Genomic DNA, 922,746 nt, shown 5'->3' with positions numbered 1-922,746 from the left:
CCGCCGATGATCCGCGCGCCACGGTCAGCTAGCCGTCTGGCCATCTCGCCAAAATACTCGGGCGTCGCCGTATAAGTGTATTTCCCGTCCACATAATCAGGAATCCCTGCGTTGGGGAATACGGACAGCGGCACGCCGAGACTGCCCTTGACCGTATCGAGCGCCCGCAGGATGCCTACAGGGCCGCTGCGGCAGTTAAGCCCCACGACGTCGGCTCCCGCCGCCTCCAGACGCGAGAACGCCTCCAGCAGCGTCACACCGTCCTTGGTCCGGCCGACATCCTCCACCGAGAGCTGGCAGATCACCGGGATATCGCCTGCTTCGCGCGCCAGCGTCAACACCAGGAGCAGCTCTTCCAGATCAAAGAACGTCTCCATCATCAAGCCGTCCACGCCCGCCTCCAGCAGCACATCGATCTGCGAGCGGAAAGCCGTGCTCAGCTCCGAAGTACGGATCGTCTTGCGCTGTCCGCTGCGGATCGAACCAATCGAACCGACCACATACGCATCATCGCCGACAGCCTCGCGCGCGAGCTGGACGCCCGTCCGGTTCAGCCGTTCGACTTCTCCCTCCAGCCCGTACTTGGACAGCTTCTCGTAATTGGCCGAGAAGGTGTTAGTTTCGATCAGCCGGGCACCGGCTTCATAATAAGCGCGATGCACATTCCGGATGACCTCCGGACGCAGCGTGTTGAATTCCTCAAACGAGACGCCGACGGGAAAGCCCAGCTGGTACAGATACGTTCCCATCGCCCCGTCGCCCGTAATGAGCCCCTTCTTCAGGGCTGCCCGCAAGTCAGACTTCATCAGCTTCTCCCCCCTGTTCCTATAAAAATAAAAGTTCGAAAAGTTCGCTTTTCAATACCGAGCTCGCAATCAAAAGCGGACAATCAAATCGAAAAGCAGTGCTTGGTCAGCAGCTGCTTTTCGGCTCGGCTATTCGACTGTCAGCCCTGCACGGTACCGCTGTACACTTCAGCAGCCGGGCCGCTCATATACACGTGATTATCCGCTTCGTTCCACTCGATGAGCAGATCGCCGCCCTTGAGCGAGACCGTGGCAGTACGGTCGGTCGAGCCGTTCAGTACGGAGGCGACGACCGTAGCGCAGGCGCCTGTACCGCAGGCCAGCGTCGGGCCTGCCCCCCGCTCCCAGACCCTCATGTCGGCATGGGCAGGCGAGTTCACAGTGACGAATTCAACGTTGATCTTGCGCGGGAAGAGCGGATGCGTCTCCAGCTTGGGCCCCCACTTGTGCAGATCAAAGCTCTTGGCGTCGTCGACGTAGATGACGCAATGCGGATTGCCCATCGAGACGGCGGTGAACTGGAATGTCGTACCGTCTACCTCGATCGGGTGATTGACGACCGTATCGGCATCGATCGTGGTCGGCACCTGCAGGCCTGCCAGTACCGGCTCGCCCATGTCCACCCGGACGCTGGCCGCTCGGCCGTCCTCGATCTGCAGCTGCACCTGCTGTACTCCCGCCCCCAGTGTCTCTATCGTAATCTGATCCTTGTCAGACAGACCTTTATCGTATACATACTTGGCCACGCAGCGGATCGCATTGCCGCACTGCTCGGCTTCCGAACCGTCAGAATTTATGATGCGCATCCGGAAATCCGCCTTCTCCGAAGGCAGAATATAGACGAGTCCGTCGGCTCCGATACCGAAGTAACGATTGCACAGACGGACTGCCAGCTCCGGCGCGTTCTCCGGCAGTGTCTGCTCCCCGGCCACGACGATGAAGTCATTGCCCAGGCCATGCATTTTCGTAAAATTCATCCTTGATTGCACTCCTTCAGGTCCAAAACTTGGACAGCGATGCGATATCGCCTGCCCAAGACAATTTTCTTTTTCCTATTAGCATAATACAAACCCAAAGGAAACGCCATGCCTATTTTGCCGGATCACCGGGCTGCCGGCCTGGTGCCGCCGAAGGAAGGACGGCTCTGACGCTTCTTCCCCTGCGAACCCAGAACACTGCCGATCCCCATCAGGAATGTCGGGATGCCGGCGGCCACGAAAACGAGACACCAGTGCCTAAAATCTAGAGGGACTGTCTTAAAGATCGGCTGCAGCGCTTCGATGTAGAGGACGCCGAGCATCAGCAGCAGCGAAGACAGCACGGCAAGCACCAGATAGCGGTTCTGCAGCGGATTGCGGTGGAAGATCGAGCGCGAGCTGCGGCAGTCAAAGACATGGATGAGCTGAGCCATGACCAGCGTTGCAAAGGCAACTGTCTGCGCTTCAACGAGATTGCCCGGATTTTGGCGCAGTGTGATCCAGAAAGCCCCAAGCGTACATAAGCCGATCAGGAGACCGCGGCTGACGATCTTCCAGCCGAGCCGCCGGGCAAAGATGTTCTCCTTGGCCGGGCGGGGCTTCTGCTTCATCAGATCCTTCTCTGCCTGATCGACGCCAAGCGCCATGGCCGGCAACCCATCGGTCACCAGATTGACCCAGAGGATCTGGATCGGCACCAGCGGCAGCGGCAGTCCGGCCATCATCGCCAGGAACATCGTCATGATCTCGCCGACGTTCGAGGCAAGCAGATAACGGATGAATTTGCGGATATTCTCATAGATGCCCCGCCCTTCCTCGATCGCCGACACAATCGTAGCGAAGTTGTCGTCGCTGAGCACGAGCGCCGACGCTTCCTTGGATACATCCGTGCCAGTAATGCCCATGGCGATCCCGATGTCGGAGGCCTTGATGGCCGGCGCGTCGTTGACCCCGTCGCCGGTCATCGCGACGACATGGCCTTGCCGCTGCAATGACTTGACGATCCGCAGCTTGTGCTCGGGCGATACTCTTGCATAGACGTAGATATTGTCAACCTCGCGGTCCAGCTGTTCATCTGTCATCGCCGCCAGCTGACGGCCGCCCACGGCGACACCGCCGCGCGGCATGATGCCAAGCTGGGCTGCGATCGCCTCGGCCGTCATCTGATGATCGCCGGTGATCATCACTGTCTTGATGCCGGCCTGCCGGCATGTCGCGATCGCTTCGCGCACCTCGCGGCGCGGCGGGTCGATCATCCCGCTCAGCCCGACAAAGATGAGCTGCTGCTCTGCCTCCTGCTCGCTCTCGCAGCCATCCTTGCTGCGGATATCCCGGTATGCCATGCCCAGCACCCGCAGCGCAGAGGCCGCCATCTGCTCGGCAGCAGCCGCGATCTTCTGCCGCAATGTCTGCGTCAGCGGGATTACGTTGCCGTCCCACAGCACATAAGAGCATTGCTCCAGGAGCATATCGGAGGCGCCTTTGACACACAACAACCGGCCGCCCTGATGCGTGACGAGAACGGACATCCTTTTGCGTTCCGAGTCGAAGGGGAACTCCTTCTCCCGCTTGTATACCCCCTCCAGCGCCTTGGCGGAGAGGCCTAGCTTCGCCGCAAGCACCGCCAGCGCTCCCTCGGTCGGATCGCCTTTGATCAGCCACTCGCCTTCCTCCGTCTCTGCTCCCTTGGCACGTCTGCCTTCCTCTGCAGGCTCTTTCTTATACAATACCGAGTTGTTGCAAAGGGCAGCCACCTGCAGCAGCCGACGCAGGCCCTGGTCATGCTTCAGATCAATATGGACACCTTGCTCCGTGATCTCGCCTGCCGGTTCGTAGCCTTCGCCGCTCACATCGAGCTGACGGCCGCTGAGCCACAGCCGGGTAACGGTCATCTTATTCTGCGTCAGTGTACCCGTCTTGTCGGAACAGATGACAGACGCGCAGCCCAGCGTCTCTACCGAAGGCAGCTTGCGCACGATCGCTTTGCGCTTGATCATCCGCTGTACGCCCAGTGCCAGGGCGATCGTCACGATCGCCGGCAGCCCTTCGGGGATGGCCGCTACGGCCAGGCTGACCCCCGCCAGGAACATGCCGTACGACGGCTGGCCATGCAGGATGCCGGCCACGACCACCATGACGGTCAAGCCGACAGCGACGGCGATCAGGATCTTGCCGAGCTGCTCCAGACGATGCTGCAGCGGCGTCTCCACCGCTTCGGTCTGCTGGATCAGATCGGCGATCGTTCCCATCTCCGTCTGCATCCCTGTCCGGACGACGATCCCTTTGGCCGTACCGCGCGTCACCATCGTTCCCATGAAGCCCAGATTGCGCTGATCGCCGAGCGGCAGCTCTGACTCGCGGATCGGCAGCGACGTCTTGCCGACCGGCACTGATTCGCCAGTCAGCGCGGACTCTTCAACATAGAAGCTGTTGGTCTGGAGCAGCCTGATATCCGCTGGCACCCGATCCCCCGGCTCCAGCAGCACGAGATCACCGGGGACCAGTTCGCTGGCAGCGACAGACGTCACCTCGCCGCCCCTGACGACGCTTGCGCTCGGCGCAGACAGCGCCTTAAGCGCCCGCAACGAGCGCTCGGCACGAAATTCCTGGACGAAGCCCAATATACCGTTGATGACGATGATGGCGATGATCGTCACCGCATCCAGATATTCTCCCAGCAATGCAGATACCAGCGTGGCGCCTACGAGCACCAACACCATAAAATCCTTGAATTGGTTAAGCAGCAGCGTAAGCGGCGAGATCCGCTTGCCCTCGGACAGCTCGTTGCGCCCATAGCGCTCCAGTCGCTCCGCCGCCTCCTCCGAAGCCAGGCCGCGGATGGGGTCGCAGCCAACATTCCGGGCGATCTCCTCTGCATCCATCTGATGCCACTTTTTCTGATCCATGCTCCTTAGTCTCCCTCCCGCTTCGTCCGGCCGGTCCGCGAACGCTTCCTCAGCGCGTCTTCGGACAGCCCTTCTTGGCCTAATGTATTCGGACAAACCGTAATTTATCACCGGCAGGGCTTAAGTTTTTGGGTCAACTATGGCATGATAGAAGCATTGCAATTTTTAATTGTCCAAGAAGGAGAATCGTAAATATGGCATTAGACGGCATCGTCACGCGCGCCATTGCGGCAGAGCTGCAGGGCTGTATCGGCGCCCGCATTCATAAAATACACCAGCCCTCCGCTCGCGACCTGGTGCTGCAGATCAGAGGGAACGGAGCCCAGGGCAAGCTGCTGCTGTCCGCAAATCCTACCTATCCACGGGTACACTGGACTCAGCATACCTATACCAATCCCAAAGAAGCACCGATGTTCTGCATGCTCCTGCGCAAATATTGCGAGGGCGGCATCATCGAGCAGGTGAAACAGATCGGCAATGAGCGGATCCTCCATCTGACGATCCGGCGTCGGGACGAGCTCGGCGACATGATGCTCCGGACGCTGGTGATCGAGCTGATGGGGCGGCACAGCAATATCATGCTGATCGATCAGGACAACGGCCTCATCCATGACGGCATCCATCATGTGACGCCGGCGATCAGCAGCCACCGCATCGTTATGCCGGGTGCGGCCTATGTCCCGCCGCCTGACCAGCGCAAGGCCAATCCACTGCTGGTAACGTCGGCTGAAGCGATGCTCTCCCACCTTGAGGCAGCACCCGCCGATGGTCCGCTGCACCAGCGTCTCGTTGATGCCTTCAGCGGTATCAGTCCCTTGCTCGCCCGGGAGCTCGTCTACCGGAGCGGTCTTGCCGGAGATGCGGACAACGAGTTGCTGTCCACCACCTTGTGGCCGGTGTTTGACAGGATGATGGAAGACTTCCGCGATCATCGCTACGCGCCGGCTATCTTCGAAGACAGCCGAGGCCGCGCTGTCTTTGCGGTCACGGCGCTCTCGCATCTGGGCCGGGAAACTGCCGCTTACGATAAGGTGAGTGCGTGTCTGGAAGCTTACTACGGGGATAAAGCGCAGCGGGATACGGTCAAGCAGCGGGTCTCGGATCTGCTGCGATTCCTGAGCAATGAGAAAGCCAAAAATATCAAGAAGCTGGAAAAGCTCGCGGAAACGATCGAGGAAGCCAGGGATGCGGACAAGTACCGGGTGCTGGGTGAACTGATTACCACTTACATGCATCAGATCAATAAAGGCGATGAAGCGGCAGAGGTAGTCAACTACTACGACGAAGCCGGCGGCATGGTGCGGATCGCGCTCGATCCGCAGCTGACCCCTTCCGAGAACGCCCAGCGGTACTTCAGACGATACAACAAAGCAAAAAACAGCCTCAGTATGGCTGCAAGCCAAATGGAATCGGCACGGGAGGAGATCCGCTATCTGGAGTCGCTGCTGCAGCAGCTGGACAGCGCATCGCTGGCTGATATCGAGGAGATCCGCGAGGAGCTGGTGGAGCAGCATTACTTGCGGGACCGCAGCAAACGGACGAACAAAAAGAAAAAGCCGGCCCGCCCGTCTCTGCTCTCCTATACGTCTTCTGAAGGAATCAGTATCCTGGTCGGCAAAAACAATACGCAGAACGAGTATCTTACCAACCGGCTCGCCGCTTCCTCCGATACTTGGCTGCATACCAAGGACATCCCTGGCTCCCACGTCGTGATCCGCGGCGGCAGCTTTGGCGAAGCCACCCTCGAAGAGGCGGCGATGCTTGCCGCCCATTACAGCCAGGCGCGGGGCTCCAGCCAGGTGCCTGTCGATTATACGCTGATCCGGCATGTGCGCAAGCCCAGCGGCGCCAAGCCGGGATTCGTCATCTATGATCATCAAAAAACGCTGTTCGTCACTCCGGACGAACAGCGTATCCAAGCTCTTCCCGTTGCTACGTTGACCTGACCTGCCGCCCCCAGGCGGAATCGCCCAGCCCGCCTGGCTTCAACGCCAGGCGGGCTGGAGCATGTCATGCACCTTCCGCATCGCCTGTTTACCGTCTCCATGGATGAGATGCACTGCCTGAGTACCCGGATGCAAACCAGAAGCGTGCACGCCTGCGCCGCCGATGAAAACCAGCGTACCCGGCGATACGGCAGCAATCCTCCGGTCCAGCTCAAGCAGGAATGCTGCAGCCTGTCCCAACCGCCGCTCGGAAGAAAAGCTGAAGGTGAACGCCGCCGGATGCAGATCGTCCAGACAATCAAAGATTCCTTTCTCAGCAGGAGAGGCTCCTAGGTAGACCACTCTGTAGCCGAGCTGTCTGGCAAAAAAGCCAATAAACAATATGCCCAGCTCATGCCTCTCCCCGGGTCCGCAAGCCGTCACGAGCAGCGGATGCTCCGGCTGCGGACGAAACAGGCTGCACAAGGTCAAAATGTGATCTCTGATGAAGTGACTGCCGAAATGCTCCTGATATTCCGATATGGCGCGGCTTTGCCAGCGCTCTCCGAGTTCAACAAGAACCGGTTCGAGGATATTCATCAGCACATGCTCGGCCGGGTACGCCTGAATGTATCGGTCATAAACTGCCCGAGCCCGCTCCGTATCGATCTGCTCGATCGCCTCGATCAACTGCCGAATCGGCTCTTCCCATAGGTCCGGTGGGCCGTCATACGCCGGCACGCACCCGAGCTTAGGGCCTGTCGACCCTGCCGTATAATCGTGTGCCTGCTGCGATCTCTCCCGGCCATGCTCCATCACGGCCATGCCGATCGGTACCCCCTGGTCCACTTGCTGCTTCAACTGGCGCAGGGTATCGATGTCCTGCCGGCTGTAGGCCCTGTAACCATTAGGCATCCGCTGGGGCGTCACGGCCTGATACCGCTCCTCCCATTTGCGGATGAGCTGGGTCGACAGCTCTGTCTGCGCAGCCACCTCCTTTATCGTATATACTCGCTCCTTCATAGTTCCTGCCTCCTCGCTCGCTGGAGCTGGGCTACGGTTTCCAGGCCCGCCGTGCAGCATCCGAGCTCGCCGTGAAAGACGCTGCCTTGCCGCTCGCCGTGAAAATCCGAGCCTCCCGTTGCGATCAAACCGTATTCCTCGGCCAATGTCCGATATTGCGCTTCCTGTTCCGGGCTGTGATCGGGATGACTGACCTCAATGCCGTCCAGACCGGCCTCGACCAATGGCCGGATCAGCCGGTCTTCACGATATAACCCGGGGTGGGCAAGACTGCTGATCCCCCCGGCCTCTTTGATCCATTCGACCGCTGTGAACGGCGTCACTTTGGGGACCGCGACATAGGCTGCGGCCCCGTCGGCCAGATAGCGATCGAAGGCTTCCCTCATCGACGCTACGACCCCTTTCTCCAGCAGCACCGCGGCAATGTGAGGACGGCCCACCGTCTCATCCAGACCTGACTTGCCCGCTGCAGCCAGCACCTCCGCCATCGTGATCTGCACCCCAAGCTCTGCCAGCTTCGCCACGATCCGTTCATTACGCTGCATGCGCCCCGCGCGCAAGCCCCGGAGCCGCTCCTGCCAGCGCTCCTCCTGCCAATCGGGAGCGTATCCGAGCACATGAATATCTTTGCCATCCCAGCTTGTACTGATCTCTACCCCTGGAATGACCAGGATACCGGAGCGCTTGCCCTCCTGAAGGGCCTCGCGGACGCCAGCCATCGTATCATGGTCCGTGATGGCAATGGCGGCAAGCCCCGCGCGCTGAGCCCGTCTGACGACAGAGGCGGGGGAGAGCAGACCGTCCGAAGCGTTTGTGTGCACATGCAGGTCTGCCCGCGTCATAGCCATTGCTGAAGATCCCGCTCACGCAAGAAGGCTAGAAACGTTACCGCCGAGATCGGGAGGAGCGCCGACTTCAGGTAGATGGAATAAAACTGGCGTTTAAACTGCACATCCACGATAGGGACGATGCGAATCAGGCCTAGCGACACCTCATGCTTGACCGAGGAACTGGACAGAAATGAGACGCCAAGACCGGCCTCAACGGCTGATTTCACTGCACCGGTACTTCCCAGCTCCATGACGATCTTGAGTGTTCCGGGATCAATCTCGCGCCGCCTCAGTTCGTCCTCCATGACGAGCCGGGTGCCGGAGCCTTGCTCCCGGAGCACCACAGGGTACTGCATCACGTCCTGGATCGACACCTCCGAAGCCGACGCCAACGGATGCGACGCCGCGACAACCAGCTTTAATTCGTCACTCAGCACCGCTTCCATATGCATATCCGGATGATTGATCGGCGCCTCGATCAGCCCGAAGTTTAACTGATGGCCCAGGATCTCTTCCATAATCTGCGCCGTATTCATAACCTTCAAGCTGATCCCGATATGCGGATATTCGCGACCAAATGGGCCGAGCAGCCGAGGCAGAATATACTCTCCGATCGTCAGCGAGGAGCCCAGCTGGAGTCTGCCTTTCAATTGCTTGGTAAATCTGGACATCGAGGCATCAGTCTCGCGGATCAGTTCGATGCTCCGCCGGGCATACGGCATCAGCGCGCTGCCCGCTTCTGTGAGCTCGATCCGTTTGGTCGAGCGATGCAGCAGCTTCGTGCCGAAATAATCCTCGAGCGATTGCACCTGCATCGTCACCGCCGGCTGGGTCATATGAAGCGCCTGAGCGGCTGCCGAGAAGCTGCCCCGCTCGGCGACTGTATAAAAAATATGGAGCTGGTGAAAATTGAGAGCCATTGCGGTTCATCCTTTCTGTTCTTGCTCATTATATCAAAGGTTAGACAAAGCCGCGACGCGCAATCAAAGGTTATCCAGAATGGCCAAACCCTATCCACGCAACAAAAAACACGCCTCCGACAAAAGGCGTGCCTGCATCATGACAGATGAATCCTCGGATTACTTACGTTTGCGGCTGTTCTTAATGAGGGTCATGCGTCTGGAATGGCGCAGCCATGAATAGTAAGACTTAAGGTCACGCAGTTCTATCGTCTCCGACATTCGACCCAGAAAGGTCACAACAATCATTTTGTGGAGCGGGTTGCCGACCAGATCCGTCTCACGCTCCAGCTTGGCGAACTCGGCGACGAACACGAGATCATCGTCGATCAAGTAGACATCCTCTTCATTGCGGTAATAGGATTCAACCCTTCCCTGCTTGAGGCTCTCCCATATAAACCCTGCAATATCCTCGAAGCCGGTTTTTTCACTTTCTACCCTGTCCGCCCAACGGATCTTCGCGTGATTCGTGATGACGACATCCGCCACTTTTTTATCACCGAGCACGACATGAAATGATTCATATGTATTCCATCTTTCGGTTGTTTTGTCTTTCATCTCGAATCCACTCCCCCTTGTGAAACAGGCTGTAAAAGCGGGTATATATACCTATTCATTCTACCACGAATACCGCATAATTCCAACGGATCGTGGCATTAGCGGAGAAATATCCAGGAAACAAGGCCTAGCAAATCGAGTCAAATCGAGTCAAATCGAGTAAAAACGTGTTTTGTCTTCCATATTGGAATTATATTCAGTCTTCAGCTCATTGCGATAAGAGCGTTCGATCTTTTTGACGAATGGGAGGCGCTGAATGTTGCGAATCGTATCCTCCGCCCGGGCTGCATCCATATAGAGCACCACGTAGTGCAGCTTGCGGGACATGTAATAAACCGATCCGTATTTGTCCAGCGTTCTCGCCGCCTTCAGATCGCTGACCCAGACGATATATCCCGTCCGTTCCGAGAACATAGATCTTCCCTCCTCCGGTAATGATGGACCGGCGCATTGCGGCGCCGGCCCTTGGCGCTTAGCCGCAGCCGCCGCTGCCGCAGGAGCAGGATCCGCCGCTGCCGCAGCCGCCGCTGCCCCCGCGCTCGTTGCCGGGCACCTTGATCGTGTCTGACACCGATTCCGCGATCAGCTTTGACATCTCGTACAGGAGATCGTCGACCTCTTGCTCCGCAGCTTTGAAGCGTTGAACGCTCGGCAATTCGTCCAGTCTCGCTTCGATCGCCTTGACCTTATCACGAGCCTCGTGATAGTCGGGGTGGAAGCGTCCAAACCGCTCGCACTCGGCGAACAGCTCCTTGGCTTTGCGGAATTGGATGACGAGCTCCTGAGCCTGCTCATCCTCCGCAACCGCGGTTTTCCAGTATAGATAGTCGGCCACCGGGGCCGAAGCATTGATCATATCTCCCAATTCATAGGCCTGCAGCAGCAATGCGCCCATGTCGAGTGAAGTCCCGCGATCCGTCTCAAGACCGATTGCTGCAGACTTCTGCTGTTCTACTGTGAGCATCCATCCACTCCTCCTCCTCGTAGCACCGATGCTACATCTCTATCATACCACGAAATGCTACAAAAAGTAGAGCGCTTTATTGTCATACCAGCGAAGGCAGCAGAAGCTGCATCTCCTCCCACATTTCCGGTCCCAGACGTACTCGCTCTACCTGACCCTCTTGCTCTTGACGCAAGCGCCCATATACGGTCCAGCCGTCCTCGCCATCCTGTACAAGCTCCGGAATCAGGACGTCAAGCCGGTGTTCCCGGCCGATCTGCACCGGCAGTCCCCGCTGCAGGGCCGCCTCGACAATCTCTCTGGCTGTCGAAGGATGATAGCGGCGCATCTGGTTCTTCCAGGTTGTCGGCAGTCGGGGGAGATCAGGCAAGATGCTTTCTATGGTGGGATTGCCGCAAGGCTGCAACAGCGGCCTGGAGCCAGGCGGCTCGCTCCGACTGACCACAGGCAACGCTCCGTCTCGGGGACCGGCAGTTACATGCACATCCGCCGTGGCACGCTTGCCGGATGAGCTCGCGGCCGCATCCCATTCCCTGAGCAGCGATGCATAAGCGGGCTCCAGCGGTTGATCAGCAGCGGCCTCCAACGCCTCGATCAAGCTCTCGGCCGTCCAGCCCTGTCTGCGACTCCGCTCTATGGAAGCAGCCGATATCCGGTACACAGTGACCACATCATGACTGACCCGCTCCGCCGTCAACTCCAGCACCCACCGGGCGCGAAGCGATGCCTCTCTGGTTGCGATCAGATCTCCGTTGGGCAGGATGCGCAGCGGCTCACTTGCTGCAATATCTCCATACTCCGGAGCGGCCTGGACGAGTATCCGGTAGACCGGCTTGCCATCGGCCAGACTGCCCAGCTCCACCCAACCCAGCGCGCTCATACGTCCGAGCAGTTCCCGGCAGCTCGCTTCTGCCGCCAGCAGGGTTACCCGCCCGGCACGCGACACCCAGTCCGACAGCGCCTCGGCAGCGTACCACACGCCGCTCGCTTGCCCAGCTACGGCTGCGGCTGGATGTGCCAGCCTCTCCGAACCGAGCGCACACTCTTCAAGCAGCATCCGGACCAACCCGCTCTCGCACTGCTGCGGGCCCTGATCCAGCCAGTCCAGCCAGGCTGCACGGTCAAAGGCATAGCCGCTGTCGCAGGCAGTCAGCCAGCCGTATGCGATACACAAGTCAAGCACCCAGGAGATCGTCGGCGGATAACTGGCCGGCTGCGGGTCCCGGAGCAAAGGCAGTCCCTCCACCGCGTCCCGGGGAAGCTGCAGCTGCCGCTCCATGCGCTGAAGCGTGCGCTTGGGCAGCACGCCGCTGCGCGTGAAGGACAGGCCGCTGTCCGTCAGAGCTGCGACTGCATGGACAAGCTCGCTGCTCAGCAGGCCGGAGAGCCGTCTGGAGGGAGCTCTTGTCACTGCAAGCTGCGCCGGTATCGGATCCGGCTCCAGAGGCCACAGCTCGCGTACCCACAGAGGGAAGGTCGTCTCCGGCAGCAGATAGGCTTGCTCTCCCCAGCCCGCCTGCCGGGCCCAGACGATCCCGCAGCTGTGCAGCGTGCCCAATCCGAGGCGCAGCTCTGTTCCGGACCAAGAGCAATCGGACGCTTCGCGGAGCAGCTGCTCAGCTGTAAAGTGCTCCGCTCGGAATCGGCTGACGATCAGCGACAGTACATCCTGAGCTACCCGGGGCAGGGCCTGGCACGCTGCCGCTACTGCCTCCGGCGACCGCTGCGCCTCCAGCCATCCGAGCTCGCGCCCCGTCGCCCACGCCCATACCGGGTGCTCGCTCAGACGCTGTAGAGTTGCTGGCGTGGTCTCCCCGGCGATCTCAGCCAGCTTCATGAGCCGGTCCCTTTGCGGAAGCCTAAGCCGGTATGCGGGCGGTTCTGCTCCTGCTCGTCCAGGAGTGCCTGCGGCCGGGGCCACCGGACCAACTGATAGCGATAGCCTTGTTCTACCATGAATAGCTGGCGACGCAAGGCAAATTCGGTCTCTCTCGTCTCATCGGTAACGATACTGTAGAACCACGCCCGGTTATCGCCGGTCTTCGGTCTCAGAATACGTCCGATCCGCTGGGCTTCCTCTTGCCGCGAGCCGAAGCTGCCGGAGATCTGGATCGCTACTGCGGCATCGGGCAGATCAACGGCGAAGTTGGCGACCTTGGATACAATCAACGTCTTCACATGGCCGCTTTTGAAGGCCGCGTACAGCCGCTCTCGCTCCTCGTGCGGCGTCTGCCCCGTAATCAGCGGCGCCTTCACCAGGCCGGACGCCGTCTTTAATTGGTCGAGATACTGGCCGATCACCAGCTTGGGCGTCTCACCGTGGCGCCGGAGCAGCTCGGCCAGCACCGGCAGCTTGCCCGGATTCTCGCTCGCGATCCGCAATCTTGCCCGCGCTCCCGCCTGCGCGTATCGCACCTCCTGCGAGGCGCAGAGGGGGACGCGCACTTCATGACAGGCCAGCTCCGCCAGGTCTCCGCGAGCTTCGAGCGTTTTCCAGGGCAACTCATAGCGTTTGGGCCCGATCAACGAGAAGACATCCTCGGCACAGCCGTCTTCACGGACCAGTGTTGCCGTCAGCCCGAGCCGCCGCGTCGCCTGCAGTCCTGCAGTCATCCGGAAGACCGGCGCAGGCAGCAGATGCACCTCGTCATAGATAATAAGACCCCAGTCGCGCTCCCTGAACAGACGCATGTGGGGATAGTCGGCCTGGCCGGCCGACCGGTGCGTCAGCATCTGATAGGTGGCTACCGTAACCGGCCGTACCTGGCGCTGCCGACCGGCGTAGGCGCCAATGTCGGCCTCGCCCAACGTCGTCTTGTCCAGCAGCTCGCGACGCCACTGGCTGACCGAAGTAGTATTGGAGGTCAGGATCAGAGCGGCGCAGCCGAGCTCGGCCAGCGCAGCGATACCGACGATGGTCTTGCCGGCTCCGCATGGCAGGACCATCACGCCGCTGCCCTCCCGTCCAAAGAGTCGGGCTGCATGCTCCTGATAGTCCCGCAGCGCAAAGGGAGAGCCGGTGCGCGACTGCTCCCTCAATCCGATCTGGAGCGCTTCTCCTTCATGATATCCAGCTTCGTCAAGCACCGGATAGCCGATCCGCATCAGCTCTTGCTTAAGATTCCCACGCTGTGCCGCATCGACCAGCCATCGTCCCCCTGCCGCTTCATGAGAGTCCAGCATGTCACGCAAGGGGGCGCTGTCAAAAGCCGCGAGCAGTGTGTCGTCCGCTTTTCCTTGAAGCAGCAACTGATCGCCTTGCCTAACAAGCTGCAGAGTGCCGTACCTGTCTATCCACCTCTGCATATCCGCTTCTACGGTTGCCGGCAGCTCGTATCTGCTGAAGGCGGCGAGCCATTCCATAAGCTGCGGCCCGCTCGCCCCGGCGGATAGCGCATTCCATACAGATAGCGGCGAGATGCGGTACGTATGAAGATCGCCCGGACGCTTGATGAGCTCGGCAAATCCGGCCAGCACCTCCGCCGCTTGCTCCGACCCGGGCATCCGGTTGTCCAGCAGGATCGTACCGTCCGACTGAATGATTAGCGGTCCTTGCATTTGCAGTTCCATATACGGTTCCTCCTGACTTGTGAGGAGCAGATCCCGCCCTGTCAGGCGCCCTCCTGCCTCCCTGTTATAAGTCAGTATGAAAAAAAAACGGCCTGTTTATGCCGTTTTTTGGAGAGTTTATCGTCTATTTTTGCAAATGATGTCCCTTATCCAAGCTGCGGGCGCCTTTCCGCCGCATAGTCTTCGGCCATCGCAGTCATCAAGCGGGCAGAGATCAGCATCGACCGCTCGTCCAGATCGAACATGGGGTGATGGTGGGCATAGCGTGCCCCTAACTCCTCGTTGCCCGCACCTACGAACATGAAGCAGCCCGGTTTGTGATGCAGATAATACGAGAAATCCTCGGCCGCCATGACCATGGATGCCTGCAGGGTCGCATCGCTGCCCAGCACCTCCGCTCCGACCCGGAAAAATCTCCGCACCTCTTCGGCATCATTGACGACGGGCGGATATCCCATCCGATAATCCAATCGACTTCCCGCGCCGTACAAGCCGCAGATCCGCTCCACCATCTGCTCGATCCGCTCTCGGATATCCTCGCGTGTATGGGAGTCGAAGGTACGCACGGTTCCTTTGAGCAGCGCATGGCCGGCGATGACATTGTTCGCGCTGCCCGCCTGGAAGGTGCCGATCGTTACAACCGCCGGTTGAAGCGGATTGACCTGCCGGCTGACGATCGTCTGCAGCGCCGTCACAAGCGCGCTGCCGACGACGATCGCGTCGATCGTGTCATGCGGCAAGCCGCCATGCCCGCCCTTGCCGATGATCTCGATCGTGAATTCGTCCGCTGCCGCCATCAGCGCCCCTTCCCTGGATGCGACTTGGCCGTAAGCGAGCGGTGTCCACAGATGTACGCCATACACAGCGTCGACATCCTCGAGGGCACCATGCTCGATGAGCGGCAGCGCACCGCCCGGCGAGATCTCCTCCGACGCCTGGAACAGCAGTCGCCGGCGACCTGCCAGCGAGTCTCGATGCCGCATATAGTAGCTGGCGATGCCCAGCATCGTCGCCGTATGCGCGTCGTGGCCGCATGCATGCATCACGCCGGGCACCTGAGAGGCATAGTCTACCTGCTTCTGATCCTGGATCGCCAGCGCGTCGATATCCGCCCGCAGCGCAACCGTAGGACCATCCCCGGACCCGTCGATCGTGGCGATCAGCCCGTGACCTCCCAGATCTGTCTGGACGTCGCACCCGAGATCGCGCAGGATTGCAGCGATATAGGCAGCCGTCTCTTTCTCCCGATAGGATACCTCAGGATGCCGGTGCAGATGTCTCCGCCATTCGACCATCTGGGGATAGAGCAATTGCAGCGCTTCTTCCCTTTGTTTAGTTGCGCTCATGGGTATACCTCCTCCTCGGAATAACAAGCCGATTGCGCAGCATTATACGGGCCAGGCTCAGCTCCGTCATTCGTCTCATGTCATCTATTCTACCAGAAAAAACAAATCAAGCGAAAGTAGCCGCCGGCATATTCCGTATCCTGATGTTCGTAAAACGTTCACGATTTGCGCTCGGCGCACTTGCGGTGCATGCTTGCACTGGCAAAAGAAACATACTATCATGAATAGAGAATATGGCTAGGCACTTGAAGGAGGATATCCATGATTATTGAGAATACAGGCTTGAATGGCATGACTAGCGAATTATCGCATTTGGACGACTCGGCCGAGCGTCTCGGCTTCGTGCGGTGGCAGTGGGAGTACTACCGCGCCACTTATGATCTGAAGCTTGAGGATCGCGCCGGCAAGGCCGAATACTTCCTGCGCATTAATACCCGCGCCGTCGAAGGCAAATTGGAATCGCCCTATGCTGTATTGGCCGTGGAGTCTATCTATATCGGACGGGCCACATTCCCGCACGGTGTGGAATACGAGTCTCCGGTGCCGCAGCCGATTCTCAATACGGCCACACAACGACTCCAAGATTTAAAGAAGTTACTTTCTTAAGTGAGAGTAACGCTTTGACCGGATCCTTATGAATAAACTGCAGACCGGTCCAAAGGGCAGACCGGACTTTCTGCTACTCGCCATGACATTCGTGCTTGTCGGCTTTGGACTGGTGATGGTGTTCAGTGCCAGCTCCAATATCGCTGTCATCGACAAACGCTACAATTTTGATGCGTTGTACTTCACGAAACGTCAGATTGTATGGGTCGGGCTGGGCACGTTCCTGATGCTGGTATTGATGAACTTTCGTTACCAGTTTTTCAAGAAAGGCTTCATCCTGTATTTCATTCCTGTGATCATCCTGCTTGCGCTGGTGCCGTTCATCGGCGATCTGCGCAACGGTGCTCGCAGTTGGCTTGGCGTCGGTTCGATGGGAATTCAGCCGACAGAGTTTGCCAAGCTCGCTCTCATCCTTTACTTAGGCCGCCTGATTACCAAAAAAGGCGAGAAATTCCGCGAGTTCAAACGCGGTCTGCTTCCAGTCATGATTGTGGTTGGTATTATGTGCGGGCTGATCATGCTGCAGCCCGACATGGGAGCCGCTATTATCCTTGCCGCGTGTGCAGCGGCGATCATTATCGCCGGCGGGTCCAATCTGAAGCAGGTGTTTTTATCCGGGGCTGTCGTAGCTGGCGTAGTTGCTCTTATTGTGAGCATCGCCTATGCCGCCGACCCGGGCTCCTGGCAATACCGGATCGACCGTTTCGTGTCGTTCCTGGATCCCTTCCATGATCCGCAGGGCGCAAGCTGGCAGCTCGTCAATTCCCTCTATGCGCTGGGACACGGCGGCATTGCCGGAGTAGGGCTGGGCAATGGCGTACAGAAGCTGCATTATCTGCCGCTTGCCTACAATGACTTTATCTTTGCCGTCATCGGCGAGGAGTTCGGGTTTCTCGGCAGCACCCTGTTCTTGCTGTTCTTCCTGTTCTTCCTGTGGCGCGGCCTGCTCGTGTCGCTGCGCTGTCCGGATGTATACGGCACCGTGGTCGGCGTCGGCATCGTCAGTCTGTTCGCGATCCAGGCAGTGATTAATATTGGCGGCGTTATCGGCGCCATGCCGGTCACCGGCGTGACCCTGCCTTTTATTAGCTACGGAGGCTCCTCCATGCTGGTCTCGCTCGCTTCGATGGGGATCCTGCTCAGTATCTCTAGGGAAGCGAACCGTCCGGCTCAGACCAAGTCCAATACTTCCCGCTTCGCGGGCCGGCCGCTCCAGCAATCGTCTTCATTCCGAAACAACCGCTCATCATCCTAGAGCAAACAGCAATGCCCGGGAAGCGATCAGCCTTCCCGGGCATTGTCTTATTTCTGCTTATTCAACGCGGCGACTGGGCCTGCCTTTACTTGAGCCGCTGGATATCCTCCAGTTCCTCTTCCCTGAAGGCCACACCTTCCACTTTTACATTAATCTCCACTACGCTGAGCCCTGTCATATTGCTCACCGCCTCGTGTACATTGAGCTGCAGCTGACGGCACACTTCCTGGATCGGAATCCCGTACTGTACGATGACCCGAAGATCCACAGCTGCCTCCAACTGTCCTACTTCGACCGAAATGCCCTTTTGTACGTTTTTGCCGCTCAGTCTCTTGGCCAATCCCTCGGAGATCCCGCCCGACATCGCTGCTATTCCTGGCGTCTCGAGTGCTGCGAGTCCGGCGATCGTCGCGACTACATCATCGGAGATACGAATAATACCGGTTTGAAGGTCTTCGGTCATTGGGTTCACTCCTCTGTTCATTCCATCTATAGCTATATTGTACTGGAACGCTGTACAGGAAAGCAAGCTGAGTACTGTTACAGACTGGTTAAAATTTACACATGTAACCCCTGCATTCCCTGTCACGGCATGCAGCGGCATAAGCAAAAAAAAGCAGCCTCAGGATAGAGACTACTCATTGACATTCATTGCCTCGTACAGTTGTGCCAGATTGCGCTCAAGCTTGCTTAATATCTGCTTTCCTGTGGATTCAGGGACTAATCCGGCACGCACTGCGAAGTCTACTTCCCGAGAGAAACCATACATCTGCGTATCGAGGACCTCCTCGTACAGCGGACATTTGCGGGTGGTCAGATTCTCCATCTGCACCTCGATCAGCTTCTCAATCTTGTTCGCATCTTCCTGCAGAAGATGAAGCGCCTTGTGATGCAAATGCTCCATAACATCCGATGAAGACATGGTACTCCCCCTTGTGCGCGTCGTTCGCCGTCTTCTATACCTTTTATATTAGACGAAATCGCCGCAATACACAAGGACAAAACATCAAAAGCGCCCACTGTATGCTAGCGGGCGCTTTCGGTCCATATCCATAAATGCGACTAATCTTCTAAAACTGCAATGTTGAGGTTGTGCTTGGCAAATACTTCGGCCATCGCTGCCTTGGCTTCATCGGCGTCCGGGCCATGAACATGCAGTTCATAAGAATGGCCACTAACCAGAGTCGTGAATAATCCGAGGATACTCTTCACGTCGATGTATTTGTTTTCGGCTTGGAGCACAATTGAAGACCGGAAACGATTAGCGGTTTGTGAGATGTCTACGATTGCTGCGTTGTTAGACATGAAAATCCCTCCAAATATCAGTCTGGTAAACCTTACATCCATCATACTTGCAATTCCATTAACCAGCAAGAGTCATTTTGCAATCTTCTTTAGAGGTTTATTCAATTTTGATCAACTTTAAAAATTTCAGTTCAAAAAATTCGGAGTTCAGCACCGAGAAGATTGGAGGCAGGAGAAACTGAGGAGCGGAGCGTAGTTAAGGCTACGTGAGCACCGGAAGTTTATCATGCATTCAAGATTCGATGTCGAATCCACTTCTCTGAAATACTTCGTAATGGGCAGCGAATTTTTTGAACAACCTCTATTAAGTTATTTCAAATTTTCGGGGTTAAGGCCTTCTAGCTCCGGCAGCACGAAACGGCCATCCTTGCGGATCAGCACATCGTCAAAATAAACCTCGCCGCCTCCATACTCCGGCCGCTGGATCTGCACCAGATCCCAGTGCACGGACGAGCGGTTGCCGTTGTCCGTCTCTTCATAGGCTTGCCCCGGGGTGAAATGCAGACTGCCGGCGATCTTCTCGTCGAACAGCGTATCCTTCATCGGATGAAGAATATAAGGATTGAAGCCCAGGCTGAACTCGCCGATATACCTCGCACCTTCGTCGCTGCTGAGCAGATCATTGATCCGTTTGGAATCATTGCAGGTTGCCTCCACGATCCGTCCCTGCTCGAAGGTGAAGCTTACCTCCTCGTAAGTAAAACCTCCGTATACGCTAGGCGTATTGTACGCGATCTTCCCCTGGACGGAATCCCTCACCGGAGCAGTAAACACCTCGCCATCGGGGATATTGCGATGCCCGGAACACTTCTTGGCGCCGATGCCCCGGATCGAAAACGACAGATCGGTTCCCGGCGCCACGATCCGCACCCGATCGGTGGCCGCCATCAAATCGCGGAGCGGATCCATGGCAGCATCCATCCGGGCATAGTCGAGATTGCACACATCAAAATAAAAATCTTCAAACGCCTCCGTGCTCTTCCCTGCCAACTGAGCCATAGAATCGTTAGGATAGCGCAGGACGACCCATTTGGTATGCTTGACCCGCTGTTCGAGGTGGACCGGGTGCCGATACACCTGGTCATAGAGCTTCATCTTCTCCGGCGGCACATCGGCCAGCTCATTGACGTTGGCGCCGGACCGGATCGCTATGTAACCCTGCATCTTCTTCATCCGCGCAAGATCCAGCTCAGCCCATAGCTCGATCTGCTCCCTGTCGGCATGCATCAGCTGCGTTCTCAGCACCGCACGGTCGCTCGTCTCGACGAATGGCCTGCCACCGCGGGCGACGACTTGTTCGATGAGACATTTCAGCAGCTCATGCTCAGGCCCTGTCATTTCGATCAGCACATTGTCGCCAGGCTGCACCTCGATAGAATAGCATGCCAGATTCTCCGCCAGCTTCATCAATCTTGGATCTCTCACGCACAGATGCCTCCTTGCTCATATGCTTGCGCTTACATCGTATCATGTTTGGAGGGGATTTGCACCTCCTCCCGGCACAAGTTTCTTGGCGGCCAGCCCTAAGCCAGCCTCCAGGCCGCTGGGCAGCGACTGGAAGGCTGGATACTGCCTCATCTGGAAGTGCAAGGCTCAGCCCAGGCGTATGCAATTGCGGCCGTTGTGCTTGGCCTCATACAGCGCCATATCCGCCCGGTAGAACAACGACTCGACGCTGATCTTGTCATCCTCCCACGTCCATTCGGACACTCCGCAAGAGATCGTTACCTTCGGATGCGTCTCGGCTGCCACCTGCAACAGGATACGCTCCGCAATCCGGTAAGCCTGGGCGGTATTGACTCTGGGCAGGTATACAGCCAGCTCCTCACCGCCCCAGCGGGCCGCGATATCGCTGTCGCGGATGCACGCGCGGATAATCTCACTGACCTGTTTGAGAATCTTATCTCCCACCTGATGGCCGTATGTATCGTTCACCTGCTTGAAGTGATCGATATCGACGACGATCAGCGATCCGCAGCGGTCTTTGCGCTGGCGCTGCTGGATTTGTTCATTGAGATAGTGCCGCACCCGAAGTCCAGTCAGATTATCGGTAATCACCATATGGCGGACTTCGGCATGCAGCGAAGCATTGGTGATGGCCAATCCGATGTGGCTTGAGAGCACCTGCAACAGTTTGTAGTTGTCATAGGAGAAATAATTGGAATTGCCGTGAGCCACCAGAATAACCCCTACAACCTCCGTCCCGACAACGATCGGCGCGGCGATCAGCGACCGCGAACCGGTCAGTTCCATCAACCGCGACGCCACCGGATGCTCGTCATGGTAGTCGGAGATGATCAGCGGTTCTTTGGTCTCGTATACAACGCTGCTAAACCCGTAATCGCCTGGAAAACGCTCGCCTCCAAGCTCCTGATGATTGCAGGACATGACGACGAATTGACCGCTGTCCTTGCTCTTCTGCAGCAGACAGCAGTAATCGGCATGGAAAATCTCGAGCAATTCCGTAGTGGCGAACTGGAAAATCTCCTTGGGGCGAAGCGACTGGTTCAACCGTTTGGTCAGTTCGTTGATCAGCTGCAGCTCGTGTATCAACACATTGGACTGCTCGTACAACTTGGCATTCTCAAAGGCCGTACCTGCCGTGTCCGCCAGCATCGTCAGTCCCGAGAGCTCCCCAAACTCCGAATGAGCCTGTACGGAGGTCAGCAGCAGCACCCCGTATACCGCCTGCTTGCCCCGGATCGGCACAGCCATGCAGGAGCCCGCTCCGTCTTTGGATTCAGTGACTGGACGCCCTTCCATGAAAGCCCTGGCACAGAGGTCATCCGAACCGTGCCTGAACAGCAGCGGCTTGACCCTGGTGTCCACATGCACATAATCCTGCGAGAGATACAGATCTACCTGGTAATGAGAGTAAAGCGTCTCTACCGTCTGCATGATCTCGTGAAGGACGGATGTGACATCGATCTGGTCATGCAGCCTCTTGGTAGCAGAAAAAAGCGCCTCCCTGCTGTGCATCTCCCTCTCAAGCTTCTCGTGATATGTCATAAGATCCGCTATAAAAAACCGCTCACAGCGCTGATAGAAACAAGCCCTATAATGCAAGACAGCCGACTGCAGCGTATCTGGTGAAGGCGCGCTGGAACCCTGCTTATAGGCAAAGCCGATCATGGCCAGCCGCTCCGCTCCCGTCTTGTCGAATACGGATATGACAGTGATCTGACATGACCCGCTGATAAGGGCAGGTATATATACTTCTCCTGCATCGGCACCTGCGAACGGTCCTCGAAGCACCTCCGCTACTGCAGACAACAGCAATCCCAGCACCGCCTCGTCTTCCTCGCTTGCCTCGAGGCCGGTGTGGCCGCAGGCAGCGAGCTGCCGTCCTTCGTGATCAAGCAGGACTATCAGTGCTCCCTGGTGATAAGACATAGAAGACGAATCCGCCTTCCATGTGTCGAAGCTGTCGATTAGAAGTGGTGCCAAGTAAGGCACATCGGCTGCAGAGATATGATGACCTGCCAGCCAATGCTCCAGCTCTTCCTTCCTGCCGCGCTGACTGCCGGACTGAACGATCGCATCCGCCGGGCGGACCTTGTTGATCATAACGCTGCACCTCCGTCCTGCATCTTATCGGCTTCTTCGCAGTATGTTGTCTGCCCTTGTATTGCCTGTCTCCTTGGTGCGAATAACCGTCCGCAATAATCTCCTTTCATCATACTCGATTTCCATGAATATTGCACTAGTTTACAAACCAAAAACAAGGACTTTTGATTCATTTTTAGTAAAAAAGCGTGAAGCAGGACCAATCGATCGGCTGGCAGTCGCCGTTTGTGTTTTCCTATGCTTGACAAAAGCCTGTGGAATGGATAAAATTTATTGATGAATATAGGGATTACGGTTTTGTGTCACCCTCAGGGATGTCTTCCGCTGGCAAGCCAGCGGCTGAAAAGCTTGCCAGGACGAAGCTTGATTGCAGCGTCACAGGGAGCGTCCGGCGAAACAATAGACCCATTTTCAAAATCCCATTTGAAGAAGGAGCTACTACCGCATGTCACGTTATACTGGACCTAAATTCAAACTGAGCCGTCGTCTCGGCATCGCTCTCGGCGGCAACAGCAAAGAACTGAAACGCCCGTTCCCTCCCGGACAGCATGGCCCCGGCCAACGCAAAAAGCTGAGCGGATATGGCATTCAGCTGCAAGAGAAGCAAAAACTCCGTCATATGTACGGTTTGAACGAGAAGCAATTCCGCAATCTGTTTGACAAAGCAAACAAACTCAAAGGTATCGCCGGTGAGAACTTCATGTTCCTCCTGGAGAGCCGTTTGGACAACCTGGTATACCGCCTTGGCCTGTCCAATACGCGTGCTGGCGCGCGTCAACTGGTTGCTCACGGTCATGTGACTGTTAACGGCAAGAAGGTTGATATCCCGTCCTACACCGTATCCGTTGGCGACGTAATCGGTTTGCGCGAGCGCAGCCGCAGCCTGAAAGCGATCAAAGAAGCGATGGAAGGCCGTCATCATCTGCCGAACTATGTGGAGTTCAACGATACGGCCATGGAAGGCAAGTACATCCGCTTGCCAGAACGCGCTGAGCTGTCGCAAGAGATTGACGAGAAGCAAATCGTCGAATTCTACAGCCGCTAATTGCAGCTGTCGGATTCATCGGACCGAGAACGGATCTCTCCCGTTCCCGGTCTTTTTTTATACTTAATAGCGTATATGTTTCCGGCCCCCCAAAGTACCTGAGTACGCTTCGAAGCCAAACCGCACTTTGCGGGGTTATTTATACCAACGGCCGGCCCCTTGCGGCGGCCGGCCGTTTATTGAAGGCTCAGGAACAGCTTTACAGCTTAAGCGCCTTCGCCGTTCTCATGTGGCTCCGAAGTTTCTGCTTCCTTTGCTTCCGCCGCTCTTCGCTCTGCAGCCAGACTCTTGCGAGAATTGCCAGCCGCAGTGCCGTTGTCGGCAGCCGGGATCGCTTTGGAGGTGAAGCCTTTGATCAGCTCCTCCACATCGATGCCGGAGACATTCTTCAGCATCTCTGGCGCGGTGGCCATGAGGGAGGTGACATAGTTGCTCACTCTCGCCGCTCCTTCGCCATTGCCAGTATCGACAACGGTCAGCTTGTCGATACCCTTGATCGGCTCGGCCACCTTGCCGGCCAGTTCAGGCAGCATCTTGACGATGATATCGAGGATCGCCGCTTCGCCGAATTTCTCGAACGCTTCGGCCAGCTTCTCCTTGGCCTCTGCTTCCGCCAGACCGCGGGCCCGGATGACCTCTGCGTCTGCCGTACCTTTGGCGCGCTCGGCATCCGCCAGCGCCAGACCTTCGAGACGTTTCTGCTCTGCGCTCGCCTTCGCTTCGGTCTCGATCCGGTACTGCACCGCATCAGCCTCACGCATCCGTCTGGCCTTATCAGCCTCTGCCGCTTGCTCTACGGAATACCGGTCAGCATCCGCCTTCTTCTTCACCTCTGCATCATATTGCTTCTCGCGACGCAGGATTTCCTTGGCCTCCAGGTCGATCTCCCGCTCCTTGCGGACGAGTTCTACCTTCATCATCTCTTCGACGACGCTCTGCTTAGCGCGGGCTTCCTGGATGGCATAAGCCTGGTCCGCTCCCGCTTTGGCGGTATCCTGTTCTTGTTTAAAGGAAGCGACCTTAAGTTCCTTGTCCTTCGTTGCCTCCGCGATATGCGTATCGCGCAGCAGTTCGGCCTTTTGCCCTTCTTCTTCGGCTCTGGCCTTTTGAATCCGCGAATCGCGGATCGCCTCAGCCTCGGCAATATCGGCATCCCGCTTGACGATCGCGATCCGCGGCTTGCCGAGCGCATCTAGATAACCGTGCTTGTCGCGCAGGTCTTTGATCGTGAAGGAGACGATCTGCAGTCCCATCTTCTTCAGATCCTTCGCAGCATTCCCCTGCACCTCTTGGGCAAAGCGGTCGCGGTTGCGGTATACTTCTTCGACCGTCATCGTACCGAGGATTGCCCGCAGATGACCTTCGAGCACTTCCTGCGCTTCACTCTTGAGCTCTTCTGTAGGCTTGCCCATGAATTGCTCGGCTGCTGTAGCGACGTCCTCGGTGGAGCCGCCTACTTTGATGATGGCCACGCCGTCCGCCATGACGGGGACGCCTTGCTCCGTGTAGACCTCGGGTGTCGATACATCCAGCTTATGCGAGAGCAGCGACAGGAACTCGGCCTTCTGAAAGACCGGCAGGATGAATGCGCCGCCGCCGCGGACGATCTTGATCCTGCGCCCGCTCTCGTCCACCAGTGTGTGCTTGGAACCAAGGAACGAGCCGGTGACGACCATCGCCTCATCTGGACTTACGGTTTTGAAGCGGGCCCAAAAAGCCAGACCCAATACTACGATAACCCCAACAACGATTGCGGGGATAACCAAATACTCCTCCATCTCATTTCTCCTCTCTACTTTGCCTCTTCCATCTGCTTCCGACACAACATGAGTCTACAAATCTAGCCTTGATACATAGAGCGTATGATCGCGAACCTCGACGACGACGACTTTGCTGCCCGCAGGAATGGGCTCGCCGTCATGACTGGCGGCGATCTGGTTGGTCACGCCGGCCGAACCCACACGCAGCAGCACTTCTCCATAGCCGCTAGCGGGGATCGGCACGAGCACCTCGGCGATCTTGCCGGAGAGCTCCTGAAACGAGAAACCGCTCGAATTCTCACTGTTCTGCATAGGCTTCACATACAGAAAATAAACGCTGATCCCGATGACGACCGACGACAACAGAGCGATTAACACAACCGCCCAGGCGCCGATCGCCGTATAACGGGTGAGCAGCAGCCCCGCGCCCCCAAAAGCCGTAATGCCGCCGACCAGCGTCATTGGCTGAAGCCAGGACATGCTCTCCATCGACAGGAAATCCAGCATGCCGTCGAGCGCTTCGCTGAGCACATCGCCGAAAATGACGCTGACCACAGCGTAAAGGATGCCGCCAACCAAGCAAGCGATGAATAATCCTTCCAACTCCCTCCCTCCTCTCAAGTAGGTCCATATCCTGTCAAGCTTACATGACTACATACGACGAAATTGTGAACGACGTTTCACTTTTCTTGGATGTGCGGGAACCGTCCTTGCCGCCGGCCCTCGCCATTCCGACATGCGATTTATCCATACGGCTCCACTTGTTGCATCATACGTCTATTTGTCAGGATCTGCAAGTCTCGGCACCGGCTGACAAGACGGCTCCGGCAAGGACGGAGCTTCCCTTGGCAGCAATTTGCTCTGCACAATCACATCTGGACGATGATGTCAATAGCACTCTGGTCACTCCCCCGACAAAACCGTTTCTTTAGATCCAATTTTTACTTATTTGGCTGCGGATTATGCTCACTTTTGGCGATTTGTGCTATAATAAGACTGTTATTCTGGAGGAGGAGTACATAGCTATGACTAAGGAGCAGAAGGGTGCGCCGCCCCGGACGAGCGGCTGGCGTACATTCGGGCTGGTAACGTTTATTACCGTCAAATGGCTTGTCATCTTCGGTCTGATCTTCGGCCTGTTCGTCGGCGGCGCCGTAACGGGGTATGTTGCCTCGCTGGTTGCCGATGAGCCGGTGCGTCCGCTATCGGAGATCGAGGAGAAAATAAATGAAAACGACATCACCGGCTTCGTCTATTTTAATGATGACAGCATGCCGGTCGGTCAGCTGCGCTCAGAGGAAGACCGCCGACTGGTCACTATGGAGGAAATCCCATCTGTCGTCATCGAAGCGGTGCTGGCGATCGAGGACAATAACTTCAATGAGCATTACGGCGTAGATATTAACGGTCTCGGTCGCGCAGTTAAACAGAAGCTTCTTAACGAAGACACGCAGACGGGCGGAAGCACGCTGACCCAGCAGCTGGCTAGACGCGTCTTTCTCAGCCTGGATGTAACGGACAGCCGCAAGATGAAAGAAATTTTCCTTTCCTTGCGCATGGAGCGTTATCTGACCAAAACGGAGATTCTGACCGCATATTTGAACAAAGTGCCTTTCGGCAAAGGCTCCAGCGGCTATAATCTGTTCGGCATCAAAGCTGCTGCCAAAGGCGTCTTTGATATCGTCGATCTGAGCAAGCTCAATACAGCTCAAGCCGCCTATCTCGCTGGCCTCCCGCAGCGTCCGACCGCCTATTCGGCCTACAACAGTCGCGGCGAATTCAACGAGCAAGGCTTTGGATACGCAATGGAGCGGCAGCAGCTCGTGCTACGCCGCATGCTCGAAACCGGACGGATCACGCAGGAGGAGCACGATGAAGCCGCAGCGTTCGATATCCGCGCGTCGCTGGCTCCGCCCAACAAGAAAGCCTATTCGACTTATCCTTACCTCATGCTCGAAGCGGAGCGTCAAGCGGCCGAGATCCTGCTGCTGCAGGATGACCCGACGCTGACCAAGGCGGATCTGCGCAAGTCGGAACATGCCGCGCGCGTGGAGGAATACCGTCAGAAGCTGCTGCGCGGCGGCTATCATATCTATACCACCATCGACAAGCGAATCTACAACATGATGCGCGAGATCGGCAATGACCCGGCCAACTTTACGCCAGATGACGAACGGGGCGTCGAGCAGATCGCCGCGATGATGATCGATCACAAGACCGGTGCGATCGTCAGCATGCTGGAGGGAAGAGACTTTTATCTGGAGCAGATGAATCATGCCACCCAGATGACCCGTCAGCCCGGCTCGACGATGAAGCCGATCGCTGCTTATCTGCCGGCGCTCGATAGCGGCAAGATTCAGCCCGGAGGCATCATTGATGATGCTCCGATGGTGCTGGCGGACGGCCAGAAAGGCTTCCATATCCCGATGAATTCTAATCGTCGTTTCCATGGCTTGGTAACGGCGCGGGAAGCGCTCGACCGCTCGCTCAATCTGCCGGCGCTCAAGCTGTTCCTCGAAGAAGTAACGATTTCCGAAGCATGGGATTTCGCGCGCAAGCTGGGGATAACTACCCTCCAGCCGATCGACGAGATCGCGCAAACCGGTGTGCTCGGCGGTCTCAGCATCGGTGTTTCCGTAGAGGAGATGACCAACGCTTATGGCACGATTGCCAACCAAGGATTGTTCAACGATGCATACATGATTCGGAAGATTACGGATGCCAGCGGCAACCTGGTCTACCGACATGAGGTGAAGCCCGAGCGGGTATTCTCCGAACAGACGGCATTTCTGATGACGGATATGCTGCGCACGACGATCTCAAACGGCCGCGGTACCGGGCATGACATCACCTCGCGTTTCCGTAACTACGGCTCCATCCCGGTCGCCGGCAAGACGGGGTCGACCCAGGATTACGGCGATGTCTGGTTCGTCGGGTACACCCCCGATCTGACGCTGGGCGTCTGGTCAGGCTACGAGAGCTCGGCTCACAAGCTGGTCGGCGAGAGCCGAAAGCGTGCGCGCCACATCTGGACCGAGATCATGAATCAGGTTACCGAGGCCAGGCCGGAGTTGTTCCCGACGACCGAGTTCGCCCAGCCGGATGGCGTCGTCAAAGCAACGGTATCCAGTGTCAGCGGTAAAGTGCCGAGCTCCCTGACCCGCCAGTTCGGCAAACTGGTCACCGACTGGTTCAATGAGCAATACCTGCCCAAGGAAAACGAAGATGCTCTGGTGAAGATGGCGTTTATCACCTACAACGGGATCAACTATATCGCCCATGATACGACGCCTTCGGATTTCATCTTCGAGGACATCGTCATTCGCCGCAAGAAGCCGATTGGCGAGCTGATGAAGGAAATTGAAGAGGCCCAGAGCAAGCTGCCGGCCAGCAGCCGGCGACCAATGAGCGTCTATATGCCTCCGGATGCCGACATGGATGCGCCGTCGCAGCTGGATCCGCGGGTCGATGACGGCAAAGCGCCTTCGCCGCCTTCCAGCGTCAGAGCCAATGCCAACGGCTCCGGCAACGTGACGATTACGTTCCACCCGAGTCCGGAGAAAGACGTCGTCGGCTACAGACTGTACCGCAAAATCGGCCAGGGTTCGTTCCAGAAGACAGGCAGCTCGCTGCTGGCTGGAGGATCCAACAGCTTCTCCAGCAGCGTCTCGTTTACCGATACGTATCAGTTCTATGTCACAGCCGTCGATGTGGCCGGCAAGGAATCGGCTCCAAGCCTGATTGCCGGCACCAGCGGCAACATCATCCCGCCGTCCTCCCCGGGAGGCAGCAGCGCTCCAGATAATGCCGGCGGCAATGGCTCCGATCAGCAGCCGCGTCCACCGGAGACGAATCCGGGGCAGCCTGCCGATTCGGAGCCCCAGACGCCTCCAGGCGAATCGGAGCAAGCCCAGGGAACACCAGGAACACCTTCAGGGCTCCGGGTCGAAGCGACTGACATCGGTATTCTCTTAACCTGGGGAGCCAGCCCGGCTGGTCAGCAGGTCCAGCTCTACAACGTCTACTTCAGCGAGTCGGGATCCGGCAGTTATACGAAGATCGGCGCAGCTGCCGACCCAAGATTCGAGTATATCTCACCGATTCGCTCAGGTTGGTTCCGCGTAGCTGCCGTCAATGACAAAGGCGAATCCGAACTCTCCGGCGCCGTCGAATTGAAGTAGTCCAACCGATCCCCCCACCAAAGAGAAAGCCCGGCCTTTGCTGTTGAACCGCAAAGGCCGGGCTTTTCGTATATATCGGATGACTACCCGTTTAATCTTCGATCGTCGACAGATCACCGGTCGGCAGGTTGAGCTCCCATGCCTTCAGCACACGGCGCATGATCTTGCCGCTCCGGGTCTTCGGCAGCTTGTCGCGGAATTCAATCTCGCGCGGTGCAGCATGCGCGGAGAGCCCTTCTTTGACAAATTTGTAGATCTGCTGCTTGAGCTCCTCCGAAGGTTCATACCCTTCCCGCAGGGCAACGAAGGCTTTGATAATCTCCCCGCGCATCGGATCCGGCTTGCCGATCACCCCGGCTTCGGCAATCGCCGGATGCTCGACCAGCTTGCTCTCGACCTCGAACGGACCGACCCGCTCGCCAGCCGTATTGATAACATCGTCGATACGTCCCTGGAACCAGAAGTATCCTTCCTCGTCTTGATATGCCGAATCGCCCGACACGTACCAGCCGGACAACCGGAAGTACTCTTCGTATTTGGGCTGATTGTTCCAGATCTTGCGCATCATCGAGGGCCATGGCGTGCGAATGGCCAGATTGCCCATCCGATTCGGCGGCAGCTCCCGTCCGCTGTCATCGATGATCGCTGCCGTCACGCCGGGAACCGGTTTGCCCATCGAGCCCGGCTTGATATCCATGGACGGATAGTTGCAGATAAGCTGTCCGCCCGTCTCCGTCATCCACCAGGTATCATGGATGCGCTGACCGTATACTTTCATGCCCCACCGGACTACTTCAGGATTGAGCGGCTCGCCTACACTGAGCACATGGCGGAGGGATGACAGATTGAACTGGCGTACCAGGTCGTCGCCCGCCCCCATCAGCATCCGGAAGGCCGTCGGCGCGCTGTACCACACCGTGACACCGTATTTCTGAATCGTCCCGTACCAGTCCTCCGGAGAGAAGCGGCCGCCGCGGACGACATTGGTCGCACCGAGCAGCCACGGTGCGAAGATGCCATAAGACGTCCCGGTTACCCAACCCGGATCTGCAGTACACCAATAGACATCATCTTCCTTCAGATCGAGCACATAGCTGCCCGTCATCCGGTGCTGCAGCATCGCATTCTGCACATGAAAGACGCCTTTGGGCTTGCCGGTAGAACCGGAAGTATAATGGATGATCAAGCCATCCTCCCGGTCCAGCCATTCGATCTCGGCAGTTGACGAAGCACGGGCCATCTCCGCGCCGTAATCCACAATCCCCTCCCCTGCAGGCACATCATCGCCGACGACGATCGTGTGGGCCAGCGCAGGAAGCTCATCGCGCGCCACTCGGCCGATCAAGGCCGGTGTGGTGACGATCGCCACAGCTTCACTGTCCTGCAGCCTGTCCTTGACCGCTGTCTCCATAAACGCTTCAAACAGGGGGCCGACGACGGCGCCGACTTTGAGGATGCCGAGCAGGCAGAAGTACAATTCGGGTGTCCGAGGCATGAAGATAAAGACGCGTTCCCCTTTGCCGATCCCCAGCCCGCGGAGCACATTGGCAAACTTGTCGGACTGCTCCTTCAGCTGGGCAAATGTATATTGTTCCTCGCGTGTCTTGTCGCTGTAATAGAGGGCTACCTTGTCCCCGCGTCCTTCTGTCACATGACGATCCACCGCCTCGTAAGCCATGTTCACCTTACCGGTCTCTGACCAGGAAAATTGACGCTCCAGCGTTTCCAGGCTAAAATTGGCTCTGGCCTCTTCATAGCCGCCCATATTGGTATTCGTTGCCGTTGCTTTAATACGCTCCTGCTGCTCATTTTGTTCCATTGTCCAATCCTCCTCATGATACGCTATCCATGTGTTAGAATACGCTTACAAATGATGATCTAAATCAAAAAAATTCAAAAAATCGTCATTTGTTATTATAGCACATTTTATATCCGTCGCCCATGGGCTTTTCAACACTCCTCTTTTTTGTTATAAGTGTAACTAGAACATGTTCGATCTATCTATCCTACAGCCTCTATTAGAGCCGAAAGGTGGAATGGCAATGGAGCACCGCAAACACCTACACCGCCACACCTTCATGAACGGAGACGAGGAACTGGTCGTAGAAGGCCCGGTCGAGCCGGAGCGTCTATCGGCCTGGGAGATGCACCCCGATCTCGACGCCTTCCGCAGACCGCGTGACCAGCACGAGGCGCTGGTAGAAATCGCGGGCTTGCCCGAGGGCAGGATCATCGTCGCCCGCAGCGGCAGCCTGATCGTCGGTTATGTCACTTTTCACTACCCTGACGAGATGGAACGCTGGTACGAGGCCGAGATGGCTGACCTCGTCGAGCTGGGCGCCATTGAAGTAGCCAACAGCTACCGTGCGCTTGGACTGGGCAAGCGGTTGATCCAAACCGCCTTCGAAGGCAGCCAGTTGGAAAATATGATCGTCTATACGACCGAATATTATTGGCACTGGGATCTCGAGAGCAGCGGGTTGAACGTCTGGGATTACCGCAAGATGATGGAGCAGTTGATGAAGTGTGTCGATATGGTCTGGTTTGCCACGGATGATCCGGAGATCTGCGCGCATCCGGCCAACTGCCTGATGGTTCGAATCGGCAAGGAAGTCCCGCAAGCTTCGGTAGAAGCCTTTGACCGTGTCCGTTTTCGGCAGCGGTTTATGTACTGAGCCTGCATTCAACTATTCAGCCACGGCCAATGTGCGGCCGATTACTTACAAGGAGGACGCCAAGCGATGAAGATGGCCAACGAGCTGTTCGTGCACCACGCGGACGCCCTGCGTTACCGATTCAACGACCAACACCCTTTTAATCCGATGCGGCTGACGCTCACCATCGATTTGTTGAGAGCGTCTTCAGCGCTGGAATCACGCCACATCATCGTCCCCCCGCCTGCCGATGAGTCGCTGTTGGCGTTGCTGCACCGCTCGGACTATATCGAGGCTGTACGCCAGCTTAGCGCTGAAAGTCCGGTGCCGCGCTGGTACAGTCAGGCTCAGCAGTACGGGCTGCAGACCGAGGACACGCCCTGTTTCCCGGGCATGCATGAAGCTGCGGCCACGATAGCCGGCGGCTCTGTCCACGCAGCCGGAGCCATCATGTCCGGCAGCACGCGACATGCCTTCCATATGGCTGGCGGATTGCACCACGCCTTTCCTGATCGCAGCGCCGGATTCTGCGTGTACAATGATGCGGCGATTGCTATCGCCTGGCTGCGCAGACAATATGATGCCAGGGTGCTCTATATCGATACCGATGTTCACCACGGAGACGGTGTGCAGTGGGCTTTTTACGATGATCCCGCTGTATGTACCTATTCGATTCATGAGACAGGCAAATTTTTGTTCCCTGGCACAGGCTACGTCCATGAGCGGGGTGCTGAACAAGGGTTCGGAGCTTGCTTTAATGTGCCCGTAGAGCCTTATACGGAAGATGACTCTTGGCTGGAGTGCTTCCAGGAGAGCATCGAGCGTGTCGCTGCGGCGTTCCGCCCGGACATCATCATCAGCCAGCACGGCTGCGACGCCCATGCGCTGGATCCGCTGTCGCATATCCACTGCAGTATGCGCATCTATCAGGAGATGCCGGCGACGATCCACCGTCTGGCTCATGAGCATGCCGGGGGCAGATGGCTGGCCGTTGGCGGCGGCGGCTACGATATCTGGCGGGTCGTACCGAGGGCCTGGGCGCTTGTCTGGCTGGAGATGTCAGATCATCCGCTTAAGGATAAGATCGCCGAGCAGGGAAGCGCAGCCCTGCTGCCGGAGCGGTGGCGGGCCCAGTGGCAGCCGCAGAGCCCTGATCCGCTGCCGGAGACATGGCTCGATGATACGACGAGCTGGGCGCCGATGCCCCGGCGGGCGATCATCGCCGAGCAGAATCGGGCGATCAAAAATATCGCCATCCAAGACCTATAAGAAATCCTCACAAAAAGGAAATCCCCTTCGCCGGCGGCGAAGGGGATTCTCATTCTAACAAGTGATGAAAAGGCTGTTACACCCGGGCAATCATCTCTTCGATCATCCGATACGAGTTCTCCGCGGCCTTGACAGTAAACTCCGGAAAATTGACATGCGCGGAGCCGTCGGCCTTGTCCGAGATCGAGCGGATGACGACATACGGGATCCCGTTCATCGCACACACCTGTGCCAGTGCCGCCCCTTCCATCTCTGTACAAACACCGTGCATCTCTTCGTGCAGCTGCCTGACTGTCTCGCGGCTGGCGATGAACTGATCTCCCGAGAGCACTCTGCCCTTGCGGTAGCGACCCGGGAACAGCTGCTCTGCAGCCTGCACTGCGATCTCGACAAGTCTGGCATCAGCAGGGAAATCGGACAGCTGCTGAAATGGAATCACGCCGCGCTCAAAGCCGAGGGGGCTGACATCCATATCATGCTGCGCGCTGCTTGTCGAAATGACGATATCGCCGATCTCCAGCTGCGGATCCAGCGCCCCCGCAACTCCGGTAAACCATATGCAATCGACACCCTGATCGATCAATACTTGAGTACAGACAGCGGCATTCACCTTTCCTACACCCGATTTGCCGTAGACGACCGGCTTCCCGCGCAGCAGGCCTTCATGCAGCACGATGCCTGCCTTCTCGATCACCCGTTCGTTAACCGCCTGTTTGTGGAGCAATTCGATTTCCTCGTTCATCGCCCCGATAATTCCGATCTTCACAGCCATTCAACCTCCATAATGATTCTAGTGTGTGGTACGTACCCGGGCCCATGTGCTGAGAATTTGAAAAAGCTCCCGAAGGAGCTTGGACAAGCAAAAACGACTTCGTCGTCCTTCTAGGACGTGCGGAGAGCTTTGTCGGAGAAATACAAGCCAAGTAGTTAGGTGAAACATATACTTTCTTGTATTTCAAGGTGAAACGGCTGCGCCTAAAAGTTTTGCAAGCAAAACTAGCTTCGTAAGCACACGGCGTCGCTAGTTTCATTCCGGAGAAATATAAGTCAAGTAGATGAAAAAATCATATACTATCTTATATTTCAAAACAATGACACGGTTCTACACTTGGGCAACCGACTGCCGCGAGATCAGTTCATGCTGCAGAATGACACGCGGATCCTCGACCGATTCCTTCTTCATAAGCTTTGTCAAAAGACGCATCGATACTGCGCCAATGTCATACATGGGTTGAGCCACTGTTGTCAGCTGCGGACGGACCATAGATGCCATCCGGCTGTTGTCGACGCTGATGACGGAGATATCCTGCGGTACCTTGAGTCCGTAATCCTGAATGCAGTGGATTGCGCCAATCGCCATCTCATCGGTGGCGGCAAAAACCGCTGTCGGTCTCGTCTCCATATCCAGGAAGTACTTCATCGCCTCAATCCCCGACTCATACCGGTAATTGCCTACACGGACAAGCGCTTCGTCGTAAGCAAGACCAGCCTGCTCCAGTGCGCGCTTATAGCCCTGGAAACGTGCATAACCGTTGGCCGGATCCTGCAGCGTACCGCTGATCATAGCAATATTCTTGTGTCCCTGGGCAATCAATGCATTGACGGCGTCGAAGGCTGCCGTCTCGTGATCGATATCGACCGATGGAATGGTCGCCTGTTCGTCTGTCGTTGCGCACAGTACGATCGGCACGTTGGAGGATTTGAAGGCAATGATATGCTCCTCCGTTACGGCGCCGCCCATAAAGAGCAAGCCGTCAACCTGCTTCTCCAGCAGCGTGTTGATGACGCGGATTTCTTTTTCCTTCTTCTTGTCCGCGTTGCAGAGGATGATGTTGTAATGGTACATGTTGGCGATATCCTCGATTCCCCTGGCTACCTCCGCGAAGATCGCATTGGAGATATCGGGGATGACCACGCCAACCGTCGTCGTCTTCTTGCTCGCCAGTCCGCGAGCAACCGCATTGGGCCGATAACCCAGCCGCTCGATCGCTTCGAACACTTTCTTGCGGGTTTGGGGCTTGACGTTCGGATTGTTGTTCACCACACGGGAGACCGTCGCCATCGACACGCCCGCTTCCCTTGCTACATCATAAATGGTTACAGTCACGTTCCTTCTCTCCATTTAGTTCATATTTTTGGTTCATAGCCTGGTAATTAGGAAGAAATGAGTGCCATGCTGACCGGACCTCTATTGAAATAATGATACGACAAAAAATTACTTTACGCAATGTCGCCTGCCGCAGCTCTTCCGAACCATGACATTTTGGCTGTCTTACTAAGTATGAAAATCTATCAAGCTTATGTAGACATCTTCCGCCGGCTAAGTTGAGAAAGTCGTTTTTCCAGCTCGGTCATCCATTCCCGGTTGCCAAGTTTTTGTGCGAGCAGCAACAGATCCAACAATTTGTTGATGCGCTCTGTTATAAGCTCCTCCATCTCCTGTCTGCCCGGCCGTTTCTGCCTGGTGTACAGTTCCATTATCAAATCTGCCCATTCATTCCATTCGTTAAACAGGAATGTCTGCTGCTGCGGCTCTGCTCCGAGCTGGCCGATCAATCCTGTCAGATCAGGCTTTACCTCCGGGAATACCTCGCTGCGGCTGCACGCCTCACATGAGTAGACCGGCACATTGTCGATCTCCACCTTGCCCGAATAAATGACCGTCCGCAGTTTCATGGACATCGTCTCGCCACAAGGACAGCTTTTTTCCACACCGGCCCACCCCTTCTATCGATAATCAGTCTGAATACATTATTCGACCCGGTTCGCCTTATTTCCTGCTAGCGATTGGTTGTAATTTTCTGTTATTTGTCTGCGCTATTTGTCAATCGCTGCCACCGGCGACGGATAAACGGGATACTCAAGGTCAACATGGCGAGCAGCGCGCCGATCCCGTCATTGCGGACATCCTTGGCATCGGGCGTGCGTCCGTCGACAAACGATTGATGATACTCGTCGGTTATGCCATATAGGATGCAGAGCAGCACAACGAGCGCCTTGATACGCCAATTGTCCGCGTGTCTGCCAAAACCGTAGGCCAGCAGCAGTGCCAGTATAAAATAAGCTGCAAAATGTCCCCAGTCGAAGCTCTGCATCCACGGCAAAAGCTTCTGAAACCAGGGCATCATGCCGCCCAATTGATCGCCCGTACGCGAGGACAGCCCAAAAATAACGCCCATCCACAGCAGCGCTGGAAGCCAGCGGAACCAGGAGCGGGGCGAGCGAGTGGTTTGCTTCATCTGATCTCCTTCGTTACAATAAATATAGATGATGTTCAAAAAGTCGCTTTTGATCACGAGGTGCTAAAAACCGATCTTTTTGAACTTCGCTTAATTCATTTTTGATTAAACATCCCTACTAGGAGGTCTATCAATGTCTTTAACCGGAAAATCAGTTATCTGTCTGCTCGACGATGAATTCGAAGATCTGGAATTGTGGTATCCCGTCTATCGCGTCCGTGAAGAAGGCGCCACCGTCTTGTTCGCCGGACCGGAGAAAGGCAAGAAGCATATCGGCAAATACGGCGTCCCCGCCGTCGCTGACTTGTCCTTTGAGGAAGTAAGCAGCAAGGACCATGACGGCATCCTGGTGCCGGGCGGCTGGGCGCCGGACAAGCTCAGACGCTATCCCAAGGTCCTCGAGCTGATCCGGGAGATGGATGCGGACCGCAAGCCGATCGGGCAGATCTGCCACGCCGGCTGGGTGCTGATCTCGGCGCGGATCCTGGAGGGACGCCAAGTCACCTCGACGCCAGGCATTCGGGATGATATGGAAAACGCCGGCGCCACTTGGCTGGACGAAGCTGTCGTCACCGACGGCAACCTTATCTCCTCACGCCGTCCGCCCGATCTGCCGCCGTATGCCAAAGCCTTCGTAGAGGCGCTCCGGCAGCGTTAAGAGCTCCGGGGCTTGCAGACGGACACCGGGGCCTCCTCCGGGGCGCCGATAGACCTGCTAAAGCGCTCCAGCTGTTCTCGGATCTCGCTGCTGGTCCGACAGGCCAGCAGCTCCTCAAGAAAGATGCGGCTCTCTGACTGTCTGGTACAGAGCAGCCGCTCTTTGACGTGCAGGATGCTATGCGCGCTCATGCTGAGCTCATCCACATCGAGGCCGAGCCAGATCGGCAGCGCCAGCGTATCGCCTGCCATTTCTCCGCACACACCGACCGGGATGCCCCGGCGCTTGGCGGCATCCACTGTCATCTTGAGCATCCGCAGGACTGCCGGATGATAAGGTTCATACATGTGCGCGATCTGATCATTCATACGGTCTACCGCTAGCACGAATTGGACCAGATCATTAGTCCCTATACTGAAGAAATCCACCTCATCCGCCAGCAGATCAGCGATCGCTGCCGCCGCCGGCACTTCGATCATCACGCCCACTTCCAGCTCCGGGTTGAACGGCAGCCCTTCGCTCTCCAGTTCACACTTGGCTTCTTCCAGCACGGCCTTGGCGGCACGCACCTCTTCGACCGACGAGATGAGCGGATACATCATCTTGACGTGTCCGAAACGGCTCGCCCGCAGGATAGCCCGGACCTGGGTCTTGAACAGATCCTTGCGATCCAGGCAGATCCTGATGGCCCGGTAGCCGAGGAACGGGTCCTCCTCCGATATGTTGAAGTAATCGAGCTGCTTGTCGCCGCCGATATCGAGAGTACGGATGATAACGGTGTCTTCGCCCAGCTTCTCCGCCACGCTCCGGTATACTTGGTATTGCTCTTCTTCTCCGGGAAAGCTCAGCCGATCCATATAGAGGAACTCCGTTCGGAACAGTCCGACGCCAAGTGCGCCGACCGGCAGCGCGACCTCAAGCTCCTTGAGCGAGCTAATATTGGCCGCCAGCTCCATCACTTTGCCGTCAGGCGTCATCGAACGGACACCGGCGATCTGCTTAAGCTTGTTTTTGGCTTCATGCTGTTCTTCCTGGGCTCTGGCGAACTGCTCGATGATCTGATCTTCCGGATCCAGGATGACCTGTCCGGTCTGTCCGTCGATCACCATCATCTCTCCTGTCTGAATGGGGTCCGTCAGTTTGTTCTCCAGTCCCACGACGAGCGGGATCCCGAGCGCCCGCGCCATGATGGCCGAATGTGAAGTCGTGCTGCCGGCCAGCGTGACGATGCCCAGGACATGTTTGGGGTTGAGATGAGCCAGCTGGGAAGGCGACAGTTCCTTGGCGACCAGGATAAAGGGCTGTGTATCGGTAGGCAGTTTGATCTCCGGAGCGCCGAGCAGATGTTTAAGAAGCCGGTTGCCGACATCCTTGATATCCAACGCCCGTTCCTTCATATACTCATCATCAAGCAGATCGAACATCGTTACGAAGTGGTCTATCGCTTCCTTGACCGCGACCTCCGCAGCCTTGTACTGACGCTGAATGATGCCCTGCACTTCATTCATGAAGACCGGATCGTCGAGAATCGCAATATGCGCATCGAAAATGTGGGATTCCTCGGTACCGACGACCTCTCTAAGCTCGCCTTTCATCTGCTCGATCTCGTCCTTGGATGTTTTGATGCCCTCATAGAGTCGATCGAATTCCTTGGCCAGGTCCGCGACGTCAATTTTCTGTTCCGGCAGATCCCACTCCCAGCCTGGCAGTACGAACGACTTGCCGATGGCGATGCCTCTTGATGCTCCTATGCCTTGAATAATGGTCAATCTCCCCCACCCTTTCTCTCTTTGAGCACAACGGACATGACGGATGCCTGCCCCTTCTTGACGCCTTTGAAAGGAGCGTAGCTCCAGGATCTTACGATATCTGAATTGGTTATGACCATAGGTGTCGCTAGCGATTTGCAGCCTTTGCGCACCTTTTGCAGATCAAAGCGGATCAGCAGTTGTCCGGCCTTCACCGCATCTCCTTCATGGACGACGGATTCGAAGCCGTTGCCGCCCAGCTGGGAAGTATCAATCCCGATATGCAGCAGCACCTCCAGCCCTTCGTCTGTCCGGAGCCCCACCGCATGCATCGTCGGATAGATGTGGATCACCGTACCGTCGACTGGCGACACCAGCTCGCCCCGGTCGGGCATAAATGCGACCCCTTTGCCCACCAGCTCATCGGCGAATATCTGGTCGGGCACCTCGCTCAACGGGATCATCTTGCCCTGCATCGGCGATGAGAAAGAGACTTGCGTCAGATCGCGCCGCAGTGTCTTCATCATTTCTTCGCGGATCAGCTCCGAGTAAGTGCCAAAGACGACCTGGACATTGCCGCCGCCCAAGCGGATGACGCCTGCCGCCCCCAGACTGCGAAGCGCATTGATATCCAGCAGTCTGTCATTCGTCAGCTTGAGACGCAAGCGTGTTATACAGGCTTCCATCTGGAGGATATTGTCCTTGCCGCCGATCGCTTGCAGGATTAGTGGTGCCCGGTATGGGATGTCTCCTGCCCACTCATCAAGCTGCGAACCCTCTTCGCGGCCCGGAGTCGGGATCCGGAACCGCCAGATCGCCCAGCGAAACATAATATAATAGAGTAAACCGAAGACAACCCCGATCGGCAGGAGCAGCCAGCCTCGCGTCGACAGATGCATGTTAATGATATACTCGATGGCTCCTCCCGAGAACGAGAAGCCGTGCAGGATACCAAGCTCATAGGTCAGCCACATCACCACACCTGAGAGGATCGCATGAACCACGAACAAATAAGGCGCCACGAACAAAAACGCGAATTCGATGGGCTCTGTGACGCCCGTCAGAAATGAAGCCAGAGCTGCCGACATGAAGGTCTTGCGGACCTTGGGCTTCAGATCCTCCCTCGCCTCCTGGATAATCGCAAAAGCGATCGCCGGCAGCGCGAACATCATCGTCGGGTACAGACCGGCCATGAAGGCGCCGGCCGTCGGATCGCCGGCAAAGAATCGAACGAGATCGCCGTAGACCATTGTGCCGCTGTCTGTCTCATACCCGCCTACCTGGAACCAGAACACATGGCTGACGAGGTAATGCAGGCCAAAAACGGTCAGGATCCGGTGGACGAATCCAAACAGGAACACACCGAAGCCGCCGGCAGAAGAGACAATCTCGCCAAGTCTGTACATGCCTTCCTGTATATAAGGTGCAATCTGAATCATCAGGATCGAAAAGATGACCGATAGCGCACTGACAAACAAAGGGACGAAACGCGGTCCGCCAAAAAACTGGATCGACTCCGGCAGCCTGAACTCCTTGAACAGGTCAAAGGAATAACCGGATACGATACCGACCAGCACGCCGATCAGGATCGTCGGCTGGATGTTGAGCTCGCTCATCGACCCGGTAATGCCTGTATATATAAACATCCCTGCCAGCGCCGCCATCCCCGCAGCTCCGGCATTGTTGGTAAGACCAAGGGCCACGCCGACGGCAAACAAATAGGGCAAGAATAAAAACAGCATATCGCCTGCCATTCCCAAATGCGAGCTCATCCCGGAAAGTCCGATGGCTTCCCAAGGCAGCTGGCCGAGAAATAGAAAAATGGCTGCGGCAGGCAGTACAATCATCGGCAGCATCAATGCACGTCCGAGCTGCTGCAGATTGCCCATAACATTCAATTAAGCGCCCCCTCTCTATCTTTTCTTCTCTACTCTTATCGATGGTAAGCGTTCCCGGCCATTTTGTCAAAAAGAAAACGACGGACCCGGAAGGGCCCGTCGCAGGTTGATACCATCTGCCTAGAAGCGGTTATTCATTCCTTGCTGGTATTGCCCGTGGGAACCAGCTTGATAGCCCAAGTGAGAAATGACCGGGCCTTGGTTTTGTTGGGCATGACTTGCTTGATAAACCGGGTTTTGCGGTGTATGCGCCTGAGCCTGTTGGAAGCCTTGATGCGATTGGAAAGCCTGATTGGACTGGAAGCCTGCATGCTGCTGGCCGCTGCCTGCAACTTGAGCATGCTGCAGTACAGGACTTTGTGACTCGGCGCCTGCCTGGAAGCCTGCATGGGAGATTACCGGCTGATGCTGTTGTTGTTGATAGCTGTTGCTTTGGAATTGCGCAGGCTGGTAATGCGCTTGTTGGGACTGCGGCTGGTAATGCGAGCCTTGACCATATTGGTGTTGGCCAGCTTGCAGGCCAACATGCGATAACACCGGTTGTTGGGACTGGGCTTGGCTCGACAAGCCCAGATGCGAGATGACAGGCTGGCTCTGGTGCTGCGATCCGGCAAAGCCGCTGTTCATGTTCGATTGGAACGATTGCGGCTGGAAGCTTTGCTGGTGTTGGTTGTTAGCTTGATATCCCAGATGGCTGGTTACCGGACCAGCGTTTTGGGTTGGAATATTGCCTTGGTAATGCGATTGTACGAAACCAGCCGGCTGGTACTGGTTCGCTTGTTGGTTGTTCGATTGGAAGTTTTGAAAGCCTTGTTGGTTAGACATTCCGTTCATGTCTGGTCCTCCTGTAAAGAAACGGTAGTCTTTACGAGCCGCACGAGGGGCTCGAAAAGCCTCTCTTAGTGTGGGAGAACGAGACGGATTTTATCCAATGTCCGGACTGGATTTTCCTTGCGGCAGCAGCAGGGAGTCCTCCACCTTGATACAGCGGTCCATAACGACCTGGAGCCCGCCACTTGCCGCGATGCCCGCCGCCTCCTCGCTGTAGACCCCGAGCTGGAGCCAAAGCGCGCGGGCGCCGATCTTCACTGCCTCCTCGGCAATCGGCGCACAGTGCTCGCTGCGGCGGAACACATTGACGATATCTACAGGTACCGGCACTTCCTCTAGGCTAGCGTAGCAGGTCTCTCCGAGGATGGGCCCTGCGGCTGCGGGATTGACAGGGATGATCCGGTAGCCCTTCTGCTGCATCGCCTGGGAGACCATGTAGGATGTCCGTTCCGGTTTGTCCGACAAGCCGACTACCGCGATCGTGCCAGCTTGCTGGAGCATGGTTTTGATGTCCTCACGAGAAGGATGGGTATAGCCCATAGTTCAATCTCCTTTGTCTGGGGATTAGTCCACCCACTCGACGCGCGCGCCGAGCGCCTTGAGATGATCGAAGTAGATCGGGTACGACTTGGCGACATGATGAGCGTCCTTGATGCGGATCGGCTTCTCTGCGCGCAGACCGACTACGGTCAGCGCCATAATCACCCGGTGATCATAGTGGGCATCGATCTCGACGCCGCCTTCCACACCCTCCGGACGGCCGTGCACGATGATCTCGCTGCGGCGTTCCTCTACGTTGGCGCCGGCCTTGCGGAGCTCTGCCAGATAATCAGTGATGCGGTCGCACTCCTTGTAGCGCAGATTCTCGACATTATAGAAGCGGGAGGTGCCCTCGGCGAACACCGCGGCAGCCACCATGGCCAGCACGGCATCGGTCGCCATATCGCCATCGAACTCGACGGCTTTCAACTGGCCGTTGCCCAGTACATGGACCGTGCCGTTCTGATGCGACAGCGGCACCTCCATCATCCGCAGCACATCGACGATCGCCCGCTCCCCCTGCTTGCTGTGCTCTTCGAGCCGATGCAGCGTTACATCCGAACGGGTGACGGCTGCTGCAGCAAGAACGGCGGCAGACCCAGGATAATCGCCCTGAACCACATATTCCTTGGCCTGATAACGCTGGTTGCCCTTTACTTTATAGTACATCAGATCGTCGCTCGCTTCGATCTCGATGCCTGCCTGCTCCAACACTTCCAGTGTCTGGCCGATAACTACCTTGGACTTCAGATCGTGCAGCACCTCGATCTCGCTGTCTTGCGCCAGCAGAGGCGTCAGGAACAGCAGCGCGCTGAGGAACTGGGAGCTGACATTGCCGGAGACGGTAATCTTGCCGCCGTGCAGCTGCCCGCCGCGGATCCGGATCGGCAGCTTGCCGGACTGATGCTCGATCTGAACGCCTAGCTGCTGCAGCGAATCGATGAGATCGTCATGCGGGCGCTTGCCCAGGGAGTCGGGATAGCGGTTGATGAAGGTTACGTCCTCCGCAAGGCTGGCAATCGCCATCAGGAATCGAAGAACGGCACCCGCGTTGCCTACATCCAGCTGTACAACCGGCACGGGCTTCGACCCGAATCCGGTAATCACGATCTTCTCATCGTCCTCTTCTACCGTCGCCCCGAGATCGCGGATGCAACGGCGCATCGCGTCGCTATCCTCACTATGAGCGGGATAATAGATCGTGCTGGTGCCCTCGGCCAGAGCAGCCACCAGAAGATATCGCGTCGTATAATTTTTGGAAGATAATGCCTGCAATTCGCCTTGCAGTTTTGGCGTCGGTGTGACGATTACGTCTGTCATGTTCAATTGTTCCCCTCTTTATTGATTTCCACCCGGTTCTCTCGCCGCTGACTTGGCAGCTGTCAGCTGCTGCCAGGCGTCGATAATCCGCTCGGCAACATCAGCTACACCAAGCCGCGAGGTATCGAGCTTCAGATCGGCAAAATCGTAGGCGTGCTTGCGCCGCTCCAGCAGCTCATTCACACGCTGGCGAACATCGCCCTGCAGCAGCGGCCGCGCACTGTCGGACTGCACACGGGCTATAATCCGCTCCGCGTCGGCGGTGAGCGCCACGACCCAGCCGTTGTTCAGCATGAGACTGCGGTTCTCCTCTTTCAACACAGCGCCTCCGCCCGTGGCGATAACCTGGCGGGTATCCCGGTTCATAATATCGGCGAGCACATCGGTCTCGATCGTGCGGAATGCTTCTTCGCCCTGCCGAGCGAACAGCTCGGAGATCGTACAATCCTCGCGGCGTTCGATCGCTTCGTCAAGATCGACGCGTGTGCAGCCCAACCGTTCAGCGAGCAGACGGCTGACTGATGATTTGCCTGTACCCATAAAGCCCACGAGGACGATGGAACGATACTCTCTGGTCAATAGCAACACCCTCTTGTTCTGCCTTGTGCCGCCGCGCCTCGGGGCGCAGCGGCAGTCATCCCCAATCATACCACAGCGCCGAAAGGACAGACAATGATGAGAGAATCTTGTATATTTGGCCAACTTCTCTCGTATGGATAACTATAAATAATAGCAACTCTAAGTACAGGAGTGATCCCATGACTTACGAATCCGCCGGCATGGCCGACGCTAACGAGCAGCGGCTGGCTGAGCTGCTCCACCCAGCCAATCTCCTCTGCCGCTCCGATGTAGTCTGGCTGTTGGCTTGGATCAAAAAAAAAGCAGCCGAGCTGGACGCAAGCACGCTTGATTCCAGCCAGCCACCATTATTAAGTGCATTCCATTGCTTTGCGGAAGCGGCGATGCTGATCCTCGGCGGCAAGCCAAGCTGCCAGCAGGAGCTCAGCCGTCTTCGCGAGCTGCTCGCCGAGGCGGTGCAGGGCATGCAGCGCATGAGCAAGCAGCAGGAGACGCGCCATAGGCTGCAGTCTACTCCATCCAGTTGAAGTGGAACGAGCCTTCTTTGTCCAGACGCTTGAATGTATGCGCGCCGAAGTAGTCGCGCTGCGCCTGCAGCAGGTTGGCCGGGAGACGCTCGGTACGGTAGCTGTCATAGTATGCCAATGCGCTCGCAAATGCCGGTACCGGAATGCCGGAAGCAATCGCCGTCGACACCACTTCACGCCAAGCGTCCTGGTAGGACTCGACGATTTCTTTGAAGTACGTGTCCAGCAGCAGGTTGCGGAGCTCAGGATCGCGGTCATAAGCGTCCTTGATATTCTGCAGGAACCCGGCGCGGATGATGCAGCCGCCGCGGAAGATCATGGCGATATCGCCGTAGCGCAGATTCCAGCCGTACTCGTCGGAGGCCGCTCTCATCTGGGCGAAGCCTTGCGCATAGGAACAGATCTTGCTCGCGTACAGCGCTTTGCGCACCGCTTCGATGAAGGCTTGCTTGTCGCCGGTGAACGGCTTCTGCGACGGGCCCTGCAGCAGCTTGCTGGCTGCTACGCGCTCTTCCTTCATGGCGGAGAGGAAGCGGGAGAAGACGGACTCGGTGATGATCGACAACGGAACGCCCAGATCCAGCGAGCTCTGGCTTGTCCATTTGCCGGTACCCTTCTGGCCGGCCGAGTCCAGGATCACATCGACCATCGGCTGTTTCGTCTCAGGGTCATACTTGGAGAAGATATCGGCAGTGATCTCGATCAGATAGCTGTCGAGCTCACCTTTGTTCCACTCGGTGAAAATCTCATGCAGCTCTGACGTCTCTACGCCCAGTACCGACTTGAGCAAGTGGTAAGCTTCGCAGATCAGCTGCATGTCTCCGTACTCGATGCCGTTGTGAACCATCTTCACGTAATGGCCGGCACCGTCCGGTCCGATATAAGTACAGCAAGGATCGCCGTTAACTTTGGCAGAGATGGCCGTAAGGATCGGCTCCACGAGCTTGTATGCCGACTCTTGGCCGCCCGGCATGATCGATGGGCCTTTGAGAGCACCCTCTTCGCCGCCGGATACGCCTGTGCCGATGAAGCGGAAGCCTTTGGCCTCGAGCTCCTGGCTGCGGCGCTGGGTATCCGGGAAGTAGGCGTTGCCGCCATCGATGATGATGTCGCCCTCATCGAGCAGCGGGACCAGTTGATCGATTGTCGCGTCTGTACCTTTGCCCGCTTGAACCATGATCAGAATTTTGCGCGGGGTTTCGAGCGATTGCACGAACTCTTCGATCGTGAAGGTGCCGACCAGGTTTTTGCCTTGCGCTTCCTTGAGCAGGTCATCCGTCTTCTCTCTGGAGCGGTTGAAGACGGAGACGGTGAAGCCTCTGCTCTCGATGTTAAGCGCTAGATTTTTCCCCATTACAGCCATACCGATAACGCCAATTTGCTGTTTAGACATTGGTTTGGTTCCATCCCTTTTCTATATAGTATAGTGAATCCCCAGACACTCCGGCAGCCCGACCAGCTGCTGCGGGCAGCCCGTGATTCGACAGGCGCGGGCGGCGTGCCCATGAGACGCGCCGAAGCCCCGATGCCTCGTGAAACGACACACAGTACTTTTATTCTACTCTTTTTGCGGCCGGATGCAAACCGTTTATGTTGAAATTGCTGCGCACTGCCCGTTCTACTAACCCTTCTTCCCGAAAAATCCGCCGCTGCCCATTAAAATGGCCCCACAAAAAAGGATGCTTCCCCGGACTTGCGGGAGCACCCTTAGTTCTTGCTAAGCATACATGCGACACCCTTTCCTTTCCTTGCCGTTGACTTCAAAGTTCCAGCTGCAGCATCTCGGTACGCAGCACGGCGAGCTTCTCCTTGCAGGCTGCGGCCTCTTCCTCCCGGCCTTCGGCCAGTGCTTCATGCAGACACATCAGCTCGTAATCGAGTTCAAAGCGCAGAACCGGCACCCGCTGCTCGGCCCGCTTGGACTGAAAAGCCTGGATCATTTCTTCGGTCGTGACGAACGGCTTGCGCTGATAAATAATTTTGTGCTCCATCCCCGACACCTCCACCAGTCTTATAATCTCGCCGAACATAATATTCTCAATGACGATCTGACGGTCTCTGATTCGTTTGACAACGGCATGACCCCGTGAATCGTTAATCAGCTTCTCGATCAGCATGGACAGCTTTTCATCCTTAATCGTGTAATCCCCGACAATTTTGAAGCGGTTGCGGACCCTTTGAAATCTGAGCTTGACGAGCTTGCGCCCGGTACGGATCGAGATGAGGAGGATGCTCTCCGTCTCGCTCCAATAGAGAGAGTAGCCTTCCTGGATCAGGTCCCGAATCAGATGCTGGATCTGCCGCCGGTCAAAGCGGAGCTCCAGGTTGCAGTATTCGACTTCATAGCTTTTATTCACGGCCATCCCTCCCCAAAACGGATAATTGTTTAAATGTTCTGAAAATTTGTTCCTAATCCTATCTTATACTTCATCATATGTTCTGGCAACTTGGTTTATTGACTAATTTTCAAGATTGTCTGTCCGTGAAGCCAAGCTGCTATCCCCCAGACGCGGACAGGCGCCCGAAGGTTGCACCCGCGCTTGTGCATCTGTACAATAAATTGTATTCTTACAGCCCGCTTTCCGGAAACGGCATACTTCAGGAGGATTGATCGTGACTACTGCTGCCCAATCAACTTTTCAAGGCTTTGCTCCCGAGGATTTCGACGTATTCGCCATACCGGGTCTGGAGCCCCGCATGGAGGCGCTGATCGAACGGATCCGTCCCAAGCTCCATCAGCTCGGCGACGATCTGGCACCGGTACTGTCTGTGCTGTGCGGCGAGGCGATGTATCCTCATGTGGCCAAGCATGCCCGCCGCACCGTCCACCCGCCCAATGACACTTGGGTCGCCTACGCCCGCAACAAACGGGGCTATAAGGCACATCCGCATTTTCAGATCGGCCTGTTCGAATCGCATCTGTTCATCCAGTTTGCCCTGATCTACGAAGCTACAGGCAAAACGGAATTCGCCGGCCGGGCGCTCAAGCAGACAAGCAAGCTCCGCAAGCAGATCCCCGAGGGTTTTACCTGGTCGGGTGATCATACCCAGCCTGAAGGCACGCTGCACCGCGACCTTAGCGCCAAGGAGCTGAAGGCGCTGCTGGAGCGGCTCAAAACAGTCAAGTCGGCCGAGGTGCTGTGCGGGCTCGTGCTCGACCGCAAGGATCCGCTGCTGCAGGACGGTCCCGGCTTGATCGCTGCGGCCGAGCAGACCTTTGAGACCCTGTTGCCGCTTTACCGGCTGGCACCCTAACAGGGACAGGGCTAACCCCATTCAGCCAGGTGAAACGGCTTCGCAAGCACACGGCGCAGCGCGCTTCATTCCGGAGAAATATAAGCCGAGTAGATGTGTGAAAACATATACGCTAATATTTGCAAAAAGGCTCTTCCCCTGCCGCAGCCTTGCGGGGGAAGAGCCTTTTGCTGGTACGAAGTATGGAACTCGTATGTTTTCGGGGCCCCCGCAAAGTCTCTGATTATGCTTCGAAGGCAAGACATCGCTATGCGGGGAATTACCTGGAGACGGCTTCGCCGCTGCTGCGCTCGCGGTCCAAGACGACGAACCGGACAAGGAACAGCAGCGCAGCCAGGGACAGCAGACCGCCCACCACATAAGGCAGCTGCAGATCGATTCCGAAGAGCAGTGCGCCCCCGAGCGGTCCGATGATCCGGCCCAGGCTGTCCATCGACGAGCTGAGACCGGAAGCCACCCCTTGACCTACCGTGGTCCGCTGCGTGATCAGCGAGGTCACGCATGGGCGGATCAGCGCGTTGCCGATGCCGAAGACTGCCAGATACAACGTGGCCGTCCCTAGCGAATGCGAGGTGAGCAGGAGCAGAAACCCGATGGCGGAGAAGAGCAGGCCTGCCGCAATGAACTTCGGCTCGTCGCCCTTCTTGATGTACCTCCGCACGACGCCGCCCTGTACCAGTGCGCCTACAAGCCCGCAGACAAAAAACATCATGCCTACCTGCCCTGGAGTAACATCGAAGCGCTCCATCCCGAACAGCTGCAAGGTCGCTTCCAGTCCGGCCAGCGACAGCGCAACGAACAGCGCCAGCAGATACAGGTACCGCAGCGAACCCTGAAACGCCGTCCACCGCGACGGCCGCTTCTCGGACGTCTGCCGGCGCTGCTCCGGCGCCAGCGACTCCTTCAGCCTTGCCCAGGCGAGGAAGAAGGTGATCATCGCCAGCAGCGAGGCTGCGTAGAAGGGCATCTCCAGCGACACTTTGCTGAGCAAGCCGCCCACACCCGGACCAATAGTGAAGCCTAGACCGATCGACATGCCCACCAGCCCCATCCCTCTGGTCCGCTCTTCAGGCGGGGTGACATCGGCCACATAAGCGACGATCACAGATGTCACCGCGCCAGAGAACAAACCGCCCAGGATGCGGGATATGTACATCATCACCAGACTGTGGGCGCCCAGGCCGAAGATCAGGAAGCTGGCGGCGAAGCCCAGGATGCCGATCAGGATGATCGGCCGTCTGCCGATCCGATCTGAGAGCGCGCCCCACAGCGGGGACATAATAAACGAGACCGCAGAGTAGATCGACAAGAGCAGCCCCGTGTGCAGCGCCAGGGCCTCCGAATCGACCCGCTTGATCAGCTCCGGCATGACCGGAATAATAATCCCGAAGCCGATAAACGTCGTCAGCAGAGTCAGCATGACGACGGCTAATGGTTTGTTCATGATTGACGTCCCTCCATTCGATTATCGTACCATAACTGTCAAAGGCAAGCATATGGACAAATGAAGAACAAATAAGAGGCACTGCCGGCCGAACAATACTTGCATTCCCCGCCGTATTTGCTATACTCTTCCTTGTTTGTACCACTACCACGAAAGGTGGGTGATGCCGCGATGGATCACAATCGCACCCCGCTGTTCAGCGCGCTGCGCACGCACGCGCAGCACAATCCTGTCCAATTCCACATACCCGGCCACAAAAAAGGGGCCGGCAGCGATCCCGAGTTCCGCGAGTTTATCGGGGACAATGCGCTATCGATCGACCTGATCAACATCGCCCCGCTGGATGACCTGCACCAGCCGACCGGAGTGATCGAAGAAGCGCAACGGCTCGCTGCCGATGCCTTTGGCTCTGACTATACGTATTTTTCCGTCCAGGGAACCAGCGGCGCGATCATGACGATGATCCTGACCGTGTGCGCGCCCGGCGACAAGATCATCGTCCCGCGCAACGTTCACAAATCGATTATGTCCGCCATTATCTTCGCCGGCGCACGGCCGGTGTTCATCTCGCCTGCCCGCGACGCGAAGCTTGGTATCGACCACGGCATCACGACGCGCTCGGTACGCCGGGCTCTGGAGCGTCATCCCGATGCCAAGGCGGTAGTCGTCATCAACCCTACCTACTTTGGCGTCTGTGCCAATCTGAAGGAAATCGTCGAAGTCGTACACAGCTATGACATCCCTGTTCTTGTCGATGAGGCGCACGGCGTGCTGATTCACTTCCACGACGAGCTGCCGATGTCAGCCATGCAGGCAGGCGCCGATATGGCGGCTACCAGCGTGCATAAGCTGGGCGGCTCGATGACGCAGAGCTCGATCCTCAATGTCCGCAAAGGCCGGATCAACCCGCAGCGTGTCCAGACGATCATCAGTATGCTGACGACGACCTCGACCTCGTATTTGCTGCTCGGCTCGCTGGATACCTCGCGCCGCCATCTGGCACTCAACGGCCGCGCGCTGGCGAGCGAGGCGATCCGGCTGGCCTCCTATGCGCGGGAAGAGATCAACCGGATCCCAGGTCTTTACTGTGTCGGCGAAGAGATCCTGGGCGACGAGGCCACCTACGATTACGATCCGACCAAGCTGACGATCCACGTCCGCCTTCTCGGCGTTACGGGCTACGAGATTGAGAACTGGCTGCGGGATCATTACAATATCGAGATCGAGCTGAGCGATATGTACAATATCTTGTGCCTCGTCACCCCTGGAGACAGCGCCGAGCCGATCGAGACGCTTCTGACCGCGCTGCGGGATCTGTCGGAGCAGACCTATCAGAAGCGCCCTGCACATCCGCTGATTGTCAAGATTCCCGAGATCCCTCAGCTCTCGCTGACGCCGCGCGACGCGTTCTATGCCGAGACGGAAGTGATCCCGTTCAAAGCATCTGCAGGACGCATTATTGCCGAATTCATCTATGTCTATCCGCCAGGCATCCCCATCCTGCTCCCCGGCGAGGTCATCTCGCAGGAGAACATCGACTATATCGTCGAGCATGTCGAGGTAGGGCTGCCGGTCAAAGGGCCGGAAGACCGCAGTATCGAGTTCGTCAAAGTTATCGTGGAAGAAACTGCGATTTTCTGAGGAATCCTCACAAAGCGGAGCCTGGCTTCGAAGCGTTGCTCCGATACTAACGTCAAAAACAGGCAGCCCGGATCGGGCTGCCTGTACTCGTTCGTGCGCGGTTTGTTATTAGGCTTCGCTCTCGGCACGGGCGATCTCTTCATAGATCTTGGTGACCCGCTCCCACTCTGCGTCATCTTCAATGCCGACCAGGAAGGCTTCCTCGCCTTCTTCCTCGATGCGGAAGATGATTCCGTCGGCTTCCGGATCGTTGCGATCGAGCAGCACCGCATACACCTGCGACTCGGACTCGAACGTGAATACCATGACCATCTCCCGTTCTACGCCCTCTTCATCGGTAACGACAAATACATGCTCCTCGTGATCGTGGTCATGGTTGCAATCCGGTCCATGCACGTGTTCGCTCATTGTAAACCCTCATTTCCATTCGGTATTCTTATTACCCACGTATCGTATCATGTTCCACATGACGGGTCAAACAACGAAAGGCTTACCTTTCGCTGGTGTCGCAAGCCTGCAAAAGCCGTTATTGCGAGACGATGGATTTCTCCGACACAACCGCCCATTCACCAGTTCCGGTCGGCTTCATATAGAAGCGGACCGTGTATTTGCCGGCGGAATCGAAATGATAACGGATCTCCTTGGTCGGCAGCCAGAAGTCCTCCCGCTGACTCGTCACCGACTCTTCGTGGATCAAGGTTTCCCGGCCGCCCGGATCGCTGATCGTGACCTTTACAGCGCTGATATCCACCTTTAGACTATCGACTTGCGCATGCACATTAAAGGTAGGGCGACTATCTCTCTTCACATTGCCGAAGATCGTCTTGTCTTGAAATAAGAACATATGTACATTGGGTTTATATACCGACACTCGCTTCGCACTCTCATTCCATTCGATCAGGGATTGCAGTGTCGTGGCAAGCTGACGAAGCGGCAAATAGGTCTTGCCGTCTCTTAGCAACCCGGCCTCATCCACCTCGGAGCCGTTGACAACGACCCGGACACGTTGACTGGCCGAATCGGCGAACAGCATCGTCCCGCCCCACAGGGAAAGTATGAGCAGCAGCACCACGATCTTTCTGAACTTCATTATTATGTACCTCCATCCGTTTGTTCAGGATGTAAAGTTATACTCCCCTCCACCTGCAAAGTTGCGGCGGCCAGGCCAAAAATTCGCTCCGCCGCCGCATTTGTCGACCCCTGTTGAATTCTGCGCTTCCCTGGGAAATGATCCGTCCGTCATTTCCTAAACTTTGACCCTCGTCAGAATACAAGGAACGCCCTTGCCGAGCGCGCCCGGCTGCTCCATCTGCGCTAGGTAGCGTGTCCCCCGGGCGCATGGAGTCGGACAGACCGCGCATGTATCGGATAAGACCAGCTTCATCCGGTACTGGCTGCGATCGCTTGCAGGCCATTTCTTTCCTTTTGCAGCTTTTCCTTTGCTCACAGGCAGCAGCTCCCTCATCGCAGGCTAATAAGATGTTCCCGATAGTGTATGAGGACTGGGACTCTGCTGCTACAGCCCGACGGAAGCTGCCGTATAATTATGTATTGGACCTCTTTCATTTTCAGGTTAGAAATGTTAAATTTTAAAAAACGGTTGATATCAGGGGGAACGACGGCTTGGACATTCAAATGATCGGTACAGGAAGCGCCTTTAGCAAACGATACTTCAACACCAACGCCCTTGTATATGCCGACGGCTTCACACTGCTGATCGATTGCGGGGTAACTGCCCCGACTGCGCTCCACCAATTGGGCAAGCCGTTGTCCGAGATCGATGCGATCCTCATCACCCACATCCACGCCGATCATGTCGGCGGCCTGGAGGAGTTCGCATTCCGGATGAAGTTCCAATATGAACGCATGCCGGTGCTCTACATTGCAGATACGCTGGTCGAGCCGATCTGGGAGCATACGCTAAGGGGAGGCATGGTGCAGGAGGAATGGCGGCGGTTGGAGGACTTCTTCGAGGTCAGGCCTTTGGAGGCTGGCGTCCCCGTACAGCTGGCTCCTGAGCTGCGGGTGGAGACGCTGCAGACCCCCCACATTCCAGGCAAACATAGCTACTCGCTGTACCTCAATGATCATTTTTTCTACAGCGCCGATATGCAGTTTAATCCAGAACTGCTGGAGGCGCTCATCCGGGAGAGAGGCTGTGATGTGATCTTCCATGATTGTCAGCTGCAGTCTCCGGGTATTGTGCATGCTTCGCTGGAAGAGCTGCTGACGCTGCCCGAAGCGGTACAGGAGCGCATCTGGCTCGTCCACTATGCCGATGAACGTGATGAGTATATCGGTCGGACGGGGAAAATGCAGTTCCTGGAGCAGCACCGCGTCTACAGTATGCAGGAGCTGCTCCGCCAGTCGCCGTCATAGGACGCTTACGGCTTCTGGAGCGCGCGACGCGTCGGACATCGCCGGGCATCGCAACGCCCCAATAGGACCACCCGGGAAAGGTGGTCCTTGCTGTATGGCGGCTAGCCTTGTATTCGGTGTCGCGCTTAGAACAGCGGCAGCTGATCCAGGTTATTGGACGGATCGCCGTCTGCGTCGCCGCGGATGTACGTTTCGCCGTCCCGGCCTTTAAAGGCGTTGACGCCGGCCAACTGGCCTGCCTGTACAGCCTGCAAGGCCTCTTCATAGGACAACACGCGTCCGGACGCGGTTTTGAAAGCGGTCAGGTCGCCGTCGCCGTTTTTTTGCACGGCTACGATCTGCTCGCGCTGTTCGCCAGCGTTGCTATAGTTGTTCTCCATGTGGATCCCTCGCTTTCGCAGCTTTTGGCATGGATGCCGGAAGCTAAGGCATCCCGCCATGCGTTAGTATGCCCATCCTCTGCCCGCCTATGCTTGATTGAACCGGCGTTTTATTTCATGCCATTAATCTTCTTCCAGCAGCCGCTTCCCGTCATACAACCTCTCAGGCACGACCTGCGGCCGCAGCTCGCTCGGTCCGTAGACATCTCTGAGCACGCTGTCCGCGTGCGGACTCGGATAGACTTCCTCCATCACCGAAGCAGGCTCAGCTCTCTCCTCTATGCATGATTCAGGCCACCAGACCAGGATTGTCGCTGCCAGCAGCCCCTTTACCAGACGCATCCTGCTCCCTCCTTCCCTAAACTACTTGAACATCTCCAGTATGGGCTATCGGAAGCGGGAGCAAACCTGAAACAAACACGAACAGCTGGTGAAAAGGAGCACACCGCTCCTGAAATCCGTGGCTACGACGCAGCATTTGCTGATCGCTACCAAGACAGAGACACGAAGTATGGGCGCTTAGAATAAGCTGTTCCATGGGTAGAAACACATATCCGTCTAGTAAAGGACTGATACTATTGTCGCGTCAATCGAATGCGACGACCAGCGCGGAGGACATCGCTATCGTCAGCGCAGTGCTGCTGGTCGTTGGCGGCTTGGTCGGGTTGATCGCACTTGCCCCTTCGGGCGCATCGACTGCGCCGGTGCAGCAAGCAGTGGCTGTTGCCAGCAAGCGGCGACGAGCAAAAAATAATTAAGGTGGTTAATTCTCGCCAGTATGACTACCTTCGGAGCACCGTATCTAGGCTACGAGGCAGGGCGCTTCGCCCGCCATGGCTGCACGGGCTGGCCGGGGACAATGATCTATGGGAGCAGGAGGAAGGTTGAGGGAGCTTATTTGCAGCAAAGTCATGCTGGAAGAAGTGTTGGCGGACTGACGTTCCGCTATATGCTGTTTTTGCTCGTGATGCGTCATTTCCAGCGTAATAGCGTACCCTCTGTCCGTCAGTCCAGCAAAATACACGCCAAACCTTGAAATAGAGGTTCCTGTGTCCTCTCTCAGGGCTGGCGACAAATGTCGGTGTTCGCTAGTCATGCACATTCCCTTGGCTGCCAAAAGAATCGGCCCCAATCCATCCCCAAACGGCTTCTTCAAGGTGCGCAACAGCTATCTGAAAAACAAGAAAAGCCTTGCTGCGCAAGGCTTCTCGGCTATGATCTGTAGTGGGCTCGAACCACTGACCCCCACCCTGTCAAGATGGTGCTCTCCCAGCTGAGCTAACAGATCGTATTGGGGACAAGTAATAATATATCAACTTTCGCAGGTTGCGTCAACCGTTTTTTTATTTTTTTTGTGAAAAACCGTTACGGTCGAGCCCTCACGGCCGCCTGGCGCAAAATCTCCCGCAGCACTGCTGCGGGAGACAGCTCTATAAGCAGGGATCTGTGGGATCCTGGCGGGGGTCATCCTAGAAGATGCAAGCGCGAGCGATAATAACAAGCAGGATGAACAGTACCAGGATCGCGCCTGTGGAAGTGAATGCTCCACCTACGCCGCAACCGCCATAGCCGCCTACGCCGCCTACGCCGCCGACACAACCGCCACTGCCGTATCCGCCTACTACATTCATGGGTGATTTCCTCCTTTAATTTGAGGTACACCATAACATATGACCAAAACGGATTTTGGGGTGGGTGTTTGGCCCCCGCCATGCGCCTAATTTAGGTGTCCAGGCTCTCCGCTTCCACCCCCTGCACATCCTGCATCGGGAACCACTCCCCGTCCACCATGAACCGCTGCCTGGGCGCATCGAGCCGCTCGACGACGCCGATCACCTCGGTTCGCTCATACGGGTGGAACATCGCGATCCGCAGGATCCGTTTCTCTTCCAGCGAGCTGTGCAGCAGCCGCCCGGCCTCCTCCAGCTCCTGCTCATCCAGCTCCCGGCGCTCCCGGCGCTGCAGCTCCTGGCGTTTGCGGATATTGGATTCCTTGTGCTCCGGCAGCATCATCCGGCTGGACTCCCAGAGACCGTTGCCCTCCAGTTTCTTCCTCATTTGTAGTGTCCTCCAATCTTGGCCGCGCGATCCACTGCCTGGCCCGATCCGGCCAGCGACACGGCCCGCAGGATCACCGAGTCGCCATAACGCGCCTTAAGCCGGTCGGTCGTCCGCTCCAGCGCTATCGAGCGCTCCCGGCTGGGGTCCTCGAACAGACTGATCTGATACGCGCTGTCATCGGCCAGCCCTGTCAGGCTGACGCCGACCCGGCGGACCGGCCGGCCGTCCCAGTGCTTCTTCAACAGCTGCATGGCGGCATGGTAGACCTGATTGGTGACATTGGTCGGATCGGACATCTTGCTCTGCCTGCTGAAGCCGGTCATGTTCTCATAATCAGCCCCCAGGCAGCTCACGGAAACCACATGCCCCATATATCCCATCTCCCGGCAGCGCCGGCACACGAGCTCTGTCAGCTCCAGGACGATCACCTTGATCTCCTCGAGCCGCGCATAATCCCGAGGCAGGGTCATCATATGGCCGACCGATTTGGGCGCCGCCTCATGCGTCCCCGGCGTGACGGGACTGCTGTCCTCGCCGTTAGCGATCCGCCAGTACAGCTCGGCGCTGATATCCGAGTTCTTGCCGAAGCGCCGCCGCATCATCCCTTTGAGCCGCTCCAGCGGCGTCCGCGCCAGATCGCCGATCGTCGGCAGGCCCATGGCGTGGAAATGAGCGGTCATCCGGCTCCCTGCCATAAACAGATGTTGAATCGGCAGCTTCCATAACGTCTGTGGCAGCTCGTCCGGCAGGAGGGTATAGATGCCGCTGTCGTTCTTCTTGGCGTAGTTGTCGCAGGCCATCTTGGCCAGCACCTTGGTCTCGCTGATCCCGAACCGGGTGTAGATGCCGGTCTCCATCAGCAGCCGCTGCTGGATGAGGACAGCCAGCTCCTGCGGCGAGCCGTACAAATGCAGAGAGCCCGTCACATCGAGGAACTGCTCGTCGATGGAGTAAGGCTCCACCAGATCCGTGAAGCCCTGGAAGATGTCGGTGATCCTCTGGGAGATGTCGATATACCGCTGCATCCGCGGCTTGATGACGACTAGCCCGGGACACTTGGCCAGCGCCTCGCCGAGCCGTTCGGCGGTCCTGACGCCATGCTGCTTGGCAATCGGACAAGCGGCCAGGATGACGCCGGAGCGCCGGGCAGGATCGCCGGCGACGACCACCGGCTGGTGCTCGTACTCCGGATAGGAGGCCTTCTCCACGCTGGCATAGAAGGATTGGCAGTCGGCCAGGAAGATCACGCGCTTATCCCGCATGGCCCGCACCCGTCTGCCCGCAGCTGTCCCCGGCGCGGACAGCCAGGATATTGCCCCGCAGGAATACACGCGGCGCCCGTGCTGTAAAGCAATAGGCCCGCACCCGCTCTCCCTGCACTCCACACACCTGGATACGGCGCTTTGAGATCACTCCCTTGCGATCCAGATAGATGATGGTCATCTCGCGCCCGACGGTATAATTGATCGGCATGGCAATCCCTCCATTGAAAGAACATTTGTTCTTATTATATACCGAACATATATTCTTATTCCACAGGATTTATTTTCCGAAGACGCTAAAATATCCCCGCACCACAAAACGACCGGGCGCGAGAGGCCCGGTCGTGAGGCAAGGCGTGACTATTTGCGGCGGCTGCTCCGGCTACCGCGGCTATTGCGGCTGCCGCGCCCCGAACACCAGACATCTTTAACCGAGCAAGTCGTGTAGTGCTGCGGAACCGGCACTACATGATGCTGATTGATAACTTCCACAGGGTGGATGATGGGCTGGGCCTGAGGATGAAAGACGTTATTGTAGAGATGCGTAGGCTCTGTCACAATTGGCGACAGCTGACCGCCCATAGGAGACATCTGGCTGCCCATAGGAGACATCTGAGTACTTGCCGGTGACACTTGATTGTATCCGTAGGAATGGTTGCAAGACATGTGTCGTTCACACCTTTCGTCTAAGAGGATTTGGATTTCTACCCCATTATATGACCATCCTCGCCATCCGACTGTACAGGCGTCCCGCGTATAACCGCCCGTTCTTGCAGAGGTTCCGCTTCTCGCCGATCTGACGCTATGGTACACTACAGGTATCCAACATGCAGACTGAGGTGCCTATATTATGAAGCAAAACCCCCTTCTCTACTCCGTTTTCGGCTTGATGGTCCTAATCTTCGGCATTGTCGACTACCGCTTCCTGAACAAAACGCTCGGCGTCATCCTGATGCTGCTCGGGTTAGGCCTGGGCATCTACGGGCTCATAAATTACAGGAAGCTCAAAAAATCCTGATGTCCAAACCGCTCCCCCGTCCCGAACATAGGATAGACTACCTATCATCGGATGAGGTGAGCGCTATGCCCAATTATCGCATCATCGTCGATCTCTCCGAGCGGCAGCTCTATCTGCTCGACGGCAACACCGTGGTCCGCGGATTCCCAGTCGCCATCGGCAAGATGCTGACGAAGACCCCGACCGGAGAGTTCAAGATCGTCAACAAGCAGCCCGACCCGGGCGGCCCGTTCGGCGCATACTGGATGGGGCTATCCAAGCCCCACTACGGCATCCACGGCACCAACGATCCGGCTTCGATCGGAAGAGCCGTCTCCCATGGATGCATCCGGATGTACAACGAAGACGTCGTGGAGCTGGCCGCCATCGTCCCGCTTGAGACGCGGGTGACGATCCGCCCCTGAGCCCGCCCCTAGCGGGCTCTTTTTGCTTCGAAGCACGCTCCCGCCCTTGGCGGCTCGGAAACGCGGGGGAGCCAAACAAATTCAGATCGGCTGCAACCTTTCACTGCGGCGCGGCGTCTAGGGGATAGACAAAGAGAGAGAGAATGTCCACTATTCTAGCACCGAGGTGATGAATGATGAAAAAGAAACCTTTACTCCTGCTGCTGATGTCCGTGATGCTCGTCTTCGCCCTGGGGCAGTCGGTTCTGGCCTTCTCGGATACCGCGAGCGATCCGAATGCCGCCAAGATTGAAGAATTGAAGCAGCGCGGCATCATCAGCGGCGAGAACGGCAAGTTTATCCCCAAAGGCAAACTGACCCATGCAGCGGCCGTGTCCCTGCTCGTCAAAGGCTTTGACCTGAACCTGGACGGCATCAACTTCGTCAAGGAACCGAAAGCAAGCGACTACTTTACCAATGTAAACGACAATGCCTGGTACGCTGACGCCTTCATCATCGCAGGCGCGCTGAATCTGGGACTCCCGCGCGATCTGCAGCCCAATGGCGAGATCACGCGCGAGCAATACGCACATGCTCTCATGGAGGCTGTCTACACTACCGGGGATTATGCATTTATCGAAATCTACATCGGAATGGCCGACGAAGCCGACGTGGATCCAGCCTATATGGGCGGCGTACAACGCGTGCTGATCAGCAAGTTTGCAGAGCTGGACGCCAACCAGAACTTCCACCCGAAAGCCGCCATTACCCGCAGCGATGCGGCGAGCTGGCTGCTGAAAGCCATCAAGTTTGTCGAGTCCACTCCTCCTATCGAGCCCCTGCCGGAAGAGCCATACACATCGCCGCTGAGCGAGCTGAAGTTCGAGACCGAAGCGGTGAATGAAGACATCCAGAAAGTGACAGTCACGGCGACTGTCCCTCACCCTGGTTACGGCCTCCGCATCGTCTCAATCACCTTCCTGGAGGACCAGGCGGAGGTGCTCGTTGCGCCGACTTATCCGGACCCGGATATGATGTATCCGCAAGTCATCACTGACGTAAGTGCAACCACTTATGTGAGCAGCGATTACAAGGTCGTGCTTGTCGAAGAGCTGGCAAGCATCGGCGGCGGGTCCGACAGCGTGGTCGCATCTCCGCCATCGGCACCGGCTGCACAATAATTACGATTTTCTTTACCCGCGATCTCTTGCAGATCGCTTTTTTTTCGTATACGCTTGAAACTAGGCGAGGTTTTCTACGTATAACAATCTTACAATCCGAAAACCCAAGATCATCAAGCGACTGCTAGCGCCAGCAGCGGCTGGGTGACTATCAAGAAGGAGGCTGCAAGACGATGTCTATTTTCAAACGACTGCGCGACCTGACACTGTCCAACGTCTATGCCCTGATCGAGAAAGCAGAGGATCCGATTAAAATGACGGATCAGTACATCCGGGACATGCAAGCGGATCTGGAGGATGCGGAGAAGGCGGTCGCAGCCCAGATCGCCCTGGAGAAGCGCTTCAAGCAGCAGTACGAGGAGCAGCAAGCCCTCGTCCAGCGTCGTACAGAGCAGGCCCATATGGCCGCCAAGGCGCAAAATGTCGACCTCGCCCGCCGGGCGCTGGAAGAAAAAAATGCCGCCGAACAGAAGATGAACGAGTTCAAGGCGAGCTACGACCAGAACAAAGCCGCGGCCGACAACCTGCGCGGCAAACTCGACGAGATGCGCAAGCAGCTCACCGAGATGAAGAACAAGCGCGAGACGCTGGTTGCGCGGTATAATGCCGCCAAGGCGCAAAAAGAAATCAATCGCGCCATGTCCGGCTTCGGAAGCGATACGGCTAGCGCCGGTCTGAAGCGGATGGAGGAGCGGATGCTGCAGATGGAAGCGCAAGCCGAAGCGAGCAACGAGATGCTGGGCAGCAAAGGCCCGTCGCTGGACGACGAATTTGCCGCACTTGGCAAGGATCAAGCCGTCGAGGACGAGTTGGCCGCACTGCTCAAGCAATACGACAAATCGGATTCGCAAGGCTAAAAAGAAAAGCAACGACCAACCGCCTGTGCAGGCCGGGAGCATCCGGCAAGCACAGGCGGTTTGCTGTCTGAAGCCGTCCTAGTCGGCTTGTCCGGGGCAGGAGCTGCCCGGTAGATCAGGACTCCTCTCCGGCTGCCGACTCCCGGTCCGCGGCTGTGCTCGGGTCCGCAGCAGCCGGCTCGGCCGGGATGCACCAGTTGATCGGCTCCCGGCCGATCGACCGCAGGAACGCATTGGTCCGGGAGAACGGCCGGCTGCCGAAGAAGCCCCGATGCGCGGCAAACGGACTCGGATGCGCCGTCGCGATCACATGATGACGGCTCCGGTCGATAAATGAGGCCTTGTCCTGCGCATGCTTGCCCCACAGGATGAACACGACCGGCTCCTCGCGCTCGTTGAGGGCGCCGATGACGCGGTCGGTGAAACGCTCCCAGCCGATACCTTTGTGGGAATGGGCTGCCCCGCCCTGCACCGTCAGCACCGTGTTGAGCAGCAGGACGCCCTGCTTGGCCCAGGCGACCAGCGAGCCGTGCGGCGGGACCTTGCAGCCCTCATCGTCCGCCAGCTCCTTGTAGATGTTCTGCAGGGACGGCGGCGTGCGCACACCGGGCTGTACGGAGAAGCTGAGCCCGTGCGCCTGCCCCGGACCATGATACGGATCCTGGCCGAGGATTACGACCCGGGTGCCGGCATAGGACGTAAAATGCAGCGCATTGAAAATATCGTGCATCGGCGGGTACACCGTCTGCTCCCGGTATTGAGCAGCCAGATAGGTGCGCATCTCCTTGTAATAGGGCTGCTCCAGCTCCGGCTCCAGCAGCTCGGCCCAGTCATTGCGGAAGATCGTTGACATCACTTACGCTCCTTACTATTAAATAGAGTTACAAACGAACCGTCGGCGGGCCATGCGAACTTTTTGAACAACCTCTATTATAAAATAAGCGTTAAGCGGGAACAATAAGTGATGCGCTTATATTGACAACATACCCGTAAAAAAGTTATGCTTACAAAGCACTTGCAAATCTATTCGTATAGGTGGGACACTATGTCTACAAAACTGGTGATTAAGGATATCGTACCTTCTGACCGCAACGAGGAAACCGGGCTGTATCAATATATCGCAACGCTGTCCAATCAAGCCAAATGCCGGTTGTTTTTCAGCAAGAACCCCGATTGGAAGCTGATCGGCGTCAACCGCCTGCTGAACATCCCATGCCCGATCTGCCGCAAGGATTATTACTGCAACTGCATGAGCAATCACGCCGGAGAGCTGGAGCGGCAAGTGCTCGAGAACAATATGATCTAGTCCAGCCGCAGCACGGAGCCTATGGGGCTTCTTTTTTTTGCCCGAATATCTGCCAGGGAACACCTCCAGCTCGCCGAGCGTACTCGGCAGGCCTCTTGCAGCAGCGGGTCAGCGCGCAAGTCTCCGCTCATCCCTCTTCCCCTTGGAACAACTCGCCCCGGCAGTGCCTCGCGATGCCCGAGTAATCCGCATCATCTCCCGACAGCGTATACTGTCGGCCGATACACCTTCGCAGACGAGATAACAAAATGACAAGATAAACCTTACATATGGCTATTTAGTAGTTGATATTTTTCTTGTAATATCAGTATTTGAGGTGATATGCCATGTCAAAAAAACCTAACATTTTACTAATTACAAGCGATCAGCAGCATTGGAACACGCTCGGCGCTTTCATGCCGGAGCTCTCGACACCAAACCTGGACCGGCTGGTGCGGGAAGGTACAACCTTCGACCGGGCCTACTGCCCCAACCCAACCTGTACACCGAGCCGGGCTTCGATCATTACGGGGATGTACCCGAGCCAACATGGCGCGTGGACGCTGGGCACCAAGCTCCTGGAAGACCGCCATACGGTAGGGGAAGACTTCGCTGCCGCCGGATACCGGACAGCTCTGGTGGGCAAGGCGCATTTCCAGCCGCTAAGATCGACGGAAGCCTACCCCTCGATGGAAGCCTATCCGCTGCTGCAGGATCTGGACTACTGGCGGCAATTCCATGGACCCTTCTATGGCTTCGACCATGTCGAGCTGGCTCGCAATCATACCAATGAAGCCCATGTCGGCCAGCACTATGCGGTGTGGCTGGAGGAGCAGGGCTGCAGCGACTGGCGGCGTTATTTCCTGCCGCCTACAGGCACGATGGATCCGGCCCAGACCTACTCGTGGCCGATCCCGGAGAAATATCATTACAATTCGTGGATAGCCGAGCGTACGGGCTCCCTGTTGGAACAATACAAAGAAGCAGATGACCCCTTCTTCCTGTGGGCCAGCTTCTTCGACCCGCATCCGGAATATCTGGTGCCGGAGCCGTGGGCCTCCATGTATGACGACAAACCGCTGACCATCCCGTCCGTGACGGCCGGAGAGCATGACTGCAATCCGCCCCACTTCGGCCTGACGCAAGAAGACGAACCGGACTTCTCACATCTGGCCGAGACCGGCTATGGCATTCACGGCTACCGGTCCCATCACTACTACGAGTATGGGGAGAAGAAACGGCTGACCGATGAGGACCGCAAGAAGCTGGTATCCGTCTATTACGGCATGATCACCATGATGGACAAATACATCGGCCGGATCCTGGACAAGCTGGATGCGCTGGGGTTGACCGAGGATACGCTAGTCGTCTTCACGACCGATCACGGCCATTTCTTCGGACAACACGGGCTCCAGGCCAAGGGCGGCTTTCATTATGAAGACCTGATCCGGCTGCCGTTCGTCGCCCGCTATCCAGGCCGGATCCCTGCTGGGAAGCGTACGCAAGCCATCCAGTCGCTGGTCGATCTCGCGCCGACCTTCCTGTCCTTCTGCGATCTGCCGATCCCGCATGCGATGACAGGCGTCAACCAGCGGGACGTCTGGCTGGGACGCCGCGAGGCAGCGCGGGATCATGCGATCTGCGAGTTCCGGCATGAGCCGACGACGATCCATCAGAAGACGTATGTCGATGCACGGTACAAGATCACCGTGTATTACAACCAGGTCTACGGCGAACTGTTCGATCTGGAAGCGGATCCGGGAGAACTCCGCAACCTGTGGGATGACCCGGGCAGCCAGCCGCTTAAGGCGGAACTGCTGCTCAAGTATGCGTGGGCCGAGCTGGGCAAGGAACCGATGCCGATGCCGCGCATCCATCACGCTTAGGAGCCTCGCCCAGCTGGCTGCGGGTTCGTCAGTGAGGTCACCTGCAACGTCCCTTTCTGCCGCTAGGCCGGCGACTTCCTATGCGCTAACCAACCGGACAGCCGAGAAGAGCGGCAGGAGCAGCACGCCGATTCGCCCCACATTCTCTGCCATTGAAAAAAACTTGCGAGGAACGGGCGCCATCTCTCCCGCCTTAATCGGCGGTGCCAGGATGCGCAGCAGGTTGGGCATCAGGATCAGACAAGGAATCCACAGGTTCACAAGGTTAACCCTAGGGTCATGTCTTCCCTCAGTAACTGCCCGCAATATCGGCCAGCACCTCTTCCCCATATTGCAATGCCGCTGCAGTCAGCTCCCCTTCGCTGAGCTGCAGCGCGTCGCACACAGCAAATAGGGGCAGCCAACGCGCGCCGACCAGGTTGGCCGTCGCTTCGAAGGGTCGCAGCATCTCCTCCAGCGTATACTTGTTGTACCCTTCCCCGCCGTAAGAAGCCGCCGGGCTGCCCGCAGTTACCGCTACCCGCCATTCCTGTCCATGCAGCCGATCCCCGCCCGGTCCGTAAGCCCAGCCGAAGGTCAGCACTTCATCCAGCCAATGCTTGAGCAACGGCGGCGCACTATACCACCAGAGCGGGAACTGAAACACTACACGTTTGTGCTGCAGCAGCAGCTCCTGCTCCCTCTTCACATCGATGTTGCCCTCCGGGTAACAGGCATATAGATCATGAACCGTTACCCCTTTAGCAGTCAGCATGAGTTCCGTCAGACGCCGATTCACCCGGGAGCCGCCCTGAAGTCCGGGGTGTACCACAATGATCAAAGTATGCATGTTCGTTTCTCCTCCTGCCTCATCACCAAGCACAGCTGCTCTGCGTGACGTAAGATACTTCGAACTATAACCCATCCCCCTTCTGTTCCCTATGACAAAAATCACGCCTCCTTAAGCCAAACGCCGCTTCCCTTGCTCTTGGTAAAAAAAATTTGTTTTTGTGATAACTTTCACAACCTTGAACAGAGAAATGCGATATGGTTGATATGTGAACAAATTCACAAAAGAAAACGGAGGGTTCAGCAATGAAAAAAATGTGGAACAGCATGCTTATTCTATCCTTGATGATCGCCTTGATGTCCGGCTGCGGCGGCAACAACGCGGGCAATGGTCCCGAGAACACGCCGCCGGCCGATCCCGCCCCGCCCGCTACAACCGCTCCAGATGCAGAAGGCGAACTGGCTGACGGCCTCTACTATGCGGAAGGCGAGTACGCTGAGAAGTCCGGCTGGAAAGAAGTCGTCGCGCTTGAAGTGCAAGATGGCAATATCACCAGCGTCCACTGGAACGGTCTGCACCGCGATGGCGGCCTCGATAAGCGTACCGCTTCGGCCAGCGGGGCTTACGGTATGGTGGCCCATGGCGGCGCTGCCGCCGAGTGGCATGAGCAAGCGGCCAAAGCCGAGCAGTTCGTCATCCAGCAGCAAAATGCCCAAAGCCTGCAGCCGGGCGAGGATGGCAAAACCGATGCCGTCTCCGGCGTATCGATCGGTGTCGGCGAGTTCTCCGCCCTGATTGATCAGGCGCTGGCAGCGGGGCCCGTCGAGCCCGGTCCTTATAAAGACGGCACCTACCTTGCGGAAGCGGCAGAATTTGATGCCAAATCCGGCTGGAAGGAAAGTGTCACGCTCACTGTCATTGGCGGCAAGATCGCTGCGGTCAGATGGAACGGCACCCACAGGGATGGCGGCACCGACAAAGTGACCCGCTCCAAGGATGGCGAGTACGGGATGGTTGCGAAGGGCGGCGCCCAGGCCGAATGGCATGAGCAAGCACACATCGCCGAGCAATATTTGCTGGAGCAGCAGGATCCGGCCGCGATCGTCTACCGCGCAGAGGACGGCAAGACGGATGCGATATCCGGCGTCTCCATCCATGTCGACGGCTTCGTCCAGTTGGCAGATGAAGCGCTGGCCGGGGCGAGGTAACGCGGCACGACTGCATCTGTGATTACTACTACACCCTTAAGGGGGCATACCCAATGAAACGAATCATCGTCCTGGGCGGCGGCTATGGGGGCGTGTTAACCGCCAAAAAGCTGGCGAATCGGCTGCGTAAGCGCCGCGACATCTCTATTACCCTGATCGACCGCAAACCGTTCCACACGCTGCTCACCGAGCTGCATGAGGTCGCGGCGGGCAGGGTCGAAGAGGACTCCATCAAGATTGATCTGAAGAAGATTCTCCGGCTTCCGCAACGTAGAGGTCGTACTCGACCATATCGGTGACATCGATTTTGAACAGCAAACGCTGCAGGGCCGGCAGCAAACGTACGTTTACGACTATCTGGTGATCGGCACGGGGAGCAAGCCCACCTTCTTCGGCATCCCCGGCGCCGAGCAGCATGCGCTGACGCTATGGTCATATGAAGATGCGATCCGGCTGAAGGAGCATACGCAGCACATGTTCCGCAGCGCTATCAAGGAGCAGGATCCTCAGATCCGCAAGGAAATGCTGACGTTCGTCGTGGTCGGCGGCGGCTTCACCGGCGTCGAGATGATCGGCGAGCTGGCTGAATATACACAGGAGCTGTGCAAGGCATTTCATGTCGATCCCGCCGAGGTCTCGCTCCATGTCGCAGATATGATGGATCGCATCCTTCCCATCCTGCCGCAGCCGCTCATCGCCAAGTCGGAGAAGCGGCTGCGCAAGATGGGCGTCCAGATCTCCACCGGCGCCAAGATTACTGAGGTCAAGGCGAACGGCGTTACGGTCGGAGGGAACGATATCCTCTCCCGCACCGTGATCTGGACTGCAGGTGTCGAAGGCGCAGATCTGGTCGGCGAGCTTGATATCGAGCAGAAGGGCCGCCGGCGGATCCTGACCAACGACAAACTGCAGGTACCTGCCCATGAGAATGTGTATGTGGTGGGTGACAACATCTTCTATATCCCGGAAGGCGCAGAGCATCCTGTACCGCAGATGGTCGAGAACGCCGAGCTTGCGGCACCGGTCATCGCTCATAACATCGCGTCAGAGTTTTTGAAGACACCGAAAAAGTCATATCAGCCTACGTTTCACGGCACGATGGTCTGTATCGGCAGCCGTTACGGGGTTGCCAATGTGGGGATCCCCGGCATGATGTTCAAGCTGAGCGGCCTGCCCGCTATGGCCGTCAAGCATCTCATCAACCTCGTCTATCTGTTCCAGGTGTGCGGATTCAATAAGGTGTATCACTATATCCTGCACGAATTCGTCCACGTCCGTAACAATCGCAGTTTCCTGGGCGGACACTTCGCCAAACGATCGCCGAACTTCTGGCTGGTGCCGCTGCGGCTCCTCGCCGGTGGCATGTGGTTCCTCCAAGGCTGGGATAAGATCATCAAGATCTTCAAGGACCCGGGCCATGTGTTCCTCATCCCTGCTCAAGCGGCTGACGGCACCTCAGGAGCAACAGCCACAGCAGATGCGGTATCCGCAGCATCCGCCCATACCGAGACGGCCTTGTCCGCCCTGCCGGTTCCGGACTTCGTCCAGTCAATCGTCGATTGGTCAATGGGGCTGATGTTCTTCCATGCCGACGGCAGCTACAATGCATTGGCCTATATCTTCCAGGCCTCGATGGTGCTGGCCGAGCTCATCGTCGGTCTCCTGCTGATCGCCGGATTGTTCAGCGCGCCGGCTGCCGCCGCCTCTGTCGCGATGGGCGCGATGATATGGATCTCCGGGATGGCTCCGTACGATATGCTCTGGTACATGGCAGCGGGCATCGCCCTGATCGGCGGCTCGGGCAGCACCTTTGGACTCGATTATTACGTCTATCCTTGGCTCAAAAAAATATGGCGCCGTATCCCGTTGGTCCGGCGTTGGTATACCTACACCGACTAATCTATGCCGCACGGGCGCATAGCGAAGGAGTGTGAGAACAATGACAACGAAGCTGATCCATGACGCCCTCCGGCTGCTGCGCGACCAGTTGGATCCCGGAGTCGAGATGATCTTCACGCCGGACGCGGTGGAGATCGAAGATATTGCGACGCTGCTCCAGACTCATACGTTGGACTATAACCGTAAAGTTACGATATTGGCCTGCTGCATCCTGATCCGGCTGGCTGTCTTGAAGCATCTGCAACTGACTCTGGAGGACAATGCTCTGCTGACGCGGAGTATCCTTGACGGCGATTACTTGAGTGGGCTGCTATACCGCCTTGCCTCCAAACGCAGAGAATGGCGGCTGCTGCTCAATGGCTCACCCCGCTGCAGAAACGGATGCAGCTCGCGCTGCTGCGGGGCCGGCCAGCCGATGCGCTGTTCGCCGAACACCGGAGACACATCGCCGATTATCTGAATCAATCGTGTGCTTAGGCTGAAACAATTCATCCTTTTGGATACGACTTTAAGGAGGAGGACACGCGTCATGAAGCTTCATCAACAGCTGGGCATCAATCTGGAGGTCATCGACGAGACGCTGCGGGAGGTCGTCCTCTCTGACCGCGACCTCTCCCCCTCATCTCCTGTTCGCAAGGGAATCCTGCAGCTGATCCATGCCGGAGGCAAACGGCTGCGGCCGCTCATGGTGATCGTGGGCAGCCGGTTCGGCAGGCTGGAGCGGCGGCGGCCCGTGCTGAAGATAGCTGCCATGGTAGAATATCTGCATATGGCTTCGCTGATCCATGACGATATCATCGATCAAGCCGCACTTCGCCGCGGCGTGCCGACGCTGCATACGCTGACGGATATCCCGACTGCCGTCGTGACCGGCAATTATATGATGGCCCGTGTGTTGGAGTGGGCTGCGGAAGGGGCGCCGGACCGGGAGCCCGACGAACAGGAACGGCGCCAATCGCTGCTGCTCGCCAGCGTCTCGGAGCTGTGCGTCGGAGAATATCATCAGTTGGACAACCGTTTTAACTACGATCTGTCACTGGAGCGGTACCTGGACAAAACAAGACGCAAGACCGCCCTCCTCATGGCGCTCTGCCTGCGTGCTGGCGCTGAAGCGACAGGCGCGGACACCGGAACAGCCGAGCGCCTCTACCAGTTCGGCGAGGCACTCGGCATGGCGTTTCAGATTCGCGACGACGTGCTGGACTTCACGCAGCAGGAGTTGATTGCAGGCAAACCAGTCGGCGCCGATCTTCGCAATGGCAATGTTACGCTACCCGTACTCTACGCACTCGAAGATCCCGAACTTGCGAAGATGATCCGTGTACTCGGTCTGGACAGCGATGCCCCTGCCTTCGACGAGGTTATCCATCGTATCGCTGCCAGCCCGGCCATCGCGCGCGCCCGCAAGCTTGCCGATACGTATGCGGAGGCAGCCCTCGCGCTGATCCGGCAATTGGAACCCCACCCCGCAGCTCCGCAGCTGCGCATCCTCGCGCAGTACTTTCTCCGCTGACCAGTCTTGATAAAGTCATCTTCTTCACGCTCCTATTGCACAAAGGTATTCTCCACACGTTCGGATTTTAAGAAATACGGGATGAAGATGGCACAGGTCAGCCCTTCCCTGATGACCGTCCTGATTGCTTTGCCGTCTTGCGGTTCCAGAAACGCCGGGATCTGATAGATGATGATCGCATCAATAATACTGATCAGCAGAAGAAGACTATAGAACATAATCATCAGCCGCGGCACGATCCGTTTCTTTCGGTAAAAACAAACGAGAATAAAAATCGTAAACGCCATAAACAAAACGTTTTTGACCGCTTCAAAAATCAGGACCGGTCCGAATAGCGGATAATACAGCTCGGAATCCGGCGAAGTGAGGACGGGCCAGATCTCGGGACTAAAGCCAGACAGGGTGCTTAAGAAAAACTGTGCAGCTAACGAAAATAGGGCGCCGTACAAACCGATCTGCACCAAAATGAGCCAGCCGCCAAGTCCTTGCACGCCTAGCACACGATAAGAAATGGGATGTTCTCGTTCCAATAAGATTGCACGTCCTTTGCATGGTATGTACATCATAAAACAAATGAAAGTCAGAATATTATACTCAATATGCTGCACAGTCTAACCGATATAACCCCCTCCATGCACAGACTTCCAGGACTGGGTCAGAATGTCCATGCCGCTAACGTGGGCAAGACTCCAGACCCAGTCCTATCATGCCATGATATTCCAGATAAAGTAAGACGGCATCATCAAAAATTGTCGCAATCCTCAGACCTTGGTTCCGTACCGGATCAGCCGCCGAGAAGCGCGGCTGCAATCATCGTCAGGCCGATCAGCTGATAGACCTGGATCGTCCCGGCATTGGCCGCCAGGAAACGCGGCAGATCCTCCAGATGTCTAACCGCTGCCCGCACGGACCGCCAGGCCAGCGGGATCGTCGCGAGTGCCAGCAGCCAGTACAGATTGCCGGTTGTCCAGGCCAGCACGATCAGACTAAGATATGCGCATATGAACAAGCTGCCATAGACGATCAGACCGGGACGCTTGCCCAGACGCACCAGCCAGTTGCGCTTGCCGCCGCGAAGGTCGGCTTCATAATCCGGGTATTGGTTGATCCACAGGATCGCCATGACCAGGAAAGCGATCGGGATGCCGATCGCGGCGATCTGCCCGTCCAGTTGACCCGTCATCATGAGGTACATGCCGGAGATGAGCAGCGGACCGAATGCCAAGCCGACAGCACATTCGCCCAGACCGTTGTAGTTGAGCTTGAACGGCGGCAGACTGTAGGCGACGGCCAGCACGCCCCCGATCATGCCGATCCAGAAGACGTGCGGTTCGCGAAACCAGGCGATCAGCACCCCGACGGCAAATGCCGCGCCCAGCGTCGTCAAAGCGATCAGCGCCGTCTCGCCCAGCGACAGCCGGCCGTCGACGATCGTCTTCTTGCCGCCGCTAAACGGCGTGCGCTTGTCTGCGGCGACATAGCGGTCCACGCCGGTATAGTAGTCGATAAACTCATTGATCGCATTTTTGCCGATCTCGATCAGATAGATGCCCAGCAGTGCAAAGACGAACCAGCCGATATGGAAGATGCCCGTCTTGGCATAGGCAAGCGCCGTAGCAATTAACAGCGGTACGGTTGAAGCGATCCATATCTTGGGGTCGGCAAGCTGCCAGAATCCCCGCCAGCGTCTTCTCCATGTGCTCTCCACTGTCCTCATCTCCTTCATATTCATCCATTGTGCAGCAGATCTTACAGCATCGCGGCGGCCGTAACCGGCAGGGCAAACAGGACGAGAAACCAGCTATCAGCGGCCTGCCAGCCCAGTGAACGGTAAACGGTCCGGGCCATATCCAGCCGATAGCCGCGAGATTCCATCGCATCGGCAAGCGCCATCGCCCGACGGAAGGCGCCGGTGCTCACCGGGATCAGCAGCGCTGCCAGCAGTCGGGCCCGGCTGGCTAGCGGCTGGCGACGCAAGTCCAGCCCTCTCGATACTTGCGCCTTCCAGAGCCGCTCGGCCTCCTCGAACAAGGTGGGGACGAACCTCAGGGCGATGCCGAGCATCAGCGTCAGCCGGGGGATCGGGACCCCCAACAAGCTTAGCGGCGTGAGCACGCTGCTGAGTCCCTGCGCCAATCGGTCCGGCTGCGTCGTAAAGGTGAGCATGGCTGCATATATGATAAACAGGATCATCCGGCTCGCCGCGACGACGCCGCGCTCCAGGCCGCCGGTATAGAAAGCGAATGTCCCTAACTGCAGATAGCGGCTGCCCCCGTCCTCGACTAGCAAGTGGAAGAAAAAAATAAAGATCAGCAGAAACATTAACGGCTTTACCGCCCGTAAACGATCGGAACGGGATGCCCGTCATCCCGATCAAGAGGGCGGTGAACAAGGCTAGCACACCCGCTGCGGCGTACGTGTCCACGAGAAATACAGCTGCCATAAACAAAGGCAGAGAAACGATCTTAGCCCGGGGGTCCAGCTGATGCAGCCGTGAGTCCCCTGCAACGTATCGCCCGATCATCAGCCGTCGTCTCATCGGACTCCCCTCCTCTCCATCGCTTCCTGGATTGCCCCCGCCAGCACCGCAGGATCGGGGCGGAGCCCTTGGTCTACAAGTTCCAGCAGTTCGCTGAGCTGCCTGCCGATGCGAGCCGCCGCCGGGACGGTGACACCCGCAGCCTCCAGCACATCCGGGCGGCGCAGCAGTTCGTTACCGTCGCCTTGGAACAGCAGTCTCCCTGCCTGGAGGACGATATAATCCTGAGCATAGGGGGCCACATCTTCGATGCGGTGCGTAGCCACGATGACCGTCTTGCCCTCCTCCCGGCACATACGCGCAAGGCACGACATCAGGTCCGCGCGCCCGGCAGCATCAAGCGAGGCTGTCGGTTCATCCAGTGCGACGATGTCCGGCTCCGAAGCGAGTACGGAAGCGATCGCAGCCCGGCGCCGCTCTCCCGAACTCAGCTGAGCGGGCGATCTGGACAAGAATGCCTCCTCGAGCCCCACCCACTGGGCCGCCCGCCGGGCAGCTGCTGCAGCTTCCTCTTCACTGGCTCCGAAGTTCACTGGGCCAAAGCACAGATCCTGCTCCACCGTTTCTTCAAAGAGCTGCTGCTCCGGATATTGAAAGATAAGACCGACCCGCTTCCGCACATCGGCCAGCACCCGACGCTTGCAGGCTGCCTCGATCCGCAGAGAGTCGATCTGTACGCTCCCCCGAGCCGGCAGCAGCAGTCCGTTCATATGCTGCAGCAGAGTAGATTTGCCCGAGCCGGGAGCGCCTAAAACGGCCAACATTGTGCCTTTTTTCACATGAAAGTCCACATCTACAAGGCCAGGTCCATCCGGGTAGCTGTAGGATACCTGGTCGAATATAATGCCCATATCGCATGCACCGCTTCCTGTTCTGTAGTCCATTCGCCGATGTCCAAGCCACGCTGCTTAAGCTCGTTGCACAGCGCAACGACAAAGGGAATCTCAATCCGATGACTGCGGAGCAGCTCCTCATCACGCAGCAGCTCATCCGGCCGGCCGTCTGCAGCGATCTGACCGTCCTGCATCATGATCATCCGGTCGGCAGCCGCCATCTCTTCGATATCATGGGTAACCGAGATCATCGTGTACTGTCCAGTGGCCCGCAGCTGCGTCAGCCAGTCCAGCAGCTCGCGACGCGAAGCGGCATCCAGCATAGACATCGCTTCGTCCAGGATCAGAATATCCGGCTCCATGGCCAGCACTGCGGCGAGCGCCGCGCGCTGTTTTTGACCGCCTGAGAGCGTGCCGGGATGACGATCCAGCAGAGACGCGATACCGAGCTGCGCCGCCACCCTACTGATCCGCTCCTGCATCTCCTCCTGCGGCAGACAGCGATTCTCGAGTCCGAAGGCGAGATCGTCCGCCACCGTCAAGCCGACAAACTGGTCGTCCGGGCTCGCGAACACGACCCCTACCTGCTTCCGCACCTCCCATAGCGTCTCCGCTCGCAAAAGGCACCCTCCGACCGTAATCGTCCCCTGCTCCGCTGCCAGCAACCCGTTGATCAGCCGGACAAGCGTCGATTTGCCCGAGCCGTTGCCTCCTGTCACGCAGAGCCATTGTCCTTTTGGTACGGCCAAGGACATGCCGTTGATTACCGGCGCTTCATCAGGCCTTCTGCGGCAGACCACATCTTCGATGCGGATCGCGAGATCCTGCCGATCATCTTCCCTCATCCTCGCCGCCCCCTCTTAGAAGATGTCGCGGATGGGTCGGTACCATCCATTTCTTAACCATGAACCGCACAGATAGCTAGATGCCAGTCCGACGACGATTCCCGTAGCTATGCCTGTGACGAGCAGGAACGGCAGATACGCATAGATCTTGGTCGTCCCGAGCACCCATGCCGCGGCGGTCAACTGGCCGAGGTTATGGCAGATGCCGCCGGCCACGCTGATCGCAGTCAGACTGAAGCTCCCTCTCCCGAGTCTCAGCATCGTGAACATCACCACAAAGCTGAAGAGCGCCCCCAGTATGCTAAATAGAAAAGTCGAAAAACTGCCGAGTATGAATGCGGTAAGCAGAGTCTTGACCACGATCAGCATCAGCGTATCCTTGCCGTCAAAGAAGACCAGACCGACCACCACGACAATGTTGCCCAAGCCCAGCTTGGCGCCGGGTATCGCCACGGCAAACGGGATCAGCGATTCGATGATACCCAGGACGACGGCCAATGAAGCAAGAATGGCAATCAGCGTGAGCTTCCGCAGTCCTTGCGGATCACTTAACGACGGCATCGACCCCGCCTCCCCCGTCCAAGCTGTCCACCATCTCGACAAATACGCGATTGGGGAGACAGACGATCGTCTCCCTCTGATTGTGGATCCGCTTCATCGCCAGACACAGTTTGTCAGGGCAGTCGGCTTCGATCATTTTGACGCCTGCGCTTGAAACCTCCAGGACGTTATGTCCGCGCGCCGTGGGGATCTCGATGAACTGCACGGCACCGGTGACCTCCATTGTCGCGAACAGCTTGCCGTCGACTTCGATCCGGACGGCGGCTGCTTCCGCCACTTCGCCGCCGAACAGTTGGAAGCTCATCCATACGCCTACTATTAGCAGGACGGCCAATAACCACTTGTCTCCCTGTTTGCGCATGCTGCATTCCCCCACACCTTTTGATGCTTTTATTATCCGTCATTGTGCTTCCCGTCACTATGAGATACATCACAGGAGCCGACCTGCGCATCTGATACGATAAATAAAAGCCCCTGGACGGAGGAAACGCGATGATGAAAAAACAGCTTCGAAAAATACTGGTCTTTATCTTCTTGATGTCACTCTTTACTGCCGCATGCTCGCAAGGAAGCCCCCCGAAGTCGGATGGCGGACCTGCCGCGAGAAACTACTTCCTATTCAGTACGATCATTACGGTTCGTGTGTACGACGAGGGCATGACGGATAAACATTTCGATCGCATCCGCGAGCTGCTGGAAATTGTTGATCAGCAGATGAACCGTCAGCTCGCCGGCAGCGAGATCGACCAGGTCAATGCACAGGCCGGCGGTGGAGCCGTAGAAGTGTCGGAGGATACCTATGCGGTGGTAGAACAGGCGTTGCGATTCGCCCGATTGTCCGATGGCGCATTTGATCCGACAGTCGGACCGCTGGTCGATCTGTGGGCCATCGGCAATGGCGGCGCGTCAGTGCCGCCGCCCGATCAGATCGAAGCGGCGCTGGCTCTAGTGGGCCATGAACGGGTGGAGCTAGAGAGGGAGAAGAAGACGATTCGGCTGAACAAACGCGGGATGGGACTCGATCTGGGCGCGATCGCGAAGGGATATGCCGCCGATCTGATCGCGGAGTATCTCACGACAGAAGGCTTCGAGAGCGCCCTGATCGATCTGGGTGGCAATATCTTGGCTTTCGGTGCAAAGCCGGGGGGCGAGTCCTGGTCGATCGGCATCCAGGATCCTGCCGAGCAGCGCGGCGACCATCTGGGTACGCTACAGGCCATCGACAAAACCATCGTCACCTCCGGGGTCTATGAGCGCTTTTTTAAGACGGGGGGCCAAGTCTATCATCATATCCTAGACCCGGTGGGCGGATACCCTTTTCAGAACGACCTGCTGAGCGTCACGATCGTCTCCGATGTGTCCATGGTTGCCGATGCCCTCTCTACAACCGTGTTTGGGCTGGGACTGGACCGGGGAATGGCTTTTGTCGAGCAGTGGGAGGATGCTGAAGCCATCTTCGTGACCACAGATCACGAGGTGTATGTGACGGCCGGCCTGCAAGGGCGGTTCCAGCTCAGTCACAGCGGCTACCGGATGCCAGCTGGCGAATCTTGAATCGCAGGGCATCAACTGCAGGCTGTCCAGCTGAGGCTTACTTTTTGGCTTCGTACGTTATCATCTGGTTGGGATCCTGCGGCGGGGAGCCGGACTGATAGTTACCTATGATGGTCACATCCCTGAACCCCGCGTCCTGCAGCAGCAGTCTGAACTCCTCTACGCCATACCAACATAGCGGCAGCCGCTGCAGCTCGGATTGCATCAGGCGCCCCTCCCGCCATTTCTCATACTTCAGCAGAGAGATGACACGCTGCCTGATCAGGTCGACTTCTACACGTTTCTCCTCCAGGGTGATGAGTTCCTGAGCATCGTTCTCCCACACCCTTGTCTTCGTCGTATGCTGTGAAAAATCCGTTTGCAAAAACGTATCCAATACGAGGATGCCGTCATTACACAGATGCTTGTGATAGCAAGCCAAGGCCTGTACAAGATGCTCTCGAGTTTCAATCAGTTGAATAGAGCCGCCCGGGATGATGATGGCATCATAGCAAGCATCCAAGTCAAAACTACTCATATCCCCTTCATGCAGTACAGGCGAGATTCCTGCTTCCCGACATTTGTTCCTGCAGGAGGCCAGCATCGCTGGCGAGTTATCGATCCCCTCTGCCTGGATGCCCGCTTGCAGTAGAGGAATCAGTACCCTCCCCGATCCGCAGCCTACTTCAAGCACACGCCCTGCCGTATCTTTTAGCCGACCGGCATAATACGTTACATCGCTGTACGCTATACCGACTGGCTTGCTCAGTTCATAAACCTCTGTACATAGCTCACCGTAAATGTTGGTCATCTCGTATCTCTCCCGTCATAGTAAATGCACCGAAACCGTTCCACCCCGGGGTATTTCTCGCCAAGGCTTTTTATCTGAAAGCCGATATGGCGATAGAATTGGACGGCGTCCCGGTCGGTCTCCGCTTCGATCGTTGGAATCCGGTACAATCGCATGTAGTTGTCGAGCATCTGCTTGCCGATTCCGAGCCTACGGTAGTGCCGGAGCACGGCAATATGCTTCAGCACCGCTTCCTCGCCGGATAACCGTTCGACGCCAAGAAAGCCGACCACTTTTTGCTGGAGGAATGCGATGAGGATGATGCGCCGGGACTTCTACCACTTCAAGCATACTCATGGATACGGCTCCTTTGTCCTTAATGCTCGTATTGTATCATACCTCTGGTCAACCTCGACGATATTTTCCAATATTCGGATCAACACGATTGACAACAAGCGGGAGGCTGTCTATAATAAAAATACAACATATGAGCAATTGTTCATATATTAAACAAGAAAGTTAAAGGAGCATGATGACGATGGCAGGACATCAGCATTCGCATGATCATGGACATGGTCACGGACACCAGCACGTACACACCAACAACAAAAAAACACTCTTGCTTTCCTTTCTGATCATCACCATCTATATGATTGTCGAAGCTGTAGGAGGGTTAGTGACGAATAGCCTCGCCCTGCTCTCCGACGCAGGTCATATGCTGTCCGATTCGATTGCGCTGGGGATTGCACTGCTGGCCTTTACCCTGGGACAGAAAGCCGTCAGTTCGACCAAAACCTACGGATACCGGCGCTTTGAGATTCTGGCGGCCGCGCTGAATGGACTTACATTGATCGGGATCGCGCTATATATATTCTATGAAGCGATGATGCGGTTGTCCCATCCACCCGAGATCGCTACGACCGGAATGCTCATCATCAGCTCGATCGGCCTGCTGGTCAACATCCTGGTCGCCTGGATCATGATGCGGGGCGGCGACACCGAGCATAATCTAAATATGCGCGGCGCCTATCTGCATGTGATTAGCGATATGCTGGGATCTGTGGGCGCGGTAGCGGCAGCGCTCCTGATGATCTTCTTCGGCTGGGGCTGGGCTGATATCGCAGCCAGCGTCATCGTGGCCGCGCTCGTCCTGCGAAGCGGCTATCTGGTGACCCGCTCCTCCCTGCATGTACTGATGGAGGGTACCCCGCACAACATTGATCTGGGCCAGACTGTACAGACGATCCGGGAGATGGAGGGCGTGCAAGACGTGCACGATGTGCATCTCTGGTCGATCACGAGCAGCTTGCATGCACTGACGGCCCACATCGTCGTCGATGGCGGGAACACAGTAGCTGAGACAGAATCGCTGCTGAGCGAGATCGAGCATCGGTTGGCACACCTGGACATCCAGCATGTCACCCTGCAAGTCGAATCTGCGCAGCACAAGCATGCAAAATCGGTCCTGTGCTCACTCCGGGGCGCCATGCCACATGGGCATGCTGCACATAGTCATTAACAAGGAGAAAAGGCTGGCGCCGTGTGCCTACTTCGAACAAACCAACCAGAGCAGCCTCGGGCCGCTCTGGTTGGTTTTTTTCTCAACGTTGTGCCTTCCATGCGTCATAGAACTCGGCAATCGTGGCATATCGACCGGCGCGGTCGGATTGCACCGCATGCAGAGCCACGTCATAGAGCTCCGCCCCCGCTTCCCACTTCTCAATGGAACGGTCACGCTCCCCGCCTAACAACCCGAAAGCCATCGCGCCCATGTTATACACATTAGTGCGACTGTCGATGACGGGTCCCAGTTCGTATTCCTCCGGCGACATGAACCGGGACGAGCCCCAGAGTCGCCCCATTGTGTTATAAAAGGGCTTGCCCGCATACAAGTCGATATCGCAGATCATCGTCTCATGCGTCGAAAAGTTATACAGGATGCTGCCGTCGTAAAAATCAATCGCCACGTATCCTTTATCTTCAACATGTTGATGAAACTGAAGGATGCGCTCCAAAGCTTCGATGCGCCGGGCAACCGGCAGCTTCTTGAACCGATAGAAAGGCGACCGCGGGTCATCATACTTGGCAGGTGGCGGAAAGGACCAATGCGGGTGGAGACACTCGCCTTCAAACCAGTCAAAGACGGCAGCATAACTTGACGTGCCGACCGGGAAGTGATCCACCAGCTTGATTAACCCGGGATGCCGCAGCTCCTCGTATACCGGGATGGCATGTCGCAATCGGGTAACTGCATCCATCGTCTCGCCCTCATAGGCCTGTGTCCGCAAGCCTGCTGCTTTTACAAAAAGACGCTGACCCTGCTTTTCGACGCCAAAGCTTATATTGCCTGAGTCCTGTTGATCAAATACGGCAAAAACTGTCCCCATGCCTTGAAGCCAGCTGAAATCATGGGGTTCTCTGAGCTTGAAATGAACTTGATCGAGACGATACGTATGCAGGGGGTCTGTCATTCTTACCTCCAATCCACCCGGTACGGCTTTTTCTGCTGTCAATGAAGCGATAGCGTCACGAAATCATCCTTTTTGACCTGCTACAGCTTTATTGCCCTGGCGTGCCGACTTGTGATAGGTTTCCGTAAAAAGAATCTTACCTTCATCGTCATAAGCGAGCAGCTCGAAGGATGTCCCATCCGATTCATCTACATAGGCATAATAGAGAGCAAAAGTATCGTTCACCGGCACAAGCTCAGCCTGCTGCTCGTCGCCGCTGCCCGAATCCTTCACGACGACGCTGGAGATCTCAGCATTGAAAACCGAACCGAAGAGAACAGGAAACGGCTGTATGAACGGGTCCTCATCTACCGCGGGAATGTATTGATACGAGATCGGCGGATCGTTGTCATTGTCTCCGTACAGCGAGATATGGGTTCCGCCATGACTGCCGCCGAATCCCCACTTCCACTTGCCGCTCCAGGTTTTGCTGACATATTCGGCCGCCACCGTCGGTGAGCCGCCTGCCATATCCCGGAGGTAATAGACGAAACTTCCGTGTTTGAAACGGTCTTCATAAACGACATGTTCGACCGCTCCCGGCTTCCGGATGACTTCGATCGCTTCAATCGCTGTGTCGCTTCCCGGATTTGTCCATGGGCTGGCATACAGGAATACGATCACAACTACGACTGCGCCTAGGATGAACCAGATCCGTTTTCTCTTCACGATTAGCCTCCTCTTCGCGCGTTATGACTAGAGATCCTAGCTGGATGAAACCTTATGATAACACGGAATCTTTTCCCACAGAAGAGAAAATATGACGTTCCTCAAGCTGGTAATTCAGCAATAGAGAAGAATTCATCCTCACCGGGTTGTGTTAGACTACAGTTAATTCACTTGAGGAGGTCATATGATGACTCATGTTCACACGTCGCAGCGGGCCGTTGTCCCCCATCTCTGGTTTGATAAAGAAGCGCTAGAGGCGGCTGCGTTTTACTGCGCCACTTTTCCAGAATCGAAGGTAACAACGACTGCTACCCTTAATGATACCCCTTCCGGCGACAACGATCTGGTCTCTTTCAGCTTGTGGGGCGTGCCGTTTATGGCGATCTCTGCGGGTCCATACTTCAAGATCAACCCTTCGATCTCGTTTATCGTGAACTTCGATCCGTCACGCGAGGAGAATGCTGGCGCACTGCTCGAAGAAGCGTGGTCCAGACTGATCGAGGACGGGACAATCCTGATGCCGCTCGGCGAGTATCCCTTCAGCCAACAATACGGCTGGGTGCAGGACAAATACGGCGTCAGCTGGCAGCTGATGCTAACCGATCCCGATGGCGAGCCCCGTCCTACAATTGTGCCGAATCTGATGTTCACCGGTGAAAACGCAGGCAAAGCGGAGGAAGCGCGTGCGTTCTATCTCTCCTTCTTCCGCAACAGCAGGCCGGGGACGCTGCATCCTTACGGCCCTGGTCAAGATCCTAATCCGCAAGGTACGGTCATGTTTAGCGACTTCATGCTGGAGTCCACTTGGCTCTCTGCTATGGATAGTGCGCTATCTCATGATTTTGCGTTCAATGAGGCGGTGTCGCTGTTAATCCGATGCGAGACCCAGGAGGAGATCGATCACTATTGGGAGCACCTGTCTGCCGTTCCCGAAGCTGAGCAGTGCGGCTGGCTCAAGGACCGGTACGGGATATCCTGGCAAGTGTCAGCTGCTTCACTGGAGAATTATATGGCGACCGGCACGCCGGAACAGCGAGCACGCGTCACAGAAGCATTTATGAAAATGAAGAAGTTCAATCTCGCGGAGCTGGATCGGGCGTTCCACGGTTCCTGAGGTCTCCCGCAAGGTTCAAGCTGGAGTATGAATGCTCTTTTCTATGACATTCGATTTAGCACAAGTCCCTCATATGTTACACCCGTTTATTGATGATATGTTTGTCATCATTTTTCTCAGCCTTGAGTTCTTTACGGAGCATCCGCACTTCATCGATCAGAACGTCCAGTCTCCTGGACATCCGGGAGCCGTCGATTGCTGTGCGGATGACGGCGATAAGGACCACTAAGCTGATAATCCAAATGGCGATGCCTATAAGTTCCATTATTCATTCAACTCCACGTCATAGTCATATGATTTCGGGAAAATCTGGGGTAATTCCTTGACGGAGTTGATCCAGTAACACCTTGTCAATCGATATCCCCAACTGCTTATATGCCAGTAATACAGCGCCTGCGACCGGTGAGCATGATGGTTGAACGAACCGGTACCTTTTGTTAACGCCTGCACTCCCACCGGCTTGTAAGGTTCCGTTGGAAATAATCGCCGTTAACGACGCTGCCAATGAATTCTTTAAACTTACGTCAGCACCCTGTATACATGTTCAAACAACAGGTCATAGTATGCATGGGTATTCGGCGTTAAATCGCTCAATCCCATCCATCTCCGGTCTTGCTTGGCCGTTCCGGAAGCTTCTTCAGCGAAGATCCCATCGACTAAGACCTGTTCAACCTCCCCTGTCAGGAGGTTCTTGAAATCATCGACCCCGATGGTGTACAGCCCCGAGATCTCCTCGCGTTGAAACGAATAGGCCTCGATCGGCCGATCTGATGCATGGATGAAGACGTGATTGAACTCCCTATCGATCAGGCCTTCAGAAATGACATCTTCCTGGGGCACTACACCACAATAATGCAGCTCCTCAAAGGTAACAGAGATCCCCAGTTCTTCCTCTAGTTCCCGGACGCCGTCGCGGACGGTCTCTCCCGTGAGCAGATGACCCGCCGCAGAGACATCCATCAGCCCGGGATAGGTTTCTTTGTCCGGATGCCGTAACTGAAGCAGGATGCTGCGCTCCGAAGGATGAACCACCCAGCAGTGAAAGGTCTGGTGCCAGAGTCCTTTGGCGTGAGTTTGCGCCCTACTCTCGGAACCTACCCGCACCATGCTGGAATCGTAGATATCCAAACGTTCTTGTTGGCCCATACTTCATCCCCCGTTAATGTTGTCGTTTTGGCTAGTACTTCTCAAAAAAAGATACTAAACACACCTGCGCCTACAAGAATGACGGCGAAAACCACTACAAAAGCGACGCCGAAATCCACTATGAAGGAGCCCCTCCGCACAGTCTGATGGTTTCGCTCCTGCAACTCATACTCGATTCTAGTCAGCCGTTCATTAATTTCTCTTATCTCCTGTTTCATCTCCATTCTCTTCACGCTCCTTACCTGAGATAAACCTATCCCTGTCTTGGATTATTGGCTCTGTGTGACAGAATTTGTGTTGTTTGTGTCCTGACGATAGGACTCTCGTCTGTATTCTCTGTCCCGGGTGGTAGAACCTCCGTGTCTGACGGATATAGTGCCCCTGCGCGCGTACTATTCTTAATTGCCCTATACTTGTCTTTAGAGCCAGAGCGAGTTCGCGATAATCGGTGAAGCCTCACGCGCTCATCACCTCACACCACATGACGGGCTGACCCAGCGCAAGGTCACCTATTTTCAAAGAAGTCCATCTTTATGCTTTCGACTTTGCTATCCCAATCGTACAGCGATCCCTCTCCACAATCTCAGTTAGTGCTTTGTCCTTGAGCTTATCATGAATATAAGCGACTAAAAAATCGAATTCATCGTCAGAAAGCTCATGAAGAATAGACCTTCCTGTCCTCGCTCTTATATCTTGAAAAAGACTCTCAGCGTCAAGTTTCAATGAATGCGCGCAACTCTTATCGGCTTCGCGAGGGGTATAAGTATTTTGGTTATTGTGATCATGAAAGTGGATTGACGACTGGGCGCACCTCCTTCATTGTACTAGCTTCCCCATCTTGCAGGTTCCGTCTTATCGATTAGAGCTTCGAGGCTTCTTTGATCCGTTATTTTTATGACCTTAGCTTTATAGTTATCCATCTTCCTTTCTACCTCTTGCCGATTCCTCTCAAAATCATTTGTCCATTTAAACATCAACGCAAGCATTTTTAGATCCGATTGATAGTTAGACTTTTCTATCTTTAGCTGCTGTTTAAGATATCGCGTAACCATTCTTAATCTCCGCACCCACAAAGGCGGGTCCAAAAAAATGATCGTATCCGCCATATCATACAAATCTTGATACGAGGTTCGATCGGTTCCTTCAAAGATCCAAGTGTCTTGTCTTTTATTAATTTCACGGATGACCTGCATCTGTTCCTCCGGTGATCGTTTAACCCTTTCATTGCCCGACTCATGATGGACAATTCCATCCAGTTCAAACCACGGAATGTTGAAGTGAAGGGATAGACGTTTGGCAAGTGTGGTTTTACCACTGGCTACGATGCCAACGATGAATATTTTCCTCATTGGCGCGACCGGGAGGCCAGCCATTTTACAACTAGGAATGTCCCTAAGCTTACACTCATCAGCCCGCCCCCAACGGATTGGATAATTTCGGCTCGCGCGGCCTCTTTTTGGTATTGGATGATCAGTTCTGCAGTAGGATCTTGATAAGGAATCCCAGGATGTTTAAAAAAGCCCACGAGAAAGACGACAGCCCCTGCCAGCATAACAAATAAAAGCAATCTTTCGAACCTGTTCCTCGCTCTCATATTTCACCCGATCTTTCGATGAAGGATTGTGAACCTTGTACTTTCAATGTGATACTGGGGAACATCAACCATTGTGCAATATGTCTGCTCAATAGTTATGCCTCCTCTCGTCATCCTTCACAAAGCAAAGTCAGTAATTCCTATCCTTGAGATCCTTGTCTTCAAACCAAATCTGAATGTTTTCGATCTGACCGTCGCCGCGCAATGCTATTGTAAATTCTCCGCTGCTGTATGTATCCTCTGAGTAATCAGTGATTACAAATCCATGCGACTTTAACTTTTCATAGCCAGACTCTGTACTATCGCCTACTCGAATTGTGAAGATGGAATAGGCAGCATTTGAAAATTCAAGTGACCCTACTGTACCGAATAAATCATTATCCGGATCACCTGGAAAACTCACTCGGATTCCTTTTTCTAAGTACTCTCTTCCATGACCGCCAAACCCATGAATATACTCGCCTTCACCCCAACGTTGGATGACCTCCTCTTCAAGCATCGAAAATTGAATATCTTCAACCTCTAGATTGTCATTTAGCAACACTAAACTTATCGTGTTTTGTTGAGACGTATTGTCTTTAAAATGCATAACTAAGAGTATGAATAACAAGGAGAGTATGATTGCACCTAATAAGAGAGCCACGGGAGACTTTTTTATCGTCATGCCCATCATCCTTTGTTGGAGTAAGACATCTCTAGTATTTTTCTCTTCGTCCCTTTTCTCTTATTATTAGCCCTACAAGATTTCCTGCCGTTAAAAACAGAGTGATTAACGAGATCGTCATTAAACCGCTCAAGCTTGCATTTGCTTTATCATTCATTAGCACATAAGAAGCTAGACAAGTTGAAATCAAGAAAGCCGCTCCGAATAACGTCGTCACTATTATTCTTGAGTTCTTACGACTGAACAATTTTTATCACACCTTGGTTAAGAATAAGACATCCCCCCGTAAGATCAAACTTCATATTTATCCTTCAGGTTCATTTGGTTTCCACCCAATGTCCTGACTCCATCTATTTGCTTTTTTCATAATATTCCATATGAATTCAGTTTTTCCTTCTACATAATGTTCTCGTTGTTCCCTGAATTGTTCTGCCAGATTGTCTTACATGAATATGGGTTCTTCGCATCCCGGCTGTTTCTCTAAAATATCGCTTGGATAAATCAGGATTGTCTTTGCGGAATTGATAACCGATGGATGAAAGGCCGGAATCAATAGCATCCATATCATCCAAGTCCATAACAGATAGCTGGATATCAATAATCGGTTTCGCAGCTAATCCATTAATGGCTCCCTAATGCGCGAGGATATTAACTAATTTCCCGAAAGGATCCCGCACGTAAAATCGCCTAACACCCCAAGGTTCATCCACGATCCCATATTCGATTTGAAAACCGGCGGCTTTCATTCTTTCATACGCAAGATCCACATCATCTACTTCAATCGACAGATCAGGTGTCGGCGTATCCGAGCCTCCCTGTGAGGCAAAACTAATCTGTACGTTCATGTCTTGGTCAGATCCATAAGTCACAATCCACTCATGATCCATCAATACATCAAGGCCTAATACATCCTGGTAAAAGGTTTTCGCTGCAGCTACGTTTTTTGTGTGAACGTTAGTCACGATCCGTTTTACAATCATGTTAATCCTCCCCGATGTGATCCTTCAGCGATTTTCTTTAATTGCCGATTTCGGTCCTCTAGGAAACGTCTCATATATTCCTTCAACATCACTCGCTCTACGATCCATCCAAGCGCTCCAAGCGGCGCCTCAAAAGTCAACGTATCCCTTATTAGCGTTTGAGCTCCCCGCTCTTCGAACTCATGGATGTGCCTTAAACTCTTGAAGGCGCCTCGAATCATTTGATCCACAAATGTATAAGGCCTTTCATATTCCACTATTTTTGAAGTTAGTTTCTGCTTGATGCAAAAATGTGTCGCCTGGAACGTAACGAATTCCCCCAGACCGATTCTCCCTGAAGTTACACCTTCGATTGCTTGTTCATTGGTGTGTTTCCAAACCGTTTTCGTATGTACGCCAATATCACGGGCAAGATCAAAACATACTTCAATTGGTGCATCAACGAGGATTTCTGTTTGAACAACGACCAATCGATCCCTCCTATACTGTCTTTTCTTCAATTCCTCTAGATCAGTTCCGAATCAAACGATTGAAATAGGTTGACCATCGTCTCTGGATCCCGTCGTTCCTCCCGGTGGATGGCCTCGATTAATGAATGGATTCTTGCAGTCATCATGATTAGATATCTCGCCTGGATTGGCTTTGGGTTCCAATACGTGTGGGGCATGCCTCTCGGAACGATTACCGCCTGGCCCGCGCCGGCTTCTATTACTTCATCTCCGATCTGGAATCCGAGTGAACCTTCCAATACGTACCAGGCCTCGTCATCCTGATGATGTTTGTGAAGGGGTGCAATATGTTCAGGGAAGTCGCCTTCTGATGTTCCTGGAGCTGTCCATTCTGCAATGATGAGATTGGAATTCAAGGGGCTCAACGGCTGACCATGTTTAAGAGTAGAGAGATATGGAGATTCTGACATCACGACGCACTCCTTTGCAATTAATCCCCATTTACACACCTGACTTAGGGATTTGATACAATACATATTTGCCTGTCCACATCTGGCTTGTAACGATTCTCTGAGTATGTTCCTTGTGCATGAATACATAGCCTGATCCCATTTGCTCAACAAATGTCCATTGTTCTTCCGACATGCGCTGTTTCATGACTTGACTGCCATCGCGACCAGGCTTATTCATGACTGCCTCCATTAGTAAATATATAACCCTGCCCTACCCACTTCTCGGTACGGACATCCATCAGCTTGTATTGTCCTGCAGTATACGTATCAATCACACGTTGCCAAAAGCGTTTGGAAGGTTCATTGTCCCCGTGTTGCCTGACCTCCCACCAGCCTTTAAACTTATCAAAGATTTGCGTGGCTGCTTCACGCCCGATTCCCTTACTCCTGTATTTCCGCATAATAAAGAACTCCGCAATCGATTTACCTTCTCTGTCATCCAGTAAGTAGCTATGAGAATTGACCAGCACAAAACCCGCATACTTGTTCTCCACCATGATGAAAAAGGGGTAGCGGCCTTCATCGGTCCAATAATGATCGAGGTAGGTATAACCGAAAAAACCGTTCGCATTGACATCTTCGTCGTTGTATTCACTGAAATCATATTCATACAACTCTAGCAGTTGTCTTAGAATTGATTTTTGCTCTTCTTTCACTTCCAAGAGATTAACACGTATTCGATTCTCTTTCATTGGGTCCTCCAGAGTCCACTTTAATTTTTTTGAAAGGTTGTTTGCCCGGATCAATCCTTTTTCAGCTTTATCCCCCGGTATACTCCCGTTCTTAGTTCTTGAGCATATTCATCAAGTAATGGCATACCTGCTTCTGCCGCTTGGTCGATCGAGCTTTGTATCGAGTAAGGCACTCTGACAAATTGAATACCTAATGGCGATTGTTTAAGATCACCGTAGTTGCCCTCAAGGATCACATAGGAGGCTTGGGTTATTTCGAGCGGGTTGCCGACACTTCCAACATTGAAAAGGATCTTCCCCTCAAAATGTTGGATATAAGCATTATGAATATCCCCGTAACCGACTACATCGGCTATAAAAACGCTTTCGCATTCATCTGAGCCTTGGAACAAAGACAAAAGCGTCTCTCGGTTAGCTCCAGGATGAATGCGCTCATACAAACTTCTTGGAGAAGCATGGAACAGCCTGATCCTTCTGCCGCTCATGACCAACTCAATCGAGAAAGGTAATGAAGCCAGGTAGGCTAACCGCTCAGGCCCCAATTTTTGTTGATGCCATAGCAGGGCTTCATCCTCTGTGGGGCTCGAGATGAATTCATCCCAATTGCCTCTGACCACCTTCTCGCAGGATTCAGCAATGAGATCCACTACAAGATGCCCACTTGGGCCTTTACCAATGAGATCACCCAAGCAATATATACTTTCAATTTGTCTGTCGGCTATGTCAGCTAGAACAGCCTCTAATGCTGGCAGATTCCCGTGAATATCTGAGATCAACGCGATTTTTTTCATCGTTAGGCCTCCAAATGTGCAGCATTGCTTTGAGTTAACTCACGCTCAAAGTTCCATTCCTGTCTCAATGATGAATGGCGGCATAACCAGTGTTCTTCTAACCGTTTACAGATTTGATTGAAATTATGGCTCCACCATTCTCCATTCTCGAGATGTACGATCAAAATCCCTTCGTACGCTCAATATGATTTAAGAGTGCTTGAACTTCATTTCTACTCTTTAGAAGAATGACTTGTTTTTTATTTTTGACTTGTTCAAGTTTTGTTATCGTATTTGTTCTACTTCGCTTTCTATAATTCCAAACCCATTTCAAGAAAGGCCAATCTATTTTTTCAGGACATGCCTCGTTCATATCGGGTCTGGTTTTCTTATGGTACATGATCCTACGTTTGAGTATGCGATATAGACAAAGCCATGTCGGCAGGTCCAAATAAATGATCACATCGGCATGCTTAATCCGAAGATCCATCGTTCGTGAATAATTTCCGTCCATAATCCATCTTTGTTCAAATGTGAAATGCTCAACCATTTGATCCCATTCTTCATTGGGCGTTGGCACCCAGTCCGCTTTCCAATAATACCGATCCAGATGAATGACTGGTAAATCTAGTATACGACTCAACCTTTGAGCCAGAGTAGATTTTCCAGAGCCACCTGAACCTAAAATAAGGATACGGCTCATTTGTTGTCTCCTCTTCTTAGGTCTTATCTTAATGCTACGTACATATCGATCTCATTATCTGAACTCTCTGGTTTGTATCGCTCATCCCAGATTTCGAAATCATATCCTTTCGGGACATGTCCATGTTCGCTCATCCATTGACCATATAGATAATCATAAGAACGTCCCAACTCTGATTCGAGACCTTTATGTGTAAAGGTCACGTATTTACTTTCTGGCACTTGATGATTCACCATTCCTGATGGAACGACATCAACGCCTTTGACCTCATAACAGAATATCTGGGTAAAGCGGTCGATTCTTGGATTAAACCCTGGTCTCATGGGGTACATTTGGATCAGAATCACATTCTCATTCTTTTTAAAGAGAATCTCGTCTTTTCTTGATATGAATGAATCATATGTCTGCTTCCCAAGCCCAGCATCTAATTCATCCAGGTTTGCTTCAATCCGAATGCCTATAACTGAAAACTCTGGTAATTTTACTTCTTTGGCTTCCATAATTATCACTCTCCTATTGTTTTGGCTTTTTGTATTCTTATATTCTAGTGTAATTAAAGCATGCGCCGGCTTCTTTTTGTGACTACCCGTTCTTATTCTCATGTTCTTGAATATCTCCATTAAGAGAGCCAACAATTACTCTTCTCGTCATATTCACGAATAGCCCGTTATCCACGACACCTGGAATCAGATTAAGCTTGTTATGTAATTCTTCTGGATTTTCAATTTCATGAAAAAGGCAGTCAACAATGTAGTTACCGTTGTCTGTTACGAATATCTTATTTTTAATCATTCTCAGCTTGGGTTCACACTTTAACAATTGAAGCTTTCTTATGGTTAGGTCATACCCGAATGTAACAATTTCAATGGGTAAAGGAAATGCTCCTAAGCGGTTTACTAACTTACTCTTATCCACTACAATGATGAGTTGTTTACTGGCTGCGGCGACGATCTTTTCTCGTAATAATGCTCCCCCGCCACCCTTAATCAAATTGAAGTTGGGATCCACCTCGTCCGCACCATCGATCGTGATATCGATTTCATTGATTTCTGAGAATGGAATGAATGGAATCCCTAGTGTCTTTGCAAGATCCTCGGATTGAACGGAAGTGGCAATTGCTTTGATGCGAAGTCCTTCTTGAACTCTAGACCCTAGTTTCTGAATGGCCCAATAAGCGGTTGAGCCAGTCCCCAAACCTACAATCATTCCATCATGTATGTAATTAACTGCCTGCTCGGCAGCTATTCGCTTTGCATCCATTGTGACCACCTGCCTATATTAGTATAATCAATTGCCCCGTATCATCCCGAAACAGAGTGAAGCTTCCGAACAAACTTGCATTCTCCGGAATTTCAGTCGCTCTTTAAGATTAAGTGACCAACCGGAGTGGCCGCGATACGGTTAGGCAGGGCTGGGTTGTCCGCAGAATCAACTACTTTAGAAATTGCTACTTGCGGACCGAAGGACGTCAGCCCCGAAGAGTGAATGCAGTGATATAAGATGTCAGCGCCATCTTCGAAATACTTGCATGTTTATTCAATTGTTCTCCTTTTGATTATCAATGCTTTACCTCATTTAATGGATTCAGATAATTTTCCGCATTGCGCATTAGGTAATCCACCTTACTTTTTTTGCCCATTCTTCAATCTCTTTTACTCTTTCGAGATAATTCTTTGCAGGTTGGTTTCCTTCTATTCGAGCTCGTTCACGCATGATTTCAGTTTGTTCTTCGATCGGAAGCAATCCAATCTTCTCTCTTAATTGATTTACCCTTTTAAAGTTTTCGATAGGGTATGGGGACAATAAATCATTCTCGTCCCAATCGAATTGTGTTCCATATATTTGGGGCTTTCTTTCAAATACACGTATCCTATCTTCAAAATATGCTAATTCCTTAAGGTCAACTTGATCTTTATATTGCGGACTTTTCAGTAGAGCTAAAATCTTTTTCATAAAAGGTGGATTACTGATAGAATGCATAACAATAGTCCATGCGGCTGTGGCAGACTCTTTACCTACTTTGCTTTTTGTCGGAAAACCAAATTCATTGATAATTTGTTCAAGTTTTTTTGAGTTAATAACATGTATTTGCTCCATTTCAGGATGATAACCGATAAAGAGAGAGCCTCTTTCTATTAATTCATCTCTTTTTTGAAAGTCATCCTTCAACATTTCTTGCAATATTAATTGAATTTGTTTTACGTCCATCAGTCATCCCCTGATTTTTCGTTTTTTGCGCTGATTTCTTATAACGTTCAGGCATTCACGAACCCTCACCGACTTAAGTGACCGAAGGGACCGGCCGCGATGCGGTTAGTCGGTGCAGGGTTGTCCGCCTGATTCACTTCCACGAACATCCTCGGGCGGACCAAGGGACGCGACAGCGGCCCGCAGCGTGAATGCGGTGTTAACTGATGTCATTGCCCTCTTCGAGTTACATCCACATGTATCCGTATTCATTCTTATCAATAGTTCTTAATTGTTTTTCAAGGTCTTCTATCGGTTTTATATATTCCACAAAATTCCATTTATCTTTACTGTCTTTCCAATACACTTCCCATTTACTCTCTACATACCTAAACTGTGCAATGGTCAACTCTCAATCTAGCATCAAACGCCACGATGATCACTCCATTGTGTTTTGTTTTTCTTGTTTTAATTAGTCCTTGTTGCAATGATTCCAGTTAACTCATATATCTACAAATGTCGGGAATCTCTTATCTGTGGTGATGTTTGCGTATGTAGTTTTGGGAACACCTATGTTCAGAGACAGCCACTCCCCTTTCGATGCCAGCTCCGATACCACATACCTAGAACTTCATCCATTATACCAAATTTATCTAAAACAGATAATAAGATTTACTGCGGATTCCAACACCATGTTTTTGCTTTTGCACTATTTCTCCTTCGAAGATCGCTTTCACTTTCACAAACACTGGGAAAGCCGCATTCGCATTATTGTTTTCTTTTTTCAATTTCGCCAATGGTATCCCCATTCGTGATTTTATATAGCTTGCTCTTCGGCTCATACACCATTTGAGCAGTCCACAATCCATGGTGTCCGGATACGATGTAACTTACAATGCATGCAATAAAAAAATACTCCACACCTTTTCCATCGAATAGCTCCATCGACAGCAGGAAGGCTGCTACAGGAGTATTGGCACCGCCGCAAAAAACAGCGATCAAACCTAGAGCTGCGAGGAACGCCAACGGCAGACCCATGATAGTATGCAAGGCGTTACCCAATGTTGCGCCCATAAAAAATAATGGGATGGCTTCGCCACCTACAAAACCGGATCCAATCGTGACTGCAGTGAATATTAGCTTAGCAACAAAAGCAAATGGAGGTACGTCTTCTTTAAATGATTGTTCAATCATAGATAAACCTCGACCATTATAATCCTGGGAGCCGGCTAACAAGGTCAATGCTATGATGATGAGCCCGCCGACAAAAGCACGTTTCATATGGTTTTTCTTGAACAGCCTCTCTGTGATCGTTTGAATCCCGTGTCTCAACTGACAATAAGAAACACTTAATAATCCGAAAATAACGGATACGGCTGCTATTTTCACGAAGGTAAGCATCGAATGAGGAGGTAAGGCTTGAATAATAAAGTGCTCATGCTTGACACCCCACCCCCCTTCGGTCACATAATGACCGACGAAGCTGGCTACAAGACACGGAACGATCGCTTCAAACTTCAACTTCCCCAAGGCCGCCATCTCCATCCCAAACACAACGCCTGTTATAGGGGTTCCAAAGGCTGCGCCAAATCCGGCGCTGATTCCGCTCATCACTATAATTTTCGCATCACCCTTTTTTAACCTAAACCACTGAATTACAGTTTCCGCAACACTTCCTCCCATTTGAATCGCTGCGCCTTCTCTTCCAGTTGAACCGCCTAGTAAAACGGTTAAGAACGTGCCCAAATATACAATGGGCCCCATTCTTCGGAGAACCTGCTTTTTGCCATGCACGGCTTCGATTACCAGATTATTCATCTCGGCAGCGTCATGCAAAGTGTTGTTTATCATGCTTGTTCCAAATTTCATATACATATAGCCCAGGGCAATACCGCCCAGAGGAAGCAGTCCGATCAACCATCCATTACCTTCTCTAATCTTCCCCAGATAATCATTTGTTTCCAACAGGAGTGCAGTCGCTGAACCTACGGCAGCCCCGATTATTCCCCCCAAGAGTATCCATTGCATTAGAACCTTAATCACATGCTTGTATTTCCTCAGCTTTTCCATCTGCCAGATCCTCATTTCAGTCGATTCGGGGGTTCTGCGATATGTTGGTTATTTTGGACTTCCGTAAAAAGCTGACCAGACCCTGCAGATTGGGTTTCGGATATGGGAATGGACAGATGGGGAATACTCGCTTGCAAGATCGCACTCAGTCTGTCAATGTCCTCTTTGGTCGCATACTGTTTTTCCGGCTTTAACAAGTACCCCAATTGTCCATTTGTTTCTATGGTAGCCCATTGCAGATCACTTATCTTTTGAATGCCTTGTTGTCGGAGACGCACTTCAAGCATATCCACAGATAACCGTAAGTTTCTTAAATTTTTCTCGTTGATTGTTCCATTTTCGATCACCATTATTGACTTTCCGTACAGAAACGTCTCGAGGGCATCGGATTTCAAAACACTATACTCAATCCCTATAAGTGTGATGACCATTAATAACGTGATTAACATCGTAATCCAAATGTTACGGTCACCGACGGGTTGAATAATTAATGAACCTACCGCAACCATCATGATCGTCTGGGCAACCGTGAGCTGTGATATTGACTTTCTTCCGGCAAATCGCAAGATCAGTACACCACCCACGACAATCACAACCGCTTTCCAAATGAAATGAAAATCCAACCCACCCCACCCCTTTTTTCGTTGGATCAAGGCTATTTTCTGTCATATTTCTTTTATTATTCGTCTGGATAAAAAATAAAAAGCTCCAGTCGCTGTGGACGGAGCTTAACTTAGCTGGACTAATATATTACGTTTTTCATCAGAATCAGCAGTGTCAAAAGGACGATAATCCCCGCTGCGCCAACTGATGGAATTCAACTTGAGGCTTGGATACCCAGTTGTAGATTTGAATCGGCATGACCGTTAACGGATCCAGCAGATGGTCTGGGAGAAAGGCAACAAATGTCAGAGCGTCGATCATAATCAAAGGTGCAGTCTCACCGATCGCTCTGGATAAAGTCAGGATAACGCCGGTCAAAACTGAAAGCGAGAAAAAGTCCCCAGTTATTTTCTTTGATATAAATTTTGAATTTACCGCCCTTAATTAAAGAATGTTTCGCCTGGAATCTGAATTGAAATTAAGTGACCGAAGGGAACGGCCGCGACGCAGTTAGGCTATGCAGGGTTGTCCGCCTGATTCAGCTTCCTCGAAAACCATCGGGCCGACCAAGGAGCGACAGCCCCTCAGCGTGAATGCGGTGTTATGTGAAGTTCTATCTCTTATAGGCGAAACCCTCTAATCTCTTGATTACGAGAGTGGCATTTTTGTTATGAAGTAGAATCCTTCTTATTATCTTGTACGTAATATTGCTTCAGTATCTTCTCTTTGATTTCTATTATCATAGTTTCTGAGGGGTATATTTGTTTGTCAGGAAAATCACTCATTCTTGTTCCCAATTGATATGCGTAAAATTCAGGAGATCGTTTAATAAATTCAATGAGTATTTGATCTGTCATAGGGTTAACCGAATTTTGAATATGCATTACATACTTATCAAATATTTGCAAAAGAGCAATTCCATGTTTCTTTGCGTATTCCGTTGCGCCACTTTGAAAACCTGATGTAGAGATTAATATCCCTTTATGTGCACCTAAACTTCGGACTTTGTCAGCTAAAACCACAATCTTCTCACGTTCCAATGGTCTTGTATAACGCTTGCACTCAACTATTACTTTAAAGTCCACAGATAATGCCACAAACTCAGCGACTATATCAATCTGGTATTCTCCATCATTGGTTCGAACCTTTTGGTTATGAAGTATTTTGAAGTCTTTAAGTGCTTCAGCTTCAGCATACGCATTTAATATTTCTACACAATACTTTTCAAATTCCAAAGCAGAAATACTTGCGACAAACTCACGATATGGGGTGATAATTTCCACCTCACGTTTTGCAGTAACAAACTTTTATGTTTATATAACAGGCTGCCCTCAAAAGAAAGCCTACAGTCACGGATCGTTCTTCCGATCGCTGTTGTCCCCAGATTTCTTTGATTTTTACCCTTTTTAGGGGTGAAATCCGGGGACTCACACGCTTTCTGCAAGAAAGCGACTTCGTAAGCATAAGCTGCGCTTCTCCAGATTCGATTCTGTGCCTCTCCGGCCATTTTTCAACAGCCTGCGATTAGCACTTGATAGAATTTCACATAACGTTTCCGTGTTCACGACGTCCCACCACCTTAAGGCTGCGTAGCAGCCGGCCGCGATGCGGTTAGGTGGTGCGGATGTGTCCCGGCAATCGCTTCACCGACTTATCTTCTGGGACCGAGGCGGCTTGTCCGCCGATGCGTGAACACATTGTTAGAAGATGCCACCATGAGATACTCCCAAAAAATATTTAGACTCTTATCCTCCGTACTTTCCTTGATCTATTGCTTTGATATATGAATCATCTTCGTTTCGTATAGCTATATATTCAGATAATTCTACGCCCTTAATTGAGTATAGCTTTGTTCCAGGGGGATACCTATTCGAAAAACCATTGTCATAGATTCCTTCAGTATCTGAGAATTGTTTTATCTCACCTAGCTCTTTACCAATCTGGTCTTGATCGATTTTTTCGTCAGTTATTTCATAAATGTCATCATTCCAAATGACAAAACTATATGCCCAATCGGCACTAGAATTAGTTCCCGTGCTTATTTTGGGGTTTCCACAACCAGAAATCGAGATTATCGAAAGTAAACATAAGAGAATCGTAAGTTTCTTCAATTTCATCATCTTCTTTCAGATGGTTTAGCAGCTTTGGCGGTTTCGGATAACGTTCAGGCATTCACGAACCCTCACTGGCTTAGATAGCTCCTACCTTAGCCGGTGCAGGGTTGTCCGCCTGACTCACTTCTTCGAAAACCCTCTGGCGGACCAAGGGGCGACAGCCCCGCAGCGTGAATGTGGTGTTATAGGATGTCGGGACTTCTTCGAGTTTACTCTCAAAATACTCTCTTCTTTATGGGTATATATAAATCAACCTTTGCCTTCCCTTCTGGATCTTCGAATGGATTATTCATGCAAAACTCCAGACAATGTTTGTCGTCAGGATCATAATCGCTATTTGGCAACCATTGTCCATAAACAATCTGGTATGCGATTGCGAATTTATCAATTGTGTCATAAAACTGATATAATGCATAGAGACCACCAGTTAAGGTTTTATACTTAATATCTTGATCATTTTCTTTAATGAAATCATCCTTAATTGTTATGCAAGCATCATACCTACATGAATACTCGTCTGTAACACTTGTGTCATCATGAGAAATCCCAATATATATGTGTTGCAAAGGGAATAGATGGTTTTTAGCTGCCCACTCACCCAACTTCCCCCATGCTTTATGGGTTTCAAGATAACTTCCAATGTGCCTTACATAAGCAACCTCGTAATCTGGCAACTCTTTAATTGTAATATTCATTTCCCATATCCTCCTCAGAAAGTGATTTTTATTCCCACTTTCAGAATAACGATAAGGTTGTTCTGGTTCTTCGCAATTGTTGCTATTATCTAATGAAATATTGCTTAATTCATCATGATTTCTTCTAACATCACTAGGAGTATTATTGTAAAGCTTTTTAAAAGCTTGGTTAAAATTAGATACAGAATCAAATCCACATAATATAGATATTTCCAGAACGGTCTTATCCGTATTTACTAAATATTCTACCGACTTGACCAATCTTCTATTATTTAAAAAAGCATATGGAGTCATCCCAACAACCGAAGAAAAAACTCTAGAAAAGTGATACTTAGAAAAGTGTGAAATTTCAGCAAGCTCTTCAAGGCTTATCTTCTTTGATATATTCTCTTCAATGTATTTAGTTACAGCATTCATTCGTTCAGAGTAATGATTCATATGTTTTTTGTCCTTTCGCCGACTTCTTATAACGTTTTGTGTTCACGAGCCCGAAAGGCTTAAGCTACCGATCAATCAGCGCAGCGATTGATTCTGGCCGGGTGGCTCCGCCACTTAGCCTTGCAGGGTTGTCCAGTTGAATCTGCTTCCTCGCTTCTTACCTCCTGTTGGACCGAGGAGCAACAGCGACGATGCGTGAACATGATGTTTGGTGATGTTAATGCCATCTTTGAATTAGCCCGTAATAAAAGCTTCTGGATATATTAATTCTCCCTTGGTCGATCTCAATACTCCTTCATATATCTCACATACCATAAACACATCATCTGGTACTTCGAATTGCCGGAGCTCGAATTCAAATTGCCTTGCTGGTTTAAAACCGAATTTAAGATAATATTCAGGATGACCAATCAATAAAACAACACCATACCCAAGCCCCTTACATCGATATAAACCTTCTTGAATCAACTTGCTTCCTATTCCTTTCCTCTGTAACCCCGGTTCGACTGCTACCGGAGCCAGAACAATCACTTCATGATTCTTCTCATCATCAATTACATTAGCCTTACTGAATAAAATATGACCTGCGATCTTACCATCCAATTCTGCAACAATAGACAATTCAGGCACAAAAAACTCTGATGATCTGATACGTTCAATTAATCTGGATTCATCATCTCTTCCACCGAAAGCCTTGTAGTTCAGAGTATACACGTCTTGATAATCTTTAGTTTCTTCTGTTCTTAAGATCATATTGGTTCTCCGATCGACAGATTTTTATAGCACTTGCATTAATTTCACCTAACGTTCTTGCATTCACGAACCCTCACCGACTTAAGTGACCGAAGGGAACGGCCGCGATGCGGTTAGGTGGTGCGGGTGTGTCCGCTGAGATACTTCCTTGCTTGAATATGCTTCGATCAGAAAATGCATCCTCGAGTAAGCTACGTTATGAATTCTCTTCTAATTCGGGGCGGACCAAGAGACGGACGGAGTCCGGCTCGCCGCCTGAATGCGGTGTTAGGCGAAGTTTCTTCCTCTTCGATTCCACTCACGAGCATTATTCATTATTTCCTGTATTACTTTAGACTTCTCGTCTGAATACTTCAATAGAGTATCAATTCCCTTATTAATTGTTAATTGTTTAACTTTTGAATAATGACTTGCCTCATCAGGATGACTTCTCAAGTAATCTCGAAATAACAAATTATCATTCCAGAGCTGAGAGCCCCAAATAGTTATTTGCAAGTTAATATCTTTATTATTCCGTTTTCGATAGTATAATCGACCTGGGACACCAGCTTCTCCGAATCCCTCATAGCCTAATTTTACAAGATACCTCTCTTGAAATTCATCAATTTTTAAAGCCTTTAGCCCAACCATAATATCGATTATTGGTTTAGTGACCATGCCTCTAATTGATGTACTTCCAATATGTTCAATTTCTATCGCATTATCTAAGAATGCATAGGACAACTGTAGTTTAGCTTCATTAAATATATCTATCCAATCCTCGCGGTAGGAACTTAAGTGAACACTTTCATCTAACTTCATAGAAATCACTTCCAATATTGAATTTAAGAAATTTCGCCTAACGTTCCTCGCATCTACGACGCGCCCCGGCATTAGATAGCTCTAATCTTAGGGCGGGGCGTGTGTTGTCTGAGTATACTTCTATGTGTATAACCGCTGACAACCAAGGGGCGAATGCCCCGAAGCGTAGATGCAATGTTAGCAGATGTTACCGACCTCTTCGAGATACTTTAAGGAATATTCTTCTAATCCATCACATTGAAATTCAAATCTTTATTACTTTCATCATTATTGTCATTTTCTTGTTCCTCATTTTTCATCTTTTCAATTATTTTAGCTAAGATCATCTCTGCAAAATTAAATAACTCTAATAGTTGCTTTTTATTCCTTACATACCCTGTGTCGTGTGAAAAATCATTTGCCAGATCTATCATATCTTGTTGCAAATATATGCTCATCAAGGAGTCATTTTTAAGATTCTTCTTTAATTTACCTAATACATTATTTCCATAGTGATCTTCCGGTAAGGAGTAACTATAATAAATACTATAATATTTTATTAATGACTCTAAAATAGTTCTAATTGTATTTCCTCGCGCTCTAATTTCATCATTATCGTTTTCATTAATCCGATTTATTTTTAACTTCACCTTTTGAAGTCTACTATTAACGTGGTCCATGGTTGCATACATTAGAATAATTTTTGAAAATCCAGCACCACGGGCTTTTTCTTTAGGTTGTAATAAAAAACTATAGAACGGCAAATTGTGCAAAATACATTCGTGAATAGTATCATTCTTCAAATACCTTATTGTTGTATAGAGCTCATCCAAATTTTCTTTAACATTTACCATTTTCTCATTTAAATGACTGATCTCTAAGTACTTCTTTACTTCTTTAACCTTTGCAACTGTCGGCATTACCAGAATGTATAAATGCCCTTTTAAATTAATGAATTTAATTTCTTGAATATTACAAAGTGAGAAAATATAATGTGCACTAAATATTTCAAAGGTCATGTCCTCAAAACCACGAGGTGGCGGGTTCTTTACGAAATCTCTCCATACTAAATGAATAAAATCATCTCTATATTCTATTGCACAAAGGTTGTCATAATTATAGTAAGAAAAATGATCAATAATGAACAGTCCATCAGTATTATCAAATAAATCTTTTAAGAATTTAAAACTCTCGTCATTTCCATAAAGCACATCAGGTCTGTTGTACTTGTTCCAAATATCTAAAAATGCCTTTTCACTCATTTCATATTTTTTACTATTGTACATAAATAAATCTCCTCAAAATGTTGATTAATATCGGTAATTTCTGCTAACGTTTTGGATTCACGAATCTGAGAGGCATAAGTAGCTTGGACGATTAGCGAAGCGATCGTCACGCCGGGTCGCCAGACTTAGCCTCGCAGGGTTGTCCGGCTGACTCCGCTTCCTCGCTTCTTCACTCCTGCCGGACCAAGGGCGAATGCCCGCCGCGTGAATGTTGTGTTATCTGATGCCTGGGCCTTCCTTGATCAACCCACAAACTCATCTCTTATTATTGAATACATTTTTAAATCCTGATAATCATTCTTTGCCCATATATGTTTTCTTAAGATGCCTTCTAGTTTCATCCCAGTTTTCTCCATCACTCTTGCAGATCCAATGTTATTCTTGATGCATCGAGCCTCTATTCTAACTAATTCAAGCTTTTTAAAACCAAATTCAATGATCTTATGTATGACTTCTGTCATAATGCCTTGATTCCAATATTCTTTAGATAATACATATCCCAATTCAGCTCGTCGATTCTTGTTATCCCATGACACAAAACTGCAACTGCCGATTATCTTACTGGTTTCTTTCAGTTCAATTCCCCATGGACCAACTTTCTGTGTCTCATAGCGCTGATGTACAAAATCAATAAATGCTTTGGTATCCTCTATACTTTGGTGCACATCCCATACGGTATATTCGGAAACCTCAGGATTAGTACAGTAACTAGCAATGTCTTCAAGATCTGAATATGTAATTGGTCTTAATATGGTTCTGCTAGAATTCAGTACTGGAAATGGTTCAAATCGCTCTTCGATCTTCATTGCATCAACCTCCTTAGCTTAATCAGATTTTGCCTAGGTTTCAGATAACGTTTTGTGTTCACGAGCCCGAAAGGCTTAAGTAGCCTGGACGATTAGCGAAGCAATCGCCACGCCGGGTCGCCAGACTTAGCCTCGCAGGGTTGTCCGCCTGACTCACTTCTTCGAAAACCCTCTGGCGGACCCAGGGGCGACAGCCCCGCAGCGTGAATGCGGTGTTAGGTGAAGTTGCAATCTTCTTCGATTAATCTGAAGGATTTAATCCTTGTTCATCGTTATTGTACTCCCAACATATTAACGATGTACTGTCCCTTACGTCACTCAAATAGGTTAAGATCTGCTCAATATTCTGTTCTAATGGGTTATCATTCATTAATATATTATATAGATTCGAATAGTCTTGGAAATACCGGTCTTCTGTATCAAAAATCCCATCGGTTGTTAATACAATTCGGTTTCTACCCTGTCTTAATTGTCTTCTGCCAATTGTATAACAAGGAACCGGCAAATCAAACGTGTTAGATTGACCGATCCATTCATAAAATTGTCTCTGATTTAGTCCATATTGTTTGAAATATGCCAATTCTGAATGAAACAAGAAGGCCATACAATCACCAATAGAAAACCACCATAAGAACGGTCCCCGTTGAAAACATAATATACATAAGGTTTCTCCCTCGATACCCCTACATCTTTCCTTAAACATCTCATCAGAAAAAAGAGAAATAAAGTAAGAGTCTAGCTTCGAAAAAACATCATCTGAAATACACAATGAGACAAGCTTCTCTTTATTATCTCTGATTAAAGAAGTGATGAGCTCTGCGCTGTGTGAACTCTTGTGAGAGTCCAATAATGCTGTAAATGTCCAGGATCGATGTTCATCTTGCAAAACAAACAGTGCATCCTCATTCTTGGTTGCTCCATGTGTTGTGCTGCCACCAAAACAACCAATATGTAAATTATCATTTAATGTTTTCACCAGTATCTGATCGAGATAAGGTTCATTACTTCCTATCCATTCATACTCCACTGAGTCACCCCCATTAAAAAAGGTTTATTGCAATTTCACCTAACGTTCCCCGCATTCACGAACTCCCGAAGGGAGTTGTCGCAGCAACTACTTCCTCGAACCCACGTCTGCGACCGAGGGCGCCAGCCCGATGCTTGAATGCAGTGTTAGGTGAAGTCATTGTCTTCTTTGAGCTGCTCAAACTTCTTTAAATAATCTTTCTTTGTCATGAAACGGCGTGGAACAGATTCTTTTTCTAATGCCATGTTCCAAATAATCGTTATTTCTTCCAATGTAATCAGATCACATTCAATCATTCTATCAGAGTATCTGGTTATTATTCCCGCTAGTAATGCATAGCACATTGCAACTGGTTGAGGTAACTTTAACACCTCAGAGCTGCGCTCATCCTCGTAGACTAGAAACTCTTGCTTTCTTAATAAATACGAGTACGCTAGGGATCTATAAGATCTATGGTTTAACTTCGATAGATCAGAGTATATATCTCGATACGCTTTTGAAATAACTTCCCCTACAGTACTTGCCACGTAATTTCGAAACACTCTATTTGGAATTACCTCGTTGTCATACCACTTTTTTAAGTTTTTTTGTTTTTCCTCGTCGGAGCTAGAAAAGTATGTTGCTAAGTCCATTGTCTCAACAACATCTCTGAATAATCTGCATGCCAATCTATGTTGTTTAGAGTTTATTAGTTTGAGACAGTCTTTTATTGTTTCTGCACCATCTACAAACAGCATCCAAATGGCTTTCTCAGTGGATCTGTCATCTCTTGTGTACTGGCCGTTACTCCTCATTAAAAAAGTAAACAACTCATTGATTAATCTTTCTGCTTCTCTTGAAAATTGGTCCTGGGCTTCGTATTCATAAGGATTTTCATATGCTTCTTGAGGAGAACGACCCCATACGAAACTGGTCATCTGATTCATCCTTTACAATGATTTCACCTAACGTCTTGTGTTCACGACGCCCGACGAAGTCGGGTGTGTCCGGCTGATTCCACTTCTCCGATTTATCAACTGCCGGACCGAGGAGCGAAGGCGACGATGCTTGAACATGGTGTTATCAGATGTTGGGGCCTTCTTCGAGTTACATACAAAATCCTTTATTCGTTTATAGTACTTGTTTTTCTAATTGATGATCTTCGATTAATTCTATATTTTTCTTAGTTTTTACATACGCTTTTATTTCATTCTTAATGTTTGGAAATAGTATAATTGCATCTAACTCATCTATCGGAATCCACTTTATAGCGGATTGATGCGGGTCTGGTCTGTTAGGTAACTTTGGAATTGAATTCACTTCTAATTTACATTCAAATATAAGATGCAATCCATGCGGATCATGACTACTATATTCTCCTGATTGTTTATGTGGTGCCATTTCATATGTTAAAGCAAGTGATCCTACAGTAACTTTGGCATTGGTTTCTTCTAGAACTTCTCTGGCAACTCCTTCTTTAATCGTTTCCCCTGGTTCTAATCCTCCGCCAGGAAGGTTGTAGTGAACTCCATTATCATTATATTCAACGAGCAACACACAATCTTTCTCTATAATTAATCCTGTACATCTAACTCTAACGTGTGGCAAAAGTATTCCTTCTTTCATTTGTTTTTTATATCTTTTCACTTTATAGACCTTGCCCCAATTTCTGATAACGTTCGTGCATTCACGAACCCTCACTGCCTTAAGTGACCGAAGGGAACGGCCGCGACGCGGTTAGGCAGTGCAGGGTTGTCCGCCTGATTCACTTCCTCGAAAAACTTCGGGCGGACCAAGGGACGAAAGTCCCGCAGTGTGAATGTTGTGTTATACGACGGTCTCTCTTCTTTGAAATCTCCCTCAGATGTCTTTGATTATCTTGTACTTATATGCTTTACGTTACTTACTGAACTAGAATCTAACTGTAATAATAATTGCAACAATCCATCTGGCACTAATTTGATTTCTTCATTTCCTATAAAGTCCTCGACAGGTTTCCAAATAGCTTTATACCTTTCAGTTCCTTCTTTCCCCTCGATCTCATTCTTATCGTAAAACGTTCTATCCAATAATTCAGCTTCGTATATAAAATCTACTTCGTGACCAAGCTGATTAAGATAGGTAAATAGATTTTCTATAACAAATAGCAGCCGTGGCTCTGTTATTTCAGCATTAATTTCTTCCTTTACCTCTCTAATTACGGCTAATTTGCTACTTTCGCCGTATTCCACAGTCCCCCCTATAGGTCTGTAGAATGTTTTATTTACAGCACTATCATAAGTCTCTTCAACTAATATTAAATCGTTTTTTCTAATTAGACATAGGGATACCGTTCGTATTTTCATTTTTCATCCTCCCTACATCATCGAATTTGCTCACAAATACATGTTTAAGAGACTGTCGTATAACGTTTTGGATTCACGAATCTGAGAGGCATAAGTAGCTTGGACGATTAGCGAAGCGATCGTCACGCCGGGTCGCCAGACTTAGCCTCGCAGGGTTGTCCGGCTGACTCCGCTTCCTCGCTTCTTCACTCCTGCCGGACCAAGGGCGAATGCCCGCCGCGTGAATGTTGTGTTATCTGATGCCTGGGCCTTCCTTGATCAACCCACAAACTCATCTCTTATTATTGAATACATTTTTAAATCCTGATAATCATTCTTTGCCCATATATGTTTTCTTAAGATGCCTTCTAGTTTCATCCCAGTTTTCTCCATCACTCTTGCAGATCCAATGTTATTCTTGATGCATCGAGCCTCTATTCTAACTAATTCAAGCTTTTTAAAACCAAATTCAATGATCTTATGTATGACTTCTGTCATAATGCCTTGATTCCAATATTCTTTAGATAATACATATCCCAATTCAGCTCGTCGATTCTTGTTATCCCATGACACAAAACTGCAACTGCCGATTATCTTACTGGTTTCTTTCAGTTCAATTCCCCATGGACCAACTTTCTGTGTCTCATAGCGCTGATGTACAAAATCAATAAATGCTTTGGTATCCTCTATACTTTGGTGCACATCCCATACGGTATATTCGGAAACCTCAGGATTAGTACAGTAACTAGCAATGTCTTCAAGATCTGAATATGTAATTGGTCTTAATATGGTTCTGCTAGAATTCAGTACTGGAAATGGTTCAAATCGCTCTTCGATCTTCATTGCATCAACCTCCTTAGCTTAATCAGATTTTGCCTAGGTTTCAGATAACTCCCATATTTATGTACGGCCGAAATGTCTCTAGTTAGGTGGTATTTGCGTAGTTGTTCATGAATCCTTCTAAAAACGACTGGTTTGCGTTGTTCTGTCACTCTCCATCAAGTATCCCATCTAACGGGCTCCGAATCCTGCGGACATCCTTAATGCTAACATGAGTATAACGCTCCGTTGTTTTGCTGCTCTGATGGCCCAACAGCTCCTGGATGTAGCGAAGATCTGTGCCGTTTTCTAGCAGGTGCGTGGCAAACGAATGCCGAAGCGAATGTACACTGACCCGCTTCTCAATTCCAGCTTGGATGCGACATTGCTCGAATACCTTTTGAACACTTCGTTCTGTAAGATGCCGCCGCTGATCCTGGCCTGGGAACAACCACTCCCCTTTGGGCCATGCTTCCATGTATTCCCGGACGACACGGCTCGCTGCCGCTGACAGCACACTGATTCGATCCTTGCGGCCTTTCCCTTGACGAATGCGAATCGTACGGCGTTCAAAATCGATGTCGATCAAGCGCAGTCGGACCACCTCACTTACTCGTAACCCTGCTGAATATAACAAATATAGCAGCGATTGATGCTTAAGATTGGTTGCGGTCTTCAATAACGCCATTACCTCACGCGCAGAAAGCACATTGGGAAGCTTATGCTCCTTTTTGGGCCGAACAAAGGCAGTATTCTCACCCTCTCTTTTCACATGCCTCATATAAAACTTCAAAGCACTGATTGCCTGATTCACGAACGCATGCGATCGTCCCCTCTCCAATAAATGCAAAGAATACGCTTGTACATCTGGCTTGTACCTCTCTTGTGTTGAGGCGTTTCGGCGTTCATTGCAAAAAACATGATATCGCCGGACATGGCCAAGATAAGCTCGAATCGTCTTCGCACTGTATCCGCGGAGTGTTAATTGCCTCGACAGCTGATGCAGTAATTCTCCGACATCAGTTTCTGCACAGTAGGACTCATCACTACTTGTAGTGTTGATGCTTCTTTTCAGTGATCGTTCGAGCATCTCATGTAGATAAGGACTCTCTGCAAGTAGTACTGGATCAACATGAATCGCATCTGCCCTCATCTGAAGAAGATCCCACAGGTTACCCAGACTGCTGATCGTATAAGGGATCGCCCACAACCGCTGGTCCGGCAGCCATTTGCGTTTCGGAATTGATTTGATAGCTTCGATGTCCTCAGCCTTGAACTGGTTTAGACGGATGGTGACAAAATGCTCATTTTGCTTTTGAATCCATACCTCCAAAGTACACCCCTCCATTATACCAAATTTATCTAAATAAAATAATAAAAAAGAGACTCTCCACCTGCTTCCAGCAGGCTTTGAATCTCCGATGCTTTCGGATTAGCAAAAACCTCCTTCGTCATTCCTGGAATCTCAGGCTGGACAAAGGAGGTCAGTATTGAACCATTATGTATAGAAGATGCCAATTAGTGCAAACCTCTGTGATAGATATGGTGCCGAGGACGGGGGTCGAACCCGTACGATGGTCACCCATCGCAGGATTTTAAGTCCTGTGCGTCTGCCAATTCCGCCACCCCGGCATGGTGCGTAAAGGTTCACAGCATGGTGGGCCCTGAGGGACTCGAACCCCCGACCAATCGGTTATGAGCCGACCGCTCTAACCAACTGAGCTAAGGGCCCTAGTATAGGGGATTCCATCATGCAAGCAAGGTTGGTTGCGGGGGCAGGATTTGAACCTGCGGCCTTCGGGTTATGAGCCCGACGAGCTACCGAGCTGCTCCACCCCGCGATGTTACCCATTTGGTGACCATTTACGAATGGCGACAAGATATAATATACTATAGCCTGCAAGAGAAAGTCAACCATTTTTTGACGATTCCTGACCTTGAATATGACCTGGTGAATCTTTTCCCGGATCACGGTAGATAACGCACGCCATATCGGCCCCGGCGCGACCGAAAGATCTCAACCTCGCGGGGACTCTCATAGCCGTAGATCCACCAGTCATTCTCCATCCGCTGCACCAGACAGCTCGCCTGAAATTTGGTCTCATACAATCGTACCCAGTAGATCCACCTCACCGGTCATCCCTCCAGCAAATGTTAGTTCTAGCCTGCCCATTCTTCACAAAAAACTTCCATCTTGGGCATACTTGACTTAACGGCTGCAAACACAGCCCAGACTTAAGGAGGCCACGCTGCATCATGTACATTGGATTGGTCATCTTCCCCTCGCGCACCGTACAGGACTTCGCCAATAGCTGGCGCAAACGGCTGGACCCCCGCTATAGTGCGATCCAGCCGCATCTGACGCTTCGCTCGGGCCTGGAAGTCGATGAAGAAGCTTTGGCTGCAATCACCACCCATCTGGAACAGGAGACAGCCGTCCAGCCAGCCTTTACGATCCGGTACAATCGCGCTTCGACTTTCTACCCGGTCAGTCAAGTGATCTACCTTGCACTGGAGGATCCAAGACCCGTCATCGCCCTATATGGCGCGTTATGCACCGGCCCGCTGGCTGAGCCTTCGCAGCCCTATGTCTATACACCTCACGTAACTCTCGGGCAAGAGCTGTCCCCTGATGAGCTGCACGATGTGCACGCCAGCATCCGGCAGGAAGCCATCGATTTCACGGACCGCGTAGACCGGATTCACCTGCTCTACCAGACTGCCAACGGCTCCTGGACTGCCTACCAGTCCTTTCTGCTGCGCGGATAGTACCAGCCCCGACCTTAAGGCCAAGCCGTCGTTTCAACCGCCCGCCTGCACACAGAAAACCCGCTATTCCCTGCAGGGAAACAGCGGGTTTCTTCACATTTCGAGTTGCCGCATGCGCAAATCTTAACCTGCCGGCAGCGCTTGCGCCTCTCCACCTTCTGTACTGCCGTCCGCACTTCCTTCCGTACCGCCAATCGACGCATCGGGATTGGCTTTCATCTGCTGCAGCAGCGCGTCGCCTTGGGTTTCCCACTCGGCGAGCGCCTCCTGCACCGATTTCTTGCCTTCGACGACCTCTTGGAACAACGGCTGGCCCAGCGACTGGACTTCATAGATGTTCGGGTACTTGCGGTACGCCAGCTCCATCTCGAGCGACATCGGCTGCGAAGGCTCCATGGAGTAGAACGCGGCCAGGTTGTAATCCATGCCGTCGCGCGGCTTCAGGAACTGCTGGCGCGAGACCATCTCGTTGACACTGCGGGATCTGAGCTTGGCCCAGGCTTCGCTGTTAACGAACTTGATGTATTCCCATGCATCGTCCGGATTCTGGGCTTTAGCATTGATACCCATCAAAGCGCTCAGGTGAATGTTGCTGCCTACGCCAGGCTTCTCCGGATGCTCCGGTACTGTGACGACATCCCAATCGATCATCTCGAAGCCGTCTACATTGCCTTCACTCTGTTGCGCTCGCTTCAATTCATTGAGATAGTAGTAATCACCGATCATCATCGCCACTTTGCCGCTGACGAATGGATCATGTTCGAAGGGATTGTACGGGCGGTCCCCCATCATGCCCATGCCGCTTTGCATCTCCATCATATTCGGAACGATCTTGTCGATGTGCAGCCCGCTGATCGTCCCCCAGGCGTTGGCCCACTGATCGGAGTTGACGAGCATCTTCTCGACCTTCTCGTCGAAGATCCGCAGCTGCAGCGGTTCCACATAGGTCTGCAGATCCCAGAAGCCGTCGCCGCTCCAGCGGTTCATCATAAAACCGTATTTGCGGTCCTCGCCTTCACCGCTCGTCACCAGGCGCGCTTTGTTGATCACATCCGGCCATTGCATGCCGTCTGTAGGAGGCTCGACTCCGGCATCGCTGAACATTTTTTTGTTGTAATAGAGGGCGGAAGAGATAAAGGTCGGCGTCAAAGCGTAGATACTGCCGTCTCCTGCCGTCTTGATTCCGTTGATCACCGTCGGCACATAATCTTCGACACTGAATCCGTCTTCCTGCATAAGCGGGTCAAGCTGCTTGAGCGAGTTGTCCTGCACGAGACGGCGAAGCATATTGAACTCCGTGACGACGACGTCGACAGGGTTGTCGCCGTTCAGCATCTTCTGCATTTCTTCGTACGGATCAGGCTGCTCGTTCTGTTGATCCGGCGTCATAAAACGCATATTGTTGTAATCGATTGCCGGTACAATCTGAATTTCGATATTGGTATTGTTGAATTCGAACATATCCGTATACTGCTGGCGGAACCACGGTTCATTTTCTTCTCCGCCGTAGAGCACGCCGATCCGCAGTACGCGATTCTCCGCCCCCGTGCCGCCGCCATCCCCTGTACAAGCCGCCAGCAGCGGCACCATCAAGGCCACTGACAGGCCAGTGAACATCCATTTGCGCCATGGTTGTTGTCCCATATTTCTTTACCCCTCCAATGATTTTGGTGCTCGAATAATGATTTTCTCTCCATCAAACTCCATAGACGCTTTATCATTGATGTTCAGTTGAGTTAGATAATCCTTGGGGATCTGGAGTCTGCCGACGCGATCGACGACGACGTACTCCTCATGTACGCCCTGCAGGCCCAGCTTGCCCCAGCCCTGGCTCTCCGACGCTTGGTCGAGATTGGGATTGCGTTTGATAAACTCCGTGCTCGTCAGACCGTCGCGGATCGCGACGACCCGGTCTACCTTGCCGGCCAGCGACAGATCGTGGGTGACGATGACGACCGTTACCCCGATCTCGCGGTTCATCCGGCGGAAAATATCCATGATCAGATCGGAGGTCCGGCTATCGACGGACCCCGTCGGTTCATCGGCCAGCAGCAGCTGCGGCCGGTTCGACAGCGAGATGGCGATCGCCACCCGCTGCTGTTCGCCGCCGGAGAGCTGATGCAGCTTGTTGTACATCCGCTCCTTCAGCCCCACCCACTCGAGCAGCTGCTTGGCATAGGCGCGGTCGAGCTTGCCGGAGAGCATCATCGGCATCTCGACATTCTCGAGCGCAGTCAGGTACGGCAGCAGATTGCGGGCATTATTCTGCCAGATGAAGCCAACAGTGTCGCGCTTGTAATGCACCAGCTGATCGTCGGTAATCTTGAGCAGATCCCACTCGCCGACCTTGACCGTGCCTGCCGACGGGCGGTCAAGACCGCCCAGCGTGTTCAACAGTGTCGACTTGCCGCTTCCACTGTTGCCGATGATCGCCATCAGCTCTCCCCTGCGGACGGTCAGGTTGAGCCCCTGGAGGGCTACGACCTCCAGCTCATCCGTCTTGTAGATTTTGACAAGACCCTCGCAGTGGATCATCGCCGATTGTTCGGTTGTCGTCTCTCTCATCGTTCTTCTCCCATCTTCACAGCCTGATGTACGCGCAATCTGCGGATCTGCAGGAACAGCATCGCTGCACCCAGCAGCATCATGAACCCGACTACGACATACAATGACAGTGTATCATTGTTGTCAAAGACGACACGGAACGGCGGCACCGACTCGGCGACATTGCCGGTCGTCTGCAGGAACGGCAGGAACAGCATGCTCGTCACCTTGCCGATCACGATCCCGAGGCCGATCGACAGCCCGGCTGTGAAGAACTGCTCCAGCAGCATCATCCCGGTCAGCTGTTTGCGCGAGAGGCCCATCGCCCGCAGGATGCCGAACTGCACGACACGCCCCGAAAGGTTGAAGAACCAGAACAGGATATAGCCTGCCAACGACACCAGGATCGAGACCAGGAAGCCGAGCGAGAGGATGCCGAATACACCGCCTCGTGTCGGATGCTTGGACTGGGCTGCCAGTTCGATCCTCACATCCTCGACCGACGCCAGCTCCACGCCCTGCTCCTGCAGGGAGAGGATGATCGGTGTCGTCAGCGCGCCGTCTTGCATCTTGAGCCAGACCTCGTAAGGGATCATCGGTACTTGGTCATAGATATAATCGATATTGGCAATCACGAACGGCGATTCGTCCGGGTACTGGCTGGGCCAGTAGGGCAGGATGCCGACGACGACAAATTCGATCATCCCATCGGGCAGACCGGCTGATATCCGGTCGCCTTCCTTGAGCTGATATTTGCTGGCCACGCTGCTCGGGATGATCGCCGCACTCTCGTCGTAGATGCCCAGTGCATTGAGATAATGGAACGGATGCACAGGGAACAGGTCGTTGCGGAACCAGGCCACCTTGGCGAAATCATCGTTGTTGATGCCCATCAGCGTGCCTTGACCAATCGAGCGTCCGGAGACGACAATGTTGGCTTTGGCCTGCAGCACCCGCGCTGCCGCCTCCACGCCATCCAGCTGACGGAAGATCTCGAAAGGCGGTTCATTATAAATAATCTTGGTCGGCATCGGCTGCGAACCGCCGCCTCCAGGCCCTCCCGGATTGCCGCCCCCGCCGCCGGGATTGCCACCTCCTCCACCGCCGCCGCCGGGGTTACCGCCGGAGCCGCCTCCACCTCCACCGCCGGATGACGGTGGCGGCAGCTCGGCCTCGCCTTCCCACACGGTCTGTACGACAACATCGGTGCCATATTTGTACAACGTCCGTTCCGTCGAATTGAGATCGATCGTCCGCGCCGCAGAAGCGTTGTAGACGCCCAGACCCAGTGTCAGGATCAGCAGGATCATCAGCGGATAGTAGGACTTCGACGAACGCGACAGCTGCGTCAGCGTCAGATAGAGCGGCACCGGCAGGAACCGGCGGCCGAGCAAGCCGAACAGCTTCAGCAGCCACGGGAACAGACGCAGGAAGAACAGTCCCAGCGCGAAGATCGAGATCGCCGGGACGAAGAACAGGAACGGCTGCACATTGAGCTGGTCTGTCGTCAGTCCGGTCTGGAATGTAATCATCTGCCGCTCCTGGAACAGGTACCAGCCGTAGCCGGCGACACCGAGCAGCAGCACATCCAGATACCAGCGCTGCCAGACCGGACCGCGGTCCGAGCGGGCCAGCTGCTGCTTGTAGCCGACGATCGAAGCCCTTGCATAGATGATCGCCGGGATAACCGTGGCCAGGATGGCGAGCAGGACGGCTGCCGAGCCGGCAATGATCGCTTCAGTCGAGAAGCCTACCGGGATCGACCTGCGGTCCACGAATTCGAGGAACCCGTTGGCCGAGCCGATGCTCTTGGCCATGAACCAGCCGATCACCGGCCCAGCCGCCAGTGCAATCGCCCCCAGCAGTAGACTCTCGACCAAGTAGATGCCGACGATCTGCCGCGTCCCGGCCCCCCTGCTCCGCAGCACGGCTATGTCGCTGCGCTGCTTGTCGAGCGCCTGTCTGGCATTCATCGCGATGAAGTAGAACACCATAGCAATCATCGGCGCCGCGAGCGTGAAGAGCATCGTCTGCAGCTGCAGACTCTGCTGCTTGAACTGCTCCAGCGTAGAAGCAAAGGAGATCTCCACCCGGGTGTTCTCCAGCTTCTGATAGAGCTCGATATTGAGCCGCTCCAACGTCCGGCTGAGCGGAGCCAGCTGACTCGTCTGGATATCCCGCAGATCAAAGGCGTAATACCAGTTGCCGGTATGCAGCGGGATGCCATGCTCCTGCATCAGGCGTTCCTTGAAGGCAGCTTCGCTGATGTGCAAGGCGCCCATCAGTCCCTCTAAGCCTTGATACCAATAGGGATCCGTCTCGTCAAGCGGCTGATAGGCACCGACGATCTTCACCTTCAACCTCAGGTTCAGCCCGCCGTATACGGGGTATTCGAATACATCGCCGATATGCATGTCGCCTCGATAGAGGGCTTCCTCCATCACCATGGCCTCGATCTCGTCGCCGGAGCCGGCAGCATCGACATACCAGCGGCCCTGCATCAGCTCCGCCTTCTCCTGCAGACCCGACATCGTCAGCAACGACATCTGCCGGACCCGGCTGGCGTCGACCTTGGTCGGGTCCTCTGGGACGATCTCGGAGCTGCGGAGCGACAAGGTCTGGACAAAGGTAGGATATTCGAAGCCGATCAACTCCGGTACCTCTTCGTGTATGTAGGTAGTCAGATCGGTGAGCCGCTCCGAATCCGTCTGCACGCCGCCGGATGCCTGATAGCGCATCAGCAGCGAGCCGGCCGGCAGACCGGTACTGTTGTCTTGCAGCGTCTGGGCGACGACCCGCTTGAGGGCGCCGTCCGCGTACATCGGGATGCTGGTGGCGAAGGCCACCGCAATGATCAGACCGATCAACGTGCTGGCGGTCAGCCAGCGGTTGTTCCACATCTTGCGGAACAAAAAGCGGAACATCGGGATTCCCATCGATTATCGACCTACGACTTTCTGTCCCGGCGTCAAGCCTTCGAGGATCTCGACTTGTGTCGAGGTCTGCTGACCGACACCCACATCGACCTCGCGCCTGCCCTGCTCGTCAACCACTTGCACATAGGTCCGCGAGCCGAGCGTCCGCAGCGCGGCGATCGGGATGACGACAGCATTCTCCTTGCGCTGCGTGACGATCCTGGCGGACAGCGGCGTGCCGCGGTTCAGATCGGCCGGCATGCCCTCAAGCGCGATGATAACATAGTTCTCCGGCACGTCCGGCTTGTTCTCGCCGCCATCCGGCGGGTTGCCGCCTCCGCCGCCCGCACCTTCTTCGGCAGTCGCCACCGGCAGCTGCTTGATCTTACCGGAGAACTGTCCGGCGTTGTTGATATCGACGGTCACCGGCATGCCTTCCGCGACCTTCGGCAGGTCTGTTTTGCTGAGGTTTACCGTTACGACCAGGTTGGCCGTATCGGCGATGATGCAGATCGGCTCGTACGCCTTCACCAGGTCTCCCTTCTTGGCCGTCAAGGAGACGACCGTACCACCGAGCGGCGCGGTCAGCTCAGCCTTGCCGATCTCCTCTTGCAGATCCGCCAGCTCCTGACGGGCTTCTTCAAAAGCGATCGAAGCCTGCTCGAACTCTACCGGCTCCATCTCGTCCCGTTTGCGCAGCGTCTCCTTCATCTGGATCTCGTGCGTGCGAAAAGCCAACTGCTTCTTCCGGAGATCCTTGACCATATCGTCGACGTCGAGCTCGCCGATCACCTGTCCGGCAGCCACCTTGTCGCCGACCTTGATATGGAGCTCCTTGAGCCGCTTCCCGTCCTGCGTAAAGTACACTCTCTCCTCGCGTGTCGACATCAGCTTGCCGATGCCCTGCACCGTCGTCTCCAGCGTGGTCGTCGTCACTTCATATTCCGGCTTCTTGGAGATCTGCGGCGGCGTAATCGTCGGCAGCTCCTCCTCCAGCTCTTCATCGGGCAGCAGCGCGCAGCCGCTGCTCATGATGAGCGACGCACTTATGACGAGGGCCAGCGCGGGTTTGTACCATTTGCTGCGATAGCGCTTTTGTGTATCCAGGTCGTCCTTCTCCCTTTATGTAAGATAAGTTCAAACAAATCGTCCGTCGACCATCTCGTAGACATGATCGGCTACTTCCAGGATCGTCGGATCATGCGTCGTCATGCAGATCGTCACCTTCTCGGACTGGATAATGTGCTGGAACACAGCCATGATCTGCGCCGACATCTGCGAATCCAACTCGGCTGTCGGCTCATCCGCCAGCAGCAGCTTGGGCCGATGCGCGATCGACTTGGCGATCGCCACCCGCTGCTGCTCCCCGCCCGAAAGCTCGAACGGACGGTGATGCATCCGCTTGCCGAGTCCTACCATATCCAGCACTTCTGTCACCCGCTGCTTCCACTGGCCTCGCGGCACACGCGCCATCCGCAGTGAGAGCTCGACATTCTCATACGCCGAGAGCATCGGCATGAGCGCGTAAGCCTGGAAGATAAATCCCATATCCCGCCTGCGCACAGCCGTCCGCTTATTGTCGCTCAGACGGTGAAACGGCTGCTCGTCAAACCAGATCTCCCCTTTGGTCGGCTGGTCCAAGCCGCCGATCAGGTTCAGCAGCGTCGTCTTGCCAGAGCCGGAACGGCCGCGCAGCATGACAAGCTTCCTTCGTTCGAGCTTCGCATCGATGCCTTTGAGCACATGCAGCGGTCCCCCGGCCACCTGGAATACCCGCTCCACACCAGTGACGCTCAGCAGCGGCCCGGCTGGTACAGCCTCCTGCTCTGAAACAGTATCCGGGATAACAATATGTTCCTCCCCTGCCAGCTCTGGAGTTCCTTGTTCAGCCGTTTCCACAGGCGCGGTTTCATCAATTTCCGCCGCCTTTGCCGCTTCGGCAGAGGGGCTCTTTTTTCGCAGCCACGCCATCGCTTGTTATGCTCCTCCTCCCTGTAACCATGCACTACAAGGTTTTATTATATTGTATAGACGATAACCAAAGATTAAAAGTTACATATTTTTCTCATTTTTAAATCCTTAATTTTTCTTAAAGGTTCTCAAACATCTCACTTAATGCATTTCCAATCCTAGAAACCGTATCCATCCGTCCCATAACATAAAAACAACCCCACCGGACCTCCTTCCTGCTGGAAGCGTCTGATGGGGTTGCAACGTCTTATTTGCCGAAGCCTTGCGGATCCTCGCGCCACGATTGCAGCACGGCCACATCCTCGCTGCGGATCGCGCCGATCTCGCTCGCCGCTTCGACCAATCGGGAGTAGCTGGACAAGGTCTGCAGCGGGATGCCTTCCGCCGCGAAGGCTTCTTGCGCCTGCGGGAATTCGTAGGTGAAGATCGCCAGCGTCGCCAGCACCTCGCCGCCCGCTTCGCGCACGGCAAGCCCCGCTTTGAGCGAGCTGCCGCCGGTGGAGATCAGATCCTCGATGACGACGACCTTACGGCCTTCAGGAAGCTTGCCCTCGATCAGGTTCTGCTTGCCATGGCCCTTGGCTTTGTCGCGCACATAGATCATCGGCAGCTGCAGCTTCTCCGCTACCCATGCTGCATGGGGGATGCCCGCTGTCGCAGTTCCTGCGATGACCTCGGCATCCGGATACTGCGTGCGGATGATCGAGGCGAAGCCTTCGGTGATGCTCTCGCGGATCTCCGGGTACGACATCGTCAGCCGGTTGTCGCAGTAGATCGGTGCTTTCAGACCGGATGCCCATGTGAAGGGATCGTTCGGACGGAGGACGACAGCATCGATCTGCAGCAGTTGCTTGGCAATATGTGTGGATATTTGTTCAGTGGACAATGTCATGCTTGTACCAGCTCCTCTAGGATAGATTCGAGCGCCGCGCGGGGGTTGCTTGCAGCGGTGATCGGTCGTCCGATCACCATGTAATCCGTGCCCTGAGCCAGCGCCTGTCCAGGCGTCATGATCCGCGACTGGTCGCCCAGTGCCGCACCGGCAGGCCGGATGCCAGGGGTGACGGTCAGAAATGACGCGCCGCAGGCTTCCTTGACCGCAGTAACCTCCTGCGGCGAAGCAACGACGCCGTCCAAGCCGCAGTCAGCAGCCTGCGAAGCGTAGCGCAGCACCGCTGCTTCTACTGATCCGGCGATGCCAATCTCGTCATTAAGTACAGTCTGGCTCGTGCTGGTCAACTGGGTGACGGCGATGACGAGCGGCCGGCTGCCTGAGCTGCTCGCAGCAGCAGCCCCCTCGAGCGCGGCTTCCATCATGGCTGCCCCGCCGGCAGCATGGATGTTGAACAGATCGACGCCGAGCCGGGTGACGCTGGCGGCGCCGCCCTTGACGGTATTCGGGATATCATGCATCTTCACATCCAGGAAAACGGAATAGCCCTGCTCCTTCAATCGGGCAACAAATGCAGGTCCCGCAGCGTAAAACAGCTCCATGCCTACTTTCATATAACAGGGAATGCCCGCCAGCTCCTGCAGCAGCCGCTCGGCGCCTGCAGCATCAGGATAATCCAGCGCCACCATGATCCGTCCGGCAGCTTCATCTCTAGTCAACGGCATGTATGCCCACGCTCCTCACATCGCATTGGATAATTACTTGACGGCATGCAAGTACGGCCATCCGCCGCACGTCCGCCCCGGGAGGTCCGGGGCGGACAGCGCAGGGCTGGCCGCTACGTTCATGATTATTTCAGTACCGGCATCGGACGCGACGAGAAGTTGATCGTCTGCATCATGTTGAGCAGCGCCCGTACGGTATCCAGCGACGTCATACAGACGACGCCGTTCTCTACCGCCTCGCGGCGGATCCGGAAGCCGTCGCGCTCCGGTGTCTTGCCTTTGGTCAGCGTGTTGACCACGAAGTGCGCCTGGCCGCCGCGCAGCAGATCCAGGATGTTCGGCGATCCCTCGCTCAGCTTGTTCACACGCGTCACACGCATGCCAGCCTCTTCGAGAGCCTTGGCTGTACCGCCAGTGGCGATCAGGTTGTAGCCGAGTTCGTAGAAGCCGCGCAGGATCTCGATCGCTTCCGCTTTGTCCTTGTCCGATACCGTAGCGATGATGCCGCCCGATTGCGGCACACTCATACCAGCGCCGATGAGCCCTTTGTAGAGCGCCTTGGCATACTGCACGTCGCGTCCCATGACCTCGCCCGTCGATTTCATCTCCGGCGTCAGTGTCGGATCGACGCGGCGCAGCTTGGCGAAGGAGAATACCGGAACCTTGACGGAGACGTACTCGTCTTCCGGCCACAGGCCTTCTGTATAGCCTTGCTCGGCCAGCTTCGCGCCAAGGATCAGCTTGGTCGCCAGATTGGCCATCGGGATGTTGGTCACTTTGCTTAGGAATGGTACGGTCCGTGAAGAGCGCGGGTTAACCTCGATCACATAGACCTTCTCACCCGAGATAACGAACTGGATATTGACCAGACCCAGCACCTTGAACTCCTTGGCGATCTTGATCGTGATGTCGACGATCTGCTGCTTGATATCTTCCGAGAGCGACTGCGGCGGATAGACCGCGATGGAGTCGCCGGAGTGGACGCCAGCACGCTCGACATGCTCCATGATGCCCGGGATCAGCACCTGCTCGCCGTCGCAGATAGCATCGACTTCCGCTTCCTTGCCCAGCATATAGCGGTCGATCAAGACCGGATGCTCCGGATTGATCTTCACCGCCTGCTCCATGTACGTCAGGAGCTCCTGGTCGGAGTAGACGATCTCCATCGCCCGGCCGCCCAGGACATAAGACGGACGTACCAGGACAGGATAGCCCAGGCCGCTCGCCGTGTTGACCGCCTCATCAACGGAAGTGACGGTTTTGCCTTCCGGCTGTGCGATGTCTAGCCCCCGGAGCAGCGCTTCGAACTTTTTGCGGTCTTCGGCCGAATCGATCGACTCCAGGCTGGAGCCGAGGATCCGTACGCCTGCCTTGCTCAGCGGCGCCGCCAGGTTGATCGCTGTCTGGCCGCCGAACTGGACGATGACGCCGATCGGCTTCTCTTGCTCGATGACGTTCATGACATCCTCGAAGAACAGCGGCTCAAAGTAGAGGCGGTCCGACGTGTTGAAGTCCGTCGATACGGTCTCCGGGTTGTTGTTGATGATGACCGCTTCATAGCCGGCATCCTGGATTGCCCATACCGCATGGACGGTGGAGTAGTCGAACTCGATGCCCTGGCCGATCCGGATCGGTCCGGAGCCGAGGACGAGCACTTTCTCCTTGTCGGTATGCGTCACTTCATTCTCTGTCTCGTATGTCGAGTAATAGTATGGCGTCGACGCTTCGAACTCGGCTGCGCACGTATCGACCATCTTGTACACCGGCTTCAGCCCTTGTGCCAGACGATGTGCTCTGACGTCGGCTTCGCGTGTCAATTCGCTGCCCGGCTGGCCTTCCTGGCGCAGCTCGGCGATCGCACGATCCGTGAAGCCCATACGCTTGGCCTCATAGAGCAGCTCATCGGTTAACGATTGTTTGCGGAGTCGGTCTTCGAACTTCACGATCGCCTCCAGCTTGTCGAGGAACCACCAGTCGATGCTCGTCAGATCCTGAATCTCTTGCAGCGTGTACCCTCTGCGGAACGCTTCGGTTACCAGGAACATGCGCTCGTCATCCGGCTTTTGCAGACGGGTGCGGAGGATCGCATCATCGAGCTGCTCTGCGTCTTTAAGATAGATGCGGTGAACGCCGATCTCCAGCGAGCGGACCGCCTTCTGCATCGATTCTTCGAAGGTACGGCCGATCGCCATGACCTCGCCTGTCGCTTTCATCTGCGTGCCCAGCTTGCGGTTTGCCGAGATGAACTTGTCGAACGGCCAGCGCGGGATCTTCGAGACGATGTAATCCAGCGTCGGCTCGAAGCAGGCATACGTCTGACCGGTTACCGGATTGACGAGCTCGTCGAGCGTATAGCCGATCGCGATCTTCGCCGCCATCTTGGCGATCGGATAGCCGGTTGCCTTGGACGCAAGCGCCGAGGAACGGCTGACCCGTGGGTTGACCTCGATAACATAATATTGATAGCTTTGCGGATCCAGCGCGAACTGGACGTTGCAGCCGCCCTCGATGTTCAGGGCGCGGATGATCTTCAGCGATGCCGAGCGCAGCATCTGATACTCGCGGTCGGACAGCGTCTGGCTCGGAGCGACGACGATACTGTCGCCGGTGTGGACGCCTACCGGGTCGAAGTTCTCCATGTTGCAGACGACGATACAGTTATCGTTGGCATCGCGCATCACCTCGTACTCGACTTCCTTCATGCCGGCGATGCTCTTCTCGATCAGACATTGGTTGATCGGGCTGTAGCGGATCCCCGAAGCTACCGTCTCCAGCAGCTCTTCCTCGTTGGCGCAGATGCCGCCGCCGGTGCCGCCCAGCGTGTAAGCCGGCCGAACGATGATCGGATAGCCGATCTCATTGGCGAAGTCTACGGCTTCCTGGACCGTCGTGACGATCGTGCTGTCCGGTACCGGCTGCTCCAGCTCGCGCATCAGGTCGCGGAACAGGTCGCGGTCTTCCGCCTTCTCGATCGCGGTCAGCTGCGTACCGAGCAGCTTGACATTCTCCCGCTCCAGCACGCCAGCGCGGGCCAGCTCGACGGCCATATTCAGGCCGGTCTGTCCGCCCAGTGTGGGCAGCAGGCCGTCCGGACGCTCCTGACGGATGATCTGCGAGACGAACTCCAGCGTAATCGGCTCGATGTAAACTTTGTCAGCCATGTTGGTGTCGGTCATGATGGTAGCAGGATTGCTGTTGATCAGTACAACTTCCATACCTTCTTCTTTGAGGGCTTGGCAAGCTTGGGTGCCGGCATAGTCAAACTCGGCCGCTTGTCCGATAACGATGGGTCCGGAGCCGATGACAAGGATTTTTTTGAGTTCTTTATTTTTGGGCATACTGCAATTCTCCTTTCGACGCTTCGGACAGCTGCGCTTGGCGCGGCGGCTGCGGGTGGTTCTGCTTATGACGGCGGATCATCGCCAGGAACTCATCGAAGAGATAGCTCGAGTCAAATGGACCCGGGGCTGCCTCCGGATGGTATTGGACCGAGAACGCCGGATGGGTGTTATGCTTCAGACCTTCGATGGTCCGGTCATTGTTGTTGATATGCGTAACGCTCAGATTGGTGCCTTCGATCGAATCGTCCAGTACCGTGTAGCCATGGTTCTGGGAGGTGATGTAGCAGCGGTCCGTCTCCAGGTCCTTGACCGGATGGTTGCCGCCGCGATGACCGAATTTCAGCTTCGTCGTGTCGGCGCCGCAGGCGAGTGCGAACAACTGATGCCCCAGGCAGATGCCGAAGATCGGATATTCGCCGATCAGCTGTCTTACGGTTTCCACCGATTGCGGTACATCTTTGGGGTCCCCAGGACCGTTGGAGAGCTGGATGCCGTCCGGATTGAGCTTGCGGATCTGGTCAGCCGTCGTATCATGCGGCACGACCACGACATCGCAGCCGCGTTTGGTCAGCTCGCGCAGGATGCCGCTCTTGGCGCCATAGTCGATCAGGACGATGCGCTCCGCCTGACCCGGACTGGAGAAGACGTGTTTGGTCGAGGTACGCTTGACCTGGTCTCGCATCAGCGGCGACGCGCCGAGGCGCTCCATCAGCTCTTCGACACGCTCTGCGCCTGTCGTCAGGATGCCTTTCATCGTACCGTGATGACGCAGCTTGCGCGTCAGCATCCGGGTATCGATGTCGCTGATGCCGGGGATGCCGTACTCTTTGAGCAGGGTGCCCAGCGAATACTCGGCACGCCAGTTGCTCGGCACTTCTTCGTGACGGCGGACGACGAACCCGTGGATATAGGGAGAGATCGACTCAAAGTCATCGCGGGTGATGCCGTAGTTGCCGATCAGCGGGTAAGTCATCGTCACGATCTGTCCGCAATAGGATGGATCGGAGAGCACCTCCTGATAGCCTGTAATGCCTGTGTTGAATACTACCTCACCCGTCTGCTGGCTTTCGGCGCCAAATGAACGTCCGGTGAACAACGTTCCGTCTTCCAGTAACAATCTCGCTTGCATCCGTATCACTCCTCAGTCCTTGTTGGCTCATTCATATCGTGTGTGGTGAAAATAATCTGCGCGGGACGGATCGTTCTTCCGATCGCTGTTGTCCCCAGATTTTCTGATCTTATCAACCCTTGCAGCGGTGAAAATCCGGGGACAAAGGCGAGCGCTTCGCTTCTACATAACGATTCCGCCCTCTCCGATCTCATCGCCAACTCGTTAGTTCATACGTATAGAAATCTATTAATTATTGTTCCGACCAGGCAACTTTTCCATCCACGATGGTCTTGACGGGCCAGCCCTTGAGCTTCCAGCCGCCGAACGGCGTGTTGCGGCCCTTGGAGAGGAAGGTCTCCTCGATGACATCCTGCTCGTTGTCCAGATCGACGATCGTGATGTCCGCCGGAGCGCCTGCGGCAAGCTCGCCGCTCTCCAGGCCGAACACGCGGGCCGGATCCTCGGTCATGCGCTGGAGCAGGAAGCCCAGCGTCCACTTGCCGGTCAGGACGAACTTGGTGTAGAGCAGCGGGAAGGCCGTCTCGAAACCGACGATGCCAAACGGCGCCAGCTCCAGCGCGCGCGCTTTCTCTTCTGTGCTGTGCGGCGCGTGGTCGGTGACGATCATGTCGATCGTGCCGTCTTCCAGACCTTCGATTACGGCTTGAACGTCTCTTGGCGTCCGCAGCGGCGGATTCATCTTCCAGTTGGCGTCCATGCCCGGGATGTCCTCGTCCGAGAGCACCAGATGATGCGGACAGACCTCAGCGGTGACGCGGATGCCGATCGACTTGGCCAGGCGGATCAGCCGCACCGACTGCTCTGTGCTGACGTGACACACGTGGTAGTGGACACCCGTCGCCTCCGAGAGCAGGATGTCACGGCCGACATGGATCGCTTCCGATTCGTTCGGGATGCCTTTGAGACCATGCTTCTCGGCGAACTTCCCTTCCGTGAAGGAAGCTCCTTTGACGAGTGAGTCATCCTCGCAGTGCGCGATGATGGGCATGTTCAGCGACACGGCCAGATTCATCGCGTCCTTCATCATCTGGGCATTCTGGACGCCGACGCCGTCATCCGTGAAGCCGATCGCGCCTGCTTCCTTAAGGGCGGCGAAGTCGGTCAGCTCGCGGCCGAGCTCGTTTTTGGTAATAGCTGCGTAAGGCAGTACTTTGACCACACCCTGAGCAGTCGCTTTATCCAAGATGTAGCGAACCGTCTCCGGCGTATCCGTCACCGGCCGCGTGTTCGGCATACAGGCGATTGTCGTAAATCCGCCCTTGGCAGCCGAACGGGTGCCGCTTGCGATATCCTCTTTGTATTCGAAGCCAGGGTCGCGCAGATGCACATGCATATCGATAAAACCGGCCGACACGAGCTTGCCTGCTGCGTCGATGACCTCGTCACCCGCCGTTTCCGGGCTGACGCTCTCTGCGTCGAACAGACCGGCGATGCGCTCATTCTCGATTCTCACATGCTTGGTCTCGAGCTCGCCCGTCTCCTTGTTCCACACCTTACCGTTCAGTATCCATAATGCCATTGTCCATCGTCTCCCTTCGATATAGAAAGCCGGCCCGCCTGTCCTCCGGCTGTTAAGTTCTGTTCGCCTCCTAGCTGAGCGCCCGCTCGATCACGGCCATCCGCACCGGCACGCCGTGGCTCATCTGGGTAAAGATCCGCGACTGCGGGTGCTCGACCAGCTCATCGTCGATCTCGACATTGCGATTGACCGGCGCCGGGTGCATGATGATCGCGTGGGAAGCGATCCGGCCCGCCCGCTCGGACGTCAGCCCGTAGTGACGGCGGTAATCCTCCGCCGAGCGGATCATGCCGCCCTCGTGACGCTCCAGCTGCACGCGCAGCATCATGACCACATCGGCTCGCAGTGCTTCGTCCATTGTGACATAAGGCGCATCCAGATCTGCTGCCTGCATATTGGGCGGGGCGCAGAAGACGACCCGCGCGCCCAGCGTCCGGAGCGCCCACAGGTTGGAGCGGGCAACGCGGCTGTGCAGGATATCACCGATGATCGCTACGCTCAGCCCCTCCAGCCGTCCAAACTGCTTGCGCATCGTATACAGATCGAGCAGCGCCTGGGTCGGATGCTCATTGTTGCCGTCACCGGCATTGATGAGCGGTACCTTGATCCGGCTCGCAAGCTCAGCCAGTACGCCGATCGGCTTGAGCCTGATCACGCCGGCATCGATGCCCATCGACTCCAGCGTCCGCACCGTGTCGTAGATCGATTCGCCTTTCTCGACGCTTGAAGCGGCGGCAGTGAAGTTCAGCACCTCCGCGCCGAGCCGTTTCTCCGCGACTTCAAAGGAGAAGCGGGTCCGGGTGCTGTTCTCAAAAAACATATTGGCGACAAATCGCCCCGGTATGACCGGCTGCACCTTCTCCGGCTGGTTCTCCCAGTAGGCCGCACGGTCCAGGATCGACAGGATCTCATCCTTGTCCAGCTCCTTCAGGCCCAGCAAGCTCCTCTGTCTCAGCTGCGTCACACTCATGCTTGCTGCCCCCTCTGTTGGATGATCGTCACTTTGTCTTCCCCGTCGATCTCGCTCAAGTACACCTCGATCTTCTCCAGCTTGGAGGTCGGGACGTTCTTGCCGACATAGTCGGCGCGGATCGGCAGCTCCCGGTGTCCGCGGTCCGCCAGCACGGCCAGCTGGATGAGCTGAGGCCGGCCATGATCCATCAGGGCGTCCATCGCTGCCCGGATCGTGCGTCCCGTGTAGAGAACGTCATCGAAGAGGATGACCCGCTTGTCCTGGATGCCCAGCGACTGGCCGTCCCGGTCTACACAGGCAGCCGTCCCTCCGCCGCCCTCGTTGCTCCCGCTGCGGTCGTCCCGGTAGCTCGTAATATCCAGCTCGCCGGCGACGACCTGCTTGCCCTCGATCTCCAGGATGCGCTCAGCTATGCGGCGCGCGAGGTAGATGCCGCGTGTACGGATGCCGACGAGCACACAGTTGTCGATGCCTTTGTTCTTCTCCAGGATCTCATGGGCGATCCGGGTCAGAGCCCGTCTGATGGCTGTCTCGTCCATGATGTCATGGCGTTCTTCACTCACCGTTATCCGCTCCTTCCAGACAAATATCCCCACAAAGTGGAGCCCTTTCTTCGAAGCGTAATCAGGTACTTTGCGGGGGCCCCGGGAACATATAAATCTATAAGTACAAAAAACTCCTTGCGCGGGGCGCAAGGAGCATGCATGCAGTCAAAAGCTGCCGATGAACACATGGCGACGGGCCAGGCCGCTCGCGCAGGTCTGGTCCGACATCAGTAGGATCGACACCTCTCAATAATCACGCTACCTTGACAGCCTCACAGGACTGAACTTAAAGGTACTTCATTTCATTAAGAAGCATTATCCCATGTTCGACAAAAGAAGTCAATAGTTTTGCTGGGCTAATCTACAGGCTCAGCTTGCGGATCCGCTCGACCGCTTTTTCGGTGTTCTCGCGGCTGCCGAAAGCCGTCAGGCGGAAGTAGCCTTGACCGCTCTGACCGAAGCCGACGCCCGGCGTACCGACGATGTTCGCCTCGGAGAGAAGCTTGTCGAAGAATGCCCAGGAGTCCAGACCGCTCGGTGTCTTCAGCCAGATGTATGGCGCATTGATGCCGCCGTACACTTCGAGGCCCAGCGACTTCAGTCCATCGCGGATGATCGCTGCATTGGTCATATAGTAGTCCACCAGCTCGGCGATCTGGGCTTGACCCTCAGGTGTATAGATCGCTGCCGCGCCTCGCTGCGTCACATAGGACACGCCGTTGAACTTGGTCGTATGACGACGGTTCCAGAGGTCGCCTACGAGCACTTCATTGCCGCTGGCGTCCTTTGCTTTCAGATCGCGGGGCACGACGGTGTAGGCGCAGCGTACGCCGGTGAAGCCTGCGGTCTTGGAGAAGCTGCGGAACTCGATTGCCACTTCCTTGGCACCTTCGATCTCGTAGATGCTGTGCGGGACATCTTCCTCCCGGATGAACGCTTCATAGGCCGAGTCGTACAGGATGATGCTGTTGCTGGCTTTGGCGTAATCTACCCAGGCCCGCAGTTCGTCCTTCGTCAGCGTCGTACCGGTAGGATTGTTCGGGTAGCAGAGATAGATCAGATCGACCTTCGACTGCGGCAGGCTCGGCTTAAAGTTATTTTCCGCATTAGATGGCAGATAAACGATATTCTCGTATTGATTTTTGTCTTTATTGAACGAGCCGGAACGGCCCGCCATGACGTTGGTATCCACATATACAGGGTATACTGGATCCTGCACCGCCACGATGCTCTCCTGGCTGAAGATCTCCTGGATGTTGCCTACGTCGCACTTGGAACCGTCGCTGACGAATACTTCGTTCGACTGGATCTCGATGCCGCGGGACTTGTAGTCCCCCTCGATGATAGCATTTACGAGGAAGTCGTAGCCCTGTTCAGGACCGTAGCCGCGGAAAGAACCGGGGGAAGCCAGCTCGTCCACTGCTGCATGCATCGCCTTGGTGATGGCATCCGGCAGGCCGCGGGTGACGTCGCCGATCCCCAGACTGATGATCTCGGCATTCGGGTTGTCTTGGATGAACTTGGTGCGGCGCTTGGCGATCTCGGAGAACAGATAGCTGCCCTGCAGCTCCAGGAAATTCTGATTGATCTGTGCCATTGTATATGAACACCTTCCTATTCGATAAATTGGAAACCCGCGCTCAGCGGTTTCCTAACTTATTCAGCATAGCTTAGTTCACCTCATCGACTTAATGCAGGAAGTGGCGAAATGTTTGCACTTTTTGCAGCGCCATCCCCCAATCCCGAGCTGCTGTCAGTCTGCTATCAGCGTTGCCGCAGCCCTTCCAGCTCGCGCTGAAAATCAGCCGGCAGCGGTGCTTCGAACTCCAGATATTCGCCGCTGCGCGGATGGACGAATCCCAGCACGGCAGCATGCAGTGCTTGACCCGGCAGGGCGATCGTCTTGTTGCGTCCATATACGGGATCACCGGCCAGCGGATAGCCGATATACTTCATGTGGACACGGATCTGATGCGTACGACCCGTCTCCAGCTTCAACTCTACAACGGTATAATCTCCGAGCCGCTCCAGGACGGCGAAGTGCGTGATCGCATGCTTGCCGCCCCGGTCCGTCACCTTGAACAGCTTGCGGTCCTGCGGATCGCGTCCGATCGGCGCATCGATCGTGCCGTGGTCATGCGGCAGATTGCCATGCACCAAAGCGATGTACTTGCGGGTAACCGTATGAGCCTTGAGCTGTTCAGCCAGGCCATGATGCGCCAGATCGTTCTTTGCAGCCATCAGCAGTCCCGTCGTATCTTTGTCGATCCGGTGCACGATGCCGGGGCGCAGCTCGCCCCCTACACCAGCCAGATCTTTACAATGGTACATCAGCGCATTGACGAGCGTACCGTCAGGATGTCCGGCGGCCGGATGCACGACCATGCCGCGCGGTTTATTGATGACGATCAGATCGCCGTCCTCATACACGACCTCTAGGGGGATGTCCTGCGGCTCAATCTCAGTAGTCTCCGTAGGCGGTGGCGTCACGGCGACGCGGTCTTCCTCGGCCACCTTGTAGTTGGGCTTTACTGTTCGGCCGCTCACCAGCACGCAGCCGCTGCGGATCCACTCTTGCACTTGTGTCCGGGAGACCGACTCCTCCTCCAGCGCTTCGGTCAGCAGCTTGTCCAGCCGCTCCCCAGCGCTATCGGCATCGATGATCAATTCCCATGTTTCTTCTTCATTATCATTAGGCAAGTTAGACTGGTTGTTTGAATTCTGGGTCATTGTTCTCTCCGTCCTGCTTTGGCTTGTCCTCATTTTTGATGTCCAGGATCGTGTCGAGCAGGATCAGGCCCACGCCGATGACGATCCCCATATCCGCTACATTGAAGATCGGGAAGGTATATGTGCCGAAGTTGAATTGCAGGAAGTCTACGACCTCCCCTTTCGTCGCGCGGTCCAGGAAATTGCCGAACGCCCCGCCAAGTACAAGTCCCAGCGCCGCCAGCAGCCGGACCTTGCCGGTGTTGCGGTTCATGTAGATATAGCCGATGATGCCGATCACTACCAAGGAGGTGACGATTATAAAGAAGGTCGTCTGTTCCTGCAAGATGCCGAAGGCAGCGCCCCGGTTGCGGTGTGAGGTGATAATAAAAAAGTTGCCGAGCACACCGATTCTTTCGCCAATCTCCATCTGCGTTTCGATTACCTTCTTGGTAATGAAGTCCAGGATGAAAACGGCAATCGCAATCCAATAATAATAATACCTCACTGTTTTATCCCCCCGGGTACATAACTATAATCATCCCAAATATTGTAGCATACGGCTGACCCCGGTTGCCAGCACACCTCCCAAAAATCGAGAACGGCATCCTAGCCTTGTCCCGATTAAAACAAGCCCCCTCCGCAAATGCTAAGCATGCAGCAGCTTACATTCACTATCCATCCGGAAGGCGGCTGAATATGACTCCATTATCTCAAGAACAATTGTCAGCTTTAATGGCGGATCTATCTCAAGAACAACAGCGTCTGCAGAAGCAGCTGGACGAGAACAATGAATACGGTCTGGCCTCCTCCCTGCGCGATGCGACGGGCGAGCTGTCGACCTTCGACAACCACCCCGGCGACCTGGGCACCGAGATGTTCGAGCGGGGCAAAGATCTGGCGCTTTGGGAGCTGGTAGAGCTGGAGCTCGCCCGCACGGAGGAAGCACTGCGAGCCATCCAGGACGGCCGTTACGGCCGCTGTCTTACCTGTGGCGTTGATATCCCTATCGAGCGTCTTCAGGCGCTGCCCGCAACCCTATACTGTGCCGAACATTCACCGCAGCAGCAGGTGTCCGACCGCCGGCCGGTAGAGGAGTCATTCCTGCAGCCGCCATTTGGCCGCACCAGTCTCGATGAACAGGATGCTACCGGCTTTGACGGGGAAGACAGCTGGCAAATGGTGGAGCAATGGGGCAACGCCGATTCCCCTGCCATGGCTGAGCAAGATGTGGACAATTACGAGCAGGGGATGACCGAGGCCGATGAAGCGGACGGCTACACCGAGTCGTTCGAAGGCTTCCTGGCCACCGATATCACCGGTGCGCAGCGCGTGTTCGTCCGCAATCAGGCGTACAGGGATTACGTCAGCAGCGGCGAAGGCGATCGTACGCTCTCATGGGACGAGGAAGTGGAGGATGCAGAGGATGGCGGGTATCAGTAAGACTTTCCCTCCAGCTGATTCTGGACGATCTTGACGATATCCGCGATATAATCGCCGATGATCGGCAGGTTCAACGCCCCGAGCAGCTTCAGCAGGTATAATATCGTGGCGGCAAAAAAGGTGAAACCGATGGCGATCCCGATGCCTCTGGCGCCTCCTGCGACCAGATTGCGCCAGATGAGCGAAGCCGGTCGGTTGAGCAGCTGCACATAATCTGCGATCATGGAGCGCTCCATGTCGACCGTCACCTTTTGCAGCCTGGATTCGAGCGCATCAAGCGCATCCCGAAGCTGCTTCCAATCTCTCGTCTCCTCTTGGTTAGACATCCTGCTTGCCCCTCCTTTCGAAGCAAAAACGAGCTCTTCCCAAAAGGTGAGAGCTCGTTTTTCGTACCGGTCTCTTAGTACCAGTATATCCTCTTTATTGAAGGGAAATTCCAATCGTTTTTTCGCCCAGCTCGACACGCTCCATCCCATCGGCTTCGCCATAGGCTACCGCTGTCAGCAGCACATTTTCCTGCAGGACATGCTCGAACGCCTGAAGCGCCGCTTGCAGCTCATCATCCACGGACAATGTCAGCGCCACGCGCTTCTCGATCGGCAGGTCCTGCTTCTTGCGGGTATCTTGCACCGCCCGGATCACCTCGCGGACCCAGCCTTCCTGGATCAGCTCCGGCGTGATCTCGGTATGCAGCGCAACTGTCAGCTGGTTACCCGATGCGGCGGCAAAGCCGGATTTGGCCTGCTTCTCGATCAGCAGCTCTTCCTTGTCGATGACTAGCTGCTCTCCGTTCTCGCTCTCGTATGTCAGACTGCCGCTCTGCACCGCCTCGCGTGTCTGATCGGCCGACAAACCTTTCAGATAAGCCTGGATCGGCCCGACCTGCTTGCCGTACTTGCGTCCGGCCAGCTTGAGGTTCAGCTTGAGCGTGAAATCGACGAAGCCGCTGTCGCCCTGCTCGACCTCGATTGCCTTGACGTTGATCTCATCCTTGATGATCTCTTCATACGCCGTCAGGTCAAACGGACCGTCGAGCGAGACGATCAGCTTGGAGAGCGGCTGTCGCGTTTTGATGCCCGTCTCGTTGCGGACATTGCGCGCCAGCTCGACGATACTGCGGGCCGTCTCCATATCGCGCTCCAGTTCGCTGTCGATCAGCGACTCGTCGGCGGCCGGATAATCCGTCAGATGCACGCTGCCTTTGCCGCCAAGATTGCGATATACTTCTTCGGCCAGGAGCGGCGCGTATGGTGCGATCAATCCGGCAAGCGTCAGCAGTACCTCACGCAATGTTTGGTAGGCCTGAACCTTGTCGTCCGTCAGCCCGCTGCCCCAGAAGCGATCACGCGAGCGGCGGATATACCAGTTGCTAAGCTCGTCGACGAAGATCTCGATCTGCTTGGCCGGATTCAGGAAATCGTTGGCCTCCAGCCCCTTGCTCACCTGCTGGATGAGCGTATGAAGACGGGAGACGATCCAGCGGTCCAGCTTGTTCTCTGCCTTCTGAGGCGCATGCGCCTCCGGCGAGAAGCCATCAATGGAAGCATAAAGCGCGAAGAAGGCATGCGTATTGACGATCGTATCGATGACCTTGGACTTCGCTTCGGCGACGATGCCCTTGGAGAACCGCTTACTGTTCCAAGGCGCGCTGTCCGCCAGCAGCGCCCAGCGGAAGGCATCGGTGCCGTACGCCTCGATGATCTCCCATGGATCGATGACATTGCCTTTGGACTTGGACATCTTCTGTCCGTTCTCATCCAGGATATGTCCTGTAGAGATAACCGCCTTGTAAGGCGCCTTGCCGTTGTAGAGCGTCGAGACGGCCAGCAGACTGTAGAACCAGCCGCGCGTCTGGTCGATGCCTTCGCAGATGATATCCGCAGGATATTGCTGGGCAAACCGTTCCTCGTTTTCGAACGGATGATGCTGTTGGGCAAATGGCATCGAACCGCTGTCGAACCAGACGTCGATCACCTCAGAGGTCCGCGTCATCCGGCCGCCGTCGCAATGCGGACAATGCAAGTGAACTTCATCGACATAAGGCTTGTGCAGCTCGATGTCTGCAGGCACCTCGCCCACTGCCTTCGCACGCATGTCCTCGATGCTGCCCGGCGCATACTCGCTATGACAGCTGTCGCACACCCAGACGTTGAGCGGCGTGCCCCAGTAGCGATTGCGGCTGATGTTCCAGTCGACCAGATCCTCCAGGAACTTGCCGAAGCGGCCTTCCCGGATATGGCCCGGATACCAGTCGACCCCGTTGTTGTTAGCGATCAGCTGATCTTTGACGGCTGTCGTCTTGATGAACCAGCTCTCGGTCGCATAGTAGAGAAGCGGCGACTTGCAGCGCCAGCAGAACGGATAACTGTGCTCGTAACGCTCCTTGCTGAACAGCAGGCCGCGTTCGCTGAGCATCTTGACGATGTCTACATCGCAGTCCTTGACGAACCGGCCAGCCAGATCGGTGACGGCATCGACATAACGACCCGTGCTATCAACGACGCTGAGCATGCTCAGGCCTTGCTGTCTGACCGCCTTGTAATCATCCTCGCCGTGCGCAGGAGCCAAATGGACGATCCCTGTACCGCTGCTATCGGTGACGAAGTCCGCCGCAATGACGATATGCCCTTTGTCTACCTCCACGTAAGCCAATGGCGGCTCATAAGCGAGACCCGCAAGCTCTGAGCCTTTCAGTGTGCCTGCAATTTCGTAATCGCCTTTGACGACACTCTCCACCAGGTTCTCGGCAACGATGACGATCTCGCCATCGACACGCACCCGGCTGTAGGTCAGCTCCGGATTAACGGCCAGCGCTACGTTGGCCGGAAGCGTCCAAGGCGTCGTCGTCCAGGCAAGGATCGCTTCCTCGCGGTCCTTGAGCCGGAATTTGACCGTCGCGCTCAGATCCTTCACATCCTCGTAGCCTTGCGCCACTTCATGGGAGCTCAGCGTCGTCTGGCAGCACGGGCAGTACGGGCTGACCCGATGGCCGCGATACAGCAGCCCTTTCTCGTGGATCGTCGAGAGGATGTGCCATACGCTCTCGATATAACGATTGTCGAGGGTGATGTACGGATTTCCATGTCCGTCCAATACGCGATTCCCTCGGTCAGCTCGCGCCATTGCTTCTCGTATTCGAACACGCTCGCTTTACACTTCTTAACGAACGCTTCGATCCCATAATTCTCGATCTCCTGTTTGCCGGAGATGCCTAGCTGCTTCTCGACACCCAGCTCCACCGGCAGGCCATGCGTATCCCAGCCCGCCTTGCGGACGACCCGGTAGCCGGCCATCGTCTTGTAGCGGCAGATGAAATCCTTGATGACCCTCCCCAGCACATGGCCGATATGCGGTGCGCCGTTGGCGGTCGGCGGGCCCTCGTAGAATACGAAGTTCGGCTTGCCCTCGCGGTTTTCTACCGACTGTTTGAACGTCTCCTCCGTCTTCCATTGCTCCAGTACCCTCAGCTCACGGTCGCGGGCACGTTCCTTGACATCTACACGCTGCATTGCTCGTCATTCCTTTCTCATTTTCTCTTCTATAAAACAACAAAAAAACCTCTCCCTAAGGGACGAGGCTTGCTCGCGTTACCACCCTATTTCCGGACCACGCCCCAAAGAGGCGAGCCGGCGCTCTAGCCGCGGACGATCATCCGCGCTCCATGGTAACGGTGGACACCCGGCAACACCTACTCTTTTAAAGAGGAAGTTCAAAATGACCGCTTTTGATCACGATGCCACCTCAGAGAAGTCGACTCGACGTCGAATCTTGAATGCAATTCAAACTTCCGGTGCTCACGTAGGTTACCCTACGCTCCGCTCCTCATTTCGAATTGCCTCCAACCTTCTCGGTGCTGAAAAGCGATCATTTTGAACCTTCATTGGAATAAAGCTCAAAACACCCACTCTCAGTTAGCGGTGAACCTACACTCTAATGGCTTCGGCGCTGCTTCTCGGAGAGGATCTTCGGCTGCAGTCTGAACATCGGCTCCCAGCGACCACCGACTCTCTGGCGTTCATCCTTGCAACGTACTCGTTCTCGTCATCGAATTTAGTCTAGCTTAATTGTTAATCCTATTTATAACGTTTTCCACGGCATTTGTCAACGTTCGACCGCGGCTCCCTCCGGCTGCGGCGCTTCCAGGGCATCCCAGTCGTCTTTACTCAGCATCTCAAGCTGAGCTTCCACAAGCATACGGAACCGCGAGCGGTAGATAGAGGCCTGCTTTTTGAGCTCTTCGACCTCCAGGGAGACTTTACGCGATTTGGCAAGCGACTCATTGATGATGCGGTCCGCGTTTTTCTCTGCTTCCTTGATGATCAGTTGGGCTTCCTTCTTGGAGTTGCCCTTGACCTCATCTGCTGCCTCCTGGGCGACGATGATCGTCTTGCTGAGCGTCTCCTCGATGTTGGCGAAGTGATTGAGCTTCTCCTGCACGGTCAGCAGTTGATTCTGCAGCTCCTTGTTCTCGCGGATCAGCGCTTCATAATCCTTAATCACCTGATCCAGGAACTCATTGACCTCATCCTCGTCGTATCCGCGCAGTCTGCGTCCAAACTCCTTGTTATGTATGTCCAATGGCGTTAGCGGCATTGGCGCACCTCCTCATCGAAATGACGATCCCTCAACGTAATTCAATCAACCAATTCGACAATAAGGCGCAAAATCCTTCAAGTCGTCAAATAAATTTGCCCGCTCTCACACGGATCCGGCCTTTCTTGGTCATGCCTTCCACCTCAAGCAGCTTGAAACGGCCCAGTCCCTGGATCGAGACAACGTCGCCTTCCTTGAGAAGTCGGGACGGGTCCTCCGTCACCTTCCAGTTGACCCGGCATCTGCCGGCACGGATCGGTTCGACGATGCGGGCCCGGCTGAACCGGTGGACATCGCTGGCGATCCCGTCCAGCCGCATCGAAGCGACAGAGAGACTGATCTCCTCCAGTTCCGCGACAGCTGGCTTGAATGCCTCAAGCGGCAGCACCTCGGTCAGGACGGACGCTCTATGCACCTGCCGCAGATGGACGTTCAGATAAGCCGCAATCTCATCCGTGACCAGACAGTGACAGCTGTGTTCGTGGGCATGGATGTCGCCGATCCGGTCGCGCTTGATGCCCAAGCCCAGGATCGCGCCCATGTAGTCGCCGTGATCCAACTCCAGCGGGCTGCGGTCGCTCGCTTCGATAGCGAGGACCGAGATCCCCATCGGCTCAGCTTCCAGCGGACGGTAATCCGGTGCAATTATGGCTCGCTGCCGCTCTGCGCCATCGTAACCGCCGTCCAGGCGCAGATGCACATCGGGGTGGCGGTGGGCCAGCGTCGTCAGGATGAACACCTGACGCGGATCCAGAAAATCCGTCCGTTTCAGTTCATGCCAGTCGCCCGCGCGGTTCACCCATTCGGAAGCACGGTCGATAAAAGGACGCTCATCCGGGTGGAAATGTTCGTATACATCATTGTTCATTCGTGTCGCTCCCGTGCTCTTCTAGAAGAAGAAGCTAATGACCGCTACGAGTCCGGCAGCGACAAACTGCAGAGCGAACACGGCGAGGATCGGGGACAGATCGAGTACGCCGCCGATCGGCGGGATGATCCGCCGGAATACCGACAGATAAGGCTCGACGAACTTGCCCAGCAGCTCCCCCACGAAGCTCTCCCGCAGATTGGGAAGCCAGGACATCAGGACGTAGCCGATAATCATAAACGTGTAAATGGTTCGAAGCGTGTTGATAAAATCAGCTATTGCATGTTCATTCAACTCAAGGTCACCTCATTTTATTGTAATCAACATCCTCCGCCATCATTTCCGTGATGGTGCCTTGAATTTCAACTGAATCCGGCGTACACAGGAAAATATTGGGCCCTAACTTCGAAATGTTACCGTTCAAAGCGTATACCGTACCGCTCAAAAAGTCAACGACACGGACCGCCTGCTCCTTCCGCACCCGCTGCAGATTGACGATGACGGGACGGCGCGAGCGCAAATGATCGGCGATCTCCTGCGCTTCATCGTACGTTCTCGGCTCGATCAGGACGACGCGAGTGTTTTTCTGGGAGTGAATGCTGACGACGTTATTGCTCTTGGCTTGCTGCTGTCTGCGGTTCTCGAAAGCGTTATGATCCTGTTCGGATTCATCCTCTGCAGTCGTAGTGATCTTCTCCCGTTCGATGACCTCTTCTTCTTCTTGCAGGCCGAGAAAATTCATGAATTTGTTCATTACGCCCATTACGCTTCCTCCTCTTTGCCCACCAGAACGGTTCCCAGCCGCAGCCAGGTCGCCCCCTCCTCGATGGCAATCTCAAAATCGTTGGACATGCCCATGGACAGATGGTGCACTTCTTCAGGCAGTACTGCTGCCACGTTGAGCTCGTCGCGGAGCTCGCGCAGCCGCCGGAAGACCGGACGGGTCTGCTCCGGCTCGGCTTCGTAAGGAGCCATCGTCATCAAGCCGGCGACCCGCAGATGCGGCAGCTCTGCCAGTGAAGCTGCAAACGGTCGCAGCTCTTCAGGCTGCAGCCCATGTTTGGTGTCCTCGCCAGACACATTGACCTGGATCATACACGGCACACGGATGCCGAGCTGTTCCGCTTTGCGGCTGATCTCTTTGGCCAGGGAAGGCCTGTCCAACGAGTGGATCCAGGTGAAGCGGCCGACCACTTCCTTAACCTTGTTGGTCTGGAGCGAGCCTATAAAGTGCCACGTCGGCGCTGCTTGCTCTCCGTTCTCCTCCACGGCATGCCATTTTGCTTGGGCATCCTGCCAGCGGTTCTCACCGAGATGCTGCAGCCCGTGGCGGATGGCCTCAAGCGTGGTTGCGGTCGATACGTATTTGGTAACGGCAATGACCTGTATCTGCTCTCTGCTGCGGCCGCTGCGGATACATGCTTGCTGTATGCGTTGTTCGACTTCTTCTATTCGTTGCTTCATTGTTGTCAAGCCGTGATCACCTCATCTCATGCCGATCCAGCTGGCCATGCGGCCCGTCTTGCCTCCCTCCATACGATGGGAGAAGAACAGATCGGTCCGACAGCCGGTACATCTGGTACTTAATTCGATATTCATCGGCAATATTCCTGCTTTTATCATAATCTGTCGGTTAATTTCTTTCAAGTTGAGGCGTGCTTTGCCCTTACTGGAAGGCGTAACCATGACGCTCCTATCGGACCCCGGCTGCTTCGTCAGTTCTTCGATGAGCGGCATAGCGCGGGAGATCACCGGCTCATCCACCTCATAACAGCAGCTGCCGATCGACGGTCCGATTGCCGCACGCACGTCCTCCGGCTTGCTGCCGTACTTCTCTGACATCTCCCTGACAGTTGCCGAGGCGATCTCCAGGACAGTTCCTTTCCATCCCGCATGCGCCAGAGCGATCACCTCGCGTCGCGGGTCATGGAAATATAGTGGCACACAATCGGCGTACAAGGAGGTTAGCAGTACTCCTTTCTCGGCAGTCACCACCGCATCGCAGTCTGCCAGCGCGTCTTCCCGGCTCGAACGGCCGCGCCCCCGTTCGGCTGCGCTGACATGATGAACGGCATTGCCGTGGACTTGCTCGCTGCTAGTCCAAGACTCGGCGGCCCATCCGATCGCTTCGGTGACGAGTTCCCGATTGCGCACGACAAGTGTCGGTTCATCTCCGACATGCAAGCCGACATTGAGCGACTGCCAGTGCTGACCGCTGACTCCGCCATGGCGCCCGGTGAAGCCTGCCGTCAAGCCCGGATGGTTATCCATCCAGGCAGTCAACAGATATAGTGAAGGGCGCTCCGCATGCGCCCGGCTTTCGAATGGTTCCATCTCCCATCACCTCTATACCAGTGTACCATAGGAGCAGTCCGGCTTTCGAGCCGCTCTCCCTGCAGTCATTCGCTTCGGGCGGACTTCAGCCGCCAACAGCCGATCTAATGATGCTCTCCCTCTTCACTCTCATACCGGTACGTTTTACTGTCGTCCAGCCGCACCAGTACGACGTCCGCGCCGATCTTGACGATGTTGCGCCACGGGATGACGACGTCTGCCCCGCCGCCTACCATGCCAAAGAAGCGCGTATACGCCGGCACTACAATGGAATCGATTCGTCCCTGGCGCAGATCCAGCTCCAGATCGCTCACATGACCGAGCCGCTTGCCATCGACGATATTGATGACGTCCTTCGATTGAAAATCGGATATTTTCAAGGCATTCACCGCCTATTCCAGACTCGTCCCGCCGCCTGCGCCACGCGAGCAAGCCCAAGGACTCCTGATATCAGTATATGTTCCCTCATCCTGTCTCGATGACACCAACCGTTTGTTGCGCTGCCTCACTGTTTCAATCGTTCACGCGCCGCATCACTAAGCTCATAGAAGTGATAGCTTTGTTTATTTGCTCCGACTGGTGTGATGAGGCCTTTTGCAATGAGCTTCGCTATGTACCTTTGATGTGCCCCGCGGCTCTTTTTAACACATTGCATCACGTCCTTCATCCGGAAGGGACGATTCAGTTCTCTGACATAACGAAGCAAAGCCTTTTCTGTCAGAGACAATTCGGCAAATGGCTCGGTTGTCGAAGCGCCTAATCGGCCAAGCAATTCGAAGATGGATTTGCTGCAAGCTTCAGCCTTTTTATCCAGCTCGTCATAGCTAAACGGCACGTAGATGTACCTGTGCATCGCCATACTCCTAATCCTCAGTCGCTCAAATGTAAACCGATCCCTCGTTATCAACTCAGCATGAACTACAAACCCATCGCACTCAAACACAATACCGAGCGGTTCATAAAACACATCAAGATAGATTCTCACGCCATTGAAGTCAATGAGTTCATATTCCAAATGGAAACCATCAAATGATTTAAAAATATTCCATATCAATTTCAAAAGCTTCTTTTCTCCTTCACCGATCTTTTCCAATCGTTCCAGCCGATTTCCCCTCGCACCTCTCATTTGCTTCTGCAAAAATTGCTCGTACGCCTCTTCAAAGCTTACCATTTCCTAACCCTCCCGATTATCCAGCACGCAAAAAAAGCCGCAAGTTTCCGAAGAAACGAGCGGTGTGTGCTTCACGCGCATTTAAGATATGTGCTTACGTACATTTTATCAAACCAAAAACGGCACGACAACCCAACTTTGAACAAACTCGGGCTTGCAAGACTCACAGTCTATCTCTAAGCATCATTTCAGAGCTTGCACTGACCACTCCCCGTCGCCGCCCCGCCTCTAAGCACCATTTTGGAGCTTGCACAACCCGTGCCCCGCCGCCGCTCCACCTCTAAGCATCATTTCGGAGCTTGCACGACTCACCATCTATCTCTAAGCACCATTTCGGGGCTTGCACAACCCGTAGCCCGCCGCCGCACCGCCTCTAAGCATCATTTCGGGGCCTGCACGACTCACCGTCTATCTCTAAGCATCATTTTGGAGCTTGTACTGACCGCGCCCCATCGCCGCTCCACTTCTAAGCACCATTTCGGGGCTTGCACGACTCACCATCCACCTCTAAGCACCATTTCGGGGCCTGCACGACTCACCGTCTTCACCGCCACACATTAAAGGACGGCGCTCGCGCGCCGTCCCTTTGCTGCCGCCAGGCAGCCTTATATCTTATGTCTTATGTCTTCACATGCTTCTGCATCTGTTGGATCGCCGACTTCTCCAGCCGCGACACCTGGGCTTGCGAGATGCCGATCTCGTCCGCAACCTCCATCTGGGTTTTGCCCTCAAAGAAGCGCATCGACAGGATCATTTTCTCACGGTCGCCCAGCTTGTGCATCGCTTCCCGCAGCGCGATCTCCTCGATCCAGGTGACATCCTTGTTGCGGTCATCGCTGATCTGATCCATGACGAAGATCGGGTCGCCGCCATCCTGATAGATCGGCTCGAAGAGGGAGACCGGGTCCTGGATCGCATCAAGCGCGAAGACGATATCCTCCTTCGGCACATTGAGCGCTTCGGATATTTCAAAGATCGTCGGTTCGCGGGAATTCTGATTCGTCAGACTGTCTCTTACCTGCAGCGCCTTGTAGGCGATGTCGCGCAAGCTCCGCGAGACGCGGATCGGATTATTATCTCTAAGATACCGTCGGATCTCTCCGATTATCATCGGTACGGCGTAAGTGGAGAACTTGACGTTCTGGCCCAGGTCAAAATTATCGATCGCCTTCATCAGACCGATGCAGCCGACCTGGAACAGGTCATCGACGAACTCGCCGCGGTTGTTAAACCGTTGAATCACGCTGAGCACTAACCTCAGGTTGCCGTTCACCAGCTTCTCCCTGGCGGACAACTCCCCCCGGGTCTGCAGTTCCGTGAACAGCTCTCTCATCTGGGCGTTGGTGAGGACGGGCAGTTTGGCAGTATCCACTCCACAGATTTCAACTTTGTTTCGGGTCAACGTGATTACCTCCCAAGGTGAAACGGCTTCGCCTAAAAGTTTTGCAAAGCAAAACTAGCTTCGTAAGCACCGGCGTAGTAAGTTTCATTCCTGAGAAATATAAGCCAGGTAGATCAGGTAACATTTACTGCTTATATTTCAAGGAGAAACATTACTGTACATTATCCCCTTGGCCACCCGAATTATTCCTTGTCTGCCAACGTTGCATTCCGCTCCAAAATCGGATAAAATGCTTGGTTCACACCATCTTGTTGAACTCTTTGCGGAGCCGTTTGATGATCCGTTTCTCAAGCCGGGAGATGTAGGATTGCGAGATGCCCAGAAGATCTGCAACATCCTTTTGAGTCTTCTCCTCGCCGTCCGTAAGACCAAAGCGGAGCTCCATAATGATGCGCTCGCGCTCCGTCAGCTTCTCCAGCGCCTTGTGCAGCAGCTTGCGGTCGACCTGCTCCTCAATGTTGCGGTAGATCGTATCGTTCTCGGTTCCGAGCACATCGGAGAGCAGCAGCTCGTTGCCGTCCCAATCGATATTGAGCGGTTCGTCGAAGCTCACTTCCGAGCGTGTCTTGTTGTTGCGGCGCAGGTACATGAGGATCTCATTCTCGATACATCTGGAGGCGTAAGTAGCCAGCTTGATTTTTTTCTCGGGATCGAAGGTGTTGACCGCCTTGATCAGCCCGATCGCGCCGATCGAGACCAGATCCTCGATATGGATGCCTGTGTTCTCGAACTTGCGGGCAATGTAAACGACCAGCCGCAGGTTGCGTTCGATCAGCATCGCCCGGATTGCCGCATCCCCGCTCGTCAGCTTGCCCAGCAGATACTCTTCTTCTTCCCTCGTTAGCGGCGGCGGCAGCGCCTCGCTGCCCCCGATATAATAGATCTCATTGCTTTTTAACCCGAATAAAAACAGCACACGGTAATAATATAACTGCAGGACCAATCTCCACTTCACAACCATGACTGCAATCCTCCCTGTCGTCAACCGTCATTGAGACGACGATTCCTTAGATTCTGAAATGAGCGATGGGTGAATAATTGCTTGATACACATCGTCTGCCGACAGTTTACCTCCATCGAGACCGATCAGCACCCTGTGCGTTTCTATGATCCGTCCCTCCTGCTCGATCTGCACGCGATCCGGTTTGAGTGCCAGCATGAACTGGGTGCCGCGGTTAATCCCGCGGTAGGGAACGAGCCGCAGTCGGTCTTGCCAGGCGCAGGTTTCTTCACCAATACCGGATACCAGCTTGTCGACCTCTGATTCACGGATACGCTCCAGCCACGACGGGGGCAGCTCCTCACGCCACAACCCCGCCTCCATGACCATGACCGGGATACGAGTCAGCGGGTCGTAAAGATGGTTGCCTGTATCGACGAGCCCCATGCAGCGGCATTCCACCTCCTCGATGTACACCGTTACTGCCGCCACATGAGAGCGGACCTGCTCCCGCTGCCGTCGCGAAGCCAGTACGCTCCGGTAGATCAACAGCCCCGCTGCCAGCAACACGAGCAGCAGCCCCAGACCGATATTGAGCTCGGCTCCAAGCCCCCCCGAACGGGTGAACCACAGTCCGTTCCACAGCTCGCTGGAGCTCTGGAGCAGATAATAACCGCCGAGTACGGCGCCTGCTGCAGCAAAATTGACACCATAGAACGCCGCCACATGCCTAGCAAAGGACTGGAGTCCCCCGAAGCCGAATGCCGTCCAGAGCATCAGCAGCGACAACACAATCTTGATTGCGAACGTGTACATAAACGACACCTGCGGTAACAACATCATCGCCGCATAGCAGGCGCCGATCGCCGAAGCGGCGATCAGGCGGAGCATACGCAGCCGCACGCCCCTCACCCAAGCCGTCACATAGAGCAGGCTGCCGTCGATTACAAAATTCATCAGAAATACCAGATCAATATATACAATCAGAACAGCTCAACCTCCTGCCTTGACGCGAATCGGACAACCCGGTGCGCTGAGACAGCGATGCACCACCGGCGGTACCTCCGGCGGAAACGGTTGAGACTAGTATAGTAAAATACTATTTCAATGTCTGTCTAAACATGCCGTCATGACCGATCTTTTTTTGTCGAGTGCGGCGGAGCTTGACGAATCCCCCCAATCGACAGGGCCGTCCTCCCCAAGCGAGGCCAGCCCGCCCCATGCCTTTGTACAACGACAAAAAAGCTGTGTTCTCCGGCAGCAAGCTCCGAAGAAACACAGCTATAGGTCTAGATGATGGTTATGACGATTAACGGTCATTGCGGGGACGGTTGCGCAGGAATGCCGGGATATCCAGCTGATCGCTGCTCGTCTGGCCGCCGAATGGCTTGGGACTGGACGCCGGCTGACGCTGCTCGCCGCTTGTATCTGCTGCCGGCTGGCCAGGCGCCCGCCGCATCGGATCCGGTCCTTTGTGCTCAAAGCCGGTCGCGATGACGGTAACCTTGATCTCATCCTTGAGCTCCTCGTCGATGATCGCACCGAAGATCATATTAACCTCCGGATCCGACGCGGCGATGACGATCTCGGCCGCTTCGTTGACCTCGTACAACGACAGATTGGAGCCGCCGGTGATGTTCATGATCACCCCTCTGGCGCCGTCGATGGACGTCTCCAGCAGCGGACTCATGATCGCTTTGCGCGCCGCTTCTGCCGCGCGATTCTCGCCGGTCGCGACACCGATACCCATCAGCGCCGAACCACGTTCGGTCATGATCGTCTTGACGTCCGCGAAGTCGAGATTGATCAGGCCCGGTACGGCGATCAGGTCAGAGATGCCTTGGACAGCTTGTCGCAGTACATTGTCAGCTTCCCGGAACGCTTCGAGCATCGGCGTCTTCTTGTCGACAATCTCCAGCAGTCGATCGTTAGGGATGACGATCAGCGTATCGACCTTGTCCTTCAGGGCCTCGATACCCAGCTCAGCTTGTCCTGAGCGCTTGCGGCCCTCGAAGGTGAACGGACGGGTCACGACACCGACCGTCAATGCGCCGCATTCACGGGCGATCTCGGCGATGACCGGAGCCGCCCCTGTACCTGTTCCACCGCCCATGCCGGCAGTCACGAAGACCATGTCGGCACCTTTTAGCGTATTAGCAACGAGATCCCGTGATTCTTCAGCCGCTTTCTTGCCCACTTCCGGATTGGCGCCTGCGCCAAGACCGCGCGTCAGCTTATCGCCGATCTGCAGCTTATGCTCGGATTTGGCCAGATGCAGCGCCTGCGCATCTGTATTGACAGTTATAAATTCGACGCCTTTGACGCCGTTGTCGATCATGCGGTTTACTGCATTGCTGCCCCCGCCGCCTACGCCGATCACTTTGATCTGCGCCAGCTGCTCCATATCAAAATCGAACTCCAACATTCTGTTTCCCCCGATCAAATAAATTCACTAAACATATTTTTAATCCGCTCAAACAATCCAGGCTTCGCAGGCTCTGCGGGAGCCGACTTGCGGTTGCCCGTTTTCTTTGGAGCGTTGGCCGGGCGATTGCGCATATATTTGGATACGTATTGGATCATGCCGACACCGCTGGTAAATGCCGGATCGCGAACGCCGATGTAATCCGGCACCGCGATGCGGACTGAAGACTCCAGTTCGCTCTGAGCCAGCGGCAGAACCCCTGCCATAGACACAGAACCACCAGTCAATACGTACCCGCCTACCTTGTCACCAAAACCTAGACGGCGCACCTCCTGCCGCACCAGGTGGAAAATCTCCTGCATCCGCGGTTCGATGATGTTAGCCAGGTCAACCTGGGTGAATTCCTTTTCTACGTTGCTGCCCATCCGCATGACCTTGAAACGCTGGTCGTCCGCGGCGCTGTCGATCAGCGAACAGCCGTATTTGAGCTTGATCTTCTCAGCCTGCTCTGTCTGCGTACGCAAGCCATAGGAGATATCATTGGTAACGTACTCGCCCCCGATCGGCAGCGTGGATGTGGCTACCAGACTACCCTGTTCGAAAATCGCCAGCGTGCAGGAGCCTGCTCCTACATCGATGAGTACGGTACCCATCATCTTCTCGTCCTTGGTCAGAGCCATCTGGCCCGATGCCAGAGACATCAGGATGACGCCGGAAATATGCAGTTCCGCCTTCTCTACGCACCGCATCAGGTTATGTATCGCCGTCTTGGCCCCGGTGATGACGGTGGCCTCCACTTCGAGGCGGACACCAATCATGCCGCGCGGATCCGAGATTCCGTCCAAGCCATCCACTAGAAATTGCTTCGGCACGAGTCCGATAATCTCCCGTTCCGGCGGCAAGGCAACTACCTTGGCCGCCTGCAACACGCGTTCGATATCGTCTTCGCCAATCTCGCGGTCTTCATTGGAGACGGCGACGACACCATGATTGGTCTGTAGTCCGATGTGATTGCCCTGGATCCCGACATAGACGTCGGTAATCTGGATTCCCACCATCCGTTCTGCATGATCCACCGCATTGCGGATCGATTGAACGGTCTGATCGATATCAACGATTGCCCCTTTCCGAATGCCTTCCGAGTCGGCAGATCCAACACCAATAATATTAATGGCTCCATTAGTAATCTCGCCAATAATAGCACGTACCTTGGATGTACCGATGTCCAAACTAACAATGATGTCGCTGCTGCTCAACCTGCGGCACCTCCGTTTCGCATGAAATTTGATTGCTGTTTTCAACACACTGAATCTACTTATTCAACGCGCTTTATATTATCCCTCTTTTTTCAACAATATTTTTACCCAGGAACATTATGCCATCATATCGGGCAAAACCCGCGGCAGATAAGGCTTTCGCTCTCCTTCCTCTGCGGGGAGAGCCTGCAAACTCCATAAATAAAATTCTACCACTCTTTATAGGGATTGAGTAGTCTAATTTTCATTAGAATCTTCACTTTCTGATGTCTCAGGAACATAGGGTGTATACGTATCCGCCAGCAGCAGAGTCAGCTTCCCCGGCTCCTGCGTCTCGACGACGGCATGAAGCGTGGACAGCTTCTCACGCAACAGCGAAATCGCTGTGACGACCTCGAATTGGGTCCTCGTGTAGATCTTGATCCGATCAGGATAAGATTTGGACGGGTAAGGAATAATCTCCGACAGATCCGAGAGCTGCTCCGGCGGAATCTCACCCAGCAGTCGACTTAGCTCAGCCTTGTGCGGGTCGTCCGCATCCCACATGGACAATACAGGCTTGTCCACCACATGATCTCTCCCCTGCACCTCAACCTGGGCTCCGCCCGCCAGAATCGCTGTCATCTCCCCGCGCGGCGAGATCTCGAAGGCGACGGTCGGATACTCCTGGACATGGATGCTCACCTTGCCGGGAAAAGACTTGGCCATCACCGCATCTTGAACCGGTTCAAGGCCCGCTTTGATCCGCTCGGCTACCTGGACTGTGTCTAGTCCGAAGAATGCCTCGCCTACTCCCAGGCCTGCTGCCTCCAGAATCTCTTCATTCGAGACGAAATAATTGCCTGATATGGTGATGGATGAAATTTTGCTAATCGAAGAATTAAAGAATAGGACGGTTAATAAAATAAGAAATAACAGGAAGAGAACGGCAATCAGCTTGCGGTTGCTGCGGCGTCTCGTCTTGGGCTCGCGCAGAATCGGCATCGGATCGGACACCAGTCTCTCCCCCTTTCGCTTCAGTATTCCTGCCTGGGGCAGCGCAGCGGCTGAAGTAGGCTGCAGCCGCTGCGCTGCCCCGGGTCGCGGTAAGTCTGCCGGATAGGAGGCTTGGCCGCTCCTTCGTCAAAAAACACCCGGTTCCCCAAAGCTATTGCGGAGGAAACCGGTTCGTTCTTTACATGCCTTGCAGACGGATGCTCGTTCAACCGGAAACCGTCTGCGAGCCGCTGACCGAGGAGAAACGCGTGATCCGGGCACCCAGGCGGGAAAACATCGATTCGATGCGGTCATAGCCGCGGTCGATATGATGGATCTGCTCGACGATCGTCTTGCCCTGGGCGGCCAACCCTGCAATCACCAGAGCTGCGCCCGCCCGCAGATCGGTTGCTTCCACAGCTGCGCCATACAGTCGAGGTACCCCGCGGATGAAGGCGCTGTTCATATCCACCCGGATATCGGCACCCATCCGCGCCAGTTCGTCGACATGGCGGAAACGGCCTTCGAAGATCGTCTCCTTCATCACACTCACACCGTCCGCGAGTGCCAAGAGCACCATTACCTGCGACTGCAGATCCGTCGGGAATGCAGGGTATGGAGAGGTAACGATCCGCTCGATCGCCCGCGGCCTTCCCCGGCCATTGACTTTAATTATATCACCATCGGCATTCACTTCAACACCGGCCCGTCTCAGGACATGGATCAACGATGTCAGGTGCGAAGGAATTGTGTTGTGAAGCACGACCTGGCCGCCAGTGACTGCCGCAGCTACCATGACGGTTCCGGTAACGATACGATCCGGTATGACCTTGTAACGGCCGGAGACGAGCGACTGTACCCCTTCGACCGTGATCGTATCCGTGCCGGCCCCGCTCACTTTGGCCCCCAGATGATTGAGAAACTGCTGCAGATCCTGAATTTCCGGCTCCCTCGCGGCATTAGTGATCTTCGTTTCACCTCTTGCGAGCACAGCGGCCATCATCAGATTCTCGGTCGCTCCCACGCTGGGGAAGTCCAGATGAATCTCAGCGCCTACAAGACCTTCCGTGCGACAGACGATCCTGCTGCCCTGCTCCTCGATCTCTGCACCGAGCATCTGCAGGCCGCGCAAGTGCAGATCGATCTTGCGTTCTCCAATCGCACAGCCTCCCGGCTGATAGATCTCGACTCTTCCGAATCGGGCCAGCAGCGGTCCCATCAGAAATATCGACGATCGCATTTGCCGCATCAGCAACTCCGGTACGTGGGCAGAATGAGCCGATGCCGTATCCAGCGCGACCGTGTGACCGTTGTGTTCCGCACGGCAGCCCAGCTCCCGCAGAATCTCCAGCATCACCTCGATGTCGAGCAGCCGCGGGACATGATCAAGCGTGACTGTACCCTTGACCAGCATACTGGCTGCCAGGATCGGCAATGCGGCATTTTTTGCGCCTTGGATAACAATGGATCCTGAGAGTGGTTTCCCGCCTTCAATCACCAATTTGTCCAATCTATCACCTCCGATTTACCGCTCACCCACCACCAGTACTTCCGGCACCAGTTCAATTCCGTAACGTTCCTTGATGATGCGTTGCGTTTGCCCCATGAGGGTGAGTACATCCTCTGCGGTCGCTTGCCCGGTATTGACGATAAAATTGGCATGCTGTCCCGATATCTCGGCACCGCCCGAACGCAGGCCTTTGAGACCCGCTTCCTCGATCAGACGGGCGGCATGATCTCCAGGAGGATTGCGGAACACACTGCCGCAAGTAGCCATCTTCAGCGGCTGCGTCCGCAGCCTGCGATCCTTGTAGGACGCCATGGCGGCTGCGATCTCCTTGCGGTCGCCCGCTTCGAGTTCGAAGGTAGCGCTCACTACGATACCCTGCTGCTCCTGCAGGATCGAGTGCCGGTAAGAGAAGCCCATCTCCTCTTTGCCGTATCGGACCAATTCTCCTGTCTTCAGGATAACGTCCGCCGATTGCAATATGCGTGACACATCCGAGCCATGAGCTCCGGCATTCATATAGACCGCACCGCCTACCGTACCTGGAATGCCCCCTGCAAATTCCAAGCCGGTGAGCCCCGCCTTCCCTGCCAACACGGACAGTTTGATGAAGGAATGCGCTGCGCCTGCATGGACCAGATTGCCGTCAAACCGGGCGTAATCCAGTCCAGATCCGGGCTTTAGCACAACTCCTCGTATCCCGCGGTCGCTGACAAGCATATTGGAGCCTCGACCAAGCGCCGTCCAGGATACGTCATGCTTATGAAGCAGCCGGATGATGGCCGTAAGCGCTTCTGCGCTGGATGGAAGAATCAACAGATCGGCAGGGCCGCCGATTTTCCAGGTCGTGTGACCTGCCAGCGGCTCATTGCGTTTGATTTCCCCCCAGTCGTTATCTTGGATGCTCTGGATGATCTGCTGCATAAGCTGTACCTCCTTCTTGCTGTTGTGTGTGGGATAGAGATAATTCCTGCGGGGCGGTCATCTGGAGCCTGAGCTCCGGATGCACAACCGGTCCGCTATATATATTCGTGTTTAAAAAGTCGGTTTTCAGTATCGACTGCGTCCAAGATTCGATGCCGAATCCTCTTCCTGGAACACTTCGTAATCAAAAGCGAACTTTTTAAACTACCTTATAAAGCGGCCACGATTATACCCTATCCTATGCCTAGCGCCCGACTAGTGTGACAATCGCCCATGCTGCTTACGGACGACCGGTCAGCCTCGTTAATTCCGCTGCAATCGAGGCAGCCGCTTCCGGCATGCCCAGCCCCAGCGCCGCACGTCCCATGGCCGTCAGACGCCCCTCATCCGAAGTGATGGCGCGGATCTTCGCAAGCAGGTCGGGACCGTTCAGCTCACGTTCCAGGATCATCTCCGCCGCTCCGACATCTACCAGACTGCGTGCATTCGCCTCTTGGTGATTCGCCGTCACGTTTGGTGAAGGTACGAGGATCGATGGCACCCCGAGTGCGGTGATCTCGGCCAGAAAGGAGGCGCCCGAACGACTGATGACGAGCGAAGTATCGGCGAGCACCTCTGCCATATTATGAAGATAAGGCCGGATATGCAGGTTGTCCGGAATGCCGCCCTGGCGTGCTTCGAGCCGCTGCATCGTCTGTTCATAGTAGACGTCGCCGGTCGCGAAGACCAGTTGGATATCATGAAGCGCGCCCAGCCCGTCAGCCATCTCGACGAGCGCTTCATTGAACACTTTGGCTCCACGGCTGCCGCCCACGTACAGGACGAGTCTGCTGCCTGGCTTCAAGCCCAGCGACGCGAGCCCGCGGCCGCGCTCCGCCTGCAGCACGGCTGAGGCGCATGGGTTGCCGGTATAGACGACCCTGGCGCCGCCGCCAAAGCGCTCCCTGGATGCTTCGAAGCTGACGGCCACAGTCGAGGCATAGCGGCTGAGGAATTTGTTGGTAAGCCCGGGATCGACATTTTGTTCATGAATCAGTGTCGGGATACCAAGCGAAGCCGCAGCATAGACGACAGGACCGCATACATAGCCGCCGGTGCCGACGACTGCATCGGGCTTGAAGCTGCGGAGCAGCTGCTTGGAGCGGCTGACGCCGCGGAAGAACCGGAGTACGGTCTTGACATTGTCCAGCGACAGCTTGCGCTTGAAGCCGGTAATGTCGATCGCCTCGAACGTTATCCCCGCCTCCGGCACGATCCGGCTCTCCAGCCCGCGCTCGGTGCCGATGTAGAGGAGCTCGCTGTCTGGTGCGGACTGCTGCACCTGTCTGCCGATCGCCAGCGCCGGATAGATGTGGCCGCCCGTGCCGCCGCCGGTTAATACAATACGCATGTTATGGATCACCTCGAGTATCGGGATATATTAAGCAATATGCCCAGCGCCGTCAGCAGGAGAGTAAGCGACGAGCCGCCGTAGCTGACCAGCGGCAGCGTAATGCCTGTGACCGGCATCATGCCGATGACAACGCCGATGTTGATCAGCACCTGCACGCCGACGATTCCGGTAATGCCGGTAGCCAGCAGACTCCCGAAAGCATCGGGAGCTGTGATCGCCGTCCGGATACCGCGCCACACGACGATCAGGAACAGGAGGATGATCGCGGTTCCGCCGATAAAGCCCAGTTCCTCGGCGATGATCGAGAAGATAAAATCGGTCTGCGGCTCGGGCAAATAATTGTACTTTTGCCGGCTCATGCCCAGCCCGAGTCCGACCAGCCCGCCGGGTCCGATCGCATAGAGCGACTGGATGATCTGATAGCCCGAATCAAGCGGATCACTCCACGGATCAAGGAACGAGGTGATCCGCTCCAGACGATACGGCGCCGCCAGGATCAGTCCGACCAGTCCCAGCAAGCCGGCCAGCGCCAGCGAGCCGAGATGCGACAGCCGGGCCCCGGCGGCGAAGATCATCAGCATCGATGCGCCCATCATGACTGTGCCCGTTCCCAGGTCCGGCTGCAGCATGATGAGGCCGAAGGCCCCGCCAAGCATGCCGAGCGGCGGGAGCAAGCCCTTGGTAAAGGACGTAATCTTGTGCTGACGGTCGGAGAGAAACTTGGCCAGGAAGATCACCATCGCCAGCTTCATAAACTCGGACGGCTGGATGCCGAACGAGCTGATGCCCAGCCAGCTGCGGGCGCCGCCGCGGACGACCCCGATCCCCGGGATGAGCACCAGCACCAGCAACCCGAAGCAGAGGATCAGACCCGGCTTGGAGAACTTCTTCCAGACGTTGTAGTCCGTATTCATCGTCACGAACATGGCTCCCAGCCCTAGCACGGCAAACAGCAGCTGGCGCTTCACATAATAGAAGGCATCGCCGAACTCGTTGAAGCTGAGGACGGCGCTGGCGCTGTAGACCATCACAAGACCAATAGAGAGGATCAGGACGATCGCGGCAATCATCCACAGATCGGGAGCGGAACGGGCTTTTGTCATCACGCACAACACCCTTTGCATGTAGAAGTAGGGACAGGCCCTCTTCTTACAAGGTATGCGCCGAATCTTTAAACATGCGCCCCCGGTGCTCGTAGGATGGGAACATATCCCAGCTCGCGCATGCCGGCGACAACAAGACGATGTCGCCGGCCTCTGCGGCTGAGGAAGCGAGCCTGACGGCGGTGCGGAGCGTAGCTTCGGCATCCTCTTCAGGTTCGACTGTTTGGACGTTTGCTAAACCTGCCAGGGCAGCCACAGCCGCCAGCTTGTCGCGAGTCTCCCCGAGCGCGATCAGCGCCTTCACCCGGTCGCGGAACAGCGGCAGCAGCTCCATATAATCGGAGCCGCGGTCCAGCCCTCCGGCGACCAGCACGATCCCCCCTTGCAGCGAACGGACGGACATCGTCGTCGCCGTCGGGTTAGTCGCTTTGGAGTCATTGTAATAGCGTACCCCCTCATGGGTGCGAACGTATTCGAGCCGGTGCTCGACGCCGCGGAACTCGCGCAGCGGTGCCGCCAGCCGCTCTGGCGCCGCGCCCGCAGCAAGCGCCGCTGCAGCAGCTGCCATCGCATTGGCTGCGTTATGCCGTCCCGGGATGCCCAGCTCGGCGACGCTTGCGAGTAGATGCTCGCGCCCTTGCGGATCGCGCCATATGATCACGCGATCAGGTTCCGGGGGCTTCGTCCCGCCATCCGCAGGATAGGCTGGCCGGACGAATACCCCCTGCTTCAGCTCCTGCGTCAGCGAGAACGGCAGCACCTCGGCGGGCGTCTCTTCAGCCCAAGCGCGGCAGAGCGGATCGTCCCAGTTGAGCACGGCGACATCCTCTGCGGTCTGGTTCGCGAACAGCTTCCGCTTGGAGGCGATATAATCCTCCATCGTGCCATGATAGTCAAGGTGGGTCTCCGCCAGATTGAGCATCATCGCCACTTTCGGTTTAAAAGCGCTTGTCCCCTTCAGTTGAAAGCTGCTGAGCTCCGCTACGATCCAATCGTCTTTGGCGGCTTCGACAGCGGCCTCGCAAAGCGGCCGCCCGATATTGCCGGCGACGAGCGGACGCAGTCCGGCAGCTGTCAGCATCTCGCCTACCCAGGTCGTTGTCGTCGTCTTCCCGTTGGAGCCGGTGATGCCGATCATCGGCGCCGCCGACAGATGCCAAGCTACTTCTACCTCGGTCACGACCTCTACTCCCAACTCGGCCGCACGCTGCAACGGCTGGATATGGTAGGGGATGCCGGGATTTTTGACGACGAGCGCCGTTTCGCTGCTGATCAGATCCTCGGGATGATGCCCGCAGATGACCGGGATGCCCAATGCTTCCAGTTCGGCAGCTTCAGGAGACTCTTCGCGGCTCTTGCGGTCATTGACCGTGACGCATGCCCCCAGACCGTGGAATATTCTCGCGACACTTACGCCGCTCCTGGCCAGTCCCAGCACGACAATCGGTCGCTGGGCATAAGCTGACGGATGGTTCATGATGCATACACTCCTCTTTCGTTTATCGGCATGACGGCTCTTACAAGCCTCTGTGCAGCAGCAGGCCGACCGCCGCCAATACCAGCCCCACGAACCAGAATGTCGTCACAACACGCCACTCCGACCAGCCGGACAGCTCAAAATGATGATGAATCGGACTCATCTTGAAGACCCGCTTGCCGCGGAGCTTGAAGGAGCCGACCTGGATAATGACGGACAGCATCTCGATGACGAATACGCCGCCGATGACGATCAGCAGCAGCTCGGACTTCGTCAGGATCGCTACGGCGGCGAGACCGCCGCCGATCCCGAGCGAGCCGGTATCACCCATGAACACTCTAGCCGGATGCTTGTTGAAGACGAGAAAACCAAGCACTGCTCCGATCATTGCAGCCGAGAAGATCGCACTCTCCTGCTCGAAGAGCTGCATGGCGATCAATGCGTAGGCGCCAAATGCCAGCGCGCTCGTGCCTGCGAGCAGCCCGTCTACTCCGTCGGTGAAGTTCACCGAGTTGCTCGTACCGAACATGATGACGACGACGAGCGCATAATAGAACCAGCCGAGGTCCAGCTCCCAAGACGTGCCCGGAACGACCAGCGCCGTGCTGTGGTCCATCATGAAGAGCAGCACGCAGACGACGATCGAGAACAGCAGCTGGCCGAACAGCTTCTGACGGGCGGTCAAGCCGAGCGAGCGCTTGAGCGCGATCTTGATATAGTCGTCCAGGAAGCCGACCAGCCCAAAACCGAGCGAGGCGGTCAGCAGCACCCAGAAGGCAAGGGATTTATCCGAGAATTTCAAAAATGAGATCAACAGGGCCAGCATTATAATGATGCCGCCCATCGTGGGCGTGCCTTTTTTCTTCAGATGGCTTTGCGGCCCGTCGGTGCGGATCTCCTGTCCGAATTTCAATCGACGAAGCAGCGGAATGAACAAAGGCCCGATGATAACTGCAAGTAGAAATGATGCGCCAATCGCTAGCAAGATGGCCTTCATGTCCATTAGCTCACCCCCTTCATCGATGTTGTATCGCCTGTACGATTTGTTCCATCCGCGTGCCGCGGGAGCCCTTGACGAGCACCAGATCCTCCGGGGACAACTGCGAACGCAGCCATGCGCCAAGCGCCTGCTTGTCGTCAAAGGCCCGCACCGCCTGCGGCTCGGCAGCAAACGCGGCGGCTGCGCCGTCGGCGATGCAGGCGCCGAGCGTTCCGAACGTCAGGACACGGTCGGCCTTGGCCGGCGTGATGTAGCGTCCCACCTCACGGTGCATCTCTTCTTCCTGGTCCCCCAGCTCCAACATATCGCCCAGGACCAGCCATTTGCAGCGATAACCCTGCAGCTGCTCCACAAGATCGATTGCAGCCCGCATTGCAGTCGGACTGGCATTGTATGCGTCGTTGAGCACCGTGGCACCGTTATAGGCTTCAATCTTCTCGATGCGCATCGCGCTCAGCTGCATGCCGGCGAGTCCGGCAGCGATCCGGTCGATTGCAGCGCCCAGTTGCAGCGCCGCAGCGACGGCCGCAGCCGCGTTCATCATATTGTGCACTCCTGCGGCAGGCACCGTCAGCTCGGGTGTGGTCTCGGAGTCGTAGCTGATGCGAAGGGACGACGAGGCGGCATCCATCCGCTGCGGCTGCACAATATAGTCGTTGCCGGGCTGCTGTCCGAAACGCAGCACGCGGATGCCTTCCGGCAAGCTCACGGCATCCTCTGCCAGCAGCGGCTCGTCGCCGTTGAGGATCAGCGTCCCGCCAGACTTCAGGCCGTCCGCGATCTCCAGCTTCGCCTTGGCGATGCCCTGTCGCGAGCCGAGCTGCTGCATATGGGCATCGCCGATATTGGTGATGATCGCCAGATCCGGATGTGCGATCTCCGACAGCAGCCGGATCTCGCCAAAGCCGCTCATCCCCATCTCCAGCACCGCCGCTTCGGTGGATGCATCCATCTCCAGCACCGTCAGCGGCAGTCCGATGTGATTGTTGAGGTTGCCGGAGGTCTTGTGGACACGAAAAACGGTGGCGAGCGCGGCTGCCACCATATCCTTGGTCGTCGTCTTGCCGTTGCTGCCCGTGATGCCGACGATGCGTACCGGCAGTTCGCGGCGATAGCCCGCAGCGAGCCGTTGCAAAGCGGCGAGCGTGTCCTCGACCAGGATCACCGGCCAGCCTGCCAGCTCGGCCGGCAGCTGCCGGTCTTGCTGCCATAAGGCGGCCGCCGCGCCCCGCTTGCGGGCAGCTGCTGCGTAGGCATGGCCATCGTAACGCTCTCCCTTCAGCGGGACGAACAGCTGTCCGGGCCCGATCGTGCGCGTATCCGTGCTCACGCCCGCACAGCGGATTTCTGCAGCCGCCTGATCGGCGCTCGACAGGCGGCCGCCGCACAAAGCCGCCAGCTCGGCAATAGATTTATGTATCACGGTTCCAGACTCCTTATCATTTGTTCTGCGATTTGGCGGTCATCGAAGGCCAGCGTCTCGGAGCCGACGATCTGATAGGTTTCATGACCTTTCCCCGCAATCAATACTACATCGTCAGGGCTTGCCATTTCAACCGCTTTTTTGATGGCCTCCCGGCGGTCGACCTCAAGTCCGTAACGCTCCCTGGCCACGCCCGCTTCGATCAGCCCGGCTTCGATGTCGAGCAGGATCTGCTCGGGATCCTCGCTGCGGGGATTATCCGAGGTCACCATCACGTAGTCGGCGTGCGAAGCGGCGATCCGGCCCATCACCGGCCGCTTCGTCCGGTCCCGGTCGCCCCCGCAGCCGAACACGCAGATGACCCGGCCCGCTGCGATCTCCCTGATAGCCGCGAGCACATTCTCGAGACCGTCCGGCGTATGGGCATAGTCGACGATTACGGCATAAGGCTGCCCCGCGTCTACTGCCTCCACTCGGCCCGGCACGCCCGGGATCCGCTCCAGACTCGCGGCGATACTGCTGAGCTCCAGTCCTTCAGCAAGTCCCGCAGCCACGGCAGCCAGCGCGTTGTAGACGTTGAACTTGCCGACCAGACGCATCTGCACGGTGCAGGAGCCCCGGAAGGTCGTTAGCCGGAAGGTCGTGCCGCGGGCGGAGATGGAGATCTCGGTGGCCCGCACATCCGCTTCGGCATCGATGCCGTAGGAGATGATCTCCGTAGCGGCAGCTTTGGCCAATGACGCGCCATAGGCATCGTCGATATTGACGATGCTGTAGCTCCGCTCGGCGCGGTCCTCATGATAAGTGTTGCCCAGACGGGAGAACAGCAGTCCCTTGGCCGCAGCGTACTTGTCCATCGTCTCATGATAATCGAGATGATCCTGGGTCAGATTCGTAAAGATGGCGCTGCGGTACCGGCAGCCTTTGACACGGCCTTGTTCCAGAGCATGGGAGGATACCTCCATCACGCAATATTCGACGCCCGCCGCTACCATCTCCGCCAGCGCCTGCTGCAGATCTAGCGACTCGGGCGTCGTCCCCGACATCGGAATTGAGCGTCCCGCATACCTCATCTCGATCGTGCCGATCACGCCGGCCGCATGGCCGGCGTCCGCAAGCACGCGCTCGATCAGATAGGTTGTCGTTGTTTTGCCGTTGGTGCCCGTGACGCCGATCATCCGCAGCCGCTGGCTCGGGTAACCATAGTAATGACTCCCCATGACAGCCATCGCAAGCCGGCTGTCCTTGACGACGAGCTGCGGGAGGTCGACGGCTAGCGGACGCTCGACGACCAGCGCTGCCGCTCCCCGCTCCGCAGCTTGCGCCGCATAGTCATGTCCGTCTACCGTATGGCCGGGCAGACAAATGAACAGATCGCCCGGCTCGACCTTGCGCGAGTCGATCCGGATGCCGCTGACTGTAACCTCCCCACCTCTGCCATGCCGCCGCGAGGTCAGTAACAGAGACGCCAATTCATCCAATCGCATGCCCTTCATTCCTCTCTATTGGTCATTGTTTATTCATTTCCAACTGCTTAATGTTCATCCTGCTCATCCTTGCCCAGGTAGACGCGGATTGTCGAGCCGCGGTCGACGCGGCTGCCCGCTTCCGGCGCCTGCCGGATCACCACATTGCCGGTACCGGCAGTCGCCAGATTGAAGTTCATATTCAGATCCTCATACAGCTCCGAGACGGTCTTGCCCACCAGATTCGGCACCTGGACGATCGGCGTCTCATTGTATTTATACTCTTTGCCGATCTGATCCTTGCGCGGCTCCACGCCGAGATGGACGAGCGAATCCGCCATGATGTTGCGCACGATTGGGGCTGCCACGACACCCCCGAACTGGATGCCTTGAGGATTATCCACCGCTACGTACACGACAATCTGGGGATCGTCTGCAGGGGCGAATCCGATGAACGATACGATGTGCTCATTGGGCGAATACCGTCCATTGATAACCTTCTGGGCTGTCCCGGTCTTGCCCCCGACGCGATAGCCGTCGATGAAGGCATTGCCGCCGGTGCCTTTGGCGACGACGCTCTCGAGCGCTTCCCTCACCTGCCTGGACGTATCCTCCGAGATGACCCGTCTTACCTGCTCCGGCTCGAATTCCTCGACAGTCATCCCCGATACCGGATCGATCCACGCCTTGGCGACATGGGGCTTGTAGAGGATGCCCCCATTGATCGCCGCCGACACGGCGGTAATCTGCTGGATCGGCGTCACCGACACACCCTGGCCAAACGCCGTCGTCGCCAGCTCCACAGGGCCGACGCGATCCAGCTTGAACAGGATGCCGTTTTCCTCGCCGCCCATGTCGATGCCCGTCTTCGTCCCGAAGCCGAAATCCTTGATATACTCGAAGAGCTTTTCCTTGCCCAGCCGCTGTCCCAGCGTGACGAACCCGGGATTGCACGAATTCTCGACAACCTCAAGGAAGGTCTGGGAGCCGTGGCCGCCTCGCTTCCAGCAGCGCAGCCTGGCGCCGCCGACCTCGATCGAGCCGGGATCGAAGAAATGCTCCTTGTGCAGATCAACCTTCTTTTCTTCCAAAGCGGCAGAGAGCGTGATGATCTTGAAGGTCGAGCCGGGCTCATAGGTCATCCAGATCGGCAGGTTCCGATTATATATTTCGCTCGGGACCTCCCGGTATTTGTCCGGTTGATAGGTCGGATGACTCGCCATGCCCAAGATCTCGCCGGTCGACGGATCCATCGCGATGGCGATGATGCTGTCGGGCTGGTGCTGCAGCATCGCCTGCTGCAGCTCCCGCTCCATGATCGTCTGGATCTGCTGGTCCAGCGTCAGCTGCAGGTTCAGCCCGTCGCGCGGCTGGTTGAACGTATCCGAGGAACCGGGCATCAGGCGCCCAGCGGCATCCGAGAGGAACGAGATGCTGCCGCCGATGCCGCTGAGCCGCTGATCATGCGTCAGCTCCACACCCGTCAGCCCCTGGTTGTCGATGCCCGTGAAGCCCAGCACATGGGCCGCCAGCGTTCCGAAAGGGTAGTAACGCTTATTGTCCTCTGCGACGACAATGCCCGGCAGCGACAGGCCGCGGATCTCCTGGGCCTTCTCCGGCGTGATCTTGCGGCCGCCCGGCTGCAGCTTGACGATCAGCTCACGCTTGGTGATCAGCTTCTCGATCTGCTCTGCGCTCATGTCCATATGCAAGGCCAACTGCTGCGCCGTATGCCCGGCATCCTTGATCTGGGCCGGAATCGCCATCACCGTGGGCGAGCTAACATTGTAGGCCAGCTGGACACCGTTGCGGTCCAGTATCTCTCCCCGCTTGGCGGCAAACGGAATGTTGCGCCGCCACGAATCCTCGGCCCTCTCCGCCAGCTCGCCGCCCTGCACGAGCTGTACGTAAGCCAGCCGCACACTGAGCGCCGCGAAGCCGGTGAAGGCGAGTATCAGCACTACGAACAGTCTTCGTCTTACCGTGACATTCGATATCTTCATACGTATCCCCCCGAGTCGGCAAAGCGGGCTGTAGCTCTTGCAAGAGACAGCCTTCTTGTTCCAGCCTATTCGATGGGGGACAGCGATAGAACAAGCTACTCACGCTCGTTCGCTGATGCATCGTCCGTCTCGTCGTTCGCACCGCTCTCTTCGTGCTCAGGATCGGAAGCTTCCGCGTCTGCTTCCGACTCGTCGGTATCCGCAGGATCGCCCGGTTGGCCTTCCTCGTCTTCCGTTCCCTCTCCAGGCTCTCCCGGCGGCTGCAGCACCAGCTTGATGACCTCCTCGCCTTCCAGCTTCGCTTTCATCTGCGCCGTGACATAACCTTCGCCTTCGGCGATGCATCTCATATCGAGCAGCGAACAGATCTCCAGCGCGTCACGGAGGGACAGCTCCCGCATATTGGGAACATTCAGCGCGCTTCTCTCCTCCGTGAACAGATAGACACGCTGCGTGGACGGCACCGATGATCCCGCTTTGGGGATCTGCTTGACGACCTTCGTCCCGCTGCCCAGCAGCTCATAGCCCAATCCACGGGCCTTGAGCTCGCTCTGCGCCTGTGCGACCTGCAGCTCCTCCAGATCCGGCACATCGACGATGCGGGTCTGCAGTCCGTTGATCTCCTTCACCTGCGCATCGGCGATGGCAGGCGGGATGCCCATATACAGCAAGCTCTTCTCGACAATCTGTCGGAAGATCGGCGCGGCTACTGTGCCGCCTCCGGCATTCATAAGCTTCGGCTCGTCGACGACCACATAGACGACGATCTGCGGATCCTCTACCGGCGCATAGCCGATGAAAGAGACTACATGTTTGTCGCTCGAATAACCCGATTGCCCCGCCCCTGCAGACTTTTGTGCGGTTCCGGTCTTGCCGGCGATCCGATAGCCTTCGATATAAGCATTGTGGCCCGTGCCTTGCTCCGCATCGGATACGACTTGCTCGAGGTACTCACTCACCTGCCGCGACGTTTCTTCGGAGATGACCTGCCGCACCTGCTTGGGCTCCACCACCGTGACGGCTCCGGTCATCGGATCCTCGATCCGCTTGACCAGATGCGGCTGCATCAGCCTGCCGCCGTTGGCGACGGCGGCTACGGCAGTGATCTGCTGGATCGGTGTTACCTGCAGTTTGCCTTGGCCAAAGGTGGCGGTCGCCACTTCTGTAGCGTAGTAGAAATCCGCCGACCCTCTTTGCTCGCCCGGAAGATCGATCCCGGTCGGCTGGCTGAACCCGAAGTTGTTGATGTAAGTTCTCAGCTTCTCCGCGCCAAGCCCTTCCGCCCCCATTTTCACGAAGGCGACATTACTGGAGCGCTTGAGTCCTTCCAGATAGGAGATCTGACCCCACCCTCTGCCGCCGTTGTGGTCACGTATCCGGGATTTACCAACCATGATACTGCCAGACATAAACGTATCGTTGGGGTTGAATTGTCCTTCTTCCACCGCTGCGGCCAGAGTGACGATCTTGAACGTCGAGCCGGGCTCGAACAATTGTCTTACGCTGTGGTTGTAGAAATGCCCCTGATCGCGGGTATCTCCGTAACTATTGGGATCGTAATTGGGATAGCTGGCGAGGCCGAGGATTTCCATTGTATTCGGATCGGCGGCAATCGCTGTGATGCTTTTCGGATTATATTCCTGGCTGGCCGCTTTGATTGCTTCCTCAATATAACCCTGGATTTCGGTATCGATGGTCAGCGTCAGATTGCTGCCGTCATGGGCCGGCGTATACTCGACATTGCCTTCGGTGAGCTGGATCCAGTTGCCGTCTTTCTCGTACTTGAGCGAGCCCTGCTCACCCCGCAGCAGCTCATCATAATACTGCTCCAGTCCGTAAACCGCCTTGCCTTCGTTTTTCTCGATATACCCCATTAGATGCGAAGCCATCGTCTGATGCGGATAGTACCGTTTCTGGTCGTCCATCAGGTAGATGCCGACATCATTCTGCCCCAGTTCCTCGCGCAGCTCGTTGCGGAACGCCATCACCTGGTCGGCCAGATCCTTATCGATCTTCCAGCCGCCGTTGCGGATCTCCCGGTTGACCAGGAAGTCGCCATTGTCCCGTTTCGCCGTGACGTCATTCATCAGTTTGTCGCGCTCGGTGCCCAGCAGCTCGTGCAGCCGGTCGACTACCCGCTCTTCCAGCCCCAGTTTGTCGATGATGCCGGGATTGACGGACACCGTATAGGCTGCAGCATCCATAGCCAGGATGTTGCCGTTGCGGTCGGTGATCGTACCGCGCACCGGCTGCAGCACCTTCGACGTCGACCAGATATTTTTGGCCATAGTCAGATATTGATCACCATGGACGACCTGTACGAAGTAGACTCGGACCACCAGGACAACAAAAAGGAGGGTTATGAGCCCTCCGACCAGTAATGCGCGAAGTTTTATCCGTCTCGTCATGGTCTAAAACCCCCTAATCCCTTAAAGCCATTTGGTTCGTGGTCTCTCCTAGCTGCAACGAGATCCGCTGATCCGACCGGACCATCCCGGCGTCCAGTGCCTTCTGACGAATAATCTCCGGATTGCCCAGCTGCTCGACTTTGCGCTGCATCTCCTTGATCTCGACATTGAGCGTCTCGTATTGGGCAGTCAGTTGTTGCACCTGCATATTCGTTTGATAGATTTCCGCGTAACGATAGATAATGACACCCGCTACCATAACACAAACCAGAATCGTTAACAAATAGAGGAGTTTTTCCTGAACTGGCAACGATTTGCGGCGGACGACCACGTGTCTGGTTTCTTTGTAGGAATGCTGCTGCTCTTCCTCGGGGCGCTTCTTCGGCTGAAGCGCCAGATTGCCATGCATATAGGCCATGTATGCTTCTCCCTCCGCTTTTGTCTATAATTTCTCCAATTTCTCCGCGATGCGCAGCTTGGCTGAGCGGGAACGCGGATTGTACTCCAGCTCTTGCTCTCCGGGAACGATCGGTTTGCGGTTGACCAGCTTGAGGACCCCTTTGGTGCCGCAGACACACATCGGAAAATCCGGCGGGCAGGTGCACTGCCTGAGATATTGTGCAAATGCCTGCTTGCAGATCCGGTCCTCCAAAGAATGGAAGGTAATGACAGAAGCGCGTCCCCCGGGCGCCAGGCATCTGACCGCCTGATGCAGCGCCTGTTCCTCGGCTCCCAGCTCATCGTTGACTGCGATCCGGAGTGCCTGGAAGGTCCGCTTGGCCGGATGAGGACCGCTGCGTCTGGCTGCCGCAGGGATGCCCTGCTTGATCAGCTCGACGAGTTGACCGGTTGTCTCTACCGGCTGCTCCGCCCTGGCTTTGCCGATCTGACGGGCGATCTGGCGGGCGAACCGCTCTTCGCCATAGGTGCTCAGGATGCGCGCGAGCTCTCGTTCATCCCACGTATTGACGATCTCGTGGGCAGTCAATTCCCCCTGTTGATCCATCCGCATATCCAGCGGGGCATCATGATTGTAACTGAAACCGCGCTCCGCTTCGTCGAGCTGCGGACTCGACACCCCCAGATCGAACAGGATGCCATTGACTTGGGGTACGCCGTCCAGATGCGGAACAGCCTGTTCCCGGAGGACGTCCTCCAGATACCTGAAATTGCTGCGAACTAATCTAACTTGCTTTATGTAAGGTGCCAGTCGATCTCGTGCATTGTCCAGGGCCCAATCGTCCTGGTCCAGCGCGATCAGCAGGCCCTTCGGGCCGAGACGCGATGCGATGAGCTCGCTGTGTCCTGCGCCGCCCAGCGTGCAGTCCACATAGATGCCGTCCGGCCTCATATTCAAGCCGTCCACCGCTTCTTCCTTCAGTACGGTAATGTGATCAAACACGCGTTATCCTCCTGGGTTCGATGCTATGCTACTCGTGATGGGATCAAAAATTGAAATCAAGGTCCACCAGCTTCTCGGCAATCTCGTTAAACGTTTCCTCGGACTGCTGGAAGTACCCCTCCCAGATCGCCTTGCTCCAGATCTCGACCCGGTTGGTGACGCCCAGCACGATACATTCTTTGTCGAGCTTGGCATAATCTCGCAGATTGGCGGGTACATTTACTCTTCCCTGCTTGTCCAGCTCGCATTCGGTCGCGCCGGAGAAGAAAAACCGGGTGAAGGCGCGTGCGTCTGATTTCATGAGGGGCAAACTTTTCAGCTTTTGCTCGAGAATCTTCCATTCACTATCAGGGTAGACGAATAGACAGTTATCCAAACCGCGGGTAACCACAAACTGGGGTCCGAGCTCCTCCCGGAACTTGGCGGGGATGATGATCCGGCCTTTATCGTCGATGCTGTGCTGATGCTCTCCCATAAACATAACGGCCTTCCCACCTCTCTACCCTTTTACACCACTTTCCCCCACTTTGCACCACCGCTTTTGAAACTATTCGCCACGCAGGCGCAAACTCCTTCTTCGCTGTCCTGCAAAATGTCGAATTCTTCGGCGGATGAATGATTTCTAATCCCAATCCACAGATAGCCCTCGAAACGAGGGCCTACGGTCACGGATCGAACTTCCGATCGCTGTTGTCCCCAGATTTCTTGATTTTTTAACCGCTTTAGCGGAAGAAATCCGGGGACAGCGTATGCTTTCGAAGCTAGCTTTTCTGCGAAAAGCTTTCAGGCGAACGCTTCGCTTCTCCAGCTTCGATTCCGTGCCTCTTCGGCCATTTCGAGGGCATAGTGAATTGGGCTTATCTAAATTTTTGTTAAAAAAAGAAGCATCTCTCCTCATAAAAGGAGAAATGCTTCAAATGTAATGGATCTTAATGTTCAGTCCAGCTGTCCAGATACGAGCGCTGCTCTTCGCTGAGCTGATCGATGCCAGTGCCGAGAGATTCGAGCTTGTAGCGGGCAACCTGTTCATCCAGCTCGTAAGGAACGTTGAGTACCTTGCTGCCGATGGCTTGATATTGCTCGTTGACATATTTGAGAGACATCGCCTGCAGGGCAAAGGTCATATCCATAATCTCGGCGGGATGACCGTCGCCAGCCGCCAGATTGACCAGCCGGCCTTCCGCAAGCAGGTAGATGCTGCGGCCGTCCTTCAGCTGGTATTCTTCAATGTTGCGGCGCACGGTACGCTTGCCGTTGCTGAGCGCTTCGAGCTCCGGTTTGTTGACCTCGACATCGAAATGGCCGGCGTTGGAGAGGATCGCCCCGTCCTTCATGACCTCGTAATGCTCGCCGCGGATAACGTCGCGGTTGCCGGTTACGGTGACGAAGAAATCGCCCTGCCTGGCTGCCTCCAGCATCGGCATGACGGCAAAGCCATCCATATAAGCCTCGACGGCCTTGATCGCGTCGATCTCCGTGACGATGACGTTGGCTCCCAGTCCCTTGGCCCGCATCGCCACGCCCTTGCCGCACCATCCGTAGCCGACGACGACGACCGTCTTGCCGGCTACGACCAGGTTCGTCGTCCGGTTGATGCCGTCCCATACCGACTGCCCGGTGCCGTAACGGTTATCGAACAAATATTTGCAGAAGGCATCGTTGACCGCCACGACCGGAAACTTCAACTCGCCTTCCTTCTCCATCGCTTTCAGCCGCAGAATCCCCGTCGTCGTTTCTTCGGCGCCGCCGCGGACGCCGGCCAGCAGATCCGGGCGCTCGGAGTGCAGGATCGTCACCAGGTCCCCGCCATCGTCGATGATCAGATCGGGCCCGGTTTCCAGCGCTTTGACCATCAGCTCCTTGTATTCCACCGGATCGGGGTTGTACTTGGCGAATACCGTGATGCCATCCTCTACCAGAGCTGCGCACACATCGTCCTGGGTAGATAAAGGATTGCTGCCGGTGATCGCTACCTCCGCACCGCCGGCTTTGATGACTTTGGCCAGATATGCCGTTTTGGCTTCGAGATGCAGCGAGATCGCGACTTTCAGCCCTTTGAATGGCTGCTCGCGTTCGAATTGCTCACGGATGCGGTTCAGCACAGGCATATGCGCCTGCACCCAGTCAATTTTCAAATGGCCCTCGGGTGCGAGCGACAAATCGCGCACGATACTTTTTTCCTTGACACTCATCGTATAGATTCCTCCAATTTATCATTAAGGTTGACAGAAGATTAGAGATAGACAATCCGGTGCCTGCCGCGAGGATCAAAAGGCACGGCAAGCAGCTGCCGCAGCCAGTCCCCGCCGTAACGGTTCCAGAACATAGTAAAATTAAGCACCCGCTCCTGCGGAACCCCTCCGGGGTACAGCATCAGCCGGATCCGCTGCAGTTGGCGCAGCGAGACGTCGTGGCGCCGCTGCAGCTCCTTGTGCACCTGCTTGCGCATATAATCCACCTGCTGCAGGAGGATCTCACGGTTTTTGGCTGCAAGAGCCGACAACCCCGGCATTTGTCCGGCTACTGCAGCGAGCAGCGGGTCGTAGTGCTGCATCATCTGCTGCTGCACCTCCTGGAATCGAGCTTCAAGACCTGTATCATCCTGACTGGCCAGCCAGGAGTCACGGCGCTCTTCGAAGCGGAGCATCACGTCATCCAGGGTCATGTCATACTTGTGCATATGTTTGGCCGTCGCCTCATCGATGATCGTAAAGGACAAGCGTGGGATGATCATCGGCATCTCCATGCCCAGCAGTCGAAAGGCGCGTCCTGTAATGCCCCAATAGGCGATCTCCCCTGGGCCCAGCACGGCAGCCAATACAGGCAGAACATAGTCCTGCATTAGGGGCCGAGTGAGGACATTATTGCTGAACCGCTCCGGTTCGCTCATCGCAGCAGCAGCGGCTTCGGCGTGTGTAAGCCGGACCAGCCCGCGCCGGTCGGCGAAGCCCTCGTCGGTCCGGTACAGCTTGGTCCGCTCGCCGCCCCCGCTATAACGGTCGTCGCTTCTATAGTAGAAGAGATTGGCGCTGCTCTCCTCTACCTCCGCTTGCAGGCCGTACCCCCAGGCTGTGACGTCTGCAGCCGCTGCCCGATAGGCGTCCTCAAGCTGCCCGCTGCCCTTCAGCAACCGCAACAGCATCGGCGACTCCAGCCGGCGCAGCTCAGGATCGTCGGCATCGAGCAGGATCAGGCCTTCATCCGCGAACAGCCAGCTCAGAATACCAGCAAGCTGCTCCGAGAGTGTGGAGCTTCTATCCATCAATTGACGAAGCTGTCCTACCAGCGCCGGCTTATGGAGCGTATCCTGCAGCAGTGCAGCCAGCTCGTCCAGCGCTTGTTCCCAGACGGAGGGGACCAGTCGGGTCTGGCTTACCGAGGTGCGCGAACCCGGCGGGCGGGCGATGGCAAGCTTGCGAAGCTTGCCTTGCTCCGGCAGATAAGTATGGCACGCTTCCTCCCAGTCATGATCCTCCCCGGCAATCCAGAAGACAGGAACGACCGGACGGCCCAGACGTCCTCTGGCCTCCCGAGCAGCGCTGATGATCGTAACCGCTTTGTGAATGATCATAAGGGGACCGCCCCACAGACCTGCCTGCTGGCCACCTACGACTGCAAGCGCCCCGCCCCCCAGCTCGCGAATCGCTTCCATCGTCTGCGCGGAGGCGCTGTGCCGGCGATTGTAAGCAGCCAGCACCTCGGCAATCCGGGTACTGTCGGCGCGAGCGTCAGCCTGAGCGTCCAGCAGCGCGGCACGGCGATCCCAGTCCTCCGCTTCTTCTGGATGAAAAGGGAACAGCCCCCTGGTCCGCTCATCTGTACGCTGCACGTACGCATCGGTCAAGGTCGAACCGGGCGGTTTCTCGTGTACTTGCGTCTTCATGGCACTCCCCAAACCTCCAGTACATTGGCACTTCTAGGTTTGATTGTACACAACCTGATTCACCTCGTCAAAACAAAAACAGCCTTTCTCCATAAAAGAAAAGCTGTTCTCTGGTGAGTGTCCGATCAGCCCGCCAAGAGGAAGGTCTGACCGATTCCCAGCACCATAAGTACGATATATAACATCGACATCACAAAAAATCCTATGCGCCAAACGGCTCTCGCAATGCGTCTGACATCAATGCGGCCTTTGGTCCGGTATTGCAGATTGCCGAGCAGCCCGGCTCCGATCAGCAGCAGCAGCAGGATGCCAAAGAATCCAAAATTGCTGCCAAACAGCCGGTTGAACAAAACCGTGACGCAGCCGATCAGCAGCAGGGTCGTAATGTCCATAGCCAAGCGGAAGGCTTTCTTCCGGTCGCCGAAATAAGCGCTGTATCCCAGATAAATAAGCACAAAGGGCACAACGGGTATAACAGCTAGAAAAGCGTATACTTGCTTGGCGCTCTCCCACAACAACTGCACGCGGCTTCGACCCCTCTCTCACCTGTCTGAAACTGGCGGCGCGATCCGCGCCGTGATCTCTTCATTGTGCGGTGCTGTCAACCCCAGCCGTCTTGCCAGTGCAGCTACCCCGCCATTGATCCAGTCAATCTCGGTCTGGCGGCCGCTTCGGACGTCCCGAAGCATAGAGGATTCATTGTCTGCCGTCAGTCGGCATAAGGCCAGCACCTGCTCCCACTCATCTCCTCTGAGCTCCATCCCGGCGGCATGCAGGATAGCGGCCGTCTCGTCGTAGAGCAGCTTCATATGAGCCAGACGGTCAGGCGCCTCGGGAAGCTCGCCGTTCTTGACGCCATAGAGCGCTGTCAAAGGATTGATAACGCTGTTAAGCAGCAATTTCCGATACATGCGGTCCTTCATTTGTTTCGACAAAAACACGGCAATTCCTGCCTTTTTCATGGTGGAGACCAACATTTTTTGTCTTTCTGTCTCGTTGAGATTGCTATCCGCCGCTTCCAGCCACAGCTCCCCTGCTCCCGTATGCTTCACTGCGTTTAGGCCGGTGCGGAGTGCACCGTCGGTCGTAACCGCAGCTCGGAAGGTTAGTTGAGGCAGCGCGCCGCGGAGCAGCTCCAAATGACCGATCCCGTTCTGCAGGCAATATACCGGCGTCCCTGGCAGGACAGCCCGCTCCAGGCAATCCAGTAACTGACCGGTCAGCTGATATTGCTTGACGGTCAGCAGCACCGCCTCGGCCGCGAAGAAGCGCAGACGATCTCCAATTATGTGCTCTGCTGCTTCCGCCTCGACTTCCACCCGTCGGATCGTGCCCTGGGCAGCCAGCTCGATCCCCGCCTCACGCAATATTGCTGCCTGGCTGGCCGTCCTCGTGCATACGTATGCCTGGCTGCCGCCGATCGCCAGCTTCGCGCCATACAGCAGTCCGATCGCCCCGCCGCCGATGATTAGGCATCTCATCTCCTCAACTCCTACCTTGTTCTGCATCTATCTTACCAGACCGGCGTATGATCGTTAAGTTCCCACAACAACTCAAACAACCGCCAGAAGGGCGCGGATGTCTCCATAGGCGCCGCTATCAGCGGTTGTGAGTGCTTATCTTCCTGCTATTCAATGCGTTCCAGATTTCCGTTGGCATCCATTTTGAAGCGCGGTTTTAGTTCTTCCTCCTCGCTGAGGGTTGCCAGCTTGCGGGCCCGATCCATAATCTGAATCAACGTTTTGTAATCGTCGTTGACTGCCCGATAATCGGTCTGAGCATTGTTTACTTCACGGGAGAGCTTCTCGTTTTTGACTCTGAGCTCGAAGATTTCCTCGTCTTTTTCTTTCAGTTCCTTTTCCAGGCTTTTGACATGCCGGTTCAGTTCCTGGTAATGTCCCTTCCAGCTTCTTAGGAAACGGATGATCGCTTCGACCGATAATTCCTCGGCCGCCGAAGCCTTCCCGCTCTCTTCTCCGGTGTCGGCGGATACGACAGCTGACACCTGCGGTACGCTCGCGAAGCTTTGCTTTCTCAGATAATTCCGTTTTTGCCGCTGCTGCTTGGCTAACTGGATGCCTTCCTCATGACGTTTGCGGACGCAGCTGTTCCAACGGAATCCGCAAGCCGCCGAAGTCCGGCCGATCCGCTCGCCGACTTCCTCGAAAGCGGCCAATTGGGTACTGCCCTCCCGAATGTGACGCAGGGTTACCTCAGCCAGCATCAAATCGTCATCCGCACTCCACGCATCTTGTCTTACTGCTGTCATGCTTGCCAAAACCTCCTAACATAAAGGGCGCTCATTTATCTTTATGCCCTTGGTAGAGTTCATAGAATCTATCGGATACTAAAATGTATGTCCAATTTCACAAGCACTCATACATGGAAGGTCCGGAAACTGCACATGCTAACTTTGAAAGGGCTGCTGCTGGCCGCCATCCGTGACAACACAGTCGCTCGAAAGTTTGTCATTTCGTCACCGATTGCAGGTTTACAGTGCGGGAAGCCCGCGGTATAATGTTGAATAGTATTGGGATGCGACTGACGGAAGGGGGATGGAAGTATGGCACGTATGTTTCGGGTACTTGGCTTCTGGACGCTCGTTATCGGGCTTATGGCATATGCTGGTCATATGTATGAAATGGCTCTTTTGTTCTTTGCCCAGACCGCAGTGTTCGTCCTGTTGGGATATTTGAACTTCTCCGAGAGAACATACATATTGATGTTCTGGGGATACATGATCGTTTCCTTTTTGGGTTTCACTTACTGGTCCGTTTTCGAGATGGGCTTGCCTTTCTAATACGAACAGTAGAGAGAACAGAACGATCAGTGAACAAACAGCCGGACAAGCGTCCGGCTGTTTTTCTATCTGGCTCATGATCAAACGCGAATCGCATATACATATTATGATACAAGCCCGTTTCAAACCGCCCGGCTCCGGCTAATGGTTGATGCCAGACTACATAGCCAGCCTGTACATAAGGAGGAAAAGCCCTCAGTGACCTTTAAATTAAAACCTGTCCTATGGGCGGCCGTCGGCATCCTGCTGCTGGGGCTGATCCCTTCTCCGGCCTCTTTTGCCCAGCCTTCGGAGGAAGAAACCCGTCAGCTGCTCGAGAAAAGCCTCTCGGTTATCGAGATCGACAAAGAAATCGCCCGCGTGGCCGGTCAGCGGGAGCTGCTGCAGGGGCAGATCGATACCATGAATCTTGATCTTGGCTACAAAGAAGCCGAGGTCGCAGAGCAGCGCGAAGCAGCTGGCGAAGTGCTGCGGTCCTATTATACCGGGGAGAAACAATCCCTGCTGATGTCGCTCTTCTCGTTCAAGAGCATCAAAGACCTGTTCGCCGTATTGGACTATTACGATTATATCATCGCCCGCGACAAGCACACGCTGGATACGCTGCTGCTCCAGCAGTCCGAACTGACAGGCGGGCGGGAGCGGCTGCAGACGGAGCAGACGCAGCTGGAGGAGATTGACCGCCAGCTGCAGCTGCAGCGGACACGGCTCGTAGCGCTGCAACAGGAGATCGACAGCCAGCTGAGCAGACGCAGCGACAGCGACCGGATCAAGCTCATGATGGAGGAGATCGCCACCTACTGGCAAAGTGTCGGTTTGTATGAGGTGAAGCAATATTTTGGCGCACTGGCCTCAGCGATGAGCGAGCTGCCCGGCTGGCTGCAGGACAACAATCAATATATGTCTTTGCGAGGATTGGAGTATACGATCGAGCTGCCGGAGGAAGCGCTCAACACGTTTTTGCGTGAGCACAATGAGCTTTTTCATAATTTTTCATTTCGTTTTAAGGAGGGTCAGGTGATCGTAGAGGGTAAGCGCGAAGGCATGGAAGTCGCCATCAGCGGTCACTACACGCTCGAGCAGGAGCCCCGCAACGCCATCATGTTCCATGTAGATACGCTGGTATTTAATGGCTTGACCTTGCCCGATACGACCTCGCAAGCGTTGGAGGAGGAATTCGACCTGGGCTTCTATCCGCAGATGATCGTATCATTGGTAGAAGCCAAATCCGTCTCGGTGAATGACGGTTATCTCACAGTCAAACTGGGACTGTCGCTCTGAGATCGGTCAGTCGAAGTTCAGCAGGCGCTTCTCCCAGCTCTCGCGATATTCATCCCCTGTGTAGGCTCCGCCCGCCCAGGCAAGCGAGAGCGCCTCATAGCCCGAGAGATGGCTCTGCAGATGCGGGTCCGGTGGCCACAACGGTTGACCGGCCAGCGCCTCGTAGAGCCACTCAGGAAGCTTGACCGTCGAGTCTGCATGAACAATGCTGTAGAGCGAGCTTCTTGCAGGCAGGCTGCCTTGGCGCTGCCACGCTTCCCGCTGAGCCTCAGGCGAAGCGACAGCTGCGATCCAGGCGTGGGCCAGCTCTTTGTCCCGCGCTGTATCGGCGACGACGTAGCTGCGTCCACCCGGCATCAGCAGGCGGTCGCCATCCATCGCCAGCAGCAGTTGCTCTCCCGATCCTTGCTGCGCAGCTTCAAGATAGACGGTCCACGGCATAACGGACGATAGCAGCTCCCCTTGGATCAGCTCAGTTGCCAGCGGCCCGGCTTCAGAGGTAGGGGACAGCCGGATTCGGTTATCCGCCATAGCGAGGCTCAGAAACTGCCATACCTCTTCTGGAAGGATCAGCTGTTCTTGGAGATTGTCGGCTGCTGCACCCGCTTGCAGAGCTGCCAGCCAAGAGATCCACGCCAACCCCGCATTATCTGCCGCTACCCACGCGAGCGGATCGCTTCCTTGCCTCTCGTATTGTCTGAGCTCGTCCGTCAGCAAGACTAACTCCGCCCAGTCCGCAGGAGGCTCCAGCCGTCCGGCTTCCTCGAGCAAAGCCCTGCTCCATACCGTGATATACGGATTGCCGTCCAGCGGCATGCCCCAGATGTATCCGTTCCATTTTACTTGCTGCAGCAGCGGTGCCAGATGATCCGCCAGGGATTCAGCCGTGAACAGATCGTCGAGCGGATCGAGATACCCGCGGGCTGCGAACTCCTGCACCCAGCCGCTCTCCAGCAAGATGATGTCCGTCAGCTCTCTCATAGCGGCCTCACTTCTGAGCTGCTCGTAGCTATCTATGTATGGCAGATTGCGAATCTGAACTTCCGTTCCCGGATGCTGGGCAGCAAACCGATCGCTCAATACCTGCAAGGCCTTCACCTCTTCCTCAGTCATGGAAACGGTTACATCGAGCTGTCTATAACTCGGCTCTTCCTCCTGACTGGGGTGAGGCGCCCATAACCATTCTTTGCCTTCAGCATCTTGGCTCAGCGAACCCGGCAGCATGATCAGTGGCATGAGCAGCACAACCAGCAGCACCAGACCGAGCAACAGCATTGTATATCTTCGGCGGGACATCGAGAGACTCCCTTCACATGTTTTGCTTTATGGCGGTTTGACTCTATAATTAACTATCTTATCAAGAAAGCGCGCTTTTGTCTTCAACTTAAAGGCTGGAATTGATCGTCCGGAGCATCTTGACGACGCTCCGGCTTATTTCATCGTTCGTTCCACCTAGAGCAAGTCGGTCGCCAACTGCGCCAGCTTTGAACGCTCGCCTTTCTCCAATGTGATATGCCCGCTTAGTCCCTCCTGCTTGAACCGTTCCATAATATACGTCAGGCCATTGCTGACCGCGTCGAGATACGGGTGATCGATCTGCTCCGGATCCCCCATGAGGATGATCTTGCTCCCCTCTCCAACGCGCGAGACGATCGTCTTGACCTCATGCTTGGAGAGGTTCTGGGCTTCGTCGATAATGATGAATTGCCCGGGAATCGAGCGGCCTCTAATGTAAGTGAGCGCCTCGACCTGGATGCTCCCAAGCCCCATGAGGATCTTATCGATATCTCCGGCTTTTTTGGTGTCGAACAGGAATTCCAGATTGTCATAGATCGGCTGCATCCACGGTCTCAGCTTTTCGTCCTTTTCACCCGGCAGATACCCGATATCCTTGCCCATCGGCACCACGGGTCTTGCGATCAACAGCTTTTTATATTTGTGCTCGTCTTCGACTTTGAGGAGACCTGCAGCCAGCGCGAGCAGCGTCTTGCCTGTGCCGGCCTTGCCGCTGAGCGTGACGAGCGGGATGTCGTCGCTGAGGAGCAGCTCCAGCGCCATCCGCTGCTGGGCGTTGCGTGCCGTGATGCCCCAGACGGGATCATTGCTCAGGAATAACGGCTCCAGCCTGGCGCCATCCTGCGACACTTTGAGCAGTGCGGATTTGGAGGTGCCCATCTCATCCCGGAGGATGACAAATTCATTGGGATGCAGCCTTGTCTTGAGCGGCAAGCTCTTCACCTGCAGAAACCGGTAAGTATAGAACTCATCGATGACAGCCGGATGGACATAGATTGTCAGATTGCCGCTATAGATATCCGATGCTTCAACCGTCTGATCGGACAGATAGTCCTGGGCTTCCAGACCGAGGACGTCCGCTTTGATCCGCACCAGCACATCCTTGCTTACGATAACGACTTGCTTCGGCGTCTCCTTCTCCTTCTCCTCGAGCGCATAATTCAGCGCTACCGCCAGGATCCGGTTATCATTGGACATCTCGCCGCCGAACATCTCTTGCACCCGCGCAAAGCTCCGATGATTCAACTCGACTTTCAGCAAGCCCCCCCTCTCCAACAGGATACCTTCGTGAAGATGTCCTTGCTCCCGCAAGCTGTCCAAGAGCCGGGAGACCAGCCTGGCGTTGCGCCCGAGCTCGTCGGCAAGCCGCTTCTTGGAGTCGATCTCTTCGAGCACGACTGCCGGGATGACCACTTCATTTTCTTCAAATGCATAGATCGCTTGGGGATCATGCAGAAGCACGTTGGTATCGAGGACAAATATTTTTTTCATTGTGTTACCCTCCTGGCGTAGGTAGTTGAGCGGGCGGCTAGCGCCATATCCCATTAACGTACATAGCTTCCATACGTTGCGGACAGACTAGGCATGGGAATAGACAACACATGCTTTGCAGAAAGGTTGAGTGCGAGATGAGACAGTTGCTCCTGTTATTGCCCATCCTGATCCTGATCTTGGCCGCGGGATGCGGCACGGCAAATCAAAATGAAACATCACCCTCTCCTGAGAATAATCAGCAGCCCCATGTACAGCAGAGTATGCCCGAATCGGACGGGTCCTATCAGCCTGTGAGTCTTACCCAGCATCTGGAATCGCTGGCTGCCCATGTCCCCGGCGTCCAGTCGGCGCATTGCGTCGTCCTCGGCAATACAGCGATTGTCGGCATCAATGTCGACAGTACACTCGAGCGCTCCCGCGTCGGCACAGTCAAATATTCGGTCGCCGAGGCGTTGCGCAAGGATCCCGATGGCGCGAATGCGATCGTGACGGCCGATATGGATCTGACAGAGCGGCTGCGCGAAATGGGCGAAGATATCCGCGCCGGCAGACCTGTCGAGGGCTTCATAGAGGAGCTGGCCGACATCGTCGGTCGGATCATCCCGCAGCTCCCGATGGATGTCATCCCGCGAGACGACATGGAGGAGACAGATTCCGGCATGAATCCCGAGGAACCTGCACAACCGGGGGCACGCTAAGGTCAGCCGCAACTGCCCCCAAGATCAGCAAAAGCCTAGTGGCAGGGCCACTAGGCTTTTCTCATCGCATCAAACACTTGTCCGTCGAGCTTGTCGGCGGCACGCTTATCGTAAGTCTTCTCGCACTCCGGACCGGCAGACAGCCTCGAACCGGCATACATAGCGTCGCGCACCGATACGACCTCGATGTCGAAGCATGCCACTTCAAAAGGGACGCCTTCGAGCAGATCCGCCACGGGAACGACACGTCCATGCACGGCATATACCGATCCTGCCGCAAACACGGACACACATACCTCAGGATGCGCAGCCAGGTTGGCCGACAGCTTGGACTTGGCGTCGATCGCAAAGCGAAGCTTGTGCCTGTCGATGGCATAGATCCATGAGATCGCGCTGGAAGTCGGGGTACCCAGCTCGGCATCTGTCGTATGAAGCAGAACGAAGGATTGCTGCTGCAATTGTGCGAATAGTTCATCGTTCAAGCCTATGATCGTTTTGGACATCCGTTGGCCTCCCCGCTCTGTCCATGGTAACTTGCGGTAATGGATTTATTATAGCATAAGCCCGTTTGATCTCCAACCGTCATTCCGCCAATTTTGCCTTGAGCGCGGCGCTCACGGATTCCAGAGAAGCCTGGTCCACATGCACGTACGGGGATCGCCATGTTCCCTCTAAGGCGAGGGATTCAATCCCGCTGCCGCTCATCCTAAAATAGGTTGTGCCGAGGTTCTCGATCTCTTTCCAGTGCATATCGGACTTGATATTATCTCCCACCGCTTCGATCACGCTTCCCAGCTTGGTGACGCCGCTGAAAGAGATAAGACGATCCGCGATCGCTCCGATCACCTGGGTCTGGCGCGCATTGCGTTCTACGTCATTGGATTGCTTGGTGCCCCGGTTGGACTGCCGATACCTGACATAGTCAAGCGCCTCCTTGCCGTCCAGGCGCTGCATGCCTGCCTTCAGATCGATATTCGTACCATCCGCATTATCGACATAGCGCATATCCATATCGACGTCGACGTCGATACCGCCCAGCGCATTGACGACATCGGTGAAGCCGTCGAAGTTGGCAACGACCGTGTAGTCGATCGGCACGTCAAAGTAGCGGCTGAACAACAGCTTCGTCTCGCGCCGTGCTTCAGCACGAGCCTCATCGGCATCCATGCCTTTTTCGCTGCGGGCCTGATTGTAGAAGATGGCATAGTAAGCATTGGCTTTGTGGCTCCTGTATCCATCCAGCTCAATCTTCGTATCACGAGGGATCGAGACGATCGTGGATGTCTTGCTGTTCGGGTTGAGCGCGACGACTTTGATGACGTCGGTATTGAGCCCGCCCCCCTGCGCTCTGGCATCCAGACCGAGCAGCAGGATCGTCGTCGACTTGACCGAGACGGATTCCTCGGGAGCGACCTCGGTGACGGTCTCGTCTCCGATGGCCTGCAGCGCGCCCTTGGTCTGGACGACCAGCCAGGTCAGATAACCGGCCGCAGCCAGCATCAGGACCAGCAGCGCCACCATGATCCGGATGCCCCAGCGGGCCTTCTTCTTGGGCGGCTTGGCCGGGGTCCGGCGCCTGCGCGGCGCCAGACCGGCTGATCTCTGGTCTCTAGTATAGGTACTCATGGTCTCACCTGTTATCCGTTGGATTCGGGGTCGGTTTCGTCTGTCCGGAGGCGGCCGAGCCGTCCTCCGTGTCTGAGCGCCCTTTCCACTTGTCGTAGAATTGACGGGCGCGCAGCAGCATCATCATCAGTACCGCTACACCCATGCATTGGATAATCGGCAGCTTGTCGATCTGCAGCACCAACAGGACGAGCGCACCGAAGGCCATTAACAGATGGACTAGGATTTCCTTGATGATCGGCATACGTTTCTGCACGCGAAACACCTTGTTGAATATATAAATCGTACATCCCAATATTAGCAGATAAGAGACGAGCGGATGGGTGCTTAGCCACTCCTGCATCGTGATTTCCTCCTTGCCTAGACGCCGGATTGCGACATTTTGCGATGTTTCTCCGCACGCTCACGCTCGTTTTTATTAAGGAGCTTCTTCCGCAGGCGGATCGATTTGGGCGTGACTTCGCAATATTCGTCGTCATTGAGATACTCGAGCGCTTGCTCCAGCGAGAACAATCTCGGCGTTTTCATCTTGACCGTATCGTCCTTCGTTGCGGAACGGACGTTGGTCAGCTGCTTTTCCTTGCACAAGTTGACAATGATGTCATTGTCCCGGTTGTGCTCGCCGACGATCATGCCCTCATATACCTCGGTGCCGGATTCGAGGAAGAGAATGCCGCGGTCTTCGACGGACAGCATGCCGTAGAAGGTGGTCGTGCCATTCTCACTGGCGACCAGCACGCCCTGACGACGGCCGCCTACACCGGTGCCCGCCAGCGGGCCATAACTGTCGAAGGCATGATTCATGATGCCGTAGCCTCTCGTCAGCGTCAGGAAATACGTCCGGTAGCCAATCAGGCCGCGTGCAGGAATGATAAACTCTAGGCGAACCTGGCCGGAACCGTTGTTGACCATATTGACCATCTCCGCTTTGCGGGCGCCCAGGCTTTCCATAACAGAGCCTGTGCTGTCTTCGGGCACATCGATCAACAGTCTTTCGTACGGCTCCATCCGGACACCGTCGATCTCCCGTGTGATGACTTCCGGCTTGGATACTTGCAATTCGAAGCCTTCGCGGCGCATATTCTCGATCAGGATGCCCAGATGCAGCTCGCCGCGACCCGCCACGATGAACGCATCGGGACTGTCCGTCTCATGTACGCGCAGCGCTACGTCCGTCTCGATCTCCTTCATCAGACGCTCCCGCAGCTTGCGGGAGGTGATCCACTTGCCCTCGCGGCCGGCAAACGGGCTGTTGTTGACCAGGAAGGTCATCTGCAGCGTCGGTTCATCGATCGTGAGTACCGGCAGCGCCTCCGGATTGGATGGATCGGCGATCGTCTCGCCGATATTGATATCCTTGATCCCGGCGATGGCGACGATATCGCCGGCGCCGGCCTCGGGAACCTCGATCCGCTTGAGCCCCTGGAAGCCGAAAAGCTTCTCGATGCGGGCTTGCTTGAGACCGCCCTCGCGGTTGATGACGGTGACGACTTGACCTTGCTTGATCACTCCGCGGTTGACGCGGCCGACGGCAATACGGCCAAGATATTCGTTATAATCCATCAGGGTAACGAGGAACTGCAGCGGCTCCTCGACATTTTCCTTAGGCGACGGGATATGCTCGACGATCATATCATAGAGCGCCTGCATGTTCTCATCCTGCTTGTCCGGATCATTGCTGGAAGTACCCATCAGCGCCGAAGCGTAGACGACGGGAAAATCCAGCTGCTCATCGTTGGCTCCGAGCTCGATGAACAGATCCAGTACCTCGTCTACCACTTCGGAAGGCCGGGCATTCGGACGATCGATCTTGTTCAGGACGACGATCGGCGTCAGATTCTGCTCGAGCGCTTTGCGCAAGACAAATTTGGTCTGCGGCATGCAGCCTTCGAAGGCGTCTACGACGAGCAGTACGCCGTCGACCATCTTATAATCCGCTCGACCTCGCCGCCAAAGTCGGCATGACCGGGCGTGTCAACGATGTTGATCAGATATTCCTTGTAGTTGATGGCCGTGTTCTTGGCCAGAATCGTAATTCCGCGCTCGCGCTCCAAATCGTTGGAATCCATCGCCCGCTCCTGGACCTGCTCATGTTCCCGGAAGGTTCCGGATTGTTGGAGCAGCTTATCCACCAGGGTGGTCTTGCCGTGGTCTACGTGGGCAATGATCGCGATATTGCGCAGATGTTCTCTTGAATGCATGTTGTTTTGATCCCTTCTGATTCTAAAATTTGGTGCGTTTGCCGAGCAGCTGCCGTCCGAAGACCAGCCATGCGCCTCCGAGGATCAGAAGAGCAGCCAGAAGATAAATCCCCCAGCTCCACAGCATAATCGCGGTAAAGCAGCAGGCGGCGACGATGGCCAGCACGAGAGCGGCAATCATCGGACCGCGCGGGCGCGGCACTTCAAACAGGTGATATTCGTACAGGCCGACTGCAATGCCAACAATAAAAAACGGCCAAATATACTGCAGATACTCCCAGCCGAACAGCGTGCAGTACAGGAAGACGAGCGAATAAACCGTCATGATGCCACCCGGTATGAGGATGGCTGCCGGCAGTATCCGTCCGAAATACAAGACGTGCAGCAGTATGCCGGGAATGAGCAGAAACAGCGGCCAGAAAATGGTCCCGATAAAACTGAATATACCAAGTTTTCCAAGCAAAATAATAACGCCGGCAATCAGCATCAGCACGCCGACGGTATATTGATTTTTGGACATCCGGTTTCCCCCGTTTCTTGCACCGCCAACCGTATCCCATGACGAAAGACGACACGCTTTTACCTTTAGTGTAATTGAAGTGAAAGGAAAAAACCAGTGCGAACGCAAAATAGCCATAAAATATCCCTACAATGCGCGGAACACTAGGCGACTCTATAAACGGCGCCATACCAGCGCAAGTGAGATGACGAACGGGATCGCAATGAGCGGGATCGCCTGCATGGCTGTCTCCGATCCATGGAACAGCAATCTGTCCAGACCGGGATCGTGTACCAGCATCTTGCCCGCCGCATAACCCAGCAGACCCGCGCCAAGATAGATCAGGGAAGGCAGTCTGCGGAGCGCTCGCGTGAGCAACTGGCTACCCCAGATGATGATCGGGATGCTGAGTCCGATGCCCAGCAGGATGAGCAGGATCTGACCATCGGCAATCGCCGCGATTGCCAGCACATTATCGAGACTCATCACGAAGTCTGCGGCGACGATCGTCCAGACGGCTGCGGCCAGCGTCGTCGAGACGCGGCCTTTACGTTCTCTCTCGTGTCCCTCGTCCCCTGCCCCCAGCAGCAGCTGCACGGCTATGATGAACAGCAGGACGGCGCCGGCTGCCTGCAGATACGGGATATGCAGCAGACTGATCGCTACTATAGTAAGGATACAGCGCAGACCTATCGCGCAGGCCGTGCCCCACAGGACGGCGCGTCTGCGTTCCAGCGGCGGCAGATGCTGGCTCGCCATGGCGATCACCAGGGCATTGTCACCGCTTAGCAGCAGATTGATAAACATAATTTGCAAGAAGATCATCAGGCTCTCCATTGGACTCGTCCCCCTCACCTATTATGTATGAAGGTGTGAGGGACGATATGCAGGGTCTTCTCAGAACCAGTCTTCTTCGGCCGGATCAGCGAGCGCTGCCGCCTGATCCGGCTCCAGCACCATACATTCCGTTGCGGCTACGGCCTCTCCCAGCATATGCTCGTAACCGTCTACGAAACTCTCGACCTTCTCCACCACACGCAGATTGGGGTTGGTGCTCGGCGACTTCGGAACAAACAGCGTACAGCAGTCTTCATAAGGCAGGATGGAGATCGGATAAGTACCGATCTGCTCTGCCTTCTCTACAATCTCCTGTTTATCCATCATCACCAGCGGACGCAACAAAGGCAGGCTGGCTGCACGGCCGATGACATTCATACTGCCCAATGTCTGACTGGCCACCTGACCGAGACTATCGCCAGTGACGATCGCCAGCGCTCCCTGCTGTTCCGCCAGACGCTCGGTAATTCTCAGCATCGCCCGGCGCATCAGGGTGATGACCAGCGGGTCCTGCCGCATCCCAGCGAATGCGGTCTGAAGCTCGGTGAACGGCACCAGATGTAGCTTCAGACGTCCGCCCGCGAACCGGGACAATCGGCCAGTGAGCGCGATGACCTTGTCCCGGGCTTGCTCGCTCGTAAAAGGATAGCTATAAAAATGTACCGCTTCGAGTTCCAGACCGCGCCGCATCGCATGCCAGCCCGCCACCGGCGAGTCGATCCCGCCCGAGAGCAGCAGCATAGCCTTGCCATTAGTGCCATATGGAAAGCCGCCTGCTGTCCGTATGATTTCGCTATAGATTAAAGCACATTCCTGCTGCACTTCCACACGCAGCTCGATATCGGGATTGTGGACATCCACCTTGAGCTGCGGATTATGACCCAGCACATGGCCGCCGATCAGATGATTCATCTCTTGCGAAGGATGCGGGAACCCCTTCCAAGCCCGCCTTACAGCAGCCTTGAATGTACGTTCCTTGTCATCATAACCCCGGATGATCTCCAGCGAAGCTTCTTGGATTTGTGCAAGCTCAGGCGGCACTGCGCGTGCCGGACTGATGGAGACAATGCCAAAGATGTCACGGACCCGCTCGATCACCGCAGCATGCGGCTGCCCGTGCAAATGAACATAGATCCTGCCATAGGCGCGCTGGATCTCAAGCTCGGGATATGACGCAAGGGCATTTCGGACATGCTCTGTCATGCGTTTCTCGAAGCGGTTCCGGTTTTTGCCCTTGATCGTATACTCACCGAACCGCAAGATCAATCTATCGTAGCCGGCCATCATCCTCTTCCTTTCTCAAGTCGCTGCAGACGCGAGACCGCGCCTGCCAGACATTTCGCAAGCTTGTCGATATCCGTCTCCTTATGCTCGTCGCCGAGACTGATTCGAAGACCGCTCTCGGCAGCCGAGCGTTCCATTCCCATCGCCTGCAGCACCCGGCTTGGCTGCCCGGACTTCGAGGAACAGGCAGACTGGGTAGAGATGAAGATCCCCTCCTCCTCGAGCATGTGGACGAGCACCTCCGGCTTCAGGCCGGGACAGCAGAGATGTATAATATGAGGGGCAGCCTCGACTTCGGTCAAGAAGACGCCAGCTGTACCCGCAAGCCGCATCCGGAGCCGCTCACCGAGCGCCTTCATGCGCTCGAACCGCTGCGGCTGGCTCTCGACCGCCAATCGAACGGCCTTCGTCGATGCGACGATACCGGGAACATTGGAAGTCCCTGCCCGGCTGCCTCCTTCCTGACCGCCTCCATAGAGGAGCGGCTGCAGCTGCACGCCTCCTCTGACATATAGCATTCCCGTTCCTTTGGGTCCACCGAGCTTGTGTGCGGATATACTGAGCAGATCGATCCGCCAAGGCCGCAGCATGACGGGCAGCTTGCCTACACTCTGAACGGCGTCGACATGGAAGAGTATGCGGGGATGGGCTGCCAGTACAGCAGCTGATTCCGGGATGGGCTGGATCGCACCTGTCTCGTTATTGACATGCATCATACTGACCAGCGTCGTATCCTCCCGGATCGCACGGGCGAGCTGCTGGGGATCTATGCGGCCTTGGCGGTCGACTGACAGCCAGGTCACCTCGAAGCCTTCCCTCTCCAGTTGACGAAACGTCTCATACACGCTGGCATGCTCAGTTGTGTTCGTGATCAGATGCTTGCCCTGGCGCTGCTTTGCTCTCGCAGCGCCGAAGATGGCCAGATTATTACTCTCCGTGCCGCCTGATGTAAAGATCCACTCGGAGGGACTTACGCCGAACACGGCACCCAGCACTTCGCGAGACCGGGTGAGCAGGCGATCCGCTTCAACACCTGCGCGGTGAAGCGATGCCGGATTGGCAAAATGCCTGGTCATCACCTCCATCATCGTACGCACGACGTCCTCGCGGGGCGGTGCCGACGCGCTGTGATCAAAGTAAAGCATACCGCCACCTCTTCTCTCATAGTAAAAGGACCACTGATCTGCGCCCCGTCCAGTGACTTGCCGGGGGCGTAGTCGTGATCCTTGAATTCATCTGCGTCAACTGCGTGCGCTTGTGCCGTCAGTTGAACATACGCAATGCCTCAGCTACTTTGCCCACATATCGCTGTGTCTCATGCGGCAAGGTCTGCTGCTTCGCCTGCAAATCCGAATCGGTACGGATCCCCAACCTGTCGACACGTCCGGGTCCCGCATTGTAAGCCGCCAACGCAACCTGCAGATGGCCGTCGTACTTACCCAGCAGATAAGCCAGGTAGCGGGTGCCGCCATCGATGTTCTGCCTTGGATCCAAGGAATCTGTGACGCCCAAACCGCGTGCCGTTCCATCCATCAGCTGCATCAGTCCCTTGGCCCCTGCGGAAGAAACGGCATCGGGACGGAAACCGGACTCCGTCTGGATGACCGCCTTGACCAAGGAAGGATCCACACCGTACTTGGCCGCCGCTTCGCTTATCAACGATTCATAAGGCGTGTCGCCCGCCGGATGCGGGGCGGACGGTGACTCCGAGATCGTCAATGCTTCTGCAAGGCCCGGATGGACCGGGAGCAGACCCGGCAGACTGCCAGTATAGCTGTCCGGCGGTGCAGCCAGGTACCCGTCCAGGGTGGCCGGACGGTATGACGAAGGAGCGCCGGCCGCCGCTTCGCTGTTCATCAGTTGTTCGAGCATCGTATCAAACAGCGAATCGACAGGGTCTGAGCCTTGCCCATCCAGACCAACCGGCTGCGACCATTGCAGCTGCAGGATCGTCTTCATCGTACGCGGATCGATTTCCATAGCCATTGTCTCTTGCCTCCAAACAGGTTCACTTCATCTGCTCTCATTGTACACGTTTTGTCCTCCGCGGGCTAGTCCCAATTCCAGCAACTCCCTGCCCGATATCGCACCACAAGCTGCGACGATCCCTCAGACGGGCAGAGCAAAGGCTGCTTGGGCTCAACAGCGCCCAAGCAGCCTTCGTCATCATGATAAAGTGTAATAATACAGAGGAAGCAAAGCAAGATAAGCAGCCAACGCAACGAGTCCGATAACGATGGCCCAAGTACCCAGTGTCTTGCTGCCCTGCCGGTACGCAAACCAGCCTAGCAGCGCAGAGGTAGCTCCCATCAATACTGGCCACATAAACCACGACGCAATGGCAAACACCAGAGCAATCCAACCGATGACGCGGCCGGCTGCAGCATCTGCTCGCTCGGTCTCGTCATGGCTCGCTCGTACAGGCACGTTCGCGCCAAGCTCGGCGGAAACTTCGGTTTCCTGCTGCTCTTGCAAAGCTTTGGGGCGCTGCCGCTTTTTGGGCAGCACATCCTTGGCCCAGCCGTCTTTATCCTGAGATCGTCTCATGCTGCTCACTCCTTTGGCTTGAAGGTATGGCAGCAAGTGACGGACGCATCCTCGGCCTGATCTTTATGACGGGCACCCAGCTCGCCGTGGGCGAACTCAGTGTCCAGACGCTGGTGGGCATGCTTGTCGATGTCGATCATGATTTGGTCAGCATGGCAGTTGTTGCCCTGCGCCCAGAACGTACAATTGGACACACTGCACTTTACGCCTTCTGGCATAATAATCACCCCCACTAACAAGTTGCCCGATCAGTGGGGGTGTTATGCTGATAAATAGTGGCTGTAAAAGGTTAGAGCGCCGCTGTCATCATACTATTTCTGACGCTGCATCCGGACATGCGTCATATAATCGGTTTCGTAATAGCCAAGGTCGTCGCGGAGCTCTTCGAAAATCTTGGAATGGGTCAGGACGATATCGCGAGCAGGCTCCACCGGCTTGAACAGGAAACGAATCGCGTCGCGCCCCGTGTACGCGTAGCGGCCATCTTCGGAGTAGCCTTCATTTTTCGGATAAAAGTACGCGTTGACGCATTGATGATAGACCTCGTACAGCGTCCGCTCCGCGGCATCCGTATCGAAGTTGGGACGTCTCAGAAGCGCGCCCAGCTTCTCGTAGGCCACTTCGGAGAAAACGAGCAGATGGCGGAGATCCGACAACAACCCTTTATAGAAAGCTGTTTGGTCCTCACTGTCCAACTCGCTTAGCTGAGGCACAGCATATTGGTTTAAGAATTGTTCCAGCTGGCTGATGGCCAATTTCAATTTTTCGTGTGTGGATTCGCTTAATTGTTTTACGTTTGAGGCTGGCATTAGTTGATTGTCCCCTTTCATCTTTCCACCATGAAACCTATTTTTCATCCAACAACATGGTACCACAAATTGCTGGGAAGTGGTACTGCCTATTGCGGAGGGGTGGCGTATATTTTGTGCCCGGCTTTCCTACCCTAAGTTATAATTACTACACTCTGATGGAGGTTGTTTACGATGCACCGTCGCCGCCCGTATGGTTGGCTTGCTGTATTGCCGGTAATTGCTCTGCTTCTGTTGGCCTTGCCCCTCTTGACCCGCTCCACCTCGCCAGCAGACCCGGACGCTTCTGCCGCCCAGGAGGAAGCTCGGCTCAAGCAATACACGGTCATGCGGGACGTCCAAGCGACCGAGCGCCTGTCCAAGCTGGACTGCATCCGCGAGCTGCAAACCATGCTGTCCGATTCGCCGGATCCCGAAAGCCGCAAGCCATTATTGTCGAAGCTCATGGACAGCCATCCGCACATCGCCAGACTGGAGTGGATGAGTCAAGGAGAAGAAGCCGTGTCGGCAGACAAGCTGGACGATAAGACAGTCCGGCAGTTAACCGGACCCATGGAGCGTGCCCGCGCCAGACTGGCTGCGGGAGACATGTACGACTCTGGCAATCTCCACCGCGACGGGGCCGACTATACCGTGCTGGCTGTGCCTCGGGCAGGGCAAGAAGGCGAAGGCGTAATCGCAGTAATGAACCATCGCATCCTCGGCGATGTAGAGCGTCATCAGCGCCGCAATCTGCGGCTGGTCCCTTATCCAGCTGAAGGAAGGTATCGGACCGAATCCGTCATCCCCAATACGACACAGGATGTGACTGTCACAGACGGCGAAGATAATGGAAATGCAAGTCATTTCCACGTCAATGAAGCGGTCGTGCGGTTCCGTCAGGAGCCGGATGCTGTCAGCATGAACCGGATCAGAAGCGAGATTGGCGCCACAGCTGTCCGCAAGCTGGGCTATACCTATGTGTTCCGCTCTTCCGCGATGAGCACAGAGCAATTAATGAATTATTTTGAACGACAGTGGAACCCGGCTTACGTAGAGCCGCATTATTTATATATAACCAATATGCGCTCCCTTGAAGAACTGGAGCAAGGGAAGCATCAGGCGATGGAAGACGAGCTGCAGCCGATCATTCCCAATGATGCGCTCTACTCCCAGTATCAGTGGAACCTCTCCAGCATTGCTGCCGAGACCGGCTGGAACGTCTCCAAGGGCGGGGAAGATGTCGTCGTGGCCGTGCTCGATACCGGTGTCCAATCAGATCATCCCGACCTGCTGGGACAGCTTGCCGAAGGGTACAATGTTATCAACGGCAGCAGCGCCGCCGAGGATGATGTCGGCCATGGTACGCATGTCGCCGGCATCATCGCCGCTGCGGTCAATAATAATGAGGGTGTTGCCGGCGTCTCCTGGTATAACAAGATCATGCCGGTCAAAGTGCTGGACAGCTCCGGAGAAGGCACGACCTATTCTGTTGCCGAGGGGATCATCTGGGCTACGGATCACGGCGCCAAGGTCATCAACATGAGCTTGGGCAACTACGCTTCCGCCCAATTCCTGCATGACGCCATCCGTTACGCCTATGACCGCGACGTTGTCCTGATCGCAGCCAGCGGCAACGACAATACCTCGCGGCCAGGATACCCGGCAGCCTATCCGGAAGTGTTTGCCGTAGGAGCGACCGACAGCCAACAGGCCCGAGCGCCCTTCTCCAATTATGGCGATTACATCGATGTCGCAGCTCCTGGCGATGGCATCGCCAGCACTTATCCCGGCAACCAGTACGCCGCGCTCTCCGGCACCTCGATGGCCAGTCCCCATGTCGCCGGTCTGGCAGGCCTTATCCGGACTCTGAATCCGCTTCTTACCAACGAGGAAGTGATGGACATCATGCGCAGCACCGCTATCGATCTGGGAAGGCCGGGCAAGGATGACGAGTTCGGCTTCGGTCAAATCGATGCCATTCATGCGCTGCAGGCAGCCAGCGGCAGCTCCTACGAGCCACTGCGAAGCGACAACTCGATTCGTACGCTTGATGATCTGTTTCATGCGATAACACGCTTTCTTCGTTTGAAATAACAACAGAAAGAAGCCCCCGTCGCACGTTCACGGGGGCTCTTATTACTGGCCGGCTTCGAGCACGATCAGCGCATGACGACATAAATTGGATACTCGTATCGTAAGGATCTCATCCTGCCTGGATACGATCAGAGGATGCAAGGTGGGCGAATAAACTTGTTGCCCCGCATCCTGGATCCGAATCGTGATCGGAGCCAGCACCGGCCATTCTTCCGGGTAGATCGGAGCTTTCCCATGGATACCGAAATGCACGATGCTGTCAGGCAACTGCAATAGGTGCAAGGCTTGTCTTCCTTCCTGTTGCCAGAGCATCGTCAATACCGTGCTTGACGCATCTGCCGTGAATGGCGGCTGGTAGTGCGGCTCCAGCAAACCGCGAAGGACCTGACGGGCCCGCTTGCTTGGATAATCAGCATAACCAGCACCGATATTATGCGCAACATAGATGAGCATGCCTTGACCCATTTTTTTCTTGAATATGCTCTCACCTTGTATGAGCGGGTTTTGATTGCGAACCGGACCTTCCTTCGTCCATTTTTTGCTCGTATCCCCGGTTCTGTAGGTGGCGGTTGCCCATACTTCAGTCCCGGTCGTTCGCACCGCATGTGCAGCACCTGCCAGCAAAAAAGACTCGGACATGCTGTTAGCCCACCGTTCTGCAACCGGTTTTACAATCGGCTTGGCCGCATGCTCGTCTTTCCAAACGATCCCCGCCCACTCATCCAGCGCCCCCCGGGTTCGCATCTCGCCCAAGGCATTTTTGATGCCGCACTGACCGGTTATGACCAAGTTGCCGCCCTCTTCCGTATAATCCATCAAAGCGGCAACCGATTCATCCGAAAGGCACTGCACATCAGGCAGAACGATCATTGGCCAACGTTTCAACGAGGAAAGTGTTAACTGATTATCCAATACCGCTTCTGTGGGCCAGTGTAGACCATTAAACAGGTTATGAAGACCATGGGCCGCTCGCCATGCAGGCATTGCATCGGCTTGAAGGCCGTCAGCAGTTGGATGTCCATAATCTTTTGTCGCTCCAGAAACAACTAGCCCAATGCTGTTCACCTGTTTTCCCCCGATGAAATCCGCCACTGGCGCCATTGCACGAGACACCGCTTTCATCAGCGCCTTATTCTCTCCGAGTGTTCTGCCCTCTGCGCCAAGACTGGCATAACCGCCTGCCGAAGCGCTGGCCAGACTATGGAAGATTGCCGCTTCGGGTTCGGCATTCGGAGTGGCAATACCATGCTGACCGCTGGCATCGCGCATATAGTCCCACACCTCTGATGGATATTTAGGATTCAGGGACTGAAGCAGCTTATGCTGCAATACGAGTTGATAGGGCTTGGAACAAGATTCCGAGGCGATCATGCCCTCCATCGGCATTGCCCTGAGCGGCGACCCGCTCAAATATTCATGACCGAGCCGATTGAAATAATTGAAGACAATCAGGGCATCGGCCTTATGGTCCTTAACGTACTGGCTTAATGAGCGCCAATAAGCGGTAAAATCTTCATATCGCCATTCCATGAACCGCCGAAAAGAAACATCGTTGAACTGAATGGTGTCCGGGATCGGCTGCCCCGTGTCCAGTTCGTATTTGGCTTGACAGAATGTACAGCGGCATGCCATTCGCTCGCCGGGTGCGCTATGCATATAACAGCCATCAAACCAGATCCCGTCAAAACCGAGTTCTTGAACGACCTCTACGCAATATTTCTTTAGCAGATCACCGTAAGGTGAATTATGGCATACATAATGATTATCGCGGATCGTATTCTCCTTTAGGTGCTGATCAAAATATTGATATCGCCACTCCGGGTGCTTCTCTGTAAGCAAAGGAGCCGTATTCAGATACTCCCAGCTGAATATAGAGAAGCCGCGCCGGTGCGCCTCGTCTGTCAGCCATAGGAACAACTCTTTGTCCGCTTCCGCATGATAGGGAAGATGATTGCTTTGAAACATCGGATAAGAACCTTTTGCAGCTGCGCTGTACCACCAAGCTGTCACTCCGCAAGCTTCGAGAGTATCCATGGCTTCGCATAATTCTGCTTTGCTGTGAAGTGTATTGAACGGCCTCCATTCCACGCGTACTGGAGCAACTGCGTAACCATTGGCTTGTGTCTGAAGTTCCTTCATCTGGGACGTCCCTCCTGTGAGCAGCATTTTCATGAAGACGAGTAAGCGTTAACCATCTGCTTGTGCACATCAAGTATAGTCAGATTCCCGGCTCGCGCAAAGATACAGAATATGCAATCTCGCCTGATCACAAATAATGACTGACTCACAAATTATGCATGTCCTCCAGCTGCTTCAAAAAAATAAACTGCCTGGCAACCTGAGAACGATTGCCAAGCAGTTTATTGATGCTGCTAATACAGCGGGAAGTTAAGTAATATCGTGACGGAAAGTCTGCCGTAAGCCGGGTTCTGTGCTTCTGGTGGTCCGAACGGGAACGACCCTCCCACTAATGAAGCGACAATCATCTATCTAGACAAACCATTGCTGATTCGTTCAAGCGACCAACCCGAATGCACTCCGGTGCCAGAGCTGCGTTGCCGCTGCATTCTCTTCGGTCTTGCTCCAGATGGGGTTTACCAGCCGCTATGTCACCATAGCCGCTCGTGGTCTCTTACACCACGGTTCCACCCTTGCCTGTGCATAGCCTTGCGGCCAGCCATCGGCGGTCCGTTTCTGTGGCACTATCCTTCGGCTCGCGCCGACTGGACGTTATCCAGCATCCTGCCCTATGGAGCCCGGACTTTCCTCTCGCAGCATGAAGCTGCCAGCGATTGTCTGTCAGACTTTCCGGTGCATCTAACATTATACTAGGAATTCTCCTAAACCTCAACAAACAACTTAAACCAAATTCACTGCTGCCATGCTGCACTATAGAAATTTAAAAATCTCTGTATCGATCGCGGAGGCGACGACTTCGGTTTTGTACTTCTGATCCTGAAGACGGGCTGACAGCCACTCGGCTACGCGCGGCTTCATGAGCTTCTCGATATTGTGTCCGGGATCGATGATGAACAGGCCTTCGGCGAGCGCGTCCTGGGCGGTATGATAATCGATATCCCCGGTGACCAGTACGTCTGCTCCCTTGAATAACGCATGACGCACATACCGTCCGCCGGAGCCGCCCAGCACGGCGACCTTGCTGACGTCCGCGGAGAGATCGCCGACCACGCGGACGGCAGGCACTTCGAATGCCTGCTTGACCTGCTCTGCCAGGTCCGCTAGCGTAAGGACAGCCGGCAGCCGGCCTACCCTGCCCAGTCCAAGAGAAGGGCCCTTCTGATCCAGATGATACAGATCATATGCCACTTCTTCGTAGGGGTGACTCTTGATCATCGCCTGTACGACCCGTCGTTTGTACTGGGAGGTTACGACTGTCTCGATTTTGACCTCGCGCACCCGCTCCAGCTTGCCCTGCTGACCGATATGCGGATGTGTTCCTGAACCAGGCAGGAACGTTCCTGTTCCTTCCGTATTGAAGCTGCAGCAGCTGTAGGCCCCGATCGCGCCGCCCCCGGCCCGCCAGATCGCTTCCCGCACTTGATCCTGATGGTCTTCGGGAACAAATACGACCAGCTTGTACAACTCCTCCGTATAGACATCCTCCAGACAATCCCGGCCTTCGAGCTGAAGCAGCTCAGCCATCCATTCGTTGATGCCAGGAGCAGCCACATCGAGATTGGTATGGGAGATATATACCGCAATATCATGCTTGATAAGCTTCTCGTACAGCCGTCCAGCCGGCGTCGTGAAATCAAGCTTGGCCAGCGGCCGGAAAATAATCGCATGATGCGCAATGATCAGATCGGCTCCGGCAGCTATCGCCTCTTCCACCACTTCATCATTCACATCCAGGGCGATCAGCACCTTGCGGATTTCCTTCTGGAGTGTTCCGAGCTGCAGTCCGATTTTATCGCCTTCCACCGCATATCGCTTCGGGGCAAGCTGCTCCATCAGGCCAATGACGGTTTGTCCATGGGCATACATGACAGCACCTCCCTGATTTCATCCATCTCATGCTCTAGCGCCGATCGCTTCTGCTTCGAAGCTGCCAGCTCCGAGACTGCCAGCTGGCTGGCGATCCACTCCATCTTCTTCAGTTCGCTCTGCCACTTTTTGTGCCAGACGGGAGAAGCCTGCAGCGCCAGCAGAGGTCCCATCTGCAGCAACCGCTCCTCCGACACCCGGCAGCCTGTGAGTACATGGAATCGTTCTACGTCATAAACGCTTTCTGCCCGGACAGATGCAGATACCGCAACTGCACTCAAGATTTCATAGATTTTGCCGTCTTCCTCGAGTATATGTTCGGCCACGAGCTCCCAGCCATGCTGCCGCAGCCACCGGCGCACCGTGTCCTCGCCGATATTGGGCTGCAGGACAAGCTGCTTCACTCCCGCCAGCTTGCCTCGCTCCCGGCCGGCTTCAAGGATGTCCCGGATGAGCGAGCCCCCCATGCCGGCGATCGTCACGGCATCGACCTCCCCAGGGGCAACGACCTCAAGGCCGTTGCCTCTGCGAACAAGAATCTTGTCCTGCAGTCCGTTATCTCGGACGCCTCTAGCCGCAGCCGCGAACGGACCTTCCGTCACTTCACCCGCCACCGCCGAGGCAGCTATGCCCTGCTGCACCAGATATACAGGCAGCAGCGCATGGTCCGAGCCGATATCTGCGACCCGCTGGCCGGGGATTAGCTGCTCCGCAATACATTGCAGTCTTCTGGAAATTTTAATCATTTATGCTACCCACGCAATCCATTTTTTTCGTAATGTAAACAGCAATATTCCGGCTATCGCCAGCTTGGCTAGCAGTTGAAGCTGCAGCCATGCCGGTTCATCGATCAGTACCGCATGATAGATCTCCGGCATAAACCATAACAGGAGCGCTCCGACAAAGAAAATCGATGACGCCCGCTTGCTTAACCGCTGGACGAGCCAGCTGCCCCAAGCGAATAAAAACGCCACCGGCACCCAGTATAATTGGATGTCATACCACGCAGGCTGATCCGTAAGCCGGTGCAGCAAGAGGGCGTAAACCATCATAGCTGCAGCCCATCCGCACAGATGCAGCAGCGGAATCGAAGCCAGCAGCCCATACGCAATCCAGAAGACCGCACACAAGCCCAGAAAAGCTCCCAGCCAGCCCCAGGATCCTTCAGCGTGTCTCTCCAGCAGGTAAAGCCCGCCTCCCAGCATGGCTAGCATCCCCGATGCGATCCATGCCATTCCGACCGATTCTTTTTGAGCGTGCCGTTTACGCTGGCCTACTGCGATCAGGACCGCTGTCGCAGCGACCAGAACAACGATTTGCAAAATCAAAGGGAAATCGTTAAAATAAAGGACAATCATACAGATCAAGGAAATTAAACCGACGCCATAAAACCATTGGCTTCCCCGGGAACGCCGGACCAGCGCCGCCGTCTTGCCCGCCAGACCGGAAGGCGTGCGTTCTGTAGCTTCATCAAGGTACAAATTCAGCAGAAAGTCGCAGTACTGATCCGGCAGCAGTTTGCTGCGCTGCCAGTGCTCGATCTCCCTGACGATCACGTTGCGGCGTTCCTGATCCATCTTTTCTTCTCCGTTCCCTTCCAGAGCCCTAAGTATTTTTAGAGGTTGTTTGAGCTTGCTTTTTTAAGAAAAAAGACCTTACTGCACCTGCAGGAAGGTCCGAATGCTTACTCGAGAAAATCCTTCAACCGTTTGCTGCGGCTCGGATGGCGGAGCTTCCGGAGCGCTTTGGCTTCGATCTGCCGGATTCTTTCACGGGTGACGCCGAATACTTTGCCGACTTCCTCCAATGTGCGGGTGCGTCCGTCGTCAAGACCAAAGCGCAGTCGCAATACATTTTCTTCACGTTCGGTCAAGGTATCAAGCACATCCTCCAACTGCTCTTTGAGCAGCTCGTAGGCTGCCGCGTCCGCAGGGGCCAGAGCTTCCTGATCCTCGATGAAATCCCCAAGATGTGAGTCGTCCTCTTCGCCGATCGGCGTCTCAAGCGATACCGGCTCCTGAGCGATCTTCATAATCTCTCTGACCTTGTCCGTGCTCAGATCCATCTCTGCAGCGATCTCCTCCGGCGTGGGTTCGCGCCCGAGCTCTTGTAGGAGCTGCCTGGATACCCGGATCAGCTTGTTGATCGTCTCCACCATGTGCACCGGGATCCTGATCGTCCGGGCCTGATCCGCGATCGCGCGGGTAATCGCCTGACGAATCCACCAGGTTGCATAGGTACTGAATTTGAAGCCTTTATCATGGTCGAATTTCTCGACCGCTTTGATCAAGCCCATATTACCTTCCTGGATAAGGTCCAGGAACAGCATGCCTCGGCCGACATATCGCTTGGCTATACTGACGACGAGACGGAGATTGGCTTCCGCCAGACGGCGTTTCGCTTCTTCGTCCCCCTTCTCAATCCGCTTCGCGAGCTCGACTTCGTCATCGGCGGAGAGCAGGGGAACGCGGCCGATTTCTTTTAGATACATGCGTACCGGGTCATTGATCTTAATGCCGGGAGGAAGCGCCAGATCGTCATCGAAGCTGAAATCATCATGCTCACGCTCATGATCCTCGCGGGCGCCGAGCGGCAGCTCTTCCTCTCGCTCATTGGTGACTTCGATCCCCATATCGTCGAGCTGCTCGAAAAACTCGTCGATCTGCTCCGGATCCTGTTCAAAAGGGGCCAGCTTCTCCATAATCTCTTTGTATGACAAAGCCGATCTCTTTTTGCCCTGTTCGATCAGCTGATCCTTGACCAGCTCCAGCTTCTGTTCTGTTTCTAGTTCAGTATGTTGATCATTCGCCATATTCCGACTCCCTCCTCCCTAGAAACGTTCATCCTAATCCATCCTTTAGCTGTCTTTCTAGGGCATTAATCTCAATCAAGATTTGTGCTGCCTGAACAGGATCGCCGGCTCGCTCGGCGCGCACCCATTCTTCCTTGCGCTGATGTAACTCTCTGTGTCTAATCTCTTTTTGTATCGCATGAATATATGCTTCCATCAGATCCGGTCCAAACGGTGAATAATCGTCGGTCATCAGGATGGAGCTGGCAATGCGCTCCAGCCGGTCATCCTGCAGTGTACTCATGAATCGGCTGATATCCGGATCGTTGCCCTGCCCATAGTAAGCATATAAGTAAGCAGCCAGCGCTGCATGATCCTCTACAATGAAAGTATCTCCCAGCCGGTCATAGACCATCCCGGCCACTTCCGCATCGTGCATCATCGTGTACAGCAGGTGCCGCTCCGCCTTTTGATAAGCGGGGAGTACGGTGCGCGTACGGGATGAGCGCGGTTTTTCATTCATACCATTATTCCACGGAATTTCGTTATTATCCCCGTTGTTCCTGTTTTTTTGGCGCTGCAGCTGGATTTGATTGCATTGATGTTTCAGCGTTTCGAGCGAAAATCCGAATTCGGTGGCGAGCTCCTTCAGATAAAACTCCTTCTCCACGGCCGATTCCAGTTCGGCGATCAGATTCACTGCAGCCATGACATAATTTTTGCGGCCCTCTTCTTCTAGCAGTATATGGTTTTTCCGCAAATATAGTAGTCTAAATTTCATCGTCGATACGGTGTGGGACATCACATCCCGGATGAAAGTCTCCGGCCCTTTAGTGGTGATATAATCATCCGGATCGAGCCCCTGGGGAAGCACCGCCACGCTGGCATTCACCCTTGCCTTGGCGAACATCGGGATCGTCTTGAGCGCCGCCGCCTGACCTGCCCCGTCCCCGTCGTAGCAGATGACGATTTCGGAGGCATTCCGGCGGATCAGCTCGACATGCTCGTCCGTCAGCGCCGTCCCCATCGTCGCGACGCCATTGTGGACGCCGGCGCTCCAGGCTTTGATCACATCCATATAGCCTTCGAACAACACCATCCGTCCGGACTTGCGGATCTCGGGCCTGGCCGCATGGAAGTGGTACAGGCTCCTCCCTTTATTGAAGAGCAGGGTCTCCGGGGAGTTGAGATACTTGGGCTGGGCATCGCCGTTGCTGCGACCTGCGAACGCAATGACTTTGCCCCGCTTGTCCCATAGCGGGAACATGATCCGATCCCGAAACCGATCGACGAAGCCGCTGCCGTCCTGCTTGGCGGATAGCAGCCCGCCTTTTTCCATCAGTGCAAGATCATACTCACGTTTGGTCAAGAAGTTCAGCAGCGTGTCCCAGCGCGCGGGCGCATATCCGAGCATAAACTGGTCGATCAGCTTGTCCGTCAGTCCCCGCTCCCGCAGATAGGCCATCGCGGGCTGTCCGAACTCCGTATTCTTCAGGAGATGATGGTAGAACCTTGCCGCGAAGTCATGCGCGACCAGCAGCTTTTCCCGTTCCTGCTGCTGCTCGGTCGGCTGGGCTGGGATTTGCGACCAGCTGATCGGCATGCCTGCTTCCTCTGCCATCGCCGTGACCGCTTCCGGAAAAGAGTAGCCCTCCATCTCCGCTACGAACTTGATGACATCGCCGCCCTGGCCACAGCCGTAACAATAGAAAATCTGCTTCTCGGGAGTAACGGTGAAGGACGGCGTTTTCTCGGAATGAAAGGGGCAGAGACCGGTCATATATTTGCCCTTCTTGGACAGATGAACATACTTTCCTACTGTTTCCACAATGTCGTGCTGCTTAAGGATCTCTTCGATGACTGCTTCTGGAATCTTACCGTAAGACATGCTTGATCACCTTCATCCTTGGAACACGTAGATAACTATTCGCTATGGCTCGTTGATCTCCTGCCGCTTTTGCAAAACTTTTGTCAGCTTTTGTTGAAAACGAATCCGATCCTCGTTCGACATCGCTCGCGGTCCCTTCGATCTGCCGCCGCCTCTTCTGATCTTGGCCGTCTCGTGCCTGCGCTCCATCAGGAAGTCAATCGTTGCGTCATCATACCGCTGCCCACGATTCGACAGCACCGTCGCTCCCTTGGCCAGTGATATCGTCGCCAGCCCAAAGTCCTGGGTGATCACGATATCGCCCCGCCGGATGTGGTTGGCGATATACAGATCGACGGACTGACTGCTCCGGTCCACCTGCACGACGTCAACTCCTTCTTCGGCTTGCAGTCTGTGATCGTAGGAAGCAACCAGCAGCACGGGTACGGAGAACCTCCGCGCCGTCTGGGCAATCTCCGCTTTGACCGGACAGGCGTCGGCATCGACAACAATGGTCGGCCCCTCATGTTCGATAGTGCATCACCGCATCCTCGTAAACTTCCGTATTATAATATACGCTGCCTGAACTTAAAATCCTGCCTGATTCCTAAGCGAAATGAGGATTTCACTTTTTTTCGTCGAAAAACCTCTCAATTCCGAACGTGCTCAAGGATAAGACTGGCCGTTTCTTCAACGGCGCGGTGGGATACGTCGATCACTTTACAGCCAATCTGCTTCATTATATCCTGGGCATACTGCAGTTCCCGCTCGATTCGTTCTTTGGTCGCATAGGATGCGCTGTCCGGCAGACCAAGCGCCTTCAGGCGCTCCTTGCGGATCACATTGAGATAATGCGTACCGATCGTCAGTCCGATCACTTTGTCGACAGGCAGTCCGAACAGCTCATCCGGCGGTTTGATCTCCGGTACCAACGGTACGTTGGCTACTTTGAATTTTTTGTGAGCCAGGTACATCGACAACGGCGTTTTGGATGTGCGTGACACCCCGATCAGGACGATGTCCGCCTTGAGTACGCCGCTCGTGTCCTTCGCATCGTCGTACTTGACGGCAAACTCCACCGCTTCAACCTTGCGGAAGTAGTCTTCGTCCAATACATGGTTTAAGCCGGGTTCATTGCGGGCGCTGCGCCCGATGCGCTGCTCCATGCTGGTGATCAGCGTACCCAGCAGATCGATGGCGATCACGCCATAGTCCTCGCACAAGCGGGCGATATATTCGCGCAAGTGCGGGATAACCAGCGTATACAGCACGATAGCCTGATTCTCTTTGGCCAGCTTGACCATCCGTTCGACGGCGGATTCATCCTGGATGAACGAAGCCCGGCGGATCTCCGAATGCACGGGATGGAACTGAGCGATAGCCGCTCTCACAACCAGTTCGCCGGTATCGCCTGCCGAGTCGGAGACGACATAGATGATGACATCGGGATTTTTGTGGAACAAGGTCAACGGGTCCAGAGTCACACATACCACCTCCTGACAGATTCTGTTGCGGAGTCAATCAGAGCGTACCGGCCTACCAGACGATCTTGTCGAAATTCGCGATCGGCCGGATGCCCGCCGCCATATCCGCAAGCTGGCCAAGACGATTCGCCCGGATCGCCGGATCCTCTGCCATGACCATCACCTTGTCAAAGTAGGCCGTGATCGGCTCGCGCAGCGCCGCCAAGCGGCTGATGGCCTCTGCGGCATCACCGGCAGCAAGCGCTGCGGCGACTTGCGGATGCGCATGCTGCCATCGCTCATACAGCTCGTTCTCGACAGCTTCGGAGAAGAGCGCCGGATCGACCGCTGCTTGTTCTGCTTTGGCGGCCAGATTCATGACGCGGTTGAGCGCATCGACGGCAAGCTTGAAGTTGTCCTTCTCTTCGCCGCTTGCAGCAGCGAACAGTGCGGAAGCGCGCTCTACGGTCATCCGGAGATTGTCGAAGCCCGAGGCCATGACAGCATCGATGATATCGTAGCGAATCCCATGCTCGCCCAGCAGATTCTTCACCCGCAGCGCGAAGAAATCGGCCAGCTCCGCCCGCACCTCCTCGCGGTTCCGCTTCAGTCCGCGTGCCTCATGCACATCCAGGGCGATATCGAACAGCTCGCCTAGCAGCAGCTCGAACCCGTGCGTGATCATAATCTGAACCACGCCTGCAGCCTGTCTGCGCAGGGCGTACGGGTCCTGCGAGCCCGTGGGGATGATGCCGATCGAGAAGCAGCCGACGATCGTATCGATCTTGTCCGCCAAGGCGACGATCGCCCCCGGTACCGAAGCCGGCGCCTGTTCCCCTGCGAAGCGAGGCTGGTAATGCTCGAATACCGCCCGGGACACGGCCTCGGACTCGCCGGCTTTGCGGGCATAATCTTCGCCCATGATGCCCTGCAGCTCAGGGAACTCATAGACCATCTGGGTCACGAGGTCAAACTTGGCGATCTGTGCAGCGCGATCGATAGCAGCCGCCTCTTCCCCGCTCAGCTTGAGCTTCTCATGCAGCCGACGGGCAACCTCGCGGATCCTGCCGACCTTCTCGGCCGTCGTACCAAGCTCCTCATGGTAGACGATCGACTCCAGCTTGGCAAGCGCCGATTCAATCGTCAGCTTCTGATCCTCTGCATAGAAGAACTTGGCATCGGACAACCGGGCACGCAATACTTTCTCATTGCCTTTGGCCACCTGCTCGATAGACGTCGCATCGCCGTTGCGGACCGTCACGAAGTACGGCAGCAGCTCGCCCTTAGTATCCAATACCGGGAAGTAGCGTTGATGCTCCCGCATCGACGTGATCAGCACATCCTTGGGAATCTCCAGAAACGACGGGTCAAAGCTGCCGTGCAGCGCGGTTGGATACTCCACCAGGAAGACGATCTCTTCGAGCAGATCTTCCTTGACGGCGATATCCCAGCCGTGTTCGGTTCCCATCGTCTCGAGCTGTTTCATGATGATCTCTTCGCGCTCACGAGCGTCTACGATCACGTGCTGCTCGCGCAGCCGATCAACATAGCTCTCTGCCGTATCGATGGTGACCGTACTTCCGAGGAAACGGTGGCCTTGCGACACATTTCCGCTCACGACACCTGCGATCTCCAGCGGGATGATCTCTGAGCCCTGCAGCGCAATGAGCCAGCGGATCGGCCGTACGAAACGGAGCTCCTGGGAGCCCCAGCGCATATTTTTGGGAAACGTCATAGCTACGATTTGCTGCCGCAGGCCCTCGGAGAGCACGGACGACGTTTCTTGGCCAAGGCTGCTTTTGTTGGCATAAACATACTCTACACCTTGCAGCTCTTTCATAAACAGCTGATCCGGTTCCACGCCCTGACTACGGGCAAACCCAAGCGCCGCTTTGCTCCAGTTGCCTTCACTATCCAGTGCGATCTTGCGCGAGGGTCCCTTCACTTCCTCATGGATATCCGATTGCTTCTCGGCCACGTCTTCGATGACCAGGGCAATACGCCGCGGCGTCGCGTAGGTATGGACCGCACCGTGACCGATCCGGGCTTCGGCCAGCCATTTGACAACCCGCTCCTGCAACTGATTCATCGCTCCGCGCACGAACCGCGCCGGCACTTCTTCCATGCCGATCTCCATCAGCACATGTCTACTCATGGGGTGTCGCCTCCTTCTTAAGCAGCGGGAAGCCGAGCTTCTCGCGTTCCTCCAGATACGTCGCCGCACACTGGCGCGCCAGATTGCGCACGCGGGTAATATAGCCGGTCCGCTCCGTCACGCTGATGGCGCCGCGGGCATCGAGCAGATTGAACGTATGGGAGCATTTGAGCACGTAGTCGTAAGCCGGGAATACGAGGCTCTCCGCCAACGCCCGTCTCGCTTCTTCCTCATACTTGGCGAACAACGAGAAGAGCATGGACGCATCAGCCAGTTCAAACGTATATTTGGAATGCTCGTACTCCGGCTGTTTGAAGACGTTGCCGTACGTTACTCCGTTCACCCACTCCAGCTCGAAAACATTCTCTTTGTCCTGAATATACGATGCCAGCCGCTCCATGCCATAGGTAATCTCGACAGCTACCGGAACGGCATCGATACCGCCCACCTGCTGGAAGTACGTAAACTGCGTGATCTCCATGCCGTCCAGCCATACCTCCCAGCCGAGTCCCCAGGCTCCGAGCGTCGGCGATTCCCAGTTATCCTCGACGAAACGGATATCGTGATGACGGGGATCGATGCCGAGCTGCCGCAGACTTTCCAGATACAACTCCTGGATGTCGTCCGGGGACGGCTTGAGGATGACCTGGAACTGATGGTGCTGATACAGCCGGTTTGGATTCTCGCCATAGCGGCCGTCCGCCGGACGCCGGGAAGGCTCGACATAGGCGACATTCCAAGGCTCCGGTCCGATCGATCGCAGGAAAGTCATGGGATTCATCGTCCCCGCTCCCTTTTCTACGTCGTACGGCTGCATAAGGAGACAATTTTGTTCTGCCCAGAACTGCTGCAGCGTGAGGATCATGTTTTGAACATTCATCCGTGCTCACTCCTGACTCATAGTAATCGCAGACATGGAGGCGGCTTAGACATGCCAAAAAATCCCGTCCCTACGTCTGTCACAGACGTAGGGACGGGAATTTACCCGCGGTTCCACCCTACTTGGCCCGCTCGCCGGCGGACCCGCTTTCATGTACTGCCTCGCACTCCGGAGTGCCCTTCACTGAACCGTTCCCCTCCGGGCTTGCACCGTCCCCGGCTCGCTGATAGAGGTCAGATTCAATTACTCTCTCCATCATCATCCGACAGGAATCGCCTTGGGAGATTCCCGATTATCATAATGATTTATCATATCAGGGTTGATGCCGCAAGTCAACTAGCTCGAGCTTGAAATAATGCTTCTTTGGCCGCTGCAGGGAGAGGGGGCTTGCGTTTATTTCTGGACCAATCTATTCGTCTCCGGCCTCATTCTGAAATAAAGGCTCCATTTGGTCGAGAAAATCCCTTGACTTGAGGTTCAGCGGCAAGTGGGCGTCCAGCATGCTGCGCATGCATGTCCGCAGCTCGGCTTTGGTCTCCGCGCTGACCTGGACGCTGCCCAGCCTGCGCAGATCCAGCTGCTTGAACATCCGCAGCAGCTTAAGCGCGCCATCTCCAGGCTTCAGAGCAAAGGTGTCCATGCTCCGGCATCTGTGACATAGAATACCGCCCAGGCGAGCGCTGAAGCTGAAGGTACCGTCCTCGCGGCCGCAATGGAGGCAGCAGTCCATCTGGGGAGCGTACCCGGCCAGCTGGATGATCTTCATCTCGAACAGGTGCAGCGTGATCTGCGGGTCCTTGCCTTCCTCAAGCGCGGAGAAGCAAGCCCGCAGCTGCTCGAATATGAATGCGCCTGCTTCTTCGTCCTGAAGTGCGCGGTCGCACAGCTCGGCCGCATAAGCGGCATAGGCGGACAGTTCCAACCGCTCACGGAGCTTATGGTGGGATTCGATGATCTCGCCATGATTCAGCGTACCTAGTCCGCTCTTCCTGAAGAAGACAAATTCACCATGGGTGAACGGCTGCGCCAGCGAGCCGTGACGACTTTTGAGCTTCTTGGCGCCTCGCACCATAATGCCCGCTTTGCCGTGGGTATTCGTCAAAATGGTAATGATCGCATTGCCTTCGCCATATGGCATGCTGCGGATGACAATGCCTTCCGTGCGGTACAGCATCTGTGTACTCTCCCTATCTCGCCGCTTTCGGGAGAGCGTGCGGACTTACTCGGCTGCCTTGGCCTCGTCCATACCATCGGTTCCGGCAGCTTCGTCTGCCGCTGCTCCCGGCTCCGCCTCAGACAGAGCAAGCGCGTCTGCTTCCTTGTATAGCATAAATGCGTCGACATCGCCAGTCTTCATAAAATAACCCCAGGAAAAATTGCGCATATCTCATTCTCATCCTCTCGCTGAAGGTCTTCGCTTCAGTAGTAGGATGCGATGTTGCCAAGGCGGTTATCCTGGTGAATCCTAGAAGTGCGGTGATAAGCTGCGTAAATCGGATCGTTCTTCCGATCGCTGTTGTTCCCAGAATTCTTGGCCTCTGACAGAGGTTGAATTCCGGGAACAAAGGCGAACGCTAAACGCTTTCCGCAGGAAAGCGACTTCGAAAGAATAATCTGGTGCTTCTGCAGAATCGATTCCGTCTACTTCGTTTATCACCGCGGGGGAAGTTTAAGCAAGTGCGTCGAGCGAGCACAGTCAAAGCTCGCTCTTCCGCTTTATTCATGGCGGTAACCGAAATCCTTGAGCATCCGGTCCTGGTTGCGCCAGTCTTTTTTGACCTTCACCCACAGCTCCAGGAAGATGCGCGAGCCGAGCAGCAGCTCGATGTCGGCCCGCGCCTGCTTGCCAACCTCCTTGAGAAGCGCCCCGCTTTTGCCGATGACGATCCCTTTCTGCGAGTCCCGCTCGACATAGATGACCGCCCCGATATAGACAACACCGTTGTCCTGGACGCGCATATCCTCGATCTCGACGGCGATCGAATGCGGGATCTCCTCGCGTGTCAGATGGAGGATTTTCTCGCGGATCAGCTCGGCGCAGACGAATTGTTCCGGATGATCCGTCACTTGGTCGGCAGGATAGTATTGCGGTCCTTCCGGCATGTAGGGCAGCAGTTGCTCGAGCAGCGTGTCCACATTGCTGCCCAGCAGAGCCGAGACCGGGACGATCTGGGCGAACTCATGGAGGTCTTTGTATTGTGTAATAATCCCCAGCAGTTGTTCCGGATGCACCTTATCGATCTTATTCAGCACCAGAACGACCGGTGTCGCGGTTTTTTTGAGCTTCTCGATAATAAAGCGGTCGCCGCCGCCGATTCCTTCGGATACATCGACGAGGAATAGCGCCGCATCGACTTCACTCAATGCATTGTCCGCTGCCTTGATCATATAGTTGCCCAGCTTGGATGTCGGCTTGTGGATGCCCGGCGTATCGAGAAACACGATCTGCGCCGAATCGGTCGTATAAACACCGTGAATTTTGTTGCGCGTCGTCTGCGGCTTGTCCGACATAATCGCGATCTTCTGGCCGATGATCTGATTGATCAGCGTGGACTTGCCGACATTGGGCCGGCCGATGATAGCCACGAAGCCGGAGCGGAATGCCTGCTTGGTTGAATCTTGATGCGTAGTCATCGCTGGCTACACGCCTCCCTTATCTTGGTTGTGTGTCGGCTGCGGAGGGGCCGGCTCTTCCCGGACGAGCACAAAGGCCCCGGGAAGCAGCTCGGCAACGGTGCTCCGCTGCCATTGTCCATGTATATTGCCCATCCATACCGGCATATCTGGCGGACATAGCTCGATCATCACCTGTCTGCATACGCCACAGGGGGCGATGGGCGAAGGCGTGTCGCCAACGACAGCGATGCCCCGGAAAGCTCCCGGCCGCGCCCCGTCGGCGATAGCCCGGAAGAGCGCCGTCCGCTCCGCGCAATTGGTAGGCCCGTAAGCCGCGTTCTCCACATTGCAGCCTGCGTGCACGCGCCCCTGGTCATCCAGCAGCGCCGCGCCGACTTGGAAGTTCGAGTACGGCGCATAAGCACGGTCTCTAGCTGACACCGCCGCCGCCTGCAGCTCGGCTGCCTCGCTGCTGTCCATCATGCCCACCTCCATCATTAAGTTATCATACATTCATCTCATACATGCACCTCCCGCCGCATGGATCACAGCAGCGCGAGCAGTGGCGGGCCGAGGACCAGCAGTCCGATCAGCGCCGCGCCGACGGCCGCAGCCAGTACCGCGCCTGCGGCGGCGTCCTTGGCGATGCGGGCGAGCGGATGCAGCTGCGGCATCGCCAGGTCGACGGTCTTCTCGATGGCGGTATTGATCAGCTCAGCTACGATGACCATCGTACAGGCGCCTACCAGCAGCGCCCACTGGGCCGGCTGCAACCGCAGGAAGGCAGCCAACAGCATCACTGCCGCCGCTGCCCCCAGATGAAATCGCATATGCCGCTCCGCGCGTACAGCATATGCGATGCCTTCACACGCCTGCCGCACACTTCTGGCAAAGTGCAGCATTACCTGCTCAGACCTGCCTTGGCCAGCACAGCTTCCTGCTTGGCCGTCATCTCCTGTTCACCGGCCTCGTCCTGGTGGTCGTAGCCGAGCAGATGGAGAAAGCCATGCACGAACAGAAAGCCCACTTCACGCTCCAGCGAATGGCCATACTCGAGACTTTGGGCCTTCGCTCGTTCAGCCGAGATGATAATGTCGCCCAGCATATCGGAGACGAGGGCCGCAGCGCCCTCCGCCTCCTCGTCAAAAACGATGCCGGCTTCCTCCTCGCCCTCCTCTTGCATTGCGAAGGAGAGCACATCGGTGGGGCGATCAATCTTCCGGAAGTCACGATTCAAGCGATGGATCTCGGCATCGTCGACAAAGGTGAGCGCCACCTCGCCGGAGCCAAGACCTTCGGCTTCGGCGGCCAGCTGCATCAGCTGCTCCAGCCGAGCGATCCATGCATCCGGGATGTCCACCTGCGCCTGCTCATTGCTCCAGTCCAGCTGCATACTCATTCGGCTCGCTCCTTTGGTTTGGTATCGTCAGGGTACTCGATCCGCGAATGGAAAATGCCAATCACCGTCTCCTTCAACGAATGGGCGATCATGTCCAGCTCCTTGAGCGTCAGGTCGCATTCGTTGAACTGATTGTCATCCATGCGGCTTTTAATAATTTTGGCGATCATCGTCTCGACCTGCTCCATCGTCGGGTTGCGGAGACTCCGCACGGCCGCCTCCACACAGTCGGCGATCCCGACGATCGCCGCTTCCTTGGATTGGGCTTTCGGTCCGGGATAGCGGAAGTCGTCCTCGGTGAAGTCAGGCTCCACGCCCTCCGCCTCGGCGATCTTCAGCGCCTTGTGATAGAAATATTTCAGGAAGGTCGTGCCGTGATGCTGCTCGGCGATATCGCGCAGCGGTTTCGGGATATTGTGACTCTTCTGCATGTCCACCCCGTCCCGCGCATGGGCGATGATGATCTCCTTGCTCAGCTTGGGATCCATCGAATCATGCGGATTCTCGATATTGCTCTGATTCTCGATAAAATAGCTCGGCCGCTTCGTCTTGCCGATATCGTGATAGAATGATCCGACCCGGCACAGCAAACCGTTGGCGCCGATAGCCTCGGCAGCCGCTTCCGACAGGTTGCCCACCATAACGCTGTGATGATAGGTCCCCGGTGTCTCCGTCAGCAGCTTGCGCAGCAACGGATGGTTCGGATTGGACAGCTCCACCAGCTTGAGCGCGGACAGGATGCCGAAGGTGACTTCGAAGAACGGCATCAGGCCGATCACGAGCACCGCTGTCAGCAGACCGCTGGCAAAAGCAAACCCGACCGAATACAGCAGCTGGGTATTGGATGGTACATCGCTGATCAACTGCAAGGACAGGACGGCCAATGAGCCAAACAGACTGACCATGATCCCTGCCTTCAGGATCGTCGACCGCTGACTCGCGCGATGGATCGAGAAGATCGCGGCGAAGGCGACGACTGTAAAGACAAAGCCGTAATGATAATCGAAGATCTGATCTTGCTTGACACTGAACAGGATGCTGCCGATCGCTGCGAAGAGAACGGAGCTGATAATAGCCAGATGCGTGTCGAGCAGCAGCATGATCAGCATCGTTCCCATGGCGACAGGCGCTACATAACCTACATAGGCAGCATTCTGAGTCTGGGTCATGGCGACGACCTGCATGATAGCCAGGTTAAGGAAAAAGATCAGCCACAGCATCAGGAGCTGCGCGTTATTGTATGTCGTCTTCTCGCCGTGGGCGGAGATCGTCGCCGAGCGCTCTACAAACTGGAAAATAATAACCAGGAACAAAGCGCTCATCAATAGCAGGCCCAGCTGCGGCCAGTAGGTTTTCTTGTTCTGCAGGAGGCCAAGCATCTGTAGACGGTCATACGATTCCTGGGTGATGCGCTCGCCCTGGCGGACGATAATATCCCCTTCCTCGATGACCACCTTGGCCGTATTCTCTTTGGCGGAACGTCTAGCCTCATCCGTCGCTTCCTTGTCGGCGAACTTGTTGGGCATCAGCGCGAACCGCGCCAGCTCCTGGACAATCTCACGCTCTGTCCGGCTGGTCAGCGAGCTCGCATTGACCAGCTCGGCCACCTTCGTCCGGGCCGTCTCCGCCTCGCGCATCTGCTCGTTCAACATCAGCTCCCGCACAATGTCCCGCGTCACTCTCTGCATCGCCCGGATCCGCTCGCTGCTCAGCTGCGGCAGCTTGTAGAAGGTCTCTTCTGGAATCGTATACTCCTGCTCCTTGACGATTAGCTGCATCTCTTCAAGCAGCGTCGGGTTATAGGTGTCCGAATTGCTCCTGCTGCGCACGAATCCGTCTACGAACTGGCCGTATTTCCGGGGGATCTCCGTCCGGTAGATGTCGATCTTGTTCTGCAGCGTGACCTGATCGTCGGCGTTGAGCTGGTCCATCCGCTGGAAGATCTCGTCCACCAGGTTCTCGCTGCCCAGCGCCACAATATTATACTGGGTCGGGACGCGCTCTGCCGCTTCCTCCTGCGCTTTGATCGTCGCCTTCTCATCGTCAATCTGACGCGGGGAGGCGATATTGCGGTCGCTTACATCATTGAGTTCGATATTATAAGTCTTGGGTACCAGATGCGGTGCCAGGCTAAAATAGAAAAGCAGCACAAACAGAAGCAGCAACAGCCAGCGAACTCCCCTGCTGTACCGCCAGCCCGCCAGCTTGGAGGATGAAGAGCCCGTCCGGTTGGTCGCCTGGTTTCGGTTCATACGGCTTGCATTCCTCTCTATCTTTGGTTTTCTGCATTTTCATTATAGGCCGTGATAATCTGTTGTACCAGCGAGTGCCGCACCACGTCCGATTCAGTAAATTGGATGAATCCGATTTCGTCGATCGCCTGCAGAATCTTCACCGCTTCAATCAGACCGGAATTTTTGCCCCGGGGCAAATCGATCTGCGTCACGTCGCCGGTGATCACCATCTTGGAGCCAAAGCCAAGCCGTGTCAGGAACATCTTCATCTGCTCGGGTGTCGTATTCTGCGCCTCATCGAGAATAATAAACGAATCCTCAAGCGTCCGTCCGCGCATGTACGCGAGGGGAGCTACTTCGATCAGTCCCCGTTCGAACGCCTTGGCCGACTGGTCCGGCCCCATTACATCATGCAGGGCATCGTAGAGCGGCCTTAAGTACGGATCGACTTTCTCCTGCAGGTCGCCGGGGAGGAAGCCCAGGCTCTCGCCGGCTTCTACTGCCGGACGGGTCAGGACGATCCGCTTGACGGCGCCTTCCTTGAGCGCAGCGATGGCCAGCACGACCGCTAGATACGTTTTGCCGGTACCCGCCGGCCCAATCCCGAATACGATATCTTTCTTGCGAATAGTAGAGACATAATAGCGTTGTCCGATCGTTTTGACGCGGATCGGCTTGCCGCGGTAAGTCGTAGTGATCTCGCCCTTGAACAGATCAAGAAGCTGATCGGCCTGCATCGTCCTGGACAGTTCAAGCGCATAAGCGATGTCCCGCTCGGTCGGGCTGTAGCCGCCTCTCACCAGCTCCAAGAGGACTGTGAACAGCTGCTCCAGCGACTCCGTCTCTTCGCGGGGCCCGGTGATTGCGATCTCGGCCTCCCTGGAGAGGATCTTCGATTCCACCTGCTGTTCGATCAGCTTGAGGAAGCGGTCTTGCGGGCCGAACAAAGCCTGCCCTTCAGCGGCATTGCCCAGCGGTATTTTTATGCTTGTCGTTTTGTCTGTCAAAAAGCCTCATTCTCCTTGCATTTGGACTAGTGGCATCTCTGTTGCAATCGATTGTTCGACTTCAAAAAGCACTTTCATATAAACTTTACCATTCTCCGTCTTTTCATGCAAAAGGTTTTCCGCACGAAACACGATATCCGGCCCTAATTTTGTCCATAATTCGGCTTTTGCCTGCAGCAGCCCTGCATGCCCTGCTTCCTCCGGCGTCAGCTCGCGGCTGAGCATACCAGATTCCCTTACTGTCTCCTTGATCCGGCCAAACGGCAGTTTGATGCCCCGCCAGCTGGCTTGCTGGCGCTGCTCGACCACTTCAAAACGCTCAAATGGAGGCTTTCCGAAGCCGCTAACCTGCAGCGAGCGCCCCCCGATCAACAGCTTCCATCTCGTCTTGCTCTCGCCGGTATATACCTTGCTCTGGCTGACGAGCGGCACCGTGATCTCGTAGCTATACCAGACCACTCCGCGCACCTCGCCTTTGGCCACAACCGTCCGTGTATTGGGCTCCGTCCCGATCGTCCCCGAGATCAGGATGTCTCCGCGCTTGACGCGCACATCCTTCTTGACGACAGGTCTGCCGGTCTCGGCGATGATCCGCGTGACGACAGCGTCTTCGGCAGCGACCAGGTGTCTGGGCGTATACAGAGAAGGAGGCACGGCCGTCCGGTTCTCAACGACCTCGATCGTGACCTTGGTGCCGCGCTTGTCGACACCGACCCATGCTGCCTCGGGCAGCCTCTGAGCAAGCCGCTTGGATAGCACGTCCACATCGAGCATGCGGAACGACCATTGATACAGATGGATGCCCTCGGCCTCGGCGGCACTGAGGATCTGCTCTTCCGTCAATGCTACGTTGCCCTTGACCTCCACATCCCAGATCATGCAGGAGAGCAGATAAAGGCCAGCCAGGAAGACGAACAGGCCGGCTGCAAAAAACTTGCGGCGCTCCAGCTTGCGCAGCCAGAATGGCAAACCTCTTCTCGCAATGACATGCACCCTGCAGCTTGTCCGCTTCAGAAGCGGCCGCAAGCGGAAAAAGTCACCCACCGTCAGCTCGCACTCCATCTCCCCTTCAGGCATATAACGGATCGACCAGAGCCGGATACCCGCCGCTCCCGCTTCATTGACCAGCGCGGACGGGGAGCCGCCGCGGATCCTTATCGTAACTATGCCTTGCAACGTTTGCAGCCATGTATCCCGCATTCTAAAGACGCCTCCTAACCGAACATTTGAATCGCTACAATACGGCCTTCTATGAATACTTCTTCCGTCCAGATTCCACGAATGACCAGATCTGCGCCGCTGACCTCCAGCTCTCCTTTGCTGAGCGCCAAACGCAGTCGATCCTGCGAGAAGTGCAGAACCCCGCGATGGTTTTCGATATAGAGCTGGCGATCGCCAATCATCGTCATACGGGGCAGGTCAAATACGACATCCTGGGGCAGATCAAGAAGATCGGCAGTTAACTTGCGGATTTTGCGGCTAAAGCGGCGCATAAGCAGCGTCTCCTCCTCCCGTACTTTACCAAACTATGCGGGCGGCAGCCGTTTTATGAGGAGTTATCTTCAATGCAAAAAAACCACTGCCCCTATAATCCATACAGGTGCAGTGCCTTTCATCCTACGTTGATTTTGAGAAATCCCCACTCAATGTAGTCGTGTATAGCTCTCTCATTTCGTCATCCGAGAGCGCCCTCTTGAAGATAGCCAGACCTCCCAGTTGTCCGCTAAAAAAATTTTTCATCATCCCGTTAGCGGAAACCGAAGCCACTGTGAAATCGGCTCCATCCGAATCCGCCTCGAAAAGACCTTGATCATAAGGATACGGATTGTAGGGTGGATTATAATCCAGTCTGCCATTGTAATACACCCGCGAGTATGCTCCATCATAAGTCATGGCCACCATGGTCCATTTGCCAAAGGGGACGCGTTCGGATCCGGTAGCATACGTCACGCAATACCGTTCACCTGGCGTAGGACCTCCAACAGCAGAGACATGGCCATGAATATTCCGCTCGCTTTCGTATCTGCCGGTGAGATTAAAGAACAGACAGTACTGGCGCTGCTTTCTTGTCTCGTCCCACATCCCGGCCAAGGCTTGGCATCTGCGGTCGCTATCCCACTTGACCCAGGCTACTACGGTAACTGCTGCCTGCCGCCCCTGTATATCCAGCTCCGGACAAAGATGACGCGGGATCGATAACCATTGACCTTCCTTGATGGCTGCGGAATACGGTCCGAAGACGCCGTCCTTGACTCGTTCGATCGGACCGTTTTGTTCTATTAATTCATAAGCAAAAGGTCCGTTAGCGCGTTTACTGACCGAGGGCGGCTCCTGAAAATCCCAAAAGCATAATAAATCAGTCATGGTATAAACAGTCAATATGATGTCCTCCTTCACCATCCTCACATTTATTGCACGGCTTCATGTTTATCATAGCTTGAGGCAATCATACTGTCATTAGACAACTTGAGGTCAGATTAGACTGTGGATGTACCGAGCGTCCAATAATCGCCTCCCGATTACCTCCGCGCTACGCCAAACAGGCACTGTTCCCGCATCATACGGGTACAGTGCCTGTTGTTAATACAGCCTCTAGCGGAAAGGACGCTTGGCGCGCGGCGGACCAAGGATCTCGGCCCACAGAACGGCGCTCGTCAGCTCATTGGCGCCGGGCAGCGTCTCACCAGGGCGAGCAGGGCCGGAAGCGACTGCCACGCCTGTGCGATCCCCGCTTGCATGATCTTCCTGGACCCGCTCCTCCTCCATCCGCCTGCGCTGCTCCTCGCGTGCTCTGCGCTGCTGTTCTGCACGCCGGCGCTCTTCTTTCTCTTGCTCACGCTGGCGTGCATCCTCCTCGATACGACGTGCAGTTTCCTCAGCAAGCGGTATCTCTTGCGCAACCGGAGTCTCGGAGTAAGAAGGCTGCTCCGGTTGAGGCGCTCGCTGTTCGGATTGCTGCCAGTCTGGCGTTGGTCTCTGTCCTGGCGGTACCCGCCGCTCCTCCCGGTTGCCTGAACCGAAGTCCGGCATCCGGTTGTTGCTTCCGCCTTGCTTTCTTTGATTGGATTTGCTGAACAGTGAGATCAGAAATCCGATGATGATGATGACGAAGAACAGGTTCTGCGTCAGAAACTCGATAATATTCATGCGTAACCTCCCTGAAGCAACGGCTGCGTCGCAATGCCGTCTTATTTATCTTTCTTGTCTTCAGGCGAACGGCCGATCGATCCGCGCATTTGCGTATCGGCTTCGATATTTTTCATATTCATATAATCCATGACACCGAGCTTGCCTTCGCGAAGCGCATCCGACATGGCCAGAGGCACCTGGGATTCGGACTCGACGACGCGCGCTCTCATCTCGACGACTCTGGCTTTCATCTCCTGCTCCAATGCTACCGCCATGGCGCGGCGTTCTTCCGCTTTCGCCTGGGCGATCTGCTTGTCGGCCTCAGCTTGCTCGGTCTGCAGGAAAGCGCCGATATTTTTGCCTACGCTGACATCCGCGATATCGATGGAGAGGATTTCGAATGCGGTGCCGGAGTCCAGGCCTTTGGAGAGGACCGTCCGGGAGATCAGATCCGGATTTTCCAGGACATCTTTGTGGGAAGCGGCTCCGCCATTCGTACTGACGATACCTTCGCCTACACGGGCAATAACGGTTTCTTCACCCGCACCGCCGACGAGACGGTCGATATTGGCACGTACAGTTACACGAGCCTTGACTCTAACCTCGATGCCGTCCTTCGCTACTGCAGATACAACAGGGGTTTCGATAACTTTCGGATTAACGCTCATCTGTACCGCGTTCAGGACATCACGGCCTGCCAGATCGATCGCAGCAGCACGGGCGAATTCCAGTGGAATATTGGCCCGCTGCGCGGCGATCAGCGCATTGACGACGCGGTCCACATTGCCGCCTGCCAGATAGTGACTTTCCAATTGATTAATGGTCAAGCCCAATCCCGCTTTATGCGCCTTAATCATCGGGTTGACGATTCGTCCCGGTACGACCCGCCGCAGCCGCATCGCGACCAGCGTAATGATGCCGATCCGCACGCCCGACGAAAGCGCCGCGATCCAGAGCATCACCGGGAAGAAGTTCAAAAATACGATAAGCAAGATGAAAGCGACGACCCCAACCACCAAGTACATGAGATTAAAATCTTCCATTCTGAGTATCCCCTCCAAAAAGTTGGTATGGCAACACTTGCCATCCTTCGTTGGTTCTTACACGATTTCTCTGACGATGACGCGTGTTCCTTCAACTTTAATCACTTTGATCGGCTTGTTGTTCGCAATAAACTGTCCGGATGTGACGACATCGATGCGCTCTTCACCAATCTGCACCGTCCCGGATGGACGAAGCGGTGTCAACGTGACGCCCTCCATGTCCAAGAGATCTTCTCTGGATACCGCAGGAATGTACCCCTCCTCTGTGGAGAGGGAGTCCCGGAGGATAAACTTGTTCCAGATCCCTTTCTTCTTGAAGATGACGGCAAAGATGATGACCAGCACCGTCGCTACTCCAAATGCAATCAGCAGCGAGTAAAAGGCATTCCCAGTATCGTAAGCTGCAGTAACCACCCCCGCTATTAGTGACCCGATCCCGAGAAAGCCCAGGATGCCGAAGCTCGGTATGAATAGCTCGAGGACGAGTAAGGCGATACCGACGACGAACAGCACGAAGGACTCCAGACCAGCAAAACCGGCGATATAATGGGCGAAGAAATAAAGACCGAAACTGGCGATTCCGATAATACCCGGTGCTCCGAAGCCGGGAACGATCACCTCGATCGCCACACCGGCCATGCCGACAATGAGCAGCAATGTGCGAATCAGCGGCGAAGTGAGCCAGCGGGCGAGATTCTCGGCAGTCGTCAGCTCCATCTCGACGACCATGCGCTCTTCCAGTCCCAGCCACTCCAGCGTCTCTTCCACGGAAGAGGCCAGATGCTCGGCATAGCCGACGGCCAGCGCTTCCTCGGAAGTCAGGGTCAGAATATTGCCTGGACCGACTGTAAGGTCAAGCTCTTCGATCGTCAGCGTCGCACTTGGATCAACCATTTTAACCGCGATCGCCGGATCGCGCCCGTTGGCTTCGGCGGCCGCCTTCATCTTGTTGGTCCAAAGCGACGTGATCTTCGGATTGTCCACCAGTTCGCCTGTAGCGCCGTCCACAACCGCGGCATCGCCGATCGAGCTGTTAGGCAGCATCACGATCTGGTCGGCGTTAAGGGCGATGTAGGCACCCGCCGAGATCGCGTTGCTCTCGACGAAGGCAACCGTCGGTACCGAGCTGTTCCGGATCAGATCCCCGATCTCGGCTGCGCTGTCGACACGGCCGCCGAATGTATTGATGACCAATATGATGCGCTCCGCTTCCGCCTCCTCAGCTTCCTGAAATGCCCGCTCCAGGAAGGACTGCAGCCCCGATTCGATCGTCTGTTTCACGGGGATGACATAAACGGCGGGTCCGCTTGCCGGCGGACGTTCATCAGCTGGCTCTGCCGCCTCCAGCAGCGGCAGCGCTATACCCGCCAGCAAGCCGAACATGAGTGCCAGAAGCGGCAGTCTGAGCAACCATCGCCTGAGTCCCTTTGTCACTAGATTCCCTCCTTTATGTCTGTTTCATTCAGTTGCTCCTAATACGTGCGAAAGGGATGCGCGTTTCACTTTTTCGACATGAAGACCGCGTATCCCTTTTAGGATAACAAATATATGGGGTTCTAAACCTTAAATCGCGTTACAGCGTTATCCAAATCCCGTACGACTTCATCCATCCGGGCGGCAGCTGAGGCGATCCCTTCGATCAACGCGAGTTGTTCTTCGGTCGCCGCCGCCACACTCTCCGTTCTGCCCAGATTCGTCTCAGCCGCAGTCGCCGATGCCCTTATGGAGCTGCTGACCTCCTCGGTGCTGGCCGACATCTGCTCGGTGATCGCCGAGTTCTCCTGCAGCTGGCCCGACATCTCGGCAACGGAGGCAAAGATCTCCTCGAAGTTGCCGTGAATGTCGCGCACTCTGGCTTCCCCCGCAGCCAGCTCCCGCAACGTATCCTGCATCTGCGCGACGGCAGCGGCAATCTCGCTGCTGGTGCCTGACACGAGCTGCTGGATACTGTCAGCCGATGCCAGCGACCCTTCTGCCAGCTTGCGAATCTCGGCAGCAACGACAGCAAAGCCCCGGCCCGCTTGGCCCGCTCGCGAAGCTTCGATAGCAGCATTCAGAGAAAGAATATTCGTCTGCTGGGCAAATGATGTGAGATTGTCGGCGATGCCGCCGATTTTCTCCGACCGGCCGGCCAATACTTCAATCGCGCCGGAGAGTCCTGCCATGGACGTATTAATCTTGCGCATCTGCAGCACCAGCTTCTCCAGTACTTCACGTCCTTGTCCTGCCTGCAGCGACGCCAGCGCTGAGCCTTCGGCCAGCCGCGCAGTGTTGCCGGCGATCCGCTCGATGCCGACCGCCATCTCCTCCATCGCTCTAGCCACTTCGAGCGAGGACTGCGTCTGCACCTCGGCGCTCTCGGCCACAGCCTGGATGTCCCGAGCTGTCTGCGCCGACGCTTCGGTCGATTCCCTGCTCGAAGCGCTCAGTAGCCGGGCCGACCGGCCGACCTCGCTCGCATTCGTGGAGATCCGGGTGATGAGTTCTTTTACCGAGGCTATCATCCGATCGAGCGACAATGCTGTCTCCCCCAGCTCGTCTCGCGAGTAGCGCTGCTCGGCAAGTGCTGTCAGATCGCCCTCCGCAACCCGACTGGTCTTGTACATCACCGCACGAATCGTCATCATGATGCGGCGGATCATGATGATGGCAGCAATGCTCATCAACACGACAAGGCCTGACAGTACAGCTATCATTAACCATTCTGTCAAGTTCAGACTCTTCTCGATCAGCGCCAGCTGTTCCCGTACGTGCGCGTCGATGTTCTCTTCTATCTCATCTACATTTGCCCGGCTCAGCGCAAACGAACTGTCTATCCTGTCGCTGATCATCCAACTGCCATCAGACAATTCCTGCTCCACAGCGGCAACCCAGGTATCGAAGTTGGTTACGAACAGATCCAGCAGATCTCCAAGCGGCCTGCCTGAGCTGCCATACTGGAGGCCGCGCAGTCCTTCATCTTCGATAATGGCGATCGCCTGCCCCATCCGCTCTTCCACCTGCAGCAGATTCTCTTCCAGCGCAGCCTGCTCCGATTGAAGCTGGTTGTTATTCAGCATGCCTGATTCGAGCCTCAGGTACGCCACATAAGCTTGATACAAATCGCGGTCAGCATTGAGCACCAGCGTCTGCACCTCGGTGCTGATTTTGGCGATCTGCTCTGTCATGACATGGTATAGCTGACGTTGCTGCGACAGCAGATAAGCGCTGGTGCCGATGTAGAAAAGCAGCGGCACGATGGCAAGCAGTGCCAGTTTGACCCGAATGGAACGTTTCACAGTTCATCCCTCGCTATTCTTTGGTGTAGGTTTTAAGATATGCGTGCGACGGACGGCCAGCGCTGTCACACTGATGTTATATATCGGCGGTTATGTACAAATGCATGATTATTTTTTGCGGGGAAGCAAAAACGTCTGTCGCCGCTATACTATCAAGGTCAAACGGCTTCGCCTAAAAAGTTTCGCAAAGCAAAACTAGCTTCGTAAGCACACGGCGTCGCAAATTTCATTCCGCAGAATGGTGCGACGCTGCAAGAGAAGACAATCACTTGCAGCGTCGCACCAATATAAGCTGATTATAGGTGAAACATATAAACTCTTATAATTCAAAAAACACTCCTCTTAAATGGAGGCCACTGAAAAAGTCCTTACTGAATCAAATAAGGTACTGCACCCGAAATAATTAAGGGAGCAGTACCTTTTTTGTTGTAAAATAAGGCTAACGCAAAAAGATGGTGTATCCGCCAACGAAGGCGTGGTCGCTGCGGGAAGAGGGGGCTTCCGATCGCTGTTGTCCCCAGATTTCTTGTTCATACCGCTTCAGCGGATGAAATCCGGGGACTCACACGCTTTCTGCAAGAAAGCGACTTCGTAAGCATAAGCTCCGCTTCTCCAGCCTCCCTCTTCCCTCCGCTCCTGTGCCGGTGGCTGCCCTTGCAAAAAATACATTTCTAATCGAGACCTCGAAAGGATGGAAGCCCATTGTTCCAGAACCAACCTTCGTTTTCATTCAGCCCGTACACGTCCTTGTATGACCTGATCGTTCCGAAAGACAACATGCTCCGCCAGTTGAACGAACAGGTGGATTTTTCGTTTGTGTACGAAGAGCTACGAGCGAACTACTGTCTGGACAATGGACGTCATGCCATTGACCCCGTGCGGATGTTTAAATATCTGCTCTTAAAAGCGATTTTTGACCTATCCGACGTGGACATTGTCGAGCGCTCACGCTACGACATGTCCTTTAAGTACTTCCTGCAGATGGCACCGGAGGAGCCGGTCATCGACCCGAGCTCGCTGACCAAGTTTCGCAAATTGCGGCTGAAAGATCTCAATCTGCTTGACATGCTGATCGGAAAATCGGTTGAACTTGCGATTCAAAAGGGCGTTCTGAAGAGCACGTCCATCATCGTCGATGCGACGCATACGAAGGCGCGGTACAACCACAAATCCCCGCGAGAGACCCTGCAAGATCGCTCCCGCAAATTGCGCAAAGCGATCTATGCCATCGACGAGTCACTCAAAGCAAAACTCCCAGCGAAGAATACCGTAGATACCTTGGAGGCTGAAATTGCGTACTGCCAGCAACTCATTGCAGTGACAGAGACCAAGCTGCCCATCGCTCATACGCCTAAGATTACGGAGCCTCTGAACGTGCTAAAAGAGTGCGTTGATGATGACGTAGAGCAGCTTCGTCTCTCGAGCGATCCGGATGCGCGAATCGGTCATAAGAGTGCCGACTCGTCGTTCTTTGGATTCAAAACCCATTACGCCATGAGCGAGGAACGGATCATTACCGCCGCGACCATAACGACGGGAGAGAAGAGTGATGGGAAACAACTGCAGCCACTCATTGAAAAAAGCATCGCGGCTGGTGTAACCGTAAAGACCGTGATTGGCGACACGGCGTATTCGGAGAAAGACAACCTGATCTATACCAAGAAGAATCATATGGAACTGGTCTCCCGGTTAAACCCGCAGATTACGCAAGGGGGACGCAAGAAAGAAGACGAGTTTGAGTTTAATAAAGATGCGGGCATGTATGTGTGCAAGGCAGGACACATGGCAATTCGCAAAGCGCGTCAAGGCAAGAAGGACACGGGCAAGAACCAAACCGACACCTACTACTTCGATGTAGAACAATGCAAGAGGTGTCCCTTGAAAGCGGGTTGTTACAAGGAGGGCGCCAAAAGCAAAACGTACTCCGTCACCATTAAATCCGGGGCGCACGCCGAACAAATGGCATTTCAGGAAAGTGAGGCTTTCAAAGAAAAAGCCAAAGAGCGCTACAAAATTGAAGCGAAGAACAGCGAGCTCAAGCACAGGCACGGGTATGATGTGGCCACATCCTCGGGTCTATCCGGCATGCATATGCAAGGAGCCATGGCTATATTCGTGGTGAATCTGAAACGAATCTTTACATTAGGAAGCTGAAAAGACCCCGAAAAAGGGGCACTGGACTCGCTTTTGTTGCGAGTCCAGTGCCCCTTTTTTGTTTAGTAAATTCATTTGAGACTTAAATTATGATAGTTCTTCAGTGGCCTCCTTAAATGAAAGTGCTTTTAGGCTAGTAGCAATTAAAAAGCACTCCCGCATGAGCAGGAGTGCTTTTGTAAGTAATCTATTGCAGAAATTGTTGAACCGTTTGATTTACTAGTTTACCGTCAGCGCGTCCTTTTACCTTCGGCATCAGGGCGCTCATGACTTTACCCATCTCGGCTTTGGAAGAAGCTCCGGTTTCCTGGATGGTCTGCTGTACGATCACTTTGATCTCTTCTTCAGTGAGCTGCTGGGGCAGGTAAGCACTAATAATCTCTATTTCTGCTGCGAGATTTGCAGTCAAATCCTCACGGCCGGCTTTTTGAAATTCTTGGAGGGAATCTTTACGCTGCTTGACCTCACGACTCAGAATATCAAGCACTTCTGCATCTTCTAGTGTACGCCGCTCGTCAATTTCAACATTCTTGATCGCCGAGCGAAGCATCCGGATAACAGAGAGTCTGAATTTCTCCTGACCTTTCATTGCCTGTTTCATATCGTCGCTTAATCGTTCGTTAAGGCTCATCGTGGAAGGATCCTCCTAAAACTTTCTTTTGCGCGCAGCCTCGGACTTTTTCTTACGCTTGACGCTTGGCTTTTCGTAATGTTTGCGTTTTTTGACCTCGGCCAAAACGCCGTCCTTCGCGATGGAACGCTTGAAGCGACGAAGTGCAGCATCGATAGTCTCATTTTTGCGAACTTTTGTTTCAGACACCAGTTTTCCCTCCCTCCAGAACAGACCGTCCAGAACGATAACACGGATTATCAAACTTCATTATACGGGAAAGGGAAAGGGAGTGTCAACTCGAAAACCGCCGGAATCGGCAGGAGATTACCCCGCCACCAACGGGCCGACCGGCTTGCCGCCCAGGAGATGGACATGCAGATGGTAGACCACCTGTCCGCCGTCTTTATTGACATTGTTAATCAACCGGTAGCCATTCTCGGCAATGCCCAGCTCAGCTGCAATCTGGCGCGCTGCCGCGAAGACGGCCGCGATCGTCTCGCCATCCTCCGCCGTCACGTCATTCATCGTCGGAATATGCTTCTTGGGAATGATCAGCACATGCACCGGGGCGGCTGGCTCAATATCATGAAAAGCCAGCACAAGGTCGTTCTCCAGTACTTTCCTGGAAGGGATCGTCCCTTCGATAATCTTGCAAAAGATACAATCGGACATAAGGAAGCCTCCTGCTCTGAATAGATTAATATTCGTATCCATCTACTATAACAGAAAGCCTCCTCCGCCGCACCGGTGCTACAACAGCCGTTTGCGGAGGCGTTCCAGCTCGGCATCATCCGGCTGTTTGCCGCCATAACGCACTTTGTTGTACCAACCTACCGTTTCGCCAACCAGCTCCGAATCGCTGCGTTTCACCTGACGTACCATCTCATCGCCTACTTCATCCGGCGTATGATGACGCTTGAACTCCAGCCCCTCCTTCATGGAAGAGAGCACGAGCGTCTCGTACAGGAACCGCAGCCGGGACCGGTTGTCCTTCATGTCTCCCCAGGACGGAGGCTTCTGCCGCCGGCTGGCAAAGGCTGCCCTTGCCCGGGCGCCCAGTCCTTTCAGGTCCAGCAGCTGCTCCTTCTCGTCTTCGTATCCCAGTTCGATCTCTGCCGCCGGCTCCCTCATCGCACCGCCGAACAAGCGGGACAGCAGCTGCTTCAAACCCGTCATCCGCCGCAGCAGTATATAGGCCAGAAAGCCAAGCCCCGCAATGACAACAATGGCGACGACGGTGGAAATGACGAACATATAGATGCGTTCCCAAAGCGAGGTGCCGGAGTTATCCGAAGGCGTAGGATCTCCGTCATCGCCGCCAGTGTTGCCGACATACTCATCCTCTACGGCGACATATTCGCGATCTCCGCCCGCGAACAATCCGAGCAATGCGTCGCGCAGTGTTTCCAGCAGACCTCCGATTTGGGTGGTCAAGCCAATAACCAGCACAATGCCCAGGAAGCCAGCCATGACCATACGGTTGTGCGAGAGGATGGACGAAGTCAGGTAGCCGCCCTTGCCGTCCTTGGTGCGTGCCTGGGATTGGAGAAACAACTGATTGTTGACCAGCAGTACGCTCGCCACGTTCAGGACGCCAGACGCGAAGAGCCAGCTGGTGTATGGCTGGTACTGGTCATAGATAACGAAAAACAGCGCCATGACGAAATAAAGCGGGAACGAAGCCCATAACGCTGCGATCGGCAGCACGTCCCCCCAGGGACGCTGATTGAAGCGAATACCCCGGTAACACGCCGCTCCGGCGAGCAAGGCTGCGGCCACGCCGCCCGCACGAATACCGTGTAATGCCAGCATGCCGCCTGCCGACAAAGCTGTCAGCGCCAGCCATTGAACAGCCGGCGACGTGCGGTGCAGCAGCGTATTGATCAGGGAGCCAATGCCGTAGTACACCCAGATGCTCAGGAGCAGTACAGGCAGCTCACCCAATGAGAAAAGCGAGTGACAAAGGACAAGAAGCAGCGGCATGGCCAACAGCATTTCCGATAGCCCCTGGAACAACGCTTGCAGCAGTCTACGCATGCGCTTGCTTCACCTCCTCTTTGTCTTTGGCCGGGTGGAGCGGAATCAGGCTGACCGAGTTGCCGGCGCGTTCGATTTTCTTCATCTTTTCAATAATCTTCCTGCCCGTATGGACGGAGAGTATGACGTAGTCCATCGTCCGGCGCTTGCTTGCAATATCTTCCTCCAGAAAGGCGTCGAATGGTACGGTACGCTCGATGGCCAGCCGGGCCATCGCGTCATAGATGCGCTCCAGCTGCAGGTTCCCGGCCCGCGGGAGCATCCGCAGCGAACGCTTCTCCGGCTCGCCGACTGTCCGTCCGTTGCAGCCGAAGCCCACCGCCATCCCGGAGCGGGCCGCTTGACGGGCGATCGCCGCCGCATAACGGATGCCTTGCTCGATCAGCTCGCGATTGCCGATTTCCTTCCACATCGTCTCGCTGTCTTCAAAATTAAGATAGATAAGCAGCTTCTGATCGGACGTATAGTCCTGCTGTCGGACCTGAAGTCTGCCGGTACGCGCCGTTGCCTTCCAATTCACACGGTGAAACGGGTCATGCGGCTGATAATCTCTTACGCCAGCCACTATGAACGGGTCCTCGACAATCCAGCGTTTGACCGTCGTCTCCCCTTGCCAGCTGTGCGATGGCAGCGGCACCTCCTTTATCGGCAAAGGCTTCGGATGCACCAGCAGCTGTACATCCATGCGGAGCGTCTCTGATTTTTTCCACCATCCCAATAGGTCTCCGAACGTTAGAGATGCAGAATTCAGCTCATACACTCCTCGTCTCACGGGGGTCACACTATGCTTGCGCGTAATTTTCATGAATGGCATCAGGCTGAAGAGGCTATTATGATTTTGCGTCAGACTTCCCGAGTTGACACTGACATCGGTATTGCCCTTGAATTGCAGTGCCGCGTCCAGCGTCGTCTCCAGCCGGATCCATGGCATGGGCAGCGGCTTATGATTGGCAATCACCTCGACCAGCTGCACCGTTTCGCCTTCCTTGCATTTATGCACATTGAACGAACGGCTGTATTGAAGCGAGCGGGAGCCGAAACGTTTGAACACTTGGGTCTGCAAGATGACGAGCACGAAGGATATGACAACCAGCCAGAGCAGATTCATGGCTTAGCCCCCCGCCGCTTCCTGAAGTCTGGCTTCCGTCGGAACGGGGATCTCGTTCAGGATCGAGGCGATGATTCCTTCCGCTGTATTGCTGTCCCGCTCAATCTCGTCGCGCAGCACCAGACGATGCGCCAGTACATGCGGTGACAGGGCTTTGATATCATCCGGCATTACGTAATCCCGGCCTCTCAAGGCCGCCCGGATCTGTATAGTTTTGAGAAGCGCCTGTCCGCCCCGCGGACTCACGCCCATCGCCACATCGGCATGCGAGCGCGTCCGTTCCAGCACCGCCACGAGGTATTCCATGACCGGAGCTGAGACGGCTACCTTGCGGCACAGATCCTGCCCGGCCACAATATCCTCCTTGGTGGCTACCTTGGTAATCTCGTTCAGCGGCTGCCGCTCTTTGAAACGGTCGAGAATCTCGATGAACTGCTGCGTATCGGGGTAGCCCATGCGGATCTTCATAATAAACCGGTCGAGCTGCGCCTCCGGGAGCGGGAAGGTTCCCTGATTCTCGATAGGATTCTGTGTAGCGATAACGAAGAACGGGCGTTCCAGTACAAAGGTATGACCGTCGATTGAGACCTGGCGCTCCTCCATACATTCAAGCAGGCTCGATTGCGAACGGGGTGTCGCCCGGTTGATCTCATCTGCCAGCAGAACGTTGGTGAAGATCGGCCCTTCCCGGAACTCGAATTCACTCGTCTTCTGATTGAAGTAATGAATCCCGCTCAAGTCGGAAGGCATGAGATCAGGTGTGAACTGCACCCGTTTGAACTGGCAGTCCAGCGACTTGGCCATTGTCTTTGCCAGCAGCGTCTTGCCTGTGCCAGGCACGTCCTCCAGCAGGATATGACCGGATGCCGTCATCGCAATAATGAACAGCTCCACGACATCGTTTTTACCGACTATTACTTTGCCTACATTCTCTTGAAGCTGCTGAGCCATTGTACGGAATCGTTCGAGATTCATTTGGGTTCCCTCCACGTAAGTTGGATTTTTCTGATAAATCAGCTTTCTTCTCCCGCTTGTCGAACCTGTCGATTGCTGCTTCCCTGCTCCAGCAGCGCTTCGAACTCCGCTGCCGGGAGCAGCGCTCCGCCGGTCAGCCATGAGATATGGATCGCGTCCTCCCCGCACAGCTCCGGCATCCTCAGCGGCCATAGCAGCGAGGCCGCAGCAGACGGCTCGACCCGCAAATGCTCGGTGCTGTACAAGTCCGCCAGGGCAGCGAGCATCTCCTCATCCCGGACCGTATAGATGCCGGCTGCCGACACCGCAGCCACAGGGGCTGCCAGCCTGGAAGCAACGGGGACGGCCAACCCGTCCGCAACCGTCGGATGAAAAAGACCGAGCTCAGCGAGATGGAGTCCGTCGTACCTGCCGGACATCAGGGCCGCCAGCATCGACGGCGCGTGCGTCGGTTCGGCAAACCAGCATGTCGCTCGGTCCCCCAACACCTGGCGGAGACCGTAGGCGATGCCGGCCGGACTGCCGCCGACGCCGCAGGGCAAGTAGACATGGATCGCCCGCTTGCCGGCGCCCCTCTCCGCCAACTGCTCAGCCAGCTCGTACGCAGCTGCCGCGTAGCCAAGGAATAATCGCTCGGAGTGCTCGTCATCGACGAAGTAGGCGCCTGCGCGCCCTTCGCAATGCCGCCGCCCCTGCTCAACTGCCGCAGCAAAATCTCCCTCATGCTCGATGACGAGCGCTCCGCGCTTGCGCAGCAGCTGCTTTTTCCAAGCCTTTGCTTCCCTCGACATGTGAATGACCGTATGAAAACCAAGCGCTGCACTCGTCATCCCGATACTGATGCCCAGATTGCCGGTCGAACCGACAACGATCTCATGACTTCCAAACAGGGACTGTGCCTGCGGCTCCGCCAGTCGTTCCAGTGAATCCCCCGGCGCCAGAACGCCATGCTGCAAAGCCAATTCCTCCGCGTGGGCCAGCACTTCATAGATGCCGCCACGCGCCTTGATGGAACCGACGCCGGTCAGCTCGTGATCGCACTTGACCAGCCATTCCCCCGCGATGCCCGTTCCGGTGCGCTCCTGTATCAACCGGTGATAGCCGCCGATGCTCTTCAACGGAGACCGGATCCGGCCATCCGGCGAATCGGCATAGATCCGCCGAATCAAAGGAGCGAACCGCTCCCAATCGCGAACCGCCTTCTCCAGCGCAGCACGACCGGGGCCTGCATCCGGATTGCGATGCCCGTTCCGGGGCTGGCGCCAGGCGACAGGCCGGGCCTGCAGCATCTCCAACCATACCGCCCGATCTTCAGCGTACATTCGGATCGCCTGCCTTGTCGTCGATCAAGATGTCGTCCCATTCCTTGACAGGCCTCGGTTCGGTTAGCATGCTGTAGGCGTGCGGCTGCCGCACTTTGCGCAGGTATTCCCTGAAGTCCTCGAACCGGCCGGGCAGCGCAGATGTGCGCGTAATAACGGGTCGCTGTAGATCAATCTCCACAACGGCCGTCTTGCCGCGTTCAGGTATCGTAGCAACGACTTGGCCCAGCGGATCCACGATGCCGGTAAACGTGGATTTGCTGATAGAGCTGGCGGCGATAAATACAGAGTTTTCAAATGCTCTTGCCCGAATCCCCGCCTCCCAGACGGCCGGCATCGTATCGCCGAAGTACGGGTATAGAATCAGCTCCGCCCCGTTGATGGCCAGCGCGCGTACGGATTCGGGAAAATACTGGTCGAAGCAGATCTGAATGCCGACCTTGCCAATATCCAGTTCAAATACCGGAAAATCGCGGCCGGCAGCCAAGCCTTTCTGCTGTTCGCTCCAGGTAAGATGAACCTTGCGGTAGCTGCCGATCCGCTCGCCGTTCCGGCCGAACACGATACAGGCGCTGTACAGACTGCCCTTCTCGTCCTGCTCGTAATCCCAGGGCACGACATAGGCTCGCCGGCGTTTGGCCAGCTCGCTGCACATGCGCATGAACCGACCGCTGTGCCGCTGGGCCAATTGCTGCGGCGTTGCCGTTTTGCGGGCCTCCTGATATTGGAAGACCTCGGTCATGGTCACAAGATCCGCTCCATCAGCGAGCGTCTCGTCCATCCAGGCAATCAGCCGGTCCTGTCGTTCCTCTACCGAGGCGCCTACCCCCTCCGAGGTTACCTGGATCAAGCCGATCTTGGCAGACATCGTCATCCCTCCCCTTGTTGGACTACGGTCAAGTCGGCGTTATACTCCGGCTCCCTCCTGCGCATGCAGGCGGCCACCACGACCGATTGCAGCACGTCGGCAACCTCTACTCCGACCGGCTCTCCTGACGCTATGCCGTCCAGGAAGGCCGCGATCTCGCGATAGAAGCCGTTGGTCTGATACGGTTCTGCCTCTCCCGGATAGTCGGTATTGGTGAAGCGGGCACTTACTTTCTTGCTTTCAAATGCGAGCAGCTCGCCTTCCTCATCCACACTGCCCGTGAGAGGCAGACGCAAATAATAAGAAACGTTGCGGAGATGAACCGAGGCGCGTTCTATCGTCGCTCCCGCTGTTGGAAGGATCATCAACTGGGCGGTCGTGCCGTTGCGCATGACAGCCAGCATCGACACATTGACTGCATGATCGCTGTCTTCAGGCAGTTCCGTATAATGGAACTGGATACGGTCGTAATCAGCCCCCGCCAGATACCGGATCGCATCGATGCAATGAATCGCAGTCGTCGTAAAATCGTAATGCCGCCGGTAGCGCACCATCTCCATGGCAATATGGCGGACGGGATGAATGACTGACTGCTCATCCAGCATCGACTTCAGCTGCATCATCAGCGGCATATATCTCCGGTTCATGGCCACTTTCGCAACCGTGCCACTGCGGGCAGCGGCATCCATGATCGCCAGTGTATCCTCTGGATGTACACCCGGCGGCTTTTCCATCAGCAGCGGATAACCGAGCTCCAGGATAGCGATGGCAAGGCGGCTGGTCGATGGAATCGAGACATGAAGACAAACCGCATCGGGCTGCTCTTCCTGTAGCATGGTCAGATAGTTGGTGTAATGAGCACCAAAGCCGAAGGCCGTCCGAAACGATGCAGCTTTGTCTTCATCCAGATCGCAGCATGCAGCCAAAGTCACGCCATCTCGTTCGGCAGCGTACTGCACATAGGCCGGACCGTGCATGAGTACGGAAAAGGCGCCGCAGCCAATGACGGCAATCTTGAACGACATCGAAACTCCCCCTTCTATTGCTTGCGATTCTCGTCCGTATCGTCCCCGCACACTTCCCATGACAATAGATCAAGGGATCGGGCTAATCCCAGCCGGTTATGGCCCCTTTTGGCAAACGTCTCGTTCTCCGCATTGCCGGCATAGAGAATGTAGTAATAGCCCGTCTGGGCACGCCAGTCATACAGGGCGGCTGCATTGGCGAGGTGACTGGTGTTCCAGGATTGTCCCGGAATCTCCAATCTTCGACCTTTCTTCCATTTCAGCCAATCCTCGGCCTGCTCGCCTCGCCCGCTCATGCTGTAGACGAAGATTTCATGCGGGCGATAGTCAGTCGTAACAAGCAGCCAGCCTTCCGACTGTCGCAGAAAGCAGAAATTTTCATGAATCCGGCCGTTGTCCTGACCGTCCGCCATGATCAGCTCCACCTGACCGTTTTCCATCGCGGTATACGGACCTTCGAGCCGAGCTGCAGTTGCCATGCGCGTGCGGTCGCGGTCCGTCCGCTCCTTCCAGAATACGATATAGCGGCCGGCCGAATACGCCATGGCCGCATCGATGGCCCGGTTGCCGCGGGTCAGCTCCGGGGCCAGGGGCAGATAACCCTCGCTCCAGCGCCTCAAGTCCTTTGACCGTTTGCAGAACAGCTGATTGGGACGGCCCTCCAGATCTCCCCAGGAGTTGAAGGAAAGGATGAATTCACCGTCGGCCTCCATGATCTCGGGCGAACACATGCCCAGCCACCCCTCCTCCGTTCCGTCGAAGTGCAGCAGCGGTTCTGAGTACGCCGTAAAGTCTGCCGTGCATACCTGTACCACATGACTGCGAATCATGCCACGGTCGGCATAGAAGGCCGAGAAAAACAGATGATAGGTACCTTCATAATAGGCACAGGCAAAATCTTTGATCGACCAGTCCGGATAACCCAATACCGGGTTGGTCAGCTTCTCGAAGGGAATTCTCCCCCTGTCCTGGTCAGCTTGCACTCCTTACACCCCCTTTCTTGCGATGATTCAGAATCCGCCGCCCATGCCATCCGGTTCTTCACCCGTATCCAGATACATAAGCGACAAAGCCAGATACCCTACACCATCGACGGCGTCATAGCGATCTTCTCCTGGATGCCCTCGGAACATGCCATGCGCGTACAGCTTCTCGACAGCCTCGGCTGCCACGCGCTCGGCCAGTTCTCGGCAGGACGGATCCTGCAGCACATCTGCGGCCCGTACCAGGAAATGAATGGCACGGCCATAATGCTCGGCATAGGCGCCTCTGCCGCCGCGTGCCGGCAGCGTTCGTGCAATGACGCCCGCCCACCGAGAAGCGCCTTCCCGAAACAACGATTTGCCGGTTAACTGGTACAGCGTCAATGCGCTCTCGGCAAGCGGCATCGGATAATCATGGGTAGGGAATAGCGGTTCCCACGGATCCGAGTAATAGTCCGGCTGGTATCGCGTCGTCTTCTCTCCGGCTACCGGCTCTCCGGTATCAATATGCAGTCTCCCGTAGTAGAGCCCCGTCGCGCGCTCATATCCCAGACGCAGATAAGCGGCAACCACCTGTTCCGCCATCTCGGCAAAGGCCTCTTCCCCGGTCGCGGCATGAGCCCTCAGCAACGAAGCAGCCCAATGACCGGCTTCCGTCGTACTGATCACCTTGTCCCACCGCGTGTGGGTCGGATTGTTCTCGATCAGGCCGGTTGACTTGCCGCGATGGGCATAACTGAAACGAGCCACCTGAAGCGCACCCTCCAGCAGCGCCCGATCTCCAGTCTTGCCGTAGAGCCAGCACATCGTCTCCGCCAGAATGCCGCCGGACTCCAGGAAGGCACAGCCAGCCTCCCCGTCGGCGTGACGATTGAATCCGCCGGTAGCCTGATCATAGATATGACGCTCAGCCATCTGCCGGATGCACCGCTCCACCGCCTCCGGAGAGCGCTGCCAGAATAGCTCCCAGGCCGGAGGAATCGGACGCGTCTCATGAAGCTCGCCTTGCTCGGAAGCCATATCTACCGGACGCGGCTCGCCGCCGAAGCGGACGGTTTGATCAAGATAAGCGTCATAATAATAATGATTGCCCCATAGGAACAAGCCATTGCTTGCCACGCAATTCGCGAGAAAATAATCGACGTATGCATCTGCAGCCTGGGCATATGACGGGTCCCCGGTTCGTGCAGAGAGCGCGTGGGCCGCAACGGCGAGCGGCTGATCCCAGTACAGCGTACTGCCCCGAGGCGCATCGATCTTGCGGTAGACGCGCTGGCCGATCTCGGCTGGCCGTGTATCATTGAGCGGATAAGCGCCGGTCCGGACATCCAGACTGGCCATCCACATCGGCGTAGACTTCTCGCCATAGCGGTCCAGTCCGAACTCAAGCTGTTTCTTGAAATGCGAAGTGAGCAATGCTGTATGATGAGAGGCAGACTCTGCCTTAATGGTCATTGTTGCACCTCCGTAGGGTTGGATAACAAACCGCTGGCGGCGCCCTTGGCACCGCAGCGCGTCTTGAGCCGAAGCAAGCGGGGCAGTGCCACCGCTTGCTTCGCTTGGCATATGAATGGCTTGTTAGTTGCTCAGGTAAATACGCTCATAATTTTCCTTGTAAACTTGCTCATAACGCTCAAATCCAGCCGTGTTCATAGCTTGCAGATATTCTTGCCAATGCGCGTCATTGCGGATGTCCCGGTCACCCATGATGAAGTATGTGATGTAGCGGTCGCGCGTATCGGTAATCATGGTCGTGCTGTCAGCCAGATCGCGCGTATCCGACTCGGACAGCGTGACGGAAGGATTCATGCGGACTGCGACATCCGGATCGTTGTGCATGTTCTGCGTGAGCTCCTCGATCCAGCCATTGCCTGCCAGTTCGCGCGGCTGATATTCCTGCATCGTCAGGTAGCCGAAGCCGTAATGTGACAGCGGGGTTCCGCTCACGCCGGCAAAGGTATCTTCGATGCCCTCCGTCGGAATGCGGTTGCCGTCTTCATCGATCGTATAGGTTTCGCCTTCAATGCCGTAGTTGTAGAAGTCAATGCCTTCAGGCGTAAACGACCAGTTAATATGGTCAAGCAGACGCTCGCGGACTTCATCCGACGCTTTGTCCGTAATGACCGGACCGTACAGCTGTACGCCTGCGGATGTTTGAATCAGCGGTCCCATACCTGCGCCTTCGTAGGCACGGATATAGTGCGGCGCATACGTCCACTCGGCGCCTTCTTCCAGCGTATTGAATTGCTGGTACCAGTTGTTGCCGAACTGGATGTAGGCGCTGCCGCTGCCGATATCCTGGCGCCATTGCTCGTCCGTCTGGGTCAGCCATTCGCGATCGATCAGGCCCTCGGTGTAGAACGTATTGATCATCGTCAGCATTTCTCTGAACTTGTCGCCTACCGGTCCATAGTTATATGCATCGTTGTCATCGGGATCGATGAACCATTCCAGGCTCGTGCGGTATGCATTCGTCAGACCGTACGTGACGCCTGTAATATCCCAGCGTCCCGGAATCGGTACAGCGTTGGGATCATTGGCCTTGATGGTGCGGAGTGCCTCCAGCAGCTCATCCATCGTTTCCGGGAATTCCAGTCCCATCTCGTCCCATGCCGACTTCTTATAGTTCCACATCAGGGAAACCGGCAGCTGGCCATCTACCTTGCGGTCGATGCGAGGGATATAGTAAACGCCGCCGTCAGGACTTTGAATCCGCCGCAGCACCTCTTCCCACTCTTCCTCCGTCCACAGATCCACGAAATTCTGCACCTTGCTCCAGTCGGAGCTATAATCGTAGAGATACCCTTCACGCGCCCAGTTGTGGACCAGCGGCGACGATCTTGTGGCATTGACACGGAAGAAGTACTCCGGATACTCATTTGTGGCGAATAACAGGTTGCCGCGTTCCTCGAAGGCATCTGCGGCGATTTCGATCCAATCGAAGGTCAGCCCCCAGCGCTCTTCCATATACGCTTCCCAAAGACTTGGTTTTTCGACGACGCCGCGGTTCGTGTTGTAGCCCATGCTGATATGGATCGTTTCCAGCGGCTGCTCTTCACCCGTTTCATTCGTTGCGTTGTTGTTCGACGGCTGTTCGGCTGCCGGCGGTTCATTATTCCCATTATTGCTGCAAGCCGTACCCAACATAGATGTGACAAGTAACACGGTCGTCCATTGAAGCCATTTCTTTTTCATGGAGAAGTCCCCCTCATCTCAATTCGTACGGTTAATCCCACATCCGAAATGCGCTAAAGCTTCTCTCTTAGTTTACGGCAATTCGTCCGATCATCGCATCCCTCCTTTAAAGCGTATCGCTCCGTCCTGCTGACTGCTCTTCCCACTACCCTTTCAGTGAACCGACGATGATTCCTTTAACGAAGTACTTCTGCAGATACGGATAGACAATCAGCATAGGGAATATGGAAACAAACAAGGTGGAGTATTTGATGTTCTCCGCCTGCATGTAGTGGGCCGCATTGGTCAAGTCCATCTCGCCCGCTTCCGCCATCTCTCGGGCCATCAGGCCCTGGATCACGATATCCCTAAGCACGTAGGTGAGCGGAAATTTGGCCGCGTCCTTCAAATAGATTAGGGCAGGCAAGTAGGAATTCCACTGCGAGACGAGATAGAACAAGGTGATCGTGGCGATGGCGGCCATCGAGAGCGGAATGACGATCCGGAACAGAACCGTAAAATCATTGGCCCCATCTACAAAGGCGGATTCCTCGACCTCCGCAGGAATCTGCTCGAAAAACGCCCGCAGGATAATCATGTTGAACACCGAGATCGCGCCTGGAAGAATCAGCGCCCAGATCGTATCATACATCCCCAGGCCGCGTACGACGAGGAAGGTCGGGATCAGCCCGCCGCCGAAGAACATCGTCACAATGACCATCTTCATGTAGAAGCCCCGGAACACCAGTCGTTTCTTGGACAAGGCATAGGCGATCATGATCGTCAAGAGCATATTGACCAGTGTTCCGAACACCGTATAGATAATTGAGTTGACAAATGCGCGCGGCACCGTCCCCGCCGCCCAAATGATCTTGTAGGAATCCAGCGTAAAACCTTTGGGAAAAATGCTGACTTCGCCCCGGGCGGAAATGATCGGATCGCTGAGCGACACGGCCAGGATGTGAAGGATCGGATAGCCGGTCACGATGATCAGAAACACCATAAGGAGCATGTTGAAGTATTCAAATAGCCGAGAACCTAAGGAATCGTCTTTTACCATGACTCTCACCTCCTACCATAGACTGGATTCGCTGTACCTGCGCGCCAAGGCGTTGGCGATCAGGATAAGAATGAGATTAACTACGCTGTTGACCAGCCCGATAGCCGATCCATATCCGTAATCCGCCCCTAGCAGGCCGACCCGGTAGACATAGGTGCCGATGACGTCGGCAACTACATAGGTTTGCGTATTATACATGAGCAGGATCTTCTCCATACTGACGGAGATCAGATTGCCGACATTAAGCAAGAGCAGGATAATGACGGCGTGGCTAATGCCCGGCAGCGTGATATGACGGATGTTCTGCCAGCGTGAAGCCCCATCCATCGCCGAAGCTTCGTACAAGCTCGGGTTGATGCCCGCGATGGCTGCCAGATAGATGATCGTCCCCCAGCCGACATTTTGCCAGATCGACGAGCCGATATAGATCGTTCGGAACCACTCCGGCTTTATCATGAAGTAAACCGGGTCGATGCCGAACGCGCCCAGGATCATATTGATGAGCCCGGAGTTGGGCGAGAGCAGCAGGACGACGAAGCCGACAACGGCTGCCGTGGACAGAAAATGCGGAATGTAGGTCACGGTCTGGACCACCCGTTTAAAGATGACGCTCCGCAGCTCGTTCAGCAAGAGTGCAAGCGTAATGGCAGCCAGAAACTCCCAGATCAAGCTGTACACACTGAGGAGCACCGTATTTTTGATCACTACCCAGGAATATGGATTATCGAAGAACCGGATAAAGTTTGTAAATCCGATCCAATCGCTGCCCCAGAACCCCAGCCGGAGCCGGTAATCCTTGAACGCTACCAGGACGCCGTACATGGGAATGTAATGAAAAATAATATAGTACAGCACGGGCAGTACCATCAGCAGCTGGAGATACTTTTGTTTTTTCAGCCTCGTCCACACCCCTTCCTTGCGGTAAGGGACGGGGGCGGGCGAAGGGGTGGGCATGTCGTTCGCCGGTGCCGCCGAGTTGTTGGCCATAATCGTCTGCTCCTTTTCTTGAGGATCTGCATTCAGCATAATGGAAGCGCTTCATGCACGCCAGAAACAGTATTTGTGAACGTTATCATAATTCGTTATGGATGAAAAAAGGTTGATATACCGCGATTTCTTATGCATGAAGTACAAAAAAAAGCGCCTGACACCCCGTGTCAGACGCCTTGCTCGCCGATCAGCCTTTCTTGACCAGCCATTGCACGTATTGCCCGGGAGCGACCCCGACATATTTTTTGAAATTGCGGTTGAAGGATACTGCGTTATTATATCCGACCAGCTCGGCGATCTGCTTGATTTTAAACGAATCGTCCTTGAGCAGTTCTTTGGCCTTCTCTATGCGTAGCTTGGAAATGTATTCGCTGTACATGAGACCAGTGTGCTGCTTGAAGATTTTGGACAAATAATGATAGGATATCTGAAATTCGTCCGCAATCATATTCAACGACAGTTCCTTCATATACATCTCGTCAATAAAAACAAGCACATCTTCCATCAAGGACCCGCCGTCGGATGACTGACTGTCAAGATGCGTCATGAGCTGCTCCAACTGGCGGCGCAGTTCTCCTTTAACCGGTTCAAGATTGCCGTGCTTCACTGTCTTCTTGAGCAGCTGGGCGCTGGTGACGAGAGGCAAGGCAAGCTGATTGCTTGTATATAGCTTGCGCAGCAGCGTGCACAGCTTCTCCACATTTTGCTGCAGGTAGATCAGCGGTGTCTGCTCGCCTGCCCCTTGGTCAAGCATTGTCTCAAAAACTTCCAGAGCGGACTGCTTATCGCTGCCAGCTTCCATGCACAGAAGCAGTTTTTTCTCCTGCTCGATATCATACAGATATCTGTCCGCCTGTTTCATATAACGCGTCATGGCCTCATCGTCTAGAAGTTCGAAGCCATCGCGGATGCATCGATAGTCCAAACGCTGTTGGGCCGTTGCGGCGGAATCTGCGATCTCCGTCAGCTCCGAGACGACATGACCGCAGGCGGCCGCAATCGGCTGATCGGCGAATAAGCTCCCCAGCAGCTCGAGGGTCTCCAGCTTGTTCAGATTGAGCAGCAGCATGTATCGGCGCGCTCCCTCCTCCAGCAAGAAATAATGCAGGAAGGAGGACTCGAGCGCAGCATGGATATCCTCTGCCTTCAGCTCGGCTTTACATTCGAGCAAGACCACCATGCTGTATTGGTGCGGCAAGTGGACATTGTACTTGGATGCCATCTCTTTGAGCGTTTCCGGATCCAGTTGACCCCGGGCCATCTTGCGGATAAAATCGTGCTGCAGCACTTTGGCCCCGGCCAAGAGCTCCAGCTCCATGTCTTTGTTGTCTCTTAGCATCGATTGGATCTTGCCATCGAGGAACGAGAACTCGTTGTCTGGCGCATGGCGCTTCTCCTCCATCTGGAAGATACCGGTCAGCTTACGGATCGGGGAATACAAGCTCCGGCTGGAGAATACGGCCAACAGCAGCCCGATGATAACCACGGACGCCGTAATCAGCAAGCTGATGAATTGAATCGTTTGAAACTTGCCGGTAATCGCAGCATAAGGCACGTAAGCGGTATAATGCCAATTTGTAAACTTGGACACGGTTTCGACCGTAATATAGCTCTGATCCTGAAGCGTAAGACGGTTCGCCCCTTCTCTCATCGCCAATTCGGATGGTATCGGCTGGTTATGCATCAGCGGAACCGGATTTCCCTTGCCCGAGAAGATGACGTTGTCCTCTGCATCCGTGATGATCGTGAATCCCTTCGTCGCCTCATGAAGCTTGTTCAGATCGCCGACGATCTTGCGGTTATCCAGCACGATGGAGATGAACATCGAATACGAATCACTGCGAAGCGGTACGGTGCTGGAGATCGCCGTACCCCCAAAGACGTTGCGGCCCGTTTGAAAATGGTGCATGGTATTTATACTGAAAAATTGCGGCTCTGCAATCCATGGATTCATCAGCCCCAACTGCATTTCTTCCAGAAAATAGTCTGGATCATAGCTCCCTGCGGTTGTGAGCACGATATTTTTCTTCATATCGTAGAAAAAAATCTCGCCAATATAATCGTATTTGGTCTTGAACATCCGCAGGTCCATCAGCACATGATGCATCTCGGCCGGCTCCACATATCCGCGCTGCAGCAGATCGAAGGTGCGATCGCTGATCACATAGGCCATAAAATCCGTGCGGATCGACTCAATTTTCGTATCAATGACATTTTGACTGTTTTGCAGCAGTACCTCGTTGGTCAACCGTACTTCCTTTTCCATCGCATATGTCGTCATATAATAGTGGATCGCAGACAGGAAGATGACAGGAAGGATCGTCAGAAAAAGAAGAATCACGAACAACTTAAGATAGTATTTTCTTTTCACTGTTGCACCCCCCAAGACCAGACTAGTCCAGTTCCTCCAAGCCAGACGGACAATCCGCCTTTCGTGCCAGCAGCAGCACCCAATCCTCGTTGTCCGGCGCGGCCGGCACCGGCCAGCTGCCAGTACCTTTCACGTCGAGGGCTTTGCCCGTCCCGGCTCTGGCATACTCGCCCTGCCTCGGATCATACCAGAAGGCATCGTACTCCTTAGCCCCAAGATGCAGCAAATGAAGATGGCTGTCCGCATTGCCGCGCGGGATATAGACCACATAGAGCCGGTTCACGATCGCTGCGCAATAAGGCGTCGTCAGGTCGGTGAGCGGCGGGTGGCTGTCATTGCGCAGAACCCAATTGCGCCGTGGGATCAGCTCCCACCAGGCGATGCTTTCAAAGAACGCCCGGTAGGGCTTGAAGTATTGAGAGCCAGGCAACGCGATGCCTCTCTGCCAGGACAAGGCGTCGAACGTGTCATACGGAATCGGGTAATCGGGGCGATCCGGATCATAGAACGGCCACACCCCCTCTGCGCCATACGTCTGCCCGCAGGAGCCGGACAGCGTGGCTACCCATGCCTGCCAACGCACATCGTAGGCGCCGCCGACCCGCTCCTCCCTGCCATGTCCTTCATACCAGCCTTCACTGTGAAGGACAGGTTTGGGCGGCAGCAGCGCATAATTCTCTTCTTGACGGTACGGGACCAGCCACAGCATACTTTCCTGATGTCCTGTCTGTGTCCAGTTGAAATCCAGCCATTCCTCCTGATGGAACTCCCCGGCTGACGATTGCAGATGAGCCTCGCGCGGCCAGGTCGACGGATGATCAAAACCATGCCGCGAGCTGGGATGGACCGTCACGGGATGGCGATAGGGATTCCGCTCCTGCACATGACGTCCCAATGCTTGCCACTGCTCCGTCGTCCAAGGGATTGGGTTGCGCTTGCCTGTTGGATAACTGTATTGATATTCGCCAGCCAGGCTCCATAGGAGATTATATGCACCGTAGCGGTTCATCAGCATGCGGGAGAAGCGCAGAGCGGAGCGTTGGCTGATCGCATCCTGCTTGCCGATCCAGGTGGAGTTGGCGGCGATGACAAAGCCTTCTTCCCACAATATCTGCATCTTCTTGTCAGCCTCCTGGAAGAAAGACGGGTTCATCTCGCTAAAATCATCTGTCTCCCGCGCATACGACGGAAACGGCAAGCCGCCGGCATTGCCGGCGGATGCATGAAAAAACTGGGTCTGGATCAGGTTAAACCCTTTGCGCTTGCGATCTTGCAGCCATTCATGGAAAGGTCCCTCCAGCCCACATGCCCCTCCCATCGCATTCCAATTGGTATCGCCGACCCAGAAAAACGGCGTGCCGTCAGCGAATTCGAAATGCCTGCCGCCATCAGCCACCCTGACGTGGCCACGCCAGTTGGCGTTGTCCCGTAAGGCTGCCGAATCGGGCGGCTCCGCCAGCCATTGCACATCGGCCGGAGCTTCTTGCACGACTCCCTCCTCTGCATGCAGCTGCCAGTGCCAAGCGCCTGCTGCGGGCAGCGTAAAGCGAATGAGCCAGCGGTTATCGCCATCCCAGTATGGAGCCATCCGCAAAGTCAGCTGACGCGATTCATGAACAAACGTAACGGTAAACGGCTCTTCCCACCAGCTATAAGTCTCTTGCGTAAAGAAAGCGATTTCATTAATAGCCCACTGTTTTACATGTTTGATCATGTTAACCCTCCCTGCCCAAGGCGGCTTGCGGAACCGCATGGGGTCCGTAGTTATGGATAAAATCGGAATAAAGATCCTCCGGCCATACCAAGTGATCGGAAATACTGCGCATATGCTCCTCCAGCTTGCTCAATAGAGATCGAATAAGAGCTTCCTGGGAACATTCAAATGCCAGATTGCAATGCTCCTGCGGGTCGGCCTCTGTATCATAAAGCTCCAGGTAGATCTCATCCTTGAAATGGTCCACGATCAGCTTATGCCGGTCAGCTACAATACAGCGTTGATAGTTGCCGCGCGAACCGTTGCCGTCATATTGAATAAAAACCTGCTCTCGCGGGTGCTGCGCCCCTTGCAGCGAAGGCATGAGCGAATGCCCCGGCAGTCCATCGGGCGGCACGACCCCTAATGCGTCGCATAGCGTGGGGAGAACATCAATCGCACTGACAAGCTGATGCACCTGGCGGGGCGCAATCCCCGCATCAGCGGGAAATTTAATATAAAGCGGAATGCGCGATGACTCTTCATACATGCACATCTTCTGCCAAAGCTTGTGCGAGCCCAGCATCTCGCCATGATCGCTCGTAAACACAATCAGGCTGTTATCGTACATCTGTTGGCGTTTCAGCTCGTCGATCAATTGGCCGACGCAATCGTCAAGAAGAGAGACCAGCCCCAGATATACGGGCCAGATGCGCGCCCAGTCCGCTCTCGTATAATGGCTCCCAAGCGCCCCCGTTACGTTATACAGCTGCAGCGGCGACTGGTTGGGCGACCACCGGCCCACATTCTCTGGCATCTGAACCTCGCGGAAGCGGGAATAGTAGGGCTCGGGGATGTGCAGCGGCGGATGCGGAGCCAGAAACATCGCGTTCAACAGCATGGGCTTGTCGGGGTCGCGGCTTCTCAGCGCCTCCAGTGAGGACCGGGTAATAAAGCTGTCATAAAAATGCGCCAAGCCTTCTTCGTAGCAACCAGTCGTCGGAATGGAATAGCGCTTGGCCTTGGTCACTGTGCCTCCCATCAGCTCCGGCGCAATGGCCTTGAACTCCGGGCCGCCCGGCTTGGGCCGCCCGAGCTGCTTCATATGCTCATTATACAATTTGTGAAACGGACGCCAGTGGGTCAATGCATCCGGTTGATTGTCCGGCTGATCGGCATGATAAAAATGCTGCTTGCCAGTATGCCAGCTGTCCCACTGCTGCTCCAGCAGGGAATAGAGATGCGGGATGCCGCTACGGACTTCTCCATGCGCCGCCTCGGACTTCTCCCATGGGTTAATCAGACAGCCGGTCTCGCCTGGATAACGTCCGCTGAAAAATGCGCCGCGTGCCGGCACGCAGATCGGGGATGCGCAATACGAGCGCTGAAAGTCCACGCTTTCCGAACGAAGGCTGTTAATATGGGGGGTATGTTCGCCGATGACATCCCAGCGCAGCTGATCTGCCATAATAATTATCACATGCGGCTGTTCTCTGTCTGCCGACTTGGTTGGATTGCTGATGATCAACGCCCCCTCGCGCAGTCACAATGTACGTAAAGAGATACAACATAGATCTATGGTAATGCCATTGTATAGCATACTCTTTAGAAGCGTCAATGTTCTGCGGATTGTTTTTGTTCGTACGAATTGCCGGATTTATATGGTTAAGAACGTCTTCGCGTATTGCAAATGGTCGCGTATGAGCTGCTTCATCTCCTCGGGCTGATTCGCCTTGGCCGCTGCCAGGATGTTGACGTGATCCCGGTAAGCTTGCTCTTTACGTTCGGGCAGCCGGCGAATCACCCGCAGCGCAAAACGGTAAAGATGGGATTGATTATTCTCCATAACGCTGATGATTTCTTTGTTGCCCGTCGCCTCGCATAGCAGCATATGGAATTCTGCATCCGATACGGTGAAGCGTTCGTTGTCTTGCTCCTTCATAAACCTGCGCTGGTCCGCCAGATTCAACTCCAGCTTTTCGCAGTAAAGCGGGCTCAGTCGACCAGCTACCTGCTCAGCTACGAAAAGCTCCAGCGCCAAGCGCAAATCGAACAAGTGCTTCACTTTTTCATAGGACAACTCCTTGACGAGTATGCCCTGCTTTGGCGAAACCTGCACGAACCCTTCCGCCTCCAGACGATCCAGCGCCGACTTGATCGGCGTCTTGCTCATCGCCAAATGATCGATGAGTTGTTTCTCCGATAGAAATTGACCTGCCTGAAAAGTCTCCTGCAAAATCCCCTGCTTGATTGAGCGATACGCCTTATCCTTCAAGAGCAGCGGCGCTTCCTCTCTGCCGCCCGGTTCTCTATGCTTTGCCAACCTGTGCACTCCTCTCGTTCCCGTCCAGCCTGCAGCCGAAGTGTAAGTATCCCCTATGTTATTCGACCTTGCAGCCGAAAATCCTGTTCAGCAGGCGAAAGGAGAGAGGGCCGCTATTCGTGCCCAAACGCGTAGGAGAAGCGGTACATTCCGGAGCCGACTGTGATCTGAGCCGCATCCAGGCGGTTGTGAGCTGCCACAATTCCATCCGCCAGCTCCAGAGGCAGTCCACTTTCAGAGACCCGTTCCTTTCTCGTACCATAGAGTGTGATTACAGCTGTCGTATTGGCCGGTATCGCACACTCCAGTTCGACGTTGTCCTCCAGCAGCACCCATGAGGACCGAATCTCGCCGTGCATGCTCCGGTAAACAGCACTTGCATGTGTGAAGCCGCCCCCCACGCGAGGCGCAATCCTGATTTGCCGGAATCCGGCACCTTCTGCTTCACTGCTGATCCCCGCCACCACGCCGTACAGCCAGTCAGCGATCGCTCCATAGGCATAATGATTGAAGGAATTCATATAGCGACTCCAAAAGGAACCATCGCTTCTGATCCCATCCCAGTGCTCCCATACCGTTGTCGCTCCGCGGCTCACCGCATACAGCCAAGATGGCGCTTCTTCGCGCAGTACCAGTTCGCAAGCCAGCTCATGCAGTCCGCCTTCGCTCAGCACATGGCAGATATAAGGCGTCCCGATAAAGCCGGTGCGCATCTCAGCTTTCCCCTGGCCATCCATCACCAGCGCCTGCAGATCCCTGAGCAGGCGAGGCCGGTGGCGGGCTTCGGCCAGATTCATATACAAGGTCAGTGCATGTGCGGTTTGCGTAGGTGCTGCGAGTCTGCCTGCCGGCGTAATGAATGTCCTCCTGAACTGGCGGACCACCTCTGCATGCAGCTCGGCATATCGAAGCTCATCCTCCTGCAAGTCCAGCAGACCGGCTGCACGGCCGAGCAATTCACACGAATAAGCGAAAAAAGCGGTGGCAATCAGATCGTCGGGCGTAGCCCCCTTGTAGCTGCCTTCCCTGGCATCCAGCGCAAGCCAGTCGCCATAGTGAAAGCCCGTGTTGTACAGTCCTGGAATCTCCCCTTGAACGTGAATGTATTCAACCCAGGCCTTCATACTTCCGTATTGTTCCGCGAGCAGACTCAGATCCCCATAGGCGACATACATCTGCCAGGGCACGATAACAGCTGCATCTCCCCAGCCGCCTGCCGAATGTTTCTCCAGCACGGAGGGAATGACCGAGGGCACGCCGCCGTCAGGCCGCTGATCGGCTGCCAGATCGCGCAGCCATTTGGAGAAGAATGGTGCCACATGCATCAGATAAGACGAGGCCCGGGCGAACACCTGGGCGTCGCCCGTCCAGCCCAGCCGTTCATCACGCTGCGGGCAGTCCATCGGAATATCAATGAAATTGCCGCGCTGGCTCCAGCGAATGTTCTGCACGAGCTGGTTTACACCTTTAGAGGAACAGGCAAAGCTGCCTGCAGACTCCAGATCAGAGTGCAGCACAACCGCCATGAATCGCTCCGGCCGCACCTCGCCGGGGTATGCTTCTATGCGCACGTAGCGGAAGCCTTGGAACGAGAGCAACGGCTGGTATGTCTCCTCCTCACCGCCGCTGCAAACATAAGTGATGCGCTGCTTGGCGCTGCGCAAATTGTCGACATACAGATTGCCTTCGCTGTCCAGCACCTCCCCGTGCACTAGCTCCACACGGTCGCCCGGATTGCCGCTAACCCGGAAGCGAACGCCTCCTGCCAGGTTTTGACCAAAATCGAGTACCGTTTCACCCGCCGGTGTGTGCAGGACCTTCTGTACCGGCAAGGATGCGGTCTCCCGGACCGGCATGCCCTCCTGCCCGATGATGGCATGCTTGCTGGCAGACAGCACCTTGACTCTGCCGCTGCCTGCAGGCTCAAGCGCCCTCGTAGCATCGTAATATTCGCCATCATAAAGGGAGGAGGCCACCAACGGACCCTGGAGTGCTTCCCACGTCTCGCCGCTCGACCAGATCTGCGCTTTTCCGTCTGTATAACGTACATGAAGCTGCAGCAGCATCGCTTTGCGGTCCCCGTAGACATTACGCTTGTATTTCCCCGTAAGCGCTCCTTTGTACCAGCCATCCGCCACGATGCACAGAACCGTCTGGACGTCTTCTGTCAGCAGCTCCGTGATATCGTAGGTCTGATATTGCAGGCGCTTGTCGTAGCTGGTCCAACCTGGTGAGAGCAGGCAATCCTCCAGCAATCGTCCGTTTACCTGCAGGCGGTAGATGCCCAGCGCCGTCGCATAAAGGCGGGCGCTGGCGACCATCCCGCCCGTGCGGATGCGGCCTCTCAGATAGTGAACGGAATCGGCAGGATCTTCTTCCGGGCAGGCGATCCACTGAGCATCCGCCCACCGCTCTGCCGACAACAGACCGGTCTCCCACCAGGACGGCTCGCTCCACCCCGTCTCTCCATGCGTCGTCTCCGCCCGCACCCGATACCAATACCTGACCGAGGGCTGCAGATCAGGACCGTCATAGGCGACCTGTATGGACTGGTCGCTGTCCACTGCTCCAGAATCCCACTGGATCTCCGCAAATTGAGCATCAAGCGCCGTCTGGAGTCGATAGCGCAGTTGTCGGACCAATCTGCCCTCTGCGTGCAATTGCCAGCCGAAGCGGGGACGCTGAACATCCAGTCCGAGCGGACGGTCACGGTATTCGCACCTCAACGCTGCAATCGTCGGCTTCATGCTTCGATAGCGCTCCGGGTCTTGCGGCTCTCCGGCGCCCGCACCTCCGCTTCATAAGCGATCAGGACCGCATCATGCGTCCAGGACGGCGCATCGACGACAAGCGTATCTGCCTCGGCCTGCCAGGAAGCTACCTCTTCGAAGCCGCGAACCGGATCGATCCAGCACAATCGCTTCGCCTTCAGCCGGAGCACGGCGCCCGAGCGCTCGGGAAAATAAGCCACCACTTGACGCCCTTCGCGATCAGCGGCTGCGACGGGTGCCGCTCCCTCTGACGAAACGGTGAGCTCATCGCTTGGCATGGGCTCGAGCCGCCACCAGGCCATCTCGTCAAGCAGTCGCTTCATCTCTGCGATATCATCGCTCCCGGGCAGACGCACGGCCTCGTCCCAGGCGGGCGAGTCGCCATATTTGGGTACGGCCGTACCCTCTCCCTGGCGGTGCCAATTCCATATCCCGTGAGCACCATAGGTGTAGCCGGCATTCGCCCCCCCAAGGATGCTGCTCCATGCAGTCTGACGGACCAGCCGCCGGTCGACGGTTCCCGGGTCCGGCCGCTTGCTAAAAAAACGAAACCCTTCATAGCAAGGCTCCCCGTTCAACACCGGCCGCGCAGGCTCCAGCTTCCTGTCGATCTCGGCATACCGCAAAGCAACAGCGGGGCTGCTGACCACATGACAGGACTGGAACATATGAAAGTCCAGCCAGGCCCGCTCATTCAGGTTGTCCGGCGTCGGCAAGCCGCCGTGGAGATGTGCTGTCATTAACCCATGTGGAGCATCCCGGCGAATCGCAACCGCGCAGGACTCGTAAATGTCGATTGAGCCGGCCTCTTCATAGTCGGAGTCACCGGTGACCAGCCAGCTCACGCCATAGGCTGCATAGCGTGCAGACAAGTAGCTGCCATAGCGTGCCGCAAGCTCTGTTGTAAATGCACAAGGTCGTTTGAGATGCGCTGAATTGCGATTGGCTCCCGGAACGGTACTGCACCATAAGGCGGTCAATGCAACGACGATCCCCCGCCGCACCGACTGAGCGATCATCTCATCGAGCATTTGGAAATAAGCAGGCTCCGGACGGGTCAAGTCCCATTGGCCGTCCGGCAGCAGTCTGAAGGGAAGTCGTGTATCCGCTTCCGTCGCATCCCATTGCGGCAGGGCATTCATCTGAACAACCGTATAATTCTGCCAGGAACGGTAATTGAGGTACGTGGTCCACTCCTCCATACTTGCTCGTGACGAAGCTGCCCACGCCGTATCTCCCAGCCAGAAAAAACGCGTCCCGTCCTGGTGGACGAACGATCTGCCACATCTCCCGGCGCGCAAAAAGCCGTGCCGGTAGAGAGGGTGTCCGCCCTCGTAGGGGCGGACATCTACAGTTCCTTCAACACCATGAAGTCCAGAATCCAAAGGTTCAGAGCTTGACGTCCGGTAATGCCATATGCCGTCAATCGTTGGCGCAAAGCGGACTCTCCACGTCGAACCTCCGTCCCAAAAAGCAGGCACCTCCGTGATGTTTCCATCAGGGGAAGTAAGTGTGCAAGTTACAGTTACATCCAGGTACGGGTTGCTGTACGCGCGCGCAGCGTGAAGCTCCGTCTCTGTTTTATGCCACGTCCATGTCTTAGTTGTCTTCATTTCTCTGATCCCTTCCTGCGACGAGGCGCTGCAGCTCTCCTGCATCCGTCAGAAACTGACCGGGGTCGTCCTCACGCACGAACTCCAGCATGGCATAGTGACTCCTCCCCGTCTGGGCAACCAGTTCAAAATAAGCCGCCCATTCTGCTGCGCCTTCTGCCAAAGGCAACCGGACGCCCGGCTCCCATTGGAAGACATGGAGGCTGGCAAGCCTCGGCAGGATATCCCGCAGGCCTGCAAGTCGCTCCTCCACACTCCAGGCGGTGGGAGGCTGCCAATTCATTCGAATCGCCGGATGCTCCAGTGCACTCATCAGACGCTGGACACTGATGCGGCTGTCAGTAAGGGTATTGGCATGATACTCCAGGTGAATCTCCATCCCTGCTTCCGCAGCCAGCTTCCCTGCCCGATGTAGATCATGGCGGACGGCTTCCCAATACGCTTCGTCAGCCTTGTCTGATCCCCGGTTTCCGGCCCACACCCGTATGGCAGGCGCCCCCAGCTCCGCCGCCGTATCCCGAACGGTCTCAAAGGCCAGCCCGGCATCCTCGCTAACTCCCGCGCGATAATAGGAGCCGTAAGAAGCAACGACCAGGCCAGCGTCCGCCGTGATCGCCGCTGCCTCCCGCGCAATCGCTTGGTCCCCGTGAGGTACATGGATGTCGCCGCCCCACTCAATGGCGTCCAATCCCGCCTGCGACGCGAGACGGACAATCTCATGGCATGCAAACTGTCGGAAGGTTACCGACAGTAATCCCGTTCTTATCATGACTACCCCTCCTGTTAATCAAGATGACGATGAGGCTATGCCAAGCGGGCAAACACCTCTTTGACAATCTCATACTTCGTGGCTTCACCGCGAAGAGCTGCATGGACATCCCTGGCGACAACATCAAGCAGCGAACGATGCCCCTGCCTTGTCGCGCCTGCGATATGGGGCGTCAACATGACATTGTCCAGCTGCCGCAGCTCATGACGGGGATCGAGCGGCTCCTGGTCAAACACATCAAGCGCGGCAAAAAAACGTCCGCTCTTCAGCTCCTCCGTAAGCGCCGGATAATCAATAACAGCTGCCCTTGCTGCGTTGATAAATACGGCGCCATCGGGAATCAGGCGAAGCAGCTGCTGACCGATCATGCCCCGGGTCGACGCAAGCTTAGGGGCATGGACCGAGATGACAGGACACTGCATGACTTCCTCCAGCGAAACGTTGACCGCATTCAACGCCGCTGCTTCTGATTCCGAGAGAAAAGGGTCGTATATCTTCAATTTTACGTCAAATGGCTGCAACATGCGAATCAGCCCTCTTGCTGTGGCGCCTGCTGAAACCAGCCCCACCGTCTGACCGGTCAGCTCCTGGCCGAGCAAGCCGGGGATGCCATAGCCTCCCTCATGCATGACGGCATTAAAGCGGTGGTAGTGTCGGAGTCCGATCATGATGGCTCCCAGACAATATTCCGATACGGCCAGCGCCAAGCGGGGGTTGGCGGAGAAGACGCGGATTCCCCGATCAAAGATAGACTCATCGAGCATATGCTTGACACTGCCGGCAGCGTGTGCAATCGCTTTCAAATTTGTCGCGCGATCTAGAAACGTTTGAGAAATGGTCGGTGAAGCCCAAGTCGTAAAAACGACCTCCGTTTCTTCTGCATACGCAAGCAATTCCGTCTCGGTCATTTCGCGTTCAAACGGATTCCATGTCGCTTCATAATGATCATTGATAAATTGCCGGCAGGCTTCGGAGCATACTTTGTTCTGCTGCCTCGGCGAGGGTAATACGAGTGCTTTGGGTTTCATCTGTTCAATCTCCTTTGGTTCCTTATTCCTTCCTGTTGCTGCACAGTAAGTATACTGAAATCAGACACGCTTGCCTATGTTCATAATTTGTGGTTGTTATCACAATTTACTTGAAATAAAACGCTTAGGCAGAAAAGCTGCCTCCTAGGGATCAAGTGTCCCAGGAGGCAGCAACCATGTTCACCCCCGACGACAACTGTACGTCAGGGCACGGATTGAATGGCTGTCGTCACCTTCAGGTTGTCAAACTCGGTAACATCATTCAGACTTCCCAGACCGATCCGGCCTGAATTCGCTGTTGCTTCATTACTGCCTATGAGCATATCGTCAAGATATACCTCCACTTGATCGGCTTGCCGCTGAATCTTAACCTGCTGCCATGTTCCGATAAGCGTCCCTACTGTCAGGCTTGCGGACTTGCTGATGGTCCCGCCTGTCACCTTGAAAATACCAGCGGCAGCCGCATCCTGATGCATGCTGACGTAGCTGTAATTGTCGGCATCAATATAATCAAAAATGACTGAATAATCACGAAACCCGTTGTTGGTGCCTGTGTTTCGCGCCTCTACTTCCAGAATAAAATCATTGGTAATTTGCACGTTATGAATGGACAGATTGCCGTTGCCCGTCGTTTGGGCACGGTCAGGAGCATCAAGAATATACACGCCGTTCTGAACGGACCAGCCGCCCATCAGTTCACTGAAATTGGCCGCATCTTGCGAGAAGTCTTCCTCTATCACATAGGCGGGCTCTTCGGGAGGCTCAGGGTCTCCGTCCCCTTCCCTGTCTTGCACGACGGCAAAATTATCAAACACGGTCACATCATTGACCGTCCCGAGACCGCTCTTGCCTCCCGCCGTAAAGGTCGAATCCGTGACACTTGCTGCAAGAACGCCGCTGACATACGCCTCCAGCTGGTGGCCGTCCCGCTTGACGGCAACGGAATACATCGTCGGCGGATGGACCGGGACAGGAATATCGGCCAGCTTCGTACGCGTGCCGTTCTCCACTTTGAAAATCGCCCCCGTATTGGCATCGACCTGCTGACCAAAGTTCGCGTAGTAGAAATTATTCAAATCCTGATACTCCAGAATAATCGAAAAATCGCGGAAGCCGTTCCAGCTGCCTGTGTTCGCGGCATCCATCGAAACTGTGTAATCGCCGGAGACGATCGTTTCATGGATGGCCAGATTGCCATTGGTCGGCAAATTGTTGGGACTGGTGACCCGGTATTGACCATCCGTAACCGACCAGGTGCCGCCGCGCACCGGCTCGAAGCCTCCTTCGTCCACACTGAAATCCTCGGTGATCAGAGTCGTGCGTGCCGTGTTGTTGATGATTACGGTCACGCCCGGCGACGTGACTGCGTTGCCTGCCGCATCCACCGCCCGGGCGGTCAGCGTATACTCACCGTTCGGATAGAGCGTCGTGTCCCAGCTCACCGAATACTCATCCATGCCGCCAGATGTTGTCTGAGGAGAGCCCAGGCCCAGACCGTTCAAGCGGAACTGTACGCTGGCCACGCCTCTGTCGTCCGTAGCGGTTACCGTCGTTTGTACGGTGCCGGAGACCTCATCTGTGCCATCAGGCTGCAGGTCAAATACCTCTGGAGCCGTTACATCAACCTGAATTCCGTCGCTGATCGGGAGCACTGTATAATTGTCAAAGCGAGCCTTGCTGTTGCTGCTGCCGATGCCCGTCTGGCCGCCTGCAAGCGAAGCGTCGCTGCCCTGCCCCAGATACGAGCCATTCAGATATACATCGATATACTCTCCGATGCGATCAATGCGCAACGTATAGGCCGCGCCTGGGATCATGGTCCCGGACAGCGCCTCGATCTGCTGCTCCGTGCCGTTCACCAGCTTGTAGATGCCGCTGTCGTTGCTGTCCTCGCTCAGACGGACGTACGCATAATTCGATGCGTCTTGATAATGAACACCTGCATCAGCTGCCGGCTGCCCGTCGTCTTGCTGAGCAATGTTGCATCTACCCTCAGAGAGAAGTCGTCTGTAAATGTTCGTTCATGCAGCGCCAGGCCGCCCGTATCGGACTGCAGAAGGTATTTGCCATTCTCCGCCTGCCAAGACCCGGCAGCCGTGAATGCACCTGCGCCGCTGTCGAAGGAGTCGCGTACCGGCAGGAAGCCCGGCTCATTGTGCACGATGACCCCCGCAGGCTCCGAGAGCGTGCGGTTGCCTGCCGCATCACGGACAGAAGCCGTGAGCGCATAATGGCCATCGGCATACCCGCTGCTGTCCCAAGTCAGCTCGTAAGGAGCCGAGGTCATCTCCGCACCGAGCTTCTTGCCGTCCAGCAGCAGTTGAACGCCCGTCACACCGACATTGTCAGTCGCTGTCGCAGTCAAGGTTGACGTGCCGGTCACTGGAGCTGTCGGCGCCGCGACCACGACCTCCGGAGCTGTCTGATCGCCACCGCGAGCAGCCTTGATGCGCTCGGCAATCTCAGGAGTAATGGCGGTTCGCGTCACCTGGTAATCGCCGGGATTGCCCTCAAAAAAGACGCATCCGCATTCCGGAGATACCGTTTGGTACTGAAGATAGTCGCCTGGCGAACGATCGGTCCGGTCGATCAGATACGTCCCCGGCACCAGATCCGTAACCAACACCTTTTGCGTCCCCTCGCCCGGCAAGGTGAAGCCCACTTCCGACATGGCTGCACCGCTGCGCGAGAAGAGCGCGGTGTTGCCTAGCAGCTGCGCGCCCGCCGCAGGGCCAGCCTCGATCAGCGCGGCCTCGGCCGGCACCGGCAAGCCCTCCTCGGATACGGTCATGGCATGGAGGAAGTGCTCATTTTTACCGCTTTCACTACCCGAAACCTCCAACCGGTATTTCATTTCTTCGAAGTCGGCATCATTGACAGTGCCCGGTGAGAATTCCGCCTGATTGGCGCCGTATCCGACTTTGTAGCCTTGTACAGCCTCCAGGCTGGCTGCCTGCGGCAGCAGCGTCCAGGACACCAGCTCACCGTTGTAGCCTTGCTCTGAACGAGGCGCGCCGGACTGGATGCGGTTGCCTGTAATGACAGGCTCATCTGCCGTATGAAGGATGAATTTCTTCAAGTAATCCTCGTCCGTTGCCCGGATGCGGTCGAAGACGAAGAAGGAGAGCGGATGATTCTTCTCCTGCGAAGGCATCGTCACCATAGAGCGCGTGACCTGCTCAGCCCGGTCGGGATTGCGGTTGTCATACGTATGCTGATATCCCTTGGTCAAATCACCGGAGATATAGGCATAATTGTAGCTGCCATCCACTTCATCTGTCCCTCTCGCAATCAAGTCTCCGGCATCGTAGCTGTTGCGCGGGTTGATCAGATCCTCTACACGCCCCGGCTGCCAGTCGCCGGATGAATACGGGAAGCGGATGCCGCCGTCATTGTGGGGATCGATGTACTCTGCTCCGTCGATCTGCTCGGGATTATAAATAATCAGTCCATTATGCGCGATCGTCGAACGGTAGAAATGACGCCAGTGCGCCGTCCCGTAATCGGCCGTGCTGCCGCGATACGAGCCGCTGTCTCCGGTCAAGCCGCCCTTGTAGTAGATCTGGAACGTGCCCATGTCCATGTGCTGATGGTTGCCGAACTGATATTTGCCGATGCGCATCTGCACGAGATAATCGTCGCTTTCAGGGTCGCCGATATCCCAGCTGCTGCGCGCCACCATCTCGGCGCCTACCGGCTCGGGGAAAAACGTCACCAGCGGCAGCCCGTCCAGACTCTCGCGCTCGCCCAGCTCGGACTGGCGCGTCAGCACATCCAGCACGGTTTCCAGTACCGGCTCCCTGACGCTGTAGTATTGCGCAGCATGGTAGAGCGCATCATCCTGATAATAATTGGCCATCTGCTGCAGCACGACGGATTTGAATTCCTCCAGCCCGTTCTGGGTTGACATGTCGCCGGAGCGGATCATCTCGCCGTCGGGCCGGAGATGGAAGATGTGCTGATACGCCAGGTCGCGGGTCGAACTGTCGAAGACATGCCCGCCATCCGTCAAGACGTTCATCATCATGCTGAACATCGCTGGGTGCGCGAACCGCGTCCCGAGGTACCCCGCCCCCTGATGGTGGAGGCCGGAGGACATCCAGAAGTTGTTGGCGCGCTGATGCTCATTGAAGAAGAAATCCAGCGCTCCGTTCCACATGGCAGGCTGCTCGTCGTATACAGCCAGTCCGATGACCAGCTGATGCCAATACCAGCCCTCCACATGGTGACTGGAGAGCGCCTTCGCGCTGGAGCTGATCGGGAAGCCGGGCGGTTTGTTCGGGAATTGCGCAAATTTGAGAAACTCGGTATAGAAGCTTTCCTTCTGCGCCGTTGACAGCAGATCATAACACCAGTCATATACGAGCGGAGCCCAGAAATAAATCGACATGGCCGAGCGCCCCTGACTCTCGCGATTGGAATCGTTGAGCCCGGTCAATGCAGTCAGCGTTTCTGAGATGGCCGCCGTCCCCAACGCCTCATCCTCCGTGATTAAATAGCGGAATGCTTTGGCAACGGGAGTATTGGCACTCAGGATCAAGTGCCATTCATCGTAGTATTCCGGATCATCGGCGATCCGGCTGCGCAGCTCTGGCAGCCGGTCTGCCGTAATGAAAAGGCGCGGGTGTTGACCTGCAAAATTAGGCACATCGGATGCATCCAACAGGTCAGCTAAAAACGGCTCGCCTGCAGGCATCTCCTCGGCCCCAGCTGCAGGCATCGCCTCTCCTGGCAGCAGTCCGACGCCCCCGCTCCAGAGCAGCGAAGCGATTATTCCAGAACAAATCCATGATCTCGTTCGTTTTCTCATCGGTTCGATTCCTCCCGGCTTGTGATGGTTGATCGCTTAGCTCTCAAGCTCTGTGACAATAAAGTTGTCGAACAGGGTCGCGTCATTAACACTGCCTATACCTGTCTTGCCGTCCAGAATAACAGTGCCGTCCGTGGCCGATCCGACCAGTTCGCCGCTGACGTATGCCCGCATCTGGCTGCCGTCACGAATCACATTGACCGTGTACATGGTCGGCGGATCGACCCGCCCGGTGAATGAGGTCAGTTTGGTCCGTGTGCCGCCCGAAACCTTGAAGAAGCCTCCGGCATTAGCATCGCTGGTCTGGCCGAAGCTGGCATAATAATAGTTGCCGGCGTCCTGGTAATCAAAGATGACTGCAAAATCGCGGAAGCCATTCCAGCTGCCGGTATTGCCGGCATCAACCGTCACCATGTACGCGCCCGAGACCGGCGTATCATGGATGGCCAGATTGCCAAGCGGCGTAAGATTAACCGCGCCGCTCAGCTGGTATCGCCCTTCCGTCACTGCCCAGGTGCCGCCACTGACGACGCTGAAGCCGCCCTCGTCCGTATTGAACCGCTCCTCTATCACGGTCTGGGCATCGGGATTATCGACCGTAACCGAGACCACCGAGGCATGCTTGCGGTTACCGGCCTGATCGGTCGCTACAGCGGAGAGATTATAGGTGCCGTTTGGATAGATCGTCGTATCCCAGTCTACGGCATACGTATCGGTCTCGGATGTCTTGGCATCTCCGAGATACAACCCGTTCAGCAAGAATTGGACATTGGCCACCTCGTCGTTGTCGATCGCTTCCGCCGTTACCTCGAGCTGGCCGCTCAACGTTGTGCTTGCAGCCGGTGAGAGTATTGTCACTTGAGGCGGCTGAACATCGACTTCCTGACCATCCATGATAGGCCGAACCGCTAGATTGCCGAAGCGGGCATCGTTGGAGGCGCTGACACCAATGCTTCCATCGGCTACGGAGCCGAGTTGCGCCTGCGCCACGAAGACACCATTGATATAGAGATCCGCGAATTGTCCATTGCGTCTGACCTCCAGCCGGTTGGTCGCGCCTGGTATCAAGCTGCGTTCCACCCCCGTCAGCTTGCTAAGCGTCCCTCCTGCATACTGGTAGAGGCCGCTCTCGGAGGCCGTCTCATGCAGCTCCAGGTAGCGGTAATTGTCCTCATCCATATAATCAAACACCAGCCGGACATGACCGCTGCTTCCCGGTCCTGTCCACAGCTGCGCATCCACGGACGCTTTCAGGTCTCCTGTGAACACGCGTGAGCTTCTTGCAATGGAGGGCGCCGTGCCCGCATGCTCCAGCACCAGTTTGCCATTGGCTTCCGCCCAATCCCCGGCACCCGTAAATGCAAGGTCGGCGCCGCTGTCGAAGGACGCATACCAGGGTAGGAAGCCTGCCTCATTGTGTACAGTCAGATGGATCGGCTCCGATAAGCGCACCAGCCCACCCTCATCTCTGGCCAGAGCGGTCAGACTATAATGACCATCGGAAGCTGCCGTCGTATCCCATGTATAAGAGTATGGCTCTGTTGTCTGTTCTGGTCCGAGCTTGCGGCCGTTCAGCATAAACTGGACACCTGCGATACCGGTTGCATCGACGGCGGCGGCCGTCAGCGTTACCGGGCCGCTGACGATAGCATCCGGTCCCGGCGCGCTCACACTTACCTCGGGAGCGAGCAGATTGCCTCCGAGCCGCTGCACCAGAGCGGCGGCCGATTCGGCAGTTGCACTCGTCCTGGTGACGCTGTAGGTTCCGGAATTGCCCTCGATATACAAGCATTTGCACACTTCGTCGACTTCACCGTACTGGAGATAGTCTCCCGCAGGTCGATCGGTTCGGTCGATGAAGTAAGCGCCGGGGACAAGATCGGTAACCAGAATACTTTGCTGGCCGTCACCTGTGATGGTAAAGCTGGCCGATGCCATCGGCGCGCCATCATCCGAGAAGATCACATTTTTGTTGAAGAGCTTGGCTCCTGTAGCCGCCCCTGCCTCGATCAGCTCTGCCTCGGCAGTCACCGGTATGCCCTCTTCACTTACCGTCAAGGCGTGCAGGAACCGGGTCTCGGCTCCAGCGGCTGCCTGCGATACCTCCAGACGATAGCCCATCTCCTCATAGAACGAGCCAACCGGCGTCCCGATCGGGTAATCTTTCTCATGGGCGCCGTAGCCGACCTTGTACCCTTCCACTACATCGAAGGTCGGCTGCTCCGGCAGGAGCGTCCATGAAGCCAGTTGCCCCTTGTATCCGTCAGCAGCACGCGCTGCAGATGACACCATCTTGTTCCCGCTGATGACGGGATTGGTCGCGGTATGAAGAATAAACTTTTTGAGATAGCTCTCGTCAGTTGCCAGTACGCGGTCGAATACGAAGAAGGCTAACGGATGATCCGCTTCCTCTGTCGGCATGGTTACCATCGAGCGTGTGACCAGATTCGCCCGGTCTGGATTGGCCGGGTCCGAAGAATGCTGGTATCCCTTCGTCAGATCCGCCGATAGATAGGCGTAGTTATATGTGCCATTCTGCTCGTCTGTGCCTCGGGCGATGAGATCGCCGCCGTTATATTCATTGCTCGGATCCGCGAAATCCTGCAGCTTGTTAGGCTCCCAGCTGCCCGAGGTCCGAGGAAAATGCGCGCCGCCGTCGTTCTGGGGATCCTGCCATGCATTGCCGTCTACCTGATCGGGGTTGTAGATGATCAGTCCATTGTTTGCGATCGTGGAACGATAATAATGACGCCAATGCGGTTGATTGAAATCGGTCTGGCTGCCGCGGTAAGCGCCGGATGGCCCTGTGAGGTTGCCCTTGTAATAAAGCTGGAATGTACCGAAATCCATATGCTGATGGCCGCCAATGACGGCATGGCCTCCCCGCATTTGCACGACATAATCGTCGCTTTCCTGCCCGCTGGTGTCCCAGCCGCTGCGGGCAATCATCTCGCTGCCGATCGGCTCCGGGAAAAACCGCACCAGGGGGACGCCTTCAAATGACAGGGCTTCCAGCGTCGCGGGCCGGACGATGATATCGAGCGCAGCCTCCATCACCTGATCGCGCGGGGCAAAATACGATTTGAGATTTTTGTAGACACCGTTCTCATACATGTTGCCGAGGATATCCAGCATCGTGTACTTGTACTCCTCGGACCCAGAAGTATCGGCCGCTACACTGCCGGTACGGATCTGCTGGCCATCCGGACGCAAATAATAGAGCAGTTGGTCGAGTGCCACTTCATGCGACGAATCAACGATACGCTCGCCGCCTGTCAGTTGATGCATCATCAAAATAAAATGGGTCGGGTAGGCATAGCGGGAAATGTACCAGCCCTGCTCGCTGATGCCGGAAGGGAACGTAAAGTTCAGTACGTGCTGATGCTCTTTCAGGAAAAAGTCAAGCGCGCCATTCCACATCGCCGGGTCCTCGTCATAGATGGCAAGCCCCATCCACAGCTGGTTATAGAACCATCCGGCGCTGTGGTGGCCGGTCAGCGTGTTCGCGTTCTGATTGATCGGAAAGCCTGGCGGCTTGTCCGGAAAGGTCGCAGCTCTTACGAAATGACTAATAAATTCATCCTTCTGAGCTGTCGTCAGCCTGTCGTAGCACCAGTCATATACCATGGGACCGTAAGTATAAGCGGTCATGTAAGAACGGCCGCGGTCTTCGACGTCCGCATCCGTGAATCCGCGATACACATCCAGCATGGCGGATATCGCCTGATCCCCCAGCTCGGGATCCTCCGTGATCAGATAACGGAAGGCGAGCGCTAGCGGACTGGAAGTCTGGCTCATAATAACTTGATATTGCGGATGATATTGTGGCTGATGGATCTTGGCCTTGAGCTCGCTCAGGCCGTCCGGCGTGATGAACAGCCGGGGGTGCATGCCTGAGAAATCTGCCAGGTCGGAGGGTGAAGTGATCGTTGCGGGCTCGAATGAGAAGCGGTCCAGCCACTGCCCCTCCGCTGTTGCGGAAGCCTCAGCCGCCTGCAGGGGCGGGCTTGGTAATAACTGTGCCGACCATCCCGGCGGGAACGCAAAAAGAGCTAGAGTCAGGACAAGTATTGCACTGATTCGGCGAGCAGATCCGAGCATGGGTTGTCCACCTTTCTCAATAAGGAATAAGTTGCGGTCAGTCGCTTTCAATCTGGTAGCGCTTACAAACAATTCAAAGCTATCCCCCTCTCTCAATTAGCATTTAGGATACAACATAGATCTATATAAAATTCAATTATGATCCTACATCGTTTTATTGGGGATGTAAAGAAAATCTTCACTGGTTGCGGACAAGCCTAAGGAGCACGAAAGCCCGCTCCGGCACTCCCGCCCCGGAGCTGGCTGCAGCTTTATTTCAGTAGAACGGCAGCAGTGACAGTCCCAGCAGTGCGGCGAGCGGGAATATCTGCCGGGCAAAAAATCTTCTCGGATAATAAGGGTACGGGTATAACGGCGGTCTGCCGAACGGCGTTCCCCAATACGGATACGGACCGAATGCCCGAGTATTCCATTCCGGCCCGCAAGGCACGGCCAAACAAACCACCTCATCGTCCACATATTCTACGAAGCCGTCCGTACACCAGCCCTCTTTCGTATTGGCCACGACATAGCGGTGCATATGATCGTGACACAATTTCTTCATCTGCTCCTTATCCATCTTCCCAACTCCTTTCTTCTATGCTTCATCTTATTCGGAGGTGGGCGAATGGCTACTGATGGCGACAAAAATTTCTGTTAAAGGTGGAAATTCAACCGCCGACTGCCGCCCGGCGGCTTGAGCTCGACCAGTCCCGAGCCGTACTCTCCGTATGCAAAGGGATTGTCGATCAGTGGATAGGCCCCTGTCTTGTAGGGAGCCTCGCCGATCTGCGAAGCGCCGTAAGCCAGCTTAAGCGGTCCCTGGGACGGCGAATCGTAGTGGTACACATCTCCCTCCCGCTGCAGACGGGCTCCGGTTATCGCTGCTGCGAACGCTTCAAAGCTGCCGGACTCGCTCCGGCTGCCGGCTTCCATGAGCCAAAGGTTTGTTTTATGCAGACACAACAGCTCCCGCTGACGGTAAGGACCATTGTCCGTCACGGTATAAGGGTTGCCGGAGAAGACACCGATGTAAGCTTCCCCGGACCTGCCGAACAGCCAGTCGCCCAGCCTGGTCACCTCATCGAGTTGATCCATGGGGAAATAACAGTGCGAATACCCGGGCTCCCCCTCCATCCGGTAATGAAAAGCCAGCACATTGCGGTAAGCGAAGGTATCAGGGATGATGCTCTGACCTCCCCAATAAGAAGGCCTGGTCATCTCCGACATGCTGTCAAAACTCGTCACGAATACAGGTACTCGGCCGTTCAGCAGCACTTGTCCGGCATGAACCTGGTGGCCGCGTTCCCCCGCTTTGGAGCCGGCCATGCCGGAGACCATGTACGAGGCCGTGCGGAAGGTTGCGCTGTCCACACCGCTCATTGATTCGCGCGGGAACAACCCCATGCTGGACCGCGTCTCCAGCGGTGCCTCGCTGGCTGCCACCGCCTCCCATCCCGGATGGGGACGGTAGGCGCTGCTGGCAAGCGCAACTGCACCGATCGACAGATACATTGCCAGCCGATCGGGCTGTCCAAACAACAACCAGTTGATGGCTTGTATCGATTCCAGTTCGGGATGCATGACCATCTCCTCATAGCTGCGTCCGTGCGTCGTAGCCAGGATCCCGCGATAGCTGTGCGAAGCCATGATGGCTACGGTCAATTCGAGCAGCATCCCTGCCATCAGCCGAGTCGGTCCGTTTGACTCGCCAAAGTCATACACATTCAGACAAGCCAGCAAGTCCTCCTCGTAATAAGTGTTTGAATGCCATTCCATATACCCGTACATGCCTTTTTCCTTGATCCAGCGTTCGGTTTTCCATTGTCCCTTCTGGGCCTGGAATAGGCCGTTCTGTCCGCTTGCGCGAAAAATGTCCAGCGGGTACAGCAAGCCGGCGAGATATTGAGCCGAATAAAACAGCATCTCGTGGTTTTCCGAACGCGTGAACATCATCGAGCGGCCCGGCTCGTCTTCGCCGTATTTGAAGTTCAGCACGCACTCCTTCATACGTGCCTTCAGCTCGGCGGGCAGCCGTTCGTCGTCCCCGTGTTTGAACAGCATCCGCAGCAAGCCGTGCATCACAAAGTCCGCGCAGTCGTATCTGTCATTCATGTACTGCAGATCCGTCTCGATTGCCCCGTAATCCACCTCTGCCCAACGATCCGATTCCATCTTCGCCAGCTCACGGTAGATGCCGCTGCCGTTATCTGCCATCATCCGGAGCATGGCCTGGCGACGCGCTTCATAATCTTCGTGCGCCTGCAAACCGCTCTGCCAGTCTAATCGCTGGAACGTCAGCTTCAACTCTCCGAGCTCGCGTCCCCCCTCGATCAGACTGTGCAGCACGACCGAATACTCCCCTGGTCCCGGAAGCTCTGATGCGCGCAGCCATTCTTTCTCGCCAGAGGCACCTGTGCGTTCAAATTGCAGCTCGGCTACTTGCTCCCCCGCCAGTCCCCGGCGGCTTCGGTACAGCCTAGCCTTGAGAGGCTGCGGCTCCGGCGGCGAGCCGTGCCACTGCAGCCGAATCCGCTCGCTGCCGCTAAGCAGCTGCCGCTCGAAGCCGAGCGTCTCCAGACCCAGCAGCAACGTGTCACGCTGCTTCCCGCTGACGAGCAGGTCCAGCTGCCCCTGTGTCCAAGCCGCATCTTCAGCCAGCACCAACGCAAAAGCGGTCGTACAATGCAAATGAACGTTCGCAAGCAGGAGGCTGATACGGTTCTCACCGAGATGGAGTCTTAAACGAAGGCGGTGAGTACCCGATACGCGCCCCAGTTGCGTGTGTTCGAAGCTCGATTCTTCATTCACCCACAAACGCACCGTTCCGCTCGCATACAACTCCACCTCATACGTTCCCGCCTGCTCGACTGCAATCGTAGTGAAAGCGTGCATGACCATCAGTCGGGCGTGCTTGCCAAACCTCGCCCAGATCATCCGCTCCTGCTGAGGTTCGGCCAGGCATCGCCTCCAGCGTTGGCTCTGTCCCCACAGCTGCCGTTCCTCTCCTTCTTCCGGACGAAGCGCAGCCGCTCCTTCAGCTGCCTCCTCGATTAACGACAGATACGGTTCTGTTGGGACGTGGTAGTTGTCGGTATAGCGCGATGAAACGTCCAGATCGAACGGACCGGCAACGAGCCAGTCACGGACCAGTTGCAAGCGTGTTTGCATAATCTGACTCCTCTCGATAGGTGAAATAAAGCGGAGAACAGGACAGCAGCTGAGCGCCGTCTGTCCTGGCCCGTCATCTTATTGAACTTCCTTCATAATCTCCTCGTAAGACACCATTTGCTCTTGAACCACCTTATAAATGTCTTTGGCGAGAAAAGCACTGTCTTTCTCGGCTGCGTACCATTCCCGGTACCAGTCTTCCACCTGCTGTCCGCCTGCCTTGCTCCAGGCATTTTCGGTTTCCTGAATGGCCTGCTCGATGCTGTAGCTTGCCCCGCTCACGACCGCTTTCAGCCAGATATCGTCCATGGTTTTTTCCGTATTCGATTCGATCGTATTGAGATCACGCGGCGGTGTGGGCATATGCTCGGAGTGTGTCAGGTCCACATACTCGCGATCAAAGTTGAAATACGTGTCGCGATAGAGATTGTAGAAGGACTGGAATTCTTCTTTCCGCGGATCGCTCTGGTATTTGATGATTGGCAGATCGCATTTGCTAAAAGTGAGGCCCGAGCTTTGCAGCATCCGCATATCGAGCGTCAGGTCGCTTACTTCCTTCTTCAGCTTCTCGGCATCTGTAATTTCGGGGCATCCGTTGACGATCGAATGATGCGTCCCTTCCAACCCGTTAAGAAGGAATCTATCTGTCTCCGGACTTGCCATGAAATCGATGTACTTGATGGCGGCATCCGGATTTTTGGCACTTGCGCTAATGACTGCAGTCATCTGGACCGGGTTGATCAGCGTAGGCGTAAACCCGCCGTAAGATGTTTCCGGATACGGGATGAAGGTGACATCGGCTTCCGGTACATTGGCTTTCAGAGGATCGATCAGACTTTGCAGAATGTTTACTGCATTGCCGTCCAGGAACGGGTAGATCCCGATCTTGCCGTTGATGAAATCCTGTTTCGCCCTGGCCCCGTTCTCGTCGGACGGAAAGTCGCGGTCGATCACGCCGTTGTCGTACATCTGTTTCAACAGTGTGTAAAAAGCCGCCCGACGTTCCGGCTTGCGTACGAGCTGGTCGCCCTCAAGCGCCCACAGAGCGCCGAACATTTGACGGGCCGTACCGAATGCTTGACCGCCGACCGTGAAGCCGTACGTATCCTTGGAGCCGTTGCCGTCGGGATCGTCATTGGCAAAGGCTGTCGCCACAGCGAGCAGATCGTCCATCGTTTGCGGTACGTCGAGGCTCAGTTTCTCCAGCCAGTCGTTGCGGATGAGCAAACCGCGGTTCGGATTTACCCAGTTGATCTTGCCGAACTCGTAGAGCTGTCCATCCGGCTTGGTGCCCGCTTTGCGCAGCCCGGGATTGTCTTCGAGCAATTGCTTGTAATAAATACTGTGTTCCTCGATCAGTTCATCAATCGGCATGAGTTGCTTTTGCTGGTACAGGGGATCCCGCACCTTGGGATTAAATTCAAACAGAATATCAGGCGCGCTTCCTGACGCATAGAGCACATTGATCTTTTCTTCGGGGCTTGCTCGTGGAATGGCAACGTATTTTACGTTGGCCGGGCCATGCTCATTGATCCATTTCGTCCAGCGGTTGTTCTCGATCGTTCCTTCATCCTGCGCGACCGAGCCACGATCGTAGATGGAAACCGAGATGTCTTTCTTAACTTCCGCCTGTTCAGAATTTGTCGGCTCCTCACCTTCCCGAGTTGATGGCGTATTGCCGCTGTTAGAGCAAGCTGTTGCGATTAAACTTGCAGTCAGCAGAGGCAACAACAGTTTGGACCAGCCAGATTTATTCATGCTTTAAAACCCCTTTCGCTTCTATATGAGATGTGTATCCATCAAGCCTAGCCCTTGACTGAGCCCAGCATGACCCCTTTGACAAAAAACTTCTGCAAAAACGGATAGACCAGCAGCATCGGCAATACCATGACGATGACGCCTGCAGCCTTCAGTGATTCCGGAACAACTTGAATCTGTTCGCCGGAAGCTACAATTTCCTGTAAGAGATTCTGACTGCGGATCATGTTCTGCACCAGCACCGTCAGATTGAACTTGGCCGTATCGTTGATATAGATTAAAACGCTCATGAACGCGTTCCATAAGCCTACGCCATAGAACAACGTCAAAGTGGCCAGCATGGGCTTGGAAAGCGGAAGATAGATGCGCAGCAGCAATCCGGTTTCGGAACAACCGTCGATGCGGGCGGCTTCGTCGACTTCCTCGGGAATATTCTCGAAGAAGGTTCGCATGACCAGCAGATTATATGTGCTGACGAGTCCGGGAAGCCATAATGCCCAGTACGTATCCAGCAGTCCGAGCGATTTCACGATCAGATAGGTGGGGATGAGTCCGCCCGAGAACAGCATCGTGAATACCATCACCAAGGTCAGAAACCTTCTGCCAAAAAAAATACGCCTAGATAACGGATACGCGGTTAATGTCGTCACTACCATACAGAGGATCACGCCGACCACCGTAATAATCACACTGTTCTGGAAAGCGCTTGCGATACGTGTCCGTTCAAATAAGGACTGATAGGCTTCCAGATTCCAGCCAACCGGAAATACGGAGACACGGCCGGACACGATTGCCTGCGTATCGCTCAGTGAAAGTGCTGCCGCATTGACCAGCGGGAAAAGACAGGTCAATCCCAGAAGCGACAAGAAGACAGCATTAATGGCGTGAAATATCTTTTCGCCGCGCGTTCGTTTCATTTGCCCGTTCCCCCTTCCGTACTACCAGAGTCCTCTGTCATATTTTCGCGCCAGCCAATTGGCAAATAACACCATGATCAGACCGACTAGCGATTCGAACAATCCCATGGCTGTTGTCAGGCTAAACTGCGCCCCCTGCAAGCCGATTCTGTATATGAAAGTACTGATGACCTCCGACACTTGAGAGACAATGGCGTTTTGCAATACATACACATGATCAAAACCGACCTCCATCAGTCTGCCCATCGCCAAAATGAACATCAGGATGATCGTCGAGCTGATCCCTGGCAGCGTTACGTGCCAGATCTGACGGAATTTGCTGGCTCCGTCCAAGCTTGCAGACTCGTATAGGCTGGGATCAATCGTTGTGAGCGCTGCCAGATAAATAATTGCGCTAAAGCCCATTTCCTTCCATATCCCGGAACCAACATAAATGCTGATCCATGACGGAGGATGGAATAGGAAAGGAAACGGCTCGCCAAACATGGAACGAAGCCAGTAATTGATCGTGCCTGTCTCGGTCGAGAACAACGTAACGACAAAACCGCCGATGATGACCCAGGAGAAAAAGTGAGGCAAGTAGACGATCGTCTGAATCGTCCGCTTGAACCACATCTGCCGGACCTCGTTGAGCAAGATAGCGAGCATGATCGGAAACGGAAACCCGACGAACACATTAAGAATGCTAAGTACAATGGTGTTGCGAATAACATTGAGCGTTTGCGGCTGGCTGAAGATGGTCTCAAAGTTTTTCATACCGACCCACGGACTGTTCCAGACCCCATCAAAGAAATTATAGTCTTTGAAAGCAATGATCAAGCCGCCCATTGGCGCATATTTGAATATCGCGTAGAAAAGCAGGCCAGGAATAAACATGATCATTAAAGGGATATTGGCTTTCAACCGTTTTCTGAATGCCGGTGACATCCGTCGTTTTGGCTCCTCCGGCACGCGGTCCACTTCCCCTGGAGCCACCGAAGTTTTCAATGGTCTCGCCTCCTTTGCTGCTTATATCTATATTGTACACACTCTCATCCGCAGCTCGCCTTCAACATATAAAGAAGAACCTTGGGATTTTACAGGACTTTGCTATCAAAGCAAAGCCGTCCTGCAAACGAGGACGGCCAGTTAGGCTTTATACATTTTCCGGTAATCGGACGGCGAGAGTCCAGTCCGCTGCTTGAAAACCGTTGCAAAATAATTGGCATCCGCATAGCCTACCGCGGGTGCGATCTCGGAGATCCGCGTATCGGTATTCGAGAGCAGTAGTCTGGCCTGGCCAATCCGGTAATTAGCAAGATGAGCGCTGAAGGTTTGACCCATTTCCTTTTTAAACAGATTGCCAAAGTAGTTGGGACTCAGGTTCACGGCACCGGCAACACCAGCCAGTGTGCATTCTTCCATATAATGCTCTTCTATATACAAAAGAGCCTCGTCCATCACATTATGGTTTCTTTCGGTTCGCCAGCTGCGATAGTGCGTTTCAAAGGCTTCGATCCGGCTCGTGATCCAATCCCCAACCTCCCGTAGGGAGGTGTGCATTTGCAGCTCGGCGATATGGGCACCGATATTTTCTATGTTCCTGCTCGTATGCAGGTGAGTCCTTGCGGTCTCATTCAGTGCGCCTGCCAGACAAAGCGCTTGTTTTTTTGTTTCGATAAGCGGTAACCGCGCCGTTAGCAGCTGGTCCTTACGGTGTCTCAGGTCTTCCTGCAGTTCGACATCCCGTCCCAGCAGCAGCAGCGAGGTCAGTTCGCTCATCAAGGCTCGCATCTGCTCCTGGTCGAGGCCGATATCCAAGGAATCAACAGGCCGGGTAACCGCAACCGGCGCAAGCCGCAGCCTGGAGTATGCACCCCTCATTACTTCATCCCAACCGCCAAGACAGCTGACCAGCAGTTCGATACCGAGCAGCCGGCTGATCGTTTCGGTGATCTCTCCCATCCACCGTTCGTTGTCATTCTCCTGTGTCAGGAAGATGCCATAGGTATTGAACTCCAGTTGGACACGTCGTTCACCCGCACTCCGTCTAGTCATCCACTCTCCCAGAATGTTGTCAACTGCAAATTGCAGCAGCTGATTATCCCCAGGGCCATACTTTTTGCTGCTCGGGTAGTAGCTTTGCACTTCCAGCACCCAGCATTCGAGATCCGGCATGCGCTCCATCAGTTGATTCATGTCTTCGTAGGGATAAGGCAGCTCGAGCAGCATTGAGCGCAGCCATTGGTTCTCCAGCTCTGTCATCGCCTCCCTCTGCCGGTTGTTCTCGGCGAAATCGGCAATAAACTGCTCATGCGCCGCTCCCAGAACACGACACATTTCCTTCTCCTTGCACGGCTTTAACAGGAACTCCTTGACGCCGTATCTCAAGGCTGTCTGGGCATAATCGAAGTCCCGATAACCCGTCAGGATGATGACCATAACTTCGCGCTGCGTCTCGTGCAGGCTGGCCGCCAGTTCGAGTCCGTCCATTAATGGCATTCGGATGTCGGTCAGTATCAGATCAGGCTGCAGTTGCTCGGTTAGTACCAGCGCCTCCTCGCCGTTGCCCGCTTCTCCCACGATCATCCAGCCCAGTTGATTGCTTTCAATCAATCTTCGCATACCTTTGCGGATAACAGACTCATCATCAACGAGCAGAAGCTTTCCTCTCATTTTAGCGACCCTCCTTGGGCAAGTTCAGTCTGATGGTCGTACCGTCGCCCGCGGCACTCTCAATCTCAAGTCCGTACGGGGCTCCGTACATCAGGCTAATCCGGCGGATGACGCTCCGCATGCCCAGGGGAAGGCGTCTGTGAACGGACCTGGCATCCGTCCGCGCCGGAGACTCGAGTCCGCTCCCCCCTGGCACCGTACCGTTTGCGTATCTGAGAACCTTAGCGATTTCCTGCTCGCTCATGCCTCTCCCATTGTCGGTTATCACAATCTGTACAGATGCAATCGCAATCTCTCCCGCCTCAGCGGGCAGTCGGACTTCGCGGGCCGCAATCGTCAACCGTTTGCCCCTTGGCTTATCCTTAAACCCGTGCATAAACACATTTTCCACCAGCGGCTGAAGCAGCAGTCGCGGCACCAAGATTTCCTTCACCTCTTCCTCCATCGACACAATGGTCTCCAGCTCGTGGCCAAAGCGTATGTTCTGGATCGCAAGATAGTTATCAATCTGTTCCATTTCTTCCCGCAGCGTCGTTTTCGTGTCCGCCGGCTCCAGCGCATAGCGCAGCATCTCCGACAGCGCCACCACAAGTCCTGCGGTTTCTTTGTCGTTCTGCAGATACAACCGCCAATAGATCGTGTCCAGCGTGTTATGCATGAAGTGCGGGTTAAGCTGTGCCTGTAAAGCTGTCAATTCCGCCTGGAGTGCAGTCAGTTCGGCTTCCCGCTCCTTCAGCTGCCGCTCATAGACCTCTTTGATCAGCCGGTTCAGCTGTTCAGCCATGGCATTAAAGCTCTGGCCAATATACGAAAGCTCATCATCCTTGGCGACGTTCAGTCTGACGTTGAATTGTCCCTCCCGCATCCGGCGCATGCCAAGCACCAGCCTGTGCAAAGGAAGCAGCATGCGTTTTCCTGTTATGGTCACAAGCAATCCCGTCAGCAGCAGCGTGACGAAGGCGACAATCGCCGTGAGACGCAAGCTGAAGGCACTCTGTTTATGGAGCTCGTCGAGCGATACGCGGCTGATCAGCGTGAAGTCGGCTTGCCCCGAACGGCTTTTGGCATAAAGGAACGTTCCCTCCTCATTTTGGAGCTGCTGCTGGGCCTGCAGCCTCCCGGGGTCGGGGGCTCGGCTGGCTATGCCAAGATCGGAGTAGATCAAGCTGTTCTGCTTGTCATACAAATACACATTGGCATTCTCATCGCTGATCAGCTCAATCAGATCCTCTGAGAATAGCGTCTCGTCGAATAGCATGACCAAAATGCCATACTGCTCCTGCGCCGTATTCTTCATATATCTGGCGGCCACAATCAGGTTGCGGTAACCGGAATATTCATGCACACTGGTCACCTCAGTTGGAAACCAAATCAGGTTGCCCAGCGTTCCATCCAGCCGGTGCTTGATCTCCTCGTACAGCTCGGGGTCCAGCCTGCTGTTGGCACCGCTAACTGCACTGAAAAAAAAACCGTTGTGGTTCGTATCGAAGAGAAAAAGGGAATACAGCTTGTTCTCGTCGTTTTTCACCTGAAACAACAGTTTGTTCAGTTCATCCTTGTCCGCCACACGGGTATAGGTTTCGCGCTGAGCGGCTTGGGACGAGCGAACCAGCACCTGCTCCACATAAGGATGAAAAATGATATAGTTGGAAATCCGGTAAATATCGCGAATTTGCAAATCCAGCCGTTTGGCCGCCTGTTCGTTGGCTTTGGAAAACTGAACACTGATTTCGTCATTTAGCACATGGACATGAATCCGATAGGTCACATAGGCGGAAATCGAGAATGTGATCAGAATGACCAACGACAGCTGTAGTATCAACCGATTGGAAAATGACCATTGCGGCGGCTTCATCGGCGCCTCTTCCCCTCCTAATAGAACAATTTCAGCATCAACCCCTGCGCGTCCAGCGCCAGCATCCCCTTCTCCATCAACTCCTGCGTTCTCAAGCGTACCGAACACGTGGATTCCTCAAAATGCCAGAGACTTCCCGGCAAAAGACGGCCGTTGAGCTCGCAGCTGGCCGGCTGACGTTCCAAGTGAAGGGTAATCGCATAGCTTCTGCTGGCTGGCATGTCCTCGTATTCCCCGATACGGGGGCCGATCCGCAAGCATCCCCCCTCTTGATCCTCGTTCCAGGCCAGTGCTGTAAGGGCTGAATGGCCTTGCTCATGCGCAAGCGTTATGCCATCATCCTCATACAGATAGCTTTCGTAAGTACCGCCGCTGAATGCCTCGATCTTCAGCTCCTCCACCGGCTTCTCGCCGGTAAAGGCCATCTCCGGCCATTGCGGCAATACGGCGCCTCCCCGCACAAACAACAGGCCGCCCCGGTCACCGGGTATTGCCTTGCTAACGTATTGGCCGCCTTCATGCCACTCTCCCGTCCAATAATCCATCCAACGTCCTGCCGGAAGATAGATCCGATCAGTGAATGCGGCGCATAACAGGGCATCGCCTAGCATATACTGCTGCAGCATATGATCCGCTTCCGGATGATCCGGCAGGACAAGCGGCATGGCCCGCAGCATGGGAAGCCCGCTCCTGGAAGCTGTGTATGCCGCAGTGTAGAGGTAGGGCAGCAGGCGATAGCGGAGCTTTGCATAGAATCTGAACATCGTCAAGAGTGGTTCGCCAAGCAGCCACGGATGGCGCCAGTAGGCCCAACTGTTCACCTGCGACCATGGCTGCAGGAAACCAAAGTGGATCCCCGCAGGAGTGAAGACCTCCATATCGCAGCTGGCATTGCTATGTCCGCTCAGCGAGTGGTTAAGAAGCGATACCAGCGGTTTGGGCCCGCCCCCGGTATCGCCTGCCCAAGTCGCAGCAAAGCGCTGGATGCCGGTGTAACCGCCAGAGCTGTAGATCATCGGCCGGCGGCCCGTGTAATGCTTAAAGCCGTTATGCATCTGCTTGCTCAGCAGCGTTGGATACAGATTATGGACCTCCTCGTCGCGCATCCGGCCGCCCCACAGCCGGTCCGGATGCTCGTTCACCTGTCTGGCCCCATCCATTTTGAATGCCGAAGCGCCTTGATCTACAAATTTCTTGAGATGCTCGAACCAGGCCTCGCCCGGTTTGGTCACGGTATCCAGATAGACAGGAGCATGTGCACGCTGATCCTGCTCATAATCATCGGGATGTTCGTCTGTACCCGCAGCCTGATTCGCCAACGTATGGCCATGTTGACTCGCCTGTCGTTCTTCCTCGTAGATCAAGTCATAATCGGAACAGAGCCAGAGGCTGAGCTTGAACCCCATTCGTTCCAAAGCGGCGGGAAAATTCTGCGGTCCCCTCGGGGCCCACGGCGGGATGTAGAACCGTTCGGGATGCCACTGTTTCTCAGTTGTATAGTCATAGTGTCTGGACATCCACCCAGGCTCGAGGCCGAGCATATCGCATGGAATGTCCTCTCGCCGGAACTGCATTGCATCCTGAAGCAATTCCCGCGCATCGGCCTGTTGATTGCACACAAAGGTCAAGCCATATGCCCAGATCGGCAATAACTGCGGCCTGCCTGCGAGCATGGTGTAGGACTCCAGCAGCTCGGGCAGACTGTCCCTGACGATAACATAGTAATCCAGCTCGCCTTCCCTGCCGAATACCTTCCACTGCTCCTCGTTATCGAGTCCTAGATCGAAGACATGGCGGTACGAAGTATTGAGATAGAAAGCCCAGCCGGACGAGCTCATCATATACGGGACAGGGGCGTAGCAGGACACGTTTTTCACCCACATCCTGGCCCGATGCCCCCGCTTCTCTATCCGGTCTCTCGTTTCGTCTCCCAGCCCATACAGCCGCTCGTCTCTCGTCAGCTTGAAGGCGGCTCTGAACCCGGGATCGACCGCCTTCCTTCCAGCGTCCACACCTTCCAGCACCATCTTGCCATCGGCCCGGCGCCACTTGATGGCCCCGCTCTCGCTGTCAATCGTCATGGAAGCGGCTGCCGTGCGCAGCGAGACCTCCCGTCCGTGCCGCTCTACCCGGCTATCCGGTGCTGCCAGACCTTGCCGGACAACCCCGTACCGGTCAAGCAACGAGCGAGGATCCGGTCGGTGGTCGCGCAAATAGCGGACTCGGAACACCGTATCTGTAACCGCTTCCGCAATGATAATGAAGCCATTGTTCATTGCCACCTTGCATGCATGATTCATCGGGGCATCTCCTCCTGACACCGCCTGCCGCTCATTGTGCAGAACAACAGGCGGTGATATACTCTTCTCTACCTATACTGCGAAGGGTGGTCTACCCGTGAAGCATATCGAGCGTGTCGTTCTTCCCCTTCACTTTGCGTTTGATTATTACAAAGGTTCAACCAAGCACAACTGGATGCATGTGCATAAAGGCATGGAATTTCTATTTATTCACAGCGGCAAGGGCACCATCTGGGTCAACGACCGCACCTATTCCATTCAAGCTCCATGTCTGGCCTTCTTCCAGCCCTACCAGCTCCATAAGGTCCAGTTGTCTCACAACTCAACAGAGCCCTATATCCGCACCGTGCTTAAAATCGAGCCTGAGGCCATGGAGACATGTGTAAGCCCTTTCCCCATTCTTGCAGACAAACTGGCCGCCCTGTGGAGACACAAGATTCCCGTACAATATATCCAGTTGCAGGAGGATCATCCTATTTGGGCCGAGCTGGCCGCCCTGGAGCAAACGCTCGCCGACCTGCACTGGGAGGAGCAATGGGAGCAGGTAGCCCTGTTCGGTCTTCAACTGATTCCTGTCGTACACGCCGGATTGAACGCGCATGAGCGGTCAACCGATCTTCAAAACCGGGAAGCTCTGCATGCCGAGCGCATTATGCAATGGCTGGAGCAGCACTACGCACAACCCTTCTCGCTCGAACGAATGGCGCAAAGCCTTCATCTGTCCGCCAATCACATCTCCCATCTGTTTCCCCGGTATGCGGGGATGACCGTCACGGACTACCTGACGGCCAAACGGCTGAGTGAAGCTTGCTTTCGTTTATCGGCCAAGCAGGACAGCATCCGTATGATTGGCGAGCAGTGTGGATTTTCCAGCGCCTCGTACTTCAGCCAGGTGTTCAAACGAAAGCTCGGCGTCACACCGCAGGCCTACCGGCAAGGTGCACGTCCCGAGCGTATGCCATTGACTTTATAGCCCGCTAACCAAGCCAGCCCGCTCGATCCAGCAAACGGTGCAGCAGGACTGCCACCTCAGCTCGCGTGGCGTGGTCGCGCGGTCCGAAGCTGCCATCTAGGCGACCGCGGACAAGCTCGTCACTGGAGGCGAGCAGCACAGCCTCTCTTGCCCACAGGGCGATGGCCCCGGCATCCGAGTATGGCAGCGCAGCCGGCTCTCCGGTGCCGTCAGACCAGCCCAGACCCGCATATTCCTTCATGCGGACGACCATCACCATCAGCTCTTCCCGGCTGATCGGCGCTTCCGGACGGAAGCTTCCATCCTCATACCCCTGAATCAAACCGATCCGGACAGCCATGTGAATCGCCGGGTCAAACCAACGGGGCTGGATCATATCGGTAAAGGAGAATTCCCCGTCCAGCTCCTGCAATCCAAGCGCCCGTATCAGCAAAACAGATGTTTCCGCTCGTGTAATCGGCCGGTTTGGTTCAAACGAAGAGGCATCGTAACCTTGGATTAGCAGCTTCGACGCCATTTGCTCAATTTCCTGCTTGCTCCAATGCCCCCTTAAATCCGCAAAGGTTTTGAGGTGCGAGACCACACGATAGGATGCGGAGCCGCGCGCGTGCATCGATACCTGCCACCCGCTCTCCGATTCCATAATGCGCGCCGGTACGTAACGGTAGCCGGCAGTGCCGTCAACCCTTGCCGCAGACAGCTGCCGAGGGGAATTGGGGACACTCACATGGAGCAGCCCATAGGCTCCGCTGAATTCACGAATAGACCAACGTTGATGATCCTTCTCCGCTTCCCATATCACTGTGTAGAGCGGGCCAAGAAAACGGACGCCGTCGGGCCCGGCTTTCTCTATCGATTCTTCTTCGACAATCGACAACCGCACCTCACCTGCGTTCAAGATATCGGCGGGCGGCTCCCCTTGCCATGCCATATCGTTGAATGCGGCAATCGGCAGCTCATACCGAAGACCCCCGGTTACCTGGACGATGAGGCTGCCTTGCTTCATCTTGTCTATCAGCAGTTGAATCACACCTGCGGGAAATGCCAGCTCGATACGCTCTCCACCCGCCGGGACCTCGAGGAACAGCTCCAAGCTCGCAGGCTCCTGCCCGGGGCGTTCCTCTAGCCAAGACCGCAGCCATTCAGGCTCAACCTTGGCACGCCATGCTCCATCTTCTTCTATCGGAGTGACGAGCCACAAGTCCTGCTCGTGGCCGGCATCTGGCTCAGGCTCCTCTTCCGGAAGTGGCGGCAGATATGGCAGTTGCGGCGGCTGTGGCGGAGTCGGAACCTCCGGAACTTCATTTTGCACACCGAGGTATACGACTTGGACATTATCCATATTGGCCGTGCCGTAATGATCCGCTCCCACCCGGTGATACAGCGAAGCGATGACGCCGGCCTTGTTGCGGAACGGTTGATCTGAGAGTACAAGGTCACCGTCCAAGTATACGCTGAAGTGGTTGGCAAGTGTGTCCCCTTCGATACGCAAGCGGTACCACTGATGCGGCTCGATCCGGGTAATCTCCGCCTTGTCCTGTCCGTTGAACAGCACCAGCATGTCTTCGTCGAAACTGATGCTTAGCGCATCCTGATTGCGCTCGTTGCGCAGGTATAGCGCCTGCTTCCAGCGCGTAGCCTCTTCGGTCATCACACTCGCTTCAACCGCAAACCTTCCAGCCACTGGGGGCAGATTCATCGTGTGCGTCGCCGTGACGGGCGAGCTGCTGGTTGTTGCGATGCGGGCATACTTGTTGGATTCATCGCCCTGGATCAGGATACGTCCTCCTGCAGATACCGTGGATGCGGAACCGGAAGGCGCTTCACCAATCGTCTGTTCTTCAAAATCCTCTTCGTAGATCACCTCACCCGGCTGGGTATTCACAGTAGTGATGTCTATAGCAGCCGAAGCCGATTTGCCCGATTCGTCCCTGGCCCTTACAGTAACGGTGTAGGTTCTGCCCGGCTGGAGTCCCTCGATTGCATAATGGGGATGAATCGTCGTGGCCACCAGAGCCGAATCCACGTAAATATCGTATTCATGAACGCCTACATCGTCATAAGGGATACTCCATTCCAGTTGCGCGGATACCTGCGTGATCAGGGTTGCATCCGGTTCCGGCGCTGACGGGGCTTCTTTATCAGCAGTTCTCAAATGGTCGTAGCCGGGCTTCAGCCCCGCGTTTGCCATAATCGCCCGCGCCTCCGGGGGCCAGTTGCCGCCAGTGATGACCTGATTATTCTCCAGTGTGATATTGGTTCCGACGTTTCGGATCTGGTCGGTGTCCATAAAGTTATTGCGGATGAGAAGGTTCTGCTGCTTAGCCGTCCAGATATCCATCCACTTGATGACGTTCTTGATGACGTTGTTCTCCGTAAGAAAGTTGGAGCTCCCTTCATCATGATAGATGCCGCCCTGAAGCTCCAGCACGCGGTTCACATAATTGCCCCGCACGAGAGAACCTGGCTGGTTGCCGAGCGTATAGATTGCACCGCCATCCTCCACGTCCCGCATGACGTCATGAACATAATTGTTTTCAATCCGGTTGTTCTTGGCCACGGTCGCTCCATTGCCCCAGCTCCAACCGATAGTAATGCCGCTGTAGCCGACATAGGAGATTTCGTTATGGACAATGCTAAGGTGTTCGGCAAAGGAAGCGAATATCCCCGCGGCCGAACGATACTCTACGCCAATCTTGCTGATATAGTTGTTCTCAATCGCCAGATGTCGCATGACATACCGGTAATCGGCTGCGTTGGCGGTACGGTTCGGTTCACCGAGCTGGATCGCGCCTCCCGCGATATCATAAAATCTGGAGTTGGTAATCCGGTTGTACTGGCCGCCGGCCGTCATATTGACGGCTGCCGCACCCAGGTTCTCATACCGGTTATTGTCCAGATGGATATGTCTTGCCAGCTGCGTATCGATCGCAGCTGCACTCAAATATTCTTCGCCAGTACTTTGGTTATGGCGAATGACGTTGGACTGGACGTCAGGATGTGCCAGTTCGGTGCCCGGCCGCAGCCAAGTCGTATGCTGAAAGGTCACGCCCTGGAAGCGGATGTGATGAGCCGGGTTGTCCAGACTTGCTCCCCGAATGGATACCAGCTCCTCCAGCACAGGGATCACCGTATCGGCCGTCGCCATGTCCTCGCCATCGCGCGGCATGTAGTAGATGTATCCGGTTGTCCGGTTCAAATACCACTCCCCCGGTTCATCAAGCAGCTCAAATGCATTTTCAATGTACCCGGGCTCCCTTGCATTGTGCTGGTCTCCACTGCTCTTAGTGCGCAGGTAACGCCACCCCGGCTGCTTCATGACGATGCGAAGATGATCCCCCGCTTCTTCAAGACGGTCAATTGTGGCGCGAGGGTTCGTCCAGGCCCGGTTATAGACGAACTCCACATCCTGGATATGCTCCCAATTCTGCATTTCATTATACGACGTCGTATGACCCGTCTCGTCATAAGTGAAGGCTGGCAACGTCATGCCTTCAGGCGTCCGGGCCCGGGTGGCCCGTCGTCCTTCGACGAACAACTGGCGCGTCTGGACATCTTCCCCTACATAGGCCCGGTACAAGTTGGAATCGACGTCCGCCAGTTCCCAGCCTGTCACCGTCCTGCCGCCATCGATGACCGGCGTGGCGCCGGGAGCAGCCTCGTAGATAACCGAATACCCGTTGGTACCCGAATCACGTTCATCCAGCTCCAAGGTTCGGTTAAGACGATACATGCCTCCCTCGAGCAAGACACGAATATGTCCCGTCATATTTTGATTGATCGTACGGACGCGGTCGCGAGCCCCTTCAAGCGTGGCTAAAGGCTGGTCCGGGGTACCCGCAGAGTGGTCAACACCGGTGAGAGGATTGACATGCACCACGGCTTGCACGACATCTTCTTCCGGTTCCCATGGTTCCTCTGGCGGCTCCGGCTCGACCGGCTCTTCCGGCTCGACCGGTTCCTCGGGCTCGACCGGAGTGATGTTCTCAGCAGCTGCCATAACTCTCAGTTCCGCCATGTCCAGATTCGTCGTGTTAAGCTTTTGCACCCGTATATACCGATAGGGCTCGGTGTCTGTCACTTCAAGTGTCCACAAAACCGGCTCAGGATCCGCCGTTTCCTTGGTACCCAGGATGACATGCTGATCAAACGTACGGTCATTGGAGGCCAAAATGGCAAAGTTGGATCGCCCGGTCGAAGTTGCGTATTGTCCCTGGCGGGGCAAAAATTCGATCCGCTGCGGCCGGACCTCTGCCTGCAGGTCCACTTGCCACCAGGAATGCGCACCCGCTGGCTCGTCTGTCTGCCTTCTTGCCCACGCACTGTCCTCGTTGCCGTCGTTTCCATGCTCCGGCCGGTTGCCGTCCCACCAGGTGGAAGCACTCGCAGGCTTGTTCACTGCGGCATTCACCAGCTCTTCTTCTGCTGCACCGGTATACGCTTGGCCAAGCGGACCAAACCAGGCTCCCGTTGTCAAAATGATCATTATTAGATATAGAGCGGCTGTCTTTGCACATTGCAGATTTCGCTTCATATTTTCACCTCTGGTATAGAATCATGCGGGAGGAGCAAGGCTCCTCCCGGACATCAAGGAAGGATCTGAAACTCCCGAACCGCCGGAATACCGCCCGGGTTGGAATTAACAACATACAGTCTTAATCGGCTCGTGGTCAGGTCAACCTCCTGTTCTTGCCAGGTATTGGTATGGGTAGCAATCGGACTGAAGGCGTCCACAAAAGCGCTGCCATTCCATACCTGCACATGCCATTGGGTAGCTTGATACGTACCATCGTTGTCTTCATTGAACCGAAATTTGCTTAGCCTTGTCTGGGCGCCGAGATCGAATTCAACCCAAGCAGGAGACGAGGAGCCGTAAGCTTCTCCGCTGGTCGTGCCATCCCACAGCAACGGGAGCTGGCTCCAGCCGCTGTTGCCGGAGTGGGTGGCTGAGCTTGCAAGATTAGCTCCGCCCAGCGCACGGAACTCCTTTACACCGATGAGACCGCCGGGAGCGGTATTGCGAACCAGCAGTCTCAGCTTGCTAGTCTGAATAAATACTGTCTTCTCCTGCAGATTGCCGGTGGCAGAAGGCTGGTAGAGGAAGCTGTCCACGAACGAGCTGCCGTCCCAATGTTGAACTTTCCAATCGCTTGTCTGATAGTCGCCGTGATTGTCCTCTTGAAAAACCAGCTTCGTAATCGTGCGGGGAGTGACAAAGTCGTATTCCACCCATGCTTCTGCGGCTGCCGCTGTCGCTTCGAAAGAGCTGACATTATCGTCCCACATGTAGTGAAGATTCGTCCAACCGCTGTCTGAGGAAAGCGCACTGCCGTTGGCAAGATTAAAACCGCTCTCGATATAGTCTATCTGAGGTCCTGCCCTGTCCTTGACGTCCTGGGATTGCGTGTTGTTGTTGAGCTTGACGTTGTTGCGGGCTCCGATCGTCACCTGTTCAAAAATCTGCTGCACCGTAGAGCCCAGATCATGGGTCACGTTATGATCCAAAGTAATAAATTCGCTATAATTGTCCAAATAAAAAGCTCCGATCGGATAATGCTGGGCATGGGAACTGCGGGAAATATGATGCACCCAGTTCTGCACGATCCGGGTACCTTCTTGCCGACCCAGCGTATAGATTCCGCCGCCATCATCGTGCAGCTGCATCACGCGATGCACATGATTGTGGCGGATAATATTGTCACCGGCCCCGATGTCATTGTGACTGCTGGACTGGTTGCCGATCTGCATGCCGGAGTATGGGCCGTAGCTGATCTCATTATGCTCGATCGTCACCTGACGGACAAACCCGGCCAGGATGCCGATGCCGTTCGTATAGGCCTGACCGAACCGCGTAATGGTATTGTTGCCGACAACAATGTTGCGTGTCTGTTCTGCATCAGTCGGCAATTTCCGGGCGTAACCGTCCAGTACGACACCGTTGGCTGCGATATCCTGGAACTGATTACCAACGATCTCGCTATGTTTTACACCCCGGAAGAAGACGATGCCGTTGCCTCCCAATTGCTCGAAGCGGCTGTTCTGCAGACGGATATGGTCGGCGTATTCGACACGGACTGCACCAGGGGGATAAGCCGATTTGGCATAGCCGTTAGTCGTCAGGATGGCCGGTTGCACAGCCTGTGTCAGCACGGCACCGCTGTTCGAAGGACCGTTCCAGCCCGCATGTCGGAACACCAACCCATCGAAGCTTAGATTGCGTACCGGCGATTCAGGAGTTCCTGCAAGATCGAACAATACTTCAGTACCTGTCGCGGTCACGGCGGCCTCTCCCATGTTCTCGCCGCTGCGCGGCTTGTAGTACAAGGTGTCGGTAGAAGTGTTGTGGTACCACTCCCCCGGCGCATCGAGCAGTTCGTATGCGTTTTCAAAATGATACGCGCTGCCCGCGTTATAAAAGCTTGGCTCCTTAAAGAAAGCGGTTGCATTTTCAGGACTGCGAAAGGTGAGATAGGCATAATCCGAATCGGCAACATAGCTTGCCACCCGCAGATTATTGTGATACCAATGAGGCTGCACGACCATCTCAACCTGCATTAGATTGTCCCAGTCGCCGATCTCCGACCGGTTGACGGTGTAGGTCCGGTTGGCCGTATCTGCTGCTACGACCGTATAATACGGTCCAAAGTCATTCGCATCCGTCCGGTTTGGCGTTCTTGCCCGGATTCCGCTTTGTCCCTCGACAACCAATTGTCTGAAACGCTGAGAAACGTTATTTTTGCGGTAGATATTTGCTGCGGTGTCATGTAGCTCCCATCCTCCTGTCAGATTCACGCCACCGGAGATCAAGGGCGTCTCATTTTGATAGCGCCGGTATATTACGCGATGCCCATTGGTTCCCGAGTCGGCAGAGGAAAATGTCAGCGGTGCAGAAAGCGTATAGGTGCCGCCTCGCAAGTAAACGATGATATCCCCAGACATGTTTGCATTCAACGACTGGACTTTGGTCTTCGCTCCAGCGAGCGAACAAGGCGCTGCCAATGTGCAGGTATTGCCGCTGCCGCTGGGCGAGGCATAGACGGACGCCTGAACTGCGGCTGCCGCAGGAGCGCCGGGGATGACTGAATCTGGCAGCATAAGCAGCATGGCCGTCATCACCAGGGTTGTCATTTTTCGTTTCACTTGTCGAATCATCCTTCCCGATAGGATTGATTTGCCTTCTATTGATGCATACAACTGTCTCCTCCTTTCCGTTGGTAGTACCATCCTATCAAGAATCTTTTTAGAGAAACTGTCCATTTGTTTAGATCATCTGGGCAATATTGCTCTTGTCGTTACTATGAGATCCATCTGGTCGATTAATATGGGCCACCGGGCGCATTAGGAAAGGGGCTGTCCCGCAATTCATCCAAGATAAATTGCGGGACAGCCCCTACTTGCCAACCTTTTTTATTGAAATGAAATCGCAGAACGAATAGCTTTCTTCCATCCGCTGTACAGCCGGGCCCGCTCCGTCTCATCCATCGCAGGTGTAAAAGCCCGATCCCGCTGCCAGATGGCCGAGAGCGCCGCCTTGTCAGGCCAGAAGCCCACGGCAAGACCGGCTAGATAAGCTGCTCCGAGCGCCGTCGTTTCCCCAATCATCGGACGTTCTACCTCGACGCCGAGAATATCGCTCTGAAATTGCATCAGGAAGTCATTGACGACTGCTCCGCCATCTACGCGCAGCGTCTTCAGTTCCAGCCCGGCGTCCTGAATCATCACATCCAGCACATCTCTGCTCTGGTACGCTAGCGATTCCACCGTCGCCCGGACAAAATGCTCCTTGGAGGTGCTCCGGGTCAAGCCGAATACCGCCCCGCGCACATCGCTCTCCCAGTAGGGGGTGCCCAGACCGACGAAAGCAGGGACGACGTAGACTCCGTCCGTGGTCGTTACCCGAGCTGTATACTGCTCGCAATCCGCTGAAGAACGCAGCATGCGCAAGCCGTCCCGGAGCCACTGAATGGCGGAACCGGCGACGAATACGCTGCCTTCGAGCGCATACTCAACCTTTCCCCCGATGCCCCAGGCGATCGTGGTCAGCAGCCCATGCTCGGAGCTGACCGCTTGCGTGCCCGTCTGCATGAGCATGAAGCATCCCGTCCCGTATGTGTTCTTGACCATTCCCTTCTCAAAACAGGTCTGACCAAACAACGCGGCTTGCTGGTCGCCCGCCATCCCCGCAATCGGCACCTGACGGCCAAAGAAGTGATGGGCTACGGTATGCCCATAAATCTCGGATGAGGAGCGCACCTCCGGCATCAGGGCAATTGGAATGTCCAACAAATCCAGCAGTTCGTCGTCCCAGTGCAGTTCATGGATATTGTAGACCAGCGTGCGGGACGCGTTGGAATAGTCTGTCGCATGTACCTGACCGCCTGTCAGTTTCCAAAGCAGCCAGGTGTCGATGGTCCCAAACAGCAGTTCTCCTTGCTCGGCCCGCTCCCGGGAGCCTTCCACATGGTCAAGGATCCACTTGATCTTGGTTCCGGAGAAGTAGGGGTCGATCAGCAGACCTGTCTTCTCTCTGATGAGGGCTTCACTGCCCGCTTGCTTAAGCTCTTCGCAGATGGACTGCGTTTGTCTGGACTGCCAGACAACTGCACGATGAATCGGATGTCCGGTATCCTTTTCCCAGATGACCGTCGTCTCCCTCTGATTGGTAATGCCGATCGCTTCGATCTGCTCGGGCGCGATCTCTGCCTTGGACAGCGCTCCAGCGATCACGCCAAGCACGGACACCCAGATTTCGCTCGCATCCTGCTCGACCCAGCCCGGCTCGGGATAGTACTGCGGGATCTCATGCTGCGCTGAACTGACGGTTCGGCCGTCCTTATCGAATATGATTGCCCGGGAGCTTGTCGTCCCTTGGTCGATGGCAAGTATATACTGTCCTGTCACTGCCTCTCCTCCTCGTGTTGCGCCGATTCGAATTGTCGCCATAACTCCGTTCTCGAGGTGGTTACTGCCACAGCTCCCGCATCGATGGCCTGCTGCACCTCTGCCGCTGTCCGGACGAGTCCGCCGGCGATTACAGGGATGCCTGTACGGTCCCTTACCTCCGAGATCATATGCGGGATGACGCCAGGCAGTACTTCGATATAGTCCGGTGACGTTTTCTCGAATAAAGCATAGCTTTTCTCCAGCGCATTGGTATCGAGCATGAACAGCCGCTGGATCGCCAGGATGCCGTTTTGCTTGGTCTTGGCGATCACGCCTGCTCTTGTCGAGATAATCCCCGCCGGCTTGACGACCTGGCATAGATATTCCGCCGCCTCTTCGTCGTTTTTGAGACCACCGATAAGATCCGCATGCAGCAGCGGCTTTTTGCCATGCGCTCTGGCGAGCTGAACGACGGGCTGCAGCTGTCCGATATGCGTATCCAATATGACAATGTAATCAAAGGGTCTGGTCAGCAGCTTCTCCAGATCTTTCATCCGCCGGGCGGCCGGCAGCATGATCTGCTTCTCGAGCGACATGGGGTTCCTCCTCGTCTGACGGCGACACAGCTGCTCGCAGCTCCCGCTCCAGCTCTGCCGCATACAACCGCCTTTGCACATCTGTATAACGCAACTCCGAAGCCATATAAGCCAATACCTGCGCTTTGTGTTCATGAACCCAGGCGATATCGAAGAACAGCGCACCGGTACGGCGGATGAAAAAATCAACCGGCTTCAGCGCCATCTCCTCTTCCATGCTGTAACGGAGCATCGCATATACGGATCCTGGCAATCCATGAGCCGGCTCCGGCTTCCATGTCTGCAAGCGGTCGTACACGGCCGTCACATTGGAGCCATATCGCCGTGCCAGCATCTCCGCTTCCGGCGGCGTCAGTCCCAGTCGCTCGCCCTCTGCCTTCATCCGCTGCACAAACGCCGGGAAAGCTGCCGAGCCGCCGACATCCCCACCCGAGAGCGGCAAGGTGCGGGTGACACATCCCTTCCAGGTGCGTCCGGCACCTGAAGAAAGCCGTCTGACGATCAGATCGGTGACCTGCTCCGCCATCTTGCGATAGCCGGTCAGCTTGCCTCCGGCAATCGTGATCATCCCCGAAGCCGAGGTGAAAATCTCGTCGCGGCGCGACACTTCTGAAGGCGACTTGCCTTCCTCATAGATGAGCGGCCGCAGTCCGGCCCAGCTCGACTCGACATCCCGCTCGGTCAGCCGGACGTCAGGAAACATGTCGTTGCACGCAGCGAGCAGATAGGAGCGATCTGCTGCGGTCATTCTAGGATGCTCCGTGTCGCCTTTATAATCCGTGTCTGTCGTGCCGACATACGTCTTGCCGTCCCGCGGGATGGCGAAGATCATCCGGTTGTCCTTGGTATCGAAGTAAATGGCCTGCCGCAGCGGGAACCGTTCGCCGTCGAATACCAGATGAACCCCTTTGGTAAGCCGAAGCGTCTTGCCCCGCTTGGAGTGATCCTTGGCCCGCAATTGATCCACCCAGGGGCCGGTCGCATTGACAACCTGACGGGCAGCGATCCGGTATTCCTTACCGTCTTCCATATCCTGGGCGATCACCCCGGCGAGCTTGCCATTCTCATAGAGCAGCCGGTCTGCCTTCGTATAGTTAACCGCAGCCGCTCCCGCCTCCACCGCTTTCTTGAGCACTTCCATCGTCAGCCGGGCATCGTCGGTCCGGTACTCGACATAGGTCCCCCCGCCCAACAAGCCGTCCTTCTTCAGCAGCGGCTCCTTAGCTGCTGTCGCTGCTGCGGGAATCATCTGGCGCCGTTCCTCCCGCTTTACGCCCGCCAGGTAATCATACAGTCGCAGGCCCAACGAGGTCGACAGCGTCCCGAACGTGCCGCCTCTATAGAACGGCAGCAGCATCCACTCGGGTGTTGTCACATGCGGGCCATTCTCATAGACGACAGCCCGTTCCTTGCCGACGTCCGCCACCATCTTGATCTGGAACTGCTTGAGATAGCGCAGTCCGCCGTGGACGAGCTTGGTCGAGCGGCTGGACGTACCGCTTGCGAAGTCCTGCATCTCGATCAATGCCGTCTTGAGTCCCCGGGTCTGGGCATCCAGGGCGATGCCGGCACCGGTAATCCCGCCTCCTATGATCAGGATATCATATCCTTCGCGTTCCATCTGCCCCAATCTATCTTTTCGATCCGCCGCCGAGAATAATGGATTCATTGCCCGAATCTCCCTTCCATTCAATGTAAAAAGAACCACAAACACCCAGACCGCGCAGAAGCGCAGATCGGGGGGTTCGTGGTTCTCCCGTTCTCCTACCCTTTATTAACTTGCTCTTATTGTATCACATTTTATCCAACCTTCAAGTCCATTCGACATTTTATCGGCCGGATCAGGCTTCGGGCTCCCCCTCGGCGGCAACTGCCGCCTCCGCTTCGTCGACGCCCTCGACGATAAGATTGTCCGGCTCATTCATGATGGACAGCATCGCATACGCCATATCGACCCACTCGGTTTCGACGAACATGAGCAGCGATTCCTGCTGGGTCGCGTTGGTGACGTCGAAGGTGCTAATCTCTTCCAGCAGCCGGACATACAGCTCCTCCATCAGGGTCAGATAGGCTCTCTCCGGCTCGGTCAGTTGTTCTCCGTGGTTGCCGATGCTGCGCAGCGACAGCTCGACCTGGGACAGGAAATGCAATGCACTGCGGTTCATTTCTACTCCCTCGCGGGGCTCTTGTTCCTGAGCGGCGGAGATGAAGGCATGCACACCCTTGGCGCTCCCCCCAAACGCGTAGCCGAGCGCCTGCTTGGCTGCGATCCGCTCTCCCGGTGCCGAGCTCTCCAGCAGCCTCCGGATGTTGTCCAGCACGGTCTCCGTATAGAGCTGCGCATCCCAGGCGGCCAGGATGATCCGCTCTCCCGCCAGGGTGCGCTCCCGCTGATTGCTGTGCAGCTTCTGGGAATAGAGATACATATTGAAGGTCATACTCGCCACCAGCAGGACGACGACCACGCCCGTGAACCAGGAGCGCTTGACCGGTTGTTCCTCATGCACGTTATCCGCCACCTTTATCCTCCTCATTCATGACTTGCAGCCGGACCGCTTGGGCGCCATCGAAGAAGAAGACATGGCACTCGGCTACCGGCTTGCCGACGATCGCGCCGACCGCCTCGGCGTACAGCTCCAGCTGGAAGCGGTGGCGTTCGGCGGCCGCATCCCACTGCTGCATGACGATCCGGTCGGTCTTGTAGTCTACCAGCACCAGCCCCTGCTCGTCCTCAAACAGACAGTCGATGACACCCTGGATGAGGACCGGCTCTGCAGCTGCGTGCGCTCCCGGCACTGCCTGCGGGTAGATCCGTCCCGCCGGCAGCGTGCAGCTGAAGGGCACTTCCCGGCGCACCCAGTCCGCCTGCAGCATGCGCTGGCCCAAGGGACTGCCGAAGTACGCCTGGACCGCATCCAGATCGACGGCAGCTGCCTGCTCTATCGTCAGCAGACGGCGCTCAAGCATCTCCTCGATCAGTCGGCTCAGACTCTCCGGTGTCACTTTGGCGCCGAGGGGGACATGCTGCATGACCAGATGACTGACCGTGCCGCGTTCGGCAGCGGACAGCGAGCGCTCCTCCATGAACCGGGGCCGCCGCAGCTTCAGGGTGCCTGGCGGCACGACGCCGGCCGGCAGCGGCCCGCTGCCAGCGGTCGCTTCACCGCCGCGCGCCTCCTCCAGTGTGATCGCCTGCTCGGCATGCCCCCACTCCGCTTGCAGCCGTTTCATCTCCGTCACGGACGTCTTGGCCGCCAGCATCGTCGCCGCGCTGTGCGGGTAGCGCCAGGACAGCCGCGCATCGATCGCTGCCGCCAGGCTGTCACTTTCCTCAGGCAGCACCGCCCCGGCAGCGATCGCAGCGATTCGTTCTTCACGGCGCCCCTCCGCCTCCGGGTCGGCCGCCTCCGCCGCGGCCGCCTCGGCGGCATACAGCTCCGCAGGCATCAGCGCGCAGGTCCAGCCGCTGCCGCCTTCGAGCGGCCGTGCGGGCAATGCCCCCACAAGCGGCAGCAGCCAGTCCGTGAAGCGGCGTGCCGCCGCCAGCGTGTAATCCGGGATCCGGTCCGGTGCAGCGCCGCTCTCCTGCCAGCGGCTGAGCTGCTTGCCGGCACCTGCCAGCGTTCCCACGAGAAACAGCTTCTCCTTGGGCCTTGTCATCGCTACATACAGGATGCGCATCTCCTCCGCAAGCAGCTCCATCCGCTGCTTGCGGCGGATAGCCAGCTGCGGCAGCGTCGGATAGCTCACCCGGAGTTCGCCGTCGACATGCCGCGGGCCAAAGCCGAGCTCCTTGTGCATCAGGAACGGCCGGTTCAGATCCTGCATATTGAACTGCTTGCCGAGCCCGGCCGTGAAGACGACGGGGAACTCCAGTCCTTTGCTGCGGTGGATCGACATGATCCGGACGACATCCTCCTGTTCGCCAAGCGCTCTGGCGGTACCCAGATCGCCGCCGCGCTCGCGCATCCGGTCGACGAATCGCAGGAACCGGAACAAGCCGCGAAACGATGTCTGCTCGTATTGTCTTGCCCGGTCGTGCAGTGCCCGCAGATTGGCCTGGCGCTGCAGGCCGCCCGGTAGACCGCCCACAAAATCGTAATAGCCTGTGCTGCGGTAGATCTGCCATACCAGCTCAGCCAGCGAGCCCTGTCTTGCTTCCTCCCGCCAAAGCGACAGCCGATCCAGGAACAGCGCCAGCTTACTGCGGATCTGCTCGGGCAGCTGCAGATTGGCCGCTCCCTGCAGCACTGCATCGTAATAAGGCCCTCGCTTCCCGGCGTATACACGGATCATCGCCAGCTCCTCCGCCGTAAGCCCGAAGATCGGCGAACGCAGCACTCCGGCAAGCGGGATATCCTGATACGGATTGTCGATGACGCGCAGGAGCGAGAGCATCACTTCGACCTCGGTGGCATCGAAATATCCGGTGTTCAGCTCTGCATATGCCGGGATCCCGTGGGCCTGCAGCTCCTCGATCAGGATCGGCGCCCACTGGCTGGTCGCGCGCAGCAGGATGACGATATCCCGCCAGGCAAGCGTCCGGCTCGTCTGTCGCTTGCCATCGTAGACGCGGAACGGAGCCTGGTCTTCGCCGCCTTCTCGCAACCGGTGGATCTGGGCAGCGATATAGCGCGCTTCGAGCTGTGCGGTCTGCACATCGGCGACGTCTTCCGGCGCTTCCGATACTCCCGGCTCGCCTTCGGAAGCTTCGTCATCGCCAGACGCATCTGCGCGGTCCAGCACCGTCAGTTCGACCCGGAACGGTCCGCCGCCCTCGCCAGCCGGCGGATACGATGCGCCGCTGACGAGCTCGGCGGCGCGGTCATAGTCCATCTCGGCGACCGTCTCTCTCATGATCGCCCGGAACACGTCATTGACGCCGTCCACGACCTGGACGCGGCTGCGGAAGTTGCGGGCCAGATCGATGCGCAGTCCATCCTCTCCAGCTCCGGACGCATAGGCTTTGTATTTGGCCAGGAACAGTCCCGGCTCGGCCAGGCGGAAACGGTAGATGCTCTGCTTGACATCGCCGACCATGAACCGGTTGCCCCGGCCTTCTCTGGCGATCAGCTCGACGATCGCCTCCTGCACCCGGTTTGTGTCCTGGTATTCGTCGAGCAGGATCTCGTCGAACTGCCGGCGATACTCCAGCGCCGCTGCTGAAGGCAGAGAGCCCTCCGGCGTCGAAGCCGGGGAACGCAGGATACGCAAACAGTAATGCTCCAGATCGCCGAAGTCGAGCAGTCCTTTGGCCCGCTTCGCCTGCTCATAGCGCCCGGCAAAGTCGATAACCAGCGACGCCAGCGCCATCATCTGCGGCGCCGCCCCCTGCAGCTCCTCCAGGAATTGACCGGGCTGGCGGCTGAACAGCTCCGATGCCAGCTCGCCGATCAGCTTTTTGGCGCCGTCGCGCAGCGATTTGACCCGCTCCTGGAGCGACTTGTCGATATCGTCGCCACGCAGCGCCTTCAGCTTGCCAAACGGGCTGACGGCAAACGCTTCATGCCAGGATGCCCATGGGGCCGTCTCCACGACCGCAGCCAGTCTGTCCACAGCTGCCAGTTCCTCCTGCAGCGTCTGCAGGTAGGCCGCCGGGCCGCCGGGCTCGCCGGCGCAGCGAACGGCGCTCGCCAGCATCTCGCGCGCCCCGGACAGAGCAAGCGCCGCTTCCTCGGCAATGGCCCCGACCCAATCGCTCCTGCCCAGCGTCTCCACGTCAGGAATCTTGAAGGCGGCAGCCGTCTCCCGCAGCCAATGGTCGGGCCAGGGGTGACTGCGGGAGAAGTCATATAACTCCTGCACAAGCCGGTATAGGGGCTCGTCCCCGCGCTCGCCGCCGTAGTCATCGGCCAGCCGAAGGAAGCCCAGATCGACATCGCTGGCTGCGTAACGCTGCTCGAACAACTCATCGAGGACATCGAGGCGCATCAGCTCGGCTTCTGTCTCGTTGGCGACCCGGAAGCCAGGGTCCAGCCCGATCATCGGGTAGTACCGGCGGATCACATCCAGGCAGAAGGAGTGGAGCGTCGTAATCGAGGCCCGGCCCATCATCGCCAGCTGCCTCCTCAGATGCTCCGACTGCGGCTGCTGGTGAAGAGCCCGCTCCAGCGCCAGCCGGATCCGCTCTTTCATCTCCGCCGCCGCCGCTTTGGTGAACGTCGCCACCAGCAGCCGATCGACATCGGTATCGGCCGATATTTTGCGGATGATCCGCTCGACCAGAACGGCCGTCTTGCCTGACCCGGCAGCGGCGGCCACGAGTATATCGCTTCCTCCTGCGACGACTGCATGCCACTGCTCGTCCGTCCAGGTGCTTCCCGGCGGCTTGAGAGGCAGCTCGCCGGCCGGCTGTTGTTGCGATGTTGTATTATCGCTCTCCTGATCCAACTTCTCCGCCTCCTTCCTCTCCAGTGCCCAGCTGCGGCTGCTCCTCTGCCGAGGCAGCGCGCTCGGCCAGCGTCAGCCAAAGCTCGTCCTTGCTCTGCTTGCGCAGCTTGACATAGTCGTTGCCGGCGAACAGCGGGTCGAACTGGCAGACCGGCTTGTAAGAGCAGAACGTGCACGGCGACTGCGAGCCTAACCGGTAAGGCGTGATCGCTACTTCGCCGCGCGTGATCCGCTCGCCGATCGTGCGGATCGTCGTGCGTACAGCATAGCGCAGCGTCTCCCACTGCTCGCCCGTGACGACAGAGGAGCTCCCATAGAACCCGCCGTCCTTCTTGACGGCGACGGGCAGCAGCTCCGAATGGCCGGTGCCCAGCTTGCCGTCCATCATCCGCACTGCCTGTTCGTCGGCCAGGAGCAGCCCCCTCAGCTTGAACCGCTTGAGGATCAGCTGTCTTGCTTCCTCGCCCTCCAGCCGATTAGACGCCAGCAGCATCGGATTATGCACATGGAAGTACAGCACGCCCGCAGCGATCGCTGGCTGTCCGAGCCAAGCCGGCGCATGCGTGAGCAGCACATCCAGATACGTCAGCATCTGCAGCGACAAGCCGTGCACGACTTCCTCCAGCCGCAGCGAGGTTGCGGAAGACTTGTAATCGATCACCCGCAGCAGCATGCCGTCCTCGGTCTGGGCAGCATCGACGCGGTCGATGCGCCCGATAATCTCCATGGTCTGCCCGCCCGGGAGCTTCACCTCCAGTGCCGGCAGCGTTCCTTCGCCGCCGAAGTCGAGCTCCAGCCCGACCGGCTGGAAGCTCGCCCGGCGGGCATGCTCGCCCAGCACCACTGCCGCCTGGGCGACGATCGCAGCCAGCTTGCGGGCGATGTACTGGAAGCGGCTGCTGCTGAGCAGAATTTCCGACTGCAGTCGTGGCGCCAGCTCCTCTACGGCCTTGACGGCCCGGCTGCGGATCTGCTCTTCCGTCTGCATGCCCCAGTCACCGGCCAGCTCGGCCGCCAGTCGGCTCAGTGCGGCATGGAACAATTGACCGATATCCGGCGCTTCCAGCCGGTAGTGCCGTCTCTCCTGCAAGCGCAGACCATGGATAGCAAAGTGCTGGAACGGACACGAGACGAAACGCTCCATCCGCGATACGCTCGCTCTGAGCCGGTCCCCGTACAGACGGCTTGCGGTCTCGGACGAGAGCGGCGGCTCTGCGTTGCTGTACTGCAGGGATGAGGCAGCGACAGTCAGCCTGTGCTGCCACTCCGGCCTTGCCGCATACCAGTTGTACACCTGCCACCAGAGCGTGCTTGTCGACTCGCCTTGCTGCCACTGCCGCAGCTGGGCGATCAACCGGGAGAGTGCCGGACCCGGCCGGACAACGTAAGCAAGCTGATCCTCGGCGGGAGCCTGCGGATCAGGCTCGCCAGCGATGATGCGCTCCTCCAAACCGGGAAACATCTGCTTCAAATGGCGGATGATCTCCGAGGGGAGCAGGCTCTTGCCTTCGGCGTCCGAAGCCGGATAGCTGATCCACAGATGCTCGGATGGCAGCGTCAGCGCATGGTAGATCAGGAAACGCTCATCCAGCAGCCGTCTGCGGACGCCTGGTGCCATGACCATCCCATCCTGTGCCAGCCGCTCTCGCTCTTCCTCCGTCAGGATGCCGTCCTCCTGGATCCGCATCGGCAGGACGCCGTCTACCGCCCCCAGCACATAACAGATTCCGATGCGTCCGGTCCTCGTCCGCTCCATACTGCCCACCAGCACCTGATCGAGGGAAGGCGGCACAGCCGCCAGCTTCAGATTGGATAGACCGGTTTCGAGCATGCCGGCGAACAGTTCCCGCGAGATGTGCTCGTCGCCAGCCATCTCTACCAGTTGGTCGAGCAGATCCATGATGCCTTCCCAGAGCTGCCTATGCTCACGGGCTCGCCGCAGCTCGCCTCGCTCGGCCGCCTCCCGGCTCCAGCGCTCCAGCCGCTCGGCAGCATCGGTATGGTCGAGCAGCCGGTACAGCGCCTCGCACATCTCCCGCACGTTGGCCGCCTGCTTCAGCCGCTGGCCGAATCTGCGCAGCGGCGCTACGACCAGCTCGCGGCAGTCCATCACTTCGTCGAAGGCGCGGCGATCCGCCGCTCTGGCCTCCTCCGGACTGCCGTCCAAGGAATCCTGGACCAGCGGACGCCAGCGCTTGCGGTCCAGCCAGCGGAGCCCGTCGATGCCGCTTGCGAGGATATAGTTCTCCAGCCGGTCCATCGCTTCGCGGGACACGCTGCCATCGCCTGGCAGCAGCATCTCGGTCTTGATGCAGCGGAATACGGCATCATAACGCCAGCCCTGCACGACCGTCTCCAGCGCCGAGCGGACAAACTCGACGAGCGGATGATGATGGGCGTCGCTCTTCTGATCCAGGAAGTAAGGAATATCATACGCACTGAACGTCTGCTCTATGTAGTCCGTATAACTCGCGCTGTCTCTCACCATCACGGCCATATCGCGCCATCTGCAGCTGCCGCTGCGCACCCGCTCGATCATATCGCGGGCCACTGCATCCACCTCGGCCCGCCGGTGCACTGCCTGATGGATCGAGATGCCGTCCTTTCCCGGCTCCGCAGTGCCGCTCCGGCGCGGCGGGATCATCGGGATGCGCGTCCCGAAGTGACGCTCCAGATGGGCCAGCTGCGGCTGCTCTGCAAACCGTAGCGGCGGCTCGCCACCCAGTACCAGATCCGGCTGCCGATACACGCCGAGCCGCTCGGCGAGCTCCTGCAGCTGGATATAGGTCTCAGCCGTCGGATGGAACAGATCCAGGTCATGCGGCCGCTCTCCGGGCCCGTATGGGCGGTCAAGCGTCACGGTCACCGTCACCTCGGCAGCTTCCTGCAGCAGGACGCCGAGCGCCTCCAGCTCGCGCGGCGTGAAGCCGTGGAAGCCGTCGACCCAGATCTTGGCGCCGCGCAGGATGGACGACTGGCTGCCGCCCAGCGCCAGCCAGCTCAGATAATCCTCTGCATCGATATACAGTCCGGCCAGCTCGCTCTCGAGCTGCCCGTAGATCAATTGGAGATCCTGCAGCTTGCGCTCCAGCAGCGGACTCGCGGCAGCGCCGGATCCCATATATTCGCCGATCGACGCGGGGCCGATCGCATATCGTTTCCATTCGGTCAGCAGCTCGCCCAGCCGCTCGATGAAGCCCTGCTGCTCGCCCGCGCCTTGGTACAGCTGCAGCTGCGGTCCGATCCGATGCAGGATCTTGTACAGCTGCATATGCTTGCCATCCTCGGTGATCGGCACGAGCGCGGTCCCGCCGGTCTCCTGCATGACTCGGAACGCCAGTCTGCGGAAGCTCAGCGCCTGGGCCCGGATCGTACCCGGCAAGCCATCCGTGCGGGCCAGCGCGTATTCGGTCTGGAACGTCGCCTGCTCAGGCACCAGCAGGATCAACGGCTCGCCCTCCGCCGACGTCCGCAGCTCATCCAGCAGCTCTTTCATACACAGCGTGGTCTTCCCTGCGCCGGAGCGTCCCAGCACCATTCGGAGCGTCATCAGCTCAGCTCTCCTCTACTCTAGAAAATCAATATTACTATTCTATCATACTCTGCAGCCGCTTTTCACCCTTGTGAACAAACATACGTTCCCGGCCCCGGCTGTTCAGTCGACATGACGAAAAAACGTCCCGCACCTCGTAAGGGAGCGGAACGCCTCTATCGTCACCGAGCTGGTCGAGAAGCAGGCTGACGGTTGTTGTGACTCTTGGTCTAAACTTGCTTAAGGCTGCGCACTTCAAACACGGCAAACTTGAGGTAGTGCCCCTCGCTCACCCCGAGCAGCTGGGGATGATCCTTGCCGGCCGCGCGCCATTCGATTAGACGCAGCAGCTTGCCCGCGTCCTTCGCCGCTTCCTGGATCGCTTGCAGGAACATCTCGGGGCGCATATGGTACGAGCAGCTGGCGGTTACGAGATACCCGCCTTCGTTGACGAGCTTCATCCCCTGCAGATTGATGTCCTTATATCCGCGCATCGCTCCCGCGACTGCTTGCTTGGACTTGGCAAATGCAGGCGGATCTAGGATGACGACATCCCATGTCCTGCCGGTCGTCCCGAGCGGCACAGACGTATCCGCCCCGCCGCGGGCGCGCTTGCGGCGTTCTTCCAAGCCCTTGACCTGCTCCCGCAAATAAGCGAATGCGTCTGCGACTTCGAACTCTACCCGGTCCTCGAAGCCATTACGCGCCACGTTGCGTCGGGCGGTCTCGATCGCATGCTCGGAGATGTCCAGGCAGGTAACCTTCTTGGCCCCATACTTGCAGGCATGCAAAGTAAAACTGCCGGTATGCGCAAAGCACTCCAGTACAGTAGCCCCGTCCCAATAAGGAAAAGTGACCAGCTTGCCGCTTTTGTTGACAGGCACGGTCACCTCTGCAGCCCCTTCAGGTGCCTGGAGCCAGTAATCTGCCGGCAGTGTGTCGGCAGCCCGACTCTCCAAGTGAATGCCGCTGCGGGCGCCCCAGCCTGTCATAAGCGGCGCGATCGCAGCCCGATTCTCCCGCTGATCATAGAAGTACCCCGTCTTCTGGCCCTTCTCGATATCCACTTCCAGGAGCAGACCATTCTCTTCGATTACGATTATGCCGGGGGACTCGCCATAGATGACACCGCTGCGAGGCTCCAGCCCTTCCAGTGATCTCACACTGACATCGCTCCGCTCATAGATCGCGGTCGGCGCGAACACCGTCAGGAGCGCTCGCGCCAGCACGTCCCGGCGCACTTCCATGCCCAGGCTGAGTATCTGCACGACGAGCACATCGCCGAACCGATCGACAGTCAAGCCGGGCAGATAGTCCGCTTCGCCGTAGACCAGCCGACAGTCGCGGGGGTGCGGCAAGAACCGCTCGCGATGCTGCAGACACCGCCGCAGACGCTCCTCAAAAAAGGCCTGATCCATCTCTACCGGCTCATAAGCGACGATCCGCACGGCAATCCGGGAGCCCGGGTTCCAGTACCCCGTAGCCAAATATTTGCCCTTATGATCGACGATATCGACGACATCACCCGGCTCTGCCGTTCCCTCCAGCCGGTCCACCTCGCTTGTGTATACCCATGGCTGACCCTGCTCAAGACGCGGCTTGCGGCTGCGCTGCAGGACGATTGATGCTCTCATGATACATGCCTCCTAGTGTTGCTGTTTGAATGGCCCGCAATGAACGTAAAGTTTATGGCTGAGCGCCTCGCAGTTCTTACGCCTGGCATGCTTGTCTGCGTCCAAGCATACAATGTATTTACATCGAAGGAGGTGCCGCTCATGCTGCAATCGATCCTGTTCCCTATGCTAGCCGGGTTCGCCGTCTTCCTGCTCGGTATGAAAGCCATGGAGATGGCGCTGCACCGGCTGGCTGGTCCGTATCTAGACAGCATCATCCGCCGAAGTACGGACACCCCGCTCCGGGGAGCGGCTGTGGGAACAGTCACGACGGCGTTCCTGCAGAGCAGCACGGCGGTTACTGTTATCACGATCGGCATGGTAGGCAGCGGCCTGCTCTCCTTCCGGCGCTCGCTCGGCATCATCCTCGGCACCAATGTCGGCACCTGCCTGACGACCGAGCTGATCGGACTGCAGATCCATCGTCTCGGATGGCCGCTTCTGATCGGTGCCGCTTTCTTGTGGTTTGCCACCGCCTTGCTGGACGAAGGCCGCGGAAGCCAGAGCGGCTCGCCGCCGGGGACGCTGACTCATACCTTCCGGTACACCGCAGTAGCAGCAGCCGGATTCGGACTGCTGCTGGTGGGGATGACGATGATGCAAAGCCTTGCTCCCGCAATCGAAGCAAGTCCTCTTTATAGCTGGCTCCTCGAGAGAGCAGGCGAAAGTCTGTGGTGGGGGTTGGCTGCTGGCGCCATCCTGACTGCACTGGTCCACAGCAGTGCCGCGGTGATCGCGATGATCATGGGCCTTGCGGCCACCGGTGCGATGCCGTTGGAGCTCGGCGTCGCCGTCGTCCTCGGCGCCAATGTCGGTACTTGCGCGACAGGGCTGCTGGCTGCCATCGGCAGCTCTTCGGCCGGCCGGGCCGTGGCGCTGGCCCATGTCGCGCTCAACATCGGCGGCGCCTTGCTGTTCGCCCCGTTCATCATGGAGCTGCAGTGGCTTGCTGCCCTGCTGTCCGATCAGCCCGCCGCTCAGATCGCTCATGCGCAGACCATCTTCAATGTCGCCAGCTCTCTGTTGGCGCTGCCGCTCTGCTATTTGCCGATCTGGCGGGATATCCGGCCCAAAGGCAATCCACCCGCTATCGCACCTTGAGGCCAAGCAAACGCAGCGCACCCGCCACGATCCGGTCATTATTGTCGTAACCCGACTGACGCTGGCGTCGCCACGCCTCTTCCGGTGTGAACCAATCGACACCGCGGATCTCTTCCACTTGGGCCTGCAGCGTACCTCCGACAGCTTCTACAAGGTAGTAATGGACTTCCTTATTGACCTTGCCTTTGACTTCATCACGGTACTGGTATTTAATCTGGTCGATCGGCTCGATAATCTTGCCTACGATGCCCGTCTCCTCCACAATTTCGCGCAAAGCGGTCTGCTCGATCGTCTCGCCAGCCTCCATCTTGCCTTTGGGGAGCGATATCTTGCCATACCGGTCCTGGATCAGCTGCACCTGCAGTCCAGTGTCTGTACGGCGGAATACGACGCCCCCCGCAGAGTATTCGACCATGGTATTCCCCTACTTTCCTAAGTACGCTGCCCATCACGAAGCAACTCCAAGAAGCGGATTCGACATCGAATCTTGAATGCAGTCCGATAAGAGTTTCCGAAGGAAACTAGCTTCGTAAGCTTCCTCTTAGGTGCTCACGTAGCGATGCTTCCGAAGTCGTTTTCTACGAAAACGTGGACGCTCCTCATTTCCTCCTGCCTCCAACCTTCTCGGTGCTGAACACCGAACTTTATTATTAGCTTTCAGCTCCGCGGGATGCTGCAGCTGTATTGACTAGATTTAGACAGCCGATGCCGCACGCAGCGAGGCTGGTGTTGGCGCTGCCGATGCGACCAGCTCGCCCCGGCATTCACCCTCGCCCGCCTCGGTCAAACGCACCTGGCAGACCTGGCCGATGAGTGATTCGCTGCCCTCGAACACGACTTGGATATAGTTGCCGGAGTAACCCATGATCAGACCCGCTGGATCCTCGGCTTTGTATGGCCGCTCGGGGATGACATCCAGCGTCTGGCCGACGAACTGCTGGGCATACGCCAGCTGCATCCGCTCGGAGAGCTCGATCAGCTGATGGACGCGTTCATGCTTGATCTCTTCATCCACCTGATCGTCCATGCGGGCCGCAGGCGTACCTGTCCGCTTGGAGTATGGGAACACGTGCATCTCGGCGAAGCCGATCTCCTCCATAAACCTGTAGCCCTCGCGGTACATCTCCTCCGTCTCGCCTGGGAAACCTACGATCACGTCTGTTGTAATTGCCACGCCCGGCATCGCTTCCTTCAGTCTGCGGATCTTCTCCGCAAATTCAGCGGTAGTGTACTTGCGGCGCATCCGCTTAAGTACGGCATCATGGCCCGCCTGAAGCGGAATATGCAGATGACGGCACATCTTCGCTGATCGGTTCAGCACCGCGATCACCCGTTCATCGATCTGGCTCGCCTCGATCGAGCTGATCCGGATGCGTTCCAGCCCGTCGATCCGATCCAGATCCTCCAGCAGATCGGCCAGCTTGTACTGCTCCAGATCATCGCCGTAGCCGCCGGTATGGATACCCGTCAGGACGATCTCCTTGTAGCCCGCCGAGACCAGCTGGCGCGCTTGCTCCAGCACACTCTCCGGCGCTCGGCTGCGCGAGAGTCCACGGGACCACGGGATGATACAGAAGGTGCAGAAGTTGTTGCAGCCCTCTTGGATTTTAAGAAAAGCCCGCGTACGCTCGGCAAAGTCGGGAACGTCCAGCTCCTCGAACTCGCGGGTTTTCATAATATTGCGAACGGCATTTACCGGCTGGCGCTCCAGCTGGTACTGGCCGATGAAGGTCATCAGCTTCTCGCGGTCCTGCGTGCCGACGACCAGATCCACGCCAGGAATGGCGAGAATCTCGGCAGGCGAAGTCTGGGCGTAACAGCCTGTAACCGCGATGACCGCATCCGGATTGCGCCGTACGGCGCGGCGGATGATCTGGCGGCTCTTCTTGTCGCCTGTATTGGTCACCGTACAAGTGTTGATAATATATACATCTGCGGTAGTGTCAAAATCTACCTGCTCGTAGCCTTCCTGTTTGAACAACTGCCACATTGCCTCGGTGTCATAGAAGTTAACCTTGCAGCCGAGGGTATAGAACGCAACGGATGGCATCGTCTATATTCCTCCCATTTCTCCGGATTCGTACATCAGGCAGGTAAGTCCCACCAAAGCTGCCGTCTCCGTCCGTAATATCCGTCTGCCCAGACCAGCAATGCGGATGCCGCAAGCTTCCGCTTCCGCCACCTCGCGCTCCGAGAAGCCGCCCTCCGGGCCTACAATAAGCAGTACCTTGCGCATCTGCTGCGCATCTGTATCTAGGGCGATCAGCTCGCGCAGGCCGTGCGAAGGAGTCTCGCTCTGCTTCTCGTAGCAGAGCAGCGCCAGATCGTACCCGCCCGCCTCCGCCAGCAGAGCCGGCCAGGACATAACCGGCCGAACTGGCGGTATCTTGCTGCGGTGAGCTTGCTCAGCGGCCTCCTTGGCGATTCTCTGCCAGCGCTCGAGGCGCTTGCCTTCCTTCTTGTCATCATACTGCACGACAACCCGCTCCGACTGGAACGGGATAAAACCGGCGGCGCCGATCTCCGTCCCCTTCTGGATGACGGTCTCCATCTTATCGCCTTTGGGCAGCCCCTGGGCGATGACGATGTGCCAGAGCGGTTCGCTTGTCATCTCCCGCAGCTCGACGATCTCGGCGATCACCTCGCCGGGCGCCAGCTCCGCAATCTCAGCTACAGCTTCCCTCGACTCGCCATCGCTGACGATAAACTGATCGCCTGGCGTCATCCGCATCACTCTGACGATATGGTGGGCGTCATTGCCGCCGATGGTTACCCTATGGGCCGCAAAGCGTGCGGCATCTATAAAATAACGTTGCATAAGCATCCCTCGTTCCAGCATTCCAGACTCCAGCTCCAACAGAGCGGAGCTTGTCAACTACCTATTATAGCATGGTCCGCCCCGCTTGATCCAGCACTGTCCCGCTATGGATTAAGAAGTATGCACAAAACCCAGACTGCCATCAAAATAAAGCCTCAAGGTAACGGATCGTTCTTCCGATCGCTGTTGTTCCCAGCTTTCTTGATTTTGGCCCCCTATTAAGGGGGGATCCGGTCTTGTTAACTTGCGTTAAACAGGCTTGCGAGCCACGAATGCAATCCAGCTGTCCTCCCGGAACCGTTCCACCACTTCAAATCCTGCATCGCGCAGTCCCTGCGCGACCAGCTCTTCCTTGTTCTCGTAAATGCCGGAGGCGATATAAGTCCCTCCCGGCTTGAGCGCCGCGTAGACATCGTCCAGGAACAGCATGATGATCTCCGCCAGAATATTGGCGACGACTACATCGACAGGCACCTGCACCTGGAGCGTCTCTTCGCTCTGCTGCTCCCCTGCCTGCAGCACGCCGAGCAGGTCGCTCAGCTTGACCTGGATCACATCCTCCAGTCCGTTCAATCTCGTATTTTCGGTTGCACTGGAGACAGCGACCGGATCGAGATCAAGTGCCAGGACGCGGCTCGCGCCGAGCCGGCAGGCGCCGATCGCCAGGATGCCGGAGCCTGTGCCGACATCGATGACCTCTTCGCCCCCCTGGATAACAGTCTCCAGCGTTCGCAAGCATAGAGCTGTCGTCGGATGGGTGCCGGTGCCAAAGGCCATGCCGGGATCCAGCTCGATGATCCGTTCTCCCTCAGCCGGCTCGTATGCCTCCCAGGTCGGCTTGATCGTGAGCCGTTCACTCACCCGGAGCGGCTTGAAGTATTGCTTCCAGGCATTCGCCCAGTCCTCTTCATCGACGATCTTAGTCGTCATGACGAACTCCCCCGGCTCGATGCCGAACTCTCGCAGGCCCCGGATCGACGCTTCCACGCTGGAGAGAATCGGCTGCACTTCTCTTTCTTCCAGAAAATACCCCTTGATCACCGCCTGACCCTCGGGTATATCGTTGAGCGGATGCTCGTACCATTGACCCAGCGAAGTATCGCGGGGCTTGTTCAGGGTGCCGGATTCCTCGATTGATACGCCGTCGGCATCCAGCTCATGCAGGAAGTTCGTGATCATTTCAATTGCTTGCTCGGTCGTCGAGATCGTAATTTCATGCCATCTCATTCGGTTCAGCTCCCTATCATTCGTCTCTTCACAAAGGACCAGCTCGGCTCCATACCTACCTACATTTATAAACAAAACAGAGCTCTTCCGCAAGGTCTCGCGACCATTGGAAAAGCTCTGTGAAGGATGAGCGCGGCCCCGTTATTCTCCCCGGAAGGCCTTCTTCATCCGGTCAAAAATCGATTCATGATGCTCTTGCTCCGCGCCATTCGACTGCAAACTATCGCCGGCAAACTGCCGCAGCAGTTCCTTCTGCTCATCGGAAAGCCTGGTCGGCGTGACGACCGTCACTTTGACATGCTGGTCGCCTTGGCCGTAGCCGCGCAGCTTGGGCACGCCTTTGCCTTTGAGCCGGAAGTAGGTGCCGGTCTGGGTGCCCGCCGGAATCTTCAGCTTGACCTTCTCGGTCAGCGTCGGGATCTCGATCTCGTCGCCGAGTGCAGCCTGCACGAAGCTAAGCGGCACTTCGCAGTAGATGTCATCGCCGTCCCGCTCGAAGAAATCATGCGACTTGACACGCAGCACAATATAGAGATCTCCAGGCGGACCGCCTCGGGTACCCGACTCGCCCTCGCCGCTCATCCGGATCTGGGCGCCTTCGTCCACGCCGGCGGGAATCTTGACATGCAGCTTGCGCTGCTTCTTGACCTTGCCTGCGCCGCCGCAAGTGCTGCAGCGATCCTTGATCACCTTGCCGGTGCCGCTGCAGTTCGTACAAGCGCGGCGGTTGACGATCCGCCCGAACGGCGTATTCTGTGCCACTTCCTGCTGCCCTGTGCCGCGACAGATCGTACAGGTCTCCGGGCGCGTACCGGGCTTGGCGCCGGAACCGTCACAGGTATCGCAGTTCTCCGTACGCGGGATCGTAATATCCTTTTCGATGCCGAAGACCGCTTCTTTGAACTCGATGGTCATCGTATATTGCAGATCGTTGCCCCGCTGCGGGGCGTTGGGGTCGCGCCGGCCGCCGCCGCCGAAGAACATATCGAAGATATCGCCGAAGCCGCCATTAAAGTCGGCTCCACCGCCTCCGAACCCTTGATTTGGATCCACATGGCCATATTGGTCATAGGTAGCTCGCTTCTGATCATCGCTGAGGACGTCATAAGCTTCTTTGACTTCCTTGAATTTCTGCTCGGCATCACTGGCCTTGTTTACATCGGGGTGATACTGCCGGGCCAGCTTGCGGTATGATTTGCGGACATCGTCCGCTGTCGCATCCCTGCCTAAGCCAAGCACTTCATAATAGTCCCGTTTCTCCGCCACATGGTCACCTCCCGTTGATTCAATCCTTTAACAGCGTCCTGACACAAGCGAAGGTCAAAATCAGACCACGCCTGACTTTGACCTTGCGCTGCCACTTGACACTTGTCTGTATAAAATCTTTGCCAGCTTTATTTTTTGTCGTCGTTCACGACTTCGTAATCGGCATCGACGACATTGTCCCGTCCTTTGCCGCCTTCGCCTGGTTCCCCGCCTTCGCCGCCTTGAGCTTGCTGCTCCTGAGCCGCTTGCTCGTACAGCTTCATCGACAGCTGCTGTGCAACTTCTTGCAGCTCTTCGGTTGCTTTAGTGATCTCTTCGAGCTCCCCTTCGCCTTCAAGCGCCTTCTTGAGCTTGTCGATGGCTTCGTTCGCCTTGGCCACTTCGCCGGCATCGGCTTTGTCGCCCAGATCCTTGATCGTCTTCTCGACCGAGTAGATCAGTTGGTCAGCCGCATTGCGGGCTTCGACGAGGTCGCGGCGCTTTTTGTCTTCCTCCGCATTGAGCTCGGCGTCCTTCATCATCCGGTCGATCTCTTCATCGGTCAGGCCGCTGGATGAAGTGATGGTGATTTTTTGACTCTTGCCTGTACCCTTATCAAGTGCCGAGACGTTCACGATGCCGTTAGCATCAATATCAAAGGTGACCTCGATCTGCGGCACGCCGCGCGGTGCAACCGGGATGTCGCCGAGCATGAAACGGCCCAGCGTCTTGTTGTCCTTCGCCATCGAACGCTCACCCTGCAGGACGTGGATCTCAACGCTCGTCTGATTGTCCGCATAGGTCGAGTAAACTTGGGATTTGCTTGTAGGGATCGTCGTATTGCGATCGATCATCTTCGTGAATACGCCGCCTGCCGTCTCGATACCGAGGGAGAGCGGAGTAACGTCGAGCAGGACGACGTCCTTGACGTCTCCTGTCAGGACACCCGCCTGAACGGCAGCGCCCAGCGCGACCACTTCATCGGGGTTAACGCCTTTGTGCGGATCTTTGCCGATCAGCTTCTTGATCGCATCCTGCACAGCAGGGATCCGTGTCGAGCCGCCCACCAGGACAACTTTGTCAATCTGGCTGGTGGACAAACCGGAGTCGCTCAGCGCCTGACGTGTCGGAGCGAGCGTGCGCTCGACAAGATCCGCAGACAGCTCTTCGAACTTGGCGCGGGTGAGCGACAGCTCGAGATGCTGCGGCACCCCGTCTACCATCGTAATGAACGGCAGCGAGATCGAAGTCGTCATGACACCGGAGAGCTCTTTTTTGGCTTTCTCTGCCGCATCCTTAAGACGTTGGACAGCCGCTTTGTCCTTGGAGAGATCAGTGCCGTGCTCTTTTTTGAATTCGCTCACGAGATGATCGATGATCACTTGGTCAAAGTCGTCGCCGCCCAGCTTGTTGTCGCCGCTGGTTGCTTTAACTTCGAAGAAGCCGTCGCCGAGCTCGAGGATCGAGACGTCGAACGTACCGCCGCCGAGGTCATAGACGAGGATCGTCTGATCTTCGGATTTCTCCAGACCGTAAGCCAGAGCAGCAGCCGTAGGCTCATTGACGATACGAAGCACTTCAAGACCGGCGATTTTGCCCGCGTCTTTGGTTGCCTGGCGTTGGCTGTCATTGAAATATGCAGGTACGGTGATAACCGCTTGCGTTACCGTTTGGCCCAGGTAAGCTTCGGCATCCGATTTGAGCTTCTGCAGGATGATCGCAGAGATCTCCTGAGGCGAGAATTCCTTGCCGTCGATCGATTCTTTGTGGCTGGTACCCATGTAACGCTTGATGGAAGCGATCGTCCGGTCAGGGTTGGTGATGGCTTGACGCTTCGCAGGCTCGCCGACGATCCGTTCGCCGTCTTTCTTGAAGCCTACAACCGAAGGGGTCGTCCGGCTTCCTTCCGGGTTAGGAATAACGACGGCTTCGCCGCCTTCCATAACAGCTACGCAAGAGTTGGTGGTGCCCAAGTCGATACCGATTACTTTACTCATTTTGTATATTCCTCCTTATATAATTACAGAGAGATGAGTGTTCTCGCCAAGACGGCGAGCAAGCTCACCGCGATTACAGCTCTATTGAAGACAGCTCCTGACTAGCCGCTGACTTTGACCATTGCCGGACGGATCACTTTGTCCTTGAGCGTGTAGCCCTTCTGTACTTCTTCGACTACAGTGCCTTCCTCATGCTCCTCGGATTCCACCTGCATGATCGCCTGATGGTACTCCGGGTTGAACGGCTGTCCGACGGCATCCATCGGCTTAAGCCCTTCCTGCTCCAGCACTTGAGCGAGCTGGCGGAAGATCATATCGACGCCTTTGGCAAGCGATTCCTGGTCGCCGCCGCTCTGGGCAGCAGCGATCGCCCGTTCAAAGTTGTCGATGACGGGGATCAGCTCGGTGATCAGCTTGCTGGACGCATACTTGGCCAAGTCTTCCTTCTCCTTGACAGTACGTCTGCGGTAGTTGTCGAAGTCCGCTTGAGCCCGCAGCAACCGCTGTTGGCCATCATCGACGAGCTTCTCCAGCTCGGCAATCCGCTTATCCTGCTCTGAGGTCGGCTCCGCATCTGCACCCTCAGCTTGCCCTGATTCTTCTGCAGTCGCTTCGGCTTCCTCAGCCGGAACGTCCTTCTCATCCGCTTCGGCAGCGGCTTGTTGTTCGGGTTCCGTATGTTCCAGATCTTGTTGCGCTTCTTCGGTATGTGCATTGTTCGCCTTCACGAATGAATCACCTCCTTATCCATTTCAGGCCGAGCCTGACTTATCTCTTCTTACCCTGTCCTCCCTACTTGTACCAGCGGGATAGCGTCGACACCATGTCCTTTGACAATACGTCCAGCAGACTGATCACCTTGCCATACTCCATCCGGGTCGGACCCAGAATGCCGATCGTCCCGAGCGATTGGCCATCCAGCGAGTAGCTTGCTGTGATCAGGCTGCAGTTGCTGATCGCCTGATGGCCGTTCTCCTGGCCGATCTTCACCTGGATGCCGTCGGGAAGCGAGCTGACCAGCTTCATCAGCGTCGGGGTCTCATCGAACAGATCAAGCAGCGACTTCACCTTCTCGACGTCCCTGAACTCCGGCTGGGTCAGCATATTGGTCGTGCCGCTGACGTAGACGCGGTGATCGTCGTCATGGGAGAGGGACTCATCCAATACATCCAGCAGCTGCTCGCAGTGTGTAGCATACCTGCCCAGCTCTTCGCCGACCTCGGAGAACAGCCGGGATCTCAGCCGCGTCAGTGGCACGCCGGCAAGCTTGCTGTTAAGGATGCGGATAACCTTCTCCATCTCGGACATCTCCATTCCCGGCGGGATAGAGACAGTGCGATTCTCGACATGACCCGTATTGGTGACGACGATCGCGACCGCGGTGTCGTCGTTCAGCGGGATGAGCTGAAAATGCTTCAGCGAGTTGCTGAAGATCTCCGGCCCCAGCACAATCGAGGTGTAGTTGGTCAAATTGGAAAGAATCATCGCAGCGTGCTGGATGACCTGCTCCATAAGATTCATCTTGTCGGCCAGAAATATCCGGATCCGCTCAAGTTCTTGCTCATTTACCTCGCCGATCTTCACCAGATGATCAACATAATAGCGGTAACCTTTGGTGGAAGGCACGCGTCCGGCAGACGTATGCGGCTGCTCCAGGAAGCCAAGATCCTCCAGATCGGCCATCTCGTTGCGAATCGTTGCGGGAGAGAAGGCAACATCTCCACGCTTGGAAATGCTCCGCGAACCAACAGGCTCAGCTGAGCGGATGTAGTCATCTACTATCGCATTCAATATCATCCGTTGTCGTTCTGTCAACATCCTAACCCCTCCTGTCGCAATCGATTCTCATCGCTGCCGAAAACTACCATCCCGGTGGTCGTTAGCACTCCAATCCAGCGAGTGCTAATCCGTAATACAAAAATACCAAACCGACTTGTCGATTGTCAAGTCAGTTCAGTATTTTGAGTACGGCAATCTCATCACAGGCATGCTGCTTGGCGCAATTGACGCAATCCGTCCATACCTTCTCGGGAAAAATGTCTTTGCTCACGACATCATAGCCGTTCTTGAGGAAAAAATTCACTTCGTATGTGAGCGCCATAATCTTAGGCAGCTCCTGCTCCCGGGCCTCTCCTTCGAGATAGCTGACCAGCTTGCTGCCGATCCCCTGCCCTTTGTGTCCTTCGGAGATGCCAAGCGACCGGATCTCCACCAGCTCGGCTCCGAGCTGGCACAAAGAGCCGCAGCCCACGATCTCGCCACCCAGCTCCGCAACGACAAACGAGTCGATCTGACGGGCCAGCACCTCCCGCGAACGGGGCAGCATGATACCTTTTTCGGCGTATCCTTTGATCAGTTCATATAGCGAATCGACGTCACCGGACGTCGCTTTGCGGCACATCGTCGTCATGAAGCTCCCTCCATCATCCTGCGTTCCCGGCACCTTGGTCGAGATAGTTGTATTGGTAAGAATATGAATAAATATACAACATCAAGCATGAATACTCAACCCTTAATAGTTCGCTTTTCAGCACCGAGAAGGTTGAAGGCAGGAGGAACTGAGGAGCGGAGCGTAGTTAAGACTACGTGAGCACCGGAAGTTTCGACTGCATTCAAGATTCGATGTCGAATCCTCTTCTCTGAATCACTTCGTGATCAAAAGCGAATTAGTCTTCCGTGACGGAGATGAAGGCGCCGAATACTTCATTCCCCAGCAGCACGCCCTGCTCTGTCAGACGATATCGCGCTCCTCCGTCTGTCGTCTCCAGCAGTCCGTCATCGTGCAGCCGCATCAGAATATCGCCGAATTGCCCTTCGATGGAGCGGCCGGGAAACTGACGAGTAAAATCGGCGCTGCTTACGCCTTCCAGCAGCCGCAGCCCGACCATCATGAAGTCCTCCATCGCCTCAGCCTCCGACACCTTGCCGCTCTCCAGACGCGGAAGTCCCTTGCGGGTCGCATCTATATAAGGCTGCACGCCTTTGATATTGACATGCCGCAGCCTGCCCGCATAACCGTGTGCACCGGCCCCTAGACCATAATAAGGCTCGTTGCGCCAATAAATCGTATTGTGCCTGCTCTCGTAGCCAGGCCTGGCAAAGTTGCTAATCTCGTACTGTCTGCGTCCGGCTCGCTTCAGCTCCTCCATAATGTACAGATACATCTCCAGCTCCTCTTCCTCCTCCGGAAGCGGCAGCTCATTGCGCTCGTACATTCTGTGGAACAAAGTATTCTCCTCCACCTTGAGACCATATAGCGAATAATGCGGCAGATCGAGTAGCAGCGCACGAGCGACACTATCCTGCAGCGTGGCTACAGTCTGGCCGGGCAGGCCGAACATCAGGTCGATGGACAGGTTGTCGAACCCGGCCGCTCGGGCATTGTCGATACTGCGGTAGACATCATCCACATCGTGGATCCGGCCGATCCGCTCCAGCAACGCATTGTCAAAGGACTGGACGCCAAAGCTGATCCGGTTCACGCCGCCCTCGCGCATGGCATGCAGCTTGTCCGGATCCGTTGTGCCGGGATTGGCTTCCATGCTGAATTCGACTTGCTCGGAGAGCGGAAAATGACGTCGCACCGCTTCCAGGAAGGTCGTCATCTGCGCAGGGTTCAGTACTGTCGGCGTACCGCCGCCGACGAATACCGTATCGATCAGCTCAGGCTGCATTACGTTGCAAGTCTCGGCCATCTCCCGCTCCAGCGCTTCCAGATAATCATCGACCGGCTGTCCTTTGAGGACAAATGAGTTAAAATCGCAGTAATGACATTTGTTCGTGCAGAACGGGATATGAATATATACACCTCGCGGTGCCGTTAGTCTTCTCATGGGAACCTCCTTGCCTGCCGCACGAATGCGTGCAGGATTGCCGGTTAACGAGAAGCAAGGGAGAGCATCGCTCTCCCCCGCATTCCCGTTCCCCGGCATTGCTTTAGTCGTCGATTTTGAGGACGGCCATGAAGGCCTCCTGAGGCACTTCGACGCTGCCGACTTGCTTCATCCGCTTTTTGCCTTCCTTCTGCTTCTCGAGCAGCTTCCGCTTCCGGCTGATATCGCCGCCGTAACATTTGGCCAGGACGTTCTTGCGCATCGCTTTGACGGTCTCGCGGGCGATGACCTTCTGCCCGATCGAGGCCTGGATCGGCACCTCGAACATCTGGCGCGGGATCAGCTCTTTCATCTTCTCGCAGATGACGCGGCCGCGCGCGTAAGCCCGGTCGCGATGCACGATAACGGAGAGCGCGTCGACCTGTTCGCCGTTTAGCATGATGTCCATCTTGACGAGATTCGACCGTCGGTAGCCCGACAGCTCGTAGTCGAAGGAAGCATATCCTTTGGTACTGGACTTCAACTGGTCGAAGAAATCGTAGACGATCTCCGAGAGCGGGATATCGTATGTGATGGTCACCCGATTGGTGTCCAGATATTCCATATTGATAAATTCGCCGCGTTTGTTCTGGCACAGCTCCATGATTGCACCGACGAAGTCGTTGGGCACGATGATCCCAGCTTTGACATAAGGCTCTTCGACATATTCGATCTTGCCGACTTCCGGCAGGTTGGACGGATTGTCGATGTCGATCGATTCGCCGCTGGTGAGCGTGACCTTGTAAATAACGCTCGGCGCGGTCGTGATGAGCGGGATGTTGAACTCGCGCTCGATCCGCTCCTGGATAATCTCCATATGGAGCAGACCCAGGAAGCCGCAACGGAAGCCGAAACCGAGAGCCGTCGAGGACTCCGCTTCGTATCGCAGAGAAGCGTCGTTGAGCTCCAGTTTCTCGAGCGCTTCGCGCAGATCATTGTAGTCCTGCGTCTCGATCGGATACAAACCGCAGAACACCATCGGATTGATACGTCGGTAGCCGGGCAGCGGCTCAGGCGCCATCCGCTTGGCCTCCGTGATCGTATCGCCGACCCGGGTATCCTTGACATTCTTGATGCCTGCGATGACGAAGCCGACATCGCCGACGCTCAGCTCCTTGACCGAGGTCATGCGAGGCATGAAGGCGCCAACCTCCAGCACTTCAAACTCGGCACCAGTAGCCATGAAACGGATCCGTGAACCGGGCTTGATGCTGCCGTCGACGACGCGTACGTAGACGATAACCCCTTTGTACGCATCATAGTGCGAATCAAAGATCAGCGCCTTGAGCGGCTGATCGGGATCCCCCTCCGGCGACGGCATCTTCGTCACCACCTGCTCGAGGATCTCCTTGATGCCGATGCCTGCTTTGGCCGACGCGTGCACAGCGTCGCTGGCATCAAGTCCGATGACGTCCTCGATCTCCTGCTTGACCCGTTCAGGCTCCGCGCTCGGCAGATCGATCTTATTGATAACCGGGATGATCTCCAGGTTGTTATCCAGCGCCAGATACACATTGGCAAGCGTCTGCGCTTCGATCCCCTGGGCGGCGTCTACGACCAGCAAAGCGCCTTCGCACGCCGCAAGCGAGCGCGACACTTCGTACGTAAAGTCGACGTGTCCGGGCGTATCGATCAGGTTAAGGATATATTCTTCACCATCGTCGGCCTTGTAGTTCAGCCGGACGGCCTGCAGCTTGATCGTGATGCCCCGCTCACGCTCGAGGTCCATCTGGTCCAGTACCTGATCCTGCATCTCACGAGAGGTCAGTGCGCCCGTGAATTCCAGGATCCGGTCCGCCAGCGTGGACTTGCCGTGATCGATATGGGCTATAATGGAAAAGTTGCGAATCTTTTTTTGTCGGTTCCGAACGTCAGTCATGCCTAACCCCCACACGAGTCAATAATTCAAATCATTCTGTTCATTATATCAGTTGGCGGGCTGGCCTTCAACGCATATCTTATTGCGTCAGTGAATCGAACATCGAGACCACCATTCGGATGCCGTTGCTCGAGAGCGACTGCAGCAAGCCGGCGGTCTGCTCGGCTACGCGATTGACCGACGGCTCGCGTGTTATTCCGTAGGCGCCCTGCGGGGGGAGCGGACGGTAATCAAACGAGCCGGCTGTACCTCCCAGCGGGATCGATCGCTCCGGCAGCGCTGCTGCGGCGGCCGGAACCTGCTCCCGCTCGGGAAGAGACGGATGCTCTTCTCTCACGGCCGGAGGCATGTCGGTAACGGGCGGTACAGGCTGCTGGACAATCCCGCTGACACGCGCGGTGCGTGCAGTGTCCAGCGGGCCGTATACCGTACCGATCCCAGTGGTGACGACCTCGATGCCATAGAGCACCAGGAATACTAGGACGCCGCCCAGCAGCGCCCACTTCATCGCATCTTTTTTCATATTATCGTCTCCTCCATCATTTATGGAAAGCTGCTATTCGGGCTTTGCATCGACCCGCTCGGCCTCCCAGATCAGGTCGGCGATCACCTCGGAGAGGGCGTCCGCCGTCCGATACGATTCTTCCAGCGTATTGTCTACGCCGCCGATCTCGATCAGGGCGCTGGTCGGCGACAGCGACTGGTTATACTCGCCGTTGCCGTTCGCTGCCGATTTGCCCCAGATCCCCCTGGAGATGCCGGGGTACCGTTTCTCCAGTTCCTCATGGATGCGGGTGGCAAATGCTTCGTTCTTTTTCCAATCAGGATTGCCATGTCCGATGATAAAAAATACCTGGGCGTAATCCTTGCCGCCAATCGTAGCCGTCGTATGCTTGCGACGGTTGGAATCGCGGTGCAGGTCAAACAGGAACTGCAGATCGCTATTGGCCGACATCGCATCCTGAACGGTTTTCATCGAATATTTGTACAACAGCTCCCAACGATAACCAGGCACCGTCGTAAGATAGTCTTCTGTGGAGACCGAAGCGCCGATCCCGAGCTCCTCCAGCCGCTGACCCAACCGTTTGCCTACCTGCGTGATGTTGACCTCGCCCGAACTCGGGTCCTTGGTACCCTCGGGCAGCTCCGGATACCACGATTCGCGGTTATGGGTATGATAGATAAAGACGGTATTTCGCTTGGGCTTGGCTTCTCCCTCACCCTCAGGCTCGGGTGTCTCGGCGGGCGGTTCCGGCGTATCCCCGGGGGGCGATTCGGGAGGCGGCTGTTCGTCCATTCCCGCACCCGGCTCCTGGACCGATGCTCCAGGTATCGGCTGCTGATCTTTGGGCGCCACCCCCGTAACCGATCCCGAGCCGCCACGCAGCAGGATGGTCTGGTCACCGTTCATGCCGGGCAGCTCGCCCGCTACCAGAGAACGCGGATCCTGCGGGTTGATATCGGTCAGCAACCGCATCAGAAAAGCTGCGGTATGCATCCCGTTAATGGTGCTAGGTGGTCTGTTACTCTCAAATGAAGGCAGCTCCATGCTGATCATCTCGGCAAACAAGGAACTGGACACCGCCGCTGCAAAGCCTTTCATCGAGCTGACAGGCGAACTGGCGGTATGGCGCTGGACGATGCCGCCAACGCCGAGCAATACAAAAAAAACCATCGAGCACAGGGATAGGATCGCAAAGGTGCGGCCGGTTACGAGCCACTGGCGTATTCGTTCGCTGCGTCTGCTGCCATGGAAACGGGCAACGAGCTTTCTCATGTTCTTCCTCCCCACTGCCTGCCTGCGCATCGCCGGCCTGCGGTTAGTCTGCTACCATAATATGAGAGAGGGAGGAATGATAGAACGAGAGAGGACGAACTTTTGGGAGAAAGGAGAGTTGGGAGAATCGTAGAATCTCGAAATTTCGTGTTCGTTGGTCATTCCAGCAAAAAAGCCTGCTCGGAAAGATACCGGGCAGGCGGCTCATTACAGATGCGCTTTGGCTTCAATGCGTGTAGGCGGCGACATTGTGCGTATCGACAGCTTCATGCAGCGCGGCGTTAAGCCCGCTGGCGATAATATTGGCGATATCTTCGATGAACTGATCGACCTCTTTGGGGGTCACCAGCATATCGTTGCCCAGCGGATCCAGCACTTCCTTGACGAGCATCAGCCGCTCCTGCTCCTGCATCGATTGCAGCAGACCCAGGATCTTACCCGTCTGGTCGGTATGGTGCTCGAAATGACGCTGCATCATCTCAATCGTATTGTTCACAATAGTGGAAGCGTAGACCACCGTCGGGATGCCGATCGCCACGACCGGCACGCCCAGGATGTCTTCCGTCAGCCCCCGGCGCTTGTTGCCGATGCCTGATCCGGGGTGGATCCCGGTATCCGCGATCTGGATCGTCGTATTGACTCTTTCCATCGATTTGGAGGCCAGCGCATCGATCGCGATGATGAGATCCGGCTTCGTCCGCTCGACAATCCCCTGGATAATATCGCTGGACTCGATGCCGGTCGTCCCCATCACGCCAGGCGAGACGGCACTGACTGCACGATATCCGGGAGCCACGTCATCAGGCATAAGTTCGAAGAAATGGCGGGTGATCATCACATTCTCGACAACCAGCGGTCCGAGTGAATCAGGCGTAACATTCCAGTTGCCCAAGCCGACGATCAGCACCTTGGCTTCGACCCGGACGCCGAGCCGCTGCAGCAGCGCTTCGAACTCCCTGGCAAAGATCGTCGCTACAACATCCTGCAGCCCGGTATCAAGACCGCGCAGCCCCGGCGCTTCGAGTGTAACATAGCAGCCGGGGAGCTTGCCGATGGCTTGAGAACCCTGCTCGCTCTCCACGACCATACGCGTAATGATAACGCCTTCCTCCTCGGCGGTCTCCGTACTTACGCCTGGGATCGGCCCGCCGCCAGATTCGGCGAGTTCCTTCGCTTCCAGAGCCAGATCCGTACGCACCATATATTGCTGCAAATCAAGCGGTTTTCTCACGCGCTTCATCTCCTCCTACGCTTTTGGTCCTTAGTGTGTGCCGATCTGGAGAGTTTATGCAGAAACGCCAAGGCGCTATTGCTTTTTGGGCATCGGCGTGATAATATATTTTAAGTTGTGTTTCTGATTTTCAGTTGTTTCTTTGCCAGGAGGTGAAAGCTATGCCAAATATCAAATCCGCTATCAAACGCGTCAACACAAACGAAAAACGCCGTGCTCTGAACGCTTCGCAAAAATCTGCCCTTCGTTCGGCCGTTAAAAACGCCGATCAAGCCATCGCCAGCAACGATGCAGCTAATGCTGCCGCTGCTCTGGTTGCAGCTACGAAGAAGCTGGACAAAGCCGTTACTAAAGGCCTGATCCATAAAAACGCTGCGGCTCGCAAAAAATCCCGTCTGGCCAAAAAAGTCAACGCTCTTTCGGCCCAGGCTTAAATCTGTGACGCAAGCAAAATAAATCCTGTCCCTACCTTCCACAAGAAGGCGGGACAGGATTTTTTGATGGTCGCACGAACTTATGCTGGACGCGAGAGCGAGATCAGGAACAGCTCAAGGCCCAGCACTTTATCGATCTGGCCGGTCTTCATCTTGTAGTCCAAATCAGCTAGCCGGCTGAGCAGACCGCCAAGCATCTTCACCTCGAAGCTTCTCGCTTTATCAAGCGACAGCTTGACGACATACGGATGAAGCCCTAATTGGCTCGCCATCTGCTGGGGAGAAAATCGCTGGCCGTCGAGCTCTTTGACCTGCAGCAGGATCCGGAATTGCCTGGCGAGCAGCGCCGCAATCTTGATCGGCTCTTCCCGCCGCAGCAGCAGCTCGCGGTACATGGTCAGCGCCCGGCCGCTCTGCAGCGAAGCAATCGCATCCACCAGCGCAAACACATCCTCCTCCGTCGAGGAAGCCGTCAGCAGCTCGACCTCCCGCCTGCTGATCGTTCCACCGTCTCCGGCATAGAGACATAGCTTGTCCACTTCCTGAGCGACCTTTTGCAGGTTGGCTCCCGCCCGGAGCACTAACAGCTCCGCAGCGTCCTCTGCGATCGTCCGGTTCTGGTCTTTGGCCCGTTTGGCGATCCAACGATACAGATCCTTGCCTTCAAGCTCCTGGAACAGCAGCAGCGCGTCCCGCTCCTTGAGCAGCTTCACGAGCTTGCGCCGTTCATCCAGCTTATCCGCATGGACGACGAATACGATCGTGCTCGTTTCCAAAGGCTCCTTAAGATAACGAATCAGCTCATCTGCCTGATGCGTTACTTTGCCCTCCTTGCCGCCAGCCGCAAGCAGCGACTGGTCGCGGACAAGCAGAATTTTGCGGGATGCAAAAAACGGCAGCGTCTCCGCTTCCAGCACCACTTCCTCGATCGGCGTCTCGGCTGTATCGAATTTGACGATGCCCAGACTGCGCTCATCCTGACCCAGCAGCGTAGTCGTCACATAGTCGACGAATCCCTGCATCCGAAATCGGTCTTTGCCATAAAGCACATAGACCGGCCGGGCCCCGCCGCTCTTGATCTCTTGCGTCGCTGTCCTCAGATCCATCCTTACCTCTCCTTTCACCATCGCAACAAAGGGATGAAGCCGCGTACCGGCATCATCCCCCTGTCCCTGAGCATCTATATAAACATCCGGAGGCAGGGCCATGGTTCCTCCTCCCGGACGGTCATACGTGTCAAGGCGCTTCGTCAACGTGCTTTATCTTAGTATACGCTATTCGACAAGAAGTGTGCGTAATTCCGATCCATCACTGTCTGGTCTCGGTGCCGTTCTTGATATGCACCACATAGCGCTGCATGGCATCACCGGCATCTCCTGCACTCTTGCCGTCTTTGTTCTGGTCACCCGCAGATGGGTCTTGGAGCTCATACGCCAGCGTCTGACTGTCCGAAGACCAGCTGACATTGCTGATCGCACTGCCAGGCTTCTTGCGGCTCTCGAAGATGAGCATTCCGTCGCTGCCGTAGATCTGCAGCACATGATCCTGCACTGACGCCTTCATCGTCCCGTCCGGTGAAGCGATAGTATCGGCGTTGGCATAGTTCCTGGCCATGTCCGAGGCACTCGGCATCTCATCGCTGAAGCTCATAGGCGGGACCATCTCCGCCATCGGTCCGGCGATGGCGCTCTCTTGCTCCGCTCTGCCGTCGCCGGAAGCTGGCGCATCCTCTCCGCCCGACATGATCCCGGCCGAGGTATCTGAGTCTGTTTCACTCTCATTGGCCGCATTGTCGGCAGCATTCTGCTCTGGGTTACTATCGTTCATAAGCGGCTCGCTGGGCGGCGCCTCTTTGTCCGTACTCCGGGTTGCCGGAGGCGCAGCAGGCGTCTCCGGCTGCTCCACGCTGGTGACGCGCTGCTCAGCGTTCCCTTCATTACCCGACTGACCGCCCTCCGTAGCTGGCCTGTCTTCCGGCTGTTCTTCAGCCGGCGCGGCCGACTCTCCTGGCTCGGTTGGATCGCCCGCTTGATCTTTATGTTCCAACTCTTCCAGTGCTTCCCCGTTCCCTGGCGCGTTCTGATCCGCAGCTCCCCCCGGATCTTCTCCGCTTCCCATCATCGTGCTCATGCCATCCTCGCTGTTGCCGCTTGTGTTGTAATTGCTGATCTCGGAGGCATGTTCCATCGGTGCCGGTTCATTGTAATTCAGGATGAACAATCCGGCTACGATACTGGCAGCTACTACGCCGCTTATCGTCTTCAGCGGCAGCCGGTCAAGCCAGCTCTGCCGTCTCTCTGCGGGAGCGGCTCTGCGAGCTGCCGGCGGCTGCGTCGCTGCTGGCGCTTGGGTCTGGGCATCGAGCTTATCCAGCTGGGGCATGATAGCATCCACCAGGCTAAAGGACGGGGTTACCTTGGGGAGACTGGCCAGTTCATCGGACAATAGCCGCAGCCGGTCCATCATCGCTGCACAGTCCGGGCAATGTCTCGTATGCTTGTTCAAGATGTCGGTTTCCCGCTCATCGAGATCACCGTCCAGTTGTCTCTGCATATAGTCCATCACCTCTTGACAAGTCATCCTCGGACACCACCTTTCTCATAATCGTGGAGTAAAGTCTGCAGCTGCTGTCTGGCCCGGAACAGATAGGATTTCACCGTGTTCAAGGGCAAATCCAGAGAGTCAGCTATTTCGTTGTAAGAGAAATCCTGCATATAGCGCAAAACAACGACCGCGCGATGGTGGTCCGGCAGCTTGTCGATCGCCTCTCGTATGTCCTGTGCGGCATAGGCCGACAGCACTTCCTCCTCGACATTCTGCTTTTCTCGGAATACCATATCATGCTCATCGATCGACACGGTAGGCTTGGTTCGCCGGAACTTGTCGATGCAGATGTTCGTTACGATTCGTTGGACCCATGTTTTGAACTGTGCTTTCTCCTCGTAGGAATGAATCTTCGTATATACCCGGATCAGCGCCTCCTGGGCGGCATCCATCGCATCCTGCTCATTGCCGACGATGTAATAGGCCGTTCGATATACGTGGGTTTCAATTTCACGCAATAGAGTAATAAGAGCGTCGCGATCGCCCGATTGAGCGGCTCTGATGAGGCCAGGCTCTACCACGAAGGATCCCCCTCTCTATCAACCTTTCAGACGGAAAGGTCGGTTCAAATGTTGCAGCTTCGGCTGCGATATTTTTAACAAAATTTTATATTATTGTTTTTCATCGTATAAGAGCGAATTCCCTTCATAAGAATAACAGAAATCCGCAGCTCCGTATACCCTGGGAGCAGCTGCGGATCAAGGCCGATCGCTTGTTATTGCTGGATTTTGGTACGATGCTCAATCCCCTTCTCGGTGATGCGGAGCATCACCCCGCCGTCACGGTCCGTACGCAGCACTTGCAGACCGTGCCGACCTAGACGTTCCATGACGGTGGGATGCGGATGACCGTACCAGTTCGTACGGCCGACGGGGATCAGAGCGACACGCGGCTGCCAGTAAGCCAGCCATTCCTCCGTGGTCGAGTGGCGGCTGCCGTGATGGGCGATCTTGACGATATCTGCCTGCCGTCCGCCACTGCCCGCATACGGGTCGCCGCCGCCCGGAGCCTCGTCTCGAAGTCTCAGGCTCTCCAGCAGCAGCCGTTCGGTAGGAGCTCCGATATCGCCAGTAAGCAGCACTCTGTACCCATACAGCTCGAGCATAGCGACTACACTGTACTCATTTTGTTCTTTGACCAGGGGCAGTGAAGTGACATCCCGGTCGCAGCCCGCCGTTCCCGCTGCCGGCGGCCACAACACTTCGACTTTGACATGCGCCTCCGGCTGCCAGATCTGAGGTGCGCAGGCCGGATAGACTGGCACATCACGCGCGGCGGCGGCGGCAAACATCATCTTGACCTCTGCGGCATCCCTGATGCTGCCGTTCCAGAGCAGCCGCTTCACCGGGATGTCCTCCAGCACCGCGGTCAGCCCGCCGATATGATCGGTATCGAGATGACTGACGATCAGGAGATCGATCTGCTGCACGCCTCGCTTTTTCAGCAGTGGGACGAGCAGCTTGCGGCCAACCTCATACGGTTCCTTGCGCTCCCGCCACGCTTCACCGGGTCTGGAGAAACGCACCGTACCGCCACCGTCGTTGAGGATATGTCTGCCCTCCGGCGTCCGGATGAGCAGCGCATCGCCCTGACCCACATCGATCATCTCTATATATGCCGCCTGGTCCAGACGGGCAGGTTCATAAGCGTAAACCAGCAGGAGAGCAAATAGGACAACCCCTCCGGCCGCCTGGACGGCGGGTCTGCTCCACCCCCTCACTGCCCATTTGGAGAAGTTGTAGGGGGAGCTTCTCCGGTCAACCTCAGGATGTGCCCGCTCAGTACCCGTGCCAAGCGGCACAGTCGGCGCTTCCGCTCCAGCAGCAGACTCAGGTGGGGCGACCGGAATAACCTTCGCTCTCCCGGCCATACAGGCCGCCAGAGCACGATACCCGAGCAGCAGCAGAGCATACCAGGCCAGCAGCCACCATAGCGGCGGCGAGGGCCAGATGGTACGCAGCGCATCGGGCTGATTCATATAGTCGGCCAACATAAACGTAAGCTCATTGCCTAGCCGGGCCACCACAGCTGCTGCTTCGGCTGCCGGCTGCCACACCGCGGTCAGGACGAGCGACACAGCGCCAATCGGCATCACAATAGAACTGATAAACGGCACGAGCAGGAGATTGGCCGGCAGTGAGATGAGATTGAACTGGTTAAAGTAGTACACCGTCAGCGGAAAAGAGGCCAGTTGGGCAGCTACCGACACGGCGATCAGATCCAGCAGCGGGTTGCCCCTTTGCCACACCGGCATGCAGGCTCGCAAAGGCCGGACGCCGACGATCAGGCCGGCAGTGACGATGACAGACATCTGATAGCTGATATTGCCCAGCATGTAAGGATCGGCAGCCAGCATCAGCCATGCAGCGGCACATAGCAGATGCAGACCGTCCTTGAGCATGCCCAGCTTGGCCGCCATCAGCCCGATCATCGCCATGATCCCTGCCCTGACGACCGATGGTGAGGCGCCGGAGAGCAGCACATAGAACGGCACGGCCGCGATCATCAGATTCATGACCGTCTCCCGGGACAGTCGGAACCAGCGGAGCATGATGTGCAGTCCGTATAGAAAAACCGCCACATGCAGACCTGAAATTGCCAGTATATGGGTCAAACCAAGCTCCGAAAACTGCTGAAACCGCTCCGCATCCAGATCCCTCTCATGCCAAGCACCAGCCCTTTCATATAACCGGCGTGCTGCTCCGGATATATCGCATCCAAGCGGGCGCCGAGCTGCTGGCGCAGGGCATCGACGCGGCCCAGCCAGTAGCTCCATCTCCAGACCTCACCGGCTTCTGCGGCGACTGCTGCAGCCCCGTCGACCTGCAGCAGCCAGTGGATACGGTGGCTGTGCAGGTATCGCCGATAATCGAAGCCGTCGAAGTTGCTTGCCGAAGCGGGCAGCTTGAGTTCTCCGCTCAGTGATATACGGTCGCCACGGCGCCAAGCCGAAGCGATCTTCTGCTCTGCCTGCTCGGCTAGCTTCACCTGTACCTGCAGCCGCTCGCGGAGAAGTCTGGACTCCGTTTCATCTCCCAGCCTGAGCCACTCTGTCTCCAGACGGAATCTTGCCCGATCGCCATCCACGGTTACCGGCTGAATGATCGTTGCTGCCAATTCAACCGGAAAGACCATCGCCGTATCCGCTTCTGCTGCCGCCAGCAGATCGGGGAGTTCGCTTCCGTTGGCCGCATCTGCCCAGGCGCGCGAGCCGGCAGCGATCCCATAGGCTGCCATACAGACTCCAGCGATCCGCCAGGGCAGCAGTCTCAACACCAGCATGCACAGCAGGAACGCTGCCAGGGCAGCCGCGCCAAGCACCGCCCCTTCGCCGGTCAGCCCGGCACTGGCTGAACTGCCTGCGACCCAGCATATGGTGAACCACACGACCGGTCGTTGAGCCATATTCTCCTCCTCCTATCGATAAAGATACAAAAAAAAACACCTCTTCCCGTATCAGCGATACGAAAAGAGGTGCTTCCTCTTATAACAACGATTTGAATTTACTTGCGTTTCGCAGTCGTTAGGATATCACAGGCATCACCGTCTGCTCCGGCGGCTCGTAACCGCCCAGGCAACGGAATACGAGACCCTTGAGTTCCATGAGGCGCAGCACCTTCTCGCTATCCTTCGGATAAGCGCGGTGGTAGACGACCTCCTGGATCCCGCTGTTGGCCAGCATATTGGCGCAGGTCCAGCACGGCTGGTCGGTGACATACACCGTCGAGCCTTCGCGGTCATTGCGGTCTGTGAAGAGCAGCAGGTTCTGCTCGGCGTGAATTGTCCGGATGCAGCGCTGCTTGCGAACCATTTCCTCGCGTCCGCCCTTCACCTGCAGCTCGAGCTCCTCGACGATCATACAACCGTCTTCCGAGCAGTCGGGCACCCCCATCGGCGCGCCGTTATAAGCGGTACCGAGCAGTTTTTTGCCCTGCACGAGCACCGCGCCGACATGCCGCCTCGGGCAGCGGGAGCGAGTAGCCACCATATAGGCGATATCCATAAAATACGTATCCCAATCTTTGCGAAGCGCGTCTTGTGTAGACATCGGTGTTTAAACTTCCTTTCTCTTGTTGCCGAGTACTACCTCTTTAGGATTGACTGGCGCGGAGCGCTTGATCCAGATCATAGATAATATCCTCTATCCCTTCGGTCCCGATGGACAGACGGATCATTCCCGGCGAGACGCCTGCCGCCGACTGGGCTTCTTCCGCCAGCTGCTGGTGCGTTGTGCTGGCCGGATGGATGATCAGCGACTTGGAGTCGCCCACATTCGCCAGATGGGAGAACAACTGAACGGCGCCGATCAGCTTCTTGCCCGCTTCGATACCGCCTTTGACGCCGAAGGTGAGAATTGCCCCCTGGCCCTTTGGCAGATATTTCTGAGCCCGGTCATAGGAATCATGACTCGGCAGTCCGGCATAATGAACCCATTCCACGGCTTCATGGCTTTCGAGATACTGGGCGACTGCAATCGCGTTGGAGCTGTGGCGCTCCATCCGCAAATGCAGCGTCTCCAGACCTTGCAGCAGCAGAAATGCGTTGAATGGCGAAAGCGCCGCTCCCATGTCGCGCAGCAGTTGGACCCGCGCCTTGATAATATAAGCGATCGGTCCGACAGCGTCTGTATAGACTACGCCATTATAACTCGGATCCGGATCGGTCAGGCCGGGATACTTGCCGCTGGCCTTCCAGTCGAACTTGCCGCTGTCGACGATAATCCCGCCGATCGAGGTGCCGTGCCCGCCGATGAACTTGGTTGCCGAATGGACGACGATATCCGCACCATGCTCGATCGGGCGGCAGAGGTACGGACTGGGGAATGTATTATCGACGATGAGCGGCACGCCATGCTCGTGCGCAATCGCGGCGACCGCCTCCAGATCGATGATGTCTCCCTTCGGATTGCCGATCGTCTCGGCGAAGACAGCCTTGGTCTGGTCTGTGATCGCGGCTCGGAAATTGTCCGGATCAGAAGGGTCGACAAATTTGACGTTAATCCCCAGCTTGGGCAGCGTAACGGAGAAGAGATTGTAGGTCCCCCCGTAAAGGCTTGCTGCCGAGACGATCTCGTCTCCGCTACCAGCGATATTCAGGATAGCATATGTAATCGCAGCTTGGCCGGATGACACGGCAAGTGCCGCAGCGCCGCCTTCAAGTGCGGCGACCCGCTTCTCCAGCACGTCCGTGGTCGGATTCATGATCCGGGTATAGATGTTGCCGAATTCCTTGAGTGCGAACAGATCAGCTGCGTGATCGGTATCGCGGAAGCCATAGGAGGTCGTCTGATAGATCGGCACCGCGCGCGACATCGTCGTCGGGTCGATCTCTTGTCCCCCGTGTACGGATAACGTATCCAATGTAAAATTGCGTTCTTCGCTCATGCCATGATTCCTCCTTGCCTTAGCGGCAGATAATAGGTGACTATTAACGATTGGTTTAGAATAGGAAACGCCTTCCTTTACGCTACTATTGTCGCATAAACCCGCATAATCGACAATCCCGACCTTTAGGGCAAGGCCACGATGTGGTCCTTCATCTTCTCCAGCATTTTGGCTCCGATGCCTTTGACGCGCGTGATCTCCTCCGCCGAACGAAAGAAACCATACTGCTCCCGATCCGAGATAATCGCTTGGGCCTTGGCTGCGCCGATCCCCGGCAGCGTGTCCAGAAGCTCGGCAGTGGCCCGGTTGATATCGATCTTGCCATCCGAGGCGGGCGAGGCTGAAGAGGCTCCGGGCGGCGGATCCTCATGGCCAGGAGCTGCAACAGATGCTGTTTCCTCCACAGGTTGTGATGCCGCCTCTTGCAGCGCTGGCGGAGTCGCTGTCCCTGGAGCTGCCTCGACCGGCGCCGGTTCTTCCAGCTCCGCCAATGTACCTGCCAATTGCCCATTCAGCGGCTCCCAACCCGGCGGCCCTTCCTCTTTGGGCAGCCACAGCGCCATCAATAGCAGCAGGCCTCCGGCCATCAACAGCAGGACGGCAATTTGCTTTTCCTTGGTTCCCGGAAGTAATGTTTGGTTCATCTAAACAATCCTTTCTTTATTAATTGGCGAATAATGGTCATGTCGGTCGAGCAGGTACGCATAAGGTAGAGAAAAAAGCACCTATCCTGTCAAGATAAAGGAGGGATTCAAGATGAAAGTCGGATTTATCGGAACAGGCAGTATGGGAAGCCTGCTGATCGAATCATTTATCCGCTCTGGTGCGATAAGTCCCGGGCGGATCACGGCCAGCAGCCGGACCATGGTCAAAACCGAACGCTTGGCAGCTTCCTATCCGGGGCTGCGTGCTGTACCTACCAATGCGGAAACGGCACGCAGCAGCGATCTGATATTTCTATGCATCAAGCCGCTCGATTTCAAGCATGTCATAGACGACATAAAGGCCAGCGTGCAGCCGGATACGATGATCGTGTCGATCACCAGTCCAGTGCTTCTGGCCCAATTGGAGGAGTGGCTGCCCTGCAAGGTCGCCAAGGTCATCCCCAGTATAACAAATTATGTGTGCAGCGGTGCTGCGCTATGCATCTACGGCAGCCGGATCGCTCCCGAAGACCAGGAGCATCTGGAAAACCTGCTGTCCCATATCAGCGAACCGATCCGCATCGAAGAGCAATATACTCGCATCGTGTCGGACATCTCCAGCTGCGGTCCGGCTTTTTTTGCCTGCCTGCTCCAGCGTTTCATCGAAGCCGCCGTGCAGGAGACCGGCATTGATCCGGAAGAAGCGACGACGCTGGCCAGCCGGATGCTGCTCGGTACCGGCAAGCTGCTCACCGAAGGCGGATTCAGTCCGGAGCAGCTGCAATCTCGCGTGTCCGTGCCCGGAGGCATCACCGCCGAGGCCATCCGGATGCTCAACCATGAGCTGGACGGCACGTTCAACCGGCTGATCCGGACTACCCATGCCAAGTTCTATGAAGACGTGGAGAAGGTCGGAGTCTCCTTCCTCATCCACTAGTTAGGGGCGACGATATTGACGAGCTTGCCCTTGACTGCGATGACCTTGCGGATCGTCTTGTCGCCGATCGCCTCCTGGACCTTTGGCTGCTCCTTGGCCATCTGCTCCATCTCCGCTTCACTCAAGCCGGCGGCAATCGAGATCCGGGCGGCGATCTTGCCATTCACCTGGACGACGATCTCCACTTCCTGATCGACTGTCCAAGCCTCATCGTATTGCGGCCACGAGGTGTACGAGATCGTCTCTGTACCGCCAAGCCGGCTCCACAGCTCCTCCGCAATATGCGGCGCCAGCGGAGAGAGCATCTGCAGGAACTGCTTCATCGCCTCTCTGGGCAGCTCTTCGGCTTTGTAGGCTTCATTAACGAAGATCATCAGCTGGCTGATCGCCGTATTAAAGCGGAGATGCTCGAAGTCTTCGGTAACTTTCTTGATCGTACGGTGCCAGATGCGCTTGAACGCGTCGCTGCCGCCGTCCTCCGTCAGCTTGGCGGTCAGATTGCCGTCCTCGGCAATGAACAAGCGCCATACCCGGCTCAAGAAGCGATAGGAGCCCTCTACGCCGTTAGTGTTCCAAGGCTTCGTCGCCTCGAGCGGGCCCATGAACATCTCGTACATGCGCAAGGTGTCTGCGCCATACTCGTTCACGATATCGTCCGGATTGATGACGTTGCCGCGAGATTTGCTCATCTTCTCGTTGTTGGTGCCGAGGATCATGCCCTGATTGACCAGCTTCTGGAACGGCTCCTTGGTCGAGACCACCCCGAGATCGTACAGCACCTTGTGCCAGAACCGCGCATAGAGCAGATGAAGCACGGCATGCTCCGCCCCGCCGATATACAGATCGACAGGCAGCCATTGCTGCTGCTTCTCCTTGGAGCACAGCTCCTCCGTATTGTGCGGATCGATAAACCGCAGATAGTACCAGCAGCTGCCGGCCCATTGCGGCATCGTGTTGGTCTCGCGGCGTGCCTTCATGCCAGTCTCCGGATCCACGGTCTCTACCCAGTCAGTGACGACGGCCAGCGGCGACTCGCCCGTACCCGAAGGCGTGATCTGATCCACGTCGGGCAGCAGGAGCGGCAGCTCGGTCTCGCTGACGGGCTTCATCGTGCCGTCCTCGAGATGCAGGATCGGGATCGGCTCGCCCCAATAACGCTGACGGCTGAACAGCCAGTCACGCAGTCTGTAAGTGACTTTGCCCTGGCCTTTGCCCTCGGCCTCCAGCCACTTGGTCATCGCCGAGATCGCCGCTGCATTGTCCAGGCCATCCAGCAGACCGGAGTTGACATGTGGCCCGTCGCCTGCGTAGGCTTCCTTGGTCACATCTCCGCCCTGGACAACCTCCACGATCGGCAGCTCGTATTGCTTGGCGAATTCCCAGTCCCTCTGGTCGTGACCCGGTACGGCCATGATTGCCCCAGTACCGTACCCCGCCAGCACATAATCGGCGATCCAGATCGGCAGCTTCTCGCCGCTTACCGGATTGACCGCGTACGCGCCTGTAAAGACACCGCTTTTCTCTTTGGCCAGATCCGTACGCTCCAGATCGCTTTTGCGGGCTGCCTTCTCCTGGTAGGCCCGGACAGCTTCCGCCTGATCCGGACTAGTAATCTGCGATACCAGCTCATGCTCGGGAGCCAGCACGCAATATGTCGCACCGAAGAGTGTATCGGGCCGCGTGGTGAATACCTCCAGCGAAGCGTCATGTCCGTCGATCGCAAAGGTGACCTCTGCCCCTTTGGACTTGCCGATCCAGTTGCGCTGCATATCCTTGATGCTCTCCGCCCAATCCAGCTCTTCCAGATCCTCCAGCAGGCGATCGGCATAAGCTGTGATCCGGAGCATCCATTGGCGCATCGGCTTGCGGATAACCGGATGGTTGCCGCGTTCGCTCAAGCCGTCGATCACCTCTTCATTGGCGAGGACGGTACCGAGAGCCGGACACCAGTTGACCGGCACCTCCGCCACATAAGCCAGCCCCTTCTTGTAGAGCTGGATGAAGATCCATTGCGTCCACTTGTAGTAGTCCGGGTCCGTTGTACTGATCTCCCGGTCCCAGTCGTAAGAGAAGCCCAGCGATTTGATCTGGCGGCGGAAATTATCGATATTGACAAAGGTGATATCGCGCGGGTGCCGGCCGGTATCCAGCGCGTGCTGCTCCGCCGGCAGTCCGAAAGCGTCCCAGCCCATCGGGTGGAGCACATTGTAGCCGCGCATCCGCTTGTAGCGGGAGACAATATCCGTCGCCGTATACCCTTCCGGATGGCCGACGTGAAGGCCGGCGCCAGATGGATACGGGAACATGTCGAGCGCATAAAACTTCGGTTTGTCCGGCTCCTCGGTCGTTTTGAATGTCTGGTGTTCATCCCAGTACTGCTGCCATCTAGGTTCGATCTGCAACGGCTGATACGTTGCTTGCGGTTGTCGTTCATCTGTCATAGTTACAGGCCTCCAAATAAATGTCGTCAATGTTCAAGCAGGTGGCTCAATAATCAAAAAAACCCCCGCCCCAGCGCAACGGCTAGGGACGAGAGTTTGTTTCCCGTGGTACCACCCTAGTTAGCGTCGGGCATGCTTTGCCCGCCACTCACTTGTAAATGTTGTTCAAAAATTCCGCTTTTGATCACGAAGTGATTGCTGAGAAGCGGATTCGACAACGAAATCTTGGATGCAGTCGGAACTTCCGGTGCTCACGTAGGTTCACCTACGCTACGCTCCTCATTTCCTCCTGTCTCCAACCTTCTCGGTGCTGAAAAACGAGAATTTTTGAACACTCACTTGTATGCCCTTATCGCGGGCCAGACGTCAATGACCGGCAATTAAGCCAGCCCTGCAGGCTCCAAGGCGAGTTCATCCGTTCACCGCTTCGGCTCGCACCCTACCGCCGACTCTCTGTTCCGGTTACCGCATTACTGCTCCTCTTCCCAGCCCATAGCTATGGAATAACTTTCCCCTTATTCTAATCAAGGGTCCGGCCGCTGTCAAGCACCCTCACGCGCTTTACTTCACTGCCGCGAAGAAAAGCCGTTCGCTGCCGGAAGACGGCGGCTCCAGCCGGAAATCGGCAAACGTCTCGATGTGCGAGAAACCGGCCCGCTCCAGCGCCGCTCGCAGCCAGTCGGGATCGTAAGCGCGCTGCACATGTACTTCCTCTATACGTTGAAACAAGGCTTCCCCCGGGCGCTCCGAGCGGGCGAAGATCGTCAGCTGGTGCTCAATCTCGGTGCGCTGCGCATCATAATCGCTCGTCCAAATATAAGCAATATCCCGCTCGTCGAGCGTGAACGGCTGTTCTTCAGCATAGCGTTGCAACTGGAGCGGCGCATGCACATCGAAGAGAAACACGCCGCCGTCTCGCAGGCCGCGCCAGGTTGCGCGCAGCGCCGATTCGACATCCTCCGGCTCGGTGAGATAATTGATGCAGTCGCAAAAGGAGATGCATGCATCCACCGGCTCAGGGAGCTCCCAGTCCCGCATATCCTGCTGCAGCCAGCGGACAGAGCCGCGGCCGGGACGGATCGCTTGACCAGGAGTCTCCTCCCACTTGCTGCGGGCGACCGTCAGCATGTCAGCCGACACATCCAGTCCGAACACCTGGAAGCCTGAACGAGCAAGCGGAATCGATAAGCTGCCCGTACCGCAGCCGAGGTCGACGACAGACTCCGGCATCCCGAACCGCCCCCAGCACTGACGCATGAAGCCGAGCCACTCCGGATAAGGCATGTCTTCCATTAACCGGTCATAGACCGATGCAAATTGTCGATACGCTCGCATAGTCCCTCCAATGGCTTATTCGTGAGCCGGCTTGTCCGCAGGCGCAGCACTTTCCGGGTCGCCTGCCGGCTGCGCAAGATATGTCCAGCTGCCCTCTTGCGTTACGAGTCGCTCCCGCATCAGCTTGCCAAGTGCCCGCTTGAAAGCCGATTTGCTGATGCCGAAACGCTCCTTGATAATATCCGCCGGCGTCTCATCAGAGTATGGCATCGCGCCGCGCGGGCGCTCCTTGAGGAAGGCCAGGATGCGTTCGGCATCTTCTACCCGTCCGACCTGCTTGAGTGGCGCCAGCGACAGATTGACCCGGCCATCTTCGCGGATGAACGTCACTCTGGCCTGCACCCGTTCGCCCAGCCTCAGCTGTCTCGTCCGTTCATCAGCCGGTATAAACCCATAAGCGCCAAAGCCGATGACACCGCCGTCGATCAAGACGAAAGAGCCGATCTGCAGTGTCTTGGTGACCCAGCCCTCCACAGTCTGGTTGCGCCAACTGTCCGGAGCGGCAAACACCAGCGGCGCCAGCTCCTGCTCGCCTGCCAGCTTGGCTACCAGACGACCGGCGCGGTCGTGAGCCATGGTCACGAATACTTCATCCCCGGGCACCGGGCGATACTCGCGAAGCTCCGGCAGCTCAGATAACGGCAGCAGCAGCTGTCTGCCCAGGCCGATCTCCAGAAAACAGCCGAGCCGGGCGTGGATATCCGCCACTTTCAGCCGCTGGAGCTCGCCGAGCTGGATCAGCGGCCGGCGCATCGTTGCCGCGATCCGATCCTCGGAATCAAAGTAGATGAACACTTCAACCTGATCCCCCGGCTCAGGCCGGTTGCCGATAATCTCTGAATAATGCAGGAGTACTTCTCTGCCGCCGGGTTCACTGCTCACATAAAAGCCGTTTGGCTCAGCTTCACGGACAACTGTCAGCTGCTGTGTCAAACCTGCTGTCAGCGTCATGCGAACTCTACGACCTTGGCATCTGACCAAAGACGCTCGATATTATAGTAATCCCGCTCATCGCGATGGAAGATGTGTACGACGACATCACCGAGGTCCATCAGCACCCAGCGTGCCGAGTCCATACCTTCGATCCCGCGAATGGTGCCGCCGCGCGCTTCGATCTGCTTGCGCACTTCCGTGGCGATTGACTGTACCTGGATATCTGAATTGCCGTGGCAGATAACGAAATAATCGGCCACGAGGGAAATGCCTGTCAGATTGAGTGCAATCAGACGATTTGCTTTTTTTTCTTCTGCCGCCGAAACCGCGATCTGCATCAGTTCTTCTGAAGTCAATGTCATGCCTCAGCCTCCTTAAGGATCAAGTCATTGCGTGCCAGCAATGTTAATGGGTAGATTCGTTTGCCTTTCTCGATCAGGAACAGGATCGTCGTATCCAGACCGGCCAGGATGGCCCGCTCCAGACTCTGCTCCGCAAGAGCCCGGATCTCGCCGACCAGCGGAAAGCTCCGGCCCGGTTCGATCAGGTCGGCCAGCCAGACGATTTTCTCCAGATGGGACATGCCCGGTCTTCCCGATGTATGATATCGGATCGCATCGAGCACCTGCTGATCCGTGATGCCATAATCGCGACGGGCCGCGTAGGCGCCTGCGTAAGCATGCCACAGCTCCTTGTCATGATCGAGCACTTCCAGGTACAGCCCTTCCTCCCGGATTGTCTCCGCCATCTTCTCGACCGGCCAGTACTTGGCCACATCATGCAGGATCGCCGCCAGCTCGGCTTGCTCGGGGTCGCCGCCGTACTGCTTTACGAGCTCCGCAGCCGTACGCATTACGCCCTGCGTATGCTCCCAGCGGCGCGTGGGCATCTGGGCTTGTACGGACTCCTTCAGCGCCTCACGATCCATAGAGTTCATTCCTTTTAATAAATTGATACACTTTATCCGGTACCATAAAACGGATGGAGCGGCCCTGCTGTCGGCGCTCCCGGATATCGGTCGAGGAAATCCCGAGCAGCGGCATCTCGCAGCGCTTCAGCCGCTCTCTCACGCCCGGCGGCAGATGGGACGGATCCATCTCCACGCCCGGACGCTCTACAGCAATAAACGAGGCCAGCTCCGCCAGCTCGTCGATCCGATGCCACTCGGCCAGATCATTAACCCTGTCCGAGCCTATGATAAAGGAAAATTCGCGTCCCGGATACAGCTCACGCAGCGACTTCACCGTATCGATCGTATACGAAGTGCCGCCGCGCTCCAGCTCGATATCCATCGCACGAAAATAAGGTTGAAAGTCAATGGCCCGGTACACCATCTCCAGCCGTTCCTCGGCCGATGCTTGCGGGGCATGTTCTTTGAGCGGCGGGACCGCCGCCGGGATAAACCACACTTCGTCCAGTCCGCAAGCCTCACGGGCCGACTCCGCTGCCAGCAGATGCCCGTAATGGATGGGATCGAAGGTGCCGCCCATAATACCAACCTGAATCATACCTCACCCTCCTTCTGAGTAAAAAGAAGACCTGCGGGTCGCGGATCGTTCCTCCAATCGCTGTTGTCCTCAGATTTCTTTTATTCTACCGCGATTGCGGTTGAAATCCGGGGACAAAGGCGAACGCTCCGTAGCCTATGCTCTCGAAGCCGCTTTCTTTCAGAAAGCGTTGACCGGAATCGATTCGCACCTCTTCGGCTCTTTTTACCAACTTACACAACTTTATTTTTAACATGTTTTTAAAAATAAAATGTTGACAACCCATTAAGGTAGATTAATCGTTTTGTGGTCTTTGGATTCCTTGTAGAGCACGATCGTTTTGCCGATTACCTGGACCAGCTCGGCACCGGAGCCGGCTGCAAGCTGGGCGCCGATCTCCTTGGGATCGTCGTCGCAGTTGTTGAGCACGGAGATCTTCATCAGCTCCCGCGTCTCGATCGCCTCCTCGATATGGCGGATCAGATGCTCGTTGGTCCCGCCTTTGCCGACCTGGAAGATCGGCTGCAGATGATGCGCTAGCGACCGCAGATGGCGTTTTTGTTTGCCTGTCAACATGGGATGGTTCCTTCTTTCTTCGTCTAGGTTTGGCCCAGGGCTGCCAGGACGCTCGCGCGCATGGCGGCAGCCGGCGCCGGTTGGCCGGTCCAGTATTCAAAGGCATAAGCCCCTTGATAGATAAACATACCCAATCCTCCATGGATTCGACACTCTCTCGCTTCGGCTTCCTTGAGCAAGGCCGTCTTGAGCGGATTGTAGATCAGGTCGCTGACAACGGTGCCGGGACGCAGCCAGTCCGGATCCATAGGCAAGGCCTCGACCAGCGGGTGCATGCCGATCGAGGTTGTATTGATGACGACATCAGCTCTGCCGCACCAGGCGGACAGTTCGGCCTGCGAGATCGGCACCAGCTCGCCTTTGTCCTCGTAAGCTGCCGCAAGCGCCCGGGCCTTGTCCGGCGTCCGGTTGCTGATGACGATGCGTGCCGGTTTCTCCCGCACGAGGGCATGGACGATGCCGCGAGCCGCTCCGCCCGCTCCAAGCAGCAGGATCGTCTTGTCTGTCAGCTCAGGAGCAGCTTCCTCTTTGAGCGAGCGGACATAGCCGATGCCGTCCGTATTATAGCCGGTCAGACGCCCCTCCCGGTTGACGATCGTATTGACCGCCCCGATCGCTGCGGCGCTGGCATCGATCTCGTCCAGGAAGGGAATAACCTCCTGCTTGTGCGGGATCGTCACGTTGACGCCGCGGATGTCCATGGCCCGCACACCCCGGATAAAATCGCCGAGCATCGGCGGCGTAATATGAAAAGCCATATATGCGCCGTTCACGCCGGTCTCAGCGAAGGCGCGGTTCATCATTACCGGCGATTTGGAATGTCCAACCGGATCGCCGATGACGCCGTAAAGCGCCGTCTGGCTGTCGATAGTGGCGATTGTCATAACTGCTGTGCTCCTTTTCTGCCGTACAGGTTACTTCGTGATCAACATCGGACTTTTTGAACTACCTCTTCTAATCGTGTTCCAAAAGGTCGATGTTCAGCACCGAGAAGGTTGAAGGCAGGAGGAAATGAGGAGCGGAGCGTAGGCAGACCTACGTGAGCACCGCAAGTTCCGACTGCATTCAAGATTCGACGTCGAATTCACTTCTTTGAGCTGCTGCGTGATCAACATCGGACTTTTTGAACTACCTCTCTATATAATAGCATCCCGCAGCAGGACTTTGACACCCTTGGGCGCATACACATCCACAAGCGCTCCTGTCTTGCCGTTGGCCTGGATCCAGCCCAGTCCCGAGATAAAGATGTCCTGACGGGAATCACGGGGAATCCGCAGCGAATGGCGCGTCCACTCCGGGATCTCGGACAGTTGCTCCGCATCGGGAGGAGCGAGCAGCGTCCCCGCGTGTTCCTGATACAGCTCGTCCGCGCGCTCCAGTTTGGTCCGGTGCGGCTTGATGCCGCTGGCTATATATACTGTGAACGATTGCCGTTCCCCCTGCACAAAATCGAACCGGGCCAAGGCGCCAAAAAATAAAGTTTGGCGTTCATTGAGCTGATACACGAGCGGCTTGAGCGTATGTTCCGGCAGAATTTTCTGCAGGATAGCCCCCGGCACAAGCTCGGTCAGCCTGCTCGGATAGACGATACCGGGCGTATCGATAATCGATCTGCCGTCCTCCAGCGGGATGCTGACCGCATCCAGAGTCGTGCCGGGATAACGCGAGGTCGTCAGCTCCCGTTCCAAGTCGCTGTAATCGCGGATGAGCCTGTTGATCAGCGTAGACTTGCCGACATTGGTAGCTCCTACGACATAGACATCTCTTCCTTCTCTGTAGCGGTCCAGCGCTTCGATCACGCGATCGAAGCCAAGATTGCGCTTAGCGCTGCACAGCAGCACATCGACGGTACGCAGACCATGCGCTTTGGCTTGCTGCTGTACCCAGTTGCGCAGCCGGTTCAGGTTGGTCACTTTGGGCAGCAGGTCCACTTTATTGACGACCAGCAGCACCGGATTCGTACCGACAAACCGCTGCAGTCCCGAGATTAGACTGCCTTCAAAGTCAAACAGATCGACGATGTGCACAACCAGACTGTTCGTGGCGGCAATCCCGCTCAGCAGCTTCAAAAAATCATCCTGATCGACTGTAACGCTTGCTGCATCATTGTAATTTTTGATACGGAAGCAGCGCTGGCATATGACCGGCTCCCGTGTGAGCGCCGCCTCAGGCAAGAATCCTGGCTTCTCCTGATCAGCCGTTTGCAGCTTCACGCCGCAGCCCGCACAATATCCGGGATGTTGCAGTTGTTGTTCCCTCACTTCTTGTCCTCCTCGGGCCACAGCCCTTTTTTGCGCAGGCGCGCCAGCGCCACCTTCTCGACCATACGGTTCACGCGCGTCATAATCCCTTCATCCTTGGGCGCGATTGGGGTGACCAGTATGGTATGCAGCCCCATCCGCCTGCCTCCCAGAACATCGGTCAGCATCTGGTCGCCGATGACGACAACAGAATCGACCTCCAGCTCGAGGACCTCCAGCGCCTTGCGGAAGGATCGGTTCGCTGGCTTGCGTGCCGCATGGATGAACGGAATATTGATCGGATCGCAGAACCGGGACACTCGGGTCTGGTTGTTGTTGGAGACGATGACGACGCGAAAGCCCAGGTCGCGCACGACATCCAGCCACGCTACAAGCTCAGGTGTAGCGATCGGGTCCTTGGCACCCACCAAGGTGTTGTCAAGATCGGTGATGATGCCCCGGATCCCCTTCTCCTTCAGCTTATTCAGGTCGATTTCATATACGGTTTTGACTATTGTATTCGGCAGCAGCCGTGTAAACATAGCTTCGACTCCCTTGTGTTCGTCTTTCTGTAAAGGTCGTTCATGAACTTCGACTATTTAGGGAAAACTATACCATAGAAGACGAATTTGTTGCAAAGAAGCAACTGCTCTCAACAGGTTATGCCATGCAAGGTTCCTGGAAGCCGACAAACCGCCGGGGGCGGCCTGCTGGCATGCAGGCGCCCCCGGCGGCGGACATCAGAGCCGTTCTCTGATCGATTTGACTTTGGCGACCAACTGCTCCGCCTCGTCTGGCGTTGCCTCGATCCCGCTGTACTTGGCCTTCTCGAACTGCAGCAGTACCTCATGGAAGTCCTCCCTGAGGAAATTCCGCCGCTCCGACCAGACGGTCACGGCTTCGCGCAGCGTCTCATGCTCATTGTATTCGAGACCGTTGCGTCTGCAGTAGCGCAGCAGCTTCTCGGTCTCCCAGACAATCCTTTGGTTGGCAGTGTAGGATCGGAACCGGAACTTGATCACCGCGGCAGCGATCTGACGACGTCGGATCCACAGCAGCACAGCACCGATCACCAGCGCCATGATTGCACCGAACAGCGGCAGACGGCTGGGCTCAACAGTCTCAGGCTGCACCGTCGGTGTCTCCGTCGGCGTCGGCTCCGCAATCGGCACATCCGGTGTTTCTTGAGCGACCGCATACGGATAGACAAAGCCTGATGTCGGTTCGAACGGGATCCAGCCGTAGCCTTCAAAGTATACCTCTACCCACGAATGGGCATCGGCATTGCGCACGGTGTAAGTGCCCGACCCGTCCGGATTAAGATCCAGCTCGGGAGGACCGCCCATATCAAAATCCGGAATTCCGGAAATAATGCCCGGCGCGTAGCCTTTGACCCACCGGGTCGGGATTCCCTTGGCGCGGGTCATGACCGCCATCGCCGTCGAGTAATAGTCACAATAGCCTTCCATGACCTCGAACAGAAATGAATCAACGAAATCCGCACTCACCCGCTTGTCGATATCAGGCGAGTTGGTATAGACAAAGTTGTCCCGCAAATACGTCTCGATCGCCTTGACCTGATCATATGGGGTCTGGGCCTCGGCAGTAATCTCCTCCGTCAGGTCATAGACCCGCTGAGGCACGGAGTCGGGGATCTGCAGATACATGTTGTTCTTCTGGGCATTGCCCAGGTCCGTCGAAGCAGCTCGCAGTCCTTCCTCGTCCAGCACAGCCATCTGCGAGGTGAGTGTGTAGCTGGAAGGGTATGGAACCGGAACATTCTGCTCCGGCCAATGCAGTTCCCAGGAGCCGGGCAGCCAGGCGACTCGGCCGGGAATCGGGATACTCTGGTCTTCATCGTCCGTCACAGCAACCAGAGAAGAGATTGGCGCTCCGCCGAACAGGACGGGCAGCGGCTCTTCACGGATCATCGTCACGACCTGCCTGACCTCGACTGTCTCCACCTCTGAGGTCGGACCGTCCTCGATCGGCAGCTGCTCTTCGCTGACGATGCCGATCATCGAGCCTTCGCGGCGCTCGCCGGGCGCATCGACCCAGCCTTCGCCCGTGTACTCTGCCTTGCTCTCACCGCGCCAGTAGCTCTTGCGGTCCGTGTAGACCGTCATGACCGATGAATAGTCGAACTCGAATCCGCCGCCCAGTGCCTCATCATTGCGGCTGTAGCCCGACCGGCTATCGCCGGCATTGGTGCTCGTGGAGACGGGGCCTTTGTCGCCTACAAAAGACGGCACGGTCTCGCCGCGCGATTCCCGCCAGATCGTGTAAGGGTCCTTGAGCACCGGAGCGATGTTCGGCACGAACAATCCGGAAGCCATCACGAGCGACAGGACGAGCAGACTGGGCAGGATCAACGCCGCGGGATACTCGATCAGATGTCCCCAGCTCTCCGGATGCTTGGCTTGAAACTTGGCAAAATGCTCCGCTACCAGCCAGATCAACCCGATGAAAATCGTCCAGGCCACCTTGTCCCAAAGAACGATAGGAGTGAATGAATCGGCAATCAGCAGCGTCAGCATACAACCCGAGATCACAAGCACGACATGGGACCTTGATGTGGCCCATTGACCAGCAAGCGAGTAGAACAGCCAGACGCCAAGCACGATCCACAGAAAAGGATGAACCTGAGTGGCGTGCGCTTCCAACCAGAATGCCCATTGTCGGGCATCTGACGGGCGCTCTGCAAAGCCGAGCCACTGAAAGCCTGTGAATTGCAGGGTAAGCGCAATTACAAGAGCAAGCTGGACGATCGCCCGGTACATCCGACGGCCGGGGATCAGCAGCTCGATGACGACGCTGGCAACCAGCGTCATGCCGACGATAAAGTAAGTCTCTTCCCACCAATAGCCCTCAAGCGTTCCGAGCACCTGCCAGATCAAAACGGCTACGAACAGAAAGGAGAGACGCGGGTACCAATGATCAACGATCGAGTGAAACCAATCACGAACCAATCGCACTTGCTCCACCCCCTTCCAGCTTGCCGGGCAGCTCCTGCAAATGGCGTATCGTATAAAACGGCCAGCCCCTCCCCCGAATCAGCCGCTGCCAGGATTCCTCCTGCGCAAGCCCAGCCGGGGATTGGGTATCCGCAATGTGGATCAGACAAGGCACCAGCCCTGTCCGCTCCAGCCACTGCATCGCTTTGACGGTCTCCTCCCCGCCCTGCGGAGTGATCAGTACCGCAAACGATCCGGGCGCAAGAAGCGAGCCTCCCTGCTTGAGCGCAGAGACGAGCGGGATCTGACTGTCCGCAGCCACCCCGACCAGATGACTCATGACCGCCTTGCGCTGGGCAGGCGTGGAGCGAGGGGAGAAGCCGTCCACCGTCTCTCCTACCGAAACCAAGCCCATGGCGGTTTCCCGCCGGATGCCATGCTCGAACAAGGAAGCGGCGACGGATACAGCCAGCTCGAAGCGATCTGCCTGGGGGTAAGCCTGCTCATACCGGTCCAGCACGATAACGGTACGCGGCAGCGCCTCCCGTTCGAATTCTTTGGACTTCCATTGGCCGGTCTTCGCTGTCGCCCGCCAGTGGACGCGCGATAGTCGGTCGCCATGGTGGTATTCTCTGACGCCGTTAAGCTGTGTCGTCTCTTTGGCCGAACGGGACGAAGCCGCATGGGAGAACGGTCCTTTCATCCCCCGGTTGAGCTGCCTCCAGTAGCGGATGCCGATCGTTTGCGGCAGCACCCGAAACTCTCCCGACGATTCAAAATAACCGTTGTGCTCGAAAAGTCCGAAGATGTCCCATGTCGAGCAGACGGTCGGCGCGAACCGGTAGTTGCCTCGGGAGAGCGGCGGAGTCAGATAAGTCACATCGCCGCTGCGTCGCAGATCCGGAACGAACGGGATTTCGAAGGGCATCTCGCCCAGTCCTTGCCGTACCAGACGTTCGCGGACCATCACATAAGGAATCGGCCAAATGCCGGGCACGCGCAGCTGCAGCTTGACCTCAAGCCGCGTGCCTGCCGGCAGCGAGTCGCCGCTGCCCTTATGCTGAAGCTTGCGGATGCCTTGCACCCGGGCAATCCCGCTCCAGCGGCCCAGCACGAGATACAGCAATAATACATTGATAATCATGAATACCATAAACGAGGTCTTGCCGCCCTGAAAGAGCAGATATAGTGCACAGGTGATGTATAGCGATGCTACCAGCCACCAGCGGGAGACTTTCGTTTTGAGGATATCCATCCTAGCGCTCCAACCGGATCGGTACCTTGGTCTGCTGCACCACTTCTTCAATAACTTCATCCGGCGTTAACCCGTTGATCCTCGCTTCCGTGTGCAGCATCATCCGATGTCCCAGTACGGAGGGTACCAGTTCCTTGATGTCATCCGGCAGGACATAATCCCGCGATTGGAGAAACGCATACGCCTTAACCGCATTCAGCAGAGAGATCGCCGCCCGGGGACTGGCGCCGAGCAGGACGCCGCTGTGCTCTCGTGTCCCGCGCACGATGCGGATCAGGTAATCGCCGAGTGCCTCGTCGATGTGCACCCGCCGCACACGCTCCTGAATCCGCAGGATATCCTCGACTTCAGCGACCTGTTCCAGCCTCTCGAGCAGTTGCCCCGACTGATGGCTGAGTACCATCTCCAGTTCGGTCGCCTCGTCCGGATAGCCCAACGTCAGCTTCACCATAAAGCGATCGAGCTGCGCTTCGGGAAGCGTATACGTCCCTTCAAATTCAATCGGATTCTGGGTGGCGAACAACAGAAAAGGCGATGGCAGATCATGCGTGAACCCATCTACGCTGACCCGGCGCTCTTCCATCACTTCGAGGAGTGCGGACTGGGTCTTGGTGGTCGCGCGATTGATCTCATCGGCCAGGAGGATGTTCGCCATGACCGGTCCCGGCCGGAACACGAACTGCTCGTCGCGGGGATGAAAGATAGAAACGCCTGTAATATCGGTAGGCAATAAGTCAGGGTTGCACTGTATGCGGCGGAATTGTCCGCCGATGGAGCGGGCCAGCGCTTTGACCAGCTGGGTCTTGCCCGTGCCCGGCACATCTTCAAGCAATACGTGGCCGCCAGCGAGCAGAGCAGTCATAAGCAAGCCGATTTCTTGGCTTTTGCCCAGGATGCAAGTCTCCAAGTTTCGACGAATAATGGAGCAAAGCTGCATATCTGTATTCGGATTGTCCATGCCGATCCCTCCCGGATAATGGATGCAAGCAGAAACGGTAGCCGTCAAAAAAACGATAGACGGGAGGTCCGTTCTGGGAAAAATCTCAAGCGGTTAAGATAACGAATCACTGCGGCTCGAGATATGTAAAAAATGGATCTGCGTGTCCCGTAATCAATAAAAATAGACACTATGACTCTATTTTACAGGAACAGCTGACGATAATCCAATCGTTGAACTTCCAAAAAAAATTGGAGGATCCCACAGGATCCTCCATCAGCCGCAAACCGCTGTCCCGACTGGGATAAAGAGCCGTCTGTCAGCCTTTGGGCCGCACGATGAGCGCAGCCAGAAAAGAAAAGATGATCGCGGCCGAGATGCCGGCGCTGGTAACCTTGAAAATGCCCGTGATGATCCCGATCCAGCCGCTTGAATGAAGCTCCGTCAGCGCCCCGTGCACCAGTGCATTGCCGAAGCTCGTGATCGGCACCGTCGCCCCGGCGCCGGCAAAATCAACGAGCGGCTCATACAGGCCGACCCCGTCCACTATCGCGCCGATGACGACAAGTGCCGACATCGTATGCGCCGGTGTAAGTTTCAGGACATCAAACATAAGCTGACCGATGACACAGATGCCGCCGCCGACCAGAAATGCCCATAGAAATTGCATGTTACTCCCCCTTTCTTTCGATCGATACGGCGTGAGCGATACAGGGGATGGTCTCGCCTTGCTGGTAAGACAGCGGCGAGAGCAGAGCTCCCGTAGCCACCACCAGAAGTTTTTTCAGCTCACCGGCCGCCACCCGCTTGAGGAGATGTCCGTAGGTGACCACTGCCGAGCAGCCGCAGCCGCTGCCGCCAGCCTGCACCTTTTGTTTCTCGACATCGAAGATCATCAGACCGCAATCGGAAAATACGGTTTTCTCCATCGGGATGCCGCTTCTGGCAAGCAGGTCCTTGGCGATCGGGTGCCCTACCCCCGCCAGGTCGCCGGTGACGATGAGATCGTAATCGGCGGGTGATCTGCCTGTGTCATTGAAGTGCTGGGTGATCGTGTCCACCGCAGCGGGCGCCATCGCCGCCCCCATGTTGAAAGGATCGGTAATGCCCAGATCGACGATCTTGCCAATCGTCGCACTGGTGACGACGGGGCCCTCCCCTTTCTCCGAGACGACTGCCGCTCCCGCGCCGGTAACAGTATATTGCGCGGTCGGCGGCTTCTGGGAGCCGTATTCGGTCGGGAAGCGGAACTGTTTCTCAACGGTGCAGTTATGACTACAGGTGCCTGCCAATGCATGATGGGCCGAGCCGGAGTTGACAAGCTGCGCAGCCAGCGCCAGTGTCTCCATCGAGGTTGAGCACGCGCCGAACACGCCTAGATAGGGCAGGCCCAGATCCCTTGCGGCGAAGCTGCTGCTGATGATCTGGTTCATCAGATCGCCGCCGACATAAAACTGGAGCTCGTCCTTGTGCAGCCCGGAATTTTGAATCGCAAAATCCGAGGCTTGCTCCATCAGGAGCCGTTCGGCTTTTTCCCAGCTTTTCTGCTGCATATCCAACTCCGGATGCACAAGATCAAAATCAGCAGCAAGCGGTCCCTCTCCTTCATCCGGTCCGACTACCGTGCCTACGCCGGTTATGACGGGCCGGTTCTCAAACCACCATGTATGTTTGCCGCGCAGCATCGTTTATTGCCCCCCCGTTCCCAGGATGAGATGGACGATGCCGACGAAGAAAGCCGCTACAGTACCGAACACGATGACTGAGCCCGCCAGCTTGAACATATTGCCGCCAACGCCAAGCACGAGCCCCTCGCTGCGGTACTCCAACGCCGCCGAGCACATCGAGTTAGCGAAGCCGGTGACCGGCACCGCCGAGCCCGCTCCAGCCCATTGCGCCAGCTTGTCGTAGACACCCAGGCTGGTCAAAATAACAGCGATGAGAATCAAGGTGGCCACTGTAGGATTGCTGGCTTGCGTCTCCGTCATTTTAAGATAGGTCATATACAAATTCTGTATGAGTTGACCGAACGTACAGATCGCTCCGCCCACCAAAAAGGCTTTTATGCAATTTGCCCCAATCGAGCGTGACGGCTCCCGCACCTGGGCGAAAGATTTGTACTCTTTGGCTGACATCGCCACTTGCTTGAACGGCTGGTTTTTTTTAGTGGCCATACGGCTTCCTCCCGTCTAGATTTGTCTCCTTTCATTATGGATGTTTGGCAACAAAGTTATGCTTCGCAAGCGAGCAGAGTCATGAGGGCGTCTGCGCACTCCATGACCGACTGGCGGGCCGGGTAGAGTGTCAGATCAGGTGCGAGAGGAATCTCATAAGGGTCGGATATGCCGGTGAAGCGCTGCAGATCCCCTTTTCTTGCCATAGCATACAAACCTTTGGGATCCCTGCGCTCACATTCCACCAGCGGGCAGTCGACATAGACCTCGATATAACCGGGCAGCTGGCTTCTGGCATTATCGCGCATCTCCGCATATGGCGTAATGGCACTCACCACCACATCGATCCCGTTCCGCGAGAGCAGCCGCGCGACAAAGACGATGCGGCGGATATTGTCGATTCGATCTTCTCTGGTAAAGCTTAGCCCTTTGCATAATGTTCCTCTCAGTTCGTCCCCGTCGAGATGCTCGAACTGGCGGTTCTGCATCGTCAACCGGCGCGCTGTTTCTTTGGCGATCGTCGTTTTGCCCGCTCCGGAGAGCCCGGTCAGCCAAACGACTCGTCCTGGATGTTCCATTGATTCCGTGCTCCTTTGAAGGATATAGTAGAAAACTGCGCCTTTTGATGATCTTTATTCTATCATGTATAGTGTGGAGTGTAGACGGGGACATTCAGGAGAACGGAAAGGAGATCGGCGCGTATGACTTACAAATGCTGGACATGTCTGCTCGTGCTGTGTCTGCTGCTGGCGGGTTGCTCGGCAGACCCGGGGACGAACAACGCTCCATCCGATCCGGCACCTGCGCCTGCTCCTGCACCGGAGCCAGAACCCGAGCAGCCTCCAGAGGCGGAGACGCCTCCCGAGGATCCTGCAGCCGCGCTGCTAGCTGATCTGACGCTGGAAGAAAAGCTCGGCCAGTTGGTCATTCTCGGCCTGGAAGGGACTTCTATGGAGCCGGAGACGCAGGAGATGATCGAGCGCTATCATGTCGGCGGTTTCATCTTGTATCAGGACAACATCGACAGTCTTGCGCAAACGGCGCAGCTAGTCAACGAACTAAAGGAAGCCAATCGTCAGAACAGCGTGCCGCTGCTTCTGGGCGTCGATCAGGAGGGCGGACGGGTCGACCGGATGCCCAGCGGCATCTCCGCTGTGCCGAGTCCGCGCCGTGTCGCCGAAGCAGATGACAAACGCTTCTCCTATGCGACGGGCCAGGCGCTTGGCATCCAAGTGCGGGCGCTCGGGCTCAATCTTAATTTTGCTCCGGTGCTTGATGTGAACAATAATGCGCGCAACCCCGTGATCGGTGACCGCTCTTACGGGGACTTGCCGGATGCTGTCATCCGCCATGGTCTGGAAGCGATGGATGGGCTTCGCTCCACCCGCGTCATCCCGGTCGTCAAGCATTTTCCGGGTCACGGCGACACCGACGTCGACTCGCATCTGGATCTGCCGGTTATCCACAAGACCAAAGACGAGCTCGAGAACTTCGAGCTGAAGCCCTTCGCTGCAGCTATCGCGGCTGAGACGGATGCAGTCATGGTGGCCCATCTGCTGATTCCCGGGCTGGATCCGGACCGGCCGGCCTCACTGTCGGAGGCCATCATCACTGATCTACTCCGTGGAGAGATGGGCTTCGAAGGCGTTGTCATGACGGATGATCTGACGATGCAGGGCATCACCAAGCATCACACGGTAGGCGAAGCGGCCGTCCTGACTCTGCTTGCGGGAAGCGATATCGTGCTGATCGGCCACCATCACGGGCAGCAGGCGGAGGTGCTCGACGCGATCCGTCAGAGCGTGGAGGACGGTCTGCTCACGGAGCAGCAGCTCGATGAGAAGACCAGCCGCGTGCTGCGGCTCAAGCAGTCCTACCAGCTGAACGACGATCCCGTAGAGCCGGCTGATGCGGACGCGCTTAACGGCCAGGTTCAATCGGTTCTGGAAGAGGCAAGGTGAAACATCTGACAGCAGTCTGGCTGCTACAAGCGGGGAATAAACCAGCAAAGGTAGGTTGTACGGAATTTTAGAATGGCCATATAGCGCTTAGGTCGGTCAAACGTCACATGGGCCGGGGCTGCAAGTTGTTCATCGCGCTCCCTCCCACTTGCCTCTGAACGCGATTTTTCATATTCATTCGGGCACATAGAGGCAAATGCCGCAAACGAGCTTGAAAAATCATGTTCATTTCACTATTTTCTCGATTTCCACTAAAAATATATGAAATTTCATATTTATCGACATGTCTGAGCTACAAAAAGAAGCAACGAACATGAAAAAAGCGTTCGTTGCTTCTTTTAAATCGTTTCTCTTTAAAAGATTGGTGAAAAATTTCCGGCGAGGTGTAAATCGATTCTGGAGAAGCGCAGCGTTCGCCTTTGTTCCCGGAATTCAACCTCTTATAGAGGTTAGTTATCAAGAATTCTGGGAACAACAGCGATCGGAAGAACGATTTGCAACCCATAGGCCTTCTTTTCACCACGCTTTTAAACTACCATAAACAACTGCTCCTAAAGCGCTCCGAGCTTCTCCACCAGCTGATCGATCAGCAGGTTAGCGGACTTGATGCCGCCCGAAAGGTTCCAGATCACTTCATCGACCTGGAAGGCTGTATCCTTCTGGCCAACATTGAGGTTGGCGAACAGCGGATCCGCCATCCAAGCCTGCTGGTTCTTCGTACCGCCCTTCTCCTCATCGTAGTCGGCGTTGAAGAAGAACATGACATCGCCGTCAAGCGCTTCGATGCGCTCCTTCTCGATCACTTCCATAAAGTTGTCCACATCCTGCGATTCCGGACGGGCAACGCCGAGGTCGCTCAAGATCGTGCCGGCAAACGTATCTTTTTGATAGATACGCACCGTCTCCGGCAGGAAACGAACGAGCGAAACTTCAAGATTCACTTTGTCGCCCAGTTGTGTCTTGGCTTCTTCGATATGCGCTTCGTAAGCGGCCATGACGGCCTCGCCTTCTTCTTGCTTGTTGAGCGCTTCGGCGTACAGCGCGAAGTTGACCTTCCATTGACCGGCCAGATCCGCAGAGAGCACGGTCGGCGCGATCTCCTTCAGCTGCGAGTAGATCTCCTCATGACGGATCTTGTTGCCGATGATCAGATCCGGCTGCAGGCTGAGGATCAGCTCCAGGTTGGGCTGGGATTCATCTCCCAGCTCGGTGACGCCTTCCATCTGGTCGGCAATATGCGGGAACCAACCGTCGCCGAGTCCTGAATTGACCGCGCCGACAGGCGTAACGCCCAGCTCGAGCAGCGCCTCCGTTCCTTCCTGCGTCAGGACAACTACGCGCTCCGGCGTACCGGTGAGCTCGGTCGTCTCCATGCTGTGCTCTACCTGGCGGGCATCTTCCCCGGCTTGCTCCGCCGGCGGATCGGCTGGCTGCTCGTTTGTGGCCGTCGCTTCGTTGGCTGGAGTTTCAGGCGTCTCATTGGCCGGGGTATTGCTGCCCCCGCATGCGGACAGAACCAGCATCATGGCCAAGAGCAGCAGGGCTGACGTCCAACGTGTACGATTGCGTTTTTGAGCTTTCATTGTTTTTGTTTCTCTCCCTTTTTTGATCATCTGTATTACACCTTACCAACTGCGACTGCGGTACAGCAGATAGAAAAAAAACGGCGCCCCGATCGCTGCGGTAAAAATACCTGCGGGAAGATCATACGGCATAAAAGCCAATCTCCCGATCATATCGGCTCCGACTAGCAGCACGGCGCCGATCACCGCAGACATCGGAATAATCCACCCGTAGCGGACGCCGACCAGCGATCTGGCAATATGCGGGGCCATCAATCCGATAAATCCGATCGCACCTGCTAACCCCACTGCTGCGCCAGCCAGCAGCACGCTGAGCAGCAGCACAAGCAGACGGCTGCGGTTTACCGGATTGCCCAGGCCAGTAGCTACGCTGTCGCCCATCGCCAGAATATTAAGACGGCGTGCGATAAGCCATGCCAGTGGCAGACAAAGAGCTACCCAAGGCAACAGCACGAATACCTCGACCTTGGAGGATCCGTACACCGTCCCTGTCAGCCAGTTGAGCACCTGGGTTGCTTTGAAGGAAGACCCGCTGATCAGCAGAAAGGTCGTCAGCGCCGACATCGCCGTGGACATCCCCACCCCGATCAGGATCAGCCGATTCGGAGAAGAGCCGCCTCGCCAGCCTAGAATATAGATGAGCGCGGCGGTGACCAGGGCGCCGGCTATGGCGCTGACCGGCAGCCAGTGGATGCTGAATCTGCCGTCGGTCAAGGTAAGAAAGGCTACCGCTGCTGCCGAAGCTCCGCCGCCCACGCCCATAATATCCGGAGAAGCCAGCGGATTGCGGAAGACGCCCTGCATCAGGGCTCCGGCTACCCCGAGCGCGGCGCCGACTAGCACAGCCATGACGGTCCGCGGCAGCCGCAGCGACTGGATGAGCATCCGGTTCTGCTGATCGCCTGCGCCGAACATCGCCCAGATGACGTCCTTGATCGGAATCGACAGTGCTCCGTATGCGATGCTGAGAAGGACAACCAGCAGAAGCACCGAGCCGGCGATCAGCAGAAGCAACGATTTCCTGGCCGCTCCGGACGGCCTGTGAAGCTCATTCATTCGCTTCGCCTCCTGGCCAGATAGATCAGGAAGGGTACGCCCAGGAGTGCCGTGGCAACCCCTACCGGCACGGAGCGCGGCATGAGCAGGAAGCGCGAAGCCGTATCCGCCGCGACCAGCAGCGCAGCCCCGCTCAAAGCGGAGAACGGGATCAGCCAGAAGTGATTGCTCCCGATCAGATAGCGGCAGATGTGCGGCACCATCAGCCCGACGAAGGCGATAGGTCCTGCCAGGGCAACCGACCCGCCGGCCAGCAGCACGACGGCGATCAGCGTCAGTCCTTTGGCTGCAAGCGCCCACTGGCCCAAACCCTTGGCGACATCGTCATCCATGGCCATAATATTGAGCGAGCGGCCCAGCAGCATGGCCAGGAGCCAGCCGACAACCAGATAAGGCAGCAGGTCGATCAGACTCTCCAGCTTCCTTCCGTTTACGGAGCCGACCATCCAGAACAGCAGTTCGTCGAGCGAAGCGTTGTTGAGCAGCATCAGCCCCGATGTGACGGAGGAGGCGAATGCCGCGAAGGCCGTCCCCGCCAGCGTCATCCGGACCGGCCGGAAGCCTCCTCGCCCGGCGGATCCGAGCGCGATGACCAACAGACTGCTCAGGCCGGCTCCGGCAAAAGCGACCCAGATCATGCCGCCCAAGTCAAGATCGAGCGGCGTCATCGTGATCACGAAGACGATGCACAGCACCGCCCCCGCATTGACGCCCAGGACGGACGGCGAAGCCAGCGGATTGCGGGTCAGCACCTGCATCATCGCCCCGGCAACGGCCAGGCTGGCCCCTACCGCAGCCCCGATCAGAACCGCCGGGAACCTGACCGTGCGGATGATGAGATGGGCGTTGGACCCGTCAAAATGATACAGCGCCTCCCGCAGCTGGGCCATGCTGAAGGTGTGATATCCGAATCGTACACCCGCCAGCATGACCCCAAGCAGCACCACAAAAGCTCCGGCTAGGGCCAGTCCTTTGGCGGCAGGTTTTTTGATCACACTATTCACGACAATTGCACTCCTCTTGATGAACCCCCATCCGATTACAGCTCTCTAGCGCAAGCCGAAGTCATGCTCCGGTTGTCATTATTGCCTGTTGAGAACAATTATCATTATAATCGACGCCGCTCCCCCGTGCCTATGGATCATATTGTCTCCTTTGCATGGATCCTGTTGCGTCGCAGCGGCCACCCAGCCCGTTCAACCCAGACAGAGCAATGAGATTCGAGTTTGCTTTTTGGCCGTAACATTCGTTATAATAATGATAATCATTATCATTTTAATAGTCTTATTTATACTATTCCGATGCAAAGGATGTTTGCTCATGAGTCACGCCATCCGACGAGCTGCATACATAATGTCAGACCTGCAGCGTCTTCGCTATACACGTCACGAAGCACTGCGACCCTTCCGTACAACCGGCCATGCGATGCTCTTCCTCTATGAAGGAAGCGGCAAGCTGACGATCCATGATCGCAAACATACGCTGCGCCCCGGCAGCTGCTGTCTGCTGGCCCCGGGAACCTGGGTCAAAGGCGTGGCCGGCCGCAGCGGCGCCTCTCTCTATGTGCTGCAGTATGAAGCGGGCGCTGAGGCAAGCAGCGGCTCCCTCTCTTCCCGACAGTCTGCTGCAGACGAAGAGATGGAGGAGGACACGGCTGTCGTGCTGACCCATACACCTGCCGTCGTGACGCTGCTGAGCCAGATGGAGCAGTTGGGCGAGCAGAGCAGCGACGCCGCTTACTTCCGGAGTCAGTCGCTGTTCTATGAGCTGCTGCACCTTATCAGCCTCGCGCCTGCGCCGCAAGACAAGCCGGCGCATGATGCTGTGCGCATGACAGTGGATTATATGGACAGCCACTATATGAACGACCTGCAAGTCGGCACGCTCCCCGAGATGGCCAATCTGACGCCGAGCGCTTATTGCCGGGCCTTCAAGAAGTCGGTCGGCTGCTCTCCAGGCACCTATCTGACCAAGCTGCGCATCCGCAAAGCCAAAGAGCTGCTGCGCGTGACCTCCCGCTCTACGCTCAAGGAGATCGCCCAAAGCGTCGGCTACAGCGACGAGCTCTATTTCAGCCGCGTCTTCAAAAAATCCGAGGGCGTCTCGCCGACGGTCTATGCCTCGTCCCGATCGACACGCGTCGCCGTTGTCAGCCATCTGTTCCTGCAGGACCATCTGCTCTCCCTCGGCATCCAACCGGTAGCAGCACCGGCATTCCCGAGCGTGTACGCAGGCTCAAGCGGCTTTCCCCGCTATCTCCAGCGGCAGCTGCAGGGGACGCGTCCGCTCAATGCCGAATCGCAGATCGAGCTGGGCGACGTCCAGCGACTGGAGCCCGATGTCATCATCAAGATGGCTTTCCAGGGTAACCCTAGCGACAGCAGCTGGATACGGGCGGAGAACGCCATCTGTCTAGAGGGCTTCCCCGAGTGGTACAACTATGTCGAAGCGCTGGGCTCGCTGCTGCACAAGGAAGCCGAAGCGGAGAGCGTCATCCGCCGGGTGGAGCAGATCGAGAGCTCTTACCGGAGCAAGCTGCAGCACGTCGCCGCAGAGGTCGGCGAGCTTCTGATCGTCCGGGCGCTGCCCGGCGATTTCCGGATCTACGGATCGCAGGGCCATGCGCTGACCGGGCTCTTCTATCGCGTCTTCGGCTTCCAGCCCGATCCTCGCGCATCCCATGCCTTCTATAAACGGGATACGTGGGAGACGCTGCTGCAGTGGGATCCCGCCAGCCTCCTGTTCATCTGGAGCGATCCGGCCGAGCTGCAGCGGCTGCGGCAGTGCCCCGAGTGGCAGCAGCTGCGCGCAGTCAGGGAAGGCCGGGTATACTTCCCGGATACGAGCGAATGGGATCCGTGGGGACCCTCGGGCCGCGAATATACCATCTATGACAGCGCCCGCTACTTCCAGCAGGCCGTCCCGCAGCGGGTCGTACGCTGAAGCTTAGCCATCGCAAAAAAACCGTCCGACAACGAACACAGCCAGGTGGCTTGTTCGCCGAAGACGGTTTTTTCTTATTTTCGTATAAAGGACTTAACGATCGATCAGCGTAACCCGCTCGCTGGCCGGTATTCTCGGTATGCTCTTAGGGACGACGGCGGGATAGCCGACATGAAGATTGCCGACTGCCCTCTCTCCCGGCTCGATGCCGACGGCTTCGCGAAACACCTCTTCATGGAGCCAAGGGTAGGTTTCCCAGACCATGCCGATCCCTTGCTCCCATGCCAGCAGGCTCAGGTTATGGATAACGATCGCCGTTGATGCGTAATCCTCTTCCCGTACTTGCAGGTAAGGATTCTCCTTCATCACAATCGTAATGATCATCGGATTGCCCATAATTTTCTTATAGTATTTCTCGCCGGTGGCCTTCTTCTTCTCCGGGTCCCACTCCCAGCGCTCGTTCATGGTCCGGCAAGCCTCGGCGATCGGCTTGCGCCCGTCGCCCGAGCTGATGATAAACCGCCATGGCTGCGTCATCTTGTGATTGGGGGCCCATACAGCTGTGTCCAGCATCTCGATGATGAGCTCTGCCGGCACTTCGCGGTCCTGGAACCGGTGTACGCTGCGACGCTCCCGGATCAATTGCTTCAACTCCATAAGGTGCAACCTCCATCCTCTGTTCGTCCTCCCCACTATAGCGTATGGCTGGGGTGGCGACTATGGACGGGATTGACCGATTGCAATGGACTTTTCGGATACTGTATTACACCTCGATGTCCTCAGTCCAACGTAAAATCGCCTGACCCGGTGCGGACCTCCAGCAGCACTTCGCCGCTGCCAAACGCTCCCCGAATTCTCTTGTCGCTGTTGCCGTCCTGTATGAAGCCATCCCACTCAATGCTTCCACGGCCCGAGCCGCCGTCGTAGCGAACCTCCAGCGACTGGGGCTCATGATCCAGCTCGACCTTGACATTGCCGCTGCCTGTATGCAGACTCGTATCATGCCTCAGCTCCGCCACATCCATATCGATGTTGCCGCTGCCGGTCCGGCCCTTGACTTGCGCGGTACCACCCTGCAGCTCGATGTCGCCGCTGCTCGCATTCACAGTCAGCTGGCGCAGCTCGTAGCCGTTGATCTCGATGTCGCCGCTCCCGGTGTTAAACGAAGCGTCACCGCCGTATACGCGCCCCATCTCAATATCCCCGCTGCCCGTCTTGATGACCAGGTTCTCAGCCTGGATCTGCTCTCCGCTTATATGACCCGAGCCTGTGCCAAAGTCCCCCGTCGCCGCCTCAAGCTCCAGGAACGAGATATCGCCGCTGCCCGTGTTCAGCCTCAGCAGGTCCGCCTTCAACTCGGACAGCTCCAGATCGCCGCTCCCCGCCTTTACTGCCAGCTCCTGCCATTGCCGCCGCGGCACCTCCACGATCAGGTCGATATCATTAAATGACAACCCAAAGCCGCTCTGCTGCCGGGCACTGACTTCGATCGCACCGCCCCGCTCCCGCATCGTCAGCTCCGGGCGTTTGCTGCCAATCGTAAACCCGCGCTGATAGCCGACCAACTGCGCATGCACTTCATCCGAATCGGTAGGCACCAGCCGAACATCCGCCGATCGGACATCGATGCGCAGCCGCTCCGCCTCCGAAGCGTTCAGCCTCTCCGACAGATCTACCTCTCCGCCTGAGCCGAAGCCCAGATTGCCCAGCGAGCCGCCTCCCCACATGGAGATTATCGCTACAATACCTACTACCACGAGCACAACGCCCATTAAACGTCTCATTTGCTTGCTTCCTCCCTGATTTCCGCCCCTCTATGGACGCCCCGGTTAGTTCCCTTGCTGACGTAATTATACCAACGTCTGGCAACCTGTTTCTACCGCCCCCCGGCTGAAACTTCTCCCCGTCTGAGGTCCAGGTCGCGAGATTCATCTCCGCCCGGCTTCGAAGCGTACTCAGGTACTTTGCGAGGGCCCTGGAAACATATACGCTAGAGCTGCCGACTTAAAAACTACGAAGCAGCACGAAACGTAAAGGCACAGGCGATTATACCAATTAACGTTCGCAACGAGAAGGAACCACCTTCGGGCATGACATCCCGTGGTACACCCTGTTGCTCGATGGGCTATGAAATGACTTATTGGGGCGTTGATGGCGATCACCTGAAATTCCGCTGTCCCCACGCCACAGGCAAGGTAGACTGTCCGATTGGGATGGCTGCATGCTCATCTTCCAACTATGTAATGGTCGTCAAAGTCGATACGAAAAGCGATTTGCGGCGCTATTCAAGTCCACATCGAGAAACGAAACGCTGTAAGGAGCTTTAAAACGAAAGAACCAGCGCAGAACGATTTAACTCCAGGTTGAAAACCTATCTCACCACAGACGCCATGCACGTCTGGGTATTCAAAAGGTGACAACTCACCAATACCTAAACGCCATTGTGTTACTCGCTTCAGCATTTAGCGATCGCCCGTAAGTCCAAGGAAGTCGCTGCTTTTTTTTTGAAATACAAGCGTATATGATTCTCCTACCTACTAGGCTTGTATTTCTCCGGAATGAAACGCGCTGCGCCGCCAGAGGACGTCGTCAGCCGTTTCACCTTAATCAGTAGAAATTCTTTATGCAAAATGCTCATAGACATAATGATCGGCAATATACTAAATTTTCAATAAACAAATTAACGCAGTGATTTATTGAAGTCAAACGAACAAAAAATAGCCTGTTGAGGTTTCTCAACAGGCTGAAACCACGCCTGACGTGGTTTTTTGAAGACATAATTGTAATTTGATAGACTTCGGATCAGTAACTCATTATTGTTTATGATATAGAAACATAAATAGCCTGTAGGAATGAGACGTTATTCTCTCTTCTCTACAGGCCATTATCTCAGCGGCTGCTACTAGTTCGATTCTCTTAAGAAATGATTTCTATAGTTACCGTATAAACATAGATACCTTTCTTAATTTGATAGGGATCGTGAATATTTTTGGTCCAGCCGGTATCTCCGCCAAGACCTGCATGTTTGTAATCAATATTAAGAAAAACAGAATCTGAATTTCCCAGCTCGTCTTCATAGGCGGCGTTGTCATATTGCTCAATACTGTGCCCATGAATATCAAAATGGAAATGTCCCGCTGCCGAGACTTTTACTTCTTGTTCTTTGGATGACAAATATAAATACCGGACATCCTCCTTACCACCACATTCTACCGGTAAGATATAGGGTACGTGCTGCTGTTCTACAGTGCTCTCATATACTCCAACGAATGCGGCAGATTTACGATCCGCGTAGTTTTCCCATGGCCCGCGGCCATACCATTTCATGTTCTTCCAGGCATCGGAGAACTTAAAGCTAAGCCCAATTCTCGGGAGAGTGTCGACCTTGGCATTGTTCACAACTTTATTGGTGATTTCTATACCTTTGCCGCCGATGGTATAATTGGTTTTTGTTTCAATGCATCCATGATATATACAATAAACTTGAATGATAACAGCAGCTGGTGCTGCAAATACCCGAATCTTCTTGATTTCTTTTTGATGGGAATGGAGCCCGAGAGCTTTCCATTCATCTGCATAATTGGACGATTCGAGATGAATACCTGCATCAATTCCTGTTGGAGGGCGATAGAAGTTATTTGTTCCCCCCGTGAAATAATTCTGGTTATTGTATTTTACAGAAATGAACTCTGCTGTTTCTTTCGAAAAAAGAACCGCTGTATTTTCATTATATATATGAATTTCATTTGTCGTTTCATCATACTTCAAACTATCCTTTTCTATCTCTCCGGTATGCACTTTATTAACAGAATCTTTAAGCTCTATCTGGCATGCATAAATACAGGTTCCCTTATTAGAATAAAAAGTGTCCTCGTCCAAATAAGCATGGAAATTAAGAAAAGCTTCCCCGGAGACTTTAGACGAATCATATGGCGCTTGAATCTTTTCAACGGATCCGGGTGCTGTGTGATACCTAGGCAAACTCCCGCTTTCAATCACCCTTCCATCGCAAACTAGCTCCCACACCAAATTCAAATGGCTTAAATCTCGATGCGTGTAGTGATTATAAATTCGATAGCCATTATTCCCAGGCATGTAATCCATTTGGATAGGAGATTGTACATTTTTTATTTCATTCGCAGCCGGCTTGAGCGTTAGATCAGGGAAAACAATACCATTCAGGCACATATCAGGAGCAGGATCAATAACTTCTTCCTGGAATGCCCCGCCATAGACATACTTTTTATTTCCGTCTTTATCATGCTTAACCAGCGCTTTATCCTGAAAATCCCAAATAAATCCTCCTTGAAACCGCGGGAATTTATGAATGAGATCCCAAAATTCCTTAAAGTTTCCGTTACTGTTACTTTTCGCGTACGCATATTCACACATAATAAAAGGACGTAAATCTTCGCTTTCAGCCATGACATCCAAGATCCAATCTTTCTGAGGATACATAGGTGCCACAATATCAGAGATATTTGCTGGAGGACTCAGAGACTCATACTGAACATACCTTGTTTTGTCATACTCCTTAATCCAGCCGTACATCGCAGCATGATTCGCTCCATAACCGGATTCATTACCCAGAGACCAGATAATGATGGATGGATGATTTTTATCTCTCAGAACCATCCGTGTAGCCCGTTCCATATACGCATGTGTCCATTCGGGGGATGCGCTTAACTGGCCGCCAAGACCGTGTGTTTCAATATTGGCTTCATCCACTAGGTAAATGCCCAGTTCATCACACAGGTCATACCATTCGATTGCGTGGGGATAATGACTTGTTCTTACCGCATTGATATTCAGCGATTTCATGACCTTAATTTGCTCACGCATATATTCTATTGTTACGGCTCGTCCTGTTTCAGGACAAAAGGCGTGAAGATTAGTTCCCCGTATAATGAGACGCTTCCCATTAATTCTCAGGACCCCTTTTCGATCGATATTCACTTCACGGAAGCCGACATTCGCGCTCTCAATATCAATTACATTTCCAGAAGAATCAATCATTTCTAACACCAATTTATAGAGGTAAGGGTTCTCGTCGCTCCACAATTGAGGATTTGAAATGGTTTTCGTAACCTTTGCTACATATTTTTCTTGAAGATAGAAATCACAATCCGCAAACTTTGGCGTTTCAAACTCAGTAACCAATTTCTGATCGCTATCATAAAGGGACAACCGAACATGGGCTTCACCATAACCATTAGCTTGATTATTAGGTATAACCGTTACGCTTAATTCGGCATTGTTGTAATTACCTGAAAAGAGGGTTTCGATCTTATAATCATGGATGCGCATACGTGGTTTTGCATAAATGAGAACATCTCGGTAGATCCCCGAGAGATGCCAGTAATCCTGATCCTCCAGATAAGTGCCGGCTCCAAACCGCATAACCTGAACAGCTATACGGTTTTGTCCCTTTTGAATGTAATCCGTGATATCAAAAGAAGCGTTAAGCTTACTGTCCTGAGAATAGCCAACCCGTTTGCCGTTTAACCAAAGATAAAAACACGATTCTACACCTCCAAAATCGATAAATATATCCCTTTCGTTAAAATGTTCGTCAACTTCAAACGTTCGGACGTAACAACCGGTAAGGTTACTATCTGGCACATGAGGCGGATTCAAAATGTATTCATTCTTCTTGAGTTGAATTTCGTGATGTGAACCCTCCCCTTTTTGAACAAAGGGATACAACATATTAGTGTATACAGGTTTTCCATACCCCGAAAGTTCCCAATTGGAAGGAACCGGAATATCATCCCAATGGGAAACATCATGGTCAGGACTATAGAATTCATTCGTTACTTCATCGGGAGACCCAAACAATTTAAACTTCCACATTCCATTCAGGCTATTTACGTATTTAGACTTTCTCCGATCTCCGCTTAAAGCCTGTTCAACGGTTTCGTATACTCCGTAGGGCTCATGCATGGGATAACGATTTTTTTGAGTAACATGTTGATTTTCCCAATCTCTGCTTAGCTTCATTGGCTTAAATAACACTCCCATCCATTGTTCTAATTGGTTGATCTCTCAATGTAGATACCCTTATAATATAAGGAAAATCCCTTTTATTAAATGTTGAATATGGTATTTCATTTATCCATTTTGGCAGGAGTGTGAATACATGAATTTTGAAGACATTAATGAAAATGATGTAATCTACCGATGTATCGGCAAAGATTTTAATCAAGGTATTTTATCTTGCGGCTTTATGCGAAAAAGATCAGCAGAGCGTTCTCAATATGATTTTAAGATAGGATATTACAGCTGTTTTTTAATATTGCAAGGCAGTGGAACGTATATTTCTGCGGACGGTACCGTTACTCCTATGCAAGCAGGTGATCTTGTTCAACGTTTACCTGAACGTTTGCACTCTACTGCAATTGAACCAGATGGTAATTGGATCGAGTTTTATATCAGTGTCGGGTATCCTGTCTATTCATACTTAAAGACACTTGGAATTATTAATTCCGATAAGGAAGTTCAATCGACACCGCATACGAATGATTTTTTCTTTGATTTTCTATCCTTGCTGAAAGCCTTGAAAAGTGCAACAGATGAAAGTCTTCCCTCCCTGCTAATGAAGTCTCAGGATTTGATTATCCGATTACATAGTAGCATCCATAATGCTCATAGCAATGAAAATGAAAGTAAAATAACAAAAGCTTGCGAGCTTATTAGTGTTTCCAATGATATTCACTTTGATATTCAGGAATTGGCATCTGCCGTGAATATGGGCTACGAGAACTTCCGGAAATTTTTCAAAGATACTACGGGGATTTCCCCTAAGCGATATCACACTGAACATTTAATGAGACAGGCAAAAATGATGCTGCTATCTGGACTTCCCATCAAACACGTAGCCGTTAGTCTGGGTTACGGGGATATATACTCATTCACCAAACAATTCACTAAGTCAGAAGGGGTATCACCAGGACGATATATTCGAAAAACAAAACCTGTTCAAAATTAACCCCCTACCATTTCTGATTCATCTGATCTGCCTAAAAAACAAAAAGCAACTCATCCGTAGACAAGTTGCATAGTAAACGTTCCTTTTGCAGCGGATGTTACTTTGTAATTTCCAGTTTACCGCTTCACCTTATAAAACTCATGATACAGCTTCATCAGCGCCCGCTTCTCGATCCGCGACACGTAGCTGCGGGAGATGCCCAGCTCCTTGGCGATCTCGCGTTGCGTCCGCTCGTCGCCGCCGTGTACCAGACCGAAGCGGCCGATGACGACTTCCTTCTCCCTATCGTCCAGGATATCCAGGTTTTTATAGATTTTGCTTTTCTCGATCTTGAGCTGCACTTTATCCGCCACTTCGTCAGACTCTGTCCCCAAGATATCGATAAGCGTGATCTCGTTGCCCTCTTTGTCCGTCCCGATCGGATCATGGAGCGAGACGTCCTTGCGGGTCTTCTTCAAGCTGCGAAGATGCATAAGGATTTCATTTTCGATACATCGCGCCGCGAATGTCGCCAGCTTCGTCCCTTTGCCTGTCTGGAAGCTCTCGATCGCCTTGATCAGACCGATCGTGCCGATGGAGATCAGATCCTCCAGGTCCTCGCCGGTGTTGTCGAATTTCTTGACGATATGGGCCACCAGGCGCAGATTGTGCTCGATGAGCAGATTGCGCGAGTGCTGGTTGCCTTCGGCAAACAATCGCAGGTGCTTGGCTTCTTCTTCCTCCTGCAGCGGCTGCGGAAACGCATTGTTTTTGACATACGACACAAGCAGTGACAACTGTTTGATAAACAAAGCGATAGCCGTGAATAATCCCATGCAGCGTCCACCCCCAAACTGGTTTCGCTTTAAAACAGCCTCCCGTCTTCGCCGCTCTAAAGCAAACATCGATGTTCTTTAGTGTATGTGGGTGAACGCCTATTTGTGCCTGTACGGGTCGAATCCTCCCGAATCAGGTCAGGGCATGTTTTGCTTTCACGTCCGCATAATTCAATTTCACCGTAGTATTCAATGGCAGCCGGTCCTCCTTCTCCATCATCCAGTACAGCAGCTTGCTTTCCAGCTGCGAACGGATCCCGGCCAGGGAAGGATCGTCAAAGCGATTATGCCGCTCATCGCGGTCGCTCACCAGATCGTAAAGCTCGCCCTCTCCATTGGCATACAGGTTCAGCTTCCACTCCGCGGTGCGGATGCTCTTGCCCTTGCCTACCCACGCCTCGCGATAGGCGCACCAGACGAAATACCGGTCATCCAGCGGATGCTCCGGACGCACAGTAAGAGCAGAGACGCTTAGCGGCTCTCCCGACTCGCCGCTCTCGATGACGACATAGTCACGCGGCGAATAGCTCTGCCCGTTCAAGAACGGAGCCAGGCTTCTGCCCTGTACGCCGGGCGGAGTCGCGATGCCGGCCAGATCCAGGAAGGTCGGCATCACATCCACCAGCTCGGTCAGCTGCTGCGTGCGCGGCGGTCCCTCGTACCCCGGAGCGGCGACGATGAACGGCACACGGGTGATCGCGTCATAGAACAGGTTATGCTTCTGGATCAGCCCGTGCGCGCCCATCGCATCGCCATGATCGGAGGTGAAGACGATGACGGTATTGTCTGTCAGTCCCAACTCATCCATCTTCTCGAACACGCGGGCGAGCGTATCGTCGATGAACCGGATCATGCCGTAATGGATGGCCCGTACTTTGCGGATCAGGTCGTCATCCGCCGTGTCCATCGCATCCATCAGATGCGCCACCCGCTGCCGCTCCGGTTTGCCATCCAGACTATACTTCGGCGGCAGCGGGACGGTGGCCGGGTCGATCATGCTGGCGTACGGCTCAGGGACCTGATAAGGCGTATGCGGATCCGGGAAGGAGAGCCAGGCAAAGAAAGGCTTCTCCGGATCGCGCTGGTGCTCCAGGTAATCCAGCATCGTCTCGCCCAGCAGATACGTACCGCATTTCTCCGGACGGGCCGGGTTGGTGCCATGGCCAAGCGGGCTCACCCAGCACGTATGGGACCACTCATGCGCCGCTATGCATTCGGGATCATCCCGGTATCCGTCCACGAGATGCCCGTGCTCAGCCAACCGGACGTAATCGAACACCTGTCTCAGCACACTCGCCTTATCGGGCTCCGCGACTTCGCCGGGATAGCAGGTCTTCGTGGATTCCATGAACGCATGATTCTTCCCGATAATTGCGGTCTGATAGCCGTGCGCCTTCAGCACCTGGGGCAGCGTAACCTCTGCGGGATTGATCATCATATGATTGGCTTGCGCGCCGATCGTCGAGGCATATCTTCCGGTGAACAAGGAAGACCTGGAAGGCGCACAAGCGGGATAATTGCAAAACGCGTAATCGAAGACGACGCCCCGTTCGGCCAGCTTCTCCAATGCTGGAGTTCGCAAGGCAGCATTGCCATAGAGACTGAGCGTCTCCGCCGATTGCTGGTCGGTCTGGATAAGCAGCAGATTCGGTCTTTTTTTCATGGGATCCTCCTTCAGCCTTTGATCGAACCGATCATGACGCCTTTGACAAAATAGCGCTGAATGAACGGATAGAGTACCAGAACAGGGATGCTGGAGACGATAATCACCGCATACTTGATGCTCTCAGCCATCATAACCCGCTCCGTCATGCCCGCATCGCCGCCAGTCATGTCATCCTGCCCCAGGATCAGAATCTCGCGCAGGATGAGCTGCAGCGGGAACAAGTCACGATCCTTCAGGTAGATCAAGGCGTTGAAGTAGGCATTCCAGTGGCCTACCGCGTAGAACAGCACCATGACCGCGAGGATAGGCTTGGACAGCGGCAGGATGACGCTCCACAGCATCCGGAAGAAGGAGCAGCCGTCCATCCATGCCGATTCCTGCAGCTCATACGGGATACTGTTCTGAAAAAAACTCCGCATCACGATAAGATTATAGGTCGCAATGGCCCCCGGAAGCAGCATCGCCCAGACGGTGTTGATCATGCCGAGGTCCTTCACCAGCAGATAAGTCGGGATGAGACCGCCGCTGAAAAACATCGTAAAGGTCACAAAAAACATCAGAAACTGCCTGCCCGGCAAATCTTTGCGGGAGAGCGGGTAAGCCGCCAACACGGTCAGCACCAGATTGATGAGCGTACCCGCCGCTGTATAAAACACCGTATTGGCATAGCCGTTCCAGATCTGCTTGTTGTCAAAAACAAGCTTGTAGGGCTCCAGCGTAAAGCCTTGCGGCAGCAGCCACACCCGACCTTCGATGACGTCGACCGGATTGCTGAACGAAGCGCTCACCACAAAGAGCAGCGGATATCCCACCAGCACCATCAGCACGACGGTGATGCCATAGACGACCGCATCAAAAATCTTGTCATCCCGGGAGCGCAGCGCGCGCTCATTTGGTGTATGCATTGTATTGCTCCTCTACCATAGACTCGAATCGGTCTTTTTCCTCGCGTACCAGTTCACGAGCACGAGGAGAGTGAAGTCGATCACCGCATTGAACAACCCTGCCGCCGCGGTATAGCTGAACTGACCGCCTTGAATCCCGTTTTTGTAGACGAACGTCGGCAAAATATCGCTTTTGCTGGCATTCAGCGGATTTTGCATGAGCAGCGCTTTCTCGAAGCCGACATCCATCAGCTGCCCCATCTGCAGGATGAATAGGATGATGACTGTCGGCAGAATGCCCGGTATCGACACATGTCGCACCCGCTGCAGCCTTGTCGCGCCATCGATCTTGGCCGCTTCGTACAAGGTAGGATCGATGCCGCTGAGCGCCGCCAGATAGATGATCGATCCCCAGCCCATATGCTGCCAGATCCCGGACGTCACGAACACGGTCTGGAACCAGTCGGCCTTCTCCATGAAGTCAATAGATGACAAGCCTAACAGGTTCAGGAGTTGATTGACTTTGCCGATATCCGGATCCAGGAAAATGTTCAGCATGCCCACCAGCACGATAACCGAGAGAAAATGGGGAATGTAGCTCACATTTTGCAGCAGCTTCTTCATCCATCCCAACCGGATTTCATTGAGCAGCATAGCTAGCAGGATCGGGATCGGGAAGCCCAGCAGCAGCTGATACAGACTCAAAGAAATCGTATTCCACAGCAGATCCCAGAAATAGGCCGAGGAGAAAAACCGCTCAAAGTGCTTCAAGCCTGCCCAGGGACTGCCGAGGATGCCTTTGGTTGCGGAGAAGTCTTTGAAGGCGATGGTGATCCCGTACATCGGCACATACTTGAACAAAATGTACCAGGCCACCGGGATCAGCAGCATCAGGTAGAGCTGGTATCGGACGAGCACCCGCTTCCCCAGGACATGCTTCGGCTTCCAGCCGCCATCCGCGAGAGTTGTTGTTTTGGGAGCCTCCGCTTGCATGTGCTCACGCTCCTATCTCATGTGTAGGACTAGACGCAGACGGCGACTATCGCCGCCTGCAAGGATTCTCTTACTGCTTGGCGTCGTACGCTTCCTGATATGCCTGCTCCAGCTCGCCGAGCTTCATCTTCTCCAGGGTAGCCGTATATTCGTCCCACTTGTCGAAGCTCAGCTCTCCGATGATGAACTTGGCCACCGATTCCCGCACATATTTATCGATATCCGCTTTGATCGGGATGATGCGGTCGGAGGTATCCTTGTCGAAGATCGGTGCGCCATGGACCGTCTCCGGCAGATAATCCTCGATGAAGCCGTTCACCTCAAGCACCTTCTCATTCTCCACGATATTCCCGTACGTATCTGTCACCACATGCGGGAAGCCGCCGCCAGGCACCAGATTCACCTCACCCAGAGCTGCCATGAAACCTCGGGAATCCTGCTTGATCTCGTCGCTGATGACCGGCTGGCCGTCCTGCATCGTGTAGGTCTGGCCTTCGATGCCGTATTGGAAAAACTTCGAGCCTTCGTCGCTGAAGAAATGATCCACCCAGCGGATGGCAGCTTCCGGATGCTTGTTCTCTCTCGAAATTGCGAAGGTCCCGATCGGTGCGGCGATCGGCCCTGTAGCCGAATGGATCTGATCGCCGTGCGGACCTGTGATCGGCGTCATCCCCGTAAATTGATCTTCTACCTGAAGGAAGGGATCGGAAGCCTGGATGAAGAACATGCCGATCAGGGCTTGAGACAGGTTGCTCCGCCAGTTGGGAATATCGCCGGCGTAGAAATCCTTCCACAACAGCTTCTCGCTGTACAACCGGTTTAGAAACTCCAGCAGCTCTTTAAATCGTTCATCGTCCAGCCAGATGTTGACCTGATCGTCTGTAATATTAAGCTGGTATCCCATCTGCTGCTCCAGACCAAACGCGCCCGAGAAGGTGGAGAAAACCATGCCCATATCCCGGAAGCCGAGCGGGATCTCGTCTTGTTGGCCGTTGCCGTTGGGGTCATCGTCGCGGAACGCCCGCAGGACCTCGAACAGCTCATCGATCGTCGTTGGCGCTTGCAGCCCCAGCTTGGCAAGCCATTCCTGGTTGATCCAGATTTTCTCCGAGCGCCCCGAGCTTTGCAAGCGGACTGTGGGCAGGGAATAGATATGACCGTCCGCAGCCGTTACTGCCGTTTTGACTTCAGGGTACTGCTCGAAGATTGCTTGCAGGTTGGGCGCATGGGCCTCGATCAGCTCCTCCAGCGGGATGAGCATCTCCTCCTGCTGGCCGTAACGGGCGATATCCGTATTCGTCAGGTTGGCCCGCAGGAACAGATCCGGCAGCTCGTTGGCGGCGAAGAGCAGATTGCGCTTCTCGTCACAGCCCTGTCCGCTCGCTGGCAGTTCGTCGAACTGCAGCTGGACATTGGTCATCTTCTCATATTCCTGGAAGATGAGCACATCGCCCCAATCCGCATGGTTGGCGTCCTTGCAGCCGAACACCTTCATCGTCACCGGCTCCGTTACGATGGGAAAGCCAGCTTCTGTAAGATTGGAGGAGGTCCCGGCATCCTCCTGGCCTCCGTTTGCTTCCTCTGGCGCATTGCTGCAGGCCGAGACCAGCATTGCCGCCGTCAGCACAGCGGCCGCCATCAGGTTTCGCTTGGTGCGTTTTACTTTCATCGTCCATCCATCCCCTTTTCTTGTTATGCAAAGGCTTACATGTGGAGCTAGAACTGATTATAAACCGCCCGGGATCCCAACAGCGTTTCACATTTATGCACTTCCGTATCAAATTTTTGCAGCCGTTAGGATGAGGACCGTCCTTGCAGGCGCTCTTTGTATGCCGATGGCGTCTCACCTGTCGCTTCCTTGAACACCCGGATAAAATAGCTGTTGCTTCCGAAGCCGAGCTTGGCATGGAGCGCTTTGAGCGGTATATCCCCTTCGAGCAGCAGCTGCTTGCCTCGTTCGATACGCTGCTCCGTCAGCAGCTCCGTGAACGTCTTTCCGGTTTCTTCTCTAACAAGCCGGCTCAAGTAGGATGCCGTGATGCCCAGCTCCTGGGCCGTCTCCTCCAGCGTGATGCCTTGGCGGTAGCGGCTCGCCATCATCCGCAGCGCTTCGCGCACATGCCGGGAATAACCGGAGTCGAGATTCAGCCGCTGAAGACTCAAGGCAAGCCTCGTGTAAATGGCGCATACGGCCCCCTCAGTCTGCGCATTCGTCAGCCCCGGCCGCTGGAAGCTCTCCAGTTCCTCGTGCATCCAATCGGTCGGGAGACCGGCCTTGCGGGCAATTTTGGCAGCGATCTGCACCAGCTCTGCGGAAGCCCGCTCCAGCAGCAGCGGCTTTCCTTGCTGTGCCTCCTCCAATCCCATAATCTCCTTGATGATCTCCACCGCCTCCTGGCTGTCTGCCGCCTCCATCGCTGCGAGCAGCCGCTTCTCGTGACTGATAGTCACATATGGCACCTCCCCATGCTTTGCCGACCGGCTTGGCTGATGCCACGCCCCTCCGACACCCCGGATCAGTAACCCGTACGCTTCCCGGCAGTAGGCGAGCGGGTGGAAGACGGGACTGACGAGAATCGACGACGCCAGGTTCATGTACAGCTGCAACGAGGCCTGCAGACGGGCGCCCCTGGCCGAGATCCACTGGCCGATCACGTGCTCGCTGCGCTCGTCCCCGCTGCTCACCAGGATTACCCAGCGGCCGTGATCCAATGTTACTGTGCAGCTCACAGGGTACCCCCCGACGGCCTGGTCGCAGAGCTCTGTCACCGACCGAAGATACGCGGTCAGCTCTTGCTCCTCCATACGCGCGGTGAGCATGTCATAATGAGCAAGCTGCACCAGCATGAGCACCCAGCGGGGCTTCTCTTTTGCGGGGCTGCTAGCCGAGAAGTATTGAGCGAGCGGCAGCAGATCCGCTTCTACCCCCGACAGATGATCTCGCAGAACAGAGCGAGCCAGGGCGGTATCCGCCTGCTCCTTCACGCGCAATCGGACTACCCGTTCCTCCAGCTGCCGTCGGACCTTGCCCATCACATCGCGCAAGGTCTCGGCGCTCAGACGGTGCTTCAACACATAATCGACAGCGCCATAGCTGAGGGAGCCGCGCACATACTCGAAGGCGTCGTAGCTGCTCAGCACGACGATCTTCAGCAGGGGATTAGTCTCTAGCAAGTAACGGGTCAGCTCCAGCCCGTCCATGCCGGGCATACTCATGTCGACGATTACCGCATCCGGCTGCTGCACACGGATCAGCTCCAGCGCCTGATGCCCGTCACCCGCTTCTCCACACAGCACGAAGCCCTCCTCCTCCCATGCCAGAAGCGAACGCAGATGATTGCGTACCAGCGGCTCGTCATCGATAAATACAAGTTTCCAGTTCATGCTTGTCCCTGCCCTTCTCTATCTATCCATCGAGGAAGCCGCAGCTCCACTGTCGTCACCATGCCCGGTACACTGACGATCGACAAGCCGTAAGACTCGCCGAAGGTCAATCGGATCCGATCCTGCACATTGCGGATGCCGATCCCCGTGCTCTGCTGAGCTTCCGGCACGCATGCCGGATCGAGACTTGCCGCGATCTGCTGCTCTGCCATGCCCGTACCGTTATCGGTAACATCTATCCGCATCTCGCCATCCGCTATGCAGTAGCTTCGGATTGTAATCGTCCCGCAGCGTTCCGTCGCAACGCCGAACCCATGCAGCAGCGCATTCTCGACGAGCGGCTGAAGCAGGAATTTCGGAACCAGACCATCCATCGTCTCCGCCTCCGTATCGATGTGTATCGTTACACGATCCATGAACCGGTACTTCTGGATGTTCACATACCTCCCGAGCAACTCCAACTCCTCCCTCAACGGGATCAGATCCCGTTTCTGGTCAACCGCATTCCGCATGAGCTCTACAAGCGAGGTTGAGATTTCTCCGATATTGGGCACCTGCTGGATATGGGCGAGGTATTTGATCGTATTGAGCGTATTGTAGAGGAAGTGGGGATTGATCTGGGACTGCAGCGCCCGATATTCCGCTTCCCGCTTCTGCCTCCCCCGTTCTTCCGTCTCCGCCATCAGCTCCTGTACATTTGTCATCATGGAAGAGAACATGGCGCTGAGCTGTCCGACTTCATCCTCCGTATTGACGCGCGGCCTCGCCTCCAGCTGACCGCCTCTGACCCGTTTCATCGTATGATGCAGCCGCTTCAGATTTTTGGTGATCTGCCTCGATAGCACGATGGAGATGATATGAACAGCCAACAGCACCACCCCAGTCATCCAGATCAAGTGCTTCCGGATCTCTTCCACCTCCCGCAGCAGTTCGCTGGTCGGCACCATGCCGATCGTAGTCCAGCCGGAGAGCTCGGATGCAATCGGCACAGACAAGTAAGCGGCACCATCCACCGTTTGCAGACGCCCCGAAGGATCGGACCTGGTTGCCTTTGACTGCTGCTCCATCGCCCGGGCCAAGTCTGGCCTTCCTTCCTCATGAGAGCCGCTGTAATAGATGAGTCTGCCGCTACTGTCCACAACGCCGATCTGACTCCCCTGCAACGGTTGGATGTCGAAGACGCGTCTCATAAAATCGGGCTGAAACTCAATCACGCATAGTCCAATGGCTGTCCCGCCCGCAAGCATCGGCCTCACGAGCAGCATGGAGTTTTCCGTGAACTCGTCGTAGAGCACGTGACGGTGGTTTTCCTTAAATTCCGCCTTTCCGAGCAGTCCTTGCAGCTTTGTCCCGCTTATTCGGGAAGGGCCGTTCTGGTACTGCTTGCCGTTGTAGCCGACGACGGTAATGCGCCGGATATAGGATTTATAGGCCGCCAAAGAAGCGATGAAATCTTCGACCAGCTTTTTCTCCTGAAACCATGCATACGACGGAGGCTGAGTGTCGCTCAGCAAGCTGCCGGATACCATATCCCGGGTTGCGATGACCTTGGCCACCTGATCCGCTTCCTCCATCGTGGAGCGCAGCTTCTCATCTGCCCTGCGGATGCTGTCGGAGATAAAGACCGTCGCATTCTCTTCGATAACGCTCGCCGCATTATGGTAGATACTGTAAGCAAGCGGAATGATCGCCAAGCATATCATGACGCTGAACGCCATGAACATTTTTCCTCGGATGGTGCGCATGGATCTTCCCCCTCTTTTATGCTGCACAAGACGAATAGCCGCCTGCCGTCGGTCCGATCGGTCAGGCGGCTTCAGATATGCTACAATCAGATAGTAGCACAGGGGTTGGCCGGCAAACGATTATTTTTTATGCAATACCGATTATAGTGATGAACAGAGAGAAGGGGGCGGGCCGCTTGGCCGTACTGGGGAGAGTCCGATTGATCGAGGATCTTGTGATGCGGTTGGGGTGGGTGATAGAAAATGTGGTGCCCGGCGAAACCGAGTTCCCCCGGGCGAGCTATCCCAACACGATCATCTGGATCGTTGTAGACGGGAACCGCGAGATTGAGGTGAATGGCGTACGGCATGCTGTGCAGGCGGGCGAGGTCGTCGTCATCCCCCCGCAGACGCCCCGGATTGTGCTGCGCAGTGACGCGTCCTCTCCGCCCTTCCGCTACTTTACGATCGGCTGCGATATCAAGCTCGGCCCCTTGAATTTTGTCGAGCTATATGAACTGCCGTTGATTACACGTATTACGGACAGCACCGCGTTTGCCGACATGGCGGGGCGGACCGCTGCACTGCTTGCGCAATCCCTCGAGGTCATCCAGGCGCTGCATGCCCTGAACCAGCCCCAATTGATCATCAGCAAGGTCACGACCGACGACACTCTCGCGCTGCTCGCCGTCAACGCTTCCTTCCACGCCTGGTTTGTCCGCTTCATGGACATGATGCGGGACAGTCTGCCAGACGTACCCAAGGGGATCGATCCGCGTATCGGCAAGCTCTGTTCTTACATGCAGTTGAACCTGGACAGGAAGCTTACTCTGCCCGAGCTGGCACAGTACATGTATGTAAGTGAGAGCCACCTTCGCCTGCTGTTCCGCAAAACCATGGGCATCTCTCCACTATCCTATCTGCGCCAGCTCCGTCTGCAGTGCGCCAAGGACCTGCTCGTTCATACGTCGCACTCCCTGAAGGAGATTGCGCAAAGGTCCGGCTTCGGAACGCTTAATCACTTTAGCCGGACGTTCAAGACGTATGAAGCCATCTCGCCCATGGAGTACCGGAAGCGGTATCATGATGGTTGAGCCACTCTATGAGAGCTCGGACAAACTTATATGAGCCAGTCCTATGTCTCGCTCGCGGCAACCCCATTGATATAGTAGTCCTCCTCGCGATAAGCGACAAAGACGACCTCAACCTCCGGAATGCCAAGCGACTGAAGACAATCGGTGATCAAACCGGCAAAGCGGTCCCTTACCGCCGAGCCTCGCTCAAACCATCCGACTTCGACAAAGGCAAATGGCGGCTCGGAAGGCGTTCCTCCCCACACAGCAGTTGTGTGCAGGACATGCACGGTAAAGTTATCCTCCCCGCACTGACATAACTCCGCCAATCGCCGGACCAACCGGGGGGCTGTCTCCTGCAGCAGCTCTGCAGCAACGCCCCGAATCACGAGATGTGGCAAACCCAACGCCTCCTGTTCAAGTAATGGATTCTTACATGTTAATACACAAGCAGCGCATTGCTAATCTTCCGTCCCGGCGTAGTCAGATAACTGCCGTTGTAGTATAAACCGCTGGAGGCGCCGCCGTCCAGATTCATCGCCTGATAGGCGCCGGCCTGCTTCATCAGCTGCGCCAGCTGAGGGATCGTGGCACCGCGGGACGTAAGCAGGATCAGCTTGTGATCGCGTGTCAGCCCTACCGCGCTGCGGGCGCCGCCGCTGCTGAGGATCTTCGGATCGCGGAATCCTCCCAGATCGGGGTGCGACACTTCACCATTGACGACGAGACGCGGCCCTGCCTGCAGCGCTCCGACCAGGTCGCCCTGCTCGAAGCGGCCAGTGAAGTCACCGCCGGGGACGAATTCGACGTTATTATGCTTATCGAAGACAAGGACAGTTCGGGGATCGCCGGACGCTTTCTTGACGATCTCGCCTTTATGCACGATATAACCATAAGGTGTCTTGTGGGCCTGGTCGGTATATGCGTCGAAGAATGTGCCGTTGATGGCGGCCAGCGCTTTGTAACGGGAAGCTATCGCTCTCAGATCGTCGGTCTTGCCGACCTCTCCGCCGGCCAGACCAACCCCTAGATTGACCTGGGGATGCAGCAGCGTCACCGTCAGCTGCTGGACGTCAAACGACTGGCGGCCGAGCTTCATCGTCTTCTTGCTGTGCACAACCCGCGCCTGCTGCTCAGGCACTTGTCCTCGCGGTATTACCGGCAGCCGGAGCGGCTCTTCGGCACTGCCGGCCACGACGGCGCCGAGATCCCCGCGCCACTGCAGGGACACGCCCAGTACATCCCCCACAAACCTTAGCGGCACATACGTCACGCCGTGCGAGACGAACGGCGCTGCCTCCAGACGGATCGTCTCCTCGCCGCGCAGCGCTTCCAACCGGCCTACATACAACCGGATCCGCTGCTCGCCTTTGGTAATATCTATCCGCTGGTTAGGCTTGTCCCATGCCACCTGCGCGCCAAATGACTCTCCGATCAGCCGGATCGGGACGAAGGTCCGGTTATGCTCGTTATCGATCAGACCATAGGACTTTGCAGCTGCTCCAGCGTAACCGGTCTGCACTAGCAGTCCCATACATAGCAATAGACATAATGCAACTTTCTTCATTCATTTCTGCTCCTCTTCGACAATTTCACAACATTCCTATTCTACGCCCGACCATGCGATTTGTAAATTGTTCCAATCTTTTCGCGAACTCTGCCGTCAGGTTGCCGTCCCCAGGCAGGAAATGCAATCGTCATGTCGAAGTCGTAGGAGACTAGAAACCACCAAAAGCCATAATCAGAAGGTGATACCATGCAGTTGGACAATATTACGGTGCTCGACTTCGAGACGAGCGGCCTCGACCCCTCCCGGGATCGGGTGATCGAGATGTGCGCGATCCGCTGTGACAAAGGCGAGATTGTCGGACGCTTCAATACGCTCATCCAATTCGACGGCCCGCTGGCGCCGAAGATTACGGAGATAACCGGCATCACTTCGCCGATGCTGGAGGGCGGCATGGACGAGGAGACGGCATTCCGAATCCTGAACCGGATGATCGGCTCCAATCTGATCGTCGCCCACAACGCCGCCTTCGATCTCAGCTTCCTGCATTATACATTGATGCGCCTGGCGGGGCGTTCCTTCAGCAATCATTTCATCGATACGCTGACGATTAGCCGGCTCTATCATACGTATCCGCATACGCTGCAGGACATGTGCCGCACCTATGGTATCCAGCTCGACCAGGGCCACCGGGCCGATTATGATGTGCTGGCCACATGGGAGCTGCTCAAACAGTTCAACGCTGCCTACGATCTGGACAGCATGGTCAACCGACTCGGTTACGTCCAGAAGTACGGACCCCCCAAATGGGTCCCGCCCTACGCCCAAGTCGAAGGCATCCGCCTAAAATATGCATAAACTTACATAAGAGCCCCCGCCTAAGCCATACAGCTTAAGCGGGGGCTCTGTTTATCTCTCTAGTAGATTGACCCAGAAATAAACGAACGATGAGAAGTGGAGAGGAGAGGAGAGGGAGGCTGGAGAAGTGAAGCGTTCGCCTTTGTCCCCGGAATTCTACCGCTAACGCTGTTAAACAATGAAGAAATCTGGGGACAACAGCGATCGTAAGCCCCCTCTCCTCGCAACGGCCATCGTAACGTTATTTCAGGATCGGGCTACTAGGTCTTTTTGATGCGGTTCGTCCTGCCCATCAGATAGAGCAGGTACGGCGCGCCCAGCAGCGCTGTGACGATGCCCGAGGGCAGTTCCTTGGGGATGATGACCATCCGGCCGATCCAATCCGCTCCGGCCAGCAGGATGCCGCCGAGCAGCGCGGCTACGATCATCGATTCCCGAAAGCGCGGCCCCACCAGCATCCGCGCTGCGTGCGGCGCGAGTAGACCGATAAAGCCGACCGAACCGACATTGGCCGCTGCCACGGAGGCGAGTACGACCGCAACCCCCGCTACTGCCAGCCGGGTATTGCGCACATGCAGACCGAGACCGGTCGAGCTCTCTTCATTGAACGTCAGCAGCTCCGTCCTGCGGCCCAGCCAGTAGGCGAGCGGCACCAGGATGAGCAGTACCGGCACGATCCGCTCTACCTCCGTCCAGCCGCGGTTGTACGTGCTGCCGGCCATCCAGGACAATGCCGGCGCTACAGCGACTTTGGCGTGGATGATCATCAGGTTGATGATAGCCGAGCCCAGGGCGGCGACAGCGATACCTACCAGCGTCAGGATCGTCGGATGCAGCCCTCGCCTCCAAGCGACGGCATATACCAGAGCGGCTGCTGCCGTGCCGCCAAGCACGGCTCCCACCGGCACCCAACCTGCGGCCAACTGAGGGAAAGCCACCATCACGAGCAAGGCGCCTGCACCGGCTCCGCTGGTGACGCCGATCACCTGAGGATCGCCAAGCGGGTTGCGCACCGCATGCTGGAGCAGACAGCCGCTGATGGCCAGCGCCATCCCCGACAAGCCGGCAGTAAGCAGCCTGGGCAGTCGCATATCCATCAGGATCTGCCGGTACATCGCTTCGCCGCCGCCGGTCAGCACCGCTACGAGCTCCGAGAACGGTATCCTCAGACTGCCATACATCAGACTGAGCGCCCAGACCGTTAGCAGCAAGACAGCGAGCAGCGGGGCCATCACCGCAAATGGGACGCGTACGCCCGAGCCGGTCATCGCCGTCCCGCTTGTATTCCCCCCGGTCATCGAACGGGAGACACGCAGCGCCAGCCAGATGAGCCACGGCGCCCCGATCATTGCCGTAATGGCTCCGACAGGCAGCTCGCCATACAGGTCGACGAACATCCGGCCGATCGAATCCGCGCCGACGAGCAGCGCAGCCCCCCAGATCGCGGAGAGCGGGATCAGTCCCGCATGCTTGATCACCCCGGAGAGCCTCACCAGGTGAGGAGCGACAAGGCCGATGAAGCCGATCGGACCGACGACGCTCACGGTGATGCAGGCGAGCACAACGCCGCCGCCCATCGCGAGCACCCGGGCGGTGCCGACGCGTTGACCGAGTGAGCGTGCCGACTCTTCGTGCAGCGTGAGCAGATCCCATTGGCGAGAAGCCAAGAGCACCACTAGCAGCATCCCGCCAATCCAGGGCCAGGCAAAGCCGACGCCGCTCCAATCGTTCTGGATCAGCGAGCCCGATCCCCACAGGAAGATCCCCTGCACGGTCTGCTGATTGAGCAGCACCAGCGCGCTGGTCACCGATGACAGCACCAGAGTGACGATCATCCCCGACAAGGCGATCCGCAGCGGCGAAGCTTGCGCTCTGCCAGCCAGCGCGTATACCGCGGCTGCAGCCAGCGTACCGCCCGCCACTGCCAGCGGCAGAGCATACTGGTTCAGCAGGCCGGGCCAGAAGATCATCCCGGCGACTACAGCCAGATAAGCGCCTGCATTGACGCCCAGCGTCGTCTCCGAAGCGAGCGGGTTGCGCGTGACGGTCTGCATCAGCACGCCAGCAACCGCCAGCGCCGCCCCGGCCAGCAGCCCGATCACCGTCCGCGGCAGGCGGACGCTGCGGATCATATGATGCTCCGAGATGTCCTGAGGCGAGAAGATGGCCTGGAGGACGGAGCTAACCGAGATGTCGGCGAGACCTTGCGTCAAGCTGACAAACGACAGAACGAGCAGCGCCCCTACGCCCGTGAGCGCCATCCACCAGACCCGCCAGCCGCTCTTGGACGCAGCAGAGGGCGTCCCGTAGGCGCCCTCCTTGGTGGAAAGTGATGCAGGACGGTTGACCGAACTCATTGCGTCAACAGCTCTGCTGTCTTACTGGCCATTGACTGTGCGGACAGCGGGCCGCCGTACGGCCACATGTCGCCGCCCAGCGCATACACCCGGTCTTCCTTGACGAAGTTCAAGCCGGTCCAGACCGGATTGTCCTTGAGCTGGTTATCGATAACGTTATCGCTCTCCTGGATAATATGCAGGAAGTTGGCGTCTTGCAGGGCCGGCAGCGCCTCTACGTCCGTTGTACTAAAGCCATAGACTTCGAATTGTGAAGGCTGGTAGGCATTCCTCAGTCCGATATGCTCCAAAATCTTGACTGCCAGGGAATTGTCGGTCGAGATGCGGAACGTGACCGCATTCTGATGGCTGAATCCCATCGCCAGCGCAAACGGCCGTTCCGTCATACCGGCAGCTTCCAGCTTCGCTTTTGCATCGGCATAGGTCTGATCGAGATCGCTCAGCACTTGTTCCGCTTCGTCCTGTCTGTCCAGCACATCTGCGATCGTTTGGAACGTCGTGATCATCTCCTCATACTGGTCGCCTTGTCCTTCCGCCGGATATGGATCGAATACTAGGGTAGGCGCAATATTGCTGAACGTTTCATAGTGAGCCTCGATATTGTTCTTCAAGCCGATGATCAGGTCGGGCTGCAGTGAAGCGATGATCTCCAGGTTAGGCTCCTGACGCAACCCGACATCGGTAACCTCTGCACCGATCTCTACCGGGATGTCCACCCAGGTGTTCATGCCCTCGATATCAGCGATTCCTACTGGCTGTATCCCCAATGCCAGCACATCTTCTGCATAGAGCCATTCGAGAGCGACGATCCGCTCGGGCACGCCCGTGATTTCCGTCTTTCCCAACACATGCTCGATGGTCCGGGCCTGCGGCTCCGTATCGGCTGTCTCATCCCCGGCTCCTTGTTCACTTTGGACATTCTGACCGGCTGCCGCCGATCCGCCGTCGTCTCCGCCCGTATCCGCTGGCGTGCCTCCCCCGCAGCCAGCTGCCACAAATGCTACGACTACCAACATCAAGAATAACCCCTGTACGTTTCTCAAATCCAACTCTCCCTTTCATAGCTAACGTATATCATAATGAGAATAAATCTGCGGTTGAAACGACGATATTAATAATCATTTTCAATCCAGAAACAATGATATCGATTCTCAATTGGATTGTCAATATTATTGTAAGGAAGTTATATTTACTTTCAGGCCAAATTGACTTACTATGAAGGGCAATAACGAGATTTTTGGTTGGATGAAAGGATTGGAGCGCAATGAAAAAACAATTCATCGTCATTGGACTGGGACGCTTCGGCTCAAGTCTGGTACGCACCTTGGTGCACAGTGGTCATGAAGTGATGGCTGTCGACAAAAATGAACAGCCCGTGCAGGATATAGCGGATGTAGCCACGCATGCGCTGCAGGCCGATTGCACCGACGAATCGGTCCTTAAAGAACTGGGAGCACGCAATTTCAGCCACGCCATCGTGGCGATCGGAGATGACCTGCAAGCCAGCATCCTGACCACCATGCTCCTAAAAGAACTGCAGATCCCCCGGGTCACGGCCAAGGCCAAAAATGAAATGCACGGTCACGTCTTAAGCAAGGTTGGTGCAGATCACATCGTCTATCCAGAACGGGATATGGCTGCCCGGCTCGGCAAACAGCTCAGCTCAAACAATCTGATCGATTACATCGAGCTGTCACCAACCTATAACCTGGTGGAAATCAAGGTGCCCCCGGCGATGAACGCAAAGTCGCTTAAACAATTGAATATTCGCGCCAAATACGGCTGCAACATCATGGCCATAAAAGTCGGTGATTATATGAATATCTCCCCCAAGGCAGAGGATCTGATCTACACAGGCAATATCTTGATCATGATCGGCAGCAATGAAGACATTAATCATCTGGAAAACGATTATGAGCAGTAATGAAGGCCGCCTGGGCCGTGGAGCCATATTCACTTTTCTTGAACAGCTGGTACAGGCGTTAAAGAATCGGACAAGCCCGCCTCAACTGATCATGTTCGTGTTTTTTTGTTTAATCTGGGTAGGCGCCTTGCTCCTGATGCTTCCTGCCGCATCGACCGCTGCAGGCTCCATTGGCTTGCTGGATGCTTTATTTACGGCTACTTCGGCCATCTGCGTAAATGGTCTTGTCGTCCTGGACACCGGCAGTGTGTTTACGACGTTTGGCCAGGTCGTCATCATGGTGATGATTCAGATCGGCGGCCTGGGTTTTATGACGCTCGGTGTTATGGTTGCGATCGTGCTAGGCAAAAAAATCGGTCTCAAACAACGGCTGGTCATCCAGCAGGCAACCAACTCCTCCTCTGCGCAAGGATTAGTCAAATTATCGATCTATATGGTGATGATCGCCTTTGCTTTTGAGGCTATCGCCACCCTCATCCTTACTTTACGGTGGCAGGGCGATTTGGGCTGGGGTCAAGCGGTTTATCATGGCCTTTTTCATTCGGTTTCGGCATTCAATAACGCTGGTTTCGCTTTATGGTCGGACAGTATGTCGGCCTATATAGGCGACCCCGTGGTCAATGTGACGATTGTGCTTTTGTTTATCATTGGCGGACTCGGATATATCGTCGTTGTCGATATCCTCCGCAAGCGCTCCTGGCGGCGCCTGTCTCTGCATTCCAAGGTTGTGCTGCTGGGATCCGGGATTTTGTTTGGGGCAGGATTTATATTGCTCTATCTCCTGGAGAGTTGGAACCCTGCTACCTTTGGTCCCCTGGATACCGGTGAACAGCTGTGGGCCGCCTTTTTTCAGGGGGCGACACCAAGAAGCTCGGGGTTTAACACTATCGACATCGGCAGCATGCTGACCACTTCCCAATTTCTAATCATCATCTTGATGTTCATCGGTGCTGCCTCAGGCGGGACCGGCGGCGGCATCAAGATCAATACGATCATTGTTCTCGTGCTGGCAACGGTCAATACCTTCCGCGGACGCGGACAGATCCATGCCTTCGACCGCCGGATCGCATCCGACACCGTGATGCGGGCGCTTGCTGTCGTTATGAGCTCATTAGGTGTTGTGCTGATTGTCTCGCTGCTGCTCACGATCTCTGAAGGGATGCTGGAAGAACATTTTTTGGAGGTTTTGTTCGAAGCAACCTCGGCCTTCAGCACGACTGGCTTGTCGATGGGACTGACCAGTGAGTTGTCGCCCGCAGGGAAGATCATCGTCACGGTGACCATGTTCGCCGGTCGACTGGGGCCGCTGACCCTGGCGTACGCTCTGGCTCAGAAAAAACGCTCCTCCAAGATTGGTTACCCCGAAGATCATATTTTGATCGGATAAGCAACGAGAAGCGATGTCCGGATTCGTCCGTGCATCGCTTTATTGTTTCTTAAATTGTTGTTTTATTTTTGTGAATAAATTATAATTTTATTCATACATTCATAAAGGTAGGGATTCAGATGCCAAAAAAATTTGATGAAAATGAAAAAAAACAGCTGCAGCACAAGCTTCTTGCGGCGGGCAGGACACTTTTTTCCCGCTATGGGTTCAAGAAAACGACAGTCGGTGAACTCGCCCAAGCCGCAGGAATCGCAACAGGAACCTTCTATTTGTTCTATCGTTCCAAAGAAGCGCTATTCTATGACCTTATGGAGCAGGAAGAACAACATATGCAACAAACCTTGATTCAACAATTCGCAAGCGGTCCTCCAAACAAAGATGCTTTTCGATTGTTCTTCAGATCATCTTTTGATCTGATCACTGAGAGCCCGATCCTGCGCGAGGTCCTGCTCCCCTCGCAACGGGAGTCGATTCTACGCCATGTGCCCTTGGAACGGCTAAATGACAATTATGACTCGGACGTTCAAAAGTTGACCCCCCTCATCCGCCATTGGCAGGCGCACGGCGTGTTGCGCAAGGATGCCGATCCTGTGCTGGTGATCAGTACGATCCGCTCCGTGATACTGCTCTCATTGCACAAAGAGGCGATCGGCGAATCCGTCTATGACGCTACCATGGAGCTGATGATTACTGCCATCGCCGAGGGGATGCGGCCCAAGGAGGAGGATTAGAACGCTTATGATTTCTGTAAAGGACTTGACCTACACTTATCCCTCCTCTCAGCATCAGACGCTGCGCGGGCTCAATATTGATATCGCCAGGGGCGAGATCTTTGGCTTTCTCGGTCCTTCCGGCTCAGGCAAGAGCACAACGCAAAATATCCTGATCGGCAAGCTTAGACAATATGGGGGCTCTGTCCGGGTCTTTGGGGAAGAGATGAGGCGTATAGGAAACGGATACTATGAACGGATTGGCGTCGCTTTTGAGTTCCCTCACTTCTACAATCGATTTACCGCGCTGGAGAACCTGACTCATTTTGGGCTGCTGTATCGTAAACGTGTCTCAGAGCCGATGGCTCTGCTCGAACAAGTGGGGCTGCGGGAAGCTGCGCACAAGAAGGTGGAGCACTTCTCCAAGGGAATGAAGATGCGGCTCAACTTTTGCCGAGCGGTCTTGCACGACCCCGAGCTGTTGTTCTTGGACGAGCCTACTTCAGGTCTGGACCCGGCACACGCCGACACGCTGAAACGTCTAATCGAATCGCGGCGTGCAGCTGGAGCGACGGTTCTGTTGACAACCCACAACATGCAAGTCGCAGAACAGCTATGCGATCGCGTTGCGTTTATAGCGGATGGACAGATTCAAATGATAGATACCCCTCGCAACCTCAAGCTGCGCTTAGGCGAACGGAAGGTAAGGGTGGAGTATGAGTCAGGGGAGGCGCAATTAACAGAGGATTTCCAACTGGAAGGTATCGGCAGCAATGAACGCTACCTGACTTTGATCCGAACGCATCGTATCGTAACGATGCATACCCTCGAAGCCTCGCTTGAGGATCTCTTTCAAACAACGATAGGATGTGGAGAATCTTGAATACATGGAGGTTGCTGAGATTTGATGTACGGTTTCAGGTGCGGCATCGTTTTTATAGCGTGTATCTAGTCATCATCGCCTGTTATATCGGTCTTCTGCATACCCTTCCCGATACGATGACAGATAAAGCGCTGGTCTTGCTGACCTTCTCGGATCCGTCAGCACTTGGTTTGTTGTTTGCGGGCGGTATTATTCTGCTTGAGCGTGCGCAGGGCGTCTGGGACAGTTTGTTTGCTACGCCAATCCGGCTCGGGGAGTATCTGCTTGCCAAGTGTCTTTCCCTTGGCCTGCTTTCCTTGTCGGCTGCATTTGCCATCCATGTACCGGTAAACGGCTTGCCGGCATCGACATTCTATTATACGACAGGCGTCGTCCTGACCTCATGCTTCTTTACCCTGCTCGGTATAGCTGCCGCATTGGCCAGCCGTTCCATCAACGGTTTTCTGATCCGTTCACAAGCCTATGCGCTAGTATTTGCAGCCCCTCTGCTGGGCTACCTGGATATGTATCGCACACCACTTTACAAGCTGCTGCCTACCGAGGGATCCTTGACCCTTATTGGCGGAGCAGTCCACAGAATCACGCCGGGAGAAGGAGCTTATGCGATCTCCGCTCTGCTGCTCTGGATCGCAGTAGCGGCTTTCTTGGTCAGGCAAGGGTTGCACGCGGCGGTCAGGCAGACCGATGGAGGGCGGGTACATGAGAAGATATAGCATCCTGATGCGCCGCGATCTCCGAGATGCAGTGCGCGATCCTATGCTGCTGCTTATACTTATGGGTCCGCTCCTGCTCACGGCTCTCATGCGGTGGGGCTGGCCTCCCGCCTCTTCTTGGATAACCAGCCGTACAGGGATAGATGTTCTTGCCTATACGGAAGAGTGCTTCATTTTTCTGATCACTCTCATCCCACTGCTGGTAAGCGTCGCAGCAGGACTGATGATGCTCGATGAGCGAGATGAGCGCATGATCGATTATTATATGGTCACTCCCCTACGTAAACACGGCTATCTGATCTACCGCCTGACCCTTCCGGTCATCATTGCCTGTGCGATGACCTGGCAGTTTGCCGCATTTTCCGGATTGACCGGGCTGTCCGGAGAGCAAGTCATACCGATTGTATTGCTGGCCCTTGAAGCCCCCCTCTTCGCGCTCGCCCTCGTGACGTTTGCAGCCGACAAGGTGGAAGGTCTGGCTTTGTCCAAGTTGATCACGCTGACCTTGCTCGGACCAGTCGTTGCTAGCTTTAGTCCCTCAACATGGCAATGGTTAGCCTGGCCCCTTCCTACCTACTGGCCTGCACGTCTCTATCTGGATCTGACTGAAGCGGGAAGCGACTGGTTGCGCATGTTGACGATTTTTGGTACGGGGCTTGTCTTGCATGGGTTGTTCATAGTGTTCCTATGGAGACGTTTCTCCGCCCGTCTTGAATGAAATGTTCTACCTTGGTGTCGATACGATCTTGCGGATCAACCGGGTCAACTCGATAATCTCCGGCTCCTCCAGATCGATCACCAAACGCTCCATAATGCCGATGCGCTTGTCATGGATCGCTTCGACCAGTTGTTGCCCGGCCGGCGTAATGTCCAGCATGACAACTCTGCGATCCGATTCCGGCCGCTCGCGGCGGATCAAGTCCAGCTCGATGAGCTGATCGGCGAGTCCTGTCACAGCTCCCGAGGTGACGAAGAGCATCTCTGCAAGCGCCGACGCCTTAAGCGGTCCGCTCTCAGAGAGGATGATCAGGATTCTCGCCTGGGTTACCCCTAGACCGCCTATGCTTTCTTTATCCCATTCGGCTGCGATGAGCTTCTTCAACTGGCGAAACGCCTCATCGAGCGCGATCATTTCCTTGCGATCCCATTCCTTTGCGCGGGATTCAGCCACGATGACATGTCTCCTTCATACGGGACAGCTGTCCGTCAGCCTCCCAGCGATATGCACAAACCTGTCAGCAATCTATTATAGCGGTTGTTGATCTCCGCCGCAATCCTCTCCAAAACGGAGGGGCCGCTGCGATGGCTGCAGCGCCCCCTCCCTGGCTACTTGCGAAAAATAAGCGGCCCCACGCCAAGCAGTTCCCTGCGCATCGCTGTCCAAGCCGCCGCCAGCAGCTCCTGCAGATGCCAGGCAGCACGACCCGTGACCAGCACCGCCAAGCCGTGACGATGTGTCAGGGTGACGCCGAAATGCAGCGCCTCGTCACGCTGCGGAAGTTCTTCCAGTACGTGCCTGACGGCATCGACATGGCGAGTGGAGACCCCTTCGGCGAATGCGAAGAACGTGCCAATATGCGTCGTCTCCCCCCAAGCCCCGGCAACCCGAAGCTGCTGGCTGGAGGGTTCGATCCGTTGACGCTGCGCGAAGATCAGCTCCTGCTCATACCACACCTTGAGCCCGTTGTCGAGCCACCGGTAATCAAAAAGCTCACCGCGCAGCGTGCGGCCGGGACAGAGCACCTCGGCTTGCATCCAGACTGAGCCTCGGCTCATGTGCACCTCCGTCTCGTTGCGGAACGCGGCATCCTTGTACAGCATAATCGGCTCCATCATACTCTCCACCACAGCCCCGGCCTCCAGCTGGAACTGCTGCCGCATCGATGCTTGACCGCCGTCCTCGCATGGATGCACCTTCGTGTAACTCTGATTGGTCAGATACAGGCGGGTATCCTTGCCAGCTGTCCAAGTCAGCTCATAGTGATCCCCGCTGAGCAGACCGGGGGAGACGTCCATGACGATCGCGCCGAGTTGATGCTCCAGCTCGAACGTCTTGGCGATCTTGATCGGCGCGATATGGTATTTCTCGGCCAGCACCGTGCGGCCCGCCCGGTCTGCAAACCTCGCGCGGAGCTCTGCCGCGCGCTTCGGGTGGAGATCAGGCGTGATGATGGGAATGCTCCACACCCCGGGCATGCGCCATCTCATGCTCGATCCAGTCGATGATCGCCTGCACGCCATCGCCGCCGTGCAGATTGGAGAACACATAAGGTCGGTCGCCGCGCATCCGCTTCGTATCGCTCTCCATCACTTCCAGACTGGCGCCGACATAGGGGGCCAGATCGATCTTGTTGACCAGCAGGAGATCGGAGCGCATGATGCCTGGTCCGCCTTTGCGCGGGATCTTCTCCCCTTGCGCCACGTCGATAATGTAGACGAATCTATCGACCAACTCCGGGCTGAAGGCCGCCGCCAGATTGTCGCCGCCGCTCTCGATAAAGATAATATCCAGGTCAGCGATCCTCCCCTGCAGCTCCTCGATCGCTTCGAAATTCATCGAGGCGTCCTCGCGGACTGCCGTATGCGGACAACCGCCGGTCTCGACGCCAATAATGCGCTCCTCTGGCAGCACGCCGGTATTCAGCAGGATGCGGGCATCCTCTTTGGTATAGATATCATTGGTAATCACGCCGAGACTGTATTTGTGGCTCAGCTCCCGGGCAATGACCTCCAGCAGCGCTGTCTTGCCCGAACCGACGGGGCCGCCGATGCCGATCCGCAGCGGTCCCGCAGAGCCGAGCTCCGGCGCTTCCCAACCGCCATGATGATGCGTATGTCCTTGTCCCTGACACATGATACATCCCTCCAGTTCAATAATCAGACCTGTTCTTATGACATAAACAATCTCGAGTACAACGTCTCGTGCCGGATCATCGCGAGCTCCGCAAGCGGCATGTTGGACCACGCCTCATGCGGCTCCATCCCATCCGCCAGCTGCCAGGCTGCGGGCGTCTGTGCAGCGATCCTGGCGATGATCGCCTGACCCTCGGTCTGGCCGATCGCCATCAGCCGCAAGGCACTGCCTACCGAAGTGACAATCCCGTTGTAGCAGTATCCCTGGACTGCCTGCTCCAGCGGGATGCCCAGCTCGGCGCACAGATAACCGTAGACGAGCGGGTAGCTCGCCAGCGCTTCGCCGCTGGCCGCGGCAGCGCCAAGCGCTGTCGTATCCAGCTGCGGAAAGACGGCCTGCGCGAGCTTGAGCAGCCGCCGGCCCATCTTCTCCATCCCGGTGCGTGTCTCAACAGCCAAGCGCTGGACGTGGACGAGACGCTCAATCTCCCACGCTTCCTGCCAGCGATCTGCGCCATGACAGGAGTAGACGGCCTTGATGATCATCGCGTCGGCTGGCGCCCAGCTCTGCATCATCATCGTCATCGTATACTGCTCCAACTGCTCGGCTGTCCGGATCCGGCCCTCCTGAACCAGCGTCTCCAGGCCAAAGGAGTGGGAGAAGCCGCCGATAGGCAGCGCCGAGTCGAGCAGTTGCTGCAGCGCCAGCCAGGAAACCGAGCTATTCATCGCACGACCTCCTGCCTCCTCAGAATAAGAAATACCGCTGCGCCATCGGCACGACCTCCGCCGGCTCGCAAGTCGCGAGCTCGCCATCGACGCGAACCTGATACGTCTCGGGGTCGACTGCGATGACCGGCGTCGCATCATTGTGGATCATATCTTTCTTGCCGACGGTGCGGCAGCCCTTGACCGGCTCGATCCGCTTCTGCAGTCCCAGCTCGGCGGCGATCCCGCGGTCGTATGCCGCTTGGGAGACGAAGGTGATGTTGCTTGTGTACTTGGCTTTGCCAAGAGCTGCGAACATCGGCCGTCCGAATACCGGCTGCGGTGTCGGGATCGAAGCGTTGGGATCGCCCATCTGGGCATAGGCGATACTGCCGCCCTTGAGCACCAGATCCGGCTTGACGCCGAAGAAGGCCGGACTCCAGATCACCAGGTCGGCAAACTTGCCAACCTCAAGCGATCCTACCAGATGCGAAACGCCGTGGGTAATAGCCGGATTAATCGTATACTTGGCGATATAGCGCTTGATCCGGAAGTTATCGCTGTCTGCATCATCGGGGGCAAGCGGCCCGCGCTGCGTCTTCATCTTGTCCGCCGTCTGCCAGGTGCGAAGGATGACTTCGCCGACCCGACCCATCGCCTGCGAATCGGAGCTGATCATGCTGAAGACGCCCATGTCATGAAGGATATCTTCGGCTGCGATCGTCTCGGGGCGGATCCGGGAATCGGCGAACGCCACGTCCTCCGGGATGCGGCTGTCGAGATGATGACAGACCATCAGCATATCCAGATGCTCTTCGATCGTATTGATCGTAAACGGCCGGGTAGGATTAGTCGAGGAAGGCAGCACATTGGCCTCCGCCGCCGCCCGGATAATGTCCGGCGCATGGCCGCCCCCCGCCCCCTCCGTATGATACGTGTGGATCGTCCGCCCCCCGATTGCAGCCAGCGTATCCTCGAGGAAGCCCCCTTCATTCAAGGTGTCGGTATGGATAGCGACCTGGATGTCGTACTGGTCTGCCGCTTGCAGACAGGCGTCGATCGCAGCCGGGGTCGTCCCCCAGTCCTCGTGAAGCTTCAGTCCGATCGCCCCGGCCTCGATCTGCTCGATCAGCGGTCCGGTGGCGGAAGCATTGCCCTTGCCGGTGAAGCCCAGATTCATCGGGAACTCCTCGGCCGCTTCCAGCATCCGCCGCATATGCCAGGCCCCCGGCGTGCACGTCGTAGCGTTGGTGCCGGTCGCCGGCCCCGTCCCGCCGCCGATCATCGTCGTCACGCCGGAAGAGAGCGCCGTCTCGATCTGCTGCGGGCAGATATAATGAATATGGGAGTCGATGCCGCCTGCGGTGACGATCTTCCCTTCGCCCGCGATCACCTCCGTACTGGCGCCGGCGATCATATGCTCGTCCACCCCGTCCATCAGATCGGGGTTGCCGCCCTTGCCGATCCCGACGATCATGCCGTCCTTAAGGCCGATATCGGCTTTGAAAATGCCGGTATGGTCGATGATGACGGCATTGGTGATGAGCGTATCCAGCACGCCTTCGCTGCGCAGCGCTCCGCTGGACTGGCCCATGCCGTCCCGGATCACCTTGCCTCCGCCAAACTTGCATTCGTCGCCGTAGACGGTGTAATCCTTTTCGATCTGTGCCCAGAGACCGGTATCGGCTAGTCGGATGGCATCGCCGGTCGTCGGCCCGAACATCTGGGCGTAGCTCTTGCGGTCCATCATGCTCACTTCGGCTTCGCCTCCCATCGCGCCAGCCGCTCGCGCACCTCATCGCTCATCGCACCGCGGACGGCCGCCCCCTGGGTGAGATTGTTCAGCCCGTAGGACAGCTTCCTGCCGCCAAGCTCGACGAGTCCGACCGGCTTCTCCTCGCCGGGCTCGAACCGCACGGCGGTGCCGGCGGGGATGTCCAGACGCATCCCGAAGGCCTGCTCTCTGTCGAAGGACAAGCCCCGGTTGACTTCGAAAAAATGATAATGCGATCCGACCTGGATCGGCCTGTCGCCTGTATTGACCACGATCAGCTCCAAGGTTGCGCGGCCGCTATTAAGCTCGATGCTGCCTTGGGCTGTCCTGTATTCTCCTGGTATCATACCATTCCTCCCGCTCAGATCGGATTATGGATCGTCACCAGCTTGGTGCCGTCTGGGAACGTCGCTTCTACTTGCACCTCATGCAGCATCTCCGGGATCCCGGGCATGACCTGATCCGGCGTCAGAATCCGGGTGCCGTATTCCATTAGCTGGGCGACCGTTTTGCCGTCCCGCGCGCCTTCGAGGATCTCGGAGGTGATCAGCGCCACACTCTCAGGGTAGTTCAGCTTGACCCCCCGGCCCAGACGTCTTCTCGCCAGATCCGCAGCGATCGTAATGAGCAGTTTCTCCTTCTCACGTTCCGTTAAATGCAAGATAATCACCTCTTCAATGATCGGATAGCTACATTATAATGCAGGCGCTTCCTGGAAGTAAACCGTTTTATGTAAGCTTACGTGACGCAAATGACAGCTTTGTGAAGGAGATACCGTCAACCTGTGCCGGTTTTAACATCCAGTTTACATGGATTTCCGTTTCTTTCGTCTCCCTTCATTATAGCCGGCCCGTTAATCCCTCAGATTGCCTACGGCCAAGCCTAGTCAGCAATGAATGGATATGATAGACTGAAGGGAATGGACATTTTATATAGGAGGGACACCCATGTCGACATCAAAAATGCGTTCTGACATGATCAAAAAAGGTTTCGACCGCGCTCCGCACCGGAGCTTGCTGCGTGCGGCCGGCGTAAAGGAAGAGGATTTTGGCAAGCCGTTTATCGCGGTTTGTAACTCATACATCGACATTGTGCCAGGCCATGTGCATCTGCAGGAGTTCGGTAAGATCGTCAAGGAAGCGATCCGCGAAGCCGGCGGCGTGCCTTTCGAATTCAATACGATCGGCGTCGACGACGGCATCGCCATGGGCCATATCGGTATGCGCTACTCGCTGCCAAGCCGTGAGATCATCGCAGACTCGCTGGAAACTGTGGTCAATGCTCACTGGTTTGACGGCATGGTCTGTATTCCGAACTGCGACAAGATCACACCCGGTATGATGATGGGCGCACTCCGCGTCAATATCCCGACTGTATTCGTCAGCGGCGGCCCGATGAAGGCCGGCAAAACCTCGGACGGCAAGTCGATCTCGCTCTCCAGCGTGTTCGAAGGCGTCGGCGCCCACCAGGCCGGCAAGCTGGATGACGCAGGTCTGCTGGAGCTCGAACAGTTTGGCTGTCCGACCTGCGGCTCTTGTTCTGGCATGTTCACAGCCAACTCGATGAACTGTCTGGCGGAAGGTCTCGGCCTTGCTCTGCCGGGCAATGGTACGATTCTGGCGGTAGCGCCGGAACGCCGCGATTTTGTCAAAAAATCGGCCAAGCAGTTGATGGAACTGATCAAGCAAGACATCAAGCCGCGCGATATCGTGACGATCGAAGCGATCGACAATGCATTCGCACTCGACATGGCGATGGGCGGATCCACGAATACCGTTCTGCATACACTGGCCCTGGCGCATGAAGCCGGGTTCGATTACCCTGTTTCACGGATCAATGAGGTTGCCGAACGCGTGCCTCATCTGGCCAAGATTGCTCCGGCTTCGGATTATCATATCGAAGATGTACACAATGCCGGTGGCGTAACAGCTGTCCTTAATGAGCTGTTCAAAAAAGAAGGCGCCTTGCACGGCGATTGCATCACCGTTACGGGCAAGACATTGCGTGAGAATGCAGCCGGACATGAGATCCTGGACACCGACGTCATCCACACGATTGACAATCCGCACAGCGAGCGCGGCGGTCTGGCTGTGCTGTTCGGCAACATCGCCCCTGACGGCGCCATCATCAAGGTTGGTGCGGTGGACAAGTCGGTCGGCGGCTACCACAAAGGTCCTGCCATCTGCTACGACTCTCAGGATGATGCGCTCTACGGCATCGCCAACGGCAAAGTTAAAGAAGGGCATGTTGTCGTTATCCGATATGAAGGACCAAAAGGCGGCCCGGGCATGCCAGAGATGCTGGCGCCTACCTCGCAGATCGTCGGCATGGGCCTCGGCGCCAAAGTCGGCTTGATCACCGATGGCCGGTTCTCCGGTGCTTCCCGAGGCATCAGTATCGGCCACATCTCGCCTGAAGCTGCCGAGGGCGGACCAATTGCCTTCATCGAGGATGGCGACATCATCGAGCTCGATTTGGAGAACCGCAAGATTGAGCTCCTTATCAGCGACGAAGAGATGGCAACCCGTCGCGCCAACTGGAAAGGCTTTGAGCAAAAGATCAAAACGGGTTACCTGGGACGCTACTCCAAGCTGGTTACCTCAGCCAGCACAGGCGGCGTAATGAAGATCTAAATCGAGGGATATCCACACGACTCCTTGTCCTTATGGGCAAGGAGTTTTTATATCTACATAAGTTTCCGGGGCCCCCTGTAAAGTGCGTTGCAGTTCAACGAACGGCCGACTCCGACGCTCTAAGGGAAAAAAAGTGCGTTGCAGCTCAGTGGACGGCCGATTCCGACGCTCTAAGGGAAAAAAGGTGCGTTGCAGCTCAACGAACGGCCGACTCCTGGTTATGCTCATCAGTTATAGCTTGACTCCTAGGAATCATATATACGCTAAACTATCAAGGTGAAACGGCTTCGCCTAACAGTTTTGCAAAGCAAAACTAGCTTCGTAAGGATACGGCGTAACAAGTTTCATTCCGGAGAAATAGAAGCCAAGTAGATGAGGAATCATATAATTTCTTATATTAAAAAAGCCGCTTAGGGAACAAGTTCCCTGGCGGCTTTCTCGGATGGTTCAAGCTCATCTCTCACTGTTCTCTTGGACACGGACGGAAGACGCGGTTCCTGCCACTCCCCGGCTGCCGGTGCATAGCGCTTGTGCAGCTCGGTCATTGACATTGCAATGATCCGGGGCACGAGCGTAGCCTTCTTGTCTCGGACTCGCTGGCTGCCGCCGGGATGCAGCACACGAAGCAGCAGTTTCAGATACAGCCGGGTCATCCGGCTGAACATACCGGGAGGCAAGTCAATCGTGCTGAATCCAAAGCCTTCCGACCCACGATTGATCATGCTGATCCCGTACAGTCCACGCACCTGGTTGAACTTCTCCGGCTTCTCTTTCATCTCGGCTGCCAGCTTCGGGAGCGCCTTACCGACCTCGCGTACGACATAGATTGCCATCCGTACGACTGAGCCTGAGGCTGCCATCGTTTCGAACAGCTTGCGATTGTCAAAATGAAGCTCCACAACCTGATCCCGGTCCCGGATCACCTCTCCATCGTCGAGCTGCAGAGGCGCACCATGGTATTTGCGGATCCGGTAATGAAAGATCGCGTCGTCCTGAAGCGGTTTGACCCGGAATAACATCTGGAATATCCGCTCCCATGTCAGCCATCCCGCTACTGCCATTCGCTTAAACAAGCCCAAGCGGGGTTTAACCGCCCTCGCTTCAAGCCGCTGCCGCAGTTGCTCGACATGGCGCGCCCGGCGCTGATCGGAGACCGCGATCATCTCCTCGATATGGACGAACCGGTAGCCTTCGTTGTTGCCTGCCTGCAAATAATGCTCGAGTGCAAGGAGCATATGTGCCGGGGCGTCGTGATCAGCGCCCAGGGTGCTGCCGCAATCATGCAGCAGCAGCACTTCTCCCGGTCTGAGCTTTTTCATCATACGCTTGGTCAGACGCTTAACACCGACCCGCTTCCGCCAATCGTTGAACATCGCCGACCACAGGATGATCTGGAGATGACCAAGATTCGAGAAATCAAATAAATTCACAATGCCCCATGGCGGACGATAATAAGAAGTACGAACCCCTGTCGCCTTACGGATCACTTCCGAAGTCCGATGAATCTGGCGTTTGACGGTAGCCGGTCTCATAAACCAATTTGTTTTGTGTACATAATTATGAATGCCGATGATATGTCCTTCATCTTTCATCCGTCGCAGGAGCTCGGGGTACTTCTCGGCATTGGCCCCGACGACGAAGAAGGTCGCTTTGGCATCATAGCGAGCCAGCAGATCGAGCAGCTGCGGCGTGTAGATTGGATCGGGCCCGTCGTCAAACGTCAAAGCGATCTCTTGCTCCGCTTTGCCGCGCTTGAATACTCTAAAACCAAATATTCGGCTGATGAGTCCCGGCAGAAAGGCATAAAACGTCAAAATATAAAAACCCCAGAGCAACAAGCTCTCCATAAGCAAATTCCCCACGATCCTGTTACTGTCCCTGCGCCTCTTCTGCCGAGGCGGCTGAATGGGCATACCTAAATATTGTATCATACCCTCACAGTAAATAGGCATCTTTTTAAGGGATTCCGTCGTAAATTCTATATCTCAAGTGGTGGAGCATGACATAAATATAGTACAATCATAAATATGATAATTCATGCCCAGGAGGTATACCATGCTCACGTTTTACAAAAAATACTGGCGAACAGCGTTTGATATCGCCCTGATCGCACTGACCGTGTATCTGATCATGTTTGCGTTCAGCTATCTGTACAATATCGCCGCGCCTGTATTTCTTTCTTTCATTATATTCATGATTATCGAACCGCTTGCCAAGAGACTTCACAAGCTTGGCATCAAAAAATCGATTGCTACGGCGATCTCTGTCCTGTTTTTCACAACCATCATCCTGGGCGCATTTGCAGCCGCAGGGATCGTACTGACCAAAGAAATTACATATCTGATAGAAATGCTTCCGCAGTACCAGCAGCAGATCGGCGAACAGGTGGCTGCGATCACTTCATTCCTGACGGACCGCTACGAGTCGCTGCCGCCGGACGTCACGGAAAACTCGCAGGAGATCATCAACAGAATCACTACCTGGGGCGCCGGCTTGGCTACCGGCTTCCTGACCGGCTTGACGAGGTTTTTGACTTCCTTTTCTTCTTTCCTGATCAATTTCGGCATCGGCATCGTACTGGCCTATTTCCTCAGCATCGAGATTAAGGACTGGCGCCGGACGGCGGCAGACAAAACGCCCAAAACGTTCAAAAAAGCGTTTTTCTTCCTCAAAGAAAACGTCTTTAAAGGCATCGGCATCTATTTGAAGGCACAATTCAAGCTGATCTCGGTCACGTTCGTCGTCATCCTGGCCGCCCTGCTAATCCTGAGAGTCGACAATGCCTTTACGATTGCATTGCTGGCCGCGATCTTCGATCTGCTGCCGCTGCTCGGCGTGAGTACGGTATTCGTCCCATGGATCGTATACCTGTTCATCGTCGGTCAGACGGGCTTGGCGATCTGGCTGACGGTCCTTCTGCTGGTCGTCCTGATCACGAGACAGGTCCTCGAGCCGAAGATCACCGGCGACTCGCTAGGCGTCTCGGCATTCACTATGCTGGTGTTCATCATCATCTCGCTGTCACTGTTCGGCATTGCCGGTCTGATCATCTCGCCGGTGCTCGTCATCCTGCTCAAGGCACTCTATACGCAAGGCTATCTGCACCGCTGGATCCGCGCACCGATCAATGAATATGACGAAGAACCCAGACCGCCGCAGGATGGCCCGGGAGGACCCGGAGGGGCTGCAGCACCAGAGGCCCATCCGTCCCCAACACCGCGCACTCCGCCGGGGAGCGGTCCCATTCCCGCCGAATAGATCTTAACCAACAGAGTCATTATATAACACCCCTTGCCCGCTTGCTCAGGAATGTCCCCGAGCAGCGGGCTGTTTTTATCGGCCAGGCTCGATTGCCGCGAGCCTGTCCATCACTGTGCGAAACAGTGCCGTGGCCTGATTGCTCTCGCCTGGCGGCCGGTCCTCTGCCAGTACCGCAACGGCGTAGCGCGGCGCCTGCACCGGTCCATAGCCGGCGAACCAATGGTGATTGCACGGTCGTCCGTCGACCAATGCCTGCGCGGTGCCGGACTTTCCAGCCACCTGCCAGGCGCCATCGCGAATCGTCCGCCCCGTACCTTCGTTTACCACGGACTCCATCCCCCGCAGCAGCACAGCCGCCGTAGCCGGAGCGATTCGGCCATACGCGGACGGCGCGGGCTGCACGGGCAGGCTCATCAGCCGCTGACCGTTAGCATAGCTGATCTCGCTCACCAGACGCGGCGCCAGTACCTCGCCGCCCCGCAGCAGCGTGACGATGAGATTGGCGGCTTGTAGCGGCGTCACCCGTACATCGCGCTGACCGATGCCGGTCTGGGCAAGCTGGCCCCCGTCACGCTGACGCGGAGGCTGGGCGAACACCGCTCCTGCCTGCTCCTCCTGCAGCAGCCGCAGCGGCTGGCTGAGCGGCGGCAGCGGCTGCTCCGCCGCCCAGCCTACCCGGCGGCTGATGCCCAGCCGGTCGGCAGTCTGGCTAAGCGCTGTGCCGTCCAGACGTTCGGCAAGTGTCGCGAAGGCGATATTGCAGGATTGCGCGAGCGCTTCCTGCAGCGACAACGTGCCGTGCCCCCCCTCCTTCCAGCACGAAAGCCCATATCGCCCATACTCTCCGTCGCAGTGGAACGACTCGTCTGCCTCGGTTACCGCGTGCTCCAGCGCTGACGCAGCAGTGACCAGCTTGAACAGCGACCCAGGCGGCTGGGCGATCAATGCATGATTGGCCCAGTCCGTACCTGGCTCCTCCAGCCGGTACGGGTCAAAGAGCGGGCGCGAGATCATCGCCACGATATCAGCTGTGTGCACATCCAGGACTACGACCGCCCCTTCACGGAGACCCGCCCGATCCACCGCCTCCTCCAGCAGGTTCTGCAGCTGCAGATCCAGCGTCGTCCGGATCTGCAGCGGGTAGTACGGATTATCCGGACCGACGATCCGCAGATCCAGACCATGCAGAGCTGTCCGCCTCCCGTCGACGTAATGGGAAGCTGCCGCATCTCCGAGTCCTCGCAGCAAGGGGTCCAGCGAGCGTTCCAGGCCGGCGCCACCGATCCGGTCAGTCAGCTGCATGCGGCCTGCCGCGAGCTGCTCGGCAAAGGACTGCGCGATCAGTTCAGGATGCTGACTGATGTAGCCGATGGCGTGCTTCGCTGCAAACGCACTCCGGTAGCGCCGCTCGTAAGGCAATGCGCGCACGCCATCCAGGCGGATGTGCTGCAGCTCGGCTAATTGCTCATTCGTCAGCGCCATTGGTTCTTTGTCGCCATCAAGGCGCCAAAACTCCGGTTCCCGGAGTCCAGATAGCCAATCAAGCAGTGCCTCCTGGGTAACACCCAGGAGCGCAGCGAGCCGCTTCACCTCGTCAGGCTCCCCCCACGTGCCGTACTTTACCGGGAAGGCTGCCAGTCCTGTGATCATCTCGCCGGTAATCGCTCGGCCGTGACGATCCGTGAAATGGCCACGGCCGCTGGCCAGTCGAATCGCCTTTTCACGCTGATGAACCGACGCCTCCCGCCAATGGTCGGCTGAGCTGCCGGGCATCAGTGCCGGCACCCATTGCAGCCACGCCAGGCGGCCGATCAGGCATGCGGCTGCGACCAGCATCCCGACAGCGATGATCAATTGTCGCTTTCGCATGGCCGCTGTAGTCTGTGCTGGCTTCATCCTCCAATACCCCCAGTCTTTCCGGTTCGCTTCCATACATTAGCTATTCTTCCCATTTTTAAGCCGCAGCATGACGCAGTCCGTGAGAAATCCACACAAGGTGAAACGGCTTCGCCTAAGAGTTTTGCAAAGTAAAACTAGCTTCGTAAGGATGCGGCGCAGCGCGTTTCATTCCGGAGAATTCTAAGCTGATATATGTGTGCAACATATACGCTTAGAATTTAAAAAACCGGGCAGGCTATGGAATAGCCTGCCCGGTTACGGGGCATCGATCAATCGATTTTAAACTTCGACAACGATTCTTTGAGGCCGTTGGATACCCCTTCGAGCGTATCCGACAGCTTGACGAGATTCTCGCTAATGCTCAACTGCTCATTGCTTAGCGATGCGACCTCTTCCGATGTCGCGGAAGATTGTTCGGCTACCGCACTGACACTGGCCATCGCGCCCATCAGCGTTGTCTGCGATTCGTCGAGCGTACCGATTGACTCTGTTACCGAGTCCAGTCGGTCGACAAACGCGCTCATCTGATTTTGTACCGAGTAGAAGAGCTGGTTGGCTTCCTTGACCGAGACGATCTGTTCCTGGAAGATCGGATACGCCTCCGACAATACGCCTACCGTCTCATCGATCTCGCGCTGGATCGTCTCCGTAATCTGCCCGACGACATCGATCGACTGCCGCGATTGATCGGCCAGCTGGCGGATCTCATCGGCGACGACCATGAAGCCCCTGCCTGCAGCACCCGCTCTGGCGGCTTCGATCGTCGCGTTGAGCGACAGAATATTGGTCTGCTTGGTCAGGTTGTTCAATACATCCAGGATTTTGCGGATGGAGCCTGTGCTTTCCTTGAGCTTGTCCACCTTATCCACCATCGAGCGGGTCATCTCTTCGGTAAGTCCGGTCTTCTCAATGAGAAGATCCATATAACGTGTACCCTGCTCACTGGATTGTTGCACGTTGCCTGCTGAGACGACCATCTCGCTGTTGGCGGCGATCACGCTCTTCATCTGGCGGCCGATATTGTCCGTCAGATCGCTGCCGCGTTCCGCTTCCATCGCGAGCGATGTGGCCCCGCCGGCAATCTCCTCAGTCGCGACCGCGATCTCCTTGGCAGAGACGGCCGTCTTCTTGGAGGACTCCCCTAACGCTTCTGCGGTTTGCAGCACATCTGTCGCCGACTGGTAGGCGCGACTCGCCAAAGCCGAGATCTGAGTCATCATCTGATTGAAGCTGTTGGCCAGTTGTCCGATCTCATCGCTCGTGCGGATCGAGGAGCGCACTGTCAGATCTCCGCGCTCGCCGCGCGTCATCAAGTCTCTCAGCTGGACCAGCGGACGGGCGATCATCCGGATCACCAACAATCCGATCCCCCCTGCCAGCAACGCAGCAAGAATACTAGCGATGATCGTAATATTGCGGATCTGCTGCGCATCCTTGACCAACTCGGCTACCGGGATCTCACCGAGCAGCCACCAGTCCATCGTGCGGAACTTTTTGTACACGGCAAGCACCTGGCCGTTGCCGCCTTCTGCAGTTACAAATGAGAAGGCCGCGTCCGACTTCTGGTCCTCCCGGAAATGCACCGGATTCTTCGCTGCAATCTCTTCCTCTGTATCGGTATAGATGAGCCTTGCCTGCTCATCGACGATCTTGATCCCGCTGCCTGTGCCCAGCTCCAGGCCGGAGAGCTGCGATGCAAGCTCACTGTATCGGACCTCGAGCAGCAGCACGTACATGTTCTGATTGCTGCTGGTACTCTTCACCAAGCGGCTGACAGCGAGCGCCGGCTCGTTCAGTCCGCCGCCGACGCCCTTCGGTTCGGAAGGCAGCCACATCAGCTGGCCGCTCTGCTCGATGACGTCATCGAACCACGGCATTTCCTTGATGGCAGCATAATTCACCGCTCCAGCGCCGGTATGAATTCCAGATAGCCCCTCCTTGAGCGGCACGAGGTAGCCAGCTGCTATTGTAGAATTGGACATAAGCATTGATTGAAATTTGGTATCGATGCGTTTGACTGCTTCGAATTGCTCATAGGCGTCCTGATTGGTATTGTTTAAGGTATTTAGACTCGCCTGGATATCGCTGTCAAAGATAAGCTGCATAGTCAAGTCATTAAGGTTCTGATACATCAGATCAAGCTTGCTTGCTGCTTGTGTAATCGTCTGCATGCTGGAAGCCGCTACTTTGTCTTCAATGATGCTCTTGGAGATCTGGTAGGAGTATGTACCTACCGAAATGACACAAATCAAAATACTGCAAAAAATGAGCAAAAACAGTTTCGTCCCGACAGATCTGCTGATCCGTCCGCTTGTCGACCACTGCCGCTTCACACCTTCCGGAGATTGCTTCGGGCTCCCAGCGGACGTACTTTCCTTGCGCACGTTGGACAGCTTTGCTTTTGTCTTCTCAACCCATTTCACAATGTGACACCACCTGGTTTTTATAATCTGCTTCGACTGGCTGCATTCCATGCCTTCATGCTGTGAACTAGGACATGCGTTTTACTTCTGCTTTACAAACTACAATTAAGTTATCGGCAGAAACCAGGACTATTGTAATAGAAAAAAAAACTCTTCTTCCATTCCTCGAATTAAGGAAAGAAAGAAGAGTTCAGAAGTTGAAAATAATGGGCCGTTAATTGCCGATTTGCTTGCGCATCATATCCATCGGCCGAACCGGCTGTTCCGTCCGCAGACGAACGAGCTGCAGCGGGTGTCTCGCTGCATCCAGAGGCTCGCCCTGTTCGTCGGTCAACTCCCCTACGGTCTGTCGGAAGAAGCCGCCCGGACCGAAAAACTCGATCGCCTGCCCCGGCTTGAAATGATTGCGTTGCTGGATGGTCGCCCAGCCTGTCGCCGCATCGTAATCCATCACTACACCGGCAAAATCATAAGGGGCCGCCTTGTCTTCAGGTCCGTAGATATGATCCTCCGCTCCTGGCGCATCAAAGAAAAAACCGGTATTGAGCGGTCGATTCGCAGCTTTGTTGATCTCCTCTATCCATTCGGGTTTCAGCACGTAGCCTTCCGGGTCGGCAAAATAAGCGTCAATCGCCTGCCGATAAGCGTTCACTACGGTAGCAACATAATGCTGACTTTTCATCCGGCCTTCAATCTTGAAGCTGTCGATGCCGCATTCGATCAGCTCCGGCATGTGCTCGATCATGCACAGATCCTTCGAGCCCATCGTAAACTGAGCATCGCCATCTCCGGATAGGGTCTCTTCTTCGTCATGCAGGTCGTACTTCCACCGACAGGACTGACAGCAGCCGCCCCGATTGGAATCCCGGTCAGTGAAATGGTTGGAGAGTACGCAGCGCGGAAAAAGAGGAACACATCGCACCATGGATGAATGCCTCGATCTCGATATCGACATGCGCTTTGATCTCCGCAATCTGTTCAAGACTCGTCTCACGACCAAGGACGACGCGGGGCAGACCTTCGTTCTTCCAGAATTGGACCGCTTGCCAGTTAAGCGTCGATTGCTGGGTGCTCAGATGCACTTCCAGCCCTGGCGCCACCCGCAAGGCGGTCTCGATAATCAAGGGGTCGGCCGCGATAATCGCAGCGATCCCTACAGATTCAAGATTGCGGAGATAATCCTCCAGCCCTTCGATATCCTCATTATGGGCATAGATGTTGGTCGCCACGAACACTTTGGCTCCGTAGCGGGCGGCAAACGCCACGCCTTCGCGCATTTCCTCAAAACTGAAGTTGTCCGCATTGGAGCGCAGGCCATATTTTTGGCCCCCGATATAGACGGCATCCGCACCGTAATGAACGGCGAACTTCAGCTTCTCCAGATTGCCCGCGGGCGCCAGCAGCTCTGGCCGTTCCAGCCGGTGCCGCTTGCCCCTGAGACGGGGCAGTACTTCTGTCGCCATGACCCTTCTCCTTTCTTTTTGAACACACATCTTTTTTAGTACACTTGTTCCTTATAGAAAAATCCGAATGATAACTCCCGGTGCGGGTCTTGCAGCTCCCGGATCGGCTCCAGCGCCGCCTCGTCGAATGCATAGCCTGCAGGATCAGTATAATAGCTATCGATCGCCTGACGGTATGCGCGCACGACCGTTTCATTGTATATGATCGGCTTCATGAAGCCTTCAATCTTCAGACTGTCTACTCCCGCTTCCAGCAGCTCATGGAGATTCTCCAGCATGCAAATATCGTCAGAGCTCATCACATGTGTACCATTCACATCTTCAAAAATCGGGAACCGTTCCTCCGGCCGCTCCGCTTCCATCAAATAGAGCCCTTGCTCTTGTCCGCTCACCAACTGGCCGGCAGGCAGGCCGGACGGTCGGATCTGCCGGTTGTGATCGGCATAACTCTGCAGCAGGTAGCGCTTGGAATGATAAATGTTGGTCATGCCATGAACCTGAACCTCGACTTGCAGCTTGGTGTGCTGTTTAAATTCTGTAATCTGCTCCATGTTGAGCTCGCGGGCCAATACCGCCCGGGCGGCGCCTCTGCGTCCCCAGAAGTCCGCTGTGGCGTAGTTCGTCGAAGTCATCTCAGCGTTCCAGTGCAGGGCGAGCTCGGGATGAGACGCTTGGACGCCCATCAGCACCGCCGGATCGCCGAAGACGATCGCATGCGCACCGGCTGCAGCGACTGCATCGATATAACCAGGCAGCTCCTGCAGCTGTTCATTCTCGATCAGGTTGTTGATCGAGACGTAGATACGCACGCCCTGCGGCGCGGCCAGCCTGACAGCCTCCGCGATCTGCGCCGGGGAGAATGCGCCGGGCAGCCGCATGCCGAAGCGCGGTTCGCCGATGACGAAGGCATCAGCACCGGCAGCGATCAGCCGCTCCATTTCCTCAAGAGAGGCAGCGGTACAGAGCAGCTCCGTTTTGCTCATGATGTCGACCTCCCTTTCTTATCCGGCAGCGGCCTGGGTTTCTTCACTCAGCCGCTTGTTTCGCAAATGTTCATTGTACGTAACCGAGAAATAATGGCCGTTCGAGCCGTCTTTCTTGGTCACATAAAAGTAATACTCCGTCTCGGCTGGGTACAAAGCCGCCTCGATGGAGGCCAGAGATGGGCTCGCGATCGGTCCGGGCGGCAAACCGGTCTGCTGATACGTGTTGTAAGGACTTTCCACGAGCAGATCCTTCTCCAGCAGTCTTTCCTTTTGCTTGCCCAGCACGTACTGGACGGTGGCATCGATCTGAAGCATCATGCCGTCGGCAAGACGATTATAGATAATCCCCGCCACAATCGGCCGCTCCTCGGGCAAGACGACTTCCCGCTCGATCATGGAAGCGATCGTCATCATCTCATGGAAGGAAATATCCAGCTCATCCAGGGCAGACTGCCAATCGTCAGGGAGCTGCTGCAGCTTGCGGTCGAGCTCCTGCATCATACGGGTAATGATGTCCTGCTCGGTACTCTCTTTCACGAGCTCATAGGTCTCGGGGAAGAGATAACCCTCAAGCAATTGATCCATCTGTTCATTCACCGTAATCCTGCCTGCGGACGCCGATGCGCCCAGCATCGTCTGCGCCGCTGCGACTTCGAGGAACCGATCCTCATCGACCAGCCCTTCGGCGGCCAGCTTCTCAGCCATCTGCTTCACTGTATAGCCCTCAGGCACCGTAAATCGGATCGTCTCCGCCTCGATCGTATCGCCAGCGTTCAGCTTGGCGATGATGTCATCCAGCTCCATCCCCGGTCTCAGCTCATAGGCACCTGCCTTGAACGCCGGTCCTTCATCCTTGAGCCGCAAGTAGTATTTGAACAAAAAACTATTGCGAATGATGCCTTCCCGCTCCAGCGTCTCGGCTACCCGGTTCGGCGACGATCCTTTGGCCACTTCGACGCGTTTCACTTCCCCCGCCGGGGCGGGACGAAGACCATTCCATAAATAGAGAGCTACGCTGCTGACACCAATCAGGATCAGACCGAGAATCGAGCTGATGACGATCAGGGTAATGCGATTCTTGCGCTTACGACGATATCTAGCTGCATCCACGCCTTCAAATCCCCCTTGCCTCAAAAAACTTAGACATTCATATCAGTTCAAAAAGGACGGGGTCGCCGTCCTTTTGGTTGCTGCCGTATGCTTGGCCATCAAATGCGGGGCTGGCATGTATCACGGTCGCTCTTCATCTCTGAACAACAGGTCGTCATACGCTTCCGCAGCCGCCTCCCACTCCTCCTCATCCGTAACCGCATCGAGCTCGAACTCCCCGTCCGGCTGAGATGAGATTCGGAAAAAAGCAAGTTCGTCCAGTTTCTTCATTGCCGCCGTCTGGAGCGCCGCATAAGCTCGCCCGTTCAGCCGATATTCGGCAGCGATCTGATACATCTCTTCGCTGCCGTCCTCCGACACCAGTGCCAACTGGCGTCCATACTTACTGCGGAGCTCTTCCTGCGGCTCCGGCAGCCCGGGAGTGGATCCGCTCATGCTACGCTTCCTCTTCCATCTCGGCCAAGAGCGTGTTGAAGGTCTCCTCCACCATATTCCACTCTTCTTCGCTCTCGATCGTATAGAGCTTGAGGTCGTCGCCGTCTTCCTCGTAGCGGAAAGCATAGACCTCTTCGGACTCTTCATCCTCTTCCTGCTCGGCATGAAGAGGAACGACCATCATGTATTTTTGTTCGGAGCCGTCGACTTCAAACTTCATAATGACTTCGAATTCTTCTTCATTGCCCTCTTCATCCGGAATATAGATGATTTCCGGCTCTTCGAACTGCATGTCGTCATTTGTCATCTTTACCCTCACCTTTTCGTTTTAGAGTCGAGATAGTTTTGCAAAATGAGCGCTGCCGCCATTTTGTCCACCACTTGCTTGCGTTTCTTGCGGCTGATGTCCGCCTCGAGCAAGGTGCGCTCTGCGGATACGGTGGTCAGCCGTTCATCCCACAGGTGAACAGGTAAATTCGTTTGCTCGCGCAAGGATTGCGCAAAAGCGATGCAAATTTCGCCACGCGGGCCGATCGTGCCGTTCATATTCTTGGGCAGACCGACGACGATCTCCGACACTTCATGCTCACGAGCAAGCTCAGCCAGCTCGGCCAGCTCCGAGTCGTCCCTGCGTTTCTGTACGACTCCAAGACCTTGGGCTGTCCAGCGAAACGCGTCGCTGACCGCTACGCCGATATTGCGGTCGCCGTAATCCAATCCCATAATGCGCATTAGCAGTCCGGCCTCATTTCGAATAAGGTGTTCGCTTATCTGTGCTGACGAAGATAATTCCGGACGAGCTCTTCAATTAATTCGTCGCGCTCTTTCCTGCGGATCAGACTTCTGGCGTTGTTGTGACGCGGGATATAAGCGGGATCCCCCGAGAGCAGGTAGCCCACGATCTGATTGATCGGATTATAATCCTTCTCGATCAGCGCATCGTAGACGCTCAGCAGAATCTCCTGCGAAGATGTTTCCATCTCTTCCGGCTTCACATCAAACTTCATCGTTTTATCCATGGAACTCATTGCCAGCACCTCGCTTTCAGGTAAAGCAGTTATGCTACCTCTATCATATCATACTTGACTGCGAAAGAACCAGTTCTTCCGCAAGCTGTAAGGCTTCTTGCAATTTCGATGGATCCTTGCCGCCAGCCTGGGCCATGTCAGGACGTCCTCCGCCACCGCCGCCGCAGCGGGCTGCCAGCTCTTTGATGAGCTTGCCGGCATGATAGCCTTGCTTCACCAACTCCGGAGATACGGAGACGACCAGGTTCACTTTCTCGTCCTGGACTGCGCCGAGCACGAGGATGCCTTGGGCCAGCTTGCCTTTGAGTTCATCGGCGATGCCTCGCAGCGCCTCCATGCCCGAAGCCTTGACTTCAGCTGCAAGAAGCGTAACGCCGCCGACTTGCTTGGCCTGTTTCTCCAGAGATCCAGCTTCGATGCGTCCCAATCTGGCCTGGAGCGCTTCTTTCTCCCTGCCCAGCTCCTTCAGCCCGGCGTACAGACCTTCGATCCGCTTCGGCACATCCGACAGCGACGACTTGAGCAGCTCAGCCGACTGCTTGAGCAGATCGAGTTGGCTATCCATATGCCCGTAAGCGAATTTGCCGGTAACCGCCTCGATCCTCCGGACACCTGAGCCGATCCCTGATTCGCTGATCAGCTTGAAGATGCCGATCTGCGACGTGTTGGCCACATGACAACCGCCGCACAGCTCGATGCTGTAGTCACCGACAGTGACGACGCGGACGACGTCGCCATACTTCTCGCCGAACAGTGCCATGGCGCCCATCGCCTTGGCTTCAGCGATCGGCCGCTCGAGGATCACGACCGGCGTAGCCGTCCAGATCTGCTCGTTGACCCGGCGCTCAATCGCGACCAGCTCTTGCTCGCTGATGCCGAAGTGGGAGAAGTCAAAGCGCAGACGCTCCGCTTCGACCAGCGAGCCTGCCTGATTGACATGGTCGCCCAGCACTTCCTTGAGTGCCTTGTGCAGCAGATGGGTCGCGGTATGGTTCTTGATGATATCCTCCCGCGCCTGACGCGCCACCTCGGCTCTTACCGTGTCGCCAACCCGCAGGACGCCCGAGTGGATCACCGTGCGGTGTACAGACTGGCCTTGCGGCGCCTTGAACACGGCCTCTACCGAGGCTTCCAGGCCTGCTGCCTGCAGGATGCCATGGTCGCTGATCTGACCGCCGCTCTCCGCATAGAAAGGCGTCACATCCAGCACGACCAGCGCCGTATTGCCGGCATGGACAAAATCAACCGCTTGCTCGTCGACAATGATCGCTTGCACAACAGCATCGGATACCAATTCATTATAACCAATGAAGGCAGACTTAACCGCCAGCTCCGACAGCGGACCGCCCTGCACCTTCATGCTGCCTGTATCGGCGCGTGCCGCCCGGGCGCGTTCCCGCTGACGTTCCATGGCCGTCTCGAAACCTTCCCGGTCAACTGCGAGTCCGTGCTCCATCGCATAGTCCTCCGTAAGGTCAAGCGGGAATCCAAAAGTGTCATACAGTCTGAAGCAATCTTCTCCGCCGATCACCCGCTCGCCGGCAGCCTTGGCCTTCTCGGCCAGCTCGGCCAGGATCGCTAGTCCGTCGGAGAGCGTCTCATGGAATCTCTCTTCCTCGGTCCGGATGACGCGCTCGATGAACTCGCGTTTCTCCACAACCTCTCCATAGTAGGTCCCCATGATCTCGCCGACCACAGGCGTCAGCTCATGCAGGAACGGCCGGTCGATGCCCAGTTTTTTGCCGTAACGGACGGCCCGGCGCAGCAGACGCCGCATGACGTAGCCGCGGCCTTCGTTGGATGGCATGACTCCGTCTCCCACCGTAAAGGCAACCGTCCGGATATGATCGGCGATCACCTTCAGCGCAACATCCGTCTCTTCCCGCTCCTGATAGCGTACGCCGGCGATCTCGCAGGTACGGTCGATGATCGGGCGGAACAGATCCGTATCGAAGTTGGAATCGACATCCTGCAGCACGGAAGCGAAGCGCTCGAGACCCGCCCCCGTATCGATGTTTTTGTTCGGCAGCGGCGTGTAGCTGCCGTCCTTGTTGTGATTGAACTGGGAGAATACCAGATTCCAGATTTCCAGGAAACGCTCATTCTCGCCGCCCACCGTACAGTCGGGATCGGCGAGATCGCCGTACTTGTCGCCGCGGTCGTAGAAGATCTCGGTACATGGACCGCAAGGGCCTTCGCCGATGTCCCAGAAGTTGTCCTCCAGCTTGATGATCCGCTCGGCTGGCAGGCCGATCTTCTCATGCCAGAGCCGGTAGGCCTCCTCATCCTCAGGGTAGACCGTAACGGATAGACGCTCCGGATCGAAGCCGATCCATTGCGGGCTCGTCAGGAATTCCCATGCCCAGGTGACTGCTTCCTCCTTGAAATAATCACCAATGGAGAAATTGCCCAGCATTTCAAAGAACGTATGATGCCGGCGCGTCTTGCCGACATTCTCGATGTCGTTGGTGCGGATGCATTTCTGGGAATTGGCGATCCGGGGATTGTCCGGTGCGACGCGGCCGTCAAAGTAGGCTTTGAGCGGCGCCATCCCGGCATTGATCCATAACAGAGATGGATCATTATGCGGAACAAGCGAAGCGCTTGGCTCGATGGCATGTCCCTTACTCTCGAAGAATGCAAGCCATTTGGAACGGATTTCACTGGCTTTCATAATAGTCGTTGCCCCCAATGTAAGTAAAATGAAAGTTCAAAAGCTCGGTATTCAGCACCGAAAGGTTGAACTGCCTCTAAAAAACAAAAAAAGCCCCTACGTATGCAGGGACGAATCTCATTCGCGGTACCACCCTGGTTATCGCGCTCTACTGTCCATCCCTTCCGGTCAGCGGGAGCTTGATCGCCTTCGCAGGACGATAACGGGTCCTTGCCGGTGGAGTTCATCCACGCTCCGAAATTAGCTTTCGGCGGTTCTTCGTCAAGAAGTTCTTGCAGCCATGCCCCGACTAGCGTCGTAGGTCAAGGAACTTCCTCTCTGGATAACGGGCTACAGCCTACTTTATCTCATCATCGCTTTGGTAATTTAAGTACAGTATAGCCGCAGCCGGCGCAAGCTGTCAAATCGTCTTTCGCCGGATATAGTAAGCGAACAAATGCTGCAGGATCACCTTAAGCGCGGCAAAAATTGGCACCGCAAGGATCATCCCCGGAATTCCCGCTGCCTCGCCGCCGACCAGCAGCGCGAAGATGATCAGCAGCGGATGCAGATGGAGCGTCCTCCCCACCACCTGGGGCGAGATGACATTCCCCTCCAGCACCTGACAGACAAGGTTGACGGCCAGCACAAGCAGCATCATTCGCCAAGAGATCGTCGAGGCCATGATCAGCGCCGGAGCAGCTCCGAAGAAGGGGCCGACATAAGGAATAATGTTGAAGACGGCGACGATGCCTGCCAGCAGGAACGGATAAGGCAGATCGATCGCCCAATAGCCGACATACGCGAGCATGCCGACCAGCAGACAGACGATAACCTGTCCCCGGATATAGCTCCCGAGCGCCTCATCGATATCTTTGAGCAGCCTTGCGACACCCTGGCGGCGGGACCTGGGCACATAAGTAATGACCGTCCGCTCGAACACATCCAGATCCTTCAAGATGTAGAATGCCAGGAAGGGGATAATAAACGCAATAAACACTGCGCTCAACACGGCCCCCAGGTTGTTGACAAAGTCCAGCAGCGCGGCTGATAGCCGCATCTCTACCTTCATCAGGGATTGGCGGAGTCCCTCCCGCAACCCTTCCGGCAGCAAGGTATTGTTGCTCAACTGATCATACAGCCTCTGTGCCCGCAGCGTCAGCTCCGGCATATGAGCGTTCAACTCCTCCAGTTGACGGATCAGAAGGGGAATCGCATGCATCAGTACGAGCGTTATCGCTGCCAGGAACACCGCATAGATCAGCAATACCGCCACCGAACGCGGCACATGACGAGCGGAGAGCAGCCCGACGATAGGTTTGAGCACGTAAGATACGATCATCGCCAGCACGAACGGGCCTAGGACAGCTTTGCAAAAGGTATATACTGCAATGAGAATCGGCTTGATCTGCAGCAGCAGAAATAGCGCCAGCAACCCGAGTATGCCGAAGATCATAACTGCCAGCGCCTTGCCTCGCATCCATTTGACCACTTGCAATCCGCTCCCTCTTCGAAGTGTTGCCTGTTCCCATTCGCACGTCTTTACAGTATATGTAATTACGAGCGATACCATCCGGAGCGGTGGCCGTGATCATATCACCCGACAGAAGGGACTTGTCTTCGAAGTGTACCCATTGCGGGGGCGGAGACAAAAAGACGGCCCGCAGGCCGTCTTTAGAAACATGCTACATATGCATTTGAGGCAGTTCCTCTTCAAAGAAGAGATCGTCGAGCGAGCTGAGCGTACCGTCCTCTTCCACTTGGTAGACGGACATCTTGTCGCCATTGACCGTCAGTTCGATAAAACAACCCCAGCAGTAAAACTGATGGCTGCCAATCTTGCCGATGTCTTTTGAATTGCAATTGGGACATTTCATACCATTGGTCTCCCTATCGATCCGATTCGGAAGTGGTCATATTATGCAGTTCATGACTAGCGCTCTCCGGCACCAGAACCGCTTCCTCGCCTAGCGTAATCTCTTCAGCGAACTGCGCAACCCTGAGCCACTGGCGCCCTTCCATTACATCTGAAATAAAACCATCCGTTAGTTCATAGCCTACTATTGGTGTACCCTTAATCGGTTCAAAATAAACATCCGATATGCGGCCCAATTCTTCGCCGCTTGTCGTCATGACAGGCAGGTCCTTAAGCCGGCTCTCCCCCCAGCAAAAACAACGGATAATCTCGCCTGCCGCCAGCAGCTGAACTGCATCGCTCCGACTTACAAGCATGGCATCTCTGCCGCAGGTCACGATATTATCCCAATCGACAGCGTAAGTCCCCTTGCGGGGCCAACCCCTGCCGCCGGTGACGATTCCGCGCAGCTGCCAGTGTTCGTCAAACCAGATATCCCTGACTTTGCCAACCGATTTCCCGCTCTCGCTGATGACGGGAAGTCCGATCAGATGCTGAAGTTTAAGCACAGGCGGGCCTCCTAAGCAGTAGTACGAATCCGCTGCACAATTGTTGCAATTTTTTGCGCTGCATATTCGATCTCTTCTATAGTATTGCCCAATCCGAAGCTGAACCGAACCGCACTGTCCGATACTTCATCCGGAAGCCCCATGGCCAGCAGCACATGGGAACGGCTCAACGCCCCTGAGCTGCAAGCCGATCCGCCGGATGCGGCAATCCCCGCCATGTCGAGATTCATCAGCATCGACTCGGCTGACACACCGGGAAAGCTCAGATTGATAATGTCCGGCACGAGCTCCGGATCACCGCCATTAACTACATAGGCGCCGCTGCCGATCAAGCCGTCCAACTGCTCCAGCAAACATGAGCGGAGCTGCGCCATCCGTTCCCGCTTCTTCTCCCTGCGAGCCTCCGCCAACTCGAGAGCGCGGGCGAAGCCGCTGCTGCCAGCTACATTTTCTGTACCGGCCCGGCGGTTGCGCTCCTGAGGTCCACCGTACTGCTGGGGCTCGAAGGGTGTCCCCTTGGCCACGTAGAGCGCGCCGACACCTTGCGGTCCATTGATCTTGTGCGCGGACAAGCTGACGAGATCAACCGGCAGCTGTCCGAGAGGCAGCGGCAGCCGCCCCAGCGCCTGCACGGCATCGACATGAAACGGGATCCCCCTGGCTCTGGCCGCTTCTCCGATCGGCAAGAGCGGCTGAATCGAACCGGTCTCGTTGTTGACATACATGACGCTGACGAGTGCCGTGCGCTCGTCCATCGCTTCCACCGCCTGCTCCGCGCTGACCCGTCCGCTGCGGTCCGGCGCGAGCCGGGTGACGCGGAAGCCCTGCTCCTCCAGGCGGTCTACTGCATGCAGCACGGCATGGTGCTCGATAGTCGTCGTCACGATATGATCACGGCCTCGCTTGCGCTGGGCCCAAGCCGCCCCGGCCAGAGCAGCATTGTCGCTCTCGGTACCGCCGGAGGTGAAGACGAGCTCGGACGGCGAGCAGTGAAGCAGCGCTGCCAGCCGCTCCCTTGCGCGCCCCAGTTGCTGCTTGGCTGCCCGGCCGAAGGCATGGACACTGGACGGATTGCCGCCCGGCCCCTGCCAGATTGCGGTCATCTCCTCCAATACTTCAGGCGCCAGCGGCGTTGTCGCTGCATGATCCACATAGATGTTCTGCATATCCCCGGCCTCAAATATAGAACATATAACTGTCGAGCTCGCTCTCATCCTTGAAGGAGATCATATCGGCCAGTGTCGTCGAGTCGAGCACTTCGGCGATACTGTCGCGGATCCGCAGCCACAGATGGCGCTTGGCCGGATCGTCTTCCTCCGTGAAGTCCACTGGCGAGATCGGTCCCTCCAGGATACGGATGATATCTCCGGACGTAATCTGCTCCGGATCCTTGGAGAGAATGTAGCCGCCATAAGCGCCTCTTACGCTTTTGACAAGTCCCGCATTGCGCAGCGGCGCGATCAATTGCTCCAAATAATGTTCCGAGAGCTGGTTGCGTTCAGCGATGCTTTTCAACGAGATGGGGCCTTCCCCGAATTTCATCGCGAGTTCCATCATAATCGTTAAGCCGTAACGGCCCTTCGTAGATATTTTCAAGGCAAATCCTTCTTTCCCGGTTCTCAACACCGACAGATTTTAGAGGCAGAACAGCACATTGTGTAATGGAGCCTCGGTCGAGGCTCCATTCACAGCATAATAATTCATGGTATTCCCATATTGCTTCTATGTTAACATATCCGATTGTTCAGTGGGAGAAAAAGCTTGACCGACTCGTGAAAAAGTTGGACGGGCATGATACAATATAGGGAATCCGCGGCCTTCCGCCCTGCGAAAGGCCGCGCAGATGGTTAAGCCAATTCAGGTGGTGAGTAGAATGAGTTCAAACCATGCGTCCACACGCATCGTCGTCGGCATGTCGGGCGGCGTCGACTCCTCAGTAGCCGCCCTGCTGCTCAAGCAGCAAGGCTACGATGTGGTCGGCATATTCATGAAAAACTGGGATGATACCGACGAATTCGGTCACTGCACGGCTGAGGACGATGCCGAGGATGTCGCCCGCGTCTGTGAGCAGATCGGCATCCCTCATTATACGGTCAATTTTGAGCAGGCCTACTATGACAAGGTCTTCACTTACTTCCTGGAGGAGTACAAAAGGGGCCGTACGCCCAACCCGGACGTGATGTGCAATCGCGAGATCAAGTTCGGCGATTTCCTCGCCAAGGCGATGGAGCTCGGCGCCGACTTTCTGGCCACGGGACATTACGCCCGCGTCACGCATGAGGGTGGGCAGACGAAGCTGCTGCGCGGCATTGATTCCAATAAGGATCAGACCTACTTCCTGCATGCGCTCAGCCAGCAACAGCTGGCCAAAGCGATGTTCCCGATCGGACATCTGCCGAAATCCCAGGTGCGCGAGATTGCCGCAGCCGCGGGATTGGCCACTGCCCGCAAGAAAGACAGCACGGGCGTCTGCTTTATCGGCGAGCGCAACTTCAAGACGTTCCTGAGCCAGTATCTGCCGGCGCAGCCCGGCGAGATGGTGGATCTCGCGACAGGTGAAGTGAAGGGCCGCCATGACGGTCTGATGTATTATACGCTCGGTCAGCGCCAGGGGCTGGGGATCGGCGGCTCGGGCACCGGCGAGCCCTGGTTCGTCGCCGACAAAGATCTGTCGCGCAACCTCCTGTATGTCGTGCAGGGCGAACATGCCAGCCTGTACTCCGCAGGCTTGCAAGCTTCCGGGGTCAGCTGGCTCGGCGATCCGCCGGCAGGCGGCACGTTCCGCTGCACGGCCAAGTTCCGTTACCGGCAGCCCGATCAGGGCATCACCGTCAGCTATGACGCTGCCGGCGGTACAGCCGAGGTGCGGTTCGACCAACCGCAGAAGGCCATTACTCCCGGCCAGGCCGTTGTGTTCTACGATGGCGAGCACTGTCTGGGCGGCGGCACGATTGATGTCGTGTACAAGACAGCTCCGGCCAGCGTGTAGAACCTTGCAAATTATCAATAATACAGAAAAACCGGCTTCTCGCAGCCGCTTCTTCCGAAGCTTGCGGGAAAGCCGGTTTTTTGTGACTGTCAGCCTGATCCGGCCTGCAGCCACTCGCCCTCGGACTCGACGAACCGCTTGCGAACTGCGAGCCGCGAGATCCGTAGATGATCGGTCTCTTCGATGATAAATTCATATATTCCAAAATCCACCTTCTGCTGTTTCTTCGGCGGAATCTCGATCTGCGAGTAGATCCAGCCGCCGATCGTATCATAACCGTCGCTGATGATCTCCAGACCGAAGAAGCTGTTGACTTCCTCGATCAGCATAAGACCGCTGATCGAATAGCTGTCTTCCGTCTTCTTCTCGATGTCAGGACGTTCCTCGTCAAATTCGTCCTGAATCTCGCCGACGATCTCTTCCATTATATCTTCAAGCGTCACAAGTCCCGATGTGCCGCCGTATTCATCGATCAGGATGGCAATCTGCGTCTTCTTCTTCTGCATCAGCTTGAGCAGCATACTGATCTGCATCGATTCCGGCACTGTCGTAATCGGCCGCATCAACTGTCTGATATCGTTTGCGAACGGCGTTTCTGTGTTCAGGAAGTCCTTGATGTGGACGAAGCCGATAATATTATCCTTGTCGTTGTCGCAGACCGGGAAGCGAGTACGCATCTCCTTCAGAGCAATCGCTTTGTTCTCTTCGAAGGAGCGGCCCGTATAAAGACAGCACATCTCCGTGCGCGGAATCATAATCTCCTTGGCACAGGTCTCGGCGAAATCAAAAATATTGTCCATTAGAGTCAATTCCGTATGATCAATGAGGCCGTTCCTATGACTCTCTTTCATCAAAATCCGAATCTCTTCCTCCGTGTGCACAGAATCAAGCTCGGAAGCCGGCACCACGCCGACGCGCCTTAGCAGCCAGCCCGCTGCACCGTTGAAAAACCAGATCAACGGATACATCAGTTTGTGGAACAGCATGAGCGGTACTGCCGTCAAGAGCGTGACGTTCTCCGAATGGCGAACAGCCAGCGTCTTGGGAGCGAATCTCCCCAGTACAAGATGGAGAAAAACAAGGCTCGAGAAAGCGATCAGAAATGCAATCGTATGGACGAACCCGTCGCTCAAACCGAACCACCCTTTAAGGAGCGGTTCCAGAAAATTGGCGATCGCAGGCCCGCCGACATAGCCCAAACCAAGCGATGCCACGGTCATTCCTAACTGACAGGCCGCAAGATACGCATCCAGATTACTGGTCAGATGGGAAGCAAACTTTGCCTTCCGGCGTCCCTCCGCGAATAGTGAATTAATACGTGTGCCTCTCAACTTTACCATTGCAAACTCGGCAGCAACGAAAAAACCGTTCATCAACACCAGAACCATAATCAGCATCATGTTCAGCAACAGCGGCATGATCGGTAACGGGTCCTCCAACGATTCCCTGTCCTCGTCCTCCGGCAGCCGGTCAGGTCGAAGACAGGCGCACCTCCTTCAAGTGATCAGATGATTGAACTATGCTCAATGAGTCTCTTTAAAAAGGTAAGTCAGACTTGCATATAGCTTAGTCTAAGTCCCCTTCCCCCGTCAAACGCCAGTTTGGACTGCTATTCGATGTTTATTCGGCATGGGATGGCCATTATACATCATTTGCTCACTCATGCAGCAGATTTTCCTGCTATTCTCTGGCGCGTGTCCTTGCCGGTCATTGCCGGCCTTTCTCCGGACGTTTGTTATAGCGACGCTGCCGGTTCAGACGAATCTTCTCCTCCATTCCCTGCTCCGTAGCTTCGTAGAGCAGCTTGCCGTCCAGCGTTTCCGGCAGATACTGCTGCTGGACATAATGGCCGGGATAATCATGCGGATAACGATAGCCCACATGACCCAGCTGGGACGATCCCGCATAATGGCCGTCTCGCAGATGAAGCGGCACCTCCACGCGGCCAACCGCCGCCATCGCTTTCATCGTTTTGTCGATTGCCGTGACGACGCTATTTGACTTGGGACTCTCGACGGCAAACAGGATCGCCTGCGTAATGTTGAGTCTGGCTTCCGGCCAGCCGATCTTGTGGTAGGCGTCCATCGCCGTCACCGCCTGTACCATCGCCTGTGGATTGGCGAGGCCAATATCCTCGCTGCAGGCGACGATGAGCCGCCGCAGGAAGGTCATCGGGTCCATGCCCAGCTTCTCGACAGCATATAGGAACCAGAACAGCGCAGCGTCGCTTGAGCCTCGGATACTCTTGTGAAAGGCCGACAGCACATCATACTGGGTCGACTCATCCGCCTTCACAGTGCGCTGCCGAATCGATTCCTCAGCCACTTCCAGCGTGACATGTACCGAGCCGTCCGATGTCGACGGCGTTGTCACGGCGGCCAGTTCCAGCGCATTGAGCGCCCTCCGGATATCGCCGCTCGCCTGGATCGCGATATGTTCGAGCGCCGCCTCCTCCACCTCGAGCTTCATAAATCCCAGACCGCGCTCGCTGTCGGCCAGCGCTCGGCGCATCGCCAGCAGCGAATGCTCGCTTGTCAGCGGCTCAAGCTGGAACAGCGTCGAGCGGGACAGCAGAGCCCCGTTGACATGATGGAACGGATTCTCGGTCGTCGCGCCGATGAAGATGATGATGCCCTGCTCGACGGCCGGCAGCAATGCATCCTGACGTGCGGTATTGAACCGATGCACCTCGTCGAGGAATAGAATCGTCTTGCGGTCGTACATCGATTTGTTCAGCTTGGCCTGCTCGATCGTCTCGCGAACGTCCTTGACGGTAGCGTCAACGGCATTAAGCTTGACGAAGATCCCCGCGGTCCGCTCCGAGATGATATGCGCCAGCGTCGTCTTGCCGCAGCCGGGCGGACCGTAGAGCAGGATCGAGGATACCTGGTCGCTCTCGATCGCCCGCCGCAGCAGCTTGCCTTCGCCGACGATCTGCTCCTGACCGATATATTCATCCAATATCTGCGGACGCATCCGATCGGCCAACAGCCTAGCCCGACTTCCAGTCTCCTGCGTCTCTTCCCGATAGGAAAATAAATCCATTTCTATCTCAGCCTTTCTATCTGCTGAATTCATGAACGCACCTCTTATTCTACGATGATAACACAATCGTACGTACGTTCGCTACCAACCTATAGCAAGAGGGGCATCGTGACGATGCCCCTCCGTTACCTTTGTGCGGTCCATTCAATGCCGGACGACGGTCAGACGTGCACGCCGCCGCGCGCCAGCAGATCCCTTACCGCTTCACTGACCATGATCAGCCCGGCTACCGGCGGGACGAAGGCATTGCTCGCCGGCGGCTGCTTGGCCTTGCGAATCTCCGGCGCGTTCTCCGGGACGATGCGCTGCGTGACATCCGCACGCGGCTTCTGCGGCTGCTCCGTGGAGAAGACGACCTTGACGCCTTTGCGGATGCCTTCCTTACGCAGCTTCTGCCGGATGACCCGGGCGATCGGATCCATAGTTGTCTTGGAGATGTCCCCTACCTGGAACTTGGAAGGGTCCATCTTGTTGGCAGCCCCCATGCTGGAGATCATCGGGATGCCTCGCTTCAGACATTCCTTGATGAGATGAATCTTGTACATGATCGTATCTGATGCGTCGACGACATAGTCCGGGTTATGTTCAAACAGCTGCTCATACGTCTCTTCCGTATAGAACATCCGCAACGAGACCACGTCGCATTCGGGATTGATCAGCTTGATCCGGTCCCGCATCAAATCCGCTTTGGGCTGGCCGATCGTAGTCGTCAAGGCGTGGATCTGCCGGTTGATGTTGGTAATATCCACTACATCCTTGTCGATCAGGATGATCCGGCCGACCCCCGTACGCGCCAGCGCCTCAGCCGCGATCGAGCCGACGCCGCCGATGCCGAGCACGGCAACCGTGCTGCCTTTCATAATCGCCAGACCTTCCGGTCCGATGGCGAGTTCCGTGCGAGAGAATTGATGAAGCATAGCTCTGCCCCCTTCGTTTTACTCAGCCGATTCTTGGGAAGCTCCGGCCGCTACAGGCTTTTTGGGCTCCGGCTTGGGCAGCGTACGGATATGGAGCTGCTCCAGCTGGGACGGCTCGACCTCGGAAGGCGCATCGCATAGCAGATCGGTCGCGCTCGCGGTTTTCGGGAAGGCGATCGTCTCGCGCAGATTGGTCCGTCCAGTGAGCAGCATCACCAGCCTGTCGAAGCCGAAGGCGATCCCGCCGTGCGGCGGCGTGCCGTATTCGAAGGCGTCGAGCAGGAATCCGAACTTCTCATGCGCTTCTTCAGGACTAAAGCCCAGCGCTTTAAACATCTGTTCCTGGATTTCGCGCTTGTAGATCCGCATCGATCCGCCGCCTACCTCATACCCATTGAGCACGAGGTCGTAAGCCTGTGCCCGGATCTCGCCGGGATTCGTATCGAACAGTGCCACGTCTTCTTCATTGGGCCGGGTGAACGGATGGTGCTCCGCCACATAACGTTTGGCTTCTTCATCCCATCCCAGCAGCGGGAAGTCGACAACCCAGGCGAATTTGAACTTCGATTCGTCGATCAAACCGAGATCGCGGCCGATTTTGAGACGAAGATTCCCAAGGACGTCGGCTACAACTTTCTTCTTGTCCGCAGAGAACAGGATAAGGTCGCCGTCCTCAACCTGCAGCCGCTCGGTCAGGGCAGCGATCTCTTCCGGCTTGAAGAACTTGACGATCGGACCGCGCCACTCCCCTTCCTTGACGGTGACCCAGGCCATGCCTTTGCCACCGTAACGCGCAGCAAACGGCTGCAGGTCGTCAAGCTCCTTGCGGCTCCAGGACGCACAGCCCTTGGCGTTGAGCGCCTTGACCACACCGCCGCCGGCAGCTACGCTTGCGAACACCTTGACGTCGCTGCTTGCTACGATGTCAGTGATGTCTTCCATCTCCAGACCAAAGCGCAGATCCGGTTTGTCAGAGCCGTATTTGTTCATCGCATCGGCATAGGAGATCCGCTGGAACGGCAGCTCCAGCTCCACGCCTACCGTCTCGCGCAGCAGACGCGCCATCAGCTGCTCCATCATCCCGAGCAGCTGATCCTGCGTCAGGAACGAGGTTTCGATGTCCACCTGCGTGAACTCCGGCTGACGGTCTGCGCGCAGATCCTCGTCGCGGAAGCAGCGTGCAATCTGATAATAACGCTCCAGTCCGCCGACCATCAGCAGCTGCTTGAAGATCTGCGGCGATTGCGGCAGGGCAAAAAATTCCCCTTGATGGACGCGGCTTGGCACCAGGTAATCACGCGCCCCCTCGGGCGTACTCTTGGTCAGGATCGGCGTCTCGACTTCGATGAACTCTTCGCTGTCGAGGAAATCACGGAAGATTTTGGCCGCTTTGGAGCGCAAACGCAGCGTCTGCTGCATCTCCGGACGACGTAGATCCAGATAACGGTATTTGAGGCGGATCGACTCATCTACCTCGACGCCGTCCTCGATTGCAAACGGCGGCGTCTTCGCTGCATTGACAATCTCGATGCTCGTGACGCGCACTTCGATCTCGCCGGTTTCGAGATTCGGATTGAACGTCTCCGGGTCGCGCTCGACGACGTCTCCGGTTACTGCCAATACATATTCGCTCCGTGCACGGTCAGCGGTTTCCAGCGCATCGCCGGAGAATGCCGGGTTGCAGACGATCTGCACGATACCGCTGCGGTCTCGGAGATCGATGAAGAGGACGCCTCCGAGATCGCGTCTGCGCTGTACCCAGCCGTTCAAAGTTACGGTTTGTCCGACATCGGCTTTAGTCAGCCGGCCGCAATGATGTGTTTTTGCCATCAACATGTTAATTCCAACCCTTTCACATATGGTATAAGTTACTTCCACGAGAACAGCCTAGGACCTGGCTTGTACAAGGTAATCAGCCAGCTCAGCCAGCTTGATCGTCTGCTGGTCGCCGCTGCTCATCTCCTTCAGTGCGATCTCGCCCTTCTCCAGCTCGTCTTCGCCGAGGATCGCCGTGAAGCGCGCCTGCAGCCGGTCCGCCGATTTCATCTGCGCCTTCATCTTGCGGCCGAGATAATCCCGCTCGCCCGCGATGCCTCGCAGACGCAGCTGATGGAGCAGACGGGTCACTTCGCGGTCGGCGGCTTCGCCCAGCGCGATCAGGTAGATATCGATCGCCGGCGCCGGCTGCGCTGTGCCTTGCTTCTCGAGCAGCAGCAGCGTCCGCTCCAGCCCCAGCCCGAGGCCTACGCCAGGCTGGTCCGGACCGCCGATATCGGCGACCAGACCGTTGTAGCGGCCGCCGCCGCCGATCGTATCGATTGCGCCGATGCCCTGAGCCTTGTACTCAAATGCGGTATGTGTATAGTAATCCAGTCCGCGGACCATCCGGGGGTTGATTACAAATGGGATCTCCATCGCACTCAGATGAGCCTTTACCTGTTCGAAATGGGTCGTGCACTCCTCATCCAGGCTGTCCAGGATCGACGGCGCGCCTTCAAAGTGATGCTGGTCCTTTTTGCAGTCCAGCACCCGCAGCGGATTGCGGTCCATCCTCGACTGACAGTCTTTGCAGAGCAGCTCCCGCTTGGGCTCCAGGAACGCCAGCAGCTGCTCGCGGAAAGCGGCCCGGATCTGCGGTGTACCGACCGAGTTGAGCTCGACGGTGACGCCCTGCAGCCCAACTTCGGTGTAGAACAGATAACCGAGCGCGATCACCTCGGCATCGATCGCCGGATCCGTCGCGCCTACCGCCTCCACGCCAAATTGATGGAACTGCCGGTACCTGCCGGCCTGCGCCCGCTCGTACCGGAACATCGGTCCCATATAATAAAGCTTGGTTACATGTTCGCCGTACAGCTTATTCTCGACATAAGCCCGCACAACACCTGCCGTTCCTTCCGGCCGCAGTGTTACACTGCGGTCGCCGCGGTCGATGAACGTATACATTTCCTTCTCGACGATATCGGTCGTCTCCCCGACTCCGCGCTGATACAGCTCGGTCGATTCAAACACGGGCGTACGAATCTCGCCAAAGTTGAAACGGCGGCATAACTCGCGTGCAGTCGCTTCAACTTGCTGCCATTTGGCCGACTGCACAGGCAGGATATCCTGCGTACCCGGCGGTTTCTGAAAAGCCATCGTTGCTTCCTCCTTTGCATTCTTTAAACAAAAAACTCCCGTCCCAGGCATTAATCGCCAGGGACGAGAGTTATTGACTCCCGCGGTACCACCCACATTCCGGATCGCTGTGGATCCGCTCCAGACGGTTAACGCCCGCTACACGCAAACGGCTACTCTGTGGCCCTGACCTTGCCGGTACTGTCCAGGTTCACCGTTTGTTCTCCAGGAGGTCTATTCATCCACGAGCCATAAGGATGCTTGCAGCAAAATACATCCCTCTCTGAGTATGGCATACGATGGGTTACTGGTCCTGTCATCGAATGTTGATGTCATATACATTGCATTGACTGATAATAGATTGTACAGACTGATTCCCCCAAAGTCAAGACGAACAAGTACGAACACTAATCATTCCACCCCAGCATCAGGCGGAATAAAGGTTCCCGGACAGAAAAAAACCTGCAATAAGCTGCAGGTCAAAAATGTATTATTAAAAAGGGGGTCGAAAATAGTATAGCCTCTTCATGTTAAGAAGAGATGTTAAAAGGATTACAGAAAGATTACAAAAACGTAAGCGTTTCTCATCCCCTTTTCATAACCGAGTGTCAGACCTAACGGGCTCTCAAGGTGACCGGTCTGCGCAGCTCCGGCTCCTCCCGGCGGTGCGAGACCTCTCCTTCAAGCCGCAGCATCTCGGACGTCGCGCGACGGTCATGCGACAGCAACTGCCATACACTGGCTCTCCCGCACTGCGATTTCTCGCTAAGCCGCATCTCTGCACCTCCTCATTGGCAGCAAGCAGCAAGCTTGATTGCTGCTAGTGTGTGCAGAGAATGACCTCCTTATCCTTCCTTGCTAGCGATCTTTACTGTCCAGCAGCAGGGTGACGGGGCCCCAGTTCACCAGGCTGACATCCATCATCGCACCAAAGACTCCCGTCTCTACCCGCAGCCCGTGACGCTCAAGGGCCTCGTTGAACTGCTTGTACAATTGCTCAGCCTGCTCGGGTCTGGCAGCCGCCATATAATTGGGGCGACGGCCCTTGCGGCAATCGCCGTACAAGGTGAACTGCGAGATCGACAGCACGTCTCCGCCGACTTCAGAGATCGACAGATTCATCCGTCCCTCGGCATCGTCGAACAACCGGAGACCAGCCAACTTCGCTGCCAGCCAATCGACATCCGTCTCCGAATCCTCATGAGTGATGCCGACGAGCAGCACCATGCCTTGAGCAATCTCACCGACCACATGTCCGTCCACCCGGACGGCAGCGCTCTTGCTGCGCTGCACTACGACACGCACGCAACCTCCTCCGTTTCCTACTGCATGATCCGCTGCACCGAGTAGACATCCTTGACCCGCTTGATCTTCTCGACCACCGCATGCAGGTGCTCGATATTGCGGATCAGGATGGTCATATGGATCATCGCCAGCTTATTCTTATCCGAACGGCCGGATACGGCCGCGATGTTCGTCTTGCTCTCCGAGACCGATTGCAGCACCTCATTGAGCAGCCCCCGGCGATCATGACCGGTAATCTCGATATCCACGCTGTAATTGGCCTCGACGGACTGCTCCCACTCCACCTCGATCACGCGGGCTGCTTCATCGCTGAGTTCTTCTCCGGCTTGAACGTTGGGACAATCCTGACGGTGGACGGAGACGCCGCGGCCCCGTGTGATATAACCGATGATCGCATCGCCCGGCACCGGATTGCAACAGCGGGCGAAGCGCACCAGTACATTGTCCACGCCCTTGACGCGTACGCCGTGCGTCGGCCGGCTCTTCCTCTCGGATGAGCCTCCCGTCTTCACTTCCTTGACCTCTGAAGTCAACTCGATCTGGCCGGCTTCTTCGTTCTCCTTGCGGAGCTTCTCCGTCAGACGGGTGCAGATCTGGGCTGCGGTGATGCCGCCAAAACCGATTGCCGAGAGCATATCTTCGAGATCGTTGAAGGTGAATTTCTCAGCGACCTCCTGCAGCTTGCTGTCCGCCATCCATTCGGAAGGCTCGAGCCCGAGCCGCTTCAGCTCGCGCTCGAGCAGCTCGCGGCCTTTGGCGACATTCTCCTCGCGCCGTTCTTTCTTGAACCACTGCTTGATCTTGCTGCGGGCATGGGAGGATTGAGCAATCTTGACCCAATCCTGGCTTGGACCGTAGGAATGCTTGGAGGTCAAGATCTCCACGATATCGCCGGTCTTCAGCTTGTAATCGAGCGGCACGATTCGGCCGTTCACCTTGGCGCCGATCGTCCGGTTGCCTACTTCGGTATGGACGCGGTAGGCAAAATCGAGCGGGACCGAGCCCGCCGGCAGCTCGAACACTTCCCCTTTGGGCGAAAAGACGAATACCAAGTCGGAGAAGAAATCCATCTTGAGCGACTCCATAAACTCCGCGGCATCGCTCGTCTCGTCCTGAAGCTCCAGAATCTCTCGGAACCAGGATACCTTGTCCCCGAATCCGGCTTCTGGCGCGAGGGTGCCTTCCTTATATGTCCAGTGGGCGGCGATCCCGTACTCGCTCGTCCGATGCATCTCCCATGTCCGGATCTGCACCTCGGTCGGCTCGCCATTGGGACCAATGACCGTCGTATGCAGCGACTGGTACATATTGGCCTTGGGCATGGCAATATAGTCCTTGAATCGGCCGGGCATCGGCCGCCAAAGGGTATGAATGATGCCTAATGTCGCATAACAATCCTTGATATTGTCGACGATGATGCGGATCGCGAGCAGGTCATAGATTTCGTTGAACTGCTTGTTCTTGTCCGTCATTTTCTTGTAAATGCTATAGATATGCTTGGGCCGTCCGGAGATATCCCCGCTGATCCCCATCTCCTCCAGCTTCTCGGTGATATTCCCTACCACGTCGGAGATATACTGCTCCCGTTCCGTCCGTTTCTTCTTCATCAGGTTGGCGATACGGTAATATTGCTGCGGATTGAGATACCGCAGCGCGATATCCTCCATCTCCCACTTGATCGCCGACATCCCGAGACGGTGAGCGATCGGACAAAAAATCTCCAGCGTCTCATATGCGATCCGACGCTGCGATTCTTCCGACTGGAACTTCAGCGTACGCATATTATGCAGCCTGTCGGCCAGCTTGATCAGGATGACCCGGATATCCTGAGCCATCGCGACGAACATTTTGCGATAATTTTCATTTTGCTGCTCTTCTTTCGAACGGAAGCGGATCTTCTCCAGCTTCGTCAGCCCGTCGACCAGCATCGCGCATGTCTCGCCGAAACGGGACCGCACTTCCTCCAAGGCGACGGTCGTATCCTCTACCACATCGTGCAGCAGAGCAGCGATGATCGAGATAACATCCATGCGCATATTGACGATCAAGTCTGCAACCGCAACCGGATGAAGAATATAGGGTTCCCCTGATTTCCGCACTTGGCCGTGATGGGCTTGTTCAGCAAAATCGTAGGCTTCCCGGATGCTTTGTAATTCATGCTCTTTCAGATAGGCCGATGCCTTTTCGAGTAACTGCTCAATGCCCATGAAACGTCCCTTTCCGAAAAAGAGTCTCCTAAGAGAGGCCTGAACCTCGATCTGCGACTCCTGCTCCTGCACTTTTCCGATTTTTATAATATTATGCCTGTAATGCTATGCAATCGTCAACCGTACCTTTACCGATCGCCGAAGAAACGCCCGTCTCGCAAGGCGCTTGAAGCGTGCGAAACGGGCGCGGCCATGGGGCAAATCAATGAAACTAATACGTCACCAGGGAGAAGACGGGCGTCTCGCCAAGCTTGTCACGGCCCGGCAAATAGCTGAGCTCGATCAGAAAAGCGGCCCCGACGACGACGCCGCCAAGCTGCTCGATCAGATTAATCGTCGTGGCGATCGTCCCCCCGGTCGCCAACAGGTCATCGGCGATCAGCACCCGCTGCCCCGGGGCGATGGCATCCTTGTGGAGTGCAAGCTTGTCCTTGCCGTACTCCAGATCGTATCCCGCTTCCACTGTCTCGCCAGGCAGCTTGCCGCTTTTGCGGATCGGCACGAAGCCTACGCCGAGCTCCAGCGCCAGCGGGGCGCCGATGACGAAACCGCGGGCCTCGGGACCGGCGATCAGATCGATCGGCAGTTCTCCGACCTGCTCTTTGAGGCTTTGGATGGCCGATTTGTAGGCAGCGGCATCCTTGAGCAGCGTCGTGATATCCTTGAAGCGGATGCCTGGCTGCGGATAATCGGGGATGACCCGGATATATTCTTTGTAATTCATGGTTGTTGTCTCCTTTGGTTTGGTTAATATGGCCGATCTGCGATGGTTTGGTCTGCGATCCAAGCCGCCAGTCGCGGCGCCGGCGCGCTCAGTATCGCATCCAGCTGCGCCTTTCCTGCAGCCTCTTGGTAGATGCGCGAGCTCGACAGCTCACGCTTGCCCGGCGCGGGATGGACGTTGATCCGATCCCCCTCGGCGATAAGGAAGCCCAGCTCGATAAACACATCGATCATCATCAGGCAGCGGTCCGTCGGCCACCCGGTAGCCGCTGCCAGCCGCTCCGGCAGCTCAGAGACGATACGTTCGCGGTCTGGCATCCGGCGCAATCGCTGATAGACGTCGATAAAATGCGGCCGCTCGGGAAAGGCGCCCGGCGCCTGCCAGCCGGCAGTATCGTAACAAGCCGCGACCCATTCGAGTCCGCGTCCCGCCTGCAGCAGCTGCGCCACCTCCGCTGCCGAGGGCGGAGCATCAGCGAGCACCAGCACCTGGGCATCGAGATGCTGCGGCAACGCGTCGTAATCGATGAGCAGAACAGCCGACGCCGGCAGTCCTTGCACAGCGGCAGCACTTTCGGCCAAGGCCGCGCGACCGGCGGAGCGGAGAGCAACTGCTACCCGTTTGCCGCTTAGACGCTCGCGCAGCTTCGTCTCGGCGCTCTGCCCCGTCCCCCGCAGGTCCAGCAGCTGGGCGTGCTTGACCCGCAGATCGCTCAGCATCAGCTGAGGTCGACGGTTGCCTTTCCATTCATTTACAGACAACTCGCCTACGATGTCCGCTTTGGCTTCGTCGGTCAGCAGTTCGGCCAAGCCGCCTTTGCCGAAACAGACCGCCTCCAGCTGCGAGCGTCCGCACCGCAAGCCCAGCTTCAGATGCCTGCCTTCTTTGCCCATCGTCCGCCGTTCACCGATCTCGACTTCCGGCAGCAGCAGCTTCGGCGCCGGATTGCCGTTGCCATAGGGCTCCAGCAGCGACAGCTTGTCGATCATCTCCAGACTGGCTTCCGCCAGCGGGCAGCTCGCGTCGATCAAGGTGCTGCGGATCCAGTCCTCCTCGCTAAGCCACTGGTCGGCCAGTGCGGACAGCTGACGCTCCAGCTCCGGCAGGCGGTCCCGGTGCAGACTCATGCCTGCCGCCGCCTGATGGCCGCCGTAGTGATCCAACAGCTCGGCGCATGCCGTCAGAGCGGCATGAAGGTCGTAGCCGTCGATCGATCGGGCCGAACCTTTGCACATCCCGCTCTCGGCATCGATACCGAGGATCACCGTCGGACGGTAATGCCACTCGAGCAGCTTGGATGCTACGATGCCGATCACGCCGACATTCCAGCTCTCGGCCGCCAGGACGATGACGGAAGGGGGAGGCTGATCGGACGCGAGCGCAGTCCTGCACCGCTCTTCCCATAGCTGCTCTGCTTCCATGGTCATCTGTTCCACCAGCTGCTGTCGCTCCTTGTTGAGCCGATCCAGCTGATAGGCAGCTGCCGACGCTTCGCTGCTGTCCGTCGTTGTCAGCAGCCGGACGGCAGTATCCGCATGCGCGAGCCTGCCGCTGGCGTTGATGCGCGGCGCCATCCCGAAGGCAATCTGGGTCGATGTAGCGTGACGCAGATCAATGCCGCTGACCTCGGCCAACGCCCGGAACCCGGTACTGCCTCCTTCCGCCATCCGCCGCAAGCCATCCCGCACCAGGATACGGTTCTCGTCCTGCAGCGGCATCAGATCGGCTACCGTTCCGAGCGCCACCAGCTCCGTCCACTCCAGCGGCGGCCGCTCCAGCAGCGCGGTAGCCAGTTTGAAGGCCACCCCTACGCCTGCCAGCCCTTTGAACGGGTAACCGCAGGCCGGCAGCTTGGGATTGATGATGGCAGCGGCCTCCGGCAGCTCTGCGGGCGGCTCATGATGATCGGTCACGACGATCTCCAGGCCGAGCGAATGGGCAAATGCGATCTGTTTCACAGCACTGATGCCGGTATCGACCGTCACCATCAGATCGACGCCGGCCTCTTTCGCCTTGCGGATCGCTTCCTCATGTAGCCCATACCCTTCCAGCTTCCTGTCCGGTATGTAATAGTCAAAGTCATAGCCGAGCGCAGAGAACAAATGGATCATTAGTGATGTGCTACTCACGCCGTCGGCATCATAATCGCCGTATATCCTGAGCTTGCGTCCGCTGTCGCCGGCCTGGCGAATCATACGGACCGCCTCTCTCATCCCTGCCAGCAGATATGGATCGTACAGATCATCAGCACCTCCGTATAAGAAGGTACCGGCGCTCTGAATATCGCGGATCCCCCGCTGTATGAGCAATCTGGCCACGAGCGGGGGCAGCTGAAGCTCCTCTGTCAGCTCCCTTGCGAGCCTCTCGTCTTGTTCGTGCTCCGCAGGCAGCACCCATCTCGTCTGTGCATGAATCACGTCCTGATATCACCTCTGTCTAAAGTTACTGCAGCAATGTCGGCATCGACTCCTGATTCGGGTCGTGATTGGACTTGTAGGGATAGCCCGGATCGTAAGGATCGACTGAAATATAGACATCGCTGATATGAATAAACCGTTTGAGCAGCAGCTCGCGTACCCGCTTGGCAATTTCTTGTCCCTCTAATACACTGATCCGCGGATTGACGCTGATCCTGAGCTCAACCGCTACGTAATGTCCCTGTTCCCACGCCTTGAGATCCTCGACCGTGATGACGCCTTCGATCCGCTGGACCGTCTGCATCAGTTCCTCGGCATCCTCCTCCTGCAGCGACAGCTTGTGCCCCTGCAGCACCAGCCCGCTAATCAGCCGGTAACCGCTCATCAGGACGATGATCGCTATGATGAAAGCTGCGGCCGGATCCAAATAATAAAGCATGGGCATGGCAAATACTTCCCCGCACAATGCACCTGCAATGCCGACCAGCGCCACCGCCGAGGCCAGCAGATCGGTACGGCGGCTTTTGCTGGGGATCGCCAGCTGTTGCACAATCATCGACACGAGGATGACTGCGATTGCCGCCCAGTGCGGCGCCGCGTCCACCCCGAGCATCACTGCACGAAAGGTCTGGATCGCGATCTCCAGGCCTAGCAATAGTAGAAGTACCGATATGATAACACCAGAGGCAGTCTCGATCCGGCTCTGCGACCGCTGCACCGTTTTTTTATCCGAGCTGTGCGACGGCAATTGCCGGCCTTTGCGCAAGCCGACCGCTGCAGCAAAACATGCTGCAGCCTCCGCCGCCGATCTCACTGCATCAGCCAGCAATGCGGGACTGCCGGCCAGAATCCCCGCGGCTCCCTTGAACAGCGCCAACACGGAATTGCCGGCCAGCCCTGTCGTCGCAGCTGCTTCGGCTTCCGCATAACGCGGCTTTGCCACCATCTCGACCACCCCTTCAGTATGTCTGCTCGCCCGGTTCACCAAAGCTTATCAGTCCTATTATAACGATGCCCCAAAATCCCGTCAAAAAAAAGAACTGTCCTACTGAAAGGCAGTCCCCTTAAAAGCGCTGATCGTCATATAATTCATGAAGCTAGTGACCTTCAATGTGAGAATATCGTTTACGATTTTGTGAAGCGGCGGTGCGGTTCCCGATCTATAACCGCTGCTTACACATTGCCAGATCTCTTCGGCCGTCACATGTTCATAACCGATCATCCGGAACTCTTCCGCTTTGCTCCGGCACAACGCTTCTATCGCTTCGTTCAGCTCCTTCTCATCCATCCGCATCCCCTTCCCTCTCCACTTCTGATCACGAAGTGATGCACATCTTTATGAAGACGAAATCCATTGTTGTTATTTCGCCATGCCTGCCGCAGATTCCTGCTGGTCAAAATTTATGAGCATCGAACAGGACATGCCGCGCATAAGCTGGGATAAGAGCCTGTCTAGGAAAGTCGAGGGAGTAGCCGTGACAAAACAGACCTTTATCAAAGGAGCCATGATCCTCCTGGCAGCCGGCATCATCAATCGCATCCTCGGCTTCATCCCCCGGATAGCGCTGCCGCGCATCATCGGCGCCGAAGGCGTGGGCCTGTATCAGCTCGGATATCCGTTTCTAATCGTCATGCTGACGGTGATTACCGGCGGAATCCCGCTGGCCGTAGCCAAATGGGTCGCCGAAGCGGAATCCCAGGGCGATGAAAGACGTGTCCGGCATATTTTTCGTACCGCCATGAGCCTGACGCTTGTTTTGGCGGTTGTCTTTACTGCGATGACTGTAGCGCTGGCGCCATGGATCACAACCCGGGTCCTGACTGATGAGCGAGTTTATTACCCCTTCCTCTTCATGACGCCGATGCTGTTGGTTGCGGCAGTGTCTTCGGTCTGCAGAGGTTATTTTCAAGGCAAACAGAACATGATTCCCAGTGCGCTGTCTCAGGTGGTCGAGACCTTACTGCGAATCGTATTCGTGTTATTCTTCGCTCAACTGCTGCTGCCGCGCGGTCTGGAGTGGGCGGCTGCCGGCGCCATGATCGGCGCTGTGATCGGTGAATGCTGCGGATTGCTCGTGCTGCTCGTACAGCTGGCCAGAGAAAAAAAACGCCGCCAAACTGCGAGCGCCCAGCTGCAAGAACCACTCCTCAGAAGACTCGTGGGCTGGTCCCTGCCAGTCACGCTCAGCAAGATGACAGGATCGCTGTCCTATTTGTTCGAGTCCATCCTGACTGTGCGCGCGCTGGCCGTTGCGGGTATCGCCACTGGTGCGGCTACCGCCCAATATGGTGCGCTTCAAGGGATGATCCTCCCGATCGTCCTGCTGCCGACGGCACTTACCTATTCACTCTCCGCTTCTCTGGTGCCCTCGCTCTCGGATGCGGCTGCCCGCGGGGATACCGCAACGATCCGCAAACGGATCCACCAATCGATGCGGCTGGCGCTCGTCAGCGGCGCGCCCTTTGTTGTAGTCATGGCCATGTTAGCCGGCCCCATCTGCAGTGTGCTGTATGATCATGCCGAGATCGCGCCCATGCTGCAGATCATCGCTCCCGTCGCACTTTTCATCTACATGCAGGCGCCGCTGCAAGCGGCTCTGCAGGCGTTAGACAAGCCCGGCACCGCCCTGCGCAATACATTGATCGGCGCCGCTCTCAAGCTCACCCTCATTGCCCTGCTCGCCTCCAGACCGGAGCTCGGCATCTATGGCGCGCTCATCGCAATGGGTGTTCAGATCGTTATTGTCACTCTGCTTCACTGGGGGAGCGTGCTGAGGCTGATCGGCTTTCACATCCAGATGCTGGATTTCGTCAAGATCGGCGCTTCGATGATCATTATGGGAGCAGCTGTCAAATATACCTACTCCCATCCCCTCTTGAGCGGCGACTGGTGGCATCTGCTGGCTGTACTATGCGCCGGCATGATCGTCTATCTGCTGCTGATGGTGCTGCTTGGCATTATCGACCGGGACGATCTGTCGCGGCTGCCGCTGATTGGCCGCCTGGTACGGAGCTAAGGCCGGGATGTTCAAGTTTTCCCCTTATCGACGAACAGTTTGCCTTTATGATCGATGGTACACAGGAATACTTCTTTCATGTCTGTAACGCCATGCTGCCGCAATTGGTTTTTCAACCAAAAGCGGTTCTTTTCGATCTTGGCTAGATTTTCTTCCTGCACCTTGCCATCCATCACCAGAGGGATCGGAAGAATCTCATACCTGAACTTGGGAGGAAAAATATCGTTTTTTCCTGCATCTGCTTTCGTCGAACGATCGTCGGTGTCATTGGTATCTTTTTTAATGATCGAGAGCTTGCCGCTTGTCTCCAGAATGGCAAATTCGACATCTGACAGCGTAGAAATCTGGTTCTCGCGCAGTTGCAGCATCATATCGTCCAGATTATACCGTTGTTTTGCCATCGTCTTCCGGTTCAATTTGCCTTTGGCGATGATGACGCTCGGCTTGCCGTCGAAGAGCAGGCGGAGCTTGCGGTTTTTTAGTGTGACATAAGCCAGGACAACCTGGATGATCATCAGCGCCACCATAGGCAGAATGCCGTGCAGCATCGGTACTTTGGTATCCTCTATGACGATTACTGCAATCTCGGCCACCATAACCGAGATCACCAGATCAAATATTGATAATTTGCCGATTTCCCGTTTGCCCATGAAGCGCATAACCAGGAGTACTACAAAGTAGATCAGCACGGTACGCAGCAAGATTAACCCCAGCTCGGACACGACAACCACCCCTTCGAAAGATTACGCGCGGTACAGTCCATGCGGTAACTCATACGTAAGGGGTAGTGTAGCCGCCATTGCTTGTCGGCATGCAGATTAAGGATGATGAAATAATGGCAGCTTGCTACGTGTAAAAGTAATAAAGATAAAATGATGCGATGGTTAGGGAAAACACGGCGACTGGCAAACCAAGCGCGCAATATTGCAGAAATGAAAACGGCTTGCCTTCTTTGGCCGCCATACCTGCCGCGACAATGCTCGATGAGGAGCCCAGCAAAGTGGCGTTGGCGCCCAGTCCTGCCCCGAGCGCCAGAGACCACCAGGCTCCTGTCCACAAAGGGGAGCCAGCGTCGAGATAGCTGCCCATCTCGTCGACAAGCGGGATTGCAGCAGCGACATAAGGAAGCTGATCGGCCGCGGCAGATACGAGAGCCGAGGTCCAGAGAGTCAGCTGGGTTGCTGTCTTCCCGTCGCCTTCGGTTATCTGCATCGCCAGGCCTGCCAGATGATGAATAACGCCCGATTGCTCCAATCCACCCACGATAACCAGAAGCCCTGCAAGAAACGCCAGCTTGTTCCACTCCACCAGCTGCAGCGCTCCCCGCATGCCGGGGGCGGCCGCCCCGGCGACCAGCATGATGATAGCTCCGGCCCATGCCACTGCGTACGGCGGCACGTTTAGCCAATCATGCAGCATGAATCCCGCCGTAACCAGCAGCAGCACGATCCAGCCCGCAATGCGATACCGATTGCTTTTATCGCTCTCCCCGGCTGCACGGGCTTGCTTCAACAATTGCTGCCGTTCTTTGGGGGTTACCTTCAGTCTGCTGCGGAAGATCACGATGAAGAGACCGATCGTCAAGAGCAAGATGACGACCAGGACCGGCCCCAGATGGCGGATAAAATCTAAAAACGACAAGTCAGCTGACGTTCCGATCAGCATATTGGCCGCATTGCCAACCAGTGTCGCTGTACCCCCGATATTGCTGCTCACGATAATCCCCGCCAAGAAAGGAAAGGCAGAGATGCGAAGCAGATGGGCCGAAGTGAGCGCAATCGGCACCAGCAACAATATTGTACCCAACTGGTCCAAAAATGCAGACAGCAGTGCCCCCAGCAGCATAAGCAGCGCAAGGAGCGGCACAGGCCTGCCCTGCGCCAAGGCTACCGTGCGGACGGCAGTCTGCATGAAAACCCCGGTTCTGCCGAGCAGTCCGGTGAGCAGCATCATTCCCGCCAAGAGCAGCAGCGCGTCCCACACGATATAAGAAGCAAGAGCCTCTCGAACCTCCACGATGCCGAGGATCAAGAGCAGCACTGCGCCACCTAGCGCTGCCGCCGCTCGGCCGAATTTCTCTGTAATGCCGGCAAAGTAGGCGACAACAAATAAGATTGTGGCTGCAACCCAATGCCAGCCTCCGCTTAGGAGCTGATCCGTGGTTGTATATTCCATAAGCTGCGTACCTCCTGTGCATGGATGCATGGACAAGCTTGGGTTCAAAAACCCTCCATATTATACTAAAGCGTTCAAAAAAAAGTCCAGCGGTACTAAATCGCCTAGCTTGACCATATGCTGTACTACAACGATTGCCCGCCTCCGTCAAGCGGCGGTTCTCATCACTCATACTTCACCCGAAAGGAAGGTTAAACCATGATGAATCCGATCAAGCATGTACCCAAGGTGAAAATCGGCTCGCCGCTCCTGGCCGGCTTGATGATAGCTGCCATATGGCTGGCCGCCAGTGTGCTGCTGCTCTCCTTGCTGCTGCATTTCAGCAGCATGAAAGAACAATCGCTGCCTCAGCTATCCCTTATCGTCCATGGCATTTGCGCATTGGCCGGCGGCTTTGTCGCCGGACGAAGATCCGGGCAAAAAGGCTGGTATCACGGCAGTTTGCTAGGAGGCTTCTATGGTCTGCTCGTGCTGCTCGCAGGCTTTCTTGCCCTGGACGCGCCGCTTAGCCTGCAAAGTCTGATGCTGTTTGCCCTGGCCCTCGCCGCTGGCGGCATCGGAGGTATGGTCGGTATCCATGCCCGCAGCCAATAATAGTATGGGGCCGGCGTTCATAAAAATCGCTTCCGATGATACGGAAGCGATTTTTTGTATGCGTCATTCAGTTGTTAGACCTGTCAGGACTGGGAACTCTGCGTGTGAGCTTGGTTTTTGCGTTCTTCCGCGATCGCCAGCTTCAGATCGTCCCGTACACTTTTCTGCCACATCGGCACGCCGGACATATAGGCTGCCCGTTCGATCAGGTGACCGGCTACAGGTGCCGTGATAAAGACAAAGACGATGCCCAGCACCATCTTGGCGCTGATCAGCCGCTCAAATAACATAAAGTACAGAAAACCTCCGGTGAGTACACACAATACTCCCAGTGTGGCGCTTTTCGTAGCCGCATGCGAGCGGAGGTATACATCGGGCAGTCGGATCAGACCAAAGGCACTGAGTGCGCTAAGCACCGCGCCAATCAGGATGAGAATGGCAATGATCGGCTCACCGATCATCTGTGCTGTCTTCACCATGGTCAATGACCACCCCTCTCTGGATGAACTTCGAAAAAGCTACTGTACTCAGAAAGGCCAATATGCCAATTAACAGAATCAATTCCAGATAAGCTTGCGTCCGATACATGATGGACAGAATCGTCACAATCCCGATCAGATTAATGCCGATGGTATCCAATGCAACGACCCTGTCCGGCATGGAAGGCCCCTTTATTACCCTGAAGAGACATGTCAAAGTGGCTATCGACAAGATAAGCAGTGCAATATATAAGGCCGCATCGAGCAACAGCATTATCGAGTCACCTCCAGGATCGCTTTTTCAAAAATGTCACGAATCTGCTTGACGTATTTGTCCTCATCCGTCATATCCATTGCGTGCAGGTACAAGGTCTGACGTTCCTTGGATACCTCAAGGATCAATGTTCCGGGCGTAAGCGTGAGCAGACAAGCCAATACGGTCAGCTCCCAATTGCTGCTTAGCTCGGTCTTATAGGCAAAAATACCGGGACGGATCGTCAGCTTCGGCTTGATAATCTGACGGATGACCACGATGCTGGAGAGCACCAGCTCCCTCAGGAAAAGCAGCAGCAGCTTGATGCACTTCCATACCCGGTACAGATAATACCGTCCGCCAAAGAAGCGGCGGAATAAAAAGACGAAGCCCGCTCCGACCAGTAAGCCGACGATAAAGAAGGAGAATGTCCATTCATTATGCAGGAACATCCACAAAAAAGCGATGATCAGATTAATAATTAATTGAAAAGCCATCGTGATCTACTCCTTTAGCACGGCTTCGATATACAGATCGGGTTGCATCAGCACTTCGGCAGCCATGGACACATAAGGATAAAACCACTGTGCGCCTACACCGATAAGCACAACGAGCAAGCTCAGACCGACAATCGGGATGACATGACCGGCATTCAGCTTGAGCGGATGTTCGGGCCGGACTCTGTTCAGACTGCCCTCGCTCCAGAATACCAGCATGAAGACTCTGATCAGGGATAACAGGACGAGCAGACTCATAAGCAGACTGACCGCTGTCGTCCAGTACCACCCGGACTCCAGTCCCCCCTGCACAATCATCAGCTTGCCGATAAAGCCGCTGAGCGGGGGAACGCCCACAAGACTCATCGTCGTCAGCAGGAACAGCCACCCGATCATCGGATAGTCCTTGATCATTCCGCCCATTTTGGCCAGCTTGTCGGTTCCCGCAGCTGCCACGATGACGCCGCCGAGCAGGAACAGCAGCGCCTTGGCGACCATATCATGGGTCAGATAGTAGATCGCCCCTTCCAAGGAAGCTTGATTGGCCACCGCCAGGCCGAAGATGATAAAGCCGACACCGGCAACAATATTGTAGACGAGAATCCGGCTTACATCCCGGTAAGCCAACGCCCCGATCACGCCCAGCAGCATCGTGAGCGCTGCGAGAATGCCGATGAAAGTATGCGTAACCCCGGGATCGTGATAAAAGACCAGGGTGAACGTGCGGATGATCGCGTAGATGCCGACCTTGGTCAGCAGCGCCCCAAACAACGCCGTAACAACTGGCGACGGTACAATATAGGAGCCCGGAAGCCAGAAAAACAAGAACAAGCCGGCTTTCATCCCGAATACAAATAAAAACAATATCGCAATCAACGTCATCATACCGCCCTGACCCGCTTCCGCCACACGGACCGAAAGATGCGCCATATTGAGCGTCCCCGTAACTCCATACAAGTACGCAACTGCAGTTACGAACATCGCAGACGAAACGATATTGATCAGCAGATACTTGACTGATTCGCGCAGCTGCCGCTTCTTGCCGCCCAGGACGATCAAGGCATAGGAAGAGATCAGCATGACTTCAAAACAAACAAAGAGATTAAAGATATCGCCGGTGAGAAACGAACCGATCACCCCGACGAGCAGGAATTGGAAGAATACATAAAAATAATGCCGTTCCTTCTCTTCTTCCACCGTAACGAACGCATAGATCAGACAAGCTGCGCCGATAACAGCCGTCGTTACGACAAGGATCATGGCAAACATATCTGCGACGAATACGATTCCGTATGGGGGTGCCCATCCCCCCATATTCAGCGTCATGATTCCCTTGTCGTATACCAACGAGGCGATATAAAGGGATACGCCGATATTCAAGATCGCGCTGAGCAGACTGAGCGCGCGCGTCCACTTGCGCTGATGACGCAGGAAGATGAGCAATGTCCCTGTCAGCAGCGGAATCAACAAAGGCAATATAGTCAGATTACTCATCATCTTGTCCCCTTAACTGCTCCATGTCGTCTGTGCGAAGCTCTTTGTAGGATCTGTAGGCCAGTACGAAAAAGAACGCGGTCACCCCGAAATTGATAACAATCGAGGTCAGGATGAGCGCCTGCGGCAGCGGGTCGACATATGCACCGATGTCCTCGCTCCAGATCGGCGCCACCCCTGTCTTCAGTCTGGACATCGTCAGCAGGAGCAAATGCACGCCATGCGTCAGCAAGGAGGTGCCCAAAATAATGCGCAGCATGCTCCGGGACAAAATCATATAGGTGCCAATCGCGAATAGTATACCGGTGGTAACAGACATCAATATTTCCATCGTTATCGATCCTCCCCGATGGACATAATGATCGTCATCGTCACGCCGACGACAGCCAGATAGACGCCGAGATCAAAAATCATCGCCGTCGCCAGCTCAACTTTGCCTAGCAGCGGCAAAGTAAAATACCCATAGGCTTGTGCCAGAAACGGAGCATCGAACACAAACGCCCCCATGCCGGACAAGATAGCGATCAGCATTCCTGCTCCGGTTACAAAGTGATAGTTGACCGGCAGCGCCTGCTGCACCGTCTTCAAATCGTAAGCAAGGGCAAGCAGAACCAATGCGGAGGCAGACATCAGCCCGCCGATGAACCCGCCGCCCGGATTGTTGTGTCCTGCCAGGAACAGGAAACCGGAAAATGTGATAATAATGAATACAGTTACCTGCGAAGTGGTCTGCAGGATGACATCCTTGGATTTCATCATAATCAGCGCTCCTTCCTTTCTTCCATGTCAGAGCGGTGACGGACTTTGATCAAAGCATAGATAGCCAGCGACGCAGCGCCCAGTACCATAATCTCTAAAAAAGTATCAAAGCCTCGGAAATCGACGAGAATGACATTGACGATATTTTTGCCGCCGGCGGAAGCATAGGCTTCCTCGACGAAATAATCGGATATCGAGTCAAACAGCTGATGGTTGGATACCGCCAGGGCGATCAGCGTCACGACTAGGCCGACCCCTCCCGAGATCATGATCTTGAAGGTTCGCATCGCCCGGGACGATTTCTCGCGCTGCAGCTTCGGCAGATGGTAGAAGCATAACAGGAATAAGGCCACAGAGACCGTCTCCACGATCATCTGCGTGAGCGCCAGATCCGGCGCCCGGAACACGATGAAGAAAAGGGTGACCATATAGCCGACTGCGCCGACCAGGACAATCGCAGCCATCCTGGACTTGGCCAGCGGCACAGCAACCGCCGCCAGGATCAAGACGATGGTCAGGATGAGCTCGTAGATCGAAATATCGGCAAATACGATCTCGCCGTGACGTTCGAATGGATTGATGCGCGTCAGGAAATAACCGGCTACGAGGATGAGAAAGCCAAAAATATAAATCATGTAATGCCGCAGCGACCCCGTCATATACGTATCGGTAATTATGCGGGAAAACCGCTGCGATCCTTTCAATAAAAAATCATACACTCTTGAGAATGACAGATTGCCTGGAAAGTAAGAATAAAGCCGTTTCCAGTGTCTCATAGTCAAGTAAAGCAGCGTACCGAGCAATGCAACGCCAATCGTCATGAATAGTTCGACATTAAAACCGTGCCACATACTGATCTTCTTGACTTCCACAATATCCAGCGACGGCAGGATCGCCCGCATCGCCGGCTCGATTAGCGAATAAGTCAGCAGATTCGGGAACAATCCGAAAACGATGACGAGCACAGCCAGGATACCCGGCGGCAGCAACAGACCGAGCGAGGCTTCGTGGGGCGGCTCGCCCAGCTCTTCCTTGGGAAACGGGCCGGTGAACGTCTTGAACACGATGATCAGACAGTAGATAAAGGTGAACACACTTGCCACCCAGGCTACGACCGGGAAAAGCACTGCCCAATACTGGACATTAAAAAAGTCCATCTGCGACACTTTCAGCAGTGCCGTGAAGAACATCTCCTTGCTCAAAAAGCCGTTGAACGGCGGCAGCCCCGCCATCGAGAGCGTGCCGATCAGTGCAAAAGTAAACGTTACGGGCATGAAGGCCATCAAGCCGCCAAGCTTGCGAATATCCCGGGTGCCGGTCTCGTGGTCCACGATCCCGACGACCATGAACAACGCGCCCTTGAAAGTTGCATGGTTGATCAGATGAAAGACAGCCGTCATGATCGCTGCCGTATAGATCGCAGTCTCTGCGCCGCCTGTATAGAGCGATGCCGAGCCAAGTCCGAGCAGACACATAATCAAGCCGAGCTGACTGATCGTCGAATAAGCAAGTATGGCCTTCAGGTCCGTATGCCGAACGGCTGTGTACGAGCCCCAGAGCAGGGTAATCAATCCCGTCAAGGATACGATCCAGAACCACAGCGCATCGCCGGCGAAGATCGAGCTGAATCTGGCGACGATGTACAGACCCGCTTTAACCATCGTAGCCGAGTGCAGGTACGCGCTGACTGGAGTTGGAGCTTCCATCGCATCAGGCAGCCAGATATGAAACGGGAATTGGGCGGACTTGGTGAATGCGCCCAGCAGCACCAGGATCATGGCCGGCACGAACAAGTCGTACGCTGGCAAGGTTGCCGCCTGGTCGATAATCTCACGCACGCTGAACGTACCGGTCATCGTATAGAGCAGGATAAAGCCGGCCAACATGGCAAAACCGCCAAAGACGGTGATCAGCATGGACTTCAGCGCTCCATAACGCGAGTGGTCGCGGTTATACCAAAATGCGATCAGCAAGAATGACGACAGGCTCGTCAACTCCCAGAAGCCGTAGAGTACGATCAGATTATCTGACAGCACTACCCCCAGCATCGCTCCCATGAAGAGCAACAGATACATATAGAACCGGTGGATGGCTTCCTTTTCTTTGGAAAGATAATAAATGGAGTAGATGACGACCAAGGTGCCGATACCGGTGATCAGCAGGGAGAACAGCAACCCGAGTCCATCCAGATAGGCTGAGATATCGATGCCAAGAGACGGGATCCAGGTAACGGTGGACTGGACGGCTTCGCCGTCGCGGATAGTTGGCATAACGGTGAGAAAATAAATAAAAGCAAGCAGCGGTACAGGCAATACGAACCAGCCCGTGTGAATCTTTCTGAACAGCTTGTAAAATAGCGGCACGATAGCTGCCGCAGCAAAAGGAAGTAAAATGACACCATGAAGCATAGACAAGCAGCAACACCCCCAAAATGAGTCCCCAAGCTAATCGGAGGACGAAACGCTTAGTCTTCGAATCTGAAGCGAGATATGGATGCCATATGCATGCTTGGATCTGAAAAAAGCACTTCATCCGTTATACGTAAATCATGCCCTTACGTTTCATTTTTCACAAACTGGTCAAACGTCCGTCTACAGATAAAAAACAACCAAAAAACTGCACGTCTGGCAGGCGCCATCCGTGCAGTTTCAGATGCCTACTCCGTCAATGACGTGCTTGGTTGCGTCACTTGGTTGATGGAGTCCCGGTTAAACGTAAGCTTCGTCGCATCGTTGACGCGAAGCACGACGATGTCGTCCGTAATTTCCTGGATCGTTCCATGCAAGCCGCCGATGGTTGTCACTTTATCACCCTTTTTCAACTGGGTGAGCATCAGGTTGCGGTCTTTTTGTTTTTTCTGCTGCGGCCGGATCAATAAGAAATAGAACACGGCGAACATAAGGATGAACGGCGCAATCGACATTAAAAGACCCGCGCCGCCTGCTTCTGCAGCTATGAACATCGATATCCCCCCTTTCAAAAGCCTTTCTCATTATGGTCAAGTCCGTACTTCAAGAAGAAAGCATCTCGAAAGTCAAGCAAACAGTCATCTGCAATCGCCTGTCGTACGTCCCGCATGAGCTGCAGTAAAAAATGCAGATTGTGAATCGTGGTCAGCCGAATGCCAAAGCTCTCGTCGGCCTTGATCAAGTGACGAATATAAGCCCTCGAATAGTGGGTGCAGGTATAGCAGCTGCAAGCCGGATCGAGCGGTGCAAAATCCTCGGCGTACTTGGCATTGCGCACGACAAGTCTGCCTTCGCTCGTCATAGTAGTACCGTTGCGGGCAATCCGGGTCGGGAGCACGCAATCGAACATGTCGATACCGCGGATCGAGCCTTCAAGCAGCGCATCCGGAGAACCGACACCCATCAGGTATCTCGGCTTGCCCTTTGGAAGCAGCGGTACGGTCTGCTCCAGCATGTCATACATTACCGGCTTGGGCTCGCCCACACTTAGTCCTCCAATAGCATACCCCGGGAAATCCATGGAAGTCAACTCATGCGCGCTCTGCTTGCGCAGATCCGCGAACATCCCGCCTTGGACGATGCCGAACAATGCCTGCTCCTTGGTCCGCTGGTGCGCAATCAGGCATCGCTCTGCCCACCTAGTCGTCCTCTCGAGCGACTGTTTGGCATAGGCATGGTCGGCGCCGGGAGGCGGGCATTCATCGAACGCCATGATAATATCGGAGCCTAGCGAATGTTGAATTTCCATCGCTTTTTCAGGCGAGAGGAACAGCTTGTCCCCGTTAAGATGGGAACGGAACTCTACCCCGTCTTCGCTGATCTTGCGCATCTCGCTCAGACTAAACACCTGAAAGCCGCCGCTGTCAGTCAGGATCGGGCGGTCCCAATTCATGAACTTGTGCAGACCGCCCGCCCTTTCGACCAGCTTGTGGCCCGGCCGCAGGAAAAGGTGGTACGTATTGGACAAGATGATCTGTGCGTCCATCGATTTGAGCTCTTCCGGGCTCATCGTCTTGACTGTCGCCTGGGTGCCTACGGGCATAAACGCCGGTGTCTCGATTACGCCATGGGGCGTATGAAGCCGCCCGAGCCGGGCGCCCGATTGTTTGCATTGTTTGATCAATTCATATTTAATAGCCACGTTGTCACTCTTCCATTCCTAGTATATGAACATTGCATCGCCGAAGCTGAAGAAGCGGTACTCCCGTTCGACAGCTTCCCGATAAGCGGCAAGGATCGACTCTCTGCCGGCCAGCGCGCTTACCAGCATGACCAGCGTCGACTTCGGCAGATGAAAGTTCGTAAGCAGCGCGTCAACCAGGCGAAACGTATAACCGGGGTAGATGAAAATATCCGTCCACCCGCTGCAGGGCACGATCCGACTGTCGCCGCTGCGCGCAGCTACCGTCTCCAGGGTACGTGCTGATGTCGTACCGACAGCTACGATGCGGCCGCCCCGCTCGCGAGCGGCTTGCAGCAGGGCTGCGTTCTCTTCGTCGAGCTGGTAATACTCGGCATGCATGACATGCTCCTCCACCACCTCTGCAGACATCGGCCGAAACGTCCCTAATCCGACATGCAGCGTAATATAGGCCAGCTGCACCCCCTTTTGCCGCAGGAGCTCCAGGTACGCCTCGGTAAAATGAAGACCTGCGGTCGGTGCCGCCGCCGAGCCTTCATGGCGGGCAAATACCGTCTGATAACGTTCCTTGTCTTCCAGTCTCGCCGCGATGTACGGCGGCAACGGCATCTCGCCGAGCCGGTCCAGCAGCTCTGAGAAGATCCCCTCGTAATGAAAGACTACAGTGCGCGAGCCCATATCTCCCGCTGACTCGGCAATTGCCCGCAGCAGCGGACGGCCGGTGCCGTCGTCGCCAAACCACAGCTCGGTTCCCGGCTTGACCCGCTTGGCCGGCTTGGCCAGCGCTTCCCACCGGTCATCCGTCAACTGTTTGAGCAGCAGCAGCTCGATGCGCGCGCCAGTATCCGCCTTTTGACCGATCAGCCTGGCCGGGATCACCTTCGTATTGTTAAGGACGAGCGTGTCGCCTTCACGCAGATAGTCAGCAAGGTCGGTGAACATCCGGTGGCCGATCTCGCCGGTGCTGCTGTCCAATGTAAGCAGACGGGATGCTGTCCGGTCCGCAAGCGGCGTCTGGGCAATCAATCGTTCGGGCAGTTCAAAATCAAATGCTTCTACCTTCATCCCGGCTGTCATTCCTTACCTATAGTTACATTAGTATAATAGTATTGCAAAATACGCTGGTAATCATACCCTTGTTCGGCTAACCCCCGCGCGCCCCACTGCGACAGGCCGACCCCATGTCCGTTGCCGCGGCCGATGAACCGGAAAAGCGGATCCTTCGTGGCCGCGCGCAGCTCCCCGCCGCCGCCCATGATGTAGTAGTTATCCTGATTCATCGCCGACACCTGACCATCAGCGCCCAGCACCATCACCGGGCTCGTGTCGACTGGCTTTTCGGTTGTGACCCCGCCGGCGCCTTGCAGCGTTACCCTCGCCGTTTCGTCGATGACGAAACGGGTGCTGGGCAGGCCCCCGAGCGCTGACCGGAACGTATCCGGATAACGGATATCGAGCCTGGCCCCATTAGCCTGCAGCTCTGTGGCTCGCTGAGAAGGGCCGTACTGGCTTACCTCGAGCGTACGAATCGGCCCGTTAAAGGGAGTGAGCAGCTTGCCCTGCAGCGAAGCGACGATGTCGGCAGACGTGAACGGCCCTCTTACCCAACTGTTGGTGTTGGATTGTACCGTCTTCTCCAGCACGGTGACAAGCGTTCCTCTGGCGAGCCTGGCAACAGGCTCGACGCCTTCCTGGATCAGCGGGATCGGCCGCATGTTGGTCTGCTCTTCTTTTACCCGCATCATCTGGGCTCCCGCTGCGGTTCGTTCGCTGACAGGCTCCAAGATATCCTCGCGGATATAGCCATTGCGGCCGTCGGCTAGCGCCACCCGGTACCAGCTGTACAATCCCGCTTCGGATGCTTCATCCGGGCTTGCCACACTTACGAGATACGGCACCTGGTTGCCCCAGATTTCTTCGGCATTGGCGGTGGCGCCGCCGCTGCTGGAGGAGAAGAGCGTCTCGATCAGACGACCATTGTAACGGGCAACCATTCCAGCCGTCGCATCAACGGCCTGATTGGTGGCGGCTGCTTCATCAGCGATCCCCCGGTACACCTGACTCTGGACGCCGTCGACGACGTCGGCGATCTCGAAGCTCGTGCCTTTGTAGAGCGCATAGGTGCGAGCGGCAACCGCTTGCGCTTTGAGCGCTTCCGCCGGCCAGGAGGCCGGCATCTCAGCCGGTACGACCGCATAGAGATATTGCTCCAGCGGCACTTCGTTGACGACGGCCAGCCGGCCGTTGAAGCTGCTCAGCTCAAATGCGCCACGGTACGTCCTGCCTGAACGTTCACTCAATGTGATGCCCGCCTCCCCGGCCGTGCTGACCCAGGCTTTCACAGCGGACCCCAGCAGATATAAGTTGTCCGAACCGGCTGCTCCGCCGCTGCGGCTGTGATCCTCGCGGAGCACCAGCAGCGTGCCTTGCGATGCAGTCCGCAGGCTGTCCGCCCCCGCTTGCTTGCGTACAGCCTCCAGCCCAGCCGCATCGGCAGCACGACCTAACAAAACGACGTACTCCATCACTCCCGAGGAGCCGATGCGCAGCCCGATATCCGTGCTCAGCCCCATCGCCCCGTAAGCCGACTGGGCTTCTCTGGCCTGGGCCAGCGAGCTGTATGGCGCGCTCTCCAGCTGCAGCGGACCGGCAGCGACAGCCTGCGGATAGCCGCCCCTGCTCAGACGCTCCGCCGCCGACCGCGCCTCGACCGCACCGGCATAGCTGCCTTCGGTCACTTCATAGAGCTGGCCAGCAGCGCCGGGCGAAGCGGTCAGCCAGACAGCTGCCGTACTCTCGCGGAGACGCTTGTAGACAGTCTGAGCTTCGTTGTAATCCGAGGTCTGCAGCACGGTCACCTTGAAATCATGCAGCGTGAAGGTCGCGCTGCCGCCGCTGACGGCATGAACGGCCTGACCGGACGCCTGGCGGATCCCGACCTGCAGCCCCTGTGGACTGCTCAAGGACGCTGACGGCGTCGTCGTCGTATACTTCCCAGGCAGATTAAAAAACAAGCCGACACGAATGCTGCTGCCTTCGGCGGCTGCGGCTGCCGGCCACGCAGCCACGACAGCCGCTGCAACACAGACTGCTAGCCATCCGCTGAACCATCTCCATAATGACAGATGCCTGCGGCTGGGAGAGCTCGCTGTTCCCATTGTCTGTTCCCCTTTCATCTTCAGCCCTCACCTCCGCTGTCCTGCGGGACCGGAAGTCCCAAGTGAACATACGCCTTGGGAGCGACGACCCGGCCGCGCGGCGTCCGCTGCAGGAAGCCGATCTGCATCAGATAAGGCTCATATACGTCCTCGATCGTCTGGCTCTCCTCGCCGATCGTCGCAGCGATCGTATCCAGGCCGACCGGGCCGCCCCGGAAGCTGCCGATCATCGCCTGCAGCATCTTGTGGTCGATCGTATCCAGACCCATCGGGTCGACCTGGATGAGCTCCAGTGCCGAGCGGGCGAGCTCATGCGTGATGACGCCGTCACCCCGCACCTGTGCAAAATCCCTGACCCGCTTGAGCAGCCGGTTGGCGATTCGCGGCGTCCCGCGAGAGCGCATCGCCACTTCTTCGGCCGCCTCGCCCACCATCTCCACGCTCAGAATATCCGCCGCTCGGGAGACGATGAAAGCCAGTTCGTCCACCGTGTAGAACTCCAAGCGGCTCACGATGCCGAAGCGGTCGCGCAGCGGCGCTGAGATCAGACCGGCCCGCGTGGTGGCGCCGATTAGCGTGAATGGCGGCAGATCAAGGCGGACCGAGCGGGCGCTTGGCCCTTTGCCGATCATAATATCGAGCGCGAAATCTTCCATCGCCGGATACAATACTTCTTCGACGGTGCGATGCAGACGATGGATCTCGTCGATGAAAAGGACGTCGCCTTCCTGGAGATTGGTAAGGATCGCCGCCAAATCTCCCGGCCGCTCGATGGCCGGCCCGGAGGTCGTCCGCAGCTGTACCCCCATCTCATTGGCAATAATATTAGAGAGCGTGGTCTTGCCCAGTCCCGGCGGTCCGTACAGCAAGACATGATCAAGCGCTTCCTTGCGCAGCTTGGCCGCCTCGATATAGACCTTCAGATTGCTTTTGGCATTCGACTGCCCGATATATTCCGCAAGGTAACGTGGACGCAAGCTGAGCTCCACAGCCTCGTCCCCCATCATCAGGTTGGCGGAGATAATCCTGTCCTCCATAGCTGCCCTCCTCCCTGTCAACCTTTAAATAAATGCTGAAGCGCCTTCTTCATCAAGACCTCCACAGATGCGCCCTCCGCCTCGTCTTTGAGTCCTTGCCACGCCCGATCAAGCTCAGCCTGCGTATAGCCAAGAGCCGTCAGCGCTTCTCTCGCTTCCCGCCAGACGGCGCTGCCGTCCGTACCGGCAGCCGCTTCCAGCTCTCCACTCTCCAGTGGATGGTCGCCGGCCGGCAACGCGGCCAGCTTGTCCTTGAGATCGAGGATCATCCGCTGCGCCGTCTTGCGGCCGATCCCGGGCAGCTTGGTCAGGAAGCCGAGATTCTCCTGCTGGATGGCGGAGACGACCGCCTCCGGCCTGCCTCCAGCCAGGATGCCGAGCGCCACGCGCGGCCCGATGCCGGAGACTTCGAGCAGTTGACGGAACAGACGCTGCTCCTCCCGGGTGGCAAATCCGTACAGCAGCATCGCGTCTTCGCGCACATGATGATGCGTGTACACCGTCACCGGCTCCTGCCGGCTGGCGAAAGCATAGGGACTCGGCGTAAAGACCTGGTAGCCGACATCCCGAACGTCCAGCACGATGTACTCCGTCTCCCAGTGGACGACCTGTCCTCGGATAAAATCGATCATTGCGGCTTCACCTCTCCCAATCTGCGCTGCAGCACTGCCGAATGCGCATGACAAATGGCGATGGCAAGCGCGTCTGCAACGTCATCGGGTTTGGGAATCGCCGAGAGCTTAAGCAGCATTTTTACCATCTCCTGAACTTGCCGCTTCTCGGCTTTGCCGTATCCGACAACCGCCTGTTTCACTTGCAGCGGCGTATATTCGAACACTGGCAGACCGCGCTGCGCCGCAGCGAGCATGATGACGCCCCTCGCCTGGCCTACGGCGAACGCAGTCGTCACATTCCGGTTGAAAAACAGCTTTTCCACGGCGACCGCTTCAGGCTTGTACTTCTCCAGCAGGGCGACCATCGCTTCGTATACCTGCTTTAGCCTGGTCTCCTGAGGTGTATGAGATTCTGTCTGAATAGAGCCGTATTGGACAGGGGTCAGCTTATGTCCCTGCTTGTCGATAAAACCGAATCCGGCAATCGCAATCCCCGGATCAATCCCCAGTACACGCAAAATATTCTCTCCCATCTGTTGTTTTCCGAATACGCTACGTATGTAGGGCTTATAGCTTATGAGCCGTTCATATCAAACCGGTTGAACGATCTCTATCACTTCATTATATCAAATGTTCGTAGGAATGAGAACACGCCGGAAGCAGCAAATCGCCCCGAAGCGTCTGGCGCTCGGGGCGAGTCGAAAAATGTATTGTTAACCCGGTGATTTATCTAGTCCGGAAGCATGCAGGGCGTATTCACTGAACGTCGAGAGCACGCTCTGATATTCTTCCACATCGTTTACCCGGATGCCTTCCGTCAACGCTTCCCAGTGCTGCTTGGGGAGGCTGCTCTCCATATAGCTGGTATCGAGCTGGAAGAAGGTCCGGATCACGCGCTCCTGCTCCGGCGGTCCTTCGAACAACGAGAGCTGACCCAGCTTGTCCAGTCTGAAGTAAGCTCCTTGCTTGCAATCCTCCGAGAAATCTTCGACCTGCTCCAGCAGTACAAGCTCATCCGCGGACGTCAGTTTTGCCGTCCAGTCGGGATGCTCGTCCAGCAGTCGCCGCACCTTAGGACCATCCAGCTTGCCGAGCGCCGTCATCTCTTCTCCGCAAATATACCTGCGGACATGTTTGACTGTCCAGGAAGTCGACTGTTGCAGCATCGCTTCGAGCTCATGCTGACGTCGGGCAGGTTCAGCCGCTGACGCATCGTCTGCAGGCAGTGCGAACAGTGAGCCGCATATCAGAAGAAACGCGCCGAAGATGCTGAGCAGCTTTTTGCCTCGAAGCCACCTTTTTCTGATCTTTATCCACCTTCTTAAAGCCATCATAGCCCAAACCCCTCTGTTTTTTTTAGTAGCTTAACCCTTTGAAGACGGATTATGCATTTTTTCGCTTGGTTGGAGGGCAGATCAGCAGCCCCGCCATCTGCACTCCGGGCAGTCGGCGGGGCTGCCATGACTTTAATTGTTAATCCAAGGCTGATTCTGGCTTCTGCGGCGCGCAGTCCGTTTGGCGGCGCTACGCCCGGAAGACGTCTTGGCTCTGCCGCTCTTGCCCGCAGCAGCAGATCGTTTGACGGCGGCCGTACTCGTCTTAACCTCGGCTCCAGTATCCGTCTCATCTACTCTTTTGTCCTGGCAGCCGCAGTCGCAGGGTTTGGCGGGAGGATGCGCGCCGAAGGCGGTGGCAGAACCTCCGTAGCCTTGATCTGCAATCCCCATAACTCCTCCTGGCTGACCATATGCTTGCGGCGTGTAATAACTCGTTAGCGGCTGCGGCGGTTGCTGCTGATAGCCCATCAACTCCGCAGGCCCGCCCATCATCCCAGGAAATGCCATCTGTCCCGGACCCGGACCCGGACCATACCCGGGATGCATGCCGCCGGACCACGGCCCCCCCGGTTGATGCCATGGTCCCTGCATCATGCCCGGGCTGCCCGGCAACGGTTGACCGGCACCGTCCCAGGCCGGTTGCATCGGGTATCCACCATAGCCTGCCGTCATCTCTCCGCCTGTCGATGTGGTCTCAAGCGGCAGCTCGTAGCCGCCAAAACCTGCAGGCTGTGCCCCATGTCCGCCGTATCCCCCAGCCTGAGCCGGCGCGGCCTGTGCCGCATAGCCACCGTATCCCCCAGCCTGACCTGGCGAGGCCTGCGGCGCGGCATAGCTGTAGCCATAGCCGCCCGGCGCCGCTTGCAGCTCGGAGATCCCCGGCCATTGCGATGCTGCTCCGGCGACTGGCATCTGAGCTCCGTAAGAAGGCATAGGAGCAGGCTCATAAGTTTTCGGTATGTCATGGGCCCCCGCCTCCACAGCCGGCTGCTTCGATTGCTGGAACAGCGTGGTTGACTTATGATACTCCAGATGGATCGGGTACGCGTGATGGTGGTGGACCATCTTCGGCGGTTCAGAGACCGGCTGCGGGTGCGGCATCGGTTCCGGCATTGGCGTCACCGGCGCGGTGGACGTCTTGCCAGGGAACATCGCGATCGGCGCTGTCGATGTTTTGCCCGGCGGCGATTCCATGATCGGCATCGCCGGCAGCTCCGGCATCATCGGCATCTCCGGCAGATGCAGGTCTGTTTCTTTGGCTTCCGCAGCTTTGGGGATATGGACCGTTTCACCGGTCAGCAACACATTCGGATTTTTCAGCTGGGGGTTCGCTTTGATCAGATCGCCGAGCGGCACACCCCAGGCTTTGGACAGCTTCCACAGGGTATCCCCTTGCTTCACCGTATGCTGATGGGCAATTGCCATCTCTGGCGGCTTGCTTGCCGAAGAAGGGATCTTGATTTTCATCCCCACTTGGATTTCATCGGGGTTGGCGATGTCGGGATTAAGCTTCAGCAATTCCTCCACAGTCACCCCGTATTTGCCGGCAAGTTGAAACAGGCTGTCTCCCTGTTTGACAATATGGATCTTCAATGACCGTACCTCCTTGTCACATCTCTCGTATTGCGGCCGCAGGACACCTCCCCGGAACCTAGCCGCCCAATCATTACATCCTATGCACAACTTAGGCGGATGTCCCCTAGAAATAAAAAAAAACAGGCGGCCTCCTGTCCAAAAACAGGAGACTTGCCTGTTGTTCCCAGAGCTTAGTCGACTTTGACGCCATCGACTTCTACGATATCCCGGAATTCCGACAGCAGATGTGTCGTGATGGGGCCCGCTTGTCCGGAGCCGATGATCCGGCCGTCTACTTCGCGTACAGCGATGACTTCGGCGGCCGTGCCTGTGAAGAATACTTCGTCGGCGACATAGACATCGTGCAGCGTGAACGGTTCTTCCTTAAGCGGATAGCCAAGCTTGCCGCACAGCTCCATGATCGTGCCGCGCGTGATGCCTTCCAGCGCCCCGATGTAGCAGGGCGGCGTGTAGACGACGCCTTTTTTGATGATGAAAATGTTATCGCTCGACCCCTCGGCTACATACCCCTGGGCATTGAGCATGATGGCCTCGCCTACTCCGGCCAGATTGGCCTGGATTTTGACGAGGATATTATTAAGATAGTTGAGCGATTTGATCTTCGGATTGAGCGCGTCCGGGATGTTGCGGCGCTGCGTGACGGATACCGACACCAGCCCGTTTTTGTAAGCCTCCTCCGGATAGATCGCCAGCTGCTCGACGATGATGATCACCCAGGCAGTCGGACAACGCTTTGGATCAAGACCGAGGTTGCCGGGACCGCGCGAGACGATCAGGCGGATGTACCCGTCACGCAGGCCGTTCCTGCGGATCGTCTCGACCAGTGCCTGTTCCATCTCCTCATAAGACAGCGGGATATCCAGCATGATCGACTTCGCCGAATCATACAGCCGCTCCAGATGCTCCTTGCACTTGAAGATATTGCCCCCGTAGATGCGGATTCCCTCGAAGATGCCGTCTCCATACAAGAAGCCATGATCGTAGACGGACACCTTCGCATTTTCCTTCGTGACATATTCACCGTTTATGTAAATCCATTGCTCAGCCATTCGTTGGTGACACCTCCGATAGAGTAGTTGGCAGACCCGGGTCGGGCCTGCGGGAGATTAGCCTTCATATTGGAAGGACGGGTAGGATCCCATGTTGCGCACCTGGCAGCCGATCGCTCGGATTTCTTCCAGCGCGGCAGGCAGCAGCACGGTATCCATGGACATCTCGATATCAATCACAAAGTAATAGCTCCCCAGCATGCGTTTGGTGGGCCGTGATTCAATGCGGGAGAGGTTGATGCGTCGCCATGCGAAGGCAGAGAGCACTTGATGAAGCGCCCCGGGGTAATCCTCGGGGAGCGTGATATGAATCGTCGTCTTGCAGGTATCGGAGCTCCGTTCCGTAAACGGCCGGTCGCCCACCAGCAGAAAGCGGGTAAAGTTGTTGTTATGGTCTGTGATCTCCTCCTGCAGCAGGTCCAGACCATGGAGGGCGGCCCCCGCTCGCGTACCGATCGCGGCCCAGCCGGCTTCGCGGCTTTCCTTGACCATCGCCACTGCCTCCACGGTACTGCCGATATGCTCCATCTCGGCATGCGCCAGGTGAGCCCTGAGCAGCTTCGTGCACTGGGCCATCGCGACCGGATGGCTGAGCACTTTTTTTATTCTAGCATAGTCCAGCCGTCCTTGCTCGTCCAGACACTCCTCGGCTCGTCCGATCAGGTTCTGCAGGGACGGGAACACCCACTCTGCCTGGATCGGCAGCTGTACTTCGTGGACGAGCCAATCCATGTGCAAGCTGACCGAGCCTTCGATCGTATTCTCGATCGGGATGATACTGTAGTCCGTCTTGCCGCCTGCCGTGGACAGGAAGACATCGGCTATCGACTTGTAGTAACTCCAACTTGTCTCCGTGGAGGCAAACAAATATCGCGCCGCCTCATCGGAAACACTGCCTTGCGGCAGCAATGCTGCACTGATCATGCGGTGATTTCTCCTTTGATCCACTCCATGAGCGTGATGTCGCCGTGCGATTCGTCAAGTATCGTGACAACAGGGCCTTCCAGACAAGGGAGGAGCCAGCGGGCCTCTGCCCCGCTATGCTGCTGCTCCAATGAAGAGAGCAAGAACTGCTCCAGTTTCTGTTTTTGCTTGCTCTTCTTGTCCACCAGCGCCAGCATCGTCGGTCCGGCGCCGCTGAGCGCGGCCCCGAGGGCGCCATGCTCGGTCGCTTCCGCGAGGATGCGCTCCATCCCGGGGATCAGCGCGGCGCGGTACGGCTGATGCAGCCGGTCCTTCATCGCATGACGAATGACGCCAAGATTGCCGGAGGCCAGGGCAGCTACGAGCAGCGAGCTGCGTCCTACATTATAGACGGCATCCTGCTTGCTGTAGCTCTCAGGGAGAGCATGTCTGGCCTTATCCGTCGACAGTTGGAAGTCCGGGATCGCGACGAGTACCTCCAGATCCGGATGAGGCTCCAGCCGGATCGCTTCCGCCCGTTCCCCGTCCCAAGCGGCGACGACGATGCCGCCCAGCAAGGAAGCACCGACATTATCCGGATGCCCTTCCAGTGAGGTCGCGATCTGGAACAGCCGTTCCTGACTGAGCCGTGACCCTGTGAGCCGATTGGCTGCGGCAAGCGCGCCGACGATCGCCGAAGCGCTGCTGCCCAGGCCCCGGGTCAGCGGGATCTCGCTATACATGGCGATTCTCAGCTCCGGGATCGATACCCCGACCTCGCGGAATAGCTGCTGCGCCACCTTGTATATAAGGTTGGACTTGTCGGTTGGGATACCTTCCATGCCGTCGCCATAGAGCGTGATCTCTGTCGTCTCGGCCACGCTCATCTCGACCCAGGCATAGAGCGACAAAGCCATGCCCAGCGCATCGAACCCCGGCCCGAGATTGGCCGTACTGGCAGGCACCTTGACGATGACTCTTGGATATTCGGTTGCTTTCATCCGCCTATCCCTCTACCCGATAGACGCTTTTCACTTTGCGGATCACGCCCAGTGTGCTGAACTGGTCCAACACGCGATTGACGGCCGCTTTATTCGCATCATGCGTGATGATGATGATCTCGGCTTCGGGGTTGGCCGAATTAGGCTGCTGCAGGACCGATTCCAGACTGACTTCATGGTCCGCAAATACTTGCGTGATCTGAGCAAGCACGCCGGCCCGATCGTCAACATGCAGCAAGATGAAGTATTTGGAGGAGATCTGCTCATCCGTCTTCAGTTTTTTCTCCTTGTAAACGGGAGTCTGCTGCAGTCCGTTCACCCCAAGCTTAAGATTCTTGACGACTGCAACCAGATCGGCGACGATCGACGTCGCGGTTGGCAGCTCGCCCGCTCCGGCGCCATAGAACATCGTTTCTCCCACCGCTTCTCCGTATACATATACCGCATTGTAAACGCCGTTTACAGAGGCGATCGGATGGGTATTCTTCACCATAGTCGGCTGCACAGTAATGCTGAATTGGTCATCCTGCCGCTCAGCGATGCCGAGCAGCTTGACGACGTAGCCCAGCCTGCTGGCATATAGAATATCTTCCCGGCTGACGCCTGTCATGCCTTTGGTGCTGACGTCCTCAAGCGCCACATTGGCACGGAAACCCAGCGTCGACAGAATCGTCATCTTGCGGGCTGCATCGAGTCCCTCGACATCGGAGGTCGGGTCGGCTTCGGCATAACCGAGCAGTTGCGCCTCCTTCAGCACCTCGTCATAGGAGACGCCTTCCTGGGCCATCTTGGTCAGCATATAGTTGGTCGTGCCGTTGACGATGCCCATGATCTTGGTGATGCGGTCCGAAGAAAAACCGTCGATCAGCGTCCGGATGATCGGGATGCCTCCTGCCACGCTGGCCTCGTAGAACACATCGCAGCGCTGCTCCTGCGCCTTTTGCAGGATATCCGGGCCATGCAGCGCCATCAGATCTTTGTTGGCCGTCACAACATGCTTGCCTCTGGCCAGCGCTTCGAGGATGTATTCCTTGGTCTGTTGCACGCCGCCCATCACTTCGACGATGACGTCAATCTCCGGATCGTGGATAATATCATACGGATCCTCGGTAAGTTTGTCCGGATCGATCGCAATGCTCCGCGCTTTTTCGCGGTTCTGCACGAGCACTTTATGGATAACGATCTCCGAGCCGCTCTGGCTGCGCAGATCCTCCTGATGGCCTTCGATGATGCGCACCACACCGGTGCCGACGGTGCCCAGTCCAAGCAATCCTACTTTTACAGATTTCATTATAAATTCCCCTCCACTGTCTGGTTCTAATCTAGCCTTGTCCGGTTAGCGTTGCCTTGCGCACCCCGTCCTGCTGCCGGATCGCTTCGATCAGCGCCGTCACCGGCTGCTTCATCAGTCCCGTATCGACGGAGATGACCACACCGGCCATGCCCTGCAGCGGGATGCTCTGATGAATCGTCAGTACGTTGCCCTCTGAATCTGCTACCAGGGCAAGCACTTTGGACAGGACGCCTGATCGATGATCCAGATCCATCGCGATCGTAACGATGCGCTCACGTTCCATTTGATCGAGCAGGTAGATGCCGTCTTTATATTTGTAGAACGCGCTCCGGCTCAGACCCACCCGCTCTACTGCCTCATGGACGGTAGGCGCCTCACCGCGCTGCAGCATTTCTTTGACCTGCATCGTCTTGATAATCGCTTCCGGAAGCATATCTTCTCGAACGACATAATAACGTTCTGTCATTAATCGTCCTCCCCCAATAGACAATCGTCTTCGTATAGTGGACATTATATCGAATTCTGTCACCTGTGGCAATAGGTCGCTCAAGAAAGAATATAAAAAATAAAAAGCCTCCCGAAGGAAGCTTTCAATCAACGTAAAAACGTCCAGCACCGAACAACTTTAAATCAAAGTTCAAAACGTCCGGTTTTCAGCACCGAGAAGGTTGGAGGCAGGAGAAAATGAGGAGCGGAGCGTAGTGGAGGCTACGTGAGCACCGGAATTTTAGACTGCATTCAAGATTCGATGTCGAGATCGCTCCTCTGAATTACTTCGTGATCAAAAGCGGACTTTTGAACTACCTTTACTCGAATATATAGTCGCTGCCTTCGAAGAACTCAAACCCATAATCCCCGATCCGCACCAGATCGCCATCCTTCGCTCCCGCTTTGCGCAGCGCAGCGTCCACGCCCATCTTGCGCATAACTCTCGCGAATCGCATGACCTCATCATACGAGTTCAGATTATGGCGCTTTATGAACTTCTCGATATGGGCGCTTTCGACAACATAGATGCCATCATCGTAATGGACCGTGAAGGATTCGTCTTCTTTTTTCTCATACTTGAAGACGACGCGCTCTTCGTCAGCCTGCGCCGCTTCCACCGACGGTTCTTCGACGATCGTATCGAGCAGATCCGCAGCCTTGTAAAGGAGCTCCTGGATGCCTTGTTTGGTCAACGAAGAGATCGGCACAATCTCGTAGACGCGGTCGCCCGAATGCTCCGCCAGCCGCTCGCGGAAAGCCGCCAGGTTAGCTTCGGATTCCGGCATATCCATCTTGTTGGCGGCGATGACCTGCGGTCGTTCAGCCAGCTTCGCGTTGTACTGGACAAGCTCCTCGCCGATGGCCAGCCAATCCTCGAACGGATCTCTTCCTTCGGAACCGGACATGTCAACGACATGGATAATGACCCGCGTCCGCTCAACGTGACGGAGGAACTCGTGGCCGAGTCCTACACCTTCATGCGCGCCCTCGATCAGTCCCGGCAGATCCGCCATCACGAAGCTGCGGTCATCCCCGACATCGACTACGCCGAGATTGGGTGTAATCGTCGTGAAGTGGTATGCGCCGATCTTGGGCTTGGCAGCGGATACTACCGACAGCAGAGTGGACTTGCCTACGCTAGGGAAGCCTACCAGACCCACGTCAGCCATCACCTTGAGCTCAAGGATGATCCAGCGCTCTTCCCCTTCCTCGCCATTCTCGGCGATATGTGGAGCAGGATTGTTCGGGGTAGCGAACCGGATATTGCCTCTTCCGCCGCGTCCGCCCCGGGCGACGACAACTTCCTGGCCGTGCCGCGTCATATCTGCGATCGTCTCCTGGGTATCGTCGTCAATAATAACGGTGCCAGGCGGGATTCTCACGATCATATTGTCAGCGCCGGCGCCATGCATTCCTTTGATCTTGCCCTTCTGTCCCCGCTCGCCCTTGAAATGCCGCTGATAACGAAAATCCATCAGTGTGCGCAGCCCTTCGTCGACCCGGAAGATAATATCCGCTCCCCGGCCGCCGTCTCCGCCGGCAGGGCCGCCCTCGGGTACGTACAGCTCGCGGCGGAAGGAGACGATCCCGTCTCCGCCATTGCCGCCTTTTACAAATATCTTCGCTTTATCTACAAACATGATGTTCCTCCATTCAATAGCCCGTCTCCGCCTGCAGCACAATGCGGTTCATCTCCGGTGCTAGGGTCACGATACGAAACCGGGAGTCGGCCACAGCTTCTCTGATCTGCCTCTCCATCGCAGGCGGATCCTCGAGCTCTCCCGTCAACTGTATCATCACTTCCACCACCCCATCATACTGCGCCATCTCCAGGAGCAGCCGGGGCGCATCGCCCTGGACGGCACGGCTGCAGTGGCGATATGCTTCTATGAGACCGGTGAGACGATCCGCGTGCAGTCCGCTGTCTCTGCCAAGCGCCGTCCAATCCACTTCTTCCTCCAGTATGACTTCCAGCTGCAAGGACTTGGAAGCCGTCCGGAACGTTTGCAGGAACAGTACCAGCTCCGGCTCGCCCAGCTTGGCGATCCGGCTTTCCATGATCATCCTGTCCCTTATTCTCTCCACGCACTGAACTGTTTTATCCGGCTTCTGGAGGCGGATATAACCGTAGAGCACCTGCAGCTCATTCATCCAGTCATGCCGGTGATGATTGAGTGTGCGGATCGAAGCAAGCCGCACGTCGTCCACAGCCTGTTCAAGACGCCCGGACTGCTCCTTCCGCTCAGCTGCGATCCACACGGCAGCTGCAGCGGTTACCCAGGCTACGAACAGCAGGTGTGATGCAATATTGCTATGCGCCGCCAAGACCAGAGCGGCGGGCGCCGCGATCGACGCGGCTGCGCCGTATTTCCACCAACGCAAGCGATTCATGACCCTGCTCCCCGTTTCTTATCATTCACAACTTTTAACAGTATAGCATGTCCTGCGTATGCAGGCCATAAAATAACCCCGGCCGCAAATCATCAGGCCGGGGTTATTTTTATGGCGATTAATTTTCAGCAGCTGCAGCTACAGGAGCTGCATCAACCGGGTACACGCTCACTTTTTTGCGATCGCGGCCCCAGCGTTCAAACTTGACCACGCCTTCCACTTTGGCGAACAAAGTATCATCCTTGCCGATACCTACGTTGTTGCCCGGGTGGATCTTCGTGCCGCGCTGACGGAACAGGATGCTGCCGGCTGTGACAGTCTGGCCGTCCGCACGCTTGGCGCCGAGACGCTTCGAGTGGCTGTCGCGTCCGTTCTTCGTCGAGCCGACGCCTTTTTTCGAGGCGAATAGCTGAAGATTCAGTTTCAACATGGTGGTTCCCTCCTTCTACATCAGATGTTCATGAATAACGACAAATCTGCCGTACGATTGGTGTATGGTGTCCAGCATGACTCGCATCGATTCCAGCAACAGCTGGACCTGGGCATCCGTCTCCGGCGAACCGGTCAAGGGTACGTCCGAGGATAACCAGCCGTTCTTCATGGAAGCGGGCAATACGACGCCGGTCAGAGCCTCGATGCTGTTCACCGTACCTACCGAAACCGCCGATACGCCGGCGCAGACGATATCCTTGCCTGCCCGCGCGTACTGCGCATGTCCCTCAATAGTAAAGGCCGCAATCGTCTTGTCAGCCTGCCTGCGCTCGAAGGTTATCCGTATCACCGCAGGATCCTCTTAAGCCTGGATCTTGCCGATGGTTACTTTCGAGTACGGTTGACGATGACCTTGCTTGCGACGATAGTTTTTCTTCGGCTTGTATTTGTATACGATGACTTTTTGACCTTTGCCGTGCTTCTCGACAGTTGCCGAGACGCTCGCGCCTGCTACCAGCGGCGTGCCTGTTACGAGCCCTTCGCCATTGGAAACGGCCAATACTTTATCGAACGTAAAGCTGTCGCCTGCAGTTGCGTCCAGCTTCTCGATGAAAAGCACATCGCCTTCCTGAACTTTGTACTGCTTACCGCCTGTTTCAATAATTGCGTACATGGATGGTGCACCTCCTCATGTCTAAGACTCGCCTGATCCCAGGTGGCAGCGGCGCTCTGTCCGCAGCGCTTCATTACCCGACCGGAGCGGTTGTAGCATGACTAGCCAAAACACTAGACACACTGGAGTATTCTATCATATCCCTGAGGCAAATGCAAGCTAAAACTGTCTTCCCGACGCGCTATCGCTTGCCTGGACCACTGCTGCCGACATTTCCCAGCCCCGCATAGCGTTTGCCGCGTCCCCGGCAGGCCGGACAGGTCTCGTAGAGACGGCTTATCGCACTCTCCCGGGTCTTTTTCCGCGTCATCTCCAGCAGACCAAGTCTCGTCCAACCAAGGACATGGCTCTGTGTTTTGTCGGCCTTCAGCGCTTCCTCAAACTGCTGCTTAACGGCAGAGCGGTGTTGTTCCTCGGTCATATCGATGAAATCGACGAGTATGATGCCGCCCGCATCCCGCAGGCGCAGCAAGCGGGCGATCGCTTGTGCTGCCTCCAGGTTAACCTGGTACACCGTATCTTCCAGCGTATCGGTGCCGACGAATTTGCCGGTATTGACATCGATCACCGTAAGCGCCTCCGTCTGATCCCATACCAGCTCTGCGCCGCTTGGCAATCTCACGCGACGTGCAAATGCGCGCTCCAGCTGCCCTGTCACGTCCCGGCTCTCCAGCAGGTCGCTCTCTTCAGCATGAAGCCGAAGGCGCGGCAGCAGCTCTGCTGCCGCTTGCCGCAGCAGCTCCGCAACGGCGTCATAGATTGGCTCGTCATCGACCCACAGCTCATCCGGTCCATCCGTCAAAAGTTCGCTTAAGATGCGCTGCGCCAGCGTCGCTCCGCTGTATAGCGCAATCGGCGCTTCGCAGTCCGCTGCGGCGCCGGCGATGTCCTCCCAGGTCCGGCGCAGCCGCAGGACATCCTGGGCGAGCTCTTCTGCCGAGGCATGCTGGGCTGCAGTACGCAGGATGATGCCCTCCTCCGGCTGCCGCAAGGACTCCCCTGCCGCCCGAAGCCTGGCCCGATCCTGTTCGGAGGCGATTTTCTTGGATATACCGACATAACCGCCTCTGGGCATATATACCAGGCTGCGCCCCGGCAGCGCGAGATTCGTCGTAATCCGGGCTCCTTTGCCATCGATTGGCTCTTTGACGATCTGCACCAACAGCTGCTCACCCACCCGTACCAGTTCTGTAATGGACGGTTTGACCGCAGCTGCACGCTCGCCGCCGTTGGGCTGCAACAAGTCGTCAATGTAGAGAAAAGCGTTTTTGCCCTGGCCGATATCGACGAATGCCGCTTGCATCCCCGGCAGCACATTGACCACCCGGCCTTTGTAGATGCTGCCTGCCGCCTGTTTGCCTTGCAGCTGCTCCGCTTGGATCTCCACGAGCCGGCCGTCCTCCAGCCAGGCCATGATGGTTTGTTCCGGTTTTTTCTGAATCAGCAATTGCCGCATCGCGATCTTTCACCTGCCCCTGGTCCTTATGACCGGATTGCCTGTCCTGCAGGCTTCTGCTTTATTCTACCTGAAAAGCTCCCTGACTTCACCTCCGGGAATGCCATGCGTCAGATAGCCGTCGACCAGACGGCTCTCGGGAAGCACTTGCAATTCGTGGCTCTGCTGACCTTTGACGTAGATGAGGTGATAATGATTGCGCCGCAGCAGCCGCAGGATATCCAGCACAGAGCTGCTGCCGCTGACGATGATCGGCTTGGCCGGCTCGCCGGTCTGCAGCCTGCGATCAGCCGATGCATTGCGCCGCATAAGGAAGCGAATAAACAAATAGGAAAGATTGCGGTAATGATGCCAATTGGTGAACAGGAGAAAAAGGCCGATAATCAGCAGGTTCATCTGGATTCCTCCGCCGCCAATCAGCGGAGCGAAAGCGGCAGCCACCATCGCAGCGCTGAGGAACAGACTGATCCTGGCGCTCCAGAGCAGCGTCCGGTGATATGGCATGCGGCAGCTAATCCATGCCTGGAGCAGCCTGCCGCCGTCCAGGGGCAGGATGGGCAGCAGATTGAACAAACCGATCATCAGATTGGCCTGCAGGAGATGATCCGCCCATATCGGAGAGATCCAGCCAGCCTCCCCCATCAGCCATGCTGCCGCTCCCATCCAGACATTCTGCAGCGGTCCTGCCAGCGTGACGACGACTTCCTCCCGCACGGGCATATGATCCAGCTCCTCCACCTCTGCCACGCCGCCAAACGGCAGCAGCCGGACCTCCTTCACCTGCCAGCCATAGCCCCTGGCTGCCAATACATGACCAAGCTCATGGACGAAGACGATGACAAACAGGGTGATCAACTCGATGAAGTAGCCGGTCACGACCGACGCCAGCATGACGATGACGAATAACGGGTGGATGGACCAGCGGATACCCAGCCAGCGGTTAGTCAAACGGAATCACACCGGCCGGATCGACATACTGTTCCCCATCCCGCACAGCAAAGTAAAGCACAGCCTGTCCGCCTGCACTCTGCAGTGTGCCGATCTTCTCACCTGCCTCAACCCAGTCATGCGGGGCAATCCCGGATGAAGCCAATCTGCCGTAGACCGACAACATGCGATTGGCGTGCTGGATAATAACCGTCTCTCCCAGTGCAGACTCATCCGAGACGATCAATACCCTGCCGCGCTCAACCGCCCGTACTTCGGCCGAAGGTGCGGCGGCGATCTCAATGCCACTGGAGCGCTCAGTAAACCCCCGTATGATGATGCCGGCGTCGACCGGCGCCACAGTGTCGGACCGGACGCCGGTATGCGCCCGCTCCGCAGCCTCCTCCCGTCCTCCGAAGATCGGGATAAATGCGGGCGAGCCAGCAAATGTACGATCATACCAGGCCGCGGCTGCCGAGAAATCCATCTCTTCCGTCAGCATACGGGTGATCAGCGCCTGTCCGGTCTTGGCCCAGGGCATGTCCAATTGATAGATCCCCCAGCCGCTGCCCAGCAGGAGCAGACTGAGCAGAATTTTGAGCTGCAGTTCCTTGAGCAGCTGCGCCCCGCCTGACCGCACTGGCGGCGGACTTCCCCCTTGGTCTGCAGGCGCATCCCCACTCCGCCAGCCGAGCCAGGGATTGGGCTGCGACTTCCAGAGCAGCTCCGGATCCGGCTCCTCGGCCTGCTCTCTGGCCGGAGACGGCGGGCTTGCCAAGACCTGGCGAGCCGGCTTGTCCACAGACGTCAACGCCGCCTTATGCTCACCGTCCATCAATTGCCGGATCCGTGCCTGCCGGCGCTGTCTGATCGTTTCCTTCGTTTCCATCTGCCATCCCTCCCAACCCTTCCGTGCCCGGTCGCAGCTAGCCGGACATTTCACTATCATACTTATGTGGCGGGGAGCTTGTTTATGTTTCTCCGGAAAGCACAAAAAAGCCTCTCCCGCAGGGGAGAGACCTGGCGGCCTAAGGCAATACTCAGGCTTGGTCGTGTTTCTCTTGATGCGCTCTGATGCTGAATACGAGTCCGATGCAGAGCATATTGAGCAGCAGCGACGTGCCGCCATAGCTGACGAACGGCAGCGTGATACCCGTTATCGGCATAATGCCGATCATCATCCCGATGTTCTCGAAGATCTGGAAGACGAACATTGAGACAATGCCGATGATAATGAACGAGCCGCGCCGGTCATAGCACTGGAAGGCGATGATAATCATCCTGTAAATAAATATAAAATAGATGAGCAGAAGGATGGCCGAGCCCTGGAAGCCAAACTCCTCGCCGATGACCACAAAGATCGAATCCGAATACGGGTAGGGAACAAACTTGCCGTTCTTCGAATCGCCCTGCATATATCCGTCGCCCGTCAAACCGCCGGAGCCGATGGCGATCATCGCGCGTTCAAGCTGATAACGTTCGTCGCGGGAGGCCTGCTCGGGATTGACAAACGTATTGATCCGCTGGTACCAGTGCGCCCGGTTCTTATCCTCCAGATAATCTCTGATCTCGTCATTGAAGGTATTGAACAGGGTCGAGAACAACATGACTCCTGCCGCAACAGCAACGATACCGATCAGAACATGGACGTATTTGACGTTGCCGATCCACAGCATGCCCAGCACGATGGCGACATAGATGATCGCATTGCCGAGATCCGGCTGGATCATGACCATCAGGAACGGCACGAATGAGACGATGAAGATCGGGATCAGATCCCGCGTGAACTGCAGCGTCTCGCCCTGCCGTCTGCCCATGAGCACCGTTATGGCAAGAATAATCGTCAGTTTGACCAGCTCTGCCGGCTGCAGCTGAAAATCGCCAATCACGAACCAGCTGCGCGCGCCGTTGACCGGCTCGGTGAACAATACCGCGACCAGCATCACCAGCCCGATTGCATACGGCACATACCAGAAGCGCAGCAGAATGCGATAATCAAAAAAAACGGACACGATGACAACAACAAAACCGGCGATAAAGAAATACATCTGCTTTATGTCGTAGTTCGTATAGCCCGGATATATAAACGTGGCGCTCCGCACCGCCATAAAACTGATCACCATGAACAGTCCCAGCAGGAACAAAATGCCCCAGTCCAGCCGCTTAAGCTTGCTTAGCACAAATGCAATCATCCGATACCCAGGAACCTCCTGAACCGCTTGAACATGCCGCTCTTCTCATCGAGCGGCATGAGCGGCACCATATCTCCCAATATGCGCCTCGCTATATTGCGATAGGCAATAGCGGCACGTGAGGACGGATCCATCACGGTCGGCTCTCCCGTATTGGCCGCCTTGATGACCTTCTCATCATCCGGCACGATCCCGAGCAGATCGACCGCCAGCACCTGGCAGATCTCATCGACATCCAGCATCTCGCCCGATCTCACCATACCGGGCCGGATGCGGTTGATAATCAGCTTGGCCGATACCTGCGACTGCTCCAGAAGGCCGATGACCCGATCGGCATCGCGAACGGCGGCATTCTCCGGGGTCGTCACGACGATCGCCCGGTCCGCGCCGGCAACAGCGTTGCGGAAGCCCTGCTCGATGCCTGCCGGGCAATCGATGATGACATAATCATAGTCCTTCTTGAGCTCCAGCACGATATCCTTCACCTGATCCGGCGTGACGTCATGCTTGTCCTTCGTCTGCGCGGCAGGCAGCATATACAGTTCATCGAAGCGTTTATCCTTGACCAGCGCCTGGCCAAGTCGGCAGCGTCCTTCCGCGACATCGACCAGATCGTAGATAATCCGATTCTCGAGCCCCATCACCACATCAAGATTGCGAAGCCCGATATCGGTATCCACCATGCACACTTTTTTGCCCGTCAAGGCCAGCGCCGTCCCCAGATTGGCGGACGTGGTAGTTTTGCCGACGCCGCCTTTTCCCGATGTTACCACGATCGCTTCTCCCATGTCTTACACCCCTTTGAACACAATCGGATCTTTACGAAAACGGTATAATTGCGACAGCTTGTCGATCTGCATCTGCGACTCTTCCAAATAGGCAAATTCCATGGCTGCATCGGAGCCAAGCCATTCGTCAGGGGGACGGCTGATGACTTCAGCGATCCGCAGCTGGGTCGGTTTCAGGAGGGAAGCAGCGATGATCGCATCCTGTCTGCCCTGCTCCCCCGCGTGTGCCATGCCGCGCAAGGCGCCCAGTACATAGATATCCCCCGTGCACCGGATCGTGCCACCCGGGTTGACGTCGCCGATCAGGAGCAGATTGCCCTCATGGACGACCGTCTGACCAGAACGAATGACGCCCGTCATCAGCTTCAGGTTGCCTGCTTCCGCCTCGCGCTCCTGCGTGTCGCCCCCCTCCGCCTCGATCGATTGCACCAGCAGATTGCCGCGGCTGCGGATCAGCTCCAGAAGCGATTCTTTTTGCTCTTCGCTGCATTGACGGGAGCCAAGCCTGACATGGACGTGGATCAGCGGCCCCGTCAATACCTGATGGTGGGACTTCTCAAGCTTATACTGCAATTCCTCAAGCAGCGCCGAAAAATCGCAAGCATCGTCAAGCAGGAATACTAGTCCTTCCTTGACACCTTTGATCGTAATATGCTGCCTGTCGGCCACCTGAGCCCCACCTCCACCTTATACCATTCTTTATCGACAGCTGCAAATCCTGCCTCTAACCGATTCAAACTGCGTCGTCCAGCGGTTTTTTTTGGCTGTAGCCCGAAAACCAGCGGCGCGCAGGGATGTAAAACACCAGCGCAAAGGCCAGTTGGAGAAACAGGCTGGGCATAATGTGATTCATCAAAGCTATCACATAAGTATCCTGCGTGATCCGAAAGACACGATACATGCTGTAGATCAGCGAGTCGTACAGCAAGCACGTCATCCCGATGATCGAGAGCAGCGTCAGCATCGGAATCCGTTTGAATGCGAGCAGCAGACCAATCAGATAACCGCACAGTCCCATCGCAAACGTATGCACGCCAATCAAATGGCCGTAGTACACAAGATCCTGCAGCAGTCCGAAGCTGACGCCCAGCATCAAAGCCGTATGCCTGCCGGCATAAAAGGCGGCATACAGCACGAATACAAACGTGAATTGGGGCACAAGCCTGCCTAGCCAATCTACCGGGATCAGCCACGGCATAATCGTCCCTTCGACAATAAACAGAAGAAACATGATCGGAATCACCCAGCGCTTCCTCATTCAGCTTCTCCTACGGCATCAGGAACCTTGACAACCAGCACCTCGGACAGTTTGTCGAACTCAGCCGAGGGATTGATAAAGGCGGTATGCGTCAAACCGAAATCGCCAACCTGGCGGGAATCCACCGTACCGATGACAATGCCGACAGGGAAGACACCTCCGCGCCCCGAGGTAATGACGATATCCCCTTCTGCAAGCGGATCATCCTCGGCGATTTTGGTCATCAGCAGCTGTCCATTTTCGATATTGTAGCTCTCGATAATGCCGAACGAGACGTCTTCCTTGCCTTCCACCGTCGCAGAGATCCATTTGGGGTTGGCGGATTGGCCATCGAGCTCAGTGATCGGCGTCACATTGGACGTGAACGGCGAGACGCTGCTGATCAGGCCGATCAGACCGTGTTCGGTCACCACTGCCATATCTTCCTTCAACCCATGCCTTGAGCCCAGATTGATTTTCAAAGTCTTGTTGTAGGCATCCGGACTAACCGAGACGACCTGTGCGATCATATAAGTATAATTATTGCGGTTCTTCTGTTCTTCCGTGAAGTTCAGCTTGGCCTGCAGATCCGCGATTGTTTGCTCGATTCGGTTGTATTTGCTCTTGTCCCGGGAGTAACTGGCAACTAACAATTTCAGCCTTTCGTTCTCTTCATACAGCTCCCGCATCGTGCGGATATCTTCAAACAAGCCCGCTATATAGCCAGCGGGCTTGTAAAACCATTGCTGTACATAACCTACCGTATCATTAAGAAACTTCTCCGGCCAGGTCAGATCCTTGCGGTCGCTGAGCGAGAAGCCCATCACCGCAATGAACAAGATCAGGCCGATAAGCAATACAAATAACCGTTTGTTGCGCATCATCTTAAACAGTCCGATCACCCGCTCGCATGCTCATCTCTCTCCCCCTCCGGATGAAGATCCTACCGCTTGCGCGACGACGCGCTCCCTTTTGCTTTGAACAGATGGATGTTGTCGAGCGCGCGTCCCGTACCGATCGCCACGCAATCAAGCGGATGCTCCGAGACAATGACCGGCATGCCGGTCTCGCGGGCGAGCAACTTGTCCAGGTTGCGCAGCAGCGCCCCGCCTCCGGTGAGGACGATCCCCCGGTCCATTATGTCAGCCGACAGCTCCGGCGGGCACTTCTCCAGTGTCACCTTGACCGCATCGACGATCGAGTTCACTGTATCGGTCAGCGCTTCTGTGATCTCATCGGCTGTCACCGTCAGCGTCTTCGGCAGGCCGGAGACCAGATCGCGGCCGCGGATCTCCATCGTCTCCTGCTTGTCCGATGTCAGCGCCGAGCCCAGATCCATCTTGAGCTGCTCTGCCGTACGTTCACCGATCATCAAGTTGTACATCCGCTTGATGTACTGGATGATCGCCTCATCCATCTCATCGCCAGCGATCCGGATCGAGCGGCTCGTGACGATGCCGCCCAGGGAGATGACGGCCACTTCCGTCGTGCCGCCGCCGATGTCGACGACCATGCTGCCGGTCGGTTCCCAGACCGGCAGATCGGCGCCGATCGCAGCCGCGAACGGTTCTTCGATCGTATACGCTTCGCGGGCTCCTGCCTGCTTGGTCGCATCCTCAACCGCACGTTTCTCGACGGCCGTGATGCCCGACGGTACACATACCATGACATTGGGATGTCGCGGGAACATCGAGCGTTCTTTTTGCGCTTGCTTGATGAAATATTTGATCATCGTCGCCGTCGTCTCGAAGTCGGCGATGACGCCGTCCTTCATCGGCCGAATGGCACGGATATTGCCCGGCGTTCTGCCGATCATTTTCTTCGCCTGCTCGCCGACGGCCTCGATTGTTTTTGTATCGGTACGCAGAGCCACCACGGACGGTTCTCTGACGACAATGCCTTTTCCTTTGACGAATACAAGTGTATTCGCTGTTCCGAGGTCGATCCCTAGATCCTTTGTGAAGCCACCAAACATGTCTGATCTCCCTTTCTTCTTGGCCATACGCGTTCGTTGTCTGAACACGCACTATATTATATTACATAAGTCCCCGCTCCTTCAAACTAACGAAAGACTTCTCTCCGATGACGATATGGTCCAGTACGTCGATCCCTACCAGTTCGCCTGCCTCGACAAGTCTTCTCGTCAAGGCGACGTCCTCCGGACTGGGCGTCGGATCGCCGCTCGGATGATTGTGAACGCACACCAGCGAGGCGCTGCTGCACTTGATCGCCGCGCGGAATACTTCCCGGGGGTGGACAAGCGAGGCGTTGAGCGTGCCGACAGACAGCGTCTCCTGGGCGATGAGTTGATTTTTGGTGTTGAGGAACAGGCAGATGAAATGCTCCTTCTTCAAATAGCGCAGCTGCTCCATCAAGTAATCGGCGGCGTCCTGCGGACGGCGCACTGTCAAGCGTTCCTCGCGACCGCTGCGGGACAGCCGCCGGCCAAGCTCGATCCCGGCTCGCAGCTGGACCGCTTTGGCCGGCCCGATGCCGTGGATCGCGGTCAATTCCTCCAGGCTCATATCGACGAGACCGCTGAGCGAGCCGCATTCCTTCAGAATCCTGCTTGCCAGGTGAATGGCCGATTCGCTGCGTGTGCCTGTACGCAGCAAGATCGCCAACAATTCCGTATGACTGAGCGCTTCAGCCCCAAACTGCATCATGCGTTCTCTAGGTCGGTCTTCGCTTGGGACATCTCGCATGCCGTAGCTCGGCATCTCCATGTCCAATATTCCTGCTTTCTTTGGGTTAGTGATGAAATCGGTGAAGCGGTTAGAGCGTCTCGACGCCAAAATGCGACAGCATGTCCGACAAAAGCGTCAGCGACATGCCCACTACGTTGAAATAACATCCTTCAATCTCTTCGACCAGCAATGCACCCAAGCCCTGAATGCCATAGCTGCCAGCCTTGTCCATCGGCTCGCCAGAAGCAATATACCGCTCGATCCGATTCGCATCGAGCGGTTTCATATGGACTCTGGTCACACGGTGACGCAGCAGCGTCTCCCCGCTGCCGCTATGGAGAAGGGCGATGCCGCTGTATACCTCATGCCAACTGCCTTGCAGCTGCTGCAGCATCTGTCGGGCCGCTTCGGCGTCTTCCGGCTTCCCCAGTACGGTACCAGCCGACACCACAACGGTGTCCGCGCCGATAATTAATGCAGTGGTCTCACGGTCTGGGATGGCCTCGCGCGCAGCCCGCGCCTTGCGCAGAGCCAACTGCTCTACAATCTGCGCAGGCAGCCAGCCCGCAGGCGTCGATTCGTCCGTATCGGTAGGCAGAGTCTCGACCGGGAGCGACAGCTCCATCTGCTCCAGCAGGCCCCTCCTTCTCGGCGAAGCGGAGGCCAGCAGCAGCCGGTCTACAATAGACAACGATGAGCTTGCTTGGCCTAGCACGCCATTCCTACTCCTTCGGGTTATAATCTGCGATAAATCCAGATGGCGACTGCAGCACCAATGATGCTCATCAGACTTAACTGGATATGTACGTTCAAATCAAAGCTGAACACAATCAAATCCGCTGCCGGCGACCATCTGGCCTCGATCGACCGGGCCAGCATCTCAAGTCCGGGAACGCCGGACAACCATCTTGCCATTAATGTTCCGGCCAGCAGTCCAAGCAAAACAAACAACAGCAGCACGAACGTATTTTTCTTCATCTTCCAACGTCCTTCGTCAGGTTTAGACACCTGGTTTCTATTATACGTTGGAAGCGGGCCTATGACAATGCGTCGATTTGCGCAAGCCAATCCTTCTGCAGGATGACCGCTTCCATCATAGCGCTTTGTGCGGTCCACAGGTGAGCCCGCGAGGGATTCTTATCGTACTCATCCAGAGAAACGGCTGCGGTCTGCAGCTTCGTGACGATGCCCTCGGCCGTGTCCCTCGCCGAAGCATCCCAGCCATCCGAGACAGCGGCAGCGGTGGCCGTCCATTGCTGGTGAGCAGCTCGCCATACTTCCGCATCCCGAGCCTGCAGGCGCTGCGGCTGCTCCTGTCTCAGCAGCGTGAGCGTCAGATCATTTAATAAACGTATCAGGTCGCCGGTTTGTTCAAAAAAAAGTTCCGCTTCCCGCACTTCTCCGGCAAAGGGAAGCCTGGACACTTCCGGGACCAACATTTCCTTTAAGTACACCTCCGAGCCGCCAAGCTGTTCGCTGAGCAGTACGGCGCTGTTGCGGCTGGTTCCCATGCCCGCAAATACCCGGTAACCGTCCGTGGCCGACGCTGCCCCCGCCAGCCCTTTTTGTCTCAGCTCGGCTAGCGCTGCCGCCATGCCTTCTTCATTGCTGAATACACCATACTGCAGCAAATAGTACGTACCTGACGGCACATGGGCAGCCGCAAGCTCACTCTCGCCGGATGCAGGCAGCACAGCCGGATCCGTCTCCTGCTGCTGGATCTGTTCCTGCTGCGTGCCGGCAGTCGGCACTTCGCCTTCCGCGCCCGGCAGGTCCGGCGTTCCCGAGAACAGCGACAGGACCATATATCCGAATAAGGCACCGGTGGCGATGGCTCCGGCTACCGCAGCAAATACCTTCAGCCAGGACGGGCCTACCGGGTGCCGCCTGATGATCGGCTTCTCCCCGAGTCCCGTCTCCAACCGGGGGCGGGACTCAGGGAGCGGAGGATGCACATCTTCGCCAAGATCAATATAGGAAGAGCTGGCCGACCCAGCAGCAGGCAGTACCGGCTGCCGTTGTGCCAACGCAGCGTGCTGCCGTTGTGCCGGCGCAGCGTACTCACGCCCCTCCGGGGCAGCATATGGGACCGATGCGGGCTCCGACTCGCGGATCAGCTTTTCCAGGGCATAGGCATCATCCTGGAATGGACTGACCCAAGGCGACAGATCCCGCTCGAGGGTGAAAGTCAACTCATCTTGAAAGTACGGAGAGGCCGGCTGACGCTCGCTGCCGGGAGAGTTTCTCTCTCGTTGGCGCTCCAGCTTGGACACAACTGGCGCCGGCAGCAGCTCCTCCCTCAGCGCAGAAGCAGGGGCGGACGCTGCCTGAGGCTGGACCGGCTTGCGGGCTGGGTTGTCAAAACGGTACGTAATACGGGCTTTCTGGCTCATCGCACTCGCTCCTTGTCCATATCGTCTATTTCTACTTTATGAGACAAGTCGTGCGATTATGTCCATTCCTTCGATAGACAGCAGAGCCCCCGGCAGACATTGCCGGGGGCTCTGCACGTCAGGACCTGGCGCGATCCCTCAGATGCTCTGCCAGATATTCAGCAGCCTTCCAGATATCACCGGCTCCCATCGTAATGATGAGATCTCCGGGCTGAGCCTCGGCAGCCAAAATCGTCTGTACTTCCTCTTTGGTCGGGATATAACGGGTATTGGTATTGCTATTGGCCTTGATCATCTCCACCAGCTTGCCGGAGCTGATCCCCTCGATCTGCTGCTCGCCGGCAGGAGAATAAATGTCCGTGATGATCACTTCGTCCGCTTCGGCAAAAGCTCTGCTGAACTGGTCAAACAGGAAAAATGTCCGGGTATAGCGCTGCGGCTGGAACACAGCGATGATGCGCTTGCCGGTTGATTTGGCAGCCTGAATCGTCGCTTGAATCTCCGTCGGATGGTGCGCATAGTCGTCAATGATCAGCATATCGTCCACTTCGCCAAGCACCTGGAACCGACGTTTGGCGCCGCGGAATTGGCGGATCGCCTCCGCTACCTCGGCAAACGGCAAACCAGCCGCCACACAGGTGACGATCGTCGCCAAAGCGTTATAGACATTGTGGCGGCCAGGCACTGACAGCTCGACGCGCCCAAGCGAGCGCCCGCCGGCCACCACTTCGAAGCTAGCCCTGCGGTCTCCCAGCTCGATCATCTCTGCGCGGTAATCGGCATCCCGGTCGATGCCGTAGGTGATGAGTCCGCCTTGCGAAGCCAAGCAGCCTTCGCTGTGCAGCGCCGGCAGCATCTCCTGGATATTAGCATCATCGGCGCACAGAATCGCCTTGCCGCCCTTCTTTACCTGGGAGAGGAAGGTGACATAGGCAGCTTTGAGCTTGCCAAAGTCGCTATCATAATTTTCCAGATGATCCGCTTCGATGTTGGTGATGATCGCCAACTGAGGATGATACTGCAGGAACGAACCGTCGCTCTCGTCAGCCTCAGCGACGACAAACTCGCCTTTTCCGGCTTTGGCGTTGGTCCCCATATTGACGACTTCGCCGCCGATGATGTACGTCGGATCCAGCTTGCAGACCTCCATCACAAGTGCGATCATCGAAGACGTCGTCGTCTTGCCATGGGCTCCGGCGACAGCTATCCCTTTGCCAGCATTCATGAGCCGGGCGAGCATCTGGGCGCGGTGCAGGATCGGGATCTGCTGCTCCTCTGCCGCCTGCCGCTCAACATTGTCGCGCGACAAAGCCGTAGAGTATACGACCAGATCCGCCCCCTGCACATGTTCCGCCTGGTGCCCCAGGTAGATACGGGCTCCTTTGGCAGCCAGCTTCTCGCTCAGCTCCGCCCTGGCCACATCGGAGCCAGTCACTGTATACCCCATTTCGAGCATGACCCTGGCTATAGCGCTCATCCCGTAACCGCCGATGCCAATGAAATGCACGTGTTCTGCTGTATTCAAAAGCGATTCACCAACCTTTTTCAGAATCCGAATGGTATAGCAAACGGGAACGGACATCGGCGATCAAGTAGAGCGTGCCGGTGACCACCGCCAGGTCTTCGGAGCCGGTTCTCGCTTGCAGCTGGTCCAGTCCCTGCCGCCAATCCGGCTGGGTCGTTACCTCGCAATCGAACCCTTCCTCCGCAATCAGCTCCGTGAGCGCCTCGGCCGTCATTTTCTTACGGAACCCGGGCTCGGTCACGATCAGCGAATCCACTAGTGGCAGTATATGCCGAAGTGTCTCCCGATGATTCTTGTTGGCAAGCATCCCTATCATCAAGTGGAGTTTCCTGTAGGAATAAGTATCCTTGAGCGCTGCCGCCAAAGCCGCCGCTCCTTCCGGATTATGCGCGCCATCGAGCAGGATGCGCGGCGTTTTGGAGACCATCTCCAGCCGTCCGGCCCACGTCGTCTCGCGCAGCCCTGCTTGCAGATCCTCATCGTCGATGATGACGGCATAATACTGACGCAGCACCTCCAGCGTCATGACGGCTACAGCTGCATTGGTGACCTGGTGGCGGCCATTGAGCGTAATCGTCAGCGGCTCGATCGAACGCAGCAAGCCATCAAAGCCAAAGACCTGCTCGTCCTCCCGTCCCGAGAGCAGATGCTCGCGGAATTGCTCACCCAGCAGATAAAGCGTACTCTTAGAAGCTTTGGCGGTATCGCGGACGACCGCGACCGCCTCCGGCTGCGACACGCTGGCGACGACAGGGACACCCGGCTTGATGATGCCTGCCTTCTCCCGTGCGATGGCCTCCAGACTATCGCCGAGGATATCCATATGATCATGGCCTACATTCGTAATGACGGAGACGAGCGGCGTGACGACATTGGTCACGTCAAGCCGACCGCCAAGCCCGGTCTCCCACACCACAAAGTCAGGGTAGCATCGCTTGGCATAATACAAGATAGCGAGCAGAGTGGATACTTCAAACATCGTAGGCGAGCCCAGCTCGCTGGCTGCAACCGCTTCGACCTCGGGCTTGATTTCATTAACGAGCTCCACCAGCACCGCCTCATCCATATCTTCCCCGTTATATTGAATACGGTTCGTAAAGGATGTGATATATGGGGAGGTATAGGTGCCGACATCGTAACCGGCCTTGACCAGCACTCGCGTCAGATAAGCGCATACCGAGCCTTTGCCGTTAGTGCCTGCGACATGGACGAACTTGAGCCGCCGCTCGGGATGGCCGAACCGCTCGAGCAACAGCTTGATCCGCTCGAGTCCCGGGCGGATGCCAAAGGGCACCAGCGATTCAATCCACGCTCTTGCTTCCTCATAGGTTGTAAAGGCCGATGGGACAACTTTTGTATCGGTCATTGGATTTGCCTTCTTTCTGCTTTAGCCGCGCAGCTCGGCGATTCTCGCCAGCACCTTCTCGCGTTTAGTTGCATAATCGTTCATCTTGGCCCGTTCTTCTTCGATGACCTTGGCTGGAGCTTTGGCGACGAAGCCGGGGTTGCCGAGCTTTTTCTCGACCCGCTCGACCTCTTGGTTCAGGTGGCTGATCTCTTTGTTCAGACGGGCGATCTCCTGCTCGATATCCAGCAGGCCAGCAAGTGGCAGATAGAGCTCCACACCGGTCACGATCGCGGTCATCGCCTTGTCAGGAGCGCTCTGAGCCTGATCGATCACGAGCTCGGACGTTCCGCAGAAACGGCGGAGATATTCCTCATTGCGACGCAGGATCGCATCGGCTTCAAGGCTTGAAGGCTTGAGCAGCAGCTCGATCTTTTTGCTCATCGGCACATTGACCTCAGCCCGGATATTGCGGACGGCCCGGATCAGTTCCATGAGCAGTCCCATCTCATTAACCGACTCCGGCGATTCCAGCGCAGCATCGTATTGCGGCCACTCCGCCAGGGTGATCGTATCCCCTTTATGCGGCAAGTGTTGCCATATTTCCTCGCTTATAAACGGCATGAACGGATGGATCAAGCGCTGTGTCCGGTCGAGTACGTAAGCGAGTACGGACTGAGTGGCCCGCTTCGCTTCCTCGTCCGCCCCGTACAGACTCAGCTTGGCAAACTCGATGTACCAGTCGCACAGATCGTCCCAGATAAAGTTGTATAAGAGACGTCCGGTTTCGCCGAACTCGTAGCTGTCGATCAGACGGGTGATGTCCCTGGACGTTTCATTGAGACGATGGAGGATCCAGCGGTCCGCCGTGCCCAGCTTGCCATCCAGCCGGATTTCATCCGCCTTCACACCCTCCAGGTTCATCAGTGCAAAACGCGAGGCGTTCCAGATTTTATTGGCAAAGTTGCGCGCCTGCTCCACCTTCTCCCAGCGGAAGCGCAGATCCTGACCAGGCGTGCTGCCGGTAGAGATCATAAATCGCATCGCATCGGCACCGTATTTCTCGATGACCTCCAGCGGGTCGACGCCGTTGCCAAGCGACTTGGACATCTTGCGGCCGTCGGCATCCCGCACTAGTCCGTGCATCAGCACATCCTTGAACGGGATCGTACCGGTGAACTCGAGTGCCGTGAAGATCATCCGCGCTACCCAGAAATAGATGATGTCATACCCTGTAACGAGCACGCTGGTAGGGTAATAACGCTCCATATCCTTGGTCGCCTCCGGCCAGCCGAGCGTGGAGAACGGCCACAGCGCAGAGCTGAACCACGTATCTAATACATCCTCATCCTGCGTCAGCGTCTTCGATCCGCACTTGCCGCACTTCTCCACCGCCTCATGGGCGACATGAATCTCGCCGCACTCGCCGCAATACCAGGCCGGAATGCGGTGTCCCCACCAGAGCTGGCGCGAGATGCACCAGTCGCGGACGTTCTCGATCCACTGCAGGTATACCTTGTCGAAGCGTTCCGGCACGAACCGGACGCCTCGGCTCGACTTTTGAGCGGAAATAGCTTGCTCGGCCAGCGGCTTCATGTCCACGAACCATTGCGTCGACAGATACGGCTCGACGACGGCGCCGCTGCGCTCGCTATGGCCGACCTGATGGACGTGATCCTCGATCAGGACGCATACCCCCTGATCCTGCAGATCCTTGACGATCCGTTTGCGGCAGTCCGCGCGGTCCAACCCAGCGTACGGACCGGCTTCTTCATTCATCATACCGGATTCGTCCATCACGATAATCTGCGGCAGGTCGTGGCGCAGCCCCATCTCGAAGTCATTGGGGTCGTGTGCAGGTGTAATCTTCACCGCGCCGCTGCCGAATTCACGGTCGACATACTCGTCCGCGATGATCGGAATCTCGCGGCCGATAATCGGCAGCACCAGGGATTGGCCGATCAGATGACGATAGCGTTCATCCTCGGGATGCACCGCCACCGCAGTATCGCCGAGCATCGTCTCCGGGCGCGTCGTCGCCACGGTGATGGTGCCGCCGCCTTCCTTGAGGGGGTATTGAAGATGATACAGATGGCCCTGCACCTCTTTGTGCTCCACCTCGATGTCGGAGAGGGCTGTGCGAGCCGCCGGATCCCAGTTGATGATTTTTTTGCCGCGGTAGATCAGACCTTTGTTGTACAGCTGCACGAACACTTCCCGCACCGCCTGCGAGAGCCCCTCATCGAGCGTAAACCGCTCTCTGGAGTAATCCAGAGAGAATCCCATCTTGGCCCACTGCTCACGGATCGTATCGGCATAGTGCTCCTTCCAATCCCAGACCTGTTCCAGAAACGCTTCCCGTCCCAGATCGTATCGGGATTTCCCTTCCTCACGGAGCTTTTGCTCGACTTTGGTCTGTGTCGCAATACCGGCATGATCACTGCCCGGCAGCCACAATGCGTCATACCCCTGCATTCGCTTCACGCGTACCAGGATGTCCTGCAGCGTAAAGTCGAGCGCATGACCGATATGCAGCATGCCGGTCACATTGGGCGGCGGAATGACGATCGTATACGTCTTAGCTCCTTGCCGCTTCCCGGCTTCAAAAAACTTGCCTTCCATCCAGTAGGGGTACCATTTTTGCTCCGCTGCCCGCGGATCATACGTGGTCGGCATTTCCAAAGTTGCATTATCCTTTACATCAGACATTCCAGAACCCTCCAATAGTCGAAAAAATCAAGGCTAGCAATATCATTGGGATAGAAAAACAAAAAAGCCTTTCGTCCTCAAAGGACGAAAGGCTTCAGCTTCCGTGGTACCACCTTTGTTTCGCGGCGCAAGGGCGTCACGACACTCAAACATATAACGGCTGCTACCGGCCTGTATTAGGCATGCCCGTGCCTGGCAAGCAGGCGGCAAATGCGCATTGTACAAGCAACTCCGGGGTGACAGGATCACAGCTACTTCCTGCAGAACCTCACAGCGCAGACAGTTCCGCTCTCTGAAGGCTTCGCTGCAAACATTCCCCTTCAAGGTTGTTATCCGTAATAATAGGATGTGCACGAAGCACACCTTCTATGATAACCCTCTTGAGGAGGATAGTCAATACAGGCCGCCAGATTGCCCAGCGCGACTCCCCGCGTTTAGGGGATGTGAAGCACCTGTCCTTCCGTGACGCTATGGTCTGGCAGCCGATTGTAGAGTACGATCTCACGCGATCCGAGCTGGTAACGTTCGGCGATCTCCTCAAGCGTCTCCTCGCGCTGAACGATGCACATGCGGATCTTGCGGAATTCCGTTTCCTCGCCTGTCTTGCTGAGGAATAGCCGCTTCCACTCCACTTCGTCGCCAGACGGCACGTCGGCCGGCGGCAGCTCCTCTGCTTCTGCGGCTTGCTGCGCCTGCTGACGCGCTTCCGCTTCTCTGCGGCCGGACGTGAGCAGGCTCTTGAGGCCGACATGCTCCGAATCGTCCGCTTCCGGCCGTTTCCCGGCAAAAGCAATCTTCATCTCCGGCTTCGGAGGCGCTTCTTCTACCGTTGCTTCAGCCAACGGATCTTCCTCCGCAGCAACAGGTTCCGGTTCGCCCGCCTGGACCAGCTTCTCACGCTCGTCCGCCTCCGTAAATCCGGCCCAGGATACAGGCTCCTGTTCCCCTCCTGCGGATGATGGCTGCGTTTCAACCTTGGTCGCTTCTAGCGGTTCATGCAGCTCTGCGCTCGGCGTTCGAGCAACCGGCTGTTCAGCCGGGGCTGGCGGGAGCGGCGGGTTGAACGAAGCAGGCTGGGTGACCGGCCTCACAGCAGGCTCGGCCTGGGGAAGCTCTGCCGTCTTCTCCGGCGCCCTGGTCGGCTCCTCTGCCACGGGGGGTTCTGCCTTGGGGGCTAGCGCTGCCTGCGGCTCCTCGGGCTGCTGTCGCCGCTCACTGGAAGCAGGCTCCTGCGCGATATGGAGCGGACTCTCCGGCGGGGCAAACGGCCGGGACGGCCCTTCTGCGCGAGCTAGGGTCTGGGCAGCGGAGCTGTCGCCGGGCGTTTCGACCTCTTCCGTTGGTTGTTCGACTCGAGTAACGACAGTAAATGCTTCTTGTTCCGGCTCCCACCCCGCATAGGCCGGCTGCTCCTCTGCCACCAACCCTCGCAAAGAGAGCACGCCGGTGATGCTCAGTGTCCGGCTGGACAACAGATCGACGTCAAAATTATCGATGTCCACTGCCAAGTCCTCCAGACGCTCCACCCGGTTCATCGGCAATGTAATCTCGACCGGAATCCAATATTCCAGCTGCCGTGCCTCCTCGGCCTCTTGTGACCGGTAAATGCCGCTCAGCAGCAAATTGCCGCGCAGCAGAACCTGCTCCTGCTGATCGACAATCTCGATATGCGGAGTCAGTTCGATCTCTTCCAGCTCATCGATCGCTGCCGCCTCATCGGACAAGTGAACGCGCTCGTATACGTCAAACCGCAAGCCTTGATTATGATCCAGCACGCTACATCCTCCCTTCAGTGTGTATGCTCTATGCATCATTCACTATCACTATCTATCTATATGGGATTGAAAGGACGCGCATGCCTATGATTTTCGGCCTCCGACGAGCGCGGACCATAAGTCAAGCAGCCACTCTGGACGATCAGAGACCACTGTCACGGCTTCCATCGTCAACGGATGATCAAAGCAGAGCCGCTCGCCGTGAAGCGCCTGATGGGAGAGCAGCGCTCCTGAGCCGCCATAGAGACGGTCGCCGAGGAGCGGATGACCGAGATGGCTCATATGTACACGAATCTGATGGGTGCGCCCCGTCTCCAGCCGCAGCTTGACGAGTGTCGCCGAGCGTGTGCGCCCGATTACTTCGTAGTGCGTCACCGCCGGCTCGCCTCCGGCCGTCACCCTGCGCCGGGAAGCATGATGACGATCCCGTCCGATCGGCCAGTCGATGGTACCGCGCTCCTGTCTGAGCCGGCCGCTGGCAACGGCCAGATACTCTCTTCCCATCGACTTGCGCCTGAGCGCCTCATCAAGCTGCCATTGGGCCAGATCGTTCTTGGCATACAGCACCGGTCCGGACGTGTCCTGATCCAGCCTGTGCACATGGCGAGCGGAGGCCCGCTGGCCGCTCTCCAGCAAATGGCGAAGCGCAGCTTCGTCGAGCGTTCCCGACTCGCCGGGCACCGCAGGATGAACCGCCATGCCGACAGGCTTGTTCAGGACGAGACAATAGTCGTCTTCGTACAGCACTTGGGGTGTCTCGGCTGCAGCGGGACGGCTGGCCAGCCGGTACAGCGGATGGGTCTTCAGATCGACATCAGGGAAAGCATGCAGCCGGATCACGCCCTCGGCAGTCATAATGCCGCCAATCGAGAACAGCCGATTGATCCATTTGGCAGGCAGCCCGCTTGCATCGAGCAACAGCCGCCTCGCATCATGTGCATGACGGGGCGGCTCCCTCCTCAGCGCAAAAGGGAGCGGCATCTCCAGCCACTCCCCCTTGCGCTTGGCATCTCGTCTGGCGATAAGCCAATCCTCCATCATCATCGACTACAACCTGGCCAGCACACGATCGTGCGCCTCGATCGTCTGCTCGACATCAGCATCTGTATGCACGCCTGAGAGGAACATCCCTTCAAATTGCGAAGGGGCAATACTGATCCCCTCTTGCAGCATACCCGCAAAATACGCTTTGAACCGTTCCAGATCCGATGTTTTGGCCGTTTCATAATTGATAACATGGGTATCGGTAAAAAACGGACAGATCATCGAACCGACCCGGTTAATCGTGGCCGCAATGCCATGCTTCTGCGCATTGCGCTCCAGTCCGAGCTGCAGCTTGACCGCCAGCCGTTCAACGGCTTCGTACCGCTCCTTGGTCATCAGCTGGAGCGTCGTGTACCCAGCGGCCATCGCCAGCGGATTGCCCGAGAGCGTCCCCGCTTGGTAGATCGGCCCGACCGGCGCCATCTGCTCCATGATCTCCCGCTTGCCGCCGTAAGCCCCGACCGGCAAGCCGCCGCCGATGACTTTGCCCATGCATGTCAGATCCGGTGTGATCCCGTATAGTCCCTGGGCACTATGGTAGTGGACCCGAAAACCGGTCATCACCTCATCAAAGATCAGCAGGCTGCCATATTGCTCTGTCATCTCGCGCAGACCTTGCAGGAAGCCGGGGAGCGGCGGCACGACGCCCATATTGCCGGCGACCGGCTCGACAATGACACAGGCAATCTCTTCCCCGAACCGCTCGAAAGCCAGTCTGACCGAATCCAGGTCGTTATAAGGCACAGTCAAGGTATGGCTGGCTACACTCTCCGGGACGCCCGGACTGTCGGGAAGGCCCAGGGTGGCGACTCCAGATCCGGCTTTGATCAGCAGGCTGTCGGCATGTCCGTGATACGAGCCTTCAAACTTAATGATTTTGGTTCGTTTCGTATATCCCCGGGCCAGTCTGAGGGCACTCATGGTAGCCTCTGTGCCGGAATTGACCATACGTACGATATCGACGGACGGCATGCGTTCCGTGACGAGCTCAGCCATCGCCGTCTCCAGCTCTGTAGGAGCCCCGAAGCTTGTCCCCTTCTCGGCGGTCCGCTTGATCGCTTCCACGACTTCGGGATGGGCATGCCCCATGATCAGGGGGCCCCAGGACAATACATAGTCAATATAGCTGTTGCCGTCGATATCCGTCACCCGGCTGCCTGCGCCGCGCTCGATGAATCGGGGGGTCAGTCCGACCGATTTGAATGCCCGGACCGGACTGTTGACCCCGCCGGGAATCGATTGTTTGGCCCTGGCGAATGCTTCACGTGAGCGGGCGTCCGAAAGCCCGCCTTGAATGTTGCTCATCGCTATCCCACCTGTCTGTAGATATAGTTAAATGATCGGATTCCTTAAGCTTGCCCGGGCGTGCCGCCGCGCTGCCGGAGCGCTACGTCCTTGGCAAAGTATGTGATGATCAGATCTGCTCCAGCCCGTTTCATGCCGAGCAGCGTCTCGTGGACGACCGCCGCTTCGTCGAGCCAGCCATTGGCCGCCGCTGCCTTGATCATGCTGTATTCGGCACTGACGTTGTAGGCAACTACCGGCAGATCAAAATTCACCTTTAGCTCCCTGATGATATCGAGATAAGCCAGCGCCGGCTTGACCATGAGCATATCCGCGCCCTCGAGCACATCTGATTCAGCTTCGCGGAGCGCTTCGCGGCTGTTGGCCGGGTCCATCTGATACGTCTTGCGGTCTCCGAATTGCGGGGTGGAGTGCGCCGCGTCTCGGAACGGACCGTAAAATGCCGAAGCATACTTGACCGAATAGGAGAGGATAGGCAATGCTTCAAAGCCCGCCTCGTCGAGACCGGCGCGGATCGCCTGTACAAAGCCATCCATCATGTTGGAGGGGGCGATCACATCTGCACCCGCTTCGGCCTGCGATACGGCGGTACGCACGAGCAGTTCCAGAGAGGCGTCATTGTCCACGGACGCCTCGCCGCCTTCCATTTGCCGCACTACTCCGCAATGACCGTGATCGGTAAACTGGCACAAGCAAGTGTCGGCGATGACGATCAACCCCGGGACGAGCGCTTTTACCTGACGAATCGCCTGCTGGACGATGCCGCCGGCATCATAAGCCGACGTGCCTTCGGCGTCTTTGTGGTCAGGCACGCCAAACAGCAGGATGGCTTTGATGCCCAGCTCTTCCACTTCACGGATCTCCTCAGCCAGCATGTCCAGCGAATAATGATATACGCCAGGCATCGAGGGAATCTCTTCTTTCACTCCTGCTCCGGTAGTGACGAAGATCGGGTAGATCAGATCGTCCACGGTGAGGGCCGTTTCTCTTACCAAGGCGCGCAAGGCGCCGCTGCCGCGCAGGCGGCGATGTCTGACGGTTGGAAAACTCATGGGTGCAACTCCTTTCGTTGGGGGAGGCGGGTGATGAAATAGGGCCCTTTTGGACCGGATTGTGCTTCCGATCGCTGTTGTCCCCGGATTTCTTGGATTATTTTCCCTATTGGGATGAATTCCGGTGACAAAGGCGAGCGCTACCGCTTCTCCAGCACAATACCGTCCTTTAGGCACTTTTCATACCCTTATAAGTAATAATAAAACCTAATATTCACACTTTATAACTCGGCGAGCCAAACTTATATCCCAATTAAAGCTCCTTACTACGCTGACGATAGGCTGCGATGGCGGAGAGCAGCGCTTCAACCGTCGCCTCCTCCGGCTCGATCCTAACCTCCAGCCCGGCTTCGCGGGCCGTGGCCGCAGTCAACGGGCCGATACATGCGGCGGCAATTCCCTGTAGCAGCGCAGCTGGCGAAGATACGCCCTGCTGCCGCAGCCGCTGCATCAGGTTGGTGACCGTGGAAGAGCTGGTGAAGGTGACGATATCGATCTCCTTCTCCCGAAGCTGCCTCAGTACCTCTTCGTCATCACTGCTCTGTGCCAGCACCGTCTCGTAGACCGGGATGTCGACAGCTTCCACGCCAGCCTGCCGCAGCTCTTGCGGCAGCACCCCGCGGGCCAGATTGCCCCGGGGCAGCAATGCGCGTTGTCCGGGCTGCAGCAGCCCCTGCAGAGCGGCTAATAGGCCTTCCGCCTGATACGTCTGGGGCAGTTCGTCCGCGATCAAGCCATACGCTTCAATCGCACGTGCTGTCCCCGGGCCCACGGCCGCCAGCCGTGCCCGGTGGAACCGCCGGATATCCACTCGCATCTCCCGCAGCCAGCGGAAGAAATAATCGACGCCGTTGCTGCTGGTGAAGATCAGCCAGTCAAAGGATTCTGCGGTCCGGACCGCTTCATGGATGGCGGCCGCCGTATCCGGATCGGCACTCTGGCGAATCTCAATGACCGGGTACTCGACCGGTTCGCCGCCGAGCTCTTCGATCCGATCCGCCAGTCCGCTTGCCTGCGCTCTTGCCCGAGTCACCAGCACACGGGTGCCAAACAACGGCTTGAGCTCGTACCACATCAGCTGCTCCCGCTGCTTGACTACCTCACCGACTACGATGACGGCCGGCGGCTGGAAATCCGCAGCCCGCACCTGTTCTTCGATCGTCTCCAGCGTGCCTACCAATGTCTGCTGCTCGACGCGGGTGCCCCAGCGGATCAACGCCACGGGAGTGGAAGGCGGCTTGCCGTGGCGGATCAACTGCTCGCTGATATAGCCGATCTTCGACACTCCCATCAGGAATACAAGCGTGCCGGTGGCCAGGGTAACTTTGTCCCAATGGATGGACCGGTCCAGCTTGTCCGGGCTCTCATGTCCGGTAATAACCGACATCGAGGAGGCCAGGTCGCGGTGCGTAACCGGGATGCCCGCATAGGCCGGCACCGCGATCGCCGAAGTAATGCCCGGCACGATCTCGAAAGGGATGTCGTGCGCTCTGAGCAATCCCGCTTCTTCGCCGACACGTCCAAAGATCGTCGGATCGCCGCCCTTTAAACGGGTGACTACCTTGCCCTGCAAAGCCAGGTCGACAAGCAGTTGATTGATCTCCTCCTGCTTCATCGTATGACGATCAGGAAGTTTGCCCACGTATACCTTCTCCGCCCCCGGCTTGAGATGCTTGAGCAGACGGGGGCTGGCCAAGCGGTCATAGACCACCACGTCGCAAGCCTTGATGCACTCCAGTCCGCGGACGGTAATCAATTTCGGATCGCCGGGTCCGGCGCCGACAAGATAGACGATTCCACTCCCCACTGGTTCAGCTCCTCACTTCGGCCAGGATACGATCCGCGCCCTTGCTCTGCAGCACTCTGGCCACATCGAGACCCAACTGCAGCGGCTCCTGACCAGATAGCGAATGCCGCAGCATCTGCCCGCCGTCGGGGGAGCCGACCATCCCTGTCAGCTCGATCCCGCCGGACGACGTCACGGTCGCATAAGCGCCGATCGGCACCTGACAGCCCCCGTTCAGCGCCCCAAGGAAGCTGCGCTCGGCCTGGACTGCTCTGTCCGTTTCCAGGTCGTTGTACAGCTTAAGCAGCTCACGCACCTCGGTATCGGCCTCTCGGCACTCGATGCCGAGCGCGCCCTGACCGACTGCCGGGATACACACCTCGGCGGGCAGGATCTCCGTGATCCGGTCGGTCCAGCCCATCCGCGCAAGACCGGCTGTCGCCAGTACGATCGCATCGAAACCATCGGTGTGGAGTTTGCGGATGCGCGAATCGATATTGCCGCGGATCCACTTGACCTCCAGATCGGGCCGGGCATGCAGGAGCTGACACGAGCGGCGCAGACTGCTGGTGCCTACGACGGCACCTGCCGGGAGCTCTCTTAGCGACACGCCTTCCCTGGTGATCAGACAGTCTCTAGGGTCGATGCGCTTCGGCGTGGCCCCATTGAGCAGGCCGGCCGGCAATTCATAAGGCATATCTTTCATGCTGTGCACGGCCATATCGATGATGCCGTCCAGCAGCGCCTGTTCGATTTCCTTGACGAACAAACCTTTGCCCCCCACCTTGGACAAGGTGACGTCGACGATCTGATCGCCTTTGGTCACAATCTTGCGCAGCTCAAACGTCAGTCCCAATCCGTGATCGTCACTCAACTGCTGCAACGCCTCGATAACATGACCGGTCTGGGTAAGCGCCAGAGAGCTTTGTCTCGTGCCGACGATAATCTTCCTCTTCTGGTCCTTCACGTATATGTACCTTCCTTTCTGAATAAGAGGCAATGCCCACTCTCGTACTATAATGGACGGAGCCGATCCAACAGCTGCTGCCACTTGTCCTCACTCTGTACGGGCTGCCACCATGATGGATCCATGTCTAGTGCCCGCTGCAGCATCGCACGTCGGATGGAGGCCGGCTCGTCCAACTGGTGAACGCGGCGGCGAAGCTCGCCCAGCCAGGCTGTAAGATGTTCATATTCCGGGCCGTACCGCTGCGCCAGTTCCTCGCGGATACGGGAAGCCAGCAGCGGGCTGGCACCGGAGGCCGTTACGCTCAGCAGCAGATCTCCCCGCCGCACGCTCGCGGGTGTGACGAACGAACCGGCTTCCGGAGCATCGGCAGCGTTGACCCATATCCCCAGCTGCTCGGCATCACCGAGGACAAGCCGGTTGACGGAGGGATTATCAGTAGCGGCATAGACGAGACAGGCGCCCCTTAGATCACCGGTGCAGTACAGTCTCTTCCTCACGATTATCTCTCCACCTTCAGCCAACCGGGTCAGACCATCTGTGAAGGCGGGACTGATAACCGTTACCGAAGCTCCGGCCGCCAGCAGCCCTTCCACTTTACGTTCAGCCACCGTGCCGCCGCCCACGACGACGCATAGCCGTCCCTCCAGCTGTACCATCAAGGGATAATATCGGCTCATTCGGACTAGCTCCTCGCTCTGCCTCATGTCCAATTATGAAACTGAGAGGCCGAATTCAAAAACAGATTGATCAACAGCAGCCCAAAGGAGATCAGATTCCAGCGGGCTGTACTTACTCCTGAATGCTTCAGCATATTGCGGCGAATAAGATAATACAGATAAAACCCAAGCCCGAGCACCGACGAAAATACCTTCCAGTCGAGCAAAAGCGCTGACTGCCCTTCGACAATGATCGAGGCGATAGCAACTGCCAGCGAGAGGATCAACAGCGGCGTACCGATCAGCGCGGTCCGGTAAACATATCGCTCGATGGTCGCAAGCGACGGCAGACGTCGCATTGCAGGCGACCACTTGCGCCCCTTGAGCTTGCCGTGCAAAAACAGATACATGCCGGCAAAAATCGCACCGATCGTCAGAACCACGTAGGCACAGGTGATGAGCGTGATATGGATGTACAGCAATTCAATCGCCCGCTCCCATGCTTGCAGTCCGATTACAGCGGCTGGCCGACTGAAGAGATTGATCGCCAGTATGACAAACCCGATGACATTTACAAAAAAAACGAGATATTCGACCCGGAAGAACCGGCTCATCATGAGTGAAATTGTAATCAAGAGCCAAGAAAATAAAAATAAGTATTCAAACATGGAGACTGTAGACATGTCCCTGTGCGTGGTTAACTGATAGACTAGGATCGCCGTCTGAATCACCCAGACGAAAATAAGCAGCCCTGTTCCCATCCGCTTAGCTCTCTGACTCGCATCGGCAAGGTCAGAGAAGTAAAACAGTAGGCTCAGGGCATACACATAAATCATCATATCATATAAATAGTTGTTAAACACCATCCATGCGCCTCCCGACGACTGCGACCCTAAGGCGTGATGGCAGCCATTCCGGCTGTTTGGACATTGCCCTGCGCCTTGGCTTTGAGCAGCTTCAGCTCGGCCTCGGCTTCCAGCTCCGCCTGGCGCTCCGCCGCGGCAGCCAGTGCCAGCGGCTCCTCCAGAGCAAATAGCTTGACGAACATATCCATCGACTGGGCGGCTTGTTTCTCACCCGCCATCTCCTTGACCCGGAGAATCGGATCCTGAAGCAGTTGATTGACGATGCTCTTGGTCAGCTTGCGGATGACCTTCATTTCTCGCTCGTCGAGATCGGGCAGTTTGTTGGCGAGGCTGTCCATCGTCTCTTCGTGGATGGCGGCAGCTTTCGTCTGCAGGGAACGGATCAGCGGGATGACACCAAGCGTCTTGTACCATTGCCGGAACGCATCCATCTCGACCAGGATCATCGTCTCGATCTTGGCCGCTTCGCTGCGACGCTGCTCCAGGTTGCTCTCTACTATCCCTTCAAGATCATCGATATCATACAGGAACACGCCGGAGACGTCCGCAATCCGGGGATCCAGATCACGCGGGACAGCAATATCGATCATGAATAAGGGACGGGAGGTCCGACGCTGCATCGCGGTCTCCACCTGGGCGCGAGACAGCACATGACCGCCAGCACCTGTGGAGCTGATCACGATATCGGCTTCATGCAGCCGGCGCACGGCGTCCTCCATCGACAGCGGCACGCCATTGAACTTGTCCGCGAGCTGCACGGCGCGGTCATACGTCCGGTTGACGACCAGCACTTGGTCGGCGCCATTGGCATACAGATGCTTGGCGGTCAGCTCGCTCATCTTGCCTGCGCCCATGATCATGACCGTCTTGTTCTCAAACTGGCCGAAGATGCGCTTCCCGAGCTCCACCGCTGCATAGCTCACAGATACCGCAGCTTCCCCGATGGAAGTCTCGGAGTGGGCACGCTTCGCCAGTGTAATCGTCTGCTTGAACAGCATGTTGAACAATGTGCCTGTAGCCTTCTGCTCCTGCGCCAGCAGAAATGCGTCGCGGACCTGACCAAGGATCTGCGTCTCGCCGATCACCATCGAATCCAGCCCGCACGTCACGCGCATCAGGTGCTCGATGGCCCGATCATCTTCGTACATGTAGAGGTGATTGGTGAATTGCTCTCGCGGAAGCCCAAACCACTGCTCCATGAACGTGCGGATGTGGTGACCGCATAATTGATGACGGTCGACGACCGCATACAACTCCGTCCGATTGCAAGTCGCCACAATAACACATTCCATAATACTGTTCGTCTGCTTAAGCCCACGCAGCGCTTCTGGCAAATCGCGCTCAGCGAACGTAAACTTCTCCCTGACTTCCACTGGAGAAGTCTTATAATTCAGACCAACCACTACAATGTGCACTGCGCAATCACCTGCCTTGTCTCGTTTCTATTGATCAGTATAACATAGTTCGACATCTCATTCTTCCGCATTTATGAAGAAAGTATGAATACTCTATCTCCTATTGTAAACGAACGCTAAGAAGTTATACCCTGTCCGATCACCTTGCAATAAAATAGCCATGGAGCGAGCTCCATGGCTTTGGGACTAGAGCAGGTCCTAGACCAGCTCAGTTTGCTTCATTTGCGGTTCTTCCACCTGCAGCTCGCCAAGGCCGCGAATCAGCTTCTTGGCATGAGTCGATGTAGGTTTCAGTACAGCCAGCATGTAATCAATCGCCAGCTGAGGATCAACCGTTTCGCCACAGGTATAGCAGTCGAGTGCAGCGAATCCTCTTTCGGGATACGTATGGATGGACAGATGGCTTTCCGACAGCATGACCAATACCGTTGCCCCTTGGGGCTCAAATTGCTGGGCTTGCACAGAGAGTACGGTAGCGCCGCATGCTTCAGCAGCCTCCACCATGTGGGCTTCTAACAGTTCCGAGCTGTTCAGGAGATCAAAATCAACACCCCAAGTATCAACAGCTACGTGTCTTCCGAAAGTTGAGTATTCCATCTTTCGGTTCCCCCTTCCTAGGAATAAAATGTTTGAAAAAATTTCATCCGCTAGGACCTACGTCATTCACTACCCGAGGGAGTTATCTCTCGCAACATACCATGTCCTGAGTGAATCCTGGTTCCTAATATTCATTTCAACGAGAATAAAAATAACATCTATCACGAAGAATTGCAACACCTTTTTAAAAATTTAACAAAAAAAGAATGATGGGCCTTCACACGGTCCTGGAGTCCCGTATCCAATCTATGATACAGAAGGGCATCGTGTGCCTTCCTTCTTCTATAACAAAAAACCGCCCGGTCAGCAATAACTGCTGTCTCCTGGGCGGTTCACATCCTTAAGCTTCCAGCACGAACAACTTGCGGGTAAGCTCAGCCAATCTGCTATCAATCGAAGTAATCTCCGCCGTCGACAAGCTCTGATTACGCAGATCAAGAAGTTCATTGATAGCATTCTGGGCCATTGCGATCTCCTGCTCTACCAATCGACTGTTGAACTGTCGCTCAAGCTGCCCCAACGTATCTTTCCATTCAAAAATAAGACGGGATTGGCCTGCCGACTGTTCGATGATCTTCCCTACCTTGCCCTGCGCATAGTGGTAGATCATTGTATAGGTCGGATAAATCCGGTGTACGACCGCATCGCCCTTGAACATGGAAACGGCTTTGCGCATCGCGTTGGTCAATTTGGGTTTGAGTAAGCGGCAAGTAAGCACACCAACGTAAAGATCCTTCTGGCGTTCAAAGGTCAGATGCACTTCTTCTCCTCCGGCAACATCCTCCAGCACCAGCTCCTGGTTGCCACCTTCGAGAACTCGCACACCCAATCTAACATGCTGATCGCCAAAAAAGCGAATGAACCGATTCATCTCATCACTTGTCAATTGCAGACGGCCTTTAACATATTCTGTGGCTAACCGCTGAGCCATAAAAATCTCCTCAATTCTTTAAACTTGCACAGTTTATTACAATCTGCCTAACTATATTATACGTGATCCCGCAGCATTATGCCTGCCCGGCAGATGCTGTATTTCCGCATATTTCAGAATAATCGGGAGTAATCCACGATAAGTCCGGCGTTTTGGGGTGATTCCTCGGTTTTCGGCCAAAGATCGGCTGGCTTACGAACCTATCCTTCGATTGCCCCCAGGATGACTTCCCACAGTTCTTCTCTTCCTTTACCCGTTTCCGACGAAAATAAAACGACCGGCTCAGAAGCATTCATCCCCAGTGTTTCCCGAACGACCTTGAGATGCTTATCCCAACGGCTGCGCGGAATTTTATCCGCTTTGGTGGTGACGATGCAGAGCGGGATGCCGAAGTGCTTCAGCCAAGCATACATCTGCTGGTCGTCTTTGGATGGCGGATGACGCAGATCGATCATTTGCAGTACCAGCTTAAGGGGTTCCCGCTGTTGGAGATAATTTTCGATCATGACGCCCCATGCTGCTCGCTCCGTTTTGGAGACCTTCGCATAACCGTAGCCCGGGAAGTCGACAAAGTAGAGTTGATCGTTTACCCGGTAATAATTCAATTGCTGCGTCTTGCCTGGCTGCGAGCTGGTGCGGGCCAGGTTTTTGCGAAGAATGAGCTTGTTGATGAGGGATGACTTACCCACGTTGGAACGCCCTGCCAGAGCAATCTCCGGCAAGGCGTCCTCAGGATACTGGTGCGGCTTGACCGCACTGATGATGAATTCGGCTTGTGTAATCTTCATATAACTTCCCCTGCTTTCCTAATGCACATCCACTGTTGCTTCTGCGAGCGCATGCCGCAGCACTTCATCCATATGGGCAACCGGTACAAAATCGAGATCCGCACGGATACTGTCCGGGATATCGCGGAGATCCCGTTCATTGTCCTTAGGCATCAGCACCTTGCGGATGCCCGCACGATGCGCGGCTAGCGATTTCTCTTTGAGGCCGCCGATCGGCAGCACTCGCCCCCGCAGCGTAATCTCACCCGTCATCGCCACTTCCCGGTTAACGAGCCGGCCTGTGAGCGCCGAGATCAGAGCTGTCGCAATCGTGATGCCTGCCGATGGTCCGTCTTTGGGTATCGCCCCTTCGGGGATATGGATATGAATGTCGTTTTTCTCATGAAAATCATGTTCAATCTGAAGCTCACCGGCCTTGGACCGGGTATAGCTGAACGCCGCCTGCGCCGACTCCTTCATGACATCGCCGAGCTGGCCTGTAAGCGTCAGCTTGCCGCTGCCCGGCATCACCGTTACTTCGATGACCAGCGTGTCGCCGCCCACCTCGGTCCATGCGAGTCCGGTAACCGCCCCGATCTGATCCTCCGCTTCAGCCATACCGTAGCGGAACTTGGGCGGACCGAGCCAATCCTTGAGCCTGGGCTCGTCGACGACAATAGGTGCCGAGCCGGGATCGGTGACCAGTTCCTTGGCAGCCTTGCGGCAAAGCGCCGCCGCCTGCTGCTCCAGGTTGCGGACCCCCGCTTCCCGGGTATACTCCCGGATCAGCCTTAGTGTCGTGCTCTCGTCCACCTCGAGTTGCGACTCCTCCAGCCCATGCTCGCGTTTCTGCTTGGGCAGCAGATAACGCTGCGCAATCTGCTGCTTCTCCAGTTCGGTATAACCCGGGATATAGAGCACTTCCATGCGGTCCAGCAGCGGCCGCGGAATATTATGCATCGCATTGGCGGTCGTCACGAACATCACGTTGGAGAGATCGAAAGGCACTTCCACGAAATGGTCGCTAAACGTATTGTTCTGTTCGGGGTCCAGCACTTCCAGAAGTGCTGAGGCCGGATCTCCGCGGAAATCCATGGCCATCTTGTCGATCTCATCAAGCAGGAAGACGGGATTCGTCGTTCCCGCGGTCTTCATGCCCTGGATGATCCGGCCCGGCATCGCGCCTACATACGTGCGACGATGTCCGCGGATCTCGGCTTCGTCGCGCACGCCGCCAAGCGATATCCGCACGAATTTGCGGCCAAGGGACTTGGCGATCGAACGGGCCATCGAAGTTTTGCCCACACCGGGCGGACCTACCAGACACAGAATCGGGCCTTTCAGCTTCTGGACAAGCTTTTGCACCGCCAGGTACTCAAGCACCCGCTCCTTTGGTTTGTCCAGGCCGTAGTGGTCTTCATTCAGGATGGCCTCTGCGCTCTTGATATCTAGATGATCTTCGGTTTGATTATTCCAGGGCAGGGCAAGCAGCCAATCGATATAATTGCGGATGACGCCCCCTTCAGCAGATGTCGAAGGCATTTTTTCCAGCCGGTCAATTTCCTTCTCGACTTTTTCCTGGACCTTCTCGGGCACGCCTGCTGCCTGCAGCTGATTGCGCAGCTCCTCGACCTCGCCGGCCCTTCCTTCTTTATCCCCGAGCTCCTTTTGGATCGCTTTCATCTGCTCACGGAGATAGTACTCTTTTTGAGTTTTCTCCATCTGCTTTTTGACACGCTGACTGATCTTGCGCTCGAGCTCCAGCACTTCACGTTCATTGTTCAGGATATCCAGCAGCCGCTCCAGACGCGCGTTCACATCGATCGTCTCCAATATATCCTGTTTGTCCTTGATCTTGAGCGACAGATGACTTGTGATCACATCGGCAAGCCTTCCCGGCTCTTCGATATCCGACACAGCCGCCAGCGTCTCCGGAGTGACTTTCTTGGAGAGATTGATATAATGCTCGAATTGCGTCAGCACCGAGCGCATCAGCGCATCGATCTCGGGATCTGTCGGCTCTTCCTCCGGCAGCTCCTTGACATTGACTTCATAGAACTCGTCATTATCGGCATATTCGATAATTTCTGCCCGCACGACGCCTTCGACCAGGACACGGATTGTCCCGTTGGGAAGCTTCAGCATCTGTCGAACACGGGCAATCGTCCCTACACGATAAATGTCATCTGTCGTAGGTTCCTCTATGTTCACTTCCGATTGCGAGCACAGAAGAATCATATGATCGTCGATCATGGCACGCTCGAGCGCACGCACCGATTTCTCCCGGCCAACATCGAGATGGAGCACCATGCTGGGATAAACAAGCAGCCCTCTGAGCGGCAGCAGGGGCAGCTTCCGACCCTTCCATTTGCCAGGTCCCATACCAGCACCTCCCTTGAGTTTGAGTCTTCCGTTATTTTATCACTCCGAGGATTCAGCCTGCAAATACGAAACACCCGTTCCGATGAAACCTTCGTGAACAACAGCGGCCGGATCTGCCTCCACAACCCCGGATTGCGCCTGCGGCAGGGCATGGCTCAGCACTTCCTCCAACGTCTCCACTGCGATCACCTGCAAGCCTTTTAGATCACTGAAGATCGCCTGCCAATTGTCTCTTGGTATAATAACCGTTTCCGCTCCGGCTTGAAACGCGGCCTCGACCTTGGCGAGCACGCCTCCTACCGGCTTGACATTGCCGTGGATGCCGATCTCCCCTGTCATCGCCAGCTTGTTGTCCACCGCCTCCCCGGCAATCGCGGAAGCGATTGCTACAGCCATGGCAATGCCGGCCGACGGGCCATCGATCGGTGTGCCCCCGGGAAAGTTGATGTGCAGATCGAAGTTGTGGGGCTGCCAGCCCAGCCGCCTCAAGACCGTGAGCACATTTTCAACAGAGCCCTTGGCCATGCTTTTGCGGCGCAGTGTACGAGAAGTGCCGCCGCCGATCTCCTCCTCGTCGACAACGCCCGTAATCGTATAATTCCCCTCTCCTTCGCGCACCTGAATCGCGCTGACCTCGATCTCCAAGAGCGTACCCATATTGGGTCCATACACCGCCAGACCGTTGACAAAGCCGACCTGCGGCGACGCCGGCACCTTGCGGTCGGGACGAGGCGGGATCTGGCTGCTGTTCACCACCCACTCCATATCCGCTACTTCGATATCATCCCGTTTTTCTGAGAGCGCGAGTCCTGCGGCAAGCTGGACAACATTAACTGCCTCACGTCCGTTGGTCGCATACTTCTTGACCACTTCGATGGTTTCCGGGCAAGGGCGGAATCCGATCTTGCGCACAGCATTCGTGGCGATCAGACCGATCTCCTCGGCCAGCAGCGGGCGAAAATAGATCTCCATGCAGCGGGAACGGATGGCCGGCGGGATCTCCTGAGGCGATCGGGTAGTCGCACCCACCAGCCGAAAGTCGGCTGGCAGCCCATTTTGAAAGATATCGTGAATATAATTCGGAATGTTGGCATCTTCCGAGTTGTAATAGGCACTCTCTAAAAAAACCTTGCGGTCTTCCAGCACCTTGAGCAGTTTGTTCATCTGGACAGGGTGCAGCTCACCGATCTCATCGATAAACAGGATGCCGCCATGGGCTTTGGTGACCGCTCCCGGTTTGGGCTGAGGAATGCCGGCCACTCCCATCGCGCCTGCCCCCTGATAGATCGGATCGTGGACAGAGCCGATCAGCGGGTCGGCGATGCCGCGCTCATCGAAGCGGGCTGTTGTCGCATCGATTTCGGTGAATTTGGCCTCGCTAAGAAATGGCGAGGCTTGATTTTTTTTCGCCTCTTCCAGTACGACACGGGCAGCAGCCGTCTTCCCTACGCCCGGAGGACCATAGATGATCACATGCTGCGGGTTGGCGCTGCATAGCGCCGCCTTGAGCGCCCGCAAGCCATCTGCCTGGCCGACGATATCCTGCATCGCTTGCGGGCGCGTCTTCTCTGCCAGGGGCTTGGTCAGCGAGATCGAGCGCAGCTTGCGCAGCTTGTCCATCTCCTTGCGAGACTCGCGATCGACCGCGCTGCGGTTGGTCTTCTGATTGCGCAGCAGGTTCCAAAAGTACAGGCCGATCACAATAGCAAAAAACACTTGTATTAGCATCAACATCATATTAAAGCTCATCGTTTCTCCGCACCTCCGGTAGTCAGCGATTTTCCGCAACACGCAAAAAATCGGCAGAAAGGACTAATACTTGGTAGTATTGCCTCCTGCCGATCGGAATAATCGCTAACGCTCGAAAAACCGATGCCTTATTGAAGTTGTGCGTGTTTGCGGCCGGGAATCTCGCCGGTCGCTTCGAACACACGGACGATTTCGTCGATTTCTTTTTTGAGCTCGTTCAGCAGATCCGCTTCCGGCACTTTCCGGATCATCTCACCGTAGCGGAACAACATGCCTTCACCTCTTGCCCCGGCGATGCCGATGTCGGCCTCGCGCGCCTCGCCCGGACCATTGACCGCACACCCCAGCACAGATACTTTGATCGGTACTCGGATATTCGCGATATAGTCTTCCACTTCATTGGCGATGGCAAACAGATCGATATCAAGCCGGCCGCAAGTCGGACAGGAGACGAGCGTAGCCGCGTTGGATATCAAGCCGTAGATTTTGAGAAGCTCGCGAGCGACTTTGACCTCTTCCACCGGATCTGCGCTAAGACTGATGCGCACCGTATTGCCGATCCCCATCGCGAGCAGCGCGCCGATGCCTGCGGAACTCTTGATCGTACCGGAATATAGCGTACCAGCCTCCGTGATGCCAAGATGCAGCGGGTAGCGGATCTGCTCCGCGGCCAGCCGGTAGGCCTCGATAGCCATCGGCACATCGGACGCTTTGAGGGAGACGATGATGTCGTGGAAATCCAGCTCTTCTAGAATGCCGATGTGGAACAAAGCGCTCTCCACCATCGCTTCGGCCGTTGGATAACCATACTTCTCCAGCAGATGATTCTCCAGCGAACCGGCATTGACACCGATTCGGATCGGGATTCCTTTGGCCTTGCAAGCCTGGACGACCGCCTCGACCTTCTCCCGGCGTCCGATATTGCCCGGATTGATCCGGACCTTGTCGATGCCGTTATCGATCGCTTCGAGCGCCAGGCGATAATCAAAATGAATATCGGCAACAAGCGGGATATGGATGCGCTTCTTAATCTCTTTGATCGCCGCTGCAGCCTCCTTGTTGTTGACCGTGACGCGTACGATCTGACAGCCCGCTTCCTCCAGTCTCAGAATCTCCGCTACCGTGGCCTCTACATCCGCCGTCTTGGTCGTACACATACTTTGAATGAGGACCTCGTTGTTGCCTCCGATCGTCAGATCGCCGACCCGAACCGGTACTGTATCCGTACGCATGAACATCCCCTAATCTCTCCCATCAGGCAGCAGCATGTTCCAAAGACCAGTAGGCCCCGTCATTCACTGCTGACGTAAATTCTGGACAAGCAAGGTGAAACGGCTGTCGCCGTCCTTGGCGGCGCAGCGCGTTTCATTCCGGAGGAATATAAGCCAAGTAGATGTGTGAAAACATATACTTTCTAATATTTCAAGGTGAAACGGCTACGCCTAAAAGTTTTGCGAAGCAAAACTAGCTTCGTAAGCATGGGCGTCGCAAGTTTCATTCCTGAGATTGGTTCGACGCTGCAAGCAAGTATAACGCTTGCAGCGTCGAACCTTTATAAGCTGATATATGTGTGAAACATATAAACTCTTATAAATCAAGTCCACCCATGCCTTGCGCTCCGTTCAAAGGGGCCCGACACGGGTGGATACGAGTGCCGGTCCGCTTGGACCACAGAGGGACCCGGAAAAGGCGTCTCTACTGCTCTAGGAGGACCTTTTCCGTATGGGCAACCGGCTAATATTTATGGTCAGGCGCTTTCTTCTTTTTTCTTCGGCTTCTTGGTCGCCGTCAGCTCGGGCATGATCCGGTCCTGTACGACTTTCTCCGTAATCAGGCAAGTATTCACATCTTCGCGGGACGGTACCTCATACATCACGTCCAACATAATCCCTTCGATGATGGCTCGCAGTCCCCGTGCGCCGGTATTGCGCTTGATCGCTTCCTTGGCGATCGCTTCCAGTGCCGGCTGTTCGAAGTCGAGATTGACATTGTCCATCTCGAGCAGCTTCTGATACTGCTTGACAAGGGCATTCTTCGGCTCGGACAGAATCCGTACCAGCGCTTGCTCATCCAGCGGCTCCAATGTCGAGATTACAGGGAGGCGGCCGACAAACTCTGGGATCAGGCCGAACTTCAACAGATCTTCAGGCAGCACCATCGACAGGTATTCGCCCGGCTTGAGATCCTTCTGTCCTTCGCCGCTCGTGCTGAAGCCGATCACTTTCTTGCCGATTCTGCGCTTGATCATCTGCTCCAGGCCGTCGAAGGCCCCACCGCAAATGAACAGGATGTTCGTCGTGTCGATCTGGATAAACTCCTGGTGCGGATGCTTGCGCCCGCCCTGCGGCGGAACGGAAGCGACCGTGCCCTCCAGAATCTTGAGCAGTGCCTGCTGCACACCCTCGCCGGACACGTCCCGCGTGATGGATGGATTTTCGGATTTGCGAGCTACTTTGTCAATCTCGTCAATATAGATAATCCCGCGCTCAGCTTTTTCTACGTCGTAATCGGCTGCTTGGATCAGTTTCAGGAGGATATTCTCGACATCCTCACCAACGTAGCCCGCTTCGGTAAGGGAGGTTGCGTCGGCTATGGCAAACGGCACATTAAGGATCTTGGCCATGGTCTGCGCCAGCAGCGTCTTGCCCGAGCCGGTCGGTCCCAAGAGCAAAATATTACTCTTCTGGAGCTCGACATCCTCAATCTTGCTTTGGGAATTGACGCGCTTATAATGATTGTATACGGCAACGGACAGGGATTTCTTGGCTTGCTCTTGTCCGATGACGTACTGGTCCAGGATGCCCCGGATTTCTTGCGGCTTTGGAATGTCCTTCAGATCGAGCTCTTCCTCATGTCCGAGCTCCTCCTCGACAATCTCCGTGCACAGCTCGATGCATTCATCACATATATATACACCAGGACCGGCGACGAGCTTGCGCACCTGATCCTGCGATTTGCCGCAGAAAGAGCATTTGAGCTGGCCCTTTTCGTCGTTGAATTTAAACATCGGTTCACCCCTCAGAGTTAAATAATCAAAGCTCAGGCGATGCAACAACCTTATCGATCAGACCATACGCGAGCGCTTCGTCTGCGCTCATGAAATAATCGCGGTCCGTATCGCGGTCGATTTTGTCATAAGGCTGGCCAGTCCGCTCCACAAGAATCTGGTTCAGCTTCTGCTTGGTCTTGAGGATCCAGTCCGCATGGATCTTGATGTCTGTTGCCTGACCACGGACACCGCCGAGCGGCTGATGAATCATAACTTCACTGTTCGGCAAAGCCAGCCTCTTGCCCTTGGCTCCCGCCGTGAGCAAGAGCGAGCCCATACTGGCGGCCATGCCGACACAGATCGTAGAAACGTCTGGCTTAATGTATTGCATTGTATCAAATATACCCATTCCCGCCGTCACCGAACCGCCGGGTGAATTGATATAGAGGTGGATGTCCTTCTCCGGATCATCCGCAGCCAAAAACAATAATTGGGCAATGATGAGATTGGCGACGTCATCATCGATGGCACTCCCCAGAAATATAATCCTGTCTTTCAGGAGACGCGAGTAGATATCATACGACCGCTCTCCCCGATTGCTCTGTTCGACCACGATAGGCACAAGATTCATACGACCAACCTCTTTTCTCTTTTGGCATAATTCCATTTTACCATGTTCGCTCGTCCGGTTCCAACCCCTCTCTGCACGAGGGTTGTAAGGCCCGCCGAGCAGCACTGCCTTGCGATTATGTAGCGGGCGGCGTTGACGCTCGCCCGAATTTTAAAATAAGGCACGCGCTCGAACACGTGCCTTATCTTCTATGTCCTAATTATGTTATGCAACGCCAGTGGCAGACTTGCTGTTCTCGACCAAAAATTGAATCGTCTTGCGGAGTGCAAGGTCGTCTTTCATATTCTCAAGATTGCCGTTGGTTGTGAAGATCTCGCGGATCTCTTCAGCCGAACGGTTATAGGCCTGGGCAAGCTTCTCAAGTTCCTCTGTCAGCTCATCTTCAGTGACTTCGATATTCTCGGCTTTGGCGATCGCTTCAAGCACGAGGTTATTGCGGACACGCTTCTCTGCGTCGCCCTTCATCTGGCCGCGCAATGCATCCTCGTCCTGGCCGGAGAATTGGTAGTAAAGATCCAGATTCATCCCTTGGCCCCGGAGACGGTTCTCGAAATCGCGCAGCAACTGGTTCGTCTCATTCTCGATCATCACTTCCGGGATCTCGACCTCGGACAGTTCAGTAGCCTTTTCCACTACCGCTACTTCACGAGCTTGCTCCGCTTCCTTCTGCTTGTTCTCGAGAAGATTCTTTTTCAGATCTTCTTTGTATTCCTCAAGCGTGTCGAACTCGCTGACATCCTTGGCGAACTCATCATCGAGCGCAGGCAGGTTCTTGCGCTTGATTTCATGCAGCTTGACCTTGAACACGGCAGCCTTGCCGGCAAGGTTCTCCGCATGATAGGTTTCCGGGAATGTCACTTCGACATCCTTGAAATCGCCGATGTTCATGCCGATGATCTGATCTTCGAAGCCCGGGATAAACGATCCGGAGCCGATCTCCAGGGTGTAGCGCTCACTCTTGCCGCCCTCAAACGCCTCGCCGTCGACGTAACCGTCGAAGTCAATAACGGTCGTGTCGCCTTCCTGCACTTGTCCATCGTCGATGACGACCAGTTCGGCATGGCGCTGCTGAAGACGCTCCAGCTCGGCAGCGACATCCTCGTCTGCAACTGCAGCTTCGGCTGCAGGGACTTCCAGCCCTTTGTAATCGCCCAGCACGACTTCAGGCTTGACGATAACTTTGGCTTTGAACTTGAATGATTCTCCCTTGGCGAATTGCTCTACCTCGATCTCCGGACGATCAACTGGCGTAATCCCTGTCTCGTCCAGCGCACCGGCATAAGCCTCAGGCAGCAGGATATCGACTGCATCCTGGTACAGGCTTTCGACGCCAAATCGTTTCTCGAACATTCCCCGCGGCACTTTGCCCTTGCGGAATCCCGGCACGTTGACTTTGTTCACGACTTTCTTAAACGCCTTGTCCAAAGCTGCGGCGACCTGATCCGCCTCGACTTCCACATCAAGAACCACTAGGTTCTTCTCTATCTTTTCCCAAGTTGCTTTCATTTTATGCTTTCCCCTCCAAAAATGCGCAATGCATCAATTGTTCCGTTTTATAAACCACTCTATTATAAACAACATCAGCCCGAATATCAAGACTCAGAATCGTTGCCCGGTCCTTGACTTCCATCAGCGACCAGCCGCATCATCCGGCAAGCCTGTTCATATCTGAAGCGCAGCGATTCTGTTATCCCGTACAGCTCCCGGATTTCTTCCTCTTCGGCCTTGCCGTAGGCCGCCATGGCAAGCGCCAAGTGCAGCGCTGCCGCAAAGCAGTCGACCATCTCGTCCCGATCATCCAGCATCCAGTTATAGGTAGATGTTCCGTACAAGAATTGCAGGCATTCCCGCCAAAGCTCTCGTGCAAAATGAGGCAGGCTGGCATCGATGACCTCGGTTACCCGCTCGACCCGCTCCAGCACAGCCAGCACCGGCTGGGGAAAATCCTCCAGCGCCAGCGGCGTCGCCTCGATCTCCAACTGCACCTGCTCCCCCAGCCTCTCCAGCGCCATCATCCCAGCCTCGCCGCGTCTGCGCAAGCATTGCAGCGCTTTGAATTGGACTACCGGATGCAGAGTTGATGAGGCCAGCCACGCTCTGATCTCGGGACTGACGATGTCCGAATCCAGCAGCGCGGCTCGCTCGAGCGCCAGCATCTGCTGATCGATCATCGGGTGGTTCTTCATAATATACAGCACTTGATTTATGTATTCTTCGTCCTGTTCGGCTGTACTCAGGACTTGCTTCCGCAGCTCATCTTCACTCTCGGAGGGCTGATTCCGGGATTGTTCTGACAAGCTCTCGGGAAAGGCCATTTCGACCCATTTCAATAGATTGCTCCATTCCTCGTAATGACGCTGGTCTTCGCCTTTGCAATGCAGCAGGAACTGCAGCAGCTCGCGCGCTTCTTCGTACTGCTCCGCCTCCAGCATACGAGTAAGCTGAAACTGATAATGATCCAGCATGTTAGGGAACAAATACACATTGTCTTGGGTTTTGTCACCCTCTGGCGTATTAGACATAGTAATGGTATCACCGCCTTATCTCTGACGACAATCTTACGAAGTTATTAACACAAATCGAGTTGATTATACCATGCGCGCTGCAAAAATACGAAGACTCTGCACAGGTTGCGTTAAAACGACCCGTATGCTATTATAATCTGGCTGTTCATTTATACAGATTGATTGGCAAAATTTCATTGCATTTTAGTCATACCCGTGGTAAGATAATTCAGGTCCGAGTTGACCAGTACATGTCTCAGTAGCTCAGCTGGATAGAGCAACGCCCTTCTAAGGCGTGGGTCGGGGGTTCGAATCCCTCCTGGGACGCCATTTGGTTTACATAATGACCACACTTACAGACCGCTGCTCCTTTATAAAGGAATGGCGGTTTTTTCATGCCTGCTGCCTCGTTTCATCAATGGCGGCAGGGGTAATTATCTGCATAGCCTGCTATCGGGAATTATTCAAAGCTGTAAGGGGGGGGAACGCGATGACGTTCAAAGAAAAAACCGTCGATTTTGTCAAACGAATGATCGTTCGTTTTCAAGCTGACGAAGTGCCAGCGCTAGGGGCACAGCTCAGTTATTATCTCGTGCTTTCTTTTTTTCCGTTCCTGATCTTTACTGTGACATTGCTAGGCTTTGCTCAGGTATCGGGAGAGCAATTCATCCAGGAGATGGTCATGATGCTGCCTACTGAAACAGCCAACACGGTAAGCTCCATCCTCGACGAGGTCGCTCTCAGTTCCAGCGGAGCCGTCCTCTCCTTCGGCATACTAGGTACGATCTGGGCGGCATCCAACGGCGTGAATGCGATGATGAAAGGTCTCAACAAGGCCTATGACGAGGAAGAAACAAGACCGTTCTGGAAAGTACGCGGCATCTCCATCATCCTGACCCTCGTACTGTCCATCGTGATCATCCTGGCCATGGTAATGCTCGTCTTCGGCAGGGGGATCGGCACGTATTTATTTGAACTGTTCGACTTTCCTGCCGGTTTCGAGACAGCCTGGAGCGTGTTCAAACTGGTCGTGCCCCTGCTCGGCATGATCGCCGTATTCACGCTGCTGTTCTGGATTGCTCCCAATCGGAAGATACGGATCAAGGATGTCATTCCGGGCGCTGTCTTTACAACACTGGGGTGGATCGCGACGTCGCTGGGATTCTCCTTTTACGTCAACAATTTCGGCAACTACACCAATACGTACGGCAGTATCGGCGGCGTCATCGTCCTGCTCATCTGGCTGTATATCAGCTCAATTATTATCATGACAGGGGGCGAGATCAACGCCGCGCTGGCCTTCAAGCGAGAAGGCAGAGAGAAAATCGGCACGAAGGTCTACAGCATGGATCTGCCATGGGCCGGCAAAAAATCGGGCGACGCCAAAGCTTGAGTCGCGCAAACCACACCGCAGTCCATCCGGCGGCCATCTTCATCTGCACTGTGCTGCAGATGCGGGTGGCCGCCGTTATGATCTTGACAGCTCCCGCGCCAGATCTTCCCTCACCACGCCGCTGGCCAGGATCTGTTCCTTCAGCGTCGCCAAGTTTTCCTGTCCCTCTGCGCTTTGCGCGAATTGATCCATCTCATTCGTAAATGCCTCATGCATATTGTTGTCATACCAGTCAATTGCCGTATTGGCGTCATTTCCCAGCATGGCGACCAGTTCATACTCATCGCCATAAGCCGGCGCCATATAGGCCAGCAGTACTGGACATTCCGGATCATCGGTTTTGACCTCGACTTCCCCGCACAACACACCGCCGCGATTGACGATCCTCCTGACGCTTGCCCGCTGAACGTTCATTCAAGTATCATCTCCCATCCCGTCCGTTTCCACAAAGTTCATCGATTGGATATGCGCTCTTGTCTCTTCTGTCCCCAGCTCATACAGCAGACCATACACCCGTTTCAACAGCAGCTCGTAGCCCAAATTGATGCGTTCCGTGGAAAGTTTGCCATAAGGCGTGTAGGCAAAATGAAAGGTTTGCGCCTCATCCCAGCTTGACAGCTCTTCAAAAAGCTCTTGCAGCCGATTCAGCTCTTCTTCATTGGCCCGAATCACCAGCTCGTAAGCTGCCGCTTGCTGATCCTCAAGGATCTGGCCCGCCCCTACCGAGACATAGAACGTTTTGCGCGTGTAAAAAGCGGCGTCTCCGCTGGCTTGCGTCTGTTCATCAGGCTGCTCCTGTACCTCGTGCTCTGACATCTTTCGCTAGCGCCTCCTTTCGACTAACCGGATGTGTGCATCCGAGTATAGCTTCCCAGCCGGACAGACATTTTATGCTTGCCGCACGCATATACCTCTTAGACCTTATGTCATAGCCCTGCAAAATCGACAGGAGAGGAATGAACGCTATGTGCGGTATAACCGGGTGGATCGATTGGACCCATGACCTGACTCAGCAAAGCGCGACTCTGGAGCAGATGACAGAAACACTGGCCCTCCGCGGACCCGATGCTTCCGGCTCCTGGATCAAAGCCCATTGTGCCCTGGGACATCGCCGTCTTTCCGTCATCGACCCCGAGAACGGCGCCCAGCCCATGGTCAAGCTCATGGACGAGGATACGTATGTGATTGTATATAATGGTGAATTGTACAACGCACCGGAGCTGCGCGTTCAGCTGCAAAGCGAAGGCATTCGCTTCCAGACGCAGTGCGACACCGAAGTGCTGCTGGCTGCTTATATCGTCTGGGGTGGAGCATGCCTCGCGAGGCTCAACGGCATCTTCGCCTTCGCAGTCTGGGATGATAGCCGGCAAACCCTGTTCCTGGCCCGCGACCGCCTCGGGGTAAAACCGTTATTCTACAGCACCATAAACGGTCTGTTTCTGTTCGGCTCCGAGCCCAAAGCCCTGCTGGCTCATCCGGCCTGTCCCCCTGAAGTGGGCAGCGAAGGCTTGGCAGAGATCTTCATGATCGGACCCGCACGGACACCGGGACACGGCGTCTACCGCCATATCCGGGAGCTCCGGCCCGGCCAATATATGAGCGTGGACCGCTCAGGCCATCGGATCGGCACCTACTGGAAGCTCGAGAGCGCCCCGCACACAGAGAGTGTCGACGAGACGGCTGAACGGGTACGGGCGCTGTTGGAGGATACTGTCAGCCGGCAGCTGGTCTCGGATGTGCCCATCTGCACGCTACTCTCCGGCGGCCTTGACTCCAGTGCGCTGACCAGCTTTGCCGCCCGGCACTATGCCAGCCGGAGCAGCGGCAGCGTCGACACCTACTCTGTAGACTTCGTTGATAATGACAAGCACTTCAAGGCGCATGACTACCAGCCCGGCAGCGACGCTCCCTGGATCAAGAGGATGTCGGAGCACCTGGGAACAGCGCATCACAGCGTCACCTTCGATACCCCTGAGCTGGCAGAGGCGCTGGATGACGCGATGCGCGCCCGCGATCTGCCGGGGATGGCTGATGTCGACAGCTCGCTGCTGCTGTTTTGCCGGGCGATCAAACAGGGGGCGACCGTCGCCTTGTCCGGCGAAGCTGCCGATGAGATCTTTGGCGGCTATCCGTGGTTTCACCGGGAGGATGCACTCTCGGCCGGCACCTTCCCCTGGGCGCTCGCCTCCGGGATGCGCGCCGAGCTGCTGTCCCCCGATATCGCAGCGTGGATCCGGCCGGAGGAGTATATCGCCTCCCGTTACAGTGACGCTGTCTCGGAGGTGCCAGCTTTGGATGGGGAGACACCGGAGCAGCATCGGATGCGGACGATGTCTTACCTGAACATCACACGGTTCATGCCGACGCTGCTGGATCGCAAAGACCGGATGAGTATGGCGGCCGGACTGGAAGTGCGTGTGCCTTTTTGCGACCACCGGCTGGTCGAGTATGTCTGGAACATTCCTTGGGAGATCAAGACGGCCGGAGACCGCGAGAAGGGCATCCTGCGGCGGGCGCTTCGGGATGTACTGCCCGAGGATGTGCTCAAACGCAAGAAAAGCCCCTATCCGAAAACGCACAATCCTGGTTATCTAAGCGCCGTACGTCAGCGTGTACTGGAGATTCTGGATGATCCTTCGTCTCCGCTGCTGCCCCTGATCAATGTCAAAAAAATCCGGGCACTGGCGGAATCGGCTGATGCCTCGTCCAACCTGCCCTGGTTCGGACAGCTCATGTCGGGACCGCAGTTGTTTGCCTATCTGGCGCAGACCAATACCTGGCTCAAAGAATACGGTGTATCCATCCGATAAAGAGTCCATGCCAAAGCAGCCAAGCTCCCCAAAGAGAGCTTGGCTGCTGCTGTAATATAGGCTAAGACAGCTTATCTAATAGCTTGGCAAGGGCACGGCCGCGATGTCCGATATCCTGCTTCTCGTCTTTGGACAGCTGGGCCACCGTTCGCTGATGCTCCGGCACCCAGAGGAGCGGGTCGTAGCCGAAGCCCCCTGCTCCCTGCGGCTTGCTGACGATGATCCCGTCCATCGTCCCTTCAGCTTCCACGAACTGGCCGGATGTCGGATCGTACAGCGCCAGCGCGCATACGAAACGGCCAGTGCTCAAGCCGGTGATACCTCCAGGCAGCTCGGCTTCAGGCAGCCTGCTGCCTAGCCGTTCAAGCTCGGCGAGCAGCTTGGCATTGTTGTCGCTATCCGCAGCGCCTTCTCCCGCATACCTCGCCGAGTACACGCCTGGCGCGCCACCCAGAGCGTCTACGCAGAGCCCGGAGTCGTCGGCGAGCACCGGGATCTGCAGCGCATCGCCGACTACCTTGGCTTTGATCCGAGCATTCTCGGCAAAGCTGGTGCCGTCCTCGATGATCTCCGGCAGCGCCGGATAGTCCGCCATACTATGTACCGACAGCCCAAGCTTGGCAAAGGCATGGCGGAACTCCGACGTTTTGCCTTGGTTCTGCGTCGCTACGACAATCAGCTCGCCGATCAGCTTCATGCCAGCTCGCCGCCGATCCGCTCGCCCGCTTCGCCAAGCACTTCCCGCTGATGTCCGATCAGCGTGCGGATGCCTTCCTCTGCCTGCTCCAGCATACTGTTCAGCTCCTGGCGGGAGAATGGCGCGTCTTCACCCGTGCCCTGGAGCTCCACGAAGTTGCCTTTGCCAGTCATCACTACATTCATATCCACCTTGGCTTTGGAATCCTCTTCGTAGTTCAGGTCCAGCCGGATCGAATCGCCGATGACCCCGACACTGACCGAGGCCAGAAAATCCGTCAGTGGATACTTGGCAAATCGGTGTGCTTTGTCCAGCTTGTGAACGGCCAGCGCCAAGGCTACGAACGCTCCGGTGATGGACGTCGTCCGGGTGCCGCCGTCGGCCTGGATGACGTCGCAGTCCAGCGTAATGGTCCGTTCGCCTAACGCCTGGAGATCAACCACCGAGCGAAGCGCCCGGCCGATCAGACGCTGGATCTCCATCGTCCGTCCGGTCAGTTTGCCCCTTACCGCTTCCCGCTGATTGCGGGTGTGCGTTGATCTGGGGAGCATCGCATACTCCGCGTTGATCCAGCCTTTGCCCTGCCCCTTCATAAAGGGCGGCACGCGCTCTTCGATGGTGGCCGTACACAGCACCTTGGTATCCCCCACCTCTATCCACACAGAACCTTCCGCATATTTATTGGCATGCAACGTTATCATAACCGGCCGCAGCTGTGAATTCAGCCGTCCTTCTACTCGCATGTATTTGCCTCCTGATTCGTCAAACCTTATTTTTTCGCAGTCCTTATTTATTTTACCAAATCCCCATCGCAAAAGCACCACTCCCGGGAAGAGCGTACACCGGGCGATACAAACAAAAAGAGAGGGTTGCCCCTCTCCATCGCACTTGACTGCAGTTAAAACTTCAGTGCATTGACATGATCCGGCCGGTCGACCGGCTCGCTGTACGAGCGGTTATCCGTATCCTTGACATCCGATGTTCCGTTGAATTGAATCTTCACTTGCGAAGCGCCTGTGTTCTCGGTCAGCGACAGGATAACAGCCTCCAGCATCTCGGATGGCAGCTTCTGATCCGCCTTGAACATGTCATCCTTCAGATCGACGGTTACGACCTCACCAGCAAGATCCAGCTCGCTAACCTCGATATCCTCAGTCATCACAGCGTGCAGCTTGCTGAACGGACCAGGCCCCGCGATCAGCTGCTCCATCGCCGCCTTGGCGGGCTCAGGCGACCGCTCGATGAGTCGGGTCACCGGCACATAATACTGCTCGTCGTCCTCAGATACCGATGAGAAGTAGAGCGTCACCGGCATCGATCTGCCGTAGTCGACCCCTTCAGCCTTCTCCAGATTGATCCCCATCTTGCGCGTGAGCGGGCCTGCCAGCGGCATGCCGTCTACCGGCATCTCCTCCAGCCGCTCTCCCTCACTCCACAGCTCTACCTGTTCAATGTCCGGGAAGCCGGTAAGCGTCCAGGTGAGGGCTTCGACAATCTTGCGCTCATCCGGCAAATTATAGTCGAGGAACGGACTGGAGAAATCGACGACCGCCTTGCGTTGATTCTCGACGATATTGAAGGTCATGACCTCCGCCCCTTGCGGCAGCACCGGCTCAAACCCTGCAGGCAGCTGATCTGCAAAAGCCCCATTCTCTACCATCATCGCCAGCGCCCGCATCTCCGGCCGCTCGTCCGGCTCGAGGACAGCCTGGAGCGTTACCGGGGCAATGTACCCGTTTGGATCCTTCAAAAATACCGTCAGCTCTGTAGCTCCCTCCAGCGGCACAGCCGTTTCCTGTTCGCCCAGGACCAAGTCCGCTATCGTCTGAGGCGGGTCGATCTCCTGGAACGTCTGCTCGCTTGAAAACAGACTGCAGCCGGACGCCGCCGTCATTACTACTGCCATTCCGCCGGCGAGCAGGCTGCGCCGCATCCATCGATACTGTCTCATAGTCACCGTGCCTCCCTGTCAATTTGGTTCTGATATTTGGTACAACTTCTGTTTTGTAGTACTATGTATACGAGCCCTTACCGGTTTTAGACCAAGTTTTGTCCCACTATCATGATTAAAGGGGTGTCCTCATGTCCGATCCGAGCAAATACAGTCTGAACAGTAAACAAGTATCCGAAGCTACTCACGAATGGTTGGAAAAACGGGGCGTGACGAAAGAGCAGATCGCCGAGCTGGTCATGCTGCTGCAGAAAAACTATTTCCCCGAGCTGTCAATGGAAGAATGTGTGGTCAATGTGGAAGCTGTGCTGTCCAAGCGCGAAGTGCAGAACGCCGTTCTGACCGGGATCCAGCTGGATATACTCGCTGAAGAAGGCAAGCTGCTGCCGCCGCTGCAGGAGATGATCGTCCACGATGAAGGTCTGTACGGCTGTGACGAGATTCTTGCCTTGTCCATCGTCAATGTCTACGGCAGCATCGGGTTCACCAACTTTGGGTATATCGATAAGCTGAAGCCTGGTGTGCTGGTGCAGCTCAACGATAAAAGCGGCAAGCACACGCATACGTTTCTCGACGATATCGTCGGTGCGATCGCCGCTTCCGCCAGCAGCCGGATCGCTCACCGCAAGCAGGCCGAACGCGAAGGCGTCACTACACCGCCACTGGACTAAAATAACCCGCAAAGGGCGGCTTGGCTTCGAAGCGTACCAAGTACTTTGCGGGGGGCCCAGAAAACATATGCAGTTGATCCAGGAACGCGACGCGCTTGGCTGTCGGGCAGCGACTTCCGGCCCGGCAAGCGCGGCAAACTACTGGTCCATAGCTTTGTACAGCAGACCGCCTGGCGCACCGGTGGCTTCAAGCTGCACGATGCTGCCTGCAAGCGTTAGGTGCTGGAGATGCGCCAGCGTCTCTGCCATGGCGAATCGAAGGTTGTGGCTGTCCGTTCCGGCTCGGGCGCCAAACAGCCGCTGACACACCTCATAGGCGCTCTGCGGCTCCGTCAGCCAGCCCGCGATATCGGACAGCCGCTGCTCATGATGCGCGCGGATCTCGGCGATCCGGGCGGCAAAGCCGGTGAACGGATCCCTGTGCCCAGGGAAAGCCCGGACGACGGGCAATGACGCAAGCGCATCGAGACTGGCCAGGAACGAAGCCAGCGGGTCAGGCTCGCCTCCCGGCACAAGGCTGATATTGGGTGTAATATCAGGCAGCACCTGATCGCCGCACAGGAGGATGCCGGATTGCCGCTGGTAGAAGCAAAGCTGCCCGAAGGCATGCCCTGGCGCATCCAGCACTTCCCAGATCTCCTCCCCCAGCTCCAGCGGCTCGCCAGCCGCCAAAGGAAGCACTTCTTGCGGCTGGGGCGAGACAAGCGCCGCGAAGCTCTCCAAGTGGGCGCGTATCCCGGCCAGCAGCGGCTCAGGCATGCCATGCCGGGTATAAAGATCCGTCAGCCGCTCTGCAAAATCCGGGCTGCCGTTCCAAAGCTCCAGCGTATAGGCGCGTGCGGCGGCGGACATCCTCACAGGGGCGCCGCTGCGCTGCTGGAACCAGCCCGCGAGACCGTAATGATCCGGATGCTGATGCGTCAAAAGAATCGTATGTATATTTGCATAGTCGATCGCGTGCTCCGCCAGCACGGTTTCCCACAGCCGGACTGCTTCAGGCGTATGAAGTCCGGGGTCAATGAGTGTATATCCGCGGCTGTCCGGGACCAGATAGCTGTTGACCCAGCGGAGCGAGTACGGCAACGGAACCTTGACCTGCATCCAGTCCCCGGGCCAACGGCGTACTGTCTGACGAAGACCGGCGCCGTTCATCGCCCAGCCTCCCCTACCATGATCAGACGCTTGGACTGCTCCACGTCATATACCGAGCCGTCATACCCCCCGTACACCTGCATCAGGCGAAGGTCGGCCGCTTCGAGACGGCTTGCAAACCAGTCCAGGCCGTACAGACGGACCTGCTCCTCATAACGCCTCTGCTGCCCGTCCGTCAGCTCGATGACGATCTGCTTGCGAACCCATTGCTGGTCGGCACGCCGCTCTTCGGTGATCGTCCAGCCGGTGGGCTCGTCCAGTCTGACCGAGTGCGGCACCAGCGTGCGGCGTACTTGAACGGGATTGAGATAATCGATCAGAAATTTCCCGCCGGCCTTCAACACTCTGCGCAGCTCGCGGAGCACAGTCTCGTTGTCCGCCTCCGACTCAAAATAGCCAAATGAGGTGAACAGATTGACGGTGGCGTCAAAGCTGGCTGCGGGAAACGGCATGTTCCGCATGTCACCATGCTTCCAGCTGACGCGGCTCTCTCCGTCGCGCGCCTGAGCTTCTCGGAGCAGTGCCTTGGAGAGATCCATGCCTGTAACGTTATAGCCCAGCTCCTGCAGTGCGAGCGCGTGCCGCCCCATGCCGCAACCGACATCGAGCAGCGCTGCGCCCGGGGGAAGCTGCAGCCAAGCCGCCATCGTGCTCACCTCATGAGCTGCTTGCTGCCAATTTCTGTGTCTGTAGACGACTTTATAATCGTCGCCAAAGCTGTCTTCATACCAAGCCATTCCCTTACCTCCTGTCTTCCCTTCGTTGCAGGCCCAAGGTTACCCTCCCTCTGACTCCAAGGTCGGGGTCCCGGCCCAGACCAGACGCTTCGTCTGTCTGAGCTGGTCAATCGAAGCCGCTCCGATGCCAAACATCGCCGCCCGCAGCTCGAACTCAATCCGCTCGAACTGGTGCAGCAGCTCCTCCGTGCCCGCCTCTGCCCCATGATCCGCCGCGACGGGCAGCAGCGCTCGGCCATAACCTGCCAGATCTGCGCCCAACGCGATGGCTTTGGCAGCATCGACACCGGTATGGAGGCCCCCGCTGGCGATCAGAGTCATGTGAGGCGCCTCGCGACGGACCTCCCGGATACTCTGGACCGTCGAGATGCCCCAGCCAGCAAAGGCTGCAGCAGCTTCTCTTCTAATCGCATCACGGGTACGGTACCTTTCCACTTGACTCCATGAAGTCCCACCAGCACCCGCAACGTCGATGAACGATACCCCCGCCTCCACCAACCGCCCTGCCGTCTCGCCGTCGATGCCCCAGCCGACCTCTTTCACTCCGACAGGAATGGAGAGCTCATGGCACAGCCTTCTGATCTTCTCCAGCAGTGCGCTGAAATCAGTATCGCCTTCGGGCTGGAAAGCTTCCTGCATGCTGTTGAGATGGAGCACCAGTCCGTCGGCTTCCGCCAGCTCAACGGCCCGCAGACATGTATCTGCACCATAGCCATAATTTAACTGCACAGCACCCAGATTGGCGATGATCGGGATCGTCGGCGCCTCCCGGCGAACCTGGAACGTAGCGGCGAGCGACTCGTCTTCGATAGCCGCCCGCATCGACCCCAGTGCCATCGCCCAGCCTCTGGCCTGGGCCGCCTCTGCCAGACGCCGGTTAATGCGCTCCGCCTGCTGTGTCCCTCCGGTCATCGAGCTGACGAGCAGGGGTGCCTGCAACGGCCTGCCCAGGAAAGAAGCGCTCAGTGAAATCCGGCCTAGGGAGAGCTCTGGCAGAGCATTGTGACGGAAGCGCAGTTGTTCGAAGCCGCTGCCAATACCGACTGCCGAGACCGGCTCTTCCAGGCAGATACGGATATGCTCGCCTTTACGTTTGGCCGTAGCGGCTTCTTCGTGTTGTACGATTCTCTCTTCAGTCATCCTGGTCCTCCTTATATGAGGTAGTTTTTGATACACCATGCGAAGTTACTGCTAATGCTTATGTTACCCGTATAGACGGATCACTTGCTCCGCCACGAGCTGACCGGACCGCGACACGATCGGCGTACCGCCGCCGGGATGCGTGGTGCCGCCGACAAACCATAGCCCCCGGACATCGCTGGATCGGTTGGCCGGACGGAAGAAGGTCTGTCGCGCGCTATTGGAAGAGATGCCATAGATCGAGCCCCGATGCGCCCCTGTATCCCGGTACAAATCCAACGGGGTATAGAGCTGCCTGACTTCCGCATCGGCAAGACCCCGAACGCCCAGCATGGACAGCTCCCCCTCGAGCCAAGCCCCGTAGCGCTCCTGCTGCTCATCCCAAGACCAGCGGTCCGAGAGATAAGGCGCGTTGGCGAGGATGAACAGACTGCTGCCGCCCTCGGGCGCGGCTGAAGAATCGGAAGCGGCGGGATGGCAAATGTAGATGGCGGGCTGCCGGGGAGCTTTGCGGTCGCGGAAAATCGCTGTAAATTCATCCGGATAGCGCTCGGGAAAATAGACCGTATGATGCAGCAGCCCGGGCTGCGGGCGTGGAATCCCGCGGAGCATTACAAAACCGGAAAGCGACGGCTCATACTGCTCGATCCGCTGATTCGTCATCGATGTCCGGTGCTCCGGCTGCAGCAGCCTCTCGCAAACGGTCAGTACATCGCCATTGGCGATGACGATGTCCGCGTCCCATTGCCCCGCTGTACTCTCAACCCCTGAGGCGCTGCCATCCCGGACGAGAATGCGCTGCGCCTCGACACCGTACTGCAGATCTACGCCGAGCTCGCCGGCCAGCCGGACAAAAGCTTCGACGATCGAGCTCGTGCCGCCTTTGACGCCAAAGACGCCGAGCTCGCTCTCCACATGCGCCAGCATGGCGAAGATGGCAGGCGCCTGGAACGGAGAGGAACCGACGTAGGTGGCATAACGGCCAAACATGGCCAATGTATTGGGGTGGCGGAAATAACGCTGCAGCAGCCGCTGCAAAGAAGTGAAGGGGCGGATCTTCAAAAATGCCGAGGCCATGCCGGGATTAGCTTTATCCCGCCAATCCAGCAGCAGCTTGCCCAGAAAGCGTTCTTCGGAGATCCGGTACAGCCTCGCCGCCTCCCGCTTGAACGCCGGGTAAGCAACCGCATCCTCCCGGCTATAGGCGGCGATCTGCGCGGTCATCACATCTGCCGAACGGTGAAGATCGACCACGGAACCATCGCGGAATACATTGCGCACAGAAGGCTCCAGCCGATAAAATGTCACATAGTCTTCCATCCGCTTATGCGCTGCCGCAAACACTTGCTCGAACATATGAGGCAGCGTAATCGTGCTCGGACCGCGGTCAAAACGATAGCCCTTCTCTTCAATCCGCTGCAGCTTGCCGCCTCCGCTCGGCTGCTGCTCCAGCACCGTTACGGCAAACCCGTGCGAAGCGAGGCGGATCGCGGCTGAGAGACCGCCAAGGCCGGCCCCGATAATAATCACACGCTTCTTCACGAGTAGTATCTTCCTTTCCATTCATAGCCTTTGCCCCGTCCTGCAGTTAGCCAGGAGGATAGTCCGATGGCAATAAAACATGCGATGCTGGCCGGCATACACCAGGCCAGCCAGCCCGGCTGGGACTGCATGCGGTCGGTCGCGCGCTTGATGAGCACGCCCAAGCCGTAAGCGAGCGCTGCCGGCAGCAGCCACGCCGGTTGGAACGGGGAGAGCGCGAGCGCAGCCACCGGCAGCAGATACAGGAGCAGATACAGAAGCAGCACCGCTCCGAGCAGCAGCGGCTTGCGGCCGGTACCGGCATACATGTTTTTCTTGTAGCCTTGCCATACCTCGCTTGCCTTGTGATACATCCGCATATGTACAATGTGCCGCACATCCATCAAAGCTGCCGGGTAGCCATGCTTTTTGACTTCTCGAGCCAGGGCCATATCGTCGACCAGATGACTCCGGTTGGCAGCATGTCCCCCGATTTCGTCATAAGTCTGTCCATGGATGAGGATGCAGGCGCCGTGCGCGGCAATGAATCGTGGATCAGGCGACTGTCGGACCAGCCGGATCGGCAGGTGACAACCGATCGTAAACCCCATCATCGGCACCGCGAGCTTCTCCAGCCAGGTGACGGTCACTTGGCGCGGAAATCCGGTAATCAAGCCGCTGCCCTGCCGGTCAGCGGCTTCCAGCGCAGCGATGACGGCTCCCGGCTCCAGCCTCGCGTCCGCGTCCAGAAACAGCCACCATCGCCCCGCGGCTGACCGAGCCAACTGATCGCAAGCATAAGCCTTGCCGACCCAGCCGAGCGGCGGCGGCTCGCCGTGGATCACCCGTACCCTGCGGTCAGCCGCGGCGGCAGCTGCAGCGATCCGGTACGTGTCATCCTCAGAACGGTCATCCAGCACGATGACCTCGTAGCTGCCATCATCGGGACCCGCGGCGAGCACTGCTCCCAGACAATCAGAGATATTGCGTGCTTCGTTGCGGGCCGGGATGAGCACGGAGAGCCTCGGCCGGTCTCCTGGATCTACCGCCCGCCCCTCCGCCAGTTGCGGCGACGGCGACAAGACCGGCAGTTGTCTTACGTTCCACCAGACGAAGACAAGCTGAACGGACAACAGCGCGACTACGATCCAAAGAACGATTTCCATGCGCCCACCTTCTTCTTCATCGACAGGAACACTTCACTGGTGGATCGGCCCCCCGTCAGCAAGGGCCTGAAGTCGACCGTCAGCTGTGGAGGTCCATGTACACAGCGGCTGCGGTGAGTCTGCAGCTGCCCCTCCAATACTTCCTGGACCCAGGCTGTGGCTCTCCGTTTGCCCAGGGCGCTCCAATCCTGCCACAGCGGACTTCCGGCAGTCAAGGTCGCTTCGGCCTTCTGGTGGTGATACATGGAATAGTAGGCTGTCACCGGCATGACCTCTGTCATCGGACAGCGCTCCAGCAGATATCCGATGCCGCTCTGGAACTCGAGCGGACGTTGTTCCAAATGCCGGATATCGCCTTGGGGAAACATCCATACACGTTTCCCCTTCTCCAGCAAAGCTTGCGCATAGCGCAGCGAAGAAACGATGCCTCTGGGATGACTCTTGTCGATCGAAAAAACGCCAAGCTTGCGAAAAAAGGAAAAACTGCGCATCTGCTTTTCGTCCATCATAACGTAATGGTCGCCGGTGGAGCAAGTTCGGAAGGCATGATAGATGATCATCCCGTCCCACCAGGAGCTATGATTCATCACATAGAGCCTCCCGCCTGCATGGGTTCCGGCATCCAGGTCGCCCTTAAGCCCGATGAAATGAAAATGTCGGCGCAGCAAATAATATTTATTATAGAAAAAAAACAACCGATCAAAAGATGGAGATTTGAGAGCTTTAATCACGGCGGGCCCTCCATTCCATCGCTATGGCCGCAGCCACAGCCATCGCTACCGGGCCCCATAGTCCTTCCTTGAAGCCCAGCAGACCGAACATCAGACACATGCCAGCATACAAACGGTGAGACTCCCGATGCAGACGTCCTCTGACCTGTCTCATCGGGAACATCATCGACAGCAGGGCGGCCAGGACAAACCAGCTGATGAAATTTTGCGTCGGGATGCCATAGTAAGCTCCCCATGAGCCCTGATCCAGCCAGATCCAGAATTCCCTGCTATAAGCGACGGGATCAAGGATCAAATCGAACCATAAGGCGTACAAGCCGACCTCCAGCGCTCGACCGGCCTTCGTCCGGGCCCGGCTGATCAGCAGCGCGCTGCCGACGACGCCGACCCAGGCAAAGCCGATCGGGATAGGCACTTCCCAGGGGCCAAGCCGGAGTACATCGGTGTAGACGTAATGTCCAAACGGAAAGCCGGTCTTCGTCCCCAACCACTCCGCAAACATCGTGACGCTCCCTACGATCGCCGCAAGCAGAGCAAGGCGCCAAGGCTTTATCGCTGCCTGCGCCTGTTCGGCTTGCAGCAGCAGACTGAATGTATAGAGACCGAAGAAGACAAGGAATAACCCGTTGCTGAACGACAGCCCCTCCGGCACCCGGTAAAAGATCATCATCGCCAAGCCGATGAGCATCCAGCTCCAAAAGACGATTCTTATCGTCCTGCCAGGGATGGAAGGGCCTTCATCAGGACGAGAGGTTGTCATCACTTCTCGCATCATCATACCGCCGCGTTCTCTTTGGCTTCCTGCCCGGGCAGAGCCACGCCATGCTTCTTCATCAGACGCTGCAGAATGGTCAGCTTGGCAAGCGCTGACACATAGGCTCTTCTGCGGAATACCTCGCTGTGATGATCGGCGACGTCATCGAGGATCGCCTCATACATCCGCGAGGACAGTTCCACGCAAAAGGCGCTCATGCGGGGATAGCCTTTCGTCTGGCTCAGCCCTTCGTCGAACCATTGTCTGGCTTGCAGACTCAGCTCACGGACGATTCCTGCCCACGCTTCATTGACCAGTCCCTGCTCGAACTCCTGCTCGGTATAGCCGTGCGCCCGCATCAGCTCCAGGGGGATATAGCGTCTGCCCCTCGTCTGATCTTCCCCCACGTCACGGATAATATTGACGATCTGCATCGCTTTGCCGATCTTGATCCCCGCTTCGATTACACTTGGGTCGGGGCTGTCATGGAGGACGGGCAGCAGCATCTCGCCGACCGTACCCGCGACCAGATAGCAGTACTGTTCGAACTGTTCCATCGTCTCATAGCGGGTAAGGTGCTCATCCAGCCGCTGCCCCTCGATCTGCCTCCAGAACGGCTCTTTCGTCAGCGGAAACGCATCGAACAGCCAGCGGAGCGCCGGCCAGATATAATGACCCTCGGCTTGCTCCAAGTGCTGAAGCTTCAAGGAGAGCTCGTCTAACGTATAAGGCGACTGGTCAGGCTCATCCATGGCATCGTCGATCATCCGGCAAAAAGCATACAGGACGAATACAGCCTCCCTGCGCGGACTCGGCAGCAAACCGAATGCCTTATAAAAGGTCGTCGAGCCTTCTTTAATCTTCATCTCGCATGCCTTCAGAACGTTTCTCAGGCTCCTGTCCATGACGCTCTCTCCTTCGCTATATGGTCTGTCAATATTTTGGCTCCCTGCAGCACGATCGGTACGCCGCCCCCGGGATGGATCGAGGCCCCGACACTGTACAGACCCTTGATCGGATATGGGACGATCTGTGGCCGGAAGGGACCGGACTGGGACAACGTCGGTGCGATTCCAAAGCTGCCGCCCTGGTACCATCCCTCTGCCGCGCCATCTGCCGGTGTGCGGATCTTCATCCACCGGATCGCCTGACGCAGACCGGTAAAGGCGCGCTGCTCGGCATCGTCAATAATCCGATCTGCGAGTTCTTGCGCTTCTTCACGGGTGTGCCAGTCCGTCACTTCGGTCTTGTGTGTGCGCGGTGCAGGGATAGGAATCAGCACATAGAGAACGGAATGGCCAGCCGGAGCTGCGTCAGGATCTGCAGCTGCCGGATTGAAGATGTAGTACGGGGGCAGCTCCTCAGCGTCGGCGGTTGCCTTGATCCCCGCGGCCTCCATCCGCTGCAGATTATCGTTCAGCGAGCTCGGGAGGAAATACTGATGGGTAATGACCGACCGGTCGGTCGGTGACGCTTGTCCAGTCCCCTCATCGCCGGGCCAGCGCTTCTCCGCCCCGATATACACAAGAATACACCCAGATGACGGCTTAAACGTACGTTTGGGGGAACGTGTTGCAGGCAATAATCGGGCCAGGTTCGGAAAATCTCCATTGTAGATAACATGATCGTAAGGCTGGAACCTGTCTGACGTATGGAGTCCTTTGACTGTGGAACGCTCGATCTGAACCGCCGAGACATCGCCTTGGCTCCCTCGCCGAATCTCTACGCCGTTATCCAGCAAATGCTGTTCGAGCAGCGGGACCAGCGACGCATATCCGCCCTTCCAGTACCAGATGCCAAAAGCATGCTCCGCATAAGGGATAAAGCTGTACAATGATGGCGACGATGCCGGCATTCCGCCGATATAAAGCGTCTGCAATGAAAAGGCGTCGATCGCGCGCTCCGCCTTGAAATAGCGAGCAGCCAGCTGACGTGTGCTTTGGTATACTTTAAGGCGGCCAAGCAGCTTCAGATTATCCAGCGAAAAAAAATCTCGCCTTCGCAAAAAGGCACGATCCAAAAATTTGCTCTTCCCTTCAGCAAAGGCTGGGGCCATATCATTCATATATCGCCTCATCCCTGCGCCTTCTCCGGGAAAGAGCCTTTCCAGCTCTTCCGTCATCCGCTCGGTGTCCCGGTATTTGGTCAGTGTCATACCGTCCGGATAGTGGATACGGTATAAAGGATCGCACTCGATCAGCTCATATTCTGCCGGTGAGATCCCGGCTTCCGACAGCAAGGACCGCAGCATCTCCGGCAGCAGCACGATGGTCGGCCCCCGGTCGATGCGGTACTTGCCGCCATCGCTTTCAAAAGCCAGCCTTCCGCCAAGCTCCGCACGCTCGTACAGATCGACCTTCCAGCCTGCTCTGGCGAGTTGCAGAGCGCTCATCATGCCCCCGAGACCGCCTCCGACTATACCTGCTCTCATCGTAATCCCCCCTTATGCAGCAGCGGTACAGCTGTCTGCCCCCCTGCCGCCAATTGTTGTCCGGCAACCTTTGTAAAGGCGCGTCCATCTTGCTGCATCAACAGCTCCGTGCTGATCCTGGCTGATTCCAGGATGGTCGGCAGGCCGCTGCCCGGATGTGTGCCTCCGCCTACCAACCAGCAATTGTCCGCATCTTCGAACCGGTTGTGCGGCCGCAGGATCATCATCTGGTCCACCGAATGCGCCAGATTAAAGGCTGCTCCTTTGTATACGTACATGGACTGCTGCCAATCCAGCGGCGTGATGACATGCTCTACCTCGATGTCCCCGGCGATCCCTGCCATCTCGGGCTCCTGTTCCATCCTGCGCAGCATCTGCGCCCGGATCGCCGCCAGCTGGCTGCTGTCGCGCCAATCCGTCTCGCCGTCCAGATTGGCCACCGGCATCAGCGCATAGAGCGCGGTCTTGCCTTCAGGCGCCAATGTCGGATCGACAGCTCCAGGGTTATGCACATAGATCGAAGCGTCTTCAGACAGCGTGCCTCGCATCATGTCTTTTACATTGCCGGCATAATCATCCGCAAACATCACTGTGTGATGCGGCATGTCAATCTTGCGGTTCACGCCCAGATACAGCATGTAGGTCGAACAGGACAGCTTGAGCTTCTCCAGCTTCTCCGGGCGGTACTTGCGCAGTTGCTCGGGCCGGAACAGCTGTGTTACCGCCGTGCCAAAATCAGCATTGATGACCACATGGTCGGAAGCAAGACGCTCGCCGCTCTCGAGCTGAACGCCAACAGCCTTGCCGCGCTCCGTCAACACATGGGAAGCTCCCGAGGACAAGTGAATCTCACCGCCCTGCTCGAGCACGACTTCGGCCATCGCTTCGCACATCCGGTTGACACCGCCTATCGGATGCCATAAGCCATAAGCGTGCTCGATATAGGACAACATAGTAAAGGTACCGGGACATTCCCAGGGCGACATGCCCAGATATTTGGATTGAAAGGCAAAGGCATACCGCAGCCGTTCATCCTTGAAATACTTGGCAAGCCTGCTGTAAACGGTATCGGTCAGATGCAGCCTTGGCAACGCTCTGGCTAGATCACTGCGGATATAATCCGTCAATCTTGTAAATGGACGCTGAAGGAGCGGCATGACGCGTTCAAACTTTAAACTCTCTTCTTTCAAGTAACGCTGATAACCCGCCCATTCCCCAGGAAATAACTGGTTCATTTGCTCTTCCATACGTTTCTTGTCTCGGGTCGGCTCGAACTTCACATTGCCAAACTGCAGCCGATACAGCGGATCGACTTCGACCATCTGCACATAATCATGCAAGGAGCGGCCAACTGAATGAAACAGGCCTTCGATAATCTGGGGCATCATCATAAATGTCGGCCCGCGGTCAAAGAGATAATCCCCAATCTGAAGCCGCGAGGTGCGTCCCCCTACGTAACTTTGCTTCTCCAGCACATGGACTTGATAGCCCTGAGACGACAAGAGCATGGCGGCAGCCAGCCCGCCCGGCCCCGCCCCGATGATGGCAACTTTTTTAAGCAGTCCCATGCGAGCCTCTCCATTCCTAAAAGATATGGCCAAGCATCAAAAAGGTTATACAATCATTATACACACATCAATGAGGCGTGTAAACGAAGGGTGATCCAATAAGTTCTGATCATTATTTTCAATTTATTGATCTTAAAAATCATTTTAATTTGAAAATCAATCACAAACACACTATAATATAAGGTAGAAGAAAAAAAGGATGTGGCTTCCATGAGAGTAACTATTTTCGAGTCCAATGAAGAGCTTGATCGGCAGGCGGCTGACATGATTGCTCAGACCGTAGCGAAGCGTCCTTCTGCTGTTCTGGGTCTGGCTACCGGTTCGACGCCGGTTGGTATCTACAAGGCATTAATCAAGCAAGCTGCAGAGCAGCGTCTTTCCTTTGCCGGCGTAACCACGTATAATTTAGATGAATATGTAGGCTTAACTCCCGAGCATGATCAGAGCTATGCATACTTTATGAAACAGCATTTGTTCAGCCATTTGGACATCCCGTCCGCCCAGACTAACCTGCCCAATGGCATGGCTGACGACCTGTCGGCCGAGTGTGCCAGATATGACCGGATGCTCGAGCGTCAGCCGATCGATATCCAACTGCTGGGGATCGGACATAACGGCCATATCGGCTTTAACGAGCCGGCGGCCGAGCTGATCGGCGGCACACATATCGCCGAGCTGGAAGCGGCCACCCTCGCCGCCAACGCCAGGTTTTTCGAGCACGAGGAGCAGGTGCCTCGTCAGGCCCTTACCATGGGCGTAGGTTCCATCCTCAAAGCCCGCAGCATCCTGCTTGTAGCCCGGGGTGCCGATAAGGCGCCGATCATCAAGCAGGCCTTATCCGGACCCATCACAACTGCATGTCCCGCCTCTCTGCTGCAGACGCATGCCCATGTTACTGTGCTGCTGGACAAAGAAGCCGGAAAGGATTTGATTCCAGATGACACAACACTCCACTTGGTCTATTCATAACGTTAACTTGGTCATGGATGAGACCGTCATCCGCGGCTCGCTGCAATGCGAGAACGGAAAGATCAGTTTGATTCACGAAGGTGACGTGCCGCCGTCAACATCAACTGACCGACTGGTCATTGATGGCCATAACGGATACTTGCTTCCCGGTTTTATCGACATGCACGTACATGGCGGTTACGGAAGCGACTTCATGGATGCTACCAGCGACGCATATGAGGCGATCACCCGGTATCATGCCAGCCATGGCACGACGGGCATGCTGGCCACCACCATGACAGCCCCGCCCAAGGACATCGAAGCCGTCCTTGCCTGTGCGGCCCGCTATCAATCCGGTGAGATGCCATACGCCCGGCTGCTCGGTGTCCATCTGGAGGGGCCGTTCATCTCTCCCCGCTGGCCGGGGGCACAGAATCCGGATTATATTGTTTCACCACAATTAAGCTGGTTGAAACAATGGACGGCAGAATATCCCGGCGTTATCCGACAACTGACGCTCGCACCGGAGTCAGACTCCGCAGACGAGGTCATCACATGGCTCCACCGGCAAGACATCATCGCAGCTGCCGGTCATACCGACGCGACCTATGAACAGATCGTCCATGCCGTCGAGCTTGGGCTGACGCAGGCTGTCCATACCTTTAATGCGATGACTCCGCTTCATCACCGCAAGCCAGGCACCGCAGGAGCCGTGCTCACGGAGGATGCGATCTGCGCCGAGTTGATAGCTGATGGACATCATGTCCATCCCGCCGCGATCCGCCTGCTCGTGTGTGCCAAGCCTGCGGATCAGTTAGTCCTGATCACGGACGCCATGTCGGCCGCCGGTCTGGGCGACGGCGACTATGAATTGGGGGGCTCGCTGTCACGGTGCAGGACGGGATCGCCAGACTTCAAGAAGGCGGCAATCTGGCCGGCAGTACGCTGACGATGATTGAAGCGGTACGCTTCATGCTGAAACATACCGCTCTCACTCTTCCCCAGATCAGCCGGATGGCCAGCCTCAACCCTGCCCGCAGGCTCGGCCTGCAGGAGACGACAGGCAGCCTGAGTGTGGGCAAGCTCGCAGATCTGGTCTGGTGCGACCATGAACTTCGGGTACAACAGACGTGGGTCAACGGCAGACCCGTTATTCAAGCCTAGCATTACCCTGCCCTTGCCTTGGTCAAGGGCTTTTTTTTGTGGCATTGTGTTTTTAATTGTATATATGCCGAGCAATCAAAAAACATGTCCTCAAAAGAGGACATGTCTCAGGTTTCTGCCAGATAAATCTTTGAGCCGTGCTGCTGTGCATAAGCGGCCAACGGCCCTTCGAGCGGCGCGTCCGTAATAAAGGCATGTACATCAGATAAGGCTGCAGTGGAAAAAAGCGAGGTTTTCCCTACTTTCGTATGATCAAACACCGCATAGGTTTGCTGAGCTCGCGTCATGAGCGCTTTGGCGATCTGGGCCTCCTGTTCCGAGTATGTGGAAATACCGCCTTCCACGGATATGCCGTCGACGCCGATGAACATTTTGCCGATATGCAAGTGTGCTACCATCGCCTCGCCAAGCGGACCGCACAGTTCAAAACTGTTGTGACGCATAATGCCGCCGGTCACGACGACCTGGATGGCGCTGCCGGCCAATTCCATCGCCACGTTAACGGCATTAGTGACCACTGTGATGCCTTTGCGCGGTTTGAGCAGCTTGGCGAGCAGATAATTGGTCGTGCCGCCGGAGAGGCCGATAACATCGCCTTCATCGATCAATGCAGCCGCCTGCTGGGCGATTCGTTCTTTCTCCAGGTAGGAGAGACCTTTTTTTTCTTCGAATGGAAGATCCCGCACACTGTTCATCCCGTCGTACATCGCACCGCCGATCGTCCGGATCAGCGGCTCGGACTTCTCCATCATCTCCAAGTCGCGACGCGCAGTCGCTTCGGAGATGCCGAGCCGCTCCACCAGCTCCTGGATTGTGATGCGGCCTTGCTGTTTGAGCAGCAGCATGATCTCAGCTCTTCTCCGGTCACCTTTGGATAGCAGTGGGCCGGGCATCTTATCGCTCCACCCAAGCTTGTCCGAGCAGCCGCTGCTCCACAGCTTTCCACTCCGGTAGCGCTTCCCAATCACCGCGGCTCTGCACGACCAGAGAGCCGTTGATACTCGCCAACTTCACAGCCTCGCGAGTAGACTTGCCTTTGAGTATGCCAGCCAGGAAACCTGCGCAAAAGCCGTCTCCCGCCCCCACTGTATCCACTACCGTATCAGCAGGATAGAAAGGCACCTCTGTCACGTTGCCTTGTTCGACGATCAGCGTCTTCTCTCCGTAGCCCTTGATGATCGTAGTTGCGTTCAGCCGGGATACTGCAGCCATGATCTTATCCTCGTCTTCCGTATCATAGAGCAGTTGCAGCTCATCCCAGCCAGGCAGGAAATAATCAGCTTGCTCGCTCAGCGGCAGCAATACTTGTCTGGCTTCCTCGATTGACCAGAGCTTGAGACGCAGATTCGGGTCAAAGCATACATTGACTCCGGCTTGCTTGGCCATCTGTACCGCCTCCCAGACCGTCTCCCGGCAGGATTGGCTGAGCGCTGCCGTAATGCCTGTGACGTGGAGAATCTTGCTACCTCTTATGTAGTCTTGATCCAGATCGCTTGGCTGCATCCGGCTGGCTGCCGAGTGCTTGCGGTAGTAGTGTACTGCCACGCGCCCTGCGACTTGCTCGCGGAACATCAGACCGGTCGTCTCCGCGGCTGCCCGCCGGGAGCGGGATACGTCCACCCCTTCGCCTCGCAGCGTCTTCGTAATGACCGCCCCGAACGGGTCATCGCCAAGCCTGCCGAACCAGCCGACGGAGCAGCCGAGTCTGGCAGCACCGATCGCCACGTTGCTCTCAGCGCCGCCGAAACCCTGCTGCAGCACCGGGCTTCTCTCCAGGCTGCGGTGATCTTCCGCAGGCATGAAGAGCGCCATCGTTTCGCCAAAGGTGATCAAATCCGGTGAATATGCCATGAACCATCCCTCCTCATCTGTATACAGGATATTTCATCAGGTAAATAATCACAAGATAAATCAGCAGTACAATAAAGCTCATCGTTCTGGCTTTGCCGATATGTCCAGATGCGCTCTGGCCGGCTTGGATGGCGATCGCAATCTGTTTGATGGGCTTGGTCATCATGCCCGCGACGGCGGCGATGGCCAGAAACAGTACGATAGTCAGGATGATCCAAAAGATAGCGTACTCCATTTGCGAGATCAGATAACCGCCCGTCAAGAGCTGAAGAATAAGAAAATACTGGGCGATCCGATTGCCGCTGACCAGTCCCTCTGCAAGTCCGCTCTGGCCTTCGCCGGCCAACCGTGAAGCGCGGCCGATGAGGAAGGGCAAGACGACATAGAAGCCCATCCCGACGGCTCCGATCACATGTAAAAAAGTCATAAACTGATTCATGTCCATCCTCCATTTCAGTAGGTAACTCCCCTTTAGTATACTAAAAGGTCACAGCAAACACAAAATGAACCTGCCCCGGCCGACAGCTTAATCTGCAGCTAGCCTACCGTTCAAACTAGCGAATCCCGTGTTTGCACAACACGCCATGGATGGCAAAATAAGCAACATCATCCGGCAAGGCATCCTTTATCGGCTTTAATTTGTCTGCGCCATGCTCCTGCACGGCCTCAAGGATGAGCTCCTCTTGGCCTTCAGGGATGATCGCCTGCCAATCGACAGGATGCCCCTCGCCGGCTGCACGAATGATATGCCCCTCCACCGTAACCTTTCCCATCCCTCGCAGCTCGGAGATCTGGGCTACCGTGTGGCCCGATTGAAATAAAGCAAGCGAGACGAGGTGACTCGGCTGATCCTCCGTACCCTCCATCACTGCAGATTCCTGCCCGGAGAGAGGCTTGGCAGTTCCGGCAGCGGGTGCCTCACGGTCCGCATGGGATCGGATGACCTCGATAATCTGCGCACCGTATTTCTGTGCTTTGGCTGTACCTACGCCCTTGATGCCCAGCAGTGCCTCCTCGGTCTGCGGCTTGGATTCCGCCATCTCGCGGAGCGTCGCGTCGAAGAACAGGATGAACGGAGGTACATTCTCCCTTGCCGCAGCCTCCTTGCGCCACCTTCGAAGCGCTTCGAACAGCGGCGAGTCTGCAGCCACTGCGGAGCTGGATGCGCGGCGTTTCAACTGCTTGCGCTTCTGGAACACCTGCTCTTTGCCTTCCAGCACCGGGAGCGCCCTGGCGGTGATGGAGACCGTCGGATAAGCGCCGTCGCTGACGCGCATATACCCTTCCGCGACCAGCCAATACAGCCACTCCGTAATTTCTTTCTCTGCCCAGTCGCGGAACAATCCGTACGTAGTCAGCCTCAAGCCCCATCTCCAAAATCCGCTTGTCTCGCGAACCTTTCAGCACCTTGGCCACCATGGTCAGGCCGAATCTGCCCTTCATCCGCCCCGCGCAAGACAACGCCTTCTGCGCTTCTGCGGTCATATCGGTCGCCGCCGTATCGTCGAGGCAGCTGCTGCAGCGCCCGCAAGCCGGTACGTCGGCTTCGCCGAAATACTCGACGATATATTGCTGCAGACAGCGCTCGGTACGACTGTAATTCATCATCGTATACAGCTTGCTGAGCTGGATCGCCTTTCGGTCTTCATCTCCCGTACCCTGTTCGATCAGGAAACGCTGCACTTGCACGTCCTGCGGACTGAACAACAGCACACACTCGCTGTCGTCGCCGTCGCGGCCCGCTCTGCCTGCTTCCTGATAATATGATTCGATATCACCCGGCATCTGCCAGTGGATGACATAGCGGACATTGGGCTTGTCTATGCCCATCCCGAACGCATTGGTCGCCACCATCACCCGGACCTCGTCAAAGCGGAACCGCTCTTGCGCTTGCATCCGCTCCTCGTCTGCCAGACCACCGTGATATTTGGCTGCCGTGACGCCTTGCCGCTGCAGATCTTCGTAGACCTGCTCCACTTCCTTGCGGGTCGCTGCGTAGACGATGCCGGACTGGTCCGGCCGCTCCGCCAGGAAGTCGCGGAGAAAACGCCGCTTGTCCGCTCCGGTAACGACGGACAATGCTAAGTTGCTGCGGGCAAATCCGGTGACAAACACATTGGGCGAGCGAAGCGCCAGCATCTCCGAGATATCTCGCGCTACGTCTCTGGTTGCAGTGGCCGTAAAGCCAGCTACCAGCGGTCGGTCAGCCAGTCTGGCGATCCATGACGCCAGCTGCCTGTAGCTCGGTCTAAAATCATGTCCCCACTGTGAGACGCAATGGGCCTCATCGATAGCAATGAGCGGGATCGCCATCTGCTCCATGAGAGAACTGAACATCGGTGCATCCAGCCGTTCGGGGGCGATGTACAGCAGCTTGTATTCCCCCTGGGCTGCCCCTCGCAGGACATTGCGGTACTCTGCGCCGCTCAGCGAGCTGTTAAGGAACGCAGCAGGAATGCCCAGCCGGTTCAAAGCATCGACCTGGTCCTTCATAAGGGAGATAAGCGGCGAGATGACAATCGTCGTCCCCTCCATCATCAGTGCCGGGATCTGGTAGCAGACCGACTTGCCTCCCCCGGTCGGCAGGATGGCAAGGGTGTCCCGTCCCTCAAGCAGTCCGGAGATGATATCTGCCTGACCCGGTCTGAACGCATCGAACCCGTATACGCGCTTCAACAGTGCGAGCGCCTCTTCCAGCATAATTCTCCTCCTCTTCAAATCCCCACAAAAAAGATACTTTGCGGGGGCCCCGGGTACAAATAAATGGTTCTAAATCAAGCGGAGACCCTGCTGCGAAGTCAGGGTCTCCCGATTAAATCGCTATATGTCGGACCTACCTGCTTCCCCATCCCGCTATCCCGTGATGATGGCCATGACCTTACGGACGGAGTCGGCGGACGTGTCCAGCGCCGTCTTCTCCTCTTTCGTCAGATCAAGCTCGAACACCCGCTCGATGCCGTCCGCGCCCAGGATTACAGGGACGCCCATGAATAGATTGTCATAGCCGTATTCGCCCTGCAGCAGGGCGATCACCGGGATGATCCGCTTCTTGTCCTTCAGGATCGCCTCAGCCATCTGTACAAGCGATGCGGCAGGCGCATAGTAGGCACTGCCATTGCCCAGCAGGTTCACGATCTCGCCGCCACCGACACGGGTCCGCTGGACGATCGCTTCGATTCGCTCGGCGGGGATCAACTTCTCGATCGGGATCCCGCCGACATTGGAGTAGCGCACCAGAGGCACCATATCGTCGCCGTGGCCGCCCAGGACGAAGCCGCGGACGTCCTCGACCGAGACGTTGAGCTCCTCAGCAATAAAGGTGCAATAACGGGCCGTATCGAGCACGCCGGATTGGCCGATCACCCGGTTCTTGGGGAATCCCAGCGACTCATAAGCGACGTAAGTCATGGCGTCGACAGGGTTGCTCAGAATGATGACAATCGATTCGGGGCTGGTCGTTTTGATCTGCTCACAGACGGATCTGACGATGCCGGCATTCGTATTGACCAGATCATCCCGGCTCATCCCCGGCTTGCGGGCGATGCCTGCCGTGATGATGACGATGTCCGACTCACGGGTATCTTCATAACTGGACGTACCGGTTATTTTGGCGTCGATGCCCTGAACAGGCGTCGACTCCATCATATCCAGCGCCTTGCCTTTAGTGGGATTCTCCAACTGCGGGATGTCGACCAACACAATATCGCCGAGCTCTTTTTGCGCCAGCATCAGAGCCGTGGTAGCGCCTGTGAATCCCGCCCCTACTACCGTAATCTTGTTACGCTTGATAGCCATACTCTGATCTACCTCCTCTATGACGATTCGGATCCCTCTATGAGGAAGACGGCATCGCCCGGTGGGAGATGCCGTACTTCGATTGGTCGATGTGATTACGAAGCAGCTTGATTTAGCGGCTCCGACATCGATTGGAACTTGCTCTACATGTTAGCGATGATCTCGTTGGCGAATTCGGAGCATTTTACTTCTTTGGCGCCTTCCATCAGACGGGCAAAGTCATAAGTCACCGTTTTGTTGTTGATCGAAGTCTCCATGCCTTTGTAGATCAGGTCAGCCGCTTCCTGCCAGCCCAGGTGCTCAAGCAGCATGACGCCGGAGAGGATGACGGAGCCAGGGTTTACAACATCCTTGTCAGCATACTTGGGTGCCGTGCCATGAGTTGCTTCGAAGATGGCATGTCCTGTCAAATAGTTGATGTTTGCCCCCGGTGCAATACCGATGCCGCCGACTTGCGCAGCCAGAGCGTCGGAGAGATAGTCGCCGTTCAGGTTGAGCGTCGCGATCACATCAAAGTCGGTCGGACGAGTCAGCACCTGCTGCAGCGCGATATCGGCGATGGCGTCTTTCACAATCAGCTTGCCGGCTGCTTCCGCTTCTGCTTGCGCCTTGTTGGCTGCATCCGTACCTTCGGCTTCCTTGATGCGGTCGTATTGCCCCCAAGTGAAGGTTTGCTCAGGATACTCTTGCTCGGCCACCTCGTAGCCCCAGTTCTTGAATGCACCTTCGGTGAATTTCATGATGTTGCCTTTGTGAACGAGCGTAACCGACTTGCGGCCATGCTTGAGTGCATACTCGATAGCAGCGCGTGCCAGTCGCTTGGAGCCTTCGGAAGACACAGGCTTGATGCCGATTCCGGATGTTTCCGGGAACCGGATTTTATTCGCACCCATCTCCTCTTGCAGGAAAGCAATCACTTTTTTCACTTCATCCGAGCCTTCTTGGTACTCGATGCCCGCATAGATATCTTCTGTATTCTCGCGGAAAATAACCATGTCAACCAGCTCTGGACGTTTGACCGGCGATGGCACGCCGTCGAAGTAACGGACCGGACGCAGGCAAGTATACAGATCAAGCTCTTGGCGAAGCGCAACGTTCAGGGAACGGATGCCGCCGCCGATCGGCGTCGTCAGAGGCCCTTTAATGGCGACGATATATTCGCGGATGGCTGTCAGCGTGTCGGCCGGCAGCCACTCCCCGAACTCGTTGAACGCTTTTTCGCCGGCGAATACTTCGTACCAGGCAAGTTTCTTCTCACCCTTATAAGCTTTCTCTACAGCGGCGTCGAGTACGCGCTGGGAAGCACGCCAGATATCGCGGCCTGTGCCGTCGCCTTCGATGAACGGGATGATCGGCTGGTTAGGCACCTGCAGCAAGCCGTCTTGAATCGTGATTTTTTCGCCTTCAGTAGGCAGTTGATATTTTTCGAATTGAGCCATGAGTATAATTCCTCCATCTTCTTGTTTGGTTTGGGTTAGATCGTTATTGACGTTCGCTGATTGGTGTGTAACGCGCGCTGGACGGACCAGTATACTCAGCCCGCGGACGGATCAAGCGGTTGTTCTCATACTGCTCGAGGATATGTGCTGTCCATCCGGAGAGCCGGCTGATCGCAAAGATCGGCGTAAACAGATCGCGGGCGATCTTCAATGTCGTGTACACGGATGCCGAGTAGAAATCGACATTGGGCTTAAGCCCTTTCTGGCCGGTGACGATCTCCTCGATCTTAACAGACATCTCGTACAGTTCCATATTGCCGGTCAGCTTGCCCAGCTCCTGGGACATCTTCTGCAGATGCTTGGCGCGCGGGTCGCCGTTTTTGTATACACGGTGACCGAAGCCCATAATCTTCTCCTTGTTGGCCAGCTTCTCCTGGATGACGGATTCGACTCTGTCCAGCGAACCGATCTCTTCGAGCATGACCATGACAGCTTCATTGGCTCCGCCGTGCAACGGTCCTTTGAGGGCGCCGATCGCAGAAGTAACGCCGGAGTAGATATCGGAGAGCGTCGCCACAGTGACCCGGGCGGCGAACGTCGAAGCATTGAGCTCATGATCGGCATGCAGCACCAAAGCCTGGTCAAGCGCCTTGACCGCTACCTCATCAGGGTCCTCACCGTTTAGCATATACAGGAAGTTATGGGCGAGGGAGACGCCGGACTTCGGAGCGATCGGCTCCTTGCCTTCACGGATGCGGGAGAATGCAGCAATAACCGTAGGCAGCTGGGCTTGCAGCTTGATCGCCTTCTTCAGGTTAGCCTCTGGAGACATGTCCCCGGCAGAAGCGTCATACAGCGACAGGCTGGAGACAGCTGTGCGAAGGGCAGCCATCGTGTTGGTATCCTTCGGATACAGGCGGATTGCTTCGATAACCTCGGCGGGAACGCTTGCATGCGTATCGAGTTCCTTGCTCAGCTCTTCCAGCTCGGATTTGTTCGGGAGCTTGCCGTACCAGAGCAGATAGGCAACCTCTTCAAAGGACGCGTGTTCAGCAAGTTCGTCGATATCAATACCGCGATACGTTAATACGCCATCAATTATAGAGCTGATGGAGGAGGTTGTGGCTACAATCCCTTCCAGACCTTTGGTTGCTGTCATATTTCTCTCTCCTTTAACATCGAAATTCGCCATAGAAATCCCATTATTCAACTTCGATTTCTTATCGTCTTTATCATCATAAAGGATTTCGACAGGGATGTGAACCAAAACCCGAATAAAAAAGATTTATCGGCGCCATAAAATATTTCATTGACGCTAACTTTCGCCTTATGATATGGCAGGCAAGTCCGCCGCTGCTTTCTTCTCATGCGCGTCAGTGGTAAAATGACGTAGAACAAGCTCGAATGTGATACAGAGACTGTTCCAATAACCCGCTTATATTCGGAGGCAACGGATGACTCAAATACGCAACGGCATCATCGATATCGGCTCCAACTCCATTCGTCTGGTCATCTATGAGCAGACGGCAACCGGAGCCAACCGCGTCATCGACGGCACCAAACGCCCGGCCAGGCTGAGCGAAAAAATCGATCGCGACGGCAGGCTGCCGGAAGCGACAATACAGCAATTGATCGGCACCCTCAACCATTTCAAGCTGATCTGCTCCCACCAGCGCGTCAGCTCGATCCGGGCGGTCGCTACCGCAGCTATCCGCAACAGTACCAATCGCGAAGAGGTGCTGACCTTACTGCGGGAAAAGACGGGGCTGCCGATCGAGATCCTCTCTGGCGAGCAGGAAGCCGAGTATGGTTTTCTGGGCATGTTGAGCACCCTCGATGTAAGGGACGGGTTGCTGGTCGACATCGGCGGAGGCAGCACGGAGATCACGCTCTTCCGCGACCGCGTGCGGCTGCACAGCGTCTCCTTCCCGTTCGGCTGCGTCAACCTGAACCGCCGTTTCATGGAGAACGGCATGATGAACGACAAGGCGCTGGCCGAGCTGCAAAGCCATGTCGCGGAGCTGGTCCGCGGCGAGCGCTGGATTGCCGAAGCGGCCGGGCTGCCGGTAGTCGGTATCGGCGGAACGGCGAGAGCCTTCGGCAAAATCCATCAGGCAAGCACAGATTACCCATTCACCCAGACACATAACTACCCTATCGCTGCTGCAGAAGGAGAAGGCTTATTAACAACCCTTCGGCAACTGCCGCTGGACAAACGCAAGAAGTTCCCGGGCCTTTCCAAGGACCGGGTGGATCTAATCGTTCCCGGCCTGGCGGCACTGCAAACCATCCTCGCAATTAGCGGCTGCAGCGGATATCTGATCTGCGGCGCCGGTCTGCGGGACGGACTGTTCTTGCATTCGGGTTTGAGCAGTCAGGATATGGTGAAGGACGTACTGGCCTACAGCATCGACAATCTGGGAGCCCTCCACCCGGAGGCGCCTGCTGTTCATGTCAGACAAGTGCACAAGATGGCCATGGAGCTCTTCGAGAACGGCAGCCGCGCCTACGCTTTCCCTGCGCGCGCCCGCCGCTGGATGGAAGCAGCCTCCCGCTTGTTCAGGATCGGTGCGAGCATAGACTATTACAAGTATGCCCAGCATTCGTTTTACCTGATCATGAACAGCCATCTCAACGGTCTTAGCCATCGTGAGATCGTGCTGACTGCCGCCATTGCCTCCTATAAAAATAAAGGCAAAGCCAAGCAGGCCATACAGCCTTACCAGAACATTCTGGAAGCGGACGACCTGGAGCACATCTGCCGTCTGGGCACCCTGCTCCAGCTCGCAGTCGCCCTCGACCGGAGCGAAGCGCAGACGATCGGGCGGCTTCAGATCGATCTGACCCCGCCATTGCTGACCCTGCGGCCGCTGGAAGCGAGCACTTCTCTGGAAGTGGAGCGGCGGGAAATCGATGCGCTCGCAGACGATTTCAAAAAAATCTGGCAGCTGACTCCCGTTCTGCAGCGCTAACCAGAAGCGCCTGTCATTGCAAGTATTTCCAGCTGTCGATCCGTCCTGATTCGAATTGGCTGCGGAACGGCGGCAGCTTATTGCTCACCTGCTCATAGAGACCGCTCGGCAACAGCTCTCTGGCTTTGACATTGTCATCCAGATTGAACTGCAGCATCCGCACCAAGTCCTGCCTGAGCACCGGATCGAAGACCGGGCACATCAGCTCGATCCGCCGCGTCAGATTGCGCGTCATCCAGTCGGCGCTGGAGAGGTACACTTCTTCTTCGCCGCCATTTTTGAAATACACGATCCGTGAGTGCTCCAGGAAGCGGTCGACGATGCTGATCACCCGGATGTGCTCGCTGATGCCCGCTACGCCCGGCCGCAGACAACAGACGCCACGGATGATCAACTCAATTCGCACACCCGCCTGTGATGCCTCATACAGCTTGTCGATCATGTCCTGATTGGACAAAGAATTCATCTTAGCGATGATGCCGGCGGATCGCCCTGCCTGCGCGTGGGCGATCTCCCGGTCGATCAGCTCGAACAACTGATCCTTCAGATCGGTAGGCGCGACCGCAAACGCCTTCCATTCGTGGGGAGCGGAGTATCCGGTCACTTCATTGAACAACGCCGATGCATCCACGCCGATGATGGGATGAGAGGTGAACAGTCCGACATCGGTGTAGAGCCTGGCAGTACTGTCATTATAATTGCCCGTCCCGACGTGGACATAGCGGCGCAGAGCTCCCTGCTCCCTTCGCACCACAAGCAGGATCTTAGCGTGCGTCTTCAAGCCGACTAACCCGTATACGACGTGACAGCCGGCCTTCTCCAGCTGTCGTGCCCAGGCGATGTTGCGCTCCTCATCAAAACGAGCCTTAAGCTCTACCACAACCGTTACCTGTTTGCCCGCCTCCGCCGCCGAAGCGAGCGCCTGTACGAGCTCTGACCGGCCGCTCACGCGGTACAAGGTCATCTTGATGGCCAGTACATCCGGATCCTCGGCCGCTTGCCTGACGAAGTCATTGACCGGCTCAAACGATTCGTACGGATGGTACATAAGGACATCCCGCTGCCGCAGCACTTCGAACATATCCTCCACCTCATCCAGCTCCACCGGATAGACAGGCTCGATCTTGGGGTATCGGAGATTGTCCCGCCCAGGGAGAGCACTGCTGAATTTCATCAGGAAGCTGAGGTCGAGCGGTCCGTCGATCTCGATGACATTGTCTCCCGTTTCCAGCTCTTCCTGCAGCAATTGCAGGGCGTACGGGTGCATTCCTTTGTCGATCTCCAGACGCACCGGCATCCCCCAGCGGCGCCGGCGCAGTTCCTTCTCGATTTCCTCGAGCAGATCCTCCGCCCCTTCTTCATCCAGGGTCAGGTCCGCGTTTCGGGTCAGCCGGAACGGATGCACCGCCTTGGCCACATAACCGTTAAACAACGTGTCCATATATTTCTCGATCAGTTTCTCGAGCAGGACGAATTCCATTTTCTTGCTGTTGCCCCGGCCAGGAACCTGGACATAACGCGATAGGATGGAAGGCACCTGCACGATGGCAAACAGCGGTTCTTCCTCCGGCTCCTGATCCTCATTTGTCAAAAGTACGGCCAGGTACAGCTCTTTCGTATGTACAAGCGGGAACGGCCGGCTCTGATCCACCGCCATCGGCGTCAGCACCGGGAAGACGATTTCCCGAAAATGGAGCTCCATCGCTGCCTGCTGGGTTGCGCTCAGCTCATGCAGCTCCTTGAATGCTATCCCTTCCCGCGCCAGCCCGCGCATCACTTCGCGATAGGTCCGATATTGTTCTGTAAGCATCTGGGTCGTCCGTTTGAACAGCCGTTTCCAAAGGCCGGATGGCGTATAGCCGGTAAAGTCTGTTTTGTTATACCCCGCTTTCAACTGATCCTGGATACCGGCCACTCGAACACTCATAAATTCATCCAAGTTGCTTGTCACGATGGCCAGGAACTTGGCCCTCTCCAGCAAAGGTGTGGTTTGGTCCTGCGCCTCCTCCAGCACGCGCCGATTGAATTCAATCCAGCTCAAATCACGATTCACATAATGGGAAATCTGCTGCCTGTTCATGTCTCACGCCTCCCTGGTTTGCCCCTGCTTCGAGAGGCTTAGCTTCACCAGCAGTGGAGCTATCCTTCGAAGCGTACTCTGATCCTTTGCGGGGGGCCCCGAAAACATATCAATACCATCCTATTATCCTCTTCTTTTGTTTTAATCATATTAAGGCAATGTAAATCCAGGGTAAATCAGTTTGCCGTTGACAGTTACCACCTGCGGATCATAAATCCGCCCCCGCCGCCGCTGCGCATCCGCCGCTCGAGCCATCTCAGCATGCGCTGCCGGAAAAACGGGCGGGTGATCGGAAATAATAGCGATAACCCGACCAGATCGCTTAGGAAACCAGGTATAATCAACAAAATGCCGCCGCCCAGGATGCATAAGCCGTCTAGCAGCGATAATCCCGGTATCTGTCCTGCCTGCATCTGCATCTGCGCCTCCTGCCAAACCTTGCGTCCCTCCAGCTGAATCAACAACAGACCGGTTATAGCCGTGGCGGCGATCAAAAGAAACGTCGTCCAGCCGCCGATCCATGAGCCAACTAAAGTGATGATCCAGAGCTCAAGCGCGGGAATGAGGACTAACAGCAAAAGCAACCATCTTCTCATCTAATCGCCTCCTTCGCATAACAGCTTGAGCTTGTTATAGACATCGGGCAGTTGGCGATCCAATCGGGTCGGCCGCCATTCCCGGTTCACCCACACATGACGGGTCGAGCCCTTGACCAGCAGTTCACCGGGCAGCTCGTCAGCGGACGTTGTGCTCTGAGGCATTCCCTCCCAGCCCGGGACCCGGCGAATCTGCGAGTCAAAGGTCAGACGGAGCGGCGAGAAGCTGGCGACACGTGTTGCGATGAGCAGTTGTTCATCATAACGCGCCGGCAGCATGAAGCTGGTATCCAGATCGATCAGCGGCAGCAGCAATCCTGCTTGCTCAATGTCTGCATACCGGTAGCCGGCGTGCCGGATCCATTCGGTCCGCCCGATCTCAAACCAGTTCAAATAGTTGATATGATACACCACTGCCATCTGATCCGTTTCTTGATAACGGACGCGCAGCGGGTGCAAATGCCAGGGCGATGCCATCCTAACCTCCTGTATACGTTTCATGAATTAGCCAGTTCAGGCTGTTGAAAATTAAGACCTCAAGGTTACGGATCGTTCTTCCGATCGCTGTTGTCCCCAGATTTTTTGGATGATCCACTTAAAGGGAGAAATCCGGGGAGAGCGTATGCTTCCGAAGCTAGCTTTTCTGCGAAAAGCTTTCAGGCGAACGCTACGCTTCTACAGAATCGATTCCGCACCCCTCGGCACTTTTCCAACAAAACATAACTACCTCTAGTTTGACATGCCAGCCCAACCAAAAGCAAGAGCGACGGCCGCAGGGCCATCGCTCTTGAGAAGTTGTATCTTGTTTTTTGAATTAAACTACAATCAGGGTCAAAAAATTCGGTTTTCAGCACCGAGAAGGTTGAAGGCAGTTGAAACTGAGGAGCGGAGCGTAGCCAAAGCTACGTGAGCACCTAAAAGTTTCCGAAGGAAACTCACTCCGAAAGCATAAGCTTAGTTCCGACTGCATTCAAGATTCGATGCCGAATCCACATCTCTGAATCACCTTCGTGATCAAAAGCGGATTTTTTGACCTACCTCTCTATAGGACGTTGGCTTGTCCGGTGTAGATGACACCTACCTCACCATAAATCGTTACTTCCATCCCGTCATGCATCAGGTTGAATGCTTCGGCAATGCCGAGAACAACCGGAATACCGATGTTCAGGCAGACCACTGCCGCATGGCTGGTAATGCCGCCTTGCGTCGTAATGACCGCCGCGGCTTTCTCCAATGCCGGCATATAATCTTTGTTGGTCTGGGTAGTCACCAGGATCGAACCGCGTACCGTCTTGGCATTGGCCTCTTCCGCGTTGCGGGCGATGACGACCTTGCCGGTGGCGCTTTGGCTGCCGATGCCTTGCCCTTTGGCGATCAGATCGCCGACATGATGCACTTTGATCAGGTTCGTCGTTCCGGAGCGGCCGACCGGTACGCCGGCAGTGATGATAACCGTATCGCCCAGCTTGACCAGGCCGGTCTCCATCGCGCCGTTAACCGCGATATCGAACATCTGATCCGTCGTCTCCGCAGCGACACCCTTGGCCGGGATTACGCCCCATGTGAGGGCTAGACGTCGCATCACCTGATCGACCGGGGTGACCGCGATGATCGGTGCCTTGGGCCGGTACTTGGAGATCATCCGGGCCGTATAGCCGCTCTCGGTCGAAGTGACGATCGCTTTGACATCGAGATCCAGCGACGAGTTGGTTACGGATTGGCTGATCGCCTCCGTCACATTCGAACGCTGAGCCGTAGCCTGCTTATTGAAGATCTCGCGGTAATTCAGGGCAGACTCGATACGCTCTGCGATGCGCGACATCGTCAGTACGGACTCTACCGGATACTTGCCCGCCGCCGTCTCGCCGGAGAGCATGATCGCGTCGGTGCCGTCGAAGATGGCGTTGGCCACGTCGCTTGCTTCGGCACGGGTAGGACGAGGATTGCGCTGCATCGAATCCAGCATTTGCGTAGCTGTAATAACCGGTTTGCCAGCCAGGTTGGACTTGCGGATCATCATCTTCTGGACCAGCGGCACCTCTTCGGCAGGAATCTCCACGCCAAGGTCGCCGCGGGCTACCATCAGCCCGTCGGATACTTCCAGGATCGCATCCAGATTGTCGACGCCCTGCTGGTTTTCAATTTTGGAGATGATCTGAATATGGGAGGCGTTGTGCTTCTCCAGCAATTCGCGGATTTCCAGGACGTCGCTCGCTCTACGCACAAAGGAAGCCGCGATAAAATCGATGCCTTGCTCGATGCCGAATACGATATCGCCTGCGTCCTTCTCCGTAATGCCAGGCAAGGAGATATCGACGCCTGGGGCGTTAACGCCCTTCTTGCTCTTGATCTGGCCGCTGTTGACGATCCGGCATTTGATCTCGGTGCCTTCAACCTCTTCAACCGTCAGACCGATCAGACCGTCATCGATCAGGATGGTCGACCCTACCTGTACATCGTTGGGGAGATTGCTGTAAGTAACCGGGATGCGGGTCCGGTCGCCCAGGATTTCTTCGGTCGTCAGGACAATCGCATCGCCCTGGTTCAGGTCGATCGGCTCTTCCTTCAGCTTGCCCAGACGAATCTCGGGGCCTTTCGTATCGAGCAGGATCGCTACCGTGCGGCCAAGCTCTTCACAGGCGGTGCGGATATTCTTGATCCGGTTGCCATGCTCTTCAAAATCGCCGTGGGAGAAGTTGAGGCGAGCGACGTTCATGCCGGCGAGAATCAGTTTTTTGGTGTTCTCCAGCGATTCGCTCGCCGGCCCGATGGTGCAGACAATTTTTGTTTTGCGCATTAGTTCGTTTCCTCCGTTTTTGCTCTCATGCGTAAACGACTTGGCCATACTCGGTCAAGTCTTGTTTCGCTTGTATGACAGACATGTTCTTCCTAAAATTACACGATTCGAGGCGGCTTGTACAGGGTCATTCACAAAAAATTAACCATTGACCGATTGTGGCGCCTGATCGACCGTCTCTTCGCCCGGCTCCTCCAGGGTCGAAAACGTACCGATCCGACGGAACTTCTCATAACGGTCGCTTACCAACTCTTCCGGTGACATCGCCGTCAGTTGCTGCAGATGACGCCAGAGCGCATCCTTGAGCGACTCGGCCTGAGCCGCCGTGTCCCGATGAGCGCCGCCCTGCGGCTCTGGGACGATCTCCTCGATAATACCGAACTCCAGAAGATCCTTGGCTGTAATCTTCATCGCTTCCGCAGCCTGATCCGCTTTGGACGCATCCTTCCAAAGAATCGATGCCGCGCCATTAGGCGAGATGACCGAGTAGATCGCATTCTCCAGCATCAACACGCGGTTGCCGACTCCGAGCGCAAGGGCGCCGCCGCTGCCGCCTTCACCAATGACAGCGCAGATGATCGGGACGCCGAAGATCGCCATTTCCCGCAGATTGCGGGCAATTGCTTCCGATTGGCCGCGTTCCTCGGCCGTGTTGCCGGGGTAAGCGCCCTTGGTGTCGATCAATGTGATAATCGGCCGATTAAACTTGTTGGCCTGCTGCATCAGCCGCAGCGCTTTGCGGAAGCCCTCGGGATGCGGACTGCCGAAAAAACGGGCGATATTATCTTTGGTGTCCTTGCCCCGCTGATGGCCGATCACCGTGACGGGGACGCCGTTCAGCTTGGCGAGTCCGCCCACGATCGCCAGATCGTCTGCGAACAGACGGTCACCATGCAGCTCGATAAAGTCGGTAAACATGTGCTGGATCAGATCCAGTGAGGTCGGTCGCTGCTGATGCCGCGCAAGATGCATCTTCTGCGCTGGCGACAGCTCCTCATACAGCTCGTCTTCCAGCGACTTGTAACGGTGCTCCAGCCTGGCGATCTCGTCACCGAAATCTATGCCCCGCTCCTCGCCGAAGCGCTTAAGCTCGTCGATCTTCTTGCGAAGCTCGTGAAGCGGCTTCTCGAATTGAAGTTCACCCGCCATGGACAGCATCCTCCCTTACCGTGTGCATATCAAGCAGCTTGGTCAGCATCTGCTTCAGGTCCTTGCGATGTACGACCTTGTCGATCTGGCCGTGCTGCATATTGAACTCGGCCGTTTGAAAATTGTCGGGCAGCTTCTGGCGGATCGTCTGCTCGATGACGATACGTCCCGCAAAGCCAACCAGGGCGGCCGGCTCGGCCAAATTGTAATCGCCAAGCATTGCGAAGCTGGCCGACACGCCTCCCATCGTCGGATCCGTCAGCACGGAGATATACAATCCGCCAGCTGACTGGAACTTGGCAAGGGCGGCGCTTGTCTTGGCCATCTGCATCAGAGAGAGGATACTCTCCTGCATGCGAGCGCCTCCGGAAGTGGAAAAGATCAGCAGCGGCAGCTCCCTCTCCATCGCCGTTTCGATGGCGCGAGTGATCTTCTCGCCGACGACCGATCCCATGCTGCCGGAGAAAAAATCAAAGCTCATGACGGCGATCACAACGGGGAAGCCGCCAATCGCGCCTTGTCCGGTGACGACGCCGTCAAGCAGACCGGAGTTTTTTTTCTGCTGCTCCAGCTTGTCGGCGTATCCCGGAAAGCCGAGCGGATCCTCGGAGACCATCCGGGCATCAAACTCCTCCAGCTTGCCATCATCAATGATCAGCTGGATCCGCTCCCACGCGCTCAGGCGGAAATGATGACCGCAAGAAGGGCAAACCTTGAGGTTTTTCTCCAGTTCCTTGCTGAACTGGATCGTCCCGCACTTGGGACATTTGTTCATCAGACCTTCCGGAATATCGCGTTTCGTATTCTTGGAAGGGATGGTAGCGTATTTTTTTTTATGGAATAAATCCTTAAACATGAAGAGGACACCTCTCAAGGCGCAAAAGTATTGTGACGAGAACCGGCCGGCCGCCCCCTAAGGGACGCGCTTCCGAACATGGCCGATTCTCCTCACAACCGGGGGTTCTATCTTCTAGGAATGGAGAATGGAGTTGAGCGCTTCCTGCACTTCTTCCAACTCTCCGGAGGGCACCAATATCTCGAACTGCTGTTTGGAGAGACTGACAGGCCGAGCCTGGATCATAAATCCTTCTTCGGTCAGCCGCTTCGTGATGTTCTCCGCAATCTTGGCGGTAGGCGCGATATAGATAACCGTCCACATGAAGGTACCCCCTAAATCCCTGGTTCAGGCCGCATAATGCAATAATGATACCATAACTACGGTTTTTACCGCAAGAAAGCGATCGGTTAGTCCTGTGGTTCAGCTGGCCACTCTGCGAGCATATACTGGTTGGCGGCAGGATCCTTATGGGCAATCCTGGCGGAGGCGGCGGCGGCCAGACCGGCTACCAGGTCATCCAGAAACACATGAATGCCCTGGCTTTTTCCGTTTAATTGCTGGATGATCCCGGGCTTGACTTTATCCAAATACCCAAAGCTTGTCAACCCGATCATGCCATAAACATTGGTGATGCCCAGAGCCAGCGTTTCATCCACTCCGTAGAGCGATTCATCTGCAGCCATGATGGACTGTAGAGGCTCAGGCAGCAGACCCTGCTCCGCCAGCTCATCCAGGGCCATCCCGGTATACATCACATACTGAACTTCCCGCTTGCCTAGCACAGTCCTCACGCTCTCCATACATTCCTCCAGCGTCAGCTGGTTGTTGTACGGACGCTGCAGGGTATAGACGATATCGGCAACCTGTCTTACCTCCACGCCACGCCTTTTCAGCCATTGCTCCAGTCCTGTAGACATCTGCATCCCTCCTGCGCGGTCACAAGCAAGGCGCGAGCACGGCCGAATAGCCGGCGCAAGCTTGTATGTCTCCTAAATGTATGCAGGGACAAGCGTAGATGTTCCACAATTTTGGCAGGCAAGCTACTTGACGACGGCCGAGCCCTCGCCTAGCAGCTGCTCGATGGCGGCGATCAGCTCCGGCGACGGCCTCACCCGGTAACGCTCGCTGAGCGCTACGGTGCGCTGACCCTCCTCATAGAACAACACCGTAGGCAACGGGCCGACATGACGGCTGAGCAGCGTCTGCAGCTGCTCCAGGCGCTGCGGCTGGCTGCGGCCGGACGCCACCTTGACGTAGAGCCGCTGCTGTGCAGAACTGCGGGAAGCTGCGCCTGCAGGAGCCGGTTTGGGCTGACTATGCTGAGCTGCCGGAGCAGCACCAGAGCTGCCTTGCCTAGTGCTCCTGGAGCGACCGCTTCTGCTCTGCGCCTGGCGTCTCAGGCGGCTTGCTTCTCCCGCTAGATTCACGCCTGTCAGCGGGACTGCCTCCTCGCAGATCAGCTTGAAGTCTTCTTCCTCCTGCTGGACGGTAGCCAGCACCATGACCAACGCGCCGGGCTTCAGCAGCTGAGCGCTCCGCTTCCACAAGGTCGGGAAGGCAACCGCTTCGACGCGCAGCAGACGATCCTCCAGCTCCAGGAATGCCATCGGCTGCCCCTTCTTCGTTGTAAAAGGCTTCACCGAGACGATCATACCCGCCACGACCGCGAGAGCGCCGTCCGGCTGGTCTGCCAGATCGACTACCCGGTCCAGACCAAGCGGCTCCAGACTCCCCTCATGCTCATCGAGCGGGTGCCCCGAGATGTAGAGTCCGAGCAGCTCGCGCTCGAACTCCAGCATTTGCGTCGGGGTATACGGCTGCACCTCGGGCAGCTCGACGCGCCAGTTCTGCACTTCTGCGAATCCGAACAATTCGATCTGCAGCTCCTCGCGCTCCTTGCGCCACTTGACGGCCGCCTCCACCGTCTCATCAAGCGCCGCCAGCAGCTGCGCCCGGTGGCCCGGCAGCGAATCCGCCGCACCCGCCTGGATGATACTCTCCAACACACGCTTGCTCACGATACGCAGGTCTACCCGCTGGCAGAGATCGAGCAGGCTGGCGAACGGACGCTCTTCCCGCTCTTTCATCAAGGCCTGGATCGCCTGGGCGCCAACGTTTTTGATCGCTGCCAGGCCGAACCGGACCGCTGAACCCGAAGGGGTAAACGATACGCCGCTCTCTTGCACGTCCGGGGGCAGCACCTCGATCCCCATACGCCGGCATTCATCGACATATTCTGCGGTTTTGCGCTGATTGCCTGTAAATGAAGCCAGCATCGCCGCCATGAACGGTACCGGGTAGTGCGCTTTGAGCCACGCCGTCTGGTACGAAAGGACACCATAAGCGGCAGCGTGAGCCCGCGGGAAGCCATAGTCGGCGAAGCGGACGATCATGTCATAGACACGGTTGGCATCCGTCTCGCTGTAGCCCTGCGCGGCGCTGCCGCTTACAAAATGAGCTCGCTGCTCATCCAGCACCTCGCGTTTCTTTTTGGACACGGCTCGGCGCAGCAGGTCTGCTTCGCCGAGCGAGAATCCGGCCATCCGGGAAGCGATCTGCATGATCTGCTCCTGATAGACGATAATCCCGTACGTGTCCGATAGGATAGGCTCCAGATCGGGGTGCGGGTAGGTGACTTCACTTCGGCCGTGCTTGCCGGCGATGTAGGTCGGGATAAATTCCATCGGACCCGGCCGGTACAGCGCATTAACCGAGATAATATCCTCAAACACGTTCGGCTTGAGCTCCCGCAGCACCCGCCGCATGCCTTCGGACTCCAGCTGGAAGACCCCTGTTGTCTCGCCTTTGCCCAGCCCTTCGTAGGTCAGCGGATCATCGTCCCTGATCCGGCTCAAGTCGATCTCTTTGCCGTACAACTCGCGAATCCATCCCAGTGTCCGCTCGATAACGGACAACGTCCGCAGGCCCAGGAAATCCATCTTCAGCAAACCGACCGTCTCCAGCTGCTCCATGGCATATTGGGTTAGCGGCGTCGTATCCGAGCCCTTCTGCAGCGGCACATAATGTGTCAGCGGCTCGCCTGCGATCACCACACCCGCAGCATGAGTCGAGGCATGCCGCGGCATGCCTTCGACCTTGGCGGCCATGGCCAGCAGCCGCTCGGTAGCCGGGCGCTTGCTCGCATCCTGCAGTTCAGGGCTCCGTGCTATCGCGCCTGTGAGCGTAATGCCCGGCTGCTGCGGGATCAGCTTCGCCGCCCGGTCGACATCGGCATACGGCAGATTGAGGGCCCGGCCGACATCGCGCACCGCTGCGCGGGCTGCCATCGTGCCGAAGGTGATGATCTGCGCCACATGCTCATCGCCGTACTTCGCCGATACATAAGCGATCACCTCGTCCCGCCGCTCATCGTCGAAATCGATATCGATATCCGGCATCGTAATCCGCTCGGGGTTGAGGAACCGCTCGAACAACAGCTTGTAACGCAGCGGATCGACATCGGTGATGCGCAGCACATAGGCGACGAGGCTGCCGGCTGACGATCCCCGCCCGGGTCCCGTACGGATCCCTTCCTGGTGCGCATAGCGGATAAAGTCCCAGACGATCAGGAAATAATCGCTGAATCCCATCTTGCTGATGACCGACAGCTCGTAGTCCAGCCTTGCCCGCGCTTCATCAGGGAAGCCGGGCTCCGAGCTCCACCGCTCTCCCGACGCGTAGCGGGACTCCAGTCCGTCTTCGCAGAGCAGGCGAAGATAGCTGTCCGAGTCCTGCCCTTCAGGGAGCGGCGAGAAGGCAGGCAGCAGCGCCCTGCCAAGCTGGAGCTCCAGATTGCATTGGGCTGCGATCCGCTCAGTATTGGCGATCGCCTCCGGAGCATACCGGAACAGCATCTCCATCTCGGCTGCGCTTTTGAGGTAATTCTGATCGCTCGTCATGCGCAGCCGACCCTCATCCTCCACACTCTTGCCCGTACCGATACAGATCAGCACGTCCTGGACTTCCGCATCTTTCGCCTCGATGTAATGCACGTCATTGGTAGCGACGAGCGGAATCCCGGTCTCCTCGGCCAGCTTCATCATGCCTTGGTTAACCTTCTTCTGCTCCAGCAGACTATGATCCTGAAGCTCAAGATAGAAGTCCTCGCCGAAGATGCGCCGATAGCGCTCGGCAGCTGCTCTCGCTTCCCCGTACTTCTCCTGCAGCAGCAGCTGCGACACTTCTCCCGCAAGACAGGAGCTCAGACAGACGAGCCCTTCGGCGTGACGCTCCAGCACCTCCAGGTCGATCCGGGGCTTATAGTGGAAGCCCTCCAGATGACCGATCGAGACCAGCTTCATCAGATTGCGGTAGCCTCTCTCATCCTTGGCGAGTAAGATCAGATGGTAGATCGGGTTTTGTTGGCGTGCCCCCTTCTCCCAGCGAGAGCCCGTCGTCAGGTAGACCTCGCAGCCGATGATCGGTTTGATCCCCTGCGCCCTGCATGCCTGATAAAAACCGATCGCGCCATACATGACGCCATGATCGGTCAGCGCCAGTGCCTTCATGCCGAGCGCGGCAGCTCTTGCCGTCAGATCGCGGATCCGTGCCGCGCCGTCCAGCAAGCTGTATTCGCTGTGCACATGCAGGTGCACAAATCCGTCTTCACGTCCCATAGCTGTTACCCTCTCATGTCGCACCTATATTTCTTCTATTTTATCATATTGTCCCTACCCCCGCCCATAAAATGAACTAGTAGCCCCGGACAAGCAGATCCGGCGCAATAAAGGCGGTGATTGGGACATGCAATATTTTCTCAGCAAGGCGGCATTGGATTTTTTTATCGCATTCGGAGTAGTGATCGGGGGCGCCATGCTTGCCGGGATCGGCGCGGTGCTCGTCTTCCTGCCGCCAACGAACGAGATGATGCTCGCAGCGGACAAGCTCAAAATTTGGGCGATCGTGGCCGCTGTCGGCGGCACGATCGATCCGATGCGCGTGATTGACTTCAATATGCTCCAGGGCAACCTCTCTCCGGTGGTCCAGCAGATTTTCTATATCATCTGCGCTTTTCTGGGCGCCCATATGGGGACCGAGCTGGTGCGGCTGGTCTGCCGGGGAGGCTTATAGCGATGCGGGTCCCCCAATTTGAGCGATTCACACGCAGCATGTATACCATGGGCGTCTTGGCCATCGGGATTGTGATCGGCGCCGCGATCTTCAACGGCATCTACCATTACCAGCTCAGTGCGCTGTATCAGCAGATCGGCGAGCTCGGCAGCGAGATCGACGGGAAGGCTCAGGAGATTGAACAGTTGACCCGTTTCAAGGATAGTCATACCGTCATCAAGACAATCCAGGTTTTTATAGAGGAAGAAAAGCAGGCCGGCGGCCTGGTGCTGGACAGCCGCACGCAGACCGAGCTGAAGCGGCGGGTGACTGCCGATCTGCGCATCTTCATCGGACGCAGCATCTACGAGATCGATTCAGAAGCAAAGTTGGCTCGTGTGCTGCTGGACCACAAGCTGTATCTGAACGTATATGAGAAAGATTACAGCCTGGAGATCAAGACGATGCTGGTCGTCGATAATGAGCTTAAGGTGTGGGTAAAGGTGAGTAGGCATTCGAGGAGCTGACGTGATACAATAGGACGAGCGTGAACCAACTATACGTTCGTGTCAACCTCTATAAGGCATGAAACCGATAAAGGAGTGTAAGTCTCACCCATGGAAATTCTTCAATGGCTGTTTATCGCCGGGATCATCACTGCTCTGCTGTCGTCGGTGTTCTTCAGCCTGCGCGCCCGCAGATCCAAGGACCAGCGCCTGCGGGGCCTGTACGCGGCCCGCATGAACATCTCGATGGGCATCATGCTGATCCTGATGGCGGGCATTCAGATGATCATGTTTACCGGCGACACCGTACGCGTCATCGTAGGCACGCTGTTCCTGCTGCTGGGCCTCTTCAACTTCTTCGCCGGATTGCGCAACCACCGTCACTTTTCTACGTTGAAGTCATGAGCCATGGCGCACCTCCTCTAATAGGTATCGATCATCTGCGCCGTCATCATCGCTTTGGCGGCAAGCCCCCGCTCATCCTCGATCTCGATCTCCAGCTTGGCCGATTTCCGGCTCATCTCCAGCAGCTTCGGCAGCACCGCGATCTCGCTGTCGATCTGGATCGGCCGGACAAAATAGGTCGTGATGCTCTCAAGCACATGATCCCGCTTCCCGACTTCCCGGATCAGCCGCCGCGCCCCATGCATCATCAAGGTCATCAGCACCCCCTCCGAGAGCGTGCCGAGCTGCCCGGACATCTGGGGCGTGATCCGGCCTCGGTAGGAACGGCCATCCTCTCTCACTTCCCCATCCTCCATCGCGAACCGTTTCCAGATCAGATCATCGAAGGTTTCTCCGGACTGCGTCTGCTTATTGGCAAACTGAAGGGCCGCCAACACCTCCTGACGGCTGACGACCGCCAGCAGCTTGCGCTGCCTGTCGACGATGGGCAGCAAATCAATGCCCTCGGATGCCATCGTGTGGGCGGCTGAAGTGACGGTCGTGCCCGGGTGGATCGTGATCGGCTGACGAGTCATCAGCTTCTCGATCACCTGGTTGCGGGGCGAGCCCGCCACATCCCGTGCCGTCACCATCCCGATAACCCTGTGCCAGTCGTCGACAACGGGAAATCTCGCATGCCCCGTCTCCTGCTGCAAGGCATCAAAAGCCTCCACCGTGTCCCTGGCTCGGAGCAGCTCAGACGGTCTCCCCAGCGTCACGATTTCCTCGATCAGCATAATCTTCCGCTTGATTACACGGTCGTACATCGCCCGGTTGATCAGCGATGCTACCGTGAACGTATCATGACCGGACGAGATAATCGGCAGCTGACGTTCGTCTGCCAGACGCTTCACTTCCTCGCTCGTATCGAAGCCGCCAGTGATGAGCACGCCAGCGCCTTCAAGCAGCGCCATCCGATGCACGTTCTCGCGGTTGCCGACGATCAGCAGACTATCCGCATCAATGTAGGTCAGCATGGCGTCCAATTGCATCGCGCCGATGACGAACTTGTGAAGCGTCTTATGGAGTCCCTGCGCGCCGCCCAGCACCCGGCCTTCCAGGATGTCTGCAACTTCCGCGAAGGTGAGACGATCGGGGCGGCTGCGGTGTTTCTTTTCAATCCGTACCGTTCCGATCCGCTCCTTCGTGCTGACGATACCCAGCTTCTCCGCTTCCTTGACCGCGCGGTAAGCCGTTCCCTCGCTGACTTCAAGTTCTCTGGCCAGCGAGCGTACCGAGATGCCGCTGCCCACCTTCAAATTCTGGATATGCTGAATGATACGCTCGTGCTTGGTCAGTGCCTCCTGATCCGGATTGCCTGGTATCATGATCTGAATTCCCTCCTTTTTTCAAAAAAACGTTCCAATTTGCTCCAAAAGCAAGTAAAGTTAAGATTGGACTATGCCGGTACTGCTTCGACAGTCCGGACGCATTTCCTTTTTTCCATCTAGAAGGGGTTTGTTTATGACTTACGTTTTAGATACACTCAATATTTGGCTGTTGGTTTCCATCCCGCAAACCTTTTTGCATACTTGGCTCGCTTGTCTGCTCTGGGGCATCCGACCGGAGCGGATGGTCAGGCGGCTGCTTTTGTTTTGCATTCTCACTTCGGCCTTATTTGATATCGGTTTCCTGGCCCTGCCTACCCATTTGCATGCCATCAATGCCAATCTGATCTACTTTGTCATGATGTACCTGATGTTTCGCGAGCTTAAGTGGTCTGACCGGATTCTTATCCAGATTACCATGTCGACGACGATTACCTTTACCGACTCGATCCTGCTGCTGATCAGCCACTTTGTATACGACGGGGCATTGACGGATCAGATCAAGACGGGACCGTTCTTTTACAAGATCATCTGGATATGGCCGCTGCTGCTGGCGATCAGCCTGCTCTGCCTGTGGATGCATCGCAAGGCGTATTCGCCTGCGGCCAGATTGCGCAAGTTTTTGCAGCGTCAGCGCAGGCCGTATATTTTTGCCTTTATCGTCCTCATCACACTACAGCTGTCCATGCTGAGCTTATTTATGGCCGCCCGGTTCATCAGCGGATATGATGATCATCTGACCATATTGTTCTTCCTGGCCATCTCGACGATTCTTGCCGTCAGCATCATCTCCGTCTGGCTGTTGTTCAAGACGAGGGACGATGCCATCCGTTCGACACAGCAGGCTTACGTAGGCGATCTTCTGCAGATGGTGACGACGATCCGCGGTCAGCGACACGACTTCATCAACCATGTCCAGGTGATGTATTCGCTGCTCAAGATGAAGAAGCACGATCAGCTCAGCGCGTACATGGAAGAGGTAGTAGAGCAGATCCAGACCGTCAGCGCTATGGCCCGGCAGATCCCGACACCGGCACTCTCGGCACTGATTCAGGCGAAATTGGCGATTGCCCTGGAGAAGGGCATCCGTCTTGAGTGCGAATGTACGGATCTACCGGAAGAGCTGCCTCTTGTCAAGAGCGTAGATCTGGTCAGAATCATCGGCAATCTTATCGACAATGCGTTCGACGCCGTAGTCGATCTGCCCGAGCAAGAGCGTGAGGTAAAGCTCATCATCAAAGTGGCAAACGGGTTGCTGATCATCCGGCTCTCCAATAGCGGCCTGTTGACAGAACGCGAGCGCCGTCATATGTTCAAGCCGGGCTTTACGACCAAGCACTCCGGGCATTCTGGATTGGGGCTGGCCATCGTCAGCGACCTCGTCAAGCATTATGGCGGGGAAGTGCAGCTCGAACCATGCGAGGAGCCGCTCATCGTCTTCCGGGTCACCCTGCCCATAGAGACCAAATCGGCATAAAATATCCCCACAAAGTGATGTTTTAGCTTCGAAGCGCAGTCAGGTACTTTGCGGGGGGCGCCGAAAACATAAGTTCTATAAGATTCAAAAGAACAACCCCTTGGGACCAGTGCCCGAAGGGGTTGTTCTTGTGAGTGCACTTCCACTATTAGCCTTCAGAGCCGCTGGCTGTTCAGCTGCCTTTGGCTTTCATCAGCCTGCCGGCATGCCGTTCAAGCTTGCGCTGCCACGCCAGTGTCTTGGCTCGCCGGACTCTGGCCAGCTGACGGGCGGTCTCCTCGTCGATACCCAGCAGCGCGTACAGATTGGCTGCGATGATCAACAGTACGAACAACACCCAGCTGTAACTGAATACGACATGCGCGGACCACTCTGCCGCAAATCTCAACTCCGGCAGGCCTATTGCAAGCATGCCCAGGGCAAGCGCGAGATAGACCACATGCCGCCACTTCTTCGGTTTCACCGCATGACCTCCCTTCACCTGGCCTCATCTCACACGGTCGGCCAAGCTCCTATAGGGATATATATGCTTCGGGCAGCAAGGATATGACGCGGCTTGTCTCTCCTGCAGCTGCAGTCAGCCGGCTGGAGCTTACTCAAAAACGTTCTTGAGCGACTCGGAGATAATCTTGGTTACGTCGTCGAAGACAACTCCAAACCGCCGCTCGGCTTCAAACAGCTGATTCAACAACGGGTGGAGACTGAGCTCCTCATATAACTGGTTCATGTCGGCCATCTCTTCCGGACTAGGCTCCTCGCCAGCCATCATCTGCTGCTGGAAGCCCGCTTGCCGCTGCCGAAAATCATTCATCAGCAGCTTTGCTTCGTCGTCTTGCTCCACCGCCTGTATCGCCCCCAGAAGATCATGGGCTTCGGGACACGCTTGCATGGCTTTTGCAAGCTCATAGGCTCTGTCATATACATTCATCCGTTTCCCTCCCATGTACAGCACAGCTGACTCGTGCAGTTGATTCATCTAGTTAAATCATACCACTGCAGCCCTTGCTCCGCCAAGCCGAGCCCGAATATGCCCGAATCGCGTTTTTTTATCCTTAGCCCCCCAGGTGGCCAATCACCAAGGGATAGATGTCCTCATATGATGAAGTAATTCAAAAGGCCAACAACCTTCACAACGTTTCGTTTCCAAGCCGGTTGGAAGGAGAACAAGGATGCTTAAATCGAAAGTCGCCATACAGACTGTAGGCTCCGGAATCTTACCGGACGATGTACTCATGGTCGGAGAAAAAGTGTTGAGACAGTGGAAGATCCCGCAGGGTCAGTCGCTTACCCTGCAATTCGGTTCGTTCCGCCAGCAAGTCAAAGCGATTCCTGTACAACGCTACGATGGCATGCGCATGAGCCAAAGTCTCGCCCGGCGAATGGGTATCCACATGGGTGTGAATCTGCGGCTCCGCTATCATCCCTCATCCTACACGCTGGCTCTGGGACCGCTGATCGGCGTGCTGATCAGCCGCGATTACCCTGGCCAGTCCGACAAGCCGTTCGGTTCGATCACGATGTTCTGCAGAGAGCTTGTCGAAGCCTGCCAGGCGCAAGGTGCTTTTGTTTATTTTTTTACGCCAGAGCAGATCGGACAGAGTACGTCCAGTCTGCAAGGGTGGGTCTATGCCGGGGGCTGGCGTCCGATTCCAGTGCCGGTTGCGGATGTCATCAACAATCGGCTGACCTCCCGCAAATTGGAGAACAAACCAAGCGTACAACATTTCTTGAAAGAAGTAAAATCCCGCTGGCGCGTCCATGTATTCAATGAAAAGTTTCTTGACAAATCCGAGGTTTTTGACGCTTTGCGCCACGATACATCGGTGAAGCGCTACTTGCCGGAATCCCATGTCCTGCGTAATTTCCCCACCCTAAAGTCGATGTGCAGCCGTTATCCCAGCATATTCCTGAAGCCTGTACGCGGCAGCCTCGGTAAAGGTATCATCCGGCTTACGCGCATGGAATCCGGCGGTTGCCAGGCACTCTACGCTACTGCTGCCGGAACCAAGAAGCAACAGTTTCCTACCCTCCTCAAAATGTATGACTCGCTCAGCGGCAAGATGAAAACTGTCCGTTACCAAATCCAGCAAGGCCTTCAACTGATCGAAATCCAAAAGCGGCCGGTGGATTTTCGCGCGCTTGTGCAAAAGAATCTGACCGGTGCCTGGGCATTGACTTCGATCGTAGCCCGGGTAGCCAGCAGCCAACACTTCGTGTCCAATCTGGCGCGCGGCGGCACACTCAGTCCTGTGAAGGAGGCTGTGCTCCGATCCAATATGAGCGCCTCAGCCAAACCGGATGCCGGCGCGCGATTGCAGCGAGCCGCGCTGGACATTGCTAAAGCGATCGAACAGCATATCCCGGCCCACTTCGGCGAGCTTGGCATCGATTTGGCGATCGATACCTCCGGACGGGTCTGGCTGCTGGAGGTTAATTCCAAGCCGTCCAAGAACGATAATACGCCGCTGAACGAGCAAAAAATCAGACCATCCGTCAAGCAAATGGTACACTACGCACGTTACTTGTCCGGCTTTTAGGTGGGAATAAATATGAAAGAAAAACGCTGGACACTGGGCATTCAGATTGCGCCGGGATCCATTGCTTGTGAGGAGACCGATGCCGGATGCTCCATCCGGATGCCGGAGGATCGCTTGTGCCGGGCTATGCACCGACATGCTGCCAAGTACGGCATGCGAGTGGTTGTCTTCTCTGCTGACGGCTTCGACATCGGAAGCGGACAACTGAGGGGCTGGGAGCTGCGCGAAGAGTGCTGGCGAAGCCAGGCAGTGCCTCTGCCAGATATCGTGTTTAACCGCTGCTTTTGCCGGACTGCCGAAGAGCGCAAGCGCAGCCGCGAGGGCATGCTCGCTATGTCCCGCAGGCATCGATGGGTCAGCCTTGGCGGACAGCTGCCAGGCAAGCTGCGCGTTCATGAATGGCTCTGGAATGATGAGACCATCCGGAACTATCTGCCTCCGTGCGCGCCGCTTCAGGAGCCTGCAGATCTCTTGAGATGGCTTGCTGACTACCCATCCGGTCTCTTCCTCAAACCGGACGGCGGGATGCAGGGCAGGGGTGTGATAAAGCTGACGGCTGCGGGTGAGAGCAGCCTGCAGATTGAAGGTCGAACACATGCCAACCGCACCTACCGCATGCTCTACCCGGTGGCCGAGGCGCTAGAGAAAATCCGCCATGCCGCGGGCCGCAGGCGTCATCTGATCCAGCCTTATCTGCGGCTGATGGATGACGAAGGCAGACCGTTCGATATCCGTGTCCTGGTCCAAAAAGACGGTCGCGGGCGATGGCGTGTGACCGGCTCTGCGATGAGACGCGGCACAGCCGGATCCGTCACCTCCAATCTGCATGGCGGCGGAGAAGCGCTGGACACTGCCGAGATGCTGTCCAGCATAGCGGGAGATGGCCGCTCCCGGAGCATGCTGCGGGAGCTCCACTCCCTTAGTCTGCGAGCCGCTCACCTACTGGAACAACGCGCCGGCCGTCTTGCCGAGTTGGGGCTGGATTATGGTATGGCTCAGAACGGACGATTGTGGCTGCTTGAAGCCAACAGCAAGCCCGGCCGGAGTATATTTGCCTTGACAGCCAATCATGAGGCCGATGAACGCTCGATTCATCGCCCGTTGCAATATGCCCGTATCCTGGTTGACCGCCAGGTAAGTTGCGGAAACAACTTTCAGGAGGTTCATTCATGAGTTTGACTTATTGCAATGTGCACTTCTCCCAGCAACCTGATAAAGTCGTCTACTTGTCCCGCCCGCTCATGAAACAATTGAAGCTATCGGGCAAAAAATCGATGCATCTCAAGCTCGGCAAAGAGGTCGTAACTGCGGCGATCCGTCCCGTGAAGCGGCAGGGCAATCACCTGTACCTTTCGGCAGGTGTCCGTCGCAGCATCCGCGTACCCAAGATCGGAAATATTCAGGTTGTTAACATCTCCGATAATGAAGTGCAATTGGGACCGCTGATCGGCGTCCTGACCGACTCCGGCTTCCGCTCTTCCGGTCTGCCGTTCGGGTCAAGAACCGGCTTTATCCGCCAGTTATTAAAGATCGGCGAGAAGAAAGCCTATTTGTTCGCTTTCACGCCCCGGGATATCAACTGGCAGGAAGAGACGATCTACGGCCATTTTCTGAATGCTCAGGGGGGCTGGTACAGGAAGGTTGTGCCGCTGCCGGATGTCGTCTACAACCGGTTGCCTAGCCGCAAGGCAGAGACGACGACTTCCATCACTTCTCTGCGCGAGCGGTTCATCCGCAAGAAGATTCCCTTCTTCAACTGGAGCTTCTTCAATAAATCGGATGTATACAAACTGCTTGACGGCGACCTTGAAGCGGCAAAGCATCTGCCGGAATCGTACTCCAACCCTTCCTCCGAGCGGATCAAGGAATTGTTGGAACGCCACCAGTTCGCTTACTACAAACCATCCGCCGGAAGTCTGGGCAACGGCATCTACAGATTGACTTACCACCCCAAACGGGGCTACTTCGCCAGATACCGTCGGGGCGGCAGCAATGTGCTGCTGCGCTTCAATAGCTTTAACGCGCTGATGCGGATGCTCCATGCCAGGCACGGCAGCGCTTCGTCGAGCCGATACGTGATCCAGCAGGGCATCCGTCTGATCGAGATCGACGGCTGTCCTATCGATTTCCGGTTCCATATGCACAAGAACGGCAAAAACGAATGGGTTCCAGCCGGGATCGGCGCCAAAAAAGCCGGACGCGGCAGCGTGACGACGCACATTAAAAACGGCGGCTCCTTGATGACCCCCGAACAAGCGCTGGGCCGGACATTTGGCGATCGGTCCGCAGACATCCTGGACTACGCCAAACGAACGGCCGTTAAGCTGTCGGAAGCCATCGAGCGCAATTTCCCGCATACGCTCGGTGAGCTCGGACTTGACCTGGGCATCGACAAACAGGGCGAGGTCTATATGTTCGAAGCCAATGCCAAACCGGGCCGGTCGATCTTCAAGCATCCCGCGCTGCGCGAGCAGGGACGCGCCTCGCTGACTTATATTCTCGAGCATTGTCTCTACCTGAGCCGTTTTCACAGGAGGGATAATTGATGGAACTCGAACGGGTAGAGGGCGGCTCCATGGGATATCTGACCCACCGCAAGCCGGTCATGGCGATTCTGACCGTAGACGATGACCTGCACGAATTCCGCGGCAACCGCAACAACTTTGCCGATCTGATCAAAGCCGGACGCGACTCCGGCTTCATCGCCTATGTACTGACTGCCAGGCAAGTCAAACTATCGCAAAAACGTCTGAAGGGATTCACCTTCTCGGATGATTCGCAGACTTGGGTACAAAAGTTGTTTCCGCTGCCCGATGTCGTCTATAACCGCATCCCCCAGCGGGAGGATGAACTCCTGCCGTCCGTCAAAAGAAAGCTTGCCGCGCTGCAGAAGCATCCGCAGATCCAGCTGTTCAACCCTGCCTTCTTCAACAAATGGAGTTTGTTCGAATGGCTCCATCTCTCACGCACGACCAAGCCTTTCATCCCGGCCACACGTCGGCTGGTTACCCCAGTCGGATTGGGACGAATGCTGCATAAGCATTCGTTCCTTTATCTCAAACCGATCAGCGGCAAGGCCGGCATGGGCATCATGACGATCAAGCTGCAGCCGGAGAAACAGATGCCCTACCGGCTCAAGTACCAAGAAAAGAAAAAAAGCGTCACCTACCGGTGCGCCAATCTTGCCAAACTATGGCTGAGGATTAAAAAGCAAAGTACTGGCGAGCCTTATATCGCCCAGCAAGGCATTGAGCTCGCCTCTTACCAGTCCCGCCCCTTTGATCTGCGCGCGCTGCTCCAAAAAAACCAGCGCGGTCAGTGGGACATTACCGGCATTGGCGCACGTCTGGCAGGCACCGCCAGCATCACAACACATGTCCCCCGCGGCGGCTCGATCGAAGATCCGGAGAAGCTCCTTATCCAGTTTTTCGGTCATGAGCAAGCCCGCAAAATCTTGATCCATGTGCGCAACAGCGCCTTGTTGATCGCCAAGCAGATCGAACGGGGCAGCGGCAAGCGGCTGGGCGAGATGTCGATGGATCTCGGAGTCGATGTGAACGGGCAGATCTGGTTTTTCGAAGCAAACTCCAAGCCGATGAAATTCGACGAACAGCATATCCGCAAAAAATCGCTCGAACGCATCTTCCATTACAGCATGTATCTAATCAAGCAACATCCCGGGCAAGCAGCAAAAAAAGGTTAAATCAGTATAGGAGGTAAGGGAATGCCCCAGCCTGTTCTAGGCATATTAACGCTTTATCTCAATGAAAATCGCATGCTGGAGGAGCGAAGCATCTATCAGAAAATGACGCTTGCCGGCGCCAAGCTGGGGCTGCAGGTATTCGTGTTTACCCCTGCAGACGTCAATTATAAGCAGAATCGCATCCATGCGATGTTTTATCATCCCGAGACCAAGCGGTGGACACGCAAATGGACCGGCTTTCCCAGCCTGATCTTCGACCGCTGCCGCATCCAGAAAAGCTACCGTTTCGAGCAGCTCAAACGTTTCCGTGCCGTCTACGGCCATCTGACGTTTCTCAACCGCCCGCTGCGCAACAAATGGACGGTTTACAAACAGCTGTCCGGCGAGAACCGGTTTCGACCATTCCTCCCGCACACCCGAATCGTAGAGAGCAGACAGGATATCCAGAAGATGCTGGGCAGCTATCCGCTTCTCTATCTGAAGCCGATCAACGGCACGGGCGGCCGCGGCATCCTCCGCATTGAACGGCTCCAGAAGAGCAGCTGGCTTATCCAGGGGCGGGACCACAACAGGCGGATCATCAAGCCGGTCAAGGTTCCCACTTCTGCACTATATAGCAAACTGGATGCATGGCATATGAATAAAAACAAATATCTGATCCAGCAAGGAATCGCCATCAAGCTCTCCGGCGGCAGAGTGCATGACTACCGGATGCTGGTCCAGAAAAACCGTTTCGGCAAGTGGGAGGTCACCGGCTGTGCGGGCCGCGTCGGCGCTCCCGGCAGCATCACCTCCAACCTGCACGGCGGCGGCCATGCCACTACGATGCAGTCCCTGCTGGAGCGGTGGATCGGGGACGAGGCCAAACGGACCGAGATTGTGAAGCAAGCGGAGGAATTCAGCGTGGATGTCGCCGCTTATCTGGAGCAGAGCTATGGCAAGCTCTGCGAGCTTGCGCTCGATCTTGCGATCGATCGCAGCGGCCGGATCTGGCTGCTGGAGGTCAATCCCAAACCGGCTCGCGAAGTGTTCGCCCGTGCCGGCGACCGAGCTACGTATCAACGGGCCATTACGAAGCCGCTGGAGTATGCCCTGTGGCTGTACAATCAGAAATCTCGCCGTCCGGAATCCGAAGCAAAGGAAACAGAACCCGCAAAAGCCTAAACGCTTTTGCGGGTCTCGTGTTCGCTGAAGATCGTGCGTACTCTAGCGGTCTGGCAGCAATTGTAGCAGCTCAGGGAAGGAAGCGATCAGCGCATCCGCTCCCGCCAGCTCCTCCTCCCGACCGAAGCCGGCATATTGGCAGCCGATAACCGGCAACCCATTCCGCTTGCCGGCCTCGACGTCGGAGGAACGGTCACCCACCATCCATGCGGAGGTGAGACCGTGATCCTGTACCAGCCGTGACACCAGCTCAACCTTGGAAGCAGTCCCGTATTGTCCGGCGCTGTACAAGCCGTCGAAGAGCGAATCCAGCGTCTTGACCTTGGCGATGCCGCGTACATAATCTTCCAGCCCGTTGCTGGCAACGAACAGCTTGATTCCCCGGGCATGCAGCTCTCGCAGCGTCTCGACAACCCCCGGATATAAATCGCCCTGTCCGGCAGCCAGCCCTTCCAGCTCGTATTGCAGCATCAGTTCATCCGCCCTGCGGTGGGCTTCCGGTGAGCCGTCCGGCATCACTTTCCGCCAGATGTCCTCCAGCAGCATTCCCAGACAGCCCAACAGCAGCTCAACCGGCGGCATCTCCCGGGTATACAGTCCTTCCTCCCGCAGCTGCTTGAATAGCCGTTCGTGCACATGCACAAGCAGCGTCTCTGTCTGCAGCAGCGTTCCGTCCATGTCGAACAGGATGGCTTCCGGCTGCTTCCACTTGATCTGAGTCATCATTGTTGCTCCTTCCCAAACGGTGTAAAGAAAAAGCTGTCAACCAGGCCTGCAACCTGGTTGACAGCTGGACGCTTTACGCGCTGCTGGTGCGTCGTCTAGCCTTCCAAAAGGAGAGACTCCGGATCTTCCAGCAGATTCTTGATGGTGACGAGGAAGCGGACCGCTTCACTGCCATCGACAATTCTGTGGTCGTAGGAGAGCGCGATATACATCATCGGGCGATTCTCCATGCCGTCTTCACTTGTTGCTACCGGCCGGCGCTGAATGGTATGCATACCCAGAATACCGACTTGCGGCGTATTGAGGATCGGTGTCGACAGCAGCGAGCCGAACACCCCGCCGTTAGTAATCGTGAATGTGCCGCCCTGCAGATCGGACAGGGACAGCTTGTTCTCACGAGCTTTGCCTGCCAGGTCGCCGATGCTCCGCTCGATATCGGCAAAGCTCAGACGGTCGGCGTCGCGGACAACGGGTACAACCAGCCCTTCTTTGGAAGCCACCGCGATCCCGATATCGTAGAATTTCTTGACCAGGATATCTTCCCCGTCGATCTCTGCATTGAGCAGCGGGAACGCTTTGAGGGCGCCGACGACAGCTTTGGTAAAGAAGGACATGAAGCCGAGATTGACATTATGTTTGTCCTGGAAGGATTGCTTGCGTCGTTTGCGCACCTCCATAATCGCAGTCATATCGACCTCGTTGAAGGTTGTCAGCATTGCAGCTGTACGCTGCGCCTCCACCAAACGGTTGGCGATCGTCTGTCTTCTGCGGGACATCTTTTGGCGGTCTACCGGCTTGGCAGGGTTTTGTTCAGCTGCCGCTGCTTTGGGTGCCGAGACAGAAGCTGGCTGACTGCTTGCAGATTGCTTGCCTGCCGTGCCGCTGATCTGCTCTTTGGAAACCTTGCCAGCGAGCTCCGTCGCTTCCTGCAAGCTGATGCCGCGTTCGCGGGCGAGCTTGCGGACAGAAGGCGATGCATGCATCGCAGCCGTGTCAGCAGGCTGTACAGGCGTTGGCTGTTGCTGTGCCTGGGACGCTTCTTTGGGATCGGAAGGTGCAGGCGCAGCTTCCGACTTTGCCGGCTCCGCCGATGCTGCTCCGGCTGCACCGGCGCGGATCAGCCCGACAGCTTCGCCGACCTGTACATTGTCCCCCTCATGCTTATAAATCTTCTCAAGCACGCCGTCTGCTTCAGCATTGATCTCAAGATTGACCTTGTCCGTCTCAAGCTCCAGCAGGAGCTCGCCGAATTGGACTGTGTCGCCTTCTTTCTTGCTCCAGCTGGCAATCGAACCTTCTGTGATCGATTCGCCCATTTCAGGTACTTTGATTTCCATGAGTTAGCTGCCTCCTGTGATCTGTATCATATAGTTGCCTAGCAATCGGAAGGGCGGAGAGCCCGCCGGCTAGGATTTCACTTTGCTTAATTGCTCGACCGGAGTCACAGCCTGCGAGATCAGCCGGTTCTGTTCGAAGGCATGCACCGTCTGATAGCCGCTCGCCGTACTGGAACGCTCAGGACGGCCGATGTAGCGGACGGTGATGCCTTCTGACGCGAGCGTGCGCAGCTTGGGTTCCATATAAGTCCAGCTGCCCATATTTTTGGGTTCTTCCTGCAGCCAAACGATCTCCTTGAGCTTCGGCAGACTGCCGACGATCGCTTTGACCTCCTCTTCCGGGAACGGGTACAGACGCTCTACCCGGGCGACATGCACCCAGTCCCGATTCTTCTCCGCAGACAGCGCTTCGTCGAGATCGATCGCGACTTTGCCGGAGCAGAGGATGAGTCGTTCCGTCTGCTTGGGAACTGCCGGTGCCGGTTCCAGCACTGGCTTGAAGGTGCCTTCGGTCAGCTCTTGACCAGGTGAAGCAACCCGCGGGTTGCGGATCAGACTCTTAGGCGCCATGATAATCAACGGTTTGGCGTGCACCGTCTCCGCCAACCCCGCTTGCAGGCGGAGCAGGTGGAAATACTGGGCAGCGCTGGTCAGATTGGCGACAGTCCAGTTGCCCTCTGCAGAGTTCTGCAGGAAGCGCTCCAGCCGGGCACTGGAATGCTCCGGTCCTTGGCCCTCGTAGCCGTGAGGAAGCAGCATCACCAGGCTCGATTTTTGTCCCCACTTGACACGTCCGGCGGAGATAAACTGATCGATGATGACTTGAGCGCAATTGACGAAGTCGCCGTATTGCGCTTCCCACAGTACAAAAGTCTCCGGTGAGAACACATTGTAGCCATATTCAAAGCCCAATACAGACACTTCAGAGAGCGGGCTGTTATGGATGGCGAATGAAGCGTTGGCCTGCGGGAGCCTGTGCAGCGGCGAGTAAGTCGCTCCTGTCTTGGAGTCGGTCAGCACAAGATGGCGATGCGCAAATGTCGCACGCTGCACATCCTGGCCGCTCAGCCGGATCGGTTTGCCGTCCGAGAGAATCGTCGCAAACGCCAGGGTCTCAGCGAGTGCCCAGTCCACCTTGCCGCCCTCCTCCAGCGCATCTGCTCTCCGCTCCAGGATCCGTTTCAGCTTCGGATATACATTGAAGTCTTTTGGGAAATCAAGCAGCTCTTTGTTGATCGTCTGCAGCAGCTTCAGGGAAACCGCTGTAACTACAGGCTCATCGTGCGCACGAACCGGTTCGCTGATGTGCTGGTCGTTATCCGCACTGTCCTCCCGCTTGATCAGGTCATATGCCGCCTGCAGCGTGTCCCAGCTCTCCTGACGCATCGCCGCAACCTGCTCCTCGGTGACTACTCCCGATTCCTCCAGCTGCTTGGCATAGAGGGCGCCCGCCGTCAGGTGCTTGCGCACCTTGTCATACATAAGCGGCTGAGTCACATCGGGATCATCCGACTCATTGTGCCCATATCTGCGATAGCCGACGAGATCGATCAGGAAATCCTTCTTGAACCGGATCCGATACTCCGCAGCAAGCCGCACGGCAGCGATGCAGGCTTCCGGGTTGTCGGCATTGACATGGACGATCGGGATCTCATAGCCCTTGGCAAGGTCGCTGGAATAATGAGTAGATCTGGCGTCCTTGTTGTCCGTCGTGAAGCCCAGTCGGTTATTGGCGATGAAGTGAATCGTCCCGCCGTTGCGGTAACCCGTCAGTTTGTTAAAGTTCAACGTCTCGGCAACGACGCCTTCGCCAGGGAAGGCTGCGTCGCCGTGGATCAGAATCGCCACAGCCTTGGCGAACTCCAACTCCGGGAACCCCCGTTTGCTGCGGTCTTCCTGAGCCGCACGGGTGAAGCCTTCGACGACTGGATCGACATACTCGAGATGGCTCGGGTTGTTGGCCAGCCTGATCCGGGTCTTGCCGCTCTCCTGGACAGAGCGGTAGGCGCCAAGATGATATTTGACATCGCCGGTCCAGCCGTAATTGATGCCGATCGAGCCTTCGGAAGGGATCAGATCCTTGTTGGGCGCGTGATGGAACTCGGAGAAAATCTTGCTGTAAGGCTTGCCCAGCACATGAGCCAGCACATTGAGACGGCCCCGGTGCGCCATACCCATGAGGATATGCTCTGCGCCCTCGTCCGCAAACCGATTGACGATACCATCCAGCATCGGCACAAGCGCATCAAGTCCTTCAATCGAGAATCGCTTCTGCCCAACGAACGTCCGGTGCAGGAATTGCTCGAACTGCTCAACCTGAATCAGCCTTTTCAGTAGCTCGATACGCTCCTGAGAAGACAAGGTAAACAGCTCCATATTCGTTTCAACCTGCTCATTAAGCCACTTGCGCTCTTCTTCAACGTAAACATGACTGAATTCATAGGCGACTGCACTCGTATAGAGCTTGGTAACCTTCTGGATCGCATCCCACGCTGTCACCACGTCATCCCCGGCATTCTCCCAGATCAGCGAAGCCGGGATTGCCTTGAGTCTCTCCGGGCTCAAACTGTATGTCTCGGGCTCCAGCAAGCGGGTGTCCGAAGGAACCCGGAGGTTCAGCGGATCCGTATCAGCTGCCAGATGACCATGCGTACGAATGTTCCACATCAGTTTGTCAGCAGCCACCACGTCTTTGAGCAGAGCCATCTGATCCTGCTGGACCGGCGCAGCCGCTGCTTGCGGTGCGGGAGCCGTCTCCAGGCCTGCAGGCGGAGCTCCCCACTCTTCAAAAAACGCCCGGGTAGCAGCGTCTACCGCTTCTGGATTGTCCGAGAAAAGCTCATACTGCTCATACACATAACCCAGGTTCGGACCGAAGTAGGACGCCCAGGGGCCTGCCTTCGTATCACGTGTTGTCATACGTAAATCTCTCCATCCTCTGTTATATTCATAGTCAGGCATCTATTAATAAGCACTAATATTAATAATACCCTTTTTGGCGCCAGAAGAAAAACATGAATCCGGGAAAATGAAAATTCAATCGTCAATTCAATTGAAAATGTGACAAATTCAGCACATTTTACGAAGCGGGACGCAAAACCGGTTTGGCCCCGTGTGTCCAACCCAATTATAAACAAAAAACAGGCGGCTGTCAGCCGTTTACCTTATACGGCCCGCCTGCCTGTTGGATTCGCCTGATCACGGAGGCTTTACCGACCTAGGGCAAGCTGCAGAACCGTCAGCACAACACCGACTACGAAGCCGCACAATGCGCCATTAACCCTGATCCACTGCAGATCCTTGCCCACTTTCTGCTCGATCATCGCTACCAGCGTTTTGTTATCCAGCTTCTCCAGATTCTCCCTGACCAATATGCCGATCCGGTAATGATGCGTCTCGACCAGGTCGATCACGTACCCGATGACCCGGTCCTCCCAGCTCTTCGGCAGCTCCGGCCGTCTGGCAAGGTAGCGGACGAGAGAGATGTAGCTGCGCAGCAGGATTCCGCCTCCACTCGCTTCTTCGGCTGCCAGCCTGGCAGCCAGCGCCACTCGGAGCTCCTCCAGACGGGCCAGGATAAATGCCGCAAATGCTTCGCTCTGCAAATATTCATCCGCCGTACTCTGAAGCTGGTGGATCAGCTTCTCATTGTCTGCAAGCAGCAGCATTCTGATCCGCAGCTCCCGCAGCAAGGCCGCCCGCGACTCATTGTCCGCCTCCCGCAGCTTGCGCAGCTCTTCGAGCAGCATGTTCTGCAACAGCGGTCCCAGCTTCTCCTCGCTCATAAAGCCGGAGAAGGCCTGAATGGCGAAGCCCATCAATCCGCCCATCTGCACTTCCGACAGCTTCTCGCTGACTCGTCTGCCCAGCATCTCCTGCGTAGAAGGCTTACGCGCCCATTCGATCGCTTCCTGCAGGACGTAATCCAGTGCCTTCTCGTCGTATCCCCGCTCCATCATCCGGGTAAGCAGATGCTGTGCCGTCCCCCCAATGTCTGCCTGGCGGGCATAATTGCCCACGGCGGCTTGAATCGGCTGCACGGCTTTCGCCAGCGGCAGCTCCGCCAGCGCCCCCTGCGCCGAGCGCAGGACGGCGCGGCGGAACGCAGGCCGTCTAAGCTGGCGAAGCACAGCGCCCGAGAGCACCTCCATCAATTTGAACGCCCGCAGCTTCTCCTGGATACTTTGTTTATTCAGCAGTTCGTTCTCCAATGCCGAGATCAGGGATTGGATGATCCGGACCCGGTTTTTGATGAGCAAAGCCGTGTGGGGAATCGGGATCTGCAGCGGGTGGTGGAACAGCGCGGTAACCGCGAACCAGTCGGCGATCCCGCCGACGAGTCCCGCCTCGAAGCCTCCCTTGAGGAGTTCCACGGCAAGATTGTCCGGCAAAAACAGCATCACGGCAAATCCGACACCCATGACTAGCAGAGAAAGTGTAGCGATATTACGCGTGTTCATCTTTTCATCAGCCTCCAACAGCCATGCTTAGCATTACAATAATTTCTTGTGTTCTAATCTTGTCCTTTCCCTTCCGCTCAACCTTGTATACGTGCGGGCGTCCGGGCATGACGCTCTTGGACGAGCAGCTGCAGTCCCGCCCTCACACACCATAAAGCGACAGCTGCGAACAGGCCGGCCCATAGGACTGCCGGCAGCCCCGTCAGCCGCTGCAGATTGGCTGCGTCCCCCGCCGTGGCTGGCTCGATCAGCGCTGCAAGCAGCAGGAAGAGCGTAGACACCAGCGACTCGGTCAACGCCAGGACAGCCAAAAAAAGATAATAAAAGTTCTGCACCTTTGGTCCCAGGAATAATATAACAATGTTCAACACCCCAAAGCCCGACAACCACCACACACCATACCCCGAACGGACAAAAAACAGCAGCATGACAGCCGCCATCACTGTCAGGATCATAAGTCCAACTGCCTGCTTACGTTTGTGGAACAGGTACATCAGCAGGACGCTGAACAACGAAGCCGCAGGATAACCGGCAAGGGATGCCAGGATCATCCGCCACCTCGTGGACAACGCCGAGTAGGTGACTCCGCTGTGGTCGCTGTTGAGCTCGATCCTTTCTACATGTCCCGACAAAAGAAGCGTGGCAGCGGCATGGCCGAACTCGTGAACCATCGTATCCAGCATGCGGAAGAACGACGAAAACGGCAGCAGCCGGGTGATGACCAGAATGCCGGCAACAACCAACAGAACAGCCGACCATTTTCTCACACGCTTCACCGTCCTTCGATCTTAGATTCAGCGCCATCTCCTCAAGCCAGACTATTGTACCATGTCCGCACGCGGCATTGAAGCGGTCAAGCTGCAAAAAGCAGCGAGCCATGGGGTGACCGGCAGGCAATCTTCCCCTAACCAGATGGAGAAGGAGGTACAACCATGAATAATCAGATTCGAGAGTATCACCCGTTCCGCGGCCCCTATGACCCGTGTCCGCCGATCGGCGTCAAGACGTATGTCGTGCCGCCCAATCAGTTCATCGCTTTCCAGCCGATGAACCTGCCGCAGTTTCCGCTGGCCGAAGCCCTCCGGGCAGGCACGCTGTGGCCCGCCTTGTACAGTCCCTACCAGCCCAGATATCCGAGGGGGAATCCGTAGTGAACGCCACATTGGATGAACAGTATTACAGCAGTCTATTGGAGCTGCAGCAGCTCGATTTTGCCCTTGTGGAGCTGACCTTGTATCTCGACACGCATCCGAAGGATATGCAGGCGCTGACCCAGTTCAATCAGCTGGCCCAGCAGCGGCAGCAGTGCGCCCACTCCTTCGAGCTCCGTTACGGACCGCTGCTCCAATACGGACACAGTTACAGCAAGTTCCCTTGGCAATGGGCGCAAAGTCCATGGCCGTGGCAAGTGTGAGGAGGCTTGAGAGATGTGGATCTACGATAAAAAACTGCAATACCCGGTCAGAGTCGGCAAATGCGACGTACGCATGGCGAAGCTGCTGGCCGAACAGTACGGCGGTGCCGACGGCGAGCTCGCCGCAGCCCTGCGCTATCTTAATCAACGTTATACAATCCCGGACAAAGTGATCGGTCTTCTTACCGATATCGGCACCGAGGAGTTCGCGCATCTGGAGATGATCGCCACCATGATCTATAAGCTCACCAAGGATGCTACGCCGCAGGAGCTCGAGGCTGCCGGTCTCGGACCCCATTATGTAAGTCACGACAGCGCCTTGTTTTACAACAACGCTGCAGGTGTGCCGTGGACGGCTGCTTATATCCAGGCCAAAGGCGATCCGCTTGCCGATCTGTACGAGGATATCGCCGCCGAGGAAAAAGCCCGGGCAACGTACCAATGGCTGATCGATTTGACCGATGACGTGGATCTGCAGGACAGCCTGAAGTTTTTGCGCGAGCGCGAAGTGGTGCATGCCATGCGGTTCAAGGAAGCGGTAGAGATGATCAAGGCCGACCGGGAGGAGCAGAAGATTTTCTAGCCCATCCCAAGCTGTCAAGAAGCTGTAACAATACGCTGTTGTGTTCCGTGTCCCATATCGTCTATTCTATTAAGTGAAAAGATCGAATGGAGGCTCTGGACACAGTGGGCAAATCACGCAACTACACCGTAGCGATTTATATTTTTTCAATTGTATTGATCGGAGTAATCGCGGCGCTGTTCTTCATGCCGCAATATGATGGCGATGTCGGCTTTGATATTACGATTCTTCCGTTAATGAATGCGATTTTCAACGTTTTCACGTTTTCCTTTCTAGTGTTATCGCTGATTGCCGTGAAGAAGAAAAATATCAAGCTGCACCGGAACCTCGTGTTCGCCGCCTTTGTAACGACATTCTTTTTTCTGATCTGCTACGTTACCTATCACTTTTTGTCGGAACCCGCTACTTTCGGTGGCAGCTCTTTGATGCGCGGGATTTATCTGTTCATCCTGATCACCCATATCCTGCTTGCCATCCTCAACGTGCCGCTGGCTTTGATCACTGTCTTCAAGGGGCTCACGATGAAAGTCGAGCAGCATCGGCGGATCGCCCGCTGGACGATGCCCATCTGGCTCTATGTCAGCGGTACCGGCGTGCTGGTCTATCTGCTGATCTCCCCGTATTATTGACGGTTTACAGGGCAAAACGGCAAGTCACCGCATAGCGCCGGTGACTTGCCGTTATTTGTCGCTGCCTGTAAGCGTTCAATCGGCATTGCCGTAGTTCTCCAGCGTCTGCCAGGCATCCGCATCGTCGAACTTGCCGCTGCCCGTCTGTCGGCGCCCGCCCGCTCCGGCGGGCGGGCGTGTCATGACGTCCTCCTCCACCGGGCGCTCCTCGGAGAGGGGCGGATCTTCCGCATGCTCCACCGTGCGGGTCGTATATGGCACCGCCTCCAGCCGCTCGAACGGGATCGGTTCTCCACTGATCTCACAGTGTCCATAGGTGCCATCTTCCATCCTGGCAAGCGCCGCTTCGATCTCGCCCAGACGCTCCGACAAGGAGTCGTCGATTGCCATATCGCGAGCCTTCTCAAATGTTTCCGTCCCCAGATCGCCGGGGTGATTGTCATACGAGGACAGCTCGCCGGCTTGCTCCTCCTGGCCCTCTGCCGCCTCGTTCAGATGCGATTGCAGCTCTTCCTGCTCTTCCCGCAGCTGTGTCCGCAACTGCTGGAGCTGAACCGAAGTCAAATGTGACATCCTCATCCTCTCCTATCGCTCCTAAGTTTTTATCGCGTCTGCATGCCGCCCGCCGATGTAAGTATCCGGTCCGCCGCTTGTCTCATCTCTTCGAGCCGTTCCCACACATCGGCTTCCTCAAGGTAAGTCAGCGAATAAGGACCCGAAAAGCCGCTGTCCGTGCTAATCTCCACACAGCGCCTGAAGTCCTCCAGATCAAGCCCGCCGTTCGCTCTCACATCCGCTTTGGCATGGACGGTCTCCGCATGCGGCATGACTTCTGCCAGCTGACGGTATTTGTCCGTCTTGAAGTTACCGAAGTCTCCTGTAAAACCGATCTTTCCTTCGCACAGCTCCAGAAGCGTCAAGCAGCTCTTCGCATCCGAGAGAAGGGAGCCAAGATTCTCGGTTACGACCCGCACCCCTTTGGGCTTCGCATAATCGGCTAGCATCTTGAAACCCGCAGCAGCCCGCCGCAGCGCTTCTCTGTCCCCGCTCTCCCCTTGGCCGGCACTGATGCGGACGCGCTCAAAGCCCGCCGACGCCGCAACATCGATCCACTTGCTGTACCAGGCCGCCTCGATCCTGCGGCGGTGTTCATCTGTGGCAGAGAGGTCCCCATCATCGATAAGGAGTGAAGCCAGTCTTACGCCGGAGCGTTCGGCGACGATCCGCAGCTCCTCCAGGTAAGACGGCGAGCTGTCCTGGAATTGGGCGTACGACAACTCCAGCGCCTCGTATCCGGCCTCGCCCAGACGGATGATAAACTCCGGCAGCGTCATTTTCTCCGGATGGGATTCAATCGTCAATTCGTGTTCTCGCTTGTCGCTGTTCCAACTTACCATCCGCAGGGGGCCAAGTTGGCGTTCGAAAGACCAGCTGTTCACCGCGTATATAGCCATGCCTATCCCTCCTCGTCTAAGAACGATCCCGTCCACCGGGATTGCCTCTTTGGGAGTACTTACCCGTGCAGGCAGGCTTTCTAACGGTTGTTCTTGACTGTTTATAGCTTTATCTTCACCTGGAAGAGACCTGCCTTCCGGGCCGCCATATAAATGATGACGACCAGCGGACCGAGGAAAACGCCGACGATACCTACCAGCTTGAAGCCGACGTACAGACTGATGAGCGCCGCCAAGGCAGAGATGCCCACAGCGTCGCCAAGCACTTTGGGTTCGATAATCCGGCGGATGACGGTAATGACGAGGAACAAGACGATAAGCCCCATCCCGGTCGAGGATTGGCCTGTCGCGATAAGGTACGCGGCCCAGGGCATGAGCACGGAGCCTGTACCCAGGATCGGCAGGATATCGACCAGCACGATCAACAGCGCAATCGCCAGCGGATACTTGACGCCGAGGATGAGCAAGCCTACAAGCGAGATCAGATACGTCATGACACTGAGAGCCAGCTGAGCCCGCAAAAAGCCGAAAATCGAGCGGCGCAGATTTTGCAGAACGGCATCGACCTGCTCGCGCGAGTTGTCGTCAAAAAACGAGAGAAAAGCAGCTTTTAACGCAGGAAGACTGAAGCTGAAGAGGTAAACTGCAACCAGAAAGACGATGAAGAAGATAAACAGGCCCGGGATGCCGGCGGCAAAATTGACGAAGGAGACGGAGATTGTGCTGACCATGCCGGTCACCGAGGAGGAGAAGCTTGACAGCCAACGCTCCAGTTGGGCTGTCGTCTCCGGCGAAAGGCCGGAATAATAGGTTTGCAATTGGCTGAATGCCTCTTGGGCGTAGCGGCTGGCATCGCTGGCATACTCCGGTACCCGCTCCCAGAACGCAACAAGCTCAGCGATCACCTTGGCCCCTAAGACGAGAATCGTCCCGAGAAGCATGACAGTAAACAATGAGCTGGCCAAAACCCCCGCGCCGACCCGGTTCATCCGGCCCAGCCGGACAAACCGTTCGATGAACGGGTCCAGGAATATGGCGACCACCAAAGCCAGCATAAAAGGCGCCCCCGCTGTAAACAGCAGATACAACAGGATCAGCCCGACGACCACCATAACAAGCGCACGCAGGGACATCCGATACACTTCCCCTCCGGAGAACGATTATACCGGGGCTACGGCCTTCCTGATCGTGAAATCGACTTCCTGGTAGTACATGTCCTTCACCAGCAGATTCGGTCCGCAGCAGCCCGCCGCCAAGCAGCGGCAATCCACACTCTGGGCCAATCTGCTGTCGCACCAACGCCTGAACAGATCGTCCAGTCTGTCACCTTCAATATTGCCAAAGGATGCGATATCTGAAAAATCAGTGACAAAGACGTCGCCGGTAAACAGATTGACGTTGAGCCGGTTGCGGCCGTCCGGATCGTTGCGCACGGTCACCGCCGGTGAACGCTGGAGCTTGTGCAGCAGCTCACGCTCCGCTGGTTCATCGCTACATGCGTAGAAGGGCAGCGTGCCAAACAGCAGCCACACGTCCGGATCGCGGCTACCTAGCAAGCGCTCAATGGCCGCCATCATCTGCTCTCTTGAAATGACCGGCAGACCTTCGGCAAATGCGCTCGGATACATCGGATGCACTTCATGGCGGCGGCAGCCCATCTGGGTGATCAGCCGATGGATCTCGTCGATCTTCTCGTGCGTACGGTAATTGATCATCGATTCGGCAGACACGAACAGTCCGCCTCGGCTGAGCTGCTGTGCATTGTCGATCATCCGCTCATACATTTTGGCTGCGGTCGCCTGCGCAACAGGGTGCGGAGATCTGGCAAAGCCGATTTCGTGGAAGTCGTCCACTCCGGTATAATTAAAGGATATGTGCATCACGTCCAAAAAAGGAGCAATTTGTTCATATCTCGCCAAATCGAGGGTGAGATTGGAGTTGATCTGGGAGCGGACGCCCCGCTCCTGTGCATAACGCAGCAAGGGGACGATATACTCTCTAACCGTTTTTTCGGAGAAGGTCGGTTCGCCCCCGGTGATCGAGATCGTCTGCAGATGCTCGACTTCATCGAGCCGCCGCAGCATATCGTCAAGGGGCAGCTTATGCGGCTCTTTCCAGACGAGCGTATCGCCAACTGCACAATGCTCGCAGCGCATATTGCACAGATTGGACATCGTCATCTCAACGCTTGTGAGCACATGCTTGCCGTGCTCGCGAAGCGAAAGGATCGGATCCCAAGGGTCCCAGGAGGGAGATATATCAGGAAGCTTATGGCTTCCGTTAGTCATCACTTGCATTATTTATCAGCACCTGACTCTTGAAGTTATGGATGAAGCCGTATGCAAGCATAGTGTATCAGCCTGCAGTACCTTCCGCTGCTGTAGGGAGAACCACCCGCTGTTCGTTGACGCTCGTCACCATGACAGACAACTGCCGCGTCATATCGATCTCATACGGTTGGGCGACGGGCTCACCGGCGTCATCGTAGAGCACACGGATGATTGGCCGGTGAGGACACAACGGATTATAACCGGCGACGACACCGCTCACTCCCGTATTGAGCGTAACTGTGACGCCCACCGGATAGATGACGATTTTGTCGCGGAACGTCCTGACCATCCGCTGTTCGTATAATGTCCCTGTCCCTGCATACAAACCTTCGATCGCTTGGTGAGGAAGCATCGGAGAGCGATATACGCGGTTGGTCGTCATCGCATCATACGAGTCGACCAGGCCGATCCATTTCGCATAATCGTGGATCTCTTTTCCCCGGATTCCTCTCGGGTAGCCGCTGCCGTCAAGCCGCTCGTGGTGCTGGTAGGCGCAATGGGCCACGATCAGCGGGATATTGGGTTCATCCTTGAGCAGCAAAAACCCCCGCTCGGTGTGCTTCTGCATCTCCTCGAACTCTTCGGCGGTCAGTCGCCCCGGCTTCATCAGTACGTCGGTCGCGATCTGCGTCTTGCCGATGTCGTGCAGCAGCGCTCCCATCCCCAGTGTGATCAGCTCTTCGTGGCCGAGACCATCCGACATGCCCAGCAACGTCGTATAGATGCAGACGTTCAGTGAATGCTGGAATAAATAGTGATCGACCAATCCCATATTCATAAGCATGATCATGGCGCCTTCGTGGTCGCTGATCTCGTCGAGCACCATCGACATGACACTGCGGAACTGCTTCGCGATATAAGGCGTACGGCTGCCTTTGGTTCGCCTGGAATGATTGGTCAGCTCGCGAAAGCCGGTACGGATCTCGCTAAGCGCCCGCAACCTTGTTTCGTCGCTGATCATCTCGGGGATTACCAGGTCTTCCGTCATCGCGTCTTCTATATATACGAATGCTACGCCGCACTGCTGCAGCCTAGCGATCAGATGCTGGGTTAATTCGACATGCTGCCCCAGCAGGACTAGCCCGTCCTCTGAGAAAATTTTTTTGGCCAATTTCATGCCAGGCTGGCACATGGTAATGGGCACCAAACGCATAATTATCGATCCCTGCCCGTCGTCTTTTGTCGTCACTTTGATTATCGGCAATACCGTCCCGTAATGTTAATGTAAGCCATACGCAGGCCACTTCCATCGCCCGCGCAGCATTAGAGTGAACGGTGTGCAGCCTGCCATCGGGGCAGCAGACTGGCTTCGACAGCTGCCTCATCATCCAGTTCGCCGGCCAATACATCCCGGATGAACTCCGGCAAGTAAAACGCTGACTCCTCGCTCTCGCGCAGGCTCAGGTAGCCGATCCCGAAAGTGAACATGTCGATGGTGCCCACGCTGTACAGGCGCTCATCCTGCAGAGGCTCGCCTCCTACGGTTACGGAGATCAGCTTGGCGTACTCGGGAGCCGAGGCGTCATATCGAATGTGCGCACCGTCGACAGCCAATGTGCCGAGCACGAGGCCGCGGAAACCAAAGCCGCGGATCGCCATGCCCGTAAATCCCGGCAGCAGCGCTTCCTCCAGCGCCTGGCGAATATGCGCGCCGCGCAGAAGAAGCCGGCACGGGTTGATAGGTGACGGACAAAGAGCATGGAGCTGTCCTTGACTGACTGCGCCTTCGGCCAACCCTCCCAGCAGCTGCCCGTTGTTCACAAGGCCAATCTCGGCGCCAGTCCAGCGCCGCAAGCCGGCAGCCAGCAGATTGGGAAGCGGCGTCTCGCGATCGCTGCTGGCGGGCAGCGGGATGGGAAGTCTAGCGACCTGCATGCTGAGCCTGCGTTCGCCCCGCTGACGGAAGCTGCGAATGATATGCGCAGCCTCGGGATCCTCGGGAGCCGCAGCCACGGGGATGCAGCTGGCCCGGAAGCTCGGACGTCGCGTGAGCGGATCCAGCTCGACCTCTACCCTCCCCAGATATTCGCCGAACTTGCCCGCGGCGCAGATGGTCGTGCTCCCGATGACGAGCGGCTCTTCCAGCAGATGATGGGTATGGCCGCCCAGGATGAGGTCTACGCCCACGATCTCGCGGGCGATCCGCTCGTCTGAAGCGAGGCCCAGATGCGACAGCACGACAATGACATCCACCGCCCTCCGCAGCAGGCCGACCTCGCTGCGGATCGCTTCGAACGGGTCGCGCGCTTCCCATCCCAGCAGGGAGTAAAATTCACTGAAAGGCGCAGTAACGCCGATCAATCCAAACCGAATGCCGTTTTTGGCAAGAACAAGCCGGGGCAGCAGCCACTCCGGAAGCTCGCTCTGCTCGCGCGCTGCCAGATTGGCGCATAAAGCCGGAAATCGCGCATGCCGTCTGTAGGCTTCTTCGAGCTGCTGCTTCCCGTAGGTGAGTCCTTCATTATTGCCTAACGTAACCGCATCGTATCCAGCTTCATTGAGCAGCTCGATATTGACCAGACCGTCGCTTCCTTCGGTCTCGAGCCTCATCCGGTCCATATGGTCGCCGATATCGAGCACCAGCACCCGCTCTGAGCCGCAGCTGCGGCGCTCTTCGGTGATCAGGGAGGAGATGCGGGCCGCTTGCTCCAAGCGGCTATGGATATCGTTACTGTGAAGCAAGACCACTTGTCTTGTAGCCGCCGCTGTGAATTCCATACTGACCTCCTTCTATCCCTTGCGCAGCTCCTCCGGGGCAAAGACGTTTTTGAAGCCGTAGGCGGCTTCGCCAGCCGGCAAAGCGGCCTGGTCAAACTGAAGGGCGACGAGCTGCTTGACATGCAGGCAGTCGCTCGTACCTGCAGGCACGTATAGCCGCACAGGCCCGCCGCGGCTGAGCGGTCCTCCGTCATTATCCGCAATTCCGAAGGCGGCGCCTTCAAGCTGCGTCCACGGAATCTGCGCGGCAAATGTATCCTTGGCCCGCACCTTCAGCGTCATCGGTTCTGGTGCCGTCCCTGACGGGTCCATGAGGCTGCGCCATTGTATATACCAGCTGCGGAAGTCGACGGCCAGACCGGATGCGCCGGCTACCCGCTCGCTGATCGGGAACACTTCCCCGCCAAGCGACCGAAGCTCTTCTACAGTTACAGACTGGGGCTCCAGCCCATCGTGCTCGATGTGTATACGCCAAACATCTATCGTCATTCTCCTCATCCTCCTCTGCTAATCAACCGCCGATCTGAGACATGCGCCGGCTCGTCGGCTCATGACTCTGCTCTTCATCTGCCAGCTTGGCCGCCATCTCATGACTCTCGGGCTTGAGATCCATCGCGCGGCTGTAGAGCTCCAGCATGCGCGTGCGGTCCCCAAGCGCCGGACGCACGTCAAGCTCATCCATCCAATACAGACAAGGCTTGATAAAGCCGTCGGCGGTCAGTCTAAGCCGATTGCACTGGCTGCAGAACTGGTCGCTGATCGGATGGATCAGGCCGAAGGATCCGGCCCCGCCGAGCAGCTTCCAGTTCTCGGAGGGGCCATTGCCGCTGACCGCCTCTCCCGGCTCGACAACATAGCCCTGCTCCGCAGCAATCTCCTGGACGCGGGACAAGGGGAGATAGTGTTTTTTCCAATTCTCGTCGGCATGACCGATCGGCATATATTCAATAAATCTGACATGCAGCGGCTGTTCGAAAGCCAGCCTGAGGAAAGCCGCGATCTCATCCTCGTTGATGCCCCTCAGAAGGACGCAGTTCAGCTTGATCGGGGTAAAGCCTGCAGCCGCTGCCGCCTCGATGCCCTGCATCACTTTGGCAAGCTCGCCGCGTCTGGCAATCATCCTGAAGCGCGACGGCTCCAATGTATCCAGACTGATATTCACCCTCGTCAAGCCCGCAGTCTTGAGAGCCTCGGCATGCGGCGCCAGCAGCAAGCCGTTGGTTGTCAATGCAATATCTTCAATCCCGGGGATGGCTGACAATCTGCCGATCAGATCTGCGAGCCCGGGACGTACCAGCGCTTCACCGCCCGTAATACGCAAGCGGGTAATGCCAAGCTTGCTGCCTGCCTCCACCACCTCGACGATCTGGTCATAGGTCAGCAAAGTCGAAGAATCGGCGAACGCCACACCTTCCTCAGGCATGCAGTACAAGCAGCGCAAATTGCAGCGATCGGTGACGGAAATACGCAAGTAATTGTGAACGCGGCCGAACCGGTCAATCAATCCACTCATCGCCTGCACTCCTTTCTTCATTCCACTGCCCTAGCATAACATTTTTCGGAGCGTTATGGTATGCTAGTTCTGATTCACAATATTCATAATGCGAGGTATTCTGTCATGAAATACACATTTACTATACAGTTGTTCGCCGGCCTATCAGAACGATTCGGCGAGCCCTTTCTGCAGTTGGCGGCAGAGCGCCCGGAGCTGACGGCCAGCGAGCTCAAAACGCTCCTCAGCAGCAGGTACCCTGAGCATGCTGATGCGATCGGCGCCAGCTTCCTGGCTCGCAACCAGGACTATGCATCCGATGCCGACGTGACTAGTCATCAAGACGAATTGGCGCTTCTTCCGCCCGTATCGGGAGGCGAGGATACCGAACAGGCCGCAGAGATGGTCCACGAGTCAGAAGGCCGTTACCTGATCTCGTCGCTGCCGCTCGCTCCACAGCAGACCGAAGCACAGGTCATCGTTCCCGGCCACGGCGCTACCCTGAGCTTTATCGGCACGACGAGGGAGTGGACTGCGGGCCAGCGGACAGTCCTGCTGGAGTACCAGGCATACGTGCCGATGGCTCTGCGATCGATGCGTCAGATCGGCGAGGAGATTGATCAGCGCTGGCCCGGTGCGCTATGCGCCATCGCGCACCGGATCGGCAGCGTCCCCGTCGGCGAGATTAGCGTCGTGATTGCCGTCTCGGCGCCCCATCGCGAGACGTGTTATGAGGCGAGTCGGTATGCGATCGAGCGGCTCAAACAGATCGTACCCGTCTGGAAGAAGGAGATCTGGGAGGATGGATCAGAATGGAAGGGGCATCAGCAAGGACCTTGGAACCCGTTGGTCGGCCGATAATTAGGTCGAAAGATTTAGAAAGATGTCGTTTTTTCAGTCCCTAATATTGCCATATGACACGCTACTTGTTAAAATAGGACAAATGACGTAAATGAGGTGTCATATGAAGGTGCACGTTACAGAATTGCTTGAAGGCGATCGCCTCAGCAACGACATTTTTAACCCTTATGGTCTGAATGTCCTATCCCAAGGCACATTGCTTCACGCGCAAGAAATATCAAAGCTATTTCAACACAGGATCGATTATGTCGACATCGTACAACGAGAGACCCTCACTTCCTCTTCCTCTGACGGGGACACGCAAGAGACGGACGTCAAACAAGTGTATCGGGATGCGGTCATCCAGTGCGAGGCGTTATTCGCGGAAGCGCGTCTCGAGGGGCGGATCGATCCCCAAGCAGTCGACGCTACCTTCCAACCCTTAGCCGAGACAGTACAGCAGCACCGCGACGTCGTCTCCATGCTGCTCCAGCTTAATACCAAAGACGACTACACGTACCAGCATTCCGTTCAGGTCGGCATGTTGTCCTACTACTTGGCCAACTGGATGGGCATGGACGAGTCTGAAGCTTCCATCGCAGGCAAAGCGGGCTTCCTGCATGACATTGGAAAGTGCCGTATTGAAAACGCTATCTTGAATAAACCCGGCAAATTGACTGCTGAAGAATTCGCTGAGATCAAAAAACATCCTTTATACGGCTACGAGATTATCCGGCAATCCTTCGAGGATGAACAGCTCGCCATCCCAGCGCTGCAGCATCACGAACGGATGGATGGCAGCGGATATCCCGGCAGCCTGGAGAGGGAAGAGATTACGCCGATCTCCCGCATCGTTGCCATAGCGGATGTCTATAGCGCCATGATCTCTTCCCGCGTCTACCAGCAAAGCCGTGATCTTCTGTATGTGCTGCGCGAGCTTCATCTGCTGAGCTTCGGCCAGCTTGATCCCCATGCCGTTCACTGCTTTATCGGACATATGATTCCGAACTTTATCGGCAAACAGGTCGAACTGATGTCGGGCCGTACCGGCATCATTGTCATGACCAATGCCAACGATTACTTCCGGCCATTAATCCAGCTTGAGGAAGGTTTCCTGGATCTGTCGCTTCACCCGGAGGATGCAATCGTACATATCCGTATGTAGATAGTCATGCAAACAAGCAGCGGGCCCCTTGCGGGACCCGCTGCTTGGCGTGATTAATCTGCCAGCCTCTTGGCATACAAGAAGGTCTGCTTCCAGTAGGCTTTGTTAATATCCGTTACCTGGACGCCGTCTTCCGGCAGCGGACTGGAGTGAATCATTTTCTGATTGCCCATGTAGATGCCGACATGCCCGACTTTTTTGTTGCTCTTGAACCTGCCCGGCACGTAAAAGTACATCAGATCCCCTACGCGTAAGGCCGATCTGGGCACATACGTCCCCTTTTGAGCTTGCGCACGTGCGGTCCGCGCGAGCGAATGTCCGAATTTGGCATAGATATACCGGGTAAAAGAAGAACAGTCAAAGCGCTTGGAGGAACTGTAAGGGGACGCTCCGAAAAGATAGGGCACCCCGTCGTACCTCTTCGCTTCCTGGACGATTTCCCCACCGTTAGTTACCAGCGCCTTAAGCACCTCACGGTCCTGACGCCCTGTCTGACCCGCCTGCTGTTCTCCGCCCTCTTCTTGCTCCTGTACCGGCTCAGGCTCTTTAGAAGGGTCCTGGGGGTCGTCTGCGAAGCTCTCCCCGCCTTCCGCCTCCGGATCCTTGTAATCCGGCGAAGGGAAAATGATGATGTCCTCTTCTTGGGCGGCAAACACGGCTTCGTCTCCGAACAATGGCTGGAGCGAAGCTACAGGAATCGCCAAGCTGTTCTCCCGTTTGCGGGCGGGTGCTTCCATCTCGGTATCCTGTTCCTCCTTGTTCGCCTTGCGCGAGTCGGGAGCGAACCGCCAGATAATATCATGATCGCCGATCAGATATTCTCTTCGATCCTCAGACCAGATGGTTTTAAAACCAATCTGCTGCGCCATCTGGCCGATATCGACATAATCCAGGCCATCCAGCTGGAAAATCTCGACGGCGGACTGACCTTGCGCCAGCAGACGCATCTCTGTCGTACCCTGCTCCTGCGGCTCTGTCTGCCGAGCTCCTGCGCCGCACCCGCCTAGCTGTGCAGCCAGCAGCGCGCAGCAGACCGCCAGCAGCGCCGCGCGCCGCCGTGGATATAAACGTTTCTTGTTGATCATTGACGCTCCTCCTGCACTGAACTGATCCTGCCTGGTTAGGATAAGCCAATAGCAGAGAATTATGCATGCGACAAACATACTGGAAAGACAAAAATCCGCAGAGAAGCTCTGCGGATTTCTACACTTTACCAAACGTACGAAGAGCCGTTAACCAATGGAGCCCTCCATCTCGAATTTGATCAATCGATTCATCTCAACGGCATATTCCATCGGCAGCTCTTTGGTAAACGGCTCGATGAAGCCCATGACGATCATCTGGGTCGCCTCGTCCTCCGACAAGCCGCGGCTCATCAGGTAGAACAGCTGATCCTCAGATACCTTCGACACCGTTGCTTCGTGCTCCAGCGTAATGTTGTCGTTCAGAATCTCGTTGTACGGGATCGTGTCCGAAGTCGACTCATTATCCAGGATCAGCGTATCGCACTTGACGTTGGCCTTGGAGCCCTCGGAGTTGCGTCCGAAGGAGGTCAGGCCGCGGTACGTGACCTTGCCGCCGTGCTTGCTGATCGACTTGGAGACGATCGTCGAAGTCGTATCCGGAGCCAGATGCGTCATCTTCGCGCCCGCATCCTGGTGCTGGCCCTTGCCCGCTACCGCGATCGAGAGCACCATGCCCTTGGCGCCGCGGCCCTTGAGGACGACTGCCGGGTACTTCATCGTCAGCTTGGAGCCGATATTGCCGTCGACCCAGTCCATCGTGGCGTTCTCTTCCGCCACGGCACGCTTGGTCACCAGGTTGTAGATATTCGGCGCCCAGTTCTGGATCGTCGTGTAACGGACGCTGGAGTTCTTCAGGCAGAGGATCTCGACGACGGCGCTGTGCAGCGAGTTGGTGCTGTAGACCGGAGCCGTACAGCCCTCGACATAGTGTACTGAACTGCCTTCGTCAGCGATGATCAGCGTGCGCTCGAACTGGCCCATGTTCTCCGAGTTGATGCGGAAGTAGGCTTGCAGCGGCACTTCGCACTTGACCCCCGGAGGCACGTAGATGAAGCTGCCGCCGGACCAGACGGCACTGTTCAGCGCGGCGAACTTATTGTCGGTTGGCGGAATCACCGTGCCGAAGAACTTTCTGAAGATCTCGGGATGCTCACGCAGCGCCGTATCCGTATCGGTGAAGATAACGCCTTGCTTCTCCAGATCCTCCTGCATGCTGTGATAGACAACCTCGGATTCGTACTGCGCCGAGACGCCCGCGAGGAACTTCTGCTCCGCTTCCGGGATGCCCAGCTTGTCGAAGGTCTCTTTGATCTCCGAAGGCACCTCTTCCCATGTCTTGCCTTGCTTCTCCGAAGGGCGCACGTAATATTGGATCTCATCGTAGTTCAGCTCATCCAGGTTGCCGCCCCACTTGGGAGTAGGCATCTTGTAGAATTGCTCCAGCGATTTCAGACGGAAATCCAACATCCATTCCGGTTCGCCTTTGATCTCGGAGATGGTGCGCACGATTTCGGGAGTCAGACCTTTGCCTGATTCGAAGATGGCCTTGTGCTCATCGCGAAAACCGTATTTGTAATCTTCCATTTCCGGCATTTTCTTCGCCATTATCCTCAACCTCCTATTATATTTTATCCGTTCTGCTGATCCTGCTCGATGCCCTTGCGCAGCGCATTCCAGGCCAGCGTCGCGCACTTGATGCGTGCCGGGAACTTGCTGACGCCCGAGAGAGCCTCCAGTTCCTCGTAATCGAATTCTACCGGTTCGCCTTGCATGAGCGAGGAGAATTGGTCTGCCATCGCCAGCGCTTCCTCCAGTGTCTTGCCTTTGACGGCATCCGTCATCATGGACGCGGAGGACAGCGAGATCGAGCAGCCTTCGCCGGTGAACTTCGCCTGCTTGACGATCCCGTCCTGCAGCTGCATCTGCAACGAGATGCGGTCGCCGCAGGTCGGATTGTTCAGATCGACCGTAACTGCGTCTTCTTCAAGAGCGCCACGGTTTCTCGGATTTTTGTAATGGTCCATTATGACTCTGCGATACAAATCATCCAATTGCATGACCGAAGAACTCCTTTGTTTTTAGTAAGCCGTCCACCAAGGCGTCCACGTCCGCTTCGTCATTGTATAGATAAAAACTGGCTCGTGCGGTAGCCGTAACCTCCAGCCAGCGCATCAGCGGCTGGCAGCAGTGATGTCCGGCCCGGACGGCGATGCCTTCGGCATCCAGCACCGTCGCCACATCATGCGGATGCACGTCATCCAGATTGAATGTAATCAGTCCCACCCGACCGCTGATCGGTCCATACAGCTTGATGCCCCGGGTGGCGCTCAGCCGGTCAAACGCATAGGCTGCCAGCTCCTTCTCGTGACGGTCGATGGCATCCATGCCGATCTCCTCCAGGAAGTCGATGGCCGCCGCCAGACCAACTGCTCCGGCAATGATCGGCGTGCCTCCCTCGAACTTCCAGGGGAGCTCCTTCCAGGTCGAATCATAGAGATCGACATGGTCGATCATCTCTCCGCCGAACTCCACAGGCTCCATCCGCTCCAGCAGCTGCTTCTTGCCGTACAACACGCCGATGCCGGTCGGCCCGCACATCTTGTGTCCCGAGAACGCGTAAAAATCGCAATCCAGCTCGCGCACGTCTACCTTGAGGTGCGGCGTGCTCTGGGCGCCATCGACGACCATAACCGCGCCATGGCGGTGAGCGATCTCCGCGATCTCCTTCACGGGATTGATCACACCCAGTACATTGGAGACATACATCACCGAGACGACCTTGGTGCGATCCGTAATCGTCGCTTCCACATCCGTCAGCAGCATGGTGCCGTCCGGCTGCAGAGGGATGTATCGAAGCACTGCGCCCGTCACCTTGGCCACTTGCTGCCAGGGAATCAGGTTGCTGTGATGCTCCATCGGCGTCAGGACGATCTCGTCGCCTTCGCCGCATACTTCCCGGGCATAGCTGGCTGCCACCAGATTAAGCGCCGTCGTCGTCCCCCGCGTAAAAATAATCTCTTGCGTGCTGGATGCCCCAATGAAACGCGCTACCCGCTCGCGCGCGCCTTCATAAGCATCTGTTGCCCGCGAGCCCAGGGTGTGAACGCCGCGGTGTACGTTGGAATTGTTCCATTCGTAGTAGCGGCTGACCGCGTCCAGCACCGCCCGCGGTTTCTGCGAGGTCGCAGCATTGTCCAGATACACAAGCGGATGTCCGTTCACCTGCTGCTGCAGGATCGGAAACTGCTCGCGCAGCTCACGGGCATTCATGACAGCAGCTTCCTTTCAAGCAATTCGCGAAGCTGGGTACGGACAGCCTCGATCGCAATCTCCGACACCACCGGCGCCAGGAAGCCGTAGATGATGAGACGCTCGGCCTGTGCCTTGGAGATGCCGCGGGACATCAGATAATGGATCTGCTCCGGATTCACCTGACCGACACTGGCGGCATGTCCGGCCGTGACGTCGTCCTCGTCGATGAGGAGGATCGGATTGGCGTCGCCGCGCGCTTTGGGGCTGAGCATCAGCACCTTTTCCGTCTGCACGCCATTCGCCTTGGTCGCGCCCTTCTCGATCTTGGTGATGCCGTTAATAATCGCCGTTGCCTGATCCTTCATCACCGCACGCGTCACCATAAGCGAGTCGGTATTCTTGCCGAAGTGGACGGCACGCGTTGTCAGACTCATCTTTTGATCGGAAGCGCCGATGCTGATCACTTTGGCATCGGAGGTCGAGCCTACGCCATCCAGACGAGAAGTCGTATCGGACAGCACATTGCCGTCATTGAGATCGCCGATGATCCACTCGATCCGGCCGTCGCGATCGACAACCGCACGGCGGACCGAGAGATCAATCACCTGAGGATGCATGTGATGAACGGACGCAAACTGAACCAGCGCCCCCGCCTTGACGAAAACCTCCACCGCTCCGTGATGGATCGAAGGGACGGCATCGCCAGTGCTGCTGGAGATGACCCGGTCCACATAAGTAACGCGGCTGTTAGTCTCGGCAACGATCAGGATGTGCGGCGCAAAGGTCGCTTTTGGATCGTCGGTCAGGAACAGCGCCTGCACCGGCAGCTCGACTTCGACGTTCTTCGGCACGTACAGGAAGATGCCGCCGTTCCAGAGCGCTGCGTGCAGCGCATTCAGCTTGTCCTCGTCTTTCTTCACGGCGCTGAACAGATACGGCTCCACCAGCTCTGGGTGCTCGGCAGCGGCCGTCTCCAGGTCGGTAAAGATGACGCCTTGCGCCTTGAGCTCATCCGACAGCTGACGGAAGACGATGCCCGAGTTGCGCTGCACGATAAAATCGGCGCCTGCCTGCTGCGGCACATAGGGCTGAACGTCAGCAGGCAGATCCTCCACCTGCGCGATTGGCTGGGGTGCCTTGTACTCACCCAAAGCGCCCAGCGCCCAGCGTTCAATCCGAGTCTTCTCCGGCTTTGGCCAGGCCAGCGTCTCTGCCAGCTCCGCCGCCTCCGCCCGCAGGGATGCCAGCCACTCGGGCTCCTGCTTGCTGCGGGACAACGCCTCTGCCGAACTGCGATTTATCGGAGTCGATAGTTGTGTACTCATAGATTTGCTCTTCTCCTTTCGTTCGGCTTAGGCTTGCCCGACAGTTTCGTCGACGATGCCAAGCTCTTCCTTGACCCAGTCGTACCCTTCATTCTCCAGGCGCTGTGCCAGCTCAGGGCCGCCCGACTTGACGATGCGGCCTTGCATCATGACGTGGACATAATCAGGCGTAATATAGTTCAAGAGCCGCTGATAGTGTGTAATGATAAGGAAGCCGCGCTCTTCGGATCTCATGCTGTTGACGCCGGCAGCGACGATCTTCAGGGCGTCGATGTCCAGACCGGAATCGATCTCGTCGAGAATGACGATCTTCGGATCCAAGAGCAGCATTTGCAGGATCTCATTGCGCTTCTTCTCGCCGCCGGAGAACCCTTCATTGAGATAACGATGCGCGAACTCCGGATTCATATCCAGCTCTTTCATCTTGGCTTCCATCTGGCGGATAAACTTGATCAGCGAGATCTCGTCGCCTTCCGCGCGGCGGGCATTGATGGCGCTGCGAAGAAAGTCGGAGTTGGTCACGCCGGAGATTTCACTGGGATATTGCATGGCCAGGAAGACCCCTGCCAGCGCGCGCTCATCGACTTCCATCTCTAGCAGATCCTCACCGTTCAGCTCAGCCGTGCCGCCGGTTACCTCATATTTGGGATGGCCCATCAATGCCGATGCAAGGGTGCTTTTGCCTGTTCCGTTCGGTCCCATGATGGCATGAATTTCGCCGCCTTTTATCTCCAGGTCGATCCCCTTCAGGATCTCCTTATCTTCGATTGTTGCCTTCAGCCCGTTAATGACAAACTTCGTGGACATGATTATTGCTCCCTCCGCTTAATGTCGAATTTTCTAATCGCCCGCAGGCGCATTCTCAACGATTCTCAATCTTATCTTATAATAATTCCTGTTACAAAGCAATCAACGCAGCCTAAAACCGCAGACCTTCCTTCCAAACTAAAGCAGAGGACGCCGCTCCCTATCCTTCCAACGCTTGGCGGATCTGCAAGCAACGAGAAGCGTACGCGTCTTCCGAGAGCACGGGCGTGAGGGCAGATTCAGACACGCCATCCTCCAGCATTACCCATGACTTGCAGCCCAGATATGGCGCTCTTACCGGCACCTCAGCCGGCTCCGACAGCCGCCATGCCCGGATAAACAGCAAATGCAGAGGCTGCTTGCGTTTCCACTTCAGTCGCTTCTCGGCCAACTCTCCGGTCCAGATATGAAAAGGATACAGCTTATCCAGTGCTTCCTGGTCGCGGATCTCCAACTCCTCCGTGACTTGTCCATACAGTGACAGGCGCATATGCTCGGCGCCCGGCTGCCAGTCCAGCAGCGTCTGCTCCAGCATCTGTCTGGCTTCGGGCTTGAGCAGCTCCGCCTTCTGATGTTCGTAGGTCTCCATGAGATAAAACGTCGGACTAAGCAGCCGGAAATCCCGCGTCTCCTCGATGATGCCGCCTTTGCGCAGCAGGATAATCTGCTCTCCCGCAGCAAGCGCCCGGACGACAACGGACCATTCTTTCAAAGCTACAGGATCATTATGCCCGCTTATAGTCAAATTGTGCATGCTCCGTCCTCCTCAAAAGTTTCCCGAAGGAAAACCGCACTGTAAGGTTATGCTTAAGTTCCATTATATCAGTTCAAGGTATTCCAACGCGAAATAATATTCGCTATACTAAGCTGAGACGAATACCGAACCCCGCGATTTCGTACTATAACCGGAGGTGGGACCCCTTTGTCAACCTATCATCCACTTACTGAACAGGAAGCTATCCAACTGGCCCGCTCGCTGGACCATATATTCCCTCCCCATGCCGAGTTGGCATGCAGGGAGATCGGCGACGGCAACCTGAATCTCGTATTTCATATTACGGATGCCATCAGCGGCAAGAGTCTCATCCTCAAGCAGGCGCTGCCCTATGCCAAGGTGGTTGGCGAATCCTGGCCGCTCACGCTGGACAGAGCGCGTATCGAGAGTGAAGCTCTTATAATAGAAGGCAAGCTTGCACCAGGTCTGGTGCCGCAAGTCTACCGCTATGATCCCGAGCTGGCACTGACCGTTATGGAAGATTTGAGCGATCACATCATCATGAGGCGCGGCCTGATCGAAGGCCGGCGTTATCCGCAGTTTGCGGAAGATATCTCTACCTTTATGGCGAACACGCTGTTCTTTACTTCGGATCTGGGGATGAATCAGCAAGAGAAAAAAATACAGTCGGGACGGTTCATCAACCCCGAACTGTGCAAGATTACGGAAGACCTGATCTTTGACGACCCGTATACCGATTCGCCCAATAACAATTATGACGCCGCGATCGCGGACGCAGCCGAAGCGCTGCACACCGATGATGCGCTGCATCTCGAAGTTGCCATCCTGCGCCAGAAGTTCCTCACCAGCGGACAAGCGCTGCTGCACGGCGACCTGCATACCGGCAGCATCTTCGTCAAGGAAGATTCGACGAAGGTCATTGATCCCGAATTTGCCTACTATGGTCCGTCGGGCTTCGACGTCGGCGCCACGATCGCCAATCTGCTGCTGAACTATGCGGCTCAGGAGCACTGGCATCAGGACGTTCAGGAGAGGGCCGACTACCGCCTCTACCTGCTGGGGACGATCCGCGAGATCTGGACGCTGTTCGAGCGCAAGTTCCTGCAGCTCTGGGACGAGCACGGCATCGACCGATTGCAGAATACTGCAGCCGGATACAAAAGACTGTATATGTCCAATCTGCTACAGGATACCACAGGCTTTGCCGGCTGCAAAATCGTCCGCCGCATCGTCGGCCTGTCCCATGTCGCAGATGTCGATACGATCCCTGACGCCCAGGCCAAAGAACGCGCCCAGCGTCTGGCCCTGCAGATCGGCACTTCGCTGATCAAGCGCAACCGCCAGATCGAGTCCATCGAAGAACTCATTGATCTGGCCGCTTCTGCCGCCCCAAAATGAACCTAACGGGCAATGACATATTAGAAGGGGAAATGTAAGATGAAACAAACTACCGAAGCACTGCAATCCGTCATCTGGTCGGGCGAGCAGGTCGAGCTGCTGGATCAGCGGCTGCTCCCCGAGGAAATCGTCTATCTGCCGCTGACCACGCCGGAAGACATATGGGAGGCGATCCGCCATCTCAAGGTTCGCGGCGCTCCCGCAATCGGCATCTCTGCCGCTTACGGCGTCGTGCTCGGCAGCCGCGGCAGCTTCGAGACGACGGAGGACTGGCTCACGGCCGTGAACCGGCACGCCGAATATCTCGCGACATCGCGACCTACTGCCGTCAATCTGTTCTGGGCGCTGGACCGTATGAAAGCCAAGGCTGTGCAACTGGCAGCATCGGCTCTTACTGTAGAGGAATGCCAGCAGGCGCTGCTGCTCGAAGCGATCGCGATTCAGAGCGAAGACGAGGAGACGAACAGACTGATCGGCGAGCACGCGTTGTCCCTGTTCAAGGACGATATGGGGGTGCTCACCCACTGTAATGCTGGCGGACTGGCTACGGCCAAGTACGGCACCGCGCTGGCGCCTTTCTACCTCGCTCAGGAGCAGGGAGTCAATCTGCGCGTCTTCGCGGATGAGACCCGTCCCGTGCTGCAAGGCGCCCGCTTGACCGCATTTGAACTGCAGCAGGCAGGAGTCGACGTCACCCTCATCTGCGACAATATGGCCGGCATGGTCATGTCCAAGGGCTGGATCGACGCCGTTATCGTCGGTACGGACCGCGTAGCCGCCAATGGCGACGTCGCCAACAAGATCGGCACATACAGCGTCGCCGTCCTGGCCAAGGCACACGGTATCCCTTTTTATGTCGCTTGTCCGATGTCGACGATCGATATGCAGACGCCAACGGGTGCCGATATTCCGATTGAAGAACGACCCGATGAGGAAATCACCGAAGGCTTCGGCAAACGTACGGCGCCGGCAGGCGTAAAAGTATTCAATCCTGCTTTTGATATTACGCCAAACGAATACGTCAGTGCGATCATTACCGAGAAAGGCATTCTTCGCCCTCCTTATAACGACAGTCTGAAACGCTTGTTCGAGAATCTGTAGCGTCGGAAGCTTTCTAATGCATATATGTAACGCATCAGCTCCAGGCCGCGAAGTCTGGGGCTGATTTTTTTCAAATGATAGATTTAATGCGGGGATCGTTTACGCCATCTTAGTTAAGGCGTCGCGCCCGCTCATACCGGCGTGGACTCCCAGTTCCTCTGCGGCTGCCGTTACCGATTCGAGCGGTGCTTCGAGCAATTCCTCCAATGTACGTACACCTACTGCCCTGCCGGCAATAATGCCTCTTTCCCGCAATTTTTCATTAAGCAGACCCACGTCCAGCGCGCCGCACATAATATAACCACGATCAGTAGAAATGCTCAGCAGTGTCGTTTTGGGCAGCTTCACTTCGACTCCGAGCGCAGTCATCGGGCCGATCACGACAGGCACCATACGGATCATTCATTTCGCCCCCTTCCTGCTAACGTTTTGCGCCAGACAAGTGACGCTGACCTTATACTATATGCCAGCCAGCAGGCGTCGTGTGGGGAGCTGCCTTCCAATGACAGCAGCCCAGTACATCAGGCTCCCACAAATAAATACTCCCTGATTCGTATTTAGGACTATGTACTCATGATGTTTAATGATATATTAGTAATGGTTATGTAATATGTAGTACTCATGCACTATACCCAAGTTACTGAAAGGGGAATGGGTTCGTTGATTATGAAAGAAAAGCAAACCAACGGCTCCTATCTGTTCAATGTAGATATCCTGATCGAAGAAGAGAGCAATGCACGGGCGCTTGAGCGGCTGCTGCATCTGCTCAACCGTTCGGGGGCGGCTGACTTCCGCATCCAGAGCGGCATCGAGCTGGGAAGGATGATCGAGTCATTGACCAACCAGTCTGAATCGTCCACGGATGAAGCTTCCGGACCGCGTTTGAACCTTGTTCCGCCGCTTCAGCACACTGCTGCGGATGAGGCAGCCCCACTGGCCAAGAAGCGGACCGGTACACCCAAGTCCACTGTTGCTGCAGCCAGCGAGGCACGGTCTGATGCTCTCTCTCCGATGGCAGCCGATCAGCGGATCCATGCTTTTATCGAGCAGAACAAACTGATTCGTCTGCATGTCAATAAAGGGCGGGGCATCAAGCTGAGCATTCCTTGCCGGATCGTCAAGTTCGATGAGGAGCAAGGCAATGTTACGGTATATCATGTCGATGAGAAACAAGTGTATACCTTCTCGGTCAATGAAATCGACGATTTCATTGAATAGCAGCCGCAACTTTTGAAGTACGCCAAACAAAAAGCCCCCGGAGCTGCGTTGGATCACCGGGAGCTTTTTTGATTCATTCTGCAAGGGTACTAAACGGGCTGCAGCAGCCGCTCTACCTGCATGCTGGTCACAGGCGCGCTCCAAAAATAACCCTGCATCTCATCGCAGCCGTGCCGTTTCAAAAATTGCAGCTGTCCTTCGTTCTCGACGCCTTCGGCAATCACCTGCATATTGAGATTGTGGGCCATCGCAATAATCGCCGCCACGATCGCAGCGTCGCCCGGGTCATGCTGGATATCGCGAACGAATGAGCGGTCGATCTTCAGCCGGCCGATCGGCAGCTTTTTAAGGTAGTTGAGCGAGCTGTAGCCGGTGCCGAAATCATCGATGCTGATGTTGATGCCCATTCTCGTCAGCTCCAGCAAGCAATGGGTGGCATGATCCACATCCATCGTCATGGATTCCGTAATTTCCAAATCAAGAAGCTCGGGAGAAAGACCGGTCCGCTCCAGCACGCCCGCTACCTTCTCCGCGAGATTCTGCTGCAGGAACTGGCGGATCGACAGATTGACCGACACGGGCACCGCCGTCAACCCCGCATCCTGCCAAAGCTTGTTTTGCCGGCACGCCTCCTCCAGCACCCAATCCCCTAACTGGACGATCATACCGGAGTCTTCGGCCACCGGGATGAACTGCCCCGGCGGCACAAGTCCTCGCTCCGGGTGCTGCCAGCGCAGCAAAGCTTCCAGACCGACGACCTCGCCGCTCGAGAGATCGTACTGCGGCTGATAGTAGAGGATGAACTCCTGACGTTGAATCGCTTGCCTGATCTCGTGCTGCAGTGTGAGCCGCTCGCGCGACGAACTGCTCCACGCCTCAGAGTACAGGATGTAGCCGTTCCTACCGCTATCCTTGGCTTTACTGAGCGCCTTCTCCGCTTTGATCATCAGCTGTCCGGGTTCATCCTGCGGTTCGCTGACCGCGATCCCGACACTGGCCGTGATATGGAGCGGAAACCCCTGCAGCTCAAACGGCTCTTCCAGCTCCGCAAGCAGCTCCGCTGTCCGCGTCACCAGCTCATCCTCCGAGCCGGCCCCCATCAGCAGCACCGCGAACTCGTCACCTTCCATTCTTGCCGTCATGTCCTGCTCGGTCAGCCGCCGGGTCAACCGTTCGGCCACCTGCATCAGCAGCATATCGCCGAACTCCCGGCCGAAGGAATCATTGACCAGGCGGTAGTGATCGAGATCCAGGTACAGCAGACCAACCCGCTCTTCATGCAGTCCTGCCCGCTCCAGAGCTTCCGTGAGCTGGATCATGAACATGCTGCGATTGGGCAATCCAGTCATGTCGTCATAGTAGGCCATATAACGGATCCGCTCTTTGTGGCGCTTGCGGTCACCGGTATCCTGTATCAAGAGCAGTGTGCCGCTCCAGCTTCCCTCCCTGTACATCGGGCTGGCACTGACATGGATATCCATCGGTAATCCGGAGCGGTGAAGGAGCGTCAAAGGATAATGTTCTCCCCCTGGAGGCCCCGAATCTGCCCGAAGCCAGGCCGCCGTCTGGCCGCCGTTTCCCAGCAGCGACTGCAACGTTTTGCCGATCAAGTCCGGCTTGTCATAGCCCATCATCTGAAGCGCCCCGTTATTGGCTTCCACGATCTGCCCTTCCCTATCCGCCACGATCACCGGAAGCGGACTGTCGTCCATGATGGCATCGGTCAGCTGATAATGGAAGGACGTCCTTGCGGCACGCGCCCGGCGAGCGAACCGGATGAAGATCATCCACGCGGCCAAGCCCGCAGCCGCCACCACGCCAGCGGTCAGCCAGGCCGATGTCCGGGCAGGCAACGGCAATCGCACGAAGCCAGTCCACAAAACCGCAGTCAGCAGCAAGCCAGCCGTCGTCCAGACCATGCGCTTGTATGAACGGTCTTTCCCCCCATGCTCGTCAAGAAGCCGTATTCCTCGATCCGCCACAAATGTTCTCCTTCCTGTAGCCCGGAGGCTTGAATCTTGTCCCTGCCAGTGCAGCGCAAGTCCGGCGCGGCAATCTGCTTACTTGCTGCGCGTAACGGCGACAATCAGCATCACCCAACCAGCTATAAAAGCCACGCCGCCGATCGGTGTAATCATGCCCAGCTTGGAAAATCCGGTCAACGTTAGCACGTACAAGCTGCCGGAGAATACGAGTATCCCAATATGCAGCAGTCTGGCCGCCCATGCCAGCGCCTGCTGCCCGGCGGCCTTATCTCCCAGCAGGCCGATCAGTATTAGACCGAGCGCATGGTACATCTGATACCGGACGCCCGTCTCGTATGTCGCCAGCATCGATTCACTCAGCTGCTCTTCCAGCGCATGGGCGCCGAAAGCGCCAAATGCCACGGCCAGCAGAGCATATACCGCTCCAGTTCCTATATATTTTGCTGTCATGCGTAGTTTTCACTTCCCTGCATTTGGTGTATAATTCTACAAAAACCTATAAAGGAGCCACGTCATGGATCAGAATCCATACCAATCTCAGGATGATCGCAATCCCTCTGGACCCTTCCAGCCCCTCCCCGAGCATGAGCAGGGGGAGCCTTACCGCAAGCAATCTGGTCTTGGCATCGCTTCGTTCGTTATCGGCCTGCTGGCGATTATCGCCATCATCGTCTTGTCGATGACCACTGTCTTATCGCTCGCTGATACCATCCAGCCAGACGGTACCATTCCCGAGGAAGTGATCGCATCCAACAGTGAAGCCATGCTGGCAGGCATCTTGCTGTTCTTCTCCATTCTGGTCAGCCTGGTTGGACTGGTATTGGGTATCGTATCCTTATTCATGAAAAATCGCCGCAAAGTGTTCGGCATCATCGGCGTCGTCTTGAACGGTCTGATCGTCTTCGGTTTCGGAGCGCTCTTGCTGCTGGGGATTGCTCTGGCGGGCATATAGTTCCGTTTGCATACATTTACCTACAACGATTATACCATGGTCCAAGCCAAACGCATAACGCGAACATACGCTGGCGGCCTGGCAAGCTTCTGCTCGCCAGGTTGTTTGCGCATGTCCAGAGGCAGCGGCCGCGCAAGGAGGTTTAGAGATGGCCCGCGAGCAATTCGACAAAGAAATCCAGTTCCTGCGCATGCTTGCCATGACCGGCGGTTCGTACAGCAGACAGCAATATGCCCAGCGGCTGGGCATCTCCGTTCACACCTTCGATAAGATGCTGCAACGTTTGAAGACGATTGCCGGTTCCGTCTGGAGCCAGCAAAGCTCTCAGGAGAACTCCGCGTTTACAGCTACCTTCCGTTATAGCTACTATGACACAACCGACCCCCTGCTGCTCTTGCTGTTCCAGGCCAAATCCGTGAAGGCAACAGAGAGCCGACGGCTTGCCGTGCTGCTGGAAGCACTCCGGCATCAGCCGCAAACCGCGCTGGAGCTGCTCGACTGCTGTTCGGAGCGAATGTCGGGCACGGCACTGCCCGATGAGAAGACGATCCGCTCCGATCTGCGGTACCTGGAAGCGTCCGGCGTCATCAGCCGCCTCGGAGGGCAGCGTCCCTACCGGTACCGGCTGAAGAACGAACTGGCGGCGCTGCCGGGCGACCAGTTGCTGGAACTGTACGATTACGTCGATCTGATGGCCTCCACCAGGCTGCCCTCGGTACACGGCTACCTGCTCCGCGACAGTCTCAAGAAGCTGCTGCTCCGTTCGGAATCAGGAGTGCCAGAGCTGGATGTTACCCTCTACAAATATCATTATTATTCCCGCATTCTGGATGAAGCTCATGTATTCGGCCTGATCGCGGCGATGCGGCGGCGCTGCCGTATCCGCTTCCTGTACTTCTCGCCCAAGAGCAAGCACAGCTACAGCGCCAGCCAGACCAACCCCCGCTTCCAGAGGGAACCCTCCGGACGCGAGAAGCTTGTGTTGCCGCTGCAGGTCGTCTATGACCATCAGTTTGGACGGTGGTATCTGCTGGCCCACCAGACCTCTGTGGGCATCGTCAAATTCCGTCTGGAAGGCATGACGCAGCTCACCGAGGCGGAGGTCGTCCCGGAAGCCGAATATGCGCAGCACCGCCAGCGTCTGCTCGAGCGGATCCGCCATAGCTGGCTGATCGATACGGGGAAGACCGTGCGGGTCAAGGCCCGCTTCTACCATCCCGGTCCCGGCATCCCCAGCTTCGTCAAGGAACGGGTGGAACTGCAAGGCCAATGGGGCGAGTTGACGGAGGAAGCCGGCGGCGAGTCATTTCGATATGAGATCGATGTCAACGACACGACCGAGATCAAGCCTTGGCTCCGCAGCTTCGGCTCCAGCTGCGAGGTGCTGGAGCCGCTCCGGCTGCGCGAGGAAATGATCGCAGAATGGAAGGAGATCGCAGCCAGTTATGAACCTGTTCGAGAAAATCACCAACTATGAGCTGCTTGCCCGCCTGGATGAAGCCGATGTCTTCGTCACTACTGCGGCCGAGCGGAGCTGGCTCAAGACGATGCTGGCGGACCCTGCTTCCCAGCTGGTCCTATCGGATGAGAACCGTGAGCGCCTGCAGGCGATCCTGGACGAGGATGAGGCGCTGGAGCTGCAAGGCAGCTTGACCGAGAAAGCCCGCAGCCGCGAAGGGCAAGTGGGACACCCGCTGCTGCCGGAGCTGCGGGATCTGATCCGGCGCCGATGCAACGTATGTTTCGTTCCAGCCGGCAAATCCGGCAGACCCCGACAGCCGTCCGAGGGTATCCCCTACAAACTGGAGTACTCGATGGTCAAGCGGGAGTGGTACCTGCTCTGGTACAACAGCGGCTTGCGGCGACTGCAGATCACCCGGCTGGACAAGATCAGCCAGCTTCGCGGGGCTCCTTGTACGGCAGAGGAATGGACGCTCGCCCAGGAGCAGATTCGCCGCAGCCATGAGCTGCAGCAAGACACCGCTGTGCTGGAGGTGCCGAGCCAGTATAACCGCGAGCTCTCTCGCATCCTTTATGCCTTCTCCTGCTTCGAGAAACAGGTCCAGTATGATGAAGCGCTTGATCGTTATACAATCACCCTTCACTTTGCCAATAACGAACGCGAATACGTGTTGTCCAAGCTGCGGTTTCTGGGGCGGCGGATCCGCGTCATCAAGAGCAAAGGCTTGCAGGAGCGGATGCGCCAGACAGCCCTGATGGCGCTCGGCCGCTACGAAGAGGGCTAGAGCTCGGCAGCGATTGGTCACATAACCTCCCTCTGTCTGAATATAGTAAATATACGAAGCATTCGACGAGGGGGTAGCTGCAGATGGATTCAAACCGCGAGCCGTTGTATATCGTCTCCCGTGAAGACTGGTCGCTGCATCGCAAAGGGTATCAGGACCAGGCCCGCCACCAGGAAAAAGTCCGCGATGCCATCAAGCAAAATCTGCCGGACCTGGTATCCGAGGAAAGCATCGTCCTCTCGGACGGCAAGCAGATCATCAAGGTGCCGATCCGCAGTCTGGACGAGTACCACTTTGTGTATAACCATAATAAAAACAAGCATGTCGGGCAAGGTGACGGCGACAGCAGCGTCGGTGATGTGCTTGGTACGGATCCCGCTTCCGCCAAAAAAGGCGGCAAGGGGGACAAGGCGGGCGACCAGCCCGGCGAAGATGTCGTGGAAGCGGAGATCAGTCTCGCCGAGCTGGAAAATATGCTCTTCGAGGAGCTGGAGCTGCCCTTCTTGAAGCGCAAGGAGAAGGACCTGCTGGAGACCAAAGACATCCGCTTCAATGATATCCGCAAGAAGGGCATCCAATCCAATATCGACAAGAAACGCACCATCCTGGAAAATCTGCGGCGCAACGCCACTGGCGGCAAACCGGGCATACACGGGATATCTCCTGACGATCTGCGCTTCAAGACGTGGGAGGAGATCATCAAGCCCCAATCCAATGCCGTCATCCTGGCGATGATGGATACGTCAGGCTCGATGGGCAGCTTTGAGAAATATGCGGCGCGCAGCTTTTTCTTCTGGATGACCCGCTTCCTCCGGCACCAGTACGAGAAGGTCGAGATCGTCTTCATCGCCCACCATACGGAAGCCAAGGAAGTGAGCGAGGAAGACTTCTTCACGCGCGGCGAGAGCGGCGGCACGATCTGTTCCTCCGCTTATATCAAAGCCCTGGACATCATCGACAGCCGCTATCCGCCGCATATGTGGAACATCTACCCGTTTCATTTCTCGGACGGCGACAACCTCACCTCGGACAATGAGCGCTGCGTCAAGCTGATCTCCGAGCTGATGGACCGGAGCAATATGTTCGGATACGGCGAGGTCAATCAGTACAACAGGAGCAGCACCCTCATGTCGGCCTATAAGCATATCCAGAAGCAGAAGTTTATCTACGCGATTATCAAGGAAAAGCAGGACGTCTACCAAGCGCTGAAAACCTTCTTTTCCAAAAAAGAGCCGGTTACCTGACATTGACCTCCATTGCAAGGCGAAGCGGCCCTTGTCCATTCCGGACAGGGGCCGCTTGTTTAATTGCCTTCCTTGATTGCCATTGCTTGGCGAGCATCAGCCGAAGCTGACGGTAAATAACGGGCTGCACCGTGTCAGAAACCGGCGAAGCCTGCGAGCCATCTGGTAATCGCATCTTTTTGATTGAACTCGATTTTTCATGACGTCTCGGCGATAGATCCTTATTGAGAGGTTAAGTTGAAAAGCCTAGTCTTTGACACTTGGAAATCATTAAATATGAAAGAGCGAACCATCTCTTGCTCGGTATATAATGCCCTCTTCTGATAGGCCCCATCCTGCAAAGCGAAGACATGTACGGTCTCATTTCCCGGATCGACGATCCAATATTCTTGAACGCCAAACTTCTGGTACAAATTAAACTTTTCATTAAAATCTTTCAAGGCAGTAGAGGGAGACAGCACTTCGATAATCATGGTTGGCGCACCATGGCAGCCGTTTTTGAAGATCTGATCTTTCGAGCATACGACCGTCAGGTCCGGCTGTAACACATGATCCGGCAAATCGTATTGATGGTTCTCGCTGAAGAAAACATCGAACGGAGCGGCAAACACATAACAGCTCTTATTCTGAAAGTGGGCTCGCAGTGCGAAATGCAGCTCTCCAACGACAAACTGGTGCAAGGCATTCGGAGCGGGTGACATATTATATGCCTTGCCATTTATCAACTCCCACGATCCGTCCCATGTAAGCCAATCCTGATAGGTGTGGTTTGATTCCTTTTCCGGTTTTGTCACTTGGAGGCCCCCTTCGCATGCAGTTGTTATTAGAATTATATCACAGGACGTTACTAACGAAACCACATAACTATAAATCGCTCTGGTTAATTACAACCAGCTATTGATGCTTTCCGTTATAATAATTCTCCCTCATCATTGCATGAACGTAGAAGGCATCAAACCAGTTCAATCTGCCCACCGCATATTCCCTCCGCGCCTCCCATACACATAGAATAGGAAACTTATCGCCACAACTGGAGGGGACGAGAGATGAAGCAAGACGAGATACGCCAACTGGAACGTGCGATTGACGAGATTACCGAAGTGGCGCAGGGCTTTGGCCTGGACTTCTATCCGATGCGTTACGAGATCTGTCCTTCTGATATCATCTATACATTCGGCGCCTACGGCATGCCGACCCGCTTCAGCCACTGGAGCTTCGGCAAGACGTTTCATAAAATGAAGACGCAGTACGACTTTGGTCTCAGCAAAATTTACGAGCTCGTCATCAACTCCAACCCCTGCTATGCCTTCCTGCTCGACGGCAACTCATTGATCCAGAACAAGCTCATCGTCGCCCACGTACTGGCCCATTGCGACTTCTTCAAAAATAACGCCCGCTTCAGCCGCTCCAACCGCAATATGGTCGAGAGCATGTCGGCGACGGCGGACCGGGTGGCGCAATATGAACGTGACTACGGCTCCGAAGTGGTCGAACAGTTTATCGATGCGGTGCTGGCGATCCAGGAGCATGTCGATCCTACCCTGATCAAGCCTTACCAGATGGACAAGACGCGCTATATCGAGCTGCTGGAGAAACGCGAAGGCGAGCGCAAGAAACTGCCGGCGCCTGTCCAGCCCTACGAGGACCTGTGGTCGCTGGATCCCGACATGAAAAGCGCCGAAGAGAAACCGGCTAGCAACAAACGGCGGTTCCCGCCCCAGCCCGAGAAAGACCTGATCTGGTTTATCGAGGAACATTCGGAGGGACTGAAGGACTGGCAGCGGGATATCATGTCGATGCTGCGTGATGAGATGCTCTACTTTTGGCCCCAGATTGAGACCAAGATTATGAACGAGGGCTGGGCGTCGTATTGGCATCAGCGCATTCTCCGGGAGTTAGATCTGACGAGCGAAGAGACGATCGAATTTGCCAAACTGAACTCGGCGGTCGTCCAGCCTTCCAAAAACAGCCTCAACCCCTACTACCTCGGTCTCAAAATGTTCGAGGACATCGAGAAGCGCTGGAATGAGCCGACCAAAGAGGAGCAAGATCGATACGGCCGGGTTCCTGGTCAAGGACGGGACAAAATCTTCGAGGTGCGGGAGACCGACTCGGACCAATCCTTCATCCGCAACTATCTGACGAAACAGCTGGTCACCGATCTGGATCTGTACATCTTCGAGAAGAAAGGGCCGGAGTGGAAAATTACCGATAAATCGTGGGAGAATATTCGCGATCAACTCGTCTACTCTCGTGTCAATGGCGGTTTCCCCTGTATCGTCGTCACCGATGGCGACTGGAACCGTTCGGGAGAGCTGTATCTCAAACATCAATATGAGGGCGTCGAGCTGGATCTGAAATATGTTGAGCGCACCATGCCGCATATAGTAAAGCTATGGGGCAAACCCGTCCATCTGGAGACGGTCGTCGAGGACAAAAATATCGTCTTCAGCTGCGACGGCCCCAAAACGAGCCGCAAATTTATTTAGGCTTTGTCCGGATCGGCACGAACCTGTGTTTTGATTCATGCCCCCCGCGAGCGGGTATAAATGATCAACAACCTTTCCCCATCCTTACTTACAGGGGAAATAACACAGGGGCAACGCCCCGGATACAGAGGTGATTCACATGTTGGAAACAATCCTTATTGTATTGGGTGTGTTACTGGTGGTTGGCATCATTGTATTTGCTAGCAAAGGCCGTTGGACGACTCTGGCAACCGCAAGGGGCAATCAGGCAGAAGAGCTGCAATCCAAATATTCATACCTGCAATCCAAAGACATCCCTTCCCGCCTTAAATCAGAAACGGCGGCCGGCGCATCCGGATTTGCCGCCCAGGGCGGCATGTCCATGAATGCGGTCGGCTCGGAAGCCGGACAGCATGAGATGATCAAGCTGCAGATCAAGCCGAAGGATAGAGAACGTGCCGAGGCTGCGCTGCAAGAGCTCGACCGGGAACGTGTACTTCACCAATCGACTCAGCTGTAAAGGAAAGTTTATATCAACACACCCCAAGCAAAAAGGACCTCGCCCGAGGTCCTTTTTGCTTGATCTACACGGAGCTAACCCTCCAGTTGCTCGACAATTACCGAAACGTCAAGATGCTGGCCGCCGCTTCCGCGGTAGACGCCCTTGACAGGGACGATATCCTTGTAATCCCGGCCATGCCCCAGCTTGACATAACGCTCGCCAACCTCAGAAGGATTGGTCGGATCGAAGGCGCACCAGCCGCGATTGGGGACATACGCCTCTACCCAGGCGTGAGACGCATGCTGAAAACTGGTGCCTTCCTCCTGCAGGTCGCCGATAAACTGGTAGCCGCTCACATACCGTGCAGGAATGCTGCGGCTCCTGCAGATGGTGATCATCAGATGCGCGAAGTCCTGGCAGACACCGCGCCGGGTGCCGATCATATCCGCCACCTTCGTTTTCACATCCGTCGCTTCGGCATCATAGGTGAATTCCTGCCGGATGCGCTCGGACAGCTGCGCCAGCCAGTCGTAGACGGCGGCAGGCTCTTCGGATTCGCGTTCGTCCAGTCCGGCGAAGACCAATACTTCGGGAGTGGCAGTCGTATAGGAAGTTGGCAGCAAATATTCGGCAAACCGGTCCATCGCTTCGTCCCTGGCAAGCCAGTCCCATGCTTCCGCAGGGGTGAACAACCTCCCTTTCCGCGCGCTTCCCCGCCCGCTGCCGGGATCTGTCGTCACCACGGTCATCTGGGTGCGGATCGTCAGCTTGCTATGGGGCTCGTTGACCGAGAAGGCGGTCACTCGATTACCAAAGAAATCCTCGTATGATTGCAGAGGAGCATTGGGCTCAACGGCGATCGCATGCTGATAGCAGGACTGCCACTCATTGGTGCAAGGAGTCAGGCGCACCTCATTGACACTGTCCGTTACCGGCTGCGTATAAGTATACTCCGTGACATGCATGATCCTCAGCTTCATGCGCTGGCCTCCCCGATCCGAAAAAACGTCTTCGCAAACGTTGTGCCGAGTTGCTGGCAGGTACCGAGCAGCACCGTCAGCACCAGTCCCTCGCGATCCTGCTGCAGATCTTCTCGCTCCAGGCACGATAGTTCCGCCAGCACTTTGGCGGCTTGACGAACCACTTTGCTGTGGGCAAGCTTGAGCTGCGACTCCTGCAGCTCCAGACGGCGCAGATGCTCATCCATCGCCTGCAAGGCAAAGCGCACCGAGCGCGGGAAGGCGGTATGCAGCACCAGGAATTCGATGATCCCATCAGGCGACATCCCGTCTGCATAGTACCGCCGGAATACCTGATAGCCGCTCACCGACCGCAGCACTGCCTGCAGATAAGGATATGCCGGCGGTTGACCTGTCTCGCCGGCCTCCATCGTATTGCGGATCGCCTGCATGATCCGCAGCGTATTCTCGGCACGCTCCAGATAACGTCCGCACTCCATGAAGTGCCATTCATTCTCCCGCGCCATCACGGATTGCGCTACCCCCTGGAAGAGCGCCGTCCATTCCTTGACCCGTTTGTAAAGCTGATGCGGCGATTCTTTGATCAGCTCATCGCGATGCCGCTCTCGCAGCCAGAGATAGAAACTGTTGACGACATCCCACAATTCGGTCGGCACCTTCTCCCGCAAGGTCCGCAGATTGCCGCGAGCGTAGCTGATACAGGAGACCAGCGAATTGGGATGATCGCGGTCCAGCGTAATATAGTGCAGCACATCTTCCTCGTTGTACTGACCGTACAGCTGCTCGTAATCGGATCTGCTGCCGAGCGCATCCACGATCCGGGCCCACTTGTCTCCAGGCAAGTGCGAGCTGTTTCCTTCCGTCGGCAGATAATCCTGTTGCAGATGATAATGGACATCAATCAACCGGGCATGATTCTCTGCCCGCTCCATATACCTGCCTACCCAGAACAACGCTTCCGCATTCCGATTCAACATCCCCATCGCCTCCAAACCATCAATATTGGACTACCGATTGAGCACCCAAGTATCCTTCACGCCGCCCCCTTGCGAGGAGTTGACCACAAGCGAGCCTTCCTGAAGCGCGACCCGCGTCAGACCGCCGGGGATGACGTGCAGCTCCGAGCTCCCCATGAGCGAAAAAGCGCGTAGATCGATATGACGCGGACACATCGATCCGTTTTTCATGATGGGAGCCCGGGAGAGCTTCATCGTCTCCTGAGCGATATAACGCTCAGGCGCTTTCTTGATCTCTTCGGCGAAGGCCGCGATCTCCCGGGCCGTGGCCTGAGGACCGATAAGCATCCCGTAGCCGCCCGAGAGCGATGTTTCCTTCACGACGAGCTGGTCCAGATGGGCCAGGGTATAAGCCAGATCCTCCTTATTGCTGAGCAGATACGTCGGCACATTGCCCAGGATCGGCTCCTCGCCGAGGTAGTAACGGATCATGTCCGGCACATAGGCGTAGACGGCCTTATCATCTGCAACACCGGTACCCGGCGCATTGGCGATCGCTACATTGCCTGCACGGTACGCATTCATGAGACCCGGCACGCCAAGCATGGAGTCGGGCTGAAATGCCAGCGGATCGAGATAGTCATCATCAATGCGTCTGTAGATCACATCGACCTGGCGCAAGCCGCGGAGATCGCGCAGATAGATCTTCTGATCCTTATACACTAGGTCTCTACCCTCTACGAGATGAATCCCCATCTGCTGGGCGAGGAAGGTATGCTCGAAAAAAGCTGAATTGTACGGACCAGGAGTCAGCAGCACGATGAACGGGTCCCGTCTGCCTGAAGGTGCAAGGGAGCGCAATGAACGGAGAAAAACATTGAGACTATGGTCGATGCCGCGAACCGAACAGGAGAAATAGAGATCGTGGAATAGCTCACTCATGAGCGAGCGCCCAGTATACAGATAGGAAAAACCGGACGGGGAGCGCAGATTGTCTTCCAGCACCAAATATCGCCCTGTCTCGTCACGGATCAGATCGATTCCGGTTGTGGTCATATACGCCTGTCCGGGCACATCCAGTCCAGCCATCTCGGGACGGTAATACTTGTTGCCGACAACCATCCTGCGCGGAATCAAGCCGTCGGCGATAAGATGCTGCCTGTGGTAGATATCGTGGGTAAATGCGTTGAGTGCGCGTACCCTCTGCTTCAAGCCCCGCTCGATTACCTCCCACTCCTCGGCAGGGATGACACGCGGGATATAGTCAAACGGGATGGTGCGCTCAAGCGGTTCTTGCTGGTCAGGTGCATACAAGGTAAAGGTGATCCCTTCTTCGAGCATCCGTTGTTCCAACGCTTGCTGACGGGTTACTAGCTCTGATGGCTTCAGCCGCGAGAACAGGTCTTGAATCGTGTCGTAATGGGGACGTATGGAGAGATCCGAATCGTACATTTCGTCATAAAAAGATCGGGCATCATAATAATACGGCTCCGGCTGCCTGGCAATCGACATGCCAATCCCTCCTCCAAGTGATGTGGATGCCGTTCATTCGATGTCAAGGTGTATGTAATTATAATTGACAAAAATGGCGACATCAACATGATTTATACTTACAATCATACTGATATCGCCATTATATGTCAACTTATTTAACATAGCATTGCATAAAGATGTCTTTGATTACACCGACTCATTAGATGGCTTCTTTCTTGAGCTGTTCGAGATCGCGGGACACCTTCTCGATCATGCTTACAAAGCTCGCCAGCTCTTGCGAGCGGGCCGCCTGCAGTCGCGCTTGCCTGCTCGTGGCATCTGACTCTTCGCGCACTTCGGCCACTTTCCTGACGATCCTATCGAGCCGCCCCTGGATGTCCTCCAGCGTCTGTCGCGATGACGCCGCAAGCTTGCGGACCTCGCCAGCTACCACCTCGAATCCCCTGCCATGCTCGCCTGCTCGGGCTGCCTCGATCGCTGCGTTGAGCCCGAGCAGATGGGTCTGGTCGGAGATCTCGCTAATCAGCGTGCCCATCTCACTGATATCGTCGATCTCATGCCGCAGCTCGCCCAGCAGGTGATGCGACTTGTCCTGAGCCTCTGCAGTTGTGACTGCCGTCTCGGCGATCACCCGGGAGCTCTCGTCGAGTTGGACGATCATCCCTGCCAGCTGCTGCACGGCCTCGGTAATCGTATGCAGCAACCGATCTTGCTGACTGGCCAGCGCCTGCAGCTGCTCCTGCTCTGCCTGCTCATAGGCTTCCAGGACAAGCTGCGAATCAAGGTTGAACATCTTGGTTATCGCGTACAGTACGCGTTGCCAGCGTTCCGGCAGCACACGCTGCAGAATCTCTGCCGCCAGGTCCGAATAGACCATGTAGGTCCCCAGGTACCAGTTGGTCGTTAAGCCGATCCGGGAATGGACGAGCCCGATCCGGATCCGGTTGGCGATATAGTCATCATCCAGCACGCCACAGGCAAGAGACAGCCAGTAATCTCGCTGTGTCTCTTTCAGGCGGGGAATGGTGCTGAACCGCTCGATCAGATCGCACAGCTCGGACTCTTGCTGGATTCTGTCATAAAACCGGTCTACAACCTCTTCGACGATCCGTTCAAAAAGCGGGAGATGCGCGGCCAGGAGCTGAAGATCTTCCTCTGTAATGCCGGTAAATTGAACTTGCTTTAATCGTTCAGGAGATAAGTTCATCATCTGGTATGTCTGTCCTTCCATAACAATGGTGTAGTATCATAGCTTCCTCTCCATTATTAGGCATAAGGGAATGACACGCAAGCCCTATTTGAAAGCGCATTAATCATGATGCGGCGACCGTCATGTACAGGGCCGTTGATTCGAGCAGCCGGTCAGGCAGCTTCCGGACTCCCGCAGCCGACACCGATGCTCTGATGTCCGATTCGTCCGTCTCCTCAAAATAAACGACTCTGGATACAGGATCGTAATGCCCGACCCGGTCAAGGTTAACGATATTGCCGCGATCCAACGTCTCGAATCCATGCTCCTGGAGGCTTGGCAGCAGCTGCGACATCGTCCGCGCATAACGGTACACCCCGGATGCCGTGTGAAACAGCGGTCCGCTGGTCGTCAGCGTGATCAACAGCACTTCCGAGATCGCCACTTCCTTCAACAAACCATCCTGACCAACTAACAAAAAACGCATCGTATCTCCTCCGTCCTCTATACTGGCCTCTTTATTATACAGAACGTATGTTCCTTTATCAACAATCGCAAAATGTGCCGATACCATGAAAAAAAGCAGACCACGGGTGGTGCAACGTCATTAAGATGCTAATGACATTGCACCTGGGCAGTCTGCTTCGATTTCTATTAGATTATCTGTTTAGCAGGCTTCCTACGTACCTCAGCAGCTCGTTGGCGCATACAGGACAGTAGCCATGATCATCCATCAACCGTTTGGTGACCTCATTAATCCGCTTGAGTTGGGACTCATCCGGCGTCTTGGTCGAGGTCGTAATTTTGACGATGTCCTTTAGATCTGTGAACAGCTTCTTCTCGATCGCTTCGCGCAGGCGGTCATGACTGGCATAGTCGAACCGTTTGCCTTTTCGTGAGTAAGTGGAGATCCGGATCAGTATTTCTTCACGGAATGCCTTCTTGGCATTCTCGGAGATGCCGATCTGCTCCTCGATCGACCGCATCAGGCGCTCGTCGGGATCCATCTCTTCCCCGGTAAGCAGGTCCTTGATCTTGCTCCAGTTGCAGAATGCTTCGATATTATCCAGATAATTCTCAAACAGCGTGCGCGCCGACTCTTCGAAGGAATAAACAAAAGCCTTCTGGATTTCCTTTTTTGCGAGGTTATCATATTCTTTGCGCGCCACGGAAATATAATTGAGATACTTCTCCCGCTCCTCCTTCGTAATCGACGGATGCTGGTCGAGTCCGTCCTTGAGCGCCCGCAGCACATCAAGCGCATTGATGCATTGCAGATCCTGCTTGATCAGCGCACTGGAGATACGGTTGATGACATAACGCGGATCGATGCCCGACATGCCTTCGTCGGTATATTCGTTTTGCATCTCCTTCAGATCCGCTTCCTTGAAGCCCTCTACCTCTTCACCGTCATACATACGCATCTTCTTCACTACATCCATGCCCTGCTTTTTGGTGTCCTTGAGCCGGGTCAGGATCGAGAAGATCGCTGCAGCTCGCAAGGCATGGGGCGCAATATGGATATGCTTCATGTCGCTTTGCTGGATCAGCTTGCTGTAGATTTTTTCTTCCTCCGATACCTTGAGGTTATAGGGAATCGGCATGACGATCATGCGGGACTGCAGCGCTTCGTTCTTCTTGTTGCTAATAAACGATTTATACTCGGTTTCGTTGGTATGGGCAATGATCAGCTCATCGGCCGAGATCAGCGCGAACCGGCCCGCCTTGAAATTGCCCTCCTGCGTCAGCGAGAGGAGATTCCACAGGAATTTCTCATCACACTTGAGCATTTCCTGGAATTCCATCAATCCCCGGTTGGCTTTATTCAGCTCGCCGTCGAACCGATAGGCCCGCGGATCGGACTCGGAGCCGTACTCCGTGATGGTTGAGAAGTCGATGCTGCCCGTCAGGTCGGCGATATCCTGGGATTTGGGATCTGAAGGACTGAAGGTCCCGATGCCAATCCGGTTGTCCTCGGAGATCAGCACCCTTTCCACCTGCACATCCTCGATCCGCCCATTGTACTCGGTCCGCAGCCTCATCTGGCACGAGGGGCATAGATTGCCTTCTATTCGTACACCCAGTTCCTTTTCTACATCCTTGCGCAGTTCATGAGGGATCAGGTGCAGCGGCTCCTCATGCATCGGGCAACCTTTGATCGCATATACGGCCCCCTTCTCCGTTCTGGAGAAGCGTTCCAGCCCTTTTTTCAGCATCGTAACTATCGTTGATTTGCCCCCGCTCACAGGACCCATTAGCAAGAGGATCCGTTTGCGGACATCCAGCCTGCGGGCAGCAGAGTGAAAGTATTCCTCCACCAGCTTTTCCACAGCCCGGTCCAGTCCGAAGATCTCCTGCTCAAAAAACTTGTAGCGTCTGCGTCCGTTTATTTCCTCCGTGCCCATAGCTTCGATCATCGCATAGACCCGCGAGTGTGCCGTCATCGCCGGTGTGGGGTCTTTTTTGAGGATATCAATATATTCCTTAAACGAACCCGTCCACAATAACTGCTCACTCTCTGCGTTATACTGCGATATTTTCTCGAAAATATCCATACCGAACCTCCTCCCATCGCTCCTGATGCTCTCCTCGTCTCTTTGCGCCAGGTCTGGCCTGATCCCACGCCAACGCGAACACTATCTTTTTTTGAAGTATTACATAACTATGCAGTGGACTGGGCGAAGTTGCCCCTTTTTTAATCCGCTGCCGCTGTTTTTGCTGGGCCCTGCCGGGCATCTAACCCCGCGTGGAAGGTGAGCTGATACAAGCCCTGTGGTATAATGGACTTTTAGGAATACACCTTGATTTCGTGATCAAAAGCGGAGTTTTTGAACCACCTCTTTAAATCGAGTTCAAAAATTCGGTTTTCAGCACCGAGAAGGTTGAAGACAGGAGGAAATGAGGAGCGGAGCGTAGTGGGAGCTACGTGAGCACCGGAAGTTCCGACTTTATTCAAGATTCGATGTCGAGTCCGCTTCTCTGGAATGACTTCGTGATCAAAAGCGGAGTTTTTGAACCACCTCTAAGGAAAGGCAGGGATGCCAAGTGGCTGTAAAGGAAGAAGCCGAGCTTTACCCCCCGCTCAAGCAATTCTTTGAAGCGAGGGGGTATGAAGTGAAGGGCGAGGTCAAGAACTGCGATTTGGTAGCCGTCAGACCGGGCGAAGAGGAGCTGCTGATCGTCGAGATGAAAAAGACGTTCAACCTCGCCCTGCTGCTGCAAGGGGTTGAACGTCTCCGATTAAGCGACCAGGTTATCCTGGCCGTAGAGCGCAACCGCAAAAAAAGCGGCGCTCATAACCAGCGATTCGGCGAGCTCACCGAGCTCTGCCGGATGCTCGGACTCGGCCTGATCACCGTCACCTTCTTTAAGACGAAGGCGCCATTTATAGAGGTGCTCTGCGAGCCGGGCGAACTGCCCCGAGCGGGCAGACGGAGAACAAGGGAGGCCAGATTGCTCCAGGAATTCCGCGAGCGCAGCGGCGACTACAACATCGGCGGCATCCGCAGCGTGCAGCTGGTTACCGCCTATCGGGAGAGAGCGCTGCGCTGCGCCTGGGCGCTGCAGGCGGCAGGAACCGCGGCGCCGCGCCGCGTCGCTGAGCTCAGCGGCTGCAGCAAGGCGGCGGACATCCTCCAGAAAGATTACTACGGCTGGTTCGAGCGGGTCGAACGGGGCGTCTACCGGCTCCGGCCAGCCGGCACAGCAGCGCTGGAGCAGTACGCCGAGATCATCCGCCGCTGGCGAATGACGGTACCTGATTCGACGTCTTCTCACAATTAGCAGCGTGCCAGAAATTCATCAACCGCCTCGGCGAATCGCTCGATACCCTGACGCATCCGTTCGCCTTCGGTATACGTAAAGTTCAGACGCGCCGTGTTGCGTTTAGGTACGCCGGCGAAGAACGGCGAACCGGGGACGAAGGCCACGCCTTTGGTAACGGATGCACGGAGCAATGCCTCGGCGTCGAGTCCATCCGGCAGCTCCAGCCACAGGAACATGCCCCCCTGAGGTTCTTCCCAAGTCAGCTCGCTCCACCTCCGCTGCAGCAGCAGCTGCTGCATCTGTCGCATCCGGGAGCCGTAAGCCGCCGATACGCGGCGGATATGGTCATCCAGCGGATAATGGGCGATCAGCTCGCTGAGCGTCTGCTGATCCAGCGTACTCGAATGCAGGTCGGATGCCTGCTTGGCTTTGGCCAGGTTGCGGACGATGCCTCGGTCTCCCATTGCCCATCCCGTGCGCAATGCCGGCGCGACCGTCTTGGAGAAGCTCCCCATATAGAATACGGCACCACCATCGCCGCCGCCATCCAGCGAGTACAATGTCGGATAGTGGGCATCCGGGTCGAACCGGATGTCGCCATATGGATCGTCCTCCAGGATCGGCACACCATGCTCACGGCATAGCGACAACAGCCCTTGACGGCGTTCGAGGCTCCAGACCCGGCCTGTCGGGTTGCCGAAGGTGGGGACGACATAGACCATGGCCGGCCTGTGCTGACGCAGCAGCGACTCCAGCGACCCGATGATCATGCCGTCCTTGTCGCTCTCCACCGGGATGACGGTAAGTCCGTGCATACTGAAGACCTGAAGGCTCGACAGATACGTCGGATTCTCGACAAGTACAACATCCCCCGGATTCGTCAATACCCGGGAGAGCAGATCGAGCGCCTGCTGGGACCCCGTCGTGAGGATGATCTGGTCGGGATCGACCGTCATACCCTTGGCCGACATCCGGCCGCACAGCTGCTCCCGCAGAGGCAGATAGCCTTCGGTCAGGCCATATTGCAGCGAGCTGCTGCCTTTCTCGAACACCCTTGCTGCAGCGTCCTGCACCGCCTGAAGGGGGAACAGTTCCTCAGCCGGCAATCCCCCCGCAAACGAGATAATCTCCTTCCCCTGCGTGAGCTTCAAAATATCCCGAACCGCAGACGAATGCAGCTTGCCGATACGTTCAGAAATACGATAGTCCATCTCTCTTCTTCCCATCTGTGTCATAGTGGCCGCGATCAAAGCGGCAAAAAACTGCTATTCTTCATTGTACGCCTAAACCCCGGGATGGGCAACCGGATCGCGCCAAAGGAACTGTAACAATCTGTTCACAACATTTGAAGTTTTCTTTTCTTCCCGGTTTGGGTATAATATAAGCAGTTTACTGGAGGTGTGCGTTATGGAGTTTCCAATGGAGTTTACCCGAACGTTTTGGGTAATCATGATTGTCATGGTGATGTTTTTGCTCGCTATCTTCACCTCATCGTACAATGATGATAAGACCAAGGGATTGTAACCCTGATCAAAACTGAATCTGACAAGCAGAAGCCCCCGGATCCAAGATCCGGGGGCTTCTTTATGTGTCACGTTCTGCGCTATGCGCGCATCTGACTCATATCGCTGGCGCAGGCGGCGCACAAATAACGCTCTTTGAACTCATGCACATCCTCCATCGACGTACAGAATACACATCTCGGCCGATATCGCTCCAGTATAATATGGTCGCCTTGCACCAGAATTTCTACAGGATCGCCTTCATTCATCTGATATCGCTTGCGCAATGATTTGGGTAGCACGATACGGCCCAATTGGTCAACTTTGCGTACAACTCCTGCCGGTTTCACTGTATTCACCACTCCTGTGTCTAAATTGATAGTCTTTTTTGTGAACCTCCGTGTATCATAACCTTCGCGACGTTCACACCGTTTCCTTCCGTCATCCGTTATTTCTTAGTATTCTGCAACTGCAAGGCGAATCGGCTTCAAATAGAACGGCAAGCGTCACCCAATTGCTGGCTCGTTGCTCATTTTATGTTTTTAAACGATGAGATTCGTTTTGAAACAGGAGATGCTAGGGTGCCTCAACTCATACCGGGGTAGTCCAGCTGACGCAACGCTTCAAAGACGACGACAGCCGCGCTGTTAGACAGATTAAGCGATCGTACATCGCCCGTCATAGGCAGCCGCAGACAAGTGTCAGGATGAGCAGCCAGCAGCTCCTGCGGCAGTCCCTTGGTCTCTTTGCCGAAAACAAAAAAATCACCGTCCCGATAGCTGAACTCCGTATACCGTTTCTCGGCGCGCGTGCTGGCAAAGAAAAACCGGCCGGCCGGGAATCGCTCTTTAAGCTCAGAGAAGCTGTCATAATAAGCGACGTTGACGGCATGCCAATAATCCAGTCCAGCGCGCTTCAAGGTGCGATCATCCGTTTGGAAGCCCAGCGGACGCACCAGATGCAGATGGGCTCCCGTCGCTGCACAGGTGCGTGCGATATTGCCGGTGTTGGCTGGAATCTCAGGTTCGACAAGTACGATGTGCAAGGCCATAGTTATTCCTCCGCGATTATAATTATAAATTTTACATTCGGTTAACGTAAGCTTAACCTGCCGCAGAACGTCCCGTGTCATAATGGGATCACATAAGCCGAAAAAGGAGCTTAAGCGATGAAAAAGAAAATATTGGTCGTCGACGACGAGCCATCCATCTCGATGCTGATCGAGTTCAATCTTAAGCTTGCCGGCTTCGACGTCCGTTGCGTAGAGGATGGCGAAGCGGTATTCGATATGCTCAAGCCTTACCGGCCCGATCTGATCGTCCTGGATCTGATGCTTCCCAAGATGGACGGTATCCAGGTATGCCGCGAGCTGCGCAAGCAGCAAAACGCCGTGCCGATCGTCATGCTGACGGCTTTGCAGGATGTAACCGACAAAATTGCCGGACTCGACAATGGGGCGGATGATTATATGACCAAGCCGTTCAGTCCGCAGGAGTTGATCTCACGCATCCAGGCCGTCTTCCGCAGGGTTCAGTCGCTTCCTTCTGCCGGCGAGGGCCAGGCTTACGAATTTGGCCGTCTGCGGGTGAATGGCGAGCAGCGTGAGGTCCACCTTGATGGGCAGCCTGTTGATCTGACTCCCAAAGAATTCGAGCTGTTGCTGTTCCTCTGCAGCCACCGGGGCAAAGTGCTCAGCCGGCAGCAGCTGCTTCACGGGGTCTGGGATTATCATTTTCTGGGCGATACCCGGATCGTCGACGTCCACATCAGTCATCTGCGGGATAAGATCGAGAAAAATGCGCGTTCGCCGGAATATATTATGACCGTCCGCAATGTCGGCTATAAGCTGACCGGACCACAGCTCAAAGACTCTTCAGGCTAGAAGAATCGCTTGCCGCACTTATTCAAACCAAAGAAGCCTTTTGCCGATGCGCCGCAGCGGCAAAAGGCTTCTTGCTGTGTAAATGTGTCGGCCCGGCAAGATGCCGTCTTAACCGTTGTTCTTCTGGAATTCCTTCATAAACTCCGCAAGCGCCCTGCAGCTCTCCAGCGGCACAGAATTGTACGTCGAAGCCCGCAATCCGCCGACATCGCGGTGCCCCTTCAAGCCAACGAAGCCCTGGTCCTCCGACTGCTGGATAAACCGCTTCTCCAGCTCGGCATCATGTATACGGAACGTAATATTCATGAGCGACCGGCTCGCCGCCTGAGCCACGCCACGATAGAATCCGCCACTCTGGTCGATGGTGTCATAGATCAGCTTGGTCTTGTCGCGATTGTACTGCTCGACCTGAGCCACCCCGCCTCTGGCCTCGATCCACTCCAGCATCAGCTTGACCATATAGACCGAAAAGGATGGCGGTGTATTGTAGAGTGATTTGGCTTTGACATGGGTATCGTAGCGCAGCATCGTCGGCACCGATTTCGGGCTGTCCGCCGCCAGATCATCACGGATGATGACCAGCGTCACGCCCGACGGGCCAAGGTTCTTCTGGGCACCGGCGTAGATGAGTCCGAACTTGCTGACATCGACAGGACGCGACAAGATATCGCTGGACATGTCGGCGATCAGCGTCGCATGATCCGACACATTGGGATAGGCTGCATATTGCGTGCCTTCGATCGTCTCATTGGAGGTGATATGCAGATAAGCCGCCTCAGCCGGCACCACGATGTCGCTGAGGCCCGGAATCCGGGTGAAGCTGTCGGCTTCCGAGCTGGCCGCGATCGCGGTCTCGCCGATTGTCTGTGCTTCCTTGAGTGCCTTCTTCGCCCAGCTGCCGGTCATGACATAAGCTCCCGCCCGACCGGGCTGCAGCAGATTCATCGGCACCATGGCGAACTGGGTGCTGGCACCGCCCTGGAGGAAAAGAACATGATAATGGTCTGGTATGGCGAAGAGCCGTCTCATAAGTGCCTGGGCATCATTGTTCACTTGCTCATATTGGCTGCTGCGGTGCGACATCTCCATAATAGACATCCCTGCACCGTGATAATCGACAAATTGTTCCTGGGCTTGCTGCAGCACCTCAAGCGGCAGCGCAGCCGGTCCGGCATTAAAGTTAAACGCCCGTTTGGTCACCGTACTCCACCTCTAGTTTCATTGGATAGTTGCTATGTATATATAACGCTAATCATAGCAAGTTTGGACCTGGGGTTCAAGTCCTCTAGGCCCAGAACTGCCTATTCGACTTACAAACAAAAGAAAAAAGCGAATCCCGTTGCCAGGACTCGCCTTCCGATAGGATAGACTCTATGAGTGCAATTAGCAGTCGAAGTACAGGCTGTACTCGTGCGGATGTACACGGATCGATACGGCTTTGGCTTCTTGACGCTTGAACGCCACGTAGTTGGCGATGAAGTCCTGCGAGAACACGCCGCCTTCCGTCAGGAACTCGGAATCAGCTTCCAGGGCGTCGAGCGCTTCGTCCAGGGACCCAGGAACGCTGCGGATCTCGGCCTTTTCTTCGTCGGAGAGCTCATAGATGTTCTTGTCGAATGGTCCATAGCCCAGTTCCTTCGGATCCAGCTTGCGCTTGATCCCGTCCAGACCAGCCATCAGCATAGCGGCAAATGCCAGATATGGATTGGCAGTGGAGTCAGGCGTACGGAATTCGATACGACAGCCTTTTGGTGTAACGGCAGCCACTGGAATACGGACAGCTGCAGAACGGTTGCCTCTGGAGAAGACCAGGTTAACCGGAGCTTCGTAGCCAGGTACCAGACGCTTGAACGAATTCGTGCTCGGGTTCGTGAGCGCGATCAAAGCCGGAGCATGGTACAGAATGCCGCCGATGTAATGGAGAGCCGTTTGGCTCAGGTTGGCATAGGCGCCTTTCTCGTAGAACAGCGGCTCGCCATTGTCGAACAGCGACGTGTGGACGTGCATGCCGCTGCCGTTGTCGCCGAACATCGGCTTAGGCATGAAGGTTGCCGTTTTGCCGTATTGGCGAGCGACATTATGCACGATATATTTGTATTTGAGAAGGTTGTCGGCCGTCTTGGTCAGCGTGTCGAAGCGGAAGTTGATCTCGCCTTGACCTGCAGTCGCCACTTCATGGTGATGACGCTCGACGCGAAGGCCGGTTTCCTGCATCAGACGTACCATCTCACTGCGGATATCCTGTTGAGTATCCATAGGAGCTACTGGCACATAGCCGCCTTTAACGCCGACCTTAAAGCCCAGGTTGCCGCCCTCTTCTTTACGTCCTGTGTTCCAATCCGCTTCTTCGGAATCGACCGAATAAAAGGCCGTATTCATGGAACTCTCGTAACGAACGTCGTCGAAGATAAAGAACTCGGACTCCGGCGCGAAGAAGGCATCCGTGCCCACGCCGGCCGTTTTGAGATACTCTTCAGCTTTGTGAGCGATGCTGCGCGGATCGCGATCGTAACGGTCGCCTTCCGGCGTATGAATGTTACACATAACGTTCAGTGTCGGATGGTCTGTGAACGGATCAACATAAACCGCCTCAGTATCCGGCATCATGACCATATCGGATTCTTCGATCCCGCGGAACCCGGGAATCGAGGAACCGTCGAATGCAACGCCGTTTACGAATGTATCAGCATCCACCTCCGAAGCGGGCAGTGTGATGTGATGCGCGCGACCGGAAAGGTCCACGAAACGGAAATCCACGAATTGAATGCTATTTTCTTTAACCAGGTCCAACACTTTTTGAGCTGACATCTAAAATTTCCTCCATTTCCGAACATTAACGTTGATTTAAACCCAAATTGTTCAAGTTTCGCTTTAAACTCTGTCGTAATTATAAAACGAGCAATCTGCATCGTCAATACTTATGTCAGGTATTTTTTAAGCAAGTGTAAGGTATTCTCACATTTTTTGAGGAATGTTCACATTTCCGTCAAACCGAATGTTCAGCTTTAGCTATCAACACAAAAAAAGCCATGCATTCCTCTCGGAATGGCATGGCGGAGCGGTTGGCGTTATTTTTTCCATGTTGCAAATGCTTCGGCCGGCGCTTTCTCGGTGTCAAACCTGCGGCCGACGAGCTCGCCCAGCTTCTCCAGATCCTTCAGCAGCGCTGCGAACTGATCCGGGAACAGCGATTGGACGCCATCGCCGGTCATCGAATTGTCGGGATCCGTGTGCATCTCGATGATCAGACCGTTGGCTCCGGCTGCTACCGACGCCTTGGACATCGGCTCGACCAGCTCTCTGCGGCCGGTGCCGTGGCTCGGGTCGGAGATCACCGGCAGATGGCTAAGCTGTTGAAGCACAGGAATCGCAGTCAAGTCCAGCGTATTGCGCGTATACTGCTCGAAAGTGCGGATGCCGCGTTCGCACAGCATGACGTTCGGATTGCCGCCGGCCAGGATGTATTCGGCCGCGTTGAGGAACTCATCATAGGTACTGCTGAAGCCCCGCTTGAGAAGAACCGGTGTCTGAATCGTACCGAGCTTGCGCAGAAGGTCGAAGTTCTGCATATTGCGCGTCCCCACCTGCAGGATATCGGCATATTCGGCACATACATCGACATATTCCGGCGTCATCACTTCGGTGATGGTCAGCAGGCCGTGCTTTTTGCCCGCTTCGGCCATCATCGCCAGACCCTCGACTCCCACACCCTGGAAGCTATATGGTCCGGTACGCGGCTTAAAAGCGCCGCCACGCAGCACTTGGCCGCCTGCAGCCTTGACAAGGCGGGCGATCTCGTCGATCTGCTCCGGATTCTCGACAGCGCACGGGCCGCCCATGATGACCAGATGCTCGCCGCCAATCTTGACGCCTTTAATATCGATGATCGTATCGTCGGGATGGAAGTCCCGGCTGGCCAGCTTGTAAGATTTGGAGATCTTGATGACGTTCTCTACATCCTTCATCTGCCGCAGCTGCTCCGCAAGAGTTGGTTCAGCCTGGCCGATGATGCCGACAACCGTACGATCCTCGCCTCGGGATACATGAGCTTTGACGCCGGTTTTTTCGATATATGCGACGATTTCTCCGATTCTTTCTTCCGATACATGCTTGTTAGTAATGACGATCATGTTCATCTCTCCTTTTCGCGCTTCAACGCTTATACGCTTTTAAGCTTTTAAGCTTTTATGCTTTTAATCGATAAAGTAACTATACAAGAAAATAAAGCCTCCGTCAACCATTAGTACCTGGTTGCAGAAGGCTCTTCACTCTCAATAGCCCTTCTGGCACATTAGGACCATCGTGAACTTCAGGCGTTCGTTTTTTCGCGTATCTTAGGCAGCAGCTTGCTCATGTTAATCGTACGTTTGAGCTCCCACGTCGAAGGGTCTGCTGGCTCGTACTGCTCCAGATAACTGATCACTTCTTTGGTAATCGGTGTCGGCGTGGACGCCCCCGAAGTCACCGCTACCGTCTCTACGCCTTCCAGCCACTCGCGCTTGAGCTCGCTCAGATCCGAGATCCGGTGCGCCGGCACGCCGCCGATCTCCTCGGAGACTTGAGCGAGTCGGTTGGAATTGTTGCTGCGCGGGTCGCCTACGACGATGCAGAGCTGCGCTTCGCCGACCTGCTCGGCTACCGCTTCCTGGCGCACCTGCGTCGCCATGCAGATCTCGTTGTGCACCTCGGCCGTCGGGAACACTTCAAGCAGTCGCTTGATCAGATGCTTGACATCCCATTGGGACATCGTCGTCTGATTGGTAATGATGACCTTATCGGACTGCAGCTCCAGCTGCTCGACATCCTCAAGCCGCTCGATCAAGTGGACGCGATCCGGAGCCACGCCGATTGCCCCTTCCGGCTCAGGGTGGCCTCGCTTGCCGAGATACAGGATCTCATAGCCCTCCTCCGTCTTCTGACGGATCAGATCGTGCGTCCGGGTGACGTCAGGACAGGTCGCATCGACGACGGTCAGCCCTTTGTCGCGCGCCCGCTGACGGACCTCGGGCGAGACGCCATGTGCCGTGAAGATGACTGTCCCTTTCTCCACCTTATCCAAAATCTCCAGACGATTCTCGCCATCCAGGGTAATAATCCCTTCGTTGTCAAAGGACTCGGTCACATGACGGTTATGAACGATCATCCCCAAAATATATATCGGTCTCGGCAAATCAAGGTTCTTGGCCGTCTGCTTGGCCAGCACCATAGCATCGACAACGCCGTAACAATAACCTCTTGGCGATATTTTCAGTACCTTCAATGCGCTTCACCTGCTTTCTGACCGGCCAATCGCTACTGCCGGTCGGTATCTTCTATTATATCGGAATCCGTCTGTTCTGCAAAGAAGATCGGCAGCCAGATGACAAACGTCGTGCCTTCGCCGAGCCGTGTCTTGACCTCGATCGAGCCGCCATGCTCGTCGATGATCCATTTGGCGATCGACAAGCCCAGTCCGGTGCCTGAGGTCTTGCCGCGCGAGATGTCGGCCCGGTAGAATCGTTCAAAGATATGAGGCACCTCTTCCTTGTCCAGCCCGATTCCCGTATCCTTGATAATCAGACCGGCCTGACCGCTCACAAGAATCGCCTGCAGCTCGACATAACCTTCCGGCGTATATTTGAATGCATTTTCGATGAAGATGAAGATCAATTGGCGCAGATAATCCTCATTGCCCCGCACCGTCGTATCGGCCAGCGACGAGAGGCTCTCGCCCAGCCGCAGCTCCACCGTGCGCGGCAGCAGCTGCGCACGCCTGGCGACTTCTTCCACCAGCGGCAGCAACGCAACCTCGGTTTTCTCCATCTGATACCCGGCATCCGCTCTCGCCAGCGATAACAGATCACTGACCAGCCTGGTCATCCGCTTGGCTTCGTCAGAGATGTCGCGCATCGCCTCCATGGAGAGAGCTGCCTTGTCCGCGTCCAGCCGGATGAACGATTCGGACTTGGCGCCGGGGGCCTGCAGCTCGGGCACCCACATCTTCTCCAGCAGATCGATATTGCCGCGGATCGTCGTCAGCGGCGTTCGCAGCTCATGCGAGGCATCCGAGACAAAGCGGCGCTGCGTCTTGTAGGCCCCGTCCAGCTCATTGTACGTCGTCTCCAGACGCTCCAGCATGCCGTTCAGCGTGTCGGTCAGCTGCCCCATTTCGTCGTTGGGCCCTTCTCTGGCGATCCTGACGCTCAGATTGGAGCCGTTCTCGATCTGATTGGTCGCGCGGATGACATTCTCGATCGGCTTGAGCGCCTTGCGCGCCAGAAACAGGCCGATCGTAAACGCCGCTACCAGCAGGAACAGCGAAGACAGGACGAGAATCGTCCGTACATTGCGCAGCAGATTCTCCTCGCGGTCCGTCATCGCCGCCACCTGGAGCAGCCCGACGATTGAGCCGTCTCGGAGGATCAGCGGGACTTCATAGACGAGAAACGGAAAGCTGTCGATCCGGATGCTGCGAAACTCGCCTTCCCGCTTCATCCGGGTGCTTGCCTCAGGGAATGGAAAAGCCATGCTCTCCGGCAGATTGCGCGTACGAATGCTCTGGGAAGGGTTGGCATAGTTGACCACCTGGATGAAATATTCATTGAGCTGGATCGTTGAGCGGCGGTCGATATTAAGCTTGAACTTCTCAATGAAGTCATAGCTTGGCTCGATGTAGATCGTCTGGGCCTGCTGTATAATCCGGCTCTTCAAGCCAGTATACGTATAGTAATTGACAAAAAGGTAGATTGATACGCCGAACACCAGCAGGGTAAACGCGAGCAGTCCGGAATACCATAGCGTCAGCCGCAGCCGGATGGACATGGCTTATCCTCCTTCTCTTCAGCACGTATCCCGTCCCTCGAACAGTCTGGATAAGCCGTTTGGCGCCGCCGTCCTCGGTTTTTTGCCGCAGCATAGCAATGTAGACCTCCAGAACATTGGACTCGCCGCTGAAGTCGTAGCCCCAGATGCGCTCCATGATCGTCTCCCGCGTCAACACGCGTCTGGGATTCTGCATGAATAGATGCAGCAGGTCAAATTCCTTCGCCGTCAGCTCCACACTGCGGCCGGATCGGATCGCTTCCCGCGAGTCGAGATCGAGGATGAGGTCTTCGAAATACAAGCGGCTGCCTGCCTCCTCCAGCTTGTCCGGCTTGCGCCGCAGCAGCGCCCGCACCCGTGCCAGCAGCTCCTCCAGCGCAAACGGCTTCACCAGATAGTCGTCGGCACCGAGATCGAGGCCGCGTACGCGGTCATTGATGTCGTCCTTGGCCGTCAGCATGAGGATCGGCACCGAGCTGCCGCTCTCGCGGACCCGGCGGCACACCTCCCAGCCGTCGACCTGCGGCATCATCACATCCAGGACGAGCAGATCCGGATCATGGGCGAGCATCGTCTTGAGCCCCTCCAGTCCGTTGCTGGCCGTCGTCACCTCGTATCCCTCAAAAGCCAAGCTGCGTCTGAGCAGCGACGTGATCTTCTCATCATCATCGACAACGATGATATGTGGTCTCACTCCCGGTTTCCCCCTTCTTCTCTGCCCGGGACCGCTATCCCCGACAGGTCTCGCATCTGCATTTCTCCAACTTAATTATACCAAGGAACGGATACCGAATCACGCGGCGTCCTGCAGCAGGCATGAAGAAAGCGCAGGCCGGCCGGGCGGCCTCCTGCGCTCCTCATCTCCCGTCTGGTTATCTTCCCGTTACTGTTCCAATTGATTGAATGCGTTGCGGTCGCCAAGCTCGATCGTGAGCTCCAGCGCCCGCCCGTCTCGAACCACATTCAGGACGATCTCGTCGCCGACCTGGCGGCTCTGGATCGCCTCGATCAAGGCTTCCGTCGTATCGATGTTCTGACCGTCGATACCGGTGATGACGTCGAACTGGCGGAGATCCCCCTGATAAGCAGGCGATCTGTAGTATACCCGGTTGACCAGAGCGCCTCTCAGATCTTCAAGCTCCAGCTGCTCTGCGAACTCATCTGTGATCGTGCGGAGTTCAGCCCCGATGAATGGTACCGGCTCCTTCGGTATCTCTTCATTGGCCTTCAGCTTCTCGACAACCTCGGTGATCGTACTCGTCGGAATTGCGAAGCCGATGCCCTGCGCGTCGGTGCTGACCGCTGTATTGATGCCGATAACCTCACCGTTCGTATTAAGCAGCGGACCGCCGGAGTTGCCCGGGTTGATCGAAGCGTCGGTCTGCAGCAAGTGTTCATATTGTCTTACGCCTTGGGCATCCGGGATATTGATCGGACGCTCCTTGGCGCTCAGGACGCCAACCGTAATCGTATGGTCGAAGCCATGCGGGTTGCCGATGGCCACGACCCAGTCTCCAATATTGATGGCACTGGAATCGCCTAGCTTCAGCGTCGGGAAGGGTTCGTCATCTGTGATCTTCAGCACGGCAAGATCCAGCTCATAGCTCGAGCCGAGCTTCTGGGCTTCGAACGTTTTGGGATAACCCTGCAGCGTCACCTCAATCCTGGTGGCATTGGAGACGACATGCTCATTGGTCAGGATATATCCGGTATCCTCGAAGATAAAGCCGGAGCCGACGCCTGTCGGCACGGTGCTCTCACCGCCATTGTTGGGAGCGGAGGGGACCCGGAAGAAATCCCAGAACGGGTCCACCCGCGAGCCGCCTTGCCTGTTATTGACCGATGCATACGTCTCGATCTTGACAACAGCTGGCGATGCCTGCTCAAAAATCTGGGCGATATTGTTCGGTCTTGACGTGTCCAGTACGCTGGATACCGGTGTCGGCGGCTGACCCTCTCCGGATGAAGATGCGGTCGTCTGGGACGAATTGCCGGGCAGCAGGCCGCTGCCGGTAAACCAGTTGTTGTAATCCGCCAGTCCCATCAGCGTACCTACGACGAGCACGCCGGCCATAAATGAGGCAAACATCGCTTTGAACGAAGACTTGCGCTTTTCCTTGACCTGCCAGCCATTCTTGCCTGTGGCCGAAGACGATGGCGCGTAGGGACGCGGGCGCGGCGGCGGCGTAATCTGGACGTCAGTCGTATGGGACATGGCTGGATCTGCGCTTCTGCGACCTTGGTCCTGGCCGTAGCGGCTGTCTGTCCTCTCAGAGCCCTGCTGATCGACTGCCTTGAAAGGACCGTAGGAGTAGTAATAGGAAGGCTTCCGCTCTCCTTCTCCGTCCCGCTCTTCCGCTGGCCCCGCATGTTCCTGGCGATGCTCGTCATCCTTCGGCTCCTCGGGACGGTTGGAACGAAAAAAATCATCGTACGATTTTTTGTTGTTGTCATCCATCGCTGCTTACCTCCCGTTATGATTAATACTTACTCGCAACCTATAGTCTCAGCGGATGTCCGCCGGGATAACAATATAGCGTTTTCTTCACTACATCTATGATGCACATTGTACCTTAAAACAAGATTAAAAGGAATTTAAACGAACATAAAATTAAAAAAACCTTCCCGGCAGGCAGGAAGGTTGTCTCGGGCCGGAAGTCCCGATTTTCGTCATTTTGGAACCAGACGCTCTACTTGCGCCAGCAGCTTCTTGCCTGCCTCCACCCACTCCGGCTCGATCTCGGCATCGGAATCGATGGGCTGTGAGAACTGGTCAAAAAGCGCACCGACGATATTGACTCTAGCCTCTTGATCCAGCCCTTCATTGTACACATGCTTGAGCACGTAAGGCTGGCCCATCCGGATCTTGGCATCCTGGGAAGTATCGGCGTCCAGATTGCCATTGATGACTTCAAACGGTAGACGCAGCCACACCTTGTGAGCTCCATCCAGGTACCGGTCCAATGAGCCCTGCTTATAGTCCCAGGCGCCGCCCAAGGCAAACTCTAGAGGCTTTAGCAGCTGCAGCATTTCATAATATTCATGCTCGGTCGATTCCAGTCGGGAAGGTAAAGGTATCATATCACAAGTCTCCTTCTATCATTTCCCTTAACCTTCCCGGACCGCACGGCTCTTATGTATGTCCGTCAAATAAGGACGAACGAATGTAGCCGTCGATTTGCTGTCCCGTTGACGGAGTGGATTACGCTTGGCCGGCCCAGCCCTTGCGGTGCGCGTATACAGCCAGCTGTGTCCGGTCCTCCAGCTCGCACTTCATCAGCAGATTGCTGACGTGCGTCTTGACCGTTTTGATGCTGATGTGCAGCTCTTCGCCGATCTCCTTGTTGGTGCGCCCTTCGGCGATCAGCAGGAGCACCTCGCGTTCTCGTTCAGTCAGCCCTTCATCGTCCCCCTGCGCGGATCGAAGCCGCAGCCCGCGCGTCAGCGCCTGGGATACATCGCTCGTCATGACCGGCATCCCTTTGACGGCGCCGGACAGTGCATAGATCAGCTCTTCGGCGGAAACCGTCTTGAGGACATAGCTCACTGCGCCCGCTTCGATGGCTGCAACCACCTTCTCGTCCTCGAGGAAGCTCGTCAGCATGACGATCCGCATGCCCGGGTCCAGTGCCATGATCTGGCGCGTCGCCTCTACACCGTCCATGACAGGCATCATCAGGTCCATCAGGATAATATGAGGAGCGCCTCCCGGGACACCGTCCTTCAGCATCTGCAGCGCTTCTGCGCCATTAGACGCTTGGGCGGTTACCTCAAACCTCGGATCCAGCATCAGGTAGGTCTGCAGGCCCGCCCTCACCATATCGTGATCATCGACGATCATAATCCGCCAGCGGTCGGATTCACTCATGCTCTTCATGCTCCTTCAACGTATATTTGGGGATGCTTACACGCACCCGTGTGCCCCCTCCGGTCTTGCTGATGATCTCGGCATCGCCGCCCAGTCGCTGCGCCCGCTCGCGCATCGTGGACAACCCGTAGGACCCTCGTTTTACTTGATCGGCACGGAAGCCCGCGCCATCGTCCTGGATGGTCAGGATCAATTGATGCTCTGTTTCCGAGAACGTCAGCGTCGCCTTGCTCGCCGATGCGTGCTTGACGATATTGGCCATCGCTTCCTGGATGATCAGGAAAAATTGATGCTCCTTGGCTTCCGAGAGCGGCTCATCGACACGCCAGTCGAGTACGCCTTGCAGGTGATTTTGCCGGCAATAATCCGGAAACCACTTGTCCAATGCCTGCTGTAGCGAGCGTCCTTCCAGCTCCATCGGCCTCAGCTGCGCAATAAATCCGCGCATCTGCTTCTGCGCGGAGGAAGACATCTCGATCAACTGCTGCATCAATTGTTCCGACCGTTCCGAGTCCATCTCCAGCAGCTTGGGCAGCGACGAAGCCGACATATGGATGGCGAACAGCTGCTGGCTCACCGTATCGTGCAGATCGCGGGCCAGACGCTTGCGCTCTTCCATAACCGCCTCTTCATTGGAAGCCGCCTCGCGCATCACCTGCTCCTCGCCAATCCGCTGCAGCAGCTGCATCCGCCGCTCCATCGCACGGGCCATCACATTAAACTCGTGAAAAGCGGCTGTGAAGGAGCGCGCGCCCTCTTCAGGAATCCGCACGGCCAGATTGCCGTTGGCCGCTTGCTTGAGCGCCAGGTGCAGCGTATCAATGCGGCGCTGCCAGCGCTGGGCCGCCCAGTAGCCAAGCGCGAGATTGACCAGCAGGATGATGAGCGGGATGGTCAGTCGGCTCTGCTGCTCTCCCGCACCCGCTTCTCTCATCAGATCGATGCCCCAGTACCACAGTGCGGAGGAGATGACCGAGGAGAAGACGAAGAACAGGATCAGCTCCCACTTGGAGCTTCTAAGCATTTGCACCATCACCCCTGCATCACCCGACCTTTGTCACTTTGACATCGCCGATGAAGGTGCTGACGACCAGACGGATTTTTTTATCGCATTCTTCATACGATTTGCTCTCGACGCGATTGTTCTGGAAAAATCCACTTTCCTTGCGGTCAAGTATCTTGGAATCGCCGATGAATGCGCTCGAAGCGACATGAATACCCACTTCATAATCACTCGGCATGAATACTTTGACGTCTCCGATAAAGGAAGAGATCGTCACCCGCGTTTCGCCATACGGAATCTGGGCTTTGGTCAGATCCAGCACGGTATCGCCGATAAAATGCGAGATATTCATCGGCTTCAGCTCCCAATAATCTTGTCCCATATGGATGTCCCCGATAAAATTGGAGCGGGTCTGCACATTGGGATCATTATTCCACCATTCGACTCGTTCGCGGCGTCCGTGGCTGTGTCCATGGCCGCCGTGTCCACCATGCCCGCCACCATAACCACCATGTCCACCATGACCGCCGTGACCGTGGCTATGCTCCCAGTCTTTGTCGTAATCATACCCCTTGGATGCATTGGACGAACCGGTATAATACTTATCATCGTCATGGATGGGACCGCTTCTGTCCCGTCTGGTGTCATCCTTGCTTGTCGGCTGCTCATACGCTCCCCCCGTCTTGGTTGGATCCGGATGAAGCGGCGGCGCCGGCGGGATCGGCGACTGCTCGTTCGGATAGGCCTGCCACTCCTCTTCACGCTGCGATTGCTGGCTGTCGCGTTTCTTGAAGATCATCGACAAACCAAATCCGATAATGACAAGCGGTATGGCAAAACGAATCAGATCGCCCATAGAAAAGCTGAACAGATGCAGATTGCTCCCGAGGAAATAAATCCCGATACCGAGAGGGACCATATATTCCCACGAAAATTTGCGGTCCAGAAGACCACCTACACCGATCACGATCAGGATGACCGGCCAGAACGTACGAATCACATCGCCTAGGCCAAAGTTGATATAGCCGGCCTGATTGAGAAGGAACATCACCCCCGCCCCCACGACCATGAGTCCGATCAGCACACGCATGAAAACCCCTGATTGCATATCCATCACTCCTGTTTGATTGCTGCTGTGACCTTAGTATAACGGAAAACCAAGGATCGATGTAATGGACGGCGGGTTGAATTCGAACTACGTCTCCAGACCGAGAGGCTGGGATTAACTTACAAAAACACCCCCGCAAAGCGGCGATTACGGTTCAATACGTAATCAGATTCTTTGCGGGGGCGGGAAACCTATACATAACACTAGAACAGATCAATAATGGAAACATTGTACGCAAGCCGGGCTGAAAACACGCTATGCTTATCCCACTCGCACATCTACGCCAATGACGCCGACCGGCGAGCCGGCACGGTCCTTGATAGGAACTGACAGCGTCAGGCAAGCTTTTTTGGTGATGGCGGATATGTATACTTCCGAAGTGAACGAGCGGCCTTCCATCGCTGCCTTCCACCACCCGCGTCCTCGGGCGTTCACAAGACCTGCCTCGGGCAGGGAGAAGATGAAAGAGCCATCGGCGCGATTGGACCAGACCGCTTCAATATCCTTGGAGCCCAGCAGCACCGCCGCCAGCCGTTCCTGGTGCAGCGACTCCTCCAGAGACACCAGAGCTTCGTCGGCTGCCAGCTGCTGCAGTTGCCTCACCAGCTCCGACACTTCGGTCATGGCCCGCTGCTGGCTGCGCTCGATGCCGGCATTCCCTATAGAAGCTGCCAATTCGGTTGAAGACTTCTGCAGCGAACGGCCGACGACATCCAGCTTGGCGATCTGACGCCGTTGCTGCTCTGTCAGCTCCAATGTCTCATCCACACGCTGCAGCGTCTCATTGACCGTCTCTACAACATCGCCCAGCATAACTGTCGTGCCTGCTGTCAATTCGCTCTGCTGACTGCTCGCCCGGCTCGATTGGCCGACAAGCTGGTCCACCTCGTGGATCCTGCCGACGATCAGGTCCATATGGTCCTTGATCGATCCCATCTCGGCGATCCCGCTGGCAACCGCAGCCCGCTCCACCTCTACGGATGCAACCACCTGCTCGACACCTTGTTCGATCTCCTCGACGATCATGGTCGAGTGCTTCACGGCTTCGCCGCTTTGTTCGGCCAGCTTCTTGATCTCTTGCGCGACGATCGCAAAGCCGCGTCCCGCTTCGCCGGCATGAGCAGCCTCGATCGAGGCATTGAGAGCGAGCAGCGAGGTCTGGGAGACGATGCCGTGGATCGAAGCGTTGATCTCATGAATCCGCGAGGTCTGCTCGATCAGTTGGCTGATATGACGACTCATCGTCGCGTTCTGCTCATACAGCTCGTTCATGACCTGATCAGTCGTGGTCAGCGATCGGCATACCTCCAGCACGACGTCTCTCGTCTGGCTGCTCTCCTCGCTCAGACGCGATGACGTACCCTGGATCTGCTCGGCGGCCGCTGCCACCTCCTGCAAGGAGGAGAAGGTTCCTTCGATCCGCTCAAGCGCATGCTTGCTCTGGCTCCGCAATTTCTCCTCCTGGACAGCCGACCTGTCCGCGATTGCTGTCAATTCAGCCATTGCGAGATGGACTTCTTCCACAGCTGCCTGCAGCTGATCCACGGTCACCTGAGACTCATTGACCAGTCTCTGCAGTACTGACTCCTCTTGCGGACTGCGCTCGCCATCGTTCGTTAGCGTTTTCGATTTCCACCATGCTTGGGCCATGACGGGTACCCCTCCATTTTTCGACACTAGGTTACATTTATTAACATTATAAGGGATGCCCTATGAAAAGAAAAGAGGAATCCAAGGCGGATTCCTCTCTGTTATGCGCAAATATTATTTATTGTTATTTTTGTTTACCTGGTTTTGCTGGTTGTTGTTGTTCGCCACATTGGCGTTCAACTCTTCGGCATATTCTTCATTCAGCTGGTTTTGCTGATTCTGGTTTTGTTGATTAAGCTTAACCTTGTTGTTCTTGGCCACGATAATCACCTCCCTGCATGCTAGTATGGGAGGATGACGACAATATTATGTATGTCTACAGATGCGGCGTAGCAATCCAGGCCTTCAGCCGTTCACGGCTACGGTGAATTCTTGCTTTGACGGTACCTAGCGGGATATTCATCGCATCGGCGATCTCTTGATCCTTGAAACCGTAATAAAACTTGTAAAGAATCATCGTACGAGAACGGGGATCCAGAGCACCAAGCAATTCCGAGATCTCCACCATCAGTTCGGCTTCCGTCGGTGACGGCGAGGAGTGGACATCCCAGCCTTCAATCCATTCGCCTGTTTCACGGGCATGGGCTTTCTGACGATTAACATTGGTAGCAATGTTCGCAGTGATCGCCTTGGCCCAAGCGGCCAGCTTGCTCCGCTCTCGGAGCGTATCGTGCTTCAACAGAATGCGCACCCAGGCGTCCTGAACGACATCATACGCATCGGACTTGTTATGCACTCGGGCATAAGCGACACGCATCATTTGATTGTAAAGATCGCGCAGCAGTTCTTCATGCTCGGCCGCTGCGCCGGCTTCCTGCCCATGAGATAACCATCTGTGCATGGTCCAACCCGCCCCATCAATGATCTCATTCTAATGAATCTATTATAACATCAATCGTTGGAAAAAAAAAGAAGATTCGTCCCGATATTTGACGCGGGACGAATCTTCCGGCTAGGATTTCAACATCGACATGGGGATCTGTCGGTTGGTTTCCATCGCTCTGTTGATCTCCTTGAGCCAGGTCTCGTCTAGCCGGCCTTGGCCTTTATAGATCACTTGGACGGTCACTTTCTTCTTGCCCCATTCCTTATAGACTTGCTTGACGGTATCGAAGTAAAGGTCGATCTTATGGCCTTTAATCGCTGATCCCGTATCAGCTACGACGCCATAGCCGTAGCCTGGTATGTGCAGCAGAGTGCCGATCGGCAGCACCTTGGGATCGGCGGCAATCGTCGATACGTGGTCTCGTCTTACCCGCACACCAGAATAGGTAATGCCGTAACCGGGCTGGCCGGGCCGCTTGCCGGTTGATTCATACCCGGCGGTGTAGCCTGTAGCGGTCACTTCCAAAGTAGCCAGCGTGTCGGTCTGGGCAGCTGCAACCGACGGTTCGCCGGACGCTGCAGCCGATTGCGCGGCGGCTGACAGCGTCCAAAGCAGCAGCAGGATACCGGCAGGCGTAAGTTTACGCATTGACATGTGGTCTTTTCCCTCCTGCATGAAAGGTTCCCCCATGTCGCGCATCCTATACGCGCTAGATCTGCTTGGACCGGATCTCCTCGGCCAGTTGGGAAGCCAGCTCCACGACTGGACGGGCGCCGATGTCGCCTTCGCCGCGCTTGCGGACAGAGACGGAACGCGCGCTCATCTCCTGTTCTCCGACGATCAGCATGTACGGCACTTTCTCCAATTGGGCTTCACGGATCTTGTAGCCGAGCTTCTCGTTGCGCAGATCGCTCTCGGTGCGGACCCCAGCCGCCTGAAGCTGTTCCTGGACTTCACGGGCATAAGCTTCGTAAGCCGTGGAGACCGGGATGACCCGGGCCTGTTCCGGAGACAGCCAGAGCGGCAGCGCGCCTGCGAAGTTCTCCAGCAGAAACGCCGTCATACGTTCCATCGTACTGATGATGCCGCGGTGAATGACGACTGGCCGATGTTTTTTGCCGTCCTCGCCGATATATTCCAGCTCGAAGCGCTCAGGCAGCAGGAAATCGAGTTGAGCGGTCGAGAGCGTCTCTTCCTTGCCCAGTGCGGTCTTGATCTGGACATCGAGCTTCGGACCGTAGAATGCAGCTTCCCCTTCCGCTTCGAAGAAAGGCAGATCCAGCTCCTCCACGACCTCGCGCAGCATTCGCTGCGACATCTCCCACATCTCGTCGTTGGGGAAATATTTTTCGGTATCCTGGGGATCTCTGTAAGAGAGCCGGAAACGATATTCGCTGATGCCGAAATCCTCATACACCTGACGGATCAGCTTAATGACGCGGGCGAACTCTTCCTTGATCTGGTCCGGCCGGCAGAAGATATGCGCGTCGTTGAGCGTCATCGCCCGCACCCGGTGCAGGCCGGTCAGTGCACCCGACATCTCATAACGATGCATGGTACCGAGCTCGGCAATCCGGAGCGGCAGATCCCGGTAGCTGCGAAGGTCGCTTTTGTACACCATCATGTGATGCGGGCAGTTCATCGGGCGCAGGACGAGCTCTTCATTGTCCATGACCATCTTGGGGAACATATCTTCCGAGTAATGATCCCAGTGTCCTGATGTTTTGTAGAGCTCGACATTGGCCAATACCGGGGTATAGACGTGCTCATAGCCCAGACGTTCTTCCAGATCGACGATATAACGCTCCATCGTCCGACGCACCCGCGCCCCGTTGGGAAGCCACAGCGGCAGGCCCTGGCCAACCTCGCGGGAGAAGCCGAACATCTTCAGCTCTCGTCCCAGCTTGCGGTGATCCCGCTTCTTGGCTTCCTCCAGCAGATGCAGATGCTCCTCCAGTTGGGACTTCTTGGCGAACGCTGTGCCATAGATGCGCTGCAGCATCTTGTTCTTGGCGTCTCCCCGCCAGTAAGCGCCAGCTACACTGAGCAGCTTGAACGCCTTGATCCGGCCGGTGGAGGGCAGATGCGGTCCGCGGCACAGATCGAAGAACTCACCCTGGTCATAGATGGTGATGACCGAATCTTCCGGCAGGTCACGGATCAGCTCCAGCTTCAGGTTGTCCTGCAGCTCTGTATAGATGTCTAGTGCCTGCTGGCGGCTAACAACGCGTCTGCGGATCGGCAGATCCTCCTTGACGATCCGCTCCATCTCCTTCTCGATCTTCGCCAGATCCTCCGGCGTGAGCGATTGCTCCATATCGATATCGTAATAGAAGCCGTCTTCGATGACCGGACCGATCCCGAGCTTGACTGGTTGATCCTTGAACACCCGCTTGATTGCCTGCGCCATCAGATGGGCGGTGCTGTGACGGTATACCTCGAGCCCGGCCTCGCTGTCGACAGTAACGATCTCGACGACGGCGCCCTCCACCAGCGGCTCATAAACATCTACAACTTTGCCATCCAGTTTGCCAGCGATTGCCTGTTTCTTCAGACCGCTGCTGATCGAAGCGGCCACATCGCCGATGGTGCTGCCTGCTTCATACTCTCGCATGGCTCCATCCGGCAGTTTGATTTGAATCGACATCTGTCTATCTCCCTCCTGTTTTCATGATGACAAGCGGCGGGAGCACAAAAAAAGCACGCATCCCGCAAAAGGGACGAGTGCTTGACATTTACCCGTGGTTCCACCCTCATTCGACCGACATGCCCCTGAGGCATCCGATCCTTGAGCATCCGCTAACGGGGATGATCCGTTGCCGCCTACTCACCCGTCGTAATAGGGCTTCAGCCGCACAGCTCCGAAGGGGTATCTCTGCCGATGTCACGGAAGGAAATTGCAGCCGAGTTTCCTCTCTCTGGACCGAACAAATGGCAGAACGTTGTCTTCGTCGACGCCGTTGATGTAGAACATTATACAATCAACGCCTGCAGTGGTCAAGAGTGACTTCAACTCGTCATCCCAGCGATCTGCAGGGCTTAAGACCGACAGTCTTCCCAATTGACTGCGCCTGGGCGGCAGTGGCTGCAGATTTGCACCCTGCCATGGAAGATCGACTCGATCGTCGCGACCACCTGCAGTTCAGGCTCCGTGGTATGAATCAAGATCCGCTGGGGTGAGGAAGCAATCAAGCTGCTGACGATCCGGTCATCTGCCTGCATCTCCGTCTCCAGCATCTCGCTCACCAAGCGGTCAGAGCTTTGATACTCCAGCGGTTCAAAATCGCTATCATACAATCTGAACCGGGCTGCCTCCTCGTGAACCAGATGAACCAGCGGCAGTCGCGGTTCCTGTGTGCTTACGAAGTATCGGAGCAGGGCCAGAAAATCCTGATACTGCTTCTCCATGACGAATTCGTCCACCGCATACTGGACAATCTCTCGCAAGACCGCGCGATAATCCGCCAGCCGGAATGTCAGGAAGCCTTGGATATGCATGCTGCCGCTGTGCTCCATCAGATATGCTGTTGCTTCCCGGGCGACAGCTTGCTTGCGCTTGGTCAGGTCCTGCCCGGATCCGGCTTCTCCTCCGTCACGCAACAGCTTCAGGCAGTATTCCTCGATCTTGCGTACATCCTCAGGGTCCTGGTAGCTGTAATGCTTGCCGATCAGCCGCCGCAAGGTGACCGGCTCCAGATCGCCTGTGATATATTCGGCTATGCCCAGCGCTGCCTGGCGGCAGAGTGTCTCCCGGTGCTTGTCTGCGCTGTAGGTTGCCGTAGTTGCATGGCATACGATCTCCGAGCGGTCCGGATCGATATCCCAGTGCAGGCTCGGCAGCCCCGGCTCCATCGTCAGCGGTGCGAAAGCCTCGCTCAGACATCTGGACAGCTTCCATATGGCCTGCTCCTGAAGAGGAGACATGCCGATCGTTATCAACTCCATCGCTTTCCCACCTCCGCGCGGCTGTTTGCTGCCTTCCTAAACAGTATATGGTCCAGGTGGAGCGAGTATACGAAGAAGGATGTGGCACAGAGTCCCCCACCCCCCCCCCCAAAAGTGACGTGATGCGCTGTAGCCTGGTCCGATTACTTTTGGGGCGCCCCCGACGACCTTTCCCCCAAAACTGAGCACAGCAAAAACCCGGCCGCATGGCCGGGCAGTGGGCATCTAATAGATCGATCAGTTCTGCATCATAAAATCGCGAGCGACGGCATCCGACTCGTGGTACACCTTGAGCAGCTCGTAGCGCGTGTTGCGCTGAGCGGGAATCTTGCCGCATTCGCGGATCAGCTTGAGGATCAGCTCGATATTGACCTTGTGTGTCGTCCCGGCAGCGGACACCACATTCTCTTCGATCATCGTGCTGCCGAAGTCATTGCAGCCATAGGAGAGCGACAGCTTGCCGATCTCCGGCCCCATCGTTACCCAGGACGACTGGAAATTATCGATATTATCGAGGGCGAGACGGCTGATCGCCAGCGTCTTGAGGTATTCCTCCGGCGTCGCTTTCTCGCGCTTCATGTTGGTATTGTCCGGCTGGAACGTCCACGGGATAAAGGCAAGGAAGCCTGTGGAGTTATATCCGTTCTCGATACAGATATCCTGAGCATCCCGCACCCGTGTCAGATGGAGCGCCCGCTCCTCCATCGACTCTCCGAAGCCGATGACCATCGTGGCCGTCGTGTTCATCCCGATCCGGTGAGCGGTCGTCATCACTTCGATCCAATCCTGCCATGTTCCCTTGAGACGGCTGATCTTGCGGCGGGTCCGGTCATCGAGAATCTCTGCGCCGCCTCCGGGCAGCGAGTCGAGACCCGCTTCATGCAGCTGCCGGATCACCTCTTCGAGCGACAGGCCGTCCGAGACCGTCTGCATCTTGCGGATCTCCGCAGGCGAGAACGAATGCATCGTAATCCCGGGAAAACGCTCCTTGATACCGCGCAGGATGTCCGTGTAATAGCTGAAGGGCAGATTCGGATTGGTCCCCCCCTGCATCAGGATCTCGGTACCGCCGACATCGATCGTCTCCTGGATCTTGGTATAGATCGTCTCGTCCAGGACATACCCCTCGTCCGAACCCGGCGCCCGGTAAAAAGCGCAGAACCTGCAGTATACATCGCATACATTGGTATAATTAATGTTCCGACCGACGACAAAGGTGGTAATCGGCTCAGGATGCTTGCGAAGCATAATCTGGTTGGCCGCGTGCCCCATCTTCTCGATCTGGTCGGACTCGAACAATGTGACAATGTCGTCCACTTGCAGCCGCTGTCCTGCAAGCGCCTGATTCAATATCGTGTCTACAGTTGGCATGAAACAGCCTCCTTCTCCCTGACAGACGTCCGGCAGTCTCCTGCACGTGTCCGTGCTAGCCTTACATATGATCTCTCTAGTCTAACACAAACGGCGGCAGCCCGTCATCCCGGGCGCCGCCGCTGCCATTACTTCGAATCGATCTCCAGCCGCGCCTCTTCAAGGGCATGGCCGAGATCTGCAATCAGATCTTCGACATGCTCGATACCGACCGAGAAACGCAGCAGCCTATCATCGACGGACCCGGCGCCGGATCTCCTCAGGAATATCGGCATGGGTCTGCACCGCCGGATAGGTCATCAGCGATTCTACGCCGCCCAGACTTTCTGCGAAGGCGATCAAACGGATGTGGCGCAGGACGGGCTCCACATAACGCGCATCCTTCAACCGGAAAGAGAAAATCCCGGTATTGCCCGAGGATTGCCTGTTCTGCACCTCATGCCCCGGGTGATGCGGCAGCGCAGGATAGTAAACCTCCTCGATGGCGGGATGCTCGAGCAGGTATTCTGCGATCCGCGTCGCATTGTACTGATGACGCTCCATGCGCAGCGCCAGCGTCTTCATCCCCCGCATCAGGAGCCACGAATCCTGCGGACCGAGCACAGCGCCGATCGAATTATGCAGGACGGCCATCTCTTGAGACAACTCTTCGCCTTTCGTGACGATCAATCCGGCCAGTACGTCATTATGCCCGCCCAGATACTTGGTCGCGCTGTGGATGACGATGTCCGCACCCAGCTCGAGCGGACGTTGATAGTAAGGCGTCAAGAGCGTGTTGTCGACGATCGTGAGATACTTATTTTTCTTGGCCCACTCGCACACTCCCGCCAGATCGGTGATCATCATCAGCGGATTGGTCGGCGTCTCGATCAGGATCGCTCTCGTCTCCTTGCGAGCATGCCGCTCCATCTCCTCGATGTCATTGGTATCCACGTAAGACACGCTCACGCCGAAGCGCGTCATGATCCGCTCCAACAGGCGATATGTACCGCCATACAAGTCCAGCGACACGATCAGATGGTCTCCTTGCTTGAACAGGGCGAAGATCGTCTGCAGCGCTGCCATGCCGGAGCTGCAGGCAAAAGCGGCGTCTCCTGATTCGAGTTCGGCGGCCGCCTGCTCCAGCACGCTTCGGGTCGGGCTTTTGGTGCGGGCATAATCAAAGCCGGTGCTCTCGCCGAGCCGAGGATGACGGAAGGCGGTGGATTGATAGATCGGATAGCTGACGGCCCCGGTTACCGGCTCCTGGATCGAGCCGATTTGCGCTAGACGGCTTTCAATTTTCATGGATAACGGACTCCTTTATTATTAAATATCGGTAGTAGCCGGACCTTAGATGCCGGCTCCGAGCTCATAGGGCGTTTCCTGGTAGACGTAATAGTTCAACCAGTTGGAGAACAGCAGATTGGCATGAGCCCGCCAGCTCGACAACGGCTGCCGCGTCGGGTCGTCGTTCGGATAATAATTTTTGGGGATGGCCACGCGCAGTCCCTTGGCCAGATCACGGTCGTACTCCCACTTGAGGGTGAGCGGATCATACTCCGAATGACCGGTGACGAAGATCTGCCGGCCGTTGTGCGAAGCCACGATATAGACGCCGGCCTCCGGCGACTCGGATAGAATGTCCAGATCCGGCACCTGCTCGATATCGCTGCGCCGCACCTCCGTATGTCTCGACTGGGGGACGTAATAGAGCTCGTCGAATCCTCTCAGCAGCTTGACATTCCGCTTCTCGACCGTATGCGGGAAGACACCGAAAAGCTTCTCCGGCAGCGCACGCTTGGGCACCCCGTAATGATGGAACAGCCCGGCCTGGGCTCCCCAACAAATATGAAGTGTCGATGTAACATGACGGGCGCTCCAGTCCATGATCGTCTTGAGTTCTTCCCAATACGTCACCTCTTCAAAATCCAGCTGCTCGACGGGCGCGCCGGTGATGATCAGCCCGTCGTAGTGCTGATGAGAGATCTCGTCGAACGTTTTGTAAAACGACTCCAAATGCTCGGCAGACGTATTCTTGGAGACATGCGTGCGCGGATGCAGCAGCACCACTTCGGCCTGCAGCGGCGTATTGCCGATCAGACGCAGCAGCTGCGTTTCCGTCGTTTCCTTGGTGGGCATCAGGTTCAAGATCGCGATCCGCAGCGGACGAATGTCCTGCTGGTAAGCGACGCTTTCGTCCATGACAAAAATATTCTCATTGGTCAGAATTTCTTTGGCCGGCAAACTGTCCGGGACTTTGATGGGCACAGGAATCACTCCTCCTACTGTGGTGGTGGTGTGCGGGCTGCTGGTCCAAGCCAAGTAAATGAGTCTTGTACTTCAAAAGAGAAACCCCCTCTCGGGCGAGAGGGGGTCGTATGGGCAGTGCAAATGCACAGTACGCCTCTCTCATCTCTCAGAAACCAGAAGTCTCCGCAAGAATTAGCACCGTACATATCGCTATGCCGGTTGCCGGGCTTCATCGGGCTAGTCCCTCCGCCTGCTCTTGATAAGAAAGCTTGCTATGTGATTGTTTGAACTCAGGTGCGACTTCTTATAACTACCATTTACTTTAACGCATTCCGTTATACACGTCAAGACAGTTTCCATATCGATCACGTCTTCAGTCCCGCCTCGAAACCCATCGCCTCCCGGCGGCCTTTCTCCAAACTGACGAACATGAGCAGCACAATGCCGATGATGAAGAAGGCCACCAGCGACAGGATCGCGAGCCGACTCGAGCCGGTCAGCGTGCCCACAATGGAGAACAGCAGCGGCCCTGCGACGGAGGAGAACTTGCCGGATAGGCTGAGGAAGCCGAAGAACTCCGCAGCCTTGGACGGCGGCACCAGGTTGGCGTAAAGCGAGCGGGCCAAAGCCTGGCTGCCGCCCTGTACGAGTCCGACCATAATGGCCAGCGCGTAGAAATGAGCGGCACTCGCCATAAAGTAGCCCAGCGATACGATGACGATGTAGATCAGCAGCGACGCATACAGCGCAGGCTTGGCGCCGGTTCGCAGCGCGATCTTGCCGAAGGCCAGCGTCGCCGGGAAGCCGACGAACTGAGTGATCAGAAGCGCAATGATGAGGTGCCTCATCTCGATGCCGATGCCGCTGCCGTAGATCGTCGCCATGATGATCACCGTATTGATCCCGTTATTGAAGAACCAGTAGGAAATCATATACTTGAGCAACTCCGGAAATCCGGCAATTCCCCGCAGCGTCTGCCCGAGCCGGCGCAGCGCGGCACGAGCAATCGCACCTGCCCGCTCGCCATGCGCCTTGGGTGTATCCTTGACATGGCGGAACAGCGGCAGCGCGAATATGAACCACCAGATGCCCACTGTAAAAAACGCCGCCTGCGTCGCAAACGTCCGATCCGGGAATCCGAACCACGTCCACCCTTCAATCATCGCCACATTGACGGCCAGCAGCAGGCCGCCGCCGATGTAGCCGTAGGCGTACCCGCGGCTGCTGACGTCGTCCCGCCTGCGCTCGTCCACCAGCTCTGGCAGCAGCGCATCATAGAAGGTATTGCCAGCCGAGAAGCCGATCGAACCGATGATCGTCAGCATCGACGCCAGCAGCCAGCCGCCTTCCCCGACGAACGCCATGGCCGAGCTGGCCAGCGCTCCCATTAGTGCGAACATCCGCAGGAAGCGGACTTTGGCGCCGATATGATCGGCGACCGCTCCCAGGATCGGCGAGATTATCGCCACACAGAGCATAGCGATCGTTTGGGTATTGGCCCAATAGATCTCCGCCTGGTTGCCTGTCAGTCCGCGGCCCGCCACGGATTCGTAAAAAACCGGCAGCACGGCCGCCAGCATCGTCGTTGCAAAGGCCGAATTGGCGAAGTCGTACATAAGCCAGCCCCGTATCGCTTTGCGTTCCACGTCATGTCCCCTTCCTATGTCTGCAGTTGACCAAAACATTCGACAACGACCGGGTATTTCCTTCCGTAAGAACAATTAAGATTGTGAAAACACCCCCGCGGCCAGCCATCGAGGTGCCTTTGCCGATTGCCCATTAATCCCCTATAATAATTGTATTAGCAGTTGTTGTTGTAATCCACGGTCTAGACCAGGAGGAACGTAGATGAATATCAGCCAGCTCGAAACGCTTCTGACCATCTCGCGCACAATGAGCTTTCGCAAGGCGGGCGAGCAGCTCAATCTGACGCAGCCAGCCGTGTCCGCCCAGATGCGAAGTCTCGAGGACGAGTTCAAGGTCATCCTGCTCGATCGCAATCAGCCCGTCACCCTCACAGATCAGGGCAGGGTGTTCCTCGACCATGCGGAGCGCATATTGGCTATCGTAGGAGAACTGCGGCAGAAGCTCTCCGATATCAACGAGACGCCGCAGGGCCATATTACACTCGGGACGACAGCGACGATCGCCATCCAGATCCTGCCCCGCGTGCTGTCGTATTTCCAGGATCAATTCCCGCTCATCAAGACCACGATTCAATCTATGCCTTCATCCATGGTGATGCCAAGCGTAGAGAACGGCGTGGTCGATATCGGGATCACCTATCTCGGTGAGCGCAGCCCCCATCTGGAATCCTCCATCCTCTACTACGATACATACGAGCTGGTCGTCTCCCGCGACCACGAACTCAGCCATCTCAAGCACACGACTGTCGACAAGCTGAAGGATCTGCCTTTCATCATGCTGTCTCCCGATACGCTGGGCCGCCGCTTCATCGACCAGATGTTCCGCAAGTACAATATCCAGCCCAATATCGTCATGGAGCTCTCCAGCAGCGAAGAGGTCAAACGGATGGTGGAGATCAACCTCGGCGCCGCCGTCGTCTCCAAGCTGTCGATTGCCAATGAGCTGGGGCTGGGCACACTAAAAATGATCAAGGTCAACGAGTTGGAGCTGAGTCATCCGGTTGGCGTCCTGTACAAGTCAGGGCGATACCTCAATTCGGCCATGCGCCAATTTTTGAGCGATCTCAAGGGCATGCCGGAGGACCAGTTTATCAGCACCGAATAATTGGATCTGGGAGGAATAGAGACATGAAGTTTGACCTGCACACTCATCATACCCGCTGCGGCCATGCGGAAGGCGCCATCGAGGATTATATCCTCGCAGCGATCGAGGCGGAGCTGGACGTGATCGGCATCTCGGATCACTCCCCCTACTTTGCCAGCGAGGAAGATCAGCCGCAGCCCTACATTGCGATGGCCAAGAGCCACTTTCAAGGGTATATCGAAGAAGTATTGCAGTTAAAGGAAAAATATGCAGACCGCATCGAAGTGCTGCTTGGCGTAGAATCCGATTTTTTCCCGGAGCACATCGAGATCTACCGGCAAGCCTACACGGGCTATCCTTTCGATTATATCATCGGCTCCGTACACCAAACCCGCGGGGTCAGCATCTTCAACCGCAACAGGTGGAAGGGACTGGATGAAGCCAGCCAGATCGAACACAAGGAGCATTATTACGATCTGATCCGGCAGTCGGCCCGCAGCGGACTCTTCCAGATCCTCGGCCATATCGATGCGATGAAGGGTTATTATCCATCGTTCTCCGACATCCCGGCGGCCGCGGCGATCGACGAGACGCTGCAGACGATAGCCTCGTGCGGAATCGCGATCGAGGTCAATACATCGGGCGGCACCAAGGATGTCGGCGGCTGGTATCCCTCGGATGAGATCCTGGAGCGTGCGCACCATTACGGCGTTCAGGTCACATTCGGCTCGGACAGCCATAACCCGTGCCGGATCGGCGAGGATTGGGATAAAGTGCGGGTGCGGCTGCGGGAGATCGGTTTCCGCCAGTGGGTCTTCTACCGCAAGCTGCAGCCTGTCGCCGTGCCGCTATTCCCCACAAAGTGAAGCCTTGTCTTGGAAGTATAATCAGGTACTTTGCGGGAGCCGCGAAACCTTATAAACGCATTAATAATCAAAAAAAATGGACCCGCTTCACTCGCGGGTCCCAAGGCTTTATATAAAAAAAAGGGGGTCTTGTTTATTATAATAGCCGATCATTGTGAAAGAACGATAACAGAAATATTTCATTTGTGTAACAAATGCTGACGAGACGGGGAATAAATACGAGATGTGGATGATTACTGCGGTCGGCAGCGCTCTGATCTTCGGATTGGCGGGGCTGGCCATGAAAATATCGCAGATGCGGGGCGGCTCGAATACCGCCCTTTTGCTGGCTCTCTATAGCAGCGGCACACTGGGCTTTGCCATTCATAGCGCCCTTACCGGCGCACTCACCGACCTTTTCGCCGATTGGCGGATCTGGGCTGCCGGCGCTGTCATCGGCGCAGGCTCGGCCTGGGGCAACGCCGTGTTCATGAAAGCCTTGGCCTACGGTCCAGCCTCGCTGACATCGCCGCTGGTCAATATGAATATCGTCCTGGTCATCCTGATGGGGACCTGGCTCTATCATGAGCCGTTTACGGGACGGGAGCTTCTGGGGGTCTGCCTGCTGCTCCTTGCCGTTATCTTGATCGCTGTCCGCCGCAAGGAGCCGCTCACGATCAAAGAGAAGACCTGGGGCGTCTATGTCGCTGCCGGGATCCTGTTGTTCAGCCTCCGCAATGGCGGTCTCAAAGTTACCGATGAGCTGGAGCTGAACGGTACGCTCATCCTGCTGGCCGCCTACCTGATGTCGACGCTCTGGTTCCTGCCGCCGCAGCGAAGGCTTGTGGGTGCCGCCGCCAGACGCACCGGCTGGCGCTGGGGCCTGCTGGCTGGGATATTCTCCTACGGCGGACTACAGCTCTATGCACAGGCACTCGCGAGCGGCCCGGCCAGCCTGGCCGCACCGATCTTCGCCACCAATGCGCTTGTGATCGCCCTCGGCTCAATCCTGTTGTATAAAGAACGGTTGACGCGACTGCAGAGCGCCGCTTTCCTATGCATGATGGCCGGGCTTATCGTCATCCGGCTCTAGCGCAGGCTGATCAGGGCTTTCCCTGACAGCCTGGCCAGCGATTCATCGCCTGAAGAGCGAGCCGAGCCGGCGGCCGGCGGATAGCTGCAGCCGCTTGAGCCAGGACAGACGTACCATCGCCCCCCAGCCGTCGTAATGTCCATCCACTTTGCGGACGAGCTTGTGCAGCTCGCCCACCCGTTCATTTACAGTCTCCAGCCTCACATCTTCCCATCTGCTGACTACCAGCGAGTACGGATACTCGGGCCTCTCCTCCGGCGCTTTTCCCTCTTCTACCGTATAACCCATATGCTCTACTTCCGCCTTCATGACGCTGCGGTCTTGATCTTGCTTGAATAGCAGCCAATGGTAGACCTGGCGGGGTCTATCGATATGATCGCCTTTATGGATCAGTGCGTACACCATCTGCGCATTATGAATGTACATCTCCTCCAGCGTATCCGGGAGCAGGTAACGATAGAACGTCCACTCCGGATCCGGCTTGCTATAGAAGACGATGCGATAGTCCCCGAATAATGTCCGCAGCTGGCGGAGCGCTTCGTCCTGATCCTGGCGCGGGGTTGTATAATAATAAAACTCCAGTCGTTTGGCAGTATTGATACGACCGACGTACTGTGCGTGCAGCGCTGCATCGGCCGCCTCCTCCAATTGGCTCTCCAGCCTTTCGAGCACACGCACCGCCTGCCGTCTGTCCTTGCTATCGGACATCAGCTGCATCAGATTGACTGTTGCCGACATCAGCTCGGTGTGGGCACCCGGATGCTCTTGATCGCGCCAGCCCATGTTGACAAGGATACGCATCTGCTCCTGCTCGGTCCGCCGTTCGAAGAAACCCCAATTTTCAGCCATGACGATCTCCTCCCTTCTGCGACCCGGTCAGCCGGCGTTACAGCTCACAGCTAATCTTGGACAGGACGCACCATTGCTTCCGGACGCACGACGCGGTCGAACATCTCACCGCTGATCAGCCCGCTACTGATCGCTGACTCTCTTAACGTCAATCCTTCGTCATGCGCCTTCTTGGCGATCGTTGCCGCATGCTCATAGCCGATATGCGGGTTCAGCGCAGTGACCAGCATGAGTGATTCATTGAGAAGTGCGGCGATCCGCTCCTCATCCGCCTCGATCCCGCTGGCGCAGTGCTCGTCGAAGGAGCGGACGGCATCTGCGAGCAGTCTTACGGACTGCAGGAAATTGTAGATAATTACCGGCTTGAATACATTCAATTCGAAGTTGCCCTGACTTGCGGCAAATCCGATGGCCGCATCATTGCCCATCACCTGACAGACCACCATCGTCACCGCCTCGCTCTGAGTCGGATTGACCTTGCCAGGCATAATAGAGCTGCCTGGTTCATTGGCCGGAATCCGCAGCTCGCCGATCCCGCAGCGGGGACCGCTGGCCAGCCAGCGGACATCGTTGGCGATCTTCATCAGATCTGCCCCGAGCGCTTTGAGCGCGCCGTGCGCGTAGACCAGCTCATCATGACTGGTTAGCGCATGGAACTTATTGGCCGCGCTCCGGAAGCTCATCCCCGTACGTTCGCTGATCAACTCTGCCGTCAGTTCGCCAAATCCCGGCGGAGCATTCAAGCCTGTGCCGACAGCCGTGCCGCCGATCGCAAGCTCAGATAATTCCAGCTGACTCTGTTGCACCATCCGCGTTGTTTTCTTAAGCATCTGTACCCAACCACTGATCTCTTGACCCAAAGTAAGCGGCGTCGCATCCTGAAGATGCGTGCGTCCAATCTTTATGATATGATCCATGCTTGCGCTTTTGGCTTCCAAAGTGGCTGTCAAACCGGCAAGCGCCGGCAGCAGCTGCTGCTCGATAGCCATATTGGCAGCGATATGCATCGCTGTAGGGAACGTGTCGTTGGAGCTCTGCGAACGGTTGACATGATCATTGGGATGGACAGCGCCACTTTTGCCCGTCTCTTCCAACAGTTGAGTAGCCCGCCGCGCGATCACTTCATTCAGATTCATATTCGTCTGTGTACCGCTTCCGGTCTGCCACACTGACAGCGGGAACTCTGCTTCCCGGCGTCCGTCCAAAATTTCCTCAGCCGCTGCCGAGATAGCCTCTGCAATGTCGGCATCCAGCGTATGAAGCTTCCGGTTCGCCTGGGCGGCGCACAGCTTCAATATCGCCATCGCATGGATCAGTCCGTCCGGCATCCGCTCCGTGCCGATTTGGAAGTTGTGCCGGCTTCTTTCGGTCTGCGCTCCCCACAGCCGTTCCGCCGGCACGCCGATCTCGCCGATCGAATCCCTTTCCATTCTCTGTTTCATGTTGGACAGCCTCCTTTTCATTCATGCGGATCTCCATCCTTCTAGTCTAAACGTTTGAATTCCAAGGTTCAACTGAACGATCCACGTGTGGTTATCTTTTCTTTAAATAGGTTAGTATATATATTATGAGTAGTTTATATTTTTTTTTGTAAACAGCCTTACCTTTTGGATGATGGCGTGTTACAATACATTGTATAAAGTGGGGTGATATCTGTGGACTATTCAAAAATGTGTCCAAAATATGAATCCGCTGCTGAGATTCTCTGCAAAAAGTGGACGGGTCTTATCATCCGGGTTCTGCTGGACGGTCCAAAACGATTTAAAGAGATGAAAGAACAGATCCCTGATATGAGCGACAAAATGCTTACGGATCGGATGAAAGAGCTCGAAGCCATGGATATCGTCAAACGGACTGTCTATCCCGAGATGCCGGTCCGCATCGAATATGAACTGACCGAGAAAGGCAGGGGACTGGAGCCTATCATCCAATCCATCCAGGGTTGGGGAGAGCATTGGATGTAAGCGCCCTGTCAGCCATACTGCAGTGACCAGCAAGCCCGTACGTCTCTTTCGACGAACGGGTTTTTTGCCGTACGCGGTATCAGAGTATCCGGGGAGACGATATGCGCCCTGCGGTGATAGAAAAAGTGTCAACTGGTTTAAGATAAGGAAGGATGGCCGTTCGTCCGGCAGGCTGCCGGCAGACGGTACTCGATGTCTGAAAGGATGGATGATGCATGTCGATACCAGCCAAGGGACGCCCGATTGTCGAAGAATTCAATCTGCTCCGGGCATTCAGTATTCTTGGCGTGCTTATGGTTCACGCAACGTCTGAAGCCATCGCCATGGTTGAAAAAACGTCTTCCGTCTATCCTGTTTACGTAACACTCAATACCTTTGCCATGTTTTGCGTGCCGGCTTTTATATTTCTGACCGGATTTGTGCTGTTTTACAACTACTACCGCAAGCCAATCAGCGCTTCCATGCTGAAAGCATTTTATTCCAAACGGCTGCTGCAAATCGTCATTCCATACATGCTGATCTCCATCCTGTTTTTCTTTACGAGAAAAGCGCTTAACGACGATCTCGGCCCGTGGCAGGCGATGGTGCCGGAGCTGCTGGAGCGGCTGCTTAACGGGACCGCCTATACTCATTTATATTACATTTTTGTACTGATTCAATTTTATCTGCTCTTCCCCCTGCTCCTGTGGGTGCTGCAGCGTTGGCCCGTACTTGCCCGCTGGTCCATCGTAATCGGTCTGGCAGTGCAGTGGGGATTCTACTATGTGAACAAGCTCTGGCTTGATGTGCCGTCCAAGGGCAGCGTGTCGCTCGCGTACTTCGCCCCTTTCCTGCTCGGCGTATTCGTCGGGATCTACTACGAGCGCATCCAATCGTGGTTCTCCCTGCGTCCGGAGCCGACATCCCGTTCAGCCCGCGCGAAGCTCGGGCAGTTAATCCTGTGGCTTACGTGGCTGGCAGCTTCCGCTGGTTATATCTGGCTGTGGTACGCCAACTACACCGGCTGGATGATTGTCAACTCGACTTGGTACGAGCTGGGATACAACCTGTTTTCGATGACCTCGATCATCGTCCTGACCCAGCTGGCCTATCAATTGTATCGTCATGGTCCTGAGCAGCTGACCAGCGTTCTCCAGCGGCTCGCCGCGTTGTCATTCGGCATCTATCTGATCCACCCGATGCTCCTGCTGCTCTATCGCTCTTTTCCGCCTAGCGAGCTCACTCCGATGGTCTATCACCTCTGGAAGGCCGGCGGCTTCTTCTTTGCTCTCTTGGGCTCCGCGATCCTTCTGGTGGCGCTGTACCGGCTTATCCCTCCGGTCTGGCTTCTGTTTGGTCCACGACCCAAGCTGTAAAACGGACGATACCGGACGGCCTGCCGCCGTCCCCTTGTGGCCAAAGGAAGTATTGACAGATACGATGCCAACGATTATATTGTTAATAATGAGAATCATTTTCAATTGTATCAAAAGAAAAAGCTCCCGACAGTATCGCTTGATACTGCTGAGAGCCATAGCCTATGGTTTACATACCAAGCCATTTCTTGAACATATGCTTCGTCGTATCTTTATTAAGCGCCGCAATCGACGTCGTGAGCGGGATGCCCTTCGGACATGCGCGCACGCAGTTCTGCGAGTTGCCGCAGCCTTCGATGCCGCCATCACTCATCAGCGTCTCCAAGCGCTCCTCCTTGTTCATCTCTCCTGTCGGGTGAGCATTGAACAGCCGGACCTGAGAGAGCGCTGCAGGACCGATGAAGCTGGTGCGGTCGTTGACGTTGGGGCAGGCTTCAAGACAAACGCCGCAGGTCATGCATTTGGACAGCTCATACGCCCATTGACGCTTGGACTCATTCATCCGGGGACCGGGACCAAGATCATAGGTGCCGTCAATCGGAATCCATGCTTTGACGCGCTTGAGCGCCCCGAACATCCGTTCACGGTTGACGATCAGGTCGCGGACGATCGGGAACGTCTTCATCGGGGCCAGCTTGATCGGCTGCTCGAGCTTGTCGATCAGCGCGGTACACGCTTGTCTAGGCTTGCCGTTGACGAGCATGGAGCATGCGCCGCACACTTCCTCCAGACAGTTGGAGTCCCAGCATACCGGAGATGTCGATTGGCCGCCAGAAGTCGTCGGGTTCCGCTGGATCTCCATCAACGCGCTGATGACATTCATATTTGCCCGGTAAGGAATCTCGAATGTCTCTGTGTAGGGCTGGGATTCTGGACTATCCTGACGGGTGATGACCAGCTTGACAGTTTTGTTGGCTACTGCTGTATCCGCCATCTTTATTCTCCTTTCTTCTTCTTGTCGGTCGTATAGTCGCGTTTGCGCGGCGGGATCAGGGAGACATCGATGTCCTCATAAGAGATCTTCGGGCCGTCCTTGGACCACGACGCAATCGTCGTCTTCATAAATTTCTCATCGTCACGCTCTGTGAACTCCGGCTTGTAGTGCGCGCCGCGGCTTTCATCACGGAGCAAGGCACCCTTGGTCATTGCCTCAGACAGCTCAAGCATGTTCCATAGCTGCCTTGTGAATGCGACGCCGGCGTTATTCCAGCTAGCCGTATCGTTCATATTGATCTTCGCGTAGCGCTGCTTGAGTTCCTTGATTTTGTTGATCGTATCTTGCAGCTTGTCATTGTAGCGGACCACCGTCATGTTGTTGGTCATCCACTCGCCAAGCTCCTTGTGCAGCACATAGGCATTCTCTGTACCGTCCATCTTGAGCAGACTGTTGTACTTGTCCGTCTGACGCTTCTTCTCCCGATCGAACACGGACGAAGCGACATCCTCCGAAGATTTGGACAATCCGCGGATATATTCCACCGCTTTTGGTCCTGCGACCATGCCGCCGTAGATCGCCGATACCAGCGAGTTGGCTCCGAGACGATTCGCCCCGTGGAACTGGTACTCGCACTCGCCGGCCGCGAACAATCCCGGGATGTTGGTCATCTGGTTGTAGTCGACCCACATGCCGCCCATGGAATAGTGCACCGCCGGGAAGATCTTCATCGGGATCTTGCGCGGATCGTCGCCCATGAATTTCTCATAGATCTCGATGATGCCGCCGAGCTTGACGTCCAATTCCTTTGGATCCTTATGGGAGAGATCCAGATAAACCATGTTCTCGCCGTTCACACCCAGCTTCATATCCACGCAGACATTGAAGATCTCGCGTGTAGCGATGTCGCGCGGTACCAGATTGCCGTAAGCCGGATATTTCTCTTCGAGGAAATACCATGGCTTGCCGTCCTTGTACGTCCAGATCCGGCCGCCTTCGCCGCGAGCGGACTCGGACATCAGACGCAGCTTGTCGTCGCCGGGGATCGCCGTCGGATGGATCTGGATAAACTCGCCGTTGGCATAGTTGACGCCCTGCTGGTAGACAGCGCTGGCCGCCGTACCGGTATTGATGACCGAGTTGGTCGACTTGCCGAAGATGATGCCGGGACCGCCAGTGGCCAGGATGACCGCATCGGCAGAGACCGCATGTACTTCCATGGACCGCAGATCCTGCGCCGATACGCCGCGGCATACGCCATCGTCGTCGATAACGGCGCCCAGGAATTCCCAATGCTCATATTTGGTTACGAGCCCCGCTGTCTCCCAGCGGCGTACTTGCTCGTCCAGCGCATAGAGCAGCTGCTGGCCGGTCGTAGCGCCGGCAAAGGCGGTCCGGTGATACTTGGTGCCGCCGAAACGGCGGAAGTCGAGCAAGCCCTCAGGCGTCCGGTTGAACATAACGCCCATCCGGTCCATCAGGTGGATGATGCCGGGTGCCGCGTCGCACATCGCCTTGACCGGCGGCTGATTGGCGAGGAAGTCGCCCCCGTATACCGTATCGTCGAAGTGCTCCCAAGTGGAGTCGCCTTCCCCTTTTGTATTGACTGCGCCGTTGATGCCGCCTTGCGCACACACCGAGTGAGAACGCTTTACAGGGACGATCGAGAACAGATCGACATGCATCCCCGCTTCGGCTGCCTTGATGGTCGCCATCAAGCCTGCCAGGCCGCCGCCAACGACGATTACTTTATTTTTAGCCATTGTCTATTCGCTCCTTGTCTTCCAGTTAAGCTGTGGATTGGTTATAGGTGCCGTAGAATGTCCAGCGCTGCCGAAGCTTCCTTGAACTCATCGCCCCGGAACGCAGCCAGCGACATCATGAACATGGCGGACACGATGACGAATACGACCATCCATACATAGGAGGAAATGCGCTGTGCCTTCGGGCCGACTGTGATGCCCCAGCTCACAAGGAATGCCCACATGCCGTTGGCAAAGTGGAACACGGCTGCAAGTACGCCAATGGTATACAGAACGAAGAACAGATTGTTGACTGAAATCAAATGCATGACGCCGCCCAGCTCTTCATGTCCCACTTCCCCGATGGCCACTTGAAAACGAGTTTGGTAGACGTGCCATACGATGAAGATAAACGTGATGACGCCGGTGATGCGCTGCAAAGTGAACGCCCAGTTCCGGCCATACGAGAATTGTCCGGTATTGCTGTTGGACTGGTAAGCGATGTAGAGCCCATATACCCCATGGAACAACAGCGGGAGGAAGATGAACACCAGCTCAACGAGCCATACGAGCGGCAGGCTGTTAATCAGACTTACTGCGCTGTTGAACCGTTCCGGCCCCCCTTCAAAAGCCGCAAAATTCGTCAGCATGTGTGAAATGATGAACAAACTAAGTGGAATCACCCCGAGCAAGGAATGAATCCGGCGAGCGTAATACGAATTTCCCTTCATGACATTTGTGTTCTCCTTTCCAGACTCAAACGTACATTTGTAAACAACGTATTCCATTTTACTCCTGACCCCATAAAGCGTCAACAAAAACCGCCACCACATGACACAACTTAGTCACACTTTCCATGGTACTCCTTTTTCGCTTATAATGGAATTGCTTATTTAGTATAATATCTTATAACTTGTGGTTATATGTATGCGTCAACATCATATTTATTGCTGTGCGTTCAAAAAGGGTCATTCGAGAGGAGTTTCGCAGTGTTAGAACAGATGCATATCTTCGCCACCGTAGTCGAACAGTCGAGCCTTAATAAAGCCTCGGCTTTGTTAAATTTGTCACAACCCGCACTCTCGCGCAAAATCGCCAAGCTCGAGGAGGAGCTGGATGTGGAACTGTTCCGCCGCGTCGGCAAGCGGCTGGAGCTGACGAGCGTCGGCCAGCTTACCTACCAGTTCGCCAAGGAGCTGCGGACGCTCGAGCTCGCTTATATGCAATCCGTCGCCGAATTCCGCCACACGGAACGTCGGCAGCTGACGATCGGCGCCTCCCTGACGACGCTGCAGACGACGTTGCCGGATCTCATCCAGGTATTGACACGGGTCAGCCCGGAGCTGGAGATCAAGGCCGTCACCGGCAAGACGCATGAGATCGTCTCGCTGGTCAGGGACAAACGGGCGGATCTGGGACTAGTCGCTTCTATAATAGACGAGAGGAATCTCAACTGCGTCCCGCTGTTTGAAGATCATCTGCAGCTGGTGTTGCCCAAAAACCTGCTGGTCACCGACAAATCCGTCCCGGAGATCGGCATCCTCGACGGCCTGCCGATGATCCTGTTCTCCAAAGGCACCTGGTACCGCGTGCTTACCGACGAGCTGTTCCAGACCTATCGGATTACCCCCGATGTCCGGATGGAGATCGATTCCTTCGAGGCCATCCTGAGGCTGCTCTATACGTGCCGGGCGGCAACCCTTCTGCCGCAATCGTATCTGCGCGCCCAACTGCTCGAAGACAATGAGCTGACCCTGCTGCCGATCCGCGAGCTCGTGCAGGCCCGGCGGACTACGACACTGATCTACTCCCCGGATGATCAGCAGTACGGCGCCTCGATGCGGCTGTGGCTGGATGAGATCAAAATCCACTTTACCCGCAGTACCGTTCGGTAAAGGGAGCACAAGCGGCTGGCATTGGTGTCAGCAGTCATGAATATGGTAAGGTTAACGATAATATCCCAAATTCCAAAACCAGAGGTGCAAATATGAACTCACACCGTATCGAACCCCCGTGGCAGCGGCTGCTCGTCTTCAGCATGATCAGCCTGGCGATTTACTTGCTGCTGCAGATCGTACCCCAGACCGCTGCCACCTTCTTCAGCACTAGTGCTCCCCAGGTGATGGATAAGGCCGACGCCGAGCAGCGCGCCGTCACGTTCGTCAAGGAGCGGTTCGGTGCTGTGGTGGCGGAGCCGCATGCCCTGCATCAGACCGATCGTCTGCTGAACGGCTATTTGTCCAAAGAAAAGCAGCTCGAAGCCTATGACGAGCAATACGGCGCCCAATTCCCGCCGGACACGTATCAGGTAGAGGTGCGTACGCCGCATGAGCTGAGCGGCAAGCAGGATATCTTCTATTATGTGTATCTACATATGGAATCGGGCGAGGTGGTTGCCTGGAATCGTCTGGGCGGGACGCCCGAAGGGGAGGCTCTCGTCACCAGGACGGAAGAGGCCATCGCAAATGCCGTGGAATTGGCCGTACGCCAAGGGTTCATGGAAGAAGAACTGGCACCGCGCGGGATGCTCGACCGGGAAGGCTTCGCGATCCTGGACGTCACCGGCAGCACGATCGGCGAAGCCAAGCTCGAGCTGCGCATCCGCTCGGCAGTCTCGGAGGAGGGCGAGCTCTTGGCAGTCGGCTACAAGCCGGTTTTCGTGCCGCCAAGTGACTACATTACCTATGTCAACGGCCAGGACAAACTCGGCTCCTTGCTAACACTAATCGGCTATCTCGGCATGACTATCGTGCTGTTTATCCTCTCGATCGTCTATGCCGCGCTCTATCGGCGCCATACGTCGTTTGTCCGCGGGTTGTTCCTGACCGGTTTCTTCTTGATCTTCTATATCATCAGCAATCTCAATATGCTCGACGGCGTACGCGCGGGTCTGGGCGAAGATCCCGACTCCGGCCTCTTTGCGATCGCCGGCATGGTCGTGACGATCTTGCTGTCAGTAGCGATGGCGGCTTCCGTCTACTTTGCCCTGATCGCTGGCGACGGGCTATGGCGGGCTGAGGGCCGCAATCTGTGGCCGCGGTTCGGCGAGCCCGGATACGGCGCGCATGTATGGCGCAGCATGAAGCTGTCCTATCTGTGGGCTTTCATCCTGCTGGGCCTGCAGACGCTGATCTTCCTGCTGCTGGAGCAGGGATTCGGCACTTGGACAACGTCGGATGCGGCAAGCTCTGTCTATAATCTCAGCATGCCGTGGCTCTACCCGATGCTCGCCTGGTGCGCAGCCATCTCGGAGGAAGCCGTCTATCGCCTGTTCGGCATCGGTTTGCTGCGCAAATGGTTCAAAAATCTGTTCGTCGCTTCCCTGATTCCGACCGTCATCTGGGCGCTCGGACACGTCTCGTATCCCTTCTACCCTGCGACAACGCGGCTGATCGAGCTGACTGTGCTAGGGCTGTTGTTCAGCTACATTTTCCTGAAGTACGGCTTCCTCACGGCCGTCTTCACGCACGCGATCGTCAACAGCATCATGATGTCGCTCATGCTGATCTTCCTCGGCGAGCCGATCAACGTCACTGCCGGGATCTTTTACATCCTCCTGCCGGTGCTGGTCGCCTGGGTGATGCGCTGGTGGTCGGAGCATCGAGGGGATTCCCACAAAGAAAAAGAAGAACCGCAGGTTACGGTTCCTCCCTCAATGCCGTGATGATCTGAGCGGCCAGTTTCTCGCCGATCGACAGAGGCTTGAAGTCTTCGACTTCGGCCTCTTTTATTTTCTTCAGCGAGCCGAAGTGCTTGAGCAGCTGCTTGCGCCGCTTCTCGCCGATGCCCGGAATCGCATCGAGCCGGGAGGCGACCATCGACTTGGCTCGCGTCTCGCGGTGGAAGGTGATGGCGAAGCGGTGCACCTCGTCCTGGATGCGCTGCAGCAGATAGAACTCCTGACTGTCGCGCGGCAACGGCACGACCTCGGCCGGATCGCCCACCATCAGTTGGGCCGTCTTGTGCTTGGCGTCTTTGACCAGCCCGCAGACGGGAATCTGCAGGCCGAGCTCATCCTCCAGCACTTCGATCGCCGCCGAGATCTGGCCTTTGCCGCCGTCGACGACGATCAGGTCGGGCGGCGTCAGCCCCTCCTTGAGGACCCGTTCATAACGGCGGCGGATGACCTCGCGCATCGTGCCATAATCGTCGGGACCTTTGACGGAACGGACCTTGTACTTGCGATATTCCTTGCGGTCGGGCTTGCCGTCTGTGAACACGACCATCGCCGAGACCGGATCCGTGCCCTGGATATTGGAATTGTCGAACGCTTCGATCCGTCTGACCTGCGGCAGGCCGAGCCACTCGGCCAATCCGGCTGCGGCCTTGACGCTGCGCTCCTCGTCGCGCTCGATCAGCTTGAACTTCTCCTCCAGCGACATGAGCGCATTTTTCCGCGCCATATCGACAACTTCCTTCTTGCGGCCTTTGCGCGGGACGACGACCTTCACCTTGAGCCATGTCTGCAGCACGGCACCGACATCCTCAGCCGCCTGCTCCGCTCCCGCTTCCGCTGCTGCGGCTTCCGCCTCAGCCGGCTGCTCCGGCAGGAAGATCTCCTTGGGCAGCGCCGGGTTGTCGCTGTAATACTGCGTGACGAAGGTCATGAAGTCGCTGTACTCGGTGCCGTAATACGGGAAGGTCGTGGCATGGCGCTCGATCAGCTTGCCCTGGCGCATATAGAGAATCTGGACGCACATCCACCCCTTGTCTGTCGCATAGCCAAAGACGTCGCGGTCGAGGCTGTCCGCCATCGTGATCTTCTGCTTCTCCATCACCGCTTCGATCGCCACGATCTGGTCGCGGTACTCCTTGGCCCGCTCGAACTCCAGCGCCTCCGCCGCTTCGGCCATCTTCTGCTGGAGCTGGGCTTTGACGACATCCTGACCGCCGCTGAGGAACCGCGAGATATCCTGGATCATCTCGTCGTATACCGACTGCTCGACAGGATATTCGCAAGGCGCCAGACACTGCCCCAGATGATAGTAGAGACATACCTTGTCCGGCAGCGTCTTGCACTTGCGCAGCGGATAGAGGCGGTCCAGGAGCTTTTTGGTCTCCTGGGCAGCATAGGCGTTGGGATAAGGTCCGAAGTACTTGGCCTTGTCCTTGACGATGCGCCGGGTCACCTCGAGCTTGGGATGCTTTTCATTGGTAATCTTGATGTACGGAAACGACTTGTCATCCTTGAGCAGCACATTATAACGGGGATGATACTGCTTGATCAGATTGCACTCGAGGATGAGCGCCTCCATATTGCTAGAGGTGACGATATATTCAAAGTCGCGGATCTCCGACACCAGCCGCTGCGTCTTGCCGTTATGGCTGCCGTTAAAATAAGAGCGTACGCGATTTTTGAGCACCTTGGCCTTGCCAACATAAATGATCGTCCCCTGGCCGTTCTTCATCAGATAGCAGCCGGGTTGGTCGGGCAGCAGCGCCAGCTTGCCGCGGATCAGTTCTTCCGCCGCTTCACGGGTCGGCCCTTCCATATGCGTCGGCTTCGTCCCTTCCGTGTCGGAGGCGCTTTCCCGGGCTTGCTCCTCCCGGATGTCTGGCTTGTCTGTCATACGCTTACCTCCTATAATACGAACATATAGTCTTATTGTAGCATATGTAGAGCACTCTAGGCATCCCGCCGCCTCACAATTGTCACGAAGCTCATCTTTACATTTATCCTGCGGTTTGGGTATACTAGGAGAAAGTGAGTTCATCTGCACAGGGGCAAGGATGGAGAGCCGGTCTGACGCCTGCTGCTTCATCGTCATCGAGGAGGTCGTAAGAAGCTATGGAGAATATCAGAGATCCTAGAGAGCATGTAAACGAAGAACCGCGCCATGACTTTAATGACGTAGCCATGGGTGCCGTTGCTATGGGCGGTTTCATGTTTGTCGTATTTACGATTGCTGTCGTTGTCAAATTCATTATTACGTAACATTCCGGCATGCACGAGCCCTTCCGCCCCGCGGAAGGGCTTTTTGCTGCCATAACGGCAACTGCCGGCCTTCCGCAGAGCATGCTCTGGAAAGGCCGGCAGTTGCCGTATTCGTGTACCTCAGGGGGTCACTTCTGAGGGTTCCCTGCGCTCGTCTTGGCAGCGGGGGCCGGAGGCGATGCGGGAGGATTGTCAAATCGCTTGCGCTCGGTACGTTCGATCTGGACGATCCGGCCGTCATGCACCGTAATCAGCACTGAGCCGTATTCCAGCCCGCTCACCTGACCCAGTATTCTCTCTTGCCACACTTCATCAATCTCCAATGGTTTTGCCATGCTGATCTCCTCCATCCTGTAGCTAGTGCGCTTCTTTAACGGTTTCGCGGTGGGATTTCCATTCGATGAATGATTTCATGATCAGGGTGAATACGGCCAGCAGCACCAGCAGCGATGCTGCCGCGAACGACGCCGAAAACTGATATTCGTTGTACAAAATCTCAACATGCAGGGGCAGCGTATTCGTCTGGCCCCGGATATGGCCCGAGACGACCGAGACGGCACCGAATTCCCCCATCGCTCTCGCATTACAAAGGATCATGCCGTAGAGCAGTCCCCATTTGATATTGGGCAGCGTGACTCGCCAAAAAATCTGCCATCCCTTCGCACCAAGCGTTACCGCCGCTTCCTCTTCGTGCGGGCCTTGAGCCTGCATCAGCGGGATCAATTCCCTCGCTACGAAGGGAAAGGTGACGAAGGCCGTCGCCAGGACAATGCCCGGCAGCGCAAAAATAATCTGAATATTGCGGTCGTCCAGCCAAGGTCCGAAGTAGCCTTGAGCGCCAAACAGCAGAACGAAGATCAGACCGGCAATGACCGGCGATACGGCAAAAGGCAAGTCGATCAGCGTCACTAACAGCTGCTTGCCCCGAAACCGGAACTTGCTGATCGCCCAGGCCGCCGAGATGCCGAACAAGGTGTTGATCGGCACCGAGATGACGGCGGCAAGCAGGGTCAAGCGAAGCGCAGACAAAGCATCCGACTCCGTAATTGCAGCGGTGTACATCGGCGCCTCGTTTGAATGCCTCGATAAAGATGGAAACCAGTGGCAGTGCGACAATCAGAAGCATAAAGAGCAGCGCAATGCCGATCAATACCCACTGCACCCATCTCGCTTCATTGCGGTGTCTGGGACGCAGCTGCGGATCTCGTGATAAATGTGCGGTAACCACTCCAGCCATAGCAGCCTCCTATTCCGCAATGACGCGGCGTCCGGACCGCCACTGCAAGTAGTTGATCAGTAACAACAGCAGAAAGGACAACACGAGCATCACAGCGGCGATCGCCGTGGCACCCATATAATCGTATTGCTCAAGCTTGGTCATGATGAGCAGCGGCGCAATCTCCGTCTTCATCGGCATATTGCCCGAGATAAAGACGACAGAGCCGTATTCCCCGATCCCTCGAGCAAATGCCATCGCGAAGCCCGTCAGCAGCGGCGGGATCAATTGCGGCAGGATAACGGAACGGAAGGTGCGGGCCCGGTAAGCGCCTAGCATCGCCGCCGCTTCCTCCGTATCCTGCTCCAGATCCTGGAGAACCGGCTGGACCGTGCGCACGACAAACGGCAGACCGATGAAGATGAGAGCGATCGTAATCCCGATGGGCGAGAAAGCGACCTTGATGCCAAGCGGCTCGAGGTACTGGCCGATCCAGCCATTCGGGGCGTAGATCGCCGTCAAGGCGATACCGGCAACAGCGGTCGGCAGAGCAAACGGCAGATCTACCAGACTGTCCACCAGCCGTTTACCGGGGAACTGGTAGCGTACCAGCACCCAAGCAACGAGTAAACCGAAGATGAGATTAACCAGTGCGGCAAAGAATGCCGTTAAAAAGCTGATCTTATAGGAAGCCAATACCCGGTGAGCTGTTACGGTCTCCCAGAACTCGCCCCAGGACAACCCTGAGGTTTTGATAAATACCGCTGCGAGCGGGATGAGGACCAGCAGTCCCAGGTAAAAGATGGTGAAGCCCATGGATATTCCGAACCCGGGCAGCACGCGACGCGACTTTCTGGAACCTTTCATGTGAAGTCAGCTCCTTTGCTTGCCGTCATGCCTAGGATCCCGGGATATAGATCTTGTCAAAGGTGCCGCCGTCGCTGAAATGCTTTTCCTGCGCGGTCTGCCAGCCGCCGAAATCACCGTCGATGGTGAGCAGCTCAATCTCCTGGTATTGATCTTTGTACTTCTCTGCGATTGCCGGCAGCGTTGGACGGTAGTAGTGCTTGCCCGCGATATCCTGACCTTCCTCCGTGTACAGGTATTGCAGATAAGCTTCTGCTACTTCCCGCGTGCCGCGGTCATCCACAACTTTGTCTACGATCGCTACAGGCGGCTCTGCCAGTATGCTGAGCGACGGCGTGACGATCTCGAATTCTCCCTCGCCGAACTCATCCAGCGACAGCAAGGCTTCATTCTCCCAAGCGAGCAGCACATCGCCGATTTTGCGCTCCACGAAAGTCGTTGTCGATCCGCGCGCACCAGAGTCAAGTACCGGCACATTTTTGAACAGGGCGCTTACGAATTCCTCAGCTTTGGCTTCGTCATTGCCGTTATGCTTCAAAGCATAGCCCCAGGCTGCCAGATAGTTCCAGCGGGCACCGCCGGACGTCTTTGGATTCGGTGTGATCACTTCGATGCCGGGCTGGATCAGATCATCCCAGTCCTGGATGCCACTCGGATTGCCCGCACGAACGAGGAATACGATGGTAGACGTGTAAGGCGAGCTGTTGTTCTCAAATTGCGATTGCCAGTCCGGCTCGATCAGGCCCGGCTCGGTAATCGCATCGATATCATAGCCCAGGGCGAGCGTCACCACGTCGGCCTTTAGCCCATCAATGACCGAACGCCCCTGTTTGCCGGAGCCGCCATGCGATTGTTTGATCGACACGGTCTGACCGGTTTCTTCTTTCCAGTGCTTTGCAAAAGCTTCGTTGAATTCCACATATAATTCCCGAGTCGGGTCATAGGAAACGTTCAGCAGCTCTACCGGCTTCGGCGGGTCTGCTTTCGCTTCTCCGCCTGCTGGAGTCGTTGTCGTCTGTGTAGCGCCGCCGTTCGAGCCCCCTGGCTCTGATGGGCCGCCACCGCCGCATGCGGAGGCAATCACGGCAACAACGAGCAATAACAGCGTCAGACGAGCAGAAACTAATGATTTCATCTTCAAAAACACCCCTTAGCGTTTTTAACAGATTCTTCCTCATTTCTACTCCGGCGGTCCGGTGGCAAAAACTATTCCAATCTGTTTAGTTGGTAATGGATGAATAATACCAGTGACTGGCTGTCTTTGTCAATATAATTAAAAAAAAGGCTTCGTGCGACGTTCGGGAAACGAACGTCAGCGAAGCCTTAACATAAAACTTGTTGCATCTCATAAACAGACGGTAGCGTTAACCGCCCCGCTTGTTCTCCCCGGCGACGACGACAAAGTCGACGAACGGCCGGATCCGGTCCATCAGACGCTGCCCCTTGTGCAGCTCATCCCCGTCCTTGCTCGTAAAGCTGAAATGACGCTCCAGTACATCAAGATTCTGATTGGACGTATAAAAGGTCGGTTTGCGGTTCATCCGGTAGTTCAAGATCGTCCCCAGCACATGATCCCGCACCCAGGGGCTCAGGTTCTCGGCCCCAATATCATCAAATACGAGCAAGTCGGTCTGCTTCATCATCTCGACCGTTTCCTTGATGCGCTGAGGCTCGTTGAACATCGATTTGAGATCCTCTACGAACTCGGGGACATAGACGATGACGCCGGAATAACCGGCCTTGGCCAGTTCGTGGAGCATGTAGCACATCAAAAACGTCTTGCCGGTGCCGAATTTGCCCGCCAGATACAGACCCTTGGTCTGCAGCCCCGACTCCCGCGTCTGGTCGATATAACGCATGATCTGGCCGACCGCTTTGATCCGCTCCGCATCCTTGCGCATGATCTCATCTGCGGAATACCCCTGCTCCAGCGCCCGGTCGTCCACATAAAAGCTGCGTACCCTGCCGCGGATTCGCGATTCCGTCTCCCGCGCCAGCTGCAGCTTGCACGGTACTTTACGATCGTTCAACTGGGGATGCCCGGATGGGCTGTCTACATCCAGCAATGTATAATGGCCTCCGAAATCATTGGGACAGCGGTCCAGCCCCGGGCAGCTGCTGCAATTCCGGTGCTCCTTGACATACTGGTAAACACGATTAAGATTGAGCCTGACCAGCGGTTCATCCACTTCGGGATGCTGCGTGCGCAGCCGCCGCACAAGCGGCTCTGCCATCAGTTCCTGCAGCAGCTCATCCGCTTTCCGCGTCATTTGCCTGCCGCCCGGCCATTGCTTCAACACCTGACTCAGTGATTCCATCTCCCGCCACCTCCTCTATCCCTTGCCGTCGAGCTTGCGGGCCAGCTGCCGGAGCTCCTCGAGCTCGGTCTCGCTGATCTCCGGCTGCTCGCCGCTATCCTCGATGATCGGCAGGTCGGGCTTGCGACGACCTCCCCAGCTGGTGTTGCTCCGACGTCCGCTCCCGGCTGATCCGCCGCTCTCCCGCGAGCGCTGCTCGTGACTGCCGCCCTGCTGATCCTTCTCGCCCTGCTCGCGTACGTAGCGCACGGCCTTCTCAAAGGTATCTACCTGCTTGAGCAGCATGTTGGCAGCGACCGCATCGATAAATGATTTGTTGACCCGCTTGTTGTCCGCCTGACCCAGTACATAATGAATTAGGACGTTGATGACAGGCGCGGCCAGACGATAATTCAGATCAATCCGCTCGAATACCCGGTCCAGCCATTCGGGCACCGCGCCCGGGAAAAACCTCATCAGGAACCGGGTGTGCGGCTCGTTGCGCATCAGCATATTGTACTGCGCGATATCGCAGCGTCCGGCCAGCTGGGCTGGCACATCCAGACGGTGGTCGGAATCGACGGCGTGCTCGGTCGGCAGCTCGTCCTCCGCCTGAGACGGCGTACCGCCCGACATCCGGGCCAGCACCCGCTGACGGTCTTCTCCCCGCTTGCGTTCCTGCCGGTAGGTTTTGTTGGCCCGCAGTTGGAGCTCGTCCTCCAGCAGTTCCCCTCTTGCCGTGAAGATGCCATCCTCATCGAGCAGTCGGCACAGATCGACGACGGTCAGACTGTATTTATAAGCGACATAGTTGAGCGTCGCCATGGATTCGACATCGCTGCGCAGCTTCTCGACATGCGGACGATTGGCCGAATGCCGAGGAAACCGCATAATGATCTCGCCGTATTGGATGCCTGCAGTCTCCGCTGCCGGACGCGGCGCCGGCTCCCGCGACGGCGCCACCTCGGTGAGCGCCTGCTCCAGCTCGTGATCGACCGCTGCCGTACCGAGCTGGAACAGCTCATAGAACGGCACGGACAGATTCTCTTTGGCAGGCTCGGCGTGTGCCAGCTCATCTGGTTCCGCTGCAAAAAACTGCTCGCGCAGATGGATAACCGCATGCTTGCCGACCTGATCCCGCAGATACATCGTCAGATGCTGATTGCGAAAAAATTCGATTGGCGACTGCGGCGCCAGCAGCTCATATTCGTAGATGACGTCCTCGCCTTCCGGCACGAGCAGCTGCGAGCTCTGCAGCAAGCCGACGGCCTCCAGTCGCGAAGCCTGTGTCGCCAGCTGACGGCGTCCGCCGTCATTCATCTCCAGGCCCAGACCGAGGAAGAGCCGGCGCTGCGGCTCCAGCCCGGAGTAGCCGACACGGTCCGAGTCCACCTGATAATACAGAAGCTGATAGAGTCCCGCCGCTGCCGCGCCGACCATCGGCTGATAGATCAGCTGGAGCATTTTCATGTCGATGCCGCTTAGCGAAAAATCTCGATACATGTAGAATCGATGATGCTCTGTGAATTGATGTATATTCCTGATGCGCATTGCATCTACCCCATCCGTCCTATAGACTTAAATCATGTGTCTGCCTGACTGTTTAACTCTGCTGAATACAGTGTATCATACATGAATACAAAAAATCCTCCCTATGGAGGATCGTTGGCGTGATCAGTACATCTTATAACCGCTCTTCCTAAGCACCTTGATCGCCCAGCCGCTGACGATGGCGCCGAACAGGGCCGCTATGGCGGGCAGAATGTCTACGTACGTGTACGCCGTCAGGTTGTCTTGCCACGACAGATTGGAACTCCACGTATAATAGATGCCCAGCGGCAAGAGCACCAGAATAAACAGATAAATCGGAAACCAGGTCGTCTTCATCAGCATGTTCAGGATAAAACCGATTCCGAACATCATAACGAAGAACAAAAGCATCGCAATGATCACCTGCAGCACAACCAGTTGCCCCCTTATGACTTCTCAGTTATTTTAGTTTAGGTGAAGGTACAAGTGAAGTCAATAAAGCAGATGTGAACAACGTATGGAGAAGGTGAAATTCGTTTTGGAACTCAAGCTAATGATCTACAATATCCATCACGGCCGGGCGATGAACGGCATGATCAATCTGGACCGGATCGCTGCGCTCATCCAGCGTCATCAGCCTGATATCGTCGGCTTTAATGAGGTGGACCGGTTCTTCTCAAGGCGCAGCCGCTTCGAGGACCAGTTCACCTGGCTCTCCCGCACACTCGGAATGGAGGGCGCCTTCGGGGCCTCAATCGCCCGCAGGCAGCGCGAGCGCATCCGCGAGTACGGCAACGCCCTGCTGTCGCGGTATCCCCTGACGAGTTATAAGAATCATGGACTCAAAGCAAGATCGCTTACGATCAGCGAGCCGCGGTCCGTCCTCGAAGCGGATATCGAAGTCGCCCCGGACCGCCTGATCAAGGTGTTCGTCACCCATCTGAGCATCATTCATCTGATGCAGCGCGTGCAGGTCGATCTGCTCGCCAGACGGATCGGAGAGTCGCCCGGCCCCACAGTGCTGATGGGCGATATGAATATGCCTTCCGGCGGCAGTTCGTGGCGCAAGCTGATGGCCAAGGCGAGCGATGTGTGTATCGGGCAACCGAAGAGCACCTATCCGACGTTCCCGTCGATCCGGCCGGTAACCCAGAAGGATTACATATTCGTCTCGCCAAGTATTGCGACGCTTAGCGTCGAAGCAGTATCCTGCGATCCGTCAGCATCCGACCACCTGCCGCTGCTCGCTACCATCCGGCTGCCTTAATTGCTCACAAGCAAGGGAGCTGTCACAAGGTTGCCATTTGCCTCCATTCCGGCTTGTACGCTAAAATGATACATAACGTGCGAATTCAATAAGATAAGCCATAATAGCAAAGGAGTCTGAATACATGAGTGAAGTAGCACAAACGCTGGAGGGCTGGTATGCCCTGCATGACTTTAGACGTATCGATTGGACGGCCTGGAAGGAAGCTTCCCCCGAAGCAAGACGCCGTGCCGAGGACGAGCTGCTTGGTCTGATGGGCGAGTGGAGCGCCCTGGAGGAGAGCCGGGCCGGCAGTACGGCCGTCTATGCGGTGCTTGGCCAAAAGGCCGATCTGGTCTTCGTCCATCTCCGGGAGACGCTGGAGGATCTGCAATGGCTGGAGACCGCCTTTAACAAAACCGAGCTTGCCCGTTTTACGGTCCCGGCTTATTCCTATGTCAGCGTAGTAGAATTGAGCAACTACATGTCCCAGCCGGGCACCGACCCGATGGAGAATCCGGAGATCGTCGCCAGGCTGAAGCCGGTCATGCCCAAAGCGAAGCATATCTGCTTCTACCCGATGAACAAACGGCGCGAAGGCAACGACAACTGGTATATGCTCAGTATGGATGACAGACGCGCGATGATGCGCAGCCACGGGATGATCGGGCGCCAGTATGCCGGCAAAGTCAAGCAGATTATCACCGGCTCGGTCGGCTTCGACGACTGGGAGTGGGGCGTGACGCTGTTCGCCGACGACGCCTTGCAGTTCAAGAAGCTCGTCTACGAGATGCGCTTTGACGAAGTGAGCGCCCGTTTTGGCGACTTCGGCGACTTCTATGTCGGCAACCTGCTGTCGACAGACGGCGTCCGCTCGATGCTGAGCGTGTAACAGCAGGCAAGAAATCCCCACAATCAGCTACTTTGCGGGGGCCCATTCTAATATTTCAAACAAAGGGATGTCCCTGCCGCTCGCCGGCTCGGGACATCCCTTTTGGGTATATCTATTCTTCGTTGTCTTCATCCAGGCCTTGACGCTCTTTGGCTGCCAGATATTCCTGGGTAGCCCTGTCGCGGTCTCTGCCCTTCTCCTTCAAGCGCTCGATCGCCGGCTGGACGAGCAGATCGACTTCCTTCTGCACCGTGTAGACGAGATCGTAGCGGGTTTGGGACTCCAGATAAGCCCCCACTTCCATCAATGCATTGTAGCGGTCCAGTTCATCCCTCGTCAGCAATCCTCGGACTTGTACGCTGCAATGTCGCATTAGAAAAACTTGCCTTTGCGCAGGACGAGCGGGATGCCGCCAATAATAAACAGGTAGCGGATATCGATAGCTTTTTTAAGCCATGCCGCCACGCGACCTTTGTACTTCTTGCCAAATGCGATGCCGATCGCTTCGCCTTTGCCAAGCGAAGCTACGACGCCCTTGTTGTTGAACTCAAACACTTTGAGCGGCTGGTTGCGGATCGCCGCCACCAGATTGTGCGCGCACACGACGCCTTGCTGCATGGCGATCTGGGCGGTAGGCGGATAAGGCCGTCCTTCCGGGTTGAACATCAGAGAGTTGTCGCCGACGATGTAAATATTCTCATGGCCCGGCGCACGCAGATGCTCGTCTACCTTGACGCGTCCCCGCATCGTCTCGAAGCCGGCTTCTTCGATCAGCCGGTTGCCGCGGATACCGCCGGTCCAGATGACGGTCTGCGAGCGGATCTCTTCGCCTTCGCCGACGATGACGCCGTCAGGCGAGCATTCCTTGATCGCGGTGCCGATGCGGAACGTGACGCCTTTGCGGGTGAGCACTTCCATCGCATATTCCACGAGCTCGGGATCAAAGCCAGGCAGCGCAGTAGGCGCAGCTTCGATATTGTAGATCTTGACGATCGCCGGGTCGACGTCGAACTCTTTGCACAGCTCGGGGATCCGGTCAGCCAGCTCGCCGATGAATTCGATGCCTGTGAAGCCGGCGCCGCCGACGACAAACGTCAGATAGTCCGTGCGATGCGGTTCGCGCTTGTAGCGTGCAAACTGATACTCGATATGCTCGCGGATCAGACGCACAGAGTTGATGCTGCGGATATTCATCGCGTGCTCGCCAAGGCCCGGGATGCCGAATGTCTCCGGTTCGCCGCCAACGCCGATGACGAGATAATCATAGGAAAGCGTACCGTCCTCGAGGATGACTTTTTTGTCCTGCGGGCGGATCTGAACGACTGTCGACTTCACGAAATCAATCTTGAATTCATCGATCAGCTTGGAGATGCTCACCCGGGCATTCTCAGGGTTGTCCGTACCCGCGGCAGGCATATGCAGATGTGTCGTGATATAATGGTAGTCATGCTTGTTGACCAGCGTTACATCAGCTTCATTGTAATTCAATTCCTTTTGCAGGCGCAAAGCAGTCAAGACCCCGCCGTAACCTGCTCCCAGAATAACAATCTTCGGTATGTTGCTCATCTTTTTAATCCCTTCCATTCCTCTATTATCTTTTCACATTGTGAAAAATTACACAAACTTAGATAAACTTGAAAGTTCTCTTGTTTGTCAACCAACCTCATTTTAGTTTGTGTCTTGCTGAGGTCCATTATAATAAAGGCCCAGGACCCGTCGAATCGTCCCGTTCCGACATACACATTGAAATAATATAGGCTTTTCGTAAAAAGTTCAAGCACAAATTACACGAAAAACTTTAGAACAATATACAAATCTGTTTTTTTTGCAAATAAAAGCGTATGATGATATAGAGACAGATATTATATTTGGAGGTGCCTACTGTGACAAGTCAGAAGGAAAACAACGCAGTGGATATTATTATCATCGGTGGAGGACCGGCGGGGATGTTCGCGGCTTTCTATGCCGGGATGCGCCAAGCATCCGTCCGAATCCTCGAAAGCATGCCCCAGCTGGGCGGACAGCTGGCGGCGCTCTATCCGGAGAAATATATCTATGATGTGGCAGGTTTCCCCAAGGTGACCGCACAGGAATTGGTCAATCTGCTTAAACGGCAGATGGATCATTTTAATCCCGAGGTATATCTGGAGGAAAAAGTGCTGCAGGTCATCAAAAAGGAAGAACGCCATTTTGAAATTATAACTAACAAAGGCAAACATACCGCCAAAGCTGTAATCATCACTGGCGGGGTAGGCGCCTTTGAGCCGCGAAGGCTCGATATCCCCGAAGCAGCTCAGTTTGAAAAGACCAATCTGCATTACTTCGTCAACGACCTGCATCAATTCAAGGGACAGAAGGTGCTTATCAGCGGCGGCGGTGACTCGGCAGTAGATTGGGCGCTCATGCTCGAGCCGATCGCCGAGCAAGTGACCCTGGTGCATCGCCGGGACAAATTCAGAGCGCATGAGCACAGTGTCGAGAATCTGATGAATTCCAAGGTTCAGATCATGACGCCTTATGAGATCTCGGCGCTGCACGGAGACGAGCGGGTACAGGCCGTCACGCTGGAGCAGATCAAGACGAAGGAACAAACCACGCTCGATGTGGACGCCGTCATCGTCAACTTTGGCTTCGTCTCTTCGCTTGGTCCGATCGCCGAATGGGGTCTTAACATTGAGGGCGGATCAATCGTCGTCGACTCGCGTATGGAGACGAACATACCGGGGCTTTTTGCGGCAGGGGATATCACCACCTACCCTGGCAAACTCAAGCTTATCGCCGTTGGCTTTGGCGAGGCGCCTACAGCGATCAACAATGCCAAAGTGTATATCGATCCGAATGCCAAGCTATCCCCCGGTCATAGCAGCAACATGAAGATGTAGCCCCAGGCACCAAAAAGACAGGGTATGACGGTCTCTATCGGATCGGCATACCCTGTTAAAGGTGTCTAACTAGAATGGAGGTGTCGATATACACATGGGGATTACGTTCAGGCACCGACAAGCGAGCAGTTAGCTTCGACTTCGCGACGACGAATCTCTGCGAGCAGCAATTGCAGGAAATCCGGTTCCAGTTCCAGATGGACTGCCGTTTGGTACGTGTCGATGAGCATTTCATCCGAAAGAATCTCCATTACCAACCCTTCCTTTCCTGTTTGTTCCTTCACATCTTAGCATTTCCCCCGTTCAGGAACAAGTGTTCTGTTATCCACAGCTCTTTGTGGATAGCCTGTGTGTAGATTGTGAGTAGTGATAAAATATCCGTATGGAATCGATGGGGATGATGTGGATAGCTTTATTCACACTCGATATCAACCATTATTCAATAAAATAATTTAATTGCTAGCTTCAAATCTATTAATCTTTTAAATGTCTCTACTGTGGTCTTGTATTGACTTCAAAGATCCACAGCTTGCCCTGTCGGTCGAGGCCGTAATCAAATCCGAGCTGGCCGATTCCCGGCAGTCTGGCTTCGAGCACCGCAGTAGACAACGAAGTAAGTCGCCTCATTTCACGTTTCTTGTTCTTTACTTGTGCGGACGATAAAGAGCGCCGGATGCCTTCGGCTGCAGTCATCTGCGTACCTCCCCGGCACAGATTGGTGACGAACAAGCCCTGCTTGGCCAACCTTCCGACCATGGCTCGGCAGTTCCAACTGCCACCATCCTTGACATACTTGACTCTGTAATCGATCGGCCTGCCGCCGATCGTAGCTAGATGGATCCCTTTTTGGATCAGGTAGGGACGCTTGCGTTTGATCCCTGCCAGCGCGACTGTCAATGCCCCGAAGGAGTCGTAAAAACGTCTGTCGTGATAATGGGTGACCGCGTATCGGCCGTCTTGGCTCGATACTTTGATCACTCCGTGGCCTCCTGCTCCCCTGACAGGCTTGATTACAACCATGCCGTACGTGCCGAGCATCGATTTCAGATTTGCATCATTGTACATGCGGGTTGGCGGAATATGCGGAGCGATTGCCGGATGGGACAGCAGTGCTGCTGTTTTAACCCATTTGCTGGCATATTGCCTGCCGGTTGCTTCACCCATCTCCCATTCTCCTCTGCAAGTTGATAGGACAGTATATGAATGAGAGTCTGAAATCTCTTGTATGGATGTCTAGTCTTGCAATAAGTCTTACGAGATTGTTATAAACCTAAGACGTATTTGCGGGCAGGAAGGTTTCAAACGAGCCATGATCACGAAATTTTGCAGCACAAAAGTCGCAATTCGATCCAATTGCCCGCACGCGTCTTTACAAAAAAGGCTTGCCCTCTCCGTTTGCCGCTCGTGAACATGCCGCTCCCCTCCTTTGACTGCTTGCTGGCCCCGTTAACGTAATACCGAGCCGCTTCCATATGTATCCTATTACCCACTATTTCCCTTGTATAAACGAAAAAGCCTCCTGCTGGACTAAATCCGCAGAAGGCTGAGCTGTAACTTAAGTGATTCAAAAAGCAGTGATTAGCACTCACCGGCTTCAGCAGGCTTGCCGGCATCCGTCGCCGTACGGAAGCTGGAACCGCACCCGCATGTCACGCTGGCGTTGGGATTCTCAATCGTGAACCCTCCGCTCATAGCCGTCTCTTTAAAGTCAATCTGCAGCCCGTTTAAATACTTGGCACTGTCGTCATCAACGACAACCTTAAGGCCTTCGACCTCCAACTGCTTGTCATTATCGTGCATCTCATCGTCAAATCCCATCCCATATGAAAAACCGCTGCAGCCGCCTTCCTTCACGCCAATACGCAGGAACAAATCCTCCGACTCTTCCTGTGCCAGCATTTCTTTGATCTTCGAAGCTGCGGATTCGCTGATTGCGATCATCGTTATTCCTCCCATCCGGTTTGCCTAAGTAAGTTGCTTTATATTTTTATTATACTCCACTTCTCCGCGCTCCTCAAGGAGATTAACGATTCGGGTCAGTCTTCCATTAGGAACGGACTTTTCTTGTTGCCCCTCTCCCATGGGAGGTTTATAATAGATGGAAGGTGTTCATTGCATGATGGGATGTTCTTTTTTTCACAATCTCACTTCATCCACTTATTTATTATTATTCAAAAGGAGGCGCCTGCGAGTATGAATGTTATGGTATCCACACCCGAGAAACGAATGCAGGACATCGCTGACAAAGTCCGCCAAGGGGAACGCTTGTCGCTCGAGGACGGTGTCTTTCTGTACCAGTCCGATGACCTCCTGGCAATTGGACAGATGGCCAATGAAGTCAACCTTCGTAAAAACGGCAAACGGGTTTACTTCATTGAAAATATGAGCTTGTATTTCACTAATGTATGCGAGGCACACTGTGCCTTTTGCAATTTCCGCAAAGACGAAGGGCAGGAAGGCGCTTATACGCTTAGCGGCGAGCAGATGATTGAATACGTCGAACAACATATCCACCCCGGCGTCCGGGAGTTCCACATCGTCGGCGGCCACAATCCGCATGTGCCTTTTCAATATTATGTTGATTCATTGCGCGCCCTTCGGGATAAATATCCAGAGGTCACATTAAAAGCCTACACCGCAGCGGAGATCGACTTCTTCTCACGGATCAGCGGCCTGAGCTACCGTGAAGTGCTGCAACAGCTCATGGATGCCGGTCTCGCTACGCTCACCGGAGGCGGCGCCGAGATCCTCTCCGACCAGTACCGCAAGAAGATGCGCGTCACCAAAGCCGATGTCAGCCAATATCTGGAGGTGCACCGGACTGCGCATGAGCTCGGCTTGAAGACGCATACGACGATGCTCTACAGCTCGATCGAGTCGCATGAACAGCGGATCCAGCATATGGTGCATATCCGCGAGCTGCAGGAAGAGACGGACGGCTTCCAGGTATTCATCCCCTTGTCCATGCAGCCGATCAACCCGCGTGCCGGCATCCGCCGCCGCAACTCGGCATATGAGGATCTGAAGACGATCGCCATCAGCCGGCTGATGCTGGACAATATCCAGCATATCAAAGCTTACTTTATCAATATCGGGACCCAACTCACCCAAGTAGCCCTGACTATGGGAGCTGATGACGTACACGGTACGATTGTCAAAGAGCGGATCAGTCATGCAGCAGGCGCATTGACACCAGAGGGCATCACCCGCGAGGACCTGGTCTGGCTGGTCAAGGGTGCGGGTCGCATCCCGGTAGAGCGGGACACATTTTACAATGAGATCAAGGTGTACGAATAAGCTGCTCCGGAGCATACTATAGACGCGACCGCTCCTGCTGGAGTCCCACCACACTTAGAATTGAACATAAGGTTGGTGTGCTATGAAACGATTTGTCATATTGGGCGGCGGCTACGGCGGCATTACGATCGCCCAAACGCTGTTGGAGGGCCACATCCCGGACGACATCGTGGTCATGATGATTGACAGGATGCCCTTTCAAGGGCTCAAAACGGAATATTACTCCTTGGTGGCGGGGACGGTAGCTGATTACGACCTGCGGGTTCATTATCCGACCGATCCCCGTCTGGTTATGAAGCATGGTGAAGTCACCGATGTCGATCTGACTTCTCGGTTGATCCATATGGAAGATGAAGATCCCATCACGTATGACTGGCTGGCGATTGCACTGGGCTGCACAGACCGATATCATGGCATCCCCGGTGCCGAGGAGCATTCCACCTCGTTGCAGACGTTCTCTGCCGCTAGACAGACGTACCGGCTGCTGGGCGATGTCAAGCCCTATGGCCAGGTCTGCATCGTCGGCGGCGGGCTCAGCGGCGTGGAGGTCGCTGCCGAGCTGCGGGAAGCGCGCCGCGACCTTAATATTCAGATTCTGGACCGAGGCGAGAATATCTTGTCCGCATTCCCGGTCAAGCTGCAGCGCTATGTGTCCAGTTGGTTCAATGATCATGATGTGCGCACAGTGGGCGGCGTCTCCGTCAGCCGCTTGGAGCGCGGGGTGATCTACAACAGGGACCAGCGGATCGACACCGATGTCACCGTGTGGACGGCCGGGATCCAGCCGGTGCCGATCGTGCAGCGGATCGATCTGCCCAAGGACCCGCAAGGCCGGCTCATTATCGATGAGCATCACCGGCTCCCTGAGCATCCCGAGGTGTTTGTCGTCGGCGACTGCGCCTCGCTGCCGTTTTCACCCAGCGCTCAAGCTGCCGGAGCGCAGGGCAAGCAGATCGCCGAGGTGATCTCCGCCGAGTGGCGGGGTCGTCCCCCCAAGCTCGGCCGCATCAAGCTCAAAGGCGTGCTTGGATCGCTAGGCAAAAAAGCCGGCTTCGGCACGATGGGCCGGACGGCAATTATGGGTCGCGTCCCCCGCGTGCTGAAGTCCGGCGTGTTATGGCGGTCCAAGCATCATTCCGGCTAACCGTTAATGGTGCTTGGGTCGTATCCTGCCTGAATGATCATAGGTCGTCCAGCAGCTTGTCCAGTGCATCCTGATGCGCTTGTTGTTCTTTAACCGCTGCTTTGATCTTATTGGAGAGCCCCTCGGCCGTCTCTGCAGCGACGATCTCTCCGTTCACCAGGACAAACGGGAACAAATAACATTCGCCGCAATTGCCCAGACATCCATATTCAATCGCATCGATTGTAGGGTCTGCCTCTAGCTGCTCCAGCAGTTCGTCAGTCCCGTGATGCATATTGCTGGCACAAAATTCTACAATAGGATTCATATCTTTTTCACCTTACCTTTTCGCCATCCATTTTCATTTGCTTCACTTTGTACTATAATAAAGAAAGAAAGGAGTCGATAAGCATGAGTGATAATACACAAACCTCTTCCAAGTATGATGAAGTACTGGATGTATTGGATAAGTTGCGTCCGTTCCTTCAGCGTGATGGAGGCGACGTCGAACTCGTTGAGATCGAAGACGGAATCGTCAAGCTGAAATTGATGGGTGCTTGCGGCAGCTGCCCGAGCTCCACGATTACCCTCAAGGCAGGCATCGAGCGCGCACTGCTGGAAGAAGTCGAAGGCATTGAAGAGGTCGTACAAGTATTCTAACAACCCGATAAGGGTTAACGACCATTTTGTAACAAAAAGTCTTGCCGCTATGCGGCGAGACTTTTTTTATAGGCCTATAGGCATCCAACGCTGTTTAGCCCTTCAAGGTGCGCCGTATGGGATCGAGCCCGCCTGTCACATCCAAAATGTTGCCCGTAATAAAATCCGATTTGCTATCACAAAGAAAACAGATCGCCCTTGCAATGTCCTCGCCAGTTCCAGGGCGGCCGCGCGGCGATTCATCATCAATCAGCCCTTCGACCTCATTGATCGTCTTCTCCTTATTCTCCCCCCGAATATCTCCGGGACAGATCATGTTGACTGTGATGCCATGGGCGGCTTCCTCGACAGCCAACGTCTTGGTAAAGGAAACTAGTCCGGTCTTGGCGGCAGCGTAAACGGCCCGATGAGGCCAGGCTCTCGCCTCTCCCGCATGACCGAAGCCAAAGTGGATAATGCGTCCCCAATTGCGGGACCGCATGAGCGGCAGCACCCGGTGGTCCAACAGCATGACGCCGAGCAGATTACCATGGAGCAGGCCTGTAATTTCAGAGCGCTGATATTCCGAGAATACCCTGCGCTCCCGAATAAATGGGCCAGCATTATTAATTAGAATATCAATGCCACCGAATGCTTCCTCTGCCCGGTCGGCCAACTGCTCAGCCTGTTCGGGATCGGCGATATCGGCTTGCAGAGCAATGCAGTTGACGCCCATGGAACGGATGTGTGCTTCCAGCGCTTTTGCAGCGTCTTCACTTGTGACATAGTTCAATATAATATTGCACCCGTAGCTTGCCAGCATGACGGCCGTGCTTTTGCCAAGTCCTTTGGCGCTCCCGGTGATGAGAGCGGTTTTGCCGCTCAAGTCCATGGCTTCTCCCCCTTGTCATGGCCCTATTCCTGCCCTAGTATACCACAGTTTCCATGTTTCCTCATCATGCCAAGCGCGTAAGCGTAGGTCTCCTTCAGCGTCCGCATGACCATCTCGCAGCCTTGGTCCAGATCGGCCAGCTGCGCGCCGATATCCTCGAGCGGGATGTCCTGGCCATAGGCAGCGCGGATCTGCCGCAGATCGTCCTGCAGCTCGGAGTTCATATAATGGATCTCTGTATTGCGGCGCTTGCGCAGCCTCGACATCGGCTCCCGGTACTGATCCTTGATCCGCTGCAGCCGCTCCCCCAGCCGGGGCTCAACCCCACGCTCCTGGATACGACGCAAGACTGTAAAGTAGGAAAAGTGCTTCTTCACGTTGGCGGTATCCAGCAGCAGCCATTCATTAAGAAACGTGCCCAGCTTATCCAGCAAGGCAAAAATCCGGATAAACGCATTTTTGTCAAAATAAATGTGACGGTAGTAATCCATCGTCTCTTGCGGTGTCATCCCGCTCTGGTAACGTGAGGTGACCCGTTCGCCGAACTGATGGGCTGCATATTGGCTCTGTTCCAGTTCGTCAAGCGAGGCCAGCAGCCCAGCCGTCCAGATCTCCAGCTTGCGGTACTGGTGCTGACGCTCATCTGCCAGGGCAATCCGCTTTTGCAGCAGCGTTACGAAGGTTTCCATCTCTGTCATCGTTTCCAGCAGCAGTCCTTCCGCCTGACGCGGCTCCTGGCCAAACAAGAATCGCAGCACGGCCGCTCCTCCTCACCTTGTACTTTACTTAGATTGCCCTGCCCGTCCCTATACAAAACCGCCATTCGATATGAATGGCGGCCCGATGTACGGTTACCTGCGCCGCAGCTTCCAGGATCGGATGGAGAGCTCCGCCAGCAGTCCGAACAGGACGGAAATGATGACGTTGTGCAGCAGGCTGGTAAAGATATAGACTTGTTCGTTGCCGAGCGTCGCCGTCACGAGCGCTCCGCTGAGCACCTGAGTCAGCACTAGCGCGAATGCCCAGGCTGCGGTCCGCTTCAAGCCCGGGTGGCCGGATGCTCTCTTGTGGATGTGATAGGCAAGAGCGCCGATCAGCAGGAAGATGATGAGCGCGGCTACCCGGTGCAGGAACACGAGTCCCGAGGCACCGCTCAGCTCGGGGATGACTTCGCCGTTGCATAGCGGCCAGCCGACGCAGCCGCCTGCCGACTTGGTGTGACGGATAAAGGCGCCAATGTAGACGACGACGTAAATATACCCGAAAATAACCCATGCAAACTTGTAGACGGAATGCGGCAGGTCGGTCTGCACAGCTGTCGCCAGCCCCCGCTTCATCCGGTAGGCCCAGATGACCAACAGCAGCGTACTGGCAAACGCCAGCAAGGAGAATCCGAAATGCAGCGCCATGACCGGCGGCGACTGCGGCCATTTGACAGCTGCCGCGCCCAGCAGCGCTTGCAGGATCGTGAAGAACAGGGCGCTGGAAGCGTAGAGCACAGGCTCCCCCTCCCGACGATGCCTGATCATCGTCGCGATGAAGACGGCGAGTACGAGGAAGCCGACGATCGCACTGACGAGCCGATGCGAGTATTCCAGTATCGATTCGAGCGTGTAGGCCGGGACAAACTTGCCGTTGCACAGCGGCCAATGGTCGCCGCAGCCCCGCCCCGAGTCGGTATTCGTTACCAGCGCCCCCTGCAGGAGTACGATAAGCATGCCGATACATGCGACTATGATAAGCACGCGTAAGCGCTTGGATACCAAAAAAATCACCACTTCTTGTCGAATATAATCCCATCTCATTATAGCGATAAGGCGCGGTAAAAGCCATGTTGAAAATGTGACAATCCGCGGCTTATTCCATTACAGCTTGGCTTCGCGCGGCAAATGCAGATAAAAATCCAGATCCGCTTGAAGATGCTGCTTCATCAGCTGCTCTGCCCCGTCTGCATCGCGTGCGCGGATGGCATCCAGAATGTGCTGATGCTCCTCAATCAACATCGGTCGCTTGTAGAAGACGACCGCTTTGCGGAACAGGTACACGATGGACTGCATGCGGTCAATAATTTTTACGATTTCCGGATTACGGCTCGCTTCGACGATAAGGTCATGGAAGCTTTTATTGGCGTCCATCGTCTCTTCGTACGTGCCTGCAAACGCCCGGTCAATGCAGTCCTGGAGCCGGGCCATCGTTGCTTCATCAAGATAGGCTGCCGCACAGCGCGCAGAGAAGCCCTCCAGCAGCTTACGGACTTCAAAAATATGACGCAGCTCCTCATCGTCAGGCTTGACTACTCGTTTGTTTTTTATGAGTCCCTCTTGTTCCAGTCTGCGAATGGACTCTCGAATGGGCGTCCGGCTGACTCCCATATCCTCGGCCAACCGCTCCTCTACCAGCTTGGTACCTCCTGCGAGTTCACCCGTCAGTATTTTATCACGCAGCTGCTCATAGCACTGGATGTTGGCGGATTGTGAAACTTGCTTGCTCAAATGCATGCCCCTTCCCCTTCAATGCTTTCCTCAAAAATCTCATACTAGAATTATAGCCTCTACCGCTAGTTAATTCAAAGAGCAAACAATAAAATGCATCCATTTTAAATATAATTGTATACAAATTTAAATTTATTGTGTACAATATGTGCTGAGCTCACCTTTTGAAACCCTTATCATTTTAGGAGGACTATTCATGAACATCGGATTCATCGGTCTTGGCATCATGGGCAAACCCATGGCCAAGCACGTAATTAACAGCGGTTACAGTGCCATCGTGTATGATATTAATACAGAGGCGGTCGCCGAGCTGAAGCAAACCGGGGCAGCTGCCGCAGCATCTGTTGAAGCTGCAGTTATTGAAAGCGATCTCATCATTCTCATGCTGCCCAATAACGCCGTGGTTCGCCAGGTGGTCGGAACCATCGCAGAGTCAGCCGCAGCCGGCAGTATTGTCATCGATATGAGCTCGACCTCGCCTGTTGTTTCCCGCGAGATGGCGGATCTGCTCAAGTCGAAAGGCATAGCCATGCTAGATGCGCCCGTCAGTGGAGGAGAACCCAAGGCGATCGACGGCACACTTGCTATTATGGTTGGTGGGGATGAGGATGTCTTTGAGAAGGCCCGGCCTGTATTGTCCACTATGGGCAAGGATGTCACCCGGGTAGGCGGCAACGGCAGCGGATCAACGGCCAAGCTTGCCAATCAAATCATTGTAAATGTTAATATTGCTGCTATGTCCGAAGCTCTGATCCTTGGCGCCAAAGCAGGTATTGATCTGCAGCAGATGTACCAAGCCATTCGCGGAGGCCTCGCCGGCAGCGCCGTACTGGATGCCAAAGTGCCGATGGTGCTGGAGCGCAACTTCAAGGCTGGCGGACGCATCGACATCAACCTCAAGGATTTGAACAACGTTATTGAGACTGCCGATGCACTTGATCTGGAGCTTCCACTCACACAGCATGTACGCCATGTTTTTGAGACACTCGCAGCTGAAGGCAAACAGGCTGATGATCATGGAGGCATTGTGAAATACTATGAAAATCTCGCCGGAGTCCAAGTCGGCGCATCTTCTTAAGCTTCATATCCATTAGTGGGGGAGTGTCTTCCATGTTAACAGGTCCATTGCTTATTGGTGTTTTCGTTCTCGCGCTTGCTTTTCTATTCTTGCTCATTATGAAATGGAAGGTTGAACCGTTTCTCGCTCTCATCTGTACCGCATTTGTTACCGCCATCGCGATCGGCCTGCCGATCGCGGAGGTCCCCGGGATCGTAACTGCCGGGTTTGGCAACACGCTCGCAGGTGTCGGTATTCTGATTGGTCTGGGCGTTATCTTCGGCCAATTCCTCGGCGCTTCCGGGGCGATAGAGAAAATTGCCGATGCTTTGCTGAAGGTTTTTGGCATTCGCCGCTCACCGGCTGGATTGTCCATTGCAGGTACTATCGTCTCGATTCCTGTGTTCTTCGACGCCGCCTTTGTTATTTTGAGCGGTCTGCTGAAAAGTCTGGCGACACGGACAGGGATTTCGATCATGACCTTTGTAACCGCTCTCGGTATTGGGCTCATCACGTCTCATAATATGATTGCCCCTACTCCAGGGCCAATGATTGTAGCGGAGAACACCGGGGCCGATCTGGGTCTATTCATCTTGTATGGCATCATCTGCGCCATTCCGGCTACCCTGGTCGGGGGATATGTGTATGGAAAATATATCGGCAAGCGCATCCACACTGATGTTTCCTTAAATGAAGAAATACCTCAAGTTCATACAGGCCGTAAAGAAATTAGTACTGCATTGTCGTTTGGCGTGCTGGCGCTTCCGATTCTGCTCATCCTTGCAAACACGGTGTCCAAAATGCTTTTCCCCGATACAGCGGTGGCTGCGTTGTTTGGTTTTGTGGGTGATAAGAATATCGCTTTGCTAATCAGCGTGCTCGTTGCCATCCTCGTGTTGCGTCCCTATATCAAAGAAAGCAACAGCACTCTTTATAAAGAAGCGATTGCAAGTGCAGGGATGATTGTACTCATCACCGGTGCAGGCGGAGCATTTGGCGCAGTGATCAATAAAAGCGGAATCGGCGACTATCTTATTGGAACAATGCAAAGTTGGAGCATTCCTGTATTGCTGCTGGCGTTTATTTTCTCGCAGATCTTGCGGGCTTCCCTTGGTTCTTCCACGGTTGCACTTGTGACTACATCTAGTATCATGGGACCCCTTGTTGTAGATCTTGGGATCTCGCCAATCTTGATCGGACTTGCTATATGTGCGGGCGGGATTGGCCTGTCACTCCCTAATGACTCGGGCTTCTGGGTCGTTAACCGCTTCGGCAAACTAACGGTGGCACAGACCCTGCGCGTTTGGACGATCGGCGGCTTTATCTCGGGCCTGACAGCTCTGACAACGGTATATGTGTTGAGCCTGTTCAGCGGCATATTGCCGGGACTTTAAAAAATAGATAAATAATGCTCATTTTTAGAATCAGCTTGTGACAGGCTGAGGTAGCTTAAGCGGAGAGAAAAAGGGAGATTGGAGAAAAGCGTATGCTTCCGTCCGAAGTCGCTTTCTTGCAGAAAGCGTTAAACGCTCGCCTTTGTTCCCGGATTCCCCCTTTTAGGGGAATAATTCAAGGAATCCGGGAACAACAGCGATCGAAAGTCCCTTTTTCTCGCAACGATGCTCCGCTGTCCATGTCTAACACTGATATCTACTTTGATCAAAAAAAGGATGGGATAGGAATGGGAGAAACCTACGAGAACAAACTGGCAGCATGGCCAGAATGGCCAGCCGCGCAGCGGCAGCAAGCTGAACAGCTGCTGGAGGACGCGCTGAGCGGGCTGCAAGGGAAAATCATCGTGCTCGATGATGATCCTACCGGAGTCCAGACCGTGCACGGCGTCTCGGTGTATACAGACTGGTCGCTGGAGACGATGCTCGCTGGCTTCCGGGAAACGAACCGGATCTTCTTCATTCTGACGAATTCCAGAGGACTGGTCGCGAGTGAAACAACTGCGGTTCATCGTGACATCGCAGAACATGCCGCAGCAGCCTCCAAGCAATTGGGAATGCCTTACCTGATCGTCAGCCGGGGCGACTCCACCCTGCGCGGCCATTATCCGCTGGAGACCGAGGTGCTGCGACAGACCATTGAGTCGGTGTCGGACACAAGGTATGATGGCGAAGTCATTCTACCGTATTTTCGCGAAGGCGGACGTTTGACTATAGATAACACGCACTATGTGAAGGATGGCGATCGTCTTGTGCCGGCGGGTGAAACGGAATTTGCCAAAGACCGGACCTTCGGCTATGCCAGCTCTGACCTGGGCGAATGGGTGGAGGAGAAAAGCGGCGGTGCGTACCGGGCTGCCGACACCACCTTCATTACACTTGAGCGTCTGCGGGCGCTGGATCTGGACACGATTGTCGGTCAGTTGATGGGCGTGCAGCATTTCAACAAGGTCGTTGTGAATGCTACCGAAGATGCTGATGTCCGGGTGTTCGCCGCAGCGCTGATCCGGGCCATTGGGGCTGGCAAGCAGTTCTTGTTCCGGACCGCCGCCTCCTTCACCAAAATCATCGGCGGCGTCAGCGACCGGCCGCTGCTAAGTGCTCATGAGCTGCTGAAGGACCAGCCCGATGGCGGCGGTTTAATTATCGTCGGCTCCCATGTCAAGAAAACAACCGCCCAACTCGAAGCTCTGCAGCAGCTCAGCGGTATGCAGTGTATTGAATTCAATGTGCATCTTGTTATGGATACGGCGGCCTTTGAGGCAGAGACCACCCGTGTCATAGCAGAGACCGAAAACCTGCTGGCAGAAGGCAAAACCGTTACCGTCTACACAAAGCGGGAACGTCTAGACCTTGGCGACGGGAGGCAAGAGGATGAGCTTAAGCAGTCGATCCGTATCTCGGATGCGGTTACCAGCATCGTGCAGCGACTGCAGCGGCGTCCGCGCTATCTCATTGCCAAGGGTGGCATTACTTCCAGCGATATCGGTACCCGAGGCTTAAGCGTTCAGCGGGCAACGGTCGCCGGACAGATCCGTCCAGGCATCCCGGTCTGGCTTACCGGCAGCGAAAGCAAGTTTCCCGGTCTTCCCTACATTATCTTCCCTGGCAATGTAGGTGAAGTCGATACGTTAAAGGCTACTGTTGAGCAATTGGACGCTTACTTATCTTAATCCAGAGGTATGAAGGAGGCACCAGCCATGCTGGCCCGAACACAAGATTTGCTGCTGGAAGCGCAGCGGCAGCAGCAAGCCGTTGCTGCGATCAACGCGTTTAACATGGAAACTGTGCAAGCGGCAGTCCATGCAGCGGAATTATCCGAGCGCCCCGTCATTATCGCACTCGGTGAACGTTACCTGCCTGCCACAAGAATTGAAGGCTTCGCCGCTATGGTGCGTGCGATCGCAGAGGCGTCCTTTGTCCCCGTCTCTCTTCATCTCGATCATGCATATGAGAAGAGCTCCATTGAGCAGGCGATACGATGTGGTTTTTCCTCCGTCATGTATGACGGGTCGCGTTATGAGTTGGAGCAAAACATCGCCCAGACCCGCGCCATAGTCGAACTCGCACACGCATTCGATGTGGCTGTCGAAGCCGAGATCGGTTCGGTGGCGCGTGGCGCTCACTCTGACGAAGAAGAAGGCGACGGCCGCCTCACCTCACCTGCGGATGCCCAGCGATTTGTGGCGGACACTGGCGTCGACAGCCTGGCTGCAGCGATCGGCACCGTACACGGAATGTATACCGGGACGCCCAATATTAACCTTGCGCTGCTGGCGTCGCTGCGCGATGCGCTCCAGGTGCCGCTTGTCCTGCATGGTGGCTCAGGAACACCTGAAGCCATCATTGCCCAAACGGTTCTGTCGGGAATTTGCAAAGTCAACGTCAACACGGAAATCTCGCTGGCCGCAGTGGACCGATTGCGGGCATACGCTGAGCCGGATTCGCCGCAGCTCCACTTGTCGGTCATTACGTCCGGGCTGGAGGAAGCCATGATTCCCGTCATCAGCAAATTCATTCGGTTACTCGGCTCACCAGCCGATGCCTTGGCCGTTAACCATTAGCAAGACAAGTGGGAGCCTCCCAGCCACAAAGCTGAGAGGCTTCTTTATCTATTAAGTACAAGGTGAAACGGCTGGCGCCGTCCCCTGGCGCTGTAGCGAGTTTCATTCCGGAGAATTCTAAGTCGATATACATGTGGAACATATAAGCTTAGAATTTTAAAAAACCTGACCCGTGAAACCGGGTCAGGCTTGGATCAATCAATGAGTTAGTTAGGCAGAGCTTCGGCGACCTGCAGGGCACGATCGGCAAACTGCTCGATCTCCTCACGCGACTTGCGGAGCTTGTTCACAAACCGGACGACCTCCTGCCCTTTGCGGAACGCAATAAAGCTGGGGATGCCGAGAATATTCAATTCGCTGCATAGCTCCGGAAAATCATCGCGGTCCAACTGGACGAATGTTACCCGCCCCGCATAGTGCTGCTCAACCTCGGGCATAAATGGCTCGATGTAATGACAGTCCTTGCACCAGGTCGTCTTGAAGACGGCGATGGTCAGCTGCTCCTGCTCGATCTGCTCCCGAAATTCTTCTTCACGTTCGATTGATTTCATCGCTGATCACCTCATCTTAGAAATATCGCTCTCTTCTAGAGTTCCCGCTCCAGGACCAGATATTTCTCATCCTCGGCGAAGTAGAACGTATCCCAGTACAGCGTGCCGCCCAGCGCCTCGATGTAGTTGCGCGCTGGCACATACAGTGTATCGCCGATGACGGTTGCCGGGAACGCCCAGCTTGCGTCGCTACCGTTCACCGTTACGATGTTGCTGCCTTTACGGAACTTCAGATAGGTGCCTGTGGCCGGATCATAGATATCATAGGTGCCGGTCTCCGGCAGATAGGCCAGGCGGCCGCCCAGCGCCTCTGTCGTATCGCGCAGCGGGATCAGCGTGATGCCGCCAGGCGTCACAACCGGCGGGTTCGGATCGAACTCCGGGTACAGCTCTATAGTCTGCACATTCATCCCTGTATAACGCAGCAAGTCGTTCATCAGCGAGCCTTCCTCGAACAGACGGACGATCTCGTACGATTCCATCTCGAACAGACGCTCGAGCGAGATGTCGCCGCGCTTGGTGACCAGACGCTCCGGCTCGACCTCGCCGTTGACATTCCACTGCTCGCCGCTGCTGCGGATGACCAAGCCTTCCAGCGGGAAGTCATAGCCATACTCGTCGTCTGCAGGGATCGCCGGCTTGAATACGAGCTCGGAGGAAGTCTTGCGAATATTCAGCTTGCTGTCCACGAACAGTTCGGTCTTGAGATAGGACTCTTCGTTGAAGAAGACCGCCAGCGATTCCGGATCTTCTTCCTGCGCAGCTGTAAGCTCGGCCTGCAGCTCGCGAAGCAGCCCCAGTACTTCTATAACGCCTTCCTGGATGAACTCGTCCTCGGTCTGCCCTTCCGGCAGCCCCTCGTCGAACGGGTTCGGAACGCCTGCAACCTCCCAGATCGGCGTCTCATCCGAGAACAGCGAAATGATGGCAGTAAGCAGCTCGGTGAGCCCTTCTTCATCGGCGATCAACGCATCCAGGTAAGCCTGGACGAGCGGCAGCACCTCATCGCCGCCGATCTCTGCCTGCACTCGCGTCAGCTGCAGCGTCTCCCCGTTCACCTCTGCTTGCGCGGGCGCAACCGTCAGGTTGGACGGGTTCGGCAGATTGTCGATGACATAACCGCCTATGTAGTCCAGCAGTTCATGACCCAGCTCTGTCAGAGAAGCTTCGGTCTCGGCGTCCAGCTCGAACTCGGCCGTTTCCTCCCAATCCTCCAGTCCCAGATCCGCCAGGTCGAGGTAGAATGCCCGCTGGGCGCCTTCCAACTCGATGCGAGCCTGCTCCCCCGCCACAGCAACGGAGAAGTCCATGCTCCGCTCACCAAGGGTGAGGCTGCCTTTCATAGATATGTTCTCCGCATCCTTCATCCGGATATCGGAGACCTCGAGTTTCACCGAAGAGAACAGCTCCAGCAGCGCCGCTTCGTCTGCCTCCATCGCGGCCAGCGCATCTTCCTTGAAGAGCAGTTGCAGTTCAAGCTGTTCTTTGCCTTCCATGGAGGTAACTTTGAGCGATTGCTTCAGCATCGCGTTCAGATCCAGTCCGCCCACCGCCTGGCAGCCGGCGACGATGATCAGAACCGCCGATAGCAGCAAGGCTGTCCAGGACTTTTTGCCCCAACTTGATAAATTCATGAATAAAAAACCTCCTCCATCGTAAGAATGCCATTAAGACATTCTACCATGGAGAAGGAATGATTGGAAGATTTGTAAGCATGAAAACGGCGGCCGCTCAGCCTTAAATTTGTATAAAGGGATGAACTGGCCAGCGATCGCTAACCTGTTCCCCTAACGCGCGCCGGAATGAAGCGCATCAGCAGCCGGAACACCTTCCGCAGCGGACCCGGGAACGTCTGAACATCGCTCTCCCGGACGACCCTTAACAGGATCAGCAGCACGAGATAGAGGCCCAGCATCACTAATCCGGCCAGCGCGGCGGTCACGATATAAGCGAGCCGGTCAGGCCACGCCTCCAGCAACTGGCGGCCGCCCCAGTCGAGGCCGTAGCCGGCGGCGCCGGTTAAGGCGATCACGAGCAGATAAGCCGCCCAGCGGCTGCCCAGCACCTGCAGCTTGACGACGCCTCCGATCACCCGCAGATTGAGCATCGTGATCAGGATAAAACAGAGCGTCGATGCGATGATCAATCCGTAGACGCCAAGCACCGGTCCGAGCATGACGCTGCCGGCGATCTTCACGGCGATCCCCAACAGCGTATGGATCATCGGCGTGCGGGCATTGCCGAGACCGAACAGCATCGAGTTGCTCGTCATCATCGTAATCTGGAAGATCGTACCTGCCGTTAGCGCAGCAACGATCGCACTGCCTCCGGCTGTCTCATAGATCGAACCGGTTACCGAGGTGGCCAGCACAGTCAGCGACAATGCCGCAGGAATCCCGGTGAACAGTACGATACGCATGACCAGCGATCCCTGACGCTGCACCTCCTGCATATTGCCGACGGCAAAGGCGCTGGAGATGACCGGGATGATCGACGTGCTGAGCGCAATGGCGAGGATCGGCGGGATGCCGGCGATCGCCTGCGCTTTGATGCCGAGGATGTTAAGCGCGTTGGCGGCATCGGCCGGCGTATAATAGCTTCCCGTCAGCCGGATGAAGAAGAAAGAGTCGATCATATAAATTAACTGTACGGTCATAGCCGTCATGACGATCGGAATCGACATGCGGAATATTTCTTTATAGATCGCCCTGTATTTGAGCGGCGTCTTGACTGCAGGTGATACCGCAGCCTTACCAGAGATCCCGCCGGCAGAGGCTTCAGCGGCATCCTGCCGCCTCAACTTGTAAGCATACCATAACATGACACCGAAGGCGCCGACGCTGCCGAACACACTGCCGAGCGTCGCTGCCGCCGAGATCCACTCCTGGTCATAACCGAGGGAGACGACGATGAGCGCCAGTCCGACACCTGTGACGACGCGCAGGATCTGCTCGATGATCTGCGAGATGCCCCCTGCAGTCATCATCTGCCGGCCCTGGAAGTACCCCCGCATCATCGCGATGACAGGGAACAGCAGCAGCGCCGGAGCGATCGCCTGTACAGCTAGAGTAGCCCCGGGATTGCGGGCGAGCTTGTCCAGAACCAGCGGCGCCGAGAAGAACAGCCCGAAGGACATGACGAGCCCGGCGGCGATGCCAAAACGCAGCGCCGCCCGGTAGATCTGCTGGGCCTCGTCGACGCGCCCCTGGGCATAGCGCTCCGAGATCATCTTGCTGATCGTGCTCGGAATGCCGCCGGTAGCAATCACCAGCAAAAGTAGATAAGTGGTATTAGCCACCGTAAAGTAGGCGCCGCCCGCATCATCGAAGATAAAGTCGAAAGGTATGCGCTGGAACAGCCCCAGGAACCTGGCGATCAGCGCCGCCGCCGCCAGCACGAGCGTGCCTTTGATCAATGAATCCTTTTTAATCATGTATAATGACTCCTGCCTGTTTTCTTCAGACCACCAGCCAGATGATGAACAGCACGATCATGATGGTCTGCAATATAAGTTTGACGATCGTACTGGTGAACAGCCCGACTACCGACCCGTAGCCGACACGCAGCGCATGATCCATGCTGGAGCGCGTGCTCAGCTCGCCGATCACGGCGCCGGCGAAAGGTCCGATCAGGAGGCCGACCCCGGGGATGACGAAAGGACCAATGATGATGCCGATCGTGCTGCCGATGATCGAAGCCCGGGAGCCGCCGAACCGTTTGACACCCCAGGCGCTCACCGCATAGTCCGCGATGAACAAGACCGCCACGATCAACGTCTGCAGCGTCCAGAACACCCAGCCGAAAGGCTCGAAGCTGATCATCAGCCCGTACACGAAAAATGCGCCGTAGATCGCCAGCGCGCCGGGCAGGATCGGGAAGATGGCACCCGCCATGCCCACAATAAACAAGATGACGATCAGGATCCATGCAACGATCTCCACGCCATCAACCTCCCCCAGCTAGTAATAACTTATTTGCCCTTGAATATATAATCTTCGATGACACGCGCGATCGCATCTTCATTGTTGGTGACGGTAACCGCATCTGCAGCCGCCTTGACCCGCTCCTGCGCATTGCCCATCGCAATGCCGAGCCCCACTTCCTGAATGACTGACAGATCATTGAGACTGTCACCCACCGCGATCACCTCCGACATCTCGATCCCCAGCATCCCGCACACTTCACGGACACCGCCCGCTTTGGATACACCCTCGGGGTTGATCTCGAGGTTCGTCGTCGACGAGTTCGTGATCTCCAGTCCGCCCCAGCCTTCGATTTCGCGACGGATGGCGGCTCTCGCCTCGTCATCCGGTGTGTCAAAACCGAATTTGAGCCAATGCTTGTCGCTGATCTGCTCGCCGGGCTCCAGCCAGCGCTCGGCATTGTAGATGTCCTCGACCGCATAAGCCCAGTACCACGCCCCATGCGTATCGGCCAGCTCCCGCAGCTTGCCGACGATGCTCTCTGCCAGGTATGTACGCTTATGCAGCACATGCGGCCGGTGCCAGATCTCCCCGCCATTGATCGTCACCATCGGTGTCGTCAGCTCCAGCTGCTCCGCAAAGGGGAGCGCGCTGCGGAAGCCGCGGCCGGTCGAGAAGATGACCGTCACGCCCGCATCCAGCGCCTTGTGGATCCATTTGGCATTCTCTTCACTGATCTCGCTTCGGTCATTGAGCAGCGTGCCGTCCATATCGAGTGCTATCAGTTTGTACTTATTCATCTAGGCGCCTCCTTCCAACACAGTAGCTCCAGTTTATCATATTCTGGGCCGATTCCAAAAGCATGCCGTCTTTCGAAGCACGACAAAACCGCCCGGCAGGAGATTCTCCTGCCGGGCGGCTGCAGCTGCCGGTTATTTCAGGCCTTCGATAATCGTCTCGATGTTATACCGCATCATATCGAGATACGTATCTCCCGCTTCGCCCGGACGACCCAGCGAATCCGTGAACACCTCGCCGACGATCGGCACCCCCGAATCTCTCGATACCGCCTCCATGCTGCGTGGATCGACGCTCGTCTCGACGAACAGCCCCTTGACCTCGCGCCCTTTGATCTCGTCGACGATGGACTGCACCTGTGCCGGCGTCCCCTCGCTCTCCGAGTTGATCTCCCAGATATACCCAGCCTCGATGCCATAAGCGTCGCTGAAATATTTGAACGCTCCTTCGCTCGTTACGAGGAACCGCTGACTCTCCGGGATCTCCTGGAAGCGCTCGACCGCCTCGTCATGAAGCTGCTGAAGCTCTGCGATATAGGCTTCCGCATTTGCCGCGTATTCCGCGCTGTGTGCCGGATCCAGCTCGCTGAGCGCCGCCTGCGCATTCTGCGCATAGCGGATGCCGTTGCGCAGATCGAGCCAGGCATGGGGATCGCTTTCGCCCTCGTTGCCCGCTTCGGTTAAGTATTTGACTTCCACGCCTTCGCTGATCAGATAGACCGGCGCGTCCTCGCCATCCTTGCCCGCCGTCTCCAGCAGCTTCTCAAACCAGGAATTGCCGGCTTCGAGATTGATGCCATTGTAGAAGATCGCATCGGCATCGGCGGTACGGGTCACATCGGCAGGCCGCGGGTCGAATTCATGCGGGTTCGAGCCCACAGGCGCCAGTGAGATTACCTCGACATGCTCTCCGCCCACCTGCTTCACGATATCATACACAATCGAGTATGTGGCGACGATGTTCAACTTGTCGGCCGCTTCTTGCGGGTCGTTGCCCGCTGCCTCTCCCCCTCCGGTTGCCGGTCCTCCGTTGTTGGCGCAGCCTGCCAGCAGCAGCACAGCCAGCAACCCTGCCACCCATACGTTCCATTTTCTTGCTCTAGCGCGTTGCTTCATACTCTTCCACTCCTCATTCATCTACTTGATCTATTGTTCCAATGCCCGCCCTTTCACCCGTTCCCGTTGCTGCCGCTTGCGGATTGACTTCATCAGCATGCCTTGCTTCGGCGAGAATACGAAAACGGTGAAGAACATGACGGTAGAGGCGACTACAATCGTCGCTCCGGATGCCAGATTATAGGTGTAACTGAAGTACAGCCCGGCCACTGCCGCCAGCGCGCCGAACAGCGCAGACAGATACAGCATCACCCACAGCCGGTCCGTGAGCAGATATGCGGTCGCTGCAGGCGTAATGAGCATCGCCACGACCAGGATGATGCCGACGGTCTGCAGCGAGGCGACCGTCACCATCGTCAGCAGCGTCATCAGCAGGTAATGGATCAGCCGGACCGGCAGTCCGTAGGCCGCCGACATCGTCGCATCGAAGGTGCTGATCAGCAGTTCCTTGTAGAACAGATAGATGCAGCCGACCACGATCAGACCAATCACCAGCGTAAACCACATCTCCGAGGGACGGACTGCCAGCACATTGCCGAACAGGATGTGATACAGATCCGTACTGCTCTTCATCATCGTGATCAGGATAATCCCGATCGCAAAAGCGAAGGTGAACATAATGCCGATAGAGACATCATGCTTGATCCGGCTGTTCTGGCTGACGAAACCAATCCCGATCGCCGTTAACACGCCCGTAATCACAGCCCCGATGAAAAAGTTGATTCCCAGCATGTAAGAGATCGCTACACCAGGCAGCACCGCATGCGAGATCGCGTCGCCCATCAGCGCCATCCCCCGGAGGATAATAAAGCATCCGATGACGCCGCAGATGATCCCGACCATCACCGCCGTCATCAGCGCCTTCTGCATAAAACCGTAATTCATGACGGCATCGATAAATTCCATCAGATGCTCACCCCCAGCTCGCGCATGAATGAAAACTCGCCCCTGTAGGCCCGGGCCATCACTTCCGGACGGAAGACATCCTTGACTTCGCCGAAGCCGACCAGCTCGCGGTTGATCAGCAGCAGCTTGTTAAAATAGTCGCTTGCCTTGCTCAGATCGTGGTGGACGACGACGATCGTCTTGTCTTTGGCCTGCTGCTCCTTCAAGATCGTCACGATCGTCTGCTCGCTCGTCAGATCGACGCCGACGAACGGTTCATCCAGGAAGAACAGATCCGGCTTCTGTGCCAGCGCCCGGGCCAGGAAAACCCGCTGCTGCTGGCCGCCTGACAGCTCGCCGATCTGACGTTTGTGGAAATCCGCCATCCCGACCTGCTCCAGACAGCTGTAGGCCCACTCGCGCTGCGCCTTGGCAGGTCGGCGGAACCAACCGAGAGCGGGATAGGTGCCCAGCAGCACCGTATCCAGCACCGTGATCGGAAAGTGCCAGTCGATCTCGCTGCGTTGCGGCACATAGGCGATCTGTTTGCGCAGCTCCTTGATCGGCCGTCCAAGGAAGGTGATGTCGCCCCGGTCGCGGGGGATCAGATGAAGCAGCGCCTTCAGCAGGGTAGATTTGCCCGCGCCATTCGGTCCGATGACGCCGACCAGATTGCCGGTATCCAGGTCAAAGCTGACGTCCCGGATCGCTTCGACGCCGTTGTAGGATACGTGCAGATGTTCGACGGAGATGGCCGTGTTCGTAGACATCGTTCTTCAGCCTTCTTTCGGATATATAGTGGTGAGCCACCGGCAGCAGCCGGCAGCAGTTTATACTTGCAGCAGCATCAGCAATACATACAGAATCGTCATCATACCGCGTTGCAGCGGCGGCGGAAGCTTGATCTTCATGGACAACCCCTCCTGTTCAGGAATCATATTGCCTGGGTGAATAAAAGTTAGTCCGAGTAATGTTTATTCCCCTAACGCCTCTTTTTTTATATTATACAATAAAGTTTCCTTAGTGCAACATTTATTTTTTTAGCATCAAAAAGACGATAACGGGTCGTCCGCTATCGTCTTACGTTACATTTTAAGTGCATGCTCGTTCTACTCTTCTTCGCCCTGCTCGTCTTCCGCTTGCGATTGTTGCTGCTGCTTCAGCTTCGGCTCCCCGGAGAGTCCATAATAATCGTCATAAGCGTCGAAGATCTGACGGGCGATCGGTGCCGCGCCGTAGCCGCCGGAGCCGCCCTCGGGGACGATCACAGCCACCGCAAGCACCGGATCCTTGGCCGGCGCATAGGCGATGAACACGGCGTTCTCGATCACTTTGCCCGCTACTTGCTGCTCGGATGTTCCCGTCTTGCGCAGATAGGTGTAATCCACCCCTTCGAAGCCTTGGGAGCTTACTCGGCTCATCCCGCGCTCGATCACGTTCCAGTATGCATCCGGGATGTCGATTTCATTGAGAACCTCCGGCTCAAAAGACTGGACGACACGGCCTTCGCTGTCGGTGATCTTCTCGACGAACTGCGGCTTCAACCGCTGGCCGCGGCTGGCCATCGTCGCTGTATACTGCGCCAGCTGCAGCGCCGTATATCGCCCCTGCTGTCCGAAGGACGCGCGGATCAGCGCCGACTGCGAGCTGGCGTTCTCCGCTTCGTGGAAGTAGTCGACGACGCCCGCCGACTCCCCCGGCAGACCGCTGCCGGTGACGACGCCAAGCCCGAACTGCTTCATGTAGTCGTCCCATAGCTCGACGCCCTTGGAGCCGTCGCGGGCATTGAGCCGGTTGCCGATCATCTCGGCCATGAACGTGTTGGAGGACTTCTCGATCGCCCGGGCGCCGTCCATCATTCCGTATGCGCGCGAGCCCGCATTTTTGATCGAGGTGCGATGCGTCCCTTCGCGGCCGAAGTAGAATACCCCGCGATCATTGTAGGTCGCCCCCGGCCCGAACAACTGCTCATTGAGCCCGATCAGCACGGTGAGCGGCTTCATCGTCGAGCCCAGCGGCACCAGCGACGAAGGATGCTTGGCCCGTTCCTCAGGGTCTGCATAGTTCTGATAGACCTGACGGATCGCACCGTTCAGATACAGATACTCGATCTCTCGAAAATCAGCTGTACTAATGCCCCCGCCGTGCCACAGGTTCGGATCGTAATCCGGCATGCTGGCCATGGCGACAACCTTGCCGGTCTTGACCTCCATCGCGACGGCGAGTCCCGTGTTGGCATAAGGCGCCCGCTCCTGGCGGCGCGGCGAGGTGCGGAGTTTCTCGAGATGACTCATGATCGCATCCTCGGTCCGGGACTGGACCTCGCGATGAATCGTCAGGTGCAGATCGTTGCCCTTCTCCGGCTTGGTCATCTCCATCGGACCGACGATATGGCCTCTGGCATCGATCGGATACGTCTTGAGTCCATTGCGGCCGCGCAGCTCGTCCTGATACATGTACTCCAGGCCGTCCATCCCGACATCCTCATGATCCAGGTAGCGGTCTCTCGGATCTTCCACACGGTCGAGATCCTTGTAGCGGTCGACCGATTCTTTGACGCCTCTGTACTTCTTTAGGTAACCTACCAGCTGTACAGCGATCGTATCGGTATCATAATGGCGGATGCTGTCTTCCATAATATCGATGCCGGGGAACTGGTCGCGGTTCTCCGAGAAGTAGGCGATCTCTTCCTTCGTCAGATCGGATTTGATGCGGCGCGGCGTATAAGCATTGTTCAGCCGGTAGTCGAGGTCCATCTGCTTGACGATATCTTCGACTTCCATCAGGTTGTCCGGGTCGCCGTAGCGGGCGAACACGTCATGCAGCTTTTCTGCGTATTCTCTGCCCCGTTCCGCGTTGATCCCCGTTTCAATCTGGTAATAGAGAGACATCGTCGACGTCGAATAAGCGATCTCTTTGCCGGAGGCATCGTAGATATTGCCCCGGATCGGCGGGATCCTGACGTCCCCGGTCGTCAGCCGCGCCTTCTCGGCGGCATAGGTCGGACCCTCGACGAACTGCAGGACAGCTAGCCGGATGATCAGGATACAAAATAGTAGAAACGTGCTGAAGAAAAAGACATTCAGCCGAAACGAGAAGCCGCGCCGTTTGGCGGCCTCCCGCTTCTGCGGATCTTCGGAAAATCCTTTCACTTACATTACCTCCCAAAAGCTTCCTAAACGTCGCGAATATGGGTGTCGTCAAAATTCGGAGGATTAAACCAATCTCCGGCTCTTGCCCAGGTGGCATCCAGAGGGATCCAGCCATCCTCCGTCCGCACTTCATTCCAGGCATGCGGTCCGAGATTGCCCCCTTCGCCGCCCAGTCCGGTCACGACGCGAACATCCAGCCCGACCGAACGGGCCATCACGGCATACAGCCGTGCCACGTCGATGCATACGCCTCGGCGCATATCGAATGTATCCTGCGGCGTCTGTTCCTGCCAGACGCCATGGTCGATGTAGTTATCGGCCTTGTCCCAGTCATAAGCGATCCGGGTGCCAACCCAGTCATACAGCGCCCGCGCCTTCGCTTCGGCCCCGTCCAGCTCTTCGGTGACGTGACGCGCCGCTTCGCCGATCTCCGCCGGCACCGCATGGTCGATAATCTCGTAGCGTCGCTGCAGCATCTGCCGGAACTCGGTCTCCACCGCCTTGGTGATGACCGGACCGTGCCGGGTCAGTACCGGGCCGGCGAGCGGCGCGATCAACCGTTCTGTCGTCTCCCGGTAGGTCGTCGACGCCTGGATATGATCCGCCATCGGCGCGGTCGGCAGCAGCGTGACATAGATGAACAGCAGCGCCAGCAGCACAAACGCCCGGCCGATGCCATGAACGGCTCCGATAGCAGCGCCTGTGAGCTTGCTCAGGAGACCGGCCAGCCAGCCTGATGAGGTCAAGGCTTCGCCGCGGCTGCCTTGCTTGTGCAGGACGATCGGCGTCAAGAGCGCGAACAGGCCACGCAGCACGATATAAGCGAGCAGGAACACGACGCCGAACCGCAACAGGGCAAAATCCCGCAGACCGGTAATGAAGGCATACCAGATCTGCAAGAGCGTGTTCATCTCTTCATCGGGGATGCGGATGCTCCGGTCGATCAGCCAGCGCTGCAGTCGCGGCGACAGCAGACCGGCGGCCTGCGCAGCCAGCAGCAGCGAGATGGCGATCCACACTGCCTCCCAGAGAAAGCGGAACAGCCGCTTGGCCGAACCGGAGGCGCCGTAGAACAGCCCTTGGACCAGCGAGCCGGCGAGCACAAGCAGCAGCAGGACCGAGACCCACTCGAAGCGGAGCAGCGTATCCAGCCATTGGTCCATATTACCCCTCCTGCCTTAGCTGTTCTGACGAGCTTGATCGATCAGTCCGCGAACCGTCTCGTCCAGCTTCCACTTGCCCAGCGAAGCGCCGCGGTAGGTGACAGCCACCTCCTGCTCGCCGCCGGTCCACTCCAGCGTCAGCGTCGGTGTCTCGACCTTATGGGTACCGTCGCCATTATCGGTATAGACCGCTTTATCGGCCTCCCCTACCATCGCCTGGAACGCTTCCTGTCTTACGGAGTCCGCTACCTGCGAGCCGATCGAACGGAGGTCGTCGAGGCTGCCGCTCAGATCCTGCAGGTTGTACCCGCTGTAGGCGATAACCGCAATGATGATCACTGCGACGATCGCCCATTTGATGACGGTCCGCACCACTTTGACAACGATCAAGAGCACGAGCAGCGCGATCAGCAGCACCAGCCAGTTCTCTTGAAAAAATAACGACCAGGTCTCCCAATCATAACTCATCACAATATCCCCCTTTATGTATACACAAACCATTCAAGTAAGCTCATTTATCTGTTGGCTCGCAAGTTGACATGGCTACACCCATTATACCTTACCGCGCCGGGAGCGTAAACGAAGCGCTAGCCATTTTCACGGGATTGGCATATCCCCCTCTCCGCAAGCGTACAAGTTATCTATATAGCGGAGATTCAACTTACGACCGGTCAGGAGGATTTGGCAATATGAAGACGGCCATATGGCTTTATTTGTTTCTGTTTGTCGCGTTTTTCGATCTGCATGCGCAATATCCTATTCTGACGCCGTTTGCGATCTCGATCGGCGCCGCGCCTTCCTTCATCGGGTTGATGATGGGGATCTACTCGATCACGCATCTGCCGGGCAACTGGATCGCCGGGTTCAGCGTGGACCGTTACGGCAGCCGGATTTTTATCGTCTTCAGCTTGATGACAGCAGGGATCATCCTGCTGCTGCAGGCGCGTGTCACCGACCCGTGGCAGCTGCTGGCGCTGCGCTCGCTCAGCGGTTTTGTACTCGCCTTCCTGTCACCTGCTTGTATGGCGCTGCTCGCCCGCCTCGCTACCAACCAGACTGAGCAAGGCAAGCTGATGGCCGGCAATTCGCTGGTCCATACTCTGGCCTCGGTCATCTCGCCAGCTGCCGGAGCCTTCCTCGTCGCCAAGCTCGGCTTCAATACGTCATTTTTCATGCTTGGCGTGCTGCTAATAATGATCTCGCTGTGTGCGCTGTTCTTTATCCGCGACGTCCCCGAGGCGCCGAAGCTGCCGGGAGATGCCGCCGCCGCGGCCGAACAGCATCCGATCCCGACGCCCGTCCCGCTCGTCGTCTACGTGCTGCCGATCGCCATGGCTTGCGCTCAGGGCATCCTCTCCTTCGAGCTGCCGCTGCTGGCCACCAGCACAAATGCGATGATGACGACTGGACTGCTGTTCTCTGTCGTCAGCTTCGGGGCGCTGATCACACTTAGCATGCTGTTCCTCAATCGCTATTCCGCCTACCACCGCTCGTTGTGGGGGGCATTTGTCCTGGCCTTGGCTTATTTCGGTCTGGCGATGGACGCGCCGCTTCCCGTCGCAGTCATGCTGCTCCTCCTCGGCATGGCCAAAGGCATCATCTTTCCGGCCTTGTCCACGCTGCTCATCCAGCTCAGCGGAGGTACACGCTACGGCCGCACCTTTTCGCTGCTCTCCATTGCCTTCTCGATCGGCGCCTTCCTCGGTCCCATGCTGGCAGGACAGCTGAGAGCGCATGTCTCGCCTTATCTGCTTGCCTTCGCCGTCCTGATGATCGCCGTCTCTCTGCTCCCCTTCCACTTGCTCCGGCCGACAGAGCCGCATACACGTCTGAGCTGACGGCTTCTCGCCCCCCGGTGTACCAACCGCCATGGATCAGGGTACAATAGGGATGAGGTGAGTTCCATGCGTATCGCAATTATCGTCGAAGGCAAAAACGACCGGCGCCGTCTGCAGCAAATCGTCACAGAAGAAGTCGCGATCCACTGTTCCTACGGCACACCCGGGACCGAGCAGATCGAGCGCCTGCTCCGGCAGACCGAGGACCGGGAAGTCTATCTGTTCATGGATAACGACTCCTCCGGCAAACGGATTCGCGGCAAGCTGCGCGATGCGTTCCCCGATGCAGAGCATATCTATACCCGCAGAGGTTATCCCGGCGTCGAAGGCACGCCGGTTGAATATCTGGTGGAGCAGCTCGAAAAGGCGGGACTCGGCGAGTACATCGTATACCCGGATGCCGGTCCCGCCCCCAGATGGAGCAAAGAAGATCAGATCTGAAGCATGAAGATGACGAGGGTGACCGAGATGACGCTGAGCATCGTCGACAGGAACACCGCTTGCGAAGAAAACTCGGGTTCATTGTCGAACTCGACGGCAAGCAGCACACTGCTCAGCGATGTCGGCACCGCCGAGGAGACGATCAGCGCTGCCGCCATCATGCCTTCGATCCCGAGCGCCCAGACGATCAGTGCCGCCAACGCCGGTCCGGCGAGCAGACGCAGGAAGCTGGAGATCCCCACATCCGTAAGCAGCGACCGATTGATCTGCCACTTCATGCTGCCGAGCTGGACGCCCAGCGTCAGAAGCGCTGTACCGATGAAGGCATCGGCCATATAGTCGACCGGCGTCTCGATAAATCCGGGCACCGGCACCGAGAAGCCGCGCATCAGCAGCGCCACCGGGATCACATAGATGATCGGCATCGACAGGATGGTCCGCCAGACGGCGCGCAGATCGCTGCGATGCGCATTGACGCTGTAGATGCCGTAAGTGTTGGGGATGAGCGACTGCATCATCATAACGATCACCTGGATCGCCAGCGTATCCGGGTTGCCGTTGAACGCCAGCTGATTGATCGGGATCCCATAATTGGCGCTGTTGTAGAACAACACACTATTGCGCATCGCTGCCCGCATCCCGCCCTGATATCGCCTCAGCCTGACGACGATCTCCAGCACAACATACTGCAGCAGCATGAACAGCACGAAGAAGAGCAGCACTTTGCCCATCACGCCCAGCGTAATATTCGTTGTGTAGAGCAGCTTGAAGATGATGGCCGGTGAAAATACGTAAAAGTTCAGTTTGGAAAGCGTTTTAATATCCAAATGAAAAGCCCGCATCATGATGACGCCGATGGCAATCATCACCGATAGCGGGAGCACATTATGCATAAGAATATGCCAAAATATCGTCATGTTGGTTCTCTTCTTTCTGCAGTTCCAAGGTGAAACGGCTTCGCCTAAAAGTTTCACGAAGCAAAACTAGCTTCGTAAGCAACGGCGCAGCAAGTTTCATTCCGGAGAAATATAAGCTAAGTAGATAGGAGAATCATATATTTTCTTGTATTTCACGGAAGGAGAAGTTATTGGACTTGCCTTAGTCTTTGAGCACCGCCTCGACATCCTGGATGATGGATTCGGTCGTCAGCTCCGCATCGGCGCGGATATACTTGCGCACCTGGCCCTCGCGGTCGACGAGGATGAAATAATTGGTATGCGTAAAATTGCCGCTCGGATCTTTGATTACCGTTACCCCGTAAGACTTGGCCAACTCGGCCGTATACGTCTCATCGCCCCGCAAGAAATCCCAGCCGCTAAAGTCGATAGCCTGGAACTTTCCGGCGAACTCGCGGATCCGCTCCGGCGTATCCCGCTCCGGATCGATCGTGATGGAGTTGATCATGAAGTCCTCACCGAAGCGCCCCTGGCTGATCATTTCGTTCTGCACCTGGATCAGCTGCGCCGTGGAAGGCGGACAGACATCCGGACAATATGAGAAGTAGAAGTAGAACAGCCGCACTTTGCCATTGCTGTCAGCCAGCGTCACCGGATTGCCGTCCAGATCGGTCAGCTCATAATCAGGAGCCGCCGACATCTTGGGCAGCCTGCTTTCCTCCGCCGAAGACCAGTACAGGTACCCGGCCATCAAGGCGCACAGCGCCAATATCGCAATTTTGAATCCGTGCCGCTTCAGCACGCTCATGTCAAGTCCCTCCCTGATGCTGCTGCTTGCCGTCCTTAAAGCACGGCGAGTAATCGTGTTTAATCATACCGAAAATACAATCCTTTGACAATGTATGCAGCCGCCTGTTCATCATATTGACATGAGTCGCTGCCGTCTGCCAAATCGGGTCATTCCGCATTTTTTCTGTCTGGGCAGACACCATTTTGGTCCTGGGCCAATACAATGACAGTGTGGTTTTCGCCCATGGGCTTGCATCCGGGCGAAACGCTGACATGGCCGAAGAAAGGAGTGAAGCACAGGCCCATGGCTGTCATCAAATCGACAGAGGACGATGTAAGAATGCTGGCTCGACTCATGCGTGCGGAGGCGGAAGGCGAAGGAGAACTCGGTATGCTGATGGTGGGCAATGTCGGAGTCAACCGCGTGCTGGGAAACTGCATTGATTTTCGCGATATCCGGTCCATCCCCCAAATGGTATTTCAATCGCCCGGCGGCTTTGAAGCGACACAAAAGGGTTACTTTTATCAACGGGCCAGAGAAAGCGAGATCCGGCTGGCCAGGCGGGTTATTAGCGGTGAACGGCAGCATCCCGCCTCCAACGCCCTGTGGTTTTTCAGGCCGGCAGGCGCCTGCCCGGCCACATGGTATGATCAGGCCAATACGGGACGTTTCAAGGCACATTGTTTTTTTGCTCCGACACCCGGGGATTGCCCGGAAGTTTATTAAGCAAGCAGAATAGAGGCTTGCTGACTCTAACCCAGTGAAAGCGAGGAAATGATATGTCTACACCCCACGGGTACCACCCCGCCTACGGAGGCTATCCGGCATCGACCGGCTATGGCTACGCCACACCTGCGATGATGCCGTCCAGTATGGGCGCGCAGGCGATGCCTGCCGCAACGATGCCGCCCACTGTGCCAAGCGGCGCAGTGGTCACCCCCAGCGGCGGCAATATTGTGACTGCCCCGCTCGTCGAAGAATCCTATGTCGAGAACATCCTGCGCCTGAACCGCGGCAAGATGGCCACGATCTATATGACCTACGAGAACAATCGCGAGTGGAACGCCAAAATATTCAAAGGCATTGTCGAGGCTGCGGGACGCGACCATATTATCCTCAGCGATCCCGTAACCGGCATGCGCTTCCTGCTGCTTACACTCAACCTGGATTACATTACCTTTGACGAGCCGATCAATTATGAATATCCGTTTCACGGCACAGTCGTCTCCAATACGACGCCCATGGACGGTAACGCAACTGCAAAACTAGGCACAGCCCAATTATCGAGATAATTGCCGGAATGACCAGGCATTGACTTTGCTTCCGCCTATCCACTTCGGCAATTCATTCCAGGGCGCACCTCCCGAGCGGGCAGCGTCCTGGATTTGCTGCGCCTGCTCCGCAGTCTCCGCTGTCCAGATCTCCACGAAGAGCCCGGATTGATCTATTCCTTCATATATAATAGTGCCGGGAAAGGATTGCATCATTTGCTCCGCCCATCTCAGATATTCCGTCCGTTGCTCACCGGCGATGCGATACTCCATCATACATACATACAAGCGAATTGACCTCCTTCATAATTTGCGCGTTTTTAAGAAATACTGATCTCAGTATAGCGCACGAACCGCGCAGCGGTCATCCGTGCTCACCCATCAAGGAGGTTGTCTCATGGATAGCGGTACGCATCTTGTCATGGGGCTCGGCCTGGCCGGACTGGCCTGCGTCGATCCCGTGATTGCTTCGAATCAGACGATTTTTTTTGCCGCCATGCTCGGCACGATAGCCGGGTCGCTGGCTCCGGATCTGGATTCACTGCTGCGGCTCAAGAGCAACGCGGCATACATCCGGAATCACCGTGGCTTATCCCACTCGTTCCCTGCGGTCCTGCTGTGGACGCTCTTGATTACAGGAGCACTGCAGGTCGGCTTCAGAGGTTCATTGCCCTGGCTGCAGATCGGCGGCTGGGTTCTGCTTGCCGTCGCGCTTCATGTCTTCACCGACCTGCTCAATACGTACGGCACCCAAGCTCTGTGGCCGTTCTCGAAGCGCTGGATCGCGTGGAATATCCTGCCGATCTTCGATCCTGTCATCTTCACAACCCACATGCTCGCCATCCTGTTATGGGCGCTTGCGGGAGCGCAGCCGGCTGTCGTCTTCCCGATCTTGTATCTGTTCCTGACGATCTACTGCTTATGGCGCAGCTGGCTTCACCGCACCACCTGGGATCAGCTGCTGAGACTGGATAAGGGAGCCGCGGAAGGCGCGGCACACTACCACCTCATCCCTACCATCTCCACCTACGACTGGCATGTGCTGAAGGAGATGAACGATGGCAGCTATCATGTCGGCTCGCTCAAGCATGGCCGTCTGACATGGCTGGATCATGTCCACTGCGCCGATCATCCGGCAGTCGAACAATCCAAAACCGACCCGTCGATTGCTGCCTTTCTCTACTTTACGTCGTTTGCCTGCGCGCAGGTCATCGAGCATTCATGGGGCGTCGAAGTGCGTTGGTCCGATGTCCGCTACCGCCACCGCAAGCAATATCCGTTTGTTGCCGTGCTGCTGATGGATCACAAGAGCCATACGCTCGGCTCCTTCGTCGGCTGGCTCAGCGATGACCGGCTGCAGAAGCGGCTGCGGATGAATACCTATTGACGTCCCAATGCCCTTCCTGCACAATGAGGAAGGGCAATCATTTTTTCACTAAATAATTTAAATAAGTAAGTGAAGGTTTCATATTGTGAGTAAATGCCGATGGGTGCGGAATCGATTCTGGAGAAGCGTAGCGCTCGCCTTTGTTCCCGGATTTCCCCCTTTAAGGGACTCATAATCAAGAAATCTGGGAACAACAGCGATCGGAAGAACGATCCGTTACCTTGAGGCCTTCATTTTACAAGCACGATGAACTTCGCTGATAAACAAATTAAAAAGCCCCGCCCTCTTGCGAGGACGGAGCTGTGATGATGCTTTTACGCCGGATTAACGGGATTGACCAGCCAGTTGCTGCTCAGCGATTTGGACAAGCTTTCTTGTGATGTAGCCACCAAGGGAACCTGCGTCACGAGTAGCTACGTTGCCGTAGTATCCGTCTGCAGGAATTTGAATGCCCAGTTCTTGAGCAGCTTCCATTTTCATTTGTTGCAAAGCTTGAGTCGCTTGCGGTACTACCAGAGTGTTGCTGTTACGGGATTGGCCTGCCATATGGAATTCTCCTTTCATCCTCTGCGAATGTTTGTTGGTGCAAGCTTAGTATGCGCGGGATGTTGAAGAATATGCTCTGCTTTTAAAAGTTTCGAGAAAAAACTTTCGGGCCTGCTCCGGCCCTATGAAAGGAGTTGTTCTCTGTGTCCAAATCGCTTTCTTTATTTTTTGCCGTCATCGGTGTAGTGTTTATGTTCGCCACCGCGATCGCCCTCAGTCACAATGGTTGGCTGGCGGCCGCCCTGGCCCTGCTCACCGTCTGCTGGATCGGCTCCGGCTTTGTCATGCGCGCCCGAATCCGCAGACGGTCACAGTAAACCCAAGTCACCCCGGAAGGACGAAGCCCATTCTCTCCTTGACATCCAGCAGCGTCTGTCCTGCGATGACAGAGGCTTCCTCCGCACCGGCCTTCAAAATCGAGGTCAGCTCGCCTGAACGGCGAATCTCATAATACCTGGCTTGCAGCGGCTCCAGAAGCGCCACGACATGCTCGGCCAGGTTTTTCTTGAAGGCACCGTAGCCTTGGCCTTCGTACTCCGCTTCGATCTCTTCAACCGTCTTGCCTGCACAATGAGCGTAGATCCCCATCAGATTGCTGATCTCCGGCTTGCCCGCCGGATCGTATCGGACTTCCCTGCCCGAGTCGGTCGTCGCCCGGCTGAGCTTCTTGCGGATCACATCGGGCGGATCGAGCAGAGCGATATAGCTCGCTGGATTCGGATTGCTCTTGCTCATCTTCTTGCTGGCATCGTCCAGCGACATGATGCGAGCGCCAACTTTTGGCGTATACGGCTCCGGCACCTTGAAGTAATCTCCGTATTTGCCGTTAAAGCGCTGCGCCAGGTTGCGCGTCAGCTCCAGATGCTGTTTCTGGTCATCGCCTACCGGTACCAGGTCCGCATTGTAGAGCATGATGTCCGCTGCCATCAGCGAGGGATAGACGAACAGCCCAGCGCCTACCGAATCCTTGCCTTCCGACTTGTCCTTGAACTGCGTCATCCTCTCCAGCTCGCCCATGTAGGACAACGTCGTGAACAACCACCCAAGCTCGGCATGCGCCGGAACATGCGACTGCAGGAACATGCTGGCTTTTGCAGGATCGATGCCGGCGGCCAGGAACAGCGCCGCCACCGACTCGGTCTGCTCGCGCAGCGCTTGTGGTTCTTGCGGTACCGTAACAGCATGCATGTCAACGACCATAAAGAAGCATTGATGGCTGTCCTGCAGCTTCACAAAATTTTGAATCGCGCCGATGTAGTTGCCCAGCGTCAGTTGGCCGCTCGGCTGTATGCCTGATAACACTCGTTTCATTGGAACCCCTCCATATCGCTTCTCATTCGGACAGAACGCAAAAAAGCCCCCGCCGCAAGGGACGAGAGACCGTGGTGCCACCCTAATTCGCTTGCCTAACCGGCAAGCCTTCACATCCCTTAACGCGGGACCGACGGAATACCCTACCCAGCAGTCACTTATGCCTGCCTTCCGATATCCGGCTCGAGGATCCATTCTGCAACGCGGCTGCTCCGGTTCGCACCAACCACCGGCTCTCTGCTCCAGCTTCACACGAGGATACTCATTCCTGTCATGGCCATTACAGACGATTATACTGTCCGGAATAGATTTGTCAAGGGCATGCAAACCCGATCGCTATCAAAAAATGGTGATTCAAAATACCTAAAAGTGGTGTAATATCTAAATAACTATGGTAATATTAGTCCATTAGAACTATTACGTCGTGAGACAGGAGGCATGGACAACATGTTGACCGAGTTAAAAGTAGCCCATTGTACGGAATGCGGCGAGATCTATCAGAAAAACCTCCGCGGTCTCTGTCAACGCTGCGCCATGGAGCTTGATCGTCAGATGCTGTCGGTCGAACGCTATATGGCACGTTATCCTGCGGCTGATACCGAAGCAGCTGCTGCCCATGCCGGGATCCTCCCCTCTCGTATCCGAGGATGGCTAAGATCCGGCAAGCTCCGCAATGACAGTTATCCCAACCTTTGTGACGCATGCGATCTGTGCGGGGCGCCTGTTCATGCCGGCCACCTGTGTCACGGCTGTTCGTCTCGTATCCAGACCGATATCCGGCGGGTGCTCACCCAGGAGATGGAGTCCCGGGAACGCAAGCGGACCGCCGTCAATTACCGTTATCGCGCATAACCCGTTCTTCCAGTTGCAGGGCAGCCCGTTACCCGACGGGTTGTTTTTTTATGTTCCTTTACCCAAGTTCCCTCACAGGATTGTCCTATAGACGCCTATTCGAGCATAAGCTATACTATAAATCGTAATGTTTACAAGAAATGAGGCGGATGTATTGAATACCTTCCTCCTGCGGATCCTGCCCCCGCTTACGCTCGGCTGTCTCGGATTAGTCGTCATGATTTTTACCGGCACCCAATTCTCCGACCTGGCGGCCTGGCGTGTAGATGGGGCTCATGTGCAATCCTTTAAGATTATGTTGCTCAGTCTCATCCTGGAAGCATTTCCGTTCATCCTGCTCGGGGTGCTGTTCTCCTCGGTGATCCAGGTGTTCGTCTCCGACGATATGATCCGCCGATTTACGCCTCGGCACGCTGTCCTCGGCGTCCTGTTCGGCAGTCTGCTCGGTATCCTGTTCCCGTTATGCGAATGCGGCATGATCCCCGTCGTGCGGCGGCTGATCCGCAAGGGTATGCCTGCCTATATCGGGATTGTTTTTATTCTGGCTGGCCCTATTATCAATCCGGTGGTCTACACCGCTACCTTTGCCGCCTTCCGGTCGCGGCCCGAGATCGTCTATACCCGGATGGGACTGGCCTTTGTCGTATCCGTTATGATCGGCTTGCTGCTGTACCGCTTCATGAAGAACAACCCGCTGCGCGAGCCTAGAGCTGCTGTGTCCGCTCATGCCTTGCATCAGGCCCATTCTCATGATCACGCACACGGTCCCTCCGGCAAACCGGGCAACCGATTGAGATCGATGCTGTCCCATGCTTCAGACGAGTTTTTTGAGATGGGCAAGTATCTCATCTTCGGTGCGATTCTGACAGCCCTGATCCACACCGGTCTCAGCCGCGAAGTGCTGATCGGGATCGGCGATCATCCCTGGTTTGCGCATGTGTTCATGATGGGCTTTGCCTTTATCTTATCGATTTGCTCGACTTCTGACGCTTTCGTCGCGGCATCTTTTGCAGGAACCTTCGGCGGCGGCTCGCTGCTGGCCTTCCTCGTATTCGGTCCGATGATCGATCTGAAGACGACGCTGATGCTACTATCCGCATTCAAGACCAAGATCGTATTATGGGTGATTGCCTTGTGCTTCGTTCTTGTGCTTGCTGGCTCGATTGTGACGGAACGGTTGTTCTTCAATTAACTAAGTTATGCATGTTTATAGAGAGGAGATGGATATCCAATGACCCTTGACACAGAAACCCGACGCCGTCTTGCTCATCAGCTGCTCCGGGCAGTCATCCTCGCTGGTTTTGCTTTTTTGATCGTCCAGCTTGACAGGAATGGCAATCTGACTCTGTACATCGCCCCCCGCATGACCATGTACGTGAAGCTGTCTGCGCTTGCTCTGTACGCCGCCGCAGTGTACCAGTTATTTGCCGCGCTGCAGTCGTGGATGGGGCGTAGCGCAGCACCAGACTGTGATTGCGACCACACCCCCTCGCCTTCGCGTCTAAAAAACATGATCGTGTATGGCTTGTTTTTATTCCCGCTGCTGCTCGGCTTCCTGCTCCCTGATACACTGATGGGCAGCATGCTGGCCGCCAAAAAAGGGATGAGTCTCAGCGGTTCGGAAAGTATCAATCGTCAAGCCATTGTCCCGGAGCCGCCGGCGGCAGGGCCGAAGACGCAGCCGGATCCGGCAGCGCAGGCCGACCCTGCCGCGCCAGTCGACCCGCTCGATGCGCTGTTTCCGGCCGACATCTATACAGAGTCCTATGCCAAAAACGCCAAGAAGCTCTACCAGCAGGAGCTGATCGAGGTAGAGGAGAAGCAATTTATCGAAACGCTGACCACCCTCGACCTGTACAGGGAGCACTATATAGGGAAAACTGTGCGGATCAGCGGCTTTGTCTATCGGGAGAGCGCGATGCCGCCTGACCAGTTCGTCGTCAGCCGCTTCGCCATGAATTGCTGCTCCGCCGACTCGATGCCTTACGGACTGATGATTCGTTACGCGAATTCCGGTACATTTGAGGATGACAGCTGGCTTCAGGTAACTGGCACGCTCGAGCTGACAACGTACAATGGCAATGAAGTCATGATCCTGCAGGCCACTGCTAGCAAGCCGATCCCGCCATCTGATACACCGTATGTCTATCCCGATTATGACTTTGGGCTTGATTTGTAATTAATTGGATTCTTCTCCTTGTGATTCCTTGCAGTATTGGTCGCATAGAATTTTCCGCTGTGACCATACTAAGGGACAAAGGAGGTGACTTCCATGTCTAATCAATCCCGCAGCAGCAACTCTTTGGTTGTACCGCAAGCAAGCGCGGCGCTTGACCAAATGAAGTTCGAGATTGCCCAGGAGCTCGGCATCCAGATTCCGCAAGATGGTTACTACGGGCATATGACGACCCGCGATACAGGTACGATCGGCGGTTACATTACCCGCCGCCTGGTGCAAATGGCTGAAGAGCAGCTGGCAGGCCGCTTTTCCCGATAAGGATTTTCCCCTTCCATGAACATAGAGCATTGAACTAAAATGGCGATATGCGGGTTAGCCCGCGTATCGCCATTTTTTTATACTTGCTGCAGCAGCAGCAATGGGGGCTGCTCCGGCGCTTTCGGCCTTCAGCAGCTCTCCTGCTCCTCTTTAATTGGTCTCCCGCAGCTGCTTGTTCTTGGGCGACTGGTAGCGGAACATCCCGCTCGCCGCATTGTAATTGGACTCGAACTGGACGCTCGCCGTCCAGGACTTCGCCTGCGGGCGCACGGAGAAATCGTACATAATCTCGCCATGTGTCCAGCTGCGTTTATAGCGAAGTGCATCGATCGCCATTTGTCGGAACGCCATGACCTGTGCAGCTGTGAGCCCTTTCTCCGTATGTTCTGTCGCACCGTTGCGGAATTCGATTGGATTGTGGCGAATTCCATACTTGCCGATTGCATTATTGCGGATATGTATAGTGACCGTGCCTGCAATCGCATTCGTTAACTCGTCTTCCAACTGACGAAATACATAATCGATCTGTCTAGCCAATGGTAGTCCCTCCAAATTCATCTTTATTCACTTCCTTTCATCCTTTTTTTCTTGATGTTGCCATCTAGTTCTTAAGACTCATTATAAAACCGTCAAAACTATAAAGCAATTGTTTTTTACGGCAAAAGTCTCACTAATCCGGCCATTTTCGATCTTTTTCGTGCGACTGCAAGATTATGGCGCGCAATTATAGACCTATAACGACAGGTGATGCTATAATATGGCTATTCTAACAAAAGAGGAGCAATGACTATGACGTGGATGAAATCATTGTCCATCCGTAACAAAATTTTGTTGGGCAGCTATGTGATCGCCGCCTTGTTCTCGCTTGCCATCGTCATCGTTACCCTTGTAAGCGGAGGCAGCCTGTGGGTCGGTCTATTGGTCATTGCGATCGTAGCCGCTCTCACTTTTCCAATTACCCGGCTCATTGAGAGAGCGCTTACAGAAACAATCGACGAGATGACGTCTGTCGCGTTTCGCATTGCCAAGGGGGATTTCTCGCAAAGAGTGGATATCACTTCATCCGTGGGCGAGCTTGGGCATTCCTTCAACAGTATGATCGACAAGCTAAAGGAAATTCTCAATGAAACGTCCGGCATAACCCGCCATGTATCCGATACGACAAGGAACATCTACGAAAAAAACCAGCAGCTGAAGCAGGTGATGGAGCAGGTCGCCCAATCATCCGGCGAGCTGGCCACAGGAGCTAACCAAATCTCCGAGGATGTATCCGGCATGAGCGAGTCGATCAGCCAGATCGAAACGATGGTCACCGGTTACGCCACCTCCACCAGGCAGATGAACGAACGTTCCGAGCAGACGCTGGAGCTGGTCGCCAAGGGCAAGCTGGCCGTGGAGAGCCAGACGGAGGGGATGCGCAAAAACGTCGAGGCAACTGCCGTCGTAGCCAGCACGATCGAGGAGTTGGCCAGACAGGCGAACGGGATCACCAAGGTAACCCACTCGATCTCCGAGATCGCCGAGCAGACCAATCTGCTCTCGCTCAATGCTTCCATCGAGGCGGCGAGGGCAGGCGAGCACGGCCGGGGCTTTGCTGTCGTCGCTCAGGAGGTCCGCAAGCTGGCGGAAGAATCGGCCAGTTCAACCAAGGAGGTATTCGGGCTGGTACGCAGCATTGAGCAAGGGGTCCAGCAGGCGATTGCCAATATCGCGGACAACGAGGAAGTCGTTCGCCAGCAGAACGACATGATCCGCGAGACGGAACAGATCTTCCAGGAAATCGTCAACAGCGTGGAGTTTATCGGGACCCAGATCGCGGCATTTACCAAAGAGAGCGACGCGATGCTGGAATCGGCACGCCAGATCTCCAGTGCGATCCAGAGCATCTCCGCCATCACCGAGCAATCTGCAGCAGGCACCGAAGAGGTCTCGGCTTCCATGAATGAGCAGATCGCATCCGTCCAGGATGTTGTCGACGAGACGACCAAGATGCAGCAGATGGTGGGTAAGCTCCAGCGGACGATCTCCGTCTTCAAGCTCTAGGTCTGACTGATACACACATAGCCACAGCCCGTTGTTACATAAACGGGCTGTGGCTATTTGGACATTCGCTTGCGGCGTTACGCAGACCTACTGCGCTTTTGGTTCCAGAAAAAATTGCACGGTCTTATCCATAAAGCCCGGCAGATGCTCGTGCCCGAAATCCGGGTAAATCTCCAGCCGTTTGGCCGACTGAATCTTGTTATAAGCGGCGAATTGCGTCGAAGGCGGGCATACCGTGTCCATCAAACCCACTGCCATCATCACCTCTCCTTGAATCCGGTCCGCGAGATGCTGGATATCGATATAGCCCAGCCTGGTGAACCACTCATCCTCGCGCAGATGCTGCGGATCATGATGACGGAAGAAATTGCGCAGCTCCTGATAGGCATCCTTCGCCAGATCCATCTGCCACACCCGCTTGTAATCAGATAGGAACGGGTACAGCGGCGCAAGCTTGCAGATCCTCGGCTCCAGTGCGGCGCAAGCGATCGTCAGCGCCCCTCCTTGCGAGCCGCCCATTGCATAAACGGCATTCCTATCCACTTCAGGCAGTTCCAGAGCGATCCCCGCCAGTTGGGCCGTATCCAGGAAGATGTGTCGGAACAGCAGCTGATCGGGATCATCCTTCAGCCCCCGTATGATATGACCATTCAGGGTTGTCCCCTGCACTCCGCCGGTGTCCTCGGACAGCCCGCCCTGCCCCCGGCAGTCCATCGAGAGCACGGAGAAGCCCAGGGAAGCGAGCGCCAGCTTGTCGTACCAGTCCCCGGAGTGCCCGCTGTAGCCGTGGAACTGCACGATGGCCGGATGCTTGCCGCTTCTATGTGTTGGCCTGACATATTTGGCATGGACACGTGCCCCGCGGACTCCGGTAAAATACAAATCGAAACATTCTGCATTCGGGGTTTGAAATGAGCTGGGGATAAGTTCAACTTTGGCATCAACCGCTTTCATTTCATTCAAAGCGCGCGTCCAATACGCATCGAAATCATCCGGCTTCGGGTTGATTCCCTCATACTGGTGCAATTGCGCCAATGGCAGATCGACTAATGGCATGTAGTTCGTCCTCTCAATCAGTGATTATGTAAATTCATGACCATGTTACTCCGATCCTGTGCAATTGTAAAGTACATAACCCCACAAAGTGCGGCTAGGCTTCGAAGCGTACTCAGGTACTTTGCGGGGGCCCCGGAAACATAAAAAAAGGCCCCTCTCTTCGCAGGGAAGAAAGGGACCGCCCGGTGTTACAACTAACCTGTAAAGTGCTGCACCCATTGGTTGTTATAGAAGCCGACGCCGATCTTCGTAAAGTTAGCGCCCAGGATATTAGCCTTGTGGCCGGGACTGTTCATCCAGGCAGTGACGACTTCCTGCGGCGTCCGCTGGCCGCTGGCAATGTTCTCGCCCGCATAGGAATAAGAGATGCCGTACGAACGCATCATATCAAACGGCGATCCGTAGGTTGGCGATTGGTGAGAAAAATAATTGTTATGATACATGTCCTTGGCTTTGTCCAGCGCTACACGACTCAGGGCCGCATCGGAAGCAAGCGGAGCCAGGCCGGCTTTGCTGCGCTCCTGGTTGACGAGGCTGACGACTTCGGCAGCATATGCGCTATCCTGGCTCTGAGCACCTGTGTCTGCCGGTTGCGAACCGGTGTTGCCGGTGTTACCGTTACTGGCCGGAGGTGTTACGTTATCGGCCGGCTGCGAAGGCGCAGTTGCATCCTGCGGGATACCAGGATTTTGCAGCTGCGGATACGATTCGAACAGCTTTTGCAGATCGATGCCGTACTGCTGGCCTATTTGATCGAGCATATTCTGATTGGTCATTTTGTAGAATTGGAAAGTTTGAACCTGAGTGTTCCCCGCAGCTTGAGCGGCTCCTCCACCCGTTACTGCTCCAGTGAGCAGCATACCAGCAGCCAGCACACCTGCAAGCGAGCGACGCAGCTTACGACTATTCATAGATGAATTGCCTCCTCTGATGATAGTTTGGATACGTCTTGTACCCGACGTCTACCATGGTAACATGGAACAGAGGAGGATTCATGCCATAATTATTGGGAAACCAGGTAACGCTCCCGCAAATAATCAGCCATCTTGCTATGCTTGCGCATCGATTTCTCATGCACCAGGTTGAGCTTGCCGTTGTCCAAACGGCCGAAGCGCTCACTCAGCTCTGGATTGTCGTGCGACCAGTCCATCCCCTGGAGCACTTGAAGACAAGCCGTCCATTCCGGATTGTAAACACCATCAACATACAGGAATTCATGTGCGTATAATGCAATCGATTCCTGCACGACCCGATTGGAGGAAATATATCGCGACTGGCCGGGCTGATCCGGCATATGCGGCAGAACCGCGTTCAGCAGTTGGTGGAGGATCTCCATATGTGCTGCGAGATCGCTGCGGATTCGGCGCGCAAGCTCGTAGGTGGGCTGCATTTTGCCGGTGAAGAGCAGCGTTGCCGTAGCGTATAGCCAGCTATAGCAAGTGTAGTTTTTGTTGAATGAGGTCAAGTTATTACGCTGCTCGATACCGGCTGCCTTCAACTGCTCGTTGTGCTCCGCTACTTGCTGCAGGACGAGGTTAAGCGGATCTGTGGAGTCAAAGGAATGGCCCAGCTCTTTGCTGACCAGCTGAACTTTGGCATTGATGTCGCCAAACAGCTGCCTCTCCTCTTCCTCGCTCAAACCGATGTAGAGTTGTACGGACAGCTCACTCTCATTGAGATCCAGCCGCCGTGTCTCGAGCTCAGCCAACAGTCCCTCCGTCTGGGCAAGCTCCTCTGCCAGCTCGGCGTTATCCGGCTCCCGCCTGCATTGAAGCTTCAATTGAGACGCCCTTTTGTCGTAGCGCCGGCTTTCCTTGAGCAGCTGCTCATTGACGTAGCCAAGCGCGACGATCCGATGCTGTCCATCGAGGATGCTCAGTTTGGAGCCGTGCTTGAGCAACAGCGATTCTCCATCCTTGGCCAAGGAACTGACGTCACGCAATGAAAGCGTTACCGTACCAAAAAACACGCGGTCCAAATCCCGCTCCTGCAGATAGGCAGCGATCTTGCGACGCTGCAGCGTACTTAGCTTGCGCTGCACCATGGGGTCAATGGTCGTATAATTCAACAGATCCTGCACCTTCAGCGATACCGTCGCCAGGCCGAAGCGTTCGCAGAAAGGGTGGATCGCCATCATCAGCCGCAATCCGTCCATTAGCTCGCCCCCTCCTTGTCTTCGATAAGAAACATATGCTGTTCTTGGAAGAAAGTTTGCACATGCTGATAGGCTTTCATGATGCGGCTCCTGCGCGGCAAGCGGTCTTTCTCGTCCGCATGATAGATGGTGTGCCACTGCACATGAGGCAGGATCTTCATCGCATACTCGAGATGATACGGATTGAACTGCGACGTCTTGAAGGCTTCCTCGTGGAAGAACAGTCCCAGGGCAACCTGGATATTCTCCGACCAGCAGAGCTCGCCCTTGCCTGGTTCGGGTAAGTAGGCAAGCAACAGCTTCATATAATGGGAAGCTTGATCCAGCGCACGTTCCAACTCCTGTTCCGTATAGTGATACCCATTATGGCGTGCAGCGGCTTTTAGCCTGCCTTCGAAGAGAGCAATAAGCAGCTCGATAAGAAGCGCATACGAGAATAAATAATCCGGTCCCTTCCCTCGCTCGGACAGCATATCTACCGGAATCCGGCCCATCACCTCGTATTCTTCGACCAGGCGGCTGGCCATGATATGATAAAACCGTCGCTGATCGCGCATGACCGCCAGATTGCCGCCGATCTTGCGCGGCAGCTTGTTGATATCGGAGAACAGCTGCCTCTCCTGCTTAGCGTCGATATCCCGGTAGATCATGACCGACATCGGAAAGTCGTACAGCTTGCGCAGCTTGGTCGTGATCTCTTCCATGCGCTCGTACTCCCGCCTGTCCTTCGCTCTGGCCATATTGCTCTGCAGCATCTCTGTCAGCCTGCGGAATGCTGCCAGCCGATGCTGACCATCCACGACATAGCATTTCTCCATGGGCTGCAGATAAAGCGCCCCCGTCTCCTCGTCATAATGTCCTGCCCCGCGGGCGGAGAGCAGAATACCGGGAAAGTAAATCGTCTGGTCATGATCCAGGTACAGCAGTACATAATCCATCAGTCGGGACAAATTCTGGGGGATCAGCTGTCGTTGAACCTCCAGATCGATCTCATAGATCTGAAAAAGCTTGCTCATGGGCAGCGTCGTGGACAATGTCGCTTGTCCGAAGGTCCATGCCGTCGTTCCCGGCACCTCGATAAGGGAAGCATGCTTCTTCTGTGAGATCAGATCCGCCAAGGATGAGATAGATTCCAAGCTTTTCACTCCTTTGACTATGATGACTTCTTTTGATTACCAATTATATCAAACTTTACAATGGGACAACATATCCAATTTTCTATGACCTTTTTCCCGCGGACAGCGGGCCCCTTGGATAGCTATGCGATTGCGGGGCAATATATGTATCGCACGCCTGCAACAGCGCAAAAAGGCCTCTGCACATGGCAGAAGCCTCTTGCTATTGCTCTATTTGTTCGTCAATCGCACCCAGAAGCCGCCCTTGAATTCTTTGGGCTCATGTGAGATCACGAAAGCTTTAGGCGAGAGATTGCGGATGCTTTTCATCAACCGCTTCTCATTGCTCCGCTTTACCAATACTTGCATCACTAAGCGCTTGCCGTCCCGGCCGTCAGCCGCCCATGAGGACACGCCATATCCGAGATCCCGCAGCTTGTTGGGCAGCTCCACTTCGAGCTCGTCGACGATAACCTGGACCACCAGATAACCGAGCGCCAGATACTCCTCGATCCTGCTGCCCAGATATACACCGATGCCGAAGCCGATACAATAAGCCGCCATATTGACCGGATTATCCAGATTGGACAATACCAGGTTCAAGCCCGTGAGATAGACGAAAACTTCCGCCATCGCCAGAAAGGAGGCTGCGCCTCTTCGGCCTTTGATGACCAGAATGAGACGCAGCGTAAATATGGAGACGTACACCATATTGATGACGATGATGGTACCGACAAGCGTCCAGGAAATCATTGTTCCCGTGTAGCGATGAACTCCGGTCTTGGCTTTTGTCCGGAGAACGGCTCGACGATCCGGTTGTCGACATGATTATAGACAAGGAACACGTTGCTCCGCGGAAGCGGTGTAATGTTGCTGTTGGAGCCGTGCATCGTATTGCAGTCGAACAGCAGGATCGAGCCAGCTTTGCCTACCGCAGTATCGATACCGCCTTCTTTCACCAGTTCGGTCAAGCTGTCCTGATCCGGTACGCCGTACTCCTGACGGCGCAGCGACTCTTTGTAATGATCATCAGGCGTCTGACCGATGCAAGTGATGAATTTTTTGTGCGATCCCGGCACGACCATCAACGCGCCATTATAATCGTAGTTGTCTTCAAGTGCGATAGAACAGCTAAGCGCACGCATGCTCGGCATACCGTCCTCCACGTGCCAAGTCTCAAAATCAGAATGCCAGTAGAACTCCTTGCCGTTGAAGCCCGGCTTGTAGTTAATGCGGGATTGATGAATATAGGTTTCACCGCCCAGCAGGTAAGAAACGATCGCTTGCAGTCGCGGATGCTTCGCTACAAGACTGAATACCGCGTTGCTTTTATGAATCGCAAAGATCGAGCGGACTTCCTTGCTCTCTGGTTCGAGGATGACTTCGTCCACCGGATTGTCCTTGAACTTCTCCTGCAGACGGCCGAGCTCCGCCCGCCAATCGGCAATCTCCTCGTCGTTGAAGAAGCTGTCCAGCAGCAGATAGCCGTTTTTCTCATAGAACTCGGACTGCTCTTTGGTAAGGGGACTGTTCGGCGTCCATTCGGAATAGACGACAGGATCTTTGCGCTCCAGAACTTCCGGTTTGTCACTCACTCGGGAAGGGTACTTATCGATCTTGTTTGGGGTTTGAACAGTTGAACTCATCGTTTAACATCCTCCTTCTCATTGTATAAAAATTTCTGGCCAGTGCAGCTGCGTATCCAAATCAGTCCGCAGCGACTGGGTAGACGCCCTCGGCATCGTGAACTTCCTGCCCGCTGAGCGGCGGATTGAACACGCAGATCATACGCATCGTTTTGGTGGCCCGCAGCAGATGCTTCTCGTGCCCATCCAAGGCGTAGATCGTGCCCGGCCGGATCGGATATACCGGTCCGCCTTCAGGCTCGATCTCGCCTTCGCCCTCGATGCAGTACACCGCTTCGACGTGATTTTTGTACCAGATCAGCGTTTCCGTGCCTGCCTTGATCAGAGTATCGTGCATGGAGAAGCCCATCCCGTCTTTCTTCAGCAGCAGGCGCCGCGAATTCCACGTTTCCGTATCGACATCGTCCTTCGTATTCAGGACGTCTTCCAGATGCTTGACGATCATGTATTCTCACACTCCACTAAGTTAGTTGATATTTTTTATTGCAGCACAGGCTGCATGACTTCATTCATAATCTCTTCCATTGCTTCGGACACCAGGGCCAAGCCGCGCGCCAACACATCGGACTCGATCGTCAGCGGCGGCATAAGTTTGGCAACCTCGTCCTTAGGACCGGAAGTCTCCATGATAATGCCGCGCTCGAAGGCAGCTTTGCACAGCTTGCCGGCCTGCTCAGGTTCATCGAAAGCGATCCCCAGGATCATCCCTTTGCCCTTCACATGAGCACCGCAGTCTGGATGAGCGGCGATCATCTTCTCCAAGGCTTGACGGATCATCTCGGATTTGGATTTCAACTCCGCTTCCAGCTTACCGTCCTCCCAATAGCTGAGCGCTTCAGCAGCCGCAACGAAACTCAGGTTGTTGCCGCGGAACGTGCCGTTATGCTCGCCTGGATTCCATTTGTCATATTCAGGCTTGATCAGGGTCAGGGCAAACGGCAGACCAAAGCCGCCGATCGACTTGGAGAGGCAGACGATATCCGGTTCAATGCCGGTATTATCGAAGCTGAAGAAGCTGCCTGTGCGGCCGCAGCCCATCTGTACATCATCGACGATGAGCAGGATATCCTTCTGCCGGCAGATCCGGGCGATCTCTTTGAGCCATGGCGTGCTTGCGCGGTTAAGACCGCCTTCGCCCTGGACTGTCTCGAGGATGATCGCTGCCGGGATCTCGACCCCGCTGCCGGGATCATCGAGCATCTTCTCCAGATACTGCGCCGTATTCACACCTTCACCCATATATCCGTCATAGGGCATGAAAGCTACATTATCTAGCGACACTCCGGCACCTCCGCGTTTGAACTTGTTGCCGGTAGCGGCAAGCGAACCGAGCGACATGCCGTGGAACGCGTTGGTGAAAGAGATGATCCCTGTCCGGCCCGTTACTTTGCGGGCGATTTTGAACGCGCTTTCCACCGCATTGGTCCCTGTCGGACCGGGGAACATCACTTTGTAGCTGAGATCACGCGGCTTCAGGATTTTATCGTTGAACTGCTGCAAGAAATTCTCTTTGGCATGCGTTGCCATATCCAGGCTATGTGTGATCCCGTCGTCAAGCATATATTCAATCAGCTTCTGCTTGATTTTCGGATTATTATGTCCGTAGTTAAGCGCGCCCGCTCCTGCGAAGAAATCAATGTATTCATTTCCGTTCGTATCCCATAGTCTGGCGTTTTTGGCTTTATGAAATACAGTAGTGAAATTCCGGCAATAGCTGCGCACCTCGGATTCCATATCCTCGAACACTTGCATGGACGGTTTTTCTTCACTCTGGTTTAAATAATTCATCTAATCACTCCTTTAAAATACTGAAAACCGAACTTTCCAAACTTGATACAAGGTTATTCTCCTAAGCTTGCGGGAAAGGACCGATGCGCAGAAGCGGCTCGGCTTCATGCGACTGTCCCTCCGGAAACATCTCGGGGCCGTAGCCGTCTTCGATAATCTCCCGGATGGACACCCGATACGACTCGGCAAAGGATTGGAACAACCTGCGGGATGCGGCATTGGACGGGCTCACAGTCGCTTCTACGAAACGCAGCGGCTGGGGATGCTCGCGCCGCAGCAGCTCCTCCAGCATCGATGAAGCCAGTCTGCGGCCCCGCATCGCGGGATCGACAGCCGCTTGCCAGATGAACAGCGTCGAAGGCTGTTCCTGGCGGTAGAAGCCGGAGATGAAGCCAACGATCCGGCCTTCCTCCTCTGCCACTACGCAGCTCTGGCTAAACGCATCGCACAGCAGAAGATAGCAATATGCCGAATTGAGATCCAATGTGCCTGCCCTGCGGATCAAGTCATATACCTTCGTGCCGTCTTCCTTTACCGGCTGCCGAAGCGTCAAGCTTGCTACTTGGGACATGGCTTGTTAACCCCTTTTTCTCATTATTTGATACGTTTAAGGAACGTCTGCAGCCGCTCGCTCTGCGGATTCTCGAAGATCTGCTCGGGCGGCCCCTGCTCCACAATCAGGCCGTCAGCGCCGAAGACCACTCGATCGGCTACTTCTCTTGCAAAATCCATCTCATGAGTGATCAGCATCATCGCCATTTCGCCTTCTTCGGCAATCTCCTTGATGACCTCCAGCACCTCGCCAACCAGCTCCGGATCAAGTGCCGACGTGACCTCGTCGAACACCATCACCTTCGGACGCATCACCAGCGCCCGTGCAATGGCGACCCGCTGCTTCTGACCGCCGGAGAGCTTCGCTGGATAGACGTCCAGCTTATCCTCAAGACCGACCTTGCGCAGCATCTCCACAGCCCGTTCATGAGCCTCTTCCTTGGAGAGACCAAGCACCTTGACCGGCGCCTCAGTGACGTTGTTTATGACTTTCATGTGCGGGAACAAGTTGAAATGCTGGAACACCATGCCGATCTTGGTCCGCATCCTGTGCAGATGCTTCTCGTTCGCCGGCACGAGCTTCCCTTTGTGCTCCATATGCCACAGATGCTCGCCCTCGACCTCGATCGTCCCCGACGTCGGATGGTCAAGCGTCATGAGCATCCGACCCAAGGTCGTCTTGCCGGAACCGCTGGGGCCGATGATGGCGATCTTCTCGCCGGCAGCCATCTCCAGGTTGATGCCATGCAGCACCTCCAGATCGCCAAACGACTTTTTCACATCGGTATATTTGACCATCGGTGCACCCGTTTGTTCAGCAACTGTGAGCTTGTCGGCCGTTGCGGGTGACGTCTGCGGCTGTATTTCCATCGTTGTGCCCAACCTTTCCACCCCCTGTTCGTTTGATATATAACCATCTATCCCTATCGATAAACGTTAATTTTGTGTAAAACTTCACCTTATCCGGTTAATCGGACAAGACGCTGTTTATTTGCTCTGCCGCTGCGCCATTTTGTATTCCAGAAGACTGACAAGCGCTGCGAGCAGCAAGCTGATGATGAGGAATAAAATACCTACCAGCGTATACGGCTCTGTTGGCCGCCAATCACGGGAGACGATATTTTTCGCCCGCGAGAGCAGTTCCATCACCGTGATGGCTGCCAGCAGCGGCGTCTCTTTGAAGACGACGATCAGATAATTGCCCATAATCGGCAGGATCGGCGGCACCGCCTGCGGCAGGATAATACGCGTCCAGGTCTGCTGCTTGGAGAAGTTGAGCGCACGCGCAGCTTCCCATTGCCCCTTCTCCACACCATCGATGCCGGAGCGATATACCTCAGCCAGATAAGTGCTGTAGTGAAGCCCGAGACCGATAATCCCTGTCATGAAAGCGGTCATGGTGATGCCAAAGGACAGAGGCAGTGCATAGTACAAGAAAAATAATTGAACCAGCAGTGGCGTATTGCGGACAAATTCAATGAATCCTGTGACTGCCATCCGAATGATGCGGAACCGGGAACGTCCCAGAACAGCTAGCAGCATCCCAAATGTACAGGCAATCAGAAATCCGAAGAGCGTGGCCAGCAGTGTTGTCCCGATTACATCAAGCAGCAGAGGCAACACGGACCATGCATATTCCCAACTCCAAATCATGCTTTACAACCTCCCCGCTGACATTTTGCGCTCGAACAGCCGGGCGGCATACGAAATCATCGAGGCCAGGATGAAGTAGATCACAAGCAAAGTGAAATACAATTGCGTACTCTGCTGAAAGTACAGTCCGCGCAAAATATCCGCTTGCTGCACCAGATCGGCCATACCGATAAAGAATAACAGGGAGGATGCCTTCAACAGCTCGATCATAAGGTTGTTGAAGGGCGGAATCATCCGGACTAGCGCTTGAGGGAAGATAATCCGGAACATTCGCTGGGCGGGAGTCATATTAAGCGCCCGTGCCGCCTCCCATTGTCCTTGGGGTACGGCCAATATCGAGCTGCGGACGATCTCCGAACCAAATGCGCCGTAATTCAGGCCTAATGCCAGCACGGCAGCCATGGTTTTGGATAGCTCGATATTCATATAGGGAAGAACGTAGTAAATCCAGAACAGCAGCACCAGCAAGGCTATACCGCGAAAGGTCAGCACATAGACCAGCGCCAGACCTCGGATTAATCTAAATTTAGACAAGCGGCAGATACCCGTCAATGCCGCGAGCAGCAGAGCCAATACTGCGGCGAGAACGGTCACTTGTACAGTCGTGAGCGTCCCCTTCCACAGCAATGGCATCCACTCCAGCCAATAGTCAATCATTGGTTACCCGCACAGCTCCGCAGCGGTCACATCGCCCGGCAGCTCTTCTTCGGTAAATCCGAACTCTTGGAGAATCTCCAGCAATTGCCCGGATTCTTTCAGCTTCTCCAATTCTTCGTTGAACGCTTCTACGAACTCAGTATCCGCTTGACGGAAAGCAGATGCGCCGTAGCCTCTCACACTCTCGCCATCAATAACCGGTTGTTCAAACCCTTCGACACGCTCCAGATTGTCATCGCCTGCAGCATCCAAGCGGGATTGCAGTGCCGGGCCAGTCATCGCCATAGCGTCCACCCGGTCAGCCTGAAGCGCACTCACGGCTGCATTCTGATCCGGTACAACGACAATTTGATCTTCAGGTACCCCCATTTGTTCCAGGTACTCAATTTCCACCGCACCGGTCATAACCGCGACCTTTGCTCCACTGTTTGCAATATCTTCATAGCTGTTCAAACCCAGCGGATTGCCCGTCTTCACGGCAAGCGCCTCGCCGATGCTGTACTCCGGATTGGCAAATGCCACTTCCGCGCAACGGTTCGGGTTGATGAACATGCCAGCTGTAATCATATCAAAGCGACCAGCCTGCAGACCGCCGATCAATCCGCCGAACTCAGTCATCTCACCGCGCATTTCATCAATGCCGAGGTTGCTCAGGATGACCCGGGCGATTTCGACCGCTTCACCAGTCAAGGTACCGTCCGCTTCCTGATACGCATAAGGAGCTTCGTTAGCGAACCCAACGTTGATGTAGCCCTGCTCTCTGGCTTTTTCCAGCGTGCTCTCTCCGTCACTTGTCTCTGCGCCATTCTCGCCGTTCGTCTCATTATTTTCCGATCCTGGCGGCGGCGGTGGCGGCGTCGACGTCTCCGGCAGATTGTTGCCATTATTGGAGCCGCAAGCTGCTAACACCATCATCACTACAAACAAAACTAACAACATACTCTTCTTCACTTTGTTCTCACTACCCCTCTTTATTTTTGAGGAGATGACGAGCATGTAACGGCTCACACATCTCCAAGCGCAGCAAGGATTTTCCCGCATTCCAGAGCTTTACATCGCTTCTCAGCGTCTTGGAAGCTCACTTGGGACTCCCCCGCGCAACAACACTAATAATGCTAACATGTATCCGGTGGGAGGTCATTTCCAGTAAACTATCATAATTCAAGCGATTTCATGCTGACTTGGTAAGAGAAGGGTTCTGCTACCTTCATTCTCTTTATTCCTCCCTTATCTTCCCGTATGTTAGCAATTACAACGGTTTACCCCCCATCATAATTATGTTATTAGACCGATTGCGGGCGAGTTAAACAAAGAAAAATCAACAAACTGACCTATAAAACGATCAATTTGTTGATTTTTCGTTTAATTTGATGAAATTTGAGCATTTTTAGGCTTGTTCACCTTTGTAACGGGTGTAAGAGCAGGTCTTAAGGCCAGCTCTTGCTTATAATTACCCGTTCTGCCCGTTTTGAATCAGATCCGGCAAGGTGAAACGGCTTCGCCTAAGAGTTTTGCAAAGCAAAACTGGCTTCGTAAGCACACGGCGTCGCAAGTTTCATTCCGGAGAAATATAAGCCAAGCAGATGTCTAAAACATATACGCTTACTATTTCAAAAATGATGGCCTGCCAGCCACTGGCCGCATACGCGGCTCCACCCAGCGATATGCGGATCATCTGAAGCAAGCCCAAGCCCATGGCCGCCGTGATCGTAGACGTGGAGATCAAAAGGGACCCCGGCACGACTCAAAGCGGCCGCAAAGAACAAGCTGTTCTCGACAGGAACCCCGGCATCCTCAGATGTGTGCCACAAGAAGGCTGGCGGGGTGTCTTGGCCCACGTGGAGCTCATTGCTCAGATGAGCGATCTGCTCCTCCGTCGGTACGCTGCCCAGCTGATTGCTGCGGGATCCCTCATGTGTATAAGGGTCCTTCATCGTGATGACAGGATAGCACAGCACGATCAGATCCGGACGGGAAGAGCACCGGTCGATCGGATCCTCGGCTGACGGATCGCCGCTGTCGTGACGCGTGCCGGCAGTAGCCGTCAAGTGGCCGCCTGCGGAGAAGCCGAGCAGGCCGATCTTGCCCTTGTCCAATCCCCACGCAGTAGCATGATGGCGGACGTAGCGGATTGCCCGCTGGGCATCCCTGTAGGCCCAAGGATACGAATAAGGGGCGACTCGGTAACGCAGGACGAATGCCGTAATGCCCAAGCTGTTCAACCATAACGCGATCGGCTCTCCTTCGTGATCAGCCCGCCTCGCATAGCCGCCGCCGGGGCAGACGATCACAGCCGACGTCGCCCCGGCCGCCAGGTAGGGGGTAAGCGCAGGGATGTCTTCCGGATCCGCGCCGCGAGCGCCTGGCGCCCCGCCTGGCCACAAGATGTGATCTACGCTCTCAGATCCAGCCATTTGATCTCCTCCGGCGTCAGCTTGATCCGGGTCGCCTCACTGCAGGAGATCATCTCCGCCTCGTTGCGGGGACCGATCAGCGCAGCAGTCGGGAACGACTGGTTCAGTACATAGGCCAGGGCGATCTGGATCGTCGTAACGCCTTTCTCGCCGGCCATCTGCTCGGCTCTCCGGTAACGCTCCCAGTTATCGTCGCTGTAGAATACACGGACGGTATCCGCATCGGAGCGATCCTCCGGGGAAAATCGGCCGGTAAAGAAGCCTCTGGCTTGCGAGGACCAGGAGAACAGCGGCAGTCCGGTACGCTCATGCTCGGCCAGGAGCGCTTCGTCAACACTGATCGCGTCCTTCCAGTAAGGCTCATTGGCTTTGGCCAGACTCAGATTGGGGCTGTTGAATTCGAAGCCCCGCAGTCCGTGCTCTGCCGCGTAGCGGTTGGCCTCCTGCAATCTCTCCCATGTCCAGTTGGAGGCGCCGAATGCCAGGATCCGGCCGGCTTCCACGTGGCTGTTGAGGATCTCCAGCACTTCTCCCACCGGGACTGCCGGGTCGTCGCGGTGCAGCGCATACAGGTCGATGTAGTCCGTGCGCAGCCGTTCCAGACTGATACTGAGCTCTTCGTCGATCGCCTGCTTGTTGACCCGGTTGCCGTCTTTGTTGGGATGGCCGCCTTTCGTCCAGATATTGATGTCCTTGCGGTTGCCCCTCTCTTCCACCCACATGCCGAGCGCCTGCTCGCTTTTGCCGCCGCAATAGATAAATGCCGTATCGATCGTATTGCCGCCGATGGCGACATAGGCATCCAGATTGGTGCTGGCCAGCTCATAGGTTTCCGGCGTGAAATAATCCGATCCCATAATCAGCGTGGACACGCCGTTGTGCAGGCCGGGAATGGCAATCTGTTTCATTGGTTATTCCTCCTCATGATTGGATCTGTACGCGCTGACGCTCATAAGCCGAGCGCAGACAGGCGTCGATGGCTTTCATATTGGCTATGGCGTCGTCAGGTGTGAACCTGTTCTCCGCCTGCTTCCACACATGGGCTGCAAACGTATCCGCTTGCAGGGCGTATTGATTTAGCTCCGGCTGTTGCTCCTCGCGCCGCCCTTGCTTCGTCTCGACGAAGACATGCGGCGAACCGATGAAGGCAGACGGCACCTCGATACGGCCTTCGGTCCCGAGCACCTCCAGTGTATTGCGGAAGGCTGCCCACATGCCGCAGTCGAAGGTCAGTGCGCGGCTGTCCGGGAACTCGAGCAGACCGGAGGCCATCATGTCGACATTGTCATGTTCGGGAGAGATGAGGGCATGGACCGTAGCGGCCACAGGCTCGCTGCCATAGATCAGGCGGGCCGCACTGATCGGGTAGCAGCCGACATCATAGATCGAGCCGCCACCCCACTCGCGTCTGAATCTCACATTGCCTTCAGACGACGCACTATTAAAGGTAAAGGTGCCGTGGATTCCCCGCAGCTCACCGATCTCCCCGCTTGCCACGATCTCGCGGATCCGATCGTAGCGCGGATGATGGCGGTACATAAAGGCTTCCGCCAGATGCACGCCTTCCTCTGCAGCGCACACAGCCATTGCCGTCGCTTCCTCCGCAGTCAGCGCGATCGGCTTCTCGCACAGTACGTGCTTGCCCGCTTGCATCGCCCGGATCGACCATTCCTTATGAAGATGATTGGGGAGCGGGATATAGACGGCATCGATGGAAGAATCTTCGAGGAGCGCCTCATAGCTTCCGTAGACCGCAGGAATGCCCAGCTTCTCTGCCAGCTTGCCTGCCTTGTCCGCATCGCGGCTGGCAATCGCGGCGGCTTCGCCGGTCTCCGACGCCTGGATGCCGGGGATGACGGACCGCTCGGCGATCCCGGCGCAACCGAGGATCCCCCAGCGTAATGTTCTAGACACTTGCTTCAGCTCCTTTTCAGTAGGTTCTGAATCCTATTATAGAGCAGCCCGCGCCAGAAGGATATAAAAGTGTTTTCACGCCGATGTAACGATATTCATTTCAAGCCAGCACAGCAAACACGCTGCGGCTCATGACCGCAGCGTAATAATATAGGTGACCGGCTCGTTACTGTTGCCCTTTCTGACAAAGGCAGCCGCCATCAGTTGGTCCCCCGAGGGGCTCCATTGGAGGCGGTTAGAGAGACTTTCGAGCTCGATCGTGACCTGTGTCACCTTCCCCGTGACCACATCGGCCACGAACAAACCGCTCGTCCCCTTATCCGGATTGATCAGATTATAGGCCAGACGGGTGCCATCCCTGGACCAAGCTGCACCGAAGATTTGCACGGCTTTGCTGAGCCCGAACTTCTCTCTGCCTTCCAGATCGGTGATCGACAGCTGCATCTCACGCTCACGGGTGCGATTGACCAATGCGAGGGATTGCTGATCCGGTGAAGGGATAACCCATATCGCTTGATCGTCCAACAGTTGCGGCGCTTCGTCTCCCTCTTGGACGTATAACTGCTGCCCTCTGATGTAGTACAGCCGATCCCCGAAGAGATGTACGTCAGACACGGTCAGGTCTTCCGTATCCGCTGCAACCTCCGTTTGACCATACACGTCGGCGAGGTAGATCTTGCCTGACATCGTCGGGAACAATACATGCTCGCTGTCGATCCAGTTCCCCTCATAACCAAGGATGAGGTCATCGGGTCCCTGCGATTCCGTTACCGGCAGCACCTTGCCCGTCTCCATATTGCGAAGATATCCGAAGCCGAGCGACTCCTCCATCAATTTGAAGAACAGATGCTTCTTGTCCGGAGAGAGCATGCCTGCATCCTGATCCCGATCGCTTGGCAGCAGGACCGTCTGCTCCTGATCTGTCAGATCATGGAGGATCAGATTGACCGGATAGCGGGTGTTGCCCTCAAGCACCAGCGGTGTACGGTCGGTGTTGGCCTTGCTGGCCAGGATCGTCTCCTCGTCCAGCCAATCCATCCCTCGTACATCCGGCACTTCCAACAGACGCTCGACCACGACCTCGCCTTTCGTCCCTGGGGCGGGTTGTTCCAATACGGTGATCTGTTTGTCCTGTCGCTCGATTACCTGACGGTCAGCTTGGCGCTCCGCTCCGCAGCCTGCCGTTGCCAGAACAAGCGCAGTCGAGAGTACAGCTAATATGATATTGTTAATGCCGCTCTTCATCCGATCCCTCCTCTCTTGGCGGCTCATCCAGCATCTGATGCAACGGCAGACGCACGATAAAAACCGATCCTGGCTGCTCCGGCGTGCCGTCTCCCGCCATTACATCGAGCTCGCCCTGCAGTTTTTTTATGACCTGGCTCACGAGCGCCAGTCCAAGACCGCTGCCGCCCGATTGGCGGGACCGGTCCTTGTTCACCGTATAGAAGGGATCAAAAATCCGCTCCCTGGCATCCGGCGGAATGCCAATCCCCGTATCCCTGACCCGGATGACCGCCATTCCTTCTTCTTGGCCGCACTCGACCGTGATCGATCCGCCCGGAACATTGTATTTGACCGCATTGTCCAGCAGATTAATAAAGATCTGGATGATGCTCTCCCGGTCCGCCCAGATCACCGCAGGCGACAACCGTTCTCTGATCGTTAGTCCGTGCCGCTGCGCTTTGCCCGTCATCCGGAGGCACAGCTCGGCCAGCAGCTCGCTCATATCCAGCGCCTCTTGCTCTTGCTCGAACTCGTAACGCTCCAGCGCAGACAGGTGCAGCACCTTCTCCACCATTTCCTGCAGCCGCTGCGCTTCCTGGCCGATCTGCGCATGCGCCTGGCGGATCAACTCCGGGTCGTCGTCATACATGCCCATCAGGTCGACATAAGCCTTGATGGAGGTGAGCGGTGTCTTGAATTCATGGCTGATGTTGCCGATAAACTGTTTTTGCTGCTGCTCAAGCGATTGCAGCTTGGCAACCGCCAGACGCAGCTTGCGCTGTTCATCCTCCATCACCCGGATATTCTGCTCAATCTCTCGGCTCATATGAAAGATACTCTCCCCCAGCTCGCTCAGCTCATCTCTCCCGTTTACCGGCATACGCTTAAGGAAGCGGCGGCGCCGGATCTCTCCGGCAGCGTCCCGGAGCCTGTAGATTCTCGCCGCCAGCCGGTTGAAAAACAAGTAGCCAACCAACAGTCCGCCCAAGGTTACAGCAGCCCCTGTCAGCAGAAACAGTCGTTCAATCCGTTGCTGGAATTGGTGCTGGTCCGTCAGCGAATAATGGAACTGCACAACGCCCATCTGACCGGCAGAGCCGGTCAGCGGTGCCAGATAATCTATCGCTTCGGCCGAGGACTGATAGGCGATCCTGCCGGAGAGCGCATAACCAAGCGCCTCGCCGATATCCGTGTCGTTCACCTGGAACAGGGAGTTGCCGACCGGCTCACCCTCCAAGTTATAGATGACTACCGGGAGTCCGATGAGCATGCCGACACCGTTCGCCAGCTCCTGGCCGTGCAGACGGAGGAATGTCTGATCCTCCATCCGCTCGCCGAGCAGATAGGTCTGCCGGACGCGCAGATTGGCGATCTCGCTATGCTGGAGCAGGTCCTGCTCCAGCTCATCCAGCTTCTGCCGCTCGATGCCTTCCATGACCAGCACGCTGAGCAGCCAAGTGGTCATCGCCAGCAGCAGTACCAGCCCAAGTCCGAGCTGGACCTTGAGACTGATACGCCGCATCCACCTCATTGCAGCGCGGCAGCCCGGTAGCCGATCCCGTAGACGGTCTGCAGCAGCTGATGGTACGGCTCACCCAGCTTCTTGCGCAGACGCTGCATATGGATATCGACTGTCCGGGTACCGCCGGCATAGTCCAGACTCCAGACCAGATCGAGCAGCTCATCCCGTGTATAGACCCGTTCCGGATGGGACAAGAGCAGCACCAGCAGGTCGAATTCCTTGGGCGTCATCTCTACCGGGACATCGTCAATCTTAACGGTACGGTGCGGCACTTGGACAGTCAAGCCGCCGAAGGCAATATCCGCCGGCTTCTCCTCTTGTACCGCACGCTCCATCCTGCGGAACAGCGCTTTGGTCCTGGCCAGAAGCTCCCTCAGATCAAAAGGCTTGGTCATATAGTCATCAGCGCCAAGCTCAAGACCGAGAATTTTGTCCACGATGTCGTTTTTTACCGTCAACAGGATGATCCCGAGACCTTGCCGGTTCTCCAGCTTTCGACAAACCTCATACCCATTCAGCTTGGGCATCATGACATCCAGGATGAGGACACGCGGCTTGAACTCAGCTGTCTGTCTAAGCGCATCCTCCCCATCGTGAGCCACAGCCACGGTATAGCCTTCCCGCCGTAAGGCGTAGGCTACTGCGTTGGCTATGCTCGCTTCGTCATCTACGACCAGTATGCGATGTTCCATAATGCCAGCCTCCGTCAGTTTATATTTACTATATCCTCTCTGTATCTCTATAGTACGTCTGGATTGTTTCGGAATTGTAACCTTTAGAGAGGTTGCCTTCATTATAAATGGCCCATCTTGCCTGTTGTCAGCAAAATGGGCCTCACTTGAATTTATAAATAGTTACACTAAATCACAAGCTTCCGCAGGCATCCAATGCGCATCCTGACCGTCCCACTTCACATTGCAGCCGATCGGATTGGTCAAGGGGACGCTTACCGGTTGACCGGACAGATGCTCCATTAGCGCCCGGTCCAGATCATTGACCTCCATCTTCGAAGTCTCGCGTGGATTGTCGACTCCCCGGCCAGTATAGATCAGTTTGCGATCCTTGTCGAACACATAAAAATGCGGCGTTCGCAGCGCACCGTAAGCCTTTGCGACTTCCTGGCTTTCATCGCGCAGGTAGACCCACGGGAACTGCTGCTCTGCCATCCGCTTCACCATATGCTCATACGAATCGTCTGGATGCGTATTCACACTGTTGGCATTGATGCCGACGAACCGAACGCCTTGTTCTTCATACTTGAGGGCCGTCGCCCGTGTCACCTCATCGGAGCCAACAACGAAAGGGCAGTGGTTGCACGTAAAAAACACGACAAGTACATCTGCATCTGCAAAGCTGTCCAGCGAGTAGCGGTTGCCGTCTGTCGCAGCAAGCTCAAATGCCGGAGCCTGCTCGCCGATGGTCAAAGTAAAAGACATCTTTTCTTCTCCTCCTGTCCGTCGCCTGTCAAAAACGATGATGGCGGTTTCACTTGGAGTATAGCAGACTGGCCTTTCATTCAGCAAGACAAGTCGCAGGCTTCATTATATAATGATACAAGATCGGAAGACCGGTCCAATCCACAACGGAGGAGATGCAAGCGCAATGACCGCACCTGTTATCGAACGAATCGACTATCTTGGAGAACCCGCCGTGCTCGTACATACGTCTGAGCTGAGCGGTATTATCGTGCCTGGCTGGGGCAGCAACCTGATCAGCCTCACCTGGCGCGAGAGCGAGCTGGAGCTGCTGCGCACGCCGGACAGTGCCGAGGCTTATCATGCCAAACCGCCGCTGTACGGAACACCGGTATTGTTCCCGCCCAACCGGATCGAGGACGGCACATTTACGTTCAATAACCGCACGTATACCTTTCCTGTGAATGAAGCAGAGCGTGGCAATCATATCCATGGCGTGCTGATGCGCTCGGCATGGGAGCTTAGCAAGGCCGAGGTCGAAGGCGATGAAGCTGTCGTCGAGACGATGATCGTCTCGGAGAACGTGCCTGCTGTCTTCGCAGGTCTGCCGCACCGCTTTACGGTGACAATGAGCTTCGTCTTCAAGGGTCCCGCTGTAAGCATTCGCTTCGCGATTGACAATCGTGACGAGGAGCCGCTGCCCTGGGGGCTCGGCTATCACACCACCTTCCGCTTCCCGTTCTCTCCCGAGGGCAGTCTCGCGCGCTGCACCTTCCAGCTGCAGGCTGACCGGCGCTGGACACTTAACGATCGCAACCTGCCTACAGGAGAGATTACCCCGATCGCTAACCAGACTCAGTTGAATGCAGGCATGACAGTAGAAGGCGTATTGCTCGATGATGTTTATTCGGCCACTGCCGGGGCGCCCAATGAAGCGGTCATGACCGACCCCGATGCCGGCCTCGCTGTAACTTATCGCTGCGATGAGCAGTTTGGCCACTGGGTCATCTATAACGGAGACGGCCAGTCAGGCTTCCTCTGTCCCGAACCGTATACGTGGGTGACCAATGCGCCCAATGTGCCGTTGTCGGACGAGCTTACAGGATTCCGCTCGCTCGCGCCGAGAGCGCAAGTGAGCACCTTCACGGAGATCGCTGTACGGAAAGTGTAACATCTGCCTCAAAACCTTCGTGCGTACTTCACACACTATCGCTCAACTTTCGGCACTGGGCTAAGCTGCTTGAATGCGGCGCCGGGCTGGTGCGGCGAGCAATGACAGGGGGCGTCGGATCGCCGCCATGCTGCCGACCCCGACATGCCGGGAACTGCTCGCCGAAAGATAGTTTTGGTCATGCAGTGATTCCCCGCCTGCACCGGCAGCGAAACGTTGTACCATCGAAGTGAACACGATATTTCGTATTTATTTCGCGTGATAGGAGAAAAATGACGCAACGAACACGATATTTCGTGCTCATTGCGTCATTTTTGCCCAAATCGGTCAAACGAATGCGAAAATTCATATTCGTTTGGCTAGGGTGGACGCAGTAGGCCGAGCAACGACCCTTTTTGCCGCTATTGCCTCGCAACTGCCCACTTCGAACGCTGCAACGACCCTTTCTGCCGCTATTGCCTCGTAACTGCCCACTTCGAACGCTGCAACAACCCTTTCTGCCGCTATTGCGCTGCACCCCCGACTTCGAACGCTCCAAAGACCCTTTCTGCCGCTGCTGCCTCGTAACTGCCCACTTCGAACGCTGCAACGACCCTTTTTGCCGCTATTGCGCCGCATCTGCTCTAGGACGCTTCGCTAGCAGACCGACCGGCAAAAAAATTTGCCGGGGGCGGTCTTAGACCGCCGCTCCGGCAAGCTTGTGCACCGCCCGCAGGGCAGCCTCGATCTCCCGCTCGACAGCGAGCGCGACAACATCGGTATGCGGATCGTACTCGGCCGCCAGATCGGCGTCCGCGTAACCGTCCAATGCTACGATTGCTCCGGCACGGACGCCGCGCAGCGAGGCGATCACATAGAGCGCCGCGATCTCCATCTCGACAGCCAGCACCCCTGCTTGCTTGTACTGGCTGTGCGGGATCTCCAGAGCGCCTGCGAAGAACACGTCCATCGTCACCGTGATGCCCCTTTTGACCGTACCGCCTCCCGCCACCGCTTCTTCATAGAGGGCTTGGGATACGTCATGGTCGGCTACGGCCGGATAACCGTGCGGGACAAGCTGGTGGGTCAGGCCTTCGGCGCGCACCGCCGCCGTGCTGACGATCAGACTGCCTGCCGGCGTCTCGCTGGAGTAGGAGCCCGCCGTCCCGACTCGGATCAGTGTCGTCACACCCGCCCGGATCAGCTCCTCGAAGCAGACAGCCGCGCCGGGCGAACCGACGCCATGACTGACGACAGCCAGCTCCGTCCCGTTATACTTGCCTGTGAATGTGCGGTATTCGCGGCTGAAGGCCAGTTCCCTGGTGTCCTCCAGCTTGTCTGCGATCAGCTTGGCCCGGCCGGGATCACCGCAGACGATGGCAAAGGACGGGATCTCTTCGCTATTTACTTGCAGGATTGGCATCAGCATCGTGTCAATCGAACTCCTTCCGTACCCACTCGTCTTCGGGGATCGGCAGATCCTCGCCGGAGAACCGCTGTTCCTCGAACGGATCAGCCGTATTATGAAAGCCGTTGCGCTCCCAGAATCCCGGTCGGTCCTCACGCATGAACTCGATCCCGCGGATCCACTTGGCGCTCTTCCAGAAATACAGATGCGGGACAATCAGCCTCATCGGCCAGCCATGCTTGGGAGTCAGCGGCTCCCCGTCGTAATGGGTGGCCAGCATGACATCGTCTCTCAGCAGGTCGGCAAGCGGCAGATTCGTCTCGTAATCCTGATCCGCGTGGATCATCACATAAGCGGCTTCCGGCTTGACGCCGAGCAGCGGCAGCAGGTCCGTGAAGCGGATGCCCTCCCACGCCGTATCGAACTTGGACCAGCGGGTGACGCAGTGGATATCGTTCACCTGCCGTGATCGCGGCAGCTGCATCAGCTCGTCCCAGGCGAAGCTCCGCTCGGTATCCACTTCCCCGAAGACGCGCAGCGACCAGTCGGCAAGATCGTACTCTGGCACCTCGCCTTCATGCAGGATCGGGAAACGCTCCGTCAGCATCTGCCCCGGCGGCAGCCGGTGGGCGAGCGAAGGATCAACGTTGACAGCCGGAGAAGGCTTGGCTTTCTTCAGACGTTCAGCTTTGCCGTGTTGCATGTTAACACCTCCATTAACGCGAGCTTTCATTGGACCGGCGCGCATCTGCGAGCTGGCCTTTGTTGCGGAAGAAGAACATCGCCAGCAGGGTGACGACAAAAGGCAGCATGGCTGTGAACTGGGTTGGCAGCGCCATCCCCTGCAGCCTGGTGCTCAAGCTGCCCATGAACCCGAACAGCAGACTCGAAGCACCGACCCCGAGCGGATTGGCCTGACCGAGCATCGTCGCCACGAGAGCGATAAAGCCGCGCCCGCTGGACATCCCTTCGGTAAACATCGTCAGCTGCCCCAGCGACAGCTGCGCGCCTGCCAGACCGCACAGTGCCCCGCAGCCCAGCATGGCGCCGTATTGATACTTGGTCACCGAGATGCCCAGCGAGCGGGAGGCGATCGGATTCTCACCCGCTGCCCGCAGCCGGAAACCGGACACCGTACGGAACATGTACACGTAGAGGACGCCAACCATCAGCAGTCCCAGATAGACAAGCGGCGAATGCCCCGAGACGACCCTGCCGATCCATGGAATGTCGTGAATGAGGGGAATCTCCCAGCGCGGCAGTCCGTCCATGCTCCGGTCAACATAAGAGCCTTTGACGTTGAAGATCGCCCGCAGGCTAAAGGTGGTCAACCCTGCAGCCAGGAAGTTCAAGGCGACGCCAACAACGATGACATTGGCTTTCAGATGAATCGTCATATAAGCAAACAAGAGCGAGAACAAGACGACGCAGGTCATCGCGAACAACAGAGCCAGCCAGATACTGCCGGTCAGATGGTTGCCTACGATCGCCGAGAAAGCGCCGATCAGGATCAGCCCTTCAAGACCGACATTGAACAAGCCTACCCGAGCACAGAGTGCGCCGCCCAGGGCCGCGAGCAGGATCGGCGTGACCGACCGCAGCATCGAACTGTAGAGACTGGCGTCAAGTAGAAGATCCATCTGCGGCAGCCCTCGCTTTCTTACGGTTTTTGATGAAGCTGTAGCTGATCCGCGCGGATACGAACAGGATCAGCACCGCCTGGATCAGACTGGAGATCTCCAGCGGCACGTCGGTGTTTCGTTCGACGCCCATCCCGCCGGTCTGCAGCGCGGCGAGGAGGAGCGCCGCCAGCGCCGTACCGATCGGATGCGAGCTCGCCAGCAGCGTGGCCATAATGCCGGACCAGGCATAGCCGGGCGCTTCCAACGCTCCGTCGATAAAACGGTATTGCGCGCCCAGTACTTCGCCCGCCCCGGCCAGTCCGGCGAGGCCGCCGCTGATGAACATGCTGATCAGCATCAGCCTTCCCCGCCGCACGCCGCCGTATGCGGCAAACAGCGGATTGCCGCCCAGCATCCGCACCTGATATCCGGAGACCGTGTAACGCATGTAGAGAAACAGCAGGATAGTGCCTGCCAGTGCAAACAGGAAGCCCGCGTGAACGCTCATCCCCTGGAACAGCTTCGGCAGCCAGGCGGCGTTCTCCACCATCGGCGTCTGCGCCATCGCTGCGGAGCCCGTCCGATCCATAAAGGGATGAGATACCATATACTGGGTGAAATAGACAGCAATATAATTCAACAAGAGCGTCGTGATCAGCAGATTCATCCGGAAACGGGCATCGAGCCAGCCGGCAAATGCCGACCAGATGCCGGCCGTTACGATAGCGGCGACGATGGCCAGCATCAGCTTCATCCAGCCCGGTCCGGGCACGTACAGGGCGGTCAAGGCGGCGCTCAGTCCGCCCAGGACGAGTTGGCCTTCTGCTCCGAGGTTGAAGAAGCCTGCCCGGAACGCCAAGGCAACCCCAAGTCCGATCAGGATGATCGGCGTCGCTCGGGACAGCGTATTCGTGAAGAAATAAAAACTGCCAAAAGCGCCTTTCCACATCTCCGCATACGTCTCCGTCACCGAGCCGCCGACGATCATAATCGCTACCGCGCCGGCAGCCAGCCCGACCAGGATCGCAAGCAGCGGCTGCAGCAGCGATGTGGCGATCTGCACAACTTTATTCATCTTTCTTCCCTCCAGCCATCCACAAACTGATCTGCTCCTCCGAGGCGTCCTCGGCCCGAACCTCGCCGGCGATCCGCCCCTCATACATCACCAGGATGCGGTCGGCCAGCTTGAGGATCTCGGTCAGCTCCGAGGACACCAGCAGGATGGCTCCACCTTCGTCGCGCCGCTTCAGCAGCTCGCCGTGGATGACCTCCATCGCTCCGACATCGACGCCCCGTGTCGGCTCGGCGGCGATCAGGAATGGGGAACGGTGCTCCAGCTCCCGGGCGACGATCAGCTTCTGCAGATTCCCGCCAGAGAGATGCTGGGCCTTGGTGTCCAGCGAACCCGTCTTGATCGAGAACCGCTCGACCCAGCTGCGCACCATCTCGCGCACCTTGCCCCGGCGCACCACACCGTACTGCTGATACTTGTCCGTATGCCCCATCAGCCCATTCTCGGCGACTGTCGCTTCCTTGGACACGCCCCACTGATAGCGGTCTTCGGGGATATGGGCCAGGCCCCGCTCGCGGATCTTGCGCACCGAAGCGCCGGCGATATCCTCACCCAGCAGTTTCAGCACTCCCGCGTCCGGCTGGGCCAATCCGGAGACCACCTGGAGCAGCTCCGACTGGCCGTTGCCCGAGATGCCGGCGATGCCGACGATCTCGCCGGCATGCACAGTCAGGCTCACATCGTCCAGAACGGGCTTGGTGCCGTTGCCGACAAGCGTGATCGAACCGAGCTCCAGCACCGGTTGCCCCGGAGCCTGCTGCTGACGCTGCAGATTGATGAGCTCGCGCCCGACCATCATCCTGGAGAGCTCGTCCACATTGGTATCGGAAGCTTCGACAGCTCCGGTAACCTCGCCGTCCCGCAGCACGGTGATGCGGTCAGCCACATCCATGACCTCCTGGAGCTTGTGTGTGATGATGATGAAGCTTTTGCCGCTGCGGGCCAGCCTCCGTACCGAATCCAGCAGTTCCTTGACCTCCAGAGGCGTGAGCACCCCGGTCGGTTCGTCTAATATGATAATCTCGGCGCCCTGATGGAGGACCTTGAGGATCTCGACGCGCTGCTGGACGCCCAGCGGACAGTCGGCGATCACCCGGCGCGGATCTACAGGCATCCCATACTGGAGGGAGAGCCCTGCCACTGCCGACTCTGACTCCATCCGGTCGATGAAGCCGAACCTCCGCGGCTCCCGGCCGATGACGATGTTCTCGGCGATCGTAAAGGAAGGATATAACATAAAGTGCTGGTGCACCATACCAATTCCATTGGCAATCGCATCAGCCGGGGAAGAAAAAAACATCGGAGCGCCGTTCAGGGATATCATACCGTCTGTCGGCGACTCCATGCCGTACAGGATGCGCATCAAGGTCGTCTTGCCGGCGCCGTTCTCGCCGACCAGGGCGTGCACCTCGCCCTTGCGGAGCGAGAAATCCACTTGTTTGTTGGCGATGACGCCTCCGTAGGCTTTGGTGATGCCCTTCATCTCGAGCAACATGGGGCGGCCTCTCTCCTTTCAGGGATTGCAACAGGAAACCGGCTGCCATGGGCTGCAGCCGGTATGTGAGTGTTACAAAGGTCGATTTATTGAGTCAGCGGATTGATGACTTCGAGTTCGCCGGATTTGATCTGCTCGGCCATTTCCTTCAGTTGGTCAATCGTTTCCTGGCCGATGAAATCGCTCAGCTCGGATTCGGAATCATGCGTGACAAACGTGATGCCTACGCCGCCCTCTTCCAGACCGTATTCGACTGCTTCGAACGTAAAGTTGTCTTCAGCGAACGACTTGACCGTCTCATAAGCTACCGCATCCGTGCCTTTGAGCTGGGAAAGGACGATGTGCTCCGGATCGGCAAGCGTGCGGTCAACGTCTTGGCCTGCTGTATAGAAGCCTTGTTCTCTTGCAGCTTCGAAGACGCCTTCGTCGCCTACGGCAGCCATGCCCGCGATAAAGTCCGCGCCTTGGGAGTGCTGCTGCAGAGCCAACTCTTTCGCTTGCGCAGGGTCATTGAAGCCATTGACGTAGTTGATCAGGAATTTCGCGTCCGGATTGGTCGCCTGCAAGCCCTGCTCAAAACCGCCGGTATATTTCTTCAGCAGCGGCGTATCCATCGCGACGATCGCGCCAACAATGTTCGTCTCGGTCGACAGACCTGCAGCAGCGCCCATCAGATAGGCAGCTTCATACTCGCGGAAACCGACGCTGCGCACGTTCGGCAGATCAACCACGGTATCGATAATCGCGAAGGTCTTGTCCGGATTTTCTTGCGCCACCTTGTTCAGGGCGTCTTCCGCCTGGAAGGTCGCAGTTACGATCAGATCGTAATTGTCCGCAACAGCCGCACGCAGGTTCTGCTCGAAGGCTGCCGGGTCAGACGATTCGATCGTCCGGACATTCATGCCGAACTCTTCGCCGGCGCGCTTGAAGCCTTCATCCATCAGTTGAAAAAACGGATTGACGCCGATTTCTTCTGGCAGTACCAATACCGCTGTTTTGTCAGATTGGTTGCTCGGCTCATTGCTGCCGCCGTTATTGCCAGCATTCGTGCCGCCGGAGTTATTATTTGGCGTGTTGCCGCCAGAGCCGCCGCCGCATGCAGCCACCAACGCCGCTACGAGCAGCATCGCTACGATGACCAGTAGTTGTTTTTTCATAAGTTTCTCTCCCGCTCCTTTGATAAGCTTGTTTACATATATCCTAGTAGATCGATCGGAATGTGTCAATATATCTATTTTTCGACATCTTTCGCCATCCTTCTACCTTTGCAATTATAAAACATTTTGTGCATAATTACTATCTTTGATTCCTTTCTCTTTTCAATTGTAACGGAATTGTTTAATAGTTCTCAAGACCTCGCTGCCCGGAACCACATCTGTCTGCTGACACGGCGAAAATGTCTGAAAGATCACAATTTTGTAAACCCTTTTTAAGAATCTTTTAACAATCGTAATGTATACTGTTTACACACTAGAAGAATTGGATTGGAGTGAATGCCCGTGAAAACCATTATACTGTTCCAGGACAAAACCATCCCTGTCTATCTCACCGAAACGAATAAAAAGGCGCTGGACAAGCTGGCTGATACACTCAACCGCAAGTGGACCACCGGCAAAAATGCCCTTAAGCACTGTTTGCGCTCGCTGATCAGCGTAGAAATTGATGGCAGCGAAGCAACGCTTCATGCCATTAATGAAAAAGATACCCTTACTATTTCATTATACTAACACGTTGCCCTTCCCTGCCCCCAGGCAGCCGGCTGCGCAGACCTTGCAAGGTTCCTACCCTATGATTGCAACGACCACCATCCCATCTGAGTCTGTTGAAACCCATAAGCCCTTTGCCGTCTTATTAGACAGCAAAGGGCTTTTAAGGTTCTTCATTGAAGTTGTAAGGTTCCGGGCCCGCGCAAAGGTTCAGATCATGCTTCGAACACAAAGCGGGAATTTCACAGCTCTACGACCGCCTTGATAACCCCGCTCTCCGGCAGCAGCCAGTCCTCGAAGACATCGATCATCCCGCCAAAATCAGCACGGTGCGTAATGTAGCGTTCAATATCGATGTCGCCCTTGGCGATCACGCGGCGCACAGCCTCGAAGTCCTCTCTGGTCGCATTGCGGCTCCCCATCAGCGTCAGCTCCCGCTTGTGAAACTCCGGGTCGTGGAAGCTGATATCCGCTTTGACCAGTCCCACATAGACAAGCGTCCCCCCATGAGAGGTATAGGCGAACGCTCCGTTCATCGAGCCGGCGTGTCCCGTGGCATCGAATACGACATCGGGATAGGCGTCGCCTGTCAATGCTTGCAGCTCGCCCGCCGCATCCGGACCTGCGGCCACCGTCGCCTCGACGCCCGCCCATGACTGGCAGAAGCGCAGACGCTCCGCCTGCAGATCCATGGCGATAACACGCGCACCGCGTTCCCTCGCCATCGCCATCACGCCAAGCCCGATCGGGCCTGCGCCGATGACCAGGGCGGTGTCCCCCGCTTCCAGACCCGAACGTCTGACGGCATGGGCGCCGATGCCGAGCGGCTCCAGCATCGCCGCTTGATCCCATGTCAGGTCGCTCGCAGGCAGCAGCTGGCTGGCTGGCACGACGATGCTCTCCCTCAGCCCTCCGTCGAGATGGACGCCCAGCACCTGCATCGAGACGCAGCAGTTGCTCTTGCCCTTGCGGCAGGCGATGCAGCTGCCGCAGGCGAGGTACGGGACGACACTGACCCTGTCGCCGACCGCGAGCCCCTGGACATCGCTGCCGAGCTGCTCGATTTCTCCCGACAGCTCATGGCCGAGGATGCGGGGATAGCTGAAAAACGGCTGATTGCCCTTGTAGGCATGCAGGTCGGTGCCGCAGATGCCGACTCTGCGGATCCGGACCCTGGCCTCGCCCTCCCCGCAAGGCGGGATGACTCCCTCCGTCAGAACCAGCTTATCCGGCGCTTCGCAGACGATCTGCCTCATGCGCGGCCACCTCCAAGACCAGATTCCTGATACTCGTCAAGGCCGCTCGGCCAGGTGCGCCCCTGCACGGGCGCCAGGATGGCCAGCACTTCGTCCAGCAGCTCCCGGTCGATCGGCTCCTCCACCCAGGCTGCGTTGCGGCGAATGTTGTCCGGACTGGCGGAGCTCACCAGTGTGGTAGGGATGCGCTCGTCGCTGGTAGCGTACTGCACAGCCAGCTTGGCGATGTCTGTGCCTCGAGCCGCACAATGCTCCGCAGCCTCCTTGCACACCCGCTTGAGCTCCTCATCCGCCGGATGCCAAGACGCAGTCCCGCGCTGGCTGAGCAGGCCCATCGAGAGCGGCGACGCATTGATCAGGCCGACCCTGGACTGCTCCAGGAGCGGCAGCAGCTCCAGCAGCGTACTGTCATTGAGCGAGTAATGGCAGTAAGACAGCACGACATCTATCTGTGTCTGCTCATCGGCCAGGGCGCGGCGAAACGCGGACAGCGGCAGCGCAGACAGTCCCGTGAAACGGACCTTACCCTGCTGCTTCAATCGCTCGAGAGCCGGCAGCGCCTGCTCCCGCACCTGCTCCCACGGTACAAATTCAAAATCGTGAAGCAGCAGAATATCCAGATAGTCCGTCTGCAGACGCTGCAGACTTTCATCCACGCTGGCGATGATCCGGCTAGTGCTGTAGTCGAAGGTATCTTCGCCATAGCGGCCGGCTTTGGACGAGAGAATGATGGATTCCCGGGGCAGCTCGCGGACCGCTTGACCTAGCACGATCTCTGCTTTGGTCAACCCGTAATAGGGCGAGACGTCGATCAGATTCATGCCCAGCTCTACTGCCGTATGCACGGTGCGGATGCCCTCGGCGGGGTCCACCTCGCGGAATACCGAGCCCAGCGAGGACGCGCCAAAGCTAAGCACGGGCACCTGCAGTCCCGTCTCTCCCAATGCTCTGTACTTCATCTTGTATTCCTCCTTGGCATTTGATTTATTTTCATTTTAACATCATGGATGTATAATGAAAGAGCTTATATTCGCAATAAAGTGCTCTATATTGATATCGCAAGGAGGTGACCTACCGTGACCAGCGTCCGCAAGACACTGCCGTATGAGGAAGGATTCCCGCTGGCTCTCGTCTACCGGGATACGAAGTCTCCGCAAACGGAGCTGCCCGACCATCTGCATGATTGGTACGAGCTGGTCTATGTCTACAGCGGAGAAGGCACGTTCCTGATCGACCAGAGTCTTTACACCATGTCGGAGGGCGACCTCTTCCTCATCCCCGGAGGCACGATCCACCATGCCCGCCCGGACGAGCAGCAGCCGGTTACCTCTACCGCTCTATTCCTGCTGCCCCTGGTCCTGCCCTCGCCATCCGGCGAGACAGAGGCACTGCCGTTGGCTTGCTTTGCCTATGCCCGCCAGTACAAGCAGTATCGCCTGCAGCTGCCTTCGCGCGTTAGGGAAGCCATCTCCTCTCTGATGGAAGATATCCATACGGAGCTGGAGGACCGGGAAGCCGGTTACCGGCAAGCGGTCCGCCTCTCCTGCATGAGGCTGCTGCTCGCGGTATACCGCCTCCAGCACAGCCGCGCCCCCGCCGTCGCCGGACAGTCTCAGACAGCCGGCCCGCAGTGGATGCGCGAGAGCCTGCTGCATATCGATATCCATCCCGAGGAGGATCTGGGCCTCTCCCGGCTGGCCCGGCTGGCCTCAGTGACACCAGCCCATTACAGCCGCGTATTCAAACAGCTCACAGGGATGACGGTATCTAGTTATGTCACGGCCAAGCGGATGCAGCGGGCAGCCGAGCTGCTGCTGCACACCGACCACCCGGTGAAGAGTATAGCCGAGCTATGCGGGGTGGACAGCATGTCCTATTTTCACCGGATGTTTCGTCAGCACAACGGCACCACACCGCTCGCCTTCAAGCGGCGGTTCCTTACACCCGACAGCATTCCGAGCCCAAGCGACGCTCCTTACCAAAAGAAGCTCACACCGGGTCGCGATTGACCACGCAGTGTGAGCTTCTTCTTAGGCTACAGCAACAGACTACTTGTAGAATTGGACAAGATCGTCGATGCGTACCGACTGCCCGGTGCGGATCGAACGATTAGCCGCGATTCCCGTCAGAATCGAACGGGCGCCGTCGACATGGTCGGCTGCGCGGTTGAACTCGTCCTCCGTCGGCGTGCCGAAGATGTCGTTCAGCAATACCGGATCGCCGCCGCCGTGGCCGCCGGCCTTCTCCTCGACTTCGACCTCGTAAGGAGCATCGAACATCGGGAACACCCGGATCGATTTGTTTTTGAGCGCGCCTTCCAGCGCTTTGTCGCCGCCCGAGTTGACATACGATTGCTCCACGATATTCATCTCGATCCGACCTTTGGTCCCGTTGAAGGCGATCCGATAGCCCTCCCAAGGCAGATATGCGTTGAGCGAGTAGGTCAGTATCGCTTTGTTCTTGTAGCGTACCATCACCCCCATCGTATCCTCGATGCTGATGCCGTCGCCGAATACGCTTTGATCCCGGATGTAGCCGTCCTCGTGCTCGGCATCGAGATACAGCCCCTTGAGCGACTCATGCTGGTCCATGTGCAGGGCAAACGGGTCGTCCTTGGCATGAGGGTTGCCTGTCGAGCGCTGATAGGACCGGCTCTCGCCGCGCCGCTCGGCGTTCTCCTTGCCGTAGAACAACAGATCTCCGAAGGCAAATACCGTCTCCGGCTGGGAGCCGATCCAGAAGTTGACCAGGTCGAAGTGATGGGTCGACTTGTGCACCAGCAGTCCGCCGCTGTTGCGTTTGTCGCGGTGCCATCTGCGGAAGTAGTCGGCGCCATGGCGCGTGTTAAGCAGCCACTCGAAATGAACCGAGGTGACGTCGCCGATCGCGCCGTCCCGGATCAGCTCGCGCGCTTTGGTATGGTGCGGCGCATAGCGGTAGTTGAAGGTGACGCGGACGCTGCGCCCGGTCCGCTCTACAGCATCCAGAATATCCTGGCATTTCTCCTCATCGACAGTCATCGGCTTTTCGGTAATGACATCGCAGCCCAGCTCCATCGCACGGATAATGTACGTATGGTGCGTACGGTCCACGCTTGTAACGATGACCGAATCCGGTTTTTCCTCCTCGATCATCCGCTCGAAATCATTGGCTTTATAAGTATTGACTGCATGATAGTCATACTTTTCCTCCAGCCGCCGGTTGGCATAATCCATCCGGGTCTGGTTCGTATCGCAAAACGCCGTCAGTTCGGACGTTTCTCTATATTGCGTGGCAATCGCACCGTAGAAAAATTCTGCCCGGCCTCCCGAGCCTACCAAGACATACTTTTTTTTGCCGCTCATTGATTAAAGCGCCTCCATTCCTGGGATATGAATCAAGGGTAACGCAAATTTTGAATAAAATCTCCGCATAAATTGACTTTATTAATCAAACCCCGCATAATTTGCACCATGGAGGTGCAGGATGAGCACGAGACTTTATTATAAATCCGCCGAACCATCCCTGATTCTGGAATATATCAAACGTACTGAGGATTTCTCGATGCATACGGACCATTATCACGCCAGCTACGAGATATACTATCTCATTTCGGGAGAGCGTTTTTATTTTATCCGCGACCGCTCCTATCATGTCCGCAAGGGCGACCTCGTCTTCATCAACACGCGCGAGCTGCACAAAACGTCGGGCACGGGCGGCGGCGGTCATGAACGCCTGGTGATCTATTTTGAGGAGGAATGGTTGAGCCGGTATTATGCGCCTCACCATGAGCTGCTGCTCCAGCCGTTCGTGCAGGCTCCTCCGGTTATCCGCTTCCCCGTACGCGAGCAAGTGCAGTCCGAGCAGCTCATCCATAGGCTGATGGCGGAGATGAGCAGCGCCGCACCCGGGCAGGAGCTGGCGATCCGCCAGACCGTGTCCGACCTCCTGCTGCTGGCTGCGCGGCATGCCGCGTCCAGCGAAGCCGAACCGCTGGATACACCGCTCCATCTCAAGATGTCGGAGGTCGCCCGTTATATTAACGAACACTATGCGGAGCCCATTTATCTGACAGCTCTGGCAGAACAATTTTATCTGAGTCCCTACTATCTGAGCCGCACATTCCGCAAGGCAATCGGCCTGACGATGAACGAGTATCTCAATCTCGTGCGCATCCGGGCTGCTGAGCAGCTGCTCAAGGAGACAGATCTTGCGGTAACCGAAATCGCCGCCAGAGTCGGGTACGATAATTTCTCCCATTTCGGCAAGACGTTCAAGAAAATAACTAAAACATCACCACGCAACTACCGCAAGGTCCAGTAATCTTTGCTGTTACCGGGCGATGCCTAATCAGGCCAGATCGCGGGAGCCCCGCGAACATGAAAAAGAGCCTCGTCCCGAGTCGGGATAAGGCTCTTGCGGTTAGATGCAATGAAGGGAAAGGCTAGTCGTCCGAGTTTTCCTCGTCCGCTTCGTCCTCGGTGTCTTCCGGCGCTTCCTCGTCTTGCTCTGCTTCCTCGTCATCCTCTTCGACGGCATCCGCTTCTTCCTCCGCTGCCGCCTGTTCGTCAATGACGAACGCGATGCCTTCTGATTCTTGAAGCTCTTCCACCGGGAGCTGTTCTGACTCGCTCATACCGATCCCTCCATCAAATTTTATCATTGCAAGCTCATTATATCATGGCAGGCGGGCGAAGCTTGTCTAACGGTGGCGGTCAACGTTACAATCTGATAACAGCTGTATCACAAATCAGCGGCACACTCCCGTTCAGGTGTCAAACACACCGGCCCGGTCCAAAACGACAACCATCCTCATAAAGCTGTGATTGCCGATCGGGTCGCTAAGGTAGCCGAGCCGGACCAGCTTGTCGATCGTCGGCTTGGCCCATGCCGGTGCCTCCTTCTGTACCAGCAAGCTCTGGATCAGCTGTGCCTGCTGCTCTACCTGCTGCCGCAGCGCTTCAAATGCCTGTTGCTCTGCTGCTGTCATCGGTGTATCCTCTCCTTTTCTAATGATTGCCATCGCAGCGTCGATCTGAGCCTGGTTTGGCCTCTGGCCAGCCCGGTATTGGGCCGTTGTCAGTCCAAAGGTCATCTCCAGATGGGGATAATCTTTGAAGCTGATCCAGTCGCCGCCCCAGCTGAAGCCGAGCCGCTTGGCCTCCTCGACCACTTCCATCCAATCCGCCTGCCCGTCCCCGTCGCCATCGCGCGTCATATCCCAGGATACGCCGCGGCCGTCCGGCAGCAATAGGGCAAAGTCCAGCGCCACCCCATAATTATGGTTGCTATACCCGCCGCGGGCGTTGGTGACGATCGATCCTGGTCTTGTCCTTCCCTGCGCATAGAGTGCATCCTGCTCGGCGATCGTCCGCAGCCCCTGGGTGATGACGATCGGCACGCCTCTGGCGTAAGCGCGGTCTACCAGCCTCCTTGCCGCTTCCTGTACCACCGGAAGCAGCCCGGATATCGCCTTCGCAGACCGGCTCCTTACTTGCTCCAAGGTTACCAATGCCAGTCCCTCCTCTCATACAAGCAGTGTATGCGCAGAGTCCCGGGAGCTTCGCGGCGGGTAACCAAAACACGACAAAAAAAGACCACCCGTACCGGGCCGTCTCGAAATGTCAACCTCTGCTGGTCTCAATTAAAATAAACCGCCATACGACGATCCAGGATCATCAGTCGATCGGCGCTGCCATTGCTGTCGAACATCGCTGAGACGACGAGCGTCCGCTCCATCTCCTCCGGTGTCCGCTGACCCTTTAATATGTCCTGATCAAGCGGTGTCTCTTTATCCAAATCAAAAAAATAATCCAGATTGGGTTCAGCCTCGTCCAATGCATACGCTTCTCCATATTGCGTCTTCATCTCGTTCTTGCTTGTACCTACGGTCGTGCCGCGTATCGTTGCATAATCTCCGCCTGCCTGCAGGTTTAAAAACACAGCTTTATCGCCGCGGTAGCTGACTCTGATACCGCCTGCATATTTGTAGCTCAGCAGCAGATCTTCCAACGGTTCACCGGTACCGGCCACCAGCTCGACCTCTGACCGCTTCATACCGTAGCAAACCTTCTCTCCGGACGGCTCCTTTTTGACGAAACAGCCTTCTTCGGCAGCCATCCCGTCCACCGGCGCTTGATCCGTCCCGCTGCTATGGGCGCAGCCTGCCAGCAGCAGTACAGCCGCCGCTCCTACGAACCATCTTTCTTTCATTCCTGCTTCTCCCCTTCGGATCTTAACTGCCTGTATCAAACAAATGACTTTACCCCGCCGGAGGATGATTGAAACAGATAACTGATGCGCACACAACTGAACCGTCATGGTACTCCAGTTCCCGGGAGCACTATTCCGCCTACCACGACCCAGGACAAAGCCACAATTGCAATTATCAACGAACATGTCCATGCTAGCGGTTATATATTAAATAAAGCGTAAAAGGAAGGTGATTATATGTCGCAATCCAACATTCCCAATATAACGCCCGTTATAACAATTACGCGAGACGATGCGGTCAACTTGTTGTTATCATCCATAGCTTTGGAGGAGCTGGGACTCAGCCATATTATTAATGCCGAAGGGGAGAAGCTCCAGTACATACTAGGCACGCTCCCCGGCTTAACCGGGCCTCCGGCTACGATAAGCGAAATTCTGAATGTGAATGCCAGCGTCAGAGAAACGATCCGAGAATTGACCAAAAAAGAGTGGCTCCTGCAAAACAAGCTGGAAAGCATATTATCCACTCCTATCTCCATTGGACCAACAGGTGCCACAGGGCCTACCGGTCCGTCAGGAGGGCCTCCTGGTCCAACAGGAGATGCTGGACCGACTGGCGCTGCTGGGGCGACTGGGGCGACTGGGGCGACTGGACCCACTGGCTCTGCTGGCCCTGCTGGCGCTACTGGCGCTACTGGAGCCACTGGCGCCGCTGGGGCTGCTGGCGCTACTGGCGCTACTGGCGCTGCTGGGGCTGCTGGCCCTGCTGGCGCTACTGGCGCGACTGGGGCCACTGGCGCCGCTGGGGCTGCTGGCGCGACTGGCGCTACTGGAGCCACCGGCGTTACTGGCGCTACTGGGGCTACTGGAGCCACCGGCGCTACTGGCGATACTGGCGCTACTGGCGCGACTGGCGCTACTGGCGCGACTGGGGCTACTGGAGCCACCGGCGCTACTGGCGATACTGGCGCGACTGGGGCCACTGGCGCCGCTGGGGATGCTGGCGCGACTGGGGCCACCGGCGCTGCTGGCGCTACTGGCGCTACTGGCACTGCTGGCGCTACTGGCGCGGCTGGGGCTACTGGAGCCACCGGCGCGACTGGCGCTACTGGCGCGACTGGGGCTACTGGAGCCACCGGCGCTACTGGCGATACTGGCGCCACTGGGGCTACTGGGGCTGCTGGCCCTGCTGGCGCTACTGGCGCGACTGGGGCCACTGGCGCCGCTGGGGATGCTGGCGCGACTGGGGCCACCGGCGCTGCTGGCGCTACTGGCGCTACTGGCACTGCTGGCGCTACTGGCGCGGCTGGGGCCGCTGGCGCTACTGGCGCCACCGGCACTACTGGAGCCACTGGCGCAACTGGGGCCACCGGCGCTGCTGGCGCTACTGGCACTGCTGGCGCTACTGGCGCGGCTGGGGCCGCTGGCGCTACTGGGGCCACCGGCGCTACTGGCGCCACTGGCGCTACTGGAGCCACCGGCGCTACTGGAGCCACCGGCGCTACTGGAGCCACTGGCGCTGCTGGAGCCACCGGCGCTACTGGCGCTACTGGCGTTACTGGCGCTACTGGCGCTACTGGCGCTACTGGGGCGACTGGCGCTACTGGGGCGACTGGCGCTACTGGCGTCCCCGGCGCTACTGGAGCCACTGGCGCTGCTGGCCCTACTGGAGCCACTGGTCCTTCGCCAACACTGTTCACAAAGGTTGTAAATTTCGGAGGAAATAACCTTGGCTTTCAACGTGTTGCCGGTTCACCTGGCGCACTTTCACAGGCTGTGCCTTATGTAGTTGCTGCTAACGGTAGCATTGTTGGCTTATCGGGCTCGATCAGCATCAATAATTTAGCTGCCGGAACTTATACGCTGCAGATCTGTTTCGATGTGATCAATAATGCAGCTGCACCGCTTGTGGGAAATGTCATTTCATCCGTCATTCTCACCACCACTGCTACCCTGACCGGGACGATCGTCTTTTCCAGCCGCTCCACCGATGTCGGCGCTCAGCCGGTGCGCATTTCAAATGGCGCGCCTTACGTCGTTACTCCAAATGCCACCGTAACTTGGTTAACCAACATCCCTGGTAATCCCGTAACTAGAAATAACGCCATCAGTCTCTATCTGGCAAATGCTATTACTCAAAATGCGATATATTCCGTCTTTATGTCAACATCCATTTAACCTGCCCAGACTAAAATGACCCCGCTGAGGCCTTGAAAACATCAGCGAGGTCAATATTTATTGGAAGACAACGGGCAGCTTACTCGTTTCATTCTGACGACACAAGAGCCGCTACTATGTTCACTCGGGGGCGAGCCGCCAAACAAAAAAATCCCTTCAACGAAAGGATTCTGTCATGTACTATATGGTGCGGTCGAGAGGACTCGAACCTCCACGGGCGTAAGCCCACTACCCCCTCAAGATAGCGTGTCTGCCATTCCACCACGACCGCATAACTTGTGTTTCTTCTATTATATATGCATTTTCTTCTGAGGTTGAAGAAAATGGTGAGCCATGAAGGACTCGAACCTTCGACACCCTGATTAAAAGTCAGGTGCTCTACCAGCTGAGCTAATGGCTCTGGGAAGTTGGTGACCCGTAGGGGATTCGAACCCCTGTTACCTCCGTGAAAGGGAGGTGTCTTAACCCCTTGACCAACGGGCCTTGTTCATCGAATGAGTGCGCCACAAGCGACAACAGAAGTTATTATATCTGATTGTTCAGAGCTTGGCAAGCATTTTCTTGTGAAGCTCATGCGAGCCTCAAAACCATGTCTTCGCCCTGCCGCTTCAGGCAAACTAAAAGGGCCGGCTGAACGGCCCATTCGTTCATCAACATTCGTATAAATGGCGGAGAGAGAGGGATTCGAACCCTCGCACCGCTTGCGCAGTCTAACCCCTTAGCAGAGGGTCCCCTTATAGCCACTTGGGTATCTCTCCATGCTGGCTCCCCGAACAGGACTCGAACCTGTGACAACTCGATTAACAGTCGAGTGCTCTACCAACTGAGCTATCAGGGAATGTGTTTGACGAAAGTGACAAGTAATAATTTATCACGGTTCCAAATCAATGTCAAGCATTGTTATGAATAATTTTCCCCGGCATTTCCCGCAGGCATATCTGGTCGGATCCACCTTGCGCTTGCGCAAGTATTCCATCCCGCACGAATGGCAGACCAGCTTGTACCGATATGGCTGCGCACGCTTCGCCTGCCCCGGCAGCGCGCTGCAGAAACGGCTGCCTCCGACCTGGGCAAGCAGCTGCTTGAAGTCAGCGTCCCTGTGCCGGTAGCCACGCTTCATCAGATGCAGATGATAGTGACACAGCTCGTGCTTGATGATCTTCTCGGTCTCTTCCCTGCCGAAGCTCTCCAGCTGCTTCGGGTTGATCTCGATATCATGAGAGCGGGTAAAGTAGCGCCCCCCCGTCGATCGCAATCTGGCGTTGAAAGTAGCGCGGTGCCGGAACGGGCGGCCGAAGCTTTCTATGGATATCTGCTCCACCCACTGCTGCAGCGTCTTATTGTCCATCGTATATTCTCCCCTATCTACTTGAATTTATAATCCCTCATGCGATACACTGTCAAGTAGAAATGAACAGCTGCGTGAGTTTAATTATCGAGGGGAGTAACCTGGCCATGCCTACTATGCGTTATGTACTAATGAAAGATGCGGACCATCTGTCGGTCGTGGAGATGCCCGCGTCACACGCCTACCAATTGAGCGCGCTCAATCTGCGTCTGCACAAGGAGATCGACAAGCTGACAGCCGACGCTGTACCGGAGCTTCCTTACGCGATCGGCGAATGCAGCGAGCTGGAACTGCATGATGACGCCATCGCCATTACGGACGGACTGGTGTACATCAATGAGCTGGAGCGCTCCTTCTCCGCCATCCAGGAGAAAGCCTACCCGCTGATCTCTTTGCTGACCGAGATTCGCGCGCTGCAGGCGCAATTGGAACAGTGGTACGAAGAAGAGCTGGAAGCGGACCTATAAGTTAATTTCTGAAGCGGACTTGCACGGATGCCCGCCGGACCCCATATGCTTAAACCATACATCATGTTTCTGGGGGAGGGACACCGGTATGCCGCAGTGGCTGTGCAACCAACTGATGCGCGCATTTAACAAGGGAGACCGCCGGCAGATACGCCTGCTCAATGATTGTTGGTACTTCTATCGGACCCGGATGCAGCCGGAGGGCCGCAGCCCAGGCAGCATCTGAGGGCACGGTTGTTTGGCCGGGTTCTTGCCGGCCGGAAGACCGTGTATCGCCATATGAGCGTTTAACAGCTAAGGAGCTATCTCCGCGCCGCAGGGCGGCAGGAGACAGCTCCTTTGTCATCATTCACACAAGCATGGTTAACCCGGCTTCTTCATCGTCAGGCCGACCCGCCCCTTCTTGGCGTCAACGTTCAGCACCCATACGGTTACGTTGTCGCCTACCGCGACGACATCCATCGGATGCTTGACGAAGCGGTCGCTCAATTGCGAGATATGGACCAGACCGTCATTTTTGATGCCAATGTCGACGAAAGCGCCGAAATCGATAACGTTGCGCACGGTTCCCTGGAGCTCCATACCCGGCTGCAGATCCTCGAGCTTCAGCACATCCGTATGGAAGATCGGCTGCGGCAGTTCCTCCCTGGGATCGCGGCCCGGCCGCTGCAGGCTGTCCACAATATCGCGCAGTGTCGGCAAGCCTACATCCAGACTCGGCGCGAGCGCTGCCGCATCGACGGCGGCCAGCCGGCTGTTCAGCTCCTTGGTGCCGAGCTGGGAGAGCTCCAGCCGCAGCTCTTTGAACAGCCGATCGACGACGCCATACGATTCCGGATGGATCGCCGTGCGGTCGAGCGGATTGACGCCGCCGGGGATGCGCAGGAAGCCCGCACACTGCTCATATGACTTGGCGCCCAGGCGCGGCACTTTTTGCAGCTGCGCCCGGCTGGCGAACTTGCCGTGCTCCTCCCGGTATTTGACGATATTCTTGGCGAGCGTGCTGTTGATGCCCGCGACATACGACAGGAGCGAGGGCGAGGCCGTATTGACGTCGACGCCGACATGGTTGACGGCCGACTCGACGACGCCTGAGAGGCTTTCGTCCAACCGCTTCTGGCTGACGTCATGCTGATATTGTCCGACACCGATCGCTTTGGGCTCGATCTTCACCAGTTCAGCCAGCGGGTCCTGCAGCCGCCGGGCGATCGAGACGGCGCTGCGCTCGGCGACGTCCAGCGCCGGGAATTCCTCCTGTGCCAGCTTCGATGCCGAATACACGCTTGCTCCCGCTTCGTTTACGATAATATACTTGAGTTCGCTCGCTCCGCTGGATACCCGCTTGCGGATCAGCTCGGCGACGAACTGCTCCGTCTCGCGCGAAGCCGTGCCGTTGCCGATGACGATGAGTTCGACCTGATACCGGTCGATCAGCCCGTTCATGACCCGCTCGGCTTCGGCAACCTTGTTGTGCGGCGCTGTCGGATACGTCACGGCAACCTCCAGCAGCTTGCCCGTCTCATCGATCGCCGCCAGCTTGCAGCCCGTCCGGAAGGCCGGATCGACGCCCAGCACGACGTGTCCCTTGACCGGGGCCTGCAGCAGCAGATTGCGCAGATTGGCCGAGAAGATGCCGATCGCGTGTTCCTCTGCCTTCTCAGTCAAGGCACCGCGCACCTCGCGTTCGATTGACGGAGCGATGAGACGCTTGTAGGCATCTTCGATGACTGCGAGCAGCACCTCGCGGATCGCTGCCGACACTTGATGCCGCAGCGTATGGCGGGCGATATAGTCATGGATACGCTCCGGCGACAGCTGCAGCGATACGCGCAGCACGTCCTCGCGCTCCGCCCGGTTGATCGCCAGGATCCGGTGCGGCGGCAGCTTGCGTACAGGTTCCTGGTAGCTATAGTACATCTCGTACACCGATTCGGCTTCCCGGTTCTTGGCTTCGGTCACGAGCACGGCCTGCTCAAAGGTATGCTTGCGCACCCAGGCCCGGATTCCCGCATCGTCGGCGAGATTCTCCGCCAGGATATCCATCGCGCCCTGCAGTGCCTCCTGTGCCGTCTCCACGCCTTCGCCCGGCCGTATGTACTTGGCTGCCTCGGTCATCGGCTCGCCTGTCCTCGGCTGCGCTTGCAGCCAATCTGCGAGCGGCTCCAGCCCCCGCTCTTTGGCGACGCTGGCTCTCGTCTTGCGCTTTTGCCGGTAGGGGCGGTAGAGATCCTCAACCTCCTGCAGCCTGGCCGCCTGCTCGATCGAGCCGCGCAGCTCGTCAGTCAGCTTGCCCTGCTCCTCGATCAGACGGAGCACCTCGCGTTTGCGCTCCTCCAAGCTGCGCAGATAGGCCAGCCGCTCTTCGATATCCCGAAGCTGATTTTCATCCAGCTCGCCAGTCATTTCCTTGCGGTACCTAGCGATAAACGGAATCGTATTGCCCTCATTGAGCAAGGCAATCGTCGCTTTCACTTTACCTGCCGGAATTTGCAGCTCTGCTGCAATCTGCCGTTCCATCCGCTGCTGCTCCGCCTCCTGGGCGGCCTGCGAAGCATCCTTCACTTGTGATTCTGCCAACGGTTGTGCACCTTCCTTTGCCGAGTGGTTATTCTTCTCTGATAGAACCTACGTCCATTGTGGCAGATTCGCCGCCGATTAGCCAGTGGCAAAACCGCCCGCCCGGACCTCCAGGATGTCAAAAACACCGCCTGCTGAAGGGCTCCTTCGCAGGCGGTGTTGCTAACTGTAGGCAGACTACCTTTCTTGTCCGGGGACATAAGGGTTATGCTGCATCTCATAGCCGATCGATGTCCGCGGACCATGACCGGGATAGACGATCGTCTCCGGAGCGAGCTTGTACAGCTTGCCCCGGATCGTGTCGAACAGATCCCGCTCGGAGCCGCCAGGCAGATCGGTACGGCCGACGGATTGCCGGAACAATACATCGCCGGAGAACAGATGCTCGCCGCACAGCAAGCTGACGCTGCCCGGAGAGTGTCCCGGCGTATGCATGACACGGAACTTATAACCGATCAACTCCAGCACCTGGCCTTCATCCAGTGCGTATTCAGCGGCGTCCGTGACGAGCGGCCCCGTCACCTCCGACCACCGCAGCGAGCCGTTCTTGCGCGGATCGGTCAGCCACTCGGCCTCCAGATCATGGATGTACACCGGCGCCCCGAACGCCTTGCGTGTCTCTTCGACACCGCCCATATGGTCAAAGTGCGCATGCGTCAGCAGAATCGCCTCGACGCTTGTCTTTTGCTCCCGCAAACGCTCCAGCAGCTTGGCCGGGTTCATGCCGGGATCGATGATGACCGCCCTGCCGGTCTCTTCATTCGTGATGACATAGGCATTGGTCTGCAACGGTCCCAATACATAGCTCTGAATCTGCATATCAGATCGCGGAGAACAGCTCGGAGAGCTCTTTCAAAATAACCGCCTGATAGGCAGTGCCTTCCCCATACTGACGGCCCATCTCCTGACGCGCTGCGCCCAGCTTATCCTGATAGTCTGCCGCTTCACGGTCGGGGTTGGCCTGCTTGAACGCCGTCATCACCTGTTGAACATGCGCCGGACGCGGCCCCCACTGTCCCAGCACGTGGCCGCCGGTATCGGCGATGATCACGATCGGCACGGCCTCTCCGCCCATCGTCAGGAATTGCTGCATCGTATCCATATGCTCTTCCTTGATCAACACTTCCGTAGGCACGCCGCTGTTCTCCAGCGCCCGGAAGACGACCGGGATATTTTTGACGACATCCCCGCACCACTCCGCCATCAGGATCAACACGCGCAGATCGTCGCGATTGTTCAGCGATTCAAAGAACGCTTTGGACTCTTCATCCGGCCACTCGAAATTGTTGTAGAGCGATACAAACTGCTCCTTGTTGCGGTCCATGCCATCCATAAACTGCTGCGGGCTGATGCCCTGGCCCAGTTTCTCGGCTACGCTCTTGCTCATTGTCCCATCCCTCTCTGTATCAATGTATGTACACTTCCTCTTAATTGTATCAAAGATTACCTGGAGGAGCCAGCGGATGGGAAGACTGCACGGGACTGTGAGTAGAAAGAAGGTTTGTAACAGCTGAACTACCTGAATACATTGGGCCCCCATAAAACACCTGATTTGACGGTATTTCTTACAGACTGCGGCCCCGGTTTTTGGCGTATTTGTAGACCGCGTACGCCAGTGCCAGTGCCAGTGCCGTCAGCGTCAGCGGCTGTACATAACGTCCAGCTACCTCATGCACCGATTGCCAGCGGTTGCCGAGCTGCATACCCAGATACAAAAACAGCAGTGTCCAGGGAACGGCGGCCAGCGCAGTCAGGAGCGTGAACAAGGGCAACGGCATCCGGCTGACACCGGCGGGGATCGAGATGGCATGACGGATCACCGGCACGAATCGCGCGAAAAAGATCATGGCTGTCCCGTACTTGCGGAACCAGTCCTCCGAGCGGTCGAGATGTCTGCCGCTGATATGGAGCCATTTGCCGTACTTGTCCAGGAACGGCCGGCCGCCGTAGCGCCCCACCGCATAAAGGATTACCTGCGCAAGCGTCCCGCCTATGACGCCGAACAGCATTGCCGAGCCAAAGCTGATCTCGTCAGCAGCCACGAGGTAGCCGCCATAGGCGAGCACGATCTCGCTGGGGATCACTTCGACCATCAAGCCCAGCATAATGCCCAGTCCTCCCAGTCCCTGAATCCACCCCAGCAGTACTTGCGCCAACTCTGCCAGCCAATGCATGCCTTACGCCCCCCTGCGCTTCCCCTCATTTAAACCCTACTCCCATCATATTACGACGATCTGCCGGACATGCCTGGGACGGACAAGTGTCATGTGCTGACAAGCCTCTGCATACACTGGAAGCAGTAAAAATTACCGAGAAGAGGTGCCATCATGTCCAAAGTATTCGTCGTCGGCCGCAAGCAGCTCCGCCTGCTCGGTCTCGCCGTCCTGCTCATCTTACTCGTCGCGGTGTTCCTGAAGTGGAATCAGGCCCAGACCGTTACCAGCAACGCAGATGCCGAGCGCATCTTCCATCTTGTCACGGTGGAATACAAGACGACCTTGAACGACGGCAAAGAGCTGGAGGTGTACCGCTGGGACCCCGGCTCCATCCGGGTTAATCGCGGCGAGCATGTCCAGCTCCATATTACCGGCATCAATGGCCAGTCCCATCCCTTCGTCATCGAAGGTCTCGGCATCAAAGGCGAGGTCAGGAAAGGCGAGACGACGATCGTCGACTTCAAAGCAGAGCGTGCCGGCACCTATCCCATCCTCTGTCTGACCCATACGGCCAGCACGCAGCTCAGTCCGATGGTCGCGTACATCGAGGTCAATTAGTCACTGTGACACCCGGGCTGCTGTCTGCATATAGATAGGGCAGAGAGGAGTGGCCTTTATGAAGACGCCTCCCCGTGCCCAGACATCGCCGGACTTGCCAACCGCCCGCAAGATCAAACGCGCCTGCAGCAAAGAGCTGTACCGCACCGTCAAACGTCTCGACCGCTGGATCCCGCCCGCCCTCGTGGAGCAAGCCGAGCAAATTTATATCCGCAAGGTCATGCTGAATCTGATCTGGATTCATGAGAACCGCAGCAACCGCAAGCTGCTTTGCGACTGGTGGGACGAACAGCTGAGCGAAGAGATCGCCGCCCTGTGGGGGATCGACAGAGAACAATTAGCCGCCGCGTTCCGACACGCTTTTGGGGGATAGGGCAGGCGGATCGTCAAAGGGCTTCCCGTTGTGTTGTGCGGGAAGCCCTTTGAGATGCGTGGCCTTCTTGATGAACTGCGGCTAGCGTTTGGCTCGTCTGGCAGCCGTGCGGCAGCGGACTTCCGCTACCTTCTTCATTAGTTGCTCTGTCTTCTGTCTGGCAGAGGGCAGTGCCCTCTCCCCCCCGCGAAACTTCCCCTTGATGACACGCTCATCCGCCTTTTTCATAACTTGCCCGTCCCCTCTCGCCTATGGGCCGACCTATGCTAAAATTCCGTCTATTTTCCGGAAGAGGCAGCCTATCTCTATAGTATGTGCATTCACTAGAGTCTCTAAACGACGCTGATGGGCGCGAGCGTCGCATAGGCATGCAAAAAAACCTCCCGTCACTCCTAGTGACTGGAGGTAAATCGTCAATGTCAATCTAGCGTTATTGCACCGCAGCAATCCGCTTCAGCTCTTCGAGCGTCTGCTCCTGCCGGCGCAGTGTCTGATCCAGACTGTCGCTGATGCCCATAAGCTGCTGCTGGGACATCCGGGTCCCCGCCCGGCGCTTCATCACTCTGGCCTGGATCTCATCAACTTCCGTCAAAATCCGCTCCAGTCGCTGGCTATTCGCCACGAGTCGTTCGACAGAACGAGCATCACGCTTCTTCATAATCCATCGCCTCCCTTTGCAATAATCCGCGTTCTTCCAGATGGAAGCAGATGCCGCGAATCAACCGGTACATTTCCTTTGACTCTATTATAGCACGGAATCGGGTACGATCCGTAGTTTCATAGTGAAAATTATAGACGAATTCCCGGCCGCCCAGCTCCAGCCAATAACTGGCCACCTCACGCCCTTCGCGATCGCTTGTCGCATATTCGATCGTCTCGTTGCTATTCACTAGCCTAACAGAAGAATAATGGGCATAATCCGCATCTCCGAGGCTAATGACCTCCGGCGTCTCTGTCGTTCCTTGCTCATGCACCATCACTAGTTGATCATCGCTTACTTCAAAGAGCGAATACGCGCTCAGCACCCGCAGATCTCCCGGCCCGAACAGCGATCTTCCCCGATCCCGGCGGAGCCGGAATAAGATATCTATCGCCTGATTGTAGCCTTCTTCATTAGCCTCCACATGATCCCGCAGCAGCTCGATCGTCGAGTTGAGCAGATCGATATCCTCTTCGGATTGCTGCAGATCGCGCTCTCGTTCGGTTAGTGTCGCCTGGAGCTGCTCGACCTCTCGCCGGAGCAGACGGTTGGTCGACTGGTAATCTTCGATGATCGAGGTAATGTTATGTTCCTCATAGATAAGCGTTACCCAATCGTATAGAGATTGAAAAGACAGATGAGGCTCTTTCATGTAATTCAGGAACATCAAGTACTCCGTCGGCCGGAAAATCCGATACGCATTCGCATTGAAGCAGGGATCGCCTGGCGTGAGCATGCGCAGCAGATTGGCGCGCAGCGCCATCGCCCAAGTAAGCAACAGCAGCACGATCGCAATCGTCTGCGGCCATGGCTGGAGGTGTTCATTTGCAAAAGCTCCAATCGCCCCTCCCGCGGCACCCGCAAACAGCGCAGCCCAGATCGTGCCGGGATAGGAGAAGAAACGGACCGCTTTGCTGACGGTCTCCTCAGGAACCTGGACGTACTTGATGCCCAGCAGCGAGCGCAGGAGGAGCATCCAGAACCAACCGCGCGGCGGAAAACCGTGTCTGGCCTGGAGCAGGGTACCGTCGAAGTCGTCTGCAATCGTCTTCAAAAAACTGAGCAGCTGCGGCCGGTCGACGTCCCGACCTTTACTTTGCGTTGTGGATGACATCAAATCACCGCTCCCTGTCGGTTCGTACTGGTTACTAAATTCGACGGGACAGGCAGCAATTCCTTGCATCCTCAAGCGTTAAAATTTCGCCGCAACATAAAAAACCGGTTCAGCCCCGCTTACTGAAAACGGGAGCCTTCCCAGCTTGAAGCATAATAAAAAACCGTCCGCTCTCCTGAACAGAAAAACGGACGGCACGGCACGGCGGCCACTTGATGAAGCCGCCTGCTGCTAAATCAACCGATCACGGCGAAGGTTTCTACACCGGCCGGGATGCTGCGGCTGCGGAACTGGACGCCGCTGCTGTTAAAGACGCGGATCGTGTAGCTCACCTGAGTCAGTGTCTCCACCCGGCTGAACCGGACGACACCGAAGCGGTCGAAGGACGAGGTTTGCACCAGCGTATTGCCGCGGTACAGACGTGCGAAAAAACCGGTCGTATCGAACGGCACACCGTTGCTTTGAACCCAGACGACAGTCAGCCGGTTGAAGATCGGTCCTGACTGGTTGGCGCTTTTGATCGGACCCGCTTTCATCAGGACCGCGCTGGCCCGCCGGCCGCGCGAGCGCAGCCGCGGCTTCACTCTTGGAGATGCCATATCATCCACTCCTTATCCGTTTGCAACAGCTTATGCTGCAGCAGAACCGGTGGCGTGGACAAACTGCCCTGGCCAGTCGTCCAAAATCCCGCGCTAGGCGTAGCCATAGCTTAGCAGCAGCTCCCGGCAGTAGCCGGCTGCCCGCTCGGCCTCCGCCAGCATCACGAAGCGGCGGCCCGCTGCGGCCTCGCCGCGCAGCTCCACGATGCGCGCCAGCATCTCATAGCGCGCATACACCTCGGCGCCGGCGCTAGCTGCCGCCAGCGCCTGCTCCCGCCGCCCCGCCTCGCGATGGCTGGCAGCGAGGGCGGCCAACCACTGGACCGCTGCCGACTGCTTCGCCTTGTCGTAGCGGTCCCGGCGCAGCGCGCGGCGCAGATATACCGCCGCCTGCTGCACGTCGCCGCGCTCGGCATACGCCTCGCCGAGCGCCCACACCAGCGGCACGGACTGCGGATCATACCGCAGTCCAGCCGCCAGCAGCGCCGCACGCTCGGGCAGCGGAGCGTGCGCAGCCAGCGCCAGGCGCATCCGTGTATCGTACGGATGCGCCTGGAGCCCCGCGCGCAGCGCGTGCAGGCGGGCGTCGCCGGACGCCGCGAGCGCGCTCTGCCGGGCGGTGAGCGCGGCGTCCGCCTGCAGCCCGGCCAGGGCGGACGAAGCCAGCACGGCCGCAGCCAGCGCAGCGCAGAGGGCGCGGACGGGGCGTCTATGCCGCAGCCCGGCGCTCCCGGCCCGGGAGGTTGCGGGTGTATCGGCACGCCGCCCCCTCTCCGAAGGGGGACTTCGGTCAGCAGGTCGAGAGAGCGCATACGCACCAAAGCCGAAGAGCAATAACCAGTACAAACCATAAGCCATATCAAAATCCACGGCCGCATGAAGCAGCAATACGACAGGAGGCAGCACGCCTAGACGGTTGTGCCGCCAGAGCGTATGCAACAGCACGGCAGCCAGCACCAGCAGCAAGGCCAATCCGATCCAGCCCAGCTCCAGCAGCTGATGGACATACCCGCTATGCACCTCATTGCCAACATAAGGCGCGCTTTGCAGACGACCGATATGCTGCCGCCACGCCCCTCCACCGCTCCCCAACCAAGGTGCTTCGCGGATCATCCTCCAGGCATCGCCATAGAACTGCAACCTCGCTCCCGCTGTGGCGTAGCTTCCACTCTCCAGCCGGTCTGCCGCCGCCCCCGGCAGCAGACCGGCCAGAGCGGCAAGCAGCAGCGCGCCGCCAGCTGTGGCGACGCGGGGGCGCAAGTGCCCTTCCGATCCGGCGAGCGCTGCGCGGAGACACAGCACCAAGAGGGCTGCGCCGGTCACCGCTGCTACACTTCCCGCTGCCGTAGCGGCAGACGACATCGTCATCGACCGCACAGCCAGCAAGCTGCTGCCCAGCAAGGCGCTGCCGGCAAATGCAGCCCACGGATACAGCAGCCAAGCCGCTCTTCTCCCCCTCCCTGCAGCAGCCAGACCTACCACCCATGCCGCAGCAGCTGCCAGCCAGGCTCCCCGGGATTCGGTCAGCAGCAGCATGGCTCCAGCGGGTACGGCTTGCACGACCGACCAGATCAGACCGCTTCGTTTAACTGCGCATATCATCGCCTGCCAGTGCCAGGCCAGATACGCCCCCAGCAGCGCTCCATACATATTGGGATATTGCACAGGACCGGCTGCCCGTATGCCAAAGGCGCTTAATTGACCGTCGCCAGTGATCAGGAGGTAGCGGGGGTCCTCCAGCCAGCCGAGCCACGCAGTCATCCCGCTCCATACCAGGATAGTCCCAGTCAGTCGAAGAGCGAGCGACAGACCGCCAGCTCCCAATGAACCGCCGTTCCGCAGTACGAAGAACACGAGAATCAGGAAAGCGCCATAGCTGCCCCAGCGCGAGCCTTGTGCCAACGCAGCGGGAACAGACACAGGAAGCCAAAGCGGCTGCGTCAGGTAAAGCCCGGCGATTACTAGCGGACAGAGCATCAGCCAGCCCCATGCGGCGTGCAGGGCCGGCTTCGTTTGCACAGCCGCTTGCTCTTTCGATTGCAGGACATCCGGCAGTGCCACAAGCAACGCAGCCAACAGACAGATCAAAACTGCTGGCTGATAGTAGGTCGCATCAAAATAGTAGCCGGCCCTTACAACGCCAGTGATCAGCAAAGCTGCAATGATCGCACAGCCGGCTGCGGCAATCAACCGCTGCTTCATCATTCGTCACCTGCCTGTCTCGTCAGTGCAACCAAGTTGGCCGCTGCAAACCGTCTTGAAGGAAGAAACCCATTTCCCGGGAAATGAGAAACGGCTCATACGTGATTCATTTCTGTGAGAATGGTTTAATAAATAGACTTGTATGATGACTGGTCCTCACTTTGTCGGGAACGTGAGTTCTATAATTTGAATATAATCTCAGCTTTTCCATAAAGGGATGCCTGTATAACCTCCTGTGTACCCTTATAAACAGATCGGAATTTGTAGACTGAATGTCGATGAAAAACGTTCGTTCGGCACGACATTGCGACAAACATTTCGTTTCCCGTCTGCTATGCTGGTATTCCACCGCACAAAAGGGTTGTCCCCCTTACAAAATTATGTCTGTGCAAACAAGAAGGAGTGTTATTTATGGAGCTTATTACGAACCAGACGTTTACCAAAGAATCGATCATGTTTGATGGTTTTCATTTTATCGGCTGTTCCTTTCGGGATTGCATCGTCGTGATCACCGACAACAACTTCGCCTTCGACAGATGCTCCTTTGAACAGAGCACCTTCCACGTCCAGCCGGACTCGCCCGCTTACCATATGTTGAAGCCGGTATGCGAGAGCGCAGGCAACTTCTGGGCGGAAGTACGCAAGGGCAGCCGGCTGAACAGCCTGGCGGCCACCGAGTAGCGCCCGAAGCTTCGAATGAACGGTCGATAGCCCCCATGTTCCGTAGAACAGGGAGGCTGAATAATCATACACAATAAAAATAACCCCGCAAAGCACAAAAAAGCCCATCTCCAGCGACGGCCTGGCTGATACGATTTTATCGCAAAATCGGCAGCCAGGCTGTCGGTGGTTCCGGACTGCGGAACGGTAGACCCTTTAGCTTTGCGTCCCTGCCTTTCGACAAGTTTGCCTATATGTGATGGCGTCAAGAAAGCACTACAACTCTTTGACAATCAAAATATGCAATTGATCTTTAAGGTGAATCTCATAAGGCGTCTTCGGCGAGCTGCCGTCCGCTTCCTTCACGATCCGTACCGTTGGGCGATGCACCGCCAACGGATTGTTGGCCGAGATGACACCGATTTGACCGGTGTTGAGCAGCACGCTGGTCGCCACCGGGTAGATCGAAATATGCTTGCAGAACAGCTTGATCAGCTCGAGATCAAAAATTGAATTGCCCGCAGCAAACAAAAACTCAATCGTCTCCGACGGCGTATGACGGTTGCGGTACGAGCGCGGCGAGGTCATCGCATCATAGACATCCGCCAAGGCCACAATCTGGGCATACTCATGAATCTCGTTTTTCTCAAGGCCGCGGGGATAGCCGGACCCGTCATAACGCTCATGGTGCTGCAGCGCACAATGCGCGGACAACAGGGAGATATCATGCTCTCTGCGGAGCAACTCGAAGCCATCTGTCGTGTGACGCTCCACGATCTTGCGCTCCTCCGGGGTGAGCGGCGTTTTTTTGTTGATGATCTCGACCGGCACCTTGGTCATCCCGATATCGAACAGGAGAGCGCCGATCCCCAGCTCCTCGATCTGTGTCCGGTTATATCCTTTGGCAATTCCCATAATCCCCGCCAGTACGGCTACATTGACCGAATGCTGGAACAGATAGGCATCCGCCACATGAATATTGGTCAGGCTGACGAGGATATCCTTCCTGCCTACCAGGTCCTGGAATATCTGGCCAAACACCGTCCGGAACGTCCGGCCCATCTCCGGCGCTACTGCACGGCCCCGCGTGGCGGGGGTGTCAATAATCGAGGTCATCGTCTTATGGATGGTATCGACTGCCTGCTTGCGCGTCTCCTCCCGGATGACTTCCTCAGGCAGGATATCCTCCGTCAACTTGTCCTCGATAAACAAGGTATCCACCTGCATATCCCGCAGCCTCTCGATGAAACGATCTGTAAGCTCCACACCCATTCCAAGCAGGACGTGTCCATTCTCCCGCAGGATGGGCTTGGCCAGCACATCTCCGGCTCGCACTGCATGTATCGAAATTCTTTTCATGGATCCCCCGCCTTTAAGTCTCCTCAGCAATTACAATTCGGTTACGACCATTGTCCTTCGCCTTGTACAATGCGACATCCACTTTGGTGAACAACTCGCGCAGATAGGCTTTGGGATCGTCAATCCGGTATTCTACCTCTTCTACGGCCAGCATGCCCATGCTGACAGTGACCGAAACCGGGGTTTCACCAGTTCTTGTCACTACTACATTGCCTGCAATGGCTGACTTTAATCGTTCTGCCAGCATCTGCGCCTGTTCGCTGTTCGTATGCGGCAGATAGACTGTAAATTCTTCGCCGCCATAGCGGGCAAGGATATCCGTACGTCTTAGCGTTCCTTTGACAACCTCGGCTGTGCTGCGGAGAACCTCATCGCCTACGAGATGACCGTAAGTATCATTAATATTTTTGAACAGGTCGATATCAAACAACAGGATCGCAAATGGGATCCGGTATCTGACGTTGGTCAGCACCTCATGCTCGAGCTGCTGCATCAGATAACGACGGTTGAAGCAACCGGTCAGACTGTCGGTAATCGCCATATGCTCCAGCTTCTGATTGGCCTGGAACAGCTCATCCTGCATCAGGATAAGCGCCCGGTTGCGGTCCTGCAGCACATCGTTTTGTCTGCGCGACGACTCTACGAGCTCACGGAGCTCCGTTACATTCTGGAAGGTGATCACCCTGCCGAGCACCACTCCGCGATGATCGATGATGGGCGATGCATAGATGGCCGCATTCCGAAAGCTCGGGTGTCCCAGAACGATCTCGAGATATGCATGCCTCGGCGGTCTGCTGTGATAGGCGACCAGGAAGTCTGCAAGCTCTTGCTCATGCTGATATTTACTCAGGAATTTGCCTATGTCGATACAGTCGCCGACCCGCAGGTTGACGAAGGGGCGCAGCACTTTGTTGACCTCCAACACCGTTCCCTGCTCGTCGATGACCAGGATACCCGTATTCACACTGTTAACGATATCCTGCTGCGCAATCTCCTTGATATCGAACATCCGGTATCTGGTGATGGCAACGACAAAATAAATCCCCGCCAGCAGGATTCCCAGCGAAGTGAATCCCTTCAATGTCGGCAGCGATTCCCTGAAAACGATGCTAAACAGTAAATCCGTCGATGCAAACACCGCAAATAATATTACACCTTGAAGCGAAATTCTAATCCGTTGTTTCTGACGGGCCGGTAAGGGAGAGCGAAGCGAGCGGATTAACCGGATCAGCGAGAAGACCGAATAACCGATCAACACGGCAATCAGATAGTATAGCAGCGGTCCATACAAACGCTCTTCATAACCGCCTTCCGGCATGGGACGAATAAATAGGTGCATCGGGTTGAGCATGACTCCAGCAGCTGCCGAGAGTGCAGGGACATGCAGCAGGATCAGCCATTTGCGGCTAACCTGATAGGAACTCCCGCTGAGGAACACTGAGAACAGGTACCAGCCGCTGCCGAGCATCGCCAGACCGACATAAGCTAGGCTGATATAAAAAACCTGGAACTGCGGATCTGAAGTGGTGGAGGCGGCGAACTGGCCGGCTGGCCAGAACAGCATGAAAAAATGGAACATGAAATACACTTTATGTAGATTGGTGATGGTTTGAATGAGAAAGATACAGAAAAACAAGATAACCAATATCAGGAGTATCGAAAAATCAAACCACATCATGAATCCCAAAAGGTTCACCCATTCATCAAAAATAATCTATATACGCTATTCTAACCGTCCGGCAACCGTCCGGCAAGCGCCTTTTCCAGATAGGGCTGTATCCCGAGACCGTCACGAAACGCAACATATTCGCTCCATTTGCGGGCCCGGTCGCCGCCGCTTGCGCGCGCTGCCCGGATCAGCAGATTTTTGGGCGTATGCTCGGGATCGATGAACTCAAGCAGCTGCACTTTGTACCCCAACACTTCCAGCAATCTGGCGCGTACGCTATCCGTCACAAGCGCCGAGAAACGCTCCTTGAGCAGTCCGTGCGCAAGCAGCGGCTCCAGCATCTCGTTGTCCACCTGCCGCAGGAGCTCATGCTGGCAGCACGGTACGGACATGATGACAGAGGCTCCCCAACTGACAGCCTTGGCCAGCGCAGCGTCGGTTGCCGTATCGCACGCATGCAGCGTCACGACCATATCCGCCTGTTCCAGCTCTTCGTAACGGGCGATGTCTCCCTGCAAGAAACGGAGATTCATGTAATTCAACTTGCGCGCCAACTGCTCGCACCAGGCGATGACATCCGCTTTCAGATCCAGACCGATGATGCGGATCTGACGCTGCTGCTGGATCGCCAGCAGATGGTACAGCGCAAAGGTGAGATAGGACTTGCCGCAGCCAAAATCGACAATCGTCACCGTTCTGTCCTGCGGCAGCTCATCGGCCACATCCAGTACCATCTCAAGGAAACGGTTGATCTGGCGGTACTTGTCCTGCTTTTGGGCGAGCACTCTGCCCGCAGGCGAGAGAATCCCGAGTTCTACAAGGAAAGGTGCCGGAGCTTCGGCATCCAGCACCCGCTGCTTCTTGCGGTCATGGTCCTGCGCCTCGCTACTGGCCGCAGTAGGCGGCTTGCGCAGCAGCGCAGGCTTGCCTTTCTTGCTGAACAGCAGCTGCAGGTCCGCCGCCTCCGTCTTGATCAGCGCTTGCCTGTACTGCTCCTGCAAGAGCCTTACCGCCAGCTGCGCCGCCGCCTCCGGTTCGAGATTGTCGTGAGTGACGCGGCCGGGCTCATGATATTCAAATTGGTAACGGAAACCCTGCTTGAGCTGGACCGGACGGATGATCGTCTTTGGCGGGTGGCCGCCGCTTTTGCTGCGCAGCTGGCTTAGTGTAGCCTGCCTCAGACTTTGCTGCTCGATCGCAGAGATCAGCGCCCGCTCCCAGTTATCGGCTTTCTCCATGTTGCACTCCCTGTCGTTGCAATTCGTCATAAGCTTCCCGTACTTCCTCTAACGGCAGACCGCCGCTGGCGAGCTGCTCCGGAGACTTCTCCAGCAGCCTATGATAGAAACGCTCCGCTTCCTGCAGCGGCAGCTGACCGTCCTCCAACAGCTCGTGAAGCAGATTCTCCGCCTCATCAAGCCGATTCTCTTGCTCATGCCAATCGAGCAGCAGCCGCTTGGTCTGGGCAGGCAGCTCATATTCGTCCAGCAGCTTCCGCAGCCTCGCGATCTCCTTGCGAGGCTCGGCCGTGACCGGTTCGTCATCCTCCAGGGCGCCCCGGACGAAGAGATGAAGCGACTTGAGCAGCGCCGCATAGCTCGCTTCCGGTTCGCCCTGTTCCCCATAGATCTCGCCCTTTTCCCGGAGCAAAAGCGCGATCCCCTGCAGGCTGCCGTGATCGACGACGCCGGCTCTGGTCAGCATGCCGATCAGCTCCTTGTCCGTCAGCGAGTCGATCAGGCGGGAATTCAGGCGGAACTCCCGGTCCAGCAGCTCATCGACGATCGCCAGCGCCTGCAGGTGCTCCTTGCGGTCGCGCAACCCCATCACCTGGCCGATCGACTGCGTCATCTGCTCGATCATACGCATAAAGTAATCCCTTTGGAACATCGCTCTATCACCCCTGTCGCATGTCAGGACTGCAAAAATTGCAGCAGCTGAGCAGCCTCTTCGTCTGCCTTCTCGATCATTCCCATGTGACCCGCGTCCGCGAGCAGCGCATTTGTAATATTGGGCTTATCGACGCTGAATGTCCGCTCCGGCGCGATGACGCCATCCTTGCCGCCGGCAACCAGCAGCACTGGCAGCAGCGTGCTTTTCAGTACGTCATTGCGGTCGGGCCTGGCTTTCATCCCCCGGGCGGCCGCAGCGGCCCCATGGCGGCTCGTCCCTCTGCCGATCTCTTTGACCCGCGCCACTTGATCGGGCATGCTCTCCAGATGTTCCGGCGCAAACAGCTTGGGCACCAGACCGTCGACAAACGCTGCCACGCCGTCCCGCTCGATCGTCTCCACCGCCCGGTCGCGGCCGGCTTTGGCTTCCTCGCTGTCCGGGTAGGCCGTTGAATGAACCAGCCCGAAGCCGTTCAGACGTTCGGCATACCGCTCGGCTACAGCCAAGGTAATGTAGCCCCCGAGCGAATGCCCGATCAGCGTCGCTTGCCGGACATAAAGATGATCCATCAACCGGATAATATCGTCCGCAAAATCCTCCATCCCATAGACCTCGTCCGCTGGCGCGGAAGAAGCGCCGTGGCCTCTCAGATCCGGGACAATGACGCGCCCGGCGTGCTGCAGCACGGGGAGCACATCCTTCCAATAAGCGGAGCTGCCGCAATAACCGTGCAGCAGGATCACTGTCGGCCCGGCATCTTTGCCGATTTTTTCATTATCATAATAGGCGATTGTCATACCGTCTTCGCCCAGCATTTTTTTATCTGCTATCGTATTCATCGTTCATCACCTGCTATTCTTCAAGATTGGATGACTGCGGCCAAGCGTCACAGATGGCATCGGCCAAGGTCCTTGCCATCAGCATCACGGCATGCAGCGAAGTGGTCTGCAAGGTGTGATAAGGCTTGGCGCTCTGCAGATTGACCACGGCGGCGATACTGTAGTGACCGACATCGGGCAGCACCGTCCCCTCGATGGCCTGAGCGGGCCTGAGCGGACCGTCGGAGACGAGGAAGCTGCCGATAGATTCAGGTCTGCCCAGACATGCATCTACTGCAATGACGGTGCATCCCTTCGGCAGTGCGGCCGTCATCTCAGCAAGACTGCCGGCATCGCACGGTACCGCCAGGGTGCCGCTCACCTGCGGCCAGCCTCTGCCCAGGAGCAGGTCGCCCACCAGCGGACCCAGCGCGTCCCCGGTCGAGCGGTCGCTGCCGATGCACAGGAACGCAATCCGTTCGCGGTCCGGCTGCTCGCCGGCGATGCCCTTCAGGAAGCGAAGCAGCCCTGTGCTGTCGACCTTCTCCCGCTTACGCAGTGCAGCGAGCTTTCGCTCAGCCTCCGGGATAAACAGGCCAGTATGCGCCGGCCCGGCTTTTGCCGCCGTTCGCCTCATCGGATATGCACCTCCACTCTTGCCTTCCTTGTGCATTCATTGTACCTAATTCGGTCCATCGCATCAATCGAATGGCAGGCTTTTCATTATCATGTTAGAATAAATAGCACCGGATTCGGAAGGGAGGAACGGCCATGGCTAATCTTAATGAACCAACAGAGGACAATATTGCCTTCATGATCGAAGCAATCAAATCAAAGCTGCGCATGGCTTCAGCCGCTGCGATAAAGCCATCGCACTTCAGCATCAGCCATTATGAAGACATCAAAGAGCTGTACGACTTGGTGAATGAAAAGAACAACATCAGCATCAGCGAAGTTGAAGGTATTGTAGCTGAATTGGGCAAGATGCGTAATAAATAACATTTTTATCCACATTATGCCAAAATTCCGCTTTTTTCGACATTCCTATGACTTCAATAAAAAACGGGGAGCATTCTGCTCCCCTGCAACTCCTGCCAATCAGGCGTTCTCCGTCTCTTCTTTCTCCGTCTCGGCTGCCGGCTTCTCTTCGGCCGATGCCAGCGTCAGCTTGATGGAGATCTCCTTTTGCTCCCCTCTGAGGAACTGCGCGAGCCGTTCCAACTTCTCGGCAATCTCCGGCCCGGTCATCGACAGATTGAGCTGATAATCGAAATGATCGGCCCGGGGCTGGGGCGGACTGACAGCCTGCAGCTGCTGTACGCCGCCGAATCCCCGTTCGCCCGAGCCGCGTCCGTTCATGAGCTGCTCCGGGAAAAACTTGTCCGATTTGTTGACGACCTGCTCGTAGATCCGCAGTTTCTTGAGCAGCATATAATACTGCGCCGAATGCTTAAAGCCCCATGCCTCGCGGATATCCTTGAGCGTATAATCCATCTTCCAGCGCTTCAGCCGTTCGACTTGCTCTTCCTTCTCCAGTTTCAAAAATTCGTCCAAGGGAATAATCGGCCCTGTCATCATATAATCCTCCAGTTCTTTTTTTAAATACTAGCTGCTGTAGGTATCAGAGTAGCTGCCACTGTGACCATGCAACAATATTGAATTTGTTACTAATTATAAAATATTACCATAAAGATATTAAAAAGAAAAGGAAAAACAACCTGCCGCCCGGCAGGTTGCATAATTAACAATAGATCATTATTCGGCAAGCCAGCCGGCGCCTCTCAGGAAGCGGTCAAAGGCAGCTCTTCCTCTAGATGTGGTCTTGAAAACCCCTGCATCGGAGAGAACCTGATGAAACTTCTCTCCTGTTTCTTCACGGAGCGCCTGGGCCGCGGCTTCGGCGGACAGCGCTGTGCCGTATTTGCCGCACAGCTCCTCCATCCAGACCGCATGATGATGCAGCGGATGCCCGTCATCCCGCAGGCTGATGGGAGAATCGGTCGCGGCGCCGGTCAGATAGGCCCCAAGCTGCTCCAGCTCAGACTTGAGACGGCCCGGCAGTACCGCCAGTCCCATCACCTCGATCAGACCGATATTCTCCCGCTTGATATGGTGCAGCTCGCGATGCGGATGGAAGATCCCGTCCGGATGCTCTTCGCTCGTCCGGTTGTTGCGGAGTACGAGGTCGAGCTCATAGGTGCCGTCGTCCCGCAGCCGGGCAATCGGCGTAATCGTGTTGTGCGGGATGCGTTCCCCGTCCTGAACGCTATATGCCTCGACGTCTGCGTCGCTGTCGCTGTAGCTCCGCCAGGCTTCCAGCATATGCTCTGCTGCCCGCAGCAGCGTCTTTTTGCTCGTGCTGTTCAGCCGCGCCACCGACATCGGCCATCGCACGATCGAGACCTTCACGCCGTCAAAGTCCCCATGGTAGTAGGACGCCTCAGAGGGAGCCGTCTCCATCGGGAAGGTATGACGTCCCCCCTGAAAATGATCATGGCTCAGGATCGAGCCGCCGACAATCGGCAGATCGGCGTTGGATCCGACGAAGTAGTGCGGGTACTGCTCAACGAAATCCAGCAGCCGGACAAAAGTGACCGGCGAGATCGACATCGGCAGATGTTCGCTGCGGAAGACGATGCAGTGCTCGTTGTAATAGACGTAGGGAGAATATTGAAAGAACCAGTCTTCGCCGTTCAGCTGCAGCGGCAGGGTCCGCAGATTTTGCCTGGCCGGATGGTCGGGCCGGCCCGCATAGCCGACATTCTCCGGACACAGCAGACAAAGCGGGTAAGCGCTCTGGGGCAGCGACTTGAGCAGCGCGATCTCCCGAGGGTCTTTCTCCGGCTTCGACAGATTGATCGTGATCTCAAGCTGACCGCTGTCCGAAGCATACTGCCAATACTGATTGTTGCGAATCCGGTCCATCCGGATGTAGTTGGAATCGATGTTGAGCTGATAAAAAGCATCGGTGGCCGCCCGGATGCCCTCCGTCTCGGCCTGCCGCCGAAAGGCTGCCGCCGTCGCGGACGGCCGGGCAAGCAGCAGTCCCATGATCCGGGCATCGAGCAAGTCACGCCATGTTGTCGTTCCATCCGGGATGAGACCGATCCGCTCCCCGTGCGCCAGCAGCACGTCAAGGGCTCCGAGGGGCTCGTCCGGCGCCTGCGGCGGCTCGCCGCCTGCCGGCTCGTTCAGCCCGAACAGATCCAGCAGCGCATTGCGCGTAAAGACGGTATCCAGAGGCGCGAACAACCGTTTCTTGAGACCGAACTGCACCAGCTCCTCGATCGCCTGCTGGACCTGCTGGAGCTCCGATCGGCTGATCTCACGGGAGGCTGCATTCATCGTGTTCATAGTTTCCTCCTCCATTAGGTATAGCCGTGCGGATGAGTCTGATGCCACGCCCAGGCGCTGGCAATGATGTCATGCAGTTTGTTGCGAGACGGATTCCAGCCCAGCTCGCGGCGCGCACGTTCCGATGAAGCGACGAGCGTAGCCGGATCGCCGGCGCGGCGCGCTTCGATGACGGCCGGGATCTCGCGGCCGGTCACTTCGCGGGCGATATCGATGACTTCCTTCACCGAAAATCCTTGGCCGTTGCCAAGATTGTAGATCGCGCTGTCCCCGCCGCCGCGCAGCTTGTCTACCGCGAGCACATGGGCGTCCGCCAGGTCGCTGACGTGGATATAATCCCGGATGCAGGTGCCGTCCGGCGTATCATAATCATCGCCGAACACGGAGATGTGCGGCCGCTGTCCCAGGGCTGCTTGCAGCACGATCGGGATGAGATGGGTCTCCGGCGCATGATCTTCGCCGATTTTGCCGCCCTCGTGCGCGCCGGCTGCATTGAAGTAGCGGAGCGATATGGATTTGATGTCATGAGCGGTGTCGAACCACTTCATCATTTTCTCCATCGCCAGCTTCGTTTCGCCGTATGCATTGGTCGGCAGGGTGCGGTCATGCTCGTCGATCGGGATATTCTCCGGTTCGCCGTAGGTTGCTGCGGTCGATGAGAAGACGATGCGGCGCACGTTGTGCTCGTGCATTTTCTCCAGCAGACAGAGCGTGCCATACACATTGTTATGGTAATACTTTCCTGGTACCTGCATACTCTCTCCGACCAGGGAATTGGCGGCAAAGTGAATGACGGCATCGATCTCATTCTCCAGGAATACCCTCTCCAGGAAGCCGCTGTCCCGCAGATCTCCTTCATAGAGCTGTCCGCCCAGTACCGCCTGCAAGTGACCCTGCTGCAGATTATCGACGATTACGACCTCTTCTCCTCGTTCCAACAGGGCCGCTACCGTGTGTGATCCGATGTAGCCCGCTCCTCCAGTTACCAATACAGCCATGATTCCTCTCTCCTCTCCAATTGTAGGTGCATTATCATCCCAATGGATTATCGCAGCTGCTCGACGCCGTTGCCGATCGAGCAGACGTAGAACGAAGCTTCCAGACCGGTGGCGGCCTTGTACTGCTCGCCGACCTGGGCGATGAAGGTATCGACGCTGTCTTCATGAACGAGCGATACAGTACAGCCGCCGAAGCCCGCGCCGGTCATCCGGGAACCGAGGACGCCCGGCACTGCCCTGGCCGATTCGACCATGGCATCGAGCTCATCGCCGGTCACTTCGTACAAATCTCGCAGCGAATCGTGCGATTCGTTCATATAACGGCCAAAGGAGATCAGGTCATCAGCCTTGAGCGCATCGACGGAGCGCACGACGCGGTCGATCTCTTCGACGACATGCCGGGCCCGGTTCATGACGAGCGGATCTTTGATGAGGTGGGCATTGTCCTGCAGCTGCTGCACGGTCAGCTGACCGAGCAGCGTCAGCTCGGGAAAAGCCGCCTTGAGATCCTGCACGGCCTGCTCGCATTGGCTGCGGCGCTCATTGTACTTGGAATCGACGAGGCCGCGGCGCTTGTTGGTATTGCCGATGACGAGCCGGTAGCTGCCGCTGTTGAATGGTACGAGCTCGTAAGCAAGGGTGTCGCACATCAGCAGGATGGCATGGTCCTTCTTGCCGTTGGCTACGGCAAACTGGTCCATGATGCCGCACTTGACGCCGTTGAATTCATTCTCGGATCGCTGAGCGAGCAGAGCAATCTCGACCGTATCCGTCGGGTGGCCGCTCAGGGAGAGCAGTGCATAAGCGGTCACGACTTCGATCGACGCCGAGGAGGACAGGCCCGAGCCGTTGGGGATCTCCCCGTGATACAGCAGGTCAAAGCCTGCCGGCAGCGCATATCCCCTCTGCTGCAGCTCGTTGACGATGCCTTTGGGATAATTCATCCAGTCGTCTTCTTCTTTGTACACGATCCCGTCGATCTCCAGCTCGCCGGCCAGCTCGAAGTTCGTCGATGCCAGACCCAGCTTGCGGTCCCCGCGCTCGCGGATCAGCAGCGTAGTGCCGAAGGTGAGTGCTGCCGGGAACACATAGCCGCCATTATAATCCGTATGCTCGCCGATCAGATTGACCCGGCCAGGCGCATGGAAGACATGCAGTCCGTCGGCCACGCCTCCATAATGCTGCAAAAACTGTTCGGTTAGTTGTTCGATATTTGCCACCTTTAGTTCCACCGCTTTCTGTATCGTTTGATCTCAGTATAGTACAACAAATGGACGAAAGAAATGGCATGATGTGAAGGGCGCATGGAATTATGTGACTTTCACATGCCTTGTATTTGATGATAAGCTGGATAAACATAGCAAAGGAGGCGGCGAAACGAATGAAGCAGCCGTTTTATACCGTAGCATCCAATCCCGTCACGATTGAGCATGGCAGACTGAATGTCCTGTTTGCCGGCGAGAGCCAGACAGCAGCCAGGCATCAGCAGGGACCCAAGGTGTATGACTTTTACCTGATGCATCATGTGCTTGCAGGGGCTGGAACATTCACCTTCCAGGACACGCAATATGATCTGCGTGCCGGACAAACGTTCGTCATCGAGCCACAGCAGCTGGTCAGCTATATCTCCGACGCCGAGCAACCGTGGCATTATCGCTGGGTTGCCTTCGCCGGCTCGGAAGCCTCCCAATTGGTAGGCTCCGCAGGCTTGAGACAGGGACTGCCTGTCCTGGATGGCGGCAGCAGGCGTCTTGCCGTGCTGTTCCGCGGCATCCGGCATGTCTTCCGCAGCAGCGGCAGGATGGCGGATCTGCAGGCGCTCGGCTACCTCCACCTGATCATGGTCGAGCTTGGCCGGGCGATGGAGCCCGCTGCTGACGATTCCTACCGTGACGACGAGGGAGGCGGCTTGATCCAGCGGGTGATCCACTACCTCTCGACACAATATGCCGAGCCGGTGTCCATTGAACGAATGGCAGACACGATGGGCTATAACCGGGCCTACTTGTCCAGAATCTTCAAGCAGCGCACCGGCTTGACGCCGGTGCATTTCCTGCTGAAGCTGCGCCTGGACAAAGCCCGTCAGCTGCTGCGGGGGAGCCAGGAGCTGACGATCGAGCAGATCGCAGCCTCGGTCGGCTTCCACGATCCGCTCTATTTCTCCAAGCAGTTCCGCCGTCTGTACGAGCAGTCGCCTACCGCTTACCGCGAAGCGATGAGACAGGCGCAGGACGATTAAGCGAGCCAGGTATTGCGTCCTCTGCTGCGCGGGCGTTCGCCGAAGGACAGCTTGATCGTCGGCTCGATCAGTCCGACCGGCTCGCCGCGGTCGCTGAGCACTGTGCCGGGATGCTCCTGCAATACAGTGCTGCACACTCCTTCGATGGCAAGCGATTCATGGCCGGCCAGGGGCGAAGCGGCCAGCGAGCGCAACAGCGAAGCGACGACAGCCGGCAGCGCCGCCTCGGAACCGTCCCCTATCTTGACTGCAACGCCGATCCGGAGCGCAGGCAACGCCAACCCAAAGATGCCCTGCGCCCCGCTCTTGGCGATCACGCCGCCATCCAGCAGAGTCGTCGCCAGCCGCCCCGCCCCCTCCACCAGGCGCGGCGCGGCTCTCATCGCTGAGGCGATGCGTCCGAGTGCGGCGTGTACTGGTCCGGTTATCCTGCCTGCGGGCGGAGCAGCCAGCCGGGCATAGACCAGTGCTATACGCCATAGCGGCAGCGCGAACACCGGGAAGCCGCAGCCGTCCGTAGCACGGCCCACCGCTGACGGCTCAAGACCAGCCAGCTCTGCGACATGGTTCAGAATCTCCACCTGAACCGGGTGACCTGGCGACATATAGTTCTCCATGGGCCATTGCTGCTGCCGGCACACAGCGAGCAAGCCGATGTGTTTGCCTGCACAATTGTGAAAGATCCGCCGCCGCCTCCCCCCTTCAAGCAGCAGCCGTTCCCTTGCTGATTCCTCTGTCGGCAGCGTCTCGGGCAGTCCCAGGTCGCTCTCCGACACTCCGGATGCCGCAAGCATCCGCTCCAGCACGCCGATATGCGCCGGCTCGCCGCGATGCGAGGCTGTCATCAGCGCCAGTTCCTCATCTCCCCACTCCAGCTGTTCGAACGTGCCGTGCAGCAGAGCCGGCAGCGCCTGCACAGGCTTGGCTGTAGATCGCATATAGACCGCTGCTCCCGGATCCCCCGCCCAGGCCAGCAATCTCCCTTCGGCATCCGTGACGGCTGCATGGCCCACATGGACGTTCTCGATCATCTCTCCGCGCCAGACATCCGCCAGCGACACTGCCCTGTTGTACTCTCCTGATTGCATCGTCAACCCCGCCTTTCCCGAGCTTCCTGGTTCCAGTCCCATGGCTTTCCCTCAGTTTCTACATTGTATTCCTTTACCCCCATTTCTAATCATCCATGCTCTTCCGTCAACAAAAGTTTCAATAAAGCGCCATCGGGTTAAAAATACATCAAGCCGGGCCGATGGAAGGCCCCCAATTGAGCCATAATAAAGGAGATGAACCAACATGGAAAATAATCAAGAGACAGTAAAGCAGTCTAACGGCGGCACAGCTCTGAAAAGCGCGATTGTTGGTGCGTTGATCGGAGCAGCAGCAGCGCTCCTGTTGGCACCAAAATCCGGGCGCGAATTGCGAAGCGATCTCAAAGTCAAAGCAGAAGGCGCGAGCGAGGTTATCAAAACGCAAGCCTCAGCCCTGGCTGAGACTGCAACCTGCGCTGCACAAGCTGTAGGCGAGCAAGCAACTGTGCTGGCAGGTAAAGTCCAGGACCTGGCTTCGGCTGCCCGCAATAAAGCTGCCGTTACGGCAGACCGCGCTCATGAAGCGGTAGATACAGTAGCAGGCAAAGCCAAGGAAGCTGCTACAGTCGTGGGTATCCGAGGCAAGGAAGCTGCGGAGACTGCGGCAGAGCGTGCCCATGGAGCTGTAGATTCTGCACAGGACAAAGTGCAGGAATCTGCCGAATCCGTCTCCAGTTCCGTATCAAGCAATAAGTAAGCTGAAGGCTGTGGACGATCTGTTTAAGACCGCATCAGGAGGAGATCTTATGACTGCCAACCACCGCAGATTGGCCGATCATCCGCAATCAGGACAGGCCGGCGCTCAAGCCAAGCCGGTCGAACTGGCGGAGAATGGTTCGATGGCACAGGATATGGAAGATCTCAAACGCCTTGGTGAGGATATGGAGCAGGTGAAAACCAATGCTGAGCTTGAGGAAGAAGGACTTGTTCCCGACCCGATTCAAGACTAGCCATACGCAGCGGGCGCATGCTGCGAATGCCGGAGCCGCAGGCTTAATGTCATTAAGCTAAGATTACTAATGACATTGGCCCAGGCTCCGGCTTTTTATGGACCCCATATTTAAAACCCGGAGCCATCCTCCGGCAAGCGGCGACCTCATACCACCACTCGGAAAAGGAGCAACCATCCATGGAGCATCATTATGGAAATCTATATTGGCCAACGACTTGGGAGCGGTCGGAGACGTACACCCCGCTGACCCGAAATCTCCGCAAGAACGTAGCGATCATCGGCGGCGGCATGTCCGGCTCGATCTGCGCTCATACGTTGATCGAAGCCGGATTGTCGACGGTCATTCTGGAGCGTGATGAAATATCCGGCGGCAGCACCTCCGCCAACACCGGTCTGCTCCAGTATGCCAATGACGTCATGCTTTATGAGCTTTGCGATCAGATTGGTACCGGACCCGCCGTACAATTCTATGCCGCATGCCGGATGGCGGTGCATCAGCTCCGGGAGCTGGCGGCACGATTGCCCCAGGAGATCGAATTTGTCGATCGCAGCAGCTTATACCTGGCCAGCAGCGTGGATGATGTACCTAAACTTCAGCGCGAGTATGAGATGCTCACACGATACGGCTTCGATGTGGAGTATTGGTCGGCAGAGCAGCTTGCCTCCCGTTTCCCCTTCACCAAGCCAGCTGCGCTCCTGTTGCATGGAGATGCTGAGGTCAACCCTTATCGTTTTGTCCGCAGCCTTATGGAAGACAATGTCCGGAGAGGCGTTGAGGTGTATAATCAGACCGAGGTCGTCGTTCATCGTACTGTCGATGGTCAGCATCTCCTTGAGACAGCGAACGGTCATATCGTGGAGGCGGACCACGTCGTATATGCGATCGGATACGAACCGGAAGAGCTGCGGGGACAGTTGATCAAAGCCGATATCAACCGTTCTTATGCTGCCGTTACCGCTCCTCAGCATTCTCTGGATGTATGGCCTGGACGTTATATGATCTGGGAGACCGCGCGCCCTTATCTCTATATGCGGACTACTCAGGATGGCCGCGTTGTGGTCGGCGGACTGGATGAGGAACAATCGGTGCCGGTGGCGGATGATCATGCCAGAGCCCGGCGGATCGACAAGCTGGAGCGGAGCATCCGTTCGATGTTCCCGACGCTTGACCAGCCGATTGAATACGAATGGTGTGCCGCCTTCGGCGAATCCCGAGATAATCTCCCCTTTATCGGCAGCGACCCGTCCTGGCCAGGCGTGTATTACTGTCTCGGCTACGGAGGCAACGGCACCGTCTACAGCATGCTGGCCTCCGGAATCGTCCGCGACTTGATGCTTGGCCGCGAGCCCCATCCGGTATGGCAGACCGTACGCCTTGACAGACCAAGTCTCGCCGGCTCCTCCATCTAGGAGGAGTCTTACGGCAGTTTGGCTGACTATCCGTCACTGCGCCTCGTTATATGCTTCATGCGCGTATGCGTACAAGGGCTATCCCACAATCATCAAGCGTGATTATGGGATAGCCCTTGTAGTTAGTGCCATTCAATTATTCAGCGAGCGGCTTAGTGCACATCAATCGCGCCGCTGCTGCGGAAGACCGCTTCTGCCTTGTCGAGGCGGCTGATGCCGCTGTCGGTCTTCTCGGCATCGTCCTCCAGATCAACGACCACGATGAGCGAGCCTTCCCGGATCGCGTCACGCGCAGTGTCAGCTTCCTTACCGTCCAGTCCGAGCGCCCTGAGGGCATCGCGGATACCGTCATTGTCATCGGCTCGGAAATCGCGTCGGAACAATCCGCCGAAGAAGCCTACCCCGACCGCCGGAGCGGCGCCGTAGCTGTGTCCTGCGGCTGTAGCTCCACCCGGATTGCCCACTCCCATGCCGCCGGCAGCCAGCGGGATGCCGATCACACGCCCGCCATCATTGTTCTCGGCGATCTCTTGTACTTCATCCGTAGGCACATCCGTTTCCGCCTCAATCCGGTGCATATGATCTCCGTCTCTGGCCAGTACCTGCAGTTCACCTGTGACGAAGCCTTCTTTTTCCAGCAATTCTACCGCATCGATCGCTTGCTGTTCCGTTTTGAATACGCCTATTTTTTTACCCATTGGATAATCCCTCCTGCTTATAGTAGCTTGCCTAAATCTATAGAACCAGACTTACCCGGGTGATCCCGGCTTGCATGATCTAGAACATCGGGAACACATAGTTGACCAAGAAATACAACGCGCCGAAGAATATGATGATGTACGCTGCGTATTTAATGAAAGTTGCTGCGACATGACTCGGTTCGCTCCGTTTCTCAACATGTCTTTCCTCCACATCCACATGACGGTTCTGTTGCATTCTTATCGTCCCCTTTCCTAAGTGGCTTGATTCGCCTTGATGAGCTTTCTTACCCGCCTGCATACGCTCCCAAACAGGGTTGCAGTCTCAAGTCAAGCGGTCTTTTAATTCTTAATAAAAACTTTGAGGAATCGATGTTTAAACGTCTGGAAGACTGGTTAATAATCATTTGAATAAGGTATGATAATAGTTAGAACAGTTACGTATTTCTAGAGTCAGGAGAGGAAAAGATGAAGCAACCGGATAAATTTCAACTGCGCACGGAAACCAAGGAAGGCAAATGCATTGTGTACGTCAGCGGCGAATTGGATCTTGAAGTAGCGACGCAGATGCGTGCCGCAATGGCCCCTCTGGTGGAGCTGACCGATCGTGAACTGACTCTTAATCTTAGAGATCTTAAGTATATCGACAGCACCGGGATCGGTATTCTGCTGAGTGTGCTTAAGGCCCGCAGCGCTCAAAATGCTCCATTTACTGTAGAGGCGATTCCGCCGACGATTAAGAAACTTTTCGACATGACCGGCATCACGCCGTTTTTCTCTCAGAAGATCGTATAGAATTCAGAACGTAAAGAAGGGAACGAGGATGAACGCGATGAAAGCGACCGAAGAGATGGTTACGCTACAATTGCCGGCCACCGCAGAATATGTGGATCTGGTCCGGGTCACCTTATATGGGATCGCCGCTAAGATGGGATTCTCGTATGAAGAGATTGAGGATATGAAGGTTGCCGTATCGGAGGCTTGCAACAACGCCGTGCTGCACGCCTACGGCAACCCCGCCACAGGCGCTGCCGCGATAGCTCCGGATGAACAACCCCGGATGGAGATTCGTTATATTAAGAAAGAGGATTCACTCTCGATCGTCGTCAAGGATGAAGGACAAAGCTTCGATGCTGTAGCTGCAGTCGGAGCTCCCCAAGCTTCGCCTCTGCTGGGCAAGTCGATCGGTGAGATCAATCCAGGCGGGCTGGGATTATATCTTATGCAGGCGTTAATGGATCAGGTGGAGGTGCACAGCGAATCGGGTACTGAAGTTATTCTGACCAAACGCCTTGTCAGGAGTGAAGAAACGGCATGAGTACGCAACCGGCAGAATCTTCGTCCCTCGAGCCTGCGGCGCTCATCCTGGCTTACCAGGAGAACCCTACCAACGAGGCGGCGACTCAGCTAATCGAATTCTATGAGCCTATGGTTCGAATGGCGGCCGGCAAAATATCGAGAAATCGTCCCGACTTGTACGAGGATTTGTACCAGGTTGGACAGATGGCATTGCTCCGTTTGTTCGGTCAATACGATGCCACTGTAGGCGTCCAATTCGAGCCGTACGCCATGAAAAGCATTATCGGCCATATGAAAAACTATTTGCGTGACAAATCCTGGTACGTCCAGGTTCCAAGGCGGATCAAGGAGAAGGGCATTGTCGTTCAGCAAGCCATCGATCATCTGACGGTGCAGTTGGAACGCTCTCCCAACGTGGATGAGATCGCGAGCTACCTGGAATTGTCTTATGAAGAGACGCTGGAGATCTTGGCCGGACGCGATCTCTATCACTATGTGTCTCTGGACACACCGATCTCCGAAGAAGACAGCAACACGACGCTTGGCGAGCTGATCGGCTCCCAGGCTGACGATTTTGATACCGTTGACAAGAAGCTGGACCTGCAGTCGGCTATGGCCAAGCTGAAGCCGGAAGAACAACAGGTACTGCTCCTTGTCTTCGATGAAGGTCTGCCGCAGCGCACGATTGCGGATCAATTGGGCGTCTCGCAGATGAGTATCTCGCGCATTCAGAAGCGTGCGATCGACAAACTGAAGCAGTTGTTGACGGAAGCGGAATAATACATTCACGAACAACCTCTAGGCACCTTCAGTCCTGCCCATGCAGAGCTGATAGCGTGCCTTTTTATCTGACTCGGGATTGTGGAGGTAATGGTTATGGATCACCGCCGTCTGCGTTACCCGGCTGGCTGGGAATGGCATCTGCTTTTGCCCTCATCGACCAAGGGACAGACAGTTGACGCACGCAACCCGCTTCCGGAGCTGCACTCCTGGCTGGAGCGGTCAGCGGGCCGCCAGATGAATCATGTCCAGGTTTCCGAGCTGCACGGGGGCGCTTCTGTAATCGAAGGCACATTGATGATTCAGCAGCCGGGGACTCAATGGGATACCGCCCCATTGCATTTCCGGGCAGAACAGACTAAGCTGGTCCTTCTGCCGCCCGATGCCACCTTGGTCTCCCGGCTGCAGCTCCCACCCTGGCAGAGCAGGCTGGAGCGGTGCGGCAGCGCGCCAGAAGCGCTGCTGATCGTGCTGCAAGCGCTGCTCGACAGCTTCCATGAAGGTCTGGACCGCTTCGAGCAGCGTCTGAGCGCCCTGGAGAGTGTCATGCAATCGCGAAACCGGGCGGATCTGCTCGATGAGATCTTCGAACGTCGTTACGAGCTGCTGCACTGGAGTCACCTCTTCATCCCGATCCGCGAGATTGAAGGCGCCGCCCGAGAGGCCTTCCTGACGGCCTTGGAGCAGACCGATACCGCACGGCGCCTGCAGCACCGACTGCTCCGCATCGAAGCTCTGCTCCAGCATTACAGCGCTGAGATCGACACCTTGATCTCGATGGACGACGCGATCGCCAGTCTTCGAGGCAATGACATCATGAAGACGTTGACGATCTTTACCGCGCTCTTCACCCCCGCTACCGTCGCCGGCGCCTTGTGGGGCATGAACTTCCGGCTCCTCCCATGGTCGGCCGAGCCTGCAGGCTTCCTGCTCATCTGTGCCGTCGTTACTGCCTTCACCCTGTTCATCTATCTATGGCTCTGGCGCAAAGGCTGGACAGGCGATCTGCTGCTCAGCCGCAAGCGCCGACGATCCAGGAAGCAGCAACTGACGGAGCAGCCTGGAAGAGCAGCGCCCACGGAGCCTTCTGACGGCAATGTCATCAAGCAATCGCGAAAATTACGACACAGCAGGCGCAAGTAAGCCTTATATCAGCTAAGGCCCGTTCCTCATTCCATATAAGGGATGAAGAACGGGCCTGTCTCTATTGCTCTACATTTAAGTCTGCCCTACTTGAGATGCACCCACACGAGGCAGCGGTCATCCGGCCGTTCGGCAGGAATATCCGAGCTAAAAAACTGCTCGGACCACTGCTCGGCCGCATCCGGACCATTCGTCTGAGCTAGCTGTTCATAGAGGCGATCCAGCTTCTCGTCATCGGAAGCGTTGATCATCTCCAGGATACCGTCGGTGACAAGAACGATGCGGTCCCCTTTGTTGATCGATACGGTATGCTTCTGAATCTCGATGTCCTCGAACAAGCCGATTGCGGAGCATCCACCCTCCAGCCGGATTGGCGTCTCGCCGTTCTCACGGAGCAGCACCCCCGGCGGATGTCCGGCATTGACATATTCGACGATGCCCTTCTCCACATCGACCACGAGGTAGATCGCCGTGTAATAGTACTGGATCAGCTGATCGGTAAACTGCAGCTGCATCGCCCGCCGGTTCAACTCGCGGACGACTCGCTTCGGATCGACCAGCTTGATCATCGCGTCCTTCAGTACTGAAGCAATGAACATGCACACCAGCGACGAAGAGATCCCATGACCCATTGCATCGACTACCGCGACTCCGTACCGATGGGTATCGATCCGGTGCCATGAATAAAGATCCCCCGCCAGCTCCTCGGACGGGGAAAAGATCGAACCAATATCGATACCGCTCTCCGCTACCGGCTGAGGCAGAACAGCCGACTGAACCTCCTTGGCAAGCAGCAGCTCTTCATGCAGTCGCCGGTCCCGTTCATTATGCCAGTCCTTTTCTTCTTTCAGCCGCAAGGCCACCCGGATCCGGGCGAGCAGTTCGATCTTGTTGATCGGCTTGGTGACATAGTCGCTCGCTCCCGCATCTAGCGCCTCGGCAAGCTTCTTGGAGTCGCCGATCGCTGTGACCATGATGATCGGGATATCCCGCAGCCGCTCCGAGTTCTGCATCGCTCGGCAGGCAGCGATGCCGTCAATCTTGGGCATCATCATATCCAGCAGGATCAGATCGAAACCATGATCGTTGAGCACATGTCCCTCTGGCTCCTCGCCTGTTGGTGTCAGTCCGACCAGCTCGAACAACTCCATGCCTGAGCTGGCCGCATGCACGTTGCGGTAACCCGCGCGTTTCAACATTTCTTGCACGACGGTGACATTCATCGGATTGTCATCGACGATTAAAATTTTCATTTTCCAGCTTTTTGAGAGTCTTTCCTGTCTGTCCATGCACCGTCTCCTATTCTAGCTTAACCGTCTGTTCAAATTAGCCGTTTGCTCCTCTGCGACCGGTTGCTCCTTATTGGGTTGTGTCGCGACTAGCTCGCTGGTGGCCGCGACCTGAGGGGACGCGGCAGATGTATTTTTAAGGGCTTGCAGCGCATTTTGAATGCCTCGCACTGCTTTGACGCCAGTGTCGATCCAGTCCAGCCACTTCATACTGCCTTCCGGAGCAGGCGCAGCTGCTTTGGCTGCCGTGATGCGATCTACCTGGGCTACCGTCTGCTTCGATTTGCGTTTCATGCTGTCTACCCAAGTCGTAGACACCTCTCGGGCCGCCGTCGTTACTTCGTGTACGACAGTGCCGACATCACGGACGGAGGACATGAGCGGCTGGACCGCTCCAACCTGTGCATTGACCTGTCCGATCAGATCCCGCACATTGCCGACCAGTCCTTCCACATCGTCCTTGGATGTATTGATAAGATCCCGCGCTTCCCGCAGCGTCTCATTGGCCGTTTCGATGGATTGCTGGGCTTTCCGGAGCGTTTGCACCAAGAAGATTACCAATACTGCCACCGAGATGGCCATGATCAATACACTGATTTCCATTATCATCATCCATACCTCCATTCGCGAGTTCGTTATACCGAACACACTTAATTTTCATTTGTATATCGTTTACCCTCCGGCACTGTCACTGAATCAGACCTTGCTGGCAAATGAATACGACGAGCAAAGCTGTTTCAAGGCCAGGTTTCACGGTTAATTCTCCACCAAGCGAGGTTGCAGCCGCTTTATACACTGGGTCCCATCCCGGATGGGAAGGACGTATCCGGCGGACGCAGTCCGGAACATACCGAGACCTTGACTTCCAAAAAATCATATGTAGAAAGGATGCGTGATGACTATGTTAAGATGGGCAGCAATTTTCTTCATTATTGCAATCGTAGCGGCAATCTTCGGATTCGGAGGCATCGTAGATGCAGCTGCCGGTGTAGCCAAAGTCCTGTTCTTTATCTTCCTGATCCTGTTCGTAGTATCCTTGATTACAGGACGAAGAGGGTCAGTATAGCCAATACCCTATGTTTAGTGTACGGCGGTGCATAGCCTTCCATGCCATGAACCGCGCCAGACCGCAGCAGGCCAAGCCTGCTGCGGTCTTTTCGTCTGCCTTCCGTCCGTCAGATGATACGGACCGGCTGCTCGATCTGCGCGGAGCGTCCGGCTGCCTCTGTCACCTGCTGGGTGCGCCAGGCATCAGCGTAAGTGGAGCGGATCGCTGACGGATCGCCGGTGCGGACGGCTTCGATGAAGATTTGATTCTCGAGCTGATAAGGATCCTGCTTGTTCTTGTAGTGCACCTTCTGATCCGCTGTCGTATGGATCAACTGCTGATGTTCCAGTTCGAGGAGACCGCCGCTGGCATAGATCTGCAATCCGGCCGAGCCGGCATGCGGCGACATGCAGGTATTGGTGATACTCGCTACCGCGCCGCTTGCCATCTTCAGCGTAAGAGCACCGACATCCGGCACGGTTACGCCTTCCATCTCCTCATGCATGACCCGCTGGGCATAGGCCGCATAGACCTCCGTCACTTCCCCCATCAAGTATCGCAGCAGATCGATGATATGCGTTGTCTGTTCTACTAGCTGGCCCCCGGAGCCTTCCTGCTTGCGCCACCAGTAGACGCCGGGCATGCCGCCCAGCCAGCGTCCGATCGCCATCCCGGCTGTCTGGCCTGCCAGCAGCTCTTTTGCTCTGGCAGCACTGTCCATATATCGGAAGTGGTAGCCGACGGATGTGATCAGGCTCTGTGCGGTTACCTGCTCCAGGATGCGAGATGGCGTCGCCAGGTCGACGCCAAGCGGCTTCTCCACGAAGAAAGGAATCCCCGCTTCGGCCAGCGCCAGCTCCGCCCCGCCATGGGCGAACGGCGGTACACAGATGTATGCGGCGTCCAGCTTGGCGCCCTCTATCATATCGGCCACCGCACCGTAGCCCGACGCGCCTGGATAACGGCTGGCCAAGGTATCTGCTTTCTCCCGGCTGCTGCCGACCACCCCGGTCACTTTCACATCCTCCATCGCTGCCAGGATGTCTCCATGTTTTGCCGCAAATGAGCCTGTGCCTATAAGGCCGATGCTTAATGTCATGCTGCTCCCCCTCAAGTAGGTTATAATAATTTCAGTATAGCAGACAATGAAAGAAATCCAACCCTCGGATGTGCCGGATTGGCTTGATACAAGTCGTTTGCGCTCTGGGTATCGGTGGTAAAAAAGAATTATTAGCAAGGAGGGATCTGGATGCGATTAGTGCAGTCTGAGGAAATGAGGAGGCTCGATCGGTACACGATCGAACATATCGGCGTGAATGTACAGTCACTAATGGAGAATGCAGGCCGGGCGCTGGCTGAGCTGGTGCTGAGACTGCAGCGGGGAGAACCGGAAGCCTCTGGACCCGTGCGTCGGCTGCCAGGATCAGCGCCGCTTGCCGGGGACGTGCGGCAGCGGCTGCAGACGGACAAGCCCTGGATCATCCTGGCCGGTAAAGGCAACAATGGCGGAGATGGTCTGGTCGCCGCCCGGCATCTCCATGAGCTCGGTGTCAGGGTCCACATCCTCCTGGCGGAGGAGCCGGAACGGCTCGGTGTCGAAGCGGACCGGCAGCTCCGAAGCATCCATAAGCTGGACATCGCATGCACGGTGTACCGTCCGGAGACGCTGGATTGGAGCAGATGGGGCGGGATCGTCGATGCTCTCCTCGGTACGGGCACGCGCGGCGAGCCCAAGGAGCCATACGCCGCTCTGATCCGGGAAGCCAACGCCAGCGGGCTGCCGATCCTGGCAGCAGATGTGCCCAGCGGCCTTGACAGCGATACTGGTCAAATCGCCGAGCCTTGCATCCGGGCTGACGCCACATTGACTTTTGCCTTGGCCAAGTGCGGACTTGCCCAGCATCCGGGCGCAGCCCAGGCCGGTTCGGTGCTCGTCGCGCCGGTCGGCATCCCGCCAGCACTGCTGGATGCGGCCTGTGACGCCGAAGCGCCGGTGATCAGCCCGACCTGGCTGGTAACGCCAGAGCTGCTGCGGGGCAAGCTGGGGGTCGATCCCGAACGGCCGCGCGGAGACGATACCCACAAAGGCTCGTACGGTCATGTGCTGGTGGCGGCCGGGACACGGGCGATGAGCGGCGCAGGTCTGCTCTGCTGCAGAGCCGCTCTGCGCAGCGGCTGCGGGCTGGTTACTTGGGCGCTGCCGGAGCGTCTGGTCGAAGGTGTCATCGGCTCCCAGCCGGAGCTCATGCTGGCCGCTATCGCAGACTTCGGGCGAGGCGACTGGACAGCGACGGACCCCGGCCAGCTGGTCGAGCTGACCGGATCGCGAGACGTGCTCGTCGTCGGACCCGGTATGGGTCAACTGCCCGGCCTCACAGGCCCCGAGCCGGATCTGCCGCTGTATGAGATCGAGGCGGTCGCCCCCGGCACCGGCAAAGTGCCGATGCAGAGCTGGCTGCGCCAGCTGTGGCAAGAGCTGCCTGCAGCGATGCCGGTGGTCATCGATGCGGACGCGCTCAATCATCTCGCCGAAGCAGGGGACTTCGCCGATTGGCCGCCGCGTCCGGGAGAGGTTATCCTGACACCGCACCCCGGCGAGATGGCCAGACTGTGCGGCTGCCGCACGGATGAAGTCCAGCGCGATCGGATCGGCATCGCCCGCCATTACGCGACGACCAATGGCGTCATCGTCGTCCTCAAGGGAGCGCGCACCGTCTGTGCCGACCCATCAGGGGCGGTCTACGTCAACCCTACCGGCAATCCCGGCATGGCTACCGGGGGGACCGGCGACGTACTGGCCGGCATCATCGGCGGACTGCTCGCGCAAGGAGTCCCCGCCACTGCGGCTGCCGTGCTCGGGGTCTATCTGCATGGGTCGGCCGGCGATTCCGCCGCCGACCGCCGCCGCTCTCCGGGATCGATCATCGCCGGAGATCTGATCGAGGAGCTGTGAGCTGCGATTCGGGCGGATTACACCCGTCACTTGGCACAAGCATCCTGTCATCTGTAGGCATAAGATGGCTATACAGGCGGGAGCCGCTTGAGACCTGTGGCGGGAGTGACGATCATGCGGGACAAGAAGATAGACATCAGGACTGCGATATTCCTCGCGGCGGTATGCAGCCAGACCTATCAGCAGTTTCATGATACCAACGGGACCTTCCTCGTCCCTAGAACGTTCCAGATCAGGGGCATTATCGACGCCCAGGCACTGGGCAACCCGCTGGAGCGCTTCGGCTTCGTACTCGAGTCCGACCGATCGATCGTGGTCGCCTTTCGGGGTACCGGCACAGCCGCCGATCTGGCTGTAGATATGGTGGCCCGCCAGATGGCTTTTCCCTATGCCCGCAAAGCGGGACTGACCCATATCGGCTTCACGGAGCTGTACGCTTCCTGCAGGGAGCCGCTGCTGAAGCTGCTGAACCGTCTCCCGTCCAACAAAGCCATGTATGTCACTGGCCATAGCCTCGGCGGCGCACTGGCTACGCTGGCAGGCTTGGACATAGCCCTCAGCTCCTCCCGTGCCCAACCCCGTGTCTATACGTACGGCGCTCCGCGTGTCGGCGACCCGGTATTCGCCCGGTTCTTCAACCGTCACGTGGAGACCAGCTGCCGGGTCAGCAACCGCTCCGATATCGTCCCCCGTCTTCCCCCGCTCATCTATCAGTCACCCAAGAACGACAAATTCTATTATTATCTCCACGTCAAGGGAGAATACAAGCTCGACTTCAAAGGCGGCTCCGTCTCAGGCAATCATCTGCTGGCCGCTTACTTCAATGCGCTCGCCCTGGAAGACCCCGCTTACGCCGCCACGATGTGCAGCCAGCCTGCCGGCTGGTGTCCGGTGAGGGTCCGGCGTTCAGGAAGAGGATAGCGGCCGCTCTCCCCTCCTCGCGTCTACTTGCTCTTGCCGGCGCGCGCTCTCCGCGTCTTCACTTCCAGCACCACCAGGATTCCGACAATCGGTACGGCAATCAACAGCAGCCAAGGCGAACTGTCAAGCAGCATGTCTCATACCTCCTACTTTCATCTACTCCCTATCCTTGACGAATAACGTCTCCACGTCATGCCCGACGATCTTCGCAATCGCCAGTGCGACATTAAGCGGCGGTACATTCCTGCCGTTTTCCACCATGGCATATCCGCTTTTCGAGCGATAGCCGAGCAGAAGAGCCATCTCCGCCTGCGTTAGTCCCTTGGCTTTGCGTGCGGCTTTTAATCTGGCATTCATTCCTCTCACTCCTGTTCACGTTTCATGAACACACCACTTATTGTAGGCTATATTTACCATTTTTTCAAGCTATAATTCACATTTCGTGAATCGTAACTTATTTAAGTGCACGAAAGTTCATTTTGCATGTACAATACATAGTAACTATAATTACGCAAATGGGATGATTGCATGATCGGTGAACGAATTCGCGAGCTTCGGAAGGCGCGCGGCATGACGCAAAAAGATCTGGCCCTGATCCTGAACTCCGCCAAGTCGACAATTTCGCAATACGAGAATAATATTAATGAGCCGGATCTGGAGACGGTCATGAAGATCGCGGACTGCTTCGGGGTGTCCGTAGACGATCTGCTGGGGAGACGTTCCCCGGACAAGCCTGGCCGCCCGGCAGATGAGAATACTGTAGTGATGGAAGTTAGAAATTCGGATGAAGCCGGGTATCTGCGCGCCTCGCTCGAATTGTACCGCAAGTACCGCACCGCAGACTCCTCCAGGCCTTACACGAAGGAATAGCCTGATGCCTCTGCAAGCAAATGACAAAAGAGACGGCTGCATGTTGCAGGACGTCTCTTAGGTAGGCTTGCCCGGCTCCGGAGTGGAGCTAGGAAGGGAGCATATATAACAATACGGCAAAGAAATGTGTTGACGACCCGGCCAGCACGAACAGATGCCAGACGGCATGGTGGTACGGGAAGCTCCGCCACATATAGAATATCGTCCCCACAGTGTAGCAAAGACCGCCGGCAATCAACAGCTTCAGTCCGCCTGAAGCCAATCCCTCGACAAGCGGCTTCCAGGCAAAGACAATGATCCACCCCATCAGGACATAAATCATCGTCGATGTGAACAGAAACCGGTTCACGAAAAAGGACTTGAACACGACTCCGGCCGCAGCGATCCCCCAGACGATCCCGAACAATGTCCAGCCCAGCGTTCCCTTGATTACCGTAAACAGCAGCGGGGTGTAGGTGCCGGCGATGAATACGTAGATAAACGAATGGTCCAGCACCTCGAACACTCGCTTCGCCCGGCCGGCAGGAAAGCTGTGGACAAGCGTCGACGCCAGATAGAGCAGCAGCATCGAGCTGCCGTAGACAGTGAAGCTGATCACATGCAGCGCCGTTCCCTTGAGCGAAGAGAACACAATCAGCAGGACGAGCGCCGCGACACTGAGCAGCGCCCCGATCCCGTGTGTCACACTGTTGGCGATCTCTTCCCGGCGGGAAAAGACGTGAGTGGCCGCCATTAGACGCCCATCCGCTTGCGCTGATTGTTGATCTTCTTGGTGTTCTGGCTGCGCATCGTCGCCTGATTGCCCGCGATATCATGCTTTTGCTTGCCGCCTGCGGCCTGGGCCTGCTTCTTCTGCTCCAGCTTCTGCTTCATCGCCTCCGCAAGGGAGACCTTGCGAGGTTCCGCCGCCTCCGCTTGCTGCTGCGAGCCGGTTGTTGGTTCTGTCATTGTTTATCACCTCAGCTTAATCAAACGTTACTCCTATCATAACGCGTTTGGCGCTGCCTTGCCAGTCCGGACTTTGAACGAGTAGATCGAACCTGAAATAACGTTACTATGGTCGTTTATTTCTGGCCCTAACTACTAGACCTTCTCGTTGGAGTAAGCGACCCGGGTGTCGACAGTCAGCTCCAATACCTTCTCCTGGCCGTCGTACGTCAGCCGAAGCGGTGTATGCTTGCCATACAGCCACCATTTGCTGATCCCCTCTGCGCCTTCCTCGAAATAAAACAAATTGAGATCGTCGCTGAGCCGGCCGATCTCCTCCGCCCGCTCGGGAGCCACCTCCTCGATGATGATACGCCATCCCTCCTCCTGCTCCTCCAGAGCAAACGGATTGGGGCGATCATCCGTATCGAGCAGCAGACGGCCGATTACCTGTTTGACCAGCAGCTTTTTCTTCACGTTCTCCTCCAAGCGTCTCCCCTCCTCCTGTATATACACGATCAAGGCATATCGATCAGCAGCAGTCGTGCGCCTTCCTCCGTCTGCAAGAGCAGCTCTGTCTCTCCCGTGATCCTCGCCGCATCCCGGGGCTGCAGCTGTTGCGAGCTGCCTGCCGCCAGGGCGCCTTCGATGACGAACAGATAAAGCCTGCGACCCGCTCCTGTTGCGTGGACCAGCGATTGACCGGCGCTCAGGTCAGACATATAGATCGTCAGATCCTGATGGATATGTGCGACCCCTTTCCCTGCATGCCCTTGACCGGAGACAATCGGCAGCAACCTGTCCTGGAGCTCCCCGATCTCATAAGTCGAGGTCTCATAGGAAGGCGGCAAGCCAGGCTGTGACGGGGTGAACCAGATCTGCATCAGCTCGCATGGTTCATCCGCAGGATTGACCTCGGAGTGGATGATGCCGGTGCCTGCGCTCATCCGCTGGACGCCGCCAAAGCCGGTAACTGCCGTGTGGCCGGTACTGTCTTCATGCTTCAACTGTCCGCTCAGCACGATGCTGACGATCTCCATCTCCCGGTGCGGGTGGGCGCCGAAGCCCCGATGTCCGCTGATAATGTCATTGTTGAAGACGCGCAGACAGCCGAAGTTTGTATTGTCTTCATCATAGAAATCGCCAAAAGAGAAGCTCAAGCGGCTTTTCAACCAATCCAAATTTTTCTGATACCGTTCTTCTGCAGGATAATGAGCGATCATGGCTAACACTCCTGTTCCAAGTTACTCCGGCTGCAGCGGCGGCTTGGTGACGCTCTGCAGCCAGGTCCATGCATTGGTGATCGTTTTATCCATGTTGGATACCTGCTGCTCATCTACAAACGGGGCCTCGTGACGGAAATAATCGGCATGTCCGCCCACGACGGTGATCGGCTTGATATGGGCTGGGGCGTACTTGGCGCCGTCCCACCGAGGCAGCTTCAATCCTTGTCGCGACCAGCCGCCCCAGCTTCCCAGCTTGGTGATGGGGTCCTTGAGTCTGCCGAGCTCATCCACGGCGTGGATGTAGCAGACCCGGTCGCGGAACTCCGGGAGGATGGGCACGCGAGGAGAGCCGATCTGCACGATCCGGCAGTCATCCAGCCGCCCCTCGTCCGCCAGTATCCTCGCAGCCTGGTAGGCGGCTGCCCCGCCCCCGCTGTGGCCGATCAGGATGAGCAGGCCGCCGTTGTACGTCTTGCGGATCTCATCTGCCGCCAGCCTGCCGCCGATCCGGAAGGCTTGAAAACGGCGGGTCACATCGCCGCTAACCTCGCGAACCTGAGCAAACAGGCTGCGGGTGTGATCACCGTAAGGGTAGATGACGTGCACGCCGGACTGCCAGCCGTATATGCCGCACAAGCCCCGGACATGTTCGCTGCAGTTCTCAAAAAAACTCGGCTTCGTCGCGACACCGGCCAGCAGATATACGGAAGCTTGCGCTTCGATTGTGTTGGGCTCAAACATCCTCATCGTCTCCTTTGCTTCCCAGTCTCAGGTCGTTTGAGGGTTAGTATACGGCAATAAAACCTTCTGTCATTCACGCTGCCCGGAACAGTCGCCCGCTCTGTTCCACTTACCTTATTATAGTTGATCGGGCAGCAAAATGAAATGCCTTCCCTGCATGGATGCGGCCGATTCATACCCGGTTAAGCGGGGTATCATAACCTATACCCGACAACAGAGGAGGAATAATCATGGCAGACAAGCAGGCATTGGAGAAACAAATCATCGACGTGCTCAAAGATAATCCCTTTTGTTCCTTCGGTACAGTAGAAGGCAACCGGCCGAAGGTGAGGTATATGGCTTTGTTCCATGACGGCCTGCAGCTGCATCTGGCGACCAGCCGCAAGACGCATAAGGTCGAAGAATTAAAGGACAACCCTCAGGTCTTCCTGCTCGTCGGTTACGACGGCAAGTGGGGCCGGGAAGTCCTCTCCATCGAAGGCAAAGGCGAGGTGACCAAGGACGACAGCTTGCGCGAGAAGGTCTGGAGCAAGGAGCTCGAACGTTGGTTCAGCGGACCGGACGATCCCGATTATGTCATCCTGGACATCACGCCGGAACGCATCGAATTGACCGGTCCGGACATGGAGACGAAAGTCTGGGAGCGGTAGTCGCTTTCCAGCACGATGGGTTTCATAGAAGTGGATTCGACATCGAATCTTGAATGCAGTCGGAAATTCCGGTGCTCACGTAGGTTCACCTACGCTCCGCTCCTCATTTCCTCCTGCCTCCAACCTTCTCGGTGCTGAAAACCGAACTTTCTCGCCTTTTGGTGAATGCGCAAAAAGCCCTTCCCGTTGGTAAAGCGGGAAGGGCTTTGCTGTGCCTGGCCGGCCTTACTCGGCCGGAGGCGTAAAGCTGCGTTTGGCGAACTCGGCATCCATCATAAAGAAGGCGTTGCTGTCCTTATCGATCCGTTTGAGCTTCTGGATGATGGAATCGAACATCGATTCTTCCTCGACCTGCTCATCGATAAACCATTTCAGGAATTGGATCGTCGCATGCTCGCGGTCATTCATGGCGATGTCAGACAACTGATAGAAACGCTGAGTCACTTCCAGCTCATGACGGTACCCTTCCTCGAATACCTCCAGCACCGACTTGTAATCATTTTTCGGGGTGTCCATGCCGGTAATGGTCGCCCGTTTGCCCCGGTTATTGAGGAACGTATAGATCTTCATTGCATGGAATTTCTCTTCCTCCGCCTGGACGATGAAGAAGTTGGCAAAGCCATCCAGGCTCTCGCCAGATAAATAGGCTGCCATCGCGAGATAGACCTGGGAGGAATAGAACTCAAAGTTCATCTGGTCGTTAAGGGCCTTGTGCAGCGTATCGTTCATCATATGACCACCATCCTTTACCATTGCTAAGATGCTTCTATCATATCGAAAAGCCGTATCCTCGGCAACCTCTCTTCCTTATGACTCTTGTGAATTTCTTCCATTCGACATATAATGATTCTGGTACTATATTCCTACTACCTGAGACTCGGGAGGTAAAGCGGATGCATTGGTTTGGTGATTACAAGGAGGAGCTTGCTTACATTTTTGATGATGCCCGTCTGCGCGTCTCCCGCTTCCCCGATCCGCTTGGACAATTGGGGCACACGTATATGGATGCCTTCAACCCTCTTTTAGAAGGCAGCACCAAAAATTATGTCTGTTATCTTCTCCCCTACTGGCTTGAGGATGCCCTGCCGCTTCGCCGCGAGCATGCGCGAGAGCTCGCTTTGGCCAATGTGTTCGGCATGCTGCATTACTTTATTTTGGACGATGTCATGGATGCGGCTTCATCGCCCTCCGGCTGGACGGAGCAGCTGGCGCTCTCTGAGCTGTTCATGCTGCAGTACCTTAGCTTGTACCGCAAGCTATTCCCCCATGACTCGTCGTTCTGGCAGTACCACGATAACTATATTGCCGAGTGGTCTTCGACGGTCTGCAACGAGCGCGACGAAAACTACTTCCTGACCGATCCGCTTCGCATCGCCAAAAAAGCCGGCCCAGTCAAACTTGCCAGTACAGGCGCGCTATTATTATGCGACCGCGCGCAACTTCTTTATCCGGTATCGGAAATGGTCGACCTGCTGCTCGTCACGCTGCAGATGAACGACGATTGGGCAGATTGGGAGGAGGACCTCGCCTCCGGAAGCTACAACGGACTGGTTGCGCTCATCAAATCCATGGAAGGATTAACTAGTCAACATACGATCACTTCTGAGCAGGTACGCAGAGCTTTATATATGAGTGGAGCTATGTCACGGTACAGCGCCAGAGCAATAGCCGCCCACCAGCGACTCAAAACACTGGACTTTATTGCCCCCAAGCTTCTGGACTTCCATCTTTTCCTCGTAGATCAGTTGGCCCAGGCCAGCGTTCGCTTCGAAGAAGAACGAAGGTCTTTGGAGCTGGGCGCATTGAATCATTGGATCTATAAAAATTTAAATTAAATAGTAGAAATTACCCAATTCCCATGCTATACTCTAGTGGAAATGGTATCCATTTTATAAAATAAAGGGAGCGATGACACAATGACAGCCATGCAGACCTTAAAAATCCAGATTATTCAAAAAGCCTGGGAAGACGCCACATTCAAACAAGCCCTTTTGGCCAATCCGGCAAAAGCCATTGAAGATGCATTTGACGTCGCCGTACCCAGCGAGATCGAGCTTGTGGCAGTTGAGGAAACGACTACCAAGTTTTATGTAGTCATTCCTCCCAACCCTGCAGACGTATTTGACACAGACGCACCGAACGGCATGTGGTAATTGCTAGGCAGAGGCACTGACGGACGGGAAGCGCAGCACAGCTTCCGTCCCGATGCCTTTGGTGCTCTTGAATTCGATCCGCCCCTGCATGACCTCAATGATCCGAAAGGTTACCATTAACCCCAGTCCTGTCCCCTTCGTTTTGTTAGAGAAATAAGGCTCTCCCATAGCCAACTCCGTTTCGAGCATGCCTTCACCGTTATCCTTGATATGAATGACGATTTCTTCCCTCTCCTTGTAAGCCCAGATCCGGATTTCCCCTTGACCGTTTAATGCCTCGATGCTGTTTTTGATAAGATTAATAAAAGCCTGCTTCAGCTTGGAAGAATTGCCTTTGATGTACAACTGCGCCGGGATATCCAAACGGATGGTGCCCCCTTGCAGATTGGCCAGCGGCAGCAGGATGCCTTCGATATGCTTGAGTTCCAGCGCAATATTGAGCACAGATATTTCTTCAAGCTCAGGCTTTGCAAAGGTAAGGAAATCGGTAATAATATGCGATGCCCGATCCAGCTCATCAATCGCTAATTCCATAAAATGCTTGTCCTTGGCCGAAGAGCTCTCTCGCAACAGCTGAAGAAAGCCACGGGTAACCTGCAGCGGGTTGCGCACCTCATGGGCGACCGAGGCGGCCAGTCCGCTAATGATCTCCATTTTCTCCGATCGTTCGAGCCGGCTGTTGAACATCTCCAGCTCTTTGGAGTAGGCGATCAGCTGCTTATGATTGCTGGCTAGCCGGCGGCCGAGGATGATGATGAGGGAGAGCAACACGGTGACGATGCCCCACTTCCACAGGGTCAGGTCATACTTGCCCGCTCGCATATAGAACAGGATCAGATCGATAATCCCCATCATCGCGGAGATCATAAACCCCGTAGAGAAGATAAGCGCATCCTTGTTGCCCCTGAAGGCCAGGAACAGCGAGCAGCCAAAAAGCATGCATAGCTGTATGAGCATTATAACGCCCAACAACAATACAGTAGCGATATAGTAAAGAGTGTAGTACGCGTATCCGGTCGCAACATTGATAACTGAACAAACCGCACAGAATATGGAGAAGCCGACCTGGAACTTGCGGAACTTGGAGATAAAGCTCATGCGCCGATCATCGATCATCCGCTCGAAAAAATAGGTCAATGATGGCAGCAAGACCAATAACGACAAGTCGAACAGATGAAACGCAACGACGCCAAGCTCCGGATAAAAGGTGTAAAGATAAGGTGAATAAGTAATGACAAGCAGACCGGTCGACAAAATAATCAAGCTTAGCGACAGCCACCTCCGGAATTGCTCCTTTTGGAGAAAGACCAAACAGATCAGCATCACAAAGCCGACAAAAATAAATGCACTGCCCAAAATAAGATCCAGCAATTCCTGCCGGACATAAGTCGGATGAAGCGATTCAAAGTCGCCTACAAGGGCGGGTTCTTCGATGCCGAGTCTGTCCTTTGGTGTATCGACCCAGATCAGGATTTCCTCGCCTGAGTGCGAGCGCTGTAAAGGGAGCAGGATGCGATGGACATCATACATATAATCACGATTCATCTCATATAGCATCTTGTCGCCGGCAAATATGCGCACATTCTGACCGTACAAACGCTCTAAATACAGGACAGTATTGTCCCATGTCAACTCCGGCAGCCGGAGTCTCAGCCATGCCGAGGAAACCCCGTCAGGCAACGGAGGAAGCGGTTCGTGATCACCCAGGTTGAACCAGGACGATGTGTCCGGGACCTGCGAACCACCGCCTGGTTCAGATGTGTCGGGACCCCAGCTCATTTCCCATTTGCGGATCAAAACATTGGCAGGTGTTTTTTCTTCTATTTCTTGGACGGTGTGAGCGAGCGGCAATGATCTGTCCGATCCAGGAGCAAGCTCGAGCCCCCGGGCCACCATGCCAGTCGGCACTCCAGACCAGAAGAACGCCATCATTACGAGGAGAACCAGCCAATGTGCAGGAGAAGCTTTCATAATACCCCCATCAATTTCATTACATTTGAATATGTATTAAATTTCGACAAATTCCCGCCTCGTCCTCCTGGAAAGACCGCTTTCAAAAAAATAAAATTCATTGCTAATGATCCTTTAGGGGGGGGCGGGGACGTGATCGAAGTAATCTTCCGATTCGTTCCGGGAACAATACGGTTAAGGATATCTATATCCGCGGCGACGCCGCAACCCGAAAAGGAGGCAGCTCCCATGAAAGAAAAAAACAATCATCCGGATAGTCTAGTCACGCAGCGTGAGATCGACCCGTCCTTCGGACTGTTCGAGGAAGAAGAAGAAGCGCAATATGTACCCGATGCCGAAAGCGAGCTGACGGAGCTCTATCCGGAAGAAGATGTGATCCCTGACGACCTGCCGCCAAACGAGTCATCCGCCCAGGATGAAGCTGCACCAGGAACTCCTGTCGATCCGGCTGCGCCGGAGGAGATCACCCCTGGCATCGACCTGATCAACGGGGTCGGCACCGAACCTGAAAAGGAAACGACTTAATCTGCAACTTTTTGGACCAAACCGGCAGAAGGTTTTCCTTTGCCGGTTTTTTGCACTTCATCTTAACCATCCTGGCGATCGAGATCTTCCAACAATTCCCTTGACAACTGGTACAGCTGGATCAGCTTCTCCGGCGCCAGCGACGACTGCTTGAACACCTGCTGCGGTACGCAAGCGCCCTGTTCGCGCAGCAAAGTACCCTTATCGGTCAACCGGATGAGCACGCTGCGTTCGTCCGCGCGATCCCGCTCCCGGGTGAGCAGGCCGGCTGTCTCGAGCTTCTTCAACAGCGGCGTAAGGGTGCCGGAGTCCAGATAGAGCCGAGCGCCCAGCTCTTTGACCGAGAGTCCATCCCTCTCCCAGAGTACGAGCATAGTCAGGTATTGGGTATAGGTAAGATCCAGCGCCTTGAGCAGCGGCTGATAGATTCTTGTAATCTCGCGCGAACATGCATACATGGTGAAACAAAGCTGATGCTCCAGCTTCAAAGGTTCATAGGGAGCTTCAGCCAACGATTGAATCTCTGGCGGTTGATTGGCCGTCTGACGGCTCATGCTGGTCACCTCGCAATTAAATTGCATGCAATCTAATTCCAATCATTATAGCATCCTCTGCCAAAGAGTGTCAAAGCCCGTCTAATTATCCACGTGTTGACACCCGTTAATTGAATTGTATAAAATTTAATTGTGAAAAATACACGACAGGAGGTTTAATCTATGACCATCTACGATTATAACGTGTCGACGATCCGGGGCGAGGACCGACCGCTGGCAGACTATCGGGGCGATGTGCTGCTGATCGTCAATACGGCCACCAAGTGCGGATTTGCCCCCCAGTTCTCCGGTCTTCAGCAGCTCCACGAGCAATACGAGGCGCAAGGGCTGCGCGTGCTTGGCTTTCCCAGCAATCAGTTCGCCAATCAGGAGCCCGGTGAGAACGCCGATATCGAACAGAGCTGCCAGATCAATCACGGCGTTACCTTTCCGTTGTTCGCCAAGATCGATGTGAATGGGCCGGCAGCCCACCCACTCTACCAGCATCTGGTCCAGGAAGCGCCTGGCATTCTGGGCTCCAAGGCCATCAAGTGGAACTTCACGAAGTTTCTCGTCGACCGCAGCGGCCGAGTCGTCAAGCGCTTCGGTCCCCAGGATACGCCAGCCAAGATCGAGCCGCATATCAAGCAGCTGCTCTGACCCGCTCCGTCCTTGACTGCCGGGGCTGCCTGCAGCCCCTCACCTCCAAACGCCCAGCCGGATCTCTTCCCTTACTTGTCCACAGGCTCCCGAACCGCTATTCGGCGATGATCGCCTTTACGCGCCCCACTTGTCCATTCTGCAGCCTGACTTTGATGCCGTGCGGATGCTGCGGCGAGTTGGTCAGCAGCTCCTTGACGACGCCCCTGGTGGTAGCGCCGCTGCGCTGATCCTGCTTCAACACGATATCCACGGTCAGCCCCGGCTTGATATTCGCTCTTGTCCTGCCATCCATAACTCTATTCCTCCTCAAGTATCAGTAGCTCATGGTGCTATGCGTCATGAACGTCCCCTATTATGGCACGCTCTTCAACCTAAGTATACCCCGTTCCCTCCTGCACTGACCAGAGTGCTTCAGATCCCTTGTGTGCACGCCTTGGATTCACACAGGAGTGTGGTAGAATATTATAGAGAGCATCATCCACTTGCCTGCAATATTCTATCCCTACATAACGAACAGGAGGATGTTACGATGGCTAACGAGACCGGTTTAATCGTCCAGCAATCGCTGGACGCACTGCTGCAGGATACGGAATTTCTCCCCCATCTGAAGGGGCTGGACCGGGAGCAGGCCTTTCGCTCGCTGGGCGCGATCCTCTCTACGCCCAACCACGTCCACAAATCCTACCTGAGGATCGTCATGGACAGCGGCAACGTAGAGCGGGTACCTGCCTTCCGGATCCAGCATAACGATACGCTCGGGCCTTATAAGGGAGGTATCCGTTTCCACGAATCCGTCAATGAAGATGAAGTGACCAATCTCGCCACCTTGATGACCCTCAAGAATGCGCTGCACGAAGTTCCCTTTGGCGGCGCGAAAGGCGGCATCATCATCAACCCCAGGGACTACTCGGTGCGCGAGCTGTATATGATCTGCAAGAAATATGTCCAGTACTTCAGCGATGTGCTGGGGCCGGACAAGGATATCCCGGCTCCCGACATGGGCAGCGGCGAGCGCGAGATGGACTGGATGATGTCCGAGTTCAAGAACATCCATCCCGGCGAGCCCTACCGCGGCAGCTTCACCGGCAAGAGCGTCGTCAGCGGCGGTTCGCTCGGGAGACGTGAAGCGACCGGCAAGGGCGTGTATTTTACGCTGCGGCACCTGCTGCACGATTTCATGAAAAACCAGAGCAGATGGTTCTCTGACAAGAAGACACAGGATAATCCATTCCTGAAGACTGCGATGGCCCATACCGACAGACCGCTCAAGCTGGCTGTTCAGGGCTTCGGCAACGTCGGCTCGGTAGCGGCGCTGGAAGCCTACCAGTGCAAAGTGCTGCAGAATAAAATTGTCGCTGTCAGCGACCGCAACCATACGCTTTATAATGAGGACGGACTGGATATCCCCGCGTTGGTCGACTATACGGCCGAACATGGCGGGGATCTGCCCCTCTCCACCGAGCAGCTCGACGCAGCAGGCATCAAAGCCACGCTCAAGGACCGCGAAGCGGTGCTGACGCTGGATGTGGATGTGCTCATACTGGCCGCACTCGAGGATCAGATCCATGCAAGCAATGCCGGGGAGGTCCGGGCGCGAATCATTGTCGAAGGCGCCAACGCGCCGGTAACCGGAGATGCCGACCGCATTCTTGGCGACCGGGGCGTGATTATCATCCCTGACATTCTCGCCAACGCCGGCGGCGTCATCGTCTCCTATTTTGAATGGCTGCAAGGTCGTGAGACCCAGTTCTATACAGAGGAAGAAGTGTTCAAGCTGCTTATGGGCAAGATGGAGCAGACGATGGAATCGCTGCTGCCGGCCTTTTTTGGCGGCCGCCACAGCCTGCGGAGCCATTGTTACAACCATGCGGTGTTGAAGCTGTCGGCGGCGCTCTACCGACAAGGCAAGCTGTATTAGATTGAATACAACCCACATTTGATAATCGGCTTCGGATTATGTAGGATGGGTAATAGAAAAGATATGTTTAACGGATGTGGAGCGTGAGAGAGCGATGAAACTATTGATAGTGGACAACGAAGAGCGTGCCCGCAAAACCATCCACCAGCTGGTCAAGTGGGAAGAGTACGGCATCGAGGAAGTGCTCGAAGCGGATAACGGGCTGACAGCCAAGGATATCATCGCACGAGAACGTCCGCAGATCATCCTGATGGATATGATGATGCCCCAGATGAATGGCGTGGAGCTGATGAAGTGGGTGCATGAGCATGAGCCGGCGATCAAATTTGTCGTCATCAGCGGCCACGACGATTTCGACTTCGTCCGCAGCACGATGCGGTACGGCGGCATCGACTATCTGCTCAAGCCGGTCGAAGCCAAGGTGCTGAGCGCTGCGCTCAGCAAAGCCGTGACGGCTTCGCTGCGGGAGCAGCAGGAGCGCCAGATTCGTGAGCGGCAGCAGCCGCAAGGCAGCCGCTTCATGCCGATGTATGCGGACAAACTGCTCTCCGGCCTGGTCGCAGATCCTGCGCAGCATGAATCGACCATGCGGATGCTAAGGGATGAGTGCGGGCTGCCCGAGTCGTTCGACACCGCAGCTGTCGCGATCCTCCAGGTGGAGGAGACAGACTACAAGCTGTTTCAACGCTTCGGCAATGACGCGGATCTGCTGTATTTTGCGTTGCTCAACATCTGCAATGAATTTCTCCAGCCGCGGCAGCTCGGCACCGCCTTTCGCCATCCGGGCGAAGCCGGCGAGATCACGCTGATGGTCTGGGACAGCAAGATGAGTCTGACTGTATTGATCAACGAGATCAATGAAGGTTTATATACTACGCTGCAGCGCCGGATGCACTTTGGCATCAGCAGGCGGGGTGCGTTCCCAGGCGAGGTCCCGCAGCTGTACGTCCAGGCGGTGGAGGCGCTGCGGTCGCGCAATCTGCTCGAGAGCGACAGCTATGTGCATCACGCCGGCCAGTCAGAGGACGGGCACGGAGGCGACAGCGGCACGCCGCTGTTCGACACGTACGCCAAAGACTGGGAGCTCGCCGTGACGAGCGGCCAGCATGAGCTGATCGCGATGGCGGTCGAAGCCTGGATCGGCAAGCTCAAAAAGTGTCAGCAGATCACGCTGGCGCAGCTGGAGGAATGGGACGCCGCCATCACGCGTCTGCAGGAGCGGATGCTCGAGCATACGGCAGGCGCCAAGGCGCCGGAGCTCCAAGCCCAGCTGGAGCTGGAGCAGCGTACCTACGCTGCCTCGCAGCCGGCCAGCACCGGCTTCTCGCTGCTGGCGCTGCAGGACCGCTGGCAGCGCATGCTGATCCGGCTCTCGCAGAAGCTGCTTACGCATCAGCGGCAGCAGCGCTAACCGCCCGCTACAAAGCGACGCCTTCGCTAAGCCCCGTCCCGACTCATCGCAGGGACGGGGTTTTTGTCGTGTATCGACGCTCTTTCGCGGCTGCGGCGCGTGATGAATATGAAATTTCAAGTTTATTTTGAGAATCACAGCATTTTTTGCTGATCGAATATGAAAATTCATACTTATTTCGCAATTTTGGCGTAAACCTCCACTTTAAATATGAAAATTCATATTCGTTATTCGGCGTCGCGCCAGGCATCGCAGCATTTGCACAGGCACTGCGTGAGGTGACGGCGCCGGACGGCTAATGCAACGCCAAAAAAACCGCCGGGGAGCCCAGCCTCCCTGGCGGTTTTTTTGGGATTGCAGTTTCAGATTGCTCCTTCAGTCCAGCATGAACATAATCGCAACCACGATGAGAACACCGACCACATAAATCGCGCTCAGACGCAGCCATTTGCGTCCGGTGTTTTTCATATATCGCGGATCAGTCTCCCGGTTGCTCTTCGACTGCCCGATGATGATCGTCGCGACCAAGCCGAGCACGACGACCCCGATCGCTATGACATGGAGCCATTGCATTACGCATCACCTGCCCAAAGCGTTTTGACTAGCCTCAACACGAAACAAACCCATTATAGGCGGTTGATGTCAGGAACACACCACCCAATTACCCGCTGCCGGGCCCATCCAATCTGAACTAGCCGTGCGCCCGGATAAAGGCCACCTGCTTGCGCAGATGATCGCCGCTCGTATGATGGCCGTTGAACGGGTAGATCTGCAGCTGCTTCGGCGCCTCCAGCCGGTTGTAAAAAGCGAAGATCGTCTCCGGCAGGCATATGGGATCCTTCAAGCTCACCGAGACGAAGGTCGGCACTGTCAGCCGCCCCACCAGATTTAGCATGTCAAAGTAACTCAGCGTCCGAAGCACCTGCTCCAGCCGCTCCGGCTGCCGCGAGACGAAGCTCGCCGCCTCCGAGAGGGAGCCCTGGGAATGATAGATCCCATAATCCATATGGCACATGTTGGGGACGTCCGCGATCACCTGGCTGGGGATGTCGCTGAGCGCCCCTGTGATGAGCGCCAGTCCGCCCCCTTGGCTGCCACCCATGACGATGACCCGGCTCGCATCCACCTCCGGCTGGGCCGCTGCCCATTCGACCGCCCGGATCGCATCGACCGTGATCGCCTGGTAGTAGCATCCCCGGGGATCCAGCAGACCTTGCGTGATCCAACCGCTCGTCATGCCATGCTCCTGCGCCAGCATATTGCCCGTCTCGCCGCTCTGACCTCGGACATCGATGGCGAACACCGCGTAGCCGAGCAACAGCCACGCCGCATATTGCTCCGGATAACCTTTATTGCCGTGGTACCCGTGATAGATGACTATGCAAGGCAATCCCTTGCCCGGCTCGGAAGGAGCAAACCGCGGGAGCAGATACCAGCCGTGGATCGGCGTATCGTCATAGCCTTTGTAGGTAATCTTGCATACATCCATGTGCGGCGACAGACTGTCCTGCGCCTCCCTTTGGTCCAGCAGCGGCCTTGCTGCAGCCGCCTTCAGCGTGTCCTCCCAGTACTCGGCCAGATCCCCCTGCGACGTCTGTGGAGCCGTGTACTGCTCGAGCTCGGTAATTCGTTTAGTGACAAAACTCAGCGTCATTCATTCCTTTCTCGGACCGGTGCGAGTGTTACTGGTGGTGAGGGTGGCTTGCAGCCCGCCTGGTCCTGTCCGTTTCACCCACAATAACCCGCTGCGAGCCATTTTGTAAAGGCTTTTATTGGAGGATCTGATTATCAGGAACGGACTTTTTAGAGTTAATTAACAGAGTATGTGAATTTGTTCACATTTCTTTCACGAAATCTGTTTGCTTGTGAAAAAAATCACGAAAACCTATTGCACTCGATTCGTATTCGTTATATAGTTAGATCAACGCCAAACATTGTGAATTAAATCACAACTAAAAGAGGTCAAAGAAATTGAGCTACACGTCGCCACGTACGCGGTTGACAAGGTGAAACGGCTTCGCCTAAGAGTTTTGCAAAGCAAAACTAGCTTCGTAAGCTCACGGCGCGGCAAGTTTCATTCCGGAGAATTCTAAGCTGATATATGTGTGCTAACAAATAATTTCTTAGAATTCAAAGTGAACAGCTGAGGTGGGTGTTGACGAAGCATGCAAGAATGACATTCTTTGCAGGAGAAATCAGACGTTGCGGTACAGGAGAAGATCAAGGTGGTTGGCCGTGGGGAGCTCGACCAGCACACCTTACTGAAGCCTCATCTACCGACCAAGCTTTCGTTGCCGCACTTCTCCCACCCAACTTTGTGAAATAATTCACCACTAACAGGAGGTTAATTTTATGAAAACTATGAAAATTGCTGTTATCGGATGTACCCATGCCGGCACCGCCGCTGTCACCCAATTGGCTGCGCAACATCCTGAGGCTGAGATTACCGTCTACGAGCGTAATGATAATATCTCGTTCCTCTCGTGCGGCATCGCGCTTGCTGTCGGTGGTGTCGTCAAGGATGCCGAACAACTCTTCTATGCCACGCCGCAGCAGCTCGAGGGTATGGGCGTGAAGATGAGAATGCGCCATGAAGTGCTTGGTATCGACACTACAGCCAAGACCCTGACCGCACGCAACCTGGTAGGCGATCATATCGTGACCGATACGTACGACAAGCTCGTCATGACGACCGGCTCGTGGCCGATCATCCCGAAGATGGACGGCATGGACCTGGATAACATCCTGCTATGCAAAAACTACGCCCACGCCAAGACCATCATGGCCAAAGCCCAGGATGCGAAGCATGTCACTGTCGTCGGTGCAGGCTACATCGGTATCGAGCTGGTCGAAGCGTTCGAGCAGATGGGCAAACAGGTGACGCTCATTGACAATATGGACCGGATCCTGTGCAAATACCTGGACCAGCCATTCACCGATCCGCTGGAGGCCGAGCTGCAAAGGCGCGGTGTCGAGCTCGCGATGGGTCGCAGCGTGCAGGCGTTCGAAGGAGAAGACGGCGCTGTCCGCAAGGTCATCACCACCCAGGGCGCATTCGAGACTGATATGGTCGTACTCTGTATCGGCTTCCGCCCCAACACCGAGCTGCTGAAGGATCAAGTGAACATGCTGCCGAACGGTGCGATCATCGTCGACGAGTACATGCGCACCAGCAACCCGGACATCTTCGCCGCCGGCGACAGCTGTGCTGTTCGGTACAATCCGACCGGAGGGCAGGCGTACATCCCGCTCGCCACCAACGCCGTGCGGATGGGCACCCTGATCGCCCGAAACCTGATGCAGCCGACCGTCCGCTACATGGGCACCCAGGGCACCTCGGGCCTCAAGCTGTATGACTACAACCTGGCTTCGACTGGCATGACCGAGCAGGCAGCGATTGCTGCGGGCATAGATGTGAAAGAAATCACAATCAAAGACCATGACGTCCCGGAGTTCATGCCGCATTATGAGCAAGTGCTGCTGCGGCTCGTGTATGAAGCTGACACCGGACGCATCGTCGGCGGCCAGATCCTCTCGAAGGCGGATCTGACCCAGCAGATCAACACCCTGTCGGTCTGCATCCAGAACGGCATGACCGTCACCGAGCTGGCCTTCGTCGATTTCTTCTTCCAGCCGCACTACAGCAAGCCGTGGAACCTGCTCAACCAGGCCGGCCTGCAGGCGATGGCTGCGATGGAGCGTGGTGGGGTGAAGGCGTAATAATGTTTCAGGGATAGATAGTGAGATTATGTAGGAAGGCCGGGACCGTCCCTTGGGACGGTCCCGGTCTTTTGTAGCGTTGCGTGGTTGCGGGGTTGCATAGGGTACGTTCATGATGGTGATTAGTTTAAACCTCGATATTGATGCTAAGTCCCGAGTAGTCTGCTGAGTGCGCGTCGAATTGGAAATTTCATGCTCATTCTGCTGTATAACTACGGATACGACTCAACGAGCTCGAATTTTCAAGCTCATTTGCCCTCACACCTGCGATAGTGCCTCATCGAACTCGACTTTTCATACTTATTCGACTCGACCCTGCTGTTTTGCCGCATCCAACTCGAATTTTCATACTCATTTGACTAATACTTGCTTATATGTCGCATCGAATTCGAAAACTCATACTCATTAGCATTACACTTGCTGCTACTGCCATATCGAACTTCGAAAAATCATGTTCATGTGCATCATCCCCGTTGAATTGTACATCGAACTCGAAAATTCATACTCATTCGTATCGCGCTTGCCGCGAAGCCACATCGAACTCGAAATATCGTGTTTAATCGGCGATATGTTAGCTTTTGAGCTCGATTAAGCTTGATATTTCATATACGTTTGCCACTTATGAGAGAAAACGTTGCGACGAATATGAAAAATCGTGTTCAATCATTTCCCCGCCATTTGACTCCGGTGCACCACCGCTAGCATCCGGTAGAAATCATAGCTGCCGCGGACTGGTGTCTCGATGATGCCTTGCTTTACAGCTGCATCCACCGCCCCTTGCGCCCAGGTCGGGACGGCGCTATCGTGCGCCTGTTCCAGTTGGTGCAGCCGCTGCTCCAGCCGTTGAAGCTTCGCTTCCATTGCTTGCTTTTCGCTCACCGTCCATTCCTCCTCCACCTCATCATAGAACCTCAAGTTCTCATCCCGGATGATCGAGATCAGCTTGCGGGCATAATTCGGATCCGTCGCATAACCACACGCCTGCAGCATCTCTGCCTGCGCTTCGGGCGTTGCCGCCCGGCGCACCCTCTCATAACGAGGGAGGCGGAAAAGCAGATCCTGATCCATGTAGAAATCATATAGCGTATCATACGCACGGAAGGCGGCTTGGATATCAACTCGTTTGCCGTCGTATACCTCCCAAGTGCCCTTGTGGACGACGCCGCCCCGCCAATATGCATTGTGTGAACCGCCACCCACCTTGATACCGCCGAGGTTATTCCACGGGTGAATCACCCCGCCGGTCTCCAGCACATTTTGTGCCAGCCGCACCGACGGGAACATCGGCGATCCCTCGCGCCGCACCTGCTGGACGATCGGTGCCAGCTTCGCGATGAACGCCTTTCGGCTAAGCTTGGCCATTCCGCGCACCCTCTCGCCCCTGCTTCACCACTTCATAACCGTATACGGCGACTGCTCCGCAAAGAAAACCCTGAAGCAGCTGTAGCGCCCCGAACCCAAGGATCCAGACTGCAAAGGTCAGACTGAACAACGTCACAATATAGATAATGGCCCAATTAGGCACCTTCGGTGTCTGCTTCAGCATAAACCCAAGCGTCCAACATGCGATAAGCACCACGATCAGCGCTGGATCCAGCACCTCTTGTACAACGTCCCATTCCATAGATAATCCCTCCTATTGGATGAAATTCACGCCAAAGACATATGCAACAATAATAAAAATCGTACCGCCAAGGACATATTGGAGGAAGGTCATCCACGACTTCAGGGTCGTCTGGCGTTCCAACGCCCCCTCGGTCTGGGCGGCTTTGATCAGCTCGGCATTGTCGCGCTGCATCTGCTGCATCCAGCTGAACAGCTTGTTTTCCAGCTTGTCGATCTTCTCGCCGAAGCGGTCGTATTGCTTTTGTAAGTCGTTGGCAAGACTCATTAGTTCACGAAGTTCCTCGGTATTACGAACGGTTTTTTCTTCCACTAGTTGAAGTTTATCTGAAACGACAAGGTAGTTGGCGGCTGCCTGGAGCAACTCACCTTGCATTCCTCGCAATTGCTCTTCCATACTCTGCAATTGTTCAGATTTTTTCGGGTTGAGTTGCTCCAATGTTATCACCTCTTTTCATTTTATTAATTCTTCACAGCTGAACCCCATATCTGATATCGATGTGACATATTCGTTGAAGGACTATCCACTTCTAATTTAAATGATGAGATAAAATCAATAGGATCACTTGAAATAATAACTCCCGATTCTTCACCTATATATCCCCAATTTCTAAACATAGAAAAAGAAGAACTTTGAAGATTTAGGCTTACAAACTGTAAATAGTTAACCAAACTAGCGTAATTTGATGAAAGCATTGTTGTTGTTGATTCCGATGTTGAAAAACCAAGTATTAGATTGCCGTAGGAGCCTCCACCAATATATTTAACTGCGTTGTCCACTGTGATTCTAACCCTTATTTTAGGAATTCCTGAGTAGTTACCGATTATCAAAGCTCGACTTACGCGTCCCGCTCCAGAAATCTCATAAATTGTACTCCAGCCGGTGGTTACAGTTTGCAAACTAGTATCAATAGAAATAGGTTCATACTTTGGTTGCCCCACACTCAACCACCCCATTCCATCAAAATATTCCAACTGCCCGTCCTGCACACGCAACGGCACACTTCCCGTCAGACTGTCAATCGCCTGCTTCGTCCGCTGCGGGGTCATGTAGGATGTCGTGTGCGTCCCCGCCTCCGCCTGCGCCTGCGTAGCAATGCCATAGTTCTGCACACTGGCCAAGCCCACATCGGTCTTGGTCAACGCCACAGCGCCGGTGCGCCCAGCCACGCTGGTGACCGCGTTCGGCTGCGCCCCAGCCGCAATCCCATCCAACTTACTCTTATCTGCCGAGCTCATCAACCCATTGGCAATAGTCGTCGCCACCGATGTCCCAGCCTTGGCGTTCCAGGCCGCCTTTTCAGTATCAGTAACAAAGCGACTACTAGCATCCTGCGTAATGATCGACGCCGGGTGGTTGGCCGGGTGGACGTAGTTGTTCGCACCGGCGGCGATGCCGTCGAGCTTGGCCTTATCGGCTGCCGACATCCGGCCGGGTGCAGCGGTCGATGCGGTTCGGGACACCTCGCTGTCGAGGATGTCCATGTTGTCGTTCAGGTCGGTAATATCGACGATATCTGTGCCTTCCGGTTTTTTCAGGTTCAGATTGCCTGTTCTTTGCATGCGTTGCTCACACTCCTTCGTATACTCTCAATTCACTCCACGTCTTCTCTCCGGCCTGCGCCCAGGTCAGCTCCCGCAGCGTCTCCCACCAGGTGAACCGGTACTGGAAGCTGTAGGCAAGATGGGCCGGCTTGATGTCCTCCAGCATATCGATGAACCCCGCCATATTGGGCGGGATGCCGAGCACGCCGATGAACACGATCTCGAACCGGCTATCCGCCGGGTACTCCACGACATCGACTTCCCCACCGGAGAATGCCGCTGCCGCCTGGATCACCTTCTGCCTGGTCGTCGTGCCGGAGCCGCGGATCTTGGCCCGCAGCACCTCGCGCCGCCACTCGTCCGGTCTGGACGGATCGACGGCAAGTCCAAACTCCAGCTCCCAGTGCTCCAGCCCCCACGTCGCCGTCTCGACGAACGCCTGCCGTAAGCCGTCATCCAAGCTATCACGCAGTCTGCCGATCTCCTCACCCTGTCGGCCCTGCAGTGCCTCCATCTCGCGGATGCCGCGATAATAGGACGGCAGATAGGCCATCAGATCGAGCGGCTCATGCTCTTCCGGACCGATCGCCCTTCCACCCAACGTACCGTAATCCAACACACCGTACAGGTATTGTCCATAACTCACCGCCTACACCCCCTTTACCTGATTCCAGGTCAGCGGCCCGCGCGGCATGACTTCTCCGGCCACGGCGAGCGACCGCCACTCCCGCCAGGAGTCGCTGTTGTAGAGCGCATAGCGGTAGCTGATCGGCGCATCGACGTTATACGGATACAGGTATTGCACAGCCGCCATGTTGGAGTACCCTTTGATCGTCATGACAGTGCCATACGATACGCCGTTGAACTTGTTGGCTGGGTTGCTGCTAAAAAAAGTCGTCACCCCGCGCTCGTAAGCAGACGGCAGCGCCAGTCCGTCACGCGCATTGTCCGCCTGCACACCAAGCACATTGTGCGTATGGGCAGCCGGCGGGAATGTGGACGGGCGGCCAGTGACGCCCGCCCACGGCACGCTGTCTGCCGCCTCGGCCTGATCGACTCGTCCATTATTATTGCTGTCGTAGACGGCTTTGGTCATATCGCCATAGCCGACGTCGCCAAGCTGGGACTGGGTCACAAAGTTCGAGGAGATGCGATGATCGGGAATTTTGCCGTTGGCATCCAGCTCGGCATACCCGCCTGCGGCACCGCGCCTGCTGGCATCCTCCGGCGTGAAGCCGAGGTCCTCCTGCTTGGCGTTCCAAGCGTCGCGCTCCGCAACGGTGATATGCTTGTCCGCATCAGACGCGTGCGCATCAACCTTCGCTTGTGCGCCAGCCACGCTCTCCTTGGCTTGCCACGCCGATTTCTCCGTATCCGAGACAAAACGGTGCGCCGCATCCTGCGTGATCATCGCTGCCGGATGCGCGGATGGATGCACATACAGATTGGCCCCGGCTGCGATGCCTGCCAGCTTGGCTTTTTCCGCCGTCGTGTAATCCTCGGTCGACAACTGCTTGCCTGCTGCCTTGTCCACCTTGCCCGCGAGCTGCGTCGTCATCGTCGCTGCAAAATCCGGGTCGTTGTCCAGCGCCTGTGCCAGCTCCTGCAGCGTATCCAGCGCTTCCGGCGCCGCCCCGATGACTGTCTGGATGCGCTCGTCCGTCTGCTCTTTCGTATACGTGTTCGTCTTGTCCGCCTTGCTCAGCAGCTCTTCGTCCACAAATACTTTGTCTGCCTTGGCGGCTTCCAACTGGTCCAGTTGCTGATGATGAGCTGTCAGTTGATCCTCCGAATCGTCCTTGTACCGGTCGAGCTCCGTCTGCACGGCCGTCATGCTGTCCTGCAGCCGGTTGATGTCCTCCGCTTCGACCCGGTCACCCGGGGTCTCATAGGTCACATAGATGACCTCAGCGGAACTGAACACCTTGATGATCAGCTTCCATGGCGTCTCGGACGGCACCGTCAGGAAATACTGGATCACTTCCTCGCCGCTCAGTCCCGGACCCGTGTAGATCCGGATGCTCTCCCGGCGGATATGGTCATGCGCCAGCACGCCTTCGTATACGCCAGCCACCGTCGAGAGCTGCTCCTCGATCACATACGTGCTATCGTCCTGCTTCCTGTTCAGCTTGTCCTGGTAAATATCAATCGAACTTGGATAGGCCATCACGGCGACACCTCCAGCCGGACTTCGCCGGGGACGCCGATCTCATCCTCGTCTAGCGGGATGTTGACGGTGCCGCCATCCACGCGCAAGTCGCTGTAATCGATCACGCCCGGCGTCTGCAGCAGCAGCGTGCCGATCATGGCCGCACTTACCCAGGGAATTGTGAAAGCGCTGCGGGCCAGGTATTCGCTGAGCAATTGTTCAAACGCGGCGGCAATGACGCTCACCGCATAACCGGCAGCCGGCACGATGACCGCTGACACCGGTACCGCCCGGGCCGTCGCGGATACGACCGTAACGGAGGCGCCGATCGGACGCAGTCGCTCGATATGCGTCGCCGTATCCTCCACGGTCTGCTCGCTTGCCGGGCGTTTGTCGGTATCGACGATGACCACCTTGACTGTCCCGGGCCCATCCCATAGCGGGAAAACCCGCGCTGCACCGACCCCAGGCACTTCCATCGCCCAGTTGAGATAATCTGCTTTACTGCCGCCTGCCGAAGGGGTACGAACACGCGCATAATACCGCTGGCGCAGCGCCTCGTCACTTTCCGCTTCCTCGCCGGCCATGATGACATCCGTGACCTCAGCCACGGCCAACCCAGGCATGTAGTCGAGCGGAAGCAGGGCGCCAAGCGGCAGATTGCCCGCTTCCCCGGCTACTTCGCTGCGCAGCACATAAGAACCCGCAGGCTCCTGCGATTGGACCGCATACGTGACGCCGCCGCTCGCATAACGGCTGCCCACAGGGACCGCAACCGGTGCGCCTTCATTGTCAAGGAACACACCGCGCCGCAATGCCCGCGTGGCTGGTTTGCGCTCCAAGCCATAGTCCTTGCCTCGCAGCTCCAGATACTCGCCGCTGGCGGTAGCGGCAAATGACAGCCTGCGATTGACCTCCAGCTCGCCATACAGCCCCGCCATCTCCAGCGCCGCCGGAGCCAGCGCATCATAGATGATGCTGCCCTGCCGCTTGTCGATGCCATCGGGTACCCCGTCCAGCATCCGCTGCAAGATCGTTTCCATGTCACGCGTCTCAGCCATTACCGCTCACCGCCCCTGTCGCGAGGAAGGAGCCCTGATCCGTCACGACCGTAAAGCTCACCGTCGCCGCATCGCCTTGCTCTTCGAACCTCATTTGCTCTACCGCCCGGATCCGGCTGTCGGCGAGCAAGGCTTCCGTAATCCTCCGCCCGGTCTCGAGCCGGAATACTTCGCCCTGCAGATCGAAGGACGATTCAAACCCGTAATTGCCGTTGTAGATGGCGTGGGCGAACCGGTCCGTCTGCAAAATTTTGAACACCGCCTGCCGGATCGCCGCCAGGCCATCCGCCTTGCCGCTGATCCGTCCGCCGACGGGGTCAAGGGCATACGTCAGACTTGCTTGCTCCTCCAGGACGTATGAATCGTCCGGGAGCGTCCCGCCTTGTGGGATCATGTACTCACCACCCTGTCTACAATCAGATATTGCTGTCCTCCCTGCAACCGCAGCAGGATCAGCTTGTGGCCAACCTCCAGTCCCTTGCGGATCAACACATCCGCCTCCCCCACCGATACCCGCTGCTCCGTGAGCCGCTCGGGTACGATCAGGAATTCCGCCGGCAAGGTAAAACGCTGGTCCACCAGCACCTTCAGCGGAGCGCTCGCCACGACCACGCCAAAAAAGACGGCCACAGGATTGCCTGCATCGACCGCCTCCACGCTGGCGCGTTTGATAATGTCCAGCATACTCATCCGATCACCTTCAATTCCAGGGACATCGTGTGCTCCCCGCCAGCAAAGCGGTGCGAACACGACTCCACCAAAAAATACTGCTCCACGCCAAGCTCCGCAATCTGGATCCGCACCATGCAGCCGGCACGCACCGACGGATTGCCCAGCGCCTCCAGCGACAACGAACGCTGCTCGCGGTTTTTCAGCTCGATCGTCCGCTCGATCATCTCGCGGATCTGGGCGGCATTCATCTTCTCATCGGCCTTGTGATAGTGCTGCAATCTGCCCCACTTGGCGATGGTGGAGCTGTCCTGGATGATATACACATCGCGTCTGCCCGTCGTCTTGTTATCCTGCACGACCTTGACTCGGTTAAAAGTATCGCTGTCGATCGACCTTTTGTAGCTGTAATCGAACAGCATGCTCTTATCGCCCAGGATGACGGCCACCGTCATCTCGGTCATATTGCGCAGTGACAAATAACCGGCATCATCGTACAGGATATAGATCTCCTGCCGCTCGATCAGCGTCTTGTCCAGCGCCTTGTACATAATGTCCATCAGCTGCTGTCCGTCTTCGATCAGGCCGGGAATGACATACCTCGTATCCGCCAGATAGCCGACACGCAGCTCCGCATCGCTGGCGATCTTCTCGATCACCTTGGTCGCCGTCGTATTCTCGAAGACATACGTATCGCTTGTCATCAGATACCGCATCTGGTCATAGGCGGTCATCTTCACTTCCTCGCCCTGACCCTGCTCGATCGAGAACACATAGCCATAGAATAGCGGCGCCCCGCGTACCCAGACACGGATAATATTGCCCGGTTCAAAAGCGAACGACCGGTCCTGGTACGGCGCCCCCTTGACGAAAGTCACTTCGAGCGTAGAGGCTTTGCCGATCCGCTCGGTCTTCCAGGTCATGCCGGAGACGATCCGGCTCATATCCCACAGCGTGCCGTCACGGTTATCCATCACGATCTCGAACATCGGCATCACCTCGCCGGCAGCTTCAGGACGTGTCCGACGGGCAGCCGTTTGAGCTGTGCATCGGTCAGTCCATTGAGCTGCTGCAGCTCCCGCCAGCGGGCATCGCTGCCGAGCACCTGCCGGGCAACCTTGATCAGCGTATCACCGGCTTTGAGCGTATAAGTTGCTGGCAGCTCCCGCTCATCCGGACGCTGCGACTCGCCTTCAGTCAGCTTGGTCTGACCGTCGACCTGGATCGTCGTGACCCGCTTGGCCTCGTAGAACACATACTCCTGAAGCGTCAGCGTGAAGCCGATCGAACCGCTGGTGCCCGCTTCCTCCCAACGGTCGAACTGCTCGATGCTGACCGCCAGGTTGATCGGGAAGGAACCGCCAGTGAAAATCAGCCGGACCGGCCGCTTGCGTTCCATCCAGCTGTTGATCTTGTCCACATACCACTGCGGCTTCAACAGCGCAGGATTATGAGCCCGCGCTTGCTCGCTGATGAACGGATAATCCACCGCAGGCAATACGCTCTCGAAGCTGATCTGGGCCAGTTCCCGGCTCTGGATCGCATTGATCTCACCCAGACCGACGATGTCGTACACTTTGCCTTTGCCTTTTTTCTGCAGCTCCAGCTTTTCCGGCAGTACGGGGAAATAGAAGACATCGAGATTGGAACTGAGTCGCAGTTCATATTGGCTCATCAGCCATACACCCCTTTCGCGGCATAAGCAATCTCCTGCTCCATGCTCTGCTGGAACCGCCGGATCATCTCATCGAGATCGGCTTTCTCGACGATATCCCCCGTCGTCACCTGCACCGTTGGCGTCAAGGTCACGAAGTTCTGGATCGCCTTGATCTCGGCCAGATCGCGCATCAGCTTCAGATCCTCCTGCGAGATGTCCACTTCCTTATCGATCTTGCCCACCTCGCCGACTCTGCCGACCTGCCCGATATTGGGCTCGCGGCCGCCGGGAGAAGCGGTGATCGGCATATTGGCAGGAATGGATTTGCCGACATCCGAGCCTGCTGCTGTCCCAACTTTATTTTTGAATCCATCCAGCTTTCCCCTTGTTTGATTCACAAGGTTGCTTCCATAATTAAACCCAGCTTCGGCCATTGCCGTTGGATCCTTCAGACTCATGCGAGCCATTTCGATAATTTTTTTATCCGATTCCGGCTTGTTTTTCTCGAGCGTGTCCATGATGTCTTCAATTTTGCCACTTACAAAATCAAAGCCTCCGCTGACATCAATGTTTAATCCTAACTTGTTCAAAATGTTAGCCACACGAAGCACCATATCCTCAATTGCTTTTACAATCGAAAGGATAAGCTCATAGATCGTCATTGATAAATCATAAAACAGCTTCTGAATCGCATATACAGGATCAATAAAGAGATTCATCAAAAACTCCGCAAAGCTAGCGAACAAGTTCCATACTACGGCTACTCCATTCCACAAATGAGCAAAAAGCAAAGCGAATGAACCAACAATCGCCCCTACAATCTCTTCTGTTGTGCCCCCCATCATCATTATTGCCTCGACAAGTAAAGCAACAATAAGAATAATTAGGAGGATCGGCCAAGCAGCCGCAAGCCAAGCGACAGCCATGGCATACAATTGGATGATAATTGCAACAAGAAACACGGTTGCAATCGCAACAAGAATCGGAAGTATGGTTGCCCAATTGTCCACAATAAAATTAAACACAATCTGAAGAGCACTTACAATGAACTGGACAGCAGCTCCAACCGCCATGAAGGCTTGAGTCATTATGTTTTCAATCGCAGGCATGTTTGCCATGATAAACTCCACTAATGACATCACTGCAGGCAATAAAGCCTGACCGATTGTCTCCTGTATGCCAGTCCACGCATTTTGCAGCTGCAAAATGCGACCCTCCGGCGTATCAGCCATAGCCGCAGCTGCACCGCCAACCTGTTTTTCCAACAATCCAACTAAGGTTTGAGTTCGTTGGGCCTCATTACCATATTGCATAATTTGCTCTTGCTGCTTCGTAAACTTGACACCCAGTTCTTCAAGACTGCTTACCTTACCTTTCATTGCATCGCCCATTGCCTCAGCCGTCTTCACGACCTGCTCCTGGCTTACTTTTGCACCATGGGTACTCGCTGCAAGATCATACATTGAGCCTGTCATTTTCATAATGTTTTGAGGATTCATAACAGATTCGCTTAATTCTGTCATTCCTCCAATACCGGCTACAGAGCTGATAGTACTGCTATTTTGAAGCTGATCAACGTGGGCAGACATCTGCCTGCCAATCTCGGGCGTCATGCCGCTTGCTTGATTATTAAGATTAGACTGCAACAGGGCTTCCGCAGATATGCGAGCGTTCGTAGCTTCGAGGGCACCTTTGGAGAATTTGTACAAGCTACTGAGTTGCTTTTTGGCAGCCTCCAATGGAAAAACCATCTTCATTGATTTGATTGCCTTATCATCAAAGAAGTCGTTTTTTTTCAGCTCCCTCTGTTTTACTGGTGTCTGAGCAGCAGACTCTTCCTTATCTGCCGCTTGTTTTTCCTTCTTTCGTTTAGCCATCTCCCGATTATATTTCTTCTGTTGTCGCCTTCCGCTTTTTGTTTTATTCGAAGATTTTGGTCGTTTAGGCATCTCTTCTGCGGAGGGACCAGAGTCAACGGAATTAATGGCAGCTTTTTGGACCTGCTCCACTTTTTCGGATTTAAGAGCAGCTTTCTGAGCTTTTTTCAATTCCTTTTGGATCTGCTTCTCTCGTTTTGCCAACTGATCTTGCATCCAATTGAGATTTAATAAACCCGTTTTATAGTTTTTATACTGCTGTCTTTCAGATAGCTTTTTTTGCTGTTTGCTCGGATCGATGACTTTTATTACTGGAACATGCCATAGAAGCTTTAAGTCTGTGAAAACATCTATAACCTTTGCCATCCCCTCACCTCCTCTCCAGTCCCAGCCTTTATTTGCGCTTGGACTTGTTCATGCTCTTCTTCTCGCTTTCGATGCGGATGTCGATCATGGCGAAGAGAGCGGCCTTCTCGCGAAGGCCCATCTTCACCAGATCGTGGGGCAGGATGCCGAGCTCATGGAGGGCGTAATAGGCATAGTTCGCCTCTGCATCGCCCTCGTGGATCAGTTTTTTACGTCATCCACCAGCTCGTTAATATCCTTATCATAGCCATTCAGCTCCTGCACCTTCTGCACCAAGGAGGCATACTCGCCCGGCAGCAGCATCGTGCGCAGCAGCGACTCGGAGCCCAGCACCTGATACGACTTTTGCAGCTCCGCATCCTTCAGGTTCGGGAAGACGACGCTGGCCACCGTCAGCTTCGCCAGATAGTCGTCATAGTTGATCTCCGGCGAGTACGTGCCGTTTTTGCCTTTGACGCGGCGCGTCGACGCTTTGCGGCACTCCTCATTCTCCGCCTCGGTCATGCTGCGAAGCTTCCACGGCACGGCTACGCCTTTTGCATCCTTGTAGCGCTCGGAGACGACGAACTCCTCCAGAACCTCCGGTCCCGCATTTTGCGCAAAAAACAGACTCAGATCACTCATGGTTGTACCCCTCTCAATGTATAAAATAGGATCAGATGGACCTTCGCGTTAGCCGGCTTTAGCCCAAGCTAGGCTGCTTGAACTTCTGGTTAAGCTCAACATCCTCAAACGTAAACTCGACTTCCTCTTCGAGCGTCTCCGCATCGGTATCAAGCAGAGCCATGACGATGCTGTTCAGGTTCACGCCTTTGAGCGTGACGGTCTGAGGACCGACGCTGGAGGACGGATCGGCGTTGGTGATCATGACATCGAAGTAGGTGTCCTTGCCCGACTTGATGTAGTCCAGCATCATCTGACGGAACCGCGAGGTGATATAGTAGATCGTCATATTGCCGGTGCCGGTCCAGCCGATCGCCTTGTGCTGGACGCCGCGGCGGCCGAGCGTTTTGACCTCGGCCTTCTGCTTCTCGGCGGTCGCCTCGATCTTCTTGATGTAGAACATTTCTTCGACTACTCCATCGATAGCGGCAAATGCCGTTCCTTCCTGTCCGGTAATCGTATCCCGCGCTTTCAAGAATGCCATCTTACCTCACCTGCACTTTCATGTAGATTTTTTCGACTGCATCGACCGGCTGCACATATACGCTCATGACGACGGCATCGGAGTCGGTGCCTTGCTCGATGATGACATCGGTCTGGGAATCAAAGTTCTGGATCGCCCCGAGCTCCAGCAGATTGGTCAGGTACGACGTGCACTCATTGCGCAGCAGATTGCGGCCGTCCGCCGTATTATCCACCTTGCCGAGGAAGAACGTTTCGAAGATCCGTTTAAAATCGTTGTTGATGCCGTCCAGCACCCGGATGACGCGGTTTTTGCCATATGCTTTGCCCTTGCTCGGCGTGAAGCTGCGCAGCGTATTGATGTCCTGCTCGACCACCGCGCGGCCGTGGCTTGGCGTGAACAGAAATTCGCCGTTTCTGAGCGCAGCTTCGATCTGGGTGTGGGTATACCGCGGTTCGACGTCCACCGCATCGTCATAGGCCTGGTAAGTCAGCGATTCGTTCGGACCCGCACCGGCGAGCGCTCCTGCCACCCAAGCGGTTGCCTCAGCAGCGGAGATCGCAGTACCGTCTGTGAGGACGACGCCGTTTTTAACACTGATGACACCCTCGCTGTCTGCGGCTGGATAGTCTGCGACGACGACCTGGATCTTCTTGCCCTCCTGCTCGCGGAGCCGCGAGGCAAAGCTGGCATAGACGGATTTGAGCAGCGGATCCGTTGCTGTCACCGCCATCGTGTGGAACTCCTGCAGCTCGACGGTCTCCAGATACGCGGTGTGATCGCCATTCGTCACACTGCCGTTCGTGCCCCCGGTCAACGGCAATCCGGCAATCGGCTCCAGCTCGCCTGTGCCGCCAAAGACGATCCAAGCATTGTCCTGCAAGGCTTCGGCCCCTGTCACTGTCTGGCTGTCAACCTCCACACCATCCAGCAGTGTCGTGACGACAAAAGCGGACTCGTTGTCCACATCAGTCTGCACGCGCATCGCCAGATCGTTGCCGCGCACGCCACTGTATTGAGCTGTAAAGGTAAGCTCTCCCAGGCTTGCTTCGGCCTTCGTGCCTTCATTGAGCCGGTAGAGCAGCAGTGTCTGTGCCCGTTTCAGGCTCTCACGCACCAGCTTCAGCCGGGCATCCGTCAGGGCATAGCCCAGTTTCTCCTGTACATCCTCGCCTGCCTCAATCCGCGTCAGCTTCTTCGGTTCGCCCCAGCCGAGCGTCAGCGCCATCGTGACGATGCCGCGCTCGCCGACCGTGCCGAGCGGTCTCGGCTCGCTCTCGAAGTTAATATATACGCCTGGTCTTACCTTGTTTTGTGTTGTCCATGTCCCTCCAGCCATTTAGTTGGCCTCCCTTGTCATGAATTGGTGGATCGCCTGCTCCGCTTCCTGCAGCGTACACCTCTCGTGCGCCTTCAGGATCGCCTGCAGCACGTCCCGGTTCCAGCCTGCCATCGCTTGCGAGCGCTGCAGTTGGTCCGGACTGTAAGCTCTACTGAGCTTGCGGTCTGTCTGTTTCTTACGCATCCTTGATCCTTCCTTCCTGTGCCAGCTTGTCCATCCTCGTCACCTCCTGCCGCTCCCGCAACAGATGCAGCGTATACTGCACATACACATGCAGCTCGCCGTCCACGATCTCGTGCTTGAGACCATTGCCCCTGCAAGGGAAGCCATCCACCTCAATGTAGACCAGCTCGTCCAGCAGACCGTCGGCTGCCTCGAGCAGCTCGTCCTGCGTGCTCGCCTTGAGCAGGATATCGAAGCTGAAGGTCCGCCTGTAGCGGCGTCCGACTTCTCGGGTCTGTGTGACCGGGAACGGCCGGACGTGGAAGAAAGGCACCACCGGCACCTCCGGCAGCTCGCCCTCGTAGACGGCGAAGTCCGGGAACCGTTCCCCGAGGGCGGCGATCACGCCGTCACGCACTTCGCTAATAGTCGCTATCTCTCTCACCTCCCTGCGGATTGCCGAACCCTTCCATGACGAAGGGCCACCCATCTCACTCAGGAGAAGAATGGCCCGTTCGTTTGTTGTGTTCTTGTGTTCCGCTGAGCTCAGTATAGCATTATACGAACATACGTTTCTATTTTTGTCTATTTTGTCTGCCGTGTCAGAAATGTCAACCACTGCCCGCCTCACTCGGATTCCAGGTACTGCTTGTAAATATCGAGCGTCAGCTTGCGAATGATCGTCTGCCGGATCTCATGCAGCCGCTGGCGGGAGACGCCGATATGCTTGGCGATATCATTCATCCGCTCCCCGGTCATCAGACAGTCGAGCACGGTCCGCTCCCGCTCCTCCATGATCTTGTCCGAAGCGCTGGTGAAGTCCTCTACCCGCTGCTTCAGCTCGACCAACCGCTTGGCCGTCCGTTCGTACTGCATCTCCGACAGCGAGAGCTCGCCGACCTTGGCGCCTTTGCCTTTGGGCAGCGCCGCTTCGATCCCGTACTGCGCCACCAGCCGGATATTGAGCGGGCCGATCTCGACCGCCGCCTTGGCCAGTACCTCCTCCAGCCGCTGTATCTCCCTCACCGTCCAACTGAAATCGCGCAGCTCGGTGTCCACCTTCTGCACATACTGCATGATCGGCTCCAGGTCCTGATCTTCCGCCGCAGCCTTGTCGGCTACGGAGGCCCGGAGCGAATGGGTGAGCCATTCCGGGCAGCTGTCGATCTGGCCGATCGAGAGATTGTGCACACGGCAGATGCTCTTCTTGCCCCACACGGTGCCTGGACAGCTGGAGCAGACCTGATCCCGGCATTGCTCGATGTCGATCGCCGCCTCCGTCTGCTTACCGTTTGTGTCCGGATGATGCTTCGCCGCTGTTTTCATCCTCGTCATCCCCTTCCCATATTATCGAGACTATGTTGTCTGACAGTTTCTATCTACTAGACTTTTTTGTCTAAGGAAAATATACCCTGCCTGTTTCGGAAGTGTCAAGACTAAATTGTCTAGTCAAAAACGACCACTTTGACAAATAAGTCTAGTTGTGTATAAAATGAAGGCAACGCGTAAATGTTCTCCTATACGATATTGAAAGGAGGAAACTCCATGTCCTATGCACGCCTGCTCAGCGACTACATCAAACAATCCGGCAAGACGCTTGAGCAGATCTCACAGGAATGCGCCCAACGTCAAATAACGGTTCATCCCACCTATATCAGCAAGCTCCGTCTGGGGAAGCGGCCTGCCCCCTCCCCCGAGATCACGAGGACGCTCGCAGAGGTGGTGGGTGGAGACGCTGCGCTGCTGATCGCTGAGGCCAACCTGGAGAAGCTTGATGCCGATCACAAGGAAATGTACGAGAATCAGGTGAAGAAGCGGATGCTGATCGACTTTACACTGGAGAAGCTCAGCCGCGACAACCGGCTCTATTCCTTCATCAGCGATGAACTGGCGGCACTGCTCGAACAGCAGGCCGGCCGTCTTGCCTTTGCTCCTCCTATAGAGGCGCTGGAAGACCGGCAGCTCATGCAGCGGTATCTTGCCGATTCGCGGCATGATGAGGCTGCGGTAGAACAGCTGTTAGAGGCGCTCGGCGAGCTGGCGGGGGCACCCAAGGTGCTGTTCGAACGGCTGAAGGCGTCCACTTCCCGTACTGGCAAGGAACTCCTGCAGGCGCTGACGCCTGCGGAGCCGGCGCTGGAGACCTATCCTGTCGGTCAGCCGGTGAAGATCCCGATCATCGGCACAGTAACGGCCGGCCCCAATGGAACAGCGTATGAGGATTACGAAGGAGATGAATGGACGGACGCCCAGGATGTGCGGGGCGGCGGTTTTTTCTACCTGCGGGTCAAGGGCGATTCGATGACCGGCGACGGCATCCTGCCCAACGATCTTGCCCTAGTGCGCGAGACGCCCGAGGTCGAATACGGGGATATCGCCGTTGTCCTGGTGGATGGCGAGGAAGGAACGATCAAGCGCGTCTACAAGCTGGATGACGGGATCATGCTGCAGTCGTCCAATCCGGCTTATCCGCCGCGCATATTCAGAGGAAGCGAGCTGGAGAAGGTCCGCATCGTCGGCAAGGTCAAGCAGACGATCCGGCGATACTAAGTTGAATGCCTAATCCAAAGCAGAGGAGCATGCCCATGCGTGCAGAGAGCTACGTGCAGAATAACATCGACCGGTTCACAGGATTCCAGGATACGTATGATACCCATCGTCCCGCCGCCCCGCCGATCGTCGCCGACATCATCGGCGCCTATCTCGGTCGCCGTCCCGGCCTGGTCGTTGATGTCGGCTGCGGCACCGGACTCTCTTCTTTCCTGTGGCAGGATCGCGCGGATCGTGTCCTCGGCGTCGAGCCGAATGACGATATGCGCAGCGTTGCCGAGCGGCGGGTTCAGGAGCGGCAGCTGCAGGAGGTGCTTTCCTTTACGGCCGGCTATTCGCATCAACTGCCCGTAGAGGCTGACGCTGCCGATGTGACCACCTGCTCCCAGTCCTTCCACTGGATGGAGCCGGAGAGCACGCTGCTCGAATTCGCCAGAGTGCTGCGGGACGGCGGCGTCTTCGCTGCCTATGACTGCGACTGGCCGCCCACGATAGATTGGCAGATCGAAGCAGCCTATGATGCTTTGCATGCCAAGGCAGACGAGATCATCGCCAGACTGGATGCGCCTGATCGGCTGGTCCGGAAGTGGGACAAATCCGGTCATCTCGAGGCGATCCAACACTCCGGCCACTTCCGCTACACGAAGGAGATCGTCTTCCACCATATGGAGCCGTTCGGTGCGGAACGCCTGATCGGACTGCTGCTTAGTCAAGGCGGACTGCAGACCGTCTTCAAGCTGGGCTCTCAGGAGCTGGAGGCGCCGCTTGCGGCATTCTCCCAGACCGTTCATGACCACTTCGGCGGAGTGACCAAACCCATCATGCTCAGCTATCGGATGCGGATAGGGATCAAATAGCGTGAAGCGCAGCAAACCATCGACTCCGGCGCTGTAAGAGAAAAAAAGTGCGTTGCAGCACGGCGAATCGCCGACTCCGGCGCTGTAGAGGAAGAAAAGTGCGTTACAGCTCGGCGAATCGCCGACCCCGGCGCTGTAGAGGAAGAAAAGTGCGTTGCAGCACGGCGAACAGCCGACTCCGGCACTGTAGAGGAAGAAAAGTGCGTTGCAGCGCGGCAAACAGCCGACTCCGGCGCTGTAGAGGAAGAAAAGTGCGTTGCAGCTCGGCAAACAGCCGACTCCGGCGCTGTAGAGGAAAAAAAGTGCGTTGCAGCTCGGCAAACAGCCGACTCCGGCGCAGTAGAGGAAGAAAAGTGCGCTACAGCTCGGCGAATCACCGACTCCGGCGCTGTAGAGGGAAAGTGCGCTACAGCACAGCGAATCACCCATCCCCGCATCATTGCTGGAAGGACAGTCGGGGAGGCTCTCCTGTTTGTTGCTCCCCCTCAGCCCCACCTGCTCTCCGGCAGGTGATAAGGGCAAAACTCAGGCTGTTGAAAAATGGCCGGAGAGGCACGGAATCGAATCTGGTCAACGCTTTCTGCAAGAAAGCGACTTCGGGAGCATAAGCTGCGAAGCGTTCGCCTTTGTCCCCGGATTTCACCCCTAAAAGGGGTATAAAATCAAGAAATCTGGGGACAACAGCGATTGGAAGATCGATCCGTGACTGTAGGCTTTCTTTTTTCAACAGCCTGAAAAGTGCATTTGTTTGCCCTCCTTTGGCTCGAATCCAGGATCATAGTGGCAAAAGTGCATCTAATATAACTGAATCATCCTTATTTTTCCAATTCCGAGTAATTTAATTGCACTTTTGCTCTTAGCTAAGGTGGATCTTAAGCTTTCGAAGCTTTTAGATGCACTATTGCACTTATCAGGCTAGTGAGCCGTTGCCCTTACTTCACGGCGAATCGCCGAATCCGGCGCACGACGAAAAACCCGGCAGAACCTTCCGGGTTTACTATCATTATTACTTGAGCTTGTCCGTCTAAGCCTTCTTCCCGCCCAAACCCGACCAGGTCTCCTCAAGCCACCTCTCGAACTCATCGCCCATATGACCTTCATACGCATCATACACATCGAGTCGTGTTCGTTTCAGCTTCTCTTTGAATTCTTCAAAGGGATGATCGGCGGGCAGACTTTTCTTAATCCGCAGCAAGATTTTGCCGACGCCCTTAAAGAGCTCGCCTTTATTTTTGGCAGGGAGCTGCACGTCTTCACCGAGCTCGCGCAGCTTCCGGTAGGCAGCCTCCTGGACTTTGAATACCTTATCGTCTCTCATTCGGTGGGTCAGCACAGTAACCGTCAGCTTGTTATCCCACTTGCTCAGCTCTTCTACCGCGCGCAGACGTTCCCGCCAGCTGGAAGTACGGCTCGCCGCACCGACCCATGCTTCCTGAGTTTCCGGCTGCTGCTCATTCTCAAGTTCAACTTCTTTATTTTCCATCTTAACTCACCCTGTTCTCCATATAGTGGTATCCCCGGGGGGCATGCTAGTCCTTTTTGACAGAATCAGATGCGGTGCCCTTATCGGTTCCTTTGCTTTTCGTTCCTTTGCTTTTGTAAGGCTTGGGAGCATTCTTGGCCCGGTTTGCGCTGGCTTGCCAGCGGTTCCAGCCCTTTTTGCCTGTCCCTCTGCCTGTCCCGCCCTTTGCTTTGCTCAGCTTCTATCCCTCCATTATACGCCAGATCTTACTTCGAAGATCCATCGCATGGTCTCAGGCTCATATCAGCATCTCATATTATGACTTATAAGTAAATGTCCATGCCTTCTTCTGATGCAACCTTCCCGCACACACTCCCGTCTATAAGGACAAAAAGGAGGGATCTACATGATGCTACGATCAAGCTCATCGGTTCGTATGGTTGCGCTGAGCGTGCTCCTGCTCGCTTTGCTGCTGCAAGGTTGCGGCCGCGCCGTGCACGATCCGGCGGGTGAGTCGAATGATCCGTCGGTGAACCATGAGACACCGTCCGATCCTGGCGGCGAAGCGTTTGCCGTCGATAAGGCGACGTACAAGCCAGAGGATACAGATCCGCAGATTGCCGAGGCCCAGATGGCCTTTGCCTTCGACCTGTTCCGTGAGATCAGCGGCGCCGAGCCGGGTGACAATCATCTGCTCTCGCCCGTCAGCATCGCTACGGCGCTGGCGATGACCGTGGGCGGCGCCAATGGCGAGACGCGGGATGAGATGCTCCGGATGCTGTACCTGGAAGGCTTGTCCGACGATCAGCGCAATAAGGGACACAAGGTCCAACTGGATCTGCTCAGACATAGCGGCGAAGAAGCCCGCGTCCTGATCGCCAATTCATTGTGGGGCAACGAGGACGTGACCTTCAAAGAGCCGTTCCTCCAGACTGTCAAGTCCTCGTTTGACGCCCAGCTCGAGAGTCTGGACATGGGATCGCCGGAGGCGCCGGATACTATCAATGCCTGGGTGCGAGAGCACACAAATGAGCGCATCGACGGGATAGTGGAACCGCCTCTGGACCCCGACACGCTGCTGTACCTGATCAACGCGGTCTATCTCGATGCCAATTGGGCGTATCCGTTTGATGAGGAAGCTACGACACGTCGCCCGTTCACCGGATCAGACGGTCAGACCGCTGATGTAGAGATGATGCACATGAACCATCAGCTCGATCATCTTCAGGCGGACGGCTTCCAGGCGGTACGCTTGCCTTATGAGGGCCATCTGCTCAGTATGTACGTTTTCCTGCCCGATGAGACATTGGGTTTATCCGGAATGATGGAGCAATTGGAGCCCGCCGCGTGGAAGTCCTGGCTGGATCAGTTTGAACCGTCGCTTGGCGACCTGCGTCTCCCGAGGTTCGCCGTAGAGGACGAATTTTCGCTCATCGAGCCGCTCCGTGCGCTCGGGATGAATGCCGCCTTCGAACGCGCTGAGGCAGACTTCAGTCTGCTGTCCGATCTGCCAGTCAACGTATACGTGCACGAAGCGAGACACAAAGCCATGATCGAAGTCACAGAGAAAGGCACGATCGCTGCCGCCGTGACCAGTATTGGCATGATGCCGACCTCAGCTCCGAGCGACAGCTTCGAGATGGAGGTCAACCGTCCGTTCTTCTATGCCATTGTCGATGAGCGGACAGATTCCATTTTGTTTATGGGTACGGTGGGGAGTATTCAATAGTCACGCAACGTTCACTCAGGCTGGCACTGCGATACGGACACAATAGAGTCTATTTGGCACAAAAACCCGCCAGGAACAGGTCCTGCGGATACACGATCCGTTAAGTGCTGGTTTGTTGCCCGCTAGCCCCCGGTTACAGACCGATAACGGATCCTCTGTCCGCAAGCAGCTCTAAAAACACGCCCATGCTCGAAATAAGAGCTGCTGTGTCCGCTCGTGAGCGAGCGCTACCCTCTGCGGTCTTCTTCTATAACAAGGACAAAGCCCGTCTGCACTGTGAAAGTGCATTCGGGCTTGTTGGTTTGCACGGACATTAATAAGTAATGTACAACGTATTGGCTCCGCTATCGAAGTGAACCTTGGCGCCGACGCCTTCCGCCACGACGCGGATCGGCGCAAACACCGCATCTTTATGCAGGATCGGCGCTGTGCTCAATGCCGTCTCCTTCCCGTTCACATGCGCTTGTTTGCTGCTGAGCTTGAGCTTTACCGTATGGCTCTGCTTCGTGATAGTAATCGCCGACTCGGTTTTGTCCCAGTTCACCTGAGCGCCGAGCGCTTCACCGATGCTGCGGATCGGCAGCATGGTGGTCGCATGCGCCACGATCGGCTTCGGCTCCGGGTAGAACCTTTTGTCATTGATATAGATGATGATGTCCGACGTTTGGACAGCGCTTGTCTGCTTCTGTGACGAGGTGCCGCTGCTATTTGTGCCTGAAGATTTACTGGTTGTGCTGGAGCCGCTTGTCGAACCGTTACTTTTGGAGCTGCTGTCGCCGGCACCCCCATTGTGATAGTGATAGCCTGTACATAACCCTTTGGCCTTGGACTTCTCCGAGCAATTGTGCCCGCCCCGCGAGTCGGTTCTGCCCGAGTGCGCGGCCGCGCTGGCGCTGAACATCAATACGAATACGAGCACCAATAGAATCGTTTTTCTCATCTGTAACCCCTGCCTGTCTTGTTAGTTTCCAGTATGTTACTGGATACCCAACTGTATTCGACAGATTTCTTCCATTTCCTGCTGCAACTTGATCAGCCTGGCTGACGTCTATAAGGAAAATCGCGTCAGGGGGGCTATAAAGAGATGAAAAAACCATACACACATTCCACCAAATGGATAACAGGCAGTTTATGCGCAGCTCTTATGCTTGGCGGCTGCGGGATGGACAGTGGCCGTGACAAGCAGTATGCCGTGGAGATGATGGATTCGTCAGTCGATCAAGCTGCTCACCAACCGAGTGATCTGGACCCGGCCTTTGCCGAAGATCAGCTTGCTTTTGCCTTCGACCTATACCGTGAGCTGCAGCCGCACAAGGACAACCCGCAGGACAACGATACGATCTCGCCGGTCAGTATCGCTACGGCCTTATCCATGACGATGAACGGAGCTGCTACAGACACTTTGACCGAAATGGAACAGGCGCTGCATAGCACGGACAGAACAGCCGAAGCGCGTAATCTCGGCTATGAAGTATTGGCCGATCTTCTCACTCACAGCGGCAAGGGGGCGCAGGTCTCGCTTGCCAATTCGTTGTGGATGCGGGAGCCGCTGCAGTTCAAGGATGATTTCCTCACGAAGAACCAATCGCACTATAACACAGAGATGACTTCCCTGAACTTCGCCGATGACGACGCGACCAAGCGTATCAACAGCTGGGTGCGCGAGCAGACCGCCGGCAAGATCCAGCAGATGTTCGAGCACCCGATCGACGACGAGACCATCCTGCTTTTGCTGAACACCGTATACTTCAAAGGAACCTGGCAGCAAGAATTCAAACCTGAAAGCACCAGGACCGGCAGCTTCACAACTGCTGCAGGCCAACAGCAGGACGTGTCTATGATGCATAACGGAGGGTATTTTTCCTATGTCCAAGCAGACGGCATGCAGATGATCCGGCTGCCATACAAGGACAGCGGCCTGGGCATGATCGTCATCCTCCCGGACGAGCAACTCACGCTTGATGCGCTCCTCGGCAAGCTCAGTCCGGAGCAATGGCAGACCTGGAAGGCCGGACTGGACTCCAGGCAAGGTCATATCGGGCTGCCCAAGTTCAAGCTGGAGAGCCAGTATGTGCTCAACGATACGCTGCAAGCACTCGGCATGCGTCAGGCTTTTGATGTCGGGCAAGCCGACTTCACGCCCATGATCGAGCTGGAGGAAAATGTGTTCATCGGCGAGGTCAAGCACAAGACCTTTATCGAAGTCGATGAAAAAGGAACCGAGGCAGCCGCGGCCACCAGTGTAGGCATGGAGGCGGGAAGCGCGCAGCCTGAAGACCCATTCGATATGGTGGTTGATCGGCCGTTCTTTTTTGCGATCGAGGATGAGCGCACCTCTGCCCTGCTGTTCATGGGCTCAGTGCGCCAGATTCCCGAATAAGTCTTAACGGGTGAGCATACAAACACATTCATTATTCACTGTTAGGAGGTTTTTCCCATGTGTCGCAATCCATTGCTTCCCCCATATCTCTGCGCCACGCTCGCTCTGCTTCTGCTGCTGACGGCCTGCGGGCAAGCTCCCCCCGCATCTCCCCCGACCCCTTCACCGGAGGCGGAGCAGCCGTCCAGCAGCATGTCTGATACACTGGATGAGCCTGTTGCTTCGTTGTCTGATGTCCCGGAGGAGGATCTCGATCCTCGCATCGCCGAAGCGCAAGTCACATTTGCCATAGACCTGTTCCATCAGATCCGTCAGGACGGCAGCGACCGCAACCTGCTGCTCTCCCCTGTCAGCATCGCCACTGCGCTCGCTATGACAGCAAATGGCGCTGAGGGCGAGACCCGCGAGTCCATGCTCCGTACACTGCATCTGCACGAGTTGGACGATACGGATCGCAATAAGGGCTATCAGACTCTGCTGGATCAGCTCAAGTCTAGCAACGAATCGACGCGTCTGATGATCGCCAACGCTTTGTTTGCCGACGAGTCAGTGCCTTTCAAGCCTTCTTTTATAGGGACCAATCGGGAATATTTTGGCGCAGAGATCGCGCAGCTTGACCTCGCGGCACCCGATACCGCCGATAAGATTAACGGATGGGTCAGCAGGCAGACGGAAGGGCAGATCGAAGAGATCATCCAAGGCCCGCTCGATCCGCTCGATGTCATGGTTCTGCTCAACGCCGTCTATTTCAAAGCCAACTGGGCTTACCCCTTCGAAGAAAATCTGACCTCCAAACGTCCTTTTACATCAGCGAGCGGCAAAACTGCTGAGGCAGATATGATGTTGACCGAGGATAAATTCGCTTATCTCCAGGGGGAGGACTTCCAGGCCATCCGGCTTCCCTACCAGGATCACGCCTACAGCATGCTTGTCTTCCTCCCGGATGAGTCGGTCGCCCTGGACGATTGGCTTGCTCAACTGACGCCCGAGCGATGGAGCGAGTGGCTCGCCGGCTTCCAGGATGCGATGGGTGCGCTGCGGCTGCCGCGATTCGAGATCGAAGACGAGATCATGCTTAATGACCCGCTGAAGGCGCTTGGGATGGTGGATCCCTTCGACCCAGTTAAGGCTTCCTTCGGCGAATTGACAGAGCTGGAGGCAGACAAGATCTACCTGCACGAGGCCAAACACAAGTCAACGATCGAGGTCAGCGAGACCGGGACGGTGGCCGCTGCGGTGACGAGTATTGTGCTCAGGGACCAGTCCGGCACGAGCGCCACGTTTGATATGGAGGTCAACCGGCCCTTCTTCTTCGCCATCCATGATGATAGTACTTCCTCCATCCTCTTCATGGGAGCCGTACGCCAGCTCGAAGGCTAGCCTCGGGGCTGGACCCGATCTCCGTCCCGGGACGGATGGTAAAGCGGCAGCGCAGCGCTTATAATTGAAGCAACAAATTACCCGGAAGGAATGAGGGGCATGACGTTTCTGAAAAATCTCGGCCAGCTGACCGGACAAGTAACCGGACGTGTCGTCGGAGGCAGTGTGCGGGTCGTTGGCGAATTGGCGGGCAGCGGCTTCGTCAAGGAGATCGGCGATAGTGTCGAGCGCGCATCCGTTAAAGTCGGCACAACCGCCGGCGAGTTCGTAAGCGGCGCTTATGATGCTGCGGCCGGCACCATCACTGGCGACAAGGGGCAGCAGAACATCGGCATGCAGGATATGAGCCACGCGGCGCAGGATACAGCCAAAGGCGCAGTGAACTCTGCCAAATACGTGTATAACAGCGGCAAGCAGGTGGTCGAAGGGATCCAGGAAGATGACCGCAGCAAGCTCCGCACCGGAGCCAAAGGGATCGTGCTGGCAGCTGCTGCCGCTGCGCTGGTTGTGGGCGTAGCGGATATCGCGGATGGTCCGGATGGCGGCGGCTCCGAAGAGCTGTAATTGCCTTGGCCGGCCTCAATATCCATACGAACGCCAGAAGGGAGCACTCCGATCCAGGAGCGCTCCCTTCTGTGCGTTGCAATCGCGTAGAAAGGGTAAACTTGTGACATACCACTTTCGCGAGGCAGAAGTCTTCACCGCCATGCTGGCAGACTTCGTGCCGCTCAAGCTGGAGCTCGTCCATGCCACGGGCATCCTGGAGCTCATACTCGCCATCCTGCTGCTCATCCCGGCAATCCGCCGACGGGCGGGCAACTATTCTACAGCATCTCCGCCCCGGGTCAGGCCGAGACCCGTCAAACCGAACTCTGGATTCGACTGCTGTTCCAAGCGCTGCTCATCTGGTGGGTGCTCTGGGGCTCACGGGAGCCAGCCGGAACAAAACCTGCTAACGCAGATTGGCGAGGAGTGCGGACACCATGCCGTTATCGGGTCAAGCCCCGATAACTGATCGGACCAACCATTGGAACGGATTTAAGTAACTTTTTGTCCCTGGTTGGGCGAACTTCCGCCATTCCGCTCGGATTTAAGTAACATTTTACCCCTGGTTGGGCGAACTTCCGCCATTCGGTCGGATTCAAGTAACATTTTACCCCTGGTTGGGCAAACTTCCGCCATTCCGCTCGGATTTAAGTAACATTTTACCTCTGGTTGTGGGGCGCGGCATCCAACCCAGCCGGGAGCACAACTTATCCACAAGAGACGAAAGTCATCATTTCCTAAACAAGAACAAAATGAAATAACGATAGCCTGGAAAGAAGGTCGGCGAGACACGTGATGTTCACCGTTCCCCGCAGCGGCCCCTTTTCGTGGCCGGATGATAAGGGTAAAAGTGCATCAGTTTTCCCTCCTTTGGCTAGCAACCATGACAATAGAGGCAAAAGTGCATCTGCTGCAAGTATTATTAGCCTGATTATACCCATTCCGAGCAGGATAGTTGTACTTTTGCATTTAGAGAAGGCAGATGCTATGTTTTCAGCGCTTTTAGATGTACTTTTGCACTTGTCGGGGTGGTTGCCCGGAGCTTCTCGCCCCAGAGCAACACCGGATGTAGTCAGACTATGATCAGGGTACGACCATAAGCCCCTCCGCTGCTCCACAACACAAAAAAGCCGCCCCGCGCACCCGTCCTGGACGGATGCAGCGCGGCGGCCATTTGCGCATGGACCGGCCCTGAATAGACTTCGCTCTGCAACGGCTTCGCTCTGCAACGGCTTCGGCCAGCTACGGCTGACGCCGTCACCGGCCAAAGCCGCAGCGCAGCCTCAAAGATATTCGGTCATCCCCTTCTCCTTCAGCAGATCCACCATCTCCTTGACGGCCTGGGCGTCGTTCTTCGGACAGACCAGCAGCGCATCGTCGGTGTCCGCGATGATGAGCCCGTCGATACCGATCGTCGTGATCAGCCGGCAATTGCTGTAGATGATCGAGTTGCGGGTATCGATACCGACATGATTGCACTTGACGATGTTGCCCTCCTCATCGGGCGGGAAGATCGAACCGAGCGCATCCCAGGTACCGATGTCATTCCAGCCGAAGTCGGCCGGCACGACCAGCACATCGTCCGAGCGCTCCAGAATCCCGTAGTCGATCGAGATGCTCTGCAGCTGCGGATAGATGGTCTCCAGGAGTTCGTCCGCCTGATCGGTACCGAAGCCCTCCTGCAGCGGTTTCATCATCTTGTACAGACGGGGCAGATAGCGCCGGAAGCTCTCGATGATGACCGAGGTCGTCCAGACGAAGATGCCGCTGTTCCACAGATAGCTGCCTGCCTGGACATACTGCTGCGCCTTCTGATAATTCGGCTTCTCTACGAATTCTGACACCTCGTGCGCGGCCGTGCCGTTGCCGGATTGCGTATCATACGCTATGTAGCCATAACCCGTGGAGGGGAATGTCGGCTTGATGCCGATCGTGACGATCTTCTCCATCTGCTCCGCGAGCTCGCAAGCGGTCTCCAGCGTGCGTCGAAACGGCTCCAGATCGGTAATGTAGTGGTCTGATGGCAGCACGACCATCACCGAATTGCCGTAATGATGCTCGATGAACATCGCCGCATAGAGGATGCTGGCAGCCGTGTTGCGTGAGACGGGTTCGCACAGGATATGCTCCTTTTTGACGCTGGCATGCATCATCTCCTCCAGCTTGGGAGCCTGTGACTGATTGGTCACGATGACGGTCTGGCCTGGCGGGATTACGTCGCCGAAACGTTCGATCGTATCGTTGAGCATGATATCGTTGCCGCTGATGTTGAGCAGCTGTTTGGGCATGGATTGGCGGGAGAGCGGCCAGAACCGCGTGCCTCCTCCGCCTGCCAGGATCGTCGCGAATTTATTCACCCTTTATCACCGACCTTGCAATGGAGTAAGAGATAATACTTTCCGAGCCTTGATTGAGGTTGAGGCCGCTCGGATGGATGCCATCATAGCAGGCTCCGGTCTGGGGATCGATCAGCGATACGCCGAGCGAGTTGCGCCCGATATACCAATCGTGACAGGCCGATGCACAGTCTTTGTACTGCTGGCTGCCCGTGATATGATACGCCTCCAGCAGCGCCAGCATCGTCTCGCAAGCCTCGATCGGCTGCTCGTCGTACAACGCCTTTTCCTTGCCCCGCTCAAACCAGCCGCTGCTGCCGATCGGCCGGAAGTAGCCCTCCGGCGCGAAGGTGTGACGGATCAGGAAAGCGAGACTCTCCCGGGCCGTTGCATGCAGATCCGTCCGTCCGGTCAGCGCCGCAGCCTTGAACAAGGCCCATGGCAGCATCGCATTGCCGTACGTCATGCTGTCCTCGAACCAGTGCCAGTCATCCCGACGATACTGGTGATACTGGTCATGCAGCCGCTGCCCCCAAGACTCGACAAGCGAGGCGATCTCGTCATACGAGAGGAAGCTGCCGCCGCCCTCCTCCTCGTGCGGATACGGGAAAGCATAATCGAGCGCACCCGGCGTCTCCAGCAGCATACTCAGCCCGACGGTGGCATACCCGATCGCCCGAGGCGAGCGGAGCTCGGCAAGCTGCGGGAGTGCCTCGTGGATCAGGTAACGGCACGTATTCTGCAGATTATCCGGGACAGTCGGCTCCGAGACGGCGAAGCCTAGCGCCCACACCGTGCGCCCCTGGCAATCCTCCGAGCCTCTCTCCTCCAGGAAATTGCGGTTATAATCCATAAAATTGCGGAAGTTGCCGCGGTCATGCTGGGCATGATGAACAAAGGACAGGTAGGTATGGATCAGATCAAGGGCTGCGGAATCCTGCCGCTCCTTGTAGAGCAGCACCGCAGCAATCAGCGCCCGCGCGTTGTCGTCGGTCGTATACCCTTTGGATCGGTCAGGCACACCGAACTTCGTATGCTGGAAGATGCCGGTATCGTCCGTCAAACGCCGCAAATAATCATCCCGTACCGTATCAACGAGCTGCACAGCCATCAAATCACACTCCTGTTCTCCAGCTTATGTCCCTTGATTCCTTGCCGGATCAGAGCGGCATACCGCTTGGCAATCTCACTCCACATCATCGTATCGCCGAGCGCCCGCGTGTTGGCTTCCATCTGCGCCATCCGCTCCGGATGCTCCAGCAGCTCCAAGATGCTGGACTGCAAGCCTTCGGCGCTGCGGAAGTCCGCGAGCAGTCCACGTCCCCCGCCCAGCATCTCAGTGGCATAACGGTAAGGCGTCGAGACGATGACGCGTCCGTAACCGACAGCGTAAGCCAACGTTCCGCTGACCGCCTGATCCTTGCCCAGATATGGTGTCATGTAGATGTCGGACATGACCAGAGACTGGATGACCTCCTCCTGGGTCAGCAGCTTGTCGACGAACAGGATGTTATTCTCCAATTGATATTCCCGCACCAGGTCCTTCAGCCGGTTGCGGTACACTTCGCCGACCTCCCGTTTGACAACAGGATGCGTCTTGCCCCATATAATGTAGAGAGCCTCGGGATGATGCCCCGCGACGCCTCGCATCGCTTCGATGGCGTATTCGATCCCTTTGCCCGGACTGAGGAATCCGAAAGTGGAGATGATCTTGCGATCCTCGAAGCCGTAGGACGCCTTGAGCTGCTCGCGCGTGCCCGTCGCCACGTAGGGAACGCCGTGATGGACGACTTCGATTCGTGCCGGCTCAACCTGATAGATTGTGGTCAGATGCTCCACTGTGTTCTGGGCCATCGTGATCACTTTGGCGCTGCCCGCAGCCAGTCGGGTCATGATATAGCGCTGCTTGGGCGATGGCTCCGTCAGAACAGTATGGAACACTACAAGATACGGAATCGTCAGCAAATCCGTCAGACCAAGCAAATATTCACCGCTCTCCCCGCCATAGATGCCAAACTCGTGCTGGATCACCAGGAGGTCGGCTTCCGAGCGGTTCAGTTCGTCAGCGGCCCGCACATAGTCTGTCCGCTTGTGCTGGTCGATCTGCATGATGACCTGATCGCTATAATCATAGGTCTCGTTGTTGTTCACCGCGATGACCTTGGGGGTATTAAAATCCTGGATCTGTGCAAACTGGTCTACTAGATCCTGTGTGAACGTTGCGATCCCGCATTCCCGCGGCAAGCTGGTTCCCAGGAAGACTACATTGCATTTCCCGTTTTTCTCTAGCATCTGCAAATCCCTCCTACTGCGATTGAAATGTTTGCTATGCCAGCAGCTATCGGATCCTCCGCGATACGCCACGGAGCAACGCGAACTGCAGGAATATCCGACACCTGAAAGCGACATGACGCTTGCCATGGAACAGAAAAACAGGATCGTAGCCCTATGCAGCAGCAAATAAGCAGGCTGACATTGTCCTGCAAGGCGATCCTTGGATAGCTATGTCATTTGATCAGGAATAAAAGGTAATGATATCCATATGGTGGTGAAAAAAAGAAAATAAAGTGCACCTTTATTTTCTCGGTAAGCCTGCCTATAAGGTTATTAAACTTTCCACATGTTTTTTAACCGTGTATTGAAAAAAATTATTCGTAACGAACAGCTTGCCCTCAAAAGTGTTTGCCGGCAAAGGATACTCGGGTAGGTTCAACTATCCCTCATTATATGTGGCCGCGTTCGTCCGTAGTACCCGGCGTCCGCAGCATAGCAGCAATTGACTATGCAAAAGTGTCAGTATATAGTATGTGGAAGGCAAGCAAGCTTGTCCTTCGACTTCTTAACTCTTACCAAGTCAGGAGAATGCGACTTATGATGAGCCTTAACTCAACACCGCAAACCTGCCAGGAAATGCTGGAGCAATTTTACGATAATCCGCGTGAGACGACCGTGCACGAAATGATATTTGCCGGAGTCGGCAAACGCGATGTCTACAATATCACCTCCCCGTTTGTCGAGAGCGGCAGGGAGATCGTCATCGGCCGGGTAGAAGAACGCAACAGCGAGTTCTCCCAGGTCTTCTTCTTCCAGCTCGACAAGAACATATGGCATCCCCGGGAACATACCCATACTTATCCGCTTCAGGATCCTTGTATCGCCCGTATCGAAGATGAATATGTGTTTGGCGGCGTTGAGGTGATCCCGTCCCTGGACGATCCCGATACCATCGTCTCCTGGGTGACACAATTCTACCGCGGCAAGTCGATCGATTCGCTGTGCCACTTTGCCAGCGGCCCGGAGAAGATGAAGGATATCCGGCTGGTCACGCTGGCCGACGGACGGATCGGCGTCCTCACACGGCCTCAAGGCAAGATCGGCGGCCGCGGACAAATCGGCTTCACGGTCATCGACCGGCTGGCCGATCTTACAGTCGAGAAGATTGAAGCCGCCTACATCCTGCACGATCAGTTCATCCCCGAGGAGTGGGGCGGGGCCAATGAAGCGCATCTGCTCAGCAACGGACTGGTAGGCGTGCTGGGCCACATCGCCTGCTTCGACCAGAACAAGCACAAGCACTACTACTCCATCGTATTCGCGCTTGATCCCGAGACGATGGAGAAGTCACCGATGAAGATCATCGCCGTGCGAGGCGACTTCCCACCGGGTCCGGGCAAACGGCCCGATCTCGAAGATGTCATCTTCAGCGGCGGACTGGTCCGCAGCAAGAACGGCCGCGCCTTGCTGTCCGTAGGCGTAAGCGATGCCGAAGCGTATCAGATCGATATCCCTGATCCGTTTCTCGAGTACGAGCAGGCAGTATTAGATATGGCCCGGGAGGCATAATCAATCCCTACAAAATGGAGCCTTTTCTTCGAAGCGTACTCAGGTGCGTTGCTGGGGACCCGGAATCATTTACGCTATAAAGTGCATCAAAGACCCTCAGCTACAGCGGCTGAGGGTCTTCTTGGCATTTCTCGCTCTTATTTTTTTACTTTCTATTATTACTCAGTAGCCAAACTTCCGCGCAGATCCATGACGTTAAAGCCGGGATCAGCTTGGATGCTGGTGGAGCCTTCGGCGCGAACGGCTTCCAGCGCCGCGTTATATCGGGTGTTGAGATCGTTGATCATCTCGTCGAGATCGCCGCCGGTCAGGATATAACGGATGAAGGCATCCGTGTATTTTAGTCCTTCGATACGGGATTCGGTTATCGCCACCGGGCTTGCAGGATAAATGGCGTCATATTCAGTCGGCAGGAAGCCGGTAATGCCTTGCAGCTCAGGCTCATTGGCCGCCTCGTTGACGTAAGGGAGCACCGAGAGGCCGTAGCCTTCCTCCTGATATTCGGCACGCAGCTCCGTGCCGTACAGATACTCCATGAATTTGAAAGCCGCTTCCTTATGAGGCGTGTTCTCGCTGATCGCCAGATAGTTGCCCGCATTCACCCAGAGCGCGCCTTGCGGATTTCCGTCAACAGACGGCACTACAGCCGCTTCCCAGTTGACCTCGGTAGGGAACTGGTCAGTATAGACGGCCGGCTCGCTGGAGTGGTTGACATACATGCCGATCTTGCCCTGCGCGAACTGTGCTCTGAGCGGATCGATATCCAACGTCTCAACGCCCGGCATCATGCTGCCGTCTTCCTTGATCTGATGCAGCGCCTCGGCCACCTCACGGTAGACATTGAAGTCGAATTCGCCGCTGTTGACGTTATACCCTTCCAGGCCCTCGCCTTTGCTTAGCGTAGCGATCGCAAAAGCAGGACGCGTAAAGCCCGAGCCGTTCTTGAAGTTGCTCGCGAAGCCATAGACGCCGTCAGCTTTGCCGGCTTCTGTGATTTTTTTGGCCGCATCGACCATCTCATCGAGCGTCTTTGGCGCTTCGCTCAGTCCAGCTTGCTCGAACAGATCCTTGTTGTAGATCAGCCGCCAGTACTGACCCGTGTTTGGCAGCGAATAGATCTTGCCGTCCAGCATATTTACATTTTCAGCCAGCACGCTCTCGAACTGGGCTTTGAATTCATCGCTCATCAGATCGTCAAGCGGCGTCATATATCCCTTCTTGACGCCTGTGACGAAATCATACACCTTGAAAATATCCGGCGCCTGATTACTAGAGAATGCCACCTCCAGCGCCTGGTTGTAGTTGTCTGCCATGACGGTCATTTCCACTTCGATATTGTCGGTGTTGGAGCTGTTGAATTCGTCTACCTTTCCTTGCATGAACTCCATGTCATGACGGTCCATCGTCCAGAAGTTCAGCTTGACGGCTTCGCCGGTTGTACCGCTTTCATTATTGCCTGGCGCAGAGGTGGCACCATTGCCATTCGTTGTATTGCCCGAAGAGCAGGCTGCCAGACTGACTGCCATTAACGCGATCGTGCTCATTTTTGCCCATTTTTTCATCATGTTGAGTCGAACCTCCCTTTTATATGCTCCGTTGCAGCCGCCGCGCGGGCGGCTCCGGAATGACTCTAGTCTACCATCATATCTGTCCGGAGCAGGAAGGACAAATCTACGATCTGGGGAGGGCAAAATAACTATATTCCCTACTCCCCCGCCTCCTCGTAGCGCTGTCTGAATTCCGTCGGCGTCATCCCGGTATGCTTCTTGAACAGTTCGCTGAAGTAAGGCCGGTCCTTGTAGCCAAGCGCGTACGTAATCTCCTGCACCTGAACGCCGCCCAGCAGCATGGCTTTTGCTTTCTCCATCCGGGCCGCTGTGACGTAGGGCATGAAGGTCATGCCGGTTTCTTTCTTGAACAGGTTGGAGAAATAACTCGGGCTCAGATGGACGATGCTCGCGCATTCGTGGATGCTCAGCTCGCTGCCCAGGTTCGCCTTGATATAGTCAATCGCCTGATGAATCAGCTGCTTGCTGTCGCTCCGCTGCTGCTGCTGCATCCACTCGCAGCTCAGCTGGCAGATGTCGCGCAGCGCCTCCCGCAGCTCAGTCAATGAAGCGGTCTTGCCGTTCTTCATCGCCGCCAGCCGGCTCTCGAGCAAAGAGAGCTTGTCCGTATCGACCTTCTCCGCTACGACACGGAAGATCGAAAAACCAAGGCCGTACAGCAGGTGGATGATCAGATCCGGGTTGGGCGGCACAGGATAGCGGGACAGCTCGGCAAAGATCTCATCCAGTTGTTCCAGCACGCCCTCCTTGTTGCCCGACCGCAAGCAGTAGATCAGCTCGGTTTCTTTCTCCGCGGCATACCTCGGCCGCTTGACGCCCTGCGGCTCCATATCGCGGAAATGAATGACGCTATTGCCCCCGGAGTAGAACTGATAGCTCATCGCCGTCTTGGCTTGCTCATAAGAGAGATGGATCTCCTCCATCCGCTCCACTCCGGTGCCCAGACCGATCGATACCGTCTTCTTGGTGTACTGCTCGACATGCTGACGGCACGCCTCGGCCACCTGGCGCATGTCGATATGTTCCGGGATGTTGACGATCGCCACCAGCCGGTGCAGATTCTCGCGGACGACGATGCCTTTCGTATGCTTGTGGATCGTCTCTTCCAGAATATTGTGCACGGCAAAGCGGATCAGCTCGACCTCGCCGGCCGGCAAGCGCTGGATATCCGGCTCAAGATCGTCAATCTCGACGATAAAGACGAGAAAGCCTGTCTCGTTCATATCGATCTGCAGAAACTCGCCCTTCTTGCGCATCGTCTCCGGATTGCCCACACACTGGAGCAGCAGCCGAAAATATTCTTCGCGCAAATACGGCATGCTCTGCCTCACCTTCTGCTGCAGCTCCCGCACATTGTCCAGCTCCAGCTGCTCGGATTCCAGCTCCCGCTTGGCCCGCAGCACAACATCGGCAATCTGCTTGGGAGTGAACGGCTTCAGCACATAGTCGAAAGCGCCCAGCCGGATCGACTCCTGAGCATATTCAAAGTCCGAGTAGCCGCTCAGGAAGATCACCTTTGCCTGCTCCGCTCCCGCCGTCCGGATCATCTCCAGGCCGCTCTGCTTGGGCATGCGGATGTCGGTGAGGATAATCTGCGGCCTGTGCTCGCGGATGAGCCGCAGCCCATCCTCGCCATTGGCCGCCGTGCCGACGATCTCGATCTGATGCTTGGCCCAGTCGATCTTGGTTTTGATGCCCTCCACGACGGTCTGGACATCATCAATAATACATAAGGTAACCGGTTTGCCATCCATTCACTCATCCCCCCTCTACAATTGCACTTCCTCGATGTTGCTATTCGCCGATCGGTATCCGCAGCGTCACTGTCGTCGCGACCAGCGGCTCGCTTTCGAGTTCCATCGCTGCCCGGTCGCCATAGTACAGTGCCAGCCGACTCTCCACATTGGAGAGCGCATAGCTGTCCTTGGCCTTGCCTGTCATGCCCATGCGCCGGCGTACATCCTCCACATCCATGCCCGTACCATTGTCGGTCACGCGGATCACGAGCAGGTCAACCTGCTGCTCCAGGCTGATGACGATCAGGCCGCGTCCCGGCATTTCCTGGAAGCCATGATTGATAGCATTCTCCACCAGCGGCTGCAGGATAATCTTGAGGATGGGCAGTTTGCGCAGCGCTTCGTCTGCGAGCTGGATGTCATAGACGAACAACCCCTGATAGCTTTTCTGCTGCAGGTTCATGTACTGCTCGACGTGCTCCAGCTCCTGGCCTACTGTTGTAATCTCGTTGCCGTTATTCAACCCCAGCCGGAAGAGCATGGACAACGAGACGATCATTTCCTTGACGGTCTCATGCTCCTCCATTTCACTTTTCCAAAATATGGTGTTCAACGTATTATATAAAAAGTGGGGATCGATCTGCGCCTGCAGCGCTTTGATCTCCGACTTGCGCTTCTCCGTTTCCGATAGCTTCACCTCTTCGATCAGCGTCCCGATCTGCTCCAGCATCCGGTTGAACTTATAACCGACCTGCGTGACCTCATCCTCGTATTGACTTTCGAAACGGACATCGAGATGATTCTGCTCGACCCGCAGCATCAGGCTCCGGAGCTTGTACAGCGGCCTGAGCAGCAGACCGGACAACAGATTGGAGAGGACGAAGGCAAGCACGATGCAGCCGCCCATAATCATCAGAATGTACCACAATATATTTTTCATCGGCGCCAGCAGCTCCGCCTTCACCTGGAAGCTGACCAGCTTCCAGGAGGGATGCATCGACAGCGTCGCGTAGTTTGAGAGAATGGCCCTGCCGGCATCGTCGGTGTATTCGAAGTGACCGCGGTCGCTGCCACCCTGTTGCTCCAGGATCTCGGATGTCAGGCGATAGGGAGAGGCTTGCTGCGTCAGCAATACATGCTCGCCGCTGCCCGTCAGCAGCACCTGCTCGATCTGCTGATTGTCCAGATTATCCGTCAGCAGCTGCCGCATCACATCCTCGCGGATATTGACAATGATGTACACATCCGGCAGCGTCTCATTGAGCAGCGGCTTCATGACCAGCGTGATGACCGGATGACTGCGGCTGAACAGCTCCTCCTGATGGCCGGCGATCCATACCGTATTCCACGGCTCCTCTGCGTTCATCGCCGTCTGTAGCACCATACTGTCCGCTGCCGGTACCGGTCGGCGCGCTTTGTCGGTCGGGTAGAAATCGCCGATCGGCGTATGGATCAATACCGAATCCATCGACAGCTCGTTGAGCTTCATCTGGGAGAACGGCGTCTGCAGCGACGACAGGTGATTGAAGTAGCTGCTGCCCTGCTTCGCCTGCACGTCGGTCATCGCCCGCTGGAACGCATCGCCCATCATAAATGTCGAGGTGGCCACGATAACGTTCCTTAACCGCTCATCAAGTACCTGAGCGGTTTTGTTAAGGGTATCCTGACTCATCTGCAGTGCGTTGCGCTCCATGACCCGCGCCGCAAAATAATAGGCGAACAGACCGGTAACGGCGATACAGATGATCGTAAGCATGACGAAGGCCATCCAGGTCCTCCGTTTGAGGGAAAGGCGCATAATAAAGGATGTCATCCCAAGTTCCTCCAGCCGTATTCGCTAGCCCTTCACCGCTCCGACATTGACCTGCATAAAGGAACGGTTGGCCAAGATGTAGACAATCAGCATCGGCAGGATCGAGATACACGCACCTGCGAGCAGGTACTGGTTCTCCGAAGCCGCTCCGAAGCCGTAGCGCAGATTGGCGAGTCCGACAGGCAGCGTCTGCAGATCGGGCCGCGACATCGAGAACACCAGCGGCAGGATATATTCATTCCATGCGCCGCGGAAGGTGAAGAGCGCCGTTACGCCGAGCGCCGGCTTCAGCAGCGGCAGGATAATCCGCCAGAAGATCGAATAAAAGTTGCAGCCGTCGATGAGTGCCGCTTCGTCCAGTTCGCGCGGGATGCCTTTGAAGAAACCGATCATCATAAAAAAGGCCGTGGCGTGCGCGCTGATGAGAATAATAATGACACCCCACAACGAGGTTTGCAAGTTCAAAGCGACCATCAGGTCGAATTGTGGCTTCAGCACCACTGCGCCGATCGAGATGAACAGCGTGCTCGATTGAAGCACGATATAGAACCGCTTGCCTTTAAAATCTACCCGGTCCACCGCATAAGCGGCCATTGCCGTAACCAGCAGCGTGCCGATCGTGACGAATACGCTGGTGAATACGCTGTTCCATGTAAATTGGGCAAAGTTGGCTTGCTTCCAGGCGTGGGCGTAGTTCTGGAACTGCCAGCTGGAAGGGAGCAGCGTCGCGCCGGTCGTCACCTCCAGATTGGTCTTGAATGAACCGAACACCGCAATGATGATCGGGAACAGCATCAGCAAGGCTGTGATGATCAGAAACACCCACAGCACCGAACGCGAGATCAGACGGGAAACATTCATGGTCACAGCCTCCTTTAGTATGTGTTGCTAAGCTTCTTCGAAATCTTGAAGTAGATCAGCGTAATGAGTCCTACGATGACTGCCGAAGTGAAGCCGACCGCGCTGCCGTAGCCGATATTCTGGACACTGGCGCTATCCGACACGAGCGGGAAGAACAGCTTGTACAGATAGAGGAACATGACCTCTGTTTTGCCGAACGGACCGCCTTCCGTAAGCACCATAATGCTCTCATACCCTTTGAGCGAGGTCGTGATGGCCAGCATGATGATCATCTGCATCACCGGCCCGAGCATCGGCATCGTAATATACCACAGGCGCTGGGCCGGGTTGACGCCGTCAAGCGAGGCGGCTTCGTACACATCGTCAGGGATGTTCTGCAAGCCCGCCAGGAACAGCAGCATATAGTTGCCGACCGCTCCCCATACGGCGATCAGGATGACCGTCAGCATCGCATACTTGGCGCCCAGCCAATCCAGCGAGCCCAGCCCCATCTTCAGCAGGAATTGATTGACGACACCGTTATAGGAGTTGAAGATGATATAGAAGACGATCGACATAACCGAGGCGCTGAAGATCGTCGGCAGGAAGTAGACGGAGCGCAGCAGCTGGCGTCCCCGGATCGCCCGGTTCAGGATGACCGCGAGGATCAGGGACATCGGCAGTGTCAGGATCAGCTTGCCTCCCGTATAGATGAACGTGTTCCAGACGGAGGCCCAGAATTGATCGTCGCGGGCAACCCGCGCAAAATTCTCCAGTCCGATGAAGCGGGGCTGGCCGAAGCCCTGATAATCAAAAAACATGTAGCGCAACGCCCAGAAGATCGGATATACTCCGAGCGTCAATGTCAGAAAGATGCTTGGAAATGTGAAGATGTACGCGTGGATTTTTTTGCGCATCGGAATCTCTCCCCCGTTGTATTCGAATTGGCTGCCATCATTATAAGGGAATCTCGAAGAGACAAAGGATAGGGAATCCGACTTGTGAGAGGGGACAAAATGACTTTTTGGCGAGTAGAATCATGCTATTCGCTTTGCAGTCATCATGATATAATCACTAGAAGCAATAGAATAGGCTTATAAGGGCGGTCGGCTACCTCTCGTTAGAAGGGAGGGATGCCCTATGTCAGTGTTCGAAGCTCTCATGATTATGCTTACTTTTGGGTTGCTAATCGTAGCGCTACTCTCGAAACACAAATAGACCGCCCTCTAGGAAAGGTATGCGGTCTTATTTGTATATCCCTATGAAGCCTACCGCCCTTAAAAGCGGCTATTGCCCCGAGAGTCGTGTCCCCACACGGCTCTCCTTGCAATGAGGTTTATCTTTAGTCCGATTATAACACGTATTATATGCTTACGTCACATGAATTATACATTTAGCTGACCCTATGCTAAGGAAATCAAAGATATTCTTCCAAGGTGAAACGGCTTCGCCTAAGAGTTTTGCAAAGCAAAACTAGCTTCGTAAGCATATGGTGCAGCACGTTTCATGCCATAGAATTCTAAGCTGAGTATGAATGTGAAACTTATATTTTCTGAGAATTAAATATACTCCCCCTCCAGCCAGAGGATTTTCTCCTCTACCGGTCCGCGCCGGCCTTGCGGCGGTTGGATATCCGGATAACCCAGATAGATCAGGCCGACGAGCTCATCGTCCTCCGCCAGTCCGAATGTCTGCTTCATCAGCGGATGATACATCGGCTCGCCCGAACGCCAGATCGCGGCCAGCCCGAGCGCATGCGCGGTCAGCAGCAAATTTTGTGCAGCCGCGTGAGTCGCCGCCAGCTCCTCGATCCGCATCACTTTGTCCTGCTTGGAGGGCTTGCACACCAGGGCGATCACTGCCGGCGCGCGGAACGCCTTGGCATACGCTTTGGCAGCCTTCGCCTCGCTATCTTCATCAGGCAGATCGGTCTCAGCCCGCACGACGGCGGCATAGCCCTCTCCCAGCCTGCTCCGGCCCTCGCCGGTCATGACGATAAAAAACCACGGTTCTGTCGCATGATGACTGGGCGCCCAGTTCGCCGCCTCGAGCAGCTCCAGAATTGTCTCCCGCTCCACCGGATCCTGCTTCACTCTGCCGACGCTGCGCCGGCCCCGTATCGCTTCATTCAGCTCCAATGTGCCTCATCTCCTTCATTTGCTCCAATGGAACCAATGTATCACATTGCTCTGCGGACTGTCGACAAGGGCGGTACCAGGAAAACTTAGGCCTGTCGCGAATCCTCCGCAGACGGTATCATTATTACCATAGCAAAATTGACCAAAGGATGTGATCGTCATGGCTACAGTGACCGCGCACCATCAAAGCCCTGTTTATATAACGGCCATCGGAGCATTCCTGCCCGGAGAGCCGGTCGGCAACGAGGAGATGGAGGATTATCTCGGACGCATCGGCGGCAGACCGTCGCGGACCAAGGCTAGAATTCTCAAGGAAAACGGCATCAGGACCCGGCACTATGCGCTGGACAAAGAGCAGAACACCGTGTACAGCAATACCGATATGGCGGCACAAGCGATCGCAGCAGCGATCGGCCGCTCCTCGGTCCAGCATGCAGATATCGACTATCTGGCGACAGCCACCACGCACAGCGAGCTGATCATTCCCGGCTTCGCCAGCATGGTCCAGGCCAGCGCCCGGCTGCCGGTGATGGAGATCGCCAATCTGCATGGCGTATGCGGCAGCGGCGTAGCGGCGATCCGCTCCGCTTACCTGCAGGTCAAAGCAGGCGGCAAGCAGCACGCGCTGGCCTGCGCAAGCGAATTCCCCAGCCGGGTATTCAAGAGCAGCCGTTATGAGGATCAACAGATCTGGAAGGACACCGGCCGGATTCCGTTCGATACCGATTTCCTGCGGTTCATGCTCTCGGACGGCGCCGGCGCCATGCTCCTGCAGCGCAAGCCGGCGCGGCGCGGCCTGTCGCTGCGCGTCGAGTGGATTGACATCCGCTCGTATGCAAGCGATTATGAGACCTGTATGTATGCGGGAGCCAACAAGACCGATGACGGCTATATGGGTAAGAGCTGGCTGGACTATCCCACCTACCGGGAAGCAGCCGATGCAGGTGCCATTAATATGAAGCAGGACATCCAGCTGGTCAATGAGATGCCGAAGCTTGGCGTACGGGACTTCTTTGCCCTGGTCGACGAAGGCAAGCTGGACCCGCGAGAGATCAGCTGGATGGCTTGCCATTATTCCTCCCACTTCTTCCGGAGCGAAGTATTCCGGCTGCTGGAACTCGGGGGCGCCCCAATCCCGGAAGAGAAATGGTTCACCAATCTGTACACCAAAGGCAATACCGGCTCTGCATCGATCTTCATCATGCTCGAGGAGATGCTGAACAGCGGCATGCTGGCCAAGGGGGAGCGCATCCTGTGCATGGTGCCGGAGAGCGGCCGCTTCCTCACGACCTTCATGTATGTGACGGTAGTGGATGCCGACGATCACATCGACACTCCAGAGGACGTCCCCCTACCGAGTCGGCAGGAGGCCGGCAGCAGCCCGCTGAACGCGGCGGCTGTCTCCCCGACGTCGCCCAAGCAAGCTCTGGCCCCGTCCGAGCCGCCGCTGCTCCGCGAGCCGGCAGCCCCGGACCTGAACTACGACGAGGATAACAAGCTGCAGCAATGGCTGGTCAGACAACTGGTGCAGGTGTGGATCGACTTCGAGAAATCGCTGGGTCAGGTGCCGATCATCGATAAGCTCAACCGGGGGCGTTTTACGCTGGAAGACTATCTCAGGCTGCTCTATAATATCCGCCAACAGGTCATCGACGGCTCGCAGTGGATCGCCCGCGCCGCCTCCAATATTTCGATCGACCGTATCGACCTCCGCTCGGCCTTTATCTCGCATGCCAGCGACGAACATAAGGACTATCAGATTCTTGAGCGCAATTATCTGGCCGTAGGCGGATCTGCCGAGCGCATCAACAGCGGCGAGAAAAACATCGGCAGCGAAGCCCTCTCGGCCTACATGTTCCACAGGGCCAGCCGCGAGAATCCGTTCGACCTGCTGGGCGCGATGTGGATCATCGAAGGCCTCGGCTGCAGGATGGCCAGATATTGGGGCGAGCAGATCCAGGAGCAGCTGCAGCTGCCGGACGAGCATGTCTCCTTTCTCCTCTATCACAGCGAGAGCGACGTCAATCACTTCGAACGACTTGAAACCGGCATTCGCTCGGATATGCTGACCGAAGAGATCGCCCGGCGGATCGTCAAGACGGCCAAAGTGACGGCCCGGCTCTACCTGCTGCAGCTTGAAGAACTTGACAATGATTAGTATGATGGGAGGGAACCGCAATGCCTACACCGGACTACTTTTATGACATGGAGCATAATCCCAAGGACCCCAACCCGTTTTTGGCCGTCTTCCTCGACCGCAGCATTCCGTTCGATGAGGACGCCAAAGCGGCTTTCCTGAAGGATTCATCCCGCAGGTCGCGACAGTTCCTGCTGCCGATCCTGCGTCCGTTTGCCAGACTGTCGATTATCCTCATCAAACTGCTGCGGACCGTGCTGCCCAACTCGTTCACCTCATCCAGAGTGCTGCACCGGGTGCTGCACTGGGGGCTCAAGACGTTCGTCTCGCCGGAAGCCAATACAATGATTCTAAGACACTTCATTCTGGGTAGTGAGATACTACAGTTCATCCGCGACAATGTGCCGGGGGTGGACGTCACGCTTAACCCGCTGAAGCCTTATACGCTGGAAGCGGTCAAGGACGATCTGTTCCTGACCCACGACCTCAATATTTATAATTTCATCATCAATCTCAACAAGGAGCTCAAAGCCAAAAACATCGAGATTACGTACCAGCCGCAGCTGAACATGGACGCCATCTCGCTTGATCCGTATCCGATCGAGCCGCTGCCGCGCCGCTGGACGAACCGGATCGATCTGGTAACGGCGATCGAATTCTTCACGCCGATCTATCAGCTGTTCCTGAGCGACAACGATTTCTGGCGGGCCTCGAACTCCCTGCAGCTCGATGAGATTATCGGCATCTATGCGGCGACCATCGTCAACGAGCCGCAGCGGCTGGCGCTGGTGAACAACAAGCACCCGATGGTGCCGCTCATCACGCTGCAGGCCGGCTACCGGCTGGTGCTCCACGGGCTGGCGACCGAGCAGCTCCATGCCATGCTGGTGGAGAAGAAAAAACAGCTGCAGCAGCAGGCGGCAGCATCTACACAAACTTCATGAAGGAGTTGGATATCATGACTATGATCCCCGAGACCAAAACGTTGGCGGTCGTCGGCTCTTATGCCGACGCCGCCGATCCCGGCCTTTATTTGTGCGAGTTCGATACTGCAGCCGGCAGTCTGCGCATACTTCAAGAAATCTCCGGACTGCACAATCCGACGTTTGCCGCCATCGACGGCAGCAAGCTCACCGTCTACGCCATCTCCGAGGAAACCGGAGACGATGGTCAGCGGAAAGGTTATGTGAGCGCATTTGCTCTGGATCCCGCAGCCCTGCAGCTGAAGCTGATCAACAAAGAAGAGTCCGTACCCGCGCCAACCTGCCATATCGAGCTGGATCACTCGGGAAGCAGTGTGCTCGTATCCAGCTATCACGGCGGTCTGCTTGGCCTGTCGCCTATACTGGAGGATGGCGCCATCGGCTTGAACGCCGACCTGCACCGTCACGAAGGGACGAGCATCCTGCCTGTACAGAGCCAGGCGCGGGTTCACTCCGCATTTGTCGACCGCTCCAATCGGTATGCCGTAGCCTCCGATCTCGGCCTGGACAAGCTGTTCGTCTACCGGCTTGATGTGGAAGGCTATCATCTGATCCCGCATCAGGAAGTTAGAGTAGCGCCGGGCTCCGGCCCCCGTCACTTCGTCTTTCATCCGTCCCTGCCCTACGGCTATGTGATCCATGAGCTGAACGGCACGATTACGGCTTTTGCATTCGACGAAGAACAAGGTACGCTGCGCGAGCTCCAGACGGTATCTACGCTGCCGGATGTCTTCGAGGGTGACAACGGCTGCGCCGATATTCACATCTCACCGGATGGACGTTTTCTGTATGGCTCCAACCGCGGACACGACAGTCTGGCTGTGTACGAGATCGCAGCCTCGTCAGGCGAGCTGACGCTGGTAGAGATCGTCCCGACGCTTGGCGGACATCCCAGGAACTTCGCGTTGTCTCCAGACGGCAAGTTCGTCCTGGTCGCCAATCGGGACGGCAACCATATCGTGACGTTCCGACGTGACGAGGATACCGGCCGGCTAACTCCTGCAGGAATTGAGCTGTCTGTGTCCAAGCCGGTTTGCATCAAGTTCGTCGCCGTCATGGAAGCCCATTGAACTGCCGCCTCGGCCTCAGCATCTTGTCCGCCCGTATTTCACGCGCCGGTCTTCCCGACGCCGCCTGAAACACGGGCTTTTTTTGTGCATATAACTTTCCTCTGGAAACCCTTTTACAACCTGTGTAAAATGGGTAATGGAACATAGCATGTGAAGATAATGCTTGGATTCATCTATACTCACAAGAGATCTCTAAGGGAGGCTCACTTGATGATCAACCAGCCTCGACAGACGACAATATACGAACAAATGTATAATTATGCACCAATGGGCATTTCGCTAATAGGGATAGAGGATGGCCGTTGGCAGTCCGTTAATCCTTATCTTTGTGATATGCTGGGCTACGAAGAGGATGATCTGCTGAAGATGAGCTTCCCCGACATCACCCACCCCGAAGATGTAGGCAAGCTGGATAGCCGGGAGATCTGCAATTACCTGTTACGCTCCAAAGACACCATGCCCGTATATGAGATGGAGCTCCGTTTCTTGCATGCCAAGGGCCAGACCATCTGGGCTTCATTGCATATCTCGCTGATCCGTTGTCCGGACACCGATGAGCTCGATTGTCTCATGATTCAGTATGTCAATATTACGGATAAGAAAGCCAACGAAAAAAAACTGTTGGAAACTCAAAATCTATACAAACTCATTACCCGCTACACCAACGATCTTCTGTCCATCAGCCTTCCCGACGGCACATTGGAATTCGTCTCGCCTTCCATCAATCTGTTGCTGGGCTATGAAGAAGAGGAGATGATCGGCAGGAACCGCAGAGATTTTTATCACCCGGACGACGCGCAGGATATGAGGGATCCGGACAAGCTGTTCTCGGAGACGGACACGTTCACCCGGCGCATCCGTCACAAGGATGGTTATTATCTTTGGTTCGAGACTTCCTTTCAGATTATGAAAGACGAGGATGGCAGGATAGAGAGGGTCATAGCTGTCGGTCGTAATGTCACGGAACGCAAAAAAAATGCACTCGCTCTCTCCGAAGCCCAGCGGATCGCCCGGATCGGCGCTTGGGATTATGACCTGATGAACGAACAGCTGACACTATCCGAGGAGATGCGTCACATCTTCGGTCATCGTATCGGCGAGGCTGGGCTCGATACCTTGAGGGACTGTATCCATCCGGACGATGCTGATCGGGTGACGGGTGCATTGTGCTCGTCCGTAGAACATGGCAGCAATCACTCGATGACTTTTCGCATCGTCCATCCCGATCAATCGACTGCCTACATCCACTGCCGCTGGGAGGTCTCCCGCAATGATCAGGGGCAGCCGATGCAATTGATTGGTGTCGCCCAGGATATTACCCAGCAGCGTTTGATGGAAGAGAAGCTCAAAGAAAGCGAACAGCGTTACAAATCGCTGTTTGAGTACAATCCCGCCAGCGTCTATTCTATGGACATGGAAGGCACTTACCTGACTGCCAACGCCAGTATGGAAGTGCTGACCGGCTATACGATCGAGGAGCTGACGGGATGTACTTTGGCCCGATCGTGCCGGAGCAGGATCTCGAGAAGACGCTGCACCACTTCAACCTGGCCCGTGAAGGTTACCCTCAAAACTACGAGATATCCATCATCCATAAGGAGGGGCATCTGGTCGACATCAGTGTGACCAATGTACCGATCATCGTCAACGATCGCATCGTCGGCGTGTTCGGCATCTCCAGCGACATTACCCAGCGCAAACGGTATCTGGAGCAGATCGAGAAGCTCAGCTACGAGCACTCGCTCATCCTGAACTCCGTATCCGAGGGGATCTTCGGGGTAGACGCAGAAGGCATGCCGATGTTCATCAATCCCGCCGGAGCTGCGATGCTGGGATATACGTCGCGCCAGTGGCTGAGCAATCCGCGTTTCGAGCAGTTGTTCCAGACGCCGGGAGGGCTGCCGGACTCCGGAGACGAGTCGCCGATGCGCAAGACGCTGCTGGATGGACGTACAAGAGGTCGCCAGGAGGCGGTTTTCTGGCGGGCCGACGGGACCAGCTTGCTCGTCGATTATCAGATAACGCCGATCTACGACAAGGGAGAACGCAAAGGAGCAGTTGTTGTCTTCCGTGACAAGACAGGCGAGCAGGAGATCATCCGGGCCAAGGAATCAGCGGAACGGGCCGATCAAGCCAAATCCGAGTTTTTGGCGATTATCAGCCACGAGCTCCGCACACCGATGAACGGCATCGTCGGGATGGCTGCGCTGCTCGATGAAACGCCGCTCAGCGAGGAACAACAGCACTATACCCGTGTTATCCAGGAGAGCAGCGAAGCGCTGCTCAAGATTCTCAATGAAATCCTCGATTTCAGCAAGATGGAAGCGGGCAAGATGAGACTCGAAGAGGAAGCGGTCAACATCCGGGCCATTATACGCAGCTCCATGCAGCTGTTTGAGGCCAGAGCCCAGGAAAAGGGCTTGTCGATGACAACCTCGATCCCTTCGACCATTCCGGATATCATCATTAGCGACGGTGCAAGACTACGTCAGCTGCTGATCAATCTTATCGGCAATGCGGTCAAATTTTCCAACGACGGGACCGTCTCCCTATTTGCCGATATTGAGCCGTTTACTGACGAGAGTCACGCCGTCCTGACGCTGACGATCCAGGACTCGGGGATCGGGATTCCAGCGGAAAAGCTGGATCAGCTGTTCATCTCCTTCTCTCAGCTGCATCCGGCGATCAACCGCATCTATGGCGGGACCGGCTTGGGCCTGGCGATCTGCAAGAAGATCGTCGAGTTGATGGGCGGTACGATCAGCGTCGAGAGTGTCGAGCATGAAGGCTCGACCTTTACGTTATGCCTCCCGGTAGGCCTTGGTTAGCTTCATATGTAATTTAAAATACAAAAAACCGTCCTTCGGACGAACGTTCAACGTTCGCCGAGGGACGGTTTTTTGAAATAATACAACCACTACACTTCCCGTTCGCGCAAGCGCCTCGCCAAGCTTTGCTGGCTGCTCTTGCCGCGCATGAACATCGACAGTCCGGCACTGACCATGATCAGCCCTGTCGTAACGAAGATCCAGTTGATGTCGAGAAAGAAACCCAAGCCGCCGCCGATCAGCGGACCGATCATCGCGCCAAGCTGGTTGGCGCTAGTCGTCAAGCCGAACGACCGGCCGCGGAACGACTCACTGGTGTGCTGAACGACCAGCGTGTTGATGTTCGGCACAATCCCCGCCATAAACAGACCAAAGATAAACTGCACGGTCGTGAACAACCATAGATCCTGCACAAAGTATTGCGTCGCCACCACGCCGCCCGAGACGATCAGGCAGAAGGTCAGAATGAGTCCATAACCACGCTGCTCGCCCAGTCTTCCCCAGAAAGGGGAGGCGATGATGCCGGCAACCCCGATCAAGGCAAAGACAAATCCGGAGGTTAGCACCGCCCCGCTCAGATCGCCTTGCAAATTGGCGATATGCAGCGTCAACAGCGGCTGGATCATATTGAGCGAAAGCTGGAAGACCAGCAGCAGGATCAGCATCCGCGTCAGCACACCGTCCTGCATCGCTTCCTTGAGATCGCGCCACAACTTGCTTTCTTTGGGTGCTGACGCGGTTACCCCTTCCCGGACCCAGACGATCACCGCAATCGTAGCGAGCAGGATCAGCACGCCAGCGATGATAAATGACATCCGCTGACCGAACCAGACTGCCAGAAGTCCGCCCATCAGCGGTCCTAGGATGCCGCCTGTCATCGTGCCGGCCTGCATCATCCCAAGGCTCCAGCCCAGCTTGGCTCCGGGAGCTGAGGAGGCGACAATCGCCATCGATGCCGGGACGAAGCCGCCGACCAAGCCGTGCAGCATACGCACGATAATCAGCTGTCCCGGCGTCTGGACGAAGGCGATCAAAGCATAGATAACCGCCAGAGAGAGTCCGGCCCGGATGACCATCTTGCGTTTGCCGTATTTGTCCGCCATCGAGCCCCACAGGGGAGCCATCACGGCACCCACCAGAAAGGCAGAGGAATGTACCGCCCCTGCCCACAGATTAACCGCGCCTTCCTCTACGCCCAGATCAAACAAAAAGAGCGGCAGGAACGGCACAGCCATCGTATAACTAGCACTGCATAGCAGCACGCCACCCCAGAGAATCCAAAGTGTACGCTTCCATTGTTCCAATTCCGGCGACACCTTTCCTTCCCTGGAACGTATCCATATGTTTAATTATACCTAACCGCTCCTCGGTGATGCGAGTCGCGATCAGACCAGCATATGGGCGGAATTCGAAGCTGCGGAGCAAAATTGCGGGAAAAGTTGCTGGCGCTGTGACGTTCCCGCTTTATCCAGGGGCTGCTCAGCGCTTACGGCATTTGGAGCCAAATTATCGCTGACCTACGGCCGCCAGCACACGGATTTCTGCTTCAGCCAGCAAATAACGAGCCAATATCTCCACAATCGGCTGCAGGGCATGACGATCAAAGCCTTCGAACATCGGACTCGGGTTGCACTCGATCAGCACATAAGACCCGTCCGGCCTGCGCTTGAGATCGACTCCGCTGAACAGCAGGTTCAGACGGCTGCATGCGGCGATGCACATACTGCCGATCTCATCGGGGACGTGGACCGGCCGCATCGCCTTGCCTCCGAGCCGATAATCGACATCGTCGCTGTCCAGCTCGAAGGCGGCGATCGCTTTGCCGTCCAGCACGAACACCCGGACATCCTGGCCTTCGATATATTCCTGGAAAATCGCCGGCGCATGTCCGAGCGCCTCCAGCCGCTCCGGCGCCAGATCTTCCTCGCCCAGCAGCCGGCAGTGCGCCCCTCCTGCGACCGGCTTGTACACTACCTGCCTCGAGCGGACGAACTCGCGCAGCCGCTCTGCACTGCTGGTAACCAGCGTCTCCGGTACGGGGATCCCTGCTTGACGCAGCGATTCGATCTGATAAGGCTTGGCAAAATGGATCAGCAGCGTATCGACAGGATTGACTAACAGCTTGCCATGCAGCGGCATGCACTTGAGCCAGGACAACCAGGCGGCATAACGCTCGCGCTGAGCAGCATAAGCGACATAGCCCTCCTCCCGGATCTGCGCCTCGATCTCACCTGCGTCAAACGCCGGCGTCGGCAGGAACAAAGCCCGCAGGTAGTAGACATGAATCGCCTCTGCATCATAATCGTTGTAGGCGGCGCCATATCCGGCCTTGACTGAGCTCATCGACAACGGGTAAGCCGCTTCGCTGATCGTATCCATGATGACAGGCTTGCCGCCTTGACGCTTGATCTCCTCGGCAAGATATAGACAATGCCGTTCCTTGTCCGCACCGATGATTCCAATGGTCAGCTCGTTGGTCATCCACTCATCTCCCTCTATAGTTAAAATGTGCCCCGATCACCAGACTGGTGATCGGGGCACAGATTATAAAGCGCATACATTTGACGAGGCCTTATGTTAACAGCCGCCTTCTTCACCTATAGCCATTGTAGTATAGATGTCCCCGCCCTCTTCGCCGACGGCAAAGGTCGTCACATCCAGGAAACCCTTCTTCTCCTCTTCACTGAACAATACCCGGTTGGACCGTCTTGTCTCAAGCTCGCTGATGAACAGATTGGTTCGCTTCATAAATAAATCAGCTCCTCATCACAAATTGGTTTATTCAGTCACACCCCAAATTATACCATATCTGAATAGTTACAAAAATTAGAATACTCTTATTTAGAGAATAATGATGATCTTAAAAAGCTCTCATTTAATGGGATTTTAAGTTCGTTTTAAGTTTATTTTCAGATTACGGGGGTACATTTATGGCAAGAGAAGGGAGGATAGAGAGCATAGTCATACTGGCATTTCACCTAGAGAAAACATAAATAGTGGCACAAAAACAAAATTGGAGGTCTTTTAACATGTCTAAAACAAAAACTGGTCTGTTCATTCTTGCTTTGTCTGTGATGCTCGTAGGCGCTGGCTGCGGCAACAATGCGAATAATAACGCACCGGCTGATACGATCCCGCCGTCTGATGTTACGCAAAACAACGATCCGGTTCTTAACGATCCAGCGATTGACGAAGATCCGCTTACTGACGACCCTGCGGATGACCCGTTGACTGACGATGAAGTTGTCGATCCGGATGCTCCGGTTGAAGAAGAAGTTACAACACCTTAATGAAGAGTAATTCGAATAAATAGTCTGCATATACGGCAGGTCGGCCATGCTTTCTAGGCATGCCTGAATACATGTCCTGGCCCGACTGTTAGTCGCAGTCCTTCGTCAGGATAGGCAGGCTTTATATAAATCAAAACGCTGCAGTACCGGACTACCGGACTGCAGCGTTTTGTTGTTAGAGCGTGCTATCTAGCTGCATCGTAAATACAAGTCCGCACAGAATCCCGTTAAAGCGACACGGCAGGCGCGTCCTCTTGCTCCATGCCAAACCGCTTGCGATAGCCGCATCTGCGGCATAGCTCCTCCACCGCTTCGCGCCGGGAAAAGCCATCGACTATGGCTGCCGCCCGCTCGCCCGCCAGGATATCGCCAAACGACTGCTGACCGATGTTGCCCAGATTGATCACGCCTTCTCCGTCCAGACAGCACGGAACAACCGTGCCATTGGCCAGGATGGCCGCTTGCGTGCGCAGACCGTAACAGAAGCCTCGTCCCTCATCTGCTTCCGCATCAAGCGACGGCCATTCGAATTCATGATCCTGATTCAGGTAGACCCGCTCCTCGATCTTCAGCCCTTTGCCACGCTCGAACCGTTCTTCGATCCGAAAGGGCAGGCCGAATGCCTCCTCGATCATCGCCAGCAGCTCCCGGTTGCGGCTGCGTTCAAGATTGGTCCGGTTGTCCGTCGTCAGATTCCACAGCCGGTAGGAGATGATCGTCTTGGTCGTGGCCTGGGCATCGCGGGTAAAGGCCAGGATGTCCGCGAGATAGCCCGCTCTATCCTGCGAGCCGGGGTGCCCGTCGAAGCTGTGCAGCGAGAAATTGATCTGCCGCAGCGCGGGCTTGCCCAGCAGCTTCGCCCGGTTTTTGGCAATCAGGGTGCCGTTGGTCGTAATATTGACCTTGATGCCATATTCATGACTGATGTCGAGCAGTTGATCAAGCTTCGGATGAAGCAGCGGCTCCCCCTTGACATGCAGATAGATCGAGTCCGTATACCCCTGGATCTGCTCCAGCCGTCGGCGGAAGTCATCCGTGGAGATGAAGCTTTTCTCGCGGGCGGTCGGCGGACAGAACGTGCAGGCAAGATTGCAGACGCTCGTGATCTCGATATAACATTTCTTCAGCTTCCTCATGTATACTCCTTCACGATGCATGGTATGAACGGATTATATCACGTTTTTGGCTCTGGCGGGATCCTGCGCTATAATAGCTGTAGCATCATTGGAAGACTACATACAATACTAGGCGTTGTCGCCGATTATGGAGGGATACAAATGGGATTTGAAGAGAATCTGCAGAAGTACGCGGCACTGGCCGTGGAAGTTGGCGTCAACGTGCAGCCGGGACAGAAGCTGGTCGTCAGTGCGCCGCTTGTCGCAGCACCTTATGTCAGGCTGATCGTCAAACGGGCCTATGAAGCGGGCGCTAGCTTCGTCCATGTCGAATGGAACGATGATGAGATTACCCGTACCCGCTATGAGTTGGCGCCGGGGGATTCCTTTGATTACTTCCCGCAGTGGCGGGCTGACGGCTGGGAGGAGCTGGCAAAGGACAATGCAGCCTTCCTGTCGGTCATCGCCGCCAACCCGGATCTGCTGCAGGGCATCGACCCGACTCGGATCAAGACGGCCAATATTGCCGCAGGCAAAGCTATGCAGCCGTTCCGCACCTACACGATGTCGGACAAGGTGAGCTGGTCGATCGTTGCCGTTCCTTCGCAGGCGTGGGCCGACAAAGTATTCGCGGATGCTCCCGAAGATGAGCGGGTCGACCGGCTGTGGGAGGCGATCTTCCAGGCTACGCGCATCGATCTGGACGATCCGGTCCAGGCATGGCGAGCGCATACCGATCTGCTGGACAGCAAAGCTGCCCGGCTGAACGAACGGAAGTACAAAGCACTGCACTATACCGCACCGGGTACCGATCTGACGATCGAGCTACCCGAAGCCCATCTGTGGGTCAGCGCCGGCAGCCACAATGCCCAGGGCAGTCTGTTCATCGCCAACATGCCCACGGAGGAAGTGTTCACGGCGCCGCTCAAGACCGGCGTCAACGGCACGGTGACGAGCACCAAGCCGCTCAGCTACGGCGGCAATCTGATCGAGAACATCCGGATTACGTTCAAGGACGGCAAGATTGCTGAATACGATGCCGACCACGGAGTCGACACGCTGAAAGGACTGATCGAGACGGACGAAGGCTCGCAATACCTCGGAGAAGTGGCGCTGGTGCCGCACACGTCGCCGATCTCTCAGACGGGCCTGATCTTCTTCAATACGCTATTCGACGAGAATGCATCCAATCATCTGGCGATTGGCAAAGGTTATGCCTTCTGTCTCGAAGGCGGCAAGTCGATGAGCAAGGAAGAGCTCGAAGCGCAGGGTCTCAACGACAGCTTAACGCATGTCGATTTTATGATCGGTTCTGCGGAGATGGATATTGACGGCGTCCTGGCGGACGGTACCCGCGAGCCGGTCTTCCGCCAGGGCAACTGGGCATTCTAGAGGTGGACAAAGCGATGCCGCCAGTCTCCCCTCCTGCCGCCGGCTTCTCCTGCGCTGTAGAAGTGCCGCTTCACTGGGTCCGCGCCAACCAGACGGGGATCCTGCTCAGCATCATCGCTGCTGTCGGGTTCGGAGAGCCGCTTCTATTGCTGCTGCCGCTCACCGTCCAGCTGATTACGCGCTGGTTCGGGATCCGCTACAATCCGTTCGTGCGTCTGCTCCATCGGCTGATGCCGCGCAGCCAGCAGACGGAGAGCCGGGAGCTGCTGCGGTTCAACAATCTGCTGGCGATCCTGTTCCTGGTGGCGGCGCTGAGCGCCTTCCTGCTGCAGTCACCGACGGTAGGCTATATATTTGTCGCTATGCTGACTACAGCTGTCGTACTGGCGCTTAGCGGCTTCTGTGTCGGCTGTTTCATTTACTTTCAATGGAAGCAGCTGCGGGCCAAGCGGCGCCGGAGCAGCTGATACAGGGGCTGGCCGCTACCCTTCCGTTTGCCAGAGGGCGCTACAGGGAAGCGGCCAGCCGTGCCGCCAGCGCCTCAATGTCCGGCCGCCTGGCCAGCTGCGCCAGCCATGCCTCCGGAATTGCATCAGCTCCGTACCACAGTCCGGCCAGTCCGCCTGCCACCGCACCAGTAGTGTCCGTGTCCTCGCCGAGGTTGACTGCCTTCAGCACCGTCTCTCCGTAGCTGCCGCTCGTAAGCAGACACCAGATCGCCGCCTCCAGCGTGTGCACCACATACCCCGATGAGGAGATGGTCGGCTCTCCCAGCTCCGTGATCTCCCCCTCCAGCAGCCGGCTGTAGTGCAGCAGCTCCGGGTCGCCGCGAAACTGTTCCCTTACGGACGCCTGCATACGCCGCACACTCTCAGCCGGCGTATGCAGGCTCATCAGCTGACAAGCCAGCTCGACATAAATAACGCAAGCGATGATCGACCTCGGATGACGGTGCGTGATGGATGAAACGGCGGTTACATAGGGTATCTTCTCGGCAAGCGGCATATCGCGAAGCCAGAAGGCCAACGGCAGGATCCGCATCAGCGAGCCGTTGCCGTTGCTGTACTCATCGGCCAGTCCGGCCTGCTCCGCCGGCATCCCCTCCTCGCGCAGCCGCTCCAGTGCCTTGCGCGTGGCGATGCCGATGTCGAACACCTCGCCATGAGGCGACCACCAGCCCTCCTCGTACCATCGGAGCGAAGCTGCCGCGATCGCCTCGACATCATACCCGCCGCACAGGCTCTCCGCCAGGCAGAACGTCAGCGCCGCATCGTCGGACCAGGTGCCCGGCGGCTGATCATGCGTACCGTAGCCCAGCATGACGCCCACCGGCTGAGCCCGCAGCTGTGAACGGGACAAGAACTCCACCGGCACACCGAGCGCATCGCCTGCCGCCACACCAAGCAGACCGCCTCTTACAGCTTCTTTTATAGCTGCATCCATATTACATCCATCTCCCCTTCTGCCCCAGCAGGGCCAAGCACGACACCCTGGGACCTGCACCAACCCCCGGAACGGCTCGTGGATCTGCAAATGCCCCGACTCTCTCGACTTACCCTTCCAATCCCGCCAACAACCGGGTGCGGATATCGGCAAATCGCTCATCCCGAAGCAGCTTGCCGTCTTGGAAGATAACTTCCAGCAAGTCCTTGTCTGCACGGGCTTCATACTCAGCCACGCCAAGGTTATCCTCCGCGCAGATGCCGTTCTCGTCCGCATACACATGGACAAGGCCCGTCTGCGATTTTTTGAAGTTGTTGCTGTCTGTCTTCGGGTCTTTGTAGATCTTGCGCTCCTCGCCGTCGATGATCGTAAACGTCGATTTCAGCGCAAAGCCAAACGTATCCCGCGTATTGTACTGGTAAGTGAACGATCCGATGCCGTAGACCATGTTGGTCGAAGCGAAGCCCTTGGCTTCGAGTCGCGAGCAGATCTCCCGGCAGCGGTCCAGCGTGATCGCTTCGCCGTAGATGGCGCCGATGTGGCTGTCGAGCTGCTTGTAGCCCTTCTCGGTCACCGTCCCGCCGAAGATCTCCCAGAGCAGCTCGATGACGCCTTTGCGCACCCGCTCATCCTGCGCATCGGGGTCGCCGCAAATGATCTTCACCGGATCGCCGCTGTCCGGACGGATGACGACCCGACCGTCGCGCCGCATGATGTCTTCCTTCAGCCCGCGCACAACCTCGTCGATCACCTTCCACAGATCCCACGTATCCGAGACGATCGAGACGAAACCATCCGGGTAGACCTCGTTAATTAGGTAACGATACGATGCCGTCTCATCCGTACCGTGCGCGCACATGACGCTGTGCTCCGTCGCCGGGATCGAGCTGCCGATCAGCTCCTGCTCGATATTGCCCTTGTAGAACTCCTCGACGTAGAGGATCGACGGGATCGAGTCGGTACCGGTAAACGAGATCAGATGGCCTGCTCCCGAGCTCTTCGAGGCGTCCAGCGAGGCCATGCCGCGCATCGAGAAGTCGTGGCCCTGGAAAGGAACGCCCGACGTATCGCCGTTCGTGCGGAGCGCGTAGTCCTGCAGGATCTTGCGGTATTCGTAGGCGATCGTTGCACTGGTCGCCGGCATCCACAGCTGGCACGACATCAGCGTTTCCAGGTAGTTGGTCACCCAGAAGAACGCAGGAACCGTATTCTCGATGCTCAGCATCGGCACCTTGACAGGCACCCGCGTCCCTTCCTTGATCGCTTTGACCTTCACCGGCAGATAGCCCAGATCATGCAATGCCTCGATATGCGAAGCGTCCGGGTCGGCGACGCCCAGCGCATGCTTCAGTACACGCTTATACTCGGCAGCCACCTCGGCGCGCGGCCTGGCGAAGAAATGCTCGTTGAAGTAATCGATCAGGTATTCCTTGACGAAGGCCTGGAAACCGAAGGCGACCACTTCCTCGACATCGGCGAGCCGGCTGGTACGGGCCGTCCAGGTCGAGTAGACCCGCTCGGTCCCCTGCGGATACTGATTTTTGTGACTCACTTTATAGAAATCGCACAACAGCGTGGCCGGATAGATATAACGTTCGCTCATCTTGCATTCCTCCTCAACTTTTGCCGCCAGATTCTAACGGATCTGCTTAGCCTATGGTATACATGTGAATCCGATCGTCTCCCGGTTCGTCCAGGATCGTATCGGTCGTGAAAACCTGGTCAATCAAGCCGCTGCTCAGCAGCTTGCCTTCATGTATCGACTTCTCGCAGTGGGCGACCAGCAGGTAGATCTTCGACGCGCCCTGCTCCCTCAGCCTCTCGGCACTTAGCAGGAACGTACCGCCGTAGGAGCAGAGATCGTCGACGATGATCGCCTTGAAGCCAGCCTCCGGCGGTTCGCCGATCACATCCAGCCGCTGGATCGTGCCCGTCTGGAAGTCCCGGGCCTTGAAGCCGACGAGCTCGCGGTAGCCGTGCAGCCGGCTGTACCGCTTCTGAGCGCCGGCATCCGGGAAGAACAGCACATCGCGCTCGCGGTCGAAGCCGGTCCTGTCGATCACGTCCTCCAGCAGCGCCAGTGTCGGATAGCTGGCCGTGCTGCGATCAAGCAGCGCCGCGGTCACATCAGAGTGCGGCTCGATCACCCGGACGCTCTCGAACTGCAGCGTGTTGATGAACTGTGCCGCATACTTGAGCGTAAAGGCCGAACTGCCTTCCACCCGGTCCATACGGCTGTAGGGCATATAGCAGATCACCAGTGAAGCCGTCATTCCCCGGTCGTCAAGGTAACGCTTGAGGAACATCAGACGGACGAGGTCGCCGTCGCTCGCATATTTGAAACCTACCGTATTCGTCTCATTAGCCGCAGCCAGAATCTGTTCGCCATCGATCAACGTTTCCCCGTTAGGAAAACTACGAAACGCCAGCTCTTGCCCGTTAAGCATCAGCATGCTGCACCACTCCTCTCAGTCAGCTATAAATGGATAACCCCGGCTTCCTCCCGGTAAAACGATACAACTGCGCCGCCCGCTGAGAATAGCGGTTGGATTGCTTTAACTCACCCCGGCTGTCCCGGACTTCCTCGATCAGCCCCTCGCGGCTGCGGGTCGAGGTAATCTTGCGGATAAAGTTGTGTTCGGCAAACTCCGGCACGACCGTCTGGATAACCTGGTAGAGCTCGCTGATCGTAAATTCCTCCGGGAGGAACTCCCTGGCGATCGTCGTCGTCAGCATCTGCGTGCGGACGGCCTGGAGGGCGTCTTGCAGGATGCGGCGATGATCGAAGGCCAGCTCCATCTCCAGCGCCTCCTCCACCCGGAACAGCTGGACGTGGGAGGCATCGGCAGACGCCCGCCGCTCGCGCAGCACCTCTTCCCGCACCAGCGCCAGGAAGGCGTGGGAGATCATCCAGCCCCGCGGGTCCCGTCCGGGAGCGCTGTACACATCCATGTACGACAGGTGGACGTCGCTGACCCCCGTCTCCTCCTCCAGCTCTCGTCTGGCACAGTCATAGACGGTCTCCGTCTCCCGCGTGAAGCCGCCCGGGAGCGCCCAGCAGCCCTCATAAGGCCATACCTTGCGGCGGATCAGCAGCACGTAGAGCTCCCGCAGCGGCAGCGATTTCTTGGCGCCCTGGCGCTCGGTGGAGAGAATCGTGAAGATGACGATATCCGAGGGCACGCCGTCGGGGGTACGATAATTGGCTGTGGAATAGTTCGCTTCATTCTCGACCATAGTGCGTTAGCAGCCTCCGTTGTTTGTTTTAATAATGTCATTATGACATATTTAAACGAGAAGTCAAGCCGCGACACAAAAAAAAGTACAGGAGCCCTCCGGATAGCCGGAAAGTCCTGTACTGTAAAATGCGGCTAGGTGCACGGGATTATTTGAGGATGCCTGCAGCCGTCAGATCTTCGACATTGAAATACATAGCGAAGCCTTCGCTTTCCTGTAACGGTTCGAGCATGCCCAACCGGTAGAGATCCGCTACATTGAAATGCACCTGTCCATTTTCCTTTTTCATCCGCAGACCACCCGACTCGAACGGCGCTGTCAGGCCGCCCGGGATATCGACGTTCATCAGCGTCGAGCCTTCTTCCCAGCCGTCGCCTTTGTAAAGACGGTGCTCGAACGCACCATCAACCGTAGCGCTTCTGCCCACAATATGCATTTTGATTCCGGCTTTCGTCTCCAACGCCTTTTCCGTTTCCCACTCTCCGCCAATCCGCGAACGCAGGTCATAGTAGAACTTTTTGACGCGAATGCCGCCCACCTTCGTTTCCAGCACATCGATGTTATGCCAATTAGCCGGGAACTGCAGCTGCAGGATCACTTCTTTTTCATTTTGCAGGGTGTACTTGAACTTGTCGTAAGAAGCTTGCCGGCCGTAGATCTGCTCCAGGATTCCCTCCACCATCCAGCCTTCCGACAGCTTTGGCGCCACCGGCATGCCCGGTTCTCCGCCATAACGGTTCCAGTGATTATCGTTTGTATCGACGAATTGATATTTGTGATTGCCGTATTTGTCATAAGCGTAATAAACCACTTGGCCGTCGGCCCATTTGCCGTAGCCTGGATCCGGCAGCACTGGGGTCAAAACTGTCCCCGGCTCAAGGGTTACCTGGCCGGCCGCAGGCTTCATCTGCCCTGTTTCCCTCAGATACTGATTAATCAACTGCACGTATGGCAGTACAGAAGCGCCAAAATAATCCATATACACCTCGCCGAATGTGGCAAGCAGCCAATCGCTGGCGTACTGGCCGTGACCGAATACCCGGTGCAGATCCCTGCGTGTATTGGCCCGCTGCCGGCCCTCGTCGTCAACCCAGTAGATGACTTCGTCCAGGTTGATGGAACGGATATCCTTGACCGCATATCTTACGATGGACCCTTCGAGCTGATAATAAAACGCCGCCTGATTCTCATAAGGATGACCGGTCAGCTTGCGCCAGCCGCTCATCTCGCCTGTCCCCGCTACGCTGCCCAGTTTGCTTGCGGGGGCTTGGGCCGCAGCCGTCAGCTCACCCTTTGGGATCGTCCCTATGTACACCGTAGCATTGGGTTTGTGGTAGTAGACTTCAACCTTGAGGATGTCCGAGATGGCGCGCATCGGTACATAAGTGCGTCCCTTGTACATGAAATTGCTAGTGGTGATCTGCTTGCCGTCCACCAGGATTTTCACTGTATTCATGGCGACCTCGATCCTGCCGTCCCGCTGCTTGTCCTTCACATCGTTTTGAGCGCTCGATCCCGCCTTTTCTCCGCCTGCGGTTAATTTATTGAAGTGAATCGTATTTGTTTTTGCATCAAAGTTCATCGATACGCCATCGAGCATTTCTGTAACATTGCGGATCGGTACATAGGTCGTATTGTTGTAAAGAATATTATTGCCTCCCGCCAATTGACCGTTCACCTTAATCTGCAATTTGTTGATCGATGCCTGGATCATGCTCGTCTTGGCAGCGAAGCTGCTGCCGCATGGGACGAGCAAAAGCGCTGCCGTCAGCAGCAGGATAATCCCCTTCTTCAACCTCATCATCTCCACTATATGATAGATACTATTTCTTCCTTATATTAGTTATCGGTGTGTGTACGAAATACGATAAGCATCCAACACAAATAAGCCTGAGGTTGGAACCGTCAGACTTATCGTAAGTCGTTAGCTTGTGGCTCTTAGCCAAGAGACGGATACCAGATCGGCCGATGAAGCTCAAAGCCCTGATGATCGTCCATGACCCGGTTCAGCCTTGTCATCATCTCTTCAAGCTCCTGGGGATGATGCTTGACGACCCAGACGACCGACGAGATGACCGACATCGCCATATAGAGGGCATACAGCTGCCAGAATGACTCGTCCGGCTCCCGGCCTTCATGATATCCCCGGATCTGACCGACGGCAAAAGGCAGGCTCGTCTCGATGGTGAACATGCCGATCTTCAGAAACTCATGCACCGGATCGCCCCAGTCGAAGCGGCCGATGTCGATGACCCCGGCGAACCGCCCACCCTCCACGATCAGATTGCTGGGGTGATAGTCGTCATGCTGGAACAGGTTGGGCCGTCCCCGCATCGCCTCCAGATGACGGTCGATGAACGCAAGGACCGCTTCATCCCCCGGAAATTGGACGCCGCATATCCGGTACGCTTGGGCATACCGGCGATGCTTGGCTGCCTTGGCCTCATACCAGCCCGGCCAGTCCGGCGGCGCTGCCAATTGGTGCAGCTTGCGCAGCTCGCGGCCCGCTTCGAGACCGATCGCATATTGCGTCTCCACAGGCAGCTGCGGCAGCGCCACCGACGCATCCTCGCCCGCGATATACGTCAACAGCATATATCCGACCCCCTGCTCCTCCAGCAGCCCGAACTGCAGCGGCCTGGAGCAGCGGACCCCAAGCGCCGCCAGCTGTCCCAGCATCTCGTATTCCTGCCGCTTCGACGCATACCCGGCTGCATCGAAAATCCGCAGCAGCGTCCGCTCCCCCTCCAGCACACCCGTATAGAGCCGGTCGCCCGAGTAGCCCTTTGTGATGCGCCTCCAGCCTGTGCCTTCCTGTAGCGCCGGGCAGTCTCTTATCACCTGCGCCAGTTCGAGATTCTGTGTCATGCGGTTCCCCCTCCCGCCCATCGCTCCAGTACAACAGCTACGCCATCCTCGTCATTGGTTGCTGTCACCTCATGGGCTGCCAGCTTCAGTTCCGCTACAGCGTTGCCCATGGCGACAGGGTAGCCGCAAGCTTCAAACAAGCCCAGGTCGTTATAATCGTCGCCGAAGACGAGAGCCTCCTTCAGTCCAATGCCGTACTGCTCGCATAACATGCGGACGCCAGCTTCTTTGGACACCTTGGCAGATGCGATCTGGACGAGCTCGCCCTGATCGGTGACGACGATATTGAGCCGATCGCCAAAGGCCTCGATAAGCGCGTCGACCGCAGCATAGCTGGAGACAAGAATCTTGGTCGCTTCATGACGCTTCAGCAGCTCCAGCTCCTGCACGATCGGCGCGCCGGTCACATTCATCCGCACATGCTCTGGCACTTCGCGGAGCGCGTACCATGTATCCATCACTTCCAGCCCAAGATCGGCATTCGGGTCGGCGGCCAGGCAGTGATCGATCACGGCAGCCGTCAACTCGCTGCCGATCGCCTCGTGGTAGCGGAAGTCCGAAGCCCGGCAGTCGATCTGAGCCCCATTATAGTATACAAACGCCCCCAGCTCCTGCAGCGACCCGGGCAGCAGCCTCGCCACTGTGCGCGGCGGGCGGGCCGTCGCGAACACGACGCGGATTCCCTGCAGGTGGCAGGCCAGGACCGCCGCTTCATTGCGCCGGCTGACCTGTTTATGCGAGTCCAGCAGTGTGCCATCCAGATCGAGTATGACTGCTTTTATATTCACAGGTTCCCGTCCTTTCTACTTGGATTTGCTCATACTGTCAGTATAGTCTGCGACTCAGTCACCTGGCTCGTCTCTGTCAGTGAGGTCCTGCCCAGCTGAGCCCGTAATGTCGAACGCCACCATCGTGCCTTTGCCGGGTGTGCTGCGGATCATCAGGCCACGGCCATAGAGCCGGAGCAGCCGCCGGTGCGTATTGGCAACGCCGATGCCGCGCCTGCCCTTGCCGGAGCGGCTCACCAGTTGGCTGGCTGTGTCCGCATCCATCCCCTGGCCGTCGTCCTCCACCTCGATCCGCGTACGATCGGTCTCCCGCAGGATGCGGATGGTCAGTGTCCCGCCCCCGCTCTTGCGGAGCAGTCCGTGCTGCACGGCATTTTCCACCAGCGGTTGGATGGACAGCGGCGGCAGGAGCAGCTCGCGGTCCTCGTCCATCTCCCAGACGATGGTAAGCCGTTCGCCGAACCGCTCCTTCTCGATGTAGAGATAAGCCTGCACCAGCTCCAGCTCGCGGGAGAGCGGCGCCAGTTCACCGGTATTGAGATAGTCGAAGCTGATCCGCAGATAAGACGCAAAGGCATCCAGCATCCTCGACATCCGCCCGCTGTCGATCTCGATCAGAGAAGCAATCCCATTGAGAGTGTTGAACAGAAAATGGGGTTGGATCTGTGCCTGCAGGTAGGCCGCTTCCAGGCGCAGCTTCTCCTCGATCGACTGCTTGATGGCCGCTAACGCCCGTACCCGGTACTGCAGCTCCAGCGGGTCCACCGGCTTGGTCACATAGTCATTGGCTCCCGCGCGGAATCCCGTATAAATATCTGCTGACTGGCTCCGGGCGGTGAGCAGCAGGATCGGCAGATCCAGAGCCGTATGCCTCTCGCGCACCCGCTGCGTCAGCTCGTATCCGGACATGCCGGGCATCATCACATCCGCGATCAGGATATCCCAGCCGCCCGCTTCCAAGAGCGCCAGCGCTTCCTCCCCGGAAGTCACCCCTTGAACCAGGTAATCCCCGTCGCCCAGCATGCGGGAGAGGACGCTCAGATTGACGGGGTCGTCGTCCACAGCCAGAATCTTGATCTGTCCGGCGCTCTCTGGCCCTCCCTCTCCTTCCGCCTGGCCCGAATCCGCCTCCACCACTTGATGGGAAACCGAGATTCGCTCTGCTCCGGCGGTCTCAGCTGCGGCCGTGACTGCAGCCTCTGCTGCAGCAACGACGGCTTCACCCGTATCCTCGGCCAAGGGAAGGTCGAATGCGAAAACCGTACCTTCGGCTGGTGCCGATTGCACCGTCAAGGCGCCTCCGTGCAGGTTCACCAGTTGTTCGCATATGCTCAGGCCTAAGCCGAGACCGCGTCCGTCTTGTACGCCTGCCTGTCCTTGCTCATAGGCCAGGAAGGCCCGGCTGCGCGTCTTCTCGTCCATGCCGATGCCTGTGTCTGCTACCTGAATGAACAATCTGCCTTCCCGCAGCTCGGCCGAGATTGTGATAGCCCCGCGATCCGTATATTTGATCGCATTATGTACCAGATTGTAGAGCACCTGGACGAGCCTTTCCTCATCGGCATTCACCGGCGGCAGCGAATCGCCCATCGCGGTCCGCAGCACGATCGGCTTGCCTTCCAGCAGGTAACGGAGCATGCCCACCACTCCCGGCACGATGGACTGGATGAGCACAGGCTTGCGGCTCAGCCGGATCCGCTGCTCTTTGAGCCTCGCCACATCGAGCAGATTATCCAACATATGCGACATCCGCCGGCTGATCTGCACGACCCGTTCCAGGTCTTCTTTGCCCTCGCTGTCAATCATGGCTCCATGCTTGCGAACGACGGTGTCGGTCATAGTCATGATCCCGTGCAGCGGTGTCCGCAGCTCATGTGACGTGTTGGCGAGGAATTGATCCTTGAGCGCATCCTCCTGCCGCAGCTGCTCATTGAGTCTGGCATTCTCCTTGGCCTGACGGAAGTACTTGCTGAACCAGTAGGTCGAGAAGCCGACGATCGTCACCAGCACATCCACCGGATAATAGATCCCGCTGTATGCATGCCCTGTCCCCAGTGTCCGCCAGCCCAGATTGGCCAGGATGCCGGCGGCGGTCAGCAGCAGATACGCAAGATCCCGATTGTTGCGCAGCCTCCCCATTAACCGGACCAGAACCGGAATCAGCAGGAGGATCGGTACGAAACCGACCACGAGCAGAGGGCGAGTATAGACGCTGTTGTGCACCACGCTTGCGGGTGCCGCAGCCAGCCAGACGCTCAATCCGAGGAGCGCTGTGACGAGGCCTGCACTCCAGTAGCTGTTGCCGGGGCCATACAGCAGTCTGCGGAAGATCAGCAGGATGAGCGCATTTTGCCAGATGAACAAAATAAGCCGCAGCTTCGTCGTCCACGTATAGCTGATCGGCATCCAGGAAAGCAGCACCTGGTCATAACCGCTTACGATCAACAGCCCTACCGTCAGCACGAGCAGCGCCACATAGAACAGTGTCCGCTCCTGATGGATCAGGAACAGGATGCAGGCATACAGCCCGTGCAGCAGCAGGATGCAGAAGATCGCCACTTGAAACTGGATGGACAAGTCCCGCATCCGCTCGATCGAAGACTGGGCGCCGAACCGGATGGGGCTGAGAAGCCCTCCCTGATCCGGCTTGTGGAAGTTGGCTACGCGGATCAGCACCTCGAGCTCGGTCTCTCCTTGCTCGTAGTAGGTGGCCAGATAAGAGCCCTTCTGCGGCACATAGTTCTCACGTATGTCTGCCGGTTGCCCACTACTTCCCGCGAGCTCGCCGTTGATCTCGACCTCCGAGGCGGCCTGAATACCGTGCAGCCACAGGGTAACCGGATGCCGCAGCGGGTCGGTGCGGATGAGCAGCCGATACGTGCCATAGCCGTAAGCGTCGCTACTGCCATCCAGCGCGGCCTGCCAGTTGCCCGGTACCTGGATGGCACTGGCGTTATCGGCGCCTGGGCGCTCCCCCGTCCGCCCCCGCAGCTCTCCCGGATAAAACAGCCATTCGCCATCTAAGAAGACGGGGTCGGAATCCTCGAGTCCCAACCCCCGCAGATCCACTATGCCGCCTGTTGCCGGTGATCCGCCCATGGTCTGAAAAGCTTGTGTCCAGGCCAACCGGACACCGGCCAGCAGCCCGAGGAATAACAAAAAAACGACCCCGTATTTGACGATCGTCTTCCCATGATCCGTATTCACGCTATGTATAGATTCCTGCACATGCTCCCCGTCCTCTACCCGCTTTTGCAGCGCTCTCTATTCTCTTAGTATGGACTATATGAGCCGCTGCGACAAGGGAGGTTCAAGCTGCATAACAAAAGGAGCTGTCCTGATGCCAGTGAAAACCGACAACAGGAAGCCCCAAGTAAAGTTTCTTCCGCTGGCTGAAATGACCATTACCAGTTACGAGCTGCTCAGCGCTGCACCGCATCAGGATTAAGATCCTGCCAAACCTTCTTGTTGCTGTAACGGCGGTCCGTACTGATCTCCTGTCCGAACCAGGCTGGCGGCTGGAAGCGCTCCGCTTCCTCCACGCTGGCGAACTCCACCTCCACAACCGTGAGGTCAAGCTGTTCGTACCGGTCGATCTCGAGACGCAACTCCCCAGTGTCCGCGGTGGTGCGGACTTTGATGAGCGGTGTCGTCCCCGACAACCTCATCATCTGCTCGTATATGCCTTCGCTGATCGTATATTCAATCTCCTCCCGGGCAATGCCGAGTCCCCGTTTGAAGGTATGAGTATGAATCATCTCGCCCGAATGAATGTCGGTGATGGCCCGGATCCGCAGCTCCTCGCCGTCATGAATCGCCAGATATGTCTGGGCGATCCGCTGTTCGCTGGCCACTCGCAGAGCCCCGCCAGCAGACAGCTCGTCCGGCAGCCGCTCCAGCAGCCATTTGCGTTCGATTTCCTGTGCCATGATGGTGCTTCCCCTCTCTTCTCCTGGTCATGCTACCATCATACACCGGACCGAAGGCGTCAGTACATATTTTTGCCGTAAAAAATCTCATCCATCTCCGCTTTCAGCGACTCGGTGATCTCCGCCTGCTCCTGCTCGCTAAGCGTATCCTTCGTATAGCCGAAAAGATAATCGTTGAGCTCGAACTTCTTCAGCTTGCACTTCGTATGGAAGATATTCTCCTGATAGACGTTGACGTCGATCATGTCGTACTGCTCGATGACATTGTCGGGAATATAGCTCTGGATCGAGCTGATCTCATGATCAATAAACAGCTTATGGCCGCTGATATCCCGTGTAAAGCCCCTCACCCTGTAGTCCATCGTCATGATGTCGGTATCAAAGGAGTGGATCATATAGTTGAGCGCCTTGAGCGGCGAGATCTCGCCGCAGGTGGACACATCGATGTCGGCACGGAACGTGCTGATGCCTTCGTCCGGATGGTATTCGGGGTACGTATGCACGGTGATATGGCTCTTGTCCAGATGCGCCAGCACCGTCTCCGGCAATGGTCCCGGCGACTCGTCGAAGGATTCGTTGGGCGCCCCGGCGACGGGCCCCTCGGAGACCAGGATCGTCACGCTCGCACCTTGGGGATCATAGTCCTGCTTGGCGATATTGAGCACATGAGCGCCGATGATGTCGGCGACCGCTTTCAGTATATTTGTAAGCCTTTCGGCACTGTATTGTTCATCAATATACTCGATATAGGCTTTCCTCTCGTCCCTGGTCCTCGTATAACAGATGTCGTACATGTTGAAGCTCAGCGATTTGGTAAGATTGTTGAAGCCATGCAGGGTGATCCGCTGCTCCTTGGTTAATTTCATTCAGTCATCGCCTCCTGTCGGGAATGCATGCGTTAGAGTATTTTACCCATCTCCTCCCAATTAAAATCATGGCGGCAGAAATGTAGGTCGGTACGGAAATATGCTATAGTAGCTCTATAGATACTTCAAGCGAAAAAGGAGCATGCGCATGGAAGAGAAGAAAGCAGAGCACTGCAAAATCGTTGTTGCGCTGGATACCATCGTCGGTAAATGGAAACCGATCATCCTGATGCAGCTGGAGTTTGGGGGAACGAAGCGGTTCAATGAGCTGCGGCGGCTGATGCCGGATATTACCCAACGGATGCTAACCCTGCAGCTGCGGGAGCTCGAGGAGCAGGATCTTGTGAAGCGGGTCATCTATCCCCAGGTACCGCCCAAAGTAGAATACTCCCTGACCGAGTACGGCAAGAGCATCATCCCGCTTCTGCACTCGATGCATGAGTGGGGCGCCAAGCATCTGGAGCATATGGAAGCGCGCAATAAGCGTCTATCACAGGAGCAGGTAGGCGAGTAAAAAGGCGGCCCCTGTCCAAAGAGACAGAGGCCGCCTGACACGGGATGCGCCGCAGTTTATTTGAATACTTTGAGGCGGGTCTCCAGCGGTGCAAATTCTTTCTCGCCGGGTTGTGCCTCCTGCTTGCCGAAAGGCATCTGTGCCAGCAGCTTCCAGTTCTCCGGAAGGCCCCACTCTGCCTTGACCTGCTCGTCGATCAGCGGGTTGTAGTGCTGCAGGGATGCGCCGTAGCCTTCCGCCGTCAGAGCGGTCCAGACAACGAATTGCAGCATGCCGCCGGACTGATTGGACCAGATCGGGAAGTTGTCCTGATAGGTCGGGAACTGTTCCTGCAGCCCATTGATCACTTCTTGATCCTCAAAGAACAGGATAGTGCCATAGCCGCTGTCGAAACCGGCCAAGCGCTCTTCGGTCGCAGCAAAGCTGTCCGCAGGCACGATGGCACGCAGCGTTTCTTTGGCGATGTTCCACAGCTTATGGTGATGCTCGCCGAGCAGGATGACGACACGGGAGCTTTGTGAATTAAACGAGGATGGAGTATAGTTAACGGCATCGCCGATGATCTGCTCCAGCTTGTCGTCCCCTATGACTGCCTCGCTGCTGATTGCATAGTAGCTTCTTCTTTGTTTTACCTGTTCCAGAAAAGTATTGCTCACTATCGCCACTCCTTCTCATCTTTAGATTATATAGGCTCAGCTCGAATAGGTTGCCGCCACTGCGGCTGTTCTGATTCACTGCTCGTTCCACTTATTAGTGTTCCGGATACAAGACGTCCCTATACGGAGCGATGCCACTTTCTAATTATGAGCTATAAACCTTTTTAATGTAAGTAGGCACAAATTTGTGAGATAGTATACTTTTAGGTACCGTCATAAGCGGCATTGGCTACTTGCGCTGCCAGTAAAAAATGGCTAGCTGCGTACGGTCCCGCAGCTCCAGCTTGTCGAGGATAATCGTCAGCATATTGCGCACCGTTCCCTGACTCAAGAAGAGCTGCTCGCTGATCTCTTTATTGGACAGTCCCTGCGCCACTCCGTCGACGATCTCGGTCTCCCGCTCCGTCAGTCCTTCGATCGGCTCGGGCCCCGGGGAGATGATCGTCTTGAGCACTTCCGGATCCAGCACCGTTGTCCCGCTGGACAATGCCCGCAGCTGCGCAGCCATATTATCCACTGAGGCCGATTTGATCAGATAACCTTCAGCTCCCGCTTGCAGGGCGAGCCGGATGTTGCTCTCATCCCGGAAGGTTGTCAGCATCATCACCCGGACGGTTGGAAACATCGACTTGATCGCCTTCGTACTGGTGATCCCGTCCATCACGGGCATCTGAATATCCATCAGGACGATATCGGGAGCAAGACGCCGGCACAGCTCGATCGCCTCCTGACCATGGCGGGCCACACCTACAACTTCCAGATCCTCTTCCTTGCCGAGCAGCAGCTTCAGGCTCTGCCCGACCAGCGGATCGTCATCGGCGATCAGCAGCTTCATCACCGCTTACCTCCCCCTCTATAGGAATGACACATACCAGCATGAAACCGTTGTCCCGGCTGACCGACAGGCTGCCTCCATAAGCGCGCGCCCGCAGCTGCAAGCTCTTGAGCCCGCTGCCGGCTGGACCGGAGCTGGCAGCCGTGCCGTTATCCTGGACGAGCAGACGGGCAATTTTCTCCCCCGACTGCACCTCGATCCGGACATAGCTTGCGTTGCTGTGCCGTGCGACATTGGTGAGCGACTCTTTAAGGCATGCCTCCAGCAGTTCCCAGTGATGCGCTTGCATACGCTGCATATCCCCCGTTTTGCTGAAGCTCATCTCGAGCCCCCCGTATTCCTGCACGACCGCCTCCAGCCGCTCGATCCCGATGCGCGTGACAGGTGTCGCGTTGTGTACGGTCTCCCGCAGGCTTGCCGTGCTGCGCTCCAGCCGGCGCTTCACCTCAGAGAGCAGTTTATCCGCTTCCTCCGGTTCCTTGACGTAGTCATAAGCCTGCAGGGCGAGCGTCGCACCCGTCAGATCATGGCCGAGGTGGTCGTGGAGCTGTCTGGCGATGCGGTACCTCTCCATCAGCTCCGCCTGCTGGGCGACAGACCGGCTGGCAGTGAGCAGCTCGCTTTTGACCCGCTCCAGCTCCAGCCGACCCTGCCGCTGCTCGTCCGCTTCCTGCTGGTACCGCTGCCGCTCCCCGAGCATCGTTCGTGAGAAGACGGCGACGAAGAAGGTCACCCCATAATACCACAAGCCTAGCGCTGCGGAGCCCTGCGACAACGGAAGGGCAGCTAACAGCAGCAGCGCAACCGGCCATCGGCCGGCTAAGATCAGCTCCAGCATCGGCAGCGCAAATGCATAGGCAGCCAGCGGGGTCGCAGGCAAGAAGAGGAGACAGATCAATATATCGCCTAACACTGCCCACAGCGAGAGCTTGAACCGCACCCGCAGGCAGACCATAACCAGCAGGAGCAGGATAAGCAGGAAGGAAACGCTCTCCGAATCGCCGACGATCCAGAGGTGGGTCAACATGCCAATCTGAAGAAACCGCCAGATTCGCACAAAAACGATCGGATCCACAGGCAAGCCCCCCTTTGCTTACGATTATCCCGGGTTTATATCCTTATCCTATATTATCTTACTATGAAGGAAGGCCTCGCGGTTAGGAAGTTACAATTGTCATTATTAACGTCCACCTGCACAAACAGCCCCCTGGCCGTCAAGAACCCGGCAGGAGGCTGTTGCATCAGGATATATAAGCCGCTTAATTCCGAATCAGATAATCGAAGGCGCCCAGAGCCGCGTTGGCTCCCGAACCCATGGAAATAATGATCTGTTTGTATGGCGTATTGGTGCAATCGCCTGCAGCGAACAGGCCGGGAAGGCTGGTCGCCCCGTGATTGTCCACGATCAATTCGCCCATCCGGTTCTTATCCACGACATCGCCCAGCCAGTCGGTGTTCGGCACCAGCCCGATCTGTACGAACACGCCCTCGAGTTCGATATGGTGCTCCTCGCCGCTCTCGCGTTCGGCATAGGTGATGCCGTTCACTTTGTCGGTGCCCGTGATCTCTTTGGTCTGGACGTTCTTCAGTACGGTGGTATTAGGCAGGCTGTTCAGACGATCCTGAAGCACGGAGTCCGCTTTGAGCTCCGGGGCAAACTCAAGCAGCGTCACATGGCTGGCGATACCTGCCAGGTCGATTGCCGCTTCGACACCGGAGTTGCCGCCGCCGATGACCGCCACATGCTTGCCTTCAAACAGCGGACCGTCGCAGTGAGGGCAGTATGCGACGCCTTTGTTTTTGAACTCGGCCTCGCCAGGCACGCCGACATTGCGCCAACGGGCACCCGTCGAGAGGATGACGGTCTTGCTTTTCAGCACTGCGCCGTTCTCCAGCTCAACCTCGATCAGATCCTTCTTCTCCAGACGCTTGGCACGCTGCAGCTTCATGATATCGACGTTGTACTCTTTGACGTGCTCTTCCAGGCTTGCCGCGAGCTTCGGTCCCTCCGTATACTTCACGCTGATGAAGTTCTCGATGCCCAGCGTATCCATTACTTGACCGCCGAACTTATCGGCTACGATGCCGGTGCGGATGCCTTTGCGCGCGGCATAGACCGCTGCGCTGGCGCCAGCCGGACCGCCGCCGACAACCAGGACGTCATAAGGCTCCTTGTTCTCGAACTCCGACGCATCCGGCCCGCCGCCGATCTTGGCGACGATCTCCTCGATGCTCATGCGGCCGCCGCCGAAGAACTCGCCGTTCAGGAAGACGGATGGGACAGCCATCACTTCCTTGCTTTCCACCTCATCCTTGAACACTGCGCCGTCGATCATCGTATTGGAGATGCCGGGATTCAGCACGCTCATGACATTGAGCGCCTGGACGACATCCGGACAGTTGTGGCAGCTCAGGCTGACATACGTCTCGAAGCGGTATTCGCCTTTGATCGCTTTAATCTGGTCGATGACGCTCTGGTCCACCTTGGGCGCTCTGCCGCTTACCTGCAGCAGGGCCAGGACGAGTGAAGTGAATTCATGTCCAAGCGGCGTTCCCGCAAAGACAATCCCCGATTCCTCTCCCACCTTGTTCACACTGAAGCTCGGCGTGCGCGGCAGGTCTGCTTTTTCGACGGTAATCCGGGATGTCATCCCGCTCAGCTCGTCGATCAGCTCTTGCATCTCTTCTGAGGACTTGCCCTCGCCCGTGCTGACCTTGAGCACCAGGTCGCTCTCGAGCATCTGGAGATATTGGTTTAATTGTTCTTTGATATCAGCATCCAAAGCCATGGGATCACCTCATCGGATAGATTTTTAAAACGGCCGGAGCGGCACAAGCGGGAATAGCTCAGATCCGCTCGACCTCTCCGGCACGTGGTTGGGACGTTTTCTTTCTTCGTGATCAACAGCGAACTTAGATTTTGCCTACCAGGTCAAGTCCAGGCTTCAGCGTTGCGCCGCCTTCTTGCCACTTGGCCGGGCATACTTCGCCTGGGTTGTTGCGTACGTACTGAGCAGCTTTCACTTTGCCTACCAGCGTGCTGGCGTCGCGGCCGATGCCGCCGGCATTGATCTCTACGGCTTGGACGATGCCGTCCGGATCGATGATGAACGTGCCGCGGTCAGCCAGGCCGTCTTCTTCGATCAGTACGTCAAAGTTGCGGGAGATCGTGTGGGAAGGATCGCCGATCATGATATATTTGATTTTGCCGATCGTCTCGGAGCTGTCATGCCATGCTTTGTGCGTGAAATGCGTATCTGTCGACACGGAATATACCTCTACGCCCAGCGCTTGGAGTGCGTCGTATTGGTCTTGCAGGTCGCCGAGCTCTGTCGGGCATACAAATGTGAAATCCGCCGGATAGAAGCATACAATGCTCCATTTGCCTTTGAAGTTAGCTTCAGTAACTTCGATAAACTGGCCATTCTGGTAAGCTTGGGCTTTAAACGGTGCGACTTCTTTTCCAATCAGAGACATGTGATGGTTCCCTCCTAAAGGTAATTGATTATTAAACTCATTCTAAACTAATATTAATTATCCTCAGTGGGATTGTCAAGTCCTTGTCGCCAAGAACATGTCCCGGTGAGGCCGTCAGCCTATATTTTACACGAATGCTCCCATAAATGCACATGACAAAGCGCACATATCCCGACTGGATTTAATGTCGATGTTCTACTGCTCCCATGAGTCCGGTGTTCACAAGAATCCGCACATAGTCGTCGCTTTATGCATAACCACTTACGATGACCAGGCTTTTGCTGTTTCAATTCGTGCCGCCCTGGGTATATTTCATCAGATCTTGTTGGAGAAAAATATGGGAAGGATTGAATCATTTTGCAAACAAAAAGGTCCGCCTGCAAGAGCCACTATATATTTGTATGCCTGCTCGTCGCGATGGTCTTGCTCGCAGGATGCACCAGCAACGTCTCGCCCGGTGGCGGTACCGATAACGGCGGACACTATCAGCCTGCCGAACCCGGAAGCGTCAATCTGGAGCGGCTTCAGGGGATGTATTACGGGTTCAGCCCCGACTTTGACGGATCAGAATGCGGGGGCATGTGCTGGAATATCATCACCTTCCTGCCGGACCAGCAGGTTGTACTGGACGCCCCGCCCTCAGGCGGTCCCGAGACGATCGATTGCGGCGAAGGCATCTGCCAATCTTATACGATCGAGAACGGGGAACTGATTCTGGAGGATGGCGAGACCCGCAGCATCGAGGTTGCAGGCGGCCTCCTAGTTATCGACGAAGTCGAGTTGGCGCCTGTGCAGCCGGTAGAAGATAATCTGACCTTGGATCAGGAGTATGAGCATCAGGGCTTCAGCGGTCTGGCGGGGATCTCAGCTGGATCGACTTCCTGGCGAGAGACGATCACCTTTAAGCCCGACGGCACCTACGAGAGCAGCGACCTGATGATCGGCTCCGTAGCCGGCGGCGCACCGACCACTGGCGCGGCTGGCGGGGATTCCAGCGGCACCTACCGGATCAGCGGCAATACGATTGAGCTGACCGATAGCAGCGGGGACGTCTCGCGTGCGCTTTTCTTCATCCATGACGACGATGACAGCATCCAGATCGGCGACAGTAATTTTATGATCGAGTAACGCCGCTTGATCGCTTGAAGCAGCCAATCGAAAAGTAAAAAGGTGCCGGTATAGGCGGTTTGCGGAACGAGAGGATCCTTTTCAGGAAGTAAGGCAGGTAATGAAAGGGCTCGTGAACTCCCGTAAAAAATACGTAACGCGCACCTTCGTCTTGTCCTAGACCGGGAACGCACAAGCTGGAGCCAAAGAATCCCCCTTTGTACCACGGCTCGCCCGTACGGGCATCCAACACTTCCTCTGGATCCGTACTCCACTCTTCTCTGTTGCCGCTTGGCGTATCGGATTTTAAAATCCACAGTTTTTGATCCGGATAGGAAGGATTACCGTACAGATTAGGGCTTGTGCTCACAAGCATCTCGTACCCGTCTGATGTCTTGGTAACATAAGCATGCGCGATGCTGACCTGTTGCGAGAAAAAGAGCAGCGGCTCCGACCAACCGTTGATGCCGTCTTCACTTTCGATATAATAGATCTCATCCTGCTGCCTGATTCCCTTGACGGCCTCTTTTTGGTTGGCTCGGTACCACATCCGCCACTTCCCGTCCGCATAGACAACTTTTGGTCCAAGCGCATTCGGGTTGCGGTCTGTCCCGGTGACGACCGGTTCCGGATGCCGGCTCCAGCCGTTCGGTCCTTTCTCCAAGAAACCGATGGAGAAAGGACTCGTATTGCTCAAGGGGCTTTTGGACTGTCGACCGGTATAATAGATGCGGCTGCAAGGTACGACAACTCCTTGGCTGTTTGTTGCCCTTCCCTCGACATAACAAGGCTCATGGAGCCCGTAGCCGTCCCATTCTTGTTTGCTTGGTTGCGGTATAAGCGGACGGGCCTGGGCAGGCTGACCGGGCTCATGCGTGATGGCCCACTTCGCATCGCTGTCTAGCGACTCTCCCATTGGCAGGCTGGCACTGAACAGATTGTTCTTGAAACTTTTTTGAAAACCGCCAAAAAACATCCACCACTGCTCGCCAATCTTATGAACATTTGGATCGCCGGCACCCAATAGATTCGTTATCGGCCGGTAGCCGTCCAACATACCGAAAATCATTTCCGGTCTCATCCTATGTCGCCTCCTTGACGATCAAGACGGTCTGTAAGCTCGGAAGCCAGCCAATCCAGCCATTCCATCTCCATCCGATAATGGGCCCCCAGCAGCCGGAGGTTAGCCCGCTTTCCCAAAGTCTCCGGCCTATCGCGAGCATCGCCAGTGGAAGGAATTTTCTCCAGGAAATGAGCCACCCAATCGTACCGTTTCTTCACCTGAATTAAGGCCTCATCCGGAGGCAGCAACTCGATAAACGCAATCGGGATGCTATAGTCGAACTTCACAAGCTCTTGGGAAGCCAGTCCCTCGTATACCATCGCTTCCAGTTTGTCCTTGCCGGCGGTAGTCAAGGTATAGACCTTCTGGGAGGGCATGTTCCCATCCTGATGTGTATTGGCTTCAATCCAGCCCTTGTCGGCCATGCGCTGCAAAGCAAGGTAGATGGATTTCCGACTAACATTGGCCCAGTAGCGCATTTTGCGCTCCTCCATTGCTTGATCCAGTTGGTACCCATAACGGTAGCCTTCATTGAGCATACCTAGTACCATACATTCTACATAAGACATATGTGGGCGCTCCTTGTCGTATATTAGTGTAACATATACTAGTGTATGTTACACTAATGATCGATATTTCTCAAGAACCTCTCTAGGCTCTCGAGAAAATAAGCTTCCTAAAGCCCTCTCGCCCGCACCATCTCCGCGAATGCCCGGAAAGCTGCCGGCGCGAACCGACACTCCCGCCGAACCAGCCGAACCGCTGCGTGTCTGTAGCCCTCCGGGATCGATACGGCACGCAGGCTTTCATACCCTCCCTGCAGCACAGAGGCGGGCAGCAATGTCGAAGCCAAGCCCGACCGGACGCAGCTAAGCAGCGTCTCCAGCGAGCTGACTTCGATCAGCTGCCTGATCTCCACCCCTTCGCTGTGCAGCCACTTCTCCAGTACAGCCCGGTATGGACAGCCACGCGGCGAGACCGCCCACGTTAACCCCGATAACTCCAATGTGCGGCCCGCCTCCGACTGACTCAGCCACTTGAGCTCGTCTTGCTGCTCATACTCCACCGATAGTCCGGCAGACGCCGGATCTCCCGAGAGAAAAGCGCCGTCCAGGCGGTAGTCCAGTACCTGCTCTAGCAGCTCCGGCGACTGCCCGGTGACCAGCGATAACGCCACTTGCGGGTACTGCTGCTGGAATGCGGACAGGATTCCCATAAAATTGCCGCAAGTAACCGTCTCCACAACGCCGATCCGCAGGTTCCCGCCCGGCATGTCTGGCTCCCGAACGGCGTCGACCGCATCCTCAGCCAGCCGGACGATCTGGACGGCGTACTCCCTGAAGGCATTGCCCCGCTCCGTCAGTTCCACCCCTTTGGGCAGACGGCGGAACAAGCTGGTGCCCAGTTCCTCCTCCAGCTTTCGCAGCCTTGCGGTCACATTGGACTGGACATAACCAAGCTGCTCCGCCGCCCGTGAGATCGTGCCTTGCTCAGCAATGCTCAAAAATATGCGAAGGTCGGTCAGTTCCATCAAATACTCTCCTTGCTATCACTTTTCGTGATATCAATATGATTTCTAATCATTATACATACTCCCCAGCGAACGATACAATAGGCCCATCCCAACATATTGGATAGGAGGCATCTTTCATGTCAAACGCAGTATCTCCCAAAACTGTTCTTATTCTCGTCGGCAGTCCCCGCCGCAGCGGCAACTCGGCGGCTATGGCCGAGGCTGCAAGGAAAGGCGTCGAAGCCGCAGGCCACCAGGCCAAGCTCCGCTATATCGATGACTACATTGAATCCTTCCTGCGGGACTGCCGGAGCTGCCGCCTGCCGAGTGGCGATTGCTCGATTACCGACCGGTTTCAGGAGCTTTTCAAAAACGACTTCCTGCCTGCCGATGGCGTCATCTTTAGCACGCCATTGTACTGGTACGGTGTATCCGCGCAGATCAAAGCGTTTTTCGACCGCACCTTCTGCTACTATGCCGCTTCATATCCCGACGCTGCCCAGGTGACTGCCCGGATGTCCCGCAAGCGGCTGGCGCTGACGATCGCATCGGAGGAGACGTATCCCGGCGCCGCGCTCGGCGTGATCCATCAGCTGCAGGAATACACCCGTTACACGTACTCCGAGCTGGTCGGCGTCGTCCGCGGCATCGGCAACAGCAGAGGGGAGGTTGCCGGCGATCCCGGCTCGCCGCTCGATGCTGCGGAGCGGCTGGGCTACCGTTTTTTTGATGCCAGCTATTCCGATTACCATTTCGATTCACCCCGGGATCCCAGAGTATGGCAGCAGCCATAAGTCGGTGTCCGAAGCAAGCCGCCCTTTCCTGTCCCATGCGGACGGAAGGGGCGGCTTTTTGACATGGATAGGGATGTTACGGCAGGTCTATTGTTCACCCGACTTCTCGTGGTAGAATGGATAGTGGGAAGGAGGTCAGCAATGACCATGGAAAACAACGAAAACGAAAACAAAGCTAGTGAAAACAAACCTAATGAAAACCCTGTAAAAGAGAAAACAGAAGAAGAAAAGAAACGCGAAGAAGAAGCCAAAAAAATCATTGTTGCGGTACACAACCGTTCGCTCCAGATGCTGCAGGGGGATTTTGACGCCTATAAGGTCGAAGGCCAGATCATCAACCATCCGAACTTCGGCCCGATGTTCGTCTATCGGCTCAAAGAGAACGAAGGCGACAAGGAGTATGCGTGCGGCTTCTTTATGAATGAAATGCTGAAGAAGCATCAGGAAGCCGGACGAGCCGGCCAATGGCTCGCTTCTTTCTATATCGATATGATCGCTGAGGGCGTCAGCCGGCCGCTGCTCAAGCCCCCTTCCAATAAAGAAGAGGCAAAAAAGGTGCTCGATGAACATATCGTGCCGCACTGTGCCCGTTCCGTCCAGGAAGAATTCGGCACCGAGGCCAAGGTTGGCTTCAACATGCACAAGCAGGCCGGGCCTGTACTCGAAGCGGGCTTCCCGCACCTCAAGGACGGCAACAACGCTTGCGCGATGCCGCTGCAGTTCTTGCTCACGCTACATCTGATGAACCGCGATCCGTCTGAACCGCTGATCAACGGGCTGTACAAGATTCAAGAAGAATACGAGGCCAAGCAACAGGCCTAAAATTCCTTGGCAAAGGAGTTGTCGCACGAATGGAGTATATCACACTTGGCCGTACCGGGCTGGAAGTCTCCCGGCTGTGCCTCGGCTGCATGAGCTACGGCGTTTCCGAGCGGGGCACGCATCCCTGGACGATGGATGAATCAAGCAGCCGTCCGTTTTTCAAGCAGGCGCTGGAGCTGGGGATCAACTTTTTTGATACCGCCAATGTGTATTCGGATGGGACAAGCGAGGAATTCGTAGGCCGTGCGCTGAAAGAACTGACTCGCCGCGACGACGTTGTCATCGCCACCAAGGTCAACGGACGTATGCGCCCAGGCCCAAATGGCGCCGGGCTCTCCCGTAAAGCCATCTTGAGCGAGATCGATCATAGCCTGCAGCGTCTGGGTACCGAATACGTCGATCTGTACCAGATCCATCGTTTCGATCCCCATACCCCCATCGAAGAAACGATGGAAGCGCTGCACGATGTCGTAAAGGCAGGCAAGGCCCGCTATATCGGCGCTTCCTCGATGTATGCCTGGCAGTTCCTCAAGATGCAGCATGCGGCCGAACAGAACGGCTGGACACGATTCATCTCTATGCAGAACTACGTCAATCTGCTCTACCGTGAGGAAGAGCGGGAGATGCTGCCGCTCTGCAAGGCTGACGGGATCGGCGTCATTCCGTGGAGTCCGCTGGCCAGAGGACGCCTGACCCGGGATTGGGACGAGCATAGTGCGCGCTCCGAGACCGACGAGTTCGGCAAGACCCTCTATGCCCATACGGTGGATGCCGATCGCAGTGTCATCGAGCGGGTGGCAGAGATCGCCGCCGAGCGGGGTGTCCCCAGAGCTCAGGTCGCGCTCGCATGGGTACTCCAGAAGGACGGGATCACCTCACCGATCGTCGGCGCTACCAAGCTTCACCATCTCGAGGATGCCGTGGCGGCCCTCAGCCTGGGCTTAACCATGGAGGAGATTGCCAGGCTGGAAGAGCCTTATGTGCCTCATCCCGTGCTGGGCTTCAACTGAATATAGCGCAGACAAGCCGCCCTCCATTCTACAAGAGAGCGGCTTGTTCCTTAAGATAACCCTAATTTAGCTGCCGGACCTGGCTAGCCGAAAGCCGAGATCGTCAATGCGAAACGTCGGATGACTGCGGCGCCGGCAGGTCGCTCCGCAGCCCCTGGCTTCCTCCGCCCAACTGCCGCCGCGGAATACGCGATAAGTTCCATATACTTCGGTATCATACAGATCCCAGCACCACTCCCACACATTGCCGAGCATATCATGGAGACCCCACGGATTCGGCTGCTTGCGACCTGCCTCCTGGATCCTGCCGTCGGCGTTATCCCGGTACCAAGCGATCTCATCGAGCTCGCCATATTGATATGCCGTCGTTCCCGCCCTGCAGGCATATTGCCATTCCGCTTCCGTAGGCAGACGATAACCATCCGCAGTCCAATCACAGTAGACTCGCTCGCCTTCATCGGTGAATGAATAGCATGGCTGCAGGCCCGACCTGCGAGACAGCAGATTGCAGAAGGCAATCGCGTCATGCCAAGACACCTCTACTACCGGTGCCAGAGCAGGAGACTGAACTGCTGCAGCCGGCAGCATGATCGAGTTGTACAACTCATTTGTTACAGGAACCGGTGCCAGCAGAAAGGAAGGGATCGTTTCCGTCCAAGTTGTCTTTTTACGATCATCCCTCATGTGAATCTCCCCTGCCGGGATCCTTATCATCGGATATGCTTCATCGGTAGCTTGTGCGTCGGACACCTATCTTCCTCCCATTGGTTTGATCGCTAGAACGCACCAAGCTTGTCAATCGCTTCTTGCTCGGTTGGTACAAATAAGAACTGCCGCCCCTGATTGCACTCATAGATGAAATCACGTAGGCTTTTGCTCGTGAGCTCCGAGAAATCCCCGACGATTGCCAGCTTGGTCCCGTAATTCGTGAACTTCTGCAAAATATCGCCTGCCACTCGGGTCGACAAATCAAAAAAGCGTTCGCTGAACAAAGCTTGCGGGATCACCATCCGGGTGCAGTCAGTCTCATAATGAACCGACGCCATCAGATCCAGGGCCGTCTGCACATCGTCGATGACATCCGGCCAACTGCGGACAACCGCGACCGGCGCCCCGTCTGTGTCTATCTTAACAACCTCCATTTTTCGCTCCTCCCTTATCTCCTTCATCCTTCATGAAACGCTGCACATAGGCCTCGCCGATATAGCGGTTATCCCCGCCCCCGGGGGCCGGCACCTGGGCTGTCCGGAAAAAGCTAAGCCCTACGACCATCGCAAACAACCCGTAAGCTGCACCGTAGCTGTCCTCAACTTGCATCTGGCCCGTCTGCTTGCCGTATTCGAGAATTCTGGCAATGCCCTGCAGGTCTGCCGTATAGCTCTTGGCTACGACGTCCTGAAGCGAGGGATCGACCATCGCTTTGGAGAAAAACTGCACGAACAGCCGGCCCTGCTGTGCAAACGGGATCGTCATCGCTGCGGGGCCATCCGCAGCGGACACCTGGATCTCGCCATCCTCCTCTTCGTCATCGGTTGGCAGGATGTGCTGAAGAGTGACCTCCAGCATCTGGGCTGCCGTCATCGAACCGTTTATCTCGGATTGGATCTTCACACCAAAGTAAGCCATAAACGCCCGAAAGGCCTGGATCGTCAGTTCGTCCTTATTCTTGAAATAATACGTCACCACCCCTTTAGAGCAGCCAGCCTGCTCGGCCACCTTATCCAGCGTCATGCCATCCATGCCGAAGCGGCTGATGCAGGTCAGAGCGGCGTTGATGACCTCCGCCCGTCGTTTGGGCTCCATGCCAAGCTTGGGCACGCTTCCGCCTCCTTTTTTTATACTGACCAGTCGGAATAAATAAAGATTAACGGAAGCCCGCCTATATGTCAATTACCGGTCGCGCAGGACCGTCAAATACATGAGCATCAGTCCCAGAAGCAATACCGTACTGATACCGCCCACGACCTGGACACCGGTCATAAAGGCTTCCCTAGCAGCGGCCAACATCTCGTGGCCAGGCAGTGCGGCAGCTACAGACACCGCACCGGCCAGCGTGTCTCGGGCCGCTGCGGCCGCCTCCGGCAGCATCTCATCGGGGACCTGGTCTGCCATGATCAGCCGATACACCGTCGTCCCTACCGTACCAAGAACGGCAATGCCTAGCGCCATGCCGAGCTCGCTGCTCATCTCGGACAACGAAGAGGCCGCGCCCGTCTTCTCCGGCGGGGCAGAGGCGATGACCAGGTCCGTGCTCAGCACCATGAGCGGGCTAAGCCCAAACATGATCAGGATGCTTCCGCTCACCATCGTCTCCAGGCCTGGCAGTCCAAACCAAACTGCCGCATTGAAGGAGAGATACCCGATACTCGCGACCAGCAAGCCTCCCGCGATCAGCCGGCCGGTGCCGGCTCGGCGCGCCAGCGCCGGCGTCGCCAGCGCGCCGATAATATTGGCCGCCGCATACGGGATCATCCACAGTCCCGCTTGAAGCGGGGAGAGCCCTTCCACCAGCTGCAGATATTGGGCAAAAAACAGGACGAACCCGCCAAGGGTAAGAACGGCTGCCAGCAGGCCGATCAGCGCGCCATTAAAGGTACGATTGCGGAACAGCCCCAGGTCCAGCAACGGCGCACGGACGGCGCGCTGCCGCTGCACAAAGATAATTCCCGCCCCCAGTCCGAGAGCAACCGCGATAAACGGTCCTGCGCCAAAACCATAGGTTGCCATCTCTTTCAGTCCGTATACCGTGCAGAGAATCGCAACCAGCGACAGCAGGACACTGGGCAGATCCAGCTTGCCCGCGTCGCGGTCACGGTACTCCGGCAGCAGGAAGGGTCCGGTCGCCAGGAGGAGGAGCATCACCGGCACCCCGAGCAGGAAAACCGCTCCCCACCAGAACCACTCGAGCATGATGCCGCCGACCAGAGGACCGATCGCCCCACCTGCCGAAAAGCAGCTGAGCCACACGGCGATAGCGATCCCCCGTTGTCTGGGCTGGCTGAACATGTTGCTGATGAGAGACAGGGTAGAAGGCATCAGGGTAGCGCCGGCGATGCCCAGCAGTCCCCGGGTGATGATCAGCATCTCTGAGCTGACGGCAAACGCCGCGGCAATCGAACACAGTCCAAATGCACCTGCTCCGATCAGCAGCAATCGTTTGCGGCCGATCCGGTCGCCCAGCGTGCCCATCGTCACCAGAAAACCCGCAATCATAAAACCATAGCTGTCCAAAATCCATAACTGCTGCGTACTGGAAGGCCGCAAATCCGCCACCACATGGGGCAGGGCCAGATGCAGCACGGAAAAATCCAGCGCCAATAATAGCGTCGCCAAAGCGAGTACTGTGAGGCCGAGCCATTCCTTTACCCCGGCTGCTTCCGGCTTCTGTGCACTGCGATGCTGTTCCATGACAAGCTCCACCTCTTCATCGATCGTGATGAATCTATCCTAGCGGATTTAGTTGTCGATGAAATCCAGCGAATGTCTGAGCCCGAGACTACGACAATAGTCGTAGAACCGGCAGCGCCGTGTACTTGGAGTCCTCAGTCGAACCACTTGTTGCGCAGCGCGTGAACGGCCGCTTTGGTCCGGTCCTGCAGCTCCAGCTTGCCCAATATGGAGGTGATGTGCGTTTTGACCGTCTTCTCGGTAATAAACAGCTGCGCGGCGATTTCTTTGTTGCTGTGACCCAGGGTGATAAGATACAGCACTTCCCTCTCCTTGGGCGTCAACTGCTCCAAGGCCGCTTCCTCCTGCCGATTACCCGTCGCGTTTAGGACCAGCTGCTGCGTAACTTCGGGATGAAAGGTGCTGTTTCCTGCCACCGCTGCCCGGATCGTGTCCGCCAGCACCTTGGGCTCGACATCCTTTAACTGATACCCGATCGCGCCTTCCCGGATGGCAGGCAATACCGATTCGCGGTCCGAGAAGCTGGTCAGCATGATGACCTTGATGTTCGGATACTGGCGGGTGATTTGCCTTGTCGCTTCGATCCCGTCCATGACGGGCATCTGGATATCCATGAGCACCACATCCGGCGCAAGCCGGGCGATCAAGGCCAATGCCTCTTGGCCGTTGCCGGCCTGGCCGACGATCTGCATATCGTCTTGGGCGCCCAGGAAATAATGCAGCCCGCGCAGCACAACGAGATGATCATCCACCAGCAGCACTTTGATGGCCATCACGTTTCTCCTCCTCCCTGCGCCGATGGGACTTTGGCGATGATCTTCGTCCCCTGCCCCTCCGCGCTATGAATCTCCAGCGTGCCCTGCAGCCGCTCTACCCGCTCCTTCATGCTGGTCAAGCCCAGCGATCCCTGAGGAGGCTTGGAAGGGTCAAAGCCGCATCCCTTGTCGGTGATGCGCAGCACAGCCTGCCCTGCAACTTCGAACAGCTCCACTTCGACCTTGTCCGTACCTGCGTGCTTCCTGACGTTGTTGAGCGCTTCTTGGCCGACGCGCCACAGCGCCTCCCCGAGCTCCGGTGCCAACCCAGGCAAGCTTCCAGCAACATGTACCCCTCCCAGTCCGAGTTGCTCCGCATAGCTTCGCAGTTGTACTGCCATATCTATGACGGCATCGCCCTCGGAACGAAGCGCCCAGATCAATTCCTTCATCTCGGTCAGCGCCTGTTGCGCGAGATCTCCCAGCTCCCCCAACCCCTCGGCCAACTCACCGTCTTGCGGCTGCAGCCTAAGCCTGAGACCTTGTGCGATGAGAGAGAGCGAGAACAGCTTTTGATTGACCGAATCGTGCAGATCGCGGGATAACCGGCCCCTCTCTTCTTCGAGCACGAGCTGTCTGTTTTCCTCATAGAGGCGTACATTGTCGATAGCCAGCGCCACATGCTCCGCCAGATCGTGGAAAATCTCGGTCTCGCAATCATCAAAGGGCGCTTCGCTCCTGCCAAGCACCAGGATGCCGACAACCGATTGACGATTCAGTAAAGGAAGCGCCAGCAAATGAAGCTGCTTATCGGCAGGTTGAAGGACAGGGAAACTTACAGGCTGCCTTTGATGTTGGCCGGCTTGCTGCTGCCTTGCTGCCAGGAGGATAGGATCTGTGGAAGCGGACAGCTTCATCATATCGATGGTCTGATCCACCAGGCAGAGCTCTCCTTGCCGATAGAGAGTGTCCAGATGAAGAAGGTCCCCATGTCTTAGGATGATGGCTACTGTATGCCAGCCAAAAGAACGGCCGATCTGCCGGGCAAACGTCCGCAGCAGCTCGCTCACCTCCGTAATCCGCCAAGCGCTGCGGATGACGGCGCCGATCGTTGCATAGTAGGTTGACACCCGCTTCTCCTGTTCGTACAAATCCATGCCCGCACCTCCGCTTCAGTCAGCCGCAAGCAAGATGCGGCCTGAGCCTGCTCAATCGAAATAACGGCTAATCCTAGCGATCAGCCGTCATAAGATGTCGTACGTTCATACAAGGGATTACTTCGACTCCATAACGGCAAAGTAATGATCTTCATCGTCGGCGAAGTTGAAGACGCGGCCGGATGGCAGTGTAACCAGCTCACCAACGGTAACCCCTTGCTCGGTCAGACGCTGATACAATCCGTCGAGATCCTCTGAGAAAAACATGAGCGAAGGCGTGTCGAGATTAAGCTCCGGCGACATCGCCGCCACGACGGCTTTATTGTGCAGGACGATCGATGTAGCCGCGCCCTTGGGAGCCACTTCGATCCACCGCATCCCTTCGCTGTCTTCCTCAGAGACGACTTCAAAACCCAGCTTTTCCGTCCAGAAGGTACGGGCTGCGTCCTGATCGTCGACGTACAACATGATTTGACCGACTTTGCTGATCATGCGTCATTCAACTCCTTTGCGTCCATGCGCGTGATAGGCCAAGCTGTATCCAGTATAGCACGCCCATCTGGCCGATAGTTATCTATTGTTGGGCAGGCATCGCTTCCCCCTGTCCAAGCTCGCCGGCCAGCCTCTCCAGGTCCGCCTTCGTGACCGACGGAATGAGCGCCGGCGAGCGTTCCAGCGCGGTCGCGCTTTGTGTGCGGGCCTCCTCCATTTTGCCGAGCTGCTGCAGCGTCAGGGCATAATAATAATAGGATTCCGCGTACTTGGGCGACTTCTCCATCACCTTGACATACATCTGCTCGGCCTCCTCGTAGCGTCCCAGCAGATAATAGGTCTGGGCCAGATTGTCCCGGATCGTCTGATCCTCACCATTGTACTCATAGGCTTCGAGATTGAAGGCCAGCGCTTCCTCAAGCTGTCCGCTTAACAGCTTAAGATATCCAAGGTTCCCGTACACCATCGTCGTCTTGAACGACTGGAACACATTCTCCAGCAGCTCCAGCGCCTCCGCCCGCTTGTCCTGGAGCCAAAAGACCGTCGCGAGGTTAATCTTGATCTGCATGATGTCTTCGCGCTCGCCTGACTTGCGCAGCCCTTCCCGCAACACCTGCTCCGCCCGTTCCAGCTCGCCCTCCTTCATCAGCACATAGCCGTACTGGATAAACTGACGCGGGTGTGCTGACGGCTGACGGGTCGTCTTCTCCAGCAGAGCCAGCGCTTTGCCCTTCTGCCCTCGCGTATACGCCACATTGGCTTTCATCGCATACAACGCGAAGCGGTTGCTATAATATACATATCCCACCAGCAGTGCCACAGCTGCAATGCCTGCTACCCAGTTTACGCTGAAAGCAGCGCCGATGACGATCACTACTGCGACCAGTTTGATGATTCCCCAGACGATCTTTGGCATTCTCGTATCTCTCCCCTTAGCTCACGCTGCACAAGCGATCATGATATTCTCATTCGATTATATCATTAGCCCGGCACGAAAGGGAGCGATCTTCTACAGGAGACGAGGGCCGCATTTACCAAGAACGCCTCGACACTTGAAGGTCCTCGCTTCCTATCCGAAATAATCAAGCAGCGCTTGGCGGAACACTTTGGCCGGTGTGTTCAGCACCCGGTCCCGGTGCCGCAGCAGGCCGTGAGTCAAGGTCACTGGCTGAGACATCGGCAGAAGCGCTGCCACACCTTCAGCAAGCTCCCGCGCCATGGCGGCTTCCGGCAAGTACGCAATCCCCATCCCGCCGGTAATCAGTTGGCGGATTAGCTCCGTGCTGGAAAATTCCGCTTGCCGGTTCTCTGCCGGCAAGCCCATCTCAGTCAGGATCTTGTAGCCATCGGTTTGATACAGGCACCGTGGACCGAAGCCGATCATTTGGACGCCGTTCAACTGATTCCATCCTTGTGTTGCGATGGTGCGGGCCAGCTCCGCAGAACCTACGAGCACCATCTTCTCCTCGATCAACGGATCGAAGAGCAGTTCTTCGCGCCCCGGATCCTTCGGCACTATGCCAAAGTCGATCGAGTGGGACAATACTTGTTCCACGATATCGCCTTGAAATCCGGTTTCGAGATAGATCGAAGTCTCCGGGTAGCGGCTGAGAAACGGTGGGATAAAGCCGGTCAAGCGGGTTACGCAAAATGTTTCCAAAGCGCGAACGGATACCGCTCCCCGGGGATGCTCTAAGCTGTGAAGCGCTTCTCCCAGAGACTGCCCCAACTGGGCGAATTGGCGTGCGTAAATGGTTAACTTGTCTCCAGCTTCGGTCGTTTTCACGCCTCTGGGCAGACGGTGAAACAGCTTCTGTCCGCAGCTTTGCTCCAATAGTTGAATGTGTGAGGTGACGGTCGATTGCACGTATCCAAGCTTGGCCGCCGCTCCGCTAATCGTCCCTTCATCCCGCACGGCTAGAAAAGTCACCAGAAAACGACCATCCAATCGTTCAAGCATCGCAACTCCTCCATGTATCGGATTATTCGATGGCAAACATCGAAACCTTTCGTTATTCAGATGGATGGAACCATGATAGCATAGGAATTGCCTGAGGTAAACGATAAAAGAATGGAGTGAGAAACATGAAAAAAGCAGGTTTCCGATTGGGAATTTATGTGTTCAAGGATGCCGAGATCATCGATTACGCAGCGCCTTACGGCGTGTTCTCAGTGGCCCGGCGAATGGATCCCGAGCTTGATGTTTTTCTGGTGGCGGACGCGCTGCGTCCGGTTCAGACTCAAGCGGGCTTGACGGTGCTTCCCAGTTATAGCTTCCAGGATGAGCCGGACATGGACGCGTTTCTCATTCCCGGCGGCTTTGGGACCCGGCAGGAAATGCACAATGGCCGTCTGCACCGCTTCATCCAAACGCTGCCGGATGCGTGCTTATTGACTAGCGTGTGTACCGGATCGTGGATCTATGGAAAGATGGGCTTGCTTGATGGCATTGCCGCGACCAACCGCAAGGAACCTGACCGCTTGGAAGCGTCGCAAGCGGGCAAAGTGCCGATTGAACGGTTGGCTGAGATCGCGCCAGCCTGCCGGATCAGCCGCGCCCGTGTAGTGGACAGCGGTCGGATCATCACCGCAGGAGGCATCTCTTCCGGGATGGAACTCGCTTTCCATCTTCTTGAGCGCGCCGGCTACGACCATGCGTTTATTGCGGATACCGCCCGTATTATGGAGTACCATCAAGCATACGAGCTGTACCGGTCGGATCTTGAGCGAGCTGCCGAGCGGGTGTAACTCTTGATGATGGCAGAGGCACATGTGTATCATGAGGGCGAATTGGCTGTGCAGCGGCGAACCGGCGAAGAAGCGGCGGCACGCCAGAACGGGCGTACGATAAGAAATGAACTTCCGGCGGGAGCAGTGAGGCTCTTTCAAGATCAAACATTCGCCATCGTCAGTTCGACCGATAAGCTGGGAAAAGTATGGTGCTCTTGTATTACAGGAGAGCCAGGCTTTATCCGAGTGATTGATGCCCAGACAATCCAACTCACGGCGGGACCGGTGGAGGGTGATCCCTTCCTCCCTAACGTGAAGCTCCAGCCCGAGATCGGGATACTGGTCATTGATTTACTAAAGAAACGTCGAGTGAGGATGAATGGACAGGGAATGTTGGATGCCAATCACCACCTAATTGTTAAGGTAGAGCAAGCATACGGCAATTGCCCGAAGTATATTCAGAAGCGGACATGTGAGGAAGGGAGCTCCATGCTGCGCTTGCCAGGGATCTCAACCCGAGAGAGATTCCTTAGCGGGGCGCAGCGAGAATGGATCAGGAATGCGGATACGTTCTTTATCGGCAGTGCGCATGCATCGGGCAAGGCTGACGCATCACATCGCGGTGGAAGTCCCGGTTTTGTGCAGATGGAGGATGAACGGGTATTAATATTCCCTGACTATGTCGGCAATTCCATGTACAACACCCTAGGCAATATTCACACTAACCCGCAAACCGGCTTGTTGTTTATGGATTTTACTAACGGACACACATTGCAGCTTACGGGGCGATCCGCCATCATCTGGGATCAAGAAGCGGAAGCACTGATTCCATCCGCCGAACGGCTGGTACGGTTTGAACTGGAAGAAGTTTTATTCACCCAGAATCTCACGAAGATTCGCTGGGAGTCAGTCTGATAAATCGTTGAAAGGGAGAATGACATGCAATCAAACAATAAATTCGTCATCATTATTCAAGCGAACGAACAAGACGTAGGCAAGGCTGTGCACGGTTTGCTTTATGGGCAGGAACTGCATGAGACTGGCTATGAGGTCGAGATCGTATTTGACGGGTTGGGTACGGAGTGGCCGGAACGCTTTGGCCAGTCCGAGCATCCCTTCCATCCGCTCTTCAAGCAAGTAATGAAAGCCGGTATCGTTAAGGGAGGCTGCGAAGCTTGCGCTGGATTTTTCGAGCAGCATGAGGACTTAGTGAAGTCCGGTATTCCACTTGTTGGGAAAGAAACGGCCAACGGCCACCTTCCATTCGCGGAATATATCCGCAACGGGTATCAGCCGATCATAATGTAAGGTACTAAACTCAAATTATTAATGAACAATGGGGCAATTTCTCACTAAATTGTCCCCATGTCCCCGTTGGTCTGATAATGACGCATCACCTCTTCGGCTCGCTGACGGATATTCTCGATGATCGCTGCCGGCTCGACGACCTTGGCATCTGTACCCAGGCGGAAGAAGTAGTCACTCACATACGCCGTCTCGCTGACATCAATCTCGGTATCGATAATACCCTCATCTTCTCCGGATAGCGTCAGATGAGGCTCCAGCCACGGCTCGCTCCGGCAGTGTCGGATGCCTTGCCGGGTCAATCGCACATAAAGGCGGATCGGCTCAGTCGCCTCATTCCTCTCCTGTCCGTCCAGCCATTCCCGCAGGCTCACCGAGACGTGCTGCGTCTGTCCGGTAACGGCAACTGCCCGGATGCGGTCTACCCGGTACTGCCGCACGGACCGCTTCTTGATATCGAGTGCCGGCATATACCATAACCCGTCATATGCGTAGACGCCGATTGGCTTAACTTCTTTTTCCTTATCTCCGGTTCCGGAATCATAAGTCATCCTTACAACTTTGTCCTCCAGCGCGGCATCGAGGATGTCCATGAGATAGGGAGACGGTACGCTTCGTTTGCGATGCCAGAACAAAAGCACCTTTGCCAGTCGATCGATTTTGGCCTTGGTGTCTTCCGGGAGATTGGCTGCCAATTTGTGTGCTGCAGTCTGAACATTCAGTTGGAACGGCAAGGACTCGTAATAGGCAAGTGATTGAAAAGCAAAAAAAATCGCAAACGCCTCCTGCTCGTCAAACAAGACGGGCGGCAGCGTCCTAGCATCCAGCACCCGATAACCGCCATGCCTGCCCTGTTCCGTATAAATCGGTACGCCCATCTCGCCTAGCTCCAGCAAGTAACGGTGGGCGGTCCTAACCGATACGCCCAATTCATAGGCCACCTCCTGGGCCGTAAAGCTCCGCTTCGCGTTGATATACATAATAAGATCAAATAGCAGTTTTGATTTTGACACCCATACTCACCTCATAACATGACAGATCTTGACTAGTTTATAGTCTATACTTCGAGTCGTGACAGGTCAATTTCACGAGGAGGGATTAAGGATTAACATTATATTGGGAGCAAGCGGACAGATCGGTTCTTTGCTGGTACGGGAGCTTGCAGGAAAAGGAAAGCCTGTGAGAGCTGTTATTCGGGATGCAAGTAAAGGGAAGCGGTTAAGAGAGATGGGAGTGGAAGTCGCTATTGCCGACTATCTGAGTGTCACAGCTTTGCAAGAAGCTTTTCACGGGGGGGACGCAGTCTTTTTATTGACACCAGAGAATCCCTTTTTGGAGCAGCCAGACCAGGAGGTCAGGCAGATCATCGCAAATTATCAGGAAGCGGTGCGTGCATCATCCATTCGCAGAATCGTCGGCCTCTCCTCCATGGGGGCCCAGCATGATTCCGGAACGGGAAGTTTACTGGCTTCCCATTGGCTGGAACAAGCGTTTGCCGGTACGGATCGCGAGTGTCGGTTCATCCGTCCGGCCTACTACTACAGCAATTGGCTAGGTTACCTGGAGCAGATGCAGCAGCATGGCGTGCTGCCCCTTTTTCCCGCCTGAGCTGGCTGTACCGATGATTGCTCCCACCGACGTCGCCCGCTGCCTTGCGGATGCCATGACCGGACCGGAGAAGGAGCAGCGGATCGTCGAGATCAGCGGCCCGCGCTCTTATCGCGCCATGGATATCGCCGCCATAAGCGAAGACGTGCTGGGTCGCAGCATTTCCGTCCAGCACATCGCGCCGGAGGCATGGCAATCTACGCTACTGGAAGTTGGATTCTCCGATGCCGGCACAGCGAATCTGATGCAGATGACCCAGGCGGTCATTGACGGCAAGACGACTCCCGCATCATCGTCTACGCCGGTCAGCTATGAGACCGAATTCAAGCCGTATTTGCAAGAGCAATTACGGGGACGGAATTGACAGGGATAAGGGGGCCCGGTTAACTGTCTATGACGGCACTCGCTTGGCTAGTTTCCAATCCCAGTCATGCTGTTTAATGTAGGGTAGAGGAGTGATCCAGATGAAAAAAGAGGCTTACTGCGAGCTGTATGAAGCATGGGTCAAAGCCTGGCATGGCGAGGAAGGCAGGCTGGAGCAGATCACAGATCCCGATTGCCGGGTACACCAGGCCCGCACGGACGGCAAGGCGTCCGACGAGCTGTCCGGTGCAGAAGCGCTGAATGGTATCATTACGGATGGACGCCGGTACTTTGATGAAGTGCAAATGGAGGTTGTCGTAGGTCCCCTTGTGGATGCCCCTTATGTCTCGGCACGCTGGAAGTTCACTGGAACCTATAACGGCGAGATGTCAGGCGCCAAGGCGGAAGCGGGTAAAGTCATGTCCTTCGGCGGCACCGACTTGTTCCTGATCGAGGATGGCCTGTTCAAGGCGTATTGGGTCAGCTCCGACGGCCTGCATCTGATGGAGCAGTTGGGAGTCTTCTAGGAGGACGGACGAGCGCTGCGAGACATCTGCAAATTCCCGCGCCCTGCTTCGCTGATGCGAGGCAGGGCGCGGTTTGCTAATTACGATCCCGGGCCTTCTATCGTCCAGCCAGTCCGTTCAATAGCCGGTGCACGCGATCGACAGGGATCGCCAGACCGATCTTCTTCTCTTCTTCATCGACGGTTACGTTGGTCGTGGCGAAGACGACGGCAGTGACCCGCCCCTCTTCATCGATCACGGGACTGCCGCTGTTGCCCTGGAATACAGGCGCATCGAGCGCCAGCACGGGCTGCCGCATGCTGCTCAGCTGCATCTCGCCCATGACGGTGCCTTGACTCACGATACCGCTGAAATAAAGGGGGTTGCCGATGATGTGGACCGGCATATCCGCATTCCAGCCCTGATCGCTCAGTGTCAGTGTGGTCAGGTCGTTGGGGACCTCTTCCTCGAGGCGAAGGATGGCCAGATCGGATGCCAGATCCGTAGCGACGACGGTCGCCGGATAGGTCCGGGGCTCATTGCTGAACTGAACCCTCTGAAACGTACGCTCCTCGATAATATGGTGATTGGTCACGATATAGCCCTCCGGGATGAGGAAGCCGGTGCCTTTGCCTTGATCTGTGCCGATCTGCACCACCGCCTGCTTGTATATCTGGATTTGTTCGTCCTGCGAGAGCTCCCGCGAGTTGAAGAGGAACGGCAGCGTCTCGCGGTTGTAGATCTGCGGCCAAAAGGCGATGACGTTGCCGAGCAGAGCCAAGGCAAGGAAGATGAGTATGAACCGTTTGATCCGGCGCCGCCTCTTCTCCTGCGCCTCGGTCAGTTCCTCGTCCTCATCTTCCTCCCAGAAAGCGTCCGAATCGGGATCGAACGGGTCTCCGGCGCTGTCAGCGTCGGTTACCGGGACGGCTGGCTTGGGACGAAGCTGCACCACCTTGCCGCCGCCGCGCCGCTCCCCGGCAGGTGTCTCGCTAGTTGCAGCACCGTCTGGCGGTGTCCGTTCCCTGTCACGGCGCAGCTGCACGACTTTGCCGGAGCGCTCTCTGGGCGTCCGCAGCTTCTCCGGCTCGTCCTCGACATGCCCGGAGTCTGCTGCCGACCTCTCTCCCCCTGCTATTGCCGATGCATCCGAATCGTCCTGTTCGCGCGCAGCCGCTTCTTCGCCTGCGTCTGATCCGGATTCCGGATGTTTGGCGGCTTCTCTATCCTGTCCGCTCTGGCTGCCGCTGTGCTCATCCTCCTGATTCCCGTCCTGGCCCTCCTCTTCCAGGCCGCTCTTCTCATCGTCCTTCACACGCATCACCTCCTCCGTGCTGTTTGCCGTCAGACTAGCCCGTTACGGCTTGCGACTCTTCCTTGAGCAGTCCCGCATGGATGAGGCCTTGCCGGATCCCGCCTTCATCGACATCCCCTGTGACATAGTCGGCGTAGGGCAGCAGCTCGGGATGCGAGTTGCCCATCGCTACCCCGAGACCGACGAGCGACAGCATCTCCTTGTCGTTCAGATTGTCTCCGAAAGCGACTGCGTCCTCCGGCGTCAGTCCCAGCTTCTCCAGCAGCGCCGCGATACCCAGCGCCTTGGAGCCGCCTTCCGGCAGCACGTCCATCGCCTGCTCATGCCAGCGGATCAGCTTCAGATCGGCCAGCTTGCCTTCGTACAACTGCTCTTCTCCGCTCTCGCAATGCAGGAACGCCTGGTATACGCCTTCACGCTCCCAGAAGTCCGGATCGAAGCCCGGCAGCTCTACCTTCAGCGAGTTGACCGAGCTCGTCACGAACGGGTGATCCTCATGAGTAGCGAAGTATCCGTGCTCGCCCTGGAAGACCAGACTGTGCCCATGCTCCCGGGCGGCACGCACGAGCGCTTCGAGGCTATGCTTGCTGATCTCCCGCTTCAGCAGCGCTTCGCCTTTGTAGACGACGTACGCCCCGTTGAGACAAATATACGATTCGATCCCCAACTGCTCCAGCAGCGGCTGGATGAAATATGGCGCCCTGCCGGTCGCAATGACAGGCTCGATGCCGCTAGCCTTAAGCTCCGCTACCGCCCGCTGGGTATCCTCGGGAATTTCTTTTTGCTCATTGACCAATGTCCCGTCGATATCAAAAAATACAATCTTGTAACTCATGCTGCACTTCCACTCCTGTCCTTGATCCGGACGGCTATGCGCCCGGTGCTTTTTATCTCAGTATAAAGAATACAAGCGGGAAAGAAAACCGCCCGCGCCAATCTGGGGTGATGCAATGGAACAATACCTCGAATAGTCAGTGCCCAAATTGCAAGTTGGAATAATAAGGAAGTGTAATAGGCGGGGAAACGTGATCCATTGGGCAGAGGCTTGGAGTGGCCTGGCGGCGCGGGCGGCGGAGCTGCAAGCGCCATTTTTTGGCGCTTAGAGCGGCCATGCAAGGAGCCCCCTGCCGGCAGCAGGGGGCTCTGGAACAAAAGCTAACTCAATTACATCCTGTCGGCGCATCCGGCCTCTCAGGCGGATGTTGCATTGACGCAGCTAGATCGCAATCGTCTCCACTTTGCCTGCATATCCCTCCGGCACGCGCACATCCACCTCAATATCCGCCGGATGCTCTACCCGGATGCGGATCTCTCCTTCTCCGGAGATCTGCCAGTCGACATCGATGCGGCCGAGCTCAGGCAGCGGTACCGAGCCCCGCGCCCATGTCAATCCGCATGGCTGGGGTGCGATCTCGACCGTCCGCCAGCCGGGAGCCGTGCGTTGTACGCCCAGCACCTGCGTCCCCAGGAAGTAAGCCGGGGCCGCCGACCAGGCGTGGCAGTGGCTGCGTGTCAGCATGTTCGGATTGGCGCGGTTCTCCTTGAAGTTCGGGTACATCTCCCAGCAAGTCGTCGCGCCATAACGGACCATCTGGCCAAAGTTGTGCCGGATGTCATCAACGATCCGCTCCGCTTCCCCGGCCGCTGCCAGTGCCTCATAGTAGAAGAAAGACATAAACGGCGAGCCGATCTGTACGAACTCCTGCGGAGGGCTCAGGAGGTAAGCCTCCATCTGCTCCTTTTGCCGGCCTCCGGCCACGCCGGTAAGATGGGCAACCGTCTGCGTCTGCATGCTGTAGATCGAGGAACGGCGGCCATCCTTGTGAATGCAATCCAGGTATGCCTGCCGCTCCTCATCCCACAGGTGAGTGTTGATCGCATCATGCAGCGACTGCGCAGCAGATTGCCAGCGCGAAGCCTCGTCATCCCGGCCCGCCAGCTCCGCCATCGCCGCTGCGACGCGCAGTGTCTTCGTCAGGAAGAGATTCTGGTGCGTCACGACGCCTTCGCCAGGCTGATCCATCGGCGACCAGTCCAAGAGGTTCCACCCCTTGATCTCCAGCAGCCCGTCGGTGTTGATATTCTGCAGATAGTGCTCCAGCGTATAGGCGATATGCGGATAGATCTCTTCGGCAAAGGACAGATCAGCCGTCTGCTCATAATATTCATGACAAGCGATCGCCCAGAAAAACGTCCAATTCGGGATCACGCTGTTCCAGCCGCTCGGCACCTGGTCCGCATAGAGCGGCGTCTGCTCCCGGGAGCCGGGGACAAGCCGCAGACAGCGCTTGACGATCTCGCTGACGCCGAACAGATAGTTGCTGACCAGCGCTTCGTTGCGGCTGTCGCCGACCCAAAACGCTTGCTCGTAGGCCGGACAGTCTACGAAGGTATCCTCCATGCACAGCCGCGTCGTATGCCGGCTGATCGTGAAGATCTCGCCCAGCAGCGCGTCCGAGCAGCGGAAGGTGCCGACCTCGGCTACCGGATAATTGCTCTGGGTGACCTGCAAGTTGTAGAACCTCACGGGGGCAGTCGCTCCGCGCACCGTCACCATGACATAGCGGAAGCCCCGCCTGATCGGCGACTCATAGCGTTGCCGGCCGGCCCGACACACATACCGGATCGTGTTGTCCAGCCCGTAGGTATCCTGGCGATATTCATCCAGCATATACTCGTAGCCGTACAAGTCGATGATCGTCCCCTCTGCCGCATCGAGCTCAAAGCTGAGGTAGCCGGACCATTCCTTGCCGAAATCAACCACGACTTCCGTATCCCACCCTGCATACAGCGGAAGCTCGGCGGCGAGCGCGTGCGGCATCACCATCCGCTGCAGTTCGGCCGGCACGGAATGCTGCTGCTCGGCATGCCTGTAGATGCTCAGACCGAGCACATCCGCTTCGCTCGCCAGCAGCGGGTCGACCGGACGCACCAGTGCGCCAAGAGCGGCCAGATCTGCAGGCACAACAACTTGCTGCATGACGCGGAGGTAGTCGGGATCCTCCATGTCGAGATGAACACGCGGCTGATGATCGATGTGCTCGACCCGGCCGAACGGTCCGATCGAGACAAAAGGTGCGTCAGTCCCTTCGCCCATCGGCTGCCTCACCTCCAGCTCGGAGTCGCAATAAATGCCCAGATGCAGCTTGCCCGTATGGGAATGGCCGGACGTATCGATCAGCAGCAGGTTGTCGCCGCCCACGAGTTCCATCTCCACCCGTTTCTCCGGCTGGATGCCGGTATACGCTGCATCCTCGATGACATGACCATTAATCGAACAGGCTCGGAAGCAGTCCGACCCATGCGTCAGGACCAACTCTGCCTTGCATGCCTCAGGCACGTGCAGGATCGTGGCGACATAGCCGGTATGACCGATCGGGTTGGCGTGATCGATGCTGTCCGGGGCCATGATCGTACGGATATCCAGCGCCGTCGACCAACTGAGGCTGCGAACCTGCTTCAGCGATTCGACACGCACCGGATAGACAGGTTCTTCGGTCAGCATCGGTATATCCCGAGGCTGCAGACGACTCCACGGCCCGATCCCGGCCGGGCCGATCGTATGTGCCCTAGCCCATCCCGAGTCGTCGTAGTCCGGCGCTGTCCATGCGCCGTCCCACGCCGAGGCGTCCACATGCTCCGCGAAGCCCTGCTGACACGACATCCGCTGGGAGCGGCGGTTATACCCCAGATAGCGAGAGGTGATCCAAGTGTCTCCCGTAGCCAATAGAGCGGTCCGTTCGCCGCCCTCATCCAGCAGATCGACCTGTGCCAACAGACCGCCACGCCCCCGCAAGTAATAGAAGTTCGTTATGCCATAGTGGTTGACGAACACAGCGACCGTATTCCGCTTGCCCCGCTCCAGCAGGTGACCGATCTCATACGTATCGTAAGCCAGCTCCTCCGGCCATGACCGCACGGGCCCTCTGCCCACGAATGCTCCGTTTACGGTCAGTACATATCTGGAATCCGCCGTAATCGCCAGCTCGGCATCGCGCCAGCCCTCCTCCGGCACCTCCACGTTGCTGCGGAAGCAGCGCCATTCATTGCGCGGGCTCTCCTCTTCGCCGCCCCATATCCACTGCGCCTGCCATTGCTTACTCATTGTGTTCATCTCCTTGTTATGTTTGTAGCTGCTTTCATTGTAAACGCCAACTCGGCAGATTTTATAGTCCAAATAGGATATATAAATAGGTCAAAAACGACATAACAGGCGATTGGTTTTCTTGGGACAGAATTTCACGGGATCGGCGTTGGACGTGAGGGCTCCGGAATGCTAAGCTATAGGTATAGGTTGCAGTAATCACCATCATGGAGGGGGAATGTCTGTTGTTCAAAAGAATTATGCTGTTTGTCCTGACGAATGTTCTGGTCATCACCACTATATCGATCATTTTCTCGGTGTTCGGCATCTCAGGTTATATCCGCGAAGAAGGCGGCATCGACTTTACGGCGCTGCTCATCTTCTCTGCCATCATCGGCTTCACCGGCGCGCTGATCTCGCTGGCGATGTCCCGCTGGATGGCCAAGAAAGCGATGAATGTCCAGGTACTGGATCCGGACGGCCCGCTCGGTCCGACCGAGCGCCGAATCGTCGATACCGTTCACCGCTTGAGCCGCGCCGCCGGTCTGACCCATATGCCCGAGGTCGGCATCTATCATTCGCCGGAGGTCAACGCTTTTGCTACCGGGCCTTCCAAGAAACGCTCGCTGGTCGCCCTCTCTGCAGGCCTCCTGGAACGGATGGACGACGATGCCGTCGAAGGCGTCATCGCCCATGAGGTCGCGCATATCGCCAATGGCGACATGGTGACGATGGCTCTGCTGCAAGGCGTCATCAACACCTTCGTCATCTTCCTGTCGCGGATCGCGGCTTACATCGTCTCCAATCTGGTGCGCAATGACAGCATCCGTCATCTCGTGCATTTCGCTTGCATCATCGTCTTCCAGATCGTCTTCTCGATCCTCGGCAGCCTGGTCGTCATGGCTTTCTCACGATACCGCGAGTACCATGCCGACGCCGGAGCAGCCGCTTATGCCGGCAAAGACAAAATGATCCATGCGCTGCAATCGCTGAAAGCGACGCTCAATCAGGTGGATAACCGCCAGCCATCGCTCAACACGATGAAGATCAGCAACACGCCGAAGGCGATGCAGCTGTTCTCGTCTCACCCCGCGCTCGATGACCGGATTGCCCGATTGAACCAGTCGTAGGCTGGTGCAATTATCCTATAGACAGCAACAGCAAGAAAACGGCGTCCGGGTGCTCCCGGCGCCGTTTTCTTTTTGGTTTACTTACAACCCTAAACATTATGTCTTCAAAGATCAAGCTGATACATATCCAGCTGGTTGCCATAGAAATCCTCGCACCCTGCGCCTCTGCAGCCGGGAACCGCCTGCGGCTCACTATGGAACTTGACGCCGCGCTTACCGATTGCTAGATCGGCTGGGCCGCCAGCTGCTGCTGCCAGTGATCCGGAAGCGCCTCCTTCTCCCGCTCCAGCAGCTCTTCGATGATCGCATCGGTATCGGCAATGGACTGGGTGAGCGGATCAGTCAGCATGGCGCGCCGCAGCTTATCCATACTGCCCTCCACGACCGCTTCGGCCGTCAGCTCATGGGTATCGAGCACGAGCTCCTGCATCCCGCGCAGACCGCGCGGCATATCACCCACAGGACGAGGCCGCACGCCGTTCATATCGATATCGCAGAGCAGCTCCAGGAAGGCATCGTCGCGCATATTCGGGACGGCTCCGTTGTTCCACGTATTGATATAGAACGGTTTGCCCAGCCCCGCCACCATGTTCTCGATAATGTCGGTCGCGTGGTCGGGGCCGTACGCCGTCATGTACTCTCCGACTGGACGCTTGCCGCTGACAAAAGCATCGATATCCGCCCACATCTCGTCATGCCGTTTGTAGCGTTCCTCCGTCTCCCAGAGCGAGAGCTGGGGCAGCGACTCCGGAGCCACATTCTTGCCCTGCCAGAAGCGGACATACTCCTTCGTATGCGCGACGCAGGTAGGAACGTAGCCAAAGCCGCGGTACAATTCATAGCTGATCGCATCGTTGTGGAGAGCTTTGGCGCCCTGATCGCCGCCGTCGGTTCCGGTCTCGGCAGCACGCTTGAGCGAAGCAGCGATTTCACCAGCGACGTCGCGTCCTTTGTATTCGGCTTTCAGCAGCCATGTGAAATGGTTGACCCCCGCGATCCGGAAGTCAAAGTCCTGCTCGACCTCAGGCGTATACTCCGATGGTGCGGAGATGATGCCGGCATGCATCGCATACCGCCGCTTCACATGCGGCATGTGCAGACCGTCGCACAGCGCAAAGCTCTTCAGCTTCGGCGCGTAACGGCCAAGTGCAATGCCGTGGATCGCCGATGGATTGATATAATTGATCACCCATGCATCGGGACAGAGCGCCTCGATATCCCGCGCACAAGCCATGATCTGCGGCAGCTCGCGCATCGCCCGGAAGATGCCCCCTGGCCCGATCGTGTCGCCGGAACACATCCGGATGCCGTATTTCTCCGACACCTCACAGTCGATGCCGCGATAGCGCACCGTATCCCGGGCAAAGCTGAGGACGACGAAGTCCGCGCCGGGAAGAACCTCTTTCCAGTCTGTTGCGCCCTCGATCGTTAGCTCGACGCCGGCATGCTCCACAACCATGCGGGCCAGCTTCACCAGCTTGGCCAGACGTTCCTCATTGGTATCGACCAGCGCGAGCGTCCCCTTGTTCAAGTGCTCGGAATGAACCATCTGCCAGATCGACTGCCGTCCGAAAAACAAGCTGCCTGCGCCGACAACGACAACCTTCGGCTGCTTCACCGTTTGCTTCATAAGTTATTGCCTCCTCTTTTGGTCTCGCTTACATGACTTAATTATAGAGGTTCTCGAGGCAGATAAAATAGAAGCCGGTACGCAGTCCATGTCAAAAAGTCAGGTCAGCGACATGATATACTATAGACATATTGCTACCAAATCGTTCGATTCCGGGAGGTTCCATGACCGATCTATCGATATTCAACGAGCTCTCCGAGCATATCCAGCTCCGCATCCACTCCTGCAAGATCGAGTCCCATAACCGGGAGTGGTCCGAGAGCAAGCTTCACCCCGACTATGACTTCTGGCTTATCACGGACGGCTCGGTGCTGATCCAGTCAGAGACAGGCACGCATACTGCATATGCTGGGGATGTGATTTTTTTCTATCCCAATGCACCATATACGGCGACAACGACCGAAGCCGGCTGCCGCTTCCTGTACCTGCATTTCGAGTTCGGCATCGGCGAGCATTTTCGGATTTTGAACGATTTCAATTTCTCGGGCATCGTCGCTGCCGGGGATGTGGTACAAGAAAGAGAGCTGCTGCTGCAGGCCTATCAAGCATATGAAGCCCACGAGCCCGTAGCGTCGCTGAGCCTCAAGGGAGCGCTGCAGCTGCTGCTCTCCCGCGTCATCCAGCTTCGCGACTCGGAGCGTGCGGGCGTGCTGTTTCAGCATAGCGGCCAGTCCAGCAATCTCAAGCTCTCTGCCCTGCGTCCTGTGATCGCCTATATTCACGACCATCTGGACCGTCCGATAACCGTCAGTGAGCTCGCGGCGATGGCGGCGATGTCCGAGAAATATTTTATTCCTTACTTTCGCAAGGCCGTCGGACTGACACCCGGGCGATATATCAACCAGCTCCGGATGAACCGGGCCCGCGACTATTTGCAGGAAGGCCAATACTCCGTCAAACAGATTGCTGCGCTGCTCGGATATCCTGACGCATACACCTTCTCCAAAGCTTTCAAAAAGCACTACCATGTAGCTCCGTCTAAATTTGGATGATTTTTACTGGACGTTCACATTTTCGACAAAATAAGACTTAGGAACTACCTCATCCACCTCCTGTTTTTTGATTTAGTGGATCAAAAGTATTAGTCTAAAAGAAATACATCTTAAAGATTGGTGAAAATTTACTAGTTGGAACGAACTCGATTCTGGAGAAGCGAAGCGCTCGCCTTTGTCCCCGGATTTCCCCTTAAAATGGGCTTATCATCAAAAAATCTGGGGACAACAGCGATCGGAAGAACGATTCGTTACCCGAAAGCTTTTTCACCACGCTTACTAGATGTAATCGAACCCTTTCGAAAGGCGGGAGACCATGTTGAAGCTAACGATACGCAAAAAACTGTTGTGGATGTCTTTTTTTCTGCTGACCGTACCTATACTCGCCATGGGCATTATCAGTTACAAGACGGCGCACGAGGAAACGACGGCGTTGATCGAGAACGGATTGCGCGGCAACGTCAACCTGGCTATCGAAACGATGATCGTGCTCGACCGCGCCGTACAGGATGGATTGGTATCGCTGGAAGAAGCTCAGAATACGTTCCGCGTCATGCTGCTGGGCGAACGACAGGCAGACGGCACCCGTCCGATTAACGATGCGCTTGATCTGGGCCCGAACGGATACTTCTTCGTCTTGGACGATGCCGGTACGCTGCTGGCTCATCCGAAGAGAGAGGACGACAATATATGGGATGAACGAGCCGACGATGGTACGTACTACATACAAGATCTGATCGCAGCCGGACAGGCTGGCGGCGGCTTCGTGTACTATGACTGGGCGCTGCCCGTCACCGAAGACGCCGGGAAGTCGGCGCTCAAAGTATCTTACGCCAAGCAAGCGCCGGTATGGGGCTGGATCATCTCGGCGGGCTCCTATATGCAGGATTTCAACGAAGGCCAGAAACGCATCCTGGGCAATCTGATCTGGACGCTCGTATTCTGCCTTCTCATCGGCTCGCTCGTACTGTATCTGTTCGCCAACCATATCGCCAAGCCGGTCATGCGCATGGCCCGACAGGCCGAGCAGATGGCAGACGGTGACCTCTCCGGCGATGAAGTGCCGGAAGGCCGCAAGGATGAGCTCGGCGTCCTGGCACGCTCCTTCAACCATCTGCTCCACAATCTGAGAGATCTGGCCGGCAATCAGATGCTCAGTGCCAACGCCCTGGCAGCTTCCTCACGCAGCTTGTCTGGCGTGATCGCAGAGACGACGCAAGCGATCCACCAGACCTCGCAGGCGATCGCCGAAGTATCAGGCAATGCCGAGACGCAGGCCGGCAGTATCGAGGAAAGCTCGCGGGCCATGGAAGAGATGGCCGGCGGCATCCAGCGGATCGCCGGCACCTCGTCGCAGGCATTCGAAGCGTCCTCTGGCACGCTGGAGCAGGCGGAGCGCGGCGGCGAGCTGATCCGCCGCTCATCGGAGCAGATGGGCTCCGTCAGCCGCACCGTGGCGCAGCTCGGCTCCGTTGTACAGCAGCTGAGCGACCGCTCGGCCTCGATTGGTCAGATTGTCGAGGCGATCGGAGGCATCGCCAAGCAGACCAATCTGCTCGCCCTCAACGCTGCGATCGAAGCTTCGCGGGCCGGCGAGCATGGCAAAGGCTTCGCCGTCGTCGCCGCCGAGATTCGCAAGCTGTCCGAGCAGACGGCCGAGCAGTCCGGCCAGATCGCTGCCCTCATCGAGGGGATCCGGCACGAGATCGGCCAGGCGGCCGTGTCGATGGCGCAGGGCGAGCAAGAGGTAGCTCAGGGAGTCGAGGCCATGCAGGAGACCGGGGACGCTTTTGCCCGGATCCTCGAAGCTACCCGCAGCGTCGTGCGCCAGGTCGAGGAGACATCTGCTGCTGCTGAGGAGATGTCCGCCAGCTCGGAGCAGATCGCGGCTTCGCTGCAGGAGATGGAGCGGATGGCCACCCATACTTCCGGTGCCGCCCAGTCCGTATCGGCTGCCAGCGAGGAGCAGCTCGCTGTGATGGAGGACATCGCCTCCTCGGCAGTCAGGCTCAACGAGATGGCTGGCAGCATGAAGGAGCTGGCCGGGAAGTTCAGGATGTAGCTTGCAAGCACAGCAAAAGGCCAGGCCTCGATGCCTGGTCTTTTGCTGTGGGTGAGCAGCTGTAGAGAAAAAGTTTACCTGGAGCAACCAGCACGGTGCACACGGGCCGCTGCAGTGCTTGTGGCCACCCCCGCTTTCGTCAAAGGCATCAACGGTAGTCCAGGACAAGCCTGTTAGCGGAGTGTCAGCCCCACATTAAAGTGTTGTAAACCGGCCGGTAAACTTTGTTATACAAGGTGAAACGGCTACGCCTAAAGTTTTGCGAAGCAAAACTAGCTTCGTAAGCATCGGCACAGTTAGTTTCATTCCGGAGAAATAAAAGCTAAGCAGATAGGAGAATCAATTACTTTCTATTATTTAAAAAACTCCAAACCGCAGTGGCAGCGGTTTGGAGTTTTCCTTCGTGCATGGTTACGGCAGCAGCACCGCCATCATCTTCGCGGCCTCTGCACGGGTTACCTCAGCCTTGGGGGCCAGTCGGTTGTCGCCCCGGCCCGAGATGAGCTGCAGCGCCTGCGCTTCGCGGATCGCTGGGACCGCCCAGGCGCCAGCTTCGTCCAGATCGGCGAAATCCGGAGCCTGGCCTGGTGCGCCTGGCGTTCCGCCTTGCAGACGGTACAGCTTCATGAGCACCGCGACCGCTTCCTCGCGGCTGATCGTCTCCTCAGGACGGAAGTTGCCCCGGTAGCCCTCGATCAGTCCGAGCTCAGCAGCTTTGGCGACATAGCCGGCGTAATATTTGGCCGTCTGTACATCCTCAAAGGCCGATCCGGCCGCGCCCGGCGCTTCGCCGAGCAGGCGCACGGCCAGAACGGCGAAGTCGGCGCGTGTCACGGAGCGTCCCGGTGCATACAACTGATCGCTCACACCGTTAGCGACATGCCTTGCAGCGAGCTTGCCTACATAGGCCTCCGCCCAGTGGCCCGTCATATCGCTGAAGGACTTGCGGTATTCCAGCAGCGCAAAGCTGGAGAAGTGATCGGTATTGAAACGCACAGTATCGCTGCTGAAGCGACCGCCCATGTAGCTGGCGCCTTGGTCGCCCAGATAGTAGATCCCGGCATAATCCGTGTCAATCTCTGTCCGTTCCGCAGCTGTCCATGCATAAGAGACAGTGACCGGAGCATCAAATTGCTTGATCAGCGTCTCGGTGTCTCCACGGACACCGGTCAGCTCCAGCGTGAAGATCAATCCCCCGGTACGGTAGGCGTTGTCGTTCTCTGCCAGCTGTGACAGGCGCTGCGACTCTTCCGCAGACGGCGCTCCCGCTTTCACCCGCAGGGTGACTCGGTCCATGGTGCCAGCTTCACGCAGCGCCGCGGCCGGGAGCGTCAGCATCAGCGGGCCAGCGCTGATCTGCAGCTCCTTATCCGCCTGCCGCACGGCTTCCAGACCGTCGCCATCCAGCTCCAGCTGCACGAGCTCCGCAGGCTCCGCCTCGATCGCGATGCGGACCGGTCCAGACAGCTCCAGCGTGCTCTTCAACTGCTCGCCGGTCACGGCGTAGCCATCGCCCGTCCGCTCAGGACGGATCGCCTCCGCACCCGTTTCAGGCGTCTCCGGGCTGCCCGGCTCTTCCTGATCCTCTTTAGGCTCCTGCGGAATCACAGGCGGGTTAGGATACTGCGGCACTTGCCCTCCTCCGCCCCTGGTCGTGAAGCGCCAGATCTCAGAGAGCGTGCGGCCGCTGTACTCATCCTCTGCCACGGCATACCACTCGAAGCCGGCAGCCGGTGCCAGATTGCTCCACGTAACGGCCGCTTCGCCGCCGCTGACTACCTGGCTCTGCGTGCCGATCCGCTGATCGGTATACACTCTGGCGGCGAAGTAGTCAGTCGCAACCCGCTTGACCATCGGCGAGAGGTCCAGCGGAATGTCGAATTCATCCTTGCCCGGATGAGGCCCTGGCTTGTAGTAATTGTATTCATCCAAGTAAGGGGAGTAAGTCTTCATATGAATCGTGTCGCCTTCCAGGTTGAAATGCATGAGTCGCAGGTAACCCAGCCCGCCTCGGGGCGCGCCCTGGTAATCCGCCAGCATCTGGTACACCTTGCGGTCCGGCACGCCGTCGCCGTCGTCGTCGATCTCGTCGATCAGCGTCTGTGCATCATGATAATGGCCGCACAGCACGGCAAAGACGTTCTTGTTCGGCACAACGACACGCTCGTAGATCTCGTCGGCGATCGGTGCCCTGTTGTTGGAAACAAGCAGGTATTCATGCAAGCTGATGATTGCCTTGCGGTCGGGATGGGCAGCGACGATATCATGCATCCACTGAATCTCCTCATCGCCAATCAGCCAGCCCATGTAGACGATAATGAAGTCCACGCCCCCGGCGGAGATCAGGTCGTAATGACCGCGGTTGTTCTGGTACGATCCACCGTAATGCGGCTGATCGTTAAACCGATCCTCACCGAACCATTTATAATATTCCTGGTATGGATTCTCGCTGTTCAGCAGCACATCATGGTTGCCCGCCAGCACGCCGTAAGGGATATTGTTCTCCTCCAGCACTTTCATCGAACGGTCGGCATTCACCCACTGGAATTCCTGATGCGCCTTGTCGACGACATCGCCGGTATGGATGACATAATGGATGTTCATCGCATCCTTCTGTTTGGCGATCCATTCTACATTTCTATCGTAAATTTCCGGATAACTCTCGGAGTAATACTGCGTATCGGACATCCAGACAAAGGTGAAGTCATACTTCTCGGAGGCCGTCACCTCGTCCTGAACCATAACCTGGATCGTTCTGTCCACGTCGTAATCGCCGGCTGCTACGTTAGCTGTCAGCTCGAAGTCTTCTTCCAGGACCGCAACATGCTCATCGAGCAGCGCCCACTTGCCCGCCCCCGGGCTCCACGCATACAGACTTACTTTGCGCCCGTCCAGCGATTTGCCGGACCAGACGATATCGACGCGGTCGGTGGGCTTCACCGAACCATCGAGCGCGATCTCGAAACGGTGATACGGGAATTTCTCCGTAGCGTCATGAATTAGATATTCGCCGTCCTTGGCGCCGATCAGATCAAGCTCAGCTGCCGTAAGCGGCGTCTCGCCTGCCGGAGTCATTACCGGCGGCGGTTCAGTCGCCGACGCGCCTTGCACCGCTTTGAATCCCGCAGCACGGTTCGCATCATACTTGAACCCTCTGAAGAAGCTGACGGTCAGCAGGTCGTCTGTCGGATCGCTCGCCTTTACGCGCAGCTCCGGATTCAGACTGACCCCGCTCTGTCCGTGGCTTGGTCCAACCAACTGCGGCTGAAGCGGATTTTCGTCCGGTACCGAGAAGACAATGATCTGCTCCTGCAGATTGCCTACCTTGTCCGTTGCCCGGATGATCAATTGGTGTTCCCCTGGCACTAACTGGCCAGAAGAAGTGGCGTACGGCAGCGAGATGCTGTTGCCGTCCAGCTCGGCTTCCACCGTATCCACGCCGGACAACGCATCGCTCACTACCGCATCCAGACGGATGGCGCCGCGATACATGCGGCCATCCTCGACCATCGCCGCGATACTTGGCGGTGTATTGTCAACGAGAATCTCGACGGATACCGTCTCCTCACCCGTCTTGGCGGTCACGATATGCTCGCCGTCGGGCACCGCCCTCGTATCCCAGTCCGTGGCCTGGGCTTTCAATTGGTCCAGCGGCAGATGAAAGACGAATTCCGCATCCTCCAGTTTGCCAGCGCTGTCGCCCATGCGAAGCTCTCTGCTGCCGTAGGTCGGATCGTAGAACGTCGTGCCGTCCGCAAGAACCAACCGGACGTTCTTGACCTGGAAGTCGTCTTTGTTCTCCTCCGGCCGATCGTCGAACGGTCCTGCCTTGCTGCCCGCACGGATCTGGATCTTATTCTCTCCCTGCTGCAGTCGCCATGCCTCGATCGGATAGGTCAGGGTCGTGTATTCATTAATGGTATCCATGAACGTATATAAGATTTCGTTGCCCATGGTGACTGCATTTTTGAAGTAATAATTGACGTCGATGGCGTCGAATACAAAGTAGGCATCGTGCTCCAGCGCCCTGTACAGCTCGGCAGCGTCACTACCAAGCTCGATGGCCACCGACTCTGGCTGCGCTTCCTGCGCTGTTGCTTTGATCGTGTGCGTGCCGCTAAGGATATCTCCCTCCTGCACGTTAAGACGGAGCGGAGAACGGTCCAATCCTCCGGTAAGACGCACCTCATGCGTGTCCGATTGGACCCGATTCTGGCCATCGGAAGCTTCGTAGTAGAATTGGACCGAAGTCTTGCCGATCAGATCAGCCGAGCTGATCTTCCCGGCGTAGAGCAGATCGTTGTAATCTTGCTGCACATACATTTTGGAATAGTCTGCGTCCTGATCGATTTTGTAGAACAAGGCGACGGAATTGAGCTGACGATTGTCGCTCACATCGGCCTTCACGATCAAGTCGCGGGACAGGTTATGCTCCGTCGGCGCAGCGATGCTGCCGATGACTGGCGGCTCTGTATCCTCAGGCAGGCTGACTCTGGTGGCAGGGACTTGAATCGGGTCCACGCTGCCCGGAGTGCCTGCGATGAGGCCCGCGCTGTATTTGATCATCGTTTTAGAGCCATCATACGGCGCCGCATAAAAAATGCCCATGTCCGGTTTGGCGTCGCCAGGATCGTAATAAGCCACGGCAATCTCGCGGTTGGTATTGGTTGCAATGACGACGCCGCGTTCGCCGCCGTTGGCCATGCCGGCACTATACATTTTGAAGAGGTTCTCGCCCTCGATCAGTGAGGTGCCGAACAGATCGTTGAATGCTTCCACCGGCACGCCGGTATTTTTGTCATTGATAATCCAGAAGACGACCGCCTCGCCCGCAGGAATCCGGATATCCTCTCGGTCCGTCGGCCAGATGACATCGCCAGCAGGCCCTCTGCTTGTATAGCGATACTTGATCTTATAATCCTGAAGGTCGATCTCCTGATCGGTATTATTGTACACCTCGATGTATTCATAGCCGTCCGCTCCGTCAACATTGGTCGAGTCTGGCAGGAGTTCGGTGATCAGCAGCTCCGGCGCCATCGACGGATCGCCACCTTCCCCCATCACCGTCAGGGTGTATACCGACGTCTGGACAGTGTGCTCACTGTCGGAGGCTTCGATGTAATAGTCCACTTGCACGATGCCCTTGAACAGGTCGGTTGGGATGGCCGCTTCAAAACGGTCACCACTCCTGACCATATCCAGGCTGTCGAAGGTCTCCTCCGACTTCAGCTTATAGTGCAGATGCGCCGTCAGCGATTCATCGGCATAAGGCGAGCCCGGGATGGCAGCGTCGGGGTTGGTGACAACAGCCGTAACCAACAGCGGCTCTCCGGCTGCCCCCTGGTTGAGGGGCGTATGCTCGATGCGCGGCTGCAGGTTAATATGATCCGGCAGTTCGACAGGCTCGGCCGGAAGTTGATCAGCCGCTGCGCTGCCCGGTGTCGGGTCGGCAAGAATGGCGTGCTTGGACTGCGACGTACCCGAGACCGGCAGTCCATAGTCGACTCCTTTGCCGTCCGTCACATCGCTCGGCAGGTAGTCGGCAACTGCAATCTCTGCGCCGGCGGGATTGCGAATGGCTATCGCCCGGTTGCCGGTATTGGCCATGCCCGCAAAACTGTTCTTCTCCAGCACTACCAGTTGCTCCTCCGACAGGTTCACGCCATATTTGGCGTTGAAGTCGGCAAAGGTATGGTTATCCTTGGGCTTGTACCATACCACGAGCAACTGCTGCGGCGCCAGCGTAACAGCCGGGACCAGCAGCGGCACATCGGCACTATTGGTCGTCGTATAACGATACAGGAAGGAATACTCTTGCAGATGGAGTGGTTTCGTTGAATTATTGTAAAGCTCGAAGAACTCGTAATCGTCGGTGCCGGTATTATTCGGATGAATCTCCGTCACGATAAGCTCGGGAGCCTGTTCTTCTGATTGCGCTTGCATCGTTTGCGCTCCGGCCGGGGCGATGCTGGCCGCCAGCAATGCGATTGCGAGCAGAAGAGCCATAAAGCGTAATTTTCCATGCCCCTTCCATGCTGACCCAGCGAGTCTTTTTTTCACATTCATCAATTTCTTCACTCCTTGAGATTTGATAGACATGCAAAGCGTCACCGACTCAAGAAGTATAGTGACAATTTGTAAATTACATTAATGATTTGTGTGAAGTTTTTGTAAGGGTACGTCCTTTTACATCATGTCAACTGCCGGTTTTCGGCTCAACGTTTAGATTTTTTTGGTGCTTAAACACCCGCCAGTTCGGTGAAAAACAACTATAGGCCTTTCTCGGAATTCAACCTGTTCACTCTGAGCATCGTCTTATCTAGTGAGAGGAAGTGTTAAGCATGCGCAAGCGCCAAACGATCTGCTCCGTCATGCTTCTGCTGCTGCTAACCGCTGTCGTGACTGCGGGATGCATGAACAGCGGAGCGGAATCAGGCATCTCCAGCGCGGCAGAAGGATCTGCTTCGCCACCAAGCCCCGTCTCCAGCGGCAGCGGCAATCCCCCGCCCCCGCCAGACAAGGGTGAAGAAACCGTGGGGACTACGCCGGTCAGCTCGTCCTTCAGCGGTACGGTGACAGCTCTGCGTCTGATCGACGAACAATCCGCATGGATCGGTGGCGAAGGCTGGATCGCCCGCACGGATGACGGCGGTGCCAGCTGGTCGACCCAGATGGAGCACGGCTTCACGGTGGATCAGCTGTTTGCCCTGAACGGCAAGCTCGCCTGGGCCTCCCTGCGCAATGGAGACAACCAGCCGCTCAAGCTGATGCACACCGCAGATGGCGGCAAGAGCTGGGTAGAGACGGGAACGGTGCCCCAAGCCGGCTTCTTCCACTTCGTCTCTGCCAAGGAAGGCTTCAGCGGCAACGCCCGGACAACCAATGGCGGCCGAACCTGGTCTACGATTCCGGTGCCGGGTCCAATCGCAGGATCCCCCTACTTCCATGATCGCGATCATGGCTGGGCTGTTATGGCGCAGGAAGAGGGCAGCTTCGATATCATCCGGACGACGGATAGCGGCCATTCTTGGCATGTGGTCATGTCTCGCGACAGCGACGCGCCGGTCAACGACGCCCTTATCCGCTCGGCTGGCAAAGACGATGCCTGGGTCCAATTGGTCGGCGACAGCGGCATGTCGCAAACTTCTTACTCGCTATTCCATCTTGGAACGGATGGCAAATGGCTGCCGGTGCTTGCACACGATGGCGCTGGCTCAGGGCCCGCGCCGGGATATGCCATTCAGGAAGAAACAGGCTTGCCCAGAGGCAGCGGCACCTCACCTGGTGCGCTCTACGTGGTAGACCCCGAGACCGCCTTTATGGGCGGACAATGTATGGCCTGCGATGATGCCAATACGCTGGGCAAGACGACCGATGGCGGTATGACATGGACGGAGCTGGATGCTTCCTGGCCCGGTCACGGTACCCAGCTCCTGGGCGCGCTGGACGACCAGCACGTCTGGTTAATCACAACCGACCATAGCGAGCCCTCCGCCCTCTTCGTTTCGGTTGACGGCGGACGCAATTGGGAACAGACCTATACCTTCGAGTAGTCACAACACGAAAGGATGATGTAACCCATGATGAGACCAAAACCTGTGAAGAAGAGAAGCAAAAAAACGCCAATGATCGCGCTGGCCGCTGCCATCGCGTTATCCGTACCGGCGGTTGCGGCGCCTATCCCGCAAGCCTCTGCACAACACCTGGTGCAGACGCAGACGTATGCGATCGACGGCACTCGCGTGGATCTGCCGACCATCAATATCGATGGGACGACGTATATCGGGCTGCGCTCGCTCAACACATCGCTTGGCCTGAATACCAACTACAGCCCGATCAATCGGGAGGTGCATGTCGAGGGCAACAACCGGACGATGACTATCGATCTGTCCGAGCCTGTCAGCGCGTACTTCTTTAATGACCAGCGTGTCTATGGCATGTCCGCGATCGTGCAGGACGGCACGACCTATATGCCGGTCCGCTTCCTCCTTGAGCGGATGGGCTATGGCATCTCTTACGATGCTGCAGCCAAGACGGTAGGCATCACGCAGATTCAGGAAAACGACCTGACGATCGAGACGCATAAGATCGAGTCCGGGGAAGGTGAACCGCATGTGCTTGTTCATTATCCGCAGGTATCGGGATATGCCGATGAAGAAGCCCAGGCAAGTGTCAATGCTTTCTTGAAGGAGCAGGCCGAGCAGCGCGCTGCGGCTGGCGCCGAGGAGATCGCCCGGGCCCAGTCGGAGAATGATGCCGCCGAGGCGGATAATCCCGACCTGACTATCCCGCCGGTAAGCTTTGATGGCACCTACCTCGTCACCTACAACGAGCAGGACAAGCTGAGCCTGTATGTGGACTACTACAGTTACACCGGTGGTGCGCACGGCATCACCGACCGGGCCGCCTATACCTTTGACCTGACGACCGGCGAGCAGTTATCGCTTCAGGATGCTGCCAACGGCCGTGCAGATTACGTTGAGGTGATCAACGACTCCATCCAGCGTCAGCTCGATGCAGGAGCCTACCACTTCATGGAGCCGTTCGAGTCGATTGATACAGCCGATCAGAACTTCTTCCTGAAGCATGACGCCATTGTCGTCTACTTCGGCGTATACGAATACACCGCATATGCGGAAGGCATCCCGGAATTCCCGGTGCCGTTTACCGCGTTTGAGTAACATGCATACACGCTAACCCCCGCCCCGTTAAGTCATCCTGGATGACTGACGGGGCTTTCTTATGCACCTTATTTATAATAATTATAATTTAGTATTGATTTTCAATTAACAATAAAATATAGTAGAGGAAGACATACGACTCCAAAACGAGGTGGAACAACGATGACCAATACTAACAAACTAACTACAAGCTGGGGCGCCCCGGTCGGCGACAACCAGCATTCGATGACAGCCGGCAACCGCGGCCCGACATTGATCCAGGACGTGCATCTGCTGGAGAAGCTGGCCCACTTCAACCGCGAACGCGTGCCCGAGCGCGTCGTCCATGCCAAAGGCGCAGGCGCGCATGGCTACTTTGAAGTGACCGGCGATGTAAGCCAGTATACCAAAGCCGACTTCCTCTCCGGAATTGGCAAGCGCACACCGATGTTCATCCGCTTCTCCACCGTTGCCGGCGAGCTGGGCTCTGCCGACACCGTGCGCGATCCCCGCGGCTTCGCCGTCAAATTCTATACCAACGAGGGCAATTATGATCTGGTAGGCAATAATACGCCGGTTTTTTTCATCCGCGATGCGATCAAGTTCCCTGACTTCATCCATACGCAAAAACGTCATCCGCAGACACATCTCAAAAATCCGAATGCGGTATGGGATTTCTGGTCGCTCTCTCCGGAGTCGCTGCATCAGGTGACGATCCTGATGTCCGATCGCGGCATCCCTGCGACCTTGAGGCATATGCACGGATTTGGCAGCCATACTTTCAAATGGGTGAACCAGGAGGGTGAAGCGGTCTGGGTGAAATATCACTTCAAGACAGAGCAGGGCATCCGCAACCTAGACGTCGATCTGGCCGCTAGGCTAGCCGGCGAGCAGCCGGATTACCATATCGAAGATCTGTTCAAGGCGATTGATACAGGTGATTTCCCGGCCTGGCGGCTCTATGTTCAGATCATGCCGGAGGCGGATGCGGACCGCTACCGCTTTGACCCGTTCGATGTGACCAAGGTGTGGTCGCAGCGGGATTATCCGCTCATCGAGGTGGGACGGATGGTGCTGAACCGCAATCCCGAGAACTACTTTGCCGAAGTCGAACAAGCGACGTTCTCCCCCGGCTCGTTCGTCCCCGGTATCGAAGCGTCGCCGGACAAAATGCTGCAGGGACGGCTGTTCGCCTACTCTGATGCCCACCGTTACCGGGTCGGCGCCAACCATAACACGCTGCCGATTAACCGTCCGCAATGCCCGGTGCATCACTACCAGCGGGACGGCCAGATGCGCTCCGACGGCAACGGCGGCGGCTCCGTCTACTATGAGCCCAACAGCTATGGCGGGCCGGCCGAATCTCCTGCTCACCGGACATCAGCCTACCCTGTCTCCGGCATGGCAGACAGCGTGGCCTATAATAGCGACGATCACTATACCCAGGCAGGCGACCTGTTCCGGCTGATGACGCCGGAGGAGCAGCAACGGCTCGCACGCAACATCGTCGGTGCGATGGCTCCTGTCGAGCGCGATGAGATCAAGCTGCGTCAGATCGGTCATTTCTACAAAGCCGATCCCGACTACGGCCGCTTGGTCGCCGAAGGTCTCGGCTTGCCGGTACCGACATCAGAATAACGTAAGGACTTAGAAAAACGCCTGCCGGCGTCCTTGAAAGACGCCCAACTCCGGCGCGCTGTTAGAAGAAAGGGTACTTACGGAGCGCCGTGAACGGTCAGACCAGTCGCTAGTGCCACGAAATCCCCGGCATGAGCAGTTTCAGCGACCCTTTCTGCCGCTATTGCGTCGCAATCTACGGCTTGAGCTGCTGCAGCGACCCTTTCTGCCGCTATTGTGAGCAATCTACGGCTTGAGCTGCTGCAGCGACCCTTTCTGCCGCTATTGTGAGCAATCTACGGCTTGAGCTGCTCCAACGACCCTTTCTGCCGCTATTGTGTCGCAATCTACGGCTTGAGCTGCTGCAGCGACCCTTTCTGCCGCTATTGCGTCGCAATCTACGGCTTGAGCTGCTCCAACGACCCTTTCTGCCGCTATTGTGAGCAATCTACGGCTTGAGCTGCTGCAGCGACCCTTTCTGCCGCTAATGTCGCATTTTTTCTAGCCTGACTACCAGGAGCCATACGCTATACTATCAAGGTGAAACGGCTATGCCGTTAGTTAAACAAGCAAACAGCCCCTGCCTCGTTGTCGAAGGCGGGGGTTGGTTTTTGGCAAGAGACAAGAAGCGGGCTGTAATGCTACTTTCTATACTTGGAACTCAGATTTTCGGCGGGTGGCAAGCTGTAATGCTACTTTCTATACTTGGAGCACGGATTTCCGGCGGGCGGATGGCTGTAAGTCTACTTTCTATACTTAGAGCTCTGGTTTTCGGCACATGGCGCATTGCATGGCTAATTTCTAGTCTTGCAAACGCCCTTATAACGCAGGACTCGGCCCCAAAGTAAATAACCCGACTAAAGTGTGGCTTCGCTTCGAAGCGTGCTTATGTACTTTGCGGAGGGGGCCCGGAAGCATATAGCTATTAAGTATAAGGTGAAACGGCTGTCGCTGTGTGCTTACGATGCCAGTTTTGCTTCGCAAAACTCTGAGCGCAGCGCGTTTCATTCCGGAGAAATAGAAGCCAAGTAGATGTGAAAACATATACTTTATATTCCGACAAAGCCTCCCTCCCACTTTTATGTGTGGAGAGGGAGGCTTTTTGCGGACTTGCTAGGTATGATCAGCCGGCGAAGCAGGCGGTTGATGCTCGCTCGGCTGCTGCGGCTTGGCCGACATCGCCGCCGGCAGACGCCAGGCGGTCAGTACCGCGAACAACACGAACAGAAGATCAAACATCGAGAACAGCTCCGGGAAAAATTCCATAAACAACGAGACGACAAATGACGCGAAAAAGTCCGTTAATCCATCATTGAGTATGTAGCTGAATGCAAAAAACTTGCCCAGCAGGATACCGACCAGACTGGCCGCCACTGCAATGATCTGATGCACCTGCGTCGCCCGTCTGTCTGAGAGAAAACCTACGGCAAAGCCCGTCATCCCGCCGATTGCCCAGGCCACCAAGCCCAGCTCATAATCCGATATGACCACCACCGCTGCCCACAGTACGCCGCCGAGCAGCGCGGCCACCAATGCGCCCAAAATGGGCATAGCCAACTTGCGTTCTTCTTCCATGACCCTGCTCCTCCTCTGATGGATACAATAGGGAGTCCTTCTACTATGTATAATCTCCCAGTTGCCATTACCCAAACTTTAGCAATGATAACCATATCGGTCAATGTATGATTATTTACATTGCCAGTTTCCGCTGTTGACATTGACGTTGCGTAAAGGTGTAGTATGGTCCTGCAGCCACAAAGCAAGCTATACTATACGGTACAAACGAGGAGGCGGCTGAAATGGAATATACGGTCAATAAACTGGGACAAATGGCGGGAGTCAGCACACGCACGCTGCGGTACTATGACGAGATCGATCTTTTGAAGCCGTCCCGCATCAACTCTTCCGGATACCGGATCTATGGCCAGGCTGAGGTGGATCTGCTGCAGCAAATTTTGTTTTATCGTGAGATGGGATTGCCACTGGAAGAGATCAAATCGATTGTGGCTTCCCCTTCCTTTGACAGCCGGCAAGCGCTGAAGACGCATCACGCGATGCTCCTGGATAAGCGCAAGCAGCTCGATCAATTGATCCGCACGGTAGAGCAGACGATCGCTCAAAAAGAAGGGATGATAACGATGACAGACCGTCAAAAATTTGAAGGCTTCAAAAAAGAACAGGTAGAAGAAAATGAGCGTAAATATGGCGAGGACATCCGGGCAAAGTACGGGGACGAAGCCATCGACCGCTCCAACAAGGCCTTCCTCTCCAAGACGCCGGAGCAGCATGAGGCCCATGAGTGTCTGACAGCCGAGCTTTACGACGTGCTCGCGCAAGCCTTTGCCGTAGGTGATCCCGCATCGGAGCTCGCGCAACGAGCAGCCGATCTGCACAGACAGTGGCTGACGTTCTATTGGGGAACATACGCCAAAGAAGCCCATGCCGGCGTTGCCCAGATGTATGTGGACGATGAGCGTTTCACGGCCCACTATGACAAAGACCATCCGGGGACAGCCGTCTTCCTGCGAGATGCAGTCCGGATCTACACTGGTATGACTGGCGAAGTGGAGCAGGGCTAGCACTTGACTGAATACGTGCTCCAAGGAAACTTTCTTTCTCTGCAGCTATCCTTGCGGAGGGTATGGGCTGCTCCAAGGAAACTTTCTTTCGCTACAGTCGCCCGTGCGAGGTCTATGAGATGCTCCAAGGAAACTTTCTTTAGCTGCAACCCGTGTAAGGGCCCGGACGGACTGGCGCTACAAATGGATTAAGGCTCGCTCGCTAGCCAACTAGTGGCTGCGGGGCGAGCCTTTTTGTGGCCGAAGCCATCCTTATCATCCAGTCAGTGCACTCTGCACCCCGACAACAGTTGCTCCAGTGCTGTCATCGTCTCCTCCAGCGCCTGAGTGGAGTCCGGAAGTCCGGCCAGCCAGAGCGCCGCTTCGTTCATCGCGCCGGAGAGCAGGTGAGCCAGCGCCTCGACAGGCACCGGCCGCAGCCAGCCGGCCTCCTGCATCTGCTGCAGCTGCTCCTTCAGGTGCCGCATCGCGTTCTGCTCGTCCATCCGCCGCCACGCCTCCCAGCCCAGCACCGCCGGGCCGTCGATCAGCAGGATCTGCCGGTGGGCCGGCTCGACAGCCGCTGTGATGAACGCCCGGCAGCCGCGCAGCAGTTCGTCCCATGGATCGCTGCCAGCCTCCGCTTCTCTCGCTACGTGCTCCCCGATCTCCTCCTGCAGCGAGGTCAGCACTGCCTCGAACAGTCCCTGCTTGCTGCCGAAATGATGGTAAAGCGCCCCTCTCGTGAGCCCAGCCTCCTGAACGAGCTCCTCCATTGAGGCATCCGCATAGCCCCGCTCCGCGAAGTAGATCTTGCCCAACGCCAACAGCTGATTGATCGTCTCGGATGCCGCTTCCTTCGTCCTTCTCATGACCGCTCCACCGCAGCACCATCGGTATACTGCGCCAAGAAAGCCTCTGTCGGCGGGATGACCTGGATCATGTCGATCAGCACGCCGCTCGGGTCGCTGGTGATGAAGTGTCGCTGCCCGAACTCCTCATCCCGGAGCTCCAGATGCAGCGGCAGCCCCGCCTCCTTGATCAACCGCTCGTACTCCGCGTCTACATCCTCCACTTCAAAGTTCAGGATCATCCCCCGCACCGCGGTCCGGTAAGCCTCAGGTACTGTCGGATGAGTGCCGTCCAGGATCGCCAGCTCATAGGCCGCCCCTGTCCCCTGCAAGCGCAAGCTTACATACCAGTCTGCCTCAAACGTCGTCTCGAACCCGAGATACCGGGTATAAAACGCTGCCGTCTCCGCCACCTTGTCTGTCATCAGAACAGGATAAAAGCTGTTTACTTTCATCTTCCTTCCTCCTCCATTTCTTTCAATGAACTGATTACAGTTTAACATACATACAGTATGTATGTAAAATGTCCGATCATAATAATTTCAACCCTAAATCGTCCATATGCCGCCTCTTCATTTCAAGCCCGCTCTTTTATAGTGGGAGATGTAACCATTCGTTGAAATGAAAGGGGTATTACCACTATGTCCAACCGCAAGTCCAAACCTTGGCTGCTGATCGCGCTATGCGCGATGCTGATCTTCGTCGCCGCCTGCAGCAGCGGCAACTCTACAGAGACCAACACACCGCCCGCCGACACCGGCGGCGCCGAAGAGACGCCAAAGAATGACCCGCCAGCAGCCGGTAATGGCGAGACGATCGAGCTGTCCTTCTGGACACTGGGCAATGTCAATTACGAGGAGCTGGCCCAGGAGTACATGGCTGAGCATCCGAACATCAAGATCTCGGTTCAGAACACTGGCGATCAGACGGCTCACCACAATAATCTGACGACTGCCCTCTCCGCCAACTCCGGTGCACCGGACATTTTCCAGCTGGAGATCGGCTTCATGGAGCGGTTCATCGGCGCCCAAGACAAATTCCACAATCTCAATGACCTGGGCGCAGCCGACCTGAAAGACATGTACCTGGATTGGAAATGGCAGCAAGCGACCTCGACCGACGGTGCGTTCCAGATCGGATTGCCTACGGACATCGCGCCTACTGTTGCTTACTACCGTATCGATCTCGCCGAGGAAGCGGGTCTCCCGACGGATCCTGACGCATTCACTGCCGCTATCGATTCGTGGGACAAATTCGCTACGGTTGCCTTGGACTTCAAAAACAAAACCGGCAAGGCGTTCGTCGATTCGCGCGATCTGATCTACAACGCGCTGCGTGACCAATCCGACGGACAGATCTACTACGACAAAAACGACGGCTCGTTCATCGGTGCCGACAACCCGCAAGTCAGAAAAGCATATGACTTCACCGTCAAAGGCATCCAGGAAGGCTGGGTCGCTCCGAACCAGCTCTGGCAGCCCGACTGGACGCAAGCGATCAATGACGGCGGCTTTGCCGTCCTGCCCGGCCCGGCCTGGATGCTCGGCAACATCAAGAGCAATGGTCCGGATTCCGAAGGCCAGTGGCGGATCGCCCAGCTTCCAGAAGGCGCAGGCACCTGGGGCGGATCGTTCCTGTCGCTGCCGAAGGAAGGCAAGCATCCGGAAGAAGCCTTTGCTTTCATCAGCTGGATGCTGAACCAAGAGAATCAGTTGAAATCGTTTGAGGACAAAGGCTTGATGCCTTCGACCCCGGCACTGTTCGAAGACGCGACGTTCACGGACTTCACGGATGAATTCCTGGGCGGCCAGCCGTCCGCTGCCGCATTCGCCACAGCAGCCGGCCGCGTGCAGTCGGTCTACTACGGTCCGCTGCACGATCAGACGGACGCTTTCATCAAGGAAGCACTGCAGAACGTGCAAGAGAAAAATGCCGATCCGGAGCAAGAATGGCAAGCAGCGATCGAGAAGATCGAACGCCTCGTCGCCCGCAGCTGACAGCCGAACCCTTAAGCTATAGCAATCCAACGCGAGTTCGCGGGAGTTTCTCCTGCGGACTCGCCGCATTGAAATCGTATGGAGGTGCATCATGCCCCAGTCTCAACCCGCTGCCCCCGCCCGCAGCGCTGCCGTCCGCAAGCAGGGCTGGCTGACCGAACGCAAGCGCAGCAGTCTGACAGCTTATCTGTTCATTTCACCTTTCTTTTTGCTGTTCGCGATTTTTGGCCTATATCCGATTCTGTTTACTTTTTATCTGTCCTTCTACAAGTGGGATGCACTCGGACCGATGAGCTTCGTCGGCTTCCAGAATTACCAGTTCGTCACGGAAGACCCGCTGTTCTGGACCTCCTTTACGAATACGCTGCTCATCAGCGCGTTGGGCACGATCCCGCAGCTCATCCTCGCGCTGCTGTTAGCCGTCTTCCTGAACTCATCGATTACGAAGTTCAAAAAGACCTTCCGCGTGTTATACTTCATGCCGAATATTACGTCGATCGTTGCCGTGACGCTCGTCTTCAGCGCCTTCTTCAGCAACGGCGGGATGGCCAACTGGCTGCTTGCGCAGATCGGGATCGACCCTACGGCCTGGGGGTCAGACTGGTGGGGCGTCAAGATCGCCATCGCGACGATGGTCATGTGGCGGTGGACCGGGTACAACACGATCATCTACCTGTCCGGCATGCAGAGCATCCCGACAGACCTGTACGAGGCTGCCCGGATCGACGGCGCCAGCCGCTTCCAGCAGCTCCTGCAGATTACGCTCCCCCTGCTGAAGCCGTTCATCCTCTTCACGGTGCTCATGTCGACGATCGGTTCGCTGCAATTGTTCACCGAACCCTTCGTCTACCTCGGCCAGGGCGGCACCAGCTCCACCCGTGAGGAAGGCTTGACGATGGTCATCTACCTGTACACCGAAGCGTTTGGCAACAGCTTCTTCGGCACCGCCGCAGCGACTGCCGTGCTCCTCCTGCTGTTCACCATCGTCTTCTCGCTAATCAACATGTGGGTGTCTCGCCGGATGAGCGGCGACACGGATGGAGGTGCGTTATGAGCAAGATTGGCGACAAGCCCGGCCTGCCGAGCAAGATCGGCTATTACGCCTTCCTCGGCTTCGGAGCTTTTGTTTCATTTTTCCCTTTCTATTGGATGTTCGTTATCGCTTCCAACCCTCGTGGCGCGGCTTCCACGCTGCCGCCGACGGTGACGATCAGCGATCAGTTCATCGCCAACTTCACCCGGGCAACTGACCGGATGGATTTTTGGACCGCCTTGGGCAACTCGCTCTTCGTATCCTCGGCCGTCACCTTGTCCGTTCTGTTTTTCTGTTCGCTCGCCGGGTACGCGTTTGCCAAGTATGATTTTCCGTACAAGCACTTCCTGTTCTTCTTCGTGCTGGGTACGCTGTTCGTACCGCAGCAGCTCAGCATCCTGCCGACTTACGTCATCATGACCAAGCTGGAGTGGATCAATACGTTTAAGGCGCTCATCGTGCCTGCCATGGTCAATGCGTTCGGCATCTTCTGGATGCGGCAGTATATCGCCACCTCCGTGCATGGCGAACTGCTGGAGGCGGGCCGGATGGACGGGGCCGGACATCTGCGGATCTTCACGACCATCGTCGTGCCGATCATCACGCCGGCTCTGGCGACGCTAGGCATCTTTACGTTCATGAATATCTGGAACGACTTCTTCTGGCCCTATGTCATCTTGAAGGACCGAAGCAACTATACGATCCAGATCGCGCTGCAGCAATTGTTCACTACCCGCGACGGCCTGGACTACGGCATGATCATGTCCGCGACCTTCATGGCGACGCTGCCGCTGCTGGTTGTCTTCCTCTCGTTCAGCCGCTGGTTCATCGCCGGTCTGACCTCAGGAGCGGTGAAGAGTTGAGGATTAGGACCGCTCCCTGTTCAGGCAGCTATTGACAAGCCGCGGCCATCAAGGAATAGTAGAAGCAGGCGCTTTCATTTTTCTTTCATGAGCACCCTCATAAAAGATTGGTGAATAAGTGCCGGAGAGGTGTGGATCGATTCTGGAGAAGCGCTGGACTATGCTTCCGAAGTCGCTTTCTTGCAGAAAGCGTTTAGCGTTCGCCTGAAAGCTTTTCGCAGAAAAGCTAGCTTCGGAAGCATACACTGTTCCCGGAATTCATCCTCTCTCAGAGGTTATTTCAAGAATTCTGGGAACAACAGAACGATCCACTACCCGTTGGCCTACTTTTCACCATGCTTTTTAAAGGAGTGTGAATCGCTCTGAAATTGCGGCACAATATCATGCTGGCCAATATCCTGCTTGTGTTTATTCCGGTCATCGTCATGGGGGCAATCTCGTACTTTAAGTTCTCGGACGTGATCGAGTCCAAATCGAGCCATTTCTACTCGATCTCCCTGCTGGAAACCGACCGCAAGCTGAAGTTCGCCCTCAGCGAAGTGACGACGATCACCAGCTCGGCCATCACGCAGCCCGTCATCCAGCAGACGCTCAAATCTCCCGGCATCCCGCCGGATTACGACCGCCGCCAGGAGATCAACAATCTGCTCATTCATCATCCGATGATCCAGTCCTACAGTCTCTATGCCCAGGATCAGCCGGTCTACAGTTACAATCTGCTGGACGAACCGCAGCCCTTGCGGCAGCAGGCCTGGTACGATGAGATGAGCCGCGAAGCCGGCCGTCCCGTCTGGTCCGGTCCCGGAGAAAACGGCTCTGCCGGCGCAGGAAGGCCTGTACTTGTCCATGCCCGCGTCATCAAGGATTACTATTCGCTTGAGAATATCGGCTCCCTCGTCCTCACGATCAAGCCCGAGCTGCTCGACCAGGTCTTCTGGGAGACGGCAACGCTCGAGCAAGGCGATATCCTGCTTGTAAACAGAGACGGCGCTATCATCTATGACAAGTCTGGTGAACATATCGGCGAGCGGGTCGATTTCCCGTTCCTGCGCGAGGAGCAGACCGGATCCAAAAGCTATTATATTGATGATTATCAAGGGGTGAGCTCGCTGATCACCTATCTGCCGTCGCATCACCCGCAGTGGTATCTGATCGCCATCACGCCGACGACGGCACTGCAGGCCGAATCGATTCCGATCCGCAATACGGCGCTTCTGCTCGGTGCGTTTTCCCTGCTGACCGCCTTCATGTTCGACCGCTTCTTCGTCCGTCGGCTTGTCCGCAGCATCAGCGATACGGTGAGCGGCATGGCCCGGGTGGAGCAGCGCAGCTTTCAGCCGATCCGCCGCGCCGGCGCCCCCAGCGACGAGTCGGATATGCTCGTCCACGGCTTCAACCGGATGAGCGGTCAGATCCGCGATCTGCTCGCCCAGGTCGAGGCCGAGCAGCAGCTCAAGAAGGAAGCGGAGCTGCAGGCGCTGGTCGCGCAGATCAATCCGCATTTTATCTACAATTCGCTGGAATCGATCAACTCGATGGCGGTCCTCCAGGGCAACAAGGATATCAGCCGTATGGTCATCTCGCTCGGCAGGCTGCTGCGGATCAGCATCAGCGAGAACAAGGAGCTCATCCCGCTCTGCACCGAGTTCGAGCATGTGAAGCATTATCTGAACATCCAGAAGTTCCGCTTCGAGGACCAGTTCGACTATACGCTGGAGCTGCCGGAAGAGCTGGAGCATGTGGTGACCCAAAAGCTGATCGTACAGCCGATCGTGGAGAATGCACTCTATCATGCGATAGAGTCGATGAAGCAGCAGGGACTGATTCATATCCGCGCTTATGAAGCCTACGGCGATGTCTGGATCGAGGTGGCCGATAACGGACCGGGCTTCGACGAAGGCGTGCTCCTACGGCTCGGACAAAAGGATGCTTCGTCAGAGGCGAAGGATAAGGACCGCGGCGTCGGACTGCGCAACGTGCATGAACGGGTAAGGATCAGGTTCGGTGCGCCCTACGGCATGATGATATGCTCATCTCCGGGAGCCGGCGCAACCATCCGTATCCGTGTGCCGAAGATTATCCCGTGAGGAGGAAGAGTATGAGTGTCCGTCAACGAAACAAAACGCTGCTCTTTGCGCTCTACGGCCTCGCTCTTGCCTCCGTGATCCTGTACAGTTTCACAGGAAGCCGCGAGCAGCCGGCAGTAGCCGATCCCGAGAAGGTAACGCTGACCTTCCGCCACTTCTGGACCAAGGAGCATGACCGGCCGATCCTGGCGATCTTCGAGGATGCCGTCCGCAGCTTCGAGCAGGAGCATGCCAATGTCAAAGTCAACTTCGAGGGCATCGATCAGACGATCCACCGCGAGCAGAAGCTCAAGAGCGAGATGGTCACCGGTACCCCGCCTGATCTGTTCGTGTTGTTCGGCGGCGCCGAGTTCGAGCCGTATGCCCGTTCCGAGCGGCTGATGGATCTGACCGGCTTCGTAGCCTCCGAGGGACTCAGCTTCCACGATCTCAGCCTGTGGGTGCTGGATGAGCGGATCTACGGTCTCCCCTTTGAGGGCCATGCCGAGCCGATCTTTTATAACCGCCGTCTGTTCGAACAAGCCGGACTGGCGCCGCCGACGACGTTGGAAGAGCTGTCCCGGGCTATACCGGTCCTCCTTCAGCAGGGTACGATCCCATTTGCGCTGGGCAACGAAGAACAATGGCCCGGCGCGATCTATACCCATTATCTGATGGACCGGCTTGCCGGCCCGGAACTGATCGGTGCATTGGCCCGGGGAAGCCGGGAGGAGCGTTTCCTCAACCCGGCTTATACGGAGGCGCTGGCGCTGCTCCGCTCCTGGATCGAGATGGGCGCGTTCAATGATAGTTTTTCTGCCGTCTCGACGGAAGAAGCTATCGCCTTGTTCACCGAGGGCAGGGCGGCGATGTATCTCAACGGCAATTGGGACATTACGCTGCTGAGCCCGCCTGATGCGGCTCTGGGTCCCGGGGATATCGGCGTCATGCCTTTCCCTGGGCTTCATCAAGGTCAGACCCGCAGCATGGCTGGCGGCTACTCGATCGGGCTGGCGCTCTCAGCCGAACTGAGCGGGCTGCGCCTGGAGCTGGCGCTCGAGTTGATGCGCAGACTCTATACAGAAGACGTGCAGCAACGGATCGTCTATGAAGGTCTCCGCCTGCCCTCGATGCCGATTACTTTTGATCCGTCCCGGACGGGGCCGGTATTCGCCCAGCTGCACATGCTGATGGAGAGCAAACCGCAGACGTTCATCGCCTATGACAATGTCCTCTCTCCCGAGGTGAGGCGAACATTCCTCGCGGTCAACGATCAGCTCCTCAACTTGGCGATCCGGCCGGAGGAGGCGCTTCAGCAGATGGACGATGCCTCTGAGGCTTACTGGCAACTACGAAACAGTACAGGGGGGAATCCATGATGAAACAACAGCCGTATACCGCCCTGCTTGTCGATGACGAGCCGATCATCCTGCGCTCGCTCGAAGCGGCCGTGCCCTGGGAGGAGCTCGGCGTCAGCATCGTCGGCAAAGCCCGCAATGGCGAGGAGGCGCTGCAGCTGTATCATCAGCACAAGCCTGACATCATTATCAGCGATATCCGGATGCCTTCCATCGATGGCATCGCGCTCATGTCGGAAGTGCGGAGCTGCGATGCCAGGCTCATCTTCATCGTCATCAGCGGGTACGGCGACTTCGAATACGCCAGACGGGCGATCCGCGAAGGCGCATCGGACTATCTGCTGAAGCCGATCGATCATGAGGAGCTGACCCATATCATCCGCAAGTCCGTCGTCAAACTGGAGGCCGAACGGCGGGCCCGGGAGGAGAGCGATCAGCTCCTGCACTCCGTGCAGGCGCTGTCGCTGCTGGCACGCGAACGGCTGCTCGCGGAGCTGACCGAGGGCAACTCACGCCCTCTGCAGCATCTCAAATGGCTGGAGATGAGTCTGCTCGAGCAGCCTTATCTGATGGCGATCGTCCAGCTCGACCGTTTCGCCTCCGTCAACAAGCAGTGGACGCCGGACGAGAAGCGGCTCTGGATGTTCGCCGTCCGCAATATTCTCGAGGAGTGGTCCGCGCAAAACGAAGGGCTGGCGATGTTCCCCTTCCATAGCGGCGAATGGATCCTGCTCTTCCCAGCGGAGATGGACCGGCGCAAGGAAAGCCTGGGCGGGGAGATCGTCCGGCACATCGCAACCTACGCCAAGCTGGCCTGTTCCGTCGGCTTCAGCCGGCCGGTGCGGGGGCTGGACCAGCTCAACGCCGCGTACCGCAGCGCGCAGAGCGCCCTGTACCAGCGCTTCTTCGCCGGTCAGCAGACGGTATTCGCTGACCGGCCTGACACCTCGCCAGAGACGGGCCGCCCTGAGCAATGGCCTTATCCCCGCTGGATCGAGGAGGAGCTGATGCAGGCGATCCGGTCTCTCGACCTCTTTCGGCTGCTCGGGCTGCTCGATCAGCTCCAGCTGGAGCTGGAGGGCGGCGGGATGTCCCGCGAGTCACTGCTGCGCTTCATGACCGAGATCGCCATCGTCTCGCACCGCGAGTTCGGCCAGCTGCAGCTCGCCAGCGAGCTGCCCATCGACGGACTGCTGCAGCAGATGGAGGAAGCGGTCACCCTGGAGATGGCGATTGCCGCGCTGAAGGAAGCCTATCGGCATTGGACCGAGCTGCAGCTGGGCGCTCGGGATCAGCAAGACGGCGCAGCGCTGATCGGCAAGGCGCAGCGCTATATCGACAACCACTACCGCAATGATCTGGGCATTGATGAGGTATCGGACTTCGTCGGCCTCAGCACCAGTCATTTCTGCGCGTTGTTCAAGCAGGTTGCCGGACTGACCTTCCTGGAGTACCTGACCCGCTGCCGGATCGATAAGGCCCGTTATATCCTGGAGCATACCGAGGTCAAGGTGTACCAGCTGGCGCCTCTGGTCGGGTATCAGGATCCGCGCTACTTCACGCAAGTGTTCAAGAAAATCACCGGCATGACCCCTTCGGAATACCGCACCCAAGCGACGGGATAGGCGGCGCAGACGGGCTGTTAATTCTCGCCGGTATGAAGATGAGCGACAGCCGTGCGTATATAATCATAGAGCTCCGCGCTCATGCCATACTGCACAGCCTCTGCCGGATGCTCGCTATAATATTGCTCTGCCGCCTGCATCAGCTCCTGTCGGTCTCCCCCTGTTTCCCGCAGCGCAGCCAGCCACTGCTCAGCCAGTACCTGCGCGGCGGGATCATCCGGTCGCTTCCCCGTTTGCATCGCCTGCTTGAACGCTGCGAGCAGTTGCTCGCCTTCGGCATATTGATGCTGAAAGGATGAATGCCCATGCTGGATGCGCCACTTGAGCTCGGCAGCCTGCCCCGGCTCAAAGTACGGACTATCCAGCATGTTCATCATCTGCATCATTCGCAGCATGCCGCTCCCCGATAGCACACTACCGCGCTGCACAAGCTCTGCCATCTGTGCCAGCTCAAGGCGCAGTCTGGTTGCTGCCTCGATCTGCTGGTCGAGGCGCTCCAGCTGCAAGCTCAGGATCCCTGCCGGATGCGTATCCGGATGGTCCAGGATGGACTTGATATCCTCCAAGGCAAACCCCAGCCGCTTCAGCATAAGTACCTGATACAGCCGTCCCACATCCTCATTCGTATACAAGCGATGTCCCGACTCCGTCTGCATGGACGGCGAGAGCAAGCCGATCTCGTCATAGTAATGCAGCGTTCTCACGGTAACGCCGCTCTGTTTGGCCAATGCGCCTACTTTCCACTGTCTCTCTGGCATGTCTTTCCCTCCTTCTGCCTAGCTATGGCTAATCTGCTCTTGATCCTAACGTTACGTGAGGAATTATAATGCTATTTAGTCAGACTTGGCAACTGCCCTGACAGGCAGCGGAAAGGAGTGACTGCTATGACTGACATACAACTTAAAGGACTGACACCCTGTAGCAATGCCCGGCTCGTTTTCACCGAGCATACGGAGCTGCTCGGCAGCGGCTGCCGTGGCCCGCACTTGTCCCAAGGGGTCAGAGTGGCCTTGGCGCGCCTGCTTGCTGTAGCTGGCTTGACGACAGGTTTTATGAAGGACAACGAGCGGGTGACTTACAAGATCAAAGGCAGCGACCGCAGCCGCGTGCTGTTCGCCGAGGCGGACGATCTGGGGCATGTACGGGGATATGTAAGCGACGCCTGCCTGTCCGACGCGCTCGTGATAGGGGGTGATGAGATCGGGCAGCTGACGGGGACGCGGGGTTGTGTCCAGGTACTGCGCGATATCGGCATGCAGCGTTTATTTACAGGGATTACGGACATGCCTTATGGGACGATTACGGACGATCTGGCCCATTATTATTCGCAGAGCGAGCAGACCCCCACCTTCTTCTGGTCCTCCGAGCAGTGGAGCGACGAGGGCGCCCTGACGCTTGGACGGGGCATCGCCATCCAGCTGCTGCCCGGCGCTCCCCTATCCCTATTACACGAACTTAGAACCCTGCTCGCTGCCGGTGTCTCGATCGCTTCGGATCCGCATGTACCGCTTCACACGCTGCCTGCCCTGCTCTTCGGGATGACGGAGGCGCTGACGGAAGCACCCCTGAGGTGGTATTGCGACTGCTCCCGCGAGCTCTTCTACCCGATGCTGTATGCCCTGGACCGGGCGGAATTACAGAAGGCAAGGTTCGCTTCGGAAACAGTCGAATTCGTCTGCCACAAGTGCGGAGCAGCCTATACGTTCTCGCCCGACGAGCTGACAGCTTTCTTGTGAGAGGGAGCGGCTTGTTATAGCCGATGACAGATTTTCTCGATAAGGGCAAATGCACACTTATTCTCGGCAGATTGGGCTTGCTGCGAGGTCGTAGATACAAAAGTCAGACTGTTGAAAAATGGCCGGAGAGGCACGGAATCGAATCTGGAGAAGCGAAGCGTTCACCTTTGTCCCCCGGATTTCACCCCTAAAAGGGGTATAAAATCAAGAAATCTGGGGACAACAGCGATTGGAAGATCGATCCGTGACTGTAGGCTTTCTTTTTTCAACAGCCTGAAAAGTGCACTTATCGGGATGGTTTTCGAAATGTATAGGTAAAATCGCTGATTTCAAGTGCACTTTTGCACTTAGCAAGCCAAAAAAGGACGACGACGGGAGGAATAGAAGTACTTTTGCATTTATCATCTCACCAAGCATAGAAAAGTCGAAGGCAGTCGTCCAGAAATACAGAAACCTCTCCTTAGGTACGTAGTGATTGATCGCACCTAGGAAAGGTTTCTTTTTAAATTCTAAACGTATTAGTTTCACCTTTATATCAGCTTAGAATTCACCGGAAGGAGACTTGCTACGCCAATGAGATTTGTGAAGCAAAACTTGCTTCGTAAGTGTCAGCTTAAGGACGGCGACAGCCGTTTCACCTTAGTTCATTTCAGTTCCTCCACCGCCCCGCCCTTCGGCAAACTGCCATCAGCAGGATAATTAAATTCCCCCCGGTAGTTGGAGGCGTTGTAGTGCGGGTATTTGAGCGGTACGGTGACCGGCTCCGCTGCCTTGCCGTGCATCACTGGAACACCTACATGGACGCGGTCATCTATATCAACAGCGGGCAGCAGACTCCCGGAAGGAGCACAGAAAGAAGGCGCCTAGAAGGCCCCGCGACCGCCGCCCCCTCCTCCGCCACCGCCGCCGGTGAAGCCTCCTGTCGTGGTTGAAGAGCCGCCCAGGTGACTGACTGCAGCGGAAGCAGCGTCATTCATGCCCTGGGAAATGGTGCTGAACAAGGTGTGATGCAGCAGGCTGTAATAGAGTATCGGATGGCGCTCAGCAAGAGTCTGCATCGACTCATCCGAAGACACTATGGAGCGGCCCATCTGGCCGATCTCGGACTCGGATACTCCAAGCGCCAGCGCGTAGATCATGAAGCGCTCGTATTGTCCGGCATAGGCCAGTCTTTCGTCCGGCTGCATGCCGGATAGGCCTGTGCCGGCTGCCGCTTCCTGTGCAAGCTGTTCCTCAATATGCTGCTTGAAGCCCAGCCACCGGGCATGCTCCGTGCTGGCCTCAGGTGTACGCCGGGTGACCAGCATGCCGTAGCCAGCCGAGAGCAGCGGCACTACTGCCGACAGTTTACCCCAACCGGGCACCGCCATCAGGATCACCGTGATCTGCACGAGCGCCTGTCCTGCCGCTGCCCAAAGCTTCGCTGTGGAGCGCTCAAAGTAGCCTTGCTGCTTGCCATGCTCGTCAGCCGCAGCCTCCCAGCCGCCAAAGAAGGCGTAGGTGTCATCGGCCGTTTCCGTGTCCGCTTCTCCGGGCGAGCAGCTCGGAGAAGCGCACGGGTTCAGACGTCCGTTCCGCCGGAAACAGCCAGTCCAGTATCATCCGCTCATAGGCATGCAGCTCCGGCGTCTCACCCCTGCGCAGCAGCTCGAACTCAAAGTCCAGTTCATACGCATAACTACTCTCCGATGACGGAGATCCGGTATCCTCATCGCGTTCTCCCTTCCGCTCCAAGGGCTTCATCGACACATAACCCCGTCTGACAAGGTCAAACAGCGTCGCTGAACGGGCCCCGTCTGTGCACCGTCCCTGGACGAGATAAGCCACCATCGCTGGGGGTATATCACCCGGAAGGTTGTCGTAGGATGCGCCTGTGACCTGTGGAGGATACTTTTTGCCGTATAGCAGATAGAACACCGCGATGACGATGGCATTCAACAGCAGCACCAGCAGACTGGCCTGCCAGGCCAAGCGCTGATCCGCCTGCCGCTGCTCCCGCTCCGCCTCCGCTTCCGCCAGATAGGCGCGCTCCTCCGACTCGATCCGCGGCAGCGCCGCCTCACCGCTCCGTCGGTCGCTGTCTGCCGACCATTCCGGAGGATAGAGCACCCTGACCTCCAGCAGTTGTCCCGCTCGGAGCGGAGAGACGTCCAGGCGGGCAGCGCCGTCCTCGGTTATCCCTGTCGTGCCATGGAGCGGACCATGCCCGTACACCTGCATCTCTCCCGGAACACCGGTCTGCGGCGGTGTGATCTGCACCCGCACCTGCTTCAGTTCCGTGTCATTCTGGTCATCGAAAAATTGCCAATACAGCTCGGCGGTATCTTCATGCACCGTCACCGCATTGAGGACGGTGTACTCGATCTTGAACTGCTTGGTCTCATCCTCCGAGGCGGAGAATACCCGGTACTCCCACACATCGCCCGTATCCTGCTGTCGCTGCGCCTCGAGCGGGAGCTCTTCTCCCGACTCGGTGAGCTCGACGGCCTGGAAGTCCGCTATACCGTCCGAGCCGCTGCTGTCCAATCGGACTACAATGCCGTTAAACGAGCCGTCAAACACATACGTGTCGTACTCTGTGACATGCATATGGCCCTCCGCGTCGAGCCGAGCATCAATCTCTACGAGCTCGATCTCAAAGGAGTCGGCAGCGGCAGTCCCCGGCAATACAACTGTGAAGAGAAGAACGACCAACAGCCATCCCGCCCATATTCGATTGGATCGGCCTTTTCTGCCATCGTTTGATCTAGGGTTCATTGATTAGCCTCCTTACCCCACAGGGCCTTTGCTGTTGGAATGTTATGAGGCAGTGGATACATTCAAGCCCAGACAAACTGCTCCAGCCGGTCGACCGCCTCCGTGTCGAGCGGGCCGGCATTGTCGTAACGGAGTACCGCTGATGGCGGCAGCGGCCAGCGGATCTCCCGCTCGGCCAGCGACCGGCTGAACGTCTCCCAGTTGTTGAGCTTCCATACGTCGAGCTCGGAGCCGCGATCCCGGATACGCTCATAATAACGGTCCGTATCCGGCAAGGCGACGACGATCACCCGGACGGCGTCCCGCGGGGCGCCGATCCGGGCCAGCTCGCCGTCCAGCCAGTCGGGATCAGCTGTCTCCTGTGTAAATGGCCCAATAATGATCGCATCGATGCCGAGCTGTACGTTCTCCAGCGCCGCATCCATCGTAATCCGGTAGCCGAGATCGCGGCATCGTTCCTTGTAGAGCGGTGAGTCGCGGTCGGACGGATCCAGACCAGCCATGGTCATGATCGCCTCTGCAGCTGGACGCAGCAGCGTGTCCATATCGAGAAACGCAGCCGTGCGCCTGGCGACCAGCGCCCGCGCCACCGAGGTCTTCCCCGCTCCGGCGCTGCCGACGACAAATATGAGCTTGCCCATACTTTCGTAACCTCCTCTATCGGGATACTGACATCAGTATCCTCTTCTAACACCCATCGTAGAAGAACGGCGACCTGTTTGTCAAAGGCGAGCACCATAACAAAAAGCGATTCGATGGATCCGGGAGCCGCCACCGGCCGAAGCACGGTTTGGCAGCGCAAGGAACCATCGAATCGCAAATAGAATTGCGGACTTATGCGGGACGTCCGTTGCTTCCTTCCGTCCGCGCAGGAATCGCTTCCTTGGGCGAGAAAAGGGCAAGGAGCATCACCGCAGCGCCAAGGCCGGCGCAGATCAGATACATCGACGAATAGCCGGTCAGATCGGCGATCGGTCCCATCACGATGCTGCCGAGCGATACGCCGAGATCGGCAGTTGCAATAAACAAGCCGATCAGCACATTGCGCTCCGCCTTGGGCAGGACGAAGCTCAGATGCGTCGTCAGCGTCGGATAGACGAGCGCCTGAGCGACACCCATCAGCGCGGCGGCTGCATAGAACAGTACCGCGCCTGCCTGCAGGGCAAAACTGATCGCCAGCGCCGAAGTCATCATCAACGCCAGCGTCCCCCCGACGAAACCCGGCCGCCATCTGCCGTCTGAGGGGATCCGGGACTTCAACAGGAAGCGCGCTGCCACCACGACTGCAGCCTGGATCATCAAGTAGATCGCAGCGCTGCCGCCTGTGACTTGTGGTGCATACAGCGGCACGAACGTCGTTACAGCGCCGAATACCACCGATGCGCCAATCATGATCAGGCTGCACCGGCGCAGCTCCCCATGCGTGAACAACCTCAACATCGACCTGCGCATCGCCGTCCCCGGATGATCCCCAGAGCTTCCTTCCTTCTCTTCCGGCTGTCGCTCGATCTTCGCCGTATAGCCTATCGCACCGGTCAACACCGCGATCGCGATCATCGCCATGGCAAATAGATTGAGCTCGCTCTGCCACATGCCAACCGCCAGCAACGGGCCGAAGATGGCGGGAAGATAAGAGCACAGGGAATACATCGATATGCCTTGCGAACGGTCCTTATCGGGCAAGGCATCGATAATGCCCAGCTGCAGCGCCATCGAGAAAAAGGCTGTACAGACCCCTTGCAGCACCCTGGCGAAGAAGTAACCGCCCATACCGGTAAAGGCATACAGCAGCAATGCGACGCCGTTCACAACGAGAAGGATGCGCAGCACCCGAACCGGACCATGGCGCTGAATCACTTGTCCCGCCCACGGTCGGAAGACCATCGTAGTCAAAAGATAGGCGCCCATGACGATGCCGATCGTCGTATTGGATGCGCCAAGCGATTCTCCCTTGAGAGGGATGATGACATTCAAGATTGCGTTGGCGCTGAAATAACAGAGCGTCAGCGCATACAATCGCAGAAACGGCCAGGATAATGCGCCTTTCACCGCCACTTTCTCCTTTCATCCGTAACCGCTCTTAAGAGCCGTTACATCATCACTTTCCTCAGCAATTCCTTGGCGTACGGGGATTGGACCTGCGACAGCTCCGACGTCTCGACCAGCTCCATCATGCGGCCGCTTTGGATAATCATGATACGATCGCACAGGTATGCCGCCGCCTGAATGTCATGCGTAATGAATATGTAGCCCAAGTCAAGAGCCGACTGCAATTCCTTCAACAGCCGGAGCACCTGCATCTGAACCGAGCCGTCTAACGAACTGATCGCTTCGTCGAGCAGGATGCACTGCGGCTCCGTTGCGATCGCTCTCGCTATGCACACGCGCTGCGCTTCGCCGCCCGACAGCTCGTGCGGATATTTGGCAAGATAGGTTGCGTCCAGTCCCACCTGGCTGAGCAGACTGCCGAGCTGAGACAGCGTCAGATCTCGCCCCAGCATGGCGAGCGGCTCCAGCAGCGCTTCCTTGACCGTGTAGAAAGGATTGATCGAGGAGCGGTAATCCTGGAAAACTGCGCTGATCGCCCCCAACCGCACCTTGCGATCCGCCACATCCCGGCCGTTGAAGCGGATCGTCCCGCCATCCGGTCTCTCGATACCGAGCAGCAGCCGGCCGAGCGTCGATTTGCCGCTGCCGCTCTCGCCGATGATGCCTAGACACTCTCCCTGCCGCCATTCAAAGCCAATCTCGTGAAGCACCTGTTTCCTGCCGCGGCGAAGCCAGCCCTGCTCCCGATACGAATGGCTCACACGCTCAACGCTCAGCACGCAGCCCACCCCCCATCAAGGACGAATAGCGTTGGCTCAGCTCTTCCTTCGCCGTGACCAGATAGCGGGTGTAGGGATGGCTGGCGCCGACAAAGATATGCTGCGCCGTCCCCCGCTCCACGATCTCTCCGTCTTTCATGACGAGGATCTCGTCCGCAAGACGACGGACCACACCCAGATCATGCGACACAAAAATCATCGCCCCCCCTACCCGCTCCCGCAGCTGGACAAACTGCTCCACAACCTCATAGGCCGTCACGGCATCAAGGGCGGTCGTCGGCTCATCCGCAATAATGATGTCCGGCTCCAGAACGATGGCCAGGGCGATCATAATCCGCTGCAGCATTCCGCCAGAGAGCTCATGCGGGTATTGGCGCAGCACGGCAAGCGGCTCCTTGAGGCCGACGCTCAGCATCGCGACGGCCAGACTATCCCTGATCTGGCTCCGGCTCCAGTCGTAATGCACGCTCAGCACCTCTCTCAGAAATTCGCCGATGGGCCTGGAAGGATCAAAGGCGCTCATGCCGTTCTGCATAATCATGCATAGCCGTCTGCCCCGGTAACCGCGCATTTCCTTGTCAGACAGCCCGGCGAGATCGACACCGCCCAGCAGGATGCGGCCCGACTGCCGCAGGTTGGAGCCATTAAGGCGCATCAATGCTTTGCAGGTGAGCGACTTGCCGCTGCCGCTCTCACCGACGATGGCCAGACACTGCCCCTCCTTCAGCTGAAAGGAACTTCCCGGCACCAGCACCGCGCCATCCCTCGCATTCCATATTCTCAATTGTTCAACTTCGAGTAGATGCATGACGAGTTTAAGCCGCCTCCTTTCTGTTGAGGACCTTTAGCCATTTGCCGGCGCCTGCTGCAGCGTTTTTGGGAGTAGCCATCAACTTCGGATCCAGTGACTTCTGCAAGGAATCGGAGAGGAAATTGACCGCCGATACGATGAGGATCACCGCAATACCTGGCGCCACCATCATCTCGGGACGTGTAAACATCACCGCCCTTGCCTCGTTCATCATCATCCCCCACTCCGCATGCGGAGCCTGGATCCCTAGTCCGAGAAAGGACAATCCCGAGATCTGCAGGATCATCGATCCGAAGGTGCTGCTGGCGATCACGGCCAGATCGGAACCGGTGACAGGCAGGATATGCCGCGTCATGATCCGGAAGCTCCCGGCACCGGTCACTTTGGCAAATCTTACATAATCAGTATCGGCGTACTGCATGACCGCCGTGCGGGTCACGCGGGCGAACCACGCCCACTTCATCACGACAAAGGCAATTAAAATATTAGTCAACCCCGCACCCATGATGCCGACGATCGCGAGCGTCATCACATAACCCGGAAAGGACAGCATGACGTCGCATACCCGCATCAGCCAAGCGTCGATCCGCCCTCTGTAATAGCCGGAGATAAAGCCGACAATTGCCCCAAGGCCCGTGGAAGCCAGCAAGGCTACCAGCACCCAGAGCACACTCGGACGAATGCCGTAGATCATCCGCGACAGCACACAACGGCCGAGATGATCATTGCCCAGCCAGTACTGCCAGGAGGGCCCCGCGAAGCGCAGCTCCATCTGGACCAGATTCGGGGGATGGGGAGCGATCAGCGGCGCACACAATCCGATCAGCATCGTCCCCGCCACGATGGCAAGCGAGATGGCGGCCAGTCGATCCTTCAACAAACGCCGGAACAGCTTCATCTACAGCTCCTTCCTCAGCCTTGGATTCAAGGCCGCATTGATCAGATCCGATACCGTGTTGAACAGCACGAACGCCACGGCCAGCACCAGTACATAAGCCTGGATGATCGGGAAATCCCTGCCGAGAATCGAATTGACCGTGAGTGTTCCCAGTCCGGGCCAGGCAAAAACATTCTCCACGACCACGGTGCTCCCCAGGATGATCGGGATGGCCAGGCCGAAGACCGAAACGGCGACCTGCATGGAGTTGCGCAGCACATGCATCGTAATCTGCCTCTCCGATAATCCGCAGGCTCTTGCATACAACACATAATCTTCATTCAGATTGCTCAGCATAGAGCTGCGAATCGTCCGAAAATAGATGCCGGCATAACCGATGACAATGACTGCTACCGGCAGGACATAGCTCGCCGCGGAATCCATCCCGCTCGTGGGCAGCAGATCCAGCTGCACCGCAAAATACCAGATCATAATCGCAGCCAATCCGTAGGCCGGCATCGACGTCATCAGAAACGAGAGGCCGCGGATGGAAAGATCCAGCAGCCTGCCTTCTCTGAGCGCGCACACGATGCCAAGACCGATCGAAAACAAGATGATAAGGAAGGATGAGATGAGCGTCAGCTTCAACGTGTTCAGAAAGGCCGGACCGAGCAGCGACCATACCGGCTTCCCCGTGATATAGGAATCGCCGAAGTCGAGCTGTACACTGCTCAGCAGCCAGTCCCAGTAACGCTCGAGAAACGGCCGGTCCAGCCCGAGCTCCGCTCTTGTCTGAGCCATCAGCGCCTCCGTAATGATCGGCACCTCCTGCGCGCGCAAGACAACCTCAACCGGGTCCATCGGGGACAACTGATTCAGGATGAAGGTAACGAAGGATATGACAACCAGCAGCGGCAGCGCCACGCCTATCCGTTTGATCAAGTAAGGGAGCATCCCTCCTCCACTCCTTTTACTCGAATTTCATCTGTTCAAACGGCAGCTCGAATTGGGTCTGTTTGAACGCAATCCCGTCCAGCTCGACCGGAGCCACCACCGTCACTGCGCCGTTGGTCAACGGGATGAACAACGCCTCCTCATGTACAATGGTGAAGATGTCCTTGTACAGCTGCTTGCGCGTATCTTCATCGGTGGATACCATGACCTCTTCAATCTTCTCATACAGCTCCTCCGCTTGCGGGATCCCGCTCGTCGTGTAGCGGTAAGACGAGGATGCGGCGAACGCCGTTACCGTGCTTTGCGGATCGTAGGCCAGTCCCCACGTCTGATTGAACAATAGCTCATATTCGCCTGTCGACCGGCGGCTCGCGATCGAAGGCGATTCCTCGCCTACCAGCTCGAGCTGCATGCCGCTCTCGAGCGCCACACTTTGCAGAAGCTCCGCTTGGGTTTTCTGGGAGCCCGAATTGACATCGTAGTAGACCTTCATGGTGAGCGGCTTGCCGTCCTTCGAGCGGATGCCGTCCCCCCCGTTCGTCCAGCCGGCTTCCTCAAGCAACGCTTGAGCAGCTGCGGGATCATAGGCCCGCTTCGGAAGCTCGATGTCCGCATACAGCACATTCGAAGAGAATAGCGATTCGGCAGGCGTCTCTGTGCCGCTGAAGATCGTCTCGCTGATCGTCTGCCGGTCGATCATATGCCAGATCGCCTCCCGTACAGCCTTCTCGCTGACCGGACTGCCGGTGTTGCTGCTGTTGGCTACCAGCATCTTTGTATTCATCGGGTCGCTGCGGACGATCTGATACTTGCCGGTATCGACCAGCCGCTGCATCGCATCGACATCCAGGCTGTCTGTGCCGCGATCGTCGGTGAATACAAAGTTGATCTCTCCCTTTTGCATGGCCAGGAACGTTGTCTCCCCTGCCGGCAGTACCTTGGCTGTAATCTGCTTGATCTCGGGCGCTCCGCCCCAGTACGCTTCATTGGCCTCGAACCGGGCGAATTGATCGGTTACTTGCTCGACCAGCTTATAAGGACCCGTGCCGTTATAGCCGCTTACGCCGTCCTTCGTTTCCCCGTCGATAAAATCCTTCGGCGAGAGGAAGACATAAGGTCTGGTCATGGACAGCTCCAGCAAGGCCGGATAATACGTCTCCTTGAGCGTCAGCTGCAAAGTGAATTCGTCCACGACGACAATGTCCTCCAGCTGCGTGGACAGCTTGATCCAGGTATGCTTCTCCGCATTGCGCTGCACCGCTTCGATGTTCAGCTTCACTGCTTCGGCATTGAAGGGCTCGCCATCATGGAACGTCACGTCCTGCCGCAAGTGAAACGTGTAGATCTTGCCGTCCTCTGAGATGTCCCATGACTCCGCCAGCAACGGCTTGATTCCGTCGGCGGTATTCTCCACCAGCGACTCATACACCATCCCCTGAGCAGGCATCGACCCCGGGTACAAGTGCGGATTCATATCGTTCGTATCTTTCGCCACAGCATAGACAAGTGCCGCAGGCTGCTCCGCTGCTGCCTCGTCGCCTCCGCTTTCCTTTGCCCCGCTGCAGCCAGCCACCCATAGGAGGACACATACTAGCGCCACCAACCCCACTGCCTTCTTTCTGTTCATGACAGTTACACTCCTCTTCCAATATTAAAAAATGATTCCAGCACCACTTAATAGTAATAATAACTATTATCATTGTCAATGGATTTCTTGCTTTGTTCACTTCTAAAAAAAAGGGGTTGACCGATTTACATTTTATGTATAAAATGTTCCCGTAGTAAATAGTAATGGTTACGTTTAATCAACATATTTACTGGAGGTGCGCGTGTGGTACAAGAGATCACGTTCGTGAAGTGCAGTCCATCCAACAACATGACGATCCTCGTCATGAGCGAGCTTGCAGCCGACCAGTATGCGCAGGTTGCCGCTGAGATGATGGCCTACGGCCATATCCATGCGGAGCAGGTCGGCTTCGTCGGGCTGCCGTCGCAGCCAGGCAGCATGGCCAGTCTGCATATGGCCGGTGGCGAGTTTTGCGGCAATGCCGCTCTCGCGCTAGCAGCCTGCCTGGCATCGCAAAGGCATCTGCAAGAAGGCGATCCGTGGGAGCTCTCGCTGGAAGTCTCGAGCGCGGAGCAGCCGGTCATCTGCCGCGTCGAGAAGGTCGATAGCGACTATGTGTGCGAGGCAGCGATGCCGCTGCCAAGATCGATCGAGCATGTCGCTCTCTCTTTTGAAGGGAGACAGCTTGAGCTGGGCATCGTCCGGTATCGCGATTTCTTCCACCTCATCATCGACCGGGACCGGTGCGGGATCGATCGGGCGGCTGCGGAGCGGCTGGCGAGACTGCTTGGCGTCATCTCGGAAGGCAATCTGGTCGGGGTGATGCTCTACTCGGTCGATCCCTGTGAGCTTGCGCCGCTCATCTACCTTCCCTCCCTGGACAGCCTGATCTGGGAGCAAGGATGCGGCTCCGGCACCGCTTCCCTCGGCAGCTACTTGGCATGGCGTCAAGGCCGCTCCGTCACCCTCGATGTTGCTCAGCCCGGCGGCACGATCGAAGCCGCAGCCGTCTGGAACGGCGACCGTATCTCTTCCGTCCGCATCAAATGCCGCGTCGGCATCGTCGCCTCCGGTACTGCTTATGTACGTCCAAGCCTGTTACTTCACTCATTGTCAGGAGGAATATTGTGAACGCTATCCCATCCATGCTTGACCATTACCTTGCCAGATTCCTGGAAGCTGCAGACCGGGATAACGGCGATTTGCAGCACGGCGAGCAGTTGCAGCGTCTGATCGATGAATATGGCGCATGGATTACCGCCCCTGAGCAGCGTCTGGCCTGGGAGCTGCTGGATGCGCCTGCACTCGTTGTGGCAGAGCCGCTAATATTGCAGCTGCGGGACGCTTCCGCCCGCTGCGTAGCGAGGATGGAGAAGATCCGGGCACGCAGGCTGCTGGCCAGCGGCGACGCTCCTCACGATTATTTCCGGAATATCGAAGCCTCCATCGAAGAGGAATTCGGCCGTTTCGCCCAGACACCCGTTACGGAAGTCGTCCTCGTCGGGTCCGGCTCCTTCCCCATGACGCCGCTGCTTATCGCGCAACGCACGGGAGCGCGCGTCGTCGGCATTGACGTCGACAAGGAGGCGATTGAATTGGGAAGACAGGTCGTAGACAGGCTCGGACCCGGACTGCCGATCCGGCTGGAACATACGACACTGGATCGGCTTGCGGGGATCGGTAGCGCTTCGCATGTCATCTTCAGCTCTACCGTTTCTGTGAAGTACCAACTCCTCGATTGGCTCTACGGAGCAGCACGCCAAGATGCCGTCGTCATCATGCGTTACGGCAACGGCCTGAAATCGCTGTTCAATTATCCGATGGAGGATACCGATTCCCGCAAATGGGAGCTCGTCGAGACGACCGTACGGCCAGAGCATATATTTGATGTGGCCGTCTACCGCAAAGCTCTTGTGCCGGCTAGCCTCATGGAAGGAGGCAGCCGATGAGCCCGCTCGATCGCGTGCTGATCGCCGGGACAGGCCCGGCTGCCATCCAGCTCGCCGTCCTGTTGAAGCGCTGGCGCGGCAGCCGCGTCGGCATTGCAGGAAGGAGCTCCGTTCGATCGGAGCCGTTCTTTACCGCCCTGCGCCACAACGGCAGCCTGCTGACCGCCGAGGAGAGCAAGCCGCAGCTGGCGCCCTTTGCCGGTGAATGCCGGTTGGACGCATGCTACCATGGCTTTGCATCGGTCGAGGGCGAGTGGGATACGCTGCTGCTGGCCGTTACGGCGGATGCCTATCTGCCGGTGCTCTCCCAGTTGAAGCCGGAGGTTGTACGCAACCTGCAGTGCGTGGCTCTGCTGTCGCCCACGTTCGGCTCGAACGCCCTCGTGCGCCAATACTTGGAGGAGCAAGGCGCTTCTGCCGAGACGATCAGTTTCTCCACCTATCTGGGGGACACCCGCCTTGCTGCGGGCAATGACCCGACCCGCGTGCGGACAGCTGCGATCAAGCGCAAGGTATATGCCGGCTCGTCCAGGACAAGCTCCGGTGGGGCCAGAGACGGCCTGGCGGCGTTCCGGGAGCTGTACGCCCAGACAGGACTTGCGCTGGAAGCCAGTCTCTCAGCCTTAGAGGCCGAGACGCGCAATATTTCACTTTATGTGCACCCGCCTTTGTTTATGAACGAGATTGCGCTGGAAGCTGTGTTTGGTCCTCCAGCTGCCCCAAGGTATGTATACAAGCTATTCCCCGAGGGTCCGATCACGCAGACGTTGATCCGCGAGATGCTCGCGCAGTGGCGGGAGATCTCGCTGCTGGCTGGGCCACTTGGCGTCCGGGCGCTCAACCTGCTGCAGTTCATGGTCGACGACAACTACCCGCTGCGGCCGGAAAGTCTGGCCAGAGACGACATCGACCGGTTCATGACGCTCGAGCCGATCCACCAGCAATATCTTCTTTTTGTTCGGTATGCTTCATTGTTGATCGACCCCTATTCGGAGCCGGATTCGGACGGCCGCTATTTCGACTTCTCCGCCGTGCCGATTCGACGCGTATTCGTCAATCACGAAGGCGAGTGGGACATCCCGCGCATGCCCAAGGAAGACTATTACCGGCTGAAGATCATCCAGGGAATCGCCCGCCGTGCAGACTCGCCCTGTCCGACCATCGACATGTTTGTCCGTCGGTATGAACAGTACTTGCTGGAGCGCCGCCCGTACATGGATGAGCACCCCCGCTCTGTCGCCTTCGAGCCGCAAAGTTTCGAGGAAGAGATCGGCAGAATCGTTATTGGACTGTCGCTGCAGCATACAGACCAGACGTAATCGGATCTTATGGTGCAGCAACGACAAAAATGCTCCTCCTCGTGGAGACCGTCTTTCGACTGTCTGCCGCGGGGAGGAGCATTTTAGATGGTGCTAAGAAGTACGTGCACGAGAAGCTTCCTCGATGTCACCGAATGCCCAGTGCTGCGGGCTCACATCGGCCCAGCTCGGCTCCGATCCATCAATGAGCGGTTCCCGCCCGAGCAGACGGTTGAAGATGACCACCGTCTCCGCTCGCGTCACACCTTGACCTGGCTTGAACAGTTTGCCGTCATAGCCGGTCATCAGTCCGGCCTGAGCCACAGCTGCGATATAGCCTTCGGCCCAGTGTCCGGAAGCTACGTCTCCAAACGTCGCGGTGCCGGTATGTGTCAAGCCTTCGATCCGGCTGAGGATCGCAGCGATCTCTGCCCGTGACAGCACGCGATCCGGCTGGAAGCTCCCCTCCGGGTAGCCTTGCATATATCCTGCAGCTACTACGGCCCGGATCGATGCGGCCGCCCAGTGCGTCGCGATATCTGTAGGCTCGCTCGCAGACGATTCCGTTGCAGCCATCGGATACAGCCTCGACAGGATAGCCGCCAGCTCTGCGCGCGTCACTTCCCGCGATGGCCGGAAGCTGCCGTCCTCATAGCCGTTCATGTAGGCGCCATGATCGCCCTCGGCTCCCGTTGCCGGCACCTCAGCCGCCTCGATCTCCAGGATCGAGAACGTACTGAACTTGGTGACTTCAAAAGACAGTCCCAACCGGCCTGCCGGATCGGTTACCACTTGCGGCTGTGCCAGGACACGCTCACCGTCGCTGTGCTCGATGAAGATCATCAAGCGGGACAGCCAGGCTTCCCGTGCCGCCAGGCCCGCCGGCAGCAGCTCTGGCGCCAGCGGCAAAATAATCTCGACGCGATGGCCCTTCATATTGGTCTCGATCGTCACCGGACGCCCCACCACTTCAAATGTGCCTGCGCCAACCGCAGCCTGTACAACTTGCTGCGCCCCGGCGCGATTTTCGAGCTGTGTTTGCTCGCCTGCCGTCTTCAGCGGCTTCAAGCGGAAGTACAGCTCTTCCTGCTGCGCAGCAAGCGTCTCGCTGCCAATGATCAGTCTTGCATTCACTGTGGAGAGCTCTAAGCCCAGCTCGCTGCCGCGCAGACTCTCCAGCGCTCCGGCCGGCAGCGTCACCGCTGTCTCGCTCACTTCATCCCGGGCATCCGGGATCAGGACGCGAATGATCGATAAACCTGCCGCTTTGGCTTTGTCTGCAGCCTCCTTGGTCTTGGCCGCCTCAAGCGCGACAACATCCTGCTTGGTGCCCCCGCCGGCAGTTCTCTTGATCGTAAAGGCAGCTAAATTCTCGCTGCCTGTCCCGCCATCGGCCGGGGCGGAGATCTCCTCCGTCGGATTGGCTGCCGGAGGTGCCGCTACACCTCCGCCGCCAAAGCCTCCGCCGCCGCCAGTGCCGCCCCCCGGCGGCTGCTGGGGAGCCGCCGCTTTGACAGTGACGGTAGCAGCAGCCGTGTGGCCGCCGTCCACTGTCGTCACAGTTATGACAGTGGTGCCGGCGCTGACCGCTGTGATGACACCATTGCTATTGACGGCAGCCACCTCCGGCTTGCTGCTGCTCCATTGGACAGCTTTGTTCGTAGCATTGGCAGGCGCTACTGCTGCCGTCAATTGGCCATTGGCTCCGCCCACCGTCAATTCCAGCGTTGGCTTATCCAGCTTGACGCCTGTTACCGGCCATATCGTCTGTACGACAGTGACCTTGGTCTGCCGGCTGTAGCCCCCGTCGACGGTACGGACCGTAATATCCGCCGTCCCGCCGCTTACCGGTGTGACGAGCCCATCGACCACCGCAGCTACCTCCGGCCTATTGCTCTCCCAGGTTACACGCTTGTCCGACGCATTGCTCGGCCACACCGTCGCCCGGAGCTGGACCGGGGCATCCCCTTGTTGCATCGTTAAGGCATAGGTGTCCAGCGTGACATCGTTAGCCCGATTCGGCAGGACGATCACGTTAACTTCACGTTCGATGTGCTCGCGATCCACGGACTTCACTGTGATCTTCGTCTGGCCGATCGCATGCGGCTGCACGACACCGGCTGCCGATACGGTTGCGATGCTCGTATCTTCACTGCTCCAGGTAACTCTCCTGTCGTTCGCATCCTCAGGCAGAACCGATGCGATCAGCGTCTCTGTCTTGCCATTCTCATACAGCGTCAGCGTCTCGGGGGAGACCGTCATGTCTGTCGCGCGCCGGATGACATTGACGGTCGCTGAAGCGCTTTGCTTGCCGTCAGCAGAAGTTGCAGTGATAACTGCCGTCCCTTTCTTCACAGCGCTCACCAGTCCCTCCGTTACTGTGGCAATATCATTGTTGCTGCTGGTCCAGGTCACCGCCGGTTGTGAAGCATCCTCGGGAGCAACGGTAGCGGTCAATTGACGCGTCAGCCCTTCGTCCAAGGAGAAGCTGCTCTCATCGAGGACGATACCGCTGACGAGACGTACCACTGCAATCGTCGCAGTGGCTGTATACCCCCCGTCCACAGTCGTGACCGTGATGACAGCAGTGCCCGGCCTTAGCGGTCTCACGACGCCATTATCGACGCTTGCGATATGAGGCTCGTCACTGCTCCATTGCAGCTCTGTGTTCGAAGCATCGGCTGGCAGCACTTCAGCAGTCAAGTTGAAATTTGGACCTCGTGCGATCAAGGTTTCATGCTGAGGAGACAACGTAACACCAGTCACCGAGCGGACCACAGTAATAATCGCCGTGTCAAACTCCAATGGATTATCAATCGAGGCAGCTGTAATCGTCGCACTTCCTGTGGCGAGAGCAGTCAGATTGCCCTCTTGATCCACGGATACGATACCCGGTGCAGAGCTCACCCAGCCCAGACTCCGGTTATTGGCATCCGCCGGGAGTACTGTAGCTGTCAATTGACGGGTCTCATCGACTTCCAATGTCAACGTCTTGGGAGCAAGCTGTACCGATTCGACATCGATATAGCTTGATCTGACCGTGACTACTGCCGTTCCTGGCTGACCGCCATCCTCCGGGGTGGCGGTAATCGTGACCATCCCCTCCTTCAGAGGTGTCACGATGCCGTCTTCTACCGTAGCGACCGTCACGTCGCTGCTGCTCCAAGTGACGGCTTTGTTGGCTGCGGTCTCAGGCAGTACCGTCGCGGTCAGCTCACCTGTGTCGCCATTTTCGGTGAGTGTAAGTGTTGCCGGTGTCACCTCTACACGTTCTACCCGAACCAGGGGCAACAGGATGGCATGACCACCCGAGCCGACGATGACCGTTCCTGACGGTCCCCGTGCGATATCATAGAAATCGAAGCTCGGGTCGCCGGCCAGCTTATGCTTCGTCCACTGCACCCCATCCTCGGAGGAGATCAGCGTGCCTTGATCACCCACAGCATAGAACCGGTCGTGGATATACCGGACATTGCGCAGATCTGCCTCCGTGCCCGAATCCTGCTGCTGCCAAGCGATACCATCGCCGGAAGTGAAGATTACCCCCTCTTCCCCGACCGCCACATAAGCTTCGTCATGCGAGGCCACACCGTAGAGATGGTAAGCGGCCGGGCCCTGAGGGGTCCAGGACTGCCATGTCGGGTCCACCGGATCGTCTTCGCCTGTACGATCATCATCGGGTGCTTCCAGATACCAGAGCGTCCGATTCTCGCCCACGGCGACCTGGACGGCTCCGGCATTATCATAGCTTCGCAGCACAGCCGTGCCGCCGGGCTGCGTCAGGTTGATCCACTCTTCGTCGTAGGCGACCATCGTCTCATGGGCGCCTACGATCAGGAATCCGCCACCTTCGCTGGCTGCCGCATCGTAGAGGTGATCCGTTGGATGCGCGCCCTCGATCCACTCCACATCAAGTTCATGCCAATCCTGCAGATTCGTCGAGTGGAAGATCGAGCCTTGCTCGCCTGCCGCATAATACGTATCGTCCTGATAGACGACAGCCCAGAGCGAGTAGGGGGTAGCCCCGCCAGCTGTTGCTGTCGATGCCTGCCAAGTCTTTCCATCCCTGGCGTGCACTACCGCGCTTTGATCACCTACCGCTACATATGTGTCACCGGCATAGATCAGCTTGTGGAGATCCTCCGTTGTCCCTGTCGTGACCGCTTCCCATGGTTCGCGGGGGCTCAGGTCCAAGTCCTCGATGCGAAAGACTTCATTCCCGGCTGTATAGTACAACAGGTGGTTATGGATATACAATCCGAAGACGGTATGAATCTCGTATTCGTAAACCGGCTGCTGCTCATCCATGTCAATCGATTTGTCAGCCAGATCAGCGTACTCGATACGATAAAGCTTATTTTTGTCTGCACTGGCATTAGGATTAACATTTACAAAATACAGATTATCCTGGCTGTCAAAGGCAAGATTCTCCCCCAAAGAAAATAAGCTTTCTGCAATTACCTCCGGCTCTTGATTCGTCCTTAATGCTTCTTGCGTAAGCTGGAACAGTTCATATCTGAACGGTTCCCCAGCAAAACTGGTGAAATAAAGATCTCCAATCGAATTGAAGCTTAGTCCATAATAAACTTTTTCCTTGCCCAGGATCATTTCTCCATAAGCTTCATTGCCGTCGCTGATAATGGGGCCTTCTTCAAGTGTCAGAAGCCCGGCATCCACCTTGTAAAGACCACCGCTATTCAGTGTATAGTAGAGATTGTCTTGACGGTCGAAAGCGACGGACATAACTTCTTCGAGCAGTCCTTCGATCACTACTTCCTTTTCAGCACCCGCACTTACGCTGCCGTCTTCCTCTATTGAGATCCGGCTAATCGTGTTCGGTTGTCCCTCCGTTATATAAAGATAGCCTTTATGCATGACAATATCGTTAACCATTGTCTGGCCATTCGTGTACATCGACGTCACTGAAGGACCCGGAACAGGCCCCGCCTGCGCCACTCCCCCTGGAGCGATTAACGACACCACAGGCAGCAAGAGAAAACAGAGCATTAACAACAGTCCCTTGCGCGCTTGAACCTTCATCGTCTTCTTGAATTGTCCGTTCATTGCAGTCTCCTGTTCTGATATCCATATTGGGTATACTGGGCCTCATGCGCCCGCTGTCCCAAGCATATCAGGTTATTCTGAACAAATTCTGGACAAAAAACGACAGTGTTCGATCTAAAGAACCAGGACCATCGGCATCCATTGGGTCCAGACGAAACGGCCACTCATGCATGTACAGTTCGGATTTCCCATGGCGCACACTCGGGCCAGATTCTGTCATTGAACCTGCTGCGAAGAACGATTAATATGAATAAGATCAACACTATTTTGCTGCAAAGGGGCATCACGCATGATAAAACTGCTCATCAGCGATCTGGACGGCACCTTGCTCCACGATCATTCGACGATTCACGATACCGATATTGAAGCGCTGAAGCGGGCACAGGACAGCGGCATCGCAGTAGCCTTCGCCTCGGGACGGATGTACCCCGAGATTCAGGATGTGGCCCGTTCGATCGGCATGGAGGTCCACGCCGTCTCCCAGAACGGAGCTTATGCGCACCTGGCTGACGGGACACGGATCAAGGCCGATTATTTCCCCCGGGAGCTCCAGCTCGACCTGATCCGCCACGGCCGCAACACGCCTTATCAGATGCTGCTGTGCGCACCGGAGTATTATGTCATTGAGGAAGATACAGAGCATGCCCGGCGTCTGGAGCCGCGGCTCAAAGCTCCGTTGAAAGTCATCCCCGACCTGACAGAGCGGCTGGGACATGATCTCCTGAGCAGCAAGATGTCGTTCTTCGGCGAGGTGGATGACCTGCGGGAGTATCTTCCGCTCATAAAGGAAAAGTTCGGCGACGCCATCGATGCCTATATCGCGGATATTGATTGTCTGGACATCATGCCCAGCGGCATCTCCAAAGGCATCGGCGCCCAAGCCCTGCTGCAGGAGCTCGGCCTGACGGTTGGCGAGGTCGTCTGCATCGGCGATTCGTTCAACGACCTGCCGCTCTTCGAGATTACGCCGAACAGCTATGCCATCGCGGCCAGCCACCCGGATGTGCAAGCCCATGCCGCCTACACCACACCGAGCGTGGCTGCCGTTGTCGAGCAGATTCTGTCCGGCACGATTGGAGCGAGAGCTTAGTCGGACTTGACGAGTAAGGCTGTCGAATTCCATTAGAGTCGATTCGCGTGCAAAGAAAGAACCGGTCCCCAGAGGATACCGGTTCTTTCTTTGTCATCCTATCACTGCCTCGTCGCTTCCCTGCTCACACCTCTGCTTGCAATCGGCTATGGATGTCCTCGCCGAGCCAAGCGCCCTGCTTGATGAGCAAGGTCTGCAGCTCCAGGATCGGCACCTCGCGGGTGCCAAGTCCTTGGCGGCTGGCCAGATAGGCCGCCGTACCAGCCGCCTCTCCCATCGCAAAGCAGTTGGGCATCACCCGCAGCGATCCCTGTACGACCCGATCGGACGAAGCGGCGCGCCCGGCCACCCAGACATTGTCGAGACCGACCGGCAGCAGGCAGCGGTACGGCACTCCATGCGACTTGCCGGAAGGAAGATGGCGGATCGCCATCTGATCCTTGGAGGTGGCCATGTGGATATCGATAAAATAACTGTTGCGTGCAATATCGTCCTCAAAGCCGCGCATCTCGAGGAAGTCCTCCTGGACCAGCGTATAATCGCCCACGATCCGGCGGGTCTCGCGGATGCCGATCTGCTCGCCGGTGGAGACGACATGCGCCTGCTCGAAGCCGGGGACATACTTGCGCAGGAAGGCCACCTGCACCTGTACGCCTCGCCGACCTTCGATGGCGCCGCGCGTCAGATCCTCCGCCTTCGTCCCGTCAATGCCGAACACATGGCCGAAGTTGACGCCCACCAGATAATCGGACACCCAGGCAAAGCCGGATACCTCCTTGCGTCCCTCCGGCAGATCACCCGCCTGCTGCGCCTTCTGTACCGCTTGCGGAATCTGCGACTTGTCGCCGCTTGCTTCCAGATAAGCCTTGAATCGTCCTCTATCGACATTAGTCAGCAAGTAACACATCGTGCCGGGCTGCAGCTCACCTCGCTCTCCTCCTTGCTGGTAGCGTGCGCCAGCTCTCGCCGCAATGTCCGCATCGCCCGTCGCATCGATGACATAGTCGCATCGTATGAACGAGATACCCGTCTTGTTCACGATATAGACTCCTTGCACACGCGTCCCCTCAGCGTTCAGCGCTACCTGGCTGACGAAGGTATGATACAGCACCTCTGCACCGCTGTTCTGCAATGCGTCATCGTAGACGAGCTTGAGCGCCTCGCTGTCGATCGGCACCCAATCCAGCTGCTTGTCGTACCGGGACCGGTACTCGTCGCTGCACCGCTGCTTCATCTGCTCCAGCATCTCCAGGCCGATGCCCCGGATGACCGGCTTCTCATGATCGGTATAGGGACAGAACGCCGGGACGAGCGAGACCGTCCCCATCCCGCCCAGAAAGCCTCTCTGTTCGACGATCAACGTTTTCGCCCCGTTACGGGCGGCTGCTACAGCCGCGGCAATCCCCGTCGGGCCGCCGCCTACGACCAAGATCTCGGTTTCATAGCTGACAGGCACCTGCTGCGCCGGCATCGTTACCGTTTGCATCCTTCCTCGCCTCCATTTACGTTCTCTTGTTCCCAGTATATAATGTAACGAAGCTATGGTTTAGTTACGCTTTTGTTTCGTTTTTATGTGGAGGGATTATGAGGATGCCGATACCCAAAAAAGTAACGCTGCAGCATCTGGCTGAGGAGCTCGGTCTATCTGCCCATACCGTGTCCAAGGCGCTCCGGGGGCTGCCGGGGATGTCAGAGGAGACCCGCCATCAAGTGAGAGAATTGGCGATCCGGCGCGGCTACCGGACCAAGGAGCAGGAGAACAGCGCCTTGTTCGAGCGTACGCCGCTGTATGCCAACCGCGCACGCCGTTTCCTGTTCGTGCTGCCTTCGAGAATCGGCCTGAATTCGGCGCTCCATCAGGCGCTGCTGGAAAGCGTTCAGCAACGTCTGACGCTTGCCGGTCACAAGATCGAGTTGTTATTTGTTCCTGATGATCTGGACGCCGAGAAGGGCTGGGAGAAATGGGCGCTCAGGCATGACTTGGACTTTGCAGACGGCCTCTTCCTCAGCCCCAATCTGAGCGAAGAGCTGGAACGTCGGCTGATCGCGCTGCCGATTCCCGCCATTATGCTGAACTTCCCGCCGGTAGGCGCCAATGTCGACAGCGTGATCTGGAATATCGCAGACAGCATGCAGCAGTGCGTCCATCTGCTCGCCCGCTCCGGCCACCGCCGTATCATGTACGTCGGTCCGACGGGCACCATCCGAGGTTTTACCGTACGCGGCTTTAGGGTGCGTTGGCATTCGTATCTTGCAGCGCTCGAGGCGGCCGGCTTGCCCTCTGCCCCTGACGATTGCATGCTGGAAATGGAGGGCGATGCGGCGGATTGGAGCAGCAGATGGCTGGCGAAGGTCGAGCGGATGCAGCCGACGGCGTTCGTCTGTGCTACCCAGGCCGCAGTGGTCCGCCTGTACACGGCTTGCGGGGCGACAGGTCGGCATATCCCGAGTGACTATTCGCTGGTCGCTCTGGAGCCTGAGCCTGCCCTGCAGGGCTTGATGCCTGACGTGGCGCGTCCGCTGCTGCCGGTCCAGGCGACCGGCCATCGCGCTGTGGAGCGCATGCTGTGGCGGATCGCCAACCCCGGCGCCCCTTACGAGCACATCCTGCTGCAGGGCGACCTGCATCTCGGAGAGACCGTCAAGCGTCTCAGCTGAGCGGCTGACACTGTGACCGGCGGCGGCGCTTCGACGGAAGAAAAGTGGCTGCTGCAGGCGCACCAAAAACCGGCACCCTGCTATTAAGGGTGCCGGCCGACTGTGGAGTTAGTTTCTTAGCGGAATGAGCTCGGTTTTTCACATTCAAGCCGCCAATTCGCCATAGGTGCAGCCGATCAGTATGAAATATCGTGTTCATTTGGGGCGAAATAGCAAAACTGGCTCATCCAACACGATTTTTCATATTCGTTTGACTATTTCCGCCCCCATAAGCCCAAATGAATATGAATTTTCGCATTCATGCCTACTGCTCCGCCGTTAACCTGCGAAACGGCCAGCTCTGGCGTCTGCTCAGTTGATAAACTGCAAGTATTGCAGCAGTCGCTTGAGCATGACCGTCACTTCGGCTCGCGTCGCCGAATGCTGCGGTCTCAGCAAAGCGCCGTCGCCTTGCATAATCCCTTCCCTGATGTTCATCGCCATCGCCTCGGCAGCCCACGAGCTGACAGAGTCGCCGTCCCGGAAGCCTGCCAGCTGGTCCGCGCCGCCGCTGGTCCGACCGCCAGTCGCTTCCACAGCGCGGACGATCATCAGAGCTGCCTGCTCCCTTGTGATGCGCTCATTCGGACGGAATGTGCCGTCCTCGAAGCCCGTAATCAGCCCTGCCTGCACAGATGCACCGACAACACCCGAGTACCAGACATTGGCGCCTACATCAGAAAAGCCAGTTGCTCCTTGCGTCTCTACAAGCCCGAGCGAACGTACGAGCAGAGCAGCAAACTCCGCTCTAGTCATGTTTGCATTCGGCACGAAGGCATCCGCCCTCTGGCCGTTCACGATCAGCTTCGACGCCAGCAAGGCCACATCGGCTTGCGCCCAGTGTCCGTTCATGTCAGCGAACGATTTGGACACCGTCAACAGAGCATATACACTGTTGCTGTTGCGCTTGATCGTAGCGATCGTCGTTCCGTTCGCAGCCTCAAAGACCGCAGGTACGAAACGGAACTCACCTGTACCCGGATTATAGAAGGCGGCCGTCGTCCGGTCATTGTCCACGCGGTTGGGCAGCGTCATCGTCCTGGTAACATAGGTTGTACCGAAACCATTGATCTCCACCGTCCGGCCGCCGCCTTCCGCCGCCAAGACATAGCTTACCGGATCCCCCAGCAGGGAAGCTCCGATGCGCTGTGCCGCAGCCGTTGCCTGCTGCCGCTCGGTGCCAGTCAGTGCCGCAATCTCAAGCGTGATGGCCATGGCATCAGCGACAACCCCCAGCTCCGCTGCCAGTCTCTGCACATCAAGCACTTGGACAGGCAGCTCATAGGACGCCCCATTCGCCGAGACCGCGATCGTTGCTCCTCCAGCACCGCTCAGAGCGGAAGCCGGCAGCTCGAACTTTGCAGGCCCCGGAGTGTCGCCCATCGCGATCCGGACGGTCCCGTTCGATTCCCGCAGTGACTGTCCGATCGCGGCATTCAGCAGCGGCCCATCCAACACGACTCTTGTGACCGTTCTGCCGCTTGCGTCGGTTTCGGTTATGATCCAGTCTGGATTGATGTCCAGCTGTACGCCTGAAGCCGTCGTTCCGCCTCCTGGCGACTCGCCGCCCGGCGTCTCGCTGCCAGGCTCCTCGCCATCCGGATCCGACTCGTTCGGAGGATAGGGGAAGTACCCTCCTCCGCCTACCGGTTCGCTCGGCAGCTTCCCGCCCTTCAGATCGACGATCCGTCCTTCTTTGGCGATTCTCACTGTACCGAGTCGTTCGAGATGCTCGATGAACACTTCGTAGTCCGGCAGATACAACTCATAATAGCGGCCATCGTCTTTGGCTTGCTTCAGGGAGTAATAGAAATCCCCGCCGCCGGCGACAAATGAATTGGTGCCGAGCATATAATAGCCGTCCGGATCGATCGGTGCGTACGTTCCATTGGCAGTTTTGACCTGTACGCGTACGACCCGCTCGCCAGCGAATGTAATCTCTCCCGTGTCCGGGTTGATCGTCTGCTTGGTCTTCGTCGAGTCGAAATCATATCTCATGCCAGAGACGTGTGCAAACGAGCCTCTCTCCACAGGCGCATCTGCAACGCCGTTCTCCAGCGCCAGGATCAATTCGCGGCCTGTGACCTTCAATGCCACGATGCTGTTGTCGAACGGCATAACCGTTCTGACTTGCCCCAGTGTTATGTCGCCTGCCGGGATACCGTCGCGGATGCCGCCGCCGTTCTGGATGGCTACATAGCCCTTGATCTCGGCCAGTTCACCTGGCGGGAGCAAGCCTTGCATTTTCTCGCGAACAGCGGTTGCCATTCCATCCGTAATCAGATTGCCAAGATTCGATTCCTCGTTGCGGACGATGCGGGTCATCACTCCGTCGATCATACGGGCGTAGACGAGCTCCACATTAGTCCGACCCACCACGGTCTGCTTCATTTCCTCAATCTCGGCGGCGAACTCGGCCAGGATAGCCTTTGCCGCTTCATTCTCAGGGAAGTCTTTTACTGCGAGCAGCCGACCATCCCATGCTGTCAACACGCCCTGTTCGTCAAAAGTAGCATCGATCAAGCCCAGCCAGTCTCCGTATTCCCCGGCTTGCACGATGATGGTCGGTTCACCGTCGGCATGCTTGACCACCGGCTCATCCAGCAGCGTATGACTGTGACCGCCGACGATAATATCGATGCCTGCCACTTCCTCGGCCAGGATCTCGTCGTAACCATAGCCAAGATGAGTCAGTGCGATGATCTTGTTGATGCCCTCGTCCTGCAGCATCGCTACGGTCGCTTTCGCACGATCGATATAGTTCTGGAACACGATCGTGTCGCCTGGCGACGATATACCCACCGTCTCTTCCGTTGTCAGGCCGATCACTCCGACTTGCTCGCCTTCCACATCCAGCACGATCGCTGGATACAGCTTGCCGTCTTCGATCGGCTCCGTCAGACCGCCGATCTCGTTACTGAAGATCTGGGACAGGCCTTCATTGGCACTGTAATCAATATTCGAACTGACGATCGGGAACTTAGCCTCACGGATGAACGCCTCGAGCACCGCCGGTCCCTTATCGAACTCGTGATTGCCCGGCACCATCGCATCGTACCCGGCCATATTCATAAATTCCAGATCCGCCATGCCGTTAAACCTGGTAAAGTAAAGCGTGCCCGAGAAGACATCCCCTGCATCCAGCAGGATCGTGTTGGCCGTCCGGTTGTCCGCAATGGCCGTAAGGCGTCTCGGTGCGCTGTCCAGGCGCGCATGCGTATCGTTGGTGTGCAGCACGCGAAGCTCGAATGCCCCTCCAGGCTGCGACTCGGCGTGCAAGTCGACCTGCACCAGCATCGGGTCGTGGTCAGAAGCCCGGTCTCTCGACACCGGGAAATCGGCATTGATATGCACGATATCAAATTCGCTGGCCGCCTCCAGATTGTGACTTACCAGCATATGGTCCAGCGTCTGGGAGTTGCCGTCGAACGTATAGGAGTACCTGTCGTTGATCGGCAGCGTGTCGACGAGGTTCATCAGCTCGCCACCTTTTAAGATGGACAACGTCTCTGTAAATTGGAAATCGTTGAAGTCGCCCATCACGACTACCTTCGCATCCGGGTTTGCCGTGACGACGTCCTTGACGAACCCGTTCACCACAGCCGCAATCTGGTGACGCTGCGCTTCACTGGACAATACCGGCGGCTGGTTTGCGCCGAAGGGTCCTTGATCGCCGCTCTTCGAATTGAAGTGATTGACAATGGCAATCACTTTCTCACCGTTAAATTCAAATTGTGCCGCCAGCGGCTTGCGAGAAGACTGAAACGCCGGATTCGTCGGATCGATGCGCCCCGGATTGTGCGACAGCCGGTCCGCATCCGCATCATATGTGATCGCCGTGACTGCTGTAGCCGCCTCTCCCGTCTCGCTTTCGCTGAGCGTGACGCGATCGGCGTTGTACAGGAAGCCAACGCGGATGTTGCCGCCCGGCTGGCCTCCGTCCTGCTTGTCCAACGGTGCAACCTCCGCAAAGCTGTACGCCGGGCCGCCGGCCCCTGATATGGTCTCGATCAGCTTCAGATAGCTCAGCTCGGCAGAGACCGTGCCGTCATCCGCCGGACCATTGTTGTCCTGGACCTCCACCAACCCGATGATGTCAGGCGCCTTCAGATTGGACACGATGGATTCTGCGATCGTACGGAGCTTGGGTTCCGGGACACCCGGATAGAAATTCTCGATGTTATACGTTGCCAGAGTCAGCTTGTCCTCATCGATCTCGATCGTTGTCGTTTCTCTTTCAAATTCGCTAAGCTCGACGGCAGGCAGACTGCCGTTCGGTGGAATAACCTTAAAGTTGCCGAAATTGTATCCGATGACACCGATGATGTCTTCTGTAAAACGATCCCCTGTGCCAAACTCCATGCCGGGATCGCCATAGGCCAGGATCAGACGCTGCGGATTGAGATTTCCCTCTTCTTTTAGGATCAGACCTCCCGCATCCGTCAGTACATCGTCCATGTCGTTCTCTACACGGGTCGGTATATTGTAGACTTGACCGCTGCTAACCCAGTAATTGCTCAACACGGTTGGCGAAGGCAGACGTACGAGCATCCCTTCCAGCGATTCGTAAAAATCGATCGCATCCTCCTCCGGATCGAACGCCGAGAACGAATCGTTGTCGATAATCGAGGTTGGCAGCGGCCGGCCTCCCTTACCCAGAAGGACAGGCTCCGGAAGCTCCTGATCGTGAGCCAGCACCTCGATAACAGGAGAGGTGATCTGCGTCGTCGTCAGATTGCTGCTGCTGCCTTCGTTGTACTCGACGACGGTGCCCGATACGGATATCAGATCGCCGATGGCCGGCTTCCTGTCCTCGAAGGTAGAGTAGACGTAGATAGCCTCCGAGGTATTGTCATTGCCGTCCGGCTCGGGATCCTGCATGTAGAAGCCGGTATAAGCGCCGTTGGTGAAGCGGTAGCCATACTGCGTAACGATGCCTACGATGTCCTCGACTTTCTGATCGGCATATTCTGAGAGATGTCCCTCGCCCTGGATGTCATGGATGCGGGGCTGCTCCACAGCTGTATAGGCGAACTCGTAGATATCGCCAGACTGATCGCCGTCGAGGGCTACCGCCCGGATCGTGACGTCTTCGGTGACGACGATCGGAGCCGCATACACCGGGCTTGTCCCTGCCGCGGGTTCCGAGCCATCTGCCGTGTAATAGATAACCGAGCTGCTTGACGGCGTGGAGAGCGCCACGGCATTGCCGATAATAATCCTCCCTGCCGCTGGCGATGCGGTCACGGACAGCAGGTCGTCGACCAGCGCCGCATCGTTCAGAGGAATGAGCTGGTAATCGTTCTGATACTGCTTGACGACCCCCGTCACGCGGACAAATGTCGCACCGGGTTCAAGCTTGGCTGAAGGGGAGTAAATAATGAATTCCGCGCCGCCCTGCGTCGCTGTCACACGCAGTCCGTTCTTGCCGGTAACCGTCACGTCTTCCAGCGAAACCAGCTTGGCCTCGTGCTGCTCTCCCTGATCGGAGGCAAGGTCCGCACCCGTCAGCAGCAATGGCGCAGGAATCCCTGCATTGTCATCTGTCACTTCGTAGGTTAGCCGGTCATCCGGCCTTAACTCTTCCAGCCCGTTGAAGACATCCATCCAGCCCTGGACAGCTACACGGTCTCCAGGTGATGCCAGCAGGTCGTAGCCATACAAGACGATCCCGGCGGTTTCATCCTGCACATAGATTTCCTGCCCTGCTATATGTGTGATCACTCCTTCAATCCAGGCATTCGCACTTCGCGGTGTCAGACGTGCTTCGGCAATCGTCTGCTTCTCCAGCACCGAGTACCGGAACGTCTGGGGCAGGCTGTCAGCGTAGCCATCCGCAGAGGCGTATGCCTCGATCGTCAGCGGACCGTCGATGACGATCGGAGCTGTATAGGGTTCGTAGGCCCCCCCATCCACGGCATAATGAATCGTCTCACCGACACTGCCTAGCCGGAGCTCTACCTCCGTGCCGGCAGGCCATGCATTCGAAGGATGGGACGCCGTTATGGCGCTTGCTCTCGGACCGGCCGCCGACTCGCCCTCGAGGACGATATCAGCCATCCGGCTGTTGCCGGTTGGCGAGACGGTACTCCCGCTGATCGAGACATCCGATGTATTCAGCCAGCGGATATAGACCTCCGCCTGGTTGTCCGTCTCGGATGGCAGTGCAAAGACAAAGCGAGCTGTATTGCTCGTATGCGTAAGGGTACCATCCGGGACGTCTGCAAAGCCCGCCCCGTCCAAGCTGTACTGCAGCTTGAAATCCCGGGGCGCCGTGCTCGAGCCGTAACTGTTAAAAGACAAACCGAGGTCTGTATAGCCTTCTGTATTTACTTTTATTTCCCAGTATTGGTCCGGGGTGTTCCAGCCGCTCGCATACACGGTGTTGCCTGTCGTGCTATACGTCATTGCGCGCTCGCTGCTTGTCCGGAACGTGCTGATCTCCTTGTTGGCATCGTTCCCGCCAACAGCTGCGATAGACGTCTGGCCCGTATGCCCGGCGGCAAACGTCCAACTGGCGATCGTTTCCGCAGCCGCGGACGCGCTCCGCATCAGTCCTGCAGGCAGCATTGCAGTCACCACCAAAAGTACAGCCAGAACAAAGCTTATCCCTCTCTTGTGCTTCACCAACCGATCGTCCATACGCACCTCCGTTAATAATAAAACTTTATTAGGAAACAACCTAAATTTACCTTTATTGCGTAAAATGTGTTGTCTCTTTTTCTAAAGTTATTATGAAGGTGAAAACGAAAAGACCTTGAGGCAACAACTCTCAAGGTCTAACGTTTTGCTCTATGGATCCATACGCTCAGCGCAATGCCGACGGCCATCATATTCGTAAACAGCGAGCTGCCGCCATAGCTGATGAACGGCAGGGACAGACCGGTTAGCGGCAGGATGCCGATGTGCATGCCAATATTGACGAATACCTGAAACACCAGCATGCAGATGATCCCCACCACCAGGTAGGAGCCCGCCAGATCCCTGCTCTCATGCACGGCAAGTATCATGCGATAGACCAGCAGATAGAAAAACATCAACATGACTGCCGATCCCATGAAACCGAAATTTTCTGCTAACGCGACATAGATGGAGTCCGAATAGGCATAAGGAATAAACCCATTTTTCAGATAATACCCATCATCCCCGAAGCTCCCCCCGACTGCGATCGCACGCATGGCATTGGCGACATGCCAGTCTCCCTCGGTCGGATTAAGGAAGGTCTGGATGCGGTCCATCTGATGCTTCTTGATCAGCACATCCAGCAGCGCATGCTCGGTCTGCAGCATCCAAAAGAATAACCAGACCCCCGCCGCCAACGCTGCCGTGCTGATAAACACATAAATAGCCCTTATATTGCCCATCCAGATCATGCCTGCAAAGATGCCCAGAAACACTAACGCCGTCCCGAGATCAGGCTGGTCATAGATGAGATAAGTGGGAACCAGAAAGACCAGGCATAACGGAAGCACATCCTTCAGGAGGCGCAGCTTCTCGCCGCCCCGCCGATGCAGCAGATGGGCTGCCATCAGGATCGTCGCCAGCTTCATCAGCTCCGAAGGCTGAAGCTGGGCATCGCCGACGACCAGCCATCGCACCGCTCCGTTGATGGTGATGCCCTGCAGTTTTACGATGACCAGCAGCACCAACCCTATCCCATACGCTGCGTAGGCCAGTTTCCCTACCAGATAACGATAATCCATGAATGCTATGATCATCATCGGGATACAAAAAAAGCCGAATAATTTCAAATTGCTGACGTGCAAGCCATCCAGCTTCGTATCCACGGTCGCGGTATAGACTGAAACTGTACCAATGGCGATGAGCACACATAGCACAGCTAGCATCACATAATCCATTCGATTCAGCTTGGTTACAATGAATCCTTCACTCCTTCACTGGTCTTAAAGCCCATGATTGCATGTCTCTATAAGGAAGACGATTAAGGATTTATTATAGTTCATTCTCCCCTTCCTCACAAGGCGAATCAATCCACAAATATGTACTAAAAACGGCCCGGACATACGTCCGGACCGCTCTGTGTGCCCTTAGGCTTGTTTGAGATACTTGACGAGTTCCGACCAAAAACCGGAATAATGCTCCCAGTCCATAAACTCCAGCGAGCCCCAATGCGGGGAGCAGTCGCTGGCGAATGCCGCCGTCTTGCCCTTACCGTAAGTGCCGACCGCCAGGATCGCGTCGTCACCGTTGCTGAGCAGCAGCTCGGCGTCCGGCTTTGCCGTCAGCTTGTTGTAGCCAAGCAGTCTGGGCCAGTCGCCAAGCTTGTCCACCAGCGCATGCGAGCTTGCCGCGATAGGTGCGAATCCGCTCGGCATCTCCACGCGGTCGTCCCCATCCATCATAACGACCGGCAGTACGTCTGCCAGCACAGTGTTCTTGTAATTGGCTTTTCCCTCGATGCCCATGAACGTGAGATAGCCTCCCACCATCAGAAGTCCGCCGCCTTCTTCCACATATTGCTTGATCAGATCCAGGCTGTTCGGGACAATCTTCATCTGATAGAAAGTCGGATTTTGCAGCAGGAAGGTGTTGGCACCGACATCGCTGATGACGATCGCATCGTAGCTCTTCAGTTCTTCCAGTGACTGCGGGAAGCGCACCTGCACCTCATGCGCAGGCATATACGTTACGTCGATGCCTTGCTCGCGCAGACAGGACAGCAGATACGTCGCTCCTTCCTCGTACTTGGTCGAGGTGAAGCTGTCATAGCCTTTCGTATGAATCATGTGCACGACCCACGATTCGCCTACAAACAGGATTTTCATGATTTAGTTCCCTCCATTATATGTTTGGGTTTGTGCAGCGGTAAGCTCCGCTTCTTCCACCTCGCACCAATCGATGATTGTCTTGGCGATCATCTTGACGGCCTGGATCACTTCGTCAACCGGCGTGAACTCGTCGCTGTGATGCGCCAAGCTCGGATCTCCGGGGCCGAAGTTGATCGTCGGGATGCCGACATTGACCGGCCAGCCCATATCGGTGTGGAAGCCTAGGCCCTCGATCTTGCCTGCCTCGCCGATCGCATGCAACGACGCGACGCAGGTCTGGACGAACGGATGCGAGACCTCCGTCTCTGCGCAGTCGGCGTCAACCATCCACTCGATGACCGGCGGATGCTCACGCAGCCAAGGGTCCCACTCTGCGGCCTGTCGCAGGAACTCGGTCAGCTCTCGCTTCACATTGCCGCCTACCAGCTTGTCGTCGCGTTCAGACGGCAGATATTGTGCATTGAACACGATCTCCGCTTCATTGGCAAAGGACGTCGGATACTCTCCCGCGTTCAACTGCGCCACATGGACCTGGCACGGAATCGCCAGATACGGGTGTGTCTTGCGCTCCGCCCAGTCCTCATTCAGCTCATCCAGCTGATCAAGGATATATCTCGCTTTTTTGATCGCGTCTACTGCACCGCCGTCCTGCCAGTCGGCCTGCGGCATCTCGATATGACCGCTGCGGCCCTGGATCTTGATCTTGCCCCAGAGGATGCCCCGGCACAGCGGCGCGATCGTCAGCGAGGTCGGCTCGGTCAGGATGCAGGCATCGGCTCGATAGCCATGATGGATGAAGTCCAAGGCACCCATCCCACCCGCCTCCTCGTCGACGACGGTGCCGACGACGACCGGGCCTTTGAGTTGGAGTCCGCTTCGCAGGACCGCCTCCACAGCCATGATCATGGCTGCGACGCCGCCTTTCATGTCGACGGTGCCCCGGCCGTACATCTTGCCGTCCACGATCTCGCCCGCGAACGGATCTTTGGTCCATTTGGAGCCAGCCATCACCACATCGATGTGGCCGAACAGGAGCATCGACTTGCCTCCCGTCTCCTTGCCGAACGTCGCAGCCAGATTGGGCCGTCCGGTGAAGTCACGGCCCGGGTAATACCCGGCCATCCCTTCATACTGCTTCAGCTCATCTGCGACCGGCTCCCACATCTCGATCTCCGCACCCAGCCCTTCGAGCTTGCGGGCGATGAACTCTTGGAGCTCCTTCTCCTTGGATGGTCCCGGTTCTTCGAAGAACCAGGGATTGACACTGGGAATCTGAATAAGATCCCGCAAAAAACCGATAATCTCGTCTTGGTGCTCGTCGATCCACGCCATTACTTGCTGTTCAGAGGTCATAGACTTTGCTCCTTCTTGGCAGGTGTAGTGCTTCATCTGTTATTGGAATCGAACGGAATGCCCATCTGCAAAATCGACCCAGGGATTAATCATCTCATCCCCGAACTTGTCCTTCTTCTTCTCGATAGCGAACATATACCGCGCTTCTTCGGCGGCCGGGTAAGCCGGACTATGCCAGACCCCCCGGTGAATCACGATCGCCTGCCCCGGCTTGATACGGAAGCAGCGGACCGTCGCGGCATCCGGCGCTTCGTCCGGATCCTCGATATTACTGCACAGCGCGACGGGCTGGATGATCTCCCGATCAAAGGTGAGCAGCAGCTCTTCCCGGCTGACATGCCGCTCCATTGCCTTTACGACGAACTCGCGGGGCTTGGTGACGACCAGACCGAAGCCGATCGGCTCATAGACGTCCAGCATCTGCACATAACTCCAGCAATCCCAACCCTCGCCATGCTTCGAAGGCTCGCCTGCGGGAAGATCGACGACTTTGCCGTACGAAGCGAAGGCTTCCGCGGTCAACTCTTCGATGTGTACCTTACGCTCCATTGTGTTGCCTCCTGTATCGTGCAGCTCTAGAATTCAAAGCTGTCCACATTGTCATTGGTTACTTCCAGCATGCCGATAAATACGTTCTGGCCTTCCACAGTGACCGGACCGACTGTGGGGATGTCCATCCCGTCTGTAATCTCGTTGCCTTGCGCCAGTTGATCCAGAATGTAGACGGTGGCATAGGCCAGTTTACCCGGATCCCAGATGATGTCGGTGTTTATGGTGCCGTTCTTGATGTAGTTTTTGACCACGCTCGGCACAGCAATACCAGTAATAGCGATCTGGCCAGCTTCCAGTGTTCCCGCCTGGACCGCTTGCTCCACAACCTCTGCCGCTGCAGGCGGCTCGCCGCCCGCAAAGCCGATGATGCCTCTGAGGTCAGGGTACGTACGGAGCAGGTTTTGCGCGTTAGCATACGCCTTCTGCTGATCGTCATCGCTGGATACGGTCGTTACGACCTCTATGTCCGGATAGTGCTCCGCAAAATAGGCCTTGGCGGCATCGGACTTGGCAATCTGGTTCTGCGACCCCAGACCGGCAACCATGAAGGCTACCTCCCCTTCGCCGCCGATCTCCTCGCCGATCGTCCGGGCCAGCAGCTCGCCGATTTCCTCGTCCGTTGCCGGAGCGACATAATACTGGCGTTCCGTTTCCGGCGCGTCGCTGTCCCAGGTGACGACCTGGACGTCGTCGCCGATCGCCTTTTTGAATACCGGCCCGACGGCTTTGGCATCATTGGGGGAGATGCCGATGCCGTCAACCTGACGGGTCAGCATATCCTGGATCATGTTGATTTGTTTGGAGGAGTCTGCCTCGGTCGGTGCGTTATACAAAATGTTGACCCCGAGATCCTCGCCCGCCTGGATAGCGCCTTTTTCCGCAGCAGCCCAGTACGCCGGACCGATCGATTTGGGATTAATAAAATAAGTTCTGGCATCGGGATCGGAGCGCCGCCCTCCGTCCCGCCATTGCCCGGTGCCGGGCCGCCATTTCCACATGCCGCCAGACTCAATGCCAGTACACCAGTAAGCACAGCCGTCATCATTTTCTTCATCGTTCTCACGCTCCATTAAATTTTTGATTTCCTACTGCAAGCAGCAGCAATGCACCTAAAATTACGGCTTGATACAAGACCGAGACACCCATCAGATTCAGCCCATTGCGCAAAAACACGATAATCAGCAGGCCGACGAACGTGCCCGCTAGACTTCCCCTCCCCCCGAAAATATGCGTCCCGCCAATCAACGTGGCCGTGATGACGTCAAGCTCTATATTGGTACCCGATGTTGCCTCCGCGCTTGCCAGACGAGACACCAGGAATACACCCGCCAATGCCGAAAAGAAACCGCTGAGTACGAACAGAATGAACCGGACGCGGACGACCGAGATGCCCGAGTAACGCACCACCTCTTCATTGTTGCCGATCCCGTAGATATAGGTGCTGAACCTTGTTTTCTTCATAAAGAAGTGCGCCAGCAAAAACATGATCATCAGTACAATCGCATTGAACGGTACGACGCCGATATACTGCTGTCCAAGGAAGTAGAATCCGTCTGGAAAACCGCTGATCGGCCGTCCTTCATTGATCACATAGACCAGCCCCCGCAGCATGACCAGCATTCCGATCGTCACGACGATCGCCTGCATCTTGTGTCTTGCAATCAGATAGCCGTTTAAGGCTCCGCACAGCATCCCCGCGATAAGGCCGATGGCGACACACACCCAGATATTGAGGCCTTGCTCGAAGGCCACGCCCATACAAACTGCGGAGAAAGCGAGCATCGAGCCAACCGAGAGATCCATCGCTCCGGAGATGATGATCATCGTCATCGGGATGGCGATCAGTCCGATCTCGACCATCTGGTTGAACACATTCATGAAGTTGGATACGGACAGAAAATAAGGCGACAGGAAGCTGAACAAGACGAGAATGAAGAACAGCACAATCAATTGAACGAGCAATGTATCGGGTCTGAGCGAAAGCCGGCTTGTCCAGGCATTCATACCAAATCACCTTCTTTGCCTTTGTTTTGGCGGTATCGCTGCAGGGTGTTAATCGAAATCGCCAGAATAATCAGAAAACCGGTCGTAG

The 922,746-nt window shown here is 56.2% G+C and carries 846 protein-coding genes, 10 tRNA genes, 1 other RNA gene, 13 pseudogenes, 2 riboswitches and 2 other annotated features (2 of these 874 only partly in view); of the genes and pseudogenes, 195 read left to right on the top strand and 675 right to left on the bottom strand.

Features of this window, described 5'->3' with window-relative positions; all coding sequences use genetic code 11:
• The 3 genes from ABC336_RS28475 to ABC336_RS28465 all read right to left on the bottom strand — a co-directional run.
• A protein-coding gene (locus tag ABC336_RS28475; protein WP_413241877.1) for a bifunctional homocysteine S-methyltransferase/methylenetetrahydrofolate reductase crosses the window boundary here: on the bottom strand, positions 1 to 806 show its 5' portion. 1,081 nt of this gene lie to the left of the window's left edge; only the first 806 of its 1,887 coding nucleotides appear in the window; the start codon lies at positions 804 to 806; its stop codon lies off the left edge, out of view.
• A 140-nt stretch (positions 807 to 946) separates the two neighbouring features.
• On the bottom strand, positions 947 to 1,783 hold the full coding sequence (gene dapF / locus ABC336_RS28470; RefSeq protein ID WP_413241876.1) for a diaminopimelate epimerase: 837 nt from the start codon (positions 1,781 to 1,783) through the stop codon (positions 947 to 949).
• 125 nt (positions 1,784 to 1,908) lie between these two features.
• Positions 1,909 to 4,689: a calcium-translocating P-type ATPase, SERCA-type gene (locus ABC336_RS28465; RefSeq protein ID WP_413241875.1), complete on the bottom strand. Its 2,781-nt coding sequence runs from the start codon at positions 4,687 to 4,689 to the stop codon at positions 1,909 to 1,911.
• A gap of 194 nt (positions 4,690 to 4,883) precedes the next feature.
• Between ABC336_RS28465 and ABC336_RS28460 the strand changes: the two genes are divergently transcribed.
• Positions 4,884 to 6,635: an Rqc2 family fibronectin-binding protein gene (locus tag ABC336_RS28460; protein WP_413241874.1), complete on the top strand. Its 1,752-nt coding sequence runs from the start codon at positions 4,884 to 4,886 to the stop codon at positions 6,633 to 6,635.
• 39 nt (positions 6,636 to 6,674) lie between these two features.
• On the opposite strand, the gene ABC336_RS28455 is transcribed toward ABC336_RS28460, so the two are convergent.
• From ABC336_RS28455 to ABC336_RS28415, 9 genes are all read right to left on the bottom strand, one after another.
• A complete protein-coding gene (locus ABC336_RS28455; protein ID WP_413241873.1) occupies positions 6,675 to 7,637 on the bottom strand; it encodes a MerR family transcriptional regulator in 963 nt (320 codons plus the stop codon).
• Entirely contained in the window at positions 7,634 to 8,485 is an 852-nt protein-coding gene (locus tag ABC336_RS28450) for a PHP domain-containing protein (protein WP_413241872.1), read from the bottom strand. The genes ABC336_RS28455 and ABC336_RS28450 overlap by 4 nt, the downstream gene beginning before the upstream one ends.
• On the bottom strand, positions 8,476 to 9,387 hold the full coding sequence (locus ABC336_RS28445) for a selenium metabolism-associated LysR family transcriptional regulator (RefSeq protein ID WP_413241871.1): 912 nt from the start codon (positions 9,385 to 9,387) through the stop codon (positions 8,476 to 8,478). The genes ABC336_RS28450 and ABC336_RS28445 overlap by 10 nt, the downstream gene beginning before the upstream one ends.
• Positions 9,388 to 9,546: 159 nt before the next feature.
• On the bottom strand, positions 9,547 to 9,984 hold the full coding sequence (locus ABC336_RS28440) for a hypothetical protein (RefSeq protein ID WP_413241870.1): 438 nt from the start codon (positions 9,982 to 9,984) through the stop codon (positions 9,547 to 9,549).
• 150 nt (positions 9,985 to 10,134) lie between these two features.
• Positions 10,135 to 10,398 carry a YlbG family protein gene (locus tag ABC336_RS28435; protein ID WP_413241869.1) on the bottom strand — a complete coding sequence of 88 codons (264 nt, stop codon included), beginning with the start codon at positions 10,396 to 10,398 and terminating at the stop codon, positions 10,135 to 10,137.
• A gap of 58 nt (positions 10,399 to 10,456) precedes the next feature.
• Positions 10,457 to 10,948, bottom strand: coding sequence for a YlbF/YmcA family competence regulator (locus ABC336_RS28430; RefSeq protein ID WP_413241868.1), 492 nt, complete (start codon positions 10,946 to 10,948; stop codon positions 10,457 to 10,459).
• Between the two features lie 82 nt (positions 10,949 to 11,030).
• The gene (locus ABC336_RS28425; protein WP_413241867.1) at positions 11,031 to 12,785 is read right to left on the bottom strand and encodes a helicase-associated domain-containing protein; all 1,755 of its coding nucleotides are present in this window, start codon (positions 12,783 to 12,785) and stop codon (positions 11,031 to 11,033) included.
• Complete coding sequence (locus ABC336_RS28420; RefSeq protein ID WP_413241866.1) at positions 12,782 to 14,518, bottom strand: DNA repair helicase XPB; 1,737 nt, start codon at positions 14,516 to 14,518, stop codon at positions 12,782 to 12,784. The genes ABC336_RS28425 and ABC336_RS28420 overlap by 4 nt, the downstream gene beginning before the upstream one ends.
• Before the next feature lie 146 nt (positions 14,519 to 14,664).
• Positions 14,665 to 15,864 carry an amidohydrolase gene (locus ABC336_RS28415; RefSeq protein WP_413241865.1) on the bottom strand — a complete coding sequence of 400 codons (1,200 nt, stop codon included), beginning with the start codon at positions 15,862 to 15,864 and terminating at the stop codon, positions 14,665 to 14,667.
• Between the two features lie 261 nt (positions 15,865 to 16,125).
• Here ABC336_RS28415 and ABC336_RS28410 point away from each other — a divergent pair, with 261 nt between their 5' ends.
• Complete coding sequence (locus ABC336_RS28410; protein WP_413241864.1) at positions 16,126 to 16,470, top strand: YugN family protein; 345 nt, start codon at positions 16,126 to 16,128, stop codon at positions 16,468 to 16,470.
• A gap of 28 nt (positions 16,471 to 16,498) precedes the next feature.
• Positions 16,499 to 17,725, top strand: coding sequence for a putative lipid II flippase FtsW (gene ftsW / locus ABC336_RS28405; RefSeq protein WP_413241863.1), 1,227 nt, complete (start codon positions 16,499 to 16,501; stop codon positions 17,723 to 17,725).
• 85 nt (positions 17,726 to 17,810) lie between these two features.
• Here the strand turns inward: ftsW and ABC336_RS28400 are convergent, their stop codons facing one another.
• From ABC336_RS28400 to ABC336_RS28380, 5 genes are all read right to left on the bottom strand, one after another.
• The gene (locus tag ABC336_RS28400; RefSeq protein WP_020615386.1) at positions 17,811 to 18,188 is read right to left on the bottom strand and encodes an Asp23/Gls24 family envelope stress response protein; all 378 of its coding nucleotides are present in this window, start codon (positions 18,186 to 18,188) and stop codon (positions 17,811 to 17,813) included.
• A gap of 171 nt (positions 18,189 to 18,359) precedes the next feature.
• A complete protein-coding gene (locus tag ABC336_RS28395; protein WP_413241862.1) occupies positions 18,360 to 18,647 on the bottom strand; it encodes an Fpa/YlaN family protein in 288 nt (95 codons plus the stop codon).
• A 140-nt stretch (positions 18,648 to 18,787) separates the two neighbouring features.
• Complete coding sequence (locus ABC336_RS28390; RefSeq protein WP_413241861.1) at positions 18,788 to 19,030, bottom strand: HPr family phosphocarrier protein; 243 nt, start codon at positions 19,028 to 19,030, stop codon at positions 18,788 to 18,790.
• 309 nt (positions 19,031 to 19,339) lie between these two features.
• Positions 19,340 to 20,455, bottom strand: a complete 1,116-nt coding sequence (locus tag ABC336_RS28385) for an aminopeptidase (protein ID WP_413241860.1) — start codon at positions 20,453 to 20,455, stop codon at positions 19,340 to 19,342.
• A 168-nt stretch (positions 20,456 to 20,623) separates the two neighbouring features.
• On the bottom strand, positions 20,624 to 22,597 hold the full coding sequence (locus ABC336_RS28380) for a diguanylate cyclase domain-containing protein (protein WP_413241859.1): 1,974 nt from the start codon (positions 22,595 to 22,597) through the stop codon (positions 20,624 to 20,626).
• A 445-nt stretch (positions 22,598 to 23,042) separates the two neighbouring features.
• On the opposite strand from ABC336_RS28380, the gene rpsD reads away from it, so the two are divergent.
• A complete protein-coding gene (rpsD, locus tag ABC336_RS28375; protein WP_413241858.1) occupies positions 23,043 to 23,642 on the top strand; it encodes a 30S ribosomal protein S4 in 600 nt (199 codons plus the stop codon).
• A 206-nt stretch (positions 23,643 to 23,848) separates the two neighbouring features.
• Here the strand turns inward: rpsD and floT are convergent, their stop codons facing one another.
• Positions 23,849 to 25,420: a flotillin lipid rafts scaffold protein FloT gene (gene floT / locus ABC336_RS28370; RefSeq protein WP_413241857.1), complete on the bottom strand. Its 1,572-nt coding sequence runs from the start codon at positions 25,418 to 25,420 to the stop codon at positions 23,849 to 23,851.
• Positions 25,421 to 25,474: 54 nt separating this feature from the next.
• Positions 25,475 to 26,005 (bottom strand): NfeD family membrane protein, encoded by a 531-nt coding sequence (locus tag ABC336_RS28365; protein WP_413241856.1) that lies wholly within the window; start codon positions 26,003 to 26,005, stop codon positions 25,475 to 25,477.
• A gap of 422 nt (positions 26,006 to 26,427) precedes the next feature.
• Here ABC336_RS28365 and ABC336_RS28360 point away from each other — a divergent pair, with 422 nt between their 5' ends.
• Positions 26,428 to 29,583: a transglycosylase domain-containing protein gene (locus ABC336_RS28360; protein ID WP_413241855.1), complete on the top strand. Its 3,156-nt coding sequence runs from the start codon at positions 26,428 to 26,430 to the stop codon at positions 29,581 to 29,583.
• A gap of 91 nt (positions 29,584 to 29,674) precedes the next feature.
• Here ABC336_RS28360 and acsA read toward each other — a convergent pair whose 3' ends face one another.
• Positions 29,675 to 31,402: an acetate--CoA ligase gene (acsA, locus tag ABC336_RS28355; protein WP_413241854.1), complete on the bottom strand. Its 1,728-nt coding sequence runs from the start codon at positions 31,400 to 31,402 to the stop codon at positions 29,675 to 29,677.
• Positions 31,403 to 31,625: 223 nt separating this feature from the next.
• Between acsA and ABC336_RS28350 the strand changes: the two genes are divergently transcribed.
• Together ABC336_RS28350 and ABC336_RS28345 are read left to right on the top strand one after the other, a co-directional pair.
• The gene (locus tag ABC336_RS28350; RefSeq protein ID WP_413241853.1) at positions 31,626 to 32,258 is read left to right on the top strand and encodes a GNAT family N-acetyltransferase; all 633 of its coding nucleotides are present in this window, start codon (positions 31,626 to 31,628) and stop codon (positions 32,256 to 32,258) included.
• A 66-nt stretch (positions 32,259 to 32,324) separates the two neighbouring features.
• Positions 32,325 to 33,506, top strand: a complete 1,182-nt coding sequence (locus tag ABC336_RS28345) for an acetoin utilization protein AcuC (RefSeq protein WP_413241852.1) — start codon at positions 32,325 to 32,327, stop codon at positions 33,504 to 33,506.
• Between the two features lie 76 nt (positions 33,507 to 33,582).
• Here the strand turns inward: ABC336_RS28345 and ABC336_RS28340 are convergent, their stop codons facing one another.
• From ABC336_RS28340 to ABC336_RS28325, 4 genes are all read right to left on the bottom strand, one after another.
• The gene (locus ABC336_RS28340; protein ID WP_413241851.1) at positions 33,583 to 34,278 is read right to left on the bottom strand and encodes a 5'-methylthioadenosine/adenosylhomocysteine nucleosidase; all 696 of its coding nucleotides are present in this window, start codon (positions 34,276 to 34,278) and stop codon (positions 33,583 to 33,585) included.
• Between the two features lie 330 nt (positions 34,279 to 34,608).
• The gene (gene ccpA, locus ABC336_RS28335; RefSeq protein WP_413241850.1) at positions 34,609 to 35,613 is read right to left on the bottom strand and encodes a catabolite control protein A; all 1,005 of its coding nucleotides are present in this window, start codon (positions 35,611 to 35,613) and stop codon (positions 34,609 to 34,611) included.
• 191 nt (positions 35,614 to 35,804) lie between these two features.
• Positions 35,805 to 36,218 (bottom strand): hypothetical protein, encoded by a 414-nt coding sequence (locus ABC336_RS28330; protein ID WP_413241849.1) that lies wholly within the window; start codon positions 36,216 to 36,218, stop codon positions 35,805 to 35,807.
• Between the two features lie 92 nt (positions 36,219 to 36,310).
• Positions 36,311 to 36,745: a VanZ family protein gene (locus ABC336_RS28325; protein ID WP_413241848.1), complete on the bottom strand. Its 435-nt coding sequence runs from the start codon at positions 36,743 to 36,745 to the stop codon at positions 36,311 to 36,313.
• Positions 36,746 to 36,878: 133 nt separating this feature from the next.
• Here ABC336_RS28325 and ABC336_RS28320 point away from each other — a divergent pair, with 133 nt between their 5' ends.
• Complete coding sequence (locus ABC336_RS28320; protein ID WP_413241847.1) at positions 36,879 to 37,403, top strand: type 1 glutamine amidotransferase domain-containing protein; 525 nt, start codon at positions 36,879 to 36,881, stop codon at positions 37,401 to 37,403.
• On the opposite strand, the gene ptsP is transcribed toward ABC336_RS28320, so the two are convergent.
• The 6 genes from ptsP to ABC336_RS28290 all read right to left on the bottom strand — a co-directional run bounded on the left by ptsP (position 37,400) and on the right by ABC336_RS28290 (position 44,319).
• A complete protein-coding gene (gene ptsP, locus ABC336_RS28315; RefSeq protein WP_413242631.1) occupies positions 37,400 to 39,166 on the bottom strand; it encodes a phosphoenolpyruvate--protein phosphotransferase in 1,767 nt (588 codons plus the stop codon). The two genes, ABC336_RS28320 and ptsP, sit on opposite strands and share 4 nt — an antisense overlap.
• A gap of 2 nt (positions 39,167 to 39,168) precedes the next feature.
• A complete protein-coding gene (locus ABC336_RS28310) occupies positions 39,169 to 41,049 on the bottom strand; it encodes a glucose PTS transporter subunit IIA (RefSeq protein ID WP_413241846.1) in 1,881 nt (626 codons plus the stop codon).
• A 120-nt stretch (positions 41,050 to 41,169) separates the two neighbouring features.
• A complete protein-coding gene (locus ABC336_RS28305; protein WP_413241845.1) occupies positions 41,170 to 41,883 on the bottom strand; it encodes a hypothetical protein in 714 nt (237 codons plus the stop codon).
• 90 nt (positions 41,884 to 41,973) lie between these two features.
• Complete coding sequence (locus ABC336_RS28300) at positions 41,974 to 42,420, bottom strand: CoA-binding protein (protein ID WP_413241844.1); 447 nt, start codon at positions 42,418 to 42,420, stop codon at positions 41,974 to 41,976.
• A gap of 24 nt (positions 42,421 to 42,444) precedes the next feature.
• Positions 42,445 to 43,740 carry a 3-phosphoshikimate 1-carboxyvinyltransferase gene (aroA, locus tag ABC336_RS28295; RefSeq protein ID WP_413241843.1) on the bottom strand — a complete coding sequence of 432 codons (1,296 nt, stop codon included), beginning with the start codon at positions 43,738 to 43,740 and terminating at the stop codon, positions 42,445 to 42,447.
• An 18-nt stretch (positions 43,741 to 43,758) separates the two neighbouring features.
• Positions 43,759 to 44,319 (bottom strand): shikimate kinase, encoded by a 561-nt coding sequence (locus tag ABC336_RS28290; RefSeq protein ID WP_413241842.1) that lies wholly within the window; start codon positions 44,317 to 44,319, stop codon positions 43,759 to 43,761.
• A 179-nt stretch (positions 44,320 to 44,498) separates the two neighbouring features.
• Here ABC336_RS28290 and ABC336_RS28285 point away from each other — a divergent pair, with 179 nt between their 5' ends.
• On the top strand, positions 44,499 to 44,846 hold the full coding sequence (locus ABC336_RS28285; protein WP_413241841.1) for a hypothetical protein: 348 nt from the start codon (positions 44,499 to 44,501) through the stop codon (positions 44,844 to 44,846).
• Here the strand turns inward: ABC336_RS28285 and gndA are convergent.
• Positions 44,830 to 46,239: an NADP-dependent phosphogluconate dehydrogenase gene (gene gndA / locus ABC336_RS28280; RefSeq protein WP_413241840.1), complete on the bottom strand. Its 1,410-nt coding sequence runs from the start codon at positions 46,237 to 46,239 to the stop codon at positions 44,830 to 44,832. The genes ABC336_RS28285 and gndA overlap by 17 nt on opposite strands.
• 367 nt (positions 46,240 to 46,606) lie before the next feature.
• Entirely contained in the window at positions 46,607 to 47,203 is a 597-nt protein-coding gene (locus ABC336_RS28275) for a hypothetical protein (RefSeq protein ID WP_413241839.1), read from the bottom strand.
• 256 nt (positions 47,204 to 47,459) lie between these two features.
• On the opposite strand from ABC336_RS28275, the gene ABC336_RS28270 reads away from it, so the two are divergent.
• Entirely contained in the window at positions 47,460 to 48,101 is a 642-nt protein-coding gene (locus tag ABC336_RS28270) for a DUF1054 domain-containing protein (RefSeq protein ID WP_413241838.1), read from the top strand.
• A gap of 259 nt (positions 48,102 to 48,360) precedes the next feature.
• Here the strand turns inward: ABC336_RS28270 and ABC336_RS28265 are convergent, their stop codons facing one another.
• Complete coding sequence (locus ABC336_RS28265) at positions 48,361 to 49,545, bottom strand: MFS transporter (protein WP_413241837.1); 1,185 nt, start codon at positions 49,543 to 49,545, stop codon at positions 48,361 to 48,363.
• A 171-nt stretch (positions 49,546 to 49,716) separates the two neighbouring features.
• On the opposite strand from ABC336_RS28265, the gene ABC336_RS28260 reads away from it, so the two are divergent.
• The gene (locus ABC336_RS28260; RefSeq protein WP_413241836.1) at positions 49,717 to 51,186 is read left to right on the top strand and encodes an aminotransferase class I/II-fold pyridoxal phosphate-dependent enzyme; all 1,470 of its coding nucleotides are present in this window, start codon (positions 49,717 to 49,719) and stop codon (positions 51,184 to 51,186) included.
• A gap of 108 nt (positions 51,187 to 51,294) precedes the next feature.
• Here the strand turns inward: ABC336_RS28260 and ABC336_RS28255 are convergent, their stop codons facing one another.
• The 3 genes from ABC336_RS28255 to ABC336_RS28245 form a co-directional block, all read right to left on the bottom strand.
• Positions 51,295 to 51,594 carry a DUF1292 domain-containing protein gene (locus ABC336_RS28255; protein WP_020615416.1) on the bottom strand — a complete coding sequence of 100 codons (300 nt, stop codon included), beginning with the start codon at positions 51,592 to 51,594 and terminating at the stop codon, positions 51,295 to 51,297.
• Between the two features lie 118 nt (positions 51,595 to 51,712).
• Positions 51,713 to 52,276: a stalk domain-containing protein gene (locus ABC336_RS28250; RefSeq protein WP_413241835.1), complete on the bottom strand. Its 564-nt coding sequence runs from the start codon at positions 52,274 to 52,276 to the stop codon at positions 51,713 to 51,715.
• 156 nt (positions 52,277 to 52,432) lie between these two features.
• Complete coding sequence (locus ABC336_RS28245; RefSeq protein ID WP_413241834.1) at positions 52,433 to 52,633, bottom strand: hypothetical protein; 201 nt, start codon at positions 52,631 to 52,633, stop codon at positions 52,433 to 52,435.
• A gap of 176 nt (positions 52,634 to 52,809) precedes the next feature.
• Between ABC336_RS28245 and ABC336_RS28240 the strand changes: the two genes are divergently transcribed.
• Positions 52,810 to 53,565, top strand: coding sequence for an MBL fold metallo-hydrolase (locus ABC336_RS28240; RefSeq protein ID WP_413241833.1), 756 nt, complete (start codon positions 52,810 to 52,812; stop codon positions 53,563 to 53,565).
• Positions 53,566 to 53,690: 125 nt separating this feature from the next.
• Here ABC336_RS28240 and ABC336_RS28235 read toward each other — a convergent pair whose 3' ends face one another.
• A complete protein-coding gene (locus ABC336_RS28235; RefSeq protein ID WP_413241832.1) occupies positions 53,691 to 53,945 on the bottom strand; it encodes a DUF3892 domain-containing protein in 255 nt (84 codons plus the stop codon).
• Positions 53,946 to 54,068: 123 nt separating this feature from the next.
• Positions 54,069 to 54,287 carry a hypothetical protein gene (locus ABC336_RS28230; RefSeq protein ID WP_413241831.1) on the bottom strand — a complete coding sequence of 73 codons (219 nt, stop codon included), beginning with the start codon at positions 54,285 to 54,287 and terminating at the stop codon, positions 54,069 to 54,071.
• 236 nt (positions 54,288 to 54,523) lie between these two features.
• On the opposite strand from ABC336_RS28230, the gene ABC336_RS28225 reads away from it, so the two are divergent.
• The gene (locus tag ABC336_RS28225) at positions 54,524 to 54,703 is read left to right on the top strand and encodes a hypothetical protein (protein ID WP_413241830.1); all 180 of its coding nucleotides are present in this window, start codon (positions 54,524 to 54,526) and stop codon (positions 54,701 to 54,703) included.
• 457 nt (positions 54,704 to 55,160) lie between these two features.
• Here ABC336_RS28225 and ABC336_RS28220 read toward each other — a convergent pair.
• From ABC336_RS28220 to ABC336_RS28195, 6 genes are all read right to left on the bottom strand, one after another.
• Positions 55,161 to 55,233 (bottom strand) — tRNA-Val (locus tag ABC336_RS28220).
• A 181-nt stretch (positions 55,234 to 55,414) separates the two neighbouring features.
• A complete protein-coding gene (locus ABC336_RS28215) occupies positions 55,415 to 55,576 on the bottom strand; it encodes a hypothetical protein (protein WP_413241829.1) in 162 nt (53 codons plus the stop codon).
• Between the two features lie 91 nt (positions 55,577 to 55,667).
• The gene (locus tag ABC336_RS28210) at positions 55,668 to 56,003 is read right to left on the bottom strand and encodes a YolD-like family protein (protein ID WP_413241828.1); all 336 of its coding nucleotides are present in this window, start codon (positions 56,001 to 56,003) and stop codon (positions 55,668 to 55,670) included.
• A complete protein-coding gene (locus ABC336_RS28205; RefSeq protein WP_413241827.1) occupies positions 56,000 to 57,268 on the bottom strand; it encodes a DNA polymerase IV in 1,269 nt (422 codons plus the stop codon). The genes ABC336_RS28210 and ABC336_RS28205 overlap by 4 nt, the downstream gene beginning before the upstream one ends.
• Positions 57,258 to 57,479: a WYL domain-containing protein gene (locus tag ABC336_RS28200; protein WP_413241826.1), complete on the bottom strand. Its 222-nt coding sequence runs from the start codon at positions 57,477 to 57,479 to the stop codon at positions 57,258 to 57,260. Before ABC336_RS28200 ends, ABC336_RS28205 begins: the two co-directional genes overlap by 11 nt.
• Before the next feature lie 149 nt (positions 57,480 to 57,628).
• Positions 57,629 to 57,934, bottom strand: coding sequence for a hypothetical protein (locus ABC336_RS28195; RefSeq protein ID WP_413241825.1), 306 nt, complete (start codon positions 57,932 to 57,934; stop codon positions 57,629 to 57,631).
• A 184-nt stretch (positions 57,935 to 58,118) separates the two neighbouring features.
• Between ABC336_RS28195 and ABC336_RS28190 the strand changes: the two genes are divergently transcribed.
• The 4 genes from ABC336_RS28190 (at position 58,119) to ABC336_RS28175 (ending at position 60,707) form a co-directional block, all read left to right on the top strand.
• Positions 58,119 to 58,286, top strand: a complete 168-nt coding sequence (locus ABC336_RS28190; protein ID WP_413241824.1) for a hypothetical protein — start codon at positions 58,119 to 58,121, stop codon at positions 58,284 to 58,286.
• A gap of 65 nt (positions 58,287 to 58,351) precedes the next feature.
• Positions 58,352 to 58,690 (top strand): L,D-transpeptidase, encoded by a 339-nt coding sequence (locus tag ABC336_RS28185; RefSeq protein ID WP_413241823.1) that lies wholly within the window; start codon positions 58,352 to 58,354, stop codon positions 58,688 to 58,690.
• A gap of 173 nt (positions 58,691 to 58,863) precedes the next feature.
• Entirely contained in the window at positions 58,864 to 59,850 is a 987-nt protein-coding gene (locus ABC336_RS28180; RefSeq protein WP_413241822.1) for an S-layer homology domain-containing protein, read from the top strand.
• Positions 59,851 to 60,023: 173 nt separating this feature from the next.
• Positions 60,024 to 60,707, top strand: coding sequence for a PspA/IM30 family protein (locus tag ABC336_RS28175; protein ID WP_413241821.1), 684 nt, complete (start codon positions 60,024 to 60,026; stop codon positions 60,705 to 60,707).
• Positions 60,708 to 60,822: 115 nt separating this feature from the next.
• On the opposite strand, the gene ABC336_RS28170 is transcribed toward ABC336_RS28175, so the two are convergent.
• The gene (locus ABC336_RS28170) at positions 60,823 to 61,560 is read right to left on the bottom strand and encodes a uracil-DNA glycosylase (RefSeq protein WP_413241820.1); all 738 of its coding nucleotides are present in this window, start codon (positions 61,558 to 61,560) and stop codon (positions 60,823 to 60,825) included.
• Positions 61,561 to 61,752: 192 nt separating this feature from the next.
• On the opposite strand from ABC336_RS28170, the gene ABC336_RS28165 reads away from it, so the two are divergent.
• Positions 61,753 to 62,013, top strand: a complete 261-nt coding sequence (locus tag ABC336_RS28165) for a hypothetical protein (protein WP_413241819.1) — start codon at positions 61,753 to 61,755, stop codon at positions 62,011 to 62,013.
• Positions 62,014 to 62,339: 326 nt separating this feature from the next.
• Entirely contained in the window at positions 62,340 to 63,878 is a 1,539-nt protein-coding gene (locus ABC336_RS28160) for a sulfatase family protein (RefSeq protein ID WP_413241818.1), read from the top strand.
• Between the two features lie 78 nt (positions 63,879 to 63,956).
• Here ABC336_RS28160 and ABC336_RS28155 read toward each other — a convergent pair whose 3' ends face one another.
• Positions 63,957 to 64,139 carry a hypothetical protein gene (locus ABC336_RS28155; protein WP_413241817.1) on the bottom strand — a complete coding sequence of 61 codons (183 nt, stop codon included), beginning with the start codon at positions 64,137 to 64,139 and terminating at the stop codon, positions 63,957 to 63,959.
• Between the two features lie 28 nt (positions 64,140 to 64,167).
• On the bottom strand, positions 64,168 to 64,707 hold the full coding sequence (locus ABC336_RS28150) for an NAD(P)H-dependent oxidoreductase (RefSeq protein ID WP_413241816.1): 540 nt from the start codon (positions 64,705 to 64,707) through the stop codon (positions 64,168 to 64,170).
• Between the two features lie 245 nt (positions 64,708 to 64,952).
• On the opposite strand from ABC336_RS28150, the gene ABC336_RS28145 reads away from it, so the two are divergent.
• The 4 genes and pseudogenes from ABC336_RS28145 (at position 64,953) to ABC336_RS28130 (ending at position 69,267) form a co-directional block, all read left to right on the top strand.
• Positions 64,953 to 65,855, top strand: coding sequence for an FMN-binding protein (locus ABC336_RS28145; RefSeq protein ID WP_413241815.1), 903 nt, complete (start codon positions 64,953 to 64,955; stop codon positions 65,853 to 65,855).
• A gap of 53 nt (positions 65,856 to 65,908) precedes the next feature.
• A pseudogene (locus ABC336_RS28140) lies at positions 65,909 to 67,754 on the top strand (NAD(P)/FAD-dependent oxidoreductase).
• A 40-nt stretch (positions 67,755 to 67,794) separates the two neighbouring features.
• Positions 67,795 to 68,214: a hypothetical protein gene (locus ABC336_RS28135; RefSeq protein ID WP_413241814.1), complete on the top strand. Its 420-nt coding sequence runs from the start codon at positions 67,795 to 67,797 to the stop codon at positions 68,212 to 68,214.
• Between the two features lie 69 nt (positions 68,215 to 68,283).
• Entirely contained in the window at positions 68,284 to 69,267 is a 984-nt protein-coding gene (locus ABC336_RS28130; RefSeq protein ID WP_413241813.1) for a polyprenyl synthetase family protein, read from the top strand.
• Between the two features lie 32 nt (positions 69,268 to 69,299).
• On the opposite strand, the gene ABC336_RS28125 is transcribed toward ABC336_RS28130, so the two are convergent.
• From ABC336_RS28125 to ABC336_RS28095, 7 genes are all read right to left on the bottom strand, one after another.
• Positions 69,300 to 69,797 carry a DUF2569 domain-containing protein gene (locus ABC336_RS28125; protein ID WP_413241812.1) on the bottom strand — a complete coding sequence of 166 codons (498 nt, stop codon included), beginning with the start codon at positions 69,795 to 69,797 and terminating at the stop codon, positions 69,300 to 69,302.
• Between the two features lie 254 nt (positions 69,798 to 70,051).
• On the bottom strand, positions 70,052 to 70,984 hold the full coding sequence (locus ABC336_RS28120; protein ID WP_413241811.1) for a prenyltransferase: 933 nt from the start codon (positions 70,982 to 70,984) through the stop codon (positions 70,052 to 70,054).
• Positions 70,985 to 71,016: 32 nt separating this feature from the next.
• A complete protein-coding gene (locus ABC336_RS28115; RefSeq protein ID WP_413241810.1) occupies positions 71,017 to 71,589 on the bottom strand; it encodes an energy-coupling factor transporter transmembrane component T in 573 nt (190 codons plus the stop codon).
• A 213-nt stretch (positions 71,590 to 71,802) separates the two neighbouring features.
• Positions 71,803 to 72,657 (bottom strand): ATP-binding cassette domain-containing protein, encoded by an 855-nt coding sequence (locus tag ABC336_RS28110; RefSeq protein WP_413242630.1) that lies wholly within the window; start codon positions 72,655 to 72,657, stop codon positions 71,803 to 71,805.
• Positions 72,600 to 73,484: an ATP-binding cassette domain-containing protein gene (locus ABC336_RS28105; protein WP_413241809.1), complete on the bottom strand. Its 885-nt coding sequence runs from the start codon at positions 73,482 to 73,484 to the stop codon at positions 72,600 to 72,602. The genes ABC336_RS28110 and ABC336_RS28105 overlap by 58 nt, the downstream gene beginning before the upstream one ends.
• 15 nt (positions 73,485 to 73,499) lie before the next feature.
• On the bottom strand, positions 73,500 to 74,045 hold the full coding sequence (locus ABC336_RS28100) for a Gx transporter family protein (RefSeq protein ID WP_413241808.1): 546 nt from the start codon (positions 74,043 to 74,045) through the stop codon (positions 73,500 to 73,502).
• Positions 74,029 to 74,406: a NusG domain II-containing protein gene (locus ABC336_RS28095; RefSeq protein ID WP_413241807.1), complete on the bottom strand. Its 378-nt coding sequence runs from the start codon at positions 74,404 to 74,406 to the stop codon at positions 74,029 to 74,031. Before ABC336_RS28095 ends, ABC336_RS28100 begins: the two co-directional genes overlap by 17 nt.
• A 131-nt stretch (positions 74,407 to 74,537) precedes the next feature.
• Between ABC336_RS28095 and ABC336_RS28090 the strand changes: the two genes are divergently transcribed.
• A complete protein-coding gene (locus ABC336_RS28090; RefSeq protein WP_413241806.1) occupies positions 74,538 to 75,599 on the top strand; it encodes an FAD:protein FMN transferase in 1,062 nt (353 codons plus the stop codon).
• A 37-nt stretch (positions 75,600 to 75,636) separates the two neighbouring features.
• Here the strand turns inward: ABC336_RS28090 and ABC336_RS28085 are convergent, their stop codons facing one another.
• Positions 75,637 to 76,389, bottom strand: a complete 753-nt coding sequence (locus tag ABC336_RS28085) for a class I SAM-dependent methyltransferase (protein ID WP_413241805.1) — start codon at positions 76,387 to 76,389, stop codon at positions 75,637 to 75,639.
• Positions 76,386 to 76,682 carry a GNAT family N-acetyltransferase gene (locus tag ABC336_RS28080; protein ID WP_413242629.1) on the bottom strand — a complete coding sequence of 99 codons (297 nt, stop codon included), beginning with the start codon at positions 76,680 to 76,682 and terminating at the stop codon, positions 76,386 to 76,388. Before ABC336_RS28080 ends, ABC336_RS28085 begins: the two co-directional genes overlap by 4 nt.
• 224 nt (positions 76,683 to 76,906) lie before the next feature.
• Here ABC336_RS28080 and ABC336_RS28075 point away from each other — a divergent pair, with 224 nt between their 5' ends.
• The gene (locus ABC336_RS28075) at positions 76,907 to 77,887 is read left to right on the top strand and encodes a cation diffusion facilitator family transporter (protein ID WP_413241804.1); all 981 of its coding nucleotides are present in this window, start codon (positions 76,907 to 76,909) and stop codon (positions 77,885 to 77,887) included.
• An 82-nt stretch (positions 77,888 to 77,969) separates the two neighbouring features.
• Here the strand turns inward: ABC336_RS28075 and ABC336_RS28070 are convergent, their stop codons facing one another.
• Together ABC336_RS28070 and ABC336_RS28065 are read right to left on the bottom strand one after the other, a co-directional pair.
• The gene (locus tag ABC336_RS28070) at positions 77,970 to 78,839 is read right to left on the bottom strand and encodes a serine/threonine-protein kinase (RefSeq protein WP_413241803.1); all 870 of its coding nucleotides are present in this window, start codon (positions 78,837 to 78,839) and stop codon (positions 77,970 to 77,972) included.
• Between the two features lie 63 nt (positions 78,840 to 78,902).
• Positions 78,903 to 79,547: a hypothetical protein gene (locus ABC336_RS28065; RefSeq protein ID WP_413241802.1), complete on the bottom strand. Its 645-nt coding sequence runs from the start codon at positions 79,545 to 79,547 to the stop codon at positions 78,903 to 78,905.
• Positions 79,548 to 79,734: 187 nt separating this feature from the next.
• Between ABC336_RS28065 and ABC336_RS28060 the strand changes: the two genes are divergently transcribed.
• Positions 79,735 to 80,661, top strand: coding sequence for a VOC family protein (locus tag ABC336_RS28060; protein WP_413242628.1), 927 nt, complete (start codon positions 79,735 to 79,737; stop codon positions 80,659 to 80,661).
• A gap of 76 nt (positions 80,662 to 80,737) precedes the next feature.
• Here ABC336_RS28060 and ABC336_RS28055 read toward each other — a convergent pair whose 3' ends face one another.
• The 37 genes and pseudogenes from ABC336_RS28055 to ABC336_RS27875 form a co-directional block, all read right to left on the bottom strand.
• Positions 80,738 to 80,926: a hypothetical protein gene (locus ABC336_RS28055; RefSeq protein WP_413241801.1), complete on the bottom strand. Its 189-nt coding sequence runs from the start codon at positions 80,924 to 80,926 to the stop codon at positions 80,738 to 80,740.
• A 254-nt stretch (positions 80,927 to 81,180) separates the two neighbouring features.
• Positions 81,181 to 81,807 (bottom strand): NUDIX hydrolase, encoded by a 627-nt coding sequence (locus tag ABC336_RS28050; RefSeq protein ID WP_413241800.1) that lies wholly within the window; start codon positions 81,805 to 81,807, stop codon positions 81,181 to 81,183.
• Between the two features lie 41 nt (positions 81,808 to 81,848).
• Entirely contained in the window at positions 81,849 to 82,031 is a 183-nt protein-coding gene (locus ABC336_RS28045) for a hypothetical protein (RefSeq protein WP_413241799.1), read from the bottom strand.
• A gap of 600 nt (positions 82,032 to 82,631) precedes the next feature.
• Positions 82,632 to 83,156 (bottom strand): P-loop NTPase family protein, encoded by a 525-nt coding sequence (locus tag ABC336_RS28040; protein WP_413241798.1) that lies wholly within the window; start codon positions 83,154 to 83,156, stop codon positions 82,632 to 82,634.
• Between the two features lie 375 nt (positions 83,157 to 83,531).
• The gene (locus ABC336_RS28035; RefSeq protein ID WP_413241797.1) at positions 83,532 to 84,065 is read right to left on the bottom strand and encodes a hypothetical protein; all 534 of its coding nucleotides are present in this window, start codon (positions 84,063 to 84,065) and stop codon (positions 83,532 to 83,534) included.
• A 383-nt stretch (positions 84,066 to 84,448) separates the two neighbouring features.
• Positions 84,449 to 84,691, bottom strand: coding sequence for a GrpB family protein (locus ABC336_RS28030; protein ID WP_413242627.1), 243 nt, complete (start codon positions 84,689 to 84,691; stop codon positions 84,449 to 84,451).
• 6 nt (positions 84,692 to 84,697) lie between these two features.
• The gene (locus ABC336_RS28025) at positions 84,698 to 85,045 is read right to left on the bottom strand and encodes a VOC family protein (RefSeq protein ID WP_413241796.1); all 348 of its coding nucleotides are present in this window, start codon (positions 85,043 to 85,045) and stop codon (positions 84,698 to 84,700) included.
• Complete coding sequence (locus ABC336_RS28020) at positions 85,042 to 85,515, bottom strand: SRPBCC family protein (RefSeq protein ID WP_413241795.1); 474 nt, start codon at positions 85,513 to 85,515, stop codon at positions 85,042 to 85,044. The genes ABC336_RS28025 and ABC336_RS28020 overlap by 4 nt, the downstream gene beginning before the upstream one ends.
• Positions 85,516 to 85,550: 35 nt before the next feature.
• Positions 85,551 to 85,964 (bottom strand): cupin domain-containing protein, encoded by a 414-nt coding sequence (locus ABC336_RS28015; RefSeq protein WP_413241794.1) that lies wholly within the window; start codon positions 85,962 to 85,964, stop codon positions 85,551 to 85,553.
• Positions 85,965 to 85,995: 31 nt separating this feature from the next.
• The gene (locus ABC336_RS28010; RefSeq protein ID WP_413241793.1) at positions 85,996 to 86,184 is read right to left on the bottom strand and encodes a hypothetical protein; all 189 of its coding nucleotides are present in this window, start codon (positions 86,182 to 86,184) and stop codon (positions 85,996 to 85,998) included.
• On the bottom strand, positions 86,177 to 86,698 hold the full coding sequence (locus ABC336_RS28005; RefSeq protein WP_413241792.1) for a GNAT family N-acetyltransferase: 522 nt from the start codon (positions 86,696 to 86,698) through the stop codon (positions 86,177 to 86,179). The genes ABC336_RS28010 and ABC336_RS28005 overlap by 8 nt, the downstream gene beginning before the upstream one ends.
• Positions 86,699 to 86,748: 50 nt before the next feature.
• A complete protein-coding gene (locus ABC336_RS28000) occupies positions 86,749 to 87,489 on the bottom strand; it encodes a metallophosphoesterase family protein (RefSeq protein WP_413241791.1) in 741 nt (246 codons plus the stop codon).
• 160 nt (positions 87,490 to 87,649) lie between these two features.
• Positions 87,650 to 88,171, bottom strand: coding sequence for a DNA topology modulation protein (locus ABC336_RS27995; protein WP_413241790.1), 522 nt, complete (start codon positions 88,169 to 88,171; stop codon positions 87,650 to 87,652).
• 23 nt (positions 88,172 to 88,194) lie between these two features.
• Positions 88,195 to 88,671: a GyrI-like domain-containing protein gene (locus ABC336_RS27990; RefSeq protein WP_413241789.1), complete on the bottom strand. Its 477-nt coding sequence runs from the start codon at positions 88,669 to 88,671 to the stop codon at positions 88,195 to 88,197.
• A gap of 82 nt (positions 88,672 to 88,753) precedes the next feature.
• Positions 88,754 to 89,431 (bottom strand): ribose-5-phosphate isomerase RpiA, encoded by a 678-nt coding sequence (gene rpiA / locus ABC336_RS27985; RefSeq protein WP_413241788.1) that lies wholly within the window; start codon positions 89,429 to 89,431, stop codon positions 88,754 to 88,756.
• 348 nt (positions 89,432 to 89,779) lie between these two features.
• Positions 89,780 to 90,379, bottom strand: a complete 600-nt coding sequence (locus ABC336_RS27980; protein ID WP_413241787.1) for a DUF6624 domain-containing protein — start codon at positions 90,377 to 90,379, stop codon at positions 89,780 to 89,782.
• A 226-nt stretch (positions 90,380 to 90,605) separates the two neighbouring features.
• Positions 90,606 to 90,767 (bottom strand): DUF3024 domain-containing protein, encoded by a 162-nt coding sequence (locus ABC336_RS27975; protein WP_413241786.1) that lies wholly within the window; start codon positions 90,765 to 90,767, stop codon positions 90,606 to 90,608.
• 359 nt (positions 90,768 to 91,126) lie between these two features.
• Positions 91,127 to 92,428 (bottom strand): chloride channel protein, encoded by a 1,302-nt coding sequence (locus tag ABC336_RS27970; RefSeq protein ID WP_413241785.1) that lies wholly within the window; start codon positions 92,426 to 92,428, stop codon positions 91,127 to 91,129.
• Positions 92,429 to 92,439: 11 nt separating this feature from the next.
• Positions 92,440 to 93,051 carry a DUF421 domain-containing protein gene (locus ABC336_RS27965; RefSeq protein WP_413241784.1) on the bottom strand — a complete coding sequence of 204 codons (612 nt, stop codon included), beginning with the start codon at positions 93,049 to 93,051 and terminating at the stop codon, positions 92,440 to 92,442.
• A gap of 119 nt (positions 93,052 to 93,170) precedes the next feature.
• A pseudogene (locus tag ABC336_RS27960) lies at positions 93,171 to 93,412 on the bottom strand (phosphate ABC transporter permease PstA); the annotation flags it as partial.
• A 287-nt stretch (positions 93,413 to 93,699) separates the two neighbouring features.
• The gene (locus tag ABC336_RS27955) at positions 93,700 to 94,314 is read right to left on the bottom strand and encodes a restriction endonuclease (protein ID WP_413241783.1); all 615 of its coding nucleotides are present in this window, start codon (positions 94,312 to 94,314) and stop codon (positions 93,700 to 93,702) included.
• 462 nt (positions 94,315 to 94,776) lie between these two features.
• Positions 94,777 to 95,142 carry a hypothetical protein gene (locus ABC336_RS27950; protein ID WP_413241782.1) on the bottom strand — a complete coding sequence of 122 codons (366 nt, stop codon included), beginning with the start codon at positions 95,140 to 95,142 and terminating at the stop codon, positions 94,777 to 94,779.
• A 218-nt stretch (positions 95,143 to 95,360) separates the two neighbouring features.
• The gene (locus ABC336_RS27945) at positions 95,361 to 96,278 is read right to left on the bottom strand and encodes an AraC family transcriptional regulator (protein WP_413241781.1); all 918 of its coding nucleotides are present in this window, start codon (positions 96,276 to 96,278) and stop codon (positions 95,361 to 95,363) included.
• A gap of 234 nt (positions 96,279 to 96,512) precedes the next feature.
• Positions 96,513 to 97,031 (bottom strand): GNAT family N-acetyltransferase, encoded by a 519-nt coding sequence (locus ABC336_RS27940; protein WP_413241780.1) that lies wholly within the window; start codon positions 97,029 to 97,031, stop codon positions 96,513 to 96,515.
• 267 nt (positions 97,032 to 97,298) lie between these two features.
• On the bottom strand, positions 97,299 to 97,832 hold the full coding sequence (locus tag ABC336_RS27935) for a GrpB family protein (RefSeq protein WP_413241779.1): 534 nt from the start codon (positions 97,830 to 97,832) through the stop codon (positions 97,299 to 97,301).
• Between the two features lie 224 nt (positions 97,833 to 98,056).
• Entirely contained in the window at positions 98,057 to 99,097 is a 1,041-nt protein-coding gene (locus tag ABC336_RS27930) for a hypothetical protein (RefSeq protein WP_413241778.1), read from the bottom strand.
• Positions 99,098 to 99,339: 242 nt separating this feature from the next.
• Positions 99,340 to 99,903: a GNAT family N-acetyltransferase gene (locus ABC336_RS27925; protein WP_413241773.1), complete on the bottom strand. Its 564-nt coding sequence runs from the start codon at positions 99,901 to 99,903 to the stop codon at positions 99,340 to 99,342.
• Between the two features lie 241 nt (positions 99,904 to 100,144).
• The gene (locus tag ABC336_RS27920) at positions 100,145 to 100,930 is read right to left on the bottom strand and encodes a PP2C family serine/threonine-protein phosphatase (protein ID WP_413241777.1); all 786 of its coding nucleotides are present in this window, start codon (positions 100,928 to 100,930) and stop codon (positions 100,145 to 100,147) included.
• Between the two features lie 146 nt (positions 100,931 to 101,076).
• Complete coding sequence (locus tag ABC336_RS27915; protein WP_413241776.1) at positions 101,077 to 101,847, bottom strand: hypothetical protein; 771 nt, start codon at positions 101,845 to 101,847, stop codon at positions 101,077 to 101,079.
• Between the two features lie 193 nt (positions 101,848 to 102,040).
• Entirely contained in the window at positions 102,041 to 102,556 is a 516-nt protein-coding gene (locus tag ABC336_RS27910) for an NUDIX domain-containing protein (protein WP_413241775.1), read from the bottom strand.
• 227 nt (positions 102,557 to 102,783) lie between these two features.
• Positions 102,784 to 103,254: an NUDIX hydrolase gene (locus ABC336_RS27905; RefSeq protein WP_413241774.1), complete on the bottom strand. Its 471-nt coding sequence runs from the start codon at positions 103,252 to 103,254 to the stop codon at positions 102,784 to 102,786.
• Between the two features lie 258 nt (positions 103,255 to 103,512).
• Positions 103,513 to 104,076 carry a GNAT family N-acetyltransferase gene (locus tag ABC336_RS27900; protein ID WP_413241773.1) on the bottom strand — a complete coding sequence of 188 codons (564 nt, stop codon included), beginning with the start codon at positions 104,074 to 104,076 and terminating at the stop codon, positions 103,513 to 103,515.
• A gap of 145 nt (positions 104,077 to 104,221) precedes the next feature.
• Positions 104,222 to 105,385, bottom strand: coding sequence for a site-specific tyrosine recombinase/integron integrase (gene xerA / locus ABC336_RS27895; protein WP_413241772.1), 1,164 nt, complete (start codon positions 105,383 to 105,385; stop codon positions 104,222 to 104,224).
• Between the two features lie 210 nt (positions 105,386 to 105,595).
• Positions 105,596 to 105,684 (bottom strand) — tRNA-Leu (locus ABC336_RS27890).
• 23 nt (positions 105,685 to 105,707) lie between these two features.
• A tRNA-Ile gene (locus tag ABC336_RS27885) sits at positions 105,708 to 105,784 on the bottom strand.
• Positions 105,785 to 105,816: 32 nt separating this feature from the next.
• Positions 105,817 to 105,893, bottom strand: a tRNA-Met gene (locus ABC336_RS27880).
• A 127-nt stretch (positions 105,894 to 106,020) separates the two neighbouring features.
• Positions 106,021 to 106,185 carry a hypothetical protein gene (locus ABC336_RS27875; RefSeq protein ID WP_413241771.1) on the bottom strand — a complete coding sequence of 55 codons (165 nt, stop codon included), beginning with the start codon at positions 106,183 to 106,185 and terminating at the stop codon, positions 106,021 to 106,023.
• 123 nt (positions 106,186 to 106,308) lie between these two features.
• On the opposite strand from ABC336_RS27875, the gene ABC336_RS27870 reads away from it, so the two are divergent.
• Positions 106,309 to 106,821 (top strand): 2'-5' RNA ligase family protein, encoded by a 513-nt coding sequence (locus ABC336_RS27870; protein WP_413241770.1) that lies wholly within the window; start codon positions 106,309 to 106,311, stop codon positions 106,819 to 106,821.
• A gap of 123 nt (positions 106,822 to 106,944) precedes the next feature.
• Here the strand turns inward: ABC336_RS27870 and ABC336_RS27865 are convergent, their stop codons facing one another.
• From ABC336_RS27865 to lspA, 15 genes are all read right to left on the bottom strand, one after another.
• Entirely contained in the window at positions 106,945 to 108,465 is a 1,521-nt protein-coding gene (locus ABC336_RS27865; RefSeq protein ID WP_413241769.1) for an ABC transporter substrate-binding protein, read from the bottom strand.
• A 6-nt stretch (positions 108,466 to 108,471) separates the two neighbouring features.
• Positions 108,472 to 109,356 carry an ABC transporter ATP-binding protein gene (locus tag ABC336_RS27860; RefSeq protein ID WP_413242626.1) on the bottom strand — a complete coding sequence of 295 codons (885 nt, stop codon included), beginning with the start codon at positions 109,354 to 109,356 and terminating at the stop codon, positions 108,472 to 108,474.
• Positions 109,357 to 109,382: 26 nt separating this feature from the next.
• On the bottom strand, positions 109,383 to 112,301 hold the full coding sequence (locus ABC336_RS27855; RefSeq protein WP_413241768.1) for an ABC transporter permease: 2,919 nt from the start codon (positions 112,299 to 112,301) through the stop codon (positions 109,383 to 109,385).
• 3 nt (positions 112,302 to 112,304) lie between these two features.
• Entirely contained in the window at positions 112,305 to 113,312 is a 1,008-nt protein-coding gene (locus ABC336_RS27850) for an efflux RND transporter periplasmic adaptor subunit (RefSeq protein ID WP_413241767.1), read from the bottom strand.
• A 105-nt stretch (positions 113,313 to 113,417) separates the two neighbouring features.
• Positions 113,418 to 114,251, bottom strand: coding sequence for an ABC transporter ATP-binding protein (locus ABC336_RS27845; RefSeq protein WP_413241766.1), 834 nt, complete (start codon positions 114,249 to 114,251; stop codon positions 113,418 to 113,420).
• 247 nt (positions 114,252 to 114,498) lie between these two features.
• On the bottom strand, positions 114,499 to 115,143 hold the full coding sequence (pyrE, locus tag ABC336_RS27840) for an orotate phosphoribosyltransferase (RefSeq protein WP_413241765.1): 645 nt from the start codon (positions 115,141 to 115,143) through the stop codon (positions 114,499 to 114,501).
• Positions 115,140 to 115,868 (bottom strand): orotidine-5'-phosphate decarboxylase, encoded by a 729-nt coding sequence (gene pyrF, locus ABC336_RS27835; RefSeq protein WP_413241764.1) that lies wholly within the window; start codon positions 115,866 to 115,868, stop codon positions 115,140 to 115,142. The genes pyrE and pyrF overlap by 4 nt, the downstream gene beginning before the upstream one ends.
• Before the next feature lie 125 nt (positions 115,869 to 115,993).
• The gene (gene carB, locus ABC336_RS27830) at positions 115,994 to 119,206 is read right to left on the bottom strand and encodes a carbamoyl-phosphate synthase large subunit (RefSeq protein ID WP_413241763.1); all 3,213 of its coding nucleotides are present in this window, start codon (positions 119,204 to 119,206) and stop codon (positions 115,994 to 115,996) included.
• Positions 119,193 to 120,338, bottom strand: coding sequence for a carbamoyl phosphate synthase small subunit (locus tag ABC336_RS27825; protein ID WP_413241762.1), 1,146 nt, complete (start codon positions 120,336 to 120,338; stop codon positions 119,193 to 119,195). Before ABC336_RS27825 ends, carB begins: the two co-directional genes overlap by 14 nt.
• A 232-nt stretch (positions 120,339 to 120,570) precedes the next feature.
• Positions 120,571 to 121,860, bottom strand: coding sequence for a dihydroorotase (locus ABC336_RS27820; protein ID WP_413241761.1), 1,290 nt, complete (start codon positions 121,858 to 121,860; stop codon positions 120,571 to 120,573).
• A 70-nt stretch (positions 121,861 to 121,930) separates the two neighbouring features.
• Entirely contained in the window at positions 121,931 to 122,830 is a 900-nt protein-coding gene (locus ABC336_RS27815) for an aspartate carbamoyltransferase catalytic subunit (RefSeq protein WP_413241760.1), read from the bottom strand.
• Positions 122,827 to 123,396, bottom strand: a complete 570-nt coding sequence (gene pyrR / locus ABC336_RS27810; RefSeq protein ID WP_413241759.1) for a bifunctional pyr operon transcriptional regulator/uracil phosphoribosyltransferase PyrR — start codon at positions 123,394 to 123,396, stop codon at positions 122,827 to 122,829. Before pyrR ends, ABC336_RS27815 begins: the two co-directional genes overlap by 4 nt.
• A gap of 343 nt (positions 123,397 to 123,739) precedes the next feature.
• On the bottom strand, positions 123,740 to 124,975 hold the full coding sequence (locus ABC336_RS27805) for an LL-diaminopimelate aminotransferase (protein ID WP_413241758.1): 1,236 nt from the start codon (positions 124,973 to 124,975) through the stop codon (positions 123,740 to 123,742).
• A 167-nt stretch (positions 124,976 to 125,142) separates the two neighbouring features.
• Positions 125,143 to 126,108: an RluA family pseudouridine synthase gene (locus ABC336_RS27800; protein ID WP_413241757.1), complete on the bottom strand. Its 966-nt coding sequence runs from the start codon at positions 126,106 to 126,108 to the stop codon at positions 125,143 to 125,145.
• Positions 126,080 to 126,595 (bottom strand): signal peptidase II, encoded by a 516-nt coding sequence (lspA, locus tag ABC336_RS27795; RefSeq protein WP_413241756.1) that lies wholly within the window; start codon positions 126,593 to 126,595, stop codon positions 126,080 to 126,082. Before lspA ends, ABC336_RS27800 begins: the two co-directional genes overlap by 29 nt.
• 191 nt (positions 126,596 to 126,786) lie before the next feature.
• Here lspA and ABC336_RS27790 point away from each other — a divergent pair, with 191 nt between their 5' ends.
• Positions 126,787 to 127,530 (top strand): TraR/DksA C4-type zinc finger protein, encoded by a 744-nt coding sequence (locus ABC336_RS27790; protein WP_413241755.1) that lies wholly within the window; start codon positions 126,787 to 126,789, stop codon positions 127,528 to 127,530.
• Here ABC336_RS27790 and ABC336_RS27785 read toward each other — a convergent pair.
• The 34 genes and pseudogenes from ABC336_RS27785 to ABC336_RS27620 all read right to left on the bottom strand — a co-directional run bounded on the left by ABC336_RS27785 (position 127,524) and on the right by ABC336_RS27620 (position 165,752).
• The gene (locus ABC336_RS27785; protein ID WP_413241754.1) at positions 127,524 to 127,856 is read right to left on the bottom strand and encodes a DUF5665 domain-containing protein; all 333 of its coding nucleotides are present in this window, start codon (positions 127,854 to 127,856) and stop codon (positions 127,524 to 127,526) included. The two genes, ABC336_RS27790 and ABC336_RS27785, sit on opposite strands and share 7 nt — an antisense overlap.
• 94 nt (positions 127,857 to 127,950) lie before the next feature.
• Positions 127,951 to 131,039, bottom strand: a pseudogene (gene ileS / locus ABC336_RS27780) (isoleucine--tRNA ligase).
• 592 nt (positions 131,040 to 131,631) lie between these two features.
• On the bottom strand, positions 131,632 to 132,123 hold the full coding sequence (locus ABC336_RS27775) for a DivIVA domain-containing protein (protein WP_413241753.1): 492 nt from the start codon (positions 132,121 to 132,123) through the stop codon (positions 131,632 to 131,634).
• An 85-nt stretch (positions 132,124 to 132,208) separates the two neighbouring features.
• Positions 132,209 to 132,991 (bottom strand): YlmH family RNA-binding protein, encoded by a 783-nt coding sequence (locus ABC336_RS27770; RefSeq protein WP_413241752.1) that lies wholly within the window; start codon positions 132,989 to 132,991, stop codon positions 132,209 to 132,211.
• A gap of 21 nt (positions 132,992 to 133,012) precedes the next feature.
• On the bottom strand, positions 133,013 to 133,285 hold the full coding sequence (locus ABC336_RS27765) for a YggT family protein (protein WP_413241751.1): 273 nt from the start codon (positions 133,283 to 133,285) through the stop codon (positions 133,013 to 133,015).
• 7 nt (positions 133,286 to 133,292) lie between these two features.
• Complete coding sequence (locus tag ABC336_RS27760) at positions 133,293 to 133,754, bottom strand: cell division protein SepF (protein WP_413241750.1); 462 nt, start codon at positions 133,752 to 133,754, stop codon at positions 133,293 to 133,295.
• Positions 133,754 to 134,455 carry a YggS family pyridoxal phosphate-dependent enzyme gene (locus tag ABC336_RS27755; RefSeq protein ID WP_413242625.1) on the bottom strand — a complete coding sequence of 234 codons (702 nt, stop codon included), beginning with the start codon at positions 134,453 to 134,455 and terminating at the stop codon, positions 133,754 to 133,756. Before ABC336_RS27755 ends, ABC336_RS27760 begins: the two co-directional genes overlap by 1 nt.
• A gap of 21 nt (positions 134,456 to 134,476) precedes the next feature.
• The gene (gene pgeF, locus ABC336_RS27750; protein ID WP_413241749.1) at positions 134,477 to 135,325 is read right to left on the bottom strand and encodes a peptidoglycan editing factor PgeF; all 849 of its coding nucleotides are present in this window, start codon (positions 135,323 to 135,325) and stop codon (positions 134,477 to 134,479) included.
• Positions 135,326 to 135,429: 104 nt separating this feature from the next.
• The gene (locus ABC336_RS27745; RefSeq protein ID WP_413241748.1) at positions 135,430 to 135,705 is read right to left on the bottom strand and encodes a YlmC/YmxH family sporulation protein; all 276 of its coding nucleotides are present in this window, start codon (positions 135,703 to 135,705) and stop codon (positions 135,430 to 135,432) included.
• A gap of 125 nt (positions 135,706 to 135,830) precedes the next feature.
• On the bottom strand, positions 135,831 to 136,496 hold the full coding sequence (locus tag ABC336_RS27740) for a hypothetical protein (RefSeq protein WP_413241747.1): 666 nt from the start codon (positions 136,494 to 136,496) through the stop codon (positions 135,831 to 135,833).
• A 619-nt stretch (positions 136,497 to 137,115) separates the two neighbouring features.
• The gene (gene sigG, locus ABC336_RS27735; RefSeq protein ID WP_413241746.1) at positions 137,116 to 137,898 is read right to left on the bottom strand and encodes an RNA polymerase sporulation sigma factor SigG; all 783 of its coding nucleotides are present in this window, start codon (positions 137,896 to 137,898) and stop codon (positions 137,116 to 137,118) included.
• Positions 137,899 to 138,136: 238 nt separating this feature from the next.
• Entirely contained in the window at positions 138,137 to 138,859 is a 723-nt protein-coding gene (gene sigE / locus ABC336_RS27730) for an RNA polymerase sporulation sigma factor SigE (protein WP_413241745.1), read from the bottom strand.
• Between the two features lie 27 nt (positions 138,860 to 138,886).
• Positions 138,887 to 139,813, bottom strand: coding sequence for a sigma-E processing peptidase SpoIIGA (gene spoIIGA, locus ABC336_RS27725; protein WP_413242624.1), 927 nt, complete (start codon positions 139,811 to 139,813; stop codon positions 138,887 to 138,889).
• Positions 139,814 to 140,147: 334 nt separating this feature from the next.
• On the bottom strand, positions 140,148 to 141,263 hold the full coding sequence (ftsZ, locus tag ABC336_RS27720) for a cell division protein FtsZ (RefSeq protein WP_413241744.1): 1,116 nt from the start codon (positions 141,261 to 141,263) through the stop codon (positions 140,148 to 140,150).
• A gap of 14 nt (positions 141,264 to 141,277) precedes the next feature.
• The gene (gene ftsA, locus ABC336_RS27715; protein ID WP_413241743.1) at positions 141,278 to 142,519 is read right to left on the bottom strand and encodes a cell division protein FtsA; all 1,242 of its coding nucleotides are present in this window, start codon (positions 142,517 to 142,519) and stop codon (positions 141,278 to 141,280) included.
• Between the two features lie 237 nt (positions 142,520 to 142,756).
• A complete protein-coding gene (locus ABC336_RS27710; protein WP_413241742.1) occupies positions 142,757 to 143,515 on the bottom strand; it encodes a cell division protein FtsQ/DivIB in 759 nt (252 codons plus the stop codon).
• A 205-nt stretch (positions 143,516 to 143,720) separates the two neighbouring features.
• Positions 143,721 to 145,004 (bottom strand): UDP-N-acetylglucosamine 1-carboxyvinyltransferase, encoded by a 1,284-nt coding sequence (gene murA, locus ABC336_RS27705; protein WP_413241741.1) that lies wholly within the window; start codon positions 145,002 to 145,004, stop codon positions 143,721 to 143,723.
• 15 nt (positions 145,005 to 145,019) lie between these two features.
• Positions 145,020 to 145,925 (bottom strand): UDP-N-acetylmuramate dehydrogenase, encoded by a 906-nt coding sequence (gene murB, locus ABC336_RS27700; protein WP_413241740.1) that lies wholly within the window; start codon positions 145,923 to 145,925, stop codon positions 145,020 to 145,022.
• Positions 145,926 to 146,205: 280 nt separating this feature from the next.
• Entirely contained in the window at positions 146,206 to 147,315 is a 1,110-nt protein-coding gene (murG, locus tag ABC336_RS27695; protein ID WP_413241739.1) for an undecaprenyldiphospho-muramoylpentapeptide beta-N-acetylglucosaminyltransferase, read from the bottom strand.
• A gap of 8 nt (positions 147,316 to 147,323) precedes the next feature.
• Positions 147,324 to 148,421, bottom strand: coding sequence for a stage V sporulation protein E (spoVE, locus tag ABC336_RS27690; protein ID WP_413241738.1), 1,098 nt, complete (start codon positions 148,419 to 148,421; stop codon positions 147,324 to 147,326).
• Positions 148,422 to 148,467: 46 nt separating this feature from the next.
• On the bottom strand, positions 148,468 to 149,898 hold the full coding sequence (murD, locus tag ABC336_RS27685) for a UDP-N-acetylmuramoyl-L-alanine--D-glutamate ligase (protein WP_413241737.1): 1,431 nt from the start codon (positions 149,896 to 149,898) through the stop codon (positions 148,468 to 148,470).
• A gap of 40 nt (positions 149,899 to 149,938) precedes the next feature.
• Positions 149,939 to 150,901: a phospho-N-acetylmuramoyl-pentapeptide-transferase gene (gene mraY / locus ABC336_RS27680; protein WP_413241736.1), complete on the bottom strand. Its 963-nt coding sequence runs from the start codon at positions 150,899 to 150,901 to the stop codon at positions 149,939 to 149,941.
• Between the two features lie 13 nt (positions 150,902 to 150,914).
• Positions 150,915 to 152,321, bottom strand: a complete 1,407-nt coding sequence (locus tag ABC336_RS27675; RefSeq protein ID WP_413241735.1) for a UDP-N-acetylmuramoyl-tripeptide--D-alanyl-D-alanine ligase — start codon at positions 152,319 to 152,321, stop codon at positions 150,915 to 150,917.
• Positions 152,318 to 153,808 carry a UDP-N-acetylmuramoyl-L-alanyl-D-glutamate--2,6-diaminopimelate ligase gene (locus ABC336_RS27670; RefSeq protein WP_413241734.1) on the bottom strand — a complete coding sequence of 497 codons (1,491 nt, stop codon included), beginning with the start codon at positions 153,806 to 153,808 and terminating at the stop codon, positions 152,318 to 152,320. Before ABC336_RS27670 ends, ABC336_RS27675 begins: the two co-directional genes overlap by 4 nt.
• A 47-nt stretch (positions 153,809 to 153,855) precedes the next feature.
• Positions 153,856 to 155,790 (bottom strand): stage V sporulation protein D, encoded by a 1,935-nt coding sequence (locus tag ABC336_RS27665; protein WP_413241733.1) that lies wholly within the window; start codon positions 155,788 to 155,790, stop codon positions 153,856 to 153,858.
• Between the two features lie 95 nt (positions 155,791 to 155,885).
• Positions 155,886 to 158,198 (bottom strand): penicillin-binding transpeptidase domain-containing protein, encoded by a 2,313-nt coding sequence (locus ABC336_RS27660; protein WP_413241732.1) that lies wholly within the window; start codon positions 158,196 to 158,198, stop codon positions 155,886 to 155,888.
• Between the two features lie 13 nt (positions 158,199 to 158,211).
• Complete coding sequence (ftsL2, locus tag ABC336_RS27655) at positions 158,212 to 158,616, bottom strand: cell division protein FtsL (RefSeq protein WP_413241731.1); 405 nt, start codon at positions 158,614 to 158,616, stop codon at positions 158,212 to 158,214.
• 24 nt (positions 158,617 to 158,640) lie between these two features.
• Positions 158,641 to 159,600, bottom strand: a complete 960-nt coding sequence (gene rsmH, locus ABC336_RS27650) for a 16S rRNA (cytosine(1402)-N(4))-methyltransferase RsmH (RefSeq protein ID WP_413241730.1) — start codon at positions 159,598 to 159,600, stop codon at positions 158,641 to 158,643.
• 43 nt (positions 159,601 to 159,643) lie between these two features.
• On the bottom strand, positions 159,644 to 160,081 hold the full coding sequence (gene mraZ / locus ABC336_RS27645) for a division/cell wall cluster transcriptional repressor MraZ (protein ID WP_020615591.1): 438 nt from the start codon (positions 160,079 to 160,081) through the stop codon (positions 159,644 to 159,646).
• A gap of 448 nt (positions 160,082 to 160,529) precedes the next feature.
• The gene (locus ABC336_RS27640) at positions 160,530 to 161,792 is read right to left on the bottom strand and encodes an adenosylhomocysteinase (RefSeq protein ID WP_413241729.1); all 1,263 of its coding nucleotides are present in this window, start codon (positions 161,790 to 161,792) and stop codon (positions 160,530 to 160,532) included.
• A gap of 41 nt (positions 161,793 to 161,833) precedes the next feature.
• On the bottom strand, positions 161,834 to 163,483 hold the full coding sequence (gene bshC, locus ABC336_RS27635) for a bacillithiol biosynthesis cysteine-adding enzyme BshC (RefSeq protein ID WP_413241728.1): 1,650 nt from the start codon (positions 163,481 to 163,483) through the stop codon (positions 161,834 to 161,836).
• Positions 163,484 to 163,608: 125 nt separating this feature from the next.
• Positions 163,609 to 164,007, bottom strand: a complete 399-nt coding sequence (locus ABC336_RS27630; protein WP_413241727.1) for a DUF3397 domain-containing protein — start codon at positions 164,005 to 164,007, stop codon at positions 163,609 to 163,611.
• Between the two features lie 18 nt (positions 164,008 to 164,025).
• Positions 164,026 to 164,964 carry a ketopantoate reductase family protein gene (locus tag ABC336_RS27625; RefSeq protein ID WP_413241726.1) on the bottom strand — a complete coding sequence of 313 codons (939 nt, stop codon included), beginning with the start codon at positions 164,962 to 164,964 and terminating at the stop codon, positions 164,026 to 164,028.
• A 146-nt stretch (positions 164,965 to 165,110) separates the two neighbouring features.
• Positions 165,111 to 165,752, bottom strand: a complete 642-nt coding sequence (locus ABC336_RS27620) for an RsfA family transcriptional regulator (protein WP_413241725.1) — start codon at positions 165,750 to 165,752, stop codon at positions 165,111 to 165,113.
• Between the two features lie 294 nt (positions 165,753 to 166,046).
• Between ABC336_RS27620 and ABC336_RS27615 the strand changes: the two genes are divergently transcribed.
• Entirely contained in the window at positions 166,047 to 166,283 is a 237-nt protein-coding gene (locus ABC336_RS27615; RefSeq protein WP_413241724.1) for a DUF2626 domain-containing protein, read from the top strand.
• A 198-nt stretch (positions 166,284 to 166,481) separates the two neighbouring features.
• Positions 166,482 to 167,564, top strand: a complete 1,083-nt coding sequence (locus tag ABC336_RS27610) for a hypothetical protein (RefSeq protein ID WP_413241723.1) — start codon at positions 166,482 to 166,484, stop codon at positions 167,562 to 167,564.
• 6 nt (positions 167,565 to 167,570) lie between these two features.
• On the opposite strand, the gene ABC336_RS27605 is transcribed toward ABC336_RS27610, so the two are convergent.
• The gene (locus ABC336_RS27605) at positions 167,571 to 168,860 is read right to left on the bottom strand and encodes an ABC transporter substrate-binding protein (RefSeq protein WP_413241722.1); all 1,290 of its coding nucleotides are present in this window, start codon (positions 168,858 to 168,860) and stop codon (positions 167,571 to 167,573) included.
• A 156-nt stretch (positions 168,861 to 169,016) separates the two neighbouring features.
• A complete protein-coding gene (locus tag ABC336_RS27600; protein ID WP_413241721.1) occupies positions 169,017 to 170,351 on the bottom strand; it encodes a PhoH family protein in 1,335 nt (444 codons plus the stop codon).
• 137 nt (positions 170,352 to 170,488) lie between these two features.
• Between ABC336_RS27600 and ABC336_RS27595 the strand changes: the two genes are divergently transcribed.
• Positions 170,489 to 171,052, top strand: a complete 564-nt coding sequence (locus ABC336_RS27595) for a YhcN/YlaJ family sporulation lipoprotein (protein ID WP_413241720.1) — start codon at positions 170,489 to 170,491, stop codon at positions 171,050 to 171,052.
• 50 nt (positions 171,053 to 171,102) lie between these two features.
• Here the strand turns inward: ABC336_RS27595 and ABC336_RS27590 are convergent, their stop codons facing one another.
• The 12 genes and pseudogenes from ABC336_RS27590 to ABC336_RS27535 form a co-directional block, all read right to left on the bottom strand.
• Positions 171,103 to 171,555: a pyridoxamine 5'-phosphate oxidase family protein gene (locus ABC336_RS27590; protein WP_413241719.1), complete on the bottom strand. Its 453-nt coding sequence runs from the start codon at positions 171,553 to 171,555 to the stop codon at positions 171,103 to 171,105.
• Between the two features lie 79 nt (positions 171,556 to 171,634).
• Entirely contained in the window at positions 171,635 to 172,678 is a 1,044-nt protein-coding gene (locus ABC336_RS27585) for an LCP family protein (RefSeq protein WP_413241718.1), read from the bottom strand.
• Positions 172,679 to 172,682: 4 nt separating this feature from the next.
• The gene (locus ABC336_RS27580) at positions 172,683 to 173,021 is read right to left on the bottom strand and encodes a YlaH-like family protein (protein ID WP_413241717.1); all 339 of its coding nucleotides are present in this window, start codon (positions 173,019 to 173,021) and stop codon (positions 172,683 to 172,685) included.
• 17 nt (positions 173,022 to 173,038) lie between these two features.
• Positions 173,039 to 174,879 (bottom strand): annotated as a pseudogene (typA, locus tag ABC336_RS27575) (translational GTPase TypA).
• Between the two features lie 22 nt (positions 174,880 to 174,901).
• The gene (locus tag ABC336_RS27570) at positions 174,902 to 175,399 is read right to left on the bottom strand and encodes a hypothetical protein (RefSeq protein WP_413241716.1); all 498 of its coding nucleotides are present in this window, start codon (positions 175,397 to 175,399) and stop codon (positions 174,902 to 174,904) included.
• A gap of 153 nt (positions 175,400 to 175,552) precedes the next feature.
• Positions 175,553 to 176,215, bottom strand: a complete 663-nt coding sequence (locus tag ABC336_RS27565) for a TerC family protein (RefSeq protein ID WP_413241715.1) — start codon at positions 176,213 to 176,215, stop codon at positions 175,553 to 175,555.
• A gap of 60 nt (positions 176,216 to 176,275) precedes the next feature.
• Entirely contained in the window at positions 176,276 to 177,499 is a 1,224-nt protein-coding gene (gene thiI, locus ABC336_RS27560) for a tRNA uracil 4-sulfurtransferase ThiI (protein WP_413242623.1), read from the bottom strand.
• Positions 177,499 to 178,644 carry a cysteine desulfurase family protein gene (locus tag ABC336_RS27555; protein WP_413241714.1) on the bottom strand — a complete coding sequence of 382 codons (1,146 nt, stop codon included), beginning with the start codon at positions 178,642 to 178,644 and terminating at the stop codon, positions 177,499 to 177,501. The genes thiI and ABC336_RS27555 overlap by 1 nt, the downstream gene beginning before the upstream one ends.
• Positions 178,645 to 178,762: 118 nt before the next feature.
• A complete protein-coding gene (locus ABC336_RS27550) occupies positions 178,763 to 179,485 on the bottom strand; it encodes a lytic transglycosylase domain-containing protein (RefSeq protein WP_413241713.1) in 723 nt (240 codons plus the stop codon).
• A 180-nt stretch (positions 179,486 to 179,665) separates the two neighbouring features.
• Positions 179,666 to 180,046: a DUF4190 domain-containing protein gene (locus ABC336_RS27545; protein ID WP_413241712.1), complete on the bottom strand. Its 381-nt coding sequence runs from the start codon at positions 180,044 to 180,046 to the stop codon at positions 179,666 to 179,668.
• A 5-nt stretch (positions 180,047 to 180,051) separates the two neighbouring features.
• Positions 180,052 to 180,264, bottom strand: a complete 213-nt coding sequence (locus tag ABC336_RS27540; protein ID WP_413241711.1) for a DUF1540 domain-containing protein — start codon at positions 180,262 to 180,264, stop codon at positions 180,052 to 180,054.
• Positions 180,265 to 180,357: 93 nt separating this feature from the next.
• Positions 180,358 to 180,855 (bottom strand): YpuI family protein, encoded by a 498-nt coding sequence (locus tag ABC336_RS27535; RefSeq protein WP_413241710.1) that lies wholly within the window; start codon positions 180,853 to 180,855, stop codon positions 180,358 to 180,360.
• Between the two features lie 174 nt (positions 180,856 to 181,029).
• Here ABC336_RS27535 and ABC336_RS27530 point away from each other — a divergent pair, with 174 nt between their 5' ends.
• Positions 181,030 to 182,931 carry a S8 family peptidase gene (locus tag ABC336_RS27530; RefSeq protein ID WP_413241709.1) on the top strand — a complete coding sequence of 634 codons (1,902 nt, stop codon included), beginning with the start codon at positions 181,030 to 181,032 and terminating at the stop codon, positions 182,929 to 182,931.
• Between the two features lie 42 nt (positions 182,932 to 182,973).
• On the opposite strand, the gene ABC336_RS27525 is transcribed toward ABC336_RS27530, so the two are convergent.
• The 26 genes from ABC336_RS27525 to ABC336_RS27400 form a co-directional block, all read right to left on the bottom strand.
• On the bottom strand, positions 182,974 to 185,070 hold the full coding sequence (locus ABC336_RS27525) for an alpha-amylase family protein (RefSeq protein ID WP_413241708.1): 2,097 nt from the start codon (positions 185,068 to 185,070) through the stop codon (positions 182,974 to 182,976).
• 264 nt (positions 185,071 to 185,334) lie between these two features.
• Positions 185,335 to 185,739, bottom strand: an RNA gene (rnpB, locus tag ABC336_RS27520) — RNase P RNA component class A.
• An 81-nt stretch (positions 185,740 to 185,820) separates the two neighbouring features.
• Positions 185,821 to 186,936, bottom strand: a complete 1,116-nt coding sequence (locus tag ABC336_RS27515; protein WP_413241707.1) for a Nif3-like dinuclear metal center hexameric protein — start codon at positions 186,934 to 186,936, stop codon at positions 185,821 to 185,823.
• Entirely contained in the window at positions 186,903 to 187,682 is a 780-nt protein-coding gene (locus ABC336_RS27510; RefSeq protein WP_413241706.1) for a tRNA (adenine(22)-N(1))-methyltransferase, read from the bottom strand. Before ABC336_RS27510 ends, ABC336_RS27515 begins: the two co-directional genes overlap by 34 nt.
• Entirely contained in the window at positions 187,683 to 188,513 is an 831-nt protein-coding gene (locus ABC336_RS27505) for a hypothetical protein (RefSeq protein WP_413241705.1), read from the bottom strand.
• A gap of 107 nt (positions 188,514 to 188,620) precedes the next feature.
• On the bottom strand, positions 188,621 to 189,748 hold the full coding sequence (gene rpoD, locus ABC336_RS27500; RefSeq protein WP_413241704.1) for an RNA polymerase sigma factor RpoD: 1,128 nt from the start codon (positions 189,746 to 189,748) through the stop codon (positions 188,621 to 188,623).
• Positions 189,749 to 189,776: 28 nt separating this feature from the next.
• Positions 189,777 to 191,615 (bottom strand): DNA primase, encoded by a 1,839-nt coding sequence (gene dnaG / locus ABC336_RS27495; RefSeq protein ID WP_413241703.1) that lies wholly within the window; start codon positions 191,613 to 191,615, stop codon positions 189,777 to 189,779.
• A gap of 42 nt (positions 191,616 to 191,657) precedes the next feature.
• A complete protein-coding gene (locus ABC336_RS27490; protein WP_413242622.1) occupies positions 191,658 to 192,128 on the bottom strand; it encodes a YaiI/YqxD family protein in 471 nt (156 codons plus the stop codon).
• A gap of 116 nt (positions 192,129 to 192,244) precedes the next feature.
• Positions 192,245 to 193,078 carry a pyruvate, water dikinase regulatory protein gene (locus ABC336_RS27485; RefSeq protein ID WP_413241702.1) on the bottom strand — a complete coding sequence of 278 codons (834 nt, stop codon included), beginning with the start codon at positions 193,076 to 193,078 and terminating at the stop codon, positions 192,245 to 192,247.
• Positions 193,079 to 193,130: 52 nt separating this feature from the next.
• Positions 193,131 to 195,212: a glycine--tRNA ligase subunit beta gene (glyS, locus tag ABC336_RS27480; RefSeq protein ID WP_413241701.1), complete on the bottom strand. Its 2,082-nt coding sequence runs from the start codon at positions 195,210 to 195,212 to the stop codon at positions 193,131 to 193,133.
• Positions 195,205 to 196,092 carry a glycine--tRNA ligase subunit alpha gene (gene glyQ, locus ABC336_RS27475; protein ID WP_413241700.1) on the bottom strand — a complete coding sequence of 296 codons (888 nt, stop codon included), beginning with the start codon at positions 196,090 to 196,092 and terminating at the stop codon, positions 195,205 to 195,207. Before glyQ ends, glyS begins: the two co-directional genes overlap by 8 nt.
• 409 nt (positions 196,093 to 196,501) lie before the next feature.
• Positions 196,502 to 197,266, bottom strand: a complete 765-nt coding sequence (gene recO, locus ABC336_RS27470) for a DNA repair protein RecO (RefSeq protein ID WP_413241699.1) — start codon at positions 197,264 to 197,266, stop codon at positions 196,502 to 196,504.
• Between the two features lie 45 nt (positions 197,267 to 197,311).
• Complete coding sequence (locus tag ABC336_RS27465; protein WP_413241698.1) at positions 197,312 to 197,476, bottom strand: YqzL family protein; 165 nt, start codon at positions 197,474 to 197,476, stop codon at positions 197,312 to 197,314.
• Between the two features lie 332 nt (positions 197,477 to 197,808).
• Positions 197,809 to 198,726 (bottom strand): GTPase Era, encoded by a 918-nt coding sequence (gene era / locus ABC336_RS27460; protein WP_413241697.1) that lies wholly within the window; start codon positions 198,724 to 198,726, stop codon positions 197,809 to 197,811.
• 6 nt (positions 198,727 to 198,732) lie between these two features.
• Complete coding sequence (locus ABC336_RS27455; protein ID WP_413241696.1) at positions 198,733 to 199,221, bottom strand: cytidine deaminase; 489 nt, start codon at positions 199,219 to 199,221, stop codon at positions 198,733 to 198,735.
• 32 nt (positions 199,222 to 199,253) lie between these two features.
• Complete coding sequence (locus ABC336_RS27450; RefSeq protein WP_413241695.1) at positions 199,254 to 199,610, bottom strand: diacylglycerol kinase family protein; 357 nt, start codon at positions 199,608 to 199,610, stop codon at positions 199,254 to 199,256.
• A complete protein-coding gene (gene ybeY, locus ABC336_RS27445; RefSeq protein ID WP_413241694.1) occupies positions 199,610 to 200,107 on the bottom strand; it encodes an rRNA maturation RNase YbeY in 498 nt (165 codons plus the stop codon). Before ybeY ends, ABC336_RS27450 begins: the two co-directional genes overlap by 1 nt.
• Positions 200,104 to 202,359: an HD family phosphohydrolase gene (locus ABC336_RS27440; RefSeq protein WP_413241693.1), complete on the bottom strand. Its 2,256-nt coding sequence runs from the start codon at positions 202,357 to 202,359 to the stop codon at positions 200,104 to 200,106. The genes ybeY and ABC336_RS27440 overlap by 4 nt, the downstream gene beginning before the upstream one ends.
• Positions 202,360 to 202,376: 17 nt before the next feature.
• Positions 202,377 to 203,348, bottom strand: coding sequence for a PhoH family protein (locus tag ABC336_RS27435; RefSeq protein ID WP_413241692.1), 972 nt, complete (start codon positions 203,346 to 203,348; stop codon positions 202,377 to 202,379).
• A 6-nt stretch (positions 203,349 to 203,354) separates the two neighbouring features.
• Positions 203,355 to 204,548: a sporulation protein YqfD gene (yqfD, locus tag ABC336_RS27430; RefSeq protein WP_413241691.1), complete on the bottom strand. Its 1,194-nt coding sequence runs from the start codon at positions 204,546 to 204,548 to the stop codon at positions 203,355 to 203,357.
• 14 nt (positions 204,549 to 204,562) lie between these two features.
• Positions 204,563 to 204,841, bottom strand: a complete 279-nt coding sequence (yqfC, locus tag ABC336_RS27425; protein WP_413241690.1) for a sporulation protein YqfC — start codon at positions 204,839 to 204,841, stop codon at positions 204,563 to 204,565.
• 124 nt (positions 204,842 to 204,965) lie between these two features.
• Positions 204,966 to 205,727 (bottom strand): LamG-like jellyroll fold domain-containing protein, encoded by a 762-nt coding sequence (locus ABC336_RS27420; protein WP_413241689.1) that lies wholly within the window; start codon positions 205,725 to 205,727, stop codon positions 204,966 to 204,968.
• A 213-nt stretch (positions 205,728 to 205,940) separates the two neighbouring features.
• Positions 205,941 to 206,495: a hypothetical protein gene (locus tag ABC336_RS27415; RefSeq protein WP_413241688.1), complete on the bottom strand. Its 555-nt coding sequence runs from the start codon at positions 206,493 to 206,495 to the stop codon at positions 205,941 to 205,943.
• Positions 206,496 to 206,536: 41 nt separating this feature from the next.
• Positions 206,537 to 207,520, bottom strand: coding sequence for a flotillin-like protein FloA (gene floA, locus ABC336_RS27410; protein WP_413241687.1), 984 nt, complete (start codon positions 207,518 to 207,520; stop codon positions 206,537 to 206,539).
• Positions 207,521 to 207,577: 57 nt separating this feature from the next.
• Positions 207,578 to 208,954, bottom strand: a complete 1,377-nt coding sequence (locus ABC336_RS27405) for an NfeD family protein (protein WP_459564709.1) — start codon at positions 208,952 to 208,954, stop codon at positions 207,578 to 207,580.
• 122 nt (positions 208,955 to 209,076) lie between these two features.
• Complete coding sequence (locus tag ABC336_RS27400) at positions 209,077 to 210,798, bottom strand: methyl-accepting chemotaxis protein (RefSeq protein ID WP_413241686.1); 1,722 nt, start codon at positions 210,796 to 210,798, stop codon at positions 209,077 to 209,079.
• 702 nt (positions 210,799 to 211,500) lie between these two features.
• Between ABC336_RS27400 and ABC336_RS27395 the strand changes: the two genes are divergently transcribed.
• On the top strand, positions 211,501 to 212,952 hold the full coding sequence (locus ABC336_RS27395) for an IS1182 family transposase (protein WP_413241685.1): 1,452 nt from the start codon (positions 211,501 to 211,503) through the stop codon (positions 212,950 to 212,952).
• Between the two features lie 187 nt (positions 212,953 to 213,139).
• On the opposite strand, the gene ABC336_RS27390 is transcribed toward ABC336_RS27395, so the two are convergent.
• The 33 genes from ABC336_RS27390 to ABC336_RS27230 all read right to left on the bottom strand — a co-directional run bounded on the left by ABC336_RS27390 (position 213,140) and on the right by ABC336_RS27230 (position 261,221).
• A complete protein-coding gene (locus tag ABC336_RS27390) occupies positions 213,140 to 213,583 on the bottom strand; it encodes a GatB/YqeY domain-containing protein (RefSeq protein ID WP_413241684.1) in 444 nt (147 codons plus the stop codon).
• A gap of 15 nt (positions 213,584 to 213,598) precedes the next feature.
• Positions 213,599 to 213,772: a 30S ribosomal protein S21 gene (gene rpsU, locus ABC336_RS27385; RefSeq protein ID WP_005547957.1), complete on the bottom strand. Its 174-nt coding sequence runs from the start codon at positions 213,770 to 213,772 to the stop codon at positions 213,599 to 213,601.
• A 117-nt stretch (positions 213,773 to 213,889) separates the two neighbouring features.
• Positions 213,890 to 214,237 carry a histidine triad nucleotide-binding protein gene (locus ABC336_RS27380; RefSeq protein ID WP_413241683.1) on the bottom strand — a complete coding sequence of 116 codons (348 nt, stop codon included), beginning with the start codon at positions 214,235 to 214,237 and terminating at the stop codon, positions 213,890 to 213,892.
• Positions 214,238 to 214,315: 78 nt separating this feature from the next.
• Positions 214,316 to 215,602 (bottom strand): DUF4129 domain-containing protein, encoded by a 1,287-nt coding sequence (locus tag ABC336_RS27375; protein WP_413241682.1) that lies wholly within the window; start codon positions 215,600 to 215,602, stop codon positions 214,316 to 214,318.
• The gene (locus ABC336_RS27370; protein ID WP_413241681.1) at positions 215,595 to 216,710 is read right to left on the bottom strand and encodes a DUF58 domain-containing protein; all 1,116 of its coding nucleotides are present in this window, start codon (positions 216,708 to 216,710) and stop codon (positions 215,595 to 215,597) included. Before ABC336_RS27370 ends, ABC336_RS27375 begins: the two co-directional genes overlap by 8 nt.
• Before the next feature lie 3 nt (positions 216,711 to 216,713).
• Positions 216,714 to 217,685 (bottom strand): AAA family ATPase, encoded by a 972-nt coding sequence (locus ABC336_RS27365; protein WP_413241680.1) that lies wholly within the window; start codon positions 217,683 to 217,685, stop codon positions 216,714 to 216,716.
• Positions 217,686 to 217,723: 38 nt separating this feature from the next.
• A complete protein-coding gene (gene dsdA, locus ABC336_RS27360; protein WP_413241679.1) occupies positions 217,724 to 219,007 on the bottom strand; it encodes a D-serine ammonia-lyase in 1,284 nt (427 codons plus the stop codon).
• A complete protein-coding gene (locus tag ABC336_RS27355; RefSeq protein WP_413241678.1) occupies positions 218,997 to 219,875 on the bottom strand; it encodes a carbon-nitrogen hydrolase family protein in 879 nt (292 codons plus the stop codon). Before ABC336_RS27355 ends, dsdA begins: the two co-directional genes overlap by 11 nt.
• Positions 219,876 to 219,877: 2 nt before the next feature.
• Positions 219,878 to 220,900 carry a Gfo/Idh/MocA family protein gene (locus ABC336_RS27350; protein WP_413241677.1) on the bottom strand — a complete coding sequence of 341 codons (1,023 nt, stop codon included), beginning with the start codon at positions 220,898 to 220,900 and terminating at the stop codon, positions 219,878 to 219,880.
• A 14-nt stretch (positions 220,901 to 220,914) separates the two neighbouring features.
• Entirely contained in the window at positions 220,915 to 221,883 is a 969-nt protein-coding gene (locus tag ABC336_RS27345) for a glycoside hydrolase family protein (RefSeq protein ID WP_413241676.1), read from the bottom strand.
• Positions 221,884 to 221,910: 27 nt separating this feature from the next.
• Positions 221,911 to 223,338, bottom strand: coding sequence for a hypothetical protein (locus ABC336_RS27340; RefSeq protein ID WP_413241675.1), 1,428 nt, complete (start codon positions 223,336 to 223,338; stop codon positions 221,911 to 221,913).
• Positions 223,339 to 223,461: 123 nt separating this feature from the next.
• Positions 223,462 to 225,078: a type 2 periplasmic-binding domain-containing protein gene (locus ABC336_RS27335; protein WP_413241674.1), complete on the bottom strand. Its 1,617-nt coding sequence runs from the start codon at positions 225,076 to 225,078 to the stop codon at positions 223,462 to 223,464.
• Between the two features lie 145 nt (positions 225,079 to 225,223).
• Positions 225,224 to 226,117 carry a carbohydrate ABC transporter permease gene (locus ABC336_RS27330; protein ID WP_413241673.1) on the bottom strand — a complete coding sequence of 298 codons (894 nt, stop codon included), beginning with the start codon at positions 226,115 to 226,117 and terminating at the stop codon, positions 225,224 to 225,226.
• Between the two features lie 12 nt (positions 226,118 to 226,129).
• Positions 226,130 to 227,104: an ABC transporter permease gene (locus ABC336_RS27325; protein WP_413241672.1), complete on the bottom strand. Its 975-nt coding sequence runs from the start codon at positions 227,102 to 227,104 to the stop codon at positions 226,130 to 226,132.
• A gap of 190 nt (positions 227,105 to 227,294) precedes the next feature.
• Complete coding sequence (locus ABC336_RS27320) at positions 227,295 to 229,478, bottom strand: AraC family transcriptional regulator (RefSeq protein WP_413241671.1); 2,184 nt, start codon at positions 229,476 to 229,478, stop codon at positions 227,295 to 227,297.
• Positions 229,479 to 229,500: 22 nt separating this feature from the next.
• Complete coding sequence (locus ABC336_RS27315) at positions 229,501 to 231,192, bottom strand: glycoside hydrolase family 140 protein (RefSeq protein ID WP_413241670.1); 1,692 nt, start codon at positions 231,190 to 231,192, stop codon at positions 229,501 to 229,503.
• Position 231,193: 1 nt separating this feature from the next.
• Positions 231,194 to 232,699, bottom strand: coding sequence for a sulfatase family protein (locus ABC336_RS27310; RefSeq protein WP_413241669.1), 1,506 nt, complete (start codon positions 232,697 to 232,699; stop codon positions 231,194 to 231,196).
• Between the two features lie 129 nt (positions 232,700 to 232,828).
• The gene (locus ABC336_RS27305; RefSeq protein ID WP_413241668.1) at positions 232,829 to 233,494 is read right to left on the bottom strand and encodes a GntR family transcriptional regulator; all 666 of its coding nucleotides are present in this window, start codon (positions 233,492 to 233,494) and stop codon (positions 232,829 to 232,831) included.
• Between the two features lie 113 nt (positions 233,495 to 233,607).
• On the bottom strand, positions 233,608 to 236,241 hold the full coding sequence (locus ABC336_RS27300) for a family 78 glycoside hydrolase catalytic domain (RefSeq protein ID WP_413241667.1): 2,634 nt from the start codon (positions 236,239 to 236,241) through the stop codon (positions 233,608 to 233,610).
• Positions 236,238 to 237,878 (bottom strand): glycoside hydrolase family 140 protein, encoded by a 1,641-nt coding sequence (locus tag ABC336_RS27295; protein ID WP_413241666.1) that lies wholly within the window; start codon positions 237,876 to 237,878, stop codon positions 236,238 to 236,240. Before ABC336_RS27295 ends, ABC336_RS27300 begins: the two co-directional genes overlap by 4 nt.
• Positions 237,865 to 238,647: a sugar phosphate isomerase/epimerase family protein gene (locus ABC336_RS27290; protein ID WP_413241665.1), complete on the bottom strand. Its 783-nt coding sequence runs from the start codon at positions 238,645 to 238,647 to the stop codon at positions 237,865 to 237,867. Before ABC336_RS27290 ends, ABC336_RS27295 begins: the two co-directional genes overlap by 14 nt.
• Before the next feature lie 35 nt (positions 238,648 to 238,682).
• Complete coding sequence (locus tag ABC336_RS27285) at positions 238,683 to 239,675, bottom strand: hydroxyacid dehydrogenase (protein ID WP_413241664.1); 993 nt, start codon at positions 239,673 to 239,675, stop codon at positions 238,683 to 238,685.
• A gap of 203 nt (positions 239,676 to 239,878) precedes the next feature.
• Positions 239,879 to 241,534, bottom strand: a complete 1,656-nt coding sequence (locus ABC336_RS27280; protein WP_413241663.1) for a 3-keto-alpha-glucoside-1,2-lyase-like domain-containing protein — start codon at positions 241,532 to 241,534, stop codon at positions 239,879 to 239,881.
• A gap of 35 nt (positions 241,535 to 241,569) precedes the next feature.
• Positions 241,570 to 244,485, bottom strand: coding sequence for an Ig-like domain-containing protein (locus ABC336_RS27275; RefSeq protein WP_413241662.1), 2,916 nt, complete (start codon positions 244,483 to 244,485; stop codon positions 241,570 to 241,572).
• 36 nt (positions 244,486 to 244,521) lie between these two features.
• Positions 244,522 to 248,586: an Ig-like domain-containing protein gene (locus ABC336_RS27270; RefSeq protein WP_413241661.1), complete on the bottom strand. Its 4,065-nt coding sequence runs from the start codon at positions 248,584 to 248,586 to the stop codon at positions 244,522 to 244,524.
• A gap of 256 nt (positions 248,587 to 248,842) precedes the next feature.
• A complete protein-coding gene (locus tag ABC336_RS27265) occupies positions 248,843 to 249,145 on the bottom strand; it encodes a hypothetical protein (protein WP_413241660.1) in 303 nt (100 codons plus the stop codon).
• Between the two features lie 77 nt (positions 249,146 to 249,222).
• Positions 249,223 to 251,736 (bottom strand): hypothetical protein, encoded by a 2,514-nt coding sequence (locus tag ABC336_RS27260; protein ID WP_413241659.1) that lies wholly within the window; start codon positions 251,734 to 251,736, stop codon positions 249,223 to 249,225.
• A 78-nt stretch (positions 251,737 to 251,814) separates the two neighbouring features.
• Positions 251,815 to 253,494, bottom strand: coding sequence for an extracellular solute-binding protein (locus tag ABC336_RS27255; protein WP_413241658.1), 1,680 nt, complete (start codon positions 253,492 to 253,494; stop codon positions 251,815 to 251,817).
• A gap of 47 nt (positions 253,495 to 253,541) precedes the next feature.
• Positions 253,542 to 254,411, bottom strand: a complete 870-nt coding sequence (locus tag ABC336_RS27250) for a carbohydrate ABC transporter permease (RefSeq protein WP_413241657.1) — start codon at positions 254,409 to 254,411, stop codon at positions 253,542 to 253,544.
• 21 nt (positions 254,412 to 254,432) lie between these two features.
• The gene (locus tag ABC336_RS27245; protein WP_413242620.1) at positions 254,433 to 255,338 is read right to left on the bottom strand and encodes an ABC transporter permease; all 906 of its coding nucleotides are present in this window, start codon (positions 255,336 to 255,338) and stop codon (positions 254,433 to 254,435) included.
• Between the two features lie 201 nt (positions 255,339 to 255,539).
• Positions 255,540 to 257,066 (bottom strand): response regulator, encoded by a 1,527-nt coding sequence (locus ABC336_RS27240; protein WP_413241656.1) that lies wholly within the window; start codon positions 257,064 to 257,066, stop codon positions 255,540 to 255,542.
• Between the two features lies 1 nt (position 257,067).
• Entirely contained in the window at positions 257,068 to 258,921 is a 1,854-nt protein-coding gene (locus ABC336_RS27235; RefSeq protein WP_413241655.1) for a sensor histidine kinase, read from the bottom strand.
• 17 nt (positions 258,922 to 258,938) lie between these two features.
• Positions 258,939 to 261,221 carry a glycoside hydrolase family 31 protein gene (locus ABC336_RS27230; protein WP_413241654.1) on the bottom strand — a complete coding sequence of 761 codons (2,283 nt, stop codon included), beginning with the start codon at positions 261,219 to 261,221 and terminating at the stop codon, positions 258,939 to 258,941.
• Between the two features lie 97 nt (positions 261,222 to 261,318).
• Here ABC336_RS27230 and ABC336_RS27225 point away from each other — a divergent pair, with 97 nt between their 5' ends.
• The gene (locus ABC336_RS27225; protein ID WP_413241653.1) at positions 261,319 to 262,194 is read left to right on the top strand and encodes an AraC family transcriptional regulator; all 876 of its coding nucleotides are present in this window, start codon (positions 261,319 to 261,321) and stop codon (positions 262,192 to 262,194) included.
• A gap of 4 nt (positions 262,195 to 262,198) precedes the next feature.
• On the opposite strand, the gene ABC336_RS27220 is transcribed toward ABC336_RS27225, so the two are convergent.
• From ABC336_RS27220 to ABC336_RS27180, 9 genes are all read right to left on the bottom strand, one after another.
• On the bottom strand, positions 262,199 to 266,728 hold the full coding sequence (locus ABC336_RS27220; protein WP_413241652.1) for an S-layer homology domain-containing protein: 4,530 nt from the start codon (positions 266,726 to 266,728) through the stop codon (positions 262,199 to 262,201).
• Between the two features lie 53 nt (positions 266,729 to 266,781).
• Positions 266,782 to 269,334 (bottom strand): right-handed parallel beta-helix repeat-containing protein, encoded by a 2,553-nt coding sequence (locus ABC336_RS27215; RefSeq protein WP_413241651.1) that lies wholly within the window; start codon positions 269,332 to 269,334, stop codon positions 266,782 to 266,784.
• Between the two features lie 267 nt (positions 269,335 to 269,601).
• Positions 269,602 to 271,137, bottom strand: coding sequence for a glycerol kinase GlpK (glpK, locus tag ABC336_RS27210; protein ID WP_413241650.1), 1,536 nt, complete (start codon positions 271,135 to 271,137; stop codon positions 269,602 to 269,604).
• On the bottom strand, positions 271,092 to 271,673 hold the full coding sequence (locus tag ABC336_RS27205; protein WP_413241649.1) for a glycerol-3-phosphate responsive antiterminator: 582 nt from the start codon (positions 271,671 to 271,673) through the stop codon (positions 271,092 to 271,094). Before ABC336_RS27205 ends, glpK begins: the two co-directional genes overlap by 46 nt.
• Positions 271,594 to 273,342, bottom strand: coding sequence for a glycerol-3-phosphate dehydrogenase/oxidase (locus tag ABC336_RS27200; RefSeq protein ID WP_413241648.1), 1,749 nt, complete (start codon positions 273,340 to 273,342; stop codon positions 271,594 to 271,596). The genes ABC336_RS27205 and ABC336_RS27200 overlap by 80 nt, the downstream gene beginning before the upstream one ends.
• A gap of 172 nt (positions 273,343 to 273,514) precedes the next feature.
• On the bottom strand, positions 273,515 to 274,192 hold the full coding sequence (locus ABC336_RS27195; RefSeq protein WP_413241647.1) for a hypothetical protein: 678 nt from the start codon (positions 274,190 to 274,192) through the stop codon (positions 273,515 to 273,517).
• Positions 274,182 to 278,063, bottom strand: coding sequence for a helicase-exonuclease AddAB subunit AddA (gene addA, locus ABC336_RS27190; RefSeq protein WP_413241646.1), 3,882 nt, complete (start codon positions 278,061 to 278,063; stop codon positions 274,182 to 274,184). The genes ABC336_RS27195 and addA overlap by 11 nt, the downstream gene beginning before the upstream one ends.
• Positions 278,044 to 281,613 carry a helicase-exonuclease AddAB subunit AddB gene (gene addB, locus ABC336_RS27185; protein WP_413241645.1) on the bottom strand — a complete coding sequence of 1,190 codons (3,570 nt, stop codon included), beginning with the start codon at positions 281,611 to 281,613 and terminating at the stop codon, positions 278,044 to 278,046. The genes addA and addB overlap by 20 nt, the downstream gene beginning before the upstream one ends.
• A 212-nt stretch (positions 281,614 to 281,825) precedes the next feature.
• Entirely contained in the window at positions 281,826 to 283,229 is a 1,404-nt protein-coding gene (locus ABC336_RS27180) for a class I SAM-dependent rRNA methyltransferase (RefSeq protein ID WP_413241644.1), read from the bottom strand.
• A 141-nt stretch (positions 283,230 to 283,370) separates the two neighbouring features.
• Here ABC336_RS27180 and ABC336_RS27175 point away from each other — a divergent pair, with 141 nt between their 5' ends.
• Complete coding sequence (locus tag ABC336_RS27175; RefSeq protein WP_413241643.1) at positions 283,371 to 284,369, top strand: Na/Pi cotransporter family protein; 999 nt, start codon at positions 283,371 to 283,373, stop codon at positions 284,367 to 284,369.
• On the opposite strand, the gene ABC336_RS27170 is transcribed toward ABC336_RS27175, so the two are convergent.
• The 14 genes from ABC336_RS27170 to gpr form a co-directional block, all read right to left on the bottom strand.
• Positions 284,356 to 284,784 (bottom strand): NUDIX hydrolase, encoded by a 429-nt coding sequence (locus ABC336_RS27170; RefSeq protein ID WP_413241642.1) that lies wholly within the window; start codon positions 284,782 to 284,784, stop codon positions 284,356 to 284,358. The genes ABC336_RS27175 and ABC336_RS27170 overlap by 14 nt on opposite strands.
• Positions 284,785 to 285,063: 279 nt before the next feature.
• The gene (mtaB, locus tag ABC336_RS27165) at positions 285,064 to 286,419 is read right to left on the bottom strand and encodes a tRNA (N(6)-L-threonylcarbamoyladenosine(37)-C(2))-methylthiotransferase MtaB (protein ID WP_413241641.1); all 1,356 of its coding nucleotides are present in this window, start codon (positions 286,417 to 286,419) and stop codon (positions 285,064 to 285,066) included.
• 3 nt (positions 286,420 to 286,422) lie between these two features.
• Entirely contained in the window at positions 286,423 to 287,187 is a 765-nt protein-coding gene (locus ABC336_RS27160) for a 16S rRNA (uracil(1498)-N(3))-methyltransferase (RefSeq protein WP_413241640.1), read from the bottom strand.
• Positions 287,188 to 287,436: 249 nt separating this feature from the next.
• Complete coding sequence (gene prmA, locus ABC336_RS27155; protein WP_413241639.1) at positions 287,437 to 288,414, bottom strand: 50S ribosomal protein L11 methyltransferase; 978 nt, start codon at positions 288,412 to 288,414, stop codon at positions 287,437 to 287,439.
• A gap of 141 nt (positions 288,415 to 288,555) precedes the next feature.
• Positions 288,556 to 289,680: a molecular chaperone DnaJ gene (gene dnaJ / locus ABC336_RS27150; protein ID WP_413241638.1), complete on the bottom strand. Its 1,125-nt coding sequence runs from the start codon at positions 289,678 to 289,680 to the stop codon at positions 288,556 to 288,558.
• Positions 289,681 to 289,808: 128 nt separating this feature from the next.
• The gene (gene dnaK, locus ABC336_RS27145) at positions 289,809 to 291,656 is read right to left on the bottom strand and encodes a molecular chaperone DnaK (RefSeq protein WP_413241637.1); all 1,848 of its coding nucleotides are present in this window, start codon (positions 291,654 to 291,656) and stop codon (positions 289,809 to 289,811) included.
• Between the two features lie 101 nt (positions 291,657 to 291,757).
• Positions 291,758 to 292,384 (bottom strand): nucleotide exchange factor GrpE, encoded by a 627-nt coding sequence (grpE, locus tag ABC336_RS27140; protein WP_413241636.1) that lies wholly within the window; start codon positions 292,382 to 292,384, stop codon positions 291,758 to 291,760.
• Between the two features lie 64 nt (positions 292,385 to 292,448).
• Positions 292,449 to 293,474, bottom strand: a complete 1,026-nt coding sequence (gene hrcA, locus ABC336_RS27135) for a heat-inducible transcriptional repressor HrcA (RefSeq protein ID WP_413241635.1) — start codon at positions 293,472 to 293,474, stop codon at positions 292,449 to 292,451.
• A gap of 130 nt (positions 293,475 to 293,604) precedes the next feature.
• A complete protein-coding gene (locus tag ABC336_RS27130) occupies positions 293,605 to 294,066 on the bottom strand; it encodes an N-acetyltransferase (protein ID WP_413241634.1) in 462 nt (153 codons plus the stop codon).
• 256 nt (positions 294,067 to 294,322) lie between these two features.
• The gene (hemW, locus tag ABC336_RS27125; protein WP_413241633.1) at positions 294,323 to 295,489 is read right to left on the bottom strand and encodes a radical SAM family heme chaperone HemW; all 1,167 of its coding nucleotides are present in this window, start codon (positions 295,487 to 295,489) and stop codon (positions 294,323 to 294,325) included.
• A 103-nt stretch (positions 295,490 to 295,592) separates the two neighbouring features.
• The gene (lepA, locus tag ABC336_RS27120) at positions 295,593 to 297,407 is read right to left on the bottom strand and encodes a translation elongation factor 4 (protein WP_413241632.1); all 1,815 of its coding nucleotides are present in this window, start codon (positions 297,405 to 297,407) and stop codon (positions 295,593 to 295,595) included.
• Positions 297,408 to 297,486: 79 nt separating this feature from the next.
• Complete coding sequence (locus tag ABC336_RS27115; RefSeq protein ID WP_413241631.1) at positions 297,487 to 297,930, bottom strand: hypothetical protein; 444 nt, start codon at positions 297,928 to 297,930, stop codon at positions 297,487 to 297,489.
• A gap of 33 nt (positions 297,931 to 297,963) precedes the next feature.
• Positions 297,964 to 299,184, bottom strand: a complete 1,221-nt coding sequence (locus ABC336_RS27110) for a stage II sporulation protein P (protein ID WP_413241630.1) — start codon at positions 299,182 to 299,184, stop codon at positions 297,964 to 297,966.
• 226 nt (positions 299,185 to 299,410) lie between these two features.
• Positions 299,411 to 300,424: a GPR endopeptidase gene (gene gpr, locus ABC336_RS27105; protein ID WP_413241629.1), complete on the bottom strand. Its 1,014-nt coding sequence runs from the start codon at positions 300,422 to 300,424 to the stop codon at positions 299,411 to 299,413.
• A 152-nt stretch (positions 300,425 to 300,576) separates the two neighbouring features.
• Between gpr and rpsT the strand changes: the two genes are divergently transcribed.
• Positions 300,577 to 300,849, top strand: coding sequence for a 30S ribosomal protein S20 (gene rpsT, locus ABC336_RS27100; RefSeq protein WP_413241628.1), 273 nt, complete (start codon positions 300,577 to 300,579; stop codon positions 300,847 to 300,849).
• A gap of 80 nt (positions 300,850 to 300,929) precedes the next feature.
• On the opposite strand, the gene holA is transcribed toward rpsT, so the two are convergent.
• The 8 genes from holA to ABC336_RS27060 form a co-directional block, all read right to left on the bottom strand.
• Positions 300,930 to 301,955 carry a DNA polymerase III subunit delta gene (gene holA / locus ABC336_RS27095; RefSeq protein ID WP_413241627.1) on the bottom strand — a complete coding sequence of 342 codons (1,026 nt, stop codon included), beginning with the start codon at positions 301,953 to 301,955 and terminating at the stop codon, positions 300,930 to 300,932.
• Positions 301,956 to 302,157: 202 nt separating this feature from the next.
• Positions 302,158 to 303,429: a zf-HC2 domain-containing protein gene (locus tag ABC336_RS27090; RefSeq protein WP_413241626.1), complete on the bottom strand. Its 1,272-nt coding sequence runs from the start codon at positions 303,427 to 303,429 to the stop codon at positions 302,158 to 302,160.
• Entirely contained in the window at positions 303,426 to 303,974 is a 549-nt protein-coding gene (locus ABC336_RS27085) for an RNA polymerase sigma factor (RefSeq protein ID WP_413241625.1), read from the bottom strand. Before ABC336_RS27085 ends, ABC336_RS27090 begins: the two co-directional genes overlap by 4 nt.
• Before the next feature lie 194 nt (positions 303,975 to 304,168).
• Complete coding sequence (locus tag ABC336_RS27080) at positions 304,169 to 306,067, bottom strand: ComEC/Rec2 family competence protein (protein ID WP_413241624.1); 1,899 nt, start codon at positions 306,065 to 306,067, stop codon at positions 304,169 to 304,171.
• Entirely contained in the window at positions 306,064 to 306,858 is a 795-nt protein-coding gene (locus ABC336_RS27075; RefSeq protein ID WP_413241623.1) for a ComEC/Rec2 family competence protein, read from the bottom strand. The genes ABC336_RS27080 and ABC336_RS27075 overlap by 4 nt, the downstream gene beginning before the upstream one ends.
• A 118-nt stretch (positions 306,859 to 306,976) precedes the next feature.
• Positions 306,977 to 307,501 carry a deoxycytidylate deaminase gene (locus ABC336_RS27070; protein WP_413241622.1) on the bottom strand — a complete coding sequence of 175 codons (525 nt, stop codon included), beginning with the start codon at positions 307,499 to 307,501 and terminating at the stop codon, positions 306,977 to 306,979.
• Positions 307,502 to 307,544: 43 nt separating this feature from the next.
• Positions 307,545 to 308,837, bottom strand: coding sequence for a homocysteine synthase (locus ABC336_RS27065; RefSeq protein WP_413241621.1), 1,293 nt, complete (start codon positions 308,835 to 308,837; stop codon positions 307,545 to 307,547).
• 125 nt (positions 308,838 to 308,962) lie between these two features.
• On the bottom strand, positions 308,963 to 309,481 hold the full coding sequence (locus ABC336_RS27060) for a ComEA family DNA-binding protein (protein ID WP_413241620.1): 519 nt from the start codon (positions 309,479 to 309,481) through the stop codon (positions 308,963 to 308,965).
• Between the two features lie 112 nt (positions 309,482 to 309,593).
• Here ABC336_RS27060 and comER point away from each other — a divergent pair, with 112 nt between their 5' ends.
• Complete coding sequence (comER, locus tag ABC336_RS27055) at positions 309,594 to 310,418, top strand: late competence protein ComER (RefSeq protein WP_413241619.1); 825 nt, start codon at positions 309,594 to 309,596, stop codon at positions 310,416 to 310,418.
• On the opposite strand, the gene leuS is transcribed toward comER, so the two are convergent.
• From leuS to cysC, 17 genes are all read right to left on the bottom strand, one after another.
• Positions 310,415 to 312,859: a leucine--tRNA ligase gene (leuS, locus tag ABC336_RS27050; RefSeq protein ID WP_413241618.1), complete on the bottom strand. Its 2,445-nt coding sequence runs from the start codon at positions 312,857 to 312,859 to the stop codon at positions 310,415 to 310,417. The genes comER and leuS overlap by 4 nt on opposite strands.
• A gap of 561 nt (positions 312,860 to 313,420) precedes the next feature.
• On the bottom strand, positions 313,421 to 314,194 hold the full coding sequence (locus tag ABC336_RS27045; protein WP_413241617.1) for a class I SAM-dependent DNA methyltransferase: 774 nt from the start codon (positions 314,192 to 314,194) through the stop codon (positions 313,421 to 313,423).
• A gap of 15 nt (positions 314,195 to 314,209) precedes the next feature.
• Positions 314,210 to 315,145 carry a CvfB family protein gene (locus ABC336_RS27040; RefSeq protein ID WP_413241616.1) on the bottom strand — a complete coding sequence of 312 codons (936 nt, stop codon included), beginning with the start codon at positions 315,143 to 315,145 and terminating at the stop codon, positions 314,210 to 314,212.
• Positions 315,142 to 315,489 (bottom strand): ribosome silencing factor, encoded by a 348-nt coding sequence (gene rsfS / locus ABC336_RS27035; RefSeq protein ID WP_413241615.1) that lies wholly within the window; start codon positions 315,487 to 315,489, stop codon positions 315,142 to 315,144. The genes ABC336_RS27040 and rsfS overlap by 4 nt, the downstream gene beginning before the upstream one ends.
• Complete coding sequence (gene yqeK / locus ABC336_RS27030; RefSeq protein WP_413241614.1) at positions 315,486 to 316,055, bottom strand: bis(5'-nucleosyl)-tetraphosphatase (symmetrical) YqeK; 570 nt, start codon at positions 316,053 to 316,055, stop codon at positions 315,486 to 315,488. Before yqeK ends, rsfS begins: the two co-directional genes overlap by 4 nt.
• The gene (gene nadD, locus ABC336_RS27025) at positions 316,045 to 316,635 is read right to left on the bottom strand and encodes a nicotinate-nucleotide adenylyltransferase (protein ID WP_413241613.1); all 591 of its coding nucleotides are present in this window, start codon (positions 316,633 to 316,635) and stop codon (positions 316,045 to 316,047) included. Before nadD ends, yqeK begins: the two co-directional genes overlap by 11 nt.
• A gap of 264 nt (positions 316,636 to 316,899) precedes the next feature.
• Positions 316,900 to 317,190: a ribosome assembly RNA-binding protein YhbY gene (gene yhbY / locus ABC336_RS27020; protein WP_413241612.1), complete on the bottom strand. Its 291-nt coding sequence runs from the start codon at positions 317,188 to 317,190 to the stop codon at positions 316,900 to 316,902.
• Positions 317,191 to 317,213: 23 nt separating this feature from the next.
• Entirely contained in the window at positions 317,214 to 318,074 is an 861-nt protein-coding gene (locus tag ABC336_RS27015; protein ID WP_413241611.1) for a shikimate dehydrogenase, read from the bottom strand.
• A 252-nt stretch (positions 318,075 to 318,326) separates the two neighbouring features.
• Complete coding sequence (yqeH, locus tag ABC336_RS27010; protein WP_413241610.1) at positions 318,327 to 319,451, bottom strand: ribosome biogenesis GTPase YqeH; 1,125 nt, start codon at positions 319,449 to 319,451, stop codon at positions 318,327 to 318,329.
• The gene (locus tag ABC336_RS27005) at positions 319,448 to 319,972 is read right to left on the bottom strand and encodes a YqeG family HAD IIIA-type phosphatase (protein ID WP_413241609.1); all 525 of its coding nucleotides are present in this window, start codon (positions 319,970 to 319,972) and stop codon (positions 319,448 to 319,450) included. The genes yqeH and ABC336_RS27005 overlap by 4 nt, the downstream gene beginning before the upstream one ends.
• A gap of 198 nt (positions 319,973 to 320,170) precedes the next feature.
• Positions 320,171 to 322,405 carry a DUF4129 domain-containing transglutaminase family protein gene (locus ABC336_RS27000; RefSeq protein WP_413241608.1) on the bottom strand — a complete coding sequence of 745 codons (2,235 nt, stop codon included), beginning with the start codon at positions 322,403 to 322,405 and terminating at the stop codon, positions 320,171 to 320,173.
• Entirely contained in the window at positions 322,389 to 323,639 is a 1,251-nt protein-coding gene (locus ABC336_RS26995) for a DUF58 domain-containing protein (protein ID WP_413241607.1), read from the bottom strand. The genes ABC336_RS27000 and ABC336_RS26995 overlap by 17 nt, the downstream gene beginning before the upstream one ends.
• A 1-nt stretch (position 323,640) precedes the next feature.
• A complete protein-coding gene (locus ABC336_RS26990) occupies positions 323,641 to 324,597 on the bottom strand; it encodes an AAA family ATPase (protein ID WP_413241606.1) in 957 nt (318 codons plus the stop codon).
• 298 nt (positions 324,598 to 324,895) lie between these two features.
• On the bottom strand, positions 324,896 to 325,246 hold the full coding sequence (gene spoVAE / locus ABC336_RS26985; protein WP_413241605.1) for a stage V sporulation protein AE: 351 nt from the start codon (positions 325,244 to 325,246) through the stop codon (positions 324,896 to 324,898).
• Position 325,247: 1 nt separating this feature from the next.
• The gene (spoVAD, locus tag ABC336_RS26980; RefSeq protein WP_413241604.1) at positions 325,248 to 326,261 is read right to left on the bottom strand and encodes a stage V sporulation protein AD; all 1,014 of its coding nucleotides are present in this window, start codon (positions 326,259 to 326,261) and stop codon (positions 325,248 to 325,250) included.
• A gap of 3 nt (positions 326,262 to 326,264) precedes the next feature.
• Positions 326,265 to 326,750 (bottom strand): stage V sporulation protein AC, encoded by a 486-nt coding sequence (spoVAC, locus tag ABC336_RS26975; RefSeq protein WP_413241603.1) that lies wholly within the window; start codon positions 326,748 to 326,750, stop codon positions 326,265 to 326,267.
• A gap of 56 nt (positions 326,751 to 326,806) precedes the next feature.
• Entirely contained in the window at positions 326,807 to 327,328 is a 522-nt protein-coding gene (cysC, locus tag ABC336_RS26970) for an adenylyl-sulfate kinase (RefSeq protein ID WP_413241602.1), read from the bottom strand.
• Positions 327,329 to 327,451: 123 nt separating this feature from the next.
• Here cysC and nagZ point away from each other — a divergent pair, with 123 nt between their 5' ends.
• On the top strand, positions 327,452 to 328,711 hold the full coding sequence (gene nagZ / locus ABC336_RS26965; RefSeq protein ID WP_413241601.1) for a beta-N-acetylhexosaminidase: 1,260 nt from the start codon (positions 327,452 to 327,454) through the stop codon (positions 328,709 to 328,711).
• Positions 328,712 to 329,262: 551 nt separating this feature from the next.
• Here the strand turns inward: nagZ and ABC336_RS26960 are convergent.
• The 3 genes from ABC336_RS26960 to ABC336_RS26950 are packed head-to-tail and all read right to left on the bottom strand — an operon-like array spanning position 329,263 to position 332,354.
• On the bottom strand, positions 329,263 to 330,294 hold the full coding sequence (locus ABC336_RS26960; RefSeq protein ID WP_413241600.1) for an ABC transporter substrate-binding protein: 1,032 nt from the start codon (positions 330,292 to 330,294) through the stop codon (positions 329,263 to 329,265).
• Between the two features lie 42 nt (positions 330,295 to 330,336).
• On the bottom strand, positions 330,337 to 331,350 hold the full coding sequence (locus tag ABC336_RS26955) for a FecCD family ABC transporter permease (protein WP_413241599.1): 1,014 nt from the start codon (positions 331,348 to 331,350) through the stop codon (positions 330,337 to 330,339).
• Positions 331,347 to 332,354 (bottom strand): FecCD family ABC transporter permease, encoded by a 1,008-nt coding sequence (locus ABC336_RS26950; RefSeq protein WP_413241598.1) that lies wholly within the window; start codon positions 332,352 to 332,354, stop codon positions 331,347 to 331,349. Before ABC336_RS26950 ends, ABC336_RS26955 begins: the two co-directional genes overlap by 4 nt.
• Before the next feature lie 316 nt (positions 332,355 to 332,670).
• Between ABC336_RS26950 and ABC336_RS26945 the strand changes: the two genes are divergently transcribed.
• Entirely contained in the window at positions 332,671 to 334,293 is a 1,623-nt protein-coding gene (locus ABC336_RS26945) for a helix-turn-helix domain-containing protein (RefSeq protein ID WP_413241597.1), read from the top strand.
• A 93-nt stretch (positions 334,294 to 334,386) separates the two neighbouring features.
• Here the strand turns inward: ABC336_RS26945 and ABC336_RS26940 are convergent, their stop codons facing one another.
• The gene (locus ABC336_RS26940; RefSeq protein ID WP_413241596.1) at positions 334,387 to 334,950 is read right to left on the bottom strand and encodes a nitroreductase family protein; all 564 of its coding nucleotides are present in this window, start codon (positions 334,948 to 334,950) and stop codon (positions 334,387 to 334,389) included.
• A 122-nt stretch (positions 334,951 to 335,072) separates the two neighbouring features.
• Complete coding sequence (locus ABC336_RS26935; RefSeq protein ID WP_413241595.1) at positions 335,073 to 336,077, bottom strand: DUF4097 family beta strand repeat-containing protein; 1,005 nt, start codon at positions 336,075 to 336,077, stop codon at positions 335,073 to 335,075.
• Positions 336,078 to 336,296: 219 nt separating this feature from the next.
• On the opposite strand from ABC336_RS26935, the pseudogene ABC336_RS31950 reads away from it, so the two are divergent.
• A pseudogene (locus ABC336_RS31950) lies at positions 336,297 to 336,772 on the top strand (transposase); the annotation flags it as partial.
• Positions 336,773 to 337,209: 437 nt separating this feature from the next.
• Here ABC336_RS31950 and ABC336_RS26930 read toward each other — a convergent pair.
• Positions 337,210 to 340,293 (bottom strand): glycoside hydrolase family 2 TIM barrel-domain containing protein, encoded by a 3,084-nt coding sequence (locus tag ABC336_RS26930; RefSeq protein ID WP_413241594.1) that lies wholly within the window; start codon positions 340,291 to 340,293, stop codon positions 337,210 to 337,212.
• A 139-nt stretch (positions 340,294 to 340,432) separates the two neighbouring features.
• Here ABC336_RS26930 and ABC336_RS26925 point away from each other — a divergent pair, with 139 nt between their 5' ends.
• Positions 340,433 to 341,281 (top strand): helix-turn-helix domain-containing protein, encoded by an 849-nt coding sequence (locus ABC336_RS26925; RefSeq protein WP_413241593.1) that lies wholly within the window; start codon positions 340,433 to 340,435, stop codon positions 341,279 to 341,281.
• Positions 341,282 to 341,397: 116 nt separating this feature from the next.
• Here ABC336_RS26925 and sigK read toward each other — a convergent pair whose 3' ends face one another.
• The 7 genes from sigK to ABC336_RS26890 form a co-directional block, all read right to left on the bottom strand.
• On the bottom strand, positions 341,398 to 342,096 hold the full coding sequence (sigK, locus tag ABC336_RS26920; protein WP_413241592.1) for an RNA polymerase sporulation sigma factor SigK: 699 nt from the start codon (positions 342,094 to 342,096) through the stop codon (positions 341,398 to 341,400).
• Positions 342,097 to 342,229: 133 nt separating this feature from the next.
• Entirely contained in the window at positions 342,230 to 343,759 is a 1,530-nt protein-coding gene (locus ABC336_RS26915) for a sulfatase family protein (protein WP_413241591.1), read from the bottom strand.
• 11 nt (positions 343,760 to 343,770) lie between these two features.
• Positions 343,771 to 344,667 carry a carbohydrate ABC transporter permease gene (locus ABC336_RS26910; protein WP_413241590.1) on the bottom strand — a complete coding sequence of 299 codons (897 nt, stop codon included), beginning with the start codon at positions 344,665 to 344,667 and terminating at the stop codon, positions 343,771 to 343,773.
• 12 nt (positions 344,668 to 344,679) lie between these two features.
• A complete protein-coding gene (locus ABC336_RS26905; RefSeq protein WP_413241589.1) occupies positions 344,680 to 345,639 on the bottom strand; it encodes an ABC transporter permease in 960 nt (319 codons plus the stop codon).
• A 70-nt stretch (positions 345,640 to 345,709) separates the two neighbouring features.
• Positions 345,710 to 347,308 carry an extracellular solute-binding protein gene (locus tag ABC336_RS26900; RefSeq protein WP_413241588.1) on the bottom strand — a complete coding sequence of 533 codons (1,599 nt, stop codon included), beginning with the start codon at positions 347,306 to 347,308 and terminating at the stop codon, positions 345,710 to 345,712.
• A 125-nt stretch (positions 347,309 to 347,433) separates the two neighbouring features.
• Positions 347,434 to 349,023 carry a response regulator transcription factor gene (locus tag ABC336_RS26895; protein WP_413241587.1) on the bottom strand — a complete coding sequence of 530 codons (1,590 nt, stop codon included), beginning with the start codon at positions 349,021 to 349,023 and terminating at the stop codon, positions 347,434 to 347,436.
• Complete coding sequence (locus tag ABC336_RS26890; RefSeq protein ID WP_413241586.1) at positions 349,020 to 350,768, bottom strand: sensor histidine kinase; 1,749 nt, start codon at positions 350,766 to 350,768, stop codon at positions 349,020 to 349,022. Before ABC336_RS26890 ends, ABC336_RS26895 begins: the two co-directional genes overlap by 4 nt.
• 176 nt (positions 350,769 to 350,944) lie before the next feature.
• Between ABC336_RS26890 and ABC336_RS26885 the strand changes: the two genes are divergently transcribed.
• Positions 350,945 to 351,841 carry an AraC family transcriptional regulator gene (locus ABC336_RS26885; protein WP_413241585.1) on the top strand — a complete coding sequence of 299 codons (897 nt, stop codon included), beginning with the start codon at positions 350,945 to 350,947 and terminating at the stop codon, positions 351,839 to 351,841.
• A gap of 41 nt (positions 351,842 to 351,882) precedes the next feature.
• Here the strand turns inward: ABC336_RS26885 and ABC336_RS26880 are convergent, their stop codons facing one another.
• Positions 351,883 to 352,221, bottom strand: coding sequence for a DUF1904 family protein (locus ABC336_RS26880; RefSeq protein ID WP_413241584.1), 339 nt, complete (start codon positions 352,219 to 352,221; stop codon positions 351,883 to 351,885).
• A 38-nt stretch (positions 352,222 to 352,259) separates the two neighbouring features.
• On the bottom strand, positions 352,260 to 353,387 hold the full coding sequence (locus ABC336_RS26875) for a phosphodiester glycosidase family protein (RefSeq protein WP_413241583.1): 1,128 nt from the start codon (positions 353,385 to 353,387) through the stop codon (positions 352,260 to 352,262).
• A 189-nt stretch (positions 353,388 to 353,576) separates the two neighbouring features.
• On the opposite strand from ABC336_RS26875, the gene ABC336_RS26870 reads away from it, so the two are divergent.
• Positions 353,577 to 354,185, top strand: coding sequence for a 3'-5' exonuclease (locus tag ABC336_RS26870; RefSeq protein WP_413241582.1), 609 nt, complete (start codon positions 353,577 to 353,579; stop codon positions 354,183 to 354,185).
• A gap of 260 nt (positions 354,186 to 354,445) precedes the next feature.
• Here the strand turns inward: ABC336_RS26870 and fhuB are convergent, their stop codons facing one another.
• A complete protein-coding gene (fhuB, locus tag ABC336_RS26865) occupies positions 354,446 to 356,542 on the bottom strand; it encodes a Fe(3+)-hydroxamate ABC transporter permease FhuB (protein ID WP_413241581.1) in 2,097 nt (698 codons plus the stop codon).
• The gene (locus ABC336_RS26860; RefSeq protein WP_459564708.1) at positions 356,539 to 357,585 is read right to left on the bottom strand and encodes an ABC transporter substrate-binding protein; all 1,047 of its coding nucleotides are present in this window, start codon (positions 357,583 to 357,585) and stop codon (positions 356,539 to 356,541) included. Before ABC336_RS26860 ends, fhuB begins: the two co-directional genes overlap by 4 nt.
• A gap of 221 nt (positions 357,586 to 357,806) precedes the next feature.
• Between ABC336_RS26860 and ABC336_RS26855 the strand changes: the two genes are divergently transcribed.
• From ABC336_RS26855 to ABC336_RS26830, 6 genes are all read left to right on the top strand, one after another.
• A complete protein-coding gene (locus ABC336_RS26855; RefSeq protein WP_413241579.1) occupies positions 357,807 to 358,466 on the top strand; it encodes a potassium channel family protein in 660 nt (219 codons plus the stop codon).
• 91 nt (positions 358,467 to 358,557) lie between these two features.
• The gene (locus tag ABC336_RS26850) at positions 358,558 to 359,853 is read left to right on the top strand and encodes a TrkH family potassium uptake protein (protein WP_413242619.1); all 1,296 of its coding nucleotides are present in this window, start codon (positions 358,558 to 358,560) and stop codon (positions 359,851 to 359,853) included.
• A gap of 119 nt (positions 359,854 to 359,972) precedes the next feature.
• Complete coding sequence (locus ABC336_RS26845) at positions 359,973 to 360,584, top strand: TetR/AcrR family transcriptional regulator (RefSeq protein ID WP_413241578.1); 612 nt, start codon at positions 359,973 to 359,975, stop codon at positions 360,582 to 360,584.
• A 7-nt stretch (positions 360,585 to 360,591) separates the two neighbouring features.
• A complete protein-coding gene (locus tag ABC336_RS26840) occupies positions 360,592 to 361,446 on the top strand; it encodes an ABC transporter ATP-binding protein (RefSeq protein ID WP_413241577.1) in 855 nt (284 codons plus the stop codon).
• Positions 361,443 to 362,159 (top strand): fluoroquinolone export ABC transporter permease subunit, encoded by a 717-nt coding sequence (locus ABC336_RS26835; RefSeq protein ID WP_413241576.1) that lies wholly within the window; start codon positions 361,443 to 361,445, stop codon positions 362,157 to 362,159. The genes ABC336_RS26840 and ABC336_RS26835 overlap by 4 nt, the downstream gene beginning before the upstream one ends.
• Positions 362,146 to 362,877 carry an ABC transporter permease gene (locus ABC336_RS26830; RefSeq protein ID WP_413241575.1) on the top strand — a complete coding sequence of 244 codons (732 nt, stop codon included), beginning with the start codon at positions 362,146 to 362,148 and terminating at the stop codon, positions 362,875 to 362,877. The genes ABC336_RS26835 and ABC336_RS26830 overlap by 14 nt, the downstream gene beginning before the upstream one ends.
• A 6-nt stretch (positions 362,878 to 362,883) precedes the next feature.
• Here the strand turns inward: ABC336_RS26830 and ABC336_RS26825 are convergent, their stop codons facing one another.
• From ABC336_RS26825 to ABC336_RS26795, 7 genes are all read right to left on the bottom strand, one after another.
• Positions 362,884 to 363,330, bottom strand: coding sequence for a MarR family winged helix-turn-helix transcriptional regulator (locus ABC336_RS26825; RefSeq protein ID WP_413241574.1), 447 nt, complete (start codon positions 363,328 to 363,330; stop codon positions 362,884 to 362,886).
• Positions 363,331 to 363,485: 155 nt separating this feature from the next.
• Complete coding sequence (locus ABC336_RS26820; RefSeq protein WP_413241573.1) at positions 363,486 to 364,367, bottom strand: urease accessory protein UreD; 882 nt, start codon at positions 364,365 to 364,367, stop codon at positions 363,486 to 363,488.
• Positions 364,318 to 365,013, bottom strand: a complete 696-nt coding sequence (gene ureG / locus ABC336_RS26815) for an urease accessory protein UreG (RefSeq protein ID WP_413241572.1) — start codon at positions 365,011 to 365,013, stop codon at positions 364,318 to 364,320. The genes ABC336_RS26820 and ureG overlap by 50 nt, the downstream gene beginning before the upstream one ends.
• Positions 365,014 to 365,048: 35 nt before the next feature.
• Entirely contained in the window at positions 365,049 to 365,741 is a 693-nt protein-coding gene (locus ABC336_RS26810) for an urease accessory protein UreF (protein WP_413241571.1), read from the bottom strand.
• 19 nt (positions 365,742 to 365,760) lie between these two features.
• Complete coding sequence (gene ureC, locus ABC336_RS26805) at positions 365,761 to 367,467, bottom strand: urease subunit alpha (RefSeq protein WP_413242618.1); 1,707 nt, start codon at positions 367,465 to 367,467, stop codon at positions 365,761 to 365,763.
• 5 nt (positions 367,468 to 367,472) lie between these two features.
• Complete coding sequence (locus ABC336_RS26800; protein ID WP_413241570.1) at positions 367,473 to 367,841, bottom strand: urease subunit beta; 369 nt, start codon at positions 367,839 to 367,841, stop codon at positions 367,473 to 367,475.
• 14 nt (positions 367,842 to 367,855) lie between these two features.
• Positions 367,856 to 368,155 carry an urease subunit gamma gene (locus ABC336_RS26795; RefSeq protein WP_413241569.1) on the bottom strand — a complete coding sequence of 100 codons (300 nt, stop codon included), beginning with the start codon at positions 368,153 to 368,155 and terminating at the stop codon, positions 367,856 to 367,858.
• 286 nt (positions 368,156 to 368,441) lie between these two features.
• Here ABC336_RS26795 and ilvD point away from each other — a divergent pair, with 286 nt between their 5' ends.
• Positions 368,442 to 370,127 carry a dihydroxy-acid dehydratase gene (ilvD, locus tag ABC336_RS26790; RefSeq protein WP_413241568.1) on the top strand — a complete coding sequence of 562 codons (1,686 nt, stop codon included), beginning with the start codon at positions 368,442 to 368,444 and terminating at the stop codon, positions 370,125 to 370,127.
• A 410-nt stretch (positions 370,128 to 370,537) separates the two neighbouring features.
• Here ilvD and ABC336_RS26785 read toward each other — a convergent pair whose 3' ends face one another.
• Positions 370,538 to 371,974, bottom strand: a complete 1,437-nt coding sequence (locus tag ABC336_RS26785; RefSeq protein ID WP_413241567.1) for a polysaccharide deacetylase family protein — start codon at positions 371,972 to 371,974, stop codon at positions 370,538 to 370,540.
• Positions 371,975 to 372,182: 208 nt separating this feature from the next.
• Between ABC336_RS26785 and ytvI (ABC336_RS26780) the strand changes: the two genes are divergently transcribed.
• A complete protein-coding gene (gene ytvI / locus ABC336_RS26780) occupies positions 372,183 to 373,385 on the top strand; it encodes a sporulation integral membrane protein YtvI (RefSeq protein ID WP_413241566.1) in 1,203 nt (400 codons plus the stop codon).
• Between the two features lie 75 nt (positions 373,386 to 373,460).
• On the opposite strand, the gene ABC336_RS26775 is transcribed toward ytvI (ABC336_RS26780), so the two are convergent.
• The 15 genes and pseudogenes from ABC336_RS26775 to cymR form a co-directional block, all read right to left on the bottom strand.
• A complete protein-coding gene (locus ABC336_RS26775; protein WP_413241565.1) occupies positions 373,461 to 375,284 on the bottom strand; it encodes a peptidoglycan D,D-transpeptidase FtsI family protein in 1,824 nt (607 codons plus the stop codon).
• A gap of 272 nt (positions 375,285 to 375,556) precedes the next feature.
• Positions 375,557 to 377,710 carry a methyl-accepting chemotaxis protein gene (locus ABC336_RS26770; RefSeq protein WP_413241564.1) on the bottom strand — a complete coding sequence of 718 codons (2,154 nt, stop codon included), beginning with the start codon at positions 377,708 to 377,710 and terminating at the stop codon, positions 375,557 to 375,559.
• A 214-nt stretch (positions 377,711 to 377,924) separates the two neighbouring features.
• Positions 377,925 to 379,173: pseudogene (locus ABC336_RS26765) on the bottom strand (peptidase U32 family protein).
• 35 nt (positions 379,174 to 379,208) lie between these two features.
• A complete protein-coding gene (locus ABC336_RS26760) occupies positions 379,209 to 380,156 on the bottom strand; it encodes a peptidase U32 family protein (protein WP_413241563.1) in 948 nt (315 codons plus the stop codon).
• Between the two features lie 18 nt (positions 380,157 to 380,174).
• On the bottom strand, positions 380,175 to 381,269 hold the full coding sequence (gene mltG, locus ABC336_RS26755; protein WP_413241562.1) for an endolytic transglycosylase MltG: 1,095 nt from the start codon (positions 381,267 to 381,269) through the stop codon (positions 380,175 to 380,177).
• Between the two features lie 120 nt (positions 381,270 to 381,389).
• The gene (locus ABC336_RS26750) at positions 381,390 to 381,704 is read right to left on the bottom strand and encodes a DUF1292 domain-containing protein (RefSeq protein WP_413241561.1); all 315 of its coding nucleotides are present in this window, start codon (positions 381,702 to 381,704) and stop codon (positions 381,390 to 381,392) included.
• 1 nt (position 381,705) lies between these two features.
• A complete protein-coding gene (locus ABC336_RS26745) occupies positions 381,706 to 382,011 on the bottom strand; it encodes a DUF1292 domain-containing protein (protein ID WP_413241560.1) in 306 nt (101 codons plus the stop codon).
• Positions 382,012 to 382,019: 8 nt separating this feature from the next.
• On the bottom strand, positions 382,020 to 382,436 hold the full coding sequence (gene ruvX / locus ABC336_RS26740) for a Holliday junction resolvase RuvX (RefSeq protein ID WP_413241559.1): 417 nt from the start codon (positions 382,434 to 382,436) through the stop codon (positions 382,020 to 382,022).
• Between the two features lie 35 nt (positions 382,437 to 382,471).
• Positions 382,472 to 382,732, bottom strand: a complete 261-nt coding sequence (locus ABC336_RS26735; protein WP_413241558.1) for an IreB family regulatory phosphoprotein — start codon at positions 382,730 to 382,732, stop codon at positions 382,472 to 382,474.
• Positions 382,733 to 382,775: 43 nt separating this feature from the next.
• On the bottom strand, positions 382,776 to 385,406 hold the full coding sequence (alaS, locus tag ABC336_RS26730; protein ID WP_413241557.1) for an alanine--tRNA ligase: 2,631 nt from the start codon (positions 385,404 to 385,406) through the stop codon (positions 382,776 to 382,778).
• A gap of 400 nt (positions 385,407 to 385,806) precedes the next feature.
• Positions 385,807 to 386,877 (bottom strand): AI-2E family transporter, encoded by a 1,071-nt coding sequence (locus tag ABC336_RS26725; RefSeq protein ID WP_413241556.1) that lies wholly within the window; start codon positions 386,875 to 386,877, stop codon positions 385,807 to 385,809.
• 193 nt (positions 386,878 to 387,070) lie between these two features.
• Positions 387,071 to 387,262, bottom strand: coding sequence for a hypothetical protein (locus ABC336_RS26720; protein WP_413241555.1), 192 nt, complete (start codon positions 387,260 to 387,262; stop codon positions 387,071 to 387,073).
• A gap of 13 nt (positions 387,263 to 387,275) precedes the next feature.
• Positions 387,276 to 387,809 (bottom strand): PRC-barrel domain-containing protein, encoded by a 534-nt coding sequence (locus ABC336_RS26715; protein ID WP_413241554.1) that lies wholly within the window; start codon positions 387,807 to 387,809, stop codon positions 387,276 to 387,278.
• Between the two features lie 11 nt (positions 387,810 to 387,820).
• Positions 387,821 to 388,975 (bottom strand): cysteine desulfurase family protein, encoded by a 1,155-nt coding sequence (locus ABC336_RS26710; RefSeq protein ID WP_413241553.1) that lies wholly within the window; start codon positions 388,973 to 388,975, stop codon positions 387,821 to 387,823.
• A 10-nt stretch (positions 388,976 to 388,985) separates the two neighbouring features.
• Positions 388,986 to 389,405 (bottom strand): cysteine metabolism transcriptional regulator CymR, encoded by a 420-nt coding sequence (cymR, locus tag ABC336_RS26705; protein WP_413241552.1) that lies wholly within the window; start codon positions 389,403 to 389,405, stop codon positions 388,986 to 388,988.
• A 277-nt stretch (positions 389,406 to 389,682) separates the two neighbouring features.
• On the opposite strand from cymR, the gene mnmA reads away from it, so the two are divergent.
• Positions 389,683 to 390,798 (top strand): tRNA 2-thiouridine(34) synthase MnmA, encoded by a 1,116-nt coding sequence (gene mnmA / locus ABC336_RS26700; RefSeq protein ID WP_413241551.1) that lies wholly within the window; start codon positions 389,683 to 389,685, stop codon positions 390,796 to 390,798.
• 89 nt (positions 390,799 to 390,887) lie between these two features.
• Here mnmA and ABC336_RS26695 read toward each other — a convergent pair whose 3' ends face one another.
• From ABC336_RS26695 to ABC336_RS26640, 12 genes are all read right to left on the bottom strand, one after another.
• The gene (locus tag ABC336_RS26695) at positions 390,888 to 392,216 is read right to left on the bottom strand and encodes a hemolysin family protein (RefSeq protein WP_413241550.1); all 1,329 of its coding nucleotides are present in this window, start codon (positions 392,214 to 392,216) and stop codon (positions 390,888 to 390,890) included.
• A gap of 289 nt (positions 392,217 to 392,505) precedes the next feature.
• Entirely contained in the window at positions 392,506 to 393,843 is a 1,338-nt protein-coding gene (locus tag ABC336_RS26690; RefSeq protein ID WP_413242617.1) for a replication-associated recombination protein A, read from the bottom strand.
• Between the two features lie 161 nt (positions 393,844 to 394,004).
• Positions 394,005 to 394,760, bottom strand: a complete 756-nt coding sequence (locus tag ABC336_RS26685) for a tRNA threonylcarbamoyladenosine dehydratase (RefSeq protein WP_413241549.1) — start codon at positions 394,758 to 394,760, stop codon at positions 394,005 to 394,007.
• Between the two features lie 18 nt (positions 394,761 to 394,778).
• Positions 394,779 to 396,590, bottom strand: coding sequence for an aspartate--tRNA ligase (gene aspS / locus ABC336_RS26680; protein WP_413242616.1), 1,812 nt, complete (start codon positions 396,588 to 396,590; stop codon positions 394,779 to 394,781).
• Between the two features lie 57 nt (positions 396,591 to 396,647).
• Positions 396,648 to 397,898, bottom strand: a complete 1,251-nt coding sequence (gene hisS, locus ABC336_RS26675) for a histidine--tRNA ligase (RefSeq protein WP_413241548.1) — start codon at positions 397,896 to 397,898, stop codon at positions 396,648 to 396,650.
• 593 nt (positions 397,899 to 398,491) lie between these two features.
• Entirely contained in the window at positions 398,492 to 398,653 is a 162-nt protein-coding gene (locus ABC336_RS26670) for a hypothetical protein (protein ID WP_413241547.1), read from the bottom strand.
• A gap of 82 nt (positions 398,654 to 398,735) precedes the next feature.
• Entirely contained in the window at positions 398,736 to 399,182 is a 447-nt protein-coding gene (dtd, locus tag ABC336_RS26665) for a D-aminoacyl-tRNA deacylase (RefSeq protein ID WP_413241546.1), read from the bottom strand.
• A 17-nt stretch (positions 399,183 to 399,199) separates the two neighbouring features.
• On the bottom strand, positions 399,200 to 401,389 hold the full coding sequence (locus tag ABC336_RS26660; RefSeq protein ID WP_413241545.1) for a RelA/SpoT family protein: 2,190 nt from the start codon (positions 401,387 to 401,389) through the stop codon (positions 399,200 to 399,202).
• 211 nt (positions 401,390 to 401,600) lie between these two features.
• The gene (locus tag ABC336_RS26655; RefSeq protein ID WP_413241544.1) at positions 401,601 to 402,113 is read right to left on the bottom strand and encodes an adenine phosphoribosyltransferase; all 513 of its coding nucleotides are present in this window, start codon (positions 402,111 to 402,113) and stop codon (positions 401,601 to 401,603) included.
• A gap of 23 nt (positions 402,114 to 402,136) precedes the next feature.
• Positions 402,137 to 404,530 (bottom strand): single-stranded-DNA-specific exonuclease RecJ, encoded by a 2,394-nt coding sequence (gene recJ / locus ABC336_RS26650; RefSeq protein ID WP_413241543.1) that lies wholly within the window; start codon positions 404,528 to 404,530, stop codon positions 402,137 to 402,139.
• A 25-nt stretch (positions 404,531 to 404,555) separates the two neighbouring features.
• Complete coding sequence (locus tag ABC336_RS26645; protein ID WP_413241542.1) at positions 404,556 to 405,476, bottom strand: cation diffusion facilitator family transporter; 921 nt, start codon at positions 405,474 to 405,476, stop codon at positions 404,556 to 404,558.
• 99 nt (positions 405,477 to 405,575) lie between these two features.
• The gene (locus tag ABC336_RS26640) at positions 405,576 to 405,818 is read right to left on the bottom strand and encodes a post-transcriptional regulator (protein ID WP_413242615.1); all 243 of its coding nucleotides are present in this window, start codon (positions 405,816 to 405,818) and stop codon (positions 405,576 to 405,578) included.
• 187 nt (positions 405,819 to 406,005) lie between these two features.
• Between ABC336_RS26640 and spoVB the strand changes: the two genes are divergently transcribed.
• Entirely contained in the window at positions 406,006 to 407,547 is a 1,542-nt protein-coding gene (spoVB, locus tag ABC336_RS26635; protein WP_413241541.1) for a stage V sporulation protein B, read from the top strand.
• Positions 407,548 to 407,558: 11 nt separating this feature from the next.
• Here the strand turns inward: spoVB and ABC336_RS26630 are convergent, their stop codons facing one another.
• Together ABC336_RS26630 and ABC336_RS26625 are read right to left on the bottom strand one after the other, a co-directional pair.
• A complete protein-coding gene (locus ABC336_RS26630; RefSeq protein ID WP_413241540.1) occupies positions 407,559 to 408,269 on the bottom strand; it encodes a YetF domain-containing protein in 711 nt (236 codons plus the stop codon).
• A gap of 124 nt (positions 408,270 to 408,393) precedes the next feature.
• The gene (locus ABC336_RS26625) at positions 408,394 to 409,722 is read right to left on the bottom strand and encodes an ArsB/NhaD family transporter (protein ID WP_413241539.1); all 1,329 of its coding nucleotides are present in this window, start codon (positions 409,720 to 409,722) and stop codon (positions 408,394 to 408,396) included.
• 198 nt (positions 409,723 to 409,920) lie between these two features.
• Here ABC336_RS26625 and ABC336_RS26620 point away from each other — a divergent pair, with 198 nt between their 5' ends.
• Entirely contained in the window at positions 409,921 to 410,316 is a 396-nt protein-coding gene (locus ABC336_RS26620) for a TIGR04086 family membrane protein (protein WP_413241538.1), read from the top strand.
• Between the two features lie 83 nt (positions 410,317 to 410,399).
• On the opposite strand, the gene mnhG is transcribed toward ABC336_RS26620, so the two are convergent.
• From mnhG to ABC336_RS26315, 61 genes are all read right to left on the bottom strand, one after another.
• Positions 410,400 to 410,795 carry a monovalent cation/H(+) antiporter subunit G gene (gene mnhG, locus ABC336_RS26615; RefSeq protein WP_413241537.1) on the bottom strand — a complete coding sequence of 132 codons (396 nt, stop codon included), beginning with the start codon at positions 410,793 to 410,795 and terminating at the stop codon, positions 410,400 to 410,402.
• Positions 410,767 to 411,063 carry a Na(+)/H(+) antiporter subunit F1 gene (locus ABC336_RS26610; RefSeq protein WP_413242614.1) on the bottom strand — a complete coding sequence of 99 codons (297 nt, stop codon included), beginning with the start codon at positions 411,061 to 411,063 and terminating at the stop codon, positions 410,767 to 410,769. Before ABC336_RS26610 ends, mnhG begins: the two co-directional genes overlap by 29 nt.
• 5 nt (positions 411,064 to 411,068) lie before the next feature.
• Complete coding sequence (locus tag ABC336_RS26605) at positions 411,069 to 411,545, bottom strand: Na+/H+ antiporter subunit E (RefSeq protein ID WP_413241536.1); 477 nt, start codon at positions 411,543 to 411,545, stop codon at positions 411,069 to 411,071.
• A gap of 6 nt (positions 411,546 to 411,551) precedes the next feature.
• Positions 411,552 to 413,039: a Na+/H+ antiporter subunit D gene (locus ABC336_RS26600; RefSeq protein ID WP_413242613.1), complete on the bottom strand. Its 1,488-nt coding sequence runs from the start codon at positions 413,037 to 413,039 to the stop codon at positions 411,552 to 411,554.
• Complete coding sequence (locus tag ABC336_RS26595) at positions 413,032 to 413,370, bottom strand: Na(+)/H(+) antiporter subunit C (RefSeq protein WP_413241535.1); 339 nt, start codon at positions 413,368 to 413,370, stop codon at positions 413,032 to 413,034. The genes ABC336_RS26600 and ABC336_RS26595 overlap by 8 nt, the downstream gene beginning before the upstream one ends.
• Before the next feature lie 2 nt (positions 413,371 to 413,372).
• Entirely contained in the window at positions 413,373 to 413,795 is a 423-nt protein-coding gene (locus tag ABC336_RS26590) for a Na(+)/H(+) antiporter subunit B (protein ID WP_413242612.1), read from the bottom strand.
• A gap of 5 nt (positions 413,796 to 413,800) precedes the next feature.
• A complete protein-coding gene (locus ABC336_RS26585; protein WP_413242611.1) occupies positions 413,801 to 416,206 on the bottom strand; it encodes a Na+/H+ antiporter subunit A in 2,406 nt (801 codons plus the stop codon).
• Between the two features lie 248 nt (positions 416,207 to 416,454).
• Positions 416,455 to 416,760, bottom strand: coding sequence for a preprotein translocase subunit YajC (gene yajC / locus ABC336_RS26580; RefSeq protein ID WP_413241534.1), 306 nt, complete (start codon positions 416,758 to 416,760; stop codon positions 416,455 to 416,457).
• A gap of 14 nt (positions 416,761 to 416,774) precedes the next feature.
• Complete coding sequence (gene tgt / locus ABC336_RS26575; RefSeq protein ID WP_413241533.1) at positions 416,775 to 417,908, bottom strand: tRNA guanosine(34) transglycosylase Tgt; 1,134 nt, start codon at positions 417,906 to 417,908, stop codon at positions 416,775 to 416,777.
• An 18-nt stretch (positions 417,909 to 417,926) separates the two neighbouring features.
• Positions 417,927 to 418,973, bottom strand: a complete 1,047-nt coding sequence (gene queA, locus ABC336_RS26570; protein ID WP_413241532.1) for a tRNA preQ1(34) S-adenosylmethionine ribosyltransferase-isomerase QueA — start codon at positions 418,971 to 418,973, stop codon at positions 417,927 to 417,929.
• A gap of 8 nt (positions 418,974 to 418,981) precedes the next feature.
• Positions 418,982 to 421,066, bottom strand: coding sequence for a SpoIID/LytB domain-containing protein (locus ABC336_RS26565; protein ID WP_413241531.1), 2,085 nt, complete (start codon positions 421,064 to 421,066; stop codon positions 418,982 to 418,984).
• Positions 421,067 to 421,086: 20 nt separating this feature from the next.
• Positions 421,087 to 422,103: a Holliday junction branch migration DNA helicase RuvB gene (gene ruvB / locus ABC336_RS26560; RefSeq protein ID WP_413241530.1), complete on the bottom strand. Its 1,017-nt coding sequence runs from the start codon at positions 422,101 to 422,103 to the stop codon at positions 421,087 to 421,089.
• 17 nt (positions 422,104 to 422,120) lie between these two features.
• Positions 422,121 to 422,735 carry a Holliday junction branch migration protein RuvA gene (gene ruvA, locus ABC336_RS26555; protein WP_413241529.1) on the bottom strand — a complete coding sequence of 205 codons (615 nt, stop codon included), beginning with the start codon at positions 422,733 to 422,735 and terminating at the stop codon, positions 422,121 to 422,123.
• Positions 422,732 to 423,235 carry a crossover junction endodeoxyribonuclease RuvC gene (gene ruvC, locus ABC336_RS26550; protein ID WP_413242610.1) on the bottom strand — a complete coding sequence of 168 codons (504 nt, stop codon included), beginning with the start codon at positions 423,233 to 423,235 and terminating at the stop codon, positions 422,732 to 422,734. The genes ruvA and ruvC overlap by 4 nt, the downstream gene beginning before the upstream one ends.
• 195 nt (positions 423,236 to 423,430) lie before the next feature.
• Positions 423,431 to 424,051 carry a BofC C-terminal domain-containing protein gene (locus ABC336_RS26545; protein ID WP_413241528.1) on the bottom strand — a complete coding sequence of 207 codons (621 nt, stop codon included), beginning with the start codon at positions 424,049 to 424,051 and terminating at the stop codon, positions 423,431 to 423,433.
• Between the two features lie 132 nt (positions 424,052 to 424,183).
• Complete coding sequence (locus tag ABC336_RS26540) at positions 424,184 to 425,647, bottom strand: LysM peptidoglycan-binding domain-containing protein (protein WP_413241527.1); 1,464 nt, start codon at positions 425,645 to 425,647, stop codon at positions 424,184 to 424,186.
• 173 nt (positions 425,648 to 425,820) lie between these two features.
• On the bottom strand, positions 425,821 to 426,699 hold the full coding sequence (ilvE, locus tag ABC336_RS26535; RefSeq protein WP_413241526.1) for a branched-chain-amino-acid transaminase: 879 nt from the start codon (positions 426,697 to 426,699) through the stop codon (positions 425,821 to 425,823).
• A 57-nt stretch (positions 426,700 to 426,756) separates the two neighbouring features.
• Positions 426,757 to 427,623 carry a prephenate dehydratase gene (gene pheA, locus ABC336_RS26530; protein ID WP_413241525.1) on the bottom strand — a complete coding sequence of 289 codons (867 nt, stop codon included), beginning with the start codon at positions 427,621 to 427,623 and terminating at the stop codon, positions 426,757 to 426,759.
• On the bottom strand, positions 427,620 to 428,603 hold the full coding sequence (thrB, locus tag ABC336_RS26525; RefSeq protein WP_413241524.1) for a homoserine kinase: 984 nt from the start codon (positions 428,601 to 428,603) through the stop codon (positions 427,620 to 427,622). Before thrB ends, pheA begins: the two co-directional genes overlap by 4 nt.
• 4 nt (positions 428,604 to 428,607) lie before the next feature.
• A complete protein-coding gene (locus ABC336_RS26520; protein ID WP_413241523.1) occupies positions 428,608 to 429,894 on the bottom strand; it encodes a homoserine dehydrogenase in 1,287 nt (428 codons plus the stop codon).
• Positions 429,895 to 429,925: 31 nt separating this feature from the next.
• Positions 429,926 to 430,363 (bottom strand): ACT domain-containing protein, encoded by a 438-nt coding sequence (locus tag ABC336_RS26515; protein WP_413241522.1) that lies wholly within the window; start codon positions 430,361 to 430,363, stop codon positions 429,926 to 429,928.
• 340 nt (positions 430,364 to 430,703) lie between these two features.
• Complete coding sequence (obgE, locus tag ABC336_RS26510) at positions 430,704 to 432,026, bottom strand: GTPase ObgE (protein ID WP_413241521.1); 1,323 nt, start codon at positions 432,024 to 432,026, stop codon at positions 430,704 to 430,706.
• 13 nt (positions 432,027 to 432,039) lie between these two features.
• A complete protein-coding gene (locus tag ABC336_RS26505) occupies positions 432,040 to 432,777 on the bottom strand; it encodes a Spo0B domain-containing protein (protein ID WP_413241520.1) in 738 nt (245 codons plus the stop codon).
• Positions 432,778 to 432,895: 118 nt separating this feature from the next.
• Entirely contained in the window at positions 432,896 to 433,207 is a 312-nt protein-coding gene (gene rpmA / locus ABC336_RS26500) for a 50S ribosomal protein L27 (protein ID WP_413241519.1), read from the bottom strand.
• Between the two features lie 15 nt (positions 433,208 to 433,222).
• Positions 433,223 to 433,558 carry a ribosomal-processing cysteine protease Prp gene (locus ABC336_RS26495; protein ID WP_413241518.1) on the bottom strand — a complete coding sequence of 112 codons (336 nt, stop codon included), beginning with the start codon at positions 433,556 to 433,558 and terminating at the stop codon, positions 433,223 to 433,225.
• Between the two features lie 12 nt (positions 433,559 to 433,570).
• On the bottom strand, positions 433,571 to 433,882 hold the full coding sequence (rplU, locus tag ABC336_RS26490) for a 50S ribosomal protein L21 (protein WP_413241517.1): 312 nt from the start codon (positions 433,880 to 433,882) through the stop codon (positions 433,571 to 433,573).
• Positions 433,883 to 433,896: 14 nt separating this feature from the next.
• Positions 433,897 to 433,984 (bottom strand) — a sequence feature (ribosomal protein L21 leader region).
• Positions 433,985 to 434,063: 79 nt separating this feature from the next.
• The gene (locus ABC336_RS26485; RefSeq protein ID WP_413241516.1) at positions 434,064 to 435,338 is read right to left on the bottom strand and encodes an Rne/Rng family ribonuclease; all 1,275 of its coding nucleotides are present in this window, start codon (positions 435,336 to 435,338) and stop codon (positions 434,064 to 434,066) included.
• A 66-nt stretch (positions 435,339 to 435,404) separates the two neighbouring features.
• Complete coding sequence (locus tag ABC336_RS26480; RefSeq protein WP_413241515.1) at positions 435,405 to 436,286, bottom strand: M50 family metallopeptidase; 882 nt, start codon at positions 436,284 to 436,286, stop codon at positions 435,405 to 435,407.
• On the bottom strand, positions 436,279 to 437,154 hold the full coding sequence (locus tag ABC336_RS26475) for a peptidoglycan DD-metalloendopeptidase family protein (protein ID WP_413241514.1): 876 nt from the start codon (positions 437,152 to 437,154) through the stop codon (positions 436,279 to 436,281). Before ABC336_RS26475 ends, ABC336_RS26480 begins: the two co-directional genes overlap by 8 nt.
• Before the next feature lie 151 nt (positions 437,155 to 437,305).
• Positions 437,306 to 438,445 carry an FtsW/RodA/SpoVE family cell cycle protein gene (locus ABC336_RS26470; protein ID WP_459564715.1) on the bottom strand — a complete coding sequence of 380 codons (1,140 nt, stop codon included), beginning with the start codon at positions 438,443 to 438,445 and terminating at the stop codon, positions 437,306 to 437,308.
• 8 nt (positions 438,446 to 438,453) lie between these two features.
• Complete coding sequence (gene minD, locus ABC336_RS26465; RefSeq protein ID WP_413241512.1) at positions 438,454 to 439,245, bottom strand: septum site-determining protein MinD; 792 nt, start codon at positions 439,243 to 439,245, stop codon at positions 438,454 to 438,456.
• A 3-nt stretch (positions 439,246 to 439,248) separates the two neighbouring features.
• Complete coding sequence (gene minC / locus ABC336_RS26460) at positions 439,249 to 439,914, bottom strand: septum site-determining protein MinC (RefSeq protein WP_413241511.1); 666 nt, start codon at positions 439,912 to 439,914, stop codon at positions 439,249 to 439,251.
• A 64-nt stretch (positions 439,915 to 439,978) separates the two neighbouring features.
• Positions 439,979 to 440,503, bottom strand: a complete 525-nt coding sequence (mreD, locus tag ABC336_RS26455; RefSeq protein WP_413241510.1) for a rod shape-determining protein MreD — start codon at positions 440,501 to 440,503, stop codon at positions 439,979 to 439,981.
• The gene (gene mreC, locus ABC336_RS26450; RefSeq protein WP_413241509.1) at positions 440,500 to 441,384 is read right to left on the bottom strand and encodes a rod shape-determining protein MreC; all 885 of its coding nucleotides are present in this window, start codon (positions 441,382 to 441,384) and stop codon (positions 440,500 to 440,502) included. Before mreC ends, mreD begins: the two co-directional genes overlap by 4 nt.
• A gap of 41 nt (positions 441,385 to 441,425) precedes the next feature.
• Complete coding sequence (locus ABC336_RS26445; RefSeq protein ID WP_413241508.1) at positions 441,426 to 442,457, bottom strand: rod shape-determining protein; 1,032 nt, start codon at positions 442,455 to 442,457, stop codon at positions 441,426 to 441,428.
• 61 nt (positions 442,458 to 442,518) lie between these two features.
• Complete coding sequence (radC, locus tag ABC336_RS26440; RefSeq protein ID WP_413241507.1) at positions 442,519 to 443,208, bottom strand: RadC family protein; 690 nt, start codon at positions 443,206 to 443,208, stop codon at positions 442,519 to 442,521.
• 49 nt (positions 443,209 to 443,257) lie between these two features.
• Complete coding sequence (locus tag ABC336_RS26435; protein ID WP_413241506.1) at positions 443,258 to 443,884, bottom strand: Maf family protein; 627 nt, start codon at positions 443,882 to 443,884, stop codon at positions 443,258 to 443,260.
• Positions 443,885 to 443,904: 20 nt separating this feature from the next.
• Positions 443,905 to 444,147, bottom strand: coding sequence for a DUF4321 domain-containing protein (locus ABC336_RS26430; RefSeq protein ID WP_413241505.1), 243 nt, complete (start codon positions 444,145 to 444,147; stop codon positions 443,905 to 443,907).
• Positions 444,148 to 444,206: 59 nt separating this feature from the next.
• The gene (locus ABC336_RS26425; RefSeq protein ID WP_413241504.1) at positions 444,207 to 445,562 is read right to left on the bottom strand and encodes an SPOR domain-containing protein; all 1,356 of its coding nucleotides are present in this window, start codon (positions 445,560 to 445,562) and stop codon (positions 444,207 to 444,209) included.
• A 118-nt stretch (positions 445,563 to 445,680) separates the two neighbouring features.
• Positions 445,681 to 447,087, bottom strand: coding sequence for a UDP-N-acetylmuramate--L-alanine ligase (gene murC, locus ABC336_RS26420; protein WP_413241503.1), 1,407 nt, complete (start codon positions 447,085 to 447,087; stop codon positions 445,681 to 445,683).
• 7 nt (positions 447,088 to 447,094) lie between these two features.
• Entirely contained in the window at positions 447,095 to 448,453 is a 1,359-nt protein-coding gene (locus ABC336_RS26415; protein WP_413241502.1) for a bifunctional folylpolyglutamate synthase/dihydrofolate synthase, read from the bottom strand.
• Between the two features lie 21 nt (positions 448,454 to 448,474).
• Positions 448,475 to 451,141 carry a valine--tRNA ligase gene (locus ABC336_RS26410; RefSeq protein ID WP_413241501.1) on the bottom strand — a complete coding sequence of 889 codons (2,667 nt, stop codon included), beginning with the start codon at positions 451,139 to 451,141 and terminating at the stop codon, positions 448,475 to 448,477.
• A 434-nt stretch (positions 451,142 to 451,575) separates the two neighbouring features.
• Positions 451,576 to 452,916, bottom strand: coding sequence for a LysM peptidoglycan-binding domain-containing protein (locus tag ABC336_RS26405; protein ID WP_413241500.1), 1,341 nt, complete (start codon positions 452,914 to 452,916; stop codon positions 451,576 to 451,578).
• Between the two features lie 84 nt (positions 452,917 to 453,000).
• Complete coding sequence (locus ABC336_RS26400) at positions 453,001 to 453,960, bottom strand: RluA family pseudouridine synthase (RefSeq protein WP_413241499.1); 960 nt, start codon at positions 453,958 to 453,960, stop codon at positions 453,001 to 453,003.
• A 3-nt stretch (positions 453,961 to 453,963) separates the two neighbouring features.
• Positions 453,964 to 455,265 carry a glutamate-1-semialdehyde 2,1-aminomutase gene (gene hemL / locus ABC336_RS26395; protein WP_413241498.1) on the bottom strand — a complete coding sequence of 434 codons (1,302 nt, stop codon included), beginning with the start codon at positions 455,263 to 455,265 and terminating at the stop codon, positions 453,964 to 453,966.
• Between the two features lie 44 nt (positions 455,266 to 455,309).
• Complete coding sequence (gene hemB / locus ABC336_RS26390) at positions 455,310 to 456,317, bottom strand: porphobilinogen synthase (RefSeq protein WP_413241497.1); 1,008 nt, start codon at positions 456,315 to 456,317, stop codon at positions 455,310 to 455,312.
• Between the two features lie 253 nt (positions 456,318 to 456,570).
• The gene (cobA, locus tag ABC336_RS26385; RefSeq protein ID WP_413241496.1) at positions 456,571 to 458,124 is read right to left on the bottom strand and encodes a uroporphyrinogen-III C-methyltransferase; all 1,554 of its coding nucleotides are present in this window, start codon (positions 458,122 to 458,124) and stop codon (positions 456,571 to 456,573) included.
• Between the two features lie 4 nt (positions 458,125 to 458,128).
• On the bottom strand, positions 458,129 to 459,070 hold the full coding sequence (gene hemC / locus ABC336_RS26380; RefSeq protein WP_413241495.1) for a hydroxymethylbilane synthase: 942 nt from the start codon (positions 459,068 to 459,070) through the stop codon (positions 458,129 to 458,131).
• 47 nt (positions 459,071 to 459,117) lie between these two features.
• Positions 459,118 to 459,750 (bottom strand): precorrin-2 dehydrogenase/sirohydrochlorin ferrochelatase family protein, encoded by a 633-nt coding sequence (locus ABC336_RS26375; protein WP_413241494.1) that lies wholly within the window; start codon positions 459,748 to 459,750, stop codon positions 459,118 to 459,120.
• 23 nt (positions 459,751 to 459,773) lie between these two features.
• The gene (gene ccsA / locus ABC336_RS26370; protein WP_413241493.1) at positions 459,774 to 460,595 is read right to left on the bottom strand and encodes a cytochrome c biogenesis protein CcsA; all 822 of its coding nucleotides are present in this window, start codon (positions 460,593 to 460,595) and stop codon (positions 459,774 to 459,776) included.
• Between the two features lie 26 nt (positions 460,596 to 460,621).
• The gene (gene hemA / locus ABC336_RS26365) at positions 460,622 to 462,010 is read right to left on the bottom strand and encodes a glutamyl-tRNA reductase (RefSeq protein ID WP_413241492.1); all 1,389 of its coding nucleotides are present in this window, start codon (positions 462,008 to 462,010) and stop codon (positions 460,622 to 460,624) included.
• Between the two features lie 198 nt (positions 462,011 to 462,208).
• On the bottom strand, positions 462,209 to 462,607 hold the full coding sequence (gene speD, locus ABC336_RS26360) for an adenosylmethionine decarboxylase (protein WP_413241491.1): 399 nt from the start codon (positions 462,605 to 462,607) through the stop codon (positions 462,209 to 462,211).
• 340 nt (positions 462,608 to 462,947) lie between these two features.
• The gene (locus ABC336_RS26355; protein ID WP_413241490.1) at positions 462,948 to 463,538 is read right to left on the bottom strand and encodes a non-ribosomal peptide synthetase module; all 591 of its coding nucleotides are present in this window, start codon (positions 463,536 to 463,538) and stop codon (positions 462,948 to 462,950) included.
• Between the two features lie 200 nt (positions 463,539 to 463,738).
• Positions 463,739 to 464,326, bottom strand: coding sequence for a ribosome biogenesis GTP-binding protein YihA/YsxC (gene yihA, locus ABC336_RS26350; RefSeq protein WP_413241489.1), 588 nt, complete (start codon positions 464,324 to 464,326; stop codon positions 463,739 to 463,741).
• An 18-nt stretch (positions 464,327 to 464,344) separates the two neighbouring features.
• A complete protein-coding gene (gene lon / locus ABC336_RS26345) occupies positions 464,345 to 466,687 on the bottom strand; it encodes an endopeptidase La (protein ID WP_413241488.1) in 2,343 nt (780 codons plus the stop codon).
• Between the two features lie 39 nt (positions 466,688 to 466,726).
• Positions 466,727 to 468,436, bottom strand: coding sequence for an ATP-dependent protease LonB (gene lonB, locus ABC336_RS26340; RefSeq protein ID WP_413241487.1), 1,710 nt, complete (start codon positions 468,434 to 468,436; stop codon positions 466,727 to 466,729).
• 128 nt (positions 468,437 to 468,564) lie between these two features.
• Entirely contained in the window at positions 468,565 to 469,674 is a 1,110-nt protein-coding gene (gene ispG, locus ABC336_RS26335) for a flavodoxin-dependent (E)-4-hydroxy-3-methylbut-2-enyl-diphosphate synthase (protein ID WP_413241486.1), read from the bottom strand.
• Between the two features lie 509 nt (positions 469,675 to 470,183).
• The gene (clpX, locus tag ABC336_RS26330; protein WP_413241485.1) at positions 470,184 to 471,443 is read right to left on the bottom strand and encodes an ATP-dependent protease ATP-binding subunit ClpX; all 1,260 of its coding nucleotides are present in this window, start codon (positions 471,441 to 471,443) and stop codon (positions 470,184 to 470,186) included.
• A gap of 25 nt (positions 471,444 to 471,468) precedes the next feature.
• On the bottom strand, positions 471,469 to 472,056 hold the full coding sequence (gene clpP / locus ABC336_RS26325) for an ATP-dependent Clp endopeptidase proteolytic subunit ClpP (protein ID WP_413241484.1): 588 nt from the start codon (positions 472,054 to 472,056) through the stop codon (positions 471,469 to 471,471).
• Positions 472,057 to 472,260: 204 nt separating this feature from the next.
• On the bottom strand, positions 472,261 to 473,562 hold the full coding sequence (gene tig / locus ABC336_RS26320; protein ID WP_413241483.1) for a trigger factor: 1,302 nt from the start codon (positions 473,560 to 473,562) through the stop codon (positions 472,261 to 472,263).
• An 86-nt stretch (positions 473,563 to 473,648) separates the two neighbouring features.
• Positions 473,649 to 474,578 (bottom strand): hypothetical protein, encoded by a 930-nt coding sequence (locus ABC336_RS26315; RefSeq protein ID WP_413241482.1) that lies wholly within the window; start codon positions 474,576 to 474,578, stop codon positions 473,649 to 473,651.
• Positions 474,579 to 474,813: 235 nt separating this feature from the next.
• On the opposite strand from ABC336_RS26315, the gene ABC336_RS26310 reads away from it, so the two are divergent.
• Together ABC336_RS26310 and ABC336_RS26305 are read left to right on the top strand one after the other, a co-directional pair.
• Positions 474,814 to 474,890 (top strand) — tRNA-Arg (locus ABC336_RS26310).
• Between the two features lie 160 nt (positions 474,891 to 475,050).
• Entirely contained in the window at positions 475,051 to 475,953 is a 903-nt protein-coding gene (locus ABC336_RS26305; RefSeq protein WP_413241481.1) for a YihY/virulence factor BrkB family protein, read from the top strand.
• A 75-nt stretch (positions 475,954 to 476,028) separates the two neighbouring features.
• Here ABC336_RS26305 and ABC336_RS26300 read toward each other — a convergent pair whose 3' ends face one another.
• Together ABC336_RS26300 and ABC336_RS26295 are read right to left on the bottom strand one after the other, a co-directional pair.
• Positions 476,029 to 476,367 carry a hypothetical protein gene (locus ABC336_RS26300; RefSeq protein WP_413241480.1) on the bottom strand — a complete coding sequence of 113 codons (339 nt, stop codon included), beginning with the start codon at positions 476,365 to 476,367 and terminating at the stop codon, positions 476,029 to 476,031.
• Positions 476,368 to 476,769, bottom strand: a complete 402-nt coding sequence (locus tag ABC336_RS26295) for a hypothetical protein (protein WP_413241479.1) — start codon at positions 476,767 to 476,769, stop codon at positions 476,368 to 476,370.
• A gap of 149 nt (positions 476,770 to 476,918) precedes the next feature.
• On the opposite strand from ABC336_RS26295, the gene asnB reads away from it, so the two are divergent.
• Positions 476,919 to 478,763 carry an asparagine synthase (glutamine-hydrolyzing) gene (asnB, locus tag ABC336_RS26290; protein ID WP_413241478.1) on the top strand — a complete coding sequence of 615 codons (1,845 nt, stop codon included), beginning with the start codon at positions 476,919 to 476,921 and terminating at the stop codon, positions 478,761 to 478,763.
• A gap of 61 nt (positions 478,764 to 478,824) precedes the next feature.
• Here the strand turns inward: asnB and rdgB are convergent, their stop codons facing one another.
• From rdgB to ABC336_RS26275, 3 genes are all read right to left on the bottom strand, one after another.
• Positions 478,825 to 479,460: an RdgB/HAM1 family non-canonical purine NTP pyrophosphatase gene (gene rdgB, locus ABC336_RS26285; protein WP_413241477.1), complete on the bottom strand. Its 636-nt coding sequence runs from the start codon at positions 479,458 to 479,460 to the stop codon at positions 478,825 to 478,827.
• Positions 479,457 to 480,203, bottom strand: a complete 747-nt coding sequence (rph, locus tag ABC336_RS26280) for a ribonuclease PH (RefSeq protein ID WP_413241476.1) — start codon at positions 480,201 to 480,203, stop codon at positions 479,457 to 479,459. Before rph ends, rdgB begins: the two co-directional genes overlap by 4 nt.
• 155 nt (positions 480,204 to 480,358) lie before the next feature.
• Positions 480,359 to 481,411 carry a GerMN domain-containing protein gene (locus ABC336_RS26275; protein ID WP_413241475.1) on the bottom strand — a complete coding sequence of 351 codons (1,053 nt, stop codon included), beginning with the start codon at positions 481,409 to 481,411 and terminating at the stop codon, positions 480,359 to 480,361.
• Between the two features lie 131 nt (positions 481,412 to 481,542).
• Here ABC336_RS26275 and ABC336_RS26270 point away from each other — a divergent pair, with 131 nt between their 5' ends.
• A complete protein-coding gene (locus ABC336_RS26270; protein ID WP_413241474.1) occupies positions 481,543 to 482,082 on the top strand; it encodes a phosphatidylglycerophosphatase A family protein in 540 nt (179 codons plus the stop codon).
• Positions 482,083 to 482,220: 138 nt separating this feature from the next.
• Here ABC336_RS26270 and ABC336_RS26265 read toward each other — a convergent pair whose 3' ends face one another.
• From ABC336_RS26265 to ABC336_RS26220, 10 genes are all read right to left on the bottom strand, one after another.
• Positions 482,221 to 483,234: an MBL fold metallo-hydrolase gene (locus ABC336_RS26265; protein ID WP_413241473.1), complete on the bottom strand. Its 1,014-nt coding sequence runs from the start codon at positions 483,232 to 483,234 to the stop codon at positions 482,221 to 482,223.
• The gene (locus tag ABC336_RS26260) at positions 483,231 to 483,971 is read right to left on the bottom strand and encodes a class I SAM-dependent methyltransferase (protein WP_413241472.1); all 741 of its coding nucleotides are present in this window, start codon (positions 483,969 to 483,971) and stop codon (positions 483,231 to 483,233) included. Before ABC336_RS26260 ends, ABC336_RS26265 begins: the two co-directional genes overlap by 4 nt.
• 39 nt (positions 483,972 to 484,010) lie before the next feature.
• The gene (gene fni, locus ABC336_RS26255) at positions 484,011 to 485,111 is read right to left on the bottom strand and encodes a type 2 isopentenyl-diphosphate Delta-isomerase (protein WP_413241471.1); all 1,101 of its coding nucleotides are present in this window, start codon (positions 485,109 to 485,111) and stop codon (positions 484,011 to 484,013) included.
• A 63-nt stretch (positions 485,112 to 485,174) separates the two neighbouring features.
• Positions 485,175 to 486,674 (bottom strand): phytoene desaturase family protein, encoded by a 1,500-nt coding sequence (locus ABC336_RS26250; protein WP_413241470.1) that lies wholly within the window; start codon positions 486,672 to 486,674, stop codon positions 485,175 to 485,177.
• Positions 486,650 to 487,798, bottom strand: a complete 1,149-nt coding sequence (locus ABC336_RS26245) for a glycosyltransferase family 2 protein (RefSeq protein ID WP_413241469.1) — start codon at positions 487,796 to 487,798, stop codon at positions 486,650 to 486,652. The genes ABC336_RS26250 and ABC336_RS26245 overlap by 25 nt, the downstream gene beginning before the upstream one ends.
• Entirely contained in the window at positions 487,774 to 488,529 is a 756-nt protein-coding gene (locus ABC336_RS26240) for a lysophospholipid acyltransferase family protein (protein ID WP_413241468.1), read from the bottom strand. Before ABC336_RS26240 ends, ABC336_RS26245 begins: the two co-directional genes overlap by 25 nt.
• Complete coding sequence (locus ABC336_RS26235; protein ID WP_413241467.1) at positions 488,522 to 489,307, bottom strand: carotenoid biosynthesis protein; 786 nt, start codon at positions 489,305 to 489,307, stop codon at positions 488,522 to 488,524. Before ABC336_RS26235 ends, ABC336_RS26240 begins: the two co-directional genes overlap by 8 nt.
• The gene (locus tag ABC336_RS26230) at positions 489,304 to 490,188 is read right to left on the bottom strand and encodes a phytoene/squalene synthase family protein (RefSeq protein ID WP_413241466.1); all 885 of its coding nucleotides are present in this window, start codon (positions 490,186 to 490,188) and stop codon (positions 489,304 to 489,306) included. Before ABC336_RS26230 ends, ABC336_RS26235 begins: the two co-directional genes overlap by 4 nt.
• Positions 490,173 to 491,714, bottom strand: coding sequence for a phytoene desaturase family protein (locus ABC336_RS26225; protein WP_413241465.1), 1,542 nt, complete (start codon positions 491,712 to 491,714; stop codon positions 490,173 to 490,175). The genes ABC336_RS26230 and ABC336_RS26225 overlap by 16 nt, the downstream gene beginning before the upstream one ends.
• Positions 491,711 to 493,282: a phytoene desaturase family protein gene (locus tag ABC336_RS26220; RefSeq protein ID WP_413241464.1), complete on the bottom strand. Its 1,572-nt coding sequence runs from the start codon at positions 493,280 to 493,282 to the stop codon at positions 491,711 to 491,713. Before ABC336_RS26220 ends, ABC336_RS26225 begins: the two co-directional genes overlap by 4 nt.
• Before the next feature lie 210 nt (positions 493,283 to 493,492).
• On the opposite strand from ABC336_RS26220, the gene nagB reads away from it, so the two are divergent.
• Genes nagB through ABC336_RS26205 form a run of 3 tightly spaced genes read left to right on the top strand, consistent with a single transcriptional unit; the run spans position 493,493 to position 495,394 of the window.
• On the top strand, positions 493,493 to 494,251 hold the full coding sequence (gene nagB / locus ABC336_RS26215; protein WP_413241463.1) for a glucosamine-6-phosphate deaminase: 759 nt from the start codon (positions 493,493 to 493,495) through the stop codon (positions 494,249 to 494,251).
• Positions 494,220 to 495,179 carry an N-acetylglucosamine-6-phosphate deacetylase gene (gene nagA / locus ABC336_RS26210; RefSeq protein ID WP_413241462.1) on the top strand — a complete coding sequence of 320 codons (960 nt, stop codon included), beginning with the start codon at positions 494,220 to 494,222 and terminating at the stop codon, positions 495,177 to 495,179. Before nagB ends, nagA begins: the two co-directional genes overlap by 32 nt.
• Positions 495,122 to 495,394, top strand: a complete 273-nt coding sequence (locus ABC336_RS26205) for an amidohydrolase family protein (RefSeq protein WP_413241461.1) — start codon at positions 495,122 to 495,124, stop codon at positions 495,392 to 495,394. Before nagA ends, ABC336_RS26205 begins: the two co-directional genes overlap by 58 nt.
• A gap of 107 nt (positions 495,395 to 495,501) precedes the next feature.
• Here ABC336_RS26205 and ABC336_RS26200 read toward each other — a convergent pair whose 3' ends face one another.
• From ABC336_RS26200 to citZ, 7 genes and pseudogenes are all read right to left on the bottom strand, one after another.
• A complete protein-coding gene (locus ABC336_RS26200) occupies positions 495,502 to 496,287 on the bottom strand; it encodes a DeoR/GlpR family DNA-binding transcription regulator (protein ID WP_413241460.1) in 786 nt (261 codons plus the stop codon).
• A gap of 1 nt (position 496,288) precedes the next feature.
• Positions 496,289 to 497,245 (bottom strand): sugar kinase, encoded by a 957-nt coding sequence (locus ABC336_RS26195; protein ID WP_413241459.1) that lies wholly within the window; start codon positions 497,243 to 497,245, stop codon positions 496,289 to 496,291.
• A gap of 13 nt (positions 497,246 to 497,258) precedes the next feature.
• Entirely contained in the window at positions 497,259 to 497,684 is a 426-nt protein-coding gene (locus ABC336_RS26190) for a hypothetical protein (protein ID WP_413241458.1), read from the bottom strand.
• Positions 497,685 to 497,799: 115 nt separating this feature from the next.
• A pseudogene (gene recQ, locus ABC336_RS26185) lies at positions 497,800 to 499,945 on the bottom strand (DNA helicase RecQ).
• Positions 499,946 to 500,098: 153 nt separating this feature from the next.
• Positions 500,099 to 501,040, bottom strand: coding sequence for a malate dehydrogenase (mdh, locus tag ABC336_RS26180; protein WP_413241457.1), 942 nt, complete (start codon positions 501,038 to 501,040; stop codon positions 500,099 to 500,101).
• 143 nt (positions 501,041 to 501,183) lie between these two features.
• Positions 501,184 to 502,479: an NADP-dependent isocitrate dehydrogenase gene (gene icd / locus ABC336_RS26175; protein WP_413241456.1), complete on the bottom strand. Its 1,296-nt coding sequence runs from the start codon at positions 502,477 to 502,479 to the stop codon at positions 501,184 to 501,186.
• Between the two features lie 43 nt (positions 502,480 to 502,522).
• Positions 502,523 to 503,638 (bottom strand): citrate synthase, encoded by a 1,116-nt coding sequence (gene citZ, locus ABC336_RS26170; protein WP_413241455.1) that lies wholly within the window; start codon positions 503,636 to 503,638, stop codon positions 502,523 to 502,525.
• Between the two features lie 295 nt (positions 503,639 to 503,933).
• On the opposite strand from citZ, the gene ABC336_RS26165 reads away from it, so the two are divergent.
• Positions 503,934 to 505,451 carry a Ppx/GppA phosphatase family protein gene (locus tag ABC336_RS26165; RefSeq protein WP_413241454.1) on the top strand — a complete coding sequence of 506 codons (1,518 nt, stop codon included), beginning with the start codon at positions 503,934 to 503,936 and terminating at the stop codon, positions 505,449 to 505,451.
• 13 nt (positions 505,452 to 505,464) lie between these two features.
• Here the strand turns inward: ABC336_RS26165 and ppk1 are convergent, their stop codons facing one another.
• The 9 genes from ppk1 to ABC336_RS26120 all read right to left on the bottom strand — a co-directional run bounded on the left by ppk1 (position 505,465) and on the right by ABC336_RS26120 (position 517,527).
• On the bottom strand, positions 505,465 to 507,531 hold the full coding sequence (gene ppk1 / locus ABC336_RS26160) for a polyphosphate kinase 1 (RefSeq protein WP_413241453.1): 2,067 nt from the start codon (positions 507,529 to 507,531) through the stop codon (positions 505,465 to 505,467).
• A gap of 194 nt (positions 507,532 to 507,725) precedes the next feature.
• Complete coding sequence (locus ABC336_RS26155; protein ID WP_413241452.1) at positions 507,726 to 508,127, bottom strand: FxsA family protein; 402 nt, start codon at positions 508,125 to 508,127, stop codon at positions 507,726 to 507,728.
• Positions 508,128 to 508,604 (bottom strand): acyl-CoA thioesterase, encoded by a 477-nt coding sequence (locus tag ABC336_RS26150; protein WP_413241451.1) that lies wholly within the window; start codon positions 508,602 to 508,604, stop codon positions 508,128 to 508,130.
• 565 nt (positions 508,605 to 509,169) lie between these two features.
• The gene (pyk, locus tag ABC336_RS26145) at positions 509,170 to 510,924 is read right to left on the bottom strand and encodes a pyruvate kinase (RefSeq protein ID WP_413241450.1); all 1,755 of its coding nucleotides are present in this window, start codon (positions 510,922 to 510,924) and stop codon (positions 509,170 to 509,172) included.
• A gap of 141 nt (positions 510,925 to 511,065) precedes the next feature.
• Positions 511,066 to 512,073, bottom strand: a complete 1,008-nt coding sequence (locus ABC336_RS26140) for an acetyl-CoA carboxylase carboxyltransferase subunit alpha (RefSeq protein ID WP_413241449.1) — start codon at positions 512,071 to 512,073, stop codon at positions 511,066 to 511,068.
• On the bottom strand, positions 512,063 to 512,929 hold the full coding sequence (accD, locus tag ABC336_RS26135; protein WP_413241448.1) for an acetyl-CoA carboxylase, carboxyltransferase subunit beta: 867 nt from the start codon (positions 512,927 to 512,929) through the stop codon (positions 512,063 to 512,065). The genes ABC336_RS26140 and accD overlap by 11 nt, the downstream gene beginning before the upstream one ends.
• 114 nt (positions 512,930 to 513,043) lie before the next feature.
• Complete coding sequence (locus ABC336_RS26130) at positions 513,044 to 513,232, bottom strand: glutamate decarboxylase (protein WP_413241447.1); 189 nt, start codon at positions 513,230 to 513,232, stop codon at positions 513,044 to 513,046.
• A gap of 86 nt (positions 513,233 to 513,318) precedes the next feature.
• Entirely contained in the window at positions 513,319 to 513,828 is a 510-nt protein-coding gene (locus ABC336_RS26125; RefSeq protein WP_413241446.1) for a phosphatidylglycerophosphatase A family protein, read from the bottom strand.
• Positions 513,829 to 513,951: 123 nt separating this feature from the next.
• Positions 513,952 to 517,527, bottom strand: a complete 3,576-nt coding sequence (locus ABC336_RS26120; RefSeq protein ID WP_413241445.1) for a DNA polymerase III subunit alpha — start codon at positions 517,525 to 517,527, stop codon at positions 513,952 to 513,954.
• A gap of 127 nt (positions 517,528 to 517,654) precedes the next feature.
• Here ABC336_RS26120 and ABC336_RS26115 point away from each other — a divergent pair, with 127 nt between their 5' ends.
• The 3 genes from ABC336_RS26115 (at position 517,655) to ABC336_RS26105 (ending at position 518,871) form a co-directional block, all read left to right on the top strand.
• A complete protein-coding gene (locus ABC336_RS26115) occupies positions 517,655 to 517,981 on the top strand; it encodes a YtrH family sporulation protein (protein WP_413241444.1) in 327 nt (108 codons plus the stop codon).
• 2 nt (positions 517,982 to 517,983) lie between these two features.
• On the top strand, positions 517,984 to 518,487 hold the full coding sequence (locus ABC336_RS26110; protein WP_413241443.1) for a sporulation membrane protein YtrI: 504 nt from the start codon (positions 517,984 to 517,986) through the stop codon (positions 518,485 to 518,487).
• A 90-nt stretch (positions 518,488 to 518,577) separates the two neighbouring features.
• Entirely contained in the window at positions 518,578 to 518,871 is a 294-nt protein-coding gene (locus tag ABC336_RS26105) for a YtpI family protein (protein WP_413241442.1), read from the top strand.
• Between the two features lie 17 nt (positions 518,872 to 518,888).
• Here the strand turns inward: ABC336_RS26105 and ABC336_RS26100 are convergent, their stop codons facing one another.
• Positions 518,889 to 520,238, bottom strand: coding sequence for a DRTGG domain-containing protein (locus ABC336_RS26100; RefSeq protein ID WP_413241441.1), 1,350 nt, complete (start codon positions 520,236 to 520,238; stop codon positions 518,889 to 518,891).
• Positions 520,239 to 520,374: 136 nt separating this feature from the next.
• On the opposite strand from ABC336_RS26100, the gene ABC336_RS26095 reads away from it, so the two are divergent.
• Positions 520,375 to 521,715: a sensor histidine kinase gene (locus ABC336_RS26095; protein WP_413241440.1), complete on the top strand. Its 1,341-nt coding sequence runs from the start codon at positions 520,375 to 520,377 to the stop codon at positions 521,713 to 521,715.
• A 172-nt stretch (positions 521,716 to 521,887) separates the two neighbouring features.
• On the opposite strand, the gene ABC336_RS26090 is transcribed toward ABC336_RS26095, so the two are convergent.
• Both ABC336_RS26090 and ABC336_RS26085 read right to left on the bottom strand, forming a co-directional pair.
• The gene (locus ABC336_RS26090) at positions 521,888 to 522,178 is read right to left on the bottom strand and encodes a hypothetical protein (protein ID WP_413241439.1); all 291 of its coding nucleotides are present in this window, start codon (positions 522,176 to 522,178) and stop codon (positions 521,888 to 521,890) included.
• Positions 522,179 to 522,307: 129 nt separating this feature from the next.
• Positions 522,308 to 522,643, bottom strand: a complete 336-nt coding sequence (locus ABC336_RS26085; protein ID WP_413241438.1) for a YlbF family regulator — start codon at positions 522,641 to 522,643, stop codon at positions 522,308 to 522,310.
• Positions 522,644 to 522,884: 241 nt separating this feature from the next.
• Here ABC336_RS26085 and ABC336_RS26080 point away from each other — a divergent pair, with 241 nt between their 5' ends.
• From ABC336_RS26080 to ABC336_RS26060, 5 genes are read left to right on the top strand one after another with little or no spacing between them, the layout of a single operon-like run.
• Positions 522,885 to 524,252, top strand: a complete 1,368-nt coding sequence (locus ABC336_RS26080; protein WP_413241437.1) for a YheC/YheD family endospore coat-associated protein — start codon at positions 522,885 to 522,887, stop codon at positions 524,250 to 524,252.
• Between the two features lie 12 nt (positions 524,253 to 524,264).
• Positions 524,265 to 525,425, top strand: a complete 1,161-nt coding sequence (locus tag ABC336_RS26075) for a YheC/YheD family endospore coat-associated protein (RefSeq protein WP_413241436.1) — start codon at positions 524,265 to 524,267, stop codon at positions 525,423 to 525,425.
• Positions 525,422 to 526,798, top strand: coding sequence for a YheC/YheD family endospore coat-associated protein (locus ABC336_RS26070; protein ID WP_413241435.1), 1,377 nt, complete (start codon positions 525,422 to 525,424; stop codon positions 526,796 to 526,798). Before ABC336_RS26075 ends, ABC336_RS26070 begins: the two co-directional genes overlap by 4 nt.
• Positions 526,798 to 527,955, top strand: a complete 1,158-nt coding sequence (locus tag ABC336_RS26065) for a YheC/YheD family endospore coat-associated protein (protein WP_413241434.1) — start codon at positions 526,798 to 526,800, stop codon at positions 527,953 to 527,955. Before ABC336_RS26070 ends, ABC336_RS26065 begins: the two co-directional genes overlap by 1 nt.
• Positions 527,956 to 527,976: 21 nt before the next feature.
• Positions 527,977 to 529,119 carry a YheC/YheD family endospore coat-associated protein gene (locus ABC336_RS26060; RefSeq protein ID WP_413241433.1) on the top strand — a complete coding sequence of 381 codons (1,143 nt, stop codon included), beginning with the start codon at positions 527,977 to 527,979 and terminating at the stop codon, positions 529,117 to 529,119.
• Positions 529,120 to 529,161: 42 nt separating this feature from the next.
• Here the strand turns inward: ABC336_RS26060 and ABC336_RS26055 are convergent, their stop codons facing one another.
• The 5 genes from ABC336_RS26055 to ABC336_RS26035 all read right to left on the bottom strand — a co-directional run bounded on the left by ABC336_RS26055 (position 529,162) and on the right by ABC336_RS26035 (position 536,409).
• Positions 529,162 to 529,845: an HAD family hydrolase gene (locus ABC336_RS26055; RefSeq protein ID WP_413241432.1), complete on the bottom strand. Its 684-nt coding sequence runs from the start codon at positions 529,843 to 529,845 to the stop codon at positions 529,162 to 529,164.
• A 95-nt stretch (positions 529,846 to 529,940) separates the two neighbouring features.
• Complete coding sequence (odhB, locus tag ABC336_RS26050; protein WP_413241431.1) at positions 529,941 to 531,182, bottom strand: 2-oxoglutarate dehydrogenase complex dihydrolipoyllysine-residue succinyltransferase; 1,242 nt, start codon at positions 531,180 to 531,182, stop codon at positions 529,941 to 529,943.
• A gap of 69 nt (positions 531,183 to 531,251) precedes the next feature.
• Entirely contained in the window at positions 531,252 to 534,101 is a 2,850-nt protein-coding gene (locus ABC336_RS26045) for a 2-oxoglutarate dehydrogenase E1 component (protein ID WP_413241430.1), read from the bottom strand.
• A 290-nt stretch (positions 534,102 to 534,391) separates the two neighbouring features.
• On the bottom strand, positions 534,392 to 535,642 hold the full coding sequence (locus ABC336_RS26040; RefSeq protein WP_413241429.1) for a DUF445 domain-containing protein: 1,251 nt from the start codon (positions 535,640 to 535,642) through the stop codon (positions 534,392 to 534,394).
• Positions 535,643 to 535,719: 77 nt separating this feature from the next.
• Positions 535,720 to 536,409: a M50 family metallopeptidase gene (locus ABC336_RS26035; protein ID WP_413241428.1), complete on the bottom strand. Its 690-nt coding sequence runs from the start codon at positions 536,407 to 536,409 to the stop codon at positions 535,720 to 535,722.
• Between the two features lie 165 nt (positions 536,410 to 536,574).
• Between ABC336_RS26035 and ABC336_RS26030 the strand changes: the two genes are divergently transcribed.
• From ABC336_RS26030 to ABC336_RS26015, 4 genes are all read left to right on the top strand, one after another.
• Positions 536,575 to 536,793: a spore coat associated protein CotJA gene (locus ABC336_RS26030; protein WP_413241427.1), complete on the top strand. Its 219-nt coding sequence runs from the start codon at positions 536,575 to 536,577 to the stop codon at positions 536,791 to 536,793.
• Positions 536,793 to 537,056, top strand: a complete 264-nt coding sequence (locus ABC336_RS26025) for a spore coat protein CotJB (protein ID WP_413241426.1) — start codon at positions 536,793 to 536,795, stop codon at positions 537,054 to 537,056. Before ABC336_RS26030 ends, ABC336_RS26025 begins: the two co-directional genes overlap by 1 nt.
• A 13-nt stretch (positions 537,057 to 537,069) precedes the next feature.
• Entirely contained in the window at positions 537,070 to 537,639 is a 570-nt protein-coding gene (locus ABC336_RS26020) for a manganese catalase family protein (protein WP_413241425.1), read from the top strand.
• Between the two features lie 86 nt (positions 537,640 to 537,725).
• Positions 537,726 to 538,268: a DUF420 domain-containing protein gene (locus tag ABC336_RS26015; RefSeq protein ID WP_413241424.1), complete on the top strand. Its 543-nt coding sequence runs from the start codon at positions 537,726 to 537,728 to the stop codon at positions 538,266 to 538,268.
• Between the two features lie 75 nt (positions 538,269 to 538,343).
• Here the strand turns inward: ABC336_RS26015 and ABC336_RS26010 are convergent, their stop codons facing one another.
• The 8 genes from ABC336_RS26010 to moaA form a co-directional block, all read right to left on the bottom strand.
• Positions 538,344 to 538,841, bottom strand: coding sequence for a TraR/DksA C4-type zinc finger protein (locus ABC336_RS26010; RefSeq protein ID WP_413241423.1), 498 nt, complete (start codon positions 538,839 to 538,841; stop codon positions 538,344 to 538,346).
• A gap of 29 nt (positions 538,842 to 538,870) precedes the next feature.
• The gene (locus ABC336_RS26005) at positions 538,871 to 539,722 is read right to left on the bottom strand and encodes a sugar phosphate isomerase/epimerase family protein (RefSeq protein WP_413241422.1); all 852 of its coding nucleotides are present in this window, start codon (positions 539,720 to 539,722) and stop codon (positions 538,871 to 538,873) included.
• 101 nt (positions 539,723 to 539,823) lie between these two features.
• The gene (gene ytvI / locus ABC336_RS26000; protein WP_413241421.1) at positions 539,824 to 540,855 is read right to left on the bottom strand and encodes a sporulation integral membrane protein YtvI; all 1,032 of its coding nucleotides are present in this window, start codon (positions 540,853 to 540,855) and stop codon (positions 539,824 to 539,826) included.
• A gap of 27 nt (positions 540,856 to 540,882) precedes the next feature.
• The gene (gene yfkAB / locus ABC336_RS25995) at positions 540,883 to 542,019 is read right to left on the bottom strand and encodes a radical SAM/CxCxxxxC motif protein YfkAB (RefSeq protein ID WP_413241420.1); all 1,137 of its coding nucleotides are present in this window, start codon (positions 542,017 to 542,019) and stop codon (positions 540,883 to 540,885) included.
• 58 nt (positions 542,020 to 542,077) lie between these two features.
• Positions 542,078 to 543,205, bottom strand: a complete 1,128-nt coding sequence (locus ABC336_RS25990) for an HD-GYP domain-containing protein (RefSeq protein ID WP_413241419.1) — start codon at positions 543,203 to 543,205, stop codon at positions 542,078 to 542,080.
• A gap of 110 nt (positions 543,206 to 543,315) precedes the next feature.
• The gene (locus ABC336_RS25985) at positions 543,316 to 544,770 is read right to left on the bottom strand and encodes a bifunctional metallophosphatase/5'-nucleotidase (RefSeq protein WP_413241418.1); all 1,455 of its coding nucleotides are present in this window, start codon (positions 544,768 to 544,770) and stop codon (positions 543,316 to 543,318) included.
• 12 nt (positions 544,771 to 544,782) lie between these two features.
• On the bottom strand, positions 544,783 to 545,259 hold the full coding sequence (locus tag ABC336_RS25980; RefSeq protein ID WP_413241417.1) for a hypothetical protein: 477 nt from the start codon (positions 545,257 to 545,259) through the stop codon (positions 544,783 to 544,785).
• Positions 545,260 to 545,281: 22 nt separating this feature from the next.
• On the bottom strand, positions 545,282 to 546,283 hold the full coding sequence (moaA, locus tag ABC336_RS25975) for a GTP 3',8-cyclase MoaA (RefSeq protein ID WP_413241416.1): 1,002 nt from the start codon (positions 546,281 to 546,283) through the stop codon (positions 545,282 to 545,284).
• Between the two features lie 105 nt (positions 546,284 to 546,388).
• On the opposite strand from moaA, the gene ABC336_RS25970 reads away from it, so the two are divergent.
• A complete protein-coding gene (locus ABC336_RS25970) occupies positions 546,389 to 547,123 on the top strand; it encodes a molybdenum cofactor biosynthesis protein (protein WP_413241415.1) in 735 nt (244 codons plus the stop codon).
• 103 nt (positions 547,124 to 547,226) lie between these two features.
• A complete protein-coding gene (locus ABC336_RS25965; protein ID WP_413241414.1) occupies positions 547,227 to 548,267 on the top strand; it encodes an HD-GYP domain-containing protein in 1,041 nt (346 codons plus the stop codon).
• Positions 548,268 to 548,320: 53 nt separating this feature from the next.
• On the opposite strand, the gene ABC336_RS25960 is transcribed toward ABC336_RS25965, so the two are convergent.
• The 7 genes from ABC336_RS25960 to ABC336_RS25930 form a co-directional block, all read right to left on the bottom strand.
• Complete coding sequence (locus ABC336_RS25960) at positions 548,321 to 549,352, bottom strand: C40 family peptidase (protein ID WP_413241413.1); 1,032 nt, start codon at positions 549,350 to 549,352, stop codon at positions 548,321 to 548,323.
• A 147-nt stretch (positions 549,353 to 549,499) separates the two neighbouring features.
• A complete protein-coding gene (gene sufB, locus ABC336_RS25955) occupies positions 549,500 to 550,897 on the bottom strand; it encodes a Fe-S cluster assembly protein SufB (RefSeq protein ID WP_413241412.1) in 1,398 nt (465 codons plus the stop codon).
• Between the two features lie 23 nt (positions 550,898 to 550,920).
• Positions 550,921 to 551,349 (bottom strand): Fe-S cluster assembly sulfur transfer protein SufU, encoded by a 429-nt coding sequence (gene sufU, locus ABC336_RS25950; protein ID WP_413241411.1) that lies wholly within the window; start codon positions 551,347 to 551,349, stop codon positions 550,921 to 550,923.
• A complete protein-coding gene (locus ABC336_RS25945; RefSeq protein WP_413241410.1) occupies positions 551,336 to 552,562 on the bottom strand; it encodes a cysteine desulfurase in 1,227 nt (408 codons plus the stop codon). The genes sufU and ABC336_RS25945 overlap by 14 nt, the downstream gene beginning before the upstream one ends.
• Positions 552,559 to 553,869, bottom strand: a complete 1,311-nt coding sequence (gene sufD, locus ABC336_RS25940; RefSeq protein ID WP_413241409.1) for a Fe-S cluster assembly protein SufD — start codon at positions 553,867 to 553,869, stop codon at positions 552,559 to 552,561. The genes ABC336_RS25945 and sufD overlap by 4 nt, the downstream gene beginning before the upstream one ends.
• Positions 553,870 to 553,896: 27 nt before the next feature.
• On the bottom strand, positions 553,897 to 554,676 hold the full coding sequence (gene sufC, locus ABC336_RS25935; protein WP_413241408.1) for a Fe-S cluster assembly ATPase SufC: 780 nt from the start codon (positions 554,674 to 554,676) through the stop codon (positions 553,897 to 553,899).
• 160 nt (positions 554,677 to 554,836) lie between these two features.
• On the bottom strand, positions 554,837 to 555,430 hold the full coding sequence (locus ABC336_RS25930; protein WP_413241407.1) for a DUF1802 family protein: 594 nt from the start codon (positions 555,428 to 555,430) through the stop codon (positions 554,837 to 554,839).
• A gap of 168 nt (positions 555,431 to 555,598) precedes the next feature.
• Between ABC336_RS25930 and mtnK the strand changes: the two genes are divergently transcribed.
• Positions 555,599 to 556,810 (top strand): S-methyl-5-thioribose kinase, encoded by a 1,212-nt coding sequence (gene mtnK / locus ABC336_RS25925; protein ID WP_413241406.1) that lies wholly within the window; start codon positions 555,599 to 555,601, stop codon positions 556,808 to 556,810.
• A gap of 39 nt (positions 556,811 to 556,849) precedes the next feature.
• Complete coding sequence (gene mtnA, locus ABC336_RS25920; protein WP_413241405.1) at positions 556,850 to 557,911, top strand: S-methyl-5-thioribose-1-phosphate isomerase; 1,062 nt, start codon at positions 556,850 to 556,852, stop codon at positions 557,909 to 557,911.
• 99 nt (positions 557,912 to 558,010) lie between these two features.
• Here mtnA and ABC336_RS25915 read toward each other — a convergent pair whose 3' ends face one another.
• A complete protein-coding gene (locus ABC336_RS25915; protein ID WP_413241404.1) occupies positions 558,011 to 558,313 on the bottom strand; it encodes a YunC family protein in 303 nt (100 codons plus the stop codon).
• A 258-nt stretch (positions 558,314 to 558,571) separates the two neighbouring features.
• On the opposite strand from ABC336_RS25915, the gene ABC336_RS25910 reads away from it, so the two are divergent.
• The gene (locus ABC336_RS25910; protein WP_413241403.1) at positions 558,572 to 559,129 is read left to right on the top strand and encodes a hypothetical protein; all 558 of its coding nucleotides are present in this window, start codon (positions 558,572 to 558,574) and stop codon (positions 559,127 to 559,129) included.
• A gap of 89 nt (positions 559,130 to 559,218) precedes the next feature.
• On the opposite strand, the gene ABC336_RS25905 is transcribed toward ABC336_RS25910, so the two are convergent.
• On the bottom strand, positions 559,219 to 561,111 hold the full coding sequence (locus tag ABC336_RS25905; RefSeq protein ID WP_413241402.1) for a putative bifunctional diguanylate cyclase/phosphodiesterase: 1,893 nt from the start codon (positions 561,109 to 561,111) through the stop codon (positions 559,219 to 559,221).
• Positions 561,112 to 561,189: 78 nt separating this feature from the next.
• Positions 561,190 to 561,564, bottom strand: coding sequence for a DUF423 domain-containing protein (locus ABC336_RS25900; RefSeq protein ID WP_413241401.1), 375 nt, complete (start codon positions 561,562 to 561,564; stop codon positions 561,190 to 561,192).
• Between the two features lie 64 nt (positions 561,565 to 561,628).
• On the opposite strand from ABC336_RS25900, the gene ABC336_RS25895 reads away from it, so the two are divergent.
• The 4 genes from ABC336_RS25895 to yhbH all read left to right on the top strand — a co-directional run bounded on the left by ABC336_RS25895 (position 561,629) and on the right by yhbH (position 565,556).
• Positions 561,629 to 562,066, top strand: a complete 438-nt coding sequence (locus ABC336_RS25895; protein WP_413241400.1) for a hypothetical protein — start codon at positions 561,629 to 561,631, stop codon at positions 562,064 to 562,066.
• 148 nt (positions 562,067 to 562,214) lie between these two features.
• On the top strand, positions 562,215 to 563,543 hold the full coding sequence (locus ABC336_RS25890) for a WYL domain-containing protein (RefSeq protein WP_413241399.1): 1,329 nt from the start codon (positions 562,215 to 562,217) through the stop codon (positions 563,541 to 563,543).
• Entirely contained in the window at positions 563,512 to 564,312 is an 801-nt protein-coding gene (locus ABC336_RS25885; protein ID WP_413241398.1) for a WYL domain-containing protein, read from the top strand. Before ABC336_RS25890 ends, ABC336_RS25885 begins: the two co-directional genes overlap by 32 nt.
• Before the next feature lie 83 nt (positions 564,313 to 564,395).
• Positions 564,396 to 565,556: a sporulation protein YhbH gene (gene yhbH / locus ABC336_RS25880; protein ID WP_413241397.1), complete on the top strand. Its 1,161-nt coding sequence runs from the start codon at positions 564,396 to 564,398 to the stop codon at positions 565,554 to 565,556.
• Between the two features lie 221 nt (positions 565,557 to 565,777).
• Here the strand turns inward: yhbH and ABC336_RS25875 are convergent, their stop codons facing one another.
• Complete coding sequence (locus ABC336_RS25875) at positions 565,778 to 566,350, bottom strand: Uma2 family endonuclease (protein ID WP_413241396.1); 573 nt, start codon at positions 566,348 to 566,350, stop codon at positions 565,778 to 565,780.
• A 252-nt stretch (positions 566,351 to 566,602) separates the two neighbouring features.
• On the opposite strand from ABC336_RS25875, the gene ABC336_RS25870 reads away from it, so the two are divergent.
• Complete coding sequence (locus tag ABC336_RS25870) at positions 566,603 to 568,045, top strand: SpoVR family protein (protein WP_413241395.1); 1,443 nt, start codon at positions 566,603 to 566,605, stop codon at positions 568,043 to 568,045.
• Positions 568,046 to 568,184: 139 nt separating this feature from the next.
• Complete coding sequence (locus tag ABC336_RS25865; RefSeq protein ID WP_413241394.1) at positions 568,185 to 568,544, top strand: hypothetical protein; 360 nt, start codon at positions 568,185 to 568,187, stop codon at positions 568,542 to 568,544.
• 74 nt (positions 568,545 to 568,618) lie between these two features.
• Here the strand turns inward: ABC336_RS25865 and ABC336_RS25860 are convergent, their stop codons facing one another.
• From ABC336_RS25860 to ABC336_RS25830, 7 genes and pseudogenes are all read right to left on the bottom strand, one after another.
• A complete protein-coding gene (locus tag ABC336_RS25860; RefSeq protein ID WP_413241393.1) occupies positions 568,619 to 569,506 on the bottom strand; it encodes a transglutaminase family protein in 888 nt (295 codons plus the stop codon).
• Positions 569,503 to 570,483: an alpha-E domain-containing protein gene (locus ABC336_RS25855; RefSeq protein WP_413241392.1), complete on the bottom strand. Its 981-nt coding sequence runs from the start codon at positions 570,481 to 570,483 to the stop codon at positions 569,503 to 569,505. The genes ABC336_RS25860 and ABC336_RS25855 overlap by 4 nt, the downstream gene beginning before the upstream one ends.
• Before the next feature lie 30 nt (positions 570,484 to 570,513).
• On the bottom strand, positions 570,514 to 571,974 hold the full coding sequence (locus ABC336_RS25850) for a circularly permuted type 2 ATP-grasp protein (protein ID WP_413241391.1): 1,461 nt from the start codon (positions 571,972 to 571,974) through the stop codon (positions 570,514 to 570,516).
• 181 nt (positions 571,975 to 572,155) lie between these two features.
• Positions 572,156 to 572,473, bottom strand: a pseudogene (locus tag ABC336_RS25845) (methyl-accepting chemotaxis protein); the annotation flags it as partial.
• 234 nt (positions 572,474 to 572,707) lie between these two features.
• Positions 572,708 to 573,163: pseudogene (locus ABC336_RS25840) on the bottom strand (protoglobin domain-containing protein); the annotation flags it as partial.
• A 106-nt stretch (positions 573,164 to 573,269) separates the two neighbouring features.
• A complete protein-coding gene (locus ABC336_RS25835) occupies positions 573,270 to 573,632 on the bottom strand; it encodes a LytTR family transcriptional regulator DNA-binding domain-containing protein (protein WP_413241390.1) in 363 nt (120 codons plus the stop codon).
• 172 nt (positions 573,633 to 573,804) lie between these two features.
• Positions 573,805 to 575,700 (bottom strand): PrkA family serine protein kinase, encoded by a 1,896-nt coding sequence (locus ABC336_RS25830; protein ID WP_413241389.1) that lies wholly within the window; start codon positions 575,698 to 575,700, stop codon positions 573,805 to 573,807.
• A gap of 490 nt (positions 575,701 to 576,190) precedes the next feature.
• Here ABC336_RS25830 and ABC336_RS25825 point away from each other — a divergent pair, with 490 nt between their 5' ends.
• A complete protein-coding gene (locus tag ABC336_RS25825) occupies positions 576,191 to 576,928 on the top strand; it encodes a DUF2161 domain-containing phosphodiesterase (protein WP_413241388.1) in 738 nt (245 codons plus the stop codon).
• Here the strand turns inward: ABC336_RS25825 and ABC336_RS25820 are convergent.
• The 3 genes from ABC336_RS25820 to trmL all read right to left on the bottom strand — a co-directional run bounded on the left by ABC336_RS25820 (position 576,925) and on the right by trmL (position 579,463).
• Positions 576,925 to 578,121 carry an aminotransferase-like domain-containing protein gene (locus ABC336_RS25820; RefSeq protein WP_413241387.1) on the bottom strand — a complete coding sequence of 399 codons (1,197 nt, stop codon included), beginning with the start codon at positions 578,119 to 578,121 and terminating at the stop codon, positions 576,925 to 576,927. The two genes, ABC336_RS25825 and ABC336_RS25820, sit on opposite strands and share 4 nt — an antisense overlap.
• Before the next feature lie 392 nt (positions 578,122 to 578,513).
• Positions 578,514 to 578,762 carry an AbrB/MazE/SpoVT family DNA-binding domain-containing protein gene (locus ABC336_RS25815; protein WP_413241386.1) on the bottom strand — a complete coding sequence of 83 codons (249 nt, stop codon included), beginning with the start codon at positions 578,760 to 578,762 and terminating at the stop codon, positions 578,514 to 578,516.
• A 236-nt stretch (positions 578,763 to 578,998) separates the two neighbouring features.
• Positions 578,999 to 579,463 carry a tRNA (uridine(34)/cytosine(34)/5-carboxymethylaminomethyluridine(34)-2'-O)-methyltransferase TrmL gene (gene trmL / locus ABC336_RS25810; RefSeq protein WP_413241385.1) on the bottom strand — a complete coding sequence of 155 codons (465 nt, stop codon included), beginning with the start codon at positions 579,461 to 579,463 and terminating at the stop codon, positions 578,999 to 579,001.
• 117 nt (positions 579,464 to 579,580) lie between these two features.
• Between trmL and ABC336_RS25805 the strand changes: the two genes are divergently transcribed.
• Complete coding sequence (locus tag ABC336_RS25805; RefSeq protein WP_413241384.1) at positions 579,581 to 580,294, top strand: response regulator transcription factor; 714 nt, start codon at positions 579,581 to 579,583, stop codon at positions 580,292 to 580,294.
• Between the two features lie 108 nt (positions 580,295 to 580,402).
• On the opposite strand, the gene serC is transcribed toward ABC336_RS25805, so the two are convergent.
• The 21 genes and pseudogenes from serC to ABC336_RS25700 form a co-directional block, all read right to left on the bottom strand.
• Positions 580,403 to 581,494 (bottom strand): 3-phosphoserine/phosphohydroxythreonine transaminase, encoded by a 1,092-nt coding sequence (gene serC / locus ABC336_RS25800; protein WP_413241383.1) that lies wholly within the window; start codon positions 581,492 to 581,494, stop codon positions 580,403 to 580,405.
• A 183-nt stretch (positions 581,495 to 581,677) separates the two neighbouring features.
• Positions 581,678 to 583,102 carry a type I glutamate--ammonia ligase gene (glnA, locus tag ABC336_RS25795; protein WP_413241382.1) on the bottom strand — a complete coding sequence of 475 codons (1,425 nt, stop codon included), beginning with the start codon at positions 583,100 to 583,102 and terminating at the stop codon, positions 581,678 to 581,680.
• Positions 583,103 to 583,362: 260 nt separating this feature from the next.
• Positions 583,363 to 584,424 carry a 3-deoxy-7-phosphoheptulonate synthase gene (gene aroF / locus ABC336_RS25790; RefSeq protein ID WP_413241381.1) on the bottom strand — a complete coding sequence of 354 codons (1,062 nt, stop codon included), beginning with the start codon at positions 584,422 to 584,424 and terminating at the stop codon, positions 583,363 to 583,365.
• A gap of 179 nt (positions 584,425 to 584,603) precedes the next feature.
• Positions 584,604 to 585,554, bottom strand: coding sequence for a 4-hydroxy-3-methylbut-2-enyl diphosphate reductase (locus tag ABC336_RS25785; RefSeq protein ID WP_413241380.1), 951 nt, complete (start codon positions 585,552 to 585,554; stop codon positions 584,604 to 584,606).
• A gap of 32 nt (positions 585,555 to 585,586) precedes the next feature.
• The gene (locus tag ABC336_RS25780) at positions 585,587 to 587,095 is read right to left on the bottom strand and encodes a sensor histidine kinase (RefSeq protein WP_413241379.1); all 1,509 of its coding nucleotides are present in this window, start codon (positions 587,093 to 587,095) and stop codon (positions 585,587 to 585,589) included.
• 16 nt (positions 587,096 to 587,111) lie between these two features.
• Positions 587,112 to 587,789: pseudogene (locus ABC336_RS25775) on the bottom strand (response regulator transcription factor); the annotation flags it as partial.
• A gap of 189 nt (positions 587,790 to 587,978) precedes the next feature.
• The gene (locus tag ABC336_RS25770) at positions 587,979 to 589,553 is read right to left on the bottom strand and encodes a S1C family serine protease (protein ID WP_413241378.1); all 1,575 of its coding nucleotides are present in this window, start codon (positions 589,551 to 589,553) and stop codon (positions 587,979 to 587,981) included.
• 212 nt (positions 589,554 to 589,765) lie between these two features.
• A complete protein-coding gene (locus ABC336_RS25765) occupies positions 589,766 to 590,176 on the bottom strand; it encodes a YugN family protein (protein ID WP_413241377.1) in 411 nt (136 codons plus the stop codon).
• A gap of 121 nt (positions 590,177 to 590,297) precedes the next feature.
• Positions 590,298 to 590,963, bottom strand: coding sequence for a response regulator (locus ABC336_RS25760; RefSeq protein ID WP_413241376.1), 666 nt, complete (start codon positions 590,961 to 590,963; stop codon positions 590,298 to 590,300).
• The gene (locus ABC336_RS25755) at positions 590,956 to 591,999 is read right to left on the bottom strand and encodes a HAMP domain-containing sensor histidine kinase (protein WP_413241375.1); all 1,044 of its coding nucleotides are present in this window, start codon (positions 591,997 to 591,999) and stop codon (positions 590,956 to 590,958) included. Before ABC336_RS25755 ends, ABC336_RS25760 begins: the two co-directional genes overlap by 8 nt.
• Before the next feature lie 7 nt (positions 592,000 to 592,006).
• A complete protein-coding gene (gene liaF, locus ABC336_RS25750) occupies positions 592,007 to 593,074 on the bottom strand; it encodes a cell wall-active antibiotics response protein LiaF (RefSeq protein WP_413241374.1) in 1,068 nt (355 codons plus the stop codon).
• Positions 593,075 to 593,335: 261 nt separating this feature from the next.
• Positions 593,336 to 594,724 carry a methyl-accepting chemotaxis protein gene (locus ABC336_RS25745; RefSeq protein WP_413241373.1) on the bottom strand — a complete coding sequence of 463 codons (1,389 nt, stop codon included), beginning with the start codon at positions 594,722 to 594,724 and terminating at the stop codon, positions 593,336 to 593,338.
• Between the two features lie 114 nt (positions 594,725 to 594,838).
• On the bottom strand, positions 594,839 to 594,985 hold the full coding sequence (locus tag ABC336_RS25740) for a hypothetical protein (protein WP_413241372.1): 147 nt from the start codon (positions 594,983 to 594,985) through the stop codon (positions 594,839 to 594,841).
• A 55-nt stretch (positions 594,986 to 595,040) separates the two neighbouring features.
• On the bottom strand, positions 595,041 to 595,565 hold the full coding sequence (locus ABC336_RS25735; protein ID WP_413241371.1) for an RNA polymerase sigma factor: 525 nt from the start codon (positions 595,563 to 595,565) through the stop codon (positions 595,041 to 595,043).
• Between the two features lie 111 nt (positions 595,566 to 595,676).
• Positions 595,677 to 596,204 carry a 3D domain-containing protein gene (locus tag ABC336_RS25730; protein ID WP_413241370.1) on the bottom strand — a complete coding sequence of 176 codons (528 nt, stop codon included), beginning with the start codon at positions 596,202 to 596,204 and terminating at the stop codon, positions 595,677 to 595,679.
• Between the two features lie 55 nt (positions 596,205 to 596,259).
• Entirely contained in the window at positions 596,260 to 598,197 is a 1,938-nt protein-coding gene (thrS, locus tag ABC336_RS25725; RefSeq protein WP_413241369.1) for a threonine--tRNA ligase, read from the bottom strand.
• Positions 598,198 to 598,589: 392 nt separating this feature from the next.
• Positions 598,590 to 599,495 (bottom strand): sporulation protein YtxC, encoded by a 906-nt coding sequence (ytxC, locus tag ABC336_RS25720; protein WP_413241368.1) that lies wholly within the window; start codon positions 599,493 to 599,495, stop codon positions 598,590 to 598,592.
• Between the two features lie 237 nt (positions 599,496 to 599,732).
• Positions 599,733 to 600,866, bottom strand: a complete 1,134-nt coding sequence (gene mqnC / locus ABC336_RS25715; protein ID WP_413241367.1) for a cyclic dehypoxanthinyl futalosine synthase — start codon at positions 600,864 to 600,866, stop codon at positions 599,733 to 599,735.
• Positions 600,867 to 600,994: 128 nt separating this feature from the next.
• Positions 600,995 to 602,153 (bottom strand): annotated as a pseudogene (locus ABC336_RS25710) (aminotransferase class I/II-fold pyridoxal phosphate-dependent enzyme).
• A 45-nt stretch (positions 602,154 to 602,198) separates the two neighbouring features.
• Entirely contained in the window at positions 602,199 to 603,116 is a 918-nt protein-coding gene (gene metA, locus ABC336_RS25705; RefSeq protein ID WP_413241366.1) for a homoserine O-acetyltransferase MetA, read from the bottom strand.
• A gap of 138 nt (positions 603,117 to 603,254) precedes the next feature.
• Positions 603,255 to 603,364, bottom strand: a riboswitch (SAM riboswitch).
• Positions 603,365 to 603,463: 99 nt separating this feature from the next.
• Positions 603,464 to 604,744 (bottom strand): MFS transporter, encoded by a 1,281-nt coding sequence (locus ABC336_RS25700; RefSeq protein WP_413241365.1) that lies wholly within the window; start codon positions 604,742 to 604,744, stop codon positions 603,464 to 603,466.
• Between the two features lie 202 nt (positions 604,745 to 604,946).
• On the opposite strand from ABC336_RS25700, the gene ABC336_RS25695 reads away from it, so the two are divergent.
• The 3 genes from ABC336_RS25695 to ABC336_RS25685 all read left to right on the top strand — a co-directional run bounded on the left by ABC336_RS25695 (position 604,947) and on the right by ABC336_RS25685 (position 607,766).
• A complete protein-coding gene (locus ABC336_RS25695; RefSeq protein ID WP_413241364.1) occupies positions 604,947 to 605,849 on the top strand; it encodes a LysR family transcriptional regulator in 903 nt (300 codons plus the stop codon).
• Between the two features lie 23 nt (positions 605,850 to 605,872).
• A complete protein-coding gene (locus ABC336_RS25690) occupies positions 605,873 to 606,694 on the top strand; it encodes a histidinol-phosphatase (RefSeq protein WP_413241363.1) in 822 nt (273 codons plus the stop codon).
• Positions 606,695 to 606,917: 223 nt separating this feature from the next.
• Positions 606,918 to 607,766: an EamA family transporter gene (locus tag ABC336_RS25685; RefSeq protein WP_413241362.1), complete on the top strand. Its 849-nt coding sequence runs from the start codon at positions 606,918 to 606,920 to the stop codon at positions 607,764 to 607,766.
• Positions 607,767 to 607,808: 42 nt separating this feature from the next.
• Here ABC336_RS25685 and ABC336_RS25680 read toward each other — a convergent pair whose 3' ends face one another.
• Both ABC336_RS25680 and fumC read right to left on the bottom strand, forming a co-directional pair.
• Complete coding sequence (locus ABC336_RS25680) at positions 607,809 to 608,615, bottom strand: DUF695 domain-containing protein (RefSeq protein ID WP_413241361.1); 807 nt, start codon at positions 608,613 to 608,615, stop codon at positions 607,809 to 607,811.
• Between the two features lie 50 nt (positions 608,616 to 608,665).
• On the bottom strand, positions 608,666 to 610,057 hold the full coding sequence (gene fumC / locus ABC336_RS25675) for a class II fumarate hydratase (protein WP_413241360.1): 1,392 nt from the start codon (positions 610,055 to 610,057) through the stop codon (positions 608,666 to 608,668).
• A 213-nt stretch (positions 610,058 to 610,270) separates the two neighbouring features.
• Between fumC and ABC336_RS25670 the strand changes: the two genes are divergently transcribed.
• Positions 610,271 to 610,579: a winged helix-turn-helix transcriptional regulator gene (locus tag ABC336_RS25670; protein ID WP_413241359.1), complete on the top strand. Its 309-nt coding sequence runs from the start codon at positions 610,271 to 610,273 to the stop codon at positions 610,577 to 610,579.
• Between the two features lie 215 nt (positions 610,580 to 610,794).
• Positions 610,795 to 611,934 carry an acyltransferase gene (locus ABC336_RS25665; protein ID WP_413241358.1) on the top strand — a complete coding sequence of 380 codons (1,140 nt, stop codon included), beginning with the start codon at positions 610,795 to 610,797 and terminating at the stop codon, positions 611,932 to 611,934.
• A gap of 169 nt (positions 611,935 to 612,103) precedes the next feature.
• Here ABC336_RS25665 and sdhB read toward each other — a convergent pair whose 3' ends face one another.
• From sdhB to ABC336_RS25650, 3 genes are read right to left on the bottom strand one after another with little or no spacing between them, the layout of a single operon-like run.
• Complete coding sequence (gene sdhB, locus ABC336_RS25660) at positions 612,104 to 612,868, bottom strand: succinate dehydrogenase iron-sulfur subunit (protein WP_413241357.1); 765 nt, start codon at positions 612,866 to 612,868, stop codon at positions 612,104 to 612,106.
• A gap of 2 nt (positions 612,869 to 612,870) precedes the next feature.
• A complete protein-coding gene (sdhA, locus tag ABC336_RS25655; RefSeq protein WP_413241356.1) occupies positions 612,871 to 614,631 on the bottom strand; it encodes a succinate dehydrogenase flavoprotein subunit in 1,761 nt (586 codons plus the stop codon).
• Positions 614,632 to 614,672: 41 nt separating this feature from the next.
• Positions 614,673 to 615,341: a succinate dehydrogenase cytochrome b558 subunit gene (locus ABC336_RS25650; protein ID WP_413241355.1), complete on the bottom strand. Its 669-nt coding sequence runs from the start codon at positions 615,339 to 615,341 to the stop codon at positions 614,673 to 614,675.
• Between the two features lie 258 nt (positions 615,342 to 615,599).
• Between ABC336_RS25650 and ABC336_RS25645 the strand changes: the two genes are divergently transcribed.
• Together ABC336_RS25645 and ABC336_RS25640 are read left to right on the top strand one after the other, a co-directional pair.
• Positions 615,600 to 616,505, top strand: coding sequence for a LysR family transcriptional regulator (locus ABC336_RS25645; RefSeq protein ID WP_413241354.1), 906 nt, complete (start codon positions 615,600 to 615,602; stop codon positions 616,503 to 616,505).
• A gap of 92 nt (positions 616,506 to 616,597) precedes the next feature.
• A complete protein-coding gene (locus ABC336_RS25640) occupies positions 616,598 to 618,274 on the top strand; it encodes a CPBP family intramembrane glutamic endopeptidase (RefSeq protein WP_413241353.1) in 1,677 nt (558 codons plus the stop codon).
• On the opposite strand, the gene uvrC is transcribed toward ABC336_RS25640, so the two are convergent.
• The gene (gene uvrC, locus ABC336_RS25635) at positions 618,249 to 620,102 is read right to left on the bottom strand and encodes an excinuclease ABC subunit UvrC (RefSeq protein WP_413242609.1); all 1,854 of its coding nucleotides are present in this window, start codon (positions 620,100 to 620,102) and stop codon (positions 618,249 to 618,251) included. The genes ABC336_RS25640 and uvrC overlap by 26 nt on opposite strands.
• A 296-nt stretch (positions 620,103 to 620,398) precedes the next feature.
• Between uvrC and ABC336_RS25630 the strand changes: the two genes are divergently transcribed.
• Positions 620,399 to 620,545, top strand: coding sequence for a YqzM family protein (locus ABC336_RS25630; protein WP_413241352.1), 147 nt, complete (start codon positions 620,399 to 620,401; stop codon positions 620,543 to 620,545).
• A 128-nt stretch (positions 620,546 to 620,673) separates the two neighbouring features.
• Here ABC336_RS25630 and ABC336_RS25625 read toward each other — a convergent pair whose 3' ends face one another.
• The 7 genes and pseudogenes from ABC336_RS25625 to ABC336_RS25595 form a co-directional block, all read right to left on the bottom strand.
• Positions 620,674 to 620,880, bottom strand: coding sequence for a YezD family protein (locus tag ABC336_RS25625; protein ID WP_413241351.1), 207 nt, complete (start codon positions 620,878 to 620,880; stop codon positions 620,674 to 620,676).
• 22 nt (positions 620,881 to 620,902) lie between these two features.
• A pseudogene (gene cysW, locus ABC336_RS25620) lies at positions 620,903 to 621,782 on the bottom strand (sulfate ABC transporter permease subunit CysW).
• A gap of 9 nt (positions 621,783 to 621,791) precedes the next feature.
• Entirely contained in the window at positions 621,792 to 622,628 is an 837-nt protein-coding gene (gene cysT, locus ABC336_RS25615; RefSeq protein ID WP_413241350.1) for a sulfate ABC transporter permease subunit CysT, read from the bottom strand.
• 31 nt (positions 622,629 to 622,659) lie between these two features.
• The gene (locus tag ABC336_RS25610; RefSeq protein WP_413241349.1) at positions 622,660 to 623,763 is read right to left on the bottom strand and encodes a sulfate ABC transporter substrate-binding protein; all 1,104 of its coding nucleotides are present in this window, start codon (positions 623,761 to 623,763) and stop codon (positions 622,660 to 622,662) included.
• A gap of 229 nt (positions 623,764 to 623,992) precedes the next feature.
• Complete coding sequence (gene dnaI, locus ABC336_RS25605) at positions 623,993 to 624,946, bottom strand: primosomal protein DnaI (protein ID WP_413241348.1); 954 nt, start codon at positions 624,944 to 624,946, stop codon at positions 623,993 to 623,995.
• Positions 624,947 to 624,961: 15 nt separating this feature from the next.
• Positions 624,962 to 626,476 carry a replication initiation and membrane attachment family protein gene (locus tag ABC336_RS25600; protein WP_413241347.1) on the bottom strand — a complete coding sequence of 505 codons (1,515 nt, stop codon included), beginning with the start codon at positions 626,474 to 626,476 and terminating at the stop codon, positions 624,962 to 624,964.
• Positions 626,477 to 626,599: 123 nt separating this feature from the next.
• Complete coding sequence (locus ABC336_RS25595) at positions 626,600 to 626,887, bottom strand: YuiB family protein (RefSeq protein ID WP_413241346.1); 288 nt, start codon at positions 626,885 to 626,887, stop codon at positions 626,600 to 626,602.
• Between the two features lie 106 nt (positions 626,888 to 626,993).
• Here ABC336_RS25595 and ABC336_RS25590 point away from each other — a divergent pair, with 106 nt between their 5' ends.
• Together ABC336_RS25590 and hemQ are read left to right on the top strand one after the other, a co-directional pair.
• On the top strand, positions 626,994 to 627,722 hold the full coding sequence (locus ABC336_RS25590) for an endonuclease/exonuclease/phosphatase family protein (protein ID WP_413241345.1): 729 nt from the start codon (positions 626,994 to 626,996) through the stop codon (positions 627,720 to 627,722).
• A 124-nt stretch (positions 627,723 to 627,846) separates the two neighbouring features.
• The gene (gene hemQ / locus ABC336_RS25585) at positions 627,847 to 628,593 is read left to right on the top strand and encodes a hydrogen peroxide-dependent heme synthase (RefSeq protein WP_413241344.1); all 747 of its coding nucleotides are present in this window, start codon (positions 627,847 to 627,849) and stop codon (positions 628,591 to 628,593) included.
• Between the two features lie 112 nt (positions 628,594 to 628,705).
• On the opposite strand, the gene ABC336_RS25580 is transcribed toward hemQ, so the two are convergent.
• Positions 628,706 to 628,966: a hypothetical protein gene (locus tag ABC336_RS25580; RefSeq protein ID WP_413241343.1), complete on the bottom strand. Its 261-nt coding sequence runs from the start codon at positions 628,964 to 628,966 to the stop codon at positions 628,706 to 628,708.
• Positions 628,966 to 630,159, bottom strand: a complete 1,194-nt coding sequence (locus ABC336_RS25575) for an NAD(P)/FAD-dependent oxidoreductase (RefSeq protein WP_413241342.1) — start codon at positions 630,157 to 630,159, stop codon at positions 628,966 to 628,968. The genes ABC336_RS25580 and ABC336_RS25575 overlap by 1 nt, the downstream gene beginning before the upstream one ends.
• A gap of 317 nt (positions 630,160 to 630,476) precedes the next feature.
• On the opposite strand from ABC336_RS25575, the gene ABC336_RS25570 reads away from it, so the two are divergent.
• A complete protein-coding gene (locus ABC336_RS25570) occupies positions 630,477 to 631,475 on the top strand; it encodes an NAD(P)/FAD-dependent oxidoreductase (RefSeq protein ID WP_413241341.1) in 999 nt (332 codons plus the stop codon).
• 107 nt (positions 631,476 to 631,582) lie between these two features.
• Here ABC336_RS25570 and sda read toward each other — a convergent pair whose 3' ends face one another.
• The 3 genes from sda to ABC336_RS25555 all read right to left on the bottom strand — a co-directional run bounded on the left by sda (position 631,583) and on the right by ABC336_RS25555 (position 633,416).
• A complete protein-coding gene (gene sda / locus ABC336_RS25565) occupies positions 631,583 to 631,759 on the bottom strand; it encodes a sporulation histidine kinase inhibitor Sda (protein WP_413241340.1) in 177 nt (58 codons plus the stop codon).
• 208 nt (positions 631,760 to 631,967) lie between these two features.
• On the bottom strand, positions 631,968 to 632,639 hold the full coding sequence (locus tag ABC336_RS25560) for a YheC/YheD family protein (RefSeq protein ID WP_413241339.1): 672 nt from the start codon (positions 632,637 to 632,639) through the stop codon (positions 631,968 to 631,970).
• Between the two features lie 414 nt (positions 632,640 to 633,053).
• Positions 633,054 to 633,416 (bottom strand): HesB/IscA family protein, encoded by a 363-nt coding sequence (locus ABC336_RS25555; protein ID WP_413241338.1) that lies wholly within the window; start codon positions 633,414 to 633,416, stop codon positions 633,054 to 633,056.
• 252 nt (positions 633,417 to 633,668) lie between these two features.
• Between ABC336_RS25555 and mqnE the strand changes: the two genes are divergently transcribed.
• Positions 633,669 to 634,772 (top strand): aminofutalosine synthase MqnE, encoded by a 1,104-nt coding sequence (gene mqnE, locus ABC336_RS25550; protein WP_413241337.1) that lies wholly within the window; start codon positions 633,669 to 633,671, stop codon positions 634,770 to 634,772.
• A gap of 82 nt (positions 634,773 to 634,854) precedes the next feature.
• The gene (locus ABC336_RS25545) at positions 634,855 to 635,916 is read left to right on the top strand and encodes an NAD(P)/FAD-dependent oxidoreductase (protein ID WP_413241336.1); all 1,062 of its coding nucleotides are present in this window, start codon (positions 634,855 to 634,857) and stop codon (positions 635,914 to 635,916) included.
• Positions 635,917 to 635,953: 37 nt separating this feature from the next.
• Here ABC336_RS25545 and ABC336_RS25540 read toward each other — a convergent pair whose 3' ends face one another.
• Complete coding sequence (locus ABC336_RS25540) at positions 635,954 to 636,223, bottom strand: YuzB family protein (RefSeq protein ID WP_413241335.1); 270 nt, start codon at positions 636,221 to 636,223, stop codon at positions 635,954 to 635,956.
• Positions 636,224 to 636,306: 83 nt separating this feature from the next.
• Between ABC336_RS25540 and ABC336_RS25535 the strand changes: the two genes are divergently transcribed.
• Positions 636,307 to 636,555: a NifU family protein gene (locus ABC336_RS25535; protein WP_020616060.1), complete on the top strand. Its 249-nt coding sequence runs from the start codon at positions 636,307 to 636,309 to the stop codon at positions 636,553 to 636,555.
• 94 nt (positions 636,556 to 636,649) lie between these two features.
• Here the strand turns inward: ABC336_RS25535 and ABC336_RS25530 are convergent, their stop codons facing one another.
• The 4 genes from ABC336_RS25530 to ABC336_RS25515 form a co-directional block, all read right to left on the bottom strand.
• Positions 636,650 to 637,420, bottom strand: coding sequence for an SDR family oxidoreductase (locus ABC336_RS25530; RefSeq protein ID WP_413242608.1), 771 nt, complete (start codon positions 637,418 to 637,420; stop codon positions 636,650 to 636,652).
• A 29-nt stretch (positions 637,421 to 637,449) separates the two neighbouring features.
• Positions 637,450 to 638,184 carry a Cthe_2314 family HEPN domain-containing protein gene (locus ABC336_RS25525; RefSeq protein ID WP_413241334.1) on the bottom strand — a complete coding sequence of 245 codons (735 nt, stop codon included), beginning with the start codon at positions 638,182 to 638,184 and terminating at the stop codon, positions 637,450 to 637,452.
• A 93-nt stretch (positions 638,185 to 638,277) separates the two neighbouring features.
• Positions 638,278 to 639,231 carry a COX15/CtaA family protein gene (locus ABC336_RS25520; protein ID WP_413241333.1) on the bottom strand — a complete coding sequence of 318 codons (954 nt, stop codon included), beginning with the start codon at positions 639,229 to 639,231 and terminating at the stop codon, positions 638,278 to 638,280.
• Between the two features lie 60 nt (positions 639,232 to 639,291).
• Positions 639,292 to 639,924: a GntR family transcriptional regulator gene (locus tag ABC336_RS25515; protein WP_413241332.1), complete on the bottom strand. Its 633-nt coding sequence runs from the start codon at positions 639,922 to 639,924 to the stop codon at positions 639,292 to 639,294.
• Positions 639,925 to 640,114: 190 nt separating this feature from the next.
• Here ABC336_RS25515 and garR point away from each other — a divergent pair, with 190 nt between their 5' ends.
• The 4 genes from garR (at position 640,115) to ABC336_RS25495 (ending at position 644,990) form a co-directional block, all read left to right on the top strand.
• Positions 640,115 to 640,996, top strand: coding sequence for a 2-hydroxy-3-oxopropionate reductase (garR, locus tag ABC336_RS25510; protein ID WP_413241331.1), 882 nt, complete (start codon positions 640,115 to 640,117; stop codon positions 640,994 to 640,996).
• 32 nt (positions 640,997 to 641,028) lie between these two features.
• Positions 641,029 to 642,369, top strand: coding sequence for a GntP family permease (locus ABC336_RS25505; RefSeq protein WP_413241330.1), 1,341 nt, complete (start codon positions 641,029 to 641,031; stop codon positions 642,367 to 642,369).
• A gap of 287 nt (positions 642,370 to 642,656) precedes the next feature.
• Positions 642,657 to 644,099: a four-carbon acid sugar kinase family protein gene (locus tag ABC336_RS25500; protein WP_413241329.1), complete on the top strand. Its 1,443-nt coding sequence runs from the start codon at positions 642,657 to 642,659 to the stop codon at positions 644,097 to 644,099.
• Between the two features lie 27 nt (positions 644,100 to 644,126).
• Positions 644,127 to 644,990: a class II fructose-bisphosphate aldolase gene (locus ABC336_RS25495; protein ID WP_413241328.1), complete on the top strand. Its 864-nt coding sequence runs from the start codon at positions 644,127 to 644,129 to the stop codon at positions 644,988 to 644,990.
• Positions 644,991 to 645,196: 206 nt separating this feature from the next.
• On the opposite strand, the gene ABC336_RS25490 is transcribed toward ABC336_RS25495, so the two are convergent.
• The 11 genes from ABC336_RS25490 to ABC336_RS25440 form a co-directional block, all read right to left on the bottom strand.
• On the bottom strand, positions 645,197 to 645,541 hold the full coding sequence (locus ABC336_RS25490; RefSeq protein WP_413241327.1) for a thioredoxin family protein: 345 nt from the start codon (positions 645,539 to 645,541) through the stop codon (positions 645,197 to 645,199).
• A gap of 35 nt (positions 645,542 to 645,576) precedes the next feature.
• On the bottom strand, positions 645,577 to 647,175 hold the full coding sequence (locus ABC336_RS25485; RefSeq protein WP_413241326.1) for a copper amine oxidase N-terminal domain-containing protein: 1,599 nt from the start codon (positions 647,173 to 647,175) through the stop codon (positions 645,577 to 645,579).
• Positions 647,176 to 647,315: 140 nt separating this feature from the next.
• Positions 647,316 to 648,974, bottom strand: a complete 1,659-nt coding sequence (locus ABC336_RS25480; protein ID WP_413241325.1) for a putative polysaccharide biosynthesis protein — start codon at positions 648,972 to 648,974, stop codon at positions 647,316 to 647,318.
• 25 nt (positions 648,975 to 648,999) lie between these two features.
• Entirely contained in the window at positions 649,000 to 649,482 is a 483-nt protein-coding gene (locus ABC336_RS25475) for a DUF456 domain-containing protein (protein ID WP_413241324.1), read from the bottom strand.
• 29 nt (positions 649,483 to 649,511) lie between these two features.
• A complete protein-coding gene (locus tag ABC336_RS25470; RefSeq protein WP_413241323.1) occupies positions 649,512 to 650,264 on the bottom strand; it encodes a Cof-type HAD-IIB family hydrolase in 753 nt (250 codons plus the stop codon).
• Positions 650,265 to 650,396: 132 nt separating this feature from the next.
• Positions 650,397 to 651,377: a metal ABC transporter solute-binding protein, Zn/Mn family gene (locus ABC336_RS25465; protein ID WP_413241322.1), complete on the bottom strand. Its 981-nt coding sequence runs from the start codon at positions 651,375 to 651,377 to the stop codon at positions 650,397 to 650,399.
• Between the two features lie 30 nt (positions 651,378 to 651,407).
• Positions 651,408 to 652,283 carry a metal ABC transporter permease gene (locus tag ABC336_RS25460; RefSeq protein ID WP_413241321.1) on the bottom strand — a complete coding sequence of 292 codons (876 nt, stop codon included), beginning with the start codon at positions 652,281 to 652,283 and terminating at the stop codon, positions 651,408 to 651,410.
• A complete protein-coding gene (locus tag ABC336_RS25455) occupies positions 652,283 to 653,032 on the bottom strand; it encodes a metal ABC transporter ATP-binding protein (RefSeq protein WP_413241320.1) in 750 nt (249 codons plus the stop codon). Before ABC336_RS25455 ends, ABC336_RS25460 begins: the two co-directional genes overlap by 1 nt.
• Before the next feature lie 339 nt (positions 653,033 to 653,371).
• Positions 653,372 to 655,414: a peptidoglycan D,D-transpeptidase FtsI family protein gene (locus ABC336_RS25450; protein ID WP_413241319.1), complete on the bottom strand. Its 2,043-nt coding sequence runs from the start codon at positions 655,412 to 655,414 to the stop codon at positions 653,372 to 653,374.
• A 23-nt stretch (positions 655,415 to 655,437) separates the two neighbouring features.
• On the bottom strand, positions 655,438 to 656,577 hold the full coding sequence (locus ABC336_RS25445; protein ID WP_413241318.1) for a transglutaminase domain-containing protein: 1,140 nt from the start codon (positions 656,575 to 656,577) through the stop codon (positions 655,438 to 655,440).
• 15 nt (positions 656,578 to 656,592) lie between these two features.
• Positions 656,593 to 657,045, bottom strand: coding sequence for a hypothetical protein (locus tag ABC336_RS25440; RefSeq protein ID WP_413241317.1), 453 nt, complete (start codon positions 657,043 to 657,045; stop codon positions 656,593 to 656,595).
• A 221-nt stretch (positions 657,046 to 657,266) separates the two neighbouring features.
• Between ABC336_RS25440 and ABC336_RS25435 the strand changes: the two genes are divergently transcribed.
• Together ABC336_RS25435 and ABC336_RS25430 are read left to right on the top strand one after the other, a co-directional pair.
• Entirely contained in the window at positions 657,267 to 658,415 is a 1,149-nt protein-coding gene (locus ABC336_RS25435; protein WP_413241316.1) for an MFS transporter, read from the top strand.
• 66 nt (positions 658,416 to 658,481) lie between these two features.
• Positions 658,482 to 658,856 (top strand): toprim domain-containing protein, encoded by a 375-nt coding sequence (locus ABC336_RS25430; protein WP_413241315.1) that lies wholly within the window; start codon positions 658,482 to 658,484, stop codon positions 658,854 to 658,856.
• Here ABC336_RS25430 and ABC336_RS25425 read toward each other — a convergent pair.
• Positions 658,847 to 659,773 carry an AEC family transporter gene (locus ABC336_RS25425; RefSeq protein ID WP_413241314.1) on the bottom strand — a complete coding sequence of 309 codons (927 nt, stop codon included), beginning with the start codon at positions 659,771 to 659,773 and terminating at the stop codon, positions 658,847 to 658,849. The genes ABC336_RS25430 and ABC336_RS25425 overlap by 10 nt on opposite strands.
• 181 nt (positions 659,774 to 659,954) lie before the next feature.
• Entirely contained in the window at positions 659,955 to 660,560 is a 606-nt protein-coding gene (locus tag ABC336_RS25420) for an SCO family protein (RefSeq protein WP_413241313.1), read from the bottom strand.
• Positions 660,561 to 660,845: 285 nt separating this feature from the next.
• Between ABC336_RS25420 and ABC336_RS25415 the strand changes: the two genes are divergently transcribed.
• Together ABC336_RS25415 and gerQ are read left to right on the top strand one after the other, a co-directional pair.
• Entirely contained in the window at positions 660,846 to 661,268 is a 423-nt protein-coding gene (locus ABC336_RS25415; RefSeq protein ID WP_413241312.1) for a cell wall hydrolase, read from the top strand.
• Between the two features lie 53 nt (positions 661,269 to 661,321).
• Positions 661,322 to 661,834, top strand: coding sequence for a spore coat protein GerQ (gerQ, locus tag ABC336_RS25410; protein WP_413241311.1), 513 nt, complete (start codon positions 661,322 to 661,324; stop codon positions 661,832 to 661,834).
• Here the strand turns inward: gerQ and ABC336_RS25405 are convergent.
• Positions 661,823 to 662,101, bottom strand: a complete 279-nt coding sequence (locus ABC336_RS25405; RefSeq protein ID WP_413241310.1) for a hypothetical protein — start codon at positions 662,099 to 662,101, stop codon at positions 661,823 to 661,825. The two genes, gerQ and ABC336_RS25405, sit on opposite strands and share 12 nt — an antisense overlap.
• 109 nt (positions 662,102 to 662,210) lie before the next feature.
• On the opposite strand from ABC336_RS25405, the gene ABC336_RS25400 reads away from it, so the two are divergent.
• Positions 662,211 to 663,200, top strand: a complete 990-nt coding sequence (locus tag ABC336_RS25400; RefSeq protein ID WP_413241309.1) for a metal-dependent hydrolase — start codon at positions 662,211 to 662,213, stop codon at positions 663,198 to 663,200.
• Positions 663,201 to 663,524: 324 nt separating this feature from the next.
• Here ABC336_RS25400 and ABC336_RS25395 read toward each other — a convergent pair whose 3' ends face one another.
• A complete protein-coding gene (locus ABC336_RS25395; protein ID WP_413241308.1) occupies positions 663,525 to 663,746 on the bottom strand; it encodes an alpha/beta-type small acid-soluble spore protein in 222 nt (73 codons plus the stop codon).
• Positions 663,747 to 663,889: 143 nt separating this feature from the next.
• On the opposite strand from ABC336_RS25395, the gene ABC336_RS25390 reads away from it, so the two are divergent.
• Positions 663,890 to 664,063 (top strand): DUF5325 family protein, encoded by a 174-nt coding sequence (locus tag ABC336_RS25390; protein ID WP_413241307.1) that lies wholly within the window; start codon positions 663,890 to 663,892, stop codon positions 664,061 to 664,063.
• A 7-nt stretch (positions 664,064 to 664,070) separates the two neighbouring features.
• Here ABC336_RS25390 and trpS read toward each other — a convergent pair whose 3' ends face one another.
• Complete coding sequence (gene trpS / locus ABC336_RS25385) at positions 664,071 to 665,057, bottom strand: tryptophan--tRNA ligase (protein ID WP_413241306.1); 987 nt, start codon at positions 665,055 to 665,057, stop codon at positions 664,071 to 664,073.
• 54 nt (positions 665,058 to 665,111) lie between these two features.
• Positions 665,112 to 665,341 (bottom strand) — a binding site (T-box leader).
• A gap of 163 nt (positions 665,342 to 665,504) precedes the next feature.
• Here trpS and ABC336_RS25380 point away from each other — a divergent pair.
• The 4 genes from ABC336_RS25380 to ABC336_RS25365 all read left to right on the top strand — a co-directional run bounded on the left by ABC336_RS25380 (position 665,505) and on the right by ABC336_RS25365 (position 668,406).
• Positions 665,505 to 665,909 carry a hypothetical protein gene (locus ABC336_RS25380; protein ID WP_413241305.1) on the top strand — a complete coding sequence of 135 codons (405 nt, stop codon included), beginning with the start codon at positions 665,505 to 665,507 and terminating at the stop codon, positions 665,907 to 665,909.
• 154 nt (positions 665,910 to 666,063) lie between these two features.
• On the top strand, positions 666,064 to 667,101 hold the full coding sequence (locus ABC336_RS25375) for a permease (protein ID WP_413241304.1): 1,038 nt from the start codon (positions 666,064 to 666,066) through the stop codon (positions 667,099 to 667,101).
• Positions 667,102 to 667,140: 39 nt separating this feature from the next.
• Positions 667,141 to 668,088 (top strand): TIGR03943 family putative permease subunit, encoded by a 948-nt coding sequence (locus ABC336_RS25370; RefSeq protein ID WP_413241303.1) that lies wholly within the window; start codon positions 667,141 to 667,143, stop codon positions 668,086 to 668,088.
• A 93-nt stretch (positions 668,089 to 668,181) separates the two neighbouring features.
• A complete protein-coding gene (locus tag ABC336_RS25365; RefSeq protein WP_413241302.1) occupies positions 668,182 to 668,406 on the top strand; it encodes an alpha/beta-type small acid-soluble spore protein in 225 nt (74 codons plus the stop codon).
• A gap of 150 nt (positions 668,407 to 668,556) precedes the next feature.
• Here the strand turns inward: ABC336_RS25365 and ABC336_RS25360 are convergent, their stop codons facing one another.
• Positions 668,557 to 668,964 (bottom strand): O-methyltransferase, encoded by a 408-nt coding sequence (locus ABC336_RS25360; RefSeq protein WP_413241301.1) that lies wholly within the window; start codon positions 668,962 to 668,964, stop codon positions 668,557 to 668,559.
• Positions 668,965 to 669,195: 231 nt separating this feature from the next.
• Here ABC336_RS25360 and ABC336_RS25355 point away from each other — a divergent pair, with 231 nt between their 5' ends.
• The gene (locus ABC336_RS25355) at positions 669,196 to 670,449 is read left to right on the top strand and encodes a methyl-accepting chemotaxis protein (protein WP_413241300.1); all 1,254 of its coding nucleotides are present in this window, start codon (positions 669,196 to 669,198) and stop codon (positions 670,447 to 670,449) included.
• A gap of 87 nt (positions 670,450 to 670,536) precedes the next feature.
• Here the strand turns inward: ABC336_RS25355 and ABC336_RS25350 are convergent, their stop codons facing one another.
• The 20 genes from ABC336_RS25350 to ABC336_RS25255 form a co-directional block, all read right to left on the bottom strand.
• A complete protein-coding gene (locus ABC336_RS25350; RefSeq protein ID WP_413241299.1) occupies positions 670,537 to 671,505 on the bottom strand; it encodes an alpha/beta fold hydrolase in 969 nt (322 codons plus the stop codon).
• A gap of 194 nt (positions 671,506 to 671,699) precedes the next feature.
• Complete coding sequence (locus tag ABC336_RS25345) at positions 671,700 to 672,416, bottom strand: CAP domain-containing protein (protein ID WP_413241298.1); 717 nt, start codon at positions 672,414 to 672,416, stop codon at positions 671,700 to 671,702.
• 92 nt (positions 672,417 to 672,508) lie between these two features.
• Positions 672,509 to 673,660 carry a DNA sulfur modification protein DndB gene (locus ABC336_RS25340; protein ID WP_413241297.1) on the bottom strand — a complete coding sequence of 384 codons (1,152 nt, stop codon included), beginning with the start codon at positions 673,658 to 673,660 and terminating at the stop codon, positions 672,509 to 672,511.
• A complete protein-coding gene (locus tag ABC336_RS25335; RefSeq protein ID WP_413241296.1) occupies positions 673,660 to 674,805 on the bottom strand; it encodes a DNA sulfur modification protein DndB in 1,146 nt (381 codons plus the stop codon). Before ABC336_RS25335 ends, ABC336_RS25340 begins: the two co-directional genes overlap by 1 nt.
• Positions 674,806 to 675,006: 201 nt before the next feature.
• A complete protein-coding gene (locus tag ABC336_RS25330; RefSeq protein WP_020616103.1) occupies positions 675,007 to 675,528 on the bottom strand; it encodes a DUF2179 domain-containing protein in 522 nt (173 codons plus the stop codon).
• A complete protein-coding gene (gene thpD / locus ABC336_RS25325) occupies positions 675,525 to 676,421 on the bottom strand; it encodes an ectoine hydroxylase (protein WP_413241295.1) in 897 nt (298 codons plus the stop codon). The genes ABC336_RS25330 and thpD overlap by 4 nt, the downstream gene beginning before the upstream one ends.
• 61 nt (positions 676,422 to 676,482) lie before the next feature.
• A complete protein-coding gene (locus tag ABC336_RS25320) occupies positions 676,483 to 676,866 on the bottom strand; it encodes an ectoine synthase (RefSeq protein WP_413241294.1) in 384 nt (127 codons plus the stop codon).
• A 35-nt stretch (positions 676,867 to 676,901) separates the two neighbouring features.
• Entirely contained in the window at positions 676,902 to 678,209 is a 1,308-nt protein-coding gene (gene ectB / locus ABC336_RS25315) for a diaminobutyrate--2-oxoglutarate transaminase (protein ID WP_413241293.1), read from the bottom strand.
• 61 nt (positions 678,210 to 678,270) lie between these two features.
• Positions 678,271 to 678,780, bottom strand: a complete 510-nt coding sequence (gene ectA / locus ABC336_RS25310; RefSeq protein ID WP_413241292.1) for a diaminobutyrate acetyltransferase — start codon at positions 678,778 to 678,780, stop codon at positions 678,271 to 678,273.
• A 23-nt stretch (positions 678,781 to 678,803) separates the two neighbouring features.
• The gene (gene ehuA, locus ABC336_RS25305) at positions 678,804 to 679,559 is read right to left on the bottom strand and encodes an ectoine/hydroxyectoine ABC transporter ATP-binding protein EhuA (RefSeq protein ID WP_413242607.1); all 756 of its coding nucleotides are present in this window, start codon (positions 679,557 to 679,559) and stop codon (positions 678,804 to 678,806) included.
• 189 nt (positions 679,560 to 679,748) lie between these two features.
• On the bottom strand, positions 679,749 to 680,414 hold the full coding sequence (gene ehuD / locus ABC336_RS25300; RefSeq protein ID WP_413241291.1) for an ectoine/hydroxyectoine ABC transporter permease subunit EhuD: 666 nt from the start codon (positions 680,412 to 680,414) through the stop codon (positions 679,749 to 679,751).
• Positions 680,415 to 680,417: 3 nt separating this feature from the next.
• Positions 680,418 to 681,071 (bottom strand): ectoine/hydroxyectoine ABC transporter permease subunit EhuC, encoded by a 654-nt coding sequence (gene ehuC / locus ABC336_RS25295; protein WP_413241290.1) that lies wholly within the window; start codon positions 681,069 to 681,071, stop codon positions 680,418 to 680,420.
• Positions 681,072 to 681,074: 3 nt separating this feature from the next.
• A complete protein-coding gene (gene ehuB / locus ABC336_RS25290; protein WP_413242606.1) occupies positions 681,075 to 682,010 on the bottom strand; it encodes an ectoine/hydroxyectoine ABC transporter substrate-binding protein EhuB in 936 nt (311 codons plus the stop codon).
• A 671-nt stretch (positions 682,011 to 682,681) separates the two neighbouring features.
• Positions 682,682 to 683,485, bottom strand: coding sequence for an alpha/beta hydrolase (locus ABC336_RS25285; protein ID WP_413241289.1), 804 nt, complete (start codon positions 683,483 to 683,485; stop codon positions 682,682 to 682,684).
• Positions 683,464 to 684,393, bottom strand: a complete 930-nt coding sequence (locus ABC336_RS25280; protein ID WP_413241288.1) for an aldo/keto reductase — start codon at positions 684,391 to 684,393, stop codon at positions 683,464 to 683,466. Before ABC336_RS25280 ends, ABC336_RS25285 begins: the two co-directional genes overlap by 22 nt.
• 13 nt (positions 684,394 to 684,406) lie before the next feature.
• Positions 684,407 to 685,399 carry a Gfo/Idh/MocA family protein gene (locus ABC336_RS25275; RefSeq protein ID WP_413241287.1) on the bottom strand — a complete coding sequence of 331 codons (993 nt, stop codon included), beginning with the start codon at positions 685,397 to 685,399 and terminating at the stop codon, positions 684,407 to 684,409.
• Positions 685,400 to 685,528: 129 nt separating this feature from the next.
• Positions 685,529 to 686,644, bottom strand: coding sequence for a TolB family protein (locus ABC336_RS25270; protein ID WP_413241286.1), 1,116 nt, complete (start codon positions 686,642 to 686,644; stop codon positions 685,529 to 685,531).
• On the bottom strand, positions 686,628 to 688,148 hold the full coding sequence (locus ABC336_RS25265; RefSeq protein ID WP_413241285.1) for a sensor histidine kinase: 1,521 nt from the start codon (positions 688,146 to 688,148) through the stop codon (positions 686,628 to 686,630). The genes ABC336_RS25270 and ABC336_RS25265 overlap by 17 nt, the downstream gene beginning before the upstream one ends.
• Positions 688,149 to 688,153: 5 nt before the next feature.
• Positions 688,154 to 688,840: a response regulator transcription factor gene (locus tag ABC336_RS25260; protein ID WP_413241284.1), complete on the bottom strand. Its 687-nt coding sequence runs from the start codon at positions 688,838 to 688,840 to the stop codon at positions 688,154 to 688,156.
• Between the two features lie 162 nt (positions 688,841 to 689,002).
• Entirely contained in the window at positions 689,003 to 689,584 is a 582-nt protein-coding gene (locus ABC336_RS25255; RefSeq protein ID WP_413241283.1) for a thioredoxin family protein, read from the bottom strand.
• Positions 689,585 to 689,750: 166 nt separating this feature from the next.
• Between ABC336_RS25255 and ABC336_RS25250 the strand changes: the two genes are divergently transcribed.
• On the top strand, positions 689,751 to 690,734 hold the full coding sequence (locus tag ABC336_RS25250) for an aldose 1-epimerase (RefSeq protein ID WP_413241282.1): 984 nt from the start codon (positions 689,751 to 689,753) through the stop codon (positions 690,732 to 690,734).
• 676 nt (positions 690,735 to 691,410) lie between these two features.
• Here the strand turns inward: ABC336_RS25250 and ABC336_RS25245 are convergent.
• The 6 genes from ABC336_RS25245 to ABC336_RS25220 form a co-directional block, all read right to left on the bottom strand.
• Positions 691,411 to 692,142, bottom strand: a complete 732-nt coding sequence (locus ABC336_RS25245) for a nucleoside phosphorylase (protein WP_413241281.1) — start codon at positions 692,140 to 692,142, stop codon at positions 691,411 to 691,413.
• Between the two features lie 4 nt (positions 692,143 to 692,146).
• Positions 692,147 to 692,824, bottom strand: coding sequence for a sulfite oxidase-like oxidoreductase (locus ABC336_RS25240; protein ID WP_413241280.1), 678 nt, complete (start codon positions 692,822 to 692,824; stop codon positions 692,147 to 692,149).
• A gap of 13 nt (positions 692,825 to 692,837) precedes the next feature.
• The gene (locus ABC336_RS25235) at positions 692,838 to 693,761 is read right to left on the bottom strand and encodes an ABC transporter permease (protein ID WP_413241279.1); all 924 of its coding nucleotides are present in this window, start codon (positions 693,759 to 693,761) and stop codon (positions 692,838 to 692,840) included.
• Positions 693,745 to 694,818: an ABC transporter permease gene (locus ABC336_RS25230; RefSeq protein ID WP_413241278.1), complete on the bottom strand. Its 1,074-nt coding sequence runs from the start codon at positions 694,816 to 694,818 to the stop codon at positions 693,745 to 693,747. The genes ABC336_RS25235 and ABC336_RS25230 overlap by 17 nt, the downstream gene beginning before the upstream one ends.
• Positions 694,811 to 696,310 carry an ABC transporter ATP-binding protein gene (locus ABC336_RS25225; RefSeq protein ID WP_413241277.1) on the bottom strand — a complete coding sequence of 500 codons (1,500 nt, stop codon included), beginning with the start codon at positions 696,308 to 696,310 and terminating at the stop codon, positions 694,811 to 694,813. Before ABC336_RS25225 ends, ABC336_RS25230 begins: the two co-directional genes overlap by 8 nt.
• Before the next feature lie 86 nt (positions 696,311 to 696,396).
• Positions 696,397 to 697,467: a BMP family lipoprotein gene (locus ABC336_RS25220; RefSeq protein WP_413241276.1), complete on the bottom strand. Its 1,071-nt coding sequence runs from the start codon at positions 697,465 to 697,467 to the stop codon at positions 696,397 to 696,399.
• 342 nt (positions 697,468 to 697,809) lie between these two features.
• Here ABC336_RS25220 and ABC336_RS25215 point away from each other — a divergent pair, with 342 nt between their 5' ends.
• A complete protein-coding gene (locus tag ABC336_RS25215; RefSeq protein WP_413241275.1) occupies positions 697,810 to 698,037 on the top strand; it encodes a 3-dehydroquinate dehydratase in 228 nt (75 codons plus the stop codon).
• 221 nt (positions 698,038 to 698,258) lie between these two features.
• On the opposite strand, the gene ABC336_RS25210 is transcribed toward ABC336_RS25215, so the two are convergent.
• Both ABC336_RS25210 and ABC336_RS25205 read right to left on the bottom strand, forming a co-directional pair.
• Complete coding sequence (locus ABC336_RS25210; RefSeq protein ID WP_413241274.1) at positions 698,259 to 699,272, bottom strand: zinc-binding alcohol dehydrogenase family protein; 1,014 nt, start codon at positions 699,270 to 699,272, stop codon at positions 698,259 to 698,261.
• Complete coding sequence (locus tag ABC336_RS25205) at positions 699,269 to 700,231, bottom strand: aldo/keto reductase (RefSeq protein WP_413241273.1); 963 nt, start codon at positions 700,229 to 700,231, stop codon at positions 699,269 to 699,271. The genes ABC336_RS25210 and ABC336_RS25205 overlap by 4 nt, the downstream gene beginning before the upstream one ends.
• A 117-nt stretch (positions 700,232 to 700,348) precedes the next feature.
• On the opposite strand from ABC336_RS25205, the gene ABC336_RS25200 reads away from it, so the two are divergent.
• Positions 700,349 to 701,281: an AraC family transcriptional regulator gene (locus ABC336_RS25200; protein WP_413241272.1), complete on the top strand. Its 933-nt coding sequence runs from the start codon at positions 700,349 to 700,351 to the stop codon at positions 701,279 to 701,281.
• A 39-nt stretch (positions 701,282 to 701,320) separates the two neighbouring features.
• Here the strand turns inward: ABC336_RS25200 and ABC336_RS25195 are convergent, their stop codons facing one another.
• Positions 701,321 to 702,616: a Gfo/Idh/MocA family protein gene (locus ABC336_RS25195; protein WP_413241271.1), complete on the bottom strand. Its 1,296-nt coding sequence runs from the start codon at positions 702,614 to 702,616 to the stop codon at positions 701,321 to 701,323.
• 121 nt (positions 702,617 to 702,737) lie between these two features.
• On the opposite strand from ABC336_RS25195, the gene ABC336_RS25190 reads away from it, so the two are divergent.
• Positions 702,738 to 703,574, top strand: a complete 837-nt coding sequence (locus ABC336_RS25190; protein WP_413241270.1) for an AraC family transcriptional regulator — start codon at positions 702,738 to 702,740, stop codon at positions 703,572 to 703,574.
• A gap of 121 nt (positions 703,575 to 703,695) precedes the next feature.
• On the opposite strand, the gene ABC336_RS25185 is transcribed toward ABC336_RS25190, so the two are convergent.
• The 3 genes from ABC336_RS25185 to ABC336_RS25175 all read right to left on the bottom strand — a co-directional run bounded on the left by ABC336_RS25185 (position 703,696) and on the right by ABC336_RS25175 (position 705,464).
• A complete protein-coding gene (locus ABC336_RS25185; RefSeq protein WP_413241269.1) occupies positions 703,696 to 703,887 on the bottom strand; it encodes a hypothetical protein in 192 nt (63 codons plus the stop codon).
• A 132-nt stretch (positions 703,888 to 704,019) separates the two neighbouring features.
• The gene (locus tag ABC336_RS25180; RefSeq protein WP_413241268.1) at positions 704,020 to 704,763 is read right to left on the bottom strand and encodes a M15 family metallopeptidase; all 744 of its coding nucleotides are present in this window, start codon (positions 704,761 to 704,763) and stop codon (positions 704,020 to 704,022) included.
• Between the two features lie 128 nt (positions 704,764 to 704,891).
• Complete coding sequence (locus ABC336_RS25175) at positions 704,892 to 705,464, bottom strand: hypothetical protein (protein ID WP_413241267.1); 573 nt, start codon at positions 705,462 to 705,464, stop codon at positions 704,892 to 704,894.
• Positions 705,465 to 705,701: 237 nt separating this feature from the next.
• Between ABC336_RS25175 and ABC336_RS25170 the strand changes: the two genes are divergently transcribed.
• Positions 705,702 to 707,642, top strand: a complete 1,941-nt coding sequence (locus ABC336_RS25170) for an alpha-helical endospore appendage domain-containing protein (protein WP_413241266.1) — start codon at positions 705,702 to 705,704, stop codon at positions 707,640 to 707,642.
• Between the two features lie 185 nt (positions 707,643 to 707,827).
• On the opposite strand, the gene ABC336_RS25165 is transcribed toward ABC336_RS25170, so the two are convergent.
• From ABC336_RS25165 to ABC336_RS25140, 6 genes are all read right to left on the bottom strand, one after another.
• Positions 707,828 to 707,913 (bottom strand) — tRNA-Leu (locus ABC336_RS25165).
• A gap of 53 nt (positions 707,914 to 707,966) precedes the next feature.
• Positions 707,967 to 708,042: transfer RNA gene (locus ABC336_RS25160), tRNA-Lys, on the bottom strand.
• A gap of 8 nt (positions 708,043 to 708,050) precedes the next feature.
• Positions 708,051 to 708,125, bottom strand: a tRNA-Glu gene (locus tag ABC336_RS25155).
• Positions 708,126 to 708,308: 183 nt separating this feature from the next.
• Positions 708,309 to 708,400: transfer RNA gene (locus ABC336_RS25150), tRNA-Ser, on the bottom strand.
• Positions 708,401 to 708,404: 4 nt separating this feature from the next.
• Positions 708,405 to 708,480: transfer RNA gene (locus ABC336_RS25145), tRNA-Asn, on the bottom strand.
• Between the two features lie 33 nt (positions 708,481 to 708,513).
• Entirely contained in the window at positions 708,514 to 708,990 is a 477-nt protein-coding gene (locus ABC336_RS25140; protein ID WP_413241265.1) for a SprT family protein, read from the bottom strand.
• Positions 708,991 to 709,097: 107 nt separating this feature from the next.
• On the opposite strand from ABC336_RS25140, the gene ABC336_RS25135 reads away from it, so the two are divergent.
• Positions 709,098 to 709,457: a hydrolase/acyltransferase gene (locus tag ABC336_RS25135; protein ID WP_413241264.1), complete on the top strand. Its 360-nt coding sequence runs from the start codon at positions 709,098 to 709,100 to the stop codon at positions 709,455 to 709,457.
• A gap of 88 nt (positions 709,458 to 709,545) precedes the next feature.
• Positions 709,546 to 709,683 carry a cortex morphogenetic protein CmpA gene (gene cmpA, locus ABC336_RS25130; protein ID WP_413241263.1) on the top strand — a complete coding sequence of 46 codons (138 nt, stop codon included), beginning with the start codon at positions 709,546 to 709,548 and terminating at the stop codon, positions 709,681 to 709,683.
• Between the two features lie 137 nt (positions 709,684 to 709,820).
• Here the strand turns inward: cmpA and ABC336_RS25125 are convergent, their stop codons facing one another.
• The 4 genes from ABC336_RS25125 to uptA form a co-directional block, all read right to left on the bottom strand.
• Entirely contained in the window at positions 709,821 to 711,974 is a 2,154-nt protein-coding gene (locus tag ABC336_RS25125) for a Tex family protein (protein WP_413242605.1), read from the bottom strand.
• 237 nt (positions 711,975 to 712,211) lie between these two features.
• Complete coding sequence (locus ABC336_RS25120; protein ID WP_413241262.1) at positions 712,212 to 712,853, bottom strand: MBL fold metallo-hydrolase; 642 nt, start codon at positions 712,851 to 712,853, stop codon at positions 712,212 to 712,214.
• A 1-nt stretch (position 712,854) separates the two neighbouring features.
• Positions 712,855 to 713,421, bottom strand: a complete 567-nt coding sequence (locus ABC336_RS25115; protein WP_413241261.1) for a thioredoxin family protein — start codon at positions 713,419 to 713,421, stop codon at positions 712,855 to 712,857.
• A gap of 178 nt (positions 713,422 to 713,599) precedes the next feature.
• Positions 713,600 to 714,208: an undecaprenyl phosphate transporter UptA gene (uptA, locus tag ABC336_RS25110; protein WP_413241260.1), complete on the bottom strand. Its 609-nt coding sequence runs from the start codon at positions 714,206 to 714,208 to the stop codon at positions 713,600 to 713,602.
• A 153-nt stretch (positions 714,209 to 714,361) separates the two neighbouring features.
• Between uptA and ABC336_RS25105 the strand changes: the two genes are divergently transcribed.
• Positions 714,362 to 714,808 (top strand): cupredoxin domain-containing protein, encoded by a 447-nt coding sequence (locus ABC336_RS25105; RefSeq protein WP_413241259.1) that lies wholly within the window; start codon positions 714,362 to 714,364, stop codon positions 714,806 to 714,808.
• A 58-nt stretch (positions 714,809 to 714,866) separates the two neighbouring features.
• The gene (locus ABC336_RS25100; protein WP_413241258.1) at positions 714,867 to 715,181 is read left to right on the top strand and encodes a dehydrogenase; all 315 of its coding nucleotides are present in this window, start codon (positions 714,867 to 714,869) and stop codon (positions 715,179 to 715,181) included.
• Positions 715,182 to 715,262: 81 nt separating this feature from the next.
• Here ABC336_RS25100 and ABC336_RS25095 read toward each other — a convergent pair whose 3' ends face one another.
• The 5 genes from ABC336_RS25095 to ABC336_RS25075 all read right to left on the bottom strand — a co-directional run bounded on the left by ABC336_RS25095 (position 715,263) and on the right by ABC336_RS25075 (position 719,799).
• A complete protein-coding gene (locus ABC336_RS25095) occupies positions 715,263 to 715,409 on the bottom strand; it encodes a hypothetical protein (protein WP_413241257.1) in 147 nt (48 codons plus the stop codon).
• A 202-nt stretch (positions 715,410 to 715,611) separates the two neighbouring features.
• Entirely contained in the window at positions 715,612 to 715,839 is a 228-nt protein-coding gene (locus ABC336_RS25090; protein ID WP_413241256.1) for a hypothetical protein, read from the bottom strand.
• Positions 715,826 to 716,995: a hypothetical protein gene (locus ABC336_RS25085; protein WP_413241255.1), complete on the bottom strand. Its 1,170-nt coding sequence runs from the start codon at positions 716,993 to 716,995 to the stop codon at positions 715,826 to 715,828. The genes ABC336_RS25090 and ABC336_RS25085 overlap by 14 nt, the downstream gene beginning before the upstream one ends.
• 236 nt (positions 716,996 to 717,231) lie before the next feature.
• Complete coding sequence (locus ABC336_RS25080) at positions 717,232 to 717,594, bottom strand: hypothetical protein (RefSeq protein ID WP_413241254.1); 363 nt, start codon at positions 717,592 to 717,594, stop codon at positions 717,232 to 717,234.
• A gap of 93 nt (positions 717,595 to 717,687) precedes the next feature.
• Complete coding sequence (locus ABC336_RS25075) at positions 717,688 to 719,799, bottom strand: O-antigen ligase family protein (RefSeq protein WP_413241253.1); 2,112 nt, start codon at positions 719,797 to 719,799, stop codon at positions 717,688 to 717,690.
• 408 nt (positions 719,800 to 720,207) lie between these two features.
• Between ABC336_RS25075 and ABC336_RS25070 the strand changes: the two genes are divergently transcribed.
• Positions 720,208 to 720,477 (top strand): hypothetical protein, encoded by a 270-nt coding sequence (locus tag ABC336_RS25070; protein ID WP_413241252.1) that lies wholly within the window; start codon positions 720,208 to 720,210, stop codon positions 720,475 to 720,477.
• Positions 720,478 to 720,623: 146 nt separating this feature from the next.
• A riboswitch (cyclic di-GMP riboswitch) is annotated at positions 720,624 to 720,717 on the bottom strand.
• Positions 720,718 to 720,732: 15 nt separating this feature from the next.
• Here the strand turns inward: ABC336_RS25070 and ABC336_RS25065 are convergent.
• From ABC336_RS25065 to yyaC, 6 genes are read right to left on the bottom strand one after another with little or no spacing between them, the layout of a single operon-like run.
• Entirely contained in the window at positions 720,733 to 721,815 is a 1,083-nt protein-coding gene (locus ABC336_RS25065; RefSeq protein WP_413241251.1) for an HD-GYP domain-containing protein, read from the bottom strand.
• Positions 721,816 to 721,828: 13 nt separating this feature from the next.
• On the bottom strand, positions 721,829 to 723,490 hold the full coding sequence (locus tag ABC336_RS25060) for a histidine kinase N-terminal 7TM domain-containing diguanylate cyclase (RefSeq protein WP_413242604.1): 1,662 nt from the start codon (positions 723,488 to 723,490) through the stop codon (positions 721,829 to 721,831).
• Between the two features lie 53 nt (positions 723,491 to 723,543).
• Positions 723,544 to 724,722, bottom strand: coding sequence for a class I SAM-dependent methyltransferase (locus tag ABC336_RS25055; RefSeq protein ID WP_413241250.1), 1,179 nt, complete (start codon positions 724,720 to 724,722; stop codon positions 723,544 to 723,546).
• Positions 724,706 to 725,374 carry a DUF6483 family protein gene (locus ABC336_RS25050; RefSeq protein WP_413241249.1) on the bottom strand — a complete coding sequence of 223 codons (669 nt, stop codon included), beginning with the start codon at positions 725,372 to 725,374 and terminating at the stop codon, positions 724,706 to 724,708. The genes ABC336_RS25055 and ABC336_RS25050 overlap by 17 nt, the downstream gene beginning before the upstream one ends.
• A gap of 23 nt (positions 725,375 to 725,397) precedes the next feature.
• Positions 725,398 to 726,216 carry an alpha/beta fold hydrolase gene (locus tag ABC336_RS25045; protein WP_413241248.1) on the bottom strand — a complete coding sequence of 273 codons (819 nt, stop codon included), beginning with the start codon at positions 726,214 to 726,216 and terminating at the stop codon, positions 725,398 to 725,400.
• 13 nt (positions 726,217 to 726,229) lie between these two features.
• Entirely contained in the window at positions 726,230 to 726,832 is a 603-nt protein-coding gene (yyaC, locus tag ABC336_RS25040) for a spore protease YyaC (RefSeq protein WP_413241247.1), read from the bottom strand.
• A gap of 134 nt (positions 726,833 to 726,966) precedes the next feature.
• Here yyaC and ABC336_RS25035 point away from each other — a divergent pair, with 134 nt between their 5' ends.
• A complete protein-coding gene (locus ABC336_RS25035; RefSeq protein WP_413241246.1) occupies positions 726,967 to 727,194 on the top strand; it encodes a DUF1128 domain-containing protein in 228 nt (75 codons plus the stop codon).
• Between the two features lie 99 nt (positions 727,195 to 727,293).
• Here ABC336_RS25035 and ABC336_RS25030 read toward each other — a convergent pair whose 3' ends face one another.
• The 4 genes from ABC336_RS25030 to ABC336_RS25015 all read right to left on the bottom strand — a co-directional run bounded on the left by ABC336_RS25030 (position 727,294) and on the right by ABC336_RS25015 (position 731,767).
• On the bottom strand, positions 727,294 to 727,773 hold the full coding sequence (locus ABC336_RS25030; protein WP_413241245.1) for a hypothetical protein: 480 nt from the start codon (positions 727,771 to 727,773) through the stop codon (positions 727,294 to 727,296).
• 177 nt (positions 727,774 to 727,950) lie between these two features.
• Positions 727,951 to 729,540, bottom strand: a complete 1,590-nt coding sequence (locus ABC336_RS25025; protein WP_413242603.1) for a UDP-glucose--hexose-1-phosphate uridylyltransferase — start codon at positions 729,538 to 729,540, stop codon at positions 727,951 to 727,953.
• A gap of 23 nt (positions 729,541 to 729,563) precedes the next feature.
• Positions 729,564 to 730,547 carry a UDP-glucose 4-epimerase GalE gene (galE, locus tag ABC336_RS25020; protein ID WP_413241244.1) on the bottom strand — a complete coding sequence of 328 codons (984 nt, stop codon included), beginning with the start codon at positions 730,545 to 730,547 and terminating at the stop codon, positions 729,564 to 729,566.
• Between the two features lie 47 nt (positions 730,548 to 730,594).
• Positions 730,595 to 731,767: a galactokinase gene (locus tag ABC336_RS25015; RefSeq protein ID WP_413241243.1), complete on the bottom strand. Its 1,173-nt coding sequence runs from the start codon at positions 731,765 to 731,767 to the stop codon at positions 730,595 to 730,597.
• 161 nt (positions 731,768 to 731,928) lie between these two features.
• Here ABC336_RS25015 and ABC336_RS25010 point away from each other — a divergent pair, with 161 nt between their 5' ends.
• Entirely contained in the window at positions 731,929 to 732,786 is an 858-nt protein-coding gene (locus ABC336_RS25010; RefSeq protein WP_413241242.1) for an AraC family transcriptional regulator, read from the top strand.
• Here the strand turns inward: ABC336_RS25010 and ABC336_RS25005 are convergent.
• On the bottom strand, positions 732,783 to 733,874 hold the full coding sequence (locus ABC336_RS25005) for an asparaginase (RefSeq protein WP_413241241.1): 1,092 nt from the start codon (positions 733,872 to 733,874) through the stop codon (positions 732,783 to 732,785). The two genes, ABC336_RS25010 and ABC336_RS25005, sit on opposite strands and share 4 nt — an antisense overlap.
• A 205-nt stretch (positions 733,875 to 734,079) precedes the next feature.
• Here ABC336_RS25005 and ABC336_RS25000 point away from each other — a divergent pair, with 205 nt between their 5' ends.
• The 3 genes from ABC336_RS25000 (at position 734,080) to ABC336_RS24990 (ending at position 736,236) form a co-directional block, all read left to right on the top strand.
• Positions 734,080 to 734,571, top strand: a complete 492-nt coding sequence (locus tag ABC336_RS25000) for a YtxH domain-containing protein (protein ID WP_413241240.1) — start codon at positions 734,080 to 734,082, stop codon at positions 734,569 to 734,571.
• Between the two features lie 49 nt (positions 734,572 to 734,620).
• On the top strand, positions 734,621 to 734,824 hold the full coding sequence (locus ABC336_RS24995) for a hypothetical protein (RefSeq protein WP_413241239.1): 204 nt from the start codon (positions 734,621 to 734,623) through the stop codon (positions 734,822 to 734,824).
• Between the two features lie 179 nt (positions 734,825 to 735,003).
• On the top strand, positions 735,004 to 736,236 hold the full coding sequence (locus ABC336_RS24990) for an NAD(P)/FAD-dependent oxidoreductase (RefSeq protein WP_413241238.1): 1,233 nt from the start codon (positions 735,004 to 735,006) through the stop codon (positions 736,234 to 736,236).
• Between the two features lie 152 nt (positions 736,237 to 736,388).
• On the opposite strand, the gene ABC336_RS24985 is transcribed toward ABC336_RS24990, so the two are convergent.
• A complete protein-coding gene (locus ABC336_RS24985; protein WP_413241237.1) occupies positions 736,389 to 736,934 on the bottom strand; it encodes a general stress protein in 546 nt (181 codons plus the stop codon).
• A 79-nt stretch (positions 736,935 to 737,013) separates the two neighbouring features.
• Complete coding sequence (locus ABC336_RS24980; protein WP_413241236.1) at positions 737,014 to 737,172, bottom strand: hypothetical protein; 159 nt, start codon at positions 737,170 to 737,172, stop codon at positions 737,014 to 737,016.
• Positions 737,173 to 737,402: 230 nt separating this feature from the next.
• Between ABC336_RS24980 and ABC336_RS24975 the strand changes: the two genes are divergently transcribed.
• From ABC336_RS24975 to ABC336_RS24960, 4 genes are all read left to right on the top strand, one after another.
• Positions 737,403 to 737,729 carry an STAS domain-containing protein gene (locus ABC336_RS24975; RefSeq protein WP_413241235.1) on the top strand — a complete coding sequence of 109 codons (327 nt, stop codon included), beginning with the start codon at positions 737,403 to 737,405 and terminating at the stop codon, positions 737,727 to 737,729.
• 37 nt (positions 737,730 to 737,766) lie between these two features.
• Positions 737,767 to 738,252 carry an anti-sigma B factor RsbW gene (rsbW, locus tag ABC336_RS24970; RefSeq protein ID WP_413242602.1) on the top strand — a complete coding sequence of 162 codons (486 nt, stop codon included), beginning with the start codon at positions 737,767 to 737,769 and terminating at the stop codon, positions 738,250 to 738,252.
• Complete coding sequence (locus ABC336_RS24965) at positions 738,249 to 739,013, top strand: sigma-70 family RNA polymerase sigma factor (RefSeq protein WP_413241234.1); 765 nt, start codon at positions 738,249 to 738,251, stop codon at positions 739,011 to 739,013. Before rsbW ends, ABC336_RS24965 begins: the two co-directional genes overlap by 4 nt.
• Before the next feature lie 96 nt (positions 739,014 to 739,109).
• Positions 739,110 to 740,156, top strand: a complete 1,047-nt coding sequence (locus ABC336_RS24960) for a magnesium transporter CorA family protein (protein ID WP_413241233.1) — start codon at positions 739,110 to 739,112, stop codon at positions 740,154 to 740,156.
• Between the two features lie 86 nt (positions 740,157 to 740,242).
• On the opposite strand, the gene ABC336_RS24955 is transcribed toward ABC336_RS24960, so the two are convergent.
• Together ABC336_RS24955 and ABC336_RS24950 are read right to left on the bottom strand one after the other, a co-directional pair.
• A complete protein-coding gene (locus ABC336_RS24955) occupies positions 740,243 to 741,445 on the bottom strand; it encodes a PP2C family protein-serine/threonine phosphatase (RefSeq protein WP_413241232.1) in 1,203 nt (400 codons plus the stop codon).
• 15 nt (positions 741,446 to 741,460) lie between these two features.
• Entirely contained in the window at positions 741,461 to 742,057 is a 597-nt protein-coding gene (locus ABC336_RS24950) for a DUF948 domain-containing protein (RefSeq protein WP_413241231.1), read from the bottom strand.
• Between the two features lie 289 nt (positions 742,058 to 742,346).
• Here ABC336_RS24950 and ABC336_RS24945 point away from each other — a divergent pair, with 289 nt between their 5' ends.
• Positions 742,347 to 742,511, top strand: a complete 165-nt coding sequence (locus ABC336_RS24945; protein ID WP_413241230.1) for a DUF1328 domain-containing protein — start codon at positions 742,347 to 742,349, stop codon at positions 742,509 to 742,511.
• Between the two features lie 109 nt (positions 742,512 to 742,620).
• Here ABC336_RS24945 and ABC336_RS24940 read toward each other — a convergent pair whose 3' ends face one another.
• On the bottom strand, positions 742,621 to 743,592 hold the full coding sequence (locus tag ABC336_RS24940) for a Gfo/Idh/MocA family protein (protein ID WP_413241229.1): 972 nt from the start codon (positions 743,590 to 743,592) through the stop codon (positions 742,621 to 742,623).
• Between the two features lie 150 nt (positions 743,593 to 743,742).
• Here ABC336_RS24940 and ABC336_RS24935 point away from each other — a divergent pair, with 150 nt between their 5' ends.
• Together ABC336_RS24935 and ABC336_RS24930 are read left to right on the top strand one after the other, a co-directional pair.
• A complete protein-coding gene (locus ABC336_RS24935) occupies positions 743,743 to 745,446 on the top strand; it encodes an NAD(P)H-hydrate dehydratase (RefSeq protein ID WP_413241228.1) in 1,704 nt (567 codons plus the stop codon).
• 96 nt (positions 745,447 to 745,542) lie between these two features.
• On the top strand, positions 745,543 to 746,367 hold the full coding sequence (locus ABC336_RS24930) for a lipase family protein (RefSeq protein WP_413242601.1): 825 nt from the start codon (positions 745,543 to 745,545) through the stop codon (positions 746,365 to 746,367).
• A gap of 156 nt (positions 746,368 to 746,523) precedes the next feature.
• On the opposite strand, the gene ABC336_RS24925 is transcribed toward ABC336_RS24930, so the two are convergent.
• Positions 746,524 to 746,724, bottom strand: coding sequence for a helix-turn-helix transcriptional regulator (locus ABC336_RS24925; protein ID WP_413241227.1), 201 nt, complete (start codon positions 746,722 to 746,724; stop codon positions 746,524 to 746,526).
• Positions 746,725 to 746,895: 171 nt separating this feature from the next.
• Here ABC336_RS24925 and ABC336_RS24920 point away from each other — a divergent pair, with 171 nt between their 5' ends.
• Positions 746,896 to 747,237, top strand: a complete 342-nt coding sequence (locus ABC336_RS24920; protein ID WP_413241226.1) for a helix-turn-helix domain-containing protein — start codon at positions 746,896 to 746,898, stop codon at positions 747,235 to 747,237.
• 88 nt (positions 747,238 to 747,325) lie between these two features.
• Here ABC336_RS24920 and trhA read toward each other — a convergent pair whose 3' ends face one another.
• The 5 genes from trhA to ABC336_RS24895 all read right to left on the bottom strand — a co-directional run bounded on the left by trhA (position 747,326) and on the right by ABC336_RS24895 (position 750,131).
• Complete coding sequence (gene trhA, locus ABC336_RS24915) at positions 747,326 to 747,970, bottom strand: PAQR family membrane homeostasis protein TrhA (protein ID WP_413241225.1); 645 nt, start codon at positions 747,968 to 747,970, stop codon at positions 747,326 to 747,328.
• Positions 747,970 to 748,185 carry a hypothetical protein gene (locus ABC336_RS24910; RefSeq protein ID WP_413241224.1) on the bottom strand — a complete coding sequence of 72 codons (216 nt, stop codon included), beginning with the start codon at positions 748,183 to 748,185 and terminating at the stop codon, positions 747,970 to 747,972. The genes trhA and ABC336_RS24910 overlap by 1 nt, the downstream gene beginning before the upstream one ends.
• Before the next feature lie 135 nt (positions 748,186 to 748,320).
• Positions 748,321 to 748,653: a hypothetical protein gene (locus ABC336_RS24905; RefSeq protein ID WP_413241223.1), complete on the bottom strand. Its 333-nt coding sequence runs from the start codon at positions 748,651 to 748,653 to the stop codon at positions 748,321 to 748,323.
• A gap of 29 nt (positions 748,654 to 748,682) precedes the next feature.
• Positions 748,683 to 749,387 carry a pirin family protein gene (locus ABC336_RS24900; RefSeq protein ID WP_413241222.1) on the bottom strand — a complete coding sequence of 235 codons (705 nt, stop codon included), beginning with the start codon at positions 749,385 to 749,387 and terminating at the stop codon, positions 748,683 to 748,685.
• Positions 749,388 to 749,408: 21 nt separating this feature from the next.
• Positions 749,409 to 750,131 (bottom strand): hypothetical protein, encoded by a 723-nt coding sequence (locus ABC336_RS24895; protein ID WP_413241221.1) that lies wholly within the window; start codon positions 750,129 to 750,131, stop codon positions 749,409 to 749,411.
• A gap of 230 nt (positions 750,132 to 750,361) precedes the next feature.
• Here ABC336_RS24895 and ABC336_RS24890 point away from each other — a divergent pair, with 230 nt between their 5' ends.
• Positions 750,362 to 750,781 (top strand): pyridoxamine 5'-phosphate oxidase family protein, encoded by a 420-nt coding sequence (locus ABC336_RS24890; protein WP_413241220.1) that lies wholly within the window; start codon positions 750,362 to 750,364, stop codon positions 750,779 to 750,781.
• A 225-nt stretch (positions 750,782 to 751,006) separates the two neighbouring features.
• On the opposite strand, the gene ABC336_RS24885 is transcribed toward ABC336_RS24890, so the two are convergent.
• Positions 751,007 to 751,510 carry a ferritin gene (locus tag ABC336_RS24885; RefSeq protein ID WP_413242600.1) on the bottom strand — a complete coding sequence of 168 codons (504 nt, stop codon included), beginning with the start codon at positions 751,508 to 751,510 and terminating at the stop codon, positions 751,007 to 751,009.
• Positions 751,511 to 751,674: 164 nt separating this feature from the next.
• Here ABC336_RS24885 and ABC336_RS24880 point away from each other — a divergent pair, with 164 nt between their 5' ends.
• Both ABC336_RS24880 and ABC336_RS24875 read left to right on the top strand, forming a co-directional pair.
• Positions 751,675 to 752,616 (top strand): hypothetical protein, encoded by a 942-nt coding sequence (locus ABC336_RS24880; protein ID WP_413241219.1) that lies wholly within the window; start codon positions 751,675 to 751,677, stop codon positions 752,614 to 752,616.
• A gap of 81 nt (positions 752,617 to 752,697) precedes the next feature.
• Positions 752,698 to 752,934 (top strand): NHLP leader peptide family RiPP precursor, encoded by a 237-nt coding sequence (locus ABC336_RS24875; protein ID WP_413241218.1) that lies wholly within the window; start codon positions 752,698 to 752,700, stop codon positions 752,932 to 752,934.
• A 3-nt stretch (positions 752,935 to 752,937) separates the two neighbouring features.
• Here ABC336_RS24875 and ABC336_RS24870 read toward each other — a convergent pair whose 3' ends face one another.
• Positions 752,938 to 754,905: an ATP-binding protein gene (locus ABC336_RS24870; RefSeq protein WP_413241217.1), complete on the bottom strand. Its 1,968-nt coding sequence runs from the start codon at positions 754,903 to 754,905 to the stop codon at positions 752,938 to 752,940.
• A gap of 228 nt (positions 754,906 to 755,133) precedes the next feature.
• On the opposite strand from ABC336_RS24870, the gene ABC336_RS24865 reads away from it, so the two are divergent.
• A complete protein-coding gene (locus ABC336_RS24865) occupies positions 755,134 to 755,430 on the top strand; it encodes a hypothetical protein (protein WP_413241216.1) in 297 nt (98 codons plus the stop codon).
• A gap of 62 nt (positions 755,431 to 755,492) precedes the next feature.
• On the opposite strand, the gene ABC336_RS24860 is transcribed toward ABC336_RS24865, so the two are convergent.
• A complete protein-coding gene (locus tag ABC336_RS24860) occupies positions 755,493 to 755,888 on the bottom strand; it encodes a MarR family winged helix-turn-helix transcriptional regulator (RefSeq protein WP_413242599.1) in 396 nt (131 codons plus the stop codon).
• Between the two features lie 258 nt (positions 755,889 to 756,146).
• Here ABC336_RS24860 and ABC336_RS24855 point away from each other — a divergent pair, with 258 nt between their 5' ends.
• Positions 756,147 to 756,623, top strand: a complete 477-nt coding sequence (locus tag ABC336_RS24855) for a glutathione peroxidase (protein ID WP_413241215.1) — start codon at positions 756,147 to 756,149, stop codon at positions 756,621 to 756,623.
• Positions 756,624 to 756,720: 97 nt separating this feature from the next.
• On the opposite strand, the gene ABC336_RS24850 is transcribed toward ABC336_RS24855, so the two are convergent.
• On the bottom strand, positions 756,721 to 756,918 hold the full coding sequence (locus tag ABC336_RS24850; protein WP_413241214.1) for a YwbE family protein: 198 nt from the start codon (positions 756,916 to 756,918) through the stop codon (positions 756,721 to 756,723).
• Between the two features lie 237 nt (positions 756,919 to 757,155).
• Here ABC336_RS24850 and ABC336_RS24845 point away from each other — a divergent pair, with 237 nt between their 5' ends.
• Together ABC336_RS24845 and ABC336_RS24840 are read left to right on the top strand one after the other, a co-directional pair.
• A complete protein-coding gene (locus tag ABC336_RS24845) occupies positions 757,156 to 758,544 on the top strand; it encodes a Glu/Leu/Phe/Val family dehydrogenase (protein ID WP_413241213.1) in 1,389 nt (462 codons plus the stop codon).
• Between the two features lie 94 nt (positions 758,545 to 758,638).
• The gene (locus ABC336_RS24840) at positions 758,639 to 759,955 is read left to right on the top strand and encodes a response regulator (RefSeq protein ID WP_413241212.1); all 1,317 of its coding nucleotides are present in this window, start codon (positions 758,639 to 758,641) and stop codon (positions 759,953 to 759,955) included.
• A gap of 375 nt (positions 759,956 to 760,330) precedes the next feature.
• On the opposite strand, the gene ABC336_RS24835 is transcribed toward ABC336_RS24840, so the two are convergent.
• The gene (locus ABC336_RS24835; RefSeq protein ID WP_413241211.1) at positions 760,331 to 760,528 is read right to left on the bottom strand and encodes a hypothetical protein; all 198 of its coding nucleotides are present in this window, start codon (positions 760,526 to 760,528) and stop codon (positions 760,331 to 760,333) included.
• A gap of 118 nt (positions 760,529 to 760,646) precedes the next feature.
• A complete protein-coding gene (locus ABC336_RS24830; RefSeq protein ID WP_413242598.1) occupies positions 760,647 to 761,603 on the bottom strand; it encodes an acetylxylan esterase in 957 nt (318 codons plus the stop codon).
• 713 nt (positions 761,604 to 762,316) lie between these two features.
• Here ABC336_RS24830 and ABC336_RS24825 point away from each other — a divergent pair.
• Complete coding sequence (locus tag ABC336_RS24825) at positions 762,317 to 763,675, top strand: FAD-dependent oxidoreductase (protein ID WP_413242597.1); 1,359 nt, start codon at positions 762,317 to 762,319, stop codon at positions 763,673 to 763,675.
• Positions 763,676 to 764,338: 663 nt separating this feature from the next.
• On the opposite strand, the gene ABC336_RS24820 is transcribed toward ABC336_RS24825, so the two are convergent.
• The 18 genes from ABC336_RS24820 to ABC336_RS24735 all read right to left on the bottom strand — a co-directional run bounded on the left by ABC336_RS24820 (position 764,339) and on the right by ABC336_RS24735 (position 778,578).
• On the bottom strand, positions 764,339 to 765,037 hold the full coding sequence (locus ABC336_RS24820; protein ID WP_413241210.1) for a glycoside hydrolase family 73 protein: 699 nt from the start codon (positions 765,035 to 765,037) through the stop codon (positions 764,339 to 764,341).
• Complete coding sequence (locus ABC336_RS24815) at positions 765,024 to 765,299, bottom strand: phage holin family protein (RefSeq protein ID WP_413241209.1); 276 nt, start codon at positions 765,297 to 765,299, stop codon at positions 765,024 to 765,026. The genes ABC336_RS24820 and ABC336_RS24815 overlap by 14 nt, the downstream gene beginning before the upstream one ends.
• 12 nt (positions 765,300 to 765,311) lie before the next feature.
• Entirely contained in the window at positions 765,312 to 765,746 is a 435-nt protein-coding gene (locus ABC336_RS24810) for a hypothetical protein (protein ID WP_413241208.1), read from the bottom strand.
• 14 nt (positions 765,747 to 765,760) lie between these two features.
• On the bottom strand, positions 765,761 to 766,861 hold the full coding sequence (locus ABC336_RS24805; protein ID WP_413241207.1) for a hypothetical protein: 1,101 nt from the start codon (positions 766,859 to 766,861) through the stop codon (positions 765,761 to 765,763).
• A gap of 7 nt (positions 766,862 to 766,868) precedes the next feature.
• Positions 766,869 to 767,489 (bottom strand): putative phage tail protein, encoded by a 621-nt coding sequence (locus ABC336_RS24800; protein WP_413241206.1) that lies wholly within the window; start codon positions 767,487 to 767,489, stop codon positions 766,869 to 766,871.
• 3 nt (positions 767,490 to 767,492) lie between these two features.
• A complete protein-coding gene (locus tag ABC336_RS24795) occupies positions 767,493 to 769,010 on the bottom strand; it encodes a QRICH2 family protein (RefSeq protein WP_413241205.1) in 1,518 nt (505 codons plus the stop codon).
• The gene (locus ABC336_RS24790; RefSeq protein ID WP_413241204.1) at positions 769,010 to 770,053 is read right to left on the bottom strand and encodes a baseplate J/gp47 family protein; all 1,044 of its coding nucleotides are present in this window, start codon (positions 770,051 to 770,053) and stop codon (positions 769,010 to 769,012) included. Before ABC336_RS24790 ends, ABC336_RS24795 begins: the two co-directional genes overlap by 1 nt.
• On the bottom strand, positions 770,046 to 770,447 hold the full coding sequence (locus ABC336_RS24785; RefSeq protein ID WP_413241203.1) for a DUF2634 domain-containing protein: 402 nt from the start codon (positions 770,445 to 770,447) through the stop codon (positions 770,046 to 770,048). The genes ABC336_RS24790 and ABC336_RS24785 overlap by 8 nt, the downstream gene beginning before the upstream one ends.
• Positions 770,444 to 770,743 (bottom strand): DUF2577 domain-containing protein, encoded by a 300-nt coding sequence (locus ABC336_RS24780; protein WP_413241202.1) that lies wholly within the window; start codon positions 770,741 to 770,743, stop codon positions 770,444 to 770,446. The genes ABC336_RS24785 and ABC336_RS24780 overlap by 4 nt, the downstream gene beginning before the upstream one ends.
• Positions 770,740 to 771,711, bottom strand: coding sequence for an XkdQ/YqbQ family protein (locus ABC336_RS24775; protein WP_413241201.1), 972 nt, complete (start codon positions 771,709 to 771,711; stop codon positions 770,740 to 770,742). Before ABC336_RS24775 ends, ABC336_RS24780 begins: the two co-directional genes overlap by 4 nt.
• Before the next feature lie 5 nt (positions 771,712 to 771,716).
• Positions 771,717 to 772,397, bottom strand: coding sequence for a LysM peptidoglycan-binding domain-containing protein (locus tag ABC336_RS24770; RefSeq protein ID WP_413241200.1), 681 nt, complete (start codon positions 772,395 to 772,397; stop codon positions 771,717 to 771,719).
• On the bottom strand, positions 772,397 to 774,622 hold the full coding sequence (locus ABC336_RS24765) for a hypothetical protein (RefSeq protein WP_413241199.1): 2,226 nt from the start codon (positions 774,620 to 774,622) through the stop codon (positions 772,397 to 772,399). Before ABC336_RS24765 ends, ABC336_RS24770 begins: the two co-directional genes overlap by 1 nt.
• A gap of 201 nt (positions 774,623 to 774,823) precedes the next feature.
• On the bottom strand, positions 774,824 to 775,246 hold the full coding sequence (locus ABC336_RS24760; protein WP_413241198.1) for a phage tail assembly chaperone: 423 nt from the start codon (positions 775,244 to 775,246) through the stop codon (positions 774,824 to 774,826).
• A gap of 58 nt (positions 775,247 to 775,304) precedes the next feature.
• Positions 775,305 to 775,769, bottom strand: coding sequence for a phage tail tube protein (locus ABC336_RS24755; protein ID WP_413241197.1), 465 nt, complete (start codon positions 775,767 to 775,769; stop codon positions 775,305 to 775,307).
• Between the two features lies 1 nt (position 775,770).
• Positions 775,771 to 777,087, bottom strand: a complete 1,317-nt coding sequence (locus tag ABC336_RS24750) for a phage tail sheath family protein (RefSeq protein ID WP_413241196.1) — start codon at positions 777,085 to 777,087, stop codon at positions 775,771 to 775,773.
• Complete coding sequence (locus ABC336_RS24745; protein ID WP_413241195.1) at positions 777,088 to 777,273, bottom strand: YqzN/YkzM domain-containing protein; 186 nt, start codon at positions 777,271 to 777,273, stop codon at positions 777,088 to 777,090.
• Entirely contained in the window at positions 777,266 to 777,697 is a 432-nt protein-coding gene (locus ABC336_RS24740) for a phage tail terminator family protein (protein WP_413241194.1), read from the bottom strand. Before ABC336_RS24740 ends, ABC336_RS24745 begins: the two co-directional genes overlap by 8 nt.
• Positions 777,698 to 777,879: 182 nt before the next feature.
• On the bottom strand, positions 777,880 to 778,578 hold the full coding sequence (locus tag ABC336_RS24735) for a sigma-70 family RNA polymerase sigma factor (RefSeq protein ID WP_413241193.1): 699 nt from the start codon (positions 778,576 to 778,578) through the stop codon (positions 777,880 to 777,882).
• 219 nt (positions 778,579 to 778,797) lie between these two features.
• On the opposite strand from ABC336_RS24735, the gene ABC336_RS24730 reads away from it, so the two are divergent.
• Together ABC336_RS24730 and ABC336_RS24725 are read left to right on the top strand one after the other, a co-directional pair.
• On the top strand, positions 778,798 to 779,802 hold the full coding sequence (locus ABC336_RS24730; protein ID WP_413241192.1) for a LexA family protein: 1,005 nt from the start codon (positions 778,798 to 778,800) through the stop codon (positions 779,800 to 779,802).
• Positions 779,803 to 779,837: 35 nt separating this feature from the next.
• Positions 779,838 to 780,659: a class I SAM-dependent methyltransferase gene (locus ABC336_RS24725; RefSeq protein WP_413241191.1), complete on the top strand. Its 822-nt coding sequence runs from the start codon at positions 779,838 to 779,840 to the stop codon at positions 780,657 to 780,659.
• A 1,024-nt stretch (positions 780,660 to 781,683) separates the two neighbouring features.
• On the opposite strand, the gene ABC336_RS24720 is transcribed toward ABC336_RS24725, so the two are convergent.
• Both ABC336_RS24720 and ABC336_RS24715 read right to left on the bottom strand, forming a co-directional pair.
• Positions 781,684 to 782,142: a HEAT repeat domain-containing protein gene (locus tag ABC336_RS24720; protein WP_413241190.1), complete on the bottom strand. Its 459-nt coding sequence runs from the start codon at positions 782,140 to 782,142 to the stop codon at positions 781,684 to 781,686.
• Between the two features lie 46 nt (positions 782,143 to 782,188).
• The gene (locus ABC336_RS24715) at positions 782,189 to 782,359 is read right to left on the bottom strand and encodes a DUF3934 family protein (protein WP_413242596.1); all 171 of its coding nucleotides are present in this window, start codon (positions 782,357 to 782,359) and stop codon (positions 782,189 to 782,191) included.
• 168 nt (positions 782,360 to 782,527) lie between these two features.
• Between ABC336_RS24715 and ABC336_RS24710 the strand changes: the two genes are divergently transcribed.
• Complete coding sequence (locus ABC336_RS24710; protein ID WP_413241189.1) at positions 782,528 to 783,850, top strand: serpin family protein; 1,323 nt, start codon at positions 782,528 to 782,530, stop codon at positions 783,848 to 783,850.
• Between the two features lie 313 nt (positions 783,851 to 784,163).
• On the opposite strand, the gene ABC336_RS24705 is transcribed toward ABC336_RS24710, so the two are convergent.
• A complete protein-coding gene (locus ABC336_RS24705; RefSeq protein ID WP_413241188.1) occupies positions 784,164 to 784,790 on the bottom strand; it encodes a copper amine oxidase N-terminal domain-containing protein in 627 nt (208 codons plus the stop codon).
• Positions 784,791 to 784,934: 144 nt separating this feature from the next.
• Between ABC336_RS24705 and ABC336_RS24700 the strand changes: the two genes are divergently transcribed.
• The 4 genes from ABC336_RS24700 to ABC336_RS24685 all read left to right on the top strand — a co-directional run bounded on the left by ABC336_RS24700 (position 784,935) and on the right by ABC336_RS24685 (position 788,625).
• Positions 784,935 to 786,230 carry a serpin family protein gene (locus ABC336_RS24700; protein WP_413241187.1) on the top strand — a complete coding sequence of 432 codons (1,296 nt, stop codon included), beginning with the start codon at positions 784,935 to 784,937 and terminating at the stop codon, positions 786,228 to 786,230.
• 57 nt (positions 786,231 to 786,287) lie between these two features.
• Positions 786,288 to 787,610 carry a serpin family protein gene (locus ABC336_RS24695; protein WP_413241186.1) on the top strand — a complete coding sequence of 441 codons (1,323 nt, stop codon included), beginning with the start codon at positions 786,288 to 786,290 and terminating at the stop codon, positions 787,608 to 787,610.
• 99 nt (positions 787,611 to 787,709) lie between these two features.
• A complete protein-coding gene (locus ABC336_RS24690; protein ID WP_413241185.1) occupies positions 787,710 to 788,174 on the top strand; it encodes a hypothetical protein in 465 nt (154 codons plus the stop codon).
• 103 nt (positions 788,175 to 788,277) lie between these two features.
• A complete protein-coding gene (locus ABC336_RS24685) occupies positions 788,278 to 788,625 on the top strand; it encodes a hypothetical protein (RefSeq protein WP_413241184.1) in 348 nt (115 codons plus the stop codon).
• An 814-nt stretch (positions 788,626 to 789,439) separates the two neighbouring features.
• Here ABC336_RS24685 and ABC336_RS24680 read toward each other — a convergent pair.
• From ABC336_RS24680 to ABC336_RS24670, 3 genes are read right to left on the bottom strand one after another with little or no spacing between them, the layout of a single operon-like run.
• Positions 789,440 to 790,513 carry a mannose-1-phosphate guanylyltransferase gene (locus tag ABC336_RS24680; RefSeq protein WP_413241183.1) on the bottom strand — a complete coding sequence of 358 codons (1,074 nt, stop codon included), beginning with the start codon at positions 790,511 to 790,513 and terminating at the stop codon, positions 789,440 to 789,442.
• Positions 790,506 to 791,603, bottom strand: a complete 1,098-nt coding sequence (locus ABC336_RS24675) for an AGE family epimerase/isomerase (RefSeq protein WP_413241182.1) — start codon at positions 791,601 to 791,603, stop codon at positions 790,506 to 790,508. Before ABC336_RS24675 ends, ABC336_RS24680 begins: the two co-directional genes overlap by 8 nt.
• The gene (locus tag ABC336_RS24670) at positions 791,603 to 792,784 is read right to left on the bottom strand and encodes a glycosyltransferase family 4 protein (protein ID WP_413241181.1); all 1,182 of its coding nucleotides are present in this window, start codon (positions 792,782 to 792,784) and stop codon (positions 791,603 to 791,605) included. Before ABC336_RS24670 ends, ABC336_RS24675 begins: the two co-directional genes overlap by 1 nt.
• Positions 792,785 to 793,363: 579 nt before the next feature.
• Between ABC336_RS24670 and ABC336_RS24665 the strand changes: the two genes are divergently transcribed.
• Positions 793,364 to 794,335 (top strand): DUF1861 family protein, encoded by a 972-nt coding sequence (locus ABC336_RS24665; RefSeq protein ID WP_413241180.1) that lies wholly within the window; start codon positions 793,364 to 793,366, stop codon positions 794,333 to 794,335.
• A 158-nt stretch (positions 794,336 to 794,493) separates the two neighbouring features.
• On the opposite strand, the gene ABC336_RS24660 is transcribed toward ABC336_RS24665, so the two are convergent.
• The 5 genes from ABC336_RS24660 to ABC336_RS24640 all read right to left on the bottom strand — a co-directional run bounded on the left by ABC336_RS24660 (position 794,494) and on the right by ABC336_RS24640 (position 801,209).
• Positions 794,494 to 795,900: an ABC transporter substrate-binding protein gene (locus ABC336_RS24660; RefSeq protein WP_413241179.1), complete on the bottom strand. Its 1,407-nt coding sequence runs from the start codon at positions 795,898 to 795,900 to the stop codon at positions 794,494 to 794,496.
• A 140-nt stretch (positions 795,901 to 796,040) separates the two neighbouring features.
• Positions 796,041 to 797,657 carry a helix-turn-helix domain-containing protein gene (locus tag ABC336_RS24655; protein ID WP_413241178.1) on the bottom strand — a complete coding sequence of 539 codons (1,617 nt, stop codon included), beginning with the start codon at positions 797,655 to 797,657 and terminating at the stop codon, positions 796,041 to 796,043.
• Positions 797,658 to 797,697: 40 nt separating this feature from the next.
• The gene (locus ABC336_RS24650; RefSeq protein ID WP_413241177.1) at positions 797,698 to 799,452 is read right to left on the bottom strand and encodes a sensor histidine kinase; all 1,755 of its coding nucleotides are present in this window, start codon (positions 799,450 to 799,452) and stop codon (positions 797,698 to 797,700) included.
• Between the two features lie 24 nt (positions 799,453 to 799,476).
• Complete coding sequence (locus ABC336_RS24645) at positions 799,477 to 800,313, bottom strand: carbohydrate ABC transporter permease (protein ID WP_413241176.1); 837 nt, start codon at positions 800,311 to 800,313, stop codon at positions 799,477 to 799,479.
• 14 nt (positions 800,314 to 800,327) lie between these two features.
• On the bottom strand, positions 800,328 to 801,209 hold the full coding sequence (locus ABC336_RS24640) for a carbohydrate ABC transporter permease (RefSeq protein ID WP_413241175.1): 882 nt from the start codon (positions 801,207 to 801,209) through the stop codon (positions 800,328 to 800,330).
• A gap of 223 nt (positions 801,210 to 801,432) precedes the next feature.
• Here ABC336_RS24640 and ABC336_RS24635 point away from each other — a divergent pair, with 223 nt between their 5' ends.
• On the top strand, positions 801,433 to 801,510 hold the full coding sequence (locus ABC336_RS24635) for a putative holin-like toxin (protein WP_413242595.1): 78 nt from the start codon (positions 801,433 to 801,435) through the stop codon (positions 801,508 to 801,510).
• Positions 801,511 to 801,851: 341 nt separating this feature from the next.
• Here the strand turns inward: ABC336_RS24635 and ABC336_RS24630 are convergent, their stop codons facing one another.
• On the bottom strand, positions 801,852 to 802,430 hold the full coding sequence (locus tag ABC336_RS24630) for a nitroreductase family protein (RefSeq protein ID WP_413241174.1): 579 nt from the start codon (positions 802,428 to 802,430) through the stop codon (positions 801,852 to 801,854).
• Between the two features lie 160 nt (positions 802,431 to 802,590).
• Between ABC336_RS24630 and ABC336_RS24625 the strand changes: the two genes are divergently transcribed.
• From ABC336_RS24625 to ABC336_RS24605, 5 genes and pseudogenes are all read left to right on the top strand, one after another.
• Complete coding sequence (locus ABC336_RS24625; protein WP_413241173.1) at positions 802,591 to 804,588, top strand: 3-oxoacyl-[acyl-carrier-protein] synthase III C-terminal domain-containing protein; 1,998 nt, start codon at positions 802,591 to 802,593, stop codon at positions 804,586 to 804,588.
• A gap of 20 nt (positions 804,589 to 804,608) precedes the next feature.
• Positions 804,609 to 805,511, top strand: a complete 903-nt coding sequence (locus tag ABC336_RS24620; protein ID WP_413241172.1) for a DUF6999 family protein — start codon at positions 804,609 to 804,611, stop codon at positions 805,509 to 805,511.
• A 14-nt stretch (positions 805,512 to 805,525) separates the two neighbouring features.
• Positions 805,526 to 806,620, top strand: coding sequence for a lactonase family protein (locus ABC336_RS24615; protein ID WP_413241171.1), 1,095 nt, complete (start codon positions 805,526 to 805,528; stop codon positions 806,618 to 806,620).
• A gap of 159 nt (positions 806,621 to 806,779) precedes the next feature.
• Positions 806,780 to 808,954 (top strand): annotated as a pseudogene (locus ABC336_RS24610) (histidine kinase dimerization/phospho-acceptor domain-containing protein); the annotation flags it as partial.
• A 50-nt stretch (positions 808,955 to 809,004) separates the two neighbouring features.
• Positions 809,005 to 809,448, top strand: coding sequence for an ATP-binding protein (locus ABC336_RS24605; protein ID WP_413242594.1), 444 nt, complete (start codon positions 809,005 to 809,007; stop codon positions 809,446 to 809,448).
• Positions 809,449 to 809,537: 89 nt separating this feature from the next.
• Here the strand turns inward: ABC336_RS24605 and ABC336_RS24600 are convergent, their stop codons facing one another.
• The 3 genes from ABC336_RS24600 to ABC336_RS24590 form a co-directional block, all read right to left on the bottom strand.
• Positions 809,538 to 810,752 (bottom strand): MFS transporter, encoded by a 1,215-nt coding sequence (locus tag ABC336_RS24600; RefSeq protein ID WP_413241170.1) that lies wholly within the window; start codon positions 810,750 to 810,752, stop codon positions 809,538 to 809,540.
• Between the two features lie 202 nt (positions 810,753 to 810,954).
• On the bottom strand, positions 810,955 to 811,929 hold the full coding sequence (locus ABC336_RS24595; protein WP_413241169.1) for an ATP-grasp domain-containing protein: 975 nt from the start codon (positions 811,927 to 811,929) through the stop codon (positions 810,955 to 810,957).
• Between the two features lie 96 nt (positions 811,930 to 812,025).
• Complete coding sequence (locus ABC336_RS24590; protein ID WP_413241168.1) at positions 812,026 to 812,196, bottom strand: hypothetical protein; 171 nt, start codon at positions 812,194 to 812,196, stop codon at positions 812,026 to 812,028.
• 281 nt (positions 812,197 to 812,477) lie between these two features.
• Between ABC336_RS24590 and ABC336_RS24585 the strand changes: the two genes are divergently transcribed.
• The gene (locus ABC336_RS24585) at positions 812,478 to 812,738 is read left to right on the top strand and encodes a hypothetical protein (RefSeq protein WP_413241167.1); all 261 of its coding nucleotides are present in this window, start codon (positions 812,478 to 812,480) and stop codon (positions 812,736 to 812,738) included.
• A gap of 227 nt (positions 812,739 to 812,965) precedes the next feature.
• On the opposite strand, the gene ABC336_RS24580 is transcribed toward ABC336_RS24585, so the two are convergent.
• On the bottom strand, positions 812,966 to 813,874 hold the full coding sequence (locus ABC336_RS24580; protein ID WP_413241166.1) for a radical SAM/SPASM domain-containing protein: 909 nt from the start codon (positions 813,872 to 813,874) through the stop codon (positions 812,966 to 812,968).
• A gap of 141 nt (positions 813,875 to 814,015) precedes the next feature.
• Here ABC336_RS24580 and ABC336_RS24575 point away from each other — a divergent pair, with 141 nt between their 5' ends.
• Both ABC336_RS24575 and ABC336_RS24570 read left to right on the top strand, forming a co-directional pair.
• On the top strand, positions 814,016 to 815,245 hold the full coding sequence (locus ABC336_RS24575) for an aminopeptidase (RefSeq protein WP_413241165.1): 1,230 nt from the start codon (positions 814,016 to 814,018) through the stop codon (positions 815,243 to 815,245).
• Between the two features lie 14 nt (positions 815,246 to 815,259).
• The gene (locus ABC336_RS24570; RefSeq protein ID WP_413241164.1) at positions 815,260 to 815,712 is read left to right on the top strand and encodes a DUF4395 domain-containing protein; all 453 of its coding nucleotides are present in this window, start codon (positions 815,260 to 815,262) and stop codon (positions 815,710 to 815,712) included.
• 40 nt (positions 815,713 to 815,752) lie between these two features.
• Here ABC336_RS24570 and ABC336_RS24565 read toward each other — a convergent pair whose 3' ends face one another.
• The 10 genes from ABC336_RS24565 to speD (ABC336_RS24520) all read right to left on the bottom strand — a co-directional run bounded on the left by ABC336_RS24565 (position 815,753) and on the right by speD (ABC336_RS24520) (position 828,376).
• Entirely contained in the window at positions 815,753 to 816,688 is a 936-nt protein-coding gene (locus tag ABC336_RS24565) for an ADP-ribosylglycohydrolase family protein (RefSeq protein ID WP_413241163.1), read from the bottom strand.
• Positions 816,689 to 816,797: 109 nt separating this feature from the next.
• Entirely contained in the window at positions 816,798 to 818,291 is a 1,494-nt protein-coding gene (locus ABC336_RS24560) for a nicotinate phosphoribosyltransferase (RefSeq protein WP_413241162.1), read from the bottom strand.
• A 46-nt stretch (positions 818,292 to 818,337) separates the two neighbouring features.
• Positions 818,338 to 819,141: a ribose-phosphate pyrophosphokinase gene (locus ABC336_RS24555; protein WP_413241161.1), complete on the bottom strand. Its 804-nt coding sequence runs from the start codon at positions 819,139 to 819,141 to the stop codon at positions 818,338 to 818,340.
• Between the two features lie 19 nt (positions 819,142 to 819,160).
• On the bottom strand, positions 819,161 to 819,925 hold the full coding sequence (locus ABC336_RS24550) for an NUDIX domain-containing protein (protein ID WP_413241160.1): 765 nt from the start codon (positions 819,923 to 819,925) through the stop codon (positions 819,161 to 819,163).
• A 148-nt stretch (positions 819,926 to 820,073) separates the two neighbouring features.
• Positions 820,074 to 821,720, bottom strand: a complete 1,647-nt coding sequence (locus ABC336_RS24545; RefSeq protein WP_413241159.1) for a stalk domain-containing protein — start codon at positions 821,718 to 821,720, stop codon at positions 820,074 to 820,076.
• A gap of 143 nt (positions 821,721 to 821,863) precedes the next feature.
• Positions 821,864 to 822,793 carry an aminoglycoside phosphotransferase family protein gene (locus ABC336_RS24540; RefSeq protein ID WP_413241158.1) on the bottom strand — a complete coding sequence of 310 codons (930 nt, stop codon included), beginning with the start codon at positions 822,791 to 822,793 and terminating at the stop codon, positions 821,864 to 821,866.
• The gene (locus tag ABC336_RS24535; protein ID WP_413241157.1) at positions 822,790 to 823,581 is read right to left on the bottom strand and encodes a Cof-type HAD-IIB family hydrolase; all 792 of its coding nucleotides are present in this window, start codon (positions 823,579 to 823,581) and stop codon (positions 822,790 to 822,792) included. The genes ABC336_RS24540 and ABC336_RS24535 overlap by 4 nt, the downstream gene beginning before the upstream one ends.
• 54 nt (positions 823,582 to 823,635) lie before the next feature.
• Entirely contained in the window at positions 823,636 to 826,788 is a 3,153-nt protein-coding gene (locus ABC336_RS24530) for a hybrid sensor histidine kinase/response regulator (RefSeq protein ID WP_413241156.1), read from the bottom strand.
• 215 nt (positions 826,789 to 827,003) lie between these two features.
• Positions 827,004 to 827,510, bottom strand: a complete 507-nt coding sequence (locus ABC336_RS24525; protein WP_413241155.1) for a CYTH domain-containing protein — start codon at positions 827,508 to 827,510, stop codon at positions 827,004 to 827,006.
• Positions 827,511 to 827,569: 59 nt separating this feature from the next.
• Positions 827,570 to 828,376, bottom strand: coding sequence for an adenosylmethionine decarboxylase (speD, locus tag ABC336_RS24520; RefSeq protein ID WP_413241154.1), 807 nt, complete (start codon positions 828,374 to 828,376; stop codon positions 827,570 to 827,572).
• Positions 828,377 to 828,524: 148 nt separating this feature from the next.
• Between speD (ABC336_RS24520) and ABC336_RS24515 the strand changes: the two genes are divergently transcribed.
• Positions 828,525 to 828,890: a winged helix-turn-helix transcriptional regulator gene (locus ABC336_RS24515; RefSeq protein WP_413241153.1), complete on the top strand. Its 366-nt coding sequence runs from the start codon at positions 828,525 to 828,527 to the stop codon at positions 828,888 to 828,890.
• Positions 828,891 to 828,946: 56 nt separating this feature from the next.
• Here the strand turns inward: ABC336_RS24515 and ABC336_RS24510 are convergent, their stop codons facing one another.
• The 5 genes from ABC336_RS24510 to ahpC form a co-directional block, all read right to left on the bottom strand.
• The gene (locus ABC336_RS24510; protein WP_413241152.1) at positions 828,947 to 829,546 is read right to left on the bottom strand and encodes a nitroreductase family protein; all 600 of its coding nucleotides are present in this window, start codon (positions 829,544 to 829,546) and stop codon (positions 828,947 to 828,949) included.
• Positions 829,547 to 829,775: 229 nt separating this feature from the next.
• On the bottom strand, positions 829,776 to 830,381 hold the full coding sequence (locus ABC336_RS24505) for a response regulator transcription factor (RefSeq protein WP_413241151.1): 606 nt from the start codon (positions 830,379 to 830,381) through the stop codon (positions 829,776 to 829,778).
• Entirely contained in the window at positions 830,359 to 831,456 is a 1,098-nt protein-coding gene (locus tag ABC336_RS24500; RefSeq protein ID WP_413241150.1) for a sensor histidine kinase, read from the bottom strand. The genes ABC336_RS24505 and ABC336_RS24500 overlap by 23 nt, the downstream gene beginning before the upstream one ends.
• Before the next feature lie 184 nt (positions 831,457 to 831,640).
• A complete protein-coding gene (ahpF, locus tag ABC336_RS24495; RefSeq protein ID WP_413241149.1) occupies positions 831,641 to 833,170 on the bottom strand; it encodes an alkyl hydroperoxide reductase subunit F in 1,530 nt (509 codons plus the stop codon).
• Between the two features lie 124 nt (positions 833,171 to 833,294).
• Positions 833,295 to 833,858 (bottom strand): alkyl hydroperoxide reductase subunit C, encoded by a 564-nt coding sequence (gene ahpC / locus ABC336_RS24490; RefSeq protein ID WP_413241148.1) that lies wholly within the window; start codon positions 833,856 to 833,858, stop codon positions 833,295 to 833,297.
• 357 nt (positions 833,859 to 834,215) lie between these two features.
• Between ahpC and ABC336_RS24485 the strand changes: the two genes are divergently transcribed.
• Positions 834,216 to 834,986, top strand: a complete 771-nt coding sequence (locus ABC336_RS24485; protein WP_413241147.1) for a hypothetical protein — start codon at positions 834,216 to 834,218, stop codon at positions 834,984 to 834,986.
• On the opposite strand, the gene ABC336_RS24480 is transcribed toward ABC336_RS24485, so the two are convergent.
• The 3 genes from ABC336_RS24480 to ABC336_RS24470 all read right to left on the bottom strand — a co-directional run bounded on the left by ABC336_RS24480 (position 834,973) and on the right by ABC336_RS24470 (position 837,559).
• The gene (locus tag ABC336_RS24480) at positions 834,973 to 836,046 is read right to left on the bottom strand and encodes a hypothetical protein (RefSeq protein WP_413241146.1); all 1,074 of its coding nucleotides are present in this window, start codon (positions 836,044 to 836,046) and stop codon (positions 834,973 to 834,975) included. The two genes, ABC336_RS24485 and ABC336_RS24480, sit on opposite strands and share 14 nt — an antisense overlap.
• The gene (locus ABC336_RS24475; RefSeq protein ID WP_413241145.1) at positions 836,043 to 836,597 is read right to left on the bottom strand and encodes a PadR family transcriptional regulator; all 555 of its coding nucleotides are present in this window, start codon (positions 836,595 to 836,597) and stop codon (positions 836,043 to 836,045) included. Before ABC336_RS24475 ends, ABC336_RS24480 begins: the two co-directional genes overlap by 4 nt.
• Positions 836,598 to 836,704: 107 nt before the next feature.
• Positions 836,705 to 837,559: a LysR family transcriptional regulator gene (locus tag ABC336_RS24470; protein WP_413241144.1), complete on the bottom strand. Its 855-nt coding sequence runs from the start codon at positions 837,557 to 837,559 to the stop codon at positions 836,705 to 836,707.
• A 119-nt stretch (positions 837,560 to 837,678) separates the two neighbouring features.
• Here ABC336_RS24470 and ABC336_RS24465 point away from each other — a divergent pair, with 119 nt between their 5' ends.
• The 3 genes from ABC336_RS24465 to ABC336_RS24455 all read left to right on the top strand — a co-directional run bounded on the left by ABC336_RS24465 (position 837,679) and on the right by ABC336_RS24455 (position 840,167).
• Positions 837,679 to 838,335 (top strand): flavodoxin family protein, encoded by a 657-nt coding sequence (locus ABC336_RS24465; RefSeq protein ID WP_413241143.1) that lies wholly within the window; start codon positions 837,679 to 837,681, stop codon positions 838,333 to 838,335.
• A 141-nt stretch (positions 838,336 to 838,476) separates the two neighbouring features.
• Entirely contained in the window at positions 838,477 to 839,157 is a 681-nt protein-coding gene (locus tag ABC336_RS24460; protein WP_413241142.1) for a hypothetical protein, read from the top strand.
• A 29-nt stretch (positions 839,158 to 839,186) separates the two neighbouring features.
• A complete protein-coding gene (locus ABC336_RS24455) occupies positions 839,187 to 840,167 on the top strand; it encodes an aldo/keto reductase (RefSeq protein WP_413241141.1) in 981 nt (326 codons plus the stop codon).
• 66 nt (positions 840,168 to 840,233) lie between these two features.
• Here the strand turns inward: ABC336_RS24455 and ABC336_RS24450 are convergent, their stop codons facing one another.
• From ABC336_RS24450 to ABC336_RS24410, 9 genes are all read right to left on the bottom strand, one after another.
• Complete coding sequence (locus ABC336_RS24450; protein WP_413242593.1) at positions 840,234 to 840,881, bottom strand: formylglycine-generating enzyme family protein; 648 nt, start codon at positions 840,879 to 840,881, stop codon at positions 840,234 to 840,236.
• A 62-nt stretch (positions 840,882 to 840,943) separates the two neighbouring features.
• Complete coding sequence (locus tag ABC336_RS24445) at positions 840,944 to 841,309, bottom strand: DUF4180 domain-containing protein (protein ID WP_413241140.1); 366 nt, start codon at positions 841,307 to 841,309, stop codon at positions 840,944 to 840,946.
• Positions 841,296 to 841,985, bottom strand: a complete 690-nt coding sequence (locus ABC336_RS24440) for a TetR/AcrR family transcriptional regulator (RefSeq protein ID WP_413241139.1) — start codon at positions 841,983 to 841,985, stop codon at positions 841,296 to 841,298. Before ABC336_RS24440 ends, ABC336_RS24445 begins: the two co-directional genes overlap by 14 nt.
• 72 nt (positions 841,986 to 842,057) lie before the next feature.
• Complete coding sequence (locus tag ABC336_RS24435) at positions 842,058 to 843,575, bottom strand: MFS transporter (RefSeq protein ID WP_413241138.1); 1,518 nt, start codon at positions 843,573 to 843,575, stop codon at positions 842,058 to 842,060.
• Between the two features lie 134 nt (positions 843,576 to 843,709).
• Positions 843,710 to 844,348, bottom strand: a complete 639-nt coding sequence (locus tag ABC336_RS24430; protein ID WP_413242592.1) for a response regulator — start codon at positions 844,346 to 844,348, stop codon at positions 843,710 to 843,712.
• Positions 844,348 to 845,487, bottom strand: a complete 1,140-nt coding sequence (locus tag ABC336_RS24425) for a GAF domain-containing sensor histidine kinase (protein WP_413241137.1) — start codon at positions 845,485 to 845,487, stop codon at positions 844,348 to 844,350. The genes ABC336_RS24430 and ABC336_RS24425 overlap by 1 nt, the downstream gene beginning before the upstream one ends.
• A 117-nt stretch (positions 845,488 to 845,604) precedes the next feature.
• Complete coding sequence (locus tag ABC336_RS24420; RefSeq protein WP_413241136.1) at positions 845,605 to 845,979, bottom strand: VOC family protein; 375 nt, start codon at positions 845,977 to 845,979, stop codon at positions 845,605 to 845,607.
• Between the two features lie 82 nt (positions 845,980 to 846,061).
• A complete protein-coding gene (locus ABC336_RS24415) occupies positions 846,062 to 846,895 on the bottom strand; it encodes a tetratricopeptide repeat protein (protein ID WP_413241135.1) in 834 nt (277 codons plus the stop codon).
• A gap of 153 nt (positions 846,896 to 847,048) precedes the next feature.
• A complete protein-coding gene (locus ABC336_RS24410) occupies positions 847,049 to 847,939 on the bottom strand; it encodes a LysR family transcriptional regulator (RefSeq protein WP_413241134.1) in 891 nt (296 codons plus the stop codon).
• Between the two features lie 125 nt (positions 847,940 to 848,064).
• Here ABC336_RS24410 and ABC336_RS24405 point away from each other — a divergent pair, with 125 nt between their 5' ends.
• The 3 genes from ABC336_RS24405 to ABC336_RS24395 are packed head-to-tail and all read left to right on the top strand — an operon-like array spanning position 848,065 to position 850,017.
• Positions 848,065 to 848,727 (top strand): DJ-1/PfpI family protein, encoded by a 663-nt coding sequence (locus tag ABC336_RS24405; protein ID WP_413241133.1) that lies wholly within the window; start codon positions 848,065 to 848,067, stop codon positions 848,725 to 848,727.
• A 6-nt stretch (positions 848,728 to 848,733) separates the two neighbouring features.
• Positions 848,734 to 849,624 carry a pyridoxamine 5'-phosphate oxidase family protein gene (locus tag ABC336_RS24400; RefSeq protein WP_413241132.1) on the top strand — a complete coding sequence of 297 codons (891 nt, stop codon included), beginning with the start codon at positions 848,734 to 848,736 and terminating at the stop codon, positions 849,622 to 849,624.
• 24 nt (positions 849,625 to 849,648) lie between these two features.
• Positions 849,649 to 850,017, top strand: coding sequence for a hypothetical protein (locus ABC336_RS24395; protein WP_413241131.1), 369 nt, complete (start codon positions 849,649 to 849,651; stop codon positions 850,015 to 850,017).
• Positions 850,018 to 850,061: 44 nt separating this feature from the next.
• On the opposite strand, the gene ABC336_RS24390 is transcribed toward ABC336_RS24395, so the two are convergent.
• On the bottom strand, positions 850,062 to 851,027 hold the full coding sequence (locus ABC336_RS24390; protein WP_413241130.1) for a helix-turn-helix transcriptional regulator: 966 nt from the start codon (positions 851,025 to 851,027) through the stop codon (positions 850,062 to 850,064).
• 58 nt (positions 851,028 to 851,085) lie between these two features.
• Between ABC336_RS24390 and ABC336_RS24385 the strand changes: the two genes are divergently transcribed.
• The 3 genes from ABC336_RS24385 (at position 851,086) to ABC336_RS24375 (ending at position 852,512) form a co-directional block, all read left to right on the top strand.
• Positions 851,086 to 851,622, top strand: coding sequence for an SDR family oxidoreductase (locus tag ABC336_RS24385; protein ID WP_413241129.1), 537 nt, complete (start codon positions 851,086 to 851,088; stop codon positions 851,620 to 851,622).
• 13 nt (positions 851,623 to 851,635) lie between these two features.
• Complete coding sequence (locus ABC336_RS24380) at positions 851,636 to 851,986, top strand: Rossmann-fold NAD(P)-binding domain-containing protein (RefSeq protein ID WP_413241128.1); 351 nt, start codon at positions 851,636 to 851,638, stop codon at positions 851,984 to 851,986.
• A gap of 100 nt (positions 851,987 to 852,086) precedes the next feature.
• Positions 852,087 to 852,512: an ester cyclase gene (locus tag ABC336_RS24375; RefSeq protein WP_413241127.1), complete on the top strand. Its 426-nt coding sequence runs from the start codon at positions 852,087 to 852,089 to the stop codon at positions 852,510 to 852,512.
• Positions 852,513 to 852,609: 97 nt separating this feature from the next.
• On the opposite strand, the gene ABC336_RS24370 is transcribed toward ABC336_RS24375, so the two are convergent.
• The 3 genes from ABC336_RS24370 to ABC336_RS24360 form a co-directional block, all read right to left on the bottom strand.
• The gene (locus ABC336_RS24370; protein WP_413241126.1) at positions 852,610 to 853,806 is read right to left on the bottom strand and encodes a trypsin-like peptidase domain-containing protein; all 1,197 of its coding nucleotides are present in this window, start codon (positions 853,804 to 853,806) and stop codon (positions 852,610 to 852,612) included.
• Positions 853,807 to 853,840: 34 nt separating this feature from the next.
• Positions 853,841 to 854,641 carry a Cof-type HAD-IIB family hydrolase gene (locus tag ABC336_RS24365; RefSeq protein ID WP_413241125.1) on the bottom strand — a complete coding sequence of 267 codons (801 nt, stop codon included), beginning with the start codon at positions 854,639 to 854,641 and terminating at the stop codon, positions 853,841 to 853,843.
• Between the two features lie 381 nt (positions 854,642 to 855,022).
• A complete protein-coding gene (locus tag ABC336_RS24360; RefSeq protein ID WP_413241124.1) occupies positions 855,023 to 857,911 on the bottom strand; it encodes a family 78 glycoside hydrolase catalytic domain in 2,889 nt (962 codons plus the stop codon).
• A gap of 224 nt (positions 857,912 to 858,135) precedes the next feature.
• Here ABC336_RS24360 and htpX point away from each other — a divergent pair, with 224 nt between their 5' ends.
• Positions 858,136 to 859,020: a protease HtpX gene (gene htpX / locus ABC336_RS24355; RefSeq protein WP_413241123.1), complete on the top strand. Its 885-nt coding sequence runs from the start codon at positions 858,136 to 858,138 to the stop codon at positions 859,018 to 859,020.
• Between the two features lie 223 nt (positions 859,021 to 859,243).
• Here htpX and ABC336_RS24350 read toward each other — a convergent pair whose 3' ends face one another.
• Positions 859,244 to 860,650, bottom strand: coding sequence for a family 4 glycosyl hydrolase (locus ABC336_RS24350; protein ID WP_413241122.1), 1,407 nt, complete (start codon positions 860,648 to 860,650; stop codon positions 859,244 to 859,246).
• A gap of 164 nt (positions 860,651 to 860,814) precedes the next feature.
• Between ABC336_RS24350 and ABC336_RS24345 the strand changes: the two genes are divergently transcribed.
• Both ABC336_RS24345 and ABC336_RS24340 read left to right on the top strand, forming a co-directional pair.
• On the top strand, positions 860,815 to 861,642 hold the full coding sequence (locus ABC336_RS24345) for a helix-turn-helix domain-containing protein (protein WP_413241121.1): 828 nt from the start codon (positions 860,815 to 860,817) through the stop codon (positions 861,640 to 861,642).
• A gap of 316 nt (positions 861,643 to 861,958) precedes the next feature.
• Positions 861,959 to 863,704, top strand: coding sequence for a methyl-accepting chemotaxis protein (locus ABC336_RS24340; RefSeq protein WP_413241120.1), 1,746 nt, complete (start codon positions 861,959 to 861,961; stop codon positions 863,702 to 863,704).
• A gap of 411 nt (positions 863,705 to 864,115) precedes the next feature.
• Here ABC336_RS24340 and ABC336_RS24335 read toward each other — a convergent pair whose 3' ends face one another.
• Complete coding sequence (locus tag ABC336_RS24335; protein WP_413241119.1) at positions 864,116 to 869,710, bottom strand: S-layer homology domain-containing protein; 5,595 nt, start codon at positions 869,708 to 869,710, stop codon at positions 864,116 to 864,118.
• Between the two features lie 335 nt (positions 869,711 to 870,045).
• Here ABC336_RS24335 and ABC336_RS24330 point away from each other — a divergent pair, with 335 nt between their 5' ends.
• From ABC336_RS24330 to katA, 3 genes are all read left to right on the top strand, one after another.
• Positions 870,046 to 871,257, top strand: coding sequence for a WD40/YVTN/BNR-like repeat-containing protein (locus ABC336_RS24330; protein ID WP_413241118.1), 1,212 nt, complete (start codon positions 870,046 to 870,048; stop codon positions 871,255 to 871,257).
• A 27-nt stretch (positions 871,258 to 871,284) separates the two neighbouring features.
• Positions 871,285 to 872,385, top strand: a complete 1,101-nt coding sequence (locus ABC336_RS24325) for a stalk domain-containing protein (RefSeq protein ID WP_413241117.1) — start codon at positions 871,285 to 871,287, stop codon at positions 872,383 to 872,385.
• 162 nt (positions 872,386 to 872,547) lie between these two features.
• Positions 872,548 to 874,002 carry a catalase KatA gene (katA, locus tag ABC336_RS24320; RefSeq protein WP_413241116.1) on the top strand — a complete coding sequence of 485 codons (1,455 nt, stop codon included), beginning with the start codon at positions 872,548 to 872,550 and terminating at the stop codon, positions 874,000 to 874,002.
• Positions 874,003 to 875,094: 1,092 nt separating this feature from the next.
• On the opposite strand, the gene ABC336_RS24315 is transcribed toward katA, so the two are convergent.
• Positions 875,095 to 875,556 carry a hypothetical protein gene (locus ABC336_RS24315; protein WP_413241115.1) on the bottom strand — a complete coding sequence of 154 codons (462 nt, stop codon included), beginning with the start codon at positions 875,554 to 875,556 and terminating at the stop codon, positions 875,095 to 875,097.
• A 224-nt stretch (positions 875,557 to 875,780) separates the two neighbouring features.
• On the opposite strand from ABC336_RS24315, the gene ABC336_RS24310 reads away from it, so the two are divergent.
• Positions 875,781 to 876,560, top strand: a complete 780-nt coding sequence (locus ABC336_RS24310; protein WP_413241114.1) for a MerR family transcriptional regulator — start codon at positions 875,781 to 875,783, stop codon at positions 876,558 to 876,560.
• 263 nt (positions 876,561 to 876,823) lie between these two features.
• On the opposite strand, the gene ABC336_RS24305 is transcribed toward ABC336_RS24310, so the two are convergent.
• Positions 876,824 to 877,411: a TetR/AcrR family transcriptional regulator gene (locus tag ABC336_RS24305; RefSeq protein ID WP_413241113.1), complete on the bottom strand. Its 588-nt coding sequence runs from the start codon at positions 877,409 to 877,411 to the stop codon at positions 876,824 to 876,826.
• Entirely contained in the window at positions 877,408 to 877,845 is a 438-nt protein-coding gene (locus ABC336_RS24300) for a VOC family protein (RefSeq protein ID WP_413241112.1), read from the bottom strand. Before ABC336_RS24300 ends, ABC336_RS24305 begins: the two co-directional genes overlap by 4 nt.
• A 186-nt stretch (positions 877,846 to 878,031) precedes the next feature.
• On the opposite strand from ABC336_RS24300, the gene ABC336_RS24295 reads away from it, so the two are divergent.
• From ABC336_RS24295 to ABC336_RS24270, 6 genes are all read left to right on the top strand, one after another.
• The gene (locus tag ABC336_RS24295) at positions 878,032 to 879,387 is read left to right on the top strand and encodes an ABC transporter substrate-binding protein (RefSeq protein ID WP_413241111.1); all 1,356 of its coding nucleotides are present in this window, start codon (positions 878,032 to 878,034) and stop codon (positions 879,385 to 879,387) included.
• A gap of 91 nt (positions 879,388 to 879,478) precedes the next feature.
• Positions 879,479 to 880,441, top strand: coding sequence for a carbohydrate ABC transporter permease (locus ABC336_RS24290; RefSeq protein ID WP_413241110.1), 963 nt, complete (start codon positions 879,479 to 879,481; stop codon positions 880,439 to 880,441).
• Positions 880,438 to 881,283 (top strand): carbohydrate ABC transporter permease, encoded by an 846-nt coding sequence (locus tag ABC336_RS24285; protein WP_413241109.1) that lies wholly within the window; start codon positions 880,438 to 880,440, stop codon positions 881,281 to 881,283. Before ABC336_RS24290 ends, ABC336_RS24285 begins: the two co-directional genes overlap by 4 nt.
• Before the next feature lie 383 nt (positions 881,284 to 881,666).
• Positions 881,667 to 883,370 (top strand): cache domain-containing sensor histidine kinase, encoded by a 1,704-nt coding sequence (locus ABC336_RS24280; RefSeq protein WP_413241108.1) that lies wholly within the window; start codon positions 881,667 to 881,669, stop codon positions 883,368 to 883,370.
• A gap of 11 nt (positions 883,371 to 883,381) precedes the next feature.
• Positions 883,382 to 884,728 carry an ABC transporter substrate-binding protein gene (locus ABC336_RS24275; protein WP_413241107.1) on the top strand — a complete coding sequence of 449 codons (1,347 nt, stop codon included), beginning with the start codon at positions 883,382 to 883,384 and terminating at the stop codon, positions 884,726 to 884,728.
• On the top strand, positions 884,725 to 886,332 hold the full coding sequence (locus ABC336_RS24270) for a response regulator (RefSeq protein ID WP_413241106.1): 1,608 nt from the start codon (positions 884,725 to 884,727) through the stop codon (positions 886,330 to 886,332). Before ABC336_RS24275 ends, ABC336_RS24270 begins: the two co-directional genes overlap by 4 nt.
• Positions 886,333 to 886,349: 17 nt before the next feature.
• Here the strand turns inward: ABC336_RS24270 and ABC336_RS24265 are convergent, their stop codons facing one another.
• On the bottom strand, positions 886,350 to 887,090 hold the full coding sequence (locus tag ABC336_RS24265; protein WP_413241105.1) for a MerR family transcriptional regulator: 741 nt from the start codon (positions 887,088 to 887,090) through the stop codon (positions 886,350 to 886,352).
• A 126-nt stretch (positions 887,091 to 887,216) separates the two neighbouring features.
• Between ABC336_RS24265 and ABC336_RS24260 the strand changes: the two genes are divergently transcribed.
• A complete protein-coding gene (locus ABC336_RS24260; RefSeq protein ID WP_413241104.1) occupies positions 887,217 to 888,068 on the top strand; it encodes an Hsp33 family molecular chaperone HslO in 852 nt (283 codons plus the stop codon).
• A gap of 644 nt (positions 888,069 to 888,712) precedes the next feature.
• Here ABC336_RS24260 and ABC336_RS24255 read toward each other — a convergent pair.
• From ABC336_RS24255 to cntA, 10 genes are all read right to left on the bottom strand, one after another.
• On the bottom strand, positions 888,713 to 888,850 hold the full coding sequence (locus ABC336_RS24255) for a hypothetical protein (RefSeq protein WP_413241103.1): 138 nt from the start codon (positions 888,848 to 888,850) through the stop codon (positions 888,713 to 888,715).
• Positions 888,851 to 888,931: 81 nt separating this feature from the next.
• Positions 888,932 to 889,459, bottom strand: a complete 528-nt coding sequence (locus ABC336_RS24250) for a hypothetical protein (RefSeq protein ID WP_487247461.1) — start codon at positions 889,457 to 889,459, stop codon at positions 888,932 to 888,934.
• A 112-nt stretch (positions 889,460 to 889,571) separates the two neighbouring features.
• Positions 889,572 to 890,825, bottom strand: coding sequence for a DUF2207 domain-containing protein (locus ABC336_RS24245; RefSeq protein WP_413241102.1), 1,254 nt, complete (start codon positions 890,823 to 890,825; stop codon positions 889,572 to 889,574).
• 62 nt (positions 890,826 to 890,887) lie between these two features.
• Entirely contained in the window at positions 890,888 to 891,466 is a 579-nt protein-coding gene (locus ABC336_RS24240) for a P-loop nucleotide/nucleoside kinase family protein (protein WP_413241101.1), read from the bottom strand.
• Positions 891,467 to 891,659: 193 nt separating this feature from the next.
• Positions 891,660 to 892,874: a staphylopine family metallophore export MFS transporter CntE gene (cntE, locus tag ABC336_RS24235; protein ID WP_413241100.1), complete on the bottom strand. Its 1,215-nt coding sequence runs from the start codon at positions 892,872 to 892,874 to the stop codon at positions 891,660 to 891,662.
• Between the two features lie 41 nt (positions 892,875 to 892,915).
• The gene (locus ABC336_RS24230) at positions 892,916 to 893,653 is read right to left on the bottom strand and encodes an ABC transporter ATP-binding protein (protein ID WP_413241099.1); all 738 of its coding nucleotides are present in this window, start codon (positions 893,651 to 893,653) and stop codon (positions 892,916 to 892,918) included.
• Complete coding sequence (gene cntD / locus ABC336_RS24225) at positions 893,640 to 894,461, bottom strand: staphylopine uptake ABC transporter ATP-binding protein CntD (protein ID WP_413241098.1); 822 nt, start codon at positions 894,459 to 894,461, stop codon at positions 893,640 to 893,642. The genes ABC336_RS24230 and cntD overlap by 14 nt, the downstream gene beginning before the upstream one ends.
• Before the next feature lie 7 nt (positions 894,462 to 894,468).
• Positions 894,469 to 895,362 (bottom strand): staphylopine uptake ABC transporter permease subunit CntC, encoded by an 894-nt coding sequence (gene cntC / locus ABC336_RS24220; protein WP_413241097.1) that lies wholly within the window; start codon positions 895,360 to 895,362, stop codon positions 894,469 to 894,471.
• Entirely contained in the window at positions 895,363 to 896,295 is a 933-nt protein-coding gene (gene opp1B / locus ABC336_RS24215; protein ID WP_413241096.1) for a nickel/cobalt ABC transporter permease, read from the bottom strand.
• A gap of 16 nt (positions 896,296 to 896,311) precedes the next feature.
• A complete protein-coding gene (gene cntA / locus ABC336_RS24210) occupies positions 896,312 to 897,922 on the bottom strand; it encodes a staphylopine-dependent metal ABC transporter substrate-binding lipoprotein (protein WP_413241095.1) in 1,611 nt (536 codons plus the stop codon).
• A 204-nt stretch (positions 897,923 to 898,126) separates the two neighbouring features.
• Here cntA and ABC336_RS24205 point away from each other — a divergent pair, with 204 nt between their 5' ends.
• From ABC336_RS24205 to ABC336_RS24195, 3 genes are read left to right on the top strand one after another with little or no spacing between them, the layout of a single operon-like run.
• Positions 898,127 to 898,993, top strand: coding sequence for a histidine racemase CntK family protein (locus tag ABC336_RS24205; RefSeq protein ID WP_413241094.1), 867 nt, complete (start codon positions 898,127 to 898,129; stop codon positions 898,991 to 898,993).
• Positions 898,990 to 899,811, top strand: coding sequence for an SAM-dependent methyltransferase (locus ABC336_RS24200; RefSeq protein WP_413241093.1), 822 nt, complete (start codon positions 898,990 to 898,992; stop codon positions 899,809 to 899,811). The genes ABC336_RS24205 and ABC336_RS24200 overlap by 4 nt, the downstream gene beginning before the upstream one ends.
• Complete coding sequence (locus ABC336_RS24195; RefSeq protein ID WP_413241092.1) at positions 899,808 to 901,130, top strand: opine metallophore biosynthesis dehydrogenase; 1,323 nt, start codon at positions 899,808 to 899,810, stop codon at positions 901,128 to 901,130. Before ABC336_RS24200 ends, ABC336_RS24195 begins: the two co-directional genes overlap by 4 nt.
• Positions 901,131 to 901,223: 93 nt before the next feature.
• On the opposite strand, the gene ABC336_RS24190 is transcribed toward ABC336_RS24195, so the two are convergent.
• Positions 901,224 to 906,173 carry an Ig-like domain-containing protein gene (locus ABC336_RS24190; RefSeq protein ID WP_413241091.1) on the bottom strand — a complete coding sequence of 1,650 codons (4,950 nt, stop codon included), beginning with the start codon at positions 906,171 to 906,173 and terminating at the stop codon, positions 901,224 to 901,226.
• A gap of 289 nt (positions 906,174 to 906,462) precedes the next feature.
• Here ABC336_RS24190 and ABC336_RS24185 point away from each other — a divergent pair, with 289 nt between their 5' ends.
• Complete coding sequence (locus tag ABC336_RS24185; protein ID WP_413241090.1) at positions 906,463 to 907,263, top strand: HAD family hydrolase; 801 nt, start codon at positions 906,463 to 906,465, stop codon at positions 907,261 to 907,263.
• Positions 907,264 to 907,387: 124 nt separating this feature from the next.
• On the opposite strand, the gene ABC336_RS24180 is transcribed toward ABC336_RS24185, so the two are convergent.
• The gene (locus tag ABC336_RS24180) at positions 907,388 to 908,749 is read right to left on the bottom strand and encodes an FAD-dependent oxidoreductase (RefSeq protein WP_413241089.1); all 1,362 of its coding nucleotides are present in this window, start codon (positions 908,747 to 908,749) and stop codon (positions 907,388 to 907,390) included.
• 104 nt (positions 908,750 to 908,853) lie between these two features.
• Here ABC336_RS24180 and ABC336_RS24175 point away from each other — a divergent pair, with 104 nt between their 5' ends.
• Positions 908,854 to 909,921: a LacI family DNA-binding transcriptional regulator gene (locus ABC336_RS24175; protein ID WP_413241088.1), complete on the top strand. Its 1,068-nt coding sequence runs from the start codon at positions 908,854 to 908,856 to the stop codon at positions 909,919 to 909,921.
• 351 nt (positions 909,922 to 910,272) lie between these two features.
• Here ABC336_RS24175 and ABC336_RS24170 read toward each other — a convergent pair whose 3' ends face one another.
• The 8 genes from ABC336_RS24170 to ABC336_RS24135 form a co-directional block, all read right to left on the bottom strand.
• Positions 910,273 to 916,602, bottom strand: a complete 6,330-nt coding sequence (locus tag ABC336_RS24170) for a 5'-nucleotidase C-terminal domain-containing protein (RefSeq protein ID WP_413241087.1) — start codon at positions 916,600 to 916,602, stop codon at positions 910,273 to 910,275.
• Between the two features lie 137 nt (positions 916,603 to 916,739).
• On the bottom strand, positions 916,740 to 917,819 hold the full coding sequence (locus ABC336_RS24165; RefSeq protein ID WP_413241086.1) for an FtsW/RodA/SpoVE family cell cycle protein: 1,080 nt from the start codon (positions 917,817 to 917,819) through the stop codon (positions 916,740 to 916,742).
• A gap of 189 nt (positions 917,820 to 918,008) precedes the next feature.
• Positions 918,009 to 918,746: a glutamine amidotransferase gene (locus tag ABC336_RS24160; protein WP_413241085.1), complete on the bottom strand. Its 738-nt coding sequence runs from the start codon at positions 918,744 to 918,746 to the stop codon at positions 918,009 to 918,011.
• A 3-nt stretch (positions 918,747 to 918,749) separates the two neighbouring features.
• Positions 918,750 to 920,102 (bottom strand): ArgE/DapE family deacylase, encoded by a 1,353-nt coding sequence (locus tag ABC336_RS24155; protein ID WP_413241084.1) that lies wholly within the window; start codon positions 920,100 to 920,102, stop codon positions 918,750 to 918,752.
• A 39-nt stretch (positions 920,103 to 920,141) separates the two neighbouring features.
• Positions 920,142 to 920,651 (bottom strand): ureidoglycolate lyase, encoded by a 510-nt coding sequence (locus tag ABC336_RS24150; protein WP_413241083.1) that lies wholly within the window; start codon positions 920,649 to 920,651, stop codon positions 920,142 to 920,144.
• Between the two features lie 26 nt (positions 920,652 to 920,677).
• Positions 920,678 to 921,724, bottom strand: a complete 1,047-nt coding sequence (locus tag ABC336_RS24145; RefSeq protein WP_413241082.1) for an autoinducer 2 ABC transporter substrate-binding protein — start codon at positions 921,722 to 921,724, stop codon at positions 920,678 to 920,680.
• Complete coding sequence (locus ABC336_RS24140; protein WP_413241081.1) at positions 921,714 to 922,658, bottom strand: ABC transporter permease; 945 nt, start codon at positions 922,656 to 922,658, stop codon at positions 921,714 to 921,716. The genes ABC336_RS24145 and ABC336_RS24140 overlap by 11 nt, the downstream gene beginning before the upstream one ends.
• On the bottom strand, positions 922,655 to 922,746 hold the 3' portion of the coding sequence (locus tag ABC336_RS24135) for an ABC transporter permease (RefSeq protein ID WP_413241080.1). The gene runs 871 nt beyond the window's last position; 92 of the gene's 963 nt are visible here — the last part of the coding sequence; its start codon lies beyond the right edge, outside the window — the gene reads right to left on this strand; its stop codon occupies positions 922,655 to 922,657. Before ABC336_RS24135 ends, ABC336_RS24140 begins: the two co-directional genes overlap by 4 nt.

It is taken from the genome of Paenibacillus jepli (assembly GCF_047238105.1).
Taxonomy (GTDB): domain Bacteria; phylum Bacillota; class Bacilli; order Paenibacillales; family Paenibacillaceae; genus Paenibacillus_D.
Note: the sequence above shows the minus strand (reverse complement) of the source record. Positions and strands in the feature narration are given on the sequence as shown.

Bases quoted from the DNA above. Each gene is read 5' to 3' on its own strand.
- dapF (WP_413241876.1), bottom strand. From the start codon at position 1,783: ATGAATTTTACGAAAATGCATGGCCTGGGCAATGACTTCATCGTCGTG.
- ABC336_RS28465 (WP_413241875.1), bottom strand. From the start codon at position 4,689: ATGGATCAGAAAAAGTGGCATCAGATGGATGCAGAGGAGATCGCCCGG.
- ABC336_RS28460 (WP_413241874.1), top strand. From the start codon at position 4,884: ATGGCATTAGACGGCATCGTCACGCGCGCCATTGCGGCAGAGCTGCAG.
- ABC336_RS28455 (WP_413241873.1), bottom strand. From the start codon at position 7,637: ATGAAGGAGCGAGTATATACGATAAAGGAGGTGGCTGCGCAGACAGAG.
- ABC336_RS28450 (WP_413241872.1), bottom strand. From the start codon at position 8,485: ATGGCTATGACGCGGGCAGACCTGCATGTGCACACAAACGCTTCGGAC.
- ABC336_RS28445 (WP_413241871.1), bottom strand. From the start codon at position 9,387: ATGGCTCTCAATTTTCACCAGCTCCATATTTTTTATACAGTCGCCGAG.
- ABC336_RS28440 (WP_413241870.1), bottom strand. From the start codon at position 9,984: ATGAAAGACAAAACAACCGAAAGATGGAATACATATGAATCATTTCAT.
- ABC336_RS28435 (WP_413241869.1), bottom strand. From the start codon at position 10,398: ATGTTCTCGGAACGGACGGGATATATCGTCTGGGTCAGCGATCTGAAG.
- ABC336_RS28430 (WP_413241868.1), bottom strand. From the start codon at position 10,948: ATGCTCACAGTAGAACAGCAGAAGTCTGCAGCAATCGGTCTTGAGACG.
- ABC336_RS28425 (WP_413241867.1), bottom strand. From the start codon at position 12,785: ATGAAGCTGGCTGAGATCGCCGGGGAGACCACGCCAGCAACTCTACAG.
- ABC336_RS28420 (WP_413241866.1), bottom strand. From the start codon at position 14,518: ATGGAACTGCAAATGCAAGGACCGCTAATCATTCAGTCGGACGGTACG.
- ABC336_RS28415 (WP_413241865.1), bottom strand. From the start codon at position 15,864: ATGAGCGCAACTAAACAAAGGGAAGAAGCGCTGCAATTGCTCTATCCC.
- ABC336_RS28410 (WP_413241864.1), top strand. From the start codon at position 16,126: ATGATTATTGAGAATACAGGCTTGAATGGCATGACTAGCGAATTATCG.
- ftsW (WP_413241863.1), top strand. From the start codon at position 16,499: ATGAATAAACTGCAGACCGGTCCAAAGGGCAGACCGGACTTTCTGCTA.
- ABC336_RS28400 (WP_020615386.1), bottom strand. From the start codon at position 18,188: ATGACCGAAGACCTTCAAACCGGTATTATTCGTATCTCCGATGATGTA.
- ABC336_RS28395 (WP_413241862.1), bottom strand. From the start codon at position 18,647: ATGTCTTCATCGGATGTTATGGAGCATTTGCATCACAAGGCGCTTCAT.
- ABC336_RS28390 (WP_413241861.1), bottom strand. From the start codon at position 19,030: ATGTCTAACAACGCAGCAATCGTAGACATCTCACAAACCGCTAATCGT.
- ABC336_RS28380 (WP_413241859.1), bottom strand. From the start codon at position 22,597: ATGATCAACAAGGTCCGCCCGGCGGATGCGATCGTTCAGTCCGGCAGT.
- rpsD (WP_413241858.1), top strand. From the start codon at position 23,043: ATGTCACGTTATACTGGACCTAAATTCAAACTGAGCCGTCGTCTCGGC.
- floT (WP_413241857.1), bottom strand. From the start codon at position 25,420: ATGGAGGAGTATTTGGTTATCCCCGCAATCGTTGTTGGGGTTATCGTA.
- ABC336_RS28360 (WP_413241855.1), top strand. From the start codon at position 26,428: ATGACTAAGGAGCAGAAGGGTGCGCCGCCCCGGACGAGCGGCTGGCGT.
- acsA (WP_413241854.1), bottom strand. From the start codon at position 31,402: ATGGAACAAAATGAGCAGCAGGAGCGTATTAAAGCAACGGCAACGAAT.
- ABC336_RS28350 (WP_413241853.1), top strand. From the start codon at position 31,626: ATGGAGCACCGCAAACACCTACACCGCCACACCTTCATGAACGGAGAC.
- ABC336_RS28345 (WP_413241852.1), top strand. From the start codon at position 32,325: ATGAAGATGGCCAACGAGCTGTTCGTGCACCACGCGGACGCCCTGCGT.
- ABC336_RS28340 (WP_413241851.1), bottom strand. From the start codon at position 34,278: ATGGCTGTGAAGATCGGAATTATCGGGGCGATGAACGAGGAAATCGAA.
- ABC336_RS28325 (WP_413241848.1), bottom strand. From the start codon at position 36,745: ATGAAGCAAACCACTCGCTCGCCCCGCTCCTGGTTCCGCTGGCTTCCA.
- ABC336_RS28320 (WP_413241847.1), top strand. From the start codon at position 36,879: ATGTCTTTAACCGGAAAATCAGTTATCTGTCTGCTCGACGATGAATTC.
- ABC336_RS28305 (WP_413241845.1), bottom strand. From the start codon at position 41,883: ATGAACGGAATGTCTAACCAACAAGGCTTTCAAAACTTCCAATCGAAC.
- ABC336_RS28300 (WP_413241844.1), bottom strand. From the start codon at position 42,420: ATGGGCTATACCCATCCTTCTCGTGAGGACATCAAAACCATGCTCCAG.
- aroA (WP_413241843.1), bottom strand. From the start codon at position 43,740: ATGACAGACGTAATCGTCACACCGACGCCAAAACTGCAAGGCGAATTG.
- ABC336_RS28285 (WP_413241841.1), top strand. From the start codon at position 44,499: ATGACTTACGAATCCGCCGGCATGGCCGACGCTAACGAGCAGCGGCTG.
- gndA (WP_413241840.1), bottom strand. From the start codon at position 46,239: ATGTCTAAACAGCAAATTGGCGTTATCGGTATGGCTGTAATGGGGAAA.
- ABC336_RS28265 (WP_413241837.1), bottom strand. From the start codon at position 49,545: ATGAACAAACCATTAGCCGTCGTCATGCTGACTCTGCTGACGACGTTT.
- ABC336_RS28260 (WP_413241836.1), top strand. From the start codon at position 49,717: ATGGATCACAATCGCACCCCGCTGTTCAGCGCGCTGCGCACGCACGCG.
- ABC336_RS28255 (WP_020615416.1), bottom strand. From the start codon at position 51,594: ATGAGCGAACACGTGCATGGACCGGATTGCAACCATGACCACGATCAC.
- ABC336_RS28250 (WP_413241835.1), bottom strand. From the start codon at position 52,276: ATGAAGTTCAGAAAGATCGTGGTGCTGCTGCTCATACTTTCCCTGTGG.
- ABC336_RS28235 (WP_413241832.1), bottom strand. From the start codon at position 53,945: ATGGAGAACAACTATAGCAACGCTGGCGAACAGCGCGAGCAGATCGTA.
- ABC336_RS28230 (WP_413241831.1), bottom strand. From the start codon at position 54,287: ATGCGTCTGGTAAAGGGGCTGCTGGCAGCGACAATCCTGGTCTGGTGG.
- ABC336_RS28215 (WP_413241829.1), bottom strand. From the start codon at position 55,576: ATGAATGTAGTAGGCGGATACGGCAGTGGCGGTTGTGTCGGCGGCGTA.
- ABC336_RS28210 (WP_413241828.1), bottom strand. From the start codon at position 56,003: ATGAGGAAGAAACTGGAGGGCAACGGTCTCTGGGAGTCCAGCCGGATG.
- ABC336_RS28205 (WP_413241827.1), bottom strand. From the start codon at position 57,268: ATGCGGGATAAGCGCGTGATCTTCCTGGCCGACTGCCAATCCTTCTAT.
- ABC336_RS28200 (WP_413241826.1), bottom strand. From the start codon at position 57,479: ATGCCGATCAATTATACCGTCGGGCGCGAGATGACCATCATCTATCTG.
- ABC336_RS28195 (WP_413241825.1), bottom strand. From the start codon at position 57,934: ATGTCTTGCAACCATTCCTACGGATACAATCAAGTGTCACCGGCAAGT.
- ABC336_RS28190 (WP_413241824.1), top strand. From the start codon at position 58,119: ATGAAGCAAAACCCCCTTCTCTACTCCGTTTTCGGCTTGATGGTCCTA.
- ABC336_RS28185 (WP_413241823.1), top strand. From the start codon at position 58,352: ATGCCCAATTATCGCATCATCGTCGATCTCTCCGAGCGGCAGCTCTAT.
- ABC336_RS28180 (WP_413241822.1), top strand. From the start codon at position 58,864: ATGATGAAAAAGAAACCTTTACTCCTGCTGCTGATGTCCGTGATGCTC.
- ABC336_RS28175 (WP_413241821.1), top strand. From the start codon at position 60,024: ATGTCTATTTTCAAACGACTGCGCGACCTGACACTGTCCAACGTCTAT.
- ABC336_RS28170 (WP_413241820.1), bottom strand. From the start codon at position 61,560: ATGTCAACGATCTTCCGCAATGACTGGGCCGAGCTGCTGGAGCCGGAG.
- ABC336_RS28165 (WP_413241819.1), top strand. From the start codon at position 61,753: ATGTCTACAAAACTGGTGATTAAGGATATCGTACCTTCTGACCGCAAC.
- ABC336_RS28160 (WP_413241818.1), top strand. From the start codon at position 62,340: ATGTCAAAAAAACCTAACATTTTACTAATTACAAGCGATCAGCAGCAT.
- ABC336_RS28150 (WP_413241816.1), bottom strand. From the start codon at position 64,707: ATGCATACTTTGATCATTGTGGTACACCCCGGACTTCAGGGCGGCTCC.
- ABC336_RS28145 (WP_413241815.1), top strand. From the start codon at position 64,953: ATGAAAAAAATGTGGAACAGCATGCTTATTCTATCCTTGATGATCGCC.
- ABC336_RS28135 (WP_413241814.1), top strand. From the start codon at position 67,795: ATGACAACGAAGCTGATCCATGACGCCCTCCGGCTGCTGCGCGACCAG.
- ABC336_RS28130 (WP_413241813.1), top strand. From the start codon at position 68,284: ATGAAGCTTCATCAACAGCTGGGCATCAATCTGGAGGTCATCGACGAG.
- ABC336_RS28120 (WP_413241811.1), bottom strand. From the start codon at position 70,984: ATGAGGACAGTGGAGAGCACATGGAGAAGACGCTGGCGGGGATTCTGG.
- ABC336_RS28115 (WP_413241810.1), bottom strand. From the start codon at position 71,589: ATGTTTCTGCTGATCTTTATTTTTTTCTTCCACTTGCTAGTCGAGGAC.
- ABC336_RS28110 (WP_413242630.1), bottom strand. From the start codon at position 72,657: ATGGGCATTATATTCGACCAGGTATCCTACAGCTACCCGGATGGACCT.
- ABC336_RS28105 (WP_413241809.1), bottom strand. From the start codon at position 73,484: ATGAGGGAAGATGATCGGCAGGATCTCGCGATCCGCATCGAAGATGTG.
- ABC336_RS28100 (WP_413241808.1), bottom strand. From the start codon at position 74,045: ATGCCGTCGTTAAGTGATCCGCAAGGACTGCGGAAGCTCACGCTGATT.
- ABC336_RS28095 (WP_413241807.1), bottom strand. From the start codon at position 74,406: ATGCGCAAACAGGGAGACAAGTGGTTATTGGCCGTCCTGCTAATAGTA.
- ABC336_RS28090 (WP_413241806.1), top strand. From the start codon at position 74,538: ATGATGAAAAAACAGCTTCGAAAAATACTGGTCTTTATCTTCTTGATG.
- ABC336_RS28085 (WP_413241805.1), bottom strand. From the start codon at position 76,389: ATGACCAACATTTACGGTGAGCTATGTACAGAGGTTTATGAACTGAGC.
- ABC336_RS28075 (WP_413241804.1), top strand. From the start codon at position 76,907: ATGGCAGGACATCAGCATTCGCATGATCATGGACATGGTCACGGACAC.
- ABC336_RS28070 (WP_413241803.1), bottom strand. From the start codon at position 78,839: ATGACAGACCCCCTGCATACGTATCGTCTCGATCAAGTTCATTTCAAG.
- ABC336_RS28060 (WP_413242628.1), top strand. From the start codon at position 79,735: ATGACTCATGTTCACACGTCGCAGCGGGCCGTTGTCCCCCATCTCTGG.
- ABC336_RS28055 (WP_413241801.1), bottom strand. From the start codon at position 80,926: ATGGAACTTATAGGCATCGCCATTTGGATTATCAGCTTAGTGGTCCTT.
- ABC336_RS28050 (WP_413241800.1), bottom strand. From the start codon at position 81,807: ATGGGCCAACAAGAACGTTTGGATATCTACGATTCCAGCATGGTGCGG.
- ABC336_RS28045 (WP_413241799.1), bottom strand. From the start codon at position 82,031: ATGGAGATGAAACAGGAGATAAGAGAAATTAATGAACGGCTGACTAGA.
- ABC336_RS28040 (WP_413241798.1), bottom strand. From the start codon at position 83,156: ATGAGGAAAATATTCATCGTTGGCATCGTAGCCAGTGGTAAAACCACA.
- ABC336_RS28035 (WP_413241797.1), bottom strand. From the start codon at position 84,065: ATGACGATAAAAAAGTCTCCCGTGGCTCTCTTATTAGGTGCAATCATA.
- ABC336_RS28025 (WP_413241796.1), bottom strand. From the start codon at position 85,045: ATGATTGTAAAACGGATCGTGACTAACGTTCACACAAAAAACGTAGCT.
- ABC336_RS28015 (WP_413241794.1), bottom strand. From the start codon at position 85,964: ATGTCAGAATCTCCATATCTCTCTACTCTTAAACATGGTCAGCCGTTG.
- ABC336_RS28010 (WP_413241793.1), bottom strand. From the start codon at position 86,184: ATGAATAAGCCTGGTCGCGATGGCAGTCAAGTCATGAAACAGCGCATG.
- ABC336_RS28005 (WP_413241792.1), bottom strand. From the start codon at position 86,698: ATGAAAGAGAATCGAATACGTGTTAATCTCTTGGAAGTGAAAGAAGAG.
- ABC336_RS28000 (WP_413241791.1), bottom strand. From the start codon at position 87,489: ATGAAAAAAATCGCGTTGATCTCAGATATTCACGGGAATCTGCCAGCA.
- ABC336_RS27995 (WP_413241790.1), bottom strand. From the start codon at position 88,171: ATGAGCCGTATCCTTATTTTAGGTTCAGGTGGCTCTGGAAAATCTACT.
- ABC336_RS27990 (WP_413241789.1), bottom strand. From the start codon at position 88,671: ATGGAAGCCAAAGAAGTAAAATTACCAGAGTTTTCAGTTATAGGCATT.
- rpiA (WP_413241788.1), bottom strand. From the start codon at position 89,431: ATGGATGCAAAGCGAATAGCTGCCGAGCAGGCAGTTAATTACATACAT.
- ABC336_RS27980 (WP_413241787.1), bottom strand. From the start codon at position 90,379: ATGGACGTAAAACAAATTCAATTAATATTGCAAGAAATGTTGAAGGAT.
- ABC336_RS27970 (WP_413241785.1), bottom strand. From the start codon at position 92,428: ATGGAAAAGCTGAGGAAATACAAGCATGTGATTAAGGTTCTAATGCAA.
- ABC336_RS27945 (WP_413241781.1), bottom strand. From the start codon at position 96,278: ATGAATCATTACTCTGAACGAATGAATGCTGTAACTAAATACATTGAA.
- ABC336_RS27940 (WP_413241780.1), bottom strand. From the start codon at position 97,031: ATGATCTTAAGAACAGAAGAAACTAAAGATTATCAAGACGTGTATACT.
- ABC336_RS27935 (WP_413241779.1), bottom strand. From the start codon at position 97,832: ATGAAGTTAGATGAAAGTGTTCACTTAAGTTCCTACCGCGAGGATTGG.
- ABC336_RS27930 (WP_413241778.1), bottom strand. From the start codon at position 99,097: ATGTACAATAGTAAAAAATATGAAATGAGTGAAAAGGCATTTTTAGAT.
- ABC336_RS27925 (WP_413241773.1), bottom strand. From the start codon at position 99,903: ATGAAGATCGAAGAGCGATTTGAACCATTTCCAGTACTGAATTCTAGC.
- ABC336_RS27915 (WP_413241776.1), bottom strand. From the start codon at position 101,847: ATGACCAGTTTCGTATGGGGTCGTTCTCCTCAAGAAGCATATGAAAAT.
- ABC336_RS27905 (WP_413241774.1), bottom strand. From the start codon at position 103,254: ATGAAAATACGAACGGTATCCCTATGTCTAATTAGAAAAAACGATTTA.
- ABC336_RS27900 (WP_413241773.1), bottom strand. From the start codon at position 104,076: ATGAAGATCGAAGAGCGATTTGAACCATTTCCAGTACTGAATTCTAGC.
- ABC336_RS27870 (WP_413241770.1), top strand. From the start codon at position 106,309: ATGTACATTGGATTGGTCATCTTCCCCTCGCGCACCGTACAGGACTTC.
- ABC336_RS27865 (WP_413241769.1), bottom strand. From the start codon at position 108,465: ATGGGACAACAACCATGGCGCAAATGGATGTTCACTGGCCTGTCAGTG.
- ABC336_RS27860 (WP_413242626.1), bottom strand. From the start codon at position 109,356: ATGATCCACTGCGAGGGTCTTGTCAAAATCTACAAGACGGATGAGCTG.
- ABC336_RS27855 (WP_413241768.1), bottom strand. From the start codon at position 112,301: ATGGGAATCCCGATGTTCCGCTTTTTGTTCCGCAAGATGTGGAACAAC.
- ABC336_RS27850 (WP_413241767.1), bottom strand. From the start codon at position 113,312: ATGAGCAGCGGCTGCGCGCTGCTGCCCGATGAAGAGCTGGAGGAGGAG.
- ABC336_RS27845 (WP_413241766.1), bottom strand. From the start codon at position 114,251: ATGGCGTGGCTGCGAAAAAAGAGCCCCTCTGCCGAAGCGGCAAAGGCG.
- pyrE (WP_413241765.1), bottom strand. From the start codon at position 115,143: ATGACATTGTCCACTGAACAAATATCCACACATATTGCCAAGCAACTG.
- pyrF (WP_413241764.1), bottom strand. From the start codon at position 115,868: ATGCCGTTGACTAGAGATGAAGCTGCCGGACGGATCATGGTGGCGCTG.
- carB (WP_413241763.1), bottom strand. From the start codon at position 119,206: ATGCCCAAAAATAAAGAACTCAAAAAAATCCTTGTCATCGGCTCCGGA.
- ABC336_RS27825 (WP_413241762.1), bottom strand. From the start codon at position 120,338: ATGCAAGCGAGATTGTTACTGGAAGACGGAACGTTGTTCACCGGACGT.
- ABC336_RS27820 (WP_413241761.1), bottom strand. From the start codon at position 121,860: ATGGCATTATGGATACTGAACGGTAAGGTGTGGAACAAGGAGACGGGC.
- ABC336_RS27815 (WP_413241760.1), bottom strand. From the start codon at position 122,830: ATGAGTGTGACGCAGCTGAGACAGAGGAGCTTGCTGGGCCTGAAGGAG.
- ABC336_RS27805 (WP_413241758.1), bottom strand. From the start codon at position 124,975: ATGGCACAGATCAATCAGAATTTCCTGGAGCTGCAGGGCAGCTATCTG.
- ABC336_RS27800 (WP_413241757.1), bottom strand. From the start codon at position 126,108: ATGACCCAGAATTCAAACAACCAGTCTAACTTGCCTAATGATAATGAA.
- ABC336_RS27790 (WP_413241755.1), top strand. From the start codon at position 126,787: ATGACTCCATTATCTCAAGAACAATTGTCAGCTTTAATGGCGGATCTA.
- ABC336_RS27785 (WP_413241754.1), bottom strand. From the start codon at position 127,856: ATGTCTAACCAAGAGGAGACGAGAGATTGGAAGCAGCTTCGGGATGCG.
- ABC336_RS27775 (WP_413241753.1), bottom strand. From the start codon at position 132,123: ATGCCGCTAACGCCATTGGACATACATAACAAGGAGTTTGGACGCAGA.
- ABC336_RS27770 (WP_413241752.1), bottom strand. From the start codon at position 132,991: ATGAACAATGATGTATACGAACATTTCCACCCGGATGAGCGTCCTTTT.
- ABC336_RS27760 (WP_413241750.1), bottom strand. From the start codon at position 133,754: ATGGGCGTAATGAACAAATTCATGAATTTTCTCGGCCTGCAAGAAGAA.
- ABC336_RS27755 (WP_413242625.1), bottom strand. From the start codon at position 134,455: ATGAAGCAACGAATAGAAGAAGTCGAACAACGCATACAGCAAGCATGT.
- pgeF (WP_413241749.1), bottom strand. From the start codon at position 135,325: ATGGAACCATTCGAAAGCCGGGCGCATGCGGAGCGCCCTTCACTATAT.
- ABC336_RS27740 (WP_413241747.1), bottom strand. From the start codon at position 136,496: ATGGTAAGCTTTGAAGAGGCGTACGAGCAATTTTTGCAGAAGCAAATG.
- sigE (WP_413241745.1), bottom strand. From the start codon at position 138,859: ATGGTTGTGAAGTGGAGATTGGTCCTGCAGTTATATTATTACCGTGTG.
- ftsZ (WP_413241744.1), bottom strand. From the start codon at position 141,263: ATGTTGGAGTTCGATTTTGATATGGAGCAGCTGGCGCAGATCAAAGTG.
- murB (WP_413241740.1), bottom strand. From the start codon at position 145,925: ATGCAGCAGATCATCCAGAGCATCCAAGATAACGACTGGGGGGAAATC.
- murG (WP_413241739.1), bottom strand. From the start codon at position 147,315: ATGCGTATTGTATTAACCGGCGGCGGCACGGGCGGCCACATCTATCCG.
- spoVE (WP_413241738.1), bottom strand. From the start codon at position 148,421: ATGACAAAAGCCCGTTCCGCTCCCGATCTGTGGATGATTGCCGCGATC.
- murD (WP_413241737.1), bottom strand. From the start codon at position 149,898: ATGAACCATCCGTCAGCTTATGCCCAGCGACCGATTGTCGTGCTGGGA.
- mraY (WP_413241736.1), bottom strand. From the start codon at position 150,901: ATGGACATGAAGGCCATCTTGCTAGCGATTGGCGCATCATTTCTACTT.
- ABC336_RS27670 (WP_413241734.1), bottom strand. From the start codon at position 153,808: ATGCGATTGGATGAATTGGCGTCTCTGTTACTGACCTCGCGGCGGCAT.
- ABC336_RS27665 (WP_413241733.1), bottom strand. From the start codon at position 155,790: ATGAAGATATCGAATGTCACGGTAAGACGAAGACTGTTCGTAGTGCTG.
- ABC336_RS27660 (WP_413241732.1), bottom strand. From the start codon at position 158,198: ATGACGAGACGGATAAAACTTCGCGCATTACTGGTCGGAGGGCTCATA.
- ftsL2 (WP_413241731.1), bottom strand. From the start codon at position 158,616: ATGGCCTATATGCATGGCAATCTGGCGCTTCAGCCGAAGAAGCGCCCC.
- mraZ (WP_020615591.1), bottom strand. From the start codon at position 160,081: ATGTTTATGGGAGAGCATCAGCACAGCATCGACGATAAAGGCCGGATC.
- ABC336_RS27640 (WP_413241729.1), bottom strand. From the start codon at position 161,792: ATGAGTGTCAAGGAAAAAAGTATCGTGCGCGATTTGTCGCTCGCACCC.
- bshC (WP_413241728.1), bottom strand. From the start codon at position 163,483: ATGAAGACGCAAGTACACGAGAAACCGCCCGGTTCGACCTTGACCGAT.
- ABC336_RS27625 (WP_413241726.1), bottom strand. From the start codon at position 164,964: ATGAGATGCCTAATCATCGGCGGCGGGGCGATCGGACTGCTGTATGGC.
- ABC336_RS27620 (WP_413241725.1), bottom strand. From the start codon at position 165,752: ATGACAGCAGTAAGACAAGATGCGTGGAGTGCGGATGACGATTTGATG.
- ABC336_RS27615 (WP_413241724.1), top strand. From the start codon at position 166,047: ATGGCACGTATGTTTCGGGTACTTGGCTTCTGGACGCTCGTTATCGGG.
- ABC336_RS27605 (WP_413241722.1), bottom strand. From the start codon at position 168,860: ATGTCCCGCCGAAGATATACAATGCTGTTGCTCGGTCTGGTGCTGCTG.
- ABC336_RS27600 (WP_413241721.1), bottom strand. From the start codon at position 170,351: ATGAAAAAAATATTTGTCCTCGATACCAACGTGCTTCTGCATGATCCC.
- ABC336_RS27595 (WP_413241720.1), top strand. From the start codon at position 170,489: ATGAGACAGTTGCTCCTGTTATTGCCCATCCTGATCCTGATCTTGGCC.
- ABC336_RS27590 (WP_413241719.1), bottom strand. From the start codon at position 171,555: ATGTCCAAAACGATCATAGGCTTGAACGATGAACTATTCGCACAATTG.
- ABC336_RS27585 (WP_413241718.1), bottom strand. From the start codon at position 172,678: ATGAGTACCTATACTAGAGACCAGAGATCAGCCGGTCTGGCGCCGCGC.
- ABC336_RS27580 (WP_413241717.1), bottom strand. From the start codon at position 173,021: ATGCAGGAGTGGCTAAGCACCCATCCGCTCGTCTCTTATCTGCTAATA.
- ABC336_RS27570 (WP_413241716.1), bottom strand. From the start codon at position 175,399: ATGTCCAAAAATCAATATACCGTCGGCGTGCTGATGCTGATTGCCGGC.
- ABC336_RS27565 (WP_413241715.1), bottom strand. From the start codon at position 176,215: ATGGAGAGCCTGATGATCTTCTTGCAAATTATGTTTATCAATCTGCTG.
- thiI (WP_413242623.1), bottom strand. From the start codon at position 177,499: ATGGCCGGCTACGATAGATTGATCTTGCGGTTCGGTGAGTATACGATC.
- ABC336_RS27555 (WP_413241714.1), bottom strand. From the start codon at position 178,644: ATGCTTTACTTTGATCACAGCGCGTCGGCACCGCCCCGCGAGGACGTC.
- ABC336_RS27550 (WP_413241713.1), bottom strand. From the start codon at position 179,485: ATGGCTATGGAAATCGATCCGCGTACGATGAAGACGATCCTGCAGCTG.
- ABC336_RS27545 (WP_413241712.1), bottom strand. From the start codon at position 180,046: ATGAGACGATCTCAGGATAAAGACGGCTGGGCCAAGGATGTGCTGCCC.
- ABC336_RS27540 (WP_413241711.1), bottom strand. From the start codon at position 180,264: ATGCCAGAAGGCGTAAAGTGCAGTGTGTCCAATTGTACGTTCTGGGCG.
- ABC336_RS27535 (WP_413241710.1), bottom strand. From the start codon at position 180,855: ATGCCAGCCTCAAACGTAAAACAATTAAGCGAATCCACACACGAAAAA.
- ABC336_RS27530 (WP_413241709.1), top strand. From the start codon at position 181,030: ATGCACCGTCGCCGCCCGTATGGTTGGCTTGCTGTATTGCCGGTAATT.
- ABC336_RS27525 (WP_413241708.1), bottom strand. From the start codon at position 185,070: ATGAAGGAACTTCAGACACAAGCCAATGGTTACGCAGTTGCTCCAGTA.
- ABC336_RS27515 (WP_413241707.1), bottom strand. From the start codon at position 186,936: ATGTATGCCCATGGACAAACCGTCATTGGCCTGATGGAGCAGCTTGCC.
- ABC336_RS27510 (WP_413241706.1), bottom strand. From the start codon at position 187,682: ATGATTAAAATTTCCAGAAGACTGCAATGTATTGCGGAGCAGCTAATC.
- ABC336_RS27505 (WP_413241705.1), bottom strand. From the start codon at position 188,513: ATGGATCAGGAACGCCGCAACGTGATCGTCAGGGAGATCGAGCACTGG.
- rpoD (WP_413241704.1), bottom strand. From the start codon at position 189,748: ATGGCGAATGATCAACATACTGAACTAGAAACAGAACAGAAGCTGGAG.
- dnaG (WP_413241703.1), bottom strand. From the start codon at position 191,615: ATGTCTTACGGTAAGATTCCAGAAGCAGTCATCGAAGAGATCCTTAAG.
- glyS (WP_413241701.1), bottom strand. From the start codon at position 195,212: ATGAGTAGACATGTGCTGATGGAGATCGGCATGGAAGAAGTGCCGGCG.
- glyQ (WP_413241700.1), bottom strand. From the start codon at position 196,092: ATGAATGTTCAAAACATGATCCTCACGCTGCAGCAGTTCTGGGCAGAA.
- recO (WP_413241699.1), bottom strand. From the start codon at position 197,266: ATGCTGTACCGCACGGAAGGCATTGTCATCCGCAGCATGCCATATGGC.
- ABC336_RS27465 (WP_413241698.1), bottom strand. From the start codon at position 197,476: ATGCGCAATTTTTCCTGGGGTTATTTTATGAAGACTGGCGATGTCGAC.
- era (WP_413241697.1), bottom strand. From the start codon at position 198,726: ATGACTACGCATCAAGATTCAACCAAGCAGGCATTCCGCTCCGGCTTC.
- ABC336_RS27455 (WP_413241696.1), bottom strand. From the start codon at position 199,221: ATGTATGATAACTTAATGATGGAGGTGGGCATGATGGACAGCAGCGAG.
- ABC336_RS27450 (WP_413241695.1), bottom strand. From the start codon at position 199,610: ATGCTGCACTTTGCCAGAAGTGTGCGGCAGGCGTGTGAAGGCATCGCA.
- ybeY (WP_413241694.1), bottom strand. From the start codon at position 200,107: ATGAGTATGCAGCTGGACTGGAGCAATGAGCAGGCGCAGGTGGACATC.
- ABC336_RS27440 (WP_413241693.1), bottom strand. From the start codon at position 202,359: ATGAACCGAAACCAGGCGACCAACCGGACGGGCTCTTCATCCTCCAAG.
- yqfD (WP_413241691.1), bottom strand. From the start codon at position 204,548: ATGCGGGATACATGGCTGCAAACGTTGCAAGGCATAGTTACGATAAGG.
- yqfC (WP_413241690.1), bottom strand. From the start codon at position 204,841: ATGCGCCGCTTTAGCCGCAAAATCCGCAAGTTAACTGCCGATCTTCTT.
- ABC336_RS27415 (WP_413241688.1), bottom strand. From the start codon at position 206,495: ATGAATATTATCGAGTTTCTGACGCAGAACCTGTTCTTCGTCATCATC.
- floA (WP_413241687.1), bottom strand. From the start codon at position 207,520: ATGGAAGATTTTAATCTCATGTACTTGGTGGTTGGGGTCGTCGCTTTC.
- ABC336_RS27390 (WP_413241684.1), bottom strand. From the start codon at position 213,583: ATGAGCCTTAACGAACGATTAAGCGACGATATGAAACAGGCAATGAAA.
- ABC336_RS27380 (WP_413241683.1), bottom strand. From the start codon at position 214,237: ATGTCCGATTGTATCTTTTGCAAGATTATCGAAGGGACGATCCCTTCC.
- ABC336_RS27375 (WP_413241682.1), bottom strand. From the start codon at position 215,602: ATGCGTAGACTGCTGCAAGCGTTGTTCCAGGGGCTATCGGAAATGCTG.
- ABC336_RS27370 (WP_413241681.1), bottom strand. From the start codon at position 216,710: ATGAATCTGCTCTGGCTGGTTGTCATATCCTTCGTGCTCGTCATCTTG.
- ABC336_RS27365 (WP_413241680.1), bottom strand. From the start codon at position 217,685: ATGAATCTCGAACGATTCCGTACAATGGCTCAGCAGCTTCAAGAGAAT.
- dsdA (WP_413241679.1), bottom strand. From the start codon at position 219,007: ATGTACGCTGAAGATCGGGCGGTATGGTTGGAGATGCTGCAGGCCCGG.
- ABC336_RS27355 (WP_413241678.1), bottom strand. From the start codon at position 219,875: ATGTCTGCCAAGATCGGCTTGATCCAGGTAACCTCGGAGGGGGTAGGC.
- ABC336_RS27350 (WP_413241677.1), bottom strand. From the start codon at position 220,900: ATGTCGTTCAAGATTGCCGTCATTGGCTGCGGCGCCTTTTCCGTACTC.
- ABC336_RS27340 (WP_413241675.1), bottom strand. From the start codon at position 223,338: ATGACCATTAAGGCAGAGTCTGCCTCTCATCATACAGCATTGCTCACT.
- ABC336_RS27335 (WP_413241674.1), bottom strand. From the start codon at position 225,078: ATGAAAAAGAAATGGCTTCAATGGACGACCGTGTTACTTGTCACATCT.
- ABC336_RS27330 (WP_413241673.1), bottom strand. From the start codon at position 226,117: ATGGTAAAAGACGATTCCTTAGGTTCTCGGCTATTTGAATACTTCAAC.
- ABC336_RS27325 (WP_413241672.1), bottom strand. From the start codon at position 227,104: ATGGCCAACAACTCGGCGGCACCGGCGAACGACATGCCCACCCCTTCG.
- ABC336_RS27315 (WP_413241670.1), bottom strand. From the start codon at position 231,192: ATGATCAAACATGTAAAACAGTGGGCTATTAATGAAATCGCTTTCTTT.
- ABC336_RS27300 (WP_413241667.1), bottom strand. From the start codon at position 236,241: ATGAAGCCGACGATTGCAGCGTTGAGGTGCGAATACCGTGACCGTCCG.
- ABC336_RS27295 (WP_413241666.1), bottom strand. From the start codon at position 237,878: ATGAAGACAACTAAGACATGGACGTGGCATAAAACAGAGACGGAGCTT.
- ABC336_RS27290 (WP_413241665.1), bottom strand. From the start codon at position 238,647: ATGATAAGAACGGGATTACTGTCGGTAACCTTCCGACAGTTTGCATGC.
- ABC336_RS27285 (WP_413241664.1), bottom strand. From the start codon at position 239,675: ATGAAACCCAAAGCACTCGTATTACCCTCGCCGAGGCAGCAGAACAAA.
- ABC336_RS27275 (WP_413241662.1), bottom strand. From the start codon at position 244,485: ATGAGAAAACGAACGAGATCATGGATTTGTTCTGGAATAATCGCTTCG.
- ABC336_RS27270 (WP_413241661.1), bottom strand. From the start codon at position 248,586: ATGCTCGGATCTGCTCGCCGAATCAGTGCAATACTTGTCCTGACTCTA.
- ABC336_RS27265 (WP_413241660.1), bottom strand. From the start codon at position 249,145: ATGGATAAGGAGCAGATGAAGAAATTGTGTCACGATCATATGCACCGC.
- ABC336_RS27260 (WP_413241659.1), bottom strand. From the start codon at position 251,736: ATGCAAACACGCTTGCAACTGGTCCGTGACTGGCTCGTTGCCGGTCCG.
- ABC336_RS27255 (WP_413241658.1), bottom strand. From the start codon at position 253,494: ATGAATAAATCTGGCTGGTCCAAACTGTTGTTGCCTCTGCTGACTGCA.
- ABC336_RS27250 (WP_413241657.1), bottom strand. From the start codon at position 254,411: ATGAAACGAACGCGCGGCGAAAAGATATTTCACGCCATTAATGCTGTC.
- ABC336_RS27245 (WP_413242620.1), bottom strand. From the start codon at position 255,338: ATGTCACCGGCATTCAGAAAACGGTTGAAAGCCAATATCCCTTTAATG.
- ABC336_RS27240 (WP_413241656.1), bottom strand. From the start codon at position 257,066: ATGAGAGGAAAGCTTCTGCTCGTTGATGATGAGTCTGTTATCCGCAAA.
- ABC336_RS27235 (WP_413241655.1), bottom strand. From the start codon at position 258,921: ATGAAGCCGCCGCAATGGTCATTTTCCAATCGGTTGATACTACAGCTG.
- ABC336_RS27230 (WP_413241654.1), bottom strand. From the start codon at position 261,221: ATGAATCATGCATGCAAGGTGGCAATGAACAATGGCTTCATTATCATT.
- ABC336_RS27220 (WP_413241652.1), bottom strand. From the start codon at position 266,728: ATGAAGCGAAATCTGCAATGTGCAAAGACAGCCGCTCTATATCTAATA.
- glpK (WP_413241650.1), bottom strand. From the start codon at position 271,137: ATGGCGACAATTCGAATCGGCGCAACACGAGGAGGAGAGGCAGTGACA.
- ABC336_RS27205 (WP_413241649.1), bottom strand. From the start codon at position 271,673: ATGTCGCTCGAGAAGCAGATCATGCTGCCGGCCGCCCGGCGGATGAAA.
- ABC336_RS27200 (WP_413241648.1), bottom strand. From the start codon at position 273,342: ATGAATCCATTATTCTCGGCGGCGGATCGAAAAGATAGATTGGGGCAG.
- addB (WP_413241645.1), bottom strand. From the start codon at position 281,613: ATGACGCTCCGAATGGTGCTGGGACGCTCCGGCGCAGGGAAGACCACG.
- ABC336_RS27180 (WP_413241644.1), bottom strand. From the start codon at position 283,229: ATGAGAGCATCAATCGTCCTGCAGCGCAGCCGCAAGCCGCGTCTTGAG.
- ABC336_RS27175 (WP_413241643.1), top strand. From the start codon at position 283,371: ATGCTGCAATCGATCCTGTTCCCTATGCTAGCCGGGTTCGCCGTCTTC.
- ABC336_RS27170 (WP_413241642.1), bottom strand. From the start codon at position 284,784: ATGGTCGAATACTCTGCGGGGGGCGTCGTATTCCGCCGTACAGACACT.
- mtaB (WP_413241641.1), bottom strand. From the start codon at position 286,419: ATGCCATCCGTTGCGTTCTATACCCTCGGCTGCAAGGTTAACTTCTAT.
- ABC336_RS27160 (WP_413241640.1), bottom strand. From the start codon at position 287,187: ATGCAACGTTATTTTATAGATGCCGCACGCTTTGCGGCCCATAGGGTA.
- prmA (WP_413241639.1), bottom strand. From the start codon at position 288,414: ATGAGATGGCATGAAATTACGATCTCGACGACCGAGCAAGCAATTGAA.
- dnaK (WP_413241637.1), bottom strand. From the start codon at position 291,656: ATGAGTAAAGTAATCGGTATCGACTTGGGCACCACCAACTCTTGCGTA.
- hrcA (WP_413241635.1), bottom strand. From the start codon at position 293,474: ATGTTGACAGAACGACAACGGATGATATTGAATGCGATAGTAGATGAC.
- ABC336_RS27130 (WP_413241634.1), bottom strand. From the start codon at position 294,066: ATGACGACGATGTGCCGCAAAGCGACGTCCGGTGACGTCGATTCGCTA.
- hemW (WP_413241633.1), bottom strand. From the start codon at position 295,489: ATGAGAAGACTAACGGCACCGCGAGGTGTATATATTCATATCCCGTTC.
- lepA (WP_413241632.1), bottom strand. From the start codon at position 297,407: ATGACTGACGTTCGGAACCGACAAAAAAAGATTCGCAACTTTTCCATT.
- ABC336_RS27115 (WP_413241631.1), bottom strand. From the start codon at position 297,930: ATGAAAAAAGATGCGATGAAGTGGGCGCTGCTGGGCGGCGTCCTAGTA.
- ABC336_RS27110 (WP_413241630.1), bottom strand. From the start codon at position 299,184: ATGAGAAAGCTCGTTGCCCGTTTCCATGGCAGCAGACGCAGCGAACGA.
- gpr (WP_413241629.1), bottom strand. From the start codon at position 300,424: ATGAAGCGCGTGAGAAAACCGCTTGATTTGCAGCAATATATGGTGCGT.
- rpsT (WP_413241628.1), top strand. From the start codon at position 300,577: ATGCCAAATATCAAATCCGCTATCAAACGCGTCAACACAAACGAAAAA.
- holA (WP_413241627.1), bottom strand. From the start codon at position 301,955: ATGGATCTGAGGACAGCGACGCAAGAGATCAAGAGCGGCGGGGCCCGG.
- ABC336_RS27090 (WP_413241626.1), bottom strand. From the start codon at position 303,429: ATGACTTGTCAAGAGGTGATGGACTATATGCAGAGACAACTGGACGGT.
- ABC336_RS27075 (WP_413241623.1), bottom strand. From the start codon at position 306,858: ATGGCTCAACGACCGGTCGTGTGGTTCACCATATGCTGGGTCGCAGGC.
- ABC336_RS27070 (WP_413241622.1), bottom strand. From the start codon at position 307,501: ATGTCTACACAAGACGCGCTTCGCAAAGATTGGGATACGTATTTTATG.
- ABC336_RS27065 (WP_413241621.1), bottom strand. From the start codon at position 308,837: ATGAGCGAAGAACGCAATTTTACATTGGATACGTTATCCGTACACGGG.
- ABC336_RS27060 (WP_413241620.1), bottom strand. From the start codon at position 309,481: ATGAACCAAACATTACTTCCGGGAACCAAGGAAAAGCAAATTGCCGTC.
- comER (WP_413241619.1), top strand. From the start codon at position 309,594: ATGAAAGTCGGATTTATCGGAACAGGCAGTATGGGAAGCCTGCTGATC.
- leuS (WP_413241618.1), bottom strand. From the start codon at position 312,859: ATGACAGATGAACGACAACCGCAAGCAACGTATCAGCCGTTGCAGATC.
- ABC336_RS27045 (WP_413241617.1), bottom strand. From the start codon at position 314,194: ATGCGAGCGTATCGACAATTTGCATCGGTCTATGACCGGTTAATGGAA.
- ABC336_RS27040 (WP_413241616.1), bottom strand. From the start codon at position 315,145: ATGACGCTGACAGCAGGTTTGACACAGCAGCTGACAGTTGTCCGTGAA.
- rsfS (WP_413241615.1), bottom strand. From the start codon at position 315,489: ATGACATTGACTTCAGAAGAACTGATGCAGATCGCGGTTTCGGCGGCA.
- yqeK (WP_413241614.1), bottom strand. From the start codon at position 316,055: ATGGATCGTGAGGCGCTGAAGGAGTCCGTACAAGCCCAGATGCCCACG.
- nadD (WP_413241613.1), bottom strand. From the start codon at position 316,635: ATGATTCAGGTTGGTATTATGGGCGGCACCTTCGATCCCATCCATTAC.
- yhbY (WP_413241612.1), bottom strand. From the start codon at position 317,190: ATGTTGACAGGCAAACAAAAACGCCATCTGCGGTCGCTAGCGCATCAT.
- ABC336_RS27015 (WP_413241611.1), bottom strand. From the start codon at position 318,074: ATGACAATCGCCACTATCGACAGCCAGACGGCGCTTTACGGCGTCATC.
- ABC336_RS27005 (WP_413241609.1), bottom strand. From the start codon at position 319,972: ATGTTTACACGGCTGCTGCCGAATACAATAGTCAAAACCGTATATGAA.
- ABC336_RS26995 (WP_413241607.1), bottom strand. From the start codon at position 323,639: ATGGATATCCTCAAAACGAAAGTCTCCCGCTGGTGGCTGGTAGCATCG.
- ABC336_RS26990 (WP_413241606.1), bottom strand. From the start codon at position 324,597: ATGGACAATCCGAATACAGATATGCAGCTTTGCTCCATTATTCGTCGA.
- spoVAE (WP_413241605.1), bottom strand. From the start codon at position 325,246: ATGCAATTTCTATGGGCATTTCTGGTCGGCGGCGGCATCTGTGTCATC.
- spoVAD (WP_413241604.1), bottom strand. From the start codon at position 326,261: ATGCTGCGCGGCAAACATACATGGTGGTTTGAGAACCGGCCCGTCATA.
- spoVAC (WP_413241603.1), bottom strand. From the start codon at position 326,750: ATGGCCACTAAAAAAAACCAGCCGTTCAAGCAAGTGGCGATGTCAGCC.
- cysC (WP_413241602.1), bottom strand. From the start codon at position 327,328: ATGGAACATCCAGGACGAGTCGTTTGGCTGACCGGGCTCTCCGGAGCG.
- nagZ (WP_413241601.1), top strand. From the start codon at position 327,452: ATGACTTACAAATGCTGGACATGTCTGCTCGTGCTGTGTCTGCTGCTG.
- ABC336_RS26960 (WP_413241600.1), bottom strand. From the start codon at position 330,294: ATGAAAGCTCAAAAACGCAATCGTACACGTTGGACGTCAGCCCTGCTG.
- ABC336_RS26955 (WP_413241599.1), bottom strand. From the start codon at position 331,350: ATGAATGAGCTTCACAGGCCGTCCGGAGCGGCCAGGAAATCGTTGCTT.
- ABC336_RS26945 (WP_413241597.1), top strand. From the start codon at position 332,671: ATGAGTCACGCCATCCGACGAGCTGCATACATAATGTCAGACCTGCAG.
- ABC336_RS26940 (WP_413241596.1), bottom strand. From the start codon at position 334,950: ATGGAGTTGAAGCAATTGATCCGGGAGCGTCGCAGCGTACACCGGTTC.
- ABC336_RS26935 (WP_413241595.1), bottom strand. From the start codon at position 336,077: ATGAGACGTTTAATGGGCGTTGTGCTCGTGGTAGTAGGTATTGTAGCG.
- ABC336_RS26930 (WP_413241594.1), bottom strand. From the start codon at position 340,293: ATGAAGCTAAGCAGAGATTGGGAAAATCAACATGTTACTCAAAAAAAT.
- ABC336_RS26925 (WP_413241593.1), top strand. From the start codon at position 340,433: ATGAATTTTGAAGACATTAATGAAAATGATGTAATCTACCGATGTATC.
- sigK (WP_413241592.1), bottom strand. From the start codon at position 342,096: ATGGGATTATTCACGGCTATCGCTTTGTTTATCAAACAGTTGTCACTG.
- ABC336_RS26915 (WP_413241591.1), bottom strand. From the start codon at position 343,759: ATGAAAAAAAGACCGAATCTGCTGCTTATCCAGACCGACCAGCAATCG.
- ABC336_RS26910 (WP_413241590.1), bottom strand. From the start codon at position 344,667: ATGCATACACCAAATGAGCGCGCGCTGCGCTCCCGGGATGACAAGATT.
- ABC336_RS26905 (WP_413241589.1), bottom strand. From the start codon at position 345,639: ATGCAAGCGGAGGCTCCCAAAACAACAACTCTCGCGGATGGCGGCTGG.
- ABC336_RS26900 (WP_413241588.1), bottom strand. From the start codon at position 347,308: ATGAAAGTAAAACGCACCAAGCGAAACCTGATGGCGGCCGCTGTGCTG.
- ABC336_RS26895 (WP_413241587.1), bottom strand. From the start codon at position 349,023: ATGAACTGGAAACTTGTATTTATCGATGACGAGCCGCTGGTACGCAAT.
- ABC336_RS26890 (WP_413241586.1), bottom strand. From the start codon at position 350,768: ATGCGCACCATCCGAGGAAAAATGTTCATGGCGTTCAGCGTCATGATA.
- ABC336_RS26875 (WP_413241583.1), bottom strand. From the start codon at position 353,387: ATGAAGAAAGTTGCATTATGTCTATTGCTATGTATGGGACTGCTAGTG.
- ABC336_RS26870 (WP_413241582.1), top strand. From the start codon at position 353,577: ATGCAGTTGGACAATATTACGGTGCTCGACTTCGAGACGAGCGGCCTC.
- fhuB (WP_413241581.1), bottom strand. From the start codon at position 356,542: ATGAGTTCGGTCAACCGTCCTGCATCACTTTCCACCAAGGAGGGCGCC.
- ABC336_RS26855 (WP_413241579.1), top strand. From the start codon at position 357,807: ATGAAAAAACAATTCATCGTCATTGGACTGGGACGCTTCGGCTCAAGT.
- ABC336_RS26850 (WP_413242619.1), top strand. From the start codon at position 358,558: ATGTTCGTGTTTTTTTGTTTAATCTGGGTAGGCGCCTTGCTCCTGATG.
- ABC336_RS26845 (WP_413241578.1), top strand. From the start codon at position 359,973: ATGCCAAAAAAATTTGATGAAAATGAAAAAAAACAGCTGCAGCACAAG.
- ABC336_RS26840 (WP_413241577.1), top strand. From the start codon at position 360,592: ATGATTTCTGTAAAGGACTTGACCTACACTTATCCCTCCTCTCAGCAT.
- ABC336_RS26830 (WP_413241575.1), top strand. From the start codon at position 362,146: ATGAGAAGATATAGCATCCTGATGCGCCGCGATCTCCGAGATGCAGTG.
- ABC336_RS26820 (WP_413241573.1), bottom strand. From the start codon at position 364,367: ATGAGATGGCGCATGCCCGGGGTGTGGAGCATTCCCATCATCACGCCT.
- ureG (WP_413241572.1), bottom strand. From the start codon at position 365,013: ATGTGTCAGGGACAAGGACATACGCATCATCATGGCGGTTGGGAAGCG.
- ABC336_RS26810 (WP_413241571.1), bottom strand. From the start codon at position 365,741: ATGAATAGCTCGGTTTCCTGGCTGGCGCTGCAGCAACTGCTCGACTCG.
- ureC (WP_413242618.1), bottom strand. From the start codon at position 367,467: ATGGACCGCAAGAGCTACGCCCAGATGTTCGGGCCGACGACCGGCGAT.
- ABC336_RS26800 (WP_413241570.1), bottom strand. From the start codon at position 367,841: ATGATACCAGGAGAATACAGGACAGCCCAAGGCAGCATCGAGCTTAAT.
- ilvD (WP_413241568.1), top strand. From the start codon at position 368,442: ATGTCGACATCAAAAATGCGTTCTGACATGATCAAAAAAGGTTTCGAC.
- ABC336_RS26785 (WP_413241567.1), bottom strand. From the start codon at position 371,974: ATGGAGAGCTTGTTGCTCTGGGGTTTTTATATTTTGACGTTTTATGCC.
- ytvI (WP_413241566.1), top strand. From the start codon at position 372,183: ATGCTCACGTTTTACAAAAAATACTGGCGAACAGCGTTTGATATCGCC.
- ABC336_RS26775 (WP_413241565.1), bottom strand. From the start codon at position 375,284: ATGAAGCCAGCACAGACTACAGCGGCCATGCGAAAGCGACAATTGATC.
- ABC336_RS26760 (WP_413241563.1), bottom strand. From the start codon at position 380,156: ATGAGCAAAACGGAGCTGCTCTGTACCGCTGCCTCTCTTGAGGAAATG.
- ABC336_RS26750 (WP_413241561.1), bottom strand. From the start codon at position 381,704: ATGAGCGGATCCACTCCCGGGCTGCCGGAGCCGCAGGAAGAGCTCCGC.
- ABC336_RS26745 (WP_413241560.1), bottom strand. From the start codon at position 382,011: ATGACAAATGACGACATGCAGTTCGAAGAGCCGGAAATCATCTATATT.
- ruvX (WP_413241559.1), bottom strand. From the start codon at position 382,436: ATGCGCATTATGGGATTGGATTACGGCGACCGCAATATCGGCGTAGCG.
- ABC336_RS26735 (WP_413241558.1), bottom strand. From the start codon at position 382,732: ATGAGTTCCATGGATAAAACGATGAAGTTTGATGTGAAGCCGGAAGAG.
- alaS (WP_413241557.1), bottom strand. From the start codon at position 385,406: ATGAAAGCCAGTGAAATCCGTTCCAAATGGCTTGCATTCTTCGAGAGT.
- ABC336_RS26720 (WP_413241555.1), bottom strand. From the start codon at position 387,262: ATGAAATGTCCCAATTGCAATTCAAAAGACATCGGCAAGATTGGCAGC.
- ABC336_RS26710 (WP_413241553.1), bottom strand. From the start codon at position 388,975: ATGCAGAACATCTATGTGGATCATGCAGCGACAACGCCGCTGGCGCCT.
- mnmA (WP_413241551.1), top strand. From the start codon at position 389,683: ATGAGTTCAAACCATGCGTCCACACGCATCGTCGTCGGCATGTCGGGC.
- ABC336_RS26695 (WP_413241550.1), bottom strand. From the start codon at position 392,216: ATGCCGCTGTTGCTGAACATGATGCTGATTATGGTTCTGGTGTTGATG.
- ABC336_RS26690 (WP_413242617.1), bottom strand. From the start codon at position 393,843: ATGGATTTATTTTCCTATCGGGAAGAGACGCAGGAGACTGGAAGTCGG.
- ABC336_RS26685 (WP_413241549.1), bottom strand. From the start codon at position 394,760: ATGCTTCATCAATTCTCTCGCACGGAACTCGCCATCGGACCGGAAGGT.
- aspS (WP_413242616.1), bottom strand. From the start codon at position 396,590: ATGGCAAAAACACATCATTGCGGCCGGCTGACTAAAGCCGATGTCGGA.
- hisS (WP_413241548.1), bottom strand. From the start codon at position 397,898: ATGGCTTTTCAGAAACCGCCGGGTACGCAGGATATCCTGCCTGTGCAG.
- ABC336_RS26670 (WP_413241547.1), bottom strand. From the start codon at position 398,653: ATGCGGCTTAGCGAGAAATCGCAGTGCGGGAGAGCCAGTGTATGGCAG.
- ABC336_RS26660 (WP_413241545.1), bottom strand. From the start codon at position 401,389: ATGGGCATTGAGCAGTTACTCGAAAAGGCATCGGCCTATCTGAAAGAG.
- ABC336_RS26655 (WP_413241544.1), bottom strand. From the start codon at position 402,113: ATGAATTACAAAGAATATATCCGGGTCATCCCCGATTATCCGCAGCCA.
- ABC336_RS26645 (WP_413241542.1), bottom strand. From the start codon at position 405,476: ATGGTGGCAAAGCCGCGTTATGCGGAAGCCGAAGCAGCTGCGACGACA.
- ABC336_RS26640 (WP_413242615.1), bottom strand. From the start codon at position 405,818: ATGGATGAGAAGGAGCTGAACGAAGCGATAGAAGCGTTGTGCCGGAGC.
- ABC336_RS26625 (WP_413241539.1), bottom strand. From the start codon at position 409,722: ATGGAATATACAACCACGGATCAGCTCCTAAGCGGAGGCTGGCATTGG.
- ABC336_RS26620 (WP_413241538.1), top strand. From the start codon at position 409,921: ATGATGAATCCGATCAAGCATGTACCCAAGGTGAAAATCGGCTCGCCG.
- mnhG (WP_413241537.1), bottom strand. From the start codon at position 410,795: ATGGTGAAGACAGCACAGATGATCGGTGAGCCGATCATTGCCATTCTC.
- ABC336_RS26605 (WP_413241536.1), bottom strand. From the start codon at position 411,545: ATGGCTTTTCAATTAATTATTAATCTGATCATCGCTTTTTTGTGGATG.
- ABC336_RS26600 (WP_413242613.1), bottom strand. From the start codon at position 413,039: ATGAGTAATCTGACTATATTGCCTTTGTTGATTCCGCTGCTGACAGGG.
- ABC336_RS26595 (WP_413241535.1), bottom strand. From the start codon at position 413,370: ATGGAAATATTGATGTCTGTTACCACCGGTATACTATTCGCGATTGGC.
- ABC336_RS26590 (WP_413242612.1), bottom strand. From the start codon at position 413,795: ATGAAATCCAAGGATGTCATCCTGCAGACCACTTCGCAGGTAACTGTA.
- ABC336_RS26585 (WP_413242611.1), bottom strand. From the start codon at position 416,206: ATGCTTCATGGTGTCATTTTACTTCCTTTTGCTGCGGCAGCTATCGTG.
- yajC (WP_413241534.1), bottom strand. From the start codon at position 416,760: ATGTTCATAGCTGCAGAAGCAGGCGGCGCGGGTCTTTTAATGTCGATT.
- queA (WP_413241532.1), bottom strand. From the start codon at position 418,973: ATGAAGGTAGAAGCATTTGATTTTGAACTGCCCGAACGATTGATTGCC.
- ABC336_RS26565 (WP_413241531.1), bottom strand. From the start codon at position 421,066: ATGGGAACAGCGAGCTCTCCCAGCCGCAGGCATCTGTCATTATGGAGA.
- ruvB (WP_413241530.1), bottom strand. From the start codon at position 422,103: ATGGAGGACAGGATTATCTCCGCCAACCTGATGATGGGGGACGAGGCT.
- ruvA (WP_413241529.1), bottom strand. From the start codon at position 422,735: ATGATCGATTTTATCCGAGGACAGGTCGTCCACTGGGAGACGGAGTAC.
- ABC336_RS26545 (WP_413241528.1), bottom strand. From the start codon at position 424,051: ATGATGGCTTTAAGAAGGTGGATAAAGATCAGAAAAAGGTGGCTTCGA.
- ilvE (WP_413241526.1), bottom strand. From the start codon at position 426,699: ATGGCTGAGCAATGGATTTACATAAACGGTGAATATGTCACGAAGGAA.
- pheA (WP_413241525.1), bottom strand. From the start codon at position 427,623: ATGATCAGTGCAGCATTGCTGCCGCAAGGCAGTGTTTCCGATGAGGCG.
- thrB (WP_413241524.1), bottom strand. From the start codon at position 428,603: ATGAAAGCAACCGAATATCCAAGAGTCATCGTCAAGGTGCCTGCCAGT.
- ABC336_RS26520 (WP_413241523.1), bottom strand. From the start codon at position 429,894: ATGAAATCTGTAAAAGTAGGATTGCTTGGACTGGGCACCGTCGGCACC.
- ABC336_RS26515 (WP_413241522.1), bottom strand. From the start codon at position 430,363: ATGACAGAACGTTATTATGTCGTTCGAGAAGATATGCTTCCGGAAGCG.
- obgE (WP_413241521.1), bottom strand. From the start codon at position 432,026: ATGTTTGTAGATAAAGCGAAGATATTTGTAAAAGGCGGCAATGGCGGA.
- ABC336_RS26505 (WP_413241520.1), bottom strand. From the start codon at position 432,777: ATGAATCGCTTGCGTTGGTGGAAATACGGCGCAGCCGCGTCGATCGCG.
- rpmA (WP_413241519.1), bottom strand. From the start codon at position 433,207: ATGTTGAAACTGAATCTTCAGCTATTCGCCTCGAAAAAAGGCGTCGGC.
- rplU (WP_413241517.1), bottom strand. From the start codon at position 433,882: ATGTACGCAATTATTGAAACAGGCGGTAAGCAGTACAAAGTTCAGGAA.
- ABC336_RS26485 (WP_413241516.1), bottom strand. From the start codon at position 435,338: ATGCGGCAATTGCTGATTCAGAAAAAACCGGAACAAACCATCATGGCC.
- ABC336_RS26475 (WP_413241514.1), bottom strand. From the start codon at position 437,154: ATGGAAACGAAGGAAACGATCAGACAGCGCCGGCAGGCACGGATCCGG.
- minD (WP_413241512.1), bottom strand. From the start codon at position 439,245: ATGGGAGAAGCGATCGTGGTAACATCGGGAAAAGGCGGCGTCGGCAAA.
- mreD (WP_413241510.1), bottom strand. From the start codon at position 440,503: ATGAGGAAGCGCTGGGTGATTCCGATCATGTTTCTTCTGTTTATTGTC.
- ABC336_RS26445 (WP_413241508.1), bottom strand. From the start codon at position 442,457: ATGTTTGGTGGCTTCACAAAGGATCTAGGGATCGACCTCGGAACAGCG.
- radC (WP_413241507.1), bottom strand. From the start codon at position 443,208: ATGGAGATGCCGAGCTACGGCATGCGAGATGTCCCAAGCGAAGACCGA.
- ABC336_RS26430 (WP_413241505.1), bottom strand. From the start codon at position 444,147: ATGAAGAAAAATACGTTCGTGCTGCTGTTGTTTGTTTTGCTTGGACTG.
- ABC336_RS26425 (WP_413241504.1), bottom strand. From the start codon at position 445,562: ATGAGCCAGAAAGCCCGTATTACGTACCGTTTTGACAACCCAGCCCGC.
- ABC336_RS26415 (WP_413241502.1), bottom strand. From the start codon at position 448,453: ATGACCGATACAAAAGTTGTCCCATCGGCCTTTACAACCTATGAGGAA.
- ABC336_RS26410 (WP_413241501.1), bottom strand. From the start codon at position 451,141: ATGTCTGATGTAAAGGATAATGCAACTTTGGAAATGCCGACCACGTAT.
- ABC336_RS26400 (WP_413241499.1), bottom strand. From the start codon at position 453,960: ATGATGATGGAGGATTGGCTTATCGCCAGACGAGATGCCAAGCGCAAG.
- hemL (WP_413241498.1), bottom strand. From the start codon at position 455,265: ATGAGCAACATTCAAGGCGGGCTTTCGGACGCCCGCTCACGTGAAGCA.
- hemB (WP_413241497.1), bottom strand. From the start codon at position 456,317: ATGAGTTTTCCAACCGTCAGACATCGCCGCCTGCGCGGCAGCGGCGCC.
- ABC336_RS26375 (WP_413241494.1), bottom strand. From the start codon at position 459,750: ATGAGCCGATATTATCCCTTGATGGTACAGCTGGAGGGACGGCTATGC.
- ccsA (WP_413241493.1), bottom strand. From the start codon at position 460,595: ATGGTGTTTAACAACTATTTATATGATATGATGATTTATGTGTATGCC.
- speD (WP_413241491.1), bottom strand. From the start codon at position 462,607: ATGGAATACTCAACTTTCGGAAGACACGTAGCTGTTGATACTTGGGGT.
- ABC336_RS26355 (WP_413241490.1), bottom strand. From the start codon at position 463,538: ATGGCTCAGCGGTTAGCCACAGAATATGTTAAAGGCCGTCTGCAATTG.
- yihA (WP_413241489.1), bottom strand. From the start codon at position 464,326: ATGAAGATTACACAAGCCGAATTCATCATCAGTGCGGTCAAGCCGCAC.
- lon (WP_413241488.1), bottom strand. From the start codon at position 466,687: ATGGGACCTGGCAAATGGAAGGGTCGGAAGCTGCCCCTGCTGCCGCTC.
- lonB (WP_413241487.1), bottom strand. From the start codon at position 468,436: ATGAGCTTTAATATGATGTTGATGCTAATACAAGTGTTTTTTGCTATT.
- ispG (WP_413241486.1), bottom strand. From the start codon at position 469,674: ATGTTCATGCGTACGGATACAGTACCGGTTCGGGTCGGCGATCTGACG.
- clpX (WP_413241485.1), bottom strand. From the start codon at position 471,443: ATGTTTAAATTCAACGACGAAAAGGGCCAGCTCAAATGCTCTTTCTGC.
- clpP (WP_413241484.1), bottom strand. From the start codon at position 472,056: ATGAATCTTGTGCCTATCGTGGTCGAACAGAGCAATCGGGGAGAGCGG.
- tig (WP_413241483.1), bottom strand. From the start codon at position 473,562: ATGAAAGCAACTTGGGAAAAGATAGAGAAGAACCTAGTGGTTCTTGAT.
- ABC336_RS26315 (WP_413241482.1), bottom strand. From the start codon at position 474,578: ATGTCTAATACGCCAGAGGGTGACAAAACCCAAGACAATGTGTATTTG.
- ABC336_RS26305 (WP_413241481.1), top strand. From the start codon at position 475,051: ATGACGTTCAAAGAAAAAACCGTCGATTTTGTCAAACGAATGATCGTT.
- ABC336_RS26300 (WP_413241480.1), bottom strand. From the start codon at position 476,367: ATGAACGTTCAGCGGGCAAGCGTCAGGAGGATCGTCAATCGCGGCGGT.
- ABC336_RS26295 (WP_413241479.1), bottom strand. From the start codon at position 476,769: ATGTCAGAGCACGAGGTACAGGAGCAGCCTGATGAACAGACGCAAGCC.
- asnB (WP_413241478.1), top strand. From the start codon at position 476,919: ATGTGCGGTATAACCGGGTGGATCGATTGGACCCATGACCTGACTCAG.
- rdgB (WP_413241477.1), bottom strand. From the start codon at position 479,460: ATGAAGCTGATCGGCGAGCTGATTGTCGTAGCGACGCAGAACCAAGGC.
- rph (WP_413241476.1), bottom strand. From the start codon at position 480,203: ATGCGAGTAGAAGGACGGCTGAATTCACAGCTGCGGCCGGTTATGATA.
- ABC336_RS26275 (WP_413241475.1), bottom strand. From the start codon at position 481,411: ATGAGACAGTATCGATGGATGCGGCGCAGCCTGCTCGCCGGCGGAATG.
- ABC336_RS26270 (WP_413241474.1), top strand. From the start codon at position 481,543: ATGTCCGATCCGAGCAAATACAGTCTGAACAGTAAACAAGTATCCGAA.
- ABC336_RS26265 (WP_413241473.1), bottom strand. From the start codon at position 483,234: ATGAACGGCGCCGGTCTTCGTCAGACAGTACGCCGTTGGCCCGGGGAC.
- ABC336_RS26260 (WP_413241472.1), bottom strand. From the start codon at position 483,971: ATGGCTTGGTATGAAGACAGCTTTGGCGACGATTATAAAGTCGTCTAC.
- fni (WP_413241471.1), bottom strand. From the start codon at position 485,111: ATGACTGAAGAGAGAATCGTACAACACGAAGAAGCCGCTACGGCCAAA.
- ABC336_RS26250 (WP_413241470.1), bottom strand. From the start codon at position 486,674: ATGGAAAGGAAGATACTACTCGTGAAGAAGCGTGTGATTATTATCGGG.
- ABC336_RS26245 (WP_413241469.1), bottom strand. From the start codon at position 487,798: ATGGAAATCGTTCTTTGGATCGTAGTCGCGCTGTTGTCCGTTCAGCTT.
- ABC336_RS26235 (WP_413241467.1), bottom strand. From the start codon at position 489,307: ATGATGATGCGAGAAGTGATGACAACCTCTCGTCCTGATGAAGGCCCT.
- ABC336_RS26230 (WP_413241466.1), bottom strand. From the start codon at position 490,188: ATGGACAGGAGCCTGAGAAACGTTCTGAAGGCATGCGAGATGAAGATT.
- ABC336_RS26225 (WP_413241465.1), bottom strand. From the start codon at position 491,714: ATGAGAGCAGGTATAGTCGGAGGCGGTCTCGGGGGCATGATGAGCGCT.
- ABC336_RS26220 (WP_413241464.1), bottom strand. From the start codon at position 493,282: ATGGGACTGCTTAAAAAAGTTGCCATCATCGGGGCGGGGCCGGGCGGG.
- nagB (WP_413241463.1), top strand. From the start codon at position 493,493: ATGAGAGTAACTATTTTCGAGTCCAATGAAGAGCTTGATCGGCAGGCG.
- nagA (WP_413241462.1), top strand. From the start codon at position 494,220: ATGACACAACACTCCACTTGGTCTATTCATAACGTTAACTTGGTCATG.
- ABC336_RS26200 (WP_413241460.1), bottom strand. From the start codon at position 496,287: ATGCCCGGCCCACTGCTATCCAAAGGTGACCGGAGAAGAGCTGAGATC.
- ABC336_RS26195 (WP_413241459.1), bottom strand. From the start codon at position 497,245: ATGGCATATTCACCGGATTTGATCACCTTTGGCGAAACGATGGCGCTC.
- ABC336_RS26190 (WP_413241458.1), bottom strand. From the start codon at position 497,684: ATGAATCAGTTTATGACTTTTTTACATGTGATCGGAGCCGTCGGGATG.
- mdh (WP_413241457.1), bottom strand. From the start codon at position 501,040: ATGGCTATCAAGCGTAACAAGATTACGGTAGTAGGGGCGGGATTCACA.
- icd (WP_413241456.1), bottom strand. From the start codon at position 502,479: ATGGCTCAATTCGAAAAATATCAACTGCCTACTGAAGGCGAAAAAATC.
- citZ (WP_413241455.1), bottom strand. From the start codon at position 503,638: ATGACAGCAACCAAAGGTCTGGAAGGGATTGTAGCCACAACCTCCTCC.
- ABC336_RS26165 (WP_413241454.1), top strand. From the start codon at position 503,934: ATGACTCAAATACGCAACGGCATCATCGATATCGGCTCCAACTCCATT.
- ppk1 (WP_413241453.1), bottom strand. From the start codon at position 507,531: ATGAACAGGCAGCAGATTTCCCATTATGTGAATCGTGATTTGAGCTGG.
- ABC336_RS26155 (WP_413241452.1), bottom strand. From the start codon at position 508,127: ATGAGAAGATGGTTGCTTTTGCTGTTAGTCCTCATTCCCGCGCTTGAG.
- ABC336_RS26150 (WP_413241451.1), bottom strand. From the start codon at position 508,604: ATGGCATCGCCCTGGCATTTGCACCCGCTGCGCGTCCGTTATCAAGAA.
- pyk (WP_413241450.1), bottom strand. From the start codon at position 510,924: ATGCGCAAAACAAAAATTGTCTGCACCATCGGGCCGGCGAGCGAATCG.
- ABC336_RS26140 (WP_413241449.1), bottom strand. From the start codon at position 512,073: ATGGCGGGTGAACTTCAATTCGAGAAGCCGCTTCACGAGCTTCGCAAG.
- accD (WP_413241448.1), bottom strand. From the start codon at position 512,929: ATGTTTAAGGATTTATTCCATAAAAAAAAATACGCTACCATCCCTTCC.
- ABC336_RS26130 (WP_413241447.1), bottom strand. From the start codon at position 513,232: ATGTGGACGGTTATCTATATCGCGCCTACCGCCAAGATTGCGGAGAAC.
- ABC336_RS26125 (WP_413241446.1), bottom strand. From the start codon at position 513,828: ATGTCTACAGGACTGGAGCAATGGCTGAAAAGGCGTGGCGTGGAGGTA.
- ABC336_RS26120 (WP_413241445.1), bottom strand. From the start codon at position 517,527: ATGGGACGTGAAGACGGATTTGTGCACCTGCATGTGCACAGCGAATAC.
- ABC336_RS26115 (WP_413241444.1), top strand. From the start codon at position 517,655: ATGCAATATTTTCTCAGCAAGGCGGCATTGGATTTTTTTATCGCATTC.
- ABC336_RS26110 (WP_413241443.1), top strand. From the start codon at position 517,984: ATGCGGGTCCCCCAATTTGAGCGATTCACACGCAGCATGTATACCATG.
- ABC336_RS26105 (WP_413241442.1), top strand. From the start codon at position 518,578: ATGGAAATTCTTCAATGGCTGTTTATCGCCGGGATCATCACTGCTCTG.
- ABC336_RS26100 (WP_413241441.1), bottom strand. From the start codon at position 520,238: ATGATACCAGGCAATCCGGATCAGGAGGCACTGACCAAGCACGAGCGT.
- ABC336_RS26095 (WP_413241440.1), top strand. From the start codon at position 520,375: ATGACTTACGTTTTAGATACACTCAATATTTGGCTGTTGGTTTCCATC.
- ABC336_RS26085 (WP_413241438.1), bottom strand. From the start codon at position 522,643: ATGAATGTATATGACAGAGCCTATGAGCTTGCAAAAGCCATGCAAGCG.
- ABC336_RS26080 (WP_413241437.1), top strand. From the start codon at position 522,885: ATGCTTAAATCGAAAGTCGCCATACAGACTGTAGGCTCCGGAATCTTA.
- ABC336_RS26075 (WP_413241436.1), top strand. From the start codon at position 524,265: ATGAAAGAAAAACGCTGGACACTGGGCATTCAGATTGCGCCGGGATCC.
- ABC336_RS26070 (WP_413241435.1), top strand. From the start codon at position 525,422: ATGAGTTTGACTTATTGCAATGTGCACTTCTCCCAGCAACCTGATAAA.
- ABC336_RS26065 (WP_413241434.1), top strand. From the start codon at position 526,798: ATGGAACTCGAACGGGTAGAGGGCGGCTCCATGGGATATCTGACCCAC.
- ABC336_RS26060 (WP_413241433.1), top strand. From the start codon at position 527,977: ATGCCCCAGCCTGTTCTAGGCATATTAACGCTTTATCTCAATGAAAAT.
- ABC336_RS26055 (WP_413241432.1), bottom strand. From the start codon at position 529,845: ATGATGACTCAGATCAAGTGGAAGCAGCCGGAAGCCATCCTGTTCGAC.
- odhB (WP_413241431.1), bottom strand. From the start codon at position 531,182: ATGGAAATCAAAGTACCTGAAATGGGCGAATCGATCACAGAAGGTTCG.
- ABC336_RS26045 (WP_413241430.1), bottom strand. From the start codon at position 534,101: ATGACAACACGTGATACGAAGGCAGGCCCCTGGGCGTCCTACTTCGGT.
- ABC336_RS26040 (WP_413241429.1), bottom strand. From the start codon at position 535,642: ATGAACACGCGTAATATCGCTACACTTTCTCTGCTAGTCATGGGTGTC.
- ABC336_RS26030 (WP_413241427.1), top strand. From the start codon at position 536,575: ATGAATAATCAGATTCGAGAGTATCACCCGTTCCGCGGCCCCTATGAC.
- ABC336_RS26020 (WP_413241425.1), top strand. From the start codon at position 537,070: ATGTGGATCTACGATAAAAAACTGCAATACCCGGTCAGAGTCGGCAAA.
- ABC336_RS26015 (WP_413241424.1), top strand. From the start codon at position 537,726: ATGGAGGCTCTGGACACAGTGGGCAAATCACGCAACTACACCGTAGCG.
- ABC336_RS26010 (WP_413241423.1), bottom strand. From the start codon at position 538,841: ATGTCACATTTGACTTCGGTTCAGCTCCAGCAGTTGCGGACACAGCTG.
- ABC336_RS26005 (WP_413241422.1), bottom strand. From the start codon at position 539,722: ATGGCTATATACGCGGTGAACAGCTGGTCTTTCGAACGCCAACTTGGC.
- ytvI (WP_413241421.1), bottom strand. From the start codon at position 540,855: ATGTCCCTGCGTGCGCTTGTTATGGTGGTCGTCGGGCTGATCCTGTTG.
- yfkAB (WP_413241420.1), bottom strand. From the start codon at position 542,019: ATGCAAGTGATGACTAACGGAAGCCATAAGCTTCCTGATATATCTCCC.
- ABC336_RS25990 (WP_413241419.1), bottom strand. From the start codon at position 543,205: ATGCGTTTGGTGCCCATTACCATGTGCCAGCCTGGCATGAAATTGGCC.
- ABC336_RS25985 (WP_413241418.1), bottom strand. From the start codon at position 544,770: ATGGAATTCACAGCGGCGGCTACAAGACAAGTGGTCTTGCTTCACAGT.
- ABC336_RS25980 (WP_413241417.1), bottom strand. From the start codon at position 545,259: ATGACGATAGATGTTTGGCGTATACACATCGAGCACGATGGGCTGGAG.
- moaA (WP_413241416.1), bottom strand. From the start codon at position 546,283: ATGAGTGGATTGATTGACCGGTTCGGCCGCGTTCACAATTACTTGCGT.
- ABC336_RS25970 (WP_413241415.1), top strand. From the start codon at position 546,389: ATGAAATACACATTTACTATACAGTTGTTCGCCGGCCTATCAGAACGA.
- ABC336_RS25965 (WP_413241414.1), top strand. From the start codon at position 547,227: ATGAAGGTGCACGTTACAGAATTGCTTGAAGGCGATCGCCTCAGCAAC.
- ABC336_RS25960 (WP_413241413.1), bottom strand. From the start codon at position 549,352: ATGATCAACAAGAAACGTTTATATCCACGGCGGCGCGCGGCGCTGCTG.
- sufB (WP_413241412.1), bottom strand. From the start codon at position 550,897: ATGGCGAAGAAAATGCCGGAAATGGAAGATTACAAATACGGTTTTCGC.
- sufU (WP_413241411.1), bottom strand. From the start codon at position 551,349: ATGCAATTGGATGATTTGTATCGCAGAGTCATAATGGACCATTACAAA.
- ABC336_RS25945 (WP_413241410.1), bottom strand. From the start codon at position 552,562: ATGAATGCCCGTGAGCTGCGCGAGCAGTTTCCGATCCTGCAGCAGCAG.
- sufD (WP_413241409.1), bottom strand. From the start codon at position 553,869: ATGAGTACACAACTATCGACTCCGATAAATCGCAGTTCGGCAGAGGCG.
- sufC (WP_413241408.1), bottom strand. From the start codon at position 554,676: ATGTCCACGAAGTTTGTCATTAACGGGCTGAAGGCAACAATCGAAGAT.
- ABC336_RS25930 (WP_413241407.1), bottom strand. From the start codon at position 555,430: ATGCACAATTTGACTATAAGCGGGCATAATGATCCTGTAGCTTTGAAA.
- mtnA (WP_413241405.1), top strand. From the start codon at position 556,850: ATGAAACAAACTACCGAAGCACTGCAATCCGTCATCTGGTCGGGCGAG.
- ABC336_RS25915 (WP_413241404.1), bottom strand. From the start codon at position 558,313: ATGATCCGTATGGTGCCTGTCGTGATCGGCCCGATGACTGCGCTCGGA.
- ABC336_RS25900 (WP_413241401.1), bottom strand. From the start codon at position 561,564: ATGACAGCAAAATATATAGGAACTGGAGCGGTATATGCTCTGCTGGCC.
- ABC336_RS25895 (WP_413241400.1), top strand. From the start codon at position 561,629: ATGGATCAGAATCCATACCAATCTCAGGATGATCGCAATCCCTCTGGA.
- ABC336_RS25890 (WP_413241399.1), top strand. From the start codon at position 562,215: ATGGCCCGCGAGCAATTCGACAAAGAAATCCAGTTCCTGCGCATGCTT.
- ABC336_RS25885 (WP_413241398.1), top strand. From the start codon at position 563,512: ATGAACCTGTTCGAGAAAATCACCAACTATGAGCTGCTTGCCCGCCTG.
- yhbH (WP_413241397.1), top strand. From the start codon at position 564,396: ATGGATTCAAACCGCGAGCCGTTGTATATCGTCTCCCGTGAAGACTGG.
- ABC336_RS25870 (WP_413241395.1), top strand. From the start codon at position 566,603: ATGAAGCAAGACGAGATACGCCAACTGGAACGTGCGATTGACGAGATT.
- ABC336_RS25865 (WP_413241394.1), top strand. From the start codon at position 568,185: ATGTTGGAAACAATCCTTATTGTATTGGGTGTGTTACTGGTGGTTGGC.
- ABC336_RS25860 (WP_413241393.1), bottom strand. From the start codon at position 569,506: ATGAAGCTGAGGATCATGCATGTCACGGAGTATACTTATACGCAGCCG.
- ABC336_RS25855 (WP_413241392.1), bottom strand. From the start codon at position 570,483: ATGTTGAATCGGAATGCGGAAGCGTTGTTCTGGGTAGGCAGGTATATG.
- ABC336_RS25850 (WP_413241391.1), bottom strand. From the start codon at position 571,974: ATGTCGATTGCCAGGCAGCCGGAGCCGTATTATTATGATGCCCGATCT.
- ABC336_RS25835 (WP_413241390.1), bottom strand. From the start codon at position 573,632: ATGCGTTTTTTGTTAGTTGGTCAGGATGGTTTGTTGAAGGAAGTGGCG.
- ABC336_RS25830 (WP_413241389.1), bottom strand. From the start codon at position 575,700: ATGGATATTTTCGAGAAAATATCGCAGTATAACGCAGAGAGTGAGCAG.
- ABC336_RS25820 (WP_413241387.1), bottom strand. From the start codon at position 578,121: ATGGACTATCGTATTTCTGAACGTATCGGCAAGCTGCATTCGTCTGCG.
- trmL (WP_413241385.1), bottom strand. From the start codon at position 579,463: ATGGCCTTGCACATCGTACTTGTCGAACCTGAGATTCCAGCCAACACC.
- ABC336_RS25805 (WP_413241384.1), top strand. From the start codon at position 579,581: ATGAAAAAGAAAATATTGGTCGTCGACGACGAGCCATCCATCTCGATG.
- glnA (WP_413241382.1), bottom strand. From the start codon at position 583,102: ATGTCAGCTCAAAAAGTGTTGGACCTGGTTAAAGAAAATAGCATTCAA.
- aroF (WP_413241381.1), bottom strand. From the start codon at position 584,424: ATGATCGTCATTACTAACAAGCATGTATCGGAAGAAAGAATCGGAGAA.
- ABC336_RS25780 (WP_413241379.1), bottom strand. From the start codon at position 587,095: ATGTCCATCCGGCTGCGGCTGACGCTATGGTATTCCGGACTGCTCGCG.
- ABC336_RS25770 (WP_413241378.1), bottom strand. From the start codon at position 589,553: ATGGATGACAACAACAAAAAATCGTACGATGATTTTTTTCGTTCCAAC.
- ABC336_RS25765 (WP_413241377.1), bottom strand. From the start codon at position 590,176: ATGATACCTTTACCTTCCCGACTGGAATCGACCGAGCATGAATATTAT.
- ABC336_RS25760 (WP_413241376.1), bottom strand. From the start codon at position 590,963: ATGAGTGAATCCGACCGCTGGCGGATTATGATCGTCGATGATCACGAT.
- liaF (WP_413241374.1), bottom strand. From the start codon at position 593,074: ATGCAATCAGGGGTTTTCATGCGTGTGCTGATCGGACTCATGGTCGTG.
- ABC336_RS25745 (WP_413241373.1), bottom strand. From the start codon at position 594,724: ATGGCCCAAGCATGGTGGAAATCGAAAACGCTAACGAACGATGGCGAG.
- ABC336_RS25735 (WP_413241371.1), bottom strand. From the start codon at position 595,565: ATGCACAGATGGTTATCTCATGGGCAGGAAGCCGGCGCAGCGGCCGAG.
- ABC336_RS25730 (WP_413241370.1), bottom strand. From the start codon at position 596,204: ATGTCAATGCGTAAACTTACGCCTGCCGGTATCCTGCTGCTGCTTTGG.
- thrS (WP_413241369.1), bottom strand. From the start codon at position 598,197: ATGTCGATTCAAATCAAACTGCCGGATGGAGCCATGCGAGAGTATGAA.
- ytxC (WP_413241368.1), bottom strand. From the start codon at position 599,495: ATGGAGTTGATAACGATCGGCATGTCTCCTCTTCAGGAGCAGGCCATA.
- mqnC (WP_413241367.1), bottom strand. From the start codon at position 600,866: ATGCCAACTGTAGACACGATATTGAATCAGGCGCTTGCAGGACAGCGG.
- ABC336_RS25695 (WP_413241364.1), top strand. From the start codon at position 604,947: ATGAATATCAGCCAGCTCGAAACGCTTCTGACCATCTCGCGCACAATG.
- ABC336_RS25690 (WP_413241363.1), top strand. From the start codon at position 605,873: ATGAAGTTTGACCTGCACACTCATCATACCCGCTGCGGCCATGCGGAA.
- ABC336_RS25685 (WP_413241362.1), top strand. From the start codon at position 606,918: ATGTGGATGATTACTGCGGTCGGCAGCGCTCTGATCTTCGGATTGGCG.
- ABC336_RS25680 (WP_413241361.1), bottom strand. From the start codon at position 608,615: ATGGCTGAAAATTGGGGTTTCTTCGAACGGCGGACCGAGCAGGAGCAG.
- fumC (WP_413241360.1), bottom strand. From the start codon at position 610,057: ATGAAACAGAGAATGGAAAGGGATTCGATCGGCGAGATCGGCGTGCCG.
- ABC336_RS25665 (WP_413241358.1), top strand. From the start codon at position 610,795: ATGTCGATACCAGCCAAGGGACGCCCGATTGTCGAAGAATTCAATCTG.
- sdhB (WP_413241357.1), bottom strand. From the start codon at position 612,868: ATGGCGGATACAGCAGTAGCCAACAAAACTGTCAAGCTGGTCATCACC.
- sdhA (WP_413241356.1), bottom strand. From the start codon at position 614,631: ATGGCTAAAAATAAAGTAATCGTCGTTGGCGGCGGCCTGGCAGGCTTG.
- ABC336_RS25650 (WP_413241355.1), bottom strand. From the start codon at position 615,341: ATGAAGGGAAATTCGTATTACGCTCGCCGGATTCATTCCTTGCTCGGG.
- ABC336_RS25640 (WP_413241353.1), top strand. From the start codon at position 616,598: ATGAACTCACACCGTATCGAACCCCCGTGGCAGCGGCTGCTCGTCTTC.
- uvrC (WP_413242609.1), bottom strand. From the start codon at position 620,102: ATGGAAGGGCCGACCCGTGAAGCGGCGGAAGAACTGATCCGCGGCAAG.
- ABC336_RS25630 (WP_413241352.1), top strand. From the start codon at position 620,399: ATGGAGAATATCAGAGATCCTAGAGAGCATGTAAACGAAGAACCGCGC.
- ABC336_RS25625 (WP_413241351.1), bottom strand. From the start codon at position 620,880: ATGGCAAAACCATTGGAGATTGATGAAGTGTGGCAAGAGAGAATACTG.
- cysT (WP_413241350.1), bottom strand. From the start codon at position 622,628: ATGAAAGGTTCCAGAAAGTCGCGTCGCGTGCTGCCCGGGTTCGGAATA.
- ABC336_RS25610 (WP_413241349.1), bottom strand. From the start codon at position 623,763: ATGAAATCATTAGTTTCTGCTCGTCTGACGCTGTTATTGCTCGTTGTT.
- dnaI (WP_413241348.1), bottom strand. From the start codon at position 624,946: ATGGAATCACTGAGTCAGGTGTTGAAGCAATGGCCGGGCGGCAGGCAA.
- ABC336_RS25600 (WP_413241347.1), bottom strand. From the start codon at position 626,476: ATGCGCATCAGGAATATACATCAATTCACAGAGCATCATCGATTCTAC.
- hemQ (WP_413241344.1), top strand. From the start codon at position 627,847: ATGAGTGAAGTAGCACAAACGCTGGAGGGCTGGTATGCCCTGCATGAC.
- ABC336_RS25580 (WP_413241343.1), bottom strand. From the start codon at position 628,966: ATGCGACATTGCAGCGTACAAGTCCGAGGATTGCTGACGAGGGATGAA.
- ABC336_RS25575 (WP_413241342.1), bottom strand. From the start codon at position 630,159: ATGAGCAACATACCGAAGATTGTTATTCTGGGAGCAGGTTACGGCGGG.
- ABC336_RS25560 (WP_413241339.1), bottom strand. From the start codon at position 632,639: ATGGGTGAAGCAACCGGCAGGCAATATGCCAGCAAATGGGTTAAAACA.
- ABC336_RS25555 (WP_413241338.1), bottom strand. From the start codon at position 633,416: ATGATCGCAATCAGCGAATCCGCAGCTTCGAAGATCAAAGAAATGCTG.
- mqnE (WP_413241337.1), top strand. From the start codon at position 633,669: ATGAATGTTATGGTATCCACACCCGAGAAACGAATGCAGGACATCGCT.
- ABC336_RS25545 (WP_413241336.1), top strand. From the start codon at position 634,855: ATGAAACGATTTGTCATATTGGGCGGCGGCTACGGCGGCATTACGATC.
- ABC336_RS25540 (WP_413241335.1), bottom strand. From the start codon at position 636,223: ATGAATCCTATTGTAGAATTTTGTGCCAGCAATATGCATCACGGGACT.
- ABC336_RS25535 (WP_020616060.1), top strand. From the start codon at position 636,307: ATGAGTGATAATACACAAACCTCTTCCAAGTATGATGAAGTACTGGAT.
- ABC336_RS25520 (WP_413241333.1), bottom strand. From the start codon at position 639,231: ATGAGATGGGATTATATTCGACAAGAAGTGGTGATTTTTTTGGTATCC.
- ABC336_RS25515 (WP_413241332.1), bottom strand. From the start codon at position 639,924: ATGCATTTGAGCAAGCAAGTTTCACAATCCGCCAACATCCAGTGCTAT.
- garR (WP_413241331.1), top strand. From the start codon at position 640,115: ATGAACATCGGATTCATCGGTCTTGGCATCATGGGCAAACCCATGGCC.
- ABC336_RS25505 (WP_413241330.1), top strand. From the start codon at position 641,029: ATGTTAACAGGTCCATTGCTTATTGGTGTTTTCGTTCTCGCGCTTGCT.
- ABC336_RS25500 (WP_413241329.1), top strand. From the start codon at position 642,657: ATGGGAGAAACCTACGAGAACAAACTGGCAGCATGGCCAGAATGGCCA.
- ABC336_RS25495 (WP_413241328.1), top strand. From the start codon at position 644,127: ATGCTGGCCCGAACACAAGATTTGCTGCTGGAAGCGCAGCGGCAGCAG.
- ABC336_RS25490 (WP_413241327.1), bottom strand. From the start codon at position 645,541: ATGAAATCAATCGAACGTGAAGAAGAATTTCGGGAGCAGATCGAGCAG.
- ABC336_RS25485 (WP_413241326.1), bottom strand. From the start codon at position 647,175: ATGAATTTATCAAGTTGGGGCAAAAAGTCCTGGACAGCCTTGCTGCTA.
- ABC336_RS25480 (WP_413241325.1), bottom strand. From the start codon at position 648,974: ATGATTAAAAAGGATTCATTGATCAAAGGCACGCTCGTGCTGGCGGCG.
- ABC336_RS25470 (WP_413241323.1), bottom strand. From the start codon at position 650,264: ATGAATAAGTACAAACTGATAGCACTCGATATGGACGGCACGCTGCTC.
- ABC336_RS25465 (WP_413241322.1), bottom strand. From the start codon at position 651,377: ATGAAGCAACGCGCTAGAGCAAGAAAATGGAACGTATGGGTGGCAGGG.
- ABC336_RS25460 (WP_413241321.1), bottom strand. From the start codon at position 652,283: ATGGAATTTATCGATGCCGTCATGAATTACGGTTTTATGCAGAAGGCG.
- ABC336_RS25455 (WP_413241320.1), bottom strand. From the start codon at position 653,032: ATGTCTACGAACACGGCCATCTCCGTCGAACATCTGCACGTATCCTAC.
- ABC336_RS25445 (WP_413241318.1), bottom strand. From the start codon at position 656,577: ATGGACCAATGGCTGGATACGCTGCTCCGCTTCGAGTGGGTCTCGGTC.
- ABC336_RS25440 (WP_413241317.1), bottom strand. From the start codon at position 657,045: ATGAGTTATGATTGGGAGACCTGGTCGTTATTTTTTCAAGAGAACTGG.
- ABC336_RS25435 (WP_413241316.1), top strand. From the start codon at position 657,267: ATGAAGACGGCCATATGGCTTTATTTGTTTCTGTTTGTCGCGTTTTTC.
- ABC336_RS25430 (WP_413241315.1), top strand. From the start codon at position 658,482: ATGCGTATCGCAATTATCGTCGAAGGCAAAAACGACCGGCGCCGTCTG.
- ABC336_RS25425 (WP_413241314.1), bottom strand. From the start codon at position 659,773: ATGACGATATTTTGGCATATTCTTATGCATAATGTGCTCCCGCTATCG.
- ABC336_RS25420 (WP_413241313.1), bottom strand. From the start codon at position 660,560: ATGAGCGTGCTGAAGCGGCACGGATTCAAAATTGCGATATTGGCGCTG.
- ABC336_RS25415 (WP_413241312.1), top strand. From the start codon at position 660,846: ATGGCTGTCATCAAATCGACAGAGGACGATGTAAGAATGCTGGCTCGA.
- gerQ (WP_413241311.1), top strand. From the start codon at position 661,322: ATGTCTACACCCCACGGGTACCACCCCGCCTACGGAGGCTATCCGGCA.
- ABC336_RS25400 (WP_413241309.1), top strand. From the start codon at position 662,211: ATGGATAGCGGTACGCATCTTGTCATGGGGCTCGGCCTGGCCGGACTG.
- ABC336_RS25395 (WP_413241308.1), bottom strand. From the start codon at position 663,746: ATGGCAGGCCAATCCCGTAACAGCAACACTCTGGTAGTACCGCAAGCG.
- trpS (WP_413241306.1), bottom strand. From the start codon at position 665,057: ATGAAACGAGTGTTATCAGGCATACAGCCGAGCGGCCAACTGACGCTG.
- ABC336_RS25380 (WP_413241305.1), top strand. From the start codon at position 665,505: ATGTTGACCGAGTTAAAAGTAGCCCATTGTACGGAATGCGGCGAGATC.
- ABC336_RS25370 (WP_413241303.1), top strand. From the start codon at position 667,141: ATGACCCTTGACACAGAAACCCGACGCCGTCTTGCTCATCAGCTGCTC.
- ABC336_RS25365 (WP_413241302.1), top strand. From the start codon at position 668,182: ATGTCTAATCAATCCCGCAGCAGCAACTCTTTGGTTGTACCGCAAGCA.
- ABC336_RS25360 (WP_413241301.1), bottom strand. From the start codon at position 668,964: ATGAATTTGGAGGGACTACCATTGGCTAGACAGATCGATTATGTATTT.
- ABC336_RS25355 (WP_413241300.1), top strand. From the start codon at position 669,196: ATGACGTGGATGAAATCATTGTCCATCCGTAACAAAATTTTGTTGGGC.
- ABC336_RS25350 (WP_413241299.1), bottom strand. From the start codon at position 671,505: ATGCCATTAGTCGATCTGCCATTGGCGCAATTGCACCAGTATGAGGGA.
- ABC336_RS25345 (WP_413241298.1), bottom strand. From the start codon at position 672,416: ATGAATAGTCGTAAGCTGCGTCGCTCGCTTGCAGGTGTGCTGGCTGCT.
- ABC336_RS25340 (WP_413241297.1), bottom strand. From the start codon at position 673,660: ATGGACGGATTGCGGCTGATGATGGCGATCCACCCTTTCTGCGAACGC.
- ABC336_RS25330 (WP_020616103.1), bottom strand. From the start codon at position 675,528: ATGATTTCCTGGACGCTTGTCGGTACCATCATCGTCATCAATATGGTG.
- thpD (WP_413241295.1), bottom strand. From the start codon at position 676,421: ATGAGTTCAACTGTTCAAACCCCAAACAAGATCGATAAGTACCCTTCC.
- ABC336_RS25320 (WP_413241294.1), bottom strand. From the start codon at position 676,866: ATGATCGTCAAGCATCTGGAAGACGTCCTGAATACGAAGGACGATGTC.
- ectB (WP_413241293.1), bottom strand. From the start codon at position 678,209: ATGAATTATTTAAACCAGAGTGAAGAAAAACCGTCCATGCAAGTGTTC.
- ectA (WP_413241292.1), bottom strand. From the start codon at position 678,780: ATGTCCCAAGTAGCAAGCTTGACGCTTCGGCAGCCGGTAAAGGAAGAC.
- ehuA (WP_413242607.1), bottom strand. From the start codon at position 679,559: ATGGTCAAATATACCGATGTGAAAAAGTCGTTTGGCGATCTGGAGGTG.
- ehuD (WP_413241291.1), bottom strand. From the start codon at position 680,414: ATGATTTGGAGTTGGGAATATGCATGGTCCGTGTTGCCTCTGCTGCTT.
- ehuC (WP_413241290.1), bottom strand. From the start codon at position 681,071: ATGATTGACTATTGGCTGGAGTGGATGCCATTGCTGTGGAAGGGGACG.
- ehuB (WP_413242606.1), bottom strand. From the start codon at position 682,010: ATGTTGTTAGTTTTGTTTGTAGTGATGATGGTGTTAGCAGCTTGCGGC.
- ABC336_RS25285 (WP_413241289.1), bottom strand. From the start codon at position 683,485: ATGGCTGGATCTGAGAGCGTAGATCACATCTTGTGGCCAGGCGGGGCG.
- ABC336_RS25280 (WP_413241288.1), bottom strand. From the start codon at position 684,393: ATGAAACAGATTGCCATTCCCGGCCTGCACAACGGCGTGTCCACGCTG.
- ABC336_RS25270 (WP_413241286.1), bottom strand. From the start codon at position 686,644: ATGAAGAGCGGCATTAACAATATCATATTAGCTGTACTCTCGACTGCG.
- ABC336_RS25265 (WP_413241285.1), bottom strand. From the start codon at position 688,148: ATGCGGCGTATCAGTCTCAAGGTCCAGCTCGGACTTGGGCTGGTACTG.
- ABC336_RS25260 (WP_413241284.1), bottom strand. From the start codon at position 688,840: ATGGAACATCGCATACTGGTCGTAGATGACGAAGCGAGCATAGCCAAC.
- ABC336_RS25255 (WP_413241283.1), bottom strand. From the start codon at position 689,584: ATGTCTTTTACTTTGACCATCGGCGAGCAGGCTCCGGCATTTGAGCTT.
- ABC336_RS25250 (WP_413241282.1), top strand. From the start codon at position 689,751: ATGACCGCACCTGTTATCGAACGAATCGACTATCTTGGAGAACCCGCC.
- ABC336_RS25245 (WP_413241281.1), bottom strand. From the start codon at position 692,142: ATGCTGATGCCAATCCTGCAAGTAAATAGCGAAGAGATCCCGTCCTTT.
- ABC336_RS25240 (WP_413241280.1), bottom strand. From the start codon at position 692,824: ATGCAACACGGCAAAGCTGAACGTCTGAAGAAAGCCAAGCCTTCTCCG.
- ABC336_RS25235 (WP_413241279.1), bottom strand. From the start codon at position 693,761: ATGGATCTTCTACTTGACGCCAGTCTCTACAGTTCGATGCTGCGGTCG.
- ABC336_RS25230 (WP_413241278.1), bottom strand. From the start codon at position 694,818: ATGAATAAAGTTGTGCAGATCGCCACATCGCTGCTGCAGCCGCTGCTT.
- ABC336_RS25225 (WP_413241277.1), bottom strand. From the start codon at position 696,310: ATGTTGCTCGAGATGAAGGGCATCACCAAAGCCTACGGAGGCGTCATC.
- ABC336_RS25220 (WP_413241276.1), bottom strand. From the start codon at position 697,467: ATGAAAAAACAACTACTGGTCATCGTAGCGATGCTGCTCGTAGCGGCG.
- ABC336_RS25210 (WP_413241274.1), bottom strand. From the start codon at position 699,272: ATGAGGCAGATCGTCTGCGAAGCGCCGGATAAGCTGGTTCTGACGGAG.
- ABC336_RS25205 (WP_413241273.1), bottom strand. From the start codon at position 700,231: ATGAAGTACAGAGCATTGGGAGAGACGGGACTGCAGGTGCCCGTGCTT.
- ABC336_RS25195 (WP_413241271.1), bottom strand. From the start codon at position 702,616: ATGAGCGGCAAAAAAAAGTATGTCTTGGTAGGCTCGGGAGGCCGGGCA.
- ABC336_RS25190 (WP_413241270.1), top strand. From the start codon at position 702,738: ATGAGCACGAGACTTTATTATAAATCCGCCGAACCATCCCTGATTCTG.
- ABC336_RS25185 (WP_413241269.1), bottom strand. From the start codon at position 703,887: ATGAGCGAGTCAGAACAGCTCCCGGTGGAAGAGCTTCAAGAATCAGAA.
- ABC336_RS25175 (WP_413241267.1), bottom strand. From the start codon at position 705,464: ATGAAAGAAAGATGGTTCGTAGGAGCGGCGGCTGTACTGCTGCTGGCA.
- ABC336_RS25170 (WP_413241266.1), top strand. From the start codon at position 705,702: ATGTCGCAATCCAACATTCCCAATATAACGCCCGTTATAACAATTACG.
- ABC336_RS25140 (WP_413241265.1), bottom strand. From the start codon at position 708,990: ATGGACAATAAGACGCTGCAGCAGTGGGTGGAGCAGATATCCATAGAA.
- ABC336_RS25135 (WP_413241264.1), top strand. From the start codon at position 709,098: ATGCCTACTATGCGTTATGTACTAATGAAAGATGCGGACCATCTGTCG.
- cmpA (WP_413241263.1), top strand. From the start codon at position 709,546: ATGCCGCAGTGGCTGTGCAACCAACTGATGCGCGCATTTAACAAGGGA.
- ABC336_RS25125 (WP_413242605.1), bottom strand. From the start codon at position 711,974: ATGGAACGGCAGATTGCAGCAGAGCTGCAAATTCCGGCAGGTAAAGTG.
- ABC336_RS25120 (WP_413241262.1), bottom strand. From the start codon at position 712,853: ATGCAGATTCAGAGCTATGTATTGGGACCGTTGCAGACCAATGCCTAT.
- ABC336_RS25115 (WP_413241261.1), bottom strand. From the start codon at position 713,421: ATGAGCAAGAGCGTAGCCGAGAAACTGGGCCAGGGCATCAGCCCGCAG.
- uptA (WP_413241260.1), bottom strand. From the start codon at position 714,208: ATGCATTGGCTGGCAGAGTTGGCGCAAGTACTGCTGGGGTGGATTCAG.
- ABC336_RS25105 (WP_413241259.1), top strand. From the start codon at position 714,362: ATGTCCAAAGTATTCGTCGTCGGCCGCAAGCAGCTCCGCCTGCTCGGT.
- ABC336_RS25100 (WP_413241258.1), top strand. From the start codon at position 714,867: ATGAAGACGCCTCCCCGTGCCCAGACATCGCCGGACTTGCCAACCGCC.
- ABC336_RS25095 (WP_413241257.1), bottom strand. From the start codon at position 715,409: ATGAAAAAGGCGGATGAGCGTGTCATCAAGGGGAAGTTTCGCGGGGGG.
- ABC336_RS25090 (WP_413241256.1), bottom strand. From the start codon at position 715,839: ATGAAGAAGCGTGATGCTCGTTCTGTCGAACGACTCGTGGCGAATAGC.
- ABC336_RS25085 (WP_413241255.1), bottom strand. From the start codon at position 716,995: ATGTCATCCACAACGCAAAGTAAAGGTCGGGACGTCGACCGGCCGCAG.
- ABC336_RS25080 (WP_413241254.1), bottom strand. From the start codon at position 717,594: ATGGCATCTCCAAGAGTGAAGCCGCGGCTGCGCTCGCGCGGCCGGCGG.
- ABC336_RS25075 (WP_413241253.1), bottom strand. From the start codon at position 719,799: ATGATGAAGCAGCGGTTGATTGCCGCAGCCGGCTGTGCGATCATTGCA.
- ABC336_RS25070 (WP_413241252.1), top strand. From the start codon at position 720,208: ATGGAGCTTATTACGAACCAGACGTTTACCAAAGAATCGATCATGTTT.
- ABC336_RS25065 (WP_413241251.1), bottom strand. From the start codon at position 721,815: ATGAAAAGAATTTCGATACATGCAGTGCGAGCCGGAGATGTGCTGGCC.
- ABC336_RS25060 (WP_413242604.1), bottom strand. From the start codon at position 723,490: ATGTGGTTTGATTTTTCGATACTCCTGATATTGGTTATCTTGTTTTTC.
- ABC336_RS25055 (WP_413241250.1), bottom strand. From the start codon at position 724,722: ATGGAGAAAGCCGATAACTGGGAGCGGGCGCTGATCTCTGCGATCGAG.
- ABC336_RS25050 (WP_413241249.1), bottom strand. From the start codon at position 725,374: ATGTTCCAAAGGGATTACTTTATGCGTATGATCGAGCAGATGACGCAG.
- ABC336_RS25045 (WP_413241248.1), bottom strand. From the start codon at position 726,216: ATGAATACGATAGCAGATAAAAAAATGCTGGGCGAAGACGGTATGACA.
- yyaC (WP_413241247.1), bottom strand. From the start codon at position 726,832: ATGAGGCGAACGGCGGCAAAAGCCGGGCCGGCGCATACTGGCCTGTTT.
- ABC336_RS25035 (WP_413241246.1), top strand. From the start codon at position 726,967: ATGGCTAATCTTAATGAACCAACAGAGGACAATATTGCCTTCATGATC.
- ABC336_RS25030 (WP_413241245.1), bottom strand. From the start codon at position 727,773: ATGATGACAGGGCCGATTATTCCCTTGGACGAATTTTTGAAACTGGAG.
- ABC336_RS25025 (WP_413242603.1), bottom strand. From the start codon at position 729,540: ATGAATGCAGCCTCCCGTGAGATCAGCCGATCGGAGCTCCAGCAGGTC.
- galE (WP_413241244.1), bottom strand. From the start codon at position 730,547: ATGGCTGTATTGGTAACTGGAGGAGCGGGCTACATCGGATCACACACG.
- ABC336_RS25010 (WP_413241242.1), top strand. From the start codon at position 731,929: ATGAAGCAGCCGTTTTATACCGTAGCATCCAATCCCGTCACGATTGAG.
- ABC336_RS25005 (WP_413241241.1), bottom strand. From the start codon at position 733,874: ATGCAATCAGGAGAGTACAACAGGGCAGTGTCGCTGGCGGATGTCTGG.
- ABC336_RS25000 (WP_413241240.1), top strand. From the start codon at position 734,080: ATGGAAAATAATCAAGAGACAGTAAAGCAGTCTAACGGCGGCACAGCT.
- ABC336_RS24995 (WP_413241239.1), top strand. From the start codon at position 734,621: ATGACTGCCAACCACCGCAGATTGGCCGATCATCCGCAATCAGGACAG.
- ABC336_RS24990 (WP_413241238.1), top strand. From the start codon at position 735,004: ATGGAGCATCATTATGGAAATCTATATTGGCCAACGACTTGGGAGCGG.
- ABC336_RS24985 (WP_413241237.1), bottom strand. From the start codon at position 736,934: ATGGGTAAAAAAATAGGCGTATTCAAAACGGAACAGCAAGCGATCGAT.
- ABC336_RS24980 (WP_413241236.1), bottom strand. From the start codon at position 737,172: ATGCAACAGAACCGTCATGTGGATGTGGAGGAAAGACATGTTGAGAAA.
- ABC336_RS24975 (WP_413241235.1), top strand. From the start codon at position 737,403: ATGAAGCAACCGGATAAATTTCAACTGCGCACGGAAACCAAGGAAGGC.
- rsbW (WP_413242602.1), top strand. From the start codon at position 737,767: ATGAAAGCGACCGAAGAGATGGTTACGCTACAATTGCCGGCCACCGCA.
- ABC336_RS24965 (WP_413241234.1), top strand. From the start codon at position 738,249: ATGAGTACGCAACCGGCAGAATCTTCGTCCCTCGAGCCTGCGGCGCTC.
- ABC336_RS24960 (WP_413241233.1), top strand. From the start codon at position 739,110: ATGGATCACCGCCGTCTGCGTTACCCGGCTGGCTGGGAATGGCATCTG.
- ABC336_RS24955 (WP_413241232.1), bottom strand. From the start codon at position 741,445: ATGGACAGACAGGAAAGACTCTCAAAAAGCTGGAAAATGAAAATTTTA.
- ABC336_RS24950 (WP_413241231.1), bottom strand. From the start codon at position 742,057: ATGATGATAATGGAAATCAGTGTATTGATCATGGCCATCTCGGTGGCA.
- ABC336_RS24945 (WP_413241230.1), top strand. From the start codon at position 742,347: ATGTTAAGATGGGCAGCAATTTTCTTCATTATTGCAATCGTAGCGGCA.
- ABC336_RS24940 (WP_413241229.1), bottom strand. From the start codon at position 743,592: ATGACATTAAGCATCGGCCTTATAGGCACAGGCTCATTTGCGGCAAAA.
- ABC336_RS24935 (WP_413241228.1), top strand. From the start codon at position 743,743: ATGCGATTAGTGCAGTCTGAGGAAATGAGGAGGCTCGATCGGTACACG.
- ABC336_RS24925 (WP_413241227.1), bottom strand. From the start codon at position 746,724: ATGAATGCCAGATTAAAAGCCGCACGCAAAGCCAAGGGACTAACGCAG.
- ABC336_RS24920 (WP_413241226.1), top strand. From the start codon at position 746,896: ATGATCGGTGAACGAATTCGCGAGCTTCGGAAGGCGCGCGGCATGACG.
- trhA (WP_413241225.1), bottom strand. From the start codon at position 747,970: ATGGCGGCCACTCACGTCTTTTCCCGCCGGGAAGAGATCGCCAACAGT.
- ABC336_RS24910 (WP_413241224.1), bottom strand. From the start codon at position 748,185: ATGACAGAACCAACAACCGGCTCGCAGCAGCAAGCGGAGGCGGCGGAA.
- ABC336_RS24900 (WP_413241222.1), bottom strand. From the start codon at position 749,387: ATGATCGCTCATTATCCTGCAGAAGAACGGTATCAGAAAAATTTGGAT.
- ABC336_RS24895 (WP_413241221.1), bottom strand. From the start codon at position 750,131: ATGTTTGAGCCCAACACAATCGAAGCGCAAGCTTCCGTATATCTGCTG.
- ABC336_RS24890 (WP_413241220.1), top strand. From the start codon at position 750,362: ATGGCAGACAAGCAGGCATTGGAGAAACAAATCATCGACGTGCTCAAA.
- ABC336_RS24885 (WP_413242600.1), bottom strand. From the start codon at position 751,510: ATGAACGATACGCTGCACAAGGCCCTTAACGACCAGATGAACTTTGAG.
- ABC336_RS24880 (WP_413241219.1), top strand. From the start codon at position 751,675: ATGCATTGGTTTGGTGATTACAAGGAGGAGCTTGCTTACATTTTTGAT.
- ABC336_RS24875 (WP_413241218.1), top strand. From the start codon at position 752,698: ATGACAGCCATGCAGACCTTAAAAATCCAGATTATTCAAAAAGCCTGG.
- ABC336_RS24870 (WP_413241217.1), bottom strand. From the start codon at position 754,905: ATGAAAGCTTCTCCTGCACATTGGCTGGTTCTCCTCGTAATGATGGCG.
- ABC336_RS24865 (WP_413241216.1), top strand. From the start codon at position 755,134: ATGAAAGAAAAAAACAATCATCCGGATAGTCTAGTCACGCAGCGTGAG.
- ABC336_RS24860 (WP_413242599.1), bottom strand. From the start codon at position 755,888: ATGTATGCATGTTCGCGCGAGATTACAAGAATCTATCAGCCGCTGCTC.
- ABC336_RS24855 (WP_413241215.1), top strand. From the start codon at position 756,147: ATGACCATCTACGATTATAACGTGTCGACGATCCGGGGCGAGGACCGA.
- ABC336_RS24850 (WP_413241214.1), bottom strand. From the start codon at position 756,918: ATGGATGGCAGGACAAGAGCGAATATCAAGCCGGGGCTGACCGTGGAT.
- ABC336_RS24845 (WP_413241213.1), top strand. From the start codon at position 757,156: ATGGCTAACGAGACCGGTTTAATCGTCCAGCAATCGCTGGACGCACTG.
- ABC336_RS24840 (WP_413241212.1), top strand. From the start codon at position 758,639: ATGAAACTATTGATAGTGGACAACGAAGAGCGTGCCCGCAAAACCATC.
- ABC336_RS24835 (WP_413241211.1), bottom strand. From the start codon at position 760,528: ATGCAATGGCTCCATGTCATAGCGATCGGGGTCGTCGTGCTCGGCTTG.
- ABC336_RS24825 (WP_413242597.1), top strand. From the start codon at position 762,317: ATGAAAATTGCTGTTATCGGATGTACCCATGCCGGCACCGCCGCTGTC.
- ABC336_RS24820 (WP_413241210.1), bottom strand. From the start codon at position 765,037: ATGGCCAAGCTTAGCCGAAAGGCGTTCATCGCGAAGCTGGCACCGATC.
- ABC336_RS24815 (WP_413241209.1), bottom strand. From the start codon at position 765,299: ATGGAATGGGACGTTGTACAAGAGGTGCTGGATCCAGCGCTGATCGTG.
- ABC336_RS24805 (WP_413241207.1), bottom strand. From the start codon at position 766,861: ATGCAAAGAACAGGCAATCTGAACCTGAAAAAACCGGAAGGCACAGAT.
- ABC336_RS24795 (WP_413241205.1), bottom strand. From the start codon at position 769,010: ATGGCCTATCCAAGTTCGATTGATATTTACCAGGACAAGCTGAACAGG.
- ABC336_RS24790 (WP_413241204.1), bottom strand. From the start codon at position 770,053: ATGGCTGAGACGCGTGACATGGAAACGATCTTGCAGCGGATGCTGGAC.
- ABC336_RS24785 (WP_413241203.1), bottom strand. From the start codon at position 770,447: ATGATCCCACAAGGCGGGACGCTCCCGGACGATTCATACGTCCTGGAG.
- ABC336_RS24780 (WP_413241202.1), bottom strand. From the start codon at position 770,743: ATGAGTATGCTGGACATTATCAAACGCGCCAGCGTGGAGGCGGTCGAT.
- ABC336_RS24775 (WP_413241201.1), bottom strand. From the start codon at position 771,711: ATGTTCGAGATCGTGATGGATAACCGTGACGGCACGCTGTGGGATATG.
- ABC336_RS24770 (WP_413241200.1), bottom strand. From the start codon at position 772,397: ATGAGCCAATATGAACTGCGACTCAGTTCCAATCTCGATGTCTTCTAT.
- ABC336_RS24765 (WP_413241199.1), bottom strand. From the start codon at position 774,622: ATGGCAAAGGTTATAGATGTTTTCACAGACTTAAAGCTTCTATGGCAT.
- ABC336_RS24760 (WP_413241198.1), bottom strand. From the start codon at position 775,246: ATGAGTGATCTGAGTCTGTTTTTTGCGCAAAATGCGGGACCGGAGGTT.
- ABC336_RS24755 (WP_413241197.1), bottom strand. From the start codon at position 775,769: ATGGCATTCTTGAAAGCGCGGGATACGATTACCGGACAGGAAGGAACG.
- ABC336_RS24750 (WP_413241196.1), bottom strand. From the start codon at position 777,087: ATGGCTGGAGGGACATGGACAACACAAAACAAGGTAAGACCAGGCGTA.
- ABC336_RS24745 (WP_413241195.1), bottom strand. From the start codon at position 777,273: ATGCGTAAGAAACAGACAGACCGCAAGCTCAGTAGAGCTTACAGTCCG.
- ABC336_RS24735 (WP_413241193.1), bottom strand. From the start codon at position 778,578: ATGAAAACAGCGGCGAAGCATCATCCGGACACAAACGGTAAGCAGACG.
- ABC336_RS24730 (WP_413241192.1), top strand. From the start codon at position 778,798: ATGTCCTATGCACGCCTGCTCAGCGACTACATCAAACAATCCGGCAAG.
- ABC336_RS24725 (WP_413241191.1), top strand. From the start codon at position 779,838: ATGCGTGCAGAGAGCTACGTGCAGAATAACATCGACCGGTTCACAGGA.
- ABC336_RS24720 (WP_413241190.1), bottom strand. From the start codon at position 782,142: ATGGAAAATAAAGAAGTTGAACTTGAGAATGAGCAGCAGCCGGAAACT.
- ABC336_RS24710 (WP_413241189.1), top strand. From the start codon at position 782,528: ATGATGCTACGATCAAGCTCATCGGTTCGTATGGTTGCGCTGAGCGTG.
- ABC336_RS24705 (WP_413241188.1), bottom strand. From the start codon at position 784,790: ATGAGAAAAACGATTCTATTGGTGCTCGTATTCGTATTGATGTTCAGC.
- ABC336_RS24700 (WP_413241187.1), top strand. From the start codon at position 784,935: ATGAAAAAACCATACACACATTCCACCAAATGGATAACAGGCAGTTTA.
- ABC336_RS24695 (WP_413241186.1), top strand. From the start codon at position 786,288: ATGTGTCGCAATCCATTGCTTCCCCCATATCTCTGCGCCACGCTCGCT.
- ABC336_RS24690 (WP_413241185.1), top strand. From the start codon at position 787,710: ATGACGTTTCTGAAAAATCTCGGCCAGCTGACCGGACAAGTAACCGGA.
- ABC336_RS24675 (WP_413241182.1), bottom strand. From the start codon at position 791,603: ATGGCTGTGCAGCTCGTTGATACGGTACGGGATGATTATTTGCGGCGT.
- ABC336_RS24670 (WP_413241181.1), bottom strand. From the start codon at position 792,784: ATGCTAGAGAAAAACGGGAAATGCAATGTAGTCTTCCTGGGAACCAGC.
- ABC336_RS24665 (WP_413241180.1), top strand. From the start codon at position 793,364: ATGATGAGCCTTAACTCAACACCGCAAACCTGCCAGGAAATGCTGGAG.
- ABC336_RS24660 (WP_413241179.1), bottom strand. From the start codon at position 795,900: ATGATGAAAAAATGGGCAAAAATGAGCACGATCGCGTTAATGGCAGTC.
- ABC336_RS24655 (WP_413241178.1), bottom strand. From the start codon at position 797,657: ATGGATGGCAAACCGGTTACCTTATGTATTATTGATGATGTCCAGACC.
- ABC336_RS24650 (WP_413241177.1), bottom strand. From the start codon at position 799,452: ATGACATCCTTTATTATGCGCCTTTCCCTCAAACGGAGGACCTGGATG.
- ABC336_RS24645 (WP_413241176.1), bottom strand. From the start codon at position 800,313: ATGAATGTTTCCCGTCTGATCTCGCGTTCGGTGCTGTGGGTGTTTCTG.
- ABC336_RS24640 (WP_413241175.1), bottom strand. From the start codon at position 801,209: ATGCGCAAAAAAATCCACGCGTACATCTTCACATTTCCAAGCATCTTT.
- ABC336_RS24635 (WP_413242595.1), top strand. From the start codon at position 801,433: ATGTCAGTGTTCGAAGCTCTCATGATTATGCTTACTTTTGGGTTGCTA.
- ABC336_RS24625 (WP_413241173.1), top strand. From the start codon at position 802,591: ATGGCTACAGTGACCGCGCACCATCAAAGCCCTGTTTATATAACGGCC.
- ABC336_RS24620 (WP_413241172.1), top strand. From the start codon at position 804,609: ATGCCTACACCGGACTACTTTTATGACATGGAGCATAATCCCAAGGAC.
- ABC336_RS24615 (WP_413241171.1), top strand. From the start codon at position 805,526: ATGACTATGATCCCCGAGACCAAAACGTTGGCGGTCGTCGGCTCTTAT.
- ABC336_RS24605 (WP_413242594.1), top strand. From the start codon at position 809,005: ATGCAGCTGTTTGAGGCCAGAGCCCAGGAAAAGGGCTTGTCGATGACA.
- ABC336_RS24595 (WP_413241169.1), bottom strand. From the start codon at position 811,929: ATGACCAACGAGCTGACCATTGGAATCATCGGTGCGGACAAGGAACGG.
- ABC336_RS24590 (WP_413241168.1), bottom strand. From the start codon at position 812,196: ATGAAGCGAACCAATCTGTTCATCAGCGAGCTTGAGACAAGACGGTCC.
- ABC336_RS24585 (WP_413241167.1), top strand. From the start codon at position 812,478: ATGTCTAAAACAAAAACTGGTCTGTTCATTCTTGCTTTGTCTGTGATG.
- ABC336_RS24580 (WP_413241166.1), bottom strand. From the start codon at position 813,874: ATGAGGAAGCTGAAGAAATGTTATATCGAGATCACGAGCGTCTGCAAT.
- ABC336_RS24575 (WP_413241165.1), top strand. From the start codon at position 814,016: ATGGGATTTGAAGAGAATCTGCAGAAGTACGCGGCACTGGCCGTGGAA.
- ABC336_RS24570 (WP_413241164.1), top strand. From the start codon at position 815,260: ATGCCGCCAGTCTCCCCTCCTGCCGCCGGCTTCTCCTGCGCTGTAGAA.
- ABC336_RS24565 (WP_413241163.1), bottom strand. From the start codon at position 816,688: ATGGATGCAGCTATAAAAGAAGCTGTAAGAGGCGGTCTGCTTGGTGTG.
- ABC336_RS24560 (WP_413241162.1), bottom strand. From the start codon at position 818,291: ATGAGCGAACGTTATATCTATCCGGCCACGCTGTTGTGCGATTTCTAT.
- ABC336_RS24555 (WP_413241161.1), bottom strand. From the start codon at position 819,141: ATGCTGATGCTTAACGGGCAAGAGCTGGCGTTTCGTAGTTTTCCTAAC.
- ABC336_RS24550 (WP_413241160.1), bottom strand. From the start codon at position 819,925: ATGGTCGAGAATGAAGCGAACTATTCCACAGCCAATTATCGTACCCCC.
- ABC336_RS24540 (WP_413241158.1), bottom strand. From the start codon at position 822,793: ATGACACAGAATCTCGAACTGGCGCAGGTGATAAGAGACTGCCCGGCG.
- ABC336_RS24525 (WP_413241155.1), bottom strand. From the start codon at position 827,510: ATGGCACAGGAAATCGAACGCAAATGGCTGCTGGAGCGGCTGCCGGAC.
- speD (WP_413241154.1), bottom strand. From the start codon at position 828,376: ATGAAATTAACCAAGGAGCAGCGGATCACCCTGCATGGCTTCAACAAT.
- ABC336_RS24515 (WP_413241153.1), top strand. From the start codon at position 828,525: ATGGAAGAGAAGAAAGCAGAGCACTGCAAAATCGTTGTTGCGCTGGAT.
- ABC336_RS24505 (WP_413241151.1), bottom strand. From the start codon at position 830,381: ATGAAGCTGCTGATCGCCGATGACGATCCGCTGGTCGGGCAGAGCCTG.
- ahpF (WP_413241149.1), bottom strand. From the start codon at position 833,170: ATGGCTTTGGATGCTGATATCAAAGAACAATTAAACCAATATCTCCAG.
- ahpC (WP_413241148.1), bottom strand. From the start codon at position 833,858: ATGTCTCTGATTGGAAAAGAAGTCGCACCGTTTAAAGCCCAAGCTTAC.
- ABC336_RS24480 (WP_413241146.1), bottom strand. From the start codon at position 836,046: ATGAGACCGGAAATGATTTTCGGTATGTTGGACGGCTACCGGCCGATA.
- ABC336_RS24475 (WP_413241145.1), bottom strand. From the start codon at position 836,597: ATGTCTTATGTAGAATGTATGGTACTAGGTATGCTCAATGAAGGCTAC.
- ABC336_RS24470 (WP_413241144.1), bottom strand. From the start codon at position 837,559: ATGGAACTGACCGACCTTCGCATATTTTTGAGCATTGCTGAGCAAGGC.
- ABC336_RS24465 (WP_413241143.1), top strand. From the start codon at position 837,679: ATGTCAAACGCAGTATCTCCCAAAACTGTTCTTATTCTCGTCGGCAGT.
- ABC336_RS24460 (WP_413241142.1), top strand. From the start codon at position 838,477: ATGACCATGGAAAACAACGAAAACGAAAACAAAGCTAGTGAAAACAAA.
- ABC336_RS24455 (WP_413241141.1), top strand. From the start codon at position 839,187: ATGGAGTATATCACACTTGGCCGTACCGGGCTGGAAGTCTCCCGGCTG.
- ABC336_RS24450 (WP_413242593.1), bottom strand. From the start codon at position 840,881: ATGATAAGGATCCCGGCAGGGGAGATTCACATGAGGGATGATCGTAAA.
- ABC336_RS24445 (WP_413241140.1), bottom strand. From the start codon at position 841,309: ATGGAGGTTGTTAAGATAGACACAGACGGGGCGCCGGTCGCGGTTGTC.
- ABC336_RS24435 (WP_413241138.1), bottom strand. From the start codon at position 843,575: ATGGAACAGCATCGCAGTGCACAGAAGCCGGAAGCAGCCGGGGTAAAG.
- ABC336_RS24430 (WP_413242592.1), bottom strand. From the start codon at position 844,348: ATGGCCATCAAAGTGCTGCTGGTGGATGATCATCTCGTTGTGCTGCGC.
- ABC336_RS24425 (WP_413241137.1), bottom strand. From the start codon at position 845,487: ATGGATTTGTACGAACAGGAGAAGCGGGTGTCAACCTACTATGCAACG.
- ABC336_RS24420 (WP_413241136.1), bottom strand. From the start codon at position 845,979: ATGATCAGCAAAGTCGGTCAAATCATGTTGTACGTCGACGATCAGGAC.
- ABC336_RS24415 (WP_413241135.1), bottom strand. From the start codon at position 846,895: ATGCCAAAGATCGTCTGGGGAATCATCAAACTGGTCGCAGTAGTGATC.
- ABC336_RS24410 (WP_413241134.1), bottom strand. From the start codon at position 847,939: ATGCTTGAACGATTGGATGGTCGTTTTCTGGTGACTTTTCTAGCCGTG.
- ABC336_RS24405 (WP_413241133.1), top strand. From the start codon at position 848,065: ATGAAAAAAGCAGGTTTCCGATTGGGAATTTATGTGTTCAAGGATGCC.
- ABC336_RS24400 (WP_413241132.1), top strand. From the start codon at position 848,734: ATGATGGCAGAGGCACATGTGTATCATGAGGGCGAATTGGCTGTGCAG.
- ABC336_RS24395 (WP_413241131.1), top strand. From the start codon at position 849,649: ATGCAATCAAACAATAAATTCGTCATCATTATTCAAGCGAACGAACAA.
- ABC336_RS24380 (WP_413241128.1), top strand. From the start codon at position 851,636: ATGATTGCTCCCACCGACGTCGCCCGCTGCCTTGCGGATGCCATGACC.
- ABC336_RS24375 (WP_413241127.1), top strand. From the start codon at position 852,087: ATGAAAAAAGAGGCTTACTGCGAGCTGTATGAAGCATGGGTCAAAGCC.
- ABC336_RS24365 (WP_413241125.1), bottom strand. From the start codon at position 854,641: ATGAGTTACAAGATTGTATTTTTTGATATCGACGGGACATTGGTCAAT.
- ABC336_RS24360 (WP_413241124.1), bottom strand. From the start codon at position 857,911: ATGAGTAAGCAATGGCAGGCGCAGTGGATATGGGGCGGCGAAGAGGAG.
- ABC336_RS24350 (WP_413241122.1), bottom strand. From the start codon at position 860,650: ATGAAGCAAACGGTGAAGCAGCCGAAGGTTGTCGTTGTCGGCGCAGGC.
- ABC336_RS24345 (WP_413241121.1), top strand. From the start codon at position 860,815: ATGACCGATCTATCGATATTCAACGAGCTCTCCGAGCATATCCAGCTC.
- ABC336_RS24340 (WP_413241120.1), top strand. From the start codon at position 861,959: ATGTTGAAGCTAACGATACGCAAAAAACTGTTGTGGATGTCTTTTTTT.
- ABC336_RS24335 (WP_413241119.1), bottom strand. From the start codon at position 869,710: ATGGCTCTTCTGCTCGCAATCGCATTGCTGGCGGCCAGCATCGCCCCG.
- ABC336_RS24330 (WP_413241118.1), top strand. From the start codon at position 870,046: ATGCGCAAGCGCCAAACGATCTGCTCCGTCATGCTTCTGCTGCTGCTA.
- ABC336_RS24325 (WP_413241117.1), top strand. From the start codon at position 871,285: ATGATGAGACCAAAACCTGTGAAGAAGAGAAGCAAAAAAACGCCAATG.
- katA (WP_413241116.1), top strand. From the start codon at position 872,548: ATGACCAATACTAACAAACTAACTACAAGCTGGGGCGCCCCGGTCGGC.
- ABC336_RS24315 (WP_413241115.1), bottom strand. From the start codon at position 875,556: ATGGAAGAAGAACGCAAGTTGGCTATGCCCATTTTGGGCGCATTGGTG.
- ABC336_RS24310 (WP_413241114.1), top strand. From the start codon at position 875,781: ATGGAATATACGGTCAATAAACTGGGACAAATGGCGGGAGTCAGCACA.
- ABC336_RS24305 (WP_413241113.1), bottom strand. From the start codon at position 877,411: ATGAGAAGGACGAAGGAAGCGGCATCCGAGACGATCAATCAGCTGTTG.
- ABC336_RS24300 (WP_413241112.1), bottom strand. From the start codon at position 877,845: ATGAAAGTAAACAGCTTTTATCCTGTTCTGATGACAGACAAGGTGGCG.
- ABC336_RS24295 (WP_413241111.1), top strand. From the start codon at position 878,032: ATGTCCAACCGCAAGTCCAAACCTTGGCTGCTGATCGCGCTATGCGCG.
- ABC336_RS24290 (WP_413241110.1), top strand. From the start codon at position 879,479: ATGCCCCAGTCTCAACCCGCTGCCCCCGCCCGCAGCGCTGCCGTCCGC.
- ABC336_RS24285 (WP_413241109.1), top strand. From the start codon at position 880,438: ATGAGCAAGATTGGCGACAAGCCCGGCCTGCCGAGCAAGATCGGCTAT.
- ABC336_RS24280 (WP_413241108.1), top strand. From the start codon at position 881,667: ATGCTGGCCAATATCCTGCTTGTGTTTATTCCGGTCATCGTCATGGGG.
- ABC336_RS24275 (WP_413241107.1), top strand. From the start codon at position 883,382: ATGAGTGTCCGTCAACGAAACAAAACGCTGCTCTTTGCGCTCTACGGC.
- ABC336_RS24270 (WP_413241106.1), top strand. From the start codon at position 884,725: ATGATGAAACAACAGCCGTATACCGCCCTGCTTGTCGATGACGAGCCG.
- ABC336_RS24265 (WP_413241105.1), bottom strand. From the start codon at position 887,090: ATGCCAGAGAGACAGTGGAAAGTAGGCGCATTGGCCAAACAGAGCGGC.
- ABC336_RS24260 (WP_413241104.1), top strand. From the start codon at position 887,217: ATGACTGACATACAACTTAAAGGACTGACACCCTGTAGCAATGCCCGG.
- ABC336_RS24255 (WP_413241103.1), bottom strand. From the start codon at position 888,850: ATGCACGGCAAGGCAGCGGAGCCGGTCACCGTACCGCTCAAATACCCG.
- ABC336_RS24245 (WP_413241102.1), bottom strand. From the start codon at position 890,825: ATGAACCCTAGATCAAACGATGGCAGAAAAGGCCGATCCAATCGAATA.
- ABC336_RS24240 (WP_413241101.1), bottom strand. From the start codon at position 891,466: ATGGGCAAGCTCATATTTGTCGTCGGCAGCGCCGGAGCGGGGAAGACC.
- cntD (WP_413241098.1), bottom strand. From the start codon at position 894,461: ATGCATCTACTCGAAGTTGAACAATTGAGAATATGGAATGCGAGGGAT.
- cntC (WP_413241097.1), bottom strand. From the start codon at position 895,362: ATGAAGCTGTTCCGGCGTTTGTTGAAGGATCGACTGGCCGCCATCTCG.
- opp1B (WP_413241096.1), bottom strand. From the start codon at position 896,295: ATGCTCCCTTACTTGATCAAACGGATAGGCGTGGCGCTGCCGCTGCTG.
- cntA (WP_413241095.1), bottom strand. From the start codon at position 897,922: ATGAACAGAAAGAAGGCAGTGGGGTTGGTGGCGCTAGTATGTGTCCTC.
- ABC336_RS24195 (WP_413241092.1), top strand. From the start codon at position 899,808: ATGAGCCCGCTCGATCGCGTGCTGATCGCCGGGACAGGCCCGGCTGCC.
- ABC336_RS24190 (WP_413241091.1), bottom strand. From the start codon at position 906,173: ATGAACGGACAATTCAAGAAGACGATGAAGGTTCAAGCGCGCAAGGGA.
- ABC336_RS24185 (WP_413241090.1), top strand. From the start codon at position 906,463: ATGATAAAACTGCTCATCAGCGATCTGGACGGCACCTTGCTCCACGAT.
- ABC336_RS24180 (WP_413241089.1), bottom strand. From the start codon at position 908,749: ATGCAAACGGTAACGATGCCGGCGCAGCAGGTGCCTGTCAGCTATGAA.
- ABC336_RS24175 (WP_413241088.1), top strand. From the start codon at position 908,854: ATGCCGATACCCAAAAAAGTAACGCTGCAGCATCTGGCTGAGGAGCTC.
- ABC336_RS24170 (WP_413241087.1), bottom strand. From the start codon at position 916,602: ATGGACGATCGGTTGGTGAAGCACAAGAGAGGGATAAGCTTTGTTCTG.
- ABC336_RS24165 (WP_413241086.1), bottom strand. From the start codon at position 917,819: ATGGATTATGTGATGCTAGCTGTGCTATGTGTGCTCATCGCCATTGGT.
- ABC336_RS24160 (WP_413241085.1), bottom strand. From the start codon at position 918,746: ATGAAAATCCTGTTTGTAGGCGAATCGTGGGTCGTGCACATGATTCAT.
- ABC336_RS24155 (WP_413241084.1), bottom strand. From the start codon at position 920,102: ATGACCTCTGAACAGCAAGTAATGGCGTGGATCGACGAGCACCAAGAC.
- ABC336_RS24150 (WP_413241083.1), bottom strand. From the start codon at position 920,651: ATGGAGCGTAAGGTACACATCGAAGAGTTGACCGCGGAAGCCTTCGCT.
- ABC336_RS24145 (WP_413241082.1), bottom strand. From the start codon at position 921,724: ATGGAGCGTGAGAACGATGAAGAAAATGATGACGGCTGTGCTTACTGG.
- ABC336_RS24140 (WP_413241081.1), bottom strand. From the start codon at position 922,658: ATGAATGCCTGGACAAGCCGGCTTTCGCTCAGACCCGATACATTGCTC.